Annotated in this window: 857 protein-coding genes, 20 tRNA genes and 1 pseudogene (2 of these 878 only partly in view); 308 read left to right on the forward strand and 570 right to left on the reverse strand. The window is 70.8% G+C overall.

Annotated elements, in window-relative coordinates; all coding sequences use genetic code 11:
- The 6 genes from ACT26F_RS09200 to hrcA form a co-directional block, all read right to left on the reverse strand.
- Positions 1–602: the 5' portion of a hemolysin family protein gene (locus tag ACT26F_RS09200; protein WP_471670218.1), read on the reverse strand. The gene continues 679 nt to the left of window position 1, outside the view; the window shows 602 of its 1,281 coding nt (coding positions 1–602); it begins with the start codon at positions 600–602; its stop codon lies beyond the left edge, outside the window.
- 3 nt (positions 603–605) lie between these two features.
- Positions 606–1,076 carry an rRNA maturation RNase YbeY gene (gene ybeY, locus ACT26F_RS09205; RefSeq protein ID WP_471670219.1) on the reverse strand — a complete coding sequence of 157 codons (471 nt, stop codon included), beginning with the start codon at positions 1,074–1,076 and terminating at the stop codon, positions 606–608.
- Positions 1,054–2,070, reverse strand: a complete 1,017-nt coding sequence (locus ACT26F_RS09210; RefSeq protein ID WP_471670220.1) for a PhoH family protein — start codon at positions 2,068–2,070, stop codon at positions 1,054–1,056. The genes ybeY and ACT26F_RS09210 overlap by 23 nt, the downstream gene beginning before the upstream one ends.
- A 127-nt stretch (positions 2,071–2,197) precedes the next feature.
- Complete coding sequence (locus ACT26F_RS09215) at positions 2,198–2,542, reverse strand: histidine triad nucleotide-binding protein (RefSeq protein WP_471670221.1); 345 nt, start codon at positions 2,540–2,542, stop codon at positions 2,198–2,200.
- Between the two features lie 128 nt (positions 2,543–2,670).
- Complete coding sequence (gene dnaJ, locus ACT26F_RS09220) at positions 2,671–3,819, reverse strand: molecular chaperone DnaJ (protein WP_471670222.1); 1,149 nt, start codon at positions 3,817–3,819, stop codon at positions 2,671–2,673.
- Between the two features lie 18 nt (positions 3,820–3,837).
- Entirely contained in the window at positions 3,838–4,854 is a 1,017-nt protein-coding gene (gene hrcA / locus ACT26F_RS09225; protein WP_471670223.1) for a heat-inducible transcriptional repressor HrcA, read from the reverse strand.
- A 112-nt stretch (positions 4,855–4,966) separates the two neighbouring features.
- Here hrcA and ACT26F_RS09230 point away from each other — a divergent pair, with 112 nt between their 5' ends.
- Positions 4,967–5,392, forward strand: a complete 426-nt coding sequence (locus ACT26F_RS09230; protein WP_471670224.1) for a hypothetical protein — start codon at positions 4,967–4,969, stop codon at positions 5,390–5,392.
- On the forward strand, positions 5,385–6,215 hold the full coding sequence (locus ACT26F_RS09235; RefSeq protein ID WP_471670225.1) for a DUF3097 domain-containing protein: 831 nt from the start codon (positions 5,385–5,387) through the stop codon (positions 6,213–6,215). The genes ACT26F_RS09230 and ACT26F_RS09235 overlap by 8 nt, the downstream gene beginning before the upstream one ends.
- Here the strand turns inward: ACT26F_RS09235 and ACT26F_RS09240 are convergent.
- From ACT26F_RS09240 to ACT26F_RS09270, 7 genes are all read right to left on the reverse strand, one after another.
- On the reverse strand, positions 6,202–7,263 hold the full coding sequence (locus ACT26F_RS09240) for a lysylphosphatidylglycerol synthase domain-containing protein (RefSeq protein WP_471670226.1): 1,062 nt from the start codon (positions 7,261–7,263) through the stop codon (positions 6,202–6,204). The genes ACT26F_RS09235 and ACT26F_RS09240 overlap by 14 nt on opposite strands.
- Positions 7,256–8,515: an arginine deiminase gene (locus tag ACT26F_RS09245; protein ID WP_471670227.1), complete on the reverse strand. Its 1,260-nt coding sequence runs from the start codon at positions 8,513–8,515 to the stop codon at positions 7,256–7,258. Before ACT26F_RS09245 ends, ACT26F_RS09240 begins: the two co-directional genes overlap by 8 nt.
- 37 nt (positions 8,516–8,552) lie before the next feature.
- The gene (hemW, locus tag ACT26F_RS09250; RefSeq protein ID WP_471670228.1) at positions 8,553–9,665 is read right to left on the reverse strand and encodes a radical SAM family heme chaperone HemW; all 1,113 of its coding nucleotides are present in this window, start codon (positions 9,663–9,665) and stop codon (positions 8,553–8,555) included.
- A 40-nt stretch (positions 9,666–9,705) separates the two neighbouring features.
- Positions 9,706–11,535 (reverse strand): AMP-dependent synthetase/ligase, encoded by a 1,830-nt coding sequence (locus ACT26F_RS09255; RefSeq protein WP_471670229.1) that lies wholly within the window; start codon positions 11,533–11,535, stop codon positions 9,706–9,708.
- Between the two features lie 112 nt (positions 11,536–11,647).
- Positions 11,648–13,840 carry an esterase-like activity of phytase family protein gene (locus tag ACT26F_RS09260; RefSeq protein ID WP_471670230.1) on the reverse strand — a complete coding sequence of 731 codons (2,193 nt, stop codon included), beginning with the start codon at positions 13,838–13,840 and terminating at the stop codon, positions 11,648–11,650.
- Positions 13,841–13,955: 115 nt separating this feature from the next.
- Complete coding sequence (gene lepA / locus ACT26F_RS09265; protein ID WP_471670231.1) at positions 13,956–15,809, reverse strand: translation elongation factor 4; 1,854 nt, start codon at positions 15,807–15,809, stop codon at positions 13,956–13,958.
- Complete coding sequence (locus ACT26F_RS09270) at positions 15,806–16,135, reverse strand: hypothetical protein (protein WP_471670232.1); 330 nt, start codon at positions 16,133–16,135, stop codon at positions 15,806–15,808. Before ACT26F_RS09270 ends, lepA begins: the two co-directional genes overlap by 4 nt.
- 190 nt (positions 16,136–16,325) lie before the next feature.
- Here ACT26F_RS09270 and rpsT point away from each other — a divergent pair, with 190 nt between their 5' ends.
- Positions 16,326–16,586 (forward strand): 30S ribosomal protein S20, encoded by a 261-nt coding sequence (gene rpsT / locus ACT26F_RS09275; RefSeq protein WP_471670233.1) that lies wholly within the window; start codon positions 16,326–16,328, stop codon positions 16,584–16,586.
- A gap of 63 nt (positions 16,587–16,649) precedes the next feature.
- On the opposite strand, the gene holA is transcribed toward rpsT, so the two are convergent.
- From holA to nirB, 9 genes and pseudogenes are all read right to left on the reverse strand, one after another.
- Positions 16,650–17,627 carry a DNA polymerase III subunit delta gene (gene holA / locus ACT26F_RS09280; protein ID WP_471670234.1) on the reverse strand — a complete coding sequence of 326 codons (978 nt, stop codon included), beginning with the start codon at positions 17,625–17,627 and terminating at the stop codon, positions 16,650–16,652.
- A 14-nt stretch (positions 17,628–17,641) separates the two neighbouring features.
- Positions 17,642–19,861: a ComEC/Rec2 family competence protein gene (locus ACT26F_RS09285; protein WP_471670235.1), complete on the reverse strand. Its 2,220-nt coding sequence runs from the start codon at positions 19,859–19,861 to the stop codon at positions 17,642–17,644.
- Positions 19,842–20,408 carry a ComEA family DNA-binding protein gene (locus ACT26F_RS09290; protein WP_471671674.1) on the reverse strand — a complete coding sequence of 189 codons (567 nt, stop codon included), beginning with the start codon at positions 20,406–20,408 and terminating at the stop codon, positions 19,842–19,844. The genes ACT26F_RS09285 and ACT26F_RS09290 overlap by 20 nt, the downstream gene beginning before the upstream one ends.
- Before the next feature lie 314 nt (positions 20,409–20,722).
- Positions 20,723–21,565 carry a DegV family protein gene (locus tag ACT26F_RS09295; RefSeq protein ID WP_471670236.1) on the reverse strand — a complete coding sequence of 281 codons (843 nt, stop codon included), beginning with the start codon at positions 21,563–21,565 and terminating at the stop codon, positions 20,723–20,725.
- A gap of 19 nt (positions 21,566–21,584) precedes the next feature.
- The gene (locus tag ACT26F_RS09300) at positions 21,585–25,541 is read right to left on the reverse strand and encodes a molybdopterin-dependent oxidoreductase (protein ID WP_471670237.1); all 3,957 of its coding nucleotides are present in this window, start codon (positions 25,539–25,541) and stop codon (positions 21,585–21,587) included.
- Positions 25,542–25,953: 412 nt separating this feature from the next.
- Positions 25,954–26,274 (reverse strand): annotated as a pseudogene (locus ACT26F_RS09305) (sirohydrochlorin chelatase); the annotation flags it as partial.
- The gene (locus ACT26F_RS09310; RefSeq protein ID WP_471670238.1) at positions 26,271–27,398 is read right to left on the reverse strand and encodes a uroporphyrinogen-III synthase; all 1,128 of its coding nucleotides are present in this window, start codon (positions 27,396–27,398) and stop codon (positions 26,271–26,273) included. The gene ACT26F_RS09310 and the pseudogene ACT26F_RS09305, both read right to left, overlap by 4 nt.
- The gene (gene nirD, locus ACT26F_RS09315) at positions 27,395–27,769 is read right to left on the reverse strand and encodes a nitrite reductase small subunit NirD (protein ID WP_471670239.1); all 375 of its coding nucleotides are present in this window, start codon (positions 27,767–27,769) and stop codon (positions 27,395–27,397) included. The genes ACT26F_RS09310 and nirD overlap by 4 nt, the downstream gene beginning before the upstream one ends.
- The gene (nirB, locus tag ACT26F_RS09320; RefSeq protein WP_471670240.1) at positions 27,766–30,333 is read right to left on the reverse strand and encodes a nitrite reductase large subunit NirB; all 2,568 of its coding nucleotides are present in this window, start codon (positions 30,331–30,333) and stop codon (positions 27,766–27,768) included. Before nirB ends, nirD begins: the two co-directional genes overlap by 4 nt.
- A gap of 193 nt (positions 30,334–30,526) precedes the next feature.
- On the opposite strand from nirB, the gene ACT26F_RS09325 reads away from it, so the two are divergent.
- The 5 genes from ACT26F_RS09325 to ACT26F_RS09345 all read left to right on the forward strand — a co-directional run bounded on the left by ACT26F_RS09325 (position 30,527) and on the right by ACT26F_RS09345 (position 35,755).
- Positions 30,527–31,843 (forward strand): MFS transporter, encoded by a 1,317-nt coding sequence (locus ACT26F_RS09325; RefSeq protein WP_471670241.1) that lies wholly within the window; start codon positions 30,527–30,529, stop codon positions 31,841–31,843.
- Positions 31,844–31,929: 86 nt separating this feature from the next.
- Positions 31,930–32,271 (forward strand): arsenate reductase (glutaredoxin), encoded by a 342-nt coding sequence (gene arsC / locus ACT26F_RS09330; protein WP_471670242.1) that lies wholly within the window; start codon positions 31,930–31,932, stop codon positions 32,269–32,271.
- A gap of 99 nt (positions 32,272–32,370) precedes the next feature.
- Positions 32,371–33,420 (forward strand): HpcH/HpaI aldolase/citrate lyase family protein, encoded by a 1,050-nt coding sequence (locus tag ACT26F_RS09335; protein WP_471670243.1) that lies wholly within the window; start codon positions 32,371–32,373, stop codon positions 33,418–33,420.
- A gap of 11 nt (positions 33,421–33,431) precedes the next feature.
- The gene (locus tag ACT26F_RS09340) at positions 33,432–34,298 is read left to right on the forward strand and encodes an HpcH/HpaI aldolase/citrate lyase family protein (RefSeq protein WP_471670244.1); all 867 of its coding nucleotides are present in this window, start codon (positions 33,432–33,434) and stop codon (positions 34,296–34,298) included.
- On the forward strand, positions 34,295–35,755 hold the full coding sequence (locus ACT26F_RS09345) for a LicD family protein (RefSeq protein WP_471670245.1): 1,461 nt from the start codon (positions 34,295–34,297) through the stop codon (positions 35,753–35,755). The genes ACT26F_RS09340 and ACT26F_RS09345 overlap by 4 nt, the downstream gene beginning before the upstream one ends.
- Positions 35,756–35,797: 42 nt before the next feature.
- Here ACT26F_RS09345 and ACT26F_RS09350 read toward each other — a convergent pair whose 3' ends face one another.
- From ACT26F_RS09350 to ACT26F_RS09370, 5 genes are all read right to left on the reverse strand, one after another.
- Positions 35,798–35,947, reverse strand: a complete 150-nt coding sequence (locus ACT26F_RS09350; RefSeq protein WP_471670246.1) for a hypothetical protein — start codon at positions 35,945–35,947, stop codon at positions 35,798–35,800.
- A gap of 198 nt (positions 35,948–36,145) precedes the next feature.
- Positions 36,146–36,292, reverse strand: a complete 147-nt coding sequence (locus ACT26F_RS09355) for a hypothetical protein (RefSeq protein ID WP_471670247.1) — start codon at positions 36,290–36,292, stop codon at positions 36,146–36,148.
- A gap of 23 nt (positions 36,293–36,315) precedes the next feature.
- Positions 36,316–37,437, reverse strand: coding sequence for an FUSC family protein (locus ACT26F_RS09360; RefSeq protein ID WP_471670248.1), 1,122 nt, complete (start codon positions 37,435–37,437; stop codon positions 36,316–36,318).
- A gap of 10 nt (positions 37,438–37,447) precedes the next feature.
- Entirely contained in the window at positions 37,448–37,768 is a 321-nt protein-coding gene (locus ACT26F_RS09365) for a GroES family chaperonin (RefSeq protein WP_471670249.1), read from the reverse strand.
- 16 nt (positions 37,769–37,784) lie between these two features.
- Complete coding sequence (locus tag ACT26F_RS09370; RefSeq protein WP_471670250.1) at positions 37,785–38,054, reverse strand: DUF3618 domain-containing protein; 270 nt, start codon at positions 38,052–38,054, stop codon at positions 37,785–37,787.
- A 46-nt stretch (positions 38,055–38,100) separates the two neighbouring features.
- On the opposite strand from ACT26F_RS09370, the gene bcp reads away from it, so the two are divergent.
- A complete protein-coding gene (gene bcp / locus ACT26F_RS09375; RefSeq protein ID WP_471670251.1) occupies positions 38,101–38,577 on the forward strand; it encodes a thioredoxin-dependent thiol peroxidase in 477 nt (158 codons plus the stop codon).
- Between the two features lie 8 nt (positions 38,578–38,585).
- Here the strand turns inward: bcp and ACT26F_RS09380 are convergent, their stop codons facing one another.
- Genes ACT26F_RS09380 through ACT26F_RS09395 form a run of 4 tightly spaced genes read right to left on the reverse strand, consistent with a single transcriptional unit; the run spans position 38,586 to position 41,359 of the window.
- Complete coding sequence (locus ACT26F_RS09380) at positions 38,586–39,242, reverse strand: glycosyltransferase family 2 protein (protein ID WP_471670252.1); 657 nt, start codon at positions 39,240–39,242, stop codon at positions 38,586–38,588.
- A complete protein-coding gene (locus ACT26F_RS09385) occupies positions 39,235–39,783 on the reverse strand; it encodes an SAM-dependent methyltransferase (RefSeq protein ID WP_471670253.1) in 549 nt (182 codons plus the stop codon). The genes ACT26F_RS09380 and ACT26F_RS09385 overlap by 8 nt, the downstream gene beginning before the upstream one ends.
- Complete coding sequence (locus ACT26F_RS09390) at positions 39,780–40,445, reverse strand: PIG-L deacetylase family protein (protein ID WP_471670254.1); 666 nt, start codon at positions 40,443–40,445, stop codon at positions 39,780–39,782. Before ACT26F_RS09390 ends, ACT26F_RS09385 begins: the two co-directional genes overlap by 4 nt.
- Entirely contained in the window at positions 40,442–41,359 is a 918-nt protein-coding gene (locus ACT26F_RS09395) for an acyl-CoA dehydrogenase (protein WP_471670255.1), read from the reverse strand. Before ACT26F_RS09395 ends, ACT26F_RS09390 begins: the two co-directional genes overlap by 4 nt.
- Positions 41,360–41,468: 109 nt before the next feature.
- Here ACT26F_RS09395 and ACT26F_RS09400 point away from each other — a divergent pair.
- A tRNA-Leu gene (locus ACT26F_RS09400) sits at positions 41,469–41,550 on the forward strand.
- 250 nt (positions 41,551–41,800) lie between these two features.
- Here ACT26F_RS09400 and ald read toward each other — a convergent pair.
- From ald to ACT26F_RS09415, 3 genes are all read right to left on the reverse strand, one after another.
- The gene (gene ald, locus ACT26F_RS09405; RefSeq protein WP_471670257.1) at positions 41,801–42,919 is read right to left on the reverse strand and encodes an alanine dehydrogenase; all 1,119 of its coding nucleotides are present in this window, start codon (positions 42,917–42,919) and stop codon (positions 41,801–41,803) included.
- A 63-nt stretch (positions 42,920–42,982) separates the two neighbouring features.
- Positions 42,983–44,194: a kynureninase gene (locus ACT26F_RS09410; protein WP_471670258.1), complete on the reverse strand. Its 1,212-nt coding sequence runs from the start codon at positions 44,192–44,194 to the stop codon at positions 42,983–42,985.
- Complete coding sequence (locus tag ACT26F_RS09415; protein ID WP_471670259.1) at positions 44,191–44,628, reverse strand: nitroreductase family deazaflavin-dependent oxidoreductase; 438 nt, start codon at positions 44,626–44,628, stop codon at positions 44,191–44,193. The genes ACT26F_RS09410 and ACT26F_RS09415 overlap by 4 nt, the downstream gene beginning before the upstream one ends.
- Before the next feature lie 111 nt (positions 44,629–44,739).
- Between ACT26F_RS09415 and ACT26F_RS09420 the strand changes: the two genes are divergently transcribed.
- The 3 genes from ACT26F_RS09420 (at position 44,740) to ACT26F_RS09430 (ending at position 48,885) form a co-directional block, all read left to right on the forward strand.
- The gene (locus ACT26F_RS09420; RefSeq protein ID WP_471670260.1) at positions 44,740–45,168 is read left to right on the forward strand and encodes a Fur family transcriptional regulator; all 429 of its coding nucleotides are present in this window, start codon (positions 44,740–44,742) and stop codon (positions 45,166–45,168) included.
- 22 nt (positions 45,169–45,190) lie between these two features.
- A complete protein-coding gene (katG, locus tag ACT26F_RS09425) occupies positions 45,191–47,416 on the forward strand; it encodes a catalase/peroxidase HPI (RefSeq protein ID WP_471670261.1) in 2,226 nt (741 codons plus the stop codon).
- 101 nt (positions 47,417–47,517) lie between these two features.
- The gene (locus tag ACT26F_RS09430) at positions 47,518–48,885 is read left to right on the forward strand and encodes a pyridoxal phosphate-dependent decarboxylase family protein (RefSeq protein ID WP_471670262.1); all 1,368 of its coding nucleotides are present in this window, start codon (positions 47,518–47,520) and stop codon (positions 48,883–48,885) included.
- Here ACT26F_RS09430 and ACT26F_RS09435 read toward each other — a convergent pair.
- The 3 genes from ACT26F_RS09435 to ACT26F_RS09445 form a co-directional block, all read right to left on the reverse strand.
- Positions 48,882–49,283, reverse strand: a complete 402-nt coding sequence (locus ACT26F_RS09435) for a hypothetical protein (protein ID WP_471670263.1) — start codon at positions 49,281–49,283, stop codon at positions 48,882–48,884. The genes ACT26F_RS09430 and ACT26F_RS09435 overlap by 4 nt on opposite strands.
- Before the next feature lie 108 nt (positions 49,284–49,391).
- Positions 49,392–50,252, reverse strand: a complete 861-nt coding sequence (gene stf0 / locus ACT26F_RS09440; RefSeq protein ID WP_471670264.1) for a trehalose 2-sulfotransferase — start codon at positions 50,250–50,252, stop codon at positions 49,392–49,394.
- A gap of 71 nt (positions 50,253–50,323) precedes the next feature.
- Complete coding sequence (locus ACT26F_RS09445; RefSeq protein ID WP_471670265.1) at positions 50,324–51,166, reverse strand: LLM class flavin-dependent oxidoreductase; 843 nt, start codon at positions 51,164–51,166, stop codon at positions 50,324–50,326.
- Positions 51,167–51,224: 58 nt separating this feature from the next.
- On the opposite strand from ACT26F_RS09445, the gene ACT26F_RS09450 reads away from it, so the two are divergent.
- The 3 genes from ACT26F_RS09450 to ACT26F_RS09460 are packed head-to-tail and all read left to right on the forward strand — an operon-like array spanning position 51,225 to position 53,493.
- The gene (locus tag ACT26F_RS09450; RefSeq protein ID WP_471670266.1) at positions 51,225–51,686 is read left to right on the forward strand and encodes a tRNA (cytidine(34)-2'-O)-methyltransferase; all 462 of its coding nucleotides are present in this window, start codon (positions 51,225–51,227) and stop codon (positions 51,684–51,686) included.
- 24 nt (positions 51,687–51,710) lie between these two features.
- Positions 51,711–52,661 (forward strand): 2,3,4,5-tetrahydropyridine-2,6-dicarboxylate N-succinyltransferase, encoded by a 951-nt coding sequence (dapD, locus tag ACT26F_RS09455; RefSeq protein ID WP_471670267.1) that lies wholly within the window; start codon positions 51,711–51,713, stop codon positions 52,659–52,661.
- A 16-nt stretch (positions 52,662–52,677) separates the two neighbouring features.
- The gene (locus tag ACT26F_RS09460; RefSeq protein ID WP_471670268.1) at positions 52,678–53,493 is read left to right on the forward strand and encodes a hypothetical protein; all 816 of its coding nucleotides are present in this window, start codon (positions 52,678–52,680) and stop codon (positions 53,491–53,493) included.
- On the opposite strand, the gene ACT26F_RS09465 is transcribed toward ACT26F_RS09460, so the two are convergent.
- From ACT26F_RS09465 to fdxA, 4 genes are read right to left on the reverse strand one after another with little or no spacing between them, the layout of a single operon-like run.
- Positions 53,490–54,278 carry an ABC transporter permease gene (locus ACT26F_RS09465; protein ID WP_471670269.1) on the reverse strand — a complete coding sequence of 263 codons (789 nt, stop codon included), beginning with the start codon at positions 54,276–54,278 and terminating at the stop codon, positions 53,490–53,492. The two genes, ACT26F_RS09460 and ACT26F_RS09465, sit on opposite strands and share 4 nt — an antisense overlap.
- Entirely contained in the window at positions 54,275–55,201 is a 927-nt protein-coding gene (locus ACT26F_RS09470) for an ABC transporter ATP-binding protein (RefSeq protein WP_471670271.1), read from the reverse strand. The genes ACT26F_RS09465 and ACT26F_RS09470 overlap by 4 nt, the downstream gene beginning before the upstream one ends.
- A gap of 34 nt (positions 55,202–55,235) precedes the next feature.
- Positions 55,236–56,342, reverse strand: a complete 1,107-nt coding sequence (gene dapC / locus ACT26F_RS09475) for a succinyldiaminopimelate transaminase (RefSeq protein WP_471670272.1) — start codon at positions 56,340–56,342, stop codon at positions 55,236–55,238.
- 4 nt (positions 56,343–56,346) lie between these two features.
- Complete coding sequence (gene fdxA / locus ACT26F_RS09480) at positions 56,347–56,670, reverse strand: ferredoxin (RefSeq protein WP_471670273.1); 324 nt, start codon at positions 56,668–56,670, stop codon at positions 56,347–56,349.
- 88 nt (positions 56,671–56,758) lie between these two features.
- Between fdxA and ACT26F_RS09485 the strand changes: the two genes are divergently transcribed.
- Entirely contained in the window at positions 56,759–57,682 is a 924-nt protein-coding gene (locus ACT26F_RS09485; protein ID WP_471670274.1) for a GNAT family N-acetyltransferase, read from the forward strand.
- A gap of 60 nt (positions 57,683–57,742) precedes the next feature.
- Here ACT26F_RS09485 and ACT26F_RS09490 read toward each other — a convergent pair whose 3' ends face one another.
- The 5 genes from ACT26F_RS09490 to mshB form a co-directional block, all read right to left on the reverse strand.
- A complete protein-coding gene (locus ACT26F_RS09490) occupies positions 57,743–60,526 on the reverse strand; it encodes a helix-turn-helix transcriptional regulator (RefSeq protein ID WP_471670275.1) in 2,784 nt (927 codons plus the stop codon).
- Positions 60,527–60,558: 32 nt separating this feature from the next.
- Positions 60,559–60,714 carry a hypothetical protein gene (locus tag ACT26F_RS09495; RefSeq protein WP_471670276.1) on the reverse strand — a complete coding sequence of 52 codons (156 nt, stop codon included), beginning with the start codon at positions 60,712–60,714 and terminating at the stop codon, positions 60,559–60,561.
- 105 nt (positions 60,715–60,819) lie between these two features.
- On the reverse strand, positions 60,820–62,520 hold the full coding sequence (locus ACT26F_RS09500) for a VanW family protein (protein ID WP_471670277.1): 1,701 nt from the start codon (positions 62,518–62,520) through the stop codon (positions 60,820–60,822).
- On the reverse strand, positions 62,517–63,050 hold the full coding sequence (locus ACT26F_RS09505; protein WP_471670278.1) for a flavin reductase family protein: 534 nt from the start codon (positions 63,048–63,050) through the stop codon (positions 62,517–62,519). The genes ACT26F_RS09500 and ACT26F_RS09505 overlap by 4 nt, the downstream gene beginning before the upstream one ends.
- A 96-nt stretch (positions 63,051–63,146) precedes the next feature.
- Entirely contained in the window at positions 63,147–64,049 is a 903-nt protein-coding gene (mshB, locus tag ACT26F_RS09510; RefSeq protein ID WP_471670279.1) for an N-acetyl-1-D-myo-inositol-2-amino-2-deoxy-alpha-D-glucopyranoside deacetylase, read from the reverse strand.
- Positions 64,050–64,093: 44 nt separating this feature from the next.
- On the opposite strand from mshB, the gene ACT26F_RS09515 reads away from it, so the two are divergent.
- Positions 64,094–66,178: a S9 family peptidase gene (locus ACT26F_RS09515; RefSeq protein ID WP_471670280.1), complete on the forward strand. Its 2,085-nt coding sequence runs from the start codon at positions 64,094–64,096 to the stop codon at positions 66,176–66,178.
- On the opposite strand, the gene ACT26F_RS09520 is transcribed toward ACT26F_RS09515, so the two are convergent.
- Positions 66,135–67,160 carry an alpha/beta hydrolase fold domain-containing protein gene (locus ACT26F_RS09520; protein ID WP_471670281.1) on the reverse strand — a complete coding sequence of 342 codons (1,026 nt, stop codon included), beginning with the start codon at positions 67,158–67,160 and terminating at the stop codon, positions 66,135–66,137. The two genes, ACT26F_RS09515 and ACT26F_RS09520, sit on opposite strands and share 44 nt — an antisense overlap.
- 239 nt (positions 67,161–67,399) lie before the next feature.
- On the opposite strand from ACT26F_RS09520, the gene ACT26F_RS09525 reads away from it, so the two are divergent.
- Positions 67,400–68,053 carry a TetR/AcrR family transcriptional regulator gene (locus tag ACT26F_RS09525; protein ID WP_471670282.1) on the forward strand — a complete coding sequence of 218 codons (654 nt, stop codon included), beginning with the start codon at positions 67,400–67,402 and terminating at the stop codon, positions 68,051–68,053.
- Here ACT26F_RS09525 and ACT26F_RS09530 read toward each other — a convergent pair.
- The 4 genes from ACT26F_RS09530 to ACT26F_RS09545 form a co-directional block, all read right to left on the reverse strand.
- Entirely contained in the window at positions 68,013–68,312 is a 300-nt protein-coding gene (locus tag ACT26F_RS09530; RefSeq protein ID WP_471670283.1) for a hypothetical protein, read from the reverse strand. The two genes, ACT26F_RS09525 and ACT26F_RS09530, sit on opposite strands and share 41 nt — an antisense overlap.
- A 33-nt stretch (positions 68,313–68,345) precedes the next feature.
- Positions 68,346–69,236, reverse strand: coding sequence for a bile acid:sodium symporter family protein (locus ACT26F_RS09535; RefSeq protein ID WP_471670285.1), 891 nt, complete (start codon positions 69,234–69,236; stop codon positions 68,346–68,348).
- Positions 69,237–69,352: 116 nt separating this feature from the next.
- Positions 69,353–69,763: a cupin domain-containing protein gene (locus tag ACT26F_RS09540; protein ID WP_471670286.1), complete on the reverse strand. Its 411-nt coding sequence runs from the start codon at positions 69,761–69,763 to the stop codon at positions 69,353–69,355.
- 24 nt (positions 69,764–69,787) lie between these two features.
- Positions 69,788–70,495 carry a phosphotransferase gene (locus ACT26F_RS09545; RefSeq protein ID WP_471670287.1) on the reverse strand — a complete coding sequence of 236 codons (708 nt, stop codon included), beginning with the start codon at positions 70,493–70,495 and terminating at the stop codon, positions 69,788–69,790.
- Positions 70,496–70,565: 70 nt separating this feature from the next.
- On the opposite strand from ACT26F_RS09545, the gene ACT26F_RS09550 reads away from it, so the two are divergent.
- Positions 70,566–71,774: a YibE/F family protein gene (locus ACT26F_RS09550; protein ID WP_471670288.1), complete on the forward strand. Its 1,209-nt coding sequence runs from the start codon at positions 70,566–70,568 to the stop codon at positions 71,772–71,774.
- On the opposite strand, the gene ACT26F_RS09555 is transcribed toward ACT26F_RS09550, so the two are convergent.
- A complete protein-coding gene (locus ACT26F_RS09555; protein WP_471670289.1) occupies positions 71,759–72,652 on the reverse strand; it encodes an ATP-grasp domain-containing protein in 894 nt (297 codons plus the stop codon). The two genes, ACT26F_RS09550 and ACT26F_RS09555, sit on opposite strands and share 16 nt — an antisense overlap.
- Complete coding sequence (locus tag ACT26F_RS09560; protein ID WP_471670290.1) at positions 72,649–72,858, reverse strand: DUF4287 domain-containing protein; 210 nt, start codon at positions 72,856–72,858, stop codon at positions 72,649–72,651. Before ACT26F_RS09560 ends, ACT26F_RS09555 begins: the two co-directional genes overlap by 4 nt.
- Before the next feature lie 101 nt (positions 72,859–72,959).
- Here ACT26F_RS09560 and ACT26F_RS09565 point away from each other — a divergent pair, with 101 nt between their 5' ends.
- Complete coding sequence (locus tag ACT26F_RS09565) at positions 72,960–73,580, forward strand: hypothetical protein (protein ID WP_471670292.1); 621 nt, start codon at positions 72,960–72,962, stop codon at positions 73,578–73,580.
- Positions 73,581–73,586: 6 nt separating this feature from the next.
- Here the strand turns inward: ACT26F_RS09565 and ACT26F_RS09570 are convergent, their stop codons facing one another.
- The 4 genes from ACT26F_RS09570 to ACT26F_RS09585 all read right to left on the reverse strand — a co-directional run bounded on the left by ACT26F_RS09570 (position 73,587) and on the right by ACT26F_RS09585 (position 75,610).
- Positions 73,587–74,126, reverse strand: a complete 540-nt coding sequence (locus tag ACT26F_RS09570) for a hypothetical protein (protein ID WP_471670293.1) — start codon at positions 74,124–74,126, stop codon at positions 73,587–73,589.
- The gene (locus tag ACT26F_RS09575; RefSeq protein ID WP_471670294.1) at positions 74,123–74,323 is read right to left on the reverse strand and encodes a hypothetical protein; all 201 of its coding nucleotides are present in this window, start codon (positions 74,321–74,323) and stop codon (positions 74,123–74,125) included. The genes ACT26F_RS09570 and ACT26F_RS09575 overlap by 4 nt, the downstream gene beginning before the upstream one ends.
- Complete coding sequence (locus ACT26F_RS09580) at positions 74,323–74,640, reverse strand: YchJ family protein (RefSeq protein WP_471670296.1); 318 nt, start codon at positions 74,638–74,640, stop codon at positions 74,323–74,325. The genes ACT26F_RS09575 and ACT26F_RS09580 overlap by 1 nt, the downstream gene beginning before the upstream one ends.
- A 136-nt stretch (positions 74,641–74,776) precedes the next feature.
- Positions 74,777–75,610: a DUF4437 domain-containing protein gene (locus ACT26F_RS09585; protein ID WP_471670297.1), complete on the reverse strand. Its 834-nt coding sequence runs from the start codon at positions 75,608–75,610 to the stop codon at positions 74,777–74,779.
- Between the two features lie 124 nt (positions 75,611–75,734).
- On the opposite strand from ACT26F_RS09585, the gene ACT26F_RS09590 reads away from it, so the two are divergent.
- From ACT26F_RS09590 to ACT26F_RS09600, 3 genes are all read left to right on the forward strand, one after another.
- On the forward strand, positions 75,735–76,286 hold the full coding sequence (locus ACT26F_RS09590; protein WP_471670298.1) for a TetR/AcrR family transcriptional regulator: 552 nt from the start codon (positions 75,735–75,737) through the stop codon (positions 76,284–76,286).
- A gap of 87 nt (positions 76,287–76,373) precedes the next feature.
- On the forward strand, positions 76,374–78,350 hold the full coding sequence (locus tag ACT26F_RS09595; RefSeq protein WP_471670299.1) for an MSCRAMM family protein: 1,977 nt from the start codon (positions 76,374–76,376) through the stop codon (positions 78,348–78,350).
- 41 nt (positions 78,351–78,391) lie between these two features.
- Entirely contained in the window at positions 78,392–78,643 is a 252-nt protein-coding gene (locus ACT26F_RS09600) for a DUF1272 domain-containing protein (protein ID WP_471670300.1), read from the forward strand.
- Between the two features lie 15 nt (positions 78,644–78,658).
- Here ACT26F_RS09600 and ACT26F_RS09605 read toward each other — a convergent pair whose 3' ends face one another.
- The gene (locus tag ACT26F_RS09605; protein WP_471670301.1) at positions 78,659–79,078 is read right to left on the reverse strand and encodes a PIN domain-containing protein; all 420 of its coding nucleotides are present in this window, start codon (positions 79,076–79,078) and stop codon (positions 78,659–78,661) included.
- The gene (locus ACT26F_RS09610; RefSeq protein WP_471670302.1) at positions 79,075–79,308 is read right to left on the reverse strand and encodes a FitA-like ribbon-helix-helix domain-containing protein; all 234 of its coding nucleotides are present in this window, start codon (positions 79,306–79,308) and stop codon (positions 79,075–79,077) included. The genes ACT26F_RS09605 and ACT26F_RS09610 overlap by 4 nt, the downstream gene beginning before the upstream one ends.
- A gap of 268 nt (positions 79,309–79,576) precedes the next feature.
- Here ACT26F_RS09610 and ACT26F_RS09615 point away from each other — a divergent pair, with 268 nt between their 5' ends.
- From ACT26F_RS09615 to ACT26F_RS09625, 3 genes are all read left to right on the forward strand, one after another.
- Positions 79,577–80,602 carry an alpha/beta hydrolase gene (locus tag ACT26F_RS09615; RefSeq protein WP_471670303.1) on the forward strand — a complete coding sequence of 342 codons (1,026 nt, stop codon included), beginning with the start codon at positions 79,577–79,579 and terminating at the stop codon, positions 80,600–80,602.
- Between the two features lie 421 nt (positions 80,603–81,023).
- On the forward strand, positions 81,024–82,901 hold the full coding sequence (locus tag ACT26F_RS09620) for a DUF262 domain-containing protein (protein ID WP_471670304.1): 1,878 nt from the start codon (positions 81,024–81,026) through the stop codon (positions 82,899–82,901).
- An 894-nt stretch (positions 82,902–83,795) separates the two neighbouring features.
- Positions 83,796–83,993, forward strand: a complete 198-nt coding sequence (locus tag ACT26F_RS09625) for a type I restriction-modification system subunit M N-terminal domain-containing protein (protein ID WP_471670305.1) — start codon at positions 83,796–83,798, stop codon at positions 83,991–83,993.
- Here ACT26F_RS09625 and ACT26F_RS09630 read toward each other — a convergent pair.
- The gene (locus ACT26F_RS09630) at positions 83,926–84,933 is read right to left on the reverse strand and encodes a hypothetical protein (protein ID WP_471670306.1); all 1,008 of its coding nucleotides are present in this window, start codon (positions 84,931–84,933) and stop codon (positions 83,926–83,928) included. The two genes, ACT26F_RS09625 and ACT26F_RS09630, sit on opposite strands and share 68 nt — an antisense overlap.
- A gap of 239 nt (positions 84,934–85,172) precedes the next feature.
- Positions 85,173–86,261, reverse strand: coding sequence for a redox-regulated ATPase YchF (gene ychF, locus ACT26F_RS09635; RefSeq protein ID WP_471670307.1), 1,089 nt, complete (start codon positions 86,259–86,261; stop codon positions 85,173–85,175).
- Positions 86,262–86,445: 184 nt separating this feature from the next.
- Here ychF and ACT26F_RS09640 point away from each other — a divergent pair, with 184 nt between their 5' ends.
- Genes ACT26F_RS09640 through ACT26F_RS09650 form a run of 3 tightly spaced genes read left to right on the forward strand, consistent with a single transcriptional unit; the run spans position 86,446 to position 88,778 of the window.
- On the forward strand, positions 86,446–87,684 hold the full coding sequence (locus ACT26F_RS09640) for a lipase family protein (RefSeq protein ID WP_471670308.1): 1,239 nt from the start codon (positions 86,446–86,448) through the stop codon (positions 87,682–87,684).
- A 27-nt stretch (positions 87,685–87,711) separates the two neighbouring features.
- Positions 87,712–88,452, forward strand: a complete 741-nt coding sequence (locus ACT26F_RS09645) for a methyltransferase domain-containing protein (protein WP_471670309.1) — start codon at positions 87,712–87,714, stop codon at positions 88,450–88,452.
- Positions 88,449–88,778, forward strand: a complete 330-nt coding sequence (locus ACT26F_RS09650) for an antibiotic biosynthesis monooxygenase family protein (RefSeq protein WP_471670311.1) — start codon at positions 88,449–88,451, stop codon at positions 88,776–88,778. The genes ACT26F_RS09645 and ACT26F_RS09650 overlap by 4 nt, the downstream gene beginning before the upstream one ends.
- On the opposite strand, the gene ACT26F_RS09655 is transcribed toward ACT26F_RS09650, so the two are convergent.
- Positions 88,769–89,218 (reverse strand): YdeI/OmpD-associated family protein, encoded by a 450-nt coding sequence (locus tag ACT26F_RS09655; protein ID WP_471670312.1) that lies wholly within the window; start codon positions 89,216–89,218, stop codon positions 88,769–88,771. The two genes, ACT26F_RS09650 and ACT26F_RS09655, sit on opposite strands and share 10 nt — an antisense overlap.
- A gap of 58 nt (positions 89,219–89,276) precedes the next feature.
- Between ACT26F_RS09655 and ACT26F_RS09660 the strand changes: the two genes are divergently transcribed.
- From ACT26F_RS09660 to ggt, 3 genes are all read left to right on the forward strand, one after another.
- The gene (locus tag ACT26F_RS09660) at positions 89,277–90,353 is read left to right on the forward strand and encodes a DNA recombination protein RmuC (RefSeq protein ID WP_471670313.1); all 1,077 of its coding nucleotides are present in this window, start codon (positions 89,277–89,279) and stop codon (positions 90,351–90,353) included.
- Positions 90,354–90,355: 2 nt separating this feature from the next.
- Positions 90,356–90,799 (forward strand): DUF6542 domain-containing protein, encoded by a 444-nt coding sequence (locus ACT26F_RS09665; protein ID WP_471670314.1) that lies wholly within the window; start codon positions 90,356–90,358, stop codon positions 90,797–90,799.
- Positions 90,800–90,883: 84 nt separating this feature from the next.
- On the forward strand, positions 90,884–92,701 hold the full coding sequence (gene ggt, locus ACT26F_RS09670) for a gamma-glutamyltransferase (RefSeq protein ID WP_471670315.1): 1,818 nt from the start codon (positions 90,884–90,886) through the stop codon (positions 92,699–92,701).
- Positions 92,702–92,788: 87 nt separating this feature from the next.
- On the opposite strand, the gene ACT26F_RS09675 is transcribed toward ggt, so the two are convergent.
- Complete coding sequence (locus tag ACT26F_RS09675) at positions 92,789–93,778, reverse strand: 4-hydroxy-3-methylbut-2-enyl diphosphate reductase (protein WP_471670316.1); 990 nt, start codon at positions 93,776–93,778, stop codon at positions 92,789–92,791.
- Between the two features lie 66 nt (positions 93,779–93,844).
- Between ACT26F_RS09675 and xseA the strand changes: the two genes are divergently transcribed.
- Positions 93,845–95,068 (forward strand): exodeoxyribonuclease VII large subunit, encoded by a 1,224-nt coding sequence (xseA, locus tag ACT26F_RS09680; protein WP_471670317.1) that lies wholly within the window; start codon positions 93,845–93,847, stop codon positions 95,066–95,068.
- Entirely contained in the window at positions 95,061–95,288 is a 228-nt protein-coding gene (locus ACT26F_RS09685) for an exodeoxyribonuclease VII small subunit (RefSeq protein ID WP_471670318.1), read from the forward strand. The genes xseA and ACT26F_RS09685 overlap by 8 nt, the downstream gene beginning before the upstream one ends.
- Here ACT26F_RS09685 and ACT26F_RS09690 read toward each other — a convergent pair.
- A complete protein-coding gene (locus ACT26F_RS09690) occupies positions 95,255–95,779 on the reverse strand; it encodes a DUF4245 domain-containing protein (protein WP_471670319.1) in 525 nt (174 codons plus the stop codon). The genes ACT26F_RS09685 and ACT26F_RS09690 overlap by 34 nt on opposite strands.
- Before the next feature lie 74 nt (positions 95,780–95,853).
- Between ACT26F_RS09690 and glpX the strand changes: the two genes are divergently transcribed.
- The 3 genes from glpX to ACT26F_RS09705 are packed head-to-tail and all read left to right on the forward strand — an operon-like array spanning position 95,854 to position 98,409.
- Complete coding sequence (gene glpX, locus ACT26F_RS09695; RefSeq protein WP_471670320.1) at positions 95,854–96,861, forward strand: class II fructose-bisphosphatase; 1,008 nt, start codon at positions 95,854–95,856, stop codon at positions 96,859–96,861.
- 7 nt (positions 96,862–96,868) lie between these two features.
- Positions 96,869–97,801, forward strand: a complete 933-nt coding sequence (locus tag ACT26F_RS09700) for an alpha/beta fold hydrolase (protein ID WP_471670321.1) — start codon at positions 96,869–96,871, stop codon at positions 97,799–97,801.
- Positions 97,798–98,409, forward strand: coding sequence for a spermine/spermidine synthase domain-containing protein (locus ACT26F_RS09705; RefSeq protein ID WP_471670322.1), 612 nt, complete (start codon positions 97,798–97,800; stop codon positions 98,407–98,409). Before ACT26F_RS09700 ends, ACT26F_RS09705 begins: the two co-directional genes overlap by 4 nt.
- On the opposite strand, the gene ACT26F_RS09710 is transcribed toward ACT26F_RS09705, so the two are convergent.
- Positions 98,376–99,302 carry a LysR family transcriptional regulator gene (locus tag ACT26F_RS09710; RefSeq protein ID WP_471670323.1) on the reverse strand — a complete coding sequence of 309 codons (927 nt, stop codon included), beginning with the start codon at positions 99,300–99,302 and terminating at the stop codon, positions 98,376–98,378. The genes ACT26F_RS09705 and ACT26F_RS09710 overlap by 34 nt on opposite strands.
- Before the next feature lie 90 nt (positions 99,303–99,392).
- Here ACT26F_RS09710 and ACT26F_RS09715 point away from each other — a divergent pair, with 90 nt between their 5' ends.
- Positions 99,393–102,761: a bifunctional proline dehydrogenase/L-glutamate gamma-semialdehyde dehydrogenase gene (locus ACT26F_RS09715; protein WP_471670324.1), complete on the forward strand. Its 3,369-nt coding sequence runs from the start codon at positions 99,393–99,395 to the stop codon at positions 102,759–102,761.
- Positions 102,762–102,853: 92 nt separating this feature from the next.
- Positions 102,854–104,239, forward strand: a complete 1,386-nt coding sequence (locus tag ACT26F_RS09720; protein ID WP_471670325.1) for a class II fumarate hydratase — start codon at positions 102,854–102,856, stop codon at positions 104,237–104,239.
- Between the two features lie 164 nt (positions 104,240–104,403).
- On the opposite strand, the gene ACT26F_RS09725 is transcribed toward ACT26F_RS09720, so the two are convergent.
- On the reverse strand, positions 104,404–105,711 hold the full coding sequence (locus ACT26F_RS09725; protein WP_471670326.1) for a DUF2079 domain-containing protein: 1,308 nt from the start codon (positions 105,709–105,711) through the stop codon (positions 104,404–104,406).
- A 71-nt stretch (positions 105,712–105,782) separates the two neighbouring features.
- Here ACT26F_RS09725 and ACT26F_RS09730 point away from each other — a divergent pair, with 71 nt between their 5' ends.
- Positions 105,783–106,220: an SRPBCC family protein gene (locus tag ACT26F_RS09730; RefSeq protein ID WP_471670327.1), complete on the forward strand. Its 438-nt coding sequence runs from the start codon at positions 105,783–105,785 to the stop codon at positions 106,218–106,220.
- On the opposite strand, the gene ACT26F_RS09735 is transcribed toward ACT26F_RS09730, so the two are convergent.
- Both ACT26F_RS09735 and ACT26F_RS09740 read right to left on the reverse strand, forming a co-directional pair.
- Positions 106,210–107,535 carry a PhoH family protein gene (locus ACT26F_RS09735; protein ID WP_471670328.1) on the reverse strand — a complete coding sequence of 442 codons (1,326 nt, stop codon included), beginning with the start codon at positions 107,533–107,535 and terminating at the stop codon, positions 106,210–106,212. The genes ACT26F_RS09730 and ACT26F_RS09735 overlap by 11 nt on opposite strands.
- A 199-nt stretch (positions 107,536–107,734) precedes the next feature.
- Positions 107,735–108,496 (reverse strand): isoprenyl transferase, encoded by a 762-nt coding sequence (locus ACT26F_RS09740; RefSeq protein ID WP_471670329.1) that lies wholly within the window; start codon positions 108,494–108,496, stop codon positions 107,735–107,737.
- A 94-nt stretch (positions 108,497–108,590) separates the two neighbouring features.
- Between ACT26F_RS09740 and trhA the strand changes: the two genes are divergently transcribed.
- Positions 108,591–109,292 (forward strand): PAQR family membrane homeostasis protein TrhA, encoded by a 702-nt coding sequence (trhA, locus tag ACT26F_RS09745; RefSeq protein ID WP_471670330.1) that lies wholly within the window; start codon positions 108,591–108,593, stop codon positions 109,290–109,292.
- A gap of 62 nt (positions 109,293–109,354) precedes the next feature.
- Here trhA and ACT26F_RS09750 read toward each other — a convergent pair whose 3' ends face one another.
- Positions 109,355–111,355 carry a thioredoxin domain-containing protein gene (locus tag ACT26F_RS09750; protein ID WP_471670332.1) on the reverse strand — a complete coding sequence of 667 codons (2,001 nt, stop codon included), beginning with the start codon at positions 111,353–111,355 and terminating at the stop codon, positions 109,355–109,357.
- Between the two features lie 150 nt (positions 111,356–111,505).
- Here ACT26F_RS09750 and ACT26F_RS09755 point away from each other — a divergent pair, with 150 nt between their 5' ends.
- From ACT26F_RS09755 to ACT26F_RS09790, 8 genes are all read left to right on the forward strand, one after another.
- Complete coding sequence (locus ACT26F_RS09755) at positions 111,506–113,014, forward strand: type I restriction-modification system subunit M (RefSeq protein WP_471670333.1); 1,509 nt, start codon at positions 111,506–111,508, stop codon at positions 113,012–113,014.
- Positions 113,011–114,126 (forward strand): restriction endonuclease subunit S, encoded by a 1,116-nt coding sequence (locus tag ACT26F_RS09760; protein ID WP_471670334.1) that lies wholly within the window; start codon positions 113,011–113,013, stop codon positions 114,124–114,126. The genes ACT26F_RS09755 and ACT26F_RS09760 overlap by 4 nt, the downstream gene beginning before the upstream one ends.
- A 21-nt stretch (positions 114,127–114,147) precedes the next feature.
- Positions 114,148–115,215 carry a hypothetical protein gene (locus ACT26F_RS09765; RefSeq protein ID WP_471670335.1) on the forward strand — a complete coding sequence of 356 codons (1,068 nt, stop codon included), beginning with the start codon at positions 114,148–114,150 and terminating at the stop codon, positions 115,213–115,215.
- Positions 115,216–115,668: 453 nt separating this feature from the next.
- Positions 115,669–116,331, forward strand: a complete 663-nt coding sequence (locus ACT26F_RS09770; protein ID WP_471670336.1) for an ankyrin repeat domain-containing protein — start codon at positions 115,669–115,671, stop codon at positions 116,329–116,331.
- 75 nt (positions 116,332–116,406) lie between these two features.
- Positions 116,407–116,886, forward strand: a complete 480-nt coding sequence (locus ACT26F_RS09775; protein ID WP_471670337.1) for a hypothetical protein — start codon at positions 116,407–116,409, stop codon at positions 116,884–116,886.
- A 116-nt stretch (positions 116,887–117,002) separates the two neighbouring features.
- Positions 117,003–117,446: a helix-turn-helix domain-containing protein gene (locus ACT26F_RS09780; protein WP_471670338.1), complete on the forward strand. Its 444-nt coding sequence runs from the start codon at positions 117,003–117,005 to the stop codon at positions 117,444–117,446.
- The gene (locus ACT26F_RS09785; protein ID WP_471670339.1) at positions 117,443–117,790 is read left to right on the forward strand and encodes a HepT-like ribonuclease domain-containing protein; all 348 of its coding nucleotides are present in this window, start codon (positions 117,443–117,445) and stop codon (positions 117,788–117,790) included. The genes ACT26F_RS09780 and ACT26F_RS09785 overlap by 4 nt, the downstream gene beginning before the upstream one ends.
- A complete protein-coding gene (locus tag ACT26F_RS09790; protein ID WP_471670340.1) occupies positions 117,787–121,137 on the forward strand; it encodes a DEAD/DEAH box helicase family protein in 3,351 nt (1,116 codons plus the stop codon). Before ACT26F_RS09785 ends, ACT26F_RS09790 begins: the two co-directional genes overlap by 4 nt.
- Before the next feature lie 142 nt (positions 121,138–121,279).
- Here ACT26F_RS09790 and ACT26F_RS09795 read toward each other — a convergent pair whose 3' ends face one another.
- Positions 121,280–124,561 (reverse strand): RCC1 domain-containing protein, encoded by a 3,282-nt coding sequence (locus ACT26F_RS09795; protein WP_471670341.1) that lies wholly within the window; start codon positions 124,559–124,561, stop codon positions 121,280–121,282.
- A 214-nt stretch (positions 124,562–124,775) separates the two neighbouring features.
- Between ACT26F_RS09795 and ACT26F_RS09800 the strand changes: the two genes are divergently transcribed.
- Both ACT26F_RS09800 and ACT26F_RS09805 read left to right on the forward strand, forming a co-directional pair.
- Positions 124,776–125,024, forward strand: a complete 249-nt coding sequence (locus ACT26F_RS09800; RefSeq protein WP_471670342.1) for a hypothetical protein — start codon at positions 124,776–124,778, stop codon at positions 125,022–125,024.
- 141 nt (positions 125,025–125,165) lie between these two features.
- A complete protein-coding gene (locus ACT26F_RS09805; protein ID WP_471670343.1) occupies positions 125,166–125,480 on the forward strand; it encodes a response regulator transcription factor in 315 nt (104 codons plus the stop codon).
- A 59-nt stretch (positions 125,481–125,539) separates the two neighbouring features.
- On the opposite strand, the gene ACT26F_RS09810 is transcribed toward ACT26F_RS09805, so the two are convergent.
- From ACT26F_RS09810 to ACT26F_RS09845, 8 genes are all read right to left on the reverse strand, one after another.
- Complete coding sequence (locus ACT26F_RS09810) at positions 125,540–125,842, reverse strand: hypothetical protein (RefSeq protein WP_471670344.1); 303 nt, start codon at positions 125,840–125,842, stop codon at positions 125,540–125,542.
- Positions 125,839–125,988, reverse strand: a complete 150-nt coding sequence (locus tag ACT26F_RS09815; RefSeq protein WP_471670345.1) for a hypothetical protein — start codon at positions 125,986–125,988, stop codon at positions 125,839–125,841. Before ACT26F_RS09815 ends, ACT26F_RS09810 begins: the two co-directional genes overlap by 4 nt.
- A 290-nt stretch (positions 125,989–126,278) precedes the next feature.
- Complete coding sequence (locus ACT26F_RS09820) at positions 126,279–127,109, reverse strand: hypothetical protein (RefSeq protein ID WP_471670346.1); 831 nt, start codon at positions 127,107–127,109, stop codon at positions 126,279–126,281.
- Between the two features lie 102 nt (positions 127,110–127,211).
- The gene (locus ACT26F_RS09825; RefSeq protein ID WP_471670347.1) at positions 127,212–127,514 is read right to left on the reverse strand and encodes a hypothetical protein; all 303 of its coding nucleotides are present in this window, start codon (positions 127,512–127,514) and stop codon (positions 127,212–127,214) included.
- The gene (locus ACT26F_RS09830; RefSeq protein ID WP_471670348.1) at positions 127,511–128,122 is read right to left on the reverse strand and encodes a dihydrofolate reductase family protein; all 612 of its coding nucleotides are present in this window, start codon (positions 128,120–128,122) and stop codon (positions 127,511–127,513) included. Before ACT26F_RS09830 ends, ACT26F_RS09825 begins: the two co-directional genes overlap by 4 nt.
- A 101-nt stretch (positions 128,123–128,223) precedes the next feature.
- Positions 128,224–129,024, reverse strand: coding sequence for an oxygenase MpaB family protein (locus ACT26F_RS09835; RefSeq protein ID WP_471670349.1), 801 nt, complete (start codon positions 129,022–129,024; stop codon positions 128,224–128,226).
- A gap of 86 nt (positions 129,025–129,110) precedes the next feature.
- Positions 129,111–131,024, reverse strand: coding sequence for a linalool dehydratase/isomerase domain-containing protein (locus ACT26F_RS09840; RefSeq protein ID WP_471670350.1), 1,914 nt, complete (start codon positions 131,022–131,024; stop codon positions 129,111–129,113).
- A complete protein-coding gene (locus ACT26F_RS09845) occupies positions 131,021–131,164 on the reverse strand; it encodes a hypothetical protein (RefSeq protein WP_471670351.1) in 144 nt (47 codons plus the stop codon). The genes ACT26F_RS09840 and ACT26F_RS09845 overlap by 4 nt, the downstream gene beginning before the upstream one ends.
- Positions 131,165–131,254: 90 nt before the next feature.
- Here ACT26F_RS09845 and ACT26F_RS09850 point away from each other — a divergent pair, with 90 nt between their 5' ends.
- Entirely contained in the window at positions 131,255–131,878 is a 624-nt protein-coding gene (locus ACT26F_RS09850; protein WP_471670352.1) for a TetR family transcriptional regulator, read from the forward strand.
- Between the two features lie 38 nt (positions 131,879–131,916).
- Here the strand turns inward: ACT26F_RS09850 and lhgO are convergent, their stop codons facing one another.
- Together lhgO and ACT26F_RS09860 are read right to left on the reverse strand one after the other, a co-directional pair.
- Positions 131,917–133,113 (reverse strand): L-2-hydroxyglutarate oxidase, encoded by a 1,197-nt coding sequence (lhgO, locus tag ACT26F_RS09855; protein WP_471670353.1) that lies wholly within the window; start codon positions 133,111–133,113, stop codon positions 131,917–131,919.
- Entirely contained in the window at positions 133,110–133,649 is a 540-nt protein-coding gene (locus ACT26F_RS09860; protein ID WP_471670354.1) for a GNAT family N-acetyltransferase, read from the reverse strand. Before ACT26F_RS09860 ends, lhgO begins: the two co-directional genes overlap by 4 nt.
- A 55-nt stretch (positions 133,650–133,704) precedes the next feature.
- On the opposite strand from ACT26F_RS09860, the gene ACT26F_RS09865 reads away from it, so the two are divergent.
- Entirely contained in the window at positions 133,705–134,598 is an 894-nt protein-coding gene (locus tag ACT26F_RS09865; RefSeq protein WP_471670355.1) for a GDSL-type esterase/lipase family protein, read from the forward strand.
- A gap of 1 nt (position 134,599) precedes the next feature.
- Here ACT26F_RS09865 and ACT26F_RS09870 read toward each other — a convergent pair whose 3' ends face one another.
- Both ACT26F_RS09870 and ACT26F_RS09875 read right to left on the reverse strand, forming a co-directional pair.
- Positions 134,600–134,866, reverse strand: coding sequence for a hypothetical protein (locus ACT26F_RS09870; RefSeq protein ID WP_471670356.1), 267 nt, complete (start codon positions 134,864–134,866; stop codon positions 134,600–134,602).
- A 46-nt stretch (positions 134,867–134,912) separates the two neighbouring features.
- The gene (locus ACT26F_RS09875; protein ID WP_471670357.1) at positions 134,913–135,173 is read right to left on the reverse strand and encodes a metal-sensitive transcriptional regulator; all 261 of its coding nucleotides are present in this window, start codon (positions 135,171–135,173) and stop codon (positions 134,913–134,915) included.
- 296 nt (positions 135,174–135,469) lie between these two features.
- On the opposite strand from ACT26F_RS09875, the gene ACT26F_RS09880 reads away from it, so the two are divergent.
- Entirely contained in the window at positions 135,470–136,222 is a 753-nt protein-coding gene (locus ACT26F_RS09880) for a hypothetical protein (protein WP_471670358.1), read from the forward strand.
- Between the two features lies 1 nt (position 136,223).
- On the opposite strand, the gene mca is transcribed toward ACT26F_RS09880, so the two are convergent.
- Positions 136,224–137,075: a mycothiol conjugate amidase Mca gene (mca, locus tag ACT26F_RS09885; RefSeq protein ID WP_471671675.1), complete on the reverse strand. Its 852-nt coding sequence runs from the start codon at positions 137,073–137,075 to the stop codon at positions 136,224–136,226.
- A gap of 70 nt (positions 137,076–137,145) precedes the next feature.
- On the opposite strand from mca, the gene ACT26F_RS09890 reads away from it, so the two are divergent.
- Positions 137,146–137,529 (forward strand): DUF4307 domain-containing protein, encoded by a 384-nt coding sequence (locus ACT26F_RS09890; protein ID WP_471670359.1) that lies wholly within the window; start codon positions 137,146–137,148, stop codon positions 137,527–137,529.
- A 66-nt stretch (positions 137,530–137,595) separates the two neighbouring features.
- Positions 137,596–138,093: a transcription elongation factor GreA gene (gene greA, locus ACT26F_RS09895; RefSeq protein WP_471670360.1), complete on the forward strand. Its 498-nt coding sequence runs from the start codon at positions 137,596–137,598 to the stop codon at positions 138,091–138,093.
- Positions 138,094–138,097: 4 nt separating this feature from the next.
- Here the strand turns inward: greA and ilvA are convergent, their stop codons facing one another.
- On the reverse strand, positions 138,098–139,288 hold the full coding sequence (gene ilvA, locus ACT26F_RS09900; protein ID WP_471670361.1) for a threonine ammonia-lyase: 1,191 nt from the start codon (positions 139,286–139,288) through the stop codon (positions 138,098–138,100).
- A 10-nt stretch (positions 139,289–139,298) separates the two neighbouring features.
- Complete coding sequence (locus tag ACT26F_RS09905; protein WP_471670362.1) at positions 139,299–140,432, reverse strand: AI-2E family transporter; 1,134 nt, start codon at positions 140,430–140,432, stop codon at positions 139,299–139,301.
- Positions 140,433–140,494: 62 nt separating this feature from the next.
- Here ACT26F_RS09905 and msrA point away from each other — a divergent pair, with 62 nt between their 5' ends.
- The gene (gene msrA / locus ACT26F_RS09910; protein WP_471670363.1) at positions 140,495–141,130 is read left to right on the forward strand and encodes a peptide-methionine (S)-S-oxide reductase MsrA; all 636 of its coding nucleotides are present in this window, start codon (positions 140,495–140,497) and stop codon (positions 141,128–141,130) included.
- Positions 141,131–141,167: 37 nt separating this feature from the next.
- Here the strand turns inward: msrA and ACT26F_RS09915 are convergent, their stop codons facing one another.
- On the reverse strand, positions 141,168–142,202 hold the full coding sequence (locus tag ACT26F_RS09915) for an NAD(P)-dependent alcohol dehydrogenase (RefSeq protein ID WP_471670364.1): 1,035 nt from the start codon (positions 142,200–142,202) through the stop codon (positions 141,168–141,170).
- Between the two features lie 126 nt (positions 142,203–142,328).
- Here ACT26F_RS09915 and ACT26F_RS09920 point away from each other — a divergent pair, with 126 nt between their 5' ends.
- Genes ACT26F_RS09920 through ACT26F_RS09930 form a run of 3 tightly spaced genes read left to right on the forward strand, consistent with a single transcriptional unit; the run spans position 142,329 to position 144,669 of the window.
- Positions 142,329–142,862 carry a PadR family transcriptional regulator gene (locus ACT26F_RS09920; protein WP_471670365.1) on the forward strand — a complete coding sequence of 178 codons (534 nt, stop codon included), beginning with the start codon at positions 142,329–142,331 and terminating at the stop codon, positions 142,860–142,862.
- 17 nt (positions 142,863–142,879) lie between these two features.
- The gene (locus ACT26F_RS09925; protein WP_471670366.1) at positions 142,880–144,076 is read left to right on the forward strand and encodes a DUF2306 domain-containing protein; all 1,197 of its coding nucleotides are present in this window, start codon (positions 142,880–142,882) and stop codon (positions 144,074–144,076) included.
- Between the two features lie 35 nt (positions 144,077–144,111).
- Complete coding sequence (locus ACT26F_RS09930) at positions 144,112–144,669, forward strand: mismatch-specific DNA-glycosylase (RefSeq protein ID WP_471670367.1); 558 nt, start codon at positions 144,112–144,114, stop codon at positions 144,667–144,669.
- A gap of 1 nt (position 144,670) precedes the next feature.
- On the opposite strand, the gene ACT26F_RS09935 is transcribed toward ACT26F_RS09930, so the two are convergent.
- Complete coding sequence (locus ACT26F_RS09935; protein ID WP_471670368.1) at positions 144,671–145,000, reverse strand: winged helix-turn-helix transcriptional regulator; 330 nt, start codon at positions 144,998–145,000, stop codon at positions 144,671–144,673.
- Positions 145,001–145,062: 62 nt separating this feature from the next.
- Here ACT26F_RS09935 and ACT26F_RS09940 point away from each other — a divergent pair, with 62 nt between their 5' ends.
- Both ACT26F_RS09940 and ACT26F_RS09945 read left to right on the forward strand, forming a co-directional pair.
- On the forward strand, positions 145,063–145,911 hold the full coding sequence (locus ACT26F_RS09940) for an NmrA family NAD(P)-binding protein (RefSeq protein WP_471670369.1): 849 nt from the start codon (positions 145,063–145,065) through the stop codon (positions 145,909–145,911).
- Between the two features lie 52 nt (positions 145,912–145,963).
- Entirely contained in the window at positions 145,964–146,386 is a 423-nt protein-coding gene (locus ACT26F_RS09945) for a VOC family protein (protein WP_471670370.1), read from the forward strand.
- 76 nt (positions 146,387–146,462) lie between these two features.
- Here the strand turns inward: ACT26F_RS09945 and ACT26F_RS09950 are convergent, their stop codons facing one another.
- The 4 genes from ACT26F_RS09950 to ACT26F_RS09965 all read right to left on the reverse strand — a co-directional run bounded on the left by ACT26F_RS09950 (position 146,463) and on the right by ACT26F_RS09965 (position 150,465).
- Complete coding sequence (locus ACT26F_RS09950) at positions 146,463–147,962, reverse strand: cytochrome P450 (protein ID WP_471670371.1); 1,500 nt, start codon at positions 147,960–147,962, stop codon at positions 146,463–146,465.
- Between the two features lies 1 nt (position 147,963).
- Positions 147,964–148,782 carry an SDR family NAD(P)-dependent oxidoreductase gene (locus ACT26F_RS09955; protein ID WP_471670372.1) on the reverse strand — a complete coding sequence of 273 codons (819 nt, stop codon included), beginning with the start codon at positions 148,780–148,782 and terminating at the stop codon, positions 147,964–147,966.
- A 112-nt stretch (positions 148,783–148,894) separates the two neighbouring features.
- A complete protein-coding gene (locus ACT26F_RS09960; RefSeq protein WP_471670373.1) occupies positions 148,895–149,788 on the reverse strand; it encodes a pirin family protein in 894 nt (297 codons plus the stop codon).
- On the reverse strand, positions 149,785–150,465 hold the full coding sequence (locus ACT26F_RS09965) for a tyrosine-protein phosphatase (RefSeq protein ID WP_471670374.1): 681 nt from the start codon (positions 150,463–150,465) through the stop codon (positions 149,785–149,787). Before ACT26F_RS09965 ends, ACT26F_RS09960 begins: the two co-directional genes overlap by 4 nt.
- Positions 150,466–150,521: 56 nt before the next feature.
- Between ACT26F_RS09965 and ACT26F_RS09970 the strand changes: the two genes are divergently transcribed.
- Both ACT26F_RS09970 and ACT26F_RS09975 read left to right on the forward strand, forming a co-directional pair.
- Entirely contained in the window at positions 150,522–151,445 is a 924-nt protein-coding gene (locus tag ACT26F_RS09970) for an SGNH/GDSL hydrolase family protein (protein ID WP_471670375.1), read from the forward strand.
- Positions 151,446–151,506: 61 nt separating this feature from the next.
- Positions 151,507–151,815, forward strand: coding sequence for a helix-turn-helix transcriptional regulator (locus ACT26F_RS09975; protein WP_471670376.1), 309 nt, complete (start codon positions 151,507–151,509; stop codon positions 151,813–151,815).
- A gap of 2 nt (positions 151,816–151,817) precedes the next feature.
- Here ACT26F_RS09975 and ACT26F_RS09980 read toward each other — a convergent pair whose 3' ends face one another.
- From ACT26F_RS09980 to ACT26F_RS10000, 5 genes are all read right to left on the reverse strand, one after another.
- Positions 151,818–152,084: a hypothetical protein gene (locus ACT26F_RS09980; protein ID WP_471670377.1), complete on the reverse strand. Its 267-nt coding sequence runs from the start codon at positions 152,082–152,084 to the stop codon at positions 151,818–151,820.
- Between the two features lie 133 nt (positions 152,085–152,217).
- On the reverse strand, positions 152,218–153,066 hold the full coding sequence (locus tag ACT26F_RS09985) for a Bax inhibitor-1/YccA family protein (protein WP_471670378.1): 849 nt from the start codon (positions 153,064–153,066) through the stop codon (positions 152,218–152,220).
- Between the two features lie 95 nt (positions 153,067–153,161).
- Positions 153,162–154,217, reverse strand: a complete 1,056-nt coding sequence (locus tag ACT26F_RS09990; protein WP_471670379.1) for a hypothetical protein — start codon at positions 154,215–154,217, stop codon at positions 153,162–153,164.
- A complete protein-coding gene (locus ACT26F_RS09995; RefSeq protein WP_471670380.1) occupies positions 154,214–154,540 on the reverse strand; it encodes a PadR family transcriptional regulator in 327 nt (108 codons plus the stop codon). The genes ACT26F_RS09990 and ACT26F_RS09995 overlap by 4 nt, the downstream gene beginning before the upstream one ends.
- A gap of 67 nt (positions 154,541–154,607) precedes the next feature.
- Positions 154,608–155,120, reverse strand: coding sequence for a DinB family protein (locus ACT26F_RS10000; RefSeq protein ID WP_471670381.1), 513 nt, complete (start codon positions 155,118–155,120; stop codon positions 154,608–154,610).
- A 36-nt stretch (positions 155,121–155,156) separates the two neighbouring features.
- Between ACT26F_RS10000 and trmB the strand changes: the two genes are divergently transcribed.
- From trmB to ACT26F_RS10040, 8 genes are all read left to right on the forward strand, one after another.
- Positions 155,157–155,900, forward strand: a complete 744-nt coding sequence (gene trmB / locus ACT26F_RS10005; protein WP_471670382.1) for a tRNA (guanosine(46)-N7)-methyltransferase TrmB — start codon at positions 155,157–155,159, stop codon at positions 155,898–155,900.
- A complete protein-coding gene (locus ACT26F_RS10010; RefSeq protein WP_471670383.1) occupies positions 155,897–156,346 on the forward strand; it encodes a hypothetical protein in 450 nt (149 codons plus the stop codon). Before trmB ends, ACT26F_RS10010 begins: the two co-directional genes overlap by 4 nt.
- 1 nt (position 156,347) lies before the next feature.
- A complete protein-coding gene (locus ACT26F_RS10015) occupies positions 156,348–156,686 on the forward strand; it encodes a hypothetical protein (protein WP_471670384.1) in 339 nt (112 codons plus the stop codon).
- 155 nt (positions 156,687–156,841) lie between these two features.
- The gene (locus ACT26F_RS10020) at positions 156,842–157,516 is read left to right on the forward strand and encodes a hypothetical protein (protein ID WP_471670385.1); all 675 of its coding nucleotides are present in this window, start codon (positions 156,842–156,844) and stop codon (positions 157,514–157,516) included.
- Positions 157,517–157,769: 253 nt separating this feature from the next.
- Positions 157,770–159,074 carry an OmpA family protein gene (locus ACT26F_RS10025; protein ID WP_471670386.1) on the forward strand — a complete coding sequence of 435 codons (1,305 nt, stop codon included), beginning with the start codon at positions 157,770–157,772 and terminating at the stop codon, positions 159,072–159,074.
- Between the two features lie 20 nt (positions 159,075–159,094).
- Positions 159,095–159,517, forward strand: a complete 423-nt coding sequence (locus ACT26F_RS10030) for a hypothetical protein (RefSeq protein ID WP_471670387.1) — start codon at positions 159,095–159,097, stop codon at positions 159,515–159,517.
- Positions 159,514–160,674, forward strand: a complete 1,161-nt coding sequence (locus ACT26F_RS10035; RefSeq protein WP_471670388.1) for a hypothetical protein — start codon at positions 159,514–159,516, stop codon at positions 160,672–160,674. The genes ACT26F_RS10030 and ACT26F_RS10035 overlap by 4 nt, the downstream gene beginning before the upstream one ends.
- 6 nt (positions 160,675–160,680) lie before the next feature.
- Positions 160,681–161,421: a thermonuclease family protein gene (locus ACT26F_RS10040; RefSeq protein ID WP_471670389.1), complete on the forward strand. Its 741-nt coding sequence runs from the start codon at positions 160,681–160,683 to the stop codon at positions 161,419–161,421.
- Between the two features lie 67 nt (positions 161,422–161,488).
- Here the strand turns inward: ACT26F_RS10040 and ACT26F_RS10045 are convergent.
- Positions 161,489–161,561, reverse strand: a tRNA-Leu gene (locus tag ACT26F_RS10045).
- 91 nt (positions 161,562–161,652) lie between these two features.
- Here ACT26F_RS10045 and ACT26F_RS10050 point away from each other — a divergent pair.
- The gene (locus ACT26F_RS10050; protein WP_471670390.1) at positions 161,653–162,819 is read left to right on the forward strand and encodes a nucleotide sugar dehydrogenase; all 1,167 of its coding nucleotides are present in this window, start codon (positions 161,653–161,655) and stop codon (positions 162,817–162,819) included.
- Positions 162,820–162,835: 16 nt separating this feature from the next.
- Here the strand turns inward: ACT26F_RS10050 and ACT26F_RS10055 are convergent, their stop codons facing one another.
- The 6 genes from ACT26F_RS10055 to eno form a co-directional block, all read right to left on the reverse strand.
- Positions 162,836–163,744 (reverse strand): NAD(P)-dependent oxidoreductase, encoded by a 909-nt coding sequence (locus ACT26F_RS10055; protein ID WP_471670391.1) that lies wholly within the window; start codon positions 163,742–163,744, stop codon positions 162,836–162,838.
- Complete coding sequence (locus ACT26F_RS10060) at positions 163,741–164,658, reverse strand: Ppx/GppA phosphatase family protein (protein ID WP_471670392.1); 918 nt, start codon at positions 164,656–164,658, stop codon at positions 163,741–163,743. The genes ACT26F_RS10055 and ACT26F_RS10060 overlap by 4 nt, the downstream gene beginning before the upstream one ends.
- 30 nt (positions 164,659–164,688) lie before the next feature.
- The gene (locus tag ACT26F_RS10065) at positions 164,689–168,057 is read right to left on the reverse strand and encodes a PKD domain-containing protein (protein ID WP_471670393.1); all 3,369 of its coding nucleotides are present in this window, start codon (positions 168,055–168,057) and stop codon (positions 164,689–164,691) included.
- Between the two features lie 126 nt (positions 168,058–168,183).
- The gene (locus ACT26F_RS10070) at positions 168,184–168,669 is read right to left on the reverse strand and encodes a DUF501 domain-containing protein (RefSeq protein WP_471670394.1); all 486 of its coding nucleotides are present in this window, start codon (positions 168,667–168,669) and stop codon (positions 168,184–168,186) included.
- Positions 168,666–169,223, reverse strand: coding sequence for an FtsB family cell division protein (locus tag ACT26F_RS10075; RefSeq protein ID WP_471670395.1), 558 nt, complete (start codon positions 169,221–169,223; stop codon positions 168,666–168,668). Before ACT26F_RS10075 ends, ACT26F_RS10070 begins: the two co-directional genes overlap by 4 nt.
- 3 nt (positions 169,224–169,226) lie before the next feature.
- Positions 169,227–170,501, reverse strand: a complete 1,275-nt coding sequence (eno, locus tag ACT26F_RS10080; protein WP_471670396.1) for a phosphopyruvate hydratase — start codon at positions 170,499–170,501, stop codon at positions 169,227–169,229.
- Between the two features lie 158 nt (positions 170,502–170,659).
- Between eno and ACT26F_RS10085 the strand changes: the two genes are divergently transcribed.
- Positions 170,660–172,147, forward strand: coding sequence for a purine-cytosine permease family protein (locus ACT26F_RS10085; RefSeq protein WP_471670397.1), 1,488 nt, complete (start codon positions 170,660–170,662; stop codon positions 172,145–172,147).
- Positions 172,147–172,665: a cysteine hydrolase family protein gene (locus ACT26F_RS10090; RefSeq protein WP_471670398.1), complete on the forward strand. Its 519-nt coding sequence runs from the start codon at positions 172,147–172,149 to the stop codon at positions 172,663–172,665. Before ACT26F_RS10085 ends, ACT26F_RS10090 begins: the two co-directional genes overlap by 1 nt.
- Before the next feature lie 32 nt (positions 172,666–172,697).
- Here the strand turns inward: ACT26F_RS10090 and ACT26F_RS10095 are convergent, their stop codons facing one another.
- From ACT26F_RS10095 to ACT26F_RS10115, 5 genes are all read right to left on the reverse strand, one after another.
- Positions 172,698–172,967 (reverse strand): hypothetical protein, encoded by a 270-nt coding sequence (locus tag ACT26F_RS10095; protein WP_471670399.1) that lies wholly within the window; start codon positions 172,965–172,967, stop codon positions 172,698–172,700.
- Positions 172,968–173,130: 163 nt separating this feature from the next.
- Entirely contained in the window at positions 173,131–173,700 is a 570-nt protein-coding gene (locus ACT26F_RS10100) for a MazG family protein (protein WP_471670400.1), read from the reverse strand.
- A gap of 14 nt (positions 173,701–173,714) precedes the next feature.
- On the reverse strand, positions 173,715–174,344 hold the full coding sequence (locus ACT26F_RS10105) for a hypothetical protein (RefSeq protein ID WP_471670401.1): 630 nt from the start codon (positions 174,342–174,344) through the stop codon (positions 173,715–173,717).
- A gap of 44 nt (positions 174,345–174,388) precedes the next feature.
- The gene (gene mfd, locus ACT26F_RS10110; RefSeq protein ID WP_471670402.1) at positions 174,389–177,868 is read right to left on the reverse strand and encodes a transcription-repair coupling factor; all 3,480 of its coding nucleotides are present in this window, start codon (positions 177,866–177,868) and stop codon (positions 174,389–174,391) included.
- 35 nt (positions 177,869–177,903) lie between these two features.
- Positions 177,904–178,908: an LCP family protein gene (locus ACT26F_RS10115; protein WP_471670403.1), complete on the reverse strand. Its 1,005-nt coding sequence runs from the start codon at positions 178,906–178,908 to the stop codon at positions 177,904–177,906.
- A 173-nt stretch (positions 178,909–179,081) separates the two neighbouring features.
- On the opposite strand from ACT26F_RS10115, the gene ACT26F_RS10120 reads away from it, so the two are divergent.
- The 3 genes from ACT26F_RS10120 to ACT26F_RS10130 are packed head-to-tail and all read left to right on the forward strand — an operon-like array spanning position 179,082 to position 182,100.
- Positions 179,082–179,807, forward strand: coding sequence for a CDP-alcohol phosphatidyltransferase family protein (locus tag ACT26F_RS10120; RefSeq protein ID WP_471670404.1), 726 nt, complete (start codon positions 179,082–179,084; stop codon positions 179,805–179,807).
- Entirely contained in the window at positions 179,807–180,955 is a 1,149-nt protein-coding gene (locus ACT26F_RS10125) for a DUF1972 domain-containing protein (protein ID WP_471670405.1), read from the forward strand. Before ACT26F_RS10120 ends, ACT26F_RS10125 begins: the two co-directional genes overlap by 1 nt.
- The gene (locus tag ACT26F_RS10130; protein WP_471670406.1) at positions 180,952–182,100 is read left to right on the forward strand and encodes a glycosyltransferase family 4 protein; all 1,149 of its coding nucleotides are present in this window, start codon (positions 180,952–180,954) and stop codon (positions 182,098–182,100) included. Before ACT26F_RS10125 ends, ACT26F_RS10130 begins: the two co-directional genes overlap by 4 nt.
- 19 nt (positions 182,101–182,119) lie before the next feature.
- Here the strand turns inward: ACT26F_RS10130 and ACT26F_RS10135 are convergent, their stop codons facing one another.
- Complete coding sequence (locus ACT26F_RS10135) at positions 182,120–183,868, reverse strand: right-handed parallel beta-helix repeat-containing protein (RefSeq protein WP_471670408.1); 1,749 nt, start codon at positions 183,866–183,868, stop codon at positions 182,120–182,122.
- Positions 183,869–184,064: 196 nt separating this feature from the next.
- Positions 184,065–187,340, reverse strand: coding sequence for a PKD domain-containing protein (locus ACT26F_RS10140; protein ID WP_471670409.1), 3,276 nt, complete (start codon positions 187,338–187,340; stop codon positions 184,065–184,067).
- A gap of 219 nt (positions 187,341–187,559) precedes the next feature.
- Here ACT26F_RS10140 and ACT26F_RS10145 point away from each other — a divergent pair, with 219 nt between their 5' ends.
- Positions 187,560–189,029 (forward strand): lipopolysaccharide biosynthesis protein, encoded by a 1,470-nt coding sequence (locus ACT26F_RS10145; RefSeq protein WP_471670410.1) that lies wholly within the window; start codon positions 187,560–187,562, stop codon positions 189,027–189,029.
- Positions 189,026–189,895 carry a hypothetical protein gene (locus ACT26F_RS10150; protein WP_471670411.1) on the forward strand — a complete coding sequence of 290 codons (870 nt, stop codon included), beginning with the start codon at positions 189,026–189,028 and terminating at the stop codon, positions 189,893–189,895. The genes ACT26F_RS10145 and ACT26F_RS10150 overlap by 4 nt, the downstream gene beginning before the upstream one ends.
- Here ACT26F_RS10150 and ACT26F_RS10155 read toward each other — a convergent pair.
- Entirely contained in the window at positions 189,853–191,250 is a 1,398-nt protein-coding gene (locus ACT26F_RS10155; RefSeq protein WP_471670412.1) for an O-antigen ligase family protein, read from the reverse strand. The genes ACT26F_RS10150 and ACT26F_RS10155 overlap by 43 nt on opposite strands.
- 212 nt (positions 191,251–191,462) lie before the next feature.
- Between ACT26F_RS10155 and ACT26F_RS10160 the strand changes: the two genes are divergently transcribed.
- Positions 191,463–192,146: a YveK family protein gene (locus ACT26F_RS10160; protein ID WP_471670413.1), complete on the forward strand. Its 684-nt coding sequence runs from the start codon at positions 191,463–191,465 to the stop codon at positions 192,144–192,146.
- A 16-nt stretch (positions 192,147–192,162) separates the two neighbouring features.
- Here ACT26F_RS10160 and ACT26F_RS10165 read toward each other — a convergent pair whose 3' ends face one another.
- The 7 genes from ACT26F_RS10165 to ACT26F_RS10195 all read right to left on the reverse strand — a co-directional run bounded on the left by ACT26F_RS10165 (position 192,163) and on the right by ACT26F_RS10195 (position 211,733).
- Entirely contained in the window at positions 192,163–193,134 is a 972-nt protein-coding gene (locus tag ACT26F_RS10165; RefSeq protein ID WP_471670414.1) for a glycosyltransferase, read from the reverse strand.
- A gap of 21 nt (positions 193,135–193,155) precedes the next feature.
- Positions 193,156–199,545 (reverse strand): PKD domain-containing protein, encoded by a 6,390-nt coding sequence (locus tag ACT26F_RS10170; RefSeq protein ID WP_471670415.1) that lies wholly within the window; start codon positions 199,543–199,545, stop codon positions 193,156–193,158.
- Positions 199,546–199,733: 188 nt separating this feature from the next.
- On the reverse strand, positions 199,734–202,634 hold the full coding sequence (locus tag ACT26F_RS10175; RefSeq protein ID WP_471670416.1) for a PKD domain-containing protein: 2,901 nt from the start codon (positions 202,632–202,634) through the stop codon (positions 199,734–199,736).
- A 175-nt stretch (positions 202,635–202,809) separates the two neighbouring features.
- Positions 202,810–209,601 (reverse strand): PKD domain-containing protein, encoded by a 6,792-nt coding sequence (locus tag ACT26F_RS10180; protein ID WP_471670417.1) that lies wholly within the window; start codon positions 209,599–209,601, stop codon positions 202,810–202,812.
- Between the two features lie 215 nt (positions 209,602–209,816).
- Complete coding sequence (locus tag ACT26F_RS10185; RefSeq protein WP_471670418.1) at positions 209,817–210,428, reverse strand: hypothetical protein; 612 nt, start codon at positions 210,426–210,428, stop codon at positions 209,817–209,819.
- Between the two features lie 88 nt (positions 210,429–210,516).
- A complete protein-coding gene (gene pth, locus ACT26F_RS10190) occupies positions 210,517–211,083 on the reverse strand; it encodes an aminoacyl-tRNA hydrolase (protein ID WP_471670419.1) in 567 nt (188 codons plus the stop codon).
- Positions 211,083–211,733 (reverse strand): 50S ribosomal protein L25/general stress protein Ctc, encoded by a 651-nt coding sequence (locus ACT26F_RS10195; RefSeq protein ID WP_471670420.1) that lies wholly within the window; start codon positions 211,731–211,733, stop codon positions 211,083–211,085. Before ACT26F_RS10195 ends, pth begins: the two co-directional genes overlap by 1 nt.
- A 197-nt stretch (positions 211,734–211,930) precedes the next feature.
- Between ACT26F_RS10195 and ACT26F_RS10200 the strand changes: the two genes are divergently transcribed.
- A complete protein-coding gene (locus ACT26F_RS10200; protein ID WP_471670421.1) occupies positions 211,931–213,019 on the forward strand; it encodes an acyltransferase family protein in 1,089 nt (362 codons plus the stop codon).
- A gap of 22 nt (positions 213,020–213,041) precedes the next feature.
- Here the strand turns inward: ACT26F_RS10200 and ACT26F_RS10205 are convergent, their stop codons facing one another.
- Genes ACT26F_RS10205 through glmU form a run of 3 tightly spaced genes read right to left on the reverse strand, consistent with a single transcriptional unit; the run spans position 213,042 to position 215,828 of the window.
- The gene (locus tag ACT26F_RS10205; protein ID WP_471670422.1) at positions 213,042–213,413 is read right to left on the reverse strand and encodes a hypothetical protein; all 372 of its coding nucleotides are present in this window, start codon (positions 213,411–213,413) and stop codon (positions 213,042–213,044) included.
- Entirely contained in the window at positions 213,410–214,351 is a 942-nt protein-coding gene (locus tag ACT26F_RS10210) for a ribose-phosphate diphosphokinase (RefSeq protein ID WP_471671676.1), read from the reverse strand. The genes ACT26F_RS10205 and ACT26F_RS10210 overlap by 4 nt, the downstream gene beginning before the upstream one ends.
- A gap of 22 nt (positions 214,352–214,373) precedes the next feature.
- Complete coding sequence (gene glmU / locus ACT26F_RS10215) at positions 214,374–215,828, reverse strand: bifunctional UDP-N-acetylglucosamine diphosphorylase/glucosamine-1-phosphate N-acetyltransferase GlmU (RefSeq protein WP_471670423.1); 1,455 nt, start codon at positions 215,826–215,828, stop codon at positions 214,374–214,376.
- Between the two features lie 82 nt (positions 215,829–215,910).
- Here glmU and ACT26F_RS10220 point away from each other — a divergent pair, with 82 nt between their 5' ends.
- Positions 215,911–216,942: an acyltransferase family protein gene (locus tag ACT26F_RS10220; protein WP_471670424.1), complete on the forward strand. Its 1,032-nt coding sequence runs from the start codon at positions 215,911–215,913 to the stop codon at positions 216,940–216,942.
- 119 nt (positions 216,943–217,061) lie between these two features.
- On the opposite strand, the gene ACT26F_RS10225 is transcribed toward ACT26F_RS10220, so the two are convergent.
- Positions 217,062–217,940 carry a hypothetical protein gene (locus ACT26F_RS10225; protein ID WP_471670425.1) on the reverse strand — a complete coding sequence of 293 codons (879 nt, stop codon included), beginning with the start codon at positions 217,938–217,940 and terminating at the stop codon, positions 217,062–217,064.
- Between the two features lie 143 nt (positions 217,941–218,083).
- Positions 218,084–218,162 (reverse strand) — tRNA-Gln (locus ACT26F_RS10230).
- 143 nt (positions 218,163–218,305) lie between these two features.
- Between ACT26F_RS10230 and ACT26F_RS10235 the strand changes: the two genes are divergently transcribed.
- A complete protein-coding gene (locus ACT26F_RS10235; protein ID WP_471670426.1) occupies positions 218,306–218,788 on the forward strand; it encodes a MarR family winged helix-turn-helix transcriptional regulator in 483 nt (160 codons plus the stop codon).
- Here ACT26F_RS10235 and ACT26F_RS10240 read toward each other — a convergent pair.
- From ACT26F_RS10240 to ACT26F_RS10300, 13 genes are all read right to left on the reverse strand, one after another.
- Positions 218,785–220,563, reverse strand: coding sequence for an ABC-F family ATP-binding cassette domain-containing protein (locus ACT26F_RS10240; RefSeq protein WP_471670427.1), 1,779 nt, complete (start codon positions 220,561–220,563; stop codon positions 218,785–218,787). The two genes, ACT26F_RS10235 and ACT26F_RS10240, sit on opposite strands and share 4 nt — an antisense overlap.
- Positions 220,564–220,576: 13 nt before the next feature.
- A complete protein-coding gene (locus tag ACT26F_RS10245) occupies positions 220,577–221,524 on the reverse strand; it encodes a 4-(cytidine 5'-diphospho)-2-C-methyl-D-erythritol kinase (protein WP_471670428.1) in 948 nt (315 codons plus the stop codon).
- Between the two features lie 12 nt (positions 221,525–221,536).
- Positions 221,537–222,403, reverse strand: coding sequence for an ABC transporter permease (locus ACT26F_RS10250; RefSeq protein WP_471670429.1), 867 nt, complete (start codon positions 222,401–222,403; stop codon positions 221,537–221,539).
- Positions 222,403–223,206 (reverse strand): ABC transporter permease, encoded by an 804-nt coding sequence (locus ACT26F_RS10255; protein WP_471670430.1) that lies wholly within the window; start codon positions 223,204–223,206, stop codon positions 222,403–222,405. Before ACT26F_RS10255 ends, ACT26F_RS10250 begins: the two co-directional genes overlap by 1 nt.
- A gap of 3 nt (positions 223,207–223,209) precedes the next feature.
- Positions 223,210–224,028, reverse strand: coding sequence for an ABC transporter ATP-binding protein (locus ACT26F_RS10260; RefSeq protein ID WP_471670432.1), 819 nt, complete (start codon positions 224,026–224,028; stop codon positions 223,210–223,212).
- Complete coding sequence (locus ACT26F_RS10265; RefSeq protein ID WP_471670433.1) at positions 224,025–225,131, reverse strand: ABC transporter substrate-binding protein; 1,107 nt, start codon at positions 225,129–225,131, stop codon at positions 224,025–224,027. Before ACT26F_RS10265 ends, ACT26F_RS10260 begins: the two co-directional genes overlap by 4 nt.
- 133 nt (positions 225,132–225,264) lie before the next feature.
- Positions 225,265–226,530: an allantoate amidohydrolase gene (locus ACT26F_RS10270; RefSeq protein ID WP_471670434.1), complete on the reverse strand. Its 1,266-nt coding sequence runs from the start codon at positions 226,528–226,530 to the stop codon at positions 225,265–225,267.
- Positions 226,527–227,738 carry a pyridoxal-phosphate-dependent aminotransferase family protein gene (locus ACT26F_RS10275; protein ID WP_471670435.1) on the reverse strand — a complete coding sequence of 404 codons (1,212 nt, stop codon included), beginning with the start codon at positions 227,736–227,738 and terminating at the stop codon, positions 226,527–226,529. Before ACT26F_RS10275 ends, ACT26F_RS10270 begins: the two co-directional genes overlap by 4 nt.
- 29 nt (positions 227,739–227,767) lie before the next feature.
- Positions 227,768–229,102 carry an allantoinase AllB gene (gene allB / locus ACT26F_RS10280; RefSeq protein ID WP_471670436.1) on the reverse strand — a complete coding sequence of 445 codons (1,335 nt, stop codon included), beginning with the start codon at positions 229,100–229,102 and terminating at the stop codon, positions 227,768–227,770.
- A 47-nt stretch (positions 229,103–229,149) separates the two neighbouring features.
- The gene (gene uraH, locus ACT26F_RS10285) at positions 229,150–229,467 is read right to left on the reverse strand and encodes a hydroxyisourate hydrolase (protein WP_471670437.1); all 318 of its coding nucleotides are present in this window, start codon (positions 229,465–229,467) and stop codon (positions 229,150–229,152) included.
- Positions 229,464–229,958 (reverse strand): 2-oxo-4-hydroxy-4-carboxy-5-ureidoimidazoline decarboxylase, encoded by a 495-nt coding sequence (uraD, locus tag ACT26F_RS10290; protein ID WP_471670438.1) that lies wholly within the window; start codon positions 229,956–229,958, stop codon positions 229,464–229,466. The genes uraH and uraD overlap by 4 nt, the downstream gene beginning before the upstream one ends.
- 125 nt (positions 229,959–230,083) lie before the next feature.
- Positions 230,084–231,262, reverse strand: a complete 1,179-nt coding sequence (locus ACT26F_RS10295) for an amidase family protein (RefSeq protein ID WP_471670439.1) — start codon at positions 231,260–231,262, stop codon at positions 230,084–230,086.
- A complete protein-coding gene (locus ACT26F_RS10300) occupies positions 231,259–232,317 on the reverse strand; it encodes an acetamidase/formamidase family protein (RefSeq protein ID WP_471670440.1) in 1,059 nt (352 codons plus the stop codon). The genes ACT26F_RS10295 and ACT26F_RS10300 overlap by 4 nt, the downstream gene beginning before the upstream one ends.
- 110 nt (positions 232,318–232,427) lie before the next feature.
- Here ACT26F_RS10300 and ACT26F_RS10305 point away from each other — a divergent pair, with 110 nt between their 5' ends.
- Complete coding sequence (locus tag ACT26F_RS10305; protein ID WP_471670441.1) at positions 232,428–233,099, forward strand: YoaK family protein; 672 nt, start codon at positions 232,428–232,430, stop codon at positions 233,097–233,099.
- 3 nt (positions 233,100–233,102) lie between these two features.
- Here the strand turns inward: ACT26F_RS10305 and ACT26F_RS10310 are convergent, their stop codons facing one another.
- The 5 genes from ACT26F_RS10310 to metG form a co-directional block, all read right to left on the reverse strand.
- On the reverse strand, positions 233,103–233,693 hold the full coding sequence (locus tag ACT26F_RS10310; RefSeq protein ID WP_471670442.1) for an HdeD family acid-resistance protein: 591 nt from the start codon (positions 233,691–233,693) through the stop codon (positions 233,103–233,105).
- Between the two features lie 48 nt (positions 233,694–233,741).
- The gene (gene rsmA / locus ACT26F_RS10315; RefSeq protein WP_471671677.1) at positions 233,742–234,644 is read right to left on the reverse strand and encodes a 16S rRNA (adenine(1518)-N(6)/adenine(1519)-N(6))-dimethyltransferase RsmA; all 903 of its coding nucleotides are present in this window, start codon (positions 234,642–234,644) and stop codon (positions 233,742–233,744) included.
- Positions 234,617–235,678 (reverse strand): transglycosylase family protein, encoded by a 1,062-nt coding sequence (locus tag ACT26F_RS10320; RefSeq protein WP_471670443.1) that lies wholly within the window; start codon positions 235,676–235,678, stop codon positions 234,617–234,619. The genes rsmA and ACT26F_RS10320 overlap by 28 nt, the downstream gene beginning before the upstream one ends.
- A 118-nt stretch (positions 235,679–235,796) precedes the next feature.
- Positions 235,797–236,651 (reverse strand): TatD family hydrolase, encoded by an 855-nt coding sequence (locus tag ACT26F_RS10325; RefSeq protein ID WP_471670444.1) that lies wholly within the window; start codon positions 236,649–236,651, stop codon positions 235,797–235,799.
- A 7-nt stretch (positions 236,652–236,658) separates the two neighbouring features.
- Positions 236,659–238,242 (reverse strand): methionine--tRNA ligase, encoded by a 1,584-nt coding sequence (metG, locus tag ACT26F_RS10330; protein ID WP_471670445.1) that lies wholly within the window; start codon positions 238,240–238,242, stop codon positions 236,659–236,661.
- 61 nt (positions 238,243–238,303) lie between these two features.
- Here metG and ACT26F_RS10335 point away from each other — a divergent pair, with 61 nt between their 5' ends.
- Genes ACT26F_RS10335 through ACT26F_RS10345 form a run of 3 tightly spaced genes read left to right on the forward strand, consistent with a single transcriptional unit; the run spans position 238,304 to position 241,451 of the window.
- A complete protein-coding gene (locus tag ACT26F_RS10335; RefSeq protein WP_471670446.1) occupies positions 238,304–238,915 on the forward strand; it encodes a DNA-3-methyladenine glycosylase I in 612 nt (203 codons plus the stop codon).
- A 26-nt stretch (positions 238,916–238,941) separates the two neighbouring features.
- Positions 238,942–239,556 (forward strand): ATP-binding cassette domain-containing protein, encoded by a 615-nt coding sequence (locus ACT26F_RS10340; protein WP_471670447.1) that lies wholly within the window; start codon positions 238,942–238,944, stop codon positions 239,554–239,556.
- Entirely contained in the window at positions 239,556–241,451 is a 1,896-nt protein-coding gene (locus ACT26F_RS10345) for a YhgE/Pip family protein (protein ID WP_471670448.1), read from the forward strand. Before ACT26F_RS10340 ends, ACT26F_RS10345 begins: the two co-directional genes overlap by 1 nt.
- 108 nt (positions 241,452–241,559) lie before the next feature.
- On the opposite strand, the gene fgd is transcribed toward ACT26F_RS10345, so the two are convergent.
- Positions 241,560–242,582 (reverse strand): glucose-6-phosphate dehydrogenase (coenzyme-F420), encoded by a 1,023-nt coding sequence (gene fgd, locus ACT26F_RS10350; protein WP_471670449.1) that lies wholly within the window; start codon positions 242,580–242,582, stop codon positions 241,560–241,562.
- Positions 242,579–243,424, reverse strand: coding sequence for a 16S rRNA (cytidine(1402)-2'-O)-methyltransferase (gene rsmI, locus ACT26F_RS10355; RefSeq protein WP_471670450.1), 846 nt, complete (start codon positions 243,422–243,424; stop codon positions 242,579–242,581). Before rsmI ends, fgd begins: the two co-directional genes overlap by 4 nt.
- Positions 243,425–243,535: 111 nt before the next feature.
- Between rsmI and ACT26F_RS10360 the strand changes: the two genes are divergently transcribed.
- From ACT26F_RS10360 to ACT26F_RS10375, 4 genes are all read left to right on the forward strand, one after another.
- The gene (locus ACT26F_RS10360; protein ID WP_471671678.1) at positions 243,536–245,071 is read left to right on the forward strand and encodes a dolichyl-phosphate-mannose--protein mannosyltransferase; all 1,536 of its coding nucleotides are present in this window, start codon (positions 243,536–243,538) and stop codon (positions 245,069–245,071) included.
- A gap of 52 nt (positions 245,072–245,123) precedes the next feature.
- Complete coding sequence (locus ACT26F_RS10365; RefSeq protein WP_471670451.1) at positions 245,124–245,690, forward strand: RNA polymerase sigma factor; 567 nt, start codon at positions 245,124–245,126, stop codon at positions 245,688–245,690.
- 1 nt (position 245,691) lies between these two features.
- The gene (locus ACT26F_RS10370) at positions 245,692–246,681 is read left to right on the forward strand and encodes a DUF4349 domain-containing protein (RefSeq protein WP_471670452.1); all 990 of its coding nucleotides are present in this window, start codon (positions 245,692–245,694) and stop codon (positions 246,679–246,681) included.
- 81 nt (positions 246,682–246,762) lie between these two features.
- Positions 246,763–247,803: an LLM class F420-dependent oxidoreductase gene (locus ACT26F_RS10375; protein WP_471670453.1), complete on the forward strand. Its 1,041-nt coding sequence runs from the start codon at positions 246,763–246,765 to the stop codon at positions 247,801–247,803.
- Between the two features lie 12 nt (positions 247,804–247,815).
- Here ACT26F_RS10375 and ACT26F_RS10380 read toward each other — a convergent pair whose 3' ends face one another.
- The 7 genes from ACT26F_RS10380 to ACT26F_RS10410 all read right to left on the reverse strand — a co-directional run bounded on the left by ACT26F_RS10380 (position 247,816) and on the right by ACT26F_RS10410 (position 253,193).
- On the reverse strand, positions 247,816–248,181 hold the full coding sequence (locus ACT26F_RS10380) for a fluoride efflux transporter FluC (protein ID WP_471670454.1): 366 nt from the start codon (positions 248,179–248,181) through the stop codon (positions 247,816–247,818).
- On the reverse strand, positions 248,178–248,645 hold the full coding sequence (locus ACT26F_RS10385; protein WP_471670455.1) for a fluoride efflux transporter FluC: 468 nt from the start codon (positions 248,643–248,645) through the stop codon (positions 248,178–248,180). The genes ACT26F_RS10380 and ACT26F_RS10385 overlap by 4 nt, the downstream gene beginning before the upstream one ends.
- Positions 248,646–248,728: 83 nt before the next feature.
- Positions 248,729–248,801, reverse strand: a tRNA-Ala gene (locus tag ACT26F_RS10390).
- Between the two features lie 58 nt (positions 248,802–248,859).
- Entirely contained in the window at positions 248,860–249,858 is a 999-nt protein-coding gene (gene sepX, locus ACT26F_RS10395; RefSeq protein WP_471670456.1) for a divisome protein SepX/GlpR, read from the reverse strand.
- A gap of 84 nt (positions 249,859–249,942) precedes the next feature.
- The gene (locus tag ACT26F_RS10400; RefSeq protein WP_471670457.1) at positions 249,943–250,545 is read right to left on the reverse strand and encodes a GNAT family N-acetyltransferase; all 603 of its coding nucleotides are present in this window, start codon (positions 250,543–250,545) and stop codon (positions 249,943–249,945) included.
- Positions 250,545–251,819, reverse strand: a complete 1,275-nt coding sequence (locus tag ACT26F_RS10405) for a molybdopterin molybdotransferase MoeA (RefSeq protein ID WP_471670458.1) — start codon at positions 251,817–251,819, stop codon at positions 250,545–250,547. The genes ACT26F_RS10400 and ACT26F_RS10405 overlap by 1 nt, the downstream gene beginning before the upstream one ends.
- A gap of 27 nt (positions 251,820–251,846) precedes the next feature.
- Positions 251,847–253,193 carry a UTP--glucose-1-phosphate uridylyltransferase gene (locus ACT26F_RS10410; RefSeq protein ID WP_471671679.1) on the reverse strand — a complete coding sequence of 449 codons (1,347 nt, stop codon included), beginning with the start codon at positions 253,191–253,193 and terminating at the stop codon, positions 251,847–251,849.
- 48 nt (positions 253,194–253,241) lie between these two features.
- Here ACT26F_RS10410 and ACT26F_RS10415 point away from each other — a divergent pair, with 48 nt between their 5' ends.
- Positions 253,242–253,823, forward strand: a complete 582-nt coding sequence (locus ACT26F_RS10415) for a 5-formyltetrahydrofolate cyclo-ligase (RefSeq protein WP_471670459.1) — start codon at positions 253,242–253,244, stop codon at positions 253,821–253,823.
- A 176-nt stretch (positions 253,824–253,999) separates the two neighbouring features.
- Positions 254,000–254,986, forward strand: coding sequence for a type IV toxin-antitoxin system AbiEi family antitoxin domain-containing protein (locus ACT26F_RS10420; protein ID WP_471670460.1), 987 nt, complete (start codon positions 254,000–254,002; stop codon positions 254,984–254,986).
- A 100-nt stretch (positions 254,987–255,086) separates the two neighbouring features.
- Here the strand turns inward: ACT26F_RS10420 and ACT26F_RS10425 are convergent, their stop codons facing one another.
- The 11 genes from ACT26F_RS10425 to groES form a co-directional block, all read right to left on the reverse strand.
- The gene (locus ACT26F_RS10425; RefSeq protein ID WP_471670461.1) at positions 255,087–256,781 is read right to left on the reverse strand and encodes a GMC oxidoreductase; all 1,695 of its coding nucleotides are present in this window, start codon (positions 256,779–256,781) and stop codon (positions 255,087–255,089) included.
- A gap of 3 nt (positions 256,782–256,784) precedes the next feature.
- Positions 256,785–258,344 carry a succinic semialdehyde dehydrogenase gene (locus ACT26F_RS10430; protein ID WP_471670462.1) on the reverse strand — a complete coding sequence of 520 codons (1,560 nt, stop codon included), beginning with the start codon at positions 258,342–258,344 and terminating at the stop codon, positions 256,785–256,787.
- Between the two features lie 76 nt (positions 258,345–258,420).
- Positions 258,421–258,888: a GNAT family N-acetyltransferase gene (locus ACT26F_RS10435; RefSeq protein ID WP_471670463.1), complete on the reverse strand. Its 468-nt coding sequence runs from the start codon at positions 258,886–258,888 to the stop codon at positions 258,421–258,423.
- Complete coding sequence (locus ACT26F_RS10440; protein ID WP_471670464.1) at positions 258,885–259,685, reverse strand: carbon-nitrogen hydrolase family protein; 801 nt, start codon at positions 259,683–259,685, stop codon at positions 258,885–258,887. The genes ACT26F_RS10435 and ACT26F_RS10440 overlap by 4 nt, the downstream gene beginning before the upstream one ends.
- Positions 259,682–260,779 (reverse strand): GuaB3 family IMP dehydrogenase-related protein, encoded by a 1,098-nt coding sequence (locus ACT26F_RS10445; protein WP_471671680.1) that lies wholly within the window; start codon positions 260,777–260,779, stop codon positions 259,682–259,684. Before ACT26F_RS10445 ends, ACT26F_RS10440 begins: the two co-directional genes overlap by 4 nt.
- A gap of 35 nt (positions 260,780–260,814) precedes the next feature.
- The gene (guaB, locus tag ACT26F_RS10450) at positions 260,815–262,320 is read right to left on the reverse strand and encodes an IMP dehydrogenase (RefSeq protein WP_471670465.1); all 1,506 of its coding nucleotides are present in this window, start codon (positions 262,318–262,320) and stop codon (positions 260,815–260,817) included.
- Positions 262,321–262,450: 130 nt separating this feature from the next.
- Positions 262,451–264,085, reverse strand: a complete 1,635-nt coding sequence (locus tag ACT26F_RS10455) for an FAD-dependent oxidoreductase (RefSeq protein WP_471670466.1) — start codon at positions 264,083–264,085, stop codon at positions 262,451–262,453.
- A gap of 31 nt (positions 264,086–264,116) precedes the next feature.
- Positions 264,117–265,037, reverse strand: coding sequence for an AurF N-oxygenase family protein (locus tag ACT26F_RS10460; RefSeq protein WP_471670467.1), 921 nt, complete (start codon positions 265,035–265,037; stop codon positions 264,117–264,119).
- Between the two features lie 150 nt (positions 265,038–265,187).
- On the reverse strand, positions 265,188–267,563 hold the full coding sequence (locus ACT26F_RS10465; protein WP_471670468.1) for an AAA family ATPase: 2,376 nt from the start codon (positions 267,561–267,563) through the stop codon (positions 265,188–265,190).
- An 82-nt stretch (positions 267,564–267,645) separates the two neighbouring features.
- Positions 267,646–269,250, reverse strand: coding sequence for a chaperonin GroEL (gene groL, locus ACT26F_RS10470; RefSeq protein WP_471670469.1), 1,605 nt, complete (start codon positions 269,248–269,250; stop codon positions 267,646–267,648).
- 18 nt (positions 269,251–269,268) lie between these two features.
- The gene (gene groES, locus ACT26F_RS10475; protein WP_471670470.1) at positions 269,269–269,562 is read right to left on the reverse strand and encodes a co-chaperone GroES; all 294 of its coding nucleotides are present in this window, start codon (positions 269,560–269,562) and stop codon (positions 269,269–269,271) included.
- Positions 269,563–269,797: 235 nt separating this feature from the next.
- Here groES and ACT26F_RS10480 point away from each other — a divergent pair, with 235 nt between their 5' ends.
- Genes ACT26F_RS10480 through ACT26F_RS10495 form a run of 4 tightly spaced genes read left to right on the forward strand, consistent with a single transcriptional unit; the run spans position 269,798 to position 273,155 of the window.
- Complete coding sequence (locus ACT26F_RS10480; protein ID WP_471670471.1) at positions 269,798–270,958, forward strand: class I SAM-dependent methyltransferase; 1,161 nt, start codon at positions 269,798–269,800, stop codon at positions 270,956–270,958.
- Positions 270,959–270,998: 40 nt separating this feature from the next.
- Positions 270,999–271,718 (forward strand): LamB/YcsF family protein, encoded by a 720-nt coding sequence (locus ACT26F_RS10485; protein WP_471670473.1) that lies wholly within the window; start codon positions 270,999–271,001, stop codon positions 271,716–271,718.
- 1 nt (position 271,719) lies between these two features.
- Positions 271,720–272,304 (forward strand): 5-oxoprolinase subunit B family protein, encoded by a 585-nt coding sequence (locus ACT26F_RS10490; RefSeq protein WP_471670474.1) that lies wholly within the window; start codon positions 271,720–271,722, stop codon positions 272,302–272,304.
- Positions 272,301–273,155 carry a 5-oxoprolinase subunit C family protein gene (locus ACT26F_RS10495; RefSeq protein ID WP_471670475.1) on the forward strand — a complete coding sequence of 285 codons (855 nt, stop codon included), beginning with the start codon at positions 272,301–272,303 and terminating at the stop codon, positions 273,153–273,155. Before ACT26F_RS10490 ends, ACT26F_RS10495 begins: the two co-directional genes overlap by 4 nt.
- A 12-nt stretch (positions 273,156–273,167) precedes the next feature.
- On the opposite strand, the gene tsaD is transcribed toward ACT26F_RS10495, so the two are convergent.
- The 11 genes from tsaD to glmS all read right to left on the reverse strand — a co-directional run bounded on the left by tsaD (position 273,168) and on the right by glmS (position 283,424).
- Positions 273,168–274,211 (reverse strand): tRNA (adenosine(37)-N6)-threonylcarbamoyltransferase complex transferase subunit TsaD, encoded by a 1,044-nt coding sequence (gene tsaD / locus ACT26F_RS10500; RefSeq protein WP_471670476.1) that lies wholly within the window; start codon positions 274,209–274,211, stop codon positions 273,168–273,170.
- Positions 274,212–274,237: 26 nt separating this feature from the next.
- Positions 274,238–274,993 carry a lysophospholipid acyltransferase family protein gene (locus ACT26F_RS10505; protein WP_471670477.1) on the reverse strand — a complete coding sequence of 252 codons (756 nt, stop codon included), beginning with the start codon at positions 274,991–274,993 and terminating at the stop codon, positions 274,238–274,240.
- Between the two features lie 50 nt (positions 274,994–275,043).
- A complete protein-coding gene (locus tag ACT26F_RS10510) occupies positions 275,044–275,460 on the reverse strand; it encodes a DUF5709 domain-containing protein (protein WP_471670478.1) in 417 nt (138 codons plus the stop codon).
- Between the two features lie 35 nt (positions 275,461–275,495).
- Positions 275,496–275,954 (reverse strand): DedA family protein, encoded by a 459-nt coding sequence (locus ACT26F_RS10515; RefSeq protein ID WP_471670479.1) that lies wholly within the window; start codon positions 275,952–275,954, stop codon positions 275,496–275,498.
- On the reverse strand, positions 275,951–276,382 hold the full coding sequence (gene rimI / locus ACT26F_RS10520) for a ribosomal protein S18-alanine N-acetyltransferase (RefSeq protein WP_471670480.1): 432 nt from the start codon (positions 276,380–276,382) through the stop codon (positions 275,951–275,953). The genes ACT26F_RS10515 and rimI overlap by 4 nt, the downstream gene beginning before the upstream one ends.
- The gene (gene tsaB / locus ACT26F_RS10525; protein WP_471670481.1) at positions 276,379–277,017 is read right to left on the reverse strand and encodes a tRNA (adenosine(37)-N6)-threonylcarbamoyltransferase complex dimerization subunit type 1 TsaB; all 639 of its coding nucleotides are present in this window, start codon (positions 277,015–277,017) and stop codon (positions 276,379–276,381) included. Before tsaB ends, rimI begins: the two co-directional genes overlap by 4 nt.
- 12 nt (positions 277,018–277,029) lie before the next feature.
- Positions 277,030–277,995 carry a tRNA (adenosine(37)-N6)-threonylcarbamoyltransferase complex ATPase subunit type 1 TsaE gene (tsaE, locus tag ACT26F_RS10530; RefSeq protein ID WP_471670482.1) on the reverse strand — a complete coding sequence of 322 codons (966 nt, stop codon included), beginning with the start codon at positions 277,993–277,995 and terminating at the stop codon, positions 277,030–277,032.
- Positions 277,992–278,972 carry an alpha/beta fold hydrolase gene (locus ACT26F_RS10535; protein ID WP_471670483.1) on the reverse strand — a complete coding sequence of 327 codons (981 nt, stop codon included), beginning with the start codon at positions 278,970–278,972 and terminating at the stop codon, positions 277,992–277,994. The genes tsaE and ACT26F_RS10535 overlap by 4 nt, the downstream gene beginning before the upstream one ends.
- On the reverse strand, positions 278,972–280,072 hold the full coding sequence (gene alr / locus ACT26F_RS10540) for an alanine racemase (RefSeq protein WP_471670484.1): 1,101 nt from the start codon (positions 280,070–280,072) through the stop codon (positions 278,972–278,974). The genes ACT26F_RS10535 and alr overlap by 1 nt, the downstream gene beginning before the upstream one ends.
- Positions 280,073–280,169: 97 nt before the next feature.
- Positions 280,170–281,564 (reverse strand): NAD(P)H-hydrate epimerase, encoded by a 1,395-nt coding sequence (locus ACT26F_RS10545; RefSeq protein WP_471670486.1) that lies wholly within the window; start codon positions 281,562–281,564, stop codon positions 280,170–280,172.
- Positions 281,565–281,579: 15 nt separating this feature from the next.
- A complete protein-coding gene (gene glmS / locus ACT26F_RS10550) occupies positions 281,580–283,424 on the reverse strand; it encodes a glutamine--fructose-6-phosphate transaminase (isomerizing) (protein ID WP_471670487.1) in 1,845 nt (614 codons plus the stop codon).
- 46 nt (positions 283,425–283,470) lie between these two features.
- Here glmS and coaA point away from each other — a divergent pair, with 46 nt between their 5' ends.
- The gene (coaA, locus tag ACT26F_RS10555; RefSeq protein WP_471670488.1) at positions 283,471–284,421 is read left to right on the forward strand and encodes a type I pantothenate kinase; all 951 of its coding nucleotides are present in this window, start codon (positions 283,471–283,473) and stop codon (positions 284,419–284,421) included.
- On the opposite strand, the gene ACT26F_RS10560 is transcribed toward coaA, so the two are convergent.
- The 6 genes from ACT26F_RS10560 to rplM form a co-directional block, all read right to left on the reverse strand.
- A complete protein-coding gene (locus ACT26F_RS10560; RefSeq protein WP_471670489.1) occupies positions 284,407–285,156 on the reverse strand; it encodes a hypothetical protein in 750 nt (249 codons plus the stop codon). The genes coaA and ACT26F_RS10560 overlap by 15 nt on opposite strands.
- Positions 285,157–285,183: 27 nt before the next feature.
- Positions 285,184–286,155 (reverse strand): GNAT family N-acetyltransferase, encoded by a 972-nt coding sequence (locus ACT26F_RS10565; RefSeq protein WP_471670490.1) that lies wholly within the window; start codon positions 286,153–286,155, stop codon positions 285,184–285,186.
- Positions 286,156–286,223: 68 nt separating this feature from the next.
- On the reverse strand, positions 286,224–286,694 hold the full coding sequence (locus ACT26F_RS10570) for a GNAT family N-acetyltransferase (RefSeq protein WP_471670491.1): 471 nt from the start codon (positions 286,692–286,694) through the stop codon (positions 286,224–286,226).
- An 18-nt stretch (positions 286,695–286,712) separates the two neighbouring features.
- Positions 286,713–288,059: a phosphoglucosamine mutase gene (gene glmM, locus ACT26F_RS10575; RefSeq protein ID WP_471670492.1), complete on the reverse strand. Its 1,347-nt coding sequence runs from the start codon at positions 288,057–288,059 to the stop codon at positions 286,713–286,715.
- A gap of 16 nt (positions 288,060–288,075) precedes the next feature.
- A complete protein-coding gene (gene rpsI, locus ACT26F_RS10580; RefSeq protein ID WP_471670493.1) occupies positions 288,076–288,573 on the reverse strand; it encodes a 30S ribosomal protein S9 in 498 nt (165 codons plus the stop codon).
- Between the two features lie 17 nt (positions 288,574–288,590).
- Complete coding sequence (gene rplM / locus ACT26F_RS10585) at positions 288,591–289,034, reverse strand: 50S ribosomal protein L13 (protein ID WP_471670494.1); 444 nt, start codon at positions 289,032–289,034, stop codon at positions 288,591–288,593.
- Between the two features lie 239 nt (positions 289,035–289,273).
- Here rplM and ACT26F_RS10590 point away from each other — a divergent pair, with 239 nt between their 5' ends.
- Positions 289,274–290,569, forward strand: coding sequence for a citrate synthase (locus ACT26F_RS10590; protein WP_471670495.1), 1,296 nt, complete (start codon positions 289,274–289,276; stop codon positions 290,567–290,569).
- 56 nt (positions 290,570–290,625) lie between these two features.
- Here the strand turns inward: ACT26F_RS10590 and ACT26F_RS10595 are convergent, their stop codons facing one another.
- Together ACT26F_RS10595 and ACT26F_RS10600 are read right to left on the reverse strand one after the other, a co-directional pair.
- Positions 290,626–291,774, reverse strand: coding sequence for a hypothetical protein (locus ACT26F_RS10595; protein WP_471670496.1), 1,149 nt, complete (start codon positions 291,772–291,774; stop codon positions 290,626–290,628).
- 79 nt (positions 291,775–291,853) lie between these two features.
- The gene (locus ACT26F_RS10600; protein WP_471670497.1) at positions 291,854–293,074 is read right to left on the reverse strand and encodes a purple acid phosphatase family protein; all 1,221 of its coding nucleotides are present in this window, start codon (positions 293,072–293,074) and stop codon (positions 291,854–291,856) included.
- A gap of 141 nt (positions 293,075–293,215) precedes the next feature.
- Between ACT26F_RS10600 and truA the strand changes: the two genes are divergently transcribed.
- The 4 genes from truA (at position 293,216) to ACT26F_RS10620 (ending at position 295,916) form a co-directional block, all read left to right on the forward strand.
- A complete protein-coding gene (truA, locus tag ACT26F_RS10605) occupies positions 293,216–294,004 on the forward strand; it encodes a tRNA pseudouridine(38-40) synthase TruA (protein ID WP_471670498.1) in 789 nt (262 codons plus the stop codon).
- Positions 294,004–294,465: an NUDIX hydrolase gene (locus ACT26F_RS10610; protein ID WP_471670499.1), complete on the forward strand. Its 462-nt coding sequence runs from the start codon at positions 294,004–294,006 to the stop codon at positions 294,463–294,465. The genes truA and ACT26F_RS10610 overlap by 1 nt, the downstream gene beginning before the upstream one ends.
- Positions 294,466–294,468: 3 nt before the next feature.
- Entirely contained in the window at positions 294,469–294,840 is a 372-nt protein-coding gene (locus ACT26F_RS10615) for an MmcQ/YjbR family DNA-binding protein (RefSeq protein WP_471670500.1), read from the forward strand.
- 74 nt (positions 294,841–294,914) lie between these two features.
- A complete protein-coding gene (locus ACT26F_RS10620) occupies positions 294,915–295,916 on the forward strand; it encodes an NADP-dependent oxidoreductase (protein ID WP_471670501.1) in 1,002 nt (333 codons plus the stop codon).
- Between the two features lie 176 nt (positions 295,917–296,092).
- Here ACT26F_RS10620 and ACT26F_RS10625 read toward each other — a convergent pair whose 3' ends face one another.
- On the reverse strand, positions 296,093–296,752 hold the full coding sequence (locus tag ACT26F_RS10625) for a TetR/AcrR family transcriptional regulator (protein ID WP_471670502.1): 660 nt from the start codon (positions 296,750–296,752) through the stop codon (positions 296,093–296,095).
- Positions 296,753–296,845: 93 nt separating this feature from the next.
- On the opposite strand from ACT26F_RS10625, the gene ACT26F_RS10630 reads away from it, so the two are divergent.
- Positions 296,846–297,427, forward strand: coding sequence for a class I SAM-dependent methyltransferase (locus ACT26F_RS10630; RefSeq protein ID WP_471670503.1), 582 nt, complete (start codon positions 296,846–296,848; stop codon positions 297,425–297,427).
- Between the two features lie 14 nt (positions 297,428–297,441).
- Here the strand turns inward: ACT26F_RS10630 and ACT26F_RS10635 are convergent, their stop codons facing one another.
- Positions 297,442–298,659, reverse strand: a complete 1,218-nt coding sequence (locus ACT26F_RS10635) for an acyl-CoA dehydrogenase family protein (RefSeq protein ID WP_471670504.1) — start codon at positions 298,657–298,659, stop codon at positions 297,442–297,444.
- Positions 298,660–298,740: 81 nt separating this feature from the next.
- Here ACT26F_RS10635 and ACT26F_RS10640 point away from each other — a divergent pair, with 81 nt between their 5' ends.
- Together ACT26F_RS10640 and ACT26F_RS10645 are read left to right on the forward strand one after the other, a co-directional pair.
- A complete protein-coding gene (locus tag ACT26F_RS10640) occupies positions 298,741–299,244 on the forward strand; it encodes an acyl-CoA thioesterase (RefSeq protein ID WP_471670505.1) in 504 nt (167 codons plus the stop codon).
- The gene (locus tag ACT26F_RS10645; RefSeq protein ID WP_471670506.1) at positions 299,241–301,031 is read left to right on the forward strand and encodes a carboxyl transferase domain-containing protein; all 1,791 of its coding nucleotides are present in this window, start codon (positions 299,241–299,243) and stop codon (positions 301,029–301,031) included. Before ACT26F_RS10640 ends, ACT26F_RS10645 begins: the two co-directional genes overlap by 4 nt.
- 219 nt (positions 301,032–301,250) lie before the next feature.
- On the opposite strand, the gene ACT26F_RS10650 is transcribed toward ACT26F_RS10645, so the two are convergent.
- From ACT26F_RS10650 to ACT26F_RS10710, 13 genes are all read right to left on the reverse strand, one after another.
- Positions 301,251–303,467: a S8 family serine peptidase gene (locus tag ACT26F_RS10650; RefSeq protein ID WP_471670508.1), complete on the reverse strand. Its 2,217-nt coding sequence runs from the start codon at positions 303,465–303,467 to the stop codon at positions 301,251–301,253.
- 98 nt (positions 303,468–303,565) lie between these two features.
- On the reverse strand, positions 303,566–305,623 hold the full coding sequence (locus tag ACT26F_RS10655) for a S8 family serine peptidase (RefSeq protein ID WP_471670509.1): 2,058 nt from the start codon (positions 305,621–305,623) through the stop codon (positions 303,566–303,568).
- Positions 305,624–305,736: 113 nt separating this feature from the next.
- Positions 305,737–306,288 (reverse strand): 50S ribosomal protein L17, encoded by a 552-nt coding sequence (rplQ, locus tag ACT26F_RS10660; RefSeq protein WP_471670510.1) that lies wholly within the window; start codon positions 306,286–306,288, stop codon positions 305,737–305,739.
- 32 nt (positions 306,289–306,320) lie between these two features.
- Positions 306,321–307,331: a DNA-directed RNA polymerase subunit alpha gene (locus ACT26F_RS10665; RefSeq protein ID WP_471670512.1), complete on the reverse strand. Its 1,011-nt coding sequence runs from the start codon at positions 307,329–307,331 to the stop codon at positions 306,321–306,323.
- A 61-nt stretch (positions 307,332–307,392) separates the two neighbouring features.
- Positions 307,393–308,001, reverse strand: coding sequence for a 30S ribosomal protein S4 (gene rpsD, locus ACT26F_RS10670; RefSeq protein WP_471670513.1), 609 nt, complete (start codon positions 307,999–308,001; stop codon positions 307,393–307,395).
- Between the two features lie 32 nt (positions 308,002–308,033).
- A complete protein-coding gene (gene rpsK / locus ACT26F_RS10675; RefSeq protein WP_471670514.1) occupies positions 308,034–308,432 on the reverse strand; it encodes a 30S ribosomal protein S11 in 399 nt (132 codons plus the stop codon).
- A gap of 8 nt (positions 308,433–308,440) precedes the next feature.
- Entirely contained in the window at positions 308,441–308,809 is a 369-nt protein-coding gene (gene rpsM / locus ACT26F_RS10680; RefSeq protein WP_471670515.1) for a 30S ribosomal protein S13, read from the reverse strand.
- A 155-nt stretch (positions 308,810–308,964) separates the two neighbouring features.
- Positions 308,965–309,078 carry a 50S ribosomal protein L36 gene (gene rpmJ / locus ACT26F_RS10685; RefSeq protein WP_008361054.1) on the reverse strand — a complete coding sequence of 38 codons (114 nt, stop codon included), beginning with the start codon at positions 309,076–309,078 and terminating at the stop codon, positions 308,965–308,967.
- 69 nt (positions 309,079–309,147) lie between these two features.
- Complete coding sequence (infA, locus tag ACT26F_RS10690; RefSeq protein WP_007078610.1) at positions 309,148–309,369, reverse strand: translation initiation factor IF-1; 222 nt, start codon at positions 309,367–309,369, stop codon at positions 309,148–309,150.
- A 158-nt stretch (positions 309,370–309,527) separates the two neighbouring features.
- A complete protein-coding gene (locus ACT26F_RS10695) occupies positions 309,528–310,844 on the reverse strand; it encodes a M20/M25/M40 family metallo-hydrolase (protein WP_471670516.1) in 1,317 nt (438 codons plus the stop codon).
- The gene (locus tag ACT26F_RS10700; RefSeq protein WP_471670517.1) at positions 310,841–312,277 is read right to left on the reverse strand and encodes an MFS transporter; all 1,437 of its coding nucleotides are present in this window, start codon (positions 312,275–312,277) and stop codon (positions 310,841–310,843) included. The genes ACT26F_RS10695 and ACT26F_RS10700 overlap by 4 nt, the downstream gene beginning before the upstream one ends.
- A 35-nt stretch (positions 312,278–312,312) precedes the next feature.
- Positions 312,313–312,480 carry a hypothetical protein gene (locus ACT26F_RS10705; RefSeq protein WP_471670518.1) on the reverse strand — a complete coding sequence of 56 codons (168 nt, stop codon included), beginning with the start codon at positions 312,478–312,480 and terminating at the stop codon, positions 312,313–312,315.
- Between the two features lie 87 nt (positions 312,481–312,567).
- Positions 312,568–313,023 carry an Lrp/AsnC family transcriptional regulator gene (locus ACT26F_RS10710; protein WP_471670519.1) on the reverse strand — a complete coding sequence of 152 codons (456 nt, stop codon included), beginning with the start codon at positions 313,021–313,023 and terminating at the stop codon, positions 312,568–312,570.
- A gap of 129 nt (positions 313,024–313,152) precedes the next feature.
- On the opposite strand from ACT26F_RS10710, the gene ddaH reads away from it, so the two are divergent.
- A complete protein-coding gene (gene ddaH / locus ACT26F_RS10715; RefSeq protein ID WP_471670520.1) occupies positions 313,153–314,010 on the forward strand; it encodes a dimethylargininase in 858 nt (285 codons plus the stop codon).
- Positions 314,011–314,038: 28 nt separating this feature from the next.
- Here ddaH and ACT26F_RS10720 read toward each other — a convergent pair whose 3' ends face one another.
- The 25 genes from ACT26F_RS10720 to rpsJ all read right to left on the reverse strand — a co-directional run bounded on the left by ACT26F_RS10720 (position 314,039) and on the right by rpsJ (position 327,124).
- The gene (locus ACT26F_RS10720; RefSeq protein WP_471670521.1) at positions 314,039–314,506 is read right to left on the reverse strand and encodes a hypothetical protein; all 468 of its coding nucleotides are present in this window, start codon (positions 314,504–314,506) and stop codon (positions 314,039–314,041) included.
- Positions 314,507–314,581: 75 nt separating this feature from the next.
- A complete protein-coding gene (map, locus tag ACT26F_RS10725; RefSeq protein ID WP_471670522.1) occupies positions 314,582–315,397 on the reverse strand; it encodes a type I methionyl aminopeptidase in 816 nt (271 codons plus the stop codon).
- An 18-nt stretch (positions 315,398–315,415) separates the two neighbouring features.
- Complete coding sequence (locus tag ACT26F_RS10730; RefSeq protein WP_471670523.1) at positions 315,416–315,979, reverse strand: adenylate kinase; 564 nt, start codon at positions 315,977–315,979, stop codon at positions 315,416–315,418.
- Positions 315,979–317,283: a preprotein translocase subunit SecY gene (gene secY / locus ACT26F_RS10735; RefSeq protein WP_471670524.1), complete on the reverse strand. Its 1,305-nt coding sequence runs from the start codon at positions 317,281–317,283 to the stop codon at positions 315,979–315,981. The genes ACT26F_RS10730 and secY overlap by 1 nt, the downstream gene beginning before the upstream one ends.
- A 112-nt stretch (positions 317,284–317,395) precedes the next feature.
- A complete protein-coding gene (rplO, locus tag ACT26F_RS10740; protein WP_471670525.1) occupies positions 317,396–317,836 on the reverse strand; it encodes a 50S ribosomal protein L15 in 441 nt (146 codons plus the stop codon).
- A 1-nt stretch (position 317,837) separates the two neighbouring features.
- Entirely contained in the window at positions 317,838–318,020 is a 183-nt protein-coding gene (gene rpmD / locus ACT26F_RS10745; RefSeq protein ID WP_471670526.1) for a 50S ribosomal protein L30, read from the reverse strand.
- A complete protein-coding gene (gene rpsE / locus ACT26F_RS10750; RefSeq protein ID WP_471670528.1) occupies positions 318,020–318,622 on the reverse strand; it encodes a 30S ribosomal protein S5 in 603 nt (200 codons plus the stop codon). The genes rpmD and rpsE overlap by 1 nt, the downstream gene beginning before the upstream one ends.
- Positions 318,623–318,665: 43 nt before the next feature.
- A complete protein-coding gene (gene rplR / locus ACT26F_RS10755; RefSeq protein ID WP_471670529.1) occupies positions 318,666–319,049 on the reverse strand; it encodes a 50S ribosomal protein L18 in 384 nt (127 codons plus the stop codon).
- Positions 319,050–319,052: 3 nt separating this feature from the next.
- Complete coding sequence (gene rplF / locus ACT26F_RS10760) at positions 319,053–319,595, reverse strand: 50S ribosomal protein L6 (RefSeq protein ID WP_471670530.1); 543 nt, start codon at positions 319,593–319,595, stop codon at positions 319,053–319,055.
- Between the two features lie 18 nt (positions 319,596–319,613).
- Positions 319,614–320,021, reverse strand: coding sequence for a 30S ribosomal protein S8 (rpsH, locus tag ACT26F_RS10765; protein WP_471670531.1), 408 nt, complete (start codon positions 320,019–320,021; stop codon positions 319,614–319,616).
- A gap of 100 nt (positions 320,022–320,121) precedes the next feature.
- Positions 320,122–320,307 carry a type Z 30S ribosomal protein S14 gene (locus ACT26F_RS10770; protein ID WP_078699117.1) on the reverse strand — a complete coding sequence of 62 codons (186 nt, stop codon included), beginning with the start codon at positions 320,305–320,307 and terminating at the stop codon, positions 320,122–320,124.
- Between the two features lies 1 nt (position 320,308).
- Positions 320,309–320,872: a 50S ribosomal protein L5 gene (gene rplE, locus ACT26F_RS10775; RefSeq protein WP_471670532.1), complete on the reverse strand. Its 564-nt coding sequence runs from the start codon at positions 320,870–320,872 to the stop codon at positions 320,309–320,311.
- A gap of 1 nt (position 320,873) precedes the next feature.
- Complete coding sequence (gene rplX, locus ACT26F_RS10780; RefSeq protein WP_471670533.1) at positions 320,874–321,200, reverse strand: 50S ribosomal protein L24; 327 nt, start codon at positions 321,198–321,200, stop codon at positions 320,874–320,876.
- Position 321,201: 1 nt separating this feature from the next.
- Positions 321,202–321,570, reverse strand: a complete 369-nt coding sequence (rplN, locus tag ACT26F_RS10785) for a 50S ribosomal protein L14 (protein WP_056209423.1) — start codon at positions 321,568–321,570, stop codon at positions 321,202–321,204.
- 7 nt (positions 321,571–321,577) lie between these two features.
- On the reverse strand, positions 321,578–321,859 hold the full coding sequence (gene rpsQ / locus ACT26F_RS10790) for a 30S ribosomal protein S17 (RefSeq protein WP_471670534.1): 282 nt from the start codon (positions 321,857–321,859) through the stop codon (positions 321,578–321,580).
- Positions 321,856–322,071: a 50S ribosomal protein L29 gene (rpmC, locus tag ACT26F_RS10795; RefSeq protein ID WP_471670535.1), complete on the reverse strand. Its 216-nt coding sequence runs from the start codon at positions 322,069–322,071 to the stop codon at positions 321,856–321,858. Before rpmC ends, rpsQ begins: the two co-directional genes overlap by 4 nt.
- Positions 322,071–322,490 carry a 50S ribosomal protein L16 gene (rplP, locus tag ACT26F_RS10800; protein ID WP_471670536.1) on the reverse strand — a complete coding sequence of 140 codons (420 nt, stop codon included), beginning with the start codon at positions 322,488–322,490 and terminating at the stop codon, positions 322,071–322,073. The genes rpmC and rplP overlap by 1 nt, the downstream gene beginning before the upstream one ends.
- Positions 322,490–323,296 (reverse strand): 30S ribosomal protein S3, encoded by an 807-nt coding sequence (rpsC, locus tag ACT26F_RS10805; protein WP_471670537.1) that lies wholly within the window; start codon positions 323,294–323,296, stop codon positions 322,490–322,492. The genes rplP and rpsC overlap by 1 nt, the downstream gene beginning before the upstream one ends.
- A 1-nt stretch (position 323,297) precedes the next feature.
- Positions 323,298–323,711 carry a 50S ribosomal protein L22 gene (rplV, locus tag ACT26F_RS10810; protein ID WP_471670538.1) on the reverse strand — a complete coding sequence of 138 codons (414 nt, stop codon included), beginning with the start codon at positions 323,709–323,711 and terminating at the stop codon, positions 323,298–323,300.
- Positions 323,708–323,989, reverse strand: coding sequence for a 30S ribosomal protein S19 (gene rpsS, locus ACT26F_RS10815; protein WP_471670539.1), 282 nt, complete (start codon positions 323,987–323,989; stop codon positions 323,708–323,710). Before rpsS ends, rplV begins: the two co-directional genes overlap by 4 nt.
- A 14-nt stretch (positions 323,990–324,003) precedes the next feature.
- Positions 324,004–324,834 (reverse strand): 50S ribosomal protein L2, encoded by an 831-nt coding sequence (gene rplB, locus ACT26F_RS10820; protein WP_471670540.1) that lies wholly within the window; start codon positions 324,832–324,834, stop codon positions 324,004–324,006.
- Between the two features lie 20 nt (positions 324,835–324,854).
- Positions 324,855–325,157 (reverse strand): 50S ribosomal protein L23, encoded by a 303-nt coding sequence (gene rplW, locus ACT26F_RS10825; RefSeq protein WP_471670541.1) that lies wholly within the window; start codon positions 325,155–325,157, stop codon positions 324,855–324,857.
- On the reverse strand, positions 325,157–326,143 hold the full coding sequence (rplD, locus tag ACT26F_RS10830; RefSeq protein WP_471670542.1) for a 50S ribosomal protein L4, sunset domain variant: 987 nt from the start codon (positions 326,141–326,143) through the stop codon (positions 325,157–325,159). The genes rplW and rplD overlap by 1 nt, the downstream gene beginning before the upstream one ends.
- A gap of 5 nt (positions 326,144–326,148) precedes the next feature.
- Positions 326,149–326,799: a 50S ribosomal protein L3 gene (gene rplC, locus ACT26F_RS10835; RefSeq protein WP_471670543.1), complete on the reverse strand. Its 651-nt coding sequence runs from the start codon at positions 326,797–326,799 to the stop codon at positions 326,149–326,151.
- Between the two features lie 16 nt (positions 326,800–326,815).
- Positions 326,816–327,124: a 30S ribosomal protein S10 gene (gene rpsJ, locus ACT26F_RS10840; protein WP_087624403.1), complete on the reverse strand. Its 309-nt coding sequence runs from the start codon at positions 327,122–327,124 to the stop codon at positions 326,816–326,818.
- Positions 327,125–327,526: 402 nt separating this feature from the next.
- On the opposite strand from rpsJ, the gene ACT26F_RS10845 reads away from it, so the two are divergent.
- Entirely contained in the window at positions 327,527–329,689 is a 2,163-nt protein-coding gene (locus tag ACT26F_RS10845) for a sensor histidine kinase (RefSeq protein ID WP_471670544.1), read from the forward strand.
- Here the strand turns inward: ACT26F_RS10845 and ACT26F_RS10850 are convergent.
- The 11 genes from ACT26F_RS10850 to ACT26F_RS10900 form a co-directional block, all read right to left on the reverse strand.
- A complete protein-coding gene (locus tag ACT26F_RS10850; protein WP_471670545.1) occupies positions 329,649–330,299 on the reverse strand; it encodes a response regulator in 651 nt (216 codons plus the stop codon). The two genes, ACT26F_RS10845 and ACT26F_RS10850, sit on opposite strands and share 41 nt — an antisense overlap.
- 28 nt (positions 330,300–330,327) lie before the next feature.
- Positions 330,328–331,236 (reverse strand): cation diffusion facilitator family transporter, encoded by a 909-nt coding sequence (locus ACT26F_RS10855; protein WP_471670546.1) that lies wholly within the window; start codon positions 331,234–331,236, stop codon positions 330,328–330,330.
- A 75-nt stretch (positions 331,237–331,311) separates the two neighbouring features.
- Complete coding sequence (gene tuf, locus ACT26F_RS10860) at positions 331,312–332,505, reverse strand: elongation factor Tu (RefSeq protein ID WP_471670547.1); 1,194 nt, start codon at positions 332,503–332,505, stop codon at positions 331,312–331,314.
- Positions 332,506–332,600: 95 nt separating this feature from the next.
- Complete coding sequence (gene fusA / locus ACT26F_RS10865; RefSeq protein WP_471670548.1) at positions 332,601–334,712, reverse strand: elongation factor G; 2,112 nt, start codon at positions 334,710–334,712, stop codon at positions 332,601–332,603.
- A gap of 65 nt (positions 334,713–334,777) precedes the next feature.
- Positions 334,778–335,248, reverse strand: a complete 471-nt coding sequence (gene rpsG / locus ACT26F_RS10870; RefSeq protein ID WP_471670549.1) for a 30S ribosomal protein S7 — start codon at positions 335,246–335,248, stop codon at positions 334,778–334,780.
- Complete coding sequence (gene rpsL, locus ACT26F_RS10875; RefSeq protein ID WP_019143662.1) at positions 335,248–335,622, reverse strand: 30S ribosomal protein S12; 375 nt, start codon at positions 335,620–335,622, stop codon at positions 335,248–335,250. The genes rpsG and rpsL overlap by 1 nt, the downstream gene beginning before the upstream one ends.
- A 232-nt stretch (positions 335,623–335,854) precedes the next feature.
- Positions 335,855–336,295: a hypothetical protein gene (locus ACT26F_RS10880; protein WP_471670550.1), complete on the reverse strand. Its 441-nt coding sequence runs from the start codon at positions 336,293–336,295 to the stop codon at positions 335,855–335,857.
- A 97-nt stretch (positions 336,296–336,392) separates the two neighbouring features.
- A complete protein-coding gene (locus tag ACT26F_RS10885) occupies positions 336,393–337,124 on the reverse strand; it encodes a maleylpyruvate isomerase family mycothiol-dependent enzyme (RefSeq protein ID WP_471670551.1) in 732 nt (243 codons plus the stop codon).
- A gap of 71 nt (positions 337,125–337,195) precedes the next feature.
- Positions 337,196–340,039, reverse strand: coding sequence for an FAD-binding and (Fe-S)-binding domain-containing protein (locus ACT26F_RS10890; protein WP_471670552.1), 2,844 nt, complete (start codon positions 340,037–340,039; stop codon positions 337,196–337,198).
- Positions 340,036–340,782 (reverse strand): GntR family transcriptional regulator, encoded by a 747-nt coding sequence (locus tag ACT26F_RS10895; protein WP_471670553.1) that lies wholly within the window; start codon positions 340,780–340,782, stop codon positions 340,036–340,038. The genes ACT26F_RS10890 and ACT26F_RS10895 overlap by 4 nt, the downstream gene beginning before the upstream one ends.
- Positions 340,783–340,792: 10 nt before the next feature.
- Positions 340,793–342,091, reverse strand: a complete 1,299-nt coding sequence (locus ACT26F_RS10900) for a hydroxyacid-oxoacid transhydrogenase (protein ID WP_471670554.1) — start codon at positions 342,089–342,091, stop codon at positions 340,793–340,795.
- Positions 342,092–342,152: 61 nt separating this feature from the next.
- Here ACT26F_RS10900 and ACT26F_RS10905 point away from each other — a divergent pair, with 61 nt between their 5' ends.
- Positions 342,153–343,259 (forward strand): hypothetical protein, encoded by a 1,107-nt coding sequence (locus ACT26F_RS10905; protein WP_471670555.1) that lies wholly within the window; start codon positions 342,153–342,155, stop codon positions 343,257–343,259.
- Between the two features lie 107 nt (positions 343,260–343,366).
- The gene (locus ACT26F_RS10910) at positions 343,367–344,518 is read left to right on the forward strand and encodes an acyltransferase family protein (RefSeq protein ID WP_471670556.1); all 1,152 of its coding nucleotides are present in this window, start codon (positions 343,367–343,369) and stop codon (positions 344,516–344,518) included.
- 66 nt (positions 344,519–344,584) lie between these two features.
- Here ACT26F_RS10910 and ACT26F_RS10915 read toward each other — a convergent pair whose 3' ends face one another.
- The 12 genes from ACT26F_RS10915 to ACT26F_RS10970 form a co-directional block, all read right to left on the reverse strand.
- A complete protein-coding gene (locus ACT26F_RS10915) occupies positions 344,585–348,409 on the reverse strand; it encodes a DNA-directed RNA polymerase subunit beta' (RefSeq protein WP_471670557.1) in 3,825 nt (1,274 codons plus the stop codon).
- A 55-nt stretch (positions 348,410–348,464) separates the two neighbouring features.
- Positions 348,465–352,007 carry a DNA-directed RNA polymerase subunit beta gene (gene rpoB / locus ACT26F_RS10920; RefSeq protein ID WP_471670558.1) on the reverse strand — a complete coding sequence of 1,181 codons (3,543 nt, stop codon included), beginning with the start codon at positions 352,005–352,007 and terminating at the stop codon, positions 348,465–348,467.
- Positions 352,008–352,303: 296 nt separating this feature from the next.
- Complete coding sequence (locus tag ACT26F_RS10925) at positions 352,304–352,843, reverse strand: hypothetical protein (protein WP_471670559.1); 540 nt, start codon at positions 352,841–352,843, stop codon at positions 352,304–352,306.
- A complete protein-coding gene (locus tag ACT26F_RS10930; RefSeq protein WP_471670560.1) occupies positions 352,840–353,328 on the reverse strand; it encodes a hypothetical protein in 489 nt (162 codons plus the stop codon). The genes ACT26F_RS10925 and ACT26F_RS10930 overlap by 4 nt, the downstream gene beginning before the upstream one ends.
- A 178-nt stretch (positions 353,329–353,506) precedes the next feature.
- Positions 353,507–353,899: a 50S ribosomal protein L7/L12 gene (gene rplL, locus ACT26F_RS10935; RefSeq protein WP_471670561.1), complete on the reverse strand. Its 393-nt coding sequence runs from the start codon at positions 353,897–353,899 to the stop codon at positions 353,507–353,509.
- Positions 353,900–353,956: 57 nt separating this feature from the next.
- Positions 353,957–354,595, reverse strand: coding sequence for a 50S ribosomal protein L10 (rplJ, locus tag ACT26F_RS10940; protein WP_471670562.1), 639 nt, complete (start codon positions 354,593–354,595; stop codon positions 353,957–353,959).
- 224 nt (positions 354,596–354,819) lie between these two features.
- Positions 354,820–355,653 carry an SCO4651 family lipoprotein gene (locus ACT26F_RS10945; RefSeq protein ID WP_471670563.1) on the reverse strand — a complete coding sequence of 278 codons (834 nt, stop codon included), beginning with the start codon at positions 355,651–355,653 and terminating at the stop codon, positions 354,820–354,822.
- Between the two features lie 75 nt (positions 355,654–355,728).
- Positions 355,729–356,445: a 50S ribosomal protein L1 gene (rplA, locus tag ACT26F_RS10950; RefSeq protein ID WP_471670564.1), complete on the reverse strand. Its 717-nt coding sequence runs from the start codon at positions 356,443–356,445 to the stop codon at positions 355,729–355,731.
- A 122-nt stretch (positions 356,446–356,567) separates the two neighbouring features.
- On the reverse strand, positions 356,568–356,996 hold the full coding sequence (rplK, locus tag ACT26F_RS10955; RefSeq protein ID WP_471670565.1) for a 50S ribosomal protein L11: 429 nt from the start codon (positions 356,994–356,996) through the stop codon (positions 356,568–356,570).
- Positions 356,997–357,040: 44 nt separating this feature from the next.
- Entirely contained in the window at positions 357,041–357,904 is an 864-nt protein-coding gene (gene nusG, locus ACT26F_RS10960) for a transcription termination/antitermination protein NusG (protein WP_471670566.1), read from the reverse strand.
- 19 nt (positions 357,905–357,923) lie between these two features.
- Entirely contained in the window at positions 357,924–358,145 is a 222-nt protein-coding gene (gene secE, locus ACT26F_RS10965; protein WP_471670567.1) for a preprotein translocase subunit SecE, read from the reverse strand.
- Between the two features lie 47 nt (positions 358,146–358,192).
- Positions 358,193–358,265, reverse strand: a tRNA-Trp gene (locus ACT26F_RS10970).
- A gap of 207 nt (positions 358,266–358,472) precedes the next feature.
- Here ACT26F_RS10970 and ACT26F_RS10975 point away from each other — a divergent pair.
- From ACT26F_RS10975 to ACT26F_RS10990, 4 genes are read left to right on the forward strand one after another with little or no spacing between them, the layout of a single operon-like run.
- Positions 358,473–359,375, forward strand: coding sequence for a homocysteine S-methyltransferase family protein (locus ACT26F_RS10975; RefSeq protein ID WP_471670568.1), 903 nt, complete (start codon positions 358,473–358,475; stop codon positions 359,373–359,375).
- Between the two features lie 35 nt (positions 359,376–359,410).
- A complete protein-coding gene (locus ACT26F_RS10980; protein ID WP_471670570.1) occupies positions 359,411–360,442 on the forward strand; it encodes an adenosine deaminase in 1,032 nt (343 codons plus the stop codon).
- The gene (locus tag ACT26F_RS10985) at positions 360,439–360,939 is read left to right on the forward strand and encodes a DUF4190 domain-containing protein (RefSeq protein WP_471670571.1); all 501 of its coding nucleotides are present in this window, start codon (positions 360,439–360,441) and stop codon (positions 360,937–360,939) included. The genes ACT26F_RS10980 and ACT26F_RS10985 overlap by 4 nt, the downstream gene beginning before the upstream one ends.
- Entirely contained in the window at positions 360,936–361,352 is a 417-nt protein-coding gene (locus tag ACT26F_RS10990; protein WP_471670573.1) for a hypothetical protein, read from the forward strand. The genes ACT26F_RS10985 and ACT26F_RS10990 overlap by 4 nt, the downstream gene beginning before the upstream one ends.
- Here ACT26F_RS10990 and ACT26F_RS10995 read toward each other — a convergent pair.
- From ACT26F_RS10995 to ACT26F_RS11045, 11 genes are all read right to left on the reverse strand, one after another.
- Positions 361,342–362,364 (reverse strand): UDP-N-acetylmuramate dehydrogenase, encoded by a 1,023-nt coding sequence (locus tag ACT26F_RS10995; RefSeq protein ID WP_471670574.1) that lies wholly within the window; start codon positions 362,362–362,364, stop codon positions 361,342–361,344. The genes ACT26F_RS10990 and ACT26F_RS10995 overlap by 11 nt on opposite strands.
- Before the next feature lie 89 nt (positions 362,365–362,453).
- Positions 362,454–362,624, reverse strand: a complete 171-nt coding sequence (rpmG, locus tag ACT26F_RS11000; protein WP_471670575.1) for a 50S ribosomal protein L33 — start codon at positions 362,622–362,624, stop codon at positions 362,454–362,456.
- Between the two features lie 69 nt (positions 362,625–362,693).
- Positions 362,694–362,770 (reverse strand) — tRNA-Met (locus ACT26F_RS11005).
- Positions 362,771–362,799: 29 nt separating this feature from the next.
- A tRNA-Thr gene (locus ACT26F_RS11010) sits at positions 362,800–362,872 on the reverse strand.
- Between the two features lie 73 nt (positions 362,873–362,945).
- Positions 362,946–363,971 carry a quinone-dependent dihydroorotate dehydrogenase gene (locus ACT26F_RS11015; protein WP_471670576.1) on the reverse strand — a complete coding sequence of 342 codons (1,026 nt, stop codon included), beginning with the start codon at positions 363,969–363,971 and terminating at the stop codon, positions 362,946–362,948.
- 98 nt (positions 363,972–364,069) lie between these two features.
- Positions 364,070–364,588 carry a class III extradiol ring-cleavage dioxygenase family protein gene (locus tag ACT26F_RS11020; RefSeq protein WP_471670577.1) on the reverse strand — a complete coding sequence of 173 codons (519 nt, stop codon included), beginning with the start codon at positions 364,586–364,588 and terminating at the stop codon, positions 364,070–364,072.
- Positions 364,585–365,448 carry a dihydropteroate synthase gene (folP, locus tag ACT26F_RS11025; RefSeq protein WP_471670578.1) on the reverse strand — a complete coding sequence of 288 codons (864 nt, stop codon included), beginning with the start codon at positions 365,446–365,448 and terminating at the stop codon, positions 364,585–364,587. Before folP ends, ACT26F_RS11020 begins: the two co-directional genes overlap by 4 nt.
- Positions 365,445–366,374 carry a glucosyl-3-phosphoglycerate synthase gene (locus ACT26F_RS11030; RefSeq protein ID WP_471670579.1) on the reverse strand — a complete coding sequence of 310 codons (930 nt, stop codon included), beginning with the start codon at positions 366,372–366,374 and terminating at the stop codon, positions 365,445–365,447. The genes folP and ACT26F_RS11030 overlap by 4 nt, the downstream gene beginning before the upstream one ends.
- 18 nt (positions 366,375–366,392) lie before the next feature.
- Entirely contained in the window at positions 366,393–366,683 is a 291-nt protein-coding gene (locus tag ACT26F_RS11035; RefSeq protein ID WP_471670581.1) for a hypothetical protein, read from the reverse strand.
- A 52-nt stretch (positions 366,684–366,735) separates the two neighbouring features.
- A tRNA-Tyr gene (locus ACT26F_RS11040) sits at positions 366,736–366,817 on the reverse strand.
- Positions 366,818–366,867: 50 nt separating this feature from the next.
- Positions 366,868–367,989: an SLC13 family permease gene (locus ACT26F_RS11045; protein WP_471670582.1), complete on the reverse strand. Its 1,122-nt coding sequence runs from the start codon at positions 367,987–367,989 to the stop codon at positions 366,868–366,870.
- A 57-nt stretch (positions 367,990–368,046) separates the two neighbouring features.
- Between ACT26F_RS11045 and ACT26F_RS11050 the strand changes: the two genes are divergently transcribed.
- The gene (locus ACT26F_RS11050) at positions 368,047–368,538 is read left to right on the forward strand and encodes a YajQ family cyclic di-GMP-binding protein (RefSeq protein WP_471670583.1); all 492 of its coding nucleotides are present in this window, start codon (positions 368,047–368,049) and stop codon (positions 368,536–368,538) included.
- A gap of 25 nt (positions 368,539–368,563) precedes the next feature.
- Here ACT26F_RS11050 and ACT26F_RS11055 read toward each other — a convergent pair whose 3' ends face one another.
- Entirely contained in the window at positions 368,564–369,757 is a 1,194-nt protein-coding gene (locus tag ACT26F_RS11055; RefSeq protein WP_471670584.1) for an MFS transporter, read from the reverse strand.
- Positions 369,758–369,819: 62 nt separating this feature from the next.
- Here ACT26F_RS11055 and rarD point away from each other — a divergent pair, with 62 nt between their 5' ends.
- Positions 369,820–370,752 (forward strand): EamA family transporter RarD, encoded by a 933-nt coding sequence (gene rarD, locus ACT26F_RS11060; protein WP_471670585.1) that lies wholly within the window; start codon positions 369,820–369,822, stop codon positions 370,750–370,752.
- Positions 370,753–370,765: 13 nt separating this feature from the next.
- On the opposite strand, the gene ACT26F_RS11065 is transcribed toward rarD, so the two are convergent.
- From ACT26F_RS11065 to ACT26F_RS11140, 16 genes are all read right to left on the reverse strand, one after another.
- On the reverse strand, positions 370,766–371,752 hold the full coding sequence (locus ACT26F_RS11065; RefSeq protein ID WP_471670586.1) for a polyprenyl synthetase family protein: 987 nt from the start codon (positions 371,750–371,752) through the stop codon (positions 370,766–370,768).
- Positions 371,753–371,791: 39 nt separating this feature from the next.
- Positions 371,792–373,426 (reverse strand): NADH-quinone oxidoreductase subunit NuoN, encoded by a 1,635-nt coding sequence (nuoN, locus tag ACT26F_RS11070; RefSeq protein ID WP_471670587.1) that lies wholly within the window; start codon positions 373,424–373,426, stop codon positions 371,792–371,794.
- Entirely contained in the window at positions 373,423–374,967 is a 1,545-nt protein-coding gene (locus ACT26F_RS11075) for an NADH-quinone oxidoreductase subunit M (RefSeq protein ID WP_471670588.1), read from the reverse strand. The genes nuoN and ACT26F_RS11075 overlap by 4 nt, the downstream gene beginning before the upstream one ends.
- Positions 374,967–376,847 carry an NADH-quinone oxidoreductase subunit L gene (nuoL, locus tag ACT26F_RS11080; protein WP_471670589.1) on the reverse strand — a complete coding sequence of 627 codons (1,881 nt, stop codon included), beginning with the start codon at positions 376,845–376,847 and terminating at the stop codon, positions 374,967–374,969. The genes ACT26F_RS11075 and nuoL overlap by 1 nt, the downstream gene beginning before the upstream one ends.
- Before the next feature lie 9 nt (positions 376,848–376,856).
- Complete coding sequence (gene nuoK, locus ACT26F_RS11085; protein ID WP_471670590.1) at positions 376,857–377,150, reverse strand: NADH-quinone oxidoreductase subunit NuoK; 294 nt, start codon at positions 377,148–377,150, stop codon at positions 376,857–376,859.
- On the reverse strand, positions 377,147–377,968 hold the full coding sequence (locus tag ACT26F_RS11090; protein ID WP_471670591.1) for an NADH-quinone oxidoreductase subunit J: 822 nt from the start codon (positions 377,966–377,968) through the stop codon (positions 377,147–377,149). The genes nuoK and ACT26F_RS11090 overlap by 4 nt, the downstream gene beginning before the upstream one ends.
- Positions 377,965–378,558 (reverse strand): NADH-quinone oxidoreductase subunit NuoI, encoded by a 594-nt coding sequence (nuoI, locus tag ACT26F_RS11095; protein WP_471670592.1) that lies wholly within the window; start codon positions 378,556–378,558, stop codon positions 377,965–377,967. Before nuoI ends, ACT26F_RS11090 begins: the two co-directional genes overlap by 4 nt.
- Positions 378,555–379,817, reverse strand: a complete 1,263-nt coding sequence (gene nuoH, locus ACT26F_RS11100) for an NADH-quinone oxidoreductase subunit NuoH (protein WP_471670593.1) — start codon at positions 379,815–379,817, stop codon at positions 378,555–378,557. The genes nuoI and nuoH overlap by 4 nt, the downstream gene beginning before the upstream one ends.
- On the reverse strand, positions 379,814–382,207 hold the full coding sequence (locus tag ACT26F_RS11105; RefSeq protein ID WP_471670594.1) for an NADH-quinone oxidoreductase subunit G: 2,394 nt from the start codon (positions 382,205–382,207) through the stop codon (positions 379,814–379,816). The genes nuoH and ACT26F_RS11105 overlap by 4 nt, the downstream gene beginning before the upstream one ends.
- A 118-nt stretch (positions 382,208–382,325) precedes the next feature.
- Positions 382,326–383,633, reverse strand: coding sequence for an NADH-quinone oxidoreductase subunit NuoF (gene nuoF, locus ACT26F_RS11110; protein WP_471670595.1), 1,308 nt, complete (start codon positions 383,631–383,633; stop codon positions 382,326–382,328).
- Positions 383,626–384,438: an NADH-quinone oxidoreductase subunit NuoE gene (gene nuoE, locus ACT26F_RS11115; RefSeq protein WP_471670596.1), complete on the reverse strand. Its 813-nt coding sequence runs from the start codon at positions 384,436–384,438 to the stop codon at positions 383,626–383,628. Before nuoE ends, nuoF begins: the two co-directional genes overlap by 8 nt.
- Complete coding sequence (locus tag ACT26F_RS11120; protein WP_471670597.1) at positions 384,435–385,772, reverse strand: NADH-quinone oxidoreductase subunit D; 1,338 nt, start codon at positions 385,770–385,772, stop codon at positions 384,435–384,437. Before ACT26F_RS11120 ends, nuoE begins: the two co-directional genes overlap by 4 nt.
- Positions 385,769–386,476 (reverse strand): NADH-quinone oxidoreductase subunit C, encoded by a 708-nt coding sequence (locus ACT26F_RS11125; RefSeq protein WP_471670598.1) that lies wholly within the window; start codon positions 386,474–386,476, stop codon positions 385,769–385,771. Before ACT26F_RS11125 ends, ACT26F_RS11120 begins: the two co-directional genes overlap by 4 nt.
- On the reverse strand, positions 386,473–387,027 hold the full coding sequence (locus ACT26F_RS11130) for a NuoB/complex I 20 kDa subunit family protein (RefSeq protein ID WP_471670599.1): 555 nt from the start codon (positions 387,025–387,027) through the stop codon (positions 386,473–386,475). Before ACT26F_RS11130 ends, ACT26F_RS11125 begins: the two co-directional genes overlap by 4 nt.
- Positions 387,027–387,386 carry an NADH-quinone oxidoreductase subunit A gene (locus ACT26F_RS11135; RefSeq protein WP_471670600.1) on the reverse strand — a complete coding sequence of 120 codons (360 nt, stop codon included), beginning with the start codon at positions 387,384–387,386 and terminating at the stop codon, positions 387,027–387,029. Before ACT26F_RS11135 ends, ACT26F_RS11130 begins: the two co-directional genes overlap by 1 nt.
- 147 nt (positions 387,387–387,533) lie before the next feature.
- Positions 387,534–388,226 carry a demethylmenaquinone methyltransferase gene (locus ACT26F_RS11140; RefSeq protein WP_471670601.1) on the reverse strand — a complete coding sequence of 231 codons (693 nt, stop codon included), beginning with the start codon at positions 388,224–388,226 and terminating at the stop codon, positions 387,534–387,536.
- A 59-nt stretch (positions 388,227–388,285) separates the two neighbouring features.
- On the opposite strand from ACT26F_RS11140, the gene ACT26F_RS11145 reads away from it, so the two are divergent.
- Both ACT26F_RS11145 and ACT26F_RS11150 read left to right on the forward strand, forming a co-directional pair.
- Positions 388,286–389,533, forward strand: a complete 1,248-nt coding sequence (locus ACT26F_RS11145) for an isochorismate synthase (protein WP_471670602.1) — start codon at positions 388,286–388,288, stop codon at positions 389,531–389,533.
- Positions 389,534–389,600: 67 nt separating this feature from the next.
- Positions 389,601–390,770, forward strand: a complete 1,170-nt coding sequence (locus ACT26F_RS11150) for a DNA glycosylase AlkZ-like family protein (RefSeq protein ID WP_471670603.1) — start codon at positions 389,601–389,603, stop codon at positions 390,768–390,770.
- A gap of 72 nt (positions 390,771–390,842) precedes the next feature.
- Here ACT26F_RS11150 and ACT26F_RS11155 read toward each other — a convergent pair whose 3' ends face one another.
- A complete protein-coding gene (locus ACT26F_RS11155) occupies positions 390,843–391,610 on the reverse strand; it encodes an SGNH/GDSL hydrolase family protein (protein ID WP_471670604.1) in 768 nt (255 codons plus the stop codon).
- Positions 391,611–391,720: 110 nt separating this feature from the next.
- Here ACT26F_RS11155 and ACT26F_RS11160 point away from each other — a divergent pair, with 110 nt between their 5' ends.
- On the forward strand, positions 391,721–392,920 hold the full coding sequence (locus tag ACT26F_RS11160; RefSeq protein ID WP_471670605.1) for a fibronectin type III domain-containing protein: 1,200 nt from the start codon (positions 391,721–391,723) through the stop codon (positions 392,918–392,920).
- 52 nt (positions 392,921–392,972) lie between these two features.
- Here the strand turns inward: ACT26F_RS11160 and ACT26F_RS11165 are convergent, their stop codons facing one another.
- From ACT26F_RS11165 to ACT26F_RS11180, 4 genes are read right to left on the reverse strand one after another with little or no spacing between them, the layout of a single operon-like run.
- A complete protein-coding gene (locus tag ACT26F_RS11165) occupies positions 392,973–394,502 on the reverse strand; it encodes an aldehyde dehydrogenase family protein (protein WP_471670606.1) in 1,530 nt (509 codons plus the stop codon).
- Between the two features lies 1 nt (position 394,503).
- Positions 394,504–396,099 carry a GMC family oxidoreductase gene (locus tag ACT26F_RS11170; protein ID WP_471670607.1) on the reverse strand — a complete coding sequence of 532 codons (1,596 nt, stop codon included), beginning with the start codon at positions 396,097–396,099 and terminating at the stop codon, positions 394,504–394,506.
- Between the two features lie 33 nt (positions 396,100–396,132).
- Positions 396,133–397,671, reverse strand: coding sequence for a 2-succinyl-5-enolpyruvyl-6-hydroxy-3-cyclohexene-1-carboxylic-acid synthase (gene menD, locus ACT26F_RS11175; protein ID WP_471670608.1), 1,539 nt, complete (start codon positions 397,669–397,671; stop codon positions 396,133–396,135).
- The gene (locus ACT26F_RS11180; RefSeq protein WP_471670609.1) at positions 397,668–398,609 is read right to left on the reverse strand and encodes an o-succinylbenzoate synthase; all 942 of its coding nucleotides are present in this window, start codon (positions 398,607–398,609) and stop codon (positions 397,668–397,670) included. Before ACT26F_RS11180 ends, menD begins: the two co-directional genes overlap by 4 nt.
- Before the next feature lie 75 nt (positions 398,610–398,684).
- Between ACT26F_RS11180 and ACT26F_RS11185 the strand changes: the two genes are divergently transcribed.
- The gene (locus ACT26F_RS11185) at positions 398,685–399,332 is read left to right on the forward strand and encodes an SDR family oxidoreductase (protein WP_471670610.1); all 648 of its coding nucleotides are present in this window, start codon (positions 398,685–398,687) and stop codon (positions 399,330–399,332) included.
- Here ACT26F_RS11185 and ACT26F_RS11190 read toward each other — a convergent pair.
- Positions 399,307–400,314, reverse strand: coding sequence for an AMP-binding protein (locus ACT26F_RS11190; RefSeq protein WP_471670611.1), 1,008 nt, complete (start codon positions 400,312–400,314; stop codon positions 399,307–399,309). The two genes, ACT26F_RS11185 and ACT26F_RS11190, sit on opposite strands and share 26 nt — an antisense overlap.
- Positions 400,315–400,360: 46 nt before the next feature.
- On the opposite strand from ACT26F_RS11190, the gene ACT26F_RS11195 reads away from it, so the two are divergent.
- Entirely contained in the window at positions 400,361–401,245 is an 885-nt protein-coding gene (locus ACT26F_RS11195) for a 1,4-dihydroxy-2-naphthoate polyprenyltransferase (RefSeq protein ID WP_471670612.1), read from the forward strand.
- Here the strand turns inward: ACT26F_RS11195 and ACT26F_RS11200 are convergent.
- A complete protein-coding gene (locus ACT26F_RS11200) occupies positions 401,242–401,508 on the reverse strand; it encodes a DUF4229 domain-containing protein (RefSeq protein ID WP_471670613.1) in 267 nt (88 codons plus the stop codon). The two genes, ACT26F_RS11195 and ACT26F_RS11200, sit on opposite strands and share 4 nt — an antisense overlap.
- A gap of 59 nt (positions 401,509–401,567) precedes the next feature.
- On the opposite strand from ACT26F_RS11200, the gene ACT26F_RS11205 reads away from it, so the two are divergent.
- Positions 401,568–401,834: a PLD nuclease N-terminal domain-containing protein gene (locus ACT26F_RS11205; RefSeq protein ID WP_471670614.1), complete on the forward strand. Its 267-nt coding sequence runs from the start codon at positions 401,568–401,570 to the stop codon at positions 401,832–401,834.
- A gap of 12 nt (positions 401,835–401,846) precedes the next feature.
- Here the strand turns inward: ACT26F_RS11205 and ACT26F_RS11210 are convergent, their stop codons facing one another.
- From ACT26F_RS11210 to ACT26F_RS11290, 17 genes are all read right to left on the reverse strand, one after another.
- Positions 401,847–402,905, reverse strand: a complete 1,059-nt coding sequence (locus ACT26F_RS11210) for an ABC transporter permease (protein ID WP_471670615.1) — start codon at positions 402,903–402,905, stop codon at positions 401,847–401,849.
- On the reverse strand, positions 402,902–403,804 hold the full coding sequence (locus ACT26F_RS11215; protein ID WP_471670616.1) for an ABC transporter ATP-binding protein: 903 nt from the start codon (positions 403,802–403,804) through the stop codon (positions 402,902–402,904). The genes ACT26F_RS11210 and ACT26F_RS11215 overlap by 4 nt, the downstream gene beginning before the upstream one ends.
- Positions 403,805–403,820: 16 nt before the next feature.
- Entirely contained in the window at positions 403,821–404,762 is a 942-nt protein-coding gene (gene ccsB / locus ACT26F_RS11220; protein WP_471670617.1) for a c-type cytochrome biogenesis protein CcsB, read from the reverse strand.
- A complete protein-coding gene (gene resB / locus ACT26F_RS11225; protein ID WP_471670618.1) occupies positions 404,759–406,345 on the reverse strand; it encodes a cytochrome c biogenesis protein ResB in 1,587 nt (528 codons plus the stop codon). The genes ccsB and resB overlap by 4 nt, the downstream gene beginning before the upstream one ends.
- On the reverse strand, positions 406,342–407,103 hold the full coding sequence (locus ACT26F_RS11230; RefSeq protein WP_471670619.1) for a cytochrome c biogenesis CcdA family protein: 762 nt from the start codon (positions 407,101–407,103) through the stop codon (positions 406,342–406,344). The genes resB and ACT26F_RS11230 overlap by 4 nt, the downstream gene beginning before the upstream one ends.
- Positions 407,100–407,681 (reverse strand): TlpA family protein disulfide reductase, encoded by a 582-nt coding sequence (locus ACT26F_RS11235; protein ID WP_471670620.1) that lies wholly within the window; start codon positions 407,679–407,681, stop codon positions 407,100–407,102. Before ACT26F_RS11235 ends, ACT26F_RS11230 begins: the two co-directional genes overlap by 4 nt.
- Positions 407,678–408,328: a histidine phosphatase family protein gene (locus ACT26F_RS11240; protein WP_471670621.1), complete on the reverse strand. Its 651-nt coding sequence runs from the start codon at positions 408,326–408,328 to the stop codon at positions 407,678–407,680. Before ACT26F_RS11240 ends, ACT26F_RS11235 begins: the two co-directional genes overlap by 4 nt.
- Complete coding sequence (gene hemL, locus ACT26F_RS11245) at positions 408,325–409,650, reverse strand: glutamate-1-semialdehyde 2,1-aminomutase (RefSeq protein WP_471670622.1); 1,326 nt, start codon at positions 409,648–409,650, stop codon at positions 408,325–408,327. The genes ACT26F_RS11240 and hemL overlap by 4 nt, the downstream gene beginning before the upstream one ends.
- Positions 409,651–409,725: 75 nt before the next feature.
- Positions 409,726–410,694, reverse strand: coding sequence for a porphobilinogen synthase (gene hemB, locus ACT26F_RS11250; protein ID WP_471670623.1), 969 nt, complete (start codon positions 410,692–410,694; stop codon positions 409,726–409,728).
- A gap of 90 nt (positions 410,695–410,784) precedes the next feature.
- Positions 410,785–412,386 (reverse strand): uroporphyrinogen-III C-methyltransferase, encoded by a 1,602-nt coding sequence (gene cobA / locus ACT26F_RS11255; protein WP_471670624.1) that lies wholly within the window; start codon positions 412,384–412,386, stop codon positions 410,785–410,787.
- A 47-nt stretch (positions 412,387–412,433) separates the two neighbouring features.
- On the reverse strand, positions 412,434–413,366 hold the full coding sequence (gene hemC, locus ACT26F_RS11260) for a hydroxymethylbilane synthase (protein WP_471671681.1): 933 nt from the start codon (positions 413,364–413,366) through the stop codon (positions 412,434–412,436).
- Complete coding sequence (locus ACT26F_RS11265) at positions 413,363–414,664, reverse strand: glutamyl-tRNA reductase (protein WP_471670625.1); 1,302 nt, start codon at positions 414,662–414,664, stop codon at positions 413,363–413,365. The genes hemC and ACT26F_RS11265 overlap by 4 nt, the downstream gene beginning before the upstream one ends.
- Positions 414,661–415,329: a redox-sensing transcriptional repressor Rex gene (locus ACT26F_RS11270; protein WP_471670626.1), complete on the reverse strand. Its 669-nt coding sequence runs from the start codon at positions 415,327–415,329 to the stop codon at positions 414,661–414,663. The genes ACT26F_RS11265 and ACT26F_RS11270 overlap by 4 nt, the downstream gene beginning before the upstream one ends.
- 128 nt (positions 415,330–415,457) lie before the next feature.
- The gene (locus ACT26F_RS11275) at positions 415,458–416,852 is read right to left on the reverse strand and encodes a hypothetical protein (RefSeq protein WP_471670627.1); all 1,395 of its coding nucleotides are present in this window, start codon (positions 416,850–416,852) and stop codon (positions 415,458–415,460) included.
- On the reverse strand, positions 416,849–417,490 hold the full coding sequence (locus tag ACT26F_RS11280) for a class I SAM-dependent methyltransferase (protein ID WP_471670628.1): 642 nt from the start codon (positions 417,488–417,490) through the stop codon (positions 416,849–416,851). The genes ACT26F_RS11275 and ACT26F_RS11280 overlap by 4 nt, the downstream gene beginning before the upstream one ends.
- A 480-nt stretch (positions 417,491–417,970) precedes the next feature.
- A complete protein-coding gene (locus tag ACT26F_RS11285) occupies positions 417,971–418,225 on the reverse strand; it encodes a glutaredoxin family protein (protein WP_471671682.1) in 255 nt (84 codons plus the stop codon).
- Positions 418,226–418,230: 5 nt separating this feature from the next.
- Entirely contained in the window at positions 418,231–419,781 is a 1,551-nt protein-coding gene (locus ACT26F_RS11290; protein ID WP_471670629.1) for a class I adenylate-forming enzyme family protein, read from the reverse strand.
- Between the two features lie 53 nt (positions 419,782–419,834).
- Between ACT26F_RS11290 and ACT26F_RS11295 the strand changes: the two genes are divergently transcribed.
- Entirely contained in the window at positions 419,835–420,713 is an 879-nt protein-coding gene (locus tag ACT26F_RS11295; RefSeq protein ID WP_471670630.1) for an HAD family hydrolase, read from the forward strand.
- A gap of 2 nt (positions 420,714–420,715) precedes the next feature.
- Here the strand turns inward: ACT26F_RS11295 and ACT26F_RS11300 are convergent, their stop codons facing one another.
- Positions 420,716–421,315, reverse strand: a complete 600-nt coding sequence (locus ACT26F_RS11300) for a TetR/AcrR family transcriptional regulator (RefSeq protein WP_471670632.1) — start codon at positions 421,313–421,315, stop codon at positions 420,716–420,718.
- Positions 421,316–421,399: 84 nt separating this feature from the next.
- Here ACT26F_RS11300 and ACT26F_RS11305 point away from each other — a divergent pair, with 84 nt between their 5' ends.
- Positions 421,400–423,718: an MMPL family transporter gene (locus ACT26F_RS11305; RefSeq protein WP_471670633.1), complete on the forward strand. Its 2,319-nt coding sequence runs from the start codon at positions 421,400–421,402 to the stop codon at positions 423,716–423,718.
- Positions 423,719–423,794: 76 nt separating this feature from the next.
- Here the strand turns inward: ACT26F_RS11305 and ACT26F_RS11310 are convergent, their stop codons facing one another.
- From ACT26F_RS11310 to ACT26F_RS11340, 7 genes are all read right to left on the reverse strand, one after another.
- Entirely contained in the window at positions 423,795–425,123 is a 1,329-nt protein-coding gene (locus ACT26F_RS11310) for a lysophospholipid acyltransferase family protein (protein ID WP_471670634.1), read from the reverse strand.
- A complete protein-coding gene (locus ACT26F_RS11315) occupies positions 425,120–426,094 on the reverse strand; it encodes an NAD-dependent epimerase/dehydratase family protein (protein ID WP_471670635.1) in 975 nt (324 codons plus the stop codon). Before ACT26F_RS11315 ends, ACT26F_RS11310 begins: the two co-directional genes overlap by 4 nt.
- Positions 426,095–426,097: 3 nt before the next feature.
- Positions 426,098–426,199 (reverse strand): 30S ribosomal protein bS22, encoded by a 102-nt coding sequence (locus ACT26F_RS11320; protein ID WP_019143756.1) that lies wholly within the window; start codon positions 426,197–426,199, stop codon positions 426,098–426,100.
- Positions 426,200–426,325: 126 nt separating this feature from the next.
- Entirely contained in the window at positions 426,326–426,511 is a 186-nt protein-coding gene (locus ACT26F_RS11325; RefSeq protein ID WP_471670636.1) for a helix-turn-helix domain-containing protein, read from the reverse strand.
- 169 nt (positions 426,512–426,680) lie between these two features.
- Positions 426,681–427,856, reverse strand: coding sequence for an acetoin utilization protein AcuC (locus ACT26F_RS11330; protein ID WP_471670637.1), 1,176 nt, complete (start codon positions 427,854–427,856; stop codon positions 426,681–426,683).
- Between the two features lie 5 nt (positions 427,857–427,861).
- On the reverse strand, positions 427,862–428,644 hold the full coding sequence (proC, locus tag ACT26F_RS11335; RefSeq protein WP_471670638.1) for a pyrroline-5-carboxylate reductase: 783 nt from the start codon (positions 428,642–428,644) through the stop codon (positions 427,862–427,864).
- Positions 428,645–428,692: 48 nt separating this feature from the next.
- The gene (locus ACT26F_RS11340; protein WP_471670639.1) at positions 428,693–429,250 is read right to left on the reverse strand and encodes an LOG family protein; all 558 of its coding nucleotides are present in this window, start codon (positions 429,248–429,250) and stop codon (positions 428,693–428,695) included.
- A 72-nt stretch (positions 429,251–429,322) separates the two neighbouring features.
- Between ACT26F_RS11340 and ACT26F_RS11345 the strand changes: the two genes are divergently transcribed.
- Positions 429,323–430,273, forward strand: a complete 951-nt coding sequence (locus tag ACT26F_RS11345; protein WP_471670640.1) for a bile acid:sodium symporter family protein — start codon at positions 429,323–429,325, stop codon at positions 430,271–430,273.
- The gene (locus ACT26F_RS11350; RefSeq protein WP_471670641.1) at positions 430,270–430,617 is read left to right on the forward strand and encodes a VOC family protein; all 348 of its coding nucleotides are present in this window, start codon (positions 430,270–430,272) and stop codon (positions 430,615–430,617) included. The genes ACT26F_RS11345 and ACT26F_RS11350 overlap by 4 nt, the downstream gene beginning before the upstream one ends.
- Before the next feature lie 6 nt (positions 430,618–430,623).
- Here ACT26F_RS11350 and ACT26F_RS11355 read toward each other — a convergent pair whose 3' ends face one another.
- From ACT26F_RS11355 to ACT26F_RS11365, 3 genes are read right to left on the reverse strand one after another with little or no spacing between them, the layout of a single operon-like run.
- Positions 430,624–431,418 carry a sugar phosphate isomerase/epimerase family protein gene (locus tag ACT26F_RS11355; RefSeq protein WP_471670642.1) on the reverse strand — a complete coding sequence of 265 codons (795 nt, stop codon included), beginning with the start codon at positions 431,416–431,418 and terminating at the stop codon, positions 430,624–430,626.
- A gap of 37 nt (positions 431,419–431,455) precedes the next feature.
- On the reverse strand, positions 431,456–432,367 hold the full coding sequence (locus ACT26F_RS11360; protein ID WP_471670643.1) for a Ppx/GppA phosphatase family protein: 912 nt from the start codon (positions 432,365–432,367) through the stop codon (positions 431,456–431,458).
- Positions 432,368–432,415: 48 nt separating this feature from the next.
- The gene (locus ACT26F_RS11365) at positions 432,416–433,402 is read right to left on the reverse strand and encodes an SGNH hydrolase domain-containing protein (protein WP_471670644.1); all 987 of its coding nucleotides are present in this window, start codon (positions 433,400–433,402) and stop codon (positions 432,416–432,418) included.
- Between the two features lie 91 nt (positions 433,403–433,493).
- On the opposite strand from ACT26F_RS11365, the gene ACT26F_RS11370 reads away from it, so the two are divergent.
- From ACT26F_RS11370 to disA, 5 genes are read left to right on the forward strand one after another with little or no spacing between them, the layout of a single operon-like run.
- Positions 433,494–434,231, forward strand: a complete 738-nt coding sequence (locus tag ACT26F_RS11370) for a DUF3109 family protein (protein ID WP_471670645.1) — start codon at positions 433,494–433,496, stop codon at positions 434,229–434,231.
- A 46-nt stretch (positions 434,232–434,277) separates the two neighbouring features.
- Positions 434,278–434,916 carry a VOC family protein gene (locus tag ACT26F_RS11375; RefSeq protein WP_471670646.1) on the forward strand — a complete coding sequence of 213 codons (639 nt, stop codon included), beginning with the start codon at positions 434,278–434,280 and terminating at the stop codon, positions 434,914–434,916.
- Positions 434,917–434,956: 40 nt separating this feature from the next.
- Positions 434,957–435,907 (forward strand): LLM class F420-dependent oxidoreductase, encoded by a 951-nt coding sequence (locus tag ACT26F_RS11380; RefSeq protein WP_471670647.1) that lies wholly within the window; start codon positions 434,957–434,959, stop codon positions 435,905–435,907.
- Positions 435,908–435,937: 30 nt separating this feature from the next.
- Entirely contained in the window at positions 435,938–437,284 is a 1,347-nt protein-coding gene (radA, locus tag ACT26F_RS11385; protein ID WP_471670648.1) for a DNA repair protein RadA, read from the forward strand.
- A gap of 43 nt (positions 437,285–437,327) precedes the next feature.
- Entirely contained in the window at positions 437,328–438,389 is a 1,062-nt protein-coding gene (gene disA, locus ACT26F_RS11390) for a DNA integrity scanning diadenylate cyclase DisA (protein ID WP_471670649.1), read from the forward strand.
- Between the two features lies 1 nt (position 438,390).
- Here the strand turns inward: disA and ACT26F_RS11395 are convergent, their stop codons facing one another.
- Positions 438,391–439,125: a hypothetical protein gene (locus ACT26F_RS11395; protein ID WP_471670650.1), complete on the reverse strand. Its 735-nt coding sequence runs from the start codon at positions 439,123–439,125 to the stop codon at positions 438,391–438,393.
- A 46-nt stretch (positions 439,126–439,171) separates the two neighbouring features.
- Between ACT26F_RS11395 and ACT26F_RS11400 the strand changes: the two genes are divergently transcribed.
- Positions 439,172–440,056 (forward strand): HhH-GPD family protein, encoded by an 885-nt coding sequence (locus ACT26F_RS11400; protein WP_471670651.1) that lies wholly within the window; start codon positions 439,172–439,174, stop codon positions 440,054–440,056.
- Positions 440,057–440,095: 39 nt separating this feature from the next.
- Here the strand turns inward: ACT26F_RS11400 and ACT26F_RS11405 are convergent, their stop codons facing one another.
- Entirely contained in the window at positions 440,096–440,650 is a 555-nt protein-coding gene (locus tag ACT26F_RS11405) for a TetR/AcrR family transcriptional regulator (protein WP_471670652.1), read from the reverse strand.
- A 67-nt stretch (positions 440,651–440,717) separates the two neighbouring features.
- Between ACT26F_RS11405 and ACT26F_RS11410 the strand changes: the two genes are divergently transcribed.
- On the forward strand, positions 440,718–441,044 hold the full coding sequence (locus ACT26F_RS11410) for a DMT family transporter (RefSeq protein WP_471670653.1): 327 nt from the start codon (positions 440,718–440,720) through the stop codon (positions 441,042–441,044).
- Here the strand turns inward: ACT26F_RS11410 and ACT26F_RS11415 are convergent.
- The 4 genes from ACT26F_RS11415 to ACT26F_RS11430 form a co-directional block, all read right to left on the reverse strand.
- Positions 441,022–441,612, reverse strand: a complete 591-nt coding sequence (locus ACT26F_RS11415; RefSeq protein WP_471670654.1) for a GrpB family protein — start codon at positions 441,610–441,612, stop codon at positions 441,022–441,024. The genes ACT26F_RS11410 and ACT26F_RS11415 overlap by 23 nt on opposite strands.
- A gap of 69 nt (positions 441,613–441,681) precedes the next feature.
- Entirely contained in the window at positions 441,682–444,189 is a 2,508-nt protein-coding gene (locus ACT26F_RS11420; protein ID WP_471670655.1) for an ATP-dependent Clp protease ATP-binding subunit, read from the reverse strand.
- 158 nt (positions 444,190–444,347) lie between these two features.
- On the reverse strand, positions 444,348–444,839 hold the full coding sequence (locus ACT26F_RS11425; protein ID WP_471670656.1) for a flavin reductase family protein: 492 nt from the start codon (positions 444,837–444,839) through the stop codon (positions 444,348–444,350).
- 126 nt (positions 444,840–444,965) lie between these two features.
- A complete protein-coding gene (locus ACT26F_RS11430) occupies positions 444,966–445,415 on the reverse strand; it encodes an RrF2 family transcriptional regulator (RefSeq protein WP_471670657.1) in 450 nt (149 codons plus the stop codon).
- 153 nt (positions 445,416–445,568) lie between these two features.
- Here ACT26F_RS11430 and ACT26F_RS11435 point away from each other — a divergent pair, with 153 nt between their 5' ends.
- Positions 445,569–446,336, forward strand: coding sequence for a DUF1684 domain-containing protein (locus tag ACT26F_RS11435; protein WP_471670658.1), 768 nt, complete (start codon positions 445,569–445,571; stop codon positions 446,334–446,336).
- A 77-nt stretch (positions 446,337–446,413) separates the two neighbouring features.
- Here the strand turns inward: ACT26F_RS11435 and ACT26F_RS11440 are convergent, their stop codons facing one another.
- A complete protein-coding gene (locus tag ACT26F_RS11440) occupies positions 446,414–447,220 on the reverse strand; it encodes an NADPH-dependent oxidoreductase (protein ID WP_471670659.1) in 807 nt (268 codons plus the stop codon).
- A gap of 66 nt (positions 447,221–447,286) precedes the next feature.
- Between ACT26F_RS11440 and ACT26F_RS11445 the strand changes: the two genes are divergently transcribed.
- Complete coding sequence (locus tag ACT26F_RS11445; RefSeq protein ID WP_471670660.1) at positions 447,287–448,738, forward strand: NAD(P)-binding domain-containing protein; 1,452 nt, start codon at positions 447,287–447,289, stop codon at positions 448,736–448,738.
- A gap of 56 nt (positions 448,739–448,794) precedes the next feature.
- Here ACT26F_RS11445 and ACT26F_RS11450 read toward each other — a convergent pair whose 3' ends face one another.
- The 12 genes from ACT26F_RS11450 to ACT26F_RS11505 are packed head-to-tail and all read right to left on the reverse strand — an operon-like array spanning position 448,795 to position 463,340.
- Entirely contained in the window at positions 448,795–450,144 is a 1,350-nt protein-coding gene (locus ACT26F_RS11450) for an NtaA/DmoA family FMN-dependent monooxygenase (RefSeq protein ID WP_471670661.1), read from the reverse strand.
- 33 nt (positions 450,145–450,177) lie between these two features.
- Positions 450,178–451,260, reverse strand: coding sequence for an LLM class flavin-dependent oxidoreductase (locus tag ACT26F_RS11455; RefSeq protein WP_471670662.1), 1,083 nt, complete (start codon positions 451,258–451,260; stop codon positions 450,178–450,180).
- Positions 451,261–451,270: 10 nt separating this feature from the next.
- The gene (locus tag ACT26F_RS11460; RefSeq protein ID WP_471670663.1) at positions 451,271–452,302 is read right to left on the reverse strand and encodes an aldo/keto reductase; all 1,032 of its coding nucleotides are present in this window, start codon (positions 452,300–452,302) and stop codon (positions 451,271–451,273) included.
- 25 nt (positions 452,303–452,327) lie between these two features.
- Positions 452,328–453,350: an aldo/keto reductase gene (locus ACT26F_RS11465; protein ID WP_471670664.1), complete on the reverse strand. Its 1,023-nt coding sequence runs from the start codon at positions 453,348–453,350 to the stop codon at positions 452,328–452,330.
- A 49-nt stretch (positions 453,351–453,399) separates the two neighbouring features.
- The gene (locus ACT26F_RS11470) at positions 453,400–454,623 is read right to left on the reverse strand and encodes an acyl-CoA dehydrogenase family protein (protein ID WP_471670665.1); all 1,224 of its coding nucleotides are present in this window, start codon (positions 454,621–454,623) and stop codon (positions 453,400–453,402) included.
- On the reverse strand, positions 454,620–455,618 hold the full coding sequence (locus ACT26F_RS11475; RefSeq protein ID WP_471670666.1) for an LLM class oxidoreductase: 999 nt from the start codon (positions 455,616–455,618) through the stop codon (positions 454,620–454,622). Before ACT26F_RS11475 ends, ACT26F_RS11470 begins: the two co-directional genes overlap by 4 nt.
- The gene (locus ACT26F_RS11480) at positions 455,615–456,859 is read right to left on the reverse strand and encodes an LLM class flavin-dependent oxidoreductase (RefSeq protein ID WP_471670667.1); all 1,245 of its coding nucleotides are present in this window, start codon (positions 456,857–456,859) and stop codon (positions 455,615–455,617) included. Before ACT26F_RS11480 ends, ACT26F_RS11475 begins: the two co-directional genes overlap by 4 nt.
- Positions 456,856–458,094 carry an acyl-CoA dehydrogenase family protein gene (locus ACT26F_RS11485; protein WP_471670669.1) on the reverse strand — a complete coding sequence of 413 codons (1,239 nt, stop codon included), beginning with the start codon at positions 458,092–458,094 and terminating at the stop codon, positions 456,856–456,858. Before ACT26F_RS11485 ends, ACT26F_RS11480 begins: the two co-directional genes overlap by 4 nt.
- The gene (locus tag ACT26F_RS11490; protein ID WP_471670670.1) at positions 458,091–459,752 is read right to left on the reverse strand and encodes a dipeptide ABC transporter ATP-binding protein; all 1,662 of its coding nucleotides are present in this window, start codon (positions 459,750–459,752) and stop codon (positions 458,091–458,093) included. The genes ACT26F_RS11485 and ACT26F_RS11490 overlap by 4 nt, the downstream gene beginning before the upstream one ends.
- Positions 459,749–460,663 carry an ABC transporter permease gene (locus ACT26F_RS11495; protein ID WP_471670671.1) on the reverse strand — a complete coding sequence of 305 codons (915 nt, stop codon included), beginning with the start codon at positions 460,661–460,663 and terminating at the stop codon, positions 459,749–459,751. Before ACT26F_RS11495 ends, ACT26F_RS11490 begins: the two co-directional genes overlap by 4 nt.
- Positions 460,660–461,694 (reverse strand): ABC transporter permease, encoded by a 1,035-nt coding sequence (locus ACT26F_RS11500; RefSeq protein ID WP_471670672.1) that lies wholly within the window; start codon positions 461,692–461,694, stop codon positions 460,660–460,662. The genes ACT26F_RS11495 and ACT26F_RS11500 overlap by 4 nt, the downstream gene beginning before the upstream one ends.
- Positions 461,695–461,705: 11 nt before the next feature.
- Positions 461,706–463,340, reverse strand: a complete 1,635-nt coding sequence (locus tag ACT26F_RS11505) for an ABC transporter substrate-binding protein (RefSeq protein ID WP_471670673.1) — start codon at positions 463,338–463,340, stop codon at positions 461,706–461,708.
- A 180-nt stretch (positions 463,341–463,520) separates the two neighbouring features.
- Here ACT26F_RS11505 and ACT26F_RS11510 point away from each other — a divergent pair, with 180 nt between their 5' ends.
- The 4 genes from ACT26F_RS11510 to ACT26F_RS11525 are packed head-to-tail and all read left to right on the forward strand — an operon-like array spanning position 463,521 to position 468,238.
- The gene (locus ACT26F_RS11510) at positions 463,521–464,633 is read left to right on the forward strand and encodes an acyl-CoA dehydrogenase family protein (RefSeq protein WP_471670674.1); all 1,113 of its coding nucleotides are present in this window, start codon (positions 463,521–463,523) and stop codon (positions 464,631–464,633) included.
- Positions 464,634–464,661: 28 nt separating this feature from the next.
- The gene (locus ACT26F_RS11515; RefSeq protein WP_471670675.1) at positions 464,662–465,726 is read left to right on the forward strand and encodes an LLM class flavin-dependent oxidoreductase; all 1,065 of its coding nucleotides are present in this window, start codon (positions 464,662–464,664) and stop codon (positions 465,724–465,726) included.
- Entirely contained in the window at positions 465,723–466,940 is a 1,218-nt protein-coding gene (locus ACT26F_RS11520; RefSeq protein ID WP_471670676.1) for an MFS transporter, read from the forward strand. The genes ACT26F_RS11515 and ACT26F_RS11520 overlap by 4 nt, the downstream gene beginning before the upstream one ends.
- Complete coding sequence (locus ACT26F_RS11525) at positions 466,937–468,238, forward strand: NtaA/DmoA family FMN-dependent monooxygenase (RefSeq protein ID WP_471670677.1); 1,302 nt, start codon at positions 466,937–466,939, stop codon at positions 468,236–468,238. The genes ACT26F_RS11520 and ACT26F_RS11525 overlap by 4 nt, the downstream gene beginning before the upstream one ends.
- A gap of 6 nt (positions 468,239–468,244) precedes the next feature.
- On the opposite strand, the gene ACT26F_RS11530 is transcribed toward ACT26F_RS11525, so the two are convergent.
- From ACT26F_RS11530 to ACT26F_RS11540, 3 genes are all read right to left on the reverse strand, one after another.
- Complete coding sequence (locus ACT26F_RS11530) at positions 468,245–469,345, reverse strand: heme-binding protein (protein WP_471670678.1); 1,101 nt, start codon at positions 469,343–469,345, stop codon at positions 468,245–468,247.
- Positions 469,346–469,471: 126 nt separating this feature from the next.
- The gene (gene lysS / locus ACT26F_RS11535; RefSeq protein WP_471670679.1) at positions 469,472–470,974 is read right to left on the reverse strand and encodes a lysine--tRNA ligase; all 1,503 of its coding nucleotides are present in this window, start codon (positions 470,972–470,974) and stop codon (positions 469,472–469,474) included.
- Between the two features lie 53 nt (positions 470,975–471,027).
- Positions 471,028–471,597, reverse strand: a complete 570-nt coding sequence (locus ACT26F_RS11540) for a 1-acyl-sn-glycerol-3-phosphate acyltransferase (RefSeq protein WP_471670680.1) — start codon at positions 471,595–471,597, stop codon at positions 471,028–471,030.
- A gap of 86 nt (positions 471,598–471,683) precedes the next feature.
- Between ACT26F_RS11540 and ACT26F_RS11545 the strand changes: the two genes are divergently transcribed.
- Complete coding sequence (locus ACT26F_RS11545; protein ID WP_471670681.1) at positions 471,684–472,409, forward strand: glycerophosphodiester phosphodiesterase; 726 nt, start codon at positions 471,684–471,686, stop codon at positions 472,407–472,409.
- A gap of 96 nt (positions 472,410–472,505) precedes the next feature.
- Here the strand turns inward: ACT26F_RS11545 and ACT26F_RS11550 are convergent, their stop codons facing one another.
- From ACT26F_RS11550 to ACT26F_RS11565, 4 genes are read right to left on the reverse strand one after another with little or no spacing between them, the layout of a single operon-like run.
- Positions 472,506–473,282, reverse strand: a complete 777-nt coding sequence (locus ACT26F_RS11550) for a type III pantothenate kinase (protein ID WP_471670682.1) — start codon at positions 473,280–473,282, stop codon at positions 472,506–472,508.
- Positions 473,279–473,695 carry an aspartate 1-decarboxylase gene (gene panD, locus ACT26F_RS11555; RefSeq protein ID WP_471670683.1) on the reverse strand — a complete coding sequence of 139 codons (417 nt, stop codon included), beginning with the start codon at positions 473,693–473,695 and terminating at the stop codon, positions 473,279–473,281. The genes ACT26F_RS11550 and panD overlap by 4 nt, the downstream gene beginning before the upstream one ends.
- Before the next feature lie 2 nt (positions 473,696–473,697).
- Positions 473,698–474,528, reverse strand: a complete 831-nt coding sequence (panC, locus tag ACT26F_RS11560) for a pantoate--beta-alanine ligase (protein ID WP_471670685.1) — start codon at positions 474,526–474,528, stop codon at positions 473,698–473,700.
- Positions 474,525–475,382, reverse strand: coding sequence for a Rossmann-like and DUF2520 domain-containing protein (locus ACT26F_RS11565; RefSeq protein ID WP_471670686.1), 858 nt, complete (start codon positions 475,380–475,382; stop codon positions 474,525–474,527). The genes panC and ACT26F_RS11565 overlap by 4 nt, the downstream gene beginning before the upstream one ends.
- A gap of 92 nt (positions 475,383–475,474) precedes the next feature.
- On the opposite strand from ACT26F_RS11565, the gene ACT26F_RS11570 reads away from it, so the two are divergent.
- From ACT26F_RS11570 to ACT26F_RS11605, 8 genes are all read left to right on the forward strand, one after another.
- Positions 475,475–476,944: a polysaccharide pyruvyl transferase family protein gene (locus tag ACT26F_RS11570; protein ID WP_471670688.1), complete on the forward strand. Its 1,470-nt coding sequence runs from the start codon at positions 475,475–475,477 to the stop codon at positions 476,942–476,944.
- A 38-nt stretch (positions 476,945–476,982) separates the two neighbouring features.
- A tRNA-Lys gene (locus tag ACT26F_RS11575) sits at positions 476,983–477,055 on the forward strand.
- 177 nt (positions 477,056–477,232) lie between these two features.
- Positions 477,233–478,678 carry a coiled-coil domain-containing protein gene (locus ACT26F_RS11580; protein ID WP_471670690.1) on the forward strand — a complete coding sequence of 482 codons (1,446 nt, stop codon included), beginning with the start codon at positions 477,233–477,235 and terminating at the stop codon, positions 478,676–478,678.
- The gene (locus ACT26F_RS11585) at positions 478,675–479,520 is read left to right on the forward strand and encodes a hypothetical protein (protein ID WP_471670691.1); all 846 of its coding nucleotides are present in this window, start codon (positions 478,675–478,677) and stop codon (positions 479,518–479,520) included. The genes ACT26F_RS11580 and ACT26F_RS11585 overlap by 4 nt, the downstream gene beginning before the upstream one ends.
- A gap of 47 nt (positions 479,521–479,567) precedes the next feature.
- The gene (locus tag ACT26F_RS11590; RefSeq protein ID WP_471670692.1) at positions 479,568–480,386 is read left to right on the forward strand and encodes a DivIVA domain-containing protein; all 819 of its coding nucleotides are present in this window, start codon (positions 479,568–479,570) and stop codon (positions 480,384–480,386) included.
- Between the two features lie 57 nt (positions 480,387–480,443).
- On the forward strand, positions 480,444–481,367 hold the full coding sequence (locus ACT26F_RS11595; RefSeq protein ID WP_471670693.1) for a spore germination YkwD domain-containing protein: 924 nt from the start codon (positions 480,444–480,446) through the stop codon (positions 481,365–481,367).
- On the forward strand, positions 481,367–482,824 hold the full coding sequence (locus tag ACT26F_RS11600; RefSeq protein WP_471670694.1) for a DUF1800 domain-containing protein: 1,458 nt from the start codon (positions 481,367–481,369) through the stop codon (positions 482,822–482,824). Before ACT26F_RS11595 ends, ACT26F_RS11600 begins: the two co-directional genes overlap by 1 nt.
- Entirely contained in the window at positions 482,821–484,089 is a 1,269-nt protein-coding gene (locus ACT26F_RS11605; RefSeq protein WP_471670695.1) for a DUF1501 domain-containing protein, read from the forward strand. Before ACT26F_RS11600 ends, ACT26F_RS11605 begins: the two co-directional genes overlap by 4 nt.
- A gap of 32 nt (positions 484,090–484,121) precedes the next feature.
- Here the strand turns inward: ACT26F_RS11605 and ACT26F_RS11610 are convergent, their stop codons facing one another.
- Positions 484,122–484,526: a pyridoxamine 5'-phosphate oxidase family protein gene (locus tag ACT26F_RS11610; protein ID WP_471670696.1), complete on the reverse strand. Its 405-nt coding sequence runs from the start codon at positions 484,524–484,526 to the stop codon at positions 484,122–484,124.
- Between the two features lie 40 nt (positions 484,527–484,566).
- On the opposite strand from ACT26F_RS11610, the gene ACT26F_RS11615 reads away from it, so the two are divergent.
- The 3 genes from ACT26F_RS11615 to pgm are packed head-to-tail and all read left to right on the forward strand — an operon-like array spanning position 484,567 to position 487,819.
- Positions 484,567–485,313 carry a lysoplasmalogenase family protein gene (locus tag ACT26F_RS11615; RefSeq protein ID WP_471670697.1) on the forward strand — a complete coding sequence of 249 codons (747 nt, stop codon included), beginning with the start codon at positions 484,567–484,569 and terminating at the stop codon, positions 485,311–485,313.
- A complete protein-coding gene (locus tag ACT26F_RS11620) occupies positions 485,310–486,134 on the forward strand; it encodes an alpha/beta fold hydrolase (protein WP_471670698.1) in 825 nt (274 codons plus the stop codon). Before ACT26F_RS11615 ends, ACT26F_RS11620 begins: the two co-directional genes overlap by 4 nt.
- A gap of 38 nt (positions 486,135–486,172) precedes the next feature.
- Positions 486,173–487,819, forward strand: a complete 1,647-nt coding sequence (gene pgm / locus ACT26F_RS11625) for a phosphoglucomutase (alpha-D-glucose-1,6-bisphosphate-dependent) (RefSeq protein WP_471670699.1) — start codon at positions 486,173–486,175, stop codon at positions 487,817–487,819.
- Between the two features lie 72 nt (positions 487,820–487,891).
- On the opposite strand, the gene ACT26F_RS11630 is transcribed toward pgm, so the two are convergent.
- Positions 487,892–488,656, reverse strand: coding sequence for an exonuclease domain-containing protein (locus ACT26F_RS11630; RefSeq protein WP_471670700.1), 765 nt, complete (start codon positions 488,654–488,656; stop codon positions 487,892–487,894).
- Positions 488,649–489,278 (reverse strand): hypothetical protein, encoded by a 630-nt coding sequence (locus ACT26F_RS11635; RefSeq protein ID WP_471670701.1) that lies wholly within the window; start codon positions 489,276–489,278, stop codon positions 488,649–488,651. Before ACT26F_RS11635 ends, ACT26F_RS11630 begins: the two co-directional genes overlap by 8 nt.
- A gap of 67 nt (positions 489,279–489,345) precedes the next feature.
- On the opposite strand from ACT26F_RS11635, the gene ACT26F_RS11640 reads away from it, so the two are divergent.
- The 7 genes from ACT26F_RS11640 to ACT26F_RS11670 are packed head-to-tail and all read left to right on the forward strand — an operon-like array spanning position 489,346 to position 495,838.
- Positions 489,346–492,177 carry a Na+/H+ antiporter subunit A gene (locus ACT26F_RS11640; RefSeq protein ID WP_471670702.1) on the forward strand — a complete coding sequence of 944 codons (2,832 nt, stop codon included), beginning with the start codon at positions 489,346–489,348 and terminating at the stop codon, positions 492,175–492,177.
- A complete protein-coding gene (locus tag ACT26F_RS11645; protein ID WP_471670703.1) occupies positions 492,174–492,638 on the forward strand; it encodes a Na(+)/H(+) antiporter subunit C in 465 nt (154 codons plus the stop codon). Before ACT26F_RS11640 ends, ACT26F_RS11645 begins: the two co-directional genes overlap by 4 nt.
- Complete coding sequence (locus tag ACT26F_RS11650; protein WP_471670704.1) at positions 492,635–494,242, forward strand: Na+/H+ antiporter subunit D; 1,608 nt, start codon at positions 492,635–492,637, stop codon at positions 494,240–494,242. The genes ACT26F_RS11645 and ACT26F_RS11650 overlap by 4 nt, the downstream gene beginning before the upstream one ends.
- Entirely contained in the window at positions 494,239–494,796 is a 558-nt protein-coding gene (locus ACT26F_RS11655; RefSeq protein ID WP_471670705.1) for a Na+/H+ antiporter subunit E, read from the forward strand. Before ACT26F_RS11650 ends, ACT26F_RS11655 begins: the two co-directional genes overlap by 4 nt.
- Positions 494,793–495,077, forward strand: coding sequence for an MrpF/PhaF family protein (locus ACT26F_RS11660; protein ID WP_471670706.1), 285 nt, complete (start codon positions 494,793–494,795; stop codon positions 495,075–495,077). The genes ACT26F_RS11655 and ACT26F_RS11660 overlap by 4 nt, the downstream gene beginning before the upstream one ends.
- Positions 495,074–495,388 carry a monovalent cation/H(+) antiporter subunit G gene (mnhG, locus tag ACT26F_RS11665; protein ID WP_471670707.1) on the forward strand — a complete coding sequence of 105 codons (315 nt, stop codon included), beginning with the start codon at positions 495,074–495,076 and terminating at the stop codon, positions 495,386–495,388. The genes ACT26F_RS11660 and mnhG overlap by 4 nt, the downstream gene beginning before the upstream one ends.
- Positions 495,389–495,427: 39 nt before the next feature.
- Entirely contained in the window at positions 495,428–495,838 is a 411-nt protein-coding gene (locus tag ACT26F_RS11670; protein ID WP_471670708.1) for a phage holin family protein, read from the forward strand.
- Between the two features lie 37 nt (positions 495,839–495,875).
- Here ACT26F_RS11670 and ACT26F_RS11675 read toward each other — a convergent pair whose 3' ends face one another.
- The 6 genes from ACT26F_RS11675 to ACT26F_RS11700 all read right to left on the reverse strand — a co-directional run bounded on the left by ACT26F_RS11675 (position 495,876) and on the right by ACT26F_RS11700 (position 501,054).
- Positions 495,876–496,508 carry a hypothetical protein gene (locus tag ACT26F_RS11675; protein WP_471670709.1) on the reverse strand — a complete coding sequence of 211 codons (633 nt, stop codon included), beginning with the start codon at positions 496,506–496,508 and terminating at the stop codon, positions 495,876–495,878.
- Positions 496,509–496,602: 94 nt separating this feature from the next.
- Positions 496,603–497,391, reverse strand: coding sequence for an exodeoxyribonuclease III (locus tag ACT26F_RS11680; protein WP_471670710.1), 789 nt, complete (start codon positions 497,389–497,391; stop codon positions 496,603–496,605).
- The gene (locus ACT26F_RS11685; protein ID WP_471670711.1) at positions 497,391–498,677 is read right to left on the reverse strand and encodes a class I SAM-dependent methyltransferase; all 1,287 of its coding nucleotides are present in this window, start codon (positions 498,675–498,677) and stop codon (positions 497,391–497,393) included. Before ACT26F_RS11685 ends, ACT26F_RS11680 begins: the two co-directional genes overlap by 1 nt.
- Positions 498,674–500,032: an FAD-binding oxidoreductase gene (locus tag ACT26F_RS11690; RefSeq protein WP_471670712.1), complete on the reverse strand. Its 1,359-nt coding sequence runs from the start codon at positions 500,030–500,032 to the stop codon at positions 498,674–498,676. Before ACT26F_RS11690 ends, ACT26F_RS11685 begins: the two co-directional genes overlap by 4 nt.
- Positions 500,033–500,041: 9 nt before the next feature.
- Complete coding sequence (locus ACT26F_RS11695; protein WP_471670713.1) at positions 500,042–500,707, reverse strand: pirin family protein; 666 nt, start codon at positions 500,705–500,707, stop codon at positions 500,042–500,044.
- Positions 500,704–501,054, reverse strand: coding sequence for a metallopeptidase family protein (locus ACT26F_RS11700; RefSeq protein WP_471670714.1), 351 nt, complete (start codon positions 501,052–501,054; stop codon positions 500,704–500,706). The genes ACT26F_RS11695 and ACT26F_RS11700 overlap by 4 nt, the downstream gene beginning before the upstream one ends.
- A 114-nt stretch (positions 501,055–501,168) precedes the next feature.
- Here ACT26F_RS11700 and ACT26F_RS11705 point away from each other — a divergent pair.
- A tRNA-Glu gene (locus ACT26F_RS11705) sits at positions 501,169–501,244 on the forward strand.
- Between the two features lie 28 nt (positions 501,245–501,272).
- Here ACT26F_RS11705 and ACT26F_RS11710 read toward each other — a convergent pair.
- A complete protein-coding gene (locus ACT26F_RS11710; RefSeq protein WP_471670715.1) occupies positions 501,273–502,433 on the reverse strand; it encodes a DUF2235 domain-containing protein in 1,161 nt (386 codons plus the stop codon).
- Positions 502,434–502,512: 79 nt separating this feature from the next.
- Here ACT26F_RS11710 and ACT26F_RS11715 point away from each other — a divergent pair, with 79 nt between their 5' ends.
- A complete protein-coding gene (locus ACT26F_RS11715; RefSeq protein ID WP_471670716.1) occupies positions 502,513–503,133 on the forward strand; it encodes a DUF2238 domain-containing protein in 621 nt (206 codons plus the stop codon).
- A gap of 61 nt (positions 503,134–503,194) precedes the next feature.
- Here ACT26F_RS11715 and ACT26F_RS11720 read toward each other — a convergent pair whose 3' ends face one another.
- From ACT26F_RS11720 to ACT26F_RS11730, 3 genes are all read right to left on the reverse strand, one after another.
- Positions 503,195–505,906, reverse strand: coding sequence for an Ig-like domain-containing protein (locus tag ACT26F_RS11720; RefSeq protein ID WP_471670717.1), 2,712 nt, complete (start codon positions 505,904–505,906; stop codon positions 503,195–503,197).
- 126 nt (positions 505,907–506,032) lie between these two features.
- Positions 506,033–507,235, reverse strand: coding sequence for a fibronectin type III domain-containing protein (locus tag ACT26F_RS11725; RefSeq protein WP_471670718.1), 1,203 nt, complete (start codon positions 507,233–507,235; stop codon positions 506,033–506,035).
- A 26-nt stretch (positions 507,236–507,261) separates the two neighbouring features.
- Positions 507,262–508,722, reverse strand: a complete 1,461-nt coding sequence (locus ACT26F_RS11730; RefSeq protein ID WP_471670719.1) for a dicarboxylate/amino acid:cation symporter — start codon at positions 508,720–508,722, stop codon at positions 507,262–507,264.
- 159 nt (positions 508,723–508,881) lie between these two features.
- Between ACT26F_RS11730 and ACT26F_RS11735 the strand changes: the two genes are divergently transcribed.
- Positions 508,882–510,210, forward strand: coding sequence for an aminotransferase class V-fold PLP-dependent enzyme (locus ACT26F_RS11735; protein ID WP_471670720.1), 1,329 nt, complete (start codon positions 508,882–508,884; stop codon positions 510,208–510,210).
- Between the two features lie 7 nt (positions 510,211–510,217).
- Here the strand turns inward: ACT26F_RS11735 and ACT26F_RS11740 are convergent, their stop codons facing one another.
- Both ACT26F_RS11740 and ACT26F_RS11745 read right to left on the reverse strand, forming a co-directional pair.
- Positions 510,218–511,225, reverse strand: a complete 1,008-nt coding sequence (locus tag ACT26F_RS11740; RefSeq protein WP_471670721.1) for a 1-acyl-sn-glycerol-3-phosphate acyltransferase — start codon at positions 511,223–511,225, stop codon at positions 510,218–510,220.
- A complete protein-coding gene (locus tag ACT26F_RS11745) occupies positions 511,222–512,046 on the reverse strand; it encodes a patatin-like phospholipase family protein (RefSeq protein ID WP_471670722.1) in 825 nt (274 codons plus the stop codon). Before ACT26F_RS11745 ends, ACT26F_RS11740 begins: the two co-directional genes overlap by 4 nt.
- A 25-nt stretch (positions 512,047–512,071) precedes the next feature.
- Here ACT26F_RS11745 and ACT26F_RS11750 point away from each other — a divergent pair, with 25 nt between their 5' ends.
- The 5 genes from ACT26F_RS11750 to ACT26F_RS11770 all read left to right on the forward strand — a co-directional run bounded on the left by ACT26F_RS11750 (position 512,072) and on the right by ACT26F_RS11770 (position 516,044).
- The gene (locus ACT26F_RS11750) at positions 512,072–513,331 is read left to right on the forward strand and encodes a cation:proton antiporter (protein WP_471670723.1); all 1,260 of its coding nucleotides are present in this window, start codon (positions 512,072–512,074) and stop codon (positions 513,329–513,331) included.
- A 9-nt stretch (positions 513,332–513,340) separates the two neighbouring features.
- Positions 513,341–514,213 carry a tRNA glutamyl-Q(34) synthetase GluQRS gene (gene gluQRS, locus ACT26F_RS11755; protein ID WP_471670724.1) on the forward strand — a complete coding sequence of 291 codons (873 nt, stop codon included), beginning with the start codon at positions 513,341–513,343 and terminating at the stop codon, positions 514,211–514,213.
- 83 nt (positions 514,214–514,296) lie between these two features.
- Positions 514,297–514,373, forward strand: a tRNA-Asp gene (locus ACT26F_RS11760).
- A 241-nt stretch (positions 514,374–514,614) separates the two neighbouring features.
- A tRNA-Phe gene (locus ACT26F_RS11765) sits at positions 514,615–514,688 on the forward strand.
- 81 nt (positions 514,689–514,769) lie between these two features.
- Entirely contained in the window at positions 514,770–516,044 is a 1,275-nt protein-coding gene (locus tag ACT26F_RS11770; RefSeq protein WP_471670725.1) for a glycoside hydrolase domain-containing protein, read from the forward strand.
- Between the two features lie 64 nt (positions 516,045–516,108).
- On the opposite strand, the gene ACT26F_RS11775 is transcribed toward ACT26F_RS11770, so the two are convergent.
- The 4 genes from ACT26F_RS11775 to ACT26F_RS11790 are packed head-to-tail and all read right to left on the reverse strand — an operon-like array spanning position 516,109 to position 519,775.
- Positions 516,109–517,716, reverse strand: a complete 1,608-nt coding sequence (locus tag ACT26F_RS11775; RefSeq protein WP_471670726.1) for a DHA2 family efflux MFS transporter permease subunit — start codon at positions 517,714–517,716, stop codon at positions 516,109–516,111.
- Entirely contained in the window at positions 517,706–518,161 is a 456-nt protein-coding gene (locus ACT26F_RS11780) for a MarR family winged helix-turn-helix transcriptional regulator (protein WP_471670727.1), read from the reverse strand. The genes ACT26F_RS11775 and ACT26F_RS11780 overlap by 11 nt, the downstream gene beginning before the upstream one ends.
- 50 nt (positions 518,162–518,211) lie before the next feature.
- The gene (locus tag ACT26F_RS11785) at positions 518,212–518,880 is read right to left on the reverse strand and encodes a GntR family transcriptional regulator (RefSeq protein WP_471670728.1); all 669 of its coding nucleotides are present in this window, start codon (positions 518,878–518,880) and stop codon (positions 518,212–518,214) included.
- A complete protein-coding gene (locus ACT26F_RS11790) occupies positions 518,861–519,775 on the reverse strand; it encodes a DMT family transporter (protein WP_471670729.1) in 915 nt (304 codons plus the stop codon). Before ACT26F_RS11790 ends, ACT26F_RS11785 begins: the two co-directional genes overlap by 20 nt.
- Before the next feature lie 82 nt (positions 519,776–519,857).
- Here ACT26F_RS11790 and typA point away from each other — a divergent pair, with 82 nt between their 5' ends.
- Together typA and ACT26F_RS11800 are read left to right on the forward strand one after the other, a co-directional pair.
- Complete coding sequence (gene typA, locus ACT26F_RS11795) at positions 519,858–521,735, forward strand: translational GTPase TypA (protein WP_471670730.1); 1,878 nt, start codon at positions 519,858–519,860, stop codon at positions 521,733–521,735.
- A complete protein-coding gene (locus tag ACT26F_RS11800) occupies positions 521,732–522,034 on the forward strand; it encodes a hypothetical protein (protein WP_471670731.1) in 303 nt (100 codons plus the stop codon). Before typA ends, ACT26F_RS11800 begins: the two co-directional genes overlap by 4 nt.
- A 28-nt stretch (positions 522,035–522,062) precedes the next feature.
- On the opposite strand, the gene ACT26F_RS11805 is transcribed toward ACT26F_RS11800, so the two are convergent.
- The 3 genes from ACT26F_RS11805 to ACT26F_RS11815 form a co-directional block, all read right to left on the reverse strand.
- On the reverse strand, positions 522,063–522,314 hold the full coding sequence (locus ACT26F_RS11805) for a DUF2516 family protein (protein WP_471670732.1): 252 nt from the start codon (positions 522,312–522,314) through the stop codon (positions 522,063–522,065).
- Positions 522,315–522,381: 67 nt separating this feature from the next.
- Positions 522,382–523,218 (reverse strand): hypothetical protein, encoded by an 837-nt coding sequence (locus ACT26F_RS11810; RefSeq protein ID WP_471670733.1) that lies wholly within the window; start codon positions 523,216–523,218, stop codon positions 522,382–522,384.
- Positions 523,215–523,586, reverse strand: a complete 372-nt coding sequence (locus ACT26F_RS11815) for a helix-turn-helix domain-containing protein (protein WP_471670734.1) — start codon at positions 523,584–523,586, stop codon at positions 523,215–523,217. The genes ACT26F_RS11810 and ACT26F_RS11815 overlap by 4 nt, the downstream gene beginning before the upstream one ends.
- Before the next feature lie 150 nt (positions 523,587–523,736).
- On the opposite strand from ACT26F_RS11815, the gene ACT26F_RS11820 reads away from it, so the two are divergent.
- The 3 genes from ACT26F_RS11820 to ACT26F_RS11830 are packed head-to-tail and all read left to right on the forward strand — an operon-like array spanning position 523,737 to position 528,111.
- Positions 523,737–525,218 (forward strand): exonuclease/endonuclease/phosphatase family protein, encoded by a 1,482-nt coding sequence (locus tag ACT26F_RS11820; RefSeq protein ID WP_471670735.1) that lies wholly within the window; start codon positions 523,737–523,739, stop codon positions 525,216–525,218.
- Positions 525,219–525,227: 9 nt separating this feature from the next.
- On the forward strand, positions 525,228–526,742 hold the full coding sequence (locus ACT26F_RS11825) for an endonuclease/exonuclease/phosphatase family protein (protein ID WP_471670736.1): 1,515 nt from the start codon (positions 525,228–525,230) through the stop codon (positions 526,740–526,742).
- 55 nt (positions 526,743–526,797) lie between these two features.
- Positions 526,798–528,111 carry an endonuclease/exonuclease/phosphatase family protein gene (locus ACT26F_RS11830; RefSeq protein WP_471670737.1) on the forward strand — a complete coding sequence of 438 codons (1,314 nt, stop codon included), beginning with the start codon at positions 526,798–526,800 and terminating at the stop codon, positions 528,109–528,111.
- A gap of 21 nt (positions 528,112–528,132) precedes the next feature.
- Here ACT26F_RS11830 and ACT26F_RS11835 read toward each other — a convergent pair whose 3' ends face one another.
- The 4 genes from ACT26F_RS11835 to ACT26F_RS11850 all read right to left on the reverse strand — a co-directional run bounded on the left by ACT26F_RS11835 (position 528,133) and on the right by ACT26F_RS11850 (position 532,348).
- Positions 528,133–529,074 carry a quinone oxidoreductase family protein gene (locus ACT26F_RS11835; RefSeq protein WP_471670738.1) on the reverse strand — a complete coding sequence of 314 codons (942 nt, stop codon included), beginning with the start codon at positions 529,072–529,074 and terminating at the stop codon, positions 528,133–528,135.
- Positions 529,075–529,174: 100 nt separating this feature from the next.
- Positions 529,175–530,932 (reverse strand): DEAD/DEAH box helicase, encoded by a 1,758-nt coding sequence (locus ACT26F_RS11840; protein WP_471670739.1) that lies wholly within the window; start codon positions 530,930–530,932, stop codon positions 529,175–529,177.
- On the reverse strand, positions 530,932–531,861 hold the full coding sequence (gene ygfZ / locus ACT26F_RS11845; RefSeq protein ID WP_471670740.1) for a CAF17-like 4Fe-4S cluster assembly/insertion protein YgfZ: 930 nt from the start codon (positions 531,859–531,861) through the stop codon (positions 530,932–530,934). The genes ACT26F_RS11840 and ygfZ overlap by 1 nt, the downstream gene beginning before the upstream one ends.
- Complete coding sequence (locus tag ACT26F_RS11850) at positions 531,854–532,348, reverse strand: heme-binding beta-barrel domain-containing protein (protein ID WP_471670742.1); 495 nt, start codon at positions 532,346–532,348, stop codon at positions 531,854–531,856. The genes ygfZ and ACT26F_RS11850 overlap by 8 nt, the downstream gene beginning before the upstream one ends.
- Before the next feature lie 38 nt (positions 532,349–532,386).
- Between ACT26F_RS11850 and dtd the strand changes: the two genes are divergently transcribed.
- The 3 genes from dtd (at position 532,387) to ACT26F_RS11865 (ending at position 534,493) form a co-directional block, all read left to right on the forward strand.
- Positions 532,387–532,827 (forward strand): D-aminoacyl-tRNA deacylase, encoded by a 441-nt coding sequence (gene dtd, locus ACT26F_RS11855; RefSeq protein ID WP_471670744.1) that lies wholly within the window; start codon positions 532,387–532,389, stop codon positions 532,825–532,827.
- A gap of 78 nt (positions 532,828–532,905) precedes the next feature.
- Entirely contained in the window at positions 532,906–534,009 is a 1,104-nt protein-coding gene (locus tag ACT26F_RS11860) for an LCP family protein (RefSeq protein ID WP_471670746.1), read from the forward strand.
- Positions 534,010–534,025: 16 nt separating this feature from the next.
- Positions 534,026–534,493 (forward strand): adenylyltransferase/cytidyltransferase family protein, encoded by a 468-nt coding sequence (locus tag ACT26F_RS11865; RefSeq protein ID WP_471670748.1) that lies wholly within the window; start codon positions 534,026–534,028, stop codon positions 534,491–534,493.
- Between the two features lie 202 nt (positions 534,494–534,695).
- On the opposite strand, the gene ACT26F_RS11870 is transcribed toward ACT26F_RS11865, so the two are convergent.
- From ACT26F_RS11870 to ACT26F_RS11885, 4 genes are all read right to left on the reverse strand, one after another.
- On the reverse strand, positions 534,696–534,992 hold the full coding sequence (locus ACT26F_RS11870; RefSeq protein WP_471670750.1) for a DUF1416 domain-containing protein: 297 nt from the start codon (positions 534,990–534,992) through the stop codon (positions 534,696–534,698).
- Position 534,993: 1 nt separating this feature from the next.
- The gene (locus ACT26F_RS11875) at positions 534,994–535,842 is read right to left on the reverse strand and encodes a sulfurtransferase (RefSeq protein ID WP_471670751.1); all 849 of its coding nucleotides are present in this window, start codon (positions 535,840–535,842) and stop codon (positions 534,994–534,996) included.
- A 51-nt stretch (positions 535,843–535,893) separates the two neighbouring features.
- Positions 535,894–536,331, reverse strand: a complete 438-nt coding sequence (locus tag ACT26F_RS11880) for a DUF4395 domain-containing protein (RefSeq protein ID WP_471670752.1) — start codon at positions 536,329–536,331, stop codon at positions 535,894–535,896.
- Between the two features lie 222 nt (positions 536,332–536,553).
- Positions 536,554–536,976, reverse strand: coding sequence for a TlpA family protein disulfide reductase (locus ACT26F_RS11885; protein ID WP_471670753.1), 423 nt, complete (start codon positions 536,974–536,976; stop codon positions 536,554–536,556).
- Between the two features lie 169 nt (positions 536,977–537,145).
- On the opposite strand from ACT26F_RS11885, the gene ACT26F_RS11890 reads away from it, so the two are divergent.
- A complete protein-coding gene (locus tag ACT26F_RS11890; RefSeq protein ID WP_471670754.1) occupies positions 537,146–537,886 on the forward strand; it encodes a winged helix-turn-helix transcriptional regulator in 741 nt (246 codons plus the stop codon).
- Between the two features lie 8 nt (positions 537,887–537,894).
- Here ACT26F_RS11890 and ACT26F_RS11895 read toward each other — a convergent pair whose 3' ends face one another.
- The gene (locus ACT26F_RS11895; RefSeq protein WP_471670755.1) at positions 537,895–538,653 is read right to left on the reverse strand and encodes an HAD-IIB family hydrolase; all 759 of its coding nucleotides are present in this window, start codon (positions 538,651–538,653) and stop codon (positions 537,895–537,897) included.
- Between the two features lie 24 nt (positions 538,654–538,677).
- On the opposite strand from ACT26F_RS11895, the gene manA reads away from it, so the two are divergent.
- Positions 538,678–539,889 (forward strand): mannose-6-phosphate isomerase, class I, encoded by a 1,212-nt coding sequence (gene manA / locus ACT26F_RS11900; protein WP_471670756.1) that lies wholly within the window; start codon positions 538,678–538,680, stop codon positions 539,887–539,889.
- Between the two features lie 18 nt (positions 539,890–539,907).
- Here the strand turns inward: manA and ACT26F_RS11905 are convergent, their stop codons facing one another.
- Positions 539,908–540,960 carry a mannose-1-phosphate guanylyltransferase gene (locus tag ACT26F_RS11905; protein ID WP_471670757.1) on the reverse strand — a complete coding sequence of 351 codons (1,053 nt, stop codon included), beginning with the start codon at positions 540,958–540,960 and terminating at the stop codon, positions 539,908–539,910.
- Positions 540,961–541,003: 43 nt separating this feature from the next.
- Between ACT26F_RS11905 and ACT26F_RS11910 the strand changes: the two genes are divergently transcribed.
- Positions 541,004–542,431 carry a carboxyl transferase domain-containing protein gene (locus tag ACT26F_RS11910; RefSeq protein ID WP_471670758.1) on the forward strand — a complete coding sequence of 476 codons (1,428 nt, stop codon included), beginning with the start codon at positions 541,004–541,006 and terminating at the stop codon, positions 542,429–542,431.
- Between the two features lie 37 nt (positions 542,432–542,468).
- On the forward strand, positions 542,469–543,260 hold the full coding sequence (mshD, locus tag ACT26F_RS11915) for a mycothiol synthase (RefSeq protein ID WP_471670759.1): 792 nt from the start codon (positions 542,469–542,471) through the stop codon (positions 543,258–543,260).
- Between the two features lie 16 nt (positions 543,261–543,276).
- Here mshD and ACT26F_RS11920 read toward each other — a convergent pair whose 3' ends face one another.
- On the reverse strand, positions 543,277–544,308 hold the full coding sequence (locus ACT26F_RS11920; protein WP_471670760.1) for an alpha/beta hydrolase: 1,032 nt from the start codon (positions 544,306–544,308) through the stop codon (positions 543,277–543,279).
- 95 nt (positions 544,309–544,403) lie between these two features.
- Here ACT26F_RS11920 and ACT26F_RS11925 point away from each other — a divergent pair, with 95 nt between their 5' ends.
- From ACT26F_RS11925 to pstB, 7 genes are all read left to right on the forward strand, one after another.
- The gene (locus tag ACT26F_RS11925) at positions 544,404–544,595 is read left to right on the forward strand and encodes a hypothetical protein (RefSeq protein ID WP_471670761.1); all 192 of its coding nucleotides are present in this window, start codon (positions 544,404–544,406) and stop codon (positions 544,593–544,595) included.
- 38 nt (positions 544,596–544,633) lie between these two features.
- Complete coding sequence (locus ACT26F_RS11930) at positions 544,634–546,766, forward strand: RNA degradosome polyphosphate kinase (RefSeq protein WP_471670762.1); 2,133 nt, start codon at positions 544,634–544,636, stop codon at positions 546,764–546,766.
- Positions 546,767–546,784: 18 nt separating this feature from the next.
- Positions 546,785–547,651 carry an NUDIX hydrolase gene (locus tag ACT26F_RS11935; RefSeq protein WP_471670763.1) on the forward strand — a complete coding sequence of 289 codons (867 nt, stop codon included), beginning with the start codon at positions 546,785–546,787 and terminating at the stop codon, positions 547,649–547,651.
- A gap of 183 nt (positions 547,652–547,834) precedes the next feature.
- On the forward strand, positions 547,835–548,923 hold the full coding sequence (pstS, locus tag ACT26F_RS11940) for a phosphate ABC transporter substrate-binding protein PstS (RefSeq protein ID WP_471670764.1): 1,089 nt from the start codon (positions 547,835–547,837) through the stop codon (positions 548,921–548,923).
- A gap of 85 nt (positions 548,924–549,008) precedes the next feature.
- The gene (gene pstC, locus ACT26F_RS11945) at positions 549,009–549,950 is read left to right on the forward strand and encodes a phosphate ABC transporter permease subunit PstC (RefSeq protein ID WP_471670765.1); all 942 of its coding nucleotides are present in this window, start codon (positions 549,009–549,011) and stop codon (positions 549,948–549,950) included.
- Positions 549,950–551,017 (forward strand): phosphate ABC transporter permease PstA, encoded by a 1,068-nt coding sequence (gene pstA / locus ACT26F_RS11950; RefSeq protein WP_471670766.1) that lies wholly within the window; start codon positions 549,950–549,952, stop codon positions 551,015–551,017. Before pstC ends, pstA begins: the two co-directional genes overlap by 1 nt.
- Before the next feature lie 23 nt (positions 551,018–551,040).
- Positions 551,041–551,820 (forward strand): phosphate ABC transporter ATP-binding protein PstB, encoded by a 780-nt coding sequence (gene pstB / locus ACT26F_RS11955; protein WP_471670767.1) that lies wholly within the window; start codon positions 551,041–551,043, stop codon positions 551,818–551,820.
- Positions 551,821–551,830: 10 nt separating this feature from the next.
- Here the strand turns inward: pstB and ACT26F_RS11960 are convergent, their stop codons facing one another.
- The 4 genes from ACT26F_RS11960 to purL all read right to left on the reverse strand — a co-directional run bounded on the left by ACT26F_RS11960 (position 551,831) and on the right by purL (position 557,677).
- Positions 551,831–552,835, reverse strand: coding sequence for an inorganic phosphate transporter (locus tag ACT26F_RS11960; protein ID WP_471671683.1), 1,005 nt, complete (start codon positions 552,833–552,835; stop codon positions 551,831–551,833).
- Between the two features lie 6 nt (positions 552,836–552,841).
- Positions 552,842–553,459 carry a DUF47 domain-containing protein gene (locus tag ACT26F_RS11965; protein ID WP_471670768.1) on the reverse strand — a complete coding sequence of 206 codons (618 nt, stop codon included), beginning with the start codon at positions 553,457–553,459 and terminating at the stop codon, positions 552,842–552,844.
- A gap of 77 nt (positions 553,460–553,536) precedes the next feature.
- Positions 553,537–553,716 carry a hypothetical protein gene (locus tag ACT26F_RS11970; RefSeq protein ID WP_471670769.1) on the reverse strand — a complete coding sequence of 60 codons (180 nt, stop codon included), beginning with the start codon at positions 553,714–553,716 and terminating at the stop codon, positions 553,537–553,539.
- A gap of 91 nt (positions 553,717–553,807) precedes the next feature.
- Entirely contained in the window at positions 553,808–557,677 is a 3,870-nt protein-coding gene (purL, locus tag ACT26F_RS11975; RefSeq protein ID WP_471670770.1) for a phosphoribosylformylglycinamidine synthase, read from the reverse strand.
- A gap of 312 nt (positions 557,678–557,989) precedes the next feature.
- On the opposite strand from purL, the gene ACT26F_RS11980 reads away from it, so the two are divergent.
- Genes ACT26F_RS11980 through ACT26F_RS11995 form a run of 4 tightly spaced genes read left to right on the forward strand, consistent with a single transcriptional unit; the run spans position 557,990 to position 560,760 of the window.
- Positions 557,990–558,739, forward strand: coding sequence for a class I SAM-dependent methyltransferase (locus ACT26F_RS11980; RefSeq protein WP_471670771.1), 750 nt, complete (start codon positions 557,990–557,992; stop codon positions 558,737–558,739).
- A 10-nt stretch (positions 558,740–558,749) separates the two neighbouring features.
- Positions 558,750–559,466: a heme ABC exporter ATP-binding protein CcmA gene (gene ccmA / locus ACT26F_RS11985; RefSeq protein ID WP_471670772.1), complete on the forward strand. Its 717-nt coding sequence runs from the start codon at positions 558,750–558,752 to the stop codon at positions 559,464–559,466.
- On the forward strand, positions 559,463–560,188 hold the full coding sequence (locus tag ACT26F_RS11990) for an ABC transporter permease (protein ID WP_471670773.1): 726 nt from the start codon (positions 559,463–559,465) through the stop codon (positions 560,186–560,188). Before ccmA ends, ACT26F_RS11990 begins: the two co-directional genes overlap by 4 nt.
- Positions 560,185–560,760, forward strand: a complete 576-nt coding sequence (locus ACT26F_RS11995) for a TetR/AcrR family transcriptional regulator (RefSeq protein ID WP_471670774.1) — start codon at positions 560,185–560,187, stop codon at positions 560,758–560,760. Before ACT26F_RS11990 ends, ACT26F_RS11995 begins: the two co-directional genes overlap by 4 nt.
- Here the strand turns inward: ACT26F_RS11995 and ACT26F_RS12000 are convergent, their stop codons facing one another.
- Positions 560,761–561,384, reverse strand: a complete 624-nt coding sequence (locus ACT26F_RS12000) for a hypothetical protein (RefSeq protein ID WP_471670775.1) — start codon at positions 561,382–561,384, stop codon at positions 560,761–560,763.
- Between the two features lie 23 nt (positions 561,385–561,407).
- Here ACT26F_RS12000 and ACT26F_RS12005 point away from each other — a divergent pair, with 23 nt between their 5' ends.
- The 3 genes from ACT26F_RS12005 to ACT26F_RS12015 all read left to right on the forward strand — a co-directional run bounded on the left by ACT26F_RS12005 (position 561,408) and on the right by ACT26F_RS12015 (position 564,546).
- Entirely contained in the window at positions 561,408–562,235 is an 828-nt protein-coding gene (locus ACT26F_RS12005) for an EamA family transporter (protein ID WP_471670776.1), read from the forward strand.
- Positions 562,236–562,419: 184 nt separating this feature from the next.
- A complete protein-coding gene (locus tag ACT26F_RS12010; protein WP_471670777.1) occupies positions 562,420–563,358 on the forward strand; it encodes a DUF6801 domain-containing protein in 939 nt (312 codons plus the stop codon).
- A gap of 93 nt (positions 563,359–563,451) precedes the next feature.
- Complete coding sequence (locus ACT26F_RS12015; protein WP_471670778.1) at positions 563,452–564,546, forward strand: DUF6801 domain-containing protein; 1,095 nt, start codon at positions 563,452–563,454, stop codon at positions 564,544–564,546.
- Between the two features lie 3 nt (positions 564,547–564,549).
- On the opposite strand, the gene ACT26F_RS12020 is transcribed toward ACT26F_RS12015, so the two are convergent.
- From ACT26F_RS12020 to ACT26F_RS12035, 4 genes are read right to left on the reverse strand one after another with little or no spacing between them, the layout of a single operon-like run.
- Positions 564,550–565,410, reverse strand: coding sequence for an Fpg/Nei family DNA glycosylase (locus tag ACT26F_RS12020; protein WP_471670779.1), 861 nt, complete (start codon positions 565,408–565,410; stop codon positions 564,550–564,552).
- Between the two features lie 9 nt (positions 565,411–565,419).
- Positions 565,420–566,028, reverse strand: a complete 609-nt coding sequence (locus ACT26F_RS12025; RefSeq protein ID WP_471670780.1) for a hypothetical protein — start codon at positions 566,026–566,028, stop codon at positions 565,420–565,422.
- A gap of 16 nt (positions 566,029–566,044) precedes the next feature.
- The gene (locus ACT26F_RS12030) at positions 566,045–567,259 is read right to left on the reverse strand and encodes an Nramp family divalent metal transporter (RefSeq protein ID WP_471670781.1); all 1,215 of its coding nucleotides are present in this window, start codon (positions 567,257–567,259) and stop codon (positions 566,045–566,047) included.
- Entirely contained in the window at positions 567,256–567,540 is a 285-nt protein-coding gene (locus tag ACT26F_RS12035) for a GNAT family N-acetyltransferase (protein WP_471670782.1), read from the reverse strand. The genes ACT26F_RS12030 and ACT26F_RS12035 overlap by 4 nt, the downstream gene beginning before the upstream one ends.
- Positions 567,541–567,668: 128 nt before the next feature.
- Between ACT26F_RS12035 and ACT26F_RS12040 the strand changes: the two genes are divergently transcribed.
- The 3 genes from ACT26F_RS12040 to ACT26F_RS12050 are packed head-to-tail and all read left to right on the forward strand — an operon-like array spanning position 567,669 to position 572,796.
- A complete protein-coding gene (locus ACT26F_RS12040) occupies positions 567,669–568,115 on the forward strand; it encodes a hypothetical protein (protein WP_471670783.1) in 447 nt (148 codons plus the stop codon).
- On the forward strand, positions 568,112–570,511 hold the full coding sequence (locus ACT26F_RS12045) for a CDP-glycerol glycerophosphotransferase family protein (protein ID WP_471670784.1): 2,400 nt from the start codon (positions 568,112–568,114) through the stop codon (positions 570,509–570,511). The genes ACT26F_RS12040 and ACT26F_RS12045 overlap by 4 nt, the downstream gene beginning before the upstream one ends.
- Entirely contained in the window at positions 570,508–572,796 is a 2,289-nt protein-coding gene (locus ACT26F_RS12050) for a rhamnan synthesis F family protein (protein WP_471670785.1), read from the forward strand. The genes ACT26F_RS12045 and ACT26F_RS12050 overlap by 4 nt, the downstream gene beginning before the upstream one ends.
- On the opposite strand, the gene ACT26F_RS12055 is transcribed toward ACT26F_RS12050, so the two are convergent.
- Genes ACT26F_RS12055 through ACT26F_RS12065 form a run of 3 tightly spaced genes read right to left on the reverse strand, consistent with a single transcriptional unit; the run spans position 572,762 to position 575,711 of the window.
- Positions 572,762–573,787: a glycosyltransferase family 2 protein gene (locus ACT26F_RS12055; RefSeq protein WP_471670786.1), complete on the reverse strand. Its 1,026-nt coding sequence runs from the start codon at positions 573,785–573,787 to the stop codon at positions 572,762–572,764. The genes ACT26F_RS12050 and ACT26F_RS12055 overlap by 35 nt on opposite strands.
- A 26-nt stretch (positions 573,788–573,813) precedes the next feature.
- A complete protein-coding gene (locus ACT26F_RS12060; RefSeq protein ID WP_471670787.1) occupies positions 573,814–574,542 on the reverse strand; it encodes a class I SAM-dependent methyltransferase in 729 nt (242 codons plus the stop codon).
- Positions 574,543–574,577: 35 nt separating this feature from the next.
- A complete protein-coding gene (locus ACT26F_RS12065) occupies positions 574,578–575,711 on the reverse strand; it encodes a glycosyltransferase family 4 protein (protein ID WP_471670788.1) in 1,134 nt (377 codons plus the stop codon).
- Positions 575,712–575,884: 173 nt separating this feature from the next.
- Between ACT26F_RS12065 and ACT26F_RS12070 the strand changes: the two genes are divergently transcribed.
- Positions 575,885–576,751, forward strand: a complete 867-nt coding sequence (locus ACT26F_RS12070; protein WP_471670789.1) for a lysylphosphatidylglycerol synthase domain-containing protein — start codon at positions 575,885–575,887, stop codon at positions 576,749–576,751.
- Here the strand turns inward: ACT26F_RS12070 and ACT26F_RS12075 are convergent.
- Positions 576,647–579,448, reverse strand: coding sequence for a YfhO family protein (locus ACT26F_RS12075; RefSeq protein ID WP_471670790.1), 2,802 nt, complete (start codon positions 579,446–579,448; stop codon positions 576,647–576,649). The two genes, ACT26F_RS12070 and ACT26F_RS12075, sit on opposite strands and share 105 nt — an antisense overlap.
- Positions 579,449–579,606: 158 nt before the next feature.
- Between ACT26F_RS12075 and ACT26F_RS12080 the strand changes: the two genes are divergently transcribed.
- Positions 579,607–580,623 (forward strand): class I SAM-dependent methyltransferase, encoded by a 1,017-nt coding sequence (locus ACT26F_RS12080; RefSeq protein WP_471670791.1) that lies wholly within the window; start codon positions 579,607–579,609, stop codon positions 580,621–580,623.
- Positions 580,624–580,625: 2 nt separating this feature from the next.
- Here ACT26F_RS12080 and ACT26F_RS12085 read toward each other — a convergent pair whose 3' ends face one another.
- The 6 genes from ACT26F_RS12085 to ACT26F_RS12110 all read right to left on the reverse strand — a co-directional run bounded on the left by ACT26F_RS12085 (position 580,626) and on the right by ACT26F_RS12110 (position 587,682).
- Positions 580,626–581,591 (reverse strand): glycosyltransferase domain-containing protein, encoded by a 966-nt coding sequence (locus ACT26F_RS12085; protein WP_471670792.1) that lies wholly within the window; start codon positions 581,589–581,591, stop codon positions 580,626–580,628.
- Positions 581,588–582,163: a hypothetical protein gene (locus ACT26F_RS12090; protein ID WP_471670793.1), complete on the reverse strand. Its 576-nt coding sequence runs from the start codon at positions 582,161–582,163 to the stop codon at positions 581,588–581,590. Before ACT26F_RS12090 ends, ACT26F_RS12085 begins: the two co-directional genes overlap by 4 nt.
- 22 nt (positions 582,164–582,185) lie before the next feature.
- Positions 582,186–583,760 (reverse strand): glycosyltransferase family 2 protein, encoded by a 1,575-nt coding sequence (locus ACT26F_RS12095; RefSeq protein WP_471670794.1) that lies wholly within the window; start codon positions 583,758–583,760, stop codon positions 582,186–582,188.
- Positions 583,761–583,804: 44 nt separating this feature from the next.
- Positions 583,805–585,358, reverse strand: coding sequence for a long-chain-fatty-acid--CoA ligase (locus ACT26F_RS12100; RefSeq protein ID WP_471670795.1), 1,554 nt, complete (start codon positions 585,356–585,358; stop codon positions 583,805–583,807).
- A 108-nt stretch (positions 585,359–585,466) separates the two neighbouring features.
- Positions 585,467–586,327: a phosphoribosylaminoimidazolesuccinocarboxamide synthase gene (locus tag ACT26F_RS12105; protein ID WP_471670796.1), complete on the reverse strand. Its 861-nt coding sequence runs from the start codon at positions 586,325–586,327 to the stop codon at positions 585,467–585,469.
- A gap of 50 nt (positions 586,328–586,377) precedes the next feature.
- Entirely contained in the window at positions 586,378–587,682 is a 1,305-nt protein-coding gene (locus tag ACT26F_RS12110; RefSeq protein WP_471670797.1) for an HNH endonuclease signature motif containing protein, read from the reverse strand.
- Between the two features lie 276 nt (positions 587,683–587,958).
- Here ACT26F_RS12110 and ACT26F_RS12115 point away from each other — a divergent pair, with 276 nt between their 5' ends.
- Both ACT26F_RS12115 and ACT26F_RS12120 read left to right on the forward strand, forming a co-directional pair.
- Positions 587,959–589,152, forward strand: coding sequence for an MFS transporter (locus ACT26F_RS12115; protein ID WP_471670798.1), 1,194 nt, complete (start codon positions 587,959–587,961; stop codon positions 589,150–589,152).
- Positions 589,122–589,667, forward strand: coding sequence for a maltokinase N-terminal cap-like domain-containing protein (locus ACT26F_RS12120; protein ID WP_471670799.1), 546 nt, complete (start codon positions 589,122–589,124; stop codon positions 589,665–589,667). Before ACT26F_RS12115 ends, ACT26F_RS12120 begins: the two co-directional genes overlap by 31 nt.
- Positions 589,668–589,792: 125 nt before the next feature.
- Here ACT26F_RS12120 and rnhA read toward each other — a convergent pair whose 3' ends face one another.
- The 3 genes from rnhA to purD are packed head-to-tail and all read right to left on the reverse strand — an operon-like array spanning position 589,793 to position 592,925.
- The gene (gene rnhA, locus ACT26F_RS12125) at positions 589,793–590,227 is read right to left on the reverse strand and encodes a ribonuclease HI (RefSeq protein WP_471670800.1); all 435 of its coding nucleotides are present in this window, start codon (positions 590,225–590,227) and stop codon (positions 589,793–589,795) included.
- Positions 590,228–590,229: 2 nt separating this feature from the next.
- On the reverse strand, positions 590,230–591,651 hold the full coding sequence (gene purB / locus ACT26F_RS12130; protein WP_471670801.1) for an adenylosuccinate lyase: 1,422 nt from the start codon (positions 591,649–591,651) through the stop codon (positions 590,230–590,232).
- On the reverse strand, positions 591,648–592,925 hold the full coding sequence (gene purD / locus ACT26F_RS12135) for a phosphoribosylamine--glycine ligase (protein WP_471670802.1): 1,278 nt from the start codon (positions 592,923–592,925) through the stop codon (positions 591,648–591,650). Before purD ends, purB begins: the two co-directional genes overlap by 4 nt.
- A 47-nt stretch (positions 592,926–592,972) precedes the next feature.
- Here purD and ACT26F_RS12140 point away from each other — a divergent pair, with 47 nt between their 5' ends.
- Positions 592,973–593,371 (forward strand): VOC family protein, encoded by a 399-nt coding sequence (locus tag ACT26F_RS12140; protein WP_471670803.1) that lies wholly within the window; start codon positions 592,973–592,975, stop codon positions 593,369–593,371.
- A gap of 29 nt (positions 593,372–593,400) precedes the next feature.
- On the opposite strand, the gene ACT26F_RS12145 is transcribed toward ACT26F_RS12140, so the two are convergent.
- From ACT26F_RS12145 to ACT26F_RS12165, 5 genes are read right to left on the reverse strand one after another with little or no spacing between them, the layout of a single operon-like run.
- On the reverse strand, positions 593,401–593,907 hold the full coding sequence (locus tag ACT26F_RS12145; protein ID WP_471670804.1) for a hypothetical protein: 507 nt from the start codon (positions 593,905–593,907) through the stop codon (positions 593,401–593,403).
- Positions 593,900–594,616: a hypothetical protein gene (locus ACT26F_RS12150; protein ID WP_471670805.1), complete on the reverse strand. Its 717-nt coding sequence runs from the start codon at positions 594,614–594,616 to the stop codon at positions 593,900–593,902. Before ACT26F_RS12150 ends, ACT26F_RS12145 begins: the two co-directional genes overlap by 8 nt.
- Before the next feature lie 46 nt (positions 594,617–594,662).
- Entirely contained in the window at positions 594,663–595,598 is a 936-nt protein-coding gene (locus ACT26F_RS12155) for a hypothetical protein (RefSeq protein ID WP_471670806.1), read from the reverse strand.
- Positions 595,595–596,125: a hypothetical protein gene (locus ACT26F_RS12160; protein WP_471670807.1), complete on the reverse strand. Its 531-nt coding sequence runs from the start codon at positions 596,123–596,125 to the stop codon at positions 595,595–595,597. Before ACT26F_RS12160 ends, ACT26F_RS12155 begins: the two co-directional genes overlap by 4 nt.
- Before the next feature lie 25 nt (positions 596,126–596,150).
- Complete coding sequence (locus ACT26F_RS12165) at positions 596,151–597,434, reverse strand: adenylosuccinate synthase (RefSeq protein WP_471670808.1); 1,284 nt, start codon at positions 597,432–597,434, stop codon at positions 596,151–596,153.
- 256 nt (positions 597,435–597,690) lie between these two features.
- Between ACT26F_RS12165 and ACT26F_RS12170 the strand changes: the two genes are divergently transcribed.
- The 3 genes from ACT26F_RS12170 to ACT26F_RS12180 are packed head-to-tail and all read left to right on the forward strand — an operon-like array spanning position 597,691 to position 601,408.
- The gene (locus ACT26F_RS12170) at positions 597,691–599,082 is read left to right on the forward strand and encodes a condensation domain-containing protein (protein ID WP_471670809.1); all 1,392 of its coding nucleotides are present in this window, start codon (positions 597,691–597,693) and stop codon (positions 599,080–599,082) included.
- 2 nt (positions 599,083–599,084) lie between these two features.
- Positions 599,085–600,479, forward strand: a complete 1,395-nt coding sequence (locus tag ACT26F_RS12175; RefSeq protein ID WP_471670810.1) for a condensation domain-containing protein — start codon at positions 599,085–599,087, stop codon at positions 600,477–600,479.
- A gap of 56 nt (positions 600,480–600,535) precedes the next feature.
- Positions 600,536–601,408 carry an LLM class F420-dependent oxidoreductase gene (locus tag ACT26F_RS12180; protein WP_471670811.1) on the forward strand — a complete coding sequence of 291 codons (873 nt, stop codon included), beginning with the start codon at positions 600,536–600,538 and terminating at the stop codon, positions 601,406–601,408.
- Positions 601,409–601,426: 18 nt separating this feature from the next.
- Here ACT26F_RS12180 and ACT26F_RS12185 read toward each other — a convergent pair whose 3' ends face one another.
- From ACT26F_RS12185 to ACT26F_RS12205, 5 genes are read right to left on the reverse strand one after another with little or no spacing between them, the layout of a single operon-like run.
- Entirely contained in the window at positions 601,427–602,854 is a 1,428-nt protein-coding gene (locus ACT26F_RS12185; protein WP_471670812.1) for an aminobutyraldehyde dehydrogenase, read from the reverse strand.
- Positions 602,855–602,879: 25 nt separating this feature from the next.
- Positions 602,880–603,680, reverse strand: coding sequence for an ABC transporter permease (locus tag ACT26F_RS12190; protein WP_471670813.1), 801 nt, complete (start codon positions 603,678–603,680; stop codon positions 602,880–602,882).
- Positions 603,681–603,687: 7 nt separating this feature from the next.
- Positions 603,688–604,557, reverse strand: a complete 870-nt coding sequence (locus ACT26F_RS12195; protein ID WP_471670814.1) for an ABC transporter permease — start codon at positions 604,555–604,557, stop codon at positions 603,688–603,690.
- The gene (locus ACT26F_RS12200; protein ID WP_471670815.1) at positions 604,558–605,733 is read right to left on the reverse strand and encodes an extracellular solute-binding protein; all 1,176 of its coding nucleotides are present in this window, start codon (positions 605,731–605,733) and stop codon (positions 604,558–604,560) included. It abuts the gene before it with no gap.
- A 44-nt stretch (positions 605,734–605,777) separates the two neighbouring features.
- Positions 605,778–606,782 (reverse strand): ABC transporter ATP-binding protein, encoded by a 1,005-nt coding sequence (locus tag ACT26F_RS12205; RefSeq protein ID WP_471670816.1) that lies wholly within the window; start codon positions 606,780–606,782, stop codon positions 605,778–605,780.
- Positions 606,783–606,887: 105 nt separating this feature from the next.
- Between ACT26F_RS12205 and ACT26F_RS12210 the strand changes: the two genes are divergently transcribed.
- Both ACT26F_RS12210 and ACT26F_RS12215 read left to right on the forward strand, forming a co-directional pair.
- Positions 606,888–607,637 carry a FadR/GntR family transcriptional regulator gene (locus ACT26F_RS12210; protein WP_471670817.1) on the forward strand — a complete coding sequence of 250 codons (750 nt, stop codon included), beginning with the start codon at positions 606,888–606,890 and terminating at the stop codon, positions 607,635–607,637.
- Complete coding sequence (locus ACT26F_RS12215; protein WP_471670818.1) at positions 607,634–608,302, forward strand: cache domain-containing protein; 669 nt, start codon at positions 607,634–607,636, stop codon at positions 608,300–608,302. The genes ACT26F_RS12210 and ACT26F_RS12215 overlap by 4 nt, the downstream gene beginning before the upstream one ends.
- A 25-nt stretch (positions 608,303–608,327) precedes the next feature.
- Here ACT26F_RS12215 and ACT26F_RS12220 read toward each other — a convergent pair whose 3' ends face one another.
- The 10 genes from ACT26F_RS12220 to ACT26F_RS12265 form a co-directional block, all read right to left on the reverse strand.
- Positions 608,328–609,671, reverse strand: a complete 1,344-nt coding sequence (locus tag ACT26F_RS12220) for an NAD-dependent succinate-semialdehyde dehydrogenase (RefSeq protein ID WP_471670819.1) — start codon at positions 609,669–609,671, stop codon at positions 608,328–608,330.
- Between the two features lie 29 nt (positions 609,672–609,700).
- Entirely contained in the window at positions 609,701–610,504 is an 804-nt protein-coding gene (locus tag ACT26F_RS12225) for a gamma-glutamyl-gamma-aminobutyrate hydrolase family protein (RefSeq protein WP_471670820.1), read from the reverse strand.
- On the reverse strand, positions 610,501–611,211 hold the full coding sequence (locus tag ACT26F_RS12230; RefSeq protein WP_471670821.1) for a gamma-glutamyl-gamma-aminobutyrate hydrolase family protein: 711 nt from the start codon (positions 611,209–611,211) through the stop codon (positions 610,501–610,503). Before ACT26F_RS12230 ends, ACT26F_RS12225 begins: the two co-directional genes overlap by 4 nt.
- A gap of 1 nt (position 611,212) precedes the next feature.
- The gene (locus ACT26F_RS12235; protein WP_471670822.1) at positions 611,213–611,935 is read right to left on the reverse strand and encodes a substrate-binding periplasmic protein; all 723 of its coding nucleotides are present in this window, start codon (positions 611,933–611,935) and stop codon (positions 611,213–611,215) included.
- Positions 611,932–613,317 (reverse strand): glutamine synthetase family protein, encoded by a 1,386-nt coding sequence (locus ACT26F_RS12240; protein WP_471670823.1) that lies wholly within the window; start codon positions 613,315–613,317, stop codon positions 611,932–611,934. Before ACT26F_RS12240 ends, ACT26F_RS12235 begins: the two co-directional genes overlap by 4 nt.
- A 15-nt stretch (positions 613,318–613,332) precedes the next feature.
- On the reverse strand, positions 613,333–614,556 hold the full coding sequence (locus ACT26F_RS12245) for an NAD(P)/FAD-dependent oxidoreductase (protein WP_471670824.1): 1,224 nt from the start codon (positions 614,554–614,556) through the stop codon (positions 613,333–613,335).
- Entirely contained in the window at positions 614,556–614,744 is a 189-nt protein-coding gene (locus tag ACT26F_RS12250) for a ferredoxin (RefSeq protein ID WP_471670825.1), read from the reverse strand. The genes ACT26F_RS12245 and ACT26F_RS12250 overlap by 1 nt, the downstream gene beginning before the upstream one ends.
- A gap of 35 nt (positions 614,745–614,779) precedes the next feature.
- Positions 614,780–615,982: a cytochrome P450 gene (locus tag ACT26F_RS12255; protein WP_471670826.1), complete on the reverse strand. Its 1,203-nt coding sequence runs from the start codon at positions 615,980–615,982 to the stop codon at positions 614,780–614,782.
- 83 nt (positions 615,983–616,065) lie between these two features.
- Complete coding sequence (locus ACT26F_RS12260; protein WP_471670827.1) at positions 616,066–616,800, reverse strand: cache domain-containing protein; 735 nt, start codon at positions 616,798–616,800, stop codon at positions 616,066–616,068.
- A complete protein-coding gene (locus ACT26F_RS12265) occupies positions 616,797–617,534 on the reverse strand; it encodes a FadR/GntR family transcriptional regulator (protein WP_471670828.1) in 738 nt (245 codons plus the stop codon). Before ACT26F_RS12265 ends, ACT26F_RS12260 begins: the two co-directional genes overlap by 4 nt.
- A 166-nt stretch (positions 617,535–617,700) precedes the next feature.
- Here ACT26F_RS12265 and ACT26F_RS12270 point away from each other — a divergent pair, with 166 nt between their 5' ends.
- Positions 617,701–619,203 carry an APC family permease gene (locus tag ACT26F_RS12270; RefSeq protein ID WP_471670829.1) on the forward strand — a complete coding sequence of 501 codons (1,503 nt, stop codon included), beginning with the start codon at positions 617,701–617,703 and terminating at the stop codon, positions 619,201–619,203.
- A gap of 98 nt (positions 619,204–619,301) precedes the next feature.
- Here the strand turns inward: ACT26F_RS12270 and ACT26F_RS12275 are convergent, their stop codons facing one another.
- The 5 genes from ACT26F_RS12275 to gabT are packed head-to-tail and all read right to left on the reverse strand — an operon-like array spanning position 619,302 to position 625,248.
- Positions 619,302–620,039: a gamma-glutamyl-gamma-aminobutyrate hydrolase family protein gene (locus tag ACT26F_RS12275; protein ID WP_471670830.1), complete on the reverse strand. Its 738-nt coding sequence runs from the start codon at positions 620,037–620,039 to the stop codon at positions 619,302–619,304.
- Between the two features lie 10 nt (positions 620,040–620,049).
- A complete protein-coding gene (locus ACT26F_RS12280) occupies positions 620,050–621,249 on the reverse strand; it encodes an acyl-CoA dehydrogenase family protein (protein WP_471670831.1) in 1,200 nt (399 codons plus the stop codon).
- The gene (locus ACT26F_RS12285) at positions 621,246–622,406 is read right to left on the reverse strand and encodes a CaiB/BaiF CoA transferase family protein (protein WP_471670832.1); all 1,161 of its coding nucleotides are present in this window, start codon (positions 622,404–622,406) and stop codon (positions 621,246–621,248) included. Before ACT26F_RS12285 ends, ACT26F_RS12280 begins: the two co-directional genes overlap by 4 nt.
- Positions 622,403–623,890: an aldehyde dehydrogenase family protein gene (locus ACT26F_RS12290; RefSeq protein WP_471670833.1), complete on the reverse strand. Its 1,488-nt coding sequence runs from the start codon at positions 623,888–623,890 to the stop codon at positions 622,403–622,405. Before ACT26F_RS12290 ends, ACT26F_RS12285 begins: the two co-directional genes overlap by 4 nt.
- A gap of 5 nt (positions 623,891–623,895) precedes the next feature.
- Positions 623,896–625,248, reverse strand: a complete 1,353-nt coding sequence (gene gabT / locus ACT26F_RS12295; protein ID WP_471670834.1) for a 4-aminobutyrate--2-oxoglutarate transaminase — start codon at positions 625,246–625,248, stop codon at positions 623,896–623,898.
- A 62-nt stretch (positions 625,249–625,310) separates the two neighbouring features.
- Here gabT and ACT26F_RS12300 point away from each other — a divergent pair, with 62 nt between their 5' ends.
- A complete protein-coding gene (locus ACT26F_RS12300; RefSeq protein ID WP_471670835.1) occupies positions 625,311–626,834 on the forward strand; it encodes a PucR family transcriptional regulator in 1,524 nt (507 codons plus the stop codon).
- A 93-nt stretch (positions 626,835–626,927) separates the two neighbouring features.
- Positions 626,928–627,491, forward strand: coding sequence for a hypothetical protein (locus ACT26F_RS12305; RefSeq protein ID WP_471670836.1), 564 nt, complete (start codon positions 626,928–626,930; stop codon positions 627,489–627,491).
- Between the two features lie 62 nt (positions 627,492–627,553).
- Here ACT26F_RS12305 and ACT26F_RS12310 read toward each other — a convergent pair.
- Positions 627,554–627,640, reverse strand: a tRNA-Ser gene (locus ACT26F_RS12310).
- Between the two features lie 125 nt (positions 627,641–627,765).
- Between ACT26F_RS12310 and ACT26F_RS12315 the strand changes: the two genes are divergently transcribed.
- Entirely contained in the window at positions 627,766–628,974 is a 1,209-nt protein-coding gene (locus tag ACT26F_RS12315; RefSeq protein WP_471670837.1) for a S1C family serine protease, read from the forward strand.
- Positions 628,975–629,080: 106 nt separating this feature from the next.
- Complete coding sequence (locus tag ACT26F_RS12320) at positions 629,081–630,130, forward strand: YdcF family protein (protein ID WP_471670838.1); 1,050 nt, start codon at positions 629,081–629,083, stop codon at positions 630,128–630,130.
- Here the strand turns inward: ACT26F_RS12320 and ACT26F_RS12325 are convergent, their stop codons facing one another.
- From ACT26F_RS12325 to ACT26F_RS12340, 4 genes are all read right to left on the reverse strand, one after another.
- Complete coding sequence (locus ACT26F_RS12325) at positions 630,131–630,736, reverse strand: CE1759 family FMN reductase (RefSeq protein ID WP_471670839.1); 606 nt, start codon at positions 630,734–630,736, stop codon at positions 630,131–630,133.
- On the reverse strand, positions 630,733–631,839 hold the full coding sequence (locus ACT26F_RS12330; RefSeq protein ID WP_471671684.1) for an LLM class flavin-dependent oxidoreductase: 1,107 nt from the start codon (positions 631,837–631,839) through the stop codon (positions 630,733–630,735). The genes ACT26F_RS12325 and ACT26F_RS12330 overlap by 4 nt, the downstream gene beginning before the upstream one ends.
- A 104-nt stretch (positions 631,840–631,943) precedes the next feature.
- Positions 631,944–632,372, reverse strand: a complete 429-nt coding sequence (gene tadA, locus ACT26F_RS12335) for a tRNA adenosine(34) deaminase TadA (RefSeq protein WP_471670840.1) — start codon at positions 632,370–632,372, stop codon at positions 631,944–631,946.
- Between the two features lie 23 nt (positions 632,373–632,395).
- Positions 632,396–632,857, reverse strand: a complete 462-nt coding sequence (locus ACT26F_RS12340; protein ID WP_471670841.1) for a tRNA adenosine deaminase-associated protein — start codon at positions 632,855–632,857, stop codon at positions 632,396–632,398.
- Between the two features lie 46 nt (positions 632,858–632,903).
- Here ACT26F_RS12340 and upp point away from each other — a divergent pair, with 46 nt between their 5' ends.
- Both upp and ACT26F_RS12350 read left to right on the forward strand, forming a co-directional pair.
- Positions 632,904–633,545 carry a uracil phosphoribosyltransferase gene (upp, locus tag ACT26F_RS12345; RefSeq protein ID WP_471670842.1) on the forward strand — a complete coding sequence of 214 codons (642 nt, stop codon included), beginning with the start codon at positions 632,904–632,906 and terminating at the stop codon, positions 633,543–633,545.
- 7 nt (positions 633,546–633,552) lie between these two features.
- Positions 633,553–634,569 carry an adenosine deaminase gene (locus tag ACT26F_RS12350; protein ID WP_471670843.1) on the forward strand — a complete coding sequence of 339 codons (1,017 nt, stop codon included), beginning with the start codon at positions 633,553–633,555 and terminating at the stop codon, positions 634,567–634,569.
- A 6-nt stretch (positions 634,570–634,575) separates the two neighbouring features.
- Here ACT26F_RS12350 and ACT26F_RS12355 read toward each other — a convergent pair whose 3' ends face one another.
- The 7 genes from ACT26F_RS12355 to ACT26F_RS12385 form a co-directional block, all read right to left on the reverse strand.
- Positions 634,576–635,952: an MFS transporter gene (locus ACT26F_RS12355; protein WP_471670844.1), complete on the reverse strand. Its 1,377-nt coding sequence runs from the start codon at positions 635,950–635,952 to the stop codon at positions 634,576–634,578.
- A gap of 35 nt (positions 635,953–635,987) precedes the next feature.
- Positions 635,988–636,632 carry a TetR family transcriptional regulator gene (locus ACT26F_RS12360; protein WP_471670845.1) on the reverse strand — a complete coding sequence of 215 codons (645 nt, stop codon included), beginning with the start codon at positions 636,630–636,632 and terminating at the stop codon, positions 635,988–635,990.
- Positions 636,619–638,565: a flavin-containing monooxygenase gene (locus ACT26F_RS12365; RefSeq protein ID WP_471670846.1), complete on the reverse strand. Its 1,947-nt coding sequence runs from the start codon at positions 638,563–638,565 to the stop codon at positions 636,619–636,621. The genes ACT26F_RS12360 and ACT26F_RS12365 overlap by 14 nt, the downstream gene beginning before the upstream one ends.
- Before the next feature lie 83 nt (positions 638,566–638,648).
- Positions 638,649–640,235, reverse strand: coding sequence for a class I adenylate-forming enzyme family protein (locus ACT26F_RS12370; protein WP_471670847.1), 1,587 nt, complete (start codon positions 640,233–640,235; stop codon positions 638,649–638,651).
- The gene (locus ACT26F_RS12375) at positions 640,232–640,849 is read right to left on the reverse strand and encodes a nitroreductase family protein (RefSeq protein ID WP_471670848.1); all 618 of its coding nucleotides are present in this window, start codon (positions 640,847–640,849) and stop codon (positions 640,232–640,234) included. The genes ACT26F_RS12370 and ACT26F_RS12375 overlap by 4 nt, the downstream gene beginning before the upstream one ends.
- A 23-nt stretch (positions 640,850–640,872) precedes the next feature.
- Positions 640,873–641,640, reverse strand: a complete 768-nt coding sequence (locus ACT26F_RS12380) for an enoyl-CoA hydratase/isomerase family protein (protein ID WP_471670849.1) — start codon at positions 641,638–641,640, stop codon at positions 640,873–640,875.
- Positions 641,641–641,642: 2 nt separating this feature from the next.
- Complete coding sequence (locus ACT26F_RS12385) at positions 641,643–642,806, reverse strand: acetyl-CoA C-acyltransferase (protein WP_471670850.1); 1,164 nt, start codon at positions 642,804–642,806, stop codon at positions 641,643–641,645.
- A gap of 111 nt (positions 642,807–642,917) precedes the next feature.
- On the opposite strand from ACT26F_RS12385, the gene ACT26F_RS12390 reads away from it, so the two are divergent.
- Both ACT26F_RS12390 and ACT26F_RS12395 read left to right on the forward strand, forming a co-directional pair.
- Positions 642,918–644,483 carry an acyl-CoA synthetase gene (locus ACT26F_RS12390; RefSeq protein WP_471670851.1) on the forward strand — a complete coding sequence of 522 codons (1,566 nt, stop codon included), beginning with the start codon at positions 642,918–642,920 and terminating at the stop codon, positions 644,481–644,483.
- Positions 644,484–644,513: 30 nt separating this feature from the next.
- Positions 644,514–645,440: an SDR family NAD(P)-dependent oxidoreductase gene (locus ACT26F_RS12395; RefSeq protein WP_471670852.1), complete on the forward strand. Its 927-nt coding sequence runs from the start codon at positions 644,514–644,516 to the stop codon at positions 645,438–645,440.
- Positions 645,441–645,523: 83 nt separating this feature from the next.
- Here ACT26F_RS12395 and ACT26F_RS12400 read toward each other — a convergent pair whose 3' ends face one another.
- From ACT26F_RS12400 to ACT26F_RS12460, 13 genes are all read right to left on the reverse strand, one after another.
- Entirely contained in the window at positions 645,524–645,967 is a 444-nt protein-coding gene (locus tag ACT26F_RS12400) for a VOC family protein (protein WP_471670853.1), read from the reverse strand.
- Between the two features lie 60 nt (positions 645,968–646,027).
- Positions 646,028–646,843 carry an SDR family NAD(P)-dependent oxidoreductase gene (locus ACT26F_RS12405; protein WP_471670854.1) on the reverse strand — a complete coding sequence of 272 codons (816 nt, stop codon included), beginning with the start codon at positions 646,841–646,843 and terminating at the stop codon, positions 646,028–646,030.
- Positions 646,836–647,639, reverse strand: a complete 804-nt coding sequence (locus tag ACT26F_RS12410) for an SDR family NAD(P)-dependent oxidoreductase (protein ID WP_471670855.1) — start codon at positions 647,637–647,639, stop codon at positions 646,836–646,838. Before ACT26F_RS12410 ends, ACT26F_RS12405 begins: the two co-directional genes overlap by 8 nt.
- Positions 647,640–647,673: 34 nt before the next feature.
- A complete protein-coding gene (locus tag ACT26F_RS12415) occupies positions 647,674–648,450 on the reverse strand; it encodes an SDR family NAD(P)-dependent oxidoreductase (RefSeq protein WP_471670856.1) in 777 nt (258 codons plus the stop codon).
- Positions 648,447–649,268, reverse strand: a complete 822-nt coding sequence (locus ACT26F_RS12420; protein WP_471670857.1) for an SDR family NAD(P)-dependent oxidoreductase — start codon at positions 649,266–649,268, stop codon at positions 648,447–648,449. The genes ACT26F_RS12415 and ACT26F_RS12420 overlap by 4 nt, the downstream gene beginning before the upstream one ends.
- Positions 649,265–650,014 carry an SDR family NAD(P)-dependent oxidoreductase gene (locus ACT26F_RS12425; RefSeq protein ID WP_471670858.1) on the reverse strand — a complete coding sequence of 250 codons (750 nt, stop codon included), beginning with the start codon at positions 650,012–650,014 and terminating at the stop codon, positions 649,265–649,267. Before ACT26F_RS12425 ends, ACT26F_RS12420 begins: the two co-directional genes overlap by 4 nt.
- A gap of 31 nt (positions 650,015–650,045) precedes the next feature.
- On the reverse strand, positions 650,046–651,794 hold the full coding sequence (locus tag ACT26F_RS12430; RefSeq protein WP_471670859.1) for a branched-chain amino acid ABC transporter ATP-binding protein/permease: 1,749 nt from the start codon (positions 651,792–651,794) through the stop codon (positions 650,046–650,048).
- A 21-nt stretch (positions 651,795–651,815) separates the two neighbouring features.
- Positions 651,816–652,787, reverse strand: coding sequence for a branched-chain amino acid ABC transporter permease (locus ACT26F_RS12435; RefSeq protein ID WP_471670860.1), 972 nt, complete (start codon positions 652,785–652,787; stop codon positions 651,816–651,818).
- A gap of 84 nt (positions 652,788–652,871) precedes the next feature.
- Positions 652,872–654,104 (reverse strand): ABC transporter substrate-binding protein, encoded by a 1,233-nt coding sequence (locus ACT26F_RS12440; RefSeq protein WP_471670861.1) that lies wholly within the window; start codon positions 654,102–654,104, stop codon positions 652,872–652,874.
- A 52-nt stretch (positions 654,105–654,156) separates the two neighbouring features.
- Positions 654,157–654,915, reverse strand: a complete 759-nt coding sequence (locus ACT26F_RS12445; protein WP_471670862.1) for an ABC transporter ATP-binding protein — start codon at positions 654,913–654,915, stop codon at positions 654,157–654,159.
- A gap of 94 nt (positions 654,916–655,009) precedes the next feature.
- On the reverse strand, positions 655,010–656,971 hold the full coding sequence (locus ACT26F_RS12450) for a flavin-containing monooxygenase (RefSeq protein WP_471670863.1): 1,962 nt from the start codon (positions 656,969–656,971) through the stop codon (positions 655,010–655,012).
- Positions 656,968–657,876 (reverse strand): cyclase family protein, encoded by a 909-nt coding sequence (locus tag ACT26F_RS12455; protein WP_471670864.1) that lies wholly within the window; start codon positions 657,874–657,876, stop codon positions 656,968–656,970. Before ACT26F_RS12455 ends, ACT26F_RS12450 begins: the two co-directional genes overlap by 4 nt.
- A gap of 38 nt (positions 657,877–657,914) precedes the next feature.
- Positions 657,915–658,700, reverse strand: a complete 786-nt coding sequence (locus tag ACT26F_RS12460; protein ID WP_471670865.1) for an SDR family NAD(P)-dependent oxidoreductase — start codon at positions 658,698–658,700, stop codon at positions 657,915–657,917.
- A gap of 113 nt (positions 658,701–658,813) precedes the next feature.
- Between ACT26F_RS12460 and ACT26F_RS12465 the strand changes: the two genes are divergently transcribed.
- The gene (locus ACT26F_RS12465) at positions 658,814–659,518 is read left to right on the forward strand and encodes a FadR/GntR family transcriptional regulator (RefSeq protein ID WP_471670866.1); all 705 of its coding nucleotides are present in this window, start codon (positions 658,814–658,816) and stop codon (positions 659,516–659,518) included.
- A 6-nt stretch (positions 659,519–659,524) separates the two neighbouring features.
- Here ACT26F_RS12465 and ACT26F_RS12470 read toward each other — a convergent pair whose 3' ends face one another.
- From ACT26F_RS12470 to ACT26F_RS12485, 4 genes are read right to left on the reverse strand one after another with little or no spacing between them, the layout of a single operon-like run.
- Positions 659,525–660,277, reverse strand: coding sequence for an SDR family NAD(P)-dependent oxidoreductase (locus ACT26F_RS12470; RefSeq protein WP_471670867.1), 753 nt, complete (start codon positions 660,275–660,277; stop codon positions 659,525–659,527).
- Positions 660,274–662,391, reverse strand: coding sequence for an acetate--CoA ligase family protein (locus ACT26F_RS12475; RefSeq protein ID WP_471670868.1), 2,118 nt, complete (start codon positions 662,389–662,391; stop codon positions 660,274–660,276). Before ACT26F_RS12475 ends, ACT26F_RS12470 begins: the two co-directional genes overlap by 4 nt.
- Complete coding sequence (locus ACT26F_RS12480) at positions 662,381–663,397, reverse strand: acyl-CoA dehydrogenase family protein (RefSeq protein ID WP_471670869.1); 1,017 nt, start codon at positions 663,395–663,397, stop codon at positions 662,381–662,383. Before ACT26F_RS12480 ends, ACT26F_RS12475 begins: the two co-directional genes overlap by 11 nt.
- Positions 663,387–664,553, reverse strand: coding sequence for an acyl-CoA dehydrogenase family protein (locus ACT26F_RS12485; protein WP_471670870.1), 1,167 nt, complete (start codon positions 664,551–664,553; stop codon positions 663,387–663,389). The genes ACT26F_RS12480 and ACT26F_RS12485 overlap by 11 nt, the downstream gene beginning before the upstream one ends.
- Positions 664,554–664,619: 66 nt before the next feature.
- On the opposite strand from ACT26F_RS12485, the gene ACT26F_RS12490 reads away from it, so the two are divergent.
- Together ACT26F_RS12490 and ACT26F_RS12495 are read left to right on the forward strand one after the other, a co-directional pair.
- Positions 664,620–665,381, forward strand: coding sequence for an enoyl-CoA hydratase-related protein (locus ACT26F_RS12490; protein ID WP_471670871.1), 762 nt, complete (start codon positions 664,620–664,622; stop codon positions 665,379–665,381).
- A 3-nt stretch (positions 665,382–665,384) separates the two neighbouring features.
- Entirely contained in the window at positions 665,385–666,176 is a 792-nt protein-coding gene (locus tag ACT26F_RS12495; RefSeq protein WP_471670872.1) for an enoyl-CoA hydratase-related protein, read from the forward strand.
- A gap of 27 nt (positions 666,177–666,203) precedes the next feature.
- Here the strand turns inward: ACT26F_RS12495 and ACT26F_RS12500 are convergent, their stop codons facing one another.
- Genes ACT26F_RS12500 through ACT26F_RS12510 form a run of 3 tightly spaced genes read right to left on the reverse strand, consistent with a single transcriptional unit; the run spans position 666,204 to position 669,132 of the window.
- Positions 666,204–667,532 carry a phenylacetate--CoA ligase family protein gene (locus tag ACT26F_RS12500; RefSeq protein WP_471670873.1) on the reverse strand — a complete coding sequence of 443 codons (1,329 nt, stop codon included), beginning with the start codon at positions 667,530–667,532 and terminating at the stop codon, positions 666,204–666,206.
- Between the two features lie 2 nt (positions 667,533–667,534).
- Positions 667,535–667,966, reverse strand: a complete 432-nt coding sequence (locus tag ACT26F_RS12505) for a Zn-ribbon domain-containing OB-fold protein (protein WP_471670874.1) — start codon at positions 667,964–667,966, stop codon at positions 667,535–667,537.
- Complete coding sequence (locus ACT26F_RS12510) at positions 667,963–669,132, reverse strand: thiolase domain-containing protein (RefSeq protein ID WP_471670875.1); 1,170 nt, start codon at positions 669,130–669,132, stop codon at positions 667,963–667,965. The genes ACT26F_RS12505 and ACT26F_RS12510 overlap by 4 nt, the downstream gene beginning before the upstream one ends.
- A gap of 84 nt (positions 669,133–669,216) precedes the next feature.
- Here ACT26F_RS12510 and ACT26F_RS12515 point away from each other — a divergent pair, with 84 nt between their 5' ends.
- Complete coding sequence (locus tag ACT26F_RS12515) at positions 669,217–669,945, forward strand: SDR family NAD(P)-dependent oxidoreductase (protein ID WP_471670876.1); 729 nt, start codon at positions 669,217–669,219, stop codon at positions 669,943–669,945.
- Positions 669,946–670,003: 58 nt separating this feature from the next.
- On the opposite strand, the gene ACT26F_RS12520 is transcribed toward ACT26F_RS12515, so the two are convergent.
- The gene (locus ACT26F_RS12520; protein WP_471670877.1) at positions 670,004–670,846 is read right to left on the reverse strand and encodes a TIGR03619 family F420-dependent LLM class oxidoreductase; all 843 of its coding nucleotides are present in this window, start codon (positions 670,844–670,846) and stop codon (positions 670,004–670,006) included.
- Positions 670,847–670,928: 82 nt separating this feature from the next.
- Between ACT26F_RS12520 and ACT26F_RS12525 the strand changes: the two genes are divergently transcribed.
- Both ACT26F_RS12525 and ACT26F_RS12530 read left to right on the forward strand, forming a co-directional pair.
- The gene (locus tag ACT26F_RS12525) at positions 670,929–671,393 is read left to right on the forward strand and encodes a nuclear transport factor 2 family protein (protein WP_471670878.1); all 465 of its coding nucleotides are present in this window, start codon (positions 670,929–670,931) and stop codon (positions 671,391–671,393) included.
- Positions 671,390–672,019, forward strand: coding sequence for a cysteine hydrolase family protein (locus ACT26F_RS12530; RefSeq protein WP_471670879.1), 630 nt, complete (start codon positions 671,390–671,392; stop codon positions 672,017–672,019). Before ACT26F_RS12525 ends, ACT26F_RS12530 begins: the two co-directional genes overlap by 4 nt.
- 33 nt (positions 672,020–672,052) lie before the next feature.
- Here the strand turns inward: ACT26F_RS12530 and ACT26F_RS12535 are convergent, their stop codons facing one another.
- Genes ACT26F_RS12535 through ACT26F_RS12545 form a run of 3 tightly spaced genes read right to left on the reverse strand, consistent with a single transcriptional unit; the run spans position 672,053 to position 674,287 of the window.
- A complete protein-coding gene (locus ACT26F_RS12535) occupies positions 672,053–672,697 on the reverse strand; it encodes a GntR family transcriptional regulator (protein ID WP_471670880.1) in 645 nt (214 codons plus the stop codon).
- Between the two features lie 13 nt (positions 672,698–672,710).
- Positions 672,711–673,877 (reverse strand): thiolase, encoded by a 1,167-nt coding sequence (locus ACT26F_RS12540; RefSeq protein ID WP_471670881.1) that lies wholly within the window; start codon positions 673,875–673,877, stop codon positions 672,711–672,713.
- The gene (locus ACT26F_RS12545; protein ID WP_471670882.1) at positions 673,874–674,287 is read right to left on the reverse strand and encodes a Zn-ribbon domain-containing OB-fold protein; all 414 of its coding nucleotides are present in this window, start codon (positions 674,285–674,287) and stop codon (positions 673,874–673,876) included. Before ACT26F_RS12545 ends, ACT26F_RS12540 begins: the two co-directional genes overlap by 4 nt.
- Positions 674,288–674,363: 76 nt before the next feature.
- Between ACT26F_RS12545 and ACT26F_RS12550 the strand changes: the two genes are divergently transcribed.
- Genes ACT26F_RS12550 through ACT26F_RS12565 form a run of 4 tightly spaced genes read left to right on the forward strand, consistent with a single transcriptional unit; the run spans position 674,364 to position 678,473 of the window.
- On the forward strand, positions 674,364–675,545 hold the full coding sequence (locus tag ACT26F_RS12550; RefSeq protein ID WP_471670883.1) for a CaiB/BaiF CoA transferase family protein: 1,182 nt from the start codon (positions 674,364–674,366) through the stop codon (positions 675,543–675,545).
- Positions 675,542–676,672 (forward strand): acyl-CoA dehydrogenase family protein, encoded by a 1,131-nt coding sequence (locus ACT26F_RS12555; RefSeq protein ID WP_471670884.1) that lies wholly within the window; start codon positions 675,542–675,544, stop codon positions 676,670–676,672. Before ACT26F_RS12550 ends, ACT26F_RS12555 begins: the two co-directional genes overlap by 4 nt.
- Positions 676,669–677,697: an acyl-CoA dehydrogenase family protein gene (locus ACT26F_RS12560; RefSeq protein WP_471670885.1), complete on the forward strand. Its 1,029-nt coding sequence runs from the start codon at positions 676,669–676,671 to the stop codon at positions 677,695–677,697. Before ACT26F_RS12555 ends, ACT26F_RS12560 begins: the two co-directional genes overlap by 4 nt.
- Complete coding sequence (locus ACT26F_RS12565) at positions 677,694–678,473, forward strand: enoyl-CoA hydratase/isomerase family protein (RefSeq protein ID WP_471670886.1); 780 nt, start codon at positions 677,694–677,696, stop codon at positions 678,471–678,473. Before ACT26F_RS12560 ends, ACT26F_RS12565 begins: the two co-directional genes overlap by 4 nt.
- A gap of 27 nt (positions 678,474–678,500) precedes the next feature.
- On the opposite strand, the gene ACT26F_RS12570 is transcribed toward ACT26F_RS12565, so the two are convergent.
- Positions 678,501–678,935 (reverse strand): MaoC family dehydratase, encoded by a 435-nt coding sequence (locus ACT26F_RS12570; protein ID WP_471670887.1) that lies wholly within the window; start codon positions 678,933–678,935, stop codon positions 678,501–678,503.
- A 109-nt stretch (positions 678,936–679,044) separates the two neighbouring features.
- On the opposite strand from ACT26F_RS12570, the gene ACT26F_RS12575 reads away from it, so the two are divergent.
- Complete coding sequence (locus ACT26F_RS12575; RefSeq protein WP_471670888.1) at positions 679,045–679,875, forward strand: SDR family NAD(P)-dependent oxidoreductase; 831 nt, start codon at positions 679,045–679,047, stop codon at positions 679,873–679,875.
- Positions 679,876–679,878: 3 nt separating this feature from the next.
- Here ACT26F_RS12575 and ACT26F_RS12580 read toward each other — a convergent pair whose 3' ends face one another.
- The 6 genes from ACT26F_RS12580 to ACT26F_RS12605 all read right to left on the reverse strand — a co-directional run bounded on the left by ACT26F_RS12580 (position 679,879) and on the right by ACT26F_RS12605 (position 686,979).
- Entirely contained in the window at positions 679,879–680,628 is a 750-nt protein-coding gene (locus ACT26F_RS12580; RefSeq protein ID WP_471670889.1) for a FadR/GntR family transcriptional regulator, read from the reverse strand.
- Between the two features lie 73 nt (positions 680,629–680,701).
- Positions 680,702–681,592: an alpha/beta fold hydrolase gene (locus ACT26F_RS12585; protein ID WP_471670890.1), complete on the reverse strand. Its 891-nt coding sequence runs from the start codon at positions 681,590–681,592 to the stop codon at positions 680,702–680,704.
- Complete coding sequence (locus ACT26F_RS12590) at positions 681,567–682,682, reverse strand: acyl-CoA dehydrogenase family protein (protein WP_471670891.1); 1,116 nt, start codon at positions 682,680–682,682, stop codon at positions 681,567–681,569. Before ACT26F_RS12590 ends, ACT26F_RS12585 begins: the two co-directional genes overlap by 26 nt.
- A 26-nt stretch (positions 682,683–682,708) precedes the next feature.
- Entirely contained in the window at positions 682,709–683,926 is a 1,218-nt protein-coding gene (locus ACT26F_RS12595; RefSeq protein ID WP_471670892.1) for an acyl-CoA dehydrogenase family protein, read from the reverse strand.
- A gap of 66 nt (positions 683,927–683,992) precedes the next feature.
- A complete protein-coding gene (gene pntB / locus ACT26F_RS12600; protein ID WP_471670893.1) occupies positions 683,993–685,432 on the reverse strand; it encodes a Re/Si-specific NAD(P)(+) transhydrogenase subunit beta in 1,440 nt (479 codons plus the stop codon).
- Between the two features lie 11 nt (positions 685,433–685,443).
- A complete protein-coding gene (locus tag ACT26F_RS12605) occupies positions 685,444–686,979 on the reverse strand; it encodes a Re/Si-specific NAD(P)(+) transhydrogenase subunit alpha (protein ID WP_471671685.1) in 1,536 nt (511 codons plus the stop codon).
- Between the two features lie 172 nt (positions 686,980–687,151).
- On the opposite strand from ACT26F_RS12605, the gene ACT26F_RS12610 reads away from it, so the two are divergent.
- A complete protein-coding gene (locus tag ACT26F_RS12610; protein WP_471670894.1) occupies positions 687,152–688,042 on the forward strand; it encodes an SDR family oxidoreductase in 891 nt (296 codons plus the stop codon).
- Positions 688,043–688,061: 19 nt separating this feature from the next.
- Here the strand turns inward: ACT26F_RS12610 and ACT26F_RS12615 are convergent, their stop codons facing one another.
- Complete coding sequence (locus ACT26F_RS12615) at positions 688,062–688,712, reverse strand: ACT domain-containing protein (RefSeq protein WP_471670895.1); 651 nt, start codon at positions 688,710–688,712, stop codon at positions 688,062–688,064.
- 69 nt (positions 688,713–688,781) lie between these two features.
- Here ACT26F_RS12615 and ACT26F_RS12620 point away from each other — a divergent pair, with 69 nt between their 5' ends.
- Both ACT26F_RS12620 and ku read left to right on the forward strand, forming a co-directional pair.
- Positions 688,782–689,504: a DapH/DapD/GlmU-related protein gene (locus ACT26F_RS12620; RefSeq protein ID WP_471670896.1), complete on the forward strand. Its 723-nt coding sequence runs from the start codon at positions 688,782–688,784 to the stop codon at positions 689,502–689,504.
- Positions 689,505–689,521: 17 nt separating this feature from the next.
- Positions 689,522–690,361 carry a non-homologous end joining protein Ku gene (ku, locus tag ACT26F_RS12625; protein WP_471670897.1) on the forward strand — a complete coding sequence of 280 codons (840 nt, stop codon included), beginning with the start codon at positions 689,522–689,524 and terminating at the stop codon, positions 690,359–690,361.
- Between the two features lies 1 nt (position 690,362).
- Here ku and ACT26F_RS12630 read toward each other — a convergent pair whose 3' ends face one another.
- The gene (locus ACT26F_RS12630; RefSeq protein ID WP_471670898.1) at positions 690,363–691,058 is read right to left on the reverse strand and encodes a GAF and ANTAR domain-containing protein; all 696 of its coding nucleotides are present in this window, start codon (positions 691,056–691,058) and stop codon (positions 690,363–690,365) included.
- Positions 691,059–691,110: 52 nt separating this feature from the next.
- Between ACT26F_RS12630 and ACT26F_RS12635 the strand changes: the two genes are divergently transcribed.
- Positions 691,111–693,465 carry an ATP-dependent DNA ligase gene (locus ACT26F_RS12635; protein ID WP_471670899.1) on the forward strand — a complete coding sequence of 785 codons (2,355 nt, stop codon included), beginning with the start codon at positions 691,111–691,113 and terminating at the stop codon, positions 693,463–693,465.
- Between the two features lie 37 nt (positions 693,466–693,502).
- Entirely contained in the window at positions 693,503–693,952 is a 450-nt protein-coding gene (locus ACT26F_RS12640; RefSeq protein WP_471670900.1) for a hypothetical protein, read from the forward strand.
- A 51-nt stretch (positions 693,953–694,003) separates the two neighbouring features.
- On the opposite strand, the gene ACT26F_RS12645 is transcribed toward ACT26F_RS12640, so the two are convergent.
- On the reverse strand, positions 694,004–694,177 hold the full coding sequence (locus ACT26F_RS12645; RefSeq protein WP_471670901.1) for a CsbD family protein: 174 nt from the start codon (positions 694,175–694,177) through the stop codon (positions 694,004–694,006).
- Positions 694,178–694,295: 118 nt separating this feature from the next.
- Between ACT26F_RS12645 and ACT26F_RS12650 the strand changes: the two genes are divergently transcribed.
- Positions 694,296–694,859, forward strand: a complete 564-nt coding sequence (locus tag ACT26F_RS12650) for an NADPH-dependent FMN reductase (RefSeq protein WP_471670902.1) — start codon at positions 694,296–694,298, stop codon at positions 694,857–694,859.
- Positions 694,860–694,922: 63 nt separating this feature from the next.
- Here the strand turns inward: ACT26F_RS12650 and ACT26F_RS12655 are convergent, their stop codons facing one another.
- A complete protein-coding gene (locus ACT26F_RS12655) occupies positions 694,923–696,587 on the reverse strand; it encodes an Ig-like domain-containing protein (RefSeq protein WP_471670903.1) in 1,665 nt (554 codons plus the stop codon).
- A 269-nt stretch (positions 696,588–696,856) separates the two neighbouring features.
- Here ACT26F_RS12655 and ACT26F_RS12660 point away from each other — a divergent pair, with 269 nt between their 5' ends.
- Positions 696,857–699,409, forward strand: a complete 2,553-nt coding sequence (locus ACT26F_RS12660) for a helix-turn-helix transcriptional regulator (protein ID WP_471670904.1) — start codon at positions 696,857–696,859, stop codon at positions 699,407–699,409.
- A 52-nt stretch (positions 699,410–699,461) separates the two neighbouring features.
- On the opposite strand, the gene ACT26F_RS12665 is transcribed toward ACT26F_RS12660, so the two are convergent.
- Both ACT26F_RS12665 and ACT26F_RS12670 read right to left on the reverse strand, forming a co-directional pair.
- The gene (locus ACT26F_RS12665; RefSeq protein WP_471670905.1) at positions 699,462–699,836 is read right to left on the reverse strand and encodes a PH domain-containing protein; all 375 of its coding nucleotides are present in this window, start codon (positions 699,834–699,836) and stop codon (positions 699,462–699,464) included.
- A gap of 104 nt (positions 699,837–699,940) precedes the next feature.
- Positions 699,941–700,013: transfer RNA gene (locus ACT26F_RS12670), tRNA-Arg, on the reverse strand.
- A gap of 99 nt (positions 700,014–700,112) precedes the next feature.
- Here ACT26F_RS12670 and ACT26F_RS12675 point away from each other — a divergent pair.
- Complete coding sequence (locus tag ACT26F_RS12675; protein WP_471670906.1) at positions 700,113–700,748, forward strand: TetR/AcrR family transcriptional regulator; 636 nt, start codon at positions 700,113–700,115, stop codon at positions 700,746–700,748.
- Between the two features lie 45 nt (positions 700,749–700,793).
- Positions 700,794–700,883, forward strand: a tRNA-Ser gene (locus ACT26F_RS12680).
- A 146-nt stretch (positions 700,884–701,029) separates the two neighbouring features.
- On the opposite strand, the gene ACT26F_RS12685 is transcribed toward ACT26F_RS12680, so the two are convergent.
- From ACT26F_RS12685 to ACT26F_RS12700, 4 genes are all read right to left on the reverse strand, one after another.
- A complete protein-coding gene (locus ACT26F_RS12685) occupies positions 701,030–701,467 on the reverse strand; it encodes a hypothetical protein (protein ID WP_471670907.1) in 438 nt (145 codons plus the stop codon).
- A 1-nt stretch (position 701,468) separates the two neighbouring features.
- Positions 701,469–701,557: transfer RNA gene (locus tag ACT26F_RS12690), tRNA-Ser, on the reverse strand.
- Positions 701,558–701,602: 45 nt separating this feature from the next.
- The gene (locus ACT26F_RS12695; RefSeq protein WP_471670908.1) at positions 701,603–702,655 is read right to left on the reverse strand and encodes a hypothetical protein; all 1,053 of its coding nucleotides are present in this window, start codon (positions 702,653–702,655) and stop codon (positions 701,603–701,605) included.
- Positions 702,652–703,425 (reverse strand): carbon-nitrogen hydrolase family protein, encoded by a 774-nt coding sequence (locus tag ACT26F_RS12700; protein WP_471670909.1) that lies wholly within the window; start codon positions 703,423–703,425, stop codon positions 702,652–702,654. Before ACT26F_RS12700 ends, ACT26F_RS12695 begins: the two co-directional genes overlap by 4 nt.
- Before the next feature lie 34 nt (positions 703,426–703,459).
- Here ACT26F_RS12700 and ACT26F_RS12705 point away from each other — a divergent pair, with 34 nt between their 5' ends.
- The 3 genes from ACT26F_RS12705 to ACT26F_RS12715 are packed head-to-tail and all read left to right on the forward strand — an operon-like array spanning position 703,460 to position 705,528.
- Positions 703,460–704,434: an NAD(P)H-quinone oxidoreductase gene (locus tag ACT26F_RS12705; RefSeq protein ID WP_471670910.1), complete on the forward strand. Its 975-nt coding sequence runs from the start codon at positions 703,460–703,462 to the stop codon at positions 704,432–704,434.
- A 10-nt stretch (positions 704,435–704,444) separates the two neighbouring features.
- Positions 704,445–704,942 (forward strand): bacterial proteasome activator family protein, encoded by a 498-nt coding sequence (locus ACT26F_RS12710; RefSeq protein ID WP_471670911.1) that lies wholly within the window; start codon positions 704,445–704,447, stop codon positions 704,940–704,942.
- Between the two features lie 49 nt (positions 704,943–704,991).
- Positions 704,992–705,528 (forward strand): winged helix-turn-helix domain-containing protein, encoded by a 537-nt coding sequence (locus ACT26F_RS12715; RefSeq protein ID WP_471670912.1) that lies wholly within the window; start codon positions 704,992–704,994, stop codon positions 705,526–705,528.
- Between the two features lie 3 nt (positions 705,529–705,531).
- On the opposite strand, the gene ACT26F_RS12720 is transcribed toward ACT26F_RS12715, so the two are convergent.
- The 6 genes from ACT26F_RS12720 to ACT26F_RS12745 are packed head-to-tail and all read right to left on the reverse strand — an operon-like array spanning position 705,532 to position 710,143.
- A complete protein-coding gene (locus ACT26F_RS12720) occupies positions 705,532–707,037 on the reverse strand; it encodes a sodium/solute symporter (protein WP_471670913.1) in 1,506 nt (501 codons plus the stop codon).
- The gene (locus ACT26F_RS12725; RefSeq protein WP_471670914.1) at positions 707,034–707,438 is read right to left on the reverse strand and encodes a DUF485 domain-containing protein; all 405 of its coding nucleotides are present in this window, start codon (positions 707,436–707,438) and stop codon (positions 707,034–707,036) included. Before ACT26F_RS12725 ends, ACT26F_RS12720 begins: the two co-directional genes overlap by 4 nt.
- Positions 707,435–708,172: a LytR/AlgR family response regulator transcription factor gene (locus tag ACT26F_RS12730; RefSeq protein WP_471670915.1), complete on the reverse strand. Its 738-nt coding sequence runs from the start codon at positions 708,170–708,172 to the stop codon at positions 707,435–707,437. The genes ACT26F_RS12725 and ACT26F_RS12730 overlap by 4 nt, the downstream gene beginning before the upstream one ends.
- Before the next feature lie 52 nt (positions 708,173–708,224).
- A complete protein-coding gene (locus ACT26F_RS12735; protein ID WP_471670916.1) occupies positions 708,225–708,854 on the reverse strand; it encodes an energy-coupling factor transporter transmembrane component T family protein in 630 nt (209 codons plus the stop codon).
- Positions 708,851–709,522, reverse strand: a complete 672-nt coding sequence (locus ACT26F_RS12740; protein ID WP_471670917.1) for an energy-coupling factor ABC transporter ATP-binding protein — start codon at positions 709,520–709,522, stop codon at positions 708,851–708,853. The genes ACT26F_RS12735 and ACT26F_RS12740 overlap by 4 nt, the downstream gene beginning before the upstream one ends.
- Positions 709,523–710,143: a biotin transporter BioY gene (locus tag ACT26F_RS12745; RefSeq protein ID WP_471670918.1), complete on the reverse strand. Its 621-nt coding sequence runs from the start codon at positions 710,141–710,143 to the stop codon at positions 709,523–709,525. It abuts the gene before it with no gap.
- 83 nt (positions 710,144–710,226) lie between these two features.
- Between ACT26F_RS12745 and ACT26F_RS12750 the strand changes: the two genes are divergently transcribed.
- Entirely contained in the window at positions 710,227–710,709 is a 483-nt protein-coding gene (locus ACT26F_RS12750; RefSeq protein WP_471670919.1) for a TetR/AcrR family transcriptional regulator, read from the forward strand.
- Positions 710,710–710,748: 39 nt separating this feature from the next.
- Here the strand turns inward: ACT26F_RS12750 and ACT26F_RS12755 are convergent, their stop codons facing one another.
- The 6 genes from ACT26F_RS12755 to ACT26F_RS12780 form a co-directional block, all read right to left on the reverse strand.
- Positions 710,749–711,558 (reverse strand): HAD family hydrolase, encoded by an 810-nt coding sequence (locus ACT26F_RS12755; RefSeq protein ID WP_471670920.1) that lies wholly within the window; start codon positions 711,556–711,558, stop codon positions 710,749–710,751.
- A gap of 9 nt (positions 711,559–711,567) precedes the next feature.
- Positions 711,568–713,283 carry an AMP-binding protein gene (locus ACT26F_RS12760; protein ID WP_471670921.1) on the reverse strand — a complete coding sequence of 572 codons (1,716 nt, stop codon included), beginning with the start codon at positions 713,281–713,283 and terminating at the stop codon, positions 711,568–711,570.
- Between the two features lie 19 nt (positions 713,284–713,302).
- Positions 713,303–713,881 carry a dCTP deaminase gene (dcd, locus tag ACT26F_RS12765; protein WP_471670922.1) on the reverse strand — a complete coding sequence of 193 codons (579 nt, stop codon included), beginning with the start codon at positions 713,879–713,881 and terminating at the stop codon, positions 713,303–713,305.
- Positions 713,882–713,913: 32 nt separating this feature from the next.
- A complete protein-coding gene (locus ACT26F_RS12770) occupies positions 713,914–715,263 on the reverse strand; it encodes a metallophosphoesterase (protein ID WP_471670923.1) in 1,350 nt (449 codons plus the stop codon).
- 133 nt (positions 715,264–715,396) lie between these two features.
- Positions 715,397–716,590: an MFS transporter gene (locus ACT26F_RS12775; RefSeq protein ID WP_471670924.1), complete on the reverse strand. Its 1,194-nt coding sequence runs from the start codon at positions 716,588–716,590 to the stop codon at positions 715,397–715,399.
- On the reverse strand, positions 716,587–717,741 hold the full coding sequence (locus tag ACT26F_RS12780; protein ID WP_471670925.1) for a PucR-like N-terminal domain-containing protein: 1,155 nt from the start codon (positions 717,739–717,741) through the stop codon (positions 716,587–716,589). Before ACT26F_RS12780 ends, ACT26F_RS12775 begins: the two co-directional genes overlap by 4 nt.
- Positions 717,742–717,848: 107 nt before the next feature.
- On the opposite strand from ACT26F_RS12780, the gene ACT26F_RS12785 reads away from it, so the two are divergent.
- Positions 717,849–718,439 carry a hypothetical protein gene (locus ACT26F_RS12785; RefSeq protein ID WP_471670926.1) on the forward strand — a complete coding sequence of 197 codons (591 nt, stop codon included), beginning with the start codon at positions 717,849–717,851 and terminating at the stop codon, positions 718,437–718,439.
- Here the strand turns inward: ACT26F_RS12785 and ACT26F_RS12790 are convergent.
- The 3 genes from ACT26F_RS12790 to ACT26F_RS12800 all read right to left on the reverse strand — a co-directional run bounded on the left by ACT26F_RS12790 (position 718,414) and on the right by ACT26F_RS12800 (position 720,391).
- Positions 718,414–719,277 (reverse strand): alpha/beta fold hydrolase, encoded by an 864-nt coding sequence (locus ACT26F_RS12790; protein ID WP_471670927.1) that lies wholly within the window; start codon positions 719,275–719,277, stop codon positions 718,414–718,416. The genes ACT26F_RS12785 and ACT26F_RS12790 overlap by 26 nt on opposite strands.
- Positions 719,278–719,360: 83 nt before the next feature.
- Positions 719,361–719,434 (reverse strand) — tRNA-Gly (locus ACT26F_RS12795).
- A gap of 63 nt (positions 719,435–719,497) precedes the next feature.
- Positions 719,498–720,391 (reverse strand): alpha/beta fold hydrolase, encoded by an 894-nt coding sequence (locus ACT26F_RS12800; RefSeq protein ID WP_471670928.1) that lies wholly within the window; start codon positions 720,389–720,391, stop codon positions 719,498–719,500.
- A 23-nt stretch (positions 720,392–720,414) separates the two neighbouring features.
- Between ACT26F_RS12800 and ACT26F_RS12805 the strand changes: the two genes are divergently transcribed.
- Positions 720,415–721,164, forward strand: a complete 750-nt coding sequence (locus ACT26F_RS12805) for an enoyl-CoA hydratase (protein ID WP_471670929.1) — start codon at positions 720,415–720,417, stop codon at positions 721,162–721,164.
- A gap of 6 nt (positions 721,165–721,170) precedes the next feature.
- Here ACT26F_RS12805 and ACT26F_RS12810 read toward each other — a convergent pair whose 3' ends face one another.
- A complete protein-coding gene (locus ACT26F_RS12810) occupies positions 721,171–721,974 on the reverse strand; it encodes an ABC transporter permease (protein ID WP_471670930.1) in 804 nt (267 codons plus the stop codon).
- Complete coding sequence (locus ACT26F_RS12815) at positions 721,971–722,933, reverse strand: ATP-binding cassette domain-containing protein (RefSeq protein WP_471670931.1); 963 nt, start codon at positions 722,931–722,933, stop codon at positions 721,971–721,973. The genes ACT26F_RS12810 and ACT26F_RS12815 overlap by 4 nt, the downstream gene beginning before the upstream one ends.
- Positions 722,934–722,992: 59 nt before the next feature.
- Between ACT26F_RS12815 and ACT26F_RS12820 the strand changes: the two genes are divergently transcribed.
- Positions 722,993–723,559: a TetR/AcrR family transcriptional regulator gene (locus ACT26F_RS12820; RefSeq protein WP_471670932.1), complete on the forward strand. Its 567-nt coding sequence runs from the start codon at positions 722,993–722,995 to the stop codon at positions 723,557–723,559.
- A gap of 3 nt (positions 723,560–723,562) precedes the next feature.
- On the opposite strand, the gene ACT26F_RS12825 is transcribed toward ACT26F_RS12820, so the two are convergent.
- A complete protein-coding gene (locus tag ACT26F_RS12825; protein ID WP_471670933.1) occupies positions 723,563–724,483 on the reverse strand; it encodes a LysR family transcriptional regulator in 921 nt (306 codons plus the stop codon).
- Positions 724,484–724,851: 368 nt separating this feature from the next.
- Here ACT26F_RS12825 and ACT26F_RS12830 point away from each other — a divergent pair, with 368 nt between their 5' ends.
- From ACT26F_RS12830 to ACT26F_RS12850, 5 genes are all read left to right on the forward strand, one after another.
- Positions 724,852–726,720, forward strand: coding sequence for an acyl-CoA dehydrogenase (locus ACT26F_RS12830; RefSeq protein WP_471670934.1), 1,869 nt, complete (start codon positions 724,852–724,854; stop codon positions 726,718–726,720).
- A gap of 155 nt (positions 726,721–726,875) precedes the next feature.
- Positions 726,876–727,385 carry a hypothetical protein gene (locus tag ACT26F_RS12835; RefSeq protein ID WP_471670935.1) on the forward strand — a complete coding sequence of 170 codons (510 nt, stop codon included), beginning with the start codon at positions 726,876–726,878 and terminating at the stop codon, positions 727,383–727,385.
- Positions 727,378–728,148 (forward strand): maleylpyruvate isomerase family mycothiol-dependent enzyme, encoded by a 771-nt coding sequence (locus tag ACT26F_RS12840; protein WP_471670936.1) that lies wholly within the window; start codon positions 727,378–727,380, stop codon positions 728,146–728,148. Before ACT26F_RS12835 ends, ACT26F_RS12840 begins: the two co-directional genes overlap by 8 nt.
- Positions 728,148–728,939, forward strand: a complete 792-nt coding sequence (locus ACT26F_RS12845) for a hypothetical protein (RefSeq protein ID WP_471670937.1) — start codon at positions 728,148–728,150, stop codon at positions 728,937–728,939. The genes ACT26F_RS12840 and ACT26F_RS12845 overlap by 1 nt, the downstream gene beginning before the upstream one ends.
- Before the next feature lie 43 nt (positions 728,940–728,982).
- The gene (locus ACT26F_RS12850; RefSeq protein WP_471670938.1) at positions 728,983–729,870 is read left to right on the forward strand and encodes an oxidoreductase; all 888 of its coding nucleotides are present in this window, start codon (positions 728,983–728,985) and stop codon (positions 729,868–729,870) included.
- Positions 729,871–729,971: 101 nt separating this feature from the next.
- On the opposite strand, the gene ACT26F_RS12855 is transcribed toward ACT26F_RS12850, so the two are convergent.
- From ACT26F_RS12855 to ACT26F_RS12875, 5 genes are all read right to left on the reverse strand, one after another.
- The gene (locus ACT26F_RS12855) at positions 729,972–731,243 is read right to left on the reverse strand and encodes an MFS transporter (RefSeq protein ID WP_471670939.1); all 1,272 of its coding nucleotides are present in this window, start codon (positions 731,241–731,243) and stop codon (positions 729,972–729,974) included.
- Positions 731,244–731,329: 86 nt separating this feature from the next.
- A complete protein-coding gene (locus ACT26F_RS12860; RefSeq protein WP_471670940.1) occupies positions 731,330–732,574 on the reverse strand; it encodes a dihydrolipoamide acetyltransferase family protein in 1,245 nt (414 codons plus the stop codon).
- The gene (locus ACT26F_RS12865) at positions 732,574–733,557 is read right to left on the reverse strand and encodes an alpha-ketoacid dehydrogenase subunit beta (RefSeq protein ID WP_471670941.1); all 984 of its coding nucleotides are present in this window, start codon (positions 733,555–733,557) and stop codon (positions 732,574–732,576) included. The genes ACT26F_RS12860 and ACT26F_RS12865 overlap by 1 nt, the downstream gene beginning before the upstream one ends.
- Positions 733,548–734,582 (reverse strand): pyruvate dehydrogenase (acetyl-transferring) E1 component subunit alpha, encoded by a 1,035-nt coding sequence (gene pdhA, locus ACT26F_RS12870; RefSeq protein WP_471670942.1) that lies wholly within the window; start codon positions 734,580–734,582, stop codon positions 733,548–733,550. Before pdhA ends, ACT26F_RS12865 begins: the two co-directional genes overlap by 10 nt.
- A 126-nt stretch (positions 734,583–734,708) precedes the next feature.
- Positions 734,709–735,764 carry a histidinol-phosphate transaminase gene (locus ACT26F_RS12875; protein ID WP_471670943.1) on the reverse strand — a complete coding sequence of 352 codons (1,056 nt, stop codon included), beginning with the start codon at positions 735,762–735,764 and terminating at the stop codon, positions 734,709–734,711.
- Between the two features lie 32 nt (positions 735,765–735,796).
- Here ACT26F_RS12875 and ACT26F_RS12880 point away from each other — a divergent pair, with 32 nt between their 5' ends.
- The 7 genes from ACT26F_RS12880 (at position 735,797) to ACT26F_RS12910 (ending at position 742,135) form a co-directional block, all read left to right on the forward strand.
- Positions 735,797–736,753: an EamA family transporter gene (locus ACT26F_RS12880; protein WP_471670944.1), complete on the forward strand. Its 957-nt coding sequence runs from the start codon at positions 735,797–735,799 to the stop codon at positions 736,751–736,753.
- Between the two features lie 10 nt (positions 736,754–736,763).
- Positions 736,764–737,144 (forward strand): phage holin family protein, encoded by a 381-nt coding sequence (locus ACT26F_RS12885; RefSeq protein ID WP_471670945.1) that lies wholly within the window; start codon positions 736,764–736,766, stop codon positions 737,142–737,144.
- Between the two features lie 11 nt (positions 737,145–737,155).
- Positions 737,156–737,623 carry a low molecular weight protein-tyrosine-phosphatase gene (locus ACT26F_RS12890; protein ID WP_471670946.1) on the forward strand — a complete coding sequence of 156 codons (468 nt, stop codon included), beginning with the start codon at positions 737,156–737,158 and terminating at the stop codon, positions 737,621–737,623.
- 10 nt (positions 737,624–737,633) lie between these two features.
- Positions 737,634–738,503, forward strand: coding sequence for a fructosamine kinase family protein (locus ACT26F_RS12895; RefSeq protein ID WP_471670947.1), 870 nt, complete (start codon positions 737,634–737,636; stop codon positions 738,501–738,503).
- Positions 738,504–738,524: 21 nt separating this feature from the next.
- Positions 738,525–739,217, forward strand: a complete 693-nt coding sequence (locus tag ACT26F_RS12900; RefSeq protein WP_471670948.1) for a response regulator transcription factor — start codon at positions 738,525–738,527, stop codon at positions 739,215–739,217.
- Positions 739,214–740,617: a sensor histidine kinase gene (locus tag ACT26F_RS12905; protein WP_471670949.1), complete on the forward strand. Its 1,404-nt coding sequence runs from the start codon at positions 739,214–739,216 to the stop codon at positions 740,615–740,617. The genes ACT26F_RS12900 and ACT26F_RS12905 overlap by 4 nt, the downstream gene beginning before the upstream one ends.
- Positions 740,618–740,686: 69 nt before the next feature.
- On the forward strand, positions 740,687–742,135 hold the full coding sequence (locus ACT26F_RS12910) for a S1C family serine protease (RefSeq protein WP_471670950.1): 1,449 nt from the start codon (positions 740,687–740,689) through the stop codon (positions 742,133–742,135).
- 57 nt (positions 742,136–742,192) lie between these two features.
- Here the strand turns inward: ACT26F_RS12910 and ACT26F_RS12915 are convergent, their stop codons facing one another.
- Positions 742,193–744,076, reverse strand: coding sequence for an anthranilate synthase family protein (locus ACT26F_RS12915; protein WP_471670951.1), 1,884 nt, complete (start codon positions 744,074–744,076; stop codon positions 742,193–742,195).
- A 169-nt stretch (positions 744,077–744,245) separates the two neighbouring features.
- On the opposite strand from ACT26F_RS12915, the gene ACT26F_RS12920 reads away from it, so the two are divergent.
- On the forward strand, positions 744,246–745,373 hold the full coding sequence (locus tag ACT26F_RS12920; protein WP_471671686.1) for a M20/M25/M40 family metallo-hydrolase: 1,128 nt from the start codon (positions 744,246–744,248) through the stop codon (positions 745,371–745,373).
- Positions 745,374–745,452: 79 nt separating this feature from the next.
- Here the strand turns inward: ACT26F_RS12920 and ACT26F_RS12925 are convergent, their stop codons facing one another.
- The 3 genes from ACT26F_RS12925 to ACT26F_RS12935 form a co-directional block, all read right to left on the reverse strand.
- Positions 745,453–746,964, reverse strand: a complete 1,512-nt coding sequence (locus tag ACT26F_RS12925; protein WP_471670952.1) for a metallophosphoesterase family protein — start codon at positions 746,962–746,964, stop codon at positions 745,453–745,455.
- The gene (locus ACT26F_RS12930; protein WP_471670953.1) at positions 746,961–749,042 is read right to left on the reverse strand and encodes a HelD family protein; all 2,082 of its coding nucleotides are present in this window, start codon (positions 749,040–749,042) and stop codon (positions 746,961–746,963) included. Before ACT26F_RS12930 ends, ACT26F_RS12925 begins: the two co-directional genes overlap by 4 nt.
- A 142-nt stretch (positions 749,043–749,184) precedes the next feature.
- A complete protein-coding gene (locus ACT26F_RS12935) occupies positions 749,185–751,395 on the reverse strand; it encodes a carboxypeptidase regulatory-like domain-containing protein (protein ID WP_471670954.1) in 2,211 nt (736 codons plus the stop codon).
- A 241-nt stretch (positions 751,396–751,636) separates the two neighbouring features.
- Here ACT26F_RS12935 and ACT26F_RS12940 point away from each other — a divergent pair, with 241 nt between their 5' ends.
- A complete protein-coding gene (locus tag ACT26F_RS12940) occupies positions 751,637–752,425 on the forward strand; it encodes a hypothetical protein (RefSeq protein ID WP_471670955.1) in 789 nt (262 codons plus the stop codon).
- Positions 752,426–752,524: 99 nt separating this feature from the next.
- Here the strand turns inward: ACT26F_RS12940 and ACT26F_RS12945 are convergent, their stop codons facing one another.
- The 9 genes from ACT26F_RS12945 to ACT26F_RS12985 all read right to left on the reverse strand — a co-directional run bounded on the left by ACT26F_RS12945 (position 752,525) and on the right by ACT26F_RS12985 (position 763,534).
- Positions 752,525–753,271, reverse strand: coding sequence for an enoyl-CoA hydratase-related protein (locus ACT26F_RS12945; protein WP_471670956.1), 747 nt, complete (start codon positions 753,269–753,271; stop codon positions 752,525–752,527).
- Positions 753,272–753,290: 19 nt separating this feature from the next.
- On the reverse strand, positions 753,291–754,454 hold the full coding sequence (locus ACT26F_RS12950) for an acyl-CoA dehydrogenase family protein (protein WP_471670957.1): 1,164 nt from the start codon (positions 754,452–754,454) through the stop codon (positions 753,291–753,293).
- A complete protein-coding gene (locus ACT26F_RS12955; protein WP_471670958.1) occupies positions 754,451–756,397 on the reverse strand; it encodes an acetyl/propionyl/methylcrotonyl-CoA carboxylase subunit alpha in 1,947 nt (648 codons plus the stop codon). Before ACT26F_RS12955 ends, ACT26F_RS12950 begins: the two co-directional genes overlap by 4 nt.
- A 124-nt stretch (positions 756,398–756,521) precedes the next feature.
- Positions 756,522–758,117, reverse strand: coding sequence for an acyl-CoA carboxylase subunit beta (locus ACT26F_RS12960; RefSeq protein ID WP_471670959.1), 1,596 nt, complete (start codon positions 758,115–758,117; stop codon positions 756,522–756,524).
- The gene (locus tag ACT26F_RS12965; protein ID WP_471670960.1) at positions 758,114–759,157 is read right to left on the reverse strand and encodes a winged helix DNA-binding domain-containing protein; all 1,044 of its coding nucleotides are present in this window, start codon (positions 759,155–759,157) and stop codon (positions 758,114–758,116) included. Before ACT26F_RS12965 ends, ACT26F_RS12960 begins: the two co-directional genes overlap by 4 nt.
- 1 nt (position 759,158) lies before the next feature.
- Positions 759,159–760,334, reverse strand: coding sequence for an acyl-CoA dehydrogenase family protein (locus tag ACT26F_RS12970; protein ID WP_471670961.1), 1,176 nt, complete (start codon positions 760,332–760,334; stop codon positions 759,159–759,161).
- Entirely contained in the window at positions 760,331–762,064 is a 1,734-nt protein-coding gene (locus tag ACT26F_RS12975) for an acyclic terpene utilization AtuA family protein (RefSeq protein WP_471670962.1), read from the reverse strand. The genes ACT26F_RS12970 and ACT26F_RS12975 overlap by 4 nt, the downstream gene beginning before the upstream one ends.
- 55 nt (positions 762,065–762,119) lie before the next feature.
- A complete protein-coding gene (locus ACT26F_RS12980) occupies positions 762,120–762,911 on the reverse strand; it encodes a TIGR03084 family metal-binding protein (RefSeq protein WP_471670963.1) in 792 nt (263 codons plus the stop codon).
- Positions 762,908–763,534 (reverse strand): TetR/AcrR family transcriptional regulator, encoded by a 627-nt coding sequence (locus tag ACT26F_RS12985; RefSeq protein ID WP_471670964.1) that lies wholly within the window; start codon positions 763,532–763,534, stop codon positions 762,908–762,910. The genes ACT26F_RS12980 and ACT26F_RS12985 overlap by 4 nt, the downstream gene beginning before the upstream one ends.
- A gap of 187 nt (positions 763,535–763,721) precedes the next feature.
- Between ACT26F_RS12985 and ACT26F_RS12990 the strand changes: the two genes are divergently transcribed.
- Entirely contained in the window at positions 763,722–765,860 is a 2,139-nt protein-coding gene (locus ACT26F_RS12990) for an Ig-like domain repeat protein (protein WP_471670965.1), read from the forward strand.
- A gap of 79 nt (positions 765,861–765,939) precedes the next feature.
- On the opposite strand, the gene ACT26F_RS12995 is transcribed toward ACT26F_RS12990, so the two are convergent.
- Complete coding sequence (locus ACT26F_RS12995; protein ID WP_471670966.1) at positions 765,940–767,013, reverse strand: alpha/beta hydrolase fold domain-containing protein; 1,074 nt, start codon at positions 767,011–767,013, stop codon at positions 765,940–765,942.
- A 17-nt stretch (positions 767,014–767,030) separates the two neighbouring features.
- A complete protein-coding gene (locus ACT26F_RS13000; protein ID WP_471670967.1) occupies positions 767,031–767,678 on the reverse strand; it encodes an SIMPL domain-containing protein in 648 nt (215 codons plus the stop codon).
- 61 nt (positions 767,679–767,739) lie between these two features.
- On the opposite strand from ACT26F_RS13000, the gene ACT26F_RS13005 reads away from it, so the two are divergent.
- The 3 genes from ACT26F_RS13005 (at position 767,740) to metX (ending at position 771,436) form a co-directional block, all read left to right on the forward strand.
- Positions 767,740–769,062, forward strand: a complete 1,323-nt coding sequence (locus ACT26F_RS13005) for an ATP-dependent 6-phosphofructokinase (RefSeq protein ID WP_471670968.1) — start codon at positions 767,740–767,742, stop codon at positions 769,060–769,062.
- 98 nt (positions 769,063–769,160) lie between these two features.
- Positions 769,161–770,450: a bifunctional o-acetylhomoserine/o-acetylserine sulfhydrylase gene (locus ACT26F_RS13010; RefSeq protein ID WP_471670969.1), complete on the forward strand. Its 1,290-nt coding sequence runs from the start codon at positions 769,161–769,163 to the stop codon at positions 770,448–770,450.
- Positions 770,447–771,436 carry a homoserine O-acetyltransferase MetX gene (metX, locus tag ACT26F_RS13015; RefSeq protein WP_471670970.1) on the forward strand — a complete coding sequence of 330 codons (990 nt, stop codon included), beginning with the start codon at positions 770,447–770,449 and terminating at the stop codon, positions 771,434–771,436. The genes ACT26F_RS13010 and metX overlap by 4 nt, the downstream gene beginning before the upstream one ends.
- 58 nt (positions 771,437–771,494) lie before the next feature.
- Here the strand turns inward: metX and ACT26F_RS13020 are convergent, their stop codons facing one another.
- The 4 genes from ACT26F_RS13020 to ACT26F_RS13035 form a co-directional block, all read right to left on the reverse strand.
- Positions 771,495–772,373: an alpha/beta hydrolase family protein gene (locus tag ACT26F_RS13020; protein WP_471670971.1), complete on the reverse strand. Its 879-nt coding sequence runs from the start codon at positions 772,371–772,373 to the stop codon at positions 771,495–771,497.
- A 209-nt stretch (positions 772,374–772,582) separates the two neighbouring features.
- Positions 772,583–773,341 (reverse strand): SDR family oxidoreductase, encoded by a 759-nt coding sequence (locus tag ACT26F_RS13025; protein WP_471670972.1) that lies wholly within the window; start codon positions 773,339–773,341, stop codon positions 772,583–772,585.
- Positions 773,342–773,353: 12 nt separating this feature from the next.
- A complete protein-coding gene (locus ACT26F_RS13030) occupies positions 773,354–774,022 on the reverse strand; it encodes a histidine phosphatase family protein (protein ID WP_471670973.1) in 669 nt (222 codons plus the stop codon).
- Between the two features lie 2 nt (positions 774,023–774,024).
- Complete coding sequence (locus ACT26F_RS13035) at positions 774,025–775,008, reverse strand: NADPH:quinone oxidoreductase family protein (RefSeq protein ID WP_471670974.1); 984 nt, start codon at positions 775,006–775,008, stop codon at positions 774,025–774,027.
- A 72-nt stretch (positions 775,009–775,080) separates the two neighbouring features.
- Here ACT26F_RS13035 and ACT26F_RS13040 point away from each other — a divergent pair, with 72 nt between their 5' ends.
- From ACT26F_RS13040 to ACT26F_RS13050, 3 genes are all read left to right on the forward strand, one after another.
- Complete coding sequence (locus ACT26F_RS13040; RefSeq protein ID WP_471670975.1) at positions 775,081–776,481, forward strand: hypothetical protein; 1,401 nt, start codon at positions 775,081–775,083, stop codon at positions 776,479–776,481.
- Positions 776,482–776,544: 63 nt separating this feature from the next.
- Entirely contained in the window at positions 776,545–778,362 is a 1,818-nt protein-coding gene (locus ACT26F_RS13045) for an endonuclease/exonuclease/phosphatase family protein (RefSeq protein WP_471670976.1), read from the forward strand.
- 475 nt (positions 778,363–778,837) lie between these two features.
- Complete coding sequence (locus ACT26F_RS13050) at positions 778,838–779,341, forward strand: hypothetical protein (protein WP_471670977.1); 504 nt, start codon at positions 778,838–778,840, stop codon at positions 779,339–779,341.
- Between the two features lie 32 nt (positions 779,342–779,373).
- Here the strand turns inward: ACT26F_RS13050 and ACT26F_RS13055 are convergent, their stop codons facing one another.
- The 8 genes from ACT26F_RS13055 to ACT26F_RS13090 all read right to left on the reverse strand — a co-directional run bounded on the left by ACT26F_RS13055 (position 779,374) and on the right by ACT26F_RS13090 (position 786,862).
- Entirely contained in the window at positions 779,374–780,123 is a 750-nt protein-coding gene (locus ACT26F_RS13055; RefSeq protein WP_471670978.1) for an enoyl-CoA hydratase-related protein, read from the reverse strand.
- Complete coding sequence (locus ACT26F_RS13060) at positions 780,120–780,974, reverse strand: alpha/beta fold hydrolase (RefSeq protein ID WP_471670979.1); 855 nt, start codon at positions 780,972–780,974, stop codon at positions 780,120–780,122. The genes ACT26F_RS13055 and ACT26F_RS13060 overlap by 4 nt, the downstream gene beginning before the upstream one ends.
- Before the next feature lie 22 nt (positions 780,975–780,996).
- Positions 780,997–781,674: a nitroreductase gene (locus tag ACT26F_RS13065; protein ID WP_471670980.1), complete on the reverse strand. Its 678-nt coding sequence runs from the start codon at positions 781,672–781,674 to the stop codon at positions 780,997–780,999.
- Positions 781,675–781,748: 74 nt separating this feature from the next.
- On the reverse strand, positions 781,749–782,183 hold the full coding sequence (locus ACT26F_RS13070; protein ID WP_471670981.1) for an OsmC family protein: 435 nt from the start codon (positions 782,181–782,183) through the stop codon (positions 781,749–781,751).
- 80 nt (positions 782,184–782,263) lie between these two features.
- Entirely contained in the window at positions 782,264–783,460 is a 1,197-nt protein-coding gene (locus ACT26F_RS13075; protein WP_471670982.1) for a Fic family protein, read from the reverse strand.
- 116 nt (positions 783,461–783,576) lie between these two features.
- Complete coding sequence (locus ACT26F_RS13080) at positions 783,577–783,834, reverse strand: HPr family phosphocarrier protein (RefSeq protein ID WP_471670983.1); 258 nt, start codon at positions 783,832–783,834, stop codon at positions 783,577–783,579.
- A gap of 11 nt (positions 783,835–783,845) precedes the next feature.
- Positions 783,846–785,906, reverse strand: coding sequence for a PTS fructose transporter subunit IIABC (locus tag ACT26F_RS13085; RefSeq protein ID WP_471670984.1), 2,061 nt, complete (start codon positions 785,904–785,906; stop codon positions 783,846–783,848).
- A 14-nt stretch (positions 785,907–785,920) separates the two neighbouring features.
- The gene (locus ACT26F_RS13090) at positions 785,921–786,862 is read right to left on the reverse strand and encodes a 1-phosphofructokinase family hexose kinase (protein ID WP_471670985.1); all 942 of its coding nucleotides are present in this window, start codon (positions 786,860–786,862) and stop codon (positions 785,921–785,923) included.
- Positions 786,863–787,027: 165 nt separating this feature from the next.
- Here ACT26F_RS13090 and ptsP point away from each other — a divergent pair, with 165 nt between their 5' ends.
- The 3 genes from ptsP (at position 787,028) to ACT26F_RS13105 (ending at position 792,481) form a co-directional block, all read left to right on the forward strand.
- Positions 787,028–788,677: a phosphoenolpyruvate--protein phosphotransferase gene (ptsP, locus tag ACT26F_RS13095; protein ID WP_471670986.1), complete on the forward strand. Its 1,650-nt coding sequence runs from the start codon at positions 787,028–787,030 to the stop codon at positions 788,675–788,677.
- Positions 788,678–788,736: 59 nt separating this feature from the next.
- Positions 788,737–790,197 carry an SDR family oxidoreductase gene (locus ACT26F_RS13100; RefSeq protein WP_471670987.1) on the forward strand — a complete coding sequence of 487 codons (1,461 nt, stop codon included), beginning with the start codon at positions 788,737–788,739 and terminating at the stop codon, positions 790,195–790,197.
- 184 nt (positions 790,198–790,381) lie between these two features.
- Entirely contained in the window at positions 790,382–792,481 is a 2,100-nt protein-coding gene (locus ACT26F_RS13105) for an MMPL family transporter (protein ID WP_471670988.1), read from the forward strand.
- 28 nt (positions 792,482–792,509) lie between these two features.
- Here ACT26F_RS13105 and ACT26F_RS13110 read toward each other — a convergent pair whose 3' ends face one another.
- Positions 792,510–795,779 (reverse strand): BTAD domain-containing putative transcriptional regulator, encoded by a 3,270-nt coding sequence (locus ACT26F_RS13110; protein WP_471670989.1) that lies wholly within the window; start codon positions 795,777–795,779, stop codon positions 792,510–792,512.
- 148 nt (positions 795,780–795,927) lie between these two features.
- On the opposite strand from ACT26F_RS13110, the gene ACT26F_RS13115 reads away from it, so the two are divergent.
- Both ACT26F_RS13115 and ACT26F_RS13120 read left to right on the forward strand, forming a co-directional pair.
- A complete protein-coding gene (locus ACT26F_RS13115) occupies positions 795,928–797,349 on the forward strand; it encodes an FAD-binding oxidoreductase (protein WP_471670990.1) in 1,422 nt (473 codons plus the stop codon).
- Positions 797,350–797,487: 138 nt separating this feature from the next.
- Entirely contained in the window at positions 797,488–798,945 is a 1,458-nt protein-coding gene (locus tag ACT26F_RS13120) for an amino acid permease (protein WP_471670991.1), read from the forward strand.
- Here the strand turns inward: ACT26F_RS13120 and ACT26F_RS13125 are convergent.
- Together ACT26F_RS13125 and ACT26F_RS13130 are read right to left on the reverse strand one after the other, a co-directional pair.
- Complete coding sequence (locus tag ACT26F_RS13125) at positions 798,924–799,793, reverse strand: aldose 1-epimerase family protein (protein ID WP_471670992.1); 870 nt, start codon at positions 799,791–799,793, stop codon at positions 798,924–798,926. The two genes, ACT26F_RS13120 and ACT26F_RS13125, sit on opposite strands and share 22 nt — an antisense overlap.
- A 76-nt stretch (positions 799,794–799,869) precedes the next feature.
- A complete protein-coding gene (locus ACT26F_RS13130; protein ID WP_471670993.1) occupies positions 799,870–801,279 on the reverse strand; it encodes a tyrosine-protein kinase domain-containing protein in 1,410 nt (469 codons plus the stop codon).
- 84 nt (positions 801,280–801,363) lie between these two features.
- Between ACT26F_RS13130 and ACT26F_RS13135 the strand changes: the two genes are divergently transcribed.
- Positions 801,364–801,903 (forward strand): arsenate reductase/protein-tyrosine-phosphatase family protein, encoded by a 540-nt coding sequence (locus ACT26F_RS13135; protein WP_471670994.1) that lies wholly within the window; start codon positions 801,364–801,366, stop codon positions 801,901–801,903.
- Position 801,904: 1 nt separating this feature from the next.
- On the opposite strand, the gene ACT26F_RS13140 is transcribed toward ACT26F_RS13135, so the two are convergent.
- Together ACT26F_RS13140 and ACT26F_RS13145 are read right to left on the reverse strand one after the other, a co-directional pair.
- Positions 801,905–803,656 (reverse strand): DUF4012 domain-containing protein, encoded by a 1,752-nt coding sequence (locus ACT26F_RS13140; protein WP_471670995.1) that lies wholly within the window; start codon positions 803,654–803,656, stop codon positions 801,905–801,907.
- Between the two features lie 44 nt (positions 803,657–803,700).
- Entirely contained in the window at positions 803,701–804,246 is a 546-nt protein-coding gene (locus ACT26F_RS13145; protein WP_471670996.1) for a hypothetical protein, read from the reverse strand.
- 176 nt (positions 804,247–804,422) lie between these two features.
- On the opposite strand from ACT26F_RS13145, the gene ACT26F_RS13150 reads away from it, so the two are divergent.
- Entirely contained in the window at positions 804,423–805,892 is a 1,470-nt protein-coding gene (locus ACT26F_RS13150) for a sugar transferase (RefSeq protein WP_471670997.1), read from the forward strand.
- Positions 805,893–805,951: 59 nt separating this feature from the next.
- Here the strand turns inward: ACT26F_RS13150 and ACT26F_RS13155 are convergent, their stop codons facing one another.
- From ACT26F_RS13155 to ACT26F_RS13165, 3 genes are all read right to left on the reverse strand, one after another.
- Positions 805,952–808,144, reverse strand: a complete 2,193-nt coding sequence (locus ACT26F_RS13155) for a 3-hydroxyacyl-CoA dehydrogenase NAD-binding domain-containing protein (RefSeq protein WP_471670998.1) — start codon at positions 808,142–808,144, stop codon at positions 805,952–805,954.
- 22 nt (positions 808,145–808,166) lie between these two features.
- Positions 808,167–809,381 (reverse strand): acetyl-CoA C-acetyltransferase, encoded by a 1,215-nt coding sequence (locus tag ACT26F_RS13160; protein WP_471670999.1) that lies wholly within the window; start codon positions 809,379–809,381, stop codon positions 808,167–808,169.
- Between the two features lie 119 nt (positions 809,382–809,500).
- Complete coding sequence (locus tag ACT26F_RS13165) at positions 809,501–810,010, reverse strand: VanZ family protein (protein WP_471671000.1); 510 nt, start codon at positions 810,008–810,010, stop codon at positions 809,501–809,503.
- Between the two features lie 81 nt (positions 810,011–810,091).
- On the opposite strand from ACT26F_RS13165, the gene ACT26F_RS13170 reads away from it, so the two are divergent.
- The 6 genes from ACT26F_RS13170 to ACT26F_RS13195 all read left to right on the forward strand — a co-directional run bounded on the left by ACT26F_RS13170 (position 810,092) and on the right by ACT26F_RS13195 (position 816,486).
- The gene (locus ACT26F_RS13170) at positions 810,092–810,805 is read left to right on the forward strand and encodes a MerR family transcriptional regulator (protein WP_471671001.1); all 714 of its coding nucleotides are present in this window, start codon (positions 810,092–810,094) and stop codon (positions 810,803–810,805) included.
- Between the two features lie 178 nt (positions 810,806–810,983).
- The gene (locus tag ACT26F_RS13175; RefSeq protein WP_471671002.1) at positions 810,984–811,844 is read left to right on the forward strand and encodes a glycosyltransferase family 2 protein; all 861 of its coding nucleotides are present in this window, start codon (positions 810,984–810,986) and stop codon (positions 811,842–811,844) included.
- Positions 811,810–813,138, forward strand: a complete 1,329-nt coding sequence (locus tag ACT26F_RS13180; RefSeq protein WP_471671003.1) for an O-antigen ligase family protein — start codon at positions 811,810–811,812, stop codon at positions 813,136–813,138. The genes ACT26F_RS13175 and ACT26F_RS13180 overlap by 35 nt, the downstream gene beginning before the upstream one ends.
- Positions 813,135–814,346, forward strand: a complete 1,212-nt coding sequence (locus tag ACT26F_RS13185; protein ID WP_471671004.1) for a CDP-glycerol glycerophosphotransferase family protein — start codon at positions 813,135–813,137, stop codon at positions 814,344–814,346. The genes ACT26F_RS13180 and ACT26F_RS13185 overlap by 4 nt, the downstream gene beginning before the upstream one ends.
- Entirely contained in the window at positions 814,343–815,179 is an 837-nt protein-coding gene (locus ACT26F_RS13190; RefSeq protein WP_471671005.1) for a capsular polysaccharide synthesis protein, read from the forward strand. Before ACT26F_RS13185 ends, ACT26F_RS13190 begins: the two co-directional genes overlap by 4 nt.
- Positions 815,176–816,486, forward strand: a complete 1,311-nt coding sequence (locus tag ACT26F_RS13195) for an oligosaccharide flippase family protein (protein WP_471671006.1) — start codon at positions 815,176–815,178, stop codon at positions 816,484–816,486. Before ACT26F_RS13190 ends, ACT26F_RS13195 begins: the two co-directional genes overlap by 4 nt.
- On the opposite strand, the gene ACT26F_RS13200 is transcribed toward ACT26F_RS13195, so the two are convergent.
- Positions 816,483–817,454: a glycosyltransferase family 4 protein gene (locus ACT26F_RS13200; protein ID WP_471671007.1), complete on the reverse strand. Its 972-nt coding sequence runs from the start codon at positions 817,452–817,454 to the stop codon at positions 816,483–816,485. The two genes, ACT26F_RS13195 and ACT26F_RS13200, sit on opposite strands and share 4 nt — an antisense overlap.
- The gene (locus ACT26F_RS13205) at positions 817,451–818,563 is read right to left on the reverse strand and encodes a glycosyltransferase (protein ID WP_471671008.1); all 1,113 of its coding nucleotides are present in this window, start codon (positions 818,561–818,563) and stop codon (positions 817,451–817,453) included. Before ACT26F_RS13205 ends, ACT26F_RS13200 begins: the two co-directional genes overlap by 4 nt.
- Positions 818,564–818,707: 144 nt before the next feature.
- Between ACT26F_RS13205 and ACT26F_RS13210 the strand changes: the two genes are divergently transcribed.
- Complete coding sequence (locus ACT26F_RS13210) at positions 818,708–819,535, forward strand: FkbM family methyltransferase (RefSeq protein WP_471671009.1); 828 nt, start codon at positions 818,708–818,710, stop codon at positions 819,533–819,535.
- A 4-nt stretch (positions 819,536–819,539) separates the two neighbouring features.
- Here the strand turns inward: ACT26F_RS13210 and ACT26F_RS13215 are convergent, their stop codons facing one another.
- The 3 genes from ACT26F_RS13215 to ACT26F_RS13225 all read right to left on the reverse strand — a co-directional run bounded on the left by ACT26F_RS13215 (position 819,540) and on the right by ACT26F_RS13225 (position 822,529).
- On the reverse strand, positions 819,540–820,106 hold the full coding sequence (locus ACT26F_RS13215; RefSeq protein ID WP_471671010.1) for a hypothetical protein: 567 nt from the start codon (positions 820,104–820,106) through the stop codon (positions 819,540–819,542).
- 101 nt (positions 820,107–820,207) lie between these two features.
- The gene (locus ACT26F_RS13220) at positions 820,208–821,350 is read right to left on the reverse strand and encodes an acyl-CoA dehydrogenase family protein (protein ID WP_471671011.1); all 1,143 of its coding nucleotides are present in this window, start codon (positions 821,348–821,350) and stop codon (positions 820,208–820,210) included.
- Positions 821,351–822,529 (reverse strand): CaiB/BaiF CoA transferase family protein, encoded by a 1,179-nt coding sequence (locus ACT26F_RS13225; protein ID WP_471671012.1) that lies wholly within the window; start codon positions 822,527–822,529, stop codon positions 821,351–821,353. It lies immediately after the preceding gene.
- Between the two features lie 171 nt (positions 822,530–822,700).
- Between ACT26F_RS13225 and ACT26F_RS13230 the strand changes: the two genes are divergently transcribed.
- Positions 822,701–823,543, forward strand: coding sequence for an alpha/beta fold hydrolase (locus ACT26F_RS13230; protein WP_471671013.1), 843 nt, complete (start codon positions 822,701–822,703; stop codon positions 823,541–823,543).
- A gap of 98 nt (positions 823,544–823,641) precedes the next feature.
- Here the strand turns inward: ACT26F_RS13230 and ACT26F_RS13235 are convergent, their stop codons facing one another.
- From ACT26F_RS13235 to ACT26F_RS13245, 3 genes are read right to left on the reverse strand one after another with little or no spacing between them, the layout of a single operon-like run.
- Positions 823,642–824,367, reverse strand: coding sequence for an amino acid ABC transporter ATP-binding protein (locus ACT26F_RS13235; RefSeq protein ID WP_471671014.1), 726 nt, complete (start codon positions 824,365–824,367; stop codon positions 823,642–823,644).
- Positions 824,367–825,209, reverse strand: coding sequence for an amino acid ABC transporter permease (locus ACT26F_RS13240; protein WP_471671015.1), 843 nt, complete (start codon positions 825,207–825,209; stop codon positions 824,367–824,369). The genes ACT26F_RS13235 and ACT26F_RS13240 overlap by 1 nt, the downstream gene beginning before the upstream one ends.
- Before the next feature lie 10 nt (positions 825,210–825,219).
- Complete coding sequence (locus tag ACT26F_RS13245; RefSeq protein WP_471671016.1) at positions 825,220–826,095, reverse strand: ABC transporter substrate-binding protein; 876 nt, start codon at positions 826,093–826,095, stop codon at positions 825,220–825,222.
- A 125-nt stretch (positions 826,096–826,220) separates the two neighbouring features.
- Here ACT26F_RS13245 and ACT26F_RS13250 point away from each other — a divergent pair, with 125 nt between their 5' ends.
- Positions 826,221–826,898, forward strand: coding sequence for an EcsC family protein (locus ACT26F_RS13250; protein WP_471671017.1), 678 nt, complete (start codon positions 826,221–826,223; stop codon positions 826,896–826,898).
- Here ACT26F_RS13250 and ACT26F_RS13255 read toward each other — a convergent pair.
- The 4 genes from ACT26F_RS13255 to ACT26F_RS13270 are packed head-to-tail and all read right to left on the reverse strand — an operon-like array spanning position 826,870 to position 831,948.
- On the reverse strand, positions 826,870–827,817 hold the full coding sequence (locus ACT26F_RS13255) for a hydroxymethylglutaryl-CoA lyase (RefSeq protein ID WP_471671018.1): 948 nt from the start codon (positions 827,815–827,817) through the stop codon (positions 826,870–826,872). The two genes, ACT26F_RS13250 and ACT26F_RS13255, sit on opposite strands and share 29 nt — an antisense overlap.
- Positions 827,814–829,604 carry an acetyl/propionyl/methylcrotonyl-CoA carboxylase subunit alpha gene (locus ACT26F_RS13260; protein WP_471671019.1) on the reverse strand — a complete coding sequence of 597 codons (1,791 nt, stop codon included), beginning with the start codon at positions 829,602–829,604 and terminating at the stop codon, positions 827,814–827,816. Before ACT26F_RS13260 ends, ACT26F_RS13255 begins: the two co-directional genes overlap by 4 nt.
- A 4-nt stretch (positions 829,605–829,608) precedes the next feature.
- Positions 829,609–831,141 (reverse strand): carboxyl transferase domain-containing protein, encoded by a 1,533-nt coding sequence (locus tag ACT26F_RS13265; RefSeq protein ID WP_471671687.1) that lies wholly within the window; start codon positions 831,139–831,141, stop codon positions 829,609–829,611.
- Positions 831,142–831,156: 15 nt separating this feature from the next.
- Positions 831,157–831,948 carry an alpha/beta fold hydrolase gene (locus ACT26F_RS13270; protein ID WP_471671020.1) on the reverse strand — a complete coding sequence of 264 codons (792 nt, stop codon included), beginning with the start codon at positions 831,946–831,948 and terminating at the stop codon, positions 831,157–831,159.
- Positions 831,949–832,012: 64 nt separating this feature from the next.
- Here ACT26F_RS13270 and ACT26F_RS13275 point away from each other — a divergent pair, with 64 nt between their 5' ends.
- Positions 832,013–832,570 (forward strand): TetR/AcrR family transcriptional regulator, encoded by a 558-nt coding sequence (locus ACT26F_RS13275; protein WP_471671021.1) that lies wholly within the window; start codon positions 832,013–832,015, stop codon positions 832,568–832,570.
- Here the strand turns inward: ACT26F_RS13275 and ACT26F_RS13280 are convergent.
- The 4 genes from ACT26F_RS13280 to ACT26F_RS13295 form a co-directional block, all read right to left on the reverse strand.
- Positions 832,473–833,411 carry an EamA family transporter gene (locus ACT26F_RS13280; RefSeq protein ID WP_471671022.1) on the reverse strand — a complete coding sequence of 313 codons (939 nt, stop codon included), beginning with the start codon at positions 833,409–833,411 and terminating at the stop codon, positions 832,473–832,475. The genes ACT26F_RS13275 and ACT26F_RS13280 overlap by 98 nt on opposite strands.
- A gap of 69 nt (positions 833,412–833,480) precedes the next feature.
- Positions 833,481–833,966 carry an NUDIX hydrolase gene (locus ACT26F_RS13285; RefSeq protein ID WP_471671023.1) on the reverse strand — a complete coding sequence of 162 codons (486 nt, stop codon included), beginning with the start codon at positions 833,964–833,966 and terminating at the stop codon, positions 833,481–833,483.
- Positions 833,967–833,993: 27 nt separating this feature from the next.
- Positions 833,994–834,803 carry a hypothetical protein gene (locus ACT26F_RS13290; protein WP_471671024.1) on the reverse strand — a complete coding sequence of 270 codons (810 nt, stop codon included), beginning with the start codon at positions 834,801–834,803 and terminating at the stop codon, positions 833,994–833,996.
- A 55-nt stretch (positions 834,804–834,858) separates the two neighbouring features.
- Positions 834,859–836,361, reverse strand: a complete 1,503-nt coding sequence (locus ACT26F_RS13295) for an MFS transporter (protein ID WP_471671025.1) — start codon at positions 836,359–836,361, stop codon at positions 834,859–834,861.
- Between the two features lie 79 nt (positions 836,362–836,440).
- On the opposite strand from ACT26F_RS13295, the gene ACT26F_RS13300 reads away from it, so the two are divergent.
- The gene (locus ACT26F_RS13300) at positions 836,441–836,971 is read left to right on the forward strand and encodes a TetR/AcrR family transcriptional regulator (protein ID WP_471671026.1); all 531 of its coding nucleotides are present in this window, start codon (positions 836,441–836,443) and stop codon (positions 836,969–836,971) included.
- A gap of 3 nt (positions 836,972–836,974) precedes the next feature.
- Here the strand turns inward: ACT26F_RS13300 and ACT26F_RS13305 are convergent, their stop codons facing one another.
- From ACT26F_RS13305 to ACT26F_RS13320, 4 genes are read right to left on the reverse strand one after another with little or no spacing between them, the layout of a single operon-like run.
- The gene (locus ACT26F_RS13305; RefSeq protein WP_471671027.1) at positions 836,975–837,577 is read right to left on the reverse strand and encodes an IMPACT family protein; all 603 of its coding nucleotides are present in this window, start codon (positions 837,575–837,577) and stop codon (positions 836,975–836,977) included.
- A gap of 1 nt (position 837,578) precedes the next feature.
- Positions 837,579–838,343: a class I SAM-dependent methyltransferase gene (locus tag ACT26F_RS13310; protein ID WP_471671028.1), complete on the reverse strand. Its 765-nt coding sequence runs from the start codon at positions 838,341–838,343 to the stop codon at positions 837,579–837,581.
- A 28-nt stretch (positions 838,344–838,371) separates the two neighbouring features.
- Entirely contained in the window at positions 838,372–839,178 is an 807-nt protein-coding gene (locus ACT26F_RS13315; RefSeq protein WP_471671029.1) for a crotonase/enoyl-CoA hydratase family protein, read from the reverse strand.
- Between the two features lie 4 nt (positions 839,179–839,182).
- The gene (locus tag ACT26F_RS13320) at positions 839,183–840,064 is read right to left on the reverse strand and encodes a MerR family transcriptional regulator (protein WP_471671030.1); all 882 of its coding nucleotides are present in this window, start codon (positions 840,062–840,064) and stop codon (positions 839,183–839,185) included.
- Between the two features lie 182 nt (positions 840,065–840,246).
- Here ACT26F_RS13320 and ACT26F_RS13325 point away from each other — a divergent pair, with 182 nt between their 5' ends.
- Entirely contained in the window at positions 840,247–840,537 is a 291-nt protein-coding gene (locus tag ACT26F_RS13325) for a WhiB family transcriptional regulator (protein WP_471671031.1), read from the forward strand.
- Complete coding sequence (locus ACT26F_RS13330) at positions 840,537–840,839, forward strand: DUF4235 domain-containing protein (protein WP_471671032.1); 303 nt, start codon at positions 840,537–840,539, stop codon at positions 840,837–840,839. Before ACT26F_RS13325 ends, ACT26F_RS13330 begins: the two co-directional genes overlap by 1 nt.
- Positions 840,840–840,871: 32 nt before the next feature.
- Here the strand turns inward: ACT26F_RS13330 and glgX are convergent, their stop codons facing one another.
- From glgX to ACT26F_RS13355, 5 genes are all read right to left on the reverse strand, one after another.
- A complete protein-coding gene (gene glgX / locus ACT26F_RS13335; protein WP_471671033.1) occupies positions 840,872–842,935 on the reverse strand; it encodes a glycogen debranching protein GlgX in 2,064 nt (687 codons plus the stop codon).
- Between the two features lie 25 nt (positions 842,936–842,960).
- Entirely contained in the window at positions 842,961–844,409 is a 1,449-nt protein-coding gene (gene glgA, locus ACT26F_RS13340; RefSeq protein ID WP_471671034.1) for a glycogen synthase GlgA, read from the reverse strand.
- Between the two features lie 9 nt (positions 844,410–844,418).
- Positions 844,419–845,717, reverse strand: a complete 1,299-nt coding sequence (glgC, locus tag ACT26F_RS13345) for a glucose-1-phosphate adenylyltransferase (RefSeq protein ID WP_471671035.1) — start codon at positions 845,715–845,717, stop codon at positions 844,419–844,421.
- Entirely contained in the window at positions 845,714–847,906 is a 2,193-nt protein-coding gene (glgB, locus tag ACT26F_RS13350; protein WP_471671036.1) for a 1,4-alpha-glucan branching protein GlgB, read from the reverse strand. Before glgB ends, glgC begins: the two co-directional genes overlap by 4 nt.
- A gap of 69 nt (positions 847,907–847,975) precedes the next feature.
- Positions 847,976–850,387 (reverse strand): glycogen/starch/alpha-glucan phosphorylase, encoded by a 2,412-nt coding sequence (locus ACT26F_RS13355; RefSeq protein WP_471671037.1) that lies wholly within the window; start codon positions 850,385–850,387, stop codon positions 847,976–847,978.
- A 141-nt stretch (positions 850,388–850,528) separates the two neighbouring features.
- On the opposite strand from ACT26F_RS13355, the gene ACT26F_RS13360 reads away from it, so the two are divergent.
- Both ACT26F_RS13360 and ACT26F_RS13365 read left to right on the forward strand, forming a co-directional pair.
- A complete protein-coding gene (locus ACT26F_RS13360) occupies positions 850,529–851,122 on the forward strand; it encodes a DUF1214 domain-containing protein (RefSeq protein ID WP_471671038.1) in 594 nt (197 codons plus the stop codon).
- Positions 851,119–851,652, forward strand: coding sequence for a DUF1254 domain-containing protein (locus ACT26F_RS13365; RefSeq protein WP_471671039.1), 534 nt, complete (start codon positions 851,119–851,121; stop codon positions 851,650–851,652). Before ACT26F_RS13360 ends, ACT26F_RS13365 begins: the two co-directional genes overlap by 4 nt.
- A gap of 257 nt (positions 851,653–851,909) precedes the next feature.
- Here the strand turns inward: ACT26F_RS13365 and ACT26F_RS13370 are convergent.
- Positions 851,910–851,992, reverse strand: a tRNA-Leu gene (locus ACT26F_RS13370).
- Positions 851,993–852,162: 170 nt separating this feature from the next.
- Between ACT26F_RS13370 and ACT26F_RS13375 the strand changes: the two genes are divergently transcribed.
- Genes ACT26F_RS13375 through pknB form a run of 6 tightly spaced genes read left to right on the forward strand, consistent with a single transcriptional unit; the run spans position 852,163 to position 859,264 of the window.
- Positions 852,163–852,876, forward strand: coding sequence for an FhaA domain-containing protein (locus ACT26F_RS13375; RefSeq protein ID WP_471671040.1), 714 nt, complete (start codon positions 852,163–852,165; stop codon positions 852,874–852,876).
- Positions 852,873–853,349: an FHA domain-containing protein FhaB/FipA gene (locus tag ACT26F_RS13380; protein WP_471671041.1), complete on the forward strand. Its 477-nt coding sequence runs from the start codon at positions 852,873–852,875 to the stop codon at positions 853,347–853,349. Before ACT26F_RS13375 ends, ACT26F_RS13380 begins: the two co-directional genes overlap by 4 nt.
- Positions 853,350–854,666 carry a PP2C family protein-serine/threonine phosphatase gene (locus ACT26F_RS13385; RefSeq protein WP_471671042.1) on the forward strand — a complete coding sequence of 439 codons (1,317 nt, stop codon included), beginning with the start codon at positions 853,350–853,352 and terminating at the stop codon, positions 854,664–854,666. It abuts the gene before it with no gap.
- Entirely contained in the window at positions 854,663–856,048 is a 1,386-nt protein-coding gene (locus tag ACT26F_RS13390; protein WP_471671043.1) for an FtsW/RodA/SpoVE family cell cycle protein, read from the forward strand. Before ACT26F_RS13385 ends, ACT26F_RS13390 begins: the two co-directional genes overlap by 4 nt.
- Positions 856,045–857,511 carry a peptidoglycan D,D-transpeptidase FtsI family protein gene (locus tag ACT26F_RS13395; protein ID WP_471671044.1) on the forward strand — a complete coding sequence of 489 codons (1,467 nt, stop codon included), beginning with the start codon at positions 856,045–856,047 and terminating at the stop codon, positions 857,509–857,511. The genes ACT26F_RS13390 and ACT26F_RS13395 overlap by 4 nt, the downstream gene beginning before the upstream one ends.
- A gap of 31 nt (positions 857,512–857,542) precedes the next feature.
- A complete protein-coding gene (pknB, locus tag ACT26F_RS13400) occupies positions 857,543–859,264 on the forward strand; it encodes a Stk1 family PASTA domain-containing Ser/Thr kinase (protein WP_471671045.1) in 1,722 nt (573 codons plus the stop codon).
- 9 nt (positions 859,265–859,273) lie between these two features.
- On the opposite strand, the gene ACT26F_RS13405 is transcribed toward pknB, so the two are convergent.
- Positions 859,274–859,978: a DUF881 domain-containing protein gene (locus tag ACT26F_RS13405; RefSeq protein WP_471671046.1), complete on the reverse strand. Its 705-nt coding sequence runs from the start codon at positions 859,976–859,978 to the stop codon at positions 859,274–859,276.
- A 102-nt stretch (positions 859,979–860,080) separates the two neighbouring features.
- Here ACT26F_RS13405 and ACT26F_RS13410 point away from each other — a divergent pair, with 102 nt between their 5' ends.
- Positions 860,081–860,329: a cell division protein CrgA gene (locus ACT26F_RS13410; RefSeq protein ID WP_471671047.1), complete on the forward strand. Its 249-nt coding sequence runs from the start codon at positions 860,081–860,083 to the stop codon at positions 860,327–860,329.
- Between the two features lie 69 nt (positions 860,330–860,398).
- On the opposite strand, the gene ACT26F_RS13415 is transcribed toward ACT26F_RS13410, so the two are convergent.
- Together ACT26F_RS13415 and ACT26F_RS13420 are read right to left on the reverse strand one after the other, a co-directional pair.
- Entirely contained in the window at positions 860,399–861,277 is an 879-nt protein-coding gene (locus ACT26F_RS13415) for a rhomboid family intramembrane serine protease (RefSeq protein WP_471671048.1), read from the reverse strand.
- A complete protein-coding gene (locus ACT26F_RS13420) occupies positions 861,274–861,804 on the reverse strand; it encodes a peptidylprolyl isomerase (protein ID WP_471671049.1) in 531 nt (176 codons plus the stop codon). The genes ACT26F_RS13415 and ACT26F_RS13420 overlap by 4 nt, the downstream gene beginning before the upstream one ends.
- Before the next feature lie 174 nt (positions 861,805–861,978).
- Between ACT26F_RS13420 and ACT26F_RS13425 the strand changes: the two genes are divergently transcribed.
- Positions 861,979–862,752, forward strand: a complete 774-nt coding sequence (locus ACT26F_RS13425; protein WP_471671050.1) for an enoyl-CoA hydratase/isomerase family protein — start codon at positions 861,979–861,981, stop codon at positions 862,750–862,752.
- 18 nt (positions 862,753–862,770) lie between these two features.
- On the opposite strand, the gene ACT26F_RS13430 is transcribed toward ACT26F_RS13425, so the two are convergent.
- The 3 genes from ACT26F_RS13430 to glyA are packed head-to-tail and all read right to left on the reverse strand — an operon-like array spanning position 862,771 to position 865,136.
- A complete protein-coding gene (locus tag ACT26F_RS13430; RefSeq protein WP_471671051.1) occupies positions 862,771–863,115 on the reverse strand; it encodes a DUF3817 domain-containing protein in 345 nt (114 codons plus the stop codon).
- A gap of 9 nt (positions 863,116–863,124) precedes the next feature.
- The gene (locus ACT26F_RS13435; RefSeq protein ID WP_471671052.1) at positions 863,125–863,862 is read right to left on the reverse strand and encodes an SURF1 family protein; all 738 of its coding nucleotides are present in this window, start codon (positions 863,860–863,862) and stop codon (positions 863,125–863,127) included.
- Positions 863,859–865,136 carry a serine hydroxymethyltransferase gene (gene glyA / locus ACT26F_RS13440; protein ID WP_471671053.1) on the reverse strand — a complete coding sequence of 426 codons (1,278 nt, stop codon included), beginning with the start codon at positions 865,134–865,136 and terminating at the stop codon, positions 863,859–863,861. The genes ACT26F_RS13435 and glyA overlap by 4 nt, the downstream gene beginning before the upstream one ends.
- Positions 865,137–865,297: 161 nt before the next feature.
- On the opposite strand from glyA, the gene ACT26F_RS13445 reads away from it, so the two are divergent.
- The 5 genes from ACT26F_RS13445 to ACT26F_RS13465 all read left to right on the forward strand — a co-directional run bounded on the left by ACT26F_RS13445 (position 865,298) and on the right by ACT26F_RS13465 (position 873,295).
- Entirely contained in the window at positions 865,298–866,872 is a 1,575-nt protein-coding gene (locus ACT26F_RS13445) for an ABC transporter substrate-binding protein (protein WP_471671054.1), read from the forward strand.
- 103 nt (positions 866,873–866,975) lie between these two features.
- The gene (locus tag ACT26F_RS13450; protein WP_471671055.1) at positions 866,976–868,058 is read left to right on the forward strand and encodes an ABC transporter permease; all 1,083 of its coding nucleotides are present in this window, start codon (positions 866,976–866,978) and stop codon (positions 868,056–868,058) included.
- Complete coding sequence (locus ACT26F_RS13455; RefSeq protein ID WP_471671056.1) at positions 868,058–870,712, forward strand: dipeptide ABC transporter ATP-binding protein; 2,655 nt, start codon at positions 868,058–868,060, stop codon at positions 870,710–870,712. The genes ACT26F_RS13450 and ACT26F_RS13455 overlap by 1 nt, the downstream gene beginning before the upstream one ends.
- Before the next feature lie 157 nt (positions 870,713–870,869).
- Positions 870,870–872,300 (forward strand): trypsin-like serine peptidase, encoded by a 1,431-nt coding sequence (locus ACT26F_RS13460; RefSeq protein WP_471671057.1) that lies wholly within the window; start codon positions 870,870–870,872, stop codon positions 872,298–872,300.
- Complete coding sequence (locus ACT26F_RS13465) at positions 872,297–873,295, forward strand: MvdC/MvdD family ATP grasp protein (protein ID WP_471671058.1); 999 nt, start codon at positions 872,297–872,299, stop codon at positions 873,293–873,295. Before ACT26F_RS13460 ends, ACT26F_RS13465 begins: the two co-directional genes overlap by 4 nt.
- Here the strand turns inward: ACT26F_RS13465 and ACT26F_RS13470 are convergent.
- The gene (locus tag ACT26F_RS13470; RefSeq protein WP_471671059.1) at positions 873,226–873,849 is read right to left on the reverse strand and encodes a response regulator; all 624 of its coding nucleotides are present in this window, start codon (positions 873,847–873,849) and stop codon (positions 873,226–873,228) included. The genes ACT26F_RS13465 and ACT26F_RS13470 overlap by 70 nt on opposite strands.
- A 32-nt stretch (positions 873,850–873,881) precedes the next feature.
- Positions 873,882–875,009: a GAF domain-containing sensor histidine kinase gene (locus ACT26F_RS13475; protein ID WP_471671060.1), complete on the reverse strand. Its 1,128-nt coding sequence runs from the start codon at positions 875,007–875,009 to the stop codon at positions 873,882–873,884.
- 116 nt (positions 875,010–875,125) lie between these two features.
- Here ACT26F_RS13475 and ACT26F_RS13480 point away from each other — a divergent pair, with 116 nt between their 5' ends.
- The 4 genes from ACT26F_RS13480 to ACT26F_RS13495 all read left to right on the forward strand — a co-directional run bounded on the left by ACT26F_RS13480 (position 875,126) and on the right by ACT26F_RS13495 (position 878,145).
- Positions 875,126–875,611: a universal stress protein gene (locus ACT26F_RS13480; protein ID WP_471671061.1), complete on the forward strand. Its 486-nt coding sequence runs from the start codon at positions 875,126–875,128 to the stop codon at positions 875,609–875,611.
- Positions 875,612–875,760: 149 nt separating this feature from the next.
- Entirely contained in the window at positions 875,761–876,609 is an 849-nt protein-coding gene (locus ACT26F_RS13485; RefSeq protein ID WP_471671062.1) for an oxygenase MpaB family protein, read from the forward strand.
- A gap of 82 nt (positions 876,610–876,691) precedes the next feature.
- Positions 876,692–877,225 carry a hypothetical protein gene (locus tag ACT26F_RS13490; protein ID WP_471671063.1) on the forward strand — a complete coding sequence of 178 codons (534 nt, stop codon included), beginning with the start codon at positions 876,692–876,694 and terminating at the stop codon, positions 877,223–877,225.
- Entirely contained in the window at positions 877,225–878,145 is a 921-nt protein-coding gene (locus ACT26F_RS13495) for an LLM class F420-dependent oxidoreductase (RefSeq protein ID WP_471671064.1), read from the forward strand. Before ACT26F_RS13490 ends, ACT26F_RS13495 begins: the two co-directional genes overlap by 1 nt.
- Before the next feature lie 26 nt (positions 878,146–878,171).
- On the opposite strand, the gene ACT26F_RS13500 is transcribed toward ACT26F_RS13495, so the two are convergent.
- Positions 878,172–886,568 carry a DUF5979 domain-containing protein gene (locus tag ACT26F_RS13500; RefSeq protein ID WP_471671065.1) on the reverse strand — a complete coding sequence of 2,799 codons (8,397 nt, stop codon included), beginning with the start codon at positions 886,566–886,568 and terminating at the stop codon, positions 878,172–878,174.
- Between the two features lie 133 nt (positions 886,569–886,701).
- On the opposite strand from ACT26F_RS13500, the gene ACT26F_RS13505 reads away from it, so the two are divergent.
- Positions 886,702–889,359, forward strand: coding sequence for a winged helix-turn-helix domain-containing protein (locus ACT26F_RS13505; RefSeq protein WP_471671066.1), 2,658 nt, complete (start codon positions 886,702–886,704; stop codon positions 889,357–889,359).
- On the opposite strand, the gene ACT26F_RS13510 is transcribed toward ACT26F_RS13505, so the two are convergent.
- The 3 genes from ACT26F_RS13510 to ACT26F_RS13520 form a co-directional block, all read right to left on the reverse strand.
- The gene (locus ACT26F_RS13510) at positions 889,332–889,955 is read right to left on the reverse strand and encodes a DUF6325 family protein (protein ID WP_471671067.1); all 624 of its coding nucleotides are present in this window, start codon (positions 889,953–889,955) and stop codon (positions 889,332–889,334) included. The two genes, ACT26F_RS13505 and ACT26F_RS13510, sit on opposite strands and share 28 nt — an antisense overlap.
- A gap of 102 nt (positions 889,956–890,057) precedes the next feature.
- Positions 890,058–890,555 carry a hypothetical protein gene (locus tag ACT26F_RS13515; protein WP_471671068.1) on the reverse strand — a complete coding sequence of 166 codons (498 nt, stop codon included), beginning with the start codon at positions 890,553–890,555 and terminating at the stop codon, positions 890,058–890,060.
- Positions 890,548–893,286: a cation-translocating P-type ATPase gene (locus ACT26F_RS13520; RefSeq protein WP_471671069.1), complete on the reverse strand. Its 2,739-nt coding sequence runs from the start codon at positions 893,284–893,286 to the stop codon at positions 890,548–890,550. Before ACT26F_RS13520 ends, ACT26F_RS13515 begins: the two co-directional genes overlap by 8 nt.
- Before the next feature lie 161 nt (positions 893,287–893,447).
- On the opposite strand from ACT26F_RS13520, the gene ACT26F_RS13525 reads away from it, so the two are divergent.
- The gene (locus ACT26F_RS13525) at positions 893,448–893,882 is read left to right on the forward strand and encodes a DUF6325 family protein (protein WP_471671070.1); all 435 of its coding nucleotides are present in this window, start codon (positions 893,448–893,450) and stop codon (positions 893,880–893,882) included.
- Between the two features lie 29 nt (positions 893,883–893,911).
- Entirely contained in the window at positions 893,912–894,214 is a 303-nt protein-coding gene (locus ACT26F_RS13530) for an SHOCT domain-containing protein (protein WP_471671071.1), read from the forward strand.
- Positions 894,215–894,301: 87 nt separating this feature from the next.
- Here the strand turns inward: ACT26F_RS13530 and ACT26F_RS13535 are convergent, their stop codons facing one another.
- The 5 genes from ACT26F_RS13535 to ACT26F_RS13555 all read right to left on the reverse strand — a co-directional run bounded on the left by ACT26F_RS13535 (position 894,302) and on the right by ACT26F_RS13555 (position 898,540).
- Positions 894,302–894,466, reverse strand: coding sequence for a hypothetical protein (locus ACT26F_RS13535; RefSeq protein WP_471671072.1), 165 nt, complete (start codon positions 894,464–894,466; stop codon positions 894,302–894,304).
- Between the two features lie 69 nt (positions 894,467–894,535).
- The gene (locus ACT26F_RS13540; RefSeq protein WP_471671073.1) at positions 894,536–896,029 is read right to left on the reverse strand and encodes an MFS transporter; all 1,494 of its coding nucleotides are present in this window, start codon (positions 896,027–896,029) and stop codon (positions 894,536–894,538) included.
- A complete protein-coding gene (locus ACT26F_RS13545) occupies positions 896,026–896,448 on the reverse strand; it encodes a hypothetical protein (RefSeq protein WP_471671074.1) in 423 nt (140 codons plus the stop codon). Before ACT26F_RS13545 ends, ACT26F_RS13540 begins: the two co-directional genes overlap by 4 nt.
- 70 nt (positions 896,449–896,518) lie before the next feature.
- The gene (locus ACT26F_RS13550; protein WP_471671075.1) at positions 896,519–897,403 is read right to left on the reverse strand and encodes a hypothetical protein; all 885 of its coding nucleotides are present in this window, start codon (positions 897,401–897,403) and stop codon (positions 896,519–896,521) included.
- A gap of 165 nt (positions 897,404–897,568) precedes the next feature.
- Positions 897,569–898,540 carry a DUF389 domain-containing protein gene (locus tag ACT26F_RS13555; protein ID WP_471671076.1) on the reverse strand — a complete coding sequence of 324 codons (972 nt, stop codon included), beginning with the start codon at positions 898,538–898,540 and terminating at the stop codon, positions 897,569–897,571.
- Between the two features lie 131 nt (positions 898,541–898,671).
- Here ACT26F_RS13555 and ACT26F_RS13560 point away from each other — a divergent pair, with 131 nt between their 5' ends.
- The gene (locus ACT26F_RS13560) at positions 898,672–899,079 is read left to right on the forward strand and encodes a (deoxy)nucleoside triphosphate pyrophosphohydrolase (RefSeq protein ID WP_471671077.1); all 408 of its coding nucleotides are present in this window, start codon (positions 898,672–898,674) and stop codon (positions 899,077–899,079) included.
- Positions 899,076–901,976, forward strand: a complete 2,901-nt coding sequence (locus ACT26F_RS13565; RefSeq protein WP_471671078.1) for a DUF3427 domain-containing protein — start codon at positions 899,076–899,078, stop codon at positions 901,974–901,976. Before ACT26F_RS13560 ends, ACT26F_RS13565 begins: the two co-directional genes overlap by 4 nt.
- Positions 901,977–902,885: 909 nt before the next feature.
- Here the strand turns inward: ACT26F_RS13565 and ACT26F_RS13570 are convergent.
- The 4 genes from ACT26F_RS13570 to ACT26F_RS13585 all read right to left on the reverse strand — a co-directional run.
- Complete coding sequence (locus ACT26F_RS13570; RefSeq protein WP_471671079.1) at positions 902,886–903,554, reverse strand: DUF6308 family protein; 669 nt, start codon at positions 903,552–903,554, stop codon at positions 902,886–902,888.
- Between the two features lie 589 nt (positions 903,555–904,143).
- Positions 904,144–904,219 (reverse strand) — tRNA-Ala (locus ACT26F_RS13575).
- 142 nt (positions 904,220–904,361) lie between these two features.
- Positions 904,362–904,436: transfer RNA gene (locus ACT26F_RS13580), tRNA-Ile, on the reverse strand.
- Between the two features lie 57 nt (positions 904,437–904,493).
- On the reverse strand, positions 904,494–904,646 hold the 3' end of the coding sequence (locus ACT26F_RS13585) for a DUF3566 domain-containing protein (RefSeq protein ID WP_471671080.1). 750 nt of this gene lie beyond the right edge of the window; 153 of the gene's 903 nt are visible here — the last part of the coding sequence; its start codon lies beyond the right edge, outside the window — the gene reads right to left on this strand; it ends in the stop codon at positions 904,494–904,496.

Here is a 904,646-nt window from a genome sequence, read left to right on the forward strand (position 1 = left end):
CGCACGATCGTGTCGCCCAGCTCGAACACCGACTGGATCATCTTCGACTCGTCGGACTCGATCACCGACGTCGCGGCGGCGAGGTCGACCAGCTCGCGGACCTCGACCTCGGAGGCGAACGGGCCCTCGGCGAATCCCTTGCCGGGGGTGAGGGCGTTGCCGAACCAGATGAGCAGCCGCGGCAGCGGACCGAGCAGCGTCGTCAGCACGATGACGGGCAGCGCCGACGCGACGGCGATGCGCTCGGAGTGCTGGCGGCCGAGGGTGCGCGGACCCACGCCGATCACGACGAACGAGACGACGGACATGATCGCGACGGCGATCAGGACATTGGCCCAGTAGCCGTCGACCTGGTCGGCGATGATCGCGGCGACCAGCACGATGCCGGCGGTCTCGGCGATGATGCGCAGCAGCAGGACGGAGTTGAGGTAGGCGGCCGGGTCCTCGATGATCCGGGCCAGTCGGCGCGCTCCGGCGACACCCTCGTCGGCCAGCTCCTCGGCCCGCGCCCGCGAGAACGTCGAGATGGCGGCCTCGACGGCGACGAGCACGCCCGCGAGGACGACAAGGACGACGGCGAGCAGGAGCGCTGAGGCGTCCACGTCCTACTGCTCCCGCAGCGCGGGGTCGGCCCACTCGAGCAGCAGCCGGCCCTGGATGCCGAACATCTCCGCGTGCTCCTGCGGCTCGGCGTGGTCGTAGCCGAGCAGGTGCAGCATCCCGTGGACCGTCAGCAGTGCCATCTCGTCGTCGCGATCGTGGCCGGCCGCGGGGGCCTGCTGCTCGGCGACCTGGGGGCACAGGGCGATGTCACCGAGGTAGCCCGGATCCTGGGCCTCGCGGTCGTCGCGGCCGGGGGTGAGCTCGTCCATCGGGAACGACAGCACGTCCGTCGGCCCCTTCTTGCCCATCCACTGCTCGTTCAGGACGGCGATCGTCTCGGTGTCGACGAGGCGCAGGGTCATCTCGGTCTGCGGGTGCAGCCGCATGCGCCGCATGACGAATCGGCACAGCGACGTGAGGCCGGCGACGTCGACGTCGTCGACCCCGGACTCATTGAGAACGTCGACGGTCATGTTCTCCCGATCCCTGGTGGCGACGGCCCGTGGCCTCGTAGTCGTCGTACGCCGCGACGATGCGACCGACCAGCTTGTGGCGGACGACGTCGTGGCTGGTCAGCATCGAGAAGTGGATGTCGCGCACGTCCGTGAGGATGTCCCGCACGACCCGCAGGCCGCTCGTCGCACCACCGGGCAGGTCGACCTGGGTGACGTCGCCGGTGACGACCATCTTGGAGCCGAAGCCGAGTCGGGTCAGGAACATCTTCATCTGCTCGGCCGTCGTGTTCTGCGCCTCGTCGAGGATGATGAACGCGTCGTTCAGGGTCCGTCCGCGCATGTAGGCCAGCGGCGCGACCTCGATCACGCCGGACGTGAGCAGCTTGGGGATCGACTCGGGATCGAGCATGTCGTGCAGCGCGTCGTACAGGGGGCGCAGGTAGGGGTCGATCTTCTCGCTGAGGGTGCCGGGCAGGTAGCCGAGCCGCTCCCCCGCCTCGACCGCGGGCCGGGTCAGGATGATGCGCGTGACCTCCTTGGCCTGCAGCGCCTGCACGGCCTTGGCCATCGCGAGGTAGGTCTTGCCGGTGCCAGCCGGGCCGATGCCGAACACGATCGTGTGCTGGTCGATCGCGTCGACGTACTTCTTCTGGTTGAGCGTCTTGGGTCGGATCGTGCGGCCGCGGCTGGACAGGATGTTGAGGCTCAGGACGTCCGCGGGACGCTCCTGCGTCTCGGCGCGGAGCATCGCGATGGAGCGTTCGACCGTCTCGGCGGTGAGCGCCTGGCCCGTGCGGACGATCGTCACGAGCTCGTCGACCAGTCGCTCGACCAGGGCCGCCTCGGCCGGGTCGCCGGTCACCGTGACCTCGTTGCCTCGCGCGTGGATCTGCGCCTCGAACGAGGACTCCATGAGCCGCAGGAACTCGTCCGCGGGACCGAAGAGGGACACGAGCGGGATCGAGACGGGGATCGAGAAGGTGTGCCGCGCCGCGGTGGAGTCGTCAGTCATATGCCGTCGATTCTACCGGCTGCGCGCGAGTGGGGGGTGGGGTGACGGTTTACCACGGTCCCTTGGTTCGTCCAGTCCTACCTCGGTGAATTCACCGAGGGAGGAGCGGAAGTGCCAAGGGAGGTACTCAGGCGAGGAAGAGTTTCGAGACGTCGACCCCGGCCAGCACGTGGGCATGGGCATGGAAGACGGTCTGGCCGGCGTTCGCGCCGGTGTTGAAGACGAGGTTGTAGTCCTCGTAACCCTCCTGGGTGGCGATCACGCGCGTCTGCGCGAGCAGCTCGGCCGCGATCGCCGGCTCGGCGGTGGCGAGCGCCGCGACATCGCGTTCGTGCACCCTGGGGACGACGAGCACGTGCACCGGAGCCTTGGGGTTGATGTCGCGGAAGGCGATCGTGTGCTCGGTCTCGGCGACGATCTCCGCCGGGATCTCGCCCGCGACGATCTTGCAGAAGATGCAGTCAGCAGCCATGCGCCGACTCTAGCGACCTGCAGCCGCCGTCCTCCCCCGGCACTTCCTGTCCTCCCTCGGTGAGTTCACCGAGGGAGGAGGGGACGAACCAAGGGACCGTGGTAAACCGGCACCCGCGCGGGCCCGGCCTACTTGAAGGCGTCGCGGATGCGGCCGAAGACGGAGCGGGAGGAGTGGCCGAGCACGGGGTCGGGGTGCTCCTCGTCGCGGGCGACGGCGAGCTTCTCCAGCAGTTCGCGCTGCTCGTCGTCGAGGTCGCGAGGAGTCTCGACGACGACCTGGACCGTGAGGTCGCCGCGGCCCGAGCCGCGCAGGCGCTGGACGCCGTGGCCACGGGCCACGACGGTCTCGCCCGACTGGGTGCCGGCGGGGATGTCGATGCCGACGGTCTGGTCGAGACCCTCGAGGTCGGTGCGCTCGGCGTCGAGCGTCGGCAGGTCGATGCGGGTGCCGAGCGCCGCGGCGGTCATCGGCACCGTGACCTGGCAGACGAGCGAGTCGCCGTGCCGCGTGAACACGGGGTGGCCGGCCACCTTGATCTCGATGTAGAGGTCTCCCGCCGGGCCACCGCCCGCGCCGACCTCGCCCTCGCCGGCCAACTGGATCCGGTTGCCGTCGTCGACACCGGCGGGCACGTTCACCTGGAGGCTGCGACGCGAGCGGACGCGGCCCTCGCCGGCGCACTCACGGCACGGGTCGGGGATCACGGTGCCGTAGCCGTGGCACGTCGGGCACGGCCGCGACGTGCGGATGTCGCCGAGCAGCGACCGCTGGACGTGCTGGACGTTGCCGTGACCGTGGCACGTGCTGCACGTGACCGGCTCGGAGCCTGCGTTCGCACCCGTGCCGTGGCACACGTCGCACGTGACGGCCGTGTCGACCTTGATCTCGCGCGTGATGCCGAAGGCGGCCTCGGCGAGGCTGATCGAGAGCCGCAGGAGGGCGTCCTGACCGCGCTGCGTGCGCGGGCGCGGACCACGGCCCTGCGTCTGGCCGAAGAACGCGTCCATGATGTCGTCGAAGCTGAAGCCCTGGCCGAAGCCGCCGCCCATGCCGCCGGCCGACAGCGGATCGCCGCCGCGGTCGTAGACCGAGCGCTTCTGCGGGTCCGACAGCACCTCGTAGGCCGTCGTGACCTCCTTGAAGCGGTCGGACGCGTCCGGCGCGTCGTTGACGTCCGGGTGCAGCTGGCGGGCCAGTCGGCGGTACGCCTTCTTCATCTCCTCGGGAGTCGCCTCCCGGGACACGCCCAACAGCTCGTAGTAGTCCTGTGCCATGTACCTTCCCAGGTCCTCTCAGCCGTGCCCGACGATGCGGCCGACGTAGCGGGCGACCGCGCCGACGGCGGCCATCGTGGCGGGGTAGTCCATGCGGGTCGGGCCCACGGTGCCGAGGTGGGCGAGCGACTCGCCGTCGGACCCGTAGGCGCTGGAGACGACCGCGGTCCCCACAAGATTCTCGTGCCCCGTCTCGAGGCCGATCCGCACGCGCGGGCCGGTGGTGGCCTCGCCGAGCAGGTGCAGCAGCACGACCTGCTCCTCCATCGCCTCCAGCACGGGCCGGATCGCGGTGTCGAAGTCGGCGCCGAAGCGCGCCAGGTTCGCGGTGCCGCCGACCGCGATGCGCTCGTCGGAGCGCTCGTTGGAGAACGTGTTGACGAGCGTCGTGACGATCGCGGAGACGACGGGGCGGTCGTCGGCCTCGAAGGTCTCGATCAGCTCGGCCAGGCGCATCGACGCCTCGGGCAGGCGCTCGCCCAGCGTCGCGCGCACGATGCGCGACTTGAGGTCGGCCAGCAGCTGCTCGCCGGGCGTCGAGACGAGCTCGACGATGCGCTGCTCGACCCGTCCACTGCTCGTGATGACGACCACGAGGACGCGCGCCCCGTCCAGTCCGACCAGCTCGACGTGGCGCACGGTGGAGCGCGTCAGCGAGGGGTACTGGACGATCGCGACCTGGTTCGTCAGCTGGGCGAGGATCTTGACGCTGCGCATGACGACGTCGTCGACGTCGACCGCACCGGACAGGAAGGTCTCGATCGCGCGGCGCTCGGCCGGCGAGAGGGACTTGACCTCGGCCAGCCGGTCGACGAACAGCCGGTAGCCCTTGTCGGTCGGGATCCGGCCGGCGCTCGTGTGCGGGGCGGTGATGTAGCCCTCGTCCTCGAGCGCGCTCATGTCGTTGCGGATCGTGGCCGACGAGACACCGAGCTGGTGCCGCTCGAGCAGGGCCCGCGATCCCACCGGCTCCTGCGTCGCGACGTAGTCCTCGACGATGGCGCGCAGCACGTTCAGGCGGCGGTCCTCGGTCATGAGGCACCTCCTGGGTCTCGTCGGGGGGTCTGGCACTCGCCGTGGTCAAGTGCCAGTCTACCGACCGGTGTGGCTTCGCTCGCCGTCACGACCCCCGTGAAAGCCTGTCGGGGTGAGTGAGGTCTCCGTGCGCCCCGACGGCGCGATCGAGGTCAGCGACGGGGACGACGTCCTCGTCTACACCCCCTACGCGGTCACGGGGCCCGACGGCACGACGATCGCGCACGAGTCGCGCGGCGGTGCGATGGTGTCGGTCTGGGCCACCTCCGTGGGCGATGCCTTCGTCGAGGTCTCGCACCTGGGCCACGGACCGGAGGGTGGCGAGCTCGTCATGGTCGTCACCCGGCCCGGCCAGTCCCCCGTCGTGGCGCTCGGCGCGCTCGTCGGCGACGACGTGCCCGACACGGTCCCGGAGTCGTGGCCCACGGCAGTCGACCTCGCGGTCGGCCTCATCGTGGACGAGACGATCGACAGCGGCACGCGCGACGACGTCGAGGCCTTCCACCAGCGGCTGCTCGGGGTGTTCTTCGGTGGCTGATCGCTACGGCTCGGACGTCCTCTCCGGTGACTGGCGTCGCCCCGCCCGCGGCCGCTCGACCGAGCAGGCCGCCGATCCGGGTCTCGTCGTCGAGGAGGCCACGACGGGCTTCGTCGGCGAGGTCATGCGGGTCGAGCGCGACCTCGGCACCGTCGAGCTGGAGGACCGCCACCTCACCCGCAAGGTCTTTCCCCTCGGACCCGGCTTCCTCGTGGAGGGCCGGCCGGTCGTCCTCGTGGCACCGACTCCGAAGGGTCCGGCGGCACCGACGCGCACGGCCTCCGGCTCGCGCGTCGCGGCTGACACCCGGGCGAGAGTCGCACTGCCCAGCCGGATCTTCGTCGAGGGCCGTCACGACGCCGAGCTGGTCGAGAAGGTCTGGGGTGACGACCTGCGCGCCGAGGGCGTCGCGGTCGAGTACCTCGGCGGCATCGACGACCTCGAGCAGGTCGTGCGCGAGTTCGCTCCGACGCGCGAACGGCGGCTCGGCGTCCTGGTCGACCACCTCGTGCCCGGTTCGAAGGAGTCCCGGATCGCCGCGGCGATCACGAACCCGCACGCCCTCGTCGTGGGTCACCCCTTCGTGGACGTGTGGCAGTCCGTCAAGCCCGACCGCCTCGGCGTCGCCGCGTGGCCCGTGATCCCCCGCGGCACCGAGTGGAAGCACGGCGTGTGCGCGGCCTTCGGCTGGCCGCACGCCGACCAGGCGGACATCGCCCGGGCGTGGAAGCACATCCTCGGCCGCGTCGGGTCGTGGACCGACCTCGAGCCGGCGTTCCTGGGCCGCGTCGAGGAACTGATCGACTTCGTCACCCAGCCGTAGACGAGGGACGGCGCGCCAGCTGCCACTTCCACAGGCCGACCGACATGAGCCCGAGCACGATCGGACCCAGGATCGTGACGACGCGCCACACGACGAACCCGGCAAGCAATGCGGCCTCGTCGGCACCCGCGTCGATCGCGAGCAGCGTGGCCACCACCACGGCGTCGAGGATGCCCAGCCCCGAGAACGGGAACAGCGTCAGCGGGTAGGCCACGAGGAACGCCACGAGCACGTCGATCGCAGGGACCTCGGTCGCGGTCACCCCGACGAAGCGGATCGACATGACGATCAGGGCCGCGTCGACGACGACCATCGCGACGAGGGCCAGCAGTGAGCGCGGCAGGGCCCGAGGCACCCGGTCGACCACTCGGCCCCGGAAGTCGGTGGCCCAGGCCGACCACCCGTCGGGATCGACCGTGGGGCGGATCCGGACGGCGAACCGGCCCAGTCGCCGCGCGAGCCCGACCGTGAACGCCTCGCCGCGGAACGCCAGCCAGACGACCGTGAGCAGTGCGACGCTGACCGTTCCGCTCACGACGGCAGGCACGAACTCGCCGAGGTGGAACGTGCCCAGCAGAAGCATCACGAGCACGCCGAGCAGCGGCGCCCCGAAGCGCACGACGTAGAACGACAGCGTGTTCATGACGGTGCCGGCCAGACCCGACGTCGACGGGATCCCCCACGACGTGAACATCGCGAGCCGCATGACGATGTCCGACGGCGGCGGGGCGACGGTCGTCATGAGGATCGCCGCCTGGTCGTTCTGCATCGCCCGGAACGGCGTGCAGCCGGGGATGAACAGGGCCAGCGGCATGGCGTTGAGGAACTGCCGGAGCAGCAGGACGACGACGAGCAGCGCGAACTGCCACCACTCGAGCCGGCCGATCGCATCGGCGACCTTGGCCCAGTCGACGTCGCCGAGCAGCCCTCGGATGACCAGCACGATGACGACCACGAGGACCGCGATCAGCGCCAGCCGGACCCATCGGCGCTTCGGCTCGGGCGCCGGCTCGAGCGGCCCGCCGAGGTCAGGGGCGTCCTCAGTCATCGAGCGGGTCTCGGATGATCGGACAGGTCATGCAGTGGCCGCCACCGCGACCGCGACCCAGCTCGGCGCCGACGATCTCGACGACCTCCACGCCCGCATCGCGCAGCAGCGCATTGGTGGGGGTGTTCCGGTCGTACGCGAACACGACCCCCGGCGAGGTCGTCACGACGTTGTTCGCGTCGTCCCACTGCTGGCGCTCCGAGTCGTAGGAGTCGCCGCCGGTCTCCACGACGCGCAGGTCGCGCAGGCCCAGCTCGCGCGCGACGACCGTGAGGAACCCGTCCTGCTCGGCCGTGACGTCGAGGCCGCCGTCGTCGCCGGGACGCAGCGTGTACGTGCGGATCGCCCCGACGATCTCGGGGTAGATCGTGACGAGGTCGCGATCGGCGAACGTGAACACCGTGTCGAGGTGCATGGCCGCGCGCAGCCGCGGCAGGCCCGCCACGACGACGACGTGGGCGGTCCCGGTGTCGAACAGGACCTTGGCCACCTGGGTCACGGCCTGCCGGGAGGTGCGCTCGCCCATGCCGATCAGCACGACGCCGTTCCCGGGCACCATGACGTCGCCGCCCTCGATCGACGCCGCGCCCCACTCCAGCTCCGGGTCGCCCCACCAGACCGTCGAGCCGACGAACTGCGGATGGAAGTCGTACACGGCCTTCATCAGCATCGTCTCGTCGTGACGGGCCGGCCAGAAGAGCGGATTGAGCGTCAGACCCGACCCGATCCAGCACGTCGTGTCGCGCGTGTAGAGCGTGTTCGGCAACGGAGGCATGAGGTACTCGTGGCCGCCCTGGGCGTTGCGGACGAGGTCGTCCATCCCCGCACTCAGCTCGTGCGGCAGGTCGTGGGTCGTCATCCCGCCCAGCAGGTAGCGCGCGAGCCGGGCGTCGGGCAGCTCGTCGAGGAACGAGCGGGTCTCGTCCACGAGGCCCAGGCCGACCTCGTTCGCCACGATCTTGCGGTCGAGCAGCCACGACCTCGCCTCGGGGATCGCCATGGTCTCGGCGAGCACCTCGTGCAGCTCGAGCACCTCGGTGCCGCGATCGCGCATCGCATCGACGAACTCGCGGTGGTGCTCCTGCGCCTTCTCGACCCACAGGACGTCGTCGAACAGCAGCTCGTCGCAGTTCGACGGGGTGAGGCGCTCGTGCGCCAGCCCGGGCGCACAGACCAGCACCTTGCGCAGACGGCCGACCTCGGAATGGACGCCGTACGCTGCGGAGGGCAGCTCGGCTGCGTCGCCGGTCATGGCCCGAACGTATCCCCTCCGGGTCCCGCCGTGCGCGCTACTCGCCGACGACCTCGAGCACGACGCGGTCGGCCATGAGCCGGCCGGTCCGCGTGAGAACCATGCGGTCGCCCGCCGCCTCGAGCCAGCCGGCCGCGACGAGTGGGGCCACGTCGCCGAGCAGCCGGGTCTCGATGCCCTCGGCCAGTCGGATGCGCAGCATGACGTCCTCGAGGCGTCGGGCCTCGGCGTCCGGCCGCTCGCCGTCGGCCCGAGGCGACTCGCCCGCCGCGAGGCGCTGGGCGTACGCGGCGGGGTGCTTCACGTTCCACCAGCGCTCGCCGTCGACGAACGAGTGGGCGCCGGGCCCGATCCCCCACCACTGGCCGCCGTTCCAGTAGCCGATGTTGTGGCGGCACTGCGCCGCGTCGTTCGTGGCCCAGTTCGACAGCTCGTACCAGCGCAGGCCGCCCGCCGCGAGCAGGTCGTCGGCGAGCAGGTACTTGTCGGCCGTCTCGTCGTCGTCGGGCATGACGACCTCGCCGCGACGGACCTTGCGGGCGAAGGCCGTGCCGTCCTCGACGATCAGGGCGTAGGCGCTGACGTGGTCGGGCTCCATCGCGAGGGCGTCCTCGACGGTGCGCCGCCAGTCGTCCACCGACTCGGTCGGCGACCCGTAGATGAGGTCGAGGCTGACCTGCTCGAACCCGGCCTCGCGCGCCCACGCGACGGCGCGCGGCACGTTCTCGGGGTCGTGCGTGCGGTCCAGGACCCGCAGCACGTGCGGCACCGCCGACTGCATGCCGAACGAGATCCGAGTGAAGCCGCCGGCCCGCAGCTCGGCGAGCGAGGCGGGGGTGACGCTGTCGGGATTGGCCTCGGTCGTGACCTCGGCGCCGGGCGCCAGTCCGAGCCGGTCGTCGACCGCCCTCAGGAAGCGCACGAGGTCCGCCGACGCGAGCTGGGTCGGCGTGCCGCCACCGACGAAGACCGTGTCGACCGTCCGCTCCGGCACGAGCTCGAGCTCGCCGAGGGCCGCGTCGATGTAGGTCGCGCGGGACGCGCCCGAGACCTCGGGTCCGCCGAGGTCGTCGGCCGTGTACGTGTTGAAGTCGCAGTAGCCGCACCGCACGGAGCAGAACGGCACGTGCAGGTAGATGCCGAACGCCACCCTCCCAGCCTAGGAGGGTGGCGTTCGCGGCGGTCGGCGGTCAGGCGTAGAAGCCCTCGAGGATCTCTCGGTGGTTCTCCTCCACGACCCGACGCTTGACCTTGAGGCTGGGCGTGATCTCGCCGGACTCGACTGTGAGGTCGTGGTCCAGGACCTTCCACTTCTTGATGGTCTCCCAGCGGTTCAGCTTGCTGTTGAGCTCCTCGACGTCCTTGGCGATCTGCGCCTGCATCGCGTCGGACGAGACGACCTCGGCGTACGACTTGCCGCCCATGCCGTGGCCCTCGGCCCACAGCGCGACCGCGTCAGGATCGAGCGTGATGAGCGCCGAGCAGAAGTTGCGCTCGTTGCCGTGCACGATCATCTGGCTGGCCAGCGGGCAGACCGCCTTGAACGTGCCCTCGATGTGCGACGGCGCCACGTACTTGCCGCCGGACGTCTTGAACAGGTCCTTCTTGCGGTCGGTGATCCGCAGGAAGCCCTCGGCGTCGAGCTCGCCGATGTCGCCCGTCGCGAGCCAGCCGTCCTCGGTCAGCGCGGACGCCGACTCGGACTCGAGGTTGTGGTAGCCGAGCATGACGCCGGGACCCTTGATGAGGATCTCGCCGTCCTCGGCGATCTTGAGCTCGGTGCCGGGGAACGCCTGGCCGACCGTGCCGATCCGGAAGTCGTCAGGATGGTTGACGACCGATCCCGCGGAGGTCTCGGTCAGGCCGTAGCCCTCGAGGATCAGGACGCCGGCGGCATGGAACCACTCGGCGATGTCCGTCGACAGGGCGGCCGCGCCGGAGATGAAGAACCGCACCCGACCGCCGAAGCGCTCGCGGACCTTCGTGAAGACGAGCTTGTCGGCGACCGCGTGCTGGAGCTTCAGCGGCAGCGGCACGGAGCGACCCGCGCGCTCGAGCCGCGAGACCTTGAGGCCGACGCCCTCGGCCCAGCGGAAGAGCTTCAGCTTGGGGCCGCCCTCCTCCTCCATCATGCCGACGATGCGGCCGTAGGCCTTCTCGAAGATGCGCGGTGCCGCGCCCATGAAGGTCGGCTTCACGACCGCGAGGTTGTCGACGATCTTGGGCACGCGGCCGTCGACGGCGCACGGGAACCCGACCGCCAGCTGCGTCGTCATGAGGACCTTGCCGAACGAGTGCGCCATCGGCAGCCAGCGGAACTCCAGGTCGTCGATCGACATGATGCCCTGGGCCGCGGTGGCCGTGCCCTCGTACGTCCAGCCGCCGTGCGTCAGCCGGACGCCCTTCGGGCGGCCCGTCGTGCCGGACGTGTAGATCAAGGTGGCGAGCGACTCCGGCGTCGTGGCCGCGACCCGGTCGCGGACGACGGACGGCTCGTCGGCGAGCCGCTGCTCACCGAGCAGGACGAGGTCGTCCAGCGAGATCACCCAGTCGCCGTCGGCCTCGCCGTCGTAGACGACGACCTTCTCGACGCTCGGCAGCTCGGACCGCTTCTCGCGCAGCTTGGCGACCTGCTCGTCGTCCTCGGCGAAGACCACCCGGCTGTCGGAGTCGGCCAGGATGTAGGCCACGTCGTCGGCCACCGAGCTGGGGTAGACGGTCGTCGTCGCGGCACCGGCGGCATTGATCGCCAGGTCGGACAGGATCCACTCGATGCGCGTGCCCGACGCGATCGCGACGCGCTCCTCGGGCTCGATGCCCAGGGCGACGAGGCCCGCGGCGATCTTCGTGACGCGGTCACCGGTCTCGGACCAGGTGATCGAGTGCCACGTCTCGTTCTCGTCGGGGAAGCGGAACGCCTCGCGGGGTCCGGACTTCTCGACGCGGTCGTAGAACATCTCGCCCACGTTGCGGGGTCGGTTCTCGATGAGTTTGAGCTGGTCGGCGGTGGCGACGGCCATGAAATGTTCTCCCGGGGACGGTCGGAGGAAGGATGTGATGGCCGTCACCCTACCGGGCGGTAGGTGGGTCCCACCACGGTTTTCCCGCGGCCGGACCCACCCACCATCGGTGTCAGCCCGCGACCGCGGCCGCCCCGAGGTCGGGATCATCGGTGAAGAACCCGTCCATTCCGGCCGCGAGGAAGGCCCGGATCTCCCCGACGAGATCGCCCACCGCATTCGGGTCGTCGCTGCTGCGGTACTCGGCGGGCAGGAAGGTGTTCTCGCGCCGGAACGTCCAGCCGTGCACCGTCAGCCCACGGCGGTGCGCGTCGCGGATGACGGAGGTCGGCTCGCTCAACCGGTTGTCGGCCGTGCGCGGGATCATCACGTTCTTGCACAGGCCCACGCCGTCCGCGTACCGATCGATCGCCGCGAGTCCGTCGGGGGTCACCAGATCGGCGTAGGTGCGCGGATCGCCGGCGGCGACGAGGTCGTACGGCGCTCCGCTGCAGTCGACCAGCTGCACGATCCGGTTCCGGCTGAGCCGGTGCAGCTCGCGCAGGTTCTGCGTCTCGAAGCTCTGCAGGAACACGCGGTCGTCTCGGTGGTCCAGCCCCGCCTCGCCGAGCGCCCTCACGAGCGGCTCCTCCAGCGACAGGCCGACCGAGTCGAAGTACGTCGGATGCTTGGTCTCCGGGTAGACCCCGACCGTGCGGCCGTCGCACGTGCGCGACCGCCGGGCCAGGTCCAGCACCTCGTCGAGCGTCGGCACCGGGTACAGCCCGTCGAACGCCGCGTTCCCGGGCCGCGTGCCGGGGATCCGCTCCTTGGCGCGCAGCGTCCGTAGCTCGGCGAGGGTGAAGTCCTCGGTGAACCACCCGGTGATGGCCCGGCCGTCGATCGTCCTGGTCGCCCGGCGACTCGCGAACTCCGGCTTGTCGGCCACGTTCGTCGTGCCGCCGATCTCGTTCTCGTGCCGGGCGACCAGGACCCCGTCCTTCGTCGCGACGAGGTCCGGCTCGATGAAGTCGGCGCACTGGCGGATCGCGAGCGCGTACGAGGCGAGCGTGTGCTCCGGCCGGTAGCCCGAGGCCCCCCGGTGGGCGATGACGGTCTCACCGGTCCCGGCGACCCGCTCGCGTCGCAGGTCGATGATGTCGATCTCGGTGTCGTCCGGCGTGCCCGGCACGCGGGCGTCGTTGCCCGGGTAGTTGTTGTCGTTCGCGATGAGCAGGCGGCCGTCCTTCAACTGCACGATCGTCTCGAAGGACTGCACCGGCAGCGAGAACGGGTCCCCCGTCCCGTAGCCGTCGCCGGCGCCGATCCCGCTCGGATTCGCGATCTTCAACGCGTCGAGCACCAGCTCCTTCTCGACGAATCCGCTGCGGTCCCGGTGGTCGAGGTCGACCCGGTAGACCTTCTTGGTCACGGCCTGGTCGCCCTCGAAGTCGTCGCGCTCGGCGACGAGCAGCTCGTGCCGACCGACCGTGAAGGCGTCGGCCACGAGGTTGGCGTCGGTGTCGACCTCGTACGCCCACGTCGCGCCGGTGTACCGGTTCCTGACCGTGTCGAACTCGTGGATCCAGCGGCGCCGCTTCTGGGTGTCGTCGTTCAGCGCTCCCTCCAGCACCGGATAGAGGTACCGGCCGTCGCGGCTGCCGGCCATCGCCTCGAAGCCCTTCGAGTTCGGCAGGTTCGCCGTCCCGCTCAGGTGCGGGTTCGAGGGCGACTGCACCCCCGGCAGCGGCACGGGCGTGTCCAGCAGCACGCCCGTGGCGCTGACGTGCAGCAGGAACGGGCCGAACTCCTCACCGATCCAGAACGAGCCGTCGGGCGCCCGCACGATCGACTCGACGTCGAAGTCGGCGCCGGTCAGCAGGCGGTCCTTCGTGTCCCCGTTGACGATCGGGAACCCGGCCTTGCGACGGGGGTCGCGCAACGAGACGAACCGGTCGACGCGGATCCGGCCGGTGCCGCCCTTCGCGGTCTGCCACTGCGGGGTGACGCGGTAGATCCGCAGCAGGAAGTCGTTGGAGTTCGCCTTGGCTCCGAAGCCGTTGTCGGGCAGTCCCCAGAAACTGCCGTCGCCGTTGTCGATCACGGCGGAGAAGCCCGGGATCACCTGGCCGGCGAACGGACCCTGCCGACCGTTGGCGGCCGTGGCCTTCGCCCCCGACGGCGGCCCGGCCTCGAGGTGGTCGGCCGACAACGTCGCTCGCGCCACGAGGGTCGGCACGGTGACGGTTCTGGTGCGGGGTTCGTGACCCCGGGCCGCGTGGGCCGGGGTCATGGTGCCGGCGCACACGGCACCGGCGGCGATCATGGTGAGCAGAGTCCGGGCTGCTCGTCCCCCGATTCGAGTCATGCCACCGACGCAATCGGACCAGCCCGACCTCCCGGCCAGCGCAGGGTGAAGGGTGGGTGAAGTTTCCTGGTGGTCAGGTGACCCGGGACTCGCCCGTCGAGAGTGCCGCGATGAAGGCTTCCTGGGGGACCTCGACGCGGCCGACCATCTTCATCCGCTTCTTGCCCTCCTTCTGCTTCTCCAGCAGCTTGCGCTTGCGGCTGATGTCGCCGCCGTAGCACTTGGCGAGGACATCCTTGCGCAGGGCACGGATGTTCTCGCGGGCGATGATGCGGGCGCCGATCGCGGCCTGGATCGGGACCTCGAACTGCTGGCGCGGGATGAGTTCCTTGAGCTTGCCGGCCAGCGCCACGCCGTAGGCGTAGGCATTGTCGCGGTGCACGATCGAGCTGAAGGCGTCGACGGGCTCGCCCTGCAGCAGGATGTCGACCTTGACGAGGTCCGCGGCCTGTTCGCCGGCGACCTCGTAGTTGAGCGAGGCGTAGCCCTTCGTGCGCGACTTCAGCGCGTCGAAGAAGTCGAACATGATCTCGCCCATCGGCAGCGTGTAGCGGATCTCGACTCGGTCCTCGGACAGGTAGTCCATGCCCTCGAGCACGCCGCGGCGGGCCTGGCACAGCTCCATGATCGCGCCGATGTAGTCCGACGGAGCCAGGATCGTGGCCTTGACGAACGGCTCGTAGACCTTGTCGATCTTGCCGTCGGGGTACTCGCTGGGGTTCGTGACGACGATCTCGGAGCGGTCCTCCATCACGACGCGGTAGATCACGTTCGGGGCGGTCGAGATGAGGTCGAGGTTGAACTCGCGCTCGAGCCGCTCACGGACGATCTCCAGGTGCAGCAGCCCGAGGAAGCCGATGCGGAAGCCGAAGCCCAGCGCGCCGGACGACTCGGGCTCGAACTGCAGGGCGGCGTCGTTGAGCTGGAGCTTCTCCAGCGCGTCGCGCAGGGTCGGGAAGTCGTCGCCGTCGATCGGGTAGAGCCCCGCGAACACCATGGGGTTCGGATGGGCGTACCCACCCAGAGGTTCGGTGGCGGGCCTGACGCTGGAGGTCACCGTGTCGCCCACGCGCGACTGGCGCACCTCCTTCACGCCGGTGATGAGGTAGCCGACCTCGCCGACGCCGAGGTGGTCCTCCTTGAGCGGCTCGGGGCTGATGACGCCGACCTCGAGCATCTCGTGCACGGAGGCCGTCGACATCATCTTGATCTTGTCGCGGTGGCTGAGCTTGCCGTCGAACACCCGGACGTAGGTGACGACGCCGCGGTACGTGTCGTAGACCGAGTCGAAGATCAGCGCGCGCGGCGGGGCGTCGGGGTCGCCGGACGGCGGCGGGACGTCGTCGACGATCTTGTTCAGCAGCGCCTCGACGCCCTGACCGGTCTTGGCCGAGACGCGCAGGACCTCGTCGGGGTCACCGCCGATGATGTGCGCGATCTCCTCGGCGAACTTCTCCGGCTGCGCGCCGGGCAGGTCGATCTTGTTGAGCACCGGGATGATGTGCAGGTCCGCGTCGAGCGCGAGGTAGAGGTTGGCCAGCGTCTGGGCCTCGATGCCCTGTGCCGCGTCGACCAGCAGGATCGCGCCCTCGCACGCGGCGAGGGACCGGCTGACCTCATACGTGAAGTCGACGTGGCCGGGGGTGTCGATCATGTTGAGCACGTACGCCGTGCCCGCGTCGTCGCCGTCGCTCTTCACGAAGGGCATCCGCACGGCCTGGCTCTTGATCGTGATGCCCCGCTCGCGCTCGATGTCCATGCGGTCGAGGTACTGCGCGCGGGCGGCCCGCTCGTCGACGACGCCGGTCAGCTGCAGCATGCGGTCGGCGAGCGTCGACTTGCCGTGGTCGATGTGCGCGATGATGCAGAAGTTGCGCAGGACCGCCGGGGGCGTCGCGCCCGGACGCGGAGCCTTCGTCGGGCTCACCACAGCACGGCGATCAGGATGTTGGCGGTGACCAGCACGAAGGTCGCACGGGCCAGCGGCGTCGGCTGGGGCTTGCGCTCGGCGATGAAGGCGACCACCGTCGCGACGAGCGCGATCACCAGCTTGGTGGTGATCTTGGCGTAGTCGTAGTCGCGCAGGTCGGCGGCCGAGCCGATCCCGACGAGGGCGACGCCCACGACCAGGGCCGTGGCGATCGCGTGGAACGCGCCCTTGCGGATGGTGGAGCCGATGGGATCGGTCAGCACCAGAGCACCGATCCAGCACAGGACATGGATGGCGACGAGGACGGAATACAGCACGCTCACGGGCCAATCCTAGGTGGCGGTGCCGGACTGCCGGGCGGCGCGGGCCGGGCCGGCACACGATTTGAGGAGCCACCGCCCGCACTGGTAGCATTGACGATTGCGTGTCCCGCCCAGCGATCGACGGGCGTGGGCGCGACCAAACTCTTTGCAGGACACATTCACCGCAGAACGAAGAAAGAACAGGTTTGCCGTGGCGAACATCAAGTCGCAGATCAAGCGCAACCGGCAGAACGAGGCCGCGCACGAGCGCAACAAGTCCGTGCGCTCGGCCCTGAAGACCTCGGTCCGCCGCTTCAACGAGGCCGCTGAGGCGGGCAACGCCGACGAGGCCAAGGTGCTCGCCAACGATGCCGCCAAGAAGCTCGACAAGGCCGCGTCCAAGGGCGTCATCCACAAGAACCAGGCAGCGAACCGCAAGTCGGCCATCGCCAAGAAGGCCGCCGCGCTCTGAGTTCGCGCACGAGAGCCCCGCACCGGTGGTGCGGGGCTTTTGTCGTGCCCGGGCGACCTGGCCTCAGGAGGCGCGGGACCGGGCGACCGCGACGTCGATGATCATGCGCTCGACGGCGTAGGCGGGTTCGGCGGAGCCGCCCTTGACCTGCAGGTCGGCGTGCGCGACCGCGTCGAGGGCGCGGCGCAGCGAGCCCTCGTCCCATCCGCGCGCGGTCTGGCGCAGCGTGCGGATCTTGAACGGTGGCGCACCGATCTCACGCGCGAGGTCGGCGTCGCGCAGGCCCGGGTCGGCGGTGGCGACCCGCGCGACCTGGCGCAGTCCGGAGGCGAAGGCCGCCGTGATGAGCAGCGGCGCCACCTTCGCGGTCTCGGCCCAGCGCGCGCGTTCGAGTGCGATCCCGAGCCGGCCCTCGAGCGCCGCGTCGGCGATCTCGTAGCCGCGCACCTCAGCCCGGCCACCGAAGTAGCGGCGGACGACCGTGGCGCCGAGCGCCTCGGACGCGTCGACCGTGGCCACGAGCTGGTCGACCGCCGCGGCCAGCGACCGCAGGTCCGACCCCACCGACGCCACGAGCAGCGTGGCGCCCTCCTCGTCGAGGGGTCGGCCGAGGGCGCGTGACTCGTCGCGCACCCAGGCGATCAGGTCGCGCTCGTACTTGGGCGCCTGCTGGGCGACCTCGCTGACGGCGGCGAGCTTGCGCAGCTTGTCGAGCAGGCCCTTGCCCTTGGCGCCGCCGCCGTGGACGAGGACGACCGCCGTGTCGTCGGACGGAGCCGCCGCATAGTCGAGCAGCTCGGTCGCGACGACGTCGGAAAGGTCCTGCAGGTCGGTCACCACGACGGCCGTCGCCTCACTGAACAGCGAGGCGCTGGTCAGCGCCGTGAACTCGCCCGCGGCGAGCGACGACGCGGCGGACTCGGCGAGCTGCACCTCCGGGGCGACCTCGCGCACTGCCGCGACGGCGCGCCGGCGAGCCCGGTCCGACAGGTACTCGGAGTTGCCGGTGACCAGCAGGATCTTGCCGAACGGGTTCGCCACGGTCCGAGGATAGGTCACCGCACGGACACCCTGAGGCCGTCGCCCCGGTCGACCACGGCGACGGTTCCCGACAGGTCCGTGCGCACCACGGGGACGCCGCGGTCGGCGAGCGCCGCGAGCGTCGTCGGCGCGGGATGGCCGAACGTGTTGTCGGCCCCCACGCCGATGAGCGCGAGGGAGGGTCGCGTGCGGTCGATCAGGCCCGGTGACGTGTCGGCACTGCCGTGGTGGGCAACCTTGAGCACGTCGGCCGTGAGGTCCGGCGCGAGCCGCTGCAGTCCACGTTGCGCCTCCTCCCCCAGGTCGCCCGTGAACAGGATCCGTCGCCCCCGCACCGTCACGCGCACGACGACGCTGACGTCGTTGCGCTCCTCCGCGCGCTCCACGGCGGCCTGCGCACGCGGCCACAGGACCTCGACCCGCGCGGGCCCGACGGTGAGCACGGCGCCGGCCGAGAGCCGCTCACGGCGCGCCGCCGGGACGGCCGGACCGCCGGACGGGCCGTCGGCGACGAGGTCGACCTCGCGGCCGTGCACGGCGCCACGCCAGCCGCCGATGTGGTCGGCATCGGCGTGGGAGAACAGCAGCAGCGCGATCCGCCGGACCCCGAGGTCGCGCAGGCACCGGTCGATCGGCCCGGGCTCCTCGCCGACGTCGACGACCATCGCCTCCCCCGGGCCGGTCGGCACGACGAACCCGTCACCCTGGCCCACGTCGCAGGCGACCACGACGATGCCCTTCGGCGGCCAGCCCGGGTGCGGCGGCCGGAGCATCGCCACGAGCAGACCGAGGACGAGTCCGAGGACGACGGCCGGCCGGCCCGCGATTCGCCACAGCACCCAGCCCACGGTCGGAGCGACGACGCACAGCGTCCATGCGGGAAACGGCCACGGCACGGACGCTGCCGGGACCGAGGCCCCGATCCGGGCGATCGCGACGATCGCCGACGCCGACCACCAGGCGACCTCTCCGGGCACCACCGCCACGACGGGCAGGAGGAGGTCCAGCAGGCCCGCCGCGAGGCCTGCGACCGTGGCCGGCGCGATGGCGGGGGCGACGAACACGTTCGCGACGACCGCCACGAGCGAGACCTCACCGCTGAGCGCCGCCACCATCGGCAGGCACGCGAGGTGCGCCGCGACGGGCACCGAGACGGCCTCGGCGACCGGGGCCGGCAGCCAGTGCAGGCGACGGGCGAGGGCCGCGGAGAACGTCACGATGCCGGCCGTCGCGGACACCGAGAGCACGAAGCCCGCACTCGAGCCGAGCCACGGATCGAGCAGCACGAGCACGAGCACGGCCCACGCGAGGGCCCGCAGGCCCGCCCGCGGGGATCCCAGGACCAGTCCGACGAGCGCCACGGAGCCCATCACGGCGGCCCGCAGGACGCTGGGCTCGGGCCGGGCCACGACGACGAACGCGACGACCGTCACCGCGCCCAGCAGCAGGACCGTACGCCGTCCGGCACCCGCGGGTCGCGCGACGGCCAGCACCACGGCAAGCACGATCGTGAGGTTCGCGCCCGACACGGCGAGCAGGTGGGTGAGCCCCGTGCGGGTGAAGTCCTCACGGGTCGTGTCCTCGAGCCCGGAGTCGTCCCCCGCCACGAGGGCCGGCACGAGCGCCGCGGCTTGGTCGTGCCGGTGGTCCACTCCGTCCCGAATGCCGTCGCGCACGACGGCGGACCAGCGCCACCACCACGGGCCATCCCCCGCGGCCCGCCATCGCAGGACCCGCAGGGTCGCCGCCTCGTCGGACGCCTCGGCGGGAGCGAGGTCGGCGCGCACGACGAGTCGCCTCCCGGTGACGAACCGGTCCGAGGTCCCGTCGACGAAGGCCGTGGCCCGCACCCTGACCCGCCACGTCCGCTCGCCGTCGGTGACGACCCGGACCGTGACCGGCAGGACCGTGCCGGCCCCGCCGCGACCTTCGTACGGATGGCCGTCCTCACGCAGTTGGACCTCGGCGACGACGACCCGGCCGCGCTGCGCGAGGTCGGCGACCGGCGAGGCCTGCACGGCCGAGAGCCGCCAGCCACAGCCCACCGCCACCGCGACCAGGCACAGGGCCGGCAGGGCGAGCCACGGTCGTCGCCAGCCGAGTGCCGCGGCGGTGACAGCCGCGGCCCCCACGGCGAACGACCAGCCCTGGCCGACGTGGGTCAGCGCCGCCGCCGCGGCCCACGCCACGAGTGCGGCGGGAACGACCCGCAGGTCAGACCCGAACGTGGTCACGCAACTCGTCGAGCGTCGCCTCGCCGATGCCCTTCACGTCGAGCAGGTCGTCGACGCTGCGGAACGGTCCGTTGGCCTCGCGCCACGCGACGATCGACGCCGCGGTGACCGGGCCCACGCCCGGCAGCGTGTCGAGGGCGGCGACGTCCGCCGAGTTGAGGTCGACGACGGGACCGGCGGCCCCGGCGACCGGTCCGTCCGACGCGCCGCCCGAGACCGCCGCGGCGGCCGGCGCGCCGACGACGACCTGTTCGCCGTCGGCGAGCACCCGCGCCAGGTTGAGGCCCGACGTGTCGACGTCGCCCTTCACCCCACCCGCGGCGGCGATCGCCTCGTGCACGCGCGACCCGACGGGCAGGGTCACGATGCCCGGCCGACGGACCGCGCCGGCCACGTCGACCACGAGCTCGGTCGGTGCGGTCGCCGGTCCCGCGCTCGACCCGGTCCTCGCTCCCGAGCCCGACGTCGGTCCGGCCGAGCCCGCGTCGGCACTGGCCAGCGTCGGCACCGCGGTCTCGTGCGGCCGGCCCGCGAGCAGCCACCACACGAGCAGGACGCCCGCCGCGACGGCGAGCACGGTCACGAGTCGCAGGTGGACCGGCCGGACCCGGTGCAGCTCGGGTCGCGGCCGACGGCGACTGCCGGGCTCCGGTCGTTGCGGATCAGGGAGCGAGGCGTCGAAGGTCGCCGCGAGCTCGGCGAGCCGCCGCCGCGCGATGTCGGCGCGCGTCTCCGGAGGGACCGTGACCATGCCGCGACAGTAGGGAGCCGGGTCGGGTCCGTGGAACGGTGACGACGAGGGCTGTGGACGGGACGGGGCGCACCGCAGGGGCTGTGGACGGACGGGAGCGCGGACCGGGCTCAGGCCGCGCTGACCGTCACGGCGATCATGCCGGGACCCACGTGGGCGCCGATGTCGGCGCCGACCTCGTCGACGGGCACGGACTCGCGCCCCAACCTCGACGCGAGCGAGGCGGCGATCTGGTTCGCGACGGTCTCGCTGGCCAGGTGCTGGACGCCGATCCGGTACTCGCCGTCGAGGCTCTCGACCGCCTCGGCGGCCAGTGTCGTCAGCCGGGCGAGCGCCTTCGATGAGGTGCGCACCTTCTCCAACGGCGCCACCAGCCCGTCCTCGAACGTGAGGATCGGCTTGACCGAGAGGGCCGAGCCGATGAGGGCCGCGGCCCGGCCGATCCGGCCACCGCGACGCAGGTACTCGAGGGTGTCGACGTAGAGCAGGACGCGCGAGGACTCGGCGGTCTGCAGGGCTGCGGCCGCCATCTGCTCCGCGGTGGCACCGGCTTCACGCTCGCGGGCCGCTCGGCCGGCGGCGAAGCCCGTCGCGAGGCCGGCCTGCAGGGTGTCGACGATGTGCACCGGCACGTCGACGCGTGACGCCGCGAGCCTGGCCGCATCGACCGTCCCGGAGAGCCGCGAGCTGACGTGCACCGACACGATCGCCTCGGCGCCCTGACTCGCGAGGGCCTCGTACACCGACTGGAAGGTCTCGGGCGACGGCCGCGACGTGCTCACGGGCACGAAGGACGCGAGCGCGTCGGCGATCATCTGCGACGTCACGTCGACGCCCTCGGTGTAGACGCGGGCGCCGACGATCACCGTCGTGGGGACCACCGTGATGCCCTCGCGGGCCGCGTCGTCGGGGTCCAACGACGCGGTCGAGTCGGTCACCACGGCGACGGTCATGCGCAAACCCTAGACCGCCTCAGTACACGTCCTTGGCGTAGCGGCCCTGCTCGGCGAGCCCGTCGAGCCAGCCACGCGCCGCCTCGTGGTCCAGTCCGCCGTGGTCGCGGGCGACGCCGAGCAGGGTCGCCTCGACGTCCTTCGCCATCCGGGAGCGGTCGCCGCAGACGTAGAAGTGGGCACCGTCGTCGAGCCAGCGCCACAGGTCGGCACCGTGCTCGCGCATCCGGTCCTGCACGTAGATGCTGTGGTCCTGGTCGCGTGAGAAGGCCGTGTCGCATCGGGTCAGCACCCCGCCTGTCTGGAGTCGTTGCAGCTCGTCGCGGTAGTAGAAGTCGGTGTCGACGTTTCGCTCGCCGAAGAAGAGCCAGTTCCGGCCGGCGTGGCCGCGCAGCGCCCGGTCGTGCAGGAAGCCGCGGAACGGGGCGATGCCGGTGCCCGGACCGACCATGATCGCGGGTGCGTCCGAGTCCGTCGGCGGCCGGAAGTGACGCTGGCGCTGCACGTAGATCCGCACGTCCTCCCCGGCCCGGTCGGCGAGGTACGACGAGCACACGCCGTGCCGTCGTTGGCCGTGCACGCGATGCCGCACGACCGACACGGTCACCTGCACCTCCCGCGGGTCCTCCAACGGGCTCGAGGAGATCGAGTACTGGCGAGGCGTCAGGCGCTTCAGGACCGACAGCCAGTCCGACACCCCCACGACGGTCGGGTAGTCGCGCAGCACGTCGATCAGCTGACGGCCCCACGACCACTCGTCGAGCGGTCGCCGGTCGCCCTGGTCGAGCAGCCCGGCGAGGTAGGAGCCGCGGTGGCGCTCGGCGACGAGACGGGCCGTGGCGGGGGTGATCGCCGCGATGTCGTAGCTGTGCGACAGCGCCTCGGACAGCCGGACGGACTGCTGGTCGACCTCGACGACGGTGTCGCCGTCGAGTCCCGCGAGGTCGAGCCACGCCTCGACGTAGCCCGGATCCATCTGCGGCACGACGGCGAGCGCGTCGCCGGGCTCGTAGTCGAGCGTGCCCTCGGGCAGGTGGAACGCGATCCGTCGGACCTCCTTCGACGACGACTCCGCGGTCAGCAGCTCGTTGCGGGTCAGTCCCGTCGGCAGCGGGCGATGGCGGCCGTAGCCCTCGACGACGGGCGTCGCCGTCGGGACGGTCGTCTCAGCACCGAGGGCCACACCGACCGCCGCGAGCCACGAGGCCGCGGGCGCATCGAACTCGGGCTCGCAGTCCGTGCGCGGGGCGACGCGCTCGGCACCGAGCTCGGCCAGCCGCTCGTCGAGGCGACGGCCGAACCCGCAGAAGTCGTCGTACGCGGAGTCGCCGAACGCCAGGACGCTGTAGCGCAGGCCCGCGAGCGACGGCGCGTCCTCCGAGCTGAGCTCGCGCCAGAACGCGGTCGCCTCGCTGGGCGGGTCGCCGTCGCCCGTCGTGCTCGTGACGAACAGGGCGGTCCCGCCGAGCCCGGACACCGAGGTCTCCCCCAGCGACCGGTGCGCCGCGGCCACGCCCCTCCCCGCGAGCGCCTGGACGAGCTGGGGTGCGTGGTCCTCGACGCGGCCGGTCTGCGACGCCCACAGGACCTGCACGCCCGACGGCGTCGTCACCTCGACGGTCGGCGCGACGGCCGCCAGCACCTCGTCGAACCACGCGCGCACGGCCGGCGTCACGGGGGCCGACGACGGGAGGCCGGCGCGCCCGTGGGTCACCGCCGCGAGGTACCCGGCGAGCCACGCGGTCTCCTCCGCGGTGGGCTCGCTGCCAGCGGGCGCGGGCCGGTCGGCGGGCAGCGCGATCGGGGCGCGCTCGAGCCGCACGGCGCACACCTTGAACTCGGGCTGCAGCGAGTCCGGGTCGACGGCGTCGTTCGTGACGGCGTTGACCGCGAGGCCCTCGCCCGTCAGCTCACCCCAGTGGATCGGCGCGAAGCACGTCCCCGGCAGCACGCGGTCGGTGACGACGGCCGGCAGCACGGCCTCGCCGCGGCGCGAGACGATGCGGACGCGCATCCCGTCGCCGAGGCCGAGCCGGGCGGCGTCCTCCGGGTTGACCTCGACGAACGGATCGGGGGTGAGCCGATTGAGCCGCGCGACCTTCCCGGTCTTCGTCATGGTGTGCCACTGGTGCGGCAGACGTCCTGTGTTGAGCACGACCGGGAACTCGTCGTCGGGCAGCTCGGCGGGCGCCAGGTGAGGTCGCGCGTGGAACGCCGCCCGCCCGTCCGGCAGCGGGAAGGCGAGGCGCGGGACGGAGCCGTCCTCGCGCACCGTCCGGCGCTGGCTCACCCCGTCGTTGACGTAGCGGACCGGATTGCGCCGCCGCCCGTGCGGGGGGCACGGCCACTGCAGCGGGCCCCGGCGCAGGCGCGCGTAGTCCGCGCCGCGCAGGTCGTAGCCCGTCTGCGGGTTCGCGAACTGCCGGATCTCCTCGAAGACCTGCTCGGCGCTCTCGTACGCGAATGCGTCGCCGAAGCCGAGTCGGGTCGCGATGTCGGCGATGAGCCGCCAGTCGGGGCGCGCGTCCCCCGGCGGCGGACCGGCGGGCCGGCACAGCGTGAGGTTGCGCTCGGAGTTGACCATGACGCCGTCCGCCTCGGTCCACAGTGCGGCCGGCAGGGCGATGTCGGCGTGCCGGAGCGTCTCGGAGTCGGCGTACGCGTCCTGCACCACGACGACGTCGGCGGCCGCCAGTCCGTCGAGCACGGTGACGCGGTTGGCGACGGAGTGCACCGGGTTCGTGCAGATGATCCACGCGGCCTTGACCGAGCCGGCCGCCAGCTGCTCGAAGAGGTCGATCGTGCCGCGCCCGACCTCGTCGCGGATCGTGCCGGGCTCGAGTCCCCAGACCCGTTCGCAGAACTCCCGGTCCGCGGCCGAGACCACCGAGCGCTGGCCCGGCAGGCCGGGCCCCATGTAGCCCATCTCGCGCCCGCCCATCGCATTCGGCTGGCCCGTGAGCGAGAAGGGTCCCGAGCCGGGCCGGCAGATCGCGCCGGTCGCGAGGTGCAGGTTGCAGATGGCGTTCGTGTTCCACGTGCCGTGCGTCGACTGGTTGAGGCCCATCGTCCAGCACGTCATCCAGTCGCCGGACTCCGCGATCCAGCCCGCCAGCCGGCGCAGGTCGTCCTCCGCGATGCCCGTGAGCTCGGCAACCGTCGCGGGTGGGTAGTCGGCGACGAGCGCCTCGACGTGCTCCCAGCCTCGCGTGTGCTCGGCGACGAACTCGTGGTCGACGGCACCGGCCTCGACGAGCAGGTGCAGCAGTCCGTTGAGCAGCGCCAGGTCGGTGCCGGGCCGGATCTGACAGAACAGGTCGGCCTTCTCGGCGGTGGCCGTGCGCCGCGGGTCGACGACGACGAGTCGCGCGCCGGCCTTGACCCGCTCCATCATCCGCAGGAACAGGATGGGATGCGCCTCGGCCATGTTCGAGCCGATCACGAGGAACAGGTCGGCGTGGTCGAAGTCGTCGTAGGAGCCGGGCGGACCGTCCGAGCCGAGCGACTGCTTGTAGCCGGTGCTCGCGCTGGCCATGCACAGCCGCGAGTTCGACTCGATGTTCACAGTCCGCAGGTAGCCCTTCGCGAGCTTCGTCGCGAGGTACTGCGCCTCGAGGGTCATCTGCCCCGAGACGTACAGCGCGACGGCGTCCGGACCATGCTCGTCGATCACGGCCCGGAACCGGCTCGCGGCCTCGTCGAGGGCGGACTCGATGCCGACCTCGATCCGGTCGGCGGAGCGGTCGGACCGGACCGACGCCTTCTCCATCCGACCCGGGGCGGCGAGCAGGTCGGCAGTCGTGGCGCCCTTCGTGCACAGCCGGCCGTCGTTGGCCGGGTGCCCGGGGGTGCCGACCGCGTCCGTGACGAGCGACGCGCCGTCGCGGCGGCCGATCTGCAGGGTCAGGCCGCAGCCCACCCCGCAGTACCCGCACACCGTGTCGATCCCGCCCCGAGACCGCGTCGCCGTCGTCATGACGTGCCCGTCAGCCCGCGACGGCCAGGCGCCGGCCGAGCGCCTGCTCGTACCGCTCGCGCACGAGGCGGACGAGCCGCGGATCGGGGTCGCGCTCGTCGAGGAACGGCGCCGTCACGACATCGGCCCCGGTCCTGCCGAGCGCGTCGTGGAAGTGGCCCGGCGCGAGCAGGTAGGAGGCGACGACGACGCGGCGCCGGGGTCGCCTCGCCGCCGCGACGACGTCGGCGAGCGGGGTCCCGCAGTGTCCGACGTGACCGACCGGGACGAGTCGGCCGAGCCGCTCGGACACCGCCGACGCGGCCGCCTGAAGGTCGGCGACCGCGCGCGGGTCGCTCGAGGCCGAGGCGCCGAGGACGACCGCGTCGTCGTCGCGCAGGCCCACCTCGGCGAGCCGCTCGACGAGCACGTCGGTCAGCACGGGGTGCGGGCCCAGTGTGGCGGCGGCCGCGTGCTCCCTGCGGGCCCCGACCGCGCCGCCGATGTCGTGGTGGACGTGGCGGCCCGCCGACAGCAGCAGCGGTACGACGACCGCCTCGCGACCGTCGAGCGAGGCCAGCACGTCGGGCAGGGCGGGCTGCTGGACGTCGACGAACGCGGCGGCGACCTCGGTCCGAGGGAGCGCAGCCCGGACGGCGTCGACGAGCCCGGTCACCGCCGCGGCCCCCCGCGCGGAGCGGGTGCCGTGACTGCAGGCCACGAGGACGGGCTCGGTGGTGACGTGCGTGCTCATGCGATCGCCTCCCGGTCGGTCAGGTCGAGTCGGTAGCCGCGCTTGACGACGGTCTTGACGACGCTGCGACCGGCGAGCGCCTCCCGCAGCCGGCCGATCGCGACGTCGACCGCGTGCGGGTCGGTGGAGTCGCCGGGCAGGACCCGCAGGACCTGCTCGCGCGAGAAGACGGCGCCCGGCTCGGACGCCAGCAGGCGCAGCATCGCCAGCCCCGACGGGGACAGCGGCAGCACCTCGTGGTCGAGCGTCGCGGCCGTCGCGTGCACGCGCAGGCGACCGTCGGCCAGGTCGACGCCGAGGTCGTCCCGCCCGAAGTGCAGGACGACCGAGCGCACGAGCGCGCCGAGCCGGCCGCGGTCGGGCACGAGCGGCTCGAATCCCGCGACGGCCAGGGGCTCGGCCGTGATCGGTCCGACCGCGGCGAGCACGAGCCGGCCCGACCGGGCGAGCTCGAGGATCGTGGCGCGCCCCTCCTGCGCTCGCACCGCCGCCAGCCAGGCACTCGCCCCCGGCGAGGACGTGAAGACGACGCAGTCGAAGCCGCCGGCGGCGACGTCGCGCACCGACTGCTCGACGGCGACCGGATCCGGCGGCGGTCCCCAGCGGTAGACGACGAGCGGCACGGTCGTGGCACCGGCGGCCGTCAGCGCCGACTCGAGGCCGTCGTCGCCCGCGCCGTGGTGCTGCACCGCGACCCGCAGGCCCTCGACGCCCTCCGCCACGAGGTACTCCGCCATCTCGCGCGAGGTCTCGGACTCGGCGACCCAGTCCGCCACGAGCCCCGTCGCCTGGATCGCGCCGCGCGCCTTGGGCCCGCGCGCGACGATCCGGGCCACCTCCAGCACGGCGTGCAGGGGCTCGAGCAGCCCCACGGACTCGGCCGTCTCGAGCCAGCTTCGGAACCCGATCGCCGTCGTGACGACGACGAGGGCCGGCGGCGCCGCGATGAGCTCCTCCGTGCGTCGGACGAGGGTCTCCTCGTCGATGTGGGCCTCGACGCCGAGCGTGGCGGCGGCGTGCACCTGGGCGCCGCGCCGCACGAGCGCGCTGGCGAGGTCGGTCGAGCGGCGCTGCGCCGTGGTGAGGATGCGCGTGCCCGCGAGCACGGGCCCGTGAGGGGTCACGCGCGACCCCGGCGCAGCCACACGACCTCGTCCCGGACCTCGACGTCCCAGTGCCCGAGGGTGACCTCGGGATCGTCGAGGCACCCGCCCGTGCGCAGGTCGAACACCTGCTTGTGCAGCGGAGACGCGACGGTCGGGACGTCCCCGCGCGAGCCGACGAGGCCGCGCGCGATGACGTTGGCGCCCGTGAAGGGATCACGGTGCCCGACGGCACAGACCTCGCCGTCGACGAGCCGGAACAACGCGACCTGCTCCCCGTCGACGAGGGCTGCCGCGCCCCGGTCGACCCACAGCCGGTCGATCGTGCAGACCGGCGTCCAGTCGTCCGCGTGGCCCGCGTCCGCCTTGCGCTCCACCACGACCTCACTCATGCGGTCACCTCCTGCTGGGAGCGGACCGGCAGGGTGTCGCCGGCGATGACGACCGGGCCGGCGGGGCGGCGCTGACCGCGCTCCTCGACGTACGCCAGGTCGGGGTCGGGGGTGTCCGGGGCGTTCACGAACGAGCCGAACTGCGCGAGCTTCTCCGGGTCGGCGAGCGTCTCGGCCCATTCGTCGGCGTACGTGTCGACGTGCGCCGCCATCTGCGCGTCCAACTCGGCGCCGATGCCCAGCGAGTCCTCCAGCACGACGGCGCGCACGTGGTCGATCCCGCCCTCGACCGCCTCGATCCACGGTGCCGTCCGCTGCAGCCGGTCGGCCGTGCGCACGTAGTAGAGCAGGAAGCGGTCGATCGCCTGCACGAGCTCCTCGGTCGAGAGGTCCTCTGCGAACAGCTGGGCGTGCCGCGGGGTGAAGCCACCGTTGCCGCCGACGTACAGGTTCCAGCCCTTGTCGGTCGCGATGACGCCGACGTCCTTGCCGCGCGCCTCGGCGCACTCGCGCGCACAGCCGGAGACCCCGAGCTTGATCTTGTGCGGCGACCGGAGGCCGCGGTAGCGCAGTTCGAGGGCCACGGCCAGGCCGACCGAGTCCTGCACGCCGTAGCGGCACCAGGTCTGACCGACGCACGACTTCACGGTGCGCAGGCTCTTGCCGTAGGCGTGACCGGACTCGAAGCCCGCGTCGACAAGTCGCCTCCAGATCTGCGGCAACTGCTCGATCCGAGCCCCGAACAGGTCGATGCGCTGGCCGCCCGTGATCTTCGTGTAGAGCCCGAAGTCCGCCGCGACCCGGCCGATCGCGATGAGCCCCTCGGGCGTCACCTCGCCACCGGGGATCCGCGGCACCACCGAGTACGTGCCGTCCTTCTGCAGGTTGGCCATGACGTGGTCGTTCGTGTCCTGGAGCCGGGCGTTCTCGCGGTCGAGGACGTGCCCGCGACCGAGCGTGGACAGGATCGAGGCCGCCACCGGCCGGCAGATGTCGCACCCGTTGCCACGACCGTGGGTCGCGATGAGCTCGCTGAAGGAGGTCACGCCCGTCATCGCGGCGACCTCGTAGAGCTCGCTGCGGGAGAGGTCGAAGTGCTCGCACAGCGCGTTGCTGACCGTGACGCCCTGCGCCTCGAGCTCGGCGTTCACGATCTGCTTGACGAGCGGGACGCACGAGCCGCAGCTGGTGCCCGCCTTGGTGCAGCTCTTGACGCCCGCCAGGTCGGTGCACTCGCCGCCGCTGATCGCGCAGCGGATCGTGCCCGCGGTGACGTTGTTGCACGAGCACACGGTGGCCTCGTCGGGCAGCGAGCCGCTCGACGGCGGCTCGACCCCGTCGGGCATGAGCCACGCGGCCGGGTCGCCGCCGAGCGCATTGCCGACCATGGGCCGCAGGTTCGTGTAGGCCGAGGCGTCGCCGACGAGCATCCCGCCGAGCAGCGTCGAGGCGTCGTCGCTCATGACGAGCTTCTTGTAGACGCCGGCGAGCGGATCGGCGTAGACGACCTCGAGGCTGCCGCCCTGCGTCGCGAACGCGTCGCCGAAGCTGGCCACGTCGACGCCCATCAGCTTGAGCTTGGTCGACAGGTCGGCGCCCGTGAACTCGGCCGCCCCGCCGAGCAGTCGGTCGGCGACGACCTCGGCCATCGTGTAGCCGGGGCCGACCAGCCCCCACACGCGGTCGGCGATGCACGCGACCTCGCCGATCGCCCAGACGTGCTCGTCGCTCGTGCGGCAGGACGGGTCGGCCATGACCCCGCCGCGCGGGTGGACGTCGAGCCCGGCCTCGCGGGCCAGCTCGTCGCGCGGCCGCACGCCCGTCGCGAACACGACGACGTCGGCCGGGATCGTCTCGCCGTCGGCGAACGTCATCCGGCCGACCTTCTTCGTGCCGCGGCCCGTGCGGACCGACTTCGTCGCGGTGGCGGTGCGCACCTCGACGCCGAGGCCCTCGATGAGCCGCTGGAGCGCCTGCCCGCCGGCGAGGTCGACCTGGACGGGCATGAGCCGGTCGGCGAACTCGACGACCGTGCACTCGGCGCCCAGCTCGCGCAGCGCGCCGGCTGCCTCGAGGCCGAGCAGGCCGCCGCCGATCACGACGCCCCTGGCCGGGTGGCCCAGCTGACGGGACCGGTCGCGGACCCACGCACGCAGCTCGGCGACGTCGTCGACCGTGCGGTAGACGAAGCAGCCGGGCAGGTCCGCGCCGTCGACCGGCGGGACCGCGGCGTACGAGCCGGTCGCCAGCACGAGCTCGTCGTAGTGCTCCTCGCGACCGTGCACCGAGACGGTGCGGGTCTCGCGGTCGATGCCCGCGACCCGGGCATTGCGGTGCAGGCGGACGCCGGGCGTGCGCCACAGCGACTGGTCGCCCAGCAGCAGGTCGTCGGGATCGGCGACCGTGAAGAACGACGTGAGTGCGACCCGGTCGTACGGGGGCCGGCTCTCCTCGCCGAACACGTCGATGTCCCACTGCGCGGTGGCGCCGCGTTCCACGAGGGCCTCGACGAGCCGACGCGCCACCATTCCGGCGCCGACCACGATCAGTCTCTTGCGTGTCATGCGGACCAGCGTCGTCAGCCCACGTTTCGGGCCCGGTTGCCGGACGTAACACGCGGTGAACTTTTCTCTCACGCCCGACACGTCCCGGCTGTGAGCAGTTCGTTCCCGTTCGGTTACGCCGACGCACCGTTTCGCGAAACGCCGGGTTCCTAGCGTCGGCGACGACCCTCACCGACCCGCGTCAGGAGCCCCGATGACCACCACGACCGCCACCTCCACCCTCGTCCACCGGCGTGGCCGCTGGATCGACGGCTGGAATCCCGAGGATCCGACGCAGTGGGAGACCGAGGGACGCGCCATCGCGCGCCGCAACCTCGTCGTGTCCGTCTTCGCCGAGTTCTTCGGCTTCATGATGCTCGGCGTGTGGAGCATCGTCGTGCCGAACCTCGCGTCCGCCGGGTTCGACTACACCGCGAACCAGCTCTACTGGCTCATCGCCCTGCCGGGCCTGACCGGGGCGGCGATGCGCATCCTCTACACGTTCATGGTGCCCGTCTTCGGCGGCCGCAACTGGACCGTCATCTCCTCGCTGCTGCTGTTGATCCCGGCGTCGGCCCTCGCCTGGGCGGTCAGCGATCCGACCACGCCGTTCGGCGTGATGCTGCTCGTCGCGTCGCTCGCCGGACTCGGCGGCGGCAACTTCGCCTCGTCGATGGTCAACATCTCGTTCTTCTACCCCCAGCGCGAGAAGGGCAAGGCGCTCGGCATCAACGCCGCCGGCGGCAACCTCGGCACAGGCATCGTGCAGCTGGTGGTCCCGCTGATCATCACGACGAGCGCCGGCGTCGCGCTCGGCCGGGCCGGCCTGATCTTCATCCCCGCGGCGGTCATCGCGGCACTCGCGGCGTTCCTGCTCATGAACAACCTGTCCCACGCGCACTCGGACCTCAAGAGCTTCGCGCTGGCCGTGCAGAACCCGCACACGTGGATCATCTCGTTCCTCTACATCGGCACGTTCGGGTCGTTCCTGGGCTTCTCGCTGACGTTCCCGACGCTCATGAAGGCGCTGCACCCGGAGGTGCCGATCCAGTTGGCGTTCGTCGGGGCGGTCACGGGCGCGCTGACCCGGCCGCTCGGCGGGGCGCTCGCCGACCGGCTCGGCGGCACCCGCGTCACGATGGCGTCGTACGTGACGATGGCCCTCGGCGTCCTGGGTCTCGTGCTGACCCTCGAGGACGCCGGCTTCGGCCTCTTCCTGGGCCTGTTCCTGCTGCTGTTCGGCGCCGCGGGCATCGGCAACGGCTCGGTCTACCGGATGATCCCGATCGCGTTCCAGATCGGCACGCACGACGAGGCCTCCGTCGCCCGTGGCCACCGCGCGGCCGCCGGGTGCATCGGCATCGCGGGCGCCGTGGGCGCGCTGGGGTCCTTCTTCGTGCCGCGCACGTTCGCCGCGCTGGGCATCGAGAACGGGCTGTGGACCTTCGCCGCGGTCTACGTCGTGATGCTCGTCGTGGCCTGGGGCGTCTACGCCCGACCGGGCACCGACACCCACGCCGCGCGGGTCTGAGCCACTCACCGCCCACCGGGTCCCGTGGTCCCGGTGGGCGGTGAGCCGTGCACCCGGCGGCACGAGCGGTGGGTACCGTGGCTCGCGTGGACGCGACGATCTTCCATCACCCCCGCTGCACGACCTCGCGCAAGACGCTGGCGCGACTGCAGGAGGCCGGCATCGAGCCCACGGTCGTGAGGTACCTCGACGCGGGCTGGACCACCGAGCAGCTGCGCGACCTGTTCGCCGCCGCCGGGCTCACCCCCGCGCAGGCCGCGCGCAAGCGTGAACCGCTCTACACGGAGCTCCACCTCGCCGAGGCCTCCGACGAGGAGATCCTGGCTGCGATGGTCGAACATCCCGTCCTCGTGGAGCGCCCCTTCGTCGTCACCGACAAGGGCGCCCGGTTGGCTCGTCCGGTCGAAAGCGTCGACGAGATCCTCTGACCGCGTGGGTCGGCACCGGGCCACCCGGCGGGATCGCGGGACCGACGCCCCGGGCATACTGACCCCCACAGCCTTGACCTTTCACGGAAGAGAGTTCCCGTGCGCAACCCCCGTGCCTTCCTGCGTCCGCTCGCCGTCGGCGCCCCGACGCCCAGCGCCGACGTGCCGTTCCGGCCCAGCCGGATGATCCACTTCTTCGACCCGAGCAACGAGAAGATGGCGGCCAAGGTGCCCGACATCGCCGCCAAGGTCGACATCATCCTCGGTAACCTCGAGGACGCGGTGAAGACCGAGAAGAAGGAGGCCGCGCGCCAGGGCCTCGTCGACATCGCGAAGAAGACCGACTTCGGCGACACCCAGCTGTGGACGCGCGTCAACAGCCTCGACTCGCCGTGGGTTCTCGACGACCTCATCACGCTCGTCACCGAGATCGGCGACAAGCTCGACGTCATCATGGTGCCGAAGGTCGAGGGCGCGCAGGACATCCACTTCGTCGACCGCATCCTCGCCCAGCTCGAGGCCCGCGCCGGGCTCGACCGCCAGATCCTCGTGCACGCGATCCTCGAGACCGCCGAGGGCGTCGCCAACGTCGAGGAGATCGCCGCGGCCAGCCCGCGCATGCAGGGCATCAGCCTCGGCCCGGCCGACCTGGCCGCCAGCCGCCGGATGAAAACCACGCGGGTCGGCGGTGGCCACCCCGGCTACCTCGTGCGCCAGGACCCCACCGGCGAGGACCTCACGGTCGGCCGCACGACCTACCAGCAGGACCTGTGGCACTACACGATCGCCCGCATGGTCGACGCGTGCGCGATGAACGACATCCTGCCGTTCTACGGCCCGTTCGGTGACATCAAGGACGTCGTCGCGTGCGAGGACCAGTTCCGCAACGCGTTCCTGCTCGGCTGCGTCGGCGCGTGGAGCCTGCACCCGGTCCAGATCGACATCGCCAAGAAGGTCTTCTCGCCGAGCCCCGAGGACGTCGCGCACGCCAAGCGCGTCGTCGAGGCGATGGGCGACGGCTCGGGCGCGGTGATGATCGACGGAAAGATGGAGGACGACGCCTCCTGCAAGCAGTGCCTCGTGATGCTCGACCTCGCCAAGTCCCTCGCCGAGCGCGACCCCGACCTGGCCGCCGCCTACGACCTCTGAGGAGACCTCGCATGACCGAGCTTCGTCCCCGCCGTTCCGTCCTCTACATGCCCGGCGCCAACGAGCGCGCGCTGGAGAAGGCCAAGACGATCGACGCCGACGCGCTGATCCTCGACCTCGAGGACTCGGTGTCGCCCGATGCCAAGGAGCAGGGTCGCGCCAACGTGTGCGCCGCCGTGCAGTCCGGCGAGTACGGCCGTCGCGAGCTGGCGATCCGGGTCAACTCGATCGGCACCCAGTGGCACGACGATGACGTCGCCGCGGCCGCCAAGGCCGGCCCCGACGCGATCCTCGTGCCCAAGGTCGAGTCGGCCGACCAGGTGCTCGACCTCGTCGCGGCGATGGAGGCCGCCGGCGCACCGGAGACGACCCAGCTGTGGGCCATGATCGAGACCCCGAGGGCGCTCCTGCACGCCGAGGAGATCGCCGCCGCGCACCCGCGCCTGACGGTCATCGTGATGGGCACCAACGACATCGTGAACGAGACGTACGGACTGCACGTGCCGGGGCGCAACCCGCTCGTGCTGACGGCGCTGTCGTGGACGCTGCTCGCGGTGCGCGCCGCCGGCAAGGTCGTCATCGACGGCGTCTACAACAACGTGAAGGACCCCGAGGGCTTCGACGCCGAGGCCCGCCAGGGGCGCGAGATGGGCTTCGACGGCAAGACCCTCATCCACCCGTCGCAGGTCGAGCCGGCGAACGTCGCGTTCAGCCCCTCGGAGGCCGACGTCGACCGTGCTCGCGGCATGATCGCCGCGTTCGAGGAGGCCGCCGCCGACGGCAAGGGCGTCGCCACGTTCAACGGCAAGATGGTCGAGGAACTGCACATCCGCGATGCCAAGCGCATCCTCGCCTTCGCCGAGGCGCTCGGCAGTTGAGCCTGCTCGGGCGGTTCCGCCGCCGCCCCGCCCCGCCTGACCGGCGGGGCGACGGCCTGCCCGAGCACGGCTTCATCGGCGGCCACGGCATCGACCGGCTGCTGATCGGCATCGACGCCGAGATCACCGGCCTGCGGCTCGTGAATCCGGCCGACTACGCCGGGATTCTCGACTCGCTGGGCTTCGAGCTCGTCACGGACGGCGGCATCCTCGCGTTGCCGGACGGAGCCCGGCACTCCGCCTCCAGCGTCGGTCCGGCCGACACGTGGTCGGACCCGTCAGACCGCGCCACGCGGCACCGTCTCCAGACCCGGCGCGACCGCGGAGCATGGTGGCAACTGGAGCTGGACGCGCCGCTGCGCGTCGATCGCGTCGCCCTCCTCGGCCGCCGCAACCACCTCACGATCCGGACCCGGCGCGTGCGCGTCGAGGTCCGCGACGTCGACGGGTCCTGGCGGCTGGTCTGGTCCGGTCCCACCCACGACGCACCCGCTCTCGACGCCGAGCTGGCGGGCTGGATGAGCGCCGACGACCGCCGCGAGCGCCCCGTCTCCACCCTCGCCCACGCACTGGCCACCCGTGAGCTGCCCGCGGACCGGGACCGCCTGCGGCTCATCGCCGGGCTGATCAGCATCGGGACGCCGAAGAGCCATCCGGTCCTCACCGAGGCCGAATGGACCGTCCTGACGCATCTGCTGTGCGCCCAGCGGGCGGTCGCCGCGACGACCCCCACGAGCGTCCGCGTCTTCGGGCTCGGGCTGGACAGCCGTGCGAAGCTCGACCGGCTGATGGCGATGATCGAGCAGGTCCGGCCCCGATACGGCCTGCCGCCGCAGGTGCTGACCCGGCACGGGCTGCGCGACGACGGCTCCCTCGCGGCTGGTGGCGACGCCCTGCTCGATCACGTCGAGAAGGTCACGGCGGCCTTCCACGATCTCGGTCACGACCTGATGCTCTGCTACGGCACCCTGCTCGGCGCCGTCCGCGAGGGCGGCTTCCTGGCGCACGACGACGACGTCGACCTGGCCTTCGCGCTGCCCGATCCGGTCGTCGACGCGACCGGCGAGGCGGGCGAGCTCCGTCGTGCCGCGGCCCGCAAGCAGGCGGTGCGCGCGGTCGCGGACCAGCTCGCCGAGCGGGGCTGGCGGCTGTGGATCAATCCCACGCCGTCCGCGTTCAACATCCACGTGAAGCACCCGACCGAGGCGATCGCGGTCGACGTCTTCCCGATCTTCCTCGACGGCGGCATCGCCCACCTGCACATGCAGTCGATGGCGATGGGCGAGGTCCCGGCGGCGATGCTCGTGCCGGCCGCGCCGACCGAGTTCCTGGGGCGCAGACTGCTCGCCCCGGCTCGTCCCGAGGACTTCCTCGGGGCCCGCTACGGCGAGGGCTGGAGAGTCAGGGACCCGTGGCACGACTGGACGTGGGAACTGAGCGACGACCCGCAGCCATGACGAGGGGCGGGAGGCATCGGCCTCCCGCCCCGGTCAGGGTGTTCAACGGTTCGCGCGGATGCCCCACAGCTGGCTGTGCACGGCACTCAGCTGACGGGAGACCCGACGACGCTGCCGGAGCCGCTCCAGCACCACCATCCGGTCGAGGTCGGCGCGCGTCTGGCGTCGCGGTGCGAGTTCGAACAACGACATGTGATTCACCTCCTCCCCCGTGATTGCCTCCGCACGGATGCCTTCCGTGGTCGGGTGGGTGTTCGCGGGCATGAGATGGGTGGGTGTCGTGGTCATGACGCGCCTCCTTTCAGGATCGATGGGTGGACGGCGAAGTAACGCCGCTCCGAACGAGCGTCCGAAGCGGCGGGTGATACGAACGGGCGTGACCCGTCGAGGCTATGCAGAAGGGTCGTCGTCGGCCGAACGACTTTCCGGCTCGATGGACCGGTCGGTGTCGTCGGGCTCGCCGATCCGGCTCTCGGCGGCGCGGCGCAGCGCGGCGAGACGTCGCCTCAGGGCCTCGAGCCGGTGCCGCGGTTCCATGGACCGAACCTACGCTCCGGTCCTCAGTCGTCGAGGTCGAGCAGGTCGTCGAGGGCGGTGCGGGGCACGCCCCCGGCCATCAGCAGGTCGGCGGCCAGCGAGCGGACCTGCGCCGCGATCGAGGCGGTGTTCACCGTGAGCCGATCGCGCAGGGCTCCGATCGCGAGGTCGGAGGCCTCGACGAGGCGCTCGTTCGCGCGCTCGAGATCGGTGGCCGACGCGAACTCGTCGGCATAGATCAGGACCGCCTCGACGAGCGTGTCCACGGCGTCGGTCAGCCCGCTCGGCGCGTCCTCGCGGTGCCTCAGCATCGCCGCGACGCGGCGCGCGAGCACGCGGGTGTCGCGCAGGGCGTTGTCGAGGTCGTTGACGCTGGCCGCGTACCGATCGACGTCGGCGCGCTGGTTCCAGCGCATCGGGGCCAGTCGGGCCACCTCGCTGACGTTCGTGGCCGTGTCCCGCAGGGCGTCCATGAGCGGCTGGGTCTCGCGGGCCTCGGTCAGCGCGAGGTCGGCGAGCGCGGCATCGTCCGTGCGCATCGCCTGTCCGATCCGCGACAGCACCTTCGCGAGCCGCTGCAGCAGTCCCTGCAGGCTCTCGTCGACGTCGCGCACCGTGTTGCGGGGCAGCACGAGCACCATGAAGAGCCCGCACAGTCCGCCGATCAACGCGTCGACGAACCGGGTCATGGCCGGGTTGGTCGCCCCGGCCGCAGGCACGACCGCGGCGAGCAGCAGGCCGGAGGTGATCGCCTGGGTCAACGCCAGACCCCTGAGGTTGAACAGCATCGCCGTCACGGCCGTGAGCCCCGCGACGAGGGCGATCTGCCAGGCGCCGCGGCCGATCCACAGGATCAGCAGCTCGCCCACCAGGACGCCGAACGCCACCCCGAGGACGAGCTCGAAGACCACGCGCTGACGCCGGCCGACGCCTGCGGTCAGGACGATCACGGCGGAGATCGGCGCGAAGAACGCCTGCTGGTGCTCGAAGACGTAGGTGGCGATCGCGTAGGCGCCGCCCGTGGCGATCGTGAGCCGCAGCAGCAGCCGCCAGCTGCGCCGGACGCGCTGGACGCGATCGCGCAGGGAGACCTCGGACCGCGGAAGATGCAGCCGCCGGAACGGGAGGCGATCGCCTGCGCTCACGGCCGCAATCTCACAGGTAGAGGCCGGTCTGGCCCTCGTCGATGCGCTCTGACGCGACGGCGTGCAGGTCGCGTTCGCGCAGGAGGATGAAGGTCTCGCCGCGCACCTCGACCTCGGCCCGATCCTCGGGGTCGAACAGGACCCGATCGCCGATCTCGACCGAGCGGACCTGCGAGCCGACCGCGTCGACCCGCGCCCACGACAGCCGCCGACCCATCGCCGCCGTGGCGGGGATGACGATGCCGCCGGACGAGCGCCGGTCGCCGGCCTCCTTGTCCAGCGAGACCAGGAGCCGGTCGTGCAGCATCCGGATCGGGAGCTTGGCGTCCATCACATCGGCCTCGGGGTCACTTCAGGAGCTTGCGCAGGAGCACGATGCCGGCGATCGCCGCGATCGTGCCGGTGACGACGGGGACGACGTGCTCGTAGCGCAGGCCGGTCTCGGCGTCGACGAAGTAGTCCTTGGCACGTCGGGCCTGGCGGCGGGCGATGTTCGCCGGCTTGACCCGGTCGACGAGCTCGTCGATCGTGTCGCTGAGCCGGTCGCGGATCTCCTCGATCTCGTCGACGATCTCGTCGGGGGACGCCTCGGCGGGGGTCGAATTCGCTCGTGCCACGGGAGTCCTCTCGATGCGTGCGGGGTGCCTTGTCAGGATAGTGCCCATGACGACACGCCTGCAGCCCGGTGACCCGGCACCCGACTTCACCCTGCCCACCGACGACGGCGGCGAGGTGACGCTCTCGGATCTGCGTGGCCGGCGCGTGATCGTGTACTTCTACCCCGCCGCGATGACGCCGGGCTGCACGAAGCAGGCGTGCGACTTCAGCGACTCGATCGACCGGCTCAAGGCCGAGGGCTTCGAGGTGCTCGGGATCAGCCCCGACGCGCCGGCGAAGCTGGCGAAGTTCCGGGAGCGGGACGGCCTGACGATCACGCTGCTGTCGGACCCCGAGAAGGAGGTCCTGACCGCGTGGGGCGCCTTCGGCGAGAAGAAGCTCTACGGCAAGGTCGTCACGGGCGTCATCCGCTCGACGTTCGTGATCGGTGCCGACGGCGCGGTCGAGCTGGCGCAGTACAACGTCAAGGCGACGGGCCACGTCGCCAAGCTGCGCCGGGACCTCGGTCTCGACGCCGCCTGAGGTCGGCCTCAGCCGGAGGCGGCCAGGTCGGTCGCGACGCCGCCGGTCACCCGCGACGTGTGCCGGGCTGAGGTGACGACCGGCGACCGCGTCGACCGCACCACGTGCGCGCCGCGACCGACGAGGCGCTGGACGAGGTCGTGGTCCTCGGCCCAGCCCAGCGGGCGGAAGCCTCCCACCCGCTCGTACCAGTCGGCGCGCACGCCGAGATTCGCCCCGTGCACGTGGGAGTGACCACGCCCGTCGAGGTGGCGCTCGTACTCGCGCGTCCAGCCCGGATGCCGGTCATGGTCGGCGAGGTCGAGAGCGACCGTCCCGACGAAGGCGTCCGCGCCGCTGGACAGCTGGTCGGCCAGCCACGTCGGCGGCACCCGCGAGTCGGCGTCGGTCGTCGCGAGCCACAGCCCGCTCGAGCCCAGCAGCCGACGGGCGCCGAGGTCGCGCGCGAGGCCGACGGGGCACCGCGGCCCGTCGAGCACGACGGCACCCCGGGCCGCGGCGATCGCTGCCGTGGCGTCCGTGCTGCCGTTCGCCACGACGACCGTCCGCACGGGCACGTGGACCTGCGCGGCCGCGGCGGCGATCGCATCGAGGCACGAGCCGATCAGGTCCTCCTCGTCGAGCGCCGGCACGACGACCCCGACGCACGTCGCGGCGTCACGCACGGGTGAACACGTCCAATAGGTAGTCGGGCTCGACGCGACTCGAGACGAGGTCCAGACCGGGCAGCGACGCCAGTTCCGCATGGGCCTCGTCGCCCGTCGTGTCGGCCTCGTCGAAGGCGTGGCGCCAGTGCACGGCGACCGCGTGGCCACCGTGGGCGAGGCTCGCCGTCAGGCGCTCGCCGACCTCCGCCCGCTCGGCGGCGGGCAGGAAGTAGAGGATCTCCGACAGCACGACGAGGTCGAACGTCGCGTCGGGCCAGTCCTCGGGGATGCGGCCGGCCCGCGCCTCGACGCCGGGAAGGTCGAGAGCGGTCAGGGGCCGCGGGTCGAGGTCCATCGCGAGCAGGTGGTCGCAGCGCGGCGCGAGCCGAGCGGTGAGCACGCCGATCGAGCAGCCCGGCTCGAAGGCGGTCGCGTACCGCGCTTGTGGGAGTGCCGCGACGGTCGCGTCGAACTTGGCCAGCTCGTACACGGTCGTGGCGAGTCGCCACGGGTCCGCGGACTGGTCGTAGAGCTCGGTGAAGTAGGAGCGGGCGGTCACACGACCACGACCTCGGGGGCCGTGAGCGCATGCGCGAGCAGCTCGGCGGTGACGATCGGCGCGGCGTCCCCGACGGGCTCGACCTGCGTCCGGTAGCGAGCCAGCGCGGCGCGTTTCGCGGGCGCGTCGGCGTGACTCGGCACGCGCCGGAGCCGCCCGACCAGCGTGGGCGCGGGCGCCGACCAGACCCAGGTCCACACCGGGTACTCCCACCGCGGACCGTCGTGGACGCGCGCCGCCGCTCGGCCAACGGCCTCGTGGTCGGGATGGCCGTCGTGCCGGTAGGGCGCGACGACGAGGTCGACTCCCGCCAGCACGGCGGCGAGCCGTTCGGTCAGCTCGGCCTCGTGCGCGCCGAGCTCCGAGTCGGGCAGGCCGAACCGATGGACGGGCAGGTCCAGACCGAGCTCGGCGAGCGCCTGCGCGTGCTCGAGGGGCCGACGTCGCCGCAGCTCCCGGGGGCCGATCGCGTCGCTGCCGGCGTGCGAGGCCTCGCCGTCCGTGGCGACCACCAGGATCGTGTCGGCCGGAGCGCCGGCCAGCCAGCGGCCGAGGGCGATCACGTCGTCGTCGGGGTGCGCCGAGAGGACGGCGATCCGGCCCGGCGGCGTCTCCACCCAGGGCGCCTCGTCAACGGCATCGGCCCACGCGACCGCCGTCACGACAGCCGCCCGAGCGACTCCAGGTCGCGCTCCGCGTGGTGCTGGCGGACGAACACCGTGAGGTCGGCGACGCGGGTCGCGTGGTCGGGATCGGTCGCGAGCGGACCGGGCCCGAGGGCGCGCCCGACGCGGTCCATCACCTCGCTGGCGTGGGTCGCGATGACGGCCCGGGTCTCCTGCGCGATCCGGCTGGCGTCGTCGCGCGGGTGCGCATCGATCCATCGGGCGGCCCGGTCGAGCATCGCCGCGTCGGAGGCGAGCATCGCCCGGACGGCACCGAGCTGGGCCAGCGCATGCGCGTCGAGCCGGTCCCGGGAGCGCTCCAGCGCCTCGGCCACTCCGGCCGATCCACCGGCCCACACCGCAGCCACGCCGATCGCGCCGTGCCAGAAGCCGGGGCGGTCGACGTAGTCGCCCGGCTCGCCGACGGGGACCGCCTCGACCTCGTCGAGCACGAGCGTCACGGTCCCGGCGCGCCGCATGCCGGCTCCCGTCCACGCCGGCGCCTCGTCATCGATCCGGACTCCGTCGCCGAGGCGCACGGCGAACATCCCGGGGCCGTCATCGGTGACGGCCGTGACGAGGGCATGCGTGACGACGCCCCAGCCCGAGCAGAACGCCTTGGTCCCGGTCAGCACCGTGCGGTCGCCGCGCATACCGGCCTTGAGCACGGCGAACGGCGGCTCCGCGGCCCACACGCCCCAGATCGAGTCGCTCTCGACCGCCGGACCGCCCAGGTCACGCAGGATCGCGACCGCGTCGTGGTGCGGCTCGACGATCTTGGCCAGGCACAGGTCGTCACTGCCGAGCCGCTCGAGGAAGCGCCATCGCTCGCGTGTGGAGCCCGTTCCGGGCAGGGGCAGGTCGACCAGTTGGTCGCGGACCCGCGAAGGGGTCACCTCGTCGTGGGCCACCCGCCCATCGTCGGCTGCCGCACGCAGGTTCGCACGCCCACGCGCGTCAGGCCCTCGCGCCGAGCGACTTCCAATACTCGTTCAGCGCGGCCTAGACTCGGCCCGATCAGCCGAAGTGGTGGAACAGGTAGACACGCAGGTTTTAGGTACCTGTGCCCTCGGGCGTGCGGGTTCAAGTCCCGCCTTCGGCACCCATCGATGTGGCCTTGGCGCGGGGCCCTCGGGGCGGTGACTTACGTACGTCTGGCCGTGGGAGCGGTGACTTACGCACCTGCAGCCGTGGGAGCGGTGACTTACGTACCTCTGACGGGGTCTTGAGGTTCGTAACTCACCGCCCAGTGCGCCAGCGGTTCACAACTCACCGCCCCGGCGGCCCAGCGGTACGTAACTCACCGCCCCGGCGGCCCAGCGGTACGTAAGTCACCGCCCCGGCGGCCGCGCTCAGGCGAGCGCCTCCTCCGGGCTGATCGCGGCGATCCCGGTCGCCGCGCCGACGGGCTTGTTGGTCAGCGTGCCCGCGTGGGTGTTGAGGCCCAGGGCGAGCGAGTGGTCGTCACGGCAGGCCTGCTCCCAGCCCTTGTCGGCGAGCGCGACGACGTAGGGCAGGGTCGCGTTCGTCAGGGCGTAGGTCGAGGTGTTCGGCACGGCGCCGGGCATGTTGGCGACGCAGTAGAACGTCGTCTCATGCACGGAGTACGTCGGATCGGAGTGCGTCGTGGGGTGCGTGTCCTCGAAGCAGCCGCCCTGGTCGACGGCGATGTCGACGAGGACCGAGCCGGGTTTCATCCGGGAGACGAGGTCGTTGCTGACCAGCTTGGGCGCGGCGGCGCCCGGGATGAGGACGGCGCCGATCACGAGGTCGGCCTCCAGCACCTGCTGCTCGAGGGTCAGCTTCGAGCTCGCGAGTCCGTGGACGCGGTTGTTGTACCGCCAGAACGACATCCGCAGCTTGTCCAGGTCGGTGTCGAGCAGCGTCACGTCCGCGCCCATGCCCAGGGCGATGTTGGCGGCGTTCTGGCCCGAGACGCCGGCGCCGATGATGACGACCTTGGCGTTCGCGACCCCGCCCACGCCGCCGAGCAGGACGCCCCTGCCGCCCTGCGCCCGCAGCAGCGAGTGCGCGCCTACCTGCGGCGCGAGGCACCCGGCCACCTCCGACATCGGATAGAGCAGCGGCAAGGCCCCCGACGGCAGCTGGACGGTCTCGTAGGCGATCGCCGTCGTGCCGGCGTCGAGGAGTCGCTCCGTGAGCGGCCGGTCGGCCGCGAGGTGCAGGTACGTGAACAGGACGAGGTCGTCGCGCAGCCGGTGGTACTCCTGCTCGACGGGCTCCTTGACCTTGAGCAGACCCTGCGAGGAGCCCCAGACCTCGTCGGCGTCCGGCACGATGCGGGCGCCGGCGGCCTCGTACTCGTCGTCACCGATCGACGAGCCGACGCCTGCACCGGCCTCGATCAGGACCTCATGTCCGTGGGCGACCAACTCGTGCACGCCCAGTGGCGTGATCGCCACCCGGTACTCGTGATCCTTGACCTCCTTGGGCACACCGATCGTCGTCATCAGGCCTCCTCATCGTCGAGTGATCCTTCGATTGAACACCCGCACGGGGGCCGGCGTCCCGGCTCAGCGGCGATGCAGGACGCGGCCGACGTGCTCCAGCGCGGTCGCAACCTCCGTGAAGCTGGTCGACAAGGGCGACAGCCCGGCGCGCAGTCCTCGAGGATTGCGGAAGTCCGGGATCACCCCGTCGCGCCACAGCTCGGCCACGACACGGCGCATGTCGTCGTGCTCGAGGGTGACGTGCCCGCCGCGCACGGCGGGTTCGCGCGGCGAGGCGACGGTGACCCCCAGTGGCGCGAGCGTCGCGTCGGCGACGCGCACGACGAACTCGGTCAGGGCGACGGACTTCGCCCGGATCGCCGGCAGCCCTGCCACCTCGACGAGGTCGAGCATGTCCATGAGGGGCACCATCGCGAGGATCGGCGGGGTGCCGCTCACGAACCGGCGGACACCCGTGGCGGGCACGTGGCCCGGGCCCATCGCGAACGGGTCGGCGTGGCCCATCCAGCCGGTGATCGGCTGCTCGAGCCGGTCCTGCAGCGCGGTCGCGATGTAGGCGAACGCCGGTGATCCGGGCCCGCCGTTGAGGTACTTGTAGGTGCAACCCACGGCCAGGTCGACACCTGCCGCGTCCAGCTCGGTCTCGACGACGCCCGCCGCGTGGCACAGGTCCCACAGCACGAGCGCGCCCGCCGCGTGCGCGACCGCCGTGATCGCCGGAAGGTCCGCGATGAATGCGGACTTGTAGGCGACGTGACTCAGCACGACCACCGCGGTGCGCTCGGAGACCACCGCGGCGACGTCGTCGACCGTGACGCCGGTGGCCGCGTCGGGCGCGATCCAGCGCACGGCGCATCCCGTCTCGCGGGCAACCGCCTCGACGACGTAGCGGTCGGTCGGGAAGTTCTCGGTGTCGACGACGGTCTCGTCGCGACCCGGCTGCGCCGCGACCGCCGCCCGGACCAGCTTGTAGAGCAGGACGGTGGTCGAGTCGGCGATCACCGTCTGTCCCCGCGCGGCGCCCAGCACGAGACCGCCGATGCGGTCGCCGACCTCGAGCGGACGGTCCATCCACTGCTCGTCCCAGCTGCGGATCAGCCGCTCGCCCCACTCGTGCGCGACGAAGTCGGCGAGGTGGTCCCGTGTCCGACGCAACGGCCGGCCGAGCGAGTTCCCGTCGAGGTACGCCACGACGTCGGGCGGCCGGACGAACGCATCGACGTGCGCCGCGAGCGGGTCGGCCGCATCGAGCCGACCCGCCTCGTCGAGCGTCACTCCATCGGCTCCAACAGGAACACGGGGATCTTGCGGTCGGTCTTCTTCTGGTAGTCGGCGTAGGGGGCCCACACGGCCACCGCGCGGTCCCACCACGTGGCGTACTCGTCGCCCTCGAGCTGGCGGGCGCGGTAGTCCGCCTTCACGGCACCGTCCTGCAGTTCGACGTGCGGCTCGGCCACGAGGTTCCAGTACCAGGCCGGGTGCTCCGGCGCGCCGCCCATCGACGCGACGACCGCGTACTGACCGTCGTGCTCGACCCGCATGAGCGCCGTCTTGCGCAGGTTGCCGGACTTCGCGCCCACGCTGGTCAGCACGATGACGGGAACGCCCTGCAGGGTGTTGGCCTTCTGGCCGTCGGAGGCCTCGAACGTCTCGGCCTGCTTGCGCGCCCACTCCGAGGTGCTCGGTTCGTACTCGCCGGTCAATGGCATGACTCGTCCTCTCGTCGTTGCCTCCAGCATGGCGCACGCGCGAAGCGGTCATCGGGCGACCTCCATCGCACCTTTTCTTGATCGATTCAAGGAAGGCGGTATGGTGGGGCCATGACCCTCTCCCCCGACGTCGAGCAGCTCATGCGCGACGCCGGACTGCGGGTCACGCGACAACGCACGGCGGTGCTCTCGGCGGTCTCGGACCATCCGCACGCCGACACCAACGCCGTCATCGATGCGGCCCGTCGGGAGGTCCCCGACCTCTCGCACCAGGCCGTCTACGACGCCCTGCGGGCCCTGACGTCGGCCGGGCTGCTGCGCTGCATCGAGCCGGCCGGGACGGTCGCCCGCTACGAGACCCGCACCGGCGACAACCACCACCACCTGGTGTGCCGCTCGTGCGGGCGCATCGTCGACGTCGACTGCGCGGTCGGCGCCGCACCGTGCCTGACGCCGTCGCACGACCACGGATTCGTCGTCGACGAGGCCGAGGTCGTCTTCTGGGGCCTGTGCCCCGCCTGCGCTTCCCAGAACTCCTGAACACCCACCTGAAAGGACCGTCATGTCTGACTCCGACAAGCCGGATGCCGTCGTCGGCGAGATGAACGAGCCCGACGAGGCCAAGGGACTGCACCCCACCGAGGGAAAGTGCCCCGTCATCCACGACAAGCTGCCGAGCCCCACCACGGGTGACGCGAACCGCGCGTGGTGGCCCGAACGGCTGAACCTCAAGCTGCTCGCGAAGAACCCGCCGGCCGCGAACCCGATGGACGACGGCTTCGACTACCGCGCCGAGTTCCTCTCGCTCGACCTCGCCGAGGTCAAGGCCGACATCGCCGCGGTGCTGACCGACTCCAAGGACTGGTGGCCCGCCGACTTCGGCAACTACGGCCCGCTCATGGTCCGGATGGCGTGGCACAGCGCCGGCACGTACCGCGTGCAGGACGGCCGCGGCGGCGCCGGCGCCGGTCAGCAGCGCTTCGCCCCGCTGAACTCCTGGCCCGACAACGTGAGCCTCGACAAGGCCCGTCGCCTGCTGTGGCCGGTCAAGAAGAAGTACGGCAAGAAGATCAGCTGGGCCGACCTGATGATCCTCACCGGCAACGTCGCGCTCGAGACCATGGGCTTCGAGACCTTCGGCTTCGCCGGCGGTCGCGCGGACGTGTGGGAGCCGGACGACGACGTCTACTGGGGCTCGGAAACCACGTGGCTCGGCGACGAGGACCGCTACACCGGCGAGCGCGACCTCGAGAACCCGCTCGCGGCCGTCCAGATGGGTCTGATCTACGTCAACCCCGAGGGACCCGCCGGCAGCGGCGACCCGCTCGCGTCCGCCCACGACATCCGCGAGACGTTCGGCCGCATGGCCATGAACGACGAGGAGACCGTCGCGCTCATCGCGGGCGGCCACACCTTCGGCAAGACCCACGGAGCCGGTGACGCCGACCTCGTCGGCCCCGAGCCCGAGGGCGCCCCGATGGAGCAGCAGGGACTCGGCTGGAAGTCCGCGTACGGCACGGGCGTCGGCCCCGACGCGATCACGTCCGGCCTCGAGGTCACGTGGACCTACCACCCGACCCGCTGGGACAACGAGTTCTTCCACATCCTGTTCGCCTACGACTGGGAGCGGTTCGACTCGCCAGCCGGCGCCCTGCAGTGGCGTCCGACCAACGGCGGGGGCGCCGACATGGTGCCCGAGGCGTTCGGCGACGGTCGCCGTGAGCCGCGGATGCTCACGTCCGACATCGCCCTGCGCGAGGATCCCGCCTACCGCGAGATCTCGCTGCGGTTCAAGGACGATCCGGCGGCGTTCGCCGACGCGTTCGCGCGCGCCTGGTTCAAGCTGACGCACCGCGACATGGGTCCGAAGGCGCGCTACCTCGGCGCCGAGGTCCCGACCGAGGACCTGCTGTGGCAGGACCCGCTGCCGGCCTGGGAGGGCGAGGTCATCGGCGACGCCGACGTCGCCGCGCTCAAGGCCGCGGTGCTCGAGTCGGGACTGACCGTCTCCGAGCTGGTCTCGACCGCGTGGGCCGCCGCCTCGACGTTCCGCGGCAGCGACAAGCGCGGCGGCGTCAACGGCGCCCGCGTCCGGCTGGCCCCGCAGAACGGCTGGGAGGCCAACAACCCGGCGCAGCTCGCGCGGGTCCTGAACGTCCTGCAGGGCATCGCGGACGGCCATGAGAAGGCCGTCTCGCTGGCCGACCTGATCGTGATCGCCGGTGCGGCCGCGGTCGAGAAGGCCGCCCGGGACGGCGGCGTCGAGGTCAGGGTGCCGGTCACCGTCGGCCGCGTCGACGCCTCGGCCGAGCAGACCGACGTCGAGTCGTTCGCGTGGCTCGAGCCGCGCCACGACGGCTTCCGCAACTACGCGGGCAAGGGTGGCGCTCCGGCGGAGTACCAGCTGGTCGACAAGGCCAACCTGCTCACGCTGACCGCTCCGGAGACCACGGTCCTCGTCGGCGGCCTGCGCGTGCTGGGCGCCAACCACGACGGCTCGTCGCTGGGCGTGCTGACCGAGACGCCGGGCGTGCTGACGAACGACTTCTTCGTCAACCTGCTCGACTTCGACACCGCGTGGAAGCCGACGGACGAGACGTCGACGCAGTTCGTGTCGGGCGACGGTCACTGGACCGGCACCCGGGCGGATCTGGTGTTCGGCTCCAACTCCGAGCTGCGCGCCGTGGCCGAGGTGTACGCCAGCGACGACGCGAAGGAGAAGTTCGTCACGGACTTCGTCGCCGCGTGGACGAAGGTCATGGACCTCGACCGCTACGACCTGCGCTGACACCTTCCAGTACGACCGACGGCCCCCGGCATCGCCCGGGGCCGTCGTCGTACCACCGCGGTCACGATCGGCTCATACTGCGAGAGAGACCTGGAGGGATCATGACCGAGCCGCCCGACACCGCCATGGACACCGCGCACCGCCGCGCCCGGCAGTGGTGGGACCACCTCGACGCTCGTCCGATCCCGGCCCGTGCCACGGTCGAGGAGGTCAAGCAGGCCCTCGGGACGACGCTCCCGTCCGGGCGCGAGGACCCAGCACGCGTCGTCGACGCCCTCGCCGACGCGGTCGAGCCGGGTCTCATGGCCTCGCAGTCCGCGCGCTTCTACGGCTGGGTCATGGGCGGCACCCTGCCGGCCGCGCTGGGGGCCGACTGGTTGGTCTCGGCGTGGGACCAGAACGCCGGGATGCGTGACGCCACGCCCGGCGTCGTCGCAGCGGAGGAGCTGGCCGGCGACTGGATCGTCGACCTGCTCGGCCTGCCGACGGGCTCGGCCGTCGGCTTCACGACCGGCGCCACCTCGGCGAACCTCGCCGGCCTGGCCGCCGGGCGCGCGCACGTCCTCCGCCGGGCCGGCTGGGACGCCGACCGCGACGGGCTGGCCGGTGGACCGCGGATCCGATTCGTCGCCGGGGCCGAGCGCCACGTCTCGTTGGACACCGCGGCGCGCATCCTCGGCCTGGGCCTGCCCGCGATCGTCGCGGTCGACGACCAGGGCCGCCTCGACGTCGACGACCTGCGGAAGGTGCTCGCCGCAGGCGACGGTCCGGCGATCGTCGCCCTGCAGGCAGGGAACATCCACTCGGGCGGGTTCGACCCGTTCGCCGAGGCCATCGCGGTGGCACACGCGGCCGGGGCGTGGGTCCACGTCGACGGAGCCTTCGGTCTGTGGGCCGCCGCGGGCCGCCGCTGCCGCGACCTCATGGCGGGTGCCGACCGGGCCGACTCGTGGGCGACCGACGCCCACAAGACGCTCAACGTGCCCTACGACTGCGGCATCGCCGTCGTCGCCGTGCCGGCCGCCCTCCGCGCGGCGATGGGCGGCCACGCCGACTACCTGCTGCACTCCGACGTCGCGCTCGACCCCCACGAGCGCGTTCCCGAGATGTCCCGGCGCGCGCGTGGAGTCCCGGTGTGGGCGGCCCTGCGCTCGCTGGGCGCCGACGGGGTCGCCGATCTCGTGGACGGGCTGGTCGACGCCGCGGCCTCGCTCGCCTCGGACCTCGCGGAACTGCCGGGCGTGACGGTGCTCAACGAGGTCGACTTCACCCAGGTCTGCATCGCGATGGCGGACGACCGGGCGACCGAGGTCCTCGGCGACCGCCTGCGCGCCGACGGCGTCGCCTTCGCGTCCTCGTCCCGCTGGCGCGGGCGAGCGGTGCTCCGGTTCTCCGTCAGCAACGCGGGGACGGACGCCGACAACGTCGCACGGACCGTGGCGGCGGTCGCCGCGGCCCTGCCCGGCTAGGCCGCGTGCGCCGCCGCGGGGCGCACGCCGCGACGCAGCTGCTCCCACCCGGGCCGGCCGAGCAGGTCGATCTCGACCGGCCAGGACTCGTGGGTCCACGGACCGTCCGGCGGGACGACGAAGCCGGAGCCGGCCACGACGATCTCGACGGAGCCGTCGGCGTGGTTCGTCACGACGTGCCACTGGACCCCACCGCTCACGGTGCGCACCGCGTCGAGCAGCTCGAGGCGCACGCACCGCGCGCCCGATCCGGTGCGGGCGTCGACGATCTCGGCCCGGCGGCTGGAGCCGACCGGCTGGGAGATCGCACAGACGACGTACACGGGTCCCTCGTCGGCCAGGGCGATCAGGTCGCCGGCTCGCAGCTGCGAGACCGGGCGTCGGATCGAAGCGGTCATGACGGTCACCTCCGTACGTGCACTCGTGGACTGAGGACTCCAGTGAGCCACGTCCGGGCGGCCTCCGGAGCGCGTCTCACGATGCGACCCGCGAGCGGACCGGGCGTGCTAGAGCGGCAGGCCGCGCGCGGCCGCGTCCGCGCGGTAGCGGTCGGCCCACCGGGCCGAGCGGTCGTCGCCCTGACGCCGCAGGGGCGGCGGCGGGGCGAGCTCGGGGTCGAGGTCGAGCGCCTTGAGGACTCGACCCACCTGCCCGCGCGGGTCGAGCGCGAGGTCGTCGAACGAGATGTCCACCGGCCGGATGCCCTCCTCGGCGAACCAGCGTCGCCAGCCGGCCTCCTGGTCGAGCAGGATCCGCGCGAGGTGGGCGATGCCGTCGGCGTGGTACCTGGCCCGGGCGTCGACCTCGGGTGGCGTCCGGCCGCTCCAGACCTCGGTCTGCACGGCGCGCCACATCGAGACCGCCTGCGGCACGACGTCGTCGCGGTACACGTGGACGTACACGGGGTCGGCGCCGAGCAGATCGGTGATCGCCGAGCGGAGGTCGACTCCGGAGCGTGCCGGGTGACCGGCGATGCGCTCGAGCAGGTTCGGCGCTTGGTTCCACATCAGCTTGCCGCCCCAGACGCCGTTCTCGGAGCGGCCGGCGGCGCGCACCTGGTCGACCCACTGCTCGGCGCCGGTGTGGTCCGGCTCCCCGGTCACGAGCGGCGGCAGCAGGGCGAGCACGGACTCGTCGGTGACTCCCGCGAACCACTCGCGGGGCCGCGGCGACAGCCCCGAGTGCGGCAGGTACTGGAAGAACTCCCCCGCACGACCCGCGATGCCGGTCGCCTTGAGGGACTCCACGACCAGCGTGCTGCCGCTGCGTTGCGTCGCGCACACCAGGAATGCGCGCTCGTCCTTCCGAGCGTCCTTGCGCAGCCACGTCACCATGTCGACCTCCTCGTCCAGGGAGGATTCACCCACGAATCGCCTCATCCGTGGACGCGTCCCACTCCGTGACCGACGCCGTCAGCGCCGCGACGAGGTGGTAGGGATCAGCGCCGCGCGGCCGTGACCGCCTCGCGCAGGGCCGGGACGGTCGAGTCCGCGAACTGGCGCAGGGCGTCCGGGTGGTCCCCGCCGACGATGAAGACCGAGACTCCCTCGTCGATCGCGTACCCGAGCAGCTCCTCGACCGGCTCGCTCCCCCGGATGTTCAGCAGTCGCCGGACGTCGCCCGGCGCGCGGCCCGCGTCGACCGCGGCGTCGTCGATGCGGGCGTTGGCGTCGCGCAGGGCGCCGGGCTCGAGGTACGACAGCGAGGGCAGCCAGCCGTCCGCCTTCGCACCGGTCAGTCGCAGCATGCGCGGCTTGTAGGCACCGAGCCAGATCGGTACGTCGTGCGCCGGAGCCGGACCACGCTGGGCACCGTGCACCGGGTAGTGCGGACCGCCGCGGACGATGCCCCGCTCCCCCACGGCCCACAGGTCGTGGATCAGGTCGATCGCCTCGGCGAGCGCGTCGACGGCCTCTCCCGGCGTGAGCCGCGGAGCGCCCATCGCCTCGATCGCGTCCCAGAAGCCGCCGGCGCCGAGCCCGAGGGAGAGCCGGCCGTTCGAGAGCAGGTCGAGCGAGGCTGCGGCGCCGGCCAGCACCGGCGCGGGTCGCAGCGGCAGGTTCAGGACGTTCGAGGCGATGCCGATCGTGCTCGTGGTCGCCGCGACGTACGACATGAGCGTCCACGTGTCGAGGAACCTCGGCTGGTACGGATGGTCCTGGAAGGTCACGAACTCGTAGCCGAGCCGCTCGCTCAGCCGGGCCAGCTCGACCGTCGCGGCCGGATCGCCGGCCCTCGGGGTGACGAACGTGCCGAACTCGATCCGATGGTCGTGGTCCATGCCGGTGACAACGACGGCCCTCGGCGCCCGATTCCCGCGCGGCGTCTAGCCTGAGGCCGTGTTCCGCATCCTGTTCTTCGAGCCGCGCATCGCCGGCAACACCGGCAACGCGATCCGGCTCGCCGCGGCAACGGGCTCCGAGCTGCACCTGGTCGACCCGCTGTTCGACTTCGAGGACAGCAAGCTGAGGCGGGCGGGACTGGACTACCACGACCTCGCCGTCGTCACGGTCCACGCGACGATCGAGGACGCCTACGCCGCGCTGCTGCCGGCCCGTGTCTTCGCGTTCACCACTGCGGCGACCACGTCCTATGCCGACGTCGCCTACGAGCCGGGTGACGTGCTGCTGTTCGGCCCCGAGCCGACCGGCCTGCCCGACGAGGTCCAGCAGGACGACCGGGTCACCGACCGGCTCCGGCTGCCGATGCTCGAGGGTCGCCGGTCGATGAACCTCGCCAACTGCGCGTCGATCGCCGTGTACGAGGCCTGGCGCCAGCACGGGTTCGCCGGCGGTCGCTGAGTCGCGCTCGATAGCCTTGGCTCCATGAACGACGCCTCCCCCGAGACCCCCCGCTCCGCCCACGGCTGGGGCCTGGCAACCGTCACGCCGGACGGTGCCGTCCTGGACGTCTGGTACCCCGCGCCGGCCCTGGGTGACGCACCCGACAACATCTCCGAGCCCGACGTCCTCGTGGCGGCGGAACGCAGGGACGACATCCGCGGCGTCGAGACTGCCATCGTGTTCACGATCGCCGACCTCGACGCGGCACCGCAGGACGCGTACGACGTGTGGCTGCGCCTGCACCTGCTGTCGCACCGGCTCGTCGCTCCGCACGGGCAGAACCTCGACGGCATCTTCGGACTGCTGACGAACGTCGTGTGGACCACGATCGGCCCATGCGCCGTCGAGGGCTTCGAGGACGTCCGTGCGCGCGCTCGCGCCGCCGGCCTGACCGTGTCCGTCACGAGCGTCGACAAGTTCCCTCGCATGACCGACTACGTCGTACCGTCGGGCGTGCGCATCGGCGACGCCGACCGGGTCCGCCTGGGCGCACACCTGGCCGAGGGCACGACGGTGATGCACGAGGGCTTCGTCAACTTCAACGCCGGCACGCTCGGCACCGCGATGGTCGAGGGCCGCATCTCGGCCGGGGTCGTCGTGGGCAACGGTTCGGACGTCGGCGGCGGCGCCTCGATCATGGGCACGCTGTCCGGCGGCGGCAAGGCCGTCGTGAGCGTCGGCGAGGGCTGCCTCATCGGCGCGAACGCCGGCATCGGCATCTCGCTGGGCGACGACTGCGTCGTGGCGGCCGGGACCTACGTCACCGCGGGCGCCAAGGTCACGATGCCCGATGGCACGGTCGTCAAGGCTGCCGAGCTGTCCGGCGCCGACGGCATCCTCTTCCTCACGAACACCGAGACCGGCACGCTCGAGGCGCGTCCCCGCGGCGGCCGCACGGGCGTCGAGCTGAACGCCGCCCTGCACGCCAACTGACGGCGTACGCGAACCGATGCGCTGGATCCTCACCGCCGTCGCCGCGACGGTGGTGATCGTCGTGGCCGTCCTCAAGCTCTTCGAGGGCGGCATCACGGCCACCGGCTACTGCGTCGCGCAGGTCGGTGACACGACGGTCGAGGTCGACCTCGAGCAGGCCAAGTGGGCGTCCCTCATGGCGGCCAAGGCGCACGACCGCGGCCTGTCTCCGCGCGCCACGACGATCGCGATCGCGACCGCCTACCAGGAGTCGAAGATCCACAACATCGACTACGGCGACCGCGACTCGATCGGGCTCTTCCAGCAACGGCCGTCGCAGGGCTGGGGCACCGTCGAGCAGATCCTCGACCCGAACTACGCGATCGGGAGGTTCTACGACGCGCTCGTCAAGGTCGACGGCTTCGAGTCGATGGAGATCACCGAGGCGGCGCAGGCGGTGCAGCGCTCGGGCTTCCCGACCGCGTACGCCGACCACGAGGCCGACGCCCGGGCACTCGCCTCGGCGCTGCGCGGGTACTCGCCCGCCGCGTTCGCGTGCGCGACAGAGCCCGGCTCCGGATCGGTCGACGCGCTCGAGAGCTTCCTCGACGAGGCGTGGGGCGGGGTCCGCGTCGACACCGACGACGACGGCGGTCACTCCATCGCCCTGACCGGCGACGACGTCGACACCCGCGGTTGGGCGCTGGCCCAGTTCCTCGTCGCGAACGCCGCCGAGTTCGGCGTCACCGAGGTCAGCTTCGACGACATGCGCTGGGAGGCCGGCCAGACCGAGCCCGGCTGGGAGCCCAGCGAGGACGCCGACCGCTCCGCGGTCCGGTTCAGCCTGGGCTAGCCGACGTCGCGCCGCAGCGTCACGAACCGGGCGACGAGCGCGAAGACGGCGACGTAGGCCAGCAGCACGAGCGCGCCCGCGCCGCGGCTGAGCAGCTCGACGGTCCCCGTGAGCGAGAAGAAGCTCGATCCCACGATCGCGTCCGCGGCAGCCCCGGGCAGGAAGCGCGCTACCCCCGACGTCGCGTCCCACGCACCCAGCGCGATGCGCGCGACCGGCTCCACGAACTGGGTGAACGCCAGCAGCACGATGATCGCGGCGACCTGGTTCGTGATGACGCCGCCGAGGGCCGTGCCGAGCATCGACCACGCCGCGAAGACGACGACCGACCAGAGGATCACGCCCAGCACCTCGGGCTCGCCGAGGAACGCCCCGTCGCCCTCCCAGCCGAGGATCGGCGCGGCGGCGCCGACCGTCGCGATGGCGGCGATCACGCCGTAGAGCAGCCCGACGATCGCCGAGACGATGAGCTTCGCGACCAGCAGGACCGAGCGGCGCGGCTCGGCCAGCAGCGATGCGGTGATCGTCTGGTGACGGAACTCGCCCGTGAACAGCAGGCTGCCGATGATGAGCGGGAACACGTACCCGATCGGGCTCATCAGCGAGTAGACGCCCTTCGCCAGCTCGATGCCGGTGGGCGGATTCTGCTCGGCCGGCGCGATCGCCATCGACCACGCCATCACGACGGCGATGAACGCGAGGTACGCCACGAGCACGATCGCCAGCAGCCACCACAGCCGCGTGCTGAACAGCTTGCGGAACTCGGCCCTGATCGCCGCGCTCATGCCGCATCGCCTCCGCGCGACGCCGGGGCGTCGGGACTGGAGGTCAGTCGCAGGAAGACGTCCTCGAGGCCCACGCCGACGTCGGCGAGCTGGTGCAGCTCGACGCCGCCGGCGAAGGCCGCGGCACCGATCGTCGCGGCGGGGACGTCGACCACCTCGAGGCCCGCGGGGGTCGCGGCGGTGCGCCAGCCGTGGCGCTGAGCGAGGTCCGCGATCGCCGCGGGGTCGGGTCCGGCCACCCGGACCTTCTCCTCGGCCAGTCGTCGCAGGTCGGCGAGCGACGACTCGTGCACGAGTCGCCCGTTCGCGATGATCACGACGTCGTCGACGGTGTGCTGCACCTCGGCGAGCACGTGGCTGGACACCAGCACCGTGCGGCCCTGCGCCGCGAAGGCGCGCAGCAGCTCACGCAGCCAGACGATGCCCTGCGGGTCGAGGCCGTTCGCGGGCTCGTCGAGGACGATGACGTCCGGGTCGCCCAGCAGCGCGTAGGCCAGGCCCAGCCGCTGGCGCATGCCCATCGAGTACCCGCCGACGCGACGCCCGGCGGCATCGGCCAGCCCCACGAACTCGAGCAGCTCACGGCACCGCGCGTCGGGCACCCCGACCTGCGGCGCGTAGACCCGCAGGTGGTCCAGCCCGGTGCGGCCGGGATGGAAGCTCGAGGCCTCCAGCGCCGCGCCGACCGTCGTGGCGGGTCGGGCGATGTCCTCGTAACGGCGACCCCCGATGAGGGCGTGCCCCGACGTGGCCCGGACGAGCCCCAGGAGCATCCGCAACGTGGTCGTCTTGCCCGCGCCGTTCGGGCCGAGGAATCCCGTGACGGCGCCCGGCCGGACGGTGAAGCTCAGGTCGTCGACGGCCGTCACCGCCCCGAACCGCTTGGTCAGGTGATCGACGGTGATGTCGGTCGCAGCACGCATGGCCCGACCCTATCGAGGGCCGGACACGGACCGTTCAGGCGAGGCGAGCCACGGCCTGCGCGACGCGCTCGTCCGTGGCGGTGAAGGCCACGCGGACGTGGCGGGCACCGGCGGCGCCGTAGAAGTCGCCGGGGGCGACGAGGATGCCGCGCTCGGCGAGCCAGGCGACGGTGTCACGGCACGGCTCGTCGCGCGTGGCCCACAGGTAGAGCGAGCCCTCGGAGTGGTCGATCCGGAAGCCGGCTCCCTCGAGGGCCGTGCGCAGGAGGGCGCGGCGGCGGGCGTAGCGCTCGCGCTGCTCCTCGACATGGGCGTCGTCGCCGAGCGCCGCCTCCATCGCGGCGGCGACGGGCGCCGGCAGCATGAATCCGAGGTGCTTGCGGACCGCCAGCAGCTCGGCCACGACGGCGCGGTCGCCGACGACGAAGGCATCGCGGTAGCCGGCGAGGTTGGACCGCTTCGACAGCGAGTGCAGCGCGAGGATCCCGTCGAGCGAGCCCCCGTTGACCGCGGGGTCGAGCACCGAGGCGGGCTCGCCCTCCCAGACGAACTCGAGGTAGCACTCGTCGCTGACGAGCAGGGCTCCGGTCTCGCGGGCGAAGTCGACCCACGCCTTGAGGTGCTCGGGTCCGACGACGCGTCCGTGCGGGTTGGCCGGGAAGTTGATGAAGACGAGCTTGGGTCGCTCGGGACCGAACGCGACGCGCGAGTCGGTGGCGATCGCGGTCGCCCCGGCGTAGGCGGCGCTCACCGCGTACGTCGGATAGGCCGTCTCGGGGATGCCGACGACGTCACCGGGGCCGATGCCCAGCTGCACGCACAGGTTCGCGATCAGCTCCTTGCTGCCGATCGTCGCGAGCACGTTGCCGGTGTCGACGCCGGTCCAGCCGAAGCGCCGGTCCAGCCAGTCGACCATCGCCTGCCGCAACGACTCCGGACCGAGCACCGTGGGGTAGCCGGGAGCGTCGGCGGCGTCGATGAGCGCCTGCCGGGCGACCAGCGGCGTGGGGTCGACGGGGGTGCCGATCGAGAGGTCGACGATGCCGTCGGGATGGGCGGCCGCGCGCGCCTTGTCGCCCGCGATCGTGTCCCACGGGAAGTCGGGGAAGCGCGCGGAGACGTCCAGCGCGGGGCCCGCCACCGGGTCAGTCCTGGTTCTGCGGGGGCAGCGCCTTGACGAACGGATGGTCGGCGTCGATCACGCCCATCTTCGCCGCGCCGCCGGGCGAGCCGAGGTCGTCGAAGAAGTGCACGTTCGCGTCGTAGTAGTCCTTCCACTCCTCCGGGGTGTCGTCCTCGTAGAAGATCGCCTCGACCGGGCAGACCGGCTCGCAGGCGCCACAGTCGACGCACTCGTCGGGGTGGATGTAGAGCATGCGGTTGCCCTCGTAGATGCAGTCGACGGGACATTCGTCCACACAAGCGCGGTCCTTGAGGTCGACACACGGCTGGGCGATCACATACGTCACGGGGCAGCTCCTTTAGATTCCGTGGTCAAGTATCGCGCCTGACCCCCAAGCGCCGTAGGTCGGGTTCGCCTCATGAGATCGTGGCGGCGTGGATCTGGTCGGAAAGCGCGTGTCGATCCGTCATCGTGACGCCTCCGGGGTGCGCGACGTGATCGGCCGGGTGCTCGCGGCGCGCCCCGACGGACTGACCGTCGAGCGCCGCGACGGCGAGGTCGTCCGGGTCCCTGCGGGCACGGTCCTGGCGATGCGCGTCGTGCCCGATCGACCTGTCCGCACCCGGCGCGCCCGCGACGTCTCGGCCGAGGACCTGACCCGGATCACGTCGCGTGGCTGGCCCGCCACGGAGTCCGTCCCGCTCGGGGCCTGGGAGCTGCGCGCCTCGGGCGGATTCACCGGGCGTGCGAACTCGGTCGCGGTCCACGGCGACCCCGGCACGGACGACCCGTTCGGTGCCGTCGTCGCGTTCTACGAGCGTCGCGGCCTGCGCCCGCTCGCCCAGCTCGTCGAGGGCACGCCGTGGGACCGGCGCTTCAGCGCTGCGGGCTGGGAGGGGGTCTCGGACCAACCGCCCGGTGCGGTCGTCCTGGTCGCCGACCTCGCCGAGGTGCCCTCCGCAGACCCCGCGGCGGTCGTCGCGTCCCATGCCTCGGACGCGTGGCTCTCGCACTACGGACGTGTCGCCGACCCGGCCCTCGCGCGCGCCGTGCTCGAGGGTCCGGCGACCGTCGGCTTCGTCGCGATCGACGACGTCGCGATCGGGCGGGTCGTCGTGTCCGGCGAGTGGGCCGGGCTCGCGGCGGTCGAGGTCGACCCCGCCCACCGGCGCCGCGGACTGGCACGACGCATCGTCGAGACCTCGCTCGCGTGGGCGGCCGAGCGCGGCGCCGACAAGGCCTACCTGCAGACGATGCGCGACAACGAGCCCGCCCTGGCCCTCTACGCACCGTTCGGGTTCACGACGCACCACGCCTACCGCTACGTCACGCCGCCGGGCCGGGGGAACGGATCTTGATGCCTTGCGGTGGGTATAGGCACCGCAAGGCATCAAGATCCGTCGTTCCCCGGGCCCGCGTCAGCCCAGCAGCCCGTCGCGACGGGCGATCGCCGCGGCCTCGGTGCGCGACGCGGCGCCCAGCTTGGCCAGGATGTTCGAGACGTGCACCGAGGCCGTCTTCGTGCTGATGAACAGCTGCGAGGCGACCTCGCCGTTGGACCGGCCGGCCGCGACGAGCGTCAGCACCTCCCGTTCACGAGGCGTGAGGGCCACGGGCCCCGCGACCACGGATGCGTGCCCGCCGAGCGCCTCGATCTCCGCCTCCAGCGGCCGGGCCCCCAGCCGCTCGGCCACCCACGAGGCGGCGGCCAACGGCTCCGCGGCCTCGTCGCCACGACCGGCCGCGATGAGCACCTGGGCCAACCGCGCCTGCGACCGCGCCGTCTCGTAGGGCTCCCCGAGCGCCGCGAAGGCGTCGACCGCGGCGCGCCAGAGCGCCTCCAGCGAGGCGACGTCGACGTCCTCCCCCGCCAGCCAGTGCAGTCGTGCCGACTCGGCACGGACCCGGTCACGCCACGCCCGGCCCTCGGGACCGAGCTGCGGGAAGGCGTCGGCGGCCGCCTCCGCCGCCGTGAGCGCCTCGTCGGCCAGCGCCAGCAGCCCGGGCCGGTCACCCGAGGACACCTCGCCGACCGCGCCGGCGAGACGCCCGATGAGCAGACCACCCATGCGCAGGCGCTGCGGTCCCAGCAGCTCGCGCCACACGGCGTCGAGCTCCTCGCGCAGGTCGTCGTGGGCGCGAATCGCCTCGTCGAGGTCGGCGGCGAGGTCGATCAGGGCGGTCCCGCTGTGGATCGCGAGCGCCTCGTCCTGGTCCCAGCGGGCCCGCAGCTCGTCGAGGTCCGACGGGTCGGGCCGTTCACCCCGTCCCGCCACGACGAGCAGCGCGACGGCATCGAGACAGGCCCGCACGAACCGCGGCGCCCCGACGTGGTCGTGGCACAGCCTCAGGACCTCGTCCCAGTCCCCGCGCAGGTACTGGGTCACGGCGCCGAAGAAGCGGCCGTCGAAGCCGTAGGGGGCCCACTCGCGGCCCGTGGCCCTCGCCCGCGCGATCACCTCGGCGAACGTCGTGGCGGCCTCGTCGAGGTGGCCCGCGTTGAAGTCGACGAACGCGAGGTAGTGCAGCGCGCGCAGCTCGGCCGAGGCGTCGCCGCGGGCTCGGGCGGCCTCGACGAGCTCGGCATAGCGCCGGCGGGTCTTGTCGTCGTCACCGCTGCGGGCGAACACCCGGATCAGGGTCGTCTGCGCGTCGGTCGCCGTCGTCAGGTCGCCGACCTGCTCGGCCAGCCGCACGGCGCGCTCGGCCCGCTCGGTGGCCTCGTCGTCGAGGCGGCGCATCGCTGCGACCGTCGCGCGCAGGGACTCGATCCTCGCCCGGGTGCGGACGTCGGCATCGGGCGCCGACTCGACGGCACGCAGGCTCGCGGCGTTGGCCGCGTCGTCGTTCCCGCTCAGGTACACCATGTGCCCGGCGGCGAGCAGCAGTCGAGCGCGGTCCGCCGGCGGGTGGACGCCCTCGAGATGGTGCTCGACGAGCGCCGTGGCCGCCCGGACGTGCCCGGCGGTGACGAGGGCGTCGACCGTGTCGGTCACCAGTCCGACCGCGTCGTACCCGTCGGGCGCGTGCTCGACGATCGAGAGTGCGCGGCGCAGATGGGCCGCGGCCTCGTCGTGGCCACCGACGCGACTCGCCCCGGCAGCCGCAGCGACGTCGGCGACGAAGGCGGTCGCGAGGTCGCCCGCCGCATGGGCGTGCAGCGCCAGCGCGGCCGGACTGCCGAGCTCGGGCTGCTCCCCCAGCGCGGCGAGGTACGCCGCGTGCACGGCCCGCCGCTCGCCGGGCAGCAGGTCGTCGCGCACCGCCTCGGCCAGCAGCGCGTGCCGGAAGCCCAGTTCCTCCCCCACCGGCGCCAGCACCTTGAGGTCGACGGCCTCGCGCAGCCCCGCGTCGACGTCGGTGCCCGCAGCGACGACGCGGCGCAGCAGGGCATCGGAGACGGGACCGCCCGCGCACGCGACGACCGTGGCGACCGCGCGGGCGTCGGGCCCGAGTCGGTCGACGCGCACGAGCAGCAGGTCCGCGAGGTCGCCGGGCAGCGCGCCAGTACCGCGACCGGCCTCGAGCAGCTCCTCGGCGTAGAAGGCGTTCCCTTCCGCCCGTGCCACGATCACGGACAGACCGGACGGATCGAGCCCGTCGCGAGCCTGGGACCTGACGAGATCGCCCATCGCGACGTCGTCGAGCGGCTGGAGGTCGATGCGCCGGACGGACGGCAGTCGCGTCCACTCCGCGAGCGCCGGTCGCAGCGGGTGCCGCCGGTGCAGGTCGTCGCTGCGGTACGTCACGAGCAGGGCGACCGGTCGCGTGAAGCGCCGGGTGAGCAGGTATCGCACGAGGTGCCGCGTCGACGCGTCCGCCCAGTGCAGGTCCTCGAGCACGAGCAGGACCGGCGACTCGGCCGCCAGCCGCTCGAGCGTCCGCGCGACCTCGGCCATGACGTCGGTGCGCAGCCGCTCGCCGTCCCTCGGGAGGTCGACGTCGACGCCGGGCGAGCCGCCGAGCGCCTCCGCGACCGGTTGGAAGGACGGCACGTTGTCGCCGAGGTCGAGGCAGTGTCCGACGAGGACCCGGAAGCCGGCCGCCTCGGCCCGCTCGACCGTCTCGGTGACGACCCGGGTCTTGCCGATCCCGGCGTCGCCGCCGAGCAGGACGGCAGACTGCGGCGTGCCGTCGGCGATCCCGACGGCACCCGCGATCTCGGCGAGGACCGGCTCACGGCCGACGATGGGGATGAGCATCTCCTCCATCTTGGCCGAGCCGGGCGGAGGCGTCACGCCGCAGTGGCGTGCCGCTGGCCGGGCAGGCTGAGAGACCAGTGGCGGCGGGGGCGGCGCGCCCGGCGCGGCTGGGCGACCCAGCGGATCGGGAGGCGCTCGGTGCGCCGTGCCATCTCGACGGGAACGAAGCTGATGGGGTCGAGAATCATGATGGACACCTGCTTTCGTGAAGGTGTCTCCAGCCTCGCCGTCTGAGGTGGTCCGCCACATCGGGCGAATGCCTCAGATCGGCGCAGGGCTACCTCAGATCCCGGTCAGTCCTTCGGCTTCTTGCCGCAGATGACCTTGTCCGCCGCCTGGTACGTGGCGGTGTCCGTCTCCGTCCTGACCTTCGCGCCGCCCCGGTAGAACGTGCGGTGGACGTCGATGTCGAAGCCCTGCACCGGATCCTGCGGGACGCACGCGTCGGTGTCGTCGTACCGCGTCCCCGGGCTGCGGAAGTTGTACTCGCCGCTGTCGCTCGCCTTGACGTCGTAGACCTTCGTGCCCCACATCTCGACGTGCATCGTGCCCTGCTTCGAGGGGGTGCTCGGATCGACCCACGCATGGATCAGGACGCCCGTGTCGTACTGGTTCTTGAACCGCAGGTCGAGATGACCCCAGTACACGGTCGCCTCGCGTCCCTTGGGGTAGCGGCTGATGTAGAAGGCGTGCGGGTGGTGCTCCACGTCGTCGAGGCCGGAGAAGAACGCCGCGTTGTACGTCGTGGTGGCGACCTGCGAGACACCGCCGCCGGTCTCCTCGCGGAACACGCCGCCGTTGATGACGAAGCCCGTGACGAAGCCGTTGGCCTCGGTGCGCTCGCCCACGGTCTTGTTGAAGCTGAACGTCTCGCCGGGCTTGACCAGCGCGAGGTCGAGGTTCTTCGCGCCCTGGCCCTGGTTGACGTTGCGGTACTCGGCGTACGGGAAGTGGGTCGAGAACTCGCCGATCTTCTCCTTGATCCCGAGCGCCTTGGCGTCCTTCGTCGTGAAGTCGGGCTCGACGACGGTCGACTCGACGGTGACCGCACGTGCGGCGCCGGACTCGGTGAGGACGGGGACCAGCGCGGTCGCCATCGTCGCGGCGTCCAGGCCCACGCCCTCCTTGCTCGGCACGATGACCGGCTTGCCGTTCTCGAACGCGAAGGACGCGTCGACGGCCGTCCGGCCGATCCCCGTGGTCGAGTTCGTGAGCGGCTTGGCCAGCTCCTTCGCATCGATCGTCGCGACCATCTCGTCGCCCTTGACCTCGACCGTGAGCGCAGGCGCGTAGGCCGTGACCGGCAGGTCGACCTGCTTGTCGCCGACCTTCAGCGTGACCGGGGCCGAGACGGCCGGCTCGGCGATCTGCGTCATGGCCTGCTGGAGGCCGGCCGCGTCGACGGCGGGCTCGACCGTCTCGACCGTGACGTCCACCGGGTCGTCGGTCATGAGCCAGGAATCCGCGAGGGTGTCGGCGAACTCGTCCTGCGGGACCTCGTTGCCGGCCTTCGGCTGGCGGGCCTTCGGCTTCGCGTCGGGGAAGGTGATGAGCGCCTCGACCACGGGCTCGTCCACCGTCTCGGCGATCGAGGCCACCGCGTCGTCGAGCTTCGCCTCGTCGACGTCGAGCACGGGCGCGTGGTCCGAGCCGCCGAAGAAGAGCGCGGCCATGTCGGCCGGGTTCCACGACCGCTGGCCGCCGGCCGCGGCGACACTGGCGGGGACGTCGACGGCGAGTCCCGCCTTCTGCGGGTCGAGCTCGAAGTCCTGGCCCTCGTGGGTGGCGACGAGCGGCTCGTCGACACGGTCGGCGATCCCGGCCTCGAGGGCGTCCTCGGCAGCCGCCGGACTCATGCCGCCGACGTCGACCCGCGCGATCGTGGTGTCGGCCGGCATCCGGTTCCCGGTCAGCACGTAGCCCGCGACGTACGCGAGGGCGAGCACGCCCGCGACCGATCCACCGACGAGCAGCAGCCGCGTGCGACGGCTCACTCGCCGCCCCGGTAGACGGTCTTCTCGGACTCGACCTGACGCACGATCGAGCCGTAGTGCGAGCGGTAGTAGAGCAGCGGGTCGTCGGTGTCGTCGCGGTAGTCGGCCCACACGACCCGGCCGATGAGGATCAGGTGGTCGCCGCCGTCGTGCTCGGCCTCGGTGCGGCACTCGAGCCAGGCCAGACCGTCGTCGAGGAGGGGAAGCCCGCCGGGGCTGCGGTGGTGTGGGATGTCGGCGAACTGGGTCTCGAGGGGGCGCCCGCGGTGCGCGAACCACGCGGAGGCCTCACGGCCCTCCTCGGCGAGGATCGAGACGGCCCACGTGCCGGACTGGCGCACGGCGTCGTGGAACCGGCTGCCGCGGTTGGAGCACACCAGCACCAGTGGCGGGATGAGGGAGACGGACGTGAAGGCACTGGCGGTCATCGCGTGATCGACGCCCCCGGACTCGGTGGTCACGACCGTCACGCCGCTGGCGAAGCGGGACAGCGCACCCCGAAAGGCTCCCTGGTCGACCGACTTCTCCACCCGGCCAACGGTACGTGTCCGGCGCAATCGCCGCCGAGCATCAGCCCGCAAACTGAGACGACCGTCCCGTCTCACGCGACGAGCGGCACCCGCGACTCAGTCCAGTCCGGCGAACAGGTCCTCCTCGAAGCCGGACGGCCCGGCGGGGCCGGGGACGCCCTTGACGAGGCGGTAGTACTCCGAGCCCCACGTGATCGCGGCGAGGTCCATGCCCATCGCGAAGAACTCGCCGTCAGGGGTGATCTGGGTGGCGTGCGCCTTCATCGCGTCGAGCTTGGCGGGGACGTGATCGGCCGAGGCGACGACCGCCGCGATGTCGACGTCCTCGGAGAACATCGGCGGCAGGTTGTCGACGTCGAACGGGAACGGGAACTCCTGGCCGCTCTCGGCCATCAGCCGCGCGCCCTCGCGCACCTGGGACGCCGACTGGGTGACCCAGTAGACCTTCGCGACGTCCCATGCCTCGCCGAGGTCGCGCCGGTGGGACGCCGCGGCCGCGAGCGCGACCGCGTAGTGCGAGACCCGGTGGGCCTGGATGTGGTCGGGGTGCCCGTAGTTGCCGAACTCGTCGTAGGTCACGAGCACCTGGGGCCGGACCTCGCGGATCACCGCCACCAGCTCGTTCGCCGCCTCGAGCAGATCGGCGTTCCAGAAGGCGCGCGGGTCGACCTGCTCCATCGGCGCGGCGTTGCCGTTCTCGTCCCACACCATGCCGGAGTCGCGGTAGCGGCCGTCGCCGCCGAGCCGACGGAAGTCGGTGACGCCCAGGTGGGCCATCGCGTCGGCGAGCTCGCCGAGGCGATGCGCCCCGAGGCGGTCCTCCTCCTCGGCCGCCAGGTGCGCCAGATCCGGGATGAGCACCTCACCGTGCTCGCCGAGCGTGCACGTGACGAGCACGACGTGTGCGCCCTCGGCCACGTACTTGGCCATCGCGATCCCGTTGGTGATCGACTCGTCGTCGGGATGGGCGTGGACGAACAGGATGCGGCGGTCGGACATGCGCCCAAATCTAGTGGTCCGGCCCACCCTGTCAGGATGGGGTCATGCGCGTCTCGTACCCACGCCTGGCGGCCCGCACACTGCGCTTCACGCTCGGCGTCCCACGGAACATCACGGTCTCGCCCGACGGCGCCACGGTGCGCTTCATCCGCACGCCGGACGGCGTCACCCGCACGGGTCAGCTGTGGGAGTTCGACGTCGCCACGGGCGAGGAGTCGCTGCTCGTCGATCCGGCGGCGGTGCTCGGCGGTGCGGACGAGGAGCTCACACCCGAGGAGCGGTCGCGCCGCGAGCGCAGCCGCGAGTCCGCGGGCGGCCTGGTCTCCTACGACGTCGACGCGACCGGTCGCTGGGCGTGCTTCGCGCTGTCCGGCCGACTGTTCGCGGTGCACCTCGGAGCCGGAGCGGTGCGCGAGCTGTCCGCGGCCGGTTCGGTGATCGACCCGCGCCTGGACCCGACCGGGCGCCACGTCGCCTACGCGACCGCCACGGGCGAACTGCGTGTCGTCGGGGTCGCGGGCGGAGACGACCGAGCGCTCGTGTCCCCCGACGCGCCCACCGAGGTGTGGGGTCGCGCCGAGTTCATCGCCGCCGAGGAGATGGACCGCTTCCGCGGATTCTGGTGGGCACCCGACGGACGCTCCCTGCTGGTCGAGCGGTACGACGACGTCGACGTGCCGGTGTGGCACATCGCCGACCCGGCCCACCCCGACCGCCCCGCGGTCGAGCAGCGTTATCCCGCGGCGGGCACGCCGAACAGCATCGTGACCCTGTGGCACGTGCCGCTCGACGGCGGCGCTCCGACCGAGATCGCGTGGGACCACGACGCCTACGAGTACCTGGCGCGCGTGCACTGGTCGGAGGGCTCCGATCCCGTCGTGCAGGTCCTCAGCCGCGACCAGCGGTCCAGCCTCGTGCTGTCCGTCGACCCGACGACGGGAGACACGGTCGTGCTGCGCGAGCTGGCCGACGAGTCCTGGGTCGAGCTGTCGTCCGCCCCGCGCCGCGACGCGTCCGGCCGCCTCATCACCCTCGAGGACACGGGCGACCGCCGTCGCGTCTGCGTCGACGGCACCCCGCTCAGCGGCGACGCCTGGCACGTGCGCGGCATCGTCGACGTCTCCGAGGCGGGGGTGCTGGTCACCGCGTCCGCGGAGCCGACCGAGATCCATCTCGTCCGCTTCGGCCTCGACGGCACGGAGCACGCGCTGACCGAGGGGGTCGCGGTGCACGGGGCCGTCGTCGGCGGTCCCACGACCGTCGTCGTGCGGACCGAGCTCGCCTCGCCCGACTCGACGGTCACGGTGCTGTCCGAGGGCCACGACCCACGACCCGTGCGCGTCCTGGCCGAGCCCGCCCCGTTCGTGCCCGAGGTCGAGTTCGTGCGCCTGGGCGATCGCGAGCTGCGCGCCGGCGTGCTGTTCCCGCGCGACCACGTGCGCGGTGCGGCACGGCTGCCGATCCTGATGGATCCGTACGGCGGCCCGCACGCCCAGCGGGTGCTGGCCTCGGGCCGGATGTTCCTGGAGTCGCAGTGGCTCGCCGACCAGGGCTTCTGCGTCGTCGTCGCCGACGGCCGCGGCACCCCGGGCCGCGGCACCGCGTGGGAGCGCGCGATCCGCGACCGCTTCGCCGAGGTCACGCTGGCCGACCAGGTCGACGCCGTGGCGGCGATCGCCGAGCGGTACCCCGACGACGTCGACGCGGGCCGCGTCGGCATCACGGGCTGGTCCTACGGCGGCTACCTCTCGGCGTTGGCGGTGCTCGAGCGTCCCGACGTGTTCCACGCCGCGGTCGCCGGGGCGCCCGTGACCGAGTGGCGCCTCTACGACACCTGCTACACCGAGCGCTACCTCGGGCACCCCGACGAGCAGGCCGAGGTCTACGACGCGAACTCGCTGCTGCCCCTCGCGGGCAAGCTCGAGCGGCCGCTCCTGCTGATCCACGGGCTGGCCGACGACAACGTCGTGGCGGCACACACCCTGCGACTGTCCTCAGCGCTGCTGGAGGCGGGGCGGCCGCACACCGTGCTGCCGCTGTCGGGTGTCACCCACATGACCCCTCAGGAAGAGGTGGCCGAGAACCTCAAGCTGATCCAGCTGGAGTTCCTGCGGCGGCAACTGGCTTGACGAGCGTGAGCCGGCGGCCGCCACGACCGGCGACCGGACGGTTGATCGGCACGACGCTGGCGTGACGACGCGGGGCGTCGACGAGCGAGGCCATCGCCTTGCCGAACTCCTCCAGGGCCTCGTCGGCCGCGTCGAGCCGACCTGCCTGCAGGTGGAACGAGTGCCACATCTCGGGGTACTCCCGAGCGATGACGCGCGGTCCGTCGCCCATCGCGGTGACCTTCTCGAGGAACGCCTCGGAGTCGGTGCGCAGCGGATCGCGGCCGCTGTAGTGCAGGACGATCGGGGGCAGCTCGGCGAAGTCGCCGAACAGCGGGGAGATGCCGGGGGTGGCCGGGTCGGCGCCACCGATGTAGGGGTGCGCCCAGCGGGTGGCCAGCGCGGGGGTGAACCACGGGTCGCCGGCCGACGGACGGGCCCGATCGATGTCGGCCGTCAGGTCCAGCCACGGGCTGATCATGCCGATCGCGGCCGGCATCGGCAGACCGCGGTCACGGATCTCCATGGCCAGGGCCAGGGCGAGTCCGGCACCGGCGTCGTCGCCGACGAGGACGACCGACGCGGGATCGACGCCGTAGGACGGCAGCGCCCGGTAGAGCGCGAGCATCGCCTCGAGGGCCGCGGGGTACGGGCTCTCGGGCGCCAGCGGGTACTCCGGGACGATGACGTCCATGCCGGCGTACGCGGCGAGGTTCGCCGTGAAGGGCCGGTAGGCGCGGGCACTGCCGACGACGTGACCGCCGCCGTGCAGGTAGAGCACGGTGGCCCGGCCGGCGGCCGGTCCCGTGCCCTCGACGGTCACGAACTGGACGGGCTGTCCAGCGATGACGTCGAAGTCGTAGATGGTCCCCTCAGGGGCCCGGGACGCACCGGCGATCGAGTCGGCCAGGGTGCGCTTGGCACCCAGGCTCACTCGCGTGGAGTGCATCAACGGACGGGCGAACCGCAGACCGGTTCGCACGAGCGGCTTCGGAACGCTCATGATCTCTCTCGTCTCCTCGGCGAAGGGCGGGGGCAGCATTCCCGACCTAAGTAAGTAGGCACTGACTTCATTGAAGTGACGCCAGATTATGGCTTTCATGACGCGTGTCACAAGCGGAATGGGGTAAATCACTGTCCAACGTCGAGTTTGAAGAAACATGAGTCACACACGCACCACACGCCTCATGAGTTTCGCGATCCCGCGGGCGTGGAACGCCCTCGTGGCCTACGGTTTCCCCCGTGACCGCGGAGAGCGCGACCCCGAAACGGCGGATGTCCGCCGCGCGCCGTCGTGCCCAGATCGTCGAATCGGCCCGCCGGGTCTTCGCGCGCAACGGCTTCGCCGCCGCCCGGACCCGCGACATCGCGAGCGAGGCGGGCATCAACGAGGCCATGCTCTACCGACACTTCCCGTCGAAGGAGGAGCTGTTCGAGGTCTCCGTCCTGGGATCCATCGACGCGGCCATGGTGCGCGCCCTGGAGAACGCGACGGGCATCCGCCGCGACCTGGCCGGATCCGCGAGCGAGATCGACGACGGCATCCGGAAGTTCTTCGACGACCTCGCCGACATCGCCGCCGCACTGGGTCCGCTGATCGGCGCGACCGCGTACGGACCTGATTCGCCCGTGCGGACCCAGCTCATCGAGCGGCTGGACGCGCTGTTCGAGGTCGCGACGGAGATCACCGAGACGGGCATCCCCGATCTCATCCACACCGGCGTCGACGTGCGCCTGGCGCTCGAGCAGGTCTTCGGGGCGATGTGGTTCTCCACCGCGATGGCCAGCTGGACCGGCCGGACGCTGCACCGCGGGGACATGCTCGAGCAGCTCATGGAGACGATCTACGAGGGCGTCATCCATCCCCCGACCGACGCGGCGCCGACGGCCCCTTGATCCGGCGCGGCTGCTGCGGCAGCGGCGGTGGCACGGGCGTTCGCTCGCTCGCCCCGGTGATCTCCCAACCGTGGTGATCCTCCGCCAGCTCGGTCAGGTCCCCCGGCGCGTCCTCGACCTCCACGATCCACGCGGCGTCCTCGGCATCGTCCTCGCCGGCGAACTCGTCCCGGTGGATCCGCGTGCCGAGCCCGCGCGCCGTGAGCGCGCCGACGAACGCGTCCGCGTCCTCGCGCTCGTCGAAGTGGACGGCGGTCATGCCACGCATGTCGACACAGCGAGCGGAGGTACCTCAGGCATTTCCCGACCGTAGCGTGCGAGCCTGCGCGCGCGGCACGACCCACCGCGTCAGCGCGACGCCCCACAGCGCGGCAAGCGGGAACATCGCCAAGCCGTAGACCGCGGCGGGAACCGAGAGCTCCACGCTGCCGAGCACCTCGACCGCGACGTAGATCGCCAAGGTGGCGTTGTGCACCCCGATCTCGAACGAGCACGCGACGGCCTGCCGCTCGGCGACCCCGAAGGAGCGCGGCACCAGGTAGCCGACGACGAGGCTGACGACGCAGAACATCGTGACCGCCACACCGACCGACGTCGCGTAGTCGACGATGTTCTCGCGCTGGTCCGTGACGATTCCGGCGATGATCACGAACAGCAGCACAGCCGAGGCGATCCGCACCGGACGGTCCATCCGTGCGGCGAACCCCGCCGCCCTGGCCCGCACCACCATGCCCAGCGCGACCGGCACGAGGACCACGGCGAACACCTCGAGGACCTTGCGGAACTGCAACGTGACCTCGTCGCCGAGGTCGAAGTGGGACATCGCGAGGTTCGTGATGACTGGAAGCGTCACGATCGCGATCACCGAATTGATCGCGGTGAGCGAGATGTTCAGCGCGACGTCGCCGCGGAACAGGTGGCTGAACAGGTTGGCCGTCGTGCCGCCGGGCGATGCGGCCAGGAGCAGCATCCCCACGGCCAGCACGGGCGGCAGGTCGAGCACCAGCACGAGCCCGAAGCACGCGGCGGGCAGCAGGATCAGCTGGCACACGAGCGCGACGAGCACGGCGCGGGGAGACCGCCTCACGCGGCCGAAGTCCGCGACCGTCAGCGACAGCCCGAGGCCGAACATGATGACGCCCAGCGCGATCGGCAAGCCCACCGTGGAGAGGGTCGAATCCATGGCGGCACCCTACGTGACGCAGGTCACACGCGGTGGCGGTTCACGTGGGTCGCGCCGTTCCGGCAGCGATCGACGACGGCGCAACCACGACGACTCGTCTCACTCCCCGCGATCCCTCAAGCGAGCTCGAAGTCGTCGAAGTCGAACCCCGGCGAGACGAGGCAGCTGACCAACGCGTCCTCGTCGCTCGGCACGGTGCGCTGCCAGACGCCGGCAGGAACGAGGAGTTGGCCCTCGTCCGCGGTCGACACGGTGTGGACGCTGCTCGTCCGCGGAGCGGCGCCGTCCCCACCGAGCTCGAGGATGACGGCGCCGGTGTGTGCGAGCCACAGCTCGTCGGACGCGACCCGGTGCCACGCCGACGCCTCGCCGGCGGGCAGCAGGAACCAGATCAGCGTCGCGGTGGGCCGGCGGCGGCCGTCCGGCAGGTCGACGACCACGTCCGACGCCCACGTCTGGCGGTACCACCCGCCCTCGGGGTGGGGCTCAAGACCCAGGGCCGCGGCGACCGGTGGAACCTCATGCATGCCGCGACGTTAGCGCGGACGCGATCAGAGGGCGTCGCGCAGTTGCGGAAGGCGGTCGACGAAGGCCGCGAGCCGGTCGCGGGTCCGCTGCGGCTCACCCCGCGTCGCGAGCTGGAGCATGCCGGGATCGCCCCGCTCGATGCCGACGGCGATCCGTTCGGTGGCGGTGGTCATCCGCGCGACGACGGCGTCGAGCAGCGTCACCGGACCCCACTCGGCGTACGTGTCCACGACGAGGTCCAAGCGGCGCACGACGTCCTCGATCGGGATCTCGCGGTACAGGGGAATGCCGGTCCAGCACAGGAACGCCAGGTCGTCGATCGGTCGGCCCGGGCCGGCGAGGTCCCAGTCGATCATCGCGACGAAGTGGCCGCTCTGGATGATCCAGTTGTAGGCGCCGGGGTCGTTGTGGCAGATCACCTCGTCGGCGTCGAGCTCCACGGGCGCGTCGCCGGTCTGGCGCCACGTTCGCGGGCCGTCGGGGCGGAACCCGTCGACGAGGTCGTGGAAGTCGCGCAGCCACGCGACGGCCTCGACGAGCACGTCGTCGAGCACCACCTCGTCGTCGACCGGCACGCCCCGACCCTCGATGTACGAGACGATCTCGCGACCGTCGTCGTCGATGCCGGAGACGTGCGGGATCCCACCGAGGCCCTCGTCCGACAGCCAGCCGAGCAGCTCGTGGACCGCGGGCGTCCAGGCGCCGGTGGGGCGCCGAACGGTGCGTCCCACGCGCCAGACGCCGCCGGATCCACCGGGGAGGTGTTCAGGGAGGTCATCACCACGTGCCACGCTGGTCATCGTGACACACCACCACGGCATCGACCCGCCGGAAGGACCGCCCCGACCGAGGCTCGCGTGGACCCTCGCGGCGGTGGTGCTGCTCATCGCGGTGGCCGCCGCGGCCACCGTGTTCGCGTTGTGGCCGGCGGCCGACGAGGTGCCCCACGGCGCCGATCCCTACGGCAAGGTCGAGATCGTCAAGGCGACAGTCACCGAGGTCACGCCGTTCGACTGCAACAGCGACGGCGGCACCGGCCCGGACAACGTGCCCATGGTGGACGGCTCGTGCGCGCAGGTCACGGCGAAGACGGCCGACGGCGCGACCGCGGTGTTCACCCTGGACCCCACGCGCTACGTCGGCGGCGGGATGGACGTCGGCGACAAGATCCGGGTCAGCACCTACGCTCCCGAGGGCCAGGACGCCACGTACGAGTTCTACGACCACCAGCGCGGGCCCCAGCTGGCCTTCCTGGCGATCGCGTTCGCCGTGCTCGTGGCGATCGTCGCGAGGTGGCGAGGCGTGTTCGCGCTCGTGGGCATCGGCATCACGATGCTCGTCCTGCTGCGGTTCGTGCTGCCCGCGCTGCTCGCCGGAAAGCCGGCGATCGCCGTCGCGGTGGCGGGGTCGACCGTCATCATGCTCGCGGTCCTCTACCTCGCCCACGGGATCTCGATCCGCACCACCGCGGCACTGTTCGGCACGCTGTTCGGCATCGCCTTCACGGCCGTCGTGGGCGCATTCGCGACGGACTGGGCGCACCTGACCGGCATCGGATCGGAGGACGACCACCTGCTCGTGGCGACGGCGCCCGGGATGAGTCTGGCCGGCGTGGTCGCGGCGTCCATGGTGATCGCCGGGCTCGGCGTGCTCAACGACGTGACGGTGACGCAGGCCAGCGCCGTGTGGGAGCTGCGCGGCGTCCAGGCGGCCGCCGGTCGCACCGCACTGTTCCGCTCCGCGATGCGGATCGGCCGCGACCACATCGCCTCGAGCGTCTACACGCTCGTGTTCGCCTATGCGGGCACCGCGATGACGGTCATGCTGCTCATCTCGGCGTACCAGCGGTCACTGCTCGAGGTCGCGACGACCGAGCAGATCAGCCAGGAGATCGTCCGCACGCTCGTCGGTGCGATCGGCCTCGTGCTGGCCGTCCCGATCACCACCGCGATCGCGGTGTGGCTCGCGCCCTCCCCCGACGACCGCGGCGTCGGTCACCGGGCGCGCTGAGGACCGCTCTCGGCCACCCGGATCCGCACGGCGTCGGCGAGGCGCTGGGCCGCACCGGGGACGAGGTCGAGGTAGAGGCACGGCTCGACGGCCTCGACCTCCATCACGACCGGGCCCGAGGGGCCGGGAACCATGTCGACGCGGACGTAGAGCGGGGCGCCGAACCGGCCCGCGATCTCACCGAACGTGGCCCGGGCGAGTTCGAGGAACGGCTCGGACGCCTCCCCCACGGTGACGAGGTCCTCGTCGTGCATGATCGCGGCTTCCGACGAGGGATCGTCCGGATCGAGCAGTGCGGCCGTGCCCTGCTCGCGCAGGACCGGCTTCTTGTGCAGGACGTGGGAGAGCTCGCCGCCGAGGAAGACCGCCGCGGTCTCGCCGTGCGCATCGACTCCCTCGACGTAGGGCTGCACCATCGCGACGCGACCGGACGCGTTGATCTCGGCGACGAGGGCGCGGGCGCCGTCGTGGTGGTCGGGGTCGAAGCGGCCGGTGTCCCTGCCGCCGGCGGAGACGGTCGGCTTGACGACGACCTCGCCGCGCAGCGCCGGGACCTCGCCCCCGGGCACGACGTACGTCGTCGGAACGGTCGGCACCCCGAGCGCTCCGAGGTAGGCCTTGTCGGAGTTGAAGGCGATCAGGTCCGGCTGGTTCGAGACCCGGTCACCGAGCGCACGCGCCCACGCCACGAAGGCGTCACGATGCAGCGTGTAGTCCCACGCCGAACGGATCACGACGTGGTCGTAGGCGTGCCAGTCGACGGCCGGGTCGTCCCAGCGGACGAACTCCGCGCCGAGCAGGCGGGCCGCCTCGCGGTCGTCGTCGAATCCGTCGCGCAGCTTGGCGCACGTGGCGAACGCGATGCGCGGCTCGCTCATTCGGCGTCCCGGTTCTGCCGGAACACGGCCACGACGGCATTCGCGTGGCCGTGGCCGAGTCCGTGCTGCTCCTTCAGGAACGCGACCTGCTCCATGTGCTTGGCGTCCGCGACGGACTCCAGCTGCTGCATCCAGTGTTCGATCGGCTGGCCGTACTTCTTCTCGATCGACGGGAAGTACGACGCCGGTCCCTTGACCTCGCTCATGGCCCGAGCCTAGGTGCGCGGTCGGACGGTCGGTCCGTGCCCTCCCGCCGATCTGCGGAAAATCCGCGACGCGAGCACATCGCCAGCCCTACCCTCGACCCATGTCGTCGCAGTCTGTGCCCGAGGCGGGCCCGTCCCGCGGTGTGTCCGTTGTCGTCGAAGGTCTCCGTCGTCTCGTCCTCGGCGTGCTCGCCGGCGCCGTGGCCGGCGTGCTGGCCGGCGGGGTCTACGGCCGGTTCGTCATGTTCGTGCTGGCCAGGATCAACCCGCAGGCGTCCGGTCGGCTGACCGACGACGGCTTCGAGATGGGCCGGTTCACGATGGACGGGACCCTCAACCTGCTGACGGTCGGTCTCATCTTCGGGGCGACCGGCGGCGTCCTGTGGGTGTTCTTCCGGGGGTTGAGGTTCGGGCCGCCCTGGTGGCGGGCCGTGAGCATGCCGCTCGCCGCCGCGCTCGTGGTCGGCGATGCGCTCGTGCACAGCGACGGCGTCGACTTCACGCTGCTCGACCCGCCCCTGGTCGCTGTCGCGCTGGTGGTGACGGTGCCCGTCCTCGCGACGGTGATCGTCACGCTGCTGGGCGACCGTTGGATCGGGTCCACGAAGACCCTCTGGCAGCGGCTGCCCTGGCCCGTGCTCTGGGTGGTCCGGGCCGCCATCACGGTGTGGGTCGCGGCGAGCGGGTTCAGCCTGCTCCAGACGACCTCCGAACTGCTCTGAGCCGGCTCAGGACCGCCACCGAAGGCCAGCGGTCGCGAGGGCCTCTCCGAGCAGTCGCACCGCACGCGGCCCCACGCCGTGCAGGGCGCCGATCTGCGCCTCGGTGCACTGCGACAGAGCCGCCAACGAGGTCACGCCCGAGGCGCTGAGCGCTCGGGTCGCGGGACGGCCGATCGATGCCGGCAGGTCCCCGAGTTCGCCGGGGACCGCGGCCGTCGCCGTCTGCTCGGCGGCGACGAGTCGCTTCGGTGCGCGTGCCTGCCAGGCCCGGCGCACGAGCGTGTTCGACTGCATCCCGTTGATCGCCGCGAGCGGCACCTGCACCCCGATCGGCGCGCCCGCCCGCACGAGGGGCTCGGCCGCTGGCAGGTCGCCCAGCGTGTCGTCGATCCAGTCGACGCTGATCCGGACCTGCATCAGCCCGTCCTGCGTGACCGAGACGAAGCCCTTTCCGGCCACCGAGAACGCGACGGTGCCGGAGTGCGACCCCTCGACGACCCGGGGCAGCGCGAGCGCGGCCTTGCGGACCTGCGCGATCGTCGTCATCGCTCGGTTCCGCGGCGGTAGTTGCCCGTCGCCCGCGCGAGCAGGTGCTGGTCGGTCTCGTCGTCCGCACCCAGTCGAGCGGCGAGGCGGGCGGCCTCCTTGCCCCCGATCACGGCGACGAGACGGCCGCCGCGGGTCACCCGCACCGCACCGTCCTTCGTGATCTGGTGGTCGAAGGGATCGTCGGGCAGGCCCATCAGGACTGCACCTCGTCGCCGTCGACGTAGAGCCACCGGCCGTCCTCGCGCACGAAGCGCGATCGCTCGTGCAGGATCGCCAGCTCGCCGCTGACGAGGTAGGTGGCGCGGAACTCGACGATGCCCTCGGCGTCGGACGGACCGCCGGCCACGGTGTCCACGATCTGCAGGCCGCGCCAGAGTGGGTTGTCGGTCAGGTCGAGCTCGTCAGGGCGGGTCGAGGGGTGCCAGGACGCCAGGAGCCACCCGGCATCACCGGCCTTGAACGCGGCAAAGCGCGACCGCATGAGCTGCTCCGCGGTCTCCGGCTCGTCCATGGACGCAGTCTGGCCGGGCGACGCGGACGGTGCAAAGTCGCCGACTGCCTCGGCGACGGCCACCGGCTCGACGCGCCCGGCCGGACATGGAAAAGCGGACCGGTGGGACGACGTCGTCCCACCGATCCGCTTCGGCTCAGGCGAGCTTCGGGTCCCAGGCACCGGTCGTCCGCGAACGGACCGGCATCGTCGAGGGGACCGGCGACTGCGTCTCCGGGTCGTAGTTCTCGGCCTTTCCGCCCCAGTCGATCCACGTGTCGGTCGAGTAGAGGTTCACCAGGACGCCGTCGCAGCGCAGGATCCAGATGGTCTCCTCGAGCGTCTCGTAGTGGCCGTGCTTGATCCAGGCCGGACGGAACGCGTAGGTGCCCGCGGTGGAGTCACCGTGGATCGAGCCGGTGCGACCGGACAGGGTGAAGAACTCCTCGAAGACCGGGTGGTGCGGCAGACGAGGCTCCTTCCAGCCGACGGGCGCCTTGATGAGGCGCGTGTAGAAGTCGGTCTCCTTGTCGTGGTGCAGCATCTTGATGTAGAGCGGCGCCAGCGGGCCGGGGGTCCGGTCGATCGTGGACGTCCACTCGAGGGTGTGCGGGTTCGTGATGGTGACCTCGCCACGGGCGTCGGCGGCGCGCTCGCCACCGAGCTCGAAGGCGCTGCCGCCGTACTCGCGCCAGTGCAGCAGCTTGGAGCCGGCGGCGACCTTCAGCTCGCCCATGGGGACGCCCTTGGGAACGTGGATGTACTCCCACTCGCCCAGGGTCTGGCCCTCGTACTCCATGGAGCCCTCGACGACGAAGAACTCGGTGTCGGCTTCGGGGACGCCGGCGCCGCGGCTCCAGTCGCTGCCGAAGGACAGCATGAGCGAGGACGATCCGTCCTCCTCGTCGACGGAGAAGCGCTGCTCGAGCACCTCACCCTGGCCGCCCGGCAGTTCGGCGGGGTGCCAGACGTAGTCCGCCTCGTGAATCATTTCGACATGCGCGCGCATCGACGCCTCCGTGTGAGTCAAATGTTTCCGATACAGTTTGTATCGTCAATGAATGAGCCGACCGTAACACCGTCGAGTTTGCGATGCAAGATGTATCGTTAAATCCATGACTCGTGCCGGAAGGCCGGCCGGACCCGCGGCCGGCACCACTGAGGTCGTGCTGTCCGCAGCGCTCGATCTCGTGCTGACCGAGGGAGGGCCCGCGCTCACCGCGCAGCGACTGCACCAGGTGACGGGCGTCTCCCGCTCGACCATCTACCGACACTGGCCGACCCCCACGTCCGTGCTGTCCGCGCTCATCGACGTCGCGCCCGAAGCGCCCCGCGCGCTCACCGGCAACCACGCCGTCGACGTCCACCGAGCCATCGACGACCTGTGCGACCGACTCCGGGACAAGCCGGTGCCGGCGTTCCTGCGGGCCCTGGTGGCCATGGCGCTCAGCGACCCGGAGGCGGTGACGCTGCGCCAGCGCTACGTCGACGACCTCGCCGCGCCCGTCCGTCGCGCCCTCGGCAGCGACCTCGAACCGGCCTTCGTGGCCGACGCCGTTCCCGCGATCGTCGCACCCCTGCTGATCGACGCGGCGGTGCTGGACAGCCCCGTCGACCGCGACCGGGCCCATCGAACCGTCGATCGTCTCCTGGGGTCCTCGCGGTAGTCGTCCCGGCCGAAATCACGACGAGCGGTGCACGATCCATCCGGATAATCTGGTGCCGGAATCGGAGTCGAGCAGGACGGACCATCCATGCGACGCTGGGCGCGGTGCGCACTCGCCGCGCTCCTGCTTGCGATGGTCTCCCTCGGAGCGGCCGCCGACGCGGTCCGCAGCACCTCGTACGCGCAGTGGGGTGCGTTCACGGGCTCTGCGAACAACTACGCCACGAGTCTCCAGCTCCCGGTGCCCGGCTTCCCGGCCGCCTCGGTGACGTCCGACTCCAGGGCAGGCAACGTGGGCATCGTCTCGGGCGCCACGAACTGGGTCGGGGAGAACACGCCGATCGGGCTGAAGTACGGATCGAGCCGCGATCAGCCCTACCTCGCACTGCGGCCGAGGGTGGACAACGCAACGGGCGGATCAACGACGACCTACGTGTTCGACCGCCCCACGCCACCGACCGGGTGGGCGTTCGCCCTGTCGGACATCGATGCCGACCAGGCCACGGTGTCCGCGACGGATGCCAACGGCGCGCCGGTGTCGGCGGCCGAGCTCGGCTTCAACGGAGGCTTCAACTTCTGCGACACGACGCCACGACCGAGCGTCTGCTCGACGAGCATCGGCGACGTGCCGCCATGGAACCCGGCCACGCGGACACTCACGGGCAACCCGTCGGCGACCGACACGATCGGCGCGATCGGCTGGTTCGAACCGACCGTGCGCCTCAAGACGCTGACCGTCGTCTTCACCCGGCGAGCCGGGTTCCCGCTGTACTCGACGTCGTTCGCCGCCTCCGCGCGCACTCTGAGCGGCAGGGTCACGGACGCCTCCACGAGCCCGGCGACCTGTGCACCCGATTCCGTCACGGTGCGCCTCGTCGGCCCGGACGGCACCGGGATCGCCACCACCACGCCCGACGCGTCAGGTGCCTACTCGTTCGGGCAGGTGGCGACCCAGCCCGGCTACAGGGTCAGCGTCGAGCCGCCGCCGGCCTGCGCCGTGACCGGGCCCCGCAGCCGGACCGTGAGCACCGCCACCGAGGACGCGGTCGCGAACTTCTCGGTTCGCGCGATCGTCCCGTACCCGGTGTCGGGCGCAGTCACCGCCGGCGGCGACCCGTTGGCCGGGGTCACTGTCACCCTGCACCTGCCCGACGGGGCGACGGAGATCACCACCACGGGCGCCGACGGACGATACCTGTTCGACAACAACCCCTTCGGCGACGGCTACTACGTCAGCATCGACATCCCTAACGGCTACACCGGCACCGACGAGCGCCCGCCGTTCGACATCGACGCGGGGCCGGTGACCGGCCAGGACTTCACCCTCACGGCGAACCCAGACGTCTCCGGCACGGTCACCGGTGGCGGTACCGGCGTCGGTGGCGTGACCATCACCCTCACCCCGGAGACCGGTCCCCCGCTCACCACTGTCACCGAGGCGGACGGGAGCTACGTCTTCGAGCGGGTCCCGGCGGGAAGGTACGACATCGCGGTCGAGCCACCCGCGGGCTACGACCCGGCGCCGCCACGGACCGACGTGGACGTCGATGCCGACGACGTCACGGACCAGGACTTCGCTCTCACTCGTCCGGGCGCCCTCGGCGGACAGGTCACCGACGAGGACGGCGCACCCGTCGCAGGCGCACCCGTCGAGGTCGACGGTCCGAACGGGCCTGCGACGTTCACGACCGACGCCGATGGTCAGTACTTCGCCGACAGGCTCGCACCCGGGGACTACACGATCTCCATCACCGCCCTCGACGGCTACGAGATCGTCGGCGAGCCCACGCGCACCATCACGATCACTGACGCGGGCGAGACCATCGGCGCCCAGGACTTCCGGTTCCGGGCGCTCCCCGACGAGGTCGAGCCGACCTCTCCCCCGACGTCGACACCCTCCGCGGCCCCCTCGACCACGCCGCCGGCGAGCACTCCCGACGGCACCACGGCGTCGAGCGGCTCCCTTTCCGACACCGGCGCCGGGAGCCCGCTTCCGCTGTACGCAGGTCTGCTCCTGCTCGCGGTGGGGACCGCGGCGCTGCTCGTGTCCCGGCGCCAGTCCTGAGCCGTGCGCTCCTCAGCGCTGCCACGGCCTACGCTCGCACCATGCTGGAGCTGCGACCGAACTGTGAGTGCTGCGACCGCGACCTCGCGGTCGACGACGACGCCTACATCTGCACGTTCGAGTGCACGTGGTGCGCCTCCTGCGCCACGGGGCCGCTCGCGCTGGTCTGCCCGAACTGCGGCGGCAACCTCACGCCCCGACCGATCCGCCCAGCCGCCGCCCTGGCCGCGAACCCGCCGTCGACGACTCGCGTCCACAACCCCGACTGCCGCGCCCGACTCGAGATCTCCTGACGTACGGACTTGAACTCATGAACTCCACGGATCCACGAGCTGGACTCCGGTTCGGGCGAAGTCCTTCGTGTTCCGCGTCGCGCACATCGCACCGTGTGCCCTGCAGATCGCCGCGATCTGCGCATCAACCGTGCTGATCGGCAGACCCGCCGCATCTCGCTCGGCGAGGACGTCAGCGTAGAACCCGGCGGCCTTGTCGTCGAACGGGAGAACGGAGCGCGACTCCCGGTAGGGCCGCAGCGCCGCGTCAATGCCCGCGGTCAAGGCGGACTTCCGTCGACCGTCGGGCAAGCGGCGCACGCCGGCCAGCAGTTCGGCCAAGGTGATGGCCGTGATCGCGACGTCACCCTCGAGCGATTCCAGCCACGCGACGACGGAGGGGTCCGGTCGCAGCCGGAACACTTCGGAGATGACGTTCGTGTCCAGAACGATCACTCGAACTCGGCCGTCCGCGCGACGTCGTCACGTTCGGGAATCGCCAGCTCGTCGATGCCACCGAGCTCGCGGGCTGCCTGCATGAGCGCCAGTCCGATGTGCGGTCGGCGGGCGGCGGCCGTGAGAATGTCCCGGACCTCGGCCTCCATGGAGCGACCGTGTTCCCGCGCCCGGGTGGCGAGCGCATTCTTGACCTCTTCATCGAGCCCTCGCACGATGATGGATGCCATCTCGACCACCTCTTCCACCCCGCTGATAGCACCAATGATAGCGCCGTGCACACCTCGTGGCGAGTCTTCGTGTCACAGGACGCGGCCGGCTCGCTAGGCTCCGCTCCATGGACTCACGCCCGCGGCTGGAGCGCGATCCTTCGCGGCACCCGCTGAGCGATCCCTACGACAACGACCCGATTGGCCTGTACCTCCACCTCATTCCAGAGTTACCAGCCGCGAGCGCACCCGTTCCGCCACATCACCCCGTGACACGAGTCGAGGAGACATGACCGACACCCCGGAGCCGACCCCCGAAGCGAGCACCGAGCGCAGGCAGCCCACGGCCCTGCGCTGGTGGAGGTGGGTGATCCTTGCCGTCGCCATCGCCGGCATCGCCGTCGTCATCTGGGTGTGCAGCACGCGGTGGGACGCCGTACGCCACGGGAACCCGACCTATGCGGTGGTGCTCGCGCTCACCGTGCTCGGATCCCTGGCGGCGGCGTGGCACGTACGTCGCCCGTTGCCCGCGCGTGGCCGGTGGCGGTGGGCCCTCGGCGTCGCCGTCCTGCTCGTCGGCGTCGGATGGGTCGGCACCACCGCCTGGCTGCGACCGTTCAGTGCCGTCGAACCTGCACTGGCCGCGATGAACTCCGACACCGACGTGTTGGTCGTCGAGTCCGCGACGCGGATCACGCTGACGCCCACGACCGACGCCAACGCAACAGGTCTGTTCTTCCAACCCGGCGCCAAGGTCGACCCACGCGCCTACGCAGCCGTCCTCCGACCTCTCGCCGCGGCCGGTCACCCCGTGGTGATCGCCAAGCCGGCGCTCGGCATCGCCTTCCTGAGCATCGGAGCGTTCGACTCCGCCCGCGACGACCACCCCGAGATCACCCGATGGGTCATCGGCGGTCACTCGCTCGGCGGCGTCGTCGCTTCGATGGAGGCCGACGACGCCGACGACGCCGACGACGACACAAACGCGCCCGCGGTGGGGCTGCTCCTCTACGCCTCGCACCCGGCCAACGACATCAGCACCTCCCTCACCGCCCAGGTCGAGTCGATCTCGGGCTCGCGCGACGGACTGTCCACCCCCGACCAGATCGATGCCTCGCGCGCCGACCTCCCGGCCGACACCGAGTTCACCGTGATCGACGGCGCCGTCCACTCCTACTTCGGCGACTACGGCAAGCAGCCGGGTGACGGAACTCCCACGATCAGTCACGACCAAGCACGCGGCCAGATCTCCCGAGCCAGCCTCGCGTTCGTCGACCGCGTCGGCGCAGGCTCGCCGACCTCAGAGTCCCAGTAGCCAAGGGACGCACGGCACGCCCTACGGCTGGCGTTTAACCGTCCGCAACCGCACGCTCGTCGACGTCACCGACCCGACCTGCGACGCGTAGGTCGAGTTCGACCCCGTCACGAAGCGGGCCCAAACGCGCCGACTCAGACGTTGAAGCGGAACTGTCGGGTGGCATTCCGGCTGCTTTCGACGATCATTGGGAATTGCCGAAACTTGCTGTTTTTCGAGCGAAATACCGCTCCGCGATCGTTGGCTGGCTGCGGCGGTGACCGGCCCTCGCGGGTGTTCTTGCGGACTACTTGCGGATCGCCGCCTCCACAAGCCACCTCCTGAAACTAGCAACGCAAGATGCCACCCAGCATGGGCGATTTCTGACGGAGACCTATTCGGACGGTAGATGATGGTTCCGCCGATCAAATAGGGGGATCCAGTGGACGCCAAGACATACCCGCTTCAAGAGATTCTGAAGCCGGAGCGCCGTTACATCATCCCGACCTTTCAGCGCGATTATGAGTGGACTCGTGACGAGCAGTGGGGGCTCCTCTTTGACGACTTAGCCTCGACTGCCGACCGGCTCCTCGAAGCCCGCGCGGCCCTCCCAGCCGGATCGATGCTGTCGGCGTCGAAGGAGCAGAACGTCTCTCCACATTTCCTCGGCGCCATCGTGTGCGCCGCCCTTCCGTTCCCAACTGGGGGTGTGGCGCTGCGTTCAGTCATCGACGGACAGCAACGCCTGACGACGATGCAGTTGCTGGTACGCGGATTGCTTGACGTCCTAACCGAGACCGGCTCGGACCGGACGAAGTCGGTGCGTCGTATGCTTCGTAACCCCTCCGACGTCGTCGACAAGGAGGAAGAGGTCTACAAACTGTGGCCACGGCGCAAGGACCGCGAGATCTGGCCAACTGCAATGGACGACGAGATTCCCTCGTACTCCGGCAACGCAGACCACCTTTACCTCCAGGCACGCGAGTACTTCGCCGGCGCCGTCCGCGACTACGCGGTGACCGAGGACCTGAGCGCGGATCCAGAGAGGCTGACAGCCCTGGCCGACGCGCTCTCGAGTTTGATCAAACTGGTCGTAATCGACCTAGACGACAACGACGACGCCCAGGTGATTTTCGAGGTCCTTAACGGCCGGCAAACCGCTTTGTCCGCCATCGATCTGGTGAAGAATCTGCTCTTCTTGCGCGGCGAACTCGCCGATGACGACGTGGAGGCCCTCTACGACAAGTACTGGGCTCAGTTCGATGATCAATGGTGGAAAAAGGAGGTCGGTCGAGGTCACGCGGCTCGCGGCCGACGCGACGTTCTGCTCTCAGCCTGGCTGACGGCCGCCACGGGATCGGAAGCCAACATCGGACACCTCTACCGCGAGGCGCGGACGTACTTGGACGGCGGACCATCCACCGAGGAGGTCCTCAGGGAACTGAGCGCCTTCGCGGCTGGGTACCGTGTCATCTACGGCGCGGACCCAGCCGAGGATGTGCGTCTAGTTATCGCGTACCACCGAATCCGATCTCTCGACATCTTGACGGCGGTTCCGCTGCTCACATGGTTGCGCACGGTGGTTGGCCACCAGGCCCTGCTCGCTGAGGACCACGTTCGGGCCGTGCGCGCGGTGGAGTCTTGGGCGCTGCGACGCGTGTACGTAGGTTGGCAAACACGTGGGTACGGCGCGCACTTTTCTCGTGTGCTGCGTGACGCCAAGCTCGCCTTTGAGAAGGGCGCCGACGTCGCCGATGCAATCGTCGGGAGCCTGAGGGACGGAGCTCTCCATTGGCCGAGTGACGATGACATGCACGAAGCATTCGCAACTCGCCGTTTCTACGACAACCTCACCCAGCCCCGCATCCGTCTGCTCCTCGGCGCGATCGACCAGCATTTGCGAGACGAGAACCCTCATGAGCCGGCGGGGATGCTGGAATATGACAACCTGCAGATCGAACACGTCATCCCGAGGAGTTGGCGCAAGCATTGGCCCGTACTCGCCCCTAACGGCACCGCTCTCACCGAGGACGACGCCGACCCAGTTTGGTTGCACGCCGCGGCCGAACGGTCCCGCGTTCTGGACCGGATCGGGAACCTGACGCTCGTGACAGGCAGTTTCAATCGTGAAGTGTCCAACCTAAGTTGGGACGCGAAGCGCCCGGAGTTTGAGAAACAAAAATCCCTCGTCATCAACTACGAGGTTGCTAGCAGCCCCGCGTGGGACGAGGCTCGAGTGACCGCTCGCGCAACTCAACTTGCACGGGCCGCAACTCGAGTGTGGCCCCCGCCCGCCGCGCTCCTAGCCGAAAGCGAGTGAATGACCGTCAACGAGCCTGCCCCCGACCACGGGCTCGTGGCGCCTAGGTATCGGCCGCCGCCAGGTTTGGGTACTCAGGAGAATCACCGGATGGGTCGCGAGATCACGCACCGACTCTTTCCGTCTGCGAGGGGAGTTTCGGTAGCGAGTCGAGGCGTTGGCGGTTGCGTCGGCTGCCACGCAGTCTCTGGTCTCTGGTCTCTGGCTCGAGACCTACCCCGCAGATCCAAGGTTGGTCCGTGGGCGGAACGAATCACGACGCCGATGACCCTTGTCGGGTCAGCGCAAGCCCCATTCTCCGCTACCGATACCTCCAACTGAATAGAAGAGATCGTCGCCATCCCTATAGTTATCCGAATCTGAGGAGTTTCGCTCCAGCGTCCCACGCACGGTGGCTTGCCACTTACCGCGCAGAGCCGGCCTGAATCTGGGGAGCTCGGCATAGATCTCGGACAGCGATGCGCGGCCGCCAAGCGCCTCAAGCGCTGCGACGATGTCGTCTTTCCAAGGCTTCATCTGGCCTAAGTTATCCGCGGAGCGGGTCTTGGTGTCCTGATTCGAGGTTCTCGCCACCTCCGAGGCCTCACACGTGAAGCGAAACTGTCTCGGCGCATCACGGAGATCCTCGAAGACTCTCAGGGAGGGCTATTGCTGCGTCTCAAGAAGAGAGCGCCTAACACGACCGTTGTCTGGCTCCAGCGTTGATCCGCTGTCGGGGTACGTTTGCGGACCGCGCCGCGACCGCGTATCCCGTCGAGTCCACGTGGTCTTACGGCTAGGACACTTGGACAACGAGGTGACGGGTCTGCCAGCGTTCGGCTGATTCCATCTCGGCAGTCGGTGAGAATGGGACGCGCGTACCGGGGTCGGTCCGCTGAACGGGAGAATCACTGCATGAGCAGCCTTGGCACCTTCGTCTGGGGAATCGCAGATCAGTTGCGCGGTCCCTACAAGCCCCACCAATACGGCGATGTCATCTTGCCCATGACGATCCTGCGTCGGCTTGACGCCATCCTTGAGCCCTCTAAGGGTGTTCCTCCGCACGCCGCGATGCGTAGTTCCAACGGAAGAGGCCCTCAGTCCACGGCGTGAGATGGCCCTCCATCCTGTCGAGTGCCGCGTAGCCCTCGTACATGAATGTTCCTAGCGATGGAGACTCATAACCCCTACGCATTGCGACCTCGTCCAATGCCTTCTCGAGGTCTTCACGCGCTGGGCGCTCGTCGAACCCGGACATCGCTTCGTCTAGGAGAGATCTCGCAATTCCCCAACCGACGGGCCTATCAGAGTCCTGGTCACCTTCCGCCACGTCGTCGTGAGCCGGCAACCGGACGAACAGTTCGCGCCAGAGCACCGCGAGCGGCGTGAAGTCGGGCGAACCCTCGACCGCGGTGAAGTCGTCCCGCTGGATCCGCCATCGAAGTCGCCGGCTGGAGCGCTGTGGGCGCTTCGTCCGGCCAGCGACGCCGACGAATCCCCGGAGGAACAGTCGACCCTTGCTTGTCTCCTCCATGATGCCGGGCACCACGCTCCAGTAGTCGAGGAGAAACGTCACGCGAGAATACGGTTCGAGCCGGACGACCGTGCCGCTCACGGCGGCATCGGCCCCGAAAGATTCCTCGGTTGCGAACATCCGGGGAACTAGCGAATGGTTCCTTCTCCCATGTCCGCTGGTGCTCAACCCAGGGGAGTAGATGGTCACAGCTGCTCTTCCGGGATTCTCGACGACGAGCTGAGCGAGCTCCAAGGCCCTCCCTCGGGTCACAGCGCGCGCAAAATTATCCGACTGAAGTCTCAACCTCCCGGAACGGTTCGTCGACAGGCTTACCTCGGGCACCCAGATTGCCGGGTTCAGATAGACCTTGACCCGGCCACCATCGAGAAAGTGCTTCCCAATCTGCCAGCCCAAGGAGCCGACCGCGATGAAGAAGCCCAAGAGCGAAACGGCTAGCGCCCAGACAGCGACAGGAACACCAATCAGCTCTGACTTAACGGCGCTCTCCGTTTGGACAAGGGCCTCGACTACGAACACCGTTCAATCGTGTCAGAACCCACGTGCGCGAACGGGCCATCAACACCGTTCGCAGTGGGTCATGCCACCGCGTGTGCCGCACCGATTTCCGCCGCCCGCCGATCCCCTATCGGAGGCTCCGCCCGCCTCTCAGGGCCACCACTTTAGGGTGCTCAGAGGCAAGTGCGACTGAAATTCTTGCGGACTATGTGCGGATCGGAGAGCCCTGACCCCCCTCTGAACTGCGCAAACGCGCCGACTCAGACGTTGAAGCGGAACTCCACGACGTCGCCGTCAGCCATGACGTAGTCCTTGCCCTCCATGCGGACCTTGCCGGCGGACTTCGCGTCGTTCATCGAGCCGGCGGCGACGAGGTCGTCGAAGGAGACGATCTCGGCCTTGATGAAGCCCTTCTGGAAGTCGGTGTGGATGACGCCGGCGGCCTCGGGGGCGGTGGCGCCCTTCTTGATCGTCCAGGCGCGCGACTCCTTGGGGCCCGCGGTGAGGTACGTCTGCAGGCCGAGGGTGTCGAAGCCGACGCGGGCCAACTGGTCCAGGCCGGGCTCCTCGATGCCGAGGTCGGCGAGCATCTCGGCGCGCATCTGCTCGGCCTCCTCGTCGTCACCCAGCTCGACCAGCTCGGCCTCGCTCTTGGCGTCGAGGAAGACGGCCTCCGAGGGCGCGACGATCGCGCGCATCCGCTCCTTGAGGGCCTCGTCGTTCAGCTCGTCGGTGTCGCAGTTGAACACGTAGAGGAAGCGCTTCGCCGTCATGAGGTGCAGGTCGCGCAGCAGCGTCAGGTCCAGTCCCGCCTTGAGCACACCGTCACCGGCCTCGAGGGCTTCCTTGGCCTTCTTCGCCTCCTCGAACGCGGGGACGAGCGACTTGTCCTTGCGGGACTCCTTGTCCAGCCGCGGGATCGCCTTGTCGACCGTCTGCAGGTCGGCGAGGATCAGCTCGATCGAGATCGTCTCGATGTCGCTGCTGGGGTTGACCTCGCCGTCGACGTGCGTGACGTCCTCGTCGCGGAAGACGCGGGTGACCTGGCAGATCGCGTCGGAGTCGCGGATGTGGGACAGGAACTTGTTGCCCATGCCCTCGCCCTCGGACGCGCCGCGCACGATGCCGGCGATGTCGACGAACTCGACGGTGGCCGGCAGGATCCGCTCGGAACCGAAGATCTCCGCGAGCTTCTGCAGGCGGGGATCGGGGACCCCGACGACGCCGACGTTCGGCTCGATCGTGGCGAACGGGTAGTTCGCGGCGAGGACGTCGTTCTGGGTGAGGGCGTTGAAGAGCGTCGACTTGCCCGCATTGGGGAGACCGACGATGCCGATGGAGAGTGCCACGACAGTCCAGCCTACTGGCGACCTGGGAGCGCCCGGTCCACAGTCCGGACGCGACAGTAACAGTGGCACTGTCACTCACTGTTACAGTCTGTGAGCCGCGTCACAGGGATGCGGCCCACACTGACTTGGGGGTCACGTGTTCCGTATTGCCAGATTCGCTGCCGTTGCAGCGACCGCCGCCGTCATGACAGGTCTCCTGTCCTCCTCTCCCGCATCCGCCTCCGAGTCGTTCTACGACCCGCCGTCGACCCTGCCCGCCGGCCAGGGCACCGTCCTGCGCACCGAGCCGATGAAGCTCGCGGTCACCCTGAAGGGCCTGTACCTGCCGGGCACCGCGACCCGCATCCTCTACACCTCCACCGACGAGGCCGGCGCACCTGCGGCGGTCAGCGGCGCCTACATCGAGCCGACGAAGAAGTGGTCGGGCACGGGCGCCCGGCCCCTCGTCGCGGTCGCCGCGGGCACGCAGGGCCAGGGCGACGCGTGCGCGCCGTCGAAGTCGCTCGAGAACCTGCTGAACGTCGAGGGCAACGAGTTCGGCATCGGCTACGAGATCCCGAGCATCTACGGCTTCCTCGACCGTGGCATCGCCGTCGTCCTGACCGACTACATCGGACTCGGCACGACCGATCGCGTCCACACCTACACGAACCGCGAGGACATGGGCCACGCCCTGCTCGACGCCGCCCGCGCCGCGCTGAAGCTGCCTGGCACGTCGGTCTCGACGTCCTCGCCCATCGGCCTGTACGGCTACTCGCAGGGCGGTGGCGCCGCGGCCTCCGCCGCTGAGCTGGCTCCCGGTTACGCCCCCGAGCTGAACCTCAAGGGTGCCTTCGCCGGCGCTCCCCCGGCCAACCTGCTCGAGGTCACGAAGTCCGCGGACGGCACCGACCTGACGGGCGTCATCGCGTACGCGATCAACGGCATCACGCCCTACCACCCGGAGGTCCAGGGCGCGCTCGACACACTCGCCACCCCCGCCGGCAAGGCGGTCCTGGAGAAGGTCAAGACGCAGTGCATCGGCAGCACGCTGTTCACCTACGGCTTCTCCAAGACGTCGGCGTGGACCACGAACGGCAAGTCGCTGTACGACATCGTCAAGTCGGACCCGGGCCTCAAGGCCGCGGTCGACGCCCAGCGGATCGGCAAGCTCAAGCCGACCATCCCCGTGCAGGTCCTGACGGGCACGCAGGACGACATCGTCGACCACACCCAGGCCCGCCAGCTCGCGAAGGACTGGTGCGGCAAGAGCTCCAACGTCACCTACACCCCTGTCATCCAGGTGCTCCCGACCGGCGGCACGGCGCTGAACCACCTCGGTCCGGCCATCACCCGCCAGGGCGCGAGCCAGGACTGGCTCGTCGACCGGCTCGAGGGCAAGTCGGTGAAGTCGAACTGCAGCTCGCTGTGGCTGTTGCCGTGACGCGCTGACACCCGCGACGATCGGGTCGTGCCACACCACGACCCGATCGTCGCGCGCCTGCGGGCCGCCGGCGGCGTCTTCGCCGAGGACGAGGCGGAGTTCATCCGCAGGCACCTGTCCGAACCCGCCACCATCGAGCGCGCCGTCGCCGCCCGCGAAGCCGGGATGCCTCTCGAGCAGGCCGTCGGACTCGTCGAGTTCGCGGGCGTCGTCGTCACCGTCGCCGACGGGGTGTTCGTGCCCCGGCGACGCGCCGAGGCGATCGTCGACACGGCGGTCTCCCAACGACCCGACGCGCGCGTCGTCGTCGATCTTGGTTGTGGTTGCGGCGCCATCGCGGCAGCCTTGACGTCACGGCTGGACGCGCAGGTGCACGCGGCCGACCTCGATCCCGCGGCCGTCGCCGTGGCGCGCGAGAACGGCGACCGATACAGGTTCACCGTCCACGAGGGCTCGTGGTGGGACGCGCTGCCCGACGACCTGCGCGGCCGCGTCGACCTCGCCGTCGCGTACCTGCCGCACGTGCCGACCGCGCGCGTCTCGGGCATCCACCCGGACTTCCTCGCCCACGAACCGCTCGCGACGGTCGATGGCGGTCCCGACGGGTTGGACCACGTGAGGAACGTGCTGTCCGGGCTGGCGACGTGGCTCGCGCCCGGCGGCGCCTTCGTCACGCTGCTCTCCCGGGACCAGGTGGCCGGCCTGCCCGGGCGCATCATCGAGGTCGACGAGGACGACGTGGCGCTGGTGGTTGAATTGCCGACGTGACCGTCATCAAGATCAACGCCATCTCCGTCCCCAAGGAGGCCGGCGACGAGCTGGCCCACCGCTTCGCCAAGCGCGCCGGAGCCGTCGACGGACAGGAGGGCTTCGAGGGCTTCGAGCTGCTCAAGCCGACCGACGAGCGCACCGAGTGGCTCGTCGTCACCCGCTGGCGCGACGAGGAGTCGTTCCAGGCATGGGTCAACTCCCCCGCCTTCGGCCACGGCCACCGTTCGGCCGCCGAGCGCGAGGGCGGCGAGGCACCCAAGCCCGTCTCGACCCACGCCGAGCTGTGGAACTACGAGGTCGCCGACCTCACGGCTCAGGCCTGACGCAGGCTCTCCACGACGGCGGCGACCCGGCGCTCGCGGGTGTCGTCCTTCTTCGCCTCCGCGACCGACAGGGCGTGCTCCTTGCGATGTGAGTAGGACAGGGCGTCGAACGTCGCCCGCAGTCCCTCACGATCGAGGGCCTCGGCCAGCGGGGCGGGCACGTCGACCTCGCGCGGCTGGTCGTCGAGCTCGATGAGCACGTCGACCTCGTCGCCGATCTGGACGCCGAGCGCCTCCCGCTTGGCCTTGCTGAGGCCCACGAGGTTCTCGCCGCTCATGCGCGCCACGCGCGCGGCCTCGGTGACGCCACCGATCGTGACGCGGACGGGGAACGCCTTGCCAACCCCGAAGGAGTCCACCTGTTCGTCGGTCAGCACCACGGCGGCCGCCGGGCCTCGCGGCTCGAGGACGGTGTGCAGGTTCAAGGTCAACTTCGGCATGACGCCACGCTAGACCCGCGGGACGGGAACTGTCAGTGCCTGCGAGGACCATGGCCGCATGGCCACCTTCCCCAGCCTCATGGTCCTGCTGCTCGCCCTCCTGCTCACCGGCCTCGCCGGATCCCTCGGCTACCTCGTGGGGTCCCGACGTCGCACGGTCACCGCCCACGACGTCGATGTCGCCGGTGCCGCCACGGCCCGCGCGGTCCAGCCCGTCCGCGAGAGCCTCGACCGGTTCGACACCCGTCTGCGCGACCTCGAGTCGAGCCGCATCGAGTGGCACGCCCAGCTGCGCGAGCAGGTCGAGTCGGTCCGCCTCACCGGCGAGGCCCTGCGCCGTGAGACCGCCTCCCTCTCCACCGCACTGCGCCGGCCCGAGGTCCGCGGCCGCTGGGGCGAGCTGCACCTGCGCCGCACCGCCGAGCTGGCCGGCATGGTCGAACACTGCGACTTCGACCTGCAGGTCACGACGGCCGACGGCCGGCTGCGCCCGGACATGGTCGTGCGCCTCGTCGGCGGGCGGCAGGTGGTGGTCGACTCGAAGGTGCCGCTCGATGCCTTCCTCGACGCCACCACGACGGACGACACCGACGAGCGCACCGCCCACCTGTCCCGGCATGCGCGCCAGCTGCGCACCCATGTCGACCAGCTGGCCGCCAAGTCCTACTGGCGACAGTTCGAGACCGCGCCGGAGTTCGTCGTCCTGTTCGTGCCCGGCGAGGCGTTCCTGTCCGCCGCGCTCGAGGCCGACACGTCGCTGCTCGAGCACGCCGCCGGTCGCGGGGTCGTGCTCGCCTCGCCCACGACCCTCGTGGCCCTGCTGCGCACGGTCGCGCTGGCCTGGACCCAGGACTCCCTCACCGAGAACGCCCGCGAGATCCACCGCGTCGCCCGCGAGCTCTACGAGCGCCTCGGCACCGTCGCCGGCCACGTCGACAAGCTCGGCTCCTCGCTCGACCGCGCGGTCCACTCCTACAACGACGCCGTGGCCTCGGTCGAGTCCCGGCTGCTCGTCAGCGCCCGCCGCCTGCACGATCTCAAGGTCGACGAGAACCCTCCGTTCCACCCTCGGATCCTCGAGACGACACCCCGGGTCATGACGGCGCCCGAGCTGCTCGATGAACTAACGTCATGAGCATGAGCTCGCCGGCAGCCGGCGCCGTCATCGCCTTGGCCAGGACCCCGGCCGCGGCCGCCAGGTACGACCTGACACCGCGTGCGACAGTGCTGTGCTCGGTCCTGACCCTCGCCGCCGTCACCGGCCTCGACCTGCTCGACGGCCGGCTCGGACCGGCGTTCTCGGTCGGATTCGTCCTCGTGTCGGTCACTGCCGCCACCGCCGTCCAGGCGCGCGGGCTGTTCACCACGGGCGTCATGCCGCCGTTCCTCATGGCCGGAGCACTCTTCGTCGTGGCATGGGCCGCGCCCGACGCGATCGTCATGGACGGGCTTCCCGACACCGCCGGAGTGGCCGGCACGACGCTGGCCGCCACGATCGAGCACGGCGTCGTCCTGCTGGTCGGCCACGCCCTCGCGCTGGCCGTGATCCTCGCGCGCCTGCTCACCGCCCCGCGCCCCTGACCCGCTGGGTGGCACGTTGCGGTGGAGTTGCCCGCTCCCCGGGCCCGACCTACCGTGAGCAGACGACGAGTTCCGGGGGGAATCATGTTCGTCCGACGTTCGCTGGCCGCCATCTCGGCCACCATCCTGGTCGCCACCGCGGTGGCCCTCCAAGCACCTGCCGAGGCACGCGGCAAGCACGATCCGACACCGGTGGGAGCCACCGCGTACGGCACCGGCGGAGCGGTGAGCTCCGTCGACGCGAACGCCAGCAAGGTCGGCCTCGCAGTGCTGAGATCGGGCGGCAACGCGGCTGATGCCGCGGTCGCCACCGCCGCAGCGCTGGGGGTCACCGAGCCGTACAGCGCCGGCGTGGGCGGAGGCGGCTACTTCGTCTTCCGCGACGGACGCACCGGCAAGGTCACCACGATCGACGGCCGTGAAACCGCTCCCGCGGGGATCAAGGACGACGCCTTCATCGACCAGGCGACCGGCAAGCCCTACCCGTTCACACCGCAGCTCGTGACGTCCGGCGTCTCGGTCGGCGTGCCCGGCACGCTCGCGACGTGGGACAAGGCCAGCAGACTGTTCGGCAAGCGCTCGCTCGCGGCCAACATCGCGCCGGCGACCGCACTGGCCTGGCACGGCTTCACCGTCGACCAGACGTTCCGCAACCAGACCCTCGACAACGCCGCGCGCTTCGCCGCCTTCCCGGCCACCGCCGAGCTCTTCCTGCCGAACGGCGACGCCCCGAAGGTCGGCAGCACCTTCCGCAACCGCGACCTGGCGAAGACGTACGCGCTCATCGCGGCGAAGGGTCCCAAGGCGTTCTACACGGGCCGGCTCGCGCAGGAGATCGCCGACACGGTGCAGACGCCGCCGAAGGATCCGGCCACGACCCTGCCCGTCCCGCCGGGCTCGATGACCACCGACGACCTCGCGTCCTACGCCGTCAAGGTCCAAGCACCGACGAAGGTCGGCTACCGCGGTCTCGACGTCTACGGCATGGCGCCGTCGTCCTCGGGCGGCACGACGGTCGCTGAGGCGCTCAACATCCTCGAGAACTTCGACCTGGCCGGCGGCGCCCAGACCCCGCAGAGCCTGCACCTCTACCTCGAGGCGTCGGCCCGCGCGTTCGCCGACCGCGGCAAGTACGTGGGCGACCCCGCCTTCGTGGACGTGCCGACGAAGACCCTGCTGAGCCAGTCCTTCGCGGACTCGCGGGCGTGCACGATCGACCCGCAGCACGCGAGCGTCCGCCCCGTCGCCGCCGGCGCCCTCGACGGCTCGTGCGCCACGGCCGCGCACGAGGAGAAGGCCGACACCGAGAACGTCTCCACGACGCACCTGTCCGTGGTCGACCGGTGGGGCAACGCCGTCGCGTACACGCTGACGATCGAGCAGACCGGCGGCTCGGGCATCACGGTCCCCGGCCGCGGCTTCCTGCTGAACAACGAGCTGACCGACTTCACGGCCGTCCACGACGACGCCGACCCGAACCGGATCGAGGCGGGCAAGCGGCCGCGCTCGTCGATGTCGCCGACGATCGTGACCCAGGACGGCCGGCTGCGCTTCGTGCTCGGCTCGCCGGGCGGCTCGACGATCATCACGACCGTGCTGCAGATCCTGGTGAACCGCATCGACCTCGCGATGACCCTGCCCGAGGCCGTCGCGGCCCCGCGCGCCTCGCAGCGCAACGCCGCCGCGACCACGGCGGAGCCGGAGTTCATCACGCGGTACGGGGCCGCGCTGGCGCCGTTCGGCCAGACGCTCGTCCCCTCGGGCGACCAGTTCACGTCGGCCGCCGAGATCGGCGCGGCCGCCGCGATCGAGGTCGGCCGGCACGGCAGGCTCACGGCCGCGGCAGAGCCCGTGCGTCGCGGCGGTGGCACGGCGCTCGTGGTGAAGCCCTCGCGGCGGTGATCTCGATACGCCGCGTGCTCGCTGCGCTCGCCGCGGCTACTCGATCACCAAAATGGTGGCCGAGGGACGAGGCCGCGTAGCGAGACCTCAGAGGCGCGTGGCGGCCTTGAGGTCGCGCCGCAGCTCGGGCGGGAGCGCGAACATGAGCGACTCCTCGGCCGTGCGGATCGCCTTGGCGTCGCCGATGCCGCGCTCCGCGAGGAACCCGAGGACGTCCTGCACGAGGTCGTCGGGGACCGACGCGCCGGACGTGACGCCGACCGTCGTGACGCCGTCGAGCCAGGACTCGTCGATCTCGGTGATGTCGTCGATGCGGTAGGACGCCTTCGCGCCGGCCTCGAGGGCGACCTCGACGAGTCGCACCGAGTTCGAGGAGTTCGCGGAGCCGACGACGATCACGAGATCGGCGTCCTTCGCGATCTCCTTGACGGCGACCTGGCGGTTCTGCGTGGCGTAGCAGATGTCGTCGCTCGGCGGATCCTCCAGCTGCGGGAACTTCGCGCGCAGCCGGCGGACGGTCTCCATCGTCTCGTCGACCGAGAGCGTCGTCTGGCTGAGCCAGGACAGCCGGGTGCCCTCGGGGAAGTCGAGGCCATCGACGTCGTCGGGGTGCTCGACCAGGGTGATGTGCTCGGGCGCCTCGCCGGCAGTGCCCTCGACCTCCTCGTGACCGGCGTGGCCGATCAGCAGGATGCGGTAGCCGTCGTTGGCGAAGCGGCGCGCCTCGTGATGGACCTTGGTGACGAGCGGGCACGTCGCGTCGATCGTCTTGAGGCTGCGTTCGGCGGCCTGCTCGTGGACGGCCGGACTGACGCCGTGGGCGCTGAACACGACCGTGGCGCCCGGCGGAACCTCGTCGAGTTCCTCGACGAAGATCGCGCCACGAGCGGCGAGATTGGCGACGACGTGCTTGTTGTGCACGATCTGCTTGCGCACGTAGACCGGTGCGCCGTACAGGTCGAGCGCCTTCTCGACGGTGATGACGGCCCGGTCGACACCCGCGCAGTAGCCGCGGGGGTCGGCCAGCAGGACTTGGCCCGTGGTGCCGGGCATGCCGAGATCGACCTGCGTGCTCATGCCCCCACCCTACCGACCGCGCCGTGGACCGCCGCACCGTCGGACCCGAGCCCTAGGGTGGTGCGCATGGCCTTGGAGACCAGCGCGGACAAGCCCGCCCCGCTGCGCACGATCTCCCTCGCCGTGCAGGGGTGGATCGAACGGCTCGGCGCCGTGTGGGTCGAGGCCGAGGTCGTCCAGCCCCGGCTCAGCGGCAGCACCTACTACCTGACGCTGCGCGACCTCGCGACCTCGTTCAGCATCCACGCGGTCGCGTTCCGCACCGTCGTCGAGTCGTCGGCCACGCCGATCACCGACGGCACGCGCGTGATCGTGCACGCCAAGCCCGAGTTCTACGCGCCGAACGGCCGGCTGTCGCTCAAGCTGCTCGAGATCCGGCCCACGGGCGAGGGAGAGCTGCTCGCCCAGCTCGAACGGCGCAAGCAGCTGCTCGCCGCAGAAGGGCTCTTCGAGGCCCGCTGGAAGCGACCGCTGCCGCTGCTCCCCCGCGCGATCGGGCTCGTCACCGGCAAGGGATCGGCGGCCGAGCGCGACGTCCTGGAGAACGTGCGCGACCGCTGGCCCGCCGCCACCGTCGTCGTGCGGCACGCGCTCATGCAGGGCTCGCGGTCCGTCGGTGAGGTCGTCGCCGCGCTGCGCGAGCTCGACCAGCTCGCCGACGTCGAGGTCGTCGTCATCGCGCGCGGCGGCGGCTCGCTCGAGGACCTGCTGCCGTTCTCGGACGAGGCCCTCGTGCGCGCCGTGCACGCCGCCCGCACCGCCGTCGTCAGCGCGATCGGGCACGAGCCCGACGTGCCCCTGCTCGACCTCGTCGCCGACCTGCGCGCCTCGACCCCGACCGACGCGGCCAAGCGGGTCGTGCCCGACGTCCGAGCCGAACTGGCCGGACTGGCCACCGCGCGCGAGCGAGCCCGCCAGGCGGTGCTGCGCCACCTCCACCGCGAGTCCACGGCGCTGGCCGCCCTGCGCAGCCGGCCCGTGCTCGCCTCCCCCGCGGCGTTCGTCGAGACCCAGCAGGACCTCGTCGACGGCGCGCGCGAGCGCGCCCGGCTGGCGATGCACCGACGGCTGGACCGCGCCCACGACGAGATCGGCCATCACCTCGCCCGCGTCCGAGCCCTCTCGCCGCTGGCCACGCTGCATCGCGGCTACGCCGTCGCCCTCGACGGCGCCGGCACCGCCGTCACCTCCGTCGCCCAGCTGGCCGCCGGCGACGACCTCGTCCTCCACCTCACCGACGGGCTGGTCACCGCCCGCGTCACCGACCTGCAGGAGCATCCGCATGACTGAATCCGCGAGCCCCGTCGACCCGGCCGACCTGTCCTACGAGCAGGCCCGCGACGAACTGGTCTCGATCGTGCAGCGACTCGAGACCGGCGGCTCGACGCTCGAGGAGTCGCTCGCGCTCTGGGAGCGAGGCGAGGCGCTCGCCGAGGCCTGTCAGCGCTGGCTCGACGGAGCCCGCGAGCGGGTCGATCAGTCGGAGAACGGCTCGAGCGAGGCGACGTAGTCCTCGATCACGGAGCGATCGGCGCTGCCCGACACGACCACCGACTGGTCACCGACCCGACGCACGAACGTCGTGTCGTCGCCCGGTCCCGTGCGCACCTGCCACGTCTCGCCGTCGATCGTGACCTCGCCAGCGGCCTTGCTGTCCGGCGCACGGTCCTTCACGAGCACCTTCGGCTCGACCGGGGCCTGCGTCAGGCCGATGTACTCCTCGTCGTCGGTGAGCACACCGAGCTGCCACTGCGTGCCGTTCAGCCGGGCGGTGCTGGCTCGCCAGCCCTCGGGCAGCGACGCGGGCACGAGCGGCACGAAGCCGGCGCGCGGCTCGACCCCGGTCGCGGCGGTGTGCCAGTCGATCGAGGCGGTCGGCTGATCCGGCGTCACGGTGAACAGCCGGCCGAAGACCCACAGCGCCAACACGATCCCGCCGAGCACCAGGACGGAGCGCACGATGTCGCCCATCGCCGGATTGCCGCGCGAGTAACCGCTCATCGTGCTCCTGTTCCGGGGTCTGACCGCTGGGATCGCCCAGTCAGCCTAGCCTTCGTGGCCTATAGGATGACCTCGTGGACCGACTGAAGCCCGCCGAGGCTGCACCTGACCGGAACCTCGCTCTCGACCTCGTCCGTGTGACGGAGGCCGGTGCCATGGCCGCGGGCCGGTGGGTGGGCCGAGGCGACAAGAACGGCGCCGACCAGGTCGCGGTCAACGCGATGCGGTCGATGATCAACACCGTCGAGATGGACGGCGTCGTCGTGATCGGCGAGGGCGAGAAGGACGCCGCGCCCATGCTCTACAACGGCGAGCGCGTCGGCGACGGCAACGGTCCGGAGTGCGACGTGGCCGTCGACCCGATCGACGGCACGACCCTCACGGCCAAGAGCCTGCCCAACGCGATCTCCGTCATGGCGGTCGCCCCGCGCGGCTCGATGTACGACCCGTCGGCGGTCTTCTACATGGAGAAGCTGGTCGCCGGCCCCGAGGCGGCCGACAAGGTCGACATCCGGCTGCCCGCCGCCGAGAACATCGCGATCGTCGCGAAGGCCAAGGGCCTCGACGTCGGCGACATCACGGTGTGCGTGCTCGACCGGCCCCGCCACTCGGCGCTCGTCGACGAGATCCGCGAGACCGGCGCGCGCATCAAGTTCATCGTCGACGGCGACATCGCCGGCGGCATCACCGCAGCCCGTCCCGACTCCGGCGTCGACCTGCTGCTCGGCATCGGCGGCACGCCCGAGGGCATCATCACGGCCGTCGCGATGAAGTGCCTCGGTGGCGTCATCCAGGGCCGGCTCACGCCGAAGGACGACGACGAGCGGCAGAAGGCGATCGACGCCGGCCACGACCTCGACCGCGTCCTGCACACCGACGAGCTCGTGAACGCCGACGACTGCTTCTTCGTCGCCACCGGCATCACGACCGGCAACCTGCTGCGCGGCGTCCGCTACGGCGCCGGCAGTGCGAGCACCGAGTCGATCGTGATGCGCTCGCGGTCCGGCACGATCCGCACGATCCGCAGCGAACACCGCCTCGAGAAGCTCATGGCGTACTCGGCGATCGACTACGAACACTGAGCCGCCGATGACCACCGGGCCCATGAACGACGCGAGCGTCTCCGTCTCCGTCTCCGACGAGCAGTTCGCACACCTGCCCAGTGGGCTGGACCTGTGCTACCAGACGTTCGGCGATCCGGACGACGAGACGGTCCTGCTGATCATGGGACTCGGCGGCCCGATGGGCTGGTGGAGCACCGAGTTCTGCCTCATGCTCGCCGACCGCGGGTTCCACGTCGTCCGCTACGACAACCGCGACACGGGTCGCTCGACGAAGCTGAGGCACCACCGGGTCTCGCGCCTCGACATCGTCAGGGCCTTCATCGGCCGCGGCTCGGCACCGTACGGTCTCGATGACCTGGCCGACGACGCCACCGGACTGCTCGACCATCTCGGCATCGACTCGGCCCACGTCGTCGGGGTCTCGATGGGCGGGATGATCGCGCAGACCCTCGCGATCGACCACGCCGACCGGGTGCGCTCGCTCACCTCGATCATGTCCACGACGGGACGGCGGAAGGTCGGCTGGACCGACCCGCGCATCATGCCGATGATGCTCGCGCCGAGCGGTCGGACGCGCCCGGAGTTCGCCGAGACCTCGGTCAGGAACGGCAAGCGGATCGGCTCGCCGGCGTTCCCCACCGACGAGCACGTCGCCCACGCGCGCGCGCTCGAGACGTACGACCGCGGCTGGATCGCGAGCGGCGTCTCGCGGCACATGCTGGCGGTGCTCACGCAGCCCGACCGGACCGAGCGGCTCAGCGCCGTCGGGGTGCCCACGCAGGTCATCCACGGCACGAACGACCCGCTCGTGCACCCGTCGGGCGGCCGCGCGACGGCAGCGGCCATCACGGGCGCCGAGCTGCTCGAGATCGCGGGCATGGGTCACGACCTGCCCGCGCAGCTGTACGACACGTTCATCGCGGCGATCGCGGCGAACGTCTCGCGCACCCACCCGTGACCGCACATCTGCGCCGACGCGACGACGGCTCGCTCGAACTGCGGGTCAACGGCGTCTTCGTCATGGACGACGCCGAGACCTCCTCCGAGCGGGTGCTGGCCGACGTGGCCCTGGCGTCGGGTGCGCGCGAGGTCCTCGTCGGCGGGCTCGGCCTCGGATTCACTGCGCGCGCCCTGCTCGACGGTGGCGCCGAGCGCGTCGTGGTCGCCGAGTTCGAGCCCGAGGTCGTCGACTGGTTCCGTTCCGGCCTGATCGCGCCCGGACTCGCCGACGATCCGCGGTGCGAGGTCGTCGCGGGCGACGTCGTCGACGTGGTCGCACGGCAGGAGGACGGCTCGTGGGACGCCGTGCTGATCGACGTCGACAACGGTCCGGACTTCCTCGTCCACGACCAGAACGCCGCGGTCTACCGCATCGAGTTCCTCGCGGCGTGCCGTGACCGCCTCCGGCCCGGCGGGACGCTCGCGATCTGGTCGATGAACCGGCCCGCGCCTCTCGTCGACGCGATCGCGTCGGTCTTCGGCACCGTGCAGGAGGTACCGGTTCCCGCCACCCTCCAGGGCCGCGACGAGACCTACTGGATCCTGGTCGGTCGACGCGGCAGGTGACCCAGGGCGCCGGCGGCGGTGGCGAGGGCCGCTCGGCAGGCGCGGATGCCGGGGTTGTCGGCCATCGAGGGGCGGGTGGCGGTGAAGACCTCCCGGCGCGGGTCGCCGGGCAGGGCGACGAGGGCGACCCCGGGCGGCACGGCGGTGGCCATCAGGTCGGGGATGAGCGCGACCGCCAGACCCGACGCGACGAAGTCGACCTGCGTGCGCAGGTCGGTCGTCTCGAAGCGCACATCGGGCTCGAAGCCCGCCTGGCGGCACGACTGCTCGGCCCAGTGCCGTGACGCCACGTCGTCGGGCTCCATGACCCACGCGGCGCCCGCCGCGTCCGCGAGCGTGCGGATCCCGGCGGCCGGTCCCGTCCCCGGGACGGCCAGCCAGATCGCGTCGGAGGCCAACGGCTCCCGGTCGAGTCGGGCGTACCAGGGCGCGGAATGCCCCGGATACTGCTCGGCCACCACGAGGTCGAAGTCGCCCATCGAGGTCTCCGCGAGCGCGGCCTCCGGCTCACGCTGGTGCATCTCCACGCGCAGCAACGGGTGGTCGGCCGCCAAGAGTTGCAGCGTGCGCGGCATGAGCGCGAGCGCGGCGGACTGGAAGATGCCGAGCCGCACGCGCCCGCCGGCCGTCTGCAGCGACTGTTCCAACTCGGTCTCGGCCAGTTCGAGTCGCTCGAGGATGACCTCGACGTGGTCGACGAGGATCTCGGCCTGCGGCGTCAGCTGCAGCCGCCGGCCGACCTTGTGCAGCAGCGGCACCCCGACCTCGCGTTCGAGCAGCGACAACTGCTGCGAGACCGACGACGGACTCTGGTGCAGGGCCTGCGCGACGGCGGCGATCGTGCCGCGGTGGCTCAACTCGCGCAGGAGGGAGAGTCGCCTGACGTCGAGCACGGGCGACCTCCTGATCATTAAGCAGACCTGATGATCATCGCACGCGAAACATCGCTTTACCCGAAGGAAGACGACTCGCACACTGAACACATGAGCAGCGCCACCACCCCGCAGCCGGTCACGGTCGACGAGACCGTGGACCTCGTCCGTCACTGGCTCAGGGCCGCCGATCGGGAACCGGCGGATCCCGCGGCATCCCAGTTGGCCGACCTGCTGCGCGACCCGGCCGGACTACCGTTCACGGTGGGCTTCATCGACGGCGTGATCCGTCCCGAGGACACCCGCATCGCCGCCGAGAACTTCCGGCGCCTCGCGGCCGACGTCCCGCCGTTCCTGCCGGCGCACCTGCGCGCCGCGATGGGGCTGGGCGCGTTCGCGAGCCGCATCGCACCGGGCCTCGTCATGCCGGTCGTGCGTCGCACGCTGCGCCACCTCGTGTCCCACCTCGTCATCGACTCGCGCGACGCGCGCCTCGGACGGGCCATCGCCAAGACCCGGACCGACGGGATCCGGCTCAACATGAACCTGCTGGGCGAGGCCGTGCTGGGCGCGGGCGAGGCGGGCAAGCGGCTCACGAGCACCCTCGCCCTGCTCGACCGCGACGACGTCGACTACGTGTCCATCAAGGTCTCGGCCGCCGTCGCCCCGCACCAGGCCTGGTCGTTCGACGAGGCCGTCGAGGACATCGTCACGGCCCTGCTGCCGCTCTACCGTCGCGCGGCCGCCGCCAGCCCGGCCAAGTTCATCAACCTCGACATGGAGGAGTACCGCGACCTCGACCTGACGATCGCCGTCTTCACGACGATCCTCGACCGGCCCGAGTTCACCGGGCTGTCCGCCGGGATCGTGCTCCAGGCCTACCTGCCGGACGCGCTCGGAGCCATGCAGCACCTGCAGGAGTGGTCGGCGGGCCGCCGGGCCCGCGGTGGCGCGCCGATCAAGGTGCGCGTCGTCAAGGGCGCGAACCTGCCGATGGAGCGCGTCGAGTCCGACCAGCACGACTGGCCGCTCGCGACGTGGCCGACGAAGGCGCACACCGACGCCGGCTACAAGAGCGTCCTGGACTGGGCGCTGACGCCCGAGCGCACGCAGAACGTGCGGATCGGCGTGGCCGGCCACAACCTGTTCGACCTCGCCTGGACGTGGCTGCTGGCGGGTCGCCGCGACGTCCGCGACGCGCTCGACGTCGAGATGCTGCTCGGGATGGCGCCGGGTCAGGCCGCCGCGGTCCGCCAGGACGTCGGCGAGCTGCTGCTCTACACGCCCGTCGTGCACCCCGACGAGTTCGACGTCGCGATCGCCTACCTCATCCGCCGGCTCGAGGAGGGCGCGAGCCACGAGAACTTCATGTCGGCGGTCTTCGAGCTCTCGACCCACGAGGAGCTCTTCGAGCGCGAGCGTGACCGGTTCCGGGCGTCGCTGGAGCTGATGTTCACCGATCCCCCGGGCCCGAACCGCCGCCAGGACCGACGCCTGGACCATCCGGGGTTCACCGACGCCTTCGCGAACAGCCCCGACACCGACCCGGCGTTGCCGGGCAACCGGACGTGGTCACGGCGGATCCGGGCCCGCATCGACGGGTCGACGCTCGGGACCGATCTCGTCGACGCCACGACCGTCACCGATGCCGCGGTGCTCGAGCGGGCCGTGGCCGGTGCCGTCGAGGCGGCCGACGGCTGGGGTGCACGATCGGGCGCCGAGCGTGCCGCGATCCTGCGTGCCGCGGCGACGCAGCTCGAGCGTCAGCGGGCGGCCCTGCTCGAGGTCATGGCCTCCGAGTGCGGCAAGACGCTCGACCAGGGCGACCCAGAGGTCTCCGAGGCCGTCGACTTCGCCCGCTACTACGCCGAGCGCGCCGAGGAGCTCGACCGGGTCGACGGCGCCCGGGCCCTGCCGGTGCGGCTGACGCTCGTCGTGCCGCCGTGGAACTTCCCCGTCGCGATCCCGGCCGGTTCGACGCTCGCCGCCCTCGCGGCCGGTTCGTCGGTCATCGTGAAGCCGGCACCCCAGGCCCGCCGGTGCGGCGCGCTCATGGTGCAGGCCCTGTGGGATGCCGGGGTGCCCCGGGAGGTGCTGCAACTGGTCAACGTCGGGGAGGACGACCTCGGCCGCTCCCTCGTCTCCGATCCGCGCGTCGACCGCCTGATCCTCACGGGCGCCTACGACACCGCGGCGCTGTTCCGCGAGTTCCGCCGCGACCTGCCGGTGCTCGCCGAGACGAGCGGCAAGAACGCGATCGTCGTGACGCCGCACGCGGACCTCGACCTCGCGGTGAAGGACGTCGTCGCCTCCGCGTTCGGTCATGCCGGCCAGAAGTGCTCGGCCGCCTCCCTCGTCATCCTCGTGGGCTCGGTCGCGCAGTCGCCGCGCTTCCGGCGCCAGCTCGTCGACGCCGTCGAGTCGCTGCACGTGGGCCTTCCGTCGGACCCGCGGGCGAAGGTCGGGCCGGTCATCGAGCCGGCGAGCGGCAAGCTGCTCGACGGTCTGACCCGGCTCGAGGGTCGCGAGACGTGGCTCGTCGAGCCGCGACGGCTGGACGGGGACGGTCGGCTGTGGTCCCCGGGTGTCCGCGACGGCGTCAAGCCGCGGTCGCAGTTCCACCGGACGGAGTACTTCGGTCCCGTCCTGGGCATCATGACCGCCGAGACCCTCGACGAGGCGATCGACCTGCAGAACGACGTCGACTACGGACTGACCGCCGGCCTGCACTCGCTCGACCAGGACGAGCAACAGCGCTGGATCGACCGGGTCCAGGCCGGCAACCTCTACGTCAATCGCGGCATCACCGGAGCGATCGTGCGGCGACAGCCGTTCGGCGGCTGGAAGAAGTCGTCGGTCGGCCCCGGCGCGAAGGCCGGTGGCCCGAACTACCTGATCGGACTCGTCGACTGGGCGCCCCGCGAGTCCCTGGCCAGCGGGGATCCGTCGCCCGAGGTGGCCCGCTTCGTCGACCAGGCCCGTGCGGCGCTCGGTCTCTCCGGCGACGACGCCGCGTTCCTGCACCGCTCGGCCTGCGGTGATGCTGCCGCGATGGCCGAGGAGTTCGGCGTCGTGCGCGACGTCTCGGGCCTGTGGTCGGAGCGCAACGAGTTCCGCTACCTGCCGACTCCGTGCCTCGTCCACGTCACGGAGCACGCGCGTCCGGTCGAGGTCGCCCGTGTCGTCGCCGCGGCGCTGGCCAGTGGGGCCGAGTACGCCATCTGCGGCGGCACCGAGGCCGTCCATCGCCTCGTCGAGATCGCCGGGCTCCCCCACGTCGACGGCATCGACGGCTGGTCCCGCATCCGCGCCGTCGGCGACACCGCCGCGCGGATCTGCGAGGACACGGACGGTCGCCCGGACGTGGCCGTGTGGGACCACCCCGTCACGGAGTCCGGGCGCGTCGAACTGCTGCCGTTCCTGCGCGAGCAGGCGATCAGCGTCACGGCCCACCGTTTCGGCACGCCGCTGCGCTCCTGAGCCACCTGGAGCGGTGCGCCTGGTCCCACCCGACCCCCGGGGCGTGGGACCTACCGCACCGCCCCGGGGGGCCGCCAACTAGGGTTCGATCCATGACCGACTACCGCATCGAGCACGACACCATGGGCGAGGTCAAGGTCCCCGCCGACGCCCTCTGGCGCGCCCAGACGCAGCGCGCCGTCGAGAACTTCCCGATCTCCGGCACCCCGATCGAGTCCGCCCAGATCCGGGCCCTCGCGCAGATCAAGGCCGCGTGCGCGACCGCGAACGCCGAGCTCGGCATCCTCGACCAGTCGATGGCCGACGCGATTGTCGCCGCCGCCGACGAGGTCGCCGCGGGCACGCACGACGCGCACTTCCCGATCGACGTCTTCCAGACCGGCTCGGGCACGTCGAGCAACATGAACACGAACGAGGTCATCGCGACCCTCGCGACGAAGGCGTCGGGCATCGAGGTTCACCCGAACGACCACGTCAACGCCTCGCAGTCGAGCAACGACGTGTTCCCGACGTCGATCCACGTCGCTGCGACCGAGTCGGCGCTGAACACCCTGATCCCCGCGCTGGACCACCTCGCGAAGGCGTTCGAGGCGAAGGCCTCCGAGTTCGCCGAGGTCGTCAAATCCGGCCGCACGCACCTCATGGACGCCACCCCCGTCACCCTCGGCCAGGAGTTCGCCGGCTACGCCGCGCAGGTCCGCCGGGGCATCGAGCGCATCGAGGCGTCGCTGCCGCGCACTGCCGAGGTTCCCCTCGGTGGCACCGCCGTCGGCACCGGCATCAACACCCCGAAGGGCTTCCCGCAGCGCGTCATCGAGATCCTCGCCGAGCGCACGGGTCTGCCGCTGACCGAGGCCCGCGACCACTTCGAGGCGCAGGGCGCCCGCGACGGTCTCGTCGAGATGTCCGGCCAGCTGCGCACGATCGCGGTGAGCCTCGTGAAGATCAACAACGACCTGCGCTGGATGGGCTCGGGCCCGCGCACCGGCCTGGGCGAGATCCACCTGCCCGACCTGCAGCCCGGCTCGAGCATCATGCCCGGCAAGGTCAACCCGGTGCTGCCGGAGGCGACGCTCATGGTGTGCGCGCAGGTCATCGGCAACGACGCCACGATCGCGTTCGCCGGCGCCTCGGGCAGCTTCGAGCTCAACGTCATGCTGCCGGTGATCGGCCGCAACATCCTCGAGTCGATGCGCCTGCTGGCGAACGCCTCGACGGCTCTCGCCGACCGCTGCGTCGACGGGATCACCGCCGACGTCGAGCGCTGCCTCGAACTCGCCGAGTCCAGCCCGTCCGTCGTCACTCCGCTCAACCGCCACATCGGCTACGAGAACGCCGCCAAGGTCGCGAAGCTCGCCGTCAAGGAGCGCAAGACGATTCGCCAGGTCGTGATCGAGCAGGGCTACGTCGAGCGCGGCGACCTCAGCGAGGCCGACCTCGACGCCGCCCTCGACGTCATGAGCATGACGCACCCGTAGCGGTTTACCACGGTCCCTTGGTTCGTTACGTCCTCCCTCGGTGAACTCACCGAGGGAGGACGTAGTTTTCCTGGGGAGGACGCCGCGGAGCGCACGGCTTACCGAGGGGCGACGAGGTTTACCACGGGACCGTGGTAAACCGTCAGCCGCCAGCCGTCAGCCCGTCAGCCGACCTTCTTCGCGACGACGTAGCCCTGCTCGTCGTACACGACCTCGTAGTTCGCGCCGTGCTCGGCGCCGCGCTGCAGGATGTCGGTCTGCGTGACGCCCCGGTCGAAGACGATGTAGTCCGGGACGACCTCACCGATCGTGCCGACCCAGTACACGTGGTCGTGGCCGCTCACGAGGTACTTCAGGACGCCGATGTCGGTCTCGACCTTGGCATCCTCCGGGACGAGATCGATCGCCTTGTGCAGCGCCTCGCTGCGCGGATTGGACTGCCACGTCTCGGGCTCGAGCAGCTTCACGACCGGTCCCCCGGCCAGCATGTAGCCCGTCACCGCGGCACCGACCGCCACGGCGGGCCACTGCATCCGGCGGCGGCGACTCAGCGCGTCGATCATCGCGATGAACACGATCGGCATCAGCACGAGCGAGTAGTGCCACGTCGTGCCCCAGTAGTACTCGACGTCGCCGATGTACCGCCACAGGAACGTGGGCGCGGCCACGACGGCCCACGGCGACAGCAGCGCAGCGAAGCCCGTGATGCCGAAGGTCAGCACGAGCGTGAGCAGCTTCTGGTCGGCCTCGGTCGTGAGGGTCTGCCAGATTCCGGCGTCGCCGCCGAGGTTGCCCGTGTAGTCGTAGGACCCGCCGGAGTTGAAGGCCGGGATGATCACCCACACGACGAGCACGAGCGAGACCATGCCGACGACGGCGAGGATCGCGCCACGCCGACGCTCGCCGGCGAGCCACAGGGCGGCACCGATCGCGGCGACCGTGACCCCCATGTCCTCCTTGACCAGCAGCAGCGGCAACGACCACCACACGACGGCTTGGAAGCGGCCCTCGACGAACGCGGCGCCCGCGAGCGCGAGCAGCGGGACCGCCCACGCGACCTCGTGGAAGTCGACGATGGACGCGCCGCCGAAGCCGAACGCGAGGCCGTACATGACCGCGACGAACCAGCCGACGACCGGACCGAGCTGGCTGATCGCGAGCCGCGCGATGACCCCGACCGAGACGGCGATCAGCGCGGCCTGCGCGACGAGCAGCGTCGCTCCCGACGGGAAGAGCCTGTAGAGCGGGGCCAGCAGCGCGTTGATCGGCGAGAAGTGGTCGCCCAGGATGTTGTAGCCGGGCGCCTTGACGTCGACGATCGGCGCGTCGAGCCGCGAGTAGGCCCGGACGGCCTGCTCGAAGATCGCGTTGTCCCACGAGTTGACCGTGATCCGCCGCCACGAGAGCAGGGCGATCAGGGCGTACAGCAATCCGACGACGACGGCCCACACCCACGGCATCCAACGCTTCACGTCGCATACGGTACCCGGCGGTAACTCCGTGTCCGGGTTGCGCCGCCGACGAGCCCACCTAGCGTGGTTTGATGCCCACGATCACACGCACGTTCACCGTCGCCTCCGCGCCTCCCGCCGTCCTGACCTATCTCGAGGACTTCTCCCATGCGGAGCGCTGGGATCCCGGCACGGTGCGCTGCGAGCGGATCGGCGGCGGGCCCGTCGAGGTCGGCAGCCAGTGGCTCAACGAGTCGAAGATCGCGGGCGTCACGACGAAGCTGACCTACACGCTGCACGAGCGCACGTCGGACCGGGTCGTGTTCGTGGGCGAGAACGACTCGGCGACCACGACCGACCGGCTCGTCGTCGTCCCCAGCGGCGACGGCAGCGAGGTCACCTACGAGGCCGTCATCGACCTGCACGGCGCCGCGAAGCTCACGGCACCGGCGATGAAACTGGTCTTCGAGAAGATCGCGGGTGAGGTCGTCGACAACCTCACCCGCGAACTCGACGCCCTCAGAGGGTGACGTCCTCCAGCATCTCGGTGACCAGGGCCGCGACGGGCGAGCGCTCCGACCGGGTCAGCGTCACGTGCGCGAACAGCGGGTGGCCCTTGAGCTTCTCGACGACCGCGACGATGCCGTCGTAGCGACCGACCCGCAGGTTGTCGCGCTGGGCGACGTCGTGGGTCAGAACGACCTTGGAGTTCGCGCCGATGCGCGACAGGACCGTCAGCAGGACGTTCCGCTCGAGCGACTGCGCCTCGTCCACGATCACGTACGCGTCGTGCAGCGACCGGCCGCGGATGTGGGTCAGCGGCAGTACCTCGAGCATCTGGCGGTCGATGATGTGCTCGACCACGTGCGGTGAGGCCACCGCCCCGAGCGTGTCGAACACGGCCTGCGCCCACGGCCCCATCTTCTCGTCGGAGCTGCCCGGCAGGTAGCCGAGTTCCTGCCCGCCCACGGCGTACAGCGGTCGGAACACGATGACCTTCTTGTGCTGCTGACGCTCCATCACGGCCTCGAGGCCCGCGCAGATCGCGAGCGCCGACTTGCCGGTTCCGGCGCGGCCGCCGAGCGAGACGATGCCCACCTCGGGATCGAGCAGGATGTCGAGCGCGACGCGCTGCTCGGCGGACCGCCCGTGGATGCCGAACGCGTCACGGTCGCCACGGACCAGCTGCACCTGCTTGTCGGGCGTCACTCGACCCAGGCCGCTGCCCTTCTCCGACAGCAGGACGAGGCCCGTGTGGCAGGGCAGATCGCGCGCCGACTCCAGGTCGACCGTGCCGTGCTCGTACAGGTCATCGAGGTCGGCGCTGTCGACCTCGAGCTCGGTCATGCCGGTCCAGCCGGTCTCCAGCGCCCACTCGGCGCGGTACTCCTCCGCGGTCAGGCCGACGGCGGAGGCCTTGACCCGCATCGGCAGGTCCTTGCTGACCAGGACGACGTCGAGGCCCTCGTTCGCGAGGTTGCGGGCGACCGACAGGATGCGCGTGTCGTTGTCGCCCAGGCGGAAGCCCGACGGGAGCGACTCGGGGTCGGTGTGGTTCAGCTCGACGCGCAGGCTGCCACCCTCGTCGCCGATCGGCATGGGGACGTCGAGGGTGCCGTGCTGCACCCGCAGGTCGTCGAGGAAACGCAGGGCGTTGCGCGCGAAGTACCCGAGCTCGGGATGGTGTCTCTTGGCCTCGAGTTCGGTGACGACCACCACCGGGATGACGACCTCGTGCTCTCCGAAGCGCTGCATCGCGCCCGGGTCGGCCAGCAGGACGCTGGTGTCGAGGACGTACGTGCGGTGGTCGGGCCCTGCAGGAGTCGCGCTCTTGTTTGCAGCCACGGCTGTCTCCTCGAGAGCCACGCGCGCGCCCAGCGCCCAGCCCTCAACTAGTGGGTGGGGGGCTGAGCCTTCCGGTCTCCGAGAGGCTCATGGTCGAGCATGGGCACACTCCGAAAGTACGACCGCATCATGTCCTTCTCAGGGCGACACGCGGGACGGAAGTGACGACTGTGTTAACTCTCGGGGGTCGAACGGGGCGTCACGCGCCGAAGCGGCGGTCGCGGGCGGCGTAGGACCGCATGGCCCGCAGCAGGTCGACGCGGCGGAACGCCGGCCACAACACGTCGCTGAAGTAGAACTCCGAGTGGACGCTCTGCCACAGCAGGAAGCCGCTGAGCCGCTGCTCACCCGACGTGCGGATCACGAGGTCGGGGTCGGGCTGGCCCTTCGTGTAGAGGTGCTCGGCGATGTCGTCGACCTCGAGCGTGGCCGCGACCTGCTCGAGCGAGCGACCCTGCGACGCCTCCTCGAGCAGCAGCGAACGCATCGCGTCGGTGAGCTCCTGACGGCCGCCGTAGCCGACGCACACGTTGACCCACAGGCCGCCCTCGAACGAGGCGGTGAGGTCGGCGGCACGCTTCATCCGCGACGCGGACTCGGCGGGCAGCATGTCGAGGTTGCCGATCAGCCGGAGCCGGTAGCCGCCGGCCGCGAGGTCCTCGACGAGACGCTCGATCACGACGAGCAACGAGGAGAGCTCCTCGGCGGAGCGGCGCAGGTTGTCGGTCGACAGCAGCCACAGCGTGACGATCTCGACGCCGAGCTCGTCGCACCACTGCAGGAACTCGGCGATCTTGTCCGCGCCGGCCTGGTAGCCGGTGTCGACGTGCTCGCCGGCGCCGCGCGCCCAGCGGCGGTTCCCGTCGACGATCGCTCCGACGTGGCGGGGCAGGCGTTCGGGATCGAGTCCCTTGGCGAGACGTCGCTCGTACGCCCCGTAGAGAAGATCACTGACGGGCATGCCGCCAGCGTACGCGGCCCGACGGGCGTGTGGCGGTCATCACTGCGCTGCTCCGACTGACGCGGCGCACAGGTTCGCCGACTAGGCTGAAGGAATGCAGTCCCCCCGGAACGACTCCCTCGTCGACGAGGTCAGCGAGCGGATCCGCGAATCGGTCGAGGAGATCAAGCCTCGACTTCGCGGCTGGCTCCACGCGGCCACGGCGCCGCTGGCGCTCATCTCGTTCCTCGTGATGCTGGTGCTCGCGGACAGCCGGCTCGCCCGCGTGGGTGCGGCGGTGTTCATGCTCAGCGCCCTGATGCTCTTTGGCGTGAGCGCGGTCTACCACACGGTCCCGTGGCGAGAACGCGCCAAACGCGTCTTCAAGCGGATCGACCACTCGAGCATCTTCGTGATGATCGCTGGCTCGTACACGCCGTTCTCGTTGCTGCTGCTGGAGCCTGCCCACGCCGCGATCCTGCTGAGCCTCGTCTGGGGCGGCGCCCTCTTGGGCGTGCTGTTCAAGGTGTTCTGGCTGTCGGCGCCGCGGTGGGTCTACGTGCCGCTGTACCTCGCGCTCGGCTGGGCTGCGCTGATCTACCTGCCGGAGTTCATGGAGGCCGCCTCGACGGCCGTGTTCGTGCTGCTGTGCGTGGGCGGCCTGCTCTACACGCTGGGTGCGGCGGTGTACGCGTTCAAGTGGCCCAACCCGTCCCCGCGCTGGTTCGGCTTCCACGAGGTCTTCCACGCGCTCACGATCGCGGCGTTCATCGTGCACTACATCGGCGTCAGCATCCTCATCTACAGCGGCGCCTGATCCTCCCGCAACCGGTGATCGAGTAGGGCCGGCGAGCTCTGCGAGCACGGCCCGTATCGAGATCACCCGCCGGCGAGCGCCCCCGGTTCCGTCACCGGCAACGAGCACACGAAGTCCCGGCACACGTACGCCGTGTTCCGCCCCTCGATCCGCTCACGCCCCTCGAACAGAGGCACCCCGAGCCCAGCCGCACCAGCCACCACCACCGCGCCCGGCGCGAGCAACCCCAGCGCCGCCCGGTGCATCGTCCCGCCGACCTCCCCCACGACGGCGATCTCGGCCGGCCCGTCGAGCAATGCCTCCGCGGCAGCCAACGTCCAGCCAGCGAACCGCGGCGCTCCGGTGGCCACCGCGGCCGCCGACTCGACGGCACTCTCCGCCGCCGCGCGATAACGGCGGTCGCCCGTCACGGCGGCGAGCGCCAGCAGGCCGTGTGCCGCCGCCGATGCCCCCGAAGGCGTGGCGTTGTCGGACACGTCGCGAGGCCGCACGAGCAGCTCCTCGGCGTCGTCGGCGGTGTCGAACCAGCCACCATCCGGGGCCGCGAAGTGCTCAAGGATCCGATCCGCGACGTGCTTGGCGCGGGCCAGCCAGCGGTCGTCGCCGGTGGCTCCGAGGACCGCGACGAAGGCCTCGACGACGGCACCGTGGTCCTCGAGGACGGCAGCATGCTCGGCCCGCTTCCCGCCGAGCGACGTGCGAACGAATCCGGGCTCGACGTGCAGGTCCCACAGCAGCGTTGCCGCGGTGACGGCCGCGTCGGTGAGGTCGGGGCGCTCCAGCAGCACTCCGGCCTCGGCGAGCGCGGTGATCGCGTAGCCGTTCCACGCCGCCACAACCTTGTCGTCGCGGGCAGGTCGCACGCGCTCGTCGCGCACCTCGCGGAGCCTCGCGCGGACGCGCTCCCAGCGCTCGGGGTCGTCGGGATCTGAGCGCAGCTGCAGCGTGGACAGTCCTCGCTCGAACGTGCCCGGTCCGGTGACACCGAGCAGTTGGACGGTCCAGGCCGCGTCGGCCGTACCGAGGGCCTTCATGAGCTCGTGCGGGTTCCACACGTAGAACGAGCCCTCGTGCACGGCGCCCGTCGCGTCGGGGCTGTCCGCGTCGAGGGCCGAGGCGAAGCCGCCCTCGTCGGTGCGCAGCTCGGTCAGCAGGAAGTCGGCGGTCTCGTGGCAGATCCGCTCGGCCAAGCCCGCGTCCTCGCCGCTGGCGCGCAGGGCTCGCCACCAGTGCAGGTAGACCCGAAGGAGCAGGGCGTTGTCGTAGAGCATCTTCTCGAAGTGCGGGACGCGCCAGAAGCGGTCGACGCTGTAGCGGGCGAAGCCGCCGGTGAGCTGGTCGAAGATCCCGCCGCGGGCCATCGCCTCGAAGGTCTCCCCCGTCGCCTGCCAGGTCTTGTCGTCGCCCGTGCGGGCGTGGTGGCGGAGCAGGAACTCGAGCACCATCGAGGGCGGGAACTTCGGCGCGGCGCCGAACCCGCCCGCCTCGTCGTCGGCCTGGCGCAGCAGCGCCGTTGCGGCTTCGGCGAGATCGGCTGCCGACAGCGCCTCACCGCCCAGCTCGTCGTTGGTTTCCAGAAACTGACGCACCTGTCCGGCCGCGTCGAGCACCTCCTCGCGCCGGTCGCGCCACGCCTCGGCGAGCGCCTGAAGCAGCTGCGTGAAGGCAGGGTGCCCGCCGGTCGGCTCGGGCGGGAAGTACGTGCCCGCGAAGAACGGCTCGCCGCCGGGCGTCAGCACGCACGTCATCGGCCACCCGCCCTGGCCGGTCATCGCCTGCGTCGCGCGCATGTAGACCGCGTCGATGTCGGGCCGCTCCTCGCGGTCGACCTTGATGTTGACGAAGTGCTCGTTCATGAACGCCGCAGTCGCCGCGTCCTCGAACGACTCGTGCGCCATGACGTGACACCAGTGGCAGGACGCGTACCCGACGCTCAGCAGGATCGGCCGGTCCAGCCGCTCCGCCTCCGCCAACGCCTCGGTCCCCCACTCCCACCACTCGACCGGGTTCTCGGCGTGCTGGAGAAGGTAGGGACTCGACGACTGCGCGAGACGGTTGGCCACTCGTTCACGCTACCCGCGCTCCGCTGATCGAGTAGCACGCGAGCGCAGCGAGCGGCGTATCGAGATCACCGCGACTCGAAGGAGAAAGGTGACGAAGGAATAGACACCGTGCAGTCACCAAAGACCGCACACCTTACTAAGGTGTCGTCAGTGATCACCGGTGAACTGAAGAGCAAGATCGACCGCGTCTGGGACGCCTTCTGGTCGGGTGGCATCAGCAACCCGCTGGAGGTCATCGAACAGATCACCTACCTGCTGTTCATCCGCCGTCTCGACGACATCCAGACACTCGCCGAGAGGAAGGCCCGCGTCACCGGCACCGAGATCGAGAGTCCGGTGTTCCTGCCGGGGCAGGCGCACCTGCGCTGGAGTGATTTCAAGAACACCAGCCCCGAGGTCATGCACAAGACCGTCGCTGACGAGGTATTCCCGTTCCTACGCTCGCTCGGTGACGGCACGACTTACAGCGAGCACATGAAGGACGCCCGCTTCACGATCCCGACGCCGGCGCTGTTGTCGAAGGTCGTCGACATGTTGGACGAGATCCCAATGGCCAACCGGGACACGAACGGCGACCTCTACGAATACCTGCTGTCGAAGATCGCCTCTGCCGGCGTCAACGGCCAATTCCGCACGCCACGCCACATCATCGACCTGATGGTCAAGATGACTGCCCCGCGGCCGAACGACGAAATCTGCGACCCGGCCTCCGGCACTGCGGGATTCCTCGTCGCCGCGAGCGAGTACGTCCGCGACACGCACGGCGACGCCCTGCTCGACGCCGTGCAACGCGAGCACTTCCACGCCTCGATGTTCCACGGCTACGACTTCGACTCCACCATGCTGCGGATCGGCAGCATGAACATGCTGCTGCACGGCATCGAATCGCCCGACATCCGTTACCGAGACTCCCTGTCCGAGGGCGCCGCTGGAGACGCCGACAAGTACACGCTGATCCTCGCCAATCCTCCGTTCGCCGGCTCGCTCGACTACGAGTCCACCGCCAAGGACCTGCAGCGCATCGTCAAGACGAAGAAGACCGAACTGCTCTTCCTCGCGCTATTCCTGAAACTGCTCAAGCCCGGCGGGCGAGCCGCGGTCATCGTGCCCGACGGTGTCCTATTCGGCTCGTCCAACGCTCACAAGACCCTCCGGAAGATGCTGGTCGAGGATCAGAAACTCGACGCCGTCGTGAAACTGCCCTCGGGCGTATTCCGTCCCTACGCCGGAGTCTCGACCGCCATCCTGTTATTCACCAAGACCAACTCCGGCGGCACCGACGACGTCTGGTTCTACGACGTCCGAGCCGACGGCTTCAGCCTCGACGACAAGCGCAACCCGGTGGAAGCCAACGACCTCCCCGACGTCCTCGCCCGCTGGAACGCCCGACCTCACGCTGGTCGAGTAGCTGACGAGCGAAGCGAGGCGCGTATCGAGACCATCTGGTCGGAGTTCACCCGCGCCCGCACCGACCAAAGCTTCCTCGTCCCCAAGGCCGACATCGTCGCCCAGGGCTATGACCTTTCCCTCAACCGCTACAAGGAGATCGAGTACGACGAGGTCGAACACCGCGCCCCGCTGGAGATCATTGCCGACATCGAGATGTTGGAAGACGAGATCGCCCAGGGCCTCGCCGAACTTAAGGCGATGCTCTCGTGACGACGACCCTTGCAGAGGTCTGCACGATCACGATGGGTCAAGCCCCTACGGGCGACTCCTACAACGCCCGCGGAGAGGGCCTGCCCCTCATCGCTGGCGCCGGCGATTTCAAGGGGCAGACACTCGCACCGACGAAGTTCACGACCAAGCCCGGAAAGGTCTCGAAACCCGGCGACATCGTCCTAAGCATTCGAGCCTCAATCGGCGCGAAGGTCTGGGCTGACGGCGAATACTGTCTTGGCCGCGGCGTCGCCGGTCTGAGGCCAGACCCCGAGCTCGATGGCAAGTATTTGTGGCATTGGCTCACGCGGTACGAGCGCGACCTAGCCTCGAAAGGACGCGGCGCAACCTTCGTCCAAGTCAACAAGACCGACATCGGCGAGATGCCGATCATGGTCCCACCCCTCCCCGAACAACGCCGCATCGCCGCAATCCTCGATCACGCCGACGCTCTCCGCACCAAGCGCCGCCAAGTCCTCACCCACCTCGATTCCCTCACCCAGTCGATCTTCAACGAAATGTTCTACGGGCAAACCTGGCCAGTGGAGAAGTTGGGCGGACTTCTACAGTTCCTCACCAGTGGCTCCCGAGGCTGGGCAAAGTACTACGTCTCGGAGGGGGACAAGTTCATCCGAATTCAGAACGTTAAGGATGGCTATCTCGACCAACGCGACATGGCCTTCGTCTCCCCACCTGACACGGCGGAGGCTCGCCGCACCGCGGTTCGGGCAGGGGATGTACTGCTGAGCATCACCGCTGATCTTGGCAGGACAGCCGTTGTGCCAGAGGGACTCGGACCTGCATTCATCAACCAGCACCTGGCGATCCTCCGGGCGCCTTCGATTTCTCCCCGCTACCTAGCTGACTTCCTTGAGTCGCCAGCAGGTCGACGCGAAGTCTTAGGTAAGGACAGAGGCGCGACGAAGGCCGGCCTCAACTTCGATGACGTTCGTTCGGTCCTTTTGCCAGTCCCGCCGTCGAAGACGCAGGACATGTACGCCGAGCGAGTCGAGCAGATCAGCATGGAGCGAAACTCAATACTCGCCGCAAAGTCGATCCACGATGCTCTATTCGCCTCCCTCCAGTCCCGCGCCTTTCGAGGGGAGCTGTAAGCAATGCCAGTAGAGATGAGAATGTGGCGCATCGACGGCGACCAGCCCCGCCCGTTGGCCACGTCGGCGCTTCCGGCCGAACGAGAACTCCACGAGTTCCTTGCTCAAGACCCGTCGCTGCTCGGCGAGCGCTTGCTGGTCATCGGCAGCGAAGTGCCAACCCCACACGGAGGACGCCTCGATCTGCTCGCGATCGACGCGGACGGCAACCTGCATCTCCTGGAGCTCAAGCGGGACAAGACTCCACGCGATGTTGTCGCGCAAGTTCTCGACTACGGATCGTGGGTGTCGACGCTCTCGCGCGACGACGTCATCGACATCGCGGGAAAGCATTTGCCCCAGCCCTTCGAGGCCGCATTCGTTGATGTGTTTGGTGAGCCACCGCCGGACGAGATCAACAACGGCGAACTCCAGCTGACGATCGTCGCCTCCGAGTTCGACGCGAGTTCCGAGCGGATAGTCACCTACCTGCGAACCTTCGGCGTCCCTGTTAATGCCGTCTTCTTCTCCTACCTCGAAGATGACGGGCGTCGTTATCTGGCGCGCTCATGGCTCGCGGCTTCCGAATCGGGCGCTTCGGCGTCGGGCGGCACCCCGAAGAACAGCAAGCGAGCAGCATGGAACGGGCGAGATTGGTACGTGTCCTTCGGCGGCTCGCTCGGTCGCCAGTGGACGGACGCCCGTGAGTTCGGCTTCATTTCTGCGGGGGGCGGAAAGTTTTATACGCAGACCATGCGATCCCTCCCCGAGGGCGCTCGCGTCTGGGTCCACCTTCCCGGTACGGGTTATGTGGCCGTCGGCACGACACTCGCTTCCGCTCGACGGTTCGACGACGTCAAGGTGCTCCACGGCGGCGAGTGGATTGCCTTGGCCGCCCAACGCCTTGCCGGCACTTACCACCACGAGAACGAGCTCGACGACGACAACGCCGAGTGGGTCGTTCCAGTTGAGTGGATCGAAGCGCGTCCGGAACCCGAGGCGTTCTGGGTCAAGGGAATGTTCGCCAGCCAGCACAGCGCATGCAAATTGCGCCAAGAATTCACACTGCTGCGCCTCAACGACCACTTCGCCAGTGTCGAGGTGGGCTGACTGTCTCCTACGTCTTCTTTAGCAGCTAAGTTCCGCGGCGGATCGATTCATCGCCGACCCCCAGCCGGCGAGCTGCCCAGATGCGAAACACGGTCCGATTCTGCTTCAGGCTCTCGATCATCACGTCCGTGTCGGGTTCCTGTCTGTCGGCGTGCTTGACGTCGTTGTAGGCCCGGGTGGAATCCGTGGCCCACTCTCCAGCATCGAACGGTAGGAGGTCTTCGACCTCAGCAGCAATCGCCTGCAGATTGAGGTGGTGCTACTTGGAAATGGGAAGTGACGCCTCGCGCCGAATCTGGTGACTGATTGGATTCCAAGCCGATACCTGCATCCGAGAGGTTTCCCTCTAGACCGTGGAGAGTTGAGCGCAAGTCTGACCGACTCGGAACCGCCCGTACTCTCGACTTCTAACGACTCGCTCCAGCATCGATCATTTCAACCTAGACTGCCGCGATGAGCGATTTCTTGGAACTAGTGATGCTCGACGATGAGGGAAGAGCAGCCATTTCGGCTCTCAGGGCCGGACATCCTGCAAACTCGTACCTCAAGAGCGGCTATACGCCTCTCACGGCGGCTGCGATGTTCGGGAACACCGTCGTCGCGGGAGAACTAGTCAAAGCTGGCGCGAATGTGAATGCCGTGGATCGCACACATGAGAAAAACACGGCGCTTGGGCTGGCCGCACAGTGGGGCTGGGACGAACTCGCTCGACGCCTCCTGGCGGCTGGCGCTTCCGTGCACGGCAGGAACGGTATGAAGTCGACACCGCTCCACCTTTCTGCCTCGATGGGTTTCGTCAACATCTGCGAACTGCTTCTTAGCAACAGGGCTGACGTCAGTGCGAAGAACGCCAAGCACGGCGCGACGCCTCTTCATCTCGCGGTCGCAAATGGCGCGCAAGGAGGGGGTGGGTGGATGATCGAAGCGATGGAACAGGAAATGGCCGAGGAAGGTATTCGATTGCCGCGACGGTCATCAGAGGACTATTCGGCAACTGTCTCGCTCCTGCTGCGTCAGGGAATAGGAAGAAGAGAAGTCTCCAAGGCCGCCAAACTGGCGCGAATGTATGGATCCGACGAACTCCTCAACGTCCTCCTCTTTCACGGTGGACGGTAGGACGACGATGCCAGGGGCGACCTCATTGTTGGCTGATTTGCAGCGACGACGAGTCGCCCCCGCTAGCATCCGGCCATGGGACTGACGAGACTGGCACTCCGGGGGCACTACAAGAAACTTCGCGAATCCCCCTTGGGTCAACAGTTAACACGCGCCTTTGATGAGTACGGGTATAACGACGGGAGCCCCGGGTCCCGTACCCAAGCCGCGGATGTCTATGAGGACTTCTACCTGACTATCGGCGCTGCGTACATGGTGCCTGCGGACGTAGCATCGGAGTTCGCGACTCGTACCGCGAAAAGTCCCTACCCGAACATCTTCAATGCTGCTCTCGACCACGCGCTCAATGATTTCGACCGCGAGCAGAACCTAGAGTTCCATCGGAAGCACAAGGGCCTTGTCGAGGACGCGAGTGCCTACGTCGACGCGCTTCTTCCGAGTTTTCTCGACAGTCGTCCTCGAACGGCAGCAACCCTTGATGATGTCCGCGTGTTCAAGACCCAGATGTATGTCGTCGTCACGAGCCTTGGAAACTTCCTGGCCGCCAAGGATTGACTCTGCCAGTTCAGGACTCGTCCAGGACGTACGGCTCGTTGTCGGGAGTTTCGGCCAAGATCGGCATTCGCGCGATTTCATATCGCAGCCGATAACCCCATGGATATGGTGGGAGCATGGACATTCGCGCCGAACGCGTCGCCGCTGGCATGAGCCAATCACAACTGGCGCGCGCTGCGAACGTTCCTCAGCCGAACGTGTCCGCCTACGAGAACGGCAGGCGGACTCCCAGTCCCCAGGTTCTTGAACGGATCACACGCGCGTTGGCCGGTCCACCGTCAGCGCGAGTGGCACAGCACCGAGACGAGATCCGCGAACTGGTGCGTGAACACCATGCCGTCTCACCGCGGGTCTTCGGGTCGGTCGCGAGAGGCGACGACCATCCCGGCTCCGACTTGGACTTGCTGGTCGACTTCACGGACGAGGCGAGCCTGTTGGACGAGGTAGGTCTGAGACTCGCCCTGCGCGACCTGCTGCACGTCGAGGTCGACGTTGTGGCGACCGACACCCTGCGTGGCGAGTTCCGCGAGCGGGCCCTGCGTGAGGCGGTGCCCGTATGAGCGACGAACGCAAGGCCCGCGATGCGGCCGCGGGTGTTATCGCCGTGTGCGACACGCTCGCTGAACTCATCGAGGTCGGGTTTGACGAGTTCGCGTCGGACGTCCGCACCCAGTGGGCCGTCGAAATGGGACTCATCCGGATCGGCGAGGGCGTCAACCGGATTCCCGCTGAGATCCTCGAGCAGTTCGACGACCAGCCGTGGCGACAGATCGTGGCCATGCGCAACTTCGCCGCCCACCAGTACGACGACCTCGACCCGAAGCGCGTCTGGCGCACCGTGACCCGGGACGTGCCCACCCTGCGCGCCTACCTAGCCGACGTTGTGATCCTCGGGCTCGCATGACCAACTTCGCCTTCGTTCGCCAGACCCTGCCGTCGCTTCATGACGACTGCGCCCGGGCGGAGTCCTACTTGGCATCCGACCCCCGCTCGGCCTGCTTCTACAGCCGGCGCGTGGTGGAGGAGCTGGTCGGGTACCTGTACGACGTCCTGTCCCTGTCGCTCCCGTATCGCAACGACCTCGCCGCCAAGATCGACGATCCTGGATTCAAGTCGAAGGTGCCTCAAGGGATCACGCAGAAACTCACGGCGATCCGGCGTCTCGCCAACACTGCGGTGCACGAGAACCGACAGATCCGCCCTGACGTTTCTCTGGCAGTGTTGCGCGAACTGTTCCACGTCGTGGTGTGGGCGTCGTACCACCATTCGCCGGCGCCGGGGGTTGTCCCGCTGCAGGCCCAGTTCGACCCGAAAGTCGCTGCGAAGGCGGCACCGTTGTCCCGCGACGAGGTCGCCCGGCTCGCCGCGAAGTTCAAAGCCCAGGATGAGGCACACGCCCGCGCCTTGGCGGAGAAGGATGATCGGCTGGCAGCCCACGAGGCCGAGATCGCCGAGCTCAAGGCGCAGATCACGGCTGCACAGCTGGCTGCGGCGCCGGACACTCGCGACTACGACGAAGCCGGCGCAAGGGACCTGTTCATTGACGTGCTGCTGCACGAGGCCGGGTGGACGCTCAACCAGGAGCGCGACCGCGAGTACCCGGTGTCCGGGATGCCCAATGCCGAGGGCAAGGGGTTCGTCGACTACGTGTTGTGGGGCGCCGACGGCCTACCGCTGGCGGTGGTCGAGGCCAAACGTACGTCGAAGTCACCGGAGGTGGGCCAACAGCAGGCCAAGCTGTATGCCGATTGTCTGGAGAGACAGTTCGGTCGCCGCCCCGTGATCTTCTACACGAACGGCTACGAGCACCGAATCTGGGACGACGCCGGCGGCTATCCTCCCCGCGAGACCCAAGGCTTCTACACGCGCGACGAGCTGGAGTTGCTGATCCAGCGTCGGCGGACGCAAGTGCCACTGTCGACTGCCGTCGTGAACGCCGATATCGCGGGCCGGCCGTACCAGTTGCGGGCCATCAAGGCGGTCGGCGACGCCTTCGACCGGAAGCAGCGTGAGGCGCTGCTCGTCATGGCGACCGGGTCGGGCAAGACCCGCACGACGATCGCGCTGGTCGACCTGCTCCAGAAGATGAACTGGGTCAAGCGAGTGCTGTTCCTCGCGGACCGCACCGCGCTGGTCAATCAGACCGCGAACGCGTTCAAGGCGCACCTGCCCGGATCGACCGCGGTCAACCTCGTCACCGAGAAGGCTGTGGAAGGTCGGGTGTACGTGTCGACGTACCCGACGATGATGAACCTCATCGATGAGATCGATGAGGGCACCCGTCGGTTCGGTCCGGGGTACTTCGATCTCATCGTGATCGACGAGGCGCACCGCTCGGTGTACGCGAAGTACGGGGCGATCTTCGACTACTTCGACTCGCTGCTGGTCGGGCTGACGGCAACCCCGAAGGACGAGGTCGACCACAACACCTACCGACTGTTCCACCTCGAGGACGGCGTCCCGACCGACAACTACTCGCTCGATGAAGCCGTCGACGCGGGATATCTCGTGCCGCCGAAGGGCATCAGCGTGGGCACCCAGTTCCTGCGCTCGGGCATCAAGTACGACGACCTGACAGAGGACGAAAAGGACCAGTGGGACGCGCTCGACTGGGGCGAGGACGGCCCTCCGGACGAGGTCGGAGCCGAGGAACTCAACCGGTTCCTGTTCAACGAGGACACTGTCGACAAGGTCCTCGAAACGCTGATGACGCAGGGCTACCGCGTCGCCGGTGGCGACCGGCTCGGCAAGACGATCGTCTTTGCCAAGAGCCAGTTGCATGCCGAGTTCATCGAGAAACGCTTCAACCTCGCCTACCCCGAATTCGCCGGGCGCTTCGCCCGCGTCATCACCCACGGCACGCCATACGCGCAGGTCTTGATCGACGACTTCTCGATCAAGGACAAGGCGCCTCACATCGCGATCAGCGTGGACATGCTGGACACGGGCATCGACGTGCCCGAGGTCGTCAACCTCGTGTTCTTCAAGCAGGTGCGGTCGAAGTCGAGGTTCTGGCAGATGATCGGCAGAGGCACCCGACTTCGTCCAGACCTGTTCGGACCGGGAGAGGACAAGCAGGACTTCTTCGTGTTCGACTTCTGCGGAAACCTCGAATACTTCAGCCAGGACCTGCCCGGTTCCGAGGGCTCCACCCAGAAATCGCTGACCCAGCGGATCTTCGAGGCTCGCCTCGGCCTAGTGACTGCACTCGGGGACTCAGAGCCGGATCTGCGTTCATCAACCACAGCAACGCTCCACGAAATCGTCGCCGGGATGAGCCTCGACAACTTCGTCGTCCGCAAGCACCGCAAGGCGGTCGAGCGTTTCGCCACCGCCGACGCGTGGACGTCACTGACGCCGGAGGACGCCGAGGCTGCGTTCGCACTTGCCGGTCTGTCGTCCTCGCTACGCGACGACGACGAGGACGCGAAACGCTTCGACCTGCTGGTGCTGCGCCGCCAACTCGCCCAAATCGACGGCGACTTCGTCCTGGCCGAGCGGCTCCGCGAGACGATCCAGAACATCGCCTCCGCCCTCCTCGGCAAGACTGCGATCCCCTCGGTCGCGGAACAGGCCGTCTTTCTGGAGGCGGTCGCGGGCGACCAGTGGTGGGTCGACGTCACGCTCCCTATGCTCGAGGAAGCCCGCCGCAAGCTACGGGGGCTGGCGCGATTCATCGAGAAGATCAGACGCAATCCCGTGTACACCGACTTCGAGGATCTCGTCGGGGAGGGCGTCGAAGTCACCCTTCCTAGCGTCACCCCGGGCACGAACTTCGAGCGCTTCCGCGCCAAGGCTGAGGCATATCTGCGCGAGCACCTCGACAACCTCGCGCTCCAACGCCTACGCCGCAACAAGCAACTCACTCGCGGCGACCTCACCGAACTGGAGCAGATGCTCCTCGCCTCCGGCGGCCATCAGATCGACCTCGCGTGGGCCAACGATCAGACCGGCGGCCTCGGGCTCTTCGTCCGTGGCCTCGTCGGCCTCGACCGCGCCGCCGCGGCAGAGGCCTTCGAGCATTACCTCAGCGGCACGAGGTTCACAGCCGACCAGATCCGCTTCGTGAACCTCATCGTCGACGAGCTGACCCGCAACGGCGTCGTGGAACCGGCTCGGCTCTTCGAATCGCCCTACACCGACCACGCCCCCACCGGCCCGGAGTTCTTCTTCTCTGAGCCCGACGTCGAGGTCATCGTCGGGACGCTCCGGCGCATCAAGCAAACGGCATTGCCGGAGGAAGTGGCCTGACGTTCGGCGCGCGTCGGACGGCACTCGGAGACGTCCCTGCTGACTCTCAGGTCCACGTCTCGTCGTTGCTCTGCGAATGGCCTCCACGGTCCACGGACCGCCGTGTATTGAATGATGCCCTCCGTCGCTGGAGGCTCCCCCGTCACCGCGCGAGTTGACCGTCAGAGTTGTCGCCCCAGCACCACAACTGGCCGCCATTGCGCGTTCCGCATGCGTGTCGGATACGTCGCGAGATGGAATCCCACGGCCCCGGGTCGATCAGAGTGGGCTCCAACCCCCCGCCGCACCACAAGGACCCACCCGAACGGATACCGCACCAGGTGCCGTCCAAGCTGCTGAGAGCAGTCCAGTCGTCACCGGCATGCTCGGGTATCGCGGACGTCTCGAGTTCGTAATCGTCTCCGACGGGAACCCAGTCGGCGTCTTCGCGCCAACACCACAACTCGCCCTGGAATCGAAGGCCGCACGACCTGCCCTCGCCCGGGGAGATCGCCGACCAGCCCGCGCCGTCGCCGATCCTCGTTGGTTCAGACCGTTCGACGCTCCATTCAACGGCGGTGTAATAGCCCCAGCAGTACAGCTCGCCAAAGTGGCGGATTCCGCACCACTGGCCGCCAAGCGCGCCGGACACGACCGTCCAGTCGTTGTCGGAGCCGATGCGCATCGGTTCGGTCACTCCGTAGAGCCCGTCGTTGTAGTGCGTGGGCAGCATGGCGCCCCAGCACCAGAGTCCTCCGTCTCGCAGACCGCAGGTCTCGGTGCCGCTGACGGCGAGCACGTCCCAATCGTCGACCTGGATGCGGGACGGGACCAAATGATCCTCGGTGTCTCCCACCCCCAGCTGACCGACTTGGTTCGCGCCCCAACACCACGCGCTGTGATCCCACCTCAGGGCGCAGGTGTGGCCACTCCCGGAGTAGACCCGCAGCCAGTCCACCCGACGTCCCACTCGGGTGGGTTCCCTACGGCTCAGACGATCGCCGAGTCCGAGCTGGCCGTCCTCGTTGTTCCCCCAGCACCACAACTGGCCACCGGCCTTGATCCCGCAGGTATGAAGGTCTCCGGTCGAGACCTGCTCCCAGTCGGCAGGCAGATCGCGGGCGGAGCGCCCCGGGTGTACCAGCGACGTCGAGACAGGTGGCGGCGTCGCCGACGCGACGCTCGCCTGGTTCTGCGCTCCGCCGGGGTCGGCGCTCCTGTCGGTGAGGTAACTGGCAGCCGTCACGACCGGACCGATGAACCGCAGATAGGCAGACAGGCGACGGGTCGCCTTGGCGGCACGCTCTCCCAGGACCGCCTGCGACTCCTTCGGGTATAGGTCAGCGAGGGCGCGTGTGATGGTCGCGGCGACGCGTTTCTCCGTCGCGACGCCGTAGCACGAGGCAAACAGGGCGACCGCGTCCTCCACGGCTCTCGTGCTGACTATCGTTCGCCCGCAACTTGCGAGGGTCAACGCAGTGCTCACCTTCGCGTCCACTTCGGTCAGTCCAGCGTCGATGAGGACACGAGTGAGGATCGAGAGCAGGACCTGGACTCCGGACGGGTACTCGAGCCTGACCGTCGCCCCGGCCGCGGATTCCACGCCGGATCTGGAGAAGGTGAGGGCGATCTCCTCGCCCCCCAGCACGAGGTCGCCATCGCTGAGCAGTTCCTGCGCAACCTCCGCACCGGCGGCCGAGGTACGGGTGAACGCGTCAATCGCCGCCTCTTCCATACGCCGGTCGCTGCCGCTGTCGCCGACCTGCGTTGGTTGCGCCGAGGCGGCCCAGGCCATGGCGTAGCCACGGTTCACGCGAGCCTTGACCAATACCTGATCGGGATTCGCAGGGTCCGCTCCGACGCACCAGTGCGTGGGAGCATTTGCGGCGAACGACGGAACGACCGGCGCGGACGCCCAACCCGGCACGGCTGTGTCGCACGAAGGCGGATCGACGCGCTCGTCGAAGACGCTCGCGGACGAGTAGTAGATCGCCTCGGAGACCGAGTTGATTCCCTCGCCGATGCGATCTCGGATCTCCCGGCCTCCCTCGACGATGGGGGCCGTGGCCAGTGCCGACTTCTCGAGGAACTCGTCTCGCGCCGACGCCGCACCTGACACGAAGTCGTCCCATGCGGACAGATGTGGCACCACAGCCCGCACGGAACGTCGATCGGACGACACGGTCGACTCGACCATCTCCCATTCGCCGATCTCCTCATTGAAGTAGCCCAGCGTCGCGGTGAGACCGTCGGGAAGCGGTACGTGATATCGCTTGCTGATCAGCACTCCGCCGGTGGGCACGTCGCCATCGACCGTGATCTCGAACGGCGTTCCCGCGATGACGCCCAGGTCCAGTAGGCCATGCAGGGCGTTCCACGCGGCATCGCTCATCTCGAAGGATTGAACGGCGATCCCTTGGCCCGCCCCCGCTTCCACAGTCAGGCGGTCGAACGTCAGCTCCGTGCGACTCGTGACTGCGGGATCCACCTGGACGGCTGAACTCGTCGAAACGGCCGGTAACCAGCCGGTCTTGTGGCCAGCCACGGTCACCGAGATCGCCGCTCCGGCGTCGTCGCTTCGCAGGAGGTAGGTGTCACCGTCCGCGCCGGCGATCGGTGTTCCGTCCCGACGCCACGTGAGTTCGACCCGGTCGGGAGTGGGGGTCCATCCTCGGAGGTCGACGGTGAGGCTCGAGCCCACCCGTGCGCTCCCGGACAGGGCCACGGTCGTCGAGGTGAACTCCAGCAGGTCCGGTGGATTCGGAGTGGAGACCCTCACCGTGACGGAGGCCGATACGGCCTGCGCGATGAACGATGCCGTCTGCGCGGATACGACTCGGTACTCCGTGACTCCACCGCCGGGCGTCCTGACGAACGAGAAGCCGCCGGCACGTGACAGCCCAATCCGGCCTCCATCGGTGACCCACGACTTTCCGACACGTCGTTGAAGCGACACGCGAGATCGGGAATCGAAGGGATGCACGCGTCCGGTGATCGTCGTTGCCTGGCCCGCCGTGAGGTCATTCGGCGTGGCGCGCACCTCAACGCTGGCCCGTCGCCACACCGTGAGTGCTCTCGAGCTCGAGACGACTTTCCTCAGCCCTCGAGGAGTCGCAATCCTTGATCGGAGTTGCCACGTCCCCGCCCCACTGGCCGTGAAGCGCACTCGAAAGGTCGACGACTTCGTCACACGCATTGCGCCGACGACCTTCCATGTGCGTCCGAGCTTGCGTTCGACCACCACCTTGCGTGCCTTCGACGAAGGCCGAACGCGTCCGCTCGCCGTCACGCCCTGGCCGGCCCTGGCCGTCGATGCCGACAACGACAGCGAGATCTTGGCCGGTTTCGCAGCGGCCTGGGCAGGAGTCACCCCGGCGAGCATCCCGATGGTCAGCACAATCGTGACGGTGAGCGACCAGCCGAGACGTCTCGCCACCCTCATCATGGGGCGACCCTATCGAGGGTCCGCGCGAGCCGAGAGTAATTCGTGAAACGACCATTCATTCGAGCCGCGGTGGTCCGCCAACCCCCGCTCGTGCGCCTACGTCACATGACTCATGCCCGGACCTTCCAGTCCGGGCAGATGGCTCAAGCCCCGCCCCGCGCCTCGGCGTGAGTGTGGAGGACAAGCAGTCGTCCCCACATCTCAGGAGCACACCATGAACGCACGACACACGCTCAGCGCGCGACGCACGTGGCTGATGCCGATCCTCATAATCGTCGGGCTGGCGGCGGTCCTGCCGTCGATCTACCTCGCGGGCACGGTCGATCCGCAGGAGCACCTGTCCGGCATGCAGGTCGGCCTGGTGGTCGAGAAGCAGACCGCGACGGCAGGCCCCGAGGTCGCCAACAAGGTCGCGGCGGCGATCGAGGCGGGGGCGGCGAGAAGCTCGCCGTCACTCGGATGAGCCGAGACGAGCTGGCCACCGCGATGCAGGAGAACAGCGTCGCCGGCGCGGTGGTGATCCCCGCGGACTTCGATGCGTCGATCGCCAGCCTGCTGCCCGGCTCGGAGAGCGTCGCCGTTCCGACGGTGACGATCCTCAACAATGCCGGGGACGGCGGGCTCAGCACCGGCCTGCTGGTCGGCAACCTCACTCCCCTGCTGCGAGGCGTCGCCGACGGCGACTCCGACGGTCGCCGTCGACGTCCTCACTCCGCAACAACTGGAGATCGCCCTCCTCGCCGCCGAGGGACTGACCAACAAGCAGATCGGCGAGCGGCTCTACCTCGCGCCGCGCACCGTCGGCACCCATCTCTATCAACTGTTCCCGAAGTTGGGCATCACCTCGCGAGCCGCCCTCCGTGACGCCCTCGCGGGCATGCCCTCCGCTCCGCTGGCGGACGCCCACGCCGACGAGTAGCCGAACGCGGCCGGAGCAACGTGCGCGTGCCAGCGGTCCACGACGACGTTCCCAACACGTCAGTCGAAGGCGAGCACTTCCTCGTCGAGGTCGAGCAGGAGCAGGTCCACCGCACCCTGGGGCCGACCGGCGGCCAAGTACCTGACCTCGTAGTCGAAGTCGGACGTCCAGACGGGCCGGCCCGCAGCACGCTCGTCCCGGTATCGAATGCGGCCGGCGATGACATCCGGCGAGGTGGACACGACGGTCACATCTTCGATCGTGAAGATCGGACCGCGGTCGTCGGTCCACTGCACGCCGACCAGGCCGGCGCGGAGGATCGCGAACTCCGCGTCCAGGCCACGGCGCCGCGGCGCCGTCACGAGTCGGGGCCGTAGACGGCGAACTCGGGCAGGCCGACGACGTCGAAGGTGTGCACCGAGAGACCGAGCGCGGTGGTGTCGTGGCTGGCGAGCCTCAGCCGCGCTGCGTGACCGGCGTCCGGCCTCCCTGCCTTATCGCCGATCACGCTGCGGCGCCAAGGAGATTGCCCCGTTGCTTGGTTTGCGTGAAGTGCAGCAGTTGCGAAGTACGCGAAGGGTGATGGGCAGGGCGACAAGCCCCACCAGCAGCCACAGCCCGAGGGTCTCGAAGTGACGATGGACCAACGTAGTGATCGAAGCTGCCGAAAGCACCACCAACAACACTGGCGCGAGGCCCTCCACATCCAGCAGGACCAGCAGAACGCTGCCGACCGCCAGAGCAAGGTTCGTCGACGGACTGAGTTGAACGTCCGCCCGATCCGCCATCTCTGCCCCCTCAGCGCTCAATCATGCTGTCGCTGTATTCGAAATCGATCGCTTGCCCGGCAAGCCACTCGGTGAAGAGGCCCCCGAACATGTGCGTCGCATTCTGGATCACGAGTTGGACGATGTCTACGAGCGGGTGGGCGTCCAACGCGTAGCGAAGGTGCGGCAGCTCTGAGGACGGGACCCGAAGATCGATGTTGTGCTGAAGCGCCCCGTACGGGGCGGTCTGGTCCTCACCGTGCACGCACAAGTCGCCAGCCGCATTGGTCCAGACTTCCAGCCGCAGCACCCCCGCCCACGCCGTCCTGGGCGGGAGGAACTCGCGGAATCGACCGAAGACCTCGTCGAGTGTTTCCATGGCCAAGTCGTCGAAGTCGATCCCCTGGAACGAGGCGTCCAAGCGCCGCCGCGCGGGGAGGTACTTCATGTGAAGCATTTTGTGCGCACGGGCCGGATCGATCAGGGTCAGAGTTGAGTTGGTGGCGATGTTCCACGCGTTGTCGACGTACTTGACGTAGCGGCCGTTGATGTCGGCACAGGCCCGCTCGATCAGATCGGGATACGGCTCGCCCTCCCGTTTGGTGACCGAGACCACGGCATCGACCAGCTCCGTTGGGAAGCCCTCGTCGAGGAGCTGCTCCGCGGTCACCTCGGTGTCCTCGAGGATGTCGTGAAGCCACCCGACGACCTCGAGTTCCGGACCGATCGAGCCACAGCCGGCCGCGATCGGAGCCAGGTGCGCCGCGGCATAATCTCGCCCCTGCGCGTCCACCTGACCCTGGTGCGCAGCTTTCGCCAGCGACTCCGCCCGCGCGACTAGCGCCTCCCTCGATTCACTCATTCGCACTCCTCTCTCCTACCCGCAGTTTCCCGGTTACCACCGACAGAAACCGGAAACCGGCAGTGGAGCATCCACGGGTCGTCCATGGCGAATCCCGCCATCTCAGTCCGCGGCGAGCAGGTCTTCCTCGAGATTGACCAGGAGCAGGTCGGCCGCGTCCTCCGGGCCGCCGAGGCCGAGCTCCACGACCTCGTAGTCGAAGTCGGAGGTTCGCACGGGGCGGCCCGGGGCGCGCTCGTCGATGAACCGAATCCGGCCCACGATGACCTCGGGGGCTCGTCCGAGAACCACCACGTCCTCGATGGCCAGCAGGGGCCCGTTGTCGTCGGACCGGCGCAGCCCGACCAGGCGGGCGCGGAGGATCGCGAACTCCGCGCCCAGGTCACGCCCGGGCCGGGCCGTCACGAGTCGGGGCCGTAGACGGCGAACTCGGGCACACCGACGACGTCGAAGGTGTGCACCGAGAGACCGAGCGCGGTGGTGTCGTGGCTGGCGAGCCTCAGCCCCGCCGGGGCTCCGGCGTCCGGCAGGAGCCGCCGCCCCTCTCCCACCACCACGGGCGCGACCGAGAGGCGCAGCGCGTCGACCAGACCCGCCGCCAGGAGTGACTGGGCCAGCCGGGCGCTGCCGTGGACCTGCAGCTCGCGACCCTCCTGCTGCTTGAGCTCGGCCACCTGCGCCGTGACGTCACCGGACAGGACGGTCGTCGGCGACCACGTGGCCTCCACCGAGCCGCGCGTGGCCACGTACTTCGGGAGGCCGTTCATGATCGCCCCGAACGGATGGTCGGTCATCTGGGGCCAGTCGCGGGCGAAGTTCTCGTAGGTCCGGCGGCCGAGCAGCAGAGCGTCCGCCTCGCCGAGCCAGCCCCCGACGAGCTCGAGGAACGACTCGTCGACGAAGGGCGCGAACCAGCCGCCGCGCGTGAACCCGTCGCTCGGGTCCTCGTCGGGCGCCCCGGGCCCCTGCGACACGCCGTCGAGCGAGAGGAACTCCTGGACGACGACCTTCATGCGTCTCACCTCCACGATGCGAACCCGGAACCGCCCGTTCTTGCTATCACCTCGCGGCGACGGAGGGAAGGGCACGACGACAGCCAGTCAGCGTCAACCGGTCACGATGGCGGGCGGTCAGCCGCCCGACGCCCGGCGCGGTAGCCCACCTCGCTCGGCGAGCGTCGGCCGTACCGCCTGTCGCCGAAGTCCACAGCCAGGGAGCGGTCGACCGGAACCGGGTGGAGCGACAGGGTCCGCACGTAGGCGGTCAGCAGAAGGCGCACGGTGGCGGACACGACGCGGCCCGGGTCCGGCAGGCCGTGGACCTGGCGCAGCCGTGGCGGGCTGAAGGCCGAGATGACCTGCGCATCCCAGCGGCGCAACAGTCCTGGGAGGCAGCGCTGGCCGAACGCCTCGATCAGGGCGGCGGCGATGATGCGGCCGTCCTCGTTCGGGGCGAACTCCCGCGCCTCATAGTCGAGAGCCCAGGCCCGAAGGTCGTCTGCACTCTGGGGCACATCACGCAGTTCCTGTCCCACCGCGACGGCACGCCAGAACCTCCAGTGCGCCTGGCGCTCGGCTGCGCTGAACGGCGATGCCCCGAGGGCTGCGGTCAGCTCGTGCGGATCGAGCGCAAGCGTGGACAACGTGTACACCGAGTCCGCGTTGCGCAGAGGGAAGTGCGCGTGGATCTCGTTGAGCCTCGTGATCCATGCACGGCCGACGTCCGAGTCAGGTCCGTGGTCGAGCAGGTGCCCGAAGAAGACAATGGTGTCGTCGTTGCGCTGCAGAGTCTCGCGCACGATGTCGCCGGTGCCCCGCCGATAGAGCGTGGAGGCCATCGTGGGCACGGCGACCTGTTTGAGGAACGCCACCGTGAACAGCGCATACACGACGGCCGGTCGGCCGTTGAGCGTCACCAGTGAGAGTCGAGCGAGGCGATCGGCATCGACGACGGGATCGAGCTCGGCCATCTGTCGACGGACCGTGCGGCCGAGCACACGCCTCACGAGACCGGCTCCAGATCCAGCTCGGTGCGGCCGGCCAGGTCGACCTCGAGGACGAGCCGACCAGCGTGATCCGCCAGCACCTCGGTCTCGACCGCCCCGCGGACGGCGTATCGGCCACCCGGGCGCGCACGGTCGATCGCGACCCGAGAACGCCTCGGGCCTGCGCCGGGGCGGAGAACGCAACGGAGCGCGTCGCCGTCCGTGACGGCGCGTGCCACAAGCACCTCGGGGTAGGAGGCGTCGGCGAGGCGCGGACCGTTCGACCACGCTTCCGGCAGGCCGTGGTTGACCAGGTCGCGCATCCCCGCGGCTCGTCCGAAGCGGGCCATCAGCGCGTAGAGGTTGCCCTGCACCGACACGTCCGCGTACCGCGAGACTCCGCCGACCCGCAGCATCGATTCGGTCGCGTCGAGGTGGTGCAGCACGTTCGAGGCCACGTCCTCGTCGCCGATCTCGCGGGCCGCCATGGCCAGCAGGATCTGTCCGAAGGCGTCACGCCGGAAGGAGTAGGAGCCGGCATCGCAGCGGTTGGCGATGGTCAGCGGCAGGTGGAACCGTTCGCCGTCGTGCCGCAGCACGTTCTCACGCATCAACCACCACGATCGATGGGCGAGGTCGGGAAGCGCAGGGTGCATCCAGAACGTCGTCGGGAGCCACACGCCGTCGCCCGCCCACGGACTCCACGACAACCCGAGCGTCTCCGACCTGACGCCGACGATCCTCCCGTCGGGTCGATGGAACTCCTCGAGGAAGGCCCTGCGGATCCGCTCCTCGAGGTTGGGGAACATCGTGGTGCCGTGCAGTCGGTCGTGCAGCACGAGCGTGTTGACCCCGAACGTGTTGCACACCGGGTAGATCCATCGGGGCTCACAGGAGTAGAGCGTGTACGGCGACCTGCGCATGTTGCGCTCGATCGACCTCGCGAGCGAGCTGAAGTCGTTCGGGTAGGCCTCGTCCTCCGACCAGCGGTACGTGAGCGCGCCGGGCTCGCAGAAGCGCCGGTCCTCCAGCACCTCGAACATGCCGACGGCCGCTCCCTGCCACCCGGTCAACATGATGTTGTCGGCGTTGTCGACCGGATCTCGGCCGCGTTCGAGTCGTCCCCAGGCATTCTCGAGCGCCCAGTAGCCCCAGACCTTCCGGTCCCCCATCTTCTGGATCGCCCTCGACTGCGCCTCGGTGAGATAGCCCGCGAAGGCCGGGGCGCAGTTGTACCGGTAGGTCGACAGGGCGTAGCCGAGGATGCACAACTGGTAGCGCAGGGCGGCTTCGCGGAACTGGTCGCGCCGGTCGAACCCGTCGAAACGCTCCAGGGGCTGCAGCGCCAGGTCGAATGCCAGACGCAACCGAGAGAGATCCTCCGGTGATGCCTCGCGCACCGGCAGGTCCGGCCGTGAGGGTATCGCCGTCACCTCGAACCGCACCTCGCACAGCATCTCGTTGGTGCGCGCCGCGAATCGACGTCGGCGGACGTGTCGTACCGAGTGCCACAGGAGCGACACCGCGACGACCGCGGGAACGACCAGCGCGACGCCGACGGGCGACGGCAGGTGCCCGTGACCTTGGGGCACGATCGCCACCATCGCGAGTTCGAGGCCCCAGACGACGAACGGAGCGACGTACGCGCCAATCATCCACCACACGAACACACTGACGACGAAGGCCACGAGCACCGCGGCGCCGTGCACGAGGTGCCCGTGGGCGAAGTGGGTGCCACCGGGGAGCATCAGCCCCAAGCCCAGGTCGACGAGTGGTTGCCGCCCGGTGAGCACCCCGGCCCAGCCCCCCAGCCACACCCCGGCGATGACCAGCCCGAAACGGGCCACCTTCCGCCGGGTGACCGGCGGCAGCAGCGGCGCCTCCTCGTTCAACAGCGGTACCGACAACTCGTGGGTTCTCACCTCGGTCATGACGCCCAGTGATCCGTCTGCGCGACGTATCGAGCCGCGGGCGGCAGTTCGTCGCGCGAGTCGTCGCCGACCCCGGCGACCCAGCGCACCGGCCACCGCACCAGCCGGAGCAGCCCAGCCGCGATGGCGACCGCAGCCACGCAACAGATCATGTCCACTCCAATCGGGAACTGCACCGTCGCAGTTCCTGAACTGTTGCAGTGGGCCCTCTCGACTGTCAAGATCCCTCCATGAGCTCGACCGCCGGTTCCGAACGTCGGTACGCGGGTGTCGCACCGGCAGATCGCCGGTCGGACCGCCGCTCGCGCCTCCTCCAGGCCGCCCTCGACCTGATCGGTGACGTCGGCGTGGTCGACGTGACCGTCGGCGCGGTGTGCACCCGGGCCGGCCTGGCGAAGCGCTACTTCTACGAGAGCTTCGACACCCTCGACGACCTCCTCTCGACCGCCCTGCAGGACGTCTTCGACGACGTCGGACGCGCCATCGAGAGCACCGAGAGCGCCGCTGGTGCCGCGCCGGAGACGGTGCTCACGGTCGCGGTCGAGGCGGTCCTGGACGGCATGGATGACCCGCGCGTGGCCCGGCTGTACCTCGAGTCAGCCGGAAACCGCACACTTCTGGCCACCCGCGACCACGCCATCGACACCTTCGTCGACCAACTCCTGCAGCGGATCGCAGGCAGCGACGTCGACGACCCGGCGGCCCAGATGATCGGCCATCTCCTGGTGTCCGGCTCGACCCACGTGGTGGCCCAGTGGCTCCGAGGCGATCTGGCGCTCAGCCGCGATGAGTTCGTCACTCAACTCGTCGAGGTCGGGTCGCTTGCGGCACTTCGACTTCGAGGTGCGTCATGAGCCAGGAGAACGCCCGAGCGTCAGGGTCCTGATCAAGATCACCGCGGCCAGACCTCGTCGACGACGTACTCCGCGATCGCGAGGCTCGAGGTCGCGGCGGGCGAGGGCGCGTTGCGGACGCTCGTGATGCCGTCCTCGTGGGTGATGCGGAAGTCGTCGACCATCGTGCCGTCGCGCTCGACCGCCTGGGCCCTCACCCCCGCGCCGGCTCGGACGACGTCCGCGGCGCCGATCTCCGGCACGTAACGCCGGGCCGAGCGCATGTACAGGCGCTTCGACATGGAACCCGAGACCTCCTTGACGCCCGTCCGCCAGTGCCGGGCCGCGAGGTGCCAGAAGCCGGGCCAGCCGAGCACGTCGCGCACGTCGGCCGCGCTCACGTCCGACCGGCGATAGCCCTCACGGCGCAGGCCGAGGACGGCGTTCGGCCCGACCTCCAGCTCACCGGAGACGCGACGGGTGAAGTGCACCCCCAGGAACGGATACTGCGGGTCCGGCACGGGATAGACCATGCCGCGCACGAACTCGCGCTTCGCGTCGGCGACCCGCATGTACTCGCCGCGGAACGGCACGATCCGCGGGGCCCGGTCACCCCCGGCCAGCTCTCCGAGGCGGTCGGCGTGCAGGCCGCCGCACAGGATCACCCGGGCGACCGCGTGGACACCGCGGTCGGTGACGACGTCGATCCCGCCGGGGCGGCGCCGGAGCCCGGTCACGGTCGTCGAGAGCTCGATCGACCCCCCGGCCGCGACGACGTCCGCACCGTACGCCTCCGCGACGGCCACGTAGTCCGTGATCGCCGTCGCCGGCGAGTGCAGCGCCACGAGCCCCGCGGCATGCGGCTCGATCTCGCGGATCCCCGCGCCGTCGACCCGCCTGAGGCCCGGGACGCCGTTCTCGCGCGCCGTGCGCTCGAGCGCGTCGAACCGGCCCAGCTCGTCCGGATCGACGGCGACCACGAGCTTGCCGCACTCGACGTAGGGCAGGCCACGCTCGGCGCAGAACTCCTTGAGCAGGTCGCGGCCTCGCGTGCACAGTCGCGCCTTGAGACTGCCCGGCGCGTAGTAGATGCCGGCGTGGACGACTCCCGAGTTGTGCCCCGTCTGGTGACTCGCGAGCCGCGACTCCTTCTCGAACACCACGACACGCGTGCCGGGACGGCGCAGGCCCAGCTCACGCGCGACGGCGAGTCCCACGATGCCGCCGCCGACCACGCCGACGGTCTCGTCGCTCACCGAACCTCCCCGCGGTACAGCACGTGACGTCGCAGCGAACTCTCCTCCGGCACCCGCGGGTGGTCGAAGTCGTCCGCGGGATCGTGCGTCATGCCCAGCCGCGTCATCACGGCGCGGGACGGGGCATTGTCGACCGCCGTGAACGAGACGACCTCCCCGAGCCCGAGCCGGGAGGCTTCGTCGAGCGCCGCCGTCGCCGCCTCGGTCGCGTAGCCGTGACCCCACGCCCAGCGGGCGAGCCGCCAGCCGACCTCGGTCGCGGGCCGGCCGCGCACGATCGCGCGCACCTCGTCGGGCACCGGATTGAGGCCCGTGAACCCGGCGAACCGACCGGAGACCTCGACGGCCCACAGCCCCCAACCGGTCTCCGCCAGCCGCGTCTCGATGCGATCGGCGAGCGCGTCACTGGTCGTTCGGTCGAGGACCGACGGGAAGTAGCGCATCACCTCGGGGTCGGCATTGAGGTCCGCGAACGGCTCACGGTCCTCGGGACGCCACTGGCGCAACAGGAGCCTCGGCGTCGACAACTCTGACATGGCCCCCAGCCTAGGGACGTGCCACGATGTGGCTCAGGTCACACTGGAGGTGTCCATGTCCGGCTCCCGCCCGCTCCGTCCGCTGCTGCTCGCCGTCCTCACCACGATCCTCACCGCCGCCTTCCTCGTCGCGGCTCCCGCAGCCGATGCGGGCAACCGCGGCGGTCACCACGGACACCACCATCGGTCCGCCAGCTACTACGTGGCGGTCGGCGACTCGCTCACGACGGGCTACCAGCCGGGCGCCGGCAACGATCTCGACGGCGGGTTCGTCGGCGGCGTCTACGACTCCGCCCGCAAGACGTGGCACAGGCTGCGCCTGCAGAACGTGGGCTGCGCGGGGGCGACGACGACCTCCCTGCTCACCGGGACGGGCTCGTCGTGCGCGTACCCCGAGGGGAGCCAGATCGCCGCGGCCGAGGCGTTCCTGAGGAAGCACCGCGGGAAGGTCCGGCTCGTCACCGTGACGATCGGCGCGAACGACGTGCAGAAGTGCGTGGGCCGCGACCTGTCGATCGACCTACCCTGCCTCGGCGCGGGCATGGCGGCCGTCCAGCAGAACCTGCCGACGATCGTCACGCGGCTGCGGGCGGCCGCTCCCCAGGCGCGCATCGTCGTGGGCCACTACTACAACCCGTTCCTCGCGGCCTGGCTCGCCGGTCCGCAGGGACAGGCGCTCGCGCAGTACTCGACCACGCTGCTGGCCCAGTTGAACGGCTACATCGACAGCGGCGCCACGGCGGGCCGGGCGAAGGTCGCGCTCGTCGACGAGCGGTTCAAGAGCACCGACTGGACGATCGTGTCGGCGCCGGGCCTGGGCGACGTGCCCACGAACGTCGCGACGATCTGCGCCTGGACGTGGATGTGCGCGAAGTCCGACATCCATGCCAACGACGCGGGCTATGCCCAGATGGCGATCGCCTTCCGGCAGGCGGCGCGGCTGCGGTGATTCAGGAGGTCGGCGGCTCGGAGTGATCGACCGACTCGGAGTGATCGACCGACTCGGAGTGGTCGTTGTCGATGTCGACCGCGCCGTTCTCGTCCTCGCCCTCCCAGGGCTGGCGGGCGCGCTTGGTCATCTTGGTGAACGACCACAGCAGCAGGCCGACGACGACGAACAGGCCGAGCGTGTAGAGCCCGGCGAGCCAGCCGATCGACTGGTTGCCGTCGGGGTCGATCTTCACCGCGGCAAGCACCGCGGACTGCAACGTGGTCACGACTCCAGCCTAACCGCGGAGGCCGCAGGCCGTTCCGGCGGCCGCGTCACGCGAGCGACAGGAAGAGCTTCTCGAGGTCGGCGACCTGGTCGGCTCCCCCGGGCTCGGAGAGGCACTGCTGCAGGCCGGTCGCGATGATCGCGAATCCCGCCCGGTCGAGCGCCTTCGAGACCGCGGCGACCTGCGTCACGACGTCCTTGCACTCACGACCCGACTCGATCATCGTGATGATCCCGCCGATCTGGCCCTGGGCCCGCTTGAGCCGCTTGACGACGGACGCGAGGTCGGCCGGATCGATCGACGTCACTGTCCGGCCGAATCGGCCCCGGCCGGAACGAGACCCAACTGACCGCCATGCCCCGCACACCACTGGTCGCGCGGCACCGCAGCACGGACCTGGTCGAGATGGTCGCCGCAGCCCTTCCACGTCGTCTTGCCGCAGGCCTGGCACGGTGCCGGTGAGCACATGGTGGATTCCCTTCGTCGTGATCCTTACGCCCGCACCCTACCCCCCTGGGTATCGAACCTGTCGCCGTGACGGCCGCGCCCCGGCCTGTGGAAATCCGGTCGACAGGCGCGAACGGCACGCGTGAGGCTGCGAGAATGCTCCGACTCCTCCTCGCCGTGCTCCTCGCCGCCGGTCTCGCCGCGTGCGGCAGGGCGCACGCCCCCGTCGAACACTCCCCTGCCACCGAGAGACTGCTGGCGTTCGCCCGCAGACCCATTGTCGAGATCGATCCGACCGACGCGCCGAAGCCGCCGCAGGGTTTCACGCGGGGCGAGGTCCGTCGCCTGGCGACCTGGCTGGCGGACGCCGCAGGCCGCATCGACGAGCTCACGGGCGTGGCGGACGTCGACCATCGCAGCGCCGCCGACTCCACGTTCTCCGCGCTCGACATGCGTTCGCGCGTGGAGTTCTCGCGGCTCATGGACCGGGTCTCGCACGAGACGCGCGAGATGCCGGTGGCGTGGGTCGTGGCGGACCGCTTCGAGCGCGGCTCACGACCGGTGGGCCCCGCCCGCGTGGTCAAGGCGGCGTGGGACGTCGACGCGCAGGCCGGTTGGTTGCAGGTCTCGCTGCAGGTGGTGCGTGCCCACCTCACGGCGCGGGGCGAGCCGATGCTGGTCGACCGGACCTTCGTTCTGTCCAGCAGCGGTCTGCGACCGGACCCGATCGACATCGGCGTCGCGGCCAGCGTCTCGGGAGTCGACCGATGCCACCTCGTCTCGACCGGCCTGTTCCGTCCCGAGCACGACCGCGCCGAACTGGAGCGGAACGCGGCGAGGATGGAACGCGAACTGGCCAGCACCACCGTCACGCCACCCTCCGGCGACGACTTCACCGCGGGGTGTTGAGTCAGCGCAGGCCGGCGAAGAGGTCGTCCTCGGGAACCTGGGTGTCGACGTGCGACGTCACGAGCTCGTAGTCCTCGGTGGGCCAGGCCTCGGCCTGGACCTCCCGGGGAACGGCGAACCAGAAGCCGTTCGGGTCGATCTGGGTCGCGTGGGCGATGAGCGCGCGGTCGCGGACCTCGAAGTAGTCCGAGCACGGCACCCGGGTCGTGACCCGCGACTCCGCCTCCGGATCGAACTTCCACGTCGAGAGGCGCTCGGCATACGGCGACTCGAGGCCGTGACGCTTCATCGCCTCGTCGATCGCCGTGATCCGCTCGTACGACCAGCCGTGGTGGTAGTAGAGCTTCTGCACCTGCCACGCCTCGCCCAGCTCGGGGTACCGCTCGGGATCGGCCGCCGCCTCGAAGGCGTGGACGCTGATCTCGTGGCACTTGATGTGGTCAGGGTGCGGGTAGCCGCCGTTCTCGTCGTACGTCGTCAGCACGTGCGGACGGAACGAGCGGATGAGTCGCACGAGCGGCGCCGCCGCCTCCTCGAGCGGGACGAGCGCGAAGCAGCCCTCCGGCAGCGGCGGCTTCGGGTTGCCCTCGGGCCAGCCGGAGTCGACGAACCCGAGCCAGTCCTGGGCGATGCCGAGGATCTCGCGGGCCTTGTCCATCTCCTCGCGCCGGATCTCGGAGATCAGGTCGGGATTCTCGAGGATCCCGGGGTGCTCGAAGGCCGGATTGAGGATGGAGCCGCGCTCGCCGCCGGTGCACGTCGCGACGTGCACGTCGACGCCCTCGGCGACGTACTTGGCGGTGGATGCGGCACCCTTGCTCGACTCGTCGTCGGGGTGCGCGTGCACGTGCATGAGGCGCAGGCGGCTGTCAGGGGTCTCGACCACGTGCCCCAGTCTTCCACGCCCCTGAGACACTGGAAGCGTGACCGACCTCGCCGACCGCTACGGACGACACCGCCGCACGCGACCGCGGTGGTTCTGGCCGGTGATCGCGACGATCGGCATCACCCTGGGCGTCGCGTGGGCGGCGTGGGCCTCGTGGTCCGACGTGCCCCCGTACCAGGCCGAGGTGCACTCCTACGACGTCGTCGACGACCAGACGACGACCGTCCGGCTGGACGTCTACCGCGACGAGTCGATCGCCCTGACGTGCACCGTCTACGCCCAGGCGCACGACAAGACGGTCGTCGGCGAGAAGGCCGTCGACGTGCCCGCCACGGGGGCGGACCATGTGCGTGTCGACGTCGAGATCCGCACCGAGCGCCGCGCGGTGACGGGAGTATTGGACTCCTGCGAACCGAAATAGGCTGGTAGACTCATAGTTTCACCCCGGGGCAGACCCGGGGTGTCGCACGTAGTGAGGAGTACAGCAATGTCGACCGAGACCGAGACCATCTGGGTGACCCGAGAGGCCTACGACCGCCTCGTCGCAGAGCTCGACAACCTCAAGAACGTCGTGCTGCCCGACGTCGTCGCCAAGATCGCCGCTGCCCGCGACGAGGGCGACCTGAAGGAGAACGGCGGCTACCACGCCGCCCGCGAGGAGCAGGGCAAGACCGTCGCCCGCATCGACGCCCTCGAGGACAAGCTCCGTCGCGCCGAGGTCGGCGAGGCTCCGGCCGACGACGGACTCGTCGAGGCGGGCATGAAGGTCACGATCCGCTTCAAGGGCGACACCGACACCGAGACGTTCCTGCTCGGCTCGCGTGAGCTGCTCTCGATGGACTCCAGCGTCGACCTCGACGTCTACTCGCCCACCTCGCCGCTCGGCGTGGCGATCATGGGCAAGTCCGCCGGCGACTCCGCCTCCTACGAGGCGCCCAACGGCGCCACGCTCGAGGTCGAGATCGTCGACGCGACGCCGTTCTGATCGCTCAGTACAACTCGTAGCCGAGCTCGGCGAGCCGTCGACGGACGTCCTCGCGGTGCTCGGCGCCACGCGTCGCGACCTGCAGGGCCACGTCGACCTCGCGCACGCCGAGCGCCTCGGCACCGCGGTCGTGGTGCACGTTGAGGATGTTGACGTCCATCTGCGCGAGCGCGGTGAGCAGTCGCATGAGCTCGCCCGGGCGGTCCGAGATCCGCACGTGGAACATGAGGAACCGACCCGACGACGCGAGGCCGTGCCGGATCACCTCGAGCAGCAGCAGCGCGTCGATGTTCCCGCCGGACAGCACGGGCACCACGGGTCCGGGGAACCGGTCGGGCTGGTCGAGCAGCGCCGCGACGCCCACGGCCCCCGCGGGCTCGACGAGCATCTTGCCGCGCTCGAGCAGCCCGATCAGGGCTTGGCTCATGGACTCCTCGCTGACCGTGACGACGTCGTCGAGCAGCTCCGTGACGATCCCGAACGGCACCTCGCCCGGGCGGGCCACCGCGATGCCGTCGGCCATCGTCGCGCCCATCGTCGCCTGCACCGGCATGCCCTCGGCGAGTGAGTCCGGATAGGCCGCCGCCGCCTCGGCCTGCACGCCGACTACCCTGACGTCCGGCCGCTCGGACTTGACCAGTGCGATCCCGGCGGCCAGCCCCCCGCCGCCGAGCGGCACCAGGATCGTGCCGACGTCGGGCTTCTGCTCGAGGATCTCCAGGCCGACGGTGGCCTGCCCCGCGACGATGTCGACGTGGTCGAACGGATGGATCAGCGTGGCGCCGGTCTCCTGCGCGAACGCCCCGGCCTCGACGAGCGCCTCCGTGACGCCCGAGCCGGCGAACCGGACGTCGGCCCCGTAGCCGAGCGTGGCCTGCACCTTCGGCAGGGCGGCGCCGTGCGGCATGAAGATCGTGGCGCTCGCGCCGAGCTTCGCGGCGGCGAGGGCGACCCCCTGGGCGTGGTTGCCGGCACTGGCCGCGACGACGCCGCGCTCGCGCTCGGCCGGGTCGAGCCGCGCGATCCGCGTGTACGCGCCGCGGATCTTGAACGAGCCGGTGCGCTGGAGGTTCTCGCACTTGAGGTGGACGTCGCGACCGGTCAGGTCGTGCAGCCAGCGCGAGTGCGCCATGGGCGTGACCTCGCTGATCCCGTCGAGCAGTTCCCGGGCAGCGCGCGCGTCATCGAGGTCCACGTCCGCCAGCCTAGGACTCCGGCGCCGGGTCGCCGAGATCGCGGGACTCGTCGCCGAGGACTCCGTCGGTCCCTGGTGGCTCATCGGCCGCGAGGTGACGCACGACGCTGTTGATGCAGGCGGCGAACGGCACGGCCAGCAGCGCACCCACGATGCCCGCGACCACGACGCCCGCGGTGATCGCGAAGATGATCGCGAGCGGGTGCAGCGCCACGATGTGTCCCATCAGGAACGGCTGCAGGACATGGGCCTCGATCTGCTGGACCGCGATCACCCCGCCGAGCATCAGCAGCGCCGTGACGGGGCCCTGGGCGACGAGCGCCACCAGGACCGCGACCATGCCCGAGACGAGGGCACCGATGATCGGGACGAACGCCCCGAGGAAGACCAGCACGCCGATCGCCGCCGCGAGCGGGACCTGCAGGACCAGCGCCACCGCCGCGATGCCGATCGCATCCACGAGCGCGACCAGCACGGTCGCCCTGACGAAGGCGGTCAGCGACGCCCACGCGGCCCGGCCCGACGAGCGCACCTGGGACTGCGACGCGCGCGGGAAGATCGTGACGACCCACGACCAGATCCGCTCGCCCTCGTAGAGGAAGAAGAACAGCGAGAACAGCGCGATGAAGAATCCCGCGACGAAGTGCCCGACCTGCGTCCCCACCTCCGTCGCCTGACGGATCACCGACTGGTCGCTGGAGGAGATCGAATTCTGCAGGCGCTCGATCCACTCGCTCAGCTGGGCGTCGGACAGGTGCAGCGGTCCGGTCCTGGCCCAGTTCTGCAGTTGCGCGATGCCCTCGACGACGCTGTCGCGCAGGTCCTCGAACTGGGTCGAGAGCTGCTGGCCCACGAGTCCGATCAGGCCGACGAGCGCGATGACGAGCCCGAACACGATGATGAACGTGGCCAGGATCCGGGGCAGCCCCCGGTCGGACAACCAGTCGACCCCCGCGATCGTCAGCGCCGTCAGCAGGACGGCGATCGCGATCGGGACCGTGACCTCCGAGAAGTGGCCCAGCACGATGGCCAGGAAGTAGCCGGCGGCGCCGATGACGACGACGCGCCATGCCCACGCCGCAGCGATCTCGACTCCGATGGGAACCTGATAGCGGTCGTGACCGCGGCGGGCCTCGTTGCTCACGCTCCGAGGCTACGGGAACACCTGCCGCCCGCACGGCGTTGTGCAGGGCACAGGAGGCTTTCATGCGATTCGGATTCGACAAGACGACCCTGCCCACGCCCGATGCGGCGCTGCCGGGACGCGACACCCGCCCCTTCACCGTGGGCGACCGTCACCTCGTGACGGGCAACCCCATCGAGACCGACGGCCCCGAGGGCTTCGGGGTCGCCGTGTTCGGCCTCGGCTGCTTCTGGGGCGAGGAGAAGACGTTCTGGGAGCAGCCCGGCGTCTGGTCCACCTCGGTGGGCTATGCCGGCGGGATCACGCCCAACCCCACGTACGACGAGGTGTGCACCGGACGCACCGGGCATGCCGAGGTCGTGAAGGTGATCTTCGACCCCTCGGTGACGTCCTACGCCGACCTGCTGAAGGTGTTCTGGGAGAACCACGACCCCACGCAGGGCATGCGCCAGGGCAACGACCGCGGCTCGCAGTACCGCTCGGTCATCCTCACCACGACCCCCGAGCAGCAGACCGCCGCCGAGGAGTCCCGGGACGCCTACCAGAAGCAGATGACGACCCACGGGTACGGCCGGATCACGACGCAGATCAAGCCGCTCGACGACTACTGGTACGCCGAGGAAGGCCACCAGCAGTACCTCGTGAAGAACCCCTACGGGTACTGCCCGCTGCACGCCACGGGGATCTCGTACTCCTGAGTCGGGTGTCGAGGGCCGCGTCCCGATCAGTGTCCGATCACGGCACGACGACGGCGCGGCCCAGGACACGACCCTCGTCCAGGTCGCGATAGGCCTCGACGACGTCGTCGAGGCGATACGTCCGCGTGTGGACGGCCACCCGGCCGGACCGCGCCAGGTCCAGGACCGCGTGCAGGTTGGGCAGGGTGCCCCAGAACGGGGCGCTCGCGCGGACACCGAACGGCACCAACCCGTGCGCGAAGGCCAGCCGGCCTCCCCCGGCACCCACCATCGAGATCGAGCCACCCGGGCGGACCACCTGACGCGCCAGGTCCAAGGTGGTGTCCGAGCCCACGAAGTCCAGCACGACGTCGACGCGGCTTCCCCCGGTGACCTCGCGCAGTGCGGACCTGGTGTCGGCGTCGCCCGGAAGGACGTGGTGCGCGCCGACGCGCGCCGCGAGCTCGCGCTTGTCCTCGGCCAGCTCGCTGACCACGACGGTCGCCGAGGTCGTCGCGCGCAGGATCTGGATCGCGACATGACCGAGTCCTCCCGCGCCGATCACCAAGGCGGTCGAGCCGGGGCCCAGGAGATCGCGTTCGGCCTCGATCACGTGGTACGACGTGAGTCCGGCATCGGTCAGGCCCACGGCCGCGACCGGGTCCAGGCCGGCCAGGGGCACCAACTGTCGCGGGTGGTCGACGAGCACGAACTCGGCCACTCCCCCCGCACCGCCCAGACCCAGCCGCCGGACTCCCGACGCCTCGACCTGGTCGCAGTAGTTCTCGGCGCCGGTACGACACACGTCGCACCGCCCGCATCCCGCCGCACCGTAGACGGCGACCTGCTCGCCGAGCGCCACGGAGGTCACCCCCTCACCGAGCTCGACGACCTCGCCGACGACCTCGTGCCCGATCGCGAACGGCAGCGGCCACCGGAAGTCGGCCGGGTCCCGCGTCATCAGTCCCAGGTCGGTGTGGCACAGGCCCGCCGCGAGCACCCGGATCAGGACCTGACCGGCCGCGGGAACCGGTGTGGGCACGGTGACGACGGCCGGTGGAGCGCCGAACGCTTCCAGGAGCAGTGCCCTCACGTGTCAGCTCCCGCACCAGTCATCTGGACAGACTATGACACTGACGTCAGTTTCAACTGATGGGCGGAGCGCGCAGCGCACGGCAAACATGCACTCTGAATGATTCGGCTCGGTAGAGTGCTACGGGTGCCGCCCACTGCGCTGACGACCGCGTCCTACCTCGTGCTGGGCCTCGTGCGCTTCGCGCAGAAGACCACACCCTACGAGCTCAAGTCGCTCGCCGAGTCGACCGTCGGTCCGTTCTGGGCGCTGCCGCACACCCAGATCTACGCCCAGTGCGACAAGCTCGTCGAGGCCGGGCTGCTGCACGAGGAGCGGCAGGAGGACGGTCGGCGCCGACGCACCCTCACGATCACCGACGCGGGCCGCGCGGCGCTGCGGGGTTGGCTCGGCGACGACACGTTCGTGCCGATCGAGGCGCGCGACCTCGGCGTCCTCAAGCTGTTCTTCGGCGCGGACCCCGACGTCCTGGGTCCCACGCAGGTGCGCGAGCACGAGGCGATGCTCGCGAAGTACGAGCAGTGGCGCCGGGACTTTCCGGCCGACACCCCCGCCGGAATCCTCGGCGCGCTCGAGTTCGGCGTGCAGTACGAACGCTGGATGGTCGAGTTCTGGAGTTCTCGCATGAGGACCTCCAAGAGTGGTTACAGTACAGACTGAACCATTCAGGAGGAACGATGAGTCTCGGGAACACCGCCCACGCAGATCGCGGCCGTCGCGAGCGCTGGCTGCAGCGCACCATCTGGACGATCGTCGTGGTCTCCGTCCTCTACGCGCCGATCGCGATGACCGACGTGTGGCGCTACCGGTTCGAGAACACTCCCCTGATCGGCGAGACGCTGCTGTCCCACGCGGTCTCGCCGCAGTACGTCGCAGACGCGCTCGTCACCCGCCTCGAACCGTACCGCCACAGCTTCTGGGCGATCCTCGTGCACTCCGTGCTCGGCGGGCTGCTGATGCTGCTCGGGCCGGTCCAGCTGCTCACCGCCCTCAAGCGCCGGCGCGGCGCACACCGCGCGACCGGTGTCCTCTACGCGGTCGTGGCCCTCGGCTCCATGGTGGGCGCCGGGATCTACCTGATCCGCACGCCCACGAGCGAGGTGTACTCCGGCGGCCTCTTCCAGGTCGCACTGTCGGCGATCCTGATCGGCACCGTGATGTCGGTCGCCTACGGCGTCTTCGAGATCACGCGCGGACGGCGGCAGACCCACCAACGCTGGATGGTGCTCAGCTATGCGTTCCTGTTGACCGCTCCCCTGCTGCGGATCGAGTGGACCACCCTGCCGACGCTGTGGCCCGGCCTGTCGATGGACGAGATCAACCGCATCGGCTCGATGACCCTCGGCGGACTCGTCGCCTTCGGCGCACTGTGCGTCTCGCGCGCCCTCGACCGGCGGCCGAGCGTGCGCGGCGTGACCGGCACGTGGGCGCCGTGGTCCGTCCTCGCTCCCGCTGCCGCACTCGGCGCGGTGATGCTGGCCGCGTGCGGGGCAGGGATGCTCGACGGCGACCCGCAGAACGCGCGTCAGTACTGGGGCTTCGTGGTGCCGTTCGTCGCGTGCGCCGCCGTCGCGATCGTCCGGTGGCGGCAGGCGGTGTCCGCCGGACGCGACTGGCCCGGCGAGGAATGGCGCATGCACCTGCTCGCGATGAGCCTGGTCCCGCCGGTGGCCCTCGTCGTCGGCTACGTGCTGGGCCTCGCGATGGGCCTGGACTGGCCGGCGTCGGTCGCCACGGGGCTCGTGATCGGCTGGGGCGCGATGGCCGTCTTCGCGACGATGGCTGTCAACGTCCGACTCGTGATGGCCGAGGTCGACCGCGAGCGCTCCGCATCGCGCGAGCGGCGACGCGCCCTGGTCGCGGCCGGCCGCTGAGTTCGGCGGAGCGGGCACCCGGGCAGACTGGGCCGGTGGGCTGGAGTCGTGAGGAACTGGAGTCGTTCGCCGGTCGCACGATCCCGGACGTGATGCCCGCGGACGTGCGGCTGCTGTTCGTCGGCATCAACCCCGGTCTCGTCAGCGCCGCGACAGGCCTGCACTTCGCCCGGCGCGGCAACCGCTTCTACCCTGCGCTGCGCGCTGCGGGCCTCATCGACACCGACGACCCGGCGCACGGCTCGGCGCAGCTGGCCGAGCGCGGCGTGGGGATCACGAACCTCGTCGCCCGCGCCTCGGCCCGGGCGGACGAGCTCGATCCCGCCGAGCTCGTGACGGGCGCCGTACGGATCGCCGAACTCGTGCGCGAGCGCAGGCCCACGGTCGTCGCGGTAGCGGGAATCACCTCGTACCGCACCGCGTTCGCGCGCCGCACCGCTCGCGTCGGCCGACAGCCCGAGGGGATCGAGGACGCCGAGGTCTGGGTCGTGCCCAACCCGAGCGGACTCAACGCCCACGAGACGGTGGCGTCGCTGGCCGCGGCCTACCGCGAGGTGGCGGTCGCGGCCGGTGTCCTCGACCCGCAGCCCTGAGTCACTCGGCGAGGACCGCGGGCATGGCGGCCTCGACGGCGGCGACCAGGCCGGCGGTCGCCTCCGCCACCGCGAGCCCCGGGTCGGTCAGCGCGTACACGACGCGCTGGGGCGCCTCCGCCTCGCGCGAGACGAGCCCGTCGGCGACGAGGTCCTTGAGCGTGGCCGAGAGCATGCGGTCGCTGATGCCGCCAACAGCCTGCGCCAACTCGCCGAAGCGGCGGGGCTGGTCACGCAGGGCGGACAGCACGAGTGACCCCCAGCGCGACGTCACGTGCCCGAAGACGGCCCGCGAGGGGCAGTTCGGGTCGAAGACGTCGAAGGGGACCATGGCTTGACCCTACCACTTACCCATGTATAGTGCTTACTAAACGTAAGCACCTAGGAGAACTCATGACCATCGCCGTCACCGGCGCCACCGGCGCGCTCGGCACCCTCGTCATCGACGCCCTGCTCGAGCGCGTTCCGGCGAACCAGGTCGTCGCCCTCGTGCGCGACGTCGCCAAGGCCACCCCGCTCGCAGCCAAGGGCGTCACCGTGCGCCACTTCGACTACGACCAGCCCGAGTCCCTCGCCCGCGAGCTCGACGACGTCACCGACCTGTTGCTGGTGTCGGGCAACGCCTTCGGCCAGCGCCTGGCCCAGCACAGCGCCGTCATCGACGCCGCGAAGTACGCCGGCGTCCGGCGCATCGCCTACACGAGCGTGCTGCACGCCGACACCGTCCAGAACCCGGTGGCCCCCGAGCACGTCGGGACGGAGCAGTACCTCGCCGAGGCGGGCATCGACCACGTCCTGCTGCGCAACGGCTGGTACCACGAGAACTACGTGCCGAGCATCGGCGCCGCGACGGCGACGGGCGCGATCCTGACCAGCGCGGGCGAGGGCCTCGTCGCCAGCGCCGCGCGGGCCGACTACGCCGAGGCCGCCGCGATCGTCCTGACGACGCCGGACGCGAAGCCCGTGTACGAGCTCTCCGGAGACGTCGCGTGGAGCCAGCAGGACCTCGCTGACGCGATCGCGGACGTGACGGGCCAGCCGATCGCCGTGGCCGCGGTCGACGCCGACGCCCAGAGCGCCGCGCTCAAGGAGGCCGGGCTCGACGACGGCACGATCGGCTTCATCGTGGGCGTCGACGCCGCGATCGCTGCCGGCGACCTCGACGACGTCACGGGTGAGCTCAGCGCTCTGCTCGGTCGCCCGACCACCCCGCTCGTCGACGTCCTTCGCGCGGGCGCCTGAGTGACGCGCCTCGTCGCGCCGAGCACGCCGGACCCGGCCTAGTCTCGAAGGCATGGAGCAACGACTCAGTCTCGTGACGCTTGGCGTGGCCGACCTCGGGCGGGCGCGGACGTTCTACGAGGACGGCCTCGGATTCGTGAAGGACAACCCCGAGGACGAGGTGGCCTTCTACCAACTCCCGGGGATCGTCCTGGCCCTGTGGACCCGAGCCGACCTCGCCGAGGACGCCCGGCTTCGGGACACCGGCGCGACGTTCAGCGGCATCACGCTGGCGCAGAACGTGCGCTCGCGCGAGGAGGTCGACGCCGTCATCGCGCAGGCGCAGGCGGCGGGCGCGACGGTGCTCAAGCCCGGGACGCCCACCGACTGGGGCGGCTACTCCGGCTACGTCGCCGACCCGGACGGCCATGCGTGGGAAATCGCGCACAACCCGTTCTGGACGATCCACGAGGACGGCCGCACGACCCTGCGCTGAACGCCCGCGGCGCTGGCAGAGACGTTCAAGGGGGCAATTCGGCGAGATCAGCCCTCGAACGTCACTGCCAGCGGGCTCAGTGGGCCACCGGGCAGACTCCGGCGGGCACCTCGGCGGGGCCTTCGTCCATCGCGGGGGGCTCGACGCCCGGGGCGCCGGGCGTGCGCGGCGTGAGCGTCAGGCGGAAGTCCTTCGGCACGATCGTGAGGCGCTCGTCGATCCTCAGGTCGTAGTCGCGCTCGCCCGCGATGTCGTACCGGTGGACGAGCCGGGCGAGCACGAGGATCGCCTCGTGCAGCGCGAACTGGCGGCCGATGCAGGCCCGCTCGCCCGTACCGAAGGGCTTGTAGATGTTCTTCATCCGGCCCTTGGAGTTCTCCGGCAGGAACCGGTCCGGCACGAACGCGTCGGCCGTCGGGCCCCACGCCGCCTGGTCGCGGTGCACCATCGGCAGCACGATGATCGCCCAGTCCTCGGGGCTCATCACTGCCTCGTGGTCGGTGCCCGCACCGATCGTGGTGGTCTCCCGCGGGGACCGGGCGAAGGCAGGCGCCGTCGGCCACAGTCGCAGCGCCTCGTCGAGGCACCGGCGCAGGTAGCGGAAGCGCGGCACCTGCTCGAACGTCGGCTCGGCCTCGGGGTCGTCGCCCAGCAGCGCGTCGGTCTCGGCCTGCGCCTTCGCCAGGATGTCCGGATCGCGCGACAGGTAGTAGAGCACGAAGCTCAGCGCGCCCGAGGTGGTCTCGTGGCCGGCGACGAGGAAGGTCAGGATCTGCTCGCGGATGTTCTGGTCGTCGAGCTTGGCGCCGGTCTCGGGGTGCGCCTCGTAGAGCATGCGGTCCAGCAGGTCGTCGTGGCGCTCCCCCGACTCGCGGCGCTCGCGCACCATCGTGTCCACGAGGTCGTCGACGTAGGCGCGGTACTCGGCGTTCTCCTCGTCGATGCGACGGGCGATCCGCTTGCCGCCGGGGATCGAGTCGAGCGAGGACTTGTTCATCCCGGTCATGAGCGCCGACACCATCGCGTCGACGAACGGGTGCCGCTCACGCGACGTGAACGAGCCGAAGTCACGACTGAACGCACACCGGCTGATCGTCTCCATCGTCAGCTTCGTCATGTCGGCGGTGACGTCGATCGGACCCTCGAGCGCGTCCCACACGGCGAACATCTCCGCCGCGGTCTCGAGCATCGTGTCGTGGTAGCCGCGCATCGCGCTCTTGGAGAACGCGGGCATCAGCACGCCGTGGGCGGTGTGCCAGTTCTGCTCCTCGTCGTACGCCGTGAACAGCGCGTCACCGACGAACTCGCGCAGGGCGGTCAGCGCGGGCGGCAGGTTCTTGTGGAACCGGGACTCGTCACAGAGCTCGGCCGCGAGGGCGGCATCGGCGACGAAGACGAACTTCTGCGCGAACACCCGGACCTCGAACAGCGGACCGAGCTCGGCGCCGACGCGCATGACGTTCGCGAGCGGCGTTCCCGTGCGCAGGTTGAGCGCGTCGTACGCGATCGGACGACGGCCCGGCGGGTGCGGGAACTTCTGGCCGCCCCAGGCGTTCTTGACCTTGAACATGCTCATGTCAGAGGCCGGCCTTCCCCGCGAACCGGCCGACGAGGCGCTGGTAGCGCGATCCGGCGATGCGGGCGATCAGGTCGATCGCGTACGCGTCGGCGCCGATCAGCACCTTGGCCTTGCCCTTCTCGACGCCCTTGAGGATCACCTCGGCCGCCTTGCGCGGGCTCGTGTGCGCGATCCTGTCGAACGACTTAGCGAGATCGTCGTGGTCGAGCCCGTCGACCTGACCGGCGTTGCGCGCGACGTTGGTCTTGATGCCGCCGGGGTGCACGCACGTGACCTTGACGGGCCGCTGCCGCGCGAGCATCTCCATCCGCAGCGCCTCGGTGAACCCGCGCACCGCGAACTTCGCCGCGTTGTACGCGCCCTGGGTGGGCACCGAGATGATGCCGAAGACGCTCGAGATGTTGACGACGTGGCCGTCGCCCGACGCGATCAGGTGCGGCAGGAACGCCTTCGTGCCGTTCACGACGCCCCAGTAGTCGACGTCCATGACCTTCTCGAGGTGCTTGAAGTCCATCGCCTCGATGTCGCCCGTGAAGGCGATGCCAGCGTTGTTGTAGACCTGATGGACGGCGCCGAAGTGCTCCGCGATCTCGTCGGCGTACGCGAGCACGCGCTCACGCTCGGTGACGTCGAGATGATCGGCCCGGACCTGCGCTCCCGCGGCCTTCAGCCGACGCTCGGTCTCGGCCAGTCCCGTGGAGTCCACGTCGCAGATCGCGACCTTCGCCCCACGAGCCGCGAGTGCCTCAGCGAGCGCCTGGCCGATGCCCGATCCGGCGCCCGTGACGACGGCGACCTTGCCTGTGAAGTACGACATACCCACCTCCAGATACCGACAGTATCTGAGTTGGATCGACCGTCAACTGTAACTCGCAGTTATTTTGACACTGGTGGTGTCACGATGCGCCGGGACGCCCTGCGCCGCGACGTCAGTCGTGACGGACGCGCGGGCGCAGCCGGACGTGTGGGAGCGGCGGAGCCGGGATGATCTGGTCGTCGTGACCGTCGACGTGGCCGAACCGTGCGGCCTGCGCCTCCCACTCCTCGCGAGCTCGCACGATCTCCTCGTGCGAGCGGCCGATGAAGTTCCACCACATGACGAGGTGCTCGTCGAAGGGCTCGCCGCCCAGCAGCATGACGATCGTGTCCTGCTCGACCTCGAGCGCCAGAACGGCGCGGCCGGGCGCAAGGTAGCGCAGGCCTCGGTGGGCGACCGGTGCCGCACCGACGCGGACGTCGCCGTCGACGGCGAGCACGCCGTACTCGAACGCCGGGTCCAGGTCGAACTCGTGACGGCCCGGCGCGAGTCGCAGCTCGACCCCCACGAGCGGCGTGTGCACCGTGGCCTTGGAGGTGGCGCCGGCGAACGTGCCGACCAGGACCGTTCCGGTCCAGCCCGACCCCTCGACGCGCGGCAGGTCGGGATGGTGCTCGAAGGCCGGCGGGCCGAGGCGGCGTCCCTCGGGCAGCGCGACCCAGAGTTGGACGCCGTGCATCGGCCCGGGCTCGCCGACCGTGAACTCCGAGTGCGACACGCCGTCACCGGAGGTCATCAGGTTCAGCTCGCCCGGTTGCAGGACGACGTCGCTGCCGAGGCTGTCGCGATGGCGGATCTCACCCACGATCGGCCACGTGACCGTCTGCAGACCGGTGTGCGGGTGGGGCAGGACCTGCATCGTGTGGTCGGTCGGACCGAAGTGGTCGACGAAGCACCACGCGCCGATCGTCGGCAGCGCCTTGCTCGGCAGGGTGCGGTGGACCAGGAGTCCACGCAGCCCTCCCAGCGGGACCTCGCGGGGTTCGATCGTGTGGTCGGCGGTCACGCGACCAGCGTAGTTCGCAGCCGGTCGACCGTCTCGTCCTCGCCGCCCCATCGGCGGAACCAGGCGACGGCGCCCCCTGGATAGGCGTCCCACGTGTCGAGCACCCCGGTGATCGCCTCGGCGGGCGTCGCGAAGTACTGGGTCGGCAGTTCGGCCCGGCGCGGCCCGTAGAGGCGACGGAATCGCGCCTCGATCTCGGCCTCGTTGCGTGCCGTGACGAGGTAGTCGTCCACGATCGCCCCACGATCGGCTCCGAGCAGGGCGAGCACCATCGCGATCGAGACCCCGGTGCGGTCCTTGCCCGCCGCGCAGTGCACGAGGGTCGGGCCCTCGGCGCGCGACACCGTGTCGACGACGTCGACGAGGTGACGCGCCGTGGTGCGCAGCATGAGCTGGTAGAGCTCGGCGAGGCTGTCCGGCGGTGCGACGCCCGGTCGCAGCGCGCTGAGCAGCGGAAAGTTGTGGACCGCGACGCCGGCGCCGGCGAGCGGATGCTGCGGCTCGGTCTCGGCCTGCGACCTCAGATCGATCACGACGGCCGGCGGCCAGACGATCCCGACAGGAGCGATGTCGTCGCCGAGCGGCAGGGCGCTGCGCAGGAGTCGCCCGGGCCGGATCGTGCCGCCGGCGACGGGCGTTCCACCGAGGTCACGCAGGTTGGGGACGAACTCGCTCACCGAACCATCCTAGGGAGCCGGTCCGACACGCTGGACCGCCTTCCTACACTGTTCGGGTGCCCCGACCCGTGAAGACGACCGCGAAGGCCGCCGCCGGTACGGCCGCGGTCGGCGTCGGGACGTACGGGTTGCTCGTGGGCGAGGCGCTGCTGGCACGGAGGCGGATCGGCACCACCGCGCACCGTCCCCCGTCGGGCAACGGCATCTACGGCGACGACCTCCCGGGCGAGCCGCTGCGCTGCCTGCTGCTCGGCGACTCGACGATGGTGGGCTATGGGATGACCACGGTCGACCAGACTCCCGCGGTGCAGATCGGGATCGGTCTGTCGCACGTGCTGGACCGGCCCGTGCACATCCGCAACGAGTCGGTCGTGGGTGCCCGGTCGAGCCACCTGCTGGACCAGATCGCCCTCGCGGAGGACCACCGTCCGCACCTCGCGATGATCCTGATCGGCGCCAACGACATCACCCACCAGGTTCCGGCCAAGCGTGCGGCCCGGCGGCTGGCCGCCGCCGTCGCCCGACTGCGCGCGACGGGCACCGAGGTGGTCGTCGGGACGGTCCCCGACTTCGGCACGGTCAAGCCGCTCCCGGTGCCGCTGCGCTCGGTCTGCCGGATCTGGAGCCGGCACCTGGCCCGCCGCCAGACCGTCGCCGCGGTCAGCGCGGGGGCACGGGTCATCTCGTTGGCCGATCTGCTCGAGCCGCTGTTCCTGATCAAGGGAGACGCCCTCTTCGGTGACGACCGGTTCCATCCGAGCGCCGACGGCTACGCCCGGTTGTCCGGGTTCCTCGTCGCCGCCGCGGTCGCCCAGTGGCGCACCCGCGGGGCGCTGCCGGTGCGGGTCGAGGGCGAGCCGACGGAGCAGATGCCCCTCGACGAGGCCGCCGAGTGGGCCTCCGAGCACGGTGGCACGCAGGTCGCCCCAGGTGGCGCCGGTGCGCGGCGGTGGGTCAGCGTGCGCCGCTTCCGGCGCTGAAATCGCCCCCGCACACCCCGTTGGGCTGACTTTCACCGCGATACGGCACACTCTGTTGTGCATGCCCAAACGCACCCCCACCGACACGACGGCGCAGGTCGCCGCCTGGTTCGCGCGCTGGCTGCGCGCCCACCGCGAGGAGGAGGGGCTGACCCAGGAGCAGCTGGCCCATCTCGCCGGGCTGAGCCGCAACCAGGTCCAGAACCTCGAGAACAATCGCAACAACAGCACGACGGGACGGATGACCGCCAACCCCGGCCTCGACACGATCCTGGCCCTGGAGTCGGCCTTCGGGATGGAGCTCGGCGAGCTGTTGGTGAGCGTGCGCCGGTACATCCAGTCGCACGGCGGGTCCGGCCCGACCGCCTGAGGTCACGGCGGCGGGTCCGAGCTGGCGCGGTCGAAGACCTCGGCCGCGTCGACGAGCGAGCGGGCGAGATGGCGAGCGGCCCCCGGGCTCAGGTCGTACGACTCGACCCGGCAGGCGAGCTCGGGAGGGTCGGCCGGAAGGATCCCGCGCAGGATCGCGATCCAGGCACCCTCGGGTGCGGCGAACAGCCGGGCATGCTGCTCGTCCTCGACGGTCTCGCCCGAGCGGTGGTCGTCGCACCACCAGGGGCAGTTGGTCAGCGGCGTCATGCGAGAAGTCCTATCAGCGGATTCCGACAGCGATCGAAAGCCTACTGTATTGTGCTTCTCGTCAGAATGTCCGCGCACGGGAGACGCCGAGGGCCCGCCACCTGGTCGGTGGCGGGCCCTCGTGCGGATGGGGTCAGTTGTCTCCGCGCAGGATGGCCAGGACGCGCAGGATCTCGAGGTAGAGCCACACGAGCGTGACGGTCAGGCCGAAGGCGGCGCGCCAGGACTCGCGCTCGGGCAGACCGGCGGCGATGCCGCGCTCGACGAAGTCGAAGTCCATGATCAGGCACAGGACGGCCAGGCCGATCGCGACGAGCGAGACGACCAGACCGAGCATCCCGAAGTCACGCAGGCCGCCGTCGTCGAGGACGCCGAAGACGCTCAGCAGGAAGTTGACCAGCATCACGCCGACGAAGGCGAACAGCGAGATCATGACGACCTTGCGGAACCGCTCCGTGACGCGGATGTTGAAGAACTTGTAGGCGGCCAGGGTGGCACCGGCGGCGACGAACGTCGCCAGGACGGCCTGGAACACGATCGTCGAGTCGCCCACCCACGTGGCGATGACCTTGGAGAACGCACCGACGAAGACACCTTCGGCCGCCGCGTAGGCGAGCACGAGCGCGGGGCTGATGATCTTCTTGAACGAGTTGACCATCGCGAGCACGAAGCCGATCAGGGCGCCGCCCATCGCGAACATCCACGCCCTCGTGACGGCGGACTGGTCGACCTGGCCGGCGTCGGTCCACATCTGACCGATCACGAACCACGCGAGGGTGGCGAACAGGACGACCGTGCCGATCGTGAGCGCGGTCTTCTCGACGACGGAGTCCATCGTCATGCGGCCCGTGGACGTGGGGGCCTGCGTGCTCGCCGGTCCGCCGGACAGGTCGATCTGCCACTGGGACGGATCGGCGACCTGGGTGGTGGCGCGGCCGTTGAACTCCGCGTTGTTGGCGAAGACAGGGTTGCTGCTCTTCATGGCTCCTCCGGGGAGATTCTGGCCCCGCGCGCCGGTGGTGGCGGGGTCGTTGGTTCTACCCTAGCCAACGCTCATGACAGTCGCGGCGTTCCCGTTCACCGCGACTTCTCAGGTGCGGCAGTCGCGGTGGCCTCGGCGGTCGGCGCCGCGAGCACGGCAGGCACCTTGATGAACGGCGCGGGACGGTCCTGGGGCTGCGCGCCCGTCAGCGGCGTGGTCGGGTCGTCGGGGCTCGACTCGGCCATCTGCATCGGGTAGACGTTCCAGGCCTTGGCCCCCGTCTCGAGCGTGGTCGGCACCCAGGCGCCGACGGACTCGCACTCCTCGATCTGCTGCGGCGTCGCGCCGAGGCAGCCGTTGCCGCCGGGGACGGAGGTCTGGATCGGCTTGCCGTTCTCGTCGAACAGCTGCACGCCCTTGAGCGGTGCGCCCTTCGCGTCGTAGGCGAAGATGTTGGTCACCTCGACGCCGCCGGAGAAGACACCCACGGACCCCACGTAGACGTCGGAGCCGTTGTCGTACCCGCTGGAGTATCCGTCGTCGTATGCCTGCCAGGCGTCGTTGAGGTCGCCGTGCGTCGGGACCTGGCTCAGTCCCGCAACGGTCGCGATGACGGCGACGGCGTTGCCGACCCAGATCAGCGCGCGCACCCAGGCGGGCCAGCGGCGCAGGCCGACGAAGACGCTGCCGGCCACCAGGACCGCCAGCACGATCCAGAGGGCACCGGACGAAGGCAGCAGGTCGCCCTCGAAGCCGAGGAAGGCGCCTGCCACCTGATAGGCGGCCCAGCCGCGCACGATCCACCAGGCCGGCCGCAGGGTCACGAGGAAGTCCAGCACGGTCGCGACGGCCGCACTCCGCCGCAGCGAGCGCTCGAAGTCGCGGCCCATCAGGGTGAACGAGCCGGCGATCTCGCGGATCCGGCCGGGGCGCTGCTGGCGGGTCGGCAGGCCGGCGGCGCCGCGCAGCTCGGCCGCGTAGGCGACGGGATCGGGCAGCTCGCGCTGGAGGTCCTCCGCGTACGCCTCCGCGAGGTCGGCCTCGAGGCCCTCGGTGAGCTCGTCGACCTCGTCGGCGGGCAGGTCCTCGAGCGCCTCACGGACGGCCGTCGCGAACGCGGCGATCTGGGCGGGAACGGTCGTGGCGTTCATGCGGCGTCTCCTTCGAGCAGGCGGTCCATCGTGCGGGCGAAGTCCGCCCAGGTCTTGCGTTGGGCGTCCAGCATCGTCCGGCCCTGGGGCGTGATGCCGTAGTACTTGCGGTGCGGGCCTTCTTCACTGGGCACCACGTACGAGGTCAGTGCGCCGGCCGAGTACAGCCGCCGCAGCGTGCCGTAGACCGAGGCGTCGCCAACCTCCTCGAGTCCGGCCGCGCGCAGTCGCCTGACCACGTCGTAGCCGTATCCGTCCTCGTGCTCGACGACGGCGAGCACCGCCACGTCGAGCACACCCTTGAGCAACTGCGTCGCATCCATGGACGGGACAGTACCACGCAGTGCGCATTACCGCGCACGGCGCACTGTGGTGGCGTGTCGGTATTTCTCAGGCGCCCACGTCGACGAGGTGGTGGACGAGGTCGTGCAGGCCGTAGGTCGTGAGGGTGGCGGCGGTGAACACCGAGCCGTTGGAGCGGTGACCGGGACGGGTCCAGTCGGCCGTCCGGTCCAGCTCGGCGGCGTACGCGTCGGCCGCCGCGGCGATCTCCTCGGCGACGGTCGCCGGGTCCTGCCGGTCGTAGCCGTCCTCGATCGCCGTCGCGTCCTGGTCCCAGTTCGCGAAGACCGGCTCGTCCTCCTCGCGGATGAGCCTCGACCGCTCCGCGAAGAGCCGCAGGACGTCACGGACGTGGCACGCGTACTCCAGCGCCGACCACGTCGAGGGATCGGGGCGCTCCCGCACGTCGGGGCTCGCCAGCACCGTCCGCCAGCGCGGGACCATCGCGAGGATCTGCTGCGAGGCGGTCGCGGGGTCAGCCGCGGCGGCCGCGTAGCCGCAGTCGGGGCACGTGCGGTCCAGCACCCACGTCCAGTCCTTCGTGTCGGGATCGATCGTCATGCGGCCCACGATGGCAGGGTCGGTAGGTTCGTGACCATGCCTCCGACCGCCGAAGACCGTCAGGATCGCGCCACGGAGCCGTTCCGCCGCGAGGTCGTGTCGTTCACGCGCCGCGGAGGTCGGCTCTCCGAGCGCCAGCAGGACGCCTGGGACGACGTCGCCGACCGGTTCGTCGTCGACGTGCCGCGCGGGCGCACCAGCACCTCGGTCGCCGACGGCTTCGAACTCGATCCCGCGGACCTCTTCGGTCGCACCGCGCCGCTCGTCGTCGAGATCGGCAGCGGTCGTGGCGAGTCGCTCGTCCACGCCGCCCTCGAGCACCCGGACACCAACTTCCTGGCGCTCGAGGTCTACGTCCCGGGCGTCGCGCAGACCCTCGTGTCGCTGCGCCATGAATCCGTCGAGAACGTGCGACTCGCCGTCGTCGACGCCGTGCCCACCCTGTCGCGGATGCTGCCGGCGGGTTCGGTCGACGAACTGCGGGTCTGGTTCCCCGACCCGTGGCACAAGACGCGCCACCACAAGCGTCGGCTCGTCACCGACGAGTTCGTCCCGCACGTGCACCGCACCCTGGCGCCGGCCGGCACGTGGCGACTGGCCACCGACTGGGAGGACTACGCCGAGCAGATGCGCGACGTACTCTCGCGCGCCGAGGGGTTCGAGTTCTCCGGCGACTGGGACGAACGCTTCGCCGGTCGTCCCGTCACGCGCTTCGAGGCCAAGGGCGTGCACGCCGGTCGCACGATCCGGGATCTGAGCGCCACTAGGATGACCTCATGACCGACGAGGGCACGACCGCGGACAAGCTCGGCATCGAGCCGGGCGCGCTCGTCTGGATCGTCGGCGACTCCATCGAGGAGACCGCACTGCTCGATCCGCTCCCCGAGGGCGTCGAGACGTACGAGGACGAGGAGATCAACGAACCGCAGAGTTGGTTCGACGACACCTGGACCGGAGCCGAGAACCGCCCCGAGCCGGTCGAGCCGAACCGGCCCTCCGGGATCGACACCGCCGTGATCGCCGTCTCGAACAGCCAGGAGTTCCACACCCGGCTCGACGACCTGCTGCCGCGGATGGGCTCGGTCGGCCGGGTCTGGCTGCTGTTCCCCGAGGACGAACTGCCGACCGCGATCCTCGAGAACGGCATCGACGAGTACGGCTGGAGCGCCACGGCCCCCGTCCGGCTCGACGAGACCTGGTCCGCTGTCGAGCTCGAACAGTCCTGACATGGCCTCCGAGCGCGGCCGGACCCTGTTCGCCGAGCTCACCGAGGACCTGCGCGGTCGTCCCGACATCAGCGAGGGCACGATGCTGCGCTCCCCCGCACTGCGCGTGAACGACCTGGCGTTCGCGTTCGCCGGCCACGGCGACCGGCTCATCGTCAAGGTCCCGCACGAGCGGGTCGACGAGCTCGTGGCGTCCGGCGAGGGCGAGGCCCTGACGACCGGGACGCGCACGATGCGCGAATGGGTGGCGGTGGCCTACCCGGCGGACGACGCCGGTGCCGGCCGCTGGCGTGACCTCATCGACGAGGCCCTGGCCTTCGTCGGCACCCTTCCTGCCTGAGCGACGCTCGGCCTCACACCATCCCTCCGAACACAGGAGTGCCCTGCCACCCCTTTCGCACCTTGACTCCCGCAAGTACCATGAGTCACACGAGTTTCACCGTGATACCGGGCAGAAGGGGGCGGGGACCTGTGCGCCGAGTGCTGACGCTGCTGGTGGCGACCATCGTGGTCGTCGCGACGACCGTCGTGCTGCGCTCCCCCGCCGACGCCGCGACGCCTCGTCTGCGCATCACGAATCCGGCCACGGCATCGATCGCGTGGTCCGGCAAGGCGACGATCGCGCCGAAGTTCAAGAAGGCGAAGAAGGTCCACGTCGTCAAGCGCTCCGTGGCCGCGTACCAGCACGGGGCCGTCCGGGCGCGAGGCCGCAAGGTGAGCCTCCCGGTGGGCACCTACCGCATCCGGATCGCCGTGAAGTGGAAGTACCACGGCAAGGCCCACACGACGACGCGGTCGCTGCGCGTGCGCGTCAAGCAGGGAGCCTGCGCGACCGCCGCGGACTTCCGACGTCTGCGGACCGACCCCGCCTACTCCCCCGGCGTCACCGCGGACTCGGTCGCGGCCGTCGCAGCGACCCTGCGCACCCGTGGGACGACCGGCGAGCGCAGCCAGATCGCCCAGCGGATCGCCGCGCTGCAGGAGATCGAGGGCATCATCGACGACCGCACGATGCGCGGCGAGACCAGCGCGCTCATCGCGCAGCTCTCGTCACTGCAGGCGAAGGGCGTCCAGGTGCGCGAGGACCGCAAGTACGCCGGCTGCGGCGGCCGCGTGAGCGCGTACGCCTCGTTCGCCGACGGCGAGCTGATCGCCGCCGAGGCCTTCTGAGCCACTCGGCGACCCGGCCCGGCACGAACTCCGCGAGTCAACCCGACCACTCGCGGGCTCAGAGGTCTGCCTTCTCCGCTGAGATCGGGCTGCTCCCGGTAGCCGAACTGGCCGTACTGCTCATCAGACCGTTGGCGTGCCGCATCAATGTCGACTTTTAAATCGATTTCGACCACGACACGGATTACCCGCAGGTAGGATCACCGGGCTTGGCTACGTTTTCAGACTGAAATGAGAGGGAAGTACGTCGGTGATGGCGAACCTCGTGGAGAACCTGGCTGCCAGTTCCGACAGGGCGTTCCTGCTCGCTCTGACTGCTGCAGCATTCGTGTTCTTCGCCTACAAGTTGTACCGCGGCTACCAGACCTACGGCACGGTCCGGTTCGTCGGGGCGTTCACGAAATGGGCCGCGGCTCTGTCCGCGCTGCTCCTCGCGCTCCAACTCCACACGTCGACGCGCCCGTACGCGCCTCCGCCGTCGGACGAGCTGGCCATCGTGCTCGGCAACACCCAGAACTCGCCCACGCCGTCCCTCAGTGCCGACACCTCAGAACTCATCGAACAGAGTCTGCTCCTGCACAAGGGCGAAGCGTCCGAAGACGTCTTGAGCTCGATGGTGTTCGTGTCTGCTGCTGCACCCCCGACGGTCCTGGCCTTCGACGAGAAGTCCGCCGACTTCGTCGACATGAGCACCAATTCGACGCGGGCCAAGCGCGACGCCCGGGACAACGCCCGCGCCTTGAAGCAGTTTCTCGACAGCCGACAGCCCGGAAGCGATGGGGCAAGCTACCTGGAGGCGATCATCGAAGCCTCCCGGAACATCGACACGGGTGCGACGGTCACGGTGATCGGTTCGGGACTCTCCGACGCCGGGGACATCGACTTTGCTCACGAAGCCCTGCTGACCTCCGAAAAGAAGCGAACCGCCAAGATCGACGAACTGGCGGAGAAGTACGGGCGCGACTACCTTTCCGGCTACTCGGTCTACTTCGTGGGGCTCGGGGACACCACACCGCCCCAGGAGCCTCTCTCGCAGAAGCAGAAGGACATCGTCCGTGACCTGTACCGCGACGCCATCGGGGCACTCGGCGGGCGAGTGAGGGTCAGCACCCGCAGTCAGCTCGGCGATCCGGTGGCGACCAGTTTCACGGTGAGCACGACGGACACCGGTTGCGGAAACGTCGACTTCAGGTTGGACGACCGCACCCTGGAGTTCGTCAGCGACCAGGCGACATTCGCGAACCCCGCCAAGGCGAAGGCCGCGCTCAAACGGATCGTCGATGTCTACGAGGACGACCCTGCACGCGTCAGTCAGATCAAGGTTGACGGCTACATCTACCTCACTGCTGCGGCACGCAAGCAGCCCGGCGCGAACGATGCACCGTTGTCCAAGGACCGCGCGGACGCTGTCAAGGACGCGCTCGTCGAGCAGGGCATCCCCGCGGACAGGATCCGCGCTACAGGCAAGGGTCCCGGCCCGCACAACAATGCCCACAAACCAGGGCTGGACCGGATGGTCAAGATCAAGATCTCTCGCACCGCAAACCCGGACTGTTGAGCCGGCGAGAAGGAGTTTCCATGGCAAGGTCGAATGTGATTACCGATGCGGCGATCCGCAAACGGTTGCGTCGCATCAAGAAGAAGCGCGAGAAGGACGTCCGGAAGAAGGTCCGTCGTCGTGAGCTGACCGGGCAGTCGTTCGAGTTGTACCTGCCCGAGATCGCCGCTGACTACGAGCACCTGCGGGCCGAACTTCGCAATGCCCTGGACGGCACGTTGGCCGACCAGCGCCACGAACGGGCCAAGCTTGCAGGCCAGATCGAGAATGAGTTGAACACGCTCGGCAACGACGCCCACCGCCTCCAGCAGTCATACGAGACGCTCCAGGCGCTGGCGAGCGAAGCGGACCTGGCGTCAAACGACTTGCCTGCCGAGAACAAGATCACCATCGAACCGCTGAGGAAGCGATTCAAGGACGCGGAAAACAGGAGTGCGCGATGACGTCCGTCGACCCGAAGGTTCAGCACCCGACTCAAGACTCGGACCGTCACGACAAGGCGCGTCCCGGTGCAAGACGAGCCGAGATGCCCTTCTTTGCTCCCCTCGCGATGCTGGTCATCTGCGTGGCGGTCAGCATCGCCGACCTCGCCTTCCTCAATGACGTCGTCGGTCAGGTTCTCGACGTCGACCAGCGGACGTCAGTCATCCTCTCGGCCGTTCTCGGTCTCGTCGGCCTGTCCTCCATGGCCCACCTGGGTTACCGCGAAGCGGACAAGGATGCAGGCCCGGTCGGCACGGCGACCAAGGTCGTCCACGTCGGCATCTGGCTGGCCCTCGGCGTGGCCATCTCGGCCGCGCGACTGTTCTCGGCCACGATCTTGGACCTGGGCGCCGACGACGGCGTGGTCCAGCTGTTCGGTCTGGAAGTCCGACAGCAGGACGCCGTCTTCGCCCCGATCATGCTGCTCATGTACATCATCGCGGGTATCGGTGCCCGCGAGGCGACCAAGTCCCTGTTCCTCAACGAGGGATTCCACCGGTTCCTCGACGCTCGCTCCGAGAAGAAGCGCAAGACCAACGAGGAGAAGGAGAAGGCCGAGGACCTGCAGCGCCAGCGCATCGCAGTGGTCCAGGAAGAGCGAGAGGCCAAGCGCCGCGAGCTCCTCGCCAAGCAGTCCGAGTCCAAGGCAGAGAAGGCTGCCCAGGCCAAGCGCCAGCAGGAACTGAAGCGGGAACGCGAGGAATCGCTTCACCAGGAGAAGCTGGCGACCGCCAAGACGAAGGAAGCGCTCGAGCGCGAACGCCTCGATCTCCAGCGGCAGAACGTCGGAACTGAGCAACGCGCGCAGCAGGAGCAGAAGGATCGCGAGGAGAAGCGCAAGCCGTATCTCAATGAGAGCAACCGGTACCTGCGGCTGAAGTCGGGTTTTGAAGGCAGGACGCAGAAGATCACGGAGCAGATCGCGCTCATCGAGAAGCTGGACGCGGAGATCGCGGCAGTGGACTCCGCCTTCGCGAATTCCGTGAGGATCATCGACGAGTCCGAGCACTCCGTGCAGTCCGGCGCAGCGCTCAAGATCCATGCGAAAACCCAGGAGTCGGTGGCTCACCTGAGGACCGTCATCGAGAACTTCAACGCCGGCCGACAGCCCGAGTAGCCGCAGGTGCGTCGTCGACGTCAGACCTTCCAGCGAACGATCTACGTTCCGGGCGGGTCTCGATTCCCCACGGTCGAATGGGGCTGGATCGCGCTCGCCGCGGTGTTGGTGATCGTCGGCTCGGCTTCAGCGATATCGCTGCACGACCGGACCGACACGGATCCGCCAGCGACCGCCTCCGTGCAGGACACTGCGACCCCGCTCCCTTCGGCTTCGGCGGCGACGACCACGCCAGTGATCCCCTCCACCGACGTTCCTACGCGGGCCGAGTCGTCAGAGCCCATCACGACGCCGAGTCCGAGCCCGAAGACCACACAACCCAGCCTCGACCTGGGTGAGTCGTACCAAGTGCTCTCCGTGACCGATGGCGACACGATCCGAGTCCTCTACCGAGGCACGAGCGAACCGGTCCGATTCATCGGGATCGACACACCAGAGACCGTGAATCCGAACACGCCCGTCGAGTGCTTCGGTCCCGAAGCGTCCGCATTCACCACGGATCTCCTCGCTGGCGGAAGCGTCCATCTCGTCTCAGACGGCGGCCAGGGCGACCGAGACCAGTACGGCCGACTCCTGCGGTTCGTCTACACCGACGAAGGCGTGAATGTGAACGCCGAACTGGTGCGCGGGGGTTACGCGACATTCGAAGGCGGCTACCCGATTCTCGAGCCTTACCGAGACGAACTGCGCCGAGCCGAAGCAGCCGCACAACGCGACCGCCGTGGGATGTGGAGTTCCTGCAGCTAGGGATGATCCGCCCCATTGGTGCGACTTCGTCGCACGATGGGCTGGTGACGCGACTCCATCCGGTCGGTGCTCCCGGCGGGACTCGAACCCGCACTGTGACGGGTTTAAGCCGTCTGCCTCTGCCGTTGGGCTACGGGAGCCTGCCAAGCCTATGACCGGCCCTCAGTGTGACGTTCGGCGGATCGGGGCGGTCCGGTTCCGTCGGGCGCAACCGTCGACTAGGTTTCCCGCATGCGCATTGCCGTGGTGGGTGCCGGGTACGTCGGGCTGTCGAACGCCGTCGCGCTCGCCCAGAATCATGAGGTCACCCTCGTCGACATCGACGAGGCGCGGGTCGCGGCGGTCAACGCCGGCACCTCCCCGATCGAGGACACCGAGCTGGCGGAGTTCCTCGCCGGGGGCGACCTGCGGCTGACGGCGACCCTCGACCACCGGGCCGCCTTCGAGGGCGCCGACTTCGTCGTCGTAGCGACCCCCACGCACTATGACGAGCGGACCAACTACTTCGACACCGGCTCGGTCGAGCAGGTCGTCACGGAGGCCCTCGGTGTCAGCCCGCAGGCGTGCATCGTCATCAAGTCGACGATCCCCGTGGGATTCACCGACCAGCAGCGCGAGCAACATCCCGGCGCCACGATCGTGTTCTCCCCCGAGTTCCTGCGCGAGGGTCGCGCCCTGTACGACAACCTGCACCCGAGCCGCATCATCGTGGGCGACTCCTCGCCGGCCGCCCGCCGATTCGCCGAGCTGCTCGCCGAGGCGGCGCACGACGACGACGTGCCGGTGCTGCTGACGGGCAGCACGGAGGCCGAGGCGATCAAGCTCTTCGCGAACACCTACCTCGCGCTGCGCGTCGCGTTCTTCAACGAGCTCGACACGTTCGCGTCGATGCGCGGCCTCGCGAGCGCCGACATCATCCAGGGCGTCGGGCTCGATCCCCGCATCGGCACCCACTACAACAACCCCTCCTTCGGCTACGGCGGGTACTGCCTGCCGAAGGACACGAAGCAGCTGCAGGCCAACTACGCGGACGTGCCGCAGAACCTGATCAGCGCGATCGTCGACGCGAACACGACCCGCAAGGACTTCATCGCGTTCGACGTGCTGCGCCGCGAGCCGAAGACCGTCGGCATCTACCGGCTCATCATGAAGGCCGGCTCCGACAACTACCGCGAGTCGTCCGTCCAGGGCGTCATGAAGCGGCTCAAGGCCAAGGGCATCGAGGTCATCGTGCACGAGCCGACCCTCGACGAGTCGACCTTCTTCCACTCCGAGGTCATCGAGGACCTCGAGGAGTTCAAGACCCGGGCCGACGTCATCATCGCCAACCGCCGGACGGACGCGCTGGCCGACGTCGCCGACAAGGTCTACACGCGCGACATCTACGGCCGCGACTGAGCTGCACGCGCCGGGACTACCCCCGGCGGTGGTCGACGACGACGTCGACGGGCTCCTGCCCGGCGAGCAGCCGCTCGACCTGACGGCGGACGACCGCCTCGATCCGCGGCCGCATGGCCGCGCTCATGCCGCCGACGTGCGGCGTGATGATCACGCCCGGCGCCGACCACAGCCGATGGTCGGCCGGCAACGGCTCGGGCTCGAAGACGTCGGAGGCGTACCGCAGCCGGCCCGCCTCGGCGAGCACGGCGTCGGTGTCGGCCGTGCGGCCGCGTGCCACGTTCACGACGATCGCCCCGTCACGCAGCCGCGCGAGGAAGTTCGCGTCGACGATGCGCTCGGTCGCCGGCGTGAGCGGCACCGCCACGACCACGGCGTCGACGGTCGGCAGCAGCGCGCCGAGCTCGTCGGCACCGTGCACGTGTCCCGCATCGTCGTCGCGGGCACGCGACCCGACCCGGACCAGCTCGCAGCCGAAGCCGTCGAGGCGCGCCGCCACCCGGGCGCCGATGCCGCCGACGCCGAGCAGGAGCACCCGACTGTCGTTGAGGCTGGCCGTCCAGTGCTTGCGCCACGAGGCCTCGGCCTGCTGGCGGGCGAACAGGTCGAGGTCCCTCGTCGCCGCCAGCAGCAACGCGACCGCCAGCTCGGCCGTGGAGTCCTCGTGGACGCCCACCGCGTTGGCGTAGACGCCTCCGGCCGGCAAGGCGTCGTCGACCCCGTCGAAGCCGAGTGACTGACCCTGCACAAGTCCGACCCGCGACGTGTCGATCCCGCCCATCGCCGACGGATCGACCGTGTACGGCCACACCACGAGGTCGAGGCGGACCTCCGGCTGGGGCGCCGAGCCGTCCCACACGACGACCTCGACCGGCAGATCGGCCAGGACCGGCAGCCAGTCCTCGCCGGGGACCGAGACCCTCACGCGAACTCCCGCGCCGCCGACCAGGCGATGCCGTCGAGGATGTCGTGCTCGCTGACGACGATCTCCGGCGTGGCCATCGGCAGGTGCTCGAGAATCCGATCGAGGATCAGCGCGCCGCCGGCGATGACGTCCGCCCGGCCCGGATGCATGAACGGCAGGGCGCGCCGGTCGGCCACGGGCAGCTGGACGAGCGACATGCAGGCCGCCCGCAGGTCGTCGACGTGGATGCGGGCGAGGTGGATCAGCTCGTGGTCGTAGGTCGGCAGCGCGAGCGAGTGCGCGGCGATCGTGGTGATCGTCCCGGCGACGCCGACGACCTCCTGCGACGGCGGCAACGGCGCCAGCACGGGCGCGATCACGGAGTCCAGGTACGCCATGCACTCGGTGACCTCGACGACCGAGGGCGGATCGGAGTGCAGGAAGCGCTCGGTCATCCGCACCGAGCCGACGTCGAAGGAGTGCGCGAACACCGGCTGCCGCAGTCCCTGCACGACCTCGGTGGAGCCCCCGCCGAGGTCGATCACGGACGTCAGCACGTCGGCGACGTCTCCCGTCGCACCCTCGAACGACGCACGGGCCTCCTCCGCGCCGCTGAGCACCCGCGGCCGCACGCCCAGCACCGCCTCGACGGCATCGCCGAACTCCTCGGCGTTGCTCGCGTCGCGGACTGCCGACGTGGCGGCGAAGGACACGATGTCGGCGCCCATCACCTCGATCACCCGCGCGTACTCGCGGCACGCCTCGAGGGTCCGTTCGATCGCCTCCGGTGCGAGCACGCCGGTCTGGTCGACGCCCTGACCCAGTCGGACGACCCGCATCTCGCGCGCCACGTCGGTCTTGGCATCACCCTCCACGTGCGCGATGAGCAGTCGGATGGAGTTGGTCCCACAGTCGATCGCCGCCACCCTCGTCATGACGTTCAGGCTAGCGAGTGCCGTGCGGGGTCAGGGCCGCGACGCCCTCAGCTCGTCGACCGACACGGTGTGCGGGGCGTTCGTCGACGTCCCGGACACGTAGGCCCACACCCCGACGCCCCCGGCGGACTGCAGGCCGGCGGTCGAGTCGGTGAGCTCGATCTGCGGCGTCACCGGGGCGCTCGACCCCACGGGCCAGGCCCACGCGCGCAGGGTGGTGGGCGACGTGCCCGTCACGACGTAGCGGACGCGGTACTCGCCGCCGGCCACGTGCTGCACCCCGGCGAGCGTCGCCGAGCGCAGGATCGTCTCGGTGCCCCCGACCATCCGACTGACGTCGAGGCGGACCTGCCCCGCCGACGAGATGACCAGGCGCGCCCGATATCCGCTCGTGGCCGACGTCGCGCGACCGAGCAGGGCGCCATACGTCCCGCTGCCCGTCGCGACCTTGTCGAAGCCGAGCCGCACGCTCACGTCGGTCGTGGTGGAGGCCACCTGGCCGAGCAGCACCGTCCTCGCCCCGCCGGCCGTGACGGAGAGCCGGCCGACCCCGCCGGACACGGAGAACGCCGATGCCGTGCCCGTGGCCGTCCACGGTCCGCCAAGGTCCGCCGTCCCCCAGCCGTTGGCGACCGTGCGGCCGAAGTCGTCGCTGGCCAGGTCCGCCCCGGTCGGCGGGGGCGCCGTGACCGTCACCGACTTCGTGACCGTTCCCGTCGCACCGTCGTCATCGGTGACCGTGAGGCGCACCGTGCGCGTACCCGACGACGCATAGAGGTGCGAGGGATTGGCCTGCGTACTTGAATCGCCGTCGCCGAAGTCCCACGCATACGACGCAATCGTCCCGTCGGAATCGGTCGACGTGGACGTGAACGCCGCCGTCAGACCCGACACGACCGTGGTGAAGTCCGCCGTCGGCGCGACGTTCGCCGGCGGGGCCGCCGTGACCGTCACCGACTTCGTGACCGTTCCCGTCGCGCCGTCGTCGTCAGTGACCGTGAGGCGCACCGTGCGCGTACCCGACGACGCATACGGGTGCGACGGATTGGCCTGCGTGCTCGACTCGCCGTCGCCGAAGTCCCACGCATACGACGCGATCGTCCCGTCGGAATCGGTCGACGTGGACGTGAACGCCGCGGTCAGACCCGACACGACAGTGGTGAAGTCCGCCGTCGGCGCGACGTTCGCCGGCGGGGGCGCCGTGACCGTCACCGACTTCGTGACCGTTCCCGTCGCACCGTCGTCATCGGTGACCGTGAGGCGCACCGTGCGCGTACCCGACGACGCGTACAGGTGCGACGGATTGGCCTGCGTGCTCGACTCACCGTCGCCGAAGTCCCACGCATACGACGCGATCGTCCCGTCGGAATCGGTCGACGTGGACGTGAACGCCGCGGTCAGACCCGACGCGACAGTGGTGAAGTTGGCTGTCGGCGCGACGTTCGCCGGCGGTGTCGTGCCGCCGGGTGCGGCCACCGTGAAGTCGTCGAGCGAGACGCGGATCGGCGCGTTGGTGACCGATCCCGACAGGTACGCCCACCAGCCGACACCGGCGGACCGCTGCAGTGCGGCGGACCCGTCCGTCGCGGTGGCCGTCCACGCCGTCGGCTCGGTCGTCCCGTCCCGCCAGACCTTGGTGCGCAACGTGGTCGGGGCCGTGCCGACCGCTTCGGCGCGCAGACGATAGGACGCACCGGGAGTCAGCGTCAGACCTGGGACCTTCGTCCGCGCGAGCACCGTCTCCGCGCCGTTGACGACCCGCGCCACCTCGGCGCTGAGCGAGCCGTCCGTCCCCACGACCAAACGGTTCCGATAGTGGTTCGAGGCGTTCACCCATCGGGGCATCAGGGCCGTGTAGACGCTCGAGCCGGTCGGCACGCGGTCCACGCGCACGCCCGTGGTGAGGTTGACGTCGGTCCGATCGACCGCGCCGAGGATCGCGCGCGGTCCTGAGCCAGCGGTCAGGGTCAGGGTTCCCCGGCCCGCGTCGACCGACGCCGCCGAGGCCGACGAGATCGCCCAGGCCTGACCGGTGTCGGCGCTGCCCCATCCGTTCGTCACGACCCGCTCGAACGTGTCCTGCGCGACGACCGTCGACCCGGTGCCGGACACGAAGCCGGACGGCTGCGACTGCGCCGTGCCCCCGCCCGCAGCAACCTCCGCGTACCACGTGTACGGCGTCGAGGGGTCCAGTGCGGGCAGCGCGACGGAGGCGCGGCCCGTGCCGTCCACGATCGCGGTGCCGACGGTCTGGTACGCGCCGGGCACGGTCAGGTCGGCGGCCAGGTCGAACCGGCTGTTCGCATCGCTCTCGAAGGTGTTCTTCGTCGCCGACCACGTGTACGCCGAGATCTTCCCGAGGGCCGGGTCGAACGTGTAGTACCGCAGCAGCCCGTCGCCGCCGTTGGGCCGCTGCTGGTAGTCCGACAGGGCGAGGTGGACGGGCTGGCCGCAGTCGTTCGTGAGCGTCCGGTTCGCCTCGCCCTCGAGGCCGTCGTGGTTGTGGCCGTTGATCACCATGAACACCGAGCAGTGCGGGGCGATGAGCTTGCTCCAGACGGCCTCGGGGTAGTTGCCTCCCGGCCGTGCGACCGAGTGGGACCAGTCGCCGTTCGTTCCGATCATGTTGTGCGTCGTGATCATGACGCGCCGGTCCGGATGGGCCTCGATGACCCGCGCCGCCCAGGCCAGCACGTCGTCGGGCGGGTTGAACTCGAGGTTCAGGACGAGCAGGTCCATGCCCCCCGCGGTGAGGAGCACGTAGCTGTTCTTGTTCTTGCGGTCCACCGCGTCGGGCCCGAACTGGTTCTGCCCGTAGTACCCGCCGTAGCGCACGGTCTGGGAGTTCCAGGACGCATCGGCGTACCGGGACACCGGGAAGAACTCGTCGTACAGCGCGGCATTGCCGGTCGTGACGTCCATGTCGTGGTTGCCCGGCACCACGGTGTTCGGCACCCCGGCGTCGTCGAGGATCTGCTGGTAGCCCGAGGCCATCTGGTACTCCGAGCGGGAGGTCGAGGTCTCCACGATGTCGCCCAGGTGACTGACCAGGGCGACGTCCAGGTCGTCCACGTGGTCGACGATCCACTGCATCTCGACGCGGTAGTTGTCACGGAGTGCCGGGGTCAGGTAGTGCTGCGTGTCGGGGATCGCGATCCAGGTGAAGGCCGGTGCGGTGTTCGCGGTCCCGCGGTCGCGGCGCAGCCGGAAGGTCACCTCGGCACCGACGTCGGCGGACTGGACGGTGAGGCGATCGCCCGTGGCGACACCCTTTGCGCCGGCGGCCGGAGCGACGACGACGGGGGCGGTGGGCTCGGCGGCCGGCACGGGCGCCGTCGCCATCAGCAGACCGAGCGTCGCGATCGCCACGCTCGCGCGCAGCGTCCCTCGTGCTGACATGACCACCCTGTCCCGTCTCCCCTGCCCACCATCGCAAGAACGGAGCCGGAAGGCCCATGCTTTGCCTTGGTAATCCGGGAAAATCGGGCCCCATCGGACCCGTGGGCCCCCTGCAGAACTCAGGCCTCAGGCGGGGGCGCAGTCGCTGCCCGACCACCAGTCGCCGAGGAGGCGCACCGCCTCGTCACCGAGGGGATTGACGCCGGGACCCTTGGCGAGCGAGTGGCCGATCAGCACGTGCAGGCACTTGACCCGGTCGGGCATGCCACCGGCCGAGATCCCGTCGATCTCCTCGACGTGACCGATGGCCTCGCGCTCGGCCAGGTACGACTCGTGGGCGGCACGGTAGGCCGCCGCCAGGTCCTCGTCGTGCGTGAGGCGCTCGCTCATCTCGGCCATGAGACCGGAGGCCTCGAGGGTGCCGATGGCGCCGGTCAGGCGCGGACACGTGAGGTAGTAGAGCGTGGGGAACGGCGTGCCGTCGGGCAGTCGCGGCTCGGTCTTGACCCCGTTGGGATGACCCGAGGGGCACCGCGACGAGACCTCGATGATCGCGCGCGGGGGCCGGCCCAGCTGCTCCGCGACGGCCGCCTCGTCCTGCGGGTCGATCACTGGTCGGGCTCCAGCGCCGGGGCCTTGTCCGCGTTCTCCTCGACACTCGTGGAGTCCGGTGCGGTGCCGGCCTCCTCGACCGAGCCCCACAGCCGCTCGATCCAGTGCTGGCGCGGCTGCACGGTGGGCTCGTCGAGCGTGGACGACTGCCCCTGCAGTGCGCCGTCGACACCGATCACGCGGTAGCCGACCTCACCGGGCATGACCCAGCCGAAGCGTTCGCGCGCCTGCTGACGGACGTAGGCGGGGTCGCTCCAGCGGGTCTGCTCGTCCTTGAGCTCGGCGATGTCCTGCTTCGCCGCACGGTTCTGCGCCTCGAGCGCAGCGATCTCCGACCGCTGCTGCCACCACGCGTGCACCGACGCGGTGTACGACGCGATCAGCACGACCGCGACGGCCAGCAGGATCAGCGCCCGGGTCGTGAAGCGCGTCCCGGTCGCCTCGGTGCGGTAGGTCGTGGCCGACGTCGTGCCGGCCGGCCGTGTCGACGCGCGCGCGTCGCGCCGCCCCGAGGAGGGACGGCGCGACGACGAGGAAGGACCGCGCGAGGCCATGGGTCAGGAGAACCGCGGGAACGTCCCGGCACCGGCGTAGCTGGCGGCCGGGCCGAGCAGCTCCTCGATGCGCAGCAGCTGGTTGTACTTCGCGACGCGGTCGGAGCGGGCCGGGGCGCCGGTCTTGATCTGGCCACAGTTCGTGGCGACCGCGAGGTCGGCGATCGTGACGTCCTCGGTCTCGCCGGACCGGTGGCTCATCATGTTGTGGAAGCCGGCCCGGTGCGCCAGCTCGACGGCGTCGAGGGTCTCCGACAGCGAGCCGATCTGGTTGACCTTCACGAGCATCGCGTTGCCGGCCTTCTCGGCGATGCCGCGCGAGAGCCGCGTGACGTTCGTGACGAACAGGTCGTCGCCGACGATCTGGACCTTGTCGCCCACGGCCGCGGTGAAGGCGGACCAACCGGCCCAGTCCTCCTCGTCGAGCGGGTCCTCGATCGAGACGATCGGGTACGCCGCGACGAGCTCCTCGAAGTAGGCGATCATCTCGTCGGACGACTTGGCGACGCCCTCGAAGGTGTACACGCCGTCGGAGTGGAACTCGCTGGCCGCCACGTCCATCGCCAGCGCGATGTCCTCACCGGGCTTGAGGCCGGCCTTCTCGACGGCCCGCAGGATCAGGTCGAGCGCGGCGCGGTTGGACGTCAGGTTCGGCGCGAAGCCGCCCTCGTCGCCCAGGCCGGTCGCGAGGCCCTCGTCGTGCAGGACGCCCTTGAGCGCGTGGTAGACCTCGGCGCCCTGGCGCAGCGCCTCGGCGAACGAGTCGGCGCCGATCGGGGCGATCATGAACTCCTGCACGTCGACGTTGGAGTCAGCGTGCGCACCGCCGTTGACGATGTTCATCATCGGCACGGGCAGGACGTGCGCGTTGGGACCACCGACGTAGCGGAACAGCGGCAGACCGGCGGACTCCGCGGCGGCCTGGGCGACCGCGAGCGAGACGCCCAGGATCGCGTTCGCGCCGAACTTGCCCTTGTTGTCGGTGCCGTCGAGGTCGATCATCGCCTCGTCGATGGCGCGCTGGTCGTCGGCGTCGAAGCCCACGAGGGCCTCGACGAGCGGGCCGTTGACCGCCTCGACGGCCTTGAGCACGCCCTTGCCGCCGTAGCGGTCGCCGCCGTCACGCAGCTCGACGGCCTCGAACTGGCCGGTGGAGGCGCCGGAGGGCACCGCCGCGCGGCCCAGCGTGCCGTCGTCGAGCACGACCTCGACCTCGACGGTCGGGTTGCCTCGGGAGTCCAGGATTTCGCGTGCGGCGACGTCGTCGATGATGGCCACGGCAGGCTCCTCGGTGTGGAAGGTCTTGGGAAGGGGGTCGAGCGTTCCCCAGCCTAGCCCCGTGCCGACGGCACGACGACCCGCCTCGCCGCCGGCTGCTGGCAGGCGCCCATGCGCCGTGCCACGCTGTGCTGAGGGGATCGAGCTGGGAGGCACTCATGACCACACGACCCGACGAGGGACTCGATGCGGTGCGCCGCGCGGGCATCGAGGTCACGGGAATCGAGATCATCGACGAGAGCGAGCGGACCGCGAAGCCGTCCGACCTGTTCTGGCCGTGGTTCGCGGCGAACGTGTCGGTGTTCGGCATCTCGTACGGCAGCTACGTGCTCGGCTTCGGGATCTCGCTGTGGCAGGCGACGCTCGTGGCGGTGCTCGGCATCGTGGTGTCGTTCGCGGCGTGCGGCGTGGTCGCGATCGCGGGCAAGCGCGGCTCGGCGCCCACGATGATCCTGTCGCGCGCGCCGTTCGGCGTCGTCGGCCAGAAGGTCCCCGGCGTCTTCAGCTGGCTCATCTCGATCGGTTGGGAGACCTTCCTGGCGATCATGGCCACGCTCGCGACGGCCACCGTGTTCCGCGAGCTGGGCTGGAGCAGCGGCGACGCCGTCAAGGTCGTCGCGATGATCGTGATCGCCGCCCTCATCGTCGCCGCGTCCGTGGCCGGCTACCACATCATCATGCGCATGCAGTCGGTCCTGACGTGGCTCACCGGGATCGTCACGATCGGGTACATCCTGCTGACCCTCGACGAGATCGACTTCGACGCCGTCACGGCCATCCCGGACGGCTCGACCCAGGCCGTGATCGGCGCCTTCGTCATGGTCATGACGGGCTTCGGCTTCGGCTGGATCAACATCGCCGCCGACTGGTCGCGCTACCAGAGCCGGTCGGCCCCGGGCGGGCAGATCGTGCTGTGGAACACGATCGCCGGTGCGCTCGCACCCGTCGTGCTCGTCCTCTACGGCATCCTGCTGTCCGGCTCGTCCGCTGAGCTGTCCGCCGGAATCGTCAACGACCCGATCGGGACGCTCGCCACCGTGCTGCCCACGTGGTTCCTCGTCCCGTTCCTGGTCGCGTCGGTGCTGGCGCTGGTCAGCGGAGCGGTGCTGGGCATCTACTCCTCGGGGCTGACCCTGCTGAGCCTGGGGGTCAAGATCCCGCGACCGACGGCGGCGTTCGTCGACGGCGTGATCCTGACGCTCGGCACGATCTACGTCGTGTTCTTCGCCGAGTCGTTCCTCGCGCCGTTCCAGAGCTTCCTGATCACGCTCGGCGTCCCGATCGCCGCATGGGCCGGCATCATGATCGGCGACATCGCCCTGCGGCACCGCGACTACGACGAGGCGGCGCTGTTCGACTCCTCGGGCCGCTACGGTGCGGTCAACTGGGGCGCGATCATCACGATGGCGATCGCCACCGTCGTCGGCTGGGGGCTGGTCGTCAACAACTTCGCGGCCGACGCCAGCTGGAACAACTGGCAGGGCTACCTGCTCGAGCCGCTCGGCCTGGGCACGTGGAACGCGGCAGAGGAGTTCTGGGAGGGCAATTGGGCCTACGCGAACCTCGGCGTCCTGCTGGCCTTCGCCATCGGGTTCGTGTCCACGCTGATCTTCCAGCGCGCCACGGTGCGACGCCAGGAGGCCTGATGGCCGAGCCGTGGCTCGTCATCATCGATCCGCAGCGAGTGTTCGCCTCACCGGACTCGGCCTGGGGCTCGCCCATGTTCGACGACATCGTCGAGCCGATCCGGACGTTGGCCGGCCAGCACCGCACGATCGTCACGCGCTGGCTCCCGGCGGCGGAGTCCGCACGCGCGGGCTCGTGGAGGGCCTACTTCGAGACGTGGCCGTTCGCCGACCAGTCCCCCGACGATCCGCTGTTCGAGGTCGTGCCCGCACTGGCCGATCTCGCGCAGGACGGCACGGTCGATGCGACCACGTTCGGCAAGTGGCCGGCCCTGGAGGCGGTCACCGGACCGGCGCCGGACCTCATCCTGACGGGCGTGGCGACCGACTGCTGCGTCATCTCGACCGCACTCGCCGCCGCCGACGCGGGGGCGGCCGTGCGGGTCGTGGGCTCGGCCTGCGGCGGCTCGACGCCCGAGTCGCACCAGAAGGCACTCGACGTGATGGCGCTGTTCGCGCCGCAGATCACCGTGGTCTGAGACCGACCGGCGCCAGCGTGCGTGCGCCGGGCTCAGCGCCCGTGCGACCCGTGGCTCTGCAGCATCGGCTCTTCCGACACGTCCTCGAGCTCTTCCAGCCGCTCGGCCTGGAGGCGGACGAAGAGCCAGTACAGCGCGGGCGCGAGCACGAACAGGCTGACCAGGCCTGCGCCGGCGGTCAGGGTCGTGCCCCACTCGCCGCGGAACGTCCCGGGGAGGTCACCGGGCATGGCCCACACGCCGACCAGGATCACGCAGAACTGGACCAGCACCAGGAAGCCGAAGGCGATCCGCCCGGTCATCGCGCGTTCCTCGTCGAGATCGATGCGGATCCACGAACACGAACGTGGTGCGACCGATGGAACACGATGAAACCCCTTGCAATCCCGAGACTGTTTCAAGCATGTCACGACTCCGGTCAGGTCACCATCTGAATGACGAGATCGCGAAGCGACGCGTCCCGCGTCAGCCGTCGGCGTGCCGGCGGGTGGCCGCGCGCAGCTCCGCCTCGGGGTCGACGCCCGCGGCCCGGGCCTCGTCGACGAGCCTCAGCAGGCGCGCGCCGAGGTCGTCGCCGTCGACGGGACGATCGACGCGTCGCAGCACCTTCTCCGCCGCCATCAGCGCCGGCAGGTCGGCGGGAATCCCCTCGAGCGCGTGCGTGCGCTGCTTCTGCTCGGCCTTGAGGCGCTGCCAGTTCGCGTCGACCTCCTCGGCCGAGGTCACCTCGACATCGCCGAAGACGTGCGGGTTGCGGTGCACGAGCTTGTCGGCGATCCCCCGGACGACGTCGTCGGTCGTCCAGCCCTCGGCGTCGGACTCCGCGATCGACGCATGGATCACGACCTGCATCAACAGGTCGCCGAGCTCCTCGCGGAGGTGGTCGGGGTCCTGCAGGTCGATCGCCTCAGCCGTCTCGTAGGCCTCCTCGACGACGTAGCGGCGCAGCGATGCGTGGGTCTGCTCACGCGTCCACGGGCACTCGGCACGCAGCCGTCGCATGACCTCGACGAGACGGTCGAACTCGCTACTCACGCCCGCGGCTCATGTCACTTGGTGCACTTGAGGGCCCGCGGCCGGTCCTCGGCAGCGGTGTCGCTCAGCGAGACCTCGGGCACCGACAGCGAGCCGGTCTCGGCGATCTGCTGGACGGTCTCGGAGAGGCCGAACCGCGGGTCGATGCTGATGTCCAGGTCGGCGGTCGCCTGGGAGAGCAGCGTGTGACCGGCCTGCAGCAACGTGTCCTGGTCGGTCGCGGGGGTGCCGGCGTCCTTGGCCATCTGCGTCGCGATGGCATTCGTGCGCTGGTTGCGGTCGACGAGCTGGAGGACCGCCGGGGTGTCGTCCCCGAAGAGCTGCTCGATCTGGGTCTTGTCGGTGGCCGACAGCGCCGGCACCGTGACGTCGTACCCACGCTCCTCGGCGACCGTGTCGGCGATCGTCCCGGCCACGAGGTCGGCGACCGCCTGCCGCCGCAGGGCCACGTTGTCCACCTCGGTCGTGCCACTCTGCTGGCCGTCGACGAGCGACACGAGGCAGTACGTGTCGGCGAGGTCGTCCGCGTCGGTCATCGAGATCCGGGTGCCCTCCACGACGGCGGCAGAGCCCGGGTCGACCGGGCCGCAGGCGGCGAGCAGCAGGGCGCAGGCACCCATGACGACGAGACGCGACTTCGACATGGCGCCAGAGTACTCGGCGCCGATCCCGCTCCGACCCGACCCGGCTACCCGACGATCGTGTCCACGACACGACCCACCCAGTCGAGCAGTTCGCGGCCGCGCAACGGCTTGCCACCGATGCCGGACTCGCGCGGCGCGGGCACGAGCAGGACCTTGACGGCCTCCTTGTGGAGGCTCTTGGGGTAGATCCGCGCGATGCGCAGCTTCGCCGACTCCAGCAGGTCGACCGGGGCGAATCGCAGGTTGGATCCGGCCGACGTGACCTCGGTCAGTCCGGCGGCGCGGACCTTGATCCGCAGCACCGCGACGTCGAGCAGCGCCTCGACCGACTCCGGCAGCGGACCGTAGCGGTCGAGCAGCTCGGCCCGCAGCTCGGCGATGTCGCCGGTGGCCCGCACGTCGGCGAGCCGCTTGTACATCTCGAGCCGCAGCCGCTCGCTCGGCACGTAGTCGTGCGGCAGGTGCGCCTCGACGGCCAGCTCGAGCTTGACCTCCTTCTCGGGCGCGGCGTCGCCGCGGAACTCCGCGACCGCCTCGCCGACGAGCCGGATGTACAGGTCGAAGCCGACGTCGGCGATGTGACCGGACTGCTCGCCGCCGAGCAGGTTGCCGGCGCCGCGGATCTCGAGGTCCTTCATCGCGACGGCCATGCCGCCGCCGAGCTCGGAGTGCTGCGCGATCGTGGCGAGCCGGTCGTGGGCGGTCTCGGTGAGCGGCTTGTCCGGCGGGTAGAGGAAGTAGGCGTAGGCCCGCTCGCGACCACGGCCGACGCGGCCGCGCAGCTGGTGCAGCTGGGACAGGCCGAGGGTGTCGGCGCGCTCGATGATCATCGTGTTGGCGTTCGAGACGTCCAGGCCCGACTCGACGATCGTCGTGCACACGAGCACGTCGAAGCGCTTCTCCCAGAAGTCGACCATGATCTCCTCGAGCCGGTGCTCGCCCATCTGGCCGTGGGCGACGGCGACCCGCGCCTCGGGCACGAGCTCGCGGATCCGAGCGGCGGCCTTGTCCATGCTCTGCACGCGGTTGTGCAGGTAGAAGACCTGGCCCTCGCGGAGCAGCTCGCGGCGGATGGCGGCGGTGACCTGCAGGTCGTCGTAGGCGCCCACGAAGGACAGGACCGGGTGTCGCTCCTCCGGCGGCGTGGCGATCGTGCTCATCTCGCGGATGCCCGTGACGGCCATCTCGAGCGTGCGCGGGATCGGCGTCGCGGACATGCTCAGCACGTCGACGGCGGCGCGCAGGTGCTTGAGCGCCTCCTTGTGCTCGACGCCGAACCGCTGCTCCTCGTCGACGATCACGAGGCCGAGGTCCTTCATCCGGATGCCCGGCTGCAGCAGCCGGTGGGTGCCGATCACGAGGTCGACCGAGCCGTCGGCCAGACCCTCGAGGGTGGCCTTCGACTCCTTCTCGGTCTGGAACCTCGAGAGCGGGCGGATCGTGACCGGGAACTGCCCGAACCGCTCGGCGAACGTGGCGTAGTGCTGCTGGACGAGCAGGGTCGTGGGGACCAGCAGCACGACCTGCTTGCCGTCCTGGATCGCCTTGAAGGCGGCGCGCACGGCGATCTCGGTCTTGCCGTAGCCGACGTCGCCGCACACGAGCCGGTCCATCGGCACGGTGCGTTCCATGTCGCGCTTGACCTCGTCGATCGTGGCCAGCTGGTCGGGCGTCTCGACGTGCGCGAAGGCGTCCTCGAGCTCGGCCTGCCACGGGGTGTCGGGGCCGAAGGCGTAGCCCTTCGTCGACTGGCGGGCGGCGTAGAGCTTGATGAGCTCGTCGGCGATCTGCCGGACCGCCTTGCGCGCGCGAGCCTTGCGGTTGTTCCAGTCGCCACCGCCGAGCCGGTCGAGCGTGGGCGACTCGCCGCCGACGTACCGACTGACCTGGTCGAGCTGGTCCATCGGCACGAACAGCCGGTCCGGCGGCTGGCCGCGCTTGCTCGGGGCGTACTCGAGCACGAGGTACTCGCGGGCGGCGCCGTGGACGACGCGGTTGACCAGCTCGACGTAGCGCGCGACGCCGTGCTGCTCGTGCACGACGGGATCGCCGGGCTTGAGCTCGAGCGGATCGATCTGGCGACGCCGGCGCACGGGCATGGACTTCGTGGGCCGCTCGGCGGCACGCTGGCCCACGAGGTCGTCGCGGGTGACCAGCGCGAGCCCGAGGGCGTCGGACACGAAGCCGTGGGCGAGGTCGGCGCAGATCACCTGCACGACGCTGCGCTCGGCCCCGTCGGAGCCGTCGGCCTCGTCGACGATGAGCGCCGGGACGTCGTGCTCGGCCAGCCACTCCACCGTGCGCTGGGCCTGGCCGTGGGCCGGCGCGACCAGCACGACGTGACGGTTCTCGGCGCGCCAGCGCTGCACGTCGACCAGGGCGGCATCGGTGTCGCCGCGGTACTCGGGGGCGGGCTCGGCGCCGACGACGTGGGCCTCGTCGATCGCGAAGGGCGAGATGCCAGCCCAGCCCAGGCCGATCGCGGCGACGTGGGCGCGCACGTCGTCGAGCTCGTGGAAGCCGGCCGAGCCGAGGTCGATCGGACTCTCGCCGCCTCCGGCCGCGGCCGCCCACGACGCGGCGAGGAACTCCTCGCTCGTCGCGAACAGGTCGGTGGCGCGCGCACGGACCCGCTCGGGGTCGGTCGTGACGATCGTCGATCCGGGCGGGAGCAGGTCGACGAGCAGTTCCATCTCCCCCGCGAGGACGGGTGCGAGCGACTCCATCCCCTCGACCGCATGACCCTCGGACAGCTTCGTGAACAGCTCGGCCAGCGAGGGGTGGGACGCGGCGTACCGCGCGGCGGCCGCGCGGACCTCGTCGGTCAGCAGCAGCTCGCGGCACGGCGGCGCCCACACCCGTTCGACGGGCTCGAGCGTGCGCTGGTCGGCGACGGCGAAGCGACGGATGTCGTCGACCGTGTCGCCCCAGAACTCGACCCGCAGCGGATGGTCCTCGGTGGGCGGGAAGACGTCGACGATGCCGCCGCGGACGGCGAACTCGCCACGCCGCTCGACGAGGTCGACCCGGGTGTACGCGGCGTCGGCGAGACGGCGGACCACGTCGTCGAGGTCGACCTCCTGGCCGGAGACCAGCTCGACCGGCGTGATGTCGGCCAGACCCTTCACCTGCGGCTGCAGGATCGAACGCACGGGGGCCACGACGACCCGGGGCCGCTGGGCGCCACCGTGCACGAGCTGGCGCAGCACCGCGAGGCGCCGGCCCACCGTGTCGGAACGCGGCGACAGGCGCTCGTGCGGCAGCGTCTCCCACGCCGGGAACAGGGCCACGTGCTCGGGGCCGACGAGCGCGCCGACCGCGTCCGCGAGGTCGTCGGCCTCGCGCGCGGTGGCGGTGACCGCCACGACGACCGCGTCCTCGGAGGCGAGGGTCGCGACGACGAACGGGTTGAGGGCGGCCGGAGCACTCAGTTCCGCCGTGGGCGCGCCGGAACGCAGCGCGGAGACGAGGGCGGCGACGTGGGGCTCGGCCGCGACGGCGGCCGTCAGATGCGGTTGGACCATGACCGCTCAAGACTACGGGCGAGGCCCGACAGCGCTCAGTCGACGGTGGCGGGCAGGTCGACGTGGTTCGCGGTGATCCAGTGCGCGACCTTGTCGTCGGCGAAGGCGTCCCACAGTCCGTGGGCCTGCTCGCGGTCGACGTAGACGACGCTCTGCGCGCCCTCCATCCCGGTCCCGGAGACGGGGATCGTCGTGAAGTGGACGTTCCCGGCGCGCACGGAGCGCAACGACAGCGCGAGCGACCGCATGCCCCCGGCGGTCAGACCCTCGTCGACCGCCAGGTTCGAGGTCACGGCGTCGAGGGCCCGGTAGAGCCGGACGGGATTGGCCAGCGTGCCGCCCGAGAGCGACTCGGACATCAGGGCGCGCAGGAAGTTCTGCTGGCGCTTGACCCGGTCGAAGTCGCCTCCGGCCAGTCCGTAGCGCTGGCGGACGTAGAGCAGCGCCTCCGTGCCGTCCATGTGGTGCGTGCCGGCGGTCCAGTCCTTGTCGCGCGCGGAGTCGTGGGTGTCCTCGGGGATCGTGATGTCGACGCCGCCGAGCGCATCGGTGAGGTCCTTGAAGCCCTCCCAGTCGATCACCGCGACGTGGTCGATGCGCACGTCGGTCAGCTCCTCGACGGTGTGGACCGCCAGTGCGGGACCGCCCCACGAGAAGGCCGCGTTGATCTTGGCCGTGCCGTGTCCCGGCACGTCGACCCACGAGTCGCGCGGGATCGAGACGAGGGACACGGACTTCCGGTCGGCGGCGATGTTGACGAGCATCATCGTGTCGCTGCGCTGGCCGGCGACCGAGCCGTCGGCGCGCTTGTCGCTGCCGAGCAGCAGGATGTTCATCGCGTCGGTGGGGCCCGGCTCGGGTCGTGGGGTGCTCTCGGCCGGCAGCGCACCCTCGAGGTGTTGCACCTGACCGGTGAGTCTCGACTGGGCGATCCACCCGCCGGCGGCCAGCAGGACGACGAGACCGAGCAGCACGAGAGCGACGGTGCGCAGCGGGTGCCGCCGGCGCTCGCGCTGAGGTGTCGTCGCGGTTTCGGTCACTGCGTCACGTTACGTTCACCTCCCTCATCCCGGGGCCGCTTTCCCTGCATTCGCCGGGTTCGTCACGTCGGATTCACGCTGGTTCCGTTGCCGGACAGCGGGTGTCCGAGTCCACTAGGCTGACCCGCGACGTGCGTGATGCGAGCGGAGGCACGGTGACGGAGACGACTCGGATGGACTTCAGGACAGGCCTGTCAGCGCTGCGGGCCGCGCAGAAGCCGGCTCGCGGGACGGCCGCCTACTCGCGCCATCTCAACCGACCGGCGGGCCGGATCGTGGCGGCCTGGATGAACACGATGGCCCTCACGCCGAACCAGGCGACGGTGGTCAGCGCGCTGCTCTCGGGCAGCGGCATCGCGGTGCTCGCGCTCGTGCGGCCGACGTGGTGGTCGGGTGTCATCGTCGCCGTCCTGCTGGCGGCGGGCTACGTCATGGACTCCGTCGACGGCCAGCTCGCCCGACTGCGCGGCGGAGGGTCGAAGTCCGGTGAGTGGCTCGACCACACGATCGACTGCTTCAAGACACTGGGCCTGCATCTCGCGGTCCTGATCAGCTGGTTCCGGTTCTTCGACCTGCCGTCCGACGCCTGGCTGCTGGTCCCGCTGGGCTTCACCCTCGTCGCCGCGGCGACGTACTTCGGGCTCATCCTCATGCCGACGCTGCGCCCGGCGGCCTCCTCGACCGAGCCGGCGCCCACGGTCCATGAGAACCCGCTGCGCCGCTACCTGATCCTGCCGGCCGACTACGGCTTCCAGTGCTGGGTCTTCGTGCTGCTGGGCTGGCAGGTCGGCTTCCGGATCGCCTGGACGCTCGTCTTCGTCGCCTGCGCCGCGATGCTGGCGCTCGCGCTCGTCAAGTGGTGGCGTGAGCTGCGCGCCCTCGACGCCGGGACGTCCTGATGCGCATCGTCATGCTGGGCACTCGCGGCGTACCTGCCCACTACGGCGGCTTCGAGACCGCGATCGAGGAGATCGGGCGCCGGATGGCGGCCGACGGCCACGAGGTCACGGTGTACTGCCGGGGCGCCGAGGAGCAGCTCGACACCTACGAGGGCATGCGGCTCGTGCACCTGCCCGCGGCGCGGAGGAAGTCGCTCGAGACGCTCAGCCACACGTTCCTGTCGGTGCTGCACCTGCTGTTCTCCCGCCGTCGCCACGACGTCGCGTTCCTGTTCAACGCGGCGAACGCCGTCTTCCTGCCCGTCCTGCGGCTGCGTCGCGTGCCGACCGCCGTGCACGTCGACGGCCTCGAGTGGAAGCGCGCGAAATGGGGCGGGGCGGGCCGGCGCTACTACCGCACGGCCGAGTCGCTGTCGGTCCGCTGGGCCGATGCGCTGATCGCCGACGCGCAGGGCATCGCCGACTACTACACCGACGAGTTCGGCGCGAGCACGGACCTGCTCGTGTACGGCGCTCCCCTGCTCGACGACCCGCACACCGCCCGCCTCGACGAGTTGGGGCTCACGGCGCGCGGCTACCACCTCGTCGTCGCCCGGTTCGAGCCGGAGAACCACGTGCTCGAGATCGTGCGGGGATACCGCTCGTCGCCGGCCGCACTGCCCCTGGTCGTCGTCGGGTCGGCGCCCTACGCGAACGAGTACACGGCCCAGATCGAACAGGCCACCGAGGGCGACGACCGGATCCGACTGCTCGGCGGCGTGTGGGACCAGGAGCTCCTCGACGCGCTCTACGCCAATGCGGCGTCCTACCTGCACGGGCACTCGGTCGGCGGCACGAATCCGTCGTTGCTGCGGGCGATCGGCGCCGGGTCGCCGGTGATCGCGTTCGACGTCGACTTCAATCACGAGACGCTGGGCCCGGACAACCCGTACTTCACGACGTCCGACGAGGTCGCCGCGGCCGTCACCGCCCTCGAGGACGCCGTGCCTGCCGCCGTCGAGCGCGCCGCCGCCACGCGCGACCGCATCGCCGAGCGCTACTCGTGGGACGCCGTGGCTCGCGGCTACGCCGCACTGGCCGAGCGGCTCGCCGCCGGCGCCTCCACCCGCGGCCAGGCCTCGGGCCGCCGACGCAAGGTCGACGGATGACCGGAGGCGCAGACGGCCCCCGGCGCATCCTGATGGCCCATCCGTCCGCCGACGTGTACGGGTCCGACCTGCAGCTGCTCGAGTCGGTGTCGGCGCTCTCCGAGGCGGGCGACACGGTCGAGGTCGTCCTTCCGGCGGACGGCCCACTCGTCCCGCTGCTGCGCGCCCGTGGCGCGACGGTGCGGGTCCAGCCCTACCCGGCCCTGCGCAAGGCGTACCTGAGCCCGACGGGGCTGCCCCGGCTGGCCTGGCACGTCGCGCGGGCGCTGCCGTCGATCCTGCGCGCACACCGCGCCTTCCGTCCCGACGTGACGGTCGTCAACACCGTCACGATCCCGTGGTGGCTGCTCGCCGGCCGCCTCACCCGCACGAGCACGGTCTGCCACGTGCACGAGGCCGAGCAGGAGGGTCACCGAGTGATCCTCACGGCGCTGGCCCTGCCGAACCTGCTGGCGCACCGCCTGATCACCAACAGCGCCGCTGCGGCACGGGCCCTGACGGACGTCGTGCCGCGTCTGTCACGCCGGATCACGGTGCTGCACAACGGGGTCCCCGGGCCTGCCGAGCCGCCGACGGCGCCCCGGGCGAGGACGGCGGGCGCGCCCGCCCGTCTGGGCCTGGTCGGGCGGCTGTCACCGCGCAAGGGCATCGACGTCGCGCTCGAGGCCGTGGCGCGGCTGCGGGCGGACGGCCACGACGTGTCCCTGCACGTGTGCGGGAGCGTCTTCGAGGGCTACGAGTGGTTCGAGGCCGAGCTGCGCGAGCGCGCGGCTCGACCCGACCTCGCCGGACACGTCGAGCTGCTGGGCTACGTCAACCCGACCTGGCCGGTGCTGGCCGAGTCGGACGTCGTGCTCGTCCCGTCGCGGGTCGAGCCGTTCGGCAACACGGCCGTCGAGGCCATGCTGGCCCGTCGGCCGCTCGTGGCCTCGGACACGCAGGGCCTGGCCGAGATCGTCGACAGCGGACGCACGGGACTGCTCGTCGAGCCCGGCGACCCGGCCGCGCTCGCACGAGCCGTCTCGAGCCTGCTCGACGACCCCGCCCTGGCCGGCCGCCTGGCCGAGACCGGTCACGCCGAGGCGCTCGCGCGCTTCACCCCCGAGACGTACAAGGCGGGATTTCGGCGCGCGGTCCTGGCGTGACCGCCGGCTCAGGCGTGGGTCAGTTCTCCCACAGGATCGTGTCGGCCAGGGAGCCGTCGGCCTCCATGACGTTGCCGGACGCGGAGACGCCCGTGATCCCGTTCTGGACCGAGATCTTGCACTTCTGGTAGACCCGGTTGGCACCGAACTTGTTGCTCGTGACCGATCCGGTGAGCTTGTAGCCGTTGCGGATCTGCAGCTTGACGTTGCAGATCGCGCCGTCGAGCCAGTTGCCCTCGATCCTCAGCCCGGCCGGACCCGTGGACGCCTGGCCCAGGATCGTGTGCGTCTGGGCATCGCGGATCGTGTTGCCCTTGAGCACGATGTTCGTGCCGGTGCTGATCTGGATGTTGTCGTTGTGCGTGGGTCCGCCACTCTGGTTCGGATCGCTCGCGAAGTACGCCGTGTCCTCCAGCAGCGAGTCGACGATCGTCGAGTTGCTGCCCATGATCTTGACGTTGTCCACGCCACCGATCACGTGGATCCGGCGGGCCGTGAAGTTCTGGGCGATGATCCCGTCGAGGTAGACGGTCTGGCGCTCGGGGATGAACTCGGAGTCCTCGATCACGAGGCCCTTGGCGCTGAGCGAGTTGAGCAGACCGCGGAACGAGGTTCCCGTGCCGCCGCGGATGATCGAGTTGGTGATCTTGACGTTGTCGGCCTTGACGTCGACGAACCCGTGGATGTCGAGCCCGTCGATGACGGTGCCGTCCTTCGAGATCACGAGGTTGCCGTCGTGCCGCGTGAGCTTGACGCCGGAGGGAACGCCGGTCGAGCTCGCGCTCGGCTTGCCCGCGCTGGCCGAGCCGGTCGGCGGGGGCGGGGTCGTCGGGGCGGCGGTGGGTGCCGGAGCCGTGGGGGCGACCGTGGCCGTGGTGGTGGGTGCCGTGGTGGGCGCCGTGGTGGCGGCGCTCGTGGGCGGCGTCGTCGCGGGGGGCGCGGTCGTGGCGACGGCGCCACCGGAGGCCGCGATCGCCGTGGCGCCGAGGTTCGCGAAGGAGACCTCGACGGGCTTGGCCGCGTTCGACGAGAGGTAGGACCAGAAGCGGATCGGCGCCGCGGAGGTCAGCCGCTTGGTGGAGCTGTCGACCGCCGCCGACTGCCATGCGGGCATCGTCGTGCCGCCGGGCCAGGCCCGGGCCTTGATCACGACCGGGGAGATGCCCGAGATCTCGGCCTGGACCCAGATCCGCTGGTTCGTCGCGAACGTGGTCGGCAGCGTGCGGCCGGCGAGGTAGGTCTCGGACGAGCCCGACACCCGGACGACCTGGACGGCCATCGTCGAGTCCGGCAGCAACTTGACCTTGACGCGGTACCGGCTGGACGACGACGTGCGCAGGTCGAGACCGGCATAGAAGTCGGCCTTCGTCGCGGGCGCGAGGAACGAGGCCGTCACGCGGCCGTCGAGGATCGTGTCGGGTCCGACTCGGTCGACGGACTTGCCCGGCTGGACGGCGATCGTCGCCGCGGTCGCAGCACCTGCGAGCTGACCCTGGAACGCCGCCGCGAGGATCGCGCCGAGGAGGCCGATCACGAGCGCGATCCGCACACCCACGCCGCGACGTCGGGGACCGGAGTCACCGCCGGAGCCGTGGTGTCCCGGACCGGAGCCGTCGTGGCCGGCACCGCCGGGCATCACCCGCGCGCGGAAGCCGGTGGGGGTCTCACGGACCGCGGGTCCGGGCACGGTGATGGCCTCGGGCTTGGCGCGGCGGCCGGACCCACGCCGGCGGGGGACCGAGGGCGTGCGGTCGACGGTCGTACTCACGTGGTGTTACTCCTCGTACTCGGGCGGGTCCTCGCAGGACGACGAGAACTCGTTGCGCAGCGAGCCCGAGCCGCAACGCGTTCGTGCAAACCTAATGGAAGCGCCCCGAATCCTCACACCCGTCTCGCGGCCAATGCGACGAATATCACACTAATCAGGCCCTTGTCAGGCGAACCACTCGTGTATTAAGGCCACATCACGGAAGTGTTTCGGCGCGGAATGCGTCGTAACTGATCTGGATCGGCGCGTTCGCGACCGCGCTCGACACATACGCCGCCACCCCGACCCCGCCGGCCGCCTGCAGTCCGCTCGTCCCGTCGGACGTCGTCAGGTCCCACGTTCCGGGCTCCGCGTCGGACGCGCGCCACACGCGCGTCGAGAGCGTCGTCGGCGAGGCGCCCGACACGCGCAGCCTCACGGCCAGCGGGGTACCTGCCTGGGCGACCGTCGACAGATTCGTCGACACGAGCGTCGTCTCCGTCGATCCCACGAGGCGGACCAGGGACACGCTCTGGGAGCCATCGGGGTTGACGCGGACCTTCGCCCGGTACTCGTTCGCGCCCACGACACGTCCCGTGACCGAGGTGTAGACGGACGAGACCGTGGGCAGGCGGTCGAGGGCGAACCTCGTCGAGACGTCGGTGCTCGCGGAGGAGACCGAGCCGAGATTCGCGCGCGGCCCCTGTCCCGGCGACAGGGTGAACCGTCCGACCCCGTCGGTGACGGAGAAGATCGAGGGCGAACCCGTCGTCGTCCACGCCCCGCCGACGTCCGCCGAGCCCCACCCGTTGAACTGGACGCGTCCGAAGTCGTCGGAGGCCAGTGCGGTCGGGTCGGGATCCGGCGAGCCGACCGTGACACTGCGCGTCGTCGTGGCGGTGGCCCCGCCGTTGTCCGTGACGGTCAGCGTCACGGTGCGCGTGCCCGCACTCGCGTAGGTGTGCGACGCCGTGGCGCCGGTGCCCGTCGAGCCGTCGCCGAAGTTCCACGCGTAGGACGTGATCGTGCCGTCGGGATCGTTCGAGCCGGAGGCGTCGAAGGAGGCGGACAGGGCGTTCACCTGCGTCGTGAAGGAGGCGTTCGGCGACTGGTTGCCGGCGCTTCCGGTCCGGCCGATCGTGTTGTGCGCCGCGATCGTGGCCGTGCTGAGCGTCTTCGGATAGACGGCCGCCTCGTCCACCGTGCCCGCGAAGTACGCGCTCGTCGGCCGGTTCGGCAGGCCGTTCGTGGCGTCGCCTCCGAGGCGCCAGTAGCCATAGGCGTCGGAGCCCTGCGTCGCGGTCGTCGACGACGCGACCTTCACCCCGTCGACGTGGATCGCGCTGCCCTCGAAGCCGACCGTCGCCACGACGTGGTGCCACTGGCCGTTGTTGTAGGCACCCGGAGTCGTGATCGTGCGCAGGTCGGACGGACGCAGCGAGAAGGCGAGCCGGCCGTTGTTCGTCATGTAGAGCGCGCGGTCGAAGGTGCTGCTGCCGCCCGTGCGCGCCGCCCCGAAGTCCCAGATCATCCCGCCGCGCGTCGTCGTCGTGCGGATCCAGGCCTCGAGCGAGATGAAGTTCGGCCACTGCACCGTGCCCTGGGCCGCCGAGCCGTCGCTCGCGACGACTCCCCCGCTGGAGCCGTTGAGCGTCGCCGCGGACGTGCCGTCCCCGACGGCGCCGCCCTGGCCTCGCGTCACGCCGCCGACGACGGTGCCGTTGCGCCAGGCCGCCGCGTCCACGGCGTTGCCGGAGCCCTCGCCCAGTCGCCAGTAGAGCGCGGGCCCGTCCGCGAGGACTCGCCTCGCGTACGCCCCCGGTGCCGTGCCGCCGGACGGCACCTGCACCGAGGTGGTGGTCGACTGGACGACGTTGCCGTCAGGGTCGATCGCGTCGATCCGATACGTGTGGGCCCCCGGCGTGACCGCCGTGTCGGTCAGGCCGAGCCACGGGCGGTACCACTCCGACGACCTCGACGAGACCTCTCCCACGACGGCACCGTCGCGGACGACCTGGTAGCTCAGGTTCTCCTGGTCGCGGTCCCAGTTCGCCATCCAGCCGACCCGGACCACGCCACCGCCGAGGGGCGCCAGGGACGGAGCCGTCTCGGCGCCGGTGATCTCGGGACCGACCCGGTTGCGCGACAGCCCCGGCCGGGCATACCGGACGAGGCCCTGCGAGTTCGCCAGTCCGCCGCCGGTCAACGTCCCCGCCCTCGGGAACTCACCGCCGAGCAGGACGTAGTCGGCATTGCCCGTGATCGTCCACGCCGCCTGGTTGACGCCCGTGTAGGCGCCCTGGGTCAGCCGCGGCAGCCACTTGAGCAGCCATGGCGACGGCGTGCCCTCCCAGTTGGCGTACGAGTACTTCTCCCGACCGAGCTTCCCGAGGGGCTGCTTCGTGAAGGCCATGCCGTAGTGGAAGGTCCAGGTCGAGGTCTGCCCGTAGCCGTCCGGCAGGTTGCCGCAGAAGTGGGCATGGCCGACCTCGTAGACGACGTCGCCGACCGGCCAGACGCCGTACGTGTCGCCGTGGCAGTCCTCGACCCACACGAGGGTCCCGTCGGACCACCGGATCCGCGCCGTGCCCTCGAGGTTCCCGCCCGAGCCGAAGTGGTAGCCGCCGACGTACAGGCTGTCGCCGTCCGAGGCCATCGAGGTGATCGCGGCGTTCTGCCCGCCGTCGCGCACCTGGGAGTTCGCGGGCAGTGGCTGCAGCGCCCCCGAGGTCCCGTCGAGGACCGCCAGTCCGTACCCGGGGTTCCCCGAACCGTTCACGGTGACGAACGCGCCTCCGATCGCCACCTTGGAGCGGTCGGGCGAGAGCGCCATCGCCCACACGTAGCCGTTGCCGTCGCCGTACGCCAGCGTCGGCGCGAACGACGTGGGCACGCCGGTGGCGGCACTCACCGCTCCGACGCGCGTCCGAGCCTGCCCGCCGATCGCGGTGAACTGGCCGCCCGCGTAGACGGTCGTGGAGCTCGCCGCCACGGCTCGCACGACACCGTTCACGTTCGGCGTCCACGGCAGCACCGCGCCCGTCGTCGGGTCGATCGCCGCGAGCCGATTGCGGGTCTGGCCGCTGATCGAGGTGAAGTCACCGCCCACGTAGATGCGGCTGCCGTCGGGCGACGCCGCGACGGAGCGCACCTGCGCATTCGCGCTGGGAGCCCACGCGGCGATCAGGTTGCCGGTGCGGATGTCGTACGCGAGCAGGTTGCTGCGCGCGGTCGTGTTCGTGTTGGGCGCGCTGCCGGCAGGGCGGGCGTTCGTGAAGCTGCCGCCGACGTACACGGTGTTGCCGACGATCGCCTGCGACCAGACCACTCCGTTGATCTGGACGGTGGGCAGACCGTCCGCCGTCACGGTGGGTGGGGTGGTCGGGTCGGTGGGATCGGCCGGCCGGCTGTCGGCCTGCGCAGGCAGTGCGCCACCGATGAGGACGAGGAGGAGCGTGATGACGAGGAGACCCGCCGGGTGCGATCTGTTCATGGGTACGGTCCCTGGAACGAGGAGTCCTCCGTCCCGGGAACGGCGTCGTGCGAGCGGCACGGAGGTGGTGTCACGCGTGATGAGACACGTACCGCCTGGCTGAGACGTCCCCTCCGAGCGAACTCACCTTTTTTCCATCATGCGTGATGCGAGTCTCATCGCGCCAGTGTCCGTCCCGGATCGGGCCGGAAACTCCGTCGCCGCCGTTAGGATCCACAGGTGGAGCAGCGCGCGACATCCGGAGCGCCGACCGCCGCGGGGGCCCGCGGCGGGACCGATGCCGTCCGCTGGAGCCTCGTCGCGGTGTTCGGCCGGCAGGCCTCGCAGATGGTGGCCGCCCTCGTCGTGGCGAGGATCCTCGGCCCCGACGCCTTCGGTGTCATCAGCGCGGCGACGGTCTACGTCACGCTGAGCACGCTCGTCCTGGACCAAGGGCTCGCGGCCGCGATCGTCCAGCACAAGAACCTCGACCCGCGCGCCCCCGGCGCGGTCGCCAGCCTGAACCTGCTGGTCGGCCTCGTCCTGGCCGGCGCGACCTGGCTGCTGGCGGGTCCCGTCGCGACCTTCTTCCACGAACCCCCGCTGGCGGACCTGCTGCGCGTGCTCGGCGTCGGTCTCATGCTGAAGGCCGTCGCGATCACCCCGCGGGCGATGCTCATGCGGGGCCTGCGGTTCCGCGCGATCGCCGTCGCGGACGTGGCCGGCGGCGCCGTCGGCGCGGTCGCCGCGATCGCCGCCGCCGCGTGGGGCGCCGGATTCTGGTCGATGGCCTGGCAGGTGCTCACGACCGACGCGCTCATCGCGGTCGTCATGGTCTTCGCCGCACGCGTGCGACCCAACCTCTCGACCGCCCCGCTCGGCACGGTGCTGCCGTTCGGTCTGCGGATCCTCGGCGTCAACTCGCTGGCCTACCTCTCGCGCAACGCCGACAACATCCTCGTCGGCCACTACCTGGGCGTGACGGCGCTGTCCTACTACGCGATGGCCTACCGGGTGCTCGTCGTCCCCGTGCAGTTGATCGGTCAGACCGTCAACCGCGTCGTGTTCCCGACGTTCTCCCGGTTCGCCGACGACCGTGAACGCGTCGCCCGCAACCTGATCCGGGCGATCGGGATGCTCGCGATGGTCGCGGTGCCGCCGATGGTGTTCGCCGCCGTCGCCGCGCCGCAGATCGTGCACGTCGTGCTCGGCGAGGCGTGGGCGCCGGCCGTTCCCGTGCTGACCGTCCTCGCGGTCGCGGGAGCGCGCGAGACGGTGTTCTACGTGACCGGCTCGCTCATGAAGGCGATGGGCGCGGCCCGGCTGAACCTGCGCTACGAGCTGCTCGCCACCGTCGTCCAGCTCGGGGGCATCGTCGTCGGCCTGCAGTACGGAGTCGTGGGCGTCGCGCTCGGCTACACGATCGCGGGCTTCCTGCTCTCTCCGGTGCTGCTGGCGATCCAGCGCAGGCTCACCGGCGCCACGCTGGGCGAGCAGCTGCGGGCCGTCGCCCCCGCCGTGAACGGCTCGATCGTGGCGGCCGCCGCTTACCTCGGACTGCGCCTGGCCGGCTGGTCCGACGCCCTGACGCTGGGAGTCGGCTTCCTCGCCTACGCGGCCGTGTTCACGGTCGTCGTGTGGCTCATCCATCGCGAGGCCCTGCGGACCACGGTCGCGTTCGGGGCCGACATCCTCGGGAGGCGCCGGTGAGACGGTTCGCTCGATCGGTCCGCAACCGGGTCCGCACGTACCGCAAGCGGATCCGCAACCGCATCCTCGTCGTCGCGCTGCGCACCCGGAACCGGCTCTCGCGGGGATCGGTCGTCGGCGACGCCCCCGTCGTGGTCTCGCTGACCAGCTACGGCCGCCGGGTGGCGGAGGTGGCGTGGGCCATCGAGTCGATCGGAGCCGGCCGGGTCCGGCCCCGGCGCCTCGTCCTGTGGCTCGACGAGCCGCTCGACCGCGACGCCCTGCCGGTCAACCTGCGACGACTCGAGGCGCGTGGACTGGAGATCCGGCCCACCCGCGACCTCGGCCCGCACAAGAAGTACTACCCCTACGCCGCGTCGATCGAGCACCACGAGCTGCCGCTCGTCACCGCCGACGACGACGTGATGTACCCGCGACGCTGGCTGGCCGATCTGCTGTCCGCGCACGCCGAGGATCCGGACGTCGTGGTCTGCCACCGCGGCAATCGGATCGTCGTCGACGGCGACCGGCTGTCGCCCTACGACTCGTGGCCGAGGTGTCGCAGCGACCGACCGTCGTTCGCGCACTTCGCGACGGGGGTCTCGGGCGTCCTGTACCCACCGCGCATGCTCGACGAGCTCGCCGCGCGGGCGACGGCCTTCACCGACGCCGCACCGACCGCCGACGACATCTGGCTGCACTGGGTGGCCCTGCGTCTGGGCATCCGCGTGCGACAGGTGCGCAGCACGCCGATCCACTTCCCGCTGATCCCCGGGTCCCAGGTCACGTCGCTGACCGAGTCGAACGTCGCCGGCGGCGTCAACGACCGCTGGATCGCCGGGATCTACGGGCCCGAGGACGTCGCGGTCATCGCCGGCGACGACTGATCCGGCTCGTCCTCCGACGGGTCGTCGGGGCGCGGCGACTGCAGGAGCACGCAGAAGCCCATCGCCACCGCCAGCATCGGCAGTGACTGGAAGGTGCCGAACACCTCGGTGTTGTCGCCCATGGCGTGGACGAACACCCAGATCCACGTGCCGGCGGCGAACGTCATCGCCAGTCGCGTCGAGAACTGCCCGTAGGACTCGATCCCGCGAACGCAGGTCCGGATCCCCGCAAGGGTGATGAGGACGATCAGCACTCCGCCGAGAATCCCCACCCGCGTCAGCGAGAACAGGATGCTGTTGTGCGGCGGGTAGTCCTCGGGGAAGACGACCACGGCGACCTGCTGGAAGGCCAGTGACGGCAAGCGGGCGTTGGCGTAGTTCTCCCAGCCACCGAACCCCAGTCCGTGCCACGGGTGGACCAGCCAGGCGTCCCGCGCCGTGGCCCAGAGCTCCCGCCGGGGAATGAGCGCGGTCTGCGACCGCGTGATGTAGTCGTCAGCCGTGTTCAGGGTGATCCACGCCGTGGCCCCCGAGACACCGAGCAGACCGACGGTCGACAGGATGCGCCCGGCCGGCCCGGCACCCGTGAAGGCGGCCCAGAACAACGCGATCAACGGCACCGCGACGAGCAGCGCCAGACCGGTCTTCGAGCCGGAGAAGCCGCAGCCCGTGGCGGCGACGAGCGCGACGATCCATGCCAGGTCGCTGCGTCGGGCCAGCGCGTACATCGCGTAGACCAAGGCCGTCACGCCGAGCACCATCGACGCGCGGTTCCCGTTGAGGAAGAGGATCCCGCCGGCCTTCTCCGGGTACAGCACGTTGTTGACCAGGAGCCCCTCGCTGAGCTGCTTGGTCTTGGGACCCAGGAGCAGCAGGGCGGGCGCCGAGGCGTAGTAGGAGCTCTCGAGGTCGGGGCGGATCCGGAAGAGGATCGTGGAGGCCGCCTCGACGAGGACCACGGGGGTGAGCACCGCGAGCAGCGACGGCACGACGGCGGGGAATCGCTGGATGCTGCCGATCGTGCCCGCGAAGACGAAGGCCACCGCCAGCATCGGTCCGATCCCGTACAACAGGGCCGACATGGGCTGCGGCGACCAGAGGTAGGCCGAGGCGTTCAGCAGGGCGAAGCAGACCACGAGCCACACGACGGGCATCCGGAACCAGCGAGCATCGCGCCACAGCACGTACGGGGCCGTGACGAGCGACCACACGACGCTGATCGGCAGGCCCACGGTGATCGCCGGCGAGAGGTAGTACAGACCCGCGGTGACCCGCGCCCAGCCGCCACGACCGACGAAGTACAGCCCCCACGTGCCGATCGCGATCGCCGCGACCACGAGGCCGAGCAGCAACATGGTCGACTCCGATCTGCGCTGGACGCCACGGCACCGGGCCGCGGCCTCCACGGTACCAACGCGAGCAGCGTCCTTCCCGGGCGTTCCGGGACTTCTCCGAGCCTGAGAAAGCACATGACGATCGCCACATCCGACCCGAGGAGTTGCCGACGTACGTACGATGACGGGGAACTCCATCATCGGGGGTCCGAGCCGAGCAAGAGGGTGAACGAATGGAACTGCGCGCCTACCTCGAGGTGCTGCGTCGCCACTTCGTGGTGTTCCTCGTGACCGCCGCGGCCGTCTTCGGGCTCGCCGTGTACGCGACCTACTCCGCCACGCCGCAGTACAAGGCCACGGCGCAGCTGTTCCTGACGACCCCGGGCGGCAAGGACCAGTCGGCGCTGCAGAACGGCCAGTTCGCCATCCAGCGCGTGCGCTCGTACGCCGTGCTGGACATCCCGGAGGTCTCCCGGTCGGTCCAGAGCGAACTGGACCTCGACCAGAGTCCCGAGGCGATCGCGGCGAGCGTGACGGTCACCGCCGCGACCGACGCCGCGGTGCTCAACGTCACCGCGATCAACACCTCGAAGGAGCTCGCGGTCGACGTGGCCGAGGCCTACGCCGAGTCGTTCTCCGAGCAGGTGGCCACGCTGGAGGCCAAGGAGACCGGAGCGGTGCTGCGGCAGGTGGGCTCGCCGGTCGCCTCCTCGGGCCCCGTGTCGCCCAACAAGCGGCTGAACCTCGCGGCGGGCGCCGTCCTGGGCCTCATCCTGGGCGCGGCCGCGGCCGCCCTGGCCGACATGTTGCGTCCACCCACGCAGCAGTCCGCCCCCCGGTCGAAGCGCTCCACGCGGCGCAGCCGCAAGACGAAGACCGCCGAGACCACGCCCACCGCGGGCGACGAGAACGCCTGAGGCTCCGCGGCCGCGGTCAGGGCCTGCGGTACTCCTGGTAGGACCAGCCCCACGCACCGGAGGCCATGCCCAGTCCACGGGCCGCCGAGCGCAGGCCCTTCGCGCGGTGGCTGAGGGACCGTGTCAGCACACCGACCAGCCATCGGGCGCCGCCGCCGGCCAGCCGGACAGCGCCCGCGACGGTGAGCCGCAGCCGCAGCACGACGCCTCCGCCTGCGGCCATGAGCGTCGTGCGACTCCAGCTGTTCCCACTGCGCAGGGCTCGACGCAGCACCCAGTCCCGGCTCACCCGCGCGGCGGGGACCCGGTCGTCGACGATCGCCTCGTCGCACCAGATCATGCGGCCGCCGCGGGCGACGATCTGCTTCGTGAAGAGCGTGTCGCTGCCGCCGGCGAGACCGAGCTCGGCGTCGAACCGCAGCTCCCACGGCTGCAGTTGCGACAGGTCGAACACGAGGTTGTTCGTCGCGCCGACCTCGATCTCGGTGCCCGTCGGCAGGCGACGCCGACGGAAGAAGTCACCTGCGGCGACGAACTCGTCGGGCTCCTGCTCGAAGACCGACAGGACGGGCCCGAACACGGCGGCGGGCCGGTCGTGCTCCTGCCACGCACCCAGCAGCGACCGCAGCCAGCCATGATGCGGCCGCTCGTCGTCGTCGATGAAGACCAGCAGGTCGTCGCCGACCGACTCGGTCAGGACCCGGTTGCGGCCCGCGGCGATCCCGGGCACGGGCTCGTGGACGTACGTCACCTCGACCGGTGAGGTCGTCGCGAACGCGCGTACGACCGGCTCGGCACCACCCGCGGGGTCGTTGTCGACGATGAGGATCCGCCCGTCGTACTCGCCGACCTCGCCCACCTGCTCGACGAGGGCCGGGAGCAGCCCCAGCACGTCCTCGTTGCGGCGGTACGTCAGTGCCGCCACCGTGAGCCGCAGCCGACCCCGATCCCCCGTCATCATGTCCCCCGTCGTCGCCTGGACCGTCATGAGCTCTCCCCCGTCATCGACTCAACCCGCCGGCACGACGACGAGGTCGTCGAACCGGCCCAGGATCGGGCCGTTCGTCGCACTCGAGGCCAGGTAGACCGCGACACCGATGCCTCCGGCGGCCTGGAGCTCGCTGGTGGTGTCGGTCTTGGTGAGCGTCCAGGCGGCCGGCTCGTTCCCGCCGACCTTCCAGACCTTCGCCCGCACGGTCGTCGGGGCCGTCCCCGTCACCTGGAGGCGCAGTCGCATCGACACGCCCGAGGTGTAGGTCAGGTCGCTGCCGAGCGTCGTCGTCGCGATCGTCGTCTCGACGCCGGAGATGAGCCGGACGAGGTACAGCGTCTGGGTGCCGTCCGCCGCGATCTTGACCTTGGCGCGGTAGTCGTGCGTGCCGATGACGCGGCCGCCGAGCGAGAGGAAGACCCCTCCGCCGTTGGCGATCGTGTCGACCCCGTAGCTGATGCTCGAGTCCGTCGACGTCGACGAGACCGCGTTGAGCGAGGCCTTCGTGCCCGAACCGCCGGTGGCCATCCTGATCGAGCCGGTGCCGCTCGCGACGTTGAACAGGCTCGCGGAGCCACCCAGCGTCCACGCGCCGCCGGTGTCGGCCGCGCCCCACGCGGAGGTGGAGGTCCGACCGAAGGCGTCGACGGCCAGGGCGTTCGCGGGAACCGTGACGGTGACCGTCTTGGTGACCGCTGCGGTCGCCCCGGAGTTGTCGGTGACCGTCAGCTTGACCGTCTTGTCACCGGCGGAGGCGAAGGCGTGCGAGGGGTTCGCCTCGGTGGACGTGCCACCGTCGCCGAACTCCCACGCGTACGACGCGATCGTGCCGTCCGGATCGCTCGACGTCGAGGTGAACGCCGCGCTGAGGTTCGACACCGTCGCCGTGTACGCGGCCGTCGGCCCGACGTTGGGCGCTGCGACCACCGTGACCGTCTTCGTCACGGTGTCGGTGCCGCCGCGGTTGTCGGTGACCGTCAGCTTGATCGCCTTGTCACCCGACGTCGTGTACGTGTGCGAGGGGTTCGCCGCGGTCGACGTGTCGCCGTCACCGAACTCCCAGGCGTACGACGCGATCGTGCCGTCGGAGTCCGTCGACGTCGACGTGAGGTCGACCTTCAGGTTCGTCACGGCCGAGGTGAAGTCGGCCGTGGGCTTCACATTGGGCGCCACCACCGTGATCGTCTTCGTGATCGTGTCGGTGCCACCACGGTTGTCCGTGACCGTCAGCCTGACCGTCTTGTCGCCGGCCGTCGTGTACGCATGCGACGGGTTCGCCGCGGTCGACGTGTCGCCGTCACCGAACTCCCACGCATACGAGGCGATCGTGCCGTCGGAGTCCGTCGACGTCGACGTGAAGTCGACGTTGAGGTCCGTGACGTTCGACGTGAAGCCCGCCGTGGGTGCCACGTTCGGCACGGGGGTGGTCGTCACGGTCTTCGTGATCGTGTCGGTGCCGCCGCGGTTGTCGGTGACCGTCAGCTTGACCGTCTTGTCCCCGGGGGTCGCGTAGGTGTGCGTCGGGTTGGCCGCCGTCGACGTGTCGCCGTCACCGAACTCCCACAGGTACGACGCGATCGTGCCGTCGGAGTCCGTCGACGTCGAGGTGAAGTCGACCTTCAGGTTCGTCACGGCCGAGGTGAAGCCGGCCGTGGGCTTGACGTTGGGCGGCGTCGTGGTGACCGTCTTGGTCACCGTCGCCGTGGCGCCCACGTTGTCGGTGACGGTGAGCGTGACCGTCTTGACCCCGGCCGTCGCGTAGGTGTGCGACGGGTTCGCCGCCGTCGACGTGTCGCCGTCACCGAAGTCCCAGGCGTACGACGCGATCGTGCCGTCCACGTCCGTCGACGTCGAGGTGAAGTCGACCTTCTGGTCCGCGACGTTCGCGGTGAAGGCCGCCGTCGGCGCGACGTTCGGCGTCAGGTCGCCCGGCAGGCTCGCGCCCACGGTCGACGCGACGAAGTCGTCGAAGTTCGCCGTGATGGGAGCGCCGGTGGCCGTGGTCGCGAGATACGTCGCGAGGCTCAGCCCGCCGGCCGCCTGGAGCTCGACGGTCGTGTCGGTCTTGGAGTAGGTCCAAGCGCTCGGCTGCGCCGTGCCGGCCTTCCACACCTTCACCCGCAGCGTCGTCGGCGACACGCCGTCGGCCTGGAGCCGGATCCGCATGCGCGAGTCGAGCGTGTAGTTGAGCGCGGAGCCGAGCGTCACCGAGCCGAGTGAGGTCTCGGTGCCTGCGACGAGCTTGACGAGGTACACCGTCTGGACGCCGTCGGAGCCGATCTTGACCTTCGCCCGGTACTCGTTCGCCCCGACGACGCGACCGCCGACGTAGAGGAACGTCCCGCCGCCGCCGGCGATCGTGTCGAGTCCGTAGGTGAGCGTCACGTCGGTGCTCTGGGAGGTGACACCGTTCATCGCGACCCGCGTGCCGGAGCCGGCCGAGGGCATCTTGATCGTGCCGCGCCCATTCGTCACGGCGAAGTTGCTCGGCGCTCCCGAGGTGGTCCAGGGACCGCCGAAGTCGGACGTGCCCCATGCGGAGGTGGCCGTGCGCTCGAAGAAGTCCTTCGCCAGGAGCCCGGCGGGCGGTGACGTGACCATGATGAACGCGGTCTTCGTCGTGGAGCCGCCACGGTCGTCCGTGACCGTCAGCGAGACCTGGTAGGCCCCGCCGGTCGGGTACGTGTGCGCCGGGCTGGCGACCGTCGAGGTCGTGCCGTCACCGAAGTCCCACGCGTACGAGACGAGCGTTCCGTCGCTGTCGGCCGAGGTCGACGTGAAGGCCGCGGCCAGGTAGGACGAGGAGGAGGTGAAGTTCGCCGTCGGCAGGACGTTCGGGTTGCGCACGACGACCGTCTTCGTGGCGCTGTCCGTGCCACCCCGGTCGTCCGTGACGGTCAGCGAGACCGTGTAGGTGCCCGGCGTCGTCCACGTGTGCGTGGGGTTCGCCGCGGTGCTCGTGGAATCGTCGCCGAAGTCCCACGTGTAGCCCACGATCGAGCCGTCGGAGTCGGTCGAGGTCGACGCGAAGGTCCCGCTGAGGTCCGTCATGTCGGCGGTGAAGCCGGCCGTCGGGGCGATGTTGGGCGCCGTCGCCGTCACGAGATGGCTCGTGGTCGCCGTCAGTCCGTGGTTGTCGGTGACGGTGAGGCTCACCGCGTACGTCCCTGTGGCCGGGAACGTGTGGGTGGGGTTCCGCTCGGTCGACGTGGCGCCGTCACCGAACGTCCAGGCGTAGGACTTCACGAAGCCGTCCGAGTCCGTCGAGGTCGAGGTGAACTGCGTCTCGAGCCCGGCCGCGGAGTACGTGAACTCCGAGACGGGGGCGATGTTCGGCAGCGTGCCGCCGCCGGCGAGGTAGTGGTCCTCGATCTCGAATCGCGACAGGACCCGCGGGTACACCGCGGCCTCGTCGATGTCACCGAGGAAGTGGGTCTCGGTGGCGCCGCCCATCGTGTTGTCGCCACCGAGCTTCCAGTAGCCCGTGTAGTTGCGCGAGACGGTGTTGGGGTTCGAGGCGTCGAGCTTGCCGTCGACCCACAGCTTCATGCCGTCCGACCCGACGGTGGCGACGACGTGGTGCCACCTGTTGTCGTTGAGTGCCGCCGAGGAGTCGATCATGACGTTGGCGCCGTTGTACACGCCGAAGCGGATCTTGCCGCCGTTGAGCATGTAGATCATGCGGTCGGTGGTCGAGGAGGCCGAGCCGCTGCTGCTGTTGCCGAAGCCGATGATCCGGCCGCCCGTCGTGATGTCGGTCTTGAACCACGCCTCTTCGCTGTACACGGTCGGGTTGGCGAACGACGACTTCGACACGACGGTGCCGCCCGCCGCGGTGACGATGTTGAGGAACTTCGTCGGGCGCTGCAGGTTCACCGAGGCGTTGCCGCTGATGAGACCGGGCCGGTTGAGCGTGTACTTGCCCGCGTACGTGCCGTCGACACCGTTGATCGAGGCGTCGGAGGCGGTCGTCCCGCTGGTCTCGGACAGGCGCCAGTACAGCGACGGGTCGGCGTCGTAGACGAGCTTGCCGTAGGCGTCGGTCGGCGAGGCCTTGAGCGCGCTGGGTCGGCCGCTGGCCATCCAGTGCTGGTTGACCTGCTTCGGGGTCAGCACCGTGTCGTCGTACGTCGAGAACTCGTCGATGCTGCCGTTGAGGTAGTTCGCGCCGGACCAGCTGACGTCGCCGCCGATGCGCCAGTAGCCCCAGTAGGGCTGGCCCTTCGTGGCGTCGGCGCGGCCCGCGACCTTCTTGCCGTCGACGTAGAGCACCATGCCGCCGGGGCCCAGAGTCGTGACGGCCTGGTGCCACTGGTTGTCGTTGTAGGAGGAGCCCGACTGCACTGTCAGGGACGAGTTGTTCTGGTAGATCCCGAAGAGCAGCTTGCCGGCGGTGTTCATGTAGAGGTGGCGGTCGTAGCTGCCGGAGTTGCCGACGTTGGCGGAGCCGAAGCCGAAGATCTTGCCGCCGGCGTTGCCGCTGGTCTTGAACCACACCTCGTTCGAGAACGTGTTCGGACCCTGGATCAACTGGGTCGAGGCGACAAGACCGTCAACGGTGCCGTTGAAGCTCGACGCCGTGTTGGTCGAGTTCACCAGCGCACCGGCGACACCCCGCGTGACGCCCGTGCCGGTGGTCGTGTCGTCGACGCCCGCCGTGTCATGGACCGACGCGTCGGCGTCGTCGAGGCGCCAGAACCGGGTGGCGCCGTCGGCGAGTACGGCACGTCCGTAGTCGCCGATCGTGTCGACGTCGGAGATCGTGGTCGTGACCCAGGCCGAGTTCTGGACGTTGCCCGAGGGATCGACGGTCTGGACGCGGTACCTCACGGTGCTGCCGGCGGTGAGGCCGGAGTCCGTCCATGCCATCGGCTTGCCCTCCCAGAACCGTGCGTTCTGGGTCTCCTGGTGCACGAGGGTGTTCATGTCGCCGCGGTACACCTTGTACGTCAGCAGTTGGTCGTCGCGGTCCCAGTTGGACGGCCAGGCGATGCGCACACTGCCCGCGGACAGGTTCGTCACCGTCGGGTCCATCTGCGGGGCGCTGAACTTCGGGCCGACCTTGTTCGGCGCGATCGAGCGCTTCGCGAAGCGGACGAGGCCCGCCTGCGGCGTGCCGTTGACCGCGGGGAACTCGCCGCCGAAGACGACGTAGTCGCCGTTCGGGGACGCGGTGACGTCCCACGCGGCCTGCACGGCGCCGGTGATGGTGCCTGCGGCCAGGCTCGGGAAGAAGTTGAGCAGGGTCGGCGTCGGCTGGCCCGTGTGGTCGGGGTAGCCGTACGGGTCCGTCGTCGCGGTTCCGGTCGCGAACTTGGTGTCGGCCGAGCCGCGGTAGAACGTCCACGGCTCGGTCTGCGGGAAGCCACCCGTGCCGAGGTTGCCGCAGTAGTGGTGGTGCGAGGCGACGTAGAGCACCTGGCCGGCCGGGGCCACGTCGTACGTGTCACCGTGGCAGTCCTCGACGAACTTCAGGTTGCCGTCCCAGTCGGCCATGAACGATCCCTCGATCGTGCCGCCGGAGCCGAAGTGGTAGCCGCCGCCGTAGAAGCCGTCGTCGTCGCCCTTGAGGGACCAGATGGCGGCGTCCTCGCCGCCGTTGCGGACGGCGTTGTTGGCGTTCGCCGGCAGTGGCAGATTGCCACCGTCGGAGGCGTTGAGCAGCGCGAGTCCGTAGCCCGGGTTGCTCGAGTTGTTGACCCGCGTGAACGAGCCGCCGATCGCGACCTTCGAGCCGTTGGCGACGATGCCGCGCACCGCGTAGTCGGCGACGTTCGGCGCGAACGGCGTGACCGCTCCGGTCGCCACGTCGAGGCCGGCCGCGCGGTTGCGCGCGACGCCGTCGATCGAGGTGAACGAGCCGCCGATGTAGACCGTGCTCGCCGTCGCCTGCACGGCGATGACCTGCGAGTTCACGTCGGGCGCGAAGTTCGCGAGCGGCACGCCCGTCGTGGGGTCGAGCGCGGCCACGCGGTTGCGCGGCTGGCCGTTGGCCGTCGTGAACTGACCGCCCACGTACACGGCGGACCCGTCGGGGGCGACCGAGACGGACTGCACCTGCGAGTTGAAGTAGGCGTTGAACTTCTTGATGAGCTCGCCGGTCGTGAGGTCGTACGCCAGCATGTACTTGCGTCCGGTCTCGTCGGTCCCCGCGGCGGCGCCGGCCGGGCGGGCGGACGTGAAGTTGCCGACCGCGTAGACCGTGTTGCCGTAGATCGCCTGATCCCAGACGACGCCGTCGACCTGGACGGTGGGCAGCGCGTCGGCCGAGACCGTGGCGGGCAGGGTGGCCGGATCCGGTGCCGCAGCCTGCGCCGCGGGGGCCAGCAGGACGACTCCGGTGGCGACGGCGGCCACCGAGGTGGTCGTGGCGATGATGCGGCGGATGCCGGGAAGGATGTTGCTCATACGGGTCCTCGTGAGTTCGTGGTAGCGCATCCCCCACGAGCGCCGACCTTGTCAGGTTAGAGGCGGCTCACACCGCTTTGCGGACATTCGCCGACACCCACCAGTCACATCAGTAACAGACATTTCTTCCTGCAACGCGAGCCCCATGTCGGGGTGTGATCCGGTCCACAAACCGTTGCGAGGGAGCCCTACGGGCTGGTCGCCACGAGGTCGTCGAAGCTCAACCGAACCGGCGCGTTGGTCGCCGATCCGGACAGGTACACGACCAGCGCGATGCCCCCCTTGCCCTGCAGCGCGGCCGTCGAGTCGGTCCGGGACACGGTCCAGGCCGACGGCTCCGCAGTGCCCGACTTCCAGACCTTGGCGCGCACGGTGGTGGGCGACGCGCCGAAGACCTGCAGGCGCAGGCTCATCGGCTGCCCGGTGGAGTAGTTGAGGCTGGCTGGCAAGTTCACCGACCCCAGCACGGTCTCCACATTGGCGACGACTCGACTGACGCTCAACACCTGACTGCCGTCCGCGCCCAGCTTGACCTTCGCCCTGTAGTCGTTCGCGCCACTGGCTCGAGCGCCCAGGCTGAGGTAGACCCCGTTGCCGGTGCCGATCTTGTCGGACTTGTACGTGATCGACACGTCGGTCGCCGCCGACGACACGGACGCCAGGGTCGCCGTCGCCCCCGCGCCCGCGGTGGGCATGAGGAGAGTGCCGACGCCGCCGCTCACGCCGAACTGGCCGACCGCACCGCCCAACGTCCACGCTCCACCCTTGTCTGCGCTGGCCCAGCCATTCGTCACCGTTCGCCCGAAGCCGTCGCGGGCGAGCGAATTGTCGGTCGGCGAGGTCACCGTGATCTTCTTCGAGATCGTCGACGTGGCGCCGGCATCGTCCTTGACGGTCAGCGAGATCGTCTTCTCCCCGGGTGTCGCGTAGTCGTGGGTCGCGGTCCGGGCGACGGACGAGGCGCCATCGCCGAAGTCCCAGAGGGTGGACACCACTATCCCGTCCACGTCCGTCGACGTGGAGCTCACGGTGGCCCGCAGTCCGCTGGCGACGACGCTGAAGTCGGCGGTGGGGGCCGCATTCGCGGCCGGGACGGTGATCTGCTTCGTCACGGACTTCGGCGCTCCGTCGTTGTCGGTGACGATGAGCTTCACGGTCTTCTCACCAGCGGTCGCGTAGAGGTGGGTCGGCGAAGCCGACGTCGACGTGTCCCCATCACCGAAGGACCACCGGTACGAGGCGATGCTGCCGCCAGGATCGGTCGAGGTCGAGTTGAAGTTGACGCTGCGCCCGTTCGCCGTGCTCGTGAAATCCGCGAGAGGAGCCGTGTTCGCCGGCACCACGGTCACCTGGCGCGAGATCGTGGCCGAGGCGCCATCTTCGTCGGTGACGGTCAGCTTGACCGTCTTGTCCCCGCCCGAGGCGTACCTCCGGTAGGCCTCCGACCCCTCTGACGTCGCGCCATCGCCGAAGTCCCATGCATACTTCACGATCGACCCGTCCTTGTCGACGGAGATCGAGTAGAAGTCCAGCGTCACACCCCTCACCGTCCACCTGAAGTCCGGAACGGGTGCGACGTTGCCCGAAGTCGCCGTTTCGCCGACGGCCGTCGCGCGGAGCGCGTCGAACGAGGTCGTCACCGGCAGGTTGGTGGCCGAGCCGGACACGTATGACATCAGGGAGACTCCGCCGGCGACCTGAAGCACGGCAGTGGTGTCAGTACTCGCCAACGACCAGGCCGAGGGCTCCGCTGTCTCGGCTGGCCACGCCTTGGCACGTAGGGTCGTCGGCGACGAACCCTCCACCTGGAGGCGGATGAGCATCCTCAGCCCAGGCGCGTATTTCCTGCCGAGAACGACCGAGCCGAGGGTCGTCTCGGCATTGGACACGACTCGGACCAGAACGAGGGTCTGGGTGCCGTCACCGGCGATCTTCACCTTCGCTCGGTAGTCGTTCTTCGAGATCGCGCGACCGCCCAATGAGATGACAGTGCCCCCGCCGTTGGCGAGCTTGTCGACCCCGTACGACACGGTGACATCGGTCGACTTCGACGAGACTGCCGAGAGCGTCGCGCGATCACCCTGCCCGGCGACGCTCGTCGTGATCTTGCCGAGGTTGCCGTCGGTCGCGAAGTCGGTGGCGAACCCGTCGAGAGCCCACTCGCCACCAACGGAAGCCGCACCCCACTCTCGCGCCGTGGAGCGATCGAAGCCGTCCTGCGCCAGTGGAGTCGGGGCCGGTGGAACCGTGATGTAGCGCCGACTCGTGCCGGCGTCACCCTCCGAGTCCACGACGCGCACGGTGACGAGATACGTACCCGCGGCGGGGTAGACGTGGGTCACGGTCTCGCCACTGCCGGAGGTCCCGTCGCCGAAAGTCCACTCCCACGAGATGACGTCGGAGAAGTCGCTCGACTGCGTCCGTGCATGGAGAGTCGCCGAACGACCGCTCACCGAGGGCTCGATCCACGCGCCCGGACCGACGAAGGCGGCCGCCTCGACCGCGTGGGTCACCGACCTGGATCTGCCGCCTGAACCGGTCACCGTATGAGTGACGTCGTAAACACCGGCCGCCTCGTACGTGTGCCACACACTTATCGGCACGTCGGTCGAGCCTCCCCCGACGTACGTGGAGCCGTCACCGAAGTCCCAGATGTGGGTCAAACCGATCTCGTCGTCGCTGCCTGAGGAGAACTCGACTTCGCGAAGAAGCCAGTGGGTCCATCCGAAGTCAGCCGTCTCCTGCGGAAGTTCACCGACCGTCACGCCGTGGGTGATCGACGCCTGAGACCCGTCGTTGTCCGTGACCGTCAACGTGATGGAGTAGGTCCCCGATTGGCCATAGTGACAATCCGCTTCAGAGCCTGAGACCTCCGAACCATTGCCACACATCCACGTCCACGCGGTAATCGAGCCGTCAGGGTCGTAGGCGCCGGACTGCAGATGAACGGTGAGACCCTCTTTCACCCAGAAGAACTCCACTTCCGGACTGACGTTGTCAGCCGCGGTCGCCGCCGCAGCTGTACCCATCTGACCCCCGGCGATGATCAACGCCAGGCTCGCGATCCAACGAACGACACGACCGCTCATGGTGACCCCTCGTCACGAACTCCGAGCCGCCGCACGCGGCCGTTGGGCTGAGCGTAGGGTGCTCTGCTGATCGTGACGAGAGGTCGACCAAGCCGCGCGAGAACCTGGCGCAACTGCCATTTAACGCTGAAACGCCAGTCACAACTGCAACTGTGACTTACGTCACACCATGAGATCAGAGCGGGTTCGCGAGGAAGTCGTCCACCGTGATCTTGACCGGCGCGTTGGTCGACGAACCGGACAGGAATGCCAGCATCGACACCCCGCCGGCGACCTGCAGACCGGACGTCGAATCGGTCCGCGTCAGGTTCCAGGTCGTGGGCTCCGTCGTCCCGACCTTCCACACCCGGGCCCGCACCGTCGTCGGCGTCGTCCCGGAGACCTGGAGCCGCACCTGCATGGCCGCCCCCGGCGTGTAGTTCAGGGCCGACCCCAACGCCACCGAGCCCAGCGTCGTCTCCGCGTTCGACACGACGCTCACCAGGTACAGCGTCTGCGTCCCGTCGGCGGCCAGCTTCACCTTCGCCCGGTAGTCGTTCGTCCCCACCGCGCGACCGCCCAGCGAGAAGTAGATCCCGCCGCCGGTCCCCAGCTTGTCCGTCGTGTAGGTCGTCGTCACGTCCGTCGCCGTCGACGACACCGAGCCCAACGTGACCTTCGGAGCATTGCCGGGCGCCGCCATCGTCAGCGTGCCCACTCCCGAACCCACCGAGAACAAACTCGCCGAACCCGTCGTCGCCCACGCGCCGCCCTTGTCCGCCGTGCCCCACCCGTTTGCGACCGTGCGACCGAACGCGTCACGCGCGAGCGCCGTGTCGTTCGCCGGGGGCGACGTCACGGTGACGGTCTTGGTCACCGTGCCCGTCGACCCGCCGTTGTCGGTGACGGTGAGCTTGACCGACTTGTCGCCCGCCGTCGTGTAGGTGTGCGACGGGTTCGCCGCCGTCGACGTGTCGCCGTCACCGAACTCCCACAGGTAGGACGCGATCGTCCCGTCGGTGTCCGAGGACGTCGACGTGAAGTCGGCCTTCAGGTTCGTCACGGCGGACGTGAAGTTCGCCGTCGGTGCCGCGTTCGCCGGAGGCGTGCCGTCGACCGACCTCGCCAGCAGCGAGTCGAACGACGCCACGACCGGGACGTTCGTCGAGCTGCCGGACAGGTAGGTCATCACCGTGACACCACCGGCGACCTGGAGACCCGCCGTCGAGTCGGTGCGCGTGAGGGTCCACGCCGTCGGCTCGGCCGTACCGGTCTTCCAGACCCGGGCCCGCACCGAGGTCGGCGACGTTCCCTCGACCTGGAGCCGCACCTGCATCGTCGACCCGACCGTGTAGTTCAGCGCGCTGCTGAGGGCCACGGAGCCGAGCGTCGTCTCGGCGTTCGACACCACCCGCACGAGGTACAGGGTCTGGGTGCCGTCGGCAGCGACCTTGATCTTCGCCCGGTAGTCGTTCGTGCCCACCGCGCGCGCCCCGAGGGAGAGGAAGATCCCGCCACCATCGGCCAGCTTGTCGAGCTGGTAGCTGCCGGACAGGTCCGTCGAGGTCGACGACACGCCGTTCAGCGTGGCGCGGGTCGACTGCCCTGCCGTCGCACTGCGGATCTGGCCCACCGTGCCGTTGACCGACAGGTTCGCCGCCGTGCCGACGGTCGTCCAGGCGCCACCGACGTCAGCCGTGCCCCAGCCGTTCGCCACGGTCCGGCCGAAGCCGTCCTGCGCGAGGGCCGTCGAGGTCGGCGGGGCGGTGACCGTGATCGTCTTCGTCACGGACTTCGAGGCACCGCCGTTGTCGGTGACCGTCAGCTTGACCGTCTTGTCGCCGGCCGTCGTGTACGTGTGCGACGGGTTGGTCGCCGTCGACGTGTCACCGTCACCGAACTCCCAGGCGTAGGACGCGATCGTGCCGTCCGGATCACTCGAGGTCGACGTGAAGTCGGCCTTGAGGTTCGTGATCACCGTCGTGAAGTCGGCCGTCGGGTCCTGGTTCGCCGGTGGGGCCGTGACCGTGACCGTCTTCGTCACGGACTTCGAGGCACCGTCGTCGTCGGTCACCGTCAGCTTGACCGTCTTGTCGCCGGCCGTCGTGTACGTGTGCGACGGGTTGGTCGCCGTCGACGTGTCACCGTCACCGAACTCCCAGGCGTAGGACGCGATCGTCCCGTCGCTGTCGGTCGACGTCGAGGTGAAGTCGACCTTCAGGTTCGTGATCACGGTCGTGAAGTCCGCCGTCGGCTCCGCGTTCGGGGGCTCGCTGACGAAGACCTGCTGCACCGCCTGGGCGGTCGCACCCCGGTTGTCCGTGACGGTGAGCGTCACCGTCTTGAACCCGCCGGTGGTGAACGTGTGCGTCGGGTTCGCCGCCGTCGACGTCCCGCCGTCGCCGAAGCTCCAGGCGTACGACGCGATCGTCCCGTCCGGATCGGTCGACGTCGAGGTGAAGTCCACCTTGAGGTTCGTCACCACCGTCGTGAAGTCGGCCGTCGGACCCTGGTTCGCGACGTCCACCGTCACGGTCTTCGTGACGGGGGTCGAGGCGCCGTCGTCGTCGGTGACCGTCAGCTTGACCGTCTTCGTACCGGCCGTCGCGTAGGTGTGCGACGGGTTCGTCTCGGTCGACGTCTCGCCGTCACCGAACTCCCACAGGTACGACGCGATCGTGCCGTCGCTGTCCGTCGACGTCGAGGTGAAGTCGACCTTCAGGTTCGTGATGGCCGTGCTGAAGTCCGCCGTGGGCGCGACATTCGCAGGCTCCACGAACACGGTGTGACTGACCGAGGTCGTCTTGCCCTCGTTGTCGGTCACGGCGAGCGTCACGGTCTTGAAGCCGCCCGTGGCGTACGTGTGGGTCGGGTTCGCCTCGGTCGAGGTCGCGCCGTCGCCGAAGGTCCAGGCGTAGGACGCGATCGTCCCGTCGGGATCGTTCGCGGTCGAGGTGAAGTCGACCTTGAGGTTCGTGATCGCCGTGCTGAAGTCCGCCGTCGGGGCCTGGTTGGGGCTGCCTCCGCTGGCCGCCGTGAAGTGGCCCGCGATCTCGGTCGGGTTCAGGACTCGCCGGTAGATCGCGACCTCGTCGACGTCGCCGTTGAAGTTCGCGCTGGAGTTGCCGCCCCACGTGTTGTCGCCGCCGACCTTCCACCAGCCCGTGTAGTCCTGGGCGGACGTGTTGCCGCTGCTGCTGACCAGCAGGCCGTCGACGTACATCTTCATGCCGTCGGAGCCCAGCGAGGTCACGACCTGGTGCCAGGCACCGTCGTTGAGCGGGGTCGTGGAGTCGATCGTGTTGGCGAAGCCGGTCCACGTGCCGAAGCGGACGATGCCGTTGTCGAGCATGTAGAGGTGCCGGTCGTAGCCGGACGAGAAGTTGCCCGACGAGCTGTTGCCGAAGCCGAGGATGCGTCCGCCGGTCGTGGTGTTCGTCCGGATCCAGACCTCCTGGCTGAAGGTCGTCGGGTTGTTCCAGGGCTGGCTCGCCACGACGCCTCCGCCGAGACCGACGGCGGCGTTGCTGTCGACGATGCCCGGCCGGCCGTAGTCGATCGACCCGAAGAACGAGCCGGGGTTCTCGCCGATCGACGCGTCGGCCGCGGTGGCCGAGCCGCTCGCGTCGGCGAGACGCCAGTACAGGTCGGGGTCCGACTGGCGCACGGCCTTGCCGTAGTCGTCGGCCGGCAGCGGGGGCGCCGACGTGACGGTCACGTCGTGGGAGACCTCATTGGTCGCCCCGCCGTTGTCGGTCACCGACAGCTTGACCGTGTACGTGCCGCCGGTCGAGTACGTGTGGACCGGGTCGGCCTCCGTGCTGGTGGAGCCGTCGCCGAACTCCCACAGGTAGGACGCGATGTGTCCGCCCGGGTCGGTCGCCACGGAGTCGAACGTCGCGGTCGAGGCGCGTGCCGACCACGTGAAGGCCACGTTCGGCGCGGTGTTCGGCCAGGACGCGGTGCCCTTGCCGTAGTGGTCCTGGATCTCGGCCTGCGGGAGGGCCCGACCGTAGATCGCGACCTCGTCGACGTCGCCGAGGAAGTACTGCGACGAGTTGCCGCCCCAGGCGTTGTCGCCGCCGACCTTCCAGTAGCCGGTGTAGTCCTGGGCAGAGGTGTTCCCGTTCGACGAGTTGAGCTCACCGTCGACGTACAGCTTCATCCCACCGGGGCCGAACGTCGCCACCACCTGGTGCCACATGTTGTCGTTCAGCGCCGCCACGGAGTCGATCGTGACCGTGTTGCCGTTGTAGACGCCGAACCGCACCTTGCCGTTGTCGAGCATGTAGAGGTGCCGGTCGTAGTTGTTCGAGTTGTCGCCGTTCGAACTGTTGCCGAAGCCGAGGATGCGCCCACCGGTCGTGGTGTCGGTCTTGATCCAGACCTCCTCGGTGAAGGCGGTCGGGTTCGCGGTCGCCTGCGTCGCCACGACGTTCGTGCCGGCCTGGCCGTTGCCGGGACGGCGCACGCCCATCGCGGCGTTGTCGGTCGTGATGCCGGCGCGGCCCAGCTCGGGCGCGCCGTAGATCGTGCCCGCGTTGTCCGCGACCGACGAGTCCGCGGCCGTCGTGCCCGAGGTCTCGTTCAGGCGCCAGTACAGGTCGGGGTCGGACTGGAAGACGGCCTTGCCGTAGTCGTCGGCCGGTGCCTGCGGGATCGCCGAGGGGCGACCGCTGGCGATCCAGTGGGCGTTGACCTGCTGCTTCGTCAGGGCCGTCGGGTAGAGGGAGAAGTCGTCGACGTCGCCGTCGAAGTAGTTGTCGCCCTCCCACGCGCTGTCACCGCCGACGCGCCAGTACCCGGTGTAGTCCTGCCCGGTCGTGACGCCCGCGTTCGAGCCGACGCGCTTGCCGTCGATGTACAGCGCCTGGCCGTCCGGACCCAGCGTCGCGACGGCCTGGTGCCACTGCCCGTCGTTGTACGCCTTCGAGTTGCCGACGACGTTGAGGTTCCCGGTGTACGTGCCGAACCGGACCTGTCCCGCACCGTTCATGTAGATGTGCCGGTCGTAGCTGCCGGAGTTGCCGCTCGCGGCATTGCCGAACCCGGCGATCTTGCCGCCCGTCGTGGTCGTCGTGCGGAACCAGACCTCGGTCGAGAACGTGTTCGGTCCGGGCACGAGCTCCTTCGACACGATGAGACCGTCCTCGGCCCCGTTGAACGTCGACGCGGTGTTCGACGAGTTGAGCAGCGCTCCGCTCGTCCCCCGCGTCACGCCGGCGCCGGCCGTCGTGTTGTCGGCCCCGGCCCAGTCGTAGACCGACGTGCCCGTGTCGTCGAGACGCCAGAACTTGGACGCCCCGTCGGCGAGCACGGCATCGCCGTACGCACCGAGCTCGTCGCCGGTACCGGCCGTGCCGGTCACCCACGCCGAGTAGGTCGAGTTGTTGTCCGGGTCGATCGTCTGGACGCGATAGCGGTACGAGTTGCCCGGCGTGAGTCCACTGTCGGTGAAGCTCATCGGCTTGGACTCCCAGAACCGCGCGTTCTGCGAGATCTCCTTGACCACGGTCGTGCTCGTCCGGAACAGCCGGTACGTGAGGCGCGAGTCGTCGCGGTCCCAGTTGCCGGGCCACGAGATGCGGATCTTGCCCGAGCCCGCGGCCTTGAGGACCGGGTCCATCTGCGGAGCGCTGAGGTACGGGCCGATCGCGTGCGGCGAGATGCTGCGCTTCGCGAAGCGGACGAGGCCCTGCTGCTGCTTGTTCCCGACGACCGGGAACTCGCCGCCCATCACGACGTAATTGCCGTCGGTGGACGCCTCGACGTCCCACGCGCCCTGCGACGTGCCGGTGAACGTGCCCGCCGCGATCGACGGGAAGAAGTTCAGCAGGGTCGGGCTGGGCTCGCCGGCGTGCGACGGGTAGCCGTAGATGTCGGCCTTGTTGACGCCCGTGGCGTAGTTGGTCACCGCTCCGCCGCGGTAGAAGCTCCAGGGGTCGGTCTGCGGGAAGCCGCCCGTCCCGAGGTTGCCGCAGTAGTGGTTGTGGGACACCGTGTACGCAACGTTGCCCGTGGCCGAGACGTCGTACGTGTCTCCGTGGCAGTCCTGGTTCCAGCGCAGGACGCCGTTCCAGTCGATCGCGAACGCGCCCTCGTCGGTGCCGCCGCCGCCGAAGTGGTAACCCACGCCGTAGATGCCGCTCGCATCGCCGTTGAGGTTCCAGATCGCCGCGTCCACCCCGCCGTTGCGGACGTAGTCGTTCGCCTGCATCGGCAGGCTGGTCCCGTCCGAGGCGTTGAGCAGCGCCAGACCGTAGCCGGGCTGCGACGAGCCGTTGACCGACGTGAACGAGCCGCCGAGGGCGACCTTGCCGTCGTTGTACGCGACGCCGCGGACCGCGAGCTCAGGGATCGACGGCGCGAAGCCGGTCAGCGCGCCGTTCGACCGGGCGACCCCCGCCGCACGCGTCCGGGTCACGCCGTTGACCGCGGTGAAGGTGCCGCCGAAGTACACCGTGTCCGCCGTCGCGGTGACGGAGATGACCTGGCCGTTGACGTTGGGCGTGAAGGTCGACAGCGGTGCGCCCGTGGCCGGGTTGAGGGCCGCGAGGCGGTTGCGGGTCTGGCCGTTGGCGGTCGTGAACTGTCCACCGACGTAGACGGCCGAGCCGTCCGGCGCGACGGACACGGACGTCACCTGCGAGTTGAAGTACGCGTTGAAGCCCGTGATGAGCGTGCCGGTCGTGAGGTTGTAGGCCAGCATGTACCGGCGCGTGGTCTCGTTCGTACCGGCCGGGTTGCCGGCCGGGCGCGCGGAGGTGAAGTTGCCCACCGCGTACACCGTGTTGCCGTAGATCGCCTGGTCCCAGACGACACCGTTGACCTGGACGGTCGGCAGGACGTCGGCCGACACCGTCGCAGGGACGTCGTCCAGCGGATTGGGGTCGGCGGCCTGCGCGGTCGCAGGGATGAGCACCAGCGCAACGGCAAGGCAGAGCGTCGACACCACGCAGCTGAGTGTCCGGCGGACGAACGAGTTCACGGCGGTTCCCTTTCCCGAGTGAGACGCCGCACCACCCCCATGGCCGACGACAGACCTCGAAGTTAGGCGGTAACCCCCCGAGAGCGCCGGGGAACCGTGAAAAATGGCTCAAATTGCAGTGAGAATCACGACTCATGTGGCACTTGGGACACTTGAGTCACACAGGCATCACAGGGCTCCGGACGCGAGGTCCGAAAGAAGAGGTGTGAGGACGCTCAGACGGCGCCGTGGAACCGGACCGCGGGGCGGTCGGCGGCGTAGTACATCTCGACCGTGACGTCCGAGCGCTGCTTCTTCGGGACGTTGAAGACGTACACGCCGCGCGCGGTCTTGCCGGCGGCCACGGTCCCGGAGAACGGGTCGCTGCCGGGTTGGGTCATCGGGATGGACGGCGTCAGGTCCGCGCCGTAGTACGCGTTGACCGACACGTCGGACACGTCGACCGGCTTGCTGCCCGCGTCGACCTCGAATGTGACGCGGATCGCCGGTCCGCTGACCTCGCCGGGACCCTTCGCCTTGCTCGTGACGGACTCGATCTTCACGATGCGCGCGCTGGCACCACGATCGATCGTGGCCTCGTCGTCCAGGCCGACGACCCGGGGCTCGCCCTCGTCGGCACCGGCCGACGTCGTCTTCTTCGTGCTGGGCTCGGACGCCGTCGCATCCGGCTCCCCCGGCGAGGCGGAGCTCGAGGGCGTGGCCGAGGCGGTGGTCCCGGAGGCGGACGGCTCGGCGGGGTCGTCCTCGCCACGGAAGAGCAGGAACACCACGACGGCGATCACCGCGACGGCCGCGGCCACCAGTGCCCAGCGGACTCTCGTCGTCACGATGGCTCCTCTCGCCGGCGATGTCGCCCGATCGTACCGGGGCACTGCCCGCAGACGGAGCCGGTACCGCGAACTCTTCAGCAGATCCTCAGGAGTTGAAGGCGCTCTGCGTCTTCTCGAGGCCGACCGTGATGAGGCTCTCGACCGCGTCCGCAGCCTCCTGCGTGACGATGTCGGCCTCGATCCGCTCGGCCTTCGCGAACGGCTTGAGCACGTAGTCGTGCACGGGCTGCTGTCCGGGAGGACGGCCGATGCCGAAACGGACCCGCAGGAAGTCGCCCGTGCCGATCGACTGGCGGATCGACTTCAGTCCGTTGTGCCCGTTGTCGCCGCCGCCCAGCTTGCAGCGCAGCGCGCCGAGCGGCAGGTCGAGCTCGTCGTGCACGACGATGAGCCGGTCGGGGGCGATGTCGTGGTACTTCATCATCGCGGACACCGGTCCGCCGCTCTCGTTCATGTACGAGCGGCCGCGGCCCAGCACGGTGCGCTGGCCGACCAGCAGGCCGGAGACGACATCGGCGCGCGCCGCCTTGAGCGACGAGAACCGGCCGCCCATGCGGGCGGCCAGTTCGTCGGTCACGTGATACCCGACGTTGTGCCGGGTGGCGGCGTACGCCGGGCCGGGGTTGCCCAGCCCGACGACGAGCCAGGTCATCAGCTCTCGGAGGACTCCGCCTCGGCGGGAGCGTCCTCGGCCACGGTCGGGGCGTCGTGCTCGATGCCGGCCTCGGCCTCGGCACCCTCGAGCTCGGCGTCGACCTCGGCGGCCGTCGGCGCGTGCGTCAGGTTGAGGATCATGAAGTCGTCCTCGACGGCCAGCGCCGCACCGGTGGGCAGCACCAGGTCGGAGGCGAGCACCTGCGAGCCGACCGCGAGTCCGTCGATCGAGACCTCGATCTCGGTCGGGATGTGGGTCGCCTCGACCTCGAGCGCCACGGTGGCGTTCTCGGTGACGACGAGGACGTCGGGCTGGGGCTCGCCGACGATGTTGATCGCGATGTCGACGGTGACCTTCTCGCCACGGCGGACGATGAGCAGGTCGACGTGCTCGATGAAGCCCTTGAGCGGGTCGCGCTGGACCTGCTTCGGGATGGCGAGGTGGTTGTCCGAACCCAGGTCGATCGCGAGCAGCGCGTTGGCGGTCTTGAGCGCCAGCATCGTGTCGTGGCCCGGCAGGGTGACGTGGACGGGGTCCGTGCCGTGCCCGTACAGGACGGCGGGGATCTTGCTCTCGCGACGGATGCGGCGGGCGGCGCCCTTGCCGAACTCGGTGCGCTGCTCGGCGGAAATCTTGATCTCGGCCACGGGTCGTTCTTCTCCTCGGGAGTGGGTTTCAGGTCTCGGCGCTCGACACAACACTCCGTTGGAGCGCCCTGTCGATCACGGTCCGCATGGGTCTGGACCCTCGCCGAGGCAACTTGTCGATTCTAACCCAAGGACGCCGAAGGACGAAAACCGCGGTCCGCGCCACATCGTGAGGCGACGGCCCCGATACTGGGTGGATGGCGTCGGGAACGCGGGTGCGCAGGACGGGCCGGCTCGACGGAGTGCAGGCGATGCGCTTCGTCGCCGCGCTCCTGGTCGTGGTGACCCACTCCACGCTCTACGCGAAGGACCGGCTCGACCCCGACATCGACGTGTGGCACTTCGGCGAGATCGGCGTGCCGATCTTCTTCGTCATCAGCGGCCTGGTGATGATCGTGTCGACCTCCGGACGCGAGGGCACCCCGGGGTTCTGGTCCGACTTCGGCATCCGACGGGTGATCCGCATCGCGCCGACCTACTGGTTCGCCACGACGGTCAAGCTGCTGACGCTCGTCGCGGTGCCCGGTGCCGTCGTCCACGCGACGCTCGACTGGAGCAACGTCTTCTGGTCGTACCTGTTCCTGCCGTCGCGCCGTCCCGACGGCACGATCGAGCCGCTGCTCGGCGTCGGCTGGACACTGATCTTCGAGATGGCGTTCTACGCCCTGTTCACGCTCGCGCTGTTCCTCAAGATCCGGCCCCTGCTCTTCTGCGGTGCGGCCCTGGGCCTGCTCGCGCTCGGCTCGGCCTTCGTGGGTGAGGATCCGCCGGTGCCGGCCTACTACCTGAATCCGGTCGTCCTGTACTTCCTCGTGGGCATGATCATCGGCGTGTTCGTCGTGGGCGGCGACGTCGTGCGACTCATCGCGCGACTGCTCGGCGCGTTCGCCCTGACGGCGCTCGTGTGCGTGCTCGGCGCCGACGAGGGCTCGGCCTTCGACACGCGCCTGTTCGTGCGTGTCGTGGGGGTCACGGCGGTGCTCGTCGCGGTCGTCGTGGCCGACCCGCTGCTGCGCGGGCGCATCCCGCATCCCGTCCTGCGGCTCGGCGACGCCTCGTACACGATGTACCTGTTCCATCCCCTGATCGCGCCGATCGTCCCCGCCGTCCTGGCCCGGCTGGGCCTCGTGAGCGAGCCGGTGTCGGTGACGCTCTCGGTCCTGCTCGTGGTGGTCGCGACGTGGTACCTCTACCGCATCTTCGAGGAGCCCATGACGAAGCGGCTCATGACCGCCTACCGCACGCGCCGCCAGCCCGGCGGCGCCGCCAGCACCGCGAACGGCTGAGGCCGACCGGCCTGTCCGGCCGTCAGTGCAGCGTGCGGTACAGCACCTGCTGGGTCAGCACCGCGAGCATCGCGGTGACCGCGAAGGCCAGGATGCCCAGCGAGCCGACGCTCATCAGGCCACTGAGCAGCACCATCGCCGAGGCGATCATGGTCGCGACCGTGAGCCGCTGGTCGTCGTCGGGGATGCGGTCCTTGAGCCACCAGTCGGAGAGCATCGCGATGACCGCGATGATCGCACCGGCCAGCACCAGCGCACCGGCCAGCACGATGATCGGCAGCGGGTCGATGGGCATCTGGCCGGCGATCGTCGCCCCGATCAGGGCGGCGAGGACGCCGATCACCGCGAAGATGCCCGCGAGCAGGCCCGCGGCACGGAAGAGTCCGGCTCTCATTTCTCCGCGAAGAGGCTCGTGACGGACCCGTCCTCGAACACCGCCGAGACCGCCTGCGCGAGCAACGGGGCGATCGACAGGCACGTCAGCTTGTCGAAGCGCAGGTCGTCGTCCAGCGGCAGCGTGTTGGTCACGATGATCTCGGTGGCGACGGAGTTCTTGAGGCGATCGACGGCCTCGCCGCTGAACACGGCGTGCGTCGCGGCGATGACGACCTCGGCGGCACCCTCGTTCATGAGGGCCTCGGCGGCCTGGCAGATCGTGCCGCCGGTGTCGATCAGGTCGTCGACGAGGATGCACGTGCGACCGGCGACGTCGCCGACGACGCGGTTGGCCTTCGTGACGTTCGCCTGCGTGATGTCGCGGGTCTTGTGGATGAAGGCGAGCGGGGCGTTGTCGAACTGGCGGGCCCACTGCTCGGCGACCTTGATGCGGCCGGCGTCGGGCGAGACGACCGCGAGCGGCTTCTTGCCGTACTTCTTCTTGACCTGCCGGGTCAGGATCGGCATCGCCAGCAGGTGGTCGACCGGGCCGTCGAAGAAGCCCTGGATCTGGGCGGTGTGCAGGTCGACCGTCATGAGCCGGTCGGCACCGGCGGCGAGGAACAGGTCGGCCATGAGGCGGGCGCTGATCGGCTCGCGGCCCAGGTGCTTCTTGTCCTGGCGGGCGTAGCCGTAGAACGGCAGCACGACGGTGATGCGCTTGGCCGAGGCGCGCTTGAGCGCGTCGATCATGATGAGCTGCTCCATGATCGCCTCGTTGATCGGCGCGGCATGGCTCTGGATTACGAAGGCGTCACAGCCGCGGACCGACTCGTCGAACCGGACGTAGATCTCGCCGTTGGCGAAGTCGTAGGCGGTGGTCGGCACGAGATCGACCTCGAGCAGCTCGGCGACTTCCTGCGCCAGGGTCGGATGCGCCCGACCCGAGAACAACATGAGGTTGTTGGTCGGGGTGCGCTTACTCAGGCTCTTGTTCGTCGCCACCGCTGTGCTCCTGCGTCTGGTCCGCGGCGTCCGCGGAGGGGGTGCCCGGCCGCCGGCGTGCGACCCACCCTTCGATTGTCCTCTGCCCCGAGTCCGGGACCGAAAGCGCCCCCGGCGCGACGTCCTCGCGCACGACGGTCCCGGCACCGGTGTAGACCCCGTCGCCGATCGTGACCGGTGCGACGAGGACGTTGTCGCACCCGATCCGCACGTGCCGGCCGATCGTGGTGCGCTGCTTCTTCGTGCCGTCGTAGTTCGCGGTGATCGAGCCGGCACCGACGTTGGTGCCCTCGCCGATCTCGGCGTCACCGACGTACGACAGGTGCGGCACCTTCGCGCCGGGCCCCAGGTGGGCGTTCTTGAGCTCGACGTAGGCGCCGGCCTTGGCCCCCTCGTCGATGACGACGCCGGGCCGCAGGTACGTGAACGGGCCGACGGTCGCGCGCGGGCCGATCACGGCATCGGACGCGTGCGTGCGCACGACCGAGGCGTCGTCGCCGACCTCGACGTTGCGCAGTGTCGTGTCGGGGCCGATCGTCGCACCGGCACCGATCGTGGTCGCTCCCAGCAACTGCGTGCCGGGCTGCACGATCGTGTCGGGACCGATCGTGACGGCCGAGTCGATCCACGTCGTGGCGGGATCGACGATCGTGACGCCCTCGGCCATCCAGTGCTCGCCCAGGCGCGCGTTGAGTTCGCGGCCGAGGCGGGCCAGCTGGGCGCGGTCGTTGACGCCCTCGGTCTGCCACACGTCCTCGAGGACGTGCGCGCCGACCGGCAGGCCCTCGGAGACGGCCCGGCCCACGATGTCGGTCAGGTACAGCTCGCCCTGGGCGTTGTCGGTGGACAGGGACCGCACGGCACGGTCGAGGAACGGTCCGTCGACCACGAGGATCCCGCTGTTGACCTCGCGCACCGACCGCTCGTCGTCGCTCGCGTCCTTGTGCTCGCGGATCGCGGCGACTCCCCCGTCCTCGCCCCGCAGGATGCGGCCGTATCCGGTGGGGTCCTCGAGCTCGGCGCTGAGGATCGTGACGGCCCGACCGGCCGAGCGGTGCTCCTCCAGCAGGACGGTCAGGGTCGCCGGCGACAGCAAGGGCACGTCCGCGTAGGTGACGAGGTAGGCGCCCGTGACGTCGCCCGCATCGAGCGCGTCCAGCGCGACCCGGACGGCGTCGCCGGTCCCCCGTTGCTCGGCCTGGATCGCGACGGTCGCCGCAGGGTCCAGGTCGGCGAGGGCCTGCTCGACCTGCTCGCGGTCGTGGCCGACGACCGCGACGACGCGATCGATCCCCGCCCCGCGCACCGCGTCGAGCGCGTGGCCGAGCATGGGCCGCCCGGCGATCTCGTGCAGGACCTTGGCCCGGCGGGACTTCATCCGCGTCCCGGCCCCGGCGGCCAGGACGATGGCGGTGACCTGATCGCTCACGTGACTCCTTCGTCGGTTCGTCCCGAGTCTAGGCCGCAGGACGGATCCCTCGCCGTGACCGGGACGCCGATAACCTCGCGGGGTGCCCCCCACACGCCTCACCTGGATCGACTCCGCCCGCGGCGGCGCGATGGTCCTGCTCCTGGTGTGGCACTGCGGCGCCGTCCCGTGGACGCTCGGCGTGCCGATCCCCGAGCCGCTGTGGGTGTTCAACGGCTTCTTCATGCCGTTCCGGATGCCGATGCTGATGTTCCTGTCCGGGCTCGTGCTCTGCCGGTCGCTCGCGAAGCCGACCCCCCGCTACGTCGCCGGGAAGTTCTCCGGGATCGCCTGGCCGTACCTCGTGTGGCTCGCTGTCGCGGGCCTGCTGGGGTTCGCCCTCGCGGGGTGGCCCGGGGACCTGCGCTCATGGGGCCCGAACTCGACGTACCTGTGGTTCCTGTTCTTCATCGCGGGCTACTACCTCGTGGCGCCCGCGGTGCAGCGGCTTCCGCTGTGGCTGCCGGTCGCGGCGGGCCTGGTGGGTGCCACCCTCCTGCCGCACGGCGAGGTCGCCCAGCGCTGGTGCTACTTCGCCGTGTTCTTCTTCCTGGGGCACCTCGTGGCGACCCGCCGGGAGGACGTCACGAAGCTGCTGCCCCGCCCGCTCGCCCTGTCCTGCGCGGCCGCTGCGGCCGCGTTCGGGCTGCTGACCGCGCACCAGCCGTTCGCGGTGCAGTTCGACGTGTGGACGGTTCCGTTCTCGCTCGCGGGGATCGTCGCGGTCCTGTGCCTGCCCCTCGCCGGTCGGGTCCCGGACCTGCTCGGCCGGGTGGGCCGCTCGTCGATCGTCTTCTACGTGGCGCACTTCCCCGTGATGGTCGTACTCACCCGCGCCCTCAAGGACGACGTCGGCGCCTGGACCATGGCGCTCCTCAACCTCGTCGTCGCGCTGGCGGCCTGCGCCGCACTCGCCGCCGCGAAGTCCGTCGTCCCTGTCGCCTGGCTGTTCCGCGCCCCCTCGGCGTTGACCGCGGCGGTCGAGCGCCTGCTGTCCGGCCGACGCAGGCCGGAGCCGGAGCTCAGCGACACCGGGCTCCCCGGGCAGGAGTCGAACCTGCGTCGCTTGTCCTGATTCAAAGACGAACTCAGACGTCGAATCTCGTAAAAGCTCGTGCAATATCTCCTTGGATTCCGTGTACCTAGTCGATCCGGGCACAACGTAGTCGAACCGGGCACAACGGCGTTTGTTCCCTACTTTGTCCCCGACTTGCCCTTGACCTTGCCCTTGCCCTTGGCCTTGGCGCCAACCCACCCGCTCCGGCGCCGTTTCTTCTTATCCTGCTCAATACGCTGACGTGCCTTCGGGGTCAGGCCGAGTTCGACCACACCAGCCCCCCGTGCCACCCGCCGCAGTTCATCGCGCCGGGGGCGGTCGGGGTCAAGGTAGTCGGCCGCCTGCCCCGCCCAGATGGCGCAAGCGACGGTCAGCCAGCAGAGGAAGCCGAACGGCTCCTCCTCGTCACCAGCGGGCTTGATAGGCGTCCGCCGCAGCACAGCGAGTTGGCCGTCATCGAAGGCGAAGAACGCCCCCATCACAAAGCCCGTCGGATGGGACTTGCGGCATAGGCTCCGGTAGATCAGGTACGCCTCGTCACCGCCCGGCGCGAGGTCAAGACATAACGCCTTGAACCGCTTCGCGCGGTCAGCAGAGGAGACGAACTCCACAGGCTCGTCAATCGCGGGGAACGCCTCGACCGTTGGAGCGAACCGCGTCGCGGTGAGTTCATCCTGCAGCGCCTTCTGCTGCGCGATCTCCTTGTTGTAGATAGCCAGCACCGCGTCCTCGTTGTGGAGCATCCACTGCGCCGTCAGCGCAGACTCATACGCCAGACGCAGCAGAGGGATGGCGAGCAGGTCGTTGCCGTCTTCGAGATACCGCATCACCTCGGGAACGAGCAGATGGACGTGCCCGACCAGCCCGTAGATCGAGGCGAACCGCGTGGGGTCCGCATGCTTCTGCCGCTGCTGCAGATGAGTCTGCTTGCCCTCACCCTCCAGCCAGCTGGCGACCAGCGACTCGGTCGCGGCCCGCAGGTCGTCAGGGTCCGTGATCGTCGGCTCGGTGCTCACGCGACCGCCCCTCCTAAAGCAATCTCTCGCACCACCCCGGGCGCCGTGCGGTCGAGCAGGGTTTGCTTCCCAAGAAAGCCCGTCCCCCTGGAACCGGGGGCTGGCTTTCGCCTTGGTAGGCCGGGAAGAATCCCGACCACGCGCTCCCCGGGCAGGAGTCGAACCTGCGTCGCTTGTCCTGATTCAAAGTCAGGCGGGCCCTGCCGACAGACCAACCGGGGATGGCGGCTACAGGTTACCGGAGCCGGCCGCAGTCGCTGGGAGTGACGTTCGAGGGCACGATCGGCCGAAAAGTGCCCTCGAACGTCACTCTGAGCGACTCCGGTCTCTCGACGTCAAGATTCTTGATCGACTACCGTGGAGGCATGGACGAGGTCGACCGGATCGTGGCGGCGTGGCGGCGGGAGCGCCCCGACGCCGACGTGAGTCCCATGGAGGTGCTCAGCCGGGTCACCCGGCTGGCCAAGCAGCTCGACCGGGTCCGCAAGCAGGCCTTCGCCACCCACGACCTCGAGACGTGGGAGTGGGACGTGCTCTCGGCGCTGCGCCGGACGGGCGTGCCGTACGAGCTCTCCCCCGGCCAGCTGGTCGCCGCGACGATGGTCACGAGCGGCACGATGACGAATCGCGTCGACCGCCTCGTCGAGCGCGGACTGGTCGTGCGCAGGCCCGATCCGGACGACCGGCGGGGCGTGCTCGTGCGGCTCACCGACGAGGGCCGGGACCGCGTCGACGCCGCCCTGGACGCCCTGTTGGTCCACGAGCGAGAACTGCTCGCCGCACTGCCCGCCGCCCAGCGCACGGCCGTCGCCGCCGCGCTCGCGACGCTGACCGACTCGATCCGCTAGTCCTCCGCGAGCTCCAGCCAGGCCAGCTCGGTCTCCTCGAGCTCGACGACCACGGGCTCACGCTCGGCCGACAGGCGCATGAGCCGCTCGTGGTCGGCGCCCGCCTCGACCATCGCCGCGTCGAGCGCGTGCACCTGCTCGGTGAGCTTCTCGATCCGCCGCTCCAGCCGCCCGAGCTCCTTCTTCGCCTCGCGGTCGGCCCGCCCCCCTCGCTGAGTGGCACCTTCCGACATCTTTTCGGCCGTTCTCGCGGCCGCAACGTGCAACTCAGCGGCTGACTGCAGACGCAGGTACTCGTCGACGCCGCCGGGGAGGTGTCGCAGGTGGCCCACCCCGTCCGGCCCGGCGAGGACCGCGTACTGGTGGTCGGTGACGCGTTCGAGCAGGTACCGGTCGTGCGAGACGACGAGCAGCGTTCCGGGCCACGTGTCCAGCAGGTCCTCGATCGCGGCCAGCATGTCGGTGTCCATGTCGTTGGTCGGCTCGTCGAGGATCAGCACGTTCGGTTCGTCGAGCAGGATCAGCATGAGCTGCAGCCGCCGCTTCTGGCCGCCGGACAGGTCGCGCACGGGCGTCGACAGCTGCGCCGAGGTGAAGCCCAACCGCTCGAGCAGCTGACCGGTGGTCATCTCCTTGCCGTCGGTGACGTAGGTCGCCCGCCGGCGCGCCACGACATCACTGACCCGGTCGTCGAGGACGTCGTCGAGGTCCGCAAGGTGCTGGGTGAGCGCCGCGATCTGCACGGTCTTGCCACGCTTGACCCGGCCCGACGTCGGCGCGACCGCGCCCGTCACCAGACCCAGCAGCGTGCTCTTGCCGGCGCCGTTCGGGCCGAGGATGCCGGCCCGCTCCCCCGGACCGATCCGCCACTCGACGTCACCCAGGACGGGCCGGTCGTCGTACGCCACCGAGACGTCGAGCAGGTCGACGACGTCCTTGCCCAGCCGCGCGGTCGCGAGCCTCGCGAGGGAGACCGCGTCGCGCACCGGCGGCTCGCGCTCGATCAGCGCGTTCGCGGCGTCGATCCGGAACTTGGGCTTGGACGTGCGCGCGGGGGCGCCGCGGCGCAGCCAGGCCAACTCCTTGCGCATGAGGTTCTGCCGCCGCTCCTCGGACGAGGCGGCCTGCCGGTCGCGCTCGACGCGCTGGAGCACGTAGGCGGCATAACCGCCCTCGAAGGCGTCGACGCGGGCGTCGTGGACCTCCCACGTGAGCGTGCAGACCTCGTCGAGGAACCACCGGTCGTGGGTGACGACGGCGATCGCCTCCGAGCGTCCCTTGACGTGCTGGGCGAGCCACGTGACGCCCTCGAGGTCGAGGTGGTTCGTCGGCTCGTCGAGGATCAGCAGGTCCCAGCGGCGCACGAGCGCCTGAGCCAGCGCGACCCGCCGACGCTGACCGCCGCTGAGCGTGCCGACGAGGGCCTCGTGGTCGACGTCGGACATCAGCCCGGCCAGGACGTCGCGCACGCCGGCGTCGGAGGCCCACTCGTGCTCGGGCCGCACCCCCACGACGGTCGTGATCGCCGCGAGATCGGGATCGAGCACGTCGTCCTGCTCGACGTAGCCGACCCGGAGGTCACGACGCCACGTGACGCGTCCGCTGTCGGGCTCGAGGCGCTTGGCCAGGATCCGCAGCAGCGTCGACTTGCCGTCGCCGTTGCGGCCGACGACACCGACGCGGTCGCCGTCGGAGATGCCGAGGGTGACGTCCGCCAGGACGGTGGCGGAGGGGAACGACTGGCCGATGCGTTCGGCGACGACGAGGGGTGGCATCAGTGCAACGGTGTCAGATGAGCCGAGCGCCGACGACCGGGCCCCGGGACTGGATGACATCCGCCGCGCCGGAGACGCTCGTCAGCGCCATCGCCACGTCGAGTGCATGCTGCTCGGACGCGGCCAGGAAGAGCGTCGTCGGCCCCGATCCGGACACGATCGCGCCGAGCGCACCGGCGTCGAGGCCGACCTCCAGCGTCTCGGCGAGCTCGGGCCGCAGCGACAGCGACGCCTCCGTGAGGTCGTTCGAGAGAGCGCGGCCGAGCGCCCGGGCGTCGCCGGCGCGCAGGGCGTTGAGCAGCGTGTCGGGGACCTCGGGCTCGTCGACGCCGTGCGGGTTGAGCCGGTCGAACTCGGCGTACACGGCCGCCGTTGAGAGCCCCTCGGCAGCCGTCGCGAACACCCAGTTGTAGCTGCCTCGGGCGAGGACGGGGCTGACCTTCTCGCCGCGGCCGCCGCCGATCGCATTGCCGCCGTGCAGCAGGAACGGGACGTCGCTGCCGAGCTCGGCGGCCAACGGCTCGAGGTCGAGTCGCGACAGGCCTCCGCCCCACAGCTCGTTGCAGCCGACGAGCGCCGCTGCCGCGTCGGCGGATCCGCCGGCCATGCCGCCGGCGACGGGGATCACCTTGCGGATCGCGATGTCGGCGCCCAGTCCGGGATCGCCGAGCCGGTACCGCAGGAGCGTCGCCGCGCGGACCGCGATGTTGTCCGCGCCGACCGGCACCTCGGTGCCCTCGGGCAGGTCGAGCTCGGTGTGGACGGCGACCGTGATCTCGCCGTCCTCACGCGCCGTGATCCGCAGCTCGTCGTGCAGGTCGACGGCCTGGTAGACGGTCGCGAGCGGGTGGTAGCCGTCCGGGCGCACGCGACCGACACCCAGGCACAGGTTCACCTTGGCGGGCACTCGCACCGTCACCCTCGACACCACGGGACCAAAGGTAACGGCAGAACCGGGCATCGGACACCAACCTCAGGTCGCGACGCTCATGCCCATCCGGGCCAGGACGGCGTTCTCCACCAGTTGCACCAGGTTGTAGAGCACGAGCGTGATGATCGTGATGATCGCGACGCACGCCCACAGCTGGTCGAACTGCGCCTGCGCGCTGAACTTCGCGATCTGGCCGCCGATGCCGGTGCCGGTCGAGAGCCACTCCGCCAGCAGCGCACCGGTCACCGCGCCGGGCACCGAGATCCGGGCCGCGGCGAACAGTGACGGCAGCGCCCCGGGCACCGCGACCTTGAGCAGGGCCGTGACGTTGCCGCCGCCGTACACGTGGACGACGTCGAGCGACTGGACGTTCGCCTGGCTGAGCCCGAAGAGGATCGATGCGAGTGCGGGGAACAGCACGACGATCGTGCCGATCACCACGACCGAGGCGGTCGTGCCCCGGCCGGTCAGCAGCATGATGACGGGCGCGATCGCGACGAGCGGGATGCTGCGCAACAGCAGGGCCAGCGGCATGACCCCCGCCTCGACGGTCTTCGACAGCGTGAACGCCATCGCGAGCACGATCGCGATGAGCATGCCGGCGACCCAGCCGAGCGCGGCGTGCTGCAGCGTCGTCCAGGCCAGCGGGAGGAGTTCGGCCCGGTGCTCCGCCGCCGTGGCACTCGCGTCGGGATCGGTCACGAACAGGAAGTTCCAGACGTCGACCGGGCCCTTGGCCACGTAGGGCGAGATCCCGCCGAAGCTGACGACGGCCTGCCACAGCGCCAGCACGATCGCGAGCGTGAGGGCGGTGTTGAAGACGGACCGGCCGACCGAGCCGGCGAGGTCCTTCGTGCGCTCGTGGCGCAGGGTCGAGCGGATCGACGCCGCGGAGGTGGTCGTGGCCATCAGCTCGCCCTCCCCGCGACCCACGGCGTGACGAGTCGCGAGACCAGGCCGAGCAGTCCGTAGCCGACGAGCGCGACGACGGCGCACAGCAGGAACACCGCCCAGACGCGCGTCGAGTCGAGGTTGCCCTGGAGCCGGATGAGCGTGATGCCGACGCTGCGGTCGGTGCCGCCCATGTACTCGCCCAGGACGGCGCCGAGGAAGGCGGTCGGGACGGCGATCTTGAGGGCGTTGAGGATCGCGGGCAGCGCCGCGATGAGCCGGACCTTGCGCAGCTGCGTGAAGCGGTTGCCGCCGTACACGCGGACGACGTCGAGGCTGGCCTTGTCGGCGGCCTTGAAGCCGAGCAGCGCCCCGACGACCGTCGTGAAGAACACCACGAGCGCGGCCAGGAAGATCGCGGTCTTCGACGGCGCGCCGGGCTCCGGCGCCCCGCCGAGCACGACGATCGAGATGCCGCCGACCGCGACGATCGGCAGGCAGTAGCTCACGACGGCGATCTGCGTGACGACCGACTCGAACCTCGGCACGAGCAGCACCGTCGAGGCGAGCAGGAGCGCCGCGAGGTTGCCCCACAGGAAGCCCCACGCGGCCTCGGTGATCGTGACCTTGAAGAACTCCCAGTACGCGCCGAGCCCGTCCTCGAGGATCTGGCCGAAGACCGCGAACGGCGACGGGACGGGCGTGAAGTCGGTGCCGGGCTCGGGCGTGAACGCGGTGACCGAGAACAGCCACCAGGCCGCGATGAGCACGGCCGCGCCGATGACGCCGGCGAGCCAGCCCGGGATGCGTCGCTGGACCATCGATCAGTGCCCCGACTCGCCGCCGCCGAAGAGGATCTCGGAGCACTCGTCGAACAGGGCGTGGAACTCGGGGCTGCGCAGCATGTCGGGCGTGCGCGGACGCGGCAGGCCGACCTCGATGATCTCCTTGACCCGTCCGGGCCGCGGCGACATGACGGCGACCCGGTCGGACAGGAAGACCGCCTCGCCGATGCCGTGCGTCACGAGCAGCGTCGTGGCCGGTTTCTCGGTCCAGATCCGCAGCAGCTCGAGGTTGAGGTTCTGGCGGGTCATGTCGTCGAGGGCGCCGAAGGGCTCGTCGAGCAGCAGCACCGAGGGCTTGAGCACGAGGGCGCGGGCGATCGACACGCGCTGGCGCATCCCGCCGGAGAGCTGGGCCGGCTTGGCCTTCTCGAAGCCGCGCAGGCCTACGAGGTCGATGAGCTCGTCGAGGTAGGCCTGGTCGGGCTTCAGACCGGCCACCTCGAAGGGCAGCCGGATGTTGGCGATCACGCTGCGCCACGGCAGCAGCGCGTGGTCCTGGAACGCGATGCCCAGCTCGCCGCCCTTGCGCAGCTGCTGGGGGGTCTTGCCGTCGACGAGGGCCTGGCCGTGCGTCGGCTCCTCGAGGCCCGCCAGGATCCGCAGGATCGTCGACTTGCCGCAACCGGACGGACCCAGCAGCGACAGGAACGAGCCCTGCTCGGTGTGCAGGTCGGTGTCCTGCAGCGCGAGGACGCTCTTGCCCCGTCCGGTCTTGAACGTCTTCGACAGTCCGGAGATCCGGATGCCGGTGCCCAGCGTCTGCTGGGCACCGGCTTCCGTGGACGAGGCGATAGTCATCCCTCGTACTTCTTAATGTCCGGGCTCTCCTTGTAGACCTCGTCGAGCACGGAGGTGTCGAAGAGGTCCTCGACGGAGACCTTCCAGCCGGCCGCGGCCAGCGAGTCCACGGTCTGCTGCTGGAGCTCGTCACTGATCGTGAACAGGCCGTTCGCCTGCGTCTCGGGCGTCGAGATGAGCAGCTTCTCGGCCTCCAGGCCCAGTCCGGTCTTCTTCGGGTCGAGCGCGCCGAAGGCCGACTCGAGTCCGTCCTTGTTCTCCGACGCGGCCTCGTTGTAGTACTTCGTGATGAGTGCGACCGTGTCCTCGGTCGTGTTCGCGAAGACGTCGTTCCAGCCCTTGATCTCGGCGGTCAGGAACGCCTTGACCGCGTCGCGGTGCTCGGACAGGTACTGGTCCGTCACGGTGACCGTCTCGGCGACGTACGGCACGCCGTTCTCGGCGTACGGCAGGTTCGTGACCTTGTAGCCGGCCTGCTCGACCGTGATGGCCTCGTTCGTCAGGTAGGCCATGAAGCCGTCGACGTCGCCCTTCATGAGCGGCGTCGGATCGAAGTCGACCGGGACGACGGTGACCTTGTCCTCGGGGATGTCGTTGGCCTTGAGGATCGCCTTGAAGACGCTCGCGTTCGAGTCCTGGACGCCGATCTTCTTGCCGATCAGGTCCTGCGGCGTCTTGATGTCGCCGCCGTCGGCCAGCGACAGGATCGTGAACGGGTTCTTCTGGAACGTCGCGCCGACGATCGTGAGCGGGGCATCCTGCTCGGCGATCGCGGCGCCGACCGAGGCGGCGTCGCTCAGCGCGAACTGCACCTTGCCGCTGAGCAGCTTCGCGACACCCGTGTCGGGGCCGGAGATGCCGGTGACCTTCGAGAAGCCGGCCTCGTCGTAGTAGCCCTGGTCGTCGGCGTAGTACTCGCCGGCGAACTCCTCGTTCTTGATCCAGGAGTACTGGACGCTGATGTCGCCGAAGTCCTTCGCCTCGCCGGAGTCGCCCGCGTCGTCGCCGTCGCTCGAGCCGCAGGCGGACAGGACGAGTGCGGCAGCGGACAGCAGCGCGGCCAGCGTGAGGCTGGAACGGCCCCGTCGGATCGAAAAGCTCATCGGTTCTCCATGTCTCGTGCGCGCCGGGACCCTCTCGCCCGGCACTGCTGAACCCCCCTGGTGCGGCCACGCTAGGTCGGCGAGATTTCCCGGAATGGAGGTCGTTGTTTCGGTGGTGTTAAGCCCGAGGCGCTCAGCCCGCGCCGGCCTCGACCCGCCGCGCGACCGCGAGGACCGCCTCGGTGAGGGCGTCCAGACCGCGGGCGACGTCGACCTCGCGGACGTCCTCGCCGGGATGGTGGCTGATCCCGTCGAAGCAGCGCACGAACAGCATCCCGACCTCCGTGACCCGGCCGAACGCCATCGCGTCGTGGCCGGCACGGCTCCACAGCGCCATCGGCTCGGGATCGCCTGTCGCGGCGATCCCCTCGACGACGCACTCCTGCAGCCACGGCGCGCACGGCATCGCAGCCGCCGTGTGGGTCTCGGCCCACGAGAACCGCAGGCCGCGACCCTCGCAGATCTCGGTGATGACGTCGACGTAGGTCTGCCACATCGCGTCGCGCTCGGCGTCGGACGGGTGACGCAGGTCGAGGCTGAAGTCGGCCCGGCCCGGGATGACGTTGACGCCGCCGGGCACGACGTGGATCTGGCCGACCGTCGCGATCACGCCGGCCGCCCGGGCGAGCCGTTCGATCTCCGCGATCGCGAGGCTCGCCCCGACGAGGGCGTCCCGGCGTCGCTCGTACGGCGTGCCGCCGGCATGCCTGGCCTCGCCGATCACGCTCAGCACGAACCGGCGCGCTCCGGCGATCGTCGTGACGTAGCCGAGGGAGGCGTCGGCGGCCTCGAGGTAGGGGCCCTGCTCGATGTGCGCCTCGAGGTAGCCCACGAGGTCCTCGGGTCGCCGGGCCGCCTCGCCGACCCGGCGCGGATCAAGGCCCCACTGACGGAACGCCTCCAGCAGCGTCGTGCCGGTCGCATCCCGCAGGTCCCACCAGTCCTCGTCCCACAGTCCGGCCGCCGCGCTGCTGCCCAGCAGGGCCTTGCCGAACCGCGTGCCCTCCTCGTCGCTGAAGCCGACCACCTCGAGCGCGAACGGCAGCTCCGGCAGGCGGTCGCGCAGGCGCTCCACGACGGCGAGCGCCATCGTGACGCCGAGCATCCCGTCGTAACTGCCCGCGTCGGGGACGGTGTCGAGGTGTGAGCCGAGGACGAGTGCGGGCAGACCAGGCTCACGGCCCTCGAGGCGGCCCCACTGGTTGCCCGCCGCGTCCACCCACGAGCGCATGCCGATGAAGCGCATCCAGTCGTCGACCGCCTCGTTCGCGGCCCGGTGCTGCGGCGAGAGGTACACCCGCTCGAGGCGCATCGGATGCGCCGAGAACCGGTCCAGCAGCCGGCACCGGTCGATGACGCCTGCTGCCGTGGTCGGATCGTGCTCGACGCGCGTGCTCATGCGTAGACCTCCCTGGCCGCGCCGACGCCGGCGCCGCCCGTGACCGCGACTCCCCCGGCCCGCAACACCTGTTCGAGCGCTGCGAGGGTGAGCAGGACGGCGTCCTTGCGGGCGTTGTAGCCCATCGTCCCGACCCGCCACACGAGCCCGTGCAAGGGACCGAACGACGTGCCGATCTCGATGCCGAAGTCGTCGAGCAGCGCGGCGCGCGCCTTCTCGCCGTCGATGCCGTCGGGGATGTGCACCGCCACGACGTTGTGCATCCGGTGGGCCGCGTCGCCGAAGACGCGCAGGCCCAGGCACTCGAGCCCGGCGACCATCGCCCCGCCGTGCAGCGCGTGCCGCGCCCACGCCTGCGGCAGCCCCTCGGCGACGAGCAGGCGGGCGCACTCGCGAGCGCCGTAGAGCATCGAGGTCGCCTCGGTGTGGTGGTTGAGCCGCTTCGGGCCCCAGTAGTCCATGATCTGCGCGAGGTCGAGGTAGTTCGACCGGATGCGCACGCCGTGGTTCTCGTCGGCCTCGGTCCGGATGCCGGCCTCGACGTGCTTGCGGCTGTCGATGACCTCGGCCGCCTGCGCCGAGATCGTGATGGGAGCGCTGCCCGAGGGCCCCCCGAGGCACTTCTGCAGCCCCGCCGTCGCGACGTCCACCCCCCAGTCGTCGGCCCGGAACTCGTTGCCGCCCAGTGTCGCGGTCGCGTCGACGTAGAGCAGGACGTCGTGGCGGCGGCAGATCTCGCCCAGCTCGGCCAGCGGCTGGCACATCGTCGTGGCGGTGTCGCCGTGCACGACTGCGAGCACCTTGGGCCGGACCTCCCGCACCGCCGCCTCGACGACCTCGGGCTCGAAGACCTCGCCCCACGGCACCTCGATCGTGTGGACCTCCGCGGCGCACCGCTCGGCGATCTCCGTCAACAGGTGCCCGAACCGGCCGAAGACCGGCACCAGCACACGGTCACCGGGCTCGAGCAGCGAGACCAGGGCCGCCTCGATTCCTGCCCGCGACGTGCCGTCGACGAGGAGCGTCTGCTGGTTCGCGGTGAGGAAGACCTCCCGGAACAGCGCCATCGTCTCGTTCATGGTGTCGGTCATCGCGGGGTCGTACTGGCCGACGAGTGGAGCGGCCATCGCGCGCAGGACGCGCGGGTCGGCACTGATCGGCCCCGGTCCCATGAGGAGTCGCTGCGGCGGATGGATCTGCGCACTCACCCCGCCACGGTAGGGGCGAGATGTTTCCGTCATGTTGAGCGCGCCAACTGCCGGCCGAAGGCGTGGTCGACCCGGTCGACGTCGATCGCGTTGCCCCGGACGACGGACGTGATGACGCGACCGCCGAACCGCAGCCCGTCGTAGGCCGAGATCGGGTTCTTGTGGGCGAGCCGCGTGGCCTCGATCCGGAACTCGACGTTCGTGTCGTAGATCGCGAAGTCGGCATCGGCGCCGACCTCGATGCGGCCCTTGCTCGCGAGACCGACGAGATCGGCGGTGTTGCGCGACATCCACCGGCTCAGCCGGCTCAGCGCGATCCCACGACGACGGGCCTCCTGCGCGAGGGCGCTGAAGCCGACCTGGAGCCCGGACACGCCGCCCCACGCGAGCTGCAGGTCGCCGTCGCCCTTGAACTTCTCGGCCGCCGTGGCGGGCGAGTGGTCGCTGACGATGCAGTCGATGATGCCCCACTTGAGTGCCTGCCAGAGCTCCTCACGGTTGCCGGAGTCGCGGATCGGCGGACAGCACTTGAACTGCGGCGCGGCATCGGGGATCGTCTCGGCCGAGAACCTCAGGTAGTGCGGGCACGTCTCGACCGTGACGGGCAGCCCCTCGGCGCGGGCGTCCGCGATGAGGTCGAGCGCGCGGGCGCTCGACAGGTGCAGGATGTGGACGCGCGCGCCGGTCTCACGGGCGCCGTCGAGCACCTGACGGATCGCGGCGACCTCCGAGTCGTCCGGCCGCGAGAGCACGAAGTCCCGGTACGCCCGGCTCGGCGGATGCGGCGCCGCGTCGAGGACTCGCGCGTCCTCGGCGTGGACGATCATGAGCCCCTCGAACGCGGCGATGCGGCGCAGCGCGGCCCGGAACTGCGCGGGATCCAGCGGCGGGAACTCGTCGACGCCCGACGGCGAGAGGAAGCACTTGAAGCCGAAGACGCCGGCCTCCCAGAGCGGTTCGAGGTCGTCGACGTTGCCCGGGACGGCACCGCCCCAGAAGCCGACGTCGACCATGAGCTGGCCCTGCGCGGCCTCCTGCTTGACCTTCAGTCCCGCCACCGTCGTGGTCGGCGGGATGCTGTTGAGCGGCATGTCGATGAGGGTCGTGGCGCCGCCCAGGGCCGCGGCCTCCGTGGCGGACGTGAAGCCCTCCCAGTCGGTGCGGCCGGGCTCGTTGACGTGCACGTGCGTGTCGACGATGCCCGGCACGACGTACGCCGAATCCGCGGCGTGCAGCACCATCCCGTCGACCTCGGCGTCGTAGGGCTCGATCGCCTCGATCGCGCCCTGCCGCAGCCGGACGGTGGCCGGCACGAAGGCGTCGCCGACGAGGACGTGCCGGCCCTGGATCGCATCGACCCTCACGTCACCTCCTCCGCCGCGCTCATGCTTCGTACTCCTCGGCGCGCGGGTCAGCTGCCGCGATAGGTCGTGTAGGAGTAGGCCCCGAGCAGGAGCGCCACGTGGTAGTGATCCTGTCCGGAGCCCACCTCGAAGATCACGTCGATCGAGGGGAAGAACGTGTCGCGGCCGGACGCCGTGAACCACGGTCCGGTCGCGAAGGTGAGCCGGTACGTCCCCGGGCCGAGATCGGCGACGAACCGGATGCGGCCGTCGGCGTCGGTGACGCCCTGGGTGCTGACGTCCTCCTCACCGGTCAGGACGATCCGCAGACCGGTGGCGGGCACGCCGAGGCCCGCATCGAGGACATGGGTCGAGCACGTGGTCATGACACCGATCCCGTCAGCCGCAGCACGGCGATCTCGCGCAGCTGGTCGCGCGTCTCGGCCAGCTCGACCCGCGGATCGTTGTCGAGCCGGCGGTGCAGCTCCGCGAGGATCTCGGGAGCGTCCCGGCCGGCCGCGCGGATCAGGAACACGCGGTCGAAGGTCTTCTCGTAGAGGCGATTGCCGTCCTCGAGTCGGGCGATGATCTCGGGATCGTCGGTCCGCGCGGTCTGCTGCTCACGACTCGAGTGCTCGGCGCTCGCACCCGTTTCGTGATGGTCCTCGCCGATGCGCGGGTGGTCGGCGAGCGCGGCCTCGACCTCGGTCGCGGTCCAGTCGCCGGCCAGCTCCTCGGCGATCGCGAGCAGCTCGTCGACCTCGCGGTACGGCCGTCGCGCGACCACCGCGCGGGCCCAGCGCGGCACCTGCGCGCAGACCTCCACGAGCGCGACCGCCTCGTCCTCGTCGAGCGCGTTGAACTCCCCGATCTCCATGTCGGAGACGCTAGGGGCCCACGGTTGGCTCGCCGTTCCGATCCGGTTTCCGCGCGGTTACACCACCCGAGGACCGCTGGGAGTGACGTTCGAGGGCTCATTTCGCCCGCATCACCCCTCGAACGTCACTGCCAGCGGCTCCCGCTCGCGACGGCGAGGTCGAGCAGGTCGAGGTCGCGACCGGGGGCGGCAACGAGGCACGCCCCGCACGGCAGGTCGCCGGTGGTCGCGAGCGGGACGGAGACCGCGGGCAGGCCGCCGATCCCGGCCAGCAGCGTCAGGCCGAGCGTCGCCTCGCGCACCGACGCGGGGTCGGCGCCGATCGGGGGCGCCACCGTCGGCGCGGACGGCAGCACGAGCACACGGTCGCCGACGAGCTCGCGGATCGTCCGGCGGGCCGCGACGACGACCGCGTGGGCGTCGGTGGCCTCCGCCTCACCGATCCGCGAGGCGGTCTCGAACCGGCCCCGCACGTCCGCCCCGAGCGAGTCGAGCCGGCTGCTGAGCCACCAGCCGTGGCTACGCCACGCCTCGAATCCCTGCCAGGTCACAAACGCCGCACGCCATGCCGGCAGGTCGGCGAGGTCCCAGTCCTCGGCCCGCGCACCGAGCTCGCTCGCGAACTGTCGGACCGGGGCGGCCACCTCCTCCTCGGCGAGGCCGAGCAGGGCGGGGACCACGACGACGTCGCGCGTCGACCGGGGAGAGACCTCGGGCAGCAGCTGGCGGCCGACGGCGCGCAGCAGGGCCGCGTCGCGGGTGAGCCAGCCGACGGTGTCGAAGGTGGGTGCGAGCGGCATCACCCCCGCCGTCGGGACGACGCCGTGGGTCGCGCGGATGCCGAAGATGCCCTGGTAGGAGGCCGGCACCCGGATCGATCCCCCGGTGTCGGTGCCCAGGCCGATCGACGCGTGGCCCAGCGCGACCGCGGCCGCCGATCCCGACGACGAGCCGCCGCTGATCCGACCGGGCGCCCGCGGGTTGGGAGGCGTGCCGTGGTGGGCGTTCGTGCCGGCGAGGCTGTAGGCGAACTCGTCCGTGCGCGCGATGCCGCGGACGTCGGCTCCCGCGGACAGCAGCCGGTCGACGGCCCACGCATGGCCCGACTCGACCGGCGCGCCCGCCAGCCACGTGGGGTTGCCGGCGCCGACGGGCTGGCCGGCGACGGCGTAGAGGTCCTTGACCGCGACGGTCTCCCCCGCCAGCGGGCCGCGCTCGAAGGCGCGTACGAGCGGGTCGCCGACGACGCGCCACACGCGGGCGTCGAACGCCGGGGAGGGCACCGAGACGTGGGCTGCCGTCATGCGAAGTCGGCCTTCCGGATCCGCGCGTGGACCCCCTGCACGAGGTCGACGACCTGCGAGATGTCGAAGTCGGTCGCCGCGCTGAGGTAGGCGTACGCATGGCGCGGATCCATGCCGTACCGGGCCTGCAGCAGGGCGATCGCGGCACGCACGCAGCGCCTCACCGCCTCGTCCAGGTCCTCGTCCAGGCCGGTCGGCACGAGGTACTCGGTCGTCTCGGCGAGCGGGCCGACCAGGTCGCCGAACCGCGTCACGGCCTCCTCGCGCGCGATGACGTCGAGACGGACGGTCGCGCGCAACGAGGCCTCCATCGCGGTCAGCGCCACCTCGCCGTCACCCTGGGCGAAGTGCGGGTCGCCGACGTAGGCCAGCGCCCCGGGGACCTGGACGGGCAGGTACAGCGTCGACCCGGCGGTCAGCAGGTTGATGTCGAGGTTGCCGCCGTGCGGACCGGGCGGAACGCTGTGCGGACGCTCGTCGCCGGCCACCGCGACGCCCATGATCCCGAGGAACGGCGCGAGCGGGAAGGCGACGGTGCGCTCGTCGCCCGGGCCGTACGCGATCCGCCCCCGACCCGCGTCGTCCACCGACGCGAAGACGCTGAACACGTCGCCGCCCAGGGGGAACTCACCCGCCAGCGCGCCACGGCCGTGTCGGTTCGAGACGATCCCGTACGGCACCCGCGGCAACGCCTCGAGCACCGTGATCGCGAGCAGGTCGCCCGGTGCGGCACCGTGCACCCGGATCGGTCCGGTGACGACATGGGGCCCGTCGACGCCGACCGCTCGGGTCACGTCGGACGCCGCCAGCGCGACCGCGTCGGCCAGCACCTCGTGGGCGCCGTGCTGGGCGAAGAACGTCTTCGGATCGCGGCCCTGGTCCTCGAGGATCCCCTCGTGGCTGAGCGTGTCGATCGTGATCTCGGTGCCCGGATCGACCGACAGCACGGGCGAGTCGGCAGCGCACGGCAGCCGGCCCCACAGCACGTTCTCGACGGTGCTGGGCAGGTAGGTGCTCGCCCGGATCGGCCCGGCGCCGGCCTCGAGGATCGTCATCGCGGTCAGCGTAGGTGCGCCATGTGACGGGCGCGTTGCGGCTCGTGCGGTGAGGCCCGCGTGCCGGACCCGGAAACCGCACCGTCACGAAGGTCGGTCAGACTCGACCCGTGCGACCGGACACGGACCGACTGAACCTGTGGCTCATGCTGGCCCTGACCTTCTCGACGGGCGTCGTCGACGCGGTCGGCTACCTGGGCCTCGACAAGGTCTTCACGGGGAACATGACCGGCAATGTCGTGATCCTCGGGATGGCGCTCGTGGGCGCGGACGGCCTGCCGGTCGTCGGCCCCGTCCTCGCGCTGGCCGGCTTCATGGCGGGTGCGGCGCTCGGTGGGCGGGTGCTCAAGGACGTGGCGGTCGGGTGGACGCCACGAGCGACGGGCCTGCTCGGTCTCGTGGCGGCGACGGTGCTCGCCCTGACGGTCGTCGAGCTCGTGACGGACGAGGACCCGCCGCGGGCCGTCGCGCTGACCGTGACGGCACTGCTCGGCGCCGCGATGGGCACCCAGGCCGCGACGGCGCGATGCATCGCGGTCAAGGACGTCACGACGGTCGTCGTCACCTCGACGATCACGGGGCTAGCGGCCGACTCCGTCCTGGGCGCCGGCCGGCCCGGTCACTCGATGCGCCGACTCGCGGCCGTCGTGCTGATCCTCGCGGGAGCCGCCACGGGTGCCGCCCTGCTGCAGTGGCACCTGGCCGCGGGCATGGCCCTGGCCGCCGTGGTCTGTCTCGCGGTGGCGATCATCGGCGCGGTCGCGCACCCGCGCATCGGGTGAGCCTCAGGCGGTGATGATCCGCTTGGCGGCCGAACGCGTGCTGAACGCCGCGATCACGAGCACCGAGCCGGAGATCAGCGCGAAGATGCCGAGCAGCACGACCATCGACTTCACGCCGGTGACCGGGTTGAACAGCAGCAGGACGCCGAGCGCCAGCGCCACGGCGCCCGCGATGAGCGACCAGTACCAGCCCCGCGCGTCGAGGCGCTTGAGCGAGAAGGACCCGGCGATGAGGAACGCCCCGGCGATCATGGCCCAGGCCGCGATCAGCAGCAGCACCGCGAACGCGATGGTCTCGGGGAACCTCAGCGCGATGACGCCCAGGACGATGCCCAGGATGCCGCCGAACAGGATCCAGCCCCAGTGCGGTCCGCGCAGCACGAACGCCGCGGCGAGCCCGATCAGGCCGTCGATGATGCAGAAGATGCCGAACACGAAGATGAGCGCCTTGGCCGTCGTCGCGGGGGCGAAGAGCGCCAGCAGGCCGAAGCCGACGGCCACGAGGCCGCGCACGAGGAGGAACAGGAACGTGGCACGTGCCGCGGCGGCGATCGCCTCAGCGGGCTCGAGGGTGTACTCGTCGTAGCTGGACATGGCTTCCTCCATCGATTCGGACGCCAGCCAGCCTAGGGGCGTTCCCGCTCAGGAGGTGGGACGTGCCAGCTGGTCGGCGATCGTGGCGAACTGCTCGACCGTGAGCTGCTCGCCGCGTGTGCGCGGATCGATTCCCGAGGCCACGAGCGCCTGCTCGGCCGCGTGGGCGCTGCCGGCGAGGCCGGCGAGGGCCGCACGCAGGGTCTTGCGCCGCTGCGCGAACGCGGCGTCGACGACCCGGAACGTGGCCACGCGGTCGCCCGCGGGGTGCTCGCGGCGGGTCATCGCGACGAGGGCGGAGTCGACGTTCGGCGCGGGCCAGAAGACCGTGCGTCCGACGTTCCCGGCCAGCCGGACGTCGGAGTACCAGGCGGCCTTGACGCTGGGCACGCCGTACGTGCGCGACCCGGGTCCGGCGGCCAGCCGGTGCCCGACCTCGGCCTGCACCATGACGAGCACGGTGCGCAGCGAGTCGAACGTCTCCAGGAAGTGCAGCAGCACGGGCACCGAGACGTTGTACGGCAGGTTGGCGACGAGCGCGGTCGGCGCGGGGCCGGGCAGCTCGTCGACCTTCATCGCATCGGCATGCACGAGGTCGAACCGGTCGACGGCGCCGGGAGCGTGCTCGGCGACCGTGGTCGGCAGCAGACCGGCCAGCACCTCGTCGATCTCGACCGCCGTGACGTGCCGCGCCCGTTCGAGCAGCGCGAGGGTCAGCGAGCCGAGCCCCGGACCGATCTCGACGACGACGTCATCGGGACCGATCCCGGACACGTCGACGATCCGGCGCACCGTGTTGCCGTCGATGACGAAGTTCTGGCCGCGCTGCTTCGTCGGGCGGACGCCTGCGGCATCGGCGAGCCGGCGGATGTCGGTGGCACCGAGCAGACGGACTCCGTCGCCCGGCGGCCCACCGACCTCGCTCAGTTGATCCCGATCGTCGCCGCGCAGGACCACTGGCCCCAGCCGGACCGGGCCTGCAGGATCTTGCCGCGCTTGATCTGCTCGGCCTTGCTGTGCTGGTGCGGAAGGCCCGTGCCGCCGACGCTGTGCCACGTGGCCGCGCTGAACTGCAGGCCGCCGTAGTAGCCGTTGCCGGTGTTGATGTGCCAGTTGCCACCGGACTCGCACTGGGCGAGGCGGTCCCAGACGCCGCCGTCGATGTCGTCGGGATCCTTCGTGCCGCGCTTCTGGACCTCGGTGATGGGCTCACGGATCGTGCTGCGCGAGATGATGCGGCGCTCGCGGACCTTGCCGTCGGCCAGCACGAGCTCGACCTTGGCGCGGTCGGCGCCGTCGCGGCCCTCGGTGACGACCTGCGTGTCGCCCTCGTAGAGCGTCCCGTCGTCCTTGAACGTCGTGTCGTGGTCGACCGTGAGGGTCTGGGTCTTGGTGACCTTCTCGATGCGGACGACGCGCAGCGCCTGGTCGGGCCGGACGTACGAGCCCAGACCCGGCTTGACCTCGTCGAGCCGACCGACCTTCACACCCGCCTGCGTGAGCACCGACTGGATCGTGGGGGCCGCGGTGGTGAACGTCTTCTTCTGGCCGTCGACGCGCAGCGTGACGGACTTGGGGTTGCTGACCACGAGGCTGTTGCCGTCCTCGCCGAGCCGCTCGTCGAGCGGCATCGACAGCACAGCGCCGACCTGCGGCTTCACGCCGAGGGTCGCGAGCGCGTGCTCGACGTCGACGTCGTGGACGGTGCGCTGACTGATCTTGCCGTCGACCACGAGGGTCACGGCCTTCTCGCTGCGCACGGTGACGACGTCACCGCCGTCGAGGTCGGTCGCGGGGGCCGGGCTGACCTCGTCACCGGCGTCCAGCCGAACGCCCTGGGCCGCGAGCAGCTCGCCGACCGAGTCGCTCTGGGTCCGCACCGAGGTGACCACCCCGTCGACGTCGACGCGGACCAGCTGGTCGTAGGTCGAGGCCTGGACGATGCCACCGAGGGCCAGGACGAAACCGGTCGTCAGGGCACCCATTGCGAGGGCATTGCGGGGGGTGATGTCAGGTAAGAGACGGGGCACGAACTACCTCAGGGGTCGGAAACACAACCAATCCACCATGCGTGACGATGGCGCACAGATCAAATCCTGTGATCTAACTCACATTGACTTCGCGGGCGTTCCACGCTCCACCGAACGCCCGGCTGGTGTTGTCGTCGATCGCCCGGCAGAGGCCCTCGAGATCGGCCCCGAGCACCTCGGCCATCGCCCGCACGGTGTGCGGGACGAGGAACGATGCGTTGGGCCGCCCGCGGTGCGGCATCGGCGTCAGGAACGGGGCATCGGTCTCGACGAGGACGCGGTCGCGCGGGGCGATCCGCAGCGCCTCGCGCAGGTACTCGGCGTTCTTGAACGTCACCGTGCCGGCGAAGGAGAGGTAGGCACCGCGGTCGAGGCAGCTCCGCGCGAAGTCGGCGTCGCCACTGAAGCAGTGCATGACGACCCGGTCGGGCACGCCCTCCTCGTCGAGCACCGCGAGGACGTCGTCGTGCGCGTCCCGGTCGTGGATCACGAGGGTGCGGTCGTGCCGCTTCGCGATCTCGATGTGCCGTCGGAACGAGTACTGCTGTGCCGGGCGGCCGTCCTCGCCCGTACGGAAGTGGTCCAGACCCGTCTCGCCCACCGCCCGGACCGCGGGATCGGCGGCGAGCCGGTCGATCTCGGCGAGGTCGTCCTCGAGCGTCGCGCTGCGGGCCGCGTCGTTGGGGTGCATCGCGACGGCGGCGACGACGCTGGGCTGCTCGGTCGCGACCTTCACGGCCCAGCGCGAGCCCTCGAGGTCGCAGCCGACCTGCACGATCCGGGTGACGCCGACGGCGGCGGCCCGGTCGAGCGCCTCGTCGACCGGGATCAGCAGGCCGCCCGACGCCCGCGTGTCGAGGTGGCAGTGGTTGTCGACGACGGGCGCGGGCAACGGCTCGGGGGCCTCCGGCCAGCCCTCGGTGCTCACCGGGACGTCACTTCTCGGTGTCGAGCTCGATGCGCGGGAACAGCGACGGCACCTTCGTGATCGTCGAGCCGGGCTGCAGTCGGCCCCACGTCGCGACCTCGTCGATCCGCTGCTGCGCGAGCGGACCGAGATCGGGCTCGGCGCCGAGCGACTCCCACAGGCTCGCGGTCGCGTTCGGCATGACGGGGTGCAGGGTCACGGCCAGGACGCGCAGGCCTTCTGCGGCCGTGTTGAGGATCGTGCCGAGCCGTTCGCGCTGCGAGTCGTCCTTGGCGACGGCCCACGGCTGCTGCTCGGTGATGTAGAGGTTGAGCGCGTCGACGATCCGCCAGATCGCGGCGAGCGCGTCCTGCGGTGCGATCCGCTCGATCGCGGCATCGGCCTCTGCGACGGCGGTGGCGACGGTCTCGACGATCGCCTGCTCGGCGGCCTCGTGCGGGCCGGCGGCCGGCAGCTGGCCGTCGAAGTACTTGCCGATCATGGCGGCGACCCGGGACGCGAGGTTGCCGAAGCCGTTGGCCAGCTCCGCGTGGTACCGCGCGCCGATGTCCTCCCACGAGATCGAGCCGTCGGACCCGAAGGTCAGCGCGCGGCTGAAGTAGTAGCGGTAGGCGTCCGAGCCGAACGTGTCCACGATCTCGGTCGGATGGATGCCGTTGGCCTTGCTCTTGCTCATCTTCTGACCACCGACGAGCAGCCAGCCGTGCGCGAACACGCGGTGCGGCACGGGCAGCCCCGCGGCCATCAGCAGCGCCGGCCAGATGACGGCGTGGAAGCGGACGATGTCCTTGCCCACGAGGTGGACGTTCGCGGGCCACAGGTCGGCGAAGCGCTCCTCGTCGACGCCGTACCCCGCGGCGGTGACGTAGTTGAGCAGCGCCTCGATCCACACGTACATGACGTGCGAGTCGTCCCACGGCAGCGGAATGCCCCAGTCGAACGTCGACCGCGAGATCGACAGGTCCTTCAGTCCGCCCTTGACGAACGAGATCACCTCGTTGCGCGCGGACTCGGGCTGGACGAAGTCGGGCCGCTCCTCGTAGAGCGCGAGCAGTCGGTCGGCGTAGGCGGACAGCGGGAAGAAGTAGTTCTCCTCCGTGACGTGCTCGAGCCGCGAGCCGTCGAGCGTGGAGACCTTGAAGCCCGCGTCGTCGCCCTCGCCGTCGGCCACGTACTCGTCGGCGACGAACTCCTCCGAGCCGACGGAGTACCAGCCGGAGAACTCGCCCCGGTAGACCTCGCCGCGGTCGTTGAGGTCCTGCCAGAACGCCTGCGCGCCCCGCTCGTGGCGCGGCTCGGTCGTGCGGATGAAGTCGTCGTTGGCGACCCCGATCGTGCGCAGCATCGGCAGCCACTCGTTCTCGACGAGGCGATCGACCCACGCCTGCGGGTCGACGCCGTTGGCCTCGGCCTTGCGCAGCACCTTCTGGCCGTGCTCGTCGACGCCCGTGAGGTACCAGACGCGCTCGCCGCGCTGGCGGTGCCAGCGGGTCAGCACGTCGCCGATCGTGGTCGTGTAGCCGTGCCCGATGTGGGGCGCGTCGTTGACGTAGTAGATCGGCGTGGTGACGTAGAAGGTCGGTTCCGGCACGCTTTCCAGTCTAGTGTCCGCGCGCAGGCGGCTTGTCGGGCCGTCGCAGTACGGTCAGGCCGTGGACCTCTTCATCGCGCCCGACGGCGACCCGCGCTGCGGCTGGGCCGGCGGCACCGAGCAGTACCTCGCCTACCACGACACCGAGTGGGGGTTCCCCGTCGACGACGACGTCCGGCTCTTCGAGAAGGTGTGCCTCGAGGGATTCCAGTCCGGTCTGTCGTGGCGCACGATCCTGGAGAAGCGCGAGAACTTCCGCCGCGCGTTCGCCGGGTTCGACGTCCACCGCGTCGCCGAATTCGGCCCCGACGACGTCGAGCGCCTGCTCGGCGATGCGGGGATCGTCCGGCACCGCGGCAAGATCGAGGCGTCGATCAACAACGCCGGCCGCGCGGTCGAGCTCGTGGCCGAGGCCGGTTCGCTCGCGGCCTACTTCTGGTCGTTCGAGCCGGACCCGGCCGAGGTCCCCGTGCCGCTCTCGGCGAGCACCTCGGCGACGTCGGTGCGGCTCTCGAAGGACCTCAAGCGGCGCGGCTGGCGCTTCGTCGGGCCGACCACCGCGTTCGCGTTCATGCAGGCGATGGGCCTGGTGAACGACCACGCCCACGGCTGCGTCGTGCGTGACCGGGTGAGCGACGCCCGCGCCGGCTTCACACCACCCGCGCTTCACTAGCGGACCACCTGGGGGAAGGTGGACCCATGAGGATCGAAACCATCGCAGTCACGGTCGACGGTCCCCATGCCGTCCTGCTCGCGCCGACCTCCGCGTCGATCGAGTCCGGCGCCGTGACGATCGTCGACGGCCCGCCCGGCACGGGACACACGGCGTTCAGCCTCCTGCTCGCCGGTCGGCTGAGGCCCAGCTCGGGCACCGTCCTCGTCGACGGCGAGTCGGACGGGCAGCGGCTGCGCCGCGAGGTGGCCGTCATCGACGTCCCCGACGTCTCCGAGCCCGACGACGTCGTGTCGCTGTCGACCACGGTCGGCGAGGAGCTCGCGATGGCGGGCCTCCCCGCGAGCCGCCGACACGTGCACGCCTGGCTCGCGGACCACGGTGCCGAGCAGTGGCGCCACACGCGGGTCGAAGACGTGCCGCCGGACGTGCGGATCTCGGTCCTGGCCGACGCCGCGGCCCGCCGGCCCGGGATCGGCGCGGTCGTCCTGTGCTGTCCCGACCGCTACGGCGCGAGCGCCGAGGCCGCGCTCGGCATCGCGCACGACCTAGCCGACGAGGGCCTAGCCGTGTGCCTGCAGCTCACGACGAACACCCTGCGCGCGGTCGGCGACGCGCACGTGACCCTGGGGAGGTCCTGATGACCGCGCTGCGCCTGGCCCTCAGCGAGTTCCGGCGGCTGACCGCGGGCCGGCTACCGCGTCTCGCGGTGCTGGCGATCGTGCTGATCCCGACGATGTACGCGTCGCTCTACCTGTGGGCCAACCACGACCCGTACGGTCGCCTCGCCGAGGTCCCCGCCGCGCTCGTCGTCGAGGACGTCCCCGCGCAGAGCGCGAACAGTGGCGAGATCGACGCCGGCCGCGAGGTGGCCGACGACCTCGTCGAGGACGGCTCGTTCCTGTGGCAGGAGGTGTCCGCCGAGGAGGCCCAGCGCGGCGTCGAGGAGGGCGACTACCTGTTCGCGCTCACGATCCCCCAGGGCTTCTCGGCCGCGCTCGCGTCGACGGCGGACTTCGATCCCGCGAAGGGCCAGCTGACCCTGACGACGAACGAGGCCAACAACTACCTGTCGGCCACGATCGCCGAGCAGGTGCTGTCGAAGGTCAGCTCGTCGATCTCCGAGAACGTCAGTGAGCGAGCGGCCTCGTCGTTCCTGCTGGGCTTCTCGACGCTGCACGACCAGCTGAAGGAGGCCGGCGAGGGGGCGACGAAGCTCGCGGCCGGCCTGAAGGATGCGCGCAGCGGTGCCGAGCAGCTCTCGGACGGTGCCACCGCGCTCGCCTCGGGCCAGGCCGACCTGCTCAGCGGCCAGCAGCGGCTCGACGCCGGCATCGGCGACGCGGAGTCCGGCTCGGCCAAGCTCGCCGACGGCGCGGACCAGGTCGCGGACGGCACGGCGGAACTGGCCAAGGTCGGCGACGAGGTCGCCGACGCGTCACAGTCCGCCAACGACGACCTCGACGACGTCCGGGCCGACATCGCGAAGCGGCTGGACGACGCGGGAGTCAGTCCGGCCGAGAAGAAGAGGATCCTCGCGGCGCTCGACCAGCTGCGCGACCCGCTCGACGATCTCAACGCCAAGGTCCAGACCACGTCCGGCAAGATCGACCGGCTCAACGAGGGAGCCGGACAGGTCGCCGACGGCCTCGACAGCCTGCACTCCGGGCTCACGACGGCGAAGGCGGGCAGCGCACAGCTGGTGACGGGCCAGCAGCAGGCCAAGTCGGGCGCCGACCGGCTCGCCACCGGCGCCTCGGACCTGGCCGACGGGCTCGTCGACGCGCAACGCGGAGCCCAGAAGCTCGCCACCGGCCTGACCGACGGGCTGAGCTCGATCCCCAACCTGTCGTCGGACCAGCGCGACGAGGCCGCCGCCGCGATCGCCTCGCCGATCCGCACCGAGGACATCGCGCAGGCCTCGGCCGACAGCTACGGCGCCGGCCTGGCCCCGTTCTTCCTCGCGATCGGGGCGTGGGTCGGCGGATACGTGATGTTCCTGCTCGTGCGCCCGCTGTCGAACCGCGCGATCGCCGCCCGCCAGTCGCCCCTGCGCACCGCGTTCGGCGGCTGGCTGACGCCCGCCCTGCTCGCCGCGGCCCAGGTGCTGATCATGCTCGTCGTCGTGATGTCCGTCGTCGGTATCGACGTCCTGCGCTCGACCCAGGTGGCCCTGTTCCTGCTGCTGGTCGCGGCGGCGTTCGTCGCGATCGTGCACTGTCTCAACGCGTGGCTCGGACCCGTGGGCCAGCTGCTGGGACTCGTCCTGCTGGTGTTGCAACTGGCCAGTGCCGGCGGCACGTTCCCGTGGCAGACCCTGCCCGCGGCGCTTCAGACGATGCACCACGTGCTGCCGATGACCTACGCGGTCGACGGCATCCGGCACCTCATGTACGGCGCCTCGCTGCACGGGCTACCGAAGGACATCGCCGTCCTCGCGGCCTACGTCGTCGTCGGCATCGCCCTGACCGCCGCCGCGGCCTACCGCCGCCGGATCTGGCGCGTCTCGCAGATCAAGCCCGAGATCGCCCTCTAGGGGCGCGGGCTCGGCCGTCGGTTTACCACGGTCCCTCGGTGTTTTCGTTCCTCCCTCGGGAAGTTTCCCGAGGGAGGAACCAATCAACCAAGGGACCGTGGTAAACCGTCAGCGGCTCCGCAGCCGGGGGGCGAGGTCGCGCTCGAACAGCTCGAGGAAGCGCAGCTGGTCGTTGCCGGGGGCGTGGAACACGAGGTGGTTGAAGCCCCAGTCGATGTACTGGCCGATCTGCTCGGCGACCTCGTCGGGATCGGAGCCGACGATCCAGCGCTTCGCGATCGTCTCGATCGGCAGCGCGTCGGCGGCGGCCTCCATCTCGACCGGGTCGGTGATCGAGTGCTTCTGCTCGGCCGACAGCGACAGCGGCGACCAGAACCGGGTGTTCTCCAGCGCCAGCTCGGGGTCGGTGTCGTAGGAGAGCTTGATCTCGATCATGCGGTCCCCCGAGCCGGGCTCCTTGCCGGCGGCCCGCTCGCCCTCGGCGAACGCCGGGAGCAGCTTGTCGACGTACAGCTCGGCACCCTTGCCGGACGTGCAGATCGATCCGTCACCGGCTCGGCCCGCGTACTTCGCGACGACGGGGCCGCCCGCGGCGATGTACACCGGGATCGGCACGTCGGGACGGTCGTAGATCGAGGCCTCGTGGGTCGAGTAGTAGTCACCCTCGAACGAGACCCGCTCCGACGTCCACAGCTCGCGCATGAGCCGCACCGACTCGCGCAGCCGCGCGAACCGCTCCTTGAACGCGGGCCAGTTCTGCTCGCCCGCCCCGGCGAAACCGGTCGCGATCTCGTTCAGCGCCTCTCCCGTGCCGACACCGAGCATGATCCGGCCCGGGTACAGGCAGCCCATCGTCGCGAAGGCCTGGGCGATCACCGCCGGGTTGTACCGGAACGTCGGCGTCATCACGGAGGTGCCGATCAGCACCGAGTGCGTGCGCTCGCCGACCGCGGTCATCCACGCGACCGAAAACGGCGCGTGCCCGCCGGTGTGCCGCCACGGCTGGAAGTGGTCCGAGACCGTGACCGACTCCATGCCGTGCTGCTCGGCGGCGACCGCGTACTCGACCAGGTCGCGCGGTCCGAACTGCTCGGCGGAGGCCTTGTAGCCCAACTTCAACGGCTCGGTCATCGTTTCTCCTTCGTGATGGCGTGGGCGGCAGCATAGACCACCTTGCGCGGGATTCCGGTGCGTCGCGCGACGTCCGCGATCGCGTCCTTGCGGCTCAGACCGTCCGCAGTGGCCTCGTCGACGAGTCCGGCCAGATCGGCCTCGTCGAGGTCCGCCACGGTCGCCGGCGCGGCGCCGGAGACCACGATCGTGATCTCGCCGCGGACCCGCTCGCCGTCGCCCGCCCACGCCGCGAGGTCGGCCAGCGTGCCGCGGGCGACCTCCTCGTGGGTCTTGGTCAGCTCGCGGCACACGGCGGCGCGCCGGTCGTCGCCGAACGCCTGCGCCATCGCGGCGAGGGTCGCGGCGGTGCGGTGCGGTGACTCGAAGAACACGAGCGTGCGCGGTTCGTCGGCCAGCGCGGCGAACGTGCGCGCCCGCTCGCCGGGCTTGCGCGGTGGGAAGCCCTCGAAGCAGAACCGGTCGACCGGCAGTCCAGAGACCGCGAGCGCCGTCAGGACCGCCGAGGGTCCGGGGATCGCGGTGACCGGGAGGTCCTCGGCGACGGCCGCCGCGACGATCCGGTAGCCGGGGTCGGAGACGCTCGGCATGCCGGCGTCGGTCACCAGCACGACGGTGCGACCCTCCCGCAGGTCCTGCATCAGGTCGTCGGTGCGCTGCTCCTCGTTGCCCTCGAAGTACGAGACGACACGGGCGGTCACCTCGATCCCGAGATCGGCGGTGAGCCGGCGCAGTCGGCGCGTGTCCTCCGCCGCGACGACGTCGGCCGTCGCCAGCGCGCTCGCGAGCCGCCCGGACGCATCGGAGACCTGCCCGATCGGCGTGGCGGCGAGGATCAGCACCCCTCGATCCTGCCACGCGCGTCGCGCGCGCCGATGCCGGTGGAGTAACTGCGAGTTCGGAACCCACTCCCCTTCGGTTCCACGGATGGCTAGGGTGGCCGGGTGACTCTGATGGACGGGACCGCGCTGGACAGGATCAGCCTCAGGGCCTGGGGCTGGATCGGACCCATCGCCGTGACGATATTGGCGTTCGTCCTGAGGGTGTGGCGGGTCTGGAGCCCGAAGGCGCTCACCTTCGACGAGACCTACTACGCCAAGGACGCGTGGGGGCTCATCCACTGGGGCTACGCCCGCGACGCCGTCGAGGACGCCAACGAGCGGATCATCCGCGGCGACCTCGACGTGTTCACGAAGGACCCGACGTGGATCGTCCATCCCGACGGCGGCAAGTGGCTGATCGGCATCGGCGAGGCCATCTACGGGCTCACGCCGCTGGGCTGGCGGTTCGCGGCCGTCGTCGTCGGCTCGCTCACCGTGCTCGTGCTCGCGCGGCTCATCCTGCGACTGACCGGCTCGGTTGTGCTGGGCTGCATCGGCGGACTGCTGCTCACCCTGGACGGCCTGCACCTGACGATGTCGCGCATCGCCCTGCTCGACATCTTCCTGGCGTTCTGGATCGTGTGCGCCGTCGCGTGCCTCGCGGCCGATCGCGACTGGCTCACCGAGAAGCTCGCGATCGACGGTCGCTTCCGGCTCTGGCGGCCGTGGCAGCTCGCCGCGGGCGTCTGCTTCGGCCTGGCCTGCGCGACGAAGTGGAGCGGCGTGTTCGTGCTCGCCGCGTTCGGCGCCACGATCGTCGGCTGGGAGCTGTGGGCCCGCTACAAGGCGTACGGGCTCGGCACGTGGCGCACCGCGATCGGCACCACCCTGCGGGTCGGCGTCCCGGCGTTCTTCTGGCTCGTCGTGGTGTGCCTCGTGGTCTACGTGTTCACGTGGACCAGCTGGCTCATCCACCACCAGGTCTTCGAGGCCCGCTTCGGCCACGGCTACGGCGAGGGCAACCCGCCGTGGGGCGACTACGTCGACCACCCGACCGGCGGACCGTTCGGCGGCGTCATCGACGCCTTCCGGTCGATGTGGCACTTCCACGGCATGACGTGGCGCTTCCACACCGGCGAGTACATGGCGACCAAGACGCACCCCTACCAGTCCGATCCGATCGGCTGGCTGGTCCAGTGGCGCCCCACGAACGTCGCCTCGAACTTCGACATGGCGCCCACGCTGTGCGGCGCCCCCGAGGGCTCCAAGTGCGTCAGCCAGGTCCTGACGGTCGGCAACCCCGCCGTCTGGTGGGTCGGCACCCTGGGCCTGTTCACGGCACTGATCGCGTGGATCCGCAAGCCCACGTGGCGTTGGAGCCTGCCGCTCGTGGCCGTCGGCGCGACCTGGATCCCGTGGTTCTTCTCCGGCGGTCGGCCGATCTTCACGTTCTACGCCGTGACGATCCTGCCGTTCATCATCGTGGCGCTGTGCCTCGTGCTGAACGCCTGGCGCCGTCGCCTGCCGAGCCGGGTGTGGTGGACCGGCGTCGGCCTGTACCTGGCCCTCGTCGTGGCGCTGTTCGTCTACTTCCACCCGATCTGGACGAATTCGGTCATCAGCTACGACGAGTGGCACAGCCGGATGTGGTTCGACCGCTGGATCTGAGACGATCCGGGCAGTCACGACATGACAGGTCGTGGAGGCGAGGATCGAGACGATGGCCCAGCCAGACGGCACGTCGGCCGAGGCGGATGACACCGCACTAGTCGGGCGTGCCCGCAGTGGTGACACGTGGGCGTTCCGCGACCTGTTCGACCGGCACGTCGATGCCGTGTACTGGCAGGCGTACCAGGTCGTCCGCGACCGGGCCGAGGCGGAGGACGTCACGCAGGACACGTTCGTCACCGCGTGGCGCCGGCTGGCCGACCTGACGATCGTCGACCGCTCGGCGCTGCCGTGGCTGCTGGTCACGGCACGGTTCACGGCCCTGAACGCCGGCCGCAAGCGGGCCCGGCTCAGGTCCGTGCCGCTCGAGCACGAGCCGGTCGATCCGCACGACGGTCCCGAGCAGCAGGTCGACGCCGCCGCGGTGTCGGCCGCGATCGGCTCCGCGATCGATCGCCTCTCCCCCACCGACCGTCGGCTCTTCGAGCTGTGCGTCGACGGCGACCTGACCTATGAGCAGGCGGCGGCCGAGCTGGGCGTCACCCACGGGGCGGTGCGCAACCGGGTCTCCCGCCTGCGTTCGCGGTTGCGCAGCGATCTGCGCGAGGAGGAGAACTGACATGACCGAACCTCGGATGCCGGTGCTGGAGCCGGAGCGCGTCGACCGGATGCGCACGCACGTCATGGACACGATCGCGGCAGACGTGCAGCAGGCGTCCCGGCGACGCCTGCGGCGCGGCCGTCTCGTGATGGGCGGGGCCGTGGCCGCCGCGGTCGTCGTGATCGGCGGGATCGGCCTGGCCGGCGCCCTCCGGCCCACCGGCGGCGACGACAGCTCCGCCGGCAGCGCCGCGGACAGCTCGGCCGGCAGGTCCCTCGCGAGCGAGCCCGGCGGAGACGCGATGCTGCGCGAGGACGCGGCCTCGGGCGGCGACACGGGCTCCGAGGAGCCCTTCACCGACACCGTGATCACGACCGGCTCGGTCGTGCTCGAGGTCGACGACACGCCGTCGGCCGTCGACGCGCTCCGGACGTGGACGACCGCCCACGGCGGCCGCATCGACGCCGAGAACGTGTCGGGCGAGGACGACGCGGCTCGGGCGGACGTCACGGTGCGTGTTCCCGGCGACGAGGTCGATGCACTGCGCACGCAACTCGGTGAGCTCGGCACCCTCGTCTCGGTCGACGTGCAGCGCGCGGACGTCGCGACGCAGGTCGCCGACGTGGAGGCGCGCATCGACTCGCTGGAGGCCTCGATCCGTCGCCTGCGCGCGATCATCGCGGACTCCGGCACGACGAAGGACCTGCTCGACGCCGAGGCGCAGCTGTCGCAGCGCCAGGGCGAGCTGGAGTCGCTGCAGGCGCAGCGGCGCGTCCTGCACGACCAGACGTCGCTCGCGACCATCACGGTCTCGATCTCGGAGCACGAGGCCGCCCAGGCGGTCGAGCCGTCGGGCTTCACCGGCGGGCTCACGCAGGGCTGGAACGCCCTCGTCGCCACCGCGAACGTCGCGGTCACGGTCGCCGGCGTGCTCACGCCGTGGCTGCTGCCGCTCGCGGCCGTCGCGGGGGTCGTCCTGGTGGTGCGACGCCGGGCCCTGCGTCGCTGACCCGGCACTGGGACCGTGCCACCGGATGTGGCAACGTGACTCCCGACAGGGCGAGGGCCGCCCGCACGACGGAGGTGCACCATGAAGCTCGGACTCGGACTCGGCTACTGGGGCAAGGGCCAGCCGCCCGGGCAGGCCGCGCAGATCGCCCTCGCCGAGGAGCTCGGCTACGACTCGGTGTGGACCGCCGAGGCCTACGGCTCCGACGCGCTGACGCCGCTCGCGTGGCTCGGCTCCGCGACGAGCCGACTCAAGCTGGGCACCGCGATCATCCAGATGTCGGCCCGCACCCCAACCGCGACGGCGATGGCCGCCATGACGCTCGACCACCTCTCCGGCGGGCGCGTCCTGCTGGGTATCGGCGTCTCGGGACCGCAGGTCGTCGAGGGCTGGTACGGCCAGCCGTACCCCCGCCCGCTCGCCCGCACCCGTGAGTACGTCGACATCCTGCGCCAGACCACGACGCGGCAGATCGTGACGCACGAGGGCGCCCAGTTCCAGATCCCCTACGTCGACAGGTACGGCCTGCCGTCGACGGGCCTGGGCAAGCCGCTCAAGTCGACGCTGCACCCGGCTCGTCCCGAGATCCCGATCCTGCTCGCTGCCGAGGGCCCCAAGAACATCGCCCTGGCCGCCGAGATCGCCGACGGGTGGCTGCCGTTCCTGTACTCGCCGCACGATCGCGAGTTCTCCGACACGGCCCTGGCCGAGGGCTTCGCGAAGCGTTCGGCCGACCGCAGCCCGAAGGAGGACTTCGAGGTGGTCTGCCCCGTGTACGTGCTGGTCGGCGACGACCTCGAGGCACTCGCGAACTTCGTGCGTCCGTTCATCGCGCTGTACGTGGGCGGCATGGGCGCGAAGGGCGCGAACTTCCACTTCGACGCCGTCGCCCGGCTCGGCTACGAGGAGGTCTGCACGAAGATCCAGGACCTCTACCTCGCCGGCCGCAAGGACGAGGCGATTGCCGCGGTCCCGCTCGACCTCGTCGAGAAGCTGTGCCTCATCGGCCCGAAGGAGAAGATCCGCGACGACCTCGCCGCATGGCACGAGTCCCCCGTCACGACCCTCACGGTCACCGGCGACGAGGCCACGCTTCGGCTCATGGCCGAGCTCGTGCTCTGAGGCGCGTGGCCGTCACCCCACCCACAGGCCGAGGGCGGCGGCACCGAGGCTGAGCAGGAGCATCGCGGTGGCGTGGGCCGCGGCGACGAACGTCGCCCGGGAGCCGTCCGCGCGGGCGAGGTTGACCGCTTCGACGCTCGCGGCGGAGAAGGTCGTGTAGCCGCCGAGCAGTCCCGTGCCGATCACGGCCCTGACGTCCTCGTACGAGGGATGGCCCGCGACGAGGGCGACCACGAGCCCGAGGCAGAACGAGCCCGTCACGTTGACCAGCAGCGTCCCCAACGGGACGGAGGACCGAGTCGCCCGGGTCACGAGCCCGTCGACGACGAACCGCAGCGCCGCGCCGAGCCCACCGGCGAGCGCGACGAGGGCGATCATGCGCCCGCCCCGTCGGCCGCGTCCGGGTCGATGGGGCGCGGCTGGCCCGATCCGGCGACCAGGATGCCGAGGAACGCCGCGACGACGCCGAGGACGACGCTGACGACCGCGTAGGCGGCACCGGTCGCGACGAAGCCGTCCCGCAGCAACTGGTCGACCTCGACGATGAACGTGCTGTACGTCGTGAACCCGCCGAGCACGCCCGTCCCGAGCGCGACCCGCGCCAGCCGCCGTCGACCCTCGTCCGGTCCGAGCGACGTCAGGACCGCGAGGAGCGCACCCAGCAGGAACGAGCCGCCCACGTTGATCCCGAAGGTCGCCCACGGCCAGTCGCCGCTCCCGGCGTGCACGGCGTCCTCGATCAGTGCCCGCAGGGTCGTGCCGAGCGCACCTCCGAGCACCACGAGCGCGAGCACCCCCGGGCGCACGAAGAGGGGCCGCGGCGCGGCCGACTGGGTGCCCACCCGACGAGCATAGGGGCGTGGACCCGCCCCATCCGGGCGACCCGGCAATGACGAAGGGCCCGCCGGAGCGGGCCCTTCACGGGTGGAGCATAGGAGATTCGAACTCCTGACCTCTTCGATGCGAACGAAGCGCGCTACCAACTGCGCCAATGCCCCAAGTGCGTGGTCCAGACTACCAAAGCCTCGGCAGGAGCCCACACCGCGGGTGTCGTGCTCAGTGACCCACCGCGCGCCGCTCGGTGCCGGTCTCGTCGTCGCCGCGGGCGTCGATGGGCAGTTCGGTCTGCTCACCCTCGACGTGGCCCGAGGTCCAGGCGCCGGGCTGGCCGAACTCGATCGTGCGGACCGTGCGGCCGGCGCGGGGCTTGGTCACGTACGTCGGGACCGTGACCGGCAGCGGGTCCCACAGCGGCTCGCCGTTGTGGGCCGAGACGCTGGGCACCGCGATCTGCAGCTGCTCGTCGAGAGCGTCGGCGCCCAGGGGCGCGTCGGTCTCCATGACGTTGCGGCGCTGCGGGTCGTGGTCCTCGACCTGACCGGAGACCACGACCGTCATCTCCTCGTCCGCGGCCGAGCCGACCGCACGCGCGGATGGAGCGGCACTGCCGACCCGGCCGAGCAGCCAGCCGACGAAGCGGGCGAGGATCTTCGGGGCGACCTTGAGGGACCGGCCGACCCAGGTGAGGGAGTTCATGACACGGTGCTGGCCCGTGCCGGAGATGCCGCGCTCGCCACGCACCATGACGCGGCAGAGCACGAGCCACCCGGCGATCAGCGCGACACCGATCGCCGGCGACCAGACCGGGACGACCTTCGCGATCGCCAGGCCGGACAGGACCGCCAGTACGCCCACGAGGGTCAGCAGCACGTTGCGCCGACGTCGGGCCGCGATGCGGGCGGTTTCGCGCGTGACGCGCGGACGCTGCGTGTCGACCGCCGGAGAAGTCCGGTCGACACGGGGGGAAGTCTCGATGCGTGGAGCGGCGGCCTCGACCACGGTGCGCGCGGGGGCGTCGGAGCGCGACTCGGCGGCGTGTGCGCGCTGGTCGGCGGTGACGGTGCGTCGCGGTTCCACGACTCGCCGGCTGGGGCTGTCGTGGTCCAACGACGAGTTCTTGCCCGCCTCGTCGTAACGACGCAGGACGAGCGGCACGAAGTACGCCGCCCACAAGGCGACGACGAATGCGACGATCAGTCCGCTGGATCCCTCCACGCTTGAAACCGTAGGTCGTGAGCGTCCCCATCCGTGGGACCGCAGCGGTGTGTCGCACCAGAGTTCACTGGCGTCCCCACCGCCTCACCGCGTCGTGCGGTCCGGCCTGATCCGTTGCAGCACGCCGTTCGGCACGTCGTCGCGCAGCAGTTGGAAGACGCGATGGTCGCGCCAGTCCCCCGCGATGTGCAGGTAGCGCGGCGCGAGCCCGATCTCGGTGAAGCCGAGCTTGTCGACGACCCGCAGGCTCGCCGTGTTCTCCGGCCGGATCGAGATCTCGACGCGGTGCAGCCCGGCCTTCGTGAAGAGGTGGTCGGTCGCCAGCGCGACGGCGGTCGGGGTGATGCCACGGCCGGCATGGCTGCGGGCGACCCAGTAGCCGATGCTGCCCCACAGCGCCGAGCCCCGCGTGATCCCGTTGACGGTCACCTGCCCGACCATGTCACCGGCCCACGTCACGACGAACGGCATCGCCGAGCCCTCGCGAGCGCGCCGCCGCAGGTTCGCGATCGTCGCGCCGTACGACTCGGGCAGTCCGCCCTCGCCCGGCGGCAACGTCGCCTCCCACGGCGACAGCCACTCGAGGTTCTCGGTGCGCAGCCGGGCCCATGTGCCGGCGTCGCGGCGCGACAGCGGTCGGATGCCGATCAGGCCCTCCGACGCCGTCGCCGGCCACCCGCGGGCCATCAGAAGTTGCGGTCCAGCACGAGCGTGCGGACGGTGTCGCCGAGGTGCAGGGCGCTCTCGTCCTCGCCCACCACGATGAGCGCGTTGGCCTTCGCCAGCGCGCCGACCAGGTGCGGCCCGGTCCGCGGCAGGGGCGTGACCTTCGCACCGCGGTGGGTGACCTCGAAGAAGGCGAGGCGGTACTCGCGCACGCCCGTGTCGGACGTGAGGTCCTCGGCGAGTACGGCATGGACCTGGGGCCGGCGGTACGGCGTGCGACCGAGCATGCGCCGAATGGCCGGCACCACGAAGACCTCGAACCCGATGTACGCGGCGACGGGCTCACCCGGCAGCGTGACGACGGGAGTCTGCTCGTCGAAGACCCGGCCGAACCCGTGGGTGGTCCCGGGAGCGATCGCGACCTCGGAGAACGTCACCTCGCCGACCTCGGTCAGGGTCTTCTTCACCAGGGCGCGCTCGTCACCGGTGATACCGCCGGTCGTGACGACGAGGTCGGCGCGCACGAGCTGGTCGGACAGGACCCGCTTGAAGCGTGCGGGATCGTCGTCGACGACGCCGACGCGATACGCGATCGCGCCGAGCGAGCGCACGGCAGCGGCCAGCATCGAGGAGTTCGCGTCGTGGACCGAGTCGACATCGAGGTGCGCGCCCGGTTCCCGCAGCTCGGCACCCGTCGACAGCAGCACGACCCGCGGGCGCGGGCGAGCCCGGACACGATCGCGTCCGATCGCCGCCAGCAGACCGATCTCGCGCGGGCCCAGCACGGCTCCCTCGGGCAGCGCGACCGCGCCGCGGGAGAGGTCCTCTGCCGCGTGCCGCACACCGGAGCCCGCGAGCACCGCACGGCCGATCGCGACGCGTGAGCGGCCGCGGTCGGTGGCCTCCTGGGGCACGACCGCATCGGCACCGCGCGGCAGCGGCGCACCGGCCTGGATGCGCACGCAGGAGCCGCCGCTGATGGCGAAGGGCTTGCCCAGTCCGGGCACGATCTCGGCGACGACGGGCAGCTCGACGGGCGCACCCGGACGGGCGGCCACGACGTCCGCGGCGCTGACGGCATATCCGTCGACGGCGGCGGCCGAGAAGCGCGGAAGGTCCTGATCGCTCAGGACGTCCTCGTGCAGGGTCAGGCCGAGCGACTCCACGACCGGCTGGTCGTAGGCGGCGAGCGGTCCGACTCCGCGCAGGATCGTCTCGAGGTGGTCCTCGACGGTCTGGCGACCGGGAGCCACGCTGACCGGACGCGTCCGCGGGGGCAGTTGTCCGGACGACATGCCTGCCAGCCTAACCGCCGAACACCCTCAGATCCCCGACAGGACCGTTCCCGAGTCGACGTGGCGCGGCACGCCCTCGTCCTCGAGGACGACGTCACCACGCACCACGACGCCCTCGCCGAAGCTCCAGTCGCCGCGCACGGTGAACGAGGAGGCGTAGACGAGGGACACCGGGAAGGGCAGCCGCTTGTCGAAGTCGGCGATCGCCTTGAAGTACTGGGGATCGAGGTCGACGGCCGGGACGTCGTCGAGGCGGGAGCGCATCTGGTAGTCCGGGCCGACGTCGTAGACGTCCGACCGCAGCAGCAACAGGTCGTTCGTGGTCTTGACCGGCAGGAACCGGGCCCGGTCGACCTCGATCGCCTCGGCGCCCTCGAACACCGAGATCGCCGCGCCCATCGCCGACTCGATCTGGACCACCTTCGTGCTGGTCGGGTCGCTGGGATCGACGGTCTTGACGTTGCGGATGAGCGGCAGGTCGAGCACGCCGGACACGCGGTCGAGCTCGGCGCGCAGGGCATGCAGGTCGAACCACAGGTTGTTCGTGTGGAAGAAGCGGTGCACCCGGAGGTCGGCCGCCGTCGCGGCGTCCTCCTCCGCGGTCTGCGCCGTCTCGCGCAGGATCTTGCGGCCGTCGGAGCGGCGCACGACGAGATGGCCGCCCTTGACGTCGGCCGGCGTGCGCCGGCACACCTCGGCGGCGTAGGGGGCGCCCGTCTCGGCGAACCACGCCATCATCGCGGGGTCGGGCGTGGCCCCGAGGTTGTCGGCGTTGGAGATCGAGGCGTACTGGTAGCCCGCGGCGATCAGCTGGTCGAGGACGCCGGACGCGTCGAGCGCCGTGTAGAGGTCGGCGTGGCCGGGCGGGCACCACTCGAGCGAGGGGTTCTGGGGCCACTCGACGGGCTCGAGGGTGTCGAAGGTCAGCTTCGGCTCGCGGTGCTGCAGGAAGTCCAGCGGGATGTTGTCGACCTTCAGCTCGGGATAGTGCGACAGCACGTCGAGGGTGTCGCCGCGGGTCCGGAAGCTGTTCATGAACAGCAGCGGCAGCTCGACGCCCAACGTCGTCCGCACGTGCCACACCTGGTCGACGATGAGGTCCAGGAAGCTGAGTCGGTGCTTGATGGGCAGCAGCGACTTGGCCTGCTGCATGCCCATCGTCGTGCCCAGCCCGCCGTTGAGCTTGATGACGACCGTCTTGGCGGCGGCGCAGCGCAGCGCCTCCTCGTCGTAGTCGAGCGCCTCGATGCTGGGGATGTCGGTCAGCGGCTCGACGTCGGACTCGGCGATCAGGCCGGAGGCGCCGTGCTCGAGCTGGTGGTAGAACGCGGTGAAGACGTCGATCGCCTGCTGCGGCAATCCGTCCGCGCGCATCTTCGCCTGAGCGGCCTCCAGTCCCAACACCCGCCCTAGGCTAGCGGCATGTCGACGGACGTGGAGCAGGGCAAGCAATCTGTCCGCGAGGCGCTGATCACGCAACGGCGACAGCGTTCTTCCCTCGAACGCGAGGAGGCATCGCGGGCGCTGGCGCTGCACGCCTCGAGCCTGGCGGTCCTCGTCCAGGCCCGACGCGTCGCCGCCTTCCTCTCGATGCCCTCCGAACCCGGGACGGCCCCGTTACTGGAGTTTCTGGTGGGGCGAGGGGTGTCCGTACTCCTCCCCGTCAGCAACCCCGATCGGACCCTGGACTGGGTCGAGCACAGCACCCATGAGCCCGTCACGAGCGACCTCGGCGTGCCCGAACCGGGTGGTCCGCGGCTCGGCTCCGACGCACTCGCGTCGTGCGACGTCGCCATCGTCCCGGCGCTCGCGGTCGACCACCACGGCAACCGGCTGGGACGCGGCGCGGGCTACTACGACCGGGCCCTGGCCACCTACGACGGAGTGGTCTGCGCGGTCGTGTTCGCCGACGAACTGCTGCCCGACGTCCCCCACGAGCCCCACGACCACCCCGTCGACCTCGTCCTCACCCCGGCCGGCGTCTTCCGGCCCGACCGCGGCTGATCGGTTTACCACGGTCCCTTGGTTGCTTGCGTCCTCCCTCGGTTTGCTTACCGAGGGAGGACAGGGGATGCCCACGGGGGACGGGCGATCCACAGGCATGGCTCGTCACACACCGCCACCCACAGGTCGTGACTGCCCCCTTCTCGACGGGCAACCCAGAGACCGACCCTCGGGCCATGGAAGACGAAATTCGTGCGGCCATCGTCCTCAACGGCGGCTACCTGCTGCGCCGCGACCTGCTCTCGATGGGCCTCACCGACCAATGGATCGCACGACTCGTGAGAGCCGGCCTGCTGGCCCGCGTCAGGCACGGAACCTACGTCGACGCCGTGGCATTCGGGGCGTCGACTCCCGAGCAGAGGCACCTCGTCATCGCGCGATCGGTGCTCGACCGGCTGGGCGGCGGCGCCGTGGCCTCCCACCAGACCGCAGCGGTGGCCCTCGGCCTCGACGTCTACGGCAGCGCGCTCGACGAGATCCATGTGACCCGGGTCGACGACAACCAAGGCCGACGCGAAGCAGGGATCGTCCACCACGAGGGATCCATCGGGCCGGAGGACATCGTCGCGGTCGACGGCGTGCCCGTCGTCCGCGCGGCCAGGACGGTCCTCGAGGTGGCGGCCTCCGCCTCCACCGAGAGCGCGATGGTGACCGCGTCGTCTGCCTTGCGACTCGGCCTCGCCACGGACGAGGAATTGGCCGTCGAGGGCGAGCGGCACGCGCACTGGCAGGGCGCGCAGCGCGCGCGGTTGGCGGTCCGACTCGCCGACGGTCGCGCCGAGAGCGTTGGCGAGGTGCGGTCGCTCTACGCGATGTGGCGTCACGGGGTCCCTCGGCCCGACCTCCAGCGCGAGTTCTTCGACGACTTCGGGCGGCGGCTGGCGCGGGTGGACTTCCTCTGGGAGTTCTTCCGGCACATCGGCGAGTTCGACGGCGCGATGAAGTACGGCCGCATTCCCGGCGGACACGATGCGCACCGGGCGATCGTCGACGAGAAGCTGCGCGAGGACGACCTCCGATCCCGCGGGTACGGCGTGACGCGCTGGATGTGGCCCGATCTGGCGCCGGCCGGTGTCGGGGCGTGGGCGGCGGGGCTGAAGCAGGCGCTCGAGACCTCGCGCCGGCTCTATGCGGGCAACGCCACGCACATCGCGCTCGGCTGAACTCCACGCACCTCGGCATGCCCCTTCCTCCCTCGGTAAGCAAACCGAGGGAGGAGACAGGAAACCGAGGGACCGTGGTAAACCGGGACCCCGCGGGCCGTCAGGAGACGGCGACGATCGGGAGCCGGTAGGCGGCCGGGGCGCTCTCGGGGACGACGGGGTTCTTGGGCATGACCGGGTCGACGCGACGGTAGGCGGCACCGAGGGCCGGGCGCTCGTCGCGCTCGCCGCGGTTGGGCCACATCGCCATCGCCCGCTCGGCCTGGGCGGTGATCGTGAGCGACGGATTGACGCCCAGGTTCGCGGTGATGGCCGAGCCGTCGACGACGTGCAGGCCCGCGTGGCCGTACAGCCGCTGGTACGGGTCGATCACGCCGGTCGAGGCCGAGTCGCCGATCGCGCAGCCACCGATGAAGTGCGCCGTCATCGGGATGCCGATCGGCTCGGTGACGATGCCGCCGGCGACGCCGTCCATGTAGTCGGCCATCTCGGTGACCGCGCGGTGCGCCTCGGGGATGTAGGTCGGGTTCGGCTCGCCCGTGCCCTGCTTCGTGGTCATCTTGCGACCGCCGAACAGCCGGCGCTTCGTGTAGGTCGTGATCGAGTTGTCGCGCGCCTGCATGACGAGCGCGATGACGGTGCGCTCGGACCAGTGGAACGCGTCGTACAGCTTCGGCAGCCGCGGCACGATCTTGACGATGTTCTTGCCGACGGTCAGCAGGCTCGGCTTGCCCTGCCCACTGCCGTCGGTGGACAGCACCATCTGCACGAGCATCATCGCGTTCGAGCCCTTGCCGTAGCGGACCGGCTCGATGTGCGTCGTGTCGTTCGGGTGGATCGACGACGAGATCGCGACGCCCTGCGTGTAGTCGACCTCGCGGTGCATCGCGACGGCACCCATGAGCGCCTCGGAGTTCGTGCGGGTCAACAGTCCGAGCCGGTCGGAGATCTGCGGCAGGCTGCCGGAGTCACGCAGTCGGTGCAGCAGCTGCTGCGTGCCGAGCGACGCGGCCGAGAAGATCACCTGCTCGGCGCGGATCACCGACTTCTGGCGACGCTTGCGCGTGCCGCGCGTGTGCACCTCGTAGCCGCCGTCGGCGGGCCGCACGTCGACGACGGTGGTCAGCGGTCGGACCTCGGCACCGGCCTGCTCCGCGAGGTACAGGTAGTTCTTGACGAGCGTGTTCTTGGCGTTGTGGCGACAGCCCGACATGCACTCACCGCAGTTCAGGCACGTGCGCCGGGCCGGGCCCACGCCGCCGAAGTACGGATCCGCGACGTCCTTGCCCTCCTCGTCGCCGAACAGCACGCCGACGGGGGCGAAGTGGAACGTGTCGCCGTACCCGAGCCGATCGGCGGTCGCCTTCATGACCGTGTCCGCCGGGCTCATCCGCGTGACCTGGTTGACGCCGAGCATCCGCTTCGCCTGGTCGTAGAACGGCGCGAGCTCGCTCTTCCAGTCGGTGATGTGGCTCCAGGCCGCGTCCTCGTAGAACGGGTCAAGCGGTTCGTAGAGCGTGTTGGCATACACGAGCGACCCGCCGCCGACGCCCGCCCCGGCCAGGACGAGCGAGTTGCGCAGCAGGTTGATCCGCTGGATGCCGAAGCAACCCAGCCGCGGCGCCCACAGGTACTCCTTGAGGTGCCAGGAGTTCTTCGCGAACTCCTCGTCCCGGAAGCGCCGGCCGGCCTCGATCACGAGGACCTTGTAGCCCTTCTCCGTCAGCCGCAGCGCCGAGACGCTGCCGCCGAACCCCGAACCGACGATGACGACGTCGTAGTCGAACGCGCTCATGTCTCAGGCCTTCCAGGTCGTACGGCGCAGGAGCTTCAGCCCGACGGTCAGGAGCCGGCCGAAGGTGCGGTGGGACAGATACGTGGGACCGCCGACCGGGATGACCCGCTGGACGCCGATCGACTGGGTCTCGGTGAAGCGCAGCAGGCCCTCGGCGCCCTGACGGCGTCCCGTGCCCGACTCCTTCATGCCACCCATCGGCGCGTCGATGCTGCCGAAGGTGGCCGCGAAGCCCTCGTTGATGTTGACCGTGCCGGCCTTGATCCTCGGGGCGACCTGCCGGGCGCGGCGGACCGGACCCCACACGCTCGCGTTGAGGCCGTACACCGTGGAGTTGGCCTGGTCGACGGCCTCGCCGACGCTCTCGTAGCGGTACAGCGAGACGAGCGGGCCGAAGGTCTCTTCGGCGAAGCACGTCGCGGCCGCGGTGACGTTCTCGAGCACGGTCGGCTCGTGGAACCACGGCGCGATGTCGGGTCGGGCCCGGCCGCCGGCGACGAGCGTGGCGCCGTTGTCGAGGGCGTCGGCGACGTGCTTCTCGATCGTGGCCAGCTGCGACGGCGAGACGAGCGTGCCCATCTCGACCTCCCAGTCGCCGTTCGCGCCGTACGTGAGGTTCTGGACCCGCGCCGCGAGCGCGTCGCGGAACTGCGCGTAGATCGAGTCGTGCACGTAGATGCGCTCGATCGAGACGCACAGCTGGCCGGCCGAGCTGAAGGCGCCGGTGATCGTGCCCTCGACCGCTTTCTCGACGTCGGCGCCCGGAAGGACGATCATCGGGTTCTTGCCGCCGAGCTCGAGCGAGCAGCCGATGAGGCGCTCGGAGCACTGCGCGGCGATCCGCTTGCCCGTCGCGGTCGATCCCGTGAAGCAGATGTAGTCGGCGTTGGCGATGATCACCGAGCCGATGACCGAGCCCGCGCCGCTGACGACCTGCCACAGGTCGCGGGGGAACCCGGCCTGCTGCATCAGCTCGACGACCGCGAGGGCGGTCAGCGGGGACTGGCTGTCGGGCTTGTGCACGACGGCGTTCCCGGCGGCGACGGCGGCCAGGCCGTCGACGAGCGCCATCGAGAGCGGGTAGTTCCACGGCGTGATGAGCCCGACGACGCCCTTGGGCTGCTGGTACTGGCGCACGCTCGTGACGACCGGGTAGACGCCGCCGCGGCGGTGCGGGCCGAGGATGCGCGAGAGCCGGCGACCGTAGTAGCGGCCGGTCAGCGCCGTGTGCAGCACCTCGTCGAAGGCGTGGGAGCGGGCCTTGCCCGACTCGAGCTGGATCAGGTCGAGCAGCTCGTCCTGGTGCTTGAGGATCAGGTCGTGCAGCCGCAGCAGCGCCTTCTTGCGGGTGCGCAGGGGCGTGCGTGCCCACTGGGTCTGGGCGACCCGCGCGGCGGCGAACGCGTCGAGCACGTCCTGCTCGGTCGACACGGGCACGACGGCGACGTCCGCACCACTCAGGGGCGAGACCGTGGTGCGGGTCTCGGTGCCCGTGGCGCGAATGCCGGCGATGAGGGCGGACGCCCGCGACGGGGCGACGGTGATCTGGGCGGCATCAGGCATGGTCGACAGGATACCCCCTATGTGACACGCGTCATGTCAGATTCCGTAAACGGCGGTGACGCGTGCGCTAGGGGCCTCAGGGACTCGTCGGGGACGGGAGCCGCTTTGCGAAGCACAGCGACTCGGGCACCCGGTCGTACGGAGGATAGATCGCGATCGGCCGGTAGCCGGACCGCTCGTACAGGGCGATCGCGGCGCTCTGGCGCTCTCCCGTGTGCAGCACGACGCGATCGGTCACCTCGGCCGCGCGGGCCTCCACGGCACCGAGCAGTCGTGCCGCGAGACCCGATCCTCGCGTCTCGGGCAGCAGGAACATGCGCTTGACCTCGACGAGGTCGCCCAGGTGCCGCAGCGATGCCGTGCCCACGGGCCGCTCCCCCTCGAGCACCAGCAGACACGTGATGACCGACGCGGGATCGATGTCCTCCGAGCCCGCGACGTTGCGTGGCCGGTCGTAGAGCCGGCTCATCTCGTCGACCATCGAGGCGCGCAGCGCGACGGCACGCGGGTCGAGGAAGTCGACCTCGACGATCTCGGCGCTCACCGGCGGACGACCGGAGCCGGCTCGCGCAGGTCCGCGAGCATCGGGTGCCGCGCTCGCGTCGCCTTGAGCAGCGGCCGGTCGAGCGTCGCCATCGCAACCCCCTCCCCCGCGGCGCCGTCCGAGCCCGTCGACGGGACTTCGGCGAGCACGCGGCCCTCGGGGTCGTACACCGCGCTGCCGCCGTCGAACTCGTTGCCGGCCAATGATCCGGTGATGCCACTGACGACCGTGTACATGCCGTTCTCGAGGGCGCGGGCCCGGTAGTACAGCTCGCGTCGGTGGGCGCTGCCGGCGAGGTACGCGACCGAGGCGGCGTACACCTCGGCACCGGCGAGGGCGAGCGACCTCGCGTGCTCGGGGAAGCAGCCGTCGTAACAGATCGACAGGCCCACGGACCACGCCGAGCCCGACGGCGTGGGGACCTCGAGGACGATGCCGGCCGTGCCGGGCACGATGTGGTCGCTCTCGTCGTCGCACGGATTCTGCTTGTCGTAGACCCGCCACGGCCGATCCCGTCCGAAGGCCAGGGTCGAGATCGTGAAGCCGTCGGGCCCGTCGAGACAGGCACCCACGAGGACGACCATGCCGGCCCGTGCCGCGGCGTCCTCGATGACCCGCAGGCGTGGGTCGGTCTCGCCGACGACCACCGGCGGCATCCGGTACCCGCCGAGGAACAGTTCGGGCATCACGAGCAACTGCGCGCCGGCCGCCTGCCCGATCGCGCGGACCACCGTGGCGATGTCGGCCTCGACGTCCCCCGCCGAGGCGAACTGACCCGTCGCGACCGTGAGCGTCACCCGACCACGACCTCGATCCGCTGGAACTCCTTGAGGTCGGTGTAGCCGGTCGTGGCCATCGCCCGGCGCAGCGCACCGACGAGGTTCATCGTGCCGTCGGGCACCCGTGAGGGACCGAACAGCACCTCCTCGAGAGGGCCGACCGTGCCGATCTCGACCCGTTCTCCCCGCGGCAGGTCGCCGTGCCAGGCCTCGGCACCCCAGTGGAAGCCGTGACCGGGGGCGTCGGTCGCGCGCGCGAACGGCGAGCCGATCATGACGGCGTCGGCGCCGCAGGCGAAGGCCTTCGCGAGATCGCCGCTGCGGCCGATCGAGCCGTCGGCGATGACGTGCACGTAGCGGCCGCCGGACTCGTCGAGGTAGTCGCGGCGGGCCGCGGCGACGTCGGACACGGCCGAGGCCATCGGCACCGAGACGCCGAGCACGCTGCGCGTCGTGTGGGTGGCACCGCCGCCGAAGCCGACGAGCACGCCGGCCGCGCCGGTGCGCATGAGGTGCAGTGCGGCCTGGTGGGTGGCGCAACCGCCCACGATGACCGGGACGTCGAGCTCGTAGATGAACTGCTTGAGGTTGAGCGGCTCGGCGTTGCCCGAGACGTGCTCGGCCGAGACGGTCGTGCCGCGGATGACGAACAGGTCGACGCCGGCTTTCACGACGGTGTCGGCGAAGCGCTTCGTCTGGCCCGGCGACAGCGAGCCCGCCACCGTGACCCCGGCCTCGCGGATCTCGCGCAGCCGCTCGGTGATGAGCTCGGCCTTGATCGGCTCGGCGTAGATCTGCTGCAGCCGCGTCGTGACGGCGGCCGGCTCGATCGCCGCGATCTCGTCCAGCAGGGGGCGCGGGTCCTCGTAGCGCGTCCACAGGCCCTCGAGGTTCAGCACGCCGAGGCCACCGAAGCGGCCGAGCGCGATCGCGGTCTCGGGACTCATGACCGAGTCCATGGGGGCCGCCACGATCGGCAGGTCGAACCGGTAGGCGTCGATCTGCCAGTGCGTCGAGACCTCCTCGGGGTCGCGCGTGCGCCGGCTGGGCACGATCGCGATGTCGTCGAAGTGGTACCCCTGGCGGCCGCGCTTGGACAACCCGATGTCGATGCTCACGCCGGACAGCCTATCGGGGCGTCCCGACGTCAGAGGATCGTGTAGTTCGGTGCCTCGACGGTCATCTGGATGTCGTGCGGGTGGCTCTCCTTGAGGCCCGCGGCGGTGATCCGGACGAAGCGGCCGTTCTCGCGCAGCTGCGGGATCGTGTGCGCACCGACGTAGAACATCGACTGGTGCAGGCCGCCGATGAGCTGGTGGGAGACCGTCGAGAGCGGACCGCGGTAGGCGACACGACCCTCGATGCCCTCGGGCACGATCTTGTCGTCGCTCGTGACGTCGGCCTGGAAGTAGCGGTCCCGCGAGTACGACTTCTTGCCGCGCGAGGCCATCGCGCCGACCGAGCCCATGCCCCGGTAGCTCTTGTACTGCTTGCCCGAGACGAAGATCAGCTCGCCCGGGCTCTCCTCGCAGCCGGCCAGCAGCGAGCCGACCATGACGGACTCGGCTCCCGCGACGAGCGCCTTGGCGATGTCGCCGGAGTACTGCAGGCCGCCGTCGGCGATGACCGGCACGTTGGCCGGACCCGCGGCGAGCGAGGCCTCGTACACCGCCGAGATCTGCGGGACGCCGACACCGGCGACCACGCGGGTGGTGCAGATCGAGCCCGGCCCGACGCCGACCTTGACCGCGTCGACCCCCGCGTCGACGAGCGCCTGGGCCCCGGCGCGGGTGGCGATGTTGCCGCCGATGATCTGGACGCCGTCGAAGGCGGAGTCGGCCTTGAGTCGGCGGACCATGTCGAGCAGCGCGCGGGCGTGGCCGTGGGCGGTGTCGACGACGAGCACGTCGACCCCGGCCTCCATGAGCCGGCCGGCGCGGTCGAAGGCGTCGCCGAAGAAGCCGACGCCGGCGCCGACGAGCAGGCGGCCGGAGGCGTCCTTGCTGGCCAGCGGGAACTGCTCGGACTTGACGAAGTCCTTGACCGTGATGAGGCCCTGCAGCTTGCCCTCGTCGTCGACGATCGGCAGCCGCTCACGCTTGTGCTGGCGCAGCAGCGACGAGGCGTCCTCGCGCGAGATGCCGACGGGTCCGGTGATCAGCGGCATGGGCGTCATGACGTCGCCGACGTAGGTCGTGGCCCACTCCTTCACCGGGGTGAAGCGCAGGTCGCGGTTCGTGATGATGCCCAGCAGCGTGTCGTCCTCGTCGACGACCGGAAGGCCCGAGACGCGGTACTCGCCGCAGCGCTCGTCGAGCTCCTCCAGGGTGGCCTTCGGGCCGATCGTGACGGGGTTGGCGATCATGCCCGTCTGGGTCCGCTTGACGAGGTCGACCTGGTACGCCTGGTCCTCGGTCGAGAGGTTGCGGTGCAGGATGCCGATGCCGCCCTCGCGGGCCATCGCGATCGCCATCCGCGACTCGGTGACGGTGTCCATCGCCGCCGACAGCAGCGGGATCCGCAGCGAGATCTCGCGCGTCAATCGAGTCGTCGTGTCGACCTCGCTGGGGATGACGTCGGTCTCGCCGGGAAGCAGCAGGACGTCGTCGTAGGTCAGACCGAGATCAGCGAACTTGTCGGGGATGCCCACCATGGCCCGAGTCTACCGGCGCGATTCGCCACTTCCGAACCCGGCGGATGTGATCTCGATACGCCGCTCGCTCCGCTCGCGAGCTACTCGATCACCGAGGGCTCGGGGCGAGACGGCGTATCGAGATCACGCGTCAGTGGACCGAGGTGGCCGCGCTGACCTTGAGCATCTCGTCGACGGACTCGAACTTGACCCGCGGGCGGCCCTGCTTGCGGCCGCGCTTCTCCTCGGCCTTCTCGATCGCGAGCATGCGGCGGCGGCCGACGACGTGGTCGACGCGACCGCGCACGAACGGCCCGAACGTGGCACGTCGCCGGGGCGCGTGCGGGACCAGGTCGGCGTTCGCGTCGGCCACGAGCGACGCGATCGTCTCGTGCGCACACGTCCGGTTGGCGCCGATGCCGCCGTTGGCGCCGCGCTTGATCCAGCCGACGACGTACGTGCCCGGCACGGGCTGCCCGGTGACGGGGTCGATGACGCGTCCGTGGTCGTTCGGGACGGTGGCCGTGGCCTCGTCGAACGGCAGCCCCGGGATCGGGGCTCCGCGATGGCCGGTGGAGCGGATCAGCGTGCCGCACGGCACCGTGACGGCCTCGTCGGCCACGCCTGTCGGCGCGACCTGCACGGCCTCGACCCGGTCGTCGCCCTCGACCGCCACGACCTGGCGACCGAACGCGAAGACGAGCCGACGGTTGCCCGCCGGCGCGACCGTGAGGTCGACGTCGAGCAGCGGCAGTGCGGCGAGCACCTCGGCGTTGCTCTCGGGCGCGGCCACGGCGAACTCGGCCTCGGTCGCGTCGTCGCGCGCGACGACGACGTCGATCCCCGCGGGCATCATGAGCAGCTCGGGCCGGGTGAAGGCGGCCGCGGAAGGGCCACGGCGACCGAGCAGCACGACCTCGCGCACGTTGAGCCCGCGGAAGGCGGCGAGCGCGTGGTCGGCCATGTCGGTGCGAGCCAGCACCTCGGGGTCCTCCAGCAGGAGCCGGGCCAGGTCGAGGGCCACGTTGCCGTTGCCCACGATCACGACCCGGTCGCCCTCGACCCGGATGCCGTCGGCCGGCACGTCGAGGGCGCCGTTGTACCAACCGACGACGTCGGGCGCCGGGTACACGCCCGGCGTCTGCTCGCCGGGGACGCCGAGCTCGCGGTCGAGGCGGGCGCCGACGCCGTAGATCACGACGTCATGGTGCTGCAGGACCTGCTCGTGGGTGATGTCACGACCGACCTCGACGTTCATCAGCACCTTCGTGCGCGGGTGCTTGAACGCCCAGTCGAACAGGCTCTGGAACTGCTTCGTCTCCATGTGGTCGGGCGCGACGCCCCCACGGACGAGGCCGCCGGGGACGGGCAGCTTGTCGATCATCGTGATCTTCGCGTCGGTCGACAACAGCAGCTGTCGCGCCGCGTAGGAGGCCGCCGGACCTGTGCCGACGATCGCGACCGTCAGCGGCCGCACCAGGTCGCCGCCCATGTCGTCCCACGTGTGCGTCTGGGGGTTCAGTCGCTCGGGTCGTCGCTCGTAGTACTCCGCGTTGAGCTGCGCGAAGACCTGCTCCGCGCCGCGCAGGAGGTCGATCGACTTCGGCGACGACACCGGACACGCATCGGTGCACGCGCCGCAGTCGATGCAGGACCGCGGGTCGACGTAGAGGATGTCGGCGGTGCCGAAGTCCGGCTCGTCGGGCGTCGGGTGGATGCAGTCGACGGGGCACACCGAGACGCACGAGGCGTCCTTGCAGCAGGACTGGGTGATTGCGTAGGCCATGGTTCAGGCTTCCCGAGAGTCTTCCGTGGCCTCAGAGCATGTGGACGGTGCGGTAGATCCGCATCGACGTGGGAGTCAGCAGCTGGGCCTCGGACAGGAAGTCCATGAGGTGCACGCAGCTCATCCGCATGAGGTTCTGGTGGTGGACGTTGCCCTTCGCCGCCTCCTTCGCCTCCCGCGGGTCGAGGCCGACGTTGGCGTACACGTCGTCGTTGACGAGCGACTCGACGATGATCGCGGCGACGATCGACGTGATCATCGCGCCGAGGTGACGGCGGACCTTCGACTTGCCGGCGAGGTGGTCGATGATCTCCATGCGCGCGAACTTCATGTGGCGCGCCTCCTCGACGACGTGGATCTTCGAGGTGGTGCGCACCTCCTCGAGCACGCTCTCGCCGCGCATCCAGTCGCGCTGCATGATGTCGAGGACCTCCTCGGCGACGAGGATCGCGGCGTAGCACTGCTCCGGCGGGGCGATCGTGCGGAAGGCGCGGGCAAGCTCGTGGAAGAGCCGGCGCGGGCGGTAGTGCGGGACGCCCATCTTGGAGCACGTCTTGCTGAACATGAGCGAGTGGCGGCACTCGTCGGCGATCTCGGTGAGCGCGAAGCGGAACTCAGGGTCGCCGTAGTCGGCCGAGTACTGCGAGCGCAGCACCATCGACTGCAGCATCGTCTCGAACCAGATGCCGGTGCTCATGATCGAGCCGACCTCGTGGCGCGTCAGGTCGCGGCGCTGGTCCTCGGTCATCCGGTCCCACAGGTCGGTGCCGTAGAGCGTCGACCACTCCGGGTTGAGGCCGTACTTCTTCTCGTCCAGGGGCTTGGCCCAGTCGATCTCGCGGTCCGGGTCGTACGACAGGACGGCGGACGACTCCAGAAGACGCTCCAGTTCGGTGCCCTTGTCGATGGACTGGCGGAACTCGACGGCGGCGCGATCGTCGATGACGGTCATGGCGGACTCCTCGGACGGAAACGATGTGACATTCGGAATGTAACATACGGCGTGACTTGCGTCACGAGATTCGAAACACTCGATGACGCCTCGCCGCGCTTCACCACAGAAGTCACAGGAGAGCACTCAGGCCACAGCCCGCGTGCGGCCCTAGTCCGTGGCGGCCCACGCGAAGAACTCGTCGGCGGCCAGCACCGGCGTGCCGTACTCCTTGGCCTTGCGGGCCTTGCCCGACTGCGTGCCGACCTCGGCGACGACGAGGACGTCGCAGCGGGTCTTCGTGACGCTGTTCACGGGCAGCAACCCGTGCTCGACGGCGAGCCGGGTCATGTCCTCCCGGCTCCAGACCCGGCCGTCCGGACCGATCGCTGAGCCCGTGAAGCACACCCTCGCACCCGCCACGAGGATCTCCCCCACCTCGGGATCTGCGGCGGCCGCCACCACGTCCTCGGCGAAGGCGACCCCGAGCCACTGCTCGACCCTCCGCAGGCGCACCAGGAGCTCGGGCGAGAGCCGGGACGCCCTCGTGGCCACGGTGGCCAGCCGTTCGGCCACCGCGGCGCCGGCCACCCGGCCCGCCCCGTCGCGCGGAGCGGCGGGCAGGTCGCCGACCTCGGCGCCGTCGAGCAGGAGGCGACCGATCGTGCGGCCGACCTCGGCGACCGCCGACAGGGTCGGCATCGCCTCGGAGTGCGGTGTCTCGGCGTCGCCGTCGCGGGTCAGCAGGTAGCCGGGGGCGTCCTCGACGAGTCCCGCGAGCGCGAACGGGGTGCCGGTGCCCAGCGCGTCCCCGAGCCGGTCGTGCGCGGCGAGGGCAGCGCGAGCGCTGTCCAGGGCGTGCGTCGACCGCCACGCCCTGCGCTCCGTGTCGATCAGCGAGGAGGCCGGCACGTCGACGCCCAACGGCATCGGCAGCACCCGCTTCAGTCGCTTGAGCTCGAAGTCGACCTTGCCCAACTCCTCGTCGACACCGATCCCCACGGGCGTGAGACCCTCCAGCAGCGGTGCGAGCGTCGCCCACGCCTCGGGCAACGTCGGTGCGAGCAGCACGTCGTCGGCCGTGATCGCATAGGCGGAGCGGGCGTCGGCCAGATCGCGCTCGGGGTTCACGAGCGTGCTGATCGCCGTGCCGTCGTCGAAGGCCACCGCGAGCTCGACGGGGCGCGGGCGCGAGAACGTGCCCTCGTCGCCGACGCACGAGATCGCCAGGGCGCAGAACCGGGTCGGGCCGGCGAGATCGGTCGACTCGTGCAGGTAGCGGACGATCCGACGGTCCGTGCGCAGGTGCCGCGGCTCGATCGGTCGCTTCAGGACGAGTCCGTCCAGCGTCGTGGCGCGGCTCAGCGCGACGTAGGCCTGGCCCGCGGCGAAGACGCCGCCGGTGAGGTCGACGACGAGCCGCTCCAGCGTCTGGCCCTGGCTCTTGTGGATCGTGATCGCCCACGCCAGCTTGAACGGCAGCTGCGTGTAGGTGCCGACGACCTCGCTGGTCATCCGGCCGTCCTCGACGACCGGACGCAGGACGTCCCACGCGAACGGCCCCACCGTCGCGGTGCTGCCGTCGCCGAACTCGACCTCGACCTCGAGGTCCCCGTCCACCCGCTCGACACCGCTCACCCGGCCCAGCGTCCCGTTGACCCACCGGTCGCCCGAGTCGTTCGACAGCATCATGATCTGCGCGCCCACCTTGAACGCGAGCACGCGATCGGTCGGGGCGTCGAACAGCGAGAGGTCCCCGGACTCGACGGCGACGCTCTCCACGACCTCGCCCGGGAGCTGCTCGAGGCGCTGCCGGTTGCGCGCCGTGACGATCCGGTTCGAGGGAGCGAGGGTCAGCCACAGCTCGTCGTCCGGCGGCTCGAAGTCCGGATCGACCCGCGCGTTCAGGTCCGCCTGGGCGTGGTCGAGCAGCACGCCCTCGCGCACGGCGTTGAGCAGTCCGGTGAGCCGCTCGTCACCGAGCTGGCGGAACACCGTGGTCAGCGCGACCGTCGGGAAAGCCGCCCGGTCGAAGGCGTGCGCCGAGAAGAAGTACGGCGTCTCGTAGTGCCCGGCGAAGTGCGACGTCAGCGAGTCCTCGACCACCGGCGGCAGTTGCAACAGGTCGCCGACGAGGACGACCTGCACGCCGCCGAACGGCGTCCCGGGCCGCGGGCCGAACCGCTCCAGGGCGGCGGCGAGCATGTCGAACAGATCGGCCCGCACCATCGACGCCTCGTCGACGATCAAGGTCTGCAGGGACTTGAGCGTCCGCGCGAACCGCATCGGGCGGTAGTCGCCCGAGCGCACGTCCTCCAGCGATGTCGTCGTCCGGAACGAGAACAGCCGATGGATCGTGAAGCCCTCGACGTTGAGGGCCGCGATGCCGGTCGGCGCCACCACGACGACGCGACGGTCCGTCCCGGCCATGAAGTGCCGGATCAGCGTCGACTTGCCCGTGCCGGCCTTGCCCGTGAGGAACAGGTGGCCGCCCGAGTCGAGGACGCCCCGCGCACGCTCGAACTCGGCCGTGATCGTGAGGCTCATGTCGCGGGAAGGCTATCTGGTGGTCCCGGGACGCACGAAGACCCCGGACCGGAGTCCGGGGTCTTCGTGTGACGGTGGTCGGTCAGTGGTTGTGACCGGCGTGGGCGTCGCCCTCGTCGTCGGCCGGCTTGTCCACCACGAGCGTCTCGGTGGTGAGCAGCATGGCCGCGATCGACGCCGCGTTCGCGAGCGCCGACCGGGTCACCTTGACCGGGTCGAGGATGCCCTGCGCGAGCAGGTCACCGTACTCGTCCGTGGCCGCGTTGTAGCCCTCACCGGACTCGCGGACCTTGGCCACGACGACCTCGCCGGAGACGCCGCCGTTGCGGGCGATCCACTCCAGCGGGGCGTCGGCGCCCTTGCGGACGATGCGAACGCCGAGGGCCTCGTCGCCGGACAGGTTCAGGTCCTTGTCCAGCACGCCGACGGCGTGCACGAGGGCCGAGCCGCCACCGGGGACGATGCCCTCCTCGATGGCCGCGCGGGTCGCCGAGACGGCGTCCTCGATGCGGTGCTTCTTCTCCTTGAGCTCGACCTCGGTGGCCGCGCCGACCTGGATGACGCACACGCCACCGGCCAGCTTGGCGAGCCGCTCCTGCAGCTTCTCGCGGTCCCACTCGGAGTCGGTCTGCTCGAACTCGGCCTTGATCTGGGCCACGCGGCCCTCGACCTCGGCCGTGTCGCCGCCGCCGTCGATGATCGTCGTGTCGTCCTTCGTGACGACGACGCGACGCGCCGTGCCGAGCACCTCGAGGCCGACCTGGTCCAGCTTGAGGCCGACGTCGGGGGTGACGACGGTCGCGCCGGTCAGGGTCGCGATGTCCTGCAGCATCGCCTTGCGACGGTCGCCGAAGGCCGGAGCCTTGACCGCCACGGAGGTGAACGTGCCGCGGATCTTGTTCACGACGATCGTCGAGAGCGCCTCGCCGTCGACGTCCTCGGCGATGATGAACAGGTTCTTGCCGGACTGGACGACCTTCTCCAGCAGCGGCAGGAGGTCGGCGATGGCCGAGATCTTGCCCTGGTTGACGAGGATGTAGGGATCGTCGAGGACGGCCTCCATGCGCTCGGTGTCGGTGACCATGTACGGCGACAGGTAGCCCTTGTCGAACTGCATGCCCTCGGTGAACTCGAGGTCGGTGCCCATGGTGTTGGACTCCTCGACGGTGATGACACCGTCCTTGCCGACCTTGTCGAACGCCTCGGCGATGAGCTCGCCGATCACGGCGTCACGGCTCGAGACCGTGGCGACGGCGGCCATGTCGGAGACCGAGGCCACCTCACGAGCCCGCACGTGCAGCTCGTTGGTCACGGCCTCGACGGCCGCCTCGATGCCCTTCTTGAGGCCGACCGGGTTGGCACCGGCCGCGACGGCCCGCAGGCCCTCGTGGACCATGGCCTGCGCGAGCACCGTGGCGGTGGTCGTGCCGTCACCGGCGATGTCGTTGGTCTTGGTGGCGACCTCCTTGGCCAGCTGCGCGCCAAGGTTCTCGAAGGGGTCATCGAGCTCGATCTCACGGGCGACGGAGACACCGTCGTTCGTGATGGTCGGGGCGCCCCACTTCTTGTCGAGGACCACGTAGCGGCCCTTCGGGCCGAGGGTCACCTTGACGGTGTCGGCGAGCTTGTCGACACCGCGCTCGAGGGCGCGACGAGCGCTCTCGTCGAATTCCAGGATCTTGGGCATGGGTGCTCCAGCCGCCGATCAGGCCAGGACCGCGAGGACGTCGCGGGCGTTGAGGATCAGGTAATCGGCGCCGCCGTGCTTGACCTCGGTGCCGCCGTACTTGCTGAAGAGCACGCGATCGCCGACGGCCACGTCGACGGGGATGCGCTCACCGGAGTCGCTGACGCGACCGGGGCCCACGGCGACGACCTCGCCCTCCTGCGGCTTCTCCTTGGCGGTGTCGGGGATGACGAGCCCCGACGCGGTGGTCTGCTCGGCCTCCGCGGCCTTGATGACGATGCGATCTTCGAGCGGCTTGATGGTGACCGACACTGGTCGACCTCCCCTTTCGGATGGGTGAAAGAACGTCTGGCACTCGTGACGTCAGAGTGCCAGTCGTCAGCGTAGCACCGGCTGGCACTCGACCCAACAGACTGCTAACTGGGCGGGACGCGCTCGCTTCGCTTCGCGCTCGATTCCGGCTCCGCAGAGCTCCGCCGGGCCCGCCCACTCGGGCTTCGCCCTCGTCAGGATCCCCGGTGGTGGTCGTCGCTGACAGACTGCCCTCGTGGACGTTGCGACCTTCGAGCAGTTGCTGGGCCCCGTAGGACAGGCGCTGCTGGCCGAGGTCCACGAGCGGGCCGGGATCGAGTCCGACCTCGCGCTGGGCACCCGGCTGCGGCGCGACCATCCCGTCGACCTCGTGGCCGCCGCCGTGACCCAGAACCACCTGCGCGGCAAGGCCGCGGCCAAGTTCGGCGCCGATGCCGCACGCATGTACTTCACCCACGACGCGCTGGAGCAGGCGACGCGCCGGCCGGTCGCGGCCCACCGCGCCCAGCGCCTCGCGGAGCTCGGCGCGACCGCAGTCGCCGACCTCGGCTGCGGCATCGGGGGCGACCTCGTCGCGTGCGCGCAGGCCGGTCTGGCCGTGCGCGGCATCGAGCAGGACCCCGTGCGCGCTGCGATCGCGCGAGCGAACCTCGACGCCCTCGGCCTCCGCGGCACGGTCGAGGTCGGCGACGCGACGACGGCCGCGATCGCGGACGCCGAGGTCGCCTTCGTCGATCCCGCGCGACGCGACGGGCGCGGACGGACGTTCGGTCTCGACGGCCTCGTCCCCTCGTGGGAGTTCGTGACCGACCTGCTGCGGGGGCGTGCGCTGGCCAAGGTCATGCCCGGGATCGCGCACGACGCCGTGTCGCCGGGCGTGCAGCCCGAGTGGGTCAGCGACGGCGGCAACCTGGTCGAGGCGTGCCTGTGGGGCGCGGGCTTCGACCTCGAGGCGACCCGGCGCGCGACGGTCCTGCCCGCCGGGGCGACGCTGACGTCGCGAGGCGAGGTCGCCGAGGTCGGCACGCCGCTGTCGCACCTCGTCGAGCCCGACGACGCGGTGATCCGCGCCGGGCTCGTGGCCGAGCTGGCGCAGGACCTCGGCGGACGACTGCTCGATCCGCACATCGCGTGGGTCACCACCGACACGGCGTACGACGGCCCTCTCGGCCGGTGCTTCGAGGTGGTCGAGGAGCTGCCGTTCCGCGAGAAGCCGCTCAAGGCCGCCCTCCGGGCCCGCGACGTCGGCACGCTGACGGTCAAGAAGCGCGGGGTCGACGTCGTCCCGGAGCAGCTGGTCCGCCGTCTCGGGCTAAAGGGCGCGATCACCGCCACCGTGGTGCTCACCCGCGCCGCGGGCGAGGGCGCCGCGTTTCTCGTCCGCCCGCTCCGCTGAGAGCGACCAGTGCCGCGCGTGATCGCGGTACGGTCGGGCCATGGGCGGGCGAGTCGACCTCAACGCGGACCTCGGCGAGTCGGCCGAGCGCTGGCGGTCCGGCGAGGACGAGCGGCTGCTCGGACTCGTCACGAGCGCGAACGTGTGCTGCGGCGCGTACGCCGGCGACGACGACCTGATCCGCGCGACGTGCGCGGCCGCCGTCGAGCACGGCGTCGCGATCGGCGCGCAGGTCGGCTACCGCGACCGCGAGGGCTTCGGTCGGCGTGCCGTGGACCTGCCTCCTCGTGACCTCACCGAGGAGGTGCGCCGGCAGGTCGACCACCTGACCGAGCTGGCGGACGCGGTCGGCGGCATCGTCACCTACGTCAAGCCGCACGGCGCGCTCTACCACCGGATCTCCCACGACGAGGGCCAGGCCGCCGCGATGGTCGAGGCGATGCTCGTCGACGCCGCTCCGCTGTCCCTCGTGGGCATGCCCACGTCGCTCGCGCTGCGGTTCGCCGAGGCCGAGGGGGTCCCGATCGTCCGCGAGGGCTTCGCCGACCGGGCGTACGACGACGAGGGCGGGCTCGTCCCCCGCGACCGGCCCGGCGCCGTGCTGACCGACCCCGACGCGGCGGCGGCCCAGGCACTCTCCCTGCTGGGGGCCGTCGACTCGATCTGCGTCCACAGCGACAGCCCCGGCGCCGAGCGCCTGCTCGCGCGGGTACGCGCCGCCCTGGAGTCCGCCGACGTCAGCGTCCGGTCCTTCAGCTGACATGCGCGTCCTGCCCTGCGGCGATCGTGCCGTCCTGCTCGACTGCGACGACGCCGATGAGGCGCGCCGTTGGCAGGCCGCCCTGCGCGACCGGGTGCCCACCGCCCTCGGCGCGACGACCGTCCTGCTGCGGGGTCGCCCGGCGGAGCTGCGTTCCCTCGTCGCCGCGACGGACGTCAGCCACGTCGCGGCGCCGTCGGGACGCGAGGTCGCGATCGAGGTCGTCTACGACGGGCCGGATCTCGCGGACGTCGCACGGCACTGCGGACTCGGGGTCGACGAGGTCGTCGCGGCCCACACCGGCACGACCTGGACCGTCGGCTTCGCCGGGTTCGCACCCGGCTTCGCCTACCTGACCGACGGCGACCCACGCCTGCACGTCCCGCGACTCGAGCGGCCTCGGCCACGTGTCGAGCCCGGGTCGGTCGGCCTCGCGGGACCCTTCAGCGGGATCTACCCGCGGCCCTCCCCCGGCGGCTGGCAGCTGATCGGCCGGACCGACGCGCCGCTGTGGGACCTCGACCGCGAGCCTCCCGCGCTGCTGCAGCCCGGCGACACCGTCCGCTTCGTGGAGGTGCGCCGATGAGCCTGCGCGTCCTCGAGCCCGGCCCGCTGGCGCTGGTGCAGGACCTCGGCCGACCGGGACTGGCCCACCTCGGGGTGGGTCCGTCGGGGGCCTTCGACCGGCGCGCCCTGCGCGAGGCGAACTCCCTCGTCGGCAACCACGAGGACCACGCAGTGGTCGAGGCGCTCGGTGGCGGCCTCGCGCTCGTCGCGACGGCGGCGCACGTCGTGGCCGTCACGGGTGCCACGGGTCCGGTGCTCGTCGACGGACGACCCGTCTCCGCGGGACGGGCCCTCGCGCTGCACCGGGGCGAGGTGCTGCGACTCGGCGCGCCCGTCGTGGGCCTGCGGTGGACCGTGGCGATCGCGGGTGGATTCGAGGGGCCCGCCGTCCTGGGCAGCCGCTCGTTCGACACGCTCGCCTCGCTCGGCCCCGCGCCGCTGGGGGTCGGTGCCGAGCTCGCCGCCGGTCCGGATCGGGGCCGTTCGTCGACCGACACCTTCCCGGCCTACCTGCCCGCTGGCGAGCTCGTCGCGCGCGTCGTTCCCGGACCGCGCGACGACTGGTTCACCCCGGCGGCCCTGCACAGCCTGCTGACGACACCGTGGCGGGTCGATCCGGTCTCGGACCGGATCGGGGTGCGGCTCGACGGTCCCGCGCTCGAGCGCTCACGCCCGGGCGAGCTGGCGAGCGAGCCCGTGGTGCGCGGCAGCATCCAGGTGACCGGGTCGGGTCGGCCCGTCGTCCTCGGCCCCGATCACCCCGTGACCGGTGGCTACCCCGTCATCGCGGTCGTCGCCGACTCCGACACCGACCTGCTCGCCCAGGTGCGCCCCGGCGACGTCGTGCGGTTCCGCCGCCACCTCGGGTGACCGAGCGCGTCCTCAGGCGACGATGCGGGTGACCGGCAGGCCGGAGTCGACCGGGAGGTCGAGCGGCGAGGGCGCGATGCCACGGCGGACCACCTCGGCACCGAGCGCCGCGACCATCGCGCCGTTGTCGGTGCACAGCGACGGCGGCGGGATGCGCACGTCGACGCCGGCCTGCTCCGCGCGCTCGAGGACGAACTGGCGAAGTCGGCCGTTGGCCGCGACGCCGCCACCGAGGATCAGCCGCGGCACGTCGTGGGCCAGGCAGGCCTGGATCGCCTTGCGACTCAGGACGTCGCACACCGCGTCCTGGAACGAGGCGGCGATGTCGGCGACGACGACCTCGCGGCCCATCCGCTGCTCGTGCTGGACGTGGCGCGCCACGGCGCTCTTGAGGCCGGAGAACGAGAAGTCCCAGCGGTAGCGGTCGAGGTCGCGACCCGTGGTCAGTCCGCGCGGGAAGTCGATCGCCTTCGGGTTCCCCTCGCGGGCGACCCGGTCGATCTGAGGACCGCCGGGGTACGGCAGTCCGAGCAGGCGCGCGACCTTGTCGAAGGCCTCGCCCGCGGCGTCGTCGATCGTGCCCCCGAGCAGCGTGATGTCGGTGGCGATGTCGTTCACGAGCAGCAGCTCGGTGTGACCGCCGCTGACGAGCAGGGCGATCGTCGGCTCGGTGTAGCGGCCGTGCTCCAGCTGGTCGACCGCGACGTGGGCGGCGAGGTGGTTGACCCCGTACAGCGGCTTGTCGTGGGCGAGCGCGAGCGCCTTCGCCGCGGCCACGCCGACCAGCAGCGCACCGGTGAGGCCCGGCCCGCTGGTGACCGCGATGGCGTCGACGTCGCGCACGTCGAGACCCGCCTGCGCGTAGGCCTGCTCGAGCGTGGGGACCATCGCCTCCAGGTGCGCGCGACTGGCCACCTCGGGAACGACTCCGCCGAACCGCACGTGCTCCTCGACACTCGACGCGACGGCGTGGGCCAGCAGGGTCGTGCCCCGCACGATCCCGACACCGGTCTCGTCGCACGACGACTCGATGCCCAGGACCAGAGGTTCGCTCACCGCACCATTGTGCCCGGTGGGCGCCGTCAGTCCTGCTGCGCCCGCTTCGCCACGCGCGCGGCCAGTTCCTCGGCGTCGAGGCGACGGGCCTCCTCGGGCGTGGGAGCCGTGCCGCCGTACCGGGCCGGGGCCCACCACTGACCCTCCGGCGAGATCGGGTACTCGCGGATGGCCTTGTCGAGCAACTCGCTCATCGCGAGGTGCAGGGCCGCCGTCTCGGCGACGGGGTCCTCGCCCGTGACCGGGATCGGCTCGCCGACGTGCAGGGCGACGGTCCTGCCGCGGCCCCACAGGTCGGACTCGTGGTCCTTCGTCTTGAGCAGCTGCGTGCCCCACACGATCATCGGCACGAGCGGGACCCCCGCCTCGGCCGCCATCCGCACGGCCCCCGTCTTGAGCTGCTTGACCTCCATCGAGCGGCTGATCGTGGCCTCGGGGAAGATCCCGACGATCTCGCCGGAGCGGGCGTACTCGACGGCGGCGGCCATCGAGGCCTCGCCCTGCGCCCGGTCGACCGGGATGTGGTGCAGCGACCGCATGATCGGCCCGGAGACGCCGTGGTCGAAGGCCTCCTTCTTGGCCATGAAGCGCACGAGCCGCTTGGACGGCTGGGCGGCCAGGCCGTTGAAGACGAAGTCGACGTAGCTGACGTGGTTGGAGGCCAGGATCGCGCCACCCTCACGCGGGATGTGCTCGGTTCCGGACGTCTGGAACTTCATCCCGAGCACCTTGAACAACGACTTCGCCGTGACGATGATCGGCGGGTACGTCAGGTCGCGCATGGGGGAACCCTAGTGCACGTGCGACGACCCGGAGGAGACGCGAGAACGGCTCAGTCGTCGTCGCCCACGATGTGCACGGCGGCCTCCTCGGCGCTGGCGCCGGCACCGTCGACGCCGACGTCCGAGCCGAACAGCTCCGAGACGACGTCCTCGCCGCTGCCCGTGCCGGGCTCGACGAGGCGACCGGACCGGCGTGAGCCGACCTCGCCGTCGTCGAGGTCGTCCTCGTGCCACTCACCCTCGGGGTCGAGGTCGGGCTCCTCCTGCGCGAGCCGCTGCTCGAAGGACTCGCCGACGACGGCCTCGTCGGCGGTCGTGCCGAAGCCCTCGCCGGCCGACCAGCGCTCGGGGGCGCTGAGGCCCTCGTCCAACGGATCGCGAGTGTCGCGTCCGAGCAACGTGTCGTCGTCCTGGTCCTGGCTCATGTACTGGGCGGGGGCCGGGGCTCGGTTGCGCGGATCACTCATGACTCCAGACTGCCACGCAATCGGGGGCACGCACGTCAATCGCGCAGACGGACCGCCCTGGCCACGAGGCCGGCGACGACGACGACGATGACGAGCACGAGGATCCACGCGAGCCGCTGCGCACCGCCCGTGAACACGGCCAGCAGCGCGGTCATCCCGATCGTCGCCCAGACGGTCGCCCAGATCATCGCGCCGGGCACGAGGCCCGTCAGGTACCGCGGGAAGGGCATCCGCGCCAGGCCCGCGGCGAGGTTCACCGCGGTCTGGGCGCCGATGGTGAAGAAGCTCAGGGTGACCGCCGGCGGACCCCACCGCTCGACGGTGCGCATCGCCGCGAGCGTGCGCTCACCGGGTTCGCGGCGATGCACCACTCCGGCCGCGATCGCCCGTCCGATCCCGTAGGTGCCTCCGGCGCGCAGCAGCACGATCACGAAGAACAGGAGCCAGGCCCAGACCCACGGCCAGTCCCGGATCGTCTCGACGAGATCGTTCACCGCAGCCAGTGCTCCATGAGGATCGCGTCGGCGCCGGAGCGGTAGTAGAAGCGGCGGCGCCCCGACTCGGTGTAGCCCACCGCACGGTAGAGCGCCAGGGCGGCCTCGTTGTCGGAGGCGACCTCGAGCATCATCCGGTCGGCGTCTCGCGTCCGGGCGGCGTCCTCGACGGCGGCCAGCAGGTGCGACCCGACGCCCTGGCGTCGCGATCCCAGGCCGACGCCGATCCGCATCAGCTCGGCGTCCGGCGCGAACAGGCGGACCGACGCGTAGCCGCGCACGCCGAACTCGTCGATGACGGCCAGCACGATGCGATCGCCGACGAGCTCCTCACGGATCTGGGCGGCGGTCCAGGCGTCGGGCCCGAAGCTGGCGCGTTCGATGGACTCGAGGGTGTCGAGGTCGCGCAGACCGGCCGCCCGGATCATGGCCGTGGTGGCGCGACCTGGGGGGTCGCGTCGGGTCGACGCAGGTAGAGGGGCTCGAGCGGCAGCTCGCTCGCCCGACCCGATGCGACGAGCTCGGCGAGCGTGCCCGCCGAGGGGTCGAGCGGCGCCGACTCGACCCACGCGAGCCGCTCGGCGTAGACCTGTCCGCCGCGGCCGACGACGGGCAGGCCGAACGCGGCGACGGTGTCCGGGAAGTCGACGTCGGGACCGGTCAGCTTGGACCCGTCGGCGGCGTAGCGGCCCCAGTAGACCTCCTTGCGGCGCGCGTCGGTCGCGACGACGAACTCGCCGTCGAGGTCGGGCGCGGCCTGCGCGGCCACGATGTCCAGCGAGCACACGCCGTGCGTGGCGAGCCCGAGGGTCCGGCCCAGGGTGAGTGCGGTGACGACGCCGACGCGCAGGCCCGTGAACGGTCCCGGCCCGACGCCGACGGCGACGTCGGTGAGGTCGGCCGGGGCGGCACCGGCATCGCGCAGCGCGGTCGCGATCGCGGGCGCCAGCAGCTCGCCGTGCGCCATCGCGCCCTCGCCGGTCGCGGACCCGACGACCCGGGAGCCGTCATGGACGGCCACGGAGATCGCCGGTGTGGCGGTGTCGAAGGCGAGCAGGAGCACGACGCAACCCTATTAGGCGCCCAGGAGCGTCGAGCGGAGCGGGACGCCGAGCCAGCGCGGACCGTGGGGGCGGACGGTCACGACGCGCATGTCGTCGGACTCGATGCCCGACGCGGTTCCGAGCGGATCGGCGTCGGAGACGGAGCGCGACTCGATCGTCAGCGAGAGCCAGCTGTCGGACAGCTGCTCGGCCATGCCGGCGCCCCATTCGACGACCGTGACCGAGCTGTCGGTCGACGCGTCCAGGTCGATGTCGTCGATCTCCGCGGCGTCACCGAGGCGGTACGCGTCGACGTGCACCAGGTCGGGGCCGCCCACCTCGCTGGGATGCGTCCGCGCGATGACGAACGTCGGCGAGGTGATCGGACCACGCACGCCGAGCGCCGCGCCGAGCCCCTGCGTGAAGGTCGTCTTGCCGGCGCCGAGGTCGCCCGTCAGCACGAGCAGGTCCCCCGCGCGCAGCAGCCCCGCGACCCGACCGGCCAGGTCCCGCATCGCGTCGGCGTCGGGCACCTCGCGCGCGAGCCACAGGGTCTTGCCCATCTCGACGGTCGTGCCCGTGCGCGACTGGGGCAGGTAGAACCGCCGCTGCCAGAACCGGACGTTGCCGGGCAGCTCCTCGCGCACGTGCAGCCAGATCCCGTCGTGGCCCGCCTCCTCGGCGACGTCCTCGGCCACGCCGACCATGACCGAGGCGACGCCGCGGTCGCGACCGTGCGGATCGACGCTGACGCGCTTGAGGCCGAGCGCCCCGGGACGGGACCGGTCGAACAGGATCGCGCCCATCGGGACGCCGCGCCGCGTGGCGAGCAGACCGCCGTCCGAGGCGAGCACCGCCGCGACCGACTCGATCGTCTCGTCACCGGCGGTCGCCGGCGGGTCGAGCGCAGGACGCGCGGCGAAGGCCCGGTGGATCACGCCGACGACGTCCTCGGCCCGGTCGGGACCGACGAGGTCGACGTCCAGCTCGCGGGTCACGCGATGTCCTTGAGGACGCGCTCGATCGCCTCCGTCACCTGCTCGTGTTCCTCGAGCATCACCATGTGTCCTGCCTCGTTGACCGGCACGAGCTCGGCGCCGGCGATGTTCTTGACGATCCAGCGGCTGTGCGAGAACGGCGTCATGACGTCCTTCGTGCCGCACACGACCGAGGTCCGGCAGCGCGAGATCGTGGCGAGTCCCTCGCCCAGGTCGAGCTCGACGAAGTTGCCGTAGAAGTTCACCACCACGGAGGTCGGGGCGCGCAGGATCATCTCGTTGGCCATGTCGACGACGGCCGGGTCGGCGTGGGGGCCGAACGCCCAGCGCCGGATGACCGAGTAGCTGTTGAACTCGCGGCCCCAGTCGAGCAGCGGCGTGGCGGCCTTGATCATGGGCGCCGCGAACCGCAGCGCGGGACTGCGGCGCATGAGCTTGCCCGCGCTCGTGCTCATCAGGACGACGCCGGCGACGTGCTCGCCGAACAGCTCGGGGTGGGTCGACGCGAGCTTCATGATCGCCATGCCGCCCATCGAGTGCCCGACGAGGACGATGGGGCCGTCGGGAGCGTGCTCCTCGATCACGCGGCGCAGGTCGTCGGCGACCTCCACGAGCGAGGAGTTCCGCAGCCCGCTGCGACCGGACCGCCCGTGCGAGCGCAGCTCCATGAAGACCATCCGGACGTGGTCGCGCAGCGCGAGGCGCTGGAAGTGCCACGTGTCGAGGTCGCACATCCAGCCGTGCACGAAGACGACGGTCGGCGCAGGACCGTCGTCGATCTCGAGGTGGATGGGCACGTCGTCGGCCGCGGTGACGTAGGAGGACGGGCCGTGGACGGAGCCGAACTCGACCTCCTCGCCGCGGGCGAGGCGACGCTGTTCCGATCGGCGGTTCTTGAGCACGGTGGCGGCGGCTCCGGCAACCCCCGCCACGGCGAAGGCTCCGGCGGTGGCGGCGACGCGCACGGCGACCGACATCAGTTCCCTCCTCGATACGTGCGGGTCCAGCGTCCGGCGAGCCGGGTCACGATCTCGTACGCGATCGTGCCGGCGGCGTCCGCCCAGTCCTGGGCGGTGGGCTCACCGTCGTCCCCGGGCCCGAACAGCGTGACCGGATCGCCGATCCGCGCGGGCTGGTCGCCGAGGTCGACGACCAGTTGGTCCATGCAGATCGTCCCACGCACGGGTGCGCGGCCGCCCGCGAACCCCACCTCGGCACGATTCGAGGCCGTCCGGTGGATGCCCTCGCCGTACCCGACGGGGACGAGCCCGAGCGTCGTCTCGCGGTCGGCGGTCCAGCGCCAGCCGTACGACACGGCGGCGCCCGCAGGCACCCGCTTGACGTGGGCCAGGACCGTGCGGGCGGTCAGGACGGGGCGCACCTGCGGGACGGGGACGGCTGGATCGGGCGCGATCCCGTAGGCGGCGATCCCGACCCGCACGAGGTCGAAGTGCGACGAGGGTCGCGTGACCGTGGCGGCCGAGTTGGCCAGGTGTCGCACGGGGGGCTCGATGCCGGCGTCCCGCAGCTCGTCGAGGGCGTTGCGGAACCCTCGCTCCTGCTGGTCGTTGGCGGGGTGGTCGGGCTCGTCGGCGCACGCGAAGTGGGACCACGCGCCGACGACCTCGATCCGACCAGCCGACTGCAGTGCCGCGGCGCGTACGACGAGCGCGTCCCACTGCGGGCCGTACGCGCCGTTGCGCGAGAGTCCCGTGTCGACCTTGAGGTGGACGCGTGGCCGGTCGCAGGCGTCGGCGATCGCGTCGAGCTGCTCCACCCCGGACGCCGTGACGTCCACGCCGGCCTCGACGAGCTCGGTGAACGGCGCCCCCGGGACCGCCAGCCAGCACAGCAACGGACCCTCGTCCCCGGCCGCGCGCAGGGCGAGTGCCTCGTCGGGGGTCGCGACGCCGAGCCAGTCGGCGACGTCGCGCGCCGCCCGTGCCGTCGGCACCATGCCGTGCCCGTACGCCTCGGCCTTCACGACCGCCATCTGGAGGGCGTCGGGAGCAGACGACCGCAGGGCCTGGAGGTTCGCCCGGTACTGGTCGAGGTCGATCAGCAGCTCGGCGTTCATGCGTCACCCTCCCCGCCGGAGCGGTGCGCCGGGTCCGACCCGAACGCCCGCGATGGGACCAGGCTCACCGACCCCCGCCGGTGACCACGGGAGCCGGTCATCGCGACACCGTCCCGGCGACGAAGTCGTGGAGGACGGCCGGCAGCACGCGCGCGACGTCGGAGGCGACGAACGGACCGCCGAGGCGCTCGGCGGCGAGTCCGTGCAGGAGGGCGCCGAGCGAGCCGGCATCGAGGGGATCGAGTCCCGCCGCCAGGAGCGATCCGACGAAGCCGGCGAGGACGTCACCGGCTCCCGCCGTGCCGAGCCACGCCGTGCCCGAGGTGTTGACGCGGATCCGGCCGTCCGGTGCCATGACGAGGGTCCGAGGACCCTTGAGCAGCACGGTCGCGCCCCAGCCCTCGACCGCGGCGCGGGCGTACGCCAGCGGGTCGGCCTCCACCGCGTCGCGCTCGACGTCGAGCAGGGTGGCCAGCTCTCCCGCGTGCGGAGTCAGCAGCACGTCGGGACGCAGCCGGTCGGGCAGGTGCTTCAGGGCGGTCGCGTCGACGACGGTCGGCACCTCGTCGGCGAGCGCCTCGCCCAGGAGCTCGGCGTCGTCCTGGCCGCCGGGGCCGACGACCCACGCCTGCACGCGGCCCGACGCCGCGACGACCTCGGGCGCCCGGTCGACGACCCGGCGCGCGAGGTCATCGGCTCCGGCGAAGCGGATCATGCCGGCGGGTCCGGCCTGCGCCCCGGCGACGCACAGGTGCGCGGCACCGGCGTACTCCGGCGAGCCCGCGCACACGCCGAGCACGCCACGGCTGTACTTGTGGGCGTCCCGTCCGGGCACGATCCGGTCGGCGAAACGGGCTCCGTCGGCGGGCTCGAGCGCCTCCAGCGCGGGCTGCGCCGACACGTCCGTCCCGATGTCGACGACCGAGATCTCACCGGCCAGCGCGGCGGCCGGACCGATCAGGAGGCCGTACTTGGCCGAGCCGAAGGTCACCGTGTGGTCGGCCCGGATCGCGGGGCCGTCGAGGCGCCCGTCGTCGACGCCGATCCCGGACGGCACGTCGACCGCGACGACGCACGGCCGCTCCCGATCGACCCACTCCGCCCACTGCGCGGCGCGTCCCGTGAGTCCGGGCCGCGCGCCGATCCCGAAGATCGCGTCGACGGCCCATCGGTGGCCATCGGGACGGTCGACGACACCCGCTCCCGCGGCCCGCGCGGCGGCGAGACCCGCGGCGTGGACGGTCGACTCGTCCAGCACGCACAGGTTGACCCGGCGGCCCCGTTCGAGGAGCAGCGCGGCGGCGAACAGCGCGTCACCGCCGTTGTTGCCCGGCCCCACCAGGACGACCGTGGTCGCCTCGGCGGGCAGCAGGTCGAGCAGCCGGTCGGCGAGGGCGCGGGCGGCGCGCTGCATGAGCCCGTCCCAGCCGGCGTCCGCGGCGGCAGCCTCCTCGGCAGCCCGGATCTGTCGGACGGTGTGGGCGGTCAGCATGGTGTCAGCGACCGGTCACTCGACCGTGACGGACTTCGCCAGGTTGCGCGGCTGGTCGATGTCGTGGCCCAGCAGTCCGGCCAGCTCGCACGCGAAGATCTGCAGCGGCACGACGGCGACGAGCGGCTGCAGGATCGCCGGCACCTTGGGCAGCCGCAGGACGTGGTCGGCGTAGGGCAGGACGGAGTCGTCGCCCTCCTCGACCAGCACGATCGTGCGGGCGCCGCGCGCGCGGACCTCCTGGATGTTGCTGACGATCTTCTCCTGCAGCTGGTCGCGCGCCTTCGGAGGCACGATCACGAAGACCGGCGTGCCCTCGTCGATCACCGCGATGGGCCCGTGCTTGAGCTCGCCGGCGGCAAAGCCCTCGGCATGCAGGTACGCCAGCTCCTTGAGCTTGAGCGCGCCCTCGAGGGCGACGGGGTAGCCGACGTGACGACCGAGGAACATGAACGACGACTCCTCGACCAAGTCGGCGGCCAGCTTGCGGACCGTCTCCGCCTCGGACAGGACGTGCGCCACGGCCGCCGGGATCGCCTCGAGCTGCTGCAGGATCCGGTCGATCTCGTCGAGGTACTTCACGTTCTTGACCTGCGCGAAGTACAGCGCCAGCAGGTAGCACGCGACGACCTGCGCGAGGAAGCCCTTCGTCGACGCGACGGCGATCTCGGGTCCGGCGTGCGTGTAGATCACGGCGTCGGACTCGCGCGGGATCGTCGAGCCGTTCGTGTTGCAGATCGACAGCACCCGGGCGCCCTGCTCACGGGCGTACCGGATCGCCATCAGGGTGTCCATCGTCTCGCCGGACTGGCTGATCGTGACGATGAGCGTCGACGGGTCGAGGATCGGGTCGCGGTAGCGGAACTCCGACGCCAGCTCGACCTCGCACGGGATCCGGGTCCAGTGCTCGATCGCGTACTTGGCGACCATCCCGGCGTAGTACGACGTGCCGCACGCGATGACGATGATCTTGCCCACGGAGCGCAGCTGCTCGTCGGACAGCCGCATCTCGTCGAGGTGCAGCCGCCCACCCGGGTCGCGGCGGCCGAGCAGCGTGTCGGCGATGGCCTGGGGCTGGTCGAAGATCTCCTTGACCATGAACCAGTCGTAGCCGCCCTTCTCGGCGGCGGACACGTCCCAGTCGACCGTGTACTCGGCGACCTCGACGAGGTTGCCGTGGAAGTCGGTGACCACGATGTCGTCCGGGGTGATCGCGACGACCTGGTCCTGACCGAGCTCGATCGCCTCGTGCGTGTAGTCGATGAACGCCGCGACGTCGGAGCCGAGGAAGTTCTCGCCGTGTCCGCGACCGACGACGAGCGGGGAGTTGCGGCGGGCGCCCACGACGGTGTCGGGGCTGAGCGCATCGGAGATCACGAGCGTGAAGGCGCCCGTCAGCTGACGGCAGACGGCGCGGGTGGCCTGGGCGATGTCGGGCGTGCTCTGCAGCTCGCGGTGCAGCAGGTGGGCGACCACCTCGGTGTCGGTCTCGGAGGTGAACGCGTAGCCCTGCTCCTCGAGCTCCTCGCGCAGGACCGCGAAGTTCTCGATGATCCCGTTGTGCACGACCGCGACGCGCTCGGAGGCGTCGAGTTGGGGGTGGGCGTTGCTGTCGTTGGGACGTCCGTGGGTCGCCCAGCGGGTGTGTCCGATGCCGGTCGTGGCGGCCGGCAGCGGCTGCTCGGCCAGGGCCGCGTCGAGGTTGGCCAGCTTGCCGGCCTTCTTGGACCACGCGATCCGGGTGCCGTCGACGAGCGCGATCCCGGTCGAGTCGTATCCCCGGTACTCGAGCCGGCGCAGACCCCCCAGCACGACCTCCTGGGCGTCACGCTGACCGACGTAACCGACGATTCCACACATGCCGTTCAGGGTACCGACTGCACGGGTGCTGAGGCCGCTGGTGACAATGGTCCGTATGTCACGGGACCCGTCCCCCTACGTCGAGCTCGAGCGCGCCGCCTGGGCGGAGCTCGCCCGCGACGCCGTCCAGCCGATGTCCGGCGAGGAGATCGAGCGCGTCCGGGGCCTGGGCGAGGAGCTCGACCTCGACGAGGTGCAACAGGTCTACCTGCCGATGACGCAGCTGATCAGTCTGCGCGTCCGGCTCGCCGAGGCGCTCTACCGCGCGACGGAGCGGTTCCTGGGTGATCCGCAGCCCGACCGGGTGCCGTTCATCATCGGTCTCGCCGGATCGGTCGCGGTAGGCAAGTCGACCACGGCCCGCCTGCTGCGTGACCTGCTCGCCGGTCACGACGACCACTCGCGGGTCGCCCTCGTGACGACGGACGGCTTCCTGTTGCCGAACGCCGAGCTCGAGCGGCGCGGCATCCTGCACCGCAAGGGCTTCCCCGAGTCGTACGACCGCAAGCGCCTGCTGCGGTTCGTGATGCAGGCCAAGAGCGGTGCCGAACGCATCGAGGCACCGGTCTACGACCACCTGACCTACGACGTCACCGACCGCAAGGTCGTGCTCGAGCGGCCCGACATCCTCATCGTCGAGGGCCTCAACGTCCTCGCTCCCCCGCGGTTGCGCGGCGACGGGTCCCCCGGGCTGGCGATCAGCGACTTCTTCGACTTCTCGATCTACGTCGACGCCTCGAGCCGCGACATCCGCAGCTGGTACATCAGCCGGTTCCTGCGGCTGCGCGAGACGGCCTTCGCGGACCCCGCCTCGTACTTCCACCGGTACAGCACCCTGACCGACAGCGAGGCCGTCACGCGGGCCGAGGAGCTGTGGGACACGATCAACTGGCCCAACCTGCGCGAGAACATCGCCACGACCCGTGGCCGCGCCGACCTCGTGCTGCGCAAGTCCTCGGACCACACGGTCCAGTGGGTCCGGCTACGCAAGCTCTGACGTGTCGTCCTGATACGCGCTCCAACCGACCCAGACCAGCGCGGCGACCACGAGCCAGCCGACCAGGAGCGGGGTTGCGGCCAGCAGGGCCAGGAGCAGGAGGCTCGTGCCCGGATCGGCTCCGGAGAGGGCGTAGACCATGACGACGCCGATCCAGAACGGGACGAGCGTGGCGAAGAACCAGATGGGCTCCCCGCGGACCATCACGAGGGCGGCAACGACGCTGACCACTCCGATCGCCGTCCACCGGCCGTCGCCCCCCGGCCCCCACGTACTGGATCCCTCGTCCAGGTGGGAGAGCGACGTGACCGCGACGAGTGCGGCGGCCACCCCCACGGAGGTCATGGCGCCTTCCAGCCTCAGGTTCGACCGAGGCCGCGCCGACCCGATGAGTGACAACTCCAGTGAGAGCACGAACACCACCACCAGGAGCAGACTCGCAGCCCCGTTCAGTGCGGGTGTCGGGCCTGCGGATGCGAGGAGGAGCAGGACCGGGACGAGACACAACAACCAGCGCTCGCGCCCGCGCGCGTGCCAGGCCACGACGAGGGCGGCGACCGCCGTCAGTGCGACCATCGCGATCCACGGCCCGAGCCCTTCGGCCGCTTCGGGGTCGAAGTCACCGATCCCGTCCACGGCGCGCAGCAGTCGATGGTCGATCACGATGGCGCCTGCCGCACCGATCGAGATCAACGCGACGCGCAGGGCACGATGCTGCGGCCGACTCGTCTCCACAGCGAGAGCGTAGGGGCTCGGCCTGGCTCAGGTGAGCGGTTTGGTCCACTGGTCGGACCACGCCGTGAGCCGGTAGCCGAGCTCCTCGTTGACCGCGATCATCGGGCCGTTGCGGGCGTCGTTCCACGTCACGATGCGGGTCCGGTCGGCGAGCAGGTCGGCGGCCTCGGCCATCGCCTGCCGCTTGAGGGCCAGCCCGAGGCCGTGACCGCGGTGCTGCGGCAGGACGAGCGTGTCCCACTGGTAGACCTCGCCGGCGTCCTTCGGGAAGAGCAGCTGGGTGTGCCCCGCGAGCGTGCCGTCGGGCGCCACCGCGACGACGGTCTGGGCGATGCGGTGCTGGCGCCACCACTGGTCGACCTCGAGTCGCAGCCGGTCGGCGTCCCAGTACTCGTTCTCCAGCCCGTACTCGCCGGACGGGGCCTCCTGGTTGAGCAGGCTGCGCAGGGTCGCGTACTCGTCGATCCATGGCACGGGAATGTCGCCGCGCCAGGCGGCGAGGGTGTACCCGTCGCGCGGGACGACGGCGGACTGGTCGCTGGGCAGGGTCAGCTCGCGCTGGGCGTTGAGGGCGTCGAACACGAAGCCGCGTGCGAGCGCGAACTCGCGGCCCGCTCCGGTCTCCTCGTCGGCCGGGCGCGTGGTCTCGGCGAGCAGCGTGGAGCGGCCGTCCTCGGTCGCGCGCATCGCGAGCGCGTCCAGCACGGCCGTGCCGTACCCACGGCGTCGGTGCTCCGGCGGGACGGCGATCTCGAGGTACGCGACCTCGGTGTTGTCACGCTCGGGCAGCTCGGCCCAGCCGACCGCGACGACCCGGTCTCCCGCGCGCGCCTGCACCACGTCGGTGCGCATGTAGTGGTCGCCGGCAAGCACCACCTGCAGCTCGGGGGGCAACCACGGGACGTCGATCGAGCGGGTGTTGGCTCGCAGGTACACGTCGCTGAACTCGACGAAGGCCCCGTGGTCGGTCGGATCCAGCACCTCGATCGTCACGGCCATGTCCAGCAGTCTCCCACCGATGGACCCACCGGGGCGGTGCGCTGGGTCCCACCGAGCCCAGCGGGGCCTCAGAGCTCGCGGGTGAGGAACGCGCTGTTCGGGTCGGGGACGTAGTCCCCGAACGGCTCGCACGGGACGAAGCCGTGGCGGGCGTAGAGCCGGCGCGCGGTGGCGAAGTAGTCCTCGGTGCCGGTCTCGAGGCTCACCCGCGTGCAGCCAAGGTCGCGGGCCTGCGCCAGCAGGTGCGTCAGGACGAGGGCGGCGACCCCGCGGCCGCGCGCGGCCGGCGTCGTGCGCATCGACTTGATCTCGCCGTGCCCGCCGCCGAGGTCCTTGAGCGCGCCGCAGCCGAGCAGCGTGCCGTCCTCGCGGGCCGTCCAGAAGCCGATCGCGGGATCGGCGAGTGCGGCCAGGTCGAGCGCGTGGACGCTCTCGGCCGGGCTCGTCGCGTACATGTCCTGCAGGTGCTCGGCCAGCAGGTCGCGGACGTCGTCGCGGTCGAGCCCGCCGGCCTCGAGGACGACGGAGTCGACCGTCACGGAGCGCGGGTCCACGGTTCAGAGAGCGAGCGCCGTGCGGACGACCTCGGCGAGGTGGTCGGCGATCTCCCGGGCCTCGTCGGGCGTCTGGGCCTCGACCATGACGCGCACGACCGGCTCGGTGCCCGAGGGCCGCAGCAGCACGCGCCCGTTGGAGCCCAGCTTGGCCGACGCGGCCTCGACCTCGGCCTGCACGACGGCGTCGGAGTCGGCGCGCGTGCGGTCGACGCCCGAGACGTTGACCAACACCTGCGGGAACCGCTCCATGACGGCCGCGAGCTCGGACATCCGCTGGCGCGTGGAGGACAGCTCGGCGGCGAGCTGCAGTGCCGTCAGGACGCCGTCGCCCGTCGTGGCGTGGCGGCTCATGATGACGTGGCCGGACTGCTCGCCACCGAGGGTGAAGCCCCGTTCGCGCATCGCCTCGAGGACGTACCGGTCGCCGACCGCGGTGCGCAGGACCGTGATCCCGGCGTCCTCCATCGCGCGCGTGAAGCCCACGTTGCTCATGACGGTCGCCACGACGGTGTCGTCGACCAGCAGGCCCTCGCGCTGGCCCTTGAGCGCCAGGATCGCCAGGATCTGGTCGCCGTCGACCATCTCGCCGTTCTCGTCGACCGCGAGGCACCGGTCGGCGTCACCGTCGAAGGCGAAGCCGACGTCGGCGCCGCGCTCGACGACGATGCGCTGCAGGTCACCGAGGTGGGTCGAGCCGCACTGCTCGTTGATGTTGAGGCCGTCGGGCTCGGCGTGGATCGCGATGACGTTCGCGCCGGCTCGGGCGAAGGCGTCGGGGGCGGCCTCGTAGGCGGCGCCGTTCGCGCAGTCCAGGACGACCGTCAGCCCTTCGAGCCGGGTCGGCAGGGAGTCCAGCAGGTGTCGCACGTAGGCGCCCAGACCCGCATGGCTGTCGCCCACGCGGCCGACGCCGGCCCCGGTGGGCCGCTCCCACGGCTCCTCGAGACGCTGCTCGATCGCGTGCTCGATCTCGTCGTCGAGCTTGAGTCCGCCGCGAGCCAGGAACTTGATGCCGTTGTCGGGCATCGGGTTGTGGCTCGCCGAGATCATGACGCCCATGTCGGCCTCGAGGAACGAGGTCAGGTAGGCGGCACCGGGCGTCGGGACGACGCCGAGTCGGTGCACGTCGACCCCAGCAGACGCCAAACCCGCGACCACCGCGGCCTCGAGGAATTCCCCCGAGGCGCGGGTGTCGCGGGCGACGACGGCCGTGGGCCGCTGGTCGACAAAGGCACCGGCCTCACCGAGGACGTGCGCGGCAGCCACCGAGATGTCGACCGCGAGCTCGGCGGTCAGGTCCCGGTTGGCCAGGCCCCGAACGCCGTCGGTACCGAAGATCCGGCCCATGGAGTACGGCGTCGGATCAGCGCTTGCTGTACTGAGGAGCCTTGCGGGCCTTCTTGAGACCAGCCTTCTTGCGCTCCTTGATCCGCGCGTCGCGGGTCAGCAGGCCGGCCTTCTTCAAGGTCGGACGGTTCGCCTCGAGGTCGATCGCGTTCAGGGCACGGGCCACGCCGAGGCGCAGCGCGCCGGCCTGACCGGTCATGCCGCCGCCGGTGACCCGGGCGATGACGTCGAAGGAGTCGGCCAGACCGGTGACGGTCAGCGCCTCCTTGGCGATCTGCTGGTGCAGCTTGTTCGGCAGGTACTCCTCGAGCGGCTTGCCGTTGACCGTCCAGACGCCGGTGCCCGGAACGATGCGCACGCGGGCGACGGCCTCCTTGCGGCGTCCGGTGGCCGAGCCGGGGGCGATGATCGACTGGATCTCGCCAGCCGCGGCAGCGCCGGCGGACTCGGAGGTGTAGGCAACGCCTTCGGCGTTGGCGGTGTACTCGACCTCTTCGGTGGTGGTCTCAGCCACGGTGAACCTGCTTCTGCTTACTGGGAGATCTGCGTGATCTCGAACGGCTGGGGCTTCTGGGCGGCGTGCGGATGATCCGGGCCGGCGTAGACCTTCAGCTTCGTGATGAGCTGACGGCCGAGACGATTCTTCGGGAGCATGCCGCGGACCGACTTCTCGATCGCCTTGCGAGCGTCCTTGTCGAGCAGGTCGCCGTACGCGATCTGCTTGAGACCGCCGGGGTAACCACTGTGGCGGTAGACGTTCTTGTCCGTGCGCTTGTTGCCGGACAGGGCGACCTTGTCGGCGTTGACGATGATGACGAAGTCGCCACCGTCCACGTGCGGCGCGTAGGTCGGCTTGTGCTTGCCGCGCAGGAGGGTGGCCGCGGTGACGGCGAGCCGACCGAGGACGACGTCCTCGGCATCGATGACGTGCCACTGACGGGTGATGTCAGCAGGCTTGGGGCTGTACGTGCGCACGGCGTGACCTTCTCGCTGCAAATCGAACTCTGTGGAAATCGGGCTTCTGGTGCTGCATCCGCGCAGGACATGCGTCGGGACACAACGACTCTCAAGGTTACCCGGCTGAACCCCGGTGGGTCAAAACGGGGCCCGTCACACCCGCCCTGCCCTCGCGCCGTGTGAGGCGGCGCACTAGGTTGGACTCGGCCGTACACCCCCGCGGCCCTGAATTTTCTGACGTCACAGGAGACACCACAGTGACCGACAAGCAGACGCTTTCCATTCGCGACAACCGCACCGGCGAGGAGTACGAGGTCGAGATCGCCGACGGCGCGATCCGGGCCTCGGACCTCGGCAGGATCGGCAAGACCGAGGACGACCCGGGCCTGGCCGTGTACGACCCCGGCTTCACGAACACCGCCTCGACGCGCAGCTCCGTCACCTTCATCGACGGCGAGAAGGGCATCCTGGAGTACCGCGGCTACCCGATCGAGCAGCTCGCGGAGTCCTCCACCTACCTCGAGGTCGCCTACCTGCTCATCCACGGCGAGCTGCCGACGAAGGACCAGCACGACCAGTGGGTGCACGACATCACGTTCCACACGTTCGTGCACGAGAACCTGAAGTCGCAGCTGCAGGGCTTCCGCTACGACGCGCACCCGATGGGCATGCTGCTGTCGAGCGTCGGCGCGCTCTCGACGTTCTACCCCGAGGCCCGCCAGATCAAGGACCCGCAGATCCGCCACGACCAGATCGTCCGGCTCATCGCGAAGATGCCGACGCTGGGCGCCTGGTCCTTCCGGCACGCGCAGGGCAAGCCGTACGTCTACCCCGACAACGAGCTGTCGTACACCGAGAACTTCCTCTCGATGCTGTTCCGGATGAGCGAGCCGAAGTACGACCCGGACCCGCGCCTGGCCAAGGCCCTCGAGGTGCTGTTCATCCTGCACGCCGACCACGAGCAGAACTGCTCGACCAACGCGGTCCGCTCCGTCGGGTCCAGCCAGGTCGACCCGTACTCCGCGGTGAGCGCGGGCATCGCGGCGCTCTACGGCCCGCTGCACGGCGGCGCCAACGAGGCCGTCCTGCGGATGCTCAAGCGCATCAAGACCAAGGACAACGTCAAGGACTTCATCGCCGGCGTGAAGAACGGCGAGGAGCGCCTCATGGGCTTCGGCCACCGGGTCTACAAGAACCACGACCCGCGCGCCACGATCATCAAGAAGGCGTGCGACGACGTCTTCGAGGTCACCGGCGTCAACCCGCTGCTCGAGGTCGCCCAGGAGCTCGAGAAGATCGCGCTCGAGGACGAGTACTTCGTCAAGCGCAAGCTCTACCCGAACGTCGACTTCTACTCGGGTCTGATCTACGAGGCGCTGCAGTTCCCGCCGGAGATGTTCACGGTGCTGTTCGCGATCCCGCGCACGTCCGGCTGGCTGGCCCAGTGGCTCGAGCTGGTCGACGACCCGGAGCAGAAGATCGCCCGCCCGAAGCAGATCTACACCGGCGACCGCACCGTGGACTTCGTGCCCGCGGCACAGCGCTGGAAGTGACCCGCTGAACAGAGGAACGCCCCCGCCGTCGGCGGGGGCGTTCTTCGTCGTGGGGCTCAGTCGTCCCAGATCATCCAGGTGACCTTCCAGTCGCGCCAGCCGCCGTACACGAGCGTCAGGGAGTAGTCGTGGCCGGCGTTGCGGGCCGCGCAGTCCCTGGCCGGCGACGTCGAGAACGACTTGTCGCACGGCGCGTAGGGAGCCGGACCGTAGAGGTTCGACGCCGAGAGCCTGCCGCTCTCGCGCACCTCCTGCACCGCGACATCGCCCGGGTTCTCGTAGTACTCCTGCTGCTTCGCGAGGCGACGAGCTGCCGCGAGGTCACCGCGGTTGGCGGCGGCGAGGAACGCGTTCAGGGCCTCCTGTGCTCCGTAGCGACTCGTCGAGTTCACCGTGAGCCTGCCCCGGACGAGCGAGAGCTGCGCCGTGACCGCGACCGTCCCACAGGCCATGCACTCCCAGTGCTCGCCGGCGCTCACCTGGACGGTCACGCGACGCGCCACGAGGCCGATGGACCGGACGCTCTCGCGGCCGAACTCCACGACCGAGGACGTGTCGAACTGCCCCCGGTACGCCGGCTTTCCGCGCCCGTCCGCGGTGTAGAGCAGCACGTGGTCCGGCCAGCCGACGCCACCTTGGTTGCACCGGACCACGACTGCGGCGTCGCGACCGCCGGCGGAGTCCAACTCACCGAAGACCGCACGCACGAACGTGACCTCACCCCGGCCGGCGGCGATACCCGGCAGCGACCCGCCCACGAGCCGACCGGCCGGATGCTCACACAGCGACGGTACAGCGGCATTTTTCAGTTCGGCGGTCGTGAGGTCTTGTGCCTTCGGCTTCGTGACCTTGACGCGCAGCGACCGCGACGTCGATCCCGCGTGGCCACCCCGCTTCGGGATCTGGACGCGGTAGGCGACCGCCGTGGGCTTGCCGGGCCGATCGACGAACGCATACGTCCCCTTGGCGCTGAGCGCGACCTTCCTGACGGCCTTCCACTTCCCCCCGCCGATCCGCTTGCGGATCGTCACCTTGGCGCCCTTCGCCGCCGGAGTCACCTTGCCCGAGACACGGATGGCCTCGCCCACGGTGATCGATCGGTCGCTGACCGAGATCGTGACCTTGCGCTTCTTCGCGGCCTCGGCCGGTGAGGCGATGGCCATGACGGTCATCAGTGCGAGCAGGGCGACGAGAAGACGTTTCACGGTGATCCTGGTGGCTCGGGAGCTCGGGCACCGGACAGCGTAGGGGCCGGACCGTGCCTGTCGCAGCAGTTTCCGGCCTTCAGGAGGTGCCGGTGAGGATGAACGAGTCGAGCACTCGACCGACCTTTGTCGCAGGCTTCGCGCCCTTGCCCCGGTGGCCGACGATCGCATCCACCGTCAGCGTCGTCGGGCTGATCGTGAGGGCCTGGTACGTCGAGGTGCGGTAGGCGGACTTCACCCGCTGGGCTCCGCCGGCCTTCCAGTCCTTGGCCGACGAGGTGTAGTACTTCGGACCGCTGACGGAGGTCAGGTAGGTCACGCCGGCCTTCGTGCCCCGGGCGTAGGAGTGGTCGTGCCCCGAGAGCACGAGGTCGACGCCGTACTTCTCGAAGGTCGGCAGGAACGCCTTGCGCATCGCGGAGTTCTCGCGATCGCCACGCGAGGCGAACGGGCCCGCGTGCATGAGCACGATCGTCCACGCGCGGTCGTTCGTGCGGGCCGCCTCGCGCAGGAACGCGCGCTGGGCCCTCAGGTCCTTGCCGAAGGAGTCGAGCACGATGAAGCGGGCCGGGCCGTAGTCGACGAAGAACCACGTCCGGCGCTGGTCCGGGAAGCCGTTCGACGCGCCCTGGAAGTAGGAGCGGAACCCGCGTCCGTCGCCCGAGCGGCACGAGGACACCAGGACGCACTGCTCGTGGTTGCCGATGGCGGCGATCCAGTTCCGGGACTGGCCGGACGGACTGAGGGCGCGATGCAGGTCGCTCCACTCCTTGGCGACCCACGGGTGGTTGACGACGTCGCCGGCCTGCAGCAGCAGCCCCGCGCCGGGGAAGCGCCGTGCCGCGGCGTCGATGACGTCCTCGGGCACCCCGGCGTTGGCGATCTGGGTGTCCCCGAACTCCAGCACCGTGACCGCCGCGTCCTCGCTGGGCGCCGTCCGGAACGATCGCCAGCCGGTCGCGCCGGGATTCGTCAGGATCCGGTAGCGGTAGCGCGTCGCGGACTTGAGTCCCGCGAGCCGGGCGACGTACCGGACCTGCGTGGTTCCCGTGGTGCGCTTCGTGGTGCCGACCTTGCGGACGGCCTTCGCGGTCGTCACGGTGCCGTCCGCGGCGACGGCGACCACGAGCTGGCCTCGGTGCGCTTCGGTACGGCTCCAGGAGACGTACTGCGACGTCGCGGGGTCGGCGGTCGGCGTGAGCAGGACCCGGCTGGCCCGTCCACTCGCGGCGCATGCCGCCGAGGGCGCGAGCAGCGCGACCAGGAGGCCGGCGAGGACGAAGACGACCCGAGTCCGCATCTGCCCACTGTAGGCACGCGCGTGCCCCAGATGTGTAGCGGTATCCACCTCAATCCCCGGCTCGGAGCCCGATTCCGGTGGAGACCGCTACACATCTCGTCGGCCCGCAGGGCCGAAAGCGCGTGCCGATACGGTGGACGGGTGCGGATGCGGATCGATCTGGCCTACGACGGGACCGAGTTCAGGGGCTGGGCGACCCAGCCCGGGCTGCGCACCGTGCAGGGGGAGCTCGAGTCTGCCCTCGGCACCGTCCTGCGACTGCCCGAGCCGCCCCGCGTCACGTGCGCGGGCCGCACCGACGCCGGCGTCCACGCCCGGGGCCAGGTCGCGCACGTCGACGTGGAGAGCCATCCGGGCGTGCTCGAGCGGCGGCTGCGCCGGATCGTGCCGCACGACATCCGGATCGTGCGGGTCTCGCAGGCGCCGGAGCACTTCGACGCCCGGTTCGCCGCGATCGAGCGCCGCTACGTCTACCGGATGACCGACCACGCCGCCGGGCCCGACCCGCTCCAGCGCCGCATGGTCGCCGCGATGCCGCGCCCGCTGGACGTCGACCTCATGAACGCGGCGGCCCAGCACCTGCTCGGTGAGCACGACTTCGCCGCGTTCTGCAAGCAGCGCGAGGGCGCCACGACGATCCGGACGCTGCTCGCGCTGCGGACGGTCCGCGGCGGCGAGACGCTCGCCACCACGGTGCGCGCCGACGCGTTCTGCCACTCGATGGTGCGGTCGCTCATGGGCTGCCTCGTGGCGGTCGGCGAGCGCCGGTACCCGCCGGAGTTCGCCGCCGAGATCCTCTCCGGCGAGGTGCGCGACCCGCGGGTCAAGGTCATGCCCGCGCACGGACTCGTGTTGGAGGAGGTCGTCTACCCCGCCGACGACCAGTTGGCCGCGCGCGTCGACCAGGCCCGGCGCCGACGGGACGAGTGATGGCCCGCATCCTCAGCGCCGGCGTCCTGCTGCACCGCCTCCACGACGGGCGGCGCGAGGTGCTGCTGGGGCATCTGGGCGGGCCGTTCTGGCTCAAGCGCCACGAGCAGGCCTGGTCGATCCCCAAGGGCGAGGTCGAGCCCGGCGAGGAGCCGCTCGCGGCCGCGCGCCGCGAGTTCACCGAGGAGCTGGGGCTGCCCGTCCCGGACGGCCCGTGGGTCGACCTCGGCGAGGTGCGCCAGTCGAGGAAGGACGTGCGGGTGTGGGCCATCGAGGCCGACCTCGACCCCGCCGCCGTCCAGCCCGGGACGTTCGAGCTCGAATGGCCGCCGGGCTCGGGCACGATCCAGGCGTTCCCCGAGCTCGACCGGGTCGCGTGGTTCGGCCTCGACGAGGCCCGCACGGTGATCGTGACGGCGCAGGCGGCGTTCCTCGACCGGCTGCCGCCCGTGGAACACTGAGCCATGGCGACCGCGATGACGTGGGACGAGATCGAGGCGTTCCTGCTGGAGTTCCCCGACACCGCGCGCAGCACCTCGTGGGGGATGCCCGGCGTCAAGACCGGTGGCACGCTCGTCGCGTGGTGGCGCGACCTCGACGACTCCCCCGGCTGTGTCGCGCTCAAGGTCGACCGGGCGGAGCTGGAGGCCGTGATCGAGGACCCGGCCACGCCGTACTTCACGATCGACCACTTCCGGAAGTTCAACTCCAATGCCGTCCTCGTCCGCCCCGGCGACGTCGATCCGCAGGAGCTGCGCGAGATGCTCACCGATGCGTGGCTCGTCACGGCCAAGGCCACGGTCCGCAAGGCCTGGCTGGCCGAGCACGGTCGCTGACGAGTGACCGGGGCACGAAGGTCGCCCTGCCTTGCCGAGTCCATCTGCTGCGTCACCGAGTACCGTGCTGAGACGTGACCTCCACTCGACGCATCACCCTGGCCCAGCGACCCTCCGGACTGCCCGACGACGACACGTGGGCCCTCGAGACGGTCGACCTGCCCTCCCCCGGCGACGGCGAGTTCCTCGTCAAGGTCGACCACATCTCCCTCGACCCCGCGATGCGTGGCTGGCTCAACGACGTCCGCTCGTACCTGCCGCCCGTGCAGATCGACGCCGTCATGCGGGCCTCGGTGACCGGCACCGTGGTCGAGTCGAACCACCCGGAGTTCTCGGTCGGCGACGCCGTCACCGGCAGCCTCGGCGTCACCGAGTACGCGATCAGCGACGGCAAGGGCGTGCAGCGGATCGACACCTCGATCGCGGGCCCGGCGACGTGGCTCGGCGCGCTCGGCATGCCCGGCCTGACCGCCTACCACGGCCTGCACGAGGTGGGTGAGATGAAGGAGGGCGACACCGTCGTCATCTCCGCCGCGGCCGGTGCCGTCGGCAGCGTCGCGGGCCAGATCGCGAAGGCGAAGGGCTGCACCGTGATCGGCATCGCCGGCGGGCCCGACAAGTGCGCGTGGCTCACCGAGATCGGCTTCGACGAGGTGATCGACTACAAGAACGAGAACGTACTCAAGCGCCTGCGCGAGGTCGCCCCGAAGGGCATCGACGTGTACTTCGACAACGTCGGCGGCGAGATCCTCGACGCAGCGCTCGCGAACCTGCGCCGTGGTGCCCGCATCATCATCTGCGGCGCGATCTCGACGTACAACGACGAGAACCTCGCACCGGGACCGGCGCGCTACATGTCGCTGCTGGTGTTCCGGGCGAGGATGCAGGGCTTCCTCGTGTTCGACTACCCGGACAAGGACGCCGCCGCGATCGCCGACATGATCGACCTGATCGACCGCGGCAAGCTCGTCGCCCGCGAGACCGTCGTCGAGGGCGGCGTCGAGGACTTCGGCGCGACGCTGCTCAAGCTCTTCCGCGGCGAGAACACCGGCAAGCTCGTCCTGCAGATCGCCTGAACACGCACGTCGACCCGGGTGGAGTGTCCCCGCCCAGGGCCGACGCGTCCCACTCATGGCCCGCCATGCACTCCGGCATGCGCGGGACGATCGTCTCCCGCTGCGTCGAGTCGGCCGCGGCCGCACTCGACACCCCACGACGTCGGTCCGCGGACGTCGGAGGGACCGGCGGGCGTTCAGGAGCGCTTGGCGCCGTCTGCCGGGATGCCGAGGGCGTTGAGCCAGAGTTTCGTGGCGGTCTCGATGATCGCCTCGTCCGGCATGCCCTCCTCCTCCAGCGCGTAGGCGTGGTAAGCCATTCGGCCGAGCATCGGCGAGAGGGCGCGAGCCGCCATGTACGGATCGAGGTCGGGGTCCGCGTACCCGTCTTCCTGGAGCCGCCTGATCCAGCGGGCGTTGCGCTGCGCGAACGCGGCCGCGCGGTTCAGCCGCAGGCGGCGGAACTCGAGGTCGATCGTCGCGACCTGCTCGAGCAGGAGGTTCAGTTTGGCGTTGCGCTTGTAGGCCTCGACGTATGCCCGGTTGCTGGCCTCGAGGACCGCCGCGATGTTGCCTGGGTTGTTGTCGACGTGCGGCATTCCCGGGTGCAGCATGTCCTCCTGGGCCGCCTGCATGACCGCGGTGAAGATCTCTTCCTTGCTGTCGAAGTACGTGTAGAACGTGCCGATCGAGCACTTCGCTTCGGCAGTGATGTCCGTCAGGCGCGAATTGATGAAACCGTCACGCTCGAAGACCCGCCGGGCAGCCGACACGAGGGCCGCGCGCGTGCGGATGCCCCGCGCCGTGGTCGGCAGTTCCCGGACCCGGGCCTCATCGACGAGCGTCGGCAGGTCCAAGCCGGGCTCCTCGGTCCTCGTCTCGCTCATGATCTTCCCTAGCCTACCGTCGCGGAGGCGCTCCGACCGGCGAGCCCGATACCGTGGGGACGCGTGAGCCACTACTTCGAGACACCGGACGGCGCCGACGACCGGCGCACCCGTGAGGTGACCGTCTGGGGCGCGACCCGCGAGTACGTGACCTCGTCCGGCGTCTTCTCCTCCGACGGGCTCGACAAGGCGACCCGCGTGCTGCTCGACGAGAGCGTCCCGGCGCCGGCCGGCTCGACCGTCCTCGACCTGGGCTGCGGCTGGGGTCCGATCGCGTGCTCGCTGGCCGCGGCGGGCGCGCACGTGTGGGCGGTCGACGTCAACGACCGCGCCCTGGAGCTGACCGCCCTGAACGCTGCGGGCCTGGCCGTCACCGCCGCCCGGCCCGAACAGGTCCCGGCCGACCTCGTGTTCGACGCGATCTGGTCCAACCCGCCGATCCGGATCGGCAAGCAGGCCCTGCACGAGCTGCTGCTCGCGTGGCTGCCCCGCCTCCGCCCCGGCGGCGAGGCGCGGCTCGTGGTCGGCCGCAACCTCGGCGCCGACTCACTGCAGCGCTGGCTCACCGACCAGGGCTACCCCACCGACCGCGTCGCGAGCAGCAAGGGTTTCCGCGTGCTGTCGGTCTCCCGCCCCGCCGGGTGACCCGGTCCCGGAGGTCAGGCACGGGCGGTCAGGCGCGCGATCTCCCGCTTCGCCAAGGAGTTCTTGTGCACCTCGTCCGGACCGTCGGCGAACCGCAGCGTGCGGATCTGGGCGAACCACTCGGCCACCGGGAAGTCCTGGCTCAGGCCGCCACCGCCGTGCACCTGGATGACCTTGTCCATGATCCACTCGACCGTCTTGGGGGTCGCGATCTTGATCGCCTGGATCTCGGTGTGGGCGCCCTTGTTGCCGACCGTGTCCATGAGCCACGCGGTCTTGAGCACCAGCAGGCGCAGCTGCTCGATCTTCACGCGCGACTCCGCGATCCAGTCGCGGATGACGCCCTGGTCGGCCAGCGGCTTGCCGAACGCCACGCGGTCCGCGGCACGCTGGACCATGAGCTCGAGGCCGCGCTCCGCGATGCCGATGGCACGCATGCAGTGGTGGATCCGGCCGGGCCCGAGACGCGCCTGCGCGATCGCGAAGCCCTCCCCCTCGCCGGCGATGATGTTCGAGACCGGCACGCGCACGTCGGTGAAGACGACCTCCGCGTGGCCGCCGTGGTCGCGGTCGTCGTAGCCGAAGACCTTCATGCCGCGACGCACGTCGACGCCGGGGGTGTCCCGCGGCACGAGGATCATCGACTGCTGGCGGTGCCGGGCGGCGGACGGATCGGTCTTGCCCATCACGATCAGGATCTTGGCGTTCGGGTTCATGGCGCCGGAGATGAACCACTTCCGGCCGTTGATGACGTACTCGTCGCCGTCGCGCACGATCTGCGTCTCGATGTTCGTCGCGTCGCTCGAGGCGACCGCGGGCTCCGTCATCGCGAAGGCGGAGCGGATCTCGCCGGCCAGCAGCGGCTCGAGCCACTGCTTCTTGTGCTCGTCGGTGCCGAACAGGTGGATCGTCTCCATGTTGCCCGTGTCGGGCGCGGCGCAGTTCGTGGCGACGGGGGCCAGGTGCAGGCTGCGGCCCATGATCTCGCACAGCGGCGCGTACTGCAGGTTCGTCAGGCCCGCGCCGTCAGCGCCGGTGAGGAAGAAGTTCCACAGTCCGCGCTTCTTCGCCTCGGTCTTGAGCTCCTCGACGATCGGCGGCGGTCCCCACACACCGATGCGCTCCTCCATCTGGGCGTCGTAGATCGGCTCGGCGGGGTACACGTGGTCGGTCATGAACTCCTCGAGCTTGCCGATCAGTTCCGTCGTCGTGGCGTCGTGCGCGAAGTCCATGGTCCTCATCCTCGGGTCTGGGAGCGATGTCCGCACCGTACCTGAATACGGATTCATCTTCAACTCCCTTAGGGTGACCCCATGAGCGCCCGCGACCTGCCGACCCTCGCCCAGCTGAACGACCTCCCGCTCGAGTTCTCGCTCGTCGCGCCGCCGGAGTACGAGGACTTCAACGGCCACGTCAACGTCAGCCACCACTACGCGCTCCACATGCGCGCGTGCGACGGAGCCCTCTCCACGCTCGGGATCACGCCGGAGGTCATCGCCGGCGGGTTCTCGGTCTTCAGCGCCGAGCACCACCTGACGTACCGCAACGAGATCCGCATCGGGGACACGGTCGAGGGCCGGGCGCGCCTGCTGGGTCGCACCGCGAAGACCTTCCACGGCGTCAGCGTCCTGACCGACACGACGACCGGACTCGTCGCGAGCCTGTGCGAGTGGGTCGAGGTCGCGGTCGACCTGGCGCAGCGCCGGTCGACCCCGTTCCCCGAGGACATCGCGGGCCGGATCGACGCGCGGGTCGCCCGCGACGCAGCGCTGCCGTGGGCGTTCCCGGCGGCCGGCCCGATGGGAGTGCACCGATGACCCACCGGCTCGAGTCGCCCATGGGTGGCGCCGTCGTCGCGATCGGAGCGGCTCCCGGCGACGACGTCGCGCCCCGCACCGCCGTCGTGACGATCGAGGCGATGAAGATGGAGCACGTCGTGCGGGCCGAGATCGCCGGCCGGCTCGAGACGGTGCACGTCCGCGTGGGCGACACGGTCTCCCCCGGTCTGCTGCTGGCCACGATCACCGCGCAGGACGCCGTCACCGTCGACGACCCGGCGGAGTCCGAGGTCGACGCGGAGCGGGCCGACCTCGCCGAGCTCCACGCGCGGCAGGCCCTCACGCGTGACACGGCCCGACCGGCGGCCGTCGCGAAGCGTCATGCCACGGGTCACCTCACCGCCCGCGAGCAGGTCGCCGCGCTCCTCGACGAGGGCTCGTTCCTCGAGTACGGCTCGTTCCCGGTCGCGGCCCAACGGTCGCGGCGCGAGCTCGACGACCTCGTCGCCAACACCCCCGGCGACGGGATCGTCACGGGTGTCGGCCGGGTCGCGGGTCGCGACGTGGCGGTGCTGGCCTACGACTACACGGTGCTCGCGGGCACCCAGGGCTACTACAACCACCGCAAGACCGACCGGCTCCTGGAGGTCGCCGCCGAGCGCGAGCTGCCGGTCGTCCTGTTCGGCGAGGGCGGCGGCGGGCGGCCGGGCGACACCGACACCGCCGACCTGATCGTGGCCGGTCTGAACCTGTCGACGTTCGCGTCGATGGCGCGCCTCAGTGGCCGCGTCCCGATGGTGGGCGTGCTCACGGGCCGGGCGTTCGCCGGCAACGCGGCGCTGCTTGGCTGCTGCGACGTCATCGTCGCCACGCGCGACGCGAACCTCGGCATGGCGGGCCCGGCGATGATCGAGGGCGGCGGGCTGGGTCGGTTCTCGGCCGACCAGATCGGGCCGATGGACGTCCAGTCGGCCAACGGCGTCGTCGACGTCGTGGTCGAGGACGACGTCGCGGCCATCACGGTCGCGCGACGCCACCTGGCGTACTTCGACGGCTCCGTCGCCGACTGGAGCGCGGCCGACCAGGCCGCGCTGCGCGACGTGGTCGACCAGAACCGCAAGCGGATCTACTCCGTGCGCCGCGTGATCGACCTGCTCGCCGACGAGGGGTCGGTGCTGGAGCTGCGGCCCGGCTTCGGGCTCGGGGCGGTGACGGCGCTCATCCGCGTCGAGGGCCGGCCCTACGGGCTGGTCGCGAACGACCCGGCGCACCTCGGCGGCGCGATCGACGCGGACTCGGCAGACAAGTTCGCGCGGTTCGTGCGGCTGTGCGACTCACACGGCCTGCCGGTCGTGTCGCTGTGCGACACCCCCGGATTCATGGTCGGTCCCGACGCCGAGCACACCGCGACGGTGCGCCACTTCGGCCGGATGTTCGTGGCGGGCGCGCACCTGACCGTGCCGATGCTGACCGTCGTCCTGCGCAAGGCCTACGGTCTCGGCGCGATGGCGATGGCCGCCGGCGGGTTCACCCAGACGACCGCGACGATCGCCTGGCCCACGGGTGAGTTCGGCGGGATGGGCCTCGAGGGCGCCGTGCGGCTGGGCTTCGCCAAGGAGCTCGCCGCGATCGCCGACGACACCTCTCGGCAGGCCCGCTTCGACGAGCTGGTCGAGGCCCAGTACGAGGCGGGCAAGGCGCTCAACGCCGCGATGAAGCACGAGATCGACGAGGTCGTCGACCCCGCCGACACCCGACGCTGGATCACCGCGACCCTCGGCTCCTGGTCCGGCACCGGCTCCCACCGCCCCGTCGACCCCTGGTGACCCGGTCCCCTGGTGGAGCGGTGCCTCAGGTACCTCCAGGCGAGCCCAGCGGTACGCCACTCACCGCCCCGCCGGGCCCGACCGGCGGAGCGGTGCCTCAGGTACCTCTAAGCGGGTTCAGCGGTACGCCACTCACCGCCCCGACGGGACCGCCCGGCGGAGCGGTGCCTCAGGTACCTCTAAGCGAGCCCAGAGGTTCGCCACTCACCGCCCACCGGCTCAGCGCGACGTGACCTTCTTGACCTTGCTGGTCGCGGCGGTGAACTGGGTGCTGCCGGAGTAGACGACCTTGATCCGGTGCGTGCCCTTCTTGAGCTTGGGCAGCGTGATCGTCACCTTGCCCTTGGCCGAGGTCGACAGCGTCTTCGTCGCGATCCTGCGCTTGCCGTCGTAGACACGGATCGTGCCGGTCGGGCGGGCGTACGGCGCGGAGACCGTGACCTTGAGCTTCGCCCGCTGCGACTTCTTGACCTTCGACGGCACCGAGTACTTCACCGACGACCTGGCCTGGGGCACCGCGACGGACGTTCCCAGGTAGGCGCCGGCGTAGGTTCCCGACGCGATCGTGTCCCGAGCGACCAGGGTCCGGCCGAGGTCGGCTGCCGTGATCCGGTAGGACCCAGCCGACGAGACCTTCGTCGATCCGCGCCACCACGTCACGCTCGAGGCGCCTGCGCCATTGGTCAGGCCGCGTGACGTCGCGGTCAGGCCTCTGCCCGGCACCCGCACCCCCGCGACCACCTGGGGTCCGCCGAGCGGAGCCGTCACCTTGGACAGGTCGAGGATGCCCGCACCGCACGCGACACTCGGCGACAACCCGGTCTTGCAGTTCAGGGGCGAGTCGTTCGACGTCGTGAACGCGAATCCACCCGACCAGAAGACGTCGGTCGCGCCGTAGGCCACCGAGGAGTACGGCTGCACCGACGCCTTGAGCTTGGCCTCCACCGTGGCCGGGCTGGTGAAGCCGAGCGAGTACAGCAGCGCTGCGCCCGCCGCGACCGCCGGGGACGCCATGCTGGTGCCCTCGTAGCGGGCGTAAACGGGGGTCTCGGGAACCGTGGTGCCGCTGTTGAGCGTCGACAGGATGGCCCGCTCAGGATCGTAGGAACCGGTGTACGGATCACCGCCCGGCGCCGAGATGTCGGCGCCGGTGCCCGCCGTCGAGTACCAGGCCCGGTGACCGGTGTCGCTCGTGGCGGTCACACTGACGAATCGATTGCAGCTGGCCGGCACGCTCTGCTGCAACGGGAAGACCTCCACGGCCGAGGCGTTGCCTGCTGCCGCGATGACGGTCGCTCCACGGGAGTTCGCGAAGGACGCCGCGTCGGAGTAGAGGGTGCACGCCTCGTTGCGATCGAGCACGCCGTTGTGGTCGACGTCCTCGTTCTCCCCGTATTCACCACCCAGCGAGAGGTTGATGACCTTGGCGGGCGTCCTGTTCAGCGGAACGCCGTACCGCCGCAGGTCGTCGCCGGCCGCCCAACGGATGCCGTAGTAGATGTCCGAGTCCCAACCACCGCAGTGGCCCAGGACCCGCACCGGTTGGACCTTGACGCCGGGGGCCACGCCCGCGACTCCGGTCGCATTGTTCGCCTTCGCCGCGACCGTTCCGGCCACGTGGGTGCCGTGCCACGAGCTGTCCTGGACGAGGGTCTCGGGATTCGTGGCGTCGGGGAAGCACGCGTTGGCGATGTCCAGCGTTCGCCAGTCGCCCGGGTCGGCGGGATTGCTGTCCCAGCCACTGCCATCGCCGGCGTTGATGTACGTGCCGTCGTAGAAGCAGCTCGGCGTGACGCCGCACGTGTACTCGTCGTCGACGAAGTCGAAGCCGGCGACGGTCTGACCCGCCAGGTCGGGGTGACTCGTGATGCCCGTGTCGATCACCGCCACCACCACGGACGAGCTGCCCTTCGTCGCACGCCAGAGCGCAGGCGCCTTCGTCGTGAATCCCCCGTCGGTCGCCACCCCCTCGATGCTGCTTCGGGTGTCCCACAGGTTTCCCTGCGTCGTGTAGTACGGATCGTCGACCGTGACCGGAGGTACGGACTGCGCGTACCGGAGCGTGTCCGGGATCGCCCATTCGACGTCCGGCCGGGCCTGGATCTGCGCCAGGGTCGTCCCGAGATCTGCTGCCGGGAGCACGGCGTCGAGGGAGATGACGGTCAGTCCTGCCGGGGCTGCCGTCGTCGAGGCGACGGCCGTGTCGCCGGGCAGTTCGGCCGAGGCGGTGCGGGCAATCGACTGGCGGCGGGCTGCCGACGAGGTCTTGGCCTTCACGATGATGCCGCGAGCGACCCGGGGGTGGGCGGCGGTGCCGCTCGTCTCGGGGGCTGCCACGGGCGACGAGGACTCTGCGGGCGCGGCCACGGCGACGGCGGACAGGCCCGTGGTCGCGAGGACGGCGGTGAGGGTGGCGAGGACGAGGCTGGGGCGCACGTGGGCTCCTGGATCCGGGGGTCGCCGTCCTGGAGATGACGGTTGCCCGAATGATACGGCCCTCAGGGGGTCGCGAAGGCCCGATGCGCGGTGACCGCTCAGCGCACGCGCACGACCGTGCTCGCGCTCTTCGCGGACGTCAGCTTGGCACTGCCGGAGTAGACGACCCGAATGCGGTGCTTGCCGTGACGCTTGAGCTTCGGCAGCGTGACCCGCACGACGCCACTCGTGCTCGTGATCTTCTTGGTCGCGATGCGCTTCCTGCCGTCGTAGACCCGGACGGTCCCGGTCGGTCGCACGTACGGCGCCGTGACCTTGATCCTGACCTTGACCCGGGTCGAGGCCTTGAACCTCTTCGGGATCGTGAACCGGACCGCCGACTTCGCCTTCGCGACGGTCTCGGCCGAGGCGTAGATCGCCGCGGGGCCGCCGATCGCGGTGGCGCGAACCGAGATCGTGCGACCCAGATCTGCGACGGTGACCGGATAGGTCGCGCCCGTGCGGACGACCGTCGATCCCCGGAACCAGGTCAGCCGGACGCCCGCCGGCGCGTTGCGCCACGTGCCCGTCGTCGCGGTGAGCGTGCCGCCGGGCCGCGGTGTCCCGCCGAGTCCGGGGCCGCTCGTGGGCGCCGCCGCCGTCACGACGCCTTGGGCGTTGACGATCCCGGCTCCGCAGTTCGCGGTCGAGCAGCTGCTCCTGATCGCCGTCGCCTTCAGCACCCGCTCGACGACGACCGGGTTCCGGATGCCCACCGAGTACGCCAGGCCGGCGACCGCCGAGACGGCCGGGGCGGCCATGCTGGTGCCGGCCATGACGCCGAAGGCGTAGCTGCCCTGCGACGGCGCGCTCGGCGACGTGTGCCAGGTCGAGGCGATGTCGCCCTCGTCGGGGATGCCCCCGTCGCCGCCGGGCGCCGCGAGGTCGATCCCTGCTCCGGAGTTCGAGAAGAACGAGTGCGTACCGCTGCGCGTGGTCGCGGCCACCGCGACGTAGCCCGAGCACGAGGACGGCACGTTGAGCCGGTGGTCGTCGCCCTGGTTCCCGGCCGCGGCGACGAGCGTGACGCCGCGCGCCCGAGCCACCTTCGCGATCGAGGAGTAGAACCGGCAGGCCTTCCGTGCTGCCCGCAGGCTCGGCTCGTACGCGCCCAGGGACAGGTTGACGACCTGGGCCGGGGTCCTGTTCACCGCGACGGACTTGTGCCGCTTGTCGTACTTCTTGACGTTGACGCCCGCGGCCCACAGCACGCCCATCGCGATGTCCCAGTCCGACCCGCCGCACCGGCCCATGGCGCGCACGGGCTGGACCTTCAGACCGGGAGCGATGCCGGCGATGCCGAGGTGGTTGTTGCGCCGCGCCCCGATGATGCCGGCGACGTGCGTGCCGTGCCACGAGCTGGCCTTGGCGGTGAGGGCGTCGCACGTCCTGCTGCCGCGCCAGTCACCCGGGTCGGAGGGATTCGTGTCCCAACTGTTGCGGTCGTTCGCGTTGACGAAGGACTTGCGGTACTTGACCTTGCTGCAGGACGAGTTGAGGCAGCGGTACTCGTCGTCGACGAAGTCGCGACCCGAGACGGTCTGCCCGACCAGGTCGGGGTGCTGCGTGAGCACGCCGGTGTCGACGACCGCGACCCGGACCGACGGCGAGCCGGCCGTGACGTCCCACGCGGAGTCCGCCCGCACGCCCCACCCGTAGCTCTTGATGCTCCACTGGTAGTCGTGCGTCGTGTCGACGTAGAACGGGTCGTTCGCGGTGCCCGACGGGAAGCGCCGGCCGTTGGGCACCGCCCAGTCGACCGCCGGATCGGACTCCAGCTCGTCGATCGCATCGCCGAGGTCGGCGGCGTCGACCTGCTCGTCGAAGGCCAGCAGTCCGAGCCCGCCGGGGCCGGTCGAGGTCGCGGCGACCGTCACGTCCCCGGGTAGCTCGGCCTCGGCCTGCTCGGCCAGGTCGGCCAGATCGGCATCGGCGTCATCGAGCCGCACGATCAGGCCCAGCGCCGGAACCGCCGCGTCGTCGGTGTTGAGGTCGGGTCCCGCGAGGGACGCCTCCGGGTCGGCGGCGACGGCCGAGACCGTCCCGACCGTCAGGGTCACACAGGTCAGCAGCGCGAGGACGGCGGACCGCAGTCGGCGGCGCGAACGATGCGGCATGTGGGCCCCTCCCCGAGGCATGATCGGCGTGCTGAGCATATCCCGCCTCGAACACGGCGGGACAGACGTCGAGGCGCCCGCCCCGAAAGGGACGGACGCCACGAACGACACTGTTACTTGGTCTCGTCGGCCACGGCGGCGGGCTCGGCGGGAGCCTCCGCAGCAGCCTCGGTGACCTCGTCGGCCGGAGCCTCGGTGGCCTCGTCGACGGCGACCTCGTCGGTCGAGGTCTCCTCCACGGGAGCCTCCTCGACGACCGGGGCCTCGACCTTCTCAGCCTGGGGCGCGGCGGCCTTGGGCTCGAACGTCTTGGACTCGACGATCTCGATGACGGCCATGGGGGCGTTGTCGCCCTTGCGCGGACCGATCTTCGTGATGCGCGTGTAGCCGCCGGGACGGGTGGCCATGGCCGGGCCGATCTCGGTGAACAGCGTGTGCAGGATGCTCTTGTCGCGGATGACCTTGACGACCTGGCGGCGGTTGGCCACCGTGTCGGTCTTGGCCTTCGTGATGAGGTGCTCGGCGTACGGACGCAGACGCTTGGCCTTGGCCTCGGTCGTCGTGATCCGTCCGTGCTCGAACAGGCTCTGCGCCAGGTTCGCCAGGATCAGACGCTGGTGGGCCGGGCTGCCGCCGAGGCGAGGACCCTTGGTGGGGGTGGGCATGTTTCTACTCCTGAATCAGTGAGTTGAGCAGCTCAGTACTGCTCGTCCTCGGCGTAAGAGGTGTCGTCGTCGAAGCTGTCGATGACCGCGGACGGGTCGAAGCCGGACGGGCTGTCCTTGAGCGCCAGGCCCAGCTCGGCGAGCTTGGCCTTGACCTCGTCGATCGACTTCGAACCGAAGTTCCGGATGTCCAGCAGGTCCTGCTCGCTGCGCGTGATGAGCTCACCCACGGTGTGGATGCCCTCGCGCTTGAGGCAGTTGTACGAACGGACGGTGAAGTCGAGGTCCTCGATCGCCAGCGCCAGGTCGGCGGCCAGCTGCTCGTCGACCGGCGACGGGCCGATGTCGATGCCCTCGGCCTCGACGTTCAGCTCGCGAGCCAGACCGAACAGCTCGACCAGGGTGGACCCGGCCGACGCGATCGCGTCGCGCGGCAGGATCGACGACTTGGTCTCGACGTCGATGATCAGCTTGTCGAAGTCGGTGCGCTGCTCGACTCGGGTGGCCTCGACCTTGTACGTGACCTTCAGGACCGGGCTGTAGATCGAGTCGATCGGCATGCGGCCGATCTCCTCGTCGCCGGTCTTGTTCTGGACGGCCGAGACGTAGCCGCGGCCACGCTCGACGACCAGCTCGATCTCGAGACGACCCTTGTCGTTGAGCGTCGCGATGTGCAGGTCCGGGTTGTGGACCTCGACGCCGGCCGGGGGCGTGATCGCGGCGGCGGTGACGTCACCGCCACTCTCGGCACGCAGGTACATGACGACGGGCTCGTCGATGGTCGACGAGACCACGAGGTTCTTCAGGTTGAGGATGATCTCGGTGACGTCCTCGGTGACGCCCTCGACGGTCGAGAACTCGTGGAGGACACCGTCGATCTTGATCGAGGTGACGGCCGCACCCGGGATCGACGACAGCAGCGTACGACGCAGCGAGTTGCCGAGGGTGTAGCCGAAGCCCGGCTCGAGGGGCTCGATGACGAACCGCGAACGGAACTCGTCGACGACCTCTTCGGACAGGACGGGGCGCTGGGCGATCAGCATGGTTCTTCCTTTCCGGACCCCCCGCTATTTGAGGGCCGGGTTGTGGGATGTGAAGAAGGAATCAGATCTTCGAGTAGTACTCGACGATGAGCTGTTCCTGGATCGGCACGACGATCTGCTCGCGGACCGGGCGCTGGTGCACCAGGATGCGGCCACGGTCGGGCGAGACGTCGAGCCAGCCGGGGACGACGTCCTGGTCGTGGGTCTCACGCGCGACGATGAACGGCGTCGTGTCCAGGCTCTTGGCCTTGACGTCGATGATGTCGTGCTTGCTGACCTGGAACGAGGGGATGTTCGTCTTCACGCCGTTGACCAGGAAGTGACCGTGGGTCACCAGCTGGCGGGCGTGACGGCGGGTGCGGGCGAGGCCGGCACGGTAGACGACGTTGTCGAGGCGGCTCTCGAGCAGGCTCAACAGGTTGTCACCGGTCTTGCCGGGACGACGCGACGCGGTCTCGTAGTACTTGCGGAACTGCTTCTCCAGAACGCCGTAGGTGTAACGCGCCTTCTGCTTCTCCTGCAGCTGGGTGCGGTACTCCGACTCCTTGACGCGGGCGCGGCCATGCTGGCCGGGCGCGTACGGACGACGCTCGAAGGCCTTGTCCCCACCAACGAGGTCGACGCCGAGACGGCGCGACTTCTTCGTGAGGGGTCCGGTGTAACGGGCCATGGTGTATTACTCCTGAAAGTCGATCGCGAACGTCAGAGACGACGGTGCTTGGGCGGACGGCAGCCGTTGTGGGGGCTGGGGGTCACGTCGGAGATGGTGCCGACCTCGAGGCCGATACCGCTGAGCGACCGGATCGCCGTCTCGCGGCCCGAACCCGGACCCTTGACGAAGACGTCGACCTTCTTCATGCCGTGCTCCATCGCCTGACGGCCGGCAGCCTCGGCGGCCATGCCGGCGGCGTACGGCGTCGACTTGCGCGAGCCCTTGAAGCCGACGGTTCCGCCGGAGGCCCACGCGATCACAGCACCACTGGGGTCGGTGATCGTCACGTGCGTGTTGTTGAACGTGCTCTTGATGTGGGCCTCGCCCTGAGCGACGTTCTTCTTTTCCTTGCGGCGCACCTTCTTGGCGCCGGAGTTCTTGGGGGGCATCGGCTACCTCACTTCTTCTTTCCGGCCACGGTGCGCTTGGGACCCTTGCGGGTACGCGCGTTGGTCTTGGTGCGCTGCCCACGGACGGGCAGGTGCGCACGGTGACGGCGGCCCTGGTAGGAGCCGATCTCCATCTTGCGGCGGATGTCCGCGGTGACCTCGCGGCGCAGGTCACCCTCGACCTGGTAGTTCGCCTCGATGTGGTCACGCAGAGCGACGAGCTGGTCGTCGTTCAACTCGTGGACGCGGGTGTTGGGGTCGATGCCGGTGGCGGCGAGGGTGTCGACCGCACGCGTGCGGCCGATCCCGAAAATGTACGTGAGTGCGATCTCGATGCGCTTTTCGCGCGGGAGATCCACTCCGACGAGGCGTGCCATGTGCTGGCAGTTCCTTTCGGTTCAGCAGAGGTGTCGTCACCTGGGGCGTCTCGATCGCCTCGATCGAGCTCCGGCCTCTGCGCCGGAGGTAGCGCTCCCCGCGAGGGGAGCGAGCCGTCAGGTGTTCAGGGTGCTGCGGTGAAGAAGTTCTGGAATCAGCCCTGGCGCTGCTTGTGGCGCGGGTTCTCGCAGATCACCATGACGCGGCCGTGGCGACGGATCACCTTGCACTTGTCACAGATCTTCTTCACGCTCGGGTTGACCTTCATCAGAGAAACTCTCTTCGGTACGAACTGAACGTGTGGTGTATTGAGTTGTGGGTTGCTACCGGTGATCGCTCACTTGTAGCGGTAGACGATCCGTCCGCGACTGAGGTCGTAGGGCGAGAGTTCCACCACGACCCGGTCCTCGGGGAGGATTCGGATGTAGTGCTGACGCATCTTGCCGCTGATGTGCGCGAGGACCTTGTGGCCGTTGGCCAGCTCCACGCGGAACATCGCGTTGGGCAGGGCCTCGACGACCGCGCCCTCCATCTCGATGACGCCTTCTTTTTTCGCCATACTCCTCAACTTCTTCGTCTCGACTACTCGACCCCGCACGCACGTGTCCCCGCCCGTTCTCACGGGTCCCGATGGGCATGGGGATACGGACCTGACAAGGCCGACACACAAGTCTACGCCGATGAGGGGTACGGACTCAAATCGGGCTGGTACCGCGGTCAGGTCCGGCCCAGTCCGGTGATGAGGGCACGGTGGAACGCGCTGCCGCGGGCGAGCGTGTCGACGCCGACCTTCTCGTTCGGCGCGTGGATCGAGTCGCGCTGGGCGCGGGTCATCCGCAGTGGCGCGAACCGGTACACCGAATCGCTGATCCGGGTGAAGTGGCGTGAGTCGGTTCCGCCGGTCTGGACGTACGGGACCACCCGGATCGCCGGGTCCAGCGCGGCGATCGCGGCGCCGAGCGCCGCCCACGCGTCGTTGTCCGTGCGCGAGACCGGCGGCGGGTCCTCGCCGTCGATCCGCTCGATCTCGACGTCGAGTCCGCGCAACAGCCGCTCCAACCGGGCCCGCAGCTTCTCGCGGGTGTCCCCCACCGCGAGGCGCACGTTGACGTTCGCCCGGGCCTCGGTGGCCAGCACGTTGCGGGCCGGACTGCCGCTGACCTGGGTGACGGCCATGGTCGTGCGCACCATGGCGGCGGTCTCCTTGCCGAGCCGGCTCAGCACCTCGGCGACCGGACGGTTCGCGCGGCCGGCGCGGCGCAGGACCGCTCCCACGGGTCGCGGCACGAGGTCGGCCAGCGTGTCCAGCATCTGCAGGACGGGATCGGACAGGTGGGGCGTCGCGGGATGCTCCTCGATCCGCACGATCGCGCGGGCCAGCCGCGCCGTGGCCCCGTTCTTCGCCGGGGTCGACGCGTGGCCGCCGCCGCCACGGGCCAGCAGGCCCACGTCGGTCGTGCCCTTCTCGACGATCGCGACCATCGCCATCAGACCGTCGATGCCGGGCAGCGCGTCGTCGACGATCGCCCCGCCCTCGTCCGAGACGAGCCAGGGTCGCACCTCGAGCGACTGCAGGTGACCGACGACCTCCGCGGCCCCGTGGCCGAAGACCTCTTCGTCGGCGCCGAAGGACAGCCATACGTCACGGGCGGGACTGAACCCCTCGGCGAGCAGCGACTCGACGGCCTCGGCGATGCACACCAGCGGGCCCTTGTCGTCGAGGGCTCCGCGACCGTGCACGAACCCGTCGGCGATCTCGCCGGAGAACGGATCGCGGTCCCACTGCTCGGCCGGCGCGGGGACGACGTCGTAGTGGGCCATCAGGACCAGGGGGCGCTCGGCGGTCAGGCCGGGCCAGCGGAACAGCAGCGAGCCACCCTCGAACCGGGTCAGCTCCAGCTCGGCGTGCAGTCCCGGGTAGAGCCGGGCGAACGTCTCGCGGAATCGCACGAACTCGGCCTCGTCGCGCTCGTCGGGTGCCGACACGGTCCGGCACGCGATCAGCTCGGAGAGTCGTTCCGCCACGGTCGTCATGCCGTCAGCTCCTCGAGGCCGGCCGGGTCGGCGAACGCGAGCCGCGGCACGAAGTTCAGCAGGACGGCGGCGACGAACGCCGTGGCGGAGCAGACGATCCACACGGTGTAGTAGCCGCTGAGGGAGGCCGCCGTGGCGTGGGTGGCGCCCGCCGCCAGCGCGACCCCGAAGACGCACGAGGCGAACGAGCCGCCGATCGTCTTCGTGGTGTTGGTCAGTCCGGTCGCGACGGCGGTCCGGCCCTCGGGGGCCGCCGCGGCAGCGGCGGCCGGGAGCGCCGCGACGAGCGCACCGGAGCCGAGTCCGGCGACGACCATGCAGACCGCCATCTGCGCGACGGAGTGGTGCAGGACCACGAGAGCGCCGTAGCCGGTGCCGACCAGCAGGGTCGCGCCGATGAGGCAGTTGCGCGGACTGAATCGCTGGCTGATCCGCGCGAACAGCAGCGCGCCCACGAGCAGCGACAGGACGTAGCCGCCGATCAGGGGCGCCACGGACGTCGCGTCCAGGCCGAGGCCGAAGCCGTGCTCGTCGGGGTCGGTCTGGGCGAAGGTCGACAACGGGATCTGCGCGCCGAGGACGCTCACGCCGAACAGCAGCGCGGTCAGCTGCACGGGCCACATGGACGACTGCCGCATGACCCGCAGGTCGATGATCGGGTCGGGCGTCCGCAGCTCGTACCTGGCGAACGGGACGAGGAGCGCGGCACCGAGCACGATCGCGAGCCACGGCCAGGCCGAGCCCACGCCGACCAGCCGCACGAGGGACAGTCCGCCCGTGACCAGCACGAGGCTCGCACTGAGCATCAGCAGGCCGGCGCCGTCGAGGCTCCCCGCCTGCCGCTCGTGGCGGTCCGGCACGAACAGCACGATGACGACCACGACGCCGGTGGTGAGGATCGCGGGCACCGCGAGCACGAGCCACAACGGGTCGAAGGCGGCCGAGGCGGCACCGGCCGACAGGGCTCCGGCGATCGCCCCGGCCTCGAGCGCGGCCACGATGATGCCGGTCGCGCGGCGGGTCGCGGCGGCGCGGTTCTCCAGGCCGAGCGCGCGCCGGTGGATGAGCGCGACCTCGAGCGGCAGCCACACCGTGAAGACGCCCTGCAGCGCCCAGAACACGAGGTACGTCGTGAAGGTCGTCGACAGCGCGATCCCCCACGTGGCGACGGCGGTCAGCACGGCCGACCAGACGAGCACGCGCTGGTGCCCGAGCAGGTCGCCGAGCTTCGCCAGCGGCGGCACGCACAGCGCCGAGAGCAGCAGCTGGGCCGCCTCGAACCAGTTGACGTCGGCATCGTGGATCGACAGGTGGCGGGCGATGTCGGTGGCCAGTGGCGTGTAGTACCCCTGCAGGAATCCGCTCACGAACTCCACGAAGACGAGTGCCCCGACCAGGCTGGCGCCGACGGTCGCGGCTCTGTTGCGGGTCATGGAGGTCACCGTAGCCGCAGGCGTCCCCGCCCGCCTCAGCCGATCGCGGCGACGGCGGCCTCGGCGGCTGTCTCGATCGCGGACCGGCGTGTGGACGACGAGGCCGGGTCCGCGTCCGCGGTGCCCATCGAGGTTGACATCGCGACGCCACCGACCACGATTCTCCTCGCCGCCGCCATCACCCCACGGACCCGCCTCGTCATGACTCGAGGGTGTCGCCGCAGTCTCGGTGGCTCGCATGACGGGCCTGTGGCCCACCTGTCAGCCGGCCGGCGAGCCCGGCCGGCGGCTCAGACGCTCAGGCCACGGCGGCGGTCGATGAGCCGCGACAGCACGATCGAGGTCTCGGTCCGGGTCACGCTGTCGGTCTCGATGCGCAGCCGCTCGAGTGCTCGCTCGAGGTCGCGCACGTCCTCGACGACGAGGTGCAGGATCGCATCGGCCGCGCCCGAGACCGTCGCGGCGGCGTGCACCTGCGGCACCTTGAGGAACGCATCGCGCAGCACGTCGGGCGAGATCGTGCCCTGACAGTGCAGTTCCACGTAGGCCTCGGTGGTCCAGCCGCGGTGGTGCGGATCGACCACGACCGTGAACCCGCTGATGACGCCTTCGTCGACGAGACGGTCGACCCGGCGCTTCACGGCCGGCGCGGAGAGCCCCACTCGCGCTCCGAGCGTCGCGTAACTGGCCCGACCGTCCTCGGTCAGGGCCTCCAGCAGTCCACGGTCGATGTCGTCGAGCACCATGCACGCAAGATACCAAGTCTGGGCGTCTTCAGAACGCAAGAAACCGATCTTCGTAAGTCAACATTCGGATTCGGCGTTCCTTGTGGCGCGCCCCTAGCATCGATTCATTGCATCCGCGGAGGGAGACCCATGGCCACGACACTGACCGCCGTCGCTCCGGTCGTGCACCGCCGCGCCCGCGCCCGCCACTACGTGATGTGTCCGCCCACGCAGTTCGACGTCGTCTATGCGATCAATCCGTGGATGGATCCCACGGCGCCGGTCGACCGGGCCCTCGCGGTGCGCCAGTGGGAGTCGCTGCGCGACGTCTACGTCGGTCTGGGTCACCGGGTCGACGTGCTGCCCGCGGCCGCCGGTCTGCCCGACATGGTCTTCGCCGCGAACGGTGCGGTGTCCGTCGGCTCGCGCACGTACGGCGCCGCGTTCGCGTTTCCCCAGCGTCAGCCCGAGGCCCACGCCCACGTCGACTTCCTGCGGGCCGGCGGGCGCACCGTCACCCGTCCCGAGCACGTCAACGAGGGCGAGGGCGACTTCCTCGTGCTCGCCGACGCGGTGCTCGCCGGCACCGGGTTCCGCACCACGCTCGACGCCCACGCGGAGGCCGCGCGCGTCCTGCGGCGGCCGGTGGTCTCGCTCGAGCTCGTGGATCCGCGCTTCTACCACCTCGACGTCGCACTCGCGGTGCTCGACGACGGCGCCGGCGACTCCCCCGCCGACATCGCCTGGTTCCCGGGAGCCTTCAGCGCGGCGAGCCGGCGCACGCTGCGGCGACTCTTCCCCGGATCCCTGGAGTGCGCCGAGGCCGATGCGCTCGCCTTCGGGTTGAACCTCGTCAGCGACGGCGGGAACGTCGTCCTGCCGCGGCAGGCCTCGGCTCTCGCCAGAGCGCTCGACGAGCGGGGCTACGTCCCGGTCCCGGTGGATCTCTCCGAGCTGCTCAAGGGCGGCGGCAGCGTGAAGTGCTGCACCGCCGAACTGCACCGCTGAGCTGCGGCCCTCGGTCGGCGCGATCCGATCAGGCGTCGTCGGTGGCGTCGACGTTGACCACGAGCCACGCGCCGTCGACCTCCTGCAGGTCCCACGTGTCGTCGGAGCCGTCGGCCCACGTCACCGTGGCGAACCCGCTGTCGTCGATGACGTCCGCCGCGATCCTCACCAGGGCGAGGTCGTTGCCGCCGGCGCTCCACTGACCCTCGGCCGCGTGCACGTCGCCGCACTCGACCTGCTCGGGAAGCAGGACCCTGCGCTTGACCGCCGCGCAGTTGCCGGCGTCGGCGGCGAGCAGGTAGCCACGCAGCGCCTTCTCCGCGGCCTTCTTCTGCGCCGGATCGACCGAGGGGTGGGGCTCGGAGGGCTCGACCTCACCACTGGGCTCGGCGTCGATCGTCGTGGACGCCGAGGCGGTCGGCTCCTCGCCCCGATCGGCGCAGCCGGTGACGAGGGTCGCCAGCAGGACCCCGAGGACGACGAGCAGCGCGCGCATGTCCCCAGTGTCCTCCGACGGACCACACGGCGCGCCGATCCGGGGCCGCGCGGCGCCCACGGGTACCGCAGTGAGTCAGGCCGGTTCGGCGCAGGGCACACCGAGCGCGGCGAGGCGGGCGGCGCCACCGTCGATCGCCGTCAGCACCCACACGCCCTCGTCGGTGACCGTGATCGTGTGCTCGTGGTGGGCGGCCCACGTGCCGTCGGTCGTGACGGCGGTCCAGTCGTCCTCGAGGATCTCGGCGCGCGAGGTGCCGAGCGTGACCATCGGCTCGATGGCGAGCGCCATGCCCAGCGCGATCTTCGGGCCCTTGCCGCGGCGTCCGGCGTTCGGCACGTCGGGCGCCATGTGCATCTGCGACCCGATCCCGTGACCGGTGAAGCCCTCCGTGATCCCGTAGCGACCCTGGGACTTCACGTACGACTCGACCGCATGCGAGATGTCGCCGATCCTGCCGCCGAGTCGCGCGGCGGCGATCCCGCGCCACAGCGACTCCTCGGTGACCCGGTTCAGCTCGGCCACGTCGGGCGCGATGTCGCCGACGGGGACGCTGATCGCGGCATCGCCGTGCCAGCCGTCGACGACCGCGCCGAAGTCGATGGAGACCAGGTCACCCTCGGCCAGCACGCGCCCGCCGGGGATGCCGTGGACGATCTCGTCGTTGACCGACGCGCAGATCACGCCCGTGAAGCCGTGGTAGCCCAGGAAGTTCGAGGTCGCACCCTCGGCGGCGAGCCGCTCGCGGGCGAGCGCGTCGAGGTCGCCGGTCGAGACGCCCGGCGCGACCGCCGCGCGCAGCACCTCGAGGGTGCGGCCGACGACCAGACCGGCCTGGCGCATCGACGCCAGCTGCTCCGGAGTCTTGATCTCGATCGACTCACCGAACATCGGTGACCTCCAGCCGGCTCAGGCGGGCAGGGCGTCGATGATGCGGGCTCCGACCTCGTCGGGCGTGCCCATGCCGTCGACCTCGATCAGGAGGCCGCGATCACGGTAGACCGCGAGCAGCGGAGCCGTCTCGGCCTTGTAGACGTCCTGGCGGTGCCGGATGACCTCTTCGGTGTCGTCTGTGCGGCCACTGACCTTCGCCCGCTCGAGCAGCCGACCGATCAGCTCCTCCTCGTCGACCGTCAGCGCCACGACACCGTCGAGCTTGCTGCCGATGCCGGACAGGATCTCGTCGAGCTTCGCGACCTGGTCGAGCGTGCGCGGGTAGCCGTCGAGCAGGAAGGAGTCCTTCGCGTCGTCCTGGGCGAGCCGGTCGGCCACCATCGCGTTGGTGACCTCGTCGGGCACGTACTCACCCGCATCCATGTAGCGCTGCGCCGTCGTGCCGAGCTCGGTCTGCTGCGCCACGTTCGCGCGGAAGATGTCGCCGGTCGAGATGTGCGCGCCGTCGATGCGAGCGGCCAGGGCGACGGCCTGCGTGCCCTTGCCTGCACCGGGCGGACCCATGATGAGGAGTCGCATTACTTGAGGAACCCTTCGTAGTTGCGCTGCTGCAACTGGCTCTCGATCTGCTTCACCGTGTCGAGGCCGACGCCCACGATGATGAGGATCGTCGTACCGCCGAACGGGAAGTTCTGGTTCGCGCCCACGAGGGCGATCGCCAGCATCGGGATCAGTGCGATGAGACCAAGATAGAGGGCTCCGGGTGCGGTGATGCGCGAGAGCACGTACGCGAGGTAGTCCTGGGTCGGCTTGCCGGCCCTGATGCCCGGGATGAAGCCGCCGTACTTCTTCATGTTGTCGGCGACCTCCTCGGGGTTGAAGGTGATCGACACGTAGAAGTACGTGAAGAACACGATCAGCGAGAAGAACAGGATCATGTAGTACGGGTGGTCGCCCTTGACGAGGTGGGCGTTGATCCAGTCCGCCATCCCCGAGTCGGGGTTGAAGTTGACGTACAGCGCCGGCAGGTACAGCAGGCTCGAGGCGAAGATGACCGGGATGATGCCGGCCTGGTTGACCTTGAGCGGGATGTACGTCGACGAGCCGCCGAACATCCGTCGGCCGACCATCCGCTTGGCGTACTGGACCGGGATGCGGCGCTGGGCCTGCTCGATGAAGATGACCAGCACGACGACCGCGAGGCCGACGGCCACGACGATCGCGAAGGTGGTCCAGCCGCGGCTCTGGCGGATGTTCCACATCGAGCCGGGGAAGGTCGCGACGACCTGCGTGAAGATCAGGATCGACATGCCGTTGCCGACGCCGCGGTCGGTGATGAGCTCGCCGAGCCACATGATGACGGTCGTACCGGCGACCATCGTGATGACGATCAGCAGGAAGAACGCGATGCTGTCGGGGTGGTACAGCAGGTCGAGGTTGCACGCGCCGGCGAACAGCTGGCCGCTGCGCGCCAGGGCCACGATGCCGGTGGCCTGCAGGATCGCGAGGCCGACCGTGAGGTAGCGGGTGTACTGGGTGATCTTCGTCTGACCGGCCTGACCCTCCTTCTTGAGGGCCTCCAGTCGCGGGATCACCACGACGAGCAGCTGCAGGATGATGCTCGCGGTGATGTACGGCATGATGCCGAGCGCGAACACCGTCAGCTGCAGCAGCGCACCGCCGGAGAAGACGTTGATGAGGGCGAACAGGCCGGCGTTCTCGCCGCCGGAGGCCGCCTGCACGCACTCGCGCACGTTGGCCATGTTCACACCGGGCGCCGGGAGCGTCGAGCCCATCCGGAAGAGCACGATGATCCCCAGCACGAAGAGCAGCTTGCGACGCAGATCAGGTGTCCTGAATGCGTTCACGAAGACTCTGAGCACGGGTTTTCCTCCCCTTCACGGCAGACGCCGTATGACTGTAACAGTGCGCGAAACGGGCGGATTCTCCGCATGGGGAGAACCCGCCCGCTCACGCTGTGGTGATGGCGTTCCGTCAGGCGACGGTGACCGAGCCGCCAGCGGCCTCGATCTTGGTCTTGGCCGAGGCCGACACCTTGTCGACGGTCACCTGGACCGCGACGTCGATGTCACCGGAGCCGAGCACCTTGACCGGCTGGCCCTTGCGGACCGCGCCCTTCTCGACGAGCGAGGCCGTGTCGACGGCGCCACCCTCGGCGAAGAGCTCGGCGATCCGGCCCACGTTGACGACCTGGTACTCGACCCGGAACGGGTTCGTGAAGCCCTTGAGCTTCGGCAGGCGCATGTGCAGCGGGATCTGGCCACCCTCGAAGCCGGCCGACACCTGGTAGCGGGCCTTGGTGCCCTTGGTGCCACGACCGGCGGTCTTGCCCTTGGAGCCCTCGCCGCGACCCACACGGGTCTTGGCGGTCTTGGCTCCCGGGGCGGGACGCAGGTGATGCAGTTTGAGCGTCATGTCAGTCGACCTCCTTGACTGAGACGAGGTGCGGGATGGTGTTGACCATGCCGCGGATCTCCGGACGGTCCTCGACGACCTTGACGTCGCCGATCCGCTTGAGGCCGAGCGAACGCAGCGTGTTGCGCTGATTCTGCTCGCGACCGATGCCGGACTTGACCTGGGTCACTTCGAGCTTGCCCATCAGACGGTCACCTCCGAGGGAGCCTCGGCCGCCGGAGCAGCCTTGCCCGCCTTGAGCAGCGCCGCCGGAGCGACGTCCTCGACGGCGAGGCCGCGACGCGCCGCGACCGACTCGGGCGACTCGAGCGCCTTCAGCGCCGCCACCGTCGCGTGGACGATGTTGATCGCGTTCGACGAGCCGAGCGACTTGCTGAGGATGTCGTGGACACCGGCAGCCTCGAGCACGGCGCGGACCGGGCCACCGGCGATGACGCCGGTACCGGGGGACGCCGGGCGCAGGAAGACGACGCCGGCCGCCTTCTCACCCTGCACGGGGTGCGGGATGGTGCCCTGGATGCGCGGGACGCGGAAGAAGTTCTTCTTCGCCTCCTCGACACCCTTGGCGATCGCGGTCGGGACCTCCTTGGCCTTGCCGTAGCCGACACCGACCTGGCCGTCGCCGTCACCGACGATCACCAGAGCGGTGAAGCTGAAGCGGCGGCCGCCCTTGACGACCTTGGCCACACGGTTGATCGTGACGACCTTCTCGATGTAGTTGGACTTCTCGGCGTTGCGGTCGCCGCGGCCTCCGCGACGGTCGCCACCCTGACGGCGCGTGCTCATGCAGCACTCCCCTTGTTGATCGTGCCAAAGATGTTGTTGGTCATCAGAACTCCAGTCCGCCCTCGCGGGCACCGTCGGCGAGGGCCGCGACGCGACCGGCGTACTTGTTGCCGGCGCGGTCGAAGACCACGGCCTCGATGCCGGCGGCCTTGGCGCGGTCGGCGACGAGCTCGCCGACCTTCTTGGCCTTGGCCGTCTTGTCGCCGTCGAGCGTGCGCAGGTCCGCCTCCATGGTGGAGGCCGAGGCCAGCGTGCGGCCCTCGAGGTCGTTCACGACCTGGGCGACGATGTGCTTGCTGGACCGAGTGACGACGAGGCGAGGACGCTCCGCCGAACCCTGGACCTTCTTGCGGCCGCGGATCTGGCGGCGCTGACGCGACGCGACGCGACCGGCCGTGTGCTTGGCGTGCTTGATCGAGATTGCCATGGCTTACTTACCAGCCTTTCCAGCCTTGCGCAGGATGCGCTCGCCGGCGTAGCGGACGCCCTTGCCCTTGTACGGCTCGGGCTTGCGGATCTTGCGAATGTTCGCGGCGACCTCGCCCACGGCCTGCTTGTCGATACCCGACACGGTGAGCTTGGTCGGGCCCTCGACGGTGAACGTGATGCCCTCGGGCGCCGTGAACGGCACCGGGTGGCTGAAGCCGAGGTTGAGCTCGATCTCCGACGGGCCCTTGGGGAGCACGCGGTAGCCGACGCCCACGATCTCGAGCTTCTTCTCGTAGCCCTCGGTGACACCGACGACCATGTTGTTGACCAGCGTGCGGCTCAGGCCGTGAAGGGCCTTGCTGCGACGCTCGTCGTCCGGACGCTCCACCGCGAGCGAGCCATCCTCGTCCTTGCGGACGGTGATGGGCTCGGCGACCACGTGCGAGAGCTGGCCCTTGGGGCCCTTGACCGTGACGGTCTGGCCGTCGATCGAAACCTCGACACCCGACGGAACGGCGACGGGGATCTTGCCGATGCGTGACATCTGTTCAGACTCCCTTCGTCACCAGACGTAGGCGAGGACTTCCCCGCCCACTCCGTTGGTGTTGGCCTGACGGTCGGTCAGCAGACCCTGGCTGGTGGAGATGATCGCCACCCCCAGGCCGCCGAGAACCTTGGGCAGGTTGTTGGACTTGGCGTAGACCCGCAGGCCCGGCTTGCTGATGCGGCGGATGCCGGCGATCGAGCGCTCGCGGTGCGGGCCGTACTTGAGGGTGATGGTCAGCGTCTTGCCGACCTCGCCCTCGGCGGGATCGGCGGTGGCGTAGTCGGTGATGTAGCCCTCCTGCTTGAGGATGGCGGCGACGCCCTCCTTGAGCTTGGAGTGCGGCATCGTCACCGCATCGTGGTACGCCTGGTTGCCGTTGCGGACACGCGTCAGCATGTCCGCGATCGGATCGGTCATCGTCATTTCGTGTGTTTCCGTTTCTCGCTGCGGTTTCGCACCTCGTCCGGGCAGAGTCAACAGACTGGGCCGTGGGAGGGGACCTACTGCGGGTAGGTGGTTTTCTTTACCAGGAGCTCTTGGTCACGCCGGGCAGCTCGCCGCGGTGCGCCATCTCCCGCAGGCAGATACGGCACAGGCCGAACTTGCGGTAGACGGAACGCGGACGGCCGCAGCGCTGGCAGCGCGTGTAGCCGCGGACGCCGAACTTCGGCGTACGGGACTGCTTGACCTTCAGACCGGTCTTCGCCATGTCAGTTCTCCTTGTACGGGAAGCCGAGCAGCTTGAGCAGCGCGCGACCTTCGTCGTCGTTGGTGGCCGTCGTGACGACGGTGATGTCCATGCCCCGGCTGCGATCGATCTTGTCCTGGTCGATCTCGTGGAACATGACCTGCTCGGTCAGGCCGAACGTGTAGTTGCCCCGGCCGTCGAACTGCTTGGGCGACAGCCCGCGGAAGTCGCGGATACGCGGCAGCGCGAGCGTCAGCAGGCGGTCGAGGAACTCCCACATGCGGTCGCCGCGCAGCGTGACGTGCGCACCGATCGGCATGCCCTCACGCAGCTTGAACTGCGCGATCGACTTGCGGGCCCGGGTGACCTGCGGCTTCTGGCCGGTGATGGCCGTGAGGTCCGCGATGGCACCCTCGATGAGCTTGCCGTCGCGGGCCGCCTCACCGACGCCCATGTTGACGACGATCTTGGTCAGGCCGGGGACCTGCATGACGTTGTCGTGCTGGAACTGCTCACGCAGCGCCGGCAGGATCTCCTCGCGGTACTTCGCCTTGAGGCGAGGTCCCGTGGTGGTTTCCGTGGCCATGTCAGATCTCCTTTCCGGTCTTGCGGCTGATGCGGGTCTTGGTGCCGTCGATCACGGCCGAGCCGACCTTCGTGGTGGTCTTGCCACCGTCGGCGTCGACGACGAGCATCACGTTCGACACGTGGATCGGCGCCTCGGCGGTGATGATGCCACCCTCGGCACCGGTCTGGCCGGCGCGCGTGTGCTTCTGCACGCGGTTGACACCCTCGACGATGATGCGATCGTCACCGCCGTTCTTGGGGGCGACGACGGCAATGACCTTGCCCTCGACACCCTTGTCCTTGCCGGCGATGACCTTGACCTGGTCACCCTTGCGAATACGGGCCATCTCAGAGCACCTCCGGAGCAAGCGAGATGATGCGCATGAACTTCTTGTCGCGCAGCTCACGGCCGACAGGGCCGAAGATGCGCGTTCCGCGCGGATCGCCGTCGGCCTTGAGGATGACGGCGGCGTTCTCGTCGAACTTGATGTACGAGCCGTCCGGACGACGGCGCTCCTTGACGGTGCGCACGACGACCGCCTTGACGACATCGCCCTTCTTGACGTTGCCGCCGGGGATCGCGTCCTTGACGGTGGCGACGATCGTGTCGCCGATCCCGGCGTAGCGGCGACCGGAGCCACCGAGAACGCGGATGCAGAGGATCTCCTTGGCACCCGTGTTGTCGGCGACCTTGAGTCGCGACTCCTGCTGAATCATCTGTCTCTCACTTCGCCTTCTCGAGGATCTCCACGACGCGCCAGCGCTTCGTGGCCGACAGCGGACGCGTCTCCGTCAGACGGACACGGTCGCCGACGCCGGCCGCGTTGGCCTCGTCGTGGGCCTTCAGCTTGATGTTGCGACGCAGCACCTTGCCGTACAGCGGGTGCTTGAAGCGCTCCTCGATGCTGACGACGACGGTCTTGTCCATCTTGTCGCTGACGACCAGGCCCTCGCGGACCTTGCGGGGGGTACGGTCGTTGGTCATTTCCTGGTCCTTCGTGCTCATGCCTCGACCCCTTCGATGATGCCGAGCTCGCGCTCACGCAGCACCGTGTAGATGCGCGCGATGTCCTTGCGCACCGTACGCAGGCGCGCGGTGTTGTCGAGCTGACCGGTGGCGTTCTGGAAGCGCAGGTTGAACAGCTCCTCCTTCGCCTCCTTCAGCTTCACGGCCAGGTCATCGGCGGTGAGGTCGCGGAGTTCTGTGGCGTTGCTCATCAGAGGTCTCCTGTCTCTCGGGTGATGAAGCGGGCCTTCATCGGCAACTTGTGGATCGCGCGGCGCATGGCCTCGCGGGCGACGTCCTCGGGAACACCCGAGAGCTCGAACATGACGCGGCCGGGCTTGACGTTGGCGACCCACCACTCGGGCGAGCCCTTGCCCGAGCCCATGCGGGTCTCGGCCGGCTTCTTCGTCAGCGGACGGTCCGGGTAGATGTTGATCCAGACCTTGCCGCCACGCTTGATGTGACGGGTCATGGCGATACGGGCGGACTCGATCTGGCGGTTGGTCACGTAGTGACCCTCGACCGCCTGGATGCCGAAGTCACCGAAGGCGAGCTCCGTGCCACCCTTGGCAACGCCACGCCGCTTGGGGTGGTGCTGCTTGCGGTACTTGACGCGACGGGGCATCAACATCAGGACTCAGCTCCTTCCGGCGCCGCAGCGGGAGCGGCGGCAGCGGCCTCGGCCGGAGCCGAGGCGGCGGGGGCGCCGTCACGAGCGGGACGACGGGCGCCGCCACGCTCACCACGGCCGGGACGACGGCTGCCCGGAGCGGCCGCGCGACGGGCCGCCTCGGCCTCGCGCTCGGCCCGGGTACCGGCGACCTCGCCCTTGTAGATCCAGACCTTCACGCCGATGCGGCCGAAGGTCGTCTTGGCCTCGTAGAAGCCGTAGTCGACGTCAGCGCGCAGCGTGTGCAGCGGGACGCGACCCTCGCGGTAGAACTCCGAGCGGCTCATCTCGGCGCCGCCGAGACGACCCGAGCACTGGATCCGGATGCCCTTGGCACCGGAGCGCATCGTGCTCTGCATCGCCTTGCGCATCGCGCGACGGAACTGCACGCGGCCGCTCAGCTGCTCGGCCACGCCCTGCGCGACGAGCTGGGCGTCCATCTCGGGCTGCTTGACCTCGAGGATGTTCAGCTGGACCTGCTTGCCGGTCAGCTTCTCCAGGTCGCCACGGATGCGGTCGGCCTCGGCGCCACGGCGACCGATGACGATGCCCGGGCGCGCCGTGTGGATGTCCACGCGGACGCGGTCGCGGGTGCGCTCGATCTCGACGCGGCTGATGCCGGCGCGGTCCATGCCCTTGGTCAGGAGACGACGGATCTTGACGTCCTCACCGACGTAGCTGGCGTACAGCTTGTCGGCGTACCAACGGCTCTTGTGATCGGTCGAGATGCCGAGGCGGAAGCCGTGCGGGTTGATCTTCTGACCCATGTCAGCGGCCCTTCTTCTCGTTGTCTGCGGGTTCGACGACCACCGTGAGGTGGCTCGTGCGCTTCAGGACGCGGTTGGCCGCACCCTTGGCGCGCGGACGCCAACGCTTCATCGTCGGGCCCTCGTCGACCATCACCTGGGTGATGACCAGGCTCGAGCGGTCGAGGCCCTCAGTGGTCTCGGCGTTCGCGGCGGCGGAGTCGACCAGCTTGTAGAAGTTCTCGGCCACGGCCTGCGGCTGGAACTTCAGCGAGGTCAGCGCGTCCTCGACGCGCGTTCCACGGATCAGGTTGGCGACACGACGCGACTTCTGCGGCGTGACGCGCACGAAGCGCGCCACGGCGAAGGCGCCGGGGGCGTCACCGAGCAGGCGCTCGCGGCGCGCGCTCACGTTGTCGCGGGTGGTGGCACTCATCGACGCTTCGCCTTCCGGTCGTCCTTCTCGTGGCCCTTGAACGTGCGGGTGGGAGCGAACTCCCCCAGCTTGTGGCCGACCATCGAGTCGGTGACGAACACGGGCACGTGCTTGCGGCCGTCGTGCACGGCGATCGTGTGTCCGATGAAGGACGGCAGGATCATCGAGCGGCGCGACCAGGTCTTGATCACGTTGTGGGTACCGGCCTCGTTCTGAGCGTCCACCTTCTTTTCGAGGTGGCCATCGATGAACGGGCCCTTCTTGAGACTGCGCGGCATGGTTCAGTCCTTCCTTACCGCTTGCCGGACTTGCGTCGGCGGACGATCATCTGGTCGCTGGCCTTGCGCTTGCGCGTACGGCCCTCGGGCTTGCCCCACGGGCTGACCGGGTGACGGCCGCCGGAGGTCTTGCCCTCACCGCCGCCGTGCGGGTGGTCGATCGGGTTCATGGCGACACCGCGGACGGTCGGGCGCTTGCCCTTCCACCGGTTGCGGCCGGCCTTGCCCCAGTTGATGTTCGACTGCTCGGCGTTGCCGACCTCGCCGATCGAGGCGCGGCAGCGAACGTCGACGTAGCGCATCTCGCCCGAGGGCAGGCGCAGCTGGGCGCGCGAGCCCTCCTTGGCGACGAGCTGCACCTTGACGCCGGCCGAGCGGCCCATCTTGGCGCCGCCGCCCGGACGCAGCTCGATCGCGTGGATCGTGGTGCCGACCGGGATGTTGCGCAGCGGCAGGTTGTTGCCGGGCTTGATGTCGGCGCCGACTCCGGCCTCGACGGTCATGCCCTGCTTCAGACCCTCAGGCGCGATGATGTAGCGCTTCTCGCCATCGGCGTAGTGCAGCAGCGCGATGCGGGCGGTGCGGTTCGGGTCGTACTCGATGTGAGCGACCTTGGCCGGCACGCCGTCCTTGTCGTACCGCTTGAAGTCGATGATCCGGTAGGCGCGCTTGTGGCCACCGCCCTGGTGACGGGTGGTGATGCGCCCCTGGTTGTTGCGGCCGCCCTTCTTGGGCAGCGGCTCGACCAGCGACTTCTCCGGCGTGGTGCGGGTGATCTCGGCGAAGTCCGCCACGCTCGAGCCGCGACGGCCCGGGGTGGTGGGCTTGTACTTGCGAATAGCCATGTCTTTTACTCAGTCCTCACTCAGGCCTGGGCGGAGAAGATGTCGATGCTCTGGCCGGCGGCCACGCTGACGACGGCGCGCTTGGTGTCCTTGCGCTTTCCGAGGCCGTTGCGGGTCCGACGAGCCTTGCCCTTGCGGTTGATCGTGTTCACCGACGTCACCTTGACCCCGAAGATCTCCTCGACGGCGATCTTGATCTGGGTCTTGTTGGCGTCCGGGTGGACCACGAACGTGTACTTGTTGTCGTCGAGCAGGCCGTAGCTCTTCTCACTGACGACGGGGGCGATCAGGATGTCGCGAGCGAACGCTCCGTGGTTGCTCATCAGTTCTCCTCCTGGGCCTCTTCGCCACCGGCCGGCGCGAAGCCGGCGGCCTCGGCGGAGTCGGTGGTGTCGAACCAGACCTCGGCGACCGTCTGGTCGTACCACTGGCTGGCCGGGGTGTGGTAGAGCTTCGAGTCCTCGTTGCCCTTGATGTCGTGACCCTTCGGCGCGTTGCCGCTGGCCAGCGGAGCCTTCGAACCCGGGCCGTACGGCTGGGTCTTCGTGGCGCCGGCCTTGGCATCACCGTCGGTCTCGGTCGCGGCCTTGGCCTCGACCTTCTCGGCAGGCTTCTCGGCGGCCTTCTTGGGGGCTGCCTTCTTCGCCGCCGGCTTGGCGTCCGTGACCTCGGTGGCCGCGGCGCTCAGCTTGACGGTCTCGGCACCCTCGGTCGAGCGCGCCGCGACGAACGCGTCGAACGCCGTCTTCGTGAAGACGATGTCGTCGGCCCGCAGCACGTCGTACGTGTTGAGCTGGTCGAACGGCAGCAGCGCGATGTTCTGCGCATTGCGCAGGCTCAGCGCGGTGACGGTGTCGTCACGATCGAGGACCACGAGCACGCGGGGACGCGAGGTCAGCCCGCGCACGGCGGCCAGGGCGGCCTTCGTGGAGGGCGACGTGCCGGTCACGATCGACTCGACGACGTGCACGCGACCGTTGCGGGCCCGATCGGTGAGGGCACCGCGCAGGGCGGCGGCCTTCATCTTCTTGGGCGTGCGCTGGTCGTAGCTGCGCGGCGTCGGGCCGTGGACCACGCCACCGCCGTTGTACTGGGGTGCGCGGATCGAGCCCTGACGGGCGCGGCCCGTGCCCTTCTGGCGGTACGGCTTCTTGCCACCGCCGGCAACCTCGCCGCGCGACTTGGTGTCGTGCGTGCCCTGACGGGCGGCGGCGAGCTGGGCGGTGACGACCTGGTGGATCAGCGGGATGCTGACACGGGCGTCGAAGATGTCGACGGGCAGGTCGACGTCAATGGTCTTGGTGGCCATGTCGGTCAGGCTCCCTTCGCAGCGGAGCGGATGACGACGAGCGCGCCCTTGGCCCCGGGCACGGCGCCCTTGACCAGGATCAGGCCGCGCTCGGTGTCGACCGCGTGGACGGTGAGGTTCTGGGTGGTGACCGTGTCGGTACCCATGTGACCCGCCATGCGCAGGCCCTTGAAGACGCGACCCGGGGTGGCGCAGCCACCGATCGAGCCGGGCTTGCGGTGGTTGCGGTGCGCACCGTGCGAGGCGGACACACCGGCGAAGCCGTGACGCTTCATGACGCCGGCGAAGCCCTTGCCCTTGCTGGTGGCGGTCACATCGACCTTGTCGCCGGTGGCGAAGATCTCGGGCGAGATCTCCTGGCCGACGGTGTAGTCGGCGACGGCCTCGGTGCGGATCTCGACGATGTGGCGGCGCGGCGTGACGCCGGCCTTCGCGAAGTGACCGGACTGCGGCTTGTTCAGCTTGCGTCCGTCGACCTCACCGAAGCCGAGCTGGATGGCGCTGTAGCCGTCCGTCTCGCGGGTGCGGACCTGGGTCACGACGTTGGTGGAGGCCTCGAGGACGGTGACCGGGACGACCCGGTTGTTCTCGTCCCAGACCTGGGTCATGCCGAGCTTGCGACCGAGGAGGCCGCGCGCGGTGAGAGTGCTGCTCATGTGTGTGCGTCTCCCCTCAGAGCTTGATCTCGATGTCGACACCGGCCGGCAGGTCGAGTCGCATGAGCGAGTCGACGGTCTTCGGCGTCGGGTCGATGATGTCGATGAGCCGCTTGTGGGTGCGCATCTCGAAGTGCTCGCGGCTGTCCTTGTACTTGTGCGGCGAACGGATCACGCAGAACACGTTCTTCTCCGTCGGCAGCGGCACGGGGCCGGCCACCTTGGCGCCGGTGCGGGTCACGGTGTCGACGATCTTCTTCGCCGACGAATCGATGACCTCGTGGTCGTAGGCCTTGAGCCGGATACGGATCTTCTGTCCCGCCATGCTCTCGCTCGTCCTTTACGTTCGTCTTTGCGTCGCCGTCCCCGGGTTCGGGGGTGGCATCGCCCCCCTGACTCCATTCCCCGAGGTCGGGCGTGTCGCGGCGCTGACGCGCACAGAGCTCACACACTTCTCGAGTTAGGTGGTTGGACCGGCTCCGCTCCGCGATGCAGGGCGGCTGGCCGGACAACACGGTCTCGGGATCGGCTTCGGCGTTGAGCCGGGCGTGAGTTCCCGACCGCTGAAGCCACCGCAACCATGCCGGGGCAACCTGACCATTCTGACAGACGCGGCAGGGCAAACACAAATCGGGTCACGACGGGAGCATGCGCCCGGCGTGTCAGCGGATTCACGGACTTCTCCGAACCGCCCTCGGCGGCCCGTCCGCGCGACTAGTGTGCGCTCGTGGGTTGGGCCGAGGAGACCGATTGCTGGTTGCAGCGCATGGTCTCCGTCGCGGTCTTCGTGCTCGCCGCGCTCACGGTCCGCGACCCGACCACGCTCACCGCGATCGTCGTCGGGCTCATGGTGCTGACCGGCCTGAGGCTGGTGACGACCCGCGGCAGTGCGCTCGACGTCGTGCTCATGCTCGGCGCCCTCGTCCTGCAGACGTTCGAGGAGCACCGGCTCCCCAGCGGGTCCGGGGGCGACTCCCATCCGGGCTACCTCGTGCTCGTCGCCGCGGTGCTCGTGACGCTCGCGGTGCTGCCTGCCGTGCGCGCGTGGATCGTCGTCGTGCTGCTCCTGGTCGTGTACGTCGTGACCCACATCGGTCGCGTCGAGCCGCTGGGCCTGGCCCTCGAGGTCATCGCCGCGGCGTCGACCGCGGCCGGGACGGCGACGGTGCTGTGGGGTTTGCGCCGGTCGGCCCGCCGCTCGGACGAGGCGGCCTCCCAGCAGCGCGACGTGCGCCGCGCCGCGGAGGACCGGCACGCCGCCACCGACGCGCTCCTCGCGGCACGTCGGCTGCTGCACGACCACCTGATCGGCGCGTTGGCGCTCATCCAGACCCGGTCCGACCCTCGTGTCGCCGCCACGGCCGCGGCGGCGGCGCTGACGGCCCTCGACTCGACCGCCCCCGGCAGCAGCGACGCGAGCTGGACGCTGTCGGGCTCGGAGTTGGGCATCGACGTCGCGATCGAGGCCCCGGACGGCGAGGTCGGTCAGGACCTGCCGCCGGCCGTCACGACGGCTCTGTTCGACGCGGCCCACGAGGCCCTGCGGAACGTCGTGCGCCATGCGGGCGTCGACACGGCGACCGTGCGGGTCAGCGGCGGCCCGAAGGACGTGACGATCGAGGTGATCGACCAGGGCGCGGGGTTCGACCTCGCGTCGGCCCGGGGGTTCGGCCTGGACGTCTCGGTGCGCTCCCGCGTCGCCGAGGTCGGTGGCACGACCGAGATCACGTCGGCCGTCGGCGAGGGCACGACCGTGCGCCTGCGCTGGTCCGCCTCCCCCCGCGGCAACCGCGACGCCGGCTCGCGCTGGATCGACCTGAGGACGGCCGTCGGCGACCTGCGCGTCATCGTGTGGGGCTATCCCGCCTTCCTGATGCTCGGGCAGGTGGCGATGCTCGCCGCCCATCCCGGCCCCCATCCCGCGGCGGCGCACCGGCTCGGCACCGTGGTCCTGGTGGCGAGCGTCGTCCTGCTGTGGCGAGCCGTGCGCGCTCCCCTCTCGCTGCCGCTCGTGTGGGGCTGCGTCCTCGTCCCGCCACCGGTCGTCGCGTTCGGACTGTTCCTGGCCGGTCCCGGGGCGCTGCTGGGATTCGAGTCGTGGATCGTGGGCCTGTGTGAGGTCCCGCTGGTCGTCCTGGCCCTCGTCGGCCCCGTGTGGAGCGTCGTGGGTGGCGCGGCCGCCTACTGCGGCGTCGTGCTGGCGTGGGCCCAGCACGATCCGACCCTGGGTCCGACGGACGTGCTCGCGGTCGCGACCCAGCCGGGCCTGCACGCGGCGATCTTCCTGATCTCGGCCTTCGCGATCGCCCGGGTCGGGAACGTCGCGACGCGCGCCCAGGAGGAGATGTCCCGTGAGGTCCTGGACAACCAGCGCCTCCAGCTGCGCCGCGCCTACCTGACCGAGCGCCTCGGCGAGGCCGAGTTCGAGGTGCGTGCACTGCTGCGCGACGTCGCCGCCGGGGACTCCGTCTCGACCGATCCCGCGGTGGCCAGACAGGCCGGCGTGCTGGCGCAGCGACTGCGCGACGAGCTCACCGCCCCGGGTGCGCTCGGCCGCGCCGCCCGGACGCTCGTCGACCATGCGCGGTGGTCGGGCACGTCCGTGGCACTGCGCACCGGGACGGTGACGCCCGCGGAGGTGGACGCGATCAGCGCCATCGTCGCGATCATCCTGCGCCCCCGGCTGCCCCGCGCGGTCGTGGTCACGCGGCGCGCGGACGGCCGGCCCGGGATCATCGTGACGATCTCGCCGACGCCCGAGCCGTCCCGGCGCGCCGAGCTCACGGCACTCAACGCGCACTGGGACGTCGCCCTGGACGGTGACGACGAGATCGCGCGGGTCCGGGTCGCTACTGGCGGTCCAGATGGCCTTCCTCACGAGCAGCGGTGACGAGGGCATGGGCGTTGCCCGCCTCGATCCCCCGCTCGCGATAGGCCGCGACCGCCCGGTTGAGGTGCTCGCGCACCGTCGACTCGCTGATCGCCAGACTTCGCGCGATCGCCCGGTAGGACAGGCCCTCGGAGATCTCCTGCAGGATCTGCACCTGGCGCGGCGACAGCCGCGTCACGAGTGACGCATCCGTCAGCAGGGCGTGGGCCAGGGCGCCCGAGCAGGCGAGCTCGCCCGACACGGCGTCACGGATCGCCGCGACGATCGTCTCGATCGGATCGACCTTGAGCACGAGGCCCGACGCTCCCGCGGCGACGGCGCGCCGGATCGGGACGGGCCGGTCCTCGGAGGTGAACAGCAGCACCGTGGCGCCGTTGGCCCTCAACCGGCGCACGTCCGTCACGGCACTCTGGCCGGCCGGGCGGTCCATCGACAGGTCCAGCAGGACGACGTCGGCCTCGGCACCGGGGCCGGCGAGGAGCTGATCGGTCGACACGGCGACCGCGAGGACGCGTAGTCCCGGATCGGCGGCCGTCAGCGCCGCCCCGATCCCGGACAGGACGACGGGGTGGTCGTCGACGGCGGCGACCGTGATCTCGGGACTGCTCATGGTGCATCGCTCACGTGCTGGCGCTCGTTCATCGGTGGGCGTGCCTCTCGGTGTCGGCGTGGCCGGTGGGCTCGATCTGGAAGGTCGAGTGCTCGACGTCGAAGTGGTCCTGGAGGCAGCCCCGCAACCGGTCGAGCACGGCGTGCGCCTCGGCCATGCCCAGCACCGAGTCGTCGACGACCACGTGCGCGCTCATGACGGGCATGCCGCTCGTGATCGTCCACACGTGCAGGTCGTGCACGTCGGCGACGCCGTCGACTCCGACGATGTGGCGGCGCAACTCCTCGAGGTCGACCTCGCGGGGGCTGGCCTCGAGCAGGACCTCGACGACGTCGCGCAGCAACGAGACCGCACGGGGCACCACGAGCGCCGCGATCAGCAGCGAGGCGATCGGGTCCGCGACGTACCAGCCGGTCGCCACGATCACGATCGCGGAGGCGATCACGGCGACCGAGCCGAGCGCGTCGCCGAGGACCTCGAGGTAGGCACCGCGGACGTTGACGCTCTCCTGGGCACCGTCCTTGAGCAGGAACAGCCCGATGACGTTCACGGTCAGACCGATCGCGCCGGTGACCAGGACCGACCAGCCGGCCACGTGCGGCGGATCGTCGAGCCGGCGCACCGCGCCGACCACGATCGCGGCGCAGATGCCGAGCAGGACGAGGCCGTTGACCCCGGCCGCGAGCACCTCGGTGCGGTGGAACCCGTACGTCCGCCGGCGTCCTCCCGGACGCTGGGCGACGGAGATCGCGGCGAGCGCCAGGACGAGTCCGAAGGAGTCGCTCAGCATGTGGCCCGCATCGGCGAGCAGCGCGAGGGAGCCGCTGAGCAGGCCAACGACGACCTGCAGGACCAGGACGCCGACGGTCAGCGCGAGCACGAGCGTCAGCCGCCCGCGGTGCCGCACTCCCGTGCCGTGCGCGTGATCGTGTCCCACGGTTTCAGGATAGGTGGGAAACGAAGAACCCCCGGGCCGAAGCCCGGGGGTTCTCACGCAGTACGTGTCAGACGATCACTTGTTGATCTTCGTGACACGGCCGGCGCCGACGGTACGGCCGCCCTCGCGGATGGCGAAGCGCAGGCCCTCCTCCATGGCGATCGGCTGGATCAGCTCGACCGTCATCTCGGTGTTGTCGCCGGGCATGACCATCTCGGTGCCCTCGGGCAGCGTGACGACGCCGGTGACGTCCGTGGTGCGGAAGTAGAACTGCGGACGGTAGTTGTTGAAGAACGGCGTGTGACGGCCACCCTCCTCCTTCGAGAGGATGTAGACCTGACCCTCGAAGTCGGTGTGCGGGGTGGTCGAACCCGGAGCGATGACGACCATGCCGCGCTCCACGTCCTCGCGCTTCGTACCACGCAGCAGCAGGCCGACGTTCTCGCCCGCCTGGCCCTCGTCGAGGAGCTTGCGGAACATCTCGATGCCCGTGACCGTGGTGGTCTGCTTGTCCTCGCGGATGCCGACGATGTCGACGGTCTCGTTGACCTTGACGACGCCGCGCTCGATACGACCGGTGATGACGGTGCCACGACCGGTGATCGTGAAGACGTCCTCGACCGGCATGAGGAACGGCTTGTCCGTGTCACGCGGGGGCAGCGGGATGTACTCGTCGACCGCGTTCATCAGCTCGATGATCGACTCGCCCCACTTGGCGTCGCCCTGGAGCGCCGGGTGAGCGGCGACCTTGACGACCGGGACGTTGTCACCGTCGAACTCCTGCTCGCTGAGCAGCTCGCGGACCTCGAGCTCGACGAGCTCGAGGATCTCCTCGTCGTCGACCATGTCGCACTTGTTGAGCGCGACGACCATCGCGGGGACGCCAACCTGGCGGGCCAGGAGGACGTGCTCACGGGTCTGCGGCATGGGGCCGTCGGTGGCGGCGACCACGAGGATCGCGCCATCCATCTGCGCCGCGCCGGTGATCATGTTCTTGACGTAGTCGGCGTGACCCGGGCAGTCGACGTGCGCGTAGTGACGGTTCTCGGTCTGGTACTCAACGTGAGCGATCGAGATCGTGATACCGCGCTGACGCTCCTCCGGAGCCTTGTCGATCTGATCGAAGGCCGAGGCCTCGTTCAGATCCGGGTACTTGTCGTGCAGCACCTTGGTGATCGCCGCGGTCAGCGTCGTCTTACCGTGGTCGATGTGACCGATGGTGCCGATGTTCATGTGCGGCTTGGTCCGCTCGAACTTCGCCTTAGCCACTGGGGCCCTCCTGAGTTGATATTTCTAGCTTGTTGACTTGAAACGCCGTGCGGTTCGCGACGAACCAACGGCCACCTTATGTGATGGACCGACGGTTACTCGCCGCGGGCCTTCTTGATGATCTCTTCCGCGACGTTCTTGGGAACCTCGGCGTAGGAGTCGAACTGCATCGAGTACGACGCGCGGCCGGAGGTCTTGGACCTCAGGTCACCCACGTACCCGAACATCTCGGACAGCGGCACGAGCGCCTTGATCATCTTGGCGCCGCCGTAGCCCTCCTCCATGGACTGAACCTGTCCACGGCGGGAGTTGAGGTCGCCGATCACGTCGCCCATGTAGTCCTCGGGCGTCGTGACCTCCACGGCGAACATCGGCTCGAGCAGGACCGGATCGGCCTTGCGCGCAGCCTCCTTGAAGGCCATCGAGCCGGCGAGCTTGAACGCGAGCTCCGACGAGTCGACGTCGTGGTAGGCGCCGTCCTCGAGCGTGACCTTCACGTCGACCATCGGGTACCCGGCCAGGATGCCGAACTGCATCGCGTCCTGGGCACCGGCGTCGACCGAGGGGATGTACTCGCGCGGGACGCGGCCACCGGAGACCTCGTTGGAGAACTCGTAGCCGCCCTCACCGCCGACGACCGAGCCGGTGGGCTCGATGCCGATGATGACCTTGGCGAACTGGCCCGAGCCACCGGTCTGCTTCTTGTGCGTGTAGGAGACGCCGTCGACCTTGCGCTTGATGGTCTCGCGGTACGCGACCTGCGGCTTGCCGACGTTGGCCTCGACCTTGAACTCGCGCTTCATGCGGTCGACCAGGATGTCGAGGTGCAACTCGCCCATGCCGGCGATGATCGTCTGACCGGTCTCCTCGTCGGTGTGGACCTGGAACGTCGGGTCCTCCTCGGCGAGCTTCTGGATCGCGACGCCGAGCTTCTCCTGGTCGCTCTTGGTCTTGGGCTCGATGGCGACCTGGATGACCGGGTCGGGGAACGTCATCGACTCGAGCACGATCGGGTTCGAAGCATCCGCCAGGGTCTCGCCCGTGGTGGTGTCCTTGAGGCCCATGACGGCCACGATCTGACCGGCACCGACCGACGCGATCTCCTCACGCTTGTTCGCGTGCATCTGGTAGACCTTGCCGATCCGCTCCTTGCGGCCCTTGGTCACGTTGAGCACCATCGTGCCGGCCTCGAGGCGACCCGAGTAGACGCGCACGAAGGTCAGCTTGCCCAGGTGCGGGTCGGTGGCGATCTTGAAGGCCAGACCGGCGAACGGGGCCTCGTCGGACGGCTCGCGGCTGTCCTCGACCGACTCGTCCTTGGCGCTGTGACCCGTGACCGCGCCGACGTCGACGGGGCTGGGCAGGAAGTCGACGACCGCGTCGAGCAGGGGCTGCACGCCCTTGTTCTTGAACGCGGTGCCACACAGGACCGGGTTGAGCTTGGCCGCCAGGGTCGCGCGACGGATCGCGGCCTTGAGGATGTCGACGGAGATGTCCTCACCCTCGAGGAACAGCTCGGCGATCTCGTCGTCGACGTCCGACAGCGTCTCGAGCAGGGCCTCACGGCCCTCCTCGGCGGCGTCGGCCAGCTCGGCCGGGATCTCCTCGATCGTGTAGTCCTCGCCCACCGCGGTCTCGCCGCGCCAGGTCAGGGCACGCATGCCCACGAGGTCGACGACACCGAGGAAGTCACCCTCCGAGCCGATCGGCAGCTGCAGGACCAGCGGCGTCGCGCCGAGGCGCTCGCGGATGGTCTTGACGCAGAAGTCGAACGAGGCGCCCGTGCGGTCGAGCTTGTTGACGAAGCACATGCGCGGGACGCCGTACTTGTCGGCCTGACGCCAGACGGTCTCGGACTGCGGCTCGACGCCGGCGACACCGTCGAACACGGCGACGGCACCGTCGAGGACGCGCAGCGAGCGCTCGACCTCGACCGTGAAGTCGACGTGGCCGGGCGTGTCGATGATGTTGATCTGGTGGTTCTTCCACCAGCAGGTCGTCGCGGCCGACGTGATCGTGATGCCGCGCTCCTGCTCCTGCTCCATCCAGTCCATCGTGGCGCCACCCTCGTGGACCTCACCGATCTTGTAGTTGATGCCGGTGTAGAAGAGGATGCGCTCGGTCGTGGTGGTCTTGCCGGCATCGATGTGCGCCATGATGCCGATGTTGCGGACGCGAGTCAGGTCGGTCGTGATGTCGGTTGCCACGTGTGGTCTCAGCCTTTACGAGATGTGGGGGATGGTGGTCGAGCGCGAGGTCGTCGCGCTCGCGATCACCAGCGGTAGTGGGCGAACGCCTTGTTGGCTTCGGCCATCTTGTGGGTGTCCTCGCGCTTCTTGACGCTGGCGCCCAGACCGTTGCTGGCGTCGAGCAGTTCGTTCATGAGGCGCTCGGACATCGTCTTCTCGCGACGCTCGGAGCTGTACTTGACCAGCCAGCGCAGGGCCAGCGTGGTCTGGCGGCCCGGACGGACGTCGACCGGCACCTGGTAGGTCGCACCGCCGACGCGGCGGCTCTTGACCTCGAGGCTGGGCTTGACGTTGTCGAGCGCGCGCTTGAGCGTGATGACCGGATCGGTGCCGGACTTCTCACGGGTGCCCTCGAGGGCGTTGTAGACGATGCGCTGCGCGACCTGCTTCTTGCCGTCGAGCAGGATCTTGTTGATCAGCTGGGTGACCAGCTGGCTGCCATAGACCGGATCGGTCTCGATGGCACGCTTGGGAGCGGGACCCTTGCGAGGCATCAGCTCTTCTCCTTCTTCGCGCCGTAACGGCTGCGAGCCTGCTTGCGGCCCTTCACGCCCTGCGTGTCGAGCGAGCCGCGGATGATCTTGTAGCGGACACCCGGGAGGTCCTTCACACGACCACCGCGCACGAGCACGATCGAGTGCTCCTGCAGGTTGTGGCCCTCGCCGGGGATGTAGGCGGTCACCTCGGTGCCACTGGACAGCCGGACACGAGCAACCTTCCGCAGTGCGGAGTTCGGCTTCTTCGGGGTCGTGGTGTACACACGCGTGCACACGCCACGACGCTGGGGCGAACCCTTCAGGGCCGGCGTGTTGGTCTTGACGACCTTGCTCTGGCGGCCCTTGCGGACAAGCTGGTTGATGGTGGGCACAGTGCCTCTTTCTGGGACTTCTCCCGATTACGATCGCGGGCGCGCATGCCGCCTCGCGGGTCTTCCTCGTTCTCCACCGCAGCGGCATCCGGCCCCTGTGATCACGGATCATCGGGCCAGGGGCCCTTGTCCGTTCGAACGTTGCGCCGACTCACGTCAGGCACGATGACCCATACTACCCGAGCCCGCCGCGCGGGGACAAATCGCCCCGGGGCCGTGGGGGCCGGTCCGATCACGGTACGCGCTGCGCCCCGACGTGGGTCGGCGCGGCGCCCTGACGGACGACTCGCCCACGGCGCCACGGCAGCACGAGGTCGAGGACGACGACGAGCCAGATCGTGGCGGCGATCGTCCACACGACGCCCATCGCCATGTCGTCCTCGCGCGCGAACCCCACCTCGGCCAGACCGATGCTGATCGACGTGGCGACCAGCGGCAGACCCGTCACGACCAGGACCGGCACCCGACACCACCACGGCAGGGACAGGGAGCCGGCGAAGGCGCTGCCGACGGCGGCCAGCACGAAGAAGACGGCGATGAGGCCGGTGCCGACCCAGCTGAACTCGCTCTGCTCCGACTCGAGCCACGTCAACAGGAACATGAGCGAGCGCGCCACGAGAGCCAGGGCGAGGCCCATCAGCATGGCGACGCCCAGGGCGCGCAGACGATTCACGACGGGTGTCCTTCGGTCAGGTGCCCGGCCGGGGTCCGGGTCAGGACTCATGAGCACCCAGCCGCGCTTCTCGGACATCCGCGCGCGAATTCGCTCCTCAGGGCACCCGGGGATGAGCGAACCATGCCTCGGCGGCGCCCGTGGGCTGGACGACCGCGGCGGGCTGGCGGCCCCAGATCGCGAGGTACAGGTCGGCGGCGGTGCCGATGGCCTCGCCCTCGACCTCGACCTCGTGCAGGACGAGACGTGGCGGCCCCTGCGGGTCGTCCGGGTCGGGGGCGACGATCCACTCGCGGTCGAGGTCGGTGGCGTGGAGCCGGATCGGCGCGTGGACCGCCGGGCGGTGCCCGCGCTCGGTCATCCGCCGGCCGAACACCCGCACGACCTCCGCGATCCCGTCGGCGGCGACCTCGGGGTCGACGTCCCACGCCAGCTCGGACCGGCCGAGGGCCTGCAGGAGGTCGACGCGGTGCACGCACGTCTCGTGCAGCTGTCGCCGCGGCCAGAACGCGGCGACCTCGTCGCCGCGCGAGAAGTTGGGCGTCGGCTCGTCCGGGTCGACCGCCTGCAGTGCGGCGATGAGTGCCGTCGCGGTGCCCGCGTACCACTCGTCGAGCGGCTCGGTGACGATCGGGACCGGTTCGTCGGCGATCCGCTGGCCGGACAGCACGATCGCCGCCGCCCAGCGGTGGATCGCGCCCAGGTGGGCGATCAGGTCGCCGGTCGTCCAGCCGGGGCACGCGGGGACCGGTTCGTCGCCGGCGACGCGTCCGGCGAGCTCGGCGACGGCGGCCAACTCACGGCCGAGCAGGATCAGCGGGTCGTCCATGGCCCCATCCTGCCCGGGGCCGCTGGCAGTGACGTTCGAAGGGGGTTTCGACGCAGAAGTGCCCTCGAACGTCACTGCCAGCGCTCACCGAGCAGGAGCTCGGCCAGGTGGACGGCGCGAAGGCCGGCGAGGTCGTCGAGCTGGGTGCGGCAGCTGAAGCCGTCGGCGACGACGATCACGTCGTCGCCGGCCTCGCGGATGGCCGGCAGCAGCTGCTGCTCGGCGACCGCGACCGAGACCTCGTAGTGCCCCTTCTCCACGCCGAAGTTCCCGGCCAGGCCACAGCAGCCGCCCACGCGCTTCACGGTCGCGCCGGTGCGTGAGAGCAGCTGAAGGTCGGCGTCGAAGCCGATCACGGAGTTCTGGTGGCAGTGCGGCTGGACCACGAGCGTGCGCCCGCTCAGGTCGGGGACGACGAGGTCCTCGCGGCGGCCCAGCAGCTCGGCGAGCGTGAAGACACCCTGCGCGACCTCGGCCGCGCGCGGGTCGTCGACGAGCTCGACGCCGTCGGAGCGCAGGACGGCCAGGCAGGAAGGCTCGAGACCGACGACCGGAATGCCCTCGGCGACGAACGGGTGCAGTTGCTCGACCGCGGCGCCCGCGAGCTCGGCCGCCGTGTCGAGCTGACCGGTCGAGATCCAGGTCAGGCCGCAGCACTGCTGGCGCTCGAGGAACCGCACCTCGTACCCGTTCGCCTCGAGCAGCCGCACGGCGGCGCGTCCGGCGTCGGTGGAGAAGTACTCCGTGAAGGAGTCGGTCCAGACCAGCACGGGCTCGCCACCGGTGGCCCGCGTCGTGCCGGCGAGCTCCTTGGTCAGGGTCCGGGTCGCGAACGACGGCAGGCTGCGTCGCTGGTCGACTCCGGCCATCCACCGCGCGAGATGGACGATGCCGGGGATGCGCAGTGCGAGGTTCGTCAGCCGTGCGAACGGTGCCCCGAGCCGGGCCCACATCGGCAGCCGGCCGAGGACGTAGTGGCTGCGCGGCCGCCACCGGCCCTTGTAGGTCTGGTGCAGCACCTCGGACTTGTAGCTGGCCATGTCGACGCCCGTGGGGCAGTCGCCCAGGCAGCCCTTGCACGAGAGGCACAGGTCGAGCGCCTCGTGCACCTCGGGGCTGGACCAGCCGCCGTCCACGAGCCGGCCGTCGACCATCTCCTGCAGCACGCGCGCGCGGCCCCGGGTGGAGGACTTCTCGTCCCGGGTCGCCTGGAACGAGGGACACATGACTCCCGCGCCGGGGGCCGCGAGGCACTTGCCGACGCCCGTGCACCGGTGGACGGCGGACCCGAAGTCACCGCCGTCGTGCAGCAGGCGGAGGCCCTGACGCTGCGCGGGCAGACCTGCCGGCCAGCCGGTTCCCATGCTGCGCAGGTCGGCGTCGAGCGGTCGCGGGCGCACGAGCACGCCGGGGTTGAGCAGGTCGTCGGGATCGAAGACGGCCTTGACCTGCTCGAACAGGCCGATGGCCTCGGGCGAGTACATGAGCGGCAGCAGCTCGGACCGCGCCCGGCCGTCGCCGTGCTCGCCAGAGAACGAGCCGCCGTGCTCGGCGGCGAGGGTCGCCGCGTCGGTGAGGAACGAGCGGAAGCCGCGCCGGCCCTCGGGCGCGTCGAGCGGGAAGTCGATCCGCACGTGGACGCAGCCGTCCCCGAAGTGGCCGAAGGGAGTGCCGTGCAGGTCGTGCTGGACGAGCAGCTCCTCGAAGCGACGCAGGTAGGCGCCGAGCCGCTCGGGCGGGACGGCGGCGTCCTCCCAGCCGGAGAGGGCAGGTCGGTCCCACGCGCGGGACGCTAGTCCGGCGCCCTCCTCGCGGATGCGCCACAGGACTGCCTGCTCGACCGGGGACGTGACATGGCGGTGTCCCAGTGCGCCGGAGGCCCGGACGACCCGCTCACCCCGCGCCTGCAGCTCGGCGGGATCCTCACCGGCGAGCTCGACGTAGAGGAACCCGTCGCCGGCCGGCAGCTCGGGCACGGAGGAGGCGCCGTGGGCCCGGCGGTAGACCTCGACGATGCGCCCGCCGAGACCCTCGCACGCGACGGGCTCGAAGGGCAGTAGGGCGGGGACGTGGTCGGCCGCATCGGCCATCGTCGGGTAGGACAGCAGCACGAGATGGCGCACCGCCGCGTCGCGCACGAGATCGACCGTCGCGCCGAGCATCACGGCCAGGGTGCCCTCCGTGCCGGCCATGAAGGAGCCCACGTCGAAGCCCTTCTCGGGCAGCAGGTGCTCGAGGCCGTACCCCGAGACCTGCCGGCCGAAGCGGCCGAACTCGGTGCGGATCGTCGCGAGGTTCGCGGCCACGAGCGACCGGAGTCCCTCGAGCCGCTCGGAGGAGACCTCGACGTCCCGGCCGACCTGCAGCCGCTCCCCCGAGATCGTCAGCAGGTCGAGCGCCGTCACGTTGTCGGCGCTGCGGCCGTAGCCGAGCGCGCGGTTGCCGCACGCGTTGTTGCCGATCATCCCGCCGACCGTGCAGCGCGTGTGGGTCGAGGGATCGGGTCCGTAGCGCAGCCCGAGCGGCGCCGCGGCACGTTGCAGGACCGCGTGGACGACGCCGGGCTGGACCTCCGCGGTCCGCGTCGCCTCGTCCACGGCCAGCACCCGGTTCATGTGCCGCGAGAAGTCCAGGACGACGCCCGTCCCGATCGCGTTCCCGGCGATCGAGGTGCCGGCGCCGCGAGAGGTCAGCGGTGTGCCGGTCGCGTGGCAGGCCTCGACGACCGCATAGACCTCGTCCCGGTCGTGCGGACGCACGACGACCCGCGGCTCGACGCGGTAGAGCGAGGCGTCCGAGCTGTAGAGCGCCCGCGTGAGCGAGGAGTCGTCGACGTCGCGCACACCGGAACGCCGCAGGGCGGCGACGATGTCGCCGGAGGCCTGACGGCCGGCGTCGAGCAGGGAGGCGGTCACGGAGGTCCTTCGTCCGGAGTGGTGTTCAGTAGCATGCTACTGCCTCCGGCGCCGAGGGCCACCCGCACGCCGGTCGCCCAGCCCGTCTCCACCGACTCCCCCGCGGCCACCTGACCCATCAGGAGCGTTCCGGTGTGCTCGAGATGGTCGGCCATCGCGATCGCCGCGGCCCGCGGCTCGCGCCGACCGATCGCCTCGGCCACCGGGGCGTGCTCGGCGGCGACCTCCGTGAGTGGTCGGGAGCGACCGAAGGTGGACACGCCACGCGCCTGGATCGAGTCCCGCAGGCGGGACACCTCGTCCACGAGGCGCGGGTTGGACATCGCCGAGGCGACCAGGCCGTGGAACTCGCGGTCGGCGACCGTGAAGGCCGCCTCGCGCACGGCGGTCGCGTGAGTGCGCATGGCCGCGACGTTCGCCGTCAGCGCCGCCCGCAGGTCCGACCCGGCCCGCTGGGCCGCGATCGCCGCTGCCGGGACCTCCAGCAGCATCCGCAGCTCGAAGACCTCGCGCACGTCCGCCACCGTCACCCCGCGGATCCGGACGCCGCGGTTGCGCTCGACCGACACGAGACCGAGGTCGGCCAGGCGCAGGACCGCCTCGCGCACCGGGGTGCGGGAGACCTCGAGCTGCTCGGCCAGCCGGTAGATCGAGTGCTGGGAGCCGGCCACGAGGTCACCGGACACGATGCGCTCGCGCAACTGCGCGAACACCCGGTCGGTCGTGGTCGGTCGCGCGGTCACGGGCTCGTGGTCACCACAGCTCGACGGACTGGCCGAGGATCGAGACGACGTCGTCCTCCGTGACCTCGCGCGGGGCGGTCGCGAGCAGCCGCTGCTGCTTGAGCGTGCCCTCGGCGAGCGACGGCAGGTCGGCCACGCCGAAGCCGATCTCGGCCAGTCCGGACGGAACGCCGACGTCGCGCATCACCGAGGTGAGCACCTGCGGGAGCAGCTCGGCCGGGTCCGACGGCATCGTCGCATCGGGATCGAGCAGCCGCGCCGCCCGCACGTGACGGTCGGGGGCCGCGTCGAAGGTGAAGCGGAATGCCGCCGGGGCGGTCATCGAGACGGCCATGCCGTGCGGCACGAGTCCGTGACCCGTCGTGCCGTCGGGCTCGGGGTAGTCGCCGGGGTGGAAGTCACCGACCTGCCCCGCGATGGGGTACGCGTTGGCGTGCGGGATGTGGACGCCGGCGTTGCCGAAGCCGAGTCCCGCGAAGGTCGCCGCCATCGCCATCTGCTCGCGAGCCGCGACGTCGTCGCCGTGACGCACCGCCGTGCGGAACGCGCCGCTCATGAGGGTCAGCGCCTTCTCCGACCAGAGGTCGGCGATCGGGTTCGAGCCGCAGTAGGGCACCCGCTCCCCCGCCTGCTTCGCCTCGTACGAGGTGTACGGCCGCGCGGTGTAGCTCTCGAGCGCGTGACACAGGATGTCCAGTCCGGAGGCGGCCGTGACGCCTGCCGGCTGGGTGATCGTCAGCTCGGGATCGACGACGGCGTACGTGGGGCGCAGCGCCGCGTGCGAGATCCCGGTCTTCACGTGTTGGGCGACGACGTCCAGGACGCAGATGGTCGTGCTCTCGCTGCCGGTGCCGGTCGTCGTGGGGACCGCGATGAGCGGCAGCAGGGGACGCGCGGGCGCCAGGCCGCGGCCGACCGGCACGTTGACGTAGTCCATGAGCTCGCCGTCGTTGGTCAGCAGCAGGTTGACGGCCTTCGCGGTGTCGATGCTGCTGCCGCCGCCGACCGCGAGGACGACGTCGAAGGGGCCGTTGGCCCGGGCGAACTCGATCGCCGCCTGGAGGCTCGCGTCGGTGGGCTCGACGCGCGTGCCGTCGTACACGATCGCCTCGACGCCGGTCGCGACGATCTGGTCGGCGAGCTCGCCGGGTGCCCCGGTGGCCGCGACGCCGGCGTCGGTCACGAGCAGGACCCGCTTCGCGGCGAATCGGCCGAGGTCGTGGGCGATCTCGTGGCGCGCACCGGGTCCGAACTTCAGGGCGGGCGCACCGTAGGTGAAGATGGCTTCGGGCTGGCTGGGCGCGAACATGGGGATCACCATACGACGCCACCGGCTACGCTTGAGAGTCCAGACCTGCCCGAGGGGATCGATGCGCCGCCGTACGACCGCCGCCGCTGCCGCGGCGATCATGTTGCTCGCACTGGGCGCCTGCACCGCCGATCCGACCTCCGGATCACCCGACTCCGAGACGGCGGTTCCCGAGATCGACTCGCACGAGTCCGGTCCGGCCAGCCCCATCGCCTACGGCCTCATCGTTCCCGACGGCGCCGTGCAGCTCGGCCCGTTGGTCCGCTATCGCAGCCAGCGCCTCATCGAGGCCTACCGGCCCGAGCTCGAGGCCGTCCAGGCCGAGAAGGCGCTCGAGGAGGAGCGGGAGCAGGCCAGCGAGCCCACGCCGAGCACGCCGTCGACGACGCCCACCGAGGACAACAAGCCCGAGGGCGACGCGTTCGAGGAGCTCGAGAACCCGCCCAAGCCGGACACCTTCGTCTCGCTCATGCGCATCAACGGCCAGCCGACCGTCGTCGTGCGCCGGCTCCTGGCCGAGCTGTCGGTGCTGCTGCCCGACGCGGGCATCGTCACCGACGACCTCTCGCAGTACTGCACGGCCAAGGACCGCCGGGTCACCGGCTGCTCGCTCGACCTCACGGGGACGACTCCCGGTGGGCGCGACCTGCACGTGCAGCTGACCGTCGACCCGGGCGACGTGACGACCCGGACGGGGTACGTCGCCTCGCTGCAGCGCCCGGTCATGACCCTCACGGTCGCGTACGTGGGCGACCCGCGCGCCGGCCAGGAGGATCGCTCCACCGAGAGCCTGGGCGATCTGCCCGACACCGAGACGACCGAGGAGTCCGGCTGGATCTGGCCGAAGATGGACGAGGACGCGCCCTCCGACGGTCCCGTGATCGACGGCTACACCCCGCCGACGAGCGCCACGGTCCTGCTCTCGGGAGCCCGGCCCCAGTTCGCCACGATGACGACCCTGCGGGCCTCGATCGCCACCGAGATCACCGACACGTTCACGAGTGCGCGACTCGGCGACGTCACCCCCTCCCGCGACGTCATCTCCGACCTCAACGAGGTCATCGTGACCACGTGGGGCACGGCCGCCGACGGCACCTCCGTCCGCACGGTGCACACGCTCTCGGCGCGCGGCAACTACCTCTCGCTGTTCGTCACCCCGAAGTCCTGACGCTCTCCGACTAGAGTCGGGGCGATGAGCGAGCGCCAGCGAGCGATGCATCCAGCATCACGAATCGCGCCATCGGCCTACCCTGCACTTCCCGAGGCGGTGGCGCGATGAGTCGACTCGATCCGCTGCCGGTGACGACGGCGTCGCCCAAGGAGCGCGTCGCCTACCTCGACAACGCGCGCTACTGGGTCATGCTGCTCGTCGTCATCGGCCACTCCCTCACCGAGTTGGTCGTGATGGACTCGGCGCGCGGGATCTACACGTGGATCTACCTGTTCCACATGCCCTTCTTCGTGCTCATCTCGGGCTACACGGCACGGCACTACGTCGGCGACTTCCGCCAGGTGCGCCGCATCGTGTCGACGCTGATCGTGCCCTACCTGATCGTCGAGACCGGCCTGCAGCTGATCACGCGGCACTACGACGGCGAGCCCGAGCACCTCATGATCCTGTCGCCCCAGTGGCTCGGCTGGTTCCTCGCGGCGCTGTTCATCTGGCGACTGACGACGCCGATCTGGCGGGCCCTGAAGTACCCGATCACGACCTCGGTGCTGATCTCACTGGCCGCCGGGCTGATCGAGATCCCGAACGTCCTCGCCCTGCCGAAGGTGCTGGGCCTGCTGCCGTTCTACGTGATCGGCCTGCACTTCGACCGCCGCGTCTTCCTGTGGCTCGGCCGCACCAGCAACCGCGTCGCCGCGGTCGTCCTGCTGGGCGGCTCGTTCGTGCTCTGCCAGCTCTTCGCCGGTCCCCTCTCCGAGCAGTGGCCCTCGACGTGGCTGCTGTGGAAGTCCCGCTACGACGAGCTGGGCGTCGCCCCACTCGAGGGGGTGCTCGTGCGCGGGGTGCTGCTCGTCGTGGCGTTCGCGCTCACGTGCGCCGCGCTGTCCCTCGTGCCGCGCGGCCGCTCGTGGACGACGGCGCTGGGCGGTCGCACGTTCTACTGCTACCTGCTGCACGGCTTCATCATCCTGGGCCTCGACCGGCACTTCGACCTGTGGGCGCGCATCGAGCCGTACGGCGCCAGGGCCGTGCTCGGCTGCATCGTCGCCGCGGTCATCGTCGCCAACCTGCTCATGACCAAGCCCGTCGCGACGCTGTTCCGCCCGATCTTCGAGCCGCGACTGACGTGGATGTTCCGCGATCCGCGCGAGGACACCTACCACGCGCAGGGCGACCATCCGGACGTGTGGGACCGAGGCCTGGAACGCATCGTCCCGCCCTCGCAGACGATCGTCCACCCGCCGCGGCTGATCTGACGCGACGGCGGGGTCACCCGGACATGACGAAGGGGCCCTGCCGAAGCAGGGCCCCTTCGCGGTGACTCAGTTGTCGAAGCTGAAGTCGTAGTCGTCCAACGCCACCGGCGCCGAGTCCGGCGCACCGAACTGGTAGTCGAAGCTGTCGTAGCCGGTGACCGCGTAGGCGTTCTGACGCGCCTCCTCGGTCGGCTCGACCCGGATGTTCCGGTACCGCTCCAGGCCGGTGCCGGCCGGGATCAGCTTGCCGATGATGATGTTCTCCTTCAGACCGCGCAGCGAGTCCGACTTGCCCTGGATCGCGGCCTCGGTGAGGACGCGGGTCGTCTCCTGGAAGGAGGCGGCCGACAGCCAGGACTCGACGGCCAGCGAGGCCTTCGTGATGCCCATCAGGACCGGACGGCCCGAGGCGGGGGTGCCGCCCTCGGCGACGACGCGGCGGTTCTCCTCCTCGAACAGCGCACGATCGGCGAGGTCGCCCGGGATGAGCGCCGCGTCACCCTGCTCGATGACCGTCACGCGACGGAGCATCTGGCGCACGATGATCTCGATGTGCTTGTCGTGGATCGCCACGCCCTGGCTGCGGTAGACCTCCTGGACCTCGTCCACGAGGTGCTCCTGCGCCCGACGCACACCCAGGATCCGCAGAACCTCCTGCGGGTTGGGCGTACCGTGCGTGAGCTGCTGGCCGACCTCGACCTGGTCGCCGTCGCGCACGAGCAGACGGGCACGCTTGGTGACCGGGTACTCGAGCGGCTCGGCGCCGTCGTCGGGGGTGACCACGAGCTTGCGACCCTTGTCGGTGTCGTCGATCGTGACGCGACCGGCGGCCTCGGTGATCGGCGCCTGGCCCTTCGGGACTCGCGCCTCGAAGAGCTCGACGACGCGCGGCAGACCGTGCGTGATGTCGTCGCCGGCCACACCACCGGTGTGGAAGGTACGCATCGTCAGCTGGGTGCCGGGCTCACCGATCGACTGGGCCGCGATGGTGCCGACGGCCTCGCCGATGTCGACGAGCTTGCCGGTCGCCAGCGAACGGCCGTAGCACTTCGCGCACGTGCCGGTCTTGGCGTCACACGTCAGGACCGTACGGACCTTGATGCTCTCGACGCCCGACGCGATCAGGTGGTTGATCTCGACGTCGCCGAGGTCCTCACCGGCGGCGACGAGCACCTCGCCCGTCTCCGGGTGCACGATGTCGGTCGCCGCGTTGCGGGCGTAGGCCGACGTCTCGACGTTCTCGGCGGCGACGAGCGTGCCGTCGTCCAGACGCGTCGCGATGACCTTCGGCAGACCACGCTCGGTGCCGCAGTCCTCCTCGCGGATGATGACGTCCTGGCTGACGTCGACCAGACGACGGGTCAGGTAACCCGAGTCGGCCGTGCGCAGCGCGGTGTCGGCGAGGCCCTTTCGGGCGCCGTGGGTCGCGATGAAGTACTCGACGACCGACAGGCCCTCGCGGTAGTTCGCCTTGATCGGGCGGGGGATGATCTCGCCCTTCGGGTTCGCCACCAGGCCTCGCATGGCGGCGATCTGACGCAGCTGCATCATGTTGCCGCGGGCGCCGGAGTTGACCATCATCCAGATCGGGTTGTCACCGCTGGCCTTGAACATCTCCTCCATCGTGGCGGAGACCTCGGTGGTGGCCTGGGTCCAGATCTCGATGAGCTCCTGACGGCGCTCGTCCTCGGTGATCAGACCGCGGTCGAACTGCTGCTGGACCTTCGCGGCCTGGGCCTCGAACTTCTCCAGGATCTGCGGCTTGGACTCGGGGCTGACGACGTCGTCCATGGAGATCGTCACGCCGGAGCGCGTCGCCCAGTGGAAGCCGGTGTCCTTGAGGTTGTCCAGGGCCACCGCCACGTCGACCTTGCTGTAGCGCTCGGCGAGGTCGTTGACGATGACGCCGAGCTCCTTCTTGCCGACCTGGAAGTTGACGAACGGGTAGTCCTGCGGCAGCGCGTCGTTGAAGATCGTGCGACCGAGGGTCGTGTTGCGCAGTTCGCCCTCGTTGCGGATCCGCACCTTGGACTGCAGCGTGATCTCGCCACGCTCGAACGCCATCGTGGCCTCGGCCGGCGAGCTGAACGCCCGTCCCTCGCCCACGTGACCGTCACGGTCCAGGGTGAGGAAGTACAGACCGATGATCATGTCCTGGGTGGGCATGGTGACCGGTCGGCCGTCCGACGGCTTGAGGATGTTGTTCGTCGACAGCATCAGGATGCGGGCCTCGGCCTGGGCCTCGGCCGACAGCGGCAGGTGCACGGCCATCTGGTCACCGTCGAAGTCGGCGTTGAAGGCCGAGCAGACGAGCGGGTGGATCTGGATGGCCTTGCCCTCGATGAGCTGCGGCTCGAACGCCTGGATGCCGAGGCGGTGCAGGGTGGGTGCACGGTTCAGCAGCACCGGGTGCTCGGTGATGACCTCTTCGAGCACGTCCCACACGACCGGGCGAGCACGCTCGACCATGCGCTTGGCGCTCTTGATGTTCTGCGCGTGGTTCAGGTCGACCAGGCGCTTCATCACGAACGGCTTGAACAGCTCGAGCGCCATCTGCTTGGGCAGACCGCACTGGTGCAGCTTGAGCTGCGGGCCGACGACGATGACCGAACGGCCGGAGTAGTCGACGCGCTTGCCGAGCAGGTTCTGACGGAACCGGCCCTGCTTGCCCTTGAGCATGTCGGAGATCGACTTGAGCGGGCGGTTGCCCGGACCCGTGACGGGACGACCACGACGGCCGTTGTCGAACAGCGAGTCGACGGCCTCCTGCAGCATCCGCTTCTCGTTGTTGACGATGATCTCGGGCGCGCCGAGGTCGAGCAGTCGCTTGAGGCGGTTGTTGCGGTTGATGACGCGGCGGTACAGGTCGTTCAGGTCGGACGTCGCGAAACGACCACCGTCGAGCTGGACCATCGGGCGCAGCTCCGGCGGGATCACCGGGACGGCGTCCAGGACCATGCCCGCCGGGTTGTTCTCGCTGCCCATGAAGGCCGAGACGACCTTGAGGCGCTTGAGGGCACGCGTCTTGCGCTGACCCTTGCCCGTCGCGATGATCTCGCGCAGCAACTCGGCCTCGGCGTCGAGGTCGAAGTCCTGCAGACGCTTCTGGATCGCCGCGGCGCCCATGAAGCCCTCGAAGTACTTGCCGAAGCGGTACTGCATCTCGCGGTAGAGCAGCTCGTCGCCCTCGAGGTCCTGGACCTTGAGGTTCTTGAAGCGGTCCCAGACCTCTTCGATGCGCGCGATCTCGCGGTCGTGACGATCGCGGATCTGACCCATCTCACGCTCGGCGGCGTCGCGGACCTTGCGCAGCTCCGCAGCCTTGGCCTCCTCGGCCTCGAGCGTCTTGACGTCCTCCTCGTGCTTGAGGGCGCGGGTGTTGATCGCGTCGTTCTTGCGGTTCTCGATCTGGTCGACCTCCTGGCGAATCCTCGCCTCGAGGCTGTCGAGGTCGCGGTGACGCGCCTCCTCGTCGACCGACGTGATCATGTACGCGGCGAAGTAGATGACCTTCTCGAGGTCCTTCGGCGCGAGGTCGAGCAGGTAGCCGAGCCGGCTGGGCACACCCTTGAAGTACCAGATGTGCGTGACCGGAGCGGCGAGCTCGATGTGGCCCATCCGCTCGCGGCGGACCTTGCTGCGGGTCACCTCGACGCCGCAGCGCTCGCAGATGATGCCCTTGAAGCGCACGCGCTTGTACTTGCCGCAGTAGCACTCCCAGTCCCGGGTGGGACCGAAGATCTTCTCGCAGAAGAGGCCGTCACGCTCGGGCTTGAGCGTGCGGTAGTTGATCGTCTCCGGCTTCTTGACCTCGCCGAACGACCAGTTGCGGATGTCGTCGGCGGTCGCGAGACCGATCTTGAGCTGATCGAAGAAGTTCACATCGAGCACGGTGTCTTCTTTCCTTCCAAAATTTAGGTGGAGTCGAAGTTCTGTGGAGTCCGGCTCAGAGCTCGTCGACGGACGACGGCTCGCGGCGGGACAGGTCGATACCGAGCTCTTCGGCGGCGCGGAAGAACTCCTCCTCGGAGTCCTTCATCTCGACGGCGGTGCCGTCGGCCGAAAGCACTTCGACGTTGAGACACAGCGACTGCATCTCCTTGACGAGAACCTTGAACGACTCCGGGATGCCCGGCTCGGGAACGTTCTCGCCCTTCACGATGGCTTCGTACACCTTGACGCGGCCGACGATGTCGTCGGACTTGATCGTCAGCAGCTCCTGCAGCGCGTACGCGGCGCCATAGGCCTCGAGCGCCCAGACCTCCATCTCACCGAAGCGCTGGCCACCGAACTGGGCCTTACCGCCGAGCGGCTGCTGGGTGATCATCGAGTACGGGCCCGTCGAGCGTGCGTGGATCTTGTCGTCGACCAGGTGGTGCAGCTTCAGCATGTACATGTAGCCCACGCTGATCGGGTCGGGGAACTTCTCGCCGGTACGACCGTCGAAGAGCACCGCCTTGCCGTCGGGCTGGACCATGCGGTCGCCGTCGCGGTTCGGACGCGTGGAACGCAGCAGACCCGAGATCTCGTCCTCGCGCGCACCGTCGAACACCGGGGTGGCGATGTTCGTGTTCGGAGCGGCGGAGTCGGCACCGATCTTGCGCAACCGGTCGGCCCACTCCTCCTTCGTCGAGGCGGGAACCTCCCAGCCGGCCTTCGCGATCCACCCGAGGTGGGTCTCGAGCACCTGACCGACGTTCATGCGGCCGGGCACGCCCAGCGGGTTCAGCACGATGTCGACCGGGCTGCCGTCCTCGAGGAACGGCATGTCCTCGACGGGCAGGATCTTCGCGATGACGCCCTTGTTGCCGTGACGGCCGGCGAGCTTGTCACCGGGGCTGATCTTGCGCTTCTGGGCCACGTAGACGCGGACCAGCTGGTTGACGCCGGGGCTGAGCTCGTCACCCTCGGCCGCGTCGAAGACGCGGACGCCGATGACGGTGCCGGACTCGCCGTGCGGGACCTTGAGCGAGGTGTCGCGCACCTCGCGCGCCTTCTCGCCGAAGATCGCGCGCAGCAGCCGCTCCTCGGGGGTCAGCTCGGTCTCGCCCTTGGGCGTGACCTTGCCGACGAGGATGTCGCCGTTGCCGACCTCGGCGCCGATGCGGATGATGCCGCGCTCGTCGAGGTTGGCCAGGGTCTCCTCGCTGACGTTCGGGACGTCGCGCGTGATCTCCTCCGGGCCCAGCTTCGTGTCGCGGGCGTCGACCTCGTGCTCCTCGATGTGGATCGAGGTCAGCAGGTCGTCCTGGACGACTCGCTGGGACAGGATGATCGCGTCCTCGTAGTTGTGGCCCTGCCACGGCATGAACGCCACGAGCAGGTTCGTGCCGAGCGCCATCTCGCCCTCGTCGGTGCACGGGCCGTCGGCCAGCGGGGAGCCGACCTCGACACGCTGACCCTCACGCACCAGCGGACGCTGGTTCGTGCAGGTGCCCTGGTTCGAGCGACGGAACTTGGCGAGGCGGTACGTCGTGTACGTGCCCTCGTCCTCCATGATCTCGACCGCGTCGGCCGAGACCTCCTTGACGACGCCGGCCTTCTTGGCGACGGTCACGTCACCGGCGTCGACGGCGGCGCGGTACTCCATGCCGGTGCCGACGAGCGGGGCGTCGTTGCGGATCAGCGGGACGGCCTGACGCTGCATGTTCGATCCCATGAGCGCGCGGTTGGCGTCGTCGTGCTCGAGGAACGGGATGAGCGCCGTGGCCACCGACACCATCTGGCGCGGCGAGACGTCCATGTAGTCGACCTCGCTGGCCGGGCGGAGCTCGGCCTCGCCGCCACGCTGGCGAACCAGGACGCGGTCCTCGGCGAACGAGCCGTCCTCGTTGAGGATCGAGTTGGCCTGCGCGACGATGAAGCGGTCCTCGTCGGTCGCGGTCAGGTAGTCGATCTGCGCGGACACCTTGTCGTCGATGACCTTGCGGTACGGGGTCTCGACGAAGCCGAACGCGTTGATGCGACCGAACGACGCGAGCGAGCCGATCAGACCGATGTTCGGGCCTTCCGGCGTCTCGATCGGGCACATGCGGCCGTAGTGCGACGGGTGGACGTCGCGGACCTCGTAGCCGGCGCGCTCACGCGACAGACCACCCGGGCCGAGGGCCGACAGACGACGCTTGTGCGTCAGGCCCGCGAGCGGGTTGTTCTGGTCCATGAACTGCGACAGCTGGCTGGTGCCGAAGAACTCCTTCAGCGCCGCGGTGATCGGACGGATGTTGATCAGGGTCTGCGGCGTGATCGCCTCGACGTCCTGGGTCGTCATCCGCTCGCGCACGACGCGCTCCATGCGGGCCAGGCCCGTGCGGAGCTGGTTCTGGATCAGCTCGCCGACCGTGCGCATGCGACGGTTGCCGAAGTGGTCGATGTCATCGGCCTCGACCGGGATCGTGCCGGTGGCGGCCTCGAGCTCGGTCTCGCCCGCGTGCAGCGCGACCACGTAGGTGATCGTGGCGACGATGTCCGCGAGGGTCAGCGTCTGCTGGTCGAACGCCTCGCCGGTGCCGATCTTCTTGTTGATCTTGTGGCGACCGACCTTGGCGGTGTCGTACCGCTTCGGGTTGAAGTAGTAGTTCTCCAGCAGGGTCTGGGCAGCCTCGACGCTCGGCGGCTCGCCCGGACGCAGCTTGCGGTAGATGTCGATGAGCGAACGCTTCGTGACCTCGGCGTCGACCTGCTCGGTCGTGACGCCGCCGTCGCGGGCCTTGCGCTCGAGCTCCTCGCGCACGATGTCGCTGCGGACCGAGTCCTTCTCCAGCGTCAGGCGGATCGACTCGTACTGGCCGAACGTCTCGAGGATCTGCGACTCGGTGAAGCCGAGGGCCTTGAGCAGCATCGTGACGGACTGCTTGCGCTTGCGGTCCAGGCGGACGCCGACGAGATCGCGCTTGTCGATCTCGAACTCGAGCCACGCACCACGCGACGGGATCACGCGGGACGTGAAGATGTCCTTGTCGGACGTCTTGTCGGGCGTGCGCTCGAAGTAGACGCCGGGCGAACGGACGAGCTGCGACACGACGACGCGCTCGGTGCCGTTGATGATGAAGGTGCCCTTGTCGGTCATGAGCGGGAACTCACCCATGAAGACCGTCTGGGACTTGATCTCGCCGGTCTCGTTGTTCATGAACTCGGCGGTGACGAACAGCGGGGCGGCGTACGTGACGTCGCGGTCCTTGCAGTCCTCGACGGAGTACTTCGCGGGCTCGAAGCGGTGGTCACGGAACGAGAGGCTCATCGTCTCCGAGAAGTCCTCGATGGGGCTGATCTCCTCGAAGATCTCCTCCAGGCCGGACTTCGTCGACACGTCGTTGCGGCCGGCGGCGAGGTCTGCCTCGACCCGCTCACGCCACGCGTCGCTGCCGATCAGCCAGTCGAAGCTGTCGGTCTGCAGGGAGAGGAGTTCGGGAACCTCGAGGGGTTCTGCGATCTTCGCGAACGAGATGCGCGAAGTGTTGTTCGTGGGTGCGGCGGTACGCGAGGCGGCCAAGAGAAGTCCTTCCAAGGAACTCGCATGCGGTGAACGTGTCGGTTCTGTACTCTTCAGTTGTTCGCGCGGTTCTCACCGCGCGGCGCGCACGCTTCTGGAGCCCGGTCAAGTCCTGACGCAGCGGACAGGACGAACCGAGGGCATGACAAAGTGGGCGCGAACCTCCATGGTAACCCCATCGACACACCGAAATCAACCCAGGTCTTGACATCGGGCGTTCCATCAGGGAGCATCGTTCGTTTCCCCTGAGCGTTCCCGCGAAAAACGGCAGTCGGCCGCCCCGAGGGCGGCACGGATCACACGTTCTGGATGCCGTCGACCCGCCAGGAACCGTCTTCGCGGACCATCCGCACGATCATCCGGACGCCGGCCTCGCGCTCCCCGGCGCCCGATGCCGTGCCGAACACGAGGGTCTGGTCGGCGAAGACGAGCACGTCGATCGCCGCGATCGTGCAGGAGTCCGCGCAGTCGGCCGCGGACGCCTCACGCACCGTCGTCGCCGACGACACCGCGCCGGCGGAACCACTGCCGCCCGACACCGGAGTCAGCAGGGCCTGGCGGAACCGCTCGGTCATGAGGTCGCCGGCGCGATCCACGCGCGACGGCGCGTTCGTGGGTCCGGTGAAGATGTCCGTGACGGCGGTGCGAGCTGCCGCGACGGCCTCGGTCCGCGCGTCCTCGAGGCTCGGCTGGGCGGCGATCTTCGACACCGCGAACGCCGCGACGCAGACCGCCACGAGCAGTCCGATCCCGATCAGGGTCCAGACCCGGAACGGGGACCCCGGCTCGGGCGCGTCCGACGACGGTGACGTGGGCGGCGTGGCGGTGACGGTCATGGGGTACTTCCTCCGACGGGGATGGCGGTGAATCCGGCGACGCTCCAGGCGGAGCCGTCACGGACGAGGGAGACGAGCCAACGGTCCTCGCGCGGCACCTGCCGCCGACCGGCGATGACGGTCGAGTCGAGGGCGACGAGCACCTCGGCGGCGCCGTCGGTGGCGTCCTTGACGCCCGTGGCCTGGATGCGGACGTTGCCGCCGATCTGGCCGGAGCGGGTGAGCCTCGCGAACAGCGGCGTGAGGTCGGCCGCGAGCCGTTGCTGGTAGGCCGGGGTGGTCCATGCCGCGAGCGACGCCAGCTGGCCCTTCACGTCGGCGGCGTCGTAGTCGGCGTAGGCGCGGGCGAAGCCCGTCGCGACCGCGACGGCGGAGGACTCGGCCGGTGGCGTCGCGCGGCCGCCGAACCAGGCCGCGGACTGCGCGCTGACGAGCAGTCCGAGCACCGTCACGACCGCTGCGCCGAGGGCGAGCGACCTCGTCACCGGTGTCACGCGACCTGCCTCACGGCCGGGAGCCTATCGTAAACGGGCGTTACTCCGGATCGAAACACCAGACACAGCAGCGACATCAGTCGCAGGTCGGAAACGACGAAGCGCCCACCCCTTGCGGGGCGGGCGCTTCGCGCGGATTCAGCCGATGGTCGCCTTCAGGCGACCGTCATCACTTGAGGGTGATGGTGGCGCCGGCGGCCTCAAGGGTTTCCTTGGCCTTCTCGGCGGTCTCCTTGTTGACCTTCTCCAGGACGGCCTTGGGAGCGCCCTCGACGAGGTCCTTGGCCTCCTTCAGGCCCAGGCTCGTGAGGCCACGGACCTCCTTGATGACCTGGATCTTCTTGTCGCCGGCGGCCTCGAGGACGACGTCGAACTCGTCCTGCTCGGCGGCGTCACCGGCGGCGTCGCCACCGGCAGCGGCGGGCGCCGCGGCGGCCACGGCCACCGGAGCGGCGGCGGTGACCTCGAAGGTCTCCTCGAACTGCTTCACGAACTCCGAGAGCTCGATCAGCGTCATCTCCTTGAAGGCATCCAACAGGTCGTCGGTGCTGAGCTTCGCCATGATGTGGCGTCCTTTCTATGTGAGACCCCGAGGGGGTCCCGATGGGAATCGGGCGGTTCAGCCCTCGGTGGTGACGTCGGTCTCGACGTTCTCGGTCGCCGACTCGGCCACGGGGGCCTCCTCGGCGGGTGCCTCGGCAGCGGCCTCGGCGGCGGGAGCACCCGCAGCCAGGACCGACGAGTCGGCTTCTGCCTTCGCCTGCAGCGCCGCGAAGGTGCGGGCTGCCTGCGACAGCGGGGCGTTGAAGAGCCCCGCGGCCTTGGACAGGTTGGCCTTGAGGCCGCCAGCGAGCTTGGCGAGGAGGACCTCGCGCGACTCGAGGTCGGCCAGCTTCTTGACCTCGTCGGCCGAGAGGTTCTTCCCGTCGAGGAAGCCTCCCTTGACGATGAGGGCGGGGTTGGCCTTCGCGAAGTCACGCAGACCCTTGGCCGCCTCGACGACATCGCCCTTGATGAAGGCGATGGCGGTGGGGCCGGTGAGCAGCGACTCGTCGAGCTCGATTCCGGCGTCCTGGGCGGCGATCTTGGTCAGCGTGTTCTTGGCGACGGCATAGCTCGCGGAGTCGCCCAGCGATCGACGCAGCTCCTTGAGCTGCTTGACGCTGAGGCCGCGGTACTCGGTGAGCACGGCGCCGTTCGACTCGCGGAAACTGTCCGCGATCTCTGCGACGGCCGCTGCCTTGTCCGGGCGTGCCATGAGTCTCCTTCACTGGTTCGTGCGAAGACGTTCTGAACCCAAAGAAAAAGCGTCCCGTGCGAAGGCACAGGACGCGATCGATGCGAGGCGAACCTCGATCAGCTCGGTGACTGAACCTGCGCGGGCCGCCCCTTCGGGCGCTTCGGGAACTCCGTGAGGAGATCCACCGGCGGTCTTCGGCGTGCCCAGTCTAGGCGGCTCCCCCGGCATCCTCCAAATCGAGATCAGGCCAGGCCCGCGAGCGCGGCGTAGTCGCCGAACGCCGAGCTGTCCGTGATCTGGTCCTTGGCGGGTGCCTTGACCGAGATCGGCTCGCCCCAGTGCGTCCAGTCGACCGTGTTGGTCGAGCCGGCGACGTCGACGACCATGCGGCGCACGAGGTCGTCGGGACCGACCTGCAGCACGTAGTCGAGCTGCTTGGGAAGCCGCGAGCCGTACTCGGACGCGTCCGCGCCCTGGCTGGCGAGGACCTTCTTCGTGTCGAGCTTCAGGACCAGCCGCGTCGTCGGCACCCCGTCGATCGTGCCGCCGTCCGAGCCCTGGTTGTCGAACGTCACGAGTGCCGTGCGGAAGGTCTCGAGCTGGGCCTGGGGATCGGACTGCTGGGTGAGCGAGCTCATCTGTCCGGCCAGGGGATTGCCGGGATCGGCCAGGTCGACCGCGACGAACTTGCCGCCCGTCATCTCGCCCATCGCCAGGTACATCACCCCGTCGACCAGGCGGACCTCGATCTGACCCGTGCCCATGTCCATCGTGAGCCGCGCCTTCGTGGCGTCGGGGTCCGTGCCGACCGAGATGACCCCGTCCGTCGTCACGTCCTCGCCCATCGCGGCGGAGGCCATCGACAGGTGCGCCGACCCCGCGGCGCGCTGCGCCGCGGTCAGCCGGTCGACGAAGTTCTCCTTCGTCAGCGGCTCGGACGTCGACGCCGCAGCGGACTCGCGCGTCGTGGTCGCCCGCGCCGAGGGGGACCCGCCCGCCTCGTCGACGGCGGCCCCGCACGCGGAGGCGGCCAGGAGGGAGGCCGCGGCGAGGGCCATCGCGAGATTCTTGCGCATGAGCCACACCCTACCCACGAGAAACAGCGACGGCGCCCGCCCCGAAGGGCGAGCGCCGTCGTTGGTGGTGCAGGCTCAGGCCTCGTCGTCGGACGCGTAGTTGCGCGTGCGCGACGGGTCGACCGGGACGCCGGGGCCCGTGGTCGTCGAGATCGTGGCCTTCTTGATGTAGCGGCCCTTCGAGCTGGACGGCTTGAGACGCAGGATCTCCTCGATCGCGGCACCGTAGTTCTCGGCGAGCTGCTCGGCCGTGAAGGACGCCTTGCCGATCACGAAGTGGACGTTGGCGTGACGATCGACGCGGAACTCGATCTTGCCGCCCTTGATGTCGGCCACGGCCTTGGCGACGTCGGGCGTCACCGTTCCGGTCTTGGGGTTCGGCATCAGGTTGCGGGGACCGAGGACGCGGCCGAGGCGACCGACCTTGCCCATCATGTCGGGGGTGGCGACGACGGCGTCGAAGTCGAGCCAACCCTCGTTGATCTTGTCGACGAGCTCGTCGGCACCGACGAAGTCGGCGCCGGCCTCACGAGCGGCATCGGCGTTGGCGCCGGTGGCGAAGACCAGGACCCGGGCGGTCTTGCCGGTCCCGTTCGGCAGGTTGACGGTGCCGCGCACCATCTGGTCGGCCTTGCGGGGATCGACGCCGAGACGCACGACGGCGTCGACGGTCGAGTCGTACTTCTTCGAGCCGGACTCCTTCGCGAGGGTCACGGCCTGAAGGGGGGAGTAGAGCGCGTCGCGGTCGATCTTCTCGGCGACCGCGCGGTACGCCTTGCTGTGCTGGGGCATGTCTGGCTTCCTTCTCTTTCGTTGCAACAGCGTCTGTTGCTACCAGTTGTGGTGACGGGCGAGCACTCGCCCTCCCACGTTTCTGTTGGAGGTACTGCTCAAGAACCGCGGTTCTTGGAGGGTCAGTCGACCGTGACGCCCATCGAGCGCGCGGTGCCCTCGACGATCTTCATGGCGCCATCGATGTCGTTGGCGTTGAGATCGGGCAGCTTGGTCGTGGCGATCTCGCGGACCTGGTCCTTCGAGATCTTGCCGACCTTGTCCTTGTGCGGGACGGACGAGCCCTTCTGCAGGCCGGCGGCCTTCTTGATGAGCTCCGCCGCGGGCGGCGTCTTGGTGATGAACGAGAACGTGCGGTCCTCGTAGATCGTGATCTCGACCGGGATGACGTTGCCACGCATGGACTCGGTCTGGGCGTTGTACGCCTTGCAGAAGTCCATGATGTTCACGCCGTGCGGGCCGAGCGCGGTGCCGACGGGCGGCGCCGGGTTGGCCTGGCCGGCCTGCAGCTGCACCTTGACGACAGCCGCGACCTTCTTCTTGGGAGGCATTTCGGGTCCTTGCTTCTACGGGATGGGTGATGCGGTGGTCGCGCTCAGACCTTGCTGATCTGGCTGAAGGAGAGCTCGACCGGGGTTTCGCGACCGAAGATCTCGACGAGGGCCTTGACCCTCTGCGCGTCGACGTTGATCTCGGTGATGGTCGCGTGCAGCGTCGCGAACGGACCGTCGACGACCATGACGGAGTCGCCGGCGACGAAGTCGCTGAACTCGACCTTGGGGGCCGAGCTGGGCTGCGCTTCGGCGGCGTCGGTCGCCACGGCGGCGACCTCGGCCTCCACGGCCGGGGCGAGCATCTTCTCGACCTCGGCCAGGCTCAGGGGGACGGGCTGGTGGGCGTTGCCGACGAAGCCCGTCACGGACGGCGTGTGGCGCACGACGCCCCACGAGTCGTCGGTCAGGTCCATGCGCACGAGCACGTAGCCGGGCAGGACGGTGCGCCGGACGAGCTTGCGCTGGCCGTTCTTGATCTCGGCGACCTCCTCGGTCGGCACGACGATCTCGTGGATGTAGTCCTCGGCGTTGAGCGCGACCTTGCGGTTCTCGAGGTTCTGCTGGACGCGCTTTTCCATGCCGGCGTACGTGTGGATGACGTACCAGTCGCCGGGCTGGCTCCACAGCCGGTCGCGGAACTCCTGCAGCGGGTCGGCCGCCTCGGCCGGCTCCTCGGCAGCGTCATCGGCCGGCTCGACCTCGGCGTCGTCGGCGGTCTCGTCGGCGACGTCGCCGGTCTCGTCAGCGCCGGTCTCGTCAGCGTCGGTCTCGTCGGCGTCGGTCTCGTCAGCGTCGACGACGGCCTCGTCGGTCGCCTCGGGGGCGTCGGGGGTCTCGTCGACCGGCGTCTCCTCGGTGGACGTCTCGTCCACGGGCGCGCTGGTCTCGTCGAATGCGGAGGTCACGGAATCAGTCCTTGGGTTCTTACGCGAAGATCGCGAACATGGCCTTGCCGAACACGTAGTCCAGGCCGGCCACGAAAGCCATCATGATGAGCACGAACACGAGCACCACGAAGAAGTAGTTGACGACCTGCGGGCGGGTCGGCCAGACCACCTTGCGCAGCTCGGCGACCACCTGGCGGTAGAACGTGAGCGGGGACGTGCGCTTGGTGCGCGTCCCGGCGAGTTCGTGATTGTCGCTCACGGTGCTCCTTCGTCGTACGACGTCGGTCCGCGTCCGGACCGACCTTGCAGGGCACGAGGGACTTGAACCCCCAACCTTCGGTTTTGGAGACCGATGCGCTGCCAGTTGCGCCAGTGCCCTCCGCCCGCGACGGCCTGTGTGCACAGTCCGAAAACGGGCATGACGAAACAGGGTAGTTTCGCCGGTTTCGTCAAGTGTACGGGGTGCCGGGCACGAATGCGAAACCGGTGCATCGCACCTCGGCCCGCCGGCCGGCATCTCGATGCTCGAGCCGTCGGTCGCCCTTCTGGTAGAACGGAGGGAACAGTCCGGTACCGGAGTATGCACATGACCGTTCCGACGACAGGGGCCTGGGTCACCGACGGCGGCCTCGAGACCGACCTCATCTTCAACCACGGCATCGACCTGCCGTACTTCGCGGCCTATCCCCTCGTGGACGACCCGGCCGGCAGGGACGTGCTGCGCGGCTACTACGCCGAGTACGCCGCGATCGCCCGCGCCGCGGGCGTCGGCCTGCTCGTCGAGACACCGACCTGGCGAGCGAGCGAGGACTGGGGCCGGGCCCTGGGCCATGACGCCGACGCCCTCGACCGGGCGAACCGCACTGCGGTCGCCGTGGCCCGCGACGCCGTCTCCGGCGAGGTGGCGCAGACCGCCGTCTCGGGCTCTATCGGGCCGCGCGAGGACGCCTACCGGGCCGGCACCACCCCGGCCGACGAGGCCGCGGAGTACCACCTCCCCCAGGTGCGGTCCCTCGCCGACGCGGGCGTCGACCTCGTCCACGCGATGACGATCACGACGTCCGACGAGGCGATCGGCGTCGTGCAGGCGGCCCGTGCGACGGGGATCCCCGTGGCCGTGTCCTTCACCGTCGAGACCGACGGGCGGCTGCCGGACGGCAGTTCTCTGACGGACGCTCTCGACACGGTCGAGGCCTCCGCCCCGGCGGACTGGTACGGCGTGAACTGCGCGCACCCCACCCACGTCGCGGCCGGCCTGGACGGGTCCGCGGTCGGGAACAGGCTCTCGTTCTTCCGCCCGAACGCCTCGACCCGGTCGCACGAGGAGCTCGACGCGATGGAGACACTCGATGCCGGCGACATGGCCGACCTCGCCGCCGGTACCGCGGCACTGCGTCACCGACTTCCCGGGCTACGCGTGCTGGGCGGCTGCTGCGGCACCGACAGCAGGCACGTCGCGGCCATGTGGGGCACGGCCCCGTCCCGCTGACCGGGCCCTACCGACGGCCGTGACACGATGACGACGTGCGGCCGCTGACGACTCTTCCCAAGGCCCACCTGCACCTGCACTTCACGGGGTCGATGCGCCACGGGACCCTGCTGGAGCTGGCGGAGCGCGACGGGATCCGACTGCCCGCCGGCCTCGTCGAGGAATGGCCGCCCCAGCTCTCGGCCGCCGACGAGAAGGGCTGGTTCCGGTTCCAGCGGCTGTACGACGTCGCCCGCTCGGTGCTGCGCACGCCCGACGACGTGCGCCGACTCGTGCGCGAGGCCGCGGAGGACGACCGCGCCGACGGCTCGGTGTGGACCGAGATCCAGGTCGACCCGTCCGGCTACGCGGCGCTGTTCGGCGGGATCACGGCGTTCACCGACCTCGTGATCGACGCCGTGCGAGAGGCCACCACCGCCACGGGCCTGCCGATGAGCGTCATCGTGGCCGCGAACCGCACCCGTCACCCGATGGACGCGCGCACGCTCGCACGGCTCGCCGCGCAGTACGCGGGACGGGGCGTGCACGGGTTCGGCCTGTCGAACGACGAGCGGCGCGGCGACACGGCGTCGTTCGAGCCGGCCTTCCGGATCGCCGAGCGGGCCGGGCTGCTGTCGGCACCGCACGCCGGCGAGCTGCGCGGGCCGGACCACGTCCAGACCTGCCTCGACCACCTCTCCCCCGGCCGGCTCGGGCACGGCGTGCGCGCCGCGGAAGACCCCGCGGTGCTGGACCGGCTGGCCCGCGAGGGCGTCGGACTCGAGGTCTGCCCGGCGTCCAACGTCGCCCTCGGCGTCTACGCGACGATCGACGAGGTGCCCGTGCGCGACCTCGTCGCGGCCGGCATCGACGTCGCCCTCGGCGCCGACGACCCGCTGCTGTTCGGCACCCGGCTGGCCGGGCAGTACGCCCTGCTGCGCGCCGCGCAGGACTTCTCCGACGCGGAGCTGGCCGAGCTCGCGCGCGCCTCGCTGCGTGCCTCACGCGCGCCCGACGACGTGCGCCACGCCGCGGCGTCGGCCATCGACACGTGGCTGGCCGACGAGCATGGAACGATGGGGCCATGAGCGAGAACCAGCCGCCGTCCTATCCAGGAGACCCCTCGGGTCAGCAGCCCGAGCCGGGCCAGCAGCAGCCGTACCCGGGTCAGCAGCCCGAGCCGGGCCAGCAGCAGCCCTACCCGGGCCAGCAGCCCTACCAGGGTCAGCAGCAGCCCTACGCGCCGCCGCCGGCCCCGGGCTACGCCGGTCAGCCGTTCGCGCCGAAGCACCCGCAGGCCACGCTCGTGCTCGTGCTCGGCATCCTCGGGCTCATCGTGTGCGGCTTCCTCGCCCCGTTCGCGTGGGTCATGGGCAACCGCGTCGTCCGCGAGATCGACGCGAACCCGGGCGCCTACCAGGGTCGCGGCGAGGCCAACGCCGGCCGGATCTGCGGCATCATCGGCACGATCTTCCTCATCCTCGGCGTCCTGCTGGGCGCCTTCGCGATCGTCCTCCTGGGGATCGGGGTGGCCAGCTCGGACTTCGACGAGTCGACGTACTCGCTGGTCGGGCTGCTGTCGTGACCGACGGACCCCAGGGTCCGTACGGTCCGAACCCGTGGGCGCAGTGGCCACAGCCGCTGCCCAACCACCCGAACGCGACCACCGCGCTGGTGCTGGGCATCGTCGCGGTGGCCGCGGGCGTCCTGTTCACGTGCTCGTGCGGCGTGGGGGTCGTGATCTTCGCGCTCGGCCCGTTCGCGTGGTACCTCGGCGGCAAGGCCGTGCGGGAGATCGACGCGAACCCCGGCGTGTACGGCGGACGGTCGGAGGCGTCGACCGGTCGCATCCTGGGCATCGTCGCGACGGTGCTGCTCGTGCTGAGCGTGATCGCCTTCGTCGCGTTCGTCGCGCTGCTGGTCGGCAGTTCGGAGTTCCGCGAGGGCTTCGATCCGGACCCCGACGGCAGCTACACGCGACTGCTGCTCAGAGGCTGACGCCCACGAGCACCGGCTCGTTGACGAGTCGGACGCCGAACCGGGCCTCGACCCCGTCGCGCACCTCACGCGCGAGGGCGACGAGCTCGGCGGTGCTCGCCCCACCACGGTTCGTCAGGGCGAGGACGTGCTTGCCCGACAGGGCGACCCGGCCGGAACCGTGGCCCTTCTCGAAGCCCGCATGGTCGATCAGCCACGCCGCGCTCGTCTTGACGCTCCCGTCCGGCTGGGCGAACCGGGGCGCGGCCTCGGGCAGCGCCGCCGCGGCGTCCGGCGGCAGGATCGGGTTCGTGAAGAAGGAGCCCGCGCTCCACGTGTCGTGGTCGGCGGCATCGAGCACCATCCCCTTGCCGCCGCGCAACGCCAGGACGGCCGCGCGCACGTCGCCCAGCGGCGCACGCTCGCCCTCGGCGACCCCGAGCCGGCGGGCCAGCTCGCCGTAGCGGACCGGAGCGCTCAACCGACCGGCGAACCGCAGCTGGAAGGCGACGGTCAGCACGACGAATCGACCGGGCTCGTCCTTGAAGCGGCTGTGGCGGTAGCGGAAGCCGAGATCGGTGAACATGATCGTGCGCACGCGCTTCTCGGCGCGGTCCCACGTGCGGACGCTGACGATCGTGTCGGCGACCTCCTGCCCGTAGGCGCCGACGTTCTGGATCGGGGTCGCCCCCACCGAGCCGGGGATGCCCGAGAGCGCCTCGAGCCCCTCCCAGTCGCGCTCGACGGCGTAGGCGACGAAGTCGTCCCAGTCCTCGCCGGCCGCGACGGTGACCATCGCTCCGCTGCAGGCGTCGGCCGAGACGTCGATCCCTCGGGTCCGGACGAGCACGACCGTGCCGTCGAAGCCCTCGTCCGCGACGACCAGGTTGCTGCCCCCACCGACGAGCAGGACCGGTTCACCGGCCTCGTCGGCGGTGCGGACGGCATCGATCAGCTCGGCCTCCGTCGTCGCCTCGACGACGACGCGCGCCGGACCGCCCAACCGCAGCGTGGTGACCTCGGACAGCTCCATGACCGCGAGCCTATCGAGCGCCCCCGCAGGCCGTGAAACGTCGACGACCCCCGCTCCCTGCCGGGAACGGGGGTCGTCGGAGCGCTGGATCAGCGGGTCTCGCGGTGCGCGCGGTGGGTGTTGCAGCGCGGGCAGTACTTGCTGACCTCGAGACGATCGGGATCGTTGCGACGGTTCTTCTTCGTGATGTAGTTGCGTTCCTTGCACTCGGTGCAGGCCAAGGTGATCTTGGGACGAACGTCGGAGCTCTTGCTGGCCACGGGGTGCCTCTTCTGGTCGGTGCCCTGCCCGTTGCCGGGCCGGGGACTTGCTGCTGTTCTTGCCGTGAGTGGTAGCTGGGGCGGGACTCGAACCCGCGACACCACGATTATGAGTCGTGTGCTCTAACCACCTGAGCTACCCAGCCACGGAGTTGCGAGTCGCCTCGCTCCTCAGAGCCCCTTTACGGAATCGAACCGTAGACCTTTTCCTTACCATGGAAACGCTCTGCCGACTGAGCTAAAGGGGCAAGCCGAGGGACAACATTACCGGGTCGGGTGCCGGTCTCCCAAATCGGGGTCCCCGCCCCTGCAACCGCAGGCTCAACGGGCCACGGCGGCGAGCGTCGAGGGCCACGACGGGCCGCCGTAGATGAAGCCCGTGTACGCCTGGACGAGGTCCGCGCCGGCCTCGATCCGGGCCGTCACATCGGCCTGCGTCGTGATGCCGCCGACGCCGATCAGGGCCAGGCCGTCGCCCGCCCGTGCCCGGATCCGGCGCAGCACCTCGAGGGCGCGGTCGGCCAGCACCGGGCCCGACAGGCCGCCCGCGCCGGCGGCGTCGACGACCGATCGCGGGGTGTGCAGCGACTCGGGGCGTGCGATCGTCGTGTTCGTCGCGCTGATGCCGTCGAGGCCGAGCATGAGCGCCAGCTCGGTGACGGCATCGACGTCGTCGTCGGCGAGGTCCGGGGCGATCTTGACGACGAGCGGCACGCGCCGGCCGTGGTTCACGTCGGCCACGGCCTTGACGCCGGCCAGGATGGGCTCGAGCGAGTCGACGGCCTGCAGGTCACGCAGACCCGGCGTGTTGGGGCTCGAGACGTTGACGACGAGGTAGTCCGCATACGGAGCCAGCAGGCGCGCACTCTCGACGTAGTCGGCGGCGGCCTGCTCGGCGGGCACGACCTTCGTCTTGCCGATGTTGACCCCGATCACCGCCCGGCGACCGGCCTTCGTCGCGCGCAGCCGGTGCAGCCGCGAGGCGACCTGGGCGGCGCCCTCGTTGTTGAAGCCCATGCGGTTGACGATCGCGTGGTCGTCGACGAGCCGGAAGAGACGGGGTCGCGGGTTGCCCGGCTGCGGCCGCGCCGTGACGGTGCCGATCTCGACGTGACCGAAGCCCAGCGCGAGCAGACCGGGCACGCCGCGGGCGTTCTTGTCGAAGCCCGCCGCGAGCCCGAACCGGTGCGGGAACTCGACGCCCATCACGGTCACGGGGTGCGGCTCGACGCGGTACAGCAGGCCCGTCGCGGGCCGGCCGGCCCGGATCGCGGCGAACGCACGCTCGTGGATGCGCTCGGGATCCATACGGGCGAAGACGTTGTCGAACAGTGCGTCGTAGGCCACGGCGACCAGCGTAGGCCACGCGATCTCCCGACCCGCTGGGCGTGACGTTCGAGGGGTGAAATCGGCGGTTTCACTCCTCGAACGTCACTGCCAGCGCTTCAGCGGACCCAGGCGGCGACCCACCACAGGACGCCGTAGGGGTCGTCGGAGTAGGGCACCGAGACGGTCCAGCCGGGGCCGAGGTCGTCGCCGAGGGCCTTGAGCTCCTCGAGTCCACTCGCCCACAGGTCGCCGGCGAGCGTCGTGTCCAGCGCCGCGAGCCGGCGGCCGTCTCCCGAGCGCAGCGCGAGGTCGACCGCGTCGTCGAGGGCGAAGGCGCGCTCGTCGAGGTGGCCCGGGGCCTTCTCCGCGCGCTTGGCGCTGCCGTTCGCCATGACGAGGACCACCTCGGCGCCGGCGACGATCGAGCCCTCGAAGCCGACCGCGTCGAGCAGCGTGCGGCCGACGGGCTCGGCGAACGGGTCCGCGCCGAGGATGGACACCGCGTCGGCATCGGCCGTCATCGCCCGCACGACGCTCGTCGCGGAGAGTCGCAGGTCCGCGACCGGGTCGACCCGACTCGCATAGCGCGGCAGGAGCGCGGGCGCGGGTGGGACCACGACGACGCGGCGGATCACGCCAACCCCCGGATCGCGCGGGTCGGCGGGCGTCGGCCCGCGATCGTCCACGCCATGTCGACCACCTGCCGCGTCTCGGGAACCTGGTGCACGCGGTAGACCCGGGCGCCCGCGGTCGCGCAGATCGCCGTGGCGGCAAGCGTGCCGAGCAGTCGCTCCCCCACCGGGCGGTCGAGCGTCTCGCCGACGAAGTCCTTGTTCGACAGCGACACCAGGACGGGCCAGCCCGTCGCGACCATCTCGTCGAGCCGCCGGGTGACCTCGAGCGAATGGAACGTGTTCTTGCCGAAGTCGTGTGCCGGGTCGATGAGGACGCTCTCGCGGTCGACCCCGAGGGACACGGCGCGCTCGGCCTGCGCGACGGTCGACGCGATCGCATCGGCGACGACGTCGTCGTACTCGAGGCGATGCGGCCGGGTGCGCGGCGTGACGCCGCCCGTGTGCGTGCACACGAGCGCGACGTCGAACTCGGCGGCGACCTCGGCCAGGCCCGGGTCGGCGCCGCCCCACGCGTCGTTCAGCAGGTCGGCGCCGGCCTCGCAGACGGCCCGGCCGACCTCAGCCCGCCACGTGTCGACACTGATCACGAGGTCGGGGAACGCGGACCGCACGCGCTCGACGAAGCCGACGACCCGGCGCTTCTCCTCGTCGGCGTCGATCGTGACACCGGGCGCGGCCTTGATGCCGCCGATGTCGACGATCTCCGCGCCCTCGTCGACGACCTGCTGCACGCGCTCGAAGGCCGAGTCCTCGGCCCACGTGGCGCCACGGTCGAAGAACGAGTCGGGGGTGCGGTTGACGATCGCCATCATGAGGGCGCGGTCGTCGGCGAAGCGGTGGCGGCCCAGTCGCAGGGTCATCGGGCGACCTCCGTCGCGGGCGGCCGCTCGACGAGGTCGACGGTGCGGGCGACCGGCGCGAGTCCCGTGGCCCCCGGGAGGTACTGGCGCAGCTCGGCCTCGCTCGCGTCGACGTGGCGATCGGCCCGGGACAGGACGGCGGCGGCGAGCTGGACCGCCATCGGCCCGAGGTCGTGCAACGACTGGTGCGAGTGCGCCCGCACCCCGAGGTCCACCTGCGCGACGGCATCGACACCAAGCCGGCTCGCGACGTCGATCAGGGCGGCGAGGTCGACGCCGTAGCCGACCGGCACGGCCAGCGTCTCGTAGACCGCACGCCGGACGGCCCACTCCCCCGCGAGCGGCTGGACGACGCCCGTGAGCTCGGGGAACATCAGCGCGAGCAACGGACGGGCGACCAGCTCCGTGGCGCGGCCACCGCCGTGTCGCACCTCGGAGCGACCGTCGCGGAACGGCCGCTCGTAGAAGCCCTTCACGAGAGCGATCTCGGGGTCGGTCAGCAGGGGCCCGAGCAGGCCCGTGACGAAGCCGAGGTCCCACTCGGTCAGGTCGGCGTCGACGAACGCGAGCAGGTCCCCCGACGTGACGAGCTGCGACTTCCAGATCGCCTCGCCCTTGCCGACATGGCTGCCGAGGTCGGGCCGGATGTCGGCGAGCGCATGGACGGTGGCGCCGGCCTCCCGCGCGATCCGCGCGGTCGCGTCGGTCGAGTCACCGTCCACCACGACGAGCTCGTCGACGAGGGGCGCCTGCTCGACGAACGCGGCGTGGATGCGTCCGACGACGTCGCCGATCGTGTCGGCCTCGTTCCTGGCCGGGACGACGAGGCTCACGGTCAGCCCGGTCTCGGCCTTGGCTGCGAGGAGTCCCTCGACCTCCCACGTGCGCCCGTCGAAGGTCCGGCGGTCGAACCACGTGTCTGCCACGCGATCACCGTACCGGGGTCAGGTGCGCGGCTCGTCGACGATCTCGCCACCGAGCAGGCGCTCGACGATGAACTGCGCCTGCGTCGGGCTGGGCGCCTCGACCGACTCGTCCTCGTCGGGCGGGCCGTCGTACCCGAGCGACGCGATCGCGGCGCGGCGTGCGGCCTCCAGGTCGAGGTCGAGGTCCTCGACGACCGGCCGGCGGGCCTCCTCGAGCAGGTCGAGCTCGTAGGCGTCCGGGACGAGGTCGTAGAGGCTGCGCAGCGACCAGTCGTCGCCGGGTCGGCGGTCCGGATCCGAAGGGTGCACCCTCTGACGATAGAACGGCCCCCCGCCCGAAGGCGAGGGGCCGATCCGAACGTGGCAGGTGCAGGATTCGAACCTGCGAAGGCAATGCCGGCTGATTTACAGTCAGCTCCCTTTGGCCGCTCGGGCAACCTGCCGCGACAGTCCGCAAGATTACCCCAGCAGGTCGCCGACCTCGAAATCGGCCCTACAGCAGGCCCGACGCGAACACCGCCTCCATGACGGCCAGCAGCGTGACCAGCAGGGCCACGTTGACGATCGTGAACAGCTTGAGGAACTCGCGCGTGCGGCCCGGCCGGAAGCGCTCGTGCTGGCGCAGGGCGATGAGGCTCGCCAGCGACGCGACGACCGTCCCGACGCCGCCGACGTTGACGCCCACGAGCAGCTGGCGCCAGTCGTCGGTGAAGTGCGAGAACAGGATCGCCGCGGGCACGTTGGAGATGACCTGACTGGCGCCCGCACTCCACAGCATCACGTGGTCGGACAGCACGTCGGACAGGACCTCCTGCACCCCCTCCGTGCGCGAGAGGTTGCCACTGAACACGAAGAACGCCACGAAGGTGCCGAGCAGGGCGTAGTCGACCCGCCGCAGCGCGTTGGGATCGAGGAACAGCAGCACGAGCGGCACGGCCAGACCGGCCCACACGGGCAGGATCCGCAGGACGACCGCGATCGCCAGCAGGAACAGGACCAGCATCACGGCCGCCCGGCGCACCGGGATCCGCGCATGCATCGCGATCGGCTCGATCGGGGCGTTCTCGACGAAGAGGCACGGCACGAGGACCAGCACGACCGAGAGGGCGAACGGGATCGCCAGCACGGCCACGAACTCGTGGATCGGGATCTCGTAGCACTGGTAGAGGTACAGGTTGTGCGGGCTGCCGAACGGCGTGATCATGCCGCCGAGGTTGGCTCCCGCGGCCTGCATGACGAACGTGAAGGCCGCGTACTCCTCGTTGCCCGTGTTCCGCAGGACGACCCACGACAGCGGCAGCAGCGTCAGCAGCGCCATGTCGTTCGTCACGAGCATCGACGCGACCATCGTCAGCGCGACGAGTGCCGTGATGACGGCCCGCCGGGTGCGCAGCAGCCACACGACCCGCTCGGCCAGCACCCCGACGACGTGGAGGTCGTCGAGCGCCCGGATGACCGCCATCATCGCGAACAGCGACACGAGGGTACGACCGTCGAGGTAGTCGAGGTATTCACCGGTCGGCGGCACGAGCAGGCAGGACAGCAGCGCCAGCACGACCGAGACCACCAGGACGACGTGAGTACGCACGTATCCCGTGACGGCGGCCAGACGCATGCGGTCACGGTCTCACGCCGCGACGGGCCCCGCCGCGAGAGGCCGTAGGGTGGGGGCATGGCCGATTCCTCCTTCGACATCGTCAGCAAGATCGACCGCCAGGAGGCCGACAACGCCCTCAACCAGGCGGCCAAGGAGATCGCGACGCGCTACGACTTCAAGAACACCGGCGCCTCCATCGACTGGAGCGGCGAGTGGGGCGTCGAGATCACCGCGAACGCCGAGGAGCGCGCACTCGCGGTCCTCGACGTCTTCAAGGAGAAGCTGATCAAGCGCGGCATCAGCCTCAAGACCCTCGATGCCGGCGACCCGCGCCAGTCCGGCAAGGACGTCAAGATCAACGGCTCCTTCGGCGAGGGCATCAGCACCGAGCAGGCCAAGAAGCTCTCGAAGCTGATCCGCGACGAGGGCCCCAAGGGCGTCAAGGTGCAGATCCAGGGCGACGAACTGCGCGTCTCGAGCAAGAAGCGCGACGACCTGCAGGCCGTGATCGCCCTGATCAACGGCCAGGACCTGGACTTCGCGGTCCAGTTCACCAACTACCGCTGAGACCTCACCGCGACGCCGCTGCGGATCAGCCGCGGCGCGCGCCGCGCAGGACCAGGAGCGCGGCGGCGGCCAGGAAGCCCGCGGCGATCGCGAGCGCGACCGAGGCGTTCGTCCGGTCGGCGACGGCGCCCAGGGCCATGCCCCCTGCGGCCGCCGAGCCGAGGAACGCCATCGAGGTCACCGAGAGCGCGGTGCCCCGGCGCGCGTCGTCGACCCGGTCGTGGACGAGGGCGTTGTAGGACGCGCCGAAAGACGTGTGCACGAGGTAGCAGAGCCAGAACCCGCCGACGAGCACGAGCGGTCCGGCGGCGAGGGCCATCACGACGAGGCCGGTCGCCTCGACCGCCACCAGGGCGGGACCGAGCACGTCCGGCCCCACCTTCCGCAGGACCCTTGAGGCGATCGCGGCGCCGAGCGCCGCCAGGCCCCACGCGACCGACGAGACGACGCCGAGCACGGCTCCGGCGCCCGACGGGTCGGCGCTGAACTCGGCGAGCCGCACGGGCATGAACAGCTCGAGCGCCGCGACCCCGACACCGACCATCACCATCGCCGCGGTGAGCATCCGCAGCCGCGGCCCCAGGGCGAGGCCGACACCCGCGCGCAGCGCTCCTCGCCATGCCGAGGCGGCCGGTGGGCCCGAGGCCGGCGCGGGCTCCATGAGCCACGCCGCGCATCCGACCTGGACCACGACCACCGCGATCGCCGCCGCGTACGGCAGCGCCAACGACACGTCGGCCGACCACGGCGCGCGCCACAGGAAGCCGGCCGACAGCAGCGACCCCACGGCGAGGGCCCCGCTCGTCACGCCGCCCGCCGCGGCAAGTCCCGGTGGCACCTCACTGGCCGCGCCCCGGGCGATCTCCGCATCGACGAACCACGCCTCCAACGGCCCGCTGTCCAACGCCCGGAACAGCCCGCTGACGCCCCATGCGACCGCGAACGCGAGGAATGTCTGGGCGGTCATCGTCAGCACGTACGCGCCGATCGCGGCGACGCCCGAGGCGATGAACACGGGCCGCCGGCCCCACGAGTCGGTCAACGCTCCACTGGGGATCTCCAGCGCGATCACGACCACGCCCTGGGCCGCGAGTGCGGCGCCGAGCTCGGCGACCGTCAGGCCGCGTTGCAGGGGCAGCAGCAGCGCGACCGGCATGAGCAGACCGGTCGCGAACCACCGCAGCGCGAGAAGCAGCAGGAATCGTCGCCGCAGCCCCATGGCTCGACTCTAGGGGCGACCCTGGGGGAAGCAGCGACGCCCGCGGGGTGTTGAGTGTCCATGTGGCGACCGCGAACACCGACTCCAGGTCAGGACTGATCTTCGGCGCCGCGGCCTACCTGTGCTGGGGTTTCTTCCCGCTGTACTGGCCGCTGCTGGACCCCGCCTCACCGTGGGAGGTGCTGGCCCACCGGATCGTGTGGACGCTCGTCCTGTGCGTCGGCCTGCTGACCGTCACCCGCAAGTGGCAGTCCTTCGCGGCGATCCTGCGCCAACGCCACCTGATGGTCCTGATGGCGGTGGCGTCGCTCGTGATCTCGGTCAACTGGGGCTCGTTCATCTGGGGCGTCACGAACGGCCACGTGATCGAGACGTCGCTCGGCTACTTCATCAACCCGCTCGTCACGGTGCTGCTGGGCGTGTTCGTGCTCGGCGAGAGCCTGCGACGCGCCCAGTGGGTCGCCGTCGGGCTGGGCATCACTGCGGTTCTGGTGCTGACGATCGACTACGGCCGACCGCCGTGGATCTCGCTGATCCTGGCGTTCAGCTTCGCCGCGTATGGGTTCATCAAGAAGCGGGCGAATCTCGGCACGGTCGAGGCGCTCTCGGTCGAGACCGCCATCTCGGGGCCGTTCGCGGTCGCCTATCTGGCGTTCCTCGGCACCGCGGGAACCCTCACGTTCGGCCACGAGGGCACGGCCAACACCCTGCTCCTGATGGGCACGGGCGTCGTGACCGCGATCCCGCTGCTGCTGTTCGGCGCCGCCGCCACGCGACTGACCCTCACGACGATCGGCATGATCCAGTACCTCGGGCCGATCCTGCAGTTCATCTTCGGCCTGACGATCTTCGGCGAGCCGATGACCAGCGCGCGCTGGGTGGGCTTCCTGATCGTGTGGGCCGCGCTCGTGATCTTCACGGTCGACGCCGTGCGGAACCGACGCCGCACGAAGCAGACCGTCGACGAGTGCGCCGCGGAGTCCACGGCCCTCTGACGGACCCGCTGGGTCAACCGAGGCGCTGGGTGGAGCGGGTGCAGAGGGCGTCGAGGGCGTCGCGGGCCGATCCCGCGGGCAGCTTGTCGAGCAGGGCGCGGGCGGCGTCGGCCTCCGCGCGGACGTAGTCGCGCGCCTGGTCCATCGCGGGGTGCTCGCGCAGCGCCCGGATCGTCCACTGGACGTCGTCCTCGTCGAGGATCGGACCGCCCAGCAGCGCGTGCAGGCGCTCGTCGCCGTCGACCGGCGACTGCTGGACCAGCAGGGTCGGCAGGGTCGGGACGCCCTCGCGCAGGTCGGTGCCCGGGACCTTGCCCGAGTCGTCGGCGTCGCTCGCGATGTCGATGATGTCGTCGGCCAGCTGGAACGCGAGGCCGATGCGCTCGCCGAACTCCAGCAGGGTCGCCTCGATGTCCGGGCCCGCACCCGACATCATCGCGCCGAAGCGGGCCGCGGTCGCGATGAGCGAGCCGGTCTTGTCGGCGACGACGGACAGGTAGTGCTGCAGCGGGTCGTCGTCGACACCGGGGCCGAGGGTCTCGCGGATCTGGCCGTGCACGAGACGGGCGAACGTGTCGGCCTGGATGCGCACGGCGTCCGGACCGAGGTCCGCCACGAGCGACGAGGCCCGGGCGAACAGGAAGTCGCCGACGAGGATCGCCACCGAGTTGTCCCAGCGCGCGTTGGCGCTCGGGGCTCCGCGACGCATCGCGGCCTCGTCCATGACGTCGTCGTGGTAGAGCGTCGCCATGTGCGTCAGCTCGACGACGACCGCGGCCGGCACGATGTCCGGCGCCGTCGGGTCGCCGAACTCGGCGCACAGCATCATGAGCAACGGACGGAACCGCTTGCCGCCGGCCTGCAGCAGGTGCGCTGCGGCCTCGGCGACCAACGGCTCGTTGCTGTGTGCCTGCCGTGCGAGCAACTCCTCGGCACGCTCGACGCTGGACGAGACGCGCTCCTCCAGCGCGGCATCAGCGAACGACCCGACGCTGGCCACGGTCCACTTCCTTCCGACCCGATCGACTACACGGTGCCGCTAGCGTACGAAGACGCCGGCGTGCTGGGCCAGATCGAGGATCGGACCCGGCACGATGCCGAGCACGACCGTCGCGATCACGGCCAAGGCAATGACCACGGTAGTCGGCACGCCCGCGGCCGCGACCGTCGGCCCTTCGCCGACCGGATCGGTGAAGAACATCAGCACGATGACCCGGACGTAGAAGTACGCGGCGATCGCACTGCACAGCGCGCCGATGACGACCAGGAGCCAGGCCCCGCCCGCCCAGGCGGCGCTGAACACCGTCCACTTGCCGATGAAGCCCGCCGTGAGCGGGATGCCCGCGAAGGACAGCATGAACAACGCGAACGCGCCGGCCAGGAACGGGGACTCCTTGCCGAGCCCCGCCCACTTGGACAGGTGCGTCGCCTCGCCCGACGAGTCGCGGACGACCGTGACGATCGCGAACGCGCCGATCGAGCCGATGCCGTAGACCAGCAGGTAGAACAGCACCGCGGAGACCGAGGTGATCGCGGCGCCGTCCTTCGTCCCGAGGTAGGCACCCGAGAGTCCGACCAGCAGGAAGCCCGCGTGCGCGATCGAGGAGTAGGCCAGCATGCGCTTCACGTCGGTCTGGCTGATCGCGACGATCGAGCCGAGCAGCATCGTGATGACCGCGACGACCCACAGCACCGGGCGCCAGTCCCAGTTCGCGCCGCCGAACGCGACGAACAGCACGCGCAGCATCGCGATGAAGGCAGCCGCCTTGGTGGCAGCGGACATGAACGCGGTGACCGGCGTCGGAGCGCCCTGGTAGACGTCGGGCGTCCAGCTGTGGAAGGGCACCGCACCGACCTTGAAGAGCAGGCCCACGAGCAGCAGGGCGATCGCGGCCAGCAGCAGCGGACCCTCGTCGGTGCGCGCGGACACGGCCGTGTCGATCTCGCTCAGGTTGAGGCTGCCGGAGTACCCGTAGGCCAGCGCTGCGCCGTACAGGAAGAACGCCGACGAGAACGCACCCAGCAGGAAGTACTTCATCGACGCCTCCTGGCTGAGCAGGCGGCGACGGCGGGCCACGCCGCACAGCACGTACAGCGGCAGCGACAGCACCTCGAGGGCGACGAACATCGTGATGAGGTCGTTCGAGACGGCGAAGAGCATCATGCCCGACAGCGCGAACAGCGCGAGCGGGAAGACCTCGGTGTGCTCGAGCCGCGCCTTCGTGGCCTCGGCCTCGCCGGGCGAGCCCGGGGCGTCGGCGGCGCGGCCGATGAAGTCGCTCAGACCGCCCTCGTGGTGCCGCTCGGCGAAGAGCAGGAACGACAGGGCGCCGAAGACCAGCAGCATCGCCCACGTCAGGACGCCGGGACCGTCGACGGACACGGCGCCCTCGGCACCGGTCGCGCCACGTGCGGGCCACGTAGCGTCCTCGATCGAGTCGAGTCCGAGGTAGACCCACACGGTCAGCGCGAGCGTCACGAGGGTGCCCGCGACCGCCACGATCGACTGCGTCACGAATCGGGCGCGCCGGGGCACGGTGATCTCGACGAGGAGTCCGACCATCGCGGCCACGAAGATCGCGATGAGCGGCGACAACTGGGAGTAGTCGATGTCGGCGGCCAGGATGTCGGGAGCGTCGGTGGCGGCCGGCACGACGGACAGCAGCGTGCTCATTCGTGGCCCCCTTCCGTCGTCGTGTCGCCTTCCAGGTCGATCGGTCCGCGCAGCGGCGGATCACCCACCCCGACCGTCTGCACCACCGGGTCGACCGCCGGGTTGATGACCGACAGCAGCGGCTGGGGCAGGAAGCCCAGACCCACGATCAGCACGAGCGCGGGCGCCAGGGCACCCACCTCACGGTGCGAGAGGTCGCTGAACCCCGCGACCTCAGGCCGCACGGGACCGGTCATGGTGCGTTGGTACATGAGCAGGATGTAGACGGCGGCCAGCACGATGCCGAGCGTCGCGACGGTGGCGATCGGGATCGACCGGGTGAACGTCCCCGCGAGGACGAGGAACTCCGAGACGAACGGCGCCAGACCCGGCAGCGAGAGGCTCGACAGACCACCGAGCAGCAGCACGCCGGACAGCACGGGAGCGACCTTCTGGACGCCGCCGAAGTCGCTGATCCGGGCCGAGCCGCGGCGCACGATCATCATGCCGGCGACGAGGAACAGCACGGCGGTCGAGAGACCGTGGTTGAACATGTAGAGCACCGAGCCGGCCATCGACGTCGTCGTGAACGCGAAGATGCCCATGATGATGAAGCCGAAGTGCGACACCGACGTGAGCGCGATGAGCCGGCGCAGGTCGTCCTGGCCGATCGCGAGCAGCGCACCGTAGAGGATGCTGATGACCGCGAGCACGAGCACGACCGGGCTGGCCCAGTCGGAGGCGCCGGGGAACAGCTCGAGGCACCAGCGGATCATGCCGAACGTGCCGACCTTGTCGATCACGCTGACCATGAGCACCGAGGTGCCGGGCGTGGCCGAGGCGGCCGCGTCGGGCAGCCACGTGTGCAGCGGCCACAGCGGCGCCTTGATCGCGAAGGCGATGAAGAAGCCCAGGAACAGCAGGCGCTCCGTCGTGTCCGACATCGACAGGCCCATGAGGTCCTCGTGCAGGAAGCTGGCGCCGCCCTGGCGCGACGTGAGGACGTAGAGCCCGACGACCGACGCGAGCATGAGGAGTCCGCCGACGAGGTTGTAGACGAGGAACTTGACCGCGGCGTAGCTGCGGTGCGCGCCGGTGCCGTGGGCGCCGATCAGGAAGTAGATCGGGATCAGCGTGGCCTCGAACAGGACGTAGAACAAGAAGACGTCGGTCGCGGCGAACACGCCCAGCGCGAGCGCTTCCAGCACGAGCATCCACGCGAAGTACGCGTTCGTGCGGCGCGGCTCGTCGATCTTGTCGCGCCACGACGCGACCAGCACGATCGGCGTCAGCACCGTCGTCAGGAAGATCATCGTCAGGCCGATGCCGTTGACGCCGAGCGCCCAGTGGACGCCCAGGGCGCCGATCCACTCGACGTCCTCGGTCAGCTGGTAGCCGCCGCTGTCGATGTCGAACCGGTTCAGCAGCGCGACCGACATCACGAGGGTCAGGATCGAGACGCCGACCGCGACGAGCTTGGCGGTCCGGCCGTCGTCGGTCCGCGGGAGCAGCGCCACGACGAGCGCACCGAGGAACGGGACGGCGATGAGCAGCGAGAGCATCATGCGAGCGTCACCGCCAGCAGGCCCAGCAGGACCACGAGAGCACCTCCGAGCACCATGAGTGCGTAGGAACGGACGAAACCTGTCTGGGGCTTGCGCAGCTCACTGGAGAGCTCGCCGATGCGGTCGGCCGCACCGGTCACGAGACCGTCGAGGACCCTGGCGTCGGCCCACACGAGGGCGCGGGTCAGGTGGGTGACCGGACGGACGACGAGGGCGTCGTTGATCTGGTTGCCGTAGAGCTCGTTGCGACCGGCCCGCGTGAACACGGACACCTGCGAGTCCGGCGGCGCCTCGTCCGCGATCACGGTGCCGCGACCGTAGAGGAGCCACGCGAGGACGACGCCGGCGGCGACGACCAGCAGGACGATCAGGGTGATGGCCAGCAGCGGCAGCGGCGGCTCGTGGTGCACCGCGTGCCCCGTGGCCGGCTCGAGCCACTCCTCGATCCAGTCGCCGAGCGCCATGACGCCCGCGAACAGCGACAGGGCGGCCAGCACGATGAGCGGCACCGTCATGACCGACGGCGACTCGTGCGGGTGGACGTCCTCGCGCCAGCGCTTCTGGCCGAGGAAGGTCATCAGCATGAGGCGCGTCATGTAGAACGCCGTGACGCCGGCGCCGATCAGCGCGGCGATGCCGACCCACACGTTCTGGGCCAGCGCGGCCTCGATGATCTTGTCCTTGGAGAAGAAGCCCGAGGTGCCGGGGAAGCCCAGGATCGCCAGGTAGCCCATGCCGAACGTGTAGAACGTGATCGGCATGGCCCGGTGCAGCGCACCGTAGTGCCGCATGTCCACGTCGTCGTTCATGCCGTGCATGACCGAGCCGGCGCCAAGGAACATGTTGGCCTTGAAGAAGCCGTGCGTGAGCAGGTGGAAGATCGCGAAGGCGTAGCCCGCGGGACCGAGGCCCGCCGCGAGCACCATGTAGCCGATCTGGCTCATCGTCGAGCCGGCGAGCGCCTTCTTGATGTCGTCCTTCGTGCAGCCGATCCATGCGCCGGCCAGCAGCGTGACGAGGCCGACCGCGACGACGAAGTTCCGCGCCGTCGGCGTGACGTCGTAGATGTCGTGCGAGCGGACGATCAGGTAGACGCCGGCGGTGACCATCGTCGCGGCGTGGATGAGCGCCGAGACGGGTGTCGGGCCCTCCATCGCGTCGAGCAGCCACGCCTGCAGCGGCACCTGTGCGGACTTGCCGCACGCGCCCAGCAGCAGCAGCAGGCCGAGGGCCGTGGCGACGTTCCCCGAGACCGAGTGGACCTGCTGGTTGACCGCCGCGATCGAGGTCGTGCCGAACCACGCGAACATCGTCATGATCGCGAGGGCCATGCCGAGGTCGCCGACGCGGTTGAGCACGAACGCCTTCTTGGCCGCGGCCGCCGCGGACGGCTTGTGCTGCCAGAAGCCGATCAGCAGGTAGGACGCCAGGCCGACGCCCTCCCAGCCCAGGAAGAGCACGAGGTAGTCGCCGGCGAGCACGAGCGTGAGCATCGCGGCGATGAACAGGTTCAGGTAGGCGAAGAAGCGCCGGCGGCGCTCGTCGTGCTCCATGTACCCGATCGAGTAGACGTGGATGAGCGTGCCGACGCCCGTGATGAGCAGGACGAACAGGCTCGAGAGCGTGTCGAACGTGAACTGGAAGTCCACGTTGAACGAGCCCGCCTGGATCCACGTGCCGAGGTTCGAGGTGACCGAGCGGTCGCCCTCGTCACGGCCGGCGAGCTGGGCGAACATGACGGCGCCGAGCACGAACGAGGCGCCCGAGCACGCCGTGGCGATGAGGTGCCCGAAGGCGTCGGACTCCTTGCCCCACAGCAACAGGAGCGCGGCGCCCGCCAATGGGATGGCGATGAGCAGCCAGGACTGGTCCAGCAACGCGACTCCTTAGGCCTTCAGCAGGTTCGCCTCGTCGACCGAGGCCGAGCGACGCGTGCGGTAGATGGACACGATGATGGCCAGGCCGATGACGACCTCGGCGGCGGCGACGACCATGACGAAGAAGGCCGCGACCTGTCCGTCGAGGTTCCCGTGCTGGCGCGCGAACGACACGAACGCGAGATTCGTCGCGTTGAGCATGAGCTCGACGCACATGAACACGACGATCGCGTTGCGGCGGATCAGGACGCCGATCGCGCCGATCGAGAACAGCAGCATCGACAGAGTCAGATAGGCGGTCATTGCGGCGCCCCCTTCGTTCCGTCGAGATCCGGATGCTCGGTGGTGGCGGGTCGCTCGGTCGGCTCGAGGTCGGTCGCGGCGATCTCGCCGACGATCTCCTCGACCTCGTGCGTGTCGCGCGGGGCGGCCTCCTGGTGGCGGGAGATGAGGCTCTCGGGCACCGACTCCGGCAGCGGGGTGCCGTCGGGCAGCAGCGCCGGGGTGTCGACCGCGTTGTGCCGGGCGAAGACGCCCGGGGTGGGCGCGTTGCCGGGGTGGCGGCCGGTCTCGGCGTACTCGCGCAGGCGGCGCTCCTGCAGCTCGATCTGCGTGGGCGGGTCGACGAGACGCTCGCGGTGGGCGAGCACCATGGCGCCGAGGACGGCCACGATCATGAGCGCGGCGGTGAACTCGAACGCCAGGACGTACTTCGTGAAGAGCAGTTCGGCGAGGCCGTGGACGTTGCCGTTCTCGTTCGCGCTGCCCAGCCCGACGACGGCCGCCGAGACCGCCTGGCCGACCGCGAGGGCCAGCACGAGGGCGAACAGGATGCCGAGGACGGCCGCGGCGGCGCGCTGGCCCTTGATCGTCTCGACGACCGACTCGGTCGTGTCGACGCCGACGAGCATCAGCACGAACAGGAACAGCATCATGATCGCGCCGGTGTAGACGATGATCTGCACGGCGAACAGGAACGGGGCGCCCTGGGCCGCGTAGAGCATCGCGAGGCAGATCATGACGACCGCGAGGGACAACGCCGCGTGGACCGCCTTGCGCGCGAAGATCAGTCCCATCGCCGCGATCACCATGACCGGGGACAGGATCCAGAACGCGGTCACGACGCGACCTCCCCGCTCGCGCCGTCGCCGTTCGACACCTCGACGATCGGCAACTGCTTGCCGCGGTAGTAGTCGTGTGAGTCGTCGCTGATCAGCATCCCGTGCGGCGGCGCCTGCATGCCCGGCAGCAGCGGGGCGAGCAGGTCGTCCTTCTCGTAGATGAGGTCCTCGCGGTTGTCGTCGGCGAGCTCGTAGATGTTCGTCATCGTGAGCGCGCGAGTCGGGCACGCCTCGATGCACAGCCCGCACAGGATGCAGCGCAGGTAGTTGATCTGGTAGACGCGGCCGTAGCGCTCACCGGGGCTGAACCGCTCGTCGTCGGTCGTGCCGTTGCTGGCGCCCTCGACGTAGATCGCGTCGGCGGGACAGGCCCAGGCGCACAGCTCGCAGCCGACGCACTTCTCGAGGCCGTCGGGCCAACGGTTGAGCTGGTGCCGACCGTGGAACCGCGGAGCCGTCGGCCCCTGGGTCGTGCGCTTCTTGCCGTCCATGAAGGGGTACTTCTCGGTGACGGGCTTGCGGAACATCGTCCGGAACGTGACGCCGAAGCCGGCGATCGGGTCCCAGAGCGTCTCCTTGAGCGTGCTCATCGGTGCTCACTCTCCCCACGGGTGGGTGCGGTCGTGGCCTCCTGGCGCTGGTGCGGCAGGGGCGGGACGGGGTAGCCGCCGGCGAACGCGTCGAACTCGGCAGGCTCGTCGGCGAGGGGCTCCTCGTCCTCGGCCTTCGTCGGCAGGAAGAACGTCACGATCAGCAGCACGCCCGCCACGCCGGCCGCGATCAGCATCACGTTCCGGTCGAGCATGTTCTCGACCTGGAGCTTGCGGATGAACGCCAGCGCGACGATCCAGCCGAGCGCGATCGGGATGAGCCACTTCCAGCCGAAGTGCATGAACTGGTCGTAGCGCATGCGCGGCAGGGTCCCGCGCAGCCAGATGTACATGAAGATGAAGCACAGCAGCTTGCCGACGAACCACAGGACGGGCCAGTAGTCCTCGTTCGCGCCGGGCCAGATCTGCGCGATGCCGAACGGGGCGCGCCAGCCGCCGAGGAACATCGTCGTGGCGAGCGCCGAGACGGTCACCATGTTGATGTACTCGGCCAGGAAGAACATCGCGAACTTGAACGACGAGTACTCGGTGTGGAAGCCGCCGACGAGCTCGCCCTCGGCCTCGGGCAGGTCGAACGGGGCGCGGTTCGTCTCGCCGACCATCGAGATGACGTAGATGATGAACGACGGCAGCAGCGGGATGAAGAACCAGACGTCCTCCTGCGCCGCGACGATCTCGGACGTCGACATCGACCCGGCGTAGATGAACACCGCGACGAGCGACAGGCCCATCGCGACCTCGTAGCTGATCACCTGGGCGCTCGAGCGCAGTCCACCGAGCAGGGCGTAGATCGAGCCGGAGGACCAGCCGGCCAGGACGATGCCGTAGACGCCGATCGACGCGACCGCGAGCACGTACAGCACGGCGACGGGCAGGTCGGTCAACTGCAGCGGGGTCTCGTGGCCGAAGAAGTTCACGACCGGCCCGAACGGGATGACGGCCCACGCGATGAACGCGGGGATCACGGCGAGCAGGGGCGCGATGTAGTAGACGACCTTGTCTGCGGCCTTGGGGAAGATCTCCTCCTTGAGGCCCAGCTTGACGCCGTCGGCGAGGGCCTGCAGGAGGCCGAACGGGCCCCAGCGCTGCGGGCCGACGCGGTGCTGCATGCGCGCGACGACCTTGCGCTCGAACCAGATGTTGAACAGCGTGATCAACACGAGGAAGACGAAGATCAGCAGCGCCTTGAGGCACACGACCCACCACGGATCGTTGCCGAACAGCTCATCGAGGCTCATGCCTGACCTCCCGCGAGGGTGACCCGGCTGCCGTGCCCGGCGCCGAGGGCGGCTCCGAGGTGGACGCCGGAGTTCGTGGGCGCCCAGACGACCCCGTCGGGCAGATCGGCGACCTCGGCCAGGAACGCGGCCGAGCCGGCCGGGCCGGTGATCGTCGCGGGGCCGCCGGGATCGACGCCGAACGCGCCGAGGGTCGCGGCGCTGGCGCGCAGCACCGGCACCCGTGCGGTCTGGCGGTACGTGTCGGCACCGTCCTGCAGGCTGCCGTCGTCGACGAGCAGCTTCCACGTGTCGAGGACGACCTTGCGGGCGGCGGCCTTGGCGGCGGCCGGCTTGCGCGGTCGGTAGCCGGCACGCTTGCCGTCCCACGGACCGAGCTCGCGCCACTCGTCGCCGGCCTGCTCGGGCGTGCGGACGCCGATCGGGCGGCCGAGCTCCTCGGCGATGCCGGCGAGCACGCGCACGTCGGGCAGGGCCTGGGACTCGCGCAGGACCTTGAGGAAGGGCCGCGGGCGACCCTCCCAGTTGACGAAGGTGCCGGCCTTCTCGACCGGCGGGGCGACGGGCAGCACGACGTCGGCCAGGGCCGTGACGGCGCTCTCGCGGACCTCGACGCTGACCAGGAAGTCGACCGCCTGGAGGGCAGCGAGCGCCGCGGCCGGATCGGCGAGGTCGTCGAGGTCGACGCCGGCGACGACGAGCGCACCGAGCTCGCCACTCGCGGCGGCGGCCACGATGGCGTCGGTGTCCAGACCTGCCGCGTCGGGCAGCGAGGGGACGCCCCAGTCGGCGGCGACGTCGGCGCGCGCCTCGGCGGAGGCGACGGGACGACCACCGGGCAGCAGCGTCGGCAAGCAGCCGGCCTCGAGGGCGCTGCGGTCACCCGCGCGACGCGGCACCCACGCGAACCGGGCGCCACTGGCGTCGGCCTTGGCGGCGACGGCCGACAGGGCGCCGGGGATCGTGGCGAGTCGCTCGCCCACGAGGATCACGGCGGCACCGTCGAGTTCGAGCGCCTCGATCGCGGCGGCCTCCTCGCCCGGGACGGTCGGCACGAGCGTGCCGTCCATCTTGGTGAGGCCACGCGTCGCATGGCTCGCGATCGCGACGACCTTCACGCCGTGCTTCTTTGCGGCCTTGCGCAGCCGCAGGAAGAGCACGCCGGCCTCGTCCTCGGGCTCCAGGCCCACGAGGACGACGGTCGAGGCCTTCTCCAGCCCGGCGTACGAGACGCCGATCGGGGTGCCGGCGACCTTGGCGGTGAGGAAGTCGGTCTCCTCCTTGGACGTCGCGCGGGCGCGGAAGTCGATGTTGTTCGTGCCGAGCGCGACGCGGGCGAACTTCGCGTACGCGTAGGCGTCCTCGACCGTGAGGCGACCTCCGGTCAGGACGGCCTTGCCGGCGGCGGCGGCCAGGCCGCGGGCCGCGACGGCGAGCGCTCCGGGCCACGACGTGGGCTCGAGCTCACCGGTCTCGGGGTTGCGCACGAGCGGCGTCGTCAGCCGGTCGTCCTGGCGCGACCACGTGAACGCGAAGCGGTCCTTGTCGGTGATCCACTCCTCGTTGACCTCGGGGTCGTCGCCGGCGAGCCGGCGCATGACCTTGCCACGGCGGTGGTCGACGCGGATCGCGGCACCCGAGGCGTCGTGCTCGGTGACCGACGGGACGCTGATCAGGTCGAACGGCCGCGAGCGGAAGCGGTAGTCGGCGCTCGTGAGCGCGCCGACGGGGCAGATCTGGATCGTGTTGCCGCTGAAGTACGAGCCGAACGGGACGTCCTCGGCGATGCCGATCTGCTGCTTGGCGCCACGCTCGAGCAGCGCGATGAACGGATCGCCGGCGATCTCGGACTGGAAGCGTGTGCAGCGCTGGCACAGGACGCAGCGCTCGCGGTCGAGCAGGACCTGCGACGACAGCGGCAGCGGCTTCGGGAACAGGCGCTTCGTCTCGATGAAGCGGGACTCCGCGTGACCGTGCGAGAGCGACTGGTTCTGCAGGGGGCACTCGCCGCCCTTGTCGCACACGGGGCAGTCGAGCGGGTGGTTCGCGAGCAGGAACTCGAGGATGCCCTTCTGCGCCTTGTCGGCGACGGGCGACGTCACCTGCGTGCGCACGACCATGCCGGGCGCGACCTCGAGCGTGCACGAGGCCTGCGGCTTCGGCATCCCGCGGCCGTTGCCGGCATCGGGGATCTCGACGAGGCACTGGCGGCACGCGCCGGCCGGGGCCAGCAGCGGGTGGTCGCAGAACCGCGGGATCTCGGTCCCGATCAGCTCGGCGGCACGGATCACGAGCGTGCCCTTCGGAACGCTGACCTCGACGTCGTCGATCGTGAGCGAGACCAGCTCGACCGGAGTCGTGTCGGTCGGGTTCGGCTCGGTGACGGTCATCGCACACCTCCGGTCACGGTGGTTGAGTAGCCCCGAGGAACGAGGGGCGTATCGAAACCACCGATGATCTCGATACACCGGCTCGTTCCTCGCCGGCACTCGATCAACGCGTTGGTCATCAGACGCGCTCCTTCGCGAACAGGGTGGAGGCCGAGGGCGGGAACAGCTCGGAGCTGGGCGTGCTCATGCCGGCCTCGAACTCCTCCCGGAAGTACTGGATCGCCGACGTGATGGGGCTCGTGGCACCGTCGCCGAGGGCGCAGAACGCGCGGCCCAGGATGTTGTCGCACAGGTCCAGCAGCAGCTCGATGTCGCCCGGCTGGCCCTCTCCCTGGTCGATGCGGCGCAGGGTCTGCACGAGCCACCACGTGCCCTCACGACACGGCGTGCACTTGCCGCACGACTCGTGCTTGTAGAACTCGGTCCAGCGCAGCACCGCACGCACGACCGACGTGGTCTGGTCGAAGATCTGCAGGGCGCGCGTGCCGAGCATCGAGCCGGCCCCGCCGACGCCCTCGAAGTCGAGCGGGACGTCGAGGTGCTCGGCGGTCAGCAGCGGCGTCGAGGAGCCGCCCGGGGTCCAGAACTTGAGCTCCGAGCCGGGGCGCAGACCGCCGCCGAGCTCGAGCAGCTCGCGCAGCGTGATGCCCAGCGGCGCCTCGTACTGGCCCGGCTTCGCGACGTGGCCCGAGAGACTGAAGATGCCGTGGCCCTTCGACTTCTCGGTGCCCATCGAGCCGAACCAGTCGGCGCCGCCGAGGACGATGCCGGGAACCGAGGCGACGGACTCGACGTTGTTGACGACCGTCGGCGAGGCGTACAGGCCGGCGACGGCCGGGAACGGCGGGCGCAGACGGGGTTGACCGCGACGACCCTCGAGCGAGTCGAGCAGCGCCGTCTCCTCACCGCAGATGTAGGCTCCGGCACCCGCGTGGATCACGAGGTCGAGCGAGTAGCCGCTGCCGTGGATGTCCTGGCCGAGGTGGCCGGCCGCGTAGGCCTCGCGGACCGCGGCGCGCAGCCGGCGGATGACGTGCAGGACCTCGCCGCGCACGTAGATGAACGCGTGGTTCGCCCGGATCGCGCGGGAGGCGATGATGACGCCCTCGACCAGCACGTGCGGGTTGGCCATCATGAGCGGGATGTCCTTGCAGGTGCCCGGCTCGGACTCGTCGGCGTTGACCACGAGGTACTTCGGATTGGGGTTGTCCTGGGGGATGAAGCCCCACTTCATGCCGGTCGGGAATCCGGCGCCGCCACGACCGCGCAGGCCGGAGTCCTTGACCTCCTCGATGATCGCGTCGGGCTCCATCGTGAGGGCCTTGTCCAGCGCCTGGTAGCCGCCCCGCGCGGTGTACGCGTCGAGCGTCCACGCGCGGTCGTCGGCCCAGTTCGCGGTGAGGACCGGAGTCAGCGTGTCAGTCATGCTTGCCCTCGCTCTCCTCGATGTCGGCGCCACCGTCGACGCCGGCACCGGCCTGTTCGGCCACCGTCTCGGACTCGGCGCGCGACGTGTCGGCCGCGGCGACGGCCTCGTCCTTCGTCGCCGACCCGGCCTGCGTGCCGGAGGCACTCATGGGCGGTGCCGACCAGCCGCGCTCGTTCGCGATCTCCAGACCCACGAGCGAGGCGCCGGCGGCGGCCGGACCCTCGTCGACGAGACCGTCCTCGAAGCCGCCGATGACCCGCTCGGCCTCGCGCCACGACGTGATCGTCGCGCCGCGGGAGGCCTGCACCGGCTCGCCGGCGCGCAGCTTGTCCACGACCTCGACGGCCGACTCGGGCGTCTGGTTGTCGAAGAACTCCCAGTTGACCATCATGACCGGGGCGAAGTCGCAGGCCGCGTTGCACTCGACCTTCTCGAGCGTGATCTGGCCGTCGGCGCTCGTCTCGTCGTTGCCGACGTCGAGGTGGCCGCACAGCCGCTCGAAGATCTCGTCGCCGCCCATGATCGCGCACAGCGTGTTGGTGCAGACGCCGACGTGGTGCGTGCCCATGGGCCGGCGCTTGTACATCGTGTAGAAGGTCGCGACGGCGGACACCTCGGCCTCGGTGAGGCCCAGGATCTGGCCGCACGCCTCGATGCCCTCGTTCGTGACGCGGCCCTGCGCGGACTGCACGAGGTGCAGCATCGGCAGCAGCGCCGAGCGGCCCTGCGGGTAGCGTCCCGCCAGCTCGCGCAGCTCGTCGAGCGTGGTCTCGGTGAGACCTTCGGAGATCTGTTCGGTCATCGGTCAACTCCGCCCATCACGGGATCGATCGAGGCGACCGCGACGATGACGTCGGAGAGCATGCCGCCCTCGCTCATCACCGAGACGCCCTGCAGGTTGACGAAGGAGGGTTCACGGAAGTGCGCCCGGTAGGGCCGCGTGCCGCCGTCGGAGACCGCGTGGCACGCGATCTCGCCCTTGGGCGACTCGACCGCGAAGTAGGCCTGACCGGCCGGGACCCGGAAGCCCTCGGTGACGATCTTGAAGTGGTGGATCAGGGCCTCCATGGACTCACCCATGATGTGCCGGATGTGCTCGGGCGAGTTGCCCTGGCCGTCGGCGCCGACCGAGAGCTGTGCCGGCCACGCGATCTTCTTGTCGGCGACCATGATCGGCTGGCCCTGCGTGCGCTCGAGCCGGTCGAGGCACTGCTCGACGATCTTGAGCGACTCCCACATCTCGTACTGGCGGATCATGAACCGGCCGTAGGCGTCGGGCTCGTCGCGCGTGATGACGTCGAAGTCGTAGGTCTCGTAGTCCCAGTAGGGCTGCTTCTTGCGCAGGTCCCAGTCCATCCCCGTCGACCGCAGGATCGGGCCCGTGATGCCCAGCGCCATGACGCCGGCCAGGTCGAGGTGTCCGACGCCCTTGAGGCGGCCCTTGAAGATCGGGTTCGCGTTGCACAGCGCCGCATACTCCGGCAGCCGCTTCTTCAGCAGCGCCACGAGATCGCGCAGGTCGTCGAGCTCGCCCTCGGGCAGCTCCTGGGCGACGCCGCCGGGTCGGAAGTACGCGTGGTTCATCCGCAGTCCCGTGATGCTCTCGAACGCCTTGAGGATCTCCTCGCGGTCGCGGAAGCCGCACGTCATGACCGTGAGGGCGCCGATCTCCATGCCGCCCGTGGCGATCGCGACGAGGTGGCTGGAGATGCGGTTGAGCTCGAGCATCAGGACCCGGATGACCTTCGCCCGCTCGGGGATCTGGTCCTCGATGTCGAGCAGCTTCTCGACCGCGCCGACGTAGCAGGCCTCAGTCGAGAACGGGGCGACGTAGTCCATGCGGGTGCAGAACGTGACGCCCTGCGTCCACGTCCGGAACTCCATGTTCTTCTCGATGCCGGTGTGCAGGTAGCCGATGCCGGCGCGGGCGTCGTGGACCTGCTCGCCGTCGATCTCGAGGATGAGCCGCAGCACGCCGTGCGTCGACGGATGCTGGGGACCCATGTTGATGACGAGCCGGTCGCCGTCGAGGGCGTCGGGCTGGATCGTGTCCCAGTCGCCGCCGGTCACGTTGAAGACGGGCCCGGAGGCGGACTCCGAGGTGCCCGCGTACGGGTCGTTCACGGTCTCGGTCATGAATAGCTCCTGCGCGTGTCCGGCGAAGGGATGAACCCGCCCTTGAACTCCACGTCGATGCCGCCGAGCGGATAGTCCTTGCGCTGCGGGTGGCCGGGCCAGTCGTCCGGCATGAGGATGCGGGTCAGTCCGTGGTGGCCGTCGAAGACGATGCCGAACATGTCGAACGTCTCGCGCTCGTGCCAGTCGGCGGTCGGGTAGACGCCGACGACGCTCGGCACGTGCGGATCGTCGTCCGGGCACGTGACCTCGAGGCGGATCCGCCGGTTGTGGGTCATCGAGAGCAGGTGGTAGACCGCGTGCAGCTCGCGACCGGTGTCGGCGAGGTAGTGCACGCCGCTGACGCCGCTGAGCATCTCGAAGCGCAGCGTCGGCGCGTCGCGCAGGTGCTGGGCGGTCTGCTTGAGCAGGGCCCGCTTGATGAAGAAGGTGATCTCGCCGCGGTCGACGACGACCTTCTCGATCGCGTCGGCCAGGCCCTCTCCGCCGGCGAGCGCCTCGGCCACCTCGTCGTACCAGCCGCCGTACGGCGCGGTCGCCGCGCCGGGCAGCATCACGGGGCGCTGGAGTCCGCCGAAGCCGCTCGTGTCACCCGTGCCGTGGACGCCGAAGGAGCCCTCGCGCACCTCGATGACCTCGAGCTCGATGGCGTCGCTCTTCTGCAGCTCGGCACTGGTCTCGTGGGAGCCGTCCTGCGTGCTCAACGCATGAGTCCCTTCTGTGCGGAGGTCGGCAGGGCCAGCAGCGCCTCGGACTCCTGGTCGGAGATCTCGGCGAGCCGGTGCGCGCCGAGCTTCGTGCCCTGGATCTGGTCGTGCAGCTTGAAGATCGCGTCGATGAGCATCTCGGGGCGCGGCGGGCAGCCGGGCAGGTACATGTCGACCGGGACGATGTGGTCGACGCCCTGGACGATCGCGTAGTTGTTGAACATGCCGCCGGAGCTGGCACACACGCCCATCGCGAGCACCCACTTGGGACCGGGCATCTGGTCGTAGATCTGACGCAGGACGGGCGCCATCTTCTGGCTGACGCGACCGGCGACGATCATCAGGTCGGCCTGGCGCGGCGAGGGGCGGAAGACCTCCTGACCCCACCGGGACGAGTCGAACCGTGGCGCGCCGAACGTCATCATCTCGATGGCGCAACAGGCAAGGCCGAACGTCGCCGGCCAGAACGACGCCTTGCGGAAGTAGCCGGCCAGACCCTCGACACTCGAGAGCAGGACGCCACTGGGGAGTTTTTCCTCGAGGCCCATCAGGTCCAGTCCATTCCCCCGCGACGCCATTCATAGACGTACGCGATCGTGATGTTGAGCAGGAAGAGCATGACGGCGAAGAACGCGAACCACGACAGCTGGTCGAACGCCACGGCGAACGGGTACAGGAACACGATCTCGATGTCGAAGACGATGAACATCATCGCCGTGAAGAAGTATTTGATGGAGACCCGGCCGCCGCCCTCGGGCAGCGGGCTGGGCTCGATGCCCGACTCGTAGCGGTCGAGCTTGGCCCGGTTGTACCGGGCGGGCCCGGTGAACGGGGCGATGCCGACGCTGAACAGCGCGAAGGCGAACGCGAGGCCGCCCAGTACCAAGATGGGGATGTACTCGTTCACATCGCCTCCAGCCAACGGTCGGCGAACCTTGTGAAGATCTTCACAGGCTCGTGGGACTTCACTGTATGACCCTGCCGGACCATGGTGTGACTAAGGCAACACTAAGTGTCGGGCCGTTCGAGGCCCAGCCGGGTCGGGGCAGGAGCCTCAGTCGGGACGTCGGGCGTGGTGCAGCGCCACGATGCCGCCGCTGAGGTTGCGCCACGTGACGGGCCCCCAGCCGGCCTCGGCCATTCGGACCGCCAGGCCGCGCTGGTCGGGCCACGAACGGATCGACTCGGCGAGGTAGACGTAGGACTCGGGGTTGGAGGACGTCCGCCGCGCGATCGCCGGCAGGGCGCGCATGAGGTAGTTCGAGTACAGGGTCTCGAACGGCGCCCACGTGGGCGTGCTGAACTCGCACACCACGATCCTGCCGCCGGGGCGGGTCACCCGCAGCAGTTCGCGCAGGCCCTCGAGCGGGTCGTGGATGTTGCGCAGGCCGAACGAGATGGTGACGGCGTCGAACACGCCGTCGGCGAACGGCAGCCGCATCCCGTCGCCGGCGGTGAAGTCCAGGCCGGGGAACTGCTGCTTGCCGACCTCGAGCATGCCGATCGAGAAGTCGCACGGCACGACGAAGGCACCGGCCTCGGCGAACGGCGCACTGGAGGTACCGGTCCCGGCCGCGAGGTCGAGGATGCGCTCACCGCGTTGCGGGTCGACGAGCTCGACGACGCGCTTGCGCCAGCGGCGGTCCTGGCCCATCGACAGCACGTCGTTGGTCAGGTCGTACTTCGCGGCGACGTCGTCGAACATGCGCGCGACGTCACGGGGGTCCTTGTCCAGCCCAGCTCTCACGTGGCCACCCTCTCACGCCTCGCCCACGCAGGTTGGACCGCCGCGAGTAGGGTGGTCCGGTGAGCACGCTGGCGCCGGACGGGCGAGTCGAACCGCTCGTCGCCCGCACCCGCGAGATCGCCGATCCCGGCGAGCTGATCGGCCTGCTGCCCCCCTCCCCCGACGCGCTCGCGTGGGTGCACGGCGGCGACGGACTGATCGGCTGGGGGCGCGCCGCCTCGTTCGAGCCCGACGGCACCGGCCGCTTCGAGGACGCCGACGGCTGGTGGGACGAGGTCGTCGAGTCGGCCGTGGTTCGCGACGAGATCGAGGCGCCCGGCAGCGGTCTCGTGGCGTTCGGCACGTTCACGTTCGCCGCGCAGCCCGGATCGACCCTCGTCGTCCCGGAGATCGTCGTGGGCCGCCGCGACGGCCGCAGCTGGGTCACGACGATCGGTCGGGCACTCAACACCACACCGGTCCTCGCGCACGGCGCCGCCGCCGATCCGGTCGGCACCCGGTTCCACCGCAACGAGGACGCACGTCGCGCGTGGTCCGAGACGGTCCGGCGCGCCGTCGACCGGATCCAGGCCGGCGAGCTCGACAAGGTCGTGCTGGCGCGATCGGTCGACGCGACGTTCGACGAACCGCTCGACCTGCGCTCGCCGCTCGCCCGGCTCGCGGAGCGCTACCCGAGCTGCTGGACGTTCCACGTCGACGGCTTCTTCGGCTCGACCCCCGAGATGCTCGTCCGGCTCGACGGCGGTCTGGTCACGTCTCGGGTCCTCGCCGGCACGATCCGGCGCACGGGCGACGACACCCACGACCTCGCCCTCGCGGCATCGCTCGCCCGCTCGAGCAAGGACCTCGAGGAGCACGAGTACGCCGTGCGCTCGGTCGCCGACGCGCTCGCTCCCCACTGCACGGGCATGAACGTGCCGGAGTCGCCCTTCGTGCTGCACCTGCCGAACGTCATGCACCTGGCCACGGACGTCACGGGCGTCCTGCGCGACGACTCCGGCGCCCTGTCCCTCGTCGCCTCGCTGCACCCGTCCGCCGCGGTCGGCGGCACCCCGACCGACGAGGCCGTGCGGCTCATCGCCGAGATCGAGCACCTCGACCGCGGCCGCTACGCCGGGCCGGTGGGCTGGATCGGCGCCTCGGGCGACGGCGAGTGGGGCATCGGCCTGCGCTCGGCCCGACTCGATCCTGACGCCCGCGGCGTGCGCATGTTCGCCGGCTGCGGCATCGTCTCGGACTCCGAGCCCGCCGACGAGCTGGCCGAGTCCGACGCCAAGCTCATCCCCGTGCGTGACGCCCTGTCCTGACGTCCGGTGATCGAGTAGCCGGCGAGGCACGAGCCGCGTCTCGAGATCACCGTCCTAGGGTCGGGGCATGCACCTCGACACGGCGGAGCGGCGCCGGCGCCTCGGCGTCCGGCACGCACTGGTCGCCCCGCTCGCGACGCCCGAGGAGGTCGCCGAAGCGCTCGTCGCGCTGCACAGCACCGACCCGGCGTCGATGATGCTCTCGGTGCTCGCGCGGCTGCGCGATCCCTCGATCGACCCGATCCAGCGCGCCCTCTACATCGACCGCACGCTGACCCGCGTCCTGGCGATGCGGCGCACCGTGTTCGCCGTGCCCAGCGACCTCGTGCCGACCGCGCTGGCCGCGTGCGACCGCTCGGTGGCCGCGAGCGAGCGGCGCAAGCTGGAGAAGATGGTCGCCGCCTCCGGCATCCCCGATGCGGTCGAGTGGCTCGACACGGCCCACGCCGCCGCGCTCGCCGCCTACGAGCGTCTCGACGTGTTCAGCAGTGCCGACCTGGCGGCTGCCGACCCGATCCTGGCCACCCGCATCGAGATCGGCGCGGGCACGAAGTACGCGACGAGCCAGTCGATCGCGAGCCGGCTGCTGACGCTGACCTCGGCCGAGGGCCACGTCGTCCGCACGCGTCCGGCGGGAACGTGGGCCTCGACGCAGTTCCGCTGGTCGGCGATGCGCAGCTGGCTGCCCGACCTGCCGCCGGCACCCGACGCCGCGGACGCCCAGGCCGCGTTGGCCGGACGCTGGCTCGCCCGGTTCGGGCCGGCCCGCGCCGACGACCTGCAGTGGTGGGCCGGCTGGACGAAGGGCGAGACGACCCGGGCCCTCGCCGCCCTCGACACCGTCGAGGTCGACACCGACACGGGCACGGCGCTGGTCCTGGCCGGCGACATGGGGACGACGCCCGACCCCGGACCTTGGGTGGCGCTGCTGCCGGCACTCGACCCGACCACGATGGGCTGGAAGGACCGCGGCTGGTACCTCGGACCGCATGCCGAGCGGGTCTTCGACACGACGGGCAACGCCGGGCCGACGATCTGGGCCGACGGCGAGATCGTCGGCGGCTGGGCGATCCGCGACGACGGCACGGTCGCGACGAGGCTGCTCGCCGACGTCGGTCGCGAGGCGACCGCGGCGATCGCAACCCGCGCCGGACGCCTCGAGGAACTCATCGACGGCACGGTCGTCAAGGCCCGCGCCCGCGGCTGGACCCCCGTCGAGAAGGAACTGCGGGCCTGAGGCGGGCCGATGGGAGTGACGTTCGAGGGGTGAAGGCGGCGAGTTCACCCCGCGAACGTCACCGCCAGCGGTTCACGCGCCGAGGGGCTGGGGGTCGGGGCGGCGGGGCGAGAGGCCGTCGCCGCTGGAGCGGCCGGTGACCCGGCGCTTGACCCACGGCCCCAGGTACTCCTTCGCCCACTGCACGTTCGCGGCCCGGCGCTCCTGCGCCGACAGCGGCGGGTACTCCTTCAACGGCAGGGGCTCGAGGTCATGGTCGACGCCCAGGGCGTCCAGCACCGCGATCGCCATGCGCTGGTGGCCCGCCGACGACATGTGCATCCGGTCGGTGTCCCACAGGCGCGTGTCGCGGTACTCGCGCAGTCGCCAGTAGTCGACGAGCGTCGCGCCGTGCCGGTCGGCGATCTCGCGGACGTGCTCGCCGTAGAGGGCGAAGCGTCCACGGACGAGGGCGTAGGTCTTCGACGTGCCCGGGTCGCACGGCGTGAACAGCACGACCCGCGCGCCGGTCGCGGCCAGCCGCGAGACCATCGCGTCGTAGTCGGCCATGAGCGCCTCGAGGTCGACCTTCGGTCGCATGATGTCGTTGGCCCCGGCGTAGAGCGTCACGAGGTCGGGACGCATCGCGACCGCCGGCTCGAGCTGCTCCGCGGCGATCGGCCGCAGCTTCCGGCCGCGGATCGCGAGGTTCGCGTACTCGAGGCCGCCGCCCTGGCTCCGGTCGAGCGCCTCGGCGAGTCGGTCGGCCCAGCCGCGGACGCCGTTGGGGCGGCTCGGATCGGGGTCGCCGACACCCTCCGTGAAGGAGTCTCCGAGGGCCACATAGCGCGAAAAGGTCACCAGAAGAGGTTACGCCCGCGGTCCCAATCGACTCCGTGCACGTCTCAGGGCCGCGGGGCCGGGCTCACCACCGTCATGGGTCACACCTCCCGGACAGATTGGACACTCCCATGAACATCACACGCACCCTCGCGGTCGCGACGACGGCAGGTCTCGTCGGCGGGCTGCTCGCCGTCGCCTCCCCGGCCTCGGCCGCCACCAACGTGGACAAGCCTCCGACGAAGAAGGTGAGCGGCGAGCTCTCCGGTCCCATCGGGATCGAGGACGACGGGGCCGGCAACATCTACGTCGCGTCCCAGAACAACAACTCGATCGTCGTCCACCGCAAGAACGCCTCCGGGCCGTCCTCGCCACTGCGCCGCATCAGCGGTGCGGCCACCGGCCTGGCGACTCCGCGCGACGTGGCCCTCGACTCCAACGGCTTCCTGTACGTCATCAACAACGGCGGCGCAGTGAACGTCTACGCTCCCGGCGCGAACGGGAACGTCGCCCCCGTGAAGTCGTTCGGCACCGGAGCCACCTCGAGCTGGGGCATCGACATCGCCGGCGGCGAGATCTACGTCCGCAAGACGAACGGCTACAACGTCTACTCACCGTCGGCCTCGGGGTCCCCGGCGACGGCCGAGCGGACGGTGACCGGCCTGGGCAACGGCTTCTCGATCGCCGTCGCCGGATCGAAGGTCTGGGTCCCCAGCGGCACCCAGCTGCGGTCGTACTCCACGTCCGCGGACGGTGCGGCCACGCCCTTGCAGTCGGTCAACAACGCGCTCCCGGCCACCGAGATCAACGGGATCGACACCGACTCGGCGGGCCGTGTCCACGTCACGACGCTCACGCCCGGATCGGTCCGCGTGTTCGCCAACAACGCCGACGGCAATGACGCACCGCTCAAGGTCCTCGGCGGTCCCGCCAGCGGCCTGAACTGGCCCACCGGCCTCGCGGTCCTGCCCGGCGGCGGCTTCGCGGTGGCCAGCTACCTCGACGGCAACTACTCGGTGTTCTCGACGCTGTTCGTCAAGGCGCCGAGCAAGGTCCGGTCGCTCAAGGTCAAGGGCTCCAAGACCGCCTCGAAGCGGACCATCTCGTGGAAGGCTCCGGCCGACAACGGCGGCGGCGCGATCACGGGCTACCGGATCGTGGTCAAGAAGGGCAGCAAGACGCTCATCGTGAAGAACGTCGGCGGCTCGAAGAAGTCGCTCAAGGTCGCTCGCAGCAAGCTGCGCAACGGCACCAACACCGTCTACGTCAAGGCCAAGAACTCGGCCGGCTTCGGACCGACGGTGAAGAAGTCCTTCAAGGTCAAGAAGTAGTCGGAACGCAGAATCGGGGGGGCACCCACCGGTGCCGCCCCGATTCGCGCGCTCACTTCTTGGGCAGGGTGCTGCTGCCGCCGTGCAGGATCGTCAGCAGCTGGGCGAAGCGACCCTCGGACTTCGCGTCACGCGTGAACGACGTGAGCATGATGAGCGGCTTCATGCGCTGCTTCGTGATGGCCTTCGGGTAGGTGAACTCGCGCAGGCCGTCGGGGCCGTGGATGCGCCCGAAGCCCGAGTCGCCGACCCCGCCGAACGGCAGTCCCGGCACGGCCGCGAAGGCGATGACGGAGTTGACCGACGTCATGCCCGAGCGGACCCGCGAGGCGACCTCCATCGCGCGCTTCTTGCCGAACACGGCGCCGGCCAGGCCGTACTTCGTCGCGTTCGTCAGCTCGACCGCCTCGTCCATGTCCCTGACCGGGTTGACGACGAGCGTGGGCCCGAACGTCTCCTCGGTCACGGCGAGCGAGTCCTCGGGCACGTGGGTCAGGATCGTCGGTTGCACGTACCGCTCACCCACGGCACCCGCGCCGCCGAGGGCCGCCGTGCCGCCCTTCGCGAGGGCGTCGTCGATGTGCGACCGGATGACGTCGAGCTGCTTGGGCATCGTCGCCGGACCGTAGAGGCCGCCGTCGTCGTAGCCCGGTCGGATCGCCTTGGCCTGCTCGAGCAGCTCGGACATGAACGGGTCGAAGACCTTCTCGTGCACGTAGACGCGCTCGGTGCCGATGCAGGTCTGGCCCGCGTTCGCCATGCCGCACCACAGCGCGGCCTCGGCCGCGGCCGCGAGGTCGGCGTCCTCGTCGACGATGAGCGAGTCCTTGCCGCCGGCCTCGATCACGACGGGGGTGAGCGTCTCCGCGCACGCCGCCATGACCTTCTTGCCGGTCGCGGACGAGCCCGTGAACGCCAGCTTGTTGACGCCGGCAGTGCACAGCAGGCTGCCGGTCTCGCCGAGCCCCGTGATGAGGTTCAGCACGCCGCGGCCGTGGACGACCTCCGTGAACGTGTCGACGAGCAGCTTGCCGACGCCCGGCGTGTACTCGCTGGGCTTGAACACGACGGTGTTGCCCGCGGCGAGCGCGTAGGCGATCGACCCCATCGGCGTGAACAGCGGGTAGTTCCACGGGCCGATCACGCCGACGACGCCGAGCGGCTTGTACTCGACGTACGCCGCCTGGTTCGACATCAGCAGGCCGGCGGCGACCTTCTGCCGCCCGAGGATCTTCTCGGCGTGCTTCGCGGCCCACGCGATGTGGTCGATCGCGAGTCCGGCCTCGAGCATCGCGTCGCCGTGCGGCTTGCCGCCCTCGCGGTGGATCTGGTCGGCGACCTGGGCGAGTCGACGGGTCAGCACGCTGCGCCACTGCAGCAGGTACTCCTTGCGGCCGTCGAAGCCGATCCCCTGCCACCACTGCACGGCCTCGCGGGCCCGGGCGACGGCGGCGTCGACGTGCTCACGGCCGTCGATCCGATGGGTTCCGACCACATCCCCCGTGGCCGGGTTGACGGAGTCGAACGTCGGCTCCGGGGCGTCGGCCGCCGAGGTGGCGTCCGGTTCGATCGTGGTGGTCATGTCAGGCTCCTCGGATGAGATCGGCGGCTTTCTCACCGATCATGATGGTGGGTGCGTTCGTGTTGCCGCGCGGGACGCGCGGCATGACCGAGGCGTCGACGACCCGCAGGCCGTCCACGCCGTGGACCTTCAGCTCCGGATCGACGACGCTGCCCTCGACCGTGCCCATGGCGCACGTCGATGTCGGGTGGTAGAGCGTCTGGCCGAGCCGGGAGACGACGTCGACGATGTCGTCGTCGGAGGGGTTGCGGGTGGAGGGCTCCCACGGCTCGTCGAGCAGCCGCAGCAGCGGGCCCTGCCACACCATCTCGAGCATGCGCCGATAGCCGGCGACCATCGCGTCGAGGTCGGCGCGGTCGTCGAAGTACGCCGGGTCGATCTCGGGGTGCCACGTCGGGTCGGCCGAGCGCAGCCGGACGTGGCCGCGGCTCTGCACGTTGACGAGGGTCGGCGCGATCGTCACGGAGCGTCGCACGGACTCGTGCAGGCCGTTGTCGTAGAAGCCGGACGGGGCGGCGTGGATCTGGATGTCCGGAAGATCGAGGTCGTCGCGCGACGAGTAGAACGCGCCGCCCTCGCCGACGTTCGACACGAGCGGGCCCCGGCGGGTCGCCTTCCAGCGCAGCAGGTTGCCGATCGTGACCGCCTCGGCCAGATCGGTCGTGTCCCGCGTGTAGATGAGGGTGCCGGCGACCGGGTGGTCCTGCAGGTTCTGGCCCACGCCGGGCGAGTCGACGAGCACCTCGATGCCGTGCTCGCGCAGGTGCGCGCCCGGCCCGATCCCCGACAGCATGAGCAGCTGCGGGCTGTTGATCGCGCCGCCGGACAGGATCACCTCGGCCTCGGCACGCACGACGACGTCCTGCCCGCCACTGCGGTAGACCACGCCCGTGGCGCGGCCGCCCTCGACGAGCACCTTCGTCACGAACGCGTCGGTGCGCACCGTGAGGTTGGGTCGGCTCATCGCGGGCCGGATGTAGGCGTCGGCGACGGACCAGCGCTCGCCCTTGCGGTGCGTGACCTGGTACAGGCCCGCGCCCTCCTGCGACGCGCCGTTGAAGTCGTAGTTGCGCTTGAGCCCGGAGGCGACGGCCGACTCGACGAAGGCCTCGGTGAGCTCGTGCGTGAAGCGCCGGTCCTCGACGACGAGGGGACCTTCCGTGCCGTGGTACGGACCCGAGAACCGCCGGTTCGACTCGGACTTCACGAAGTACGGCAGCACGTCGTCGTAGCCCCAGCCGGTCGCCCCGTGGGCGTCGCGCCACTCGTCGTAGTCGGCCGCGTTGCCGCGCATGTAGATCATGGCGTTCATCGACGAGCAGCCGCCCAGGGCCTTCATGCGAGGCCAGTACGCGCGGCGGCCGGCGAGGTGCTTCTGCGGGCTCGTCTCGTAGTTCCAGTCCCACTTCGACTTGAACAGGGTGCTGAAGCCGGCCGGGATCTTGATCATCTCGTCGTCGTCGACGGGACCGGCCTCCAACAACAGCACTCGCCGGTCGGTGTCCTCGGTCAGGCGCGCAGCGACGACGCCCCCCGCACTTCCCGCCCCGATGACGATGTAGTCGAAGGACTCGTCGGCCATGCTCTCTCCTGCCATCGTGACAGCGTCGCTGTGACGCTGGCCACAAACCTAGACCGCGCCCAGACCCGAGACAACCGATTGGAGCGCACGGCGACCCGCGCGCGTCACGCGCACCTCCACGACCTCGATGCCCGAGGGCTCCTTCTCCAGCTCCGACGCGAGGCCGGATGCCGCGACGAGCCGGTGCGGAACGCCGTGGGCGGCGCACAGCGAGCCGATCGACGTGCCCGTCGGCGTGCCGAAGACGCGCTCGAACGCCGCGCCGTACTCGGGCGCGCCCTGCTCGAGCGTGTGGAAGATCCCGCCGCCGTCGTCGTTGAGGACGACGACGGTCAGATCGGGTCGCGGCTCGTCGGGACCGAGCAGCAGGCCGTTCGCACCGTGCAGGAAGGTCAGGTCACCCATCAGGGCGATCGCGCGGCCGCGCGAGACGAGGGCGGCGCCGACCGCCGTCGAGACCGTGCCGTCGATGCCGGCCAGACCCCGGTTCGCGAGGACCCGCGGACCGGGGGTGCGCACGGGAGCGACCAGGTCGACGTCGCGGATCGGGTTGGACGAGCCGAGGACGAGCAGACCACCGACGGCCGCGTCCCAGACCGCGCGGGCGACGGTGAGCGGCTCGGCGGCCAGCAGCGCCGCCACGATGCGGTCCCCCGAGTCGAGCCACGACCGCACCCATCCCTCGGGCGTCGTCCCGCGCACCTCGAGACCGTCGGCGAACGTGACGTTCTCACCGGCCTCCGCGGGGAAGGTCGTCGCGTCGCCGAGGTGCAGGATCGGCAGGTCGGTGCGCGAGAGCAGCCGCGTCACGGGACGCGAGAGCGTCGGGTGGCCGGTGACGACGATGCGCTCGATCCGGTCGGCCAGCGGTCCGCCCAGGACGATCCGCCCACAGGCGACCGACGTGACGGCACCGCGCAGGCCGGAGGACGGCTCCGCGACGATCGGCCAGCCGGCGGCCGCCGCCACGGCGGCCAGGTGCGGGTCGGCGCCGTCGCCGGCGATCACGACGGTGCGCTGCCCCGCCGAGAACGACTCGACCCGACCTCCCGACGAGGCTCCCATCGACCACGAGCTGTGCGGGAAGTCCCACTCGACGGGCTCGAGGAGCGGCTCGTCGAACTCGAGGTTGACGTGCGCCGGCCCGCCGTCGCGGACCGCGCCGGCCAGACCGGTGACCCGGTCGGTGAACGCGATGCCCGGGAAGATGCCCGGCTGCCAGGTCGTCTGGTTCGCGCCCGTGCCGCGCAGGCGAGCGGGGCGGTCGGCCGTGATCGCGACGACCGGCACGCGCGAGTGCAGGGCCTCGAGCATCGCCGGGTGCAGGTTCGCGACGGCCGTGCCGGAGGTCGTGACGACCGGCACGAGCCGGCCCGAGGCCTTCGCGAGGCCCAGCGCGAGGAAGCCGGCCTCCCGCTCGTCGACCCGCACGTGCAGCCGGATCAGTCCCTGCTCGTCGGCGGCGTGCAGGGCGAGCGCGAGGGGCCCGGAGCGCGAGCCGGGGGCGAGCACCGCCTCGCCGACGTCCTGCGCGAGCAGCGCCATGACGAGACGGCGCGCGATCCCGACGGCCTGGGCGTCGTTCACAGGGTCTCCCTCACATGTGCCAGTCGGGCCTGCCAGCGCTCGTCGACCTCCGCGGGGGCGGCCACCGCGGCGAACGCCGCCTCGTCCAGGACGGGGCGGACGACCGGCAGGCTCCCGCCGACCGGCGTCAGCGGCGCGGAGACGACGTCGGCCCTGAGCAGGTGGGCCGTGCCGATGCCGCACGCGTAGGGCAGCTCGGGCAGCGCCGCGGAGAGGGCGATGCTCGCGGCCAGTCCGATGGAGGTCTCGACGGCGCTCGACACCGTGACCGGCAGGCCGATCTGCTCGGCGATGCGCAGGCACGCCCGCACGCCCCCGAGCGGCTGCACCTTGAGGATCGCGATGTCGGCGGCGTCGAGGTCCCGCACGCGGAACGGATCGGCGGCGCGCCGGATGGACTCGTCGGCCGCGATCGGGACGTCGACCTTGCGGCGGACCTCGGCGAGCTCCTCGACCGACGCGCACGGCTGCTCGACGTACTCGAGGCCGCCGGCGACCTGGTCGAGCCGCTTGATCGCCTTCACGGCGTCCTTGACGTTCCACGCCCCGTTGGCGTCGACGCGGATCGTGGCGTCCGGGAGTGCGTCGCGGATCGCGGCGACCCGCTCGATGTCGTGCTCGAGGGTCTCGCCGTCCTCGGCGACCTTGAGCTTGATCGTCGCGCAACCGCTCTCGACCGCGATGCGCGCCGCGTTCTCACCGCCGCCGACGGCCGGGACGATCCCGTTGATCGGCACGTGGTCGCGCACGGGAGCGGGCCAGGGCCTGGTCGCCGCCTCCATGGCCGCCTGGAGCCACGGCAGGCACATGAGGTGGTCGTACTCGGGGAACGGACTGAACTCGGCCCAGCCCGCGGGACCCTGGGCCAGCATCCCCTGCCGGTTCTCCAGGCCACGAAAGCGCGTGCGCATCGGGATCGAGTACGTGCGAAACTCCACGGCACGACAGTAGCCACCGTGGCCGCACACGTCCTTCGGACGGCGTCTTCGGCCGCGCCTGCCTACGGTGGACGCATGTCCGACATCGCCATCGTGGGCGGCCACGGCCAGGTCGCCCGGCTGCTCGTCCCCCTCCTGACCGCACGCGGCGACCTGCCCGTCGCCCTGATCCGTGACCCGGCCCAGGCGGCCGACCTTCCGGGCGCGGCGGTCCGGCCCCTCGACATCGAGGCGGCGTCCGTCGACGACTTCGCCGCCGCCTTCACGGACTGCTCCGCCGTCGTCTTCGCGGCCGGCGGGGGTCCCGACGGCAACGTCGAACGCAAGCGCACCGTGGATCTCGAGGGCGCCCTGAAGTCGATCGAGGCGGCGCAGCAGGCCGGCATCCGCCGGTTCGTGCAGGTCTCGGCGATGGGCGTCGACCGCGATCCCGACCCGTCGCGAGGCGACGTGTGGACGGCCTACGTCCGCGCGAAGCGCGACGCCGACGCGGCCCTGCGCGAGAGCGCCCTCGACTGGACGATCGTGCGACCGGGACGACTGACCGACGAGCCCGGCACGGGGCGAGTCCACGCCGCCGCCGAGTCCGAGTACGGCGAGATCGCCCGCGCCGACGTCGCCGCCGTCCTCGCGGCCGCGCTCGCCGACGACTCGACGATCGGGAGGCAGTTCGACGTCATCGGCGGGGACACGCCCGTCACCGAGGCGGTCGCGGGGGTCTGACACCCGCCGCCAGGGCCTGCCGGTCGGGCTTTCCGTTGGGCAGCAGTGGCAGGGAGCCGAGGGCGTGGACGGCGCGCGGCACCCACGTGCGGGGGTGCCCGGCGGCCTGCACGGCGGCAGCCGCGCGCTCGCGGTCGAGCTCCCCCACGACGAACGCGACGACGGCCTGACCCCACTCGGGATCCGGCTGGGCGACCACCACGACGTCGAGGACGCCGGGCTCGTCGCGCAGGACCGCCTCGACGGCCGCGAGCGGAACGTTCACGCCGCCACTGACGGCGACCTGGTCAGCCCGGCCGAGCACCGTGAGCCGGCCGTCGTCGCCGAGCCGGCCGAGGTCGTTCGTCACGAGCCACTCGCCGACGCCCTCGGCCAGCACCGGACCGGCGATCGCGACCCGACCGTCCGCCTCGATGCGCAGCCGGACGCCGTCGAAGGGGATGCCGTCGTAGACGCAGCCGCCGGAGGTCTCGGTCATCCCGTACGACCGGACGACGTGGGCGCCGGCAGCGGCCGCACGCTCCAGGACCGGCCGCGGCGCCGCGGCACCACCGAGGACGATCGCGTCGAGTCCGGCCAGGACGCTGCCCTGTCCTGACTCCACCCAGCGGAACAGCTGCGTCGGCACGAACGACGCGTACCGACGCTCGCCCGTCATCGCCGCGATCGCGGACTCGAGGTCGTCGTGCTCGTCGAGGAACACCGGATCGACGCCGGCGAGCACCGACCGCACGAGCACCTGCAGCCCCCCGACGCCCGTCGCCGGCAGCGCCGAGAGCCACTGACCCGGGCCACCGAGCCGGTGCAGGGCGGCGTGGGCCGATGCGAGCACCGCGGCGTGCGAGAGCCGGATGGTCTTCGGCTCCCCCGTGGTTCCGGACGTGCGCACCTCGATCGGCTCACCGCCGGCCTCGATCCACGGCCGGATCTGCTCGAGGAGCTCACGAGGGGTGCCACTGACGGGGCGCAGTCCGACGGTCACCCGACCACTCTAGGAGCCGGGCTCGACCGCTCCCTAGACTCGGCGGGTGAGCACGCCGACGGGAGTGCGCCTGTGGATCGAGGGCGCCCGACTCCGCACCCTTCCCGCAGCGATCGCCCCCGTGGCCGTCGGCACCGGAGCCGCCGCCTTCGACGACGGCGTCGTGTGGTGGAAGGCGCTGCTGGCGCTGGGCGTGTCCCTCGCGCTGCAGATCGGCGTCAACTACGCCAACGACTACTCCGACGGCGTCAAGGGCACCGACGCCGACCGCGTCGGACCGCTGCGTCTCGTGGGGTCGGGGCTCGTCGCGCCCGAGCGGGTCAAGGCCGCGGCGCTCGGCTTCCTCGGGCTCGGCGCCGCGCTCGGCTTCGTGCTCGCGGCGACCTCCTCGTGGTGGCTGCTGCTGGTCGGCGCGGCCGCGATCCTCGCCGCGTGGGGCTACACGGGCGGCAAGAACCCGTACGGCTACCGGGCCCTCGGCGAGGTCAGCGTCTTCGTGTTCTTCGGACTCGTCGCGGTCCTCGGCACGACGTTCGTGCAGCTCGGCCGGGTCAACTCGGTCGCTGTCGCGGGCGCGATCGGCATCGGCGCACTCGCCTGCGCGATCCTCGTCGCGAACAACCTGCGCGACATCCCGACCGACTCCGTCACGGGCAAGCGCACCCTCGCGGTCGTGCTCGGCGACGCCCGCACCCGGCGGTTGTACGTCGCACTCGGGGTCGTCGCGTTCGTGCTGGTCCTGGCCTGGTGCGCGGTCCGGACGCCGTGGGCCCTGCTCGGCCTGATCGGCCTGCCGCCGGCCCTGCGGGCGGCGGGAGTGATCCGGTCCGGAGGCACCGGCCCGGCGCTGATCCCCGTCCTCAAGGACACCGGGATCGCCGAGCTGCTCTACGCCGTCGGCCTCGCCGTCGGACTCGCGCTCGGCGCCTAGTCGACGTCCTCGGCGCGGCGCGACTCCTCGATCCGGTCGTTGAGGGCCGACGCCCGCTCCTGCAGCGTGCCGGCGAGGCGATTGCGCAGGCCACCGAGCGCGAAGATCGAGATCGCCGACGAGACGACGAGCGCGAGCAGCAGGATCCACAGGTTGACGAGGCGATCGCCCTCCAGCCAGATCCGAGAGATCCCCCAGATCACCGCGTACGTGGCCAGGAAGACTCCCAGCCGGGCGAGCGTGTACGTCCAGAAGGCCTTCATGGTCCGCACTCTAGTTCGTACCCGGTGGCCGACCACCGCATGGTGGGTAGGCTCTCGGCATGGGCAAGGCGCTGATCATCCTGGCGGCCGTGGTGCTGCTGGTCTATGCGCTGTACGACGTCCTCGCCACGCCCCGCGACCGGGTGCAGTACCTGCCCAAGCTCGGCTGGGCCGCGCTCATCGTCTTCGTCCCCTACGTGGGGGCCCTGCTCTGGCTGTTCTTCGGCACGGTCAAGGGCCGTCCGGCCGGCGGCGGACCGCGCCGTCCGCAGCCGAAGCGGCCGCTCGGACCCGACGACGACCCGGACTTCCTCCGCGGCCTCTGAGCCCCGCGCCGGTCAGGCGTCCCAGCGGAAGAGCCGGGCCGAGATCGCGGCGCACACGGCGGCGAAGGCCAGCAGGAACGCCATCGGGGCGATGATCGCGGCCGGGCCCGCGCCTCGCACCATGACGTCGAGCATCGCGTCGTTGAGGTGACGCAAGGGCAGCAGGCGGCTGACGAACTGCAGCCAGTCCGGGGCTCCGTCGAGCGGGAAGAACGAGCCGGACAGGAACGCCATCGGCAGGACGATGAAGTTCGCGAGGCCGACCGCGCCCTCCTCGGTCTTGCTGATCGAGCCCGCCAGCATGCCGATCGACAGGAACGCCAGGGTCCCGGCGAGGACGAGCGGGATGACCAGCGGCCACCACCCCGTCAGCTGCAGTCCGAAGGCGAAGACGCCCAGGCCGATGAAGATCGCGGTCTGGCCGAGGGCGACGAGCAGGCTCACCCCCACGCGGGCGAGCACGACCGAGGACGTCGGGATCGGCGCGAGCCGCAGCCGGCGCAGCAGGCCGCTCTTGCGCCACGCGACGAGGTTGACCGCCGCGCCGAACGTCGCGCTCATCGCGACCGCCCAGCCGAGCAGGCCCGGCGTCACGTACTGGATCGTCTCGAGCGACTCGTCTTCAACCTGCTGGGTCTCCAGGCCGTACTTCGGCGGTGTCCCGCTGACGGCCACGTTGGTCGCGTCGACGAGGCCCTGGAACGTCGCGTACACGCGGGCGGCGGTGACCTGGTCGGCCCGCGAGTAGTGCACGACGAGCTGGTCGCCGTCCTGCGAGACGACGGCGTCGAGGTCGCCCTTGCGGACCTTCTCGATCGCCGCGTCCTCGTCGGTGACCTTCGTGATGTCCATGGACTTCTCGAGTCCCGCGCGCGCGTCGGCGGGCAGCTCGTCGATCACGGCGACGTCGCCGACCTGGGCCACCTCGATCTTCGAGGCGCCCTGGTCGGTGAAGATCCCGCCGAACAGGACGAGGAACATGAGCGGGAACAGCACCGCCCAGAACAGCGTCATCCGGTCGCGGACGAAGCCCAGGAACATGGCCTGCGACAGCGCCTTCAGTGCCGTCACTGGCGGTACTCCCGACCGGTGAGCCGCAGGAAGACGTCCTCGAGCGTCGCGCCGGCGACGCTCAGCCCGTTGAGCGCGTCACGGGCGGACAGCTCGGTGAGCACCGCCGCCGGCTGGCGCGTCGTGATGAGCACGCCGTCCTCGCTGCTCACCACCGCGTCCACGCCGGCGAGCCCGCGGGCCTCGTCGGGGTCGACCGCGTCGGGCGCGAGGCTGATCCGGGTCGGGGCGTCGAGCCCGCGCACGAGCGCCGCTGGCGAGTCGAGCTCGAGCAGCCGGCCGTGGTCGATGATCGCGACCCGGTCGCAGAGCGCCTCGGCCTCCTCCATGTAGTGCGTCGTCAGCACGACCGTGCGCCCGGACTCGTTCAGCCCCTCCAGGAAGTCCCACAGGTTGCGGCGCGCCTGCGGATCGAGCGCGGCGGTCGGCTCGTCGAGGAACACGACCTCGGGATCGTGGACGAGCGCGCACGCGATCGAGAGCCGTTGCGCCTGCCCGCCCGAGAGCTTCTCGACGGGCGAGGACGCCTTCTCGGTCAGGCCGACCTGCTCGAGCAGCTCGTCGACGCGTCGGGGTGGAACACCGTAGAGCGCCGCGAAGGTCGCCAGCTGCTCGCGCGCCGTGAGCCGCTCGAAGAACGCCGAGGACTGCAACTGGACGCCGATGCGCCGCTGCAGGTCCGGCTCGCGCCGCCACGGGTCGTGCCCGTCGATCGAGACGTGGCCGGCGTCGGGTTCCCGCAGCCCCTCGATCATCTCCAGCGCGGTGGTCTTGCCTGCCCCGTTCGGCCCGAGGAGTCCGAAGAACTCCCCCGGCTCGACGGTGAACGACAGGTCGTCGACAGCGGTCAGGTCGCCGTAGGTCTTCGTGAGCCCGGCAACCTCGATGCGAGCCCCCATGGGACTCGACGCTAGTTCACTGGGCGTAGCTGTGCTGACCCGACACGAACAGGTTGATCACGTAGTAGCTGATGATGAACGTGCCGAACCCGGCGAGGGCCAGGTACGCGGCGCGGCGACCCTTCCAGCCCGCGGTCACCCGCGCGTGCAGGTAGCCCGCGTACGTGATCCACGTGATGAGGGCCCAGACCTCCTTGGGATCCCAGCCCCAGTAGCGGCCCCACGCGTAGTGCGCCCAGATCGGCCCGGAGATCAGCGCCCCGAAGGTCCACAACGGGAAGCCGACCGCGTTGACGCGGAACGCCAGCTGGTCGATCCGGGCCGCGGACGGGAACCGGCTCAGCACCGGCCCGACGGTGCCGCCACGCTCGGCGCGCTCCTTCACGAGGTACAGGACGCTGGCCGCGGCGCCGACCATGAACATCGCGGCCGCCGTCATGATCGTCGTGACGTGGATGTACTTCCAGAACGTGTTGAGCGCCGGCACGAGCGGTCCGGCGGGGACGTAGGTCGAGATCGACATGGCGAGGACGCCCAGGCAGACGCCCAGGACGATGCCGCCCATCCACTCGATGTGCGACCGGAACACCAGGACGACGTACACGCTCAACGCGATCGCAGTGCCGGTCATGCCGAACTCGTACATGTTGCCGAAGGGCGGGCGGCCCGTGGCCAGTCCACGGGCGACGGCGGCACCGATCAGCAGCAGCGTGCCCAGCACCGTGAGCGAGACCGCGACACCGAGGAAGCGGTCGGCGCGCACGGGCGCATCGGACTCGGCGGCGGGCTCCTGCGGCGCGGCGGTCGCCCCGACGAGGGCGGCCTCCCGCTGCTGTGCGCGACGGTCGGCCCAGGCCGAGACCCACTCCGCGAGGTGGCAGGCGAAGGCGATGCACAGCACCGCGAATGCCGAACCCATGAGGTAGTTCGAGAGGTGGGCGAACTGGTCGGACGTCATCGGGCTTCCTTGCTCTCGTCGCCCAGTTCGGCACGGAACCGGGCCAGGAAATCTTCGAGGTCGGCAGGCAGGTCGTCACGCGGGACGCGATCGAGCGCGGCGACCTCCACCACGGTACGCGATCCGTCTCGGCGGGCCCGGATCCAGGTACGCCGCGGGCGGATGAGCAGCGACGCCATGAGGCCCGCGATCCCCAGCGCGACGCCGGTCAGCGGCAGCCACGCCACCGGCGTGTGGCCGATCTGGAACCGCGCCCACTTCTTGAGCTCGACGAACTCGATCGTGCCGCCCCCGGGCAGGTCCGCGGACTCGCCCGGACCGAGGTCGACGCGGAAGTTCTTTCCGTCGACCTTGACCTGGGTCAGGTTCGACGTGTCGAGGGAGTAGACGGACTGCGACGTGCCGTCGTCCAGGCCGAGGTCGCCGGTCCACAGGTTCATGCCGATGCGCGGGTTGAGCGCGCCGGGGAAGATCGACACGGACGCCTCGTCCTCGCTCGGCGAGTACGCCGACGGCAGGAAGAAGCCCTGGAAGCCCAGCTGCTCGCCGTTGGCGTCCGGCACCTTGACGACACCCTGGGACGTGTAGGTCGCGTCGACCGGCAGGAACGGCGCGGCACCGTCGTACACGACCTCCCCCGAGGCGTCGGTGACCTTGATGACCGGGGCGTAGCCCTGGCCCACGAGGAACAGGTCCTCGCCGCCGATCGACAGCGGATGGTTCACCCGGATCGCGAAGTCCTTCTCCTCCTCGGAGCCGGGCACGCGGTAGGTGCCCGACGCCTTGAACAGCTTCGGGGCGCCGCGGGAGTCGCCCGAGACGTAGAAGCGGGTCAGCATGTCGTCGAGCGAGACCGACCACGGCGTGAGGTCGGTGTCGGCGTCGAACAGGGAGCCTGAGCTGAACTCGTCGTACTGCGACAGCGTGTTGGAGAACCCCTGACCCTCGACCACGATGACGCTGCCGCGGTAGCCCCACAGCGAGCCGATCGCCACGCCCACGAGCGCCACGACGACCGAGGTGTGGAAGACGAGGTTGCCCAGTTCGCGCAAGTAGCCCTTCTCGGCCCGCACCTCGCCGACGCCGTCCTCCTCGACGACGTCGATGCGGGCACGGCCCAGGGCGCGACGCCCGGCGGCGAGCACCTCGGGAACCTCGGCGTCGGTCGTGAACTGCGCGGAGGTCGGCAGCCGGGTGAGGTGGCGTGGCGCCCTCGGCGGCCGGGCGCGCAGGGCCGCCGCGTACACCTTCATGCGCGGCAGGATGCAGCCGATCAACGACACCATCAGCAGCAGGTACACGGCGCTGAACCACGGCGACGAGAAGACGCTGAACATGCCCAGCCGCTCCATCACCGGCGCGAGCTTCGGGTGCTGGTCGTAGTACGCCGCGACCGCCTGCGCGTCGACGCCGCGCTGCGGGATGAACGAGCCGGGCACGGAGGCGACCGCGAGCAGCAACAGCAGCAGCAGGGCGGTGCGCATCGACGTCAGCTGGCGCCAGGCCCACCGGCTCATCTCGACGACGCCGAGCTCCGACGCCTTCTCTCCGCCGCGGGTGCGGGACGTGTTCGCCCGGCTCACAGCGGCGCCTCGAATCCGACGATCCAGTGCTGCATCGAGATCACGACGTCCTCCCACCAGCCGGTGAGGAGCAGGACGCCCGTGCCGATCAGCAGCAGTCCGCCCGTGACCGAGACGGCACGCTGGTGCCGGCGCAGCCATGCCGTGACGCGCATGAACCGGCTCAGGAAGATCGCCGCGAGCACGAACGGCAGCCCGAGGCCCAAGCAGTAGACGAGGGTCAGGAACGCACCGCGACCGGCCGTCGCCTCGTTCGCCGACAGCGCGAGCACGGCGGTGAGCGTGGGACCGATGCACGGGGTCCAGCCGACGCCGAACACGACACCCAGCACGGGGGCCGCGAGCAGGCCGACGCGACGCACACCGTGCACGCGCACGTCGCGCTGCAGCATCGGCACCCAGCCGATGAAGACCAGGCCGAGCACGATCAGCAGCAGGCCCGCGACGATCGAGATCTCACGCTGGTACGGCAGCAGGTGCTGGCCGGCGGCGCCGAACAGCGCCCCGCCGGCCACGAACACGGTGGTGAAGCCCAGCACGAACAGGACGGCGCCCGTCACGATGCGCGAGCGGCGGGCGGTCTCCAGCTCGGTGACGGCGACGCCGGAGACATACGAGAGGTAGCCCGGCAGCAGCGGGACGACGCACGGGGAGAAGAACGACACCAGTCCGGCGAGGAAGGCGACCGGGACCGTCAGGACCAGGTTGCCCGAGGAGGCGGTGTCGAGGAACCAGTCCGAGACGTCGCCCGAGATCACGGGGTGCTCTTCTTGACGTCGTCGATGAGGTCACGCAGCGTGGCCTCGGACAGCTGGTCGTCCATGATCCGGGCGGCGAGGTCGCCGTTCGCGTCGATGATCCACGTGGTCGGGATCGCCTGCGACGGCAGCGTGTCCGCGAACGCGGCCTGGTTGCGGCCGGCGTCGTCGACGATGCTCGGGTACGTGATGCCGACCTTGGCGTTGAAGGCCTTCGCCGCGGCCGGGTCGTCCTTCGTCAGCAGGCCGACGAACTGCACGTTCTGGTCGGCGAGCTCGTCGGAGACGGCCTTGAGGGCGGGCGCCTCCTTGCGGCACGGCGGACACCACGATCCCCACAGGTTGACGACGACGGTCTTGCCCGCGAAGTCGGCCGTGCTGAGCTGCGAGCCGTCGAGGTCGTCACCGGAGAGCTCGGGCGCGGGCTCGCGATCCTGCGGGGCGACGACCGTGTACTTCTTGACGCCGCCGATGTAGCCGTCGTCGCCGGTGTCCTCGACCGCGCCCGCGCACGCGGACAGGACGAGGGCCAGCAACGGAGCGAGCAGCAGCCCGCCCCGGATCGTGCGCTGGCTCATGCGCCGCCGATGAACTTCTTGCGCAGCGCGTCGGGGATGAGGTGACCGGCCGGCTCGCTGTAGACCAGACCGGTGAACCGGTCGTCGTCGAACGTCAGAGTCGTGAGGCTGGCCAGCGAGCACTGCCGCTTGCGCGGGTCGTGTGCGTACCGCGCCTTCTCGTACGAGCGGCGGGCGGTCCAGACCGGGAGCTGGTGCGACACGATGAGCGCCTCGTGACCCCGCGCGGCATCGCGGGCGTCGTCGATCGCCGCGCGCATGCGGGCCGCGATCTGCGTGTACGGCTCGCCCCACGAGGGACGGAGCGGGTTCCACAGCCAACGCCAGTACTTCGGCTTCGAGAGGGCGCCGTCGCCGACACCGACCGTGAGGCCCTCGAACTTGTTGCCGGCCTCGATGACCCGCTCGTCGGTCTGGATCGACAGCCCGAGGATGTCCGCGACGGGCTGCGCCGTCTGCTGGGCGCGCTCGAGCGGGGAGGCGACGAGGTGCGTGATGTCGTTGGTCTTGAGCGACTCCGCGACCGTGGCGGCCATCTCGTTGCCGAGATCGGAGAGGTTGTAGCCGGCGAGCCGCCCGTACAGGACCCCGGTGGGGTTGTGGACCTCGCCGTGGCGCATCAGGTGGACGATCGTGCGGGTGCTCATGGTCGATCCTTCGTTCGGTGGCCCGCCTCGGCGGCCGCCCGCGCGGCGGCTGGCAAGGCCTCGGCCAGTGTAGAGAGTGCGTCGGAGTCGTGCGCCGCGGAGAGGAACCAGGCCTCGTACGCGCTCGGCGGCAGGTACACGCCGGCGTCGAGCATCGCGTGGAAGAACGCGGTGTAGGCGGCGGTGTCCTGGCGCTGCGCGGCGGCGAAGTTGGTGACGGGCTCCGTGACGCCCCAGAAGACGCTGAACATCGTGCCCGCGGTCTGGATCACGTGCGGCACCCCGGCGCCGTCGAGGGCCTCGGCGACCATCGCCTGCACGTCCGACGACGTCCGGGCGAGTCGCTCGTAGACCTCGGGCGTCGCCAGTTGCAGGGTCGTGAGGCCCGCCGTGGAGGCGACCGGATTGCCCGACAGCGTGCCCGCTTGGTAGACGGGTCCGACGGGTGCCAACAGGTCCATCACGTCGGCGCGACCGCCGAACGCGGCGGCCGGGAACCCGCCGCCCATGACCTTGCCGAACGTGACGAGGTCGGGCTTCCAGTCCTCGATCATTCCGTCCAGCTCCCAGTGCCCCGAGCGGGCGGCGCGGAAGCCGGTCATCACCTCGTCGCTGATGAACAGGGCGCCGTGCGCGGCGCACGTGCGCGCGAGGTGGGCGTTGAACCCGGGGGCGGGCGTGACGACGCCCATGTTGCCCGGCGCCGCCTCGGTGATGACGCACGCGATCTCGTCGCCGTACTCGGCGAACGCCGCGTCGACGGCTGCGGGGTCGTTGTACGGCAGCACGATCGTGTCGGCGGTGACGTGGGCGGGGACGCCCGGGGTGCCGGGGATGCCGAGCGTCACGACCCCCGAGCCCGCCTCGGCCAGCAGGGCGTCGACGTGGCCGTGGTAGCAGCCGCTGAACTTCACGATCCGGTCGCGGCCGGTGAATCCGCGGGCGAGCCGGATCGCCGACATCGTGGCCTCGGTGCCGGACGAGACCATGCGCACGCGCTCGACCGGCGTGCGGCCGACGATCTCCTCCGCGAGCCGGACCTCGGGCTCGGCGGGCGTGCCGAAGCTCGTGCCGCGGCCGACCGCGGCGGTGACGGCCGCGATGACCTCGGGATGCGCATGACCCAGCAGCATCGGTCCCCACGAGCCCACGAGGTCGACGTAGCGGTTGCCGTCGGCGTCGGTCAGCCAGGCTCCCTCGCCGGAGGCCATGAACCGTGGCGTCCCGCCCACCGCGCGGAAGGCCCGCACGGGTGAGTTCACCCCACCGGGCGACACCTGCTGCGCCCGGCGGAACAGCTCCTCGGATGCGTTCGTGCTCACGCGTGGCTCCTTCGTTCTCGGTGAGTGGCACGTTTCGACGCGACGTCGCCCTCCGGGGCGGTCGGAACGTGCATCTCAGCGGGTCAGGCGGCGGGCGACCTCGGCGGCCCAGTAGGTCAGGACGATGTCGGCGCCGGCTCGCCTGATCGACAGCAGGGACTCGTCGATCGCGCGGTCGCGGTCGATCCAGCCGTTCGCGGCGGCCGCCTCGACCATCGCGTACTCGCCGGAGACCTGGTACGCCGCGACGGGCAGGTCGACCGCGGCGCGCACGTCGGCGACGACGTCGAGGTAGGACATCGCCGGCTTGACCATGACGATGTCGGCGCCCTGCTCGACGTCGAGCAGCACCTCGCGCAGCGCCTCGCGGCGGTTGGCCGGGTCCTGCTGGTAGGTGCGCCGGTCGCCCTGCAGCGACGAGTCGACGGCCTCACGGAACGGGCCGTAGAACGCCGAGGCGTACTTCGCGGCGTAGGCCAGGATCACGACGTCGAGGTGGCCCGCGGCGTCGAGGGCCTCGCGGACGACCGCGACCTGACCGTCCATCATGCCGCTGGGCCCGACGACGTGGGCCCCGGCGGCGGCCTGCGCGACCGCCATGCGCCCGTAGACCTCCAGCGTCGCGTCGTTGTCGATCCGGCCGTGCGCGTCGAGGACGCCGCAGTGGCCGTGGTCGGTGAACTCGTCGAGGCACAGGTCGCTCATCACGAGCAGGTCATCGCCGACCTCGGCCCGCGCATCGGCGATCGCGACGTTGAGGATCCCGGCCGGATCGAGCGCACCGGTGCCGGTCGCGTCCTTGTGCTCGGGGACGCCGAAGAGCATGACGCCGCCCAGGCCCAGCTCGGCGGCCTCGGCGTACGCCTTGCGGGCCGAGTCGCGGGTGTGCTGCACGACTCCGGGCATGCTCGTGATCGGTCGCGGCTCGGCCGCCGTCTCGGACACGAACAACGGCAGCACGAGCTGCGACGCCTCGAGGTGCGTCTCGCGCACGAGCCGCCGCACCGCGGCCGAGGACCTCAACCGTCGAGGACGCTCGATCATGGCTCCTCCGTTCCCGAGATTGCTCCATTTCTCACCCGCCGAGCGGACTCGGAGGTGAGTTTTGGAGCAAATCTCGCTCGGGGCGGTCCCTCACGCCTTGCGGCGCGAGGACGGCTTCTTCTGCGAGGGGCGAAGGACGGGCTCGCCGGCCTCGATGAACTGCAGGCGACGCTCCTCACCGAAGCGCGAGAGCGCATCGGCCAGCTCCTCGGCGGACGGCTTCTCGGCCATCACGTCGACGCGCAGGCCGTGCTCCTCGGCCGTCTTGGCCGTGGCCGGGCCGATGCACGCGATGATCGTCGTCGCGTGCGGCTTGCCCGCGATGCCGACCAGGTTGCGCACCGTCGAGCTGGAGGTGAACAGCACGGCGTCGAACTTGCCGGACTTGATCGCCTCGCGCGTCGGCGCCGGCGGCGGGGCCGCCCGGACGGTGCGGTAGGCCGTGACGTCGTCGACCTCCCAGCCGAGCTCGACGAGACCGGCCGAGAGCGTCTCGGTCGCGATGTCGGCGCGCGGCAGGAACACGCGGTTGATCGGGTCGAGCAGCTCGTCGTACGGCGGCCACACCTCGACGAGCCCCCGGCCAGACTGCTCGCCGGTGGGCACGAGGTCGGGACGGATGCCCCACGTCGCGATCGCCTCGGCGGTCTTCTCACCGACCGCCGCGACCTTCAGACCGCTGAACGCGCGGGCGTCGAGACCGTACTCCTCGAACTTCTCCCGGACCGCCTTGACGGCGTTGACGCTCGTGAACGCGATCCACTCGTAGCGACCCTCGACGAGGCCACGGATGGCCTTGTCCATCTGCTGCGGGTTGCGCGGCGGCTCGACCGAGATGGTCGGGACCTCCTCGGAGACCGCGCCGTACGTGCGCAGGCGGCCCGCGAGCGTCTCGGACTGCTCCTTCGTGCGGGGCACGAGCACGCGCCAGCCGTACAGCGGCTTGGTCTCGAACCACGACAGCGTGTCGCGCATTGCGACGACGTCGCCGACCACGACGATCGCCGGCGGCGTCATCTGCGCGGCGGACGAGTCGGCCGCGATGTTCGCGAGTGTCGACACGACCGTCTCCTGACGCGTCGTGGTGCCCAGACGGGTCATCGCGACGGGCGTCTGCGGGTCGCGGCCCGCGGCGACGAGTCCGTCGGCGACCTCGGCGATGCGGTTGACCGCCGAGAGCAGGACGAGCGTCTCGTGGCGCGCGGCCTCGGCCCAGTCGACCGAGGAGTCCCCGACGCTGACGACCTTGAACTCGCGGTGCTGCTTGTCGGTCAGCGGCACGCCGGCGTAGGCCGGGACCGCCGAGACCGACGAGATGCCCGGGACGACCTCGAACGCGATGCCGGCCTTGGCGCAGGCCTGCGCCTCCTCCGGGCCCGTCGCGTAGGTGAAGGGGTCACCGACCATGAGCCGGACGACGTGCGCGCCGCCCTTGGCGTGCTTGACCACGAGCTTGCCGCGGGCGGCATGCGTGAGCAGTTCGCCGTCGGCGGTGGTGCCGCCGTCGACGACCTCGGCACCGTTCGTGACGAGCGCGGCCTGCTCGGGCGACTCGAGGATCACGACGTCGGCCTGCGCGAGCAGTTCGGCGGCGCGAACCGTCAGCAGACTGGCGTCGCCGGGACCGGCGCCGACGAAGCTGACCCGACCCGCGGACGGGCGGGCAGCGGGGGCGGTGGTGGACGTGGGCATGACGGAAGTGGTGGACACGCTCTTCCTGGTTCCCTTCTGGGCGGACGTCACGAGGCGACTCCCTCGGACGACATGATCTGGTCGGCACCGTCCTCGAGCAGCTCCTGCGCGAGCCGGGCCCCGAGGGCGGCGGCATCGGCGGGAGTGCCGGAGGCGGACCGACGAATGGCGGGTGCGCCGGAGATGTCTCCGACGACGGCGCGCAGCCAGAGTTCGTCTCCGTCGTCCCCCCAGACGACGTCGGCGAGTGCTCCGACGGGTGCGCTGCATCCTGCCTCGAGGGTGGCGAGGAGGGTGCGCTCTGCCGTGACGGCGGCCCGGGTGTCGGGGTCGTCGAGCACGGAGAGGAGGCGAGCGGTCGCGACGTCGTCGGCGCGGCACTCGCAGGCGAGGGCTCCCTGTCCGGGAGCCGGAAGCATCTGGATCGGGTCGATGACCTCGGTGGCCTCGTCGGCGCGGCCGAGACGCAGCAGGCCGGCGCGCGCGAGGATCACGGCGTCGACCTCGCCGGTGGCGACCTTGCCGATCCGGGTGTCGACGTTGCCGCGGATCGCGACTGGCTCGACGCCCAGACCGAGGGCGTTGAGCTGGCTGACCCGGCGGGGGCTGCCGGTGCCGACGCGGGCGTCGCGCGGCAGCTCACCCAGGGTGAGGCCGTCGCGGGCCACCAGCACGTCGCGCGGGTCCTCGCGCTGCGGGATCGCGGCGAGCAGCAGGCGCGGGTCGGGCGCGGTCGGCAGGTCCTTGAGGGAGTGCACGGCCACGTCGACCGTGCCCGCGACGAGCGCCTCACGGACGGCCGCGACGAACACGCCGGTGCCACCGAAGTCGGTCAGCGGGGCCGAGGAGCGATCGCCCTCGGTGGAGATCTCGACGAGCTCGACCTCGACCCCGTGCGCTGCGCGCAGCCGGTCGGCGACGTGCCCGGACTGGGTCGTGGCCAGCAGGCTGGCACGGGTGCCGATCCTGATCACCATCAGGCCTCGCCTCCCCGATCGGGCTGCGTGACGGCGCTGACGGCGGCCGGATCGAGCTGGAACAGGTGCGCGAGGGCATCGGCGTACGTGAGGTTCTCGGGACCCTCGACGAGTTCCTTGACCCGGACGGTCGGCTGGTGGATGAGCTTCTCGGCCACCCGGTGCAAAGCCCGGCGGACCTCCTCGAGCTGCGCCTCGTCGAGGCCGCTCAGGCGCGTCTCGAGGCGGCCGACCTCGGCGGCGACGACCTCCGTGGCCATGCTGCGCAGGGCCTTGACGGTGGGCGTGACCTTGGCCTGGACGCGGCCGGACAGGAAGGCGTTGACCTCGGACTCGACGATCCCGCGGACCAGCTCGACGTCCTCGGCGACGGAGGCTCCCGAGGCGCGCTCGGCGAGCACCTCGAGGTCGATCACGGTGACGCCCGGCAGGTCGCGCACGTCGGCGGCGACGTCGCGAGGCAGGGCCAGGTCGATGACGGTGAGCGCACGCCCGGCGACCTCGGTCGCGCGGGCGATCCGGTCACGGTCGAACACCACGCCGGCGGCGCCCGTGCACGTGATGAGCACGTCGGCGGCGGCCAGCTCGACGTCGAGCGACTCCCACCGGACGGCGCTGACGCCGTAGCCGGCGACGAGCTCGAAGGCGCGCTGGAAGGTGCGGTTCGCGACCCAGATCCGGCTGGGCTCGACGCCCTGCTCGATCAGGGTGCGCACGGCGAGCAGGCTCATCGTGCCCGCGCCGGCGACGAGGAAGCGCGCCTGCGGGTCGATCGCGCTGCCCGCGGCGTCGAACGCGGCGGTGACGATGGAGGGGGCGAGCTGGTCGATCCCGGTCTCGGCGTGACCGCGCTTGCCGATCCGCAGCGCCTGCTGGAACAGGGCGTTCAGGCTCGTGCCGACGGTCGACTCGGCCTGCGCACGATGCAGGGCCTCGCGCACCTGGCCGAGGATCTGGCTCTCGCCCAGGATCATCGAGTCCAGGCCCGCGGCGACCCGGAAGAGATGGGCGACCGCAGCCTCGTCGTAGTGGACGTAGACGTGCGGGAGCAGCGCGTCGCGGCGCAGCCCGGCGTGGTCGGCCAGCAGCTGGGCGACCTCCTCGACCGAGCCGTGGAAGCGCTCGGCCTCGACGTAGACCTCGACGCGGTTGCACGTGGAGATCACGGCCGACTCACTGACGGCGGCGACGTCGAGCGCGTGGTGGGACAGCTTGACGGCGGCATCGGTGTCCAGCGCGACCTGCTCGAGCAGGTCGACGGGGGCGGAGCGGTGGGACAGGCCCACGACCAGGACGCTCATGCCATCGCCCCCGCCTCGGCCGCACCGGCGCGGCGATGGGCGTGGTAGCCGAGGATCTGCAGCTCGGCGGCGACGTCGACCTGGCGGAGGTCGACCCCTTCGGGGACCTTGAGCGCGGTCGGCGCGAAGTTCAGGATGCTCTCGATCCCCGCGGCCACGAGGGCGTCGGCGACCTCCTGCGCGGCAGCCGGCGGGGTGGCGATGATCGCGAGGGACACGTCGTGCTCACGCACGACGGCGGCCAGGTCGGCGATCGCGCGGACCTGGTTGCCGCCGACCTCCGTGCCGACGAGGGCCGGGTCGGCGTCGACGACGGCCGCGACCTTGACGCCACGCGCGGCGAATCCCTGGTAGGCCGCCAGCGCGCTGCCGAGGTGGCCGGCGCCGACGATGACGACGGGCCACGGCTGCGTCTGCCCGACGACGTGGGCGATGCGGCCGGCGAGGAAGGTGACCTCGTAGCCGACGCCGCGGGTGCCGTAGGAGCCGAGGTGGGACAGGTCCTTGCGCACGATCGCGGAGTTGACTCCGGCCGCCGTGGCGAGATGCTCCGACGAGCACACGCCGGTTCCCTGCTCGGCGAGCTCGTCGAGTGCCCGCAGATAGAGCGGTAGCCGGGCGACGGTCGCGTCGGGGATCCCGGCCGGGCTGCGAAGAATGGTCACGATGCTCCTACGCCGCGGAATTTCGGCCCATTCGGGCGACGGCGCGCCGACAGTCTAAGAGTTTGGGAACGCTTTCACAAAATCGAGAGACGCGCCCCACGGCCCGCGATACCGGACCGCCTCCGTGATCAGCGTCCGAGCCGCGTCCTGACCTCGCGCCGCACGCGTCCGGCGGCGCGCCGAGCCAGGCTCCGTCGCGGCGATGGTGCGTCGGCAGGCTTCGTCGCTCCTCCGGCCTGGTCGCGGTAGCCCGCGCGCGCCCAGTTGTGCTTGAACTCGGGATTCGGCACCCGCCAGTCGGGGCCGTACTGCGATTCCAGGTACGTCTCCGGTGCGGCGGGCAGCGGGACGTCGACGCCGAACACCGACCCGGTCGACGCCGGGAACACGTCGCCGCGCTTCAGCGCCTTGCGCGGGCCGGGGTACCAGGACACCTCGTCGCCGTCGAAGAGCCCGACGAACACGTCGATCTTCTTTCCTCGGACGGGAGACTTCACGTGGCGATGGGCGAAGAAGTCGCCCGTCACCGTGTAGCCGAGCTTCGTGAGGTGCTCGGCGAGCAGGTCGAGGGCGGCCGGCAGGTCCGCCGCCTCGGTCGGCTCGAAGGAGACGATCAGGTCCAGGTCGTCGTCGTGCGGGATCAGGTCGTTCTCGCGCACGACGGCGAGCGCGGCGCCGAAGCCGAAGCAGACGTTCGGGGTCAGCGTGGCGACATCGCGGGCGACATCGGCCGCGTAGAGCACGTAGTCCCGCTTCTCCTCGAAGCTCCAGAACCGGAAGGAGCGGTGGATGCCGTGGGCGGTCCACTCGCGCCGCCGCGCCGTGAGCAGGCCGAGATTCGCGGCTCGGCGCAGGGCCGCCAGACGTTCCACGGGGACTCTGGGCCGGCGCTCCTTGAGACCCTGACGGGCGTCCCCGTACCTACCGGCCACGGCGGCCAGGATCTCGTCGGACAGGAACGCCAGTTCCGGATCATCGGGACGGTGCGTCGTGAGCTCCTCGGCGCGGGCTGCTCGCCACGTCGCGAAGCCGGCAAGGCTCTCGAAGATCGGGGTCCGCACCCCGTCGCCGGTCAGGACCGAGACCGAGATCCCGGACAGCAGGTGGCCCTCGCTGCCCACGACGTTGGCCAGCACGACCCCCGTCGCGGTCACCGGCTCGGTCCAGGTCAGCTCGAGCCACGCGCCTTCGCCCGGATCGGGCACCGCGGTCCGGGCCACCACCGACGGTGTCGGCGCGATCAGGCTCGCGGGGTCGGGCACGTCGGCGCCGTTCCACCCGTGCGACGAGAGCGTGACGTGCTCGGGGAGTGGTTGCTCACCGACGATGCGCACGCCCGAGAGCGCAATCGGGCGGCGCGCACGCTGCTCGACCCGGATGCCCACGATCGGACCCGTCGACGGCTCGACCGGAATCTGGTGCTCGCCGCCCGATTCCAACAGCGCGATCTCGGGAAACGCCGCACGCACCAGGCGCAGCGTCTCCTCGAGGACCGCGAGGGCGTCGCCGTCGACCTCGCTCATACGCGGGTCAGCAGATCACGGGCGACGAACGCATCGTCGTCCTTGTACTTGGCGAAGCCGAATCCCTGCACCTCGTAGTCGACCCGGAACCCGTGGGTCACGGCATGGGCGTGGAAGTCGGCGGGGCGGACGAATCGCCGGTAGTGGGCGCCGGTCACCTTCGTACCCGAGATGTCACGATCCGTGCGGTATTCCAGGGCAAGGCGATCGCCCGGTCGGGTCACGGCCGCAGCGAGCTCGAGCAGGGCCCGCTCCTCGGCGTCGGTGACGGCATGCAGGAAGAAGCGGGCGTAGACGACCGTCTTCGCCTCGCTCGTACCGATCCGCTCGGCCAGGTCGGACGCGTCGATCGGTGAGGCGGTGAACGTGGCGTCGAGCCCGCGCTCGCGTGCCAGGTCCGAGCACAGGGCGACCGCCTGGTCCGACTGGTCGACGCCGATCACGCGATGTCCGTACGTGGCGAAGAAGAGCGCGTCACGCCCAGAACCCGAGCCGAGCTCGACGATGCGCGTCCCGTCCTCGATCTCGCCGGCCACGAAGGTCGCGAACTGCGACGGCAACTGCAGCGTCGCTCCCGCAGCCCCGTAGTAGGAGTTCCAATACGTGGACCGGTCGTCCGCGGTCGTGGTCGGGTTCATGTGCTCTTCTTCCATTTCTGTGGGTCACGATGTGCTCGTACGAGCGGCCGCCGCAGGTCAGTCTCCTCGCGTTCCCCTCGACCGACGCGCTCGGCTCGCCGTGGCGGTGGTCCGCATGCCGGTCGACGCGGCCGCGTGGTCCTGCGAGATCTCGACCGAGTCCACGCAGCAGATCCGGTGGTCGGTCGGCCTCAACCACCAGCGGGCTGTCGCCTGGTACGTCGATGGTGCCGCAGGGCGTGGCCGGGTCTGGGTATTTCTGGCTCGAGACCGGGGTGAGTCCACCACGGGGTCGATGACGCCCGCCGCAGTACGACCCCGCGCCGTGTGCGCGTCATCCGGTGATGACCCGCGCACGCAGGCGCTGCCGAGGGCTCCGTGGAGCCGTCTCGCGCGGAGACGAGGGACCGATCATGTCGAGTAGGTTAGTCGACATGGTGTCCTGACCGACCGGGGTCCAGCGCTCGGGCAGTTCGGGACTCAGCGGCCGAGGGCGGCGCGCAGGCGGTCGGGATCGACCCGCCAGAAGTCGTGCTGGTGCCCGTCGACGAACGTCACGGGCACCTCGTCGGTGAATCGCGCTCGCAGCACCTCGTCGGTGTCGACGTCGACCCGGACCCAGTCGTCGCCGGTCTCGGCCACGATCGCGGCCACGGTCGCTTCCGCCGCCTCACACAGGTGACAGCCGGCGCGCGAGTAGACGACGACGCGGGCGTCGGTGGCGTGCGGGACCATCGAGGTCACAGCAGCTCGGTCCGCGCGAGCGCGCGCAGACGGCCCTTGGCGACCTTGCCGGTCGGCGAGTGCGGCAGCGCCGCGACGACGAGGATCCTCGACGGCACCTTGAACCGGGCCAGCCGCTCGATCGCGAGGTCGTGGACGGCCGACTCGACGGCGGTCGCGTCGCCCTCGGGGTCCTCGGGCACGACGAACGCCACGACGGCCTCGCCCGTGCGCTCGTCGGGCACGCCGATCACCGCGACACCAGCGACGCCGGACGCCTCGGAGACGGCCTCCTCGACCTCCGACGGGTAGACGTTGAACCCCGAGACGTTGATCGTCTCGCGCAACCGGTCGACGAGGATCAGATCGCCCTGACCGTCGAGCAGGCCGATGTCGCCCGTCGCCCACCAGCCGTCCGCGTCCGGCCCGTCGGCGCCGTCGGGCCAGTACCCGGAGAAGAGGTTGGGGCCGCGGACCCAGATCTGGGCCGGATCGCCGGTGGCCGGTGGCTGGCCCAGCAGGTCGCGCATCGCGATCTCGACGCCCGGCAGGGCCCGGCCGACCGAGCCCGGCGTCGGCAGCTCGCCTTCCGCCCGGCCGTCGCCGATCGTCGTGGTCAGGACCGGTGCCGTCTCGGTCAGGCCGTAGCCCTGCTCGACGGGATGGCCGGACAGGGCATGGAACGCCTGGGCGAGATCGGGGTCGAGCGCCGAGGCGCCGGAGACGATGAGCCGGACTCCGGCGAGTGCCTCGCGCAGTCCGTCAAGGCCCGCCCACGCGGCGATGACCGGCGGTGCGACGGGCAGGTTCGTGATGCCGCGCGCCGCGACCTCGGCGAGCAGCACGCCCGGGTCGAACTCCTCGACCAGGACGACGGTCGCGCCGAGCCGCACCGACAGCGAGAGCACGCAGTTGAGCCCGTACACGTGGAACATCGGCAGCAGGCCCAGCACGACGTCGTCGGCGGTCGCGACGGGAGGCGAGTCGACCCGCAGGAGCTGGTCGAGGTCGGCGATGAGCGCCCGGTGGGTGAGCATCGCGCCGCGCGGCAGCCCGGTGGCGCCGGAGGTGAACAGGATGACCGCGAGGGCCTCGGTGTCGCGCGGGGCGATCGGCGGGGCCTCCGTCGCGCGCTCGAGCAGGGCGGCGAACCGCAGCTCGCCCTCCTGCGGGGCGGCGCGGACGACGACGATCGTCGAGTCGCCCGTCCGGGCCTCACGCACCTGGGTGATCGACTGCGCGTCGGCGACGACGAGCTTGGGCGAGCACGCCTCGACCATCCGCGAGATCTCGCGGGTCGTGGCGCGGGGGTTGATCGGCACGGCGACCATCCCGCCGCGCAGCACTCCGTAGTAGGCGACGGCCAGGTCGATCCCGTTGGCCATCACGAGGGCGACCCGCTGTCCGGCGAGGATTCCTCGGCCCAGCAGCGTCTGCGCGACACGGTCGGCCCACTGGTCGAATTCGGCCCACGTGACCTCACGTTCGGTGCGCGGCTCGATCAGGGCGATTCCGTCGGGGTCGCGGTGGGCGGCCTCCCGCAGATCGTCACTCACGTTGACGGTCATGTCTCCGAGTCAACCACACCGTGTCAGGCCGATTCGCCGTTACAGTGAAGCCCATGTCACCGGGGCGCGCCGCAGATCTGCCACGCAACCTGCAGTCTCGCTCGATCCTCGCCGGTCAGGCCGCTGCGGCCGCTGCCGAGGTCGAGCAGGCGCTCGAGCAGCCGCCGGATCCGACCGCCGCAGCGTTCTTCGACGTCGACAACACGATCATGCAGGGAGCGTCGATCTTCCTGCTCGCGCGCGGCCTGCACCAGCGCAAGTTCTTCACGACCCGCGACATCGCGCGGGCGGCGTGGCAGCAGGCGTACTTCAAGTACGTCGGCGTCGAGGACCCCGCGCACATCGAGAACGCGCGCAACTCCGCGCTCCAGTTCATCGCGGGCCACGAGGTCAGCGAGCTCGAGGAGATCGGCGAGGAGGTCTTCGACGAGTTCATGGCGGCCAAGATCTGGCCGGGCACCCGGGCGATGGCGCAGTGGCACCTCGATCGCGGCCAGCGGGTCTGGCTCATGACGGCGGCGCCCGTCGAGATCGCCGGCGTGATCGCGCGGCGGCTGGGGCTCACGGGTGGCCTGGGCACCGTGGCCGAGCACGTCGACGGCGTGTACACGGGACGCCTCGTCGGCGAGATGCTGCACGGCGAGGGCAAGTCGGTGGCCGTCAGGGCACTGGCCGAGGCCGAGGGCCTCGACCTCGAGCGCTGCTACGCCTACTCCGACTCGTCGAACGACATCCCGATGCTCTCGATGGTCGGCCACCCGTGCGCCGTCAACCCCGACGGCACCCTGCGGGCGCACGCCAAGGCCAACGGCTGGCTCATCCGCGACTACCGCACGGGGCGCAAGCTCGCCTCGGCCGTCACGAAGGCCGCAGCCGTCGCCGCCGTGGTCGCCGCCGCCTGGTACGTCGCCCGGCGCCTGCGGCGGCGCTGACGTCAGACCTGCGGCCTGCGGTGGTGCTCGGGCACGCCCATCCGGTCGTAGTCCTCGACGGCCAGCGGGGGCAGTGGCGCTGCCGCCGACTCCACGGCTGGCAGCACCATCGCGAGGTACCGGCGTCGGATCCGCTCGCTGGACAGCGGGCCCGTGAGGCCGAGCACGAGCATCCGCAGCAGCCAGAACAGGTCCGCGGGCTCGAGGTCGGCCCGCAGCACCCCCGCCTGCTGGCCGCGGCGCAGCAGGTCGACGAACGAGTCGCCCACGCCCTCCAGGGCCTCGTCGGTCGCCTGGTCGACGCCCATCGCCTCGAACAACGGGGCGTAGCGGCCGATCGCCTCGAGGAACTCGCCGGCGACCGTCAGCAGGTCGTCGCCCGGACGCGGCCGGACGATGGGACCGATCTCCTCGGCGAAGATCCGCGTGAAGGCGGCCGCCTCGAGGGTCGCCCGGTTCGGGAAGTGCCGATAGAGCGTCGCCACGCCGACGCCGGCGGCCTTCGCGACGCGCTCGAGCGACGGCGTCGCGTCCTGCGTCCAGAGCTGGCGCAGGGCCTCGACGATGCGCTCCGCATTCTCGACCGAGTCCCGCCGTGACATACCTCTCTCCTACCCTGCCTTGGCTCGTTGCGTGACCCATCCTACGATTTGAGAGTTGACTATCACTTATCGTGAGGAAATCTCGTGTCCACATTGCTCCACCGGCTCGGCAGGTCGGCGTTCGCCCATCCGTTCCGCTACCTCGGCGCGTGGTTCGTGCTGCTGGCCGTCATCATCGGCTCCCTCGCGATCAACGCACCCAAGGTGAGCAACGAGGTCACGATCAACGGCGTCGAGTCGATGCGGATCATCGAGCAGCTCGAGCAGGAGATGCCCGCCGCGGCCGGCGACTCCGGACAGATCATCTATCGCGCACCGGAGGGCTCGACGTTCTTCGACGAGACGCTCGCCGGTGCGGTCGCCCAGTCGGTGCAGTCGATCTACGCCAACGACGAGGTCGTCAACCCGGCCGAGCTGGCCGGCTCGTCGCAGGACCAGGCGGCACAGGAGCAGTCGGCAGCCATGGTGCAGGCAGCCGAGCAGGCCGCCGCGGCCGTGCAGGCGGGCCAGGAGCTCGACCAGCCGGTGCCGATGGCCGTGGACGGTCAGCTCGTGCCCGGCGTGACGCTTTCCGCCGACGGCAGCGTCGCGATGGTCCAGTTCCAGTTCAAGGGTCAGGTCATCGAGCTGCCGACCGGCGGCATCGAGGACCTTCTCGACGCGGCCAAGGAGCCCCTCGCGGGCACCGGTGTCGACGTGCTGCCCGGCGCGACCCTGCAGGAGGTGCCCGAGGTGGCCGGGGCCGGTGAGATCGTCGGCATCGCCATCGCCGCGGTCGTCCTGTTCATCGTGCTCGGCTCCGTCGTCGCCGCGGGACTGCCCCTCGCAACCGCGCTGCTCGGCGTCGGCGTGGGCGTCGGCGGTGCGTACGCCCTCGGCCACTTCTACGACCTCGGATCGATGAGCATCGTGCTCGGCCTCATGCTCGGCCTGGCCGTCGGCATCGACTACGCCCTGTTCATCGTCAACCGCCAGCGGCGCCTCATCATGCGCGAGGACCTGACGGCCCACGAGGCCGCCGCCCGCGCCGTCGGCACCGCCGGCAGCGCCGTGTTCTTCGCCGGCACGACCGTCATCATCGCGCTCGCCGCCCTCACCGTGATCGGCATCAGCCTGCTCACGACGATGGCGCTCATCGCCGCCGGCACCGTCGCGGTCTCGGTGCTCGTGGCGCTCACCGCGCTGCCGGCCCTGCTCGGCCTCGTCGGCGAGCGGATCGTCTCGCCGAAGGCCCGCGCGAAGTACCTCGAGAAGGCCGCGGACGGCCAGGACCACGCCACCGCGCGGCGCTGGGCGACGTTCATCTCGAAGAACCGCTGGTGGGCCGCCGGTGCGGTCGTCCTGACCACGCTCGTCGTCGCGATCCCGGCCATGGACATGCGGCTGGGCCTGCCCGCGGGCAACAACTACAACTCCGGCACGGACCAGCGCGAGTCCTACGAGGCGGTCAGCGACGCCTTCGGCGAGGGCCTGAACGGGCCGCTGCTCGTGGTGCTGTCCTCGCCGTCGGACCAGCCGGTCGACCAGCAGTCCGCGGGGGAGATCGTCGCGGACCTCGCGCAGACCGACGGCGTCGCCTCGGCCACCGCGGCCGGCATGAGCGAGGACGGCCGCACGGTGCTCGTCTCGGTGATCCCCGAGGGCGGCCCGACGTCGGAGTCGACCGAGGCCCTCGTGCACACCCTGCGCGACCAGGCCGACGGCTACTCGACGCAGTACGACATCGACCTGGGCGTGACCGGCCAGACCGCGATGGGCATCGACATCGCGCAGAAGATGTCCGACGTCATGCCGATCTACCTCGGCATCGTCGTACTGCTCTCGCTCGTGGTCCTGACGATCGTCTTCCGCTCGGTGATCGTGCCGGTCAAGGCGACCGTCGGCTTCCTGCTGACGATCCTGGCGACGATGGGCGCGACCACGGCCGTGTTCCAGTGGGGTTGGCTGAACGGACTGTTCGGGCTCGACTCGACCAGTCCGGTGATGGCGATGCTGCCGATCCTCGTGACCGGCATCGCGTACGGCCTGGCGATGGACTACCAGGTGTTCCTCGTGTCGTCGATGCGCGAGTCGTGGGTGCACGGCACGAAGGGGCGCGAGTCCGTGATCGACGGCTTCAGCCACTCGAGCCGCGTCGTCGTGGCGGCGGCGATCATCATGATCTCGGTCTTCGCCGGCTTCATCTTCAACGGCGATCCGATGATCAAGCAGATCGGCTTCGCGCTCGCGATCGCCATCGCGATCGACGCGTTCCTCGTCCGCATGACGCTCGTCCCGGCGCTCATGGCGATGTTCGGCGACCGCGCCTGGCGCCTGCCGGCCTGGCTCGACCGTCTCCTGCCCGACCTCGACATCGAGGGCGACCAGCTGCTCAAGCGCCTCGCGGAGAAGCAGGACGCGTGAGCCGCTGAGCGTGACGTTCGAGGGGCGGGATCAGCGCTGTCGCCCCGCGAACGTCACTGCCAGCGCTCTCGCCGGCTCAAATGAAGGGGTTGCCGCGCTCGACGAGAAGGTTGTAGAGCGTCTGCTGGATCGTCTCGCGGACCTGGTCGGTCACGTTGAACAGCAGCATCGGGTCGTCGGCGGCCTCGGGCGGGTACGCGTCGGTGCGGACGGGCTCGCCGAACTCGATGATCCACTTGCTCGGCAGCGGGATCAGGCCGAGCGGGCCCAGCAGCGGGAAGAACGGCGTGATCGGGATGTACGGGAGCCCGAACAGCCGCGCGAGCGACGGGATGTTGCCGACCAGCGGGTAGATCTCCTCCGCGCCGACGATCGAGACCGGCACGATCGGCACCTGCGCGCGCAACGCCGCCGAGACGAAGCCGCCGCGTCCGAAGCGCTGCAGCTTGTACCGCTCGCTGAACGGCTTGCCGACGCCCTTGAAGCCCTCGGGCCACACGGCCGCGAGCTCGCCTGAGGTCAGCAGCCGCTCGGCGTCCTCGGCGCAGGCCAGGGTGGCGCCCATCTTGCGGGCGATCTGCCCGACGTACGGCAACCGGAACACGAGGTCGGCGCCGAGCGGACGGATCGGGCGGCCCGTGTGCTTGCGCACCGCGTAGCCCGTGATCAGCCCGTCGACCGGGATCGTCCCGGAGTGGTTCGCGACGAGCAGGGCGCCGCCGTCAGTCGGGATGTTCTCGATGCCGCGGACCTGCAGGCGGAACCAGCCCTCCGCGAGCGGCTCGATGATGCTGGACATCGCGTCGAGCACCTCGGCGTCGAGGCCGAACTCGTCGACCTGGTACCCGCCGGAGAACCGGCGCAGCAGGACGCCGCCGATCTCGGTGAGCTTGGCCTGCCAGTCGGTGCCGAGCAGCCGTCGTGCTCCCTCGGCGAACGCCGCGGCGACGTCGTCCGGGTCGAGGGTGGTGGTGGCCTCCGGCGGCGGCTCGTCGTGCGTGGCACCGTCGTCGGGCACGGCGTGCAGGTGACGCTCGCGCTGTGGCTCGGACCGCGGCTCAGTGGTCTCGTCGACCGACTCGGGCGCCACCGGCTCGGCGACCTTCTCGGCCGCGACCTTCTTCGCGCTCGTCTTCTTGGCGGTGGTCTTCGTCGCGGTGGTCTTCTTCGCGCTCGCCGGCTTCGCCGGGGCCTTCTTCGCGACCGGCGTGGTCGCGGGCGGCTTGTTCGCGCTGGTCTTGGGGGCCGCGGCGGCCTTCGGGGCGGTCTTCTTCGCCGGGGCCTTCTTCGCCGGCGACTTCGCGGCGGGGCTGGCGAGCGACCGCGCGGCGCGCGACGGCGACGTCGAGCCGTTGCCGCGACCGGCCCGGCCGGACGTGCCGATGCCCTTGAGATCGTCCTTCATCGGGTGACCCCCAGGACGTGGAACAGACCCGGACGCAACGTCTCGGCGTACCACTCGAAGGTCTCCCGGGTCGTGTGCACCGGGCTGTAGCCGAAGATCGCGCGCAACGAGGTGGTGTCGAGGACGCGGCCGTACGTCAGCAGCCGGTGGACACCGGGCGTCAGGTCCGAGCCCATGAAGCTGGCGGCTCGGCGCAGCACCGAGCCGAAGCCGATGGGCGGCAACGGCAGCGTGGGCTTGCCCAGGATGCGGGCGGCCTGCGTGAGCATGAGGACGCCGTCCCCGGCGACGTTGAACGTGCCCGGGTGGTCGGCGGTGGCCGCCATCGCGAGGGCCGCGAAGGCGTCGTCGGGATGCAGCAGCTGCAGTCGCGCGTCGAATCCCATCGGCACGGGGAGCACCGGGTTGGCGAAGTACTGGCCGAGAACGGTCTGGAAGTGCGGCGAGAGCCACGGCGCCATCCGCAGCGTCGTGACGCACACGTCGGGGCGACGGCGGGCGAACCCGCGCGTGTAGGACTCGACCTCGACGACGTCCTTGCTGAATCCGGTCTTGGTGCCCCCACGCGCGGTGGCGGACTCCTTGAAGACCGCGGGATCGCGCGGCGAGGTGCCGTAGACGGCAGAACTCGAGGTCAGGACGAGCCGGCGAACGCTGTCGGAGCGCTGACAGGCCGCGAGGACCTGCATCGTGCCGATGACGTTGATCTCCTTGGAGGCGCTTCCGCCGGCACGAGGTCGGATCGGGGCGACGTCCATGTGGACGACGGTGTCGACGCCCTCGACCGCGAGAACCTTCGCGATGACGGGCGTGCGAATGTCGGCCCGCACGAACTTGACGGGACCGAGATCGTCGGAGGGCAGCGTGGTGTCGACGGCGACGACCTTGACGCCGTCAGACTCCGCTATCCGCCTCGCGGCGAGCGCCACGCCTGGCGTGGCCGCTCCCGTGACGAGGACGACCTCGGCCATGCGTCACTTGCCCAGACGACGACGCTGCACTCGCGTGCGCTTGAGCATCTTGCGGTGCTTCTTCTTCGACATCCGCTTGCGGCGCTTCTTGATGACAGAACCCACGACTCACCTTCGATCTGAACGACTCGGGACAGACCAACCCTAGGCGATCGCACCCAGCGCGCGCACACGTGGTCGAGAATGTGGGCGATCCGCCGCTCGGCCTGCCGTGGCAGGCCGAGCGAACGATCAACCGGCCTGGTAGAACGACTTGTTCAACAGGTCCTCGACCGCGTGCTCGGGCACTCGGAACGAACGCCCGACGCGCACGGCCTCGAGCTCTCCGGAGTGCACCAAGCGGTACACGGTCATCTTCGAGACACGAATTTGGTCCGCGACCTCGGCCACGGTCATGAAACGGGTTCCCTCTGTCATCTCCACACCCCATTCTCAGCAGGGGCACGCGCGCTCTCCGGCTTCCCCACCGGAGAGTGAGCGCGCGTGCTTGATGGAAGCGTAGTGGTCCGTGAGGCACGTGTGAATACGAAACGCCAAAACAAATTGACGAAATGCGTCGCAGGCCACGTTTTGCCTGCTAGCGGACTCAATACGTGGGGTCGAGACCGATGAGCGGGAACGTCTCGGTGCGGGTCGCCTGGATCGAGCGGTCGAGCCACGACGCGGGGTCGTAGCCGTCCTCCCACCGGCGGTAGAGCGCCCGCCGGCCGTCCGTCATGCGCGACGGAGCAGGCTGGCCGCGCAGTCGCTCGACCTCGTGCCGCCAGCCCTCGGGGGTGGGCGTGTCGGGGTCGAGCGGCAGCCCACCGACGATCGCGAGCAGGTGCGCCCACGCGCGCGGCACGACGTCGACGACCGCGTAGCCACCGCCGCCGGTGGCGATCCACTTGCCGGCCGTGATCTCCTCCGCGAGGTCGCGGACCGCGAGGTAGGAGGCACGCTGCCCGTCGACGCTGAGCATGAGGTTGGTCAGCGGGTCGTCCATGTGGGAGTCGCAGCCGTGCTGGCTGACGATGATGTCGGGCGCGAACTCACGCACGATCGGCGGCACGACGGCGTGGAACGCGCGCAGCCAGCCGGCGTCCGACGTGCCCGGCGGCAGCGGCACGTTGACCGCCGAGCCCTCGGCACCCTCGGCGCCGATCTCGGTGGAGTAGCCCGTCCCGGGGAACAGGGTCTGCGGGGACTCGTGCAGGGAGATCGTCAGCACCCGGGGGTCGTGGTAGAAGATCGCCTGCACACCGTCGCCGTGGTGGGCGTCGACGTCGATGTAGACGACCTTCTTCGCGCCGTTCTCCAGCAGCCAGCGAATCCCCATCGCGACGTCGTTGTAGACGCAGAAGCCGCTCGCCCGACCGGGCATCGCGTGGTGCAGGCCGCCGCTGACGTTGATCGCGCGCGTGCGCTCACCGGTCCACACGAGCCGCGCCGCCTCGATGCTGGCGCCGGCGATGAGGGCGCTGGCCTCGTGCATGCCCTCGAACACGGGGTTGTCCTCGGTGCCCAGTCCGTGCGCCGGGTCGCTGTGCGTGGGATGCCTGCTCAGGTTGATGACACGCTCGATGTAGTCCGGGGTGTGCACGCCGAGCAGCTCGTGCTCCGTCGCCGGGCGGGCCTTGACGACGTCGAGTCGGTCGAGCACGCCGAGCTCGTCGGCCAGGGCCATCGTGAGCTTGACGCGGACGGGCGCCATCGGGTGCGACGGCCCGAAGTCGTAGTCGGTCAGGTGTTCGTCGAACACCACCGCGGCGCGATCGTCCATGCTCGTCAGCCTAGTTCCGCCGAGCGAACGGCCGCGGCGTGGATGCCGGCGCGGATCCCCTCCCCGACCCCTCGCTCGTCGAACGTCGTGATCGCGGCATGCGTGGTGCCGTTCGGCGACGTGACGCGGCGGCGCAGCTCCTCGGGCGTGTCGTGCGACTGCGCCAGCAGTGCCGAGGCGCCCACGAGCGTCTGCACCGCGAGGGCCCGGGCATCGTCGGGATCGAGTCCCTCCGCGACCCCGGCCGCGATCATGTGCTCGGCGAGGTGGAACACGTAGGCGGGCCCGGAACCGGACACCGCCGTGACGGCGTCCTGGTGGGACTCGTCGACGACGACGACCTCACCACCGGTGCCGAGCAGGTCGACGACGGCATCGAGCCGTTCGGCGGGGACACCGGTGCCGGGCGAGACGCCGAACATGCCGAGACCGATCAGCGCGGGCGTGTTCGGCATCGCGCGCACGACAGACACGGAGTCGGGCAGCGCCGCCTCGATCGTCGCGGTGCGGACCCCCGCGGCCAGCGACACGACGGTCGCGTCCGGCTCGACGGCCTCGGCCAGGTCGGCGATCACGGCGGGTACGTCCTGGGGCTTCGTGACGAGGAGCACGACATCGGCACCGGCGACGGCACCGAGGTCACCGGCGACCTCGAATCCCAGCTGCTCCAGCTCGGAACGGCGCTCGGCGGACTTCTCGACCACGACGAGGTCGTCATGCCCGGCGTTCGCCATCGCCGTCGCGAGCGTGCCACCCATGACGCCTCCGCCGACCACCGCGATCCTCATGGGTCGAGCGTAATTGGCGTGAGGTCCGCCACAGGGGGCGGCCCGGCGTCAGTCCGCGATGCCGAGGACTGCGAGCGCCTCGGCGACGGACTCCACGATCGTGACGAGGTCCTCGTCCCGCGCGCTGACGAAGCCCTCCGAGACGCCGTGCGCGACGATCCCGCGCAACGGGGCGAAGTAGCCGGCGATGTCGACGACGACGATCGGCTTGTCGTGGAACCCCAGCTGGCGCCACGTGAGGATCTCGAAGAACTCCTCGTACGTGCCGAGCCCACCGGGCAGCACGACGAACGCGTCGGACAGCTCGTGCATGAGTGCCTTGCGCTCGTGCATCGTGTCGACGACGTGCAGCTCGGGCAGGTCGGCGTTGCCGTCCTCGCGCTCGAGCAGCGCCTGCGGGATGACCCCCGCGACGTGACCGCCGCCGGCGAGCGCGGCCTGAGCGACGGCGCCCATGATCCCGATGCCGCCCGCGCCGAACACGAGGTCGACGCCGGCCGACGCGAGCGCCGATCCGAGTTCGGCGCCCGCCTCGACGTACTCGGGTCGTTGCCCCGTGCGGGCCCCGCAGAACACGCAGACGGCCCGGACCTTCGACTCGTTCATACCCCCAGCCTCGCACCGGGACGTGACGCGCCGATGTCGGACGGGAAAAGTCGCCACGACTACGGTGGGCCGGTGCGCGTCGACCCGTTCATCGTGATGATGCTGGCCCTGGCCGGGCTCGGCATCGTGCTGCCCGCGCAGGGCACGGCGATGGACATCGTGTTCCTGCTGACCCAGATCGGCATCGTGGCGTTGTTCTTCCTCTACGGCGCACGCCTGTCGACGGCCCAGGTGTGGGACGGACTCAAGGTCTGGCGGGTCCACCTCCTCATCGTCGTGTCGACGTTCGTGGTGTTCCCGCTCGCGGGTCTGGCCCTCTCGCCGCTGGCGCCGGGGATCATCTCGGACCACCTGTTGTCCGCGCTGATCTTCCTGACCCTCGTTCCCACGACCGTGCAGTCGTCCGTCGCGTTCACCGGCATCGCCGGCGGGAACAGCGCGATCGCGGTGGTCGCCGCGTCGGCGTCCAGCCTGCTCGGGGTCTTCCTGACGCCGCTGCTGGTGGCGTCGCTGCTCGGCGGGACCGCGCACGTCGACACCTCGGCGGTCGTCAGGATCTTCAGTCTGCTGCTGCTGCCGTTCCTCGTCGGACAGGCCTCCCGGCGTTGGCTGCGTCCGTGGCTCGTGCGCCACGACGCCGGCCTGCGCCGCTTCGACCGGTCGACCGTCCTGCTGGTGGTCTACGCGGGCTTCAGCCGCGGTACGAACGCCGACGTGTGGCACCTGCTGCGCTGGACTGACGCCGTCGTCGTGGTCGTCGCGTGCGCGGGCCTGCTCGTGGCGGCATCGGGGTGGTGCTGGCTGATGGGCCGCCCGTTCGACCGGGGCGCGCGCATCGCGATGTACTTCTGCGGCACGAACAAGTCGCTCGCGGCCGGGCTGCCGATGGCCAGCGTGCTGTTCACCGCCACGACGTTCCCGCTCATGATCCTGCCGCTCATGCTGTACCACCAGCTGCAGCTGATCGCCGGCTCGGTCATCGCGTCGAAACTGTCCGCGAACGCTCCTACCGTGGAGCCATGACCGTCACCCCAGCGATGATCACGTGCGACACGACCGACGCCACGGCGTTGGCCACCTGGTGGGCCGAGCAGACGGGCGGCACCATCACCGAGGAGAACGACGGCTGGTACGTCATCGTCTCCGTCCCCGACAGCCCGACGCTCGCGTTCCAGAAGGTCGAGGAGCCGACGCCGGGCAAGAACCGGCTGCACCTGGACGTGCTCACCGACGATCTCACCGCCGAGGTCGATCGGCTGCGCGCCGCGGGCGCCGGCCTCGTCGCCGAGCGCGGCGACGAGAACTTCCGATGGGTGACCCTGACCGATCCGGCCGGCAACGAGTTCTGCGTCGCCCAGCGCTCCTGACGCGGCTCAGACGGGTGTCGGCGCCAGGTGCAGGCGCGCGAAGGCCAGCGCCTCGAGCAGGTCCGAGTCGCGGTCGACGGCCTTGCGCGTGTTGACCTCGACCACGACGTGCCCCGCGAAGCCCTCGTCGGCGAGGTGGCCGAGGATCTTGTCGACACCCTGCGTCCCCCGGCCGGGGATGAGGTGCTCGTCCTTGATCGACCCCATGCCGTCGGTGAGGTGGATGTGGGTCAGGCGATCGCCGAGGTCGCGGATCATCTGCAGCGAGTCGATCCGCGACGTCGCCGCGTGCGAGAAGTCGACCGTGACGTGCTCGTACCCGAACGGCAGCGGGTCCCAGCCGGGCGCGTAGGCCTGGAACTCGCGGTTCCCGGTGCGCCACGGGTACATGTTCTCGACCGCGAAGGCGACGTCGTACTGCTCCTCGAGATGGGCGATGCCCTCGACGAAGCCGCGCGCGTACTCGCGCTGCCAGCGGAACGGCGGGTGGACGACGACGGTGTCGGCGCCGACGTCCAGGGCCATCTCCGCGCTGCGGTGCAGCTTGCCCCAGTGGTCGGTCCCCCACACGCGCTGCGTCACGAGCAGGCACGGGGCGTGGATCGACACGATCGGCATCCCGTGTGCTCGCGAGAGCGCCATGACGGCGGTGGTGTCGGCGCTGACGTCGTCGATGCCGACCATCACCTCGACGCCGTCGTAGCCCAGGCGGGCGGCGGCGGCGAACCCCGCTGCCGTGCCCTCGGGGTACACCGACGACGTGGACAGCGAGACCATCGGCTGTCCGGAGGGCACGCTCACGGTTCCCAGCGTAGGACGGGGGCGGGTGACGCGTCCGTCACAGGTGGTCCAGGTACTCGATCAGGACGCCCTCGCGCAGCGCCCACGGACAGATCTCGAGCGTCTCGAGGCCGAACAGGTCCATCGTCGCCTCCGCGACGAGGGCACCGGCGCGCATCTGGTGTGCGCGGGTCGCGGAGACCCCGGGCATCTTGGCGATCTGCTCGTCCGTGGCGGCGCGCAGGTCCTGCGCCAGGCGGGAGAGGTCGGACAGCGTCAGCTCCCGGCGCACGAACGGCCCGTCCCCGGAGGGCGCGGCGCCGCACATGCGGGCGAGCGAGCGGAACGTCTTGCTCGTCGCCACGGCGCGGTGGAATCCCTCGTGCCGGAGCAGCGGGCCGGCGACGGCGCCGATCTCCCGGCGGATCTCACGGCGCAGGTCGTCGTGGCCCAGGCCCCGGTCGAGCCACTCGCGGGTCAGCCTCCCGGCGCCCAGGGGCAGGGAGACCGCGACGTCCGGCTCCTCGTCGGAGCCGACCGCCAGCTCCAGCGAGCCACCGCCGATGTCGAAGACGCCGAGCCGCCCGGCCGACCAGCCGAACCAGCGGCGCACGGCCAGGAAGGTGAGCCGGGCCTCGTCCTCGCCGGGCAGGACCTGCAGGTCCATCCCGCTGACGTCGTTGACCCGGCGGATGACCTCCTCGGCGTTCGCCGAGTCGCGCACGGCGGAGGTCGCGAAGGCGATCACCCGCTCGGCTCCCTTGTCCTCGGCCTGCGACTTCGCCTCGACGACGTACTTCACGAGACGGTCGATGCCCTCGGGCGACACGACGCCGTCCGCATCGAGGTATTCGGCCAGGCGCAGTGGCTCGCTGAACGAGTGCGCCGGGACCGGCGGGCCGCCCCGGAAGGCGTCGACGATGAGCAGGTGGCCGGTGTTCGAACCGATGTCCAGGACGCCGATGCGCATGCCTTCAGTGTGACATCCGATCCCGTGGCCCACGCCCGGACGACGGTTTCAGCCGATCAGGCCACGCTCGCCGAGCTCGCCGAGGATCCACGGTGCGAGCGTCGCCGCGTAGGTCGCGGACACGTGGTCGTCGTTGCGGTACACCGAGACTCCCCCGATCACCGCGGGGCACTGCGCGGCACCGCAGTAGAGGCGGGTCAGGTCGACGAAGTGTGCGTCGGGAACGCGCTTCGCCGCCTGCTCGAACGCGTCGAAGAGGCGCAGGCCGACCGACCTTCGCAGGCTGCACTGCGCCGCCGCGTCCCGGTCGGCGAGGCACCCGGACGGGTCCTTCGGCCAGCTCGGGTTGTCACGCAGCGCGACGATCGGGACGCCCGCACGGGCGACCGGCGCCCACGCCTCGACGAGCGCGTCGACCTTCTCCTGCTCCGTGCCGACCATCCGTCCGGCGTAGGCGGTCGTCACGACGAGGTCGTAGTCCGCCGCGTGCCGCTCGAGCCAGGCCGTCAGGTTCTCGCGCCACTGCCGGCAGCGTTCGCGCCGCTCGGGATCCCGGGCGCTGAGCGGCAGCGTGCTCCAGGCGCAACTGGCCTTGACCGCGGCAGAGACCGACAGCGCGCCGTGCCCGGCCAGCCGCTGGAACGCGCCGAGCAGCACGCGGGCGTGCGAGTCGCCCAGGACCAGGACCCGTGGGGCATCCGCGGTCGCGCCGAGGTCGCACACCCTCAACTGCGACTCGTGGGGGCGCGAGTAGCACTGCGGGAACGAGTCGAAGTCCCCGACTGCGGAGGTCGCACCGCGGGAGCTCGGGGCGCCCGGACCGTCGCACCCGTCCTGCGCCATCGCCGCGGCGCCGAAGCACTCGGGCTCCTCGGAGATCAGCTCGGCCTGCATGCGCCGGACCTCCTGCGCGACCGGGTCGGCCGTGGCGGTGACCGTGGGCTCGGTGGCGGCACCGACCCGGACGAGCGCCCGCTCCGGCACCCCGAACCACGCGATCCCGTCGATGAGGACGGCCGCGACGACCACGGTCACGGCCAGCGCCCACCGTGACCTCGATCCCCGACGTCCGTCACCCATCACGCTCCAGACTACGAGGCGACCGCCGGTGACCTAACCTGTGATGGTGGCCGAGGTCGACCTGGGTTTCCCCCGCTCGTTCGTCGAGTTCGCGAACCCCGATGACGCCAGCGAGGTGTTCCGCTGCGACCTGACGTGGCTCACCTCGCGCTGGACGTGCATCTTCGGTGCCGGCTGCCGCGGCATCTACGCCTCCTCCCCCGACACCGGCTGCTGCACGCTGGGAGCGCACTTCAGCGACGACGAGGACCACGACCGGGTGGCCGCGATCGTCGCCGAGCTCGACCCGACGCAGTGGCAGCTGCACGACCTCGGCCATGCGGAGGGCTGGACCGAGCGCGACGAGGACGGCGAGCTGAAGACGCGGGTCGCCGAGGGGGCGTGCATCTTCCACAACTCCGCCGACTTCCCGGGCGGCTACGGCTGTGCCCTGCACGCGCATGCGCTGGACATCGGGATCGAGCCGCACACCGTCAAGCCCGACGTCTGCTGGCAGCTGCCGCTGCGCCGTGAGTTCCGCGAGGTCGACCCGGGCGACGGCTCGACCTACACCGAGATCCGCATCGGCGAGTACACCCGCGCCGGCTGGGGACCCGGCGGCGCCGACCTCGACTGGTACTGCTCGTCCAACACCGAGGCGCACGTCGGTCCCGAGCCCGTCTACCTCTCCAACCGCGCCGAACTGACCGCGCTCATGGGCGAGGCGGCGTACGCGGAACTGGCCGGGCACTGCGAACGATTCGTCGCGGCCGGCCGCCCCGTACCGCACCCCGCGGATGCATAGGCGACCCTGATCTCAGCCCCGCCGAGGCGACGGGCAACAATGCCCTATGCACCTCGACCACCTCTCGTTCGCGGTCGGCCCGGCCGGCCTCATCGCGACGACGACCGAGTTGAGCGACAAGTTCGGCGCGGTCTTCCTGGCGGGTGGCATCCATCCGCGCTTCGGCACCAACAACATGATCCTGCCGCTGAAGAACCGGCAGTACATCGAAGTCGTGGAGGCGCTCGAGCACCCCGCGTCCGACAAGGCACCCTTCGGTCAGGCCGTGAAGGCCCGGTCCGAGCTGGGTGGCGGCTGGCTGGGCTGGTGTGTCTCCGTCGACGACATCGAGCCCGTCGAGCACCGGATCGGACGCCACGCGGTGCCCGGCAACCGGCACCGACCCGACGGCCACAACCTCACGTGGAAGCAGATCGGCATCCACGGCATGCGCAGCGATCCGCAGCTGCCGTACTTCGTGAAGTGGGAGGTTCCGGACGAGGAGCACCCGTCGCAGATGGCGGAGTCCGAGATCACGATCACGGCCGTCGACATCGCGGGCAGCCCCGACCGACTCACCGACTGGCTCGGCGAGGGACCGATCGGCGGCATCGAGGACATCGAGGTCCGCTGGACCGCCCCGCACGGTGCTCCGGGCATCCTCTCGGTCGAGTTCGACACCCCGAACGGCCCCGTCCGGCTCTGACGGACGGGCGCGGCGACCGGGAGCGGCGTAGCGTCGGGGCGTGACCCGACTCGGCTATCAGATCCCGAACTTCACCTATCCCGACGTCCCCGCCGACCGGCTGTTCGCGACGATCGTCGCGCAGGCCGTCGAGGCGGAGGACTCCGGCTTCGACACGGTCCTCGTGATGGACCACTTCTACCAACTCCCGCTGCTCGGTCCCACCGACCACGAGATGATCGAGTGCTACACGCTGCTGTCCGCGCTGGCGCAGCACACCGAGCGCGTGCGGCTCGGGGCGCTCGTCACCGGCAACACGTACCGCCATCCCACGCTGCTGGCCAAGATCGTGACGGCGCTGGACGTCGTCTCCGGCGGGCGTGCCCAGCTCGGCATCGGCGCCGGCTGGTTCGAGCTCGAGCACGAGTCCCTCGGCTTCGAGTTCGGCACGTTCACCGACCGGTTCGAGAAGCTCGAGGAGTCGCTGCAGATCGTGCTCGGCATGCTGCGCGGCGAGAAGCCGAGCCTCGACGGGAAGTGGTACCAGGTCCACGAGGCGCTGAACGTGCCCGCTCCGCTGTCGCGCATCCCCGTCATGATCGGTGGCGGTGGTGAGAAGAAGACCCTGCGGATGGTCGCCCAGTACGCCGACGAGTCGAACCTGATCTGCGCCCCGGACGAGATCGATCGCAAGCTCGACGCCCTCGCGGGACACTGCGAGCGCCTCGGCCGCGACCGCTCCGAGATCACCGTGACGCTGCAGGCGTCGGCGTGCATCGCGCCCACCCACGACGAGGCCGTCGCCGACCTGGAGGCCTACCTGGAGCGCACGCCCGAGTCGCTGCCCCGGCGCTCCTCGACGGTCGTCGGCGACCCCGACGAGGTGGCCGAGCGGCTCTCGGCGCTCCTCGTCCCGGGCATCGACGGCTTCACCGTCAACGCACCGGCGAACGGGCACGTCCCCGGACGGGTCGCGCTGCTGGGTGAGACGCTCGCGCGCGTGGTGGGCTGAACTGTCGGCCCGGCTGCCTAGGCTGGGCCCATGCCGCCGAAGACCGCTGTCGCCTACGTCTGCGCCGAATGCGGTTGGACGACCGCGAAGTGGACGGGCCGCTGCGGCGAGTGCCAGGCGTGGGGCACCGTCGACGTCGCGGGCGGCAGCCGCACGGGCCGCACGGCCGCCGCGCCGGTGTCCAGTCCCGCCGTGCCGATCGGCGAGGTCACCGCGACCGAGGCCGCGGCGGTGGGCTCGGGAATCGCCGAGCTCGACCGGGTCCTCGGCGGCGGGGTCGTGCCCGGCGCCGTGATGTTGATGGCGGGCGAGCCGGGCGTCGGCAAGTCGACGCTGCTGCTCGAGGTGGCCGCGCGCTGGGCCCGCTCCGGTCGGCGCACGCTCTACGTGTCCGGCGAGGAGTCGGCCGCGCAGGTGCGTCTGCGCGCCGAGCGCACCGGGGCGGTCACCGACGAGCTGTACCTCGCCGCCGAGACCGATCTCGGCGGCCTGCTCACCCACATCGACACGGTCAAGCCCAGTCTGCTGATCGTCGACTCCGTCCAGACGATCGGCTCCGCCAGCGTCGAGGGCGTGCCCGGCGGCGTCACCCAGGTCCGCGAGGTCGCCGCCACCGTGATCGGACGGGCCAAGGCCGAGGGCATCGCGACGCTGCTCGTCGGTCACGTCACGAAGGACGGATCGGTCGCCGGACCGCGCGTGCTCGAGCACCTCGTCGACGTCGTCCTGCAGTTCGAGGGTGACCGGGCCAGCCGGCTCCGGCTGCTGCGCGCCACGAAGAACCGCTTCGGCCCCGTCGACGAGATCGGCTGCTTCGACCTTGTCGACGCGGGCATCGTCGAGGTCCCCGATCCCACCGGGCTGTTCGTGTCGCGGCACGAGTCGCCCGTGCCCGGCACGTGCGTCACCGTCACGATGGAGGGCCGCCGACCGCTGCTCGCCGAGGTCCAGGCGCTCACCGTCGCGGCCACGACGCCATCACCGCGTCGGTCCTCGAGCGGGCTCGACTCGTCGCGGGTCGCGATGCTGCTCGCGGTGCTCACCAAGACGGGCGTCGCGCTGGGCAGCCACGACGTCTACACCGCGTCGGTCGGCGGCGCGCGCCTGCACGAGCCGGCCGTCGACCTGGCGGTCGCGCTGGCCGTCATCTCGGCCGCCGGCGAGTCACCCCTGCCGGCCGGTCTCGTCGCGATCGGCGAGGTGGGCCTGGCCGGCGAGGTGCGCCCGGTGCGCGGCCTCGAGGCCCGACTGCGTGAGGCCGCCCGGATCGGCTTCACGCATGCGATCGTGCCCGCCGGACCCGAGGATCTCAGCCGCCTCGGGCTGCGCGTGCTGCGCGCCGCCGACCTCGCCTCCGCGCTGCGCGCCCTGCCGTAGTGCCCGATGGCTAGGATGAGCGCGACCGAGAGAGAGGCTGACCGTGGCGGTGCCCGACCTGCGCACGACGTTGACCTCCGTCGCGCCCGGAACCCTGCTGCGTGAGGGCCTCGAGCGCATCATGCGCGGCCGCACCGGCGCGCTCATCGTGATCGGTCAGGACCGCATCGTCGACTCGATCTCCACCGGCGGCTTCACCCTGGACGTGCCGTTCACGTCCACCGGCCTGCGCGAGCTCGCGAAGATGGACGGCGCGATCATCCTCGACTCGTCCGCCTCCCGGATCGTCCGCGCCGGCGTGCACCTGATGCCCGACCCGTCGATCCCGACGAGCGAGTCCGGCACCCGCCACCGCACCGCCGAGCGGGTCGCCCGCCAGACCGGCATCCCGGTGATCTCGGTGTCGGCGTCGATGCACACGATCGCGCTCTACCTCGGCGAGGTCCGCTACGTGCTCGAGGAGCCGACCGCCGTCGTCAGCCGCGCCAACCAGGCCCTGCAGACGCTCGAGCGCTACCGCACCCGACTCGACGAGGTCTCCGACGCGCTGTCGGCGCTCGAGGTCGAGGACCTCGTCACGGTGCGCGACGTCGCCGCGGTCGCCCAGCGGCTCGAGATGGTGCGCCGCATCTCCGACGAGATCGAGACGTACGTCCTCGAGCTGGGCAGCGACGGCCGGCTGCTCTCGCTGCAGCTGAACGAGCTCGTCGGCGGCGTCGACGCCGAGCGCACCCTCGTCGTCCGCGACTACCTGCCGGCGGGCTCGGACGACCGCGCCGAGACGGTGCTGTCGTCGCTCACCATCCTGGAGTCGCAGGAGGTGCTCGACCTGGGGACGGTCGCGTCGGCACTGCAGATCGGCGACGGCAATTCCCTCGACGCATCGGTCTCGCCGCACGGATACCGCCTGCTGGCGCGCATCCCCCGGCTGCCCGCACCCGTCGTCGAGCGGCTCATCGCCCACTTCGGCACCCTGCAGCGCCTGCTCGGGGCCAGCCTCGACGACCTGCAGGCGGTCGAGGGGGTCGGCGACCTGCGGGCCCGCGGCGTCCGCGACGGACTCTCGCGACTCGCCGAGTCCTCGATCCTCGAACGCTACGTCTGAGTCATTCCCGCGGCGAGGCGCTCTGCGGCGTGGCCGAGGGCGATGCCTTCGCCGAACCCGTTGCGCCGGTCGTGGGCGTGGTGGGCTTCGGCTTCGGGGCGGCCTGCGCGAGCGCGAACCTCACCTCGCCGGGCTCGCCGCCGTACGTGCCGATCTTGAACGTGTACCTCCCCGGGGGCGCGTAGCCCTCGCCCGAGCCGCAGCCCGTGCCCGACCCGCGACCCGACCACTGGACGCGGGCGACCGTGCCCCAGCCCGCGGCGACGGCGACGGGGTCGTCGAAGAACGCGGCGCGGCACACCGACGAGTCGTAGACGGGCGCGCGTGACGTGTCGACCACGACGAGCAGGTCGTCGTTGCTCGGCTGGAAGGTGCAGGGCTTGCCGTCGAGGGTCGTGATCATGAGATCGACGGCGACCGGGCCGCCACTGCGCTGTCCGGCAGGCACCGAGGGCACGATCCGCAGGTTCTCGGCATCGCACTTCGCGGCCGAGGTCTGCAGCGCCACCGTGACCTGGTCGGCCGGCGGTGCGGTGGTCGTGGGCGTGGTGGAGGAGGCCGAGGGCGTGGCCGATGCCGTCTCCGGCGTCGGCGTGGTGGCCGGCTCGTCGTCGCCGAGTGCCCCGACGACCTTCACGACCACCCAGGCCACCGCGATGAGCGCGGCGAGGGCGAGCAGCCGACGGCGCCAGTACACGTCTCGGCCGACGTGCCCCCTGCCGTGCGGTGAGCTCACCGGCCCACGGTATCTGCGGGCGACGGCGGAATAGGATCGACACGCCATGCCCGTTCCCGATCCCGACGCCGCGACGCTGCATCGCCGCGTCATCGACTGGTACCGAGCGCACCGCCGGTCGCTCCCGTGGCGTGACGATCCCGAGCCGTGGCGCGTCATGGTCTCGGAGTTCATGCTCCAGCAGACGCCCGTCAACCGGGTCCTGCCGGTGTTCGAGACGTGGCTGGAACGGTGGCCGACGCCCGCGTCGCTGGCCGCCGAGCCGTCGGGAGAGGCGGTCCGGGCGTGGGGCCGCCTCGGCTATCCACGTCGCGCCCTCCGGCTGCACGCGGCGGCGACCGAGATCGCCGACCATCATGGCGGCGAGGTCCCGAGCACGTACGAGGAGCTGCTGACCCTGCCCGGCGTCGGCGACTACACCGCGGCCGCGATCGCGTCGTTCGCCTTCGGGCGCCGGGCGGTCGTCCTCGACACGAACGTGCGGCGCGTGTTCGCCCGGGTCGTCTCGGGCGTGCCGTACCCGGCGAACTCGGTGACCCGCGCCGAGCGTGAGCTGGCCGCGACGCTGCTGCCCGACGACGACACCGCCGCGACGTGGGCGATCGCCACGATGGAGCTGGGCGCGCTGGTCTGCACCGCGCGCGCTCCACGGTGCGAGGCGTGCCCCGTGGCCGATCTGTGCGCGTGGCGCGCGGCGGGCTACCCGGAGCACGATGGACCGGCACGCCGCGGCCAGGCGTGGCACGGCACCGACCGGCAGTGCCGCGGCCGGCTCATGGCGGTCGTGCGCGACGCCGACTCCCCCGTCCTCAAGGCGGCGCTGGACGCAGCGTGGCAGGACGCGGGCCAGCGCGAACGCTGCCTCGACTCCCTGCTCGACGACGGCCTGCTCGACCTCACCCCCGACGGCCGCTTCACCCTCCCCCGCTGACCCCGCTCCCGTCCCCGCCCGCACCGGCGGGCGGGGTTGTCAGGCGGGAGGTGAGGTCGCCCAGAGGTGGACGGCGGTGGCGAGGTCCTCGACGGCCTGGCGGGAGTCGTCGCTCACGGGGGCGTCCAGTTGGTAGCCCATGAACGCGGCATCGACGACGACAGCGAGCCGGCCCGCGAGGGCCACCGGGGCCCCCGACGTGATGAGGTGGTCGCGCACGGCGGCGAGCCAGACCTCGTTGGCGGCGGCCACCTCCGCCGCGTAGGGCTCGCGACCGAACAGGCCCAGGGTGGAGGCCTCGACGTACGTCCGCTCGCAGCGCACCTGGGCCTCGGTCGACAGCAGGTCCCACTGGGCCAGCACGGCCGCGCGGACCGAGTCGGCCGGGGCCAGCGCACGCAGTTGCGTGACCGAGCGCTCCGTCGACTCGCGCAGGACGGCCACGACGAGTTCGTCCTTGGACCCGAAGTGGTAGATCAACATCCGGTCGCTCGTGCCCAGCGCCGCGGCGAGCGGACGCAGGCTGAGGCCGACCAACCCGTGCTCGAGGACGTAGTCGGTCGCGGCGGCCAGCAATTCTGAGCGGCGGTCCATCGCGACTGACTGTAGCAGGTGCTACAGTAGGTATGTAGCACTCGCTACATACCGTGGGAGGTTTTCCATGAGTCCCGCATTCGCGCTCCTGCTCGTCGCGATCGCGATCGAGGTGGCGGCCACGTCGGCACTGCCGAGATCCGAGGGCTTCACCAACGCGCCGTGGACGGTGGCCGTCGTGGGCGGCTACCTGCTGTCGATCTGGTTGCTGACGAAGGTCGTGGAGCACCTCTCGGTGTCGATCGCCTACGCCGTGTGGTCGGGCCTGGGCACCGCGGCCGTCGCGGTGATCGGCTTCCTGCTGCTGGGCGAGGACGTCTCGGTCCTCAAGGTCGCCGCCCTGTCCCTCATCATCGCGGGCGTCGTGATGCTCAACCTGCAGACGACTGCCTGATCGCGCGGACGACGATCTCGCGCAGGACGTCCTGCTTGCGGGCGTTGTACTCCATCACGTGACCGCCGCCCTCGGCCGCGCGACGCTTCGCCGACGCATAGAGCGCGAGATCGTCGGGGTGGGTGCGCAGCCAGTCGCGGAAGATCCGCATGCGAGCCACCTCGGGACAGTCCGGACCGAAGACGTGCACGTTCGCCGGTCGGTCCACGCCACGGAACAGCCGGTGCCCGTACCACCACGGTTCACGCACCGCGTGGACGAAACCCGCGCCCGTCAGGGCCGGCGCGTACGCGTCCTCGTCGGCGGTGTCACGGACCACCACGACGACGTCGATGATCGGCTTGGCCGGCAGCCCGGGCACCGAGGTCGAGCCGACGTGGTCGACCTCGAGGGCGACATCGCCGAGTGCCGCGCGGATCCGCTCCGCGAGGACCGCGTAGTCGTCCGCCCATCCCGGGTCGGGTTCAGTGATCGTGAGGTCGAGCCCCGGGCCGAAGCCCTCCAGCCACGCGCTGGCGCCCGGGGGCGCGGGCGCGACCGAGAAGTCGAGCAGCCTGTCGCGATCCATGCCCCGACGGTAGCCGGACGCACGAATGCCCCGGGTCCAGGACCCGGGGCATTCGTGTGAGGGGAGGTGTCAGTCCTCGGACGACCCCGCACCAGCCTCGACGGCAGGCGGGACCTCGGGCAGTTCGAGGTCGGCCTTCGAGGTGCCGACGAACGTGAACGCGTCGTCCACGAAGTCGACCAGGACGATCTGTCCTGCGTGCAGGTCGCCGTAGAGCAGCTTCTCGGCCAGGGCGTCCTCGACCTCGCGCTGGACCGTGCGACGCAGCGGCCGCGCACCCAGGACCGGGTCGAAGCCCACCTTCGCGAGCTGCTCCTTGGCAGCCGTGGTCAGCTCGATATCGATGTCCTTCTCGCCCAGCCGCTTCTCGAGCGACTCGACCATCATGTCGACCATCTGCAGGATCTCGTCCTGCGTCAACGGCGGGAACACGATGATCTCGTCGACACGGTTCAGGAACTCCGGACGGAAGTGCTGCTTGAGCTCGGTGCCCACGCGCTCCTTCATCTTCTCGTACGTGCCCGCGGCGTCGCCGGCCTGGGAGAAGCCCAGGTTGACGCCCTTGGAGATCTCCCGCGCACCGAGGTTGGTGGTCATGATGATCACGGCGTTCTTGAAGTTGACGACGCGACCCTGACCGTCGGTGAGGTGTCCCTCCTCGAGGATCTGCAGGAGCGAGTTGAAGATGTCCGGGTGGGCCTTCTCGATCTCGTCGAACAGGACCACGCTGAACGGCTTGCGGCGCACCTTCTCGGTGAGCTGGCCGCCCTCTTCGTAGCCGACGTAGCCCGGAGGCGAACCGAACAGCCGCGAGACGGTGTGCTTCTCGCTGTACTCGCTCATGTCGAGCTGGATGAGCGCGTCGTCGTCGCCGAACAGGAAGTTCGCGAGCGCCTTGGACAGCCACGTCTTGCCGACGCCCGAGGGGCCGGCGAAGATGAACGATCCACCGGGACGCTTCGGGTCCTTCAGACCGGCGCGCGTACGACGGATCGCCCGCGACAGGGCCTTGATGGCCTCGTCCTGACCGATGACGCGCTTGTGCAGCTCCTCCTCCATGTGGAGCAGGCGGCTGGACTCCTCCTCGCTGAGCTGGCCGACCGGGATGCCGGTCGCCTTGGCCAGGACCTCGGCGATGAGGTGCTCGTCGACGACCGCGACCGAGTCGAGGTCGCCGGACTTCCACGCACGCTCACGCTCGTTCTTGGCGCCGATGAGCTTCTTCTCCTCGTCGCGCAGGCTCGCGGCGAGCTCGAAGTCCTGCGCGTCGATCGCGCCCTCCTTGCGGCGGCGGACGTCGGCGATCTGCTCGTCGAACTCCTTGAACTCCGGCGGGGCGGCGGCGCGACGGATGCGCAGGCGCGCACCGGCCTCGTCGATCAGGTCGATCGCCTTGTCCGGCAGGAACCGGTCGCTCACGTAGCGGTCGGCCATCGTGGCCGCCGCGACGAGCGCCTCGTCCGTGATCGAGACGCGGTGGTGCGCCTCGTACCGGTCGCGCAGACCCTTGAGGATCTCGACCGAGTCGCCCACCGACGGCTCGTTGACGAGCACCGGCTGGAAGCGGCGGTTGAGCGCCGCGTCCTTCTCGAAGTGCTTGCGGTACTCGTCGAGGGTCGTCGCACCGATCGTCTGCAGCTCGCCACGAGCCAGCATCGGCTTGAGGATGCTGGCGGCGTCGATCGCGCCCTCGGCGGCACCGGCACCCACGAGGGTGTGGATCTCGTCGATGAACAAGATGATGTCGCCGCGCGTGCGGATCTCCTTGAGCACCTTCTTGAGGCGCTCCTCGAAGTCACCGCGGTAGCGCGAACCGGCCACGAGCGCACCCAGGTCGAGCGTGTAGATCTGCTTGTCCTTGAGCGTCTCGGGCACGTCGCCGCGGACGATGTCCTGCGCCAGCGACTCGACGACGGCGGTCTTGCCGACGCCGGGCTCGCCGACGAGCACGGGGTTGTTCTTGGTGCGTCGGCTGAGTGTCTGCATGACGCGCTCGGCCTCGTCCTCGCGCCCGATGACGGGATCGAGCTTGCCCTCGCGGGCGGCCTGCGTCAGGTTGCGGCCGAACTGGTCGAGCACCGCGCTGGACGCGGCGGGCGCCTCCTGCGAGGGTCCACCGGAGGCCTCGGACTCCTTGCCCTGGAAGCCGCTGACCAGCTGGATGACCTGCTGGCGGACGCGGTTGAGATCGGCGCCCAGCTTGACGAGGACCTGGGCGGCGACGCCCTCGCCCTCGCGGATCAGGCCGAGCAGGATGTGCTCGGTGCCGATGTAGGTGTGGCCCAGCTGCAGCGCCTCGCGCAGGCTCAGCTCGAGGACCTTCTTGGCCCGCGGCGTGAACGGAATGTGGCCGCTGGGAGCCTGCTGGCCCTGGCCGATGATGTCCTCGACCTGGCCGCGGACGGCCTCCAGCGAGATGTCAAGGCTCTCGAGCGCCTTCGCGGCGACACCCTCACCCTCGTGGATGAGGCCCAGCAGGATGTGCTCGGTGCCGATGTAGTTGTGGCTGAGCATGCGCGCTTCTTCCTGCGCAAGCACCACGACCCGTCGGGCCCGGTCGGTGAATCTCTCGAACATGTCACGTCCCCTCTGCTGGACTGTTCGTTTCAGCATAGACGTGGGCGAGTGACGCCCACCTGCCTGTCCAGATGCTTAACTCAACCTTCACACGGGTCGGGCGCTTCCACTGTTCGCTGTCGGCGCAATCGCCCCGGACGAGGTCGGGCGCGACGGGGTCAGAACGCGCGGTGCGTGCCGAACGTGCCCTGCCAGTAGGTCAGGGGCGCCTGCTCGCCGGACTCGGCATGCAGGACGTCGATCGTGACGAGCACGTGGTCGCCCGCCGTGATCAGGTCGGCGACCGCGCCGACGACCCAGGCGTGGCGGTCCAGCAGCGCCGGGGCGCCCTGCTCGAGCCGCCAGCCGATGTCGGCGAACTTGTCCGCGGCCTTGCCGGCGAAGCGCAACGCGATCTGGTCGTGGTGCGCGGCGAGCACGTTGAGCCCGATGGGCGCGCCGATCGACAGCCGCGCGAGCAGGTTGGACGTGCGGTCGAGCGAGACCAGCACCATGGGCGGGTCCATCGAGAGGGACATGAAGGCGCTCACCGTGGTGCCGTGAGGACGGCCGTCCTCGCCGATCGTCGTCACCACGCTGACGCCTGACGCCACGTTGCGCATGGACGAGCGCAGGGCGCGCTGGAGGACGACGCCGACCTCGGAGGTCACGGGCGTCGCTGGGCCGGGTGCGCGGTCTGTTGTCGTCATCATTGATTAATTTACTCATGTTACGAGACGACGGCGATGCACCATCCAGTCAGCGAGACGGGGCGGCCGGTCAGCGCGCGGCGGAGGTCACTTCCAGACGGCGTCGTCGGCGACGATGTCGGTCACCACGGCGGGCAACTCGCCGCTGGCGACGTCGGCGAGCGTCACGTGCTCGAGCAGCCCGCGCAGCTCGGCGCGCACCGCGATCCACACCTGTTGGAGGGCCTCCGCGCTGCCCTCGTACGCGAGGTCCTGGGGGCGTTCGCCCCGCACCGTGGCGAGCGGTCCGTCGACGGCGCGGATCACGTCGGCGATCGAGATCTCGTCGGCCGGGCGGGCCAGCTTGAACCCGCCCGAGGCACCGCGCTGGCTCACGATCATTCCGGCGCGTCGCAGGTCACCGAGGATCAGGTCGAGGAACTGCTTGGGAATCTGCTGCGCGAGCGAGAGCGAGACGGCCGAGGTGGGGCCGTCGCCGCTGCCGGCGAGCTCGATCACCGCGCGCAGCGCATAGTCGGTCCGGGCGGAAACCTTCATCGATCCTCGTCGTCGTGGGCCGTGGCTGGTGGATCCATGCTCCCACATGCACATCGCCGGCACGGCGCGAGACGACATCTCGCATCGTGGTACCGGCGCCGCGGCAGCCCGGGGTCGTCCACGCTGGGCGCACGAGGAGCAGGAGGACCGGCCATGACCTACGTGGACGAGTGGGGGCGCTGGCACGCGGCACGCACGGAGGCGCTCTCGGCGCCGTACGGGCCGTTGGCAGCGCTGTGCGTGACGCACGTCCGCGACAGCGTCGCGCGGTCCCACGACCAGGTGATCCCGCTCGATCCGAACCTCGGGACGGCGCCGCACGCCGACTGGCGACTGCGGCTGTCGCGCGTGCGGCTCGAGGTCGGCCACCCCGACACCGCGCTCTCGCAGCACCAGCAGGTCCTCGTCGACTCCGAGGGGATCGGCGCCCTCGCCGCGATCGAGGACCGGCTGTCGGGACTCCACTTCGGCGGGCTCGAGTACTTCGAGCCCCATCACGACTGGGTCGTGCCCGCGACGGTGCGCGACCTGGCCGACCACGAGGTGGTCCGCACGGAGGCGCCCCGGTCCGACGACCGCCCACCACGACCCCTCGTGCTCGACGTCGCCGTCTGCTTCGAGGTCGACGGACGGTCCTACGCGCTCGCCGCGAGTCGCGAGCCGCGCGGCGCCCTCCACGTCGTGTTCTCCGACCTGACCCGCGGCCACGGCTTCCCCGTGCGCCACGTGCACGTGCCGGCTCCGGACGCCCTCGGCGACACGTTCGTCGACTTCAACCGGGCCGTCCTGCCCATCGCGATGATGACGACGCGGTTCCCGGTCGCCGCCGCGCCGCCCGGCAATCACCTCGACCTCGCGGTGACCGCGGGCGAGCACCGGCTCTACCTCGACGACCTCGACGAGTTCTCCACGCCCGCCTGAGCCCGACCGGCCCGCTGGCAGGGACGTTCGAGGGGCATTTCGGGATGAAACGGCCCTCGAACGTCACTGCCAGCGACTCAGGTCGACGGCAGCCCGAGGCGCTCGAGGGTCTCGCGGAGGGCGTGCCGACCGGCCATCGAGTGCGGCCCGGCCAGCCGGTCCAGGACGCGGCTGCTCCACGTCCCGGTCAGGCCGTTGCGGTCGTTGTAGTCGCCGAGCCGCGCGTCGTACTCGTCGATGCCGGCGTCGGCGACGTCGGCATCGAAACGCTCGTGGTGCAGGACCGCGCGCTGCGGCAGCCGTGGCTTGACCCCGGCGACCTCGTCCGGGTCGGGCTCGCCCACCGCGAGCCCGAAGGCCGCGACGGCATGGGCCGGCAGGCCGAGCTCTGCGGCCACCGCGTCGGGATGGTTGCGGATCGCCCCGACGAAGACGGTGCCCAGCCCCAGTGACTCCGCCGCCACGACGGCGTTCTGGGCGGCCAGGGCCGCGTCGACGAAGGCCAGGATCGTCGACTCGAGGTAGTCGGCGGCGTGCACCTCGGCCTCCGCGCGCTCGGCGAGCCGCCGGGCGCGGCCGTGGTCCGCGATCCACACGAGGAACAACGGCGCGCGCCGGATGAACTCCTGGTCACCGGCGAGCGTCGCGAGCCGTGACTTGCGCTCGGGGTCGCGCACCGCCACGACACTCCACAACTGCAGGTTCGACGACGTCGGCGCCGACTGGGCGGCGGCCACGAGCGCCGTGATCTCCTCGTCGCCCACCGCCCGGTCCGTGAAGCTGCGCACCGACCGATGGGCCAGTTGCAGGTCCAGCACCTCGTTCCCCACGGCCAGCGCGAACGCCGGATCGCCGTACCTCTCCACCACCGCCACCTCGACCATCTCGGCCTCCGTCCACGTGTCGAACGACCAATCTTGAGTAAACAACTTGGAATACTCTATTCAGTCATGAGCGACTCTGACCAGACCGACCCGCGCGCCGAGCGCATCCTGCGACTCTTCGGTCCCGCACCGCATCCCTGGGTCCGCGAGACCCCGACCGACCACGACGTCCTGGTCGTGGGTGCCGGCCAGGCCGGCCTCGGCATCGGCTTCGCCCTGCGACGGGCCGGGATTGCCCGGACGAGCATCGTCGACGCCGCCGCTCCCGGGGGCACCGGCGTGTGGGGCACCACCGCGCGCATGCGGCGCCTGCGGACCCCCAAGACGTGGCCCGAGCCGGAGTTCGGCTTTCCCGAGCTGAGCTTCCGCGCCTGGTACGCCGACCGGCACGGCGAGGAGGCGTTCGAGTCCCTCGACCGCATCCCGCGGCTCGTGTGGGCCGAGTACGTCGCGTGGTTCGAGCGGACGATCCGGGTGCCCGTCCGGCACTACACGCGGGTCGAGTCGATCGAGCCCGCGGACGACCACGTCGTGGTCCACCTCGCGGTCGCGCACCCCGACGGAAGCGTCGTCCGACACCGCGAGACGACCCGCAAGATCGTGCTCGCGAACGGCGTGGAGGGCACCGGAGGCCCCGCGCGTCCCGCCGGCCTGGCCGCCCTGCCGCCGCATCTGGCCGCCCACACCGGCGAGCCGATCGACTTCGCGGCGCTCGCGGGACGCAGCGTCGCCGTCCTCGGTGCCGGGGCGTCCGCGCTCGATGCCGCGGGCACCGCGCTGGAGGCCGGTGCACGCGAGGTGCACCTGTTCACCCGTCGGTCCGAGCTGCTGGTCCAGGGGCCGGCCGGCTTCGGCCCGCAGAGCCTCGGCCACCGCGAGAACTTCCACCGGCGCAGTGACGCCGACCGGTGGCGGCTCAAGGTCGCGGCGGCTCGCGCCGGTCGCAGCTGCACCCTGGAGTCGGTGGAGCGCTCCGCCGTGCATCCGGGATTCCGCGTCCACCTCGACGCCGCCTGGGAGTCGGCCGTCACCGACGGCGACGCCGTGCGCGTCACTGCCGCCGACGGCGTGCACCGCTTCGACTTCGTGATCGCCGGCACCGGGTTCCAGTACGACCCGCGCACGCGACCCGAGCTGGCCGCGGTCGCGGACCGGATCGCGCTGTGGGGCGATCGCTACGAGCCGCCCGCGGGCTGGGAGGACCCGGAGCTCGCACGGTGGCCGTACCTCGGCGACGCCTACGAGCTGGTCGCCCGCCACGACGAGGACGCGACGTGGGCCGGACGCATCCACGTCTTCTCCGCGGCCGCGGGGCTCAGCTTCGGGATTCCCGTCGGCGACACCCAGAGCCTCGCGACGGGCATCCCCCGGCTCGTCGACGCGATCGGCCGGGACCTGTACTTCGAGGACCTCGCCCTGCCCCAGCCGCCCGCCGCCGAGGCGCCCGAGCCGGTGTCGTACCGCCACGTCTACCAGCACGCGATCTGGTCACCGGAGCTCGAGCCCGCCAGGACGTGACAACGGGTCGTGGGCGGGCGCCCCCCGGCCGGCCGACGACCCGCACCACCGCCGTGTCAGGCGGTGGCGTCGCGGACCAGCGTCCGCTGGTGCGACGTGCGCCGATCGACGAGCGGCAGTCCCAGCCGTTCACGCAGGGTCGAGCCCTGCTGGGCAGGTCGGAACAGTCCCCGCTCGACGAGGATGGGGACGACGAGCCGCGCGAAGCGATCGAAGTCGACGGCCGTCTCGGCGTACATGATCGTGAAGCCGTCGGCAGCGCCCGCGGCATGCCACGCCTGCAGGTCGTCCGCGATCTGTTCGGCGGTCCCGACCACGAGGCGATGGCCACCGGCCGCGGCCCCCGACGTGCGGCGCACCAGCTCGCGCGCCGAGAGCGGCTGCTCCGCGATGAGCGCCCGCGTGCTGACCTGGAAGCCGATCGAGCCGGCCTCGCCGACCGGAACCTCGGGCAGGTCGTCGATGCCGATCGGGCGGTCGAGGTCGGTCCAGTCGATCCCCAGCGTGGCCAGCAGACTCCGGGCCAGGTCGTCGACCGGCAGCGTGCCGTAGAGCTCGTCGGCTCGGCGCCGCGCGTCCTGCTCGTCCTCGCCGATCAGGACGATGACGCCGAGCGAGACCACGACGTCGTCGGGCAGGCGCCCCGCCGCCGTGGCGCGGGCCCGCACGTCGTCACGGAACGCGACGGCCTTGGCCTGCGTCTGGGCGACCGTGAAGACGACGTCGGCGAAGTCGCCGGCCAGTCGCAGGCCGCCCTCGGACCCACCGGCCTGGACGACGACCGGTCGTCCCTGCGGGCCGGCCGGAACGGGCAGCGGTCCGGCCACGGAGAAGAACTCGCCCTCGTGGTCGATGGAGTGGATGCGCGACGCGTCCGCGTACACGCCGGACTCCTTGTCGGCGAGGATCGCGTCCGGCTCCCAGCCGTCCCACAGCCGGGTGACGACGTCGAGGAACTCGTGCGCGCGGCGGTACCGGGTCGCCTTGTCGAGCGGCTCCGGCAGGCCGAAGTTCGCCGCCGCCGCCGGGGCGTACGTCGTGACGATGTTCACCGCGGCGCGGCCGCCCGTGACGATGTCGAGCGACTGGAAGCGGCGAGCCAGGTTGTACGGCGAGTTGTAGGTCGCCGAGCTCGTCACGACGGCACCCACGCGCCGGGTGATCGCGGTCAGGTGGCCCAGCAGGATCAGCGGGTCGATGCCGCCGCCCGGCGTGGAGCCGATGTCGGAGCCCAGGGCCGGGGCGTCGCCGAGGAAGATCGCATCGAGGCCGACCTCGTCCGCGACGAGCGCGAGGCGACGGTAGTGGTCGACGCTCAGGTGATCGCCCGGATCGGCGTCCGGCAGCCGCCAGGCCGTGCGGAAGTGGCCGGGCGTCATGAGTGACGCGATGAGGTGCAGGGACATGCGGGTCCTTCCCGTGGTCGGGTTCGGGGTGGGTCAGCCGACCGTCGTCAGCTCGCGTGCGGGACTCCAGCCGAGGTCGCGGGCCACGTCGTGGGCCGCCGAGTGCAGCAGGCGCAGGTGCTCGTCGGGCTCGGGCACGCCGGGCACGAAGCTGACCAGCAGGTCCGTGATCGAGGCGAGGGACGGATCGGCGGCGAGGGCGTCGGCGAGGTCGTCGGGCGGGCCGAGCAGGGCGTTGTCGCGGACGAGGTAGTCCGCGACGGATTCGTCGAGTCGGTCGCCACCCTGCGTCGTCCAGCTCTGCCACCGCCGGACGCCCGGCGTCACGAGCCGCAGGGCCTCGTCTCGGTCGGGGTGCGGGTAGATCGCCCGGGAGGCCTGGACGCGCACGGGACGGGTGTCGCCCCACGTCGCCTCGTGGGCCGCGCGATGGGCGGCGATCCAGTCGGCCTGCGCCCGCTGGGCGTCGGCGACCGTGCCGCCTCGCCAAGCACTCGAGCGCGAGAGTTGCAGACCGTCGCCGGCTCGCGCCGCGGCAGCCGCCGCTCCACGAGCCCGCGCCGGATCACTGGTGGTGGCCTGCCACAACCGGCTCCGCACCCCGTCGCCCGGCGGATGCAGCGACTCGCCCAGGCCGTTCAGGGACGCGCCTCCGAGCACGTCGTGCAACCGCGTGACGGAGGCATCGAAGAGGTCGTGACGCCGTTCGAGATCGTGCCCGAACGCCTCCCATGCCCCCGGGAAGGGGCCGGAGCCCACCCCGAGCTCGAGCCGGCCGCCGCTGAGGGCGTCGAGGGTGGCGGCGTCCTCGGCCACCCTCACCGGGTCCTCGAGCGGCAGCACGAGCACACCCGTGCCGAGCCGGATCCGCGACGTGTGCTGCGCGATCGCGGCCAGCACGACGAGCGGCGACGCCACGTGCTCGCGGCCCTGACGGAAGTGCCGCTGGATCACCCAGCCGGAGTCGTACCCGAGCTCCTCCGCCGCCTGGAACAGGTCGATCGCCTCGCGGTAGGCGTCCGCCGGCGGTTGGTCCCGGTCCAGGTGCAGCAGGAACCCGAGCCGGAACGGGCGTCCGTCCTCGACCCCGGCACCGACCGACGTCTCCCGTGCCACGCCCCCGACCTCACAGGTTGAGCCCGGTGCCGTGCACACCGTGCTCGTCGATGAGGGCCAGCTCGTCGTCGGTGAGGGCCGGGAAGTCCAGCGCGCCGAGGTTGTGGTCGAGCTGCGCCGTCGAGCTGGCGCCGATCAGGGCCGACGTCACCTCGGGCCGCCGCAGCACCCACTGCAGCGCGAGTTGGGCGAGCGACTGGCCACGCGACTCGGCGATCTTGTTGAGCTCGGCGGTCCGCAGGCGGTACGTCTCGTCGATCTGGTCGGGCGTGAGGAACGAGCTGTTCTGCGCGCGAGCGCCCTCGGGGATCGTCTCGAGGTACTTGTCGGTCAGCAGACCCTGCGCGAGCGGCGAGTAGACGATCACGCCGAACCCGTCGTCCGCCGCCGTCTGCAGCAGTCCGTTCTGCTCGGGGCGCCGATCGTAGATCGAGTAGCGCGCCTGGTGGATGAGCAGGGGCACGCCCGCCGCACGCAGCTGCTCGGCGATCTCGTGGGCCCGGTCGGGCAGGTAGTTGGAGATGCCGATGTAGAGGGCCTTGCCCTGCTCGACGGCGCTGACCAGCGCGCTGACGGTCTCCTCCAGCGGGGTCGAGAGGTCGGGGCTGTGGTGGTAGAACACGTCGACGTAGTCCGTGCCGAGGTCGCGCAGGCTGTGGTCGAGCGAGGCCAGGATCGACTTGCGCGAGCCGCCGCGCAGGTACGGGCTCGGGCCGATCTGGTTGCCCGCCTTCGTCGACAGGATCAGCTCGTCGCGGTACCGCGCGAGGTCCTTGGCCAGGACCCGACCGAAGTTCTGCTGGGCGGCGCGGTGTGGCGGCCCGTACCGGTCGGCGTTGTCGAAGTGCGCGATGCCGAGGTCGAACGCGTGCAGGATGATCTCGCGCTGGGTCTCGAACGAGTAGTCGGTGCCGAACTTCTGCCACAGCCCGAAGGAGATGGCGGGCAGATCGAGGCCGGACCGGCCGGTGCGGCGGTAGGGGACCTTGTCGTAGCGGTCCGGCGCGGCGGCGTGGGCGGTCTCGTACGTGGGAATGCTCATGGGGTTCTCCGTTCGTGGGGGGTGGTCAGCGACGCAGGGCCGCGGGTTGCAGGGAGGCGGTGTCGATGCCGGTGTCGCGCTCGAGGAACTGCGTGCCCGGCGCGACGATCTCGTCGATGCGATCGAGCACGTCGGCGGACAGCTCGACGGTGGCCGCCTTGACGTAGGCCTCGAGGTGCTCGTGCGTGCGCGGACCGATGATGATGCTGCTGACGGCCGGGTGGTTCAGCGCGAAGCCCACCGCCAGCTCGACGAGGCTCAGCCCGTTGTCCTCGGCCAGCGCCGCGAGCGCGTCCGCGGCGGCCAGCTTGGCCTGGTTGCGCTCGAGCGTGATGTCGAACCGCCCGGCGATCAGGTCGGCGCGCGCGGACTCGGGCTGCTCGGCGCCGACGCGGTACCGGCCGGACAGCCAGCCGGCCGCCAGCGGACCGTAGCTGATGACGCCGACGCCGTACGAGCGCACGACGGGGAACACCTCACGCTCGACACCGCGCACGAGCAGCGAGTACGGCACCTGCTCGGTGTGCGGGGCGATCAGGCCGTGCTTCTCGGCGAGCCACTGCGCCTCGACGAGCTGGTGCGCGGGGAAGACGGACGTGCCGTAGTACCGGATCTTGCCTTGCGCTATGAGGTCGTTGAGCGTGCGCAGCGTCTCGAGCAGATCGGTGTGCGGATCCGGCCGGTGCGCCTGGTAGAGGTCGAGGTGGTCGGTGCCGAGCCGGCGCAGGCTGTCCTCGACCGCGCGCACGATCCAGCGCCGCGAGTTGCCGGCGCGCTGCGGGTCGTCGCCGATCTGGCCGTGGAACTTGGTTGCGAGGAAGACGTCGTCGCGGCGGCCCGCGATCGCCTTGCCCACGATCTCCTCGGAGACTCCCTGCGCGTAGACGTCGGCGGTGTCGATCGCGGTGACGCCGGCGTCGAGCGCCGCGTGGATGATCCGGATGCTCTCGTCCTCCTGCTGCCACCGGCCGAAGTTCATCGTGCCGAGCGTCAGCGGCGAGATCCGGACGCCCGTGCGGCCGAGGTACCGATCCCCCTCGATGGTCATGTGCATGCCTTCCAGTTTGTCGATTGTTTTAGTCAGGTATTGAGTGATCCTAGAAGAGCCCCGAGGTCGGCGGCTCCTCGTCCGCCAGGTGGTACGCGCCGGCGACCGCGAGCTTCCACTGCCGAGGGTTGTGGTTCGCGGCCGTGCGCGCGTTGCGCCAGTGCCGGTCGTAGCCCAGTGCGCGGTCCGTGATCGATCCGCCCGCCACGTCGAAGAGCAGCTCGGCCGCCTCGAGGGCGGACTCGATCGCCACGGCACCGGCCTGCGCGACGTGGACCGCGACCTCGGCGCCGGCCGCGCGGGCCTGGTCTCCGACGAGTCCGCGGGTCGACTCCAGCTCCTCGGCGGCCAGCAGGACGACGGCGCGGGCCGCCTGCGCACGCGCCGCGATCTGGCCGACCGTCTGACGGACGTACGGGTCGTCGACGCTGCGATCGGCCGAGCTGTGCTTGATCGGTCGGGCTCGGCTGCGGCCGTACCAGACGGCGTCGTCGAACGCCCGCGCGGCGATGCCGGCCTCGACCGCCGCGAGGTAGAGCTGGGCCAGGGTCCCGAGCCACGGGTTGTCCGGCTGGGTGTCGCCGACCACGACCGCCTCGTCGTCGTGCACGAGGACGTCCGCGAGCCGCGTGGTCCCACTCGCGGTCAGCCGCTGGCCGACGGCATCGAAGTCGTCGAGTCGCTCGACACCGTCACGATCGAAGGGGACCGTGAAGCGGATGACCCTGCCGTCGAGCGTCTGGGCCTGGGCCGAGAACCACGTCGCGTACAGGCCGCCGGTCGAGTAGTACTTCTCCCCCGTCACGATCCAGCCGCCGTCGATCCGCCGGGCCGTCGTCGTGACCTCGCCGCTGGCTCCCCCGGCACGCTCGTTGCTGGTGCCGGCGAACAGCTCACGCCGGCGCAGTCCGGCCAGGATCGTGCCCCGGCGCGGCAACCTCGGATCGCGCCGCACCTGGTCGGCCGTCAGGAAGGTGCTGCGCAGGGCCTGCGCGACGTTCGAGTCGGCCCGCGCGATGGCGATCACGATCTCGGCGACGTCCCGCAGGGTGCCTCCGGCGCCCCCGTCGGCCGCGGCGATCCCGACCAGCGCGACGCCCGTCCGGGCGAGGTCGCGCACGTCGTCGAACGCGTAGTCCCTGGCCTCCTCGCGCTCGCGCGCGGTCGCGGCGAGACGCGCCAGCACCGGCTCGATCGCGGCGCGAACGCCGGCCACCGTGAGGGTCTCGTCCGTCGGGCCGACCGGGCCCGCGACCGCGTCGAGCGCCGTCATGAGAGCACCTCCGCGACCTCGCGCAGGCCGAGCGCGGCACGCAGGGTCGGCGCCGGGTCCGCCGCGTCGACCAGGCGGGGAACGACCTCGCGGACGACGGACAGCACGCCGGAGGTACCTCCCGCGGGCGCCAGGACGAGTCCGTCGAGCCGGTGACGTGCCACCCGCTCGGCCAGGTCGGCCACGAGCTCCTCGGTGTCCTCGCCGAAGGGCACGACGACCCGTGCCCACAGCGCCACCTCGTCGCGGGTGCGGCCGATCCGCTCGAGCGCGGCGGTCAGCTCGGTGTCGGCCGTGGCGACGTGGCCGGCCTCGACCACCACGACGTCGGCGCGCTCGGCCACGGCGGACCAGCCGAGCAGGTCGACGTCCGCGGCGACCAGCACGGGCCGGCCCTGCACCGAGGACGGACCGTCGAGCGGTCCCGCGACCCGGTAGAACCGACCCTCATGCCCCAGTGGCCGGATCAGCTCGTCGTCGGCGACGACGGCATTCGCCTGGTCGCCCCGCAGCGCCGCTCGCGGGAAGGTCTCCCACAGCCCGGCGAGGATCCGCGCGTACTCGCTCCAGCGGCCCACCGGGGCATCGGCTGCCGTGGCCGACGCGGGGTCGGGCGTGGCGGCGTCACTGACCTCGTCGCCCTCGCCGGGTCGCAGGGCGATCCCTGCCAGACCCGCCGTGGCGCGATCGAGCGAGAGCACCCGGCGCGCCACGTTGTACGGCGCCTGGTGCGTCGTCGGGACGTCGACGATCCAGCCGATCCCGTCCTCGAGACCGGCCAAGTAGGACGCGGCCACCGTCGGGTCGAGGACCGCCGGACCGCCGGCGACGTCGACGAGACGCAGGGCGCGGACGCCGACCCTTCGGGCTTCGGCCGCGACGGTCGCGGCCGCCCGCAGTGGCACCGGCACGAGTTCCGCTCCGGCGACCTCGCCGACGGCGAGCTCGATCACGATCGTGGTCACGGCACGTCCCTTCTTCTCCGCGGCGCTCATCGGGCCGCCTCCAGCGGGCCATCGGCCCAGACGTCGGACGGCACGCCCGGCAGACCCAGTCCGAGGTGACCGCGCAGCGTCGTCCCGTCGTACTCGCGGCGGAAGAGCCCCCGGCGCTGCAGCTCGGGCACGAGCTGCTCGACGACGTGGTCGAATCCCGACGGCAGGACGTCGGGCATGAGGTTGAAGCCGTCCGCGGCTCCGTGCCGGAACCAGGCCTCGATGTCGTCGGCGACCTGCTCGGGCGTCCCGACGACGATCCGGTGCCCCCCGCCACCGGAGAGCTTGCGCAACAGCTGGCCCAGGGTCGGGTTCTCGCGGTCGATGAGGTCACGGATGACCCGGTAGAACGTCTGCGACCCGCTCGCCGCGTCGGGCTCGACGAGGAGCTCCGCGGGGATCGGCTCGTCATCGGCCAGCCCGTCGATCGAGAAGCCGAGCTGTCCCGAGAGCCGCTCACGGGCGTAGGCGTCGGGCAGCAGCTCGTCGAGCAGCTCGCGCCGCTCGCGCGCCTCGGCCTCCGTGCTGCCGATGACGGTCGACAGCCCCGGCAGCACGACGACCTCGCCCGGATCACGCCCGAACGACCGGGCGCCCTCGCGCAGCTCGGAGCGGAACGCGCGGGCCTTGTCGATGTCCTGCTCGGCCGAGAAGATCACCTCGCCGACCCGCGAGGCGAGTCGCTTGCCGTCGCTCGACCCGCCGGCCTGGACCACGACGGGCCGGCCCTGCGGCGAGACGTGGTCGGTCCGGGCGGCCCACGCGGCGACGACCTGCTCGACGAACCGGGCCGCCCGCCGGTAGCGCAGCGCGTGGTCGGGCTCGCCGTCGCGCCCGAAGTTCGCGGCGGCGATCGGACCCGCGGTCGTCACGACGTTCCAGCCGAACCGGCCGCCACTGACGTGGTCGAGATCGCCGAGGCGACGGGCCAGCTCCACCGGGTCGTTGTACGAGGAGGACAGCGTGCCGATCAGGCCGAGGTGCTCGGTCCGCGCGGCGATCCGGGCCAGCACCGTCGTCGGCTCGAGGTTGTTGCCGGGCCGGTGTCGGATGCTCGGGTCGAGGACGGGGCCGTCGGCGAGGAAGACCGCGTCCAGCTTGGCGCCCTCGGCCTTCGCCGCGATCGACGTGTAGTGCTCGATCGTGTACGCGGCGAGTCCGTCCGAGCCGGGCAGTCGCCACGAGCCCCCGAAGACGCCCGCGTTGAGGATGTTGACGTTGAGATGCAGCTGGCCGGTCATGAGGCGCTCCGTTCGGCCACCGAGGGACGGTTGCGGTAGTAGCCGGGCTCGGGCGACCGGCCGTTGACGAGGTGGTCGCCAAGCACGCGCGGCTTGTAGACGACGGGGTTGTGCGAGGCGAGCGTCCGCGCATTGCGCCAGTGCCGGTCGAGGTGCACGCCGGCCCGCGCGGCCGACGAGCCGAGCGCGTCGAACGCGTGGCTCCCGGCGTCCAGCACGGCCTCGATCACCGCGACCTGGGCGGCCGACGTGTCGAGGTAGGCCCGCGTGTAGTCCTCCTCGCGACCGCGGGCGTGTGCCGCCTCCAACCGCTCGGCCGCGTGGCGCAGGAGAGTCTCGGCGGTGAGCTGACGCACGCGGAGCCGACCGACGACTCCGAGCACCTCGGGGTCCTGCGTCGCGTCCTGCGTCAACGCGTGCAGGCTCGTGCGGGTGCGACCGCGCACCAGCTCGGTCGTCTCGGCGACGATGCTGCGCGCGATCCCAGTCAGGTTCGCCAGGTGGACGATCTGGACGAACGAGTCCAGTCCGCGCAGCGACTCCTTGAACCGGCCGATGTCGCCGTCCGGCTCGACCGGGACGTCCTCGAAGATCGTCGTGCCGCTGCCGGTCTGCCGCTGGCCGACCCCGTCCCAGTCGTCGACGTGGTCGACACCGTCGTGACGCGCCGGCAGCACGACGAATCCGCGCAGGCCGGCCTCGTCGACGACCGCGACCCGCAGGAGGTCGGCGAACCGGGCGCCCGTGGAGTAGAACTTCGTTCCGGACACGACGCGCTGTCCGCCCACCTCGCGGACGCGCGTGGTGATCCCACCGAATCCGGTCGTGTCGTGCGCGGACGCCTCGGCCACGGCCGACGACGGTTCGGACTGCGCGTTGCCGAACACCGCACCCTCTCCCACGCGCAGGAACCAGCGGCGGCGCACGTCCGGATCGATCTCGGCCCGCAGGATCTCGGTCGTGGTGAAGTGGCCGCGCCAGATCTGCGGGATGTTCGAGTCGGCCTGGCCCGCCTCGGCGAGCAGCGAGAACAGCGTGGGCAGGTCGACGTCGAAGCCGCCGTACTCCCGCGGGACCCGGAGTCTGCCGAAGCCGGCGGCGGCGAGCTCGCGCACGAGACCGTACGGGTGCTCGTGGTCGACGTCGCGCCGGGCCACGTCGACGGCGAGTTCGGCCAGGACGGCGCGGATGCGGGGCAGGGCCGCCTCGAAGGTGGCCGGTCGGTCGTTGGTCATGACACTCCCACGGTGAGTTGGCGGCCGGCGATCGCGTCGAGCAGGTCGACGGTGTACCGGTCGCGTGGTGACGAGAAGACGTGCTCGACGGGGCCCTGCTCGACGATCCGTCCGCGTCGCATCACGGCGACCCGGTCGGAGATCGCCCGGACGACGGCCAGGTCGTGCGAGATGAAGACGTACGTCAGGTCGCGCTCGGCCTGAAGCTGCTGCAGCAGTTCGAGGATCTGCGCCGCGACCGACACGTCGAGGGCGGAGATCGGCTCGTCGAGCACGAGCAGCTTCGGGTCGCACACGAGTGCCCGCGCGATCGCGACGCGCTGACGCTGACCACCGGAGAGCTCGCGCGGGTGGCGACGGACGAAGTCCGCCGGCAGCGCCGCGGCCTCGAGCGCTGCCACGACCCGCTCCTCGTGCGGTCGCTGCTGCCAGCGCTCGCGCAGTCCGCGCCGCGGCGCGGTGGAGCGCAAGGGCTCCTCGACGACGTCGTACACGTCGAAGCGGGGATCGAAGGACGAGAACGGGTTCTGGTACACGATCTGCACGTCGCGGCGCAGCGGCCGGAACTGACGCCGGGACAGGCCCGTGACGTCGGTCCCCAGCAGGCTGACCCGACCCTCGGTCGCGGTCGTCAGTCCGGTCAGGATGCGCGCCGTCGTCGACTTGCCGCTCCCGGACTCGCCCACGATCGAGAAGGTCTCGCCGCGGCCCACCCGGAACGACACGTCGTCGACCGCCGTGAAGTCGCCAAAGTCCTTGCGCAGACCGACGACCTCCACGACGGCAGGGGCGCCGACCTCGACGGGACGGCGCTCGCGGACCTGCTCGACGCGCGAGGGAACGCTGTCGAGCAGGTGCCGCGTGTAGGCGTGCCGCGGCGACGCGACCACCTGCGCCGTCGGACCGACCTCGACGAGGCGGCCGCGCTGCATCACGCCGATCAGGTCCGAGCGGTCGGCCGCGACCCCGAGGTCGTGCGTGACGAGCACGACGCTCGTGCCGATGCGCCGCCGCAGGTCGTCGATCAGGTCGAGCACCTGCTTCTGGACCGTCGCGTCCAGGCCCGAGGTGGGCTCGTCGGCGATGATCAGGTCCGGCTCCGTCGCGACGGCCGACGCGATCAGGACGCGCTGCCGCATGCCGCCGGAGAGCTCGTGCGGGTACTGCTCGAACCGCCGCTCGACGTCGGTGAAGCCGACCAGCTCGAACAGCTCGTGGACCCGGCGCCGGCGCGCCTGCGGGTCGAGATCGGTGTGCAGGCGCAGGACGTCCTCGACCTGGTGCCCGACCCGACGGACGGGATCGAGCGAGACGCTCGGATCCTGCGGGATGAGGCTGATCGCCCGCCCGCGGACGTCCCGCCAGCCCCGGGCGTCGAGGCCGGTCAGGTCCTGGTCGCGGTACCGGATGATGCCCGCGACGACCTCGCCGTTGCCCGGCAGCAGGCCGAGCACGGCGTGCCCGGTCGTGGTCTTGCCCGAGCCCGACTCGCCGACGAGGGCCAGCACCTCACCGGGGCCGACCTCGAAGGAGACGTCGTGCAGGACGGGGCGCAGCTCGCGGTCGACGCAGTAGCCGACCGTGAGGCCCTCGACCCGCAGCACGGGCTCGGCGGGACCGTGCAGCTCGTGCGCGATGCACGCGTACTCGTGGTTCATGCGGAGCGTCCCTTCGTGAGGTGGCGCGAGATCTGGTTGGTGGACAGGACGACCGCGACGATCACGAGACCGGGCCACAGCGTGAGCCAGCCGCGGGTCGCGATGTAGTTGCGGCCGTCGGAGACGAGCCGACCCCATTCCGGGTCCGGCGGCTGCGCGCCCAGGCCCAGGAAGCTCAGCGAGGCGATCCAGATGATCGCGATGCCGAACTGGACCGTCACGAGCGACAGCGTCGGCGCGAGCGAGTTGGGGATGACGTGCCGCAGCAGCACGGCGCGCGTCGGCGCACCGCTCGTGATCGCCGCCTCGACGTAGTTGCTCGTGCGTGCCGTCAACACCTCCGAGCGGATGAGCCGGGCGAACGTCGCGGTCAGCGTCAGACCGACCGCGACCGCCGCCTGGACGACGCCGAAGCCCAGCAGGACGACGATCACGATCGCGAACAGGAAGCCCGGGATCGAGAGCAGGACGTCGATCGACCGCCCCACGGCGCTGTCGACGAACCCGCCGAACCATCCGGCGACCGTGCCGAGCAGCGACCCGAGCAGGGCGCCCACGGCGACGGCGATCGCCGAGCCGAGCAGCGAGGCCCGGGCGCCGTAGACGACCCTGGCGTACAGGTCGCGGCCGAGTTGGTCGGTCCCGAACCAGTGCTCCGACGACGGCGGCTGGAGCTTGTTGCGCGCGTCGACGCCGAGCGGGTCGTAAGCCGTGAACACGCTGGGCACGATCGCCCAGGCGATCACGAGCGCCACGACGGCGATGGCCAGCAGGAGCGCGGCGTGGGCCACGAGCCAGTGCCGTGCCCGGGTGCCGCGACCGACCGCGGTCGCGCCGCCGTCGGTCGCGGAGGCCACCCGGGCGAGCGCCGCCTCCGTCGGGTCCTCGGTGGAGGTGATGAGAGTGCTCATGGCATGGCCACCTCAGGCGGGAGTGGACGACGGCTCGGCTCGCTCGCGCCGGCGACGATCGGGCGCCGCAGCGCCTTCGCCCGGCTCGTGCGCACCGTCGTGCCGTCGATGAGGATCCGCGGGTCGACGAACGGGTAGGCGAGGTCGACCGCGAGATTGATGACGACGTACGCGACCGCCGAGACCAGCACGACTCCCTGCACGACCGGCAGGTCCTGCGTGCTGACCGCGCTGACCGTCAGCTGGCCGATCCCGTTGCGGGCGTACACCGACTCGGTCACGACGGAGCCGGCGATCAGCTCGCCGAAGGCCAGGCCCAGCAGCGTCAGCACCGGCAGGGACGAGTTGCGCAGGACGTTGCGGCGGAAGATGTAGCCCTCGCTCGCCCCCTTCGCGTGCTGCACGTGCACGAACGGCTGGTTCCGGGTCCCGCGGATCGATGTCGCGAGCACCTGCGAGAGCGGTGCCGCGACGAGGAGCCCGAGGGTCGCCGCCGGGGCGAGCAACGCCAGGAACGTGCCGTCGTCGACCGAGGGGATCAGCTGCAGCCGGAAGGACAGCAGCTGCAGCGCCACGATGCCCACCACGAACGTGGGCACCGAGGCGAACAGGGCCGGCAGCGCCCCGGCGACCGACCGCAGCCACTGCCACGGTCCGTAGTTCATCGCCAGGGCGACGAGTGCGGCGAACGTCGCCCCGAAGGCCAGCGCCAGCGCCGTGAGCTGCAGCGTGTGCGGCAGCGCGTCGGCGATCAGCTCCGACACCGGCGTGGCGGTGCTCAGCGAGTAGCCGAGGTCGCCGTGCAGGGCACCGGACAGGCTGTGCAGGTACTGCTCGAACAGCGGCCGGTCGAGGCCGTAGAACTCGAGCAGGATCTTCGCGCCCTCGGGCGAGATGTTCGCCTCCGGGTTCTGGATGCGGTTGCTGACCGCATCGCCCGGAAGGGCGCTGAGCAGGACGAAGGAGAGGGTGTAGGCGGCCCACAGGACGAGGGCCGCCTGCCCCACCCGACGTGCGACGTATCGACGCATGAGTCAGGTCCTCATTCCGCGAGCCACGTGTCGTAGAACCACGAGCGGCCGGTGGACTCCGTCGAGTACCCCTGCACCTCGTCGGCCAGGCCGAACACCTGGGTCTCGTCGTAGAGCGGGATCGAGTACGCCTGCGAGTAGATCCGCTCCTCGACGGCCTGGATGGCGGCCTTGCGCTTGTCGGTGTCGAACTCGGCGGCCTGGGCCGCGAGCAGCTTGTCGAGCTCGGCGTCGGCCGGGACGTTGTGCAGGGTGTTCTGGCGATCGCTGCCGTAGGCGGTGCGCAGCACGCCCGGCTCGGCGGTCGACGTCTGGCCCTGCGTGAAGTTCCAGTCCGACGGGTTCTCGGCCAGCTGCGCCTCGTAGTCGGTCAGCGACGGGCTCGTGATCTTGACCTCGATGCCGGCCTTCTTCCACTGCGACTGCAGCAGCTCCAGCACCGACTGCGACACCTGGTAGTACGGAGCGACCCGCAGGTGGAAGGTCAGCCGCTGGCCGTCCTTCGCGCGGAAGCCGTCCGCCCCGGCCTTCCAGCCCGCCTCGTCGAGCAGCGACTTGGCCTTGTCGAGGTCGTACGCGAGGTACGAGCTGACGTCGCCGCGCAGCGGGGTGCCCTTGGTCAGGGCGCTCGACGGGATCGGGTAGTTCGGCGAGAGCACCGTCTCGTTGATCTCCTTGCGGTCCGTGGCCGCCTGGAGCGCCTGACGGACCCGGACGTCCTGCGTGGGCGAGCCCTTCTTGTCGCCCTGGACCGCCAGGTCGTTCGTCTCGCCCTGGACGGGGATCGCGACGAGCTTGCCGCCGCCGGCCTCGACCGTCTCCTCGTCGTACGGGGCGATGTTGCGCGAGATCTGCGCCTCGCCGGACTGCAGGGCGCCGACGCGGGTACCGGCCTCGGGCACCGTCTTGAAGACGATCTTCTCGAGGTACGCCTTGCCCTCGTGGCCCGAGCCCTCGGGGGCCCAGTCGTAGTCGTCGCGGCGGGTCAGGGTCACGCCCGTCGTGCCGTCGACCTCCGTGATCTTGAACGGGCCGGTGCCGATCCAGTTCTTCGCCTGGCCCTGGCCGTTGGCGTCGAGCTCGACGAACTCCTTGGCCAGGATCGAGCTGGCGCGGTAGTTCGACAGGACCTGCAGGAAGGCGGCGTTCGGCTTGGACAGCTTCACGGTGAACGTGTGGTCGTCGACGACGTCGGTGCCCGCGTAGTCGGTCCAGAACGGGTCCGGCACGATGCCGAGCTTCTCGTCGCCGCGACCGTGCTGGTCGAGGTTGGCCTTCACGGTCTCCGCATCGAGCGGATCGCCGTTGCTGAACGTGATGCCGTCCTTCAGCACGAACGTGTAGGAGAGGTGGTCGTCGCTGAGCTCCCAGGACTTGGCGAGCCACGGCTTGAAGTCCCCGGTCTTCGGGTCCTGCCAGATGAGCCGCTCCGCGACGTTGTTGGCGACCTGGCTGTTCGACCAGATCGAGTTCGTGGGCAGCCAGGCAGTGTAGTCGACGGGGTCGTAGAACGTCAGCGTTCCACCGTAGACGGGGTCGCCGGCCGCGGAGGACGAGGAACCGTCGCCGCAGGCGGCCAGCGTCGTCGTGAGCGCGGCGGCGACCGCGGCTGAGGCCAGTACTCGGCGGAATCGGATCTTCTTCATCGGAGGGTCGTGTCCTTCTTCTCGGTGGCGGCCCCGGGGGTGTGGCCGGCGCCCTGTCTCATTAAGTTGAGTATTTCTATCAGGTTTATTTTTTTGACTAAGATGAGTGTCCAGATACCGGTCATCCATGATCGGACCGCGCGGGCACGGCAGCGGATCAGCCCGGAATTGGAGCACAAGATGTCCCTGACGAACACCGAGGTCCTCGACCCCGCGGCGGCCGTCGACGCTGCGGACGCCCACCCCTTGGTGGTCCGCGCCCGTGAGTACGCCGCCACCGTTCTTCGCCCGACGGCACTGCGCACCGACCGTTCCTCGGTCGATCGCACCCGGATCGACGAGCTCGCCGGACTGGGCCTGCTGAACCACCTCTCCTCCGAGCGGTGGGGCGGCGCGGACGTGGACCGCGCCACCGACCGCCGCCTGCACGAGGTGATCGCCGGCAGCTGCTTCAACACGTGGCTCGTCTGGGCCCAGCACGCCTCACTGAACGGGCGGCTGTCCGCCTTGGAGCGGCACGGCGATCCGGGATCGGACCTCGTGCGGCAGGCCCTGCGCGGCGAGATCCTGCTCGGTGCCGGCGTCAGCGACGTGCGCCGCTTCCCCGACCGGTACGTGCACGCCTCCCGCGTCGAGGGTGGCTGGATCTTCGACGGCACGATCTCGTGGGTCAGCGGCTGGGGACTGAACTCCGCGATCACCGTCGGCGCGGTCGACCCGACGACCGAACAGGTCGTCACGGCGCTCGTCACGGTGGGCGAGAGCACCCGGTCGGACGAGCCCCTGCACCTGGCCGCCGTGGGCGGCAGCCGCACGGAGCGCGTCCGGCTCACGCAGACCTTCGTCCCCGACGAGCAGGTCCTGACGATCCAGCCGCTGGAGCAGGCCCGCTACGAGGACATCGGCGTCGCGAGTGACGCGCGCAGCCATCACTTCGGCCTCGCCGAGACCGTCCTGTCCGAGCTGGAGCAGTCCGCCGACGAGCCGGCCCACCGTGTCGCCGCGACGTGGCGTCCGCGGGTCGCCGACATCCGCCGCACCGCGTACGCCCTCGCCGACGAGGCCGCCGAGCTGGGCGGTGGACCGCACCGGATCGACGAGCGGCTCGCCACCAAGGTCGCGAGCGGTGAGGCCCTCGCGACGCTCACCCGCGCCCTCGTGATCTCCCGCACGGGTCGCGGCCTCGCCGACGACGACACCGCGCAACTGCATGCCCGCTCGGCGCTGTTCGTCCTGGTCCAGGGCCAGACCGCCGCCGTCCGGCACGCGCAGCTCGACCACCTCGCCCGCTGAACTCCCACCACGACCGACAGGAAGACCCATGACCGCCGAGTACCTCTGGTACATCCCCAACCAGACCACCCCCGGGCACCGCGGCGACGACGTCCGCTCCGGACACAACAGCCTCGACACCCTGACCGAGCAGGCCCGCGCCCTCGAGGACCACGGCTGGCGTGGTGCCCTCCTCGGCACCGGCTGGGGACGCCCCGACACGTTCACCGTCGCGGCCGCACTGGCCGCGCGCACCACGACGTTCGAGCCGCTCATCGCGGTCCGGCCCGGGTACTGGCGTCCGGCCAACTTCGCGTCGGCCGCCGCGACGCTCGACCACCTCACGGGCGGCCGCGTGCGGGTCAACATCGTGTCCGGCAAGGACCACCTGGGCGCGTACGGCGACCACGACGCCGACCAGGCCCAGCGCTACGAGCGCACGCGCGAGTTCATCGAGCTGGTCCGCCGGCTGTGGACCGAGACCGACGTGACGTACACCGGCGAGCACTTCCAGGTGTTCGACTCGACCGTCGAGCCGCGCCTCACGCCTCGGCCCGGTCGTCCGCATCCGACGATCTACTTCGGCGGAGCCTCCGAGGCCGCCGAGCGCGTCGCCGCCGCGCAGGCCGACGTCCAGCTGTTCTGGGGCGAGCCGCTCGAGGGAGTGCGCGAGCGGATCGAACGACTGCGGGCGCTCAGCGACGAGGTCGGCCGCGAGCACGCACCGCTGGAGTTCGGGCTGCGCATCACGACGTTCGTGCGCGACACCACCGAGGAGGCCTGGGCCGAGGCGGAGGCGCGAGTCGCCCAGATGGCAAAGTCGGCGGGCGAGCCGCCGCAGAACCCGCACCGGGTCACGGCCGTGGGCCAGCAGCGCCTGTTCGACCTGGCCTCGCGCGGCGAGGTGCTCGACGACAACCTCTACACGACCCCCGGCCGCTACGGCGGCGGCGGCGCGGCCACGACGTGGCTCGTCGGATCGGCCGAGGACGTCGCGAAGTCGCTGCGCAAGTACCAGGACCTCGGGGTCACCCACTTCGTGCTGTCCGACACCCCCTACCTGCAGGAGATCGCCCGGCAGGGCGACCAGTTGCTGCCGCTCCTGCGCGGATGAGCGCCGGGACCACCACCGGCACCGCCGATGCGGCCGCCCTCCGGTCGACGTCGTGGCGACGACTCGTCGTCGTCTTCGCCGTCACGAACACGATCGGGTACGGCGCGCTGATCCAGTCGTTCACGGTCCTGCTGCTGCCGATGTCGCACGATCTCGGCGCCTCGCGCACCGCGATCGCGGCAGCCGCCACGATCTCGACGCTCGTCGGAGCGGTCGCCGCGATTCCCGTGGGCACCCTGCTCGACCGGTACGGCGGCCGGGCCCTCATGTCCACGGGCTCGGCGGTCGGGGTCGTGGCCGTCGTCCTGTGGTCGCAGGCCGACTCGCTGGCCGACCTCTACACGGCGTTCGTGCTCGTCGGACTCGCGCTGGCGATGTCGACGTACGAGGCGGCCTTCGCGGTGCTCGTCGTCGCGACCGAGACGCGGCACCGCGACACCGCGATCGTGGCCGTCACGATGATCACCGGCCTCGGCACGAGCTTCTACTACCCGCTCGCGGGCTGGCTCGAGGGCCAGCTCGGCTGGCGCACGACGCTGCTCGTCCTGGCCGCGTCCCTGGCCGTGGTCGTCGTCCCGGCCCACCTCGCCTCGGTTCCGGGGCGGGCCAGCCATCGGCAGTCCGTGGCCACCCGGGTCGGCGTCCCGATCGGCAACGCCCTGCACGACTCGCGGTTCTGGCTGCTGTGCCTGGCATTCGTGGCCGAGAGTGCCGCGACCTCGGCGTTCCTCATGGTGATGGTGACGTACTTCCGCGACGTCGGGCACTCACCGGCCACGGCGGCCACGCTGCCCGTCGTGGTCGGCGTGGTGCAGATCAGCTCCCGGTTGGCGCTCGCGCCACTGGCCCGGCGGATCGGCATGACGACGGTGACGGCCGCGGCGTTCGCGATCCAGGGCTGCGGCATGCTCGCGCTGCCGCTCGTGGGTCTGTCGATCCCGCTCACGCTCGTGTGCGTGGCGATGTTCGCGGTCGGCTACAGCGTCGGCGTCGTCGCCCGGCCGTCGATCATCGCCGACACGTTCGGCATCGCCCGCTTCGCGAGCATCCTCGCGATGATGACCGTCCCGATCGCCCTCGCGCGGGCCGGGGCGCCGCTGCTGGCCACGTGGCTCGCCGACTGGCGCTTCCTCGTCGTGCTCGGCACCGGCACGGTGCTCTCCGCGTTCGCGCTGCTGCCCCTCGTGCGCCGACGGACGGTGGTCGCGCCATGAGCCGTCGCGTGATGCACCTGAACGTCAACGCCGCCGCGGCCGGAGTCCACGCGGGGTCGTGGCGCTGGCCCGACGCCGATCCGCACGCGTTCTACGACCCGGCGCACTACGCGCGCATCGCCCAGCTCGCCGAGAAGGGCCGACTCGACGCGGTGTTCCTCGCGGACAACTCGTTCCTGCGACCCGAGACCTATCCGACCTTCAGCCTCGACCCGCTCGTGATCGTGGCGGCGATGGCGGCGGCCACCCGGCGCGTCGGGCTGATCGCCTCGGTCTCGACGACCTTCCACCACCCGTACACGATCGCGCGGGCGCTCACGTCCCTGGACCATCTGAGCGGCGGGCGCGTGGGCTGGAACGTCGTCACGACGCGCAACCGGCCGGCAGGGCACAACTACGGCTTCGACGAGCTGCCCGACCGGGTCACCCGCTATGCCCGGGCGGCGGAGGCGGTCGAGGTCGCCCTCGCGCTGTGGGACAGCTGGCAGCCCGGCGCGCTCGTCGGCGACGCGTCGGCCGGCGTGCTGGTCGATCCCGAGCGGATCGTGCCGATCGACCACCGGGGCGAGCACTTCCGGGTCGCCGGTCCGCTCCAGGTGCCGCCGTCGCCCCAGGGCCGGCCGCTGTTGGCGCAGGCGGGTGGCTCGCCGGGAGGGATCGCGCTGGCCGCCCGGTTCGCCGACGCCGTCTTCACGTCGCAGCCCGCGATCGCCGAGGCGCGCGCCTTCCGGGACGGGCTCGCCCGCGAGGTGCGTGCCGCAGGCCGCGATCCCGACGACGTCGCAGTGCTGCCGGGGGTGTCACTCGTGCTCGGCGCGACCGAGGAGGACGCTCGGCGACGACTGCGCGAGCTCAACGACCTCGCTCCGTCGACCGACCGGGTCGCCGCCTTCGCGGCGTGGGTCGGCGTCGACGCCGCGGACCTGAGGCACGACCGCCCGTTCCCACTGCACCTGCTGCCGACCTCGGATCCGACCTACGGGTCGGTGGGCTTCGACGCCACGACGCGCGCCTACCTCACGGCCAACCGGGACCTGACGGTCGGCGACCTCATCGAGCGAGGTCCGTTCGGGCACTGGCGGCTCGTCGGCACTCCCGAGCAGGTCGCCGACGAGCTCGAGCTGTGGTTCACGACCGGCGCAGCCGACGGGTTCATCCTGCTGTGCGACAGCTACCCCAGTGGACTGGAGGACTTCGTCGACCACGTCGTCCCGATCCTGCAGGCCCGCGGGCTGGCTCGCCACGAGTACGAGGCCGACACCCTGCGAGGCCACTACGGCCTCGCAGGGTCGGCCTGATCGAGCTCAGCCGCGTGCGTGGCGGTCGCCGCGCGGTCCGTCGTCGGGACCGCTCCACCGGTGCGAGCCGTCGCCGCAGTTCAGCGTGCCGTCGGGCATCGGCGGAATCGGCTTCGGATCGGGCTCGGCCTGGACCTTCACCAGCGTGTTGATGCTGACGTGCGGCCACTTGATCCGGCCCGGGCCGCCGTCGAACCGGTTGAAGAAGTCCAACTGGACGACCTGGGCGTACTGCAGGCGCAGCGTCGTGCTGCCGTCGGCCTCCTCGACCTCCTGGATCCAGAACGTCGACTTCATCTCCGAGGCGTTCGCCTGCCGGACGACGAACGGGACGTTCGAGATCCCGCCCGTCGCGACCGTGCTGTCGAACTCCAGCCGCGTCGAGCGCACGATGTTGACGCCCTGGTTCGCCGCCGTCAACAGCGCCGTCGGGTCGGTCGGATCGAACAGGTTCCGGAACGGGCTGTCGTGGAAGTGCTTGTACGGCAGCAGGTACGGATTGGTCTCGATGTCCTGGTTGACCCCGAGCGGCAACGCGTTGATCGGCGGGATCGTCGGCACCCCGTCCGTGACGGTGGCGGTGCCCAGGCCCAGCACGGAGTCACCGTGCGGGATCGTGGCCAGCCGCGCGATGTCGACGCTGTCCTCGTTCAACGGGTCGGACATGTTGAGGAACAGACCCGGCTCGTGGTGGATGGCCAGGTCGGGCACGCCCGCGAGCCCCGAGGACGGGAAGTCCTCGGCCACCAGCTGCTTGATGCCCTGCTCGTAGTCGAGCGTCACGAGCCGCTGGTCGGTGTTGACCGTCACGCCCGCAGCGTCGGGTCCGATGCCGCGGTTCGGCACCGCCTTGTCGACGAGGCTGAACGTGAGCTTCTCGTTGTACTGGTTGAGCAGCAGCCGGTAGGGCGGTCGGAACGTCGCACCCTGCGGTGGCCCGAACGGCAGCGCGATCATGTTCCAGCCGCGGCCGACCAGATCGGGCTCGTTGGCCCAGACGCCGGGCAGGAGGGCGAACGGACCCAGATCCGGATCGCCCGTGACCGCCGTCTGGATCTGGCGGCCTTCGGCTTCGAGTCGTTGGACTTGCTCGGTCTTGAGATTCATCGGAGGGACCCCCTGGGGCATCGAGCGATTCCGACGGCTCTCCCAGGGCACATCCCGCCCGCCGGACTGACACGTGTGAGGAGGTGTCAGCCGCGGGGGTTGATACGACGCGGTGTCAGATCGTTGTCACTCGCGACGCTGGATCGGGAACAGGATCGCCTCGCGGATCCCGATCCCCTGCAGCAGCATGACGAGCCGGTCGACACCGAGACCGATCCCGCCCGCGGGCGGCATGCCGAACTCGAGGGCACGCAGGAAGTCCTCGTCGACGTCCATCGCCTCGGGGTCGCCCGCGGCCGCCAGCCTGGCCTGCTCCTCGAGGCGCTCCCGCTGGATCACGGGGTCGTTCAGCTCGGAGTAGGCCGGCGCCAGCTCGACGCCGTTGATGATGAGGTCCCACGCCTCGACGAGGCCGGGCGTCGAGCGGTGCTTCTTGGCCAGCGGCCGCACCGACTCGGGGTAGTCGCACACGAACGTGGGCTGGATGAGCGCGTGCTCGACGAGCTTCTCGTAGAGCTCGAGCACGATCTGACCGGCGTCCCAGCCGTCCTGCAGGGCCACGGAGTGGTCGCGGGCGACCTCGCGCAGCTGCTCGGCGGGGGTGTCGACGTCGATCGCGACGCCCGTCGCCTCGCGGACGAGCTCGTGAACGGTGGCCCGACGCCACGGCGCCTCGAGGTCGATCGTGGAGCCGTCGCGGCCGGGCACCTGCGTGTGGCCGACCGCCCGGGCGGCGTCGACGACGAGGTCGCGGACGAGGTTGGCCATCGTGTCGTACGAGCCGTAGGCCTCGTACGCCTCGAGCATCATGAACTCGGGGTTGTGCGTGTTGTCGACGCCCTCGTTGCGGAACGTCTTGCCGATCTCGAAGACCCTGTCGATGCCGCCGACGAGGGCGCGCTTGAGGTGCAGCTCGAGCGCGATGCGCAGCAGCTCGGGCTCGTCGAACGCGTTGAGGTGGGTGTGGAACGGCCGCGCCGCGGCGCCACCGTTGGTGTGCTGCAGGACCGGCGTCTCGACCTCGATGTAGCCGTGCCGGTCGAGCGTGGCGCGCAGCGACTTGAGGACGGTGGCCTTGGCGCGGACGTTGTCGCGGGCCTGCGCCCGGACGATGAGGTCGAGGTAGCGCATGCGCGTCCGGGCCTCGTCCGAGAGCGGCTTGTGCTCGACGGGCAGCGGGCGCAGGGTCTTGGCGGCGATCGACCAGCCGGTGGCCATGACGGAGAGCTCGCCACGACGGCTCGTGATGACCTCGCCGGTCACCGCGAGGTGGTCACCCAGGTCGACGAGGGCCTTGAAGTCGGCGAGCGACTCCTCGCCCACCTCGGCCAGCGACAGCATCGCCTGGATCTCGGTGCCGTCGCCCTCGCGCAGCCGGACGAAGCACAGCTTGCCGGTGTTGCGCAGGAAGATGATGCGCCCCGCGATCGACACGACCTGGCCGGTGTGGGCGTCGGGACCGAGCTGCTCGGGGTCGTTCGCCGCGACGACCTCGGCGATCGTGTGCGTGCGCGCGACGAGCAGCGGGTAGGGATCGACGCCGGCGTCGAGCATCCGCTGGCGCTTCTCCCGACGGATCCGCAGCTGCTCGGGCAGGTCGTCGTCGAAGGAGTCAGTCGTCTCGGTCACGAGGGACCACGATACCGGGCGCGCCGACGGGACCCGGGCCCCGGCGAGGAGGATCAGCCCTCCTCGGCGAGCCTCGGCTCGACGCGCCGCTCGGGGCGGACGCCGGACTTGTCGGCGAAGAAGGCCCGGATGACGTCCATGTCGGCCGAGACGTCGCCGGAGAGGGCGATCGTCGGGCCGATTCCCGTCGTCATCGTCGTGCGGTCGCAGTACGCCAGGGTCACCGGCAGGTCGGCCTCGCGGGCGAGCCGGTAGAAGCCCGACTTCCAGCGCTCGACGTTGCCGCGCGTGCCCTCGGGCGTGATGACGACCTGGAACACCTCACCCGAACGAGCCCGGGACACGAGGTCCTCGACGAGGCCGGCGGGGTTCTTGCGATCGACCGAGATCCCGCCCAGGGCCCGCATGAACGGACCGGCCGGGCCGCGGAACAGCTCCTTCTTGCCGAGGAACTTCGGCCGGAAGCCCGACTTCCAGGCCACCGCGAGCATCAGCACGAAGTCCCAGTTCGAGGTGTGCGGCGCCGACAGCAGGATGCTCGACCCGCTCGGGGCCGGCTCCGACTTGTAGGTCCACCGGCTGAAGAACCAGTAGACGTCGGCGATGGCACGCAGGATCCTCACCTTGGGAGGCTAGCGTGCCGCCGTTGTTCGGCACACACACAGGCTGCGTTCACCTTGCGGTCAGGTTCACGGGCGATCGTGGGGGCATGTCCGAGCACCTGCGCCTCAACGCCCACCGCGGCCAGAGCGTCACGCACCCGGAGAACACCCTGCCCGCCCTGCGTGAGGCCGTCCGGCTCGGCGCGGACGGTGTCGAGTTCGACGTCCAGCCCAGCGCCGACGGCTCCATCGTGCTGATGCACGACCGCTCGCCGCTGCGCACGACGAACCTGCGTCACGTGGCGCCCTCGAAGGTGGGCCTGTCGGTCCAGCGGTTCACCCTCGCCGAGTTGGCCGTCCTCGACGCCGGCGGCTGGAAGTCCCCCGCGTTCCTCGGCACCCCCGTGCCCACGCTGCGCGACGTCGTGCACGCCCTCGGCGACAGCGCCGTGCGGCTCACGGTCGAGCTCAAGGCCGCCCCGGTCGATCCGCGGTCCTACGTGCGGACTGTCCTGGACGACCTCGGCGGCCGCGGCGGTGTGACCGTCATGAGCTTCGACCGGGCGCTCGCCGAGGCTGCCCTGCCGCTGCACCACGCGGTCGGACTGGTCTCGAACCGCAGGCCCACCGAGGACGACCTGCGTCGCTTCGACGAGTTCCACGTCAACGCGCGACGGATCGACCGGCGCCTCGTCGACGACGTCCACGAGGCCGGCGGCACGATCACGGCGTGGACCGTCGACGACCCGGCCACGATGGACCGCCTGCGCAGCCTCGGCGTCGACGCGATCACGACGAACGACGTCTCGGTCGCCCGGCACGCCCTGGTCTGACCGCGCGCCCCCGACGAGATTTGCTCCATTTCTTGCCTCCCGACCGGCTACCAAGGTGAGAAATGGAGCAAATCTCGCCCGGGGCGGGCCGTCAGTTCAGCGGTTCTTCGCGGCGACGAGGCGCAGGCCCTCGAGCGTGAGCTTCGGGTTGCGCGCCGTGATGGTCTCGCACTCGGACAGCACGACCTCGGCGTGGCTTCCGGTGGCGATGACCGTGACGTCCTCGGGGTCCTCGTCGAGCGAGTCGATCATCCGCTCGACGATCGCGTCGATGAGCCCGGCGAAGCCGAAGACCGTGCCCGACTGGACCGCCTCGACCGTGTTCTTGCCGATGACGTCACGCGGGACGGTCATCTCGACTGCGCGCAGCTGGGCGCTGTGCCGGGCCAGCGCGGCGAGCGACACCTCCACCCCGGGCGCGATCGCACCGCCGAGGTAGCGGCCCTCGGCGTCGATCGCGTCGAAGACCGTGGCCGTGCCCGTGAGGTCGACGACGATCGCCGGTCCGCCGTGGAGCGTCTTCGCCGCGAGGGCGTTCACGACGCGATCGGTGCCGACCTCCTTCGGGTTGTCGGTGTGGATCGGCACGCCGGTCTTGACGCCGGGCCCCACGATCCACGTCGGCACGTCGCGGAAGTAGCGGTCGAACGCCTGGCGCAGGGCGACCAGCAGCGCCGGCACGGTGCAGCACATCGCGATCTCGTCGATCTGCGGCAGACCGGTGCGGCGCAGGAAGCCGTCGATCAGCAGGAACCACTCGTCGGACGTCCGGCGCTCGGAGGACGCGACGACGAAGTCCGCGGCCAGTTCGTCGCCGTCGAACAGCCCAATCGTGGTGTCGGCGTTCCCGGCGTCGACGGCGAGCAGCGTCATCCGGCGTGCACCAGGTCGCCGCGCACGAGGTCGGCACTCGGCGCGGACGCCGGATCGTCGGACAGGTCGACGGCGCGGTTGTCGGCATCGACGAAGACGACCCTCGGCACGAGGGAGCGGGCCTCGGCATCGTCGACCTGGGCGTAGGCGATCAGGATGACGATGTCGCCCGGATTGACGAGGTGGGCGGCCGCGCCGTTGATGCCCAGCACGCCCGATCCCCGCTCGCCGGCGATCGTGTAGGTCTCCAGTCGCGCGCCGTTCGTGACGTCGACGATGTGGACGAGCTCGCCGGGCAGGATGTCCGAGGCGTCGAGCAGGTCCTCGTCGACGGTGACCGAGCCGACATAGTGCAGGTCGGCCTGCGTGACGGTCGCGCGATGGATCTTGGACTTCATCATGGTGCGGAACATCGTCACTCCCCCAGGGTCACGGACAGGTTGTCGAGCAGGCGTGGCGGGCCCACGCGGGCGGCCACGAGCATCCGCGCCTCGCCGGCGGCGGGCGCCGGGCCGAGGTCGGGAGCGGTGAGCACGAGGTAGTCGGGGCTGATGCCCGCGTCGGCGAGCACCTTCTCGGCGGCCTCGACCGCGGCGGCGGCCCCGGCGTGGCCCGCCGCGGCACCGGCGCGCAGGGCGGCCGAGAGCGCCGCGGCGCGTTCGCGCTCGGACGGCGCCAGGTACCGGTTGCGCGAGCTCATCGCGAGGCCGTCGTTCTCACGGACCGTGGGACAGCCGACGACCTCGACGCCCAGGCACAGCTCGCGCGACATCAGCCGGATCAGGGTGAGCTGCTGGTAGTCCTTCTCGCCGAACACCGCGACGTCGGGCCGGACGAGCCCGAACAACTTCGCCACGACCGTGAGCACGCCACGGAAGTGGGTCGGCCGCTCGGCGCCCTCGAGGATCGTCGCGAGTGGTCCGGGGTCGATCGCGACCGTGCCCTCGAGCCCGGCCGGGTACATCTCGCCGACCGTCGGCGCGAACACGACGTCGACGCCGGCGGCGGCACAGCGCTCGAGGTCCTCCTCGAACGTGCGCGGGTAGGAGTCGAGGTCCTCGCCCGCCGCGAACTGCGTGGGGTTGACGAAGATCGAGACGACGAGGGTCTGCGCGAGCGGTCGCGCGTACTTCATGAGGCTGACGTGACCGTCGTGCAGCGCGCCCATCGTGGGCACGAGCGCGACCGTCCCGCTGATCGCCTCACGCAGCTCCGCGGCAGTCCGGGCGATGCGCGGACCAGTCATCGGACCTTCTCGCGGATGACGGCCGTGCGGACGGCGTCGGCGGTGTCGGTGTCGATGCGGCCCGTCGTCTCGGCGCGATCGGCCGTGGCCGAGGCGAGCGCCGCGTACGTGCGCCGGATCGCCGGGTCGTCGATGTGCTCGACGTGCGCGCGGACGGTGTCGACGTCACCGCGCGCGACCGGTCCGGTGAGTGCGGCGTCGCCGTAGGCGAGCGTGTTGTCGAGCGCGGCGGTGAGCAGCGGACGCAGTACGGCGGCCGGGTCCTCGGCGCCGATCTCGCGCAGCAGGTCCATCGCCTGCGTCACGATCGTCGACAGGTGGTTCGCGCCATGGGCGAGGGACGCGTGGTACGTCGCGCGGTCGGCCTCGTCGACCCACATGACCGAGCCGCGGAGCTCGGCGACGAGGGTCTCGGCGACGTCGCGGTCACCCAGACCGGCCGTGACGCCGAAGACGCAGTCACGATCGAGGTCGACCTCGGTGCCGGTGAACGTCATGGCCGGATGCAGCGCCATCGTGCGGGCGCCGGCCGCGGCGAGCGGGGCCAGCACGGCGAGACCGTGACGGCCGCTCGTGTGGGCGACGACCTGGCCGCGGCGCACGTGTGCCGCGAGGTCCAGCGCGACGTCGGCGAGCGCGTCGTCGGGAACCGCGAGCAGCACGACCTCGGCACGACGGACGACGTCGGCGGGCTCGAGGATCGGCGTGCCGGGCAGCAGGGTCTGCACGCGCAGCTGCGAGGCCGCGGAACGACCGCTGACGCCGACGATCCGGTGGCCGGCTCGCTGGAGCCGGGCGGCGAGGACAGCACCGACACGGCCGGCGCCGACCACACCCACGCGAGGGTGAGACATGTGTGTTGCCTTTCGTTCCAGTCCCGTGCGGGTACCAGACAAAGTGACGCAGCCAGCATACCGCGCCACGGCGGCTCTGACACACTGGCGCCATGGCACGGCTCCTCATCCGCGCAGGCAAGGACCCGTTCACCGCGGTCGCGCCCGAGACGACCCTGACGCAGGACGTCTTCAACTCCAACAGCGGGAACTACCTGTTCCAGCACTCGGTGTGGCGGGCCCTCGACGTCGCCGGGAGCGAGCTCGTCGCGAACTCCACCCTGAGCGAGCGCCGCGAGGCGACCTCGCGTGACGCCGCCCGGATCAGCGAGGAGTTCGACCACTTCGTGATCCCCATGGCGAACTCGTTCCGCGCCGACTTCGCCGACAAGCTCGACCACCTCGCCGCGCTGATCGAGCGGCTCACGATCCCCGCGACCGTCGTCGGCATCGGCGCGCAGGCACCCGCCGACCGCTCGTTCGCGGCGATGGCGGACGTGCGCGACGTGACGAAGCGGTTCGTGGCCGCCGTCCTCGACCGTTCCGCCTCGATCGGCGTGCGCGGCGAGTTCACGCGCGACTTCCTCGTCGACCTCGGCTTCCCGGCGGACTCGATCGACGTCATCGGATGCCCGTCGCTGTTCCTGCACGGTCCCGACCTGCAGGTGCACAAGAAGCTCGACGCGTTGGGCCCCGACGCCGCGCTCGCGCTGAACCTCACTCCCGAGGTCCCCGGGATCGGCGCGTTCGCCACGGACCAGGCCGAGCGCCACCCCGAGCTCGTGTACGTCGGCCAGGACGCCCACGACCTGCGGCTGCTGCTGTGGGGCGCCCCGCACCCGCACGTCTCCGACCCGCTCGTCCCCGGGCACCTGCACCACCGGCTCTACCAGTCCGACCGGATGCGACTGTTCGTCGACACGTGGACCTGGTACGACTTCCTCGCCCAGCAGGACTTCGTCTACGGCACGCGGTTCCACGGCAACGTGGCCGCGCTGCTCGCGGGCACGCCGGCGCTCATGCTCGCGCACGACTCGCGCACGCTCGAGCTGGCCGAGTACCACCGGATGCCGCACCGCGTGCAGCCCTCGTTCGACGAGCCCGTGCGGGTCGAGGAGCTGTACGAGGCCACCGACCTGACGCCGTTCAACGAGGCGATGCCCGAGCGGTTCGGCCGGTACGCCGACTTCCTGGAGCGCAACGGGCTGGAGCACCGCTGGCAGCCGGGCCGCGACGGCTCGGGCTTCGACGCGGCGCTGGCCGAGGCGCAGTTCCCGCCCGGCGTGCACACCCTCGCCGCTCCCGACCTGTCCGAGGTGGCGTCGCGGCTGGACTGGCTGCGCCACGCGATGGTGATCGACCTGACCCGGTCGCCGCGGCGCTACGACTACCCGTTCAACGTTCCGACCTACCAGGGCGCCGGTTCGCGCCACGCGCGACTGTCCGACCAGCGCGACGAGAAGCTCCAGACCCAGCAGCGCCGCATCGACGAGCTGTCCGCCCGGCTGGAGCGCTTCGAGCGCACGACGGTGCGCGGATTCCTGAGCCGCGTCCTGCGCCGTCTGCGCCGCTCCCGGGGCTGACTCGGCCGCCGAACCCGACTGGCACACTGGTGCCCGCGGGGCCTCTAGCTCAATTGGCAGAGCAGCGGACTTTTAATCCGCGGGTTGTGGGTTCGAGTCCCACGGGGCCCACTCGTCCGACCTCCGACGTACCGACTCTCGTCCGGCGCCAAGCGGCGGAGTTCTGGCCGCCCTGTGAGTCACCTGTGGCGGCGGTTACCCGTCGGTTGTGATGCGTGTCACAACCACGTAAATTCCTTGGAACGCCCATCGCCGGGGCCTTGGTTCGTCTGGAAGACTGGAGCCACCATGACGATCGAGCGCCCCACCGAACCGGATCCCCAGACCCACCGGGCGCCCCGCTCGGCTCAGGGCGTCGCCGACCTGCTGCGACAGGCTCAACAGGTCGCCGACGAGCTCGAGGCCGGAGCCGCCGCGGAGGCGTCCCGACTCACGACGGAGGCCCGCCGGCTCGAGGCCGATGCCCGCCTGCTGTACGACGACGCCCGGCGCGTCCGGCACGAGGCCGACGCCCAGCTGACCTCCGCCACCGAGCAGCTCGACCGCGCCTCGCAGGATGCGCAGGACATCGTCGCGGACGCCGCCGACCAGGCCGCGCTGCTCGTGCGCGACGCCCAGCAGCACCTCGACGCGGTCGAGGCCGACGTCGAGGCCCGCCGCGAGGAGGCCGACCGCCGTGCCGAGGCCGTGCTCTCGGACGCCGGCGCGGAGGCGGCCCGACTGCTCACCGAGGCGCAGGACCGCGCGAGCACCCTCACGTCCGACGCCGCGCGGCACGCCCAGGAGACCATCGCGACGGCCGCCGCCGAGAGCGCGCGACGGACCGCCGAGGCCGAGGACTACGTCGAGCGCATCGTCACCGAGGCGGAGGAGCACACCGCGGGGATCACCCGCGCCGCCACCCTCAACGCCGAGTCCGTGGTCGACACCGCGATCCGCGACGCCGAGCAGCGCCGGGCCTCGTCCCAGCAGGTCCTCGACGAGGCGAGCGCCGCGGCCGCGGCCCTGCTCGACGACGCTCGCGACGAGGCCGACCGGGCCGTCGCCGCCGCTCGCGCCGAGCTCGACGAGGCCCGCGCGACGATCGACCTCGTGCTGGACAACGGCCGACTCGAGGCCGAGCGCCTGCGCCAGCAGGGTCGTCGCGACGCCGCGAGCCACGTGCGCCGGGTCCGAGCGACCACGACGGCCGCGGCTGCCCGCCTGCGGGCCCGCCTCGGCTCCGAGGTCGAGGCGGCCGACGCCGCCGCCGCCGACCTCGCCCGGGCCGGCGACGAGGTGCTGTCCGACGCCCAGGCCCGCGCCGAGCGCATCCTCACCGAGGCGAAGGCCGCTGCCGCCACCGTGCGCGACACGGCCGAGGCGAAGGCCCGGGCCGCCGACGAGCGCGCCTCCCGCCGGCTCGCGGAGGCCGAGTCGGGCGCGCGCATCCTGCGCACCCGCGTCAGCCAGGAAGTGCTCACGACCCAGCGCGAGGCGCTCACCGAGAGCCGGGCTCGCCGCGACGAGGCCGATCGCCTGCTCGCCGAGGCCCGGACCCGCGCCCAGGAACTGCAGGACCGGGCCGCGCAACTGCTCGCCGACGCCGAGCGCGAGTCCGGCGACCTGCTGGCGGCCCGGGCGCGCGCCGCCGACGAGCTGACCCAGCTGTCCGGAGTCATCCGGGCGCTCTCGACCCCCGACCACCACGCCGACACCCCGTCAGACCCGTCCGAGGAGAACCCACCCGCATGAGCGACAGCACCACGACCGCCGACTTCCGCATCGTCCTGCGCGGGTTCGACCCGGGCCAGGTCCAGGCCCGGCTGGCCGAGCTGGAGGCCGACCTGGCCGGCCTGCGCGCCGCGGCGGACGCGCCGGCCACCGAGCCGTCGTCCGAGCCGGCGACCTACGAGCACCTCGGCCAGCGGATGATCCGCATCCTCGCCCTCGCCGAGGAGGAGGCCGCCGCACTGCGCGCCGAGGTCGCCACCGAGGTCGAGGCCTCCCGCGCCGAGACGCACGAGGCGACCCGCCTGCTGCGCGAGCAGGCCGACGTCTACGCGCAGACCCAGCGCGCCGATGCCGACGGTGCGGCCACCCAGCTGGTCGAGGACGCGCGGGCCACCGCCGCCGACCTGCTCGACGCCGCCGAGCGCGAGGCCGGCATCCGCCGCCAGGAGGCCGAGGTGCTCGTGGAGGAGCAGCGCGCGCTCGCCTCCGCCGCCACCGCCGAGTTCGAGGTCGCCCTCGCGGCCCGACGCGAGGCCGCCGAGCAGGGCTTCCGCGAGGCCGCCGCCGAGCACGAGTCCCGGCTCGCGGAGTTCGAGCGCCAGCTCGCGACGCGTCGCGCCGAGGCCGAGGCCGAGGCCGCGGATGCCCGCCGCGAGGTCAGCCGACTCGTCGAAGAGGCGCAGATCCGGGCCGACGCCCTGGTCAGCGAGGCCAAGGCCACCGCCGACCGGGTCCGCTCGGAGTCCGACCGCGAGCTCGCCGCGGCGGCCCAGCGCCGCGACAGCATCAACGAGCAGCTGTCGAACCTGCGCACGATGCTGTCCACGCTGACCGGCACGTCCGAAGTCACACCGACGGCGTGAGGCGGGGCCTCGCCTCCGCACACCCCGTCTGAAACAATGGTCACATCATGAGCTCCCCCACTTCGCCCTTCCGCACCGTCATGCGTGGATACGACCCCGCCCAGGTCGACGCGCACATCAAGACCCTCAAGGATCACGCGCGCACCTTGCGCCAGACGATCGACGAGACCGAGGAGCGGCTGGCAGCGGTCACGGAGCCCAACTTCTCGCACCTGGGCGACCGCGTCGGGCAGATCCTGAGCCTCGCCGACGAGGAGGCCAAGACGCTGCGCAAGACCACCGCGAAGGAGGTCGAGACCCAGCGCACCGATGCCGCCGACGCCGTGCGCAAGCTCCGCAAGGAGGCCGACGCCTACGACGTCGCCACCCGCAAGGAGGCCGACGCGTACGCGGAGTCGACCCGCGTCGAGGCCGACGCCTACGCGGACTCGACGCGCCAGAAGGCCGACGCGGAGGGGACCGCGCTGCTGCAGAAGGCCCGCGAGGCCGCCGCCGCGACGGCCGCCGAGGCCGCCCAGGAGCTCGCCGCGCTCAAGGCCGAGCACGAGAAGACGGCCGCGGAGCTCGACCAGGCCACCGCGAAGCGTCGTGCCGAGGCCGACGCCGAGTACGCCGAGTCCGAGCGCCAGAACCGCCAGGTCGTCGAGGAGGCGCACGCCCGCGCGAAGCAGATCGTGGCCGACGCCGAGCAGGCCGCCGTCCGCATCCGGACCGAGTCGGAGAAGGAGATCGCCGAGCTGAGCACCCGGCGCGACAGCATCAACTCCCAGCTGTCGAACGTCCGCCAGATGCTCGCGTCGCTGACCGGCGAGACCGCCGAACCCGCGCAGGGCGAGCTGTTCGACCCGAAGAACGAGCGCCGCTGACGAAATTCTTGCCCGGCGCACTGTTGCTGGGCAGGCGACGTGCGTCATCATCGACGCATGCGTCACGTGCGTCACTTCAGCCACACCCTGCTGGTGGGGCTCGTGGTGGCGTGCCTGTTCGGCGCGGCTGCCGCCGTGGTGGGCCACCGCCAGCCCGGGGCCGATCCTGAGCCGAGCGCGCTCGTCGCGGCGAAGGCCGCTCCGGCGGTCCGGTTCGCCGCGTCGCCTCGGTCGCTGACCGTCGGGGGCGCCGTCACCTTCACGATCAGGACCTCGACGACGCACAGCCGGCTGGTGCGGCTGCAACGCTGGAACGCCACGAAGCGGACGTGGACCACGATCGCCACGCGCACCGTGAAGCGATCGGCGGTCGTCAAGCTCCGGCCGGGCACCGGCACGCAGACGTACCGCGCCCAGGCCCCCAAGGTCACCCACCGCCAGGGCGGCACGAAGCACCGCCACGCCGCCGCCGTCTCGACCAAGGTCGCGGTCACGGTGAAGCCCGCCGTACTGGCGTCCAGGCCCGTCACCCTGTCGGCCGACGAGGCGACGCTGTACGACGCGGTCCACGAGGCGCGCCTGCAGTTCGCGCGCACGGCGGTCAACGCCGCGGACGGCAAGCCCGAGCTGTGCCTGACGACGTACGCCCGCAACCACTCGACCTGGATGGCGGCGCAGGGCAAGGCGGTCGAGCCGTCGGCCTCCGGTCGCGCCCAGCCCGGCACCGCGTGTCCCGGCCGCACGGTGCGCGCCGTGACCCGGGCGATCGGCTCGGCCGACTCGACCTCCGGTGCCGTCACGACCGCGGTCACGTCACTGCTCCGGTCCCCCTACGGCGAGACCGAGCGGCTGCTGTCCGCGTGCGACGAGGCACCGGACTACGAGTTCGGAGTCGGCATCACGAACTCCGGCGGCGTCCGCTGGATCACAGTCCTCGTCTCGTCACTGACGAGCGCGACGAGTGCATCGGGGGCGTGCTGATGGGCGACTTCCCGTGGAACCGGCCGCTGCTGTCGGAGGCGGCGCTGCACGTCGTGCGGCGCTTCACGTACGGCTTCAACTCCCGGCTCGAGACCGACGTCATCGGCCACCGCAGCATCGACGACTGGTTCGAGGGCCAGCTGGCACCGTCGACCGACACCGCCGCCGACGCGGCGCTGGCGTGGTACCCGCACCTGTCGGACTCGCCCGCGACGGCCTGGGCCAACACGAAGGCCGGGACGTACTACGGCTACCAGTACGGCAACGACCTCGCCGGGTACACGCTCGCGCGCCGGATCCTGGCGACGAACCAGGTCCACGAGATGATGGTCGACTTCTGGTCGAACCTCCTGCACGTCCCGGTCGGCGAGGACTCCAGCTTCCCGTGGCGCATGGACTACGACCGCGTCATCCGCGCCAACGCCCTCACGAGCTTCTCGAAACTGCTCAACGCCGCGATCGTCCACCCGGCCATGTCGGGCTTCCTGTCGAACCACCGCAACACCAAGACGCAGATCAACGAGAACCTCGGCCGAGAGCTGCTGGAGCTGCACACGGTCGGCCGCACCGCGGGCTACACGGAGGACGACGTCAAGGCGTCGGCGCAGCTGCTCACGGGGTTCACGGTCGCCGTCGGCAACGGGTACGACGCCGCCTACGACTCGACCCGGCACCACGTCGGCCCCGTGACGGTCATGGGCAGGACGTTCCCGAACGCCTCTGGCGACGGGCGGGCCGAGCTGAGGAACTACCTCGACTGGCTCGCGACGCGCGACGCCACCGCGACCCGCATCGCGCGCAGGCTGTGCACGCGGTTCGTCTCCGACGATCCCCCGCAGAGCATCGTCGACGCGGTCAAGGCGACGTACCTGAGCTCGGGCACCGACGTGAAGGCGTGCCTGCGCACCCTCGTCGCGCACGACGCCTTCAAGGCCGCCGTCCTGCAGAAGGCGCGGACCCCGATCGAGGACGTCATCGCCGTCGAGCGGGCGTGCGACATCGTCCCGACGGGCGCCGGCAAGGACACCCGGATGTCCGCGGTGTCCTGGTACTGCTCATGGACCGGGCAGTCGCCCTACGCGTGGCCGCGCCCCGACGGCTTCCCGGAGCGGTCCGACACGTACCTCTCGCCGGCACGGCTGCTGCGCACCTGGACCACCCACACGTGGACGGCCAACGTGGGCGGCGCCGTCACGGCCGCGACCCGGCCCGCGATCCACAGCCTCATCCCCCCGGTGTGGCCGCTCGCGCTGAGCGACCTCGTGCACCAGCAGTCGGTCATGCTGACGGGTCGCCGCGCCAGCGACGGGACGGTCGCCGCGGCGGCGACGCTCCTGGGCCGGTCGCCGAGCTACATCCTCGACGACTGGTACCGCGGACGGACCAAGGACATCGGATGGCTCATCACGCTCGTGCGATCGGCGATCCTCAACGCCCCGGAGGCGATGCTGCGATGACCGATCCCCTGGGCCCCGACCGGCACGACGCCTCCTGCGCCGAGTACGGCGTGACGCGGCGCAACCTGCTTCGCTCCGCCGGACTGATCGGCATGGCGGGCGTGGCCACGTCCATGTTCGGTGACGTGCTCACCTCGACCGCCTACGGCGCGACGAACGGCAACGTCCTGGTCGTGCTGTCCCTGCGCGGCGGCGCCGACGGCATGTCGATGATGGTGCCGCACGCCGAGTCCGCGTTCTACGCCGCGCGCCCCAACATCGCCGACAACCTCAAGGCGCCCTCGCTGCTGTTCGCCGACGACCAGTTCGGGCTGCACCCGTCGTTCGAGCCGCTGACCTCCCTGTGGAACGCGGGCCAGCTGGCCGCGATCCACGCCGTCGGCCTGCCGACCCCGAACCGCTCCCACTTCGAGGCGATGGAGCTCGTCGAGGACGCCGACCCGGGCTCGTCGGAGCGGATCGGCTGGCTCAACCGGATGATCGGGGGCTTCGCCGGGAACGACCTGTTCGACGGCGTCCAGGTGGGCACGTCGATCATGCCGACGTCGCTCATCGGCCCCGAGGCGTCGTTCGCGACGAACGACTTCACGTCGCTGACGGTGCCGTGGGGCACGGACACGACCCTCGGCCCGCGCAGCCGGACCGCGCTGGCCGCCCTCTACGCCGACGCCGGCACCGTCATCGGCTCGGCCGGCCGGGAGGCGCTCGCCCTGGACGAGCGCGCCGGGGTCGTCGCGGCGCAGGAGAAGGCCGGCGCCCAGAACGACGCGAAGTACCCCGGCGGCGACCTGTCCAACGCCCTCAAGAGCTCCGCCGCGCTGATCCGCTCGGGCGTCGGCGCGCGGGCCATCGCCGTCGACTTCGGCGGCTGGGACCACCACGTCGACATCAAGGGCCGGATCAGCAACCAGATCAGCACGATGGCCCGGAACATCGCCGCGTTCCTCACCGACCTGGGTCCCGACCGCTCCCGCGTGACGATCGTGACGCTGAGCGAGTTCGGCCGGCGGCTCGCCCAGAACGGCGCCGCCGGGCTCGACCACGGCTACGGCAATGCCGTGTTCGTCCTCGGCGCCGGCGTCAAGGGCGGCTACTACGCGAACTGGCCGACCCTGGGCTCGGGAGCGACGGTCGACGGGGACCTGAAGGTCACGACCGACTACCGCAGCGTGCTGTCGGAGATCCTCGCGGCGCGGTTCCCGGAGGTGGGCATCGGCACGGTCTTCCCGGGCCTCACGCGCACGTCACTGGGCTTCATGGCCTGAGTCGGCATCGGCGGGCCCGCCGGGCGGCGTGCTCAGGTCGGGAACGCACGGACGCGGCGACCGCTCACCTCGTCGGCCGAGATCGCGATGTGCACGCCGTTCCCACCGCCGGCCCACGAGTTCGGCAACCGCCCGGAGAACTCCGCGAGCTGCGCCTCGTCGGCGATCGTCGCCGTGCCGCGGACCGTGACGCTCCAGCCGGTCTGGTACATGTCGTCGTGGTGGTCGGCCTCGAAGATGAAGGGGCCGTCGATGATCGTCGAGAGGCCCGATGACGCCGTCGTCCGGATCAGCACGATCCCGTCGGCGTACGCGTAGTTGACCGGGAGGAGCTCCAGCCGGCCGTCCCCCTGGAACGCGATGCGTCCGAAGCGACCCACCGACAGCAGCTCGCGGCACTCGTCGTCGTCCAGCTCCTGGATGGTTCCGGTGCTCATGCCTCCATTGTGCACGGCGCGGCGGCGATACGGTGAGCCCATGGAGCCCGTGACACCCCCGCCCACGAACCCGCTGCGCAGTCCGTGGCTGATCGCCTTCGGCGTGGTCGTCGTCGCCCACCTGGCCGTGCTGCTCGCCGACCCGGCCGAGAGCTCCGCGGGCTGGTGGCTCGCGCTCGTGACGAAGTGCCTCATCGCGCCGCTGCTGACGGTGTGGGTGTACGAGCAGCACGGACCTCCCGCGCTCGTGCTCGCGCTCGTCTTCTGCTTCTTCGGCGACCTGTTCCTGGAGTTCGACGCGACCTTCCTGCCCGGCATGGCGGCGTTCGCCGCCGCGCACGTGTGCTTCGTGACGTTCTTCGTCCGGCGTGGGGCTTTGGACGCGCTGCGACGCCGGCCGTGGATCCCCGCGGTGCTGCTGCTCGCGGCCGTCGGTCTGCTCGTGTGGGTGTGGGGCGGCCTGGACGCCGGCCTGCGCGGCCCGGTCGTCGTCTACGCCCTGCTGCTGTCGGCGACCGCCGCCACCGCCCTCGCGGTCGACGCCCGCGCCGGTGTCGGCGGGCTGCTGTTCCTCTTCAGCGACGCGCTGATCGCGCTCGGCATCGCCGACCGGCTGCCGGAGGACTCGGTCGTCCGCAACCTCGCCGTGATGCTCACCTACAGCCTCGCGCTGTTCTTCCTGGCCACCGCGATCGTGCAGAAGGAGGCCCGCACGAAGGAGGTCGGCTGGGACCCGACGCGACCCACCGACTGCTGGCCGACCCTCCCCCGGAAGGCCTCGGCATGAGCACGCGAGTGACGGTCGCGGACCTGACCTTCGACGTCGCGGTCTCGGGGCCCGAGGACGGCGAGCCGGTCGTCCTGCTGCACGGCTGGCCGCAGGACGGTCGCTCGTGGACGGCGGTCGCCGAGCAGCTCGCCGCCGCCGGCCTGCGGACGATCGTGCCCGACCAGCGCGGCTACAGCCCCGGCGCGAGCCCCGACGGCGTCGAGAACTACGGCACGGGCACCCTCGCCGAGGACGTCGTCGCGATCGCGGCGGCGCTCGGACACGAGACGTTCCACCTCGTGGGCCACGACTGGGGCGCGGCGGTCGCGTGGGTCGTCGCCGCCCGTCACGGCGAGCGCCTGCGCTCCCTGACGGCGGTGTCGGTGCCCCACCTGGCCGCCTACGGCGAGGCGCTCGCGGTCGACGAGGACGCCCAGCGCCGGGCCACCTACATCGGCCTGCTGCGCCAGCCGGGCAAGGCCGAGGAGGTGCTGCTCGAGAACGACGGCGCACGGCTCCGCGCGATGTACGGCGGCAGCGTGCCGGCCGCCGAGGAGGACGCGTACGTCGATCGCTTCAGCCGTCCGGGCGCGCTGACCACGACGCTGAACTGGTACCGGGCGATGGGTGCCGACCTCGCGTCCACCCCGCCCGTGGCGGTGCCGACGACGTTCGTGTGGGGCAACGACGACCTCGCGATCGCCCGCTACGGGGCCGAGCGCTGCGCCGACCACGTCACGGGCGACTACCGGTTCGTCGAGGTGGAGGACGGCCACTGGCTCCCGGACACCCAGCCGGACCTGCTGGTCCGCGAGATCCTGGCGCGGGTGCGCGGCTGACGGAGTCGCCGCACCCCGAACCGGGGCATGATGAGGCCATGAGCGATCCGCGCGCCGGACAGCCGGCAGGACCCAGCGACCTCGTCGACCTCTCGCACCTCGTCACGGCGTACTACACGCTGCGGCCGGACCCGTCGGTCGTGGAGCAGCAGGTCGCGTTCGGCACGAGCGGCCACCGCGGCTCCGCGCTCAAGACCGCGTTCAACGAGGACCACATCGTCGCGACGACCCAGGCCATCTGCGAGTACCGGCGGTCGCAGGGCTTCGACGGACCACTGTTCATCGGCCGCGACACCCACGCGCTGTCGGAGCCGGCGTGGGCCTCGGCGCTCGAGGTGCTCGTGGCCAACGACGTCGACGTGCTCGTCGACGACCGCGACGGCTACACGCCCACCCCCGCGGTCTCGCACGCGATCATCCGCGCCAACCGCGGCAAGGACCCGGTCACCGGGTCGGGGCTGGCCGACGGCATCGTCGTGACCCCCTCGCACAACCCGCCGGCCGACGGCGGCTTCAAGTACAACCCGCCACACGGCGGACCGGCCGACAGCGACGCCACCTCCGTCATCGCCGCCCGCGCGAACGAGCTGATCGTCGGCGGCCTGCGCGACGTCAGGCGGATCCCGTTCTCGCGGGCCCGCGCCGCGTGCCGCCCCTACGACTTCCTCGGCACGTACGTCGACGATCTGCCCGACATCATCGACATCGCCGCGATCAAGGCGGCCGGCGTGCGCATCGGGGCCGACCCGCTCGGCGGCGCGAGCGTCGCCTACTGGGGCGAGATCGGCGAGCGCCACGGCCTCGACCTGACCGTCGTGAACCCGCTCGTCGACGGCACCTTCCGGTTCATGACGCTCGACTGGGACGGCAAGATCCGCATGGACTGCTCGTCACCGAACGCGATGGCGTCCCTCATCGCGCAGCGCGACCGGTACGACGTCGCGACCGGCAACGACGCCGACTCGGACCGGCACGGCATCGTCACCCCCGATGCGGGGCTGATGAACCCGAACCACTTCCTCGCCGTCGCGATCTCCCACCTGTACGGCGGCGCCCGCCCGCAGTGGCCCACCGACGTCCAGATCGGCAAGACGCTCGTGTCGTCGTCGATGATCGACCGGGTCGCCGCCGAGGTCGGCAAGCCACTCGTGGAGGTCCCCGTCGGATTCAAGTGGTTCGTGCCGGGGCTGATCGACGGCACCCTCGGCTTCGGCGGCGAGGAGTCCGCCGGCGCCTCGTTCCTGCGTCAGGGCGGCGGCGTGTGGACGACCGACAAGGACGGCATCATCCTGGCGCTGCTGGCCTCGGAGATCATCGCGACGACGGGCAGGACGCCGAGCGTGATCTACCGCGAGCTGGTCGAGCGCCACGGCGATCCGGCCTACGCGCGCATCGACGCACCGGCGAGCCGCGAGCAGAAGGCCCGGCTGGGCGCACTGAGTGCTGCCGACGTCACCGCGACCGAGCTGGCCGGCGAGCCGATCACGGCCGTGCTGACCGAGGCGCCCGGCAACGGCGCGAAGATCGGCGGCGTCAAGGTGACGACCGAGTCGGCATGGTTCGCGGCCCGCCCCTCGGGCACCGAGGACGTCTACAAGATCTACGCCGAGTCGTTCCGCGGACCCGACCACCTCGCCGAGGTCCAGTCCGCGGCGAAGGACCTCGTCGACGCGACGCTGGCCTGAGCGCTGGCAGTGACGTTCGAGGGGTGAAATCCGCGATTTCACCCCTCGAACGTCACTGCCAGCGGGCCTCGGTCAGGCGAAGGGCCAGTTGCGGCCCGGCATCGTGAGGTTCTTGCCGAGCTCGTGGGCGCGGCGGTTCCACTCCATCGTCCGGGCGGCGATCCAGTAGCGCTGCTGGGCCATCAGCATGCCCAGGGTCGAGCCGACGGCCTCGGGGAAGGTCTTGCCGAGCGTGATCGCGATCTCGCGGGCCGCGCGCGCGTCGTGCGCCGCGTCGTGGGCCTTGTCGAGCCGCACCCCGTAGTGCGCGGCGACGTCGGAGAGCCGGCGCTGGCCCGTGCGGTCGCGGTCGACGCCCCAGTCGATGACGAACGGGTCGACCACGAGCAGGCTGTCCCAGTCGGGCTGCGGCAGGCCGTGGCGGTCGGCCTCGGCGCGCAGCAGGGTGAGGTCGAAGGCCGCGTTGTAGACGACGAGCCCGATCTTGCGCTCCACGAGGTCGTCGACCCACGCCAGCACGGGCCGCAGCGCCTGCGCCGACACCGGGGACGAGGCGAGGTCGGAGGCCGTGATGCCGTGGATGTCCGCCGAGGATTCCGGGATCGGGACGCCCGGGTTCACCATGCCCATCAGGTCGCCGCCCACGTCGGACAGCGCCGCGAAGCTGAGGATGCGGTCGCGGCGCGGGTCCAGGCCCGTGGTCTCGAAGTCGAGCGACGCGATCGGCTGGCGGTACCAGGCCGTCAGGTCCTCCCGCGGCGGCAGCACGTTCTTCGCGCGTCGTCCCGTGCCGGCCCGGGCGGGGTCCGGTGTCGGGTTGGCGGACGCTTCAGGCATGGGGTGGTTCCTCTCGATCGTCAGTGTTCGCCGTGGTCGGCCCCGCATCCGCCTGCGCGTCCCGCTCCGCCAACTGCCCCTTGAGCTCGCCGACCTGCGACTTCCTGCGCCGCGACCGCGCCAGCGTGACGATCAGCAGCAGCGCGAGGGCCACGCCGGCGATCGCGCCGAACAGGGTCGCCCACTGGAATCCGGGCGCTTGCGCGACGAGCGTGATCCACGCCGCGTCCGATGCGCTGTTGTCGCCGAGCGTGATCGCGAGCGTCAGCAGGTTCGGGATCGCCAGCAGCACCGCGACCAGGACCAGGACGACCTTCCACGGCCATTTCAGGAAGGGGCGTCGGACCTGCCACAACAGCAGCAGGGGAAGGAAGCTGAACACGAATCCGTAGAACAGGCCCCAGAAGACGCCTGCCGACATCCGGTTCTCGACCTGTCCGGCGACCCGCTGGGCCCACCAGCGCGGCAGCGCCGCGGCCAGGATCTGGTACACGATGAAGAGCACGACCAGGAGCACGAGTCCGACCACGAGACGGCGGACCCAGACGTCGGCTCCGGACCTCGCGGGGGGACCGACCTCGGGTGGCTGACCGGCGGAGGGAGAGTTCGCGGGGTCGGCCATGGGGCCCATTGTGACACCTGACCCGAGCCCTCGACAGGGCCTGCTCCGCTAGGGTTGGGCCAAGCCCATGCTCCTCCTCGTCGCGCTGCACTTTCTCGCCGCGGCGACGTCCCCTGTGCTCGTCCGCATGCTGGATCGGCGTGCCTTCTGGGTGCTCGCGATGGCCCCCGCGGTGTCCTTCGCGTGGCTGCTGGGACCGGTCTCGCGGGCCACCGAGGGCGATCCGACGTTCGAGCACTGGTCGTGGATCCCCGCGATCGGACTCGACCTCGACTTCACGGTCAACGCCCTCAGCGGCATCCTCGCGCTGCTGGTCACCGGCGTCGGCGCGCTCGTGCTCGTCTACTGCGCGTGGTACTTCCGTCCGCACGATCCCGAGCTGTGGCGGTTCTCCGGCGTCCTCACCGGATTCGCCGGGGCGATGCTGGGTCTCGTCCTGGCCGACAACGTCTACGTGCTCTACGTGTTCTGGGAGCTGACGACCGTCCTGTCGTTCCTGCTCATCGGCCACAATCCGGAGCGCCGGGCCAACCGCCGCGCCGCCATGAACGCGCTGATCGTCACGACGTTCGGCGGCCTGGCGATGCTCGTGGGCCTCATCGGTCTGCACACGCTCAGCGGCACCGCGCGGATCAGCGAGATCCTCGCCTCACCGCCCGAGCCCGGCGCGGCGCTCACGGCGTCGATCTGCCTCGTCCTGGTCGGCGCCCTCTCGAAGTCGGCCCTGCTGCCGTTCCACTTCTGGCTGCCCGGCGCGATGGCGGCGCCCACCCCCGTCAGCGCCTACCTGCACGCGGCCGCGATGGTGAAGGCCGGCGTCTACCTCGTGGCGCTGCTCGCGCCGGTCTTCGCGGCGACCCCGGGCTGGCGACCCGTCCTCGTGGGCTTCGGCATCGCCACGATGCTGCTCGGCGGGCTGCGCGCCCTGCGCCAGTACGACATCAAGCTGCTGCTCGCGTACGGCACCGTGAGCCAGCTCGGCTTCCTCGTCGCCGTCGTCGGCATCGGCACGCGCTCGGCCGCATTCGCCGGGCTCGCGCTCGTGTGCGCGCATGCGCTGTTCAAGTCCGCGCTGTTCCTCGTCGTCGGCATCATCGACCGGTCCGTCGGCACGCGCGACCTGCGCGAGCTGTCGGGGATGCGCACGGCCCGGCCCGTCCTGTTCGCCACGGCCGTCGTCGCCGCGGCCTCGATGGCCGGGCTGCCGCCGCTGTTCGGGTTCACGGCCAAGGAGTCCGCGTTCGCCGCCTTCCTCGACCTCGACGCCGACCTCGGCTGGGCCGGCTGGGGCACGGCCGCGCTGGTCGGGATCGTCCTCGGCTCGATCCTCACGATGGCGTACTCGGCGCGGTTCGTGTGGGGTGCCTTCGCCGACAAGCCGGGGGTCGAGGCGTGCTCGCCGCGCGTGTTCTCGCCGGGCTTCGTCGCGGTGCCCGCCGTGCTGGCGGCGCTGAGCCTCGTCGCGGGCTTCGCGGGCCGGGCCCTGACCCCGCGGATCGCGACGTATGCCGACCAGTTCCCCGAGGGTGCGCACCATGCGGTGCTGACGCTGTGGCACGGGCTCTCCCCCGCCCTGGCCCTGTCGGTCCTGTGCGTCGTCGCCGGTCTCGCCCTGTTCGTGTGGCGCCGCCCCGTCGCCGCCGTCCAGCACGCCCTCGTCGACCGGCTGCCGCTGCCGGACGCCGAGCGCGGCTACCAGCTCGCGCTGCGCAGCGTCGACCGCCTGGCCGTCGAGGTCACCGGCCGCACGCAGCGCGGCTCGCTGCCGGCGTACCTCGGGATCATCCTGATGACCCTGGTCGTCGTGCCCGGCACCGCGCTCGTCCGGGCGTGGGAGCGACCTGACGTGCTCCTGGCCGACAACGCGCTGCAGGTCGTCGCCGGCTCGCTCATGATCGCCGCAGCCGTCATGACCGTGCGCTCGCGGCGTCGCCTGCGGGCCGTCCTGCTGCTCGGCGTCACGGGCTACGGCACCGCGATCCTGTTCGTCGCGCACGGCGCCCCCGACCTCGCCCTGACCCAGTCGCTCGTCGAGACCTTCCTGCTCGTCACGTTCGTGCTCGTGCTGCGGCGGCTGCCCCCGTTCTTCTCCGATCGGCCGTTCAACATCGCCCGCTGGTGGCGCGTCGGCGTCGGCACGGGCGTCGGCCTGGCCGTCGCGGGCTTCGCCTTCGTCGCCACGAACGCCCGCGTGCGGTCCCCCATCTCCGAGGACTGGGCCACGCCCGCCTACGAGTACGGCGGCGGCAAGAACATCGTGAACGTCGCTCTCGTCGACATCCGCGCGTGGGACACGATCGGCGAGCTGAGCGTGCTCGTCGTCGCCGCGACCGGTGTCGCCAGCCTCATCTTCCTGCTCACCGACCGCTCGGGCCGCACCGAGCGCCCGCACCGGGTCGTCACGCCCGACTCGAACGCGTGGCTCGCGGCGAACCTGCACGACCAGCGCCGCTCGATCGTGTTCGAGATCGTGACGCGGCTGATCTTCCACACGGTCGTGCTGTTCTCGATCTACCTCATGCTGTCGGGGCACAACGCCCCCGGCGGCGGCTTCGCCGGCGGTCTGCTCGCGGGACTGGCGCTCATGACCCGTTATCTCGCCGGCGGCCGCGAGGAGCTCGACAACGCCGCCCCGATCGACGCCGGCATGGTGCTGGGGCTGGGCCTGGCGACCGCCGCGCTGTCCGGCCTGCTGCCGACGCTGCTCGGCGGCGGGGTCCTGCAGAGCGCGATCGTCGACATCCCGATCCCGCTGCTCGGCGAGCTCCACCTCGTCACGTCCGTCTTCTTCGACATCGGCGTCTACCTCGTCGTCGTCGGCCTGTCGCTCGACGTGCTGCGCAGCCTCGGCAGCGGCATCGACGAGCAGCCCGAGGTTCCGGAGCGGGTGGCGGTATGACGACGAACCTCATGCTCGTCGCCGTCGTCGGCGTCCTGGTCGGCTGCGGCGTGACCCTGATCCTCGAGCGCAGCCTGAGCCGCGTGCTCGTCGGCTTCGTGCTGCTGGGCAACGGTCTCAACGTGCTGTTCCTCGTGGTCTCCGGACCCGCGGGGCGCGCGCCGATCCTCGGTCTCGGTGAGGGAAGGATGGCCGACCCGCTGCCGCAGGCGATGGCCCTGACGGCGATCGTCATCACGCTCGGCACGACCGCGTTCGGGCTCGCGCTGGCCTACCGCGCGTGGCAGCTGACCGGGACCGACGACGTCCAGGACGACGTCGAGGACGACCTGATCCGCCGCCGGGCCGTGCGCGACGAGGTCTCGGCGACGTTCGACGACGTGGTGGGCATCGACGACGAGCTGCCCGACGAGGACTACGAGGACGACGACCCCCAGCCGGCCGAGCAGGTGCGGCCATGACGAGCCTGCTCGACCAGCTCGTGCTGGCCCCCGTGATCCTGCCGCTGCTGGGCGCCGGGCTGTGCCTGGCATTCGGTCGCTTCGCGGCACCGCAGCGGATCATCAGCATCGTCACGCTGCTGCTCGTGACGGCCTCGGCGGCCGTCCTGCTCGTCCGCGCCGACCGCCACGGTCCGCAGGCCTTCAACGTCGGCGGCTGGCCGGCCGACATCGGCATCAGCCTCGTCGCCGACCGGCTCAGCTCGCTGCTGCTGATGATCTCCACGATCGTCACGCTGTGCGTCCTGCTGTACTCGATCGGACAGGGCATCGTCGAGTTCGGGCGGGCCACGCCGCTCTCGGTCTACTACCCGACGTTCCTCGTGCTGAGCGCGGGCGTCTCGAACGCGTTCCTGTCCGGAGACCTGTTCAACCTGTTCGTCGGGTTCGAGGTCCTGCTCGCGTCGTCGTACGTGCTGATCACGCTCGGCGGCACCGAGGCGCGCGTGCGGTCGGGCACGATCTACATCGTCGTCTCGCTCGCCTCGTCGGCCCTGTTCCTCGTCGCGATCGCGTGCGTCTACGCCGCCACCGGAACGGTCAACCTCGCCCAACTCGCCACACGCCTGCCGGAGCTGCCGACGGCGGTCGGCACGATGCTGCAGCTGCTCCTGCTGCTGACGTTCTGCATCAAGGCGGCGGTGTTCCCGTTGTCGGCGTGGCTGCCCGACTCGTACCCGACCGCCCCCGCGCCGGTCACCGCCGTGTTCGCCGGCCTGCTGACCAAGGTCGGCGTCTACGCGATCCTGCGCACGCAGACGCTGCTGTTCCCGACCCACGAGCTGCGCACCCTGCTGCTGTGGGCGTCGGTGCTCACGATGGTCGTCGGCATCCTCGGCGCGGTCGCCCAGTCGGACATCAAACGTGTCCTGTCGTTCACGCTCGTCAGCCACATCGGCTACATGCTGTTCGGCGTGGCGATCGGGTCCGAGCTGGGGATCGCCGGCGCGATCTTCTACATCGTCCACCACATCACCGTGCAGACGACGCTGTTCCTCGTCGCGGGCCTCATCGAGTACCGGTCGGGCACGACGAACCTCGACCGGCTCGGCGGCCTGGCGCGCGCCGCCCCGGCACTGGCCGTCCTGTTCTTCGTCCCGGCGATGAACCTGGCCGGCATCCCGCCGTTCTCCGGCTTCCTCGGCAAGCTCGCGCTGCTCGAGGCCGGCGTCGAGGCCGGTGACCCGCTCGCGCTGGTCGGCGTGGCGGCCGCCGTCAGCACGAGCCTGCTGACGCTCTACGCCATCGCGAAGACGTGGAACCGCGCGTTCTGGCAGCCGATCGGCGACAAGGAGGACGACACCCCCGTGCCCTTCGGACCGAAGGCGATGGGCGGCTCGCTGCACGGCCGCACCGGCGTCAGCACCATGACCGATCGCCAGACGACGTGGCTCGAGCGCGTCGAGGAGCAGCGGCTGCCCATGCGGATGGCCCTGCCGACGCTCGCGCTGGCGCTCGTCACCGTCGCCCTGACGGTCTTCGCGGCGCCCCTGTTCGCGGTCGCCGAACGGGCCTCGCAGGAGCTGACCGAGCGCACCCCCTACATCGAGGCGGTGCTGGGATGAACGAGGTGCGAAGCCGCTTCCGGCCGTGGAACCTGCCCGTCATCGCGTGGCTGACGTTCGTCTGGCTGCTGCTGTGGGGTGAGGTCACCCGGATCAACCTCGTCGGCGGCATCCTCGTCTCGGCGCTCGTCGTGTGGGTGTTCCCCTTCCCGCGGGTGTCCGTGCACGGCACGGTCAGGCCGTGGTCGGCCGTCGTGCTCGTGGCGGTGTTCCTGTACGAACTCGTCGTCGCCAGCTTCCACGTCGCGTGGCTCGCGGTCCGGCCCGCGAGGCCGCCGGCCAGTGCCGTCATCCGGATCGACCTCGTCAGCCGGTCCGAGCTGCTGCAGGTGCTGACCGGCGAGCTCATCTCCCTCGTGCCCGGCTCGCTGCTGATCGAGCTGGACTCACCCGGCCGGCGCCTGTGGCTCCACGTGCTCGAGGCCGACACCCCCGAGCAGATCGCGGTGGCCCGACGCCAGGCGCGCATGCAGGAGCACCGCCTGCTCGCGGCCTTCGGCGGCCCCGAGGAGCTCGAGGAATCGACGCGACGACTGCAGGAGGTCGTGACATGACGTTCGTGGGCGTGGCGTGCGCCGTGCTGCTCGGCCTGACGGGGCTGCTGTGCCTCGTCCGGATCGTGCGTGGTCCGACGATGCTGGACCGCACGGTCGCGACGGACGTGTTCGTGGCGGCGTGCGTGGGCGCGATCGGCGTCGAGGCGGCGATCAGCCGGCACAGCACGACGCTGCCGATCCTCGTGTCGCTGGCGCTGATCGCGTTCCTCGGGTCGGTCAGCGTCGCCCGGTACGCACCCCAGCAGGGTCCCCACGGTCCGACGGAGGACGACCGATGATCGACGTCGTCGCCGGCTTCCTGCTGGTCCTGGGTGCGGCCTTCGCCTTCGTCGCCGCCGTGGGCGTGGTCCGGTTCCCCGACGTGCTCGCGCGCATGCACTCGGCCACGAAGCCGCAGACGCTCGGCCTGCTGCTGATCCTCGGCGGGCTGGCGCTGCGGAGCGACTCGGTCGGCGACCTGACGCTCATCGCGATCGTCGCCATGTTCCAGCTGCTGACGGCTCCGGTCTCGGCGCACATGGTCGGCCGCGCCGCCTTCCGCACGGGCCAGGTCGACCACTCGGCCCTCACGGTCGACGAGTCGGACTGACCTGACGCCGGCCGCCCCGCGCGGGACTAGAGTCGGAGCATGATCCGCCTGCTCATCCGCGCCGCCGTGTTCGTCGTCTCGGCCGCCGTGGGGGTCCTCGTCGCCGACTGGGTCCTGGACGACTTCAGCGTGACCGCGTCGGGATTCATCATCACGATCGCGATCTTCGCGCTCGCCCAGACGCTCCTGCAGCCGTTCGTGTTCCGGGTCGTGCGACGCAATGCCGAGGCCTTCCTCGGCGGCGTCGGCATCGTCTCGACCCTCGTCGCACTGTTCGTCGCCACGTGGTTCGGCGACGCCATCACGATCAACGGTGCGGGCACGTGGCTCCTCGCTGCGGTGATCATCTGGTTCGCCGCGGCGCTCGCCTCGTTCCTGCTGCCGTTCCTGCTCGTGAAGGCCGGCGTCCAGGAGGCTCGCGAGCGCAGGAACGACGGCTCACCGCTCTGAGCGGCCCGCCACGCAGGTCGGGCCGCTCAGCGGCGACTCACGTGCGCGAGTACCTCACCCACGGGGTGAACGCGTTCTGGTACGGCAGGTGATCGACCAGCGCCGGCGTCAGCTCGACGAAGCCGGTGTCGTCGATGTAACCGGACTGGATGCTGCGGACGTTCACGCGGACCTTCTTCGGGTGGTACAGGCAGCCCTTCTTCGGCGTGATCGCGATCGTGATCTTGCCGTGTGCGAGGTCGTACCGCTCGCGCACCGTCTTGCCGCACGTGCCGGGAGTCGGGTAGGTCTGCCAGCTGCGGCGATGCTTCGTGGAGCCCTTGAGCGCCCGGAAGCCGCCGTCGCCGGGGATGCCGACCTCCTCGGCGAACTCGGCCCCGGGCGACGAGGCCTTCGTGTCGAGCAGCAGGCGGAACTCGCCGACCGGGGTGGAGGCACCCTCCCAGTCGACCGACTTCATCCGCACCGTGATCCGCAGGCCCTTGGCGTTGTTGACCACCGTGACCCGGTGCAGGTCGAAGGCGCTCGCTCCACCGCCCAGGGGATCGGGCGTCGTGGTTTCGCGGGCCTCGGCGGCCGGCGCGGCGCCGACCAGACCCACGCCGAGCGCGAGGGACAGGACGACGCCGCGCAGGTACGGGCGTTTCGTGGTGGTTCGATACCGGGGCATGGTCTTCTCCAACTGTCGTGAGCCACTGGGTCGCTCATGGAGAGACACGGGCGGACGAATCCGTACCCGCGAGCCCCGGTCCGCTGGCCTCCGCTCAGTCCTCGAGGTCGACGACGACGGGCGCGTGGTCGCTCGCGCCCTTGCCCTTGCGCTCCTCGCGGTCGATCCACGCGCCCTTCGTCCGCGCGGCCAGCGCCGGCGAGCCGAGCACGAAGTCGATCCGCATCCCCTGTCGCTTCGGGAAGCGCAGCTGCGTGTAGTCCCAGTACGTGAAGACGCCGGGTCCGGGGGTGTGCGGCCGGACGACGTCGGTGAACCCGGAGTCGACGACCGCCTCGAACGCGGCCCGCTCGGGCGCCGACGTGTGGGTCTTGCCGACGAAGAACTCGGGGTCCCAGACGTCGTCGTCGGTGGGCGCGATGTTCCAGTCGCCGGTCAGCGCGATCTGGGCGTCGGGCTCCTTCTCGAGCCACTGCGCCCCGGCCGCACGCAGCCGCGCGAGCCAGTCGAGCTTGTAGGCGTAGTGCTCGTGGTCGAGGTCGCGGCCGTTCGGGACGTAGAGACTCCACATCCGCACGCCCCCGCACGTCGCGCCCACGGCCCGCGGCTCGAGCACCTCGGCGAACTGTGGCTGGTCGTCGGCGAACGACGACGCGACGTCCTCCAGGCCGACCCGCGACAGTATCGCGACGCCGTTCCACTGGTTGAGTCCGACGTGCGCGTACTCGTAGCCGAGCGCCGCCAGCTCCAGCCCGGGGAACTGGTCATCGCGACACTTGGTCTCCTGGATGGCCAGCACGTCGACGTCGCTGCGTTCGAGCCAGCCGACGACCCGGTCGATGCGGCTGCGGATGGAGTTGACGTTCCAGGTCGCAATCCGCATCAGAAGTCGACCCGCAAGGGGTACGCGGCCTCGCCGTCTGAGCCGGTGTTGACACCGAGCACGTGGTGCAGCTCGATCTCGTTGCGCTCGAACGCGATGCGCGAGCCGGCCATGTACAGACCCCACACCTTGGCGCGGCCGAGCGTGACCTCGCCGAGCGCCTCGTCCCAGTTGTCGACGAGGTTCTGGCACCAGCCCTGCAGCGTCAACGCGTAGTGCTCGCGCAGGTTCTCCATGTGACGGACCTCGAAGCCGGAGTTCTGCATCGCCACGATGATCGTGCCGACACCGGTCAGCTCGCCGTCGGGGAACACGTACCGGTCGATGAACTGGCCCGCGGTGGCCTTGCCCTTGTTGTCGGGGCGCGTGATGCAGTGGTTGAGCATCCGGCCGCCGACCTTGACCTTGCTGCGCGCGAAGGCGAAGTAGTCGCCGTAGTTCCTGACGCCGATGTGCTCGGTCATGCCGATCGAGCTGATGGCGTCGAACTCACCCTCGGGGACGTCGCGGTAGTCGCTGAAGCGCACCTCGGCGAGGTCGGACAGGCCCTGCCGGGCGATCTCGGCCTGCGCCCACGACGCCTGCTCGCGCGAGAGCGTCACGCCGAGCGCCTTCACGCCGTAGTGCTTCGCGGCGTGGCGGACCATGCCGCCCCAGCCGCAGCCCAGGTCGAGCAGCCGGTCGCCCGGCTTGAGCCCGAGCTTGCGGCAGACGAGGTCGTACTTCTCGAACTGCGCGTCCTCGAGCGAGGAGTCCTGCTTCGGGTAGACGGCGCACGTGTACGTCATCGACGGGCCGAGCACGAGCTCGTAGAACCGGTTCGAGACGTCGTAGTGGTGGTGGATCGCCTCGGCGTCGCGGCCCTTCGTGTGCCGCAGGCCCTCGAGGGCGCGGCGCCACTTGGGCAGGTGCTCCTCGGCCGGGGGCGGCGGCGGCTTGAGGTTGCTGAAGCCCAGGCTGCGCAGGATCTGCACCATCTCGGCGGCGGACGGCACCTTGAACCGCAGGTGGTTGAGCAGCACGAGCATCGCGTCGTACGGGTCGCCCGGATGGACGCCCTGGACCTCGAGGTCGCCGGACACGTAGGCGCGGGCGAACCCGAGGTCGCCGGGCGCGGTCATCAGGTAGGACAGGGCGCGCTCGTTCAGCAGCCGCAGCCTGATCGTCGAGTCCTCCGGACCGAGCGAACTTCCGTCGTAGGCCTCGAACCGGATGGGTAGGTCGTCGCGCAGGAGCCTTCCGAACGCCTGGGCGATCGTCAGCCGGGTGTCGGTCGCGATGCTCATGTATTCCTCACCGCCTTGTCGTAAAGAGTGCTGAGTCGTGAATCGGGGTCGTAGGTCGAGCGCAGCCGGTCGAGACCGGCCGTGTCGTAAAGGGAGTCGAAGGTCTCGCGGTCGTAGAAGGCCTCGGAGTACAGCGACTTGTGGCCGCCGAGCCGGGTGACCTCCAGCTCGACCTTGCGGTTGACTGCGCCCGGGGGCGAGTCGGCGGGCACGATCACGGTGCCCCAGAAGCCGACGTTGACGTACACGTCGCCCGGGTGCAGCGGATACGTCGGCCAGGCCTGACTCGTGCGCAGGGGGCACAGCCACACCGGACGCATGCCGACCTCGCGGTCGAACCACGTCAGGTAGTCGTCGAGCCGGTCGAGCGGGACCTCGATGTCCTGGATCACGCGCTCGCGGGCCGGGACGCCCTTGAGGCGGTCGAGCACCTTGCTGATGCCCACCTTCGTGTCCAGGCCGACGATCTTGTGGAAGACGTCGCTGCGCCGGAATCGGCGCGGCCAGACCCGGCGGACGTACGGGTTCTGGGCGCCGAACGCGCCGGAGCACCAGAACCAGTCGGTGTCCCAGCGCCACAGGTAGTCGTGCATCGTGAGGACGTCCTCACGGCGGGTCTGGATCGACCGGAAGTAGACGTCCTGGCCCGTGTAGTCGCTCGTGGGCAGGTCGTTGTCGACGAACTGCGCGAGGGTCAGGTAGACCTCGTCGGGGCTGAAGGCGGTGCCGTCGACGGCGTCCACCGCGATGTCGTCCCAGCGACCGGACTCGGCGATCTCGGCGATCGCCTTGGCGACGGCGGAGCCGCTCTCGAACCGGACGTGCCGCAGGTGCACCCGGCTCGGCGCGACCTCGAGCGAGATCCTGAGTCGCACGGTGTAGCCGAGGCTGCCGTAGGAGTTGGGGAACGCGGCGAACAGGTCGGCGTGCTCGTTGTCGGGCGTGGCGGTGACGATCTCGCCCGAGCCGGTGAGGATGTCCATCTCCAGGACCGCCTCGTGGGGCAGGCCCAGGCGCAGCGACGTCGACTCGATGCCCAGGCCGGTCACCGCGCCGCCGAGGGTGATCGTGCGCAGCTGCGGCACGACCGACGGGACGAGGCCCTCGGCGAGCGTCTCGTCGACGAGTCGCTCGTACGTGCACATGCCCTGGACGTCGGCCGTGCGGGCCACGCGATCGATCGCGATGACGCCGTCGAGGCCCGTGACGTCGAGGCCGGGTCCCGTGTGCTCGCTACGGGGGCGGAACAGGTTGGAGGTCTTCTTCGCGAGGCGCACGCGCGCTCCGGGTGCGATCGCCGCGTAGGAGGCACGGAGGGTTTCGACGGCTCGCTCGTGCTGTGTCCAACCCTGCATAGACGCAGGCTATCCCTGCGCGCTCGCGGCGACGACCCAGACCAGCACCTCGGCGAGTTCCCGTGCCGTGATTCGCACCACCGTCGGGCCGGCCGAGCGCAGCTGGTCGCCCGGCTCGAGCACGAATCCGGCGGCTTCGACCGTGCCGCGCGTCACGTGGGCGAGCAGGCCGTGCGGCGCGTCGACCTCGATCGGGACTCCGGGTGCGGGACGGGCCACGAGCAGTCTCGCCTCGGCGTCCACCGACACCGTCGGGTGGAGCCCGGGACCCTCGGGCACGGCGACCTGGGCGTAGTCGGGCGCGTCCCAGTTCCTGCTGCGCAGCATCATCTGGACGAACTGCAGCGGCTCACGGTCGCTGGCGTTCCGCTCGGCGTGCGTCACGCCGCGACCGGCGCTCAGCCGCTGGGCGACACCGGGCGTGATCGTGCCGTGGTGACCCGTCGAGTCCTCGTGGTCCAGGGCACCGGAGAGCACCCACGTCACGATCTCGACGTCGGCGTGGTGGTGCTCGTCGTAGCCGCCGCCGGAGCCCACGTGCTCCTCGTTGATCGCGACGATCGGCCCGAAGCCGACGTTGTCCGGGTCGTAGTGCCGCCCGTAGGAGAAGGAGTGCCACGTCCGCGTCGTGTCGCCCTCGGTCAGGTAGCGCTCCGCCGCTCGCCTCACGCTCATGCGTACCCCAGCTCGTGCAGTCGGTCGTCGTCGATGCCGAAGAAGTGCGCGATCTCGTGGACCACGGTGATGCGGACCTCCTCGACGACGTCCTCCTCGGTGTCGCAGATCGCCAGCGTCGGGTTCCGGTAGACGAAGATCCGGTCGGGCACGACGCCCGCGTACGTCGAGTCGCGCTCGGTCAGCGGGATCCCGTCGTACAGGCCGAGCAGGTGCGGGTCGTCCGGCGGTGCCTCGTCCTCGATGAACAGGACGACGTTGTCGAGCAGGTCCGTCAACTGGTCGGGCACGTCCGCGAGCGCCGCCGTCACCAGTTCCTCGAACCGGTCGGGGTCCACCTCGATCACGCGTCGAGTCTAGGTGCCCGGGGGTACGGATCTTGAGGCGTTTGGGTGGCCCAGGCCACCCGAAGGCCTCAAGATCCGTGCCTCCCGCGGTGGCTTATGCTGGTCGGGCTGCTTGCCCCCTTCGTCTAGCGGCCTAGGACGCCGCCCTTTCAAGGCGGTAGCGCGGGTTCGAATCCCGTAGGGGGTACCACTCGATCCACCACCGCCGCACCGTGCGCCTAGCCGGCAGTCCGCGGAGGCGAGCCCAGGTCCGCGAGGTCGATCCCCCGCTCCGGGAGCGTGGTCACCTCCTCGACGATGCCCTCGAATCCGCCCGTCGACTCCGCGAGAGCGGCGAGGTTCGCCGGCGCGTAGCCGTCCTGCAGGTGGGCGACCGCGCTGCTCGCGACCCGCACGGACAACGCGCGCTCGTGGGTGAGGCGGCGCAACCCTGAGCTGAACGCGCCGGACGACGCGTCCCGGCGGAGCCGCATCTTCGCCCTCAGGTACAGGTTGTCCGCGCGGTACATCGCGCTCAGCGGATCGTGCCGGACGGGGTCGGACCCGCTCGCGACGTAGTGGCCGAGCAGCGGCGCGTCGAAGACGAGACCGGCCTCGTGCGCCTCGCGCGCCATCCACAGCAGCGCGGTGTCGGAGAGCCCGGTCTCGCGGTAGCCGCCGCCGACGTCGGAGTGCGCGCCCTCGAACCACACCTGCTTGACCCGCCCGTCCTCGGTCGGGACCCCACCCTCGGGCGCCTCCCACAGCGTGGGCGCGAACTTCAGCCGGGTCTCGTCGATCGCGAGCGCATGCCGGGCGCGCAGGACCCGGGCGCCCAGCTGGACGTCGTGGAAGCGCGGGGCCAGCCGGTGGAACCCGGGCACCCCGAGGGCTCCCACCGTGTCGAAGACGCCGAGGAACGTCACGGGCGCGGCGTGGCAGTGGTCGCGGCGGAACTCCTCCACGCCCGCCCCGAACGCACCCGCACGCGGGTCGGTGCGCTGGTAGAGCGCGACCGCCGCGGGCAGCTTCTCCTCCACGAGCGCGACCTTGGTGAGCAGCCCGGAGCGCCCGATCATGCCGGCCACCGAGCGTGCCGTGTAGGCGCCGCGACTGAAGCCGAGGATGAAGATCTCGTCGCCGGGCTCGTAGTTCTGCGCGAGGAACCGGTAGCAGGCGACGACGTTGTGGAACAGCCCGAAGCCGAACGCCCCGCCCAGGATCCGGTCCGCCCGGTAGCTGCCGGCACCCACGCCACTGACGTAGTACACGAGCTGGTGCACGTCCCCGCAGCGCGCAGGATCGCTCTGCACCGTGCGGGCGAGCTTCTCGACGTTCGTGATGGTCTCGTTGTCCGGCTTGTTCCACGTCCCGTCGCAGCACACGACCAAGCGCTTCATGACTCATGCTGACAAATCCCGGGGCGATGCGCATCGTCCGGTCGGGCCATCTCGGCCGGACGGTTAGACTCGGGCGGCCATGCGCCACAGACCCTCCTCGCCCCTCGCCACCGCCAGCACCGCCGATCCGGAGAGGACGCGCCCGCCGTGGGCGATCGTGGTCTACTCCGCCGTGACGCTCATCAGCGCTGCTGCCGTCGGTCTCACCGCCACCGACCTCTTCACCCGCCTGACGATGCTCGGCGGGATCCTGGCGTGCGTCATCGCCTGGCAGACGATGCGCGACCCGGTGGTGCTCGCGTGCCTCATGACGATGGTGCTGGCGGCCGTCCTCGGCTGGGGGCTGGACCTCTACGACCGGATCTGGTGGTACGACGACGCCGTCCACTTCCTGTCCTCGTTCGCGGGCGTCACGGCGATCGCCCGCCTGACCCTCCCCCGGTTCCGGGCCGACTCGGCGCTGCTGCTCCTGACCGCCCTGTGGCTCTCGTGGCTGGGCATCGGCTCCCTGTGGGAGATCGCCGAGTGGACGTCCGACCGGCTCACGGGCACGGGCCACTCGCGCGGCTACGCCGACACGATGACCGACATGATCCTGAACTCCGCCGGGTCCGCCCTCGGGGTCTGGGTGACGTGGCGGTGGCTGCGCACGCCGGCCATGGAGCCGCTCGGTCCGGGCGCTGGTTCACCGCGACGATGATCCCCTCGGGGGAAGCCGAAGGCCCGCTCCCGATCGGGAGCGGGCCTTCGCCGTGGTGCCCTCAGCCGCGAACGCGCAGCTTCGTCGAGAGCGTGGAGCCGGACCGGTAGTTCGCGTCACCGAGGTGGGTGACCTTCACGGTCCACGTGCCCTTGGTCAGCTTCGGCAGGGTCACCGACGCCTTCCCGGACTTCACCGTCGCGGTGACGGACTTCGTGCTCGACCCCTTCTTGAGGACGATGCGGACCTTGCCGCCGGCCTTGGCCAGACCGCTCGTCGTCGCGACGGTGACGGTGGCCTTGGCCGACTTCTTGGCGCGGACGGTGCCGACCTTGAAGGTGGGCCGTGCGGCGACGCCCTGGGCGACCGTCAGCTTCGACGATCCGCTGCTGGCCTTGAGGTCGGCGTCGCCGGCGTAGACCACGGTCAGCGCGTACGTCTTCGGCGCCAGCGTCCTCGGCAGCGCGACGGCGGCGGTGCCCGTCGCGTCGACCTTGGCCGAGTAGGCCTTTCCGGACACCGTGACGCTGACCGTTCCGGTCGGCGTCCTGACGCCCGCGACCTTGACCTTGACGCTCGGCGTCGCACCGTACGTCGTGCTCACGGCGGCAGCGGTCAGCGACGACCCGGCCTTGGCGACCGACAGGGCCAGCGGAGACGACTCCGAGGAGCCGTACTTCGCGTCGCCGAGGTACGCGGCGACGAGCGAGTAGTCACCCGCACCGGTCGTGGTCGGCAGGGCGAACGTCGCCGCGCCGTCGGCGATCGTGGACTCCAGCGGCGCACCGCCGAGGCCCGTCAGCCGGACCTTGCCGGTCGCGTCGGCGGGCACCGTCGCGGTGACCGTGCCACCCGCGCCGAACGTCAGCGCGCCCGGGCCGCTGATCCCGGTCGTCGAGGCATCGCCGACGACCGAGAAGTCGACCGTCGCCGAGGAGGCGGCGATGACCTCACCACGGCCGAGGTAGCGGACCGTGAGCGACTTCTGCCCGGCGGTCTGCGCCGGCAGCGTGATCGCCGCGGTGCCGTTGCGCTTGAGGCGCGCCTGGCCGACCTTCGTGTCTCCGTCGAAGACGGCGACGATGCCGCGCGGCTTGCCGACGGTGTCGTTCGCCGCCGCGTCCTGGTTGGCCGTGTTGAGCGAGGCGAACGGCTCGAAGCCGGTGGCACCGACACTGATGTTCAGCGTCGGCGTGCCGCCACGGGCGACGACCGGATCGTCCACGCCGCCGACGCCGGTCACGGTCGTCGTGCTGGCGTACTCCTGACCGGCGAGGCCCTGGAACAGGGTGTCGATCTCGGCGATGCCCTCCTTCGCGAACGCGCGCTGGCTCTGCAGCTGGTTCGCGCCGCTCACGCTGGTCGGGTTCAGCGTGCCGCGCAGGCGCGCGTCGCCCCGCTCCAGGTCGCGACCGGCGGTGTACCACCACTCGGTCATGTGCTCGGTGTTGCCGCCGTCGTCGTTCTGGCGGATCGCCTGGTCCACGACGGGTGCCGGGTTGCCCAGCGCGTCCTTGTGGTCCTTGTTGTAGACGAGCACGTGGCCGACCTGGATCTTGCGGGCCTGCTTCGGCGCCTTCGAGGTGTCGCCGCCGGGGTAGTACGTCACCGCGTTCGCGGAGCCACCGAGCTCGGCCACGTCGGCCGTCGTGCGGTACTGGGTGACGGCGTTCGTCAGGTACTCGTTGACGAGGTCGCCGTACAGGTGCGACGGACGGTTGACGCCCGCGGACGTGTCGGTCTGGCCGGCCGGCAGCGCGTTGTCGCGGATGTGACCGTAGTCGTTGCCGCCGTTGCCGGTCGAGAACAGCGAGAAGTCGAAGTTGTAGACCGTCTTCACGCCGTACTTCTGGGCGTCGGCGTTCACGAACTTGATGATCGCCCGCGTGTTGTGGCACCACGTGCCGCCGAACAGGATCGGGATGTCCCCGGGCTGCTGGACGAGGTGGATCAGCTCGGGATACGTCAGCGTCTGGATCCGGAAGCCGTCCGCGGCGTCCTCGTCGGTGAGGATCTCGCCGCCGTGCGTCTCGGCGTTCGGGTAGGACGCGGAGTGGCGACGGTTGTTCTCGGTCTTCTGGAACTCGAAGTTCGTGTTGGTCGCGATCGGGGTCGTCAGGCCGAGCACCGCCTCGACCTGGTCCTCGTACGCGTCGACCTCGGCCGGCGTGTCGAGGTCGGCCTCGGTCTTCGCACCCGCCAGGTCCGCGACGATGCGGTCCTCCGAGGCCCCGACCGTGTGGTCCTTGTTGTAGACGAACAGGTACGGGTCGGTCGACTCGTTCCCGGTGAAGTGCGTCTCGGTGTCCTTGTTCAGGTAGTCCGACAGCAGGCGGTCGCCGACCGCGCCGTAGAAGGACTTGCCGGTGGCGTTCAGGCCGGACTCGCTCAGGTCCCACACGTTGAGGGTGTCGCCGTCGAGCTTGGGCGTGAAGTTGTAGATCTTCGCGATGCCGAGCGTCTTGGCGATCTTCTCGATGTGGCCGATCGTCGCCTGGCTCGAGGCGTTGGCCGGGTCACCGATGAAGAAGGCGAAGTTGCCGGACTTGTTCTTCAGGAGGTACTCGAAGCGCTCGATCGTCACGGTCTCGAACACGCTGTTCGCACCGAGGTCGTCGTAGACGTCGTCGAAGTAGTCCACGGTCGCGCCGTGAGTGGGGGTGGGGCTGGCCGCGGAGGCGGGCAGCGCGCCGAGCAGGGCGGCGGTCAGGGCGCCGACCGCGGCGGCGGCGAGGCCACGGCGGATCGTGCGCCGCGAGGGGGACGTGCTCATCTGTCGTCGGTCACTTTCTCCTGCCACACTGGGCAGGCCGGTTCAGGGGTTCGTTCTCGTGGATCGGTGGGCTGGGTTGCCGGGCGGTCAAGTCGGGCAACCCAGCCGCTCGTCGTGTGGCGCTCGTCAGCTCACCCCCAGGACGCGGGTCGCGCGGCGGCGACCGGTCAGGACGTGCCAGACCAGCGACAGGCCGCCGGCCACGCCGAGCGCGACCAGGATCGCCAGGCCGGTGTGCGGCGGGACGGTCTCGACCACGGCCGCGACGGCCTTCGTCTCGACCTCGCCGCCGATCGTCACGGGCGTGCTGGTGATCTCGGTGCCGTCGTACAGGAGCACGAGCGTGTGCTCGCCGGCCTCGACCGTCTCGGGCACGACGACGGTCGTGGTGAAGCCGCCGTTCGCATCCGTCGCGACGGTGCCGAGCACGACGGGCGTGGAGTGCAGCTCGAGGGTCAGCTCGGGGACGTCCGCCGCGAAGCCGGTGCCACGCACCGTGACCGTCGCACCCGGCTCGAGGTCGCCGTCGACGGCGAGCGTGCCGACGACCTCGGTGATCGGGGCGCCGATCGTGGCGATGTCCGACGGCGGCGACGAGGGCGACTCGCCCGCCTCGTTCACGGCACGCACCGCGGCGCGGTAGTTGCCCTCGGGCAGGTCGGTGAAGACGTGCTCGGTCGTCGCGGCGTCGACCTCGACGGGGTCGGCGCCGGTGAAGCGCAGGACGTAGCCGGTGACGCTCTCGAGGTCGGCGTCGGGCGTCGGGGTCCACGTCACGGTGATCTTCGTGCCGTCGACCTTCAGCACGGGCGCCGCGGGCGCGGTGGGCGCACCCGCCGCGACCTGCTCGTCCGCTCCGGTGCCCAGGTCGTCGCCGCTCGCGGCACCGGTCGTCGCCGCGGAACCCGAGGACTTCTTCGTCGTCGTGGTGCTCCCGTTCGACGAGCCACCGGACTTCGGCGGGGTGGTCGCCTTCGTGGTCGGCTTCGCGGTGGGCGTCGGCGTCGCCTTGATCTCGTCGGCGTACCTCACCTTCGCCGGGTCGCCCTGCCAGATGCCGGTCTTGCGGCTCGGCAGGACCCACTTGCCGTCGTCGTCCTGGTAGCAGCCGTTGATGGGCGTGCACCACTGGTCGCTGGGCAGCGCGTCGAGGGCGCGGCCGTTGTCGTCGTTGAGGCACGGCGAGTCGTCGCCGCCGTCGACCCACGTGATGTCCGCGGCCTGCGCGGAGACCTGGATGGCCTGCCCGGTCAGCACGATCGCCGTGCTGAGCACGGCCGCCACGAGCAGGCGGACGAGGCGCGGCAGGCGGATGGTCTGGGTGATCACGGTTGCTCCTTGGGGGGATGCCGACGTCATCGTCGGACGAGCGGGACGGTGGGGCGGTCGTCGATGCTGCAGGCGCCGACCGGGACGCCGGAGGGGATCGTCAGCAGGTCGGGATCGAGCCCGAGACGGTCGCGGGCGCTCCCGTCGACCACGGGCTCGGGCTCGGCGCGTGGCGCGGCACGGCCGGCGAACACGTCGTCGTCCAACCGGCCGGCCCGCCGCGCGACCACGGTGGCCGCGACCGCCGCCGTCGTGACGTTCGTCATCGTGCGGGCCATGTCCGCGATGGCACTGATCGGCAGCGTGAGGATCACGACCTCGAGCGGAAGGCCCGCGGCCGTGAGGACCGTCGTGGCGGTGATGGTCGCGGTGCCCGGGACGCCGGCGGTGCCGATCGACACGAGCATGCACAGCACGACCAGCAGGGCGTAGTCCGCCAGTCCGTACGACAGGCCCAGCCCGTTGATCGCGAAGACGGCGAGCAGGATGGGCCAGATGCCGGCGCACCCGGGCATGCCGATCGTCGTGCCGAGCGGTGCGGTGAACCCGGCGATGTCGGCGGGGACACCGACCCGCTGGGTCAGGATGCTCGTCGTGACCGGCAGCGTGCCGGCACTGCTCTGCGTCGTGAAGGCCGTCACCTGGGCGGGCTGGATCTTGCGGAAGAAGCGCAGCGGGTTGACGTGCGCGGCGGTGCGCAGCACGACGGCGTTGACCACGAAGGTGTGCGTGAAGCACGCGACGTAGGCGATCACCAGCAGGCTCAGCAGGGACAGCAGCTGCGCGCGGCGGCCGATCGCGGAGGACGCGGCGACGGCCGTCAGGACGAGCACGGCGTAGGGCGTGAGCGCGATGACGAATCCGACCGCGCGGTAGATGATCACCCGGCCCGCCTCGACGAGCGCGATGAACGGCGCGACCTTGCGCGGCTCACGCTCGGCCACGAGCGCGCACGCGATGGCGATCACGAGCGTCACGACGATGATCGGGATGATGTCGTTCCCGGCGACGTTCTCGACGATGTTGGTCGGGAAGAACCCGATGAAGACCTCGGCGAACGGCTTCTTGATCTCGTCGAGCGAGCGGGTGTCGACGCCTCGCGTGGACAGCCCCGCCCCGGAGCCCAGGCCCAGCTCCAGCGCCAGGCCCAGCGTCAGCAGGATCGCGAGGAGGTTGAGGCCGAGCAGCCAGACGACCGACGAGGTGCCGATCGTCCGGAGCTTGTCGACCGAGCCGAGCGACGTGACACTCGACAGGATCGAGACGATCACGAGCGGGGCCACGATCGTCAGGAGCGCGTTGATGTAGACGCGGCCGATCGGCGCAAGCAGGTCCACGTGGCCGCGGAAGACCACACCGACCGCGACGCCCAGGAAGAGCGCCAGGAAGGTCAGGGCGGTGAAGTGGACGCGGTGCCGGCCCAGGACCCACAGGCCGGCGAACAGTCCGCCGGTCACGGCCAGCGCCACCAGGTTCCACGTGTTCACGGGACTCCCATCGTTCCGGCTCGGGCCGGATGCCCGAGTGACGGGAGTGATCTTTGTCCACCGGCTGAGTCGACAAACGAAATGTCTCACATCTTGGTACATCGTTCCACATCGTGAGATTTGCGCTCGAGCGGCCACGGCACTGGCACGCTCGTCGGCATGCCAGATCCCCTGTTCCCCCTCGTCGGCGCCGACGCCCTCGTCCCCGTGGTCGGTGGGGCGCGCGTCCGCCACGCGAACCTCGACGGCGCGGCGAGCGCCCCCGCCCTGGCCACCGTCGCCGACCGCCTCACGGCCGTTCTGCCCTGGTATGCCAGCGTCCACCGCGGGGCCGGATACGCCTCGCAGGTGTCGACCGCGCTCTACGAGCAGGCCCGCCGCGACGTCGGCGCCTTCGTGGGCGCCCGGCCCGACGACCACACCGTCTTCACCCGCAACACGACCGACGCGCTCAACCTGCTCGCCGGAGCGGTCCCCGGACGCGTCCTCGTCCTCGACGTGGAGCACCACGCGAACCTGCTGCCGTGGCAGCGCGTCCGCGGCGGTGTCGAGATCGCCGAGTCACGGCCGACGGTGGCGGCGACGCTCCAGGCCCTCGAGGACGCCCTGTCCACCCGGCGATTCGCGCTGCTCGCGGTCACCGGCGCCTCCAACGTCACCGGGGAGTCGCTGCCGCTGGCGCGCGTCGTCGACCTCGCGCACCGGCACGGCGCGCGGATCGCCGTCGACGGGGCCCAGCTGCTCGCGCACCACCGGCTCGCGCTGGACTCCTCCGGCGTCGACTACGTCGCGTTCTCCGGCCACAAGCTGTACGCACCGTTCGGTGCCGGCGTGCTCGTCGGCCGAGCCGACTGGCTCGATGCGAGCGAGCCGTACCTGGCCGGCGGCGGTGCGGTCCGCCGGGTCAGCGGGGACGACGTCGAATGGACGACCGGCCCGGCCCGGCACGAGGCCGGCACACCGAACCTGCTCGGTGCCGTCGCGCTAGCGACCGCGGCCACGACGCTCGGCGCCGTCCCCGAGGGCACGATCGCCGACCACGAGTCCGCCCTGCGACGCCGCCTCGTCGACGGACTCGGCGCCCACGACGGCGTGGAGGTCGCCCGGATCTGGTCCGACTCCACCGAGCCGATCGGGGTGGTCACGTTCCGGATCGACGGCGTCGACCCGGGCCTGCTCGCCGCCTACCTCGCGGCCGAGCACGGCGTCTCGGTGCGTGACGGCCGGTTCTGCGCGCACCCCCTGCTCGACCGGCTGGGCTGGGGCGCCGGAGCCGTGCGCGCCAGCCTCGGCGTCGGCAGTCGCGACGAGGACGTCGACCGGCTCGTCGCGGGTGTCGGCGCGTGGCTCGCCGGTGAGCGTCGCGCCGAGTACGCGCTGCGCGACGGAGTCTGGATCGTCGTCGACGACGACCGGCCCACCCCCGCTGGCATCGACGTGGACGAGCTCGCCGGCACGGCGTCGCCCTGCGCCCCCGCCTACGTCTGACCCCGCGTCAGGCGGGGTCGGCGGGACGGTGCTCGTCGATCCAGCGGTCGATCTCCTCCCACCAGCCGAAGAGCCACTCGATCCGCTCCTCGCGCTCCGTGGGGATCTGGTCGCGCGGCACTCGCCACCACTGCATGATGAGTCGCTTGTCCATCGGCAGCGCCCGCCACACGTCGGCGACCGTCTCGAGATGGTCCAGGCCCGTGTGCGCCACCAGCACGACGTCGGCGTCGGGCGCGGCGTCCAGCGCGGCGAGGAACCCGCCGGGGCGCGGAGCCAGCACGTTCGTCATGGACTCCGCGCGGTCGGCCATCGCGTCGAGGCCGACCGCACGCAGCCGGTCCACGGCACGGTCGCGGCGCTTCGGGGTGAAGTTCCCGCCCTCGGGGAAGATCACGAACGCGTCGTTGGCGTCGAGGCCGGACGCGAGCTCGGCGATCCGCTCCTCGACGTCGCTGCCGCCCTCCGGATTCGGGTTGACGAAGCGCGCCGGGATGCGGCTCATCAGCACGTCGATCATCGGGTCCCACACGAGCGTGTTCTTCAGGACGACGCGCGGCTCACGGTCGTACCAGTGCAACAGCGCGTACATGAGCGTGAAGGAGTCACCCGGGCCGGCGTGGCGGCAGCACACGAGCAACGGCGTCCCCGGGAGGGGCTCGTCGCCACGGGTCTCGATCTGCAGGTGCAGCAGCCGGCGGGCCTCGCGGAAGAAGACCACGAGCACCCACTCGGCCAGCCGGTAGTGGACTCGCTCGAACCACGGCGAGTGGATCCGCCAGCCGAACCCGCTGACCACCCAGAGCACGAAGAACGTGATGAGCATGAGCGCCTCGGCGAGCAGGTACATCAGCGCGATCGACATGACCCGCAGGACCCGCCAGCGCCCCGGCAGCAGGGGGCTCAGGACCACCGCGCCGATGAGCCACACGGGCAGCGTCAGGAAGCACAGCACCGCAAGGCCCACGACGAGCGGTGCGATCACGAGTCGCCGGAACAGGCGGGCCGCGCTCACACCCGCTCCCGCAGGTAGGCCTCGGACGCCTCACGCGCCCGGTCGATCCGCTCGGTCACCTTCGAGAAGTCCTTGTAGGCGCGGACGGCGTCGTCCTTGGCCGAGCCGCCGCCGGACGGCAGCACGTGCACCTCGACGGACTCCGGCAGCTCGGCCATCTCACGGTGGAACCGGTTGCGCCGGGCGATCTCGAAGCTGACCCGCGCGACCTCCCACGGCCGTCGCGGTGGGGACAGCGGCCGCTCGATCCGACCGACCTGCAGCACGAAGATCCGCTCGGCGCCCAGCTCGGCCGCGCGCCCCACGGGGATCGAGTTCACGATGCCGCCGTCGAGGAAGTGCTCCCCGTCGACCTCCGCCGGGGGCAGCAGACCGGGAACGGCCGCGCTCGCCACGACGGCGTCGACGACGCGCCCCGAGGAGAACCAGTGCTCGGCCGCGCGCTCGATGCTGGCGGCGACGCACTGGAACGGCACCTCGAGATCGTCGAACGTGAGGTCGCCGAGCTCCTGGGCCAGACGCGCGCGCAAGGGCTCGTTGCTGTGCAGGTGCGTGCCGGAGGACACCGCCTCGCGCACCTGGCGCAGCGGGCCGCCGTAGACCTGCGATCGGCCCTCCGCGACCTCGAGCCACAGCTCGCGCAACCGCTCGACCGCGCCGTCGGGCCGGGCGGCGACGACCGAGCCGTTGACGGCGCCGATGGACGTGCCCACGATGACGTCGGGGCGGATCCCCGCATCGAGCAGGGCCGCCAGCATGCCGACCTCGACCGCGCCGAGGACGCCGCCGCCGCCGAGGACGAACGCCGTCGAAGTGATCACGTGCCGAAACTACTCCGTCCGGTCCATGATGGGGGCACGCTGCGCCCCGGCAGCCGAGGAGTCCACGGAGGTGCCGATGGAGCACGAGGCGGCGACCTCGCTGTTCTGGATCAGCCTCGTGATGGTGCTCGCGCCGCTGCTCGCCGGGCTCATCCGCGGACGCGTCGTGCCCGAGGTGGTCCTGCTGCTCGGTCTGGGCCTGCTGATCGGTCCGTTCGCGCTGGACCTTGCCGAGACGGGCGAGGCGATCGGCATGCTGCGCGAGCTCGGCCTGGGCATGCTGTTCCTGCTCGCCGGGTACGAGATCGACATCGCCGAGCTGACCGGACGGGCGGGCCGTCGCGCCCTGCTCACGTGGTGTGCGTGCATGGCCCTCGCGTTCGGTGCCGTGTCCTTCCTGCTGGGTGATCGTGGCTCCGGCGACATCGACATCGCCCTGGCCATCGCGCTCACCTCGACGGCGCTGGGGACCCTCCTGCCGATCCTGCGCGACGGGGGGATGCTCTCGTCCCCGGTCGGGGCGGCGGTGCTGCGACACGGCGCGTTCGGTGAGCTGGGGCCGATCGTCGCCATCGCCGTCGCACTCGGCACCCGCGGCTCGCTGGCGTCCCTGCTCGTGCTGGTCGTCTTCGTGGCGATCGTCGGTGTCCTGGCGGTCGTCGTGCGGCGACTGCGGGTCAGCGGACACCGGCTGCGCGGCGCGCTCCAGCACGGCGCCGAGACCACGTCGCAACTGCCGATCCGGTTCACGATGCTGCTGCTCGTCTCCCTGAGCGCCGTCGCGGTCGCCTTCGAGCTCGACATCGTGCTGGCCGCCTTCGCCGCCGGGTTCCTGCTCCGCTTCGCGCTCCCCGACGGCTGGGAGCTCATCGAGCACAAGCTCGACGGGATCGCCTACGGGTTCCTCATCCCGATCTTCTTCGTCACGTCCGGCATGGCGATCAATCCGAGCGCGATCGCGGCGGCGCCGACGACGTTCCTGGTCGTGATCGCCCTGATCCTGCTCGTCCGCGGCGCCCCGGTCTACGTCGCCTCGCGGTTCACGGGCCCGGCGGCCGAGCGGTTCGCGAACCGCGACGCGCTCTCGATCGGCCTCTACGCGGCGACCGGCCTGCCGATCATCGTGGCCGTGACCTCGGTCGCGGTCGACCAGGACCTGATGACGACCGCCGACGCCTCGTTGCTCGTCGCGGCCGGCGCCGTCACCGTCCTGGTGTGCCCGTTGCTCGCCCGCTTCGTCAGGGCACCCCACGGGGTCGACACCTCCCGCGTCGACGGCGTCTAGGGTCGGGCCGTGGCCGCCGGACGCTTCGCCCCCTCGCCCTCGGGCGACCTGCACGTGGGCAACCTCCGGACGGCCGTGCTGGCGTGGCTCTTCGCCCGGTCGAGCGGTCGCGACTTCGTGGTCCGGGTGGAGGACCTCGACCGCCAGCGGAGCCGGCCGGAGTTCGAGCGCACCCAGCTCGAGGACCTCGCCGCGCTGGGACTGGACTGGGACGGTGCGGTCGTGCGGCAGTCCGAACGCGACGACCTGTACGCCGCCGCGCTGGGCCGACTCACCACCGCCGGGCTGACCTTCGAGTGCTTCTGCACGCGTCGCGAGATCGCCGAGGCCGTGAGCGCACCCCACGTGCCGCCCGGCGCCTACCCCGGCACGTGCCGCGACCTGACCGAGGCCGAGCGAGCGACGAAGCGGGCCGAGCGCGACCCGGCGATCCGGCTCCGTCCCGGCGTGGCCGCCTGGACGATCCACGACGCGCTGCACGGCGACGTGACGGGGCACGTCGACGATCTCGTGCTGCGGCGGGGCGACGGCGCACACGCCTACAACCTCGCGGTCGTGGTGGACGACGCCGCGCAGGGCATCGACCAGGTCGTGCGCGGGGACGACCTCCTGGACGCCGCGCCCGCACAGGCCTACCTGACCCACGTGCTCGGCCATCCCGAACCGACGTACGCGCACGTCCCGCTCGCCCTCAACCCCGAGGGTCGCCGGCTCGCGAAGCGCGACGGCGCGGTGACCCTGCGCGACCTGGCCCCCGCTCGCGCGTGGGAGCTGATCGGCACGTCCCTGGACGTCCGAGCCCGGTCGGCCGAGGACCTGCTGGCCGAGCTCGACCCGGCCTCGATCGCTCGCACCCCGTGGATCGTGGCGCCGGAGCACTGAATCTGCGGCTGAGGGACCCCGTTTTGGAGACCCGCAGGAGTGTCCGGTAGAGTTGCGTCTCGCGGTTCTACCGCATGCACAAAGGCCCCGTGGCGCAGTTGGTTAGCGCGCCGCCCTGTCACGGCGGAGGTCGCGGGTTCGAGTCCCGTCGGGGTCGCCAGTGCTGAAACCCCGCCCGATCCGGGCGGGGTTTCGTCGTTCCCTCCCCCTCCCGGTGGTCTCGATACGCCGCTCGCTTCGCTCACGAGCTACTCGACCACCGAACTCGCGCCCGACTCCCCGGTGGTCGAGTAGCCGGCGAGCTGGCGAGACGGCGTATCGAGGCCACGGCGACCGGACCCTGCCGATTTCGGGTGACCAGCGGCCGTGAGGTAGGGTGAACGTCGCTTCGCAGGAAGCACGGCCAGGTAGCTCAGTTGGTACGAGCGTCCGCCTGAAAAGCGGAAGGTCGCCGGTTCGACCCCGGCCCTGGCCACCGCACGGAGGGTCCCTCGAGGGCCCTCCTTTTTCGTGCCCGAGCGTGCATCGATCGGCAGCGTCTGCCTAGGCTGAGCCGATGCGCCGTCTCGCCATCGTGATCGCCACCGCACTCGCCGTCTCGCTGATGGCTGCACCGGCCCACGCCAAGCCCAGTTCCCCGAAGCGGTTCACCGGGTTCGCGTTCGACACGTGCGTGTCGCCGTCGAACGAGGTCATGGACGCCTGGAACGTCGGCTCGCCGTACGCCGTCGTCGGGATCTACACGTCGGGCAACTCGCGGTACTGCGACGACGCGAAGCAGCCCCACCTCAGCCCCGCGTGGGTCAAGCGCCAGTCGTCAAAGGGCTGGACGTTCCTGCCGATCCACGTCGGCTACCAGGCGCCCTGCTACGCCAACTCGGCGAAGCACCGGATGTCCTCCGATCCGGCGAAGGCCCGCGCGCAGGCCCGCGCCGATGCCGACGAGGCCGTCGACCGCGCGCGGTACTTCGGCTTCGGTCGCGGCAACGCCGTCTACCTCGACATCGAGTGGTACAACCGGGCGGACGCGAAGTGCAACGAGGCCGTCCTGTCCTTCATTGACGCGTTCACCGAGCGCACGCACGCCCGTGGCTACAAGGTCGGGCTGTACTCGAGCGCCTCGGCGGCGATCCAGGCGGTCGACGTCGCGCGGTCGAGTGCGCGAGCGGGGATGGACTACCCCGACCAGCTGTGGTTCGCGTGGACGAACAGGAAGGCGAACACGAACGGCGTCCCGTACCTGTCCGACGCCGGCTGGCGCGCCAACCGGATCCACCAGTTCCACAACAACGTGACGCAGCGCTACGGCGGCCAGAAGTACCTCATCGATCGCAACTTCGTCGAGGTCGCCGGCGGCTCCCGGGCCACGAAGGACCGCAGGCTGTGCGGCGTCGCGCTGACCCAGAAGTCGTACCCGCGGGTCGGGCCGGGCAAGAAGGGCGACTCGGTCAAGCTCCTGCAGTGCCTGCTGCGCCGCGCCGGGTTCGCGAACAAGGCGAACGGCCGCTGGAACCCGTCCACCGCGAAGGCGGTCCGCAAGCTGCACGCAAGCCTCGGCCGCAAGGCGTCGGCCAAGGTCACCCGCGTGACTTGGACGTCCCTGCTCGCCCGGGGTTCGACCGGAACGGTGCTCAAGCGCGGCCACACCGGCGAGCGCGTGTACCGCCTCCAGCGCTCCCTCAAGGCCGCCGGCCAGACGGTCACGGTGACGGGGATCTTCGACGCCCGGACGGCCTCGGCGGTGCAGGCCTATCGCCGGGACGTGCACCTGCCGGCCTACCCGACGGCCGATGCCAAGGTCTGGTCCGCGCTCAAGCACGGCCGCCGCTGACCCTCCCCACGAACGACGACGCCCGCCCCCGGTGATCCGGGAGCGGGCGTCGTGCGGTCAGGCGTCAGTGCATGATGACGGGCGGAACGTCCTCGTCCTCGAGCAGGTGCGACTCCTCACGCTTGCGCGGCAGGAACGCCACCGGGATCAGCGTCAGCAAGAGCACCGCGAACGCGACCCAGTACGAGCTCTGGAACGCATCGGCCAGGTCCTGCAGACCCTGCGTGACCACGTCGGCCGGGATGTGCAGCATCTGGATGAGCTTCTCGCCCTCCGAGGTGTGCGAGGCCGCCGCGAGCTGCGCCGGCGTGAGTCCGCCGTCGAGCGTCGGAACCTTCTCGGTTCCCGCGACGATGCCGCCCTTCTGCATGCCGTTGGTCAGCACGACCGAGATGACCGCGATGCCGGTCGCGCTGGCGACCTGCTGGACCACGTTCAACAGGGTCGAGCCGCGGGCCACCTCGTGGGAGGTCAGCGTCTTCAGCGCCGAGGTGAAGATCGGCATCATCGTGCCGCCCATGCCCAGTCCGAGGATGAACAGGAACACGATGATCTGCCAGTACGGCGTGCTCGGATCGGTGCTCAGCGTGAGGCCGAGCATGCCGATCAGGATCCCGATGAAGCCGACCGGGACGATCCGACCGACCGGAATCCGGTCGACGAGCGCACCCGCGATCGGCATCGTCACCATCGCGCCGATGCCCTGGGGGGCGACCAGCAGGCCGGCCGCCAGGACCGACTCGCCGTGCACCTGCTGGAAGTACGTCGGGACCAGCAGCAGCGCGCCGAAGAAGGCACTCGCGAACAGGAACATCACGATGATCGACACGCGCAGGTTGCGGTTGGCGAACAGGCGCAGGTCGAGCAGCGGGTGCTTCGGCTTGAACGAGTAGACGACGAACGTCGCGATCAGCACCGTGCCGATGATCGCCGGGACGAGGACCTTGGTCGCGATGAACGTGCCCTCGCCGGGGATCGACGAGATGCCGTAGAGCAGCAGCGCGAGGCCGGGCGACATCAGCAGCATGCCGATGACGTCGAGCGACTCGCTGGGCTCCGGGGAGTCCTTCGCCAGCACGCGCCACGCGTAGACGAGCGCGATGATGCCGATCGGCAGGTTGATCAGGAAGATCCAGTGCCACGACGCGGCGTCGATGAGCACGCCGCCGATGATCGGGCCGAGGATCGGGCCGAGCAGCATCGGGATGCCCAGGATGGCCATCAGGCGGCCCATCCGGTGCGGACCCGCGGCGCGGGTCATGATCGTCATGCCGAGCGGCATGATCATGCCGCCGCCGAGGCCCTGCAGGACGCGGAACCCGATGAGCGACTCGATGTTCCACGCGGTGGCGCACAGCACCGAACCGATCGTGAACAGCGCGATCGCGGTCATGTAGAGGCGCTTCGTGCCGAACCGGTCGGCGGCCCAGCCGGTCAGCGGGATGACGGCCGCGAGGGCCAGCATGTAGGCGGTCGCCGTCCAGGCGACCGTCGCGTACTTGAGGGGTTCGCCGTCGGAGGACAGCTCGGTCTGGAACGTCGGCAGGGCGACGTTCACGACGGTCACGTCGAGGATCGACATGATCGCGCCGAGAACGACGACGCCGGCGACCTTCAGGATCTCCGGAGTGATCCTGTCGTCGTCGATGCCGATGGGCATTTCAGCTGACATGGGGAGCTTCTTCTTCCTTCACAAGGGGTCTGAGGGCTGCGGCCAGCGCATCGCACTGGGCCACGTCGAGGTCGTCGAGCAGCATGCGCACGGCGTCCTCCTTGGACTTGAGGTGACTGGCGGCCAGGGCCCGTCCGGCGTCGGACGGCGAGACGAGCTTCACCCGCCGGTCGTCGGGGTTCTCGGTGCGCTCGACGAGGCCTTTGCGCACGAGGTGGTCCACGGTGCGTCCGGTCGCCGCCACGGAGAGCCCGAGGCATTCGGCCAGGTCGCTGATCGCGACCGGGCCGTCTCCGTGACAGGTGACGAACAGTGTCCGGACCTGCGTGAACGACAGGTCCAGGCCGGCCACCGACTCCAGCGATCCGCCCTCAGCCGTCGTGAAGACCCGGTTGAGGAAGCCGCGAACGGCGACGAAGGCGCAATCGCGCGATGATTCGACCATGACCGAGAAATACTAACGCATGTGCAACTGTTGCGCAGCAGTGACCTTCGTCACGAACCGAGGAAGCCCAGGATCGTCGTCGTCGAGTGGTCGAGATGCTCGCGCACGGCGTCCTCGCCGCGTGCAGCCACCCCGGTCAGGTAGGCGTCGTGCTCGGCGGCCAGCTCACCGGGACCGTAGTGCGGCCGCACGTGCAGGAGCAGCAGGAGGATCTCCGCGTCGAGCGCTGCGTAGGCCTCGCTGATCCGTGCCGATCCCGCCGCATCGACGAGACCCTGGTGCACGCGCGAGTGGGCTCGGGCGACCGCGGGCCAGTCCCCCGGCTCGCCGGCCTCGGCGGCCGCCAGAGCGGACACCGCCCGACGCAGGGGCGCGACGATCGCGGGCGGCCAGTCCGTTCCGTGTCGCTCGTGCAGCAGCCGGACGGCCTCGCACTCGAGCGCCGCGCGCAACCGCTGCAGGTCCACGAGGGCGTCGGCAGCCAGGTCGGCGACCCGCGCGCCGCGGTACGGCTCGACGACGACGAGTCGCTCGGCGGCGAGCCTTGCCAGCACCGACCTCACGGTGTGCCGCGACACGGACCACTCCTGCGACAGCGCGGCCTCGCGCAGGGCGGACCCGGGCGGCAGGCGGCCGTCCAGGACCTGCGCGCGCAGCTCCTCGGCCAGTCGCGCCGGCGCGGTCGGGCCGGGCTCGTGGTCACGCCGCCGCGGGCACACGCCGACCTCCCGCCGTCGCGAGCAGGACCAGCGCCGCCACGAGGAAGCCGACGCCGAGCAGTGCCGCGGGGTCGAGGTGCTCGCCCAGCACCACGACGCCCAGCACGCTCGCGCCGAGCGGCTCGGCCAGCGTCAGCGTCGCCACGGTCCCGGCCGGCAGCCGCGCCAGCCCACGGCCGAAGAGCCGGTAGGCGACGAACGTCGTGGCGACACCCAGCCACAGCGCGAGCGCCAGGCCTCGAGGCGTCAGCAGCCAGGCCGCGCCGGCGGCGAGCAGCACGGGCAGGGCGACGACGGCCGCGACCCCGAAGAGCACGCCCATCGTCTCGCCGGACTCCCAGCCGCGATCGAGCAGCTGCTTGGCCGCGAGCGTGTAGACGGCGTAGGACAGGCCAGCGCCGACGGAGGCGAGCAGGCCGAGCGGTCGCACGGGCGCGCCCGCGCCGGGAGCGCCGATCCCCGCGAGCAGGGAGACGCCGACGAGCGCGATCGCGGTGGCGGTCCACCAGATGCGCGATGGTCGCCCCTGCCCGAGGACCGCGCCGAGCACCCCCGTGGCGACGGGCGCCGTTCCGAGCGCGATCACGGTCCCGATCGCGACCCCGTTCTCGCGCGTCCCGGCGAAGAAGAACGGCTGGTACGCCAGCACCCCGAGCGCGCCGACCGCCACCGTCCCGGCCGACCCGCCGAGGTGTGCGTTTCGACCGTTCCGGCGCCCTGTGGGGTGCCGGAACGCGCACCTCACCGAGGGGGAGGTCAGCGCGAGCAGGCCACCGCCGATCACGAGGCGGGAGGCGCCGACGGCGAGCGGCGAGGCGTCCACGTCGGCGAGGGCCTGCGCCGTGCCCGTCGTGGCGAACAACAGCGCCGCGCACACCACGAGAAGGGCCGGCATCGGGCAATTGTTACACAATGTTCCTCGTGACGTGGGCCTCACGTGGTCAAAGGCCTGCGAACACTGCCGTAACATTGATCGGGTGCCCACTCGCGCTGATCTCCGCAATGTCGCCATCGTCGCCCACGTCGACCATGGCAAGACCACCCTCGTCGACGCCATGCTCCAGCAGCAGGGCGCCTACGCCGAGCACCAGGAAGTGACCGACCGGGTCATGGACTCCGGTGACCTCGAGCGCGAGAAGGGCATCACCATCCTCGCGAAGAACACCGCGGTCAAGTACTCCGGACCCGGCACCGAGGACATCGACGGCAAGACCGTCACGATCAACATCATCGACACCCCCGGCCACGCCGACTTCGGTGGCGAGGTCGAGCGCGGCCTGTCGATGGTCGACGCTGTCGTCCTGCTGGTCGACGCGTCCGAGGGCCCGCTGCCCCAGACCCGCTTCGTGCTGCGCAAGGCGCTCGCCGCGAAGATGCCGGTCATCCTCGTGGTCAACAAGGTCGACCGTCCCGACGCCCGCATCAGCGAGGTCGTCGACGAGACGTACGACCTGTTCATGGACCTGCTGCCCGAGGACGCCGCCGACGACGCCCTCGACTTCCCCGTCGTCTTCGCGTCGGCCAAGGCCGGACGCGCCTCGCTCGTGCAGCCGGCCGACGGTGGACTGCCCGACGAGGACACCCTGATCCCGCTGTTCCAGACGATCATGGAGCACGTCCCGGCCCCCGAGTTCACCGAGGGCGCGCCGCTGCAGGCGCACGTCACCAACCTCGACTCCTCGCCGTTCCTGGGCCGCCTCGCGCTCGTCCGTGTCGAGGAGGGCACCCTCAAGAAGGGCCAGCAGGTCGCGTGGATGAAGCGCGACGGCTCGGTCCAGAACGTCAAGGTCACCGAGTTGCTCGTCACCGAGGCGCTCGAGCGCAAGCCCGGCGAGTCCGCCGGCCCCGGCGACATCGTCGCCGTCGCGGGCTTCCCCGACATCAACATCGGCGAGACGCTCGCCGATCCGGAGAACCCCGTCGCGCTGCCGCTCATCCACGTCGACGAGCCCGCGATCTCGATGACCATCGGCACCAACACCTCGCCGCTCGCCGGTCGCGAGAAGGGCACCAAGGTCACCGCGCGCCTCGTCAAGGACCGCCTCGACGCCGAGCTGATCGGCAACGTCTCGATCCGCGTGCTGCCCACCGATCGTCCCGACGCATGGGAGGTGCAGGGCCGCGGCGAGCTGGCGCTGGCGATCCTCGTCGAGCAGATGCGCCGCGAGGGCTACGAGCTGACCGTCGGCAAGCCGCAGGTCGTCACGAAGCAGATCGACGGCAAGCTGCACGAGCCCACCGAGCGCCTCACGATCGACGCGCCCGAGGAGTACCTCGGCACGATCACGCAGCTGTTGGCCGTCCGCAAGGGCCGCATGGAGCAGATGATCAACCACGGCACCGGCTGGGTCCGCATGGAGTTCCTGGTCCCCGCCCGTGGCCTGATCGGCTTCCGCACGGAGTTCCTGACCGACACCCGCGGCACCGGCATCGCGCACCACATCTCCGACGGCTACGAGCCGTGGTTCGGCGAGATCTCGACCCGCCCGTCCGGTTCGCTCGTGGCCGACCGCGCCGGTGCGGTGACGTCGTTCGCGATGACCAACCTGCAGGAGCGCGGCGTCCTGTTCGTCGACCCGGCCACCGAGGTCTACGAGGGCATGATCGTCGGCGAGAACTCCCGTGATGACGACATGGACGTCAACATCACCAAGGAGAAGAAGCAGACCAACATCCGCTCGGCGACGTCCGACAACTTCGAGAAGGTCATCCCGCCGAAGAAGCTGTCGCTCGAGCAGTGCCTGGAGTTCTGCCGCGAGGACGAGTGCGTCGAGGTCACCCCGACCGCCGTGCGCATCCGCAAGGTCGTCCTGGACCAGGGCCTCCGCGCCCGCGCCGCCCGCGGACGCAAGTGACCGACGGGCCAGCCGGCGCCGCGTGGGACGAGCTCATGACGCTCGTCGACCACGTGGCGGCCGGCCGCGCCCACCTGCCCGCCCCGGCCTCGCTCGAGGAACTCGTGGCCCGCGGTCAGGCCGAGCGCACGATCGACTCCGAACTGCGCGTGCCGGACACGGCGCGCTGGATCGTCGGCCTGCTGGCCGGCCACGGCCACCTGCGCCACCACCTCACGACCGGCGCGAACGCCGAGTGCGACGACGCCGACCTGCGGATGATCCTCACCCGCTGGCTGCACCCCGCCCGTCCCCGCTGACCAGCGGTCTCACCCCGCGCCTCCGGGCTCAGTAGCCGGAGCCGCGCAGCTGGGCGAGGTAGACGAAGGCGCCGAGCGTTCCGAGCAGGGGCAGCAGGCCAATCGGGTTGTGCCAGATCACGTCGATGAAGACGGCGAGCCCCAGGATCAGCAGCCAGATGTTCTTGGGCAGCGTGTCGGCCATCTCGAAGTCGTACTGCTTCCTGCGGATGCAGTCGAACAGGGCGAAGACCTTGGTGCAGAGCAAGGCCAGCCAGATCGCCTGCGTCACGAGGAACATGGCCAGAAGACTACGACGGGCACCACTGTCGCGTGGTGCCCGTCGTGTAACTACTGGTTGACGCTCGTCAGGAGGTGGCCTTCTTGGCGGGGGTCTCCGTGGCGGCGGGCGTCGCCTTCTTGGCGGCCGGGGCCTTCGTCGCGGTCGTCTTCTTGGCCGGCGCCTTGGTGGCCGGGGCCTTCTTCGCCGGCGCCTTCTTGGCGGTGGTCGCCTTGGCGGCCGTCGTGGACTTGGCAGCCGTCGTCTTCTTGGCGGCCGGGGCCTTCGTCGCGGTCGTCTTCTTGGCCGGCGCCTTCTTGGCGGCGGTCGTCTTGGCAGCCGTCGTCTTCTTGGCGGCGGTCGTCTTGGCGGCCGGCGTCTTCTTCGCCGGGGTCTTCTTGGCCGGCGAGGTGGCCTCGCGGATCTTGGCCGAGCTCGCGAAGGAGGCAGCGGCGGCAGTGACGCCCTCGGTGGCCTCCTCGACGGCCTCGGCGGCCTTGCCGGTGAGGTCCTCGGCCTTGGCGGTCAGCTCGTCGATGAGCTCCTCGGCCTTGTCCTTGAGGTCGCCGACGAGGTCGTCAGCCTTCTCGCGGAAGTCGTCGACGGCGCTCTTGAGGTCGTCGACCTTGACGTCGGAGACCTTGCCGCGCAGCTCGCCGACGAACGCCTCGGCGCGCGAGGCGAAGTCCTCGGCGGCGGTCTTGACGTCGTCGACCGTGATGCCCTTGGCCTTCGCGACGAGGTCGTCGCTCTTCTTGGCGAGGTCGGCGTAGGCGGCGGTGGCGGAGCCGAGCGCGGTCTGCGCGAGGGTCTCGGCCTTCTTCTGCAGGCCGGCGACGTCGAAGCCCTTGACCGAGGCGGGCAGGGCGCGGATGTCGTCCAGGACGGACTTGAGTTGGGCGTTGATGGTGTCGGTGATGCTCATGAGTTCTCCTCGAGGTCTGCGGTTCCGACGAACGAACGGTAGATGTCCCGCAGCGCCGTCTTCTGGCGTGCGGTCAACCGCGGATCGCGGTCGATGGCGTCCTCGACCATCGGCATCCCGCCGGACTCGGCATCGAGGATGCCTGCCCTGACGTAGAGCGATTCGGCCGAGATCCTCAGTGCCTTCGCAATCTGCTGCAGCACCTCGGCGGACGGCTTGCGCAAGCCGCGCTCGATCTGGCTGAGGTACGGATTGGAGACATCCGCGAGCTCGGCCAGCTGTCGCAACGACATCTGCGCTTGGGTCCGCTGCTCACGCAGGTAGTCGCCGAGGCCTCCCACGGCGCCCGGCATGCTCAGCTTTCCCATGGCTCCATCGTGCTTGCAAGAGTTAGCAAATGCAAGCAACTGTGATGCGCCCGACAGCGACGGTTCCCGAAATCGCCCTCCTCGGTTAGCCTTTTCGGACTGGATCGCGCTCTCGGGCAGCGCACTTCCCCGACCAGAAGGCTCTCGATCATGTCTGCCGCAACACTGCGTCGCGCGCTCGTCGCGCCGGTGCTGGCACTCCTCGTGACCGCCCTGGTCTGCGCCACGCCCACGGCCGCCGAGGCCGCCCCGCGTCCCGGCAAGGTCGTCCTGAAGAAGACCAAGCACTCCGCGACCACGTCGACCCTCGCGATCCGCTGGAAGCGGCCGGCGCACGCGTCGCGGTTCTCGGTCTGCATCAAGTCGTCGGTCCACGCCAAGCGCTGCACACGCTTCACGCGGACCCGCTCCGCCGGCGTGACGTTCCGGCGGCTCAAGCCCACGGCAGGCACCGACTACGTCTACCGGATCCGCTCGTACCGCGGCTCGCGCTCGGCGGTCACCGGCTGGAGGAAGGCCAACCTGGCCGTCGGCACGGGAACGCCCAACGCCGTCACGGCAGGAGCCGGCTGGTACCTGACGTACCAGTGGGCCAAGGTCACCAACGCCGGCCGGTACCAGGTCCAACTGGCCACCGACAGCTCGTTCCGTTCCGTCGTGCGCGACGGGACGACGTCCGCGCGCACGTGGCGGTTCACGGGACTCGACGGCGGCACCACGTACTACGTGCGCGTCCGCGGGCTCAACGACCACATCAAGGGCCGCTGGGGCCGGACCTCGACGACGAGGCTCGCGCAGGTGCCCGTGCCCGCGACCGTCGTGACGTACAACCTGTGCGGTGAGAACCGCTGCCGCACCTCCACGAGCGGCACGTGGTTCCTCACCAACGTTCCCGTGTGGACGACGCGCAAGCCGCTCGCCGGCGCCCTCGTGCGCTCGGCGGTACCGGACATCGTCGTCACCCAGGAGTCCGCCACCTCGACGGGCTTCCAGACCCAGCTGCCCGGCTTCAGCAAGGGCGGCTACAAGAGCGCCCGCGCGATCTTCTACCGGTCCTCGAGGTTCTCGGCCCTGGCCAACGGCTGGATGACACTCGACTCCGAGACCAAGCGCTACGCCGCGTGGAGCCGGTTGCGCGACCGCCGGACCGGCACGACGTTCTTCGTCGTCGACGCGCACCTCGAGCCCTACAAGGGGGCGACGCTCGACCAGCGGCGCGACACCCAGGTGCGCCGGCTCATCGCGCGCATCGAGGCGCTGAACACCCAGCGAGTCCCGGTGATCTGGGCCGGCGACTGGAACTCCAACAAGTCGAACGCGAACCAGTCGACGTACCCGGGCGGCTACGACGCACCGGCGCTGCGCTTCTCGCGGATCGGCGTGCACAACTCGCTCGAGCTGACCGAGAGCACCGTGAACGCCGATCTGAACAGCGCGAACCAGGGCATCAAGGTGCCCAAGGCCAACGGCGACCACGTCGACGCGATCTACGTCCCGGCGACGGGCGTAAGGGTCACGTCGTGGGCGATGCTCGCGCACCTCACCACGACCGAGACCGGCCGCGAGTACACGACGCCGTTCCCCTCCGATCACAATCCGGTCGTCGCGAAGCTGCTCATCGGGACCCCGTAGAATCCTCCCGTGCTCCCCGGTCGGCTCCGTCTCCCTCGCCTGCTCGGCGCGGGCCTCGTGCTGACCATCGCCGCCGGGGCCCTCGCCGCCACGACCGACGGTCGCGGCAACGGACCCGTCGTCGCCTTCGTCGGCGCACAGCAGCCCCAGCTGGAGCTGGTCTCCGTCGACGCCGAGAACCACGAGGTCGCGCTCACGTGGACCGGCTCGTCGGACGAGTACCGCGTCAGCCTCGGCGACGATCTGGACAACCCCGCGACCACGGTCGTCACGCGCGAGCCGCAGGCCGTGCTGGCCGCCCCGAAGGCCGCCGACCCGAAGGGCAAGGTCGCCTACCGCGTCGAGGCGGTCGACGACGGCAAGACCGAGCAGGCCGTCGAGGGCACGGTCACGCTGCTGCCCGCCGTGCCCGCGAAGCCCAAGGTCAAGGACTCCGAGCCGAAGTCGGCTGTCGTGCGCTGGAAGCCCGCCGACTACGCCACGACGTACGACGTCGCCGTGTCGCGCAAGAAGGACGCCCTGCCCGCCACCGCGAAGCGACTGACGACGGGCGGCACGTCGTTCTCCACCGACCGACTCAAGCCGGACACGACGTACTGGGTGAGCGTCCGCGCCGTCGGCGAGGCCGGCGTGAGCGAGTTCGGCCCCCCGGTCAAGGTCACCACCCCGCCGGCGGCCTCGGAGGTCACGGTCGGCTCGTGGAACATCTGCTCCGAGGCGTGCTCGGGATATGGGGGCCGCGCTCCCAAGCAGGCCGCCCAGGTGCAGGCGTCGACCGTCGACATCATGGCGGTCCAGGAGGCCGGCGGCGTCCGCGTCGGCGCCACCACGAAGGCCGTCTACAGCGGCGGGCCGAAGGGCTTCGTCACCGCCGCGGGCGGATCCCAGTCGCGCTACCTGTTCTACCGGTCCGAGAAGTTCGAGCAGCTCGCCGGAGGCACGTGGTCGGTGGGTCACTACGGCGCCAGCTGGGCCCGGTTCCGGGACCTGGAGACCGAGCGCACGTTCTACGTCGTGAGCCTGCACCTGCAGACCGGGAAGGGCTCGAAGTCCAACTCCACGCGCGGGACGCAGATCCGCTCGATCCTGGCCCGGCTCGACGCGACGAACACGACCGACGATCCCGTCGTGCTGGCCGGCGACTTCAACACCGGCCGCCACCGCGGCGGCGACACGGTCGGCCCGATCGTGCGCGGCAGCGGGTTCTCCGACTCGGTCGAGGTCGCCGAGGAGTCCGAGAACGCCGACGTGAACACCGGCAGCCGCAGCGGCAACAAGGCCATCTACTCGCACGACCACGTCGACCACGTGTACGTCTCCGACGACGTGTTGGTCCCGTTCTGGAAGCAGTGGGTCACCCTGTCCGGATCGACCTACGTCGGCACGTGGCTCTCGGACCACAACATGATCAGCGCGACGATCTCGCTCGAGCGGGAGCCGGTCGAGACCGCGAAGCCCAGCCCGGTCGTGAAGGTCCCCTCCACGCTGCCCACCGAGGACCCCAATCCCGGCCCGATCAGCTGATCCCACCGGCTGGAAGGCGTGACGCATGTGACGGGAGCGCATTAGGCTGCCCCCCATGCGCTTTCGCCTGCTGATCGCCGTCGTCTCCGCGATGCTCGGCGCTTCCCTGATCAGCGCGCCTGCCGAGGCAGCCTCGCGGCCGGCCAAGGTCGGCCTCGTCTCGATCACCGGCGGTGCCGTCTACACGTCGGGAGGCAAGAACTACGCCACCGTCAAGCTCGCGTGGCCGCGAGCCAAGCGCGCCGTGAAGTACCAGGTCTTCGTCTCCCGCACGAAGTCCGGCGTCGCGCGGAAGTCGAGGGCGACGGTCACCGTCAAGGGCACGGCCGCGACGATCAAGAAGCTCGGGCGGAACCGCACCTACTGGTTCCAGGTGCGCGCCGTGAACGGCAGGAAGGTCGGCGCCCGCTCCAACCGGGTCGCGCGCGTGACGATCGCCGCGTCGCCCGCGCTCAGCAGCGCCAGGAACCCGGCGATCTCGGTGATGAGCTACAACGTGTGCTCCAACGCCTGCACGACCAAGCCGTGGAGCGGACGCCAGCCGCTGGTCGTCGACCGCGTCCTGGCCCTGCGTCCGGACATCCTCGCGGTGCAGGAGGCCAGCCGCTGGTCGACGACAATCCCCGGCTACACGCAGGTGCCCGAGGGCAACAACGACCGGCTGTTCTACAACACCGACGTCTACGAGCCCGTCATCGAGGACTGGGTCCTCGAGCCCGCCCGCGACTGCCCGGTGACGGGCGAGCCGACGTACCCCGGCGAGGAGCCGTGCGAGCCGAGTGAGGCCATCACGGTCCCCGAGCAGGTCAACGGTCGCATCTCGACGTCCAGCAAGGAGGCGCCGTGGGCGCTGCTGCGCCGCAAGGACGCCTCGGGCCAGGTCGTCGTGTTCGTGTCGGTGCACCTGCTCACCGGCAACTCCAACTCGAACGCCCGCACCCGCGCCACCCAGATGCGCACGATCTTCGAGCAGCTCGACGACCAGATGGCGTCGTGGCGCGAGGTGACCGGCCTGAAGATCAGTCGTAGCACCGTCCCGGTGGTGTTCGTCGGCGACTTCAACACGAACCGCAGCCGCTCGAACCACGCCGTCGTCGAGAACGAACTGCGCAAGTACGGCTTCTACGACACGTACGAGCAGGCACGGTCGGTCACCGGCCAGCACTACAACACCGGCAATCCGGACTGGCGGTGGCGCGATCCCGTGATCGGCGTGACGTGGGGCGACCACGTCGACAAGGTCTGGGCCCGCGCCTCACGCACCCGGGTCCTGTCGTGGGCGAACGTCGGCGCGATGTCCGGCGGCCGCTACGTCACTCCCCTGCCGTCGGACCACCACCCGATCCTGGTCAGGCTCCAGGTCTCCTGACGGGCGCCGGCCCGGCCCCGCTCAGGGGACCAGGACGATCTTGCCGCGCACCTCGCCGCTCTCACTGAGTCGGTGGGCCTCGACCGCCTGGTCCAACGGCAGGATCTTGGCGATCTCGACGTCGAACTCGCCGGCGGCGACGAGCGGCAGCACTGCCGCGACCGCCTCGTCGCGCAGGACCTGCTGCTCCGGGGTGAGCGGCTCGGGCGAGCCACCTCCCCACGCCTGCAGGCCGAGGCCGTGCCACTTCGCGCCGACGACGATCGTGCCGATCCGGTGACGACCGACCAGCTCGAGGCTCGTGTCGAGCGCCTCGTCCGTCCCGGCTCCGTCGAGCGCGACGGTGTAGCCCTCGGGTGACGCCTCGCGCAGCCGATCGAGCAGTCCCGGGCCGTACGTGACGGGGACGGCGCCCAGCTCGCGCAGGCGGTCGTGGTTGCGCTCGCTCGCCGTCGCGACGACGTGGGCGCCGCGGCCGCGCGCCAACTGGATCGCGGCCTGGCCCACGCCACCGGAGCCGCCGTGCACGATGAGGCGATCGCCGTCGGTCACCCCGAGGGTGCCGAGCGCCTGGTAGGCCGTCGACACGGGGATGCCCAGGGCGGCCGCGACCTCGAAGTCGACGTCCGCGGGCTTGGCCACCAGGCTCTTCGCCGAGGCCAGGACGTGGGTCGCGTACGTGCCGAGCGTGTTCTGCACGACGACCTCGTCACCGACCGTCCAGCCGTCCACGCCGGGGCCGACCTCCGCGACGACGCCCGCGCCGTCGAAGCCCGTGCGTCGGGGCTCCTCGATCGCCGGACCGGGCCGGAACCCGCTCCGCAGCTTCCAGTCGATCGGGTTCACGCCGGCCGCCCTCACCTCGACGAGGACCTCGCCCTCCGCAGGCGAGGGGACGGGGCCCTCGCTGATCTCGAGGACCTCGGGTCCGCCGGTCTTGCCGTACGTCACATAGCGCGCCATGGCCCAAGTCTGGCGCAGGGCCGAATCGTCACCCGACGGGGTGTGCGGGGCGAGACACGGTCCGCCGAACCCCACGCCGTGCTAGTGACGCGTCCTGCGGCTACGGCGTCTTCTTGTGGCGCGGCTTCTTGCCGTCCGCGCTGGGCGCGCCGGCGGCCTTCGGGCCCTTCCGGTGCGGCTTCTTCGGACCGGAGCGGTACGGACGATCGTCGCCGCCGCCGGGGCGGCCCGAGTCGGGTCGCAGGTCGATCCGGCGGCCCGAGATGCGGGTGCCGGCCAACTGGTCGAACACCTCCTCCGGCAGGTCGGCCGGAAGTTCGACGAGCGTGTGGTCGATGCCGATCGTGATCTTGCCGAAGTCGGACCGCTTCAGGCCGCCCTCGTTGGCCAGAGCCCCGACCACCATCGCCGGGCGGATCTTGTGGCGCTTGCCGACCGCCAGCCGGTACATCGCCATGCCCTCCGAGGACGGCCGCGGCGTGCGCTCGCGCTGCTCACGCGGCTCGCGCGGCGGGCGCTTCTCCTGGGGCGGGTCGGGACGCAGGAAGAACTCCTTGTCGTCCTGGCCCATCGCGGCGAGCGCCGCGGCCACGTCGGTCATGTCGACCTCGTGCTCGCGCGCGTACTGCTCGACGAGCTCGCGGTACACGTGGAACTGGGTGTCGCCCATCGCGGTCGTGATCGAGTCGGCGAACCGGTCGCCGCGGCGCGCGTTGACCTCGTCGGTCGACGGCATCGCCATCTGCTCGATGTCGCGACCCGACACCCGCGAGAGCGCCTCGAGCATCCGCCGCTCGCGCGGCGTGATGAACACGATCGCGTCGCCCGTGCGGCCCGCGCGGCCCGTGCGGCCGATCCGGTGCACGTACGCCTCGGGGTCGTGCGGGATGTCGTAGTTGATGACATGGGTGATGCGCTCGACGTCGAGGCCGCGGGCGGCGACGTCGGTGGCCACCACGATGTCGATCGCACCGCTCTTGAGGGCGGCGACCGTGCGCTCGCGCTGCGCCTGCACGAGGTCGCCGTTGAGTGCGGCGACGGTGTAGCCGCGGCCGCGCAGCTTCTCGGCGAGGTCCTCGGTGCCCTGCTTCGTGCGGACGAAGATGATCATCGCGTCACCCTGCTCGACCTCCAGCACGCGCGTCAGGGCGTCGAGCTTGTGGTGGTGCGAGACCGGCATCCAGCGCTGGCGGACGGTCGTGGTCGACCGGGTCGCCTCGGGGGTCGAGATGTCCTGCGGATCGTGCAGGTAGCGCTTCGCGAGCCGGCGGATCGTGGGCGGCATCGTCGCGGAGAACAGCGCGACCTGCTTGTACTCGGGAGTGTCGGCCAGGATCCGCTCGACGTCCTCGGCGAAGCCCATGTTGAGCATCTCGTCGGCCTCGTCGAGCACGAGGATCTCCAGCTGCGAGACGTCGAGCGAGCCGCGGTCGAGGTGGTCGATCACGCGACCGGGCGTGCCGACGACGATCTGCGCGCCGCGCTTGAGGCCCGAGAGCTGGGCGCCGTAGTTCTGTCCGCCGTAGACCGGCAGCACGGTCAGGCCCGTGCCGGACGCGTAGCGGGAGATGGCCTCACTGACCTGCAGGGCCAGCTCGCGGGTCGGGGCGAGCACGAGCGCCTGCACGCGGCGGGCGTCCGGATCGAGCCGCTGCACCATCGGCAGCGCGAAGGCCGCCGTCTTGCCGGTGCCGGTCTGCGCCAGGCCCACGACGTCGCGGCCCTTCAGCAGCGCCGGGATCGCCTGGGACTGGATCGGGCTGGGCGTCTCGTAGCCGAGTTTGCGGACGGCCTGCACGAGTCCGTCGTCGAGACCGAGATCGTCGAAGGACTTCTCGACCGAGGGGGCTTCTGTCATCAGAGGTTCAATCCGGCCCGCACGTGCAGGCCTGCGTCGGGATCGACGATCGGCTCCTGCGCGGCGGCGACGCCGTCGGCCAGGAGCGTGGCATCAACCGGGGTGTTGCGCTTGACCAGAGCCAGCGCGATGGGTCCGAGTTCGTGGTGGCGCGAGGCCGTGCCGACCTGGCCGACGACGGTGCCGTCGAGCGTGACGTCGGAGCCGTGCGGCGGCAGGTGGTCGACCGAGCCGTCGAGGTGCAGCAGCACGATCCGCCGCGGCGGCCTGCCGAGGTTGTGCACGCGCGCGACGGTCTCCTGGCCGCGGTAGCAGCCCTTGTCGAGGTGGACGGCGCCGCCGAGCAGGCCGACCTCGTTGGGGATCGTGCGCTCGTCGGTGTCGAGGCCGAAGCGCGGCTGGCCCGCGGCGATGCGCAGCGCCTCCCACGCCCACAGGCCGACGGGCTCGCCGGCCACGGCCGTCACGTCCTCGACGAGGTCGGTGACGAGTCCACGCTCGGCGTCGTACCGGCCGACGACGAACCGGTCGTCGACGGACGCGACCTCGACCCGCGACATGAACCGCATCCGGTCGAGGAACTCCACGGCGGCCGCGCCGGCGCCGGGCTCGGTGTGCGCCCAGAACGTCTCGCCGTCGTCGACGCCGCTGAAGTCGTGCTCGATGCGGCCCTGCGGGGTCAGCAGCAGGACGTCGGTCCAGACTCCCGGCGCGAGGCCCTCGAGGTACTGCGTCGTGAGCGCGTGCAGCCACGTCAGCCGGTCCGGACCGGTCACGCGGAACACGTCGCGGTGCGACAGGTCGACGAAGCCCTGGCCCGACAGCAGCACCCGCTGCTCGGGCAGGAGCGAGCCGTAGTGCGCCGCGACGCCGTCGTCGGGGGCGTCGGCGGCCACGGCGCCGGGGCGCTGGAGCAGGGGGCTAGACACGCTCGAGCTTTCCCCACAGGTGCGACTGCATGGGCTGGCCCTCGGCCGCCATGTCGTACGCGTACATCAGGGCTCCCTCGACGAGTCCGTACATGCGCTGGCCGGCGGTGTACTCCTTCGCCGTGACCGTGCGCGCGACCACGTCGGTGGACAGCGTCAGCCGGGCGCCGTCGATGTCGCCGTACCAGATCTCGGCGTAGCCGGTCGGATGCGCCAGCACGAGCTCGACCTTGCCCTCCTCGGCCGGCCGCAGGAACCCGGTCTCGAGCGCGCCCGGACGGATCCGCTCGCCCTCGTCGTCGGTGATCCACGTGCGGCTGAAGTAGTGCAGGAAGGGGCGGCCGTCGTGCGCGAACGCGACGTCCTGCTCGAAACCGAAGTCCTCGATCGTCGGGTACTCGCCACGACCGTTGCCGTGCCACGTGCCCAACATCCACGCCACCGGCATCAAGTCGGGGTGCAGGTCGCTGGGGATCTGGAAGGCCATGGGTTCCATGCTATCGGCGTCTCACTAGGCTCCTGACCATGCGAGCGGTCGTGCAGCGGGTCAGTCGCGCCGAGGTACGGGTCGACGGCGAGGTGGTCGGCAGCACGGGCGGTCCCGGGCTCATGGTGCTGCTCGGCGTGACGCACGACGACACCGCCGAGGACGCACGGCGGCTCGCAGCGAAGATCGTGCGGCTGCGGATCATGGCCGACGAGCGCTCCGTCGACGAGGTCGAGACGAACGGGCAGCGGGCGGGCGTGCTCGTGATCAGCCAGTTCACGCTGTACGCGGACACCCGCAAGGGTCGCCGCCCGTCGTGGGGCGCGGCCGCCCCCGGCCCGGTCGCCGAACCGCTGTACGAGGCCTTCTGCCAGGCCGTCGCCGAGGCCGGCCTCCCGGTGGGCCGTGGCGTGTTCGGAGCGCACATGGAGGTCGACCTCGTGAACGACGGCCCTGTGACGATCGTCATGGATTCGTGACCGCCGAGTCCTCAGTGAGGTCTCAGCCAGCGCCGTCATACTGGGCAGGTTGACCCGGACGACGAAAGAGCAGGATCAGTGACCGACGCTTCCGAAGCGGACCGCAAGCCCGGTGCGCGCGCGGCCAATCGTCGTTCGTTCCGCCAGCGTCATCCCGTCATCGTGTGGGGCGTCGTGCTCGCGATCCTCCTGCCGCTCGTCGGCGGGGGCGCGTACGCGTGGAACCTCAAGCGCCAGCTCGACAACGTCGACAAGATCGCGGTCGACCCGAAGGCCACGGAGGAGCCCGATCCCGACGAGGGTCGCGCCCTGAACGTCCTGCTGCTCGGCTCGGATAAGGGCAAGAAGGTCGAGGGAGCCGAGAACACGACGCTGGCCGAGGACGCGGCCTCTGGCGACTGGCCCGTCGGCAAGTACCGCAGCGACACCCTGATGGTCGTGCACATCCCGAAGAACCGGAAGCACGCCTACCTCGTCTCGATCCCGCGCGACTCGTTCGTGCCGATCTACGACGCCGACGACACGACCGACCACAGCGAGAAGATCAACGCCGCGTTCAGCGAGGGCGGCCCGATCGCGACGATCAACACCGTCGAGCACCTGACCGGCCTCTCGATCGACCACCTCGCGATCATCGACTGGGGCGGGTTCAAGGACCTGTCCACCGCCGTCGGCGGCGTCGAGGTCACGATCCCGCGGGCCTTCTACGACCCGAAGCAGGACGTGCAGTGGGAGGCCGGCACGCAGACCCTCGAGGGCGACAAGGCGCTGGCCTACGTCCGCACCCGGTACGGCCTGATCGGCGGCGACTTCGACCGGATCAAGCGCCAGCAGAACTTCATGCGCTCGCTCATGGGCAAGATGCTCAGCTCCGGTGTCACGACGAGCCCGACGAAGCTGACCAAGACCGTGACCGCGCTGACCAAGAACCTCACGGTCGACGACGGCTGGTCGGGCACCGCGATGGCCAAGCTCGCGCTCTCGCTGCGCCACGTGACCGCGGGCGACGTCACCTTCCTGACCGCACCCGTCCAGGGCACGGCCACCGATCCGACGTACGGCAGCATCGTCGTGCTGCAGCAGGACAAGATGACCGAGCTGTTCACGGCGATGAAGAACGACCGGATGCCCGCGTACGTCAAGAAGTACCCGGACGACGCCCTGTCCGATGACGTCTCCTGATCCGTAGGCTGTCCGCGTGACCACCGTCCTGACCTACGGCACCTTCGACCTGTTCCACATCGGCCACCTGCGGCTGCTGGAGCGTCTGTCCGAACTGGGCGACCGCCTCGTCGTGGGCGTCTCGACCGACGAGTTCAACCGCGGCAAGGGCAAGAGCACGGTGGTCCCGTGGGCCGACCGCGCCGAGATCGTCGGCGCCATCAAGGGCGTCGACCTGGTCCTGCCGGAGGAGTCGTGGGAGCAGAAGCGCCACGACATCGTCGAGCACGGCGTCGACCTGTTCGTCATGGGCGACGACTGGACGGGCAAGTTCGACGACCTCGCCGACCTGTGCCGCGTCGAGTACCTGCCGCGCACGAAGGGCGTCTCGACGACCGGGCTCAAGGAGATGCTGCGCGTGCTCGACCCCCAGCACGTCGAGGAGATGCAGGAGGCGCTCGGCGTCGTCTCGCGCCTGCTCGACCACTACCGCGACCTGACCTGAGGCCCCGCGGGTGATCTCGATACGCCGCTCGCTGCGCTCGCGTGCTACTCGATCACCGAGTCCGGTGATCGAGTAGCCGGCGAGCACGACCTCGGTGATCGAGTAGCCGGCGAGCTTGCGAGACGGCGTATCGAGATCACCCGTGACAAGCGACGAGGCCGGGAGCCCCGTGGGGATCCCGGCCTCGTGGCGTGTCGGTGCGTCAGACTGCGACGGCCACCTCGGCGACGCTGCCACGGGCGGCGACGACGGGATTGTCGACGACGTCCGCACGCGGCGCGAGGGTGCGCAGCGTCCAGTCGCCGGGAGCGGCGAAGAACCGGAACTGACCGGTCGCCGAGGTCGGGACCTCGGCGGTGAACTCGCCGTTGCGGTCGAGCAGGCGCACGTAGGCGTTGCCGACGGGCTGGTCGTCACGCAGGACGACGCCCTGGATCACGGCCTGGTTCGCGACGTCGACGCCCTCGAGGCTCGGGCCGCCCTTGATCGCTCCGCACATGTCAGGCCTCCCCGCGCTCATCGCCGAGGGCGACCGGCACGCCGCGCAGCGAGCCGTACTCGCTCCACGAGCCGTCGTAGTTCTTGACGTTCGGGCGGCCGAGGATCTCGCTGAGCACGAACCACGTGTGCGAGCTGCGCTCGCCGATGCGGCAGTAGGCGATCGTGTCCTTGCCCTCGTCGAAGCCGACCTCGGAGTAGAGCGCGACGAGCTCCTCGTCCTTGCGGAACGTGCCGTCGTCGTTCGCGGCCTTGCTCCACGGGACGTTGCCGGCCGTCGGGATGTGACCGGCGATCTGCGCGGCCTCCTGCGGCAGGTGCGCCGGGGCGAGCAGGCGACCGGCGTACTCGTCGGGGCTGCGGACGTCGATGAGGTTCTTGACGCCGATGGCCTCGACGACCTCGTCACGGTAGGCGCGGATGTCCTCGTTCGGCTCCTGCGCGGCGTACGTCGTGGCCTCGCGGGCGGGAACCTCGTCGGTCAGCTCACGGCTGTCCAGCTCCCACTTCTTGCGGCCGCCGTCGAGCAGGCGGACGTCGGCGTGGCCGTAGTAGGTCAGGTACCAGTAGGCGTACGCGGCGAACCAGTTGTTGTTGCCGCCGTAGAAGACGACGGTGTCGTCGTTCGAGACGCCCTTCTCGCTCAGCAGCGCCTCGAGGCGCTCCTTGCCGATGAAGTCGTGGCGGACGCCGTCCTGCAGGTCCTTCTTCCAGTCGACCTTGACGGCACCGGGGATGTGGCCCTTGTCGTACGCCTCGACGTCCTCGTCGACCTCGATGAGGACGACCTTCGGATCGTTGAGGTGCTCTTCGACCCAGTCGGCGGTGACGAGGGAGTTCTCGCGGCTCATGTGGATTCCTTTGCGGTGGTGAAGTGGAGGTGGGTGAGGCTTCTCGGGCCGTCAGGCCAACTGCTTGGCGAGGCGACGGGTGGTCAGGTAGAGCTCGCAGCCCAAGCAGAAGCCCGTGGTGGCGTTGAGCAGGGCGGCGACGAAGGCGAAGCCGACGGCGACGAGGCCGATCGTGGTGGCGCCGGCCAGCAGCGCGACGAGCCCGACGACGGCGAACGTGAAGCCGACGACCTGGGCGAAGCGCGGCGGCCGCGCGTCCTCGGTCTCGGCCGGCGCGCCGATACGCGGACGGACGACGGTGCGGAACAGCCACGACCACGGCGAGCTGGCCAGCGAGACGAACGCCCCGAGGCCGAACACGACGGTCTGGACGGCCAGCACGATCTCACGCACCGGCGAGGGCGTCACGAGGACGATCGCCAGCACGACGGCGGTCACCGCAGCGGCGAAGCGCAGGCCGCGTGGATCGACAGAGGTGTCGTGGGACATGGAGGTGCTCCTGGGCAGGAGAGGTTGGCTGACAGGTCGGAAGAGACGGAGTGGGTCAGCGCAGACGACACAGCGCCGAACGCGTGCGGCAGTTGTCCACCGCGCGGCGTCGGGTCAGGTGTGTCGTGAACATGCGGACAGCCTAGGGGGTGGATCGCCCGGAAGCCCGTCAGAATCTCACGATTTGAAACAACTGTCCATATCGCAAGACGGAGGGCTGATTCAGCCCGGAATGGCGGCCTCGAGCGCGACGAGGACCTGGTCCCGCGTCGGGGCCCCCGAGGCGCGGCTCACGATCCGACCCTCGGCGTCGAGCACGAGGACCGTCGGCGTCCGCAGCACGTCGAGGCGGCGCACGAGCTCGAGCTCGGACTCCGCGTCGATCTCGACCGTGACCACTCCCGGCACGAGGCCGGCGACCTGACCGAGCACCGTCCGCGTCGCGCGGCACGGGGCGCAGAACGAACTGGAGAACTGCACGAGGGTGGCTCGCTCTCCCAACGCGATCCCGAGCTCGTCGGGGCCCAGTCGGTCGTCGTCGTCCTCGACGCTACGGCGCGAGAACCGCCCGTCCTTCCAGCGCAGGAACAGCGCGACACCGAGCGCCGCCGCCAGGGCGACGAGCAGGACGTACAGGCCGGTCATGGTGCTCCTTTCGGGCGTGCGGTGCGTGTGACGAGAGTGTGACGTGCTTCTCACGTTCGCCGCACCTGTGGTCATCGCCCTGTCACATGAAGTATCGTCGACCGTGCAATGAGGCTTCGATGAACGGTCGGTTCATCGGGGCCTCGACGTGCATAGGAGGCCAGTCACCGTGTCCCACCTGCTGCTGCTGACGAAGAGCACCCAGTCTTCCGTCGAAGTGTTGCCCGCCCTCGCCCTGCTGCCCCACAACGTCAAGATCCTGCCCGCGGAGGCCAGCGCGCTCATCGACGCTCCTCCGTGCGATGCGGTCCTGGTCGACGGTCGGCACGACCTGGCCCAGGTGCGCAGCCTCACCCGCGTGATCCGCACGACGGGGATCGAGTGCCCGCTCATCCTCATCCTCACGGAGGGCGGACTCACCGTCGCCGCGGCCGACTGGGGCATGGACGACGTGATCCTCACGACCGCCGGTCCCGCCGAGCTCGAGGCCCGACTGCGGCTCGGCATCGGCCGGGTCGCCGCCGGCGGCGAGAGCCAGAACGACGAGAGCCACGTCATCAGCGCGAGCGGCCTCGTGGTCGACGACGTCACCTACACGGCCAAGCTCGAGGGCCGCTCCCTGGACCTGACGTTCAAGGAGTTCGAGCTGCTCAAGTTCCTCGCCCAGCACCCCGGCCGGGTGTTCACCCGCCAGCAGCTGCTGCAGGAGGTCTGGGGCTACGACTACTTCGGCGGCACCCGCACGGTCGACGTCCACGTCCGGCGCCTGCGCGCCAAGCTCGGCACGGACAACGAGACGCTCATCGGCACGGTCCGCAACGTGGGCTACCGCTTCGTCGCCAAGCGCGATGCCGGCGAGCGCGTCGGCATCGAGCCGGCCGAGCGCTCGCGCATCGGCGGCCGCGCCTGATCCTCGGCTCAGTCGAGGGTGGGGACGAGCTCGGTCAGGTACGCCACCGTGTCGGGCCAGCCCGTCACGGCGTGGCACGGGACGCCGAGCGCGAGCACCGGGTAGTCGTTGCCGTCCGGGTCCAGCCGGTCGCCGATGAACAGCATGTCGGCAAGGTCGATCCCGGTCGCCTCGGCCAGTTGGCGCATCCCGTAGGCCTTGTCGATGCCGCGGTGCGTGATGTCGACCGAGGTCGAGCCGCCGGAGCGGACCTCGAGGTCGGGCAGCTGCGCCGCCACCGCATCGCGCAGCGCCGACTTCCTCGACCCGTCCGGGTCCCACGCCGTCTTGGCCTCGATCGGGGCGCGCTGGCCCAGCGCCGAGAACGTGATCTGGGAGCCGCGGTCCTCGAGGATGTCGCCCCACGTCTGCGACTCCCACAGGCCCAGCCGCCGCGCCTCCTGCTCAACCGCGGCCAGCGCGCGGTCGCGCTCGTCGGCGGTCAGCGCGTGGGCGTAGATCGTCTCGATCCCGGTCGGTGAGATCCGGTAGTACTGCGTGCCGCACGTCGGCAGCAGGTGGATGCGCGACAGCACGTCGGCGGAGGTCGGCGGGAGCTGCTCGACGACCTGCGACCGGAACTGGCCGAGCTGCCCGCCGGAGATGATCGCGACCTCGACCCGCTCGGCGAGCTGGATCAGCAGGTCGCCGATGGGCTCGGGAATCGGGCATTTGGAGGGCGCGAGGGTGTCGTCGAGATCGAATGCGACGAGACGGGGTCCGGGCACGTCGGGGAGTCTACTGTTGAGTACATGCGTCGTCTGCACAACATGACCCAGGCGTACGACTGGGGGTCCACGAGCGACATCCCGCGCTTCCTGGGTCGCTCCGGGTCGGGTGAGCCGGTCGCCGAGCTGTGGCTCGGCACCCATCCGCTGGCCCCCTCGCGCGTCGAGACTCCCGAGGGCCTCCGGCCGCTGTCGGACGTCGTCGGCGACGTGCCGTTCATGCTCAAGCTGCTCGCCGCCGAGCAGCCGCTCTCGATCCAGGTGCACCCGAGCACGGCCGAGGCGCGCGAGGGCTTCGACCGCGAGGAGCGTGCGGGCATCCCCCTGCACTCGCCCGCCCGGGTCTTCAAGGACCCGCACCACAAGCCCGAGATGGTCTACGCGCTCAGCACCTTCGACACGCTCGTCGGGTTCCGGCCCACGGCCGAGATCCTGCGCGTCTTCACGCAGCTCGACTCCCCCGCCGTGAACGCCGCCTCGGCCACGCTGCGCGCCAAGCCCGGCTACAAGGGCATCGTTCGCGTGCTGGAGAACCTGCTGATCGCGCCGCCGCCGGCGAGCGAGATCGCGAACGTCGTGGTCCAGTGCAAGGCGCTCGTGCACGACGGCGTCGACATCAAGCGCGCCTACACGACCGCGGCGATGATCGCCCGGCACCATCCCGGCGACGTCGGCATCATCGTGTCGCTGCTGCTGAACCGGTTCACGCTGCAGCCGGGCGAGGCGATGTTCCTGGGCACCGGCGTGATCCACGCCCACCTGTCCGGCATGTGCATCGAGGCGATGGCGAACTCCGACAACGTCATGCGCGCCGGGCTGACCCGCAAGGCGCTCGACCCCGAAGGACTGATCCGCTCGCTCGAGGCGGGCATGTCGCGGGTCGCGCGGGTCGAGCCGGACTACCCGTCCTTCTCGACCGAGGTCTACAGCCCCGCGGTCGAGGAGTTCGCGCTGGCCGTCACGCAGGTGTCGCCCGCCGATCCCGCGGGCGTGCCGCTCATCGCGGCGGCCCACTCGATCGTGATGTGCATCGGCGGTGCCGTCCAACTGGTCGACGCGGCGGGCGAGTCGATCCCGTTGAGTCGAGGCGACGCGGTGCACACCGATGCCGCCGACGGCGTGGTCACCCTCATGGGCACCGGCGAGGTCGCCCAGATCTACCTGCCCGACCCGAACACGCCCGAGTCCCAGCTGAGCGACCTGCTCGGCCATCGGCCCGTGCGCGCGCTCGACTGAGCCGCCCGACCCGAGGAGTCAGAGCAGGTCGCTGCGGCCCTCCTCGGTGAGCTGCGCGACGATCTCCTTGACGCGCTGCGACTGCGCGAGGTCGAGCACGAGGAGGGCGTCGGGGGTCTGCACCACGGCGACGTTGCGCAGGCCCAGGACCGCGACCTTGAGGTCCTCGTCCGCGCGGACGACCCCGTCGGCGTCGACCCAGAGCACGCCGGGAGTCGAGCCGAGCGGCGCGATCGAGGCGAAGTCGCCCAGGTCGTCCCAGCCGAACGTGGCCGGCACGACGGCCATGCCGCCCTCGGCCGCGACCGGCTCGGCCACGGCGTGGTCGATCGCGATCTTCGTCAGCGTGGGCCACGCACGACCGAGCTCGGCGACGAATCCGGGCGTCCCCCACGCGGCGGCGATCGCGCGCAGGCCGGCGGCCAGCTCGGGCTGGAAGCGCGCGAGGGCGTCCATCAGGACCGAGGCGCGCGCCACGAACATCCCGGCGTTCCAGACGTGGTCGCCCGACGCGAGGTAGTCACGGGCCGTCGCCTCGTCGGGCTTCTCGACGAAGCTGCGCACGGCCTTCGCGGAGGCGAAGTCGGCGAGCGGGTCTCCCGCGGCGATGTACCCGAAGGCCGTGGACGGCTCGGTCGGCGCGACGCCGATCGTGACGACGTAGCCGGCGGCGGCGACCTCGATCGCCTCCCGCACGGCCTCGGCGAACCGGTCGGGGTCGGGGATCCGATGGTCGGCGGCGAACGAGCCCACGACGGCATCGGGATCGTCGCGCTCGACGATCGCCGCGGCGAGGCCGATCGCCGGCATCGAGTCGCGCGGTGAGGGCTCGAGCAGCAGGTTGACCAGCTCGGGCAGCTGGGCGGCGATCGCGCCGCCGTGGGCCGCCCCGGACACCACATGGATGCGCTCGGCCGACGTGAGCGTGAGCATCCGGTCCCACGTCTGCTGGATCAGCGTGCGGCCCGAGCCGTCGAGGTCGAGCAGGAACTTCGGGCGGTCGCGACGCGACAACGGCCACAGGCGGGTCCCCGCACCACCGGCGGGGACGATGGCATGGAACGCGGGCACGACGGTCACTGTAGTGCCGAAGACCTCCGCCATACTGGGGTCCGTGTCCCGCCTGACAGCCCGTGAACTGATCGACCTCGTGCTCGACCCCGGCTCGTGGGAGTCGTGGGACGAACCGATCGACCACTCGTCGGCGCCCGAGCCCTACCGCACGGACCTGCTCGCGGCGTGCGCGCGAGCCGGCACCGACGAGTCCGTCATCACGGGCCGCGCGCTCATGCGTGGACGCCCCGTGGCCGTCCTGGTCAACGAGTTCCGCTTCCTCGCCGGGTCGATCGGCCAGGCGGCCGCCGACCGCATCGTGCGGGCCGTCCGCCGTGCCACCGCCGAGGGCATCCCCGTGCTGGCGACCACCGCGTCGGGCGGCACCCGCATGCAGGAGGGCACCCCGGCGTTCGTGCGGATGATCGACATCTCGCGCGCGCTCATGGACCACAAGGCGGCCGGTCTGCCCTACCTCGTCTACCTGCGGCACCCGACGACCGGCGGCGTCTTCGCGTCGTGGGGCTCGCTCGGGCACGTGACGATCGGCGAGCCCGGAGCGCTCATCGGGTTCCTCGGGCCGAAGGTCTACGAGCTGCTCAACGGCACGCCCTTCCCGCCCGGCATCCAGACCTCGGACAACCTCGCGAACCGCGGCATCATCGACGCCGTCGTGATGCCCGAGGAGCTGCCGTCGATGGTCGACAAGGCCCTCTCGATCCTGATCGACCCGCCGGCCGAGTCGTCCCGTTCGCGGCGCCCCGGAGCGACGGAGCGCCAGCTCGAGACGTGGGAGTCGGTGCTCACGACGCGGACTCCCGATCGGCCGGGCGTGCGCGAGGTCCTGCGCTGGGGCACCGACGCGATCATCCGCCTCCAGGGCACCGAGCGCGGCGAGCGCGACGCCGCGATGATCGTCGCCCTCGCCCGGATCGACGGCGAGCCCTGCATCGTCGTCGGCCAGGACCGGACGACGCAGAGCCGGATCAAGCCGATGGGCCCGGGCGCGCTGCGCGAGGCCCGGCGCGGCATGCGGCTCGCGAACGAACTGGGCCTGCCGCTCGTCTCCTTCATCGACACCCCGGGGGCCGAGCTGTCCCCCGAGGCCGAGCAGGGCGCGATCGCCGGCGAGATCGCCCGCTGCATCAGCACGATGTCGACGATGCGCGTCCCGTCCGTGTCCGTGCTGCTGGGCCAGGGCTGCGGCGGCGGGGCCCTCGCCCTGCTGCCCGCCTCGCGGGTCATCGCGGCCCAGAACTCGTGGCTGTCGCCGCTGCCGCCCGAGGGCGCGAGCGCGATCGTCTTCGGCGACGTCGACCACGCCGCCCAACTGGCTGCCGAGCAGCGGATCAGCGCGTTCGACCTGCACGACTCCGGCGCCGTGCACCACCTCGTGCCCGAGTACGAGGACGACGACGCCGAGGCGTTCTCGCGGGCCGTCGCGGCCGAGGTCGCCCAGCAGCTGCGCGAACTGCAGGGCCGCGGATGACCGCCGAGGGCTCGCGCCACGTGGTGAGGCGGGCGTCGTGAACCTCCTCGACCTGGCCGAGGCCGCCGAGGCCGCCGACGGGGTCGCGCCGTTCAACGAGGCGAGCCTCATCGCGCTGCGCGACGGGACGGCGCTGCGGATCGAGCTCTTCGACGAGGTGGTCGGCGCGGTCGCTCCCGGCGACGCCCCCGTCGAGCTCGCCGTGCACCCGCGGTACCGCCGCCAGGGTCGCGGGCGCCGCCTGCTCGACCGCCTCGTCGCCGAGGGCGAGACCCGCTTCTGGGCCCATGGCGACCTACCGGCCGCGCAGGCCCTGGCGGCGGCCACGGGACTGCGGGCCGTGCGGACCCTGCTCGTCCTGTCGACCACCGACCGGAACGTGCCGCCCACCGCGACGCCCGCGGACGTCACGATCCGCGCCTTCGAGGACACCGACGCCGACGCCGTCGTGGCGGTCAACGCCCGCGCGTTCGCGGCCCATCCCGAGCAGGGCGCGATGGATCGGGCCGACTTCGACCGCCGGCGCGCCGAGGCGTGGTTCGACCCCGCCGGCCTGTTCGTGGCCGAGCGCGCGGGCCGGGTCGTCGGCTTCCACTGGACCAAGCGCGAGGGCACGACCGGTGAGGTCTACGTCGTCGGCGTCGACCCGGACGCCCACGGCGGCGGCCTCGGCACGGCGCTGACCGCCGTCGGCCTGCGCCACCTGTGGGACGCCGGCGTCGACGAGATCGACCTGTACGTCGAGGGCGACAACGCGCCCGCGCTCACCGTCTACGGGAACCTCGGCTTTCGCGAGAAGGCCAAGGACGTCCTGTACGCGCTGCCCTGACCCCCGACGAGCGAGGTTAGACCAGGCCGCGCTGCAGGGCCGCGGCGATCCGGGCGACCGCGGCCGGGGCCGCCGAGCCGTAGCCGACCATGTTCGCGAAGCCGTGGATGAGGCCCTCCTCGCGGACCGCCTCGACGGGGACCCCCGCGGCGCGCATCGCCTCGGCGTAGGCCTCGCCCTCGTCGCGCAGGGGATCGAAGCCGGCCGTGACGACGATCGCGGGCGGCAGATCGTGCAGGTCGCCGTGCAGCGGCGAGATCCGCGGATCGGACGTGTCCTCACCGCCCACGAGGTAGGCCTCGGTGAACTGGTCCATCAGGTCCTGCGTGAGGAAGAAGCCGTGGCCGAACTCCTTGCGGCTGGCCGAGACCTCCGTGAAGTCGGTGACGGGATAGATCAGCACCTGGAAGCGCGGGCCGGCTCCGCCGCTGCGCACCATCTCCTGTGCGACGACCGTCGCCAGGTTGCCGCCGGCGCTGTCACCGCCGATCGCGATCCGCTCGGGATCGATCGCCAGGGCCGCCGCGTGCTCCACGACCCACTCCCACGCCGCGACGCAGTCGTCGAGCGGCGCCGGGAACGGATGCTCGGGCGCGAGCCGGTAGTCGACCGCGATGACCCGGACCTGCGCCCGCTCGGCCAGGACCCGGCACAGCGAGTCGTGGCTGTCGAGGTCGCCGAGCGTGAAGCCGCCGCCGTGCAGGTACACGAGCGCCGGCGACCGGCCGGTCATGCCCTGGGGCGTGTAGAACCGCAGGCGGACCGGACCGTTCGGGCCGGGCACCTCGCGGTCGGTCACGGCGCCGATCGGCGGGTGGCCCCCGACGAGGCCGTCGGCCTCGCTCAGCTGACGCCGCTGGCGGCTGATCGGCGTGTTCACCGGATCGGGATTCTCGAGCTTGATCAGCATGAGCATGGCCTGCATGTCGGGGTGCAGGGTCAGCCCCTGACGCCGGACGGGCGGGCCGAACAGGAGCCGCTTGACCGGCGCGGGGGTCGATCCGAGGGCGGCGACGGCGGCGCGGCGCGCCCGCGCGGAGACGCTCATGGGGCTGAAGTTATCAGTGTTACCGAGCGAACGGGGAAGTCGTCCTGCATCATGGAGGCAAACGTACGCCCGTCTCCAGGCCGAGGGGGACCTCAATGATGGACAGCGCCCACGCGAGGGACTTCGACGAGCCCGACCACGGCCCCGACCTCTCGGCGCCGATCGGGGAGGTCCCGGTCGCGGCACCGGGCTTCCGGCACGCGATGACGATGCTCGTACTGCTGTCGATCCCGCTCTGGGCCCTGCTCATCGGCGGCGGCATCCTGCTGGCCCGCTGGATCGGCTAGTTCACCCGCGCTTCATCTGACCGTGGCATCGTTGGGCCATGGAGACCACCGACCTGACGGTCCCCGAGCCTCTCGCGTCCTCTCCCGACGAGTTCGACGTCGATCCGCCGTACGACGCGTCCGAGGGCTCGTTGCCCGAGGACCGCTTCCTCGACCGCGAGCTGTCGTGGATCGCGTTCAACGCGCGCGTGCTGGAGCTGGCCGCCGACGAGAGCCTGCCCCTGCTGGAGCGAACGCGCTTCATGGCGATCTTCGGCAGCAACCTCGACGAGTTCTTCATGGTCCGCATCGCCGGCCTCAAGCGGCGCATCGCCGCCGGCGTGGCGCTGCCGTCGGCCAGCGGGCTCAAGCCGCGCGACGTCCTGAACTCGAGCCTGCGGGCCAGCCATGAGCTGATGCAGCAGCAGTCGAGGCTCCTGCGCCATGACCTGATCCCCGCGCTGGCAGCCGAGCAGATCGCGCTCGTGCGCTGGTCCGAGCTGAGCCTGCCCGAGCGCGAGAAAATCGCCGAGTTCTACCACCAGCGGATCTTCCCGGTGCTGACGCCGCTGGCGGTCGACCCCGCGCACCCGTTCCCCTACATCTCGGGACTGTCGCTCAACATCGCCCTCGTGATGCGCAACCCGCGCACCGGCAAGGAGCACTTCGCCCGGGTCAAGGTGCCGCCGGTCATCCAGCGCTGGATCCAGACCTCCGAGGGCCGCTACGTCTCCCTCGAGGACGTCATCGCGGCGAACCTCGACAGCCTCTTCCCGGGGATGGAGATCGTCGACCACCACACGTTCCGGGTCACCCGCAACGAGGACCTCGAGGTCGAGGAGGACGACGCCGAGAACCTGCTCAAGGCCCTCGAGAAGGAGCTGCTGCGGCGCCGGTTCGGCCCGCCCGTGCGGCTCGAGGTCGACGAGACGATGTCCGAGGACGTGCTCGAGCTGCTCGTCGGCGAGCTGGGCATCTCCGACGAGGAGGTGTTCCGGCTGTCCGGGCCGCTCGACCTGCGCAGCCTCAACGAGATCGCCGACATCGACCGGCCGGAGCTGAAGTTCGCGCCGTTCGTGCCAGGCACCCACGAACACCTCGCCGAGGTCGAGACGGCCAGCCCCGCGGACCTGTTCAGCGCGCTGCGCAAGCGCGACGTGCTCGTGCACCACCCGTACGACTCCTTCGCGACGAGCGTGCAGCGCTTCGTCGAGCAGGCCGCCGCGGACCCGCAGGTCCTCGCGATCAAGCAGACGCTCTACCGGACGTCGGGCGACTCGCCGATCATCGACTCCCTCGTCGACGCCGCCCGCTCGGGCAAGCAGGTCCTCGTGCTCGTCGAGATCAAGGCACGGTTCGACGAGCAGGCGAACATCCGCTGGGCTCGCAAGCTCGAGCGCGCGGGCTGCCACGTCGTGTACGGGCTGGTCGGACTCAAGACGCACTGCAAGCTGGCGCTCGTCATCCGCGACGAGCCCGACGGACTGCGCCGGTACGCCCACATCGGCACGGGCAACTACAACCCGAAGACGGCACGGCACTACGAGGACCTCGGCCTGCTGACCTCCAACCCCGAGATCACACACGACCTGACCGAGCTGTTCAACAGCCTGTCGGGCTTCGCGATGACGAGCGACTACGACTCGCTGCTCGTCGCCCCGCGCGAGCTGCGGTCGGGCCTGGTCGGACGCATCGACCGCGAGATCGCGCACCACCGGGCCGGCCGCCCGGCGCGGATCGCCATGAAGGTCAACTCACTCGTCGACGAGGCGATCATCGACAAGCTCTACGAGGCCTCCCGCGCCGGCGTGGAGGTCGACCTGGTCATCCGTGGGATCTGCGCGCTGCGGCCCGGCGTTCCGGGCATGTCCGAGCGGATCCGCGTGCGCAGCGTGCTGGGTCGCTTCCTCGAGCACAGCCGCGTCTTCACGTTCGCCGCAGGAGGCGACCGCGAGGTGTGGATCGGCTCCTCCGACCTCATGCACCGCAACCTCGACCGCCGAGTCGAAGTGCTCGTGCGCGTCCCGTCGCCGGCGCACGTCGACCAGATCACCGACCTCATGGAGACGATGGCGTCCGACGAGACGGCCTCGTGGCACCTCGGCCCCGACGGCGCGTGGACCCGGCACGAGGGCGCCAACATCCAGGAAGTGCTCATCGAGCGGGCCCGGTCTCGCCGGTCCCGGGCCTGAGAGCGCAGACTGATCACCATGGCGAGCAAGGTCATCCCCGCGGCCGGCGGCATCGTGTGGCGCAAGGCTGGTCCCACCGGAGGCGTCGAGGTCCTCCTCGTGCACCGTCCCGGGTACGACGACTGGACGTTTCCCAAGGGCAAGGCCGACCCCGGTGAGCCGCTGCCCATCACCGCCGTGCGCGAGGTCCTCGAGGAGACGGGCTACCGCGTCCGCCTCGTCCACCCGCTGCCCGAGGTGAACTACCGCGTGCGTGGTGGGGTCAAGCAGGTCGCGTACTGGGTCTGCCGCCCGCTCGACGACGAGAGCTCGTTCCGGCCCAACCGCGAGGTCGATCGGATCAAGTGGTTCGCGCCGCGCGACGCGCGCAAGAAGCTGACCTACGAGCACGACCGCGATCTGCTCGAGACGTTCGAGGACCTCGCGGCGGCGAAGCGGCACCGCTCGCGCACGCTCGTGCTGCTGCGCCACGCGAAGGCCGTCTCGCGCGACGACTTCAAGGGCGGCGACCGCGACCGCCCGCTCGCCGCCGCCGGGCAGGACCGCGCGAAGGAGCTCGTGCCGCTGCTGGCCGCTTACGGCGTCCGCCGGGTCGTCAGCAGTCCGGCGAACCGCACGACCCAGACCGTCGACCCGTTCATCGCCGCGACCGGCGAGGTGCTGGAGGTCGACGACCGGCTCGCCGAGGGCACGCCCGCCGGCCAGGTCGGTCGGGCCGTCGACGCGCTGCTGGCGACGAAGCGGCCGACGGTGGCGTGCTCGCACCGGCCGACGTTCCCCGACATCTACGCGGCGCTGGACATCAGCGGCCCCGTGCTGGCCCCGGGACACGCCCTCGTCGTCCACCACCGCAAGGGCAAGATCTTGGCCTCCGAGCTGATCTGACGGCCTTCCCGGCCTGCGATCCCGGTCACGTTTACTCCTGCGATCCCGCGCTCCGGCGTCCATCGTTCCGTCACGGTTCACCTTCCGTTCACCGACCTCGCCGGTGCGATACACCTCCCGCTCCTACGTTGGCGACGACCGGGGCGTTCGCCCCGCGTCATGGACACCAGAGAGGGAACGACCGTGAATCGCAAGTCCATGCGCACGCTGGCCGCCACGGGTGCGACCGCCGCGCTGCTCTTCGGCCTCGCCGCCTGCGGCGCCGCCAACGAGGACAGCCCCGCGAGCAGCAGCGACAGCTCGCTCAGCGGCACGTTGAACGGTGCCGGCGCCAGCTCGCAGGAGGCGGCCGTCGCCGCGTGGAAGCAGGGCTTCCAGACTGCGAACGCCGACGTGACCGTCAACTACGACCCCGCCGGTTCAGGCGCCGGTCGCGAGCAGTTCATCGCCGGCGGCGTCGACTTCGCCGGCTCGGACGCCTACCTCGACGACGAGGAGCTCACGAAGGCGAAGGACCGCTGCGGCGGCGACATCGTCTCGGTGCCGGTCTACGTCTCGCCCATCGCCGTGATCTACAACCTCGAGGGGGTCAAGGACCTCCAGCTCGACGCCGCGACGATCGGGGCGATCTTCGAGGGCAAGATCACGAAGTGGGACGACGCCAAGATCGCCGACCTCAACCCGGACGCCGACCTTCCGGACACGGCCATCACGCCCGTGCACCGCGGTGACGACTCGGGCACGACCAAGAACTTCACCGACTACCTGACCGCCGCGTCGGGCGGCTCGTGGAGCGGCGGCGTCGTCGAGACCTGGCCGCTCAAGAGCGGTGAGGCCGCGACCGGCACGTCGGGCGTCGTCTCGGCGGTCAAGGGCGGCAAGGGCACGATCGGCTACGCCGACGCGAGCCAGGCCGGCGACCTCGGCAAGGCCGTGGTCAAGGTCGGCGAGGAGTTCGTCGCGCCGACCGAGGAGGCCGCCGCCAAGGTCCTCGACACCGCCGAGCAGGTCTCCGGCCGCGCCGAGACCGACCTCGCGCTGACGATCGACCGCACCACGACCGAGTCGGGCGTCTACCCCGTCGTCCTGGTCTCGTACCAGGTCGCCTGCCAGAAGTACGACGACGCGGCCAAGGCCGAGCTCGTCAAGGGCTGGCTGACCTACGTGGCCAGCTCCGAGGGCCAGGCCGCCTCGGAGTCGGCCGCCGGCTCGGCCCCGCTGTCGGCGGACTTCGCCACGAAGGTCCAGGCCGCGATCGACACGATCGGCTGATTGCCCCTCCCCGCAACACCCGGTCCGGGCGAGGGCTCACCCCCTCGCCCGGACCAGGGGCAGTAGACGACAGAAAGGGCTCCTCGTGAGCGAGCGCATGACCGAGCAGCGGACGGCACCTCCGCAGCGCCCCGGGGATCGGGTCTTCCGGGGCTTCTCGCTGGGCGCGGCCCTGCTGATCCTGGCGATCCTCGCCGGCGTCGCGATCTTCCTGACGGTCGAGGGCATCCCCGGCATCACGGCCTCGCCGGACGAGGTCAAGAGCGGCGAGTCGTTCCTCAGCTACGTCTGGCCCCTCGTCTTCGGCACCCTGTGGGCCGCCTTCCTCGCCCTGCTGATCTCCGCGCCGATCGCGATCGGCGTCGCGTTGTTCATCAGCCACTACGCCCCGCGCCGGCTGGCCCAGCCCATCGGCTACGTCATCGACCTGCTGGCCGCCGTCCCGAGCGTCGTGTACGGCGCCTGGGGCATGGTGACGCTCGCCGGCGCCGTGCAGCCGCTGTACACGTGGCTCGAGGAGCACCTCGGCTTCATCCCGCTGTTCGCCGGCCCGGCCTCGGCGACCGGCCGCACGATCATGACCGCCGCGCTCGTCCTCGCGGTCATGACGCTGCCGATCATGACCGCGATCTGCCGCGAGATCTTCCTGCAGACCCCGCGCCTGCACGAGGAGGCCGCGCTCGCCCTGGGCGCCACGCGCTGGGAGATGACCCGGCTCGCGGTCTTCCCGTACGCCCGCTCCGGCATGGTCTCCGCGGCGATGCTGGCCCTCGGCCGCGCGCTCGGCGAGACGATGGCCGTCGCGATGGTGCTGTCGGCATCCGGCGTCGTGACGTTCAACCTGATCAGCTCGACCAACCCCTCCACGATCGCCGCGAACATCGCCCTGAGCTTCTCCGAGGCGAGCGGCAAGACCGTCAACGTGCTCATCGCGACCGGTCTCGTGCTGTTCGTCATCACCTTCATCGTCAATTTCGCGGCGCGCGCCATCGTCAACCGCCGTAGCGAGTTCTCCGGAGCGAACTGATGACCACGACGCTGAAACCCGCCCCCACCAGCAACCTCGCCGAGGACCTGCGCGGCGACCGGCTCCCGGGCTGGGCCTCGAAGGTGATCGTCCCGCTCGCCATCGCGGTCGTCGCGGCCGGTTGGCTCGCGCCGCTCGGCGCGATCCGCGGCGTCCTGCTCGGCTGGCTCGTCGCGGCGGTGCTGCCGCTGTGGTCCGTCGTCGTCGAGGGCCGTCGCAAGGCCACCGACCGGCTCGTGACGCTCCTGGTCGCCTCGGCCTTCGGCCTGGCCCTGATCCCCCTCGTGAGCATCCTCATCTCGGTCGTCGGCAAGGGCGCCCAAGCTCTCTCGGCCGAGTTCTTCACCTACTCGATGCGCAACGTCGTCGGCGAGGGCGGCGGCATCTACCACGCGCTCGTCGGCACGCTGCTCATCACCGCGGCGGCCACCGTGATCTCGGTGCCGATCGGGCTGTTCACGGCGATCTACCTCATCGAGTACGGCGACGACGGCCGGCTCTCGCAGTCGATCCGCTTCCTCGTCGACGTCATGACGGGCATCCCCTCGATCGTGGCGGGACTGTTCGCCTACGCGCTGTTCGTCATCTTCTTCGGCGAGGGCGTGCGCATGGGCATCGGCGGCTCGGTCGCCCTGTCGGTGCTGATGATCCCCGTCGTCGTCCGCTCGTGCGAGGAGATGCTCAAGCTCGTGCCGAACGAGCTGCGCGAGGCCTCCTACGCGCTGGGCGTCCCGAAGTGGCGCACGATCGCCAAGGTCGTGCTGCCGACCGCGCTGGCCGGCATCGTCACCGGCATCACGCTGGCCATCGCCCGCGTGATCGGCGAGACGGCGCCACTGCTCATCATCGCCGGCATGACCGACTCGGTGAACTTCAACCTCTTCGAGGGCCGCATGGCGACCCTGCCGGTCTTCACGTACTCCTCGCTCATGCAGCCGGGCGTCCCGCCCGAGCCGAGCATCGAGCGCGCGTGGGGAGCCGCCCTCGTGCTGCTCATCATCGTGATGCTGCTCAACCTCATCGCCCGTCTCGTCTCGCACTTCTTCTCGCCCCAGGGCGAGCGCTGACCCACGAAGGAACAGGAACTCCCATGGCCAAGAGCATCGACGTCTCGGACCTCAACATCTACTACGGCGACTTCCTCGCCGTGGAGGGCGTCAACATCGCCATCCCCGCGAAGGCCGTGACGGCCTTCATCGGCCCGTCCGGCTGCGGCAAGTCGACCTTCCTGCGCTCCCTCAACCGGATGCACGAGGTCATCAAGGGCGCCCACGTCCAGGGCAAGGTGCTCGTCGACGGCCAGGACCTCTACGCCTCGGACATGGACCCGGTCAACGTGCGCCGCAAGATCGGCATGGTCTTTCAGCGCCCGAACCCGTTCCCGACGATGTCGATCGCCGAGAACGTGCTGGCCGGCCAGCGCCTCAACAGCAAGCGCATGAAGAAGACCGAGGCCGACGACGTCGTCGAGCGCTCGCTGCGCCAGGCGGGCCTGTGGGCCGAGGTCAAGGATCGCCTCGACCGCCCCGGCTCGAGCCTGTCCGGCGGCCAGCAGCAGCGCCTGTGCATCGCCCGCGCCGTCGCGGTCGAGCCCGAGGTGCTGCTGATGGACGAGCCGTGCTCGGCGCTCGACCCGATCTCGACGTCGGTCATCGAGGACCTGATCCACGAGCTCAAGAGCGACTACACGATCGTCATCGTGACCCACAACATGCAGCAGGCGGCCCGCGTCTCGGACCAGACGGCGTTCTTCAACCTCGCGGGAGTGGGCCAGCCCGGACGGCTCGTCGAGCTGGGCCCGACGGAGAAGATGTTCTCCAACCCGGACGAGCCGGCCACGGAGGCCTACATCCAGGGCCGGTTCGGCTGAGCCGGCGCTCCTAGGGCAGGAACGCGCGGACCACGAAGTAGATCGCCGCGGCGAAGATCGCGGCCGCGGGCATCGTGACGATCCACGCGATGACGATGTTCTTGGCCACGCCCCAGCGCACCGCGCTGAAGCGCTTCGTGGCGCCGGAGCCCATGATCGCCGAGGTGACGGTGTGCGTCGTCGAGACGGGCGCGTGCAGGCCGATCGCCATGACGTAGAGGGTCGTGGCGGCGGTGGCCTCGGCCGCGAACGCGTTGGCCGGGGTCAGGTCGATGATGCGCCGTCCCAGCGTGCGCATGATGCGCCAGCCGCCCGAGTAGGTGCCCGCGGCGATCGCGCTGGCCGAGGCGATGATGACCCACAGCGGGACGTCATCGCCGGTGTGGAACCCGCCCGCGACGAGCGCCAGGACGATGATGCCCATCGTCTTCTGGGCGTCCTGCAGGCCGTGGCCCAGGGCCATGCCCGCCGCCGAGACGGTCTGGGCGAGCCGGAAGCCGCGGAACACGCGCGCGGGACGCGCCCGCCGGAAGGTCCACATGATGATGGTCATCAGCAGGAAGGCGCCGCCGAAGCCGATCGCCGGCGAGAGCACCATCGGGATCGCGACCTTGTCGACCAGCGTCTCCCACTCGACCTGCGTCGCGGAGGCCAGGCCCGCGCCGACGATGCCGCCGATCAGGGCGTGCGAGGACGACGACGGGATGCCGAAGTACCACGTGATGAGGTTCCACGCGATCGCGCCCAACAGGGCTGCCATGACGATCGTGAGGGCATGGGGCGCCGAGTCCGGTGCCGTATCGATGTCGATGATGCCCTGGATCGTCTTGGCGACCTCGACGCCCAGCAGGGCGCCGACGAAGTTGAGGCTCGCCGCCATCGCGAGCGCGACCCGCGGCGTCAGCGCACGCGTGGACACGGACGTCGCGATGGCGTTCGCCGCGTCGTGGAACCCGTTCGTGTAGTCGAAGGCGAGCGCGATCACCACGACCGCGATCACCATGACGGTGGTCAGGTCCACTCAGGACTCCTTGACCGCGATCTGCTCGATCGTGTTGGCGACCGACTCCAGCGCGTCGATCGCGTGCTCGACCGCCTCGACGATGTCCTTGAGCTTGAGCACCTGCATCGCCTTGTAGTTGCCGTCGAACAGATCGGCCAGGATGCGGCGGTGGTTGCGGTCACCCTCGTTCTCGAGCCGGTTGATCTCGATCCAGAACTCCTCGAGGTCGCGCATCGTGCGCAGCCGCGGCATCGCCTCGGCGGTCAGGTTGCAGGCGCGCTGCAGCACCTCGACCTGGGCGGCGAAGACCTCGGGGAACTCGGTCACGCCGTACAGCACCGTGCTGTCGACGACCTCCTCCATGAAGTCCATGACGTCGTCGAGGCCGCTCGCGAGGGAGTAGATGTCCTCACGGTCGAACGGGGTGATGAACGTGCTGTTGACCAGCTTGATGATCGCGTGGGTGGTGTCGTCGGCGGCATGCTCGGCCTCGTGCATCTCGGCCGCCAGCGCCGCCTTGTCGGCCTCCGGATCGAGCACCTTGGCGACGAGTCCCGCACCGATCACCAAGTGGTTGGCCGACTCCGTGAAGAGGTCGTAGAAACTCGTCTCTACCGGTCGGATCTTGAAGCGCACGCGGGGACTCCCTCGGCTGGTGTGGTGAACGTCCCCATGCTAGATGCTCAGCGACGAAGGCCGCCAACCGAGGGCGATCAGGCGCCGGGCTCGAGTCCGAGGAGGCCGTCGATCTCCGTCTGCGTGAGCCGCTTGGGCGCACCGGAGGCCGCAATCATGAGGCGAGAGGTCAGCTCGATCTCGGCCAGCGCGTCGTCGTCGCGCAGCCGGTCGTCGAGCGGCTCGCTGATGCGATCGCCAAGATGATGCAGGGCCACATACCGAGAGTACGCGGGTCAGGGCTCGAGATCCCAAGCCGGAGCCACAAAATCCCTCATTGGGACTAGACCGCCTGGTCGGTCCGACGGCTCAACCGACCCAGACCCGGGCGTTGCGGAACATCCGCAGCCACGGACTCTCGGCCGAGACGTCGCCGTCGGTCCACGACAGCTGCACGTTGCGCTGCACCCGCTCGGGGTGCGGCATCATCGCGGTGAATCGGCCGTCCGGTGTCGTGACGGCGGTGAGCCCGTCGGGCGATCCGTTCGGGTTCGCCGGATAGCTCGTCGCGACGCCGCCGTGGACGTCGACGAAGCGCGCCGCCGCGTGCACGGCGGACGCATCGCCGCGCGCGGCGAAGTTCGCGAAGCCCTCACCGTGCGCGACGGCGATCGGGATCCGCGACCCGGCCATCCCGCCGAACAGGATCGACGGCGAGTCCAGCACCTCCACGAGCGACAGCCGCGCCTCGTACTGCTCCGAGGCGTTGCGCGTGAACCGCGGCCAGGCCTCGGCGCCCGGGATGATGTCGGCGAGCGCGGCGAACATCTGGCACCCGTTGCAGATGCCGACGCCGAACGTGTCGGTCCGGGCGAAGAACCCGGCGAAGGCGTCGGTGAGCGCGGGGTTGAACAGGACCGAGCGCGCCCAACCCTCGCCCGCACCGAGCGTGTCGCCGTAGGAGAACCCGCCGCACGCGGCCAGCCCCACGACGTCGGCGAGGTCGAACCGCCCGGCCTGCAGGTCGGTCATGTGCACGTCGTACGTGTCGAAGCCCGCCCGGTCGAACGCGAACGCCGTCTCGACGTGGGAGTTGACGCCCTGCTCGCGCAGGATCGCGACCTTGGGCCGCGCCGTGCCGATCAGCTGGGGGGCGCTGCGGAGCGCAGCGGTCACGTCGTCGGTCGGGTCGAACGTCGTCGCGAGGGTGAGCACCGGGTCCTCGGCGCCCACGGCGGCGTGCTCGGCGTCGGCGCACTCGGAGTTGTCGCGCAGTCGGGCGATGCGCCACGAGACCTCGTCCCAGGCCTGCGCGAGGTCGACCAGCGACTCGTCCAGTCCCACGGCGGTCGCGCTGATCCGACGATCGCGCGAGGACGAGCCGATCCGGCGCGCGAGGCCGGACAGGCCCGCGGCGTCGAGCACGGCCAGTGCCTCGTCCGCGCGGTCGGCCGGCACGGCGACGACGGCGCCGAGCTCCTCGGCGAACAGGTCGGCCAGGCCGCTGACGTCGAGGTGGGCGCCCACGCCGCCGGCGAAGGCCAGCTCGCAGACCGCCGCCCACAGGCCGCCGTCGGACCGGTCGTGATAGGCGAGCAGCAGGCCGGCGGCGCGCAGGGCGTTGACGCCGTCGACGAGCGCGACGAGCCGCTGCGGGTCGTCGAGGTCGGGGACGACCCCGCCGAACTCGCCGCTGACCTGGGCCAGCATCGAGCCGCCGAGCCGGTCGCGGCCGGCGCCGAGGTCGACCAGCAGCAGTGCCGCGTCGGCGGGCAGCTCGGGTGTGACCGTGCCGCGCACGTCGGGCAGCGACGCGAACGCCGTGACGACGAGCGAGACGGGGGCCGTGACCTGCTTGTCCGTGCCGTCGGCGTCCGTCCAGCGGGTGCGCATCGACAGCGAGTCCTTGCCGACGGGCACCGAGATGCCCAGCGCGGGACACAGTTCCATCGCGACGGCGTGCACCGTGTCGTAGAGGGCGGCGTCCTCGCCGTCCTCGCCGCACGCGGCCATCCAATTGCACGAGAGCTTGACGCCCGGCAGGTCGATCGGCGCGGCGAGCAGGTTCGTGATCGCCTCGCCCACGGCCATGCGGCCCGATGCGGGGGCGTCGACGGCGGCCAGCGGGGTGCGCTCGCCGCTGGCCATCGCCTGCCCCGCGAAGCCGACGTGGTCCGAGAGCGTGACGGCGACGTCCGCCACCGGCACCTGCCACGGGCCGACCATCTGGTCGCGGTGCGTGAGGCCGCCGACCGTGCGGTCGCCGATCGTGACGAGGAAGCGCTTCGAGGCGACCGTCGGGTGCCGCAGCACCGCGTACGCCGCCTCGCGCGCGTCGATGCCGTCGAGGTCGAGCTCGGCGGAGGTGCGGTCGATGCGCGTGACGTCGCGGGTCATCTTCGGCGGCTTGCCGAGCAGCACCTCCAGCGGCATGTCGATCGGGACGTCGTCGCCCGGGGAGCCGGGGGTCAGCCTCAACTGGCGGTCATCGGTCGCGACTCCCACCACGGCGAAGGGGCAGCGCTCGCGGGCGGCCAGCGCGGCGAACTGCTCGAGCGACTCCGGCGCGATCGCCAGGACGTAGCGCTCCTGGCTCTCGTTGCACCAGATCTCCTTGGGCGCGAGGCCCGACTCCTCGAGCGGCACGTGCGAGATCTCGAACGTCGCCCCGCGCCCGGCGTCGTCGACCAGCTCGGGGAAGGCGTTCGACAGGCCGCCCGCCCCCACGTCGTGGATCGACAGGATCGGGTTGTCCTCGGCGAGCGACCAGCAGTGGTTGATGACCTCCTGCGCGCGCCGCTCGATCTCGGGGTTGCCTCGCTGCACCGAGTCGAAGTCGAGCTCGGCGGCGTTCGCGCCGGCCGCCTTCGACGAGGCCGCGCCGCCGCCCATGCCGATCCGCATGCCGGGGCCGCCCAGCTGCACGAGCAGCGTGCCCGGCGGGAACTCGATCTTCTCGGTCATCTCGGCGCTGATCGACCCGAGGCCGCCCGCGCTCATGATGGGCTTGTGGTAGCCGCGGCGGACGCCGTCGACGGTCTGTTCGTAGACACGGAAGAACCCGCCGAGGCCCGGCCGGCCGAACTCGTTATTGAACGCGGCCGCGCCGATCGGGCCCTCGACCATGATGTCGAGCGGGCTCGCGATGTGGTCGGGGCGCCCGTACTGCTCGGTCTCCCACGGCTCGTCGGTGTCCGGCAGGTGCAGGTTCGACACGACGAAGCCGGTCAGGCCGGCCTTCGGCTGCGAGCCGCGACCCGTCGCGCCCTCGTCGCGGATCTCGCCGCCGGCACCGGTGGCCGCACCGGGGAACGGCGAGATCGCCGTCGGGTGGTTGTGCGTCTCGACCTTCATGAGGACGTGCACGTCGCCCTCGCGGCCGGCGTAGCGGCTCGGCCCCTCGGCACCCTCGGGCAGCCAGCGCGTCGCGGGTCCGCCCGCCATGATCGAGGCGTTGTCCTTGTAGGCGACGACCGTGCCGTGGCCCGCGACGGCCTCCGTGTGGCGGATCATGCCGAACAGCGAGAGGTCCTTCTCCTCGCCGTCGACGACGAAGTCGGCGTTGAAGATCTTGTGCCGGCAGTGCTCGGAGTTCGCCTGCGCGAACATCATCAGCTCGACGTCGGTGGGGTTGCGGTCGAGCTCGGTGAACGCCTCGACGAGGTAGTCGATCTCGTCGTCGGACAGCGCGAGCCCGAAGGCGACGTCGGCCCGCTCGAGCGCCGAGCGGCCCTCGCCCAGCACGTCGACGTGCTGCATCGGCTCGGCGTCGCGCTCGTCGAACAGTGCCGCCACGGCCTCGCGGCTCGTCAGCGCGGTCTCGGTCATCCGGTCGTGCAGGATCTCGGCGCAGGCGTCGAGCTGGGCCGGCGTGAGGTCGGCGCCGGCGAGGGTGAACTCGGTGGCCCGCTCGACCCGGCGGACGTCGATGCCGCAGTTGTGGACGATGTCGGTCGCCTTGCTCGACCACGGCGAGATCGTGCCGAGCCGCGGCACCACCACCACGAGGGCGCCGCCGGCGGGCTCGTCGGCCGGCTCGCCGTAGTCGAGGATGCGCGAGACGGCATCGCTCGTCGCGTCGTCGAGTGGCTGGTCGCTGGCGATCCAGTGCACGAATCGGGCCGAGATCCCGGTCAGTTCCGGGGCCACCGCCTGCAAACGGGCCAGCAGGGCCTTGGCCCGGAAGGAAGAGAGAGCGTTGCCGCCCTCGACCACGGTGAGTTCGACGTCGCGCGACACGCGCCAAGCCTACCGAGGCCGCTCTGGCCGCCGCGGCCCGCCGCCGGTGGGGGCGGTGACTTACGCACCTCTGGCGGGGATCTGGGGTACCCAACTCACCGCCCACCCCCGCCCGCCGCCGGGAGCGGTGACCTACGCACCCCTGGCGACCATCAGAGGTACGCAACTCACCGCCCACCCCACCCACCGCCGAGAGCGGTGACCTACGCACCCCTGGCGACCATCAGAGGTACGCCACTCACCGCCCACCCGCCGCACAGGTACGTAAGTCACCGCTCCCAGGCGCGGGCGGGCGCGCGTAGGGTCGGCTGCATGGCCGAGCACGGGGAGCTCTCGCAGTCGTTCGGGGCGGCGGCGGACACGTACGAGGCGGCGCGACCGTCGTACCCGGCGGCCGCGGTGGCGTGGATGATCGAGCCCGCGCGCCATGCCGGGCGCACGGTGCGCGTGGCCGACGTCGGAGCGGGGACGGGCAAGCTGACCCGCGTCCTGACCGGGCTGGGCGCGGAGGTGGTCGCCGTCGAGCCCGATCCGGAGATGCTCGCGGTCCTGCGCGGCGCGCTGCCCGGCATCCCGACCTTCGTCGGCACGGCCGAGGAGACGAAGCTGCCCGACGGGTCGCTCGACGCGGTCGTCCTGGGTCAGGCCTGGCACTGGGTGGATGTCGCGAAGGCCTCCGCCGAGGCCGGCCGCGTGCTGCGGCCCGGCGGCGCGCTCGGGCTGGTCTGGAACATCCGCGACGAGTCGGTCGACTGGGTCCGCCGGCTCACTGGCGTGCTGCACGGCAGCGCCGCCGAACGGCTGCTCTCCACCGACGGGGTGCGCGTGGGAGCTCCGTTCGGCGAGATCGAGGAACGGCAGTGGAGCTGGAGCCGGTCGATGACCCGCGCGAGCCTGTTCGACCTCGCCCACTCACGCAGCTACGTCATCACCGCGAGCCCCGCCGAGCGCGAGCGCATCGACGCCGAGCTGGGCGAACTGCTCGACGACCTGGGCGCCGTCGGCGACACCCCCGTCGACCTGCCCTACGTCACGCGTGCATTCCGAGCCGTCCGACCGTAATATTCATCGCATGATGAATAAATCCGTCGAGGTGGACGGGCTCGTCGTCGAACGCGGTGGAGCGACCGTGATCCCCGGACTCGACCTCGCGATCGAGGCGGGATCCGTCACCGGTCTGCTCGGCCCGAGCGGATGCGGCAAGTCGACGCTCATCCGCTCCATCGCGGGCGTGCAGATCGTGCAGTCCGGCACCGTCACGGTGCTGGGCGAGCCCGCAGGCAGCGCCGCCAACCGCCGCCGCGTCGCGTACGTGACCCAGGCCAGCTCGGTCTACCCCGACCTCACGGTCGAGCAGAACCTCGCCTACTTCGCCGCGCTCCACGGCAGCAGCCCGGCCGAGGTGGCCGACGCCCTCGCCGCGGTGGACCTCACCGACAAGCGTCACGCGCTGACCCGCGACCTCTCCGGCGGCCAGCGGACCCGCGTCTCGCTCGCCGCGGCCCTGCTCGCGTCGCCCGACGTGTACCTGCTCGACGAGCCGACCGTCGGGCTCGATCCGGTCCTGCGCCGCGACCTCTGGGCGATGTTCCGGCGACTCGCCGACGACGGCGCCGCGCTGCTGGTGTCGAGCCACGTCATGGACGAGGCCGATCGGTGTGATCGCGTGCTGCTGATGCGTGAGGGCAGGTTGATCGCCACCGACACCCCCGACGGCCTGCGCGCATCGACCGGCACGAGCGACATCGAATCGGCCTTCCTCGCCCTCGCAGAAGGGGACGCGTCATGACGGGAACGCTCGCCACCGCCCGCCGGGTCCTGCAGCAACTGCGCCACGATCCGCGCAGCATCGTCATGCTCCTGCTGCTCCCGGCGATCCTGCTGCTGCTGTTCGCCTACGTCTTCGACAGCCAGGACGACGTGTTCCAACTGGTCGGGCCGCAGATGCTCGGCCTCTTCCCCTTCATCCTGATGTTCCTGCTGACCAGCGTCACGATGGTTCGCGAGCGGACCTCCGGGACACTCGAACGCCTGTTGACCACGCCGCTGCGGCGCGGCGAGCTGATCGGCGGCTACGCGATCGCGTTCGGCCTGATGGCCATCGCCCAGTCGATCATCAGCACGGGCGTCGCGACGTGGTGGCTCGACCTCGGGCTCGACAGTCCCGGCGAGGCACTGCTGTTCGCCCTGCTCGGGGCGATCGTCGGCACGGCCCTCGGCCTGCTGGCCTCGGCGTTCGCGCGCACCGAGTTCCAGGCGGTGCAGTTCATGCCGCTGGTGATCATCCCGCAGATCCTGGTGTGCGGCCTGCTCGTGCCCGTCGACCAGATGCCCGACCCGCTGCAGTGGCTGGCGAAGGTCCTGCCGCTGACGTACTCGACCGACGCATTCACCTCGCTCGCGGAGGGCGAGCCGTTCTCCGAACGCGTCACCGACCTGGTCGTGCTGGTCGGGTTCGCGATCGCCTCGATCGCGCTGGCGTCGCTCACACTGCGGCGCCGCACGCCGTGACCCGGCGGCCGGGTCGCCCGCGCGTCGACACGACCGACCGGCGCCAGTTGATCCTCGAGGCGGCTCGCGCCCGATTCGCGAGCGCGGGCTACACCGGGACGAGCCTGAGGGCGATCGCCGCGGACGCCGGTGTCGACGCAGCTCTGGTCTCGCACTACTTCGGCTCGAAGGCCGCACTGATGGCCGCGACACTGGACCTGCCGTTCAATCCCGCCGAACGCATCGGCTCGGCCCTCGAGGGAGACCTCGACGGTGCGGGCGAGCGCCTGCTGCGCGTCTACCTCCACTCATGGGACGAGCACCCACAGGTGTTCGCGACCGTGGTGCGCAGCGGCCTTTCCGGCTCGGGGCTGGTCACCGGGATCGCGCGGGACATCGTCGTGGCGGCGATCCGCGAGCGGCTCGGCAGCGAACCGGACGCCGCCCTGCGCGCCGGACTCATCGCCTCGCAACTCGTCGGCCTGGGGATCCAGCGGTGGATCGTGGGGCTCGAGCCGATCGCGTCCGCACCGGTCGACGAGGTCATCCGCTGGTACGCGCCGTCGATCCAGCGCCTGTTCACGCCCGCCTGATCAGCGGGCCGCGAGCGCGATCGCGAGGAAGAGGCAGCCGAGGAACGAGACCGGCACGAGCCACAGCGCCGCGACGAACAGCGTGACGGTCGTGCCGACCTTCGGCGGGAAGAACCAGCGCGCCCGAGGCAGGTCGGCGGCACCCTGCACCACGCCCGGACCGATGCCGAGGCCATGCCACAGCCCCTGCAGCCGCGAGAAGAGGCGCACGCCGCCCGTGCCGCCCGCGATCTGGCCGAGCGCCTTCCGGGCGTCGTCCACGTCGTCACTCATCGCCACGGCGATGCCCAGCTCCGTGGCGAGCCGCTGCTCGTCCTGCACGGCCTGCCAGATGTGGTGGCGGCGCAGCGCGAACGCGGCCGAGACGGCGGCACCGCCGAGGGCCAGGACGAGGGCCAGCGCCCGCAGCCACGCGTCGTCGGCGGCGAGGCCGATCGCGAGCAGGCCGAGCAGGAACGCCCACGGCGCGGCGAGCACCGCGAGCGAGGGCCAGCGCAGCAACCGGACCGCGAGCACCAGCACCGTGGCGGCTCGGGCCGCGACGTCTCCGGTCTGGTCGTCGACGCGACCCGCGAGTCCCTCGACCGCCGCGTTCACCCGCCTGCCGGCTTTCCCCATGCCCATGCGTCCAGCCTAGGGTGAGGCCCGTGGCGGTCCTCCTCTCGCTCGTCTCGGCGCTCGCCTACGGCATCTCCGACTTCCTCGGCGGGATCTTCACCAAACGGTCCGGACCGTGGCGCATCGCCACCGCCGGCCAGGCGTCCTCCACCGTCTGCATCGCCGTCACGGCGCTCTTCGTCGGGGGCACGGCCACCGGCGCGGACTTCGCATGGGGAGCACTGGCCGGCATCGGCTCGGGCCTGGGTGCCGCCTTCCTCTACCGCGGCCTCGCCGGCGCCAAGATGTCGGTCGTCGCGCCGATCTCCGCTGTCGGCTCGGCGCTCCTGCCGGTGGTCATCGGGCTCGCCCTCGGGGAGCGCCCGAGCGTGCCGGCACTGATCGGGATCGTGCTGGCCTTCCCGGCCATCGCCCTGATCTCGATCGTGCGCGATCCGGACCCCTCGCACCGTGGCGGCGTCGTCGACGGCGTCCTCGCCGGAGCGGGCTTCGGCATCCTGTTCGTCGCGCTCGGCCAGATGACCGAGGACGCGGGACTCACGCCGCTCGCCGGGATGTACCTGTGCTCGACGATCGCCGTCATCACGGTCGCGGCCGTCCTGCGCGAGGAGTTCCTGCCGCGAGCGGCACCCGACTGGCGTGGGGCGCTGCTCGGCCCGATCGGCGTCGTCGCGGTGGTCGCGTTCTACGAGGCGACGAAGCACGGACTGCTGTCGGTGGTCTCGGTCATCGCCGCGCTCTACCCCGCCTCGACCGTGCTGCTGGCGGCCGTCGTGCTCAAGGAGCGGGTGACCGCCTGGCAGGGCCTCGGACTGGCCTTCGCGGTGGCTGCGGTGACCCTCGTGGCACTCGGCTGAGAGTCCGCCGGCGCCCCATGCCGTGACTCGGCGGTGAACCCGGTTTTCACTGCAAATTTGTCACTCCAGTCACACGCGTAACATGTGTTGTAACTCACAGTTTCGCGTGTTAGGTTACCCGCCAGTCAGTTCAGTCCGCGGGACTCCCATCCCTGCGGGCCACCGTCCCAGAAAGGTGTCCATCGTGACCCGTTCTTCCCTCGCAGCGCGCCGGGTAGCGCTGCCCCTGTCCGCCGCGCTGTTCGGCGGCACGCTCGCCGCCGTCGGCTTCGCTGCTCCCGCCCACGCGGCCAGCGCTGCCGTCGACAAGACGTACAGCTACACCTGCAACGTCCTCGCCGGCACGGACGACCCCTCGACCCCCGGTGACGACCGGCTGGACCTCGGCACACACGCCATTCCGGTGCGCACGCAGACGAAGCTGCCGACCACGGCCTACGCGGGCCAGACGATCGCCCCGACGCCCGTGACGATCACCCTCGCCATGCCCGAGCTGCTCCGCCAGGGCAGCCGACTGCTGGGCACGCAGGCCGACGGCCGGTCGAACGACTCGGCGGTCACGCTCACCTCGAACGGCAAGGCGCTGACCAAGGTCTTCAGCGTGGTCGCCGCCAAGACGACGATTCCGGCGACTTCCGGCCCCGACGGCCAGTGGACGATCCCCGCCAAGGGCACCGTCCCGGCGATCGCCGTTCCGAGCTACGTCGCCGGCAGCATCGTGGCCGCCATGCCCGCGAACTTCAACGTCGTCGCGACGATCTACGGCGGCGCGGGCTCACAGCCGGCGACGATGGTCTGCAGCACCGCTGCCGACCGGACGCTGGGCTCGATCTCGGTCGTCAGGGACACCACGAAGCCGAAGTTCACCAAGAAGTCCTACGCGATCTCCACGAAGAAGAACAAGAAGAAGTCGATCACGGTCAAGGCGACCGATGCGCTCGGCGACCGCGTGTCCTACAAGCTCATCAAGAAGACGAAGAAGGGCACCGTCTCCGTCAAGGGCGGCAAGGTCACCTTCAAGCCCAAGAAGAACTTCGTCGGCAAGACGAGCTTCTACGTCGGCGCCAGCGACGGCCGCACCGGCTGGGTGAAGGTCAAGGTCAACGTCAAGGTCAAGAAGTGATCTGACAGCACCACCACACGAGAGGCGGAGACCCCCCGGGGTCTCCGCCTCTCGGCCGCCCGGCCACCCCCGAACTCCACGACAGGACCTCCCATGAACACCCCCGCCACCACCGCACGCCTCGTGCTGCCCCTCTCCGCCGTGCTGCTCACCGGCACCGTCGGCGCCGTCACCCTGGCCGCCGCCGGCAGCGCGAGCGCCGCCGACGTCGAGCTGTCGAAGAGCTTCGACTACAGCTGCCTCACGGTCGCCGGGGGCCTCGACCTCGGCCCGCAGGCCGTCGGCGTCACCGCGACCACCACGATTCCGGCGTCGGTCTCGCCGGGCGAGACGCTGCCGACGCGCACGGTCTCGATCACCCTGGCGCTGCCCGAGGACCTGCGATCCTCCACGTACGGCCTGCTCAAGGGCCGTGAGGCCGAGGGCTCCTCGACCGACTCCGCCGTCACCCTGACCACCGCGGGGGCGACCTCCTCGGTCACGATCCCGAACCTGTCCGCCGCCCGCACGGCGATCCCGGCGACCCCCGGAACCCCGTGGACCATCCCGGCCAGCGGCGCGGTTCCCGCGATCACCGCACCCGCCAACGCGGCGGGCACCGTCGTGCTCGGCATGCCCACCCGGTTCCACATCGTCGCGACCGTCTACAAGGCCGACGCGAGCTCCTTCCAGGCCACGATGGACTGCACGCCGGTGTCCGCCGACCTGAGTCTGGGCTCCATCCCCGTCACCGTTCCGACCACCGAGCCCACCACCGAACCGACGACCGAGCCCACGACCGAGCCCACGAGCGAGCCCACGAGCGAGCCGACCACGGAACCCACCACCGAGCCGACCACCGAGCCGACCGTGACGCCGACCACCGTGGCACCGACGACGGCGCCCACGACGGTCGCGCCGAAGCCCCGGAACGTGGCGCCGCGGTTCACGAAGAAGTCGTACGCGATCACGACGAAGAAGAACACGAAGAAGTCCATCACCGTGCTGGCGACCGACGCGAACCGCGATCGGCTCACCTACCGGCTCTCCACGAAGTCCTCGAAGGGCTCCGTGACCGTCCGGGGCACGAAGGTGACGTTCACGCCGAAGCGGAAGTTCGTCGGCAGGACCTCCTTCGTCGTGGCGGTCTCCGACGGCAAGGGTGGCAGCGCCAAGGTCACCGTGAAGGTCACCGTCAAGAAGAGGTGACGGCTACTTCAGGAACTTCGACGTGCTGCGGTCCTTGAGCGGCTTGCCACCCGTCTGGCACGTCGGGCAGTACTGCAGGGACGAGTCGGCGAACACGACCTCGGCGATGGTGTCGCCGCAGACGTCGCATCGTTCGCCGGCTCGTCCGTGGACCCGCATCCGCTCGCGCTTGGCGTCCTTGAGGTCGGCCGCGGGCTTGCCGTCGGCGGCCGCGGTCGCCTCGGTGAGGACGTCCGCGATCGCCCGCTCGAGTCGGGTCACCTCGTCGTCGTCGAGCGCCTCGGCAATCGCGAACGGCGAGAGCTTGGCCACGTGCAGGATCTCGTCGCTGTAGGCGTTGCCGATGCCCGCGATGATCGACTGGTCGCGCAGCAGCCGCTTGACCTGCATCCTTCGCGCGAGCAGCGGTCGCAGCTCGAAGCCGGGGGCGAGCGGGTCGGGGCCCAGCCGCGCGATCCCGGGCACCTCCTGCGGATCGCGCACGGCGTACACCGCGAGACCCTTGCGCGTCCCGGCCTCGGTGAGGTCGAAGCCCTCGTGCGGGCCGTCGCCGCGATCGACCCGGAACCGCAGGGCGAGCGGCCCGTTGCCGACCTTGACCCGGGTGTTCCCGAAGTGGTCCGCCCAGCGCAGCCAGCCGGCCTTCGCGAGGTGGATGACCAGGTGCAGCCCGTCGACGTCGATGTCGACGAACTTCCCGTGTCGGGAGACGTCGGTGACCTGGAGGCCGGCGAACGCGGCGACGGGCGGGTCGTAGGTCTTCAGCACGGCGAACGAGGCCGGCTCGATCTCGGCCACCACGGCGCCGTCGAGCCGGTCCCGCAGCCAGCGCACCAGCGCCTCGACCTCGGGCATCTCGGGCATGGCGTCAGCCTACGGCGACGGCGGCCTCAGGCCACACGCCTTCAGCTCGAGCGTCGCGAGCGCGCGGATCACGTCGGGGTCCTTGCCGCGCCACGCGCCGGCCGGGTCGTCGTGGACGCGGGCGAGCGCCGTCATCGGCTGGCGGGCCAACGCGCGCAGCGCGAACAGGTCGAGGTCCGCGACGTCGTCAATGAACCTCTGCGCACTCGTCGCCTCCCGCACGAACCGCACCCGCAGCGGCAGCCACAGCACGAGCAGCACGAGGATCGGGATCGCCGCGATCGTCACGCCCAGGAACGTGGCCAGCCGGTCGACCGCCTCGACCTGAGCCAGACCAGCGTCCCGGAGCGCCGATCCCGCGCCGCCGGCCGTGTCGAACGGCGCGCGCACGCCGTCGGGCACGAACGGCAGGTCCGCCACCGAGTCGCCGGCCGACGTCAGCCCGCTCTCGAGGCTCTGGCCGGCATCGGCGATCGTGCGCCCCGGGTCCGCGAGGTTCATCACGAGGTCGTCGGCCTTCCGGCCGGCCCACACCCACAGCACGAGCCAGCCCAGCATGAACAGGTCGGCGACGACCTGACGAGTCCGGCGGGCGGGCAGATCCGCATACAGCTTCATGGACCCAGTCTCAGGGTCAGCCGCCGAACGTGAGCCAGAGCAGCACGATGTTGAGAGCGATGATCGCGAGCGCGGCGGTCGACGCGGCCAGCGTCGTGCCCCGGCGGTTGACGTGCTCGCCCATCACGTCCCGCGACGACGTGAGCCACACGAGCGGCACGATCGCGAACGGGATGCCCATCGACAGGACGACCTGCGACCCGACGAGGGCACGCGTCGGGTCGATGCCCAGCACGAGGACGACGAGCGCCGGCACGAGGGTGATGAGCCGTCGGGTCACGCGGCTGAGCTGCCACGACGTCAGGCTGCGCATCACCTCGGCACCCGCGGCGCTGCCGACGGACGTCGAGGAGATGCCCGAGCCGAGCAGGGCGACCGCGAACAGCAGCGCCGCACCCGTGCCGATCTCGCTGCTGATCAGCGCGTGGGCGCCCGCGATCGTGTCCGTGCCGGGGAGGCCTTGCAGGTTCGCCGCGGCCATCAGCAGCAGACCGAGGTTGAGCACGCCGGCCAGCAGGAGCGCGAGCACGACGTCCGTGCGCGTCGCGGCGATGAGCTCGGTCAGCCCGGTGCGCTCACCGCGTCGGCCCAGCCGGTCGGCCGTGAGGCTCGAGTGCAGGTACACGGCGTGGGGCATGACCGTCGCGCCGACGATGCCCGAGGCCAGCAGGACGCTCTCGGGTCCGGCGAAGGTGGGCACGAGGCCCTCGGCGATGCCGGCGGCCGACGGCGGCCCGATGACCAGGCCCGCCAGGAAGCCGACCGCGATGAGCAGCAGGAACCCCACGATCACGCGCTCGAGCACGCTCTGGCCGAGCCGGTCGCCGATGCCGAGCAGGATCATCGCGACGGCCGCCGTCAGCAGGGCACCGACCGGCAGCGGGAGGCCGAAGAGCAGGTGGAAGGCGATCGCACCACCGATCACCTCGGCGAGGTCCGTCGCGATCGCGATGCCCTCGGCCTGCAGCCAGTAGGCGACCCGCACCGGCGGCGAGACCCTCCCTCCGACCTGCGAGGCGAGGGACCGCTGCGTGACCAGACCGAGCTTGGCCGAGAGGTACTGCACGAGCACGGCCATGAGGTTGGCCAGCACGATCACCCAGACGAGCGTGTAGCCGAAGCGTGCTCCCGCGGTGATGTTCGTGGCGACGTTTCCCGGGTCGACGTACGCCACCGCGGCGACGAAGGCGGGACCCAGCAGTCCCAGCCGGGTGCGAACGGCGTGACTCACCCCGCCAGCAGGTCCTGGTACTCGGGACGCTTCTCGATGAACCGCTTCACGTACGGGCAGGTGACGACGATCTTCTTGCCGCGCGCCCGCACGTCGTCGAGCGCGAACGCGACGAGCTTGCCGGCCAGGCCCTGGCCCTCGTACGCCTCGTCGATCTCGGTGTGCGGGAAGACGACCACGTCGCCCTCCTCCTCACGCGCGACCGTCAGTCCGGCGCGTGCGCCGTCGACGGCGATCTCGTAGCGCCCGGCGGCCGCGTTGTGGCTGATCTCGATGCCCATGGCCCGACCCTAGTCGCCTAGGGTGTGGGCATGAGGACCAGCGTCACCGACTGCGGCCGCCTCGGGGCGGAGCACGCTCCGCGCGCGGGGCGGGAGGCCAGCCGGACCCGCCGGATCCCGGGCAGGGCGTGACCGTGCACGACGAGGCACCGGAGCGGCTGCGACTCCAGGAGGCCGTGGCCGAGGCGGACGCCGCGGCCGGACGCGCTCGCGACCAGCTGGACCGGGTCTGTCGCGAGCTCGATGCCCACCTGACGAAGGCCGAGCAGGCCTCGGCCGGCGCGAAGGGCTGGTTGAGGCGGCGGCTCCATCCCGCGGCCCCGACACCGCAGGAGGCGGCCGACGCCACCGCCCTGCGCGAGTCCTCGCTCTTCGACGGTGCCTGGTACCTGGCCACGTACCCCAAGGTCGCGGGCGCCGGCCTGAGTCCCGCACTGCACTACCTGCGTCACGGCGCCGACGAGGGCAAGGACCCCGGGCCCGACTTCGTCACCCGCGCGTACGTGGCCAAGCATCCGCTGCTCGCCCGATCGAAGACCAACCCGCTCCTCCACCACCTGCGCACGCACCAATGAGCGCCGACGTCGACGACCTCGCGGCCCAGATGGCCGCGGTGGCACCCTACTTCGACCCCGAGTTCTACGCGCGCGCCCCGGAGCCGCCCGAGGACGACGACCTGCTGCGGCACTTCTGCACGGTGGGCTGGAAGGAGCTGCGCAAGCCGAACGCCGACTTCGACGTCTGGTGGTACTGGGTCAACCACCTCGATCCGGCCGACGACTCGGTCAACCCGCTCGTGCACTACGCGCGCGTCGGACGGGCGCTCGGCCTCTCGACCCGCCCGGACAGCGTCGTCCCCGGGCCCGGCACGACCCTTCCGCGCGACCGGCCGGTGCGCCGGGCGTGCCTGTTCGCCGGGTACGACCCGGACGGCGTCGTCGACGAGACGACGCTGGCGCTCGTGCGTGAGCTGGCCCGGTTCGCCGACGTCTTCTGCCTGTTCGACTGCTACCTCGAGCCGGCCGAGCTGGCCCGACTCCGGGAGGTGTCCGAGGACGCGTGGGCGATCCGGCACGGCGCCTACGACTTCGGCTCCTACTCGATGCTCGCGAGCGACCTGGTCGGCTGGGACCGGCTCGTCGAGTACGACGAGGTGCTCCTGGTCAACGACTCGTCGTACCTGCTGCGGCCGCTGGACGATGTCTTCGCGCGCATGGACGCCCAGTCGTGCGACTGGTGGGGGATGCAGGCCACGAAGGGGATCGCGAAGACCCGAGACGAGCCCGAGAACCTCTTCCGCGAGCCGATCCCGCTCGACGAGGTCATCGACGAGCTGCTCCCCCGGTTCGAGGAGTCCGCCACCTACGACTTCCTCGTGGCGTCGTACTTCCTCGCGCTGCGGCGCCCGGCGCTCCACGACCCCGCCGTCCGCACGCTGCTCGGCAACGTCGTGGCCCAGCCGTCGAAGCGGCTCATCGTGCAGAAGTACGAGATCGGGCTGACCCACGTGCTCGTCGGCCACGGCCATCGCTTCTCCACCTACATGCCGGCGCTGTATCCGTTCCATCCGGTGTACAGCGAGCGGGCGTTCACCCTGATCGCCGAGGGCTTCCCGTTCCTCAAGAAGTTCCTCCTGCACCGCAACCACTACGACGTGCCAGGTCTGCAGGACTGGAAGCAGCGCACCCTCGAGCTCGTCCCGGACGCGCCGGTCGAGCTGTTCGAGCAGAACCTCGTGCGCGCGTCGCCCGACGACCAGCTGCGGCGAAGCCTCGCGATCACGAGGGACGCCGACGGCACGGTGCACGTACCCCGGTTGCTGTCCGGCTGGGACTTCATCGAGACCGACCGCGAGACGCCGAAGAGTCCGGACCTGTGGGTCTTCGCCGTCGATCGCACGACGCACCTGCTGCCCGTCAACAGCCGCGCGATCTTCGAGCACGTGCGCCACGACCCGTCCGTGCGCAAGGTCGTCCTGACCCGCGGTCGACGGTTCGACGTCGGCGACGCGGTGCGCGCCGAGACCGCGTCGCTGCGCAGCCCGGAGGGCCAAAGGCTCGTGATGGAGGCCGCCGTCGTCCTGGTCGCGGAGCGCGCGAGCTGGACGATGCAGGCGTCGATGCGGGTCGACCAGCACACCGTCGTCAGCGTGCGCGACGGCCTGCGCCTGCACCGGCACGCCGCGACCGCCGAGCCACCGAACCCCGACGGACCCACCGGGCCACCCACCCCCGCCCGACCGATCCTGACCGGGCTGCTGACCGCGTCGGCGCTCGACGAGGCCGAGGCGCTCGCCTCCCAGTGGCCCGTCCGCGAGGACGTCGCGTGGCGCACGGGACTGCCGCTGCACGATCTGCTCGTCGCCGAGCAGACTCCCGACTGGCTGCGCGAGCCGCAGGCGCGGGTGGAGCGCGAACTCGGCGGCCGCCGACTGCTGCTGTACGTCCCGGCCGCGACCGGCGGTGACCCGACGAGCACGTTCGAGCCCGCGCAGGTCGAGCAGCTCGCCGCGTGGGCTCGGCGGAACGACGCCGTGATCGGCGTGCGCGACCCGATCGGCGACGTCGGCCGGACCGCGCTCGCCTCCTTCGGGGGTTCCGCCCTCGACCTCTCCCCCGTGCGCCACCCGGACCTGCCGGCCGTGCTGCGTGCCGCCGACGCCCTGCTCACCGACCACGACGGCGTCGCGCTCGACGTCACGGTCACGGGCCGGCCCGTCATCGGCTTCGCGCCCGATCTCGCCGCCGACGACGAGGACCTGCTCTACCCGCTCGACCCGGTGTTCCCCGGAGTGGTCCACCGCGAGTTCGCGGGCCTGATCGAGGGTCTCGACACCGTCTTCGAGCCGCGATCGGGCGAGGCGGACCAGCACTACCGGCGGGTGCGGGACCTGTTCGTCGACCACGTCGACGGTGGCGGCACCGCACGCGCCGTCGCCCGCATCCGGGCCGCCGTGGAGGTCCGGGGATGAGGCCCGTCGACGAGTTCGTGACCGCCTGGCACGCCTTCGCCAGCACGTGGGCCGCGCGCGACCGGCCCGCGGCGCTGGTGACCGAGGCGCTCGCCTCGGGCCTTCCGGCCGTGACCGAGCCCGTCGACCCGCCGAGCGACGACGACCTCGTCGCGTGCGCGACCGCGCTGGTCCGCCTCGCCGGCGCCGTGGACGCCGAGGCCTATCGCGCGGCCAACCCGACCCCGAAGGCTGCCCAGGAGGACCCCGTCCGGCACTTCTGCGAGTACGGCTGGACGCGGGTGCTCAACCCCTCGCTCGACTTCGACACGTGGTGGTACTGGAGCGAGCACCTCGACCCGCGACGGGACCTCGTCAACCCGCTCGTGCACCACCTGGTGGAGGGCCTGCACGCAGGACTGCCGACCGTCCCGCCGCCCGCGCCCGACCGCACGGCCACGACGCTGCCCACCGATCGGCCTGTGCGCCGCGCATGCCTGTTCGCCGGGTACGACCCCGACGGCGTGATCGACGACCACGTCGTCCGGTACGTCCGCGAACTGGCCCGGCACGCCGACGTCTACTACCTCGCCGACTCGGTGATCGACCCGCAGGAGCTGGCCCGGCTCGACGACGTCACGGTCGGGGCGTGGGCCGTCCGGCACGGCCGGTACGACTTCGGGTCGTGGTCGATGCTCGCCACCGACCTCGTGGGCTGGGACGTCCTCGAGGGCTACGACGAGGTGCTCCTCGTCAACGACAGCGCGTACCTGCTGCGCTCGCTCGACGACACCTTCGCCACGATGGACGCCACCGCGTGCGACTGGTGGGGACCGCACCTGACGAAGCGGACGTGGTCACGCGATCTCGGCATCGACGGGCGGCTGTCGAACGCCGAGGCCGTCGCGCGCTGGTCCACCGAGCGCGAGATGGTGCCCGTCGACCTGCTGCACCTGAGCTCGTACTTCCTCGCGTTCCGGCGACCCGTGATCGCCGACCAGGGCTTCCGGCGCCGGCTCGAGGCGATCTGCGAGCAGCCGACGAAGTCACTCGTGATCCGCAAGTACGAGATCGGCCTGAGCCGTCACCTGCTGTCCTCGGGCTACGTCCCGTCGGCGCTCGTCGGCGACCTCCATCCGTACCTGCCGGCCTACACGACGGACTACTGGGAGCTGCTCGAGCACGGCTACCCGCTGCTGAAGCGCAACCTGCTGTCGGAGAACCCCCGGCGGATGCCCGACCTCTCGCAGTGGAAGCAGCGCGTGCTGGCGGTCGTTCCGGACGCCCCCGTGGAGCTGTTCGAACGGAACCTCCTGCGCGTCGCGGCCGACGACCAGCTGCACCGGGCCATGGCCGTGCGCAGCCGCGAGGACGGCACGGTCGACTACCACGAGCCGATGCCGGCCTCGCGGTTCCGCACCGAGGACCGGTGGGCGCCGACGTTCGAGCACTGGTGGGCGTTCCCCGTCGACGCCGACGAGCACACCCTCACCGGCAATCTGCGGGCGATCTTCGAGCAGGTGCGCCACGAGCCGTCGGTGCGCAAGATCGTGCTCACGCGGTCGCGCCGGGTCGACCTCGACGGCAGCGACGTCGTGACCGTGCCGCTGGTCAGCCCCGAGGGCCAGCACCACCTCGCCCGAGCCGGGACCCTGTTCGTGACCGATCGCCTCACGACCGAGTACCACTGGCCGCTCACGACCGACGGCCGGCGCGTCATCCACGTCGGCGACACCGCGCCGCCGGAGGCGGGTCGTGCCGGCTACACGGCGATCATCGCCGCGGGCCGGGTCGACGCCCTGCGCCGGACGCAGGCCTTCTGGCCCGTTCGCCACGCACACGTGTGGCCGACCGGACTGCCGCGGAACGACTTCGTGACGTGCCCCGAGGATGACCTGCCCGCCGACCTGCGCGAGCAGGAGCAGCGGCTGCGCGCGCTCGTCGGCGACCGCCGGCTCGTGCTGGTCCTCGCGCACGAGGATCCGGACCGGGAGCCGCTCACCGCCCCGGAGGGCAGCGTCCTGGCCGTTCGGGACCCGCGCCTGCTGGAGTTCGCGCCGGACGCGATCGTCGTGGGGAATCGCGCCTTTCCCGACCTCGAAGTCGTGTACCGGGTCGCGGATTCGCTCATCAGCGACGACCCCCGCCGCCTCGACGACTACCGGTTGACGGGACGTCCCGTGGTCGACCTGCGGACCTCGGCCACGCTCGACGACGTGTCGCTGGCGTTCGACGACCCGCAGGGCGCGGCCGCGCGGGTGGTCGAACGGCTCAGGGGCGGGACGACTCGACGCGCTCGTACGTGACCCGTGACATCCCGTGCCGCACGAGCGACTCCTCGGCCGAGTCGCCGAACCGCAGCCGCTTGGTGTGCTCGAGGTTGTCCTCGATGAGCACGCGGTTCGTGCGGATCAGGTCGGCGACGACGCCGAGCATGATGCACAGCATCGCCAAGGTCATCAGCAGGACCCCGAGCAGCAGCGACTGCAGGTGGCCGCCCTGCTGGTCCTGCGCCCACAGCACGCCGTAGCGGATGAACGGGATGAGGCCCAGCACGCCAAACGTGATCGTCAGCCAGCTGAAGATGACGTACGGCTTGTACATGATGAACGACCGGACGATCGCCATGCCGGACTTCGCGATGTGCTCGGGCATCGACTTGAACAGCCGGGACTCGCGGGTCTTGGCGTTCGTCACGACGGGGATGCTGACGATCTTCAGGTTCTTGTTGCCCGCCTGGATGATCGTCTCCATGCAGTAGCTGAACCGGGTGATCGTGTTGAGCAGGATCAGGCTCTCGCGGGAGTAGGCACGAAAACCGCTCGCCGCGTCCGGCAGGGTCGTGCCCGCGGCGCGGTTGACGACGGCGCTGCCGACCTTCTGCAGCTGCTTCTTCACCGGGGAGAAGTGCTCGACGAGGTGGACCTGACGGTCCGCGATCACGATGTCGGCCTCACCGGCGACGATCGGCTGGACCAGGTCGGCGATCCGGTCCTGCGGGTACTGGTTGTCGCCGTCGGTGTTGACCACGATGTCGGCGCCCAGCTCGAGCGCACGGATCACGCCGTCGTGGAACGACCGGCCGAGGCCCTGGTTGCGGACGTGGTGGACGAACTCGGTGACGCCGTGCTCACGCGCGACCTCGACGGTGCGGTCGGAGCAGCCGTCGTCGACCACCAGGACGATGATCTCGTCGATGCCCGGGATCTGCGTCGGGATCGACTCCAGGACGAGAGGGAGGGTCTCCTCCTCGTTGAGGCAGGGGATCTGGACGACGAGCTTCAAGACGGGCCTCACGGAGTCGGGGAGGTTTCGCTCAGATTCTACGCGGCCTCGTCGCGCGCTCGCGCCACGGCCACCAGCCCGATCCCGGCTGAGGGCCGCAGTCGTTGGAACAGGCGGAACGGAAGGATGGCCAGCGCGACGAGCCGACCGGCCACGGAGGTCCGCGGCTGGAACGTGCGCCCGCTCGCGAAGGTCAACTCCTGCTTGGAGGCGTCGTCGTGGGCTTGGAGCTTCTTCGCGTCGACACGGTTGCGCACGGCTTCGAGCGCGTAGCCGAACGGCCAGCCGTAGACGGTCACCTCGACGTCGACGAGGCCCGCATCGAGGAGCAGTGCTCGGAGGTCTTGCGGCTCGTATCGCCGAAAGTGGCCTGCGTACTCGTCCATCGGACCGAATCGGCGCTGGAAGGCGGGCACGGACATGACGAAGTGGCCGCCCGGCCTGATCAAGGCCACCCAGTCCTTCAACGCGGCGCGGTCGTGCTCGAGGTGCTCGAGCACCTCGAAGGCGCAGACCAGGTCGTACACCCGGTCCTGCGGCAGGTCCGCATGGGTGCCGTGGACGACCTCGCCCCCGCGTGGGCCTATCCGGCTCGCGGCGATCGAGAAGGACGCATCGTCCGGCTCAACGCCGACATAGCGGGTGCGCTCCGCGAGGCGCGCACCGAAGGCCCCTTGGCCACAGCCGATCTCGAGTGCCGTGACCGGTCGAATACGGTCCAGCACTCGCTTCACGACGTCATAGCGCAGCCAGGCGCGCAGCGCCAACGGCGGTAGCGGTCCAGCGGACGGGATGGGAGATGTCACGTGTCCTCCAGGTTCGGTGTGCACTGGCCCTGCAGCGCCTCAAGAAGCGGACCCACGCAGTGTTCCGGATCGAAGCGGTCGTTCGCCCGGAGCCTCGCGGCGTTTGCCAGCCGGGTCAACTCCGCATGATCGGCGGCGAGCCGTCGCAGCGCACGTGCCAGGGCGTCCGGATTCCCGGGCTCGACGAACAAGGCCGCGCGGTCGAGTGCCTCGCGCTGCGGTGGGGTGTCGGAGGTGACGACGACGCACCCGGCGGCAGCCCCCTGGTAGACCTTGGTCGGCACGACCTCGAGGGCCTTGGGGGTCGTCCCGAAGATGCCGAGGCTCACGTCGTGGCGGGCCACGAGCGCCGGCAGTTCGACCCCGTCGACCCAGTCCAGCCATTCCACCCGCGGGTCGTCACCGACGAGGTCGCGGGTCTGCTGCCAGTCCTGGCCGCGACCGACCATCGTGACCTCGACCGGCGCGCCGGCCGGCAGGGACGCCAGCGCCCGGCCGATCACCGTGGCGCCATGCAGCGGGGTGAACAGGCCGACGAAGATCGCCGAGAGCACCGACGGGTCACGCTCGGGCCGCCGCGCCCCGGCCTCGAACCAGGCATCCGTCGCGCCGACCGGGCACACGACGACCCGGTCGCGCCGGTCGGCCGGGACCGACCCGATGCGCTGGGAGGTGTCCAGGACGATGACGTCCGCCGCCGCGAGCGCGGCGCGGTCGATCGCGCGCATCAAGCGGGCCTTCAGGCTGCCGGCGTCCGCCAGCCCGCGGTCGCTAGCCGTGCCGGCCGCCGAGACGAGGTGGTCCAGCGCGATCGGCACCGCTCGGAAGACCAGGCGCGCCAGCAGGACATCGAAGTGGCCCAGGTAACCGACCAGGACGGCGTCGGGGCGGTGCCGCCGCCGCTGCTGCAGCCCGGCTCGCGCGAGTGCGAACCATCGCGTCGCGAGCCGCAAGGCGAAGGCCGGGAGCCGCCACGGCTGGCGCACCAGTCGGATGCGCTGGGCGGTGCTGAGTCCGAGCGGGCGATTGACCTCGACGACTTCGTGGCCCCGGTCGCGCAGGCCCTGCAGCAGGACGGCGACCCTCGGGTGGGAGGCGACGTCGTACGTCCCGAACGCCACAACCCGCATGGCCGCCACTGTAGTGCGTGCGGCGTGGGCCGTAACGGGTGGTGCGTGACGCGTGAACGGGACGCGAAGTTGTTAGCCTCTGCTGCGTGGAACAGACGCCCGCTGAGCCGGACCGGGACTCCTCGAGGGGACGCCGGCTTCGCGAGTGGGCACGGCGTCTCGCCCTGCCGATCATGATCGTGCTGGCCGTCATCGCCGTACAGCGCAACTACGACGCCATCGCCGACGATCTCTCACAGCTGTCCGGCTGGGTCGTCCTCGTGTCGTTCATCTTCGGAACCCTCGGAATGGGATCGTCGTTGCAGGTCTGGCGGGTGCTGATGGCAGGACTCGGCGCGCGGCTTCCGCTCGGGCCCTCCTCCCACATCTTCTTCATCAGCCAATTGGGCAAGTACGTTCCCGGTTCGGTCTGGTCAGTCGTCGTGCAGATGGAGATGGGCCGCGAGCACCGCATTCCTCGGCGCACCGCCGCAGCCTTGGGCGTGCTGGCACTGGGCATCTCCGCGGTCGCCGGCCTGACCATGGCCGTCGTGCTCATGCCGTGGGCAGGCTCGCAGCTGCGCGAGCGGTTCTGGTGGATCGTCCTCCTGGTGCCGTTCACCTTCGCTGCGCTGTATCCGCCTCTGCTGAACGTCCTGCTGAACTGGTTGCTCCGACTCGCACGTCAGGCACCATTGCCCACGCCGATCGGCTGGCGACACCTCGCCGCGGCGCTGGCTTGGCAGTGCCTGACCTGGCTGCTGTTCGGGCTGCAGGTGTGGGTCCTGGTCGTCGGCCTCGGCGGGCCGCCTCTGGAGAGCCTGACGCCGGCGATCGCGGGATATGCGCTGGCCTACACGCTCGGCATGATGGCGTTCGTCCTGCCCGCGGGTGCGGGCGTGCGCGATGCGGTCCTGGTGGTGGCGCTCGCCGGCGTCGTGAGCACCTCGACGGCGCTACTGGTCGCGCTGATCGTCCGCTGCATCTCGACCGTGGTCGACCTCGCCCTCGCCGGGATCGAACTGCTTCGCTCCCACGTCATCGACCGGCGCGTTGTCTGATCTGCGACGACGCGCGGGAACGAGGAACAGTACCGCCGTGACGAGCGCGGCGGCACCGGTGACCACGAGCCCCGTGCGCAATCCGGGCGCGGTGTAGACCAACTCGACCCGGTGCGATCCCGCACCGACCGGCACGGCGGCCAGGGCGTGATCGGCAGGCACGATATCGACCGGCGCTCCGTCGACCGTCGCGGACCATCCCGTCCGCGCGATCGAGTCGCCCACCACGAGGTAGCCCGTCCCGGTCGCCGAGACGTCGACCGCAAGGGATCCCGGGTCGTCCGTGACGACCTCGACCGTCGCCTCGGACCCGTCGGCCTCGGGAGCGTCGTCGGAGTCCAGCAGCACGACGTCGTCCTCGAGTCCGGCCGTCAGCCGCTCGACACGCTCCTGGGGATCCGTCACGACCTCGCTCCGGCCGGCCCAGCGGATTCGCGGCAACGACGTCACGCGCTCGTACACGACCGCGCCGGCGTCGGCGTGGACCAGGCGCAGGCCGTCATCGCGCGCCACGATCGCCGCGCAGGCCAGCCCCTCGTCGTCGGCGGCGAGCTGGATCGTGCCGTCGGTGTTGGACGACCAGATCTCGACCTTGGCCTCGTCATCGGGGTCGAGGTCCTCGGCGGCGATCCCGAGCCGCGGGCTGCCCGGAGCCGTCGACGACTCGAAGGCGCGCGAACTCTCCCACTCGCGGTCGCCCTGCGTGATTCGCACGTGCATCGTGGTGCGTCCCGTGGTCGGTTCGGGCAGCTCCTGCGTCAGGCCGAGGACGATTCCCCGCACGGCGCCACCGTCGATCGTGCACGAGAGGGTCTCGCCCGGGGCGAGGTCCACGCTGTCGTAGGTCTCGTCAGGGCGGTCGCCGACGATCTTCCCCTTGACCTGGCTCGGCCGGGTCGCCCAGTACTCCACCGAGAGCGCGTCGAGCACCGGCATCCGGCCGACCTCGTCCAGCGGGAGGTCCGGGAAGGCCGTGAAGGTCGGCGAGAGGAAGACGTCCGGCGACGCGGCGCGCAGCAGGTCGCCCCAGGCCGGCGCCGTGAACTCGTGTCCGATCGGCGTGCGCAGGTGGTAGTAGTCCGACGTCGCGGGGTACCCCCACAGGGCGGCACCGGCGTACCGCTCGTGACCGATGTTGTCCTGCAGGAATCGGTGCGCGGGCGTCACGGGGTAGAAGTCGTCCCGGTCGCTCAGCGGCCAGACCTGCCGGGCGAAGCCGATCGCCTGCCAGGCCAGCAGCGCGATCAGGACGACCGGCGCGACCCAGCCGAAGCGCCCGCGGGCCCGACGGCCGAACAGCACGACCGCCGCGGCGACCACGGCCAAGATCAGCGGCGGGACCAGGCGGTCGAGGGTCTTGGCCGGATCGTCGAGCGCGTCGGCGACCTCGAAGGTCTGCGCCAGGACGTAGCCGATTCCCACCGCGACCACGATCGCGACGACCGCGCGCCAGACCCAGCGTCGGCGGCCGACGCCCTCGAGGGGCTCCCCGCCGATCCGCGTCAGCACGCGGTCGAGGCCGAAGGCGGCCGCGACGGCAACGAGGAAGCCGAAGATCGATGACGCCCGGCCGATCCCGTTGGTGTCGTAGCCGGGCAGCTGCTGCAGCAGTCGCAGCGGCCCGCCGCCGAACCAGATCAACCAGGTCCAGCCGAGCAGCAGCGCGCAGACGAGCGTCACGACGCCGGCGCGAACGCGCGGGTTCGGGCGCAGGACCAGCAGTGCCGCAGCCAGCACGACGGCGACGACGCCGACGAAGGTCACCGCCTCGATCGGCACCCGCGACCCCCACATCTCAGCGTTGACACACGTGCCCCAGGCGTCAGGCGCCACGGCCGTCACGAGGAGCTCCGTGGGCATCGCTCCCCCGGCGACCCGGCCCTCGCTGATCGCTCCGAGACCATGGACGAACGGCAGCAGCTGGACGGCGGAGATCGCGACGCCGAGCACGACACCGCACCCGGAGAGCAGCCAGCCGAGGGCCGTCGGGCGCCAGCCTCCCTGACGCAGTCCGACGACCACGACGTAGACGGCGCCCGTGGTCAGCGCGAAGAGGGTGACGGCCGGGAAGCCGCTGAACAGCATGCTCGCGACTACGAGGCCGACCCACGCCACGTCCCGGGCACGACGCTCGACGACCACACGGTCCAAAGCCCAGAACAACACCGGGATGAATGCCGCGGTCCGGGTCTGAGGCCATCCGGTCCACATCAGCATGAAGCCGGAGGCGTAGAAGACGAACCCGGCCAGCAGGGCGGCGCTGCGGCGCACACCCAGCCGCCCCAGGAACGCCACCATGCCCCCCAGCACGATCACGAACTCGGTGAGCTTGGCGAAGGCCGGTGCCATCCAGTCAGGCAGGACCCAGAACGGCCACGACACGGGACTCAGCACCGAGTAGTTGGGCAACGAGGCGAGCGGGGAACCGCCGACCTCGTACGGACCCCACGTCTGCCACGTGCCGTGCTTCGCCGCGTCGATGATGTTCGCCATCGCGGGAAAAAGGGAGTCGAACGTGTCGCCGCGGCACCGCATGGCCTCGGTCGACACGGGACCCATCGCCGTGAAGGGCCAGAAGGTCCGCAGCGCACCGACGTCAAGGAGGACTCCGCGACCGACCAGCGCCGGGCCGAACGTGAGCACGACGAGCAGCACCGCGGCGATGACGGCGGCCCACCGGCTGACCAGCTCGGTCACCGAGGAACGGTGCTGGGACGGCGGCCCGTCGTCTCGCATGCCACTTCCCCGATCGTGCGCCGAACTTGGTCAGGACCAGACAATACGGCGCCTCGGACGGTCCTCGCGCACTGGCTATGCTGGCGGACGTCCGACCCACGAAGGAGCTCTGCTTTCCGATGAACCAGCCGTCCGGTGCTCCCACGGACCTGTACGGGGTGAACATCGATCCGTCGAACCTCAACACGAGCCACGCCCAGGTCCTCGACCTCGTCGGGGACGCACGGCGCGTGCTCGACGTCGGCTGCTGGACCGGCGATCTGGGGCGGGTCCTCACCGCGCGGGGCGCCCGGGTCTCGGGTGTCGAGATCGACGAGCCGGCCGCGGCCATCGCGCGCGAGCACCTCGAGGAGGTCGTCGTCGCCGACCTCGACCGCACCCTGCTGAGCGAGCACTTCGCCGCCGGCAGCTTCGACGCGATCGTGTTCGCGGACGTGCTGGAGCACCTCTTCGACCCGCTCGGCGTGCTCACCGACGCCGTGCCCCTGCTCAGCCCCGGCGGGCGCATCGTCATCTCGGTGCCGAACGTCTCCCACGGCTCGGTCCGACTGGCGCTGCTCCAGGGCCGCTGGCGCACGACCGACACGGGGCTGCTGGACCGCACCCACATCCGCTTCTTCACGCGCGACACCCTCGCGGCGCTGGTCGAGTCCGCGGGCCTGTCGGTCGCCGACCTGCGCGGCACGCTGGCAGATCCGCTCGGCACCGAGGTCGACGTCGACGCCGAGGGCCTGCCCGAGGGCGTCGCCGGGTGGCTCACGACCCAGCCGGACGCGCTCGTCTACCAGTTCCAGTTGGCCGCGACGACCGTCGAGCCCGGCGGCGCCCCCACCCCCGTGCCCGACCTCGTCCCCGGCGTCGACGTCGACGAGGTGCGCCCCGGCGAGTCGGCGATCTGGACCGCGCAGGTCGAGTGGCGGCGACGGCTCGTCGCCGTCGACAAGCAGATCGCGGTCGAGGCCTCCGTCGATGCCGCAGCACACCAGGCGGCGTACGACGCCCGCCGCATCGCTGCCTTGCGCGACGAGCGCGACGCCCTGCTGGAGAAGGTCGCGAAGGCGAACCAGCCCGCGCCGACGCTTCGCCGCCGCCTGCGGTCGTTCGCCGGCCGGGTGAAGCGTCGCCTCCTGCGCTGACCTCAGCGCCGAAGCAGTCGCCTCACGTAGTTGGCCACCCGACGCGGAAGCCGTCGCCTGGTGCCCGGCGGCGTCTGCGACTGCCGCACCTGCTTCTCGAGCTCCGCGTTCGCCCGCCCCAGCCGCGTGGCCTCGCGGCGTGAGCTCGCCAGGGCGCGCTCGGCCTCCCGCAGGGCGAGCTCCCGCGCGTCGAGCGCGCCGGAGTACTCCCGCGTGGCCGCGTCGAGACGGCGCTGCAGCTCACCCAGCGCGGCGGCCGGCGTGCGCAGCGACTCCGACATGCGGAAGACGTTCGGGCGCGTGCTGCGACCTTCGCCGGGCAGCCACTCGTGCAGCGAGGAGCCCCAGTTGTCCAGCTCGACCAGGCGGAACGGGACCTCCGCGGACGCCACCGCCTCGACGAACGAGAGCTGGTCACGGCGCGAGTAGCGCAGGACGTGCACCCACCACCGGGCCATCGCCCGGTCCACCGCCTCGGTGCGCCTCCGGGCGAGCATCCCCGTCCACGGCACCGGGGCCTGGAGCCGGCCCGGACCGAGCACCGAGTAGTGCGTGAGTTGCTCGTAGAGCCGGCTGAAGTCGTCGAGCCCGGCGAGCAGCACCTCCTCGAACTCCGTCACGACGTCCTTGCGGAACGAGTGGCGCGGCACGGCGACGTCCGTCCCGTCCAGCCAGGCGTCGAGGATCTCCGCGGGATCGGTCGTGAGGCGGACCCGGGCATCGATCCAGAGCGTCTCGTCGTAGTCCGCGAGATCGGCATGGCCGGAGATCTTGAGCGCCCGAGCGCTGCGCACCGGGTCCATCGCCAGCAGCGGTTCGACGAGACGGACGTCCCACGACTCGCTCCGCAGGTCCGGATCGTCCGTGAAGCAGATGAAGTCCAGGTCGCTCGCGGCCGCCACCGGCTGCTCGGTGAGCAACTCGTGCTGGCCCGTGAGCGCGGTGAAGACGGCACGACGCCCGGTCACGCTGCCTCCAGGGCACGCGCGACCTCGGGGCTGACGACGAGGGCGTCGCGCGAGTGCAGCCAGCGGCTCGCGAACAGGGACTCGAGCGTCTCGGCGTTGCCGCCCGGGACACGGATGAGGCGGCGCGTGCGCCGGTCCATCATGAAGGCCGCATGGCGCTCGGCCAGCGTCGCCACGCGGCCCCGGGACAGGGACGCGACCTCGAGCATGAGCGCCCAGTGGTCGATCCGGGCGAGCGCCCGCGCGCCGCCGTCGAGCACGCGCGCCGCGGATCCCTCGGTGTCGACCATGGCGCAGAACGACCGCCGGTCGTCCCCCAGCCCGTCGATCACGTCGCCGAGCACCGTGAGCGGCAGGTCGACGACGGTCCACCGCTCGGACTCGTCGAGGGCCTCGGCTGACGGTCGCGCCGTCCCGACCCGCACTCGCTCGTCGGCCGCATCGACGTCCAGCGTGACCGCCCACGGATGCAGCCCCAGCGCGACGTTCCAGAGCCGCAGCGATCCCGGGTGCGGGTCGCGCCGGGCGGCGACGGTCCTCTCGTCCTCGGGGACGGCGGCCGGCGCGCTCACTCCGGCGCTCCCTGAGGACGAGTCATCGCAGATCGTTGGTGTATCGCTCGCGGACGACCCGGCGGCTACCCCAGCGGGTCTCGAGGCGCTTGAGCTCCCACGGCTTGACGATCGCCTCGCGGGTCACCGACTCGAAGTGGAAGAGCTCGACGTCGTGCAGCCACAGCAGTCGCAGACCCGCCCGACGGACCTTGAGCGAGAAGTCGACGTCGTTGAAGTTGACCGGCAGTCGCTCGCTGAAGCCACCGACCTGCTCGAAGACCTCGCGGCGCACCGCGATGCAGGCACCGGTGAGCGCGGCGACCTCCCGATCGATCCACAGCTCGCCGCGGGCCCCGAGCGCGTCGGGCTCGGAGGCCCGGTAGCCGTCGGAGATGTAGCCGCTGCCGTAGCGGACCCCGCCGTGCTGGACGCGGGAGTCCTCGAAGAGCAGCTTCGCGCCGGTGGCGCCGACCCCGTCCTCGGCCAGCGGCGCGAGCAGCGGCCCGATGATGTCGTCGCCCGTGATCTGCATGTCGTCGTTGAGGAACAGCAGGACGTCGCCGGCGGCGACGGCCGCGCCGAGGTTGCACTTGGCGCTGAAGTTGAACTTCCAGCCGAACTCGACGAGACGGATCCGGGCACCGTGGCTGTCGCGGAAGGCGCGCAGGTCGTCGAGCACCTCGGCGGGCGTCGGGCTGTCGTAGACGATGACGTACTCGACGTCACGCCCGTCGACGCGCTCGACGAGGGAGCGGATCAGCTCCGTGACGTAGACGCGCTGCTCGCCCCAGACCTCTCCCGCGGTGCCGATCGTCGGGATGACGATCGAGACCGAGGACGTGAGGTCGGGCTCGCGGTCGATCCGCAGCGTGCCGGGCACCCGGCCCGGCGCGACCGTGCCGCGGATGCCGAGCCGCTCGAGCTGAGACTCGACCGCCCGAGTCCGCTCGGGGGTGACCGGACGACGCTCGACGGGCGTCCCCTCCGCGGCACCGCGACGGTGATAGAGCACGCGGCGCACGTGGGCGCCGTGACGGGCCTGCTCGCCGACCCGCAGCAGCAGGTCGTACTCGGCCTCGTCGCCGAACTCGGTGCGCAGCCCGCCCACCTCGGTGACGAGACTGCGGCGCAGGGCCAGCAGGTCGCCCACGTACGGATCGTGGCGCAGTCGCTCGGGCGACCAGTCCGGCTTGAAGTACTGGCTGTGACGCTCGCGGTCGACCGTGATGACGTCCTCGTCGCAGTAGACGAGGTCGGTCGACGGGTCGTCCTCGACCGCAGCCAGGAAGTACTCGACGGCCCGCTTCGCGATCAGGTCGCCGGCGCGGACGACGGCGACGAACTCACCGGTCGCCACGGCGAGCGCCGCGCTGAGCGGGTCGGCGGAGGTTTCGACGACGAGCACCCGGGGATCGGCCGCGGCCGCATCCCGCGCGATCTCGACGACCGCCTCGTCCGTCTGCGCCGGGACGGCGACGACCCACTGCCAGTTGCCCTCGGACTGCGCACGGACGGCACGGGCGGTCGCCGCGAACAGTGGCGCGGAGACGGGCAGTGCCACCGTCAGCAGGCTGAGGAAGGGCGGCTTCGCAGGACGGTCGGCATCGGTCGTCACGGCCCCGAGCGTACCCGGCGACCGTGACGACCTCGCCATGACCGTCAGTGGATCTCGCGCTTGAGGATCTTGCCCGTCGCGGTCATCGGCAGGGCGTCGCGGAACTCCACGATGCGCGGGTACTTGTACTGGGCGAACTGCTCCTTGCCCCACGCGCGCAGCTCGTCCTCGCTGACCTGGGCGTCCTTCTCCGGGACGACGACGGCCTTGATCTCCTCGCCGTGCGACTCGTGCGGGACGCCGATGACCGCGACCAGCGAGACCGCCGGGTGCGTCATCAGCACCTCCTCGAGCTCACGCGGGTACACGTTGTAGCCGCCGCGGATGATCATGTCCTTGCTGCGGTCGACGATGAAGTAGTAGCCGTTCTCGTCCTTGCGGGCGAGGTCGCCGGAGCGGAACCAGTCGCCGTGGATGGCCTCGGCGGTGGCGGCCGGGCGGTTGTAGTAGCCCTTCATGATGCCGTGGCCCGCGATCGCGATCTCGCCGATCGCCTCCGGATCGTCGGCGATCTCGTTCCAGTCGTTGTCGATGAGCTTCATCTCGACGCCGGCGACGGGCTTGCCGATCGAGCCGACGACCGTCTCCTCGCCCCAGACCGAGAACGACGCGACCGGCGACGTCTCGGACAGGCCGTAGCCCTCGAGGATCGTCACGCCGAACTTCTCCTTGAACTGGCGGTGGATGTCGCCGGGCAGGGCCGCGCCGCCGGCCGCCGCGACCCGCAGGTGCTTGGCCAGGGTGTCGACGTCGATCTCGGGGGTGAGCGCCTGCAGCAGGCCCCAGTACATCGTGGGCACGCCCGCGAAGAACGTGACGTTCTCCTTGAGCATGAGCTGCAGCGCCGGGCCCGCCTCGAAGCGCGGCAGGTAGACGATCGTGCCGCCGTAGAGGATCGCGCCGTTCTGGATGACCGTCTGGCCGAAGATGTGGAACAGCGGGAGCACGGCCAGGTAGGTGTCCGGGTCGCTCTCGTCGGCGTTGAACGTCGTCGCGCCGAGGGCGGCGTTCGCGCGCAGGTTGCGGTTCATCAGCTCGGCGCCCTTGGGCTGACCCGTCGTGCCGGAGGTGTAGAGGATGACGGCGGTGTCGTCGTCCTCACGCGCGACGGTCTCGAAGACCGGCGACTGCTCGGCCACGAGCGGGCCGTAGTACTCCGGTGCCTCCATCGGCTTGGGCGCGGCCGAGTCGAGCTTGATGAGGAAGAACTCCGTGCAGCCCTCGACCTCGTTGAAGCCGGCCCACGCGCGGTCGCCGATCGGCAGGTCCGGGGTGCCCTCGAACGCGATGAACGCCTTCGCGTCGGAGTCGTCGAGGTGGTACGCGACCTCGCGCTCGGACAGCAGGACGTTGAGCGGCACGACGGTGGCGCCGACCTTGAGGATGCCGAAGTAGACGATCGTGAAGTACGGCAGGTTCGGGATCGACATCGCGACCTTGTCGCCCGGCTGGATCCCGCGGGACACCAGCAGGTTCGCGACCTGGTTGGCCGCCCCGTTCAGCTGGGCGTAGTTCAGGCGGGTGTCACCGAAGACGATGGCGGTGCGCTCCGGGTACTTCGCGGTGGTGTCGTCGAGGATCGCGGCGAGGTTGGTCACGGCAGGGGGCTCTCTCTCGGTCCAGGAGTGGGTCCAGAAGGCGGTGTGGCCTTTGTTACATCGACACTGTAACGAAGGCCACAGCCGCGCGGGAGTGCCCGGGGTGTGTCACCAGGAGTTGCCGGTGAGCCGCTCGTAGGCCTCGATGTAGCGGTCGCGCGTCCGCTCCACGATCTCCTCGGGCAGTCGCGGCGGCGGCGTGTCCGAGGCGCGGTCCCAGCCGGACGCGTCGGACGTGAGCCAGTTGCGGACGAACTGCTTGTCGTAGCTGGGCTGCGCACGACCCGGCTCGTAGCGGTCGGCGGGCCAGAACCGGGACGAGTCCGGGGTGAGCACCTCGTCGGCCAGCACGATCGTGCCGTCGGGCCGTGCGCCGAACTCGAACTTCGTGTCGGCCAGGACGATGCCCTGCTCGCGAGCGATCTGCTCGGCGCGCGAGTAGACGGTCAGGGTCAGGTCGCGCAGCCGCTCGGCGATCTCGTCGCCCACGGTCTCGGCGACGGCCTCGAACGAGACGTTCTCGTCGTGCTCGCCCAGGTCGGCCTTCGTGGCCGGCGTGAAGATCGGCGCGTCGAGGCGCGAGCCGTCGACGAGACCGTCGGGCAGTGCGATCCCGCACACCGCGCCGGTCTCGGCGTAGTCGATCAGGCCCGAGCCGGTCAGGTAGCCGCGGGCGACGCACTCGACCGGGAACATGTCGAGCCGCTCCACGACGAGCGCACGACCGGCGACCTCTTCCGGGACGTCGGTGCTCACGACGTGGTTCGGCACGAGGTCGGCGAGCTGGTCGAACCACCACAGGCTCATCCGCGTGAGGATCTCGCCCTTGTCGGGGATCCCGGGCTCGAGGATGAAGTCGTAGGCACTGATCCGGTCGGACGCCACCATCAGCAGGTGGTCACCGTACGTGTACAGGTCGCGGACCTTGCCCGAGTGCAGGTGGGTGGCTCCGGGAATCTCCAGCGGCATGGCATCAGGCTAGTCGCCGGGTTCCGCACCCCGCCGACGGCGTGACTGGTTCACGCGGCGAGGGGTCGGTAGCGCTGGTTGCGTTGCCACGTTCCTCGGACGAGGAACTCGGGCATCGCGTCGGTGGCGAACCGGATCGGTATGTCCGCCTCGTGCACGAATCGGTGGTGATGTCCGCAGAGCAGGACGCCGGTGTCGGTGTTCGTCGGTCCGCCACGACTCCACGGGATCGCGTGGTGCGCTTCGCACCATCCGGGCGGTCGATCGCAGCCGGGGAACGCGCATCCGAGGTCGCGTTGGGCGAGCGCGACGCGTTGCGCGGCGGTGTGGTGTCGTTTGGTCCGGCCTTCGTCGAGGATGTGGCTCTGGCCGTTCATGACGACCGGCAGGATCCCGGCGTCGCAGGCGAGCTTGCGGAGTTGTCCGGCCGAGATCCGGGTGCCGTACTCGGTGACCCCGGCCCGATCGGTCGCGCCGCGCAGGGTGGTCTCGTCGACGGTGACGACGAGGGTCGCGGCGACGCCGCCGTGGTTGCCGTAGCAGTCCCGCGGTAGGTGGCGGACGATCTCCGTGAACGCCTCACCGGCCTTCTGCGCCGGGGTCAGGCGCTCGTTCTCGGTGGTTGAGCTTGTCGAAATCACATCCGCCGTCGACTTCTCGGTGAGGGCCCGGCGGCGGGGATTGGTCTTGGACTCGATCACCGCACGCAGCATGTCCGCCGACATGGGGTCGGTCTTGCCGCCGAATGGCACCAACCCCGTGGTCTCGTCCGGGTTCCCGATCCAGAACTCACTCAACTGCCGTTGGGCATGCTCGGCCCGTTCCAGTCGGGTGTTCTCGATCCGGTCCGCGCGTTCCCGGTCGATGATCTCGACCGCGCGGGCGGCCTTGCGGCCCAGTTGTTCGACCGACATCGCTGGGGCGGCGCTGGTCAGGTCTACCTCGACCCGGTCGCGCTGGTCGGCGCTCAAGTCGGCGGGCAGCTCGTCGAGTGCCGCCGTGACGATGCGTGCCTTCTGAGCCGACATGCCTGGCTTCGCCAAGGCTTCCTTGACCCGTGGCGCGGACTCGAGTCGGTTCGCGAGCCGAACCTGGGAGGCGGCCTCGCGCGTAGAGACGCCCGCCTCGCGGGCCACCAAGGCCGTCAACGAGGTCGCATCCGTGGTTCGGTGGGCATTCTTGCGATCCGCCGCCGCCAACAGCGCCAGGTTCAGAGCTTGCGCCTCCCGCAGCATCGCCTGCACCACCCGCGTCGCGTCAGCCAACTCCGCCGGAGTCAGCGCATCCAGATCGCTCGCGCGCGCCGCCGCCAAGACCCGCGGCCCCGACCCGATCTGCGCCAGCAACGAACTCACGATTCCCCCGAACCCTCACGCCAGAACTACGAACTGATGTTCCCATTCTAACCGATTCGGACTGACACAAGAGCGTTGTCCACACCCCAAATCATTCGTCCTTGACGAGATCGCGGAGTGCACCCAGAGCGTCAACTGACGGGTGATCTCGATACGCCGGCTCGTTCCTCGCCGAGCTACTCGATCACCGGGGTGGCTGCTCCTCGATCACCGCGGCGAGGGCTTTGGATCACCGAGGCCGCCCGCGGGTCGGCGGAGTCGTGGCACGCTGTGCCGGTGCCCTCGACCCGCGCGCTGACGACGACGCTCCTCGTCGCGACCCTCGTCGTCTACAGCGCGCAGGGGATGCTCGTGCCCGTCCTGGCACCCATCACCCGCATGGCCGGCCTGGCCGAGGTCGACCTCGGCGCGGTCATGACGCTCGCGGCCGCGATGCTCGTCATCGGCGGCCCGCTGTGGAGTCGCGTGCTCGAGCGGTCGGGCGTGCGGGCCGTCCTGGTCGGCGGCCTCGTGCTCGCGGTCGTCGGTTCGGCCGGCTTCGCCGTCGCAACCCAGGTCGCGGTCGACCATGACCTGCCGCGGGCCGTGGTGCTGCCGGTCTTCGTGCTGACCCGCGGGGTCATCTACGGGCTCGGCTTCGCCGCGGTGCCGGTCGCCGCGATGACCTACCTGGCCTCGATCAGCGAGGGCGTCGCCGAGCGCACCCGCGCCATGGGTGCCTTCGGCGCCGCGCAGGGCATCGCGCTCGTGCTCGGTCCGGCGGCCGGCGGACTGCTCGCCCTCGGTGGGCTGCTGCTGCCCGTGCACGTCGCGCCCGTCCTGCTCGCGGCGGTCCTCGTCGCCGTCTGGCGCCTGCCGATCCCGTCCGGGGTGCGCTCCGACGCCCCCACCGCCAAGCTCTCGTTCTCCGATCCGCGGGTGCTGCCGTTCCTGCTGTTCGGCGGCATCCTGTTCCTCGGCCTGTCGCTCGTCGAGAACATCCTCGGCTTCCTGATCCAGGACCGGCTCGGCCTGAGCAACACGGAGACCGCCGCGACGGTCGCGATCGCCGGTGTCGTGATCGGCCTCGGGTTCGCGGCCACCCAGGCACTGCTCGCCCCACGGCTCGGCTGGGGCCCGCACCGGCTCATGGTGGTGGGCGGCGGCGTCGCGGCGCTCGGCTACGCGGGCGCCGTCATCGCCCCGTCGCTGGCCACCCTGCTGCCGACCATGATGGTGATCGCCGCCGGACTCGGCCTGGCCGTGCCCGGCTACAACGCGGGGGCAACGCTGGCGGTCGAGCCGCACGAGCACGCCGCCGTCGCGGGACTGCTGACGGCGACGGCCGGCCTGGTCTACATCGCCGGCCCGCTCACCGGGACCGCGCTCTACTCGATGGATCCGATCGCGCCCATCGTCGGAGCGGCACTGCTGTCCGTTCTCGCGTCTACGATCGCGGTATGGCCGTCGTCCACACCAGCGCCGAGCTGACACCGTCCAAGTCCGAACTCCTCGAGGCCTGGCTGCCGGAGCAGCCGTGGTGGCCCGAGGGTGCCGCCGTGCCTGCCGCCGTCGCGAGCTTCCGCTTCGACGACCCGGCCGGCGAGGTCGGCATCGAGACCTTCCTGTTGCCGTTGGGCGACGTCGTCGCGCAGGTGCCACTCACCTACCGGGCCCGGCCGCTCGACGGTGGCGTCCTCGTCGGCGAGATGCAGCACTCGGTGCTGGGCCCGCGGTGGGCGTACGACGCTCCCACCGATCCGGTCTACATCGCCGAGGCGACCGCCGTGATCCGTGAGGGGCGCGGCGAGGTCGACCTGCTCGATGCGGACGGTTCACCGCTGCCGCGGCGGGCCACGACGGCCTCGGTCCACGGCTCGGGCGACGGGGACGGGCTGCTCCACGTCGAGCGCCTCGTGCCGTCGAACGCCGCCGTCGGCACCGGGACGCTCACGGCCACGTGGGCCGAGCACCCGGATCCGGTCGTGCTGGCCTGGCTCGGCTGAGCCGGGCGCGTGGTCTCGATACGCCGCTCGCTGCGCTCGCGAGCCACTCGACCACCGGGCGCCCGCGGCCACCGCTGATCGAGTAGCCGGCGAGGAACGAGCCGGCGTATCGAGATCCCGCTCGATCAGACCGGGACGCCGCGATTGGCGTTGGCGTCGGCACGCTCGTTGCCGGGATCGCCGGCATGGCCCTTGACCCAGTGCCACTCGATCGCGTGCTCCCCGCCGTGCACGAGGGCGTCGAGCTGGCGCCACAGGTCGTCGTTCTTGACGGGCTGCTTCGCCGCGGTCTTCCAGCCCTTGGCCTTCCAGCCGTGGATCCACTGCGTGATCCCCTGCCGGACGTACTGGCTGTCGACGTAGATCGCGACGGTGCAGGGCCGCGTGAGGGCCGAGATGCCCTCGATCACCGCGGTGAGCTCCATCCGGTTGTTGGTGGTCAGACTCTCCCCACCGCACAGGTCCTTCTCGTGCTCCCCGGCGCGCAGGTACACGCCCCAGCCACCCGGTCCGGGGTTCCCCTTGCAGGCCCCGTCGGTGTACATCACGACGTCGGTCACGATCAGAGGATGTCGCCGGGGGCGTACGCGGCGGCCTCGGGGTGGCGCTGGGCCACCTGCTCGACCTGCGCGACGACGGCCGCGACCTGGGACACGGCCGCACCCGTGAAGGTGAGCGGCTCGGCCACGAGACGCTGCAGGTCGTCGGAGGTCAGGCCCAGTCGCTCGTCGCCGGCCAGCCGGTCGAACAGGTCGTTCTCGGCGGTGCCCTTCTCGCGCATCTCGAGCGCGACCGCGACCGCGTGCTCCTTGATCGCCTCGTGGGCCGCCTCGCGGCCGACACCGTGGCGCACGGCGGCCATCAGCACCTTGGTGGTGGCGAGGAAGGGCAGGTAGCGGTCGAGCTCGCGCTGGACGACGGCCGGGAAGACCCCGAACTCGTCGAGCACCGTCAGGAACGTCTCGAACAGGCCGTCGGCGGCGTAGAAGGCGTCCGGCAGCGCGACCCGGCGCACGACCGAGCACGACACGTCGCCCTCGTTCCACTGGTCACCGGACAGCTCACCGACCATCGACGCGTAGCCGCGCAGGACCACGGCCAGGCCGTTCACGCGCTCGCACGAGCGGGTGTTCATCTTGTGCGGCATCGCCGACGAGCCGACCTGGCCGGGCTTGAAGCCCTCCGTCACCAGCTCGTTGCCGGCCATCAGCCGGATCGTGAGGGCGAGGCTGGACGGCGCGGCCACCAGCTGGACGAGTGCGCTGACGGCGTCGAAGTCGAGCGAGCGCGGGTAGACCTGACCGACGCTCGTGAAGGTGCGCTCGAAGCCCAGGTGCGCCGCCACGCGACGCTCGAGGTCGGCCAGCTTCTGCTCGTCGCCTCCCAGCAGGTCGAGCATGTCCTGGCCCGTGCCGACCGGACCCTTGATGCCGCGCAGCGGGTAGCGGGCGATGAGCTGCTCGACGCGCTCGATGCCGACCATCAGCTCGTCGGCCGTGGTGGCGAAGCGCTTGCCCATCGTCGTGGCCTGCGCCGCGACGTTGTGGCTGCGTCCGGCCATGACGAGCGAGTCGTGCTCGGCGGCGAGGCGGCCCAGCCGGGCGAGAGCGGCGACGGCGCGGTCGCGCAGCAGCTCGAGCGAGGCGCGGACCTGCAGCTGCTCGACGTTCTCGGTGAGGTCGCGCGACGTCATCCCCTTGTGGATGTGCTCCGTGCCGGCAAGGTCGGCGAACTCCTCGATCCGCGCCTTGACGTCGTGGCGCGTGATCCGCTCGCGCGCGGCGATCGACGCGAGGTCGACGCGGTCGACGACGGCCTCGTAGGCCTCGATCACGCCGTCGGGCGTCTCGATCCCGAGGTCGCGCTGGGCGCGGAGCACCGCGATCCACAGCCGGCGTTCGAGCACGATCTTGTGCTCGGGCGACCAGATCCGCGCGAGGTCGGCGGAGGCGTAGCGGGAGGCGAGAACGTTCGGAGTCGTCACCCGTCCATTGTCGCAGGGCCGCCCGACCCACCGGTCAGGGCGGCCAGCGCGATGTCCGTGCGGTGGTGGGCACCGCGGATGCGGATCAGTCCGACGGCCTCGTAGGCGCGCTCGCGAGCCTGCGCGAGGTCGTCGCCGACCGCCGTGACCGAGAGGACCCGGCCGCCGGCCGTGACGAGCTCGCCGTCCTCGTTGATCGCCGTCCCCGCATGGATGACGTCGACGCCCTCGAGCGCGTTCGCCTCGTCCAGTCCCTCGATGACGTCGCCGCGGATCGGGGTGTCCGGGTAGTTCTCGGCCGCGACCACGACCGTGACCGCAGCGCCCGAGCGCCACTGCGGGAGGCCGACCTCGCCGAGCGTCCCGGTCGCCGCACCGTGCAGCAACGCCGATAGCGGCGTCTTCAGCAGGGCCATCAGGGCCTGGGTCTCGGGGTCGCCGAAACGGGCGTTGAATTCGACGACGCGGGTGCCGCGACCGGTCAGCGCGAGCCCGGCGTAGAGCAGACCCTGGAACGGCGTGCCGCGGGCGGCCATCTCCTTGATCGTCGGCACGAGGACGCGGCGCGAGACGTCGGGCACGAGGTCGTCGGGCGCCCAGTCGAGCGGTGTGTAGGCGCCCATCCCGCCCGTGTTGGGTCCCGCGTCGCCGTCGAGGGCGCGCTTGAAGTCCTGGGCCGGCTGCAGCGGCAGCACCGTCGAGCCGTCGGTGATCGCGAAGAGCGACACCTCGGGTCCGTCGAGGAACTCCTCGATCACGACCCGATCGCACGAGGCGGCGTGGTCGACCGCGACCTGGCGATCGTCCGTCACGACGACACCCTTGCCGGCGGCGAGCGCATCGTCCTTGACGACGTACGGCGGGCCGAAGGTGTCGAGGGCGTCGGCGACCTGGTCGGCGTCCTCGCACACCCGCGCCATCGCCGTGGGGACGTCGGCCGCGGCCATGACCTGCTTCGCGAACGCCTTCGAGCCCTCGAGCTGGGCCGCCTCGGCGGTCGGGCCGAAGCACGCGATGCCGGCCTCGCGCACGGCATCGGCCACGCCCGCGACGAGGGGCGCCTCGGGGCCCACGACGACGAGCTCGGCGCCCACCCGGGTCGCGAGATCGGCGACGGCGGCACCGTCGAGCGGATCGACCGGGTGCAGGTGCGCACAGGCGGCGATGCCCGGGTTCCCCGGAGCCGCGTGGACCTCGGTGACCTGCGGATCGCGGGACAGGGCGAGGGCCAGGGCGTGCTCGCGGCCGCCGGTGCCGATGACGAGAACCTTCACCCGCGGGAGTCTAGCGATCTGTCAGAGGCGCGAACTACCGTCGACGCATGGCACTGATGAATCCCTACCTCCAGTTCGACGGCACCGCCGCCGAGGCGCTGGAGTTCTACCGATCCGTCTTCGGCGGCGAGTTGCACACCAGCAACTACGGCGACCTCGGACAGGGCGGCCCCGACGAGGCCGCCAAGATCATGCACGGGCAGTTGACGACCCCGGCCGGTTTCACCCTGATGGGTGCGGACCTGCCCGCGGGAATGCCGTCGTCGGGCAACGGCGTCGTGTCGCTCAGCGGCGACGGCGGCGACGGGCTGGACGAGATCTGGAACGGCCTGATCGAGGGCGGCAGCGTCGTCGTCCCGCTCGAGGCCGCGCCGTGGGGCGACCAGTTCGGACAGCTCGTCGACCGCTTCGGCGTCTCCTGGATGGTCAACATCGCCGGCGGCTGAGCCGTCGAGCAGGCGGGCCGGCCGTCGGCTCAGTCCGCCCGGCGGCCGTGCTCCAGGGCCACCCCGGCGAGCCCGGACCACGGCTGTGGGCCGTCGGCACCGACGAGGAAGCTGCCCCACGTCAACGGCCGGTCCGGCGGTAGCGCGATCTGCTCATGCGTGCGACTCCAGCCGGCCAGCAGGCGGGCGTCGTAGTCACCCGAGGTCAGCAGGAACGCGGTCACGGCCGACACCGTCGCCCGGCTCGCCGGATCGCCCTCGGCGAGCAGCGTGGCGAGCTCGGCTCCGAAGCCCTCGGCGTCGAAGTCGGGCCACTGCGCGGCCCGGTGCAGGCCGCGGCGCATCAGCTCGGGCAGGTCGGGCCATCCCGTGACGTCCTCGCGGCCCGGTCCGAATGCCACGTCGGCGAGCACCGCGACGACGCCCGCGGCGCCGATGCCGGCGAAGAAGCCGGCCATCGCCTCCGGGCGGGTGTGCTGACGCCGCAGGACGTGCACGAATCGGGACAGTCGCTGCGGCTCGAAGGCCTCAGTCATCCGCCGAGACCCGGTCGCGCCCCGTCACGACGTCACCGAGGGCGGAGACGACCTCAGCGAGCTCGAGCGGCACGAGCGAGACCGGAACGACCTCGTCGGCGATCCGCGGCGGATGGTCGACGCGGTACCAGCCGCGCGGGCCGGCGTCGACGACCGTCAGGGTCGAGTCGATGTCCCGCTCGGCCCAGTTCGCGTTCGCGCGCCACGCCAGCTGCCAGTGCTCGATGATCTCCTCGAGCGCGTCGTCACCGGTCGGCGTCGTCCCCGCGGGCGAGGCGAACGCCTCGTCGATCACGCGCGTGTCGGTGTCGATCGCGGTGCGGTCGGAATCGATCCGGCGCTCCAGGAGCACGAGCCACTGGCGCAGCTGGTCGCGGAGCAGGGACAGCTCGGTGCCCGTCACGACCACGTCGCCGTCGGCGTTCGGAGCACTCGTGGCGGCCCGGCCGTCCGGCACCCAGCCCACGAACAACGGCGTCATCGTGGTGCCGTCGAACCGCTCGACGACGATGCTGCGGGCGGGCGCGACAGCCACCTCGACGAGCTCGGCAGCCGTGGCCTGCACGCCGCGCGGGCCGACCAGGCCGGCCTCGCGCAGCCGGGCCGGAGCGTCGCCGGGCGCGAGCGTGCCGGCGTGCACGGAGGCGAGACGCAGGAGGTCGTCGTAGCCGACGGTCAACTGCAGGAAGGTCTCGTCAAGGTGGGCCATGGTGCAACTCCTGGTCTGCGAGCGGTCGGGGCGGGGTGCGGGGACGTCACCACGGGGTGACGTCGTCCCACAGGTCGCTCGCCTTGTCCTTGAGGTCGGATGCGGTCTCGGTGATGTCGTCCCAGTGGTCGACGACCTCCGCGCCCGCCCACACCAGACCGGTGCCGACGGCGAGACCGGCGGTGACCGGGTTGGGGGCGACGAGGAACGCGGTCGTCGAGGCGCTGAACGCCGTCTCCGCCACGTCGGCGACGTAGCCGGCGCCGTCGCGCTTGAACGCGTCGACCGGGTTGCCCTGCTGGACGAGGTCGGCGACGCCGGTGGCCGTGTTGTAGACACCGCCGGCGACGCCGAGCGCGCGCATCGCACCGAGCCCGGTGAGCTTGCCGCCCAGCGTCGTGGGCGACCAGCCGCCGCTGGGCAGCCTCGAGCCGGCGGCCGTCACCCACTTCGGGGTCTTCAGCAGGCCGGCGGGCGGCTGCATGTGCCGCGGCCCCTGGAGCATCCAGCGGGCCCAGTCACCCGCTCGACCGGACTTGCCGGCGAGCGCCGTGAGCAGGTTGCGGCCGACGATGCCCGTCTGGAAGATCGGGGCGACGCCCTTGCTCATCCGGGTCATCTTGCCCAGGGCGGTGGCCAGCGAGATGAGCGGGAAGTCGTCGTCGTTGCCGAAGATGTTGCCGAACTCAGCCCCGAGGTACTCGCCGAGGAGGTCGTTGAGCTTGTCCTTCAGGTCGCCCAGCGACATCGACACGGAGCCCTCGCCGGACGAGTCGAGCAGCACGGCGATGTCGGCGAGTCCGTTGAGCGTCGTGACCTGCTCGTCGAGCCACGCCGCCTTGGCCGCGAGCGGCTCGAGGCTGGGCAGGTCGATCGGCGTCGCACTGTTCGCGGAGCTCACGTTCGTGCGGATGCGCTCCGCGAGCGACTCGGCGGCGTTCGCCGCAGCCACGAGCTGGGCGTAGTCCAGTTCGACCGTCATCGCCGGAAGCCCTCCTTCGCGGCCACCCAGAGGGCGATGTGCTCGGGCCGCGTGGCGTACGCCACCCGGGGCGGCACGAGATCGTGCTCACGGACGACGGACCACTCGGTGACGGCCATGTTGAGCGGTTCGGCCCAGCGACGCGACGCCACCAGCCGGCCGGCATCACAGCGCAGCGTCAGCAGTGACGGCAGGGCACGGTGGGTCAGCTCCAGACCCGGCAGCACGAACCCCTCGTCGCCCGACACGGTGAAGCGCTCGCGGCGGACGATCCCGGTCTGGTGCGGCGTCGCCGCCGTGATCGTCGCGACCTGCTCACCGCCGAGCAGCACCGGAACGCCGAAGTCGTAGAGCGACCGGAACGGCTCGGCCTGACGCTCACGCGCCGGTCGTCGGTCGGTCAGGTCGAGCGTGACGACGGCGTCGCCGACCCGCGCCTGCACCGCGTCGCGGCGACGGGTGACCTGCGCCGGCCCCCAGCTCGTCCGCCTGAACGCGGACCATTCGTGCGTGACCTCGTCGGCCATCGGCTCTCTCCCCCCGGATCCACCGTCACAACAGGTCGTGCAGCACCACGGTCTGGTCTCGGCCCGGACCGACGCCGATCGCGCTGATCCGCGAGCCGCTGATCGCCTCGACCTCGCGCACGTAGGACTGCGCGTTCGCGGGCAGGTCGGAGAACTCGCGTGCGTCGCTGAGGTCCTCCTCCCAGCCCGGGAAGTACTCGTAGATCGGCTTCGCGTGGTGGAAGTCGGTCTGCGTCATGGGCATCTCGTCCACGCGCTCGCCATCGACCTCGTAGGCGACGCACACGGGAATGCGGTCCCAGCCGGTGAGCACGTCGAGCTTCGTCATGACGAAGTCCGTGACGCCGTTGATCCGCGCGGCGTACCGCGCGACCGGTGCGTCGTACCAGCCGCACCGGCGGGGGCGACCCGTCGTGGTGCCGAACTCGCCGCCGTTCTTGCGCAGCCGATCGCCGTCCTCGTCGAACAGCTCGGTCGGGAAGGGTCCCTCGCCGACGCGCGTGGCGTACGCCTTCACGATGCCGATGACCCGGGTGACGCTCGTCGGGGGGATGCCGGCACCGGTGCATGCGCCGCCGGCGGTGGCCGACGAGCTGGTGACGAACGGGTAGGTGCCGTGGTCGACGTCCAGCAGGGTCGCCTGGCCCGCCTCGAGCAGCACGGTCTGACCGCTGCGCAGCGCCCGCTCGAGCACGAGGCTCGTGTCGGCGACCATCGGGCGCAGCCGCTCGGCGTGCACCAGCAGCTCGTCGACGACCTCGTCGGCCGACACCGCGCGTCGGTTGTAGACCTTGCCGAGGATCTGGTTCTTGAGCTCGAGCGCGCCCTCGACCTTGGCGCGCAGGATCTTCTCGTCGAAGAGGTCCTGGACCCGGATGCCGAGGCGGTTCATCTTGTCGGCGTAGGTCGGGCCGATGCCGCGTCCGGTCGTGCCGATCTTGCGGCTGCCGAGGAAGCGCTCGTTGACCTTGTCGAGCGTGCGGTTGTAGTCGGCGATGACGTGCGCGTTCGCGCTGACGACGAGGGCCGACGTGTCGACGCCGCGGGACTCGAGTCCCTCGATCTCCTCGAACAGCACGTCGAGGTCGACCACGACGCCGTTGCCGATGACCGGGATGCAGCCCGGCGTGAGGATGCCGCTCGGCAGCAGGTGCAGCGCGTACTTCTCGTCGCCGATTACGACCGTGTGCCCGGCGTTGTTGCCGCCGTTGAACTTGACCACGTAGTCGACTCGGCTGCCGAGCAGGTCGGTCGCCTTGCCCTTGCCCTCGTCGCCCCACTGGGCTCCGACGATCACGACTGCGGGCATGTGGGCCCACCCCTCACGCAGACGGAAAGCCCGCGGACCGGGCTCGTGCCCGTCAATCCTACCGAGGCACGGCCCGAGCGCTGCGCGATGTGCAGAACCCTGCGGCCCGAGGCCGGAAAATGAGGCATTTGAACCACTTCGCTCGCGGTGATGAACGTCACGCGAAAGTGGGGTAGCCTCCTGTAACTACGCGTGTAACGGTGAGTTGCAATTGGCCTGTGCGACGTCCCCCGGCACCACGCCGAAGGAGGAACCCATGCACCCCCATCGACTGACCCTCGTGCCCGCTGGCGACATCCACCTGTGGGTGCCGCGATCCTCGACCCTGAGGGCCTTCGCCACGGCGGCACCGGACCCGCGCCCCGTGACGCCCGACCAGCAGAGTCGACTCGAGATCGCCAGCGTCCCGCGCCAGCCCGATGACGACGTCAACCCGTGGATCGGGCTGCGCGCGACGCTGCACGGTGCCGACTTCGTGTCCTTCGCCGGCACCCTGCGCCGGTACTGCGCCCGGCACGAGAGCCTGCGCTGCATGTTCGTCCGGCGCGAGGACGGCAGCTACGAGCGACGCATCGTCGCCGCCGAGCTGATCGGCTTCCAGGCGCGGCACCTGGGCCACTTCGCCGACCGCGGCGAGGCCTTCGACACCGTCATGGCCGAGCTCGACGACCGCACCGACGCCCTGGCGTGGCCGGCCGCGACGGTCATCACGGTCACGGACGAGAACGGCACGATGACGGTCTTCGGGGCCTTCGACCACGTGACGTTCGACGGCTACTCGGCGTACCTCACGATGGGCGAGCTGCAGCAGCACCTGCAGGCCGAGCTCAACCACGCGCCGCTCCCCGCGCCCGTCGGCAGCTACATCGACTTCGCCGTCGAGCAGCGGGCCATCCAGGACGCCGTCGAGGCCGACGACCCGGCGCTCGCACCGTGGCGCGAGGCCGCCGACGCGAACGGCAACCTGCCCGGCCTCCCCCGCGCGACGGGCGTGCGGCGCGGCGACCGGATCCAGCACCGGGTCCGCTACCCCACCTTCGCGGGCCCGCGCCTGAGCGAGGCGTTCTACCGCTGGTGCGAGCAGAACTCGATCCCGCCCGCGCTCGCGTTCATCGCGATCCTGCTGCGCGCCATGGTCGCCGAGGATGAGGACCGGCGGCTCACGGTGCTGATGTCGACGCACAACCGCAACCGACCCGAGTGGCACCAGGCGATCGGCTGGTTCTCCGGCATCGTGCCGATGACGGTCGACGCCGATCCGTCGACCACGCTCGTCGAGACCATCCGGCGGACGGCGGAGGCCTGGCAGGTCGGTCGCACCGCCGAGACGATCCCCCTGCCGCTCGCCAACGAGCTGCTCGGCACGACGATGCGGCCGGCGACCGTGCTCTCGTTCCTGGACTCGCGGCACTGCCCCGGTCGCGACGAGTGGGAGCAGATGGACTCGACCGTCTTCCTGGGCGAGGTGGAGCCCAGCGACGAGATGCACCTGTGGATCAACTCGATGCCGTACGGCACCGAGCTGTGCCACCGGACCCCCGACACCCCGCCGTGCATCGAATGGCTCGACCGCGTCATGGCGCGCATGCGCGAGCAGATGGTCGCCGTCACCCGGCAGGCGAACGATCCCGTGGAGGTACTGGCATGAGAATGACGCGCATCGAGGAGCTCGACACGATCGACGGAGAGGTGTTCCTGCTCCGTCCGTCCGAGCAGTCGTACGCCGCGCTCGCGGCCGCCCCGGCCAACGCGTTCCGGCCGTCCTACATGCAGGACCAGCACGTGCGGCTGCGCCGGGCCATGGAGAAGGCCGGGTCGGCCGACGCGAACTGGCTCGGCCTGTGCTTCGACGTGCCCGGTCCGCTCGACGTGGACGCCCTGCAGCGCGCGGCCACGAGCTGGGTCCGCCGGCACGAGGTGTGGTGGGGCACGTTCCGCGACAACCCGACCGACCCCGACGGCGAGATGACCCGCCACGACATCGATCCGGCGCAGCTCGACCTCACCGTCGCCGCGCTGGGGACGCACCCGGGCCAGGAGGTCAACAACGTCCTGCTGAAGCACTTCAGCGACGCGGTCGACCCGATCGACAACTTCGGCTACGCGCTCGCCGGCGTCTCGGGCGAGGAGAAGTCGACTGTCTTCTGCGGCTTCGATCACTGTTATGGCGACGGCTTCAGCGTCCTGCTGGCGTACATGGAGCTCTCGGTCCTGTACGCCAACGAGACGGGCCAGCCGCACGTCGACCTGCCGCCCGTCGAGGGCTACATGACCTACGCCCAGTGGGAGCGTGAGGACGCCCAGCAGTACGACGAGAACCACCCGGCGCTGCAGTTCTGGGCCGACTACGCGATGGACGGCATCGAGGCCAAGGACGGGTTCCCGATGGACCTGGGCATCGCCGAGGGCGAGCGGTTCTGGCTCATCCCGATGGACTACGACATCCTCACGGGCGAGGAGTGCGACCGCCTCGAGGCGATCGCCAAGGAGGAGGAGGCCACGTTCCCCTCCGTCGTGTACGCCTCGTTCGCGATGGCGGCCCGCGACCTGGCCGGCCAGAGCGCGTACCGGTTCTTCAACCCGATCGCGACCCGCAACACGCCCGAGACGCTGCCCACGATGGGCTGGATGATCAACGTGCTGCCGATCCACATCCCCGTGGAGCCGCAGGACGAGCTCTTCGAGATCGCCCGCCGCGTGCGCCAGAAGTTCCGCGACGCGCGCGTGTGCGAGCCGGTTCCCGCCCTGCGGGTCCTCGAGGTCATCAAGGACCTCTTCGGGTTCTCGCTGGAGGACACCCACCGGCCCGCGATCGTGTCCTACCTCGACGGCCGCATGATCCCCGGCCAGGAGAAGTGGGCGACGGACCGTTTCCACGGGACGACCGGACAGGGCTACGACGACGACGTCAACGTGTGGATCAACCGCACGCCGACCGAGCTGTACGTCATGTGCAGCGTGCCGCAGACCCCCACGGCCGTCGAGAACGTCGACGCGTTCTTCACGTACGCCTCGAACATCCTGCGCGAGGCGCTCGCCCGCTGACCGGCGTGGGGTGACCGGCCGCGGCACCGTCGCGAGCGCGAGCCTAGGCTGGCGGAATGAAGTTCGGCATCCACATCTACAACTTCACGATCCCCGGCGAGCCCGACTCCCTGGCGAGCGCGCTGGCCGGCACGGCCCGAGCCGCCGACGCGGGCGGGGCGGAGTGGATCACGCTCATGGACCACTGGTTCCAGATGGAGTCGGTCGGCAGGTCCGAGGACCCGATGCTCGAGGGGTACACCTCCCTGGGCTACCTCGCGGGGCTCACCGAGCGCGCGCAGCTGGGCCTGCTCGTCACGGGTGTGACCTACCGTCATCCCGCGCTGCTGGCGAAGATCGTGACGACGCTCGACGTGTTGTCGGGCGGCCGCGCGTTCCTCGGCCTCGGCGCCGCCTGGTACGAGCGCGAGCACCTCGCCCTCGGTGTGCCGTACCCGGCCATGGGTGAGCGGTTCGAGCGGCTCGAGGAGACCCTGCGGATCTGCCTGCAGATGTGGAGCGACGACGACGGCCCCTTCGCGGGCGAGCACTACGAGCTGGCCGAGACCATCTGCCAGCCGCGGCCGGTGCGGCGGCCGCACCCGCCGATCGTGCTGGGCGGGCAGGGCGAGAAGAAGACGCTGCGCATGGTCGCGCAGTACGCCGACGCCACCAACCTGTTCCCGATCGGTGCCGACGGCATCCGCGGCAAGCTCGAGGTGCTGCGCGGCCACTGCGACGACCTCGGCCGTGACTACGACTCGATCCAGCGCACGATGCTCGCACCCGGCGACGCGGTGCGCGATCCCGACGGCTTCCTGCGCGACATGGAGGCCTATGCGGAGGCGGGCATCGAGCTGGTCGCCCTCATGCCGCACGGCCCCGACCCCGTCGGCTGGGTGTCCACCTTCGTCGACGAGGTCGCCCCGCGCCTGGCCGAGTTGGGCTGAGGGCGCGTCCGGCCGACCTCAGTCGAGTGCGGCCATGACGTGCTTGACGCGCGTGTAGTCCTCGAAGCCGTACATCGACAGGTCCTTGCCGTGGCCGGAGGACTTGAAGCCTCCGTGCGGCATCTCGGCGACGAGCGGGATGTGGGTGTTGATCCACACGCAGCCGAAGTCGAGGTCGTTCGACATCCGCAGCGCCGTCTTGACGTTCGCCGTCCACACGCTGGACGCGAGGGCGTACTCGACGCCGTTCGCGGCGGCGAGCGCCTCGGCCTCGTCGGAGAACGTCTGGACGGTGATGACCGGGCCGAAGATCTCGTGCTGGGACAGGTGGTCGTCCTGCGCGAGTCCGGAGACGACCGTCGGCTCGAGGTAGTAGCCGGCTGAGCCCTGGCGGTTGCCGCCCACCACGATCTCGCCGCGCGTCCGGGTCAGGATGTCGGTCACGCGCTCGAACTGGTGGACGTTGTTGAGCGGCGGGATCCACGCGTCCTCGTCGTCGGCGGCCTTGCCGAACGTCGTCTCGGCGCCCTTCGCCTGCTCCGCGAGCAGGGCCGTGAAGTCCTTCGCGACCGACTCGTGCACGAGCACGCGGGTCGCGGCGGTGCAGTCCTGGCCGGCGTTGAAGTAGCCCGCGACGGCGATGCCCTCGGCCGCGGCCTCGAGGTCGGCGTCGGCGAACACGATGACCGGCGCCTTGCCGCCCAGCTCGAGGTGCGTGCGCTTGAGCCGCTCGCCCGCCGACGCGGCGACCTGGCGGCCCGCGCCGACCGAGCCCGTGATCGAGACCATCTGCGGCGTCGGGTGGGCCACGACGGCGGCGCCCGTCGCGCGGTCGCCGCACACGACGTTGAGGACACCCGGCGGGAAGAACCGCGAGGCGATCTCGGCCATCTTCACGGTCGTGACCGGAGTCGTGTCGGACGGCTTGATCACGACCGCGTTGCCCGCGGCGACGGCCGGGACGAACTTCCAGATCGCCATCATCATGGGGTAGTTCCACGGCGCGACCTGGCCGACGACGCCGATCGGCTCACGCCGGATCCACGACGTGTGGCCCTCCATGTACTCGCCGGCCGCCTTGCCCTCGAGCATGCGGGCGGCACCGGCGAAGAACCGGATCTGGTCGATCATCGGCGGGATCTCCTCCGCCTTCGTCACGTGATCCGGCTTGCCCGTGTTCTGGCCCTCGAGCCGGACGATCTCGTCGGCGTTCTCCTCCAGCGCGTCGGCGAAGTCCAGCAGGGCCTTCTGGCGGGCGGACGGCGTGGTCCGCTTCCACTCCCGGAATGCGCCCGCGGCAGCCGAGTAGGCGGCGTCGACGTCGGCCTCGGTCGAGACCGGTGCGGTACCGAACTGCTCACCGGTCGTCGGGTCGATGAGCGGCATCGTGCCGCCGGAGCCGTCGACCAGCTCGCCGTTGATGAAGTTCTGGACGGTCGTGCTCATGGGTACTCCTCGGTGAGTGGTGGGGTCAGCGCAGCGACTCGGGGTCGCTGGAGAGCTTCTGCGCGAGCCAGATCGGCACGATCGAGATCAGGATCATGACGACCGCGACGACGTTGACGACCGGCGCCTGGTTCGGCCGGAAGAGGTTGTTGAGGATCCAGATCGGCAGGGTCGTGGTGCCCGGACCGACGGTGAACGTCGTCACGATGATCTCGTCGAAGCTCAGCGCGAACGAGAGCAGCGCGCCGGCCAGCAGTGCCGACCGCAGCTGCGGGAACGTGACGAGCCGGAACGTCGTGAAGACGCTCGCGCCGAGGTCGGCCGACGCCTCCTCGAGGTTCATGCCGACGCGCCGCAGCCGGGCCTGGACGTTGTTGAAGACGGTCACCATGCAGAACGTGGCGTGCGCGACGATCAGCGTGAACAGCGACAGCTGCATGTCCAGGATGCCGCGGAACGCGTTGTTGAGCGCGATGCCGGTGACGATGCCGGGCAGCGCGATCGGCAGGATCACCAACAGGTTGACGGTGTACTTGCCGAAGAAGTCGTAGCGCTGCAGGGCGAGGGCGAGCAGGCTGCCCAGGACGAGCGCGGTCGCCGTGGCGGCGAGGGCCACCTCGATGCTCGTGATCACCGCGTCGCGCGCGCCCGCGCTGTGGAAGGCGCGCTCCCACCACTCGGTCGTGAAGCCGTTCGGCGGCCACGTCATCGCCTGGTTCGGGTTGAACGAGTTCACCACGACGACCATGAGCGGCGCGTACATGAACAGCAGGATCAGGACCGACACCACGGCCAGGATCCGCTTGCTCGTCGCACTGAGGGTCATGGCCGTCCTACAGGTTCTCGAGGGCGCCCAGGCGCCGGGCCAAGCCCAGGTAGCCGAGCATGATGACGATGGGGATCAGGGCGATCGCGGCGGCCAGCGGCAGGTTGTTGGCCGCGCCGGCGTTCGTGAAGACCAGGTTGCCGAGCATCTGGTTGGCGCCGCCGACGATGTTGACGGTGATGTAGTCGCCCAGGGTCAGCGAGAAGCTGAAGATCGAGCCCGCGACGACCGCCGGCAGCAGCAGCGGCCACACGACGTGCCGCAGGGCCTGACCGTTCGAGGCGCCGAGGTCGCCGGCGGCCTCCATCATCGAGTCCGGCACCCGCTCGAAGCCGGCGAAGATCGGCAGGATCACGTACGGCAGCCAGATGTACGCCTGCGTGATGACGATCGCGAACAGTCCGTAGCCGGGCGACTCGATGCCGAGCGGCTGGAGCACCCATTCGAACAGGCCGCCGTCGGACAGCACCGAGCGCCACGCGAACGCCTTCACGAGGTAGCTGGCCCACAGCGGCATCAGGACGGCGATGACCAGGGCGTAGCGCAGGCGCGGCGACGCGACCTTGGCCATGAAGAAGGCGATCGGGACGGCGAGCGCGACGTCGATCACCGTGACCGCCGCGGCGACGCCGAGCGTGCGGAGGGTGACCGTGCGGTACAGCGGCTCGGTCGCGATCTCCTTGAAGTTGTCGAGCGTGAGCGTCCGGTCGATGTCGCCGGTGAAGCTGTCCACCGTCCACAGCGCGGTGACCAGCAGCGCCGCGAGCGCGACGATGTAGATCAGGACGAGCCACGCCAGGGGCGCGGCCAGCAGCAGGCCGAGCCGCAGGCGTGGCCTGCGGCTCAGCCCGGCGCTGATCGCGGTTGCAGCGGACATCTAGCCCTTGATCTCCGTCCAGGCCTTCGTCCACGCGGCGTAGTCCGTGCACTCCACGTCGCGGCCGTCGAGGCACTCCGACGTCGGGGTGCGCCAGAACCACAGCTGCTTGGCGTACTCCTCGTCACCCGCGTGGTACGTCGCGCAGTGGTTCGGGTCGGTCGTCTCGGCGCACGCCGCCTCGCTGTTGGGCGCCTCGCCGAAGTACTCCGTCGCCGTGGCGTTCGTCTTCGGGTCGGTGATGTGGTTGAACCACGCGTACGCGCAGTTCACGTTCTTCGAAGACGAGGACAGCATCCACGTGTCGTTCCAGGCCGTGGCGCCCTCCTCCGGCAGGATCGCCTTGACGTTGTCCTTGCCGATGCTGTTGACGATGATCTGCCACGACGTGCTGATGACGGTGTCGCCGGTCTCGAACGCGGAGATCAGCTTGAGGTAGTCCGACCAGTACTCGCCGATGCTCTCGCGCTGGATCTTGAGCAGGTCGACCGCCTTGGCCAGCTGGTCCTCGTCGAGCGCGTAGGGGTTCGTGATCCCCAGGTCGGGGTTGTGCTTCATGAGGTACAGCGCGGCATCGGCGATGTAGATCGGCGAGTCGTACGCCGAGACCTTGCCCTTGTACTGCGACGCGTCGGTGAACACGGCGCGCCACGAGGTGGGCTCGGGCTTCACGACGTCCGTGTTGTACATCAGCAGGTTGGCGCCGTACCCGTGCGGGATGCCGTAGTTGACCCCGTCCACCGAGTTCCACTCGGTGTCCTTGAGGAAGTCGAAGATGCCGGCGTAGTTCGGCACGAGGTCGGTGTTGACCGCGGCGGCCTGGCCCGACGCGATGAGCCTCAGCGAGAGGTCGCCGGAGGCGGCGATGACGTCGTAGTCGCCGGTCTTGGCGAGGTTGAGCGCCTCGTCGGACGTGCCGTAGACCTTCGTCGTGACCTCGCAGCCGGTGTCCTTCTCGAAGTCGCTGACCCAGTCGACCTCGGGATCGTTGGTGCCGTCCTCGACGTAGCCGGGCCACGCGAGGATCGACACCTGGCCCTCGTTCTCGCCGAGCTTCGTGACCGCCTTGGTGGCCGAGTCGTTCGAGTCGTCCCCACCGCCACAGGCGGCGAGCGCGACGAGCGTGCAGGTGGCGAGGGCGGCGAGCGCCGACCTCGTGCGGGTGATGCGTTTCATCGTGACTCCCTGGGGGGTGTGGAGGTGGGTGAAGGGGTGGCTGGTCAGGTGACGGCGATGGCGTCGGCCGCCGCGAAGCTCACGACGACGCGATCGCCGCGCTCCTCGGTCGTGCCCGAGCTCTGCTCGAGGACGACGAGCGGGGAGCCGTCGTCGAGCTCGAGGTGCACGCGATCGCCCGTGCCCAGGTAGATGGACTCGCGCACGACGCCCTTCGCGGTGACGATGCCGTCGGCCGGGGCAGGCTCGACCTCGTGGATCGTGATCTTCTCGGGACGCAGCGCGTGCGTGCCGGCGCGGCCGAGCAGTCGCCGGGAGGCATCGTCGTCGAGCAGGTTGGTGGTGCCGACGAAGGAGGCCACGTAGGCGGTGGCGGGGTTCTCGTAGATCTCGCGCGGGGTGCCCAGCTGCACGATCCGGCCCTCGCTGAACACGGCGATCCGGTCGCTGAGGGTCAGCGCCTCCTCCTGGTCGTGCGTCACGAAGACGAACGTGATGCCCAGATCGCGCTGAAGCTGCTTGAGCTCGACCTGCATCTGCTCGCGCAGCTTGAGGTCGAGCGCGCCGAGCGGTTCGTCCAGCAGCAGCACCTTCGGCCGCACGACGATCGAGCGGGCGAGCGCGACCCGCTGGCGCTGGCCGCCGGACAGCTGCGCCGGCCGCCGGTCGCCGTAGCCCTCGAGTCGCACCGTCGCGAGCGCCTCGCGGGCCCGCTGGAGCCGCTCGGCCCGCGCGACCTTGCGCACGCGCAGGCCGTAGGCGACGTTCTCGAGCACCGTCATGTGCGGGAAGAGCGCGTAGTCCTGGAAGACGGTGTTGACGTCGCGGCCCGCCGGCGGGAGGCCCGTGACGTCGTCGCCGGCCAGCTCGACCGTGCCGGACGTCGGCTGCTCGAACCCTGCGATGAGGCGCAGGACGGTGGTCTTGCCCGAGCCCGAGGGCCCGAGCATCGAGAAGAACTCCCCGTCGGCGATCGTGAGGTCGACGCCGTCGACGGCCCGGACCTCGCCGAAGTGCTTGGTCAGGCCGCTCAATGTGATGGCGGTCATACTCATGACATGAAAAGATATGGCTTCAGATATTAAAAATCCAGCAGTTCGCGTGACGATCGTGTTGCTTTTTCCGATGAGTGCCGGCGAGGGACGGAGGTGACCGTGGCGAGCATCCGCCGCAGTTCGTCCCGCGCGACGTCCTCGGTCTTCGCGCCCCTGGGCGACCTGAGCCGGACGGCACTCGTCGAGGAGCGACTCGACGCCGCGATCCGCTCAGGACTGCTGTCCGACGGCGAGCGCCTGCCCAGCGAGCCCGAGCTCGCCGCCCGCTTCGGCGTCGCCACCGTCACGGCGCGCGAGGCCCTCAACACGCTGCGCGAGCGCGGGCTCGTCGTCACGGTGCGTGGTCGCGGCGGCGGCAGCTTCGTGCAGCGCCCCGCGGACGGGACGGGGGTCGAGGCCCGGCTCGCGGCGATGACCCGCGTCGACCTCGCCGACCGGGTCGACCTCTACGAGGTCGTGACGGTCGGCTGCGCGGAGCTCGCCGCCGAACGGGCCGACGGGTCCGAGGCGGCCAGCCTGCGCGCGCTCCTCGTCGACGAGCCGTCCGATGCCGGCCTCGGAGCGTGGCGGCACACCGACATCGAGTTCCACCTGTCCGTGGCCGCCCTGACCCAGTCGGCCCGGCTCTCCCGTGAGGCGATGCACGCCGAGGCCGACTTCGGTCCCGTGCTGCGGCTGGCCTACGCCGACGCCGAGCTGCGCGCGCTCGCCCGCGGTGACCAGTTCGCACTCGTCGACGCGATCGAGGCGCACGACCGCGACCGCGCCCGCAACCTCACCCGCATCCACGTGCGGCGCGCGAGCGCCGCGATCGCCCGGATCCATCGTCACCTCGGGAGCACGCCGTGAACCAGTCCGTCAGCACCGACGCCGCGCCGCGCTGCGCCGAGGCCGTCGCCCGGCACTGGGCCGACCTCGTCGCCCGCCTCGTGACGCAGGCGGATCAGATGGCGGCGCTGTTCGCCTCGGGCCCGCTCCGGTCGGACGAGGTCCGCCGCACCGCGCAGCCGCTGGCCCTGGAGATCCTCGCCGATCCGACGCTCGTCGGCGCCGGGTTCGTCGCCTCGCCGGGCGCGCTGCTCGACGAGACCCACTTCCTCGCCTGGTGGCAGGGCGAGCAGAAGGAGCAGCTCGGCGATCCCGTCGTCACGGTGCAGGTCACCGACTACACGCGCCAGGAGTGGTTCCGCGTCCCGCGCGCGACCGGCGCCCCGCACCTGACCGGGCCGTACGTCGACTACGTGTGCACCGACGAGTACGTCATGACGACGACCGTCCCGGTCGTCGTCGGCGGCGAGATGGTCGGCGTGTTCGGCGCGGACACCCTCGCCGAGACGCTCGAGTCGGTGTTCGGTCCCGTGTTCCGCGACTCCGGCTGCACCCTCGTCAACGGCCACGGCCGGGTCGTCCTGTCCGATGAGCCGGAGGTCTTCGGCGGCCGTCTCGTCGACGACGCGGAGTTCACGACCACGACGCCGTGCCCCGGGGTGCCCCTGCACGTCCTGTCCCGCTGAGTTGCCCTCAGCGGGACAGGAGGGCTCAGGCGATCGTGCGGATGAGCTTCTTGTTGACGAACTCGTCCATGCCGTAGCGGCCGAGCTCGCGGCCGAAGCCGGAGCGCTTGACGCCGCCGAAGGGCAGCTCGACGCCGTCGGCGTTCACGCCGTTGACGAAGACCATGCCGACGTCGAGCTGGTCGGCGACGCGGCGGGCCTGCTCGGCGTCCGGCGTGAAGACGTACGAGCCGAGGCCGTAGGCCGTGTCGTTCGCGAGCGCGACCGCCTCGTCCTCCGAGCCGGCCCTGAAGACCATCGCGACCGGTCCGAACAGCTCCTCGCGGAACGCCGGGTTGTCCTCGGTCACGCCCGTCAGCAGGCCCGTCGGGAAGAAGGCACCCTCGCGCTCACCGGTCGAGTGCAGCTCGGCGCCGCCCTGCACGGCGGACTCGACCTGCGCCGCGAGGCGGTCGGCCGCGGCGACGGACGACAGCGGCGAGCTCGGAGCGAGCTCGGAGAGCTTCGCGGAGAACGCCTTGACGAAGTCCTCGTAGAGCTCGTCGAGCACGATGAAGCGCTTGCCCGCGTTGCAGGCCTGGCCCGTGTTGCCCAGGCGCGCCTCGGCGGCGGCCGTGACGGTGGCGTCGAGGTCGTCGGAGCCGAGCACGATGAACGGGTCGGACCCGCCGAGCTCGAGCACGACCTTCTTGAGGTTGCGGCCGGCGATCTCCGCGACGGCCGCGCCAGCGCGCTCCGACCCGGTCAGTGACACGCCCTGCACGATCGGCGAGGCGATCATGTCGGCGACCTGGTCGTTGGTCGCGTAGACGTTCACGTAGGCACCCTCGGGGAAGCCCGCCTCGAGGAAGATCGACGCCATCGCGGCGGCCGACTCGGGGCACTGGGGAGCGTGCTTGAGCACGATCGTGTTGCCCACGACGAGGTTCGGGCCGGCGAACCGGGCGACCTGGTAGTACGGGAAGTTCCACGGCATGATGCCGAGCAGCACGCCGACGGGCCGGCGTCGGATCACGGCGTCGCCGGTGCCGTCGAGCAGCTCGACGGGCTCGTCGGCGAGGAAGGCCTCGGCGTTGTCGGCGTAGTAGCGGTAGATCAGGGCGCTGAACTCGACCTCGCCCTTCGCCTCGTCGTGCGGCTTGCCCATCTCGCGGACGATGATGTCGGCCAGCTCGTCGGCGCGCTCCTCGTGCAGCTCGGCGACCCGCGTGATGAGCGCGACCCGCTCCTGCACGGTGCTCGTCTTGCCCCACGACCGGGACGCCGCCGACGCCAGGTCGAGGGCTGCGGTGATGTCGGCGTCGGTCGCGGTCGGGTAGCTCTGCACCAGCTCGCCGGTGCGGGGATCGTGGACGGCGTACTCGGTCATGGTGGGCCTTCCTTCGGGGGTGGGTGGTTTCAGGCTGGGGTGGGGGCGGCTTCGCGGGCCGCGACGCACGCGTCGACGAAGCCGCGGAACAGGTTCAGGCGGTCCTCGGCGGGGCCGTCGTCGTCCTCGGGATGCCACTGCACGCCGAGGGTCCAGCGATCGGGGTCCTCCACTCCTTCGACCGTACCGTCGAGGGCGCGAGCGGCCGGGACGAGACCGGAGCCCACGAGCGCCACCGCCTGGTGGTGCCCGGACCGGCCGACGACCGTGTCCGTGCCGAGCAGCGACCGCAGTCGCGTGCCGGGCAGGACGTCGATCGACTCGTCCAGGAACATGGGCTCCCCCGGTCCGCCCCGGTGCAGGGCGAAGTCCTCGATGTCGGGGATGATCGTGCCGCCGCGGTGGACGTTGATGAGCTGCGAGCCGCGGCAGATGCCGAACACCGGCAGGCCGGCGTCCTCGGCGGCCTCGATCGTGGCGAAGGCGTCGCGGTCGGCCCGGGCGTCGACCCCGTACGAGTGCGGGACCTCCACGTCGGCCGGTCCGCCGTAGCACGAGGCGTCGATGTCCCCGCCGCCCAGCAGCAGCAGTCCGTCGCACCGGGCGATGCCCGCGGGATCGGCCAGGGGTGTCGAGGTGTCGAACAGCTCGAACGACGCACCGACCTCGACGAGCGTCGCCAGCGTCACGCGGGTGAAGCGGCGCACCAGCTCGGCCGTCTCGTCCGTGAGGTCGGGGAAGTTCAGCGACACGAGGACGCCGACGTGGGCGACCGGCTCCGCCGGCGCGGCAAGGGTGGGCAGGACCTCATCGAGGTGGACGACGGTGCTCATCGCGCCACCGCCCGCTTGTGGGCGCGCTCGACGAGGTCGGCGAACAGGGCGGCGTCGGTCGAGGAGGTCGCGTGCCGGTCCTCGGGATGCCACTGCACGGCGAGCACGTCGGCGGTGCGGTGCTCGACCGCCTCGACGACGCCGTCGGCCGCCGTCGCCGTGACGACGAGGTCGTCGGCGATCCGGTCGAGTCCCTGGTGGTGGTAGGACGACACGTCGATCCGGGCCGAGCCCACGACGTCGCGCAGCCGCGAGCCGTCCCGGACGTCGACGTCGTGGATCGCGTCGTGGTGGCGCACCGCACCGTCGACGAGGTGCTGGTGCAGGGTGCCCCCGAGCGCGACGTTGAGCACCTGCATGCCGCGGCAGATCGCGAGGGTCGGCAGGTCGGCGGACACGACCGACCGGGCCGTGGCCAGGTCCAGGTCGTCCTGGAACGCGACGACGCCCGTCGTCTCGGCCGCGGGGACCTGGCCGTAGCGATCGGGACCGAGGTCGGCGCCGCCCGGCATGAGGACGGCGTCGAAGCGCTCGAGCCGCTCGGTGAGTCCCGCGGCCGGATCGGCGGCCGGGCCGTGCAGGATCGCCGGCTCGCCACCCGCGGCGTACACCGCCTCGCAGATCGCCTCGGCCGCGAGCGTCGCGCTGAACCGCAGGATCGGCACGGTGGCGCACCGCTGGCCGATCACGGCGACGAGGGGACGCACCTCAGTCCTCCACGGAGTCGTCGAACGGGTACTCGAGCGTCGGCAGCCACTGCCGCCAGACCTCGCGGTGGCGACCGTCGGCGATCACCCGCGCGAGCGCCCCGTCGAGCTCGGCGAGCAGGTCGCCGCGCTCCTTCGAGACGCCGATGCCCCAGCGGTTGCCGGTCCGCTCCGTGAAGGCCAGCTCGAAGCGCGGATCGCTCTCGCCGAGCGGCACGAACACGACGTCGTCGTCGATGACCGCGTCCACCGTCCCGCCCTCGAGCGCCGCGAGCATGTCGGCGTACACGTCGTCGGACCCGTCGGACCCGAAGGCGACGGGGATCGCACCGATGAACGTCATGGCCAGCGCCATGTTGGTGCTGCCCTCGATCGCGGCGACCTTGCGACCGACGAGGTCGTGCGGCCCGGTGATGCCCGCGCCGCGTCGGACGAGGACGCCCTCGTGGAAGACGCCGTAGGGCCGGGTGAAGTCGACCTGCTCGAGCCGCGACGCGGTGATGCCCTGACCGCACAGCACGGCATCGGCGACACCGGACTGCGCCGACGGGATCATCTCGACCCACGGCACGCAGACCCATTCCACGGGTCGGCCGAGCTCGGCGCCGATCAGCGCGGCGACGGCGGGCTCGTACCCGTCTCGCCGGCCGGTGGCCGGGTCGTACAGGCCGAACAGGGGCGGGGCGTCGGCGTCCAGGCACGCCAGTCGCAGGGTCTCGGTCACGGTGCGTCCTCCCAGTAGGTCGAGTGCTCCCAGTCCGTGACGTAGCCGCAGAAGCGCGCCCACTCGTCGGCGTGGAAGTCGATCAGCAACTTCGACAGCTCGTCGCCGAGCGCGCTCGTGACGACGGTGTCGGCCTCGAACGCGGTGATCGCGTCGCCGAGCGTCAGCGGCAGCCGGCCGAACCGGCCGTCGTCGGGCGAGTCGTACGAGGAGCCCACGGTGGGCTCGCCCGGGTCGATCGAGTTCTTGAGCCCGTCCTCGCACGCGACGAGCATCGCCGCGTGCGACAGGTACGGGTTGACCGCGGCGTCGGGCAGCTTGTACTCGAGCCGGCCGACGGTCGACAGGCGCACTGTGCACGTCTTGTTGTCCAGGCCCCAGTTGATCCGCGAGGGCGCGAACTGGCCGGCGTCCCAGTAGCGCTTGTAGGAGTTCACGGTCGAGCCGTTGATGAGCATCAGGCCGGCCGAGTGGGTGAGCAGGCCGCCGAGGGCGTACTTGCCCTCGTCCGTCAGGTGCAGCTCGTCGCGACCGGGCTCGGCCAGGACGTTCTCACCGTCGCGCCACAGGCTGAAGTTGTGGTGGCAGCCGTTGCCCATCATCCCGGTCGCGGGCTTGGGCATGAAGCTCGCCTCGATGCCCAGCTCGCGGGCGACCTGCTTGCAGACCTGGCGGTACGTGACGAGCCGGTCGGCCGTCAGGTCGGCCTTGTCGTACATGAAGTTCAGCTCGACCTGGTACTCGTCCTCGTAGTCGCCCTCGATCATGTCGAGGCCGAGCGCCTGGGCGTAGTCGATGACCTTGGAGACGATCGGACGGTTCCGCTCGAGGTGCTCGATGTGGTACGCCGGGCTCGAGTCGGGACGGAACTTCCCCTCGAGGCCCTCGCCCTTCCACGTCATCTCCGGCTCGCAGCCCGTGCGCATCTCCAGGCCGGTGCGGGCCGTGAACTGCTCATGGGTGCGTCGCAGCAGGCCGCGGCTGTCGCAGACGTACGCCTCGCCCGCGCCCTCGGGCAGGTGGTCGGGCTCGTAGAGGCGGCAGAACACCCGCGCGAACGACGTGTCCCACGGCAGCACCGCGAACGTGTCGAGGTCGGGGATGGCCGTGTACTCCGCGGCGTTCACGCCACCGCCGAGCAGCACGCCCTCGCGGGTCGTCTGCAGGTTGGCGACGGCCGTGCGGTGCTGCTGCACGCCCTTGACCGCGGCGCGCTCGAAGTGCCGGGCCGGCATGACCTTGCCGACGACGCGACCGGTGATCGTGACGGACTGGAAGTAGACGTACTTGACGCCTCGGTCCCGGATGGTCTCGAGCGCCGCCGTGAGGTCGGGACTGGCGGCGTTGAGATGACGATGCTCGTCGAGGGCGGTCGTGCTCATGGGATTCCTCCGGGATCAGGCGGTCGGGACGAGTGCGGTGAACTGCTCGCGCAGCTCGCGCTGGCGGGCGGGGGTCAGGTTGACGGCGAGGTTGCCGACGAGGTGGCCCTCGCGGCGGTACGTGACGAGGACGCCGGCCTCGAGGGTGGCGAGGTCGCCCTCCTCGACGCACGCCTCGTCGGCCAGGGCGGGAGAGCCGTAGCTCTGCAGGCGCAGGTCGAACTGGTCGCTCCAGAACGAGGGGATCGGTGCGAACGGGACGTCGTCGGGCGCCTCGCCGCGCAGTCGCGCGGTGAGCGTCGCCGCGGCCCGCTTGGCGGTGTCGGTCGGGATGGACCAGTGCTCGACCCGGCGGGGCACGTCGTCGAACAGCCGGTTGGGGAAGCGGGCGAGGTCACCCACGGCGACGACCCGGTCGGCGCCGATCGCGGCGAGCCGGTCGTCGGCGAGGACGCCGTCGGACAGGTCCAGGCCGTTGCCGGCGAGCCACTCGGTGTTGCAGATCGAGCCGACGGCCTCCACCACGACGTCCGCGGGGACCTCCTCGCCGGTGCCGAGCCGGACGCCGGCGACGCGATCGCCGCCGAGGTAGCCGACGATGCCGGTGCCGAGCCGGAACGCGATGCCGCGCGCCTCGTGGTGGCGCTGGATCGCGGTCGCGAGCTCGGTGCCGAGGACGCGCTCCATGGGCCGGCCGACGGGCTCGACGACCGTGACCCGGTGGCCGAGCTTCGTGAGGGTGGCCGCGGCCTCGCAGCCGATGAACCCGGCGCCCACGACCACGACGCGGCGCGAGCCGCTCAGCTCGGAGCGCAGTCCGTGGCAGTCGTCGACGGTGCGCAGCACGTGCCGTCCCGCGGCCGGGCCGGGGACGTCGAGCCGCCGCGGGCGCAGACCGGTCGCGACGACGAGTCCGTCCCAGTCCACGGTCGAGCCGGACTGCGTCGTGACCGTGCCGGCGGACAGGTCCGCGGCCGTCGCGGCGTCGCCGAGCAGGAACTCGACGTCGGCCGTGCTGGCCCGCCGCCGGAACGCGAGCCGCTCGGCCAGTTCGAGCGCCGTGGCCGGATCGGCGCCGGCCAGCACGTCCTTCGACAGCGGCGGCCGGTTGTACGGGAGGTGGGCCTCGGCGCCGATCACGGTGAGCGGTCCGGCATGCCCCGCGGCGCGCACCTGTTCGGCCGCGCGCAGTCCCGCGAGGGAGGCTCCGACGACGACGACCCGGGCAGCGGTGCTCATCAGTCCGCGATCAGGATGGCCTGGACGGGGCACACGTCGGCGGCCTCCTCGACGAAGTCCAGGAGCTCGTCGGACGGATCGCCCTCGTACTCGAGGTGGCCCTCGTCGTTGATGCGGAAGACCTCCGGGGCGGCAATGGCGCACTGGCCGTGGTCCTCGCACAGGGTCATGTCGACCGTGACCTTCATGGGTGACTCCTCGGTGTGGTGGGGAAAGGGACGGATCAGGCGCCGGGCGTGAAGCCGATGGGCAGGCGCATCGGCCCGGTGTTGCCCGAGTCGGGCAGCCACTGCGAGCCGGGCAGGAGGCGCAGGTCGCGCATCTTGCGTGCCAGCAGCGGGAGCGCCTCGCTCATGTCGGAGCGGGCGACGAAGTGGCCCAGGCAGTGGTGGGCGCCGCCGCCGAAGCCGTAGTGCGGCTTGCGCTCGGCGGTGAGGTCGAAACCGGGCTCGAAGACGCGCGGGTCGGTGCCGGCGGACTCGGTGTAGAGGTGGACGGTCGTCCCGGCCGTGAGCTCGAGGCCCTCGTACTCGAAGTCCTCCAGCACCTCGCGGGTGACCCAGCGGACGGTCGGGTTGACGCGCATGACCTCCTCGACGGCAGCGCGGCCGAGGTCGGGCCGCTCGGCGAGCAGGACCCACTGGTCGGGGTGCTCGGCGAAGGTCTGCATCGCGAGTCCCAGCTGGTTGCGGGTGGTGTCGAAGCCGCCGAAGATCAGCAGCACCATCGCGTCGCGCAGCTCCGTGTCGCTCAGTCGGGCCTCGTCGCCGTGCGCGGCGTTCACGAGTGCCGTGACGAAGTCGTCCTTCGGGTTCGCCCGGCGGTCGGCGATCAGCTCGTCGCAGTACGCGTAGAGGTTGGCCAGCGCCTGCTCGATCTGCGGCAGGTCCTCGCGGATCGTGACGCCCAGCGCCAGGCCGATCGTCACCGACTCGCGGGCGATGATCGGCCACTCCTCCTCGGGGATGCCGAGCATGATCGCGATGACGCGGGCGGCGTACGGCTCGGCGAACTCGCTCACGAACTCGCACTGGTCCGACTCGGCGAAGTCGTCGATGAGCTCGGTCGCGAGGGCCTGGAACCGGGGTACGAGGCTGCCGATGAGCTTCGGCGAGAAGGCGGGGTTCATGAGCCGGCGCAGGCGGTGGTGCTCCTCGCCCTCCTTGTTGAGGATCCAGCTGGCCCACCACTGCGCGAAGGGACCCTCCGTGACGCCGTGGTGCGCGGGCCACGCGACGCTGCCCTGGCGCAGCTTGGGGTGCTTCAGCAGTCGGCTGACCTGCTCGTAGCGCAGCACGGCGATGCCGTAGGGGGTCGTCGCGTACCAGCTCTCCTCCCGCGCGGCGTGCACGGCGGGGCCGGTGATCGCGAAGCTCGGATCGTTGACGTCGAGAGCGGGAACCGTGGTCGAACCGGGGGCCTGCATGGGTACCTCCACCGGGAGTGTGGGCTGTCAGTGAGCCAACACTCTAATAGTGGAGGTATTGATGTCAACCCCCTGCGGGCGACCTATCTGCGCGAGAGCGGCAGGTCGGTCAGCGCCAGCACCCAGCCATTGCCGAGCGGCAGCTCGACCGCCGAGCGGACCGTTCCCCCGTCGACGGAGGTGCCCGTCTCCGGCAGTTCGCGCAGCCGTGAGCCCTGCACCCATCGGCCGCTGTTGGCCGCGATCACGCGTCGTTCGGCGTTGATCACGACCGCCTCGGCGCCCGCGCGGCGCAGCACGTCGACGAGCCGCCGCTCGAGCTCCTCGAAGAGCAGGTCGACGCCCACCACGCCGATGAACTCGCCGTCGACCTCGACCGGGACGGTGGCGGTGATGATGTACAGCTCGGCGCCCGAGTAGTCGACGTACGGGCCGTACGTCACCCGCGTGCGGCCACCGGGGACGAAGTGGAACCAGTCCATCTCGACGTAGTCGTAGACGTCGATGCTCGAGCGGTCGAAGTTGAGTCGCAGCCGCGAGGTGCGCCCCTCGTGCTGCTGCCACCACAGCATGTACCGCTCGAGGCCGTCCACGATGCCGGGCACGCTGACGTACCCCATGCCGACCTGGATCGGGTCGGCCGCGAGCTCGTCGAAGATCAGGTCCCGGGTCTCGACCAGGTCGGACTCCGTCCAGTCGCTCGCGCGGAACCGGGCTCGGACGTCGTCGGCCACCCGGGTGAGCCGCTCGAAGGCGGGCTCGAGGACCGCGGACGTCGCCCGGGCCAGGTCCTCGGCGCTGGGGATCGCGTCGGTCATGCGGGGTCTCCCTCCTCGATCAGCTGCAGGTGGCGGTCGGTCAGTCGTCTCAGGTTCCCGGCGACGTGGGCCTCGGCCAGCCGGCGCGCCTCCTCGGCGTCCTCGCCGACGACCGCCGTGGCGATCGCGTGGTGCTCGGAGACGAGGGCCTCGATGTCGAGCGGGGACTCCGGCGGCAGCCAGAGCATCCCGGAGACCTCCGCCTGCAGGCCGACCTCGCGCCGGGTGAGCCGTTGCGACTGCGAGGCGACCGCGAGCTCGATATGGAATCGGCAGTCGGCGCGGACGCGATCGCCGGTATTGGTGGCCGACCCCAGTTGCTCGGTGAGGGTGAAGAGCCGTCGCACATTGGGGGCGCCCGCGCGCTCGGCGGCGAGCTTCGCGGTCTGGCCCGCGACGGCGACGTGCTCGTCGACGAGGTCGCGGATGCCGGTCAGCGTCATCGCGGCGAGCCGCTGGCGCAACGGCCCTGGCGGCGGCGACTGCGGCCGCTGGACGAACGAGCCGCCGTGGCGGCCGCGCTTGGTCTCGACGAGGCCCTCGTCGCGCAGGGCGGCCAGTGCATCGCGCATCGTCATCGGCGCCACGTTGAACTGGGCGGCGAGCTCGGCCTCGGCCGGGAGTCGCTCGCCGTCGGCCAGCAGTCCGAGGTGGATCGCCTCGCTGATCCGCTGGACGACCTCGTCCGCCCGCCCACCACGGGACGGCGACAGCAACGGCGTGAGGCCGGACATGGTGACTCCCGTGATGTTCGGGGCGAGTGGGACGACGCCATGTTAGGGCCGTGTGAAGTCTGCCGACCAGTTCCGTTTCACCCCTTGACCGCTAAACCAATAGAAATGTAGGTTTTGTCCGTTCAGTGACTCAGGTCACACGTCCCCCGAGAAAACAGGACTGGGAATGACGACACCCACGACGCCGGCCGACGGCACCGACGGCTACTACAACTTCCACGACCACGACGACGCTGCCCACCTGCACGCACTCGGCTACGAGTCGGAGTTCAAGCGCGAGATGAGCCCCTGGGCGAACTTCTCGCTCGGCTTCACGTACCTCTCTCCCGTGGTCGGCGTGTACACGCTGTTCGCGTTCGCGCTCGCCACCGGCGGCCCGCCGATGATCTGGTCCTTCGTGATCGTCGGCATCGGCCAGCTCATGGTGGCGCTCGTGTTCAGCGAGATCGTCGCCCAGTTCCCGGTCGCCGGCGGCGTCTACCCGTGGGCGCGACGCCTGTGGGGCCGCCGCTACGCCTGGATGACCGGCTGGCTCTACATGGTCGCGCTGCTCGTGACGATCGCCTCGGTCACCTACGGCGCGGGCCCGTTCCTCGCTGCCGTCTTCGGCTTCGAGTCCAGCACCAACACGACGATCCTGTGCGCCCTGGGCCTGCTGGCCGTGGCGACGGTCATCAACTTCATGGGCACCAAGGTGCTCGCGAAGGCGGCGATCATCGGGTTCACCGCCGAGATCATCGGCGCCCTCGTGGTCGGTGGCTGGCTGCTCATCGCGCACCGCGAGCAGAGCTTCAGCGTCCTGTTCGACACGTTCGGCACCGAGGGTGACGGCAGCTACCTGCCGGCGTTCGCGGCCGCGGCCCTGATCGGCATCTACCAGTACTACGGCTTCGAGGCGTGCGGCGACGTCGCCGAGGAGGTCGAGGATCCGGGCAGCCTCATCCCGAAGGCCATGCGTCGCACGATCTACATCGGTGGCGCCGCCGCCACCTTCGTGTGCCTCGCGCTGATCCTCTCGGTCGCCGACATCAACGCCGTGATCTCCGGCGAGGTCGCCGACCCGGTCAGCGCCGTCCTGAACGAGGCGTTCGGCACGGTCGGCGCGAAGCTCGTGCTCGTGGTCGTGCTGCTGTCCTTCCTGTCGTGCGCGATGAGCCTGCAGGCCGCCGCGTCGCGACTGGCGTACTCCTACGGTCGCGACGACATGATCATGGGCAGCTCGCTGCTCAAGAAGTTCTCGGCCACGCGGGCCGTTCCGCCGTACGCGCTGCTCGTCGCGGCGATCGTCCCCGCGGTGATCGTCATCGGCTCGAAGGTCTCCGAGAACGCCATCACGAAGATCATCAGCTTCGCCGCCCTGGGCATCTACATGGGATTCCAGATGGTCGTGCTCGCGGCGCTGCGGGCCCGGCTCAAGGGCTGGGTGCCCAGCGGGAAGTACTCGCTCGGTACCTGGGGCCTGCCGGTGAACATCATCGCGCTCGTCTACGGCGTCGTCGCGATGATCAACATGGCGTGGCCGCGCACCCCGGACGCAGCCTGGTACGACAACTGGATCGTGGCCCTCTCGGCCGTGGTCGTCGTGGCGGTCGGCGTGATCTACATGATCGTGCACCCGCTGCACGACCGCAGCAGCGCGCCGTACGACGACGCGATCCCCAAGGCGTGACGCACGCTCCACCGACGAACGGCCGGCATCCTCGCGGATGCCGGCCGTTCCGGTTCCCGGTCGACTCGAGCGCGCGCCGCTCCCCCGGGGGCGGTGCCTCAGCGCGCGCAGGAGCGCGTGAAGGCGGCCATCAACTCGAGGGCGTGGGGCTCGTTGACCCACAGGATCTCGGGGTGCCACTGCACCGCGACCAGGGGCTCGGTCGCATGCTCGAAGGCCTCGACCAGTCCGTCCGACGACCAGGCCGTCGCGTGCAGGCCCGGCGCGAGGTCGCGCAGGCCCTGGTGGTGCTCGCTGTTCACGTCGAGCTCGGAGACGCCGCCCAGCCAGCGCGACAGCGTGCTGGTCGGGTCGACCGTGACCGGGTGCAGGACGCGCTCCAGCGGCTCCTCGCCGGCTCGGTGCGCGATCGCGGTGGGGTGGTCGCGATCGAGGTCGGCGTACAGCGTGCCGCCGAGGCCGACGTTCACGAGCTGCGCGCCCCGACAGATCGCGAGGACCGGCAGCCCCCGCTCGCGAGCCGCCCCCAACGCCTCCAGCTCGCCCGCATCGCGCACGGGGTTGACGTCGCCGAGGGTCGGGTCGTCCGGGTCGCCGCCGTAGCGCTCAGGGCTGACGTCACCGCCGCCGCTGATGACCAGGCCGTCGACCCGACCGATCAGCTCCGCGACCTGGGGGACCGCCACGGCACAGTCGATCGCGATCGGGACGGCACCCGCGGCGACGAGCCCGCGGAACATGTGCCGCCAGTGCACGAAGCCCTCGAGCTCGGCCGACGAGTACGTCATCGCGACGATCGGCCGGTCCCGAGGATCGAGCGGAGCCGCAGCGGTCATCCGCGCGCCCTCAGCGGAACGCCGGCAGGCCCGTGAGGGCCTGGCCGATGACCAGGGTGTGCATCTCGACCGTTCCCTCGTACGTCAGCACCGACTCGAGGTTGTTCATGTGCCGGATCACCGGGTACTCCAGCGAGATGCCGTTGGCCGCCAGGATCGTGCGGGCCGAGCGGCACACGTCGAGCGCCTCGCGCACGTTGTTGAGCTTGCCCAGGCTGACCTGGTCGCTGCGCAGCGTGCCGAGGTCCTTGCGCCGACCGAGGTGCAGGGCGAGCAGCTCGGCCTTGGCCAGCTCGAGCGCCATGTCCGCCAGCTTGGCCTGGGTCAGCTGGAACCCGGCGATCGGCCGGCCGAACTGCTCCCGCTGACCGGCGTACTCGAGGGCCGACGCGAAGGCCGAGCGACCGGCGCCGACCGAACCCCACACGATCCCGTACCGGGCCTCGTTGAGGCACGAGAGCGGACCCTTGAGCCCGCTGACCTCGGGCAGGACGGCCGACTCGGGCAGCCGCACGCCGTCGAGCACGATCTCGCCCGTGACCGACGCGCGCAGCGACATCTTGTGCTTGATCTCGGGCGCGGAGAAGCCGGGGGTGTCGGTCGGCACGACGAAGCCGCGAATGTCCGCGGGGTTGTCGGACGTCTGGGCCCACACGACGGCGACGTCGGCCACGGGCGCGTTCGTGATCCACATCTTGCGGCCGTCGAGCACCCAGTCCGAGCCGTCGCGACGGGCCCGCGTGCGCATGTTGCCCGGGTCGGAGCCGTGGTCGGGCTCGGTCAGACCGAAGCAGCCGATCGCCTCGCCGGCAGCCATCCGCGGCAGCCACGTCGTCTTCTGGTCCTCGCTGCCCCAGCGCCAGATCGCGAACATCGCGAGCGAGCCCTGCACGGACACGAGCGACCGGATGCCCGAGTCGCACGCCTCGAGCTCGAGGCAGGCCAGGCCGTAGTCGACGGCGCTCAGACCCGCGCACCCGTAGCCCTCGAGGTGCATGCCCAGGACGCCGAGCGTGCCCAGCTCCTTGGCGAGGCCGCGGATGTCGGGGATCTCGCCGGCCTCGAACCAGTCGGCCACGTGGGGCTGGATCCGCGTCTCGCAGTGGTGGCGCACGCTGTCGCGGATCGAGCGCTCCTCGGGCGAGAGGAGGTCGTCGATGCCCGCGAGGTCGAGCGGGTCGACGCGGCGGGTGTTCGTGGTGGTGCTCATGGCGTCCTTCCGGGGGTGGGGTCGTCCGCCGCGAGCCAGCGGCGGATCTCGTCGTCGTGCTCGCCCAGCCCGGGCGGTGCCTTCGGTGGCACCACCTCGCTGTGCGAGTAGGTGATGGGGTGCCGCACCTGCGGCGGGTGGCCCGGACCGACGTCGACCGTCGGCTCCAAACCTAGTTCGGTGGCCAGCGCGAACGCCGAGCCGATGTCGCCGACGACACCGACGGGGACGTCGGCCCCGACGAGTCGGTCGTGCCAGACGGTGGCGTCGTCGGTGCCGAGCGCGGCCTCGAGGGCGGCGACGAGCGCGTCGCGGTTCACGACGCGGGCGGCGTTCGTGGCGAACCGCGGGTCGTCGGCCGCGTCGGGGATGGCGAGCGCCGCGGCCATGCGGCGGAACTGGCCGTCGTTGCCGCACGCCACGGCGAGCAGGCCGTCGCGGCACCGAAGCGTCTCGTACGGCGCGATCGACGGATGCCGGTTGCCCATCGGCTGCGGCGCGGTGCCGGTCGTGAGCCAGTTCGAGGCCTGGTTCGCGAGCGAGCCGAGCAGGCTCGACAGCAGGTTCACCTCGACGTGCTCCCCCACACCCCTGCGCTCCCGCGCGGCGAGTGCGGCGAGGATCCCGATGACGGCGTCCTTGCCCGCGAGCACGTCGACGAGCGCGACGCCCACCTTGTGCGGGTGCTCGGCGTCGGGGCCGGTGATGCTCATCAGTCCACCGACCGCCTGGACGACGAAGTCGTAGCCCGGCAGGGCCGCTCCCGCGCCGCTGCCGTAGCCGGTCAGCGAGCAGTAGACGAGGCGTGGGTTGAGGGTCGCGGCCTGCTCCCAGGCGAGCCCGTAGCGGTCGAGCGTGCCGGTCCGGAAGTTCTCGACCATGACGTCCGCGCGCCGCACGAGCTCGTGCGCGACCTCGAGGTCCTCCGGATCGCGCAGGTCGAGCGCGATGCTGCGCTTCGTGCGATTCGCCGCCTCGAAGTAGGCACTCGTCGTCTCGGTCCAGGGCGGACCCCAGGCCCGGGTGTCGTCCCCGGCGCCCGGTCGCTCGACCTTGATGACGGTGGCACCGAGGTCGGCCAGCATGGTGGTCGCCGACGGCCCGGCCAGGACGCGGCTGAAGTCGGCGACCACGACGCCGTCGAGGGGACTGGTCACGGCGCCACCGGCACGCCGTCGACCCGTCGCGGAAGCCGCCACGGGTTCGCGGACTGCAGGGCAGGGGGCAGTGCGGCGTCGGGGACGCTCTGGAACGCGACCGGCCGGGTGAACCGGTCGAGCGCGCCTGCACCCACCGAGGTGGCGTTCGGGTCGGACGTCGCGGGCCACGGGCCGCCGTGCTGCTGCGCCCACGTCCACGCGACACCGGTGGGCCAGTCGCCGACGGTGACGCGGCCGACGAGCGGCACGAGCAGCTCGAGCGCGGCGGGCAGGTCGGGGTCGTCCTCGCCGGCCATGACGGCGGCCGCGAGCGCACCCTGGAGGCGGCCGAGCACGGTCGCCAGCTCCGCATCATCGGCGTACTCGGCCACGATGGCGACGGGTCCGAAGCATTCGGCGGCGAGCCGGCTGCCGGTCGTGATCGCGGCGGGGTCGGCCTGCAGCAGCACCGCGTCGACCGCGTAGCCCTCGGCGGGTCCGGGGGCGGTGGCCAGGACGGTCGCACCGGCGGTCACGAGGTCGTCGACCCCGGCCCGCGCATGGTCGGCGATCGGTCCCGTGAGCGCCCACCCCGACGGGGCGGCGGTCTTCAAGGCCAGCGCGACGGCCTGCGGGACGCCGCGCCCCGCGGGGGCCAGCAGGAGGCCGGGCTTCGTGCAGAACTGACCGGATCCGAGGGTGAACGAGCCGACGAAGCCGGCCGCGAGCGCCTCGACGTCCGCGGTGCCGCCCGGGGTCACGACGACGGGGTTGACGGTGCCCATCTCGGCGAACACGGGAATCGGGACGGGCCGCGCGAGGGCGCGGTCGCGCAACGCCATGCCGCCGCCCTGCGAGCCGGTGAAGGCGACCGCGCGGATCGCCTCGGCGTCGACCAGCAGCTCGCCGGCACGGAACCCGGTGACGAGGCCGAACGTGCCCGCCGGCGCGCCGGCATCGGCGAGCGCCGAGGTCGCGATCGCGGCGAGCGCGCGGCTCAGCTCGGGGTGCGCCGGGTGGCCCTTGGCGACAACGGGGCAGCCCGCCGCGAGCGCCGAGGCGGTGTCGTTGCCCAGGACGCCGAACGCGAACGGGAAGTTGCTCGCGCCGAACACCGCGACCGGACCGATCGGGACACGCACGCGGCCGAGCGCGGGCGAGGTGGCGGTGGCGGAGTCGAGGGTCGCCGCCGCCCACGTGCCCTCCTCGGCCACGTCCGCGTAGAAGCGCAGCTGCGAGGCCATCCGAGCGAGCTCACCCGTCAGTCGGGGCAGGCCCAGGGCGGTCTCGCGGTCGGCCAGCGGCACCAGCGCGTCCGCCTCGGCCACGAGCCGGTCCGCGACCGCGCGCAGCCAGCCGCCACGCGTGCTCGGGGACGCCCCCGCGACCGCTGCCGCGGCATCGCGCGCGGCCGCGACCGCGACGGTGACCTCGGCGTCGGTGCTGACGGGCAGGTCCTGGCCCACCGCGCCCGTGCGCGGTGCGTGGCTCGCCTCGCTCATCGTCGTCAGGCCGTCGCGGCGCGGACGGCGTCGGCCAGCACGGCCAGCGCATCGTCGAGGAGGTCGTCCTCGATGACCAGCGGCGGCAGCAGCCGGATGACGTTGCCGAACGTGCCGCACACGAGCGTCAGGACACCGGCCGCGTGACAGCGGGCGGCGACGTCCTTCGCGACGGCCGGGGCGGGGGTCGTGCCGTCGGCGCCGACCAGCTCGATCGCGAGCATCGCGCCGCGACCACGCACGTCGCCGATCGCCGGCACCTCGGACTGCAGGGCCGTGAGGGCGGCCGTCGCGCGCTCGCCGATCTCGCGGGCCCGGGCGACGAGGCCCTGCGTCTCGATCGTCTCGATCGCGCCGAGCGCGGCGGCGCACGCCACGGGGTTGCCGGCGTAGGTGCCGCCCAGACCGCCCGGATCGACCGAGTCCATGATCTCGGCGCGGCCCGTCACGGCGGCGAGCGGCAGACCGCCGCCGAGCGCCTTGGCCGTGCAGATGAGGTCGGGGACGATGCCCTCGTAGTCGCACGCGAACATGTCGCCGGTGCGCGCGAACCCGGTCTGGACCTCGTCGGCGACGAACACGATGCCGTGCTCGTGGGCCAGCTCGACGACGCCGGCCAGGTAGCCCTCGGCCGGGACGATGAAGCCGCCCTCGCCCTGGATCGGCTCGACCACGACCGCCGCGACGTTGCTCGCGCCGATCTGCGTCTCGATGACCTCGCGCAGGTGTGCCAGCGCGTCGGCGGCGCACTGCTTCTCGTCGCCGTCGTACCGGAACGGGTACGCGCCGGGCACGCGGTAGACCTCGGGCGCGAAGGGACCGAAGCCCTGCTTGTAGGGCACGTTCTTCGCGGTCATCGTCATCGTCATGAGCGAGCGGCCGTGGTAGGCGTGCTCGAGGACGACCACGGCCGGGCGACCCGTCGCGGTCCGCGCGATCTTGACGGCGTTCTCGACCGCCTCGGCACCCGTGGAGTAGAGCGCGGTCCGCTTCTCGTGGTCGCCAGGGGTGAGCCGGTTGAGTGCCTGCGCGACCTCGACGAAGCCGTCGTACTCGGTGACCATGAAGCACGTGTGCGTGAACTTGCCGACCTGGTCACGGACGCGGTCGACGACGGCGGGGGCGCTCGCGCCGACGCTCGTGACGGCGATGCCGGAGGCGAGGTCGATCAGCTGGTTGCCGTCGACGTCGACGAGGATTCCGCCCTCGGCCCGCTCGATGAACACGGGCAGCGTGACGCCGAAGCCGCGGGGCACGTGCTTCTCCCGCTCGGCGTGACGGGCCTGGGACTGGGGGCCGGGGATCGCGGTCCGCAGGACGCGCTTCTGCTCGATCGGGGTGAGGGTGGTCTCGGTCATGCTTCGAGGCTAGGCCGCGGCACTCGACCGAACACCCTGCCGAAACGTCTAGAATCGACGCCGTGACCACGACGATTCGTCCATCCGGAGCCGTGTCGCTCTCGTGGCTTCTGGAGCGGCCCGCGCTCGGACTGCGACTGCTCGTGGGAGCCGACCCCGATGCCGTCGAGGTGCGGTGGGCGCACTCGATCGAGCTCGAGGATCCCTCGCCGTGGATCGAGGGCGGAGAGCTCATCCTCGTCACGGGCCTGCGCTGGCGCGGCGGCACGGAGGAGGTCCGGACGTACGTCCGCAGGCTGGTCGAGGCGGGCGCCGCCGGACTCGGCTTCGGCACCGGCGTGCGCTTCGCCTCGGTCCCCCGCGCGCTGGTCCAGGCCTGCGAGGAGATCGGTCTTCCGCTCGTCGAGGTGCCGCTCGCGACGCCGTTCCTCGCGGTCGTGCGGGAGCTCGCCGACCATCTGGCGGAGGAGCGCCGCCGCGAGCTGCAACGGGCCGTCGACTTCGGCCGCCGGCTCACCGCGGCCACGCTCGACCGCGGCGTGCGGGGCCTCGTCGACGCGGTGGCGGCCGACCTGGGCTGGTCGGTCCTGCTTCTCGACGGGGAGCTCGAGCGGGTCGCGGCGTCGGCGGCCTCGGCGGGCCTCGCGGCACGAGTCAGGGCCGAGCTCGAGCACGCGCCCGGATCCTCCAGCCTGAGCGTCGTCGACGTGGGCCGGCACCTGTCGGTCGTGCGGGTGGGCTCGCCGACACGTTCGCTGGGCTGGCTCGCCGTCGAGGCGGAGGCGGCGCCGACCGCGCAGGAGCGGTTGCTGCTGCACCAGGCGGCGGCTCTGCTGGCGCTCCAGCTGGCCCGGTCGGCCGACCTCGAGGACCGGTTCCGCGATCTCGCCGCGGCAGCGCTCGGGCAACTGCTGGGTGCCGAGACCGTCCGGCCGTCCCTGGCCGCCTTCGGGTTCGCCGACGACGACCGGATGCGCGTCGTGGTCGCCGAGCCGGGACGCGGTCGGCCGAGCGCCGTCGACATCGTCGAGCACGTGCTCGGCATCCGCCGCGTGCGGCACGTGGTGCGCGAGGACGCGGGGACCGTGGTCGCGGTCGTTCCGGCCGACGTCGCCGAGGAGGACGTGTTCGACTGGGTGGACGCGCTGCGCCTGCTGGGCCGCTCCGACGTCGTTCTCGGAGTGAGCGGACCCACGCCGATGGACCGCGCGGCCGGCGCGGTGGCCCAGGCGCGCCGGGCCGTCGCGGCAGCGCGCCTCGGCCACGATCGCGTCGGGTGGTTCGGCTCGCTCGGTCTCGAGGACCTGCTCGACGACGCCGTCGTCCGCGAGCGCGTCCTCAGCCTCACCGGGGCCGCGCTTGCCGACCTGCTCGCCGCGGACTCCGAGCGCGATCGTGAACTCGTGCGGACCCTGCGGGTGTTCCTGGAGCACCACGGTTCGTGGGAGTCGGCCTCCCGCACCCTCGGCGTCCACCGCCACACCCTGCGCCAGCGCATCGACCGCCTCCGCGACCTCGGCATCGACGTCGACCACCCCCACGAGCGCGCCGCCCTCCTGCTCTCTCTGCTGGCGCACGACCGCTGATCCATTTCGTCGCGGGACCCAACCGTTCGGTGGACGGCTCCGAATCCCGAGAGCGGGACTGGATCCGCCGGTCCCGGAAAGGGATGGAACACCATGAAGCGACGCATCTGGATCTCCCTCATGACGGTCCTCGTGACCGCCCTCGGTTTCGTTCTCGCCGGTCAGGGCGCCGCCAGCGCCCACGCGAGCAGGGCCCACCGATCCGCGGGTCATACCGGCTACACGCAGGTCGTCGTGGATCCGGACGTCTACGCGCTCATCGCCGGCGCCGGCATCACCCCGGCTCCGATCGGCGGCGCGAAGGCCTTCGCGTACCGGGACACGCTGGCCGCGCGGTTCCCGATCACCGGCTACTCGGCGTCGAACCTGCGCATCAAGCACTCCGGTGGGATCAGCCTCACCGCCGGAGCGGCGAGCATCTCGCTCTCGAACTTCTACATCGACCTTGCTCGGGGGAAGGTCAGTGGAGAGGTCGGAGGCGTCGGACGGGTCGACCTGTTCTCGCTCGGCCTGTCGTCCCGGCCCAGCCTGGGCCTGGTCAAGCTCAAGCTGACCGGCACGGCCGCCGGCGCGCTCAACGCGACCTTCGGGGTCAGCGCCTTCTCGGCCGGTGACACGTTCGGCTACGCGACACCGCGCCCGTTCTCGAGGTTCTGACCGATCGCGAGACGACAGGACCCCCGCCGGTCACCCGGCGGGGGTCCTGTGCGTTCACGCGGCGGTGGCGGTGGGATTTGAACCCACGGTGGGCGTGAACCCACACACGCTTTCGAGGCGTGCTCCTTAGGCCGCTCGGACACGCCACCGCGGGAGAGTTTACGGCAGACACCCCCGCCCGGCCCAATCGGGGGAGTCTTAAGCACTTCTGGTCGGGAGCACAGGAACCGCACAGCATGCGCGGCTTGTCTGGATGAAGACGAGAGGACGACGCATGAGCCACGAGACCAACCCCGAGATGTACGACCTGCACCACCCCGCCCCCACCCGGACCACCTATGCGGCGAGCCACCGCCGGTCGACGTTGACCGCCGCCGCGGGGATCGGTGCCGCCTTCGTGCTCGGGGCCGCCGGCCTCACGTACGCCGCGACGGCCGGCGGTGGCACGGCGGTCGAGCAGGACGCCACGACGCAGACCCAGTGGTCGGCTCCGACGGACTCGGACGGCTGGGGCGACCAGAGCGGCCAGGTCCCGCAGTTGGTCCCGCCGGGTTCGCAGGGGCAGGACGCGACGACCTCCGCCGTCGACGCGACCGCGGCGCAGGAGCGCGGACTCGTCTACATCAACACCGTCGTCGGCTACGACCAGGGCGAGGCTGCCGGCACCGGCATGGTGCTCACGTCGAGCGGGACGATCCTGACCAACCATCACGTCGTCGAGGGCGCCACGAGCATCGAGGTCGAGATCGTCAGCACCGGCCAGACGTTCGAGGCCGACCTCGTCGGCTACGACGCGACCGCCGACGTCGCCGTGCTGCAGCTCCAGGGCGCGTCCGGTCTCGACACGGTCGACCTCGACGCGTCCGGCGATGTCCAGGTCGGCGACGAGGTCACCGCGGTCGGCAACGCCAACGGCGACGGCGGCGCGGCGAGCGCCTCCGTGGGGACCGTGAGCGCGCTCGAGCAGCAGATCACGGCCCAGTCCGAATCGGGCTCGGAGGATCTGTCCGGGCTGATCCAGGTCGACGCCGACGTCGTCGCCGGCGACTCGGGAGGCGCCCTCTACGACGCCGACGGCGAGGTCGTCGGGATGACGACCGCCGCGTCGTCCGGTTCCGCCGACATCTCCGGGTACGCGGTCCCGATCGAGGATGCGATCACGGCCGTCGACCAGATCGAGTCCGGGCAGGGGTCCGACAGCGTCGCGATCGGCGGCAGCGCGTTCCTCGGCATCCAGATGTCGACGCAGACCAGCCAGCCGACGGTCGTCGGCACGGTCGACGGCTCACCGGCCGCCGCCGCGGGCATCACCGCGGGCAGCACGATCACCGCAGTGGACGGGACGAGCGTCACCGGCGCCGACGAGGTCTCCGCGGCCATCGCCGCGCACGACCCGGGCGACGAGGTCCCCGTGACGTGGACCGACGCCCAGGGCCAGCAGCACACCGCGACCGTCACGCTCACCACCGGACCGGTGGGCTGAGAAGGACCGCTGGCAGTGACGCTCGAGGGGTGTTTCGTCCGAAAAGTGCCCCCGAACGTCACTGCCAGCGGGCTCCGGACCTGACCCGGCCGCCTAGGGTGGCCACGTGGGGTGGCTGCTCGTGGCGTTGCTGGCGCTCGTCGCGGCAGGTCTCGCGTGGCGCGACCCGCGCCGGCTGAGCATCGGGGTCCTGCTCACCCTCGCGGCCGGGCTCGCGCTCGTCGGCGCGATCGGCAGCCTCGTGCTGGCGGTGGTCGGCTCCGACGATCCGCTCACGCTCGCATGGGCCCTGCTGGAGGCGATCGGCCTGGCGCTGCTCGGGCTCGTGCTGCTCGGTCTGTTCAGCGTGGGGAACGGGTTCGCGATGATCCGTCGCGAGGGCCGCCGACCGGCCAACCTGCTGTCGCTGGCGTTCGGACTGGTCGTGCTCGCCTACTGCGCTCTGATCCTGGTGTTCTGGCTCGCGGACCGTCGACAGGACGATCTGGCCCTCACGCTGTTCCTGCTGCTCGTCGTCGTCGGCCTGCCGCTCATGTACCTGGCCTTCGTCTTCGTGTCCTTCGTGGGCTACGGCCTGCTCTACGGCTGGGGCGTGCGGCGCTGGGGACGCCCCGTGGACGTCGTCGTCGTGCTCGGCGCTGGCCTGCGCGGTGAGGAGGTCACCCCGCTGCTGGCCTCCCGGCTGGCCCGCGGGCGCGAGGTGCTGGATCGCTCGCGCGCCCGCGGACGCGACACCCACCTGATCTGCTCGGGCGGGCAGGGCGCCGACGAGGTCGTCGCCGAGGCCGTCGCGATGGCGGACCACCTCGCCGCGCAAGGAGTCCCGCGCGATCTGCTGTGGCTCGAGGACCGATCCACCAGCACCGAGGAGAACCTCGCCCTCTCGCGCGAGGTGGCCCGCGGACACGGCGTCGAGGGCTGCCGGTTCGCGGTCGTCACGAACGACTTCCACACCTTCCGCGCGGCCCTGCTGATGCGGAAGGTCGACCTCGACGGCTACGCGACGGGAACGCCGACGGCGGCCTACTTCTGGCCGAGCGCCATCCTGCGCGAGTACGCCGCGATCCTGCGCGACCACCGCTGGCTCAACGGCGCGGCGCTCGCGGTGCTGTGCCTGCCGCTCGTGGTGTTCGTCGCGCGGGTCGTGGCGGCCTGATCAGCCGGGCTGGCTGATCGAGAGCATCGTCTCGCTGAACAGGTCGATCTCGTCGTCCTTCGTCCGGCCGGAGCCGGCACCGCCCACGAGGCTCGCGAGCTCGGCCGCGGCGCGCTCGATGCGGCTCTGCAGCGCGCCGTCACCCGAGCTGCCCCAGTCGTGCGGCGAGGCGAAGACGCCCGTCGGCACGACGACGGCCTGCAGGTACGCGAACAGCGGCCGCAGCGCGAAGTCGATCACGAGCGAGTGCCGGGCGGTGCCGCCGGTGGCCGCCACGAGGACGACCTTGCCGATCAGCGCGTCGTTGTCCATCGCGTCGACGAAGGACTTGAACAGGCCCGGGTACGACGCCTTGAACGTCGGCACCGCGACGACGAGCGCGTCGGCCTCGCCGACCTGGTCGTAGACGTGCTGCAGGCGCGGGGCGGCGAAGCCCGTGAGCGCGGCGTCCGTGATCTCGTGGGCCAGCTCGCGCAGGTTCACGGTCTCGACGGTGGCAGCGCCGTTCAGGGCGGTCGCCGCGGCGGCGCCGAGCCGGTCGGCGAGCATTCGCGTCGTCGACGGCTCGCCGACCCCGGCGGACAGGACCACGATCTTGATGCTCATGCGGAGACCTCCTCCGGCTGGGTCGCGAGGGCGGCGTCGCGGGCGGCAACCTGCGACGCGTGGGTGGGCGCGTCGGGGACGTCGGCCGGCCGCCGCGCGTCGAACTCGGCGCGCATCGTCGGCAGGATCTCGCCCAGCAGGTCGAGCTGCTCGAGGACCGACTTGAGCGGCAGGCCCGCGTGGTCGACGAGGAACAGCTGGCGCTGGTAGTCGCCGAAGTACTCCGCGAAGTCGAGCGTGCGCTCGAGCACCTGCTGCGGGCTGCCGACCGTCAGCGGGGTCTGGCTCGTGAAGTCCTCCATGCTCGGTCCGTGCCCGTAGACGGGCGCGTTGTCGAAGTACGGCCGGAACTCGTTGACGGCGTCCTGGCTGTTCTTGCGCATGAAGAACTGGCCGCCCAGACCGACGATCGCCTGCTCGGGCGTGCCGTGGCCGTAGTGCGCGTAGCGCTGGCGGTAGAAGTTGATGAGCCGGATGTAGTGCTCCTTCGGCCAGAAGATGTTGTTGGCGAAGTAGCCGTCGCCGTAGAAGGCGGCCAGCTCGGCCACCTCGGGCGTGCGGATCGAGCCGTGCCACACGAACGGCGCGACGCCGTCGAGCGGCGCGGGCGTCGAGGTGTAGCCCTGCAGCGGCGTGCGGAACTGGCCCTCCCAGTTGACGACCGGCTCACTCCAGAGCTTGCGCAGTAGCTGGTAGTTCTCGATCGTCAGCTCGACGGCCTTGCTGATGTCCTTGCCGAACCACGGGTAGACCGGCGCGGTGTTGCCGCGGCCGAGCATGAGGTCCATGCGGCCGTCGACGAGGTGCTGCAGCGTCGCGTAGTCCTCGGCGATCTTGACCGGGTCGTTCGTCGTGATGAGCGTCGTCGAGGTCGAGAGGATGATCTTCTCGGTCTGCGCGCCGATGTAGGCCAGCGTCGTCGTGGGGCTCGAGGGAACGAACGGGGGGTTGTGGTGCTCGCCCGTGGCGAAGACGTCCAGGCCCACCTCCTCGGCCTTCTTGGCGATCGCGACGGTGTTCTTGATCCGCTCGTGCTCGCTGACGGTCGTGCCGTTCACCGGGTCGGGCGTGACGTCGCCGACGGTGAAGATGCCGATCTGCATGGTGCTCATGGAGTCACTCTCCCACAAAGTAGTTAAACATTCAACTAGTGGAACGCGGGACGGCGCGGGGTATTCCCGCAGGGGTGGCGAGGGCGTCCGGCCGCTCAGCGCCGGTCGTCGAAGAAGCCGCGCAACAGGGCGGCGGAGGGGTCTGCGAGCACGTCCGGGACCACCTCGGGACGGTGGTTGAGGCGCCGGTCTCGCACGACGTCCCACAGCGATCCGACCGCACCGGCCTTGGCGTCCCACGCCCCGAACACGAGCCGGTCGACCCGCGAGGACACCACCGCGCCGGCGCACATCGTGCACGGCTCGAGCGTCACGACAAGGGTGCATCCGTCGAGCCGCCATCGGCCGAGCGTCGCGGCGGCCGCCCGCAGGGCGACGACCTCGGCGTGGCCCGTGGGGTCGAGATCGCGCTCGCGCGTGTTGCGTCCCTCGCCGACGACCACGCCGTCGTGCACGACGACCGCGCCGACCGGGACGTCGCCTGCGGCCGCCGCGTCGCGCGCGAGGTCGAGAGCGCGTTCCATGAACGGCGCCCAGGGGGACGGGGTCACCCGACGATCGCCTCGAACTGGTCGCCGAAGCCGAGCTTGTCCGCGAGGTCGGCGAGCGCCTCGTCGGGATAGAGCTCGTCGTCGTCGCACAGCAGCTCCAGCTCGACCGACGCGAGGCCGAGGTCGCTCACGATCTCGAGGTCGCCGACCGGGATCGGGTCCTCGTCCGCGTCGGGAGCATTGACGAGGTCGGCCAGCTCGGCGGCCAGCGGCCAGTCCCACGTCGCCGTCGAGTCCGACAGCAGGACGCGCACGTGGTCGCCGCTGCGACGCACGATCACGAAGAAGTCGTCGTTGACCGAGGCCATGCCGAGCACGCCCACCTCGGACGGGAAGCGCAGCAGCGCATCGGTGAAGCCGTTGAAGTCCTCACCCAGTCGCGGGGGCAGCTCCACCACGGTCCAGGCGCCGTCGTCGCGGTATGCGGCGACCACGAAGTCGACATCGTCTTCGGCCACACAGCGATGGTGACAGACGCCCCGAGTCGACCGCTACCCTCGACGCATGCGCGTCCACGTCGCCGACCATCCGCTCATCTCCCACAAGCTGTCGGTCCTGCGGGACGAGAACACCGACTCGCCCACGTTCCGACGACTCACCGAGGAGCTCGTCACGCTGCTCGCCTACGAGGCCACGCGTGACGTCAGCGTCGAGACCGTCGACGTCGTGACCCCCGTGGCCGCCACGAAGGGCGTCAAGCTGACCAGCCCCGGGCCGCTCGTCGTCCCGATCCTGCGCGCGGGACTCGGCATGCTCGAGGGCATGCAGCGACTGCTGCCGACCGCCGAGGTGGGATTCCTCGGCATGATCCGCAACGAGGAGACGCTGCAGGCCGAGACGTATGCCGAGCGCCTGCCCGACCGGCTCGACGGCCGTCAGTGCTACGTCCTCGACCCGATGCTCGCCACCGGCGGCACGCTCGCGATGGCGATCGACTTCCTGGTGCGCCGCGGCGCCACGCAGATCACCGCGATCACGCTGCTCGCCGCACCGGAGGGGATCGAGCGGGTCGAGGCCGACACCGCCCACATCGACGTCCCGGTCACCCTCGTGACGGCCGGCCTCGACGAGCGCCTCAACGACAAGGGCTACATCGTGCCCGGGCTGGGCGACGCGGGCGACCGCCTCTACGGCGTCGTCGACTGAGGCCGTCGTGAAGGACTTCATCGCCGCCCTGCCCAAGGCCGAACTGCACGTCCACCACGTCGGATCGGCCTCCCCGGACACGGTCGCGCGGCTCGCGGCACGCCACCCGGACTCGCCCGTGCCGGCCGACCCGCAGGCGCTCGCCGACTACTTCACGTTCACCGACTTCGGCCACTTCATCGAGGTCTACCTCTCGGTCGTCGACCTGCTGCGCACGCCCGAGGACCTGTGGACGCTGACCCACGAGGTCGGCCGCGACCTCGCGGCGCAGAACGTCCGCTACGCCGAGCTCACGATGACGCCCTACACGTCGATCGCGCGGGGCATCGCCGCCGAGGCGTACGTCGAGGCGATCGAGGACGCCCGGCGCGCGGCCGAGCGCGACTTCGGACTGACGTTGCGCTGGATCTTCGACATCCCCGGCGAGTCGGGCGTGCCGTCGGCCGACGTCACCCTCGACACGGCCCTGCGGCTGCGCCCCGAGGGGCTCGTCGCGTTCGGCCTCGGTGGTCCGGAGCAGGGCGTGCCGCGGCCGCAGTTCGCACCGCACTTCGCCGCGGCCCGGGCGGCCGGCCTGCACAGCGTCCCGCATGCCGGGGAGTCGACGGGGCCGGAGTCGATCTGGGACAGCCTCGACCACCTCGGCGCCGAGCGGATCGGGCACGGCATCGCCGCCGCGCAGGACCCCGCGCTCATGGAGCGGCTCGTCGCCGACGGCATCGCGCTCGAGGTGTGCCCGACGTCGAACGTGCGGACCCGGTCCGTGCCGTCGCTCGAGGAGCACCCGCTGCCGACGCTCGTCGCGGCCGGTGTGACCGTCACGATCAACTCCGACGACCCGCCGATGTTCGGCACGACGCTGAACCGCGAGTACGAGATCGCGGCCGACCTGCTGGACCTGGACGAGGCCGGAGTCGTGGCGCTCGCCGAGGCGGCCGTCGACGCCAGCTTCGCCCCCGACGACGTCAGGACCGCACTGCGCGCCGACCTCGCCGATGTGCGGGCTCGCCACCTTCCCGGCTGACCGCGCCTAGGTCGTCGTCGCCACCGGCAGCTCGACGCTACGGCGCCCCGGCCGCAGCATCGTCCCGGCCAGGCTGCACAGGAGGGCCATCGCGACCAGCACGAGGAACGCCATCTCGTAACCCGCCCGGTCGGATCGGCCCGTCGCCGGATCGATGTGCGCCACCACGACAGACGTCAGGACGGCCGTGCCGATCGCGCCGCCGATCGTGCGAAGATTGGCGTTCATTCCACTGACCACGCCGGTCTGCTCGCGCGGGACGGCCGTGACGATCGCGGCCGACACGCAGGCGAAGGTCATGCCGATGCCCATCCCGATCGTCCCGCAGGCCAGGTACACGGTCCACGGCTCGTGCCAGATCACCGTGGTGCTGACGCCCGCGGCGGCGAGCAGCCCGCCGCCGGCCACGACACGACCCGCCGAGATGCGGGCGGCCAGCGGCACGGCCACGAAGCCGGTCACGAACGTCGAGAGCGCGGCCGGCAGCAGCATGAGGCCCGACTCGCCGACGGTCGACCCGAATCCGACGGGCGAAGGTTGCTGCACCCACTGCGGCACGTACGCGTACGAGCCGATCGCGACGAACCCCGCCGCGAGCGACGCGAGGTTGCCGAACAGGACGGTCCGCTCGCGCATGATCGACATGTCGATGATCGGGACCGCGACGCGCAGCTCGGTCAGGACCCAGGCCACGAGCATGACCAGGCCGGCCCCGAACGCCACCAGCACGGAGGTGTCCGACCAGCCGCGTCGAGGGGCCCACGTCAGGCCGAGCATCAGCAGGACCAGCCAGGCCGCGAGGAAGGCGGCCGACCAGGGATTCACCCAGGCGCCGCCCGCTCTCGCCGGCGCCTGGACGTACCGATGCGCAGCGATCGCCGCCAGCAGCGTCACGACACCCGGTACGACGAACAGCCACCCGAGGCTGGTGGCCTCCAGGAGCGGGCCCGCGATCACCATCCCGGTGGCCATGCCCACCGCGATGAGACCGTTGAGCAGGCCGATGCGCTTCGCGACCACGTCATGGGGCAGGACGTCCCGCACGATGCCGAAGGCCAGCGGCATGATGCCGCCGGCAGCACCCTGGATCGCCCGCGCCGCGATCATGACGCCGATCGTGGGTGCGATCGCGGCCAGGAAGCAGCCGAGCGCGAGCACGATGAGCGACAGCACGAGGATGCGCGAGGGACCGAACATGTCGCCGATCCGGCCCAGCATCGGCGTCGCCACCGCGGCGGAGATCAGGTAGGCGGTCAACACCCAGGTGGCCGTGGCCGCACTGGTGTCGTACTCGTCGGCGATCGATCCGATGACCGGGATCGACATCGCCTGGACGAGCGCGTAGGACACGATCGCCAGCCCGAGCACCGACGTGACCACCACGTCCCTACGGCGGTCGACCGCCGTCGTGACGGCGTTCAGGATCTCGCCGGGTCGGCGGCAAGTCCGCGACGGGTCAGGTCGCGCGCGGTGGCCACCAAGGTCTCGAGCGGCACGGTGCTGTCGGCCCACCACTCGGGCGTCCAGTTGAGGGCACCGATGACCAGGAGCTGCGCCGTGCGCAGGTCGAGCTCGGGCCGCAGCTCGCCCTGGTCGCGGGCCTGTTCGAAGAGCCGCTTCCAGACGCGACCGTACCGGCGCTGGTCGGCCCGCATGCGCTCACGCATCTCGGTGGGCATCTGACCCACGTTGCGCACGGCGGCGGTCGTGTAGTCGGACAGCTCGTGCAGGGCGCGCAGGTGGGCCTCGACCGCGACGCAGATCTTGTCCAGGGCCGGGGTGTCCGGATCGAGCTCCTCGATCGCCTGCGTCACCCGCGTCTCGGTGCCGATCTGGCCGAGTCGGATGACGTCCTCGATCAGCTCCTCCCGCGACGCGTAGTAGTAGTAGATCGCCGGCGCCTGCACGCCCGCCGCCGCGGCGATGTCGCTGAGGCGGGCGGTGGCCATGCCACGCTCGGTGAGCACGCGGGCCGCGGCGGTCCGGATGCGCTCCTGCGTCCTGGCCGACTTGTCGGTCAGGACCCGCGGTGCCACCGCGGCGGTCACCTCAGCGTCCGGCACTGACGAGCTCCTGGGAGTCGGTTGCGGGCTCGAAGACGAAGTCATCGGGGTCGACCTCCCGGGTCAGCATCCAGTAGTCCACCACGCGCCACGGCGAGTTCGTGACGATGCGACCGTTCGCGTTGCGGTACCACGTGTCCATGCCGCGGTGGCTCCAGATCATACGGTCGTGCTGGGCGTCCACGCGATCGTTGTACGCGTCGTGCACGTCGCGACGGACCTCGAAGGCGCCCGTGCTCTCCTCGATCATGCGGACGCACATCTCGGTGATGTACTGGGCCTGGCACTCGCCGGCGAACATGTAGCTGCCGCCGTGACCCAGGTTGACGTTCGGTCCGTACATGACGAACAGGTTGGGGAAGTCCGGAACCGTGAGGCCGAGGTAGGCCTTCGCGTCCTCGTCGCCCCAGAGCTCGCGGATGGAGACGCCACTGCGGCCACGGATGTCCATCGGGTAGAGCATCTTCTTGGCCTCGAAACCGGTGGCATACACGATCACGTCGAGATCGACGTGCTCGCCGTCCGCCGTAGTCAGGCCGGTCGCGTCGATCGAGGCGACCGGATCGGTGACGAGGTCCACGCGGTCCTTGCGGATCGCGGCGTACCAGCCGTTGTCGATCAGCATGCGCTTGCCGAACGGCGGGTAGGTCGGTTGCGACTTCGCCAGCAGGTCGGGGCGACCGTCGAGCTGCTCCTCGATGTAGGAGGTGAGCCCGCGGCGGTGCGCATCGTTGTGGGCGTTGACCGACCGCTCGGGGTGCTTCCACGTGGGATCGATCTCGAGCGACGGGTAGAGCCGGTCGTTGATCAGCCACGACAGTCGCAGCCGGAACCAGAGGCGGTAGTTCGGCACGTGGTCCATGAGCCAGTGCACGTGGTCCGGCACGGCGGTCGTGTAGTTGAAGCTCGGTGCGATCCACTGCGGCGAGCGCTGGAACACCGTCAGGTGCTCGACCTGGTCCGCGACCGCCGGGACAATCTGCATGGCGCTGGCCCCGGTGCCGACCACGCCCACCTTCATGCCCGTCACGTCGAAGCCCTCGGGCCACTGGGCGGAGTGGAACTGCGGGCCGGCGAAGCTCTCGGAACCCGCGATCCGGGGGATGGCGGGGCGGTTCAGCTGTCCGACCGCGGTCACGACCACGTTCGCGACGTGCTCGGCGACGGTGCCGTCGGCGCTGCGGACGGTCACGGTCCAGCGCTGGGTGTCCTCGTCGTACACGGCCGACTGCACGTCGGTGTCGAACTGCACCTGGTCGTAGACCCCGGTCGTGCGGGCGACGTCTCGGACGTACCCGAGCACCTCGTCGCGCTTGCCGTAGTAGGTCGACCACCGGCGCGGCTGGTACGAGAAGCTGTAGACGTGGCTCGGGGTGTCGACGCCGCATCCGGGGTAGCGGTTCTCCCACCACGTGCCGCCGACGTCGGGGTTCTTCTCGAAGATCGTCGCTCGGATGCCGACCTGCTTGAGCTCGACCGCGGCGGAGATGCCGGAGATGCCCGCTCCGACGATGATGACCGAGAAGTCCTCGGCACCGTCGACCGGCGTGCGCTCACGACCGCCCTCGACGACGGCTCGCATGTCCTCGGCGAACATCGGGCCGAACTCGACCGGAACCTGCTCGCCCATGCACGTCGTGATCATCTCGACGAGCAGCTCGTCGTCGGGCATGGGGAACGCCATCGGCGTCCCGGTGCTCCACGCCATCAGGATGTCGAACGCGGCCGCGCGGATCTCGTCCTGGATCTCAGGGCTGAAGCCACCCGTGTCGTTGTCGCTCATGCCCTTGGTACGAGCCGGCCGATACGGGTCGCTCAGCCACCGGCGGTCGCCGCCCAGCTGGAACATGACCATCAGGAGGGTCGGCAGGTTGGCGACCGCAAGACCGGCACGCAGCGCCTGCGTGTCGAAGGGCTTGGGCTGAAGGCTCATCGGGCACTCCTCAATCTCTTTGAATCTAAAATAGATTAAAAAACGCGGCGACGCCACCCTGCCGCGCATCACACGGTGTGGGATCAGCCCCGCGTCTCGAGGAACTGCTCGCGGAGCAGGAACTTTCGCACCTTGCCGCTCTCGGTCATCGGCATCGTGTCGACCACGACGACGTGCCGGGGAACCTTGAACGAGGCCAACTGACCCCGGGCGAACTGCCTCAGCGTCTCGGTGTCGACTGACTCCCCCGCGACCAGCGTCACGTGGGCGAGACCGACGTCGCCCATCCGCTCGTCCGGCACGCCCTGGACGGAGGCGAACGCCACGGCGGGGTGGCGCATCAGCACGGACTCGACCTCGATCGGGTCGACGTTCTCGCCACCGACCTTGAACATCTCGGTGATGCGACCGACGAAGCGCAGGTACCCGTCGGCGTCGATCGACAGCGCATCGCCGGTGTGGAACCACCCGTCCACGATCGCCGCGGCCGTGGCCTCGGGGTTCTTGTAGTAGCCCTGCATGACCGGGGGCCCCTGGACGAGGAGCTGTCCCACGACGCCCGGCGGGACCTCCTCACCGTGCTCGTCGACGACCTTGACCCGCGATCGGGGCAGGGTGCGTCCGACGGTCTCGGCGCGCACGTCGAGCGGGTCGTGCACCCAGCCCAGCGACGTCATGGACGTGGTCTCGGTCATCCCGTAGACGCCGATCGCCGGGCCCATCCGCTCGCTCACGAGTCGCACGAGATCCGCCGAGCCGGGCGACAGGCAGACCCGCAGCGACGACAGGTCGCGGTCCTCGAAGGACGGGTGACGGATCTGGTCGAGGTAGTGGGGAGCGACTCCGTAGGCGACTGTCACCCGCTCCCGCTCCATCAGGTCGAGGGACGCACCGCCCTCGAACACCTCGAGCAGGACCATGGCGGCCCCTCGCGTCATGAAGGTGACGGTCGCGGCGAGGGCGAAGATGTGGAACAGCGGGAGGTACATGACGGTGACGTCGTCCTGCGTCAGCTCGAGCCGGTCGGCGGCGTCGGTCATGTTGCCGATCACCCGGTGCGAGTGCATGACTCCCTTCGGGAAGCCGGTGGTGCCCGACGTGTACAGCGTGAGCATGATGTCGTCGGGCCCGATCGACGCGGCGCGGTCGGCGGACTGCTGCCGCGTGACGGCGTCGGCACCGACGAGCAGGGCGTCGAGATCGGTCGTGGCGGCATCGGTGACGCCGACCGTGACGACCTCCCGGACGGCCACGCCCTCGTGCTGGGCGACGAGCAGTGACTCCGCGGCGAGGTCGCGGCCGCGCAGGGTCGTGGCCGACACGAGCATGACCGAGTCCGACTGACCCACGACGTAGGCGGCCTCGGCGACCGTGAAGCCCGTGTTCACCGGCACGACGACTGCGCCCGCGCGAATCAGGCCGAGCTCGACCAGGACCCACGGGATCGTGTTGCCCATCCAGACCGAGACGCGGTCGCCGGGTCGCACGCCCCACGCCATGAAGGCGCGCGTGTGGCGGTCGACCTCGTCGAACAGCTCCGACCAGGTGAGCCGACGCTCCTCGTGGACGTAGGCGAGGTGATCGGGCCACCGGCGCGCGGCCCGCTCGAGCAGGTCGCCCATCGTCAACCCGTCGAGCACCTCCTCGACCACGGACTCCGCGGAGCTCATGACACGGGGGACGCGCTGGGACCGGCCTGACCCCACCGGTCGTGGAAGCTCACCTCGTCGAGGGGTCGGCGCTTCGCCTCGCCCCACCGCCCGGTCGGGTAACCGACCGGGATGAGCGCGTACGTCGTGACGTGCGCGGGGATGTCGAGCATCTCCTTGACCGCGTCCTCCTCGAAGAGGTGGGCCGTCGTCAGGGTGGTGCCGAGCCCGAGCGCGCGCGCGGCCAGCAGCAGGTTCTGCACCGCCGGGTAGACCGAGGCATGGTGGCGCTTGCCCTCCGAGCCCGTGTCGGCGCAGGCCAGGATGATCACGGGCGCCAGGTGCATGTTCGCCGCGAGGTGGTCGGCTGAGCTGAGGACGTTGGGGGCGACCTTGCCGGGCTCGGCCTCGTAGGGCTTGCGGCCCTTGTTCCAGCAGCGCTGGTAGATCTCCTGGAGCTGCTTCTTGGCGTCGGGGTCCCGGATGACCAGCCAGCGGATCGGCTGCTGGTTGCCTCCGGTCGGGCCCTTCAGGGCGGCCTCGAGGATCGTGCGAACGTCCTCGTCCGACACGTCCTGCTCGGGGTCGAGCCGCCGCATCGCGCGGGTCGTGCGGATTGCTTCGAAGAGTTCCATCACAGCTCCTGGTCGGTTCGGGTTCAGATGGAGTCGAGGTACGCGCGGGCGGCGGCCATCGCCTCGGGGTCGGTGGCCGCCTGCGCGAGCGTGACGGCATCGTCGTCGGTCGGTGCGCCCGCGGCCAGCGCCGCGATACGACGGAGGGCGGCCGTCGCGCCGAACGCCGGCCGCGACGCGGCCAGCTCCGCGAGCTCGCGTGCCGTGCCGAGCAGGTCGTCCGCCGGGACGACGCGACAGGCGAAGCCCCGCGCCAGCGCCTCGTCGGCGCCGAGCGGGCGGCAGGTCAGGACCAGGTCGCGGACGACCGAGGGGCCGAGATCGCGGACGAACGGCTCCATGCCGGCCCACGCGAGCGGGAACCCCATGATCAACTCGGGGATCACGATGCGTGAGCCCTCCGCCATGACGCGCAGATCGCACGCCGCGACGAGCGCCGCCGCGCCGCCGATCGCGGCGCCACCGATCGCGGCGATCGTGATCAGCTCCGGGGCGGCCAGCGCCCGCGTGAGCCGCGTGCCGACCCGCGCCTCGGCCTCGGTCGCACCCGCGTCGACCTCGCCGGCACCGAAGGACGCCCGGAACTCCTCGACGTCGGCGCCCGCCGAGAACATCCGGCCCTCGCCGGTCAGCACGAGGGCGCGGACGGTCGGATCCGCGGTCAGCTGCTCGACGACGTCGATCAACTCCGCGATGAGCTCGGTGCTCAACGCGTTGAGCTTCTCCGGTCGCGCGAGCGTCACGACCGCGACGGGCCCGGCGACCTCGAGCCGGATCGTCGAGAGATCCATGCTCAGGACAGGCGCTCGATCATCATGGCGATGCCCATGCCGCCGCCGATGCACATCGTCTCGATGCCGATCTGCTTGTCGAGCGTCTGCAGATCGTTGATCAGCGTGGTCATGATCCGAGCACCGGTCATGCCGAACGGATGCCCGAGGGCGATGCTCCCGCCGTGCGGGTTCAGCTGATCCTCGATGGAGATGCCCAGCTCGGCGCAGATCGGCAGCACCTGCGCGGCGAAGGCCTCGTTGAGCTCGACGACGTCGACGTCGTTGATCTTCATCCCGTGCCGCTCGAGCAGCTGGCCGACCGCCTTGATCGGGCCGACGCCCATGAGCTCGGGCTCGAGACCAGTGACGGCCGAGCCGATGATGCGGGCCAGCGGGGTGATGCCGAGCTCCCTCGCGCGCACGTCGGACATCACGACGACCGCGGCGGCGCCGTCGTTGAGCGGGCAGGAGTTGCCCGCGGTCACGACGCCGTCGTCGCGAAATGACGGCTTGAGCCCGGCCAGGCCCTCGAGGGTGGTCTGCGGCCGCGGGCAGTCGTCGCGATCGACGATCGTGCCGTCGGGCAGCGTGACGGGCGTGATCTCGCGGGCGAAGAACCCGGCCTCGATCGCCTTCGCCGCGCGCTGCTGCGAGAGGAGTGCGAACTCGTCGAGCTCCTGGCGCGACAGCCCCCACTTCGCGGCGACGTTCTCGGCCGTCTGCCCCATCGGGATGTACATGTCATTGACGTAGTCGTTGCGGCTGGTGTCCTGGAAGCGCGGGTTCATCGCCTCCTCGTCGTAGAAGCCGGGCGCGCGACTGACGCTCTCGACCCCGGCCGCGACGAAGGCATCGCCCTCGCCCGTGGCGATGGCCTGGTGCGCCATGCGGATGGTCTGGAGCGACGAGCCGCAGCCACGGTTGATCGTGGTGCCCGGCACGGAGTTCGGCAGCCCGCCGAGCGCCGCGGCGTTGCGGCCCACGTTCATGCCCTGCTCGCCGGCATGGCTGGCGGCACCCATCATGACGTCGACGATCTCGGCGCGGTCGAGCTGCGGCACCTTGTTCATGACGGCGTCGATGATGCCGCCGGCGAGGTCGTCGGCGCGGACCGTGGTGAGCGATCCCTTGAACGCGCGGCCAATGGGGGTGCGGGTTGCGGCGACGATGACTGCTTCGGGCATGACGGCTCCTGGCTCTGGCGGTGTGATCCCAATTACATTATAATAATGACCAGAGATTCGCAATGAGCCCATCTCCCAGGCCATGACCCCGGACGAAAGGCGCCGCACCGCATGTACGATCCCGCGTCCCACGCACTCCGTACGCCCGACCGTCCCGCCATCATCATGGGGACCAGTGGTGAGCAGCAGACCTTCGCGGAGCTGGACGAACGCTCCCGGCGCCTCGCGCAGCTGTTCTGGGCCGAGGGCCTGCGCCCCGGCGACCACGTGGCGATCCTCATGGAGAACCACATCCGCTACATCGAGGTGTTCTGGGCCGCGTTCCGCTCCGGTCTGTACCTGACGGCCGTCAACCGCTACCTGACCCCCAACGAGGCCGGATACATCATCGACGACTGCGATGCGCAGGTGCTGATCATGTCGGCGTACAAGGGCGACCTCGCGTCGGCGGTCGTGCCGATGACGCCGAAGGTCCGCCGTCGCCTCATGGTCGACGGAACGGTCCCGGGCTACGAGGACTACGAGGAGGCCGTCGCGGCGTTCCCGGCCGAGCGGCTCGCCGAGGAGCCGCTCGGGCGCACGATGCTCTACAGCTCGGGCAGCACCGGCCGGCCCAAGGGCGTCTGGCGTCCGCTCACCGGGCGCACGGTCCAGGAGGGCAAGCCCGCCCTGATCCCCGTCTACCAGACGCTCTACGACATGGGGCCCAAGACGGTGTACCTGTCGCCCGCCCCGATCTACCACTCGGCGCCGCTGCTGTTCAGCACGGACTCGATGGCGCTCGGCGCGACCGTCGTGATGATGGAGAAGTTCGACGCGGAGCAGGCGCTCGCGCTGATCGAGAAGCACCGGGTCACGCATGCGCAGTTCGTGGCGACAATGTTCAGCCGCATGCTCAAGCTCCCGGCAGAGGTGCGTGCGAAGTACGACCTGTCGAGTCTCGAGTACGTCATCACCGGGGCCGCGCCGTGCTCGGTCCAGATCAAGCAGGCGATGATCGACTGGCTCGGCCCGATCGTCCACGAGTACTACGCCGGCACCGAGGACACGGGCGCCACCGTCATCACGTCGGAGGAGTTCCTCAAGCACCCCGGCTCCGTCGGCCAGGCCGCGCTCGAGTCGACGATCCACATCTGCGGGCTCGACGGCGAGGAGCTGCCCGCCGGCGAGGTCGGTCGCATCTACTTCGAGACGAACGAGACCGTCGCGGGCTTCCAGTACTACGGCGAGCCGGACAAGACCGCCGCGGCGCACCACCCCGACCATCCCAACTGGACCGCGTTGGGCGACCTCGGCCGACTCGACGACGAGGGCTACCTGTACCTCGCCGACCGCGAGTCCTTCATGATCATCGCCGGCGGCGTGAACATCTACCCGCAGGAGATCGAGAATGCGATGATGCTGCACCCCGCCGTGCAGGACGTCGCCGTGTTCGGCGTCCCGAACGAGGACCTCGGCGAAGAGGTCAAGGCGGTCGTCCAGCTCGTCGACCCGACCCGCGACCACGCCGAGGTGACCGCCGAACTGCTCGAGCACTGCGCCGAGCACCTCGCCCGGTTCAAGATCCCCCGGTCGATCGACTTCCTCGACGAGTTCCCCCGGTCCCCCACCGGAAAGCTCTACAAGGCCCCGCTGCGCGACCGGTACTGGGCCGGCCACGAGTCCCGCATCCTCTGACCCACGAAGAACGCAAGGAGACAGTCACCCATGAGCCTCGTCGAGTACGAAGGTCGTTCCGTCATCGTCACCGGCGCGGGAGGTGGGCTGGGCCGCGAGTACGCCCTCGCCCTCGCCCGTCACGGCGCCCGGGTCCTGGTCAACGACCTGGGCGGCACCGTCAACGGTGACGGCGGCAGTTCGAGCATGGCCGATGCCGTGGTCCTGGAGATCAAGGAGGCCGGCGGCGAGGCCGCAGCCTGCTACGACAGCGTGTCGACCCCCGCGGGCGGACAGGCGATCGTGGACGCGTCGATGGACGCCTTCGGCAGCGTCGACGCGGTCATCCACAACGCCGGCATCCTCCGCGACCGCTCCCTGAACAAGTTGACGCCCGAGGAGGTCGACGCCGTCCTCGACGTGCACCTCAAGGGCGGGTTCAACGTCACCATCCCGGCGTTCGCCCGGATGAAGGAGGCGCGCTACGGCCGCCTGGTCATGACGTCGTCGTCGTCGGGCCTGCTGGGCAACTTCGGCCAGGCCAACTACGGCGCGGCCAAGACCGGTCTGATCGGGTTGATGCACGTCGCCGCGATCGAGGGCGCCAAGCACGGCATCCTCAGCAACGCGATCGCTCCGGGCGCCCGCACCCGCATGACCGACGGACTGCTCGGCGAGATGGACGATCTGCTCGATCCGGCGCAGGTGGCCGCGATGGCCGTGTACCTCGCGTCGCCCCAGTGCACGCAGACGCACGAGATCTTCTCGGCCGCCGGAGGCCGCTTCGCCCGGTACGTGGTCGGCGTCAACGAGGGCTGGATCACGCCGAACGGCCCGGTATCAGCTGACGCCGTGCTCGAGCACATCGACCAGATCCGCGATCTCGACACGCTCCAGGTGTTCGACAGCGGCACGGACGAGATGGCGCTCCTGCACCGCATGGCCGTGGCGGCCGGAGCCCTTCCCGAGTCGCCATGACGCGTCGACGGCGCTCCTCCTCCGCCCGTCGATGAGACAACGGCCCGACCACCTCGGTGGTCGGGCCGTTCGTCGTTCGTCCGTCACACGGGCTTCGGGCCACCATCGAGCATGGCGTCGATCATGCTCGGACCGTCGTACTGCACGATGCACATGCGCAGACCGTGGGCCTCACGGGCGCCCCAGATGGCTTCGCGCATCCGGCCGATGCGCACGTTGGACACGAGCCGGAAGCCCTTCTCGCGCATCTCGACGATGGCTTCCTCGATGTCGTCGACCTTGAAGTGGATGTTGCGCACCCGCTCGTGGGTGGTCGGCGGATGGGACTGGATCAACTCCATGTAGCCGTGCCGATCCATCGCCATGCTCATCCGGGTGCCCTGGGCGCTCGGCGGCTCGTCGGCGGGAAGCTCCTCGATCACCTCGGTGTCGTCGAACTCGATCCGGACGAACTCGACCCCGAGGAGATCGGAGAACTTCGTGATCGCCGCGTCCAGGTCCGACACCTCGAGGCCGAGCAGTTCCATGCGTTCCAGTTTCATTTCCACAACTCCCTAGTGATGGCGGGTGATCGGTGGCCGTGAGCGTCACGCGTGAGCGGCGCTCCTCCGTCGCGCCTCGGTGGCCTGGGACCCCGAGGTCCAGCCGCCGTCGATCGCGATCTCGGCGCCGGTGATGAAGGCGGCCGCGTCGGAGACGAGGAACGCCACCAGCTCGGCGGCCTCCCAGGCCTCACCGGCACGGCGCAGCGGGGTGAGCTCGATCTTCGCGGCACGCATCGCGTCGGAGGCGAAGTCCGTCATCGCGGTGAGCATGTAGCCGGGGTGGATGCTGTTGACCCTGATGCCCCACGGACCGAGCTCCTGGGACGCCATCTTCGTCAGGCCGCGCACTCCCCACTTGCTCGCGGTGTAGGCCGGATCGGGGTTCTGGTCCAACCCTGCGGCCGACGAGACGTTGACGATCGCACCGCCACCCGCATCGCGCATGAGCGGCGCGAACGTCTTCATGCCGAGGAACGGGCCCTTGAGGTTGACGTCGATGACGCGCTGCCACGCCGGCCGGTCGATACCCAGGATGGTGTGCTCGCCGAAGACGCCCGCATTGTTCACGAGCGCATGGACCGCACCGAAGCGGTCGAGCGCCGTGTCGCGCCACGACTCCCACGTGGCCCGGTCGCGAACGTCGCCCGCCGCGAACACGGCGTCGCCGCCGGCGGCCACCACCTCGTCGGCGAGTCGGCTGCCGGCCGCCTCGTCGAGATCGGTGAACAGGACCGATGCGCCGCGGGCGGTCAGGGTGCGCACGTGCTCGGCGCCCATCCCGTGTCCGCCTCCCGTGACGACCGCGACCCTGCCGGTCAGGTCGGTGCGCGATCGCGCGGGCAGGGTGTGCTCAGACATCGGCCGCCTCCTTGAGTTCGGCGGTCCGCAGCGCTTGGCCGCGATGCGCACCACCGGCGATGAATCCGCCGTCGATCACGACCTCGGCGCCGGTCGTGAACGACGACACCTCGTCGATGGCCAGGTGGACCACCGTGTGGGCGATCTCCTCGGGCTGCCCGGCCCGCGGGTCGGGGTTGACCGTCACGTAGTCGTCGATGACCTGGGCGGTCGTGAAGCGGAGCATGGGGGTGATGATCGTGCCGGGGTGGACCGAGTTGACCCGGATGCCCAGCGGCGCGAGCTCGAGTGCACCGGTCTTGGTGACACCACGCAGACCCCACTTGCTCGAGGTGTAACCGGCGGCGTCGTATCCCGTGAGACCGGCGACCGACGAGATGTTGACGATCGATCCGCCGCCCGTGCGACCCATGAGCGGCGCGCAGGCCTGCATGCCGGCGACCGGACCCCAGAGGTTGATCGAGAGCACCCGGTCGAAGGCCTCCTCCGGCTGCTCCATGACGCCCCGCCGGTCGGAGATCCCGGCGTTGTTGACCAGCACGTCGAGCCGGCCGAAGTCGGCCTCGATCTGCGCGACCACCTCGGCCCAGCGCGCCTCGTCCGCCACGTCGAGCTCGACGAACACGGCACGATGGCCGGCTTCCGCGAGCTCGGCGACGAGCGCCTCACCCTGCTCGACGAGTACGTCGGCGACGACGACGGTCGCGCCCTCCTCGGCGAACAGCCGTGCCTCGGCCGCGCCCTGGCCACCTGACGCACCGGTGACCAGCACCACCTTGTCGTTGAGACGTCCCACGTCCGTACCTCCTGGTCGATGGATCTGGTGTCGATCAGCGGAAGCGGCGGGCCTCGAAGGCCTGGGCCCCCGACGTCCAACCACCGTCGACCGCGATCTCGGCGCCTGTGATGAAGCCGGCGGCGTCGGACACGAGGAAGGCGACCAGCTCGGCGGCGTCCCACGCGTGACCCGGCCGCGAGATCGGGATCATCGACAGCATCGACCCCGTCAGCTCCTGCGACGCGAAGTCGTTCATCGGGGTGTCGATGTACCCCGGATGGATGCTGTTGACCCGAATGCCCCACGCGCCGAACTCCTGGGACGCGGTCTTGGTCAGTCCGCGGACGCCCCACTTGCTGGCCGTGTACGCCGGGTCGGGGTGCTGGTCGAGACCGGCCGCCGACGAGACGTTGACGATCGCGCCGCCGCCGGCGTCGCGCATGGCGGGGGCCAGCACCTTCATCCCGAGCCACGTCCCCTTGAGGTTGACGTCGAGCACCCGGTCCCAGCCGGCCTTGGTCGTCTGCGCGATGCGCTTGTGGCTCACCACCCCGGCGTTGTTCACCAGGATCGAGAGTGGCCCGTCGAGCTCGAGCGCGCGGTCCCGCACGCCCTCCCACTGCTCGAGGTCGGCGACGTCCGCGACGTGGGCCACGGCCGCTCCCCCGACGTCGGCCACCAGCTTGTCGAGCGCGTCGGCGTCCACGTCGACCGCGAGCACCGTGGCGCCGCGGTCCGTCATCGTCCGGACGTGCTCGGCACCCATGCCCTTGGCGGCGCCGGTCACGACGGCGACCCTGCCCTGCAGCGACAGTCGTTCGAAGCTCACGCCTTCTCCTTCTTCGCGGCCAGCACGGCCAGCTCGAGGGCCCGGTTCAACGACCCGCCGATGAAGCCGCCGTCGACCGTGAACTCGGCACCCGTCGTGAAGGTCGACTCGTCGGATGCGAGGTGCAGCACCGTCCAGGCGATCTCCTCCGGCACGCCGGTCCGCCGGTTCGGGTTGATCCGCACGTAGTTCTGGACGACGTCCTCGGGCACCACGGCGATCATCGGCGTGACGATCGTGCCCGGGTGCACCGAGTTCACCCGGATGTTGTCGTCCGCGTACTCGAGCGCCGCGGTCTTGGTCACTCCGCGCAGGCCCCACTTGCTGGCCGTGTACGCCGCGTGGTCATAGCCGGTCATGCCGGCGACCGACGAGATGTTGACGATCGATCCGCCACCGCCCCTCGCCATCAGCGGTGCACACGTGCGCATGCCGACGACGGGCCCCCACAGGTTGATCCCGAGCAGACGGTCCCAGCCACGCAGACCCTGGTCGACGATGCCCCGGCCGTCCCCGACGCCGGCGTTGTTGACCAGGACGTCCAGACGACCGTGGTCGGCCTCGATCCGGGAGACGACCTCGGCCCAGCGGTCCTCGTCGGCGACGTCGAGCTCGACGAACTCGGCCTTCAGGCCCGCCTCGACCAGCTCGGCGGCGAGTGCCTGCCCGAGCTCGACCAGCACGTCGGCGATCACGACCGTCGCGCCCTCCGCGGCGAACAGGCGGGCCTCGGCCTCGCCCTGACCACCGGAGGCGCCGGTGACGAGGACGACCTTGCCGACGAACCGGTGCGCGAGGGGCTCCGTCTGGACCGTCACGAGACCATGTAGGTGCCGCCGTCGACCGACAGCACCTGACCCGTCATGTACGTGGCGCCGTCGGACAGCAGGTACGAGAAGGTCGGCGCCATCTCCTCCGCCTCGGCGAAGCGGCCCAGCGCGATGCGCGACAGGTAGGTGGCGGCGAACTTCTCGTTCGTCATGATCGTCCGGGTCATCTCGGTCGACGCAGACGGTGCGACCGCATTGACGCGGATGCCGTACCGACCGAGCTCCTTGGCGCCCGACTTGGTCATGGCGATGATTGCGCCCTTGGCGCTGGCGTAGTTGATCTGGCCGATCGTGCCGCCCAGGCCCGCGGACGAGGTCACGTTGACGATGACGCCCTGCGTCCCGCTCGCGACCATGCGACGGGCGGCCTCGCGCAGCCCCAGGAAGGTGCCCCGGGCGTGGACCGCGAGGACGGCGTCGAAGGCGTCCGCGTCCATCTTCAGCAGCATCGCGGGGCGCGTGTTGCCCGCGTTGTTGATCCAGGCGCGCAACGGGCCGAGCTCGGCCTCCGTGCGTGCTCCGATGCGCTGGACGTCCTCCTCGCTCGAGACGTCGGCGCCCACGGCGATCGCCCGGTGACCATCGGCGACCAGTTCGGCCGCGACGGACTTGGCCGCCGTCTCGTCGATGTCCGCGACGCAGACGTCCCAGCCCTCCGACGCCAGGTGCCGCGCGATCGTGCGGCCGATCCCGTCGCCGCCGCCGGTGACGACGACCACCCTCGAATCGCTCATGTGTGGAAACTCCTTCGTCGTGGTCAACGGCTCAGACCGGTTGACCGAAATAGAGAGCGGTGAGCTCGGGGTCGTTCATGACTTCGTCGGGCGTGCCCTCGGTGAGCAGTCGACCGTGGTCGAGGAACATCACCCAGGAGGCGACCTCGCGCACGACCTGCATGCTGTGCTCGACGATGCAGATCGAGGTGCTGCCGTCCGCGACGATCTCGCGGAGCAGGTCGGACAACTGGGCGCGAGCGCCCTGGTCCAGACCCGACATGGGCTCGTCCAGCAGGTAACAGCTGGCTCCCGTGGCGAGCAGGCGGCCCATCATGAGCATCTTCTGCTCGGCGTACGAGAGGTCGCGTGCCAACGTGTGGCGCTTCTCGTGCAGGCCCAGGCTGCGCAGCACCTTCTCGGCACGGTCGGCGTCGGCCGCGTCACGTCCTCGCCAGGCGCCGGGCGCGAACTGCGAGATCAACGTCTCGTGCTTGATGTCGGTGACCGCGACGTGGACGTTCTCCTGCACGGTCATGCCCTCGAAGAGGCGGACCTCCTGGAAGGACCGCACGACGCCGAGTTGTGCGCGGCGCTCGATGCTGAGGCTCGAGATGTCCTGGTCGCCGTAGAAGATCTTGCCCTGGTCGGTCTTGAGCGCGCCGCTGAGCAGGTTGAAGACCGTGGTCTTGCCGGCGCCGTTCGGCCCGACCAGCGCCGTGATCTGTCCCGGACGGACCGACATCGTCACGTCGTCGACCGCCTTCAGGCCACCGAACGCGATGCCGATGCCCTCCGAGCGCAGTGTCTTGACCTCGGGCACCTCGCCCTCTTCGATGACCCGGGCGAACAGGTCGAGCGAGATCTCCTCGGTGCCGCCCTCGCCGGTGACCCCGGCCTTGGCAGCGCGGCGTGCGGCGTTGCGCTCCGCCTCCTTCACCGGGTCGCGGCCCAGCAGGCCACGAGGACGGAAGATCAGGAGCAGGAGCACGGCGAGCGTGTAGATCATGCCGTTGATCGGTCCCGCGACCGAGTCGGGGATGTCGGCGAAGCTGAGCGCCTCGGGCAGGGCGAGCACGATCGCGGCGCCCAGGTACGGGCCCCAGAACGCGCCCATGCCGCCGATGATCGTGATCGACAGGATCTCCACCGTGCGGTCGAGTGTGAACTCGGCCGGGCTGATGTACAGCGTGTGCATCGCGTAGAGGCCGCCCGCGAGGCCGGCGATCGCCGAGCTGAACGCGAACACCGTCACCTTGGTCCACAGGGCCCGCTTGCCGAGCGAGCGCGCGGCCGGCACGTCCTCACGCAGCGACTTGAGCAGGCGGCCGTAGGGCGAGTGGACGACGCGCCAGCAGACCAGGGTGACCAGGGCGCAGAAGACCCACGACAGGATCATCACCTGGGTGTTGGACTCGAGCTGGTAGCCGAACACGGTCGGGCGCGGAATGCCCGCGATGCCGGCCGAGCGGCCGGTGAGTTCGAGGTTGTTGAACAGCTCGACCAACGCCACCTGGACGGCGATCGTGACGATGAAGAGGAACTCGTCGGACAGTCTCCCTGCGGCGTACCCGACGGACAGGCTCATGACACCGGCGAGGACCGCGCCGACGAGAACGGCCGGCAGGAACTCCAGGTGGTAGTCCTTGATGAGGATGGCCGTGGCGTAGGCGCCGACGCCGAAGAAGCCGCCGTGCGACACCGACAGCAGTCCGCCGTAGCCGAGCAGCAGGTTGAACGAGATGCCCAGGATGATGAAGATCGGCAGCAGCCCCAGCAGGCTGATCAGGTAGTAGCTCATGGCTGTTCTCTCCGCTCGGGATCAGGAGACCGGTGCCGGCTTGACCGACTCGCCGGATTCGGCCGCCAGCGCGGGATCGGACATGGACGGGGTGTCGGGCGTGCGCTTTGACTTGCGTGGCTTGCGCTTGTTGCCGACCAGCCCGGTCGGGCGGAAGAGCACGAAGAAGAAGGCGACGATGTAGACGATGAACTCGCCCCATTCGGTCGGCAGCCAGTAGAGCGGGACCGTCTCGGTCAGCCCGACGAGGATGCCGCCGATCATGGCGCCGCTCATGCGGCCCATGCCACCGATGGTCAGGGCGATGACGGCCTTGAGCAGCAGGTCGAAGCCCATGCTCGGGTGGATCGGCGCCTTGAGCGCCAGGAGCACGGCGGCCGGCACGACGAGGATCGAGCCCAGCACCATCGACCGCAGGTAGACGCGGTCGAGGTTGATCGCCAACGCCTGGGCGCGCTCGGCGTTGTCGCCGACGGCGCGGAACTCCAGGCCCGCGTGCGTGCGGGTGAGGAACCAGTGCATCACCGCGAAGAGCAGGAGGCTCATCACGACGACGCTGACGTCGTAGAGGTCGATGCGCAGGTGGCCGATCTCGGTGCTCCAGTCGAACCAGCTCGGGACGGCGGCAGAGACGACACCGGCGCCCCACACGATCTCGACGACGTACGCGGCGAAGGCCACCACGAGCAGCGAGGCGACCATGATGACGATCGGATCGGCGTTACGCCGCTGGAGGGGGACGTAGACCAGGTACTGCATGGCGGCGGCGATGACCGCCGCGGCGGCGAGTGCGCCGAGGAAGGCGAGGAACGTCGGCCACTCCCAGAGGGTGCCGAGCGTGTAGAAGATGTACGCCGACAGGACGAAGGTCGCGCCTTGGGCGACGTGGAAGACCTTGTTGACCGAGAGGATCAGGCTCAGACCGTACGCGAACAGGCCGTACAGCAGGCCCATGACCAGTCCGGTCTTGACGAGGGTGACGAGGAGGTCCACGAGGAGCCCTTTCGTGGTCGGGTGGGAAGGATCCGGGGCGCCGGCCCTCCGCGGGAGCGGAGGGCCGACGACCCCAGGGGTGGATCAGCCGGTCGCCTTCACGGCGTCGAGCGTCGTGTCGGTCATCGGATCGGCCTTGTAGTCCTCGATCTGACGGATCAGCGTCGGCCCGTGATAGGTCAACTGGTCCGTCAGGTCCATCGCACCGATGATCGGAACGCTGATGTCGGACCGCTCGTTGAGCACCGCGAGGACGTTCTCGCCGGTCACCGGGGCACCTTCGGCCCGCAGGGTCTTGATCGCCTCGGCGTAGGTGAACGGCACCGCGTAGAAGTACGCGTTGTACGACTGGTTCGCGAGCACGCGCTCGGGGTCCTCCGCCTGCATGCGGCCGAGCAGCTCGTTGACTCCGTCGATGTCCTCCGGGAGGTGGGACATGTAGACGAAGCCGTTCATGGCGTCTCCGGCGGCATCGCGGATGATGCGGCTCTCGCCCTCGCCGGCGTAGCCGCCAGCCGGGATGTCGAGGTTGGCATCACCGTAGGCCTTCATCGTCGCAGCGCCCTCGACCAGCAGCGTCTGCATGTACATGAAGTCCGCGCCGGAGTCCTTGACCTTGGCGATCTGCGTCGTGGCGTCGGTCGCATCCTGACGGATTGACTCCTCCGCGACCATCTTGCCGCCGCGCTTCTCGACGGCCTGCTTGAAGGCCTCCGCCGTGCCCTGGCCGCTCTCATTGTCGACGTAGATCGTGGCGAAGTTCTTGTAGCCCTTCTCCTCGACCAGGTACTTCGTGAAGTTCTCCAGCTGCGCATCGTTCATCGGCAGCGCGTTGACGAGGTTCGGGCTCGAGCCGATCAGCGTGGGGCTCTGGGCGCCCGCGTTGAACAGCGCGAAGCCGAGGTCCTCGGCGACCGGCGTCGCGGAGGCGACCACGGCGCTCCAGGCGGTGAGGACCACGGGGGCCTTCTCCACGGCACCGAGCTTGTTCATGGCGCTGATGCCACCCTCGGCCGTGGCCTGGGTGTCGGCGGTGACGAGCTCGAGCTTGATGCCGTCCTTGGCGTACTGCTTGTTGACGTCGTCGATGCCCAGCTGCACGGCCATGACGTATTCCTCGCCGTACGAGGCGGCGGGGCCGGTCAGGGGCATGCCGAGTCCGAGCTTGTAGGTCTTGTCGCCGGTCGTGGCCTTGCCGCTGGCGCCCTGGATGCCCGAGGTGCCGCCCTCGTCTCCGCTGGAGTCAGTCGTGCAGGCGGCCGCGAGCGAGAGTGCCGCGACCGCGGCCACGATCTGTGCCGATCGAATCAATCGCATTCTTGTTCCTTAGTCTCGTGTGAAGCTGACAGACGGCGGGCCGCCGTCTTGCTCAGAACAGGCCCCAGATGTCGGGATCGTCCAAGAGCGTCGCAGCGGGACCTTCCCGCACGATTTCCCCGAGCCTGAGCACGTAGGCACGGTCAGAGACCTTGAGCGCCTCGTGGATGTTCTGCTCGACGATCAGGACGCCGATGCCCAGCGCCTGGTGCACCGAGCGGATCTGGTCGAGCATCGTCTGGACGAGCACCGGCGCCAGGCCGGTCGACGGCTCGTCGAGCAACAGGAAGCGCGGGCTCGCCATGAGCGCCGTGCCGATCGCGACCATCTGCTGCTGACCGCCGCTGAGGGTGCCGGCGTCCTCGTGCAGACGGTTCGTCAGAGCGGGGAACAGGTCGAGGACGAAGTCGAGGGTGACCTTCTCGCGTCCGCTCACGTTGCGTGCCACGCCGGCGCCGAGCTGGAGATTCTCGCCGATGCTCAGCGTCGGGAAGATCCCGCGGCCCTGGGGTACGAGGGCGATGCCGTCCCGCGCGATGCGGGCGGAACCGTGGCCCAGCTGGCTCTCGCCGTGGAAGCGGATGTCCCCGGCCTCGACGTCGATCGCTCCGGCAATGGCGCGCAACAGGGTCGACTTGCCGGCGCCGTTGTGGCCCAGGAGGCTGATGATCTCGCCGTCGTCGACGTGCAGTGACACGTCGCGCAGGACGGTGTGGACGCCGTAGCCCGCCGTGACCGAGTCGATCTCGAGCACGGGTGCCCCCGCTGTCGCGGTCGATCCGTCGCCGGGACGAGGTCGCGTCTCCGTCATCTCCTGCTCCTCCTGTGCTGATCCATGGGTGTTATCTACATCACATCCTAAGTAGTATCATACTTAGCATCATTAGCCGAGTAGTTGACCTGGACTATTTCGCCCGCCGAGACGACCGCGCCGGGGTTCTCCAGACGAAGTCCTCGGGCTCGGCGACCCGTACCCACGAGTGGTAGAGATCGGCCTCCCACGGCATCTGCAGCCCGGACCGGCCGTGCTCGTTGACGAAGTAGCTGCCCTGTCCCTCGGACTCCCACAACAACGCCGAGGTCGCCTCGTCCATCCGGGCGTTGTACTGGTCGAAGACCTCCTGACGCACCTCGACCGAGGTCGCTCCCGTCTCGATCTGCCGCACGACGAGGTCCAGGACGTACCGGGACCAGATGTCGACCCACTGCGGGAATCCACCGAATCGCGGCGTCGCGTTGGGGCCGTACAGCGCATAGAAGTTCGGGAATCCCGGCATCGTCAGGCCGAGGTAGGCGCGAGCCCCGTCCTTGCTCCAGGCGTCCTCGAACGTGCGGCCGTCGACCCCCCGGTACGTGACCGGGTGGAAGTAGCGAGAGACGTGGAACCCCGTGGCAAGGACCAGGATGTCGAGCGGGACGACGTCGCCGCCGGCCAGTCGCACGCCTTCGGGGACGATCGACTCGATCTGCCCGACCTCCAGCGAGACGTTGGGACGCAGCAGTGCGTCGAACCACCCGTTGTCGATCACGATCCGGCGCGCGAGCGGGGCGTAGTCGGGGATCGAGTGGTCCCGCAGCCGCGGCACGTGTCCCACCTTCGACTCGACGTAGTCGACCAGCGCGGCCCGGAGCCGGTCGTTCCTCTCGTTGATCTGACCACCGGCCGCCTGCCAGTCCTCGTCGATGACCTGGGCGACCTGCGTCTGCGCCGTGCCGAAGAACTGCACGAAGCCGACCCAGTTCCAGTAGTGCGGCATCGCGTCGATCAGCCAGTGGACCTCCGGGGTGATCGCCGTGCCGAGCAGCGGGGAGTTGATGATCCACTGCGGGGTCCGCTGGAAGGCGGTCACGTGGGCCGCCGTCCGGGCCAGACTCGGCAACAACTGGGTGCCGGTCGAGCCGTTGCCGATCACGCCGACCCGCAGGCCCGTCCAGTCGAGGTCGGTGTCCCAGTCGGCGGTGTGCAGGATCCGTCCGGCGAACGTGTCGATCCCCTCGATGTCGGGCCACCGCGGGGTGCTGAAGACGCCGGTGGCGCTCACCATCACCTGGCCGCGATGCCGGTGGACGTGACCGTCCCGGTCGACGGCCTCGACGTCCCAGACGGACTCGTCCTCGTTCCACGCGGCATCGACGACCTCCTGGCCGAGGACCACGTGCTCGGCCACGCCGTACTTCTCGACGAGGTGCTCGAGGTACTTCTTGACGTCGCCGCGGCGCGGGAAGTACTCCGGCCACGGGTACCGCTTCTCGAACTTGAACTGGTACAGGAAGCAGTTCGTGTCGACGCGGACATCGGGGTACCGATTGCGGTGCCACGTTCCGGTGAGGTCGTCCAGCCGCTCGATGATCGTGAAGGCAATGCCGAGGCGGCGCAGCTTCACGCCCATCGCGATCCCGCTGACTCCGGCCCCGACGACGAGGACCCGGAAGTCCTCCAGGGCCTCTGCCGGGCGGTCGCCGGTCCACGACGTCTCCCGCGGGAAGTCCTCGAACGCGAGCTCCTCGCGCGTCATCGCGAGCATCGTGTCTTCGAGCTCCTCGCCCGTGAGGACGCGGACCAGGTCGCGGATCTCCTCGTCCGTCGGGTCGGCCGGCGCCGGCCCTCGCCGCCGGGGGTCGGCGAGGAACTCCACCGCCTTCTGCTTGACCAACTCCTCACCGTCGGGCGAGAGCGCCGGGAGGAAGAACGCGCCCCCGCGGACCGGGGCGAGCGTGATGTCGAGCCCTGCCAGCGACCGGTCTCCCGTCGCCTGGAGGAGCGCGACGCGCAGGGCGTTGAGGTCCGCCTGGTCGACGGCGGACCGGATGAACTCGAGCGTGACCTCACCGGCGGTCTCGGCGTCCACGTCGCGTGCCAGCGTCATCGGATCGCGATCGCGTTGCAGGGAGACCCGACGCCACCGGGCAGGTCGAGGGGGACCGAGACGAGCATCGCCTCGAACCGGCCGTCGGCGCGGCAGCTCGCCGCGAGGGCGTCGAGCCACCACAGCTCGCCGATCGGGATGCCGAGCCGGTTCAGCAGGTGCGGGTGGAGGACGAAGCCGTCGGGCGGCAGTGCCTCGACCGAGATGTTGTCGCTGGCCACCGCGCTGACTCCCCAGTCCCAGAGCAGCTCCAGCATCTCGGGACTCGCGGCGAGGCCGGGGGACGTCGGGTCGGTCTTCACCGCGAGCCGCTCGGCGGGGTCGGCCGCTTGGTACCCCTCGGTCCAGCCGGTGCGCAGCAGGAGCACGTCACCGGGCCGCCGCTCGATCCCGTCCTCCTCCAGCATCCGCACGAGGTCGTCGGTGCTGATCGTGTCTCGTGCCCGCCAGTGCAGGGGTCGGCCCCACGCCGCACGGTGGTGCGCCGCGTCGACCAGGACGGCCCGGCCGACGATTCCCCATCGGCTCCAGGTCTCGATGCCCAGCTGCTCGACCTCGCGCCGGTTGTACCAGCCGAGCTCGGGATCACGGATGTGCGTGAACGCGTCCCACTGGCTCGAGCCCTGCGGGTGGAAGTTCTGCACCACGTCGTCGCGGTTGCCCAGCGCCGTGCGCAGGATCGTGTGCTCGAGGGGGGCGCGCCCGTACAACGGCGGGTCCGGCCACGTGAGCGGCGCGGTGAGGCTGAACCGCTCGCCCGTGCGGACGAGGCCTGCCGCGTCCCGCACCCGCTCGTCCGTCAATCGGTTGAGCGAGCCGATCACGTCGTCCGCCCCGAAGACGCCGGCCGCGTCGCCGTTCGGCAGGTCACGGTAGCGGGGGATGTCGGGTCGGCCATCGGTCATGTCGTGCTCCTCGGATCGTGCGGTGGAAGGCAGTGCGGTCAGTAGGTCGCGCGACCGCCGCTGAAGTCGAAGACGGCACCCGTCGAGAAGCCGACCCGGGGGCTGGCCAGGAAGCGGACCAGTTCGGCGAGCTCGGCGCGCGTCCCGGGACGACCCATCGGGATCTTGGCCAGCACCGCGCGGTGGAACTCCTCGGGCACCGCGTGGTTCATCGGGCTCTCCACGACTCCCGGTGCGACGGCGTTGACGAGGACCCCGGTGCCGGCGACCTCCTTGCCGACGACCTTCGTCAACCCGATCAGGCCGGCCTTGGCGCTGGAGTAGCCGGCGGTGTCGGCGTTGCCCTCCTTGCCGGCCATGCTCGAGATGTTCACGACGCGGCCGTAGTCGACGGCGAGCATCGCGGGCAGGAAGGCCCGGCACATCAGGAACGGGCCGGTCAGCATGATGTCGAGGTCGCGCCTCCAGCGGTCGATCCCGGTCTCCCAGACCGGCGCGGTGGAGCCGCCGACCCCGGCATTGTTGATGAGCACGTGGACCGTGCCGAGCTCGGCCGCGAGCGCGTCGATGGCGGTGGGATCGGTGACGTCCAGGACGGTCGGACGGACCTCGCCGGCGCCGGGCACGTCGGCCAGGTGCGCGAACATCTCGGCGCCCCGCTCGAGCGTGTCCGGTGCGACGTCGGCCGCGACGACGGTGGCGCCGTCGCGGGCGAGCGCCTCACTGATCGCCGCGCCGATGCCTCCGACCCCGCCCGTGACGACGGCCAGCTGGCCCTCGAGTGCCGGTCCGGTGACCAGGGGTGCGTAGCCGGTGCCGTTCATGATCGACCGTCCGTTCTCGAGATCCCGCGCGGGATAACATGGCAAGGAATGCAGGGGTGCCCGCCGCGTCGCCGCTGAGCACGTTCTCGAGGGAGCACGAGAGGGAGTGGGGCGTGACGTCCAGCCGGTTGCCCAAGGCCTCCGACCTCGTCGTGACCGACGTCCGACGGCGCATTCTGTCCGAGCGGCTCCCCGTCGGCACCCGACTCGCGTCCGAGGCCGAACTCATGGAGCAGCACGGGCTCGGCCGCGTTACCGTGCGCGAGGGCCTGAGGATCCTGGAGCGCGACGGGCTGATCGAGATCCGCCGCGGTGCCGCCGGTGGCATCTTCGTGCGCGAGGTCGGCATCGGCCAGATCAGCGAGACCATGGCTCTGCTGTTCAGCAGCCGCGACACGAGCCTGCGCGAGTTCGCGGACTTCCGCCTCGACGTGGAGCCGACCGTGGCTCGCCTCGCCGCGACCCACGCGACCGACGAGCAACGCGAAGCCCTCACCGACATCGCCGGTAGCGGCGGAGGGGGTCGCCACGTCGCCAACTTCCACCAGCTCGTGGCGGAGGCCTCCGGCAACGGTGTGCACGCGATCCTCCTCGCGGCACTCGGATCGACGCTCGAGAACCAGGTCCGCTACGACCGCGTGACCCGCGAGACCTCCGACCGGAACGCCCGCGAGCACGAGGAGATCGCCTCGGCGATCGCCACCGGCGACCCGGGCGCGGCCGAGTCGGCCATGCGTCGTCACCTCGAGGGGTACCGGGACTTCATCGCGCAGCAGCGGCTGCTCGACGACCCGATCATCCCGCGCGTACATCCGTGACCGTCCTCATCCGATGTAACCCCCGCCGTTGACGTCGAAGGTCGCGCCCGTGACGAAGCCGGCGTCGTCCGACGCGAGGAAGTCGACCATCGCCGCGACGTCCGCTCCCGTGCCGAGGCGACCGACCGGGATCTCGTCGAGGAACATCTGGTTGACCTCGGCGGACACGGCGGCGGCCATCGGCGTCGCGATGCGTCCGGGCGTGATCGCGTTGACGGTGATGCCATCGGGGCCCAGCTCGAGGGCCAGGGTCCGGGTGAGCCCGAGGAGCGCTGCCTTCGACGTCGCGTAGTGGAGGCCGGCCACCCGGGCTCCGGCCTTGGCCGATCCGGACGAGATCTGGACGATCCGGCCCCAACCCTCGACCCGCATGTCACCGACCACGGCCTGGAAGCCGAGGAAGGCACCCGTGACGTTGACGCCCAGCACCGTGTCCCACTCCCGGCGTGTGATCCGGTCGCTCGGGGTCCGGAGTCCGTCGACCTTGGGTGAGATCGCCGCGTTGTTGACGAGCACACCGACCGGACCTGCGGCCGTGTGCGCCGCGGCCACGGCGTCCGACCACACCTCGGGATCCCCGACATCGCCCACGACCGTCACCAGATCGGTCGACGCGAAACGACCGGCCACCTCGGCCAGCGACGCCGCGTCGACATCGATGCCGACGACCACGTGGCCGGTGGCGACCAGCCGCTCGACGATCGCGGCGCCGATGCCCCGACCGGCTCCTGTCACGAGTGCCACTCGTCGTGTGGTCATGCGTCCTCCTGGTCGGTGGGGATCATCAGGGCGTCGACACCGATGGGCGTCCCGTCGGGCAGGAATCGCAACGGGTTCACCTCGATCGATGCCGCGCGGTGCTGCAGCGCGTGGGCGAGTCGTGAGAACCGGGCGACGGTGACGGCGAGCGCCGGGACGTCGACCCCCGCCTGACCTCGCACGCCGTGCAGCAGCGCCGAGGCTCGCAGGGCGCCGAGCATCTCGACGGCCTCCTCCGGGGTGACCGGCGACGGGCGGACCTGAACGTCACCCACGACCTCGGCGTGGACCCCGCCGACGCCGACCATCGTGACGGAACCGAACACCGGGTCGACGTGGGCTCCGAGCAGCAGCTCGAGGCTCGGCGCGGCCATCGGCTGCACGAGGACTCGCGCGTCGGAGAGCCCGAGGCTGCGGCCGATCTCGAGGACGTCGGTCGCCGCCGCGACGATCTGGTCGTCGGTCGTGAGGCCGAGGCGAACCCCGCCGATCTCCGTCTTGTGGTGCACCTCGTCGGAGACGAGCTTCACCGCGACGGGACGCGTCAGCGCCGCCGCGCACGCCGCCTCCGGAGTCGCCACGACCTCACCGACCAGCATCGGTACGCCCGCCGCCGCCAGTACGCGGGCCGCGGCGTGCTCGTCCCAGGGCCCAGCCCCGGCGAGGTCGACCACCTCGGTCGCCTCGGTGCCACGCGCGTCGGCCACAGTGCGCGGCGCCGACTGTCGGCACAGCGCGCCGACGGCCCGCATCGCGCGGCGGGGGTCGGGAAAGGTCGGGACACCACCGGCGTGGAGCAGGCGGGGAGCCAACCCCGACCCACCCACCCACGTCACGACCACCGGCTTCGGGGAGGTCCCCGCGGCCTCGAGCACGACCGCGCTGATCCGCTCCTCCTCGCCGTCGAGGTTGCCCAGGACGAGGACCACGACGTCGGTGCCGGGATGGTCGAGGGCCACGGTCAGCGTGTGCCGCAGCGCGGCGTCGTCGATCCCGATGACACCCGTCGCGTCGATCGGGTTGGCGGTCGAGGCGAACGCCGGCAGCCCCGTCGCCATCCGGGCGCGCCAGGTCTCGTCCCACTCCCCGATCTCCAGCCCGACGGCCTCGGCCTCGTCGGTCATGAGCGCCCCGGCGCCGCCGGAGATCGTGATGATCGAGACGCGCGGTCCCGCGGCCCGAGGCGCGAGCGCGAAGATCCGACCGAGGTCGAGCAGCTCCTCGACCGACGCGGCCCGGTGGACGCCGTAGCGGTCGAACACCCCCTGGTAGACGACGTCGGCGCCGGCCAGCGATCCGGTGTGCGACGACGCGGCGACCGCCCCCCGCTCGGAGGTGCCGACCTTGAGCAGGCAGACCGGCAGGTCACGTCGCCGGGCCGCGGCCAGTGCGTCCTCGAAGGCCCGGCCGTCGCGGATGCCCTCGACGTACCCGAGCACGACCCGGGTGGACTCGTCGTCGACCAGCTCGCCGAGGACCTCCGGCAGGGTCACGTCCATCTCATTGCCGGTGCTGACGAACAGCCCGAGCCCGAGCTCCTCGCCCTGGGCCATGTTGAGGATGAAGGCGCCCATGGCCCCGCTCTGGGACACGAAGGCGATGCCGTCGTCCCGCAGGTCGAAACGGTCCTGTTCGAGGCCCGACATGAACGACGCCGTCATGGCGGGTGCCACGACCGCTCCCACGCAGTTCGGGCCGATCACCCGGACCCCGTTCTCGCGCGCGACCCGCAGCAGGCTCGCCTGCCGCTCGGCACCGCCCGGCACCTCGGCGTACCCGGCAGCGAAGACGACCGCGACGCCCACGCCGGCCCGGCCGCTGGCGGTGACCGCGGCCTCGACGCGATCGGACGGCACGACGATCACCGCGACGTCAGGCGGGTACGGCACGTCGTCGAGCGAGGCGTAGGCGACGGCGCCCTGCACCTCGGCCCGACGGGGGTTGATCGGATAGACCTCACCGTCGAAGCCGTAGCGACGCAGGTAGTGCTGGGGACGGCCGGACGGCTTCGCCGGGTCGTCGGAGGCCCCGATGATCGCGATGCGTCGGGCGCGGCGCAGCATCGCGACCACGCGCTGGTCGGCGGGGGCGAGGACGATCGGTTCAACGGTCATGGAGGGGCTCCGGGGTGAGTTGGGCCAGCAGGGCTCGGCCCGCCGCGCGGCGGTGCTCGGCGGCCGACCCGAACCAGGTCTCGAGGGAGCGGGCGCGCTGGAGATGCAGGTGCAGATCGTGCTCCCACGTGAAGCCGATGCCGCCGTGCAGCTGGAGCGCGGCCGCCCCGGCGATGCGCGCCGCGTCGCTCGCCGCGCCCTTGGCCAGGTGGGCAGCCTGCACGAGCTCGTCCGGTCGACGACCCGCGGCGTAGGCGGCGAACCAGGCCAGGCCCCGCGCCGCCTCGACGGCGACCGCCGCATCGGCGAGGCGGTGCTGGAGCGCCTGGAACTCGGCGATCGGACGTCCGAACTGCTCGCGCGCCAGCGTGTGATCACGAGCGAGCTCGACCATCCGCTGCGCCAGTCCGACGAGCACCAGCGCGCTGGTCCATGCCGCGGTGGCCCTCACGATCGGCGCCGGCATGCCGAGGCGGACGCCGGACGTCGCCGGCCGGGCCCACCGCACGAGGTCCAAGCCCCCGTCGATCGCGTCGACGCGGGTCCACTCGACGCCGGAGCCGACGAACAGCTCGACGTCGTCGCCCGACGTCGCGAGCGTCGCCTCGCTCGACGCGCCGTGGGGCGTCAGCCCGGAGGCGCCGACCATCGAGAACCGGGTCCGCCCGTCGGCGATCGACGGAAGCCACGCGGAGGCGACGCGGTCGGACGAGGCGGCGAGCGCCAGGGTTGCCGTCAGCGTCTCGACGACCGGGAGCGGGAGCGCGTGCCGACCGATCTCCTCGAGCGGGAGGGCCAGGTCGACGGGCTCGCCGCCTCCGCCGCCGTACCGCTCCGGAACGAGAGCAGTCAGGACACCGAGCTCGACGAGGGCGGCCCACGCCGAGTCGCCCGCCTTCGGGTCGGCCCAGATCCGGCGGACGTCCGTCGGACCCGCGTGGACGTCGAGCGCTGTGGCGACGACCCGCCCGAAGGCCCGCTGGTCCGCATCGAGGTCACCCCGCACGACGACTCCCCCGGGGCATGCCGAGCGCGCGCTCGGCGATCACGTCGCGTTGGATCTCGTTCGTCCCGGCGAAGATGTGCGCGGCCCGGGAGACCCAGTAGCGGTGCATGAAGCCGGAGGTTCCGGCCCCCGGCGCATCGGCGACGACGCCTTCCTCCCCGAGCAGGTCGAACGCGAGGTCGAAGATCCGGGTCTGCATCTCGGACCACCAGAGCTTTCCCATCCACGACTGCGGGCCGAGCGCCCGGCCCTCGGCCATCTCCGTGAGGGTGCGCAGCGACATTCGCCGGTAGGCCTCGACCTGCTCGGCCAGGTGGCCGAGCCGCTCGAGCACCCGGGGGTCGTCGCGGCGGTCGGCCGGCACCAGCCCGGCGACCTCGTGCAGGAGGCGCTCGAAGTGGTCCGGCGTGTTCAGGCCGCTCCCCCGCTCGTGGCGCAGCGTCGTCATCGCGACCTTCCAGCCCTGGCCGACAGGACCGATCACGTCGTCGTGCGGAACGAGCACGTCGGCGAGGAACACCTCGGAGAAGTCGGCGCCGCCGTGCAGCTGACGGATGGGCCGCACGTCGACTCCCGGGTCGTCCATCGCGATCATGACGAGGGTCAGTCCGTCGTGCCGGCGCGCGTCGCGATCGGTCCGGACGAGGGCGAACATCCACGCGGCGTGCCGCGAGTGCGAGGTCCACACCTTCTGCCCGTTGACCACGATCCCGTCGGGTGTGACGTCGCCGCGAGTGCGCAGGGCGGCGAGGTCGCTGCCGGCACCCGGCTCACTGAAGCCCTGGCACCAGAGGTGCTCGCACGTCAGGATCGACCCGAGCCAGCGCTTCTGCTGCTCCGGCGTGCCCCACTCCATCAGGGTCGGGCCACACAGCCCCAGTCCGATGCGGTTCAGCCGCGCCGGGGCACCGGCCCGGACGTACTCGCGGTAGAAGATCGCCGTCCCGATCGGGTCGAGGCCTCGACCACCGTGCTCGACCGGCCAGCTGACCGCGGCGAGTCCCGCGTCGAACAGCCTCCGTTCCCACGCCCGGTGCTGCTCGAGCCCCTGCGGCGTGTCGGGCGATGCGAGCGGCTCGGCCGGGACGTTGTCCCGCAGCCATGCGCGCACCTCGTCGCGCAGGGCGAGCTCGTCCTCGGTGAGGTCCAGGTCCATCAGACCTCCTCGGTCATCGATGCCGGCCAGAAATCATGGCTATGATAGCCCTATTAAGGAGACTACATGCCAGTCGTGCTCATCGACCGCCTCGACGCGGTGCTCCACATCCGGTTGAACCGGCCCTCCGTCCGCAACGCGATCAACCGGGAGATGGCCGAGGAGGTCGGCCGCGCGATCACGGTGCTCGAGCAGGACGACTCGCTGCGCGTGGCCGTCATCGACGGCGCGGACGGAGCGTTCAGCTCCGGCATGGACTTCGCGGCGTTCCTCGCCGGCGAGCGACCGAACACCGCCGAGCGAGGACTCCTCGGATTCGGCCGCGTGGCCCCGGGCAAGCCCGTGGTCGCCGCGGTCGAGGGCTACGCCGTCGGCGCCGGCTTCGAGGCCGTGCTCGCGTGCGACCTCGTCGTCGCCGCCGAGAGCGCGTTCCTCGCGCTCACCGAGACGCCGCGCGGGATGCTCGCCGGCGGGGGCGGCCTGATCCGTCTGGCCCAGCGCCTCCCGGCAGCGATCGCCACGGAGCTCGCGCTCACGGGCCGGCGCCTGTCCGCGCAGGAGGCGGCGCAGTGGGGACTGGTCAACGACGTCGCCGTCGACGGAGGCGCACTCGATGCGGCCCTGAGGCTCGCGGAGACCGTGGCCGCCGCGCCACCCGTCGCCTGCGCGGCGGCCCGCGAGGTGATCGCCGCGTCGCGCGATGTCGACCTCGCGACCGCGTTCGCCCGCCAACTGCCCGCCCTCGAACGCGTCCTCGAGTCGGGCGAGGCCCAGCGCGGAGCCCGCGCGTTCCTCGACCGCCACCATCAGTCCGACAGAAGCGAGTGAGTCATGAATGAGAACTTCGAGACCCTGACGATCGACCACCACGGGGCCGTGGCCGTCGTGACCCTCGACCGCCCCCCGGTCAACGCCGTCAACCGGACGATGCAGCTCGAGCTCGCGACGGTCTTCGAGTCCTTCTCCGACGATCGCGCGGTCAACGCGGTCGTGCTGACCGGCTCGGGACAGAAGGCGTTCTGCGCCGGCATCGACCTGACCGAGATGAGCAGCACGTCGACCGGCGAGCGGCCCGTCCCGCTGACCCTGGACGCCGGCCACGAGTGGCGGCGCGCCCAGCACGCGGTGCACCACTGCGCCGTCCCCGTCGTCGCGGCGGTCGAGGGCTACGCGATCGGGGCCGGGTTCGGCCTGGCCGGCGTGTGCGACCTGATCGTCGCGTCGGAGTCGGCGCGGTTCGCGCTGACCGAGATCAACGTCGGCCTGCTCGGCGGGGCCAGCAAGGCGATCCGGATGCTCGGTCCGTACCGTGCCCGCCGGATGCTGTTCGGCGGCGAGTTCGAGTCGGCCCGGGAGCTCCACCGGCTGGGCGCCGTCGAGGAGGTCGTCCCCATGGGCGAGGCCGCCGCTCGAGCGCTCGAGATCGCCCAGGTCTTCGCGACCAAGAGCCCGCTCGCCATGCGGCTCGCCAAGGAGTCGATCCTGCGGATCGAGGGCGGCACGATGGAGGCGCAGTACCGCACCGAGCAGGACTACACCGCCCGGATGCGCGCCCTCGACGACTCGGCCGAGGCGATGCGCGCCTTCAGCGAGAAGCGCGCACCGCAGTGGACGTGGAGCTGACCGCATCGCCGCGCTCCGCGTCCTCGCTCAGGGACGCTCGACCAGAGCGGTCTTGTTGACGCCTGCCTCGGGCAGGACGCCCGGCGGCACCAGTTCGAGGCGCGGACGGAAGGCCAGGACCTGGGTGATCCGACGCTCCAGCTCCTCCTCGACCGACGCGACCTCGGCTGGTGACAGCTCAGGCGCGTGCTCCACCCGGATGTGAAGCCGCTGCTTGGTGGAGTGGCCCTCGAAGTCGGCGATCACCCGCAGGTTGCCGGTCAGGCGCGGCTGGAAGCCGACGGCGATCTCGCGGATCGCCGACGGCCAGACGTTGATGCCGCGCACGATCAGCATGTCGTCGGTGCGACCGACGCAGCGGACGCGCGGGCCGGTGCGTCCGCAGGCGCACTCGGTCGACAGCACCTCGAGGTGGTCGCGGGTGCGGAAGCGGATCAGCGGGGACGCCAGCCGGTCGAGCGCCGTGAGGACGAGCTCGCCGCTCGCCCCCGCCTCGAACGGGATGTTCTCCTCCGTCTCGGGGTCGATCAACTCGATGTGGACCAGGCCCTGCGCGATGAAGTGCATGCCGTCGCGCTCGAGGCACTCGCCGAACACCATCGGGACGACGTCGGAGTTGCCCAGCGTCTCGCAGCTGGTGGCCCCCCAGATCTCCTCGATCTGGGAGCGGATCTGTGGCACGCCGCCGCCGGGCTCGCCCCCGACCACGATGCGCTCGACACCGAGGCTCGAGGCCGGTCGGCCCAGCACCTCGTCGGCGAGGCGGCCCGCGTGGAGCGCGAAGTTCGGTCCGGTGCAGAACACCTTCGGCCTGAGCGACGCCGCGACGGTCAGCAGCCGTTCGGCGCCGGCCTCGCCGCCGATCGGAATGACGACGCAGCCGAGCTGCTGGAGCACCCGAACGGCCGGGACGCCACCGGCGAATCCCTTGCTCATGCCCCACCCGTGCAGCACGAGATCGCCGCGACGGACGCCCGCGGCGTAGAAGCCACGCGCTCCGGCGGTGCCCCAGACCCAGAGGTCCTGGTGGGTCAGACCGAAGTAGGAGGGCGTACCGCTCGTGCCCGACGTCGCCTGGATCTGGGCCAGCTCGGTCACCGGTACGGCGAGGTGCGCGCCGAGGGGTGGATGATCGGCCAGGCTGCGGCGCAGCTCCTCCTTCTCCGTGAAGGGCAGCCGCTGCAGGTCGGCGACGGAGCGGATCGAGGACAGCTCGACCCCGGCCGCAGCCATCTTGTCGCGGTAGAACTGCGACCCCTGCTCGACGTGTGCGAACTGCTTCACGAGCAGTTCGCTCTCGTGAGCGGCGAGGCGGTCGTGGTCCCAGGTCTCGATCTCGTCCAGCACGTCGGCCATGGTCAGCTCCCTGCCGCCGGAGAGAAGCGCAGGACCGGGAGGTCCTCGGCGTCCTGGCGCTCGAACACCGCATGCACCCGGAGTCCCGGAGCGAGCTGGTCCGACGAGCAGTCGACGACGTTGCCCTGCACCGTGACGCCCTCGTCGAGCGTCACGTACGCCAGCACGAACGGGGTGTGCGATCCCCACGGCTCGGCCGCCCGCCGGACGACCGAGAAGCTGTAGACCTCGCCGAGGCCGGAGGCCGTACGCCAGTCCACATCGGTACCCCCGCACCGCGGGCAGAAGCCGCGGGGGTACCAGAACGCCTGGTCGCAGGCGCGACAGTGGGGCACGGCGAGCTCGCCGCGCTCGGCGGCGTCCCAGTACGGACGGGTGTCGGGATCGACGACCGGACGCGGGGTCGGCAGGCCGGACGAATAGGACTCGGTCACGAGAAACGCTCCAGGACGATCGTCGAGCTGTAGTGGTTGTTCGACAGGCGAAAGCCCGTGCCGGACGCGACGGCCCAGTCCAGGTCGGGCACCTGCACGGCCGGGTGCGCCTCGCCGCGCAACTGGCGCACGGCCTCGATCACCTTGGTCATGCCGCCACGGTTCCCCGGATGGTTGTTCGACAGGCCGCCACCGTCGGTGTTGACCGCGAGGGGACCGACGCCACTGACGAGCGCGCCGTCCTCGACGAACTTCCCACCCTCGCCCCGGGCGCAGAAGCCGAGGTCCTCGAGCGCCATGAGCACGGTGATGGTGAAGGAGTCGTAGAGCGACGCGTACCGGATGCGGTCCGGTGCGATGCCGGCCTCGGCGAAGGCGAGCTCGCCCGATCGGCGGATCGCGCTGTAGGTCAGGTCGACCTCGCCGCCGAACGACGCCTTGTTGCTCTCTCCGTGACCGCGCAGCACCGCTCCGGCCCGACCGAGCTCGCGGGCGACGTCCGGGTGGACGACCACGAGCGCACCGCCACCGTCGGTGACGACGCAGCAGTCCAGCTTGTGCAGGGGGTCGGCGATCAGCGACGAGCCGAGGACGTCGTCGACCGTCACCTCGTCGCGCAGGAACGCGTTCGGGTTGTGGACCGCGTGCCGTGACGACGCGACCTTGATCCAGGCGAGCTGCTCCGAGGTCGTGCCGAACTCGTACATGTGGCGGCGGGCCAGCACGGCGTAGTCGGCGACCGGGCCGTACCCACCGCCGTAGCCGTTGATCTGGAAGGCCGCGACCGGCGCCGGGGTGTCGGGCGGCGAGACCTTCTGGCGCTGGGCCGGCAGGCCGGCCAGCGAGATGACGGCGACGCGACACTTGCCGGCCGCGATCGCCGCGGCGGCGTGGCCGACGTAGGCGACATAGCTGGAGCCGCCCATCTCGGACGACTCGCTGTACGTGCAGCGCAGGCCCAGGTGCTGCATCAGGTCGATGACCCCGAGTCCCGGGGCGGTCGAGTCGGTGAAGAAGCCGTCGACGTCGGCCAGCGTCAGCCCGGCATCGGCGAGCGCGCCGGCCACGACATCGCGGTGGACTCCGGCCAGGGTGTGGCCGGGAAGCCTGCGGCCCGGGTGCTCGTACGCCCCGACGATGACCGCCGATCCATTGAGGTTGTCCACCAGTCGCCGTTTCTCTCGCCGTCCAAGATTCATCACTACTATATTCATAAATACCACGAAAGCGCTACCACCAGGAGGACACCCATGGAACGCTTCAGCGACCGGGTCGCACTGATCACGGGCGGGGCCAGCGGCATCGGCGCTGCGACCGCCCGCCGCATCGTCGCCGAAGGCGGGTCGGTCGTGATCGCGGACATCCAGGACGACCTCGGACACGAGCTCGTCGCCGCCTGGGGCGACCGCGCGCACTACGTCCACCTCGACGTGACGGACGAGCAGGAGTGGACCAGCGCCATCGACGCGACCCTCGAGCGGTTCGGCCGGCTCGACATCCTCGTGAACAACGCCGGGGGCGGGCACTACGAGCCGATCGAGGACACCACGAAGGAGGTCTGGGACCGGGTCATCGCGCTCAGCCAGACGAGCGTCTTCCTCGGCACGAAGGCGGCGAGCGCAGCCCTGCACGCCAGCGGCCACGGGTCGGTCGTCAACATCAGCTCGGTCTACGGACTGGTCGGCGGGACGGGCGGCAGCCCCGCGTACCACGCCGCCAAGGGCGCGGTCCGGCTGCTGACCAAGAACACCGCGATCGCCTGGTGGCCCGACGGCGTGCGCGTCAACTCGGTGCATCCCGGCTTCATCGACACGCCGCTGCTGAAGGACCATCGCGAGCGGATCGCGAGGCAGACCCCGTCAGGACGGCTGGGGACGGCCGAGGAGGTCGCGAACGTGATCGCGTTCCTGGCCAGCGACGAGGCGTCGTTCGTCACCGGTGCGGAATTCGTCGTCGACGGCGGGCACACGGCCAGCTGACCCGACGCGCAGGGGCCCGGACCGAGTCGGTCCGGGCCCCTCACGCCGTGCGTGTGCGTCAGCGAACGAGGTCGTTCAACGGCGCCAGCTCGTCGAGGACCTTCTCCAGCGCGTCGGTGTCGTAGGGCTGGATGTTGATCACGAGACGTTCGACTCCCAGGCTCGCGTAGTGCTCGACGAGGCTCGGCTCGCTGCGGCTGTCGAAGGCGTGCAGCCGGATGGAGGCCGGGTCGCGACCGGCATCCTCGAACGCCTTCTGCAGGTTCGGCAGGCCCTCCATGATCGTCCGCGGACCGATCGGCGCCCAGCCGTCGGCGTACTCCGCGATGTGCTCGAACAGCTTGGGACCGGCGAGACCGCCGACGACGACCGGGGGACCGCCCGGCTGGACGGGCTTGGGCCACAGGTACGACGGCGAGAAGTTGACGTACTCGCCCTCGAAGGAGGCCAGCTCCTCGGTCCAGAGTCGGCGGATCGCGAGCATCTTCTCGCGGGTGACCGCGCGGCGCCGCTTGTAGGGGACGCCGTGGTGCTCGAGCTCGTCCTGGTTCCAGCCGTAGCCGATCCCGAAGATCAGGCGGCCATCGGCGATGTGGTCGAGGCTGGCGACCTGCTTCGCGAGATAGATGGGGTCGTGCTGCGGCACGACGGTGATGCCGGTGCCGAGGGTCAGGCTCGGCGCCGCGACGGCCGCGGCGGCGAGCCCGACGAACATGTCGTAGGTGCGGTAGTACTCGTTCGGCAGGTCCCCGCCGCGCGGGTAGGGCGTCATGCGCGTGGCCGGGATGTGGCTGTGCTCGGGCAGGAACATCGCCTCGAAGCCGCGCTCGGCGATCATTCGGGCCAGCGGGGCGGGTGCCACCGTCTGGTCGGTGGAGAACATCATGATGCCGATGTGCATGGTTGCCTCGCTTCTCGGGAACATCTGAGTAGTATCATAATTACTATACTTAGTCTGGCCGTTTCTTGAGAGGTGAGATCTGATGCTGGAATCCGAGGCGATCGCCCGCGAGGAGATCCGCAGCCTGTTGATCGAGTACGTGCAGTGCGCGGACGGTGGGCGCACCGAGCGGATGCTCGAGCTGTTCGCCCCGGACGCCCTCATGGAGCCCACCGGCGATGCCGCCTGCCGCGGACGCGACGAGATCCGCGCCTACTTCGAGAAGGCCGGGCGCAGCGCCCGGAAGTTCATGGCCAGGCCCTACCTGCGCCATCACCTCTCGAGCATCCACATCGAGTTCGACGGCCCGACCGAGGCCCGCACGACCGGCTACTTCATGGCCATCACCGACACCGGACCCGACCACTGGGGCCGGTACCGTGACGTCCTGCGCCACGACGGCTCGGGCTGGCAGATCCACCACCGGCTCCTCCAGCTCGAGGGCCGCACGCCCGGTGGCTGGCTCGACAAGCACGAGGCCGCTCGCGGAACGGCGGACGAGGCATGAGCGGCCTCGACCGCTGGATCGGCGCCGGTCGCAAGCCCGTCCTGCTGATCTCGGAGTGCCAGAACGGCCTGATCAACCCCGAGTACGCCACGACGATGAGCGGACTGGCCCAGCAGGCCGAGGAACGCGACATCGTGGGCAAGATCGCGGCGCTCGCCGATGCCTTCCGCGCCGCCGGCCTGCCGGTCGCCCACGCGACGATCGAGCCCGCCGAGAACTACGAGGGCTTCGACATCGCCTCGCCGCTCGCGGCGGTCACGGTCAAGCGCGGTGAGTTCAAGGCCGGGACCCCACTGCCCCAGATCCATCCCGGGCTCACGCCGAAGGACGGCGACCTCCTGTTCCCCCGCCGGACCGCCATGACCTCCTTCTTCCGCAGCGGTCTCGGTGCCGCCCTGCGCGAGCGGAACGTCGACACCGTCGTCCTCGTCGGCATCTCGGTCAACATCGCCATCCCCGGGTCCGCGGTCGAGGCCGTCAACCGAGGGCTGCCCGTCGTGATCCCCGAGGACGCCACCGCGGCGACCACCGCCGAGGTCCACGAGATGACGTTCCGCGTGATCCTGCCGGCCCTGGCCACCATCACCACGACGCAGGACGTCATCGACGCCATCGGCCGACGCTGACGCCGGCCGGCCGACCTCGCCGCGCGGTCGACCTCAGGAGCGACGGGAGAGGACCTGCCCCAGCCACTCCTGGGTCTCGGCGCGGTGCTCGCCGCTGAGCGCGATGAGGGCGTCCCTGTCCCCGGCGGCGATCGCCTCCGTGATGCGGACGTGGTCGTCGACGACCCGCCGGTGGGCCGAGTCGGTGCGGACGTAGAGCGAGCGGTAGAACTCGGACAGCGTCCACAGCTGGGTCACCTGACGGCGCACCATGCGCTGGGGCGAGGCGTCGAAGATCGCGAAGTGGAAGGCCTCGTTGACGTCGCGGTACTCCGCGAACTGGGTCAGCGGGTCGAGCCCGGCGAGCCGGGTGTTCAGCTCGCGCAGCGCCTCGACGTCCACGGCGCCCAGGTCGACGGTCGCGAGCAGGGCGTCCTCGAGCAGGGCACGCATCTGGTAGATCTCGGCGAGGTCCTCGACCGTCGGACGCACGACGGTGTAGCCCGTGTTGGGGCGGGCCTCGACCAGTCCCTCGGCGCGCAGCGACGCGAGCGCCTCGCGCACCGGCACGCGGCTCACACCGAGGCGCTCGGCGATCTCGGCCTGGTTGATCTTCTCCCCCGGCAGCAGCACGCCGGTCAGCACGAGCTGGCGGAGCCGGACCAGACAGGTGTCGTCCGATCGGGTCTGCGTGTTCAACGGTCCGGCCTCCTCACAGCGTCGATGCGTCGCCGAGCAGCACCGTCACCTGGCTCGACAGCATGCCACCGTTGCCGTGCGCGAGGGCCACGTGCGCGTCGTCGACCTGGCGATCGCCTGCTTCGCCGCGCAGCTGTCTGGTCGATTCGATCAGCGTGAAGATGCCATACATGCCGGGGTGGCAGTACGAGAGGCCGCCGCCGTTGGTGTTGACGGGCAGGTGGCCGCCCGGCGCGATGCCGCCGCCGCTGACGAAGTCGCCCGCCTCCCCCTTCGCACAGAAGCCGAGGTCCTCGAGGAACAGGAGCGTGTTGATCGTGAAGGCGTCGTACAGCTCGACGACGTCGACGTCGGCCGGAGTCAGCCCCGCGAGGTCGAACGCGCGCGGTCCCGTCTCCGACGCCGCGGTCGAGGTCAGGTCGGGAAGCTGCGAGATGCTCATGTGCCAGTGCGCCTCGGCGGCACCGAGGTAGTAGACCGGCGGCTTCGGCAGGTCGCGTGCCCGTTCGGCCGACGTGACCACCACGGCCCCACCGCCATCGGTCACGAGACAGCAGTCGCGCACGGTCAGCGGTGACGACACCATCCGCGCACCGAGGACGTCGTCGACGGTCAGCTCGCCCTGCTCGAAGGCGACGGGGTTCAGCTGGGCCCATCGCCGCGCGGCGACCGCGACCTCGGCCAGGTGCTCGCGCGTCGTGCCGAACTGGTGCATGTGGCGAGCGGCCGCGAGCGCGTAGGCCGAGACGGGCAGACGCGCACCGAAGGGCGTCTCGTACGACGGGATGTGGTTCTGGCCCGATGAGATCAAACCGCCCGAGGCCGACCGCTGGTTGCTGCCGTAGGCGATCAGCGCGACTTCGCACAGGCCGGCCTCGATCGCGGCGGTCGCGTGCCGCAGGTGCGCCAGGAACGAGCTGCCGCCGGTCGCAGTGCTGTCGCTGTAGCGGGGCCGGATGCCCATGCGCTCCGCCAGCGCGACGGTCGGCATCGGGTAAAAGGCCGAGTGCGAGAACACGGCGTCGACGTCCGCGATCGTCAGGCCGGCGTCATCGAGCGCGCGGCCTGCGGCCTGCTCGGTGAGGTCGAGCGCGGTGACGCCGGGGCCGACCTCGCCGAGGTCGGACTCGGCGACGCCGACGATGGCGGTGCGGCCGCGCAGGTCGCGTTCGTGACTCATCGGGAACCTCCGTCGGGGGCGAACATCGGCAGGACCTCGTCGCCGTCGGGCTGGAAGCGGACGGCGACACGGTCGTCGATCGCGATGGTCTCGGCGTCAGCCTCGACGATGCGCGACATCATCCGGTAGCCCTCGTCGAGGTCGACCAGCACGACGGCGTACGTCGGCTTGTCACGTGGCGCGAGCACGGTGGTCGAGTAGACGGTGCCGTGGCCGGCGGAGGCCCGCCAGGTCAGCGCCTCGGCCCCGCAGTGCGAGCAACGACTCCGGGGCGGAAACACCGCACCGGAGCAGGATCCACAGGCCTGGAAGCCGAGGACGTCCTGCGCGAGCAGGGCCTGGTAGGCGGAGTGCGGGCCACCCCCGGCCGTGGGGGCTTCGAGGGCCGTGCCCGGAAGGTCTCGCGTCATCTTCACGTCCTGTCGCGCCGGTGTTGACAATGAATACATATTAGCATACGTTTCCCCCACCCCCACCGGAGCGGACATGAGCACAGATCACATCACCTCGCAGGGGCCACTGGCCGGCATTCGGGTTCTCGATCTCACCCGAGTCGTCATGGGCCCCCTCGCCACCCAGGTCCTGGCCGACCAGGGCGCCGACGTCATCCTCCTCGAGGCCGACGGTGGCGACACCAACCGCGTCATGGGCCCCGGCCCGCACCCCGAGCTGTCGGGCATCTCCCTGAACCTCTTGCGCAACAAGCGATCGGTCGCGGTCGACCTCAAGTCCGACGAGGGCCGCCGCGTCCTCGCCGCGCTGATCCGCAGCTGCGACGTGGTCGTCTCGACGATGCGGCCGAAGGCGCTCGTCCGGCTCGGTCTCGACTACGCGTCGGTCCGTGCGATCCGCGACGACATCGTCTACTGCCAGGCCCAAGGGTTCGCGCTGAGCAGCCCCCGCGCCGACGAGCCCGCGTACGACGACATCATCCAGGCCGCCAGCGGCGTCTCCGACATCGTCGAGCGCGTCACCGGCGAGCCCGGACTGATGCCGACGATCTTCGCCGACAAGGTGTGCGGCCTGGTCATGGCACAGGCGATCACGGCGGCCCTGTTCGAGCGCGAGCGTTCGGGGAGGGGTCGCCACGTCGAGGTGCCGATGAACCAGGCCATGGAGGCCTTCATGCTCGTCGAGCACGGCGCCGGCGCGATCAGCGAGCCGCCCAGCATCCCGCCGAGCGGCGTGGCGACGGGCTACCCCCGCGTGCTGTCCCCGGACCGACGGCCCCACCCGACGAGCGACGGCTGGGTGCACCTGCTGCCCTACCGCCCCGACCACTACGCGTCACTGTTCGGCGAGGCCGGGCTCCCCGGCGCCGCGGACGACCCGCGGTACGCCGACCTGAGGTCGACGATCGCCAACTCCGACTCGCTGTACCGCGACGTCCGCCGCATCACCCCGACGCGCACGACCGCCGAGTGGCTCGAGTACTGCCGGCGGGTCGGGATCCCGGCCACGAGGGTCGCCAGCCTGCAGGACCTCGTCGACCGGCTCCCCCTGACCGAACACCCCCACGCGGGCCCGTACCGGGTCATCCCGCCCATGTCCGTCTTCCACGGTGTCGCCGAGACGCTGCCGTCGCCGGCCCCGCTCATCGGCGAGCACACGGCGCAGGTCCTCGCCGAGATCGATCCCGCCCACCTGACCACCACGGAGGCATCGTGAACCTCGCCCCCACGCAGCTGACCGACGACGAGCGCAAGCTCCAGTCCGAGGTACGCGCGTTCCTCGACGAGCGGCTCGCTCCCGGCACCTACCCGCTCGGCCTCGGCATGGCCGGCGACGTCGACGCCGAGTTCTCGCGCGACCTCGGCGCCCGGGGCTGGATCGGCATGGCCCTGCCGACCGCCTACGGTGGCGGCGGACGCACCGCCGTGGAGCGCCAGATCGTGGTCGAGGAGCTCCTGACCCGTGGCGCCCCGGTGGGATTCCACTGGACGGCCGATCGTCAGTCCGGCCTGAACATCCTGCACAACGGGACCGAGGAGCAGCGCCGCGAGATCCTGCCCGGCATCGCCCGTGGCGAGTACTCGTTCGCGATCGGCATGAGCGAGCCCGATGCGGGCTCCGACCTCGCGTCGCTGCGATCGCGAGCCGTGCTCGAGGGCGACACGTGGCACATCAACGGCACCAAGATCTGGACCTCCGGCGCCACCACGGCCACCCACATCCTCGGCCTCTTCCGCACGTCGGACGATCGGCACGGTGGGCTGACGCAGTTCATCATCCCGGCCGGCACGCCGGGCATGACCGTGTCACCGATCCCGTTCATCGACGGGACCCAACACTTCTGCGAGGTCGTGTTCGACGACCTCCGGCTCCCCGACTCGGCCCGGCTCGGCGAGGTCGGCGCGGGCTGGGGCCAGAACACCAGCGAGCTCGCCCTCGAACGCGGTGGGGTCGACCGATGGATGTCGATGATGCCGATCCTGGAGCACTGGGCGAAGTCCGACCGCGTCCGCGACTCGGTCCCGGCGCAGATCGACCTCGGCCGGATCCTGGCCCGGCTGTGGGCCTACCGCGGCATGAGCCTGTCGATCGCGCGCCTCGTCGACTCGGGCCACTTCCCCGTGGTCGAGGCCGCGCTCGTCAAGGAGATGGCCACGCAGTTCGAGCAGGAGTCGCTCGCGCTCGTGCGCCGCCACTACGGCCGCACCCCCTCCCTCACCTCCGGCGACCCGTGGGAGGCCCTGCTCGCGCAGGCCATCCTCGCGGGACCGTCGTGGACGCTCCGCGGAGGCACGACCGAGATCCTGCGCTCCGTCATCTCGAAGGGACTGGTGAAGCGATGAGCACCTCCGACCTGGACGTCGCCCTGGCCGACTTCTTCGCGGCGACCTGGCCGACGGACGAGCCGATCCGCGAGGCCGGCCCGCTGCCGGAGACCCCGTGGAAGGCCTACGCCGGCATCGACCTGCACCTCGTCGGGATCGACGAGTCGGACGGCGGCGCCGGCGGCTCCTTCGCCGACCTGATGGCACTGGCCGAGCTCTCGGGACGCCACGCCGCCGACGTCCCCGTGGCCGAGGCGGCCACGGCGGCGTGGGCCCTGGCGCGCGCCGGTCTCCCGATCGACCCCGCCGCCGCCCACTCCATCCCGGTCGGGCCGAGTGCCCTCACCCCGGCTGCCGACGGCACGGTCAGCGGCACGCTGGGCGACGTGCCGTGGGGGGCGACCGTCGACCTGGTGGTCGCGATCGCCGACGACGGGCGGACGGTGCTGATCCGTGCGTCCGACGCCACGACCCGTCCCGGTGTCGACCTCGCCGGCCAGCCGCGGGACACCTTGGTGCTCGATCGCGTCACGCCGCTGGGCATCGCCGCCGGCGCTTCGGCGGAGCAGGTCAGAATCCGGGCAGTGGCGCTGCGGATCGCCCAGATCGCTGGCGCACTGCAGGCCGTCGTCGAGCTCACCCGCCGGTACGTGGGTGAGCGTGTCCAGTTCGGGAAGCCGATCGGTGCCTTCCAGGCCGTGCAGGCACACGTCGTCCAGCTCCAGCAGATGGCGGTCATGACGACCGCGCTCGCCGACCGCCTGTCGATCGAGGCCGAGCTGCACCCCTTCGACGTCCTGGCCGCGCAGCTGGTCAGTGCCGAGAACGCCCTCGTGGCAGCACGCGCGGCGCACCAGGCCCACGGGGCGATCGGCATGACGCGGGAGTACCGCCTGCAGGGGTACACCCGACGCCTCCACACCTGGAGCGGGGACTTCGGCGAGGCACTCGATCTGTCGGCGCGCCTCGGCGCGACCGCCACCCGCGCCTCGTCCTTCGCCCATCTCATCCTCGACGACGACCGACCGGAGCTCTCCTCATGACCCTCCCGACCTTCGACGAGCTGCGCATCGACACCGACGGCGCCGTCGCCGTCCTCGAGATCGCGCGGCCGCCCGCCAACTACTTCGACCGCCCCCTCATCACCGCGATCGCCGATGCGCTCGACGCCCTCGCCGAGGACGGCAGCGCGCGCGCCGCGGTACTGGCGTCCGAGGGCAAGCACTTCTGCGCGGGCGCGAACTTCGGTGCCACCGCCGAAGGAGCCGATCGCGTCGCCGAGTCCCGCCGGCTCTACGCCGAGGGCGCCCGGCTGTTCAGCTCGCCGATTCCCGTCGTCGCGGCCGTGCAGGGCTCGGCCGTGGGCGGCGGACTGGGCCTCGCGTGCGCCGCGGACTTCCGCGTCGCGTCGTCAGCCACCCGCTTCTGGGCGAACTTCCCCCGTCTGGGGTTCCACCAGGGCTTCGGCCTGAGCGAGAGCCTGCCGCGCATCGTCGGTCATCAGGCCGCGGCCCGGATGCTCGTCGGCGCCGAGCGCGTCGATGGGGAGCGGGCCCTCACGCTCGGCCTCGCCGATCGACTGGCCGAGCCCGGCTCGGAGCGCGAGGTGGCCGTCGCCTACGCCCGCGAGCTCGCGTCCTTGGCTCCGCTGGCGGTGCGGTCGATCCGCGCGACCCTGCGCGGCAACCTCCCCGAGCGCGTGGTCGCGGCGCTCGATCGCGAGGCGACCGAGCAGGCGTGGCTGTGGGACACGGCCGACGGCCACGAGGGCATCGCGGCCAGCCTGGCGCGTCGCGACCCGGTCTTCACCGGACGCTGAGGCCCACCGGACCGAGGCGGGGTCGTGTCAGGGAAAGGCGAGCACGATGAACTCGCCGACCATGGCCGGCTTCTCGGCACCCTCGAGCTCGATGACGAGCCTGAGGCGGTACTGCATCCCGCCGGAGCGCGGGGTGGCGTCCAGGATCGACCCGCTCATGCGGATGCGCGCGCCCTCACGCACCGGGTTGATGAAGCGCACCTTCTCCATCCCGTAGTTCACCCCGCTGCTGCGGCCGGTGACATTCAGGATCTCCGACAGCAACTGCGGGACCATCGAGAGCGTCAGGTAGCCGTGCGCGATCGTGCGACCGAAGGGACCGGTCTCGGCCCGGTCGACATCGACGTGGATCCACTGGTGGTCGCCCGTGGCCTCGGCGAACGCGTCGATGCGCTCCTGGTCCATGACCAGCCAGGGACTCGGCCCGAGGTCGGCGCCGACGGCGTCCTCGATCTGCGACATGTCAATCGTGAAGGGCTGCGCAGCCGCCGCCGGAGCATTTAGTGTCATAGTTATCATTATCCGTCTTAAAACGGAATCCGTCCAGAGGGTTCCACGATCGGAGGACACGATGGAGCACGACGACCTGACGCGGCTCGACGGCCGACTTGCCCTGGTCACCGGCGCGGCTGCCGGAATCGGGGCCGGCATCGCCGAGGCACTCGCTCGCAAGGGGGCGCGCCTCGTGCTCGTCGACAACGATGCGGACGGCCTCGAGGCGAGGGTCGCGAGCATCCGTGAGGCAGGGCATGAGGCGACGGGCGTGGTGGTCGACGTCCGCGAACGCGGCTGCACCGACGCGCTCGCCGCCGGCGTGGCCGCGGCCGGGGGTCGCCTGGACGTCCTGGTCAACAACGTGGGCGACCACGTGCCGTGGGGGCCCTTCGCCGAGTCCAGCGAGGAGGACTGGTCCGCGATCTATGCCGTGAACTTCGAGCACGTCCTGCGGGTGACGCGCCTGTTCCTGCCCGCCATGATCGAGCAGCGAGCCGGGTCGATCGTCAACGTCTCGTCTGTCGAGGCGTTCCGCGGCGTCCCGAACTGCGCCGTGTACGCGGCGCACAAGGCCGCGGTCGTCAACTTCACCGCGGGTCTGGCGACCGAGGTGGGTCAGTACGGGGTGCGCGTCAACGGCATCGCGCCCGACGTGACCGACACGCCCCAGTTCCCGCTCCACCGGATGATCGCGCCGGAGTTCCACGACCAGATCGGCAACTGGGTCCCGATGGGCCGGTTCGGCACTCCTCGCGACCACGGCGAGCTGGCCGCGTTCCTCGCGTCGGACGCAGCGAGCTGGATCACCGGCGAGTCGATCCGCGTCGACGGCGGCACGCTCGGGTCGGCGGGCTGGTTCCGACGCTCGGAGAAGCGCTTCACGAACGTGCCGCGCAACTTCATCTAGCGGTCACTCAGGCCAGACGATGCGGGTCCGCAGGGCCTGCGGCTGGTTCTTCGCGATGAAGCGGCGACCGGCGTCGAGGTGGAGGTGCATCGACGCGGCCGCGCCCTCGGTGTCACCGGCCTCCAGCAGGTCGACGATCTTCGTGTGCGCGTGCACGACCTCCTCGAGCGCGGCGCGGTCGTAGTTGACGCCGCTCGACGCACCGTCGGCGATGAACTTGAGCGCGTCGACGATCATGCCGATGACCCGGCTGTCGCCGGCCTCGGCCACCTCGGAGTGGAAGCGCGCATTCTGCGCCCAGAACTCGGTGGGATTCTCGTAGCTGCGCTCCATGATCGCGATGGAGTCGCGCAGGTCGGCGATCTGCTCGGGGGTGACCCGCTCGGCCGCCAGCCGGGCCATCATGGGCTCGAGTGCCAGGCGGGCGTCGGAGACGTCCTGGAGCGTCAGCTGCTGGAACTGGAGCATGAGCGCGAGGTGCTCGGCGAACTCGCCCGAGCTGGGGCGCCGGACCGTGGGGCCGCCTCGAGGGCCGGTGCGGATGACGATCAGGCCCCACACCTCGAGCAGGCGCAGCGCCTCGCGGAGGGTGGCGCGGCCGACCTGCAGCTGCGCCAGCATCTCACCCTCGTGAGGGAGTCGAGCGCCCTCTTCGAACTCGCCCTGCACGATCGACGTTGCCAGATGGCGGGCAAGCCGCTCCGACGCCTTGGGCGTGCGCTGCCTGAAGGCGGTCATCTCCACGGGCTTCATTCTCACAATCATACGCAGAGTTACGCCCGTCGATCGACTGTCCAGTGCGTGAGCGTGGCCACCGTGCGCGACATCACGACAGAACCTTCCCGCTCACGCTCGCCCATGCGCACAGAACGCCTTCGAGACAGGCCACGAGCGACAGGGGCTGGTCGAGCATGATGTGGTGGCCGGCGTCACGGATCGTCAGCACCTCGGAAGCGTCGAGGCGACGCGCGAGCTCGTCGGCCTCGTCCGCCGCCAACAGGCTCCGCTCGGCGAGCACGAGGACGACCGGGCCGTGCTGACCGCCCCAGAGCTCGTCGGGGAACGCGCCGTGCTGGGTCACGTGGTGGTCGAAGCGCCAGGTCCAGCCGTCGTCGGTCTGGTGCACCGACCTCGCTGCGACGTGGTTCTCGACGTAGTCGAGTCGGGCCTCGTCCGGCGGACGGGCGCGGAAGCGCTGGCGCGCCAGGTCGCGGGTCGGATGGAACCGACGCGGCGGCAGTTCTCCTCGACGCGGCGGCAGACCTCCGTCCACCACGAGCCATCCGGGCGGGTCGATCACGACGGTGCCGGCGACGGTGCCGGCGTGACGGAAGGCCGTCGTGAGTGCCGCGATGCCGCCCATGCTGTGGCCGATGACGTAGGGGCGGTCGGACCCCTCCGCCGCACCGACGGCGACCACCTCGTCGGCCCAGGTCAGGAAGTCGTAGTCGGGACGGGAGCCACTGGACCCGTGACCGGTCAGGTCGAGTGCGGCCACCCGACGCCCACCGGCCAGCAGGGGCGCGATGTGGTCCCACCATCCGGCGTGCGCCGCTCCACCGTGGATCAGCACGGTGACCGGTGCGCCCACGGGACCCCACACGCGGTACTCGACGCGGGCGCCGAGGACCTCGATCGAGCGAACCTCGCCCGGATCGCCGAGCGCTTCGGCGAACCAGGCGGGTCCGACCTCAGCCTCGGGCTGCGAGCACGACATCGGCGATGGCCGCTCGGTGTTCGGTGTGCGTGCCCCCCAGCAGCTCGAGCGACTTGGCCCGCTTGAAGTGCAGGTGCGCCGAGTGCTCCCAGGTGAAGCCGATGCCACCGTGCAACTGGACCATGTCCGCCGCCGTCTCGAAGTACGACTTCGTCGCGAAGACCTTGAGGACCGACGAGAGCAGGTCGACGTCCTCGCTCTGGTCGACGACCACCTTGCCGGCGTGCCGGATCCCGGTGCGGGCACCGTCGAGGCGGACCTGCATCTCCGAGCACGTGTGCTTGACCGCCTGGAATGCACCGATCGGTCGTCCGAACTGGTGTCGCACCTTGGCGTACTCGACCGTGTCGTGGACGCAGCGCGCGGCGCCGCCGACGGCTTCGGCCGCGAGGGCGAGCGACACGATCGGCCGCAGCGCCGTGGCGATCTCGGTCGCCTGACCGTCGCGTCCCACGAGTTGCGCCGGTGCGCCGTCGAGGACGAGAGTCGCCATCCGGCGGGTCGGGTCGAGCGTCTCGGAGCTGACCCGGGTCACGCCGGTCTCCGAGGACAGCAGGAACAGGGACCGACCGGCCGGCGTGGACGCCTCGACGAGCAGGTGGTCGGCGTTCGCGCCGTCGATCACCCGACGGGCCTCGCCGCTGAGAACCCACCCGCCATCGGTGGCAGTGGCCTGCGGCGTGGGCGCGGTGGCCCGGTCGCGGCCGCTGTCGATCAGCGCGAGTGCGGCGGTCGCCTCTCCGGAGGCGATGTCCGGGAGCAGCTGGGCGGCGATCGCGTCGTCCCCACTGAGCATGACCGCGTTGGCTGCGAGCACGACAGTGCTCAGGTACGGACCGCCGTAGAGCGCTCGGCCCATCTCCTCGGCGACCAGCAACGCCTCGGCCGGAGCACCTCCGGAGCCACCGTGCTCAGCGGGGATGTCCAGGCCGGCGACGCCGAGCTCGGCCGCGAGCCGTCGCCACGTCTCGCGGTCCGGTCCGTCGGCGACCATGTCGGCGCGGACCTGGTCCTCGGGCCACTGCGTGTCGAAGAACTTGCGCAGACTGCGCTGGTACGACACCTGGTCGTCGTCGAGCAAGGGTTCCATGGTGAATGCCTTCTGTGCGTTCGTCGTCACTTGGGGAGACCGAGCAGTCGCTCGCCGATGATGGACTTCTGGATCTCGGACGTGCCGGCGTAGATCGTGCCGGAGCGCGAGATCGCGAACGTCGTGATCCACGAGGCGCTCGTGCTCGGCGCACCGACGTCGTCGGTCTGGAACATGATCGTGTTGGTCGGGCGGCGACCCTGCGCCACGAGGCTCTCGCGGTCCAGCACGTCGAGCGCGAGCTCGGTGACGTCCTGGTGGTACTCACTCCAGTACAGCTTGTTGATCGCGGCGTCCGGTCCGGGCGCGTGACCGGCCAGGTACCTGGCCAGCGAGTCGTTGCCCAGGAACCGCATGACCTCGTTGCCGATGTAGGCATCGGCCAACCTGTCCCGCATGATCGGGTCGTCGGTCGCGCCGTTCTCCCGGGCGAGGTCGAACAGTCGCTCGAGTTCGTCGCGGAACATGATCGGCAGCGTCGCCGCGGACTCGCCGCGCTCGAAGCCGAGCAGCGTCATCGCGACCGGCCAGCCCTGGTCGACCGCGCCGAGGACGTTCTCCTTGGGGCACCGCGCATCGGTGAAGTAGACCTCGTTGAAGTCGGTCTCGCCGCCCATGTTCCGGATGGGTCGGACGTCGATGCCCTCCTGGTCCATCGGGACCAGCAGCATCGAGATGCCCCGGTGGGCCGGGGCGTCGGGGTTCGTGCGCACGAGCACGAAGATCCAGTTCGCGAGGTGGCCACCGGAGGTCCAGATCTTCTGACCGTTGATCACCCATTCGTCGCCGTCGAGCACCGCGCGGGTCGACAGCGACGCGAGGTCGGAGCCTGAACCCGGCTCGGAGTAGCCCTGGCACCAGACGTCCTCGCCGGACAGGATCCGCGGCAGGAAGTGCTGCTTCTGCTCCTCCGTGCCCCAGTGGAGCAGGGTGTTGCCGATCATCGTGATGCTGAAGAGGTCGTTCATCGTGCCGGTCGGCACGCCGACCTTGGCGAACTCCTCGGCCATGATGACCTGCTCGAGCTCGGTCAGGCCGCCGCCGCCGTACTCGGTCGGCCACGACGTCGCGAGGAAGCCGTGCTCGGAGAGCGCGACGCGCCACCGCTTGGCGAAGACTTCGGCCGCGTCGTGATCGAGCTTGCCGACGCCGCCCCACCCCTCGGGCAGCTCCTCGTCGAGGAACGACCGGACACGCGCGCGAAACCCTGATGCGTCCGTCCCGGGACCAGTCACCGTATTCATAACAACTATGATACTAGATAGCCGGGATAGACCGCTAGAGCCAATCCGGTCGGACCGCGAGTGTCGTCAGAGGTCGTGGATGATGTCCTCGACGCGGTCCTTCGCGTCGCCGAACAGCATCTGGGTGTTCTCGCGGAAGAACAGCGGGTTCTGCACACCGGCGTAGCCCGCGGCCATGGAGCGCTTGAACACGATGACGTTCTTGGCGTCCCACACGTGCAGGACGGGCATCCCGGCGATCGGTGAGCCCGGGTCCTCGGCGGCGGCCGGGTTGACGGTGTCGTTCGCGCCGATGACCAGGACGACGTCGGTCTCGGGGAAGTCGTCGTTGATCTCGTCCATCTCCAGGACGATGTCGTAGGGGACCTTCGCCTCGGCGAGCAGCACGTTCATGTGGCCGGGCAGTCGTCCTGCGACCGGGTGGATGCCGAAGCGGACCTCGACGCCCTTCTCGCGCAGCTTCTTCGTGAGGTCGGCGACGGGGTACTGGGCCTGGGCGACGGCCATGCCGTACCCGGGCGTGATGATGACCGACTTGGCCTCGCCGAGCAGCTCGGCCGCGCTGGTGGCGGTGATCTCGCGGTGCTCGCCGTAGTCGGTGTCGTCGCTGGAGGGCGCCTCGATGCCGAAGCCGCCCGCGATCACCGAGATGAACGAGCGGTTCATCGCCTTGCACATGATGTAGGACAGGTACGCACCGGAGGAGCCGACGAGGGCGCCGGTGATGATGAGCAGGTCGTTGTCGAGCAGGAAGCCCGACGCGGCCGCGGCCCAGCCCGAGTACGAGTTGAGCATCGACACGACGACCGGCATGTCGCCGCCGCCGATCGAGGCGACCAGGTGCCAGCCGAGCGCGAGCGCGAGGATCGTGACCAGGATCAGCAGCCACAGCGACGGATCGGCGACGAACCAGATCGTCAGGGCGACGAACGCGACGAGCGCGCCGATGTTGAGGAAGTTCTTCCCCGGCAGCATGAGCGGCGCCGACTTGATCCGCGCGGACAGCTTGAGGAACGCGACGATCGAGCCGGTGAAGGTCACCGCGCCGATGAACACGCCGATGAACACCTCGGCGTTGTGCACGTCGAGCAGCGTGCGCGCCTCGGCCGCGGCGGTGCCGGGCTGGGCGTGGTCGAGGATGTGCGCCAGGCCGTTGACCCCGCGGTACTCCAGGTAGCCGTTCCAGCCGACGAGCACGGCCGCGAGACCGACGAACGAGTGCAGCAGCGCGATCAGCTCGGGCATGCCGGTCATCTCGACGACGCGGGCGCGCCACAGGCCGATCGCGGCGCCGATGAGCATCGCGACGATCAGCAGCACCAGGCCGACGCCGGGCTCGCCGTCGACCACGAGGATGAACGTCGCGACGAGCGCGATGGCCATGCCCGCGATGCCGAACGAGACGCCGCGTCGAGCGGTCTCGTGCCGCGAGAGGCCCGCGAGGGACAGGATGAACAGCAGCGCCGCGACGAGATAGGCGGCGTTGGCGAAGGACGAGGCAGTCACAGGTCACTCACTCACTTGCTGAACATGCCGAGCATGCGTCGGGTCACGGCGAAGCCACCGAAGACGTTGATGGAGGCCAGCAGCACGGCCACGAAGGCCAGGGTGCGGATCGTGGTGTCGTCCAGTCCGATCTGCAGCATGGCGCCGACCACGATGATGCCGCTGATCGCGTTCGTGACGCTCATGAGGGGCGTGTGCAGGGCGTGGTGGACCTTGCCGATCACGTAGTAGCCGATCACGATCGACAGCAGCAGCACGGTGAAGTGCTGCGGCAGCTCGCCCGGGGCGACGGCCACGACCCACAGGAACGCGAGCACGCCCAGGGCCAGCAGGCCGTACTTGACGCCGGGGCTCGTCGGCGGCTTCGGCTCCGGTGCCGGCGCGGGCTCCTTGGCGGGGGCGGCCGGTGCCGCGGACACCTGCACGGGCGGCGGGGGCCACGTCTTCTCGCCGTCCTTGACGACGGTGACGCCACGCTGGACGACGTCGTCGAAGTCCAGGACGACCTGGCCGTCCTTGCCCGGCGTCAGCAGCTTCATCAGGTTGACGAGGTTCGTGCCGTAGAGCTGCGAGGCCTGCGTGGGCAACCGTCCCGCGAGGTCGGTGTAGCCCAGGATCACGACGCCGTTGTCGGTCACGACCTTCTGCCCCGCGACCGAGCCCTCGACGTTGCCGCCCTGCGCCGCGGCCATGTCCACGATCACGCTGCCGGCCTTCATCGACGCGACGTCGGCGGCCGTCAGCAGGCGCGGCGCCGCGCGGCCCGGGATCAGTGCCGTCGTGATGACGATGTCGACATCGGCGGCCTGCTCGGAGTAGATCTCGGCGGCCCGCCGGTCGTACGCCTCGCTCGTGGCCTTCGCGTAGCCGTCGGAGGACACTTCCTTCTGCTCCTCGGGGACGACCACCTCGAGGTACTCGCCGCCGATCGACTTGACCTGGTCGGCGACCTCCGGACGCGGGTCCGTGGCTCGCACGACCGCGCCGAGGGCCGAGGCCGCACCGATCGCGGCCAGCCCCGCCACACCCGCACCGGCGACCAGGACCTTCGCCGGCGGCACCTTGCCCGCCGCCGTGACCTGGCCGGTGAAGAACCGTCCGAATTCGTGCGCCGCCTCGACGACCGCGCGGTAGCCGGCGATGTTCGCCATCGACGACAGGACGTCCATCGACTGTGCGCGCGAGATCCGCGGCACCGCGTCCATCGCCATCACCGTGATCGGCCGCGCCGCCAGCTTCTCGACCAGGTCGGGGTTGAGCGCCGGGCTGATCAGGCTGATCAGCGTGGCGCCGTCGAGCATCAACGCGATCTCGATGTCCGACGGCGCGTTCACCTTGAAGATCACGTCGCTGGCCCACGTGTCGGGCTTGTCGGCCAGGGACGCGCCGGCCGCCTCGTAGGCAGCATCGGTGAAGCTCGAGGCCTCGCCGGCGCCGCGCTCGACGATGACGACGTAGCCCAGGTCGGTCAGCTGCCTGACGGTCGCCGGAGTCGCCGCGACCCGGGTCTCGCCGGGAGCGCTCTCCTTCACGACGCCGATCCGCATGGAACCGAGTTCGGTGTCCGGGGTGGTCATCTGGCAGAGGATAGCGGGTACCCACCCTGCTCAGGACGTGACCCGTGTCACGTGAGACGAGCCCCGAACGGGCGCCGAACTCGTCACGACGAATGTGACATTAACGGTGGCACATGTCACATACCGTCGGTATCTTGTCGGCATGGCAACTCTCAAGCCCCAGCAGTTCAGCGGCAAGGTCGCACTCATCACCGGCGCCGCACGCGGCATCGGGGCCCATGTCGCGCGCGGGTACGTCGCGCACGGCGGGAAGGTTGCCCTCGTGGGCCTGGAGCCCGAACTGCTGGCCTCGCTCAGCGACGAACTGGGCGACGCGGCCGCGTGGTGGGAGGCCGACGTCCGTGACGGCGACGCCGTCCGCGTGGCCGTCGACAGCGCCGCCGCGTACTTCGGTCGCCTCGACCACGTGATCGCCAACGCGGGCATCGCCTCGTACGGCACGGTCCGCCAGATCGAGGAGGAGGCGTTCGAGCGCGTCGTCGACATCAACCTCAACGGCGTCTTCCGCACGATGAAGTACGCGATCCCGCACCTGCAGAAGACGAAGGGCTACCTGCTCGCGGTGTCGTCGCTCGCGGCGTTCACCAACATCGCCGGCCTCAGCTCGTACGCGGCGAGCAAGGCGGGCTGCGAGTCCCTCGCGATCTCCGCCAAGCAGGAGGTCGCCCACCTCGGCATCAAGGTCGGCATCTGCCACCCGTCGTGGATCGACACCGACATCGTGCGCAACGCCGAGCACGACCTGCCGACGTTCAAGGCGATCCGCGCCAAGCTGCCGTACCCCGCCAACACCACGACCGACGTCGAGGTGTGCGCCGACCGCATCCTCAAGGGCCTGGCCAAGCGCAAGTCGCGCATCTACGTGCCGAAGGGCGTCATCCTCGCCAACTGGGGCAAGGCGCTCGTGAACTCGCCCGTGGCGTGGCCGTACATCCGGATGCTGACCCGCAAGACGGTGCCGTCGCTGGAGCAGGAGGTGGCCGCGCTCGGCCGCTACCACCACGCCCACGTGCCGATCACGAAGCAGAAGTAGCCGGCTCGGGGGCCCGAACTCAGTCGCCCTCGGCCTGGACCGAGGCGGCGAGCGAGATCATGTGGCCCAGCCGGGCGATCTCCGACGGCAGGAACTCCGGACCTCCGTGGCGGCCGACCACGACGACGAACGTCGTGCCGCCGCGGGTCCGGCCCGGGCAGCCGGCCAGCTCGGTCGAGTCCCACGCGTCGATCCCGGGCAGCGGGCCGGGCGAGCCGATCGAGAGCCAGTCGGCGCACTCCCCGACGAGCTTCGGGGCGGCCGGCGAGCCGAACAGGAACGCCGGTCCCTCCTCCCCCGGACCGACGGCCATCGCCCAGTCGGTGCGGAACGTCGCGGGGATGACCTCGACGAGGCGCTCGATCGCCAGATCGGGCTCCTCCGTGAACGTCTCGACGGCCTCCAGGTCCATGCTGAGGTTGGCGCCGGCGGTGTAGCGGCTGATCCAGTGGACGCGCACGCCCTCGTTCGCCTGGCACGCCGTGACGAGCGCGTCGGGCATGACCGACGGCGGCAGTTCGAGCAGCACGTCGTCGACCGCGACCCCGTCGCTGCGGTGCTCCACGATCTGGATCGCCTCGATGTCGGCACCGGCGGCGCCGAGTGCCGTCGCGAGGGCACCGAGTGAGCCCGGGACGTCCGGGAGCTCCACGCGCAACAGGAACGCCATGGGGCCCATTGTTCCGCCTCGGTGTTGCACCGCGGTTAATCGGGGTCCGACGCCCGTAGGCTGGCGCCCGTGGTGGAACACGCACGCGGCACCGAGGGACTGCGGCTCGTCGGCGCCTCGCAGCTGCTCGCCGAGCCGCCGGTCCGGATGCTCGGTGACCTGCTCATCCGCGGCGGAGAGACCCGGGTCGGGGCGTTCACGAGCCTCGCGCACGGCATCGAGTCGCAGTCGGCCACGATCGGCCGCTACTGCGAGTTCGCGCCTGACGTGCTCATCGGCGCGACGGGCCATCCGTTGACGTGGCTCGGCGTGAACTCGTTCCAGTACAAGCAGGCGACGTGGGGCTGGCATCCCTCCGCCGACCGGTCGCAGGTCGTCGACCCGCAGGCCGGTGGTCGGGCGTCCTTCCGCGGCGAGCCGACCGTCGTCGGCAACGACGTGTGGATCGGGGCGAAGGTCGTGATCCTGCGCGACGTGACGATCGGCGACGGCGCGGTCGTCGCCGCCGGGGCCGTCGTCACCCAGGACGTCGCGCCCTACTCGATCGTCGGCGGGATCCCCGCCGCGCCGATCCGCGACCGGGTCGACCCCGCGGTGCGTGAGCGGCTGCTCGACCTCGCGTGGTGGCGATTCTCGCCCAACCAGCTGGCAGGCGTGGCGTTCGACGACCTGCCGCGCGCGATGGACCAGTTGGACGAGCGCCTCCCCGACCTCGAACCGTACGATCCGGGCTTCGTCCCGATCACGCCCGCGGAACCGCAGCGGGGGAAGCGCTCGCGCTGGCGCAGCTGACGGCGGATACTGGCCTGATGCGAGCCATCTGGAAGGGTGCCATCAGCTTCGGGCTGGTCAACGTGCCGGTGAAGGTGTACTCGGCCACCGAGAGCCACGACGTCTCCCTGCATCAGGTGCACGACGAGGACGGCGGTCGCATCCGCTACCAGCGCACGTGCGAGATCTGCAAGGAAGTCGTTCCCTACAAGAACATCGACAAGGCCTACGCCGACGGCGAGCAGACGGTCGTGCTGACCGACGAGGACCTCGCCTCGCTGCCGGCCGAGCGCAGCCACGAGATCGACGTCGTGGAGTTCGTGCCGGCCGACCAGATCGACGTGCTGCGTCTCGGGTCGCCCTACTTCCTCGAGCCGGAGGAGCGGGCCCTCAAGCCCTACACGCTGCTGCGCCGCGCCCTGGAGGACACGGAGCGCACCGCGATCGTGACCTTCGCGCTGCGTCAGCGCACCCGGCTCGGCGCGCTGCGGGTGCGCGACGACGTGCTCGTGCTGCAGACGCTGCTGTGGGACGACGAGGTCCGGGCGGCCGACTTCCCGGTGCTGGAGAACACCGCGAAGATCACGCAGAAGGAGCTCGACATGGCCGGCCAGCTGATCGAGTCCCTCGCCGGCGACTTCGACGCGTCGCAGTTCACCGACGACTACCAGGAGCAGCTGCGCACCCTCATCGAGGCGAAGAAGAAGGCCGGCGACACGATCGACACCGAGGCCACCTTCGGACCCCAGGAGGAGGAGGGCGGCGAGGTCGTCGACCTCATGGAGGCGCTGCGCCGCAGCGTCGAGGCGAAGAAGGAGGCCGCCGGATCGGCCAAGAAGGCCGCCAAGAAGGCCCCGAAGAAGAAGTCGAGCGCCTGACTCAGTCCGCCGCGCCCGGGTAGTCCGTCATCGGGCTGCGACGGTTCGCCACGACCCAGCCGGCGATCTCGTGCAGCTTCTGGTTGTGGTGCTGCGAGTAGCGCCGCAGCACCTCGAACGCCCGGTCGGGGTCGATGTCGAACCGCTCCATGAGGATGCCCTGCGCCTGACCGATGACCTTGCGCGCGTCGATCGCGATCGTGAGGCCCTGCTCGTGGTGGGCGTTCGCGAGGGCGACGGAGGCATGCCGCGCGAAGATCAGCGCGGTGGCCAGGTCGTCGCCGTCGAACGCGTCGGGGCGCTCGGCGTACAGGTTCAGTGCTCCGTACCGGCGGTCCTTCGTCTCCAGCAGGACGCTCATCGCGCTGCGGATGCCGTAGTCGGCGACGGCCGGTCCCCAGCGCGGCCACCGCGAGTCGACCCCGATGTCCGGGGACACGTAGCTGCCACCGGACTCGATGGCGTCGAGGCACGGGCCCTCGTCGAGCTCGCGCTGCAGCTCGTGGGAGCGGATGACGCGCTCGCTGGAGGACGCCGCCGTCTCGATCCGGCTGCGGCTGTGGATCAGCAGGATGCCCGCGTCGTCACAGGCGGCCGCGACCTGGGCGTACTCGGCGATCAGCTCGACCGTTTGTTCCGTCGTGTCCTGGTCGTGCAGTTCGAGGGCGACCTCGGAGAAGAAGTCGGGCACGGACACAGGGGCTCCTTCACAATGACGGAAGTACATCGTACGAGTCAGGAGGCATTCGATGGCACGTTCGGCGCAGACCGTTGCCATCGATGGTCGTCTCCTGCGACTGACCAATCCCGACAAGGTCATGTACCCGGCGACGGGCACGACCAAGGCCGACGTGATCGCATACTACGTCGCCGTGGCGCCCTGGCTGCTGCCGCACATCGCCGGGCGTCCCGTCACGCGCAAGCGATGGGTCGACGGCACCGGTCCGGACGCCCAGGTGTTCTTCGAGAAGAACCTGCCCGACTCGGCCCCCGACTGGATCCGCCGGGTGCGCGTCAAGCACCGCTCCCACGCCAACGACTACCCCGTGGTGGAGTCGGTCGCGGACCTGGCCTGGCTCGGGCAGGTCGCGGCACTCGAGCTGCACGTGCCGCAGTGGCGCGTCGACGCCACGGGCGTGCCGCAGCATCCCGACCGGTTCGTGCTCGATCTCGACCCGGGGCCCGGCGTGGGCCTGCCGGAGTGCGTGGAGGTCGCGCAGGCGGCCCGCGCGCTGCTGGCCGACGTGGGACTGGAGTGCGTGCCGGTCACGAGCGGCAGCAAGGGCATTCACCTCTACGCGCACCTGGAGGGTCAGCACGACTCCGACTACGTCAACGCGTTCGCCAAGCAGGTCGCCCAGGCGCTGGAGGCCCAGCTGCCCGATCTCGTCGTCAGCCAGATGGCCAAGGCCCAGCGCAAGGACCGGGTGTTCGTCGACTGGAGTCAGAACAACGGCAACAAGACGACGATCTCCCCGTACGCGTTGCGGGGCCGCGAGCACCCGACGGTCGCGGTGCCGCGGACGTGGGACGAGCTCGACGACGACCTGCGCCACCTGACGATCGACGAGGTTCCGGCGCGACTGGCCGAGGTCGGCGACCCGATGGCCTCGCTCGCGCCACCGGCGCAGGACCGGCTCGCGACGTACCGCGCGATGCGCGACGCCGGCCGGACCCCCGAGCCGGTGCCGGACTCCGTCGTCCGAGGGCGCACGGGCGACCCGACGTTCGTCATCCAGGAGCACCACGCGCGCCGGCTGCACTGGGACTTCCGGCTCGAGCGCGACGGCGTGCTCGTCTCGTGGGCGCTGCCGAAGGGCGTGCCGGACTCACCCGAGGCGAACCACCTGGCGGTGCAGACCGAGGACCATCCGCTCGAGTACGGCACGTTCGCCGGCACGATCCCGAAGGGCGAGTACGGGGCCGGCGTGGTCACGATCTGGGACCACGGACACTACGAGCTCGAGAAGTGGAACGACCACGAGGTGATCGCGACGCTGCACGGCTCCGAGGGCGGCGGGCTCACGGTCCCACGGCGACTCGCGCTCATCAAGACCGGCGAGAACTGGCTGATCCACCTCATGAAGGACCAGTCGGCGCCGGCCGAGGCGGCCGGTGGCGGCCGGGCGGGCTTCGTGCCCCCGATGCTGGCCGTGCAGGCGGGCACGCGGGATGCCTCCGGCGACGGCTGGGCCTACGAGATGAAGTGGGACGGCATCCGGTGCGTCGCGGTCGTGCACGGCGACACGGTGCGGCTCTTCTCGCGCAACCACAACGACGTCAGCGCCCAGTACCCCGAGGTCGTCGAGGCGCTCGGCGGGCTCGGTCTCGATGCGGTGCTCGACGGTGAGATCGCCGCGTTCGACGAGCGGGGCGTCCCGAGCTTCGGGCGGCTGCAGCAGCGCATGGGCGTGGCCAAGGCGCAGGAGGTGGCGCGGCTGCGCGCGGCAGTGCCGGTGCGCTACCTCGCATTCGACCTGCTCGAGCTCGACGGCGACTCGCGGCGCGACGGGACCTACGACGAGCGGCGGAACGCACTCGAGTCGCTCGACCTCGGCGACGACGTCGTGCAGGTCCCGCCCGCCCACGGCGGACCACTGGATGAGGCCGTCGCCCTGAGCCGGCGGCACAAGCTGGAGGGCATCGTCGCCAAGCGGCGCTCCGCGCGTTACCGGCCGGGTGCGCGCTCGACCGACTGGCTCAAGCTCAAGAACCAGGCCGTGCAGGAGGTCGTGATCGGGGGCTGGCGGCCGATCAGCGGGGGTCGCGGCGTCGGTGCGTTGCTGGTCGGCGTGCCCGTCGAGGGGGGCCTGCGCTATCTCGGCCGCGTCGGGACCGGCTTCTCCGAGGCCGACCGCGAGCGCTTGCGAGCGCACCTGGCGAGCCTCGAGCGCAAGACCTCGCCGTTCGTCGACGACGTCGAGCGCGCCGCGGCCGACGGTGCGACGTGGGTGACCCCGAAGGTCGTGGGTGAGGTCGTCTTCGGCGACTGGTCCGCGAACGGTCACCTGCGGCATGCGAGCTGGCGGGGCCTGCGCCCGGACAAGTCGGCCGGCGAGGTGGTCGTCGAGGATGCGGCCGGGGTGCGTTCGGCCCCCTCGTGAGTCACGATGGAAGTCCGACGACAGCGAAGGAGTCATCGTGTCCAGGAAGACCGTGAAGGAGCAGATCGACGCCGTCGTCGAGCAGCTGCCGGACAAGGCCGAACTGCTCGACCTCAAGGATCAGTTGATCGAGAAGCTGCCCGACAAGGACGAGTGGCTGGCCCTGCGCGACGAGCTCATCGAGCGACTGCCGGACAAGGAAGAGCTGAAGCAGGTCCGCGACGGGCTGGTCGACAAGCTGCCCGCCGAGGTGAGCGACAAGCTGCCGGTCGAGACGAAGAAGGCCAAGCGCTTCGCGACGGCCAAGAAGGTGGCCCTCGTCGGCGCCGTGACCGCCGGCACCGCCGGAGCGATCGCGTTCGTGCGGGCCAAGATGTCCGACCAGCCGACCTACACCGCCTCGACGTGGACGGATCCGACGAGCCCGACGCCGGGCACGACGACGCCGGGTGCGACCCCGCCGGGAGGCACGCCGCCCGCTGCGTGACCCAGACGTACGAAGGCCCCGGGAGTCCCGGGGCCTTCGTCGTGCTCGGACTCAGTGCTTGAAGGCGTCCTTGACGTTCTCGCCAGCCTGCTTGAGGTCCGACTTCGCCTGGTCGGTCTTGCCCTCGGCCTCGAGCTGCTCGTCGTCGGTCGCCTTGCCGGTGGCCTCCTTGGCCTTGCCCTTGGCGTCTTCGGCAGCGTTCTTGATCTTGTCGTCGAGTCCCATGTCCCGACCCCCTTCTCGTGGATTGGTTCGTCCTCTCCATGCGAACACGGGCATGCGGTCGGCGCATCTGGGGCGGCCGGGTAAAGTAATTGAAGACTCAATCATCTAGGAGCGTCACGTGTCGAAGCCCGTCCTGCAGGTCCTCATCGCCAGCACCCGTCCCGGCCGCATCGGCCCCACCGTGGCCGAGTGGTTCGCGGACCTGGCGCGCCAGCACGACGGCTTCGAGGTCGAGCTCGTCGACCTCGCGGGCCTCGACCTGCCGATGATGGACGAGCCAAACCACCCGCGGCTGCGTCAGTACACGCACGAGCACACGAAGCGCTGGAGCGCGACCGTCGAGCGTGCCGATGCGTTCGTGTTCGTGATGCCCGAGTACAACCACGGCTACACCGCGCCGCTGAAGAACGCGATCGACTACCTGCACGAGGAGTGGCGGCGCAAGCCGATCTCGTTCGTCAGCTACGGCGGCATCTCCTCGGGACTGCGCGCCGTCCAGCAGGTCAAGCAGGTCGTGGCGGCCCTCGGGATGATGCCGACCCAGGCCGCTGTCCCGATCCCGTTCGTCGCCCAGTTCGTCGAGGACGGCGTCTTCACACCCAACGAGGTCATGGCCGGCGGCGCAAAGGCCACCCTCGACGAGCTGCTCGAGCTGCACGAGGTTCTGTCGGCCTCGCGCTGAATTCGCCGCGGGTACGACGACGGCGGGGCCCACCAGAGGTGGACCCCGCCGTACGTGTGGCGACTACTTGACCTTGAGGTTCGAGGACGAGCTCCACGCGCCGTGCGCGTAGTCGCTGCCGACGAACTTCGTCGTGACCTTGTGGTTGCCCTTCGCGACCTTGCCGAGCGACACCGTGGTCGTGCCGGACGAGCCGACGTCGACGGTGCGGACCTTCTTGCCGTCGAGGTACACCGCGACATCACCGCCGCGCACCGAGCCGGTCGACTTCACCGCGACCTTGACGGAGACCTTCTTGCCCTTGGCCACCTTGGCCGGGACCGACTGCGTGACCTTCGTCGGCGCCTTGTTCACCCACACCTGGACGGTGTTGGTCGAGGTCGCGCCGTGGGCGTCGGTCGCGGTGTACGTGACCTTCTTGGTGCCCACGAAGTCGCGCGGGACGGAGACCTTCATCGTCGAGCCGGAGATGCTCGCGCCCGGGGTGCTCGTGCGGTACGTGATCGCATCGCCGTCGACGTCGGTCGCGCCCAGCTTGAACGCCGGGGTGGAGCCCGCGACCGAGCGGACGTTCAGGCCGGGGGCGACCGGGGCGTGGTTCGCGACGAACCGGTACTTCTTCGCACCGACGGTCATGTCGGAGATGCGCACGTCGCCCTTGACGCCCGAGCCGAGCGACCAGCCGGCCGACAGCACCTGCGCCTGCGGGAACGCCTGGCGCCACTGCCACAGCGTGCCGTGGTTCTCGGAGCCGAAGCCGCCGACGTGCGACGGGGCGCCGTCCTTGACGAACGGCTGGGCCTCGCTGACCCACCAGTCGTCGCCGTAGACGCCGGGCTCACCGACGAGGATGCCGTCGGCCACGCCGTCGCCGTCGAAGTCGGTGACCAGCTGCATGCCCGGGGCGACCTCGCCATCGAGGACCGACATGGTCCAGCTCGGCTCGCCGACCTCGTCCAGCGGCGTGTCGACCTTGAAGTAGCCGGCGGCCTTGGACTGCGAGGAGTTGTCCTCGGTCCAGACGTTCACGCCGCGGGACGAGAAGTCGTTGTGGCCCTTGGTGCGGGTCTTGGACATGTCCATGCTCGTGCTGGGCACGGTGACCGTCGACCGCTCCGCCTTGACGAAGGTGTACGTCGTGTCGCCGAGCTCGAGGCTCTCGATCGTGCCCGAGCCCTCGAGCCCGGAGCCGAGCGACCAGCCGGTCTGGACGATCTCGGCGTCGGGGAATGCCTCGCGCCACTGGTCGAGCGAGCCGCTCCACTCGGAGCCGCCGCCGCCCTCGCTGGGCGCCGCGTCGGAGAACTCGTCCGAGACGGGGTTCTCGTCGATCGTCTTGGCCGGCATCCACCAGTCGCCGTCGTAGACGGGCTCGCCGACCAGGGTGGCGTCGACCGAGCCGTCGCCGTCGAGATCGGTCACGAGCTGGAGGCCGGGCTCGGTGGTGTCCGTCGTGGTCGTCCAGTCCAGACTCGGCTCACCGGCATCCTCGAGGGGGACGTCGACGCCGAAGTAGCCGGCCGCCTTGGACTGCGAGGAGTTGTCCTCGGTCCAGATGGAGACGCCGCCGGTGGGCAGGAACTCATGGTGGCCCTTGGCGCGCGAGTGCTCGAGATTGACCTGCAGGTCGTTGATGACCTCGGTCGAGGCGGCCTGGGCGGGCGTGGCGAACGCGAGCGCCGAAGCCGACAGACCTGCGAGCACGGCGCTGGCAACGATCCGGCGCATGGCGGGACGGGATGTGTAGGCCTGGCTCGCGATCGACCTGCTGGCGAGGAGCTTGTTCGTGTTCACGTGGGTTCTTTCGTGGTGTGGAGGAATGTGTACCTCTCCACGATCGGGCCGCATCGGGGCCCCGGCGCCCCGCAGGACGGACCTACGGGTCCCTCCCGGGCGGGTTGCGTACACGGCCCGCGGCACTACGGGACGAGACGCTGCCCGGTCAGGGCCGGACGAAGGCCGGACGGCACGGGCCCGAACGGCGATAGTGTCAGGTCATGGTCGGCCGGATCGATCGCGAGGGCGTGTTCGCCCCGCTCGTGGACGAGGTCGTCGCCTGCGTCGGCGACGGTCTGAGCGTCCACCTGGTCGGGCTGCACGGCTCGGGGCGCACCGAGCTCCTCGACCTGGTCGCCGACCGCCTCGACGACGACGGCGCGTCGGTCGTGCGGCTGTCCGGGAATGCGGCGTGGCAGCACGAACCGTTCGCCCCCCTGATCGCGAAGGGGATCGGTGCGGCACCCGCGCCCCGGCGGTCGGCCGGCGAGATGGCCGCCGTCCTCGCCGAGCGGCTGCGCGGCGGCGTGGTGGTGCTCGTCGACGACGCCGACGACCTCGACACCGCCACGGTCGGCGCACTGCTGGGCGTCGCCCGGGACGCAGGGCTGACGGCCGTGACGTCGAGCCGTCCGCAGCTGCCCATGCGCCGCGACTCCCTGATGCTCGGACTCACGCCGGCCGCGCGCCTGCGGATGCCCATCCTGGACTTCGATGCGGTGCACGGCGTGTGCCGGGACGTGCTCGGTGGGCCGGTCGACACCGGCACGGTGTCCAGGATCGCGATGAAGTCCGGCGGTCTGCACGGGCTGGTGCGAGCCATCGCGACGGTGGGCCGGCGGTCCGGCACGCTGCGCCTCGAGGACGGGGTGTGGTTCGCAACGGGCGACCTGTGGTCCGAGCACCTTGCCTCGGCGGTCACGCCCTACCTCGCCGGCAGCGACGACCAGGTGTGGGCGGGGGCGACGACCCTGGCGTTGAGTGGACCGCTACCGCTGGAGGACGCCGAGAAGCTGATCGACCGGACGCTCCTGGACCGGCTCTTCACGTCCGGCGTGGTGCATCACGCCGAACCGGAGGGAGTGGTCGGGCTCTTCCCGCCCCTGCTGACGGAGTTCCTGCGTCGCGAGGGCTCACCGTTCGGGCTCGCCCACGCCGAGGAGGTCACGGGCCACCCGCGCCGTCCGGCGCAGGACTCCGGCGGTGGCTGGTTCGATGCCGGGCGCGCGGCGGGGATGGACGGCGCGGTCCTCAACCAGATGGTCCTGCGCCAGGCCGAGGACGACGCGGAGCGCACCCGCACGATGTGGGAGCTGCATCCGACGCCGGCGTCGGCACTGGAGCACCTGATCGCGCTGCGCGTGGTCGGCGCACCCGTTTCGGCGATCCTCGACGTCGCCGATCGCACCCCGTTGGACGCGGAGTCGGAGGACGCCGCCACGGTGGTCGCCTGGCTGGCCTACTGGCGCGCGATCGACCAGGCCGACCTGGCGGGCGCGCTCGAGTTGCTCGACGGGCACGAGTCGACTCACCCGGACGCCATCGCCCTGCTGCGTGCCGCGCGGGACCGCCTCACGTACCTGTGCGAACGCGTCCCCGCCGATCCGGAGGAGGTGCAGCGAGAGGCCGAGCGCCTGCCGGAGGGGAGCCCCGCGCGGGAGGTGCTCGTGGGCCTGCACGCCGAGCTCCTGATCAGCGCAGGCGACGTGGACCGCGCGAGAGCCGTCCTGGCGTCCTTCCGGCCCCAGCACCGGCTCTTCCTCATCAACGCCAGCGTGCTCAAGGGGCTCGCCGCAGTCCTCGACGGCGACCTCGAGGGAGGCATCGCGCACGCCCGCGAGCAGTTCGACATGGCCCGGGGCCACCCCGCGCCGGCGACGGCACAGGCGCACGCCTACATCGCTGTCCTCGGACTGGCGATCGCCGGCCGCCTGGCCGAGGCCTCCCACCTGCTGTTCCAGACGCTCTCGCTGGCCACGATCGCCTCGTTCCGCGACGTCTACCACACCGGGATCCTCGGCATCGGCGCCGAGATCGCGGTCGGCCAGGGCCGGCCCGAGTACGCCCGGGCGCTCGCGGCGCAGGCCGCGGCGACGGACACGGGCGCGGGTCCGTATCCCGGCATGGACCTCGGTGCGTTCGCCGCGTTGCTCCCCGGCTCCAGTATCGAGATTCGCGCCGACCTGTGGGATCGCGCCCACGACCGGCTGGACCGCGGCTACCTGCCGGGTGCGCTGTTCCTCGCGGCGCGGGCGGCCGAACTGAGCCCCGATGCGGAGCGGGCACGCACCTTCGCGGACCGGGCCGCGCCGGCGCACAGCCGACTGCTGCGGACCATCGGGAGCTACGTGCAGGCCGTCACGACCGACGACGAGGAGGCACTCGCCGTGGTCGCGAGCGAGTTCGCCGCGTTCGGCGCCGGGGTGTTCGCAGTCCGGGCGCAGGTCAGTCGCGCGCTCGTGCTGCGTCGTCGCGGCGAGTCCGGGCGTGCGGCGCGGGTCGCCGACGATGCGTGGCGCGCCTCGACCGCCGCCGGCTACGACCGGGCGGGACTGTTCGAGCGTCTCCGCGACGACGTCGACCTCTCCCCGCGCGAGCAGGAGATCCTCTTCCTGCTCGCCAGCGACAACACGACCGGCGACATCGCTCGGATCCTGCAGTTGAGCCTGCGGACCGCGGAGACGCACGTGCGCAACATCGGGCTCAAGGTCGGGGTGAGTGGGCGCGCCGCCCTCGCCCGCGCCGGCAGCACGTGGTTGCGCGAGCCGCACTAGACGTCCGGAGCCCGGTCGCGTGTCGTCGCACCCGGACAGGCGCTCGCTCGGATCAGCTCGCCTGCAGGACGGCCCACGCGATGAGCTTGTCCAGCCGACGGACGTCGATCTTCTTGTCGAGCTTGATCTTGATGTGACCCGCTCGGGTCCACATCTCCAGTTCGGCGTTGTGGTCCAGGAATCCACCGGCGTTCTCCGACGACCACATGGTGATGCTGCTGTACGGCAGCGAGTAGATCTCGACCTTCTTGCCCGTCATTCCCTGGGCGTCGCGGACGATCAGTCGCTTCGTCGTGAACACGGCGGAGTCCCGAAACGTCTTGAATGCCGCGACGGCCTGCTCGCCGTCGAGGAGGACATCGGTGACGTCGTCGGGGATCGGGATCTCCTGGATCAGGGTCCAGGCGGTGATGGGGGCGATCTCCATCCGGAGAGGTTCCCACGTGAGGACCGGCCTGTCCTCGAAATGGCGGGAGGCGAGAGGAACGAGAAGACCCCCGGCCGACGTGGTGGTCGACCGGGGGTCTGAAGCGCGCCCGAAGGGATTCGAACCCCTAACCTTCTGATCCGTAGTCAGATGCTCTATCCGTTGAGCTACGGGCGCACGCCCTCGCGGGCCTCGACGAGTCTAACGTGCCGGGGCCAGTGAAAGAAAATCGGGGGATCCGAGGAGTTCGGGACCGATGCCCGTACGTTGGAGTCCATGTCCGACGTGCCCCGAGTCCCGATGCGGCGCGACGCGGTCGCGAACCGGGAGCGGATCCTCGAGACGGCGGAGGTGTACTTCGCCGAGAACGGGGTGGACGCTCCCTTGCAGGGCCTCGCTCAGGCCGCCAAGGTCGGCGCGGGAACGCTCTACCGGAACTTCGCGTCCCACGAGGACATCGTCCGCGCCCTGTACGAGCGCGTGGTGGTCCGATTCGACCGGATCGCGGACCGGGCGCTGGCGGAGCCGACCGGCTGGGGCGCCCTCGAACGGGTCCTGCGCGAGAGCGTGCCGATCCTGATCGAGAGCCCGTTGACGGCCGAGATCATGCGGCGACAGGCGACGAGCAATCCGGACTACCGACCGAGCGAGCGCTGGTTCGGCCCGATCGCGCAGATCGTGGAGCGGGCGAAGGCGGAGGGGTCGGCCCGACCGGACCTCGAACCGGCTGATCTTGCGGCGACGCCGTTCGTGCTCGGCGCGATGCACAACTTCGCCCCGGAGAACCGATCGGGGGTCGCCCGGCGGATGGCGGCGCTGCTGCTGGACGGGATGAGGGCCCACCCGCACCCGCCCTCGGAGCTGCCCGAGGTGCCGTCGACGTTCATGGTTCCCCCGTCGAAGTCGACCTGATTCGGCATCTCCGAGGGGTGGCCGGTATCCTGAACCGGTTGTCTTGGAGATGTCGCATAGTGGCCTAGTGCGCCCGCCTGCTAAGCGGGTTGAGGTTTAAACCTCTCGCGGGTTCAAATCCCGCCATCTCCGCCACCCAAGCCCGGGGAACAGGTGAGCCTGTTCCCCGGGTTTCGTTGTTGGTGAGGCAGGGCCAGCCACGGCGGAGCTCGCTCCGCCCGCCCGGGCACGTGAGCCTGTTCCCCGGGTTTCGTTGTTGGTGGGGCGAGCCTGGTCCCGCGTCAGCCCGCTGGATCGAACCGCTCGTACCCGTTCGCGGTGTTGAGCCGGTCGTAGACCTCGCGCACGAGCGCGGGTCGCTGCGTGCGCTCGATGAGCGAGAGCGGGAACGCGGTGGTGGTGCCGTCCGCGTCGGTGAAGCGCAGCAGGCCGTCGGCGACGGCCACGTCCTCGATCGACGCCCACGTGCCGTCGCCGTGGCGGCCGCGGGCCCGGTAGCCGGCCGGGTCGAGCGTCAGCACGACCGGCGGCCTGAGGTTGGCCACGGCGGCGACGAGCAGCGCGATGATCGCGACCGCCGTCGCGATGACGGCCGTCGTGGTGCCGGCATCACCGTGGCCTGCGGTCAGGAAGGCGAGGACGACCGCGACGGCGGCGACGATGAAGCACACGCCGGCGAGCACCATGAGGTGCGCCCGATCGAGTCGGTAACGAGTCACGCAGAGGGGGCGGGATTCGAACCCGCGGCTGACATCGCTGCCAGCGACCGCTTTCAAGGCGGTTCCGATCGGCCACTCCGGCACCCCTCCAGGGCCGCCACCGAGGCGACGGCACTCCAGAGATTCTCGCACCCGCTACTTCAGCGGTGCGAGCCGCTTCGGTTCGGTGCGGGTGGGACGCTGCACGGCGCGGGCGGCACGCTTGGTCCGCGGCGCCATGACGAAGAGCCGCGCGACCAGTCCGATCGCGAGGCCGAGGATCGCGCTGTAGAGCGTCGACAGCGCGAAGTACGTGGGGTACGCGCCCGGGTCGATGAGCGAGACCGACACGATCACGGTGCCGACGACGGCGAGCACGCACACCCACCAGCCCTCGCGGTAGCGCGAGCGCATCGACGTGCCGACGATGAGCGCCGGGAAGCCGATCAGGAACTCGTACGGCCGCGGCACGCCACCGGTGTTCTGGCGCATCCACACGATCGTGTCGTCGATCAGGTCCTTGAGGGCGGTCGAGCCGTACGTGCGGACGATGCTGCCGTAGAAGAACAGCCCGACCGCGATCACCGCGACGATGACGAGCAGCTTGAGGTGGCCGCGGCCGAGACCGTGCAGGCCCGAGCCGAGCCGCCACACGATCGAGATCGCGAGGGTGACGGCGACGGCCATCACGATGAGGCCGAACGGCTGCACGTCGACCTTCGCGTTCCAGGCGGCGACGCCGACGGTGCCGCTCAGCGCGAGCACGAGCATGACGACGTACTCCCGCAGCACCTGCAGGAGGTTCCGCGCAGGCCGCGTGAACATGACCGAGGTGACCGCGGCCAGGACGGCGGTGGTGCCGGCCGCCGACGCGAGCAGGCTGTTCATGTCACTGACCAGGGCCGTGAACGACAGCAGTGCCGTGAGGCTGACCCAGATCCGCATGTGTCCGCCGGTGCGGTGCGTGAGGATCAGCGAGAAGACGACGACCAGGACGGCCGCGGACGGCCGCCACACCCATGAGGGCGCACCGACGTCGACGATCGCGGTGGCGGCGCCGGCCGTGCTGATCAGCCACAGGACGAACGTGCCGACCTGGAGGGCGCGAGCGAACCCCACGGACGCGACGCGAGGCTCGCGTGTCGCCACCTCGTAGGGCGTGGGGACCGACGTGTCGAGGCGTCGTCGGCCCGGCTGCGTCGTGGTCACGTCGTCGAGATCCTCCGGTTGGCGAGCGAGGGGTTGACCTCGCGTGAGCGCCGCACGGTGTCCACCGCAAGGTCTGCGGTGACCACCTCGTTCCCCCCGGCGGCCTCGTCAACGATAGTTCCCCACGGATCGGCAACCAAGGTGTGACCGGTGTAGCGCTCGCCTCCCTGGTCCGCGGCGGCCACCCACACGGTGTTCTCGATCGCGCGCGCGGCCAGCAGCGTGCGCCAGTGGTCGACCTTGCGCTCACCGGCCACCCACGCGGCCGGCACGACGAACGCCTCGGCCCCACGGTCGACCAGCATCCGCGCGAATTCGGGGAACCGCAGGTCGTAGCACGTCATCAGACCGACGCTCACATCGCCGATCGGCAGGACGACGGGCGCGATGTCGCCGGCGCGCAGCCGGTCGGACTCGCGGTAGCCGAACGAGTCGTAGAGGTGCACCTTGCGGTACCTGGTGACGAGGTCGCCGTCGGGGCCGACCACCACGAGCGTGTTGTAGGGCAGGCCGTCGGTCCGCTCGAACATCCCCGCGACGATCGTCGAGCCGAGCCGTCGGGCCTGCTCCGAGATCAGACCGACGAACGGTCCGTCGAGCGACTCGGCGATGGCGGCCAGGTCGTGGTCGGCGGAGCCGAAGTCGTGCATCGTCGCCTCGGGCAGCACGACGAGGTCACTGCCGTCGACGGCGGCGAGCCGGTCGGAGACCAGATCCCGGTTGGCGGCCGAGTCGATCCCCGAGGCCAGTTGTACGAGTGTCACGCGCATGACTCCAGTGTGGCCGGTCACTACCGTGGACTCCATGCGCGCAATCGTCGTCCGTGAGCCCGGTGGCCCCGAGAACCTCGTGATCGGCGAGGTCCCCGACCTCGTCCCGGGCCCGGGCGAGGTGCTCATCGCGGTGGCCGCGGCGGGTGTCAACCGCGCGGACCTGCTGCAACGCCAGGGCTTCTACCCGCCGCCGCCGGGCACGACGGATGTCCTGGGCCTCGAGTGCTCGGGCATCGTCGAGGCGGTCGGCGAGGGCGTCACGTCCCCGCAGGTGGGCGACGAGGTGTGCGCGCTGCTCTCCGGAGGCGGGTATGCCGAGCAGGTCGTGGTCCCGGCCGGCCAGACCGCCCCGGTCCCCCAGGGCACCTCGCTGCTGGACGCGGCGGCGATCCCCGAGACGTTCGCGACCGTCTGGTCGAACGTGTTCATGACGGCAGGGCTCCAACCCGGCGAGACCCTGCTCGTCCACGGTGGGACGAGCGGCATCGGCACCACCGCGATCCAGCTGGCGAAGGCCTACGGCGCCAAGGTCGTCACGACCGTCGGCAGCGCGGAGAAGGCCGAGGCGGCACGCGAGCTGGGTGCCGACGCGGTGGTGAACTACCGCGAGGAGGACTTCGTCGAGGTGACCCGCGCTGCCGGCGGTGCCGACGTGATCCTCGACATCATCGGCGCGAAGTACCTGTCGCAGAACCTCGCGGCGCTCGCCCGCGGCGGTCGCATCGTCGTGATCGGCCTGCAGGGCGGCACGAAGGGCGAGCTGGACCTCGGGACGCTGCTCGCGAAGCAGGGGACGATCGCCGCGACCTCGCTGCGCTTCCGTCCGTCCCAGGAGAAGGCCGCGATCATGGCCGCGTTGGTCGATCGGGTGTGGCCGCTCATCGAGGCCGACGAGATCCGTCCGATCCTCCACGAGGTCATCGCGCTCGCCGACGCGGCCGACGCGCATCGCGTCCTCGAGGCGTCCACCCACGTCGGCAAGGTCGTCCTCGAGGTCGGGTCCTAGGGTGGACGACATGAGCGACGAGCGGATCATCGACCAGCAGGGCGACCCCGTCGACGCGGGCTCGGAGCGCACGGCGCTGACCGACCTCGTCGAGCAGCCCGCGAAGGTCATGCGCATCGGCGGGATGATCCGCCAGCTGCTGGACGAGGTGAAGGCCGCTCCACTCGACGAGGCGAGCCGGTCGCGGCTGCGCGACATCTACGTCCAGTCGATCGACGAGCTCAAGGACGGTCTGGCCCCCGAGCTCGTCGACGAGCTGGAGCGGCTCAGCCTGCCGTTCGACTCCGCCGCGCCGAGCGAGGCCGAGCTGCGCGTCGCGCAGGCCCAGCTCGTCGGATGGCTCGAAGGGCTGTTCCACGGCATCCAGGCGGCGCTCTACGCCCAGCAGGTCCAGGCGCAGAGTCAGTTGCAGAACATGAGGCTGGCGCTGCCGGGTTCGCCCGGACGTGACGAATCAGACGCGGGGGAACGCGCCACACCCGCCGAGGCCGGGGGGATGTACCTCTAGGCTGGAGTCACCAGGGACTGCTCGTCCCGGGAAGTACGAGGTGATGGCAATGACGCCGACACTCCCGCCGTGCGCGATCACGCCGGCGATGTACCAGGACGAGGTCCTGCTCACACCCCCGTCGCGGCGCGACGTGAGCGCCGACGCATGGCGGGACTACCAGGGCAAACGCGCGGCCGCGCACCGTCGTTGCGCCGGCTGTGCCGTCTTCGACGCCTGTCTGTATCGGGCGGTCGTCGACGTCGACGTGACGGGCTTCCTCGCCTGCACGAGCGAGGCCGAGCGCCGTCGCCTGCGTCGCGACCTCGGTATCGAGGTGCAGCTCGACAGCAGCCCCTACGGCACGGCGCGCGTCGGTGGTGGTCCGGTGGACCACGCCGAGGTGATCGGCATGCGCAAGGCGCACCCGGACGAGACGTGCCGGCAGTTGGCCGACCGCCTGGGCTGCTCGACCTCGACGGTCAAGCGGCACCTGCGGCAGGAGCGCGAGGGTCGCGCCCGCGCCGCCGTGGTCGCGATGGAGAAGCCGACGGTGGGCGAGGTGCTCGACGCCTTCGACCGGCTCGACACCGCGCGTCGCGTCTGACCCTCAGAACCGCCGGTCTACCTGGACGCGCTCGGGCGTGTGCAGGCGCACCATCGTGCGGCCGACCGTGGCCGGGACCGAGCTGCGGGTCAGCAGGGACACCCCGATCATGAGTCCGAAGCCGGTCGGCACCGACCAGATCGCCGGCTGACCCATGAGCGTGGCCCACCACCCGTGGACGTCGGCCGCGAGCGTGACGAACGGCGCCGTCGCGGCGCACACGCCACCGCCCACGAGGCCGGCGATCGCGCCCGCGGACGTCAGGCCGCGCCACCAGATCCCGAGCACGAGCAGCGGACAGAACGTCGATGCGGCCAGCGCGAACGCGAACACGACGGAGTTGGCGACCGGGATCGGCTCGGCGACGAAGGCCAGCAGGAGCGGGACGAGCACGCAGAACGCCGCCGCGATCCGCAGCGCCGCGATCGACGAGAGCCGCCCCCGCCACGGCCCGTGGTCGCTCAGTCCCTGTCCCACGACGCCGGCGACGGCCATCGTGACGCCGGACGAGGTCGACAGGAAGGCGGCGAACGCGCCCGCGGTGATGAGCGCCGTCAGGAACTCCGCGAGAGTCCCCGAGAACACCCGGCTGGGCAGCTCGAGGGCGACGGTGTCGGCGCGGCCCGAGGCGACGAGGTCGGAGGCGTAGACCCGGCCGAGGACGCCGTAGAACGTCGGCAGCAGGTAGAAGCCGGAGATCAGCACGAGGACGATCAGCGTCGTGCGCCGCGCCGCGTGGCCGTCGGGATTGGTGTAGAACCGCACGACGACATGGGGCAGCCCCATCGTCCCCAGGAACGTCGCGACGATCACGGCGTAGGTCGTGTAGATGCTCTGGGCGCTGCCGTCGCCGAGCGGGGCGAGCCACGCGTCGGGCGCGTTCACGGGCGGCTTGCCGTCGTTCGACCACGCGAGCAGCAGGAACACGAGCGGGATCAGCAGCGCCGTCAGCTTGAGCCAGTACTGGAAGGCCTGCACGAACGTGATCGAGCGCATCCCGCCGAGCATGACGTTGATCGTGACGATCGCGGCCACGAGCACCGTGCCGACCCAGCGCGGCGAGCCCAGGACGGTCTGCAGCGTCAGGCCCGCGCCCTGGAACTGCGGCAGCAGGTAGAGCCAGCCGATCGCGACGACGAGTCCCGTCGAGACGCGTCGGACCGCGAGCGACTGGAGCCGGACCTGCGCGAAGTCCGGGATCGTGTAGGCGCCCGACCGGCGCAGCGGGGCCGCGACGAAGACGAGCAGCAGCAGGTAGCCGGCCGTCCAGCCGATCGGGTACCAGAGCATGTCGGCGCCGTTGATCAGCAGCAGCCCGGCGATGCCCAGGAACGACGCGGCGGACAGGTACTCGCCGCTGATCGCCGAGCCGTTGAGGGCCGGGGACACCGACCGGGAGGCGACGTAGAAGTCGCTCGTCGTCCGACTGAGCCGCAGTCCGAACGCACCGATCGCGACCGTCGCGATCGAGACGAGGGCGACGGCGACGATGCCCCACGTGGGGCTCACGGCGCCCGCTCACCCAGGGCCGGCTCGACCAGCTGGGCGAAGAGCCGCTCGGCCCGCTCGGCATGGCGGACGTAGAGCCAGCCCAGCACGATCACGTCGACGTACACCCCCGCGCCGAGGATGAGCCACGGCAGCGGGACGCCCGCGAGGCGGTGGTCGTTGAGGCCCGGCATCCACAGGAAGACGAGCGGCAGGCTCACGACGGTCAGCAGCAGCGTGATCGCGACCGTGAGGGCCGCGCGCAGCTGGGACCGTATGAGCGACTGCATGTAGACCTCGCCGACGCCGGTCGCCTCGTCGATCTCCTGGCCGACGCTGCTGCGGACGTGCGCCGGCGCGTGGGACAGCGGACTCGTGATCCGGACCCGGCCCTGCACGGGCTCCTCGGGCGAGGAGGTCACGGGGTGCGCTCGCCGATCAGCTCGCGCAGGGCCCGTGTGTGCCGCCGCGCCACCGGCAGCTCGGTCGTGCTGCCGCCCGGGGCGGGCACGATGATGCTCGCGCGGCCGGCCACCATCCGGACCTCGACGATGTGGGCACGGTTGACCATGATGCTGCGGTGGATGCGCAGGAATCCCGCGCCGGCCCACTCCTCGGCGAGCGAGCCGAGCGGGATGCGGATCAGGTGGCTGCCGCCGCCGAGGGTGTGCAGTCGCACGTAGTCGCCCTGAGCCTCGGCGTGGGTGACGTGCGAGCGGGACACGAACCGGGTCACGCCCGCCAGCTCGACCGCGATCGTGTCGTCGGGCTCGGTTCCCGCCGCGTCGATGTCGGCCACGGCGCGGCGGACGCTCTCGCGCAGGCGCTCCTCGCGGATGGGCTTGAGCAGGTAGTCGATGGCGTTGAGCTCGAACGCCTCGACGGCGTGCGCGTCATGGGCCGTGACGAAGATGATCCGTGGCGGCGACGCGAACTTGCCCAGCAGGCGGGCGATGTCGATCCCGGTCAGGCCGGGCATCGCGATGTCGAGGAACAGCAGATCCACGTCGCCGGCGTCGAGTCGTCGCAGCGCGTCGGTGCCCGATCGGGCCGTGTCGATCGGGCCGATCCGGTCGTCGCGCCCGAGCAGCCAGACCAACTCGTCCAGGACCGGCTGCTCGTCGTCGACCACCAGCGTCCGCAGTGCGCGCGCCATGAGGCCGAGCCTAGTCAGTCGCCACCGTGCTGGGCGTGACCTTTCGCACCGATCAGTCCGTGATGCCGCGGGCGTGCAGGGCGTCGCCGGTCTCGTAGGCGCGGGCAACCGTGCGGATGACGAGGGGCGACAGGTGTGCGCGGGGACTGCGGTCGAGTCCTCGGGCCCTGGCGGCGTCGTGGGTCTCGCGGGCCAGCTGCAGGGTCGTGGGGATCGCCTGGATCGCGAGGCTGAACAGCAGGGAGACCCGCTCGGGCGGAATGCCGACGTGGCGCAGGGGTCGGACCCAGACCGTGATCCGGTCGAGCATGCGCTGCGGGGAGGTGGTCGTCGTGAACACGACCGCCATGAGGGCGAGCGCGAGCAGGTCGACGACGGTCTCGATCGCCTTCGATCCCGAGAACAGCCACCACTGGAACGCCGCGATCGCGACCGCGACCGGCAGGATCGCCCGACCGGCCCGGGCGACGGTGCGCACGCCGACGCCGCCGAGGATCGCGACGAGGACGGCCACCGCGAGGAAGAGCCAGGACGCCGGCATGCTGCGGACGCTGACCACCGTGACGCCGAAGGCCGCGAGGACGGCGAGCTTCGGACCGACCGCCATGCGGTGGAGCGGACCGTTGCCGGGCCGGTAGTCGCCGACGAGGGCGCCGGGGTACTCCTCCTCGGGCGTGCTCATGCGTCGACCGCCGCGCGGTAGTGGGCCACGGCCTCGTCGCCGGGACCGTCGAAGGTCACGGCGCCGTCGGCGACCACGAGCACGCGGTCGCAGCGGGTCACGAGGTCGAGGTCGTGGGTGACCAGCACGACCTGCTGCTCGAGGGCGAACAACTCGTCGGCGACACGGCGCGTGTTGGCGAGGTCGAGCAGCGTCGTGGGCTCGTCCGCCACGATGACGTCGGGGTCCGTCGCGAGCACGCCGGCCAGGGCGAGCAGCTGTCGCTGCCCGCCGGACAGGGCGTGCACACTGCGGTCGGCCAGCTCGCCGAGCCCGAACCGCTCGAGGACGGCGATCGCCTGCTCATGTCGGCGGCCGGGATCCTTCTCCTGGCGGCGCAGCGAGAGCTCGACGTCCTCGACGCACGTGGGCATGACGACCTGGGCGCCCGGATCGGTGAACACGAACCCGACCCGCCGCCGGACGGCCGCACCCTGCCGGGCGACGTCGAGGTCGTCGATCAGCACGCGCCCCGCCGTGGGGCTCACGAGTCCGTTCACGAGGCGGGCGAGCGTGGACTTGCCCGATCCGTTGGAGCCGATGACGCCGATCCGGTGCTCGGTCAGGGTGAGGGTCGTCGGCCGCAGTCGCGACCCGACCCCCGCCGCCTCGAACCGGATCGTCGCCATTCAGCGGTCCGTGTTCGGGTGGAGCAGCTGCGGGAAGGCGCGGTGCACCTCGGCGGCGATGATCGCGACGAGGCTGGTCTTGACGAGGTCGCCGAGCCAGAACGGCACGTCCCACGCGGCGGCGGTCATGAAGCTGACGTCCTGGTGCAGGGCCATGCCGATGATGCCCAGCGGGTGGATCACGAGGATGCTCGCGGTGATGGAGCAGGCGAAGACGACGACGGCGCGGGTCTTGCCCTTGGGTCCGGCGACGTACTTCACGAGCGCACCGCCGACGAACGCGGCGATCGGGAACGACAGCAGGTAGCCCCACGTGATGCCGGTCCACACGCCCGGGCCGGACGAGTGCTCGGCGTAGACGGGCAGGAAGAGGCCCAGGGCGAGGTACAGCAGGACGGCGGCGGAGCCGCGCCACGGCCCGAGGATGCAGCCGGCGAGCATGACGCCGAAGGTCTGCAGCGTGATCGGGACGCCCTGCCCGCCCACGGGGATCGCGCCGATGTACGCGCACGCGCTGATCAGTGCGGCGAACGCGGCGATCAGGGCGAGGTCGACGGCGACGGTCGTGTTGCCGCCGGTCTTGTCCGTCGCGATGGCGTCGGCGGTCGAGGACTCGGTCATGGGGTTCTCCTGGATCGGCGGTGCGGGCAGGCCTGAACGGTGTTCACCTGAACGGCGTTCAGGCTAGCGTATACAGTGACCGCGTGGCCAACTCCCTCGACGACGTCGTGACCGGTGCGCTGCGCGTGCTCGACGAGTACGGCCTCGAGTTCTGCTCCATGCGCCGGGTCGCCGGCGCGCTCGGCGTCCAGCCCAGCGCGCTCTACCACCACGTCCCGGACAAGCAGACGCTGTTGGCGCTCATGGCCGATCGCCTCGTCGCGGAGGTCGAGGTCGGCGAGGACCCCGTCAAGGCGGCCCACGCCCTGCGCGAGGCCATGCTGTCGGTGCGCGACGGCGCGGACGTCGTCGCGACGGCGTCGGCATTCCGCCTCGGCGACTCCCGCATCGAGACCGAACTGGCCGCCGTGACGTCGCCCGACGTCGCGCGCACCCTCCTGCTCTACGTCTTCGGCCACACCCAGGCCACCCAGATGCACCGCCAGGCCGCCCACGTCGGCATCGTCGCCGAGGACCCCGACCTCGACGCCTCCTTCGCCCGCGGCCTCGCCCTCATCCTGCGCTGACCCCCGGGGCGGGGCGCTGACCCCTGCACAAGGTCTCGCTCAGAGGCCCAGGACCGCGCGGACGGTGGTGTGGACGCCGTTCTCGTAGTTCGGCGGGGCCGTGTAGTTGGCCACGTCGATGATGTCCGGGTGGGCGTTGCCCATCGCGAAGGACCAGTCGGCGGACTGGAGCATCTCGTAGTCGTTGAGGTAGTCGCCGAAGGCCATCGTCTGGGTCGCATCGATGCCCATGTTGGCCTGCAGCTCGCGCACGGCCAGGCCCTTGTCGACACCCTTCGGCATGACGTCGACCCAGTGCGCTCCGGAGATCGCGACGGGGTTGGGCTCGCAGTGCTCGAGCAGGAACGGGGCGGTGACCGCCTCGGGGTCGCCGAAGTCGTGGACCGCGATCTTGATGATCGTGTCCTGCACGGTCGTGAGGTCGTCGGTGACGGTGAGTCGCCGGTAGTACGGCTCGACCTGGTCGAGGAACGGGCGATCCGTGCGGGTGATCCACGCCGAGCCGACGCCGCACACGACGATGCCCAGGTCGACGCCCTGGTCGACGAGGCCCTCGGTCTTGCGGACGACGTCGAAGACCCACTCCGGATCGAGCGGATGGACGGCGACCTCGACGCCGTCGCTGGTCACGTAGGCACCGTTCTCGGCGATGATCACGAGTCCGTCGTCGACCTCCTCGAACATCGAGGCGACGGTGGCCCACTGGCGGCCGCTGGCCGGCGCGAAGGCGACACCACGTGCACGCAGTTCGTGGATCAGCTCGAACGTCCCGGCGGGGATCTGCTTGTGCTCGTCGAGCAGGGTCCCGTCGAGATCGGCCACGACGAGTCGGATGTCAGGCGCGGTCACCTCTCGACCCTAGTCCCGATCGACAACCCCGCGCGCCAGGTGCTCCTCGCGCACGACCCGGCGCAGCACCTTGCCGATCATCGACCGCGGCAGCTCGTCCACGACCTCGAGCCGGCGCGGCACGGCGTACGGCGGCAGGCGCTGCCCGGCGAACTCGCGCACCTGCGCGAGCGTCGGGGCCGGCGCGTCCTCGGACGCGACGACGACCGCCACGACCTCCTCGTCGGTGCCTCCGGCGCGCGGGACGCCCACGACGGCCACGTCGCCGATCCCGGCCAGCTCGCGCAGGTGCTCCTCGACGACCGAGGGAAACACCTTGAAGCCGCCGACGATGATCATCTCCTTGATCCGGTCGACCAGGACGGCGAACCCGGAGCCGTCGACCTCGACGATGTCGCCCGTGCGCAGCCAGCCGTCGTCGGGCAGGACGATCGCGGTCTCGTCGGGGCGGTCGAGGTAGCCGCGGAAGACCTGGGGACCTCGCACGCAGAGCTCACCGCGCACGACTCCGTTCGCGTCCGGCACGGCGTCCTGCGACGGCTCGTCCTGGTCGACGACGCGCATCTGCGTGTTCGGGAACGGCACGCCCAGCGCCCCGCGCCGGCGCGCCGGCGAGCATGGGTTGCCGAGCGCGATCGGCGAGCACTCCGTCATGCCGTAGCCCTCGATCAGCAGGCCGCCCGTCTCGGCCTCCCACCGCTCGGCGACCTCGGCCGCCAGCGGCATCGCCCCGCTGAACGCGAGTCGGACGGCGCTCAGGTCGACCTTGCGCGCGCGAGCCGCGTCGAGGATCCGGCCGAACATCGGCGCGACGCCGGGCATGAAGGTCGCCGGCCGGCGCCGCTGGGCACCGACGACGGCGACGGGATCGAAGTTCGGGAACGCCACGAGGGTCGCGCCGATGAGCGGCGGGAGCACGACGCAGAAGATCATCCCGAAGGCGTGGAAGAACGGGAGCATCCCGAACACGACCTCGTCGCCGGGACGGAACTGCGCCCACGCCTGGCCCTGCGTCGCGTTCGCGACGAGATTGCGGTGCGTGATCGCCGCGCCCTTGGGGATCCCCGTCGTGCCGCCGGTGAACAGCACGAGGGCGTCGTCCGTGGGCTGGCGCTCCACGGCGCGGTCGATCGGTCGCGCCGCCTTGACGAGGGTCGACCACTGCGGCGCATCGCCGGTCGACGCCCCCGTGAGCGCCGTCCGCGTGGCCCGGACCGACGACAGCGGCAGCCTCAGCGCGAGCCGCGAGAGCCGCGGGAGGTCGAGTGCCACGTCGACCGCGACGACCTCACGGACCGACGTCCCCCGCGCCGCCTCGAGCGCGTCGGTGACCCGGTTGCGCCAGACGATCGCCACGACGGGCGCCGCGAGCCCGAACTGGTCGTGCAGCTCGGCCGTCGTGTAGGTCGGGTTGTGCTCCACCACGACCCCGCCGGCGACGAGCACGGCGTGGAAGGCGACCACGTGGGCGCGGCAGTTCGGCAGCACGAGGGCGACCCGATCACCGGGCCGCACCCCGAGGTCGACCAGGACCGAGGTCGCCCGAGCCACCTCGGCGGCGAGCTCGGCGTACGTCGTCGTCGCGCCGAGGAAGTCGACGGCGATCCGGTCGGGCCACCGTCGCGCACTGTCATCGAGCAGCGCACCGATCGTGCAGTCGGGGACCTCGACGTCAGCCGGCACCCCGTCGGAGTAGCTCGCGAGCCACGGTCGGTCGTCGAACACGCGGCGGCTCCTTGCCCGGTCAGTCGATGACGGTGCGGTGGAAGTTGGCGTGCGAACGCGAGGCCGTCGGGCCGCGCTGGCCCTGGTACCGCGAGCCGTACTTCGCCGAGCCGTAGGGATTGTCGGCCGCCGAGGAGAGCCGGAAGAAGCACAGCTGGCCTATCTTCATGCCCGGGTAGAGCTTGATCGGCAGGGTCGCGACGTTCGCCAGCTCGAGCGTGATGTGGCCCTCGAACCCGGGGTCGATGAACCCCGCCGTGGAGTGCGTCATGAGACCGAGACGACCGAGCGAGGACTTGCCCTCGAGTCGGGCCGCGACGTCGTCGGGCAGGCGCACGTACTCGTACGTGGACCCGAGGACGAACTCGCCGGGATGCAGGATGAAGGCGTCGTCGCCGACCACCTCGACCTCGCGGGTCAGCTCGGACTGGTCCTCGGCGGGGTCGATGTGCGGGTACTTGTGGTTGTCGAAGACGCGGAAGAACTTGTCGAGGCGGACGTCGATGCTCGAGGGCTGGATCATCGAGGCCTCGTAGGGCTCGAGCCCCACCCGTCCGGCGTCGATCTCGGCGAGGATGTCGCGGTCCGAAAGCAGCACGAGTAGAACCTAACGCACGACCGCCCGGTGGCTCACCGGAAGGACAGGCCCGTCACCTGGTCGGTGTCGTACGGCGCGGACGCGAGGTCGGCGGTGCCCAGCCACCACTTCGACGTCACGGTGCCACGCCGGACGTCGATCGTGAGCAGGCGCGTCACCGCGACGTTGCCGGTCTCGTTGCCGAGGTACGCCACGACCCGGTGTCCGCCGGAGTCGAACGGGCGCGTCGTGGCGAGGCCCTCGTGACCGGAGAAGACGAGCTTGACGTTGGCGAACGGGTCGACGAGCTGGGACTTGATGGTCGTCGCGGCCTCGTTTCCGTAGCCGCCGTTGCCGGCGACGCGTCCCGACTGGGTGAGGTAGTCGTGGGTCTGGATGATGACGTTCGCGTCCGGATGGGCCGCGATCACCGCTCGGGCCCACGCGATGACGCCCGACCGCGGCCACAGCTCGAGGTTGAGGACGAGCCACGAGCGGCCCGCCGCCTGGAACGACGAGTACGTGTTGTCGACCTTCCCCGCCTCGAACGCGCCGGCCAGGCGCGTGTAGTCCTCGGGCGGGAACGCGGCGTTGTACTCGTTCGTCCTGCGCAGCAGCACGTTGGAGCTGCAGGACGCCGACGAGCCGCCGTTCGCGAGGCACACGCTCCGGTAGTCGCTGCCGCCCTCACGCACGGCCCGCGTGTCGTGGTTGCCGATCGACGCCTGGAACGGCACCCCGGCCGAGGCGAGGGTCCGCATCGCGGCACCGGCGACCACGTACTGCACCGGGTCGAGCCAGCCCCAGTTCACGAGGTCGCCCGTCTGCACGAGGAACCGGACGTCCTCGGCGGCGGCCCGGTCGACGAACCACCGCGCGCGAACGAGGGACGGGTTCGCGGCGGTGTTGGGCCTCAGCACCTCGTTCTGGGTGTCGCCGATGATGGCGATCGAGAACGCACCGTCCTCGTCGCCGGGGACGGGGGTCGGATAGGGCACGGAGCGGGTGACGCCGGGAACCTGGGGCGATGCCGGACCGGCCGGGATCGTCACCCTCATGAGGCGGACGCGCCGGTTGCACACGACCGCGCCGCGCTTCGTCACCTTCGCATCGCGCCGCATGACCACCGTGACGCGATGCTTCCCGGCGGCGTACGACTTCGCGCTCAGGTACACCCGCGAACCGCGCCGGGTCGTCCGCACCGTCCGGTCGAGCTTCCCGTCGACCCAGATCCGCAGGGTGGGGAAGCCCTTGCAGTACGCGGCGCGGGCCGTGACGCGCACGCGGCCCTGGCCGGTGACCGTGAAGGTCGCGCGGTCGCCGTTGCGGTCGAGGACCGGTCGCGTCGCGGCGGCGGCGGGACTCGGGCTGCCGAGGGCGGCGAGCAGTGCGACGGCTGCCACGAAGGCGGCGCAGAGCGCGATCGGCTGTCGGAGCGTTCGAGGGAACATACTCGGCCTCGAGAGATGCGGGGAGATTCCCATCGTGACACGATCCACGGCCGCTGGCGAGGGTCGACCTCGACCGGCGGCCCGCTCAGGGCACGCGGCGCAGGTGGGTCGACGTGCGGATGTGGACGGCTCGGACGGCGGCCGCGGTCACGGCGGCGGCCGCCAGCACGAGCAGTGGCGCCGCGAGTCCCGCCGCGGGCCGGATCACCTCGAGCAGGACCGGCAGGCCGAATCCCAGGTACGTGCAGACGTAGAAGACGCCGACGACCAGGCCCCGAGACTCCCGGGGCGCGAGCAGCTCGACGTCGACGAGTCCCTCGCGCAGGCACAGGCCGTAGGCCAGGCCGAGCACCACGACGGTGAGCAGGAACATCGCGACCGAGGGCGCCTCGCCCGCGGCGGCGGCGAGGCAGAAGCCGAGGCCGGCCAGGAGGGCGCCTGCGACGCCGGCCTGCGGACCCCAGCCCGCGCGGCGCGCCACGACCTGGATCGCCGCGCCGGTGCCGAGCGCCAGGAACGCCGACGCCCCCGTCAGTGCCGGACCTCCGTGGTGGTCCTCCATGCGTCCGGCCAGCACGACGATCGCGACCGTGACCGTCGAGAAGACCCACAGCGCCATCGGGACCGCGGCGGCCAGCGCCAGGGCGACTCCCCGCCGTTCCCCCGCCGCGACGACACCCGCGCGAGCGGCGTCCTCGGGACCGATCTCCTGCACCGACGCCGTCACCGCGGGCGGCCGGACCCGCGCCGCACCGAAGACCGCGAGCAGCGACAGGGCGACAGTGACGGCGAACGGGAGGGTCAGCGCCACGGCCTCCGGCGAGAACTGCGCGATCAGTCCCGTGACGAGCGGCCCGATGCCGAAGCCCAGAGTGAGCACCACTCCGGCAAGCGTCGCGCCTCGCTGGGCACCGAGGTCGGCCGCCCAGGCGGTGCCGGCACTGACGGCCAGGCCGACACCCACCCCCACGACGAGCCGCCCGACGAACACACCGGACTCGGTGTGCCAGAACAGCATCAGCGCGTTGCCGGCGGCCGCCGCCGTCGCGCCGCACAGCACGATCGGGCGGCGGCCCCGCCGGTCCGAGAGGTTCCCGCCACCGAGGAGTCCCGGCAGCAGCCCGAGCGCGTAGATCCCGAACGCTCCCTTGAGCACGGCCGGCGAGAGCCCCTCGGCCTCGGCGAGGACGGGCAGCATCGCCGCGAAGTGGTTGGCCGCCCAACCGCTGACGAACAGCAGGACGAGGACGGCCACGAGCCCACGGCGGGGCGTGCTCACCGGCCCTCGATCGACGACGGTCCGGGGCGCGCGGCGAGGCAGACGATGATCCGCTCGACCTCGGCCGGACTCTGCAGCCGCGGGCCGAACGCCTCACGAATCTGGTCCATCCGGTACCGAACCGTCTGCGGATGGACACCGAGCTCGTGCGCCACGGCGCCACGCTGGCCGAGATGGAGCAGCCAGCTCCGCAGCGTGTCCGTGAGCGCCTCCACCTTCCGCTCCGACAGTCCGGACAACGGGGCCATCGTTCGCTCCCACAGCAGGTCGCCAGCGTCGCGGTCGGCCCTGAGGACGCAGTCGAGGAGGTGGTCCTCGACATCGCGCACGCCCGTCATGGCGCCGAGGTCCCACGACCGCTCGGCGAGCCGCAGGGACGCCGCGGCGCGACGGATCGGCACGGTCGGACCGACGCACGCCTGGACCGCGGCGAGGTCGGCGACGAGGCGGGCACGGCGCGACGCGGACAGGTCGGGCAGCACGACCACCCCGGCGCCGGCCGCGGACTCCGTCGAGGCGGGCAGGGCGCCCGCGGGACTCAGCGAGGTCACCCGGACGAGGTCGTGTCGTGCCGCGACGACCACGGTGACCGTCTCGGGCAGGCGAACTCGGGCGGCGTCGGCCGCATCGCGCAGGTCGTCACCGGCCGCCGCCTGCACCACGAGGTCCGCGAAGCGCTCACGCGCCTGCTCCAGGGCGCGGCGAGCGGACGACACTCCCTCCGCATGACCCGCGATGCTGGCCGCGGAGACCTGGTCGACGAAGCCGAACAGCGCACTCGCGAGGTCGGCGATCTGCCGGGCGTCCAGCCCTTCGGCGTGGGCGGCCTCGGCGTACTCGTGCCACGCCGCGCGCGTGCCGACGCGGTAGGCGGCGAGCAGGTCGTCGAGGCCCTGCCCGATCCGGGCCTGGAGCCGACCCATCTCGAAGGCCATCGACCGGGCCCGGTCCATCTCCTCGTCGCCGTTGCTGGCCGCCTCGACGAAGGTGTCGATCGCCGCCATGATCCGGTCCGTCACGTGGTGCTCACCGGGGCGGTCGAAGCCGTTGCGATAGGCCGGGACGCCGCTGACGACCGCGTCGAGGATCACGCCGCGCGTCCGCGCGCGCAGTTCCGGACTCAGCTGGAGGACACTCGACTGCGCCGTCATGTCGGCACTGTATCGGCCCGAAACTGTACTCGCGAGACAGGACGGGTCCACGAACTTCGCCCCTGCGCTCCTAGTTCTGTTCCCGTGTTTGATGCGAGTCTCCTGAGATGGTGGACGTCGAACGCACCGACCTCGAGCTGGCCCACGGGATCGAGCGTGCCTTCGCCCGGTCCGGGGTCCGCGAGTCCAGCCTCTCGGCCATGAGCAGCGACGCGCGCCTCGCACGGCTCCGGGACACCCGGGCCCACGGCGCCGTCGTCGAGGCGCTCGACTTCTGCTTCGAGGCGCGCGCGAAGGTGCTGATCGCCCTCATCGACGACGACCTCGAGAACTTCGCCTGGTCGGAGATCGCCCCCACGGAGGCCGACTGCCTCCTCATCGCCGGCCGCGCGGGACGCGACGCGTGGGGCGGCCGGTGGCCGAGCCTGTGGACCGAGTGGTCGGCGCTGGCGGTGCGCCACGACCACGTCCGCGCGCACCGATCCCGGCTCGAACGCGCGTGGGCGTCCCGGATCAGCCGCCACTGGCGCGACGGCGCGGCGGTCAGTGCCGCGACCGCCGATCACATGGCGTGGGTGTCGCTCGCGTCGCAGGCGCTGCCCGGGCTCGAGACCTCCGGTGCGCTCGGCGAGTGGATCGGCCGCGCGATGAAGTTGGGGCTGATGGACCGCGTCAGCGGTGTGCGTCCAGCCACGTGATGACGTCGTCGGTCACCTCGTCGCGGTTGGTCTCGTTGAGGATCTCGTGTCGTGCACCCGGGTGGAGGGTCACGGTCACGTCCTCCACTCCCGCCGCGCGATAGCGCTCGCCGAGCACCTCGACGAGCTGCCCCTGACCGGCGAGCGGGTCGTCGGTGCCGGAGGCGATGAGGATCGGCAGGTCCGACCGGATGCGGCCGAGCGCGGCGGGATCGGCCAGCCGGGCGGCATCGGAGAACAGGCTCGGCACGGTCGCCTCGGCGAGGTCGAAGCCACACAGCGGATCTGCCACGTAGAGGTCGACCTCGGCCTCGTCGCGGGAGAGCCACTCGTACCCGGTCCGCGGCTCGAAGCCCGCGTTGAATGCCGTCAGGTCCGCCGCGCCGGACTCGGCCATCGCCTGGGCGAGCAGGTCGAGCGACGTGGACCCCGACAGCACCAGGCCCGCGTACAGGTCGGCGTGGTCGAGGATCACCTGCTGCGACGCGAACGACCCCATCGAGTGGCCGAACAGGAAGACCGGACGGTCGGGGCTCTCGTGGGAGATGAGGTCCCGCACCGCGACGACGTCGTCCACGAGGGCGCCCCAGCCGGCAACCCCGAAGTCACCCAGGACGACGTCCCCGCCCACCGACGCACCGTGCCCCCGGTGGTCGTGGGCGTACACGGTGTAGCCCCGGCCGACCAGCGCCTCGGCGAAGCGCGCGTAGCGATCCGAGTGCTCCGCCAACCCATGGGCGACCTGGACGACCGCCACGGGATCGTCGGCCGTCCACCGCTGGACGCGCAGCTCGAGGCCGTCGTTCGGGGAGGTCACCGTGGACACGTCGTGGGTCATGCCGGCGATGCTGCCGCCCGGCTCGGGCCGCGTCAACCGGCGGGCCGCACGGTGCAGGCGCGCCCTTGACGGGACGACGGGGATGGAGCCGATGACGGGAATCGAACCCGCGTATCTTGCTTGGGAAGCAAGCGCTCTGCCATTGAGCTACATCGGCGAGATGCTCCCCCGATACTAACCAGCCCTGCAGCGCGGCCGGCGTTCGCCCGGGCCGCGAAGGTCAGAACTGCTCGAGGAACGTCCGCACGTGCGCGACCAGCTGGTCGGGCTGCTCCTCGGGCACCCAGTGACCCGTGCCGCGGATCTCGCGGACCTCGACGTTCGACGGTCCCTCGGCCTTGCGGACGATGCGCGGGGCCAGCACCATGTCGGCGTGGCCGGGCAGGAACAGCAGGGGCACGTCGTCGACGCGGCGGGAGTAGGCGCCGCGCAGGGTCGCGAGGATCTCGGTGCGCAGGAAGCGTCGGTACAGCAGCGCCCCGGCGGTGGCGCGGGCCGGCTCGCGGAAGCGGGCGAGGTACTCCTCGCGCACCGCGCGGTCCCAGCGGAACCGCGGCGAGGCGCCGAGTCGGAAGATCGTCTTGAGCAGGACCTGGCCGAGCCGGCGGTGCAGGAACGGGCCCCAGGGCCCACCGGCGATCGGCTGGTACGCGAAGCGCCACAGGTCGTACCAGGGCACCGGGGTCCACGGCGCGATGATCGCGGTCGCGACGACGCCACGCGCCACGCCGGGATGCCGGCTGGCGATCATGAGCGACGTCCACGCGCCCCAGTCGTGACCGACCAGGACGGGACGGTCGAGCTCGAGCACCTCGATCGCGCGCGCGACCTCGTCGGCGATGGCGCGCTTGTCATAGGACTCGACGCCGGCGGGCGCGTCGCTCCAGCCCGCCCCCCGCAGGTCGATCGCGACGACGTGATGCGTCTGCGCCAGCGCGGGGATGACGTGCCGCCAGCAGAACCAGTGCTGGGGCCAGCCGTGGATGAGCAGCAGCGAGGGGCGGTCGGGCGAGCGATGGGCGAGCCCCGCCTCCGCGACGTGCAGCCGCACCCCGTCGACATCGATCCAGCGGTGCTGCACACCGGCCACCTTCGGCAGGGTCTCGTCGATCATGGCCTGATCGTAGGGTGAGGCGCATGACACTCGTCGCCCTGTCCCGGGAAGACCACGTCCGCACGATCACGCTCAACGCGCCGGATCGCCTCAACGCCCTGGACTGGCCGCTGCTCGAGGAGTTGCGTGCCGCCGTGGACGAGGTCGCGGCCGACAAGGACGCGCGCGCCCTGGTCGTCACCGGCGCCGGGCGGGCCTTCTGCTCCGGTGCCAACCTCGAGAGCCTCTTCGGCGACCTCACCCGTCCGGTCGACGTCCTGCGCGAGCACCTGATGGGCGTCTACGCGTCGTTCCTCGGGATCCGCAACCTCTCCATCCCGACGGTCGCGGCCGTCCACGGTGCCGCGGTCGGCGCGGGCCTCAACATCGCGCTCGCGTGCGACGTCATCGTCGCGGGACCGAAGGCGGGCTTCGGCCCGACCTTCAGCCGCATCGGACTGCATCCCGGCGGTGGCTGCACGTGGATGCTGACCCAGCGCATCGGCTCGGCCAACACCGCCGCGGCCCTCTTCGCCGGCGACGTCATCGACGCCGAGACGGCACTGCGGCTCGGCATCGCCCAGGAGATCGCCGAGGACGCGCAGGGCCGCGCCGCCGAGCTCGCCGCCACGTGGGCGACGCGCAACCCCAAGCTCATGTCCGACATCAAGAAGTCGGTCGCCGTCGCGGTGCGGTCCGACCTGCACGAGTCCCTCAACTTCGAGTCGTGGGCCCAGGCGGAGTCGCTCGGCAGCGAGGAGTTCGCCGCCTTCGCCGCGCGGTTCGCGAACTAGCCGCTGTCAGAGGTGGCGGCTGTAGGAGCGCACCGAGAGCGGGATGAAGATGGCCGCGGTGATCGCGCAGCCGAGGATCGCGAAGCCGACCTGGCCGGTGACCGCGCCGTCGTTCATCAGGTCGCGCAGCGCCGACACGACGTGCGAGACCGGGTTGAACTTCACGAACGTCTGCAGCCAGTCCGGCAGCGTCTCGGCCGGGACGAACGCGTTGGACAGGAACGTCAGCGGGAACATCACCATCATCGAGTAGCCCTGCACGGCGCGGGCGCTCGAGGCGATCGTGCCGAACCACGTGAAGATCCACGCGAGCGACCAGCCGGCGAACACCGTCAGCGCCCAGCCGGCGAGCACGCCGGTCACGCCGCCGCCGGGCCGGTAGCCCATCGCGAGACCTGTGGCGATCGTGAGCGACGCGGCGATCGCGTAGCGGAGCAGATCGGCGATCGCTGGTCCCGCGAGCGGGGCGATGCGCGCGATCGGCAGCGACGTGAAGCGGTCGAAGACGCCCTTCTCCATGTCCTCGCGCAGCTGGATGCCGGTCGCCATGCAGGCGGTGAGGGCGGTCTGGGCGAGGATGCCCGGGATCAGGATCGGCAGGTACGCCGGCACGCCGCCGGAGATCGCGCCGCCGAAGATGTACGCGAACATCGCGGTGAACAGCAGCGGCTGGATCGTGACGTCGAAGAACTGCTCGAGGTTGCGTCGCATCGTGATGAGCGAGCGCCCCGTGAGCGCGAAGGTCTGCGAGACGGTCTCGCGCAGCGTGACGTTGCGGCGTACCTGGACGCCGGCGATCAGATCGGTCATACGAGGGCCTCCTCGGGCTTCGTGGGCTGGCCCGTGATCGCGAGGAACACCTCGTCGAGGGTGGGCTGCTGGATGCTGGCGCTGACGAGATCGACGCCGGCCTCGCGCAGCGCGATGAAGGCGTCCGCCGCGCGGTTCGCGTCGGGCAGGTTGGCGACGATCGTGCCGGCCTCGGGCGAGAGCGCCGGATCCTCCGACAGGGCCCGGCCGATGACGCCGCGGGCGGTCTCGACCTGGGCCGGATCGCTCACGACGACGTGCAGGCTGGAGTTGCCGACGAGCCGCTTGAGCTCGGCGGGCGTGCCCTCGGCGACCTTGAGGCCGCGGTCGATCACGGCGATGCGGTTCGCCAGCTGGTCGGCCTCGTCGAGGTACTGCGTCGTCAGCACGACGGTGCTGCCGGCCGCGACCAGCTCGCGGATCGTGTCCCACATCTGACCGCGCGTGCGCGGGTCGAGGCCCGTCGTCGGCTCGTCGAGGAAGATCAGCGGCGGCGCGGTGATGAGGCTGGCCGCGAGGTCGAGTCGCCGGCGCATGCCGCCGGAGAAGTTCTCGAGCGCGCGATCGGCGGCCTCGGCCAGCCCGAACCGCTCGAGCAGGTCCTCGGCGCGCCCGGACGACTGCCGTCCGGACAGGCCCTGGAGGCGGCCGAACAGGCGCAGGTTCTCGCGCGCCGTGAGCTTCTCGTCGACCGAGGCGTACTGCCCGGTGACGCCGATGAGCTGGCGCACGACGTGGGGCTCCTGCGCCACGTCGACGCCGAAGATGCGCGCCTGGCCCGCGTCGATCGACAGCAGGGTGGTGAGCATGCGCAAGGCCGTGGTCTTGCCGGCGCCGTTGGGTCCCAGGACGCCGAAGACCTGCCCGGGTTCGATGTGCAGATCGACACCATCGACGGCCCGGACGTCGCCGAAGTGCTTGACGAGGCCGGTCGCCTCGACTGCGGGTGATGAAGTCATGCGGAAAACTGTAACAGTTCCAAAACTGGTACGACAACAGGTTTGCTAGTGTGACCTGCGTGGCAGGACTGAGGGAGTGGAAGAAGGCGGTGACGCGCCAGATGATCTCCGACGTCGCCACCCGCCTGATCCTCGACAAGGGCTTCGACAACGTCGGGGTCCGCGAGATCGCCCGCGCCGCCCACGTCTCCCCCACCACCTTGTTCGCGTACTTCCCGTCCAAGGAGGCGATGTTCCTCGACCGCGGCGCCGAGCTCGAGACCGGACTGGTCACTGCCGTGCGCGAGCGGCCCTACGGCACGACGGCCCTGGCCGCCCTGCGCGGAGCCTTCGCGATCGGCATGCGGATCCCCGACCACCCCGATGCGCGCAAGTTCATCGCCACGATCCGCGACACTCCCCAGCTCATGAACTTCTGGCGCGAGATCGGCCTGCGCTCCCAGGACGCCCTCGCCGAGGCCCTGGCCGAGGCATGGGACCGCCCGGAGGACGACCCGTACGCGGTCGTCGTCGCCCACGCCGTCCTCGACCTGCGCGAGCAGGCGATCCTCTCGGACACCTCCGACGACATCGTCGAGGCGACCTTCGACCTGCTGGAGCGCGGCCTGCCGTTCACCTCGCAGTGAGGCTCAGGACGACGGGTGGGCCTCGGCGACGGCGCGGGCCTCGTCGCGCAGCGCGGCCAGGACGAAGCGGATGCTCGGCCGCTCGAACCGATCAGGACGCACGACGGCGGTGATCTCGCGGCTCGACCGCATCCCCACGAGAGGACGGGTCACGAGTCCGTTGCCGTGCGTGCGGGTCGTGAACCGCGGCAGGATCGCGATGCCGTGCCCGGCCGCGACGCACGCCTCGACGATGCCGTTGTCGTCGAGACGCTGCGCGATGTGCGCCGGCTCGCCGGTCACCGCGACGAGCTGTTGCAGGATCCGGTCGTAGGGAAAGCCGCGCGGGGCGCCGATCCACGTCTCGCCGACCACGTCCTTGGGCGAGAGGGTCTGCTTCGCGGCGAGTCGATGGTCCTCCGGGAGCGCGACGTCGAGGGGCTCGCGCAGCAGCCGGACGAGCTGGAGGCCGCGGTCGTGCCACTCCTCCGTGACCGCCGGCGAGTCCGCGACGACCACGTCGTACTCGGTGACCATCTCGAGCACGTCGTACTGCTGCGCCGGATCGCGGTCGGTGCACACGAGGTTGACGGCCGGCTCCTGCGCGATCCGGGTCAGCAGACCGGGCAGGAACATCTCTCCGCCGGTCGGGAACACGGTGAGCGTGACGTCGCCGGCCGGGCGACCGAGGAACTCGCGCCACCTCGCCTCGGCGCGCTCGAGGGCGACGGCCACCTCGGTCGCCGTGTCGGCGAGCGCGCGCCCCGCGGCGGTGAGCCGCACCCCGCGGCCGGCCGGTTCGAGCAAGGGCACTCCGGCCTCGCGTTCGAGCAGTTTCAGCTGCTGCGACACGGCCGACGGTGTGACGTTCATCTCGTCGGCGACCGCGCCGACCGACCCCCGATCGGCCAATTCCCGCAGCATCGCAAGGCGGCGCACGTCCATGTAGCAACACTACATGAACAGTTAAGGACAGTTAGATTGTGCTTGACAGTCGCGCGCGGGAGAATCAGTCCAGAAGCCACGCACGACTAAGGACCCCCACCATGACCTTCCTCGCCATCGCCGCAGCCATCGCCATCACCGTCGGCACGGTGCACACCGCGTACCTCGTGTTCACCGATGGCCAGACCCGCATCGCCACGCGTCGCGCCTGACCCGCGCTCGCCCCGGAGGCCCCGACCCGCACCCGCGGGCAGGGCCTCTTTTTCTTTTTCGTCCGCGGTTTCCTCGCCACCGGGGGCTGGGCTATGATTTAGTTACTGACGAGTAGAACTCGCCAGTAGTACTTCATCCCCCGGAGGTCCACGGCCATGAGCCACTACAAGAGCAATCTGCGCGACGTCGAGTTCAACCTCTTCGAACTCCTCGGTCGCCAAGACGTCCTCGGCACCGGCCCGTTCGCGGAGGTCGACGTCGACACCGCGAAGAGCATCCTGACCGAAGTCGAGCGCCTCGCCACGAACGAGCTGGCCGCGTCCTTCGTCGACGCCGACCGCAACCCGCCGGTGTACGACCCCGAGACCCACTCGCTCACGCAGAACCCCGAGTTCGCCAAGAGCTACCGCGCCTGGATGGACGCCGAGTGGTGGCGCCTGCAGCTGCCCGAGGAGCTCGGTGGCCAGCCCGCCCCGTCCTCGCTGATCTGGGCGATGGGCGAGTTCGTGCTCGGCTCCAACCCCGCGATCTGGATGTACGGCGCCGGCCCCGCGTTCGGCCGGGTCGTCTTCGAGAACGGCACCGACCGCGACAAGACGATCGCCAAGCACATCATCGAGAACCGCTGGCTGACCACGATGGTCCTGACCGAGCCCGACGCGGGCTCGGACGTCGGCGCCGGCCGCACGAAGGCCTTCCAGAACGAGGACGGCTCGTGGCGCATCGAGGGCGTCAAGCGCTTCATCACGTCGGCGGTCAGCGACCTCGGCGAGAACACGATGCACCTCGTGCTCGCGCGCCCGCAGGGCGTCGAGGGCGTCGGCGGCCCGGGCACCAAGGGCCTGTCGCTCTTCCTCGTGCCCGAGCACCACTTCGACCTCGAGTCCGGTGAGCTGACCGGCGAGCGCAACGGCGTCTACGTCACCAACGTCGAGAAGAAGATGGGCATCAAGGTCTCGGCGACGTGCGAGGTCACGTTCGGCGATCCCCAGCTCGGCGGCCCGGCCACGGGCTGGCTGCTCGGCGAGGTCCACGACGGCATCAACCAGATGTTCCGCGTCATCGAGAACGCCCGCATGATGGTCGGCTCCAAGGCCATCGCGACCCTCTCGACCGGCTACCTCAACGCGCTCGAGTACGCCAAGGAGCGCGTGCAGGGTGCCGACCTGACCAACCCGGCCAAGGACGCCCCGCGCGTCACGATCACGCATCACCCCGACGTGCGCCGCTCGCTGCTCACGCAGAAGGCGTTCGCCGAGGGCCTGCGCACCCTCATGCTCTACACGGCGTCGTTCCAGGACGAGGTGCTCATCAAGCACGCCGCCGGCGAGGACGCCTCCCTCGAGGAGGCCGTCAACGACCTGCTGCTGCCGATCGTCAAGGGCTACGGCTCGGAGCGCTCGTGGGTCCTGCTGGGCACCGAGTCGCTGCAGACCTTCGGTGGTTCGGGCTTCCTGCAGGAGTACCCGCTCGAGCAGTACGTCCGCGACGCCAAGATCGACACCCTCTACGAGGGCACGACGGCGATCCAGGGCCAGGACCTGTTCTTCCGGAAGATCGTCCGGAACCAGGGCCAGGCGCTCGGCTGGCTGTCCGACCAGGTCAAGACGTTCATCGAGAGCGAGGCCGGCAACGGCCGGCTCAAGGTCGAGCGCGACCTGCTGGCCACGGCCCTCGACGACGCCACCGCCGTGATCGGCACGATGTTCACCGACCTCATGGCCGCCAACCCGGCCGACGAGAACGGCGACATCCAGAACGTCTACAAGGTCGCGCTCAACTCGACGCGTCTGGTCTACGTCCTGGGCGACCTCGTCGTCGGCTGGCTGCTGCTGCGCGGCGCCGAGGTGGCGCTGGCCAAGCTCGACGCCGGCGCGACCGGCGCCGACAAGTCGTTCTACGAGGGCAAGATCGCCGCGGCGTCCTTCTTCGCCAAGACCGTCCTGCCCCGCCTGACCGCCGAGCGCGCGATGGCCGAGCAGGTCGACCTGGCCTGGATGGAGCTCGACGAGTCCGCGTTCTGAGCCTCACCGCAACCTCCGCCCGCGAGCGGCGTGGTCCCCGACTTCGGAACGGGATCCACGCCGCTCGCGGCGTTTGGCGGGCATCACCTTCCAAAAGTTGTGGCGAGGGCGTCGCGTCGCAGTCGGGACGCGCGCCCGCCATCTAGGCTGACCGCGTGGAGTTGACCCGACGGCGCTGGTACTTCGTCGCCGCCCTCATCGCCGTGCTGGCGTGGGTGGCGGGAACGGCCTACGCGGCGTCGGCGTGGGACCCGCTGCGCCAGGCGCAGGTCGTCCCCGTGGGACAGGACATCGCGACCGACGGGCAGGACCTCGCGATCCTCACCGACCTCGTCCAGCCCGAGCGCACGATCCGCTGCTTCGCCCGTGCCGGCAAGCAGGACCGGGTCCGCATCCCCGACGCTCCCGTCGACATCGTGGTCGACAGCGACGGCAGCCGCTGGCACCTGATCGGTGTCCTGTACGACGCCCCGGACGGCGTCCACGTCGCGTGCGGCGCGACCGACGACGCCACCGACACGGCGCGCTACGGCACCGCCCTGGTCGACCTCTCCAGCAAGACGGGGGTGGGCAAGCTGATCGCGTGGACCGGATTCGCGCTCGGCATCGCCCTGGCCGGTGCGACACTGGTGGCGCGGACGAGGAGGATGCTCACCCATGCCTGACCTGAGGATCTACGTCGACGCGTGGCGACAGTCCGCCGACGCCGTCCTGTCGCTCGAGGCCGCCGACTGGGACGTGCCGACCGATCTGCCCGGCTGGAGCGCGAAGGACGTCCTCGCGCACCTCGTCCACCTCGAGCGGGTCATGGTCGAGGGCGAGCCCGACGGCCCCGGCGGCGCGGTCGTCCCGTCCGACTACACGAACGCCGGTGTCGATGCACTGCGCGGTGTGCCCGTCGAGCAGCTGCGCGCCGACCTGACCGATCTCGTCGACCGCCGGGCGAAGCTGCTCACCGACCTGCCCGACGACGGCTCCGAACCCGCGCCCGTGACGCCCGCCGGTGTCGCGTGGTCGTGGGAGACCGCGCTGCGGAACCGGTCGATCGACCTGTGGATGCACGAGCAGGACATCCGGCGTGCGATCGGCGTGCCCGGCGGCCTCGATGCGCTCGGCGCACACGTCACGTCGGCGACCTTCGGCTTCGCCCTGCCGTACGTCCTGGGGCGTCGGGCCAAGGCTCCCGAGGGCAGCGTCGTGCGCTGGGTCGTCACCGGGCCGGTGCCGCTCGACGCGACGATCGGGGTCGGCGAGGACGGCCGGGCCCGGCCCACGGACGATGCGCCCACGGCGACGCTGACGATGGACACCGAGGCCTTCACGATCCTGGCCGGTGGCCGACGTGGGCCGGAGGGCGTGGAGGTGGCCACCCAGGGAGACGAGGAGTTGGCCGGGCGCGTGCTGGGCGCCATGGCCGTCACCACCTGATGCGGGTCCGGCCGAGCATCCTCGTCGCGACGGCGGTCCGTCGCGCGCGTGGCCTGCTCGCCGGCACGGCACGCGACCGCCCGGCCGGCGCGAGCAGCCTCGCGGCCGAGCCCGAGCCGGTCGACGAGCCCAGCCTCACCCGGTACGAGGCGTATCGGGCGCAGCTGACACCGGCCGAGCAACGCTCCCTCGACCCGACGACGCATCCGGGCGACTTCCGCCAGCCCAACGACGTCTCGTGCGGTGCCGCGTGCCTCGTCTTCTCGCGCATGGTGCACGACCCACTCCACGCGATGTGGGTCGTGCGCGGCTACGACCCCCGCCGGGACCGCACCGACACGGCGACGCCGGTCGACCGGTGGACCGCGGAGGTCCTCACGATGCATCGCCGGGTCACGCGCCTGCTCGACCACGACGGCGACCTGCAGTTCCCCTGGCTGCGGATCGCCGGCACGTCGCCGTGGGGCGCGGCACGCCAGCTTGAGGGCATCGGCGGCTCAGGGGTCCTCCACGCGCAGTACGCGGCCCGCACGCTCGATCCGGACGACCTCGACGGGGAGTTCGACCGGATGGCCGACGCCGCGCAGGCCGGTCACACCGTCCCGCTCTACGTCGGCAACGACCTGCGGCCGGGCCACGTCGTGCTGGTCGTCGAGGCCGACGACACGAGGCTGCGCATCTACGAGCCGAGCGCGGGACGCCTCGTGTCCGTCACGCGCGACGAGTTCGTCGCGGGCGCCTACCGGCTCGGCGGCTGGAGCGTGGCGTGGTTCGCGGTGCTGCCGGCCTGAGACGGGGCGCCGGTCCCATGACGGCGTCGGGCACACTCGACTCATGAGCTGGACGACTTCCGACATCGGTGACCTGACCGGACGGCGTGCCGTCGTGACCGGCGCGACGAGTGGCATCGGCACGCAGACCGCGCTCCAGTTGGTCCGACACGGTGCCGAGGTGGTCATCACGGCTCGCGACGACCGCAAGGCGGCCGAGACGGTGAGCCAGCTCGGGGACGTCGACGTGGTCGCGCTCGACCTCTCCGACCTCACGGCCACGAAGGCCGCAGCCCAGGGACTCGTCGACGACGGTCGCCCGATCGACCTGCTCGTCAACAACGCGGGCGTCATGATCCCGCCGTACACCCTCACGAAGGACGGGTTCGAGCTGCAGATCGGCACGAACCACCTCGGCCACTTCGCGTGGACGGCGACCCTGTGGCCGCTGCTGCGGGGCGGCAGCCGGGTCGTGACGGTCTCATCGCTCGCACACGCCAGCGCGAAGGGGCTCGACCTGCGCGCCCTCACGCCCGAGGGCTCGCCGCGGACCTACCACCGCTGGCAGACGTACGCGGAGTCCAAGCTCGCGAACCTGCTGTTCATGAAGGAGCTCGACCGACGTGCCCGGGTCGAGGGCCTGCCGGTCGTGAGCGTCGCCGCGCACCCCGGCTACACCTCGACCAACCTGACCCGCACGGGCGGCTTCGCCGTGCACCGGATCAGCGGCTTCATCGGCCAGCCCGCCCACGCCGGCGCCTGGCCCTCGCTGCGTGCGGCGACCGACCCCGAGCTCACCGGTGGCGAGTACCTCGGCCCGTCCGGCTTCCGGCAGCTGCGCGGCAAGCCCAAGCCGGTCGGCATGACCCGACTGGCCCAGGACCCGGCGCTGGCCGCCGAACTCTGGTCCGCCTCCGAGCAGGCGGCGGGCGTGACCTTCGCCGTCAACTGACCGTTCCCGGCCCCAGATGTGTAGCGCCGTCCACCGCATTCCCGGCGGATCGGTCCGCGGAGCGTCGATACCGCTACACATCTGGCCCGCGGGAGCGGGTCCTAGCCGAGGCCGGACATCCGGGCCCAGGCCTGCGGGTCGTCCCGCTTGAGCCGGGCACGGGCCTTGACCCGGTAGCGCCAGACCTGCGTCAGGCCGAGCGCCCACAGCACGTACTGGAAGCTCATCGCCGCCTTGTAGTCCTGGTCCGTGTGGTCGAGGATCACGCCCACCGAGATCACCATGATGAGGCTCGCGAGGAAACCGGCCTGGTTGACGATCCCGGTCGCACTGGCGAGCCGGTCGAGCGGGTTCGACGTGCGGGCCAGGTCGAAGCCGATCATCGACGCCGGGCCACCGACGCCCACGACGATCACGAGCACGACGAGCAGCCAGGCCGGGGCGTCGCCGGGCCACAGCAGGACGGCCGACCACGTGACCACGATCGCGCTGACAATGCCGAGGACCGTCGTCGAACGGTGCCACGGGTAGTGAGCGACGACCCGTCCCAGGATCGGTCCGGTGGCCACGACCGCCACGACCATCACCGTCAGCAGCAGGCCCGCGAACCCCTCGGAGGTGTGCTCGCCCTGCACGAGGAACGGGTACCCCCACAACAGGCCGAGCATCGTCGCGCTGAACGGGGTGACGAAGTGCATCCAGAAGCCGAGCCGAGTGCCGGGATGCTCCCACGAGGCGGCCAGCGACGTGCGGATGTTGGACCACGACAGCGCGGGGCCGCGCACCGAGCGCGAGTGCGGCTCGTCGTGGACGAAGAGCAGCACCGCGAGCGTCACGAGCAGGCCGAGGGAGGCCGCGAGCAGGTAGGAGCGCGTCCAGCCGAGGGTGCTGAACGCCCACGTCATCGGGACCGCCGCGACGATCGCGCCCAGTTGCCCGATGGGGCCGGTCAGCAGCATGACCTGCGGGATCGCCCGCGGCGAGAACCAGGAGTTGACCAGGCGCAGCAGGCACACGAACGTCATCGCGTCGCCCATCCCGACGAAGAACCGTGCGATCAGCGCCGCCCCGTAGGAGTCCGCGAAGGCGAAGCCGGTCTGCGACAGGGTCAGCAGCACCGCACCGGTCAGCATGACCGCTCGCGGGCCGAACCGGTCCACGAGCAGCCCGACGGGGATCTGCATGCCGGCATAGACCAGCAGCTGCAGCATGACGAACGACGAGAGCTGTGCGGCACCGATGTCGAAGCGCTCGGCGGCGACGAGGCCGGCGACGGCGAGCGACGACCGGTGAAAGACCGCGAGGAGGTAGGCCGCGAGCCCGACGGCCCACACGGTGTACGCCCCGGGATGGCTTTGCCGCGGGTCGCTCACCGACCCAGTCTAGGTGGACCGCTGGCAGTGACGTTTGAGGGGTGAAATCGGGGAAATCACCCCTCGAACGTCACGGCCAGCGGTCCTCAGTAGGCCAGCGCGAGGGCGGGGTCCGCGAGGAGGTCGGCGACGTCCTTGAGGAAGTGGGAGGCCTGCTCGCCGTCGGTGACGCGGTGGTCGAACGTCACCGCGAGGGTCGTGACCCACCGCGGGACGACCTGCTCGTCGACGACCCACGGCCGCCGCGCGACCTGGCCGAGCGCGAGGATCCCCGTCTGCCCGGGCGGCAGGATCGGCGTGCCTCCGTCGATGCCGAACACGCCGACGTTCGTGATCGTGAACGTGCCGCCGGCGAGCTGGGCCGGCTGGATCCGACCCTCGCGCGCGGTCGCGACGAGGCCGTCGATCGCCCGGCCGAGGTCGACGAGCGACAGCCGGTCGGCGGCCGGCACGATCGGGACCACGAGACCGCGCTCGGTCGCGGCGGCGATGCCCAGGCCGACGGCCCCCGGGTGCTCGATGGCCGGTCCGGAGCCGGCCGAGGCCTCGTCGTGCCAGACCGCGTGCAGGTCGGGGGTGCGCCGCAGCGCGAGGCACACCGCCCGTGCCGCGAGCAGGGTCGGGGTGACCTTGACGCCCTCGAACCGCCGGTCGGCGCGGAGCCGTTCGACCAGCTCGACCGTCGCGGACACGTCGACCGTGACCCACTCCGTCGCCTGCGGCACCGACGCCGAGGCGGTCATCGCCGCGGCCGTGGCCTTGCGCACTCCCGTGAGCGGCTGGGCCGTCACGGGCGCCGCGGCGTGGGACTCACGCTCCGTGTGACGCAGCACGTCCGCACGGGTCACCACCGGACCCTCGCAGTCCACCGACGCCAGGTCGACGCCGAGATCCTTCGCGAGCTTGCGCACGGGCGGCTTCGCCAGCACCCGCACGGAGGTGGACGGCCGGGCACGGTCGCCACCCTCGCGAGTGCGGGTGCGGCGCCGACGCGCGCTCGGCCCGTACCCGACGAGGACCTCGCGCTTCTCGACCTCGGGGGTCTCGATCAGCGGCGTGCTCGCCTCGCTCGCTTCAGCCACTGGCCCATCGGGAGCCTCGTCCCCGATCGCGACGATCGGCGTACCCACCCGCACGGTCTGTCCCTCGGAGACCAGGAGCGCGCCGACCCGGCCCGCGAACGGGCTCGGCAGCTCGACGATCGACTTGGCCGTCTCGATGTCGACGATCGGGTCGTTGACCTTCACCTCGTCGCCCACCGCGACGTGCCACGTGACGATCTCGGCCTCCGTGAGGCCCTCGCCCACGTCGGGCAGCAGGAACTCCGCCATCAGAAGTCCCCCGTCACGGCCACGGCGTCGAGGACCCGCTCGACGCCCGGCAGGTGGTCGTGCTCGACGCGGCACGGCGGGTACGGCATGTCGTAGCCCGTGACCCGCTGGACCGGCGCCTCGAGCGAGTAGAAGCACTCCTCCGTCAGCCGCGCCGACAGCTCGGCGCCGAGCCCCAGCGTCCGACCCGCCTCGTGCACGACCACGACGCGGCCCGTGCGCCGGACGGATTCGACGACCGGATCGAGGTCGAGTGGCGACAGCGACCGGAGGTCGATGACCTCCAGCGACGCACCGCCGGTGGACGCGGACTCCTCGGCGGCCTCGAGGCAGGTCTTCACCGTCGGCCCGTACGCGAGGACCGTGACGTCCGAGCCCTCACGCACGACACGGCTGCGGTGCAGGTCGAGGCCGGCGGACTCGCCCACCTCGCCGGTGTCCCAGTAGCGCTGCTTCGGCTCAAGGAACACGACCGGGTCCTGCGACGCGATCGCCTGCTGGATCATCCAGTACGCGTCGTGCGGGTTCGACGGCGAGACGACCGTGAGGCCCGGGGTCATGACGAACTGCGCCTCGGGGCTCTCCGAGTGGTGCTCGACCGCGCCGATGCCGCCGCCGTAGGGAATGCGGATGACGATCGGCATCGCCACGCGGCCCTCGCTGCGGAAGCGCAGTCGCGCGACCTGGCTCACGATCTGGTCGTAGGCGGGATAGACGAAGCCGTCGAACTGGATCTCGACGACGGGCCGGAAGCCCCGGTAGGCCAGGCCGACCGACGCGCCGAGGATCGCGGACTCGGCCAGCGGCGTGTCCATGACCCGCTGGTCGCCGAAGTCCTTCTGCAGGCCCTCGGTCACCCGGAAGACCCCACCGAGACGGCCGATGTCCTCACCGAGCAGCAGGACTTTCTTGTCGGCGTCCATCGCGGCACGCAGACCGGCGTTCAGCGCCTTGGCGATGCTCATCGTGGTGTTCAGTTCCATGACAGGACCTCCTCACGCTGGGCCAGCAGCTCCGGCGGCACGTCGGCGTAGACGTGCTGGAACAGGTCCGAGAGCCGCGGGTCGGGCAGGTCGCGGCACACCGCGCGCAGGTGCTCACCGAGGCGTTCGGCCTCCGCCTGCACCTCGGCGTCGAAGTCCGCGAAGCCCGGATCCGTGCGCTCGAGCAGCGTGCGGAGCCGCAGCAGCGGGTCGCGCTCGGCCCACGCGTCGCCCTCGTGCGGATCGCGGTAGCGGCTCGGGTCGTCCGACGTCGTGTGCGCGCCCATCCGGTACGTGATCGCCTCGATGAGCGTCGGCCCGCCGCCCTCGCGAGCCTTGCGGAGCGCCTCGGTCGTCACCTGGTGGACGGCCAGCACGTCGTTGCCGTCGACACGCACGCCCTCGAACCCGAAGCCCGCGGCGCGCTGGGCGATCGGGATGCGGGTCTGGCGCTCGAGCGGAGCGCTGATCGCGTACTGGTTGTTCTGGCAGAAGAAGACGACCGGCGCGAGGTACGAGGCCGCCCACGCGAACGCCTCGTTCGTGTCGCCCTGGCTCGTGGCGCCGTCGCCGAAGTACGCGACGGCGGCGTCCTTCTTGTCCTCGAGGGTCAGGCCCATCCCGTAGCCGACGGCGTGCAGGGTCTGGGCGCCGATGATGATCGCGGGCAGCGCGTAGTTGAACTCGGCCGGGTCCCAGCCGCCGAGGCTCGTGCCACGGAACAGGCCGAGCAGCAGCGCGGGGTCGATGCCGCGGCACCACGCGACGGCGTGCTCGCGGTAGGACGGGAACACGAAGTCGTCGGGGGCGAGGGCGCGGCCGCTGCCGATCTGGGCGGCCTCCTGGCCGAGCATCGGGGCCCACAGTCCCAACTCGCCGTGCCGCTGGAGGGCGAACGCCTCGGTGTCGATGCGGCGGGCGAGGACCAGGTCGCGGTGGAAGCCGCGCAGGTCATCGGGGGCGAAGTCGTGCTCGCCGACGAGCGTGCCGTCCGGTGCGAGCACCTGGCGGATGGGTAGGCGCATCTCTGCCTCCTGTGCCATGGACGGGGTGTCCGTCCTTGCTGACGCGGCTCGGCGGCTCGGGGGTGATGAGTCGCGGGACCGCCGATGTGACAGGCATCACATCTGAGGTCGAGCGTAACAGGCGGGTCAGGCCTTCGAGGCGAATGTGGCAGCGCGGGAGAGGAACTCGGCGTTGACGTCGGGGGTGCCCACGGAGACGCGCACGCCCTCCGGGAACGGGCGCACGGAGACGGGCCAGACGTGGTCGGCGAACGCGGCCGAGCGATCGCCGAGCGGCAGCCACACGAAGTTCGCGTGGGTCTCCGGGACGGTCCAGCCCTGCCTGCGCAGAGCCGTCACGAGGCGGTCCCGCTCGGCGACGACGGACTCGACGCGCAGCGCGAGCTCCTCGTCCGCGTCGAGCGAGGCCAGCGCCGCGGCCTGCGCCACGTCGGTGACGCCGAAGGGCGGCAGCGCCTTGCGGATGGCGCCGGCGATTTCCGGCCGCGCGATCGCATAGCCGACGCGCAGGCCGGCCAGGCCGTACGCCTTCGAGAAGGTCCGCAGCACCACGACGTTCTCGTGGCGGGCCAGCACGTCGAGGCCGGAGACGGCGGCGAGGTCGCGCACGAACTCCAGGTAGGCCTCGTCCACGACGACGAGGACGCCCGCGGGCACCGACGTCATGAACTCCTCGAGGGCCGCCGCGGCCACGACGGGGCCGGTCGGGTTGTTCGGCGTGCACACCAGCACGGCCTTCGTGCGGTCCGTGATCGCGGCGGCCATCGCCGGCAGGTCGTGCTCCTGCTCGGCCGTCAGGGGGACGCGTACGGACGTCGCCCCCGTGAGGTCGACCGCGATCGGGTAGGCCTCGAAGGAGCGCCACGGGTACACGACCTCGTCGCCCGGCCCGCACCACGCGTCGAGCAGCCCGAACAGGACCGCGACCGAGCCCGTCCCGAACGCGAAGTGGTCCGGGGTCAGTCCCGTGCGCTCGGCCAGCGCCTCGCCGAGCGCCGTCACCCCCGCGTCGGGATAGCGGTTCATCCGGCGCAGCTCGTCGGCCGCGCGCTCGACCACACCGGGCAGGGGCGGGAACGGGTTCTCGTTGCTGGAGAGCTTGTGGCTCTCGTGCTGGGCCGCCCGACCGGGACGGTACGCGGGGATCGCGGCGAGGACGTCGCGGGGGCGGGCTTCGGTCATGGGTCGAGCGTACGGCTGGGAGAATCGTCCGGGTGACCCAGCCGAACGTCCGTCGTGGCCTCGCGCTCGTCGTCACGGCGGCCCTGTTCTTCGGCGTCAACGCCGGCGTCTCGCGGATCCCCGTCGAGGCCGGCCTGCCCGTCTCGACCTTCACGACCGTGCGCGCCACGTCGGCATTCGTCGTGTTCCTGCTGATCGCCGTCCTGTTCGACCGGTCCGCGCTGCGGCCGCCGCGCGGCCGCGACTGGCTGCTCGTCGTCGGCCTCGGCGTCATCGGCGTCGCGTTCGTCCAGTGGACGTACAACATCGCGATCGTGCGGCTGCCGATCGGCATCGCCCTGCTGCTGGAGTACCTCGCCCCCGTCCTGGTCGTGCTGTGGGTGCGGTTCGTCCGGCGCGAGCCGGTGCATCCGCGCGTGTGGCCCGCGATCGGGCTGGCGCTGCTGGGGCTGGCGCTCGTCGGTCAGGTCTGGCAGGGACTCACGCTCGACGGCCTCGGCGTGCTGATGGGCCTCGCTGCCGCGTTCTGCTTCGCCGCCTACTTCCTGTTCGGCGAGGCGCTGACCGGTTCGCCGACCGATCCGATGACCCCGCTGCGGATCGTCGTGTGGGCGTTCGGCGTCGGCGCGATCACGATGAACGTGCTCGGCGGCTGGGAGGGGGTCGACGCGCTCGGCCGGTCCGCCTCGATGCTCGGCCGGCTCGACGAGCACACCGTCCCGGCATGGCTCGCGATGACGTGGGTCGTGGTGATGGGCACGGTCGTCCCGTTCTTCCTGTACCTCGCGTCGCTGCGCGACCTGTCGAGCGCGAAGGCGTCCGTCACGGCGATGCTCGAGCCCGTCGTCGCGGTGATCGTGGGCTGGGCGTGGTTCGCCGAGGCGCTCACCGCGACCCAGCTGGCCGGCGTCGCAGCGGTGCTCACGGGCATCGTCCTGGCGCAGACCGCGCGGCACGTCCCGGCGGACGAGCTGCCGCCCCCCGTCTAGGGTGATCGGCATGGAACGCTTTCTGTCCACGTGGTTCGTCAGCAGTGTCGCGCTGGCCTTCGCCAGCCTCCTGCTCGGCAGCCACATGTCGATCGGCGCCGACGACGAGACCACGGTCAACCAGGTGCTCACGCTCGCGCTCGTCGGCCTGCTGTTCACGATCGTGCACGAGCTGGTCGGCACGTTCGTCAAGCTCATCTCGCTGCCGTTCATCATCCTGACCCTGGGCATCCTGCTCGTCGTCATCAACGCGCTGCTGCTGCTGACGACCGAGTGGCTGACCGGCCTGTTCGGCATCGACTTCGCGATCGACGGCTTCTGGTGGGCGCTGCTCGGCGCGATCGTCGTCTCGGTCTGCCAGTCCATCCTGTCCGCCATCGTCGGCCGCTGACGAGCGTGACGATGCGCGTCGCCGTCGTGTGCCTGGGCAACATCTGCCGCTCCCCGATGGCCGACGTCGTGCTGCAGCAGCTGCTCGCCGAGGCCGGCGCGCAGGACGTCGAGGTGTCCTCGTCGGGCACGGGCAACTGGCACGTGGGCGAGCCGATGGACCGACGCGCGGCGGCCACGCTGCAGGCCGCGGGGTACGACCCGACGCGGCACCGGGCCCGCACGTTCGGTCCCGAGTGGTTCGACGAGAACGACCTGATCCTCACGATGGACGCCTCGAACCATGCCGACGTGCTGGCGCTGGCCCGAACGGACGAGGACCGCGCCAAGGTGCGGATGTTCCGGTCCTTCGACCCGCAGGCATCGAGACCCGACGCGGAGGTCCCCGATCCCTGGTTCGGCGGCCAGGAGGGCTTCGACGAGGTGCTCGCGATGGTGGAACGGACGAGTGCGGCCATCACCCGGGACCTGACCCGGTAAGTTTCCGGTCATGGCACGAATGACGGGAACGGCGGCGCTCGCGGAGTCGTTGTTGGACGTCGCGGTGGTCTCCACGACCCCCGTCGCGGGCGGAGACATCTGCACCACGACGCGACTGCGGCTCACCGACGGACGCAGCGCAGTGATCAAGACCCGCCCCCACGCACCGGAGGGCTTCTTCACGACCGAGGCGGAGGGTCTCGGCCGCCTGCGCGACGCCGGAGGCGTTCCCGTGCCCGGCGTCCTCGCCGCCGATGCCGAGTGCATCGTCCTGGAGTGGGTCGAGCCGACCAAGCCGTCCGCCGACCACGCCGAGGCGTTCGGCCGTGCCCTCGCGACCACGCACACGTCCGGCGCCGGTGGCTTCGGCGCCGACCACGACGGCTACATCGGTCTGGCGCCGCTGCCCAACCGCCCGCTGCCGACGTGGGAGGAGTTCTACGCCAGCCGTCGGGTCATGCCGTACGTCAAGGCCGCCGCCGACCGGGGCGCGCTGTCCCTCGAGGACGCCGCCGCGATCGAGCAGGCCATGAAGCAGATCCACCGGTTCTCCGGCGACGCGGAGCCGCCCGCGCTGCTGCACGGCGACCTGTGGTCGGGGAACCTCGTCTGGTCGGCCGAGGGCGTCCACCTGATCGACCCGGCCGTCCACGGTGGCCACCGCGAGACGGATCTGGCGATGCTGACGCTGTTCGGCTCACCGCACCTGCAGCGGATCCTCGACGCGTACCACGAGGCGGCTCCCCTGCAGGACGGCTGGACCGAGCGGGTCGTCCTGCACCAGCTGCACCCCCTGCTCGTGCATGCCGTGATGTTCGGCGGCGCGTACGGGCCCCGGGCCGCCAGCGCGGCCCGCGCCCTGCTCGACGGCGCCCGGTAGCGGGCGAACGGAGGTCGGACCATGAGAGTCCTCATCGTCGACGACGACCGCGCGGTGCGCGACTCGCTGCGTCGTTCGCTGGAGTTCAACGGCTACACGGTCGAGATGGCCGGCGACGGCGCCGAGGCCCTCGCCAAGGTCGCGCAGGCCGCGCCCGACGCGATCATCATGGACGTCATGATGCCGCGGCTCGGCGGCCTCGACGCCACGCGCGCGCTGCGGGCCGCCGGGAACGACGTGCCGATCCTCGTGCTGACCGCGCGCGACGCCGTCAGCGACCGCGTCGACGGACTCGATGCGGGTGCCGACGACTACCTGACCAAGCCGTTCGCGCTCGAAGAGCTGCTCGCGCGGCTGCGCGCGCTGCTGCGCCGCGTCGTTCGCGCCCGGGAGGACGCCGAGGACGAGCCGCCGCTGGAGTTCGCGGACCTCATGCTCGACCCGGTCACCCGCGACGTGCGGCGCGGCAGCCGGCCGATCTCGCTGACCCGCACCGAGTTCGCCCTGCTCGAGCTGTTCATGCAGCGGCCCAAGCGCGTGCTCGAGCGGTCGTTCATCCTCGAGGAGGTGTGGGGATTCGACTTCCCCACGACGGCCAACTCCCTCGAGGTCTACGTCGGGTACGTGCGTCGCAAGCTCGAGGCCGAGGGCGAGGACCGCCTGCTGCACACGGTCCGCGGCGTCGGCTACGTGCTGCGAGAGACTCCCCCGTGAGGGTCGCGGACCGGGTCTACCAGCACGCCCACACCCTGTTCGGACCGATCACGAGGCGACTCTCGCTCGCCGCCCGCGTCGCGCTCCTGACGACGGCGGCGGTCGCGGCCGTGCTGTCGCTCATCAGCGTCACGGTCTACGTCCTCGTCCGCGCCGAGTTCATCGGCTCGCTCGACGACTCGATGCTCAAGCGCGCCGAGCAGGCGGTCGCGGCGGGCTACACCCCCGACAACATCACGGTCGACCAGGCCAACCTGCTCGCGCTGGCCGGGATCCAGCTGCTGACGATCAAGAGCGGCGGCGGCGAGTTCCTGCTGTACTCCGACAACGCCTTCCCCTACGACAACCGAGAGCGGGAGGTCGCCCTCGGACTCGTCGACCACTCCGCCCGCACGGCCCACGTGGGCGGCGTGCCCTACCGCGTCGTCGCGGTCCAGGCCGGGCAGGGCCAGGCCTTCGTGCTGGCCCAGTCGATGGAGTCGACCCAGCAGGCGCTCGACCGGCTGCAGGTCGTCCTGACGCTGTCGACGATCTCGGGCATGCTCTTCGCCGGCCTCGCCGGCTGGGCGGTCGCCAACAACGGACTGCGCCCTGTGCGCCGGTTGACCGAGGCGACCGAGCGGATCGCGGCGAGCGGCGACCTGACGCCGATCGAGGTCACCGGCAAGGAGGACGAGCTCGCGCGCCTCACCCGCTCGTTCAACGCGATGCTGCTCGCGCTCGACGACACCCAGAAGCGCGAGCGGCAACTGATCGCCGACGCCGGTCACGAGCTGCGCACCCCGCTCACGAGCCTGCGCACCAACATCGACCTGCTCCGTCAGGTCAGCGCGGATCCGGATCACCAGCTGGGCGTCGTCGAGCACCGCGAGCTGCTCGACGACGTGCGCGCCCAGCTCGACGAACTGACCGCCCTCGTCGGGGACCTCACCGAGCTGGCCCGCGACGAGCCACTGCACCGCGATCCCGAGCCGCTCGACCTGGCCGATGTCGTGCGGCGCGGCGTCGAGCGGGTCGAGCTGCGCGCGGGGTCGCTGGCGTTCGACGTCCACCTCGAGCCCTCGTGGGTCGTCGGCGACAGCCAGCTGCTCGAGCGGGCGATCACGAACCTGCTCGACAACGCCGCGAAGTGGAGTCCCACGGGCGGCACCGTCACGGTGCGCCTCGGCGACGGCATCGTGACCGTCGTCGACGAGGGTCCCGGCATCGCGCCCGAGGACCTGCCCCACGTGTTCGAGCGGTTCTACCGGTCGACCGAGGCGCGCACCCTGCCCGGCTCGGGACTGGGCCTGTCGATCGTCAAGCGCGCCGCCGATCGCCACGGCGGTTCCGTCGCCGTCGCGTCGACCCTCGGCCACGGAGCGTCGTTCACGTTCGCCGTTCCGCTCGCCCCGACGTGAGCCTCCGTTATTCGCTGGAGCCCAGCGTGTTCACACGTCATTCTCAGGTGATGGGAAGAAGGTTGGAGCATGACAGATCAGCGTGATCCCTACGCAGGCCAGCCCTACACGCCGCCCACGTCGAACCAGCCGCCCGCAGGCGGCACGACCGAGAGCACCGGCGGCTGGCCCTTCTTCGAGCCGCGCGCCGAGGTCGCCCCGACGGCCACCTCCGCCGCGACCGGCACGCCCACCGCACCGACCTCGGATCACGAGCCCACCGTCACCGTGAACGAGCCCACCGTCACGATGGGTGCCGGCGACGTGCCCCCGTCCTACACGCCCCCGCAGGCCGCTTTTGCCGCGCAGCCGCCGCGCAAGCGCCGCACCGGCCGCCTCGTGGCCGCCGCCACCGGAGTCGTGCTGCTCGCTGGTGCCGCGGGCGCCGGCGGCGCCGCCCTCTACGAGGGCCTCAACGGGGACGACTCGATCAGCAACACGTCGCAGACCGGGACGTCGCTCGACCGGACGGCGTCCTCGACGGTCTCGACCAGCGACGTCAGCGCGGTCGCCGCCAAGGTGCTGCCCGCCACCGTGATGATCAACGTCACGGGCAACGGCGAGTCGGGCACCGGCACGGGCATCGTCATCAGCGCCGACGGCGACATCCTCACGAACAACCACGTCGTGGAGGCCGCCGCGGACGGCGGCACGATCACGGTCGCCTTCAACGACGGCACCAACGCCCAGGCCGAGATCGTCGGTCGGGACGTCGCGACCGACGTCGCCGTCATCAAGGCGAAGGACGTCAGCGGCCTGACCGCAGCGTCGCTGGGCGACTCCAAGGACGTCAAGGTCGGCCAGCCGGTCGTCGCGATCGGCTCGCCCTTCGGCCTCGAGTCGACCGTCACGCAGGGCATCGTCTCGGCGCTCAACCGGCCGGTCTCGCCGGGCAGCGAGTCCGAGACGAACCAGCCGGCCACGACCACGACCTTCCCGGCGATCCAGACCGACGCGGCGATCAACCCCGGCAACTCCGGTGGCCCGCTCGTCGACATGTCGGGCAACGTCATCGGCATCAACTCGGCGATCAACACCGGCGGCTCGGGCAACGGCTCGGTCGGCCTGGGCTTCGCGATCCCGATCAACCTCGTGCGCAGTGTCTCGACGCAGATCCTCGACGGGAAGACCGTCGAGCACGCGCAGATCGGCGTGCAGGTCCGCAGCGCGACCGCGGACGACAAGATCACCGCGATGGGCGCCGAGATCGGCGAGGTCACGAGCGGCAGCGCCGGCGACAAGGCGGGCCTGAAGACCGGCGACATCGTCACGCAGGTCGACGGCAACCCGATCGCCTCGAACGATGCCCTCGTCGCGACGATCCGCGGGTACAGCCCCGGCGACAAGGTCACCCTCACGATCCTGCGCGACGGCAAGACCCAGAAGGTCGAGGTCACGCTCGGCTCGGACAACGGGGCCCTCGCGAAGCAGCAGGACCAGGGCCAGCCCCAGCAGGAGTCACCCGACTCGGGTCAGTGAGCTCGTCGAAGGGGGTCCGTCCGGCAGGTGCCGGGCGGACCCCCATCGCACGTCCCGTCAGGACAGCAGCTGCTCGGTGAGGTCGCGCAGGATCGCGTAGCCGTGCTGGGTCAGGATCGACTCGGCGTGGAACTGGATGCCGCGGTAGTGCGGACCGGCCAGCAGGTGGACGTCGCCGGTGTCCGGGTCGGTCTCGATCGTGACGCCCTCGGGCAGTCCCGAGGCGGGCTCGCGGGCGACGAACGTGTTGTAGAAGCCGACCGTCTCGGTCCGGCCCAGCACCGGCAGCGCGCTCTGGGTGCCCTGGAAGACGATGTCCTTGTAGACCAGGTCGAGGCCGAGCACGTGGCTCAGCGTCTGGTGGCCCAGGCAGATCGCCAGGAACGGCTGCTCGCGCTCGAGCAGCCGCCGGGTCGCCTCCCGCAGCACCTGCATCTTCGGATCGTCCCCGTCGCGCGGATCGCCGGGGCCCGGGCCGACCACGACGAGGTCGTGACCGTCGAGCGCCTCCGGCGTCCACGCGTCGTGGCGGACCACGTCGGTCGTCAGGCCCATCACGCCGAACACGTGGCCGAGCATGTTCACGAAGTCGTCCTCGCCGTCGAGCACGACCACCCGCTTGCCGGCGAGCGCCGGAACCTGCGGCGTGCCGGACTGGTCGCTGAGCCAGAACTGGCTCAGCCGCTGGTTCCGTGAGCCCAGCGCGATGAGCACGTCGTCCTCACGCGTGAACGCGTCGAAGCCCTCGGCGGGGGCGGACGCCGCCTCGACCAGTCCGAAGGCGCTCAGGATCCCCGAGGCCTTGGCCCACGTCTCCTTCGTCTCGTGCTCGGCATCGGAGTCGCGCACGAGCGTGGCGCCGGCCGTGACCGTGAGGTTGCCGTCGAGGTCGACGTCGGCCGTCCGGATCAGGATCGGCGCATCGAGCCTGACCTCGCCCTGCTCGTCGCGGCCGATGAGCGCCGCGACGCTCCCGTAGTAGCCGCGCCCGCGGCCCTCGTACTGCTTGATGAGGCGGCACGCGTTCTCCACCGGGCTACCGGTCACGGTCGCGGCGAACATCGAGTCGCGCAGGATGACCCGCGGGTCGAGGTCGGTGCGGCCGGCGAGCAGGTACTCCGTGTGCACGAGGTGACTCATCGGCTTGAGGTACGGCCCGAGCACGAGGCCACCCTCGTGGCACAGGTCGCACATCATCTTCAGCTCCTCGTCGACGACCATGAAGAGCTCGTAGATCTCCTTCTCGTCGGACAGGAACCGCAGCAGCTCGCGCTTGCGGTCGGCGTGCGTCTCGAGGCCGCGCATCCGGAACGTCCCGCTGATCGGGTTCATCCGCAGCTGGCCGGCGTCGAGGCTGACGTGGCGCTCGGGGCTCGCGCCGATGAGGTAGCGGTCACCGGTGAAGATGCAGAACGTCCAGAAGGCGCCGCGCTCGCGCTCGAGCAGCCGGCGGAACACCGTGAGCGCCTTGGCGTGGCCCCAGTCGGCGACGGTCGCGGTGTAGCGGCGGCCGATCACGAGGTTCGCGCCCTCGCCCTGGCCGATCTCCTCGTCGATGATGCTCCGGACGACGCTGGCGTACTCCTCGTCGGAGGTCTCGAAGCCGCCGCGGTCGGCCAGGTCGATCGCCTCGTCGGGCAGCAGCGCGAGCAGCTCGGCCAGGGGCACGTCGTTGCTCGTGCGCACCTCGACGACCGAGAGCGGAGTGCCGTCCTGGTTGGCCTCGAACCCGCGCTCGGCGATCTGGGCGAACGGCACGAGCACGAGGTGGTCCCAACCCGGCCCGGTGTCCTCGCGCAACGGGACCTGCGCGAGGGTCTCGACGTCGGTGCGCGGACCGCCGACGAGCGTGACGACATCGGTCTCACGGCCGCGGATGAGGGCGAACGCGGGCTGGCCGAGCAGTTCCTCGAGGATCGCCCCGGTTTCATGCTGCGTCATCGTGGTCTTCTTCCCGCGGTCCGGACGAACGACGCCCAGACCGCCAACGAGGGGGTCTGGGCGTGGGGTGCGTCGACAGTCCTCCTCAGGGGAGGAGCCACCAGGTGCTGGTCGTCGACATGGCGACAGCGTACTCGTCGCCCGAGGTTGGCGGTACGGTGCCCGGGTGATGGACCTCGATGCGCTGCGCGACGACCTGACCGCCCTCGTCGAGCTGGCTCCGGTCAGTGGCTCGGCCGGCGAGGTCGAGGTCCAGCGGTGGATGGCGGCGCGCCTGCGGGAACTGGGACTCGAGGTCGACCTGTGGCCGCTCGACCTCGCCGCCCTGCGCGCGGATCCGGCCCACCCGGGCGAGGAGGTCGACCGGGACGAGGCGTGGGGCTGCGTCGGCACCCGCGGCGGTGACCCGGCGCTCGTGCTGACCGGCCACGTCGACGTCGTGCCCGGCGGCACCAACCGGTTCGCCGAGAGCGACGGTCGGTGGTTCGGTCGCGGCACGTGCGACATGCTCGGCGGCGTGGCGGCGATCCTCGCGGCCGTGCGGTCGGTGCGGGACGAACCGCTCTCGCGCGGCCTCGCGGTGCATGCCGTGATCGGCGAGGAGGACGGCGGGCTCGGTGCCTTCGCGACCTTGCGCCGCGGTCACTCCGGTGCCGCCTGCGTCATCGCCGAGCCGACCGGCGGCGAGGTCATCAATGCGAACGCCGGCTGCCTGACGTTCCGGATCGAGGTCACGGGAGTCGCGGCGCACGGCTCGACCCGGTGGGTCGGCCAGAGCGCGGTCGACCGGCTTCCCGACCTGCTCGCCGCCTTGCGGAACCTCGAGGCCCAGCGGAACGCCACCGTCCCGGCGGAGTTCGCGGCGCTGCCGATTCCCTTCGGGATCTCCGTCGGGATCGTGCGGGCCGGGGACTGGGCGAGCACCGTGCCCGACCTGCTCGTCGCGGAGGGTCGGTACGGCGTGCGCCCGGACGAGACGTTCGAGCAGGCGCAGGCCGCGCTCGAGTCCGCCGTCGCGCCGCACGCCGTGTCGTGGACGGGCGGACGGTTCGCCCCGGGCGCGACGGACGCCGACGACCCGTTCGTGCGGCAGGTCGTCGAGATCACCGGAGCCCCGACCGCGGGCGCGCCGTACGGCTCGGACCTGCGCCAGTACGTCGCCTCCGGGATCCCGACCGTCCAGTTCGGCCCGGGCGAGCCGCACGACGGCCACAGCGAGCACGAGTCGGTCGCGATCGCCGACGTCGTGCGGTGCGCCGAGGCCTACCGCGCGCTGATCCTCGCGCGCTGCCGCTGATGCCGGCCCGGGGGGACGAAACCTTAGGCCTTCGGGTGGCCATGGCCACCCAAAGGCATCAAGATCCGTCCACCGCAGGTCAGCCGGCGGAGACGGGGATCGGCGTGTAGTCACCGAGGTCGATGACGCCGCCGGGCCGGAACGTGACGATCTGCAGGCCGACGGCCTGGCCGTCGGCGAAGGTCAGGACGCCGACCTGGGCGTCGCGGCGCAGCTTCGTGCCCAGCGCGAACGCGTAGACCGCGCCGCCGGTCGATCCGAGCGACAGCGAGGTCGTCGTGCCCTCCGTGCCCTGCGTCGAGGTGGGTCCGACCTGGCGGTGCAGGTGGCCGCTGATCGCCAGGTCGACACAGCCGTCGGCGATCGTCTGCTTCGCCGACGCGGAGCTGTGCGTCGCGAGGAGCGTGACGTCCCCGTCCTCGCACGCCACCTCACCGAGCTGCCGACTCTGCTCGGTGATCGCGGCGATGTTGTCGCTCTCGTTGCCGTTGTAGCCCGCGGTCAGGCCCGAGCTGCGCGGGTCACTGGCACCGAGGATGCGCAAGCCCTCGACGTCGACCGGCTCGTCGTCGAGCACGACGAAGTCGTGGCGCCGCATCTCCCGCAGGACGGTCTTCCCGGTATCGTGGTTGCCGGCGACGGCGACGATCGGCAGGTCGGAGAACGTCTCGCGCAGCGACTTGATGCTGAAGGCCTCCCACGAGGCGCCGTTGGACGTGTCGTCACCCAGGTCGACGACGAACGAGGCCTGCGCGGCGTCGGCGACCTTGCGGGCGACGGGGTCCATGCCGACGTTGTCGTGCCGGTCGGTGACGACGACCGCGGTGGTCTCACCCTCCTGCGGCGCGCGCACCGCGATGCCCTCGGTCTTCTCGGCGAGCGTCGTGTAGAAGGTCCGCGACTCCTCGTACGTCGTGAGCGCACCCTCGACGATCGCCTTGCTCGTCGCGGTCGCGGCGCCGCGCGAGATCTGGACGTTCGCGAGAACGGTCTCGTCGGGCAGCTCAGGGAACTCGTCGCGGATCGGCACCCACGCCGTGGCGCGGTGGGTGCTGGGATCGGGCAGGTACACGGCGACGGCCCCGACGAGCACGACTGCGAGGGCGGCCCCGGTCACGAGCGTGCGGGACGAGGGCGGCCACGCCCGGCGCAGCTCCTGCCGCCGCCGTGCACCCACCGCACGCCAGACGACGAACGCGACGACCATCGTGATGACGCCGACCGCGGCGCCCCGCACGAGGGCGGCTCGCGCCATCTCCTCGATCTCGGAGGTCATCGCGGCGATCTCGCCGTCGGGCTGGCTGGCGATCGCGGCGTCCTGCGCCAGGACGCGCTCGAGGTCGGTGTCGGGGCTGTCGCGCAGGACGACCTCGGCGCCGATGCCCAGCGGCGCGCCGGACGGCGTGCGCAGCTCGGGCAGCAGCGGTCCGGCGACGATCGTGACGTGGCCGTCGAACGTGGGCGACGCGGTCGCGTTGTGCGCGCCGATCGTGACAGCCCGCTCGGTGTCGACGAACGTGGTCGCGGCGACGCCGAGGGTGACCGCGAGTCCGAGCAGCAGCAGTGCCGCCGCGGGGAGGACTCGCCTCACCGGCCCACCCGGTCGAGCCAGGCCTGCGAGGCACCGAGGGTGACGAGCCGCTGCGTGGCCCGCGTCAGGGCGACGTAGAGCGTGCGCCAGCCGGCCGCGGAGTCGGACACGACACCGTCGGGGTCGATGAGCAGCACTCCGTCGAACTCCAGGCCCTTCGTGTCGAGCGGGTCCAGGACGCGCACGCGATCATTCGCGGGCACGGCCGCCGCGATCTCGGCGAGCCGGTGCCCCGGCGTGACGACCGCGATCGTGCCCTCGACCTGGTCGAGCAGCGCGAGCACCTCGGCGCGGGCCTGCTCCGCCAGGGCGGCGGCGGGAACGAGCTCGTGACGCGGCTCGACGCCGGTACGACGCACCGCCTCGGCGAGGTCGGGGTGGTCGATCGCCCGCGCGGCGACCCGCGCGGCGAGGTCGTAGATCTCGGCCGAGTTGCGGTAGTTCGTCGACAGCCGGAACCGGTGCACGGGCATCCCGGCGAGCGCTTCGCCTCGGGCCGCGACCGACTCGGCCGGGTCGGGCCATGACGACTGCGCCTCGTCACCGACGATCGTCCAGCTGGCGGTGCGGCCGCGACGGCCGAGCATGCGCCACTGCATCGGCGAGAGGTCCTGCGCCTCGTCGACCAGCACGTGCGCGTAGCCGTCGTCCTCGATGCTCGTCGTGGCGCGCAGCTCGCGCTCCTGCCGCTCGAAACTCATCAGCTGCTTGGGGTTGTCGTCGTCCTCGGGGCCTCGTTCGGGCACCTCGCCCACGAGGTGGCGCAGCTCGTCGATCAGCGGCACGTCCTCGATCGTCGGGTCCTGCGGCCACTCGCGGCGCAGCACCTGCTGCTCGAAGGACGTGAAGAGGTCGGACGCCAGCTCGCCGAGTCGCGACGGCACGCTGCTCCACACCTCGCCGGGATCCAGGTCGGGCCACCACGCATCGAGGAAGTCCTCGAACACCGGATCGCCGTCGAGGTCGTCGGCGAACGCCTCGGGTCCGCGGTCGAGGGCGCGGTCGCCCTTGGCCCGCTCCCACAGCGCGTCGACGAGAGCCGTGCGCACCTTGGGGCGCAGCGTGTTCGGCAGCCCCTGACCCAGCACGCGGCGGCGGATGCGGGCGAGGTCGGAGGCCTCGAGCATGAGCCGGTCGTCGCGGTAGAACACCTGCAGGCGCGTCGGCGCGTCGGGGCGAGGAGCCCGGACGAGACGCGACAGCACCGTGGCCATGCGGCCCGAGCCGATCAGCGCGGCGACCTCCGGCGAGGCGTGCCGCGAGGCCCGGATGCCGTCGACGACCTCGCCGATCGAGCGCAGGGTCACGGTGGTCTCGCCGAGGCTGGGCAGGACGCGCTCGATGTAGCTCATGAAGACGCCCGAGGGCCCGACGACGAGGACGCCGCCGGACTCGAAGCGGCGTCGGTCGGTGTACAGCAGGTACGCCGCACGGTGCAGCGCGACGACCGTCTTGCCGGTGCCCGGGCCGCCGCCGATGATCGTGGCGCCGCGGGCGGGAGCGCGGATCGCCTCGTCCTGCTCCTTCTGGATCGTGGCGACGACCGAGTGCATCGAGCTGTCGCGGGCCCGGCTCAGGCTGGCCAGCAGGGCACCCTCGCCGACGACGACCATGCCGTCGGGCGCCCGCTCGGCGTCGAGCAGCTCGTCCTCGACGCCGATGACACGGTCGCCGCGGCACCGCAGCACGCGGCGTCGCACGATGCCGGCCGGGTCCTGCGCCGTGGCGCGGTAGAAGACCGCGGCGGCGGGGGCGCGCCAGTCGACCAGCAGGATCTCGCGATCGGCGTCGCGCACACCGATCCGTCCGATGTAGCGGGCATCGCCGCCGGCGAGGTCGAGCCGGCCGAACACGAGCCCGTCGTGCGCGGCGTTCAGCGCGCTGAGCCGTCGGGAGGCCTGGTAGACCATGGCGTCGCGCTCGACCAGTCCGCCCTCGTGGCCGATGTGGCCGCGCGCCATGCCTTCGGCGAGCAGCGACTCGGCGACCTTGGCCGAGTCGTCCAGTCGCTCGTAGACCGTGTCGACGTACGCCTGCTCGTGCTGGACTTCCAGCTCGTCGCGGGAGGGGGTGGTCATCGAGATCCTTCTGCCGTTGCGGAACTCCCCATTCTATGACCCCGGACCGAGCCGTCACGCCACCTTGGCCCGTGACGCCGTTCACGCGCAGGAACGCGCACGGCGCCGACCCCCGAGGGGACCGGCGCCGTGCGCGCTGTCGTCACTTGACCTTGACGGTCCTCGTCGCCTGCGCCGACGTGTACGCGGTCGATCCCGCGTACACGGCCTTCAGCGTGTGCTTGCCCTTCTTGAGCCGCACGGTGACGGACGCCTTGCCCTTGGCCACCTTCACGGTGCGGACGAACTTCGCACCGTCGTAGAGGCGCACGGATCCGGCCGTCGCCGCTGCCGCCGTGCCCGGGAGGGACAGCGTCACGGTGACCTTGGCGGACTTCTTGCCGGCCGTGGCGGCCAGCGAGACCTTCGCGACGTCCTTGGCCACGACGGCGGCCGCCGTCGCCGTGCCGACTCCGTACCGGTCGAACCGGTCCGTGGCCGTCACCGTGGCCGTGACCGGCTTGCCCCGATCGGCGGCCCGGACGGTGTAGGTCGCGCCCGTGCCGACGGCGACGCCGCCGACCTTCCACTGGAACGTGAAGCGCGTGTCCGCCATGCGGTTCCACGTGCCGGTCCCGACCGTGAGCCGCTGGCCCGGCGTCGCCGTGCCCGAGACCTTCGGCGCCACGACGGCCGCGAGGGTGTGACCGAGCGTCGCGTCGACGCCCGTGACCATCGCGCCGTCGCCCACCGTGATCGACTTCGCGGTGGTGGCCGAGAACGCGTTCTTCCACCACTGCGTGATGAACTCGACGTCGGTGCCCTCGCGATCGGCGTGGCGCTCGCCACGGAACACCACCTGGTACGTGCCCGGGGGCACCTTCGCCGCGAAGCGGCCCTTCGAGTCCATGTCGACGTAGACGTCCATGGGCTCGCCGTCGGCGTTGACCACGATCACCTCGCGCTCGGTCCACGGCAGGCCCGGGAGCGCCTGCAGGGAGAGGCGGCCCGAGATCGTGCCGAGGGTGCTCACGACGAGCGTGCCGAGGTCGACCGGTCCGGTCTCGGTCACCGTCACCTGCGTCGCCTGGTTGAGCGAGTAGCCGCCGCCGTGCCACTGCGACTCGGTGCGGGGCTCCTCGGAGCCGTCGTGGAACTCGAACTTGTAGTCGCCGGCGGGCAGCGACCAGAAGCGGTACGAGCCGTCGGCCTTGACGCGGGCGAAGTCGAGGGCGGACCATCCCTCGTCCGTGCGACCGTATGCCGTCACGATGCCGCCGCGCTGACCGGTGCCGGCCTTGTCGACGACCTTGCCGGTGACGTTGCCCGGCTCGGTCGGGGCGGGGGCTGCGGCGAGCGTGAAGTTCACGTTCGCGACGGTCTTGCCGTCAGCGATCACGACCTCCGACGCATCGAGGCGCGTCTCGGCGCTCGAGTACCACTGGGACGCGAACTCCTCGATCTGGTCGGCCGCCTGCAGCTTGTAGGCGCCGTCGGCGAGCCGGGGCAGCGTGTAGTGGCCCTTCGCGTCGGTCCTGGCCCACGACCAGGCCCAGAAGTCGTCGTCGGAGCCGGCGGTGGCCACCACCGAGACGTCCCGCAGGGGCCTGCCCGCGGCGTCGCGGACGGTGCCCGTGATCGTCGCACCCCCGACGAACGTCGCGTCGGCGGACGTCGTCGTGTGCTGCGAGGTCACGGTGTACCGGGTCGCGGTCTCCTCCGAGGTGCCGCCGACCCAGAACGTGGCGAAGTCCTCCTCGTCGTCGGACACCTGCACGATGAACGTGCCGGCGGACAGCGCCGCCGACCAGGCGCCCTCGTCGTCGGTGTGGATCGTCCGCACGTAGGTCACCTGGTCGTCAGCCTCGACCTGGTAGATCTCGACGTGTCCGCGGCCCTCGCCGACCGTCTCACCGGACGGATCGCGGACGACACCGGTCAGGGTGCCGAGCAGGGCCGGGTCGACCGACAGCTCGACGTCGCCGACGTAGGAATTGCTGCCCGCGTACGCGGTGAACGGGCCCAGGACGGTCGTCACGTAACCCGCCTTCTCGACGCGGATCCAGACCGGGGCTCCCTCGGTGTCGCCCGGCACCTCCAGGGAGAAGTACGTGCCCTCCGTGAGGGTCGTGGTGCCGGCCGCGACGGCCGACGCGTTCAGGCGCGGGTCCTCGCTGAAGGCGGAGACGACCGCACCCCTGCTGCTGCCGTTCTCGCTGTAGATCCAGCCGTAGGCATATCCGGTGCCGGGGGTGGCGACGGCCGGGGCGGCGGTGCCGGCGAGCAGCATCGCGAGCGCCATCAGCAGCGCCGTCGGCAGGGCCAGCCACCTCCCGACCGGACGCGACGAGTTGATCTGGACGTTCGGGGACACAAGGTTCCTCTCGGGAGGCTGGCGGGGGGAAGGAGTCACACGGGCCCCAAGGGCCTCTGGTGTCACTCCGTCGCGACTTTAGCGAGCCCGAGTCGGTCCCGTCAGGCGTTCGGCCGATGTGCACCGGAGGGCGTCCGACGAGGAATCGCGAGTCCTGTGTGAGACATGAGGCCATTGCACCCTCCCGGAACGGCTCTCGCCCCTAGTCTTCGAGGACCGATTTATGTCGGAAGGAATCCCCATGCGCCTGCGCACCATCGCCGTGGCGGCCGCGACCGGTCTGGTCGTCGCCCTCGCCCCGGCCACCGCCCACGCGGCCAAGCCGACCTACAAGGTCACGATCTCGCTGTCCAAGAAGACCGCCGACGTCGGTCAGAAGATCGCCGTCTCCGGCAAGGTCTCCGGACCCAGGTCGGCGAAGAAGAAGCTGCTCGTCCAGCGAAAGGTCGGCTCCGGCGCCTGGAAGACCGTCACGAAGGTCACCACGACGAAGCAGTCCCGCTACGCGACGAAGGTCACCGTGCGCACCGCCGGCAAGCAGGCGCTGCGCGTCGTGGCTCCCGCATCCTCCAAGCGCGCGAAGGGCGTCAGCAAGGCCCGGTCCTACACCGGCTACCGCTGGCTCGACCTGACGAAGCAGAGCCGCGACAATTCCGACCTCGTCGTCACCGGCCCGGTCACGCTCGCCGGGAAGACCTACGCCAAGGCGTTCTCCTTCAACGTCAGCGGCACGTTCTTCAAGGTCGCCAAGGCCTGCACGACGCTGCGCCTCGGACTGGGCGCTGCGGACGAGGCGACCGACACCGTGTTCGACCTCTATCGATTGACCACGCCGGGCCTGACAGAGTCGGCGGACAGGGTCCGTACGGCGATCACACCGGGAGCCGCACCGCAGACCCGGTCCTACCGGATCTCCGGATTTCCGTACATCGCGTTCGGCTCGGGCGGCACCGGCCCCATCGCGACGGTCAACCCGACGGCACGCTGCAGCGTGAACCGGCTGCCGACGATGCCGGACGTCGCGATCTGAGTCCCGCCACCCCGTACTACGGGCGCCGATCCTCTCGGGGATCGGCGCCCGTCGTCGTATGGCGCGGGCGGCGACCCCCGTCACCGAGGGTGGGCCGCGTCAGCGCTTGCGGGAGAGGAACGCGAGCATCGCCTCGCGGGCCTGCTCACTGCCGAAGAGGCGGGCCGAGCCGGCGGCGACCTCGGCACCCAGCCGATCGATGCGGTCGACGAGGTCCGCGTTGAGCAGCCGCTTCGTCTCGGCGAAGCCCTGAGGGTAGCCCTGCGCGAGCTCGCCGAGGACGCCCGCGAGCGCCTCGTCGAGGCCGTCGTCGGGTGCGACCGTGGTGACCAGACCCATCGCCGCGGCCTCTGCCGCGGCGAACGAGCGACCCGTCAGGAAGACCTCCGAGGCCGCGCGCGGTGACAGCCGCTCGAGCAGCGAGAGGCTGATGACCGCCGGCGCGAGGGCCAGCCGCACCTCGGTCAGCGCGAACGTCACCGACTCGGCCGCGAGCACGATGTCCGCGGCGCCGACGAGGCCCAGGCCGCCGGCGCGGACCGGCCCGGCGAGGACGACCACGACGGGCATGGCGCTCGTCGCGATCGCGCGCTGCAGGGCGACGAGCGCGACGGCGCCCTGCTCCATCCCGCCCTCGGCGGCCTCCGACAGGTCGGCGCCCGAGCAGAACACCCGGTGCGCCGAGCGCAGGACGACCACCTTCGCGGCGGCGTCCGCCTCGGCGGCGGCGAGCCGGTCACCGAGCTCGGTGACGAGCTGGCGGCTGAGCGCGTTCCTGTTGTGCTCGCTGTCGAGCGTGATCGTCGCGACGCCGTCGGCGACGTCGAGGTGCACCAGTTCGGTCATGACTGCCTCCTGTCGACGCTCAGTAGGACTTCGGCAGACCCAGCGAGAACTGGGCGACGAAGTTGAGCGCCATCTGCTTGCTGACCGGCGCGATGTTGGACAGCCGCGACGACGCCAGCGCCTGCACGAGACCGTACTCGTTGGCCAGCCCGTTGCCGCCGTGGGTCTGGATCGCGGTGTCGACGGCCCTCGCGGCCGCATCGCCGGCCGCGACCTTGGCCATGTTCGCGGCCTCGCCGGCGCCCATGAGGTCGCCGGAGGCGTAGAGCGCGGCGGCCTTCTGGGTCAGCAGGCGGGCCATCTCCACGTCGATGTGCAGCTGCGCGAGCGGGTGCGCGATGGCCTGGTGCGCGCCGATCGGCCGGCCCCACACATCGCGCTGCTTGGCGTAGGCGACGGCCTTGTTGATCGCCCAACGGGCCGTGCCGGTGCCCATCGAGGCGGCCATGATCCGCTCGGGGTTGAGGCCCGCGAACAGCTGCTCGAGGCCCGCGTCCTCGCTGCCGACGAGCGCATCGGCGGGCAGCCGGACGTCGTCGAAGAACAGCGTGAACTGCTTCTCGGGGCTGGTCAGCCCCATGTCGATCTCCTGCCACGTGAAGCCCTCGGCGTCCGTGGGCACCATGAACAGGGCCGGCTTGAGCTTTCCGGTCTTCGCGTCGGAGGTGCGGCCGACGACGAGGACGTGGCTGGCCTCGTCCACGCCCGAGATGAACGTCTTGCCGCCCTTGAGCACCCAGCCGTCCTCGGACTTCGTGGCGTTCGTGACGAGGTTGTGCGAGTTGGAGCCGGCGTCGGGCTCGGTGATGCCGAACGCGTACGTGGCGGTGCCGTCGGCCAGGCCCGGCAGCCAGCGCTGCTTCTGCTCCTCCGTGCCGTACTGCGCGATGACCGTGCCGACGATCGCCGGCGACACGACCATGAGCAGCAGCGGGCACCCGGCGATCGCCAGTTCCTCGCACACCGCGGCGAGGTCACCGATCTCACCGCCGCCTCCCCCGTACTCCTCGGGGATCGAGACGCCGAGGTACCCGAGCTTGCCGGCCTCGGACCACAGCTCGGTGGTTTTGCGGCCCGCGTCGGCGGCCTCGTAGAAGTACCGCTCGCCGTACTTGGCGCCCAGCGCGGCGACGGCCCTGCGAAGCGCCTGGCGCTCCTCGGTCTCGGTGAACGCGATGCTCATTGCTGCTCCTCGACTCCCTCGATGACGGCCAGGACCGACCCGGCCTCGACCTGCTGTCCGACGGTCACGGCCAGGCCGCTGACGACGCCGTCGGTGGGCGCCGTGATCGTGTGCTGCATCTTCATCGCCTCCAGGACGACGATCGCGTCGCCCTTCGCGACGGTCGCGCCGTCCTCGACCTTCACGGCCACGACCGACGCGGGCATCGGCGCGAGCAGCGATCCCTCGGCCACGACGTCCGCGGGGTCGACGAACCGCGCGACAGGCGTCAGGGTGACCGAGCCGTCCGGTCCGTCGACGTCGACGTGACCCTCGGCCGCCGTCACCGCGTAGCGCCGCGTCACCCCGTCGACCGCGAGCGTGACCTGGACCCGCGCGGCGTCCGGCGATCGAGTGCCGGCGAGCGGAGCGAGACGGTGTATCGAGATCACCTCGACACCGTCGACGACCAGTCGTCCGCCCGCGCTGCGGTACCGCACCGGCTCGTGACCCTCGTACTCGCGCACGAGCGGCTGGCTCGGGACGTTGCGCCACCCCGCGGGAATCCGGCCCAGGACCGGCGAGCCGGCCGCGGCGACGGTCGCCTCCGCGAGCGCGGCGGCCACGGGTGCGAGCGGGTCGCCGGCGGGGGTGCCGAACCAGTCGTCGGCCCGTTCCTCCAGCAGCGAGGTGGACAGCTCGGCGGACACGAACTCGGGTGCGGTCAGGATCTGCCGCAGCGCCGACGCGTTGGTCGTGACGCCGTGCACGCGCGACCGGCGCAATGCGTCGACGAGCTTGCGCAGCGCCGTCGCGCGATCCGGGCCGTACGCGACGACCTTCGCGATCATCGCGTCGTAGTGGATGCCCACGGTGCTGCCGACCTCGACGGCCGAGTCGACGCGCACCGAGTCGGGGAACTCGAAGGCGCGGATCGTCCCGGTCTGCGGCGACCAGTCGTCGGCGGGGTCCTCGGCGTAGAGGCGGACCTCGATCGCGTGGCCCCGCGGCTCGGGAACGGGTCCGAGCAGCTGCCCGCCCTCGGCGATCCGCACCTGCTCGGCGACCAGGTCGAGCCCGTGCACCTCCTCCGTGACCGGATGCTCGACCTGCAGACGGGTGTTCATCTCGAGGAAGAAGACCCGGTCGCCGTCGACGAGGAACTCGACCGTGCCGGCACCGTGGTACCTCACGGCCTTCGCGGCCTCGCGCGCGGCGATGTGCAGCGTCGTGCGAGCCCGGTCCGAGAGGTCGGGCGCGGGCGCCTCCTCGACGACCTTCTGGTGACGGCGCTGGATCGAGCAGTCACGGTCGCCGACGGCCCACACCGTGCCGTGGGTGTCCGCGAGGACCTGCACCTCGACGTGGCGGGCGCGCGGCAGGTACGGCTCGACGAAGACGGTGCCGTCTCCGAACGCGGACTCGGCCTCGGCCTCGGCCTTCGCCAGCTCGGCGTCGAGGTCCTCGAGGCGCTCGACGACGCGCATGCCGCGACCGCCGCCGCCGGCGCTGGCCTTGACGAGCAACGGCAGCTCTCCGGCCGTGACGCCGTCGAGGTCGACCGCGAGGATCGGCACGCCCGCGGCGGCCATGATCTCCTTCGCGCGGATCTTGCTGCCCATCTGCTCGATCGACTCCGGACTCGGACCGATCCAGACGAGGCCGGCCTTCTCGACCTCGCGCGCGAAGTCGGCGTTCTCGGAGAGAAATCCGTAGCCGGGGTGGATCGCGTCGGCGCCCGTCCGGTGCGCGGCCTCGATGACGAGGTCACCGCGCAGGTAGGTGTCGGCGGGCGCGGATCCGGGTAGCCGCACCGCGAGGTCGGCCTCGGCGACGAACGGCAGCTCCGCGTCGGCGTCGGAGAAGACGGCCACCGTCTCGATCCCGAGGTCGCGGCACGTCCGGAACACGCGCCGGGCGATCTCGCCCCGGTTCGCGACGAGGACTCGGGTGATGGTGGTCATGCGCGGGCTCCTCGGGGGAACGGATCTTTCTGCATTTGGGCTGGGAGCGACGGATCCTGAGGCATTCGGGTGGCTATGGCCACCTCAATGCAGAAAGTTCCGTGCCCCACCGGCGCGAACGCGCTCACAGGCGGAACACCCCGTAGCCGCGAGCACCCTCGATGGGCGCAGTGGCGATGGCGGACAGGCAGATGCCGAGGATCGTGCGGGTGTCGCGCGGGTCGATGACCCCGTCGTCGTAGCCCATGCCGCTCGTGAAGTACGCGAGCGACTGCTCCTCGATCTGCTGCTCGACGAGGGCCTTGATCCCGGAGAAGCCCTCGGCGTCGAACGGCAGGCCCTTCGACTCGGCCGACTGACGCGCGACGATCTCCATGACGCCCGCGAGCTGGGCCGGGCCCATCACGGCGGACTTCGCGCCGATCCAGCTGAACATGAAGCGCGGGTCGTAGGCGCGACCGCTCATGCCGTAGTGACCGGCCCCGTACGACGCACCCATCACGATCGACAGGTGCGGCACCTTGCTGTTCGAGACGGCGTTGATCATCTGCGCGCCGTGCTTGATGATGCCGCCCTGCTCGTACTCGGCACCGACCATGTAGCCGGTCGTGTTGTGCAGGAACAGCAGTGGCGTGTCGACCTGGTTGGCCAGCTGGATGAACTGCGCGGCCTTCTGCGCCTCCTGGCTGAACAGCACGCCCTGCGCGTTGGCCAGGATGCCGATCGGGTGACCGTGCAGTTGCGCGAAGCCGGTCACGAGGCTCGAGCCGTAGAGCGGCTTGAACTCGTCGAACTCCGAGCCGTCGACGAGCCGCGCGATGACCTCGCGCGGGTCGAACGGCACCTTGAGGTCGGTCGGCACGATGCCCAGCAGGTCCTCGGGATCGAGCAGTGGCTCGGCGTAGTCGTCGCGCGCGGCGGGCCCGGCCTTGCGCCAGTTGAGCCGGCGCACGATCTGTCGGCCGAGGCGGATCGCGTCGTGCTCGTCGACCGCGAGGTAGTCGGCCAGGCCCGAGGTCTTCGCGTGCATCGACGCGCCACCGAGCGACTCGTCGTCGGACTCCTCGCCCGTGGCCATCTTGACGAGCGGCGGACCGCCGAGGAACACCTTCGCGCCGCCGTCGACCATGACGACGTAGTCGCTCATGCCCGGGATGTAGGCACCGCCCGCGGTGGAGTTGCCGAAGACGAGCGCGATCGTCGGGCGGCGGTCCTCGCTCGCGCGGGTGAGGTTGCGGAACGACTGGCCGCCGGGGATGAAGATGTCCTTCTGGGTCGGCAGGTCGGCGCCGCCGGACTCCACGAGGTTGATCGTCGGCAGGTGGTTCTCGGCGGCGATCTGCGCGGCGCGGAAGCCCTTCTTGACCGTCACCGGGTTCGAGGAGCCACCCTTCACGGTCGGGTCGTTCGCGATGATCATGCACTCGACGCCCTCGACGACGCCGATGCCGGTGACGATCGAGCCGCCGACCGCGAAGTCGGTGCCCCAGCCGGCCAGCGCGCCGAGCTCGAGGAACGGCGTGTCCGCGTCGAGCAGCAGCTCGATGCGCTCACGGGCGGTCAGCTTGCCGCGGCGGTGGTGCCGCTCGACGTACTTCTCGCCGCCGCCGGCCAGCGCCTTGGCGTGCTGCTCGGCGAGGTCGGCGACGCGAGCGAGCATCGCCTCGCGGTTCTCGCGATATGCCGCGGTGGTGGGGTCGACGATGGTGCGGACGCTCATGCGGCCTCCTTCCAGATGATCTCGTAGGGGATGTCGTGGTGTGCGAGCTGCGAGGCCGCGTCGGCCTCCAGCCCTCGGGCCTGCTCGCGGGTCAGCGCTGCGCTCGCGGTGATCTCGAGCGTCGCCGGGTCGGACCTGCGCTTCGGCTTCAGCAGCCGCCAGGTCCCGACCGCGACGCCGTCGACCATCGCGAGGTTGCCGCCCCACACGTCGATCGTGCCGAAGCGGGAGACGGGCGCGGCATAGATCGTGCGGTCCTTGTAGGCGATGACGTACTCGTCGAAGAGCGACAACAGGTGCGCCGTCCCGGCGGCGCTCCCGCTCACCGGCTCGACCTCGACCTGCTCGAAGGCGCGTTTCGCATCGGTGACGGTCAGCCCGGCCCACCAGGCGAAGTCGTGCGGCGTGGCCGGCGCATGTCCGGCGAGGTACCGCGCGGCGAGGCGGACGATGGCCTCGTCGCGATCGAGCCGCTCGGACTGGGGCACCCGCGACCGGTAGGGCACGAAGGTGTCCCAGCCGCCGCGCCGAGGTCCGGTGGCCGCGACCTTGTCGAGCTCGGCCGCGAACGTCAGGTGGATCAACGTGCCGCTCGGCAGCTCGATCCCGCGTCCCGCGAGGGCGACGCCGATCTCCTTGCGGGTCAGCGGCGTCTCGGCGTCACCGAGGATCTCGCCGACGGTCCCGACGAGGCGGTCCAGGTCGTCGAGGATGCCGTTGTTGCGGTACTGCGGCCGGGCCTGGGCGTGGACGCGCTCGGCGGTGAGGTCGAGCAGCCAGTCGAGGTCCTCGGCGAGCACGAAGTGCCACGTCGGCCGCAGCACGTGGTGGCGCACGATCGCCCCCTCCGCGGCCTCCCTGGCGACCTCCGCAGCCGCGGGCCAGCCCTCGACCCGTCGGGCGACGGCGCGGCACGCGTCGTCGAACTCCTGGGCCTGGACGGCCGTCAGGTGGCCGACGGCCTCGGTGATGCTCGCGAACGGCTCGCCGGTCAGCCGCTGCCGCGCCATCCGCTCGCCGCGCACCTCGTCGTCGGTCATCTCAGTACCCCAACAGCTTCGCGGCGAGGTCCTTCATGACCTCGGTGGCGCCGCCGCCGATGCCCAGGATCCGGGCGTCGCGGTAGTGGCGGTCGATCTCGGACTCGCGCATGTAGCCCATGCCGCCGAAGATCTGGACGGCCTCGGTGACGACGTGCTCGACGCAGGCGACGGCCTGGTTCTTCGCGACGACCGCGTCGAGGATGAGCGACGGGTCCGTCCTGGCGGTGTCGAGCGAGCGCTCGATCGCGGTCCGGGTCAGTGCCCGGGCGGCGGCCGTGCGCGCGTGCATCTCGACGAGCTTGTGCCGGATGACCTGCCGGCTGATGAGCGGCTTGCCGAACGTGTCGCGCTCGCGGGCGTAGTCGACGGCGAGGTCGAGGGCGCGCTGCGCCGTGCCGTACGCCTGGACGGCGAGGCCGAGCCGCTCGCCGACGAACTGCTGCATGACGAGGTAGAAGCCGCCGTTCTCCTCGCCGACGAGGTTCGCGACCGGGACGCGGACGTCGTCGAAGGCGAGCTCGGCCGTGTCGGAGCAGTGCCAGCCCATCTTGCGCAGGCTCCGGCTGACGGTGAATCCGGGCGTGTCCTTGTCGATCACGAGCAGGCTGATGCCGCCGTGGCCGCCTCGTCCTGAGCCTGTCGAAGGGTCGCCTCCGGTGCGCACGGCGGTCGTGACGAAGTCGGCGCGCACGCCGCTCGTGATGAAGGTCTTGGCGCCGTTGACGACGTAGTGGTCGCCGTCGCGCTCGGCGCGCGTGCGCAGGTTCGCGACGTCGGAGCCGCCGCCGGGCTCGGTGACGCCGAGCGAGCCGATCGTGTCGCCGGCCAGCGTGGGCCGGACGTAGCGGTCGATGAGGTCGTCGCTGCCGGTCCCGATGATGTGCGGGAGGGCGATCGAGTGCGTGAACAGGCTGGCCTGCAGTCCGGTCGAGCCGCCGGCAGCCAGCATGGCCTCGGTGACGATGCTCGCGTCCACGAGATCGCCGCCGTCGCCGCCGACCTCCTCGGCGAAGCCCACCGCGAGGAAGCCCGCCTTCGCGGTCGTGCGGTGCAGCTCGCGCGGGAGCCGGCCGTCGTCCTCCCACTGCGCGAGGTGCGGGGTGATCTCGGCGCGCGTGAAGTCCTCGACGGCCGTGCGCAGGGCGCGCCGTTCGGGGCTGTTCCAGTCGGTCACAGCAGCTCCTGCGGGATCGGGGCGAGGCGGGCCCGGAGCCACTCGCCGACGGCCTTGGCCTGCGGGTCGAAGCGCGTGGACGAGGCGACGCCCTCGCCGAGCAGCCCTCGCAGGATCACGTTGAGGCCGGCGAGGTTCGGCAGCCGGTGGATCTCGATCTCGAGGTCGGCCGCCTCGGGCAGCAGCTCGCGGATCGTCGCGTCGGTCAGGAAGCCCTCGAGCCACGCGAAGGCGTCCTCACGCCGCGGGTGCCCGCTCGGGATCCACACGCCCACGTTCGCGTCGCCGCCCTTGTCCCCCGACCGGGCGTGCACGAGTCGGCCGAGCGGCGCCTCGACGTGATCTCGGTACGCGGCTCGATCGCCGGGGACCGCGGTGATCGAGTAGCTCTGCGAGGGACGAGCAGGCGTATCGAGATCACTGGGACTCCCGGACGGAGGATCGATCTCGACCCGGCTCCCGTCCGCGTGGACGACGACGTGCGGGACCTCGGCCTGGGGGACGTAGGCGGCCCGGTAGATCCCGTAGGGCGAGCCGGGGCCGGGGGGCGCGGTGAGGTGGAAGCCGGGGATCGAGGCCAGCGCGATCTCGACCGCGGCGCCGCTGAAGGCACGGCCGACCTTGGCCTGGTCGGAGTCCTTCACGTGGCAGCGCAGCAGTGCGGCGGCCTCGGGCTCGGTGGTGGGATCGGGGCGGTCGGTGCGGGCGAGTTCCCACACCACCTCGGCGGGCGGGTTCGCCAGCGCCGCCGTCAGCTGGGCCTGCACCCATGCGGCCTTCGCGTCGATGTCGAGCCCGGTCAGCACGAACTCGACGGAGTTGCGGAAGCCGCCGAACGCGTTCAGGCACACCTTGGTCGTGTCCGGTGGGGCGTACCCGCGGACACCGGTGATGGCGACCCGATCGGTGCCCTGCTGGGTGAGTTCGATGCTCGTGAGGTCGACGACGACGTCGGGGTTTAGGTAGTGCTCGCCCTGGATCTCGTAGACCAGCTGGGCGGTGACGGTGTCGACGGTGACGGCGCCACCGGTGCCCTCGTGCTTCGTGACCACGACGCTGCCGTCCTCGGCGATCTCGGCGACCGGGAAGCCGATCGGCCGGGACAGGTCGATCTCGCGGAAGCCGCTGAAGTTGCCACCCGTCGCCTGCGCGCCGCACTCGATGACGTGACCCGCGACGACCGCGCCGGCGAGGCGGTCGAGGTCCTCGCGGCCCCAGCCGAACTCGGCGATCGCCGGACCGAGCACGACCGACGCGTCCGTGACCCGGCCCGCGACGACGATGTCGGCGCCGGCGGTCAGCGCCTCGGCGATGCCGAAGGCGCCGAGGTAGGCGTTCGCGGTGAGCGCATCGCCGAAGCCGAGCTCGGCGGCGCGCGGGAGCAGGTCGTCGCCCTCGACGTGGGCGACCGCGACCTCGATCCCCTGGGTCGCGGCGACCTCGCGGATCGCGGCGGCCAGCCCAGCGGGGTTCAGTCCGCCGGCGTTCGCGACGATCCGAACTCCACGCTCGGTGGCGAGGGCGAGGTTGTCGGTCAGCTGGCGCAGGAAGGTCTTGGCGTACCCGAGGTTCGGGTCCTTCATCCGGTCGCGGCCGAGGATCAGCATCGTCAGCTCGGCCAGGTAGTCACCGGTCAGGTAGTCGAGCTCACCGCCCTCGAGCATCTCGCGCATCGCCGAGAAGCGGTCGCCGTAGAAGCCGGAGCAGTTGCCGACGCGAAGGGTGCGCACGGTCTCGAGTGTGCCGCCTCGAACGAGAAACCGTCAAGCCTGACTGTTTCTTTCGTCAGCGGTCGGCGAGCGGCAGCGGGTCGTTCCCGGGCAGGCCGGCGAACGTCTGGACGATGTCGAGCCAGTGGTCGGCGGCAGGGCCCTCGGCGCGGACGTCCACGTCGACCCGGTGGCGTCGACGCGTCGCGAGCAGCGCGAAGTCCCAGCCGTCGCCGATCACCCGGTCGGCGGCGTCCTCGGGTCCCCACGTCCACGACTCGCCCGAGGGGGCGGTCAGCTCGACGCGCACGGGAACCTCGGGCGCCTGCTCCCCACGGATCGCGTGCGTGAACGCGAAGGTGCGCACACCGATGTGGCACACGTGCCTCACGCGATCCGTGCGCGGCACGTCGATGCCCAGGGCCTCGGCGACGTCATGGGCGTGCGCCCACGTCTCCATCAGGCGCGCGGTGGCCATCGACACCGGGCTCATCGGCGGACCGAACCACGGGATCCTCTCGCCGTCGGGAACCGAGCGCAGCGCCTCGACCAGATCTCCCCGCCCCTCACGCCACACCGACAGAAGCGTCTCCGCCGGCTGGAGGGCGAGCTCGTCGGCCGCGGCGTCGACGTAGCCCTCGGGGTTGTCCAACGCCTCGTGGATCAGGTCGTCGAAGGCAGGCCGGTCCGAGATCGCATACGTCGACGTGAGATCGGTCCAGTGCAGGTGCCCCACCTGATGGGCGACGGTCCAGCCCTCCGGAGTCGTCACCGTCTGCCAGCCGGCGTGGCTCAGACCCGCGACCCAGCCGTCGAGTTGGGCCGACTCCGCGGCGAGGTCGTCAAGGACGTCGTCAAGTGTGCTCATCGCTCCAGCTCCCGATCGAGGGTGTTCGCCCACGCGTCGAGGATCGAGGCGCGGCGGGCCGAGTCGTCGCTCAGTGTCGCGGCCAGCCCGAGGCCGCGCAGCAGGTCCAGTGTCGCCTGCACGAGTTGGCGGTTGTGACCGCGGTGGCCGTCCACCTGCAGCAGGGTGAGCGCGTGGGCGTGGATCTCGCGGCCGAAGCGGCGCTCCAACGGCGCGACCCTGGGGTGCAGGTCGGGGTCGGTCCGGGCGGCCACCCACAGCTCGAGGGCCGCGTAGAAGACGGGTGAGGTGTACTGCGTGGCGAGCAGGTCCAGCACGGCTCGCGTGCGACCCACGTCGGGCAGCGTGTCGACGTCGACCTCGAGGTCCTCGCGGCGGCGGGCCGCGAGGTACTCGACGGCGGCGACCACGAGATCCTGCTTGCTCGGGAAGTGGTGCAGCTGGGCACCGCGGCTGACGCCGGCCCGCTGGCTCACGACCGTGGTCGAGGTGCCGGCCCAACCGAGCTCCGCGAGCGACTCGACCGTGGCCTCCATGAGCCGCTGGCGCATCGCCCGTGAGCGCTCGGGCTGCGGGGTGCGCGTGCGCTCGGGCTGCGGCGTCGGGGTCGGCGTGTCGGTCACCCGGCCAGCATGCGCGACCCCGCCAGAAACCGTCAAGCGTGCCGGTTTCTGGCGACCGGGCGACTGTGACGCAACAGATGTGACCAAAGGTGCCAAACGGCTCCCGTGAGGCAGAAGTAAATCTAGGCTGGCGGGTGGTTGAGCAGCTGCGCTCCCACGAATCCCTCAGATTGTGAGTGAACCCTCCATGTTCCAACGCGCCATCTCGTCCGCCACGAGCGCGGTCCTGACCCTGGGAGCCGCCGCCGCGGTGGCCCTGGTCCCGGCCGCTGCCCACGCCGACGACGACGCCCCCGTCTACACGGGCCACGTCCAGGTCATCATCGGCGACGAGATCGCCGGATGTGTCGTGCCCGCATATCCGGGCAGCCACTACGCCGGTTACAACACGGATCCGACCACCGCCTTCATCGTCTCCGTGAGCCCCGGCACCCAGCAGAACCTCGCGATCGAGGGTGGGAGCACCGTCCTGGGAGCCAACGCCGAGAGCGCCACGTACAAGATCGAGGTGTCCCAGGCGGGCTACACGTTCCTGGACGCCATCGACCCGGTCCCCGCCGGCTCGCCGTCGGTCGGGTACCGCCAGTCCGCCATCTGGTCGATCGACCCGGTCACCCGTGAGCTCACGGCCACGTACGTGAAGGCCGATTCGTCGACCAACGCGGTCGAGGCGTACGGCTACGCCGGCGGCGCGATCGTCGGGCTCGCCGACAGCATCGACGCGACCAACGCCCAGTACCCGTTCGGGTTCCAGCGCGCGACGCTGCGCATCGGGCAGGCCTGCTCGGGCCCCCGCGACGAGCCGCAGGCGATCACCTTCACCTCGAGCGCGCCCGCCCCGGCCTACCCCGGCCAGTCGTACACCATCGCGGCGACCGGCGGCGGCTCGCAGAACCCCGTCACCTTCTCCTCGGCCAGCTCGGAGATCTGCACGGTCGAGGACGCCACCGTCACCTTCGTGGCCCCCGGCACCTGCACCGTGAACGCCGACCAGGCCGCCGCGTACGGCTTCAGCGCCGCGCCGACCGCCAGTCAGGAGATCACGGTCAGCGTCATCCCCAGCACGCTCGAGGTCACCCCCGCCGACACGTCCGTCGTCACGGGCCAGACCACGACCGCCACCGCACAGGTCGACGTCGTCGCCGGCTCGATCACGGACGCCGCCGGCGCCGTGCAGTTCGCGCTCGACGGCACCGACCTCGGCTCGCCCGTGGCCATCGACGACGACGGTGAGGCCGTCAGCCCCGCCCTCGGCGGCAGCGTCGGACCGCACTCCGTCACGGCCACGTACGTGCCCGCGCACTCCTCGTACGTCGGCACGGACGGCAGCGCCACGCTGACCGTCGCGGCCGCCGACACGACGACGCAGGTTGCCGTCACCGGCACGGCCCTGACCGCAACCGTCGCCCCGGTCGCCCCCGGCGCCGGCACCCCGACCGGCCTCGTCACGTTCTCCGTCGACGGAGCCACCGTCGGCACGGGCACCCTGGCCGACGGCGTCGCGAGCCTCGCGTACGTCGTGCCGGCCGACGCGACGCATGCGGTCGCCGCGGCGTACGCCGGTGACGCCTCGTTCAACGCCTCCTCGGCCTCGACGTCGCGCGCCAACCCGACGATCACGGCTCGCCTCTCGTCCGCCAAGGCGGCGCGCGGCGGCTGGTACCGCGGCCCGGTCACGGTGACGTTCACGTGCACGACCGCCGGCGCCGACCTGGTCACCGCCTGCCCGGCACCGACCACGATCGCCAAGCAGCCCGGCGGTCGCGTGTCGCGCACGATCACCACGACCGACGGCGGCATCGCCACGGTCACGGCGACGGCGAAGGTCGACACCAGCGCCCCGCGCGTCCGCATCAAGGGCGTCAAGGCCGGCAGCAGCCACTTCGTCGCCCCGAAGACGTCCTGCGTCGCGAGCGATGCGCTGTCCGGCGTCACGACGTGCCGCACCACGACGAAGCGCACGGGCTCGAGGGTCGTCGTGACGGCCACCGCGACCGACGTGGCCGGCAACACGACCACCCAGCGCATCGCGTACCGCCGCGCCGCCTACACGATCGAGGGCGCGAAGCTGCGTGGCGGCGTCTGGCAGGTCAAGCAGGGTCAGACCTACACGATCGTCGTCCGTGGCGCCAAGGCCAACTACGTGTACGCGACCCCCGCGCCGGGCAAGCCGCACCGCGGCTCGGTGCCGTTCACGGCCGCCGGCAAGGGTCGCTGGGCGGTGGGCGTCACGATGTCGATGGCGACCAGCCACACCCGCACGTGGAACCTCGGCTACACCCAGAAGGGCAAGCTGCACGTCATCCGCGTGCACGTCAACGGCTGACGCCCCTCCGGGGGACGGATCTTGATGCCTTCGGGTGGCCATGGCCACCGCAACGCATCAAGATCCGATCCCGCGGGGCTCAGTTCGCGAGTTCGCCCTCGAGCAGCTCGGTGCCGGCGGCGGCGTCCTCGACCTCGACGGCCTTCGGCTCGCCGATGTGGCGCAGCGCGAACTCGGCCGCGATCTCGACGGCGAGCGCCGCGTCGGGCAGGTGGTCGGCCAGGATCGGGAAGGCGTGAACCTGGCCGCGCCACAGATGCACGTCGACCTCGACGCCCTTGTCGTCGAGCAGCAGCGCGAACGCCTCCACCTCCGGCCGCAGGAACTCGTTCTCGACCGCGACGAGGTGGACCGGCGACGTGATGTGGCCGGTCGCGTGCAGCGGATCGGCGAACCCCTCGATGACCTCGTCGTCGGGCAGCCACAGCCGCCGCATCGCCTCGACCCGCTTCACCGGCAGCACCGCCTCGCGCACCTTGGCGACGCGCAGCACGGCCTTGTCCCGCCGTTCGGGGTCGAGGCTCAGCAGCGGCGAGAAGCCGATCAGCGCGGCAGGCGCCGTCAGGCCGCGGCGACGGGCCAGCTCGGCGACCTTCATCGTGAGGTAGCCGCCGGCGGAGTCGCCTGCGACGACGACCTTCGCCGGGTCGACCGCACGGTCGAGCACCTCGGCGTAGGCGTTGATCGCGTCCTGGACGGAGTCGGCGACACCGTGCTCGGGCAGCTGGCGGTAGTCGATCGCGACGATCGTGCCGCCCGTCGCGCGGACGAACGCCTCGAGCAGGCCGCGGTAGGAGTCGACGCTGCCCGTGAAGAAGCCGCCGCCGTGCAGGTACAGGAGGGTCAGGTCGCTCGTCGTGCCGGCGAGCGGTCTCATGACCTCGCCCGGGACCCCGCCGATCTCGTCGGCGACGGCCTCGACGTCCGGCGAGGCCGGGCGGCGGATCCGCTCGGTCCACTGCTGGAGCCGGCGGAACGTCCGGTCGTCGACGGGGGCCAGCCGCAGCAGCGGCTTGACCGTCATCCGAGCTCCGCGACCGACCACGCGCGCCTTCGGCGACGGCTTGTCGTGCAGCGTCGCGGCCGTGTGGACGGCGCGCATCGGACGCCGCGGCAGGCGGCGTCCTCGGCCCGGATCGGAGGAAGAAACCACGGCTCGAGTCTACCGGCTCAGCCGGCGACGAAGCGGGCGTCGACGGTGCAGCCCACCGCGATCTCACCCGGTTGCAAGGACAGGTCCCCACCGGAGGAGCCCGGCATCGCCGCCTTCATGAGGAAGGGCGGCTGCGGGTCGGAGGAGTCGAGCATGCCCGCGTCGGCCAGGTGGGTCGGGCGGACCTCTCCGGCGCCGATCGCGTCGGCGTAGGCCTGCGCCCTGGCCACCGCGTCGCGCACCGCATCGGCGCGCACCAGGGACTCGTACTCGCGTCGGTGCTCGGGGGTGACGTCCCATTCGACGCCGTCGATCTCGACCCGCGGGTCGGCCGCCCAGTCGCCCACGAACCCGCTCAGCGCCTCGACGTCGCGGAACACCGCGGTCACGCCGAGCCGGGCCGACTGGACGAGTTCGCCACGACGGCCCTCGGGCAGCCACGGTCGCTCCGCCACCACCCGCACGGCGTCCGCCTCGTGGCTCCGGACGGAGCCGGCGGCCTGCAGATCGGCCAGCCGCGACGTCAGCGCGCCGTGCGCCTGCGCCGCCTCCTGGGCGACCGCGGCGCGCTCGGGTCCGCTGATCGCGACGGTCAACCAGAGCGTGGCCTGCTCCGCGGGCCAGCGACGTTCCGCGCTCCCGCGCACCGTGATCTGCGTCGTCATGGGGCCAGTGTGCCGGGTGGAGACCTACCCGCGACGGCGCAGCCTCCGATAGCCTGACCCCGTGGTCACCCTCGAGGAACTGCAGGTCCGCACGCTCGGCCCGTGCGAGTACGACTCGCCGTTGGCCGACTTCGTCGCGAACCGCAAGACCAATGCGTACTACGTCGCCGAGGACGACCGCGTCCTGCTCGACGACACGGTCTCCCTGCTGCGCGCCCGCGGTGACATGGAACTCGAGGAGATTCCCAGCTTCGAGCCCGGCGGGGCGCGACGGAAGATCTTCTTCAACCCGAAGAAGACCAAGGTCGGCATCGTCACGTGCGGCGGCCTGTGCCCCGGCCTGAACGACGTGATCCGCGCGATCGTGCTCGAGCTGTTCGAGCACTACGGCGTCACGGACGTCACCGGGTTCCGCAACGGCTACGCGGGCCTCGTGCCCGGCAAGGCGCCCGACCCGATCACCCTGACCCCCGCCGTCGTCGACACGGTCACCGACCGCGGCGGCACGTTCCTGGGATCGTCGCGCGGCGGCCAGAGCATCCCGTCCATCGTCGACAACCTCGTGCACCGCGAGATCGACATCCTGTTCGTCATCGGCGGTGACGGCTCGATGCGCGGCGCGCACGCGATCGCGGAGGAGACGATCGCGCGCGGTCTGCCGGTCTCGGTGATCGGCGTCCCCAAGACGATCGACAACGACATCCCGCTGATCGGCACGAGCTTCGGGTTCCAGACCTCGTACGCCAAGGCCGCCGAGTCCATCATGGGCGCCCGCGTCGAGGTCGAGGCCGCGATCGGCGGCGTCGGCGTCGTCAAGGTGATGGGCCGCTCCGCCGGGTTCATCGCGTGCTACGCGGCTTTGGCGAACCACGACGCCGACTTCGTGCTGATCCCCGAGGTGCCGTTCAACCTCGCCGGCGAGAACGGACTGCTCGCCTCCCTGCGCAAGCGCGTCAACGAGCGTGGCAGCGCCGTCATCGTGCTGGCCGAGGGCGCCGGGCAGGAGCTGGTTCCGGCCAGCCGCCGCAAGGATGCCAGCGGCAACGCCGTGCTCGGCGACTTCGCCGGGTTCCTGCGGGCCCAGATCGCCCGCGACTTCAAGGACCACGGCGAGCCGCTGACGCTGCGGTACTTCGACCCGGGCTACATGATCCGCTCCGTGCCCGCCGACGCGGCCGACTCGGTGTACTGCACGCGGCTCGCGCAGGCCGCGGTGCACGCCGGCATGGCGGGACGCACCGACATGGTGATCGGCCGGCCGCGACACCGCTTCGCGCACGTGCCGATCTCGGCCGTCGTCAAGAACACGCACCGGGTCAACCCCGAGGGCGACCTGTGGCTGTCGGTGCTGGAGTCCACCGGCCAGCCCTTCGACATGCGCTGAGCGCACGCCGGGTTCGACCGACCGCATGGTGAGACCTCGTCCCACGCCCAGGTTCCCGTGACACGGTCGATCAAGACACCGACGTCGAAGGAGCCCCCATGAGCGAGAACTGGTCGTTCGAGACCAAGCAGATCCACGCCGGACAGGAGCCCGACCCCACGACGGGGGCGCGCGCCCTGCCGATCTACCAGACCACCTCGTACCAGTTCCGCGACACGCAGCACGCGGCCGACCTGTTCGGTCTCGTCGAGCCGGGCAACATCTACACCCGGATCATGAACCCGACGCAGGACGTCGTCGAGCAGCGGCTGGCGGCGCTGGAGGGCGGCGTGGGTGCGCTGCTGTTCGCGTCCGGCCAGGCCGCCACGACCGGCGCGCTGACCAACGTCGCCGAGGCCGGCGACCACATCGTCGCGTCCGCCAGCCTGTACGGCGGCACGGACTCGCTGCTGCGTCACACGTTCCCCAAGCTCGGCATCGAGGTCACGTTCGTGGCCGAGCCGAACGACCCGCAGCAGTGGCGCGATGCGACGCGCGAGAACACGAAGGCGTACTTCGGCGAGACGATCGGCAACCCCAAGGGCGACGTGCTCGACCTCGAGGCGATCGGCGCCGCCGCGAAGGAGGCCGGGGTCCCGTTCATCGTCGACAACACCGTCGCGACGCCGTACCTGCTGAACCCGCTCAAGCACGGCGCGGACACGGTCGTGCACTCCGCGACGAAGTACATCGGCGGCCACGGCACCGCGATCGCCGGTGTCGTGATCGACGGCGGCACGTTCGACTACGGCGCGCACGGCGACCGGTTCCCCGGGTTCACGACGCCCGACGAGAGCTACCACGGCCTCGTGTTCGCCGAGGCGCTCGGCCCGGCGGCGTTCATCGCGAAGCTGCGCGTGCAGTACCTGCGCAACATCGGTCCGGCCATCGCGCCGTTCAACGCTTGGCTGCTGGCCCTGGGCCTGGAGACGCTCAGCCTGCGGATCGAGCGCCACGTCGCGAACGCCAAGGCCGTCGCCGAGTGGCTCCAGACCCGTGAGGACGTCGCCTCCGTCCACTGGGCGAGCCTGCCGTCGAGCCCCTACAACGCCCTGGCCCAGCGGTACCTGCCGCAGGGATCGGGCGCGATCGTCACGTTCGAGCTGCCCGGCGGCATCGATGCGGGCCGGCGATTCATCGACGCGCTCGAGCTGCACAGCCATGTCGCGAACATCGGCGACGTGCGGTCGCTGGCGATCCATCCGGCCTCGACGACGCACAGCCAGCTGACGGCCGAGGAGCAGGCCGGCGCCGGCGTCACGCCGGGACTGGTCCGGCTCGCGGTCGGGCTCGAGGGCATCGACGACATCCTCGCCGACCTCGATGCGGGGTTCCGGGCCGCCAAGTGACCCTCACCCGGCCGCTGGGAGACCTCGTCCTCGAATCGGGCGAGGTCCTCCCCGGCCTGGAGATCGCGTACGACACGTGGGGCGAGTTCACCGGCGGCAACGCCGTGCTGATCCTGCACGCGCTGACGGGCGACTCGGTCGTCGCAGGCCCGGGCGGCTGGTGGCGTGAGGTCGTGGGCCCGGGCCTGGGGATCGACACGTCACGGTTCTTCGTGGTCGCCGCGAACATCCTCGGCGGCTGCCGCGGCACGACCGGCCCCGCCACCCTCGCGCCGGACGGCCGACCGTGGGGCAGCCGGTTCCCGGCGATCACGGTGCGCGACCAGGTGGCCGCCGAGGTGCGGCTCGCCGACGAGCTCGGGATCGATCGCTGGCACGGCGTGATCGGCGGCTCGGCCGGCGGCATGCGGGCGATCGAGTGGGCCGTCACCCACCCCGAGCGGGTGGACCGGTTGTTCCTGTTGGCCTGCTCGGCGTATGCGTCGGCGGAGCAGATCGCGTGGACCGCGACGCAGGCCGACGCGATCCGGGCGGCCGGGCCCGTGGCGGGCCTCGACCTCGCGCGGCGGATCGCCCACGTCACGTATCGCAGCGAGCAGGAGCTCGCGCAGCGGTTCGGTCGCGACGTGCAGCCGGACGGGCGATTCGCCGTCGAGTCGTACCTGCAGCACCACGGCGACAAGCTCGTGAAGCGCTTCGACGCGTGGTCCTACGTCGCGCTCGGCGAGGCGATGAACAGTCACGACGTCGGGCGGGGCCGCGGTGGCGTCGAGGCCGCGCTGTCGCGGGTCACGGCCCGCACGGTGGTCGCCGCGATCGACTCCGACCGCCTCTACCCGCCGCACCAGCAGCAGCAGCTCGCCGACGGCATCGCGGGCTGCGACGGCCTCGGCGTCGTGACCTCGCCCTACGGTCACGACGGCTTCCTGATCGAGCACGAGCAGGTCGGGGCGTTGGCCCGCGACCTGCTGGAGCGCTGGCAGTGACGTTCGAGGGCGTATCACTCCGGTTTCGGCCCTCGAACGTCACTGCCAGCGGCTCAGGTCAGCCCGCGATCCGGTAGCCCGAGATGCCGTTCAGGACCGACGGCGTGGGTCCGGGCGAGATGAACTGCTCGTAGCGGGTGTCGTTGTCGACGTAGCGCTTGAGCCAGGCGATCGAGTACTTCGCGATCGTCGTGTTGCTCGTGTTCGGGGCGAAGTGGCTCGCGCCGCGCAGCTCGAGGTAGGAGCGGCGCTCGGCGTTCGTCAGCGAGTTGTAGAACGGGATCGCGTGCGAGGCGACCGGCGCGACGGTGTCACTCTGGGCGCCGATCACGAGCGAGGCGGCCTCGACCTCGGGCCACGACTTGTCCGCGTTCCACGGCGTGAGGCCGACCGTGGCCTCCAGCGATCGCCGCGACTTGGCGGCATCGAGCGTGCCGCCACCACCCATCGAGTGACCCATGACGGCCTGACGCGACGCGTCGATCCGCGAGCCGACCGTCGAATCGGCGATCGTCTGGTCGAGCGCCGCCAGCAGCTGGCTGCCGCGTGACGCCGGCTGGTCCAGCGTGGTGTTCGTGTCGATCGTGATGACGACGAAGCCCTGCGACGCGATGCGCGGGCCGAGCCAGGAGATCGACGACTGCAGGGCGGTGAACCCGGGCGAGATCGCCACGACGCCGAACGTGCCACTGGACGTCGAGGTCGGGTAGTAGATCGTGCCGCCACCGAAGCCACGCGCCGACAGCGACGAGATCGTCTTCGTGCTGACGGCGAAGGAGCCACGGCTCGCCTCGATGCTGCTGTTCGTCGGCGCGGGCCCTCGCTCGTACGGGTTGTCGGCTGCGACGCCCGGTTGCGCGCTCGCGCCGACGACGAGAGCGGCAGCCGCGAACGTCAGCGCCACCCCTCGGGACATGCTTCTCGTGGACAGGGTCATTGCTCGTCTCCTTCGACGGTCGTGGACCGTTCCGCCGGGACGAGCTCGTCACGCATCCGCGTCGGCATGCATCCCCCCGATGACGGGCCGATCCAAGGTATCTGCACATCCGGTGCAAATAGTTTCTTGCACTCACAGTGCAGAGAGAACCGTGCTCCTGTCAAGAGCTGAATGTGAGTTACGTCACGAAGGAGGGTGACGGGCGACCGTCAGACGAGCTTGCGGACCACCGAGAGCGGGGCGTGCTTCATGACCTGGCCGATCGGCGCCCATGGCCACGCGGGCACGGCCGCGTCGGTGACTTCCTTCTCGATGTACCGGACCATGGCAGCCGTGCCGGTCTCGGTGTCGACCATGAGTCGCTGCTCCTGCTCGACCTTCTCGTTCATCTCGCTCGCGATGTAGCCCGGGAAGAGCGTCGTGACCTTGATGTCGAGGTTCTTGCGCGTGAGCAGGTCCGAGCGGATGCCCTCGGCCACGTGCGCGATGGCCGCCTTCGTGGCGGCGTACGTCGTCATGGACGAGGGCATGCCGCGCATCGCCGACATCGACGAGATCACCACGAGGTGGCCGGCCTTGCGCTCGTAGAAGTGCTCCATCGCGGCCTCGCACTGGGCCAGCGCCGCGACGAAGTTCGTCATGGCCGTCTCGCGGTTCGCCGCGAACTTGCCCGTGCCGATGCGCCCACCCTTGCCGAGTCCGGCGTTCACGATCACCCGGTCGAGGCCGCCAAGCGCCGTCGCGGCCGCACCGAAGACCTCGAACACCGAGTCGTTGTCGTCCACGTCGAGCGCGTGGACGGAGACCTCGATGCCCGGGTGCTCCGTCAGCAGCTCGTCGCGCAGCGCCTCGAGGCGGTCGACGCGTCGGGCCGTCAGCGCGAGGTGGTGGCCCGAGGCGGCGAGGTGGCGCGCCATCCCGGCGCCCAGGCCCGAGCTGGCGCCGGTGATCAGGGTGTTCTTGCGCATGGTCTCCTCGATTCAGCGAAAGGTGATGTCCGACGACGGCAGGTGGCCGTGGTCGTTGAAGGTCAGGACCCGGGGGCCGGTCGCACCGACCATGATCGTCGTGACGCTTGAGTTCACGACGACGTCGTTGAGCCGTTGGAAGGCCACGTCGTCACCGGTGACCAGGTGGGAGGCGACCATCGCGATCGGTCCGCCGGAGGTGAACACGAGCACCTTGCGGCCCTTGCCGGAGGCCAGCTCGACGGCGCGGCCGAAGGCGGCCATCACTCGGTCGCGGAAGGCGACGTAGGACTCGCCGGTGTCGTTCTGGCCACCGCGCCACGCGTCGAGCGCGACGTTCAGCGCCGCCTGGAACTCCTTGGCACCCAGGGTCATGGCGGTCGGGTCGTGGGCCTGCGCGATCGCGAGGTGGTCGTACTCGTTCCAGCCGTCGTCCACGTCGTAGCCCGAGAGCGGGTCGGCGAGGTCCTCCTCGCCGAGGCCGCTCGCGTCGATCGACGCGATCGCGGTCTGGGCGTGCCGCAGCATCGACCCGGCGATCGCGTCCGTGAAGACCGTGCCGCCGGCCTCCCACGCGGTCCCGAGCGCCGCCGCCTGCTGCGTGCCGAGGGCGCTGAGTCGGTCGTAGTCGTCGGTGCCGAACGACGCCTGACCGTGCCGGACAAGGTGGATCGTCCCCACGCTCAGACCTCGAGGACGAGCTTGCCCGTGGCCTGCGCACGGTCGAGCGTGAGCAGCGCCTCGGAGGCCTGCTCCAACGGGAACGTCCCACCGACGATCGGCTTGAGCGCGCCGGACTCGAGGTGCTCGGCCATGGCCTCCCACTCGCGCTTGATGTGGCCCGGGCGCTTCATCGCGTAGGCGCCCCAGCCGACGCCGACGACGGAGATGTTGTTCAGCAGCAGCCGGTTCACGGGCACCTTGGGGATGTCCCCGGCGGTGAAGCCGATGACAAGGACGCGGCCGTCGTCGACGAGGCAGCGCAGCGAATCGGTGAAGCGGTCCTTGCCGGGCTCGCTCCCGGGCGCGTTGCCGACCGGGTCGACCACGATGTCCACACCGCCGAGCGCCGTGACCGCGTCCTTGAACCCCTCCGAGAGGACGTACTCGTCGGCGCCCGCGGCGACCGCGATCGCGCCCTTCTCGTCGGTGGAGGTCACGGCGATCACGCGCCCGGCACCGAAGGCCTTCGCGACCTGGATCGACGCCGTGCCGACACCGCCGGACGCGCCGTGCACGAGCACCCGGTCGCCCTCGCTCAGGCCGCCACGCTCGACGAGGCCGAAGTAGGCCGTGCCGTAGTTGAAGATGAACGACGCGCCCTCGGCGAAGGTGACCGAGTCGGGCAGCGCGAAGACGAGGGTCGGGTCGGCGACGACCTGGTCGGCGAAGCCGCCGAGCATCGGCAGGGCCGCGACGCGGTCGCCCGCCACGAAGCCCGAGCCCTCGGGCGCCTCGACGACGACGCCGGCGATCTCGGCCCCGGGAACGAACGGCAGCGGCGGCTTCAGCTGGTAGCGGCCGCGGCTCTGCAGCAGCTCGGGAAAGGCGACACCGGCCGCCTTGACGTCGATGAGGACCTGCTGATCGCCACGGACGGGGGCGGGGACGTCGGAGACCTCCACTGCCTCGGGACCGTCGAGGGACGTGATCTGGATCGCGCGCATGGAGTGAGCGTAGCGGATTTCTAAGCGCTTGCTTAGTGCCGGCCGCAAGAACCTGAGGTTATCCTCAGGTTCATGGCCTCCGGAGTGCGGTTCCCGACCGACAGTTCCACCGCGACCGCTCGTGCCGTCGTTGCCGACGCGCTGCGCAAGGTCGACCCCGTCGGCGCTCGTTCCGCCGAGAACGAGACGAACTGGCGCCGCGGGTACCTCACGCACTTCGCCCGCCTCGTCGAGGCCGGGATCGCGACCCCCGAGGACGCGGTGACGATCGCCCGGGAGGGCCTGCGCAGCATCGGCGAGCAGATGCGCTGCGGCGACCTGAGCCTCGCCGAGGCCATCGCGGGAGCGACCACCGATCCGGACTGGTCGACGGCCGAGATCGTCGGTGGCGCCGAGCCCGAGACGGAGCTCTCCGTCCCCTACCGGGGCCGACGCCTCGCCGGTGCCGACCTCGACGACCAGCTCGACGACTGGGTCGCCCGCGGCATCGTCGAGCAGACGTTCGCGGACGCGATCCGCACGGTGCGCGACCACCCCGAGTGGCTGCGACTCGAGGGCGACACCGTCGTGGTGCTGGGTGCGGGCGCGGAGATGGGACCGTACCGGTCGCTGCTGCGCTGGGGCGCCGACGTCGTCGCGGTCGACCTGCCTCGCGCCGACGTCCAGAAGCGCGTGCGCGACCTGGCCCGCGAGGGAGCAGGACGCGTCCGCGTCCCCACCGGCGGCAAGGAGACCGGTGCCGACCTGCTGCACACGATGCCGGCGCTCGCGGCGTGGCTCGAGCGGCTCGACGGCCGGCTCGTCCTCGGCAACTACTGCTACGCCGACGGCGGGACGCACGTCCGGCTCTCGGTCGCCGCGGACGCGATCGGCACCCACCTCGTCGCGCGCCGTCCCGACACGGCGCTGGCCTACCTCGCGACGCCGACCGACGTGTTCGCCGTGCCGAGCGAGGCCGTCGCGACCTCGAACGAGGCCTACGCGTCCGGACGGCGGGTGCTGCGCACGCCGATGCGGGTGCTCAGCGGCGGGCGCCTGCTGCAACGCAACTACCCCCCGGGAGCCGAGATCGGCGTGTGCGACGCGCTCGTGCCGCAGCAGGGACCGAACTATGCGTTGGCCAAGCGCGTGCAACGCTGGCGCGCCGCGGCCGCGCGCCACGACGGGACGACGGTCTCGCTCAACGTGGCCCCGGCGACCCGGACCGCCTCCGTCGTGAAGAACCGTGCGCTCGCCGCCGCCTACGCCGGGGCGCACCGCTTCGGCGTCGAGGTCTTCGACCCGGCGACCAGCAACGTCCTGATGGCCGCGCTGCTCGTGCACGACCTGCGGGCCGGGCGTACGCCGCTCGCCGATCCGTGGCGCGAGGAGGCCTTCGCCGCGGCGCACGGCGGCCTGTGGACCGCGGCCTACCACCCGCGCTCGGCACTCGGCCTGGCCGCCGTGCTGGGCCTCGCCGGCTCCCGCGGCTGAGCCCGGCTCACCGCGGCCCGGGCACGCCGCCGGGCGAACGGGCCGACCCCCCACACTGGTGCCATGGGCTCGAGCCGCTGGGACGTGAGGTTCGCCCTCGCGGCGGGGACGTGGCTGCTGCTTGACCTCCTGCGGGCGTGGACGCCGACGCTCATCACGATCTTCGGCCGGGCCGCCGAGACCCCGCCCGAGGCCATCGGCGCCTTCGCGCTCGGCTGCCTCCTCGTGCCCGTCCTCGTCGTCGCCCTCGTGGGCCGGTTCCCGGCGAGCCAGCGCATCGTGGCGGCCGTCGCCCTCGCCGTCGCGATCGCGGCACGCGTGGCCCTGCAGTTCACCTCGGGCGGGCGGCCCCACCTGGCCGTCGCCTCCGCAGGCGTCGTCGCGATCGTCGTGTGGCTCGCGCTCGTCCTGCCCCGCCATCGCGACATCGCCGTCCTGGGCGTGACCGCGGGCATCGCCGTGTCCGTGACGACGCACGCCGCGCTCGGCACGTGGGGCGCTGTGTGGCGCCACGACCTGTGGTCCTGGCTGCTGCTGGCCTGGCAGATCGCGTTCCTCGTGACGGCCGGCTTCTTCCGCGGCACCCACGCGAGCGACCGAATGGGCGCGCGCTTCGCGTGGACGCTCATGCCGGGCCTGTTCCTCGCCGGAGTCGTCGTCGCTAACGCCGGCCGCGCGTCGGCGACCATCGTGGGGATCGGTCCCGCGGTGGCGTCCTGCGGCGCGGTGCTCGCCGTCGCGACGTCACTGCTCCCGGTCCGCCGCTGGTCGGCGTGGCTCGCGGGGATCCTGCTCGTCGCCGCCGTCGCGGCGTCCGCCGTTGGGACGACCGCAGACGGCCTGCTGCCGACGTGGACCGTCGTGTCGTTCCTGGTCGGGATGCCCGCACTCGCGCACGTGTGGCAGGCGTCGAACGTCGGCGACCGGGGCGGGCCGCTCGCGGTGACGCTCGGGGGGCTCGTGTGGGTCGCCCTGCTGTTCGCGTACTACGCCGGCTACGACGTCGGCTACCGCGCGGACTGGCTGCTGGTCGCGGTGGCCCTCGTCATCGCCGTGGTCGCGGCGACGGCGCGACCGGCCGTTCCGGAGCGGGTCTCCTGGCCGGCGGTGCTCGGCACCGGCGTGCTCGCCATCGCCGCCGTCCCGGTCGCGTACATCGGTCCGTACGCGACGATCGTGGCCGCCGAGGAGCAGTCGGGGCGGTCGGACCGGGTGACCGTCGCCGCGTGGAACCTCCGCATGGGCTTCGGGATGGACGGCACGTTCCGGCCGGACGAGGTCGCCGCCGTGCTCGGCCATGCCGACGTCGGCCTGCTCAGCGAGGTCGACCGCGGCTGGTTCCTCAACGGCGGACAGGACCAGTTGGCGATCCTGGGGCGGCTGCTCGACCGCAAGGGCTGGTTCGGGCCCGCGGCCGACCCGGTGTGGGGCGATGCGGTCCTGCTCGGCAGCACCGACGCCGAGGTGACCCGGCACCGGCTGCCGTCCCACGGCGCCGTGACCGGGGCGCAGGCGATCGCGGTGCGGGCCGACTCGCACGCGGTCACGTTCGTGGCGACGCACCTGCAGCCCGCCGACGGGGACGAGGGCGTGACCGCCCAGGCGACCGACCTGCTGAGCTGGTTGGACACGCTCGACCACCCCATGATCGTCGGCGGCGACCTCAACCTGCGTGAGGGCTCCGACGGCTACGTCGCGATCGTCGGCACGGGGCTGCGCGACTCGTCACCCGGTGGCGCGCTCACGTTCCCGGCCGACGCGCCGGCGAAGCGCATCGACTACCTGTTCTCCTCCCCGGAGCTGGACCTGCTGAGCGTCGCGACGCCCGACGTGCTCACGTCGGACCACCTGCCCGTGTTCGCGACCTACGCGCTGCAGTGACAGTTCATAGCTAGCCCCGTTGAATCTATTAGCAGCCCCGACGGTCGTTACCGCTAGAGATGTGAGCTGGACGCATTAGCCCCAGCAGACCCGATGGGTCCGGCTGTCGCAGGGGATGGTCGCAGCGGCAGCTTGGCGGCCAGGGAATCCGCGAGCTGGTCCAGCGGAGGTCTCGGCGAGGGGGCCGATCCGGCGTGCGAGTGCTCCGATCGACTCCAGTGCGTCGGGCTCGAGCCGATCAGGCCGGTCGCCTGAGCCCGGACGATGTTGCCAACGCAATAGCTCGTCTGAAGGCGTGGAGTGCCCGGGATCCTCGCCGAATGCGAACTGCGACTACCTGCGCACGTGATCATCGACCCCAGTTGCCTTGGCCCAAGATTTTCAGACGTTTCCTGACTCACCAGCAAGACCTGCGGCAGACTGCTCGGCGCAGAGAAACCTCAGTCATTTGCGAGTCAGAGAGGCCTTCCCAACCGTGCACCGTCACCGCTTCGCCAACAACGTCGCCATCACGCTCGGAATCCTGCTGCTGGGTGTCGTCGGGGGCTGCCAACCGTCAGGCAATGACTACTCGGCGTCCGATGGATCCTCGAACGCGGACGCGGCAACGCACACGGAATCACCCGCAAGCGACGTGGACGAAGCGCCTGCGTCAGATGAAGCCCTTCAAACGTACGTCGCAAAAGCGCAAGCTTCGGTTCCGAAACTGAAGCAGGCTTTCAACGGATATTCGGACATACGAATCAAGGCGGAAAGTCCCGGAACGCTGGTGTACGAGTACGACTTTGAGGAACCGGTCGAAGATATCGGCGCAGCCCTGGAGTACATGGACGGGATGGTGCCAACGCTTCAGACTGCAGCTGACACTCAAGTGTTTCCGGAGATGGTCCGAGAGGGGATCGCAAATCCGCAGGTTCGATATGTCTACTTCGACAGCGATGGTTCGAAGTTCTGGTCGACGACGATTGAACCTTCATAGTCGGGAAATGACGCCCGCGACCGTGCCTGGCGCTAAGCCCCGGTGAAGTCCGCCGGGCGCTTCTCGGCGAACGCCTGCACGCCCTCGCGGTGGTCGGCGCTGGCGCCGAGGAAGGTCTGGCCCTTGGTCTCCCGGTCGATGACGTCGTCGAGTTGGGCCAGGGACGCGGCGTTCACGGTCGACTTGATGCGCGAGTAGGCCAGCGTGGGGCCGGTCGCGAAGCGGTCGACGATCGCGTCGACGGTGCCCTGCCACTCCTCGTCGGGGACGCAGTGCGAGATCAGGCCCGCGGCGAACGCCTCGGGGTTCGGCAGTCGCTCGCCGGCGAGCAGCAGCCGCATCGCGCGGGCCCGGCCGACGGACGCGGCGATCAGCGCGTGGGCGCCGCCGTCGCCCATGAGGCCCACGTTGACGAACGCCTGCAGGAAGTAGTCGGACTCGCGGGTGACCTGCAGGTCGCACGCCAGCGCGAGCGAGCTGCCGATGCCGGCCGCGAGGCCGTTGACCGCGGCGACGACCGGGAACGGTGCCTGGGTCAGCGTGTGGATCGTGCGGTCGGCGGCCTCGAGGATGCCCTCGTTGACCGCGCCGGGCACCATCACGGCGCCGCTGCAGAAGGCCCGACCCTCGCCGGACAGCACGGCGACGCGGACCCCGTCGGTGTTCGAGAGCTCGGCGGTGATCGTCTGGAGCATCTCGGTCGTGACCGAGTTGAGCCGGTCCGGGCAGGTGAGCGTCAGCCGCAGCACGCCGCCGGCGCGCTCGATCGTGAGGTCGGTCATCGTCTTCTCCATTGTCCGAGCAGGGTCTGCAGTACGGCGATCAGCGCCACCGGCTGGTCCAGCATGATGTGGTGTCCGGCGTCGGGGATCACCGTAACGGGCACGTGCCCGCCGAGCCGCGAGCGGATCTCCTCGGTGATGTCGGTCGTGGCCATCCCGCGCTCGCCGCGCAGCAGGGCGACCTCGCACTCGCTGCGTGCCACGTCGTCGGGGCTCATCGAGGAGCGCAGGAAGACGCGCGGGTCGAACTTCCACGTCCAACCCTCCTCACCCCGACGGATCGAGCCGCGCGCGATGTGGTCGCGGACGTAAGGCAGCGACGCGTCGTCCGCGGGCAGCGTGCGAAAGCGCGAGACCATCGTGGCCGCGTCGGGGTAGGTGGGCATCGTGACGGCGGCACGGTCGGCCTGCCACGAGCGCGCCTCGGCCGAGAGGGCCTGCACGGGCGAGTCGATGGCCGCCGCGCCGAGCAGATCGGCACCGTGCTCGCGGGCCGCCGTCAGCGCGACGAAACCGCCCATGCTGTGACCGAGGACCACCGGCTTCTCGGCCGACTCCGCCGCGGCGACGGCGAGCAGCTCGCGCGCCCAGGTCTCGAGGGCGTACCTGTCCCGTTGGCCGCTGTCGCCGTGTCCGCTGAGGTCCGGCGCCAGCACCCGGTGGCCGACCGCGAGATGCGGTCCGACGTGGTCCCACCAGCCCGAATGGGCGGCGCCACCGTGGACCAGCATCGCGACCGGGTCGCCGGGGGTCCCCCACGCGCGGTACGCGATGGGCGTGCCCTCGACCTCGATCTCGTAGTGCTGCGGCCGCTGGTCGAGCGCCCAGCGGAACCACTCGGGAACCGTCATGCCGACACCGTCCGGGGCTGGCTCATCGGTGGAATCTCACGAGCTCGTCGAGATCCGCGCGGCCGGCGCGGAAGGAGTTCGCCGGGTGCTCAGGATCGGCGTACCCGAACGAGATCCCGCACACGACGCTGCGGTCGTCGGGCAACCCGAGCCAACCGCGCAGGAACTCGGACTTCTGAGCGAGGGCCGCCTGGGCGACCGTGGCGACGCCCAACGCCTGCGCAGCCAGCAGGAAGGACTGGACGAACAGCCCGCAGTCGATCGCGGCGTACGGTCCCAACGACGTGGGCGCGGAGATGATCGCGACGTGGGGCGCACCGAAGAACTCGAAGTTCCGGAGCATCTCGCGGCCCGAGCCCTCCCGGTCGCCCTTCGCGACGCCCACGGCCTCGTAGAGTCGCCAGCCGACCTCGCGGCGGCGCTGCGCGTGGATCCCCTCGTAGCCGGGCGGGAACGGATAGTCCGAGCCGAGCGACGGGTCCACCATGAGGTCGGCCTTGAGCCGCGCGGTGGCCTCACCGGTCACGACGTCGACCTGCCACGGCTGCACGTTGCACCACGAGGGGGTGCGGACGGCGGCGGTGAGGATCGCGCGGACGTCCTCGTCGGGGACGGGGACGTCGGTGAAGCCGCGACAGCTGAAGCGCGAGGCCAGCAGCCGGTCGAGGACGTCGAAGTCGGTCAGGACGTCATCAGCCATGACAGCACGGTAGGGCATCGCGTCACCACCGGCCCAGTTCCGGTCAGCGGTGACGGTTTCTCGTTGCCGGCGGCTCAGGGCCGGACCTGCACGACCTTGATCGGGGCACCCTGCTCGATCGTGCGGCTCACGGTGCAGATCTTGTGGTGCACCTTCTCGATCGCGTCGGGCAGCCGCTCGGTCATCTTGCGGCCGTCCTCGGTGTCCTCGAACGTCACGTCGACGGTCACCCGCAGGTCGGTCATGCGCGTGCCCCCGTCCTCGTCGCGGACCTTGTGTCCCTCGACGGCGATGTCGAACCGGCGCGGCTCGGCGCGCTTCGTCAGCGCCTCGATCGACACGGCGTTGCAGCCGCCCAGCGCGACGAGCAGGAGCTCGACCGGGGTGAAGTCGGCGTTCTGGCCCTCGCCGATCGTGATCACCCCACCGCGGGTGTTCTCGGCCCGGTACTCCATGTTCCCGGTGCGGACGAGGTGGACGCTGCGCAGGGACGACTCGCTATCGCTCATGGCTCCGACCCTAGGTGGCCCGCGCCGCGCGGGCACCCGCAGTGCCGTGCCTGCCGTCGTTCATCCTGGTCGGCGCTGCCTCATCCGGGTCGCCGGATCGCCGCCGCGAACTCGTCGAGAGCGTCGAGCACCGGGAGACAGGCCCACACGCGGCTCCGGCGCCGACCGCTCGACTCGGTCAGGACGCCTGCGTCGACCAGTGCCGAGATCGCTCGCAGGGCCGCGGGCTTGCCCACGGCCAGCCGGTCGACGACGTACGCGGTGTTCACGACGGGCTGGGCCACGACGAGTTCGAGCAGCGGCCAGGCGGCGGCATCAGCCCTGGCCTGCACCGTCAGTCGCCAGCGGCCGAGCAGCTCGGCCAGCTCGTCGACCAATGCCGTGCCCGTTCCCGCCGCGTACAGGGTCGCCTCGCAGAACCGCCGGACGATGGGCCGCGGGTCACCCGCACGGTACGACGTGAGGGCGTCGACGTAGGTCGGGAGCTCGTGCAGCAGCCCGGCGGACACCGGCAGGGTGGCATGTCGGGTCAGTCCGTTCGCCACCAGCATCGTGTGCACGAGTGCGCGACCCGTGCGTCCGTTGCCGTCCGTGAAGGGATGGATCGTCTCGAACTGGGCGTGGGCGAGCGCAGCATGCGCGAGTACCGGAAGGTCGTCACGAGCGACGAACTCCCACAGGTCGGCCATCGCCGCCGGGACGCGATCGTGGACCGGGGGGACGAACGTCGCGAGGTGCGGGCCCAGTGCCGATCCGCCGATCCACACCTGCTGGTGCCGGTACCGTCCCGCATCCGGATCGACGTGTCCCAGGAGCGCGTGATGCATCGCCAGGATCGTGTCGTCGCTCGCCGCGTCGGCCATCGCCATGGCGGCGCGCATGACCTCGACGTTCGCGGCGACCGTCGCCGCGTTCACGCTGGTCGACTCGTCCAGCTCGAACAGCGCCAGCTGTCGCGCGCCGACCGTGAGGTCCTCGATCTGCGAGCTCGAGGCGGATTCCGTGCGCAGCAGCACACGGTTGAGCGGGCCGAACTCCGACGCCCCGCTCCCGAGCACCGCGTGGACGTGGGCGTCGAAGCGAACAGCCGCCTGGGACGCGTCGTCCAGGAGCGCGCCGGACTCCCCGTCGAGATCGAAGCTCGCGTGGGCGATCCGCGGAACGATCGCTGCCGCATACGGCCCTCGGTGCTGGCGCAGGGCCGTTCGAGAACCGTGTCGGTCCGCGCCGTCCCACGGAATCGACTCGTGGGTGACCTCGGGCCACGTGGTTGTCATGAGCCGATCTTAGTATCGGTTGCCGACACAATCGATACCAACGCGGTGCGATCCGGTCCCGAAGACACGGAACGGCCACCCGCGGTCTCCCGCCGGTGGCCGTTCCGAGTGGTGTGTCAGGCGTCGAGGTCGGCCTCGACGAGCGCGGCGATCTTCTCGACCGCGGCCGCGTCCTCGCTCTCGATCGTGACCTCGGCGCCCTGGGCGGCACCGAGCGTCATGATCATGAGCGCCGAGCCGGCGTCGACCGGGTCGCCCCCGGCCACCGCGAGGGTGACGGGGACACCGGCTTCGGTCACGGCGGCGGCGATGGTGGCGGCGGGGCGGGCGTGCAGCCCGACGGCCGATCCGACGGAGACGGTCTTGCTGGCCATGTGAGGTCCTCTCAGACGGTGACGGGTTCGGCCGCCTGCGCGACCTTCTTGTTGTGCCCGATCTGCTTCAGCGCCGTGACGCACAGCGCACTGACGACAGTACCGACGATCAGGGCCACCAAGAACCACAGGACGTGATCGACGGCGAACAGGACGAAGATTCCGCCGTGCGGCGCGGCGAGCGTGACGCCGCCGGCCATCGAGAGCGCACCGGCGACGGCCGATCCGGCGACCATGGACGGGATGACGCGCAGCGGGTCCGCGGCGGCGAACGGGATCGCGCCCTCACTGATGAACGAGGCGCCCAGCAGCCACGCGGCCTTGCCGTTCTCACGCTCCGGCTCGGTGTAGAGCTTGGGTCGCAGCACCGTGGAGAGCGCGAGCGCGAGCGGCGGTGTCATGCCGGCGATCATCACGGCCGCCATGATCTTCGTCTCGGCCGAGCCGGGGGTCGCGATCGCCGCGGCGGTCAGGCCGGTAGTCGCGAAGACGTAGGCCGCCTTGTTCACGGGTCCGCCGAGGTCGAAGCCCATCATCGCGCCGAGGATCGCACCGAGCAGGATGATCGAGGCGCCGGTCAGGCCGTTGAGCCAGTCGGTCAGGCCCGCGGTGAGGTCGGCGATGGGCTTGCCCAGCACGAGCAGCATCAGCAGGCCTGCGACGAGCGTCGTCACGAGCGGGATGATCACGACCGGCATGAGGCCGGCGAGCCAGCGCGGCACCGGCCGACTGGCGATCCAGTTGGCGATCAGGCCGGCGATGATGCCGCCGACGATGCCGCCGAGGAAGCCGGCGCCGATCTGGTTCGCCAGGAAGCCCATCACGAAGCCCGGCGCGATGCCGGGGCGGTCGGCGATCGCGTAGGAGATGTAGCCGGCGAGCGCGGGGACGAGGAAGCTGAACGCCCACGATCCGAGCAGGAACATCAGCGCGCCGAAGTAGTACAGGAGCGAGCTGCCCAGGAGGGCGTGGTCGCCGGCCTCCGGCAGGTTGGTCAGGGAGTTGTCCGCCAGCACCTTCGCGGCGGGATCACCCGCGACGTCGTACCCCGCGAACAGGAAGCCCAGCGCGATCAGCAGGCCGCCGGCCGCGACGAACGGGATCATGTACGAGACGCCGGTGAGCAGCCAGCGCTGGAGCGCCTTGCCCCAGCCCTCCTCGCCGCTCGACACGCCGCCGTCGGAGCCGGCGCCGGCTCCGCCACCGTCGCCCTCGACCCGGCGGGCCCGCGGGTCGGACGCGGCCGCGACGGCCTCGTCGATCATCTTGGCCGGCTCGTTGATGGCGCGCTTGACGCCGCTGCGGACGACCGGCTTGCCGGCGAAGCGGCTCTGGTCCTTGACACCCACGTCGGTCGCGAAGATCACCGCGTCGGCGGAGGCGATCTGCTCGGCGGTCAGCGGGGTCACGCCCGAGGAGCCCTGGGGCTCGACGGCGAAGTCCAGGCCCTTGTCGGCCGCGGCCTGCGCCAGCGCGTCGGCCGCCATGTAGGTGTGCGCGATACCGGTCGTGCAGGCGGTCACGGCGACGATGCTGCCGCGCTTCTTGGCCCGCGACCCGGTCTCCGCGCCAGCAGCTGCGTCGGCGCCCGGATCGGCCTGGGCGACGGGCTTGAGCTCGACCTCGCCCGTGGCCTGGTCGACGAGCGCGATGATCTCCTCGGGCGACTTCGCGGCGCGGAGCGCCTGGGTGAAGTCGGCCCGCACGAGCGCCCGCGCCAGCGACGAGAGCAGCTTGAGGTGGGCGTTGCCCGAGCCCTCGGGCGCGGCGATCATGAACACGATGTCGGCGGGGCCGTCGGGCGCGCCGAAGTCCGCCTTCTGCGAGAGCCGGGCGAAGGCGAGGGTCGGCTCGGACACCGTCGCGGCGCGGCAGTGCGGGATGGCGATGCCACCGGGAACTCCCGTCCCCGACAGCGACTCGCGGGCCTTCGCCGCATCGGCGAGGTCATCGGCGGAGGCGGCACGACCGGCCGCGGTCACGTTCTGGGCGAGCGCCTCGATCACGGCGTCGGAACTCGACCCGAGTTCGACGTCCAGCGCCACCAGGTCGGGGCTGATCAGTTGGGTCATCGTCTTTTCCTTGTTCAGGCCGGGTCGACCGGGATGGCCGTCGGCAGGGGTCCGAGATCAGAGGGCGTGGGCAGCGTCGAGCCCGCGAGGGATGCGGCTGCCGCACCATGGGACGCCGCGCTCGCGAGGCGTTCGGCGGGGGCATGGCCGGCGACCTCGGCGACGAGGTAGCCGGCGAGGGACGAGTCACCGGCGCCGACGGTGCTGCGCACGGTGATCGGGACGGGCGGACAGAACCACGAGCCCTCCTCGGCGGCCAGCACGGCACCGGCTCCCCCGAGGGTCAGCAGGACCGTTGCGATGCCGTGCTCCGAGCGCAGCTGCTGCGCCCGGGACGCGGCGTGGGCCCGGTCGGACTCGATCTCGTCCGGGTCGCACTGCAGCAGCTCGGCGAGTTCGTCGGAGTTCGGCTTGAGCAGGTCGGGGGCCGATCCGTCGACCGTCGCGGTCAGGGCGGCTCCCGACGTGTCGACGGCGACGCGGACGCCCGCCTGCTGCAGCCGCGTGGTCGTGGTGGCGTACCAGTCGTAGGGGACGCCGGGCGGGAGTGAGCCGCTCAGGACGGCCCAGCCGCCGGGGGTCGCGGTGGCGACGAGGGTGTCGGTGAGGGCCTCGATCTCGGCGTCGTCGAGCTGGGGCCCGGGCGAGTTGACCTTCGTCGTCGTGCCCTCCGGCTCGGCGAGCGTGAGGTTGACCCGCAGTCTGCCGGAGACCGGCACGGCCCGATACGTCAGGCCGATCCCGTCAAGGGCCTTCAGCAGTGGCTCGTCGGCGGCGCCCGGCAGCACGGCCGTCACGGGGAGGCCGGCGTCGTGCAGGACGCGGGCGACGTTGATGCCCTTCCCGCCGGGGTCGTCATGGGCGAGCTGGCTGCGTACGACACCGCCCCGCTCGAGCCGCTCGAGCAGAGGGACGAGGCGGTCGATCGCGGGATTCGCGGTCACGGTGACGATCACCTGACGCTCCTTTCGCATCCCGATTCCAGACTGTCACGACACCGACATCTCCGCGCTGTGGCTTTATGTGGGTTTACGTGTTGTTTCGCATTGTTCTATGTCACAACGTGGGACATTGTCAACACATATCTGTCGAATGGATCACATCGGCGATACGGTCGTGGCGTGACCACCGTCTTCTCCGGCACCGCCGTCGTCCCCGGGATCGGCGTCGGCCCCGTCGTCCGTCCCGCCCCCAGGCCCACCGTCCCCTCCCACGAGGAGGTCGTGGACGCCAGCACCACGACCGTCAGGTTCGGCACCGCCGCCGCCGAGGTCGCGCGCCGCCTGCGCGCGCGCTCCCAGGCCGCCAGCGGCGCCGCCTCCGAAGTGCTCTCGGCGACCGCAGGTCTCGCCGAGGACCGTGGCCTGGCCACGTTCGTCTCCAAGCACGCCGCCCAGGGCTCCGGTCCCGCCGCGGCCACGGCAGCCGCGATCGACGAGCTCGCCGCGATGTTCTCTGCGGCCGGCGGCGTCATGGCCGAGCGCGTGACCGACCTCTACGACGTGCGCGACCGGATCGTCGCCGAGCTGCTCGACCAGCCCGAGCCCGGCATCCCCGAGCCCGACGAGCCGTCGATCCTGTGCGCCGACGACCTCGCGCCCGCCGACACGGCGGGCCTCGACCCGAAGAAGATCGTCGCGATCGTGACGAAGCTCGGCGGCGCGACGAGCCACACCGCGATCATCGCCCGGCAGTTCGGCATCCCGTGCATCGTCGCCGTCGCCGACCTCGACCAGGTCGAGGCCGGCAGCCGGGCCGCCGTCGACGGCACGGAGGGCACCATCACGGTCGACCCCGACGAGCAGGCCGTCGCCGCCCTCGTCGAGGAGGACCGCCGCGTCCGTGTGGCCGCGGCCGGGTGGAGCGGCCCCGGCACGACGAGCGACGGTCACCGCATCCAGGTCCTCGCCAACGTGCAGGACGGTCCCGGCGCCCGGGTCGCCGCCGAGCAGCCCATCGAGGGGGTGGGCCTGTTCCGCACCGAGCTGAGCTTCCTCGACCGGTCGACCGAGCCCACCGTCGACGAGCAGGCCGACATCTACGCCGCCGTGTTCGACGCGCTCGGCACGAAGAAGGTCGTCGTCCGCACGCTCGACGCCGGCTCCGACAAGCCGCTCGCGTTCGCCTCCCAGCGCGACGAGCCCAACCCGGCGCTCGGCGTGCGAGGGCTGCGCATCGGCCTGGCCGACCCGGCGATGATCGACCGCCAGCTCGACGGCATCGCCGAGGCGGCCCGACGCTCGTCGGCCGAGGTGTGGGTCATGGCGCCCATGGTCACGACCGAGCGCGAGGCCAAGTGGTTCGCCGACCGGGTGCGCGAGCGCGGCCTGCCCGCCGGGATCATGATCGAGACGCCCTCGACCGTCCTGTTGGCCGACCGCCTGTTCAAGCACCTCGACTTCGTCTCGATCGGCACGAACGACCTGTCGCAGTACACGTTCGCGGCCGACCGCATGGCGCCGACGCTCAGCAACCTGACCGATCCGTGGCAGCCCGCGCTGCTGGCCTCGATCAAGATGGTCGCCGACGCCGGCGCACGGGCCGGCAAGCCCGTCGGCGTGTGCGGCGAGGCCGCCGCGCACCCGCTGCTGGCGTGCGTCCTGGCCGGTCTCGGGGTGACCTCGCTGTCGTGCGCGGCCACCGCCGTCCGCCCGGTCGGTGCCAAGCTCGCCTCGGTCACGTGGGAGCAGTGCCAGCAGGCCGCGCAGGCCGCCCTCGACGCCTACGGCCACTCCGAGGCCGCGCAGGCCGCCGGGGAGATCCTGCGCTGAGACCCGCCGGGAGGCGGGAACCACGGATCGGCCGTTGACTGGACGGCATGCGCTGTCTCGTGACCGGATCCACCGGATATGTCGGCGGCCGACTCGTGCCGCAGTTGCTGGCGGCCGGACACGAGGTCCGTGTGCTCGTGCGCGACGAGGGCAAGGCGCGGGCGCATCCGTGGGCCGACGACGTCGAGATCGTCCAGGGCGACGCGACCGACGGCGAGGACGTCCGACGGGCGTGCGAGGACGTCGACGTCCTCTACTACCTCCTGCACTCGATCGGGTCCGGCGGCGACCTCGTGCGCACGGAGCACGAGATGGCGGCGACGATCGCCGCGGCCGCGGAGGACGCGGGCGTGGCGCGGATCGTCTACCTCTCGGGCATGGTCCCGCAGCACGAGGACCTCTCCCCGCACCTGCGCTCACGCGACGAGGTCGCGCGCGTCCTGCTGGACTCGGCCGTCCCGACGGCGGTGTTGCAGGCAGGCATCGTGATCGGCTCCGGATCGGCGTCGTTCGAGATGTTGCGCTACCTCACCGAACGGCTGCCGGTCATGGTCACGCCGCGCTGGGTCAAGACGCGGATCCAGCCGATCGCCGTCCGCGACGTCCTGCGCTACCTCGTGGGCTGCGCCGAACTGCCCCCTGACGTGAATCGACGCTTCGACATCGGCGGGCCTGACGTCATGACGTACCTCGAGATGATGCAGGGCTACGCCGAGGTGGCCGGACTGTCGAAGCGGCGGGTCCTGCCCGTGCCGGTGCTCACCCCGATGATCTCGAGCCTGTGGGTCGGACTCGTGACACCGGTCCCGTCCAGCCTGGCCCGCCCCCTGGTCGAGAGCCTGCGCAACACCGTCGTCGCCACCGAGCACGACATCGCCCAGTACGTGCCCGATCCGCCGGAAGGACTCATCGGGTTCGCCCGAGCCGTCGAGCTCGCCCTGACGAAGATCCAGAACCTCGACGTCCCGACCCGGTGGTCCTCCGCGTCGACCGCCGGTGCGCCGTCCGAGCCGCTCCCCCAGGACCCGGACTGGGCCGGCGGCGCCCTCTTCGTCGACGACCGCACCCGCGAGGTGGACGCCTCGCCGACCTCCCTGTGGCGCGTGATCGAGGGCATCGGCGGCGACAACGGCTGGTACTCGTGGCCGCTCGCGTGGCAGGTCCGCGGCGTGCTCGACCGGGCCGTCGGCGGCCCGGGCCTGCGCCGGGGACGTCGCGACCACGCCCAGCTGGTCGTCGGCGACGCGGTCGACTTCTGGCGCGTCGAGGCGACCGACGACGCCTCGTTCCTGCGGCTGCGCGCGGAGATGAAGGTGCCCGGCCTGGCGTGGCTCGAGCTCGAGGTCGGCTCCGCCGCGTCCGGCACGACCACGTTCCACCAGCGCGCCCTGTTCCACCCGCGTGGACTTCCCGGGCATCTCTACTGGTGGGCCGTGTGGCCGTTCCACGGCATCATCTTCGGCGGCATGCAGCGCAACATCGCGCTGGCCGCCGAGCGCCTCGAGTCTGACGCGCACTGACCGTCTGATCCTTCGCTCATCTCATCGCAAGCGATGGAATCAGTGCTGTATCAGCATGCCCGCACGCGGTTCTTTGGAGGACGTGCCCGACAGGGCTCCAAGTCACCACCAAGTCGGGCGCAAGGTCTCGGACCGACTCTCGGTGGGACAGATCGACACCTCCCACAGAAGGAACCGAGAGACCATGTCCTCCCTCTTGTACCGCTTCGGCCGCACGGCGGCTCTGCACCCCTGGCGCACGCTCGTCGGCTGGCTCGTCGTCGCCGCGTGCGTCTTCGCCGCCTCGTCCGCGTTCGGCGGCACGACCCAGGACGACTGGAACGTGCCCGGCGCCGAGTCCCAGCACGGGATCGAGCTGCTGCGCGACCACCTGCCGGACGCCGGCAACGCCTCCGCCAACATCGTCGTCCACGACGACGCCGCGATCCCCGCGACGGCCCTGACCTCGCTCACCGAGCGACTCGGGGACGTCGCCCACGTCTCGAGCGTCAGCCCGCCCCGCATCAGCGCGGACGGGCAGACCGCCGTCGTCCACCTCGCGTACGACACCGAGGTGACGAACCCCGACCTGATGGGCAACGTCGAGCCGCTGGAGCAGGCCGTCGAGGCGACCCGCGACGCCGGCTACCAGGTCGAGCTCGGCGGCGACCAGCCGTCGACGGCCGCCGCGCCCATGAAGGGCTACGGCGAGATGATCGGCATCGCCGCCGCCCTGCTGATCCTGCTGATCGCGTTCGGCTCGGCCGTCGTCGCCGGCCTGCCGGTGCTCGTCGCGGTCTCCGGACTCGCCGTCGGGTCGGCCGGGGTCACGATCCTCGCCGCGACGATGGACGTCTCGACCTCGGCCCCGATGGTCGCCTCGATGGTCGGCCTGGGCGTCGGCATCGACTACGCCCTGCTGCTGGTCAGCCGGCACTCGGAGTTCCTCGCGGAAGGTCACGCCGTCGAGGAGGCCGCCGGCCGGAGCCTCGCCACCGCCGGCAAGTCCGTCGTGTTCGCCTCCCTCACGGTCCTGATCTCGCTGCTGGGCCTGGGCCTGGCCGGACTGCCGACGTTCTCGACGTTCGGCTGGGCCACCGCGATCGCCGTCGTCTCCGTCATGCTCACGGCGCTGACCCTCGTGCCCGTGCTGTGCCGGCTCGCCGGCCGCAAGGTGCTCGCCCGGGGCGTGCGTCGCGGCAGGACCCGCACCGGCCGGCCGCTGACCGCTCGCTGGGCCGAGCGGGTCACGCGCCGTCCGCTGCTGTGGGCCCTCGCCGGCACGACCGTGATGATCGCCCTCGCGGCGCCCGTGCTCGACATGCGCACGTGGCCGCAGGACGACGGCAACCAGACGACCGAGGCGACGACCCGGCGGGCGCACGACCTGACCGCCGACGCGTTCGGCGCTGGCGCCAACGGGCCGATCACGATCGTGGTCGACCACGCGGTCGCCGATGCCGCCACGGTCTCCGACGTCCGCGGCGTGCTCGCCGACGACGACGCTCTCGTGTCCGTCTCCCCGGCGATCACCTCGCCCGACGGCGCCGTCAGCGTCATCACCGCCGAGCCGGCCTTCGGTCCCGCGGACGCCCGCACGTCCGATCTCGTCGACGACCTGCGCGATGCGCTCCCGGCCGGCGTCGAGGTCACGGGCCAGACGCCGTTGTTCGCCGACATCGCGGACATGCTCTCGCACCGACTGTGGCTCGTCATCGGGTTCGTCGTGGCGGTGTCGGTGCTGCTGCTGACGCTCGTGTTCCGGTCGGTCGTGATCCCGCTCAAGGCGGCCGCGATGAACCTGCTGTCGATCGGCGCCGCGTACGGCGTGATGACCGCGGTGTTCCAGTGGGGCTGGGGTGCGAGCCTGCTCGGCCTCGACCACGCCGCGCCCGTGTCCAGCTGGGTGCCGATCCTGATCTTCGCGATCCTGTTCGGCCTCTCGATGGACTACGAGGTGTTCCTGCTGAGCCGGATCCGCGAGAAGTGGCTCGACACCGGTGACGCGACGGGCAGCGTCGTCCACGGCCTGGCCGCCTCGGGCAAGGTCATCACGTCGGCCGCGGCCATCATGGTCGTCGTGTTCCTCGGGTTCGCGACGGAGGGCGACCTGGTCGTCAAGATGCTGGGCGTCGGCATGGCCACCGCCGTGTTCCTCGACGCGACGGTCGTCCGGATGGTGCTCGTGCCCGCCACGATGACGCTGCTCGGGCGGTGGAACTGGTGGCTGCCGGCATGGCTCGACCGAGCCCTCCCGCAGGTCGACGTCGAAGGCGGCGAACCCGCCCTCGTCACGACCCGCTAGTACCGGCTCTGCTCAGTACCCGAACTGCTCAATAACCGAACTGGTCCCGCTGGTCGCGCAGTCGCTGCGCGGCCAGCGGGATCTGCCACTGCTCGCACAACTCCTCGGCGCGGTCGGCGTGGGCCTTCGCCGCCTCGAGGTCGCCGAGGGCGGCGTGCCCGCACGCGATGTACTGGTCGACCGGTCCGGAGGCGTTGCCCGACCCGGCCGCGCAGCTGAATCCGGCGAAGGGCGCGATCCGCGGGAGCGCGTCCCGCGCCAGGTCCTGATCGCCGACGTACAGGGCGGCCTCGGCCGCGTTGCACCACGCGAGCATCGAGAACCAGTCGTCGTGGTCGAGGTCCACGGGGTACCGCCGCAGGTGCTCGCGGGCATCGTCGACGCGACCGGCCCGACACAGCAGCGCGGCCGTGACGGGCGTGAGCGGGAGCGGATCGATCTCCTCCATCGCCACGAGAACATCCCCGACGTCGCCCGCCTGACCGCCCCACACCGCGAGCACGAGCTCGGCACCGAGGATGGCCACCTCCGACTGCGGAAGCGTCACGGTCTGCTCGAGCCGGCGCATCCGATCGAGCGTCGCGGCGCACTCCTCGAACCGTCCCGCCATCGCGAGCCACGGGATCTCCAGGCCGTCGAGCACGAGCTGGGCATAGGCCAGGCGCAGCCGATCGGCGTCGACGCGGGTCCGCGCGATCACCTCGCGCATCTCCAGCGGCCGGCCGGCCTCGCCCAGCGCGACGGCCTGCAGCGTCGCCGAGATCACGACGTCGCGGTCGCGGCCGAGCTCGCGGGCGAGCTGCGCGGCCTCCCCGGCCCACTCGACCCGCTCGGGCGCCGTCGCGGCGGTCCACAGCGCACCGACGCCGACCTGCGCGACGTCGATCACGAGGACCGGATCGGCCAGCTCCCGGGCCATCGCCCGCGCCTGGTCGACGAGCTCGGCGCGCTCGGCGAAGGGCGCGGTGTAGTACTGCTCGCTGGCCAGCGCCGCCAGCACGCGACAGCGCAGCGGGGACGGCTCCGGTGGCAGGTCCGCGAGCGCCTCGCGCAGGGCGTCGACCACGACGTCGTTGACCTGACCGTGGTTGCTCGCCTGCCACAGCGCGCCCTGCGTCGTGGCGAGGGCAGCCTGCGCCAGCAGCGCGGAGTCGCCGAGCAACCTCGCCTCCGCGAGGGCCGCGGTCACGTCCTCGGACAGCTCGACCCAGCGCGCGGACCACCGGTGGGCGTCGGCCAGCTCCATCGTGACGTCGTACCGGTCGCGGCCCGTGGCCGACGGATCGCGAGCCATCGCGCCGAGGGCTGCGGTCAACAGGTCGGCCCGGTCCTCGTGGGCATGCAGGTCGCGCGCTACCTCGGCGGCCCGCACCGCCGCGCGCCAGGCCGTGGCGGCATGGGCGGGGCCCGCGGCCAGCCAGTGCCGGGCCTCCTCGGACGGCCGGCCCGAGCCCTCGAGGACCGCGGCGACGACCGAGTGCCTGCGCGCCCGCCGCGACGCGGACAGGCTGCCGTACAGGTGGTCGCGCACGAGCGCGTGGGCGAACGCGTGCCGGTCGATGTCCTCCTCGACGACGAGGCCGGCCGCCATCGCCGGCTCCAGCAGGTCCAGGACCGCCTCCTCGTGGGCGCCGACCACGTCCGCCAACGTCGAGACGTCGAACCGCCGGCCGAGGACCGCGGCGGCGGCGAGCGCCGCGCGGGTGTCCTCGGGCAGCAGGCCGAGCCGGCGGGCGAGCACGTCCTGCACCGCTCGCGGGGTGTCGTCCTCCGCCAGCAGCGCCGCGAGGTCACCGCGCTCGGCGGCCAGCCGGGCGTACTCGACGAGGAAGAAGGGATTGCCGTCCGTGCGCTCCCGGAGGGCGTCCGCCTGGGCGGGCGACGGCGCCGCCTCGGCCACCCTGCCGACGATGTCGGCCACCTCGTCGGGGCTGAGCCCCGTCAACCGCAGCCGCACACCATGGCGGCGCGCCATCGCCTCGGCCACATCGGCCAGCAGGCCCACGGGCTCGGGACGGTCGCGCCACGTCGCCAGCACGAGGAGCCGACCCTCCGTGACCGTCTCTGCCAGCAGGAGCAGGCAGCGCAGGCTCTCCGCGTCGGCCCAGTGCAGGTCCTCGAGCACCACGACGATCGCCCGCCGGTCCGAGGCCGTGCGCAGCGCCGCCAGGATCGCCTCGCGCACGCGGAATCCGTCGACGGCGTCGGCGACGTCCGGGAAGTCGACCCCGAGGCCCGCGAGGACGGAACGCCACGGCCACAGGGGCGGCGCGCCCTCGTCGCTCGAGCACTGGCCGACCGCGACCGTCGCGCCCGCGACCGTCGCGCGCCGACCGAGCTCGGCCGCGAGCCGGCTCTTGCCGATGCCCGGCTCGCCCGTGACGGCGGCGAAGGAGACCGTCCCGGCGAGCGCCGCGTCGAGGCTGCGAGCCAGTGCGGAGAGCGGCACGTCGCGACCGACCATCGGCCAGGGCGCGGTGGCCGCGGCACCGGCCTCCGGCGCCTCCGCGGGCGGGGTCCAGTCCAACGACGCGTCCTGGCGCAGGACCGCGGTCTGCAGGTGGCGCAGCTCGGCACCCGGCTCGATGCCGAGCTCGTCGTCGAGCACCTCCCGTACCTTGCGCAGGACGTCGAGCGCCTCGGCCTGACGGCCGGACCGTGCGAGCGCGAGCGCGCGCAGCCCCCACAGTCGCTCGCGCAGCGGGTGGGCCGTCGTGAGCGACTCGAGTTCCGCGACGACCGTGGCGTGCCGGCCGAGCGCGAGCCCGGCGACCGCCCGGTCCTCGAGCGCCACGAGTCGCAGCTCCTCCAGCCGGGCGCGCTCCGCGACCGCGGCCGGGGAGTCGCCGAGCTCCGCGTAGGGCGTGCCGCGCCATCGGGCGAGGGCCTCGGTGAGCACCGCGACGACGTCCTCGAGCTCGGCCCGCGTCGGCGTCGGCGCCTCCAGCCGGCGGTGCGCCTCGGTGATCTCGCGCTCGAAGGCGGCGGCGTCGACGTCGTCCGCGGGCACCCGCAGGGCGTAGCCGGGAGCGACCGTGACGAGGACCGTGGCGGGTGCCCGGCGCTCCCGGTCGGGCTCGAGCACCTTGCGCAGACCCGAGACGTACGCCTGCAGGGTCGTCGCGACGGCCGGTGGCGCGGCATCGCCCCACAGGTGGTCGACGATCGTGTCCACGCCGACCGGCCGGCCGCCGGAGAGGGCGAGGGTGGCGACGAGCGCCCGCTGCTTGGGCGTGCCGAGATCCAGCTCGACACCGTCCGCCGCAACCGCCACGGGTCCCAGCACCCTCAGCTCCACAGTCGAAGCATAGGGACCGGCGCGCCCGCCCAACAGGGCCATTCCGCCGCCTTGGCGACGGAATCCAAGTCAGCCACCAGTCGGTATCAAGTGATTCCGTCGATGCTCTCGGTGTCAGGAAGCGAAACACTCAACAAGGAGCATCACCGTGTCCATCAACGAAACCCTCGACCAGCTGGAGCGCCCGGCCGACCGCCTGCGCGGACTGGCCGGTGGCACCATCCACCTGCCCGGCGATCCCGGGTACGACGCAGCACGCACCGCGTGGAACCTCGCCGTCGACCAGCGTCCCGCCGCCGTCGCCCTCCCTCGCGACGCCGACGAGGTCGCCCGGATCGTCCGAGCCGCCCACGCCGCCGGCCTGCGGGTCGCGCCGCAGAGCACGGGCCACAACGCCGGCCCTCTCGCGGCCGGCCGCCTCGACGACGTCGTCATCGTCCGCACGAGCGAGTTGAACGACATCACCGTCGACCCCGAGCGTCGCATCGTCCGCGTCGGCGGCGGCACCGTCTGGCTGCCCGCCGTCCAGGCGGCCGCCGAGCACGGCCTGACCGTCCTGCACGGCTCGTCCGTCGACGTCGGCATCGCGGGCTACAGCCTCGGCGGCGGCATGGGCTGGTACGCCCGCAAGCTCGGCCTGGCCACCAACAGCCTCACGGCCGTGGAGATCGTCCTGGCGAACGGCGACCTCGTGCGCGCCGACGCCGAGCAGAACGCCGAGCTGTTCTGGGCCGTCCGCGGCGGCGGCGGCAACTTCGGCATCGTCACGGCGCTCGAGTTCCGGGCGTACGACTTCAGCACCGCCTACGCCGGCATGATGATGTGGGACGTCGAGATGGCACCCCGCGTGCTGGACATGTGGCGGGCCTGGGCGCCGGTCGCCCCCGACGACGTCACGACGTCGTTCCGCGTCATGCGAATCCCCGACATCCCGCAGATGCCGGACTTCGTCCGCGGTCGCACGATCGTCGTGATCGACGGCGCCGTGATGGCCGACGACGAGCGCGCCGGGGACATCCTCGCCCCGCTCCGGTCGATGCAGCCCGAGCTCGACACGTTCGGCCGGGTGCCCACCGAGACCCTCGTGCACCTGCACATGGATCCCGAGGAGCCGGCTCCCGGCATCATCCGCTCGTCGATGCTTCGCGAGTTGGACGACGACGGGGCCGAGGCGTTCCTGGCGCTGTTCGGTCCGGGCGTCGAGACGCCGATCATGCTGGCCGAGCTGCGCCAGCTGGGCGGGGCGCTCGGCCGGCCGCACGAGGGCGGTGGCGTCCTCACGCACCTCGAGGGCGAGTTCGCCTTCCTGTGCGGTGGCATGGCACCCACCCCGGAGTTCGCGGCGGTCGTCGCGGGGGCCGCCGAGCACGCGGTCGACGTGCTGACGCCGTGGTCGAACGGGCGGTCGTACCTCAACTTCGCCGAGGAGCCGACCGACGCGCGCACCGCCTACGCGGCCGACGCGTGGCTCAAGCTGGCCGCGATCCGGTCCGCCGTGGATCCCGACGGAATGTTCGTCGCCAACCATGTGATCCCGCGTCTCTACGAGGACGGGCAGCCGACCCGGTGAGGTCCGCACGCTGGCCCTGTGGGTTGCACCCGCAATCCCACAGGGCCAGAGTCGGTCCATGAGCGAGCGCCAGCGAGCGAACGACAGACACCTCATGCCGGCACCGGCCCACCGTGCCCATCCCGCGGAGGTGACGGCATGAACCTGTTCCGCACGAAGACCGTCGAGCAGTCGATCGCCGAGACCGACGAGCCGGGCCACCGGCTCCGCAAGGACCTCTCCGCCTGGGACCTGACGTTCTTCGGCGTCGGCGTCATCATCGGCACCGGCATCTTCGTGCTGACCGGTGAGCAGGCCCACGTCAATGCCGGACCGGCGATCGTCCTGTCCTTCCTGCTCGCCGGCGTCACGTGTGGCCTCGCCGCCCTCTGCTACGCCGAGTTCGCGTCCACCGTCCCGGTCGCCGGCAGCGCGTACACGTTCAGCTACGCGACGCTCGGCGAGCTGGTCGCGTGGATCATCGGCTGGGACCTGCTGCTCGAACTGGCCCTCGGTGCGGCGGTCGTCGCGCGCGGCTGGTCGGCGTACCTGCAGTCGCTGTTCGACCTGCCGACGTGGCTCGCCGGAGACGAAGCGCTGCCCGACTTCGGCGCCATCGCGCTCGTCCTCGCCCTGACCGCCATCGCGATCCTGGGCACCAAGCTGTCCGGCAAGGTCACCGGCGTCCTCGTGATCATCAAGGTCGCGGTCGTCCTGTTCGTCGTCCTCGCCGGACTGTTCTTCATCGACACCGCCAACTACTCCCCGTTCATCCCGCCGTCCCAGCCCGCAGAGGCCGCATCGGGCGCCGACACGACGCTGTTGCAGGGGATCTTCGGCATCGAGCCCACGGCGTTCGGCGTCTACGGGATCATCGCCGCGGCGTCGGTCGTGTTCTTCGCCTACATCGGGTTCGACATCGTCGCGACGACGGCCGAGGAGACCGCGAACCCGCAGCGCGACGTCCCGCGCGGACTGCTCGGGTCACTCGCCATCTGCACCGTGCTCTACATGGCCGTCGCGTTCGTCATCACCGGGATGCTGCCCTTCGACGACGACCGGATGAACACGGCGGCACCGCTCGCCGAGGCCTTCTCGGCCAACGGCCAGGAGTGGGCGTCGAAGCTCATCTCGCTGGGTGCCGTAGCGGGCCTGACGACCGTCGTCCTCGTGCTGCTGCTGGGCCAGGCGCGCGTGCTGTTCGCGATGTGCCGCGACGGGCTGCTGCCGACCGGTCTGGCGCAGGTCCATCCCAAGTACGGGACGCCGTGGAAGATCACCCTCGTGACCGGCCTGTTCGTCGCGATCCTGGCCGGCGTGGTGCCGTTGAGCGAGCTGTCGAAGCTCGTCAGCATCGGCACGCTGTTCGCCTTCGTGCTGGTGTCGGCGGGCGTGATCATCCTGCGCCGCACGCGCCCGGACCTGGAGCGACCGTTCCGGGTGCCGTGGGTGCCGTTCGTCCCCGCGCTGTCGATCCTGGCCTGCATCTGGCTCATGGTGAACCTGTCGGTCGAGACGTGGCTGCGGTTCGTCGTCTGGCTCGCGATCGGGGCGGTCATCTACGTCGCGTACGGCCGCCGCCACGCGCGGCTGGGTCAGAGCAGCTCGAGCCGGTAGGACAGCTCCTCGCGTCCCCCCGGGGGCAGCACGACGTTGCCGGGCTTGCCCGCGAACTGGCCCGTCCAGTCCCGGGGCGCCGGCTGACCGCGCCACGGCTCGACGCACACGAACCGTGCACCCGGCAGCGACCACACCGTGATGCCCGTGAACCCGTCCCACGTCATGCGCACCTGCCGGCCCGTCGCCGAGGCGTAGACCAGGCCGCGGCTCGCGACCTCGGTCATGATCACGGCGCCGTCGTCGAACCAGCTGTCGTGCAGCATCATCGTGCGGTCGACGGCGGCGGGGTTGTCGAAGCGCTCGGGGGTCAGCAGGTTGTCGGCGACGCGACGGAACGGGGCCGGCTCGGGCTCGTCGAAGCGCACCTCGTGCATCGACCGCGGCGAGTCGTCCTCGAGCGGCCACACGAACGCTGGGTGCGAGCCGAGGGAGAACGGCATCGGCACGTCACCGCGGTTCTCGACCGTGTAGTGGGTGGTCAGGGACCGCTCTCCCGCCGTGTAGGTCACGGCCAGCGCGAAGTCGAACGGGTAGTGCTCTCGCGTGCCCTCGTCGGCGACGAGGACGAACGAGGCGCGGTCGTTGGCACTGTCGACGACGGCCCACTCGAGGTCGCGGGCCAGACCGTGCTGCGGCATCGGGTACGTCTGCTCGCCGACCCGGATCCGGTCCTCGGGCACGCGGCAGATGACGGGGAACAGGATCGGGGCATGACGGCGCCACGGGTCGTCGCCCGACCACAGGTACTCGTGTCCGTCGCCGTCGCGCAGGGAGACCGGCTCCGCCCCGTGGCGCGCGATCGTCGCCCGGACGCCGGGCCCCCACAGTTCGATGGCACCGCTCATGACTCGACCGTAGACAAGTTCGCACCGCTGCACCCGCGCAGAGCGGCCACCGTCGGGAACCTCACACCCGGTCGGCTCACACCGAGCGATCCGTCCCCGTCGTGCCGGCCGGGGTCTGCGACGCGTAGCCGTAGCCATACCCGTAGCCGTACCCGTAGCCCCGCCGGTGCCGCTTGGGCGGGGGCGACATCGTGACGACGGTCCCGCACAGCCGCGCGTCGACGCTGGCCAGTCGCTCCAGCGCCGAGGCGTACTGGTCGGTCGTCGTCGCGCCGTGCTTGATCACCACGATCGCCCCGTCGGTCGCAGCGGCCAGCGGCGCCGCATCCGTCACCGGCAGCAGGGGCGGCGCGTCGATCAGGACGATGTCGTACTCCTGACGGAGTCCGTCGAGCAGCTTGAGCATCTCCGCGGACTCCAGCAGCTCTGCCGGGTTCGGCGGGATGCGCCCCGACGGGAGGACGTCGAAGCCCGTGTCCACGTGCTGGATCGCCTCGCGCACACCGACCCGTCCGAGCAGGATCGTCGTGATCCCGACGCTGCTCTCGAGGTGGAGGTACTCGGCGATCTTCGGCCGGCGCAGGTCGGCCTCCACGAGCAGCACCCGCTGGCCGTTGTCGGCGATCAGCTGCGCCAGGTTCCCCGCCGTGCTCGACTTGCCCTCCGAGGGCACGGAACTGGTGACGACGTAGCACTTGTGCGCGGCGCCGGCGTCGACGAACTGCAGGTTCGTCCGCAGCACCCGGAACGCCTCGACCCGGGGATGGTGTCCGGGCAGACCGCGCACGAGCGGTCGCTTCACCGCCTCGCGGTCGAAGGGGACGGTGCCCAGCACCGGGACCTCGCGCCCCGACACGGCGCTGATGTCCTCCTGGCTCGTGATGCGGTTGTCGAGCACCTCGCGCAGCACCGCGAGCCCGAAGCCGAGCAGCAGGCCGAGCAGCAGGCCGATCCCGAGGTTGCGCACCGGCTGCGGCGAGACCGGCGAGTCCGAGATCGTCGCCCGGTCGACGATCGACGCCTTGACCGGCGCGTCACGCTCGCCCTCGGGCGTCTCCAGCTCGCGCACGTAGGCGGTGAAGACCTCCGCGACCGTCTGGGTCAGCTCCTGGGCGCGCTCCGGCGACGGATCGGTGACGGACACCGACAGCACCACCGTGTCGAGCTCGACGCTCGTGCCGATCCGCTGCATCAGCTCCTGCGGGGTCTCCTCGATACGCAGTTTCTCGACGACGCGACTGGCCATCTCCTCGCCCTTGATCAAGGTGGCGTAGGACTTGACCCGCTGCTGGCTGAACTGCCCGCCCTGCTGCAGCTCACCGTCCGACGAGCTCTGGGGAGTCTTGACGAAGAGTCGGGCGGTCGACTGGTACTGCGGTGTCACCGAGAGCGTGTAGACGGCCGCGGCCGCGACGCTGAGGCCGCAGACGAGGGCGATGAGGAGCCAGCGGTCGCGCGCGATCCGCAGGTAGTCCTTCAGTTCCATGCGTCCCTCCGAACCCACGCTGGATCGGCCACGTCGCCACGAGGACGACTCAGCCTAACCCGCGCGGCGATTAGGCTCCTGCCCGTGACCCACCGGATCCTGGTCGTCTGCACCGCCAACGTGTGCCGGTCGCCGGTCGCCACGGCCATGCTGGTGTCACGCCTGGACCCGCGGCTGTTCGACGTCGTCGGGGCCGGCGTCCGCGCCCCTGAGGGCCGGCCGATCGATCCGGCCTCGGCCGCCGAGCTCACTCGGCGCGGCATCGCCGTACCGTCCGCGACCGCGCGCCGACTGGTCCCCGAGTTGATCACCGGTGCCGACCTCGTGCTGACCGCCACCCGAGCGCACCGGGCCGACGTCCTCGAGCTCTCACCGCGGGCGCTGCACCGGACCTTCACGCTGTTGGAGTTCGCCGCCCTGGTGTCGACGATCACCGAGGTGGCCGACGTCGAGGCCCTCGTCGCCGCGGCCGCCGCCCGGCGGTCGCACGGACCGCCGGACGTGGACCTGCTCGACCCGATCGGTCGATCGACGCAGGTCCACCACGACGTGGCGGACGCGATCGACGCCGCGGTGACGGTGATCGCGGAGCGGCTCGGAGCGGTGAGCGGTCCCTCGCACTGAGTCATCGGCATGCGCTCGGCACCCTCACGTCGTTGCTCGACGAGGTGACCCCGGGCGTCTCGAAGTAGCGCGAGTCGAGGGCGGCACCGGGCGCGGTCTGGACCTTCCATCGCACGGAGACCTCCTCGCCGGGAGTGATCCTCAGCGTGCCGTACTGCACCGGGCGACCGTCGTACGCCACATCGCTGGAGCCGACCGGCTGGTCGCTGCCGTCGACCACGAACTCGGTGATCCGGCCACCCTTCGGCGCGAGCAGGCGATATGTGAGCAGCTGGTTCCCCTTCGCCGTCCTCGTGCCGCGGCCCGTGACGTACCACGGTGTCTTCTTGATCGGTCGGTCGAACTGGTTGCGGAAGGACGTGTCGACCACGACGGTCTGGCTGCGGTCGGGGCGGCACGTGGTCGCCTTCACGCGGGTGTCGTAGCGCAGGTAGTACTGCATCTTCGACTGGGCCGCATCGGTGATGTAGAGGCCGATGTACGGCGTGTCGGCGGGCTGCGCCACGGAGCCGGCGACCGCGGCGCCGGCGATCACCGCCTGCTGGTCCGCGTCCCGGAACCACACCTGCACCCGTCGCTGGGACGCCGCCTCGGCCAGCGCGGAGGTCACCTCGATCCAGTCGCCCTCACCGCGCATGAGCGCATCGAAGGTGCGCGCCGTCGCGTCCTCGAAGAAGGCGTCCTGGGCCTCGCCGGCCGGGTAGTTGAGGTAGACCCGGCTCAGCAGGATGTCGACGCCGTTGTCCGCCGTCAGGCTGTGGCCGTTCGCCAACTGAACGCTGCCGATCCCGCGCAGGACGGAGGACATCGCGACCGCGTCGAGGCTGAGCACGCCGTCGATGTGCGTGTCGAACGCCGCCTCCGCGCGGTCGGCCCAGATCCGGGCGACGCGCGGGAAGTCCGGGCTGATGTTCGTCGCCCTGACGTCGCTGCCCATCATCGTGCCGAACGCCGCCGACTCGACCGTCGTGACCGACGCGTCGGCCAGGGCCGGCGCGTTGAGCTCGCGCGCGGACGCCTGCTCCGTGAGCCTCACCTCGCCGCCGTCGGTCTGCAGCAGCACGTACGCGCCACCCATCCCGCCGGTCGAGCGGATCTCCGCGTTGGTCTGGAACACCAGCAGGTACGAACGCGGGCCCTGGGCCCCGAGCGCCGCCGGGACCAGCTCCATGACGCGACTGGTCGTGTCGGCGGCGGCATCCGCGCGGGCGATCTGGCGCTGCAGCTCGAGGACGGGACGCACGAGCGGACCGACGAGCGCGTCCGGGTCGATCGCCGCGATCCGGTCGGCGTTCTCCGACAGGACGCCCGAGGCGGTCGCGACGGCCGGCGCCAGGCGCTCCAACCGGTCCACGTCGATCCGGCCGTCGCGGGGGCGGAAGCTGTCCGAGGACACGGCGGCTCCGGCGTCCACCACGGGAGGCAGCGCTCGGGTGGCGATGTCGTCCACGGCGTCGGCGGTGACCCGGACGGCCTTCACGTTCGGGCCGACCCACGGCACGCGGGCGGCGATGTCCCACCGCGTCCCCGACGCCGTCTCGTCGGCTCGACCCGCGGTGTCCTGCAGACGCGCGAGCGTGGCCTGCGCGCCGTCGACGTCACCGGCGGAGAGCTGCGACGTGAGGGTCGTCGCCTCGCGCTGGGCGTCGAGCAGGTTCGCGGCGACGCGGCGTGCCTGCAGCGCCGACGCCACGCCGAAGGCCACGGCCACGGCGCCGAGAACGGCCGCCAACCAGACCCACGGCGATGTCATCCACGCCCGAGAACGCACGATCACCGCCGGGCCCGATGCCGGCGTCAGACCTTGCGCCGGCGTACCGCGACGAGCGCGCCACCCCCGGCGGCGAGCAGCACCACACCGAGCGCGATGACCTGCCAGCTCGGACCGCCGGTGCCCGACAGGGCGGCCGTCTCGTCATTCGCCGACGAGGTCTGGACCGCGACGCTGAAGCTGGCTGACGCGGTCTGCGTCGCCTCGAAGGCCAAGGTCTTCGTCGAGCCGAACGAGGCGGGCCGGACCTCGCTCTGGGCGGTGAACTCACACGTGCCCGAACCGGAGTACTGCCCCAGCTCCTGCGGCGCGGTGAACGTCACGGAGTAGTCGAACCCGCTTCCGCCCGCACCGGCCTGACCGGCGAACTGCGACGACCAGGCGTCGCACGACACGTTGGACGAGAAGGCGACCGTGAACTCCTCACCGGGTGCCACGGTGGCGGGCGCGTCCACGGTGATCACCGGGTCGGCGTAGTTCTGCTCGGCGACGGCGGGGGCGGTCACGGCGAGGGCGAGGGCGGCGGCGGCAGCCACGGCGCATGTCATCTGGCGGAGTACTCGAGTGGTCATGACCGGCTCCATCTCAGCGGGGACCCTTCCATGAGAGCAGACTCTCGCTCCGGACGCCAGACCCTGCGGTGAGGCGATCTGACCTGCGCAAATCGACCGTGACGACTCCGGCCACCCCAAGTTACAGTGACGGAAAGCCCGAGCACGGTGATGCCCACCCGACCCTTGGAGCCCGCGTGACGATCGACAGCGAACGGCAGGAGCTCCGGCTCGAGGAGTCGCGAGCGCGCGTCCGACGCCGGCAGACGCGAGGGATCTGGGTGACCGATCTGCTGGTGCTGACCGCGGCCGTCGTCGTGTCGGAGTTCGGCTGGCTCGGCACCCGCGCGGCCACGATCGACCCCGAGTTCGACGTCGGCTACACCAAGTTCGGCACCGGCCTGGTCCTGCTGTGGTGGCTCGCCCTGCACCTGGGCGGCACCCGCGGGGCGAACGTGCTGGGCAGCTCGCACGAGTACCCGCGCATCGCGCAGGCCACGGTCATCATGTTCGGTCTGGCGTCGATGGTGGCGCTGCTGCTGAAGTTCAACCTGTCCCGCGGATACGTGGCGATCGCCTTCCCCCTCGGCCTCGCGGGCCTGCTCGTGAGCCGGCACTGGTGGCGACGGTGGCGCGGGAACCGGTACCGCTCCGGGGAGCTGGTCAGGAACGTGCTCGTGGTGGGTCGGTGGGAGTCGGCGGACGAGCTGACCCGACACTTCGCCAGGAACCGCGGAGCCGGGCTGCAGGTGACCGGCGTGTGGGTCCCCACCTCGTCGGACGAGCACCGGTTCGTGCGGTTCGACGATCGCAGCATCGCCGTCCTGGGCAGCGACGAGCCGCTGGAGTCGGCGCTCGGGCTGAGCGCCGCGGACGTCGTGATCGTGTGCGACAGCGACGCGCTCGGTCGCCGCGGCCTGCGCGAGCTGACGTGGAACCTCGAGGCGGCCGGGATCGAGCTCCTGCTCTCGCCGAACCTGGTCGCCGTGGCCGGATCACGGCTGGGCATGCGCACGGTGGCCGGCGTGCCGTTCGTGCACGTGAAGGAGCCGCAGTACGCCGAGGCCGGCAACTGGCCGAAGCTCGTGTTCGACCGGATCGGGGCGGCCGTACTGCTCACGCTGAGCGCGCCGGTCTTCCTCGTCACCGCGATCGCGATCAAGCTCGACAGCCCGGGCCCGGTCCTCTACCGCCAGGAGCGCATCGGGCGCGACGGCGAGCCGTTCAGCGTCGTGAAGTTCCGGTCGATGCGCGAGCGGGCCGATGACGAGCTGACCGGCCTGCTCACCGCCCAGGGCCGCGCCGATGCCCCCCTGTTCAAGGTCACGGACGACCCCCGCATCACCTCGGTCGGCCGAGTCCTGCGGCGCTTCTCGATCGACGAGCTCCCGCAGTTGGTCAACGTGATCCGCGGCGAGATGAGCCTCGTGGGTCCGCGACCACAGCGCGAGGAGGAGGTCGCGCTGTACGACGACAGCGACTGGCGGCGCCTGCGCGTGCGGCCGGGGATGACGGGCCTGTGGCAGGTGTCGGGCCGGTCGAACGTCGGCTGGGAGGAGGCGATCCAGTTGGACATGTACTACGTCGAGAACTGGTCGCTCCTGGGCGACCTGCAGATCCTCACGCGCACGGTCCGGGCGGTGCTGGCCCGTGACGGCGCGGTCTGACCCCGGACGCGACACGGCCCCGGTCCACCAGGACCGGGGCCGTGTCGTCGGACGGGTGATCAGGCGAACTTCTCGCCCTTCTCGGCCTTCTGCAGCAGCAGGGCCGGCGGCGCGAACCGCTCGCCGTACTGCTCGGCCAGCTGCTGGGCGCGCTCGGCGAACGCCTTGACGCCGATCTCGCCCGTGGCCGACTCGTAGCCGTTCACGTACTGCAGCGCGCCACCGTGGACCGGCGGGAAGCCGATGCCGAAGATGGAGCCGATGTTGGCGTCGGCCACCTGGCGGATGACGCCCTCCTCGAAGCAGCGGACCGTCTCGATCGCCATGATGAACGTCAGGCGCTCCTTGACGTCCTCGAGCGGCACGTTCGCGTCGGCCTTGACGTAGCGGTCCCACAGCTCGGGCCACAGGAACTTCTTGCCGTCGGCCGGGTACTCGTAGAAGCCCGCGCCGCCGGCCTTGCCCGGACGTCCGAGCGCGACCATGTCGTCGACGACCTTCATCGCCGGCGTGACGACGTACTCCTTGCCCTCGGCCTCGAGCGCCTTCTTGGCCTCGCCCGCGATCTTCTGCTGCAGGGTCATCGAGACCTCGTCGCTCATCGCGAGCGGCTGCCCGGGGAAGCCGGCGAGCTGCGAGGCGCGCTCGATCTCGACCGGGTCGACGCCCTCGGCGAGCATCTCGACGCCCTCCATGACGAGGGTGCCGAACACGCGCGACGTGAAGAAGCCGCGGCTGTCGTTGACGACGATCGGGATCTTGCGGATCTGCTTCGTGAAGTCGATCGCGCGGGCGAGCGCCTCGTCGGAGGTCTTGTCCCCGACGATGATCTCGACGAGCTGCATCTTGTCGACCGGGCTGAAGAAGTGGATGCCGATGAAGTCCTCGGGACGCTGGACGCCCTGGGCGAGGATCGAGATCGGCAGCGTCGACGTGTTCGAGCCGAGCAGCGCATCGCCGTTGACGATGGGCTCGAGCTCGGCGAAGACGCTGTGCTTCAGCTCGACCGACTCGAAGACGGCCTCCACGACGAAGTCGCAGCCGGCCAGGTCGGCGTAGTCGGCGGTCGGGTGGATGCGGGCGAGGATCTCGTCACGCTTTTGCTCCGTCAGGCGACCGCGCTGGACCTGCTTGTCCAGCAGGCCGACCGAGTAGGACTTGCCCTTCTCGGCGGCCTCGATCGAGACGTCCTTGAGCACGACCTCGATGCCCGCACGCGCCGCCTCGTAGGCGATGCCCGCGCCCATCATGCCGGCGCCGAGGATGGCGAGCTTCTCGGCCTTGCGCTCCTCGATGCCCTGGGGACGCGAGCCACCGGCGTTGATCGACCCGAGGTCGAAGAAGAACGCCTGCGTCATGTTCTTGAACTGCTGGCCGACGAGCAGGTTGACCAGGTAGCGCGACTCGATCCGGCTCGCGGTGTCGAAGTCGACCTGGGCACCCTCGACCGCAGCGCTCATGATGTGCTTCGGCGCGATGTACGGGGCGCCCTTGAGCTGCTTGCGCAGGTTGGCCGGGAAGCTGGGCAGGAAGGCCGCCAGCTTGGGGTTGCTCGGCAGGCCGCCGGGCATCCGGTAGCCCTGGCGGTCCCACGGCTGCTTGGCCGCGTCGTCGTCGCCCTGCACGGACTCGATCCACGCCTTCGCCGCGGCGAGCAGCTGGTCGGCGGGGACGACCTCGTCCACGACGCCCTTCTCGAGCGCCTGGGCCGGCTTGCGACGCTGGCCCTGCAGCAGGTGCTGCATGAGCGCGTCCTGGATGCCGAACTGACGGGTCAGTCGCGTGACGCCACCGCCGCCGGGCAGCAGGCCGAGGGTGACCTCCGGCAGACCGATCTCGTAGCGGCCCTCGGCCGCGATCCGGTGGTGGCAGGCGAGCGCGATCTCGAGGCCGCCACCGAGGGCGGCGCCGTTGATCGCGGCGACGACGGGCTTGCCGACCGTCTCGAGCCGGCGCAGCGTGGCCTTGATCGACTCGACGTTGTCGAACAGCGCCTGCGCGTCGGCCGGCGTCGCCTGCGTCATGAGCTTGAGGTCGCCACCGGCGAAGAAGGTCTTCTTCGCGCTCGTGACGATGACGCCCTTGATCGAGTCGCCGTTCTGGGCGATCTCGTCGGCGAGACGGCTCACCGCGGCCTCCATGGAGGCGCGGTAGGTCTCGTTCATCGTGTTGGCGCTCTGGTTCGGGTCGTCGATCGTCAGGGTGACGATGCCGTCGGCGACCTCGTAGCGCACTGCATCAGTGGTGGTCATGTTCTCGATCTCCGTGTCCGTGTCAGATGCGCTCGACGATGGTGGCAATGCCCATGCCGCCGCCGATGCAGAGGGTGGCCATGCCGTAGCGCTTCTCGCGACGCTCCAGCTCGTCGACGAGGGTGCCCAGGATCATCGCGCCGGTCGCACCGAGCGGGTGGCCCATGGCGATCGCACCGCCGTTGACGTTGGTCTGCTCGTACGGGTAGTCGTCGAGGTCGCGCATGAGCTTCATGGCGACGGCGGCGAATGCCTCGTTGATCTCGATGAGGTCGATGTCCTCGATCGACAGACCGGCCTTGTCCAGCGCCTTGCGGCAGGCCGGGCCGGGGCCCGTCAGCATGATCGTCGGCTCCGAGCCGACGACGGCGGTGGAGACGACGCGAGCGCGCGGCGTGAGGCCGTACTGCTGGCCGGCCTTCTCCGAGCCGAGCAGCACCAGGGCGGCGCCGTCGACGATTCCCGAGCTGTTGCCCGCGTGGTGCACGTGGTTGATCTGGTCGACCTCGACGTACTTCTGCAGCGCGACGGCGTCGAAGCCGCCCAGGTCGCCGATGTCGGCGAACGACGCCTTGAGGCCCGAGAGCGACTCGACAGTCGTGCCCTCGCGGACGAACTCGTCGTGGTCGAGGATCGTCAGGCCGTTGATGTCGCGGACCGGCACGATCGACTTGTCGAAGTAGCCGTTCGCGATCGCCTTGGCGGCGCGCGCCTGCGACTCGGCCGCGAAGGTGTCGACGTCCTCACGGCTGTAGCCCTCGAGGGTCGCGATCAGGTCGGCGCCGATGCCCTGCGGGACGAAGTCGGTGTCGAGGGCCGTCTTGGGGTCCATCGCCCAGGCGCCACCGTCGGAGGCCATCGGGACGCGGCTCATCGACTCGACGCCGCCGGCGAGGATCAGGTCCTCCCAGCCGGAGCGGACGCGCGCGGCGGCCTGGTTGACCGACTCCAGGCCCGAGGCGCAGAAGCGGTTGAGCTGCACGCCGGCGACGGGCTGGCCGAAGCCGGCCGCGAGGACCGCGGTGCGGGCGATGTCGGCGCCCTGGTCGCCGACCGGGGACACGACGCCCAGGACGACGTCGTCGACCGCGTTCGGGTCGAGGTCGGGGTTGCGGGTCTTGATCTCGTCGAGCAGGCCGGTCACCAGCGAGATCGGCTTGACCTCGTGGAGCGACCCGTTCTTCTTGCCACGGCCACGCGGGGTCCGGATGGCGTCGTAGATGAATGCCTCGGTCATGGGGTGTCCTCACAGACGGGTGGGATCGTTCAGCGTCGATTCTGACACCACTACTGTCAGAGTTTCCAGTGACCCCCCGAATTTCAGCGCTGGGGCGGTGTCCCACGGGGCGTCACGGGTCACGGTTGGGCGGTGACGAGCCCCCACACGAGCACTCCCAGCACCGCCAGCACGACGCCGACGAGCCCGCCGAGCACCGCCACGCGCGCCCACGGCCGGTTCGGCGCGAGGCCGATCGCGAGGAACCCCAGGCCGGCGCCCGCGGCATCGATGACGACGTCGGCCCACGACGCGGTCCGGTCGATCGGTCCCCACCACTGCGCGAGCTCGATCACGAGCGAGATTCCGGCGCCGACCGCGATGGCGACGAATGCCGACCCGCGCGGCAGCCACCACGCGACGAGGAACCCGACCGGCACGAACAGCAGGACGTTCGCCACGACCTGCGCCAGACCGACCACCTGGAGCGGGGTGAGCGACAGGACCTCGGCGAGCTGTCGGGTCACGGCCCAGTCGGCCACGCCCAGACCCGAGTCGACGTGCTGCGGCCACAAGCCGACGAGCGCCAGCAGCAGCCCGTACGTCGCGGCGAGCACGAGGGTCGGGCCGTGCGGGCGGGTGACGTCCATCGCGGACAGCCTAGGCGGTCTGGCCCGGGCGTCGCCCCCGTCGCGATCGTGACTCGCCCGGACCGGGACTACGCTCGATCCGTGAACGAACCCGCGGAGTCGATCGGCATCGAACAGCTCGCCGAACGCGTCGGCATGAGCGTGCGCACGGTCCGCTTCTACGCCGGGCGCGGCCTCATCCCGCCGCCGCGCCGCGAAGGACGCAACGGCTACTACGGCCCGGGGCACATCGCGCGGCTGGAGCTCGTCCGCGAGCTGCAGTCGCACGGCTTCACGCTGCAGGCGATCGAGGGCTATCTCGAGAAGATCCCGGCGAACGCCTCGCCGGAGGAGGTCGCCCTGCACCGCACCCTGCTGGCGCCGTGGATGCCCGAACTGCCCGAGACCGTCGCGCGCGACGAGCTGGAGAAGCGCGCCGGCCGCGGGCTGAGCGACGACGACCTCGAACTGCTCGTGGCTCTGGGTGTCATCGAGCCGACACCGGGCGAGGACGTGTTCAAGCTCGCGCCGGCCCACCTGGCCGTCGGCATGGGGTTCCTGGACGCGGCCCTGCCGCTCGAGGCCGCCCACGCCTCGCGCAAGATCATCCTCGAGCACGGCACGTCGCTCGCCGACGAGCTCACGAAGCTCTTCCGGACGCAGGTGTGGCCGGCGCTGAAGTCCTCGGGCCAGCCGCCCGAGATCATCACCGCGATGGTCGAGCGCTTCAAGCCGCTGACGATCCAGGCGCTCGTGGTCGCCTACGAGCAGGCGATCGACGAGCAGAAGCGCGAGACGGTCCGGCGTCGGTCGTAGCCACGACGGGGACGCGGAGTCGATCCGCACTCCCGGTGACCCAGCGACGCTAGGGTGGCGACCGAGGCTCGCATGGCGAGTCTGCGGCGCGGAGATCCGAGGCGGTCGCCGGGCGTCCTGACGACTCAGGGTGGTGTTCGCAACCGTGACGAGTGGACGCGCCGACGAGCCTGCCGAGGTGACACTGATCCTCGGCAGTGTGCTGCGGCCCGAGGTCCTCGAACGGTTCCTCGACGCGCTGGGGCGCCAACACCACCGCGCCTTCAGCCTCACGATCGTCGAACAACGGGACCCGGCGGGCGCCGAGTCGCTCGTCGCGCGGCACGGGGACCTGGACGTCACGGTGCGGGAGAGCGCGCCGGGTCTCTCACGGGCACGCAACGTCGCCCTGGACGCGGTTCCCGACGGGATCGTCGGCTTTCCCGATGACGACTGTTGGTACCTTCCGGGCACGTTGAGCCGGGTCTGCCATCGCTTCGCGGCGGATCCCGATCTCGCGATCCTGTGCGGGCGCGTCCTGACGCCCACCGGACCGATGTTGCGGTACCCCACCCGCGCCGGTCCGATCGACCGGAGGAACGTCTGGCGAACCGTGGTCTCTCCGGGGTTGTTCGTGCGCTCGAACGCGATGTCGGCGATCGGGTCCTTCGACCCGCGACTGGGCGTGGGCGCGGGCACCGGCTTCGGCTCGGGCGAGGAGACCGACCTCGTCCTGCGGGGCCTTCGTCTCGGGCTCAAGTGCGAGTACGACCCCCTCGTGCACGTGTCCCACCCGAGCCCCGAGCAGGTGCCCCGCCGCCTCGACCCTGCGGTCGGGTACGCGTACGGCTACGGGATGGGGCACGTGCTGCGCTCGCACGGCTACGGCTGGCTCGCGGTCGGCGGACACGTGATGCGTCCGCTCGCGGGGGCGTTCGCGGCGCGCATCGGTGGCAAGGTGGGACTGTCCACGTTCCGGCTCGCCGTCGCGAGGGGACGGCTCAATGGCGCGAGGAGGTACCCGGGTGAGCCAACGGGCACCGAGTACGCGCCGACCTGACTCCGATCTCGGCGCACGGCTCATCATCGCGTGCTTCACCCTGTGCCAGTTCGTAGACGTCACGTTCGGGACGGTCGACGGATTCGTCATCTCGGCTCAGAAGCTGGCGGCGGTCGTCGTGCTCCCGTTGGGCGCGGTGATGATGGGCCGGGTCAACCTGCCGCCCCGACTGTGGCTGTGCGTGGGGTTGGCCGTCGTGGCGTTCTCGTCGGGTCCGATCCTCGGTGGCACGAACGGCGACCCGATGGCCGGCGCGATCGTCGCGATCGTGTTCAACGGGCTGGCGGCGACGCTCGTGTACTCGGCCCTGCTCACGGCCCGCGATCCGTTTCGCGTGTTCGGCACCGTGTGGATCTGGTGCGCCGTCGTCTCGTCACTCGTCGCGATCGGCCAATCGCTCGATCTGCTACCCCTGTTCACGGTGGGCACCGAGGCACTCGGCCGGCGCGAGGCGATCGTCGGGCTGTCGCGGGCGACCGCGTTCAAGTTCGACCCGAACTTCGCCGCCATGGTGCTCGTCGTCGGTCTGCTGTTCCTCCGATTCCGGCCACGGAGTCCGCGACGGACCTTGCTCACCGTCGTCGTGGTGCTCGGAACGGCCGCCACACTGTCGCGGATGGGCCTGATCGTCGCGGCGCTCATCGTGGTCCTCACCGCGAGCGAAGGCGGCGCCGTGGCCGGATCGCGCGCGACGCGCGTCGTGCGGCGCGTCGGTGCGATCGCCGCGGTCGCCTGCGCGGGCGTGGTCGCCTACGTGCTCTCCACCGGCGCGCTGCGCGCCTTTCTGGAAGAGAGGTCCGCCGATCTGCAGTCGGGGATGCGGGTGCTCCTCGGCGGACCCGGTGCCGCCACCGACACGTTCGGCTCGGCGACGGAGCGGGCCGAACTGTTGGAGGCCACCGGCGTGGTCATCCGCGACCACTGGCTGACCGGCGTGGGGCCGAACAATCTCCAACTCATGCTGAGTCAGACGCTGGGCATCGACAAGGGCGCCCACAACACGTACCTCGAGACGATCGCGATCGGCGGCGTCTTCGGCCTGCTCCTCCTGGGCACGTATCTCGCCGTGTGCCGGAACTGCCTCAAGACGGCCTCGCGGCTGGAGGCAACACGCCCCCAGGAGCTCCGCATGGTCCGACTCGTGTGCTGGTCCGTGGCCTTGATGGCGCTCGTGCTGACCCTGGACTACAACGGATTCGTCTGGATGCCCCTCACGCTCTGCCTCGCCCTGGTCGATCGGGGACGCCTGGTCGCGCCACCGGTCGAGCTCGCGCGCGCCGGAGGGGCGCGGTGAGCGGTTCCGCGTCGCTCTCGCGGCGACTCCGACGCGCCCGCAAGGCCGTGGCCTACGTCGTGAACCTTCCGCTCTACTGGCTGACGCGGGTGACGCCGAGGAAGCCGGACCGCTGGGTGTTCGGCGCCTGGCTGGGCACGCGGTACGCCGACAACCCGCGCCACTTGCTGGACTACGTCGAGCAGCACCTGCCGTGGATCGAGTGCGTCTGGGTCGCGACTTCCGACTCTGCCTTGGCACAGGCGCGAGTGGCCGGCGTGCGAGCGGTTCGCGCGTACGGTCCGACGGGCTACTGGCTCACGGCCACGGCCGGGCTGGCGATCGTGTCGGGCGGACGGGCCGATGTGAATCGCTACGTGTGCCCCGATGTCGTCTACAACCTCTGGCACGGCATCAACGTCAAGCGGGTGGAGTACGACAGCCCGGTCGTCGCGGCGAGGTTGGAGCGGTCGCGACGGCTCTCGCGATGGTTCCCGTTCCACGCGAGCGGCCCGTTCGCGGCCGTCAACGCCTCCTCCCTCCTGGATGCCGAGCGCATGTCCTCGGCATTTCGGGTGCCGCCGGCACGCGTGCCGATCACCGGCCAGCCGCGCAACGACGGGCTGGCCGCCGGCACGCGCACCCCGGCCGACCGCTGGGAGGTCCTGTACGCACCCACGTTCCGCGACACCGATCCACTGCGGGTGGCGCGCTGGCTCGAGGCCGAGTCGGAGGTCCTCGTGACCGCGCTGACCGACCTGGGCGTGCGCCTGCACGTCCGGCTGCATCCCAGCCTCGCCGGCCTCCGATCGACCACCACCCCGGGCGACGTGCTCGTCTGGGACTCACCGCTGGCCTCGTCGGACGATCTCGCGGAGCATCTCGGGCAGGCCGATGCGCTCGTCACGGACTACTCCACCGTGTACGTCGACTACCTGCTCACGGATCGGCCGATCCTGTTCCTCGCCCCCGACCGCGAGGAGTACGAGCGGGACGAGCGCGGGCTGTACGACAGCCCGGCAGATCCGGCGGTCGCACCGGGTCCACTGTGCGCGTCGTGGGCGGAGGTCGTCATGCATCTGGGTCGGCTCCGCCGCGGCGAGGATCCGCACCGCGCATCGCGTGACCGCGCGCGCCGCCGCTACCACGACCACGTGGACGGCGGCGCCAGCGCGCGCAGCGCCGAGGTCGCCCTCCGGCTCGCGGGACTCGGGACGGACCAGCCATGACGCCCGGGCACGGGAACCGCACGATCTGGTTCATGTGGCTGCAGGGTTTGGAGAGCGCTCCGGCCGTCGTCCGGGCCTGTCACGATTCGTGGGTCAGGCACCATCCGGACTGGCGCGTCGAGTTGGTCACCGCCGACGACCTGCCACGGCTCGTCGAGGTGCCGGCGTGGGCCTCCGAGCGTCTGGACGACACGCACCTGTCGGACCTCGTGCGCCTGCGGCTCCTGGAGCGTCATGGCGGCGTCTGGGTCGACGCGACCGCCTACTGCAACTGGAGCCTCGACTCGTGGCTCGACCTCGTCGACGGCTCTGGCTTCTTCGCCTTCGCCCGCCCGGACCGGGGCTTCCTCGTGTCGTCCTGGTTCCTCGCGGCCGAGGCCGGCCACCCCCTGGTGCGTGAGACCCGGCGCGTCGTGGAGCAGTACTGGTCGGCGACCCGTCCGGCCTCGCCGCATCCGGCCAGCCGTTTCGCCGGAAGGGTGACCGGGCGTGCGCTGCAGGCCTCGGTCGCCACCAGCCGCTGGCGGCTCAATGTGCCGCTGTCGAATCTGCTGCGCATCGAGCCGTACTTCGCGTTCCACCACGCCTTCGCCAGGGCGGTGCACGCCGATCCCGCGCTGGCCCGGGCATGGGCCGAGGTCCCCGAGGTCTCGTCCGACGGCCCCCATCTGGTCCAGCGATTCGGTCTGGGGCGTCCCGTGGACGACGCCATGCGGACCGAGTTGCTCGACCCGACGACGCCCCTCTACAAGCTGAGCTGGAAGGAGACCGCCGGTATGAACCGCCCCGACTCGGCACTGTCCTTCCTGCTCTCGACGGCCACGGACCGATGACGGCCACGCAGCGCGAGGACCGCGATTCCCGCGGCTATGTGATCGCCCTCGCGATCCAGGGACTGGGAGCCGTGCTCGCCTTCGGCAGCCAACTCGTTCTGGCGAGGGCACTCGGACCTGCGGCGTTCGGCACGGTCAGTGCCGTGGTGAGCATCAGCGCCATCGCCGGACTCGTCTGCACGGCCGGCTCGGGCGGACTGGCGCTGCGTCATGTGCCCGCCACCGCCTCGACGGAGGATCACGAGCGCCTGGTCGCGTTCGCGTATCGCGTGACGATCCTGACCTCACTCGCGTTCGGCGTGATCGGCGGCACGGTCGCCCTGGCCCTGCTCCGGACGTCACTCGACCTGGCGATCTCCGCGATCCTGCTCTCGGCCGCCACGGCGCTGTGGATGGTGGGCAGCGACGTCGGGCGGGCGATCGACCGGTTCGTCTCGACCTACGGGGCCAGTGTCGTGCTGCGTCCGGCCGTGACCATCGCGCTCGTGGTCATGCTGGGTGATCGGTGGGGATCGAATGCCGGCGCGGTGTGGGCGCTCGTGGCCCTCACGACCGGCGGCGTCGTGGCGATCGTCGTGCAGTTGGTCTCGATCGGTAGGTCCGTCCGGTTCGGATCGCGCCTCGCTGCCGCCGACTTCCCTCGCGACTGGCTGCGGGAGTCGCCCACGTACCTCACCGCCAGTGGCATCACGCTGCTGCTCACGCAGACCGACCTGCTCGTGTCGGCACTCGTGCTGAGTCCGCACGAGCTGGGCCAGTACGCGGCGGCCGCGAAATGTGCCGGGCTCCTCTCGATCGTCGTCGGGGCGATCAACACCGTCGCGATCCCGCGCATCGCCCGCCATGCCTCCGAACCCGAACGCCTCTCCGCGGTGGCGCGGGCTGCCACCCGGTGGCAGTTCGGCCTGCTCACCTGCGTCGCGGTGCCCATGTTCGTCCTCGCCCCCGTCCTGCTGGGCATCTTCGGCGAGAGCTTCACGGATGCGACCTCGGCGCTCCGGATCCTGATCGTCGGCCAACTGCTCAATTGCGCTTTCGGACCGGCCGGAGCACTGCTGATCTTCACGGGACGAGCACGGATCGCCTCCCTCGGCTACGGCGCGTCCGTCGTGGTGTCCGCAATCGCATGCACCGTGGGCGCACAGGCGTGGGGACTGCGCGGAGCCGCGACGGGCGCCGCGTTGGCCGCCACGGTCGCGGGAGTCCTCCTGTGGGCGCTCGCTCGCCGCTTCACGGGCGTCGCACCGACGGCCGTCTCCGCGTTCCTGCGCCCTCGGTCCACCGGGGCCGGCTCGGGCCAGCCCTAGTCGCCGGTAGCATCGAGGCGCTCGACCACGGCGCGGACCGCCGCCGCGGCCGTGTCCCACGAGAAGCGCTTTGCGTGTACCCCGGCAGAGACCGGGATCCTCCGGGCCTCGTCGATGGCCTGCGCCAGCGCCTGTGGGTCGTGCGGGTCGGCGAAGGCGACCCCGTCGTCCCCGACGATCTCACGAAGGGAGTCGCACCCCGCGAAGTAGGCGACGGGTCGGCCGCAGGCCAGTGACTCCGCCGCGGGAAGCCCGAAGCCCTCCACGAGCGACGGCAGCGCGAGGCACGCCGCACCGCGGTACAGCTCCGCGAGCCGGTCGTCCGTGAGCCCCGAGTGGATCCGCGTGCGATCGGCGAGGCCACTCCGCTCGACCATCGTCGTCACGCGCATGACGTCGGGCGTCACGATCGACAGCCGCAGATCCGGGAGCAGCGTCATCGCCTGCAGAAGCGTCGTCAGGTTCTTGTGTGGCTTGGCGTTGCCGACGAACAGGACGTCATCCGAGTGGGGTTCGGCGTCGGCGAGGCCGGGGACGAATGCACTCGAGACTCCGATCCCGCAGTCCACGACCTCGACCTCGGGGTCGTCGAGCCACTCGCGGATGGCTCGCTGCGACGTCTGCGAGACCGTGACGACCATCCCCGCCCGCGAGACGACCGGCCGCACGACCCGGTCGTAGTAGATCCGGCCGAGGTGTCCTTTGCCGACGACCGGGTCGAGATGGATCAGGTCGTGGATCGTGAGGAGTTGGCGACAGCGGGATGGCCCGGCGGAGAATCCCGGCGTGTACAGCGTCGTGCGCCGTGGCAGCCGGAGGCGGCGGGGATTGAGGACGTCGACTGCGCTCGCCGGGCGCCCGCCGAGATCGACGCGCTGCCACGCGGTCGGCAGTCGCGTCACGATCTCCGTGGCATAGCGGCCGATTCCGTGCTCGCCGCGGAATCGCTCGTCGACGAGGATCGTCACCCGGTGGCTCCGAGCCACGCGCCGACCCGCTCGCGGAATCGGGTCGCGGAGAAGAGCCGTGCGCGATCGGCCGTCCGGTCGCGCGGTCGGGCGATCGCGTCCTCGCTCGCGATCTTGAGGCTCGCGGCAGACCACGGCTCGGCCAGGACGGCACCGCCACCGGTGACGCACACGCTCTCGCGCGCGCCGCCGGATGCATTGACCAGCACGGGGGTTCCCGTCGCCATCGCCTCGACGGGCATGATCCCGAAGTCCTCGACCGCCATGAAGACGAACAACGTGGCGTTCTGGTAGAGCGCATACAGAGCCGGTGTGCTGGCCCTTCCGAAGAAGACGACCGGCACCGAGCGGTCCTTCGCGAGCCGGCGCAGCCTCGCCTCTGCAGGTCCCGCACCGGCGATCACCACCGGGAGCCCGAGGGACTCGCCGACATCGATCGCCACCTCGAGGCGCTTGTACTCGACGAGGCGCGAGGCGGAGAGCACGAACATCTCGGGCAGGGCGTCCAGCTTGCGGCGCTCGTCGTCACCGTCCACCGCCGCACGCCAGTCTTCGACGGCCTGGATGGCCTCGACGTTCACCGGCGGGTGGATCACGCGTGCGTCGACCCCCCACGCCGCACGGATCCGCTCCCGCACGAACTCGCTGTTGGCCGCGAACGACACCGTCGGGGCGGTCCGCCGGCGGTCCAGGCCCCTGAACACGTGCCGGCCCGCACGGACCGGGATCGACTTGCCGCGCTCGTCGGCCTCCGGCGCCCAGATGTACCTCGGCGGGGTGTGGACGTAGGCGAACGAGGCGATGCCCTCTCCTGCGGCGCGCGACGCCAGGTAGTGGGACGAGGCATGCGTGCTGACCACGACGCGGTCGACGCCGGCGAGGTCGACACGGCGCCAAGCGCTGGACAGGAAGGGGTAGGCGAGCGCCTTCGAGCGGCGAAGGCGCGACCCGGCCAGCCACGTCTGCTCGATCTGACCGCCGAACCGCTCGTGCGCGTCGTTCCACAGGCACACGCGGCGTGCCCCCGGGATCAGTGCCGAGAGCTCCTCGAAGACGTTCTCCGAACCCCCGGCGGGCGCGAGCCACTCGTGCGCGAGCAAGGTGGTCATCGCGCCCCCTTCCGGCCGGCGGGCCCTTCGCCGCCCATGCTAACGGCGGTCGAACCCGTGGTCCCGTCCGAATCGGTGGGGTTGACGCCGCCGCGCCGACCCTGAAGGTTGGCTCACGGATGGTTCACCAGGAGGTGCGGCGCGGTGCTCGACGAACTCAAGCTCTCGGTCAAGGCACTCGGCGGCCGGATCACGCGGACGGTTAATGGAGCGCACGCGCGGGCGATCCTCACCGAGACCCCCGAGGGCCGGTTCCTGGTCGGCGTGGACGACTTCACGATCGGGCGGCGACTGCGGCTCGACGGCCAGTACGGCGCTGACGAGATCGAGCGCATCGCCGGGCTGACGGATCCGGAGTCCCGCGTCCTCGTGGTCGGGGCGCACGTCGGGACGCTGGCCATCCCGCTGGCGCGGCGGACGAGCCGGGTCGACGCGATCGAGGCTTCGCCGCAGACGTTCGAACTGCTGCGCCTCAATGTGCTCCTCAACGCGCTGGAGAACTGCCACCCGCGGCAACTCGCCGCCTCCGATGCGCCGGGGCGGCTCGAGATGCTGCAGGGGACGGTCAACTCCGGTGGCAACAAGCGTGTTCCGGCGAGACTCTCGCACCGCTACACGTTCGACCGGCCGACCCGCGTCGAGGTCGAGGCGAACCGCCTCGACGACGCCTACCCGCACGACTCCTTCGACGTGATCGTCATGGACATCGAGGGGTCGGAGTACTTCGCGTTGCGCGGGATGCCGCGACTGCTCTCCGAGGCCAAGGCCCTCGTCGTCGAGTTCGTCCCCCATCATCTGCGGGACGTCGCGAACATCACCCTGGCCGACTTCCTCGATCCGATCCGACCGCACTTCACGACGATGGAAGTGCCCTCGCTGGGCGTCCGGGTGGACGTCGCGGAGTCGGAACGGGTGCTTGCTCCGATGATGCAGGACGGCCGCTCCGACGACGGCCTGGTGTTCCGGCGCTGAGCGGTCAGGCGACAGCGGGCTCGCGCAAGCGGGCCAGCAGCAGCACGCGGATGTCCTCCGGGCCGAGCGAGAGGGCGTTGCGGACCGGGCCGGGAGCGTCCGGCAGGTCCCCGACGACGATCCCGTCGGGCCCGCACAGCACGACGCCGTCACGGCGATCGGCGAGCGTGCAGGCCAGGATGCGGCCGTCAGCCAAGGAGACGGGCGACGTCGCGGCGGTGATGAGCCGGTCGGCGGCGTCGATGATCGACACGAACTCGAACTCGCGGGAGCCGTCGGCGCGCACGACCTCGACGAGGGCCTCGCCCCAACCGAAGAAGTAGCAGTGCACGGACTCGCCGCGGATCGCCGTCACGTCGTCGGCGGTGGTCTCGTAGAGGCTGAGCGGCGTGATGTCCCCGACGATCGCGAGCACGTCGGCCAGCTCGGGCCACATCGAGCGCCCCGCGGAGTTCGGCCGGACGAGGTCACGGTCGAGGAAGCGGGGTGCGTGCACCGAGGCGGGCCCGAGCGATCCCGGGTTCGGCTCGACGTGGACCTCCGGTTGCGTGGTCGGCCACCAGCTGGGCATCGCACTCATCCTCCCGCGGGCGCATCGTTGCGCCCTTGCACCGATGAGACCTGCCAACCGTCGGGATATGACGTGGTTTCGGCGATCTGTCTCAGCGCACCTCAGACGCCGAGGGATCGACCGACGATCTCCTTCATGATCTCGGTCGTCCCGCCGTAGATCGTCTGGATGCGGGTGTCCAGGTAGGCCTTGCTGATCGCGTACTCGCTCATGTAGCCGTAACCGCCGTGCAGCTGCAGGCACGCGTCGGCGGTCTTCTTCTGCAGCTCGGTCGTCCACCACTTGCCGGCAGCGGCGTCCTCGATCGAGAGCTTGCCCTCGTTGAGCGCCTCGATGCTGCGGTCGACGAAGACCTGGGCGATGCGCTGCTCGGTCTCCAGCTCGGCGAGCGTGAACCGGGAGTTCTGGAACGAGCCGATCGGCTTGCCGAACGCCTTCCGGCTCTTGACGTACTCGAGCGTCATGTCGATCATCTGCCGGCAGGCCGCCGCGGCGACGACCGAGATCGTGAGCCGCTCCTGCGGGAGCTTCTCCATGAGGCAGATGAAGCCGTGGCCCTCCTGGCCGAGCAGGTTCTCCACGGGCACGCGCACGTCGTCGAAGAACAGCTCGGCGGTGTCCTGCGCCTTGAGGCCCATCTTGTCGAGGTTGCGACCGCGCTCGAACCCGGCCATGCCGCGCTCGACGACGATGAGCGAGACGCCCATCGCGCCGGCGTCCGGATCGGTCTTGCACGCGACGATCACGAAGTCGGCGTTGATGCCGTTGCTGATGAAAGTCTTGGCGCCGTTGATGACGTAGTGGTCGCCCTCGCGGACGGCGGTGGTCTTGATGCCTTGCAGGTCCGATCCCGTGCCGGGCTCGGTCATCGCGATCGCGGTGATCATCTCGCCCGTGCAGAACTTCGGCAGCCAGCGCGCCTTCTGCTCGTCGGTGGCGTAGCCGAGCAGGTAGCCCGAGACGAGATCGGTGTGCAGCGCGAAGCCGACGCCGCTCGCGCCGATCCGGGTGAGCTCCTCCTGCAGGATCGCGTTGTAGCGGAAGTCGACGACCCCGCCGCCGCCGTACTCCTCGGGCATCATGAAGCCGAGCAGGCCGAGCGCGCCGGCCTTGGTCCACACCTCGCGCGGGACGATGCCGTCCTTCTCCCACTGCTCGTGGTGCGGCGCGACCTCCTTCTCGAGGAACGTCCGGACGGTGTCGCGGAAGGCGTCGTGCTCAGGCTCGAAAAGCGTGCGTTCCATTCAGATCTCCTCGTTCGCGAGCGCGCCGTGCTGATGAGCCACGGCGCGATCGATCAGGTCGTCGACGTTCTTGATGCCCCACGCGTCCAGGGCCTCGCGGGTGCTGGCACCCGGCAGGTCGGGAGCGCGTCGGATGGTCGTGGGGGTGGCCGAGAAGCGCGGAGCCGGGGCCGGCTGCGTCACGCCGTACTCGCGGACGTAGGTGCCGCGCGCCACGTTGTGCGGGTGGTCGTAGGCGTCGGCGAGCGGCATGACCGGGGCGACGCACGCGTCGGTGCCCGCGAAGAGCTTCGTCCACTCCTCCTGCGTGCGCCGGCCGAACCAGTCCGAGAGCGTCGCGCGCAGGGCGGGCCAGTTCTTCGGGTCGTTGCGGTCGGGCAGGTCACCGAGGCCGACGGACGCGAAGGCCTCCTGCATCGCGTACCAGAACTGCGGCTCGAGGCCGCCGACGCTCATCCAGTAGCCGTCGGACGTCTCGTACACGTCGTAGAAGGGAACGCCGGTGTCGAGCAGGTTGGTGCCACGCTGCGCGGACCATGCGCCGGCCTGCTGCATCGCGACCGTCATCGACAGCAGGTGGGCGACGCCGTCGGTGATCGCCGCGTCGACGACCTGTCCCTCACCCGTGGAGCGAGCGTGCACGAGGGCCGAGAGCACGCCGGCGACGAGGTACAGCGAGCCGCCGCCGAAGTCGCCGAGCAGGTTCAGCGGCACCTGGGGCGGTCCACCGGCCCGACCGATCGGGTCGAGGCCGCCGGCGACCGCGACGTAGTTGATGTCGTGCCCGGCGTGGTCGGCGAGCGGGCCGTCCTGGCCCCAGCCGGTCATGCGGCCGTACACGAGGCGCGGGTTGCGGCGCAGCGCCTCGTCAGGGCCGAGGCCGAGGCGCTCCATGACGCCGGGACGGAAGCCCTCGATCAGCACGTCGGCGCGCTCGACGAGGTCGAGGACGAGGTCGACGCCACCGTCGGCCTTGAGGTCGATCGCGGCGCTCGGGCGGTTGCGGCCGAGGACGTCGCGGTCGGGTGCGACCACCTGGAGGGCGTTGCCACCGGGCCGGTCCACGCGGATCACGTCGGCGCCGAGGTCGGCCAGCAGCATGGCGGCGAACGGGCCCGGTCCGATGCCAACCATCTCGACGACGCGCACCCCGGCGAGGGGTCCTGTGCTCTGGGTCACGCGGCCGATTGTGACAGTTCAACTGTCACGGTGCAACCGGAACGGGCCGCCCGACCGCCTACCGGATGTTCTGTGATTCGGTTCACACCCGCCAGACGATATGGCAGACTCCATGCGACATCGTAAGTGTCACATCGAGCCCCACTCGGTGTGCCGACCCGGGGAGCCCCCATGCTCAGCGAACTCGCCTACACCCGACGCGGCCAGGGTGAGCCGCTCGTCCTGCTGCACGGCATCGGTCACCGGCACGCGGCGTTCGATCCCGTGATCGACGAGCTGGCCCGCAGCTACGACGTCATCGCGGCGGACCTGCCCGGCCTGGGCGACTCGCCCGCGCTGCCGAAGGGGACGGGGTACACGGCCGAGAACGTCGTCCGCGCGCTCGTCGAGAACTTCGAGAAGTGGGGCGTCGAGCGTCCGCACGTCGCGGGCAACTCGCTCGGCGGCCTCGTCTCGATCGCGCTCGCCCAGGACGGCCACGTCCGCTCCGCGACCGGGCTGTCGCCGGCGGGCTACTTCCGTCCGTGGAGCCTGCTGCAGGCCGCGGCCACGCTGCTGCCGCTCAAGCTCGGCTCCTACCTGCCGAAGTGGCTGCTGCGCCAGGTCGCGAACTTCTCGCTCGGCCGGTTCTTCATCGGCGTGTTCCTGTACCACCACCCGGGCCGCTACTCGCCCGACCGCGTCTACGGCGATGCCCTCGCGATGAAGAAGGGCAAGGGCTTCTGGCCGTACTTCTTCGGCTGCATCCCGCTCGGCTTCAAGACGCCGGAGGCCTTCTGCGGCAGCGCGCGCGTGCCGATCACGATCGCGTGGGGCGACAAGGACCTGATCCTGCATCCCTCGCAGGCCAAGCTCGCCGCGAAGAAGATCAGCGGCGTCGAGTTCGTGACGCTCACCGGCTGCGGTCACGTCCCGATGGGCGACTCTCCCGAGCAGGTGATCGCCGCGATCCGCCAGACCACCGCCCGCGCCACCGACGCGGCCCCCGAATCGTCGGCGTCCTCCGTGGCGTGACGGCCTCCGCGGGCGGTGCCGTGGAGGGAGCTGCATCGCCCGTGGAACTCGACGACGGCCCCGCTCTCCCCTCGGAGAGGGCGGGGTCGTCTTCGTGCTCAGCGGCGGTGCCGGGCGAGGAAGTCGGCCGTGCGCGGATCCTGCGGTGCGCTGAACAGCTGCTCGGGCGGCCCCGACTCGACGATGCGGCCCTCGGCGAGGAACACGATCCGGTCCGCGCACTCGCGGGCGAAGTCCATCTCGTGGGTCGCCATGACGATCGTGCGGCCCTCGTCCTTGAGCTCGCGGACGACGTCGAGCACCTCGCCCACGAGCAGCGGATCGAGCGCGGACGTGACCTCGTCGAGCAGCAGCAGCTCGGGGTCCATGGCGACGGCTCGGGCGAGCGCGACGCGCTGTTGCTGGCCGCCGGAGAGTGAGCCCGGGTAGGCCTTCGCCTTCTCGGCCAGTCCGACCCGCTCGAGCAGTCCCAGGGCCCGGCGCTCGGCGTCGGCCCGGCTCAGTCCGCGCACGCGGCGCGGCCCGATCGTCAGATTGCCCAGGACGGTCAGGTGCGGGAACAGGTTGTAGGCCTGGAACACCATCCCGATCCGGGCCCGTGCCTCGTTCTCGTCGATCGCGGGATCCGTGAGCTCGGAGTCACCCAGGAAGATGTCGCCGTCGTCGGTGCGCTCGAGCAGGTCGACGCAGCGCAGCAGCGTGGACTTGCCCGAACCGGACGCACCGATGAGGCACACGACCTCACCGGCCGCGACGTCGAGGTCGATGCCGTCGAGGACGACGTGCTCGCCGAACGCCTTCTGGACCCCCACGATGCGCAGCATCACTGACCTCCCTGCCGGCGCAGCTGGCGGATCGTGAGCCAGTCCGTGAAGCGGGCCAGCGGGATCGTCACCGCGATGAAGAACAGCGCCGCGACGCAGTACGACGTGAAGTTGAACGTGTTCGCCTGGTAGACCTGCGCGGCCCGCAGCGCCTCGACGAGGCCGATCGCCGAGAGCAGGGCGGTGTCCTTCTGCAGGGACACGAAGTCGTTGATGAGCGGCGGCGTCACGTTGCGGACCGCCTGCGGCAGCACGACCCGGAACAGGGTCTGCCGGTACCCGAGCCCGAGCGCGCGGCCGGCCGCCCACTGGGTCGGGTGCACCGAGAGGATCCCGGCCCGCAGCACCTCGGCGACGTAGGCGCCGTAGCTGAGGGTCAGGGCGATCACGCCGAGCCAGAACAGGCTCGTCGGCATCCCGGAGAGCCTCAGGGCCGGGAAGCCGAAGCCGACCAGCAGCACGACGAGCAGGGTCGGCACGCCACGGAACACGTCGGTGTACAGCGCCGCGAGGACCTTGAACGGCGCCATCGCGGGCGAGGGTACGACCCGCACGACCGCGACGAGCAGCGCGAGGGCCAGGACGAGGATCTCGATCGTCACGAACAGCCGGACGTTGAGCCAGAACGCGTCCCAGATCGCCGGGAACGACTCGCGCGCGTGGTACCCGCTGAAGTACGCCTCCTTGACCCGGGGCCAGCCGGCGGCGTGCGTCACGGCCCAGACCAGCAGGCCCAGGACGACGATCGTCGAGACCGTCCCGACCGCCGCGCGACGCTGGGTGCGCCGGCGCCGCCAGGCGTTGCGCTCCTGCTGTCGCGCCGACGGCGCGGGAACGGTCATCGAACGGGGGTCACTTCAGGACGGGAACGTCGGCCGAGGCGGAGAGCCACTTCTCCTCGATCGAGGCGAGGGTGCCGTCGTCGGTCAGCGCGGTGATCGCCTTGTCGACGCACGGGGTCAACTTGCTGTCCTTCTCCAGCAGCAGACCGAACTCCTCCTGCTCGCCACCCTCGTACTGGAACTGCCCGGCGATCGTGGAGTCGTCGATCTCGGCGGCGACCAGGTAGAACGCGGACGGCAGGTCGGCCACGATGCCGTCGACCTGGCCGTTCTTGAGCGCCTCGGCGGCCTTCGTGGTGTCGTCGTAGACCAGCGGGGCGTCCTGCGTGCCGATCTGCTCGATCGCCTTGAGGCTCGTCGTGCCGATCTGGGCGCCGAGCGAGGCGTCCTTGAAGTCGGCCAGGCTCGTGGCGTCGGCGAACTTGCTGTCCTCGAGCACGATGATCGCCTGCGCGGCCGTGTAGTACGGCTTGCTGAAGTCGACGGCCTGCTTGCGCTCGGACGTGATCGAGATCTGGTTGATGTCGAAGTCGAACTTCTTCACGCCCGGCTGGTAGGCGGTGTTGAACGGGACCTTGGTCCAGACGACCTGGTCCTTCGTGAAGCCGAGCTCCTCGGCCACGGCGTACGCGACGGCGGACTCGAAGCCCTCGCCGTTGCTCGGGTCGTTGTCGACGAACCACGGCTCGTAGGCCGGGTCGTCGGTCGCGATCGTGAGCTTGCCGTCGGTGAACAGCGGCAGTTGGTCGACCGCGCACTCGCCGGCGGTCGTGGTGGCATCGGAGGAGGTGTCGTCGGACTCGTCGGCGGGCGCGCACGCGGCGGCGAGGACGAGCAGGACGGCGGCCGGGGCGAGGGCCCAACGGCGCACGGGGGAACGCTTCATGCCGAGAATCCTAGTGGGCGCTCGCCATCGGCCCTGTCGCGCGGCAGGGTTGACGCCCGGGTCCGGCGCCGGGCGGCCGGCGCTTCCAGCGAGCGGACGCGGCAGGGCTCCCTATGCTTGCCCGCATGGACATGAAGGGTCGGTTGGCGAAGGAGGCCGGGACGCGCGTCGTGCCGCACTTCGCGTCCGGCTACGTCCGCACGGTGCTCGACCGGGCCATCGACGGCATCGGCCCGCTCAAGCCCGTCGCCGAGACGGCCGGTGCCAAGCTCGCGGCGCACGGCGGCGATGTCGAGAAGGCCGTCGCCGCCCTCGTCCGCTCGCACACGAGCATGGCCGGCCTGCAGGGATTCGTCACGAACCTCGGCGGCGTGGCCGTCGCGCCCGCCACGATCCCGGCGAACGTCGTCGGCGTGACCCTCGTGCAGTGCCACCTCGTCGCGGGCATCGCGTACCTGCGCGGCTACGACCTCGAGGACCCGCGCGTGCGCAACGCCGTCCTCGCGGTGATGCTCGGCGAGGACACCGTTAAGGCCATGATCAAGTCGCAGCGGCTGCCGTCGTCCCCGATGGCCCTGGCCACGGCGCCGCTCTACGACCCCGTCCTCGACGAGACGATCGCCAAGGAGGTCACGGGCGAGCTCGTCGGCCGCACGATCGGTCGCCGCGCGCTCATGCTCGCGGGCAAGAAGATCCCGCTGCTCGGCGGCGCGGTCGGCGCGGGCGCGGACGGCTTCGGCACGTGGCAGGTCGGACGCTACGCGCAGTCCGAGCTCAAGGACCGTCGGCTCCGCCGCCGCTGAGCGCCCGCACGACGGCCGACGGGCTGGGCCGGCCGAGGATGCCGGCCATCCACGCACTCGTCTCGACGAGGCGGTCGAGGTCGACACCGTGCTCGATCCCGAGCCCCGTGAGCATCCATACGAGATCCTCGGTCGCGAGGTTGCCCGTGGCGCTCTTCGCGTAGGGGCAGCCGCCCAGGCCGCCGGCCGAGGCGTCGAACGTCGTGATCCCACAGCGCAGGGCCGCCAGCGCGTTCGCGAGGGCCTGGCCGTACGTGTCGTGGAAGTGCATCGCGAGCCGGTCGACGCCGACGCCGGCCTGCGCGAAGTCACCCACGAGGCGGGCCACGTGCGCGGCCGTCCCGACGCCGATCGTGTCGCCGAGCGACAGTTCCGTGGCGCCGAGGTCGAGCAGCCGGGAGCCCACGCCCACGACCTGCACCGGATCGACGGCGCCCTCCCACGGATCGCCGAAGCACATCGAGACGTAGGCCCGCACGTCGACGCCGGCCTCGAGCGCGCGCCGCACGACGGGCTCGAACATCGCGAACTGGCCCTCGACGCTGCTGTTGAGGTTCTTCTGCGCGAACGTCTCGGTGGCGCTCGCAAAGATCGCGATGTGCCGGACGCCGGCCTCGAGCGCGCGGTCGAGACCGCGCTCGTTCGGGACCAGGACGGGCAGCGGCACCTCGCCGCCGACGGGCAGGCGATCGACGACCTCGGCGGCGTCGGCAAGCTGGGGAACCCATTTCGGGTGGACGAAGCTCGTGGCCTCGACCACCGGCAGTCCCGCGGCGAGCAGCCGCTCGACGAACTCGACCTTGGCGTCGACCGGGACGAGACCCTTCTCGTTCTGCAGACCGTCGCGGGCGCCGACCTCGTAGATCGTGACCCGCTCGGGCAGGGCCGGGTCGCGCTCGACCATCGGCAGGGTGGTCACGCGTCCGCCTCGACGTGGAACAGCTGGTCGCCCAGCTTCACCTGGGCCCCGATGCCCTTGAGGATCGACGTCACGACGCCCGCATGGGGAGCCACCAGCGCGAGGTGCATCTTCATCGCCTCCACCGCGCCGAGCCGCTGGCCCGCGACGACCTCGTCCCCGACCGTCACGTCGACCGCGATGACGGTGCCGGGCATCGGCGAGACGACCTCGGCATCGCCGGCGTGCGCGACGCGTGGCCGGCGGGTTCCGTCGGGACGTTCGAACGTCCACACCTGACCCGCGAAGGCGACGTGGGCGCGCGTGCCCTCGACCACGTGCGGCACGAACGCCGACAGCGCGGTCGGGACGTCGTGGCGCACGCCCTCGCGGTCGATGACGGGTCGGATCACCGGTGCCGCAGGCCCGGCCGAGCGCCAGCCGTCATCGGTCTGCGGCCACAGCAGTCCCGCGGCGATCCCCGCCTCGACGGCGGAGGCGACCGGGGGCTCCAGCACCTCCGTGGGGGACTCGTCCAACCAGCCGGTGTGCATCCGGCCGGCGCGGAACGTCTCGGAGTCGACGATGCGGGCGAGGAAGCCCGTGTTGGTCGTGACGCCGAAGATCGCGGTCTCGGCGAGCGCCTCCAGCATCGTCTCGATCGCGAGGTCGCGGTCGCCCGCGGACGCGACGACCTTGGCGAGCATGGGGTCGAACGACGAGGAGACCACCGATCCGTCGTCCACGACGGTCTCGACCCGGACGTCGTCGAGTTCGGGCCACCACGCCTCGAGCACCGTGCCGGTCTGCGGGAGGAACCCGGTGTACGGGTCCTCGGCGTAGACCCGGACCTCGATCGCGTGGCCGTGCTCGGCGATCTCGTCCTGCGTCAGCGGCAGGGGCTCGCCCGCGGCGACCGCGAGCTGCCACGCGACGAGGTCGGTTCCGGTGACCTCCTCGGTGACCGGGTGCTCGACCTGCAGGCGCGTGTTCATCTCGAGGAAGAACGCCTCACGGCCCAGGACGAGGTACTCGACGGTGCCGGCGTTGACGTAGCCCACCTCGTGACACAGCGCGACGGCCGAGGCCCGTATCCGCTCGCGGACCGCGGGGTCGAGGTCGGGCGCGGGCGCCTCCTCGACGACCTTCTGGTGGCGGCGCTGGACCGAGCAGTCGCGATCCAGCAGGTGCACGACGTGACCGTGGGTGTCGCCGAAGACCTGCACCTCGACGTGGCGCCCGCCCTCGACGTACTTCTCGATGATGAGGGTGTCGTCGCCGAACGCGGCCGCGGCCTCGCGTGCTGCCGTGTCGATCGCGGCGGCGAGGCCCGCGGGCTCGCGCACGACGTGCATGCCCTTGCCGCCGCCACCGGCCGCGGCCTTGACGAGCACGGGGTAGGCGTCGGCGGGCACGGCGTCGGGCTCGAACCGCGGGGTGACGGGGACCCCGGCGCGCTCGGCGACCTCGCGGGCCCGGTCCTTGCGTCCCATCAGCTCGATGACGTCGGCGGTCGGGCCGATGAACACGAGTCCCGCCTCGGTGACCGACCGCGCGAACGCGGCGTTCTCGGACAGGAAGCCGTAGCCCGGGTGGATCGCCTCGGCGCCCAGTTCGAGGGCGGCAGCGATGATCGCGTCGCCGTCGAGGTAGGACGGCACCGGGACGGCGTCGAGCGCGAGCGTGAGGTGGCCGGTGTCGCCGGGCGTGTGCACGGCGAAGCCGTCGATCCCGAGCTCACCGCACGCCCGCAGGACGCGGGCGGCGATCTCACCTCGGTTGGCGACGAGGAGGCTGCTGATGGTCATCTGATCACATCCGGAAGACGCCGAAGCTCGGCTCGGGAACGGGGGCGTGCGACGCGGCCTGCAGGCCGAGCGCGAGGACGCGGCGGGTGTCGACCGGGTCGATGATCCCGTCGTCCCACAGCCGGGCGGTCGAGTAGTACGGCGAACCCTGCTCCTCGTACCGCTCACGGATCGGGGCCTTGAACGCCTCGACCTGCTCGTCGGTCTCGAGGTCGGAGCGCACCGTCGCAAGCACCGACGCGGCCTGCTCGCCGCCCATCACCGAGATCCGCGCGTTGGGCCACATCCACAGGAACCGGGGGTCGTAGGCGCGCCCGCACATGCCGTAGTTGCCGGCGCCGAACGAGCCGCCGATGACGACCGTGAACTTCGGCACGACGCTCGAGGCCACCGCCGTCACGAGTTTGGCGCCGTCCTTCGCGATGCCGCCGTGCTCGTACTGGCGGCCCACCATGAACCCGGTGATGTTCTGCAGGAAGACCAGCGGGATGCCGCGCTGGTTCGCCAGCTCGATGAAGTGCGCTCCCTTGAGCGCCGACTCGCTGAACAGGATGCCGTTGTTCGCGATGATCGCGACGGGCCAGCCGTCGATGTGGGCGAATCCGCACACGAGCGTCTCGCCGTAGAGCGGCTTGAACTCGTGCAGCCGCGAGTCGTCGACGATCCGGGCGATCACCTCACGCACGTCGTACGGGGTGCGCGAGTCGACCGGGACGACGTCGTTGAGCTCGTCGGGGTCCTCGCGCGGCGGCAGCGGGTCGCGGCGGGTGATCGTCGGGACGTCCGGCCGGGCGAAGGTGTCGACGATGGAGCGCACGAGCAGGAGCGCGTGGTCGTCGTCCTCGGCGAGGTGGTCGACGACGCCGGAGACCTTGGCGTGGACGTCGCCGCCGCCGAGCTCCTCGGCCGTGACGACCTCGCCGGTCGCCGCCTTCACGAGGGGTGGTCCGCCGAGGAAGATCGTGCCCTGGTCACGCACGATGACCGTCTCGTCGCTCATCGCCGGGACGTAGGCGCCGCCGGCCGTGCACGAGCCCATCACGGCGGCGACCTGGCCGATGCCGCGCGCCGACAGGTTGGCCTGGTTGAAGAAGATCCGGCCGAAGTGCTCGCGGTCGGGGAAGACCTCGTCCTGCATCGGCAGGAAGGCGCCGCCGGAATCGACGAGGTACAGGCACGGCAGGCGGTTCTCCGCGGCGATCGCCTGGGCGCGCAGGTGCTTCTTGACCGTCATCGGGTAGTACGTGCCGCCCTTGACGGTGGCGTCGTTCGCGACGATCACGCAGTCCCGGCCGGAGACCCGGCCGATGCCGGTGATGATGCCCGCGCTCGGCACGGCGAACGGGTCGTCCCCGTAGAGGCCGTATCCGGCGAGGGCGCCGATCTCGAGGAACGGCGAGCCGGGGTCGAGCAGCCGGTCGACGCGGTCGCGCGGCAGCAGCTTGCCGCGGGAGACGTGGCGCTCGCGCGCCTTCTCGGAGCCGCCGAGGCGTGCGGTGGCCGTGCGTTCGCGCAACTGCGCCACGAGCTCTCTCATGTCCACGGCGTCAGGTTAACACTCATTAACCTCGCGCACGAGCGAGAGCCAGTCGGCCAGCAGTGCCCCGACGGCGTCGGGCCGGTCCAGATGGACGTTGTGGCCCGCGCCGTCGAGCACCGCATAGGTCGCCCGCGAGTAGTGGTCGAGCAGGGTCAGCTGGTCGCGGTACCCCACGACGTGGTCCTGTCGCCCCGTCACGATCGCGGTCGGCCGGTCGAACGTCGGGGCACCGGACTCGGGTGGCCGAGGGAGCGCGTAGTCCGCCTCGATCACGCCCTGACCCGCCGCGTCGCCCGAGCGCAGACCGGGCCACACGAACTCGAGGAACGCGTCGGCCGTCGCGCGGGTCTGGACCACCGCGATGTCGGCGAAGGCGTCCCCGGCCCGGCCCAGCGAGGCCACGAGCCGATCGTCCTGCGTCAGCACGGTGCGCGGGGGCAGGTCGCGCTCGGCCGCCGCGGAGTGGACGACCGGGGCGATCAGCGCGAGGCCGACCACGCGGTCGCGGAGGTCGTGGGCGATCTGGCGGGCCACCAGCCCGCCGAACGAGCTGCCGACCAGCGCGAACGGCTCGTCGCCCAGTCGCGCGGCGATCTCGTCCTCGACGGCCGCGACGACCGCGGACGCCCCGTCGACGGACCCGAGCGGCGACCGGCCGTGCGCCGGCAGGTCGAGGTAGAGGCGCCGCCACGCACCGTCGTCGGCGGCGAAGACCTCGTCGAAGGGCAGCAGCAGTCGATGGTCGACCGCGAAGCCGTGGATCAGGACGACGGGAGTTCCGGTACCGCGCTCCAGGACGTGCACGTCACGACACTAGGGCGCTCGGACGGAGTTAACGAGTGCTAACCGTCGCCGGTACGCTCGAGCCATGACCGGCCGCCGCGACCAGATCCTCGACACCGCCGCCGGACTGTTCGCCGAGCGCGGCTACCACGGGGTGTCCGTCAACGACATCGGCGAGGCGTGCGGGATCTCCGGTCCGGCGCTCTACAAGCATTTCGCGGGCAAGGAGGACCTGCTCGCCCAGTCGCTGACCTCGATCAGCGAGCGCCTGCTCGACGAGGGTCGCCGGCGCCGCGCGGACGCCCCCGACCCCACGGCCGCGCTCGACGCGCTGATCGCGTGGCACGTCGAGTTCGCGCTGACCCACCCGGCGCTCATCGTGATCCAGGACCGCGAGTGGCCGAACCTGCCCGAGCGGGCCCAGCAGACCGTCCGCGAGCTGCAGCTGGCCTACATCGACGAGTGGGTCACGACCCTGCGCGACCTGCGGCCCGGCATCGACCGGGCCACCGCACGCGCCGCCGTGCAGGCCACGTTCGGCCTGCTCAACTCGACGCCGAGGTCCGCCCGGATCGGGACGGCGGGAATGGCTCGCCTGCTGGCGCAGATGGCGCGGGCGGCGCTGATGTCGCCCGGCGCGTGAGCGTCGCGATCGCCACGCCGGCCATCATCACGGCCCCGCCGAGCCACTCGAGCGGACTCGGCACCTCACCGAGCGCCAGCCAGGCGGCCAGCACGCCCACGGGCGGCACGAGCAGGATGTAGGGCACGACGCTGGCCGCGGGGTGCTTGGCCATCAGGCCGTTGAAGATCGTGTAGCCGACGAGCGACGAGAGCACGACGGTGTAGAGCGTGCTGACCCACGCCTCCCAGCCGAACCGGCCGAACGCGGCGGACATCTCGGCCGGCCCGTCGACGAGCAGCGAGACCGCGAGGCACGGCAGCGGCACCCACAGCGCCGACCACACGACGAGCGAGAGCCCCGACGTGACCTTCGCCGCGCGGACGATGACGTTGCCGACGGCCCACGACAGCGCGGCCGCGACGGTGACGAGCAGCGGCACGATCGGGGCGTCGGCGTGAAAGCCCCAGCCGACGATCGCGAGTCCCGCCGTGCCGATCGCGGCACCGGCCAGCTGGCGGGAGGAGGCCCGCTCACCGAGCGCGCCCCACGCGATGAGGATCGTGAAGATGACCTGTGCCTGCAGCACGAGCGCCGCGAGGCCCGCCGGCATCCCGATCGCCATCGCGAGGTACAGCAGGCCGAACTGGCCGAAGCTCATGAACAGCCCGACTCCGGCCACGATGTGCCACGGTGCCTGCGGCCTCGGCACGAACAGCACGAGCGGGAACGCGACCAGCACGAACCGGATCGCGAGGAACAGGAACGGCGGCACGTCCGCCAGGCCGACGTGGATCGCGACGAAGTTGCAGCCCCAGATCACCGCGACGAGTACGGCCAGAAGACTGTCGCGGCGGGTCACCCGACCCATCCTCCCAGCCCTGCTCGCACGGCACCGCCCCGCGGGCCGCCAAGCTCCGTCGACTTCCCGTCAGCGCGGCAGCGAGATGACCGCGGGCACGGGTGCGCCGGTCCGCAGCAGGTCGAGCAGGTCGAGTTCGTGCGGGACAACCGGGTCGGGCAGGTCGTCGAGGCGGTACCAGCCCATCGCCGCGGCCTTGTCGGCCTCCCGCAGTGCGGGCTCGCCGACCCAGCGCGTGGCCTCGAAGAAGACGTCGACGCGCTGCTCGACGGGAGGGCCGGAGCGCTCGAACCGGTGCATCGTCGTGAGCGGGCGCAGGTCGACGGGATCGATCGTGACGCCCGACTCCTCGAACGCCTCCCGCACGGCCGCCTCGTGCACGGACTCGCCGGGATCGACGTGTCCGGCCAGTACGGCCCAGAATCCGTCGCGGTAGCCGGTGCCGGCCCGCTGCTGCATCAGCACCTCGTCCCCGCGGCGCAGCACGACGTAGGCCGCGGCGACGAGCAGCGTCCGCTCGCCCGCATGGTCGTTCTCGGGGTAGCGCTCGGTCACGTCGCCAGTCTCGCAGGTCGGCGGCCGTCAGAGCCGGCAGTGGTCGGCGTAGAACTCGTCGAGGGACGCGTGCACCGCCTCGGGCAGGTCGAGCGTGAAGTAGGCCTCGGGCACGTCGGCCGTGCGGACGCGGGCGCCGAAGCGCGAGCCCACCTTGTCCTCGGCCGCGATGTGCGGGTCGCAGCGACCCATGACGACGTCGAGGTGGACGTGCTGCGGCGTGTCCAGCGGCAGTTCGACCTCGGTGGGCGTGCGCGGCCCGAAGGCGAACTTGAGCGTCGGTGCGAGACCGAGCAGCACGACGTCGTCGCGCTTCCCGGTCGGCGTGAGGGTCACGTCGGCGGTCCACGTGTCGCCGTCGACGCTCGGCGTGCCGACCGTCATCGTGGTCGCCTCGGCGAAGGACCGCTCGCCACAGTCGCCGTCGACGAGACTCCCGAGCACGTCGTAGGGATCGGACACGTCGAGGCGCGAGCGGCGCTCCTGCCCGGCGTACCGGTACGTGACCTCGGCGGTCGTCGCGAGCTCCTCGCCGTCCGGACACGTGCCCGGTGCCGGGGTGACGTCGATGCCCGTCCCGTAGCCGGCGTCGACGGTCTCGGCACCCTTCCACGTGAACGGCTCGGACAGCCGGTTGGACGTCAGCCGCATCGACTCGAGGGTCACGGGGTGCCGCGCGTCGTTCGCGAAGGCCACCGCGATGTCGCGCGTGAGCCGCTTGCCGCGGTACTGCATGATGCTCGCGGTCAGCCCGTCGGGCGCGTCCGTCTCCTGCGGCGCCGACGAGCAGCCGCCGAGCACGAGGAGCGCCCCGACGACCGCGACCTGGACCCGCATGCGGGCCAGCCTAGGTGGCTCTGACGCCTTCCCACGAGAGCAGCGAGGCTCGCGATCAGCCGCGGCTCAGGGTGCGGCGGGACACCCAGGCGGCGCCGGCGGCGATGAAGATGGCCGCGCCGGCGGTCAGCTGGACGCCGAGGTCGAAGGCGCTCGCGGCCGAACCGTGCATCCACGCCTCGACAGGCTCGGAGAAGCGCTCGGCGAACTGCAGGGTGCTGCCGAGGGTCTCGAACGCGTTCTCGCTGTCGCCGTAGCGGGCCACCGCCGGGACGGTCAGGTGGGACCGGAAGGTCGCGGTCAGCACGGTGCCGAGCACGGCCGTGCCCAGCACGGCGCCGATCTCGTACGCCGTCTCCGAGATCGCCGAGGCGGCACCGGCCTTCTGCGCCGGGACGCTCGACAGGATGAGGTCGTTCGTGATCGTCTCGGCCAGGCCGATGCCGATGCCGAGCACCGTGAACGCCACCGCCACCGAGACAACCGTCGGATGGCCGGTGAACGCCGCGATCGCGTAGCCCGTCGACGAGAGCAGGAAGCTCAACGGGACGAGCGTGCGGGCGGGGATCCGCTCGACGAGTCGTACGGCCGCGAAGCCCGCGACCATGGTCGCGACCAGTCCGGGCACCAGCACGAGCGCCGACTCCAGCGGCGACAGACCGAGCACGAGCTGCAGCAGCTGCGCGGCGAAGTAGAGGAAGCCGGCCAGGCCCATGAGGCTCAGCGCGTTCGCGACGAGCGCGCCGCTGAAGACCGGGTTCCGGAACAGCGCGAGGTCGAGCAGTGGCGAGGCGGCGTACCGCTGGCGGCGGACGAACAGCCAGCCGGCGCCGATCCCCAGCGCCGCGGCGGCGAGGGTCGTGTCGTCGACACCCGCGGTCGCCCCGTGCTTGATCGCGAAGACCAGCGGCACCATCGCCAGCAGGGACAGGGCGATCGAGGGCACGTCGACGGGACCGGGCTGCGGATCGCGCGACTCGGGCACGACGGCGAGCGCCGCCGGCACGAACAGGACGATGAGCGGCACGTTGATGAGGAACACCGAGCCCCACCAGAAGTGCTCGAGCAGGTAGCCGCCCAGCACGGGACCGAGGACGGCGCCGCCGGAGAACATGGCCGCCCACGTCGCGATCGCGAGCCGGCGGTCGCGGTCGTTGTCGAAGATGTTGCGGATCAGCGAGAGCGTCGAGGGCATGAGCGTCGCGCCGAAGAAGCCGAGCAGACCGCGCGCCGCGATCAGCATCTCGGGCGACGTGCTGAAGGCGGCCACCGCGGAGGCGACACCGAAGCCGACAGCACCGAGGACCAGGAGGCGGCGGCGGCCGACGCGGTCGCCGATGCTGCCCATCGCGATGAGCAGGCCCGCGAGCATGAGCGCGTAGAGGTCGACGATCCACAGCAGCTGGTTGCCGGTCGGTCGCAGTTCGCGGCTGATCTCGGGCAGCGCGAAGGACAGCACGGTGTTGTCCACCGACACCAGCAGGACGGGCAGCATGAGGACCGCCAGCGCGGTCCACTCGCGCCGCCCGGCGCGCGTGGGGGAGATGAACGTGGTCATCATTCAACTATACCGTCCAGACGGTACAGTCCCAACCGATCTCCGCCGTCCCGACTGTGGCGTTCACTACAGTGGGCGCATGCCGAGTGCCCCCGACGAGCCCAGCACCCGGGACAAGGTGCTGGACGCCTTCGAGCGACTCCTGGTCAGTGAGGGCAGCCGCGCGGCGACACTCGACGCCGTCGCTGCCGCGGCCGGTGTCTCCAAGGGCGGCCTGCTCTACCATTTCCACAGCAAGGACGCCCTCGTCGAGGCCATGGTCGAGCGCCTGCGCGGGCTGGCCGCCGCCGACGTCGAGAAGATGCGCGCCGCGCCCCAGGGACCGGTCGACTTCTACCTCGAGACCTCGGTCGACTCCGGCAGCGACTTCGACCGCGGTCTGATCGCCGCCGCCCGCATCGCCCAGGAGAACGACCACCGCGCCGGTGAGGCGCTCGCCGACATCCGCGAGGGCTGGTTCCACGTGCTGCGCGAGCACCTCGGCGACGACGCGCTCGCCCGCACGATCCAGCTGATCGGCGACGGCCTGTACTTCGACGACACCTCGGGCTTCAGCGATCCCGCGGCACTCGGGCACGTCCGCGAGGTCCTCGCGCGCCTCGGCCTGTGACGCTCAGGCGTCCCGCCAGACTGGATCGAGCTCGCTGACGTCGAGGCGGTCGAGCACGCCCGGATCCCGATGGGCGACCGTGAGGACCACCTGCTCGGCGCCGTACTCGACGTCGAGGACGTCGGCGTCCCGGCGGAGCCGGTGCTCCAGCGCACCGACCTCGGTGACCGGCGCCGTGACCCGCGCGCACTGCCACAGGACGCGTTCGCGCGTTCCCGCCGCGTCGAGCGCCGCCGCCGTCGCGTCGCCGTAAGCCCGCACCAGACCGCCCGTGCCGAGCAGCGTGCCGCCGAACCAGCGCGTGACGACGACCGCGACATCGCTCACCCCGCGGCCCGTGACGACCTCGAGCATGGGCCGGCCCGCGGTCCCCGAGGGCTCGCCGTCGTCGTTGCTGCGCCGCAGCGACCCGTTTGGCCCGATCACGAAGGCCGTGCAGTGGTGCCGCGCGTCGTGGTGGCGGGCCCGGACCTGCGCGACGACGTCACGCGCCGCGGGCTCGTCCTCGACCCGTCGGACCTCGGCCAGGAATCGCGACCTCAGCACGACGACCTCGGCCTCGGCGCCTTCCCCGAGCGGCCGGTCGATCGTGCGGTAGGTCGCCACCTCAGCTGGTCTTGCGCAGTTCCAGGAAGATCGAGGGACCGAAGTCGTTCTTCGCGAGCGGCTTCTGCAGGACGCGCTCGACGCCGACCATGACCGACTTGGGCAGCGCCTTCTTGAGCTTCTGGCTGCGCAGGTTGGAGACCGAGAGCTTGCCCTGCAGCGTCAGGCCCGCGTCCGCCAACTGCTGCACGACGGTGTCGATGTTGTGGTTGACGAAGGCGATCGCGTCGGGCTCGTCGGCGGCCACGGTGCGGATGCTGACGGGCTCCTTCGGCAGCGCCTTGCCGGCCTTCTTGAACGCCCGGCGGTTCTTGAAGTGGCCGTAGTTCGCCACCTCGATGATCGCGGTGCCGCCCGGCGCGAGGACCCGGGCGATCTCGGCGAACTCCGCCGTCGGCTCGGGGATGTGGTGCATGACGCGCACCATCGTGACGAGGTCGAGCTCGCCGTCGGCGAACTGCAGGTCGTCGGCCTGCTGCCGCTGCTTGATGACGTCGGTGCCGGCGAGGAAATCCTCGGCGGCGTCGAGCTGGGTCTGGCTCGGCTCGGCCAGGGTCACTCGATCGGCGTACTCGCGCAGCAGCAGGGCGAGCCGGCCGAAGCCGCCACCCACGTCCGCGGCCTTCGCGAAATGACGGCCCTTCAGCAGCCGGCGGATCGCGACCTGTTCGGCGGCGTTCTCGTAGTCACGGTTGTTCCAGTACTGCGTGTAGTCGTACCCACGGTCGTACTGGTCGGCGACCTTCTTGCGCTTTTCCTCGCTCACCTGCGAAACCCTAACAATGCGGGGCGAACTAGCGCCCGAAGGAGCGGGGCCCGAACTCGGGCTCGGTCTTGTTCGCGCCGGCCTTGCGCGCGATCGCGGTGTTCGGCGACTTGAACATCGCCGCCTGCAGGCGACGCTCGAGCCGGAACGCCCGGCGCGGGCTGGCGCGTCGGGTCTCGTTCAGCAGCTTCTTCGACGCGGCGACCGAGTCGGGCGAGCGGGCGACGAGCTGGTCGACCAGCTCGAGCGCGGGCTTGAGCGGATCCTCGGCGACGCCCGAGGCGATGCCGTACTCGACGGCCTGCTCGCCGGAGAAGACCTCGCCGGTCATGACGAGCCGCTTGGCCAGGTCGGCGCCGACCAGCTCGGACAGCGCCACCGTGCCGCTCATGTCGGGGACGAGGCCCCACTTGGCCTCGAGGACCGACCACTGGCAGTCGGGGGTCGTGAACCGGAAGTCGGCCGCGAGGGCCAGCTGGATGCCGCCACCGAACACGTGACCGCGCGTCACGGCGATCACGGGCACCGACAGCTCGCGCCACGCCCACAGCGGCTGCTGGAACCGGTTCGTGCCCTTCAGCGGGTTCGGCAGGAAGTACCGCGCGACCCGCTTCTTGTCGGTCATGACCTGACCGAAGTCGAGTCCGGCGCAGAACGACGGACCGCGGCCCTCGAGCAGGACGGCCCGCACGCCGGGGTCGGCCTCGATGCGGTCGGCGGCCTCGACGAGCCCGTCGAGCAGGTCGAACGTGATGCCGTTCAACTTGTCGGGACGGTTGAGCCAGACGTGGGCGACGGGGCCCTCGATCTCGGTGACGACGTGCGGTTCGGCCATGCCCTCAGGGTAGTTCCTCGCCGAGCGCGGCCTGCACGTGCTCGACCGCCTCGCCGAGCGTGCGTGACGTGACGAGGCCCACGGGCCAGGCCGGCCCGCCGAGCAGCAGCCGGGTCCGGCCACCCACCTCGACGATGCGCTGCAGGTCCGCGGCACCGGGCGTCACGACCGAGGACCACAGGAACACGACCGCGGGCGACGTCGTCTCGACGAACGCCTCGAGGGCGTCCAGCGGCAGCCGCGAGCCCAGCTCGGTCGAGGCGATCCCGACCTCGGCAAGAGCCGCGCCGAGGGCGACGACCGGGAGCTTGTGCTGCTCGTCCTCCGTCGTCGCGAGGACGACGCTCGAGCGCATCGCGACCGGGTGCCGGTGCGCCGACGCGCGCAGCGCCTCGAGGACCCGGGCACTCACGAGGTGCTCGGCCGCGACACTGAGCCGGCCGTCCTCCCACTGCTCGCCGACCTCGATGAGGGCCGGAGCGATCGTAGAGTCCCATGCCTCGACGAGGCCGAGCCGGTCGATCGACTCCTCGGCGACGGCCTGGACCTTGGGTCCGTCGAAGTCCACGGCGCCCTTCAGGATCTCGACGATCGCGTACTCGCGCGACGACGCGCGCAGGCCCTCCGATCCCGAGGCGATGACGGCCGCGAGCTCGTGCGGTGGCATCCGCATGACATGCTCCGCGGCCTCCCGGGCCGGGACGCCGTCAGCGATGAACCTGGCCATCGTGGCGACCCGGTCGGCATCGACGATCGTGTACCGGCGATGGCCGCCGACGGTGCGATAGGTGGGACCGATGCCGTAGCGCCGTTCCCACGTCCGCAACGTGGGTGCGGCGATCCCGAGCAACTTCGACAGCGCCCCCACCGTCCACCGCCCCTGCATGCCGACCACCCTAGAACTTGTTCACCCTGCTCGCCGTCTGAACAAGTTCAGGCGGGGTGAATGGGGGATGAACTTATTCAAAGTGCTTGCATCGTGAATAAGTTGGGTAGTACGGTCGAACTACTTACCGGGTTGAGCATCACAGCCCGTGTCGGTCCGCACCCTTGGGGAAGGGGCAGCACATGGTCAACATCAAGCGACTTCCGTCGCCGATTCTTGAGTCCTACGAGTGGCAGTGGGAGGGCGCCTGCATGGGCGCCGATTCCTCGGTCTTCTTCTCACCCGAAGCCGAACGAGGCATGAAGCGCCACCGCCGCGAGGAGTCGGCGAAGGCAGTCTGTGCCACCTGCCCGGTCATCGAGCGCTGCCGCGAGCACGCTCTCGCCGTCCAGGAGCCGTACGGCGTCTGGGGCGGCCTCACGGAGGCCGAGCGCACGGAGATCCTGGCCCGCCGCGCGTCGGCCGCGAGTTGATGGGCGGCACGAAGACCGCGCCTGCCAGCACCTCGGCGAAGATTCTGTACAAGCCGGTCGCTCTCGTCACGTCGATCATCGCCGGGCTCATTGCCACCGCGGTGTTCAAGCAGGTGTGGAAACGCGCCAGCCCGAACTCCGAGGGTGACCCGCCGTCGCCCACGCAGTCGGAGTTCCCGTTCAAGGAGATCCTGCTCGCCGCGGTGATCCAGGGCGCGATCTTCGCCGGCGTCCGGGCGATCATCGAACGGCAGGGCGCTCGCGCCTTCGCCAGGGCCACCGGCGAGTGGCCCGGCGACTGAGCACTCGTCTCACTGCGCGCTCAGCACTCGTCTCACTGCGCGCTCAGCACGACGACCGACTGGCCCAGCACCTCGTAGACCGGGGCTGCCGGGCCAGCGGCGTCGGGGCGTGCGGTGTCGACCCGCAGGTGCCACGTGCGGTCGTCCAGGGCGTCCGGCAACGAGAACTCCACGTCGTCGCCGGTGTTGAGGACGATCAGCGCGGCGTCCGTGAGGTGCTCGCCGACCGGGTCCCCGGCTGCTCCACGGATCACGACGGCGACCGCGCGCCATGCGGGGTCGTTCCAGTCCTCCTCGGTCGGGACCTCGCCGTCGGCGCGCAGCCACGTGACATCCGGTCGGCCGTCCGCGCGCAGTCGCCCGTGCATGAACGTCCGCTGGCGCAGCACCGGGAGCTCACGGCGCAACGCGACGAGCCGGCTCACGAGATCGAGGAGGTCGCCGTCGGGCGCCGACCAGTCGATCCAGCCGATCGGATTGTCCTGCGCGTAGGCGTTGTTGTTGCCGCCCTGGCTGTTGCCGATCTCATCACCGGCGAGCAGCATCGGCACGCCCTGCGCCAGCAGGACCGTCGCGAGCATCCCGCGCACCCGGCGTGCCCTCGCCGCGAGCACGACGGGATCCTCCGTCGGCCCCTCGACGCCGAGGTTGTCCGAGAGGTTCTCGTCATGACCGTCGTGGTTGTTCTCGCCATTGGCCTCGTTGTGCTTGTGCGCGTACGACACGACGTCGGCGAGGGTGAAGCCGTCGTGGGCGGTCACGAAGTTCACCGAGGCCGTCGCGGGTCGCCCCGAGTGGTCGAACAGCTGGGCCGAGCCCAGCATCCGTGAGCCGAGGTCCGCGGTGCCGAGCGTCTCGCCGCGCCAGACCCCGCGCACACCGTCACGGAAGCGGTCGTTCCACTCGCTGAACGGGTGCGGGAAGTGGCCCAGCTGATAGCCCCCGGGTCCGAGGTCCCACGGCTCCGCGATCAGCTTGACCGTCGTCAGGACGGGGTCCTGCCGGATCGCCGAGAAGAACGGACCGTTCGGGCGGAAGCCCTTGTGGGTGCGGCCGACCGTCGACGCCAGATCGAACCGGAACCCGTCCACGCCGTACTGCTCGACCCAGTACCGCAGGCTGTCCAGCACGAGCCGCAGCACCGAGGGCCGGTCGACCGCGAGGGTGTTGCCCGTGCCGGTGTCGTTCACGTAGTGCCGACCGCCGTCGACCAGTCGGTAGTAGACGCCGTTGTCGAGCCCGCGCAGCGACAGCGTCGGTCCGAGCTCGTCGCCCTCGCCCGTGTGGTTGTAGACGACGTCGAGGATGACCTCGATGCCGGCCTCGTGCAGCGTGTGGACGAGGTGACGGAACTCGGCGACGGCATCCTCACGGGCGTAGCGCGGGTCGGGCGCGTACCACGCGATCGGCTGGTACCCCCAGTAGTTGGACAGCCCCTTCGCGACGAGGAACTGGTCGTCGAGGAACGCCTGGACGGGGAGCAGCTCGACGGCGGTGACCCCCAACCGGACGAGGTGGTCGACGATCGCCGGGTGCGCCATCCCCGCGTACGTGCCGCGCAGCTCCTCGGGCACGTCCGGGTGCAGGGCGCTGATCCCCTTGACGTGCGCCTCGTAGACGACGAGGTCGGCGAGCCCGTGGTGGGGGCGATTGGCCGCGGGATCGGGACCGGTCGGGTCGGCGACGACGATGCCCTTCGGCACGACGGCCGCGCTGTCGCGGTCGTCGATCGTCAGGTCACCCCCGGCTCCGTGCCCCGCCATGAGCAGGTCCCACCGCAGCCGGCCGTCGAGCGCGCGCGCCCACGGGTCGACGAGCAGCTTGGCCGGGTTGAACCGCAGCCCGTCGCCCGGGCGCTGGGGTCCGTGCGCGCGCAGACCGTAGCGGTCGCCGGCCCCGATCCCCGCGATGTGCGCGTGCCGGACGTTCCCGTCGCGATGGACCAGGCCGATCCGCTCCTCGCGGCCGTCGGGGTGGAAGAGGCAGAACTCGACGAGCTCGGCGGTGGCGGCCAGCACCGCGACGTTCACGCCGTCGCCGTCGAGCGTCACGCCGAGCGGCCAGGGGCGGCCGGACGTGACCAGACGTTCGCTCATGCCCGCACCCCGGTCGCACCGCGGCTCATGCGACCAGCTCCGAGAAGAGGTCGGCGTACTGCTGGGCGGACGGCCCCCAGTCGACCGGTGCGGCCATGGCCTGACGGCGGAGCCGCTCCCACGCGACGGGGTCGGCGTAGAGGTCGACGGCACGCGCCAGCGCCTGGGAGAGGCCGCCGGGGTCGATCTCGGTGAAGGCGAAGCCGGTCGCCGTTCCGGCCCCGAGCGCCTCGGGCGTCGCGTCGGCGACGGTGTCGCGCAGGCCTCCGGTCGAGGCGACGAGGGGCACGGTCCCGTAGCGCAGGCCGTAGAGCTGCGTCAGACCGCACGGCTCAAACCGCGACGGCACCAGCACGAGGTCGCCGCCGCCGTACATGCGATGGCTCAGCGGCTCGTCGTAGCCGATCCGCAGACCCACGGCGTGCGGGTACCACGAGGCCAACTGGCCCAGCCCGTACTCGTAGCCCGGGTCGCCCGAGCCGAGCACGATGACCGCGCCGCCCGCCTCGACGAAGCCCGGCAGCGCCTCGAGCAGCAGGTCGACCCCCTTCTGGTGGGTCAGTCGGGTGACCACGACGGCGAGCGGTCCGGACGGCTCGACCAGGCCGAACTCGTCCAGCAGCGCCCGCCGGTTGAGCTGCTTCGCCGTGACGTCCTCCGCCGAGAACGGCGTGAGGAACGCATCCTTCGCGGGGTCCCACACGGTCGTGTCGATGCCGTTCACGATGCCGAGCATGTCGCCCCCGTCGCGGCGAGCGGCCACGACCCCCTCGAGCCCGAAGCCGAACTCGGGCGTCGCGAGCTCCTCGGCGTACGTCGGGCTGACGGTCGTGACCTTCGTGGCGTGCACCATGCCGGCCTTGAGCGTGCTGACGAGCCCGTGGTACTCCAGCGCCTCCGGGTGGAAGTCCCACGTCGGCAGGCGCAGCCGGTCGAGCTGGTCGGGGCCGAAGACCCCTTGGAACGCGATGTTGTGGATCGTCATGACGCTGGGCACGTCCGAGCCCGCGTAGTGCAGGTAGGACGGGACGAGCCCGGCCTGCCAGTCGTGGGCGTGCACGACGTCCGGGCGCCAGCCGTCACCTGTGCCGTCGATCGCCAGCCGGGCGCCCACCCACGAGAGCGCGGCGAACCGCACGTGGTTGTCGGGGTGGTCGTGGCCGTCGACGTTGTAGGGACCGCCCGCGCGGTCGTACAGGTGCGGGGCATCGAGCATGAGCAGGTCGAGCCCGCGGTGCCGGCCGGCCCGCACGACGGCCGGGCCACCGAACAGGTCGGGGTCCTCCCACACCGGCTTGAGCGTCCGGAACCGGTCCACCAACCCGGGATACGCCGGCATCAGGACCCGCGACCGCCAGCCGAGCGGTGAGAGGGCGGCGGGCAGCGCTCCCACCACGTCGGCCAGTCCACCGGTCTTCAGCAGCGGAACGCACTCCGAGGCCACGGACAGGACGCTCGACCGCCTTCGTGCCACGAGCGCGCCTCAGTCGAGTGCCGCGGCACGGCGGTCGAGCATCGGCTGGGTGATCAGCACGATGCCGCTCTTCGTGACGCGGAACCACTTCTCGTCCTCGATCGGGTCCTCGCCCACGACGATGCCCTCGGGGATCCGGACGCGACTGTCGACGACGCAGTTCGTGAGCCGCGCGGCCCGCGCGACGTCGACGTCGGGCAGCGCGACGACGTGGTCGAGCATCGCGTACGAGTGCGTGCGGGTGCCCGTCGAGAGCAGTGAGTTGCGGATCTCCGAGCCACTGACGATGCAGTTGCCCGAGACGAGCGACTGGACGGCGCTGCCGCGGCGGCCCTCCTGGTCGTGCGCGAACTTCGCCGGCGGCGACAGCTCGGCGTACGTCCAGATCGGCCACGCGTTGTCGTACATGTCGAGCGCCGGGATGAACTCGGTCAGGTCGATGTTCGCCTGCCAGAAGGCATCGATCGTGCCGACGTCACGCCAGTACGGCTCGGTCTCGAGACCGCTCATGACGCACGACTCGCTGAACCGGTGCGCGAAGGCACTGCCACCGCGGACGATCGAGGGGATGATGTCGTGACCGAAGTCGTGGCGACTGCTCGTGTCCTCGGCGTCCATCAGGAGCAGGTCACGCAGGAACGCCCAGTCGAAGACGTAGATGCCCATCGAGGCCAGCGCCATGTCCGGATCCTCGGGCGTGCCCGGCGGGTCGGCCGGCTTCTCCAGGAAGTCGACGATGCGCCCCGTCTCGTCGACGTGCATGACGCCGAACGCGGACGCCTCCTCGCGCGGCACGGTGAGGCAGCCGACCGTGACGTCGGCACCCTTCTCTACGTGCTGGCGCAGCATGATCTCGTAGTCCATCTTGTAGACGTGGTCGCCGGCCAGGATGATCACGTACTTCACGTGGTAGTCGTCGACGATGTCGATGTTCTGGGTCACGGCGTCGGCGGTGCCGAGGTACCACTTGGTCTCCTCGACGCGCTGGCTCGCGGGCAGGATGTCGAGGTACTCGTTGCGCTCCGCCCGGAAGAATCCCCAGCCGCGCTGCATGTGCCGGATGAGCGAGTGCGCCTTGTACTGCGTCGCGACCGCCATCTTGCGGATCCCGGAGTTGAGCGCGTTCGACAGCGGGAAGTCGATGATCCGGGCCTTGCCGCCGAACTGCACCGCTGGTTTCGCGCGTCGGTCCGTCAGCTCCTCGAGCCGGCTGCCGCGACCGCCCGCGAGGACGAACGCCATCGCCTGACTGGACAGGCGCGGCGGGGCACCCATGATGTGGGCGGGGGGTGTGTTGGGTGGGGTCATGACCGTTCCTCCACGAAGTAGATGGCGGACAGGGGCGGCAGGGTCAGCAGGGCCGACTGCGCCTCGTTCTGGGCGGGGACGGGCTCGGTCTCGATCGCCCCGGTGTTGCCGCGGTTGCCTCCGCCGTACAGCTCGGAGTCCGTGTTCAGCGCCTCGATCCACCGTCCCTCGACGGGGAAGCCGACGCGGAAGCCGGTGCGTTCGACGGGAGTCAGGTTGAGCACGATGACGACGTGCGGGTCGCCCTCGTCGCCGCGGCGCAGCCACGCGAAGACCTGCTCGTCGACGGCGTCGACCAGCAGCCACTGGAAGCCGCGGCCGTGGGTGTCGTTGCGGTGCAGGGCCGGCTGCTCGCGGTAGAGCCGGTTGAGGTCGCGGACGACGCTCTGCACGCCTGCGTGGCCCGGGTCGTCCAGGACGCCCCAGTCCAGCTCGCCGTCGTGGTTCCACTCGGCGGGCTGGCCGAACTCCTGGCCCATGAACAGCAGCTTCTTGCCCGGGTAGCCCCACATGTAGCCGTAGAAGGCCTTGAGGTTGCCGAGCTTGTCGGCGTGGTTGCCCGGCATCCGCCCGTACATCGAGCCCTTGCCGTGCACGACCTCGTCGTGGCTGATCGGCAGCACGAAGTTCTCGGTGAACGCGTACGTGAGGCCGAACGTGAGGTCGTGGTGGTGGTGCTTGCGGTAGATCGGGTCCTTGCCGAAGTACGTCAGCGAGTCGTTCATCCAGCCGAGGTTCCACTTGTAGCCGAACCCCAGCCCGTGCTGGTCGACCCGGTGGGTCACGCCCGGGAACGTCGTCGACTCCTCGGCGATCATCGTGACGCCGGGATGCTCGGCGTACGAGGCGATGTTGGCCTCCTGGAGGAACTCGATGGCCTCGTAGTTCTCGCGGCCGCCGTCCTTGTTCGGGATCCACTCACCGGGCTGGCGCGAGTAGTCGCGGTAGAGCATCGAGGCGACGGCGTCGACGCGCAGGCCGTCGAGGTGGTACTCGTGCAGCCAGTACAGCGCGTTCGCGACGAGGTAGTTCAGCACCTCGGGGCGGCCGTAGTTGAAGATCAGCGTGTTCCAGTCGGGGTGGAACCCCTCGCGCGGATCGGCGTGCTCGTACAGCGCGGTGCCGTCGAAGCGGCCGAGCCCGTGCTGGTCGGTCGGGAAGTGGCCGGGCACCCAGTCGGCCAGGACGCCGAGGCCCTTCGCATGGGCGGCGTCGACGAACGCGGCGAACTCCGCGGGCGTTCCGTACCGGATCGTCGGCGCGAACAGGCCGATCGGCTGGTAGCCCCACGAGCCGTCGAACGGGTGCTCGCTGATCGGCAGCACCTCGATGTGCGTGAAGCCCAGGTCGGCGACGTAGTCGACCAGTTGGGTGGCCAGCTCGAGGTAGGACAGCGGCCGGCCGGCGTCCTGCGCGACGCGGCGCCACGAGCCGAGGTGTACCTCGTACGTGCTCATCGGCGCGTCGACGGCGGTGGTCTCGTGCCGGTTCTCGAGCCAGTCGGCGTCCTGCCAGTCGTGCTGACCTAGCTGGCGTACGACGGAGCCCGTGCGCGGCGGGTGCTCGCTGCCGAAGCCGAGCGGGTCGGCCTTGAGCGGGACGCGCCGGCCCGCCTGGCCGATGATGTCGTACTTGTAGACGGTGCCCTCGCCGAGCGCGGGCAGGAACAGCTCCCACACGCCCGTGGCGCCGCGCGGCCGCATCGGGTGGGAGGCGCCGTTCCAGCCGTTGAAGTCACCGACGACCGAGACCCGGTCGGCGTGCGGGGCCCACACCGCGAAGTGGACGCCCTCGACCTCTTCGTGGGTCATGACCCGGGCGCCGAGCACCTCCCACAGCCGCCGGTGCGTGCCCTCGCCGATGAGGTACTCGTCGATCTGGCCCAGGACCGGCCCGAAGCGGTACGGGTCCTCGCGCTCCTCCGTGACGCCGCCGGGCCACTGGATGCGCAGCCGGTAGAACGGCAGGAACGCCCCGACGAACACCGCCGGCGACGCGGGATGGGGCCGCATCGGTGACTCGTCGGTGTCGTTGACGACCCAGACGTGCTCGGCGCCGGGAATGTGGGCGACCACGTACTCGTCGTCGGCGCTCGGCCCGAGGGCCGCGAAGGGGTCCGGGTGCACCCCCTGGGCGAGCTGCCACGCCTCGGCCGCGTCGAGGACCAGCGGGGTCGTGTCCTCGGCCATCGGTGTCGCCTCCTGGGGTCAGTTGTCATCCAACCACCGCGCGGGGCTCTTGGCACCCCACGGCGACTGTCACAGCGCGGGCGTGACGTCCCAGATCTCGCTCATGTACTCACGGATCGAGCGGTCGGAGGAGAAGTAGCCCATGCGAGCGACGTTGAGGATCGCCATCTTCTGCCACCGCTCGTGGTCGAGGTACGTCCGGTCGACCTCGGCCTGGGCCGCGTCGTACGCGTCGAAGTCGGAGGCCACGAGGAACCAGTCGCTGTTCCACAGCATGTCGACGATGCCGCCGTAGCGGTTCGGATCGCCGGGGCTGAAGGTGCCCTCCGCGATCGCCTGCAGCACGTCGCGCATCGGCTGGCTCTTCTCGATCGCGGTGCGCGCGTGGTCCGGCTCGGCGCGACGGGCCGCGACCTCGTCGGTGGTGAGGCCGAACAGGAAGAAGTTGTCGGCGCCGACGTGTTCACGGATCTCGACGTTGGCGCCGTCGAGCGTGCCGATCGTGAGCGCCCCGTTGAGCGCGAACTTCATGTTGCCCGTTCCGGAGGCCTCCATGCCCGCGGTCGAGATCTGCTCGGACAGGTCGGCGGCGGGGATGAGCTTCTCGGCCATCGACACGTTGTAGTTCGGCGGGTAGACGACGCGCAGCAGGTCGCGCGTGTCCGGGTCGGCGTTCACGACCGCGCCCACGTCGTTGATGAGCCGGATGATGTCCTTGGCCATCGCGTAGCTCGGGGCGGCCTTGCCGCCGAAGATCTTCACGCGCGGCACCCAGCCCGCGGTGGGGTCCTTCTTGATGCGCTGCCAGTGCGCGATCGTCCACAGGATGTTGAGCAGCTGCCGCTTGTACTCGTGCAGGCGCTTGACCTGCACGTCGTAGAGCGCGTTCGTCGGGATCTCGATGCCGTGCTGCTCGGCGAGCCACGCCGCCAGCCGCTCCTTCGCCTGCCGCTTCGTGTCGCCGTACGCCTCGCGGAAGCCCTCGTCGCCGATCCGCTCCTCGAGCCCGCGCAGGCGCTCGAGATCGGTCTCCCACCCCTCGCCGACGGTGTCGGTGATGAGCCGGGCCAGGGGCGGGTTGGCCAGCTTGATCCACCGCCGCGGGGTGACACCGTTCGTGACGTTGACGATGCGACCCGGGTGCTTGGCCTCGAGCGCGGGGAACAGGTCCCGGCGCACCAGGTCGGTGTGCAGCGCGGACACGCCGTTGACCTTGTGGCTCGTGACGAAGGCGAGATCGCCCATCTGCACCTGGTCGTCGCGCAGCAGGCCGGCGTTCTCCCGGCCCTCGATCTGCCCGATGATCTGCAGGTGGCGCGGCAGCACCTTGCGCATGAGACCGACCGACCAGCGCTCGAGCGCCTCCGGCAGCAGCGTGTGGTTCGTGTAGCCGAGCACCTGCGTCGTGAGGTCGACGGCCGCGTCGAAGCCGAAGCCGTGCTCGTCGACGAGGATGCGGATGAGCTCGGGGCCCGCGATCGCCGGGTGCGTGTCGTTCATCTGGATCGCGACGTGGTCCGGGAGTCGGCGCAGGTCGTCGTGGCCCCGGAGGTAGCGCCGCAGGATGTCCTGCACCGAGGCCGACGTGAGGAAGTACTCCTGCGAGAGCCGCAGCTCCTTGCCGCGCGAGGTCGTGTCGTTCGGGTAGAGCACCCGGCTGAGGGTGCGCGCCCACGCCTCGGGCTCGGCCGCGGCGGCGAAGTCGCCGGCGTTGAACCGCGCGAGGTCGAACAGGTCGGCGCTCGGCTTGGCCGCCCACAACCGCAGCGTGTTCGCCCACTGCTTGCCCCACCCGACGACCGGGGTGTCGTGCGCCTCCGCGATCACCTGCAGCTGGGGCTGCCACACCTCGCGGCCGTCCTGCTGCACGAGCTGACCGCGGAAGCCGACGGTGTACGCCGACTCGGGGCGGGTGAAGTTCCACGGGTTGTCGGTGACGAGCCAGTCCTCGGGAGCCTCGATCTGGCGGCCGCCCTCGAAGCGCTGCTTGAACAGGCCGTGCTCGTACCGCAGCCCGTAGCCGTAGGCGGGGCAGCCGAGCGTGGCCATCGACTCGAGGTAGCACGCGGCGAGCCGGCCCAGACCGCCGTTGCCGAGGGCCGCATCGGGCTCGTCGTCGGCGAGGTCGGCGAAGTCCAGCCCGAGTCCGTCCAGCACCTCGACCGCGACGTCGCGCAGACCGAGGTTGATCGTGGCGTCCTCGAGCAGCCGGCCGATGAGGAACTCCATGGACAGGTAGTAGACGCGCTTGCGGTCCTCGTCCCACGTGCGCCGCGTCGCCGCGAACCACGGCTCGAGCGACCGGTCGCGGATCGTGTGGGTGAGCGCCATCCGCCAGTCGAACTTCGACGCGTGCTCCGGGTCGGTGCCGAGCGTGTACTGCAGGTGGTGCAGCAGCGACCGCCGGAAGTGATCGGGCGTCGGCTCGGGCAGCGCGAGGTCGACGGTGTCGACGCCGTGGACTTCGAGTGACTCGGACATGTGGCTCCCGCATCGGTGGTGGGGACGTGACCGGCGCGCGCGTCGGTGAGCGCGTCCCCGTCATCCTAGGGCGGCTCGGCCGAGGTCGGCTCGCGGAGCGACTGTGGCCCCGACCACCCCCACCGGCGCTACGTTCGGGCCATGGGCTGGAGGAAAGCGTGGCGCTGGGGCGTGGCCGTGCTGCTCGGGCTGGTCGTCGGGGTCGGCTCCGCGGTCGCCGTCCTGCTGTCCGGTCTGCCCGGCCGCGGCGACGTCACCGTCGGCGCCTGGTCGATCAATCTCGACCGCGGAAGTCAGGACGCAGGCCTCTACGTCCGGTCGACGACCGCCGTGCAGGCGCTCCTGGCCATGACGAAGCAGGAGGCGGTGTACTTCGTCGCGACGCAGGACGACGAGGGCAGGGTCCTCGACCCGGACTGCGTCTACGACCTGCGGGGCGCGGGCTTCCCCGCGACGTGGTGGTCGATCACGCTGTATGACGGGGCGTGGCTCGCCGACAACACCGACGACCACCCCTCGCTCGACGCGACGTCGGTCGAGCGGGATGCCGGTCCGGCCTGGGCGGCTCGGCTGGCCTCGACTCCGGGGACGGGCGTCAACTGGATCTCGATGCGCAACGCCGACGACCCGAACCTGCTGCTGCGTCTCTACGTGCCCACCGAGGTGGTCCTCGACGACCCGTCGAGCGTGCCCGTCCCGTCGATCCGGCGGATCTCGTGCGGTGAGTCATCGTGACTCACCTGAAGCGTCGCCTGCTGTTTGTCGCCGTCGCGGTGCTCGTCGCGGTCGGTGCCCATCTCGTCGTCGTGCTGTTCGCTCCCCACGCGATCATGCGGATCGCCGAGCACCGGATCGCGGACGAGGCCGGTGGCACCAACCGCTGGGAGCACGCCCCTCGCACGACCCCGCAGAACCAGCAGATCGTCCGCTCGTCGCCGGACCTCGCGTACTCGGCGTGCTCGTTCGACCTGTCCGACGGGCCGGTGCGCATCTCGGCACCCGGTTGGGACGACTACTGGTCGCTGACCCTCTACGACGGCCGCACGGACAACTTCTTCGTGACGAACGACCGCACTGCTCCGGCCGGCGCCGACATCCTGGTCGTGCCCCGCGGCGGGGAGTCGATCCGCGCACCCGCGGGCGCCCGCGTCGTCGTCTCTCCCGACGACCGGGGCGTCGCTCTGCTGCGCTACCTCGCCCCGACCGACGAGGCGTTCAGCCGCGCCGCGGCCCTGCGCCGACTCGCGACGTGCGGCGCGCCCTGAGCCCCCGTGGGCGGTGAGTTACGTACCGCTGGGGCCCGTGGGCGGTGACTTACGTACTCCTGAGGCCCCCGGGCGGTGAGTGGCGCACCGCAGATCCACGATTGAGGTACGTAAGTCACCGCCCACACCGGCCAAACGTACGTAGGTCACCGCCCCCACCGGCCACAGGTTCGTAAGTCACCGCCCACACGGGCCAACGAAAGCGAAAGGCCCCTGATCCGCGAGGAGTCTCGCAGTTCAGGGGCCGATCGATCGGGTGCGCGAGGGGGGATTTGAACCCCCACGCCCTTGCGGACACTGGCACCTGAAGCCAGCGCGTCTACCATTCCGCCACTCGCGCAGTGGCCCGGAAACCGGACCGAGGGATGAGTCTAACAGGATCGGGAAGCACGGTTTCCACGGGCTCGACCCTCCGGCTCGCGCGTGGAGGACGACCGTCGGCGGGCATGGCCGATACGATCGACAGGACCACACAGGTCGACATTCGCATGCCCGAGGAGGTGACCATCGATGGCCGGAGTGCTGCAGCGCTTCGAGAAGCGCCTCGAGGGCGCCGTCACCGGTGCCTTCGCCCGCGCGTTCCGCAGCGCCGTCCAACCCGTCGAGATCGCCGCGGCACTGCAGCGCGAGGTCGACAACAACGCCACGATCCTCAGCCGTGAGCGGACGCTCGTGCCGAACGACTTCAGCGTCGAGCTGTCCCCGGCCGACCACGACCGGCTGGCCCCCTACGGCGCCACGCTCGCGACCGAGCTGAGCACCCTGCTGCACGAGCACCTGCAGGAGCAGCGCTACACGGCCGCCGGCCCGATCCACATCGACTTCGCGCGCGACGAGGAGCTGCACACCGGCCGCTTCACGATCGTCAGCCGGTCCAACGCCTCGGTCACGCCCGTGCGCGGCGAGCCCATCACCGACACCGCCGTGCGGCGCGCGAAGGTCGTCCTCGACATCGGCGGCCTGCGGCACCCGGTCAACCCGCCCGGCATCTCGATCGGGCGCGGCTCGACCGTCGACCTCAAGATCGACGACCCCGGCATCAGCCGCAACCACGCCGAGATCGTCTTCGGCAGCGAGGGCGTCGAGGTGCGCGACCTCGGCTCCACGAACGGCGTGATCGTCGACGGGCGCCGCGCTGACGCCGCCGTCCTGCACGACGGCTCCCACGTGCGCCTGGGCAACACCACGATCACGGTGCACATCGGCGAGGAGGTGATCGGATGAGCGAACTGACGCTCACGCTCATCAAGCTCGGCTTCCTGGCCGTGCTGTGGCTGTTCGTGCTGTCGGCCATCTCGGTGATCCGCACCGACATCTTCGGGACGAAGGCCGCGACGCCGAAGGTCGCCAAGGGCCAGAAGCAGCCCAAGGCGCAGAAGTCGAACCGTGCGAAGAAGGTCCGCGGGGCGCCCTCGACGCTGCAGATCGTCGACGGGCCGAACGCCGGCCAGAGCGTGCCGCTGGGCGGCGACCCGATCCTGCTCGGCCGTGGCACCGATGCCGCGATCCGACTCGACGACGACTACGTCTCCACCCGCCATGCCCGGTTCGCCACGAACGGGGAGCAGTGGTTCGTCGAGGACCTGGGCTCCACGAACGGCACGTACATCGGAAGCCAGCGCGTCACCTCGCCGGTTCCGGTCGCGATCGGCACGTCTGTCCGGCTGGGCAAGACGATCGTGGAGTTGCGCAAGTAGATGGCGTCGCTGACCTATCGCTACGTGGCGCTGACCGACGTCGGTCTGCGACGTTCGAACAACCAGGACTCCGGCTACGCGAGCGACCGGCTCCTGGTGATCGCCGACGGCATGGGCGGTGCGGCCGCGGGCGACCTCGCCTCGTCGGCCACCCTCGCCGAGATCCGCACGCTCGATCGCGACCTCGACCCGGACGCCGACGGCGACGCCCTCGAGGCGTTGAAGACCGCGGTGATGGCCGCCAACCACCGGCTCGCCCGGCTGATCGACGAGGACCCGGCCGTCGAGGGCATGGGCACGACGCTCGAGGCGATGCTGTGGGACGGCGACAAGCTGGCCGTCGCCCACATCGGCGACTCCCGCGCCTACCGCCTGCGCGGCGGACGGCTCGCCCAGATCAGCGTCGACCACACGTTCGTGCAGAGCCTCGTCGACGAGGGCCGGATCACCGCCGAGGAGGCGCGCGTCCACCCGCACCGGTCGCTGCTGCTGCGCGCGATCCTGGGCCGCGACGACTTCGAACCCGACTTCACGTGGCTCCAGCCGTCCGCGGGCGACCGCTACCTGCTGTGCAGCGACGGCCTCACCGACATGGTGGGCGACGACGTCATCGAGCGGAACCTCAAGCTCGAGACGATCGACGAGGCCGCCACCGAGCTCGTCCGACTCGCGCTCGAGGCCGGCGGCTTCGACAACGTCACCGTCGTGATCGCCGAATTCGTCGACGCCGACTCGCCGGTCGACGAGAACCTCGTGTGCGCCGACGGCCAGGCCCAGCTCGTCGGGGCCGCGACGACCCAGCCGCGGGCCCGCACCGGCAACGTCACGGCGTCCACGGCGCCGGCGGTGACGTTCGCCGACGCACCCGGCGCCGTCGAGCCCGACCCCGAGGAACTGCGCTACGCGCCCCAGCCCACGCCCCGTCGGCTGTGGCTGCGCTGGCTGCTGGCCGTCCTGGTCGTCCTCGGTCTCGTCGGAGGCGCCGCCGCCTACGCCTACGACTGGTCGCAGCGGCAGTACTACGTCGCCGCGTCGGACGGCAAGGTCGCGATCTTCCGCGGCGTCGAGGTCTCCGTCCCGGGACTGACGCTGTCGCACGTCGACCAGGTCACGGGCGTCGAGATCGACAGCCTGCCCGCCTACCAGCGGCAGCGCGTCGAGGCCGGGATCGCCGCCGCCGACCTGGCGGAGGCCAAGCGGATCGTCACGAACCTGAGCATCCAGGTCACCGAGCCGACCCCAACTCCCACCCCGACCCCGACGACCGCCCCCACGACGAAGGCACCGGCGTCACCGGCCACGAGCGGGACCGCATGAGCAGTCCCGCCTCCTCCACACCCACCTGGGTCCCGCGCAAGCGTCGCGGCGCCGAGCTCGTCCTGCTCCTGCTCGCGATCACGATCGGCATCGGCTCGTACGCCGCCGTCGGCCTCGGCTTCGACGGCCACGTCCCGGCCGGCATCTACACCGTCGGCGCGGTGTACGCACTCGTCGCGCTGGGCGCGCACCTGGCCGTGCGCCAGTTCGCCGCCTACGCCGACCCCGTGCTGCTGCCGCTCGTCGTGTGCCTCAACGGCATCGGCCTGACGATGATCTACCGGATCGACCTCGGACTCGACGCGGCCGGCTCTCCCTACGGCCCGTTCGCGCAGGGACAGCTGCGGTGGACGATCCTGGGCATCCTGCTGTTCGTCGCCGTGCTGCTGATCGTGCGCGACCACCGCCGCCTGCAGCAGTACACCTACTCGTTCGGCCTGCTGGCGCTCGTGCTGCTGATCCTGCCGCGACTGCCCGTCATCGGCAGCGCCAAGCGCGGCGCCCAGATCTGGATCCAGCTCGGCCCGTTCAGCTTCCAGCCCGCCGAGGCCGGCAAGATCGCGCTGGCCATCTTCTTCGCCGGCTACCTCGTGACGAAGCGCGACGCGCTCGCGCTCGCCGGCCGGCGCGTGCTGGGCGTCGACCTGCCGCGCGGCCGCGACCTCGGACCGATCCTCGTCGGCTGGCTCGCCAGCATCGGCATCCTGGTCTTCCAGCGCGACCTCGGCTCCTCGCTGCTGTTCTTCGGCCTGTTCGTCGTGATGCTCTACGTCGCCACCGAGCGCCCGGGCTGGCTCTTCGTCGGCGCGCTGCTGTTCGCCGCCGGCACGTACCTGGGCTACCTCGCCTTCGGGCACGTCCGCGCGCGCTTCGACGCATGGCTCGACCCGTGGGCCGATCCCGACGCGAACTACCAGATCATCAGCGCGCTGTACGGACTCGCGCACGGCGGGCTACTCGGCCGAGGGTGGGGACAGGGCAGCCCCGAGCTGACCCCCTTCGGCTTCAGCGACTTCATCCTGTCCTCGATCGGCGAGGAGCTCGGCCTCGCCGGGCTGATGGCCGTCCTCGTGATCTACGGCCTCGTCGTCGAACGCGGACTGCGCATCGCGCTGACGTGCCGCGACGCGTTCGGCAAGCTGCTCGCGGTCGGCCTCTCGGCCTCGTTCGCGCTGCAGGTCTTCGTCGTCGCGGGCGGCGTCACCCGACTCATCCCGCTGACCGGCCTGACCGCACCGTTCCTGGCGGCCGGCGGCTCCTCGATCATCATGAACTGGTCGATCATCGCGCTGCTGCTGCGAATCAGTGACCAGACCCGCCGACCGGCTCCCGAGGTCACGGCCATCACAGGTGACGACGAGACCCAGGTGGTGAAACTGTGAACAAGCCCATCCGCGCCATGGCCGTCGCCTGCCTCGTGCTGTTCCTCGCCCTGCTGCTCAACGCGAACTACGTCCAGTTCGTGCAGGCCGACGACCTCAACGCCAAGCAGGGCAACCGCCGCGTCATCGACGAGGAGTTCAGCCGCGAGCGCGGCGCGATCATCGTCGACGGCGAGCCGATCGCCGAGTCCGTCCCGATCGACGACAAGTGGCAGTTCCAGCGCAAGTACGCCGAGCCGCGCCTGTACGCGGCCGTGACCGGCTACTTCTCCTACATCTACGGCCAGTCGGGCATCGAGCGCACGTACAACTCGATCCTGTCCGGCAGCGACGACCGGCTGTTCGTGAACCGGCTCATCGACCTGGTCTCCAACAACCAGCCGCAGGGCGGCAGCGTCGAGCTGACCCTCGACCCGGCCGCCCAGAAGGCCGCCTTCAACGGGCTCGCCGACCTCGGCGAGGACACCACCGGCGCGGTGGTCGCCCTCGATCCGCAGACCGGCGAGATCCTCGCGATGGTCACCCAGCCGACCTACAACCCGAACAACCTCGCGAGCCACGACCTCACGAAGGTCACGAAGACGATGGACGCGCTGCAGAACGACGAGTCCTCGCCGCTGACCAACCGGTCCACCGAGACGATCCTGCCGCCGGGGTCGACCTTCAAGACCGTCACCTCCGCCGCCGCGATCGACGAACTCGGACTGAAGGCCGACGACGAGGTCAAGGGCGGCGCGACGCTGGGCTTCCCGGGCATCGACTACAAGCTGACCAACGAGGGCGGCGGCAACTGTGGGGGCAACCCCATCACGTTCGAGCAGGCGCTCAAGGTGTCGTGCAACGTGTCCTTCGGCTGGCTCGCGGGCAAGGTCGGCCAGGACACCCTCGTCGATCAGGCGAGCAAGTTCGGCTTCGGCGACAAGCCGCTCGACGACCTCGTGTCCTACCCCAGCCGGGTCATCGCCGACCCCGACACCACGCTCGAGCCGCCGCAGCTCGCGCAGACGGGCATCGGTCAGTACGAGGTCGCCGCGACACCGCTGCAGATGGCCATGGTCGCCGGCACCGTCGCGAACGACGGCGTCCTGATGAAGCCGCACCTGGTCCGTACCGTCCGGGCACCCAACCTGTCGATCCTCGAGGAGCCGAAGGCCAAGGAGATCGGACGGGCGATGTCGACCGGCGACGCCCGCGAGCTGAACGACATGATGGTCGCCGTCGTCGACTCCGGCACCGGTACGCCGGCCAGGATCCCGGGCGTCGAGGTGGGCGGCAAGACCGGCACCGCCGAGTCGGCCGCGGATCGACCCCCGTACGCGTGGTTCATCGGCTTCGCGCCGGCCGACGACCCGCAGGTCGCCGTGGCCGTGCTGGTCGAGTCCACGAACAACACCACCGACATCGCCGGCGGACGTCTGGGCGGGCCGATCGCCCGATCCGTGATGGAGGCGGTCCTCCGATGAACCTCACCCACCTCTTGGGAGACTGGAAACCATGACCGAAAGCGATACCACGATGAGCCCGCTCGGCGACCGCTACGAGGTCGGCGAGTTGATCGGGCGCGGGGGCATGGCCGACGTCCGGGCCGGGCGCGACAAGCGCCTCGGCCGACCCGTGGCGATCAAGATGCTGAGGGCCGACCTCGCCGCGGACGAGACGTTCCAGGAGCGCTTCCGTCGCGAGGCCCAATCGGCCGCCTCGCTCAACCACCCGTCGATCGTGGCCGTCTACGACACCGGCGAGACGGTCGATGCCCGCGACGCCCACGTGCCGTACATCGTGATGGAGCTCGTGGAGGGCCGCACGCTGCGCGACATCCTGCGCGACGGGCGCAAGATCCTGCCCGAGCGCGCCCTGTCGATCACGGCCGACATCCTCAGCGCCCTGGACTACAGCCACCGCGCCGGCATCATCCACCGCGACATCAAGCCCGCGAACGTCATGCTCACGCCCGAGGGCAAGGTCAAGGTGATGGACTTCGGCATCGCCCGCGCGATCGCCGACACCTCGACCGCGATGACGCAGACCGCCGCCGTGATCGGCACGGCCCAGTACCTCTCGCCCGAACAGGCTCGAGGTGAGACCGTCGACGCGCGCAGCGACATCTACTCGACGGGCTGCGTGCTCTACGAACTGCTCACGGGCCGGCCGCCCTTCGTGGGCGACAGCCCCGTCTCGGTGGCCTACCAGCACGTGCGCGAGGAGGCCCGGCCGCCGTCGCAGCTCAACCCCGACGTCTCGATCGCGGTCGACAACATCGTCGCCAAGTCGCTCGCCAAGCGGGTCGACGACCGCTACTCCAGCGCCGGCGAGATGCGCAAGGACATCGACCGCGTGCTCGCGGGCGGCTCGGTCGACGCGCCCACGCAGGCCGTCGCCGCCGTGCCCGGCGCGACCGCGCTGGCGCCGGCCGCCGTCGTGCCGCCGCCGGACGAGGAGGAGAAGGGTGGCGCCGGGAAGTGGTGGGCGCTGGCCCTGCTGCTGCTCGCGATCGCCGCCGCGATCGGCGTGGCCCTGCTCCTCGCGGACGGCAACGACGACGTCGACACCCCGCAGGTCGGGGTGCCCAATGTCGCCGGCGCGGACGTCGCGACCGCGACGAACCGGCTCGAGTCGAAGAAGCTCAAGGTCGGCGAGACGACCGAGCAGACGAGCGCCGAGATTCCCGAGGGCCAGGTCATCGAGACCGACCCGCCGGCCGGCACGACGGTCGACGAGGGCACGACGGTCGACCTCGTGGTGAGCGCCGGACCCGAGCAGGTCGACATCCCGAACTTGAACGGGTACTCGTTCTCCGAGGCGAAGAAGTTGCTCGAGGGCGACACGTACGGCCTCAAGGTCGAGCGCCAGAACATCGACAGCGACCAGCCCAAGGACCGCGTCATCAACAGCAACCCGGTGCCCGGGACGTCCGTCGACGTCGGCAGCACCGTGACGCTCATCGTCTCGAAGGGTCAGGTCGAGGTCCCGAACGTCGTGGGCCTGGACGTCGACGCGGCCACCAAGGCGCTCGAGGACGCGGGCCTGAAGGCCTCCGTCCAGGAGGATCCGGCCGGCAGCGCGCCCGACGGTCAGGTCACGAGCCAGAGTCGCGATGCCGGATCGATGGTCGCGCCCGGCAGCACGGTCACGATCGTCGTGTCCCGGCCGCCGGCCACGACTCCGCCGCCGGTACCGACGACCGAGCCGCCCGGGGACGACGACCCGCTGCCCTGATCGGCGACGTCACTCCACGGGCGTCGCGTGCGTCAACGAGGTGCTGCCGGCGTAGGCCGGGGCGTGCACGTCGTCGAGGTTGCGCTGCTCGAGACCGAGGTCGTACTTCTGCGCGTACTGCGTGTAGATCGTGACCTCGGGTGATTCCTCGAGCGCGGTGTTCATGCCGAACTGGTTGCCGATCGCCTCGATGACGTACGGCGGCGCGTAGGGCACGCCGTCCAGGACGACCGTGTTGCCGACGCACTTGATGCCGGTGGTCGTGACGAGGCGCTGGCCCTGCAGAGTCATGGCCTCGGCGCCGCCGGCCCACAGCGCGTTGACGAACGCCTGGATGTCCTGCTGGTGCACCACGAGCAGGTTGGGGTCGAGGTTGGGCACGTCGACCGTCCGCGGTGCGTCCTGCAGCGTGATCCGGACGCCGGGGCCGTGGACCGCCGTGGCCCCCGCCGCCTCGGCGTACTCGGCGGCACGGTCGATCTCGGCCTGCAGTGCCGCGTCGTCGACCTTGCCGGAGAGCTCATCGATCTCGCGTTGCAGGCCGGTCGCCTCGTCACGGCGTACCTCGACCTGCGCGGCCCGGTCGGCGAGGACCGAGTTCAGGTCGCCGCCGGCAGGCCTCAGGTCGGATCCGTCGGACGTCACGGCCGCGGCGACGAACACGAAGCCGCACACCGACGCGGCGACGAGCACGAGGAGGCTCCACCTGCTCATGTGCTCACCGTCCCCTCGCCACCCACGGTCATCGGTACGGCGACTACGCTATCCGAGTACGACACACCGCGGCCGCGTGCGCCGCTCGACCGGGAGACGATCGTGTTCAAGAGGTTCAAGCGCCAGTCCGTCGAGGACAACGGACCCAAGCCCGTGCGCATCGGCAACCGGTGGGCCGCTCCTGCCATGATCATCTGCGCCGTCATCGGACTGCTGTGGATCGTCACGTTCTACACGCTCAGCAACACCGACCACGAGATCCCGCTGCTGACCGAGCTGGGCGCCTGGAACCTCGTCATCGGGATGGGATTCATCCTCGCGGCCTTCGGGTTCGCGATGAAGTGGGAGTGAATCACACCCGTGTAGTTACCCACACCTGTGCACACAACTGTGCACAACTACACCGATGTGACTCGGCCGTCAGGCCAGACCGAACTGGGCGTGCAGGTCGGCGGTGCGCAGGATGACCCCGGCGATGATCGCGGCCCACACCAGCGCGAGCGCCCCGATGTGGAGCAGCGTCCGCCGGTCCCGTGGCGCGTAGGCGAACGCCAGGCCGAGCAGGACGCCCACGACGAATCCGCCGAGGTGGCCCTGCCAGCTGATGCCCTCGCCGAGGCTGATGAACGCGTTCGCCGCGAGCAGCACGATCATGCCCGTGAGGTTCTGCTTCGTCCGGATCAGGAAGATCAGGGCGAGACCGAAGAGGCCGAACACGGCCCCCGAGGCGCCGATGGTCGGCACCTGGGGCTCGGAGAGCCAGTAGACGAAGACGCTGGACGCCACCGCCACCGTCAAGTAGGTGACGATGTAGCGCCACCGGCCGAGGACGTGCTCGATGTACGGACCGAAGAGGTACAGCGCGTACATGTTCAACGCGACGTGCAGCAGGCCACCGTGCAGGAACGCCGCCGTCAGCAGGCGCCAGTACTCACCTTGGGCGACGCCGTGCAACTGGCCGTCGTAGAGGCCCAGGCCGAGCATCGCGCCCCAGTCGAAGAACCCGCTCGAGCGGGCGCCGCCCTGGGCCATCACGAGCAGCTGCACCGCGATGTTGATCGCGATGATGACCATCGTGACCGCGCCGACGTCGGTCGAGATCGCGCCGCCGGCGAGCGTACGCGGCTGGCGCACGGCCGCCGCACCCTGCTGGACGCACTCGGGACACTGGAAGCCGACGCTGGCCTCGCGCATGTCGTCAGGACAGATGTGGCGCAGGCAGCGTTGGCACTGGATGTAGGCCGGCCGATCGGGATGCCGGTAGCACGTGTACGGGCCGCCGGCGGCCGGGTCGGTCACCGTGCGATGGTGACCGACTCGATCACGACGGGCTCCGCGGGCCGATCGAAGCGATCCGTCGCGGTGGCCGCGATCGCGTCGATGACCTTGCGGCTCTCGGGATCGGCGACCTCGCCGAAGATCGAGTGCTTGCGGTTGAGCCAGTCGGTCGGAGTCACCGTGATGAAGAACTGCGAGCCGTTGGTGCCGGCTCCGTTCGGCTTCGTCCCGGCGTTCGCCATCGCGAGCAGGTACGGACGGTCGAACTTGAGCTCGGGGTGGAACTCGTCGTCGAACTCGAATCCGGGACCGCCGCGGCCGTCACCGAGCGGGTCGCCGCCCTGGATCATGAAGTTGGAGATCACCCGGTGGAACGTGAGTCCGTCGTAGAACGGCTTCGTGGAGACCTGATGGGTGGCGGGGTCCAGCCATTCCTTCGTGCCCTCGGCCAGTCCGACGAAGTTGGCGACCGTCTTGGGTGCCTGGTTCTCGAACAGTTCGACGACGATGTCTCCACGGTTGGTGTGGAGGGTCGCGGTGGTGGGCACTTCACGTCCTTTCAGGGGCTGCCTCCATCCTTGCACGTGGACCCCCAGCACCCGTGGTTACGGTAGGGGCATGTCGAGACTGGTGTTGTTCCTCATCGCCGCGGCGGTCGCCGTGGTGGTCGTCCGCAAGGCCACCGCCGACAAGGGCGGCACGTACGACCCGCGGCACGACCGGTGACCGTCGACCTCGCGACCGAGGGCGGCGTCACGACGCTGACCTTCGCGGCGCCTCCGGTGAACCTCTACGCACTCGAGCTGCACGACGAGTTCGACGCGGCCCTCGATCGGGTCGCGGCCGACCTGCCGCGCGTCCTGGTCGTGCGGGCCGAGGGCAGGATCGTCTCCGGCGGTGTCGACGTGGCCCAGTTCCACGCGCGCACGACCAAGGCGGACACCCGTGCGCTCTACGACCGGATGCTCGAGCTGCCGGAGCGCTTCGCCGCGCTCCCGGTGCCCACGGTGTTCGTCTCGCACGCGCTCACCCTCACGTGGGCGTTCGAGGTCGCGCTGGCGTGCGACCTGCTGCTCGCGTCGGAGCGCGCGAAGTTCGGCCTGGTCGAGCGCGTCATCGGACTGACCCCGACGATGGGCGGCACCCAGCGGTTCGCCGCGCGGGCCGGCGTCGCCCGGGCGAAGGAGTTCGTGTTCAGCGGCGCCCTGTACGACGCGGCGACCCTCGAGCGATGGAACGTCGTCAACCGCGTGTTCCCGGCGGAGTCACTCGACGCCGAGGTGGACGCCTTCGTCGCCGACCTCGCCGCGGGACCGACGCAGGCCTACGGGGCCGCGAAGGAGATCCTGCGCGAGTTCGAGGCGACCGGCGTCCCCGGCGCCGTCGCGCGCACCACCGCGATCGCCGCCGAGCTCTTCGACACCGAGGACCTCCGCCACGGCATGGAGTCCTTCCTCACCGACGGCCCCGGGAAGGCGACCTTCGTCGGCCGCTGACGACCCGTTGAGTGGCACTCAGCGGGACGGGGCGAGCTCCGGGTGCTCGGCGCGGGTGCGCACGGTGGCGCGGTGCTCGGCCCAGAAGGAGACGATCGGGATCGTGCCGCCGAGCAGCGTGACGATCGTGAAGCCCACGGGCCACTTCGCCTTGCGCGAGAGGATCGCGGCGCAGACGAGGAAGATCATGTACAGCCAGCCGTGGGCGACGCCCAGGTAGGTCGTGATGTTCTCGCCGAGGGTCTGCGGTCCCGAGCCGTCCTCGGCGAGGTACTTCAACGGGACGCCGACCAGGATCAGCACGATGAGCAGGACGCCCACGATCGTGGCCATGACGCGGTAACGGGTGAGGGCCGATTGCACCGCCTCAGGCTACCGAGCGCGGCCAAGCACCATCTCGCGGGCCATGCGCCACCACATGAACAGCGAGAACGCCGCGAAAACCCACCATTGCAGCCCGTATCCGAGGTTTCGCCCACCGGCGGTCCAGGACACGTCGGGCTCGGGCACGTCGGCCAGCTCGAGGCCTCCCGCGACGTCGGGGTCGGTCGCGATCGCGTAGCCCGACCACAGCGACGCGTAGCCGAGCTCGTTGAGCAGCGTGGGGATCCGCACCGCGCCGATCGTGCGGGCCTGCGGGTCCCATCCGGTCGTCGCGGAGTCGCCGGGCTGCAGGACGGCGTCGAACGACACCTCGCCCGCCGGCACGGCCGGGAACTGCGTGAGCGGTTTCGGCGCCCAGCCACGCACGACGAGCAGCTCGGCGTCCTCGGCGGTGACCGGAGCCACGAGCCACACGCCGTTCGTGCCGTCCGCGCGCGCCTTGTCGGTCACCCAGAGCTGCTCGTCGGCCGGCCGGAAGGTGCCGGTGACCGTGACGGATCGCTGGTCCTGATCGGTCGTGAACGGATCACCGGTCGCCCAGACGTCCTCCAGCGCGACGGCCGACGTGTTGCCGGACTCGACGCGCTCGTCCGCCTGCCGCTGGTCGTACACGCCCAACTGCCACGTACCCATGAAGAGGCAGAACGCGATCGCGGCGATCGCGAACAGGTGCAGGCCGATCAGCCGGGGACTGAACCAGTCCCGGACCCTCGGCCGCTCGGTCACGAGGTGAACGGCTTGAGGCCGGGGTAGAGCGGGAAGCGCTCGGCGAGCACGGTCGCGCGCTTGCGCAGTCCGTCGATGTCGACGTCGCCGGGCTGCAGGGCGCTCGCGATGATCTCGGCGACCTCGCGGAACTCGTCGGCGCCGAACCCACGCGTGGCCAGGGCCGGCGTGCCGATCCGCAGGCCCGACGTGACCATCGGCGGGCGCGGGTCGTTCGGGACCGCGTTGCGGTTCACCGTGATGCCGACGTCGTGCAACCGGTCCTCGGCCTGCTGGCCGTCGAGCTCGGAGTCGCGCAGGTCGACGAGCACGAGGTGCACGTCGGTGCCACCGCTGAGCACCTGGATGCCGGCGGCCTTCGCGTCGTCGGCCAGGAGCCGGTCGGCGAGGATCCGGGCGCCCTCGATCGTGCGCTGCTGACGCTCGGCGAACTCCGGCTCGAGCGCCATCTTGAAGGCGACGGCCTTCGCGGCGATGACGTGCTCGAGCGGGCCGCCCTGCTGGCCGGGGAACACGGCCGAGCGCATCTTCTTGGCGACGTCCTCGTCGTTCGTGAGGATCGCGCCACCACGCGGGCCGCCGAGCGTCTTGTGCGTCGTCGTGGTGACGATGTGGGCGTGCGGCAGCGGGCTCGGGTGCAGACCGGCCGCCACGAGACCGGCGAAGTGCGCCATGTCGACCCACAGGATCGCGCCGACCTCGTCCGCGATCGCGCGGAAGGCGGCGAAGTCGAGCTGGCGCGGGTACGCCGACCAGCCGGCGATGATGACGCGCGGCGAGTGCTCGATCGCGAGGGCGCGGACCTCGTCCATGTCGACCAGGCCGGTCGCGGGGACCACGTGGTACGCGATCGGGTTGTAGAGGCGGCCGGAGAAGTTGAGCTTCATGCCGTGCGTGAGGTGCCCGCCGTTGGCGAGGTCGAGGCCGAGGATCGTGTCGCCGGCCGTCGCGATCGCATGCAGGGCGGCGGCGTTGGCCGACGCGCCCGAGTGCGGCTGGACGTTGACGTACGCGGCGTCGAAGAGCTGCTTGAGCCGGTCGATCGCGAGCTGCTCGACCTGGTCGACGAACTCGCAGCCGCCGTAGTACCGCTTGCCCGGGTAGCCCTCGGCGTACTTGTTCGTCAGGACGCTGCCCTGCGCCTCGAGCGCGGCGACGGGCGCGAAGTTCTCCGACGCGATCATCTCGAGCGTCGTCTGCTGGCGGACCAGCTCGGCGTCGAGGAGCGCGGCGACGTCGGGATCGAAGTCGGCGAGGTGCTGGTCATGGCTCATGAGCGCAAGGATATCGCCCGGTGAAGCGGCCCAGACCGCCCGCCCGGGGCCGGGGTTAATAGAAATGCAACCTAGAAGCCGTGGCCGGGGGTCCATCCACGGCGATAGCGTGCACGGGAGTGTCCAGATGGTGGACACCGACAGGAGGAACGATGAATTCGATGCGGCGACGCGTCACCGCCCTGGCCACGGTCACCCTCGCCGGCAGCGTGCTGGCCGCGTGTGGTGCCGGCAACGACGGCGACGAGAGCGACGCGGGCCTGATCGTGGGGACCACCGACAAGGTGGTCTCGATCGATCCGGCCGGCTCGTACGACAACGGCTCCCTGGCCGTCCAGACGCAGGTCTACCAGTACCTGCTCAACTTCCCCGCCGGTAGCACCGATCTGACGCCCGATGCGGCCGAGAAGTGCGACTTCGAGGAGCCCACCGTCTACGTGTGCACCCTGAAGGACGGCCTGAAGTTCGCGAACGGTCACGAACTCACCGCCTCCGACGTCGCCTTCTCGTTCAAGCGCGTCGCCGCGATCAACGACCCGAAGGGTCCCGCCTCGCTGCTCGGCGCCATGAAGAGCGTCGAGGCGCGCGACGACAAGACCGTCGCGTTCACGCTCAACGCCGCGAACGACCAGACCTTCGCCCAGGTGCTCGTCACCTCGGCCGGTCCGATCGTCGACGAGGAGACCTACCCGGCCGACAAGGTGCTCGACGACGACGCGGTGGTCGAGGCCAACGGCTTCTCCGGCCCGTACACGCTCGGCGAGTACAAGAAGAACGAGCTGGCCGAGTTCAAGATCAACCCCGACTACGACGGCACGTACGGCAAGGCCAAGAGCGACGTCACGATGCGGTACTACGCCGACTCGAACAACCTCAAGCTCGACGTGGAGAAGGGTGACATCGACGTCGCGTACCGGTCGCTGACCCCGACCGACATCGACAGCCTCGGCAAGTCGGACAAGGTCACCGTCCACACCGGCCCCGGTGGCGAGCTGCGCTACATCGTCTTCAACCTCAAGACGATGCCCGGCGACGACGACAAGCAGAAGCAGGCCGTCCGCCAGGCAGCCGCGTACCTCGTGAACCGCGACGAGATCTCGACCGAGGTCTACAAGGGCACCTACACGCCCGCGTACTCGGCGGTGCCCGATGGCCAGGCCGGCGCGACGGAGGCGTTCAAGGACAAGTACGGCGACGCGCCCGACCAGGCCGCTGCCAAGAAGGTCCTCGACGACGCCGGCGTCTCGACGCCCGTCGAGCTCAACCTGCAGTGGAACCCCGACCACTACGGCGGCAGCTCCGACCAGGAGTACCAGGCGGTCAAGCGCCAGCTCGAGGACGGCGGCCTGTTCGCGGTCAAGCTGCAGTCGACGGAGTGGAACACCTACTCCGAGGAGCGCGTCAAGGACTCCTACCCGGCCTTCCAGCTGGGCTGGTTCCCGGACTTCCCGGACGCCGACAACTACGTGACGCCGTTCTTCGCGCCGAACAACTTCCTGCAGTCGCACTACGAGGACGACGCGATGACGAAGCTGCTCGACGCGCAGCGGGTCGACGCCGACAAGGCCTCGCGGGAGAAGACCCTCGGCGAGATCCAGGCCAAGGTCGCCGAGCAGGTCCCGATCCTGCCGCTGCTCACCGGCGCCCAGGTTGCGGTGGCCGGCAAGGACGTCAAGGGTGTGAGCGACACGCTCGATCCGTCGTTCAAGTTCCGTTTCACCTCGCTGTCGAAGTAACCCGTGGGGGCCGGTGCTCGGGCGCCGGCCCCTCGGCAGATTCCCCGGTGAAGTGGGGAGAACCCACTTCGCCGGGGATCTGTCATGAGCCCCAGGAGCATCCGTGACCACCGACGTCCTGGTCGCCGCCGAGGCGCCCACCCCCGAGCCGCAGTCCCGACGCGGCCGGCTCAGTCCCCTCACGCGCTACCTGCTCGTGCGGCTCGCGCTCGTGATCCCGATGCTGTGGGTGCTCGTCACCCTCGTCTTCTTCCTCATGCGGGTCATCGGTGACCCGATCACGGCGGCCCAGGGTGGCCGCCTCACCCCCGACCAGATCGCCGAGCGCAAGGCCGAGGCGGGTCTCGACCGCCCCATCCTCGTGCAGTACTTCGAGTACCTGGGCGACCTCCTGCACGGCGACTTCGGCCAGACGCTCACGGACAACCGCGACGTCACCGACATCCTCATCGTGAACGGCGCCGCCACCCTCGAGCTGTCCGTGTGGGCCCTGATCGTCGCGTTCTCCGTCGGCATCCCGCTCGGCCGCATCGCGGCCCGCCACCGCGACCGGATCGCCGACGTCCTGCTGCGCCTGTTCGCGATCGTCGTCTACGCGGCACCGGTGTTCTTCGTCGGCCTGCTGCTCAAGCTGGCCGTCGCCCCGTTCGGCTGGCCCACGTCGGGCCGGGCCTCGACCGCGACCGAGCTCGCGCTCGCCAACGTCGATCCGCAGACCAACATCATGATCGTCGACGCCATCTTGTGGGGCGATCCGGAGTACGTGTGGGACGTGCTGCAGCATGCCGTGCTGCCCGCCATCGCGCTGGGCCTGCTGACCGGAGGCATCTTCCTGCGGCTCGTGCGGGTCAACATGCTGCAGACGATGCGTGCCGACTACGTCACCGCCGCCCGCGCCCGCGGAGTCAGCGAGCGGCGGGTGGAGCGCAAACACGCGTTCCGCAACGCCCTCGTCCCCGTCGTGACCGTCATGGGCATGCAGATCGCACTGCTGCTCGCCGGCGCCGTCCTGACCGAGACGACGTTCGAGTGGAAGGGCATCGGCTACGAGCTCGCCCAGTACCTCATCCGGCGCGACTTCCTCGCCGTGCAGGGCATCGTCACCGCGATCGCGTTCGTCGTGTGCATCGCGAGCTTCCTGATCGATGCGATCGTCGCGCTCGTCGACCCGCGAGTGAGGTTCTGATGCGCTACCCCGGCAAGACCATCGTCGAGCAGTCCCACGGCCTGCAGCGGTTCATGCTGCTGCTCGGGGCCGGTCTCATCGCGTTCTTCCTCGTGCTCGCGGTGTTCGCGCCGTGGATCGCGCCGTACGACTTCGACCAGGTCAAGGACGCGAGCGGCACCCTGTTCGGCACGCAACAGCCGCCGAGCGCCGAGCACTGGTTCGGCACGACCGTCGGCGGCACGGACGTGCTGTCGCGCGTCGTCTACGGCGCCCGCACGGCAGTCGAGGTGATCGTGCTCGCCGTCATCCTGTCCAGCGTCATCGGCGTCCCGCTCGGGCTCGTGTCGGGCTACCTGGGCGGCTGGCTGGACAAGACGCTCGTCCTGGTCATGGACGCGCTGTACTCGTTCCCGTCGCTGCTGCTGGCGATCGTGGTCTCGATCGTCGTCGCCGGCGGCTCGAGTGGCGCGATCGGCGGCATCGCCTCGGCGGCCATCTCGATCACGGTGATCTTCATCCCGCAGTACTACCGCGTGATCCGCAACGCGACCGTCTCGGTGAAGACCGAGCCGTACGTCGATGCCGCGAAGGTCGTCGGCGTCCGCACGCCGCGGATCCTGTTCCGGCACATCCTGTCGAACGTCGCGCAGACGCTGCCGGTCATCGCGACGCTCAACGCCTCCGAGGCGATCCTCACGCTCGCCGCCCTGGGCTTCCTCGGCTTCGGCATCGAACCGTCCGCGGCGGCCGAGTGGGGCTACGACCTCAACAAGGCGCTGCCCGACGCCACGAACGGCATCTGGTGGACGGGCCTGTACCCCGGCATGGCGATCGTCCTCGTCGTGCTCGGCGTGACGCTGCTGGGCGAGAGCCTCAACGACATCACGAACCCGCTGCTGCGCACGCGCGCCGGTGACCGGAACGAGAGCGAGATCGAGATCGAGCTGGCCGACATCACGCCCGAGGTCGACGCGGTCGCGGACGCGGAGGTCACCGACGAGTCGCGTGACCGGCGCACGACGGCGGTGCTGTCCCTCGCAGACCTACGGGTGAGCTTCGGCACCGACGCGGGCCGGGTCGTCGCGGTCGACGGCGTCGGGTTCGACGTCGCCCCCGGCGAGGTCGTCGCGGTCGTGGGCGAGTCCGGCTCGGGCAAGTCGGTCACGTCGCGTGCTGTCCTGGGCCTGCTCCCGGCGTCGGCGCACGTCGGCGGCTCGGCCGTGCTGCGCACCGAGGGAGACGAGGACCGCGAGCTGATCGGCATGAGCCAGCAGCACCTGCGCCCGATCCGCGGCGACGAGGTGTCGATGGTCTTCCAGGAGCCGGGCACGGCGCTCGACCCGGTCCGCACGGTCGGCTGGCAGCTCGTGGAGGCGATCACCTCGCACCAGGACGTCTCGAAGTCCGAGGCCCGCGCCCGCGCGATCGAGCTGCTCGAGGCCGTGGGCCTGCCCGATCCGGAGAAGCGCGTCGACTACTACCCGCACCAGCTCTCGGGCGGCCAGAAGCAGCGCGTCGTCATCGCGATCGCGATCTCGTGCGATCCGGACGTGATCATCGCCGACGAGCCGACGACGGCGCTCGACGTCACGGTCCAGGCCGCGATCCTCGAGCTGCTGCTGAGTCTGCGCGACCGCTTCGGCACCGCGATCGTGCTGATCACCCACAACATGGGCGTCGTCGCCGACATCGCCGACCGCGTCGTCGTGATGTACCGCGGTCGCATCGTCGAGCAGGCGCCCGTCGACCAACTGTTCGCCGCGCCGGCCCACGCGTACACGAGCGCCCTGCTCGCCGCGGTGCCCCACCTCGGCCGCGTGGACGGGCCGGCACCGCTCGTCGACGCCGACGTGGTCATGGACCTCGACGACATCGTGGTCGAGTTCCCCGGCAGCTGGGGCGAGGCGACGTTCCGTGCCGTCGACCACGTGAGCCTGCAACTGCTCCGCGGCGAGGTCCTCGGCCTCGTCGGCGAGTCCGGCTCGGGCAAGTCCACCCTCGGCCGCACGGCCGTGGGCCTGCAGCAGCCGACGTCCGGCACGGTCCGGCTCGACGGCGAGGTGATCTCCGGCCTCAGCGACCGCGACCTGCGTCCGCTCCGCCGTCGATTCGGGTTCGTGTTCCAGGACCCTGCCGCCTCGCTCAACCCGCGGATGTCGATCGTGGACTGCATCGCCGAGCCGCTGCGCGTGCACACCGACCTGCGCGACGACGCGGTGCGCGCGAAGGTCGACTCCCTGCTCGACTCCGTCGAACTGCCGCGCGACTTCGCCGAGCGCTTCCCGCACGAGCTCTCGGGCGGTCAGCGGCAGCGGATCAGCCTGGCCCGCGCCCTCGCGCTCGATCCCGACGTGCTGATCGCCGACGAGCCCACCTCCGCCCTCGACGTCTCGGTCCAGGCGCGCGTGCTCGAGCTGTTCCTCGAACTGCAGCACCGGCTGCAGTTCGCGTGCCTGTTCATCACGCACGACCTCGCCGTCGTCGACACGCTCGCGAACCGCGTCGCGGTCATGCAGAACGGACGCCTCGTCGAGGTCGGCCCGCGCGAGCAGGTGCTGCGGCACCCGAGCGAGGACTACACGCGCAGCCTGATCGCCGCCGTCCCCGTCCCGGACCCCGCCGAGCAGCGCCGCCGGCGTGCCGAGCGAGGTGACCTGCTCACCGGCGCCTGAGCCGCTGGACTCGATCCGCGGCTCGGGCCCGGTGATCGAGTAGCGGCGGCGAGCGCAGCGAGCACGCCGCGTATCGAGATCACGTCCCGTCGCCTCACCGACAACAGGCGGCCGGGAGCCCGGCCCTGGGAGAGCCTCGTCCAGCGAGGAGCCGATCATGGCCGAGTCCACGAAGCGCACGACGAAGAAGACCGCCGCGCGGCGATCCACCAAGGCCGAGGCGGCCCGCCCGGTCAACGCCGATCTCGACAACGCCCTGTTCCCGCCCCGGCTCGACCTGCTCGCGTTGCCGGAGGCACTCATGGAGGGCGCCGGCCCGAGCTACGGCGACATGCTCGAGTCGATCTGCGGCGTCGTCGACGACAGTCAGGAGGTCGAACTCTACAACGGGACGCTCGGCGTCACCGCGACGTTCGTCGCCGCCCACCAGAAGCCCGTCGCGCAGGTGCAGTGGAACAGCAACCTCGCGAGCGTCTTCACGAATCCGGGCAACGTCAACGGCGTGCGCTGGGGCAGCGGCACGATGATCGGGCCGGATCTGTTCCTGACCTGCGGCCACCTGTTCGATCCTGACCCCAACGGCTGGACGATTCCCCGCCAGAACGGCACCTCGACGCCGATCACGCCGCAGCAGGTCGCGACGAACATGCGCCTGAACTTCCTGTTCCAGCTCGACGAGAACGGCGTCCAGCGGCCCGAGGTCAGCTTCCCGATCACCCAGCTGATCGAGTACCGGCTCGGCGGTCTGGACATGGCGCTGTGTCGCATCGGCGGCAACCCGGGCACGACGTTCGGCTGGAGCGAGTTCGCCACCACGAACGCTGCGGTCGGCGACATGCTGGCGATCATCGGGCATCCACTCGGCCAGCCGAAGCGCATCGAGGCGGGGCCCTGCACGGAGCTCACCGGCTCGGTCATCCGCTACAACGACATCGACACGCTCGGCGGCAACTCCGGTTCGGGCATCCTGCACGGACCCACGGGGCGCGTCGTCGGCGTCCACACGAACGGCGGCTGCAACGCACAGGGCACGGGGAGCAACTCGGGCGTCGCGATCGCGGCGATCGTGGCGGCGTCGCCGACGTTGCAGGCGACCACGCCGAGCTCGCAGACGGCCAAGGGCGAGGACCTCGTGCTGACCACGAGCCTGGCCAAGGACATCTTCCAGACGACCCGGTCCACGGACGTCGTCGCCACGATCCGCTCCTTCGACACCGCGGTGGCGGCCGACTTCGCGACGACCCTCGCGAGCGACTTCGGCACGACCCGGCTGAGGGACACGGCGACCGCGTTCCTGGCCGACAACCCGATCGGCACGGGGTTCGGCGACGACGATCCCGTCAACACCCTGCGCGAGGGTGTCGTCGACCCGGGCGACTTCGACCCGGTCGGACCGATCGCGGCGGGCGGGCGCCTGCAGACGTTCGTCCAGGCGACCCAGTTCCGCAACGTCGGGCAGGAGGTCGTCGAGACGCCGGCCGAGGAGGCACTGGCCGAGCTGGACGCCGCGATCGTCGCGCAGGAGGCCGTCCTGGAGTCGATGCACGCGGCCCGCGCGGGCCTGGCCGAGCAGATCGGCCAGCCGTGATCGGGATCGTCTCCCACGAGGGCGACGTGCACGCCACGTACGTGCGCGCCGCCCTGGAGCGCCTCGGTGCCGATCATGTCCTGATCGACACCGGGGCGGTCCCCGGGAGCCTCGCGCTGACGTCTCACCAGGACGCCGACGGGTGGCGGGCATCGTGGGGCGACCTCGTCCCGGACCTCGCCGACCTGCGGGCGATGTGGTGGCGACGGCCGCAGCCGTTCACGCTCGCCGACCGGGTGACGCATCCGGAGGACCGGCGCTTCGCGGTGGGCGAGTGCGCCGCCATGGTCTCCGGGCTGTGGTCGTGCCTCGACGCGACGTGGGTCAACAATCCCGATCGCGACGCCGCCGCCTCCCGCAAGATGCGGCAGCTGCAGATCGCCGCGGGACTGGGCCTGCGGGTGCCACGGACGCTCATGACGTCGAGTCCCGACGCGGCGCGCGAGTTCCTGGCCGCCGAGCCCGGACGCGTCGTGTTCAAGCCCTTCGGCGGGACGCCCGACACCTGGCGTGAGACGCGGATCGTGCGCGACGACGAGCGGGACCTGCTCGACCGGGTCGCGCTGGCGCCGGTGATCTTCCAGGAGGCGATCGAGGGCGGCACGGACGTGCGGGTCACGATCGTGGGCGACCGGCTCTTCCCCGCGGTCATCACGGCTCGCGGCGAGGAGTACGCGTTCGACTTCCGCATCGACGCGGCGGCGCCGATCGAGGAGCACGTGCTGCCGGCCGACGTCGAGTCACGCCTGCGCGACCTCATGCGGGTGCTGGGACTGCACTACGGCGCGGTGGACCTGCGGATCGATCCCGCGGGCGAGCACGTGTTCCTCGAGATCAACCCGGCGGGCCAGTGGCTCTTCGTCGAGATCGCGACGGGCCAGCCCATCACCGAGGAGCTCGCGCGTCTGTTGCGGGACCTGGACGCTCAGTCCTGCCAGGCCGCGACCTGGGCCCGGCGCTCGAGGCCGAGCTTCGCCAACACCGCGGAGACGTAGTTCTTGACCGTCTTCTCCGAGAGCACGAGCTCCTCCGCGATCTCGCGGTTCGACAGACCCAGGCGCAGCTGGTCGAAGACGCGGCGCTCCTGGGTCGTGAGCTCGCCGAGCGGGTCCGGCGCGTCCTGCCGGCGCAGTCGTTCGAGCACCGCGTGGGTGACCGCCGGGTCGAGCAGCGACTGGCCGGCGGCGACGCGCTGGACGGCGTCGACGAGGTCGTTGCCACGCACCTGCTTGAGCAGGAACCCGGACGCGCCCGCCCGGATCGCGGTGAACAGCGCCTCGTCGTCCTCGAAGGACGTCAGGATCAGCACCGACGTGCCGGGGACCCTCGTGCGCACCCACCGGCACAGCTCGATCCCGGAACCGTCGGGGAGCCGCGCGTCCAGCACGGCGACGTCGGGCTTGAGCCGGCCGATCTCGAAGGCGGCCTCGCGCACCCCGCTGGCCTGACCCACGACGGTGATGCGGCCGGAGTCCTCGAGCAGGTCCGCCACCCCGCGTCGCACGACCTCGTGGTCGTCGAGCAGGAAGACGCGGATGGGATCGGCCACGAACCCCACCCTACGAGGCTCGGGGCGCAAACTCAGTCGATCGCGAGCGGCACGCGCCACGCGAGCCGCGTGCCCGCGCCCTCGGCACCCGGCCCGATCACGAGCAGCCCGCCGCCCCGCTCGGCGCGGTCGCGCAGATTCGCCAGCCCGCTCGCGGGCTCGCGATCGCCCATCCCGATCCCGTCGTCCTCGACCACGATCTCGAAGCCGCCGTCGTCGATCGTGATCCGGATGTCGACCCGGCCCGCGCGGGCATGGCGCGCGATGTTCGCGAGGGCCTCGTTGATCACGGCGTTCGCGTCGACGCGCAGGTCGGTGTCGAGGCGGTCGACGTCGCCGTCGATCTCGACCGACGGCACGAACCCGAGCGGGGCGGCGGCGGCGGTGATGAGCCTCGCGAGCCGGTTCCGGTCCGTCGAGCCCTCCATCGCGAGGGAGAAGATCGCGCCCCGCAGGTAGGCGATCGCACTGTCGATGTCGTCCACGGCCCGGGCGGCGCGGCCGGCCCACGGCTCGTCGACGTGCCGCGCGACCCGGTCGACCGTCAGCCCGACCGCGAACAGGCGGCCGATGACGAGGTCGTGCAGGTCCCGCGCGATCCGGTTGCGGTCCTCGGTGACCGCTGCCGACGCGAGCTCGGCGCGCGTGCGCTGGACCTCGTCGTACAGCCGCGCGTTCGCGATCGCCGTGCCCGCGAGCGAGGCCAGACCCGTGACCAGTCGCACGTCGAGGTCCGTGAAGCCGCCGTCCTTCTCGGTCAGGTAGAGGTCGCCGAACACGGCGCCGTCCACGACCACCGGCACCCCGAGGAAGGCGTGCATCGGCGGGTGGTTCGGGGGAAACCCCACCGACGACGGATGGTCGGAGACCTCGTCGAGGCGTAGGGCCCGGCCGTCGCGGAGCACGGCACCGAGGACGCCGCGGCCCTCCGGCAGCTCACCGATGCGCGCCGCGGTCGCCTCGTCGATCCCGGAGGTGATGAAGGCGACGAGCCCGCCGTCCGGATCGGGGCCGAGGACGCCCAGTGCCGCGTACTTCGCGCCGGTGAGCTCGCGGGCCGCCTCGGCGATCCGTTCGAGCTTCTGCCGGTGGTCCAGTCCCGAGGTGACCGTGACGGCCGCCTCCACGACGCTCTCCCACAGCTCCTGCTCGATGGCCATGGCCTCACGGTACCCACGGTCCCGGGTCGAAGGTCCCGAAGAGTCAGGCGGTTCGGCACTGTCGCGGAACCGTCCGCAGGACGAGGCTGGAGATGTCAGCGAGGGAAGGAAGATCGATGAGCGCCAACCGGATCGTCGTCGGGGTCGATGAGTCGCCCGCCGGAGCCGCAGCCCTGCGATGGGCGGCCCGCGAGGCCGAGCTGCACGGCGCCGAGCTGAGGATCGTGCACGTCTGGCAGATCGACGCGGCGATCGCGATGGCCGGCGGCAGCGAGATCCCCTGGCTGGCGGTCGAGTCCGATGCCCGGTCCCAGGCCGCCCGGTGGGTGTCCGACACGATCGGGGCCGAGGACTCCACCGGCGCGCTGCGCAGGATCGACGTCGTCCAGGGCGCACCCGGACCCACCCTCGTCGAGTCCTCCCGCGACGCCGCGATGCTCGTCGTCGGCACCCGCGTCCACACGGGACTGAGTCGCGTCCTGTTCGGCTCCGTGAGCCACTACTGCCTCACGCACGCCGCCTGCGCCGTCGTCGCCGTTCCCTCCTCCCTCGAATCCGAGCAGCTCACCGTGGAGTCGGCCGGCGAGCTCGTCACGACGTAACGGCGTCGCGAAGAACCCGTGGCTCACGTGAAGTTCGCACCTTTCCTCTGAGTCACGTCCGCAGCGGGACCTCCTCACCCCCCGGAGGTCCCGCTGCATCCCCCCGGTCCCGGCGGCACCCCCATGCCGCCGGGGCTACGGTGGTCCGCATGATCGACGTGGTCCGCGGACGGGCGGCCGAGATGCTGTTCGCCCGGGTCGCCGGCCCGGAGGGACCCCGGCGACGCGAGCGCATCCACGACACGCCTGGACCGCGGCGGTTCGCCCCCGGCGACCCGGTCTGGCGCGTGCACGCCGACGCCGCGATGTTCGTCGGCGGGATCCGCGCCCTGCTCCTGCAGTCGCTGCACCCCCTCGCGATGGCGGGCGTCGACCAGCACTCCGGCTTCCGCGGTGATCCGTGGGGCCGGCTGCAACGCACGAGCGGCTTCATCGCCGAGACCACCTTCGCCACGACCGACCATGCCGACCGGGCGATCGGCGCCGTGCGGCGGATCCACGACCGGGTCGCCGGGACGACGCCGGACGGTCGCCCGTACACCGCCTCCGACCCGCGCCTGCTCACGTGGGTGCACGTCGCCGAGGTGGACTCGTTCCTGCGGGCCCACGACCGCTACGGCGCGCAACCACTGACCGGTCCCGAGCGTGACCTCTACGTCGCGCAGGCGGGCGTCACGGCTCGCCTGCTCGGCGCCGAGGACGTCCCCACGTCGGTTGCCGAACTCAGGGACACACTGGCCTCGTTCCGGCCCGAGCTCGAGTCCACTCCCGCGGCGCGCGCCGCCGCCCGGTTCCTGCTGGTCCACCCACCCGTGCCGCTGCCGCTGCGCGCGCCGTACGGCCTCCTCGCCGCAGCGGCCGTCGGACTGCTGCCGCGCTGGGCCCGGCGGCCGCTGCGACTGCCGTGGCTCCCGGTGACCGAGGCGACCGCGGTCCGCGCCGGCGGCCTCGTCGTGACCCGGGCGATCGGTTGGGCGATGGCGGCGCCGAACGCCTGAGCCGATCGCGCTCGGCGTGAGGTTCGGGCCGGGTCGCGACACAATGGGAGACGACCCACCCCAGATCCAGGAGTTGACCCTCGTGAAGAAGCTTGCCCTGTTGGCGGCCGTCGCCGTCGGATACGTCCTCGGGACCCGCGCCGGACGGGCGCGCTACGAGCAGATGAAGAGCCAGGCCGAGCGAGTCTGGAGGACCGAGCCGGTCCAGTCCACGGTCGAGAAGGCGCAGGAGACCGCGAAGCACGCCGCGGCCGACGTGGGTCACAAGGTCGCCGAGACCGCCAAGGACGTCACGAGCGTCGTGACCGAGAAGGTCAAGACGGCGGCCGACTTCGCCTCCGACCCCGACGACGTGTCGTCCGACGCCGACGCCGTCGTGGCGAACACGATCCGCACGACGGCCGACGATGTCGCGGCCGATGCCGATGCCGCCGCGGCGGCCGCCGACGCCGAGGCCGCCTTCGGCGGCGACGAGAACGTGGCCGACCAGTACGCCGCCACCGCCAACGAGCTGTCCACGCAGGCCGATGACCTGCGCGAGGCCGCGGACACGCTGTCCGACAAGGCGGACGCCGAGGCCGCGTTCGGGGAGTCCGACGAGGACGACCGCAACTGATGCGGCTGCGGATCTTCACCGAGCCGCAGCAAGGCGCCTCCTACGACGACCTGTTGGCCGTCGCGAGCGAGGCCGAGCGGCTCGGCTTCGACGCGTTCTTCCGCTCGGACCACTACCTCTCGATGGGCGGTCCGGGCCTGCCCGGCCCGACCGATGCGTGGACCACGCTCGCCGGGCTCGCCCGCGACACCCGCACGATCCGGCTCGGCACCCTCGTGACGAGTGCGACGTTCCGGCTGCCCGGACCGCTCGCGATCACGGTCGCCGGGGTCGACCAGATGAGCGGCGGACGCGTCGAGCTCGGACTCGGCGCCGGCTGGTTCGACGCCGAGCACCGTGCGTACGCGATCCCGTTCCCCCCGACGCCCGAGCGCTTCGACCGACTCGAGGAGCAGCTCGAGATCATCACGGGGCTGTGGGAGGACACGACGGGCTCGTACTCGTTCGAGGGCCAGCACTACACGGTGCAGGATTCGCCTGCGCTGCCGAAGCCCGCGCAGCAGAAGGTGCCCGTCATCATCGGCGGCAAGGGCAGGCGGCGCACGCCGCAGCTCGCGGCCCGGTTCGCCGACGAGTTCAACGTGCCGTTCGAGGACACCACGTTCACCCGCGCGCAGTTCGGCCGCGTTCGCACGGCCTGCGAGAAGGCTCAGCGCGACCCCGACGAGCTCGTGTACTCGAACGCCCTCGTGCTGTGCGCGGGATCGGACGAGGCCGAGATCGCGCGTCGGGCCGCGGCGATCGGTCGTGAGGTCCCCGAGCTGCGCCAGAACGGCCTGGCCGGGACGCCCGCCGAGATCCTCGACCGGCTCGACGCCTACGCGCAGGCCGGCACGCAGGCCGTCTACCTGCAGGTGCTCGACCTGGCCGATCTCGACCACGTGCGGCTCGTCGCGGAGGAGATCCTGCCGCACCTGTGAGGCCAAACGCGCGCCGCGCTCCTCGCTCAGGACCGGCGGCGGCGCGCGGCCAACAGGCCCAGGCCCGCGACGATCGCGACGAAGGCCCCGAGCAGTGTCGGCGCGTCCACCGGCGAGCCCGTGCCGGACAGACCGGAGTCGTCGGTCGCCGGCAGCGCGTCGAACCGGTTCGTCACCCTGATCGTGACCGCCGCCGCGTCCTCGACCGGCACGGTCACGGTCGCGGGGGCGACCGTCACGTCATCGGCGCCACCGTCGTCGGTCTCGACGAGCGAGCAGCGCGCGCCGACCGGCAGCCGGCCGTACTGGGCCGTGAGGTGGTCGGGCCGACGCAGCGTCCGGTCGGCCCCGCCGGGGATCTCGATCGGGACGGCCACGCCGTCGACCTGCCGCGTGCAGGCGAGCGTGACGGTGAACCGACTGCCGCCGAGCTCGTCGGCGCCCCCACCGGTGATCCGCTTCGCCACCGTGATCGCGCCGACGTCGAACGTGTTCGTGACCGTCACCGTCGCGGCGGCCTCGCCGCCGGCCGTCACGTCGACCCCCTCGGCGGGCATGACCTGCGACGAGGTCGCGCCACCGGTCCTGGGCTCCGTGACGTCGCAGTGCGCGCCGACGGGCAGCGTGTCCACCGTCCACGTCGGATCGGCGGCGCTGATCTCGTGCGTGCCGTCGTAGACGATCTGGGGGTCCGCGCCAGCGAACGTGCACTCCAGCCGGACCTCGAAGGTGCTGTCGCCCCACAGTTCGGCCCCGGCGCCCGCGACCTGCTTCGTCACCGTGACGGCCCCGAGCGCGTACGTGTTCGTGAAGTGGGCCACGACGACGTCCGCCTCACCTCCGTCCAGCACGAACTCGCCCGACGAGGTGTCGGTCGCGTCGTCGGGGGTCGCGTCGTCGCCGTCCCGGGTCACCTCGACCGCGGAGCTCGCGGCGCCCGCCGGGTCGGTCTCGGTGACGGTGCAGGTCGCGCCCACCGGCAGACCCGTGAACACCTTCGTCTCGTCCTGGTGCAGCGAGAACTCCCGGTCGGCCTCGGGCACGACCTCCTCGCCGAGGAACGTGCAGCCGGCCTCGAACCCGAACTCGTCGGTGTAGGTGATCGGATCGCCGTCCTGGTCGGTCGCCCCGCTCACCGACTTGCTGACGGTGAAGCCCGTCGCGTCGTACCGGTTGGTGACGGTGATGTCCGCGCTCGGCGGCACGCCCGAGCCCGGCACGAAGACTGGGATCGTCACCGTCTCGCCGAGGTCGACGTCCGTCGCACCCGACGCGTCCTCACTCGTGACCCGGCACGTCGAGCCCTCGGGGATCGGCGCCACGATCTGCTCCTCGCCGTCCCCGGGCAGCACGACCGTGCCGCCGTCGGGCAGGGTCACCGGAAGTCCGGCCCGCTCGCACTCGACGTGCACCGTGAACTCGTCCGGCGCGAAGGCGGCCGCGTCGCCGGTGACCTCCTTCGACAGGACGATCCACCCGGGCGTGAAGATGTTGATCGCGCGGATCGCGACCGGGCCCGCATCGGAGTCACCCACCACGACCGTGCTGGGCACCATCGTCGAGTAGATCGGCTCGGGTGACGCCGCCGTCTCGGTGGCGACGCACGTCGAGCCCGTGGGCAGGCCGTACCACGTGACCGTGGTGGAGTCGCCGGCCGCGTAGTCGATCGTCCTCTCGTCGTCGCCGGGGATCTCGACGTCGACCTCCTCGCCGTCGACCTCACGCGTGCAGGCGAGCGAGAAGCTGAAGCTGCCGCTCTGCTCGATGTTCTCGAGGTCGGCATCGCTGCCGTACAGCTCCTTCGTGAGGGAGACCGAGCCGACGGTGAAGGTGTTCGTGACGGTCACCAGGGCCGGATCGGCGGGGTCGTCGCCCACCGTGAACGTGCCGTCCGTGATCGTCACGTCGGTGGCGCCGCTGTCCTGCGGCTCGGTGACGGTGCACGTCGCCCCGGTCGGCAGGTCCTCCACCGTCCACGTGAGATCGTCCGGCGGGGTCAGCTCGTGCGTGGCGTCGTAGACCGTCGTCGGCACGGCGCCGTCGAGGGTGCACACGAGCCGGACGGTGAACGGCCCGTCACCCCACGCGTCCGCTCCGTCGCCCGTGACGTCCTTCGTCACGGTCACGGCACCGGTCGTGTAGTGGTTGGTGACCGCGACCGCGTTGACGTGGGTCTGGCCATCGTCGGCACCGAGGGTGAACTCGGCCGACCGGCTCGTGGTCGGGTCGGCCGCCTGGCCGTCCTCGGTGACGACGATCGTGGACGAGGCCGAGCCGCCCGTGCCGGTCTCGGTGACCGTGCAGTCGGACCCGGCCGGCAGATCGGCGAAGACCTTCTCGTCACCGTCCGCGAGGGTGAACGTCCGGTCCGCCGCCGGCACCGCCTCCTGTCCTTGGAACGTGCAGGACGCCGTGAAGTCGTACGTGCGGTCGTACGCGATCGCGTTGCCGTCCTGGTCGAGGGCCCCGCCGGCGTCGACGGTCTTCGACACGTCGAACCCGGCGACCCGGTACGTGTTGGCCGCGGTGATCTGCTCGAGCTCCACGGCGTCGGGGAACGCCGGGTCGTACACGTCGTCGCGGCCGGACTCGTCGTTCAGCGCCGTGATCTCGCCCGAGGTCCCGCCGACGCCCGCCGGGTCGTACGTCACCGTCGCGCCCTGCGCAACCGGTTCCTCGGTGAGCGTGCAATCGGCGTACAGCGGCAGGTTGACGTTCCCGCCGGAGTTGTAGGTGACGATCGTGCCGTCCGCCTGGAGGGTCACGAGACTCGCGTCGGCACCGGTGGAGTCGAGCAGCTCGACGTCCTCGCCGCCGGACGTGCAGGCCAGCCGGAACGTGTAGGACGACGCGAGGTCGATCCCCGCGAAGTCCGGGGCATCGACGATCTTGCGCAGCGACAGCTTGCCGGTCGCGGTCGCGACGCCGACGCGGGTCGGCTCGACGACCGGCGTCACGACCGGGGACTGCCCGGCGCCGGGGACTCCCTGGGTTCCCGAGGCGATCGAGTTCCAGGCGATCGGCAGCTCCGAGTCGACGCCGGACGGGGTCGTCCATGCCGTCCGGGTCTGCATCGTCAGGTGGATCGTCGACCCGGGCGCGAGGCCCTCGTCCGGCTCGTCGTACGTGATGACGAACTTGATGGCGACCGCATCGGCGATCTCGGCCTCCGTCGAAGCAGCCGTGACCGGAGTCCACGTCCGCGAGGTCACGTCGCCGTAGCACGGGTCGCCGGTCGCGATCCCGCCCGGCGTGGTCTCGTTGAGGATGTCCTGCGCATTGCACGCACTCGACGGCACCGTCGTCGTGTAGAACCACTGCACGCTCTTGGACAGGTTGTCCACGGCGCCGAGGTTGTTCGTCGGATTGCCGACGAGGGTCGTCGCCCACTGCGAGCCGCGGTCGCTGCCCGTGATCACGCCGACGTCCCCGGGACGCGGCAGGGTGTCGATGCCGGCGATGACGTGCGTCGGGACGTTGCCGACGTTGCGGGCCGTGTACTGCCAGCGCTCGAGGCCACCCGGACGGGTGATCGGCACGCACGGCGTGCGGTAGTAGTCGTTCACCGCGTTGGGCTCGTCGCACACCGACGGCGGGTTGCCGCCCGTGGCGAGGATGCCGAGGTCGTCGTAGTGCGGGTCACCGGGCGCGGCGCCGGGGACGCCGGCTCCCTCGCCCCGGACCGACTTCACGACCGTGATCGGGCTGGCCGGCAGGGCGATCACGTGGGTGAGGGCACGGCACAGACCCACGTTCTCGGTGGTCGAGTCCTGCGTCAGGTCGCGCGTGAAGTGGCACTCGTCGAACGGTCGGTCCGATCGCGCGGTGGTCGCGTTGAGGGTGATGGTGCCCTGGGGCAGGCCGTCCCGGAACTGCAGCGGCGCGTCGAGCCGCAGCACGTCCCCGGGCTCGAGGACGAAGCCGTCCGGCACCGTGATGGACATCCGGCCGGTCTGCTCGTCGAGGCTCGCGGTGAACCCGGCCGTGGACTTCGGCGTGCCGTCGGCGGCGGTCAGGGTGAATTCGTGGTCGGGCGCCGGTTCGCCGCCGGCGTCGCGCGGCTCGACGAGGTACGACCCCTCGGCATCGCGCTGGATCTGGTCGACGAGCGTCAGGCCCGTCATCGGCCAGTCGCCGGAGTTGGTGAAGGTCAGCACGTAGGGGATCCGCTGGCCCGGTGCATACGAGGGCGGGCTGGTCGCACTGCCGTTGCCGGGCGCCTTCGTCACCGTGATCTCGTTGCGCAGGTGACGCAGCAGGGTCGTCGCGTCGTCCTCGTCATCGGCCGACCACACCGGACCGTCCGGAGAGGTCAACCACGTGCCCTCGCTGTGGACGTCGAGCCGGTCGCTCGTGACGCCGCGCTCGGTCTCGCCCGGCGCGGGAGCGAAGTCCGGACGGTCGGACGGCACCGGAGTCGTCGTGTTCCCGCTCGTTCCGTAGCGCAGCGTCGCACGACGGGTGGCGTCGAAGGGGATGCTCAGACGCGGGTTGATCGGCTGCTCCCACTGCGAGCCGTCGGCGTTGCGGGCGCTGATCCGCAGACCCTGCACGTCCGCTGGCGCAACGCCCCCCGGGAGGCTGGGCGTGATCGCACCGTTCGCCGCCGACGGCGTCCAGACGCCCTCGACCCAGCAGTCGTCGAGGGTCGTCGAGCCGTCGCACAGGGCCACCAGCGTGCCGCCCTGCAGCTCGTAGTCCACGCCGACGAGGGCGTCGACCTTCAGCTGGCGGATGGGCGCGGCGAGCGTGACCGGCTGGAACGCGGTGAAGCCGAAGGCGTTCCAGAAGGTCGCGGTGGTGTCGGTGAGGCTCAGTTCCGTCGTGCGCACCGTGCCGGTCGGCTGGCCCTCGAGGGTGACGACGTACGCGTTGGACTCGTTCTCGTACCGCGAGTCCGGATCGATCGTCTTGGTCGCGTCCACGCCGTACGTGGGCTCGACGAGGGTGAACGAGTCGTCCGCGGTGGCATCGGCCTCGTCGGCGGCGTTCGACGCCTCGGCCAGGGCGACGTTCGTGATCGGCGTCGTCGTCGCGACCGGCGCCGCGCCCGTGACCCGGTTCTCCTCACGCAGTTGGAACGTCAGCTCCACGGTCGTCGACGCGCCGGAGTCGACATGGCCACGGTGCTCAACGACGACGTGGGTCACGTCGGCGAGGTCGCCCGGATCGAGCGCCTGCGCCTCGTCGATCGAGTACGGCTGGGGAGTCGCCGACCAGTCCCGGAAGAGCAGCACCTGCGAGCTGGTCGCGCCGGCCGGCACGGTGATCGGGCCGATCGCGTACAGGTTCAACGTCTCGAACGGCTCGGTCTGCGTCGCCGGATCGGCGTTGGCGTCGGTGAGCCGCAGCAGGTCGAGCTTGGCGACGCTCTCGTTCGTGGCGGTGAGCGTGCCGGTGAGCAGGGGGTAGTCCTCCTGCGGCGTCGTGTCCGGCGGGACCGGCAGGCTGGCCTGGTCGAACACCTTGGTCGAGGAGACGTCGACCGGCTGCTCGACGATCAGGATGTCCGCGTCGTCGGTGGCCGTGCGCGTGTCGGCACCGTCGGTGAGCGTCCCCTGGACGGTGTTGCGGACGAGGCCCGGCTGACCCGTGTTGTACCCGTAGTCGTGCTGGTCGCCGAGCACGGGAGCCGCCGGGTCGGAGCGCAGGGTGTACCGGATCTCGAAGGTGAGGTCCAGCGGCCGGGTGTTCCCCGCCGTCCGGGCCACTCCGGTCCCGACCTGCGGATCAGAGGCGCTCGTGATCCGCGCGGCGCGGGTCGGGCTCTCCTCGTACGTGACGCGGACGCCGAGGGCGTCCTCACGCTCCGTGCCGGACAGCTCGTACCCGGCGAACAGGCCGTCGCACGCCGCCGCGGTGGGGCAGGCCTCGGCCGTCACGTCCGTCCAGCCCTGGCCGTCGAGATACAGCTCGACGGACGTGATCGCGTCGAAGGTCATGGAGGGATCGGTCTGGGCCGTGATCGGTTCGATCCGGACGAGGTCGAACGCGTCGAAGACCGAGCCGGCGACGTCCGCGGGCGCCGTGGCGGGGTCGGTGATCGTGTAGGTGTCGGCGGGCAGCGCCTGGGTGCCCCACAGGATCCGGGCCGTCCGCTGCTGCTCGGTGAGCGCCACGACGGTGGCTCCGGTCTGCTCCGGGCTGCCGTCGACGAGCCATCCCTTGTCGATCGTGTCGACGCCGTCACCGTCGGGCACGGGGTTGACGATCACGTCGTCGGTGTCCGTGGCGTTGGCCGTGGGATCGACGGCGTCGGGGTTGTGCACCTCGCTGCCGGCCTCGTTGTCGATCGTGATCGGGTCGCCGTCCGGGTCCGGCGTCGCCGGGCCGGTGCCGTCGCGCAGCTCGTCGCGCAGGTCCACGTTCATGTACGTGATGACGTTGAAGCCCGGCGGCAGCAGCTCGCCCGGCTTGGGCGTGAAGGTGTAGCGGATGCCCTGGATCTGGTCCTGCTCATCGGCGGTCGGGGTGTACGTCCACGTCGCGGGGCCCTCGATCGGCCCGGCCAGCGGCACCCACTGCGTGCCGTCCCAGTACTCGACCGTCATGTCGGCGTTCGCGGGGACGTCGGTCGGGCCGAAGGACGTCACGTCGAAGTGGTTCCAGAAGTCACTCGGCGTCCCGGACGGACTCGGCGGGTCGACGATCTGCAGGTACTCCGAGCCGATGGTCGAGGCGTCGTCGCCCTCGTCGTTGACCGCGCCGGTGATGCTCACCGTCGTACCCGCGCCGGGAACACCGGGCAGGGACCCCGCGCCGATGTTCTTGTCGACGGTCGTCGAGATCCGGACCGGGTTGCGGGTCAGGTCGGCGTCGTCGGTCTCGACCGTGCTCTGCTCGCCGTTGGCGTCCGTCGTCTGGGCCGAGGCCGTGTTCGTCGTGGTGACGGGCTCGTCGGCCGGGATGGGGTCGGCGGTCACGTCGAACGGCAGTTCGGCGTAGGCGTTCGCCTCGATGGGTCCGGTGAAGGTGATCGTCCAGCCGGTGACGCGGTGGCCTTCGGTCGGGTCCGGAATCGTGTCGGGCGTCGTCGAGGTCTTCGGGTCCTCGGTGAAACCGTCCTCGTACGTGTACTGGATCGACACGCCCGTGGCGTTGAGCGGCCACGCGACCCCGTCGGTGAAGCCGTCGAACGTGATGCCCTGCTCGACGAAGTCCGGCGTTCCCGCGGCCGGGTCGCTGACGACCATCTCGGTGACGGCCGTGCCGCCGTTCGTCGCCCGGAGCCCCGCCGTCGTGGACTCGCCCGGTGTCAGGGCGGCCGTCTCGTACGTCTTCTCGATGCCCACCTCGACCGGCGTGTGCTCGATCACGATCGAGTCGTCGTCGGTCACGACCGCGGAGGTGTCGTCGCCGAGCGCCACCTGCGACGACGCCGTGTTCGACACCGTGACGCTGTCGCCGCTCGGGATGTCGGTGACGGTGTCGCGGGTCTGCGTCGACAGCTCGATCGCGGCATCGCCGTCCGCGGGTGTGATCGGCACCTGTCCGCCGTCGGCCGAGAAGGTGAACCGCAGGCCGTGCACGTCCGCGTAGTCGACGCCGGCGAGCAGGTCGTTCGGGTCGGCCGGGATCGGGGTCGTCGGGGTCCCGGTGTGCCACACGCCGTCGGCGTCCTGCCAGTCGACCTGGACCGTGTCGGCTCCGGCCGGTGGCGTCAGGGACGTGATGCCGGTGAACTCGAGGTACTCGAACGGGTCGGCCGTGCCGTCGGCCGGATCCTGGACCACCACCTCGTCCACGGCCGTGTTCGAGGTGTTGCCACCTCCGAGCGTGATGTCGACGTCCTGCCCGGCGACGGCCGGGATCGTGCCGTCGGGCGAGATGGCCTTGGTGATGGTGGACGCGAGGTCGGTCGGCACCTCGATCGTCACCTCGGCGTCGTTGGTCTTCGTCGTGGCGTTGTCGGCCGTGACGGTCGCGGTGTTGGTGATCGTGCCGTTGTTCTCGGCCGTCGCGTCGGCGGGGACGAGGACGTCGACCGAGATCGTGACGACCTGTCCGGCCGGCAGCCCGGTGAATCCCGGCTCGAGATCCTCGACGAAGGTCACCGCGAAGGCGTTGTCACCCGTGGTGTCGGTCGTGCTGGCGACACCACCGATCACCGTCACCGCGTCGTCGCCGTCCAGGACGAGCGGCGGCGGCAGGGTGTCGGTCACCTGGGCGGCATCGCAGCCGAGGTTCGTCGTGTTGGTGCAGCTGACCGTGATCGTGTAGGTGAAGGTGTCGCCCGGACCGTACGGACCGGGCGAGCTGACCGACTTGTCGATCGTCAGGATGCCCTCGCCCTGCGCCATCGCAGGGGCGGGCCTGACGACGAGCGCGAGCAGCAGGATGCCGACCCAGGCCAGGACGGAGACGATTCGGCCTCGACGAGCCTTTCCACCGAACAACGTCTCGACCTCCGGGATCCGTCGCACCGCGACACACATTGTTCACGTCAGCCTCGCACGAGCCGCTTGAGACGACCACCCCTGTGAATAGGATGAGTTCCGTCCCCGGGCATCGGCGCTCGGTGACGAAGCTCGACCTGGTGAAGGGAAGCGAGCTGCGATGAGCGACACGAGGGGGGCTCCCGACGGGTCTCGTGGCGCGCCCGCGTCTGCGGTCCTGCAGGCCAAGCTCCGTCCCGCGGCGAGCGCCCGGTACCTCGTCGCCCGCCCTCGCCTCGACGACCTCCTCGACACCGCGACGGCCGCGCCCCTGACGTTGGTCGTCGCCCCGGCGGGATCGGGCAAGACGTCGCTGTTGCGGAGCTGGTGGGAGCGGACGCCGGAGCCGCGCGCCTGGCTCTCCCTCGACGAGACCGATCGTGACCCGGCCCAGTTGTGGACGGCGATCATGGCGGCCCTCGAGGTCGTGGCTCCCGGGTGCTCCGCGCGGCCCACCGAGATGCTGCGATCGCCCGACCGCCTCGCGCAGGCTGTCGGGGTCCTGCTCGACGACCTCGAGTCCCGCGACTACGACCGTCGCATCCTCGTGATCGACGACCTCCAGCTCGTGGACGACGTCGCCATGATCGAGTCCTCCCTCGGCAGCTTCGTGCAACACCTCCCCGCGTGGCTGCACGTGGCCGTCGGCACTCGCCGCGCACCCCATCTGCCGCTGCACCGCCTCCGCGCACGCGGTCAGCTCGGCGAGGTGAACTTCGCCGAGCTGCGGTTCTCGCTCGACGAGGCGGCGGCGATGCTGCACAGCCTCGCACCGACCCTCGAGGCCGACCGGGTGGCCGAGGTGGCCGGCCGCGCCGGCGGGTGGGCCGCGAGCATCCAGCTCGCCGCCCTCGCGGCGCGGGCCGACCGGGCCCAGGCGTCCTTGGAGGCGCCCCTGCACGACGACGGTTCCCATCACCTGCGCGACTACGTCTGGCGCGAGGTGCTGGCCAACGAGTCCGCCGACGTCGTCGACGCGATGCTCGCCACCTCGATCGTCGACCGGGTGGCCCCGGGACTGGCCAAGGCGCTGACGGGCCGCGACGACGCCACCGAGCTGCTCGACCTCGCGGAGGAGCGTGGGCTGTTCACGACCCGCATCGACCCGGTCGGCTCGTTCGAGATCCACGCGCTCGTCCGTGGTGTCCTCACGGCGATCCTGCAGTCGCGTGACCCGGACGTCCTGACGGCGCTGCACGCCCGCGCGGCGCGGTGGTACGAGGACGCCGGGCAGGTCGTGCCCGCGCTGGAGCACCTGCTCCGGGCGGATCGCCCGCGCGAGGCCCTGCGCCTGCTGTGGGGGCAGGAGGCGACGCTGTACGACAGCGGCCGCGAGTCGAGCATCCGGCGCACGATCACCGCTATCCCGGTGTCCATCGCCTCGACCGACGTCGAGACGATGATCGAGTACGCGTGGTGCCATCTGCTGGTCGACCGGCAGAAGTTCCTCGAGACGGTCGACTACGTCGGTACCTGGGCGCGTGAGGAGGGCGGCGTCGACGCAGTCCAGGAGGCGCGCCTGCTCGTCCTCCAGGCCGTCGCGGCCACGCTCCAGGGCGATTGGCGCCAGTCCCCGGAAGAACTGGAACGGGCCCTGGGACTGTTCGGCGGCGCCTGGATGGTCGACCCACTCGGTCAGTTCGCCTGGATCATGCTCGCGCGCGAGATCGCCCTGTCGGAGCACTGGGACGACGGCGGGGACGAGACCCGCCGGGCGCACCGCGCCCTGAGCATCGCGCCCGAGCGACTGCTGGGCTTCGAGGGCGTACGCGCCATGGGCCTCGTGCTCGCCGGGCATCCCGTCGACGCCCTGCGGGTCGTGGCCGGCGTGCGCCAGGCCGCCGAGGTCTCGAACATGACGATCCTCAACACCGAGTTGGCGATCGCCGAGGCGATGGCGCTGCGCGAGATCGGTGACGCACCGGCGGCCAAGCGACTGCTGACCGACGTGGCCCACACCCGCGTCCAGGCCGCGCCGTACGCCGTGCTGCTCGCCTGGATCGAGCTCGTGCGCATGCACCTGGACTCCGGTGACCCCGACGCCGCACAGGAGGCCTTCGGTCACGCCACCGAACTGGTCGACACCGAGCTCGGCGGCCCGGGGACCCGGGACTGGCTGGCCAGGACGGGCGTGCTGCTGGCGACTGATCGCGGTGACCTCGCGACGGCGCAGGGTTGGGCGGCGCAGGTCACCGACTCGTTCTGGTCGGGCGTGGCGATGGCGCGTGTCCTGCTCGCGTCGGACGAGCCCTCGGCCGCCGGGGACGTGCTCAAGACGATCACCCCGCTGTGCGCGCGCCAGCACACGGTGCGCGAACTGCTGCTCTCGCGCTCCGTCACGGATCGCGAGGAGGCGGAGCAGCACCTGTCGGAGGCGGTGAGGACGGCGGTCGAGCACGGCCTCGTGCAGACGATCGCGTCGGAGGGACCCGCCGTGGTCGAGGCCGCGGAGCGGCTCGCCTGGCGGGCGCCGGACACGTGGCTGGATCGGCTCCGCCGGGCCACCGTCCCGACCGCGGCCGGGGGTGCCGAGCGCGCGACCCATCTCGTGGAGACGCTCACCGAGCGCGAGTTCGAGGTGCTGCGACTGCTGCCGAGCAGACTCACGCTCCGCGAGATCGCCGACGAGCTGTTCATCTCGCTCAACACCCTGAAATTCCACCTCAAGGTGATCTACCGCAAGCTCGACTGCAGTTCGCGGGGCGAGGCCGCGGAGATGGCGCGCGCCCTCACGAGCCTGCGCCGGGTCGGTCAGCCGCCGAGCAGCCGCCGCCGCTGATCCTCGTACTGCTCGAACGAGATGACCCCGCGCCCGACGAGCGCACTCAGTTCGCGCAGCTGGGCCGCCTGGTCGATCGCGAGGTCGGTCCGCACCGGGTGAGCGGTCGCCGGCGGCCGGATCAGCAGCCCGCCGTATCGCGACCGGGCCTCGGCCGGGTTCGGCGCCCCCAGGAACTGGTGCCGCGCGACCCGCTCGCCACCGGACACCCGTCCACCCGCATCCCGACTCGCCGTGGCCAGCCGGGCCGCCCAGCGGTCCTCGACGAGCAGCAGCAGCGCGGCGACACCCGGCTCGAGCACCGCCGAGGCCAGCTCGACGTCGTGCTGGCTCAACATCAGCCCGTGGTCCACGAGTTCGACGAGGGCGTCCATGCCCTCGCACTCGGCCACCTCGCTCGTCGTCACCGCGACCTCGCCGGCGCGCCGGGACAGGACCGCGACGTCCAGCACCCTGATCAGCCCGGACCCGACGAGGGAGACCAGCTCGGGGACGAGGCTCGCGAGCTCCTCGACCGACGTCCCGGTCACGAGAACGTACTCGATCAGGTCAGGATCGGGCTCCGTGCGAGCACGGCTGGCGAACACATCTGCCATGGCATCCCCTGCACCGTCGTCGAGCCTGTCCTGTCGATGGCTCGACCTTCGCCGATGACTGGGTGGCTGGACACCACCCCCGCGAGGGTGAGCCGCGTCGCGCTAGTGCAGCGCCACCTTGAGCAGCACCACGAGCAGGCCGACCCCGACACCGGCCATGACGCAGGCGGCTCGGCCGCCTGCGTCCAGTCCCGCCCGGCGGGCGGCGATGTCGCTGTATATCGCCAGCAGGACGCTGCCCGCACCGAGCGCGACCCACGCGGCGTCCCGCATGTCCATGCCGAGCAGGGTCGACACGAGCAGCACCCCGAGCGGCGCGATCGAGGCGAACAACAGCGGCACGGTCTCGCCGAACGCGTGACGCACGGCGGCGAACGGATGGTGCCGGCTCGTGAGCGACGAACCGATCGTCACGGCGTGCAGGTGGGCCACCCAGTAGACGAACACCGTGCCGAGGATCGCGAGGCACAACTGTCCGACCGTCTCGAGGTGGGTCCCGCCGTAGGCGATCGCCGCGGAACACACCACCGTGCCCGTGATCGCGCCCTCGCCACCTCGGTCGAGCCCGAAGGGATCGACGTCGTGGTCGGATTCATCCACCGGACACGTCCGACCCGGCCCGGCGCCGCAGCACGACCTTGACGAGCTCCTCGATCACGACGAGGGATGCGGCGATGGCCAGGCACGTGCACCACTGCTCGAACGACAGGCCGACCGTGTTGAAGATCCGCTGGAGGAAGCCGAGCTCGGTGACCAGGACGATCGCCAGCAGCGCGAGTCCGTAGCGCCGCAGCTGCATCACGCCGGGGAAGGTGTCGGGCTCGAAGACGGACCGCAGCTGGTCGCGGCACAGCAGCGCCCCGAATACGTGGAAGATCGAGAGCGCCGTCAGCAGCATCGTCGAGGCGAGGATGGCATCGCCCTGGTCGTCGCCGATCTGGTAGGCGGCGAGCGCGCCGATCGTCATGACGAGGCCCTGCAGGCACAGCCGCACCCAGTTCGCGCGGGAGAGGACGGGTGCGCCGACGGGCCGCGGCGGCCGCGCCATGAGTCCACGGGCGGGCTGGTCGAAGCCGAGCGCGATCGCGAGCGGGATGTCGACGACCATGTTGAGCCACAGGATCTGCAGCGGGTTGAGCGGCGAACCGCTCGCGATCCCCAGGATGCCGGCGCCGATGAAGATCGCGATGTAGGCCACGAGGGTCGACATCTGGAAGCGCAGGTACTTGAGCAGGTTGTCGTAGAGCGTGCGGCCGTACGAGACCGCACCGACGATCGTCGCGAAGTTGTCGTCCGTCAGGACCATGACGGCGGCCTCCTTCGAGACCTCCGTGCCGGTGATGCCCATCGCGACGCCGATGTCGGCGGTCTTGAGCGCCGGCGCGTCGTTGACGCCGTCACCGGTCATCGCGACGATGTTGCCCTTCTCCTTGAGCAGCCGGACGAGGCGCACCTTGTCCTCGGGCGCGACCCTGGCCACGACGCCGATCTCGTCGAGCTCGGACCGCAGCCGCTCGTCGTCCATCGCGGCGAACTCGGTGCCGGTGACCGCGCGGCCCTCGATGCCCAGCTCGCCGGCGATCGCGGCGGCAGTGCTGGCATGGTCGCCCGTGATCATCCGGACCCGGATGCCGGCATCGCGGCACTCGGCGATCGCTGCCTTCGCCTCCGGGCGCGGCGGGTCGACGATGCCGACCATGGCCAGCAACGTGAGGTCCTGGACGAGCTCGATGAGGTTGGTCGACGACCGCACCGTCTCCGGGTCGAGGTCGCGCTCGGCGACCACCATGACCCGTTCGCCGGCCGCGGCGATCCGGTCGTTCGCCGCGGAGGCGAGGTCCCGGTTCTCGTCGGTGATGGCGCGCACCGTGCCGTCGGGCTCACGGAACGAGACCGATCGGGCGATCAGCACGTCGGGCGCTCCCTTGACGTAGCAGCGGACGACGGGGCGTCCGTCGGCGCCGGTCATGTCGTGGAAGGTCGCCATGAACTTGTACTCGGAGTCGAACGGCACCTCCGCCACCCGCGGGATCGCGGCCCGCGTCTCGGTGATGTCCAGCCCGCCCTTGGCACCCAGGACGATCAGCGCGCCCTCGGTCGGATCGCCGATCAGGTCGGTGCCGTCGAGCACCGCGTCGGCGCACAGCACCATCGGGAGCAGGTAGGGGTGCAGGTCGTACCGCGCGCCGCCGGTGTGCCGGATCTCGCCGACGGGGTCGTAGCCCTCACCGGTCACGGTGAAGCGGTGACCGCCCGGCAGGACGACCTCGCGCGCCGTCATCTTGTTCAGGGTCAGCGTGCCGGTCTTGTCCGAGCAGATCGCCGACGTCGAGCCGAGCGTCTCGACCGCCGGGAGCCGCTTCACGATCGCGTTCCGGCGGGCGATCTCCCGGGTCCCCATCGACAGCAGCGCCGTCACGACGGCGGGCAGCCCGGTCGGGATCGCGGCGACGGCGAGCGCGACGCCGGTGATGAACAGGGTGTCGAACGACTGGCCCTGCGCGAGTCCGAGCAGCACGACGAGCACGAGCGCCACCGCGGCGATCGAGGCGATCACCTTCGACAGCGCGTCGAGCTGGCGCTGCAGCGGGGTCTTCGAGGTCTCGGTGTTGGCGAGCATGTCGGCGATGTGGCCGATCTCGGTCCCCATCCCCGTCGAGGTCACGATCAACTCGCCACGACCGCGTGTGACCGCCGTGTTCATGTACGCCATGCACAGCCGGTCGCCGAGCGGGACGTCCTCGCCCGGAACGGGATCGGTCGACTTGCCCACCGGGACGCTCTCGCCGGTGAGCGCCGCCTCCTCGATCTCGAGGGTGGCGGCGAGGGCGATGCGCCCGTCGGCGGGAACCCGGTTGCCGGCCTCGACGAGCACGACGTCACCGGGGACGAGCTCCTCGGCGTCGATCTCGATGGCCGTGCCACCACGGCGCACCCGCGTGATGGTCTTCATCATCTGCGCGAGGGCCTTGACGCTCTCCTCCGCCTTCGCCTCCTGGCGCAGGCCGACGACCGCGTTGAACACGGTCAGGCCGACCAGCACGACGGTCGTGCCGGCCTCGCCCGTGACGAGCTGGTTCACGAGGGCCGCGACGAGCAGGACGATCTGCATGAAGTCCTGGTACTGGCGCAGGAACGCGCGCCACGTCGGCTCCTTGCTCGTCGCGGTGAGCTTGTTGGCGCCGTGCGAGGCGAGTCGCCGGGCGGCCTCCTCGGCCGACAGGCCCTGCGCGAGGTCGACGCCCAGACCCTCCGCCACCTGCTCGGCCGTCGACCCGACCGGGTCGGGTACGGCGGTGGCGGCGCCGGCGGCGCGGACGTCGTTCGTCATGGTCGTCCTCTTCCCTCGGCACGGGTCCGTGACCGCTGTTCCCATCGTGCGATCCCCGTGGGTGGTGACGCCTCACCCCCCGTGGGGTGGGGTGCCGCCACCCCGGCTCGTGGCAGCGTCGAGGGTGGTGCAGACGACAACCGTCACACGAGGAGAAACACATGACGCAGCAGGACGTGGGACCCATCGACTACCTGGCGCTGGAGTTCCCCGGCGCCCGCCTCCAGGGCAAGGGCCTGGCGGCCCTCGTCGACCTGGTGGACAGCGGCATCATCCGCATCCTCGACCTGCGGGTCGCGAGAGTGACCGATGACGGGTTCACCGCGGTCGCGATCACCGACCTCGACGGGGACGGCACGCTCGACCTGGCCGTCTTCGAGGGCATCGAGTCGGGACTGCTCGACGACGACGACCTCGCCGAGGGTGCCTCGCTCAGCTCGCCGGGCAACGCGGTCGGTCTGCTCGTGTACGAGAACACGTGGGCCGGCCCCTTCGTGACGGCCATGAACGAGGCCGGCGCCCAGGTCATCGCGAGCGGCCGCATCCCGGTCGCCGACGTGATCGAGGCGCTCGACGCGGCCGACACGGACGCCTGACCCACCCGAGACGACGGAAGGACGAGGACATGGGACTCATCGGAGGAATGGCACGCACGGCCGTGGTCGCGGGTACGGCGACCGCCGTCTCGAACCGCGTGTCGCGACGACAGGCGGGACGCTGGGCGGCCCAGGAGGGCTACCCCCAGCAGCAGTACGCGGAGCCGCAGTACGCAGCTCCGCCGCCCCCGCCCCCGCCGCCGCCCGCTCCGGCGGCCACCGGCGATGCCGACGACCTGATCGCCCAACTGGAGAAGCTCGGCCAGCTGCGTGACAGCGGAGTCCTCACGGACGCCGAGTTCGATCGGCAGAAGGCCAAGCTGCTCGGCTGACTTCGTCGACGCGGGTGGTGTGAAGGTCAGGACCGTCTGGTCCGCACGACCTTCGTGCCACCCGCGTCTTCGTCTGTCGGGGGCGCGTCAGCGCAGGTCGGCGAACCGATCGGTCTCGATGGCGTCGAGGTCCTCGCACTCGTCCGCGGCGAACGTGGCGACGACGCGATCGGCGCAGCCCGATGCCACCGCGACGACCGTCCCGACCGTCGTGAGCACCCCGATGCCAATGCCGACGAACAGCGTTCCCATGGTCCTCACCTCCGTCACCGTCGTGTACCCGATGACGAGCACGCGGACGCCGATTTCGGACCAGGCGGGTCAGCTGGCGGGGTCTCCCCCCGTGCCCGTGGCGGTGGTCGGCAGCGTGTGCGCGACGGAGGCGGCGGAGGCCGCGGCGTCGCCGATCGTGCCGCGTGCGTGGCGGTAGCGGCGACCCATCACGACGGCCATCGCGACTCCGGCGAGGCTGAACGCCGTCATGACCCACGCGGTCGAGGTCAGGCCCGCGGTCAGCGCGGCGGAGGCCGACGCTCCGTCCTCGAGGCGGCCTGCGCCCACCTGGGCGTAGAGCGTGGCCGCGATCGCGGTCGCGACGGCGGCGCCGACGTACCGGGCCATGTTCGAGATGCCGGAGGCCTCGCCGACCTGGTGCGCGGGGACGGCTGCGGTCGCCGCGGCCGAGGCGGGACCGTTGGACATGCCCATGCCCACGGCCACCGCCACGAGCGGGAGCAGGAAGGCGATGTAGCGCCAGTCGTCCTGGGCGAATCCGATGGCCGCGAACCCGGCGGCGGTGACGAGGAAGCCCAGTCCGACGACCTGGCGGGCGCCGATCCGCGCGGCCCAGCGGGGGACGAGCGGGGCCACGACGACCAGGCCGATCGTCGCGGGCAGCGTCGCGATGCCCGCCTCGAGCGGGCTGAAGCCCAAGGAGTCGGGGTCCTGGAAGTACAGGCTCAGGACGTACATGAGGGCGTTGATCGTGCCGGCGCCGATGAGGATCGCGACGGTGGAGCCGACCAGCACGCGGTTCTTCAGCAGCTTGAGGTCGACCAGCGGCACGGCGACGCGACGCTCGACGAGCAGGAACGCGTAGCCCGCGGCGACCGCGACGAGCAGCGAGCCGATCGTCGCGACGGACGTCCAGCCCCAGTCGCTGCCCTTGCTGACGGCGAGGATGAACGGCGCCAGCGTCAGGGCGACGAGGCCGGCCCCGAGGTAGTCGATCGAGCTCGAGCGGTTCGCGTCACGCGACTCCTGCACGGCGAAGTACGTCAGGGCGATGCACAGCGCGGCGACGACGGCGTCGATCCAGAACAGGCCCTGCCATCCGGTGATGCCGACGAGCAGGCCGCCCAGCAGTGGTCCGGCGGCGGCGCCGACGGCGGCCGCCGCACCCCACAGGGACACGGCGCGGACCTGTTCCTGGCCTTCGTTGGCCACGGTCAGCAGGCTCAGTCCGCAGGCCAGGATCGTCGAGCCGGCAGCGCCCTGGATGAGGCGTCCCGCGATGACCATCTCACCGGTCGTGGCCAGCGCGATCATGATGCACGAGGCGACGAACAGGATGAGGCCGAGCTGGAACACGCGCTTGCGGCCGAAGACGTCGCCGAGTGCGCCGGAGGTGACGATCACGGCGGCGCCGACGAGCGAGTAGCCCGTCACGGCCCACTGCAGCGTCGAGACGGACATCCCGGTGTCCTCGCTGATCGCCGGCAGCAGGATGCTGACCGCCGACGTGTTGGCGTTGACGACGAGCGTCGAGATGCAGGTTGCCGCGAGGACTCCGCTGGCCTTGCCGGTGCCGGTCATGAGGTCTCCTCGCATCGCTTGTCGCCGAACTTCTCGAACTTCGCCCAGGCCTGACGCACGTCGTCGAGCTTGTCCTCCAGCAGCGGTTGTGCCACGTCTCGCTCCTCCTGTGCCGTCGCGACGGCCTCGTCGACGAAATCGCCGACGGCCGTCCGCAGACCGGCGATGACGGACTGCCACACGTCGCCCGCCTCGGACTCCACCTCGTCGAGCTGGTCCTCGACGTCGGCCGCCTGCTCGTTCAGCTCCTCGGAGGTCGACTCACGGAGGTCGGCGCCCCTGAGCGAGTCGACCTTCGTGGTGAGTTGCCCGTAGGCGTCGCACAGTTCCTCAGACGTGTCGTCCGAGGAGCTGCACCCCGCGAGCAGTACCGACCCGAGCGCGAGGGCGACTGCCCACCGGAGATGTCGATCGACCATGGCGTCCAACCTAGGCGGCGCGAGGGTCGTGCGGGCCACCTCTCAGCGGGTGGTCCAGCCTGCGGGCACCTCAGCTGCCGTCGACCTCGGGGGCGAGGACGGCCTCCAGTTGCCGGATCGCGTCGTCGATCTCGAGCACCCACGGCGTCGTCGGATCCGCGGTTCCGAGGCCACCGACGCGGGCGCGGACGTCCCGGATCGCGTCCCGCACCGCGACGGCCCGGGCGGCGTCGGTCTGGTCCTTGGCGGTCGACTCGAGGATCGTCAGGTCGTCCTCGGCCGCGACGACCCGAGGCTCGGCGACCTGCCACCCTCCGGCGACCGCGGCGAGTGAACCAGTGTCCCTCAGCTGCGGGAGCAGGTCGCGGGCCAGCCAGGCCGCCTCGGCCTCGGCATGGTGGAGTCCGTCCTGCCAGCGCTGCCGGCGGCGGCGCGTCACCAGCAGGCTCGCCCCGATGCCGGCGGCGATCGCCAGGGCCGCGAGGAGCCAGCCGATCCAGCTGTTCGAGTCCTCGCTCGTGGCGTCCGCGTCGGGGTCGGTGGTGGGTGACTCGGTGGGAGCCGTCGCCGTCGCGGTCGGACCCGCGATGTCGTCGTCGGTGGGCTCGGTGGTCGGCTCCTGCGTCGGCTCCTCCTCCGTCGGCTCGGTGCTCGGCGCCGTGCTCGGCTTCGGCGTGGGGCGAGTCGTGGGGCGAGTCGTGCGCTCGGTCGTCGGCTCGGTCGTGGGCTCGGTGGTCGGGTCCTGCGTCGGCGTGGTGGCGTCCGTGGGCGCTGAGGTGCGGATCGGCGTCCGCGTGGGGCTCGGCAGCGTCCTGCTCGGGGTGAACGAGGGCGACACGGTGGGCCGGTCCTCACCCTCGCCGGCGCCGCACGCGGCCACCGACCCGAGGACCATCCCGCACATCAGGAGCACGCCCACGACACGCTTCATCCAGCCCACCTCCACGAAGGACATTGGCGACACTGTCGCATTCGGCTGAAATCCCCGAACCACCCGAACGAGGGTGGGTTCGCGCGGCTCGGGGCGCTCGCGGGCAGCGGATGGACCAAATCACACCGATGTAGTTTGTCCACACGTTCGTCCCCAGGTGTGTACAACTCCGGCTCCGACCGGCTGGCCTCAGTCCGTTGGGGGACGGCTGCGGAAACGGGTCATGAGGCGGATGCGGCGGTGGGAGATGCGCGTCCAGACGACCTCCTGGATCGCGAGGGTGGCCCAGCCGGCGAGCGCCATCGCCGAGACGTTGAGGAGGAGCTGGAGGGTGCTCCCCCAGAACTCGTGGGGGATCCAGAAGGCGAGCCCGAGGGCGATGTTGGCCGCGGCGGGGATCGTCGTGACGGAGATGAACACGCCGGAGAGCCCGCCGATGCGCGCGGACGTGAGGGCCAGCACTCCCGCAGCCGCCGCGATGACGGCGACGATGAACGACCACTTGTCGGGCGTGTAGATGAATCCGGTGCCGGGCCGATCCGCGGTGATGTCGGCTTCCGTGACCCAACCCAGCATGCGTCCGACGAGCGCCGCCACCGTGGTGACCGAGATGCCGAGCGTGAATCCGAGTGCGAGGGTGCGCAACGCCTGACCCAGCAGCTGATATCTGCCGCGGACCAGCGCGACCCCGAGGGCGGCGATGGCTCCGAACTCGGGGCCGATCACCATCGCGCCGATGACGAGGATCTGCGAGTCGAGGATGATCGCGATGCCGGCGATGAGCGTGGCCAGGCTGATCAGGCTCATGAACGTCCAGTTGGCCTGGGAGTCCTCGTAGGCCTGCTGCGTGACCTCCGCCCACACGACCGTGTCGGCCCCGCTGCCGGGCGAGAGCCGTTCTGCCGCGAGCCCACGATGGGACATCCAGGCACGGACCTGCTCGATCTGGAGACTGCCCTCGCGCTGCACTCCCAGCGCGCGGAGGCTGTCGATCACGTCGTTCGCGGCCTCCCTCGCGACGCTGGCCAGCACGACGTCACCCTCCGGCCGGATCGACGCCCCGGGCAGGGAGGCGATCTCGCTCACCGCAGCGTCGGCTGCGAGAGCGTCGATCACCGCGGCAGTCAGGTTCGGGGGCGAGGTGATCCGCAGGTGCAGCATGCTCACATTGTGCGCGCCGGGCGGCCTGTTCGTGATGACCAGAAGCCCTGCCCTGGCCGCGGCCATCATCAAGAACACTGAGCTCGGCCGTGTGCGACCTCCGGACCCTCGTGACCTGGCAAGCTGTGCCCGTGGTCACCGCCAAGAGACAGATCAATGTCGTGGGTGCCGTCATCATCGACGACGGTGCGATCCTCTGCGCACAGCGTGGACCCGGGGGCGCGCTGGCCGGAATGTGGGAGTTCCCCGGGGGAAAGATCGAGACGGGAGAGTCGGCCCGCGAAGCGCTTCAGCGAGAAATCGTGGAGGAACTCGGGTGCCACGTCGCCGTCGGCGACAAGGTCACGACCACGGCCCACGAGTACGACTTCGGCGTCGTGACGCTCACGACCTTCTACTGCAACCTCGTCGAAGGGACACCGAAGCTGACCGAGCACGCCGAGGTGCGTTGGCTTGCGCCCTCTGAATTGACGACTCTCACCTGGGCGCCTGCCGATATCCCGGCCGTCGACAAGATCCGGACCGAACTGACTGTATGAGCACTGATTTCGGCTGGAGTAACCAGCTCGCTGGAGATGTCGAGTTCGGCTATCTCCGGGGCCATGTCACGTCTTCGCGGCGCTATCACCCCCAGATCGTCTTGAACACGGACGAAAACACCGTGCTCAGGACTCTGCGCGATGAGATCGCGCGATGTCACTCGTTCACCTTCTCGGTGGCGTTCGTCTCCCCTCGCGCGATTGCGCTACTGAAGCAGGAACTCGTGGAGTTCACGGGCACAGGCCAGATCGTGACTTCCGACTACCTCTCCTTCAACTCACCCGCTGCCTTTGCCGAGCTGCTGAATTTGAAGAGCCTCGGGATCGACGTACGCGTGCATTCGTCGAATGCGTTTCATCCCAAGGGCTACATCTTTCGGCATGAGCGCACCATCACCGCGATGGTCGGCAGTTCGAACCTGACCGAGAACGCCCTCGCCCGGAACACCGAGTGGAACCTCAAGGTCTCGGCTGCCGCCGAGAGCGACCTTGCTGCGCAGCTCACCCGGCTGACCCAGGACCAGGTCGCGGATTCGCTCCCCCTGACGCAGGAGTGGATCGACGCGTACGCGGTGGACTACGTCGCCCCCGTTCGCACCGGCCGAGGAGTGCGAGTCATTCACCGAGAGGCCGAGCCGGCCATTCCGGAGGTTGTGCCGGTGACCCCGAACGCGATGCAGAGTGAGGCGCTGAAGGCGCTCTCGCTCGTGCGAGTGGCGGGGGAACGACGTGCGGTGGTGATTTCGGCAACGGGGACCGGCAAGACGATTCTGTCGGCGCTCGACGTCCAGTCGGTCAACCCGAGACGGCTCTTGTTCCTCGTCCACCGCGAGCAGATCCTCGATCGGACGATCCAGGAGTATCGACGCGTCCTCGGCGGGCCGAGTGAGAATTTCGGCAAGCTTTCTGGAACGTCGAGGGACCTCGATGCGCGCTACCTCTTCGCCACCATTCAGAGCTTTTCTCGGCCCGAGACGCTCGCACGCTTCGCACCGGACGCGTTCGACTACGTCATTGTCGACGAAGCACATCGGGTGGGAGCCCATTCCTATCGCACGATCATCGATCGCATGGCCCCCGCCTTCCTGCTGGGGATGACTGCCACGCCAGAGCGCACGGACTCCTTCAATGTCTTCGAGGTGTTCGACTACAACGTGCCGTACGAGATTCGGCTGAAGCACGCACTGGAAGCCGACATGCTCAGTCCGTTCCACTACTACGGGATCGCCGATGCGACCTTCGACGACGGACAGACCGTTTCGACTGATTCCGACCTTTCGCGGTTGGTCACGCCTGAACGAGTCGACCACGTAGTCGGTGCACTGGAGACCTACGGCCAGGCGGGAGTGGAACCGCGTGGCTTGATCTTCTGCGCGCGCACCGAGGAGGCGCAATCGCTCTCGTTCGCACTCAACGCTCGCGATCTGCGCGGTCGACGATTGCGCACGGTGGCACTGACAGGCAAGAACAGCGTTGCCGAGCGCGAGGCCGCCGTGACTCAACTTGAATGCGGCGAACTGGACTACATTCTGTCGGTCGATGTCTTCAACGAGGGTGTCGATATTCCCGCGGTCAACCAGGTGGTGATGCTGCGGCAAACCCAGTCAGCGATCGTCTTCGTTCAGCAACTGGGTCGCGGTCTACGCAAAGCCCACGGCAAGGAATACCTCGTCGTCATCGACTTCATCGGCAACTACGCGAACAACTACCTGATCCCGATCGCGCTCTTCGGTGACAACTCGTTGAACAAGGAGTCCCTGCGCAAGAACCTGATCGCAGCTGAGGAGATCGGCGTCCTTCCTGGCCTCTCGAGCATTCGGTTCGATCGGGTGGCACACAAGCGGATTCTCGAGTCGATTTCGCAGACGAATCTGGACAGCATGCAGCAGCTCAAAGCTGCAGTTCTGGACATGTGCAACCGAGTGGGCGGGACCCCCAGCCTGTGGGACTTTCTGCGCTTTGAGTCGACCGACCCTGGAGTGTTGGCGACGAAGAAGGAGCACTTCCCCGCACTCTTGTCGTCGCTGCGGGTGGAAGACGCGCAGTTGACGACCGTCGAGAGCAAGCAGCTGCATCTCCTCTCACACGAGGTGCTCCCGGCGAAGCGGCTCCATGAGTTCGTGCTGATGCGTCGTCTGATCGCTGGGGAAGTGCTCACGCCGGAGTCTGCGGCGCACGCGCTCGCCGCGGCGGGCGTTCCCGCGACAACACGCCAGATCACGAGCGCCTTCAACACGCTGACCGTGACGGGATTCTCCCAACAAGGAATGGGCCGTTACAGCAATCCGGTTGCCCGCCGGACCGGAGACGGCGGAGTCATCGTGGATTCGGCGTTCGCGTCATCGATGGCACAAGGCGGTCGGTTTACCGAAGCGGTCAACGATCTCCTCAGGACCGGAGAACACCAGACGTTCAGCCGTTACGACCGGGACAGCCTGTTTACGCCCGGTCGTCAGTACACGCGCTCCGACGCGACCCGAATTCTTGGCTGGCCGCGCGCCAGCGCCTCCACGATCTACGGCTACAAGACCGACGTCGAATCTGGCGTGTGTGCCAACTTCATCACGCTCCACAAGTCCGACGACATCTCAGCAACCACCGCCTACGAGGACGAACTCCTCGATACGACGACCATGCGTTGGTTCACCCGAAGCCGCCGCACGTTGTCCAGCAAGGAAGTGGTTCCGATCGTCGAGAACACCGTCGACATGCACGTCTTTGTTCAGAAGGACAACGCGGACGACTTCTTTTACCTCGGCCTGGCGGACGCTGAGAGTGCCGAGGAGACGACGCTGCCGGGGCGGTCCGAGAGCATCGTCAAGATGATCCTGCGCTTTCGTGACCCGATTGATGCGGCGCTATTCGACTACTTCCATCCGCTGATCACCGCGTCATAGCCCGGGACCGCTCGGAGTTCGAGCCTTGCGCCTAGGTAAGTACCGGCGCCAATCGAGTGATGGAGCCTAGGGGACTCGAACCCCTAACCCCTGCTTGGCAAAGTGGGACGCCAGCATGCCGACACTGGAGGAAGTCTCACTTTCGCGGCTCAACGTCGTTTATTGAGGACTTGGCTGTGCGACTGCTCCCGCGGTCCCCCTATCGACGTCAGAGGTTCGACCGCTAGTCAACCACCTACGACGGAGACGAGAGTCCGCACGGGCAGCTGCGGGCATTCAGTGACGAGCCCTCGGCGACCGTCCGGTCACGTCCCTCCTAGCGGGGAACATGAACCGCTGGGGAGGCCGGAGACCACTACAAGCCGCCGCGTGAAATTTCGGCCGTGCGCCGAACTACACCAGCGATCACGCCATGCGTTGACCGGGTGGGCGTCGATGAGCCGGGCGTTGACCTTCGGCGGACACCCCATTTGCCGTTCAGTTCAACCGGGTTGGACGCAACACTCGTGCGTCTGTCGGTGGAGAGCGACACGATGTGCCTGTGGATGAGATTCCCTATGCATTGCAGGAGCAGTACGTGGCCGCCGTGTGGTCGGCAGCAGCCGAGCTCAGAGGTGCCAGCATCCGTTCAAGTTCGTACAATCTCCTGAACTTTGAAAGCATAGAAGTCGGACTTAGGGTGGCTCCGCAGAGCGCGGTGGAGTACGTGATGGTGCTCCCGGTCCCTCATTCACGGCTTGGTCGTCCTTGGGCCGATCCGGACGGATTCGATCCGAGAGAATGGGCGCGGAGTGTGATCGTGTGGGTGCAAATGCAGGTCGACCAGCGATTCCCCTCTTGGGCTGCGTACGACGTCGAAGACGCCCCATACCGGCGCGTCTTTATCGGAGGAGATGGCCTCCTCGAGGCCTAGGTGAGATGGGGGTGGGCCGACACCCCACAACCGGTCACCGCGTGCTCCCAGACCACGATGTCCAACACCCGCAACAACGACAAATGACGTCCGTCAGGCGCGGTGCGATCTGCGGCAAGCTCAGTCAGGAAGCTGCTGGAGGCACGTAGATCTGCTTGGAGCGCAAGCCAGTAGCGGCCTGGAGCACCAACACCAGCGGGACGCTTGCCAAAGTAGAAGCGGTAGAGCTCGCTGTCATAAATGGGTACCAAATCCGGTCGCTTGCGATGCAGGACCTTCGACACGTACACGGCCGTGATGCCCTTGATCGGCTCGGTGGCAATCATCGCGGCGCGGACGACGGACCAAGCCGCGTCCTTCCCGTCCAGGTCCAGATCGACGAAGCGCGCATCTCTCGTCCGCGAATCGGAGAGCACCCGACTCATGGCCCTGTAGAGCAGTTGGTGGGCGGTCGGCTCACCCTCCACAGGTGCGACCAGCGGCACGACCGTCTTGTAGTCGGTCCCCATCGACAGCAGCGCGGGTGCCAGCAAATCGAGCGGCGCCAACTGATCAGGGTCGCCGTAGTCACCGTCGTACGCGAGGAAAGCGCGGGTCCGACCCGACGTGTAGTGCTCGAGGTGCGTGTGTGCGCAGGATTTGAGTGAGGCAACGGTGGGCGGCATGGCTGGACCCTAGCCGCAGTGATCGTTCACCCGATTTCGAACACACCTCCTTCACTGCCGAAATCGGGGGCCACTCGCGGCCGCGTACTGGCCGTAAGAGGTGTGACTATGTCGCTGAAGAAGCTCGCGGCCGGTTCAGGACGGGCAAGGCCCAGGGCCGCTGGGTCGGCTCCGGGCTGGTCGGGATCGACGGCATCGGACGCCGGCGTGGTGATTGCCGAGCAAATCGGCTACCGATTCGGCGACGGGTGTTCATCCGGTGACCGGCACCGCACTAGGCCGAAAGTTCGGGAAGGGCCGGTGGCCGGATTTGATCTCACGCTCAGTCGCTCAAAGTCTGTGTCGACGATATGAGCGCTCACGCCGCCCGAGATCGCATGCAGGATCCAGAAGGCCCACGGAGCTGCCGTGCAGGTCACCCCCGCGTTCCGTGAGCCCATGAGGTCTTCACCCGTGAGGGCGCGGGCGGTGCCCTGAAGGTCGGCGTCAGGTTCGCCCACGTACCCCACCCGGCCGGGAAGCCGCCCGGGCGGGAGATAGACCGGAACTCTTCAGAAATGCACAAACCTAGGCTGACCTAGGGTTTCGGTGGTGGAGCCTAGGGGACTCGAACCCCTAACCCCCTGCTTGCAAAGCAGGTGCGCTACCAATTGCGCCAAGGCCCCTGGAGAGGGAGGTCAGACCGCGTCGCTGTGGCGAGCCCAGGCATCGGGCTGCTTGGCGGACTTGCGGCGGCTGGAGAACCAGACGGCGCCGGCGATCGCGGCCGTGAGGGCGATGATCTTCTTCATCGGGTTCCTCCTTCGGTGGGCCTAGATGGACTTGAACCATCGACCTCTTCCTTATCAGGGAAGCGCTCTAACCAAGCTGAGCTATAGGCCCCGGCAGCAGTCGCCAACTCTACAACACCGGGCGGCAGCCGAACCAATCGGGTGTGCGTCAGTTGCGCTCGCCGAAGGTCAGCTCGATGCCGCCGAGCAGACCTGCCGCGAGGTTGTACAGGTGGGCGCTGATCGTGGCCAGGGCGGTCATGAAGATGACGTTGAGGCTCGAGACCAGCAGCGTCAGGCCCACGACCCGGCTGAAGCCGAG

The sequence above is a fragment of the Aeromicrobium sp. SP1 genome (assembly GCF_055663785.1).

What these genes read in the sequence shown, in the direction of transcription:
- ddaH (WP_471670520.1), top strand. Translation starts at nt 313,153, where the DNA reads ATGGCCACGACACTGACCGCCGTCGCTCCGGTCGTGCACCGCCGCGCC.
- ACT26F_RS10410 (WP_471671679.1), bottom strand. Translation starts at nt 253,193, where the DNA reads ATGCGCGCGGACGGATTGCCGCAGCAGGCGATCGACGTCTTCACCGCG.
- ACT26F_RS11295 (WP_471670630.1), top strand. Translation starts at nt 419,835, where the DNA reads ATGTCACCGGGGCGCGCCGCAGATCTGCCACGCAACCTGCAGTCTCGC.
- ACT26F_RS11340 (WP_471670639.1), bottom strand. Translation starts at nt 429,250, where the DNA reads ATGAACGAGTCGAAGGTCCGGGCCGTCTGCGTGTTCTGCGGGGCCCGC.
- ACT26F_RS12660 (WP_471670904.1), top strand. Translation starts at nt 696,857, where the DNA reads ATGGTCGGCCGGATCGATCGCGAGGGCGTGTTCGCCCCGCTCGTGGAC.
- glgX (WP_471671033.1), bottom strand. Translation starts at nt 842,935, where the DNA reads ATGAGCGAACGTCTGGTCACGTCCGGCCGCCCCTGGCCGCTCGGCGTG.
- ACT26F_RS09945 (WP_471670370.1), top strand. Translation starts at nt 145,964, where the DNA reads ATGGAGCAACGACTCAGTCTCGTGACGCTTGGCGTGGCCGACCTCGGG.
- ACT26F_RS11160 (WP_471670605.1), top strand. Translation starts at nt 391,721, where the DNA reads ATGAACATCACACGCACCCTCGCGGTCGCGACGACGGCAGGTCTCGTC.
- ACT26F_RS12920 (WP_471671686.1), top strand. Translation starts at nt 744,246, where the DNA reads ATGGACCTCGATGCGCTGCGCGACGACCTGACCGCCCTCGTCGAGCTG.
- ACT26F_RS10485 (WP_471670473.1), top strand. Translation starts at nt 270,999, where the DNA reads ATGGGCGGGCGAGTCGACCTCAACGCGGACCTCGGCGAGTCGGCCGAG.
- ACT26F_RS12815 (WP_471670931.1), bottom strand. Translation starts at nt 722,933, where the DNA reads ATGACTTCATCACCCGCAGTCGAGGCGACCGGCCTCGTCAAGCACTTC.
- nuoH (WP_471670593.1), bottom strand. Translation starts at nt 379,817, where the DNA reads ATGAGCCTCGATGAGCTGTTCGGCAACGATCCGTGGTGGGTCGTGTGC.
- ACT26F_RS11485 (WP_471670669.1), bottom strand. Translation starts at nt 458,094, where the DNA reads ATGACCAACGACCGACCGGCCACCTTCGAGGCGGCCCTGCCCCGCATC.
- ACT26F_RS11690 (WP_471670712.1), bottom strand. Translation starts at nt 500,032, where the DNA reads ATGCAGGGTTGGACACAGCACGAGCGAGCCGTCGAAACCCTCCGTGCC.
- ACT26F_RS10120 (WP_471670404.1), top strand. Translation starts at nt 179,082, where the DNA reads ATGGACTTCAGGACAGGCCTGTCAGCGCTGCGGGCCGCGCAGAAGCCG.
- ACT26F_RS12580 (WP_471670889.1), bottom strand. Translation starts at nt 680,628, where the DNA reads ATGAAGCCCGTGGAGATGACCGCCTTCAGGCAGCGCACGCCCAAGGCG.
- ACT26F_RS11505 (WP_471670673.1), bottom strand. Translation starts at nt 463,340, where the DNA reads ATGAAGAAGATCCGATTCCGCCGAGTACTGGCCTCAGCCGCGGTCGCC.
- ACT26F_RS10405 (WP_471670458.1), bottom strand. Translation starts at nt 251,819, where the DNA reads ATGTCGTCCGGACAACTGCCCCCGCGGACGCGTCCGGTCAGCGTGGCT.
- ACT26F_RS10490 (WP_471670474.1), top strand. Translation starts at nt 271,720, where the DNA reads ATGCGCGTCCTGCCCTGCGGCGATCGTGCCGTCCTGCTCGACTGCGAC.
- ACT26F_RS09925 (WP_471670366.1), top strand. Translation starts at nt 142,880, where the DNA reads ATGAGTCTCGGGAACACCGCCCACGCAGATCGCGGCCGTCGCGAGCGC.
- ACT26F_RS12365 (WP_471670846.1), bottom strand. Translation starts at nt 638,565, where the DNA reads ATGAGCCTTCAGCCCAAGCCCTTCGACACGCAGGCGCTGCGTGCCGGT.
- ACT26F_RS13085 (WP_471670984.1), bottom strand. Translation starts at nt 785,906, where the DNA reads ATGACCCAACTGATCAGCCCCGACCTGGTGGCGCTGGACGTCGAACTC.
- ACT26F_RS13520 (WP_471671069.1), bottom strand. Translation starts at nt 893,286, where the DNA reads ATGACGAACGACGTCCGCGCCGCCGGCGCCGCCACCGCCGTACCCGAC.
- ACT26F_RS09795 (WP_471670341.1), bottom strand. Translation starts at nt 124,561, where the DNA reads ATGATGAGGGTGGCGAGACGTCTCGGCTGGTCGCTCACCGTCACGATT.
- ACT26F_RS12930 (WP_471670953.1), bottom strand. Translation starts at nt 749,042, where the DNA reads ATGACCACCCCCTCCCGCGACGAGCTGGAAGTCCAGCACGAGCAGGCG.
- ACT26F_RS12120 (WP_471670799.1), top strand. Translation starts at nt 589,122, where the DNA reads ATGGCCGTCGTCCACACCAGCGCCGAGCTGACACCGTCCAAGTCCGAA.
- ACT26F_RS12375 (WP_471670848.1), bottom strand. Translation starts at nt 640,849, where the DNA reads ATGGAACTCTTCGAAGCAATCCGCACGACCCGCGCGATGCGGCGGCTC.
- ACT26F_RS11980 (WP_471670771.1), top strand. Translation starts at nt 557,990, where the DNA reads ATGGCCGAGCACGGGGAGCTCTCGCAGTCGTTCGGGGCGGCGGCGGAC.
- ACT26F_RS09465 (WP_471670269.1), bottom strand. Translation starts at nt 54,278, where the DNA reads ATGAGCGCGGCGATCAGGGCCGAGTTCCGCAAGCTGTTCAGCACGCGG.
- ACT26F_RS12805 (WP_471670929.1), top strand. Translation starts at nt 720,415, where the DNA reads ATGACACTCGTCGCCCTGTCCCGGGAAGACCACGTCCGCACGATCACG.
- ACT26F_RS11645 (WP_471670703.1), top strand. Translation starts at nt 492,174, where the DNA reads ATGACGACGAACCTCATGCTCGTCGCCGTCGTCGGCGTCCTGGTCGGC.
- ACT26F_RS11930 (WP_471670762.1), top strand. Translation starts at nt 544,634, where the DNA reads ATGGAGACCACCGACCTGACGGTCCCCGAGCCTCTCGCGTCCTCTCCC.
- ACT26F_RS11285 (WP_471671682.1), bottom strand. Translation starts at nt 418,225, where the DNA reads ATGGTCCCGCACGCCACCGACGCCCGCGTCGTCGTCTACTCGCGCGCC.
- ACT26F_RS13325 (WP_471671031.1), top strand. Translation starts at nt 840,247, where the DNA reads ATGGTCAACATCAAGCGACTTCCGTCGCCGATTCTTGAGTCCTACGAG.
- uraD (WP_471670438.1), bottom strand. Translation starts at nt 229,958, where the DNA reads ATGGAGATCGGGGAGTTCAACGCGCTCGACGAGGACGAGGCGGTCGCG.
- ACT26F_RS12315 (WP_471670837.1), top strand. Translation starts at nt 627,766, where the DNA reads ATGAGCCACGAGACCAACCCCGAGATGTACGACCTGCACCACCCCGCC.
- ACT26F_RS09580 (WP_471670296.1), bottom strand. Translation starts at nt 74,640, where the DNA reads ATGGACGAGCCGGAGACCGCGGAGCAGCTCATGCGGTCGCGCTTTGCC.
- ACT26F_RS09215 (WP_471670221.1), bottom strand. Translation starts at nt 2,542, where the DNA reads ATGGCTGCTGACTGCATCTTCTGCAAGATCGTCGCGGGCGAGATCCCG.
- rplL (WP_471670561.1), bottom strand. Translation starts at nt 353,899, where the DNA reads ATGGCGAAGCTCAGCACCGACGACCTGTTGGATGCCTTCAAGGAGATG.
- ACT26F_RS12610 (WP_471670894.1), top strand. Translation starts at nt 687,152, where the DNA reads ATGGCAACTCTCAAGCCCCAGCAGTTCAGCGGCAAGGTCGCACTCATC.
- ACT26F_RS10265 (WP_471670433.1), bottom strand. Translation starts at nt 225,131, where the DNA reads ATGAGCTTTTCGATCCGACGGGGCCGTTCCAGCCTCACGCTGGCCGCG.
- ACT26F_RS11770 (WP_471670725.1), top strand. Translation starts at nt 514,770, where the DNA reads ATGCGCCGTCTCGCCATCGTGATCGCCACCGCACTCGCCGTCTCGCTG.
- map (WP_471670522.1), bottom strand. Translation starts at nt 315,397, where the DNA reads ATGTTCGGTGAGTCGATCGAGATCAAGACTCCGGAGCAGCTGGCGTCG.
- ACT26F_RS13360 (WP_471671038.1), top strand. Translation starts at nt 850,529, where the DNA reads ATGGGCTGGAGGAAAGCGTGGCGCTGGGGCGTGGCCGTGCTGCTCGGG.
- ACT26F_RS11620 (WP_471670698.1), top strand. Translation starts at nt 485,310, where the DNA reads ATGAGCACGCGAGTGACGGTCGCGGACCTGACCTTCGACGTCGCGGTC.
- ACT26F_RS09805 (WP_471670343.1), top strand. Translation starts at nt 125,166, where the DNA reads ATGCCGGGGACGGCGGGCTCAGCACCGGCCTGCTGGTCGGCAACCTCA.
- ACT26F_RS11330 (WP_471670637.1), bottom strand. Translation starts at nt 427,856, where the DNA reads ATGGACGATCGCGCCGCGGTGGTGTTCGACGAACACCTGACCGACTAC.
- ACT26F_RS12070 (WP_471670789.1), top strand. Translation starts at nt 575,885, where the DNA reads ATGATCGTGCTGGCCGTCATCGCCGTACAGCGCAACTACGACGCCATC.
- ACT26F_RS12170 (WP_471670809.1), top strand. Translation starts at nt 597,691, where the DNA reads ATGCACCCCCATCGACTGACCCTCGTGCCCGCTGGCGACATCCACCTG.
- ACT26F_RS13380 (WP_471671041.1), top strand. Translation starts at nt 852,873, where the DNA reads ATGAGCGAACTGACGCTCACGCTCATCAAGCTCGGCTTCCTGGCCGTG.
- ACT26F_RS11595 (WP_471670693.1), top strand. Translation starts at nt 480,444, where the DNA reads ATGCGTCACGTGCGTCACTTCAGCCACACCCTGCTGGTGGGGCTCGTG.
- ACT26F_RS12605 (WP_471671685.1), bottom strand. Translation starts at nt 686,979, where the DNA reads ATGCGGATCGGCGTCGTGAAGGAGAGCGCTCCCGGCGAGACCCGGGTC.
- ACT26F_RS11495 (WP_471670671.1), bottom strand. Translation starts at nt 460,663, where the DNA reads ATGAGCACTCTCATCACCTCCACCGAGGACCCGACGGAGGCGGCGCTC.
- ACT26F_RS09780 (WP_471670338.1), top strand. Translation starts at nt 117,003, where the DNA reads ATGGACATTCGCGCCGAACGCGTCGCCGCTGGCATGAGCCAATCACAA.
- ACT26F_RS11350 (WP_471670641.1), top strand. Translation starts at nt 430,270, where the DNA reads ATGACCGTCACCCCAGCGATGATCACGTGCGACACGACCGACGCCACG.
- ACT26F_RS11310 (WP_471670634.1), bottom strand. Translation starts at nt 425,123, where the DNA reads ATGAAGGACGATCTCAAGGGCATCGGCACGTCCGGCCGGGCCGGTCGC.
- ACT26F_RS11695 (WP_471670713.1), bottom strand. Translation starts at nt 500,707, where the DNA reads ATGAGCGTGAGGCGAGCGGCGGAGCGCTACCTGACCGAGGGCGACACG.
- ACT26F_RS09950 (WP_471670371.1), bottom strand. Translation starts at nt 147,962, where the DNA reads ATGAGCATGTTCAAGGTCAAGAACGCCTGGGGCGGCCAGAAGTTCCCG.
- ACT26F_RS10200 (WP_471670421.1), top strand. Translation starts at nt 211,931, where the DNA reads ATGGCGTCGGGAACGCGGGTGCGCAGGACGGGCCGGCTCGACGGAGTG.
- ACT26F_RS12895 (WP_471670947.1), top strand. Translation starts at nt 737,634, where the DNA reads ATGGCACGAATGACGGGAACGGCGGCGCTCGCGGAGTCGTTGTTGGAC.
- ACT26F_RS12405 (WP_471670854.1), bottom strand. Translation starts at nt 646,843, where the DNA reads ATGTCTGAGCACACCCTGCCCGCGCGATCGCGCACCGACCTGACCGGC.
- ACT26F_RS12500 (WP_471670873.1), bottom strand. Translation starts at nt 667,532, where the DNA reads ATGGCCGACGTGCTGGACGAGATCGAGACCTGGGACCACGACCGCCTC.
- ACT26F_RS09340 (WP_471670244.1), top strand. Translation starts at nt 33,432, where the DNA reads ATGACCGAGCTTCGTCCCCGCCGTTCCGTCCTCTACATGCCCGGCGCC.
- ACT26F_RS10710 (WP_471670519.1), bottom strand. Translation starts at nt 313,023, where the DNA reads ATGGTGCTCGACGACATCGACCGTGGACTGCTGGAGGCCCTGACCGAG.
- ACT26F_RS10910 (WP_471670556.1), top strand. Translation starts at nt 343,367, where the DNA reads ATGAGTCGACTCGATCCGCTGCCGGTGACGACGGCGTCGCCCAAGGAG.
- ACT26F_RS10985 (WP_471670571.1), top strand. Translation starts at nt 360,439, where the DNA reads ATGAGCGAGAACCAGCCGCCGTCCTATCCAGGAGACCCCTCGGGTCAG.
- ACT26F_RS11410 (WP_471670653.1), top strand. Translation starts at nt 440,718, where the DNA reads ATGAGTCCCGCATTCGCGCTCCTGCTCGTCGCGATCGCGATCGAGGTG.
- ACT26F_RS11050 (WP_471670583.1), top strand. Translation starts at nt 368,047, where the DNA reads ATGGCCGATTCCTCCTTCGACATCGTCAGCAAGATCGACCGCCAGGAG.
- ACT26F_RS12150 (WP_471670805.1), bottom strand. Translation starts at nt 594,616, where the DNA reads ATGGCCCACCTTGACGAGACCTTCCTGCAGTTGACCGTCGGCTACGAC.
- ACT26F_RS11480 (WP_471670667.1), bottom strand. Translation starts at nt 456,859, where the DNA reads ATGACCGGCCAGCTGCATCTCAACGTCAACATCCTCAACGCGGGCGTC.
- ACT26F_RS11775 (WP_471670726.1), bottom strand. Translation starts at nt 517,716, where the DNA reads ATGTCAGCTGAAATGCCCATCGGCATCGACGACGACAGGATCACTCCG.
- ACT26F_RS11815 (WP_471670734.1), bottom strand. Translation starts at nt 523,586, where the DNA reads ATGGGAAAGCTGAGCATGCCGGGCGCCGTGGGAGGCCTCGGCGACTAC.
- ACT26F_RS13190 (WP_471671005.1), top strand. Translation starts at nt 814,343, where the DNA reads ATGACGCCCGGGCACGGGAACCGCACGATCTGGTTCATGTGGCTGCAG.
- ku (WP_471670897.1), top strand. Translation starts at nt 689,522, where the DNA reads ATGCGAGCCATCTGGAAGGGTGCCATCAGCTTCGGGCTGGTCAACGTG.
- dtd (WP_471670744.1), top strand. Translation starts at nt 532,387, where the DNA reads ATGCGAGCGGTCGTGCAGCGGGTCAGTCGCGCCGAGGTACGGGTCGAC.
- pdhA (WP_471670942.1), bottom strand. Translation starts at nt 734,582, where the DNA reads ATGCGCCTACCCATCCGCCAGGTGCTCGCACCGGACGGCACGCTCGTC.
- ACT26F_RS12490 (WP_471670871.1), top strand. Translation starts at nt 664,620, where the DNA reads ATGCCAGTCGTGCTCATCGACCGCCTCGACGCGGTGCTCCACATCCGG.
- ACT26F_RS13330 (WP_471671032.1), top strand. Translation starts at nt 840,537, where the DNA reads ATGGGCGGCACGAAGACCGCGCCTGCCAGCACCTCGGCGAAGATTCTG.
- ACT26F_RS13020 (WP_471670971.1), bottom strand. Translation starts at nt 772,373, where the DNA reads ATGACCCTGTCCACGAGAAGCATGTCCCGAGGGGTGGCGCTGACGTTC.
- ACT26F_RS10085 (WP_471670397.1), top strand. Translation starts at nt 170,660, where the DNA reads ATGACCACACGACCCGACGAGGGACTCGATGCGGTGCGCCGCGCGGGC.
- panC (WP_471670685.1), bottom strand. Translation starts at nt 474,528, where the DNA reads ATGACTGGTCCGCGCATCGCCCGGACTGCCGCGGAGCTGCGTGAGGCG.
- ACT26F_RS09535 (WP_471670285.1), bottom strand. Translation starts at nt 69,236, where the DNA reads ATGGATTCGACCCTCTCCACGGTGGGCTTGCCGATCGCGCTGGGCGTC.
- ACT26F_RS12520 (WP_471670877.1), bottom strand. Translation starts at nt 670,846, where the DNA reads ATGCACATCGGCATCATGATGTTCTCCACCGACCAGACGGTGGCACCC.
- ACT26F_RS10295 (WP_471670439.1), bottom strand. Translation starts at nt 231,262, where the DNA reads ATGACGGCAGCCCACGTCTCGGTGCCCTCCCCGGCGTTCGACGCCCGC.
- ACT26F_RS09420 (WP_471670260.1), top strand. Translation starts at nt 44,740, where the DNA reads ATGACCCTCTCCCCCGACGTCGAGCAGCTCATGCGCGACGCCGGACTG.
- rplO (WP_471670525.1), bottom strand. Translation starts at nt 317,836, where the DNA reads ATGACGCTCAAACTGCATCACCTGCGTCCCGCCCCGGGAGCCAAGACC.
- ACT26F_RS10730 (WP_471670523.1), bottom strand. Translation starts at nt 315,979, where the DNA reads ATGCGACTCCTCATCATGGGTCCGCCCGGTGCAGGCAAGGGCACGCAG.
- pstA (WP_471670766.1), top strand. Translation starts at nt 549,950, where the DNA reads ATGACCACGACGCTGAAACCCGCCCCCACCAGCAACCTCGCCGAGGAC.
- ACT26F_RS10495 (WP_471670475.1), top strand. Translation starts at nt 272,301, where the DNA reads ATGAGCCTGCGCGTCCTCGAGCCCGGCCCGCTGGCGCTGGTGCAGGAC.
- ACT26F_RS12700 (WP_471670909.1), bottom strand. Translation starts at nt 703,425, where the DNA reads ATGCGCGTGACACTCGTACAACTGGCCTCGGGGATCGACTCGGCCGCC.
- ACT26F_RS09570 (WP_471670293.1), bottom strand. Translation starts at nt 74,126, where the DNA reads ATGACGACGATCGCGCAGGTCCGCAAGGCCGCGCTCGCGCTGCCCCGG.
- ACT26F_RS11465 (WP_471670664.1), bottom strand. Translation starts at nt 453,350, where the DNA reads ATGACCATCGAGGGGGATCGGTACCTCGGCCGCACGGGCGTCCGGATC.
- rpmJ (WP_008361054.1), bottom strand. Translation starts at nt 309,078, where the DNA reads ATGAAGGTCAACCCGAGCGTGAAGAAGATCTGTGACAAGTGCAAGGTG.
- ACT26F_RS13485 (WP_471671062.1), top strand. Translation starts at nt 875,761, where the DNA reads ATGATCGACGTGGTCCGCGGACGGGCGGCCGAGATGCTGTTCGCCCGG.
- ACT26F_RS11550 (WP_471670682.1), bottom strand. Translation starts at nt 473,282, where the DNA reads ATGACGCTGCTCGCCGTCGACGCCGGGAACGCCGACACCACGATTGGG.
- ACT26F_RS13445 (WP_471671054.1), top strand. Translation starts at nt 865,298, where the DNA reads ATGCGGCGACGCGTCACCGCCCTGGCCACGGTCACCCTCGCCGGCAGC.
- dnaJ (WP_471670222.1), bottom strand. Translation starts at nt 3,819, where the DNA reads ATGGCACAGGACTACTACGAGCTGTTGGGCGTGTCCCGGGAGGCGACT.
- ACT26F_RS10705 (WP_471670518.1), bottom strand. Translation starts at nt 312,480, where the DNA reads ATGACGAGGCGGGTCCGTGGGGTGATGGCGGCGGCGAGGAGAATCGTG.
- ACT26F_RS09740 (WP_471670329.1), bottom strand. Translation starts at nt 108,496, where the DNA reads ATGCCCGTCAGTGATCTTCTCTACGGGGCGTACGAGCGACGTCTCGCC.
- ACT26F_RS10240 (WP_471670427.1), bottom strand. Translation starts at nt 220,563, where the DNA reads ATGCCACCCCTCGTCGTCGCCGAACGCATCGGCCAGTCGTTCCCCTCC.
- ACT26F_RS12305 (WP_471670836.1), top strand. Translation starts at nt 626,928, where the DNA reads ATGAAGCGACGCATCTGGATCTCCCTCATGACGGTCCTCGTGACCGCC.
- ACT26F_RS10415 (WP_471670459.1), top strand. Translation starts at nt 253,242, where the DNA reads ATGTCGACGGACGTGGAGCAGGGCAAGCAATCTGTCCGCGAGGCGCTG.
- ACT26F_RS11605 (WP_471670695.1), top strand. Translation starts at nt 482,821, where the DNA reads ATGACCGATCCCCTGGGCCCCGACCGGCACGACGCCTCCTGCGCCGAG.
- ACT26F_RS10170 (WP_471670415.1), bottom strand. Translation starts at nt 199,545, where the DNA reads ATGAGCAACATCCTTCCCGGCATCCGCCGCATCATCGCCACGACCACC.
- ACT26F_RS11265 (WP_471670625.1), bottom strand. Translation starts at nt 414,664, where the DNA reads ATGAGCGTCCTGGTCGTGGGCCTGTCCCACCGCTCCGCCCCCGTCGAC.
- ACT26F_RS12840 (WP_471670936.1), top strand. Translation starts at nt 727,378, where the DNA reads ATGCCTGACCTGAGGATCTACGTCGACGCGTGGCGACAGTCCGCCGAC.
- ACT26F_RS10210 (WP_471671676.1), bottom strand. Translation starts at nt 214,351, where the DNA reads ATGTTGTTCTCGGGTCGGGCGCATCCGACCCTGGCGCAGGAAGTCGCC.
- ACT26F_RS12830 (WP_471670934.1), top strand. Translation starts at nt 724,852, where the DNA reads ATGAGCCACTACAAGAGCAATCTGCGCGACGTCGAGTTCAACCTCTTC.
- pstB (WP_471670767.1), top strand. Translation starts at nt 551,041, where the DNA reads ATGGCCAAGAGCATCGACGTCTCGGACCTCAACATCTACTACGGCGAC.
- rpsS (WP_471670539.1), bottom strand. Translation starts at nt 323,989, where the DNA reads ATGCCGCGCAGTCTCAAGAAGGGCCCGTTCATCGATGGCCACCTCGAA.
- ACT26F_RS10130 (WP_471670406.1), top strand. Translation starts at nt 180,952, where the DNA reads ATGACCGGAGGCGCAGACGGCCCCCGGCGCATCCTGATGGCCCATCCG.
- ACT26F_RS11810 (WP_471670733.1), bottom strand. Translation starts at nt 523,218, where the DNA reads ATGAGCATCACCGACACCATCAACGCCCAACTCAAGTCCGTCCTGGAC.
- ACT26F_RS12470 (WP_471670867.1), bottom strand. Translation starts at nt 660,277, where the DNA reads ATGACCACACGACGAGTGGCACTCGTGACAGGAGCCGGTCGGGGCATC.
- ACT26F_RS12735 (WP_471670916.1), bottom strand. Translation starts at nt 708,854, where the DNA reads ATGAGCACGCCCGAGGAGGAGTACCCCGGCGCCCTCGTCGGCGACTAC.
- ACT26F_RS11235 (WP_471670620.1), bottom strand. Translation starts at nt 407,681, where the DNA reads ATGAGCCAGCGCACGATCCGGGGCGGGCTGCTGCTCGCTCCGTTGCTG.
- ACT26F_RS12915 (WP_471670951.1), bottom strand. Translation starts at nt 744,076, where the DNA reads ATGACGCAGCATGAAACCGGGGCGATCCTCGAGGAACTGCTCGGCCAG.
- glgB (WP_471671036.1), bottom strand. Translation starts at nt 847,906, where the DNA reads ATGGCCGAGGACACGACCCCGCTGGTCCTCGACGCGGCCGAGGCGTGG.
- ACT26F_RS12255 (WP_471670826.1), bottom strand. Translation starts at nt 615,982, where the DNA reads ATGCAGGCCCCCGGTTCGACCACGGTTCCCGCTCTCGACGTCAACGAT.
- ACT26F_RS13505 (WP_471671066.1), top strand. Translation starts at nt 886,702, where the DNA reads ATGAGCGACACGAGGGGGGCTCCCGACGGGTCTCGTGGCGCGCCCGCG.
- ACT26F_RS12570 (WP_471670887.1), bottom strand. Translation starts at nt 678,935, where the DNA reads ATGTCGCAGATCGAGGACGCCGTCGGCGCCGACCTCGGGCCGAGTCCC.
- ACT26F_RS09830 (WP_471670348.1), bottom strand. Translation starts at nt 128,122, where the DNA reads ATGAAGGTCGTCGTCCAGGAGTTCCTCTCGCTCGACGGCGTGTCGCAG.
- ACT26F_RS11430 (WP_471670657.1), bottom strand. Translation starts at nt 445,415, where the DNA reads ATGAAGGTTTCCGCCCGGACCGACTATGCGCTGCGCGCGGTGATCGAG.
- ACT26F_RS11585 (WP_471670691.1), top strand. Translation starts at nt 478,675, where the DNA reads ATGAGCGACAGCACCACGACCGCCGACTTCCGCATCGTCCTGCGCGGG.
- guaB (WP_471670465.1), bottom strand. Translation starts at nt 262,320, where the DNA reads ATGGTGGGCATCCCCGACAAGTTCGCTGATCTCGGTCTGACCTACGAC.
- manA (WP_471670756.1), top strand. Translation starts at nt 538,678, where the DNA reads ATGCGTCGTCTGCACAACATGACCCAGGCGTACGACTGGGGGTCCACG.
- ggt (WP_471670315.1), top strand. Translation starts at nt 90,884, where the DNA reads ATGTTCGTCCGACGTTCGCTGGCCGCCATCTCGGCCACCATCCTGGTC.
- ACT26F_RS11835 (WP_471670738.1), bottom strand. Translation starts at nt 529,074, where the DNA reads ATGGCGCGCTATGTGACGTACGGCAAGACCGGCGGACCCGAGGTCCTC.
- ACT26F_RS13120 (WP_471670991.1), top strand. Translation starts at nt 797,488, where the DNA reads ATGAACCTGTTCCGCACGAAGACCGTCGAGCAGTCGATCGCCGAGACC.
- ACT26F_RS12525 (WP_471670878.1), top strand. Translation starts at nt 670,929, where the DNA reads ATGCTGGAATCCGAGGCGATCGCCCGCGAGGAGATCCGCAGCCTGTTG.
- rpsD (WP_471670513.1), bottom strand. Translation starts at nt 308,001, where the DNA reads ATGGCCCGTTACACCGGACCCCTCACGAAGAAGTCGCGCCGTCTCGGC.
- rplV (WP_471670538.1), bottom strand. Translation starts at nt 323,711, where the DNA reads ATGAGTGCCACCACCCGCGACAACGTGAGCGCGCGCCGCGAGCGCCTG.
- ACT26F_RS12910 (WP_471670950.1), top strand. Translation starts at nt 740,687, where the DNA reads ATGACAGATCAGCGTGATCCCTACGCAGGCCAGCCCTACACGCCGCCC.
- ACT26F_RS09300 (WP_471670237.1), bottom strand. Translation starts at nt 25,541, where the DNA reads ATGACGACGGCGACGCGGTCTCGGGGCGGGATCGACACGGTGTGCGGG.
- ACT26F_RS09435 (WP_471670263.1), bottom strand. Translation starts at nt 49,283, where the DNA reads ATGACCGCTTCGATCCGACGCCCGGTCTCGCAGCTGCGAGCCGGCGAC.
- msrA (WP_471670363.1), top strand. Translation starts at nt 140,495, where the DNA reads ATGCGATTCGGATTCGACAAGACGACCCTGCCCACGCCCGATGCGGCG.
- ACT26F_RS13065 (WP_471670980.1), bottom strand. Translation starts at nt 781,674, where the DNA reads ATGGCTGATGACGTCCTGACCGACTTCGACGTCCTCGACCGGCTGCTG.
- ACT26F_RS12245 (WP_471670824.1), bottom strand. Translation starts at nt 614,556, where the DNA reads ATGAGCACCGCTGCCCGGGTCGTCGTCGTCGGAGCCTCCCTCGCGGGA.
- ACT26F_RS12955 (WP_471670958.1), bottom strand. Translation starts at nt 756,397, where the DNA reads ATGACCACCATCACCCGAGTCCTCGTCGCGAACCGGGGCGAGATCGCC.
- ACT26F_RS10465 (WP_471670468.1), bottom strand. Translation starts at nt 267,563, where the DNA reads ATGAGCCTCACGATCACGGCCGAGTTCGAGCGTGCGCGGGGCGTCCTC.
- ACT26F_RS12190 (WP_471670813.1), bottom strand. Translation starts at nt 603,680, where the DNA reads ATGACCCTCAGTGCGACGAGCAAGCGGATCCTGGCCGTGGTGTCGGTC.
- ACT26F_RS09820 (WP_471670346.1), bottom strand. Translation starts at nt 127,109, where the DNA reads ATGAGTGAATCGAGGGAGGCGCTAGTCGCGCGGGCGGAGTCGCTGGCG.
- rplN (WP_056209423.1), bottom strand. Translation starts at nt 321,570, where the DNA reads ATGATTCAGCAGGAGTCGCGACTCAAGGTCGCCGACAACACGGGTGCC.
- ACT26F_RS09540 (WP_471670286.1), bottom strand. Translation starts at nt 69,763, where the DNA reads ATGCATGAGGTTCCACCGGTCGCCGCGGCCCTGGGTCTTGAGCCCCAC.
- ACT26F_RS09775 (WP_471670337.1), top strand. Translation starts at nt 116,407, where the DNA reads ATGGGACTGACGAGACTGGCACTCCGGGGGCACTACAAGAAACTTCGC.
- ACT26F_RS10205 (WP_471670422.1), bottom strand. Translation starts at nt 213,413, where the DNA reads ATGAGAGCCGGACTCTTCCGTGCCGCGGGCCTGCTCGCGGGCATCTTC.
- ACT26F_RS12950 (WP_471670957.1), bottom strand. Translation starts at nt 754,454, where the DNA reads ATGAGCATCGCGTTCACCGAGACCGAGGAGCGCCAGGCGCTTCGCAGG.
- ACT26F_RS12475 (WP_471670868.1), bottom strand. Translation starts at nt 662,391, where the DNA reads ATGACCGTTGAACCGATCGTCCTCGCCCCCGCCGACCAGCGCGTGGTC.
- ACT26F_RS11715 (WP_471670716.1), top strand. Translation starts at nt 502,513, where the DNA reads ATGCGCCACAGACCCTCCTCGCCCCTCGCCACCGCCAGCACCGCCGAT.
- ACT26F_RS09690 (WP_471670319.1), bottom strand. Translation starts at nt 95,779, where the DNA reads ATGAGCGGTTACTCGCGCGGCAATCCGGCGATGGGCGACATCGTGCGC.
- trmB (WP_471670382.1), top strand. Translation starts at nt 155,157, where the DNA reads ATGCCTCCGACCGCCGAAGACCGTCAGGATCGCGCCACGGAGCCGTTC.
- ACT26F_RS11615 (WP_471670697.1), top strand. Translation starts at nt 484,567, where the DNA reads ATGGAGCCCGTGACACCCCCGCCCACGAACCCGCTGCGCAGTCCGTGG.
- ACT26F_RS09955 (WP_471670372.1), bottom strand. Translation starts at nt 148,782, where the DNA reads ATGTCGTACTTCACAGGCAAGGTCGCCGTCGTCACGGGCGCCGGATCG.
- ACT26F_RS11610 (WP_471670696.1), bottom strand. Translation starts at nt 484,526, where the DNA reads ATGAGCACCGGAACCATCCAGGAGCTGGACGACGACGAGTGCCGCGAG.
- ACT26F_RS10155 (WP_471670412.1), bottom strand. Translation starts at nt 191,250, where the DNA reads ATGTTGCTGCTCGGCCTCGTGGTCGCGGCGATCGCGATCGGCACGTGG.
- ACT26F_RS12455 (WP_471670864.1), bottom strand. Translation starts at nt 657,876, where the DNA reads ATGACCGATGGCCGACCCGACATCCCCCGCTACCGTGACCTGCCGAAC.
- ACT26F_RS12545 (WP_471670882.1), bottom strand. Translation starts at nt 674,287, where the DNA reads ATGACGCGAGACCTTCCGGGCACGGCCCTCGAAGCCCCCACGGCCGGG.
- ACT26F_RS09765 (WP_471670335.1), top strand. Translation starts at nt 114,148, where the DNA reads ATGTGGCGCATCGACGGCGACCAGCCCCGCCCGTTGGCCACGTCGGCG.
- ACT26F_RS09530 (WP_471670283.1), bottom strand. Translation starts at nt 68,312, where the DNA reads ATGACCGCCGTCCACTTCGACGAGCGCGAGGACGCGGACGCGTTCGTC.
- ACT26F_RS13105 (WP_471670988.1), top strand. Translation starts at nt 790,382, where the DNA reads ATGTCCTCCCTCTTGTACCGCTTCGGCCGCACGGCGGCTCTGCACCCC.
- rpsG (WP_471670549.1), bottom strand. Translation starts at nt 335,248, where the DNA reads ATGCCTCGCAAGGGTCCCGCTCCCAAGCGTGCCATCGAGACCGATCCG.
- ACT26F_RS13260 (WP_471671019.1), bottom strand. Translation starts at nt 829,604, where the DNA reads ATGACCATCAGCAGCCTCCTCGTCGCCAACCGAGGTGAGATCGCCGCC.
- ACT26F_RS10695 (WP_471670516.1), bottom strand. Translation starts at nt 310,844, where the DNA reads ATGACGACCGTGGCGGAACGACTCTCCGAGCTGATCGCGTGCCGGACC.
- ACT26F_RS13535 (WP_471671072.1), bottom strand. Translation starts at nt 894,466, where the DNA reads ATGGGAACGCTGTTCGTCGGCATTGGCATCGGGGTGCTCACGACGGTC.
- ACT26F_RS11820 (WP_471670735.1), top strand. Translation starts at nt 523,737, where the DNA reads ATGTCTGCCGCAACACTGCGTCGCGCGCTCGTCGCGCCGGTGCTGGCA.
- ACT26F_RS09770 (WP_471670336.1), top strand. Translation starts at nt 115,669, where the DNA reads ATGAGCGATTTCTTGGAACTAGTGATGCTCGACGATGAGGGAAGAGCA.
- ACT26F_RS10850 (WP_471670545.1), bottom strand. Translation starts at nt 330,299, where the DNA reads ATGAGCAGTCCCGAGATCACGGTCGCCGCCGTCGACGACCACCCCGTC.
- ACT26F_RS11415 (WP_471670654.1), bottom strand. Translation starts at nt 441,612, where the DNA reads ATGGATCGCGACAGGCTGCTCGACTTCTCGGTCGCGCCCGCGCCCCCG.
- ACT26F_RS12780 (WP_471670925.1), bottom strand. Translation starts at nt 717,741, where the DNA reads ATGACGGCGCAGTCGAGTGTCCTCCAGCTGAGTCCGGAACTGCGCGCG.
- ACT26F_RS10770 (WP_078699117.1), bottom strand. Translation starts at nt 320,307, where the DNA reads ATGGCGAAGACCGGTCTGAAGGTCAAGCAGTCCCGTACGCCGAAGTTC.
- ACT26F_RS10300 (WP_471670440.1), bottom strand. Translation starts at nt 232,317, where the DNA reads ATGACGATCCTCGAGGCCGGCGCCGGGCCGATCCGGGCGAGCACCTAC.
- ACT26F_RS11120 (WP_471670597.1), bottom strand. Translation starts at nt 385,772, where the DNA reads ATGACCGAGACCGTGAACGACCCGTACGCGGGCACCTCGGAGTCCGCC.
- ACT26F_RS13195 (WP_471671006.1), top strand. Translation starts at nt 815,176, where the DNA reads ATGACGGCCACGCAGCGCGAGGACCGCGATTCCCGCGGCTATGTGATC.
- ACT26F_RS11185 (WP_471670610.1), top strand. Translation starts at nt 398,685, where the DNA reads ATGTCCGACATCGCCATCGTGGGCGGCCACGGCCAGGTCGCCCGGCTG.
- ACT26F_RS09610 (WP_471670302.1), bottom strand. Translation starts at nt 79,308, where the DNA reads ATGGCATCCATCATCGTGCGAGGGCTCGATGAAGAGGTCAAGAATGCG.
- ACT26F_RS13540 (WP_471671073.1), bottom strand. Translation starts at nt 896,029, where the DNA reads ATGACCGGCACCGGCAAGGCCAGCGGAGTCCTCGCGGCAACCTGCATC.
- ACT26F_RS12645 (WP_471670901.1), bottom strand. Translation starts at nt 694,177, where the DNA reads ATGGGACTCGACGACAAGATCAAGAACGCTGCCGAAGACGCCAAGGGC.
- ACT26F_RS13495 (WP_471671064.1), top strand. Translation starts at nt 877,225, where the DNA reads ATGCGGCTGCGGATCTTCACCGAGCCGCAGCAAGGCGCCTCCTACGAC.
- ACT26F_RS13055 (WP_471670978.1), bottom strand. Translation starts at nt 780,123, where the DNA reads ATGACCGACCTCACGATCGAGCGCGCCGGCGGCGTGCTGCGGCTGACG.
- ACT26F_RS11215 (WP_471670616.1), bottom strand. Translation starts at nt 403,804, where the DNA reads ATGGGGGCTCGCATCGAGGTTGCCGGGCTCACGAAGACCTACGGCGAC.
- rplD (WP_471670542.1), bottom strand. Translation starts at nt 326,143, where the DNA reads ATGGCCACCAAGACCATTGACGTCGACCTGCCCGTCGACATCTTCGAC.
- nuoK (WP_471670590.1), bottom strand. Translation starts at nt 377,150, where the DNA reads ATGACCGCCTATCTGACTCTGTCGATGCTGCTGTTCTCGATCGGCGCG.
- ACT26F_RS09585 (WP_471670297.1), bottom strand. Translation starts at nt 75,610, where the DNA reads ATGATTCACGAGGCGGACTACGTCTGGCACCCCGCCGAACTGCCGGGC.
- ACT26F_RS13070 (WP_471670981.1), bottom strand. Translation starts at nt 782,183, where the DNA reads ATGAGCGATAGCGAGTCGTCCCTGCGCAGCGTCCACCTCGTCCGCACC.
- greA (WP_471670360.1), top strand. Translation starts at nt 137,596, where the DNA reads ATGTCGACCGAGACCGAGACCATCTGGGTGACCCGAGAGGCCTACGAC.
- ACT26F_RS12560 (WP_471670885.1), top strand. Translation starts at nt 676,669, where the DNA reads ATGAGCACCTCCGACCTGGACGTCGCCCTGGCCGACTTCTTCGCGGCG.
- mfd (WP_471670402.1), bottom strand. Translation starts at nt 177,868, where the DNA reads ATGGTCCAACCGCATCTGACGGCCGCCGTCGCGGCCGAGCCCCACGTC.
- ACT26F_RS11885 (WP_471670753.1), bottom strand. Translation starts at nt 536,976, where the DNA reads ATGACCGGCCTGTACGTCCTGCTCGTCGCCCTGGCGGCGGCGCTCGGT.
- ACT26F_RS11405 (WP_471670652.1), bottom strand. Translation starts at nt 440,650, where the DNA reads ATGGACCGCCGCTCAGAATTGCTGGCCGCCGCGACCGACTACGTCCTC.
- ACT26F_RS09975 (WP_471670376.1), top strand. Translation starts at nt 151,507, where the DNA reads ATGCCCAAACGCACCCCCACCGACACGACGGCGCAGGTCGCCGCCTGG.
- ACT26F_RS11590 (WP_471670692.1), top strand. Translation starts at nt 479,568, where the DNA reads ATGAGCTCCCCCACTTCGCCCTTCCGCACCGTCATGCGTGGATACGAC.
- ACT26F_RS13530 (WP_471671071.1), top strand. Translation starts at nt 893,912, where the DNA reads ATGGGACTCATCGGAGGAATGGCACGCACGGCCGTGGTCGCGGGTACG.
- ACT26F_RS11640 (WP_471670702.1), top strand. Translation starts at nt 489,346, where the DNA reads ATGCTCCTCCTCGTCGCGCTGCACTTTCTCGCCGCGGCGACGTCCCCT.
- ACT26F_RS11055 (WP_471670584.1), bottom strand. Translation starts at nt 369,757, where the DNA reads ATGGGGCTGCGGCGACGATTCCTGCTGCTTCTCGCGCTGCGGTGGTTC.
- ACT26F_RS12330 (WP_471671684.1), bottom strand. Translation starts at nt 631,839, where the DNA reads ATGCAGATCGGCATCTTCACCGTCGGCGACGTCACGCCCGACCCGGTG.
- ACT26F_RS12155 (WP_471670806.1), bottom strand. Translation starts at nt 595,598, where the DNA reads ATGACGGTCGAACTGGACTACGCCCAGCTCGTGGCTGCGGCGAACGCC.
- ACT26F_RS10975 (WP_471670568.1), top strand. Translation starts at nt 358,473, where the DNA reads ATGACCGTTCCGACGACAGGGGCCTGGGTCACCGACGGCGGCCTCGAG.
- ACT26F_RS10430 (WP_471670462.1), bottom strand. Translation starts at nt 258,344, where the DNA reads ATGCCTGATGCCGCCCAGATCACCGTCGCCCCGTCGCGGGCGTCCGCC.
- ACT26F_RS12965 (WP_471670960.1), bottom strand. Translation starts at nt 759,157, where the DNA reads ATGACCGACGACGAGGTGCGCGGCGAGCGGATGGCGCGGCAGCGGCTG.
- ACT26F_RS12575 (WP_471670888.1), top strand. Translation starts at nt 679,045, where the DNA reads ATGGAGCACGACGACCTGACGCGGCTCGACGGCCGACTTGCCCTGGTC.
- fgd (WP_471670449.1), bottom strand. Translation starts at nt 242,582, where the DNA reads ATGACCGAGCCGTTGAAGTTGGGCTACAAGGCCTCCGCCGAGCAGTTC.
- ACT26F_RS11510 (WP_471670674.1), top strand. Translation starts at nt 463,521, where the DNA reads ATGTCCCTGACGAACACCGAGGTCCTCGACCCCGCGGCGGCCGTCGAC.
- ACT26F_RS11150 (WP_471670603.1), top strand. Translation starts at nt 389,601, where the DNA reads ATGCACCTCGACACGGCGGAGCGGCGCCGGCGCCTCGGCGTCCGGCAC.
- ACT26F_RS13240 (WP_471671015.1), bottom strand. Translation starts at nt 825,209, where the DNA reads ATGACCGTTCCCGCGCCGTCGGCGCGACAGCAGGAGCGCAACGCCTGG.
- nirD (WP_471670239.1), bottom strand. Translation starts at nt 27,769, where the DNA reads ATGAGTGAGGTCGTGGTGGAGCGCAAGGCGGACGCGGGCCACGCGGAC.
- ACT26F_RS09860 (WP_471670354.1), bottom strand. Translation starts at nt 133,649, where the DNA reads ATGTCAGAGTTGTCGACGCCGAGGCTCCTGTTGCGCCAGTGGCGTCCC.
- ACT26F_RS11075 (WP_471670588.1), bottom strand. Translation starts at nt 374,967, where the DNA reads ATGCTCTCGCTGCTCATCGCCGTCCCGTTCCTCGGTGCGCTCGTCGTG.
- ACT26F_RS09240 (WP_471670226.1), bottom strand. Translation starts at nt 7,263, where the DNA reads ATGACTGAGGACGCCCCTGACCTCGGCGGGCCGCTCGAGCCGGCGCCC.
- ACT26F_RS12460 (WP_471670865.1), bottom strand. Translation starts at nt 658,700, where the DNA reads ATGAACGGCACCGGCTACGCACCCCTGGTCACCGGACCGGCACTCGAG.
- ACT26F_RS10720 (WP_471670521.1), bottom strand. Translation starts at nt 314,506, where the DNA reads ATGCGCGCGCTGCTCGTCGTCCTCGGGGTCCTGCTGGCGACCCTCGTC.
- ACT26F_RS09555 (WP_471670289.1), bottom strand. Translation starts at nt 72,652, where the DNA reads ATGAGCGAGCCGCGCATCGCGTTCGCCACGTGCGCCAAGCTGCGCGAC.
- ACT26F_RS09615 (WP_471670303.1), top strand. Translation starts at nt 79,577, where the DNA reads ATGACCGACACCCCGGAGCCGACCCCCGAAGCGAGCACCGAGCGCAGG.
- ACT26F_RS13160 (WP_471670999.1), bottom strand. Translation starts at nt 809,381, where the DNA reads ATGACCGAGGCATTCATCTACGACGCCATCCGGACCCCGCGTGGCCGT.
- ACT26F_RS13000 (WP_471670967.1), bottom strand. Translation starts at nt 767,678, where the DNA reads ATGACGACGCAGATCACGGTGCGCGGGAGCGCGGAACGTCGCTGGCCC.
- rimI (WP_471670480.1), bottom strand. Translation starts at nt 276,382, where the DNA reads ATGATCCGGGCGGCCGGTCTGCGCGACCTCGACACCCTCGAGTCCATC.
- ACT26F_RS13230 (WP_471671013.1), top strand. Translation starts at nt 822,701, where the DNA reads ATGCTCAGCGAACTCGCCTACACCCGACGCGGCCAGGGTGAGCCGCTC.
- xseA (WP_471670317.1), top strand. Translation starts at nt 93,845, where the DNA reads ATGGCCTTGGAGACCAGCGCGGACAAGCCCGCCCCGCTGCGCACGATC.
- rpsE (WP_471670528.1), bottom strand. Translation starts at nt 318,622, where the DNA reads ATGAGCACGCGCCGTCAGGGTGGCGACCGTCGCGGAGGCCGCGGCGAC.
- ACT26F_RS12730 (WP_471670915.1), bottom strand. Translation starts at nt 708,172, where the DNA reads ATGGCGCGCGCACTGCGGACGCTGGTGGTCGACGACGAGCAGCCGGTC.
- ACT26F_RS10250 (WP_471670429.1), bottom strand. Translation starts at nt 222,403, where the DNA reads ATGGCCACGACCACCTCCGCGGCGTCGATCCGCTCGACCCTGCGCCAC.
- glmM (WP_471670492.1), bottom strand. Translation starts at nt 288,059, where the DNA reads ATGGGCCGGATCTTCGGTACCGACGGCGTTCGGGGCCTGGCCAACCGG.
- ACT26F_RS09865 (WP_471670355.1), top strand. Translation starts at nt 133,705, where the DNA reads ATGTCCGGCTCCCGCCCGCTCCGTCCGCTGCTGCTCGCCGTCCTCACC.
- ACT26F_RS11315 (WP_471670635.1), bottom strand. Translation starts at nt 426,094, where the DNA reads ATGGCCGAGGTCGTCCTCGTCACGGGAGCGGCCACGCCAGGCGTGGCG.
- ACT26F_RS09625 (WP_471670305.1), top strand. Translation starts at nt 83,796, where the DNA reads ATGAGCAGCCTTGGCACCTTCGTCTGGGGAATCGCAGATCAGTTGCGC.
- ACT26F_RS12875 (WP_471670943.1), bottom strand. Translation starts at nt 735,764, where the DNA reads ATGACCGAAGCCCGCCCCCGCGACGTCCTCGCCGCGATCCCCGCGTAC.
- ACT26F_RS12585 (WP_471670890.1), bottom strand. Translation starts at nt 681,592, where the DNA reads ATGTCGTGCTCGCAGCCCGAGGCTGAGGTCGGACCCGCCTGGTTCGCC.
- ACT26F_RS09325 (WP_471670241.1), top strand. Translation starts at nt 30,527, where the DNA reads ATGACCACCACGACCGCCACCTCCACCCTCGTCCACCGGCGTGGCCGC.
- ACT26F_RS10995 (WP_471670574.1), bottom strand. Translation starts at nt 362,364, where the DNA reads ATGGAGCTGTCCGAGGTCACCACGCTGCGGTTGGGCGGTCCGGCGCGC.
- ACT26F_RS12280 (WP_471670831.1), bottom strand. Translation starts at nt 621,249, where the DNA reads ATGAGCACCACCACGAACACCCGCCGCGTCGACCCGCTCGACCTCGCG.
- ACT26F_RS10060 (WP_471670392.1), bottom strand. Translation starts at nt 164,658, where the DNA reads ATGACGAGGGTGGCGGCGATCGACTGTGGGACCAACTCCATCCGACTG.
- ACT26F_RS09980 (WP_471670377.1), bottom strand. Translation starts at nt 152,084, where the DNA reads ATGACGCCGCTGACCAACTGCCCCTGGTGGTGCGACGACCACCGCTCG.
- ACT26F_RS11660 (WP_471670706.1), top strand. Translation starts at nt 494,793, where the DNA reads ATGACGTTCGTGGGCGTGGCGTGCGCCGTGCTGCTCGGCCTGACGGGG.
- ACT26F_RS10140 (WP_471670409.1), bottom strand. Translation starts at nt 187,340, where the DNA reads ATGAACAGATCGCACCCGGCGGGTCTCCTCGTCATCACGCTCCTCCTC.
- ACT26F_RS12025 (WP_471670780.1), bottom strand. Translation starts at nt 566,028, where the DNA reads ATGAAGCTGTATGCGGATCTGCCCGCCCGCCGGACTCGTCAGGTCGTC.
- ACT26F_RS10700 (WP_471670517.1), bottom strand. Translation starts at nt 312,277, where the DNA reads ATGACCCGCAACAGAGCCGCGACCGTCGGCGCCAGCCTGGTCGGGGCA.
- ACT26F_RS12495 (WP_471670872.1), top strand. Translation starts at nt 665,385, where the DNA reads ATGAATGAGAACTTCGAGACCCTGACGATCGACCACCACGGGGCCGTG.
- ACT26F_RS11840 (WP_471670739.1), bottom strand. Translation starts at nt 530,932, where the DNA reads ATGACAGAAGCCCCCTCGGTCGAGAAGTCCTTCGACGATCTCGGTCTC.
- ACT26F_RS10255 (WP_471670430.1), bottom strand. Translation starts at nt 223,206, where the DNA reads ATGGTCCAGCGACGCATCCCGGGCTGGCTCGCCGGCGTCATCGGCGCG.
- ACT26F_RS12220 (WP_471670819.1), bottom strand. Translation starts at nt 609,671, where the DNA reads ATGACCGAGTACGCCGTCCACGATCCCCGCACCGGCGAGCTGGTGCAG.
- ACT26F_RS12785 (WP_471670926.1), top strand. Translation starts at nt 717,849, where the DNA reads ATGGTGGACGTCGAACGCACCGACCTCGAGCTGGCCCACGGGATCGAG.
- ACT26F_RS10075 (WP_471670395.1), bottom strand. Translation starts at nt 169,223, where the DNA reads ATGGCCTCGCGCGGTCCTTCCTCGTCGTCGCGCCGTCCCTCCTCGGGG.
- pknB (WP_471671045.1), top strand. Translation starts at nt 857,543, where the DNA reads ATGACCGAAAGCGATACCACGATGAGCCCGCTCGGCGACCGCTACGAG.
- ACT26F_RS10535 (WP_471670483.1), bottom strand. Translation starts at nt 278,972, where the DNA reads ATGTCGGTCGCCGTGCGCGTCGCCGCCACCGCCGGAGCCTTCGCCGTG.
- ACT26F_RS12810 (WP_471670930.1), bottom strand. Translation starts at nt 721,974, where the DNA reads ATGACCGATCTGATCGCCGGCGTCCAGGTACGCCGCAACGTCACGCTG.
- ACT26F_RS09560 (WP_471670290.1), bottom strand. Translation starts at nt 72,858, where the DNA reads ATGAGCGAGGTCAAGGGACCGGCGTCGTACTTCCCGTCGATCGAGAAG.
- ACT26F_RS10345 (WP_471670448.1), top strand. Translation starts at nt 239,556, where the DNA reads ATGACCGCGCTGCGCCTGGCCCTCAGCGAGTTCCGGCGGCTGACCGCG.
- ACT26F_RS13205 (WP_471671008.1), bottom strand. Translation starts at nt 818,563, where the DNA reads ATGACCACCTTGCTCGCGCACGAGTGGCTCGCGCCCGCCGGGGGTTCG.
- ACT26F_RS12715 (WP_471670912.1), top strand. Translation starts at nt 704,992, where the DNA reads ATGACGCCGACACTCCCGCCGTGCGCGATCACGCCGGCGATGTACCAG.
- ACT26F_RS10600 (WP_471670497.1), bottom strand. Translation starts at nt 293,074, where the DNA reads ATGCGGACTCGGGTCGTCTTCGTCCTCGCCGGCCTCCTGGTCGCGCTG.
- ACT26F_RS13215 (WP_471671010.1), bottom strand. Translation starts at nt 820,106, where the DNA reads ATGCCCAGCTGGTGGCCGACCACGCAACCGGAGGTCCACGTCGAGCCG.
- ACT26F_RS11655 (WP_471670705.1), top strand. Translation starts at nt 494,239, where the DNA reads ATGAACGAGGTGCGAAGCCGCTTCCGGCCGTGGAACCTGCCCGTCATC.
- ACT26F_RS12065 (WP_471670788.1), bottom strand. Translation starts at nt 575,711, where the DNA reads ATGCGGGTTGTGGCGTTCGGGACGTACGACGTCGCCTCCCACCCGAGG.
- ald (WP_471670257.1), bottom strand. Translation starts at nt 42,919, where the DNA reads ATGACGACGATCGGTGTGCCCAAGGAGGTCAAGGATCACGAGTACCGG.
- ACT26F_RS09730 (WP_471670327.1), top strand. Translation starts at nt 105,783, where the DNA reads ATGCCCACGATCACACGCACGTTCACCGTCGCCTCCGCGCCTCCCGCC.
- ACT26F_RS09685 (WP_471670318.1), top strand. Translation starts at nt 95,061, where the DNA reads ATGACTGAATCCGCGAGCCCCGTCGACCCGGCCGACCTGTCCTACGAG.
- ACT26F_RS13355 (WP_471671037.1), bottom strand. Translation starts at nt 850,387, where the DNA reads ATGTCCGAGTCACTCGAAGTCCACGGCGTCGACACCGTCGACCTCGCG.
- ACT26F_RS10375 (WP_471670453.1), top strand. Translation starts at nt 246,763, where the DNA reads ATGAAGCTCGGACTCGGACTCGGCTACTGGGGCAAGGGCCAGCCGCCC.
- trhA (WP_471670330.1), top strand. Translation starts at nt 108,591, where the DNA reads ATGCAGTCCCCCCGGAACGACTCCCTCGTCGACGAGGTCAGCGAGCGG.
- ACT26F_RS11630 (WP_471670700.1), bottom strand. Translation starts at nt 488,656, where the DNA reads ATGCCTGAAGCGTCCGCCAACCCGACACCGGACCCCGCCCGGGCCGGC.
- mshB (WP_471670279.1), bottom strand. Translation starts at nt 64,049, where the DNA reads ATGTCCGACCGCCGCATCCTGTTCGTCCACGCCCATCCCGACGACGAG.
- ACT26F_RS10510 (WP_471670478.1), bottom strand. Translation starts at nt 275,460, where the DNA reads ATGAGTGATCCGCGCAACCGAGCCCCGGCCCCCGCCCAGTACATGAGC.
- ACT26F_RS12275 (WP_471670830.1), bottom strand. Translation starts at nt 620,039, where the DNA reads ATGACCGCTGCGGCTCCGCTCGATCCTCGGGACCGGCCGATCGTCGCG.
- ACT26F_RS13570 (WP_471671079.1), bottom strand. Translation starts at nt 903,554, where the DNA reads ATGCCGCCCACCGTTGCCTCACTCAAATCCTGCGCACACACGCACCTC.
- glgC (WP_471671035.1), bottom strand. Translation starts at nt 845,717, where the DNA reads ATGACCCCACCCAACACACCCCCCGCCCACATCATGGGTGCCCCGCCG.
- ACT26F_RS10665 (WP_471670512.1), bottom strand. Translation starts at nt 307,331, where the DNA reads ATGCTGATCGCCCAGCGCCCCGTCCTGTCCGAAGAGGTCGTCGACGAG.
- ACT26F_RS11200 (WP_471670613.1), bottom strand. Translation starts at nt 401,508, where the DNA reads ATGAAGGCCTTCTGGACGTACACGCTCGCCCGGCTGGGAGTCTTCCTG.
- ACT26F_RS10885 (WP_471670551.1), bottom strand. Translation starts at nt 337,124, where the DNA reads ATGGACGACCCGCTGATCCTGCTCGGCCGTGAGTTGGCCGCCGTCGCC.
- ACT26F_RS10160 (WP_471670413.1), top strand. Translation starts at nt 191,463, where the DNA reads ATGGAACTGCGCGCCTACCTCGAGGTGCTGCGTCGCCACTTCGTGGTG.
- ACT26F_RS12165 (WP_471670808.1), bottom strand. Translation starts at nt 597,434, where the DNA reads ATGCCCGCAGTCGTGATCGTCGGAGCCCAGTGGGGCGACGAGGGCAAG.
- ACT26F_RS12015 (WP_471670778.1), top strand. Translation starts at nt 563,452, where the DNA reads ATGAACACCCCCGCCACCACCGCACGCCTCGTGCTGCCCCTCTCCGCC.
- ACT26F_RS12160 (WP_471670807.1), bottom strand. Translation starts at nt 596,125, where the DNA reads ATGGCCGACGAGGTCACGCACGAATGGTCCGCGTTCAGGCGGACGAGC.
- ACT26F_RS10050 (WP_471670390.1), top strand. Translation starts at nt 161,653, where the DNA reads ATGCGCATTGCCGTGGTGGGTGCCGGGTACGTCGGGCTGTCGAACGCC.
- ACT26F_RS13165 (WP_471671000.1), bottom strand. Translation starts at nt 810,010, where the DNA reads ATGGACGTCACCCGCCCGCACGGCCCGACCCTCGTGCTCGCCGCGACG.
- ACT26F_RS11920 (WP_471670760.1), bottom strand. Translation starts at nt 544,308, where the DNA reads ATGAGCGTCTCCGCGCGGGCGCGCCGCGCCGCCGTCGCCGCCCTCGGA.
- ACT26F_RS13010 (WP_471670969.1), top strand. Translation starts at nt 769,161, where the DNA reads ATGAGCGAGAACTGGTCGTTCGAGACCAAGCAGATCCACGCCGGACAG.
- ACT26F_RS12860 (WP_471670940.1), bottom strand. Translation starts at nt 732,574, where the DNA reads ATGGCGGAGTTCCTGCTGCCCGACGTGGGCGAGGGCCTCACGGAGGCC.
- groL (WP_471670469.1), bottom strand. Translation starts at nt 269,250, where the DNA reads ATGCCCAAGATCCTGGAATTCGACGAGAGCGCTCGTCGCGCCCTCGAG.
- cobA (WP_471670624.1), bottom strand. Translation starts at nt 412,386, where the DNA reads ATGCCCACGTCCACCACCGCCCCCGCTGCCCGCCCGTCCGCGGGTCGG.
- ACT26F_RS12385 (WP_471670850.1), bottom strand. Translation starts at nt 642,806, where the DNA reads ATGCCCGAAGCAGTCATCGTCGCCGCAACCCGCACCCCCATTGGCCGC.
- ACT26F_RS09715 (WP_471670324.1), top strand. Translation starts at nt 99,393, where the DNA reads ATGAGCAGCGCCACCACCCCGCAGCCGGTCACGGTCGACGAGACCGTG.
- ACT26F_RS09790 (WP_471670340.1), top strand. Translation starts at nt 117,787, where the DNA reads ATGACCAACTTCGCCTTCGTTCGCCAGACCCTGCCGTCGCTTCATGAC.
- ACT26F_RS12865 (WP_471670941.1), bottom strand. Translation starts at nt 733,557, where the DNA reads ATGGAACTGAACACCACGATGAGCATCGCCAAGGCGCTGAACGCCGGT.
- ACT26F_RS12550 (WP_471670883.1), top strand. Translation starts at nt 674,364, where the DNA reads ATGAGCACAGATCACATCACCTCGCAGGGGCCACTGGCCGGCATTCGG.
- ACT26F_RS10010 (WP_471670383.1), top strand. Translation starts at nt 155,897, where the DNA reads ATGACCGACGAGGGCACGACCGCGGACAAGCTCGGCATCGAGCCGGGC.
- ACT26F_RS10165 (WP_471670414.1), bottom strand. Translation starts at nt 193,134, where the DNA reads ATGACGGTCCAGGCGACGACGGGGGACATGATGACGGGGGATCGGGGT.
- rpmD (WP_471670526.1), bottom strand. Translation starts at nt 318,020, where the DNA reads ATGGGCAAGCTCGAAGTGACCCAGGTCAAGTCCGGCATCGGTCGCGAG.
- alr (WP_471670484.1), bottom strand. Translation starts at nt 280,072, where the DNA reads ATGAACGCCGAGCTGCTGATCGACCTCGACCAGTACCGGGCGAACCTC.
- ACT26F_RS12145 (WP_471670804.1), bottom strand. Translation starts at nt 593,907, where the DNA reads ATGACTGAGGCCTTCGAGCCGCAGCGACTGTCCCGATTCGTGCACGTC.
- ACT26F_RS13390 (WP_471671043.1), top strand. Translation starts at nt 854,663, where the DNA reads ATGAGCAGTCCCGCCTCCTCCACACCCACCTGGGTCCCGCGCAAGCGT.
- ACT26F_RS13035 (WP_471670974.1), bottom strand. Translation starts at nt 775,008, where the DNA reads ATGCGCGCGATCCAGATCACGTCCCTCGACGGTCCCGAGGCAGTGGAG.
- ACT26F_RS11045 (WP_471670582.1), bottom strand. Translation starts at nt 367,989, where the DNA reads ATGCGTCTGGCCGCCGTCACGGGATACGTGCGTACTCACGTCGTCCTG.
- ACT26F_RS13405 (WP_471671046.1), bottom strand. Translation starts at nt 859,978, where the DNA reads ATGAGCAGGTGGAGCCTCCTCGTGCTCGTCGCCGCGTCGGTGTGCGGC.
- ACT26F_RS10260 (WP_471670432.1), bottom strand. Translation starts at nt 224,028, where the DNA reads ATGACTATCGCCTCGTCCACGGAAGCCGGTGCCCAGCAGACGCTGGGC.
- ACT26F_RS09850 (WP_471670352.1), top strand. Translation starts at nt 131,255, where the DNA reads ATGAGCTCGACCGCCGGTTCCGAACGTCGGTACGCGGGTGTCGCACCG.
- panD (WP_471670683.1), bottom strand. Translation starts at nt 473,695, where the DNA reads ATGTTCCGCACCATGATGAAGTCCAAGATCCATCGCGCGACCGTCACG.
- radA (WP_471670648.1), top strand. Translation starts at nt 435,938, where the DNA reads ATGCCGCCGAAGACCGCTGTCGCCTACGTCTGCGCCGAATGCGGTTGG.
- ACT26F_RS09990 (WP_471670379.1), bottom strand. Translation starts at nt 154,217, where the DNA reads ATGAACGCCACGACCGTTCCCGCCCAGATCGCCGCGTTCGCGACGGCC.
- ACT26F_RS12185 (WP_471670812.1), bottom strand. Translation starts at nt 602,854, where the DNA reads ATGAGCACGACCGTCCAGAACTTCATCAACGGCGAGCTGGTCGACGGC.
- ACT26F_RS12380 (WP_471670849.1), bottom strand. Translation starts at nt 641,640, where the DNA reads ATGGATCTCTCGACGATCCGGCTCGAGGTCGCCGGGCCCGTCGCGGTC.
- ACT26F_RS10945 (WP_471670563.1), bottom strand. Translation starts at nt 355,653, where the DNA reads ATGCGCAAGAATCTCGCGATGGCCCTCGCCGCGGCCTCCCTCCTGGCC.
- ACT26F_RS11515 (WP_471670675.1), top strand. Translation starts at nt 464,662, where the DNA reads ATGACCGCCGAGTACCTCTGGTACATCCCCAACCAGACCACCCCCGGG.
- ACT26F_RS09675 (WP_471670316.1), bottom strand. Translation starts at nt 93,778, where the DNA reads ATGAGCACGCAGGTCGATCTCGGCATGCCCGGCACCACGGGCCAAGTC.
- ACT26F_RS12990 (WP_471670965.1), top strand. Translation starts at nt 763,722, where the DNA reads ATGTTCCAACGCGCCATCTCGTCCGCCACGAGCGCGGTCCTGACCCTG.
- ACT26F_RS09245 (WP_471670227.1), bottom strand. Translation starts at nt 8,515, where the DNA reads ATGACCGGCGACGCAGCCGAGCTGCCCTCCGCAGCGTACGGCGTCCAT.
- ACT26F_RS11530 (WP_471670678.1), bottom strand. Translation starts at nt 469,345, where the DNA reads ATGAATCTCAAGACCGAGCAAGTCCAACGACTCGAAGCCGAAGGCCGC.
- ACT26F_RS12845 (WP_471670937.1), top strand. Translation starts at nt 728,148, where the DNA reads ATGCGGGTCCGGCCGAGCATCCTCGTCGCGACGGCGGTCCGTCGCGCG.
- ACT26F_RS10905 (WP_471670555.1), top strand. Translation starts at nt 342,153, where the DNA reads ATGCGCCGCCGTACGACCGCCGCCGCTGCCGCGGCGATCATGTTGCTC.
- rplW (WP_471670541.1), bottom strand. Translation starts at nt 325,157, where the DNA reads ATGAGCAACCACGGAGCGTTCGCTCGCGACATCCTGATCGCCCCCGTC.
- ACT26F_RS09665 (WP_471670314.1), top strand. Translation starts at nt 90,356, where the DNA reads ATGAGCTCGCCGGCAGCCGGCGCCGTCATCGCCTTGGCCAGGACCCCG.
- rpsH (WP_471670531.1), bottom strand. Translation starts at nt 320,021, where the DNA reads ATGACGATGACCGATCCGATCGCGGACATGCTGACGCGTGTCCGCAAC.
- katG (WP_471670261.1), top strand. Translation starts at nt 45,191, where the DNA reads ATGTCTGACTCCGACAAGCCGGATGCCGTCGTCGGCGAGATGAACGAG.
- ACT26F_RS10380 (WP_471670454.1), bottom strand. Translation starts at nt 248,181, where the DNA reads ATGATCGCCCTCGTCGCGCTCGCCGGTGGGCTCGGCGCGGCGCTGCGG.
- rplF (WP_471670530.1), bottom strand. Translation starts at nt 319,595, where the DNA reads ATGTCACGCATCGGCAAGATCCCCGTCGCCGTTCCGTCGGGTGTCGAG.
- ACT26F_RS09940 (WP_471670369.1), top strand. Translation starts at nt 145,063, where the DNA reads ATGACCATCGCCGTCACCGGCGCCACCGGCGCGCTCGGCACCCTCGTC.
- ACT26F_RS12745 (WP_471670918.1), bottom strand. Translation starts at nt 710,143, where the DNA reads ATGACCGAGTCCTCGACCGCCGACGCCATCGCGACGGACAAGACCGGC.
- ACT26F_RS12565 (WP_471670886.1), top strand. Translation starts at nt 677,694, where the DNA reads ATGACCCTCCCGACCTTCGACGAGCTGCGCATCGACACCGACGGCGCC.
- ACT26F_RS12270 (WP_471670829.1), top strand. Translation starts at nt 617,701, where the DNA reads ATGACGACACCCACGACGCCGGCCGACGGCACCGACGGCTACTACAAC.
- ACT26F_RS11880 (WP_471670752.1), bottom strand. Translation starts at nt 536,331, where the DNA reads ATGTCCCACGACACCTCTGTCGATCCACGCGGCCTGCGCTTCGCCGCT.
- ACT26F_RS10320 (WP_471670443.1), bottom strand. Translation starts at nt 235,678, where the DNA reads ATGGGTGCCCTGACGACCGGTTTCGTCCTGGCCCTCGGTGGCATCGTC.
- ACT26F_RS11570 (WP_471670688.1), top strand. Translation starts at nt 475,475, where the DNA reads ATGGCACGGCTCCTCATCCGCGCAGGCAAGGACCCGTTCACCGCGGTC.
- ACT26F_RS11435 (WP_471670658.1), top strand. Translation starts at nt 445,569, where the DNA reads ATGACCTACGTGGACGAGTGGGGGCGCTGGCACGCGGCACGCACGGAG.
- ACT26F_RS11470 (WP_471670665.1), bottom strand. Translation starts at nt 454,623, where the DNA reads ATGACGGCGCTCGACGCGGTCGCGGGCCCGGTCGGCCCGACGGACGAG.
- ACT26F_RS10360 (WP_471671678.1), top strand. Translation starts at nt 243,536, where the DNA reads ATGGACGGGACCGCGCTGGACAGGATCAGCCTCAGGGCCTGGGGCTGG.
- dapD (WP_471670267.1), top strand. Translation starts at nt 51,711, where the DNA reads ATGAACGACGCCTCCCCCGAGACCCCCCGCTCCGCCCACGGCTGGGGC.
- ACT26F_RS12400 (WP_471670853.1), bottom strand. Translation starts at nt 645,967, where the DNA reads ATGGAACTGCTCGGCCTCGAGGTGTCGGACCTGGACGCGGCGATCACG.
- ACT26F_RS09295 (WP_471670236.1), bottom strand. Translation starts at nt 21,565, where the DNA reads ATGACCGTCGCCGTGGTGACCGACTCGACCGCGTCGTTGGACCCCGAC.
- ACT26F_RS13475 (WP_471671060.1), bottom strand. Translation starts at nt 875,009, where the DNA reads ATGGCCATCGAGCAGGAGCTGTGGGAGAGCGTCGTGGAGGCGGCCGTC.
- ACT26F_RS11710 (WP_471670715.1), bottom strand. Translation starts at nt 502,433, where the DNA reads ATGAAGCGCTTGGTCGTGTGCTGCGACGGGACGTGGAACAAGCCGGAC.
- ACT26F_RS09800 (WP_471670342.1), top strand. Translation starts at nt 124,776, where the DNA reads ATGAACGCACGACACACGCTCAGCGCGCGACGCACGTGGCTGATGCCG.
- ACT26F_RS11105 (WP_471670594.1), bottom strand. Translation starts at nt 382,207, where the DNA reads ATGACCGTCACCGAGCCGAACCCGACCGACACGACTCCGGTCGAGCTG.
- ACT26F_RS11790 (WP_471670729.1), bottom strand. Translation starts at nt 519,775, where the DNA reads ATGCCGGCCCTTCTCGTGGTGTGCGCGGCGCTGTTGTTCGCCACGACG.
- ACT26F_RS10900 (WP_471670554.1), bottom strand. Translation starts at nt 342,091, where the DNA reads ATGTTCGCGCCCAGCCAGCCCGAAGCCATCTTCACCTACGGTGCGCCC.
- ACT26F_RS11420 (WP_471670655.1), bottom strand. Translation starts at nt 444,189, where the DNA reads ATGTTCGAGAGATTCACCGACCGGGCCCGACGGGTCGTGGTGCTTGCG.
- ACT26F_RS09995 (WP_471670380.1), bottom strand. Translation starts at nt 154,540, where the DNA reads ATGGATGCGACGCAGTTGCTCAAGGGTGTGCTCGACGTGGCGGTGCTC.
- ccsB (WP_471670617.1), bottom strand. Translation starts at nt 404,762, where the DNA reads ATGACGTCCGACCAGTTCGCCCACCTCTCGAACTACCTCATGGGTTCG.
- ACT26F_RS10370 (WP_471670452.1), top strand. Translation starts at nt 245,692, where the DNA reads ATGACCGAACCTCGGATGCCGGTGCTGGAGCCGGAGCGCGTCGACCGG.
- ACT26F_RS12180 (WP_471670811.1), top strand. Translation starts at nt 600,536, where the DNA reads ATGAAGTTCGGCATCCACATCTACAACTTCACGATCCCCGGCGAGCCC.
- rpsK (WP_471670514.1), bottom strand. Translation starts at nt 308,432, where the DNA reads ATGCCCCCCAAGAACTCCGGCGCCAAGAAGGTGCGCCGCAAGGAAAAG.
- ACT26F_RS12825 (WP_471670933.1), bottom strand. Translation starts at nt 724,483, where the DNA reads ATGGACGTGCGCCGCCTTGCGATGCTGCGGGAATTGGCCGATCGGGGG.
- nuoN (WP_471670587.1), bottom strand. Translation starts at nt 373,426, where the DNA reads ATGAGCACGCTGCTGTCCGTCGTGCCGGCCGCCACCGACGCTCCCGAC.
- ACT26F_RS12890 (WP_471670946.1), top strand. Translation starts at nt 737,156, where the DNA reads ATGCGCGTCGCCGTCGTGTGCCTGGGCAACATCTGCCGCTCCCCGATG.
- ACT26F_RS10065 (WP_471670393.1), bottom strand. Translation starts at nt 168,057, where the DNA reads ATGTCAGCACGAGGGACGCTGCGCGCGAGCGTGGCGATCGCGACGCTC.
- ACT26F_RS10925 (WP_471670559.1), bottom strand. Translation starts at nt 352,843, where the DNA reads ATGACCGTCACCGCCACGCCGCCCACGTCACCGTCGTCGGACGCGCCC.
- nuoE (WP_471670596.1), bottom strand. Translation starts at nt 384,438, where the DNA reads ATGACCGAACAGATCTCCGAAGGTCTCACCGAGACCACGCTCGACGAG.
- ACT26F_RS13125 (WP_471670992.1), bottom strand. Translation starts at nt 799,793, where the DNA reads ATGAGCGGTGCCATCGAACTGTGGGGGCCCGGCGTCCGGGCGACGATC.
- ACT26F_RS12205 (WP_471670816.1), bottom strand. Translation starts at nt 606,782, where the DNA reads ATGACCGCCATCACATTGAGCGGCCTGACCAAGCACTTCGGCGAGGTC.
- ACT26F_RS09590 (WP_471670298.1), top strand. Translation starts at nt 75,735, where the DNA reads ATGACTCGTGCCGGAAGGCCGGCCGGACCCGCGGCCGGCACCACTGAG.
- ACT26F_RS12260 (WP_471670827.1), bottom strand. Translation starts at nt 616,800, where the DNA reads ATGACCGACGCGATCCCCAGCGCCGAGGACCTGGCCCGGGCGACGTCC.
- ACT26F_RS11325 (WP_471670636.1), bottom strand. Translation starts at nt 426,511, where the DNA reads ATGACAGAGGGAACCCGTTTCATGACCGTGGCCGAGGTCGCGGACCAA.
- ACT26F_RS13480 (WP_471671061.1), top strand. Translation starts at nt 875,126, where the DNA reads ATGAGCGCCAACCGGATCGTCGTCGGGGTCGATGAGTCGCCCGCCGGA.
- hemB (WP_471670623.1), bottom strand. Translation starts at nt 410,694, where the DNA reads ATGATCGAGCGTCCTCGACGGTTGAGGTCCTCGGCCGCGGTGCGGCGG.
- ACT26F_RS11240 (WP_471670621.1), bottom strand. Translation starts at nt 408,328, where the DNA reads ATGAGCACCCGCACGATCGTCCACCTGATGCGCCACGGCGAGGTCCAC.
- ACT26F_RS11600 (WP_471670694.1), top strand. Translation starts at nt 481,367, where the DNA reads ATGGGCGACTTCCCGTGGAACCGGCCGCTGCTGTCGGAGGCGGCGCTG.
- ACT26F_RS09600 (WP_471670300.1), top strand. Translation starts at nt 78,392, where the DNA reads ATGCTGGAGCTGCGACCGAACTGTGAGTGCTGCGACCGCGACCTCGCG.
- ACT26F_RS11205 (WP_471670614.1), top strand. Translation starts at nt 401,568, where the DNA reads ATGGGCAAGGCGCTGATCATCCTGGCGGCCGTGGTGCTGCTGGTCTAT.
- ACT26F_RS11440 (WP_471670659.1), bottom strand. Translation starts at nt 447,220, where the DNA reads ATGGTCGAGGTGGCGGTGGTGGAGAGGTACGGCGATCCGGCGTTCGCG.
- ACT26F_RS09720 (WP_471670325.1), top strand. Translation starts at nt 102,854, where the DNA reads ATGACCGACTACCGCATCGAGCACGACACCATGGGCGAGGTCAAGGTC.
- ACT26F_RS13130 (WP_471670993.1), bottom strand. Translation starts at nt 801,279, where the DNA reads ATGGAACTGAAGGACTACCTGCGGATCGCGCGCGACCGCTGGCTCCTC.
- ACT26F_RS10025 (WP_471670386.1), top strand. Translation starts at nt 157,770, where the DNA reads ATGGCGAACCTCGTGGAGAACCTGGCTGCCAGTTCCGACAGGGCGTTC.
- ACT26F_RS12195 (WP_471670814.1), bottom strand. Translation starts at nt 604,557, where the DNA reads ATGTCCGCTGCAACCGCGATCAGCGCCGGGCTGAGCCGCAGGCCACGC.
- ACT26F_RS10310 (WP_471670442.1), bottom strand. Translation starts at nt 233,693, where the DNA reads ATGTCCAGCTACGACGAGTACACCCTCGAGCCCGCTGAGGCGATCGCC.
- rplX (WP_471670533.1), bottom strand. Translation starts at nt 321,200, where the DNA reads ATGGCCCGTATTCGCAAGGGTGACCAGGTCAAGGTCATCGCCGGCAAG.
- ACT26F_RS11290 (WP_471670629.1), bottom strand. Translation starts at nt 419,781, where the DNA reads ATGACCGTCAACGTGAGTGACGATCTGCGGGAGGCCGCCCACCGCGAC.
- ACT26F_RS12655 (WP_471670903.1), bottom strand. Translation starts at nt 696,587, where the DNA reads ATGCGCCGGATCGTTGCCAGCGCCGTGCTCGCAGGTCTGTCGGCTTCG.
- proC (WP_471670638.1), bottom strand. Translation starts at nt 428,644, where the DNA reads ATGAGGATCGCGGTGGTCGGCGGAGGCGTCATGGGTGGCACGCTCGCG.
- folP (WP_471670578.1), bottom strand. Translation starts at nt 365,448, where the DNA reads ATGACCCTGCGACTGGGCCGCCACCGCTTCGCCGACGACCGCGCCCTC.
- ccmA (WP_471670772.1), top strand. Translation starts at nt 558,750, where the DNA reads ATGATGAATAAATCCGTCGAGGTGGACGGGCTCGTCGTCGAACGCGGT.
- ACT26F_RS09445 (WP_471670265.1), bottom strand. Translation starts at nt 51,166, where the DNA reads ATGGACCACGACCATCGGATCGAGTTCGGCACGTTCGTCACCCCGAGG.
- ACT26F_RS13155 (WP_471670998.1), bottom strand. Translation starts at nt 808,144, where the DNA reads ATGACCACCACTGATGCAGTGCGCTACGAGGTCGCCGACGGCATCGTC.
- ACT26F_RS13045 (WP_471670976.1), top strand. Translation starts at nt 776,545, where the DNA reads ATGGGCTCGAGCCGCTGGGACGTGAGGTTCGCCCTCGCGGCGGGGACG.
- rpsJ (WP_087624403.1), bottom strand. Translation starts at nt 327,124, where the DNA reads ATGGCGGGACAGAAGATCCGTATCCGGCTCAAGGCCTACGACCACGAG.
- ACT26F_RS12425 (WP_471670858.1), bottom strand. Translation starts at nt 650,014, where the DNA reads ATGAGCGATTCGAGGGTGGTCGTCGTCACCGGCGGCGGCGACGGGATC.
- ACT26F_RS09490 (WP_471670275.1), bottom strand. Translation starts at nt 60,526, where the DNA reads ATGCTCATCCCCATCGTCGGCCGTGAGCCGGTCCTCGCCGAGATCGCG.
- ACT26F_RS09985 (WP_471670378.1), bottom strand. Translation starts at nt 153,066, where the DNA reads ATGAAGAGCAGCAACCCTGTCTTCGCCAACAACGCGGAGTTCAACGGC.
- ACT26F_RS12390 (WP_471670851.1), top strand. Translation starts at nt 642,918, where the DNA reads ATGTACGATCCCGCGTCCCACGCACTCCGTACGCCCGACCGTCCCGCC.
- ACT26F_RS09575 (WP_471670294.1), bottom strand. Translation starts at nt 74,323, where the DNA reads ATGGGCCTGCCCGACGATCCCTTCGACCACCAGATCACGAAGGACGGT.
- ACT26F_RS13060 (WP_471670979.1), bottom strand. Translation starts at nt 780,974, where the DNA reads ATGACGGTTCCCGAGTGGTTCCGCTGGGCGCTCGACCAGCGGCCGCAG.
- ACT26F_RS13145 (WP_471670996.1), bottom strand. Translation starts at nt 804,246, where the DNA reads ATGACCACTCGAGTACTCCGCCAGATGACATGCGCCGTGGCTGCCGCC.
- ACT26F_RS09255 (WP_471670229.1), bottom strand. Translation starts at nt 11,535, where the DNA reads ATGGCCGTCGCCACCGCCGACCAGCTCAAACTCATCGAGAACCGACCC.
- ACT26F_RS12885 (WP_471670945.1), top strand. Translation starts at nt 736,764, where the DNA reads ATGGAACGCTTTCTGTCCACGTGGTTCGTCAGCAGTGTCGCGCTGGCC.
- ACT26F_RS10655 (WP_471670509.1), bottom strand. Translation starts at nt 305,623, where the DNA reads ATGCCGCATCGTTCGCGCCGCCGACTGCGGTCCGCCGTCCTCGCGCTG.
- ACT26F_RS13235 (WP_471671014.1), bottom strand. Translation starts at nt 824,367, where the DNA reads ATGCTGCGCATCGTGGGGGTCCAGAAGGCGTTCGGCGAGCACGTCGTC.
- ACT26F_RS12800 (WP_471670928.1), bottom strand. Translation starts at nt 720,391, where the DNA reads ATGATCGACGAGACCCTGCCGAAGGTGGCCGGTGTGCAGCACCGCTGG.
- ACT26F_RS13545 (WP_471671074.1), bottom strand. Translation starts at nt 896,448, where the DNA reads ATGGTCGATCGACATCTCCGGTGGGCAGTCGCCCTCGCGCTCGGGTCG.
- ACT26F_RS13460 (WP_471671057.1), top strand. Translation starts at nt 870,870, where the DNA reads ATGGCCGAGTCCACGAAGCGCACGACGAAGAAGACCGCCGCGCGGCGA.
- ACT26F_RS10175 (WP_471670416.1), bottom strand. Translation starts at nt 202,634, where the DNA reads ATGAGCGGTCGTGTCGTTCGTTGGATCGCGAGCCTGGCGTTGATCATC.
- ACT26F_RS12000 (WP_471670775.1), bottom strand. Translation starts at nt 561,384, where the DNA reads ATGGGCATGGGGAAAGCCGGCAGGCGGGTGAACGCGGCGGTCGAGGGA.
- ACT26F_RS12440 (WP_471670861.1), bottom strand. Translation starts at nt 654,104, where the DNA reads ATGCGATTGATTCGATCGGCACAGATCGTGGCCGCGGTCGCGGCACTC.
- ACT26F_RS11375 (WP_471670646.1), top strand. Translation starts at nt 434,278, where the DNA reads ATGCACCTCGACCACCTCTCGTTCGCGGTCGGCCCGGCCGGCCTCATC.
- ACT26F_RS13525 (WP_471671070.1), top strand. Translation starts at nt 893,448, where the DNA reads ATGACGCAGCAGGACGTGGGACCCATCGACTACCTGGCGCTGGAGTTC.
- upp (WP_471670842.1), top strand. Translation starts at nt 632,904, where the DNA reads ATGCGCGTCCACGTCGCCGACCATCCGCTCATCTCCCACAAGCTGTCG.
- ACT26F_RS09495 (WP_471670276.1), bottom strand. Translation starts at nt 60,714, where the DNA reads ATGATTCTCGACCCCATCAGCTTCGTTCCCGTCGAGATGGCACGGCGC.
- ACT26F_RS12850 (WP_471670938.1), top strand. Translation starts at nt 728,983, where the DNA reads ATGAGCTGGACGACTTCCGACATCGGTGACCTGACCGGACGGCGTGCC.
- pgm (WP_471670699.1), top strand. Translation starts at nt 486,173, where the DNA reads ATGAGCGATCCGCGCGCCGGACAGCCGGCAGGACCCAGCGACCTCGTC.
- bcp (WP_471670251.1), top strand. Translation starts at nt 38,101, where the DNA reads ATGACGACACGCCTGCAGCCCGGTGACCCGGCACCCGACTTCACCCTG.
- ACT26F_RS11475 (WP_471670666.1), bottom strand. Translation starts at nt 455,618, where the DNA reads ATGAGCGCCGCGGAGAAGAAGGGACGTGCCGTGACCACGATCGTGATC.
- ACT26F_RS11805 (WP_471670732.1), bottom strand. Translation starts at nt 522,314, where the DNA reads ATGTTCCTCGTGACGCAGGCGATCTGGCTGGCCTTGCTCTGCACCAAG.
- ACT26F_RS12710 (WP_471670911.1), top strand. Translation starts at nt 704,445, where the DNA reads ATGAGCGACGAGCGGATCATCGACCAGCAGGGCGACCCCGTCGACGCG.
- ACT26F_RS11490 (WP_471670670.1), bottom strand. Translation starts at nt 459,752, where the DNA reads ATGAACCACGAGTACGCGTGCATCGCGCACGAGCTGCACGGTCCCGCC.
- ACT26F_RS09365 (WP_471670249.1), bottom strand. Translation starts at nt 37,768, where the DNA reads ATGGACGCCAAGCTCCCGATCCGGATGCTGCACGACCGGCTCCTGGTC.
- ACT26F_RS12105 (WP_471670796.1), bottom strand. Translation starts at nt 586,327, where the DNA reads ATGCCGCTGGAGATTCCCGGAGCCACCCACCTGCACTCGGGCAAGGTC.
- ACT26F_RS09430 (WP_471670262.1), top strand. Translation starts at nt 47,518, where the DNA reads ATGACCGAGCCGCCCGACACCGCCATGGACACCGCGCACCGCCGCGCC.
- ACT26F_RS09515 (WP_471670280.1), top strand. Translation starts at nt 64,094, where the DNA reads ATGCGCGTCTCGTACCCACGCCTGGCGGCCCGCACACTGCGCTTCACG.
- ACT26F_RS12980 (WP_471670963.1), bottom strand. Translation starts at nt 762,911, where the DNA reads ATGAGCACACTTGACGACGTCCTTGACGACCTCGCCGCGGAGTCGGCC.
- glyA (WP_471671053.1), bottom strand. Translation starts at nt 865,136, where the DNA reads ATGAGCCATGACCAGCACCTCGCCGACTTCGATCCCGACGTCGCCGCG.
- ACT26F_RS09660 (WP_471670313.1), top strand. Translation starts at nt 89,277, where the DNA reads ATGGCCACCTTCCCCAGCCTCATGGTCCTGCTGCTCGCCCTCCTGCTC.
- ACT26F_RS12370 (WP_471670847.1), bottom strand. Translation starts at nt 640,235, where the DNA reads ATGAGCTCCGCGGAGTCCGTGGTCGAGGAGGTGCTCGACGGGTTGACG.
- ACT26F_RS11990 (WP_471670773.1), top strand. Translation starts at nt 559,463, where the DNA reads ATGACGGGAACGCTCGCCACCGCCCGCCGGGTCCTGCAGCAACTGCGC.
- ACT26F_RS11280 (WP_471670628.1), bottom strand. Translation starts at nt 417,490, where the DNA reads ATGAACCCGACCACGACCGCGGACGACCGGTCCACGTATTGGAACTCC.
- ACT26F_RS12450 (WP_471670863.1), bottom strand. Translation starts at nt 656,971, where the DNA reads ATGACGCTGGCACGCGACGTGGACGCCGAGACCGCCGGTGAGGTCACG.
- ACT26F_RS11545 (WP_471670681.1), top strand. Translation starts at nt 471,684, where the DNA reads ATGTCCGAGCACCTGCGCCTCAACGCCCACCGCGGCCAGAGCGTCACG.
- ACT26F_RS11525 (WP_471670677.1), top strand. Translation starts at nt 466,937, where the DNA reads ATGAGCCGTCGCGTGATGCACCTGAACGTCAACGCCGCCGCGGCCGGA.
- ACT26F_RS11635 (WP_471670701.1), bottom strand. Translation starts at nt 489,278, where the DNA reads ATGGCCGACCCCGCGAACTCTCCCTCCGCCGGTCAGCCACCCGAGGTC.
- ACT26F_RS13220 (WP_471671011.1), bottom strand. Translation starts at nt 821,350, where the DNA reads ATGGAACGCACGCTTTTCGAGCCTGAGCACGACGCCTTCCGCGACACC.
- ACT26F_RS11275 (WP_471670627.1), bottom strand. Translation starts at nt 416,852, where the DNA reads ATGAGCGAGGTCGACGGCGACGCCCTCGCGGTCCTCGAGGAGACGCTG.
- ACT26F_RS09520 (WP_471670281.1), bottom strand. Translation starts at nt 67,160, where the DNA reads ATGAGCGTTCCGAAGCCGCTCGTGCGAACCGGTCTGCGGTTCGCCCGT.
- ACT26F_RS10340 (WP_471670447.1), top strand. Translation starts at nt 238,942, where the DNA reads ATGAGGATCGAAACCATCGCAGTCACGGTCGACGGTCCCCATGCCGTC.
- ACT26F_RS09565 (WP_471670292.1), top strand. Translation starts at nt 72,960, where the DNA reads ATGTCGTCGCAGTCTGTGCCCGAGGCGGGCCCGTCCCGCGGTGTGTCC.
- ACT26F_RS11500 (WP_471670672.1), bottom strand. Translation starts at nt 461,694, where the DNA reads ATGCGTCGATACGTCGCACGTCGGGTGGGGCAGGCGGCCCTCGTCCTG.
- ACT26F_RS10455 (WP_471670466.1), bottom strand. Translation starts at nt 264,085, where the DNA reads ATGGCCTACGCAATCACCCAGTCCTGCTGCAAGGACGCCTCGTGCGTC.
- ACT26F_RS12900 (WP_471670948.1), top strand. Translation starts at nt 738,525, where the DNA reads ATGAGAGTCCTCATCGTCGACGACGACCGCGCGGTGCGCGACTCGCTG.
- ACT26F_RS12080 (WP_471670791.1), top strand. Translation starts at nt 579,607, where the DNA reads ATGAACCAGCCGTCCGGTGCTCCCACGGACCTGTACGGGGTGAACATC.
- rplE (WP_471670532.1), bottom strand. Translation starts at nt 320,872, where the DNA reads ATGGCCACGGAAACCACCACGGGACCTCGCCTCAAGGCGAAGTACCGC.
- ACT26F_RS12530 (WP_471670879.1), top strand. Translation starts at nt 671,390, where the DNA reads ATGAGCGGCCTCGACCGCTGGATCGGCGCCGGTCGCAAGCCCGTCCTG.
- ACT26F_RS12705 (WP_471670910.1), top strand. Translation starts at nt 703,460, where the DNA reads ATGCGCGCAATCGTCGTCCGTGAGCCCGGTGGCCCCGAGAACCTCGTG.
- nuoF (WP_471670595.1), bottom strand. Translation starts at nt 383,633, where the DNA reads ATGACTGACACGCTGACTCCGGTCCTCACCGCGAACTGGGCCGACGAC.
- ACT26F_RS10015 (WP_471670384.1), top strand. Translation starts at nt 156,348, where the DNA reads ATGGCCTCCGAGCGCGGCCGGACCCTGTTCGCCGAGCTCACCGAGGAC.
- uraH (WP_471670437.1), bottom strand. Translation starts at nt 229,467, where the DNA reads ATGACCACGTGCTCGACCCATGTCCTCGATGCGGGCCTCGGCGTGCCC.
- ACT26F_RS11735 (WP_471670720.1), top strand. Translation starts at nt 508,882, where the DNA reads ATGCCAGATCCCCTGTTCCCCCTCGTCGGCGCCGACGCCCTCGTCCCC.
- ACT26F_RS10635 (WP_471670504.1), bottom strand. Translation starts at nt 298,659, where the DNA reads ATGGACTTCGCGCACGACGCCACGACGACGGAACTGATCGGCAAGCTC.
- ACT26F_RS09840 (WP_471670350.1), bottom strand. Translation starts at nt 131,024, where the DNA reads ATGACCGAGGTGAGAACCCACGAGTTGTCGGTACCGCTGTTGAACGAG.
- ACT26F_RS13140 (WP_471670995.1), bottom strand. Translation starts at nt 803,656, where the DNA reads ATGACATCGCCGTGGGTCTGGTTGGCGGCCGTTCTCGGCGCCGTGGCC.
- ACT26F_RS11400 (WP_471670651.1), top strand. Translation starts at nt 439,172, where the DNA reads ATGCCCGTTCCCGATCCCGACGCCGCGACGCTGCATCGCCGCGTCATC.
- ACT26F_RS13385 (WP_471671042.1), top strand. Translation starts at nt 853,350, where the DNA reads ATGGCGTCGCTGACCTATCGCTACGTGGCGCTGACCGACGTCGGTCTG.
- ACT26F_RS10505 (WP_471670477.1), bottom strand. Translation starts at nt 274,993, where the DNA reads ATGCGCGACCTGACGTACCCGCCGATCATCGTCACGGCGAAGTCGTTG.
- ACT26F_RS12485 (WP_471670870.1), bottom strand. Translation starts at nt 664,553, where the DNA reads ATGGACCTGGACCTCACCGAGGACGAGCTCGCCCTGCGCGACGAGGTG.
- ACT26F_RS10035 (WP_471670388.1), top strand. Translation starts at nt 159,514, where the DNA reads ATGACGTCCGTCGACCCGAAGGTTCAGCACCCGACTCAAGACTCGGAC.
- ACT26F_RS13295 (WP_471671025.1), bottom strand. Translation starts at nt 836,361, where the DNA reads ATGACCACGTTCATCTCCCCCACGCGCGCCGGGCGGCGCGAGTGGACC.
- ACT26F_RS10610 (WP_471670499.1), top strand. Translation starts at nt 294,004, where the DNA reads ATGGCCCGCATCCTCAGCGCCGGCGTCCTGCTGCACCGCCTCCACGAC.
- infA (WP_007078610.1), bottom strand. Translation starts at nt 309,369, where the DNA reads ATGGCGAAAAAAGAAGGCGTCATCGAGATGGAGGGCGCGGTCGTCGAG.
- ACT26F_RS12790 (WP_471670927.1), bottom strand. Translation starts at nt 719,277, where the DNA reads ATGACCCACGACGTGTCCACGGTGACCTCCCCGAACGACGGCCTCGAG.
- ACT26F_RS13025 (WP_471670972.1), bottom strand. Translation starts at nt 773,341, where the DNA reads ATGCGCAAGAACACCCTGATCACCGGCGCCAGCTCGGGCCTGGGCGCC.
- ACT26F_RS10125 (WP_471670405.1), top strand. Translation starts at nt 179,807, where the DNA reads ATGCGCATCGTCATGCTGGGCACTCGCGGCGTACCTGCCCACTACGGC.
- ACT26F_RS13555 (WP_471671076.1), bottom strand. Translation starts at nt 898,540, where the DNA reads ATGCTGCACCTGCGGATCACCTCGCCCCCGAACCTGACTGCCGCGGTG.
- ACT26F_RS09640 (WP_471670308.1), top strand. Translation starts at nt 86,446, where the DNA reads ATGACAGGTCTCCTGTCCTCCTCTCCCGCATCCGCCTCCGAGTCGTTC.
- rpsQ (WP_471670534.1), bottom strand. Translation starts at nt 321,859, where the DNA reads ATGAGCACGAAGGACCAGGAAATGACCAACGACCGTACCCCCCGCAAG.
- ACT26F_RS12325 (WP_471670839.1), bottom strand. Translation starts at nt 630,736, where the DNA reads ATGAGCATCAAGATCGTGGTCCTGTCCGCCGGGGTCGGCGAGCCGTCG.
- ACT26F_RS11680 (WP_471670710.1), bottom strand. Translation starts at nt 497,391, where the DNA reads ATGCGGATTGCGACCTGGAACGTCAACTCCATCCGCAGCCGCATCGAC.
- ACT26F_RS11850 (WP_471670742.1), bottom strand. Translation starts at nt 532,348, where the DNA reads ATGGCCTTCCAGATCCCCAGCGACCTGCACCCCGACTTGATGCCGGTG.
- ACT26F_RS11565 (WP_471670686.1), bottom strand. Translation starts at nt 475,382, where the DNA reads ATGTCTCACCCTCGCGTGGGTGTGGTCGGCGCCGGCCGTGTCGGTGCT.
- ACT26F_RS13300 (WP_471671026.1), top strand. Translation starts at nt 836,441, where the DNA reads ATGCCGAGTGCCCCCGACGAGCCCAGCACCCGGGACAAGGTGCTGGAC.
- ACT26F_RS10105 (WP_471670401.1), bottom strand. Translation starts at nt 174,344, where the DNA reads ATGTCGAAGTCGCGTCTCGTCGTCATGGGTGCCTGCGCCCTGCTGCTC.
- ACT26F_RS10245 (WP_471670428.1), bottom strand. Translation starts at nt 221,524, where the DNA reads ATGCCCGGTTCTGCCGTTACCTTTGGTCCCGTGGTGTCGAGGGTGACG.
- rplP (WP_471670536.1), bottom strand. Translation starts at nt 322,490, where the DNA reads ATGTTGATGCCCCGTCGCGTCAAGTACCGCAAGCAGCACCACCCCAAG.
- gabT (WP_471670834.1), bottom strand. Translation starts at nt 625,248, where the DNA reads ATGACCGAGACCACCCTCACCCCGATCGAGCAGAAGCGCGTCCTGCGG.
- glmS (WP_471670487.1), bottom strand. Translation starts at nt 283,424, where the DNA reads ATGTGTGGAATCGTCGGTTACGTCGGTCAGCGTGACGCCCAGGAGGTC.
- ACT26F_RS12615 (WP_471670895.1), bottom strand. Translation starts at nt 688,712, where the DNA reads ATGGCGTTCCTGTTGCGCGTGGAGCTCCCGGACGTCCCGGGCTCACTC.
- ACT26F_RS10235 (WP_471670426.1), top strand. Translation starts at nt 218,306, where the DNA reads ATGGACGAGGTCGACCGGATCGTGGCGGCGTGGCGGCGGGAGCGCCCC.
- ACT26F_RS11830 (WP_471670737.1), top strand. Translation starts at nt 526,798, where the DNA reads ATGCGCTTTCGCCTGCTGATCGCCGTCGTCTCCGCGATGCTCGGCGCT.
- rplJ (WP_471670562.1), bottom strand. Translation starts at nt 354,595, where the DNA reads ATGGCACGCCCGGACAAGGCAGCGGCCGTCGCAGAGATCGCGGACAGT.
- nuoI (WP_471670592.1), bottom strand. Translation starts at nt 378,558, where the DNA reads ATGAGCACGCTCAAGGAGACGCTCTGGGACCCGATCGCCGGCTTCGGC.
- ACT26F_RS11580 (WP_471670690.1), top strand. Translation starts at nt 477,233, where the DNA reads ATGACGATCGAGCGCCCCACCGAACCGGATCCCCAGACCCACCGGGCG.
- ACT26F_RS12250 (WP_471670825.1), bottom strand. Translation starts at nt 614,744, where the DNA reads ATGAAGGTCACGGTCGACATGACCCTGTGCGAGGACCACGGCCAGTGC.
- ACT26F_RS13290 (WP_471671024.1), bottom strand. Translation starts at nt 834,803, where the DNA reads ATGCGGGTCCAGGTCGCGGTCGTCGGGGCGCTCCTCGTGCTCGGCGGC.
- ACT26F_RS12960 (WP_471670959.1), bottom strand. Translation starts at nt 758,117, where the DNA reads ATGAGCGTCCGCACCATCGTCGACCCCACCACCGCGGCATATCGCGAG.
- ACT26F_RS10640 (WP_471670505.1), top strand. Translation starts at nt 298,741, where the DNA reads ATGAGCGCCCGCGACCTGCCGACCCTCGCCCAGCTGAACGACCTCCCG.
- ACT26F_RS10090 (WP_471670398.1), top strand. Translation starts at nt 172,147, where the DNA reads ATGGCCGAGCCGTGGCTCGTCATCATCGATCCGCAGCGAGTGTTCGCC.
- ACT26F_RS09880 (WP_471670358.1), top strand. Translation starts at nt 135,470, where the DNA reads ATGCTCCGACTCCTCCTCGCCGTGCTCCTCGCCGCCGGTCTCGCCGCG.
- ACT26F_RS12050 (WP_471670785.1), top strand. Translation starts at nt 570,508, where the DNA reads ATGAGGCCCGTCGACGAGTTCGTGACCGCCTGGCACGCCTTCGCCAGC.
- ACT26F_RS13320 (WP_471671030.1), bottom strand. Translation starts at nt 840,064, where the DNA reads ATGCAGGGGCGGTGGACGGTGGGGGCGCTGTCGAAGTTGCTCGGGATC.
- ACT26F_RS12940 (WP_471670955.1), top strand. Translation starts at nt 751,637, where the DNA reads ATGCGCCTGCGCACCATCGCCGTGGCGGCCGCGACCGGTCTGGTCGTC.
- ACT26F_RS13040 (WP_471670975.1), top strand. Translation starts at nt 775,081, where the DNA reads ATGGCCTCCGGAGTGCGGTTCCCGACCGACAGTTCCACCGCGACCGCT.
- ACT26F_RS10645 (WP_471670506.1), top strand. Translation starts at nt 299,241, where the DNA reads ATGACCCACCGGCTCGAGTCGCCCATGGGTGGCGCCGTCGTCGCGATC.
- ACT26F_RS12635 (WP_471670899.1), top strand. Translation starts at nt 691,111, where the DNA reads ATGGCACGTTCGGCGCAGACCGTTGCCATCGATGGTCGTCTCCTGCGA.
- rplK (WP_471670565.1), bottom strand. Translation starts at nt 356,996, where the DNA reads ATGCCTCCCAAGAAGAAGGTCGCGGCTGTCGTCAAGGTGCAGCTGCAG.
- ACT26F_RS11675 (WP_471670709.1), bottom strand. Translation starts at nt 496,508, where the DNA reads ATGCCCCGGTATCGAACCACCACGAAACGCCCGTACCTGCGCGGCGTC.
- ACT26F_RS11300 (WP_471670632.1), bottom strand. Translation starts at nt 421,315, where the DNA reads ATGTCACGGCGGGACTCGGTCGAGAATGCGGAGCGCATCGTCGAGGCC.
- ACT26F_RS11670 (WP_471670708.1), top strand. Translation starts at nt 495,428, where the DNA reads ATGATCCGCCTGCTCATCCGCGCCGCCGTGTTCGTCGTCTCGGCCGCC.
- ACT26F_RS12945 (WP_471670956.1), bottom strand. Translation starts at nt 753,271, where the DNA reads ATGACCGAACTGGTGCACCTCGACGTCGCCGACGGCGTCGCGACGATC.
- ACT26F_RS10565 (WP_471670490.1), bottom strand. Translation starts at nt 286,155, where the DNA reads ATGGCCGTGACGATCGAGGTGCTGGATCCGACCGACCACGGGGCCTTC.
- ACT26F_RS09355 (WP_471670247.1), bottom strand. Translation starts at nt 36,292, where the DNA reads ATGGAACCGCGGCACCGGCTCGAGGCCCTGAGGCGACGTCTCGCCGCG.
- pth (WP_471670419.1), bottom strand. Translation starts at nt 211,083, where the DNA reads ATGACCTGGCTCGTCGTCGGGCTGGGCAACCCCGGCCCGGCGTACGCC.
- ACT26F_RS13245 (WP_471671016.1), bottom strand. Translation starts at nt 826,095, where the DNA reads ATGAAGCGTTCCCCCGTGCGCCGTTGGGCCCTCGCCCCGGCCGCCGTC.
- ACT26F_RS12430 (WP_471670859.1), bottom strand. Translation starts at nt 651,794, where the DNA reads ATGAGCTACTACCTGATCAGCCTGCTGGGGCTGCTGCCGATCTTCATC.
- ACT26F_RS11870 (WP_471670750.1), bottom strand. Translation starts at nt 534,992, where the DNA reads ATGTGCGGAGCGATCAAGGGCGGCCCGAGCCTCGAGGGCGTCGACGTC.
- ACT26F_RS10425 (WP_471670461.1), bottom strand. Translation starts at nt 256,781, where the DNA reads ATGAGCGCGTTCGACTACGACGTCGTCATCGTCGGTTCGGGGTTCGGC.
- ACT26F_RS09210 (WP_471670220.1), bottom strand. Translation starts at nt 2,070, where the DNA reads ATGACTGACGACTCCACCGCGGCGCGGCACACCTTCTCGATCCCCGTC.
- ACT26F_RS11130 (WP_471670599.1), bottom strand. Translation starts at nt 387,027, where the DNA reads ATGGGCCTCGAGGAAAAACTCCCCAGTGGCGTCCTGCTCTCGAGTGTC.
- ACT26F_RS09470 (WP_471670271.1), bottom strand. Translation starts at nt 55,201, where the DNA reads ATGCGTGCTGCGACCGACATCACCGTCGATCACCTGACCAAGCGGTTC.
- ACT26F_RS13275 (WP_471671021.1), top strand. Translation starts at nt 832,013, where the DNA reads ATGACCGGCCGCCGCGACCAGATCCTCGACACCGCCGCCGGACTGTTC.
- ACT26F_RS11445 (WP_471670660.1), top strand. Translation starts at nt 447,287, where the DNA reads ATGAGCGACTCTGACCAGACCGACCCGCGCGCCGAGCGCATCCTGCGA.
- ACT26F_RS09415 (WP_471670259.1), bottom strand. Translation starts at nt 44,628, where the DNA reads ATGCCATTGACCGGCGAGTACGAACCGAGCACCTCGGAGTGGGCGCGC.
- ACT26F_RS12035 (WP_471670782.1), bottom strand. Translation starts at nt 567,540, where the DNA reads ATGGGCATCGAGATCAGCCACAACGCGGCCGCCGGGCGCTACGAGATC.
- ACT26F_RS13075 (WP_471670982.1), bottom strand. Translation starts at nt 783,460, where the DNA reads ATGACAACCACGTGGCCCGAGGTCACCCACGAGTCGATTCCGTGGGAC.
- ACT26F_RS10000 (WP_471670381.1), bottom strand. Translation starts at nt 155,120, where the DNA reads ATGACGATCGATCCCGACACGAAGGACTGGACGTGGGTGCTGGACCGC.
- ACT26F_RS12240 (WP_471670823.1), bottom strand. Translation starts at nt 613,317, where the DNA reads ATGAGCACGACCGCCCTCGACGAGCATCGTCATCTCAACGCCGCCAGT.
- ACT26F_RS09350 (WP_471670246.1), bottom strand. Translation starts at nt 35,947, where the DNA reads ATGTCGTTGTTCGAACTCGCACCGCGACGCCAGACGCGCGCCGACCTC.
- ACT26F_RS13565 (WP_471671078.1), top strand. Translation starts at nt 899,076, where the DNA reads ATGAGCACTGATTTCGGCTGGAGTAACCAGCTCGCTGGAGATGTCGAG.
- ACT26F_RS13315 (WP_471671029.1), bottom strand. Translation starts at nt 839,178, where the DNA reads ATGGCCGAACCGCACGTCGTCACCGAGATCGAGGGCCCCGTCGCCCAC.
- ACT26F_RS13265 (WP_471671687.1), bottom strand. Translation starts at nt 831,141, where the DNA reads ATGAGAGAGCTCGTGGCGCAGTTGCGCGAACGCACGGCCACCGCACGC.
- ACT26F_RS12395 (WP_471670852.1), top strand. Translation starts at nt 644,514, where the DNA reads ATGAGCCTCGTCGAGTACGAAGGTCGTTCCGTCATCGTCACCGGCGCG.
- ACT26F_RS11360 (WP_471670643.1), bottom strand. Translation starts at nt 432,367, where the DNA reads ATGCGCATCGGCGTCCTGGACATCGGTTCGAACACCGGCCACCTGCTC.
- rpsM (WP_471670515.1), bottom strand. Translation starts at nt 308,809, where the DNA reads ATGGCACGCCTCGTCGGAGTGGATCTCCCGCGCGAAAAGCGCATCGAG.
- ACT26F_RS09700 (WP_471670321.1), top strand. Translation starts at nt 96,869, where the DNA reads ATGACCACCGGGCCCATGAACGACGCGAGCGTCTCCGTCTCCGTCTCC.
- ACT26F_RS12590 (WP_471670891.1), bottom strand. Translation starts at nt 682,682, where the DNA reads ATGGAACCCTTGCTCGACGACGACCAGGTGTCGTACCAGCGCAGTCTG.
- ACT26F_RS12595 (WP_471670892.1), bottom strand. Translation starts at nt 683,926, where the DNA reads ATGAATACGGTGACTGGTCCCGGGACGGACGCATCAGGGTTTCGCGCG.
- rplC (WP_471670543.1), bottom strand. Translation starts at nt 326,799, where the DNA reads ATGAGCAGCACTCTCACCGCGCGCGGCCTCCTCGGTCGCAAGCTCGGC.
- ACT26F_RS10095 (WP_471670399.1), bottom strand. Translation starts at nt 172,967, where the DNA reads ATGACCGGGCGGATCGCCTTCGGCTTCCTGGTGCTGGTCCAGTTCTGC.
- ACT26F_RS11650 (WP_471670704.1), top strand. Translation starts at nt 492,635, where the DNA reads ATGACGAGCCTGCTCGACCAGCTCGTGCTGGCCCCCGTGATCCTGCCG.
- ACT26F_RS12290 (WP_471670833.1), bottom strand. Translation starts at nt 623,890, where the DNA reads ATGAGCGAGGCGAGCCACGCACCGCGCACGGGCGCGGTGGGCCAGGAC.
- ACT26F_RS13250 (WP_471671017.1), top strand. Translation starts at nt 826,221, where the DNA reads ATGGACATGAAGGGTCGGTTGGCGAAGGAGGCCGGGACGCGCGTCGTG.
- ACT26F_RS12665 (WP_471670905.1), bottom strand. Translation starts at nt 699,836, where the DNA reads ATGGAGATCGCCCCCATCACCGCCTGGACCCTGATCCAGGAGATCCCG.
- ACT26F_RS13510 (WP_471671067.1), bottom strand. Translation starts at nt 889,955, where the DNA reads ATGGCAGATGTGTTCGCCAGCCGTGCTCGCACGGAGCCCGATCCTGAC.
- ACT26F_RS11875 (WP_471670751.1), bottom strand. Translation starts at nt 535,842, where the DNA reads ATGAGCCGCGAGAACTCCCTCGTCACCGCCGACTGGGTCGAAGAGCAC.
- ACT26F_RS10460 (WP_471670467.1), bottom strand. Translation starts at nt 265,037, where the DNA reads ATGACCGTCATCGACGATCGCGCCGCCGTCGAGTTCCGCCAGTCCATC.
- ACT26F_RS12225 (WP_471670820.1), bottom strand. Translation starts at nt 610,504, where the DNA reads ATGAGCACCGTCGTCCACCTCGATGAGGTCCTGCCCACCCTTGCCGCG.
- ACT26F_RS11170 (WP_471670607.1), bottom strand. Translation starts at nt 396,099, where the DNA reads ATGGCAGGAGAGAGCATGGCCGACGAGTCCTTCGACTACATCGTCATC.
- ACT26F_RS13375 (WP_471671040.1), top strand. Translation starts at nt 852,163, where the DNA reads ATGGCCGGAGTGCTGCAGCGCTTCGAGAAGCGCCTCGAGGGCGCCGTC.
- ACT26F_RS13550 (WP_471671075.1), bottom strand. Translation starts at nt 897,403, where the DNA reads ATGTCCTTCGTGGAGGTGGGCTGGATGAAGCGTGTCGTGGGCGTGCTC.
- ACT26F_RS09460 (WP_471670268.1), top strand. Translation starts at nt 52,678, where the DNA reads ATGCGCTGGATCCTCACCGCCGTCGCCGCGACGGTGGTGATCGTCGTG.
- ACT26F_RS11450 (WP_471670661.1), bottom strand. Translation starts at nt 450,144, where the DNA reads ATGTCCCTGCACCTCATCGCGTCACTCATGACGCCCGGCCACTTCCGC.
- ACT26F_RS09935 (WP_471670368.1), bottom strand. Translation starts at nt 145,000, where the DNA reads ATGGTCCCCTTCGACGTCTTCGACCCGAACTGCCCCTCGCGGGCCGTC.
- ACT26F_RS10270 (WP_471670434.1), bottom strand. Translation starts at nt 226,530, where the DNA reads ATGAGCACGCGCGTCGAGCACGATCCGACCACGGCAGCAGGCGTCATC.
- ACT26F_RS13455 (WP_471671056.1), top strand. Translation starts at nt 868,058, where the DNA reads ATGCGCTACCCCGGCAAGACCATCGTCGAGCAGTCCCACGGCCTGCAG.
- ACT26F_RS09655 (WP_471670312.1), bottom strand. Translation starts at nt 89,218, where the DNA reads ATGCCGAAGTTGACCTTGAACCTGCACACCGTCCTCGAGCCGCGAGGC.
- rpmC (WP_471670535.1), bottom strand. Translation starts at nt 322,071, where the DNA reads ATGAGCAACGCCACAGAACTCCGCGACCTCACCGCCGATGACCTGGCC.
- ACT26F_RS12200 (WP_471670815.1), bottom strand. Translation starts at nt 605,733, where the DNA reads ATGAAACGCATCACCCGCACGAGGTCGGCGCTCGCCGCCCTCGCCACC.
- ACT26F_RS10420 (WP_471670460.1), top strand. Translation starts at nt 254,000, where the DNA reads ATGGAAGACGAAATTCGTGCGGCCATCGTCCTCAACGGCGGCTACCTG.
- ACT26F_RS11520 (WP_471670676.1), top strand. Translation starts at nt 465,723, where the DNA reads ATGAGCGCCGGGACCACCACCGGCACCGCCGATGCGGCCGCCCTCCGG.
- rplR (WP_471670529.1), bottom strand. Translation starts at nt 319,049, where the DNA reads ATGGCAATCTCGATCAAGCACGCCAAGCACACGGCCGGTCGCGTCGCG.
- ACT26F_RS09595 (WP_471670299.1), top strand. Translation starts at nt 76,374, where the DNA reads ATGCGACGCTGGGCGCGGTGCGCACTCGCCGCGCTCCTGCTTGCGATG.
- ACT26F_RS11750 (WP_471670723.1), top strand. Translation starts at nt 512,072, where the DNA reads ATGATGGGGGCACGCTGCGCCCCGGCAGCCGAGGAGTCCACGGAGGTG.
- ACT26F_RS09785 (WP_471670339.1), top strand. Translation starts at nt 117,443, where the DNA reads ATGAGCGACGAACGCAAGGCCCGCGATGCGGCCGCGGGTGTTATCGCC.
- ACT26F_RS11780 (WP_471670727.1), bottom strand. Translation starts at nt 518,161, where the DNA reads ATGGTCGAATCATCGCGCGATTGCGCCTTCGTCGCCGTTCGCGGCTTC.
- ACT26F_RS10400 (WP_471670457.1), bottom strand. Translation starts at nt 250,545, where the DNA reads ATGGCCCGCGGGTGGCCGGCGACGGCGTCGGAGGGCCTGATCGGCATC.
- ACT26F_RS11925 (WP_471670761.1), top strand. Translation starts at nt 544,404, where the DNA reads ATGATGGACAGCGCCCACGCGAGGGACTTCGACGAGCCCGACCACGGC.
- ACT26F_RS12045 (WP_471670784.1), top strand. Translation starts at nt 568,112, where the DNA reads ATGAGCGCCGACGTCGACGACCTCGCGGCCCAGATGGCCGCGGTGGCA.
- nirB (WP_471670240.1), bottom strand. Translation starts at nt 30,333, where the DNA reads ATGACACGCAAGAGACTGATCGTGGTCGGCGCCGGAATGGTGGCGCGT.
- ACT26F_RS10615 (WP_471670500.1), top strand. Translation starts at nt 294,469, where the DNA reads ATGGCGACCGCGATGACGTGGGACGAGATCGAGGCGTTCCTGCTGGAG.
- ACT26F_RS10545 (WP_471670486.1), bottom strand. Translation starts at nt 281,564, where the DNA reads ATGCTGACCGCCCACACCGTCCGACAGATCCGGGCTGCCGAGGAGGCT.
- ACT26F_RS09260 (WP_471670230.1), bottom strand. Translation starts at nt 13,840, where the DNA reads ATGATCGCCGCCGGTGCCGTGTGCGCCGGCACCATGACCCCGGCCCAC.
- ACT26F_RS12175 (WP_471670810.1), top strand. Translation starts at nt 599,085, where the DNA reads ATGACGCGCATCGAGGAGCTCGACACGATCGACGGAGAGGTGTTCCTG.
- coaA (WP_471670488.1), top strand. Translation starts at nt 283,471, where the DNA reads ATGGTCCGTATGTCACGGGACCCGTCCCCCTACGTCGAGCTCGAGCGC.
- hrcA (WP_471670223.1), bottom strand. Translation starts at nt 4,854, where the DNA reads ATGACCGAGGACCGCCGCCTGAACGTGCTGCGCGCCATCGTCGAGGAC.
- ACT26F_RS12140 (WP_471670803.1), top strand. Translation starts at nt 592,973, where the DNA reads ATGGCACTGATGAATCCCTACCTCCAGTTCGACGGCACCGCCGCCGAG.
- rpsC (WP_471670537.1), bottom strand. Translation starts at nt 323,296, where the DNA reads ATGGGTCAGAAGATCAACCCGCACGGCTTCCGCCTCGGCATCTCGACC.
- ACT26F_RS12515 (WP_471670876.1), top strand. Translation starts at nt 669,217, where the DNA reads ATGGAACGCTTCAGCGACCGGGTCGCACTGATCACGGGCGGGGCCAGC.
- ACT26F_RS11460 (WP_471670663.1), bottom strand. Translation starts at nt 452,302, where the DNA reads ATGAGCATTCCCACGTACGAGACCGCCCACGCCGCCGCGCCGGACCGC.
- ACT26F_RS12265 (WP_471670828.1), bottom strand. Translation starts at nt 617,534, where the DNA reads ATGTCCGGCCTCACGCCGTTGCTGTCGCCGTCCCGTGGTGGGCGGGCG.
- ACT26F_RS12445 (WP_471670862.1), bottom strand. Translation starts at nt 654,915, where the DNA reads ATGACGGAGACGCGACCTCGTCCCGGCGACGGATCGACCGCGACAGCG.
- ACT26F_RS10365 (WP_471670451.1), top strand. Translation starts at nt 245,124, where the DNA reads ATGGCCCAGCCAGACGGCACGTCGGCCGAGGCGGATGACACCGCACTA.
- ACT26F_RS10030 (WP_471670387.1), top strand. Translation starts at nt 159,095, where the DNA reads ATGGCAAGGTCGAATGTGATTACCGATGCGGCGATCCGCAAACGGTTG.
- ACT26F_RS11685 (WP_471670711.1), bottom strand. Translation starts at nt 498,677, where the DNA reads ATGAGCATCGCGACCGACACCCGGCTGACGATCGCCCAGGCGTTCGGA.
- ACT26F_RS11720 (WP_471670717.1), bottom strand. Translation starts at nt 505,906, where the DNA reads ATGAGCACGTCCCCCTCGCGGCGCACGATCCGCCGTGGCCTCGCCGCC.
- rplB (WP_471670540.1), bottom strand. Translation starts at nt 324,834, where the DNA reads ATGGCTATTCGCAAGTACAAGCCCACCACCCCGGGCCGTCGCGGCTCG.
- ACT26F_RS12740 (WP_471670917.1), bottom strand. Translation starts at nt 709,522, where the DNA reads ATGGCGACGATCCGGTTCGAGGCGGCGGGGGTCGGGTCGCGACTGCGG.
- mca (WP_471671675.1), bottom strand. Translation starts at nt 137,075, where the DNA reads ATGCACGTGCACGCGCACCCCGACGACGAGTCGAGCAAGGGTGCCGCA.
- rplA (WP_471670564.1), bottom strand. Translation starts at nt 356,445, where the DNA reads ATGCCCCAGCACAGCAAGGCGTACCGCGCGGTCGCCGAGAAGATCGAC.
- ACT26F_RS13080 (WP_471670983.1), bottom strand. Translation starts at nt 783,834, where the DNA reads ATGGCCAGCAAGACCGTCTCCGTCGGATCGGCCGTCGGGCTGCACGCC.
- mnhG (WP_471670707.1), top strand. Translation starts at nt 495,074, where the DNA reads ATGATCGACGTCGTCGCCGGCTTCCTGCTGGTCCTGGGTGCGGCCTTC.
- rplQ (WP_471670510.1), bottom strand. Translation starts at nt 306,288, where the DNA reads ATGCCCACCCCCACCAAGGGTCCTCGCCTCGGCGGCAGCCCGGCCCAC.
- ACT26F_RS11935 (WP_471670763.1), top strand. Translation starts at nt 546,785, where the DNA reads ATGGCGAGCAAGGTCATCCCCGCGGCCGGCGGCATCGTGTGGCGCAAG.
- ACT26F_RS11165 (WP_471670606.1), bottom strand. Translation starts at nt 394,502, where the DNA reads ATGACCACCACGATCGAACCGGACGCCACCTCGGCGGCCGACGCCCCG.
- ACT26F_RS12540 (WP_471670881.1), bottom strand. Translation starts at nt 673,877, where the DNA reads ATGAGTCACGAACGCGACCTGCGCGGCCGCACCGCCATCGTCGGCGTC.
- tadA (WP_471670840.1), bottom strand. Translation starts at nt 632,372, where the DNA reads ATGGAACGCGCTCTCGACCTCGCGCGCGACGCGGCGGCCGCAGGCGAC.
- ACT26F_RS12020 (WP_471670779.1), bottom strand. Translation starts at nt 565,410, where the DNA reads ATGCCCGAGATGCCCGAGGTCGAGGCGCTGGTGCGCTGGCTGCGGGAC.
- ybeY (WP_471670219.1), bottom strand. Translation starts at nt 1,076, where the DNA reads ATGACCGTCGACGTTCTCAATGAGTCCGGGGTCGACGACGTCGACGTC.
- ACT26F_RS12675 (WP_471670906.1), top strand. Translation starts at nt 700,113, where the DNA reads ATGTCCGACGTGCCCCGAGTCCCGATGCGGCGCGACGCGGTCGCGAAC.